At 64.6% G+C, this 900,106-nt stretch carries 875 protein-coding genes, 18 tRNA genes, 2 other RNA genes, 6 pseudogenes and 1 riboswitch (2 of these 902 only partly in view); of the genes and pseudogenes, 506 read left to right on the top strand and 395 right to left on the bottom strand.

The window, feature by feature from the left end; translation table 11 throughout:
- The 4 genes from rimO to serS form a co-directional block, all read right to left on the bottom strand.
- Positions 1-1,082: the 5' portion of a 30S ribosomal protein S12 methylthiotransferase RimO gene (rimO, locus tag GRI47_RS09125; protein WP_160660938.1), read on the bottom strand. It extends 295 nt beyond the left edge of the window; the window shows 1,082 of its 1,377 coding nt (coding positions 1-1,082); the start codon lies at positions 1,080-1,082; its stop codon lies off the left edge, out of view.
- Positions 1,083-1,148: 66 nt separating this feature from the next.
- Positions 1,149-2,246, bottom strand: a complete 1,098-nt coding sequence (locus GRI47_RS09120; protein WP_160660937.1) for a potassium channel family protein — start codon at positions 2,244-2,246, stop codon at positions 1,149-1,151.
- A complete protein-coding gene (gene surE, locus GRI47_RS09115) occupies positions 2,246-3,019 on the bottom strand; it encodes a 5'/3'-nucleotidase SurE (protein ID WP_160660936.1) in 774 nt (257 codons plus the stop codon). The genes GRI47_RS09120 and surE overlap by 1 nt, the downstream gene beginning before the upstream one ends.
- Complete coding sequence (gene serS, locus GRI47_RS09110) at positions 3,016-4,446, bottom strand: serine--tRNA ligase (protein ID WP_160660935.1); 1,431 nt, start codon at positions 4,444-4,446, stop codon at positions 3,016-3,018. The genes surE and serS overlap by 4 nt, the downstream gene beginning before the upstream one ends.
- A gap of 146 nt (positions 4,447-4,592) precedes the next feature.
- Between serS and GRI47_RS09105 the strand changes: the two genes are divergently transcribed.
- Positions 4,593-5,888 (top strand): sulfotransferase family protein, encoded by a 1,296-nt coding sequence (locus GRI47_RS09105; RefSeq protein WP_237452657.1) that lies wholly within the window; start codon positions 4,593-4,595, stop codon positions 5,886-5,888.
- 139 nt (positions 5,889-6,027) lie between these two features.
- Here GRI47_RS09105 and GRI47_RS09100 read toward each other — a convergent pair whose 3' ends face one another.
- Positions 6,028-8,388: a TonB-dependent receptor gene (locus tag GRI47_RS09100; protein WP_160660934.1), complete on the bottom strand. Its 2,361-nt coding sequence runs from the start codon at positions 8,386-8,388 to the stop codon at positions 6,028-6,030.
- A 159-nt stretch (positions 8,389-8,547) separates the two neighbouring features.
- Between GRI47_RS09100 and GRI47_RS09095 the strand changes: the two genes are divergently transcribed.
- Together GRI47_RS09095 and GRI47_RS09090 are read left to right on the top strand one after the other, a co-directional pair.
- On the top strand, positions 8,548-9,234 hold the full coding sequence (locus tag GRI47_RS09095) for a TetR/AcrR family transcriptional regulator (RefSeq protein WP_160661395.1): 687 nt from the start codon (positions 8,548-8,550) through the stop codon (positions 9,232-9,234).
- A gap of 1 nt (position 9,235) precedes the next feature.
- Positions 9,236-9,454, top strand: coding sequence for a hypothetical protein (locus GRI47_RS09090; protein WP_160660933.1), 219 nt, complete (start codon positions 9,236-9,238; stop codon positions 9,452-9,454).
- A gap of 536 nt (positions 9,455-9,990) precedes the next feature.
- Here GRI47_RS09090 and GRI47_RS09085 read toward each other — a convergent pair.
- From GRI47_RS09085 to GRI47_RS09075, 3 genes are all read right to left on the bottom strand, one after another.
- Positions 9,991-10,851, bottom strand: a complete 861-nt coding sequence (locus GRI47_RS09085; RefSeq protein ID WP_337190669.1) for an alpha/beta hydrolase — start codon at positions 10,849-10,851, stop codon at positions 9,991-9,993.
- Positions 10,852-11,119: 268 nt separating this feature from the next.
- The gene (locus GRI47_RS09080; RefSeq protein WP_160660932.1) at positions 11,120-12,307 is read right to left on the bottom strand and encodes an ATP-binding protein; all 1,188 of its coding nucleotides are present in this window, start codon (positions 12,305-12,307) and stop codon (positions 11,120-11,122) included.
- A complete protein-coding gene (locus GRI47_RS09075) occupies positions 12,304-13,557 on the bottom strand; it encodes a sigma-54-dependent transcriptional regulator (protein WP_337190668.1) in 1,254 nt (417 codons plus the stop codon). The genes GRI47_RS09080 and GRI47_RS09075 overlap by 4 nt, the downstream gene beginning before the upstream one ends.
- A 99-nt stretch (positions 13,558-13,656) precedes the next feature.
- Between GRI47_RS09075 and GRI47_RS09070 the strand changes: the two genes are divergently transcribed.
- The 5 genes from GRI47_RS09070 to GRI47_RS09050 are packed head-to-tail and all read left to right on the top strand — an operon-like array spanning position 13,657 to position 20,168.
- Entirely contained in the window at positions 13,657-14,952 is a 1,296-nt protein-coding gene (locus GRI47_RS09070; protein ID WP_237452656.1) for an efflux RND transporter periplasmic adaptor subunit, read from the top strand.
- A 15-nt stretch (positions 14,953-14,967) separates the two neighbouring features.
- The gene (locus GRI47_RS09065; protein WP_160660930.1) at positions 14,968-15,648 is read left to right on the top strand and encodes an ABC transporter ATP-binding protein; all 681 of its coding nucleotides are present in this window, start codon (positions 14,968-14,970) and stop codon (positions 15,646-15,648) included.
- A 12-nt stretch (positions 15,649-15,660) separates the two neighbouring features.
- A complete protein-coding gene (locus GRI47_RS09060; RefSeq protein ID WP_160660929.1) occupies positions 15,661-16,470 on the top strand; it encodes a GIN domain-containing protein in 810 nt (269 codons plus the stop codon).
- A gap of 25 nt (positions 16,471-16,495) precedes the next feature.
- Positions 16,496-18,913 carry an ABC transporter permease gene (locus GRI47_RS09055; protein ID WP_160660928.1) on the top strand — a complete coding sequence of 806 codons (2,418 nt, stop codon included), beginning with the start codon at positions 16,496-16,498 and terminating at the stop codon, positions 18,911-18,913.
- Positions 18,906-20,168 (top strand): TolC family outer membrane protein, encoded by a 1,263-nt coding sequence (locus GRI47_RS09050; protein WP_160660927.1) that lies wholly within the window; start codon positions 18,906-18,908, stop codon positions 20,166-20,168. The genes GRI47_RS09055 and GRI47_RS09050 overlap by 8 nt, the downstream gene beginning before the upstream one ends.
- Before the next feature lie 235 nt (positions 20,169-20,403).
- On the opposite strand, the gene GRI47_RS09045 is transcribed toward GRI47_RS09050, so the two are convergent.
- On the bottom strand, positions 20,404-22,026 hold the full coding sequence (locus tag GRI47_RS09045; RefSeq protein WP_160660926.1) for an alkaline phosphatase D family protein: 1,623 nt from the start codon (positions 22,024-22,026) through the stop codon (positions 20,404-20,406).
- A 155-nt stretch (positions 22,027-22,181) separates the two neighbouring features.
- On the opposite strand from GRI47_RS09045, the gene GRI47_RS09040 reads away from it, so the two are divergent.
- A complete protein-coding gene (locus tag GRI47_RS09040; RefSeq protein ID WP_160660925.1) occupies positions 22,182-24,950 on the top strand; it encodes a TonB-dependent receptor in 2,769 nt (922 codons plus the stop codon).
- An 83-nt stretch (positions 24,951-25,033) separates the two neighbouring features.
- Complete coding sequence (locus tag GRI47_RS09035; protein WP_160660924.1) at positions 25,034-25,771, top strand: hypothetical protein; 738 nt, start codon at positions 25,034-25,036, stop codon at positions 25,769-25,771.
- A 290-nt stretch (positions 25,772-26,061) separates the two neighbouring features.
- Here the strand turns inward: GRI47_RS09035 and GRI47_RS14990 are convergent.
- The 3 genes and pseudogenes from GRI47_RS14990 to GRI47_RS09015 all read right to left on the bottom strand — a co-directional run bounded on the left by GRI47_RS14990 (position 26,062) and on the right by GRI47_RS09015 (position 28,291).
- Positions 26,062-26,775: pseudogene (locus GRI47_RS14990) on the bottom strand (ATP-binding cassette domain-containing protein).
- Between the two features lie 167 nt (positions 26,776-26,942).
- The gene (locus GRI47_RS09020; protein ID WP_160660921.1) at positions 26,943-27,737 is read right to left on the bottom strand and encodes an SDR family NAD(P)-dependent oxidoreductase; all 795 of its coding nucleotides are present in this window, start codon (positions 27,735-27,737) and stop codon (positions 26,943-26,945) included.
- Positions 27,734-28,291, bottom strand: a complete 558-nt coding sequence (locus GRI47_RS09015; RefSeq protein WP_160660920.1) for a carboxymuconolactone decarboxylase family protein — start codon at positions 28,289-28,291, stop codon at positions 27,734-27,736. Before GRI47_RS09015 ends, GRI47_RS09020 begins: the two co-directional genes overlap by 4 nt.
- Before the next feature lie 242 nt (positions 28,292-28,533).
- Here GRI47_RS09015 and GRI47_RS09010 point away from each other — a divergent pair, with 242 nt between their 5' ends.
- The gene (locus GRI47_RS09010) at positions 28,534-30,768 is read left to right on the top strand and encodes a TonB-dependent receptor (RefSeq protein ID WP_237452655.1); all 2,235 of its coding nucleotides are present in this window, start codon (positions 28,534-28,536) and stop codon (positions 30,766-30,768) included.
- Positions 30,768-33,035, top strand: a complete 2,268-nt coding sequence (locus tag GRI47_RS09005) for a beta-glucosidase family protein (RefSeq protein ID WP_160660919.1) — start codon at positions 30,768-30,770, stop codon at positions 33,033-33,035. The genes GRI47_RS09010 and GRI47_RS09005 overlap by 1 nt, the downstream gene beginning before the upstream one ends.
- Before the next feature lie 33 nt (positions 33,036-33,068).
- Here GRI47_RS09005 and GRI47_RS09000 read toward each other — a convergent pair whose 3' ends face one another.
- The 6 genes and pseudogenes from GRI47_RS09000 to GRI47_RS08980 form a co-directional block, all read right to left on the bottom strand.
- On the bottom strand, positions 33,069-34,016 hold the full coding sequence (locus tag GRI47_RS09000) for an alpha/beta hydrolase-fold protein (protein WP_160660918.1): 948 nt from the start codon (positions 34,014-34,016) through the stop codon (positions 33,069-33,071).
- 196 nt (positions 34,017-34,212) lie between these two features.
- On the bottom strand, positions 34,213-34,692 hold the full coding sequence (locus GRI47_RS08995; protein ID WP_160660917.1) for a MarR family winged helix-turn-helix transcriptional regulator: 480 nt from the start codon (positions 34,690-34,692) through the stop codon (positions 34,213-34,215).
- Between the two features lie 715 nt (positions 34,693-35,407).
- Positions 35,408-36,196 carry a cyclase family protein gene (locus GRI47_RS14985; RefSeq protein WP_237452759.1) on the bottom strand — a complete coding sequence of 263 codons (789 nt, stop codon included), beginning with the start codon at positions 36,194-36,196 and terminating at the stop codon, positions 35,408-35,410.
- Between the two features lie 213 nt (positions 36,197-36,409).
- A pseudogene (locus GRI47_RS14980) lies at positions 36,410-37,525 on the bottom strand (fumarylacetoacetate hydrolase family protein); the annotation flags it as partial.
- Entirely contained in the window at positions 37,518-38,798 is a 1,281-nt protein-coding gene (locus GRI47_RS08985) for a spinster family MFS transporter (RefSeq protein ID WP_237452654.1), read from the bottom strand. The pseudogene GRI47_RS14980 and the gene GRI47_RS08985, both read right to left, overlap by 8 nt.
- Positions 38,798-42,007, bottom strand: a complete 3,210-nt coding sequence (locus tag GRI47_RS08980) for a CocE/NonD family hydrolase (protein ID WP_160660915.1) — start codon at positions 42,005-42,007, stop codon at positions 38,798-38,800. The genes GRI47_RS08985 and GRI47_RS08980 overlap by 1 nt, the downstream gene beginning before the upstream one ends.
- Before the next feature lie 228 nt (positions 42,008-42,235).
- Between GRI47_RS08980 and GRI47_RS08975 the strand changes: the two genes are divergently transcribed.
- Positions 42,236-42,796: a TetR/AcrR family transcriptional regulator C-terminal ligand-binding domain-containing protein gene (locus GRI47_RS08975; protein ID WP_202387219.1), complete on the top strand. Its 561-nt coding sequence runs from the start codon at positions 42,236-42,238 to the stop codon at positions 42,794-42,796.
- Positions 42,797-43,114: 318 nt separating this feature from the next.
- On the opposite strand, the gene GRI47_RS08970 is transcribed toward GRI47_RS08975, so the two are convergent.
- Positions 43,115-43,294 carry a hypothetical protein gene (locus GRI47_RS08970; RefSeq protein ID WP_160660914.1) on the bottom strand — a complete coding sequence of 60 codons (180 nt, stop codon included), beginning with the start codon at positions 43,292-43,294 and terminating at the stop codon, positions 43,115-43,117.
- A gap of 47 nt (positions 43,295-43,341) precedes the next feature.
- On the opposite strand from GRI47_RS08970, the pseudogene GRI47_RS15355 reads away from it, so the two are divergent.
- A pseudogene (locus GRI47_RS15355) lies at positions 43,342-43,542 on the top strand (DNA methyltransferase); the annotation flags it as partial.
- Between the two features lie 365 nt (positions 43,543-43,907).
- Here the strand turns inward: GRI47_RS15355 and GRI47_RS08960 are convergent.
- Positions 43,908-44,666 (bottom strand): DEAD/DEAH box helicase family protein, encoded by a 759-nt coding sequence (locus tag GRI47_RS08960; protein WP_160660913.1) that lies wholly within the window; start codon positions 44,664-44,666, stop codon positions 43,908-43,910.
- 208 nt (positions 44,667-44,874) lie between these two features.
- Here GRI47_RS08960 and GRI47_RS15350 point away from each other — a divergent pair.
- Both GRI47_RS15350 and GRI47_RS15260 read left to right on the top strand, forming a co-directional pair.
- Positions 44,875-45,276: pseudogene (locus GRI47_RS15350) on the top strand (MerR family transcriptional regulator); the annotation flags it as partial.
- A 14-nt stretch (positions 45,277-45,290) separates the two neighbouring features.
- On the top strand, positions 45,291-46,262 hold the full coding sequence (locus GRI47_RS15260; RefSeq protein ID WP_202387218.1) for a tyrosine-type recombinase/integrase: 972 nt from the start codon (positions 45,291-45,293) through the stop codon (positions 46,260-46,262).
- A 58-nt stretch (positions 46,263-46,320) separates the two neighbouring features.
- On the opposite strand, the gene GRI47_RS08945 is transcribed toward GRI47_RS15260, so the two are convergent.
- Positions 46,321-46,393 (bottom strand) — tRNA-Thr (locus GRI47_RS08945).
- Positions 46,394-46,424: 31 nt separating this feature from the next.
- Positions 46,425-46,498 (bottom strand) — tRNA-Cys (locus GRI47_RS08940).
- A gap of 183 nt (positions 46,499-46,681) precedes the next feature.
- On the opposite strand from GRI47_RS08940, the gene GRI47_RS08935 reads away from it, so the two are divergent.
- Positions 46,682-47,455, top strand: a complete 774-nt coding sequence (locus GRI47_RS08935) for an acyl-CoA thioesterase (RefSeq protein ID WP_337190667.1) — start codon at positions 46,682-46,684, stop codon at positions 47,453-47,455.
- Between the two features lie 11 nt (positions 47,456-47,466).
- On the opposite strand, the gene rnpB is transcribed toward GRI47_RS08935, so the two are convergent.
- An RNA gene (gene rnpB, locus GRI47_RS08930) (RNase P RNA component class A) lies at positions 47,467-47,886 on the bottom strand.
- A 202-nt stretch (positions 47,887-48,088) separates the two neighbouring features.
- Between rnpB and GRI47_RS08925 the strand changes: the two genes are divergently transcribed.
- The 4 genes from GRI47_RS08925 to GRI47_RS08910 are packed head-to-tail and all read left to right on the top strand — an operon-like array spanning position 48,089 to position 52,859.
- Entirely contained in the window at positions 48,089-49,567 is a 1,479-nt protein-coding gene (locus tag GRI47_RS08925; RefSeq protein ID WP_237452653.1) for an efflux transporter outer membrane subunit, read from the top strand.
- A complete protein-coding gene (locus GRI47_RS08920) occupies positions 49,564-50,886 on the top strand; it encodes an efflux RND transporter periplasmic adaptor subunit (RefSeq protein ID WP_160660908.1) in 1,323 nt (440 codons plus the stop codon). The genes GRI47_RS08925 and GRI47_RS08920 overlap by 4 nt, the downstream gene beginning before the upstream one ends.
- 39 nt (positions 50,887-50,925) lie before the next feature.
- A complete protein-coding gene (locus GRI47_RS08915; protein ID WP_160660907.1) occupies positions 50,926-51,654 on the top strand; it encodes an ATP-binding cassette domain-containing protein in 729 nt (242 codons plus the stop codon).
- Positions 51,655-51,662: 8 nt separating this feature from the next.
- Entirely contained in the window at positions 51,663-52,859 is a 1,197-nt protein-coding gene (locus GRI47_RS08910; protein ID WP_160661389.1) for an ABC transporter permease, read from the top strand.
- Between the two features lie 21 nt (positions 52,860-52,880).
- On the opposite strand, the gene GRI47_RS08905 is transcribed toward GRI47_RS08910, so the two are convergent.
- Positions 52,881-54,689 (bottom strand): glycoside hydrolase family 3 C-terminal domain-containing protein, encoded by a 1,809-nt coding sequence (locus GRI47_RS08905; protein ID WP_160660906.1) that lies wholly within the window; start codon positions 54,687-54,689, stop codon positions 52,881-52,883.
- A gap of 251 nt (positions 54,690-54,940) precedes the next feature.
- On the opposite strand from GRI47_RS08905, the gene GRI47_RS08900 reads away from it, so the two are divergent.
- The 11 genes from GRI47_RS08900 to GRI47_RS08850 all read left to right on the top strand — a co-directional run bounded on the left by GRI47_RS08900 (position 54,941) and on the right by GRI47_RS08850 (position 67,763).
- On the top strand, positions 54,941-55,924 hold the full coding sequence (locus GRI47_RS08900; RefSeq protein ID WP_160660905.1) for an ArsR/SmtB family transcription factor: 984 nt from the start codon (positions 54,941-54,943) through the stop codon (positions 55,922-55,924).
- On the top strand, positions 55,921-56,847 hold the full coding sequence (metF, locus tag GRI47_RS08895; protein ID WP_160660904.1) for a methylenetetrahydrofolate reductase [NAD(P)H]: 927 nt from the start codon (positions 55,921-55,923) through the stop codon (positions 56,845-56,847). The genes GRI47_RS08900 and metF overlap by 4 nt, the downstream gene beginning before the upstream one ends.
- Positions 56,844-57,890, top strand: coding sequence for a homocysteine S-methyltransferase family protein (locus GRI47_RS08890; RefSeq protein WP_160660903.1), 1,047 nt, complete (start codon positions 56,844-56,846; stop codon positions 57,888-57,890). The genes metF and GRI47_RS08890 overlap by 4 nt, the downstream gene beginning before the upstream one ends.
- Positions 57,891-57,900: 10 nt before the next feature.
- Positions 57,901-58,428, top strand: coding sequence for a GNAT family N-acetyltransferase (locus GRI47_RS08885; RefSeq protein WP_160660902.1), 528 nt, complete (start codon positions 57,901-57,903; stop codon positions 58,426-58,428).
- Between the two features lie 7 nt (positions 58,429-58,435).
- Positions 58,436-61,033, top strand: coding sequence for a methionine synthase (metH, locus tag GRI47_RS08880; protein ID WP_160660901.1), 2,598 nt, complete (start codon positions 58,436-58,438; stop codon positions 61,031-61,033).
- The gene (locus tag GRI47_RS08875) at positions 61,009-61,947 is read left to right on the top strand and encodes a sulfite exporter TauE/SafE family protein (RefSeq protein WP_160660900.1); all 939 of its coding nucleotides are present in this window, start codon (positions 61,009-61,011) and stop codon (positions 61,945-61,947) included. Before metH ends, GRI47_RS08875 begins: the two co-directional genes overlap by 25 nt.
- Positions 61,948-62,051: 104 nt before the next feature.
- Positions 62,052-62,159: riboswitch (glycine riboswitch) on the top strand.
- Positions 62,160-62,330: 171 nt separating this feature from the next.
- A complete protein-coding gene (gcvT, locus tag GRI47_RS08870) occupies positions 62,331-63,521 on the top strand; it encodes a glycine cleavage system aminomethyltransferase GcvT (RefSeq protein WP_160660899.1) in 1,191 nt (396 codons plus the stop codon).
- Between the two features lie 3 nt (positions 63,522-63,524).
- Positions 63,525-63,896 (top strand): glycine cleavage system protein GcvH, encoded by a 372-nt coding sequence (gene gcvH, locus GRI47_RS08865; RefSeq protein ID WP_160660898.1) that lies wholly within the window; start codon positions 63,525-63,527, stop codon positions 63,894-63,896.
- 45 nt (positions 63,897-63,941) lie between these two features.
- Complete coding sequence (gene gcvPA, locus GRI47_RS08860) at positions 63,942-65,303, top strand: aminomethyl-transferring glycine dehydrogenase subunit GcvPA (protein ID WP_160660897.1); 1,362 nt, start codon at positions 63,942-63,944, stop codon at positions 65,301-65,303.
- On the top strand, positions 65,300-67,018 hold the full coding sequence (gcvPB, locus tag GRI47_RS08855) for an aminomethyl-transferring glycine dehydrogenase subunit GcvPB (RefSeq protein WP_160660896.1): 1,719 nt from the start codon (positions 65,300-65,302) through the stop codon (positions 67,016-67,018). The genes gcvPA and gcvPB overlap by 4 nt, the downstream gene beginning before the upstream one ends.
- 13 nt (positions 67,019-67,031) lie before the next feature.
- Entirely contained in the window at positions 67,032-67,763 is a 732-nt protein-coding gene (locus GRI47_RS08850; RefSeq protein ID WP_160660895.1) for an Nmad3 family putative nucleotide modification protein, read from the top strand.
- Between the two features lie 104 nt (positions 67,764-67,867).
- Here GRI47_RS08850 and mmsB read toward each other — a convergent pair whose 3' ends face one another.
- The 7 genes from mmsB to GRI47_RS08820 all read right to left on the bottom strand — a co-directional run bounded on the left by mmsB (position 67,868) and on the right by GRI47_RS08820 (position 74,486).
- Positions 67,868-68,740, bottom strand: a complete 873-nt coding sequence (mmsB, locus tag GRI47_RS08845; protein ID WP_160660894.1) for a 3-hydroxyisobutyrate dehydrogenase — start codon at positions 68,738-68,740, stop codon at positions 67,868-67,870.
- Positions 68,741-68,877: 137 nt separating this feature from the next.
- Positions 68,878-69,675, bottom strand: coding sequence for an enoyl-CoA hydratase-related protein (locus GRI47_RS08840; RefSeq protein WP_160660893.1), 798 nt, complete (start codon positions 69,673-69,675; stop codon positions 68,878-68,880).
- A 182-nt stretch (positions 69,676-69,857) separates the two neighbouring features.
- Positions 69,858-70,904, bottom strand: coding sequence for an enoyl-CoA hydratase/isomerase family protein (locus GRI47_RS08835; RefSeq protein WP_160660892.1), 1,047 nt, complete (start codon positions 70,902-70,904; stop codon positions 69,858-69,860).
- Positions 70,905-70,910: 6 nt separating this feature from the next.
- Positions 70,911-72,056 (bottom strand): acyl-CoA dehydrogenase family protein, encoded by a 1,146-nt coding sequence (locus tag GRI47_RS08830; RefSeq protein ID WP_160660891.1) that lies wholly within the window; start codon positions 72,054-72,056, stop codon positions 70,911-70,913.
- 72 nt (positions 72,057-72,128) lie between these two features.
- Positions 72,129-72,434 carry an I78 family peptidase inhibitor gene (locus GRI47_RS08825; RefSeq protein ID WP_160660890.1) on the bottom strand — a complete coding sequence of 102 codons (306 nt, stop codon included), beginning with the start codon at positions 72,432-72,434 and terminating at the stop codon, positions 72,129-72,131.
- Entirely contained in the window at positions 72,431-72,934 is a 504-nt protein-coding gene (locus GRI47_RS14805; RefSeq protein ID WP_202387217.1) for a hypothetical protein, read from the bottom strand. Before GRI47_RS14805 ends, GRI47_RS08825 begins: the two co-directional genes overlap by 4 nt.
- Before the next feature lie 43 nt (positions 72,935-72,977).
- Positions 72,978-74,486, bottom strand: coding sequence for a CoA-acylating methylmalonate-semialdehyde dehydrogenase (locus GRI47_RS08820; RefSeq protein ID WP_160660889.1), 1,509 nt, complete (start codon positions 74,484-74,486; stop codon positions 72,978-72,980).
- 157 nt (positions 74,487-74,643) lie between these two features.
- Between GRI47_RS08820 and GRI47_RS08815 the strand changes: the two genes are divergently transcribed.
- The 5 genes from GRI47_RS08815 (at position 74,644) to GRI47_RS08795 (ending at position 77,060) form a co-directional block, all read left to right on the top strand.
- A tRNA-Gly gene (locus GRI47_RS08815) sits at positions 74,644-74,717 on the top strand.
- A gap of 59 nt (positions 74,718-74,776) precedes the next feature.
- Positions 74,777-75,346, top strand: coding sequence for a hypothetical protein (locus GRI47_RS08810; RefSeq protein WP_160660888.1), 570 nt, complete (start codon positions 74,777-74,779; stop codon positions 75,344-75,346).
- 113 nt (positions 75,347-75,459) lie between these two features.
- The gene (locus GRI47_RS08805; RefSeq protein WP_160660887.1) at positions 75,460-75,921 is read left to right on the top strand and encodes a Dps family protein; all 462 of its coding nucleotides are present in this window, start codon (positions 75,460-75,462) and stop codon (positions 75,919-75,921) included.
- A 48-nt stretch (positions 75,922-75,969) separates the two neighbouring features.
- Positions 75,970-76,587, top strand: coding sequence for a 6-phosphogluconolactonase (locus GRI47_RS08800; RefSeq protein WP_160660886.1), 618 nt, complete (start codon positions 75,970-75,972; stop codon positions 76,585-76,587).
- Positions 76,587-77,060 carry an NUDIX domain-containing protein gene (locus tag GRI47_RS08795; protein ID WP_160660885.1) on the top strand — a complete coding sequence of 158 codons (474 nt, stop codon included), beginning with the start codon at positions 76,587-76,589 and terminating at the stop codon, positions 77,058-77,060. The genes GRI47_RS08800 and GRI47_RS08795 overlap by 1 nt, the downstream gene beginning before the upstream one ends.
- A gap of 4 nt (positions 77,061-77,064) precedes the next feature.
- On the opposite strand, the gene dinB is transcribed toward GRI47_RS08795, so the two are convergent.
- Complete coding sequence (dinB, locus tag GRI47_RS08790; RefSeq protein WP_160660884.1) at positions 77,065-78,201, bottom strand: DNA polymerase IV; 1,137 nt, start codon at positions 78,199-78,201, stop codon at positions 77,065-77,067.
- A 65-nt stretch (positions 78,202-78,266) separates the two neighbouring features.
- Between dinB and GRI47_RS08785 the strand changes: the two genes are divergently transcribed.
- Positions 78,267-79,532, top strand: coding sequence for a multidrug effflux MFS transporter (locus tag GRI47_RS08785; RefSeq protein WP_160661388.1), 1,266 nt, complete (start codon positions 78,267-78,269; stop codon positions 79,530-79,532).
- Positions 79,533-79,553: 21 nt separating this feature from the next.
- Here GRI47_RS08785 and GRI47_RS08780 read toward each other — a convergent pair whose 3' ends face one another.
- From GRI47_RS08780 to crtY, 5 genes are all read right to left on the bottom strand, one after another.
- On the bottom strand, positions 79,554-81,419 hold the full coding sequence (locus GRI47_RS08780) for an acetyl/propionyl/methylcrotonyl-CoA carboxylase subunit alpha (RefSeq protein ID WP_160660883.1): 1,866 nt from the start codon (positions 81,417-81,419) through the stop codon (positions 79,554-79,556).
- A 48-nt stretch (positions 81,420-81,467) separates the two neighbouring features.
- Positions 81,468-82,469 carry a phytoene/squalene synthase family protein gene (locus GRI47_RS08775; protein WP_160660882.1) on the bottom strand — a complete coding sequence of 334 codons (1,002 nt, stop codon included), beginning with the start codon at positions 82,467-82,469 and terminating at the stop codon, positions 81,468-81,470.
- 32 nt (positions 82,470-82,501) lie between these two features.
- On the bottom strand, positions 82,502-83,083 hold the full coding sequence (locus tag GRI47_RS08770) for a TIGR00730 family Rossman fold protein (protein ID WP_160661387.1): 582 nt from the start codon (positions 83,081-83,083) through the stop codon (positions 82,502-82,504).
- A gap of 262 nt (positions 83,084-83,345) precedes the next feature.
- Entirely contained in the window at positions 83,346-84,908 is a 1,563-nt protein-coding gene (locus GRI47_RS08765; RefSeq protein ID WP_160660881.1) for a phytoene desaturase, read from the bottom strand.
- Entirely contained in the window at positions 84,905-86,095 is a 1,191-nt protein-coding gene (gene crtY / locus GRI47_RS08760; RefSeq protein WP_160660880.1) for a lycopene beta-cyclase CrtY, read from the bottom strand. Before crtY ends, GRI47_RS08765 begins: the two co-directional genes overlap by 4 nt.
- A 123-nt stretch (positions 86,096-86,218) precedes the next feature.
- Here crtY and GRI47_RS08755 point away from each other — a divergent pair, with 123 nt between their 5' ends.
- A complete protein-coding gene (locus GRI47_RS08755; protein ID WP_160660879.1) occupies positions 86,219-87,112 on the top strand; it encodes a MipA/OmpV family protein in 894 nt (297 codons plus the stop codon).
- A 55-nt stretch (positions 87,113-87,167) separates the two neighbouring features.
- On the opposite strand, the gene GRI47_RS14970 is transcribed toward GRI47_RS08755, so the two are convergent.
- A complete protein-coding gene (locus tag GRI47_RS14970) occupies positions 87,168-88,415 on the bottom strand; it encodes an alpha/beta hydrolase family protein (protein WP_237452755.1) in 1,248 nt (415 codons plus the stop codon).
- A 362-nt stretch (positions 88,416-88,777) separates the two neighbouring features.
- Positions 88,778-89,263 carry a hypothetical protein gene (locus tag GRI47_RS14965; RefSeq protein WP_237452652.1) on the bottom strand — a complete coding sequence of 162 codons (486 nt, stop codon included), beginning with the start codon at positions 89,261-89,263 and terminating at the stop codon, positions 88,778-88,780.
- Positions 89,264-89,358: 95 nt separating this feature from the next.
- Here GRI47_RS14965 and GRI47_RS08745 point away from each other — a divergent pair, with 95 nt between their 5' ends.
- Positions 89,359-90,633 (top strand): metal-dependent hydrolase family protein, encoded by a 1,275-nt coding sequence (locus tag GRI47_RS08745; RefSeq protein WP_160660878.1) that lies wholly within the window; start codon positions 89,359-89,361, stop codon positions 90,631-90,633.
- 130 nt (positions 90,634-90,763) lie between these two features.
- Positions 90,764-92,635 carry a DUF885 domain-containing protein gene (locus GRI47_RS08740; RefSeq protein WP_160660877.1) on the top strand — a complete coding sequence of 624 codons (1,872 nt, stop codon included), beginning with the start codon at positions 90,764-90,766 and terminating at the stop codon, positions 92,633-92,635.
- A gap of 15 nt (positions 92,636-92,650) precedes the next feature.
- Here GRI47_RS08740 and GRI47_RS08735 read toward each other — a convergent pair whose 3' ends face one another.
- Positions 92,651-93,961, bottom strand: a complete 1,311-nt coding sequence (locus GRI47_RS08735) for a UDP-glucose dehydrogenase family protein (protein WP_160660876.1) — start codon at positions 93,959-93,961, stop codon at positions 92,651-92,653.
- Positions 93,962-93,967: 6 nt separating this feature from the next.
- Positions 93,968-94,759, bottom strand: coding sequence for a metallophosphoesterase family protein (locus GRI47_RS08730; RefSeq protein ID WP_160660875.1), 792 nt, complete (start codon positions 94,757-94,759; stop codon positions 93,968-93,970).
- Positions 94,760-95,026: 267 nt separating this feature from the next.
- Between GRI47_RS08730 and GRI47_RS08725 the strand changes: the two genes are divergently transcribed.
- The 7 genes from GRI47_RS08725 (at position 95,027) to GRI47_RS08695 (ending at position 102,731) form a co-directional block, all read left to right on the top strand.
- Positions 95,027-95,794 carry a TorF family putative porin gene (locus GRI47_RS08725; RefSeq protein ID WP_160660874.1) on the top strand — a complete coding sequence of 256 codons (768 nt, stop codon included), beginning with the start codon at positions 95,027-95,029 and terminating at the stop codon, positions 95,792-95,794.
- 130 nt (positions 95,795-95,924) lie between these two features.
- Positions 95,925-96,362 carry a VOC family protein gene (locus tag GRI47_RS08720; protein ID WP_160660873.1) on the top strand — a complete coding sequence of 146 codons (438 nt, stop codon included), beginning with the start codon at positions 95,925-95,927 and terminating at the stop codon, positions 96,360-96,362.
- Positions 96,363-96,560: 198 nt separating this feature from the next.
- Entirely contained in the window at positions 96,561-97,952 is a 1,392-nt protein-coding gene (locus GRI47_RS08715; protein ID WP_160660872.1) for a glycosyl transferase family protein, read from the top strand.
- Between the two features lies 1 nt (position 97,953).
- Positions 97,954-99,087, top strand: coding sequence for a hypothetical protein (locus GRI47_RS08710; protein WP_160660871.1), 1,134 nt, complete (start codon positions 97,954-97,956; stop codon positions 99,085-99,087).
- 44 nt (positions 99,088-99,131) lie between these two features.
- A complete protein-coding gene (locus GRI47_RS08705; protein ID WP_160660870.1) occupies positions 99,132-100,040 on the top strand; it encodes a sulfite exporter TauE/SafE family protein in 909 nt (302 codons plus the stop codon).
- Positions 100,041-100,075: 35 nt separating this feature from the next.
- Entirely contained in the window at positions 100,076-100,789 is a 714-nt protein-coding gene (locus GRI47_RS08700; protein ID WP_160661386.1) for a TIGR02186 family protein, read from the top strand.
- 97 nt (positions 100,790-100,886) lie between these two features.
- Positions 100,887-102,731, top strand: a complete 1,845-nt coding sequence (locus GRI47_RS08695; RefSeq protein ID WP_237452651.1) for an ATP-binding protein — start codon at positions 100,887-100,889, stop codon at positions 102,729-102,731.
- A 235-nt stretch (positions 102,732-102,966) separates the two neighbouring features.
- Here the strand turns inward: GRI47_RS08695 and GRI47_RS08690 are convergent, their stop codons facing one another.
- Positions 102,967-103,701, bottom strand: a complete 735-nt coding sequence (locus GRI47_RS08690; RefSeq protein ID WP_160660869.1) for a 7-carboxy-7-deazaguanine synthase QueE — start codon at positions 103,699-103,701, stop codon at positions 102,967-102,969.
- Between the two features lie 28 nt (positions 103,702-103,729).
- Positions 103,730-106,543: a valine--tRNA ligase gene (locus tag GRI47_RS08685; protein ID WP_160660868.1), complete on the bottom strand. Its 2,814-nt coding sequence runs from the start codon at positions 106,541-106,543 to the stop codon at positions 103,730-103,732.
- Between the two features lie 159 nt (positions 106,544-106,702).
- Here GRI47_RS08685 and GRI47_RS08680 point away from each other — a divergent pair, with 159 nt between their 5' ends.
- The 4 genes from GRI47_RS08680 to GRI47_RS08665 are packed head-to-tail and all read left to right on the top strand — an operon-like array spanning position 106,703 to position 110,288.
- Positions 106,703-107,815, top strand: a complete 1,113-nt coding sequence (locus tag GRI47_RS08680) for an ABC transporter permease (RefSeq protein ID WP_160660867.1) — start codon at positions 106,703-106,705, stop codon at positions 107,813-107,815.
- Positions 107,815-108,738, top strand: a complete 924-nt coding sequence (locus tag GRI47_RS08675; RefSeq protein ID WP_160660866.1) for an ABC transporter ATP-binding protein — start codon at positions 107,815-107,817, stop codon at positions 108,736-108,738. Before GRI47_RS08680 ends, GRI47_RS08675 begins: the two co-directional genes overlap by 1 nt.
- Before the next feature lie 3 nt (positions 108,739-108,741).
- A complete protein-coding gene (locus GRI47_RS08670; protein WP_160660865.1) occupies positions 108,742-109,689 on the top strand; it encodes an MlaD family protein in 948 nt (315 codons plus the stop codon).
- A 14-nt stretch (positions 109,690-109,703) separates the two neighbouring features.
- The gene (locus GRI47_RS08665) at positions 109,704-110,288 is read left to right on the top strand and encodes an ABC-type transport auxiliary lipoprotein family protein (RefSeq protein ID WP_160660864.1); all 585 of its coding nucleotides are present in this window, start codon (positions 109,704-109,706) and stop codon (positions 110,286-110,288) included.
- A 34-nt stretch (positions 110,289-110,322) separates the two neighbouring features.
- On the opposite strand, the gene GRI47_RS08660 is transcribed toward GRI47_RS08665, so the two are convergent.
- The 8 genes from GRI47_RS08660 to crcB all read right to left on the bottom strand — a co-directional run bounded on the left by GRI47_RS08660 (position 110,323) and on the right by crcB (position 115,367).
- On the bottom strand, positions 110,323-110,877 hold the full coding sequence (locus tag GRI47_RS08660; RefSeq protein WP_160660863.1) for a hypothetical protein: 555 nt from the start codon (positions 110,875-110,877) through the stop codon (positions 110,323-110,325).
- Complete coding sequence (locus GRI47_RS08655; RefSeq protein ID WP_160660862.1) at positions 110,874-111,473, bottom strand: ComF family protein; 600 nt, start codon at positions 111,471-111,473, stop codon at positions 110,874-110,876. Before GRI47_RS08655 ends, GRI47_RS08660 begins: the two co-directional genes overlap by 4 nt.
- Positions 111,474-111,581: 108 nt before the next feature.
- A complete protein-coding gene (locus GRI47_RS08650; protein WP_160660861.1) occupies positions 111,582-112,277 on the bottom strand; it encodes an ATP12 family chaperone protein in 696 nt (231 codons plus the stop codon).
- The gene (locus GRI47_RS08645) at positions 112,274-112,498 is read right to left on the bottom strand and encodes a hypothetical protein (RefSeq protein WP_160660860.1); all 225 of its coding nucleotides are present in this window, start codon (positions 112,496-112,498) and stop codon (positions 112,274-112,276) included. Before GRI47_RS08645 ends, GRI47_RS08650 begins: the two co-directional genes overlap by 4 nt.
- Positions 112,491-113,156, bottom strand: a complete 666-nt coding sequence (locus GRI47_RS08640) for an HAD-IA family hydrolase (protein ID WP_160660859.1) — start codon at positions 113,154-113,156, stop codon at positions 112,491-112,493. The genes GRI47_RS08645 and GRI47_RS08640 overlap by 8 nt, the downstream gene beginning before the upstream one ends.
- A complete protein-coding gene (locus GRI47_RS08635; RefSeq protein WP_160660858.1) occupies positions 113,153-113,752 on the bottom strand; it encodes an FMN-binding negative transcriptional regulator in 600 nt (199 codons plus the stop codon). The genes GRI47_RS08640 and GRI47_RS08635 overlap by 4 nt, the downstream gene beginning before the upstream one ends.
- Complete coding sequence (locus GRI47_RS08630) at positions 113,752-114,951, bottom strand: RluA family pseudouridine synthase (RefSeq protein ID WP_160660857.1); 1,200 nt, start codon at positions 114,949-114,951, stop codon at positions 113,752-113,754. Before GRI47_RS08630 ends, GRI47_RS08635 begins: the two co-directional genes overlap by 1 nt.
- Positions 114,948-115,367 (bottom strand): fluoride efflux transporter CrcB, encoded by a 420-nt coding sequence (crcB, locus tag GRI47_RS08625; protein WP_160660856.1) that lies wholly within the window; start codon positions 115,365-115,367, stop codon positions 114,948-114,950. Before crcB ends, GRI47_RS08630 begins: the two co-directional genes overlap by 4 nt.
- Positions 115,368-115,587: 220 nt before the next feature.
- On the opposite strand from crcB, the gene rpsU reads away from it, so the two are divergent.
- From rpsU to GRI47_RS08580, 9 genes are all read left to right on the top strand, one after another.
- Positions 115,588-115,794, top strand: coding sequence for a 30S ribosomal protein S21 (gene rpsU, locus GRI47_RS08620; RefSeq protein WP_120716269.1), 207 nt, complete (start codon positions 115,588-115,590; stop codon positions 115,792-115,794).
- Positions 115,795-115,912: 118 nt separating this feature from the next.
- Positions 115,913-116,524 carry an FKBP-type peptidyl-prolyl cis-trans isomerase gene (locus GRI47_RS08615; RefSeq protein ID WP_160660855.1) on the top strand — a complete coding sequence of 204 codons (612 nt, stop codon included), beginning with the start codon at positions 115,913-115,915 and terminating at the stop codon, positions 116,522-116,524.
- Positions 116,525-116,579: 55 nt separating this feature from the next.
- On the top strand, positions 116,580-116,882 hold the full coding sequence (gene gatC / locus GRI47_RS08610) for an Asp-tRNA(Asn)/Glu-tRNA(Gln) amidotransferase subunit GatC (protein WP_160660854.1): 303 nt from the start codon (positions 116,580-116,582) through the stop codon (positions 116,880-116,882).
- 1 nt (position 116,883) lies between these two features.
- On the top strand, positions 116,884-118,368 hold the full coding sequence (gene gatA / locus GRI47_RS08605; RefSeq protein WP_160660853.1) for an Asp-tRNA(Asn)/Glu-tRNA(Gln) amidotransferase subunit GatA: 1,485 nt from the start codon (positions 116,884-116,886) through the stop codon (positions 118,366-118,368).
- Positions 118,359-118,505 carry a hypothetical protein gene (locus GRI47_RS08600; RefSeq protein ID WP_160660852.1) on the top strand — a complete coding sequence of 49 codons (147 nt, stop codon included), beginning with the start codon at positions 118,359-118,361 and terminating at the stop codon, positions 118,503-118,505. The genes gatA and GRI47_RS08600 overlap by 10 nt, the downstream gene beginning before the upstream one ends.
- Positions 118,498-119,994, top strand: coding sequence for an Asp-tRNA(Asn)/Glu-tRNA(Gln) amidotransferase subunit GatB (gatB, locus tag GRI47_RS08595; protein ID WP_160660851.1), 1,497 nt, complete (start codon positions 118,498-118,500; stop codon positions 119,992-119,994). The genes GRI47_RS08600 and gatB overlap by 8 nt, the downstream gene beginning before the upstream one ends.
- Positions 119,995-120,011: 17 nt before the next feature.
- Positions 120,012-120,887, top strand: coding sequence for a GIY-YIG nuclease family protein (locus GRI47_RS08590; protein WP_160660850.1), 876 nt, complete (start codon positions 120,012-120,014; stop codon positions 120,885-120,887).
- Positions 120,887-121,342, top strand: coding sequence for a tRNA (cytidine(34)-2'-O)-methyltransferase (locus GRI47_RS08585; protein WP_160660849.1), 456 nt, complete (start codon positions 120,887-120,889; stop codon positions 121,340-121,342). The genes GRI47_RS08590 and GRI47_RS08585 overlap by 1 nt, the downstream gene beginning before the upstream one ends.
- Positions 121,343-121,470: 128 nt before the next feature.
- Positions 121,471-123,639 carry a S46 family peptidase gene (locus GRI47_RS08580; protein ID WP_160660848.1) on the top strand — a complete coding sequence of 723 codons (2,169 nt, stop codon included), beginning with the start codon at positions 121,471-121,473 and terminating at the stop codon, positions 123,637-123,639.
- Between the two features lie 53 nt (positions 123,640-123,692).
- Here GRI47_RS08580 and GRI47_RS08575 read toward each other — a convergent pair whose 3' ends face one another.
- The 4 genes from GRI47_RS08575 to GRI47_RS08560 form a co-directional block, all read right to left on the bottom strand.
- Positions 123,693-125,024: an ABC1 kinase family protein gene (locus GRI47_RS08575; RefSeq protein WP_160660847.1), complete on the bottom strand. Its 1,332-nt coding sequence runs from the start codon at positions 125,022-125,024 to the stop codon at positions 123,693-123,695.
- A 113-nt stretch (positions 125,025-125,137) separates the two neighbouring features.
- Positions 125,138-125,443 carry a hypothetical protein gene (locus GRI47_RS08570; RefSeq protein WP_067682626.1) on the bottom strand — a complete coding sequence of 102 codons (306 nt, stop codon included), beginning with the start codon at positions 125,441-125,443 and terminating at the stop codon, positions 125,138-125,140.
- A 98-nt stretch (positions 125,444-125,541) separates the two neighbouring features.
- Positions 125,542-128,352, bottom strand: a complete 2,811-nt coding sequence (locus tag GRI47_RS08565) for a M16 family metallopeptidase (RefSeq protein ID WP_419956996.1) — start codon at positions 128,350-128,352, stop codon at positions 125,542-125,544.
- Positions 128,353-128,488: 136 nt separating this feature from the next.
- Positions 128,489-130,741 carry a penicillin acylase family protein gene (locus GRI47_RS08560; protein WP_160660845.1) on the bottom strand — a complete coding sequence of 751 codons (2,253 nt, stop codon included), beginning with the start codon at positions 130,739-130,741 and terminating at the stop codon, positions 128,489-128,491.
- A 221-nt stretch (positions 130,742-130,962) separates the two neighbouring features.
- Between GRI47_RS08560 and clpB the strand changes: the two genes are divergently transcribed.
- Together clpB and GRI47_RS08550 are read left to right on the top strand one after the other, a co-directional pair.
- Positions 130,963-133,542: an ATP-dependent chaperone ClpB gene (gene clpB, locus GRI47_RS08555; RefSeq protein ID WP_160660844.1), complete on the top strand. Its 2,580-nt coding sequence runs from the start codon at positions 130,963-130,965 to the stop codon at positions 133,540-133,542.
- 259 nt (positions 133,543-133,801) lie between these two features.
- Positions 133,802-135,487 carry a tetratricopeptide repeat protein gene (locus GRI47_RS08550; RefSeq protein WP_160660843.1) on the top strand — a complete coding sequence of 562 codons (1,686 nt, stop codon included), beginning with the start codon at positions 133,802-133,804 and terminating at the stop codon, positions 135,485-135,487.
- 145 nt (positions 135,488-135,632) lie between these two features.
- Here GRI47_RS08550 and GRI47_RS08545 read toward each other — a convergent pair whose 3' ends face one another.
- On the bottom strand, positions 135,633-138,635 hold the full coding sequence (locus GRI47_RS08545) for a TonB-dependent receptor domain-containing protein (RefSeq protein ID WP_160660842.1): 3,003 nt from the start codon (positions 138,633-138,635) through the stop codon (positions 135,633-135,635).
- A 359-nt stretch (positions 138,636-138,994) separates the two neighbouring features.
- Between GRI47_RS08545 and GRI47_RS08540 the strand changes: the two genes are divergently transcribed.
- Genes GRI47_RS08540 through GRI47_RS08525 form a run of 4 tightly spaced genes read left to right on the top strand, consistent with a single transcriptional unit; the run spans position 138,995 to position 142,452 of the window.
- Entirely contained in the window at positions 138,995-140,167 is a 1,173-nt protein-coding gene (locus tag GRI47_RS08540) for an acetyl-CoA C-acetyltransferase (RefSeq protein ID WP_160660841.1), read from the top strand.
- Positions 140,168-140,211: 44 nt separating this feature from the next.
- Positions 140,212-140,997 (top strand): SDR family NAD(P)-dependent oxidoreductase, encoded by a 786-nt coding sequence (locus GRI47_RS08535; protein WP_160660840.1) that lies wholly within the window; start codon positions 140,212-140,214, stop codon positions 140,995-140,997.
- A 56-nt stretch (positions 140,998-141,053) separates the two neighbouring features.
- Positions 141,054-141,929, top strand: coding sequence for a crotonase/enoyl-CoA hydratase family protein (locus GRI47_RS08530; protein WP_160660839.1), 876 nt, complete (start codon positions 141,054-141,056; stop codon positions 141,927-141,929).
- Positions 141,930-141,981: 52 nt separating this feature from the next.
- Positions 141,982-142,452: a MarR family winged helix-turn-helix transcriptional regulator gene (locus tag GRI47_RS08525; protein ID WP_160660838.1), complete on the top strand. Its 471-nt coding sequence runs from the start codon at positions 141,982-141,984 to the stop codon at positions 142,450-142,452.
- A gap of 27 nt (positions 142,453-142,479) precedes the next feature.
- Here the strand turns inward: GRI47_RS08525 and GRI47_RS08520 are convergent, their stop codons facing one another.
- From GRI47_RS08520 to GRI47_RS08490, 7 genes are all read right to left on the bottom strand, one after another.
- Positions 142,480-143,466 carry a type II secretion system F family protein gene (locus tag GRI47_RS08520; protein ID WP_202387398.1) on the bottom strand — a complete coding sequence of 329 codons (987 nt, stop codon included), beginning with the start codon at positions 143,464-143,466 and terminating at the stop codon, positions 142,480-142,482.
- 21 nt (positions 143,467-143,487) lie between these two features.
- Positions 143,488-144,459 carry a type II secretion system F family protein gene (locus GRI47_RS08515; protein WP_160660836.1) on the bottom strand — a complete coding sequence of 324 codons (972 nt, stop codon included), beginning with the start codon at positions 144,457-144,459 and terminating at the stop codon, positions 143,488-143,490.
- Between the two features lie 49 nt (positions 144,460-144,508).
- The gene (locus GRI47_RS08510; RefSeq protein WP_160660835.1) at positions 144,509-145,795 is read right to left on the bottom strand and encodes a pilus assembly protein CpaE; all 1,287 of its coding nucleotides are present in this window, start codon (positions 145,793-145,795) and stop codon (positions 144,509-144,511) included.
- A 3-nt stretch (positions 145,796-145,798) separates the two neighbouring features.
- Entirely contained in the window at positions 145,799-146,455 is a 657-nt protein-coding gene (locus tag GRI47_RS08505) for a CpaD family pilus assembly protein (RefSeq protein ID WP_160660834.1), read from the bottom strand.
- An 11-nt stretch (positions 146,456-146,466) separates the two neighbouring features.
- Positions 146,467-148,062: a type II and III secretion system protein family protein gene (locus GRI47_RS08500; protein ID WP_160660833.1), complete on the bottom strand. Its 1,596-nt coding sequence runs from the start codon at positions 148,060-148,062 to the stop codon at positions 146,467-146,469.
- A gap of 53 nt (positions 148,063-148,115) precedes the next feature.
- Entirely contained in the window at positions 148,116-149,171 is a 1,056-nt protein-coding gene (gene cpaB, locus GRI47_RS08495) for a Flp pilus assembly protein CpaB (protein ID WP_160660832.1), read from the bottom strand.
- A gap of 89 nt (positions 149,172-149,260) precedes the next feature.
- Entirely contained in the window at positions 149,261-149,965 is a 705-nt protein-coding gene (locus GRI47_RS08490; protein ID WP_160660831.1) for an A24 family peptidase, read from the bottom strand.
- An 82-nt stretch (positions 149,966-150,047) separates the two neighbouring features.
- Between GRI47_RS08490 and GRI47_RS08485 the strand changes: the two genes are divergently transcribed.
- Together GRI47_RS08485 and GRI47_RS08480 are read left to right on the top strand one after the other, a co-directional pair.
- Complete coding sequence (locus tag GRI47_RS08485; RefSeq protein ID WP_160661384.1) at positions 150,048-151,031, top strand: alpha/beta fold hydrolase; 984 nt, start codon at positions 150,048-150,050, stop codon at positions 151,029-151,031.
- Positions 151,028-152,122, top strand: coding sequence for an NAD(P)/FAD-dependent oxidoreductase (locus tag GRI47_RS08480; RefSeq protein WP_160660830.1), 1,095 nt, complete (start codon positions 151,028-151,030; stop codon positions 152,120-152,122). Before GRI47_RS08485 ends, GRI47_RS08480 begins: the two co-directional genes overlap by 4 nt.
- A 4-nt stretch (positions 152,123-152,126) precedes the next feature.
- On the opposite strand, the gene rnhA is transcribed toward GRI47_RS08480, so the two are convergent.
- Genes rnhA through ispH form a run of 3 tightly spaced genes read right to left on the bottom strand, consistent with a single transcriptional unit; the run spans position 152,127 to position 154,585 of the window.
- Positions 152,127-152,567, bottom strand: a complete 441-nt coding sequence (gene rnhA / locus GRI47_RS08475) for a ribonuclease HI (RefSeq protein ID WP_160660829.1) — start codon at positions 152,565-152,567, stop codon at positions 152,127-152,129.
- A gap of 28 nt (positions 152,568-152,595) precedes the next feature.
- Positions 152,596-153,579 carry a homoserine kinase gene (locus GRI47_RS08470; RefSeq protein ID WP_160660828.1) on the bottom strand — a complete coding sequence of 328 codons (984 nt, stop codon included), beginning with the start codon at positions 153,577-153,579 and terminating at the stop codon, positions 152,596-152,598.
- Positions 153,580-153,592: 13 nt separating this feature from the next.
- Complete coding sequence (gene ispH, locus GRI47_RS08465; protein WP_160660827.1) at positions 153,593-154,585, bottom strand: 4-hydroxy-3-methylbut-2-enyl diphosphate reductase; 993 nt, start codon at positions 154,583-154,585, stop codon at positions 153,593-153,595.
- A gap of 110 nt (positions 154,586-154,695) precedes the next feature.
- Between ispH and GRI47_RS08460 the strand changes: the two genes are divergently transcribed.
- The 9 genes from GRI47_RS08460 to tatC all read left to right on the top strand — a co-directional run bounded on the left by GRI47_RS08460 (position 154,696) and on the right by tatC (position 162,017).
- The gene (locus GRI47_RS08460; protein ID WP_160660826.1) at positions 154,696-155,346 is read left to right on the top strand and encodes a hypothetical protein; all 651 of its coding nucleotides are present in this window, start codon (positions 154,696-154,698) and stop codon (positions 155,344-155,346) included.
- Between the two features lie 82 nt (positions 155,347-155,428).
- Positions 155,429-157,177 (top strand): arginine--tRNA ligase, encoded by a 1,749-nt coding sequence (gene argS, locus GRI47_RS08455; RefSeq protein WP_160661383.1) that lies wholly within the window; start codon positions 155,429-155,431, stop codon positions 157,175-157,177.
- A 12-nt stretch (positions 157,178-157,189) separates the two neighbouring features.
- Positions 157,190-157,876 (top strand): SPOR domain-containing protein, encoded by a 687-nt coding sequence (locus GRI47_RS08450; RefSeq protein ID WP_160660825.1) that lies wholly within the window; start codon positions 157,190-157,192, stop codon positions 157,874-157,876.
- Between the two features lie 79 nt (positions 157,877-157,955).
- Positions 157,956-158,975, top strand: coding sequence for a beta-N-acetylhexosaminidase (nagZ, locus tag GRI47_RS08445; protein ID WP_160660824.1), 1,020 nt, complete (start codon positions 157,956-157,958; stop codon positions 158,973-158,975).
- Positions 158,972-159,748 (top strand): segregation/condensation protein A, encoded by a 777-nt coding sequence (locus GRI47_RS08440; RefSeq protein ID WP_160660823.1) that lies wholly within the window; start codon positions 158,972-158,974, stop codon positions 159,746-159,748. Before nagZ ends, GRI47_RS08440 begins: the two co-directional genes overlap by 4 nt.
- Entirely contained in the window at positions 159,745-160,365 is a 621-nt protein-coding gene (gene scpB / locus GRI47_RS08435) for an SMC-Scp complex subunit ScpB (protein WP_160660822.1), read from the top strand. Before GRI47_RS08440 ends, scpB begins: the two co-directional genes overlap by 4 nt.
- Positions 160,366-160,454: 89 nt before the next feature.
- Positions 160,455-160,706 (top strand): twin-arginine translocase TatA/TatE family subunit, encoded by a 252-nt coding sequence (gene tatA, locus GRI47_RS08430; protein ID WP_160660821.1) that lies wholly within the window; start codon positions 160,455-160,457, stop codon positions 160,704-160,706.
- Positions 160,707-160,731: 25 nt separating this feature from the next.
- Positions 160,732-161,199, top strand: a complete 468-nt coding sequence (gene tatB / locus GRI47_RS08425) for a Sec-independent protein translocase protein TatB (protein ID WP_160660820.1) — start codon at positions 160,732-160,734, stop codon at positions 161,197-161,199.
- Positions 161,196-162,017, top strand: coding sequence for a twin-arginine translocase subunit TatC (gene tatC, locus GRI47_RS08420; protein ID WP_160660819.1), 822 nt, complete (start codon positions 161,196-161,198; stop codon positions 162,015-162,017). Before tatB ends, tatC begins: the two co-directional genes overlap by 4 nt.
- Positions 162,018-162,359: 342 nt before the next feature.
- On the opposite strand, the gene GRI47_RS08415 is transcribed toward tatC, so the two are convergent.
- The 3 genes from GRI47_RS08415 to GRI47_RS08405 all read right to left on the bottom strand — a co-directional run bounded on the left by GRI47_RS08415 (position 162,360) and on the right by GRI47_RS08405 (position 164,738).
- Positions 162,360-162,572: a hypothetical protein gene (locus GRI47_RS08415; RefSeq protein WP_160660818.1), complete on the bottom strand. Its 213-nt coding sequence runs from the start codon at positions 162,570-162,572 to the stop codon at positions 162,360-162,362.
- 107 nt (positions 162,573-162,679) lie between these two features.
- Positions 162,680-162,886 carry a hypothetical protein gene (locus GRI47_RS08410; protein ID WP_160660817.1) on the bottom strand — a complete coding sequence of 69 codons (207 nt, stop codon included), beginning with the start codon at positions 162,884-162,886 and terminating at the stop codon, positions 162,680-162,682.
- Positions 162,887-163,052: 166 nt separating this feature from the next.
- Positions 163,053-164,738 carry an amidohydrolase gene (locus GRI47_RS08405; protein ID WP_160660816.1) on the bottom strand — a complete coding sequence of 562 codons (1,686 nt, stop codon included), beginning with the start codon at positions 164,736-164,738 and terminating at the stop codon, positions 163,053-163,055.
- 109 nt (positions 164,739-164,847) lie between these two features.
- On the opposite strand from GRI47_RS08405, the gene GRI47_RS08400 reads away from it, so the two are divergent.
- The 4 genes from GRI47_RS08400 (at position 164,848) to GRI47_RS08385 (ending at position 173,647) form a co-directional block, all read left to right on the top strand.
- Positions 164,848-166,104 carry a threonine ammonia-lyase gene (locus tag GRI47_RS08400; protein ID WP_160660815.1) on the top strand — a complete coding sequence of 419 codons (1,257 nt, stop codon included), beginning with the start codon at positions 164,848-164,850 and terminating at the stop codon, positions 166,102-166,104.
- Positions 166,105-166,315: 211 nt separating this feature from the next.
- Entirely contained in the window at positions 166,316-167,188 is an 873-nt protein-coding gene (locus tag GRI47_RS08395; protein WP_160660814.1) for an arginyltransferase, read from the top strand.
- 97 nt (positions 167,189-167,285) lie between these two features.
- Positions 167,286-169,412: an autotransporter assembly complex protein TamA gene (locus GRI47_RS08390; RefSeq protein ID WP_160660813.1), complete on the top strand. Its 2,127-nt coding sequence runs from the start codon at positions 167,286-167,288 to the stop codon at positions 169,410-169,412.
- On the top strand, positions 169,412-173,647 hold the full coding sequence (locus tag GRI47_RS08385; RefSeq protein ID WP_237452650.1) for a translocation/assembly module TamB domain-containing protein: 4,236 nt from the start codon (positions 169,412-169,414) through the stop codon (positions 173,645-173,647). Before GRI47_RS08390 ends, GRI47_RS08385 begins: the two co-directional genes overlap by 1 nt.
- On the opposite strand, the gene GRI47_RS08380 is transcribed toward GRI47_RS08385, so the two are convergent.
- The 9 genes from GRI47_RS08380 to GRI47_RS08340 form a co-directional block, all read right to left on the bottom strand.
- The gene (locus GRI47_RS08380; protein ID WP_160660812.1) at positions 173,641-174,246 is read right to left on the bottom strand and encodes a fasciclin domain-containing protein; all 606 of its coding nucleotides are present in this window, start codon (positions 174,244-174,246) and stop codon (positions 173,641-173,643) included. The genes GRI47_RS08385 and GRI47_RS08380 overlap by 7 nt on opposite strands.
- A gap of 14 nt (positions 174,247-174,260) precedes the next feature.
- Positions 174,261-175,349, bottom strand: coding sequence for a hypothetical protein (locus GRI47_RS08375; protein ID WP_160660811.1), 1,089 nt, complete (start codon positions 175,347-175,349; stop codon positions 174,261-174,263).
- Positions 175,350-175,439: 90 nt separating this feature from the next.
- Entirely contained in the window at positions 175,440-176,018 is a 579-nt protein-coding gene (locus tag GRI47_RS08370) for a lysozyme (protein ID WP_160660810.1), read from the bottom strand.
- Between the two features lie 175 nt (positions 176,019-176,193).
- Entirely contained in the window at positions 176,194-177,738 is a 1,545-nt protein-coding gene (locus tag GRI47_RS08365; RefSeq protein ID WP_160660809.1) for a tetratricopeptide repeat protein, read from the bottom strand.
- Between the two features lie 318 nt (positions 177,739-178,056).
- On the bottom strand, positions 178,057-179,466 hold the full coding sequence (glnA, locus tag GRI47_RS08360) for a type I glutamate--ammonia ligase (protein WP_160660808.1): 1,410 nt from the start codon (positions 179,464-179,466) through the stop codon (positions 178,057-178,059).
- Positions 179,467-179,539: 73 nt separating this feature from the next.
- Positions 179,540-179,878 (bottom strand): P-II family nitrogen regulator, encoded by a 339-nt coding sequence (locus GRI47_RS08355; RefSeq protein WP_160660807.1) that lies wholly within the window; start codon positions 179,876-179,878, stop codon positions 179,540-179,542.
- Between the two features lie 277 nt (positions 179,879-180,155).
- Positions 180,156-181,085, bottom strand: a complete 930-nt coding sequence (gene argC, locus GRI47_RS08350; RefSeq protein WP_160660806.1) for an N-acetyl-gamma-glutamyl-phosphate reductase — start codon at positions 181,083-181,085, stop codon at positions 180,156-180,158.
- A 3-nt stretch (positions 181,086-181,088) separates the two neighbouring features.
- Positions 181,089-181,436: a hypothetical protein gene (locus GRI47_RS08345; RefSeq protein WP_160660805.1), complete on the bottom strand. Its 348-nt coding sequence runs from the start codon at positions 181,434-181,436 to the stop codon at positions 181,089-181,091.
- 154 nt (positions 181,437-181,590) lie between these two features.
- Entirely contained in the window at positions 181,591-182,988 is a 1,398-nt protein-coding gene (locus GRI47_RS08340; RefSeq protein WP_160661381.1) for a leucyl aminopeptidase family protein, read from the bottom strand.
- Positions 182,989-183,046: 58 nt separating this feature from the next.
- Between GRI47_RS08340 and GRI47_RS08335 the strand changes: the two genes are divergently transcribed.
- Both GRI47_RS08335 and map read left to right on the top strand, forming a co-directional pair.
- Positions 183,047-183,889 (top strand): DUF3298 and DUF4163 domain-containing protein, encoded by an 843-nt coding sequence (locus GRI47_RS08335; protein WP_160660804.1) that lies wholly within the window; start codon positions 183,047-183,049, stop codon positions 183,887-183,889.
- A 17-nt stretch (positions 183,890-183,906) separates the two neighbouring features.
- Positions 183,907-184,731: a type I methionyl aminopeptidase gene (gene map / locus GRI47_RS08330; protein WP_160660803.1), complete on the top strand. Its 825-nt coding sequence runs from the start codon at positions 183,907-183,909 to the stop codon at positions 184,729-184,731.
- Between the two features lie 4 nt (positions 184,732-184,735).
- On the opposite strand, the gene GRI47_RS08325 is transcribed toward map, so the two are convergent.
- Together GRI47_RS08325 and ccmA are read right to left on the bottom strand one after the other, a co-directional pair.
- On the bottom strand, positions 184,736-185,392 hold the full coding sequence (locus tag GRI47_RS08325; RefSeq protein ID WP_160660802.1) for a heme exporter protein CcmB: 657 nt from the start codon (positions 185,390-185,392) through the stop codon (positions 184,736-184,738).
- Positions 185,386-186,006, bottom strand: coding sequence for a heme ABC exporter ATP-binding protein CcmA (ccmA, locus tag GRI47_RS08320; RefSeq protein ID WP_160660801.1), 621 nt, complete (start codon positions 186,004-186,006; stop codon positions 185,386-185,388). Before ccmA ends, GRI47_RS08325 begins: the two co-directional genes overlap by 7 nt.
- Before the next feature lie 52 nt (positions 186,007-186,058).
- Between ccmA and GRI47_RS08315 the strand changes: the two genes are divergently transcribed.
- On the top strand, positions 186,059-186,349 hold the full coding sequence (locus GRI47_RS08315; protein ID WP_160661380.1) for a 4a-hydroxytetrahydrobiopterin dehydratase: 291 nt from the start codon (positions 186,059-186,061) through the stop codon (positions 186,347-186,349).
- A gap of 15 nt (positions 186,350-186,364) precedes the next feature.
- Here the strand turns inward: GRI47_RS08315 and GRI47_RS08310 are convergent, their stop codons facing one another.
- Together GRI47_RS08310 and GRI47_RS08305 are read right to left on the bottom strand one after the other, a co-directional pair.
- Positions 186,365-187,168: an SDR family oxidoreductase gene (locus GRI47_RS08310; RefSeq protein ID WP_160660800.1), complete on the bottom strand. Its 804-nt coding sequence runs from the start codon at positions 187,166-187,168 to the stop codon at positions 186,365-186,367.
- Positions 187,169-187,191: 23 nt separating this feature from the next.
- Positions 187,192-187,809, bottom strand: coding sequence for a DNA-3-methyladenine glycosylase family protein (locus GRI47_RS08305; protein ID WP_160660799.1), 618 nt, complete (start codon positions 187,807-187,809; stop codon positions 187,192-187,194).
- An 85-nt stretch (positions 187,810-187,894) separates the two neighbouring features.
- Between GRI47_RS08305 and GRI47_RS08300 the strand changes: the two genes are divergently transcribed.
- From GRI47_RS08300 to GRI47_RS08165, 28 genes are all read left to right on the top strand, one after another.
- Complete coding sequence (locus tag GRI47_RS08300; RefSeq protein WP_160660798.1) at positions 187,895-188,212, top strand: 2Fe-2S iron-sulfur cluster-binding protein; 318 nt, start codon at positions 187,895-187,897, stop codon at positions 188,210-188,212.
- Positions 188,213-188,283: 71 nt separating this feature from the next.
- Positions 188,284-189,300, top strand: coding sequence for a cysteine synthase A (locus GRI47_RS08295; RefSeq protein ID WP_160660797.1), 1,017 nt, complete (start codon positions 188,284-188,286; stop codon positions 189,298-189,300).
- A 66-nt stretch (positions 189,301-189,366) separates the two neighbouring features.
- On the top strand, positions 189,367-189,771 hold the full coding sequence (locus GRI47_RS08290; RefSeq protein ID WP_160660796.1) for a hypothetical protein: 405 nt from the start codon (positions 189,367-189,369) through the stop codon (positions 189,769-189,771).
- Positions 189,758-190,582 (top strand): Gldg family protein, encoded by an 825-nt coding sequence (locus GRI47_RS08285; RefSeq protein WP_160660795.1) that lies wholly within the window; start codon positions 189,758-189,760, stop codon positions 190,580-190,582. Before GRI47_RS08290 ends, GRI47_RS08285 begins: the two co-directional genes overlap by 14 nt.
- Before the next feature lie 406 nt (positions 190,583-190,988).
- Complete coding sequence (locus GRI47_RS08280) at positions 190,989-191,480, top strand: division/cell wall cluster transcriptional repressor MraZ (RefSeq protein ID WP_160660794.1); 492 nt, start codon at positions 190,989-190,991, stop codon at positions 191,478-191,480.
- A complete protein-coding gene (gene rsmH / locus GRI47_RS08275; protein ID WP_160660793.1) occupies positions 191,477-192,406 on the top strand; it encodes a 16S rRNA (cytosine(1402)-N(4))-methyltransferase RsmH in 930 nt (309 codons plus the stop codon). Before GRI47_RS08280 ends, rsmH begins: the two co-directional genes overlap by 4 nt.
- Positions 192,406-192,936: a hypothetical protein gene (locus tag GRI47_RS08270; RefSeq protein ID WP_160660792.1), complete on the top strand. Its 531-nt coding sequence runs from the start codon at positions 192,406-192,408 to the stop codon at positions 192,934-192,936. The genes rsmH and GRI47_RS08270 overlap by 1 nt, the downstream gene beginning before the upstream one ends.
- Before the next feature lie 53 nt (positions 192,937-192,989).
- Positions 192,990-194,684, top strand: coding sequence for a peptidoglycan D,D-transpeptidase FtsI family protein (locus tag GRI47_RS08265; RefSeq protein ID WP_160661379.1), 1,695 nt, complete (start codon positions 192,990-192,992; stop codon positions 194,682-194,684).
- A complete protein-coding gene (locus GRI47_RS08260; RefSeq protein ID WP_160660791.1) occupies positions 194,681-196,174 on the top strand; it encodes a UDP-N-acetylmuramoyl-L-alanyl-D-glutamate--2,6-diaminopimelate ligase in 1,494 nt (497 codons plus the stop codon). Before GRI47_RS08265 ends, GRI47_RS08260 begins: the two co-directional genes overlap by 4 nt.
- Complete coding sequence (locus tag GRI47_RS08255) at positions 196,171-197,640, top strand: UDP-N-acetylmuramoyl-tripeptide--D-alanyl-D-alanine ligase (protein ID WP_160660790.1); 1,470 nt, start codon at positions 196,171-196,173, stop codon at positions 197,638-197,640. The genes GRI47_RS08260 and GRI47_RS08255 overlap by 4 nt, the downstream gene beginning before the upstream one ends.
- Before the next feature lie 6 nt (positions 197,641-197,646).
- The gene (gene mraY / locus GRI47_RS08250; RefSeq protein WP_160660789.1) at positions 197,647-198,717 is read left to right on the top strand and encodes a phospho-N-acetylmuramoyl-pentapeptide-transferase; all 1,071 of its coding nucleotides are present in this window, start codon (positions 197,647-197,649) and stop codon (positions 198,715-198,717) included.
- Positions 198,714-199,997: a UDP-N-acetylmuramoyl-L-alanine--D-glutamate ligase gene (gene murD / locus GRI47_RS08245; protein ID WP_160660788.1), complete on the top strand. Its 1,284-nt coding sequence runs from the start codon at positions 198,714-198,716 to the stop codon at positions 199,995-199,997. Before mraY ends, murD begins: the two co-directional genes overlap by 4 nt.
- Positions 199,998-199,999: 2 nt before the next feature.
- Positions 200,000-201,262, top strand: coding sequence for an FtsW/RodA/SpoVE family cell cycle protein (locus GRI47_RS08240; protein WP_160660787.1), 1,263 nt, complete (start codon positions 200,000-200,002; stop codon positions 201,260-201,262).
- A gap of 65 nt (positions 201,263-201,327) precedes the next feature.
- Positions 201,328-202,482 carry an undecaprenyldiphospho-muramoylpentapeptide beta-N-acetylglucosaminyltransferase gene (murG, locus tag GRI47_RS08235; RefSeq protein ID WP_160661378.1) on the top strand — a complete coding sequence of 385 codons (1,155 nt, stop codon included), beginning with the start codon at positions 201,328-201,330 and terminating at the stop codon, positions 202,480-202,482.
- Positions 202,479-203,900 carry a UDP-N-acetylmuramate--L-alanine ligase gene (gene murC, locus GRI47_RS08230; RefSeq protein ID WP_160660786.1) on the top strand — a complete coding sequence of 474 codons (1,422 nt, stop codon included), beginning with the start codon at positions 202,479-202,481 and terminating at the stop codon, positions 203,898-203,900. The genes murG and murC overlap by 4 nt, the downstream gene beginning before the upstream one ends.
- Positions 203,901-203,977: 77 nt before the next feature.
- Complete coding sequence (murB, locus tag GRI47_RS08225; protein ID WP_337190685.1) at positions 203,978-204,859, top strand: UDP-N-acetylmuramate dehydrogenase; 882 nt, start codon at positions 203,978-203,980, stop codon at positions 204,857-204,859.
- The gene (locus GRI47_RS08220; protein ID WP_160660784.1) at positions 204,856-205,827 is read left to right on the top strand and encodes a D-alanine--D-alanine ligase; all 972 of its coding nucleotides are present in this window, start codon (positions 204,856-204,858) and stop codon (positions 205,825-205,827) included. Before murB ends, GRI47_RS08220 begins: the two co-directional genes overlap by 4 nt.
- Positions 205,820-206,746 carry a cell division protein FtsQ/DivIB gene (locus GRI47_RS08215; RefSeq protein WP_160660783.1) on the top strand — a complete coding sequence of 309 codons (927 nt, stop codon included), beginning with the start codon at positions 205,820-205,822 and terminating at the stop codon, positions 206,744-206,746. The genes GRI47_RS08220 and GRI47_RS08215 overlap by 8 nt, the downstream gene beginning before the upstream one ends.
- Positions 206,746-208,026, top strand: a complete 1,281-nt coding sequence (gene ftsA / locus GRI47_RS08210) for a cell division protein FtsA (protein ID WP_160660782.1) — start codon at positions 206,746-206,748, stop codon at positions 208,024-208,026. The genes GRI47_RS08215 and ftsA overlap by 1 nt, the downstream gene beginning before the upstream one ends.
- Before the next feature lie 140 nt (positions 208,027-208,166).
- The gene (gene ftsZ, locus GRI47_RS08205; RefSeq protein WP_160660781.1) at positions 208,167-209,960 is read left to right on the top strand and encodes a cell division protein FtsZ; all 1,794 of its coding nucleotides are present in this window, start codon (positions 208,167-208,169) and stop codon (positions 209,958-209,960) included.
- A 152-nt stretch (positions 209,961-210,112) separates the two neighbouring features.
- A complete protein-coding gene (locus GRI47_RS08200) occupies positions 210,113-211,939 on the top strand; it encodes an SPOR domain-containing protein (protein WP_160660780.1) in 1,827 nt (608 codons plus the stop codon).
- A gap of 168 nt (positions 211,940-212,107) precedes the next feature.
- Positions 212,108-212,608, top strand: coding sequence for a type III secretion system chaperone family protein (locus tag GRI47_RS08195; protein WP_160661377.1), 501 nt, complete (start codon positions 212,108-212,110; stop codon positions 212,606-212,608).
- Positions 212,609-212,770: 162 nt separating this feature from the next.
- Positions 212,771-213,514: a Bax inhibitor-1/YccA family protein gene (locus GRI47_RS08190; protein WP_160660779.1), complete on the top strand. Its 744-nt coding sequence runs from the start codon at positions 212,771-212,773 to the stop codon at positions 213,512-213,514.
- 237 nt (positions 213,515-213,751) lie between these two features.
- Entirely contained in the window at positions 213,752-214,654 is a 903-nt protein-coding gene (locus tag GRI47_RS08185; protein WP_202387214.1) for a hypothetical protein, read from the top strand.
- An 84-nt stretch (positions 214,655-214,738) separates the two neighbouring features.
- Positions 214,739-214,814: transfer RNA gene (locus tag GRI47_RS08180), tRNA-Ala, on the top strand.
- A 397-nt stretch (positions 214,815-215,211) separates the two neighbouring features.
- Complete coding sequence (obgE, locus tag GRI47_RS08175) at positions 215,212-216,273, top strand: GTPase ObgE (RefSeq protein WP_160660778.1); 1,062 nt, start codon at positions 215,212-215,214, stop codon at positions 216,271-216,273.
- A gap of 43 nt (positions 216,274-216,316) precedes the next feature.
- On the top strand, positions 216,317-217,435 hold the full coding sequence (gene proB / locus GRI47_RS08170; protein ID WP_160660777.1) for a glutamate 5-kinase: 1,119 nt from the start codon (positions 216,317-216,319) through the stop codon (positions 217,433-217,435).
- The gene (locus GRI47_RS08165; protein WP_160660776.1) at positions 217,432-218,334 is read left to right on the top strand and encodes an NAD-dependent epimerase/dehydratase family protein; all 903 of its coding nucleotides are present in this window, start codon (positions 217,432-217,434) and stop codon (positions 218,332-218,334) included. Before proB (GRI47_RS08170) ends, GRI47_RS08165 begins: the two co-directional genes overlap by 4 nt.
- Positions 218,335-218,355: 21 nt before the next feature.
- Here GRI47_RS08165 and GRI47_RS08160 read toward each other — a convergent pair whose 3' ends face one another.
- The 9 genes from GRI47_RS08160 to GRI47_RS08120 all read right to left on the bottom strand — a co-directional run bounded on the left by GRI47_RS08160 (position 218,356) and on the right by GRI47_RS08120 (position 226,841).
- On the bottom strand, positions 218,356-219,111 hold the full coding sequence (locus GRI47_RS08160; protein ID WP_160660775.1) for a phosphoadenylyl-sulfate reductase: 756 nt from the start codon (positions 219,109-219,111) through the stop codon (positions 218,356-218,358).
- Complete coding sequence (locus tag GRI47_RS08155; RefSeq protein ID WP_160661376.1) at positions 219,108-219,524, bottom strand: DUF934 domain-containing protein; 417 nt, start codon at positions 219,522-219,524, stop codon at positions 219,108-219,110. Before GRI47_RS08155 ends, GRI47_RS08160 begins: the two co-directional genes overlap by 4 nt.
- 55 nt (positions 219,525-219,579) lie before the next feature.
- Positions 219,580-221,214: a nitrite/sulfite reductase gene (locus GRI47_RS08150; RefSeq protein WP_160661375.1), complete on the bottom strand. Its 1,635-nt coding sequence runs from the start codon at positions 221,212-221,214 to the stop codon at positions 219,580-219,582.
- Positions 221,214-221,510, bottom strand: a complete 297-nt coding sequence (locus GRI47_RS08145; RefSeq protein WP_160660774.1) for a DUF2849 domain-containing protein — start codon at positions 221,508-221,510, stop codon at positions 221,214-221,216. Before GRI47_RS08145 ends, GRI47_RS08150 begins: the two co-directional genes overlap by 1 nt.
- Complete coding sequence (gene cobA, locus GRI47_RS08140) at positions 221,507-222,265, bottom strand: uroporphyrinogen-III C-methyltransferase (protein WP_160660773.1); 759 nt, start codon at positions 222,263-222,265, stop codon at positions 221,507-221,509. The genes GRI47_RS08145 and cobA overlap by 4 nt, the downstream gene beginning before the upstream one ends.
- Before the next feature lie 97 nt (positions 222,266-222,362).
- On the bottom strand, positions 222,363-223,448 hold the full coding sequence (locus GRI47_RS08135; protein ID WP_160660772.1) for a mechanosensitive ion channel family protein: 1,086 nt from the start codon (positions 223,446-223,448) through the stop codon (positions 222,363-222,365).
- On the bottom strand, positions 223,445-224,647 hold the full coding sequence (metC, locus tag GRI47_RS08130; RefSeq protein ID WP_160660771.1) for a cystathionine beta-lyase: 1,203 nt from the start codon (positions 224,645-224,647) through the stop codon (positions 223,445-223,447). The genes GRI47_RS08135 and metC overlap by 4 nt, the downstream gene beginning before the upstream one ends.
- Before the next feature lie 31 nt (positions 224,648-224,678).
- Positions 224,679-225,524 carry a sulfurtransferase gene (locus GRI47_RS08125; RefSeq protein ID WP_160660770.1) on the bottom strand — a complete coding sequence of 282 codons (846 nt, stop codon included), beginning with the start codon at positions 225,522-225,524 and terminating at the stop codon, positions 224,679-224,681.
- A gap of 9 nt (positions 225,525-225,533) precedes the next feature.
- A complete protein-coding gene (locus GRI47_RS08120; RefSeq protein WP_160660769.1) occupies positions 225,534-226,841 on the bottom strand; it encodes a hypothetical protein in 1,308 nt (435 codons plus the stop codon).
- Between the two features lie 121 nt (positions 226,842-226,962).
- On the opposite strand from GRI47_RS08120, the gene queF reads away from it, so the two are divergent.
- On the top strand, positions 226,963-227,421 hold the full coding sequence (queF, locus tag GRI47_RS08115; RefSeq protein ID WP_160660768.1) for a preQ(1) synthase: 459 nt from the start codon (positions 226,963-226,965) through the stop codon (positions 227,419-227,421).
- Positions 227,421-228,224 carry a DUF1499 domain-containing protein gene (locus GRI47_RS08110; protein ID WP_160660767.1) on the top strand — a complete coding sequence of 268 codons (804 nt, stop codon included), beginning with the start codon at positions 227,421-227,423 and terminating at the stop codon, positions 228,222-228,224. The genes queF and GRI47_RS08110 overlap by 1 nt, the downstream gene beginning before the upstream one ends.
- Here GRI47_RS08110 and GRI47_RS08105 read toward each other — a convergent pair.
- The 4 genes from GRI47_RS08105 to GRI47_RS08090 form a co-directional block, all read right to left on the bottom strand.
- Positions 228,221-229,318 (bottom strand): NAD(P)/FAD-dependent oxidoreductase, encoded by a 1,098-nt coding sequence (locus tag GRI47_RS08105; RefSeq protein ID WP_160660766.1) that lies wholly within the window; start codon positions 229,316-229,318, stop codon positions 228,221-228,223. The genes GRI47_RS08110 and GRI47_RS08105 overlap by 4 nt on opposite strands.
- Positions 229,319-229,424: 106 nt before the next feature.
- Positions 229,425-229,500: transfer RNA gene (locus GRI47_RS08100), tRNA-Thr, on the bottom strand.
- Between the two features lie 36 nt (positions 229,501-229,536).
- Entirely contained in the window at positions 229,537-230,421 is an 885-nt protein-coding gene (locus GRI47_RS08095) for a hypothetical protein (RefSeq protein WP_160660765.1), read from the bottom strand.
- Positions 230,402-231,721, bottom strand: a complete 1,320-nt coding sequence (locus tag GRI47_RS08090) for a replication-associated recombination protein A (RefSeq protein ID WP_160660764.1) — start codon at positions 231,719-231,721, stop codon at positions 230,402-230,404. Before GRI47_RS08090 ends, GRI47_RS08095 begins: the two co-directional genes overlap by 20 nt.
- Positions 231,722-231,809: 88 nt before the next feature.
- Between GRI47_RS08090 and GRI47_RS08085 the strand changes: the two genes are divergently transcribed.
- The gene (locus GRI47_RS08085; RefSeq protein WP_160660763.1) at positions 231,810-232,247 is read left to right on the top strand and encodes a hypothetical protein; all 438 of its coding nucleotides are present in this window, start codon (positions 231,810-231,812) and stop codon (positions 232,245-232,247) included.
- Between the two features lies 1 nt (position 232,248).
- Here the strand turns inward: GRI47_RS08085 and GRI47_RS08080 are convergent, their stop codons facing one another.
- Positions 232,249-233,397 (bottom strand): glycosyltransferase family 4 protein, encoded by a 1,149-nt coding sequence (locus GRI47_RS08080; protein WP_160660762.1) that lies wholly within the window; start codon positions 233,395-233,397, stop codon positions 232,249-232,251.
- Between the two features lie 210 nt (positions 233,398-233,607).
- Here GRI47_RS08080 and GRI47_RS08075 point away from each other — a divergent pair, with 210 nt between their 5' ends.
- The 3 genes from GRI47_RS08075 to GRI47_RS08065 all read left to right on the top strand — a co-directional run bounded on the left by GRI47_RS08075 (position 233,608) and on the right by GRI47_RS08065 (position 237,630).
- Positions 233,608-234,765: a phosphoserine transaminase gene (locus tag GRI47_RS08075; protein WP_160660761.1), complete on the top strand. Its 1,158-nt coding sequence runs from the start codon at positions 233,608-233,610 to the stop codon at positions 234,763-234,765.
- Between the two features lie 106 nt (positions 234,766-234,871).
- Complete coding sequence (gene serA / locus GRI47_RS08070) at positions 234,872-236,455, top strand: phosphoglycerate dehydrogenase (protein WP_160660760.1); 1,584 nt, start codon at positions 234,872-234,874, stop codon at positions 236,453-236,455.
- Positions 236,456-236,517: 62 nt separating this feature from the next.
- Positions 236,518-237,630, top strand: coding sequence for an ATP phosphoribosyltransferase regulatory subunit (locus GRI47_RS08065; RefSeq protein WP_160660759.1), 1,113 nt, complete (start codon positions 236,518-236,520; stop codon positions 237,628-237,630).
- A gap of 1 nt (position 237,631) precedes the next feature.
- Here the strand turns inward: GRI47_RS08065 and GRI47_RS08060 are convergent, their stop codons facing one another.
- The 3 genes from GRI47_RS08060 to GRI47_RS08050 form a co-directional block, all read right to left on the bottom strand.
- On the bottom strand, positions 237,632-238,222 hold the full coding sequence (locus tag GRI47_RS08060) for a hypothetical protein (RefSeq protein ID WP_160660758.1): 591 nt from the start codon (positions 238,220-238,222) through the stop codon (positions 237,632-237,634).
- Positions 238,223-238,231: 9 nt separating this feature from the next.
- Positions 238,232-238,774: a papain-like cysteine protease family protein gene (locus GRI47_RS08055; RefSeq protein WP_160660757.1), complete on the bottom strand. Its 543-nt coding sequence runs from the start codon at positions 238,772-238,774 to the stop codon at positions 238,232-238,234.
- Between the two features lie 87 nt (positions 238,775-238,861).
- Positions 238,862-239,677, bottom strand: coding sequence for an aldo/keto reductase (locus GRI47_RS08050; protein ID WP_160660756.1), 816 nt, complete (start codon positions 239,675-239,677; stop codon positions 238,862-238,864).
- 155 nt (positions 239,678-239,832) lie between these two features.
- On the opposite strand from GRI47_RS08050, the gene GRI47_RS08045 reads away from it, so the two are divergent.
- The 3 genes from GRI47_RS08045 to GRI47_RS08035 all read left to right on the top strand — a co-directional run bounded on the left by GRI47_RS08045 (position 239,833) and on the right by GRI47_RS08035 (position 242,745).
- Positions 239,833-241,122, top strand: a complete 1,290-nt coding sequence (locus tag GRI47_RS08045; RefSeq protein ID WP_160660755.1) for an adenylosuccinate synthase — start codon at positions 239,833-239,835, stop codon at positions 241,120-241,122.
- 50 nt (positions 241,123-241,172) lie between these two features.
- Complete coding sequence (locus GRI47_RS08040; RefSeq protein WP_160660754.1) at positions 241,173-241,676, top strand: L,D-transpeptidase family protein; 504 nt, start codon at positions 241,173-241,175, stop codon at positions 241,674-241,676.
- Between the two features lie 91 nt (positions 241,677-241,767).
- Entirely contained in the window at positions 241,768-242,745 is a 978-nt protein-coding gene (locus tag GRI47_RS08035) for a helix-turn-helix domain-containing protein (protein ID WP_160660753.1), read from the top strand.
- Between the two features lie 10 nt (positions 242,746-242,755).
- Here the strand turns inward: GRI47_RS08035 and GRI47_RS08030 are convergent, their stop codons facing one another.
- The 4 genes from GRI47_RS08030 to argH form a co-directional block, all read right to left on the bottom strand.
- Positions 242,756-243,556: a precorrin-2 dehydrogenase/sirohydrochlorin ferrochelatase family protein gene (locus tag GRI47_RS08030; RefSeq protein ID WP_337190665.1), complete on the bottom strand. Its 801-nt coding sequence runs from the start codon at positions 243,554-243,556 to the stop codon at positions 242,756-242,758.
- Positions 243,553-244,815, bottom strand: coding sequence for a diaminopimelate decarboxylase (lysA, locus tag GRI47_RS08025; protein WP_160660752.1), 1,263 nt, complete (start codon positions 244,813-244,815; stop codon positions 243,553-243,555). The genes GRI47_RS08030 and lysA overlap by 4 nt, the downstream gene beginning before the upstream one ends.
- 84 nt (positions 244,816-244,899) lie before the next feature.
- Entirely contained in the window at positions 244,900-245,136 is a 237-nt protein-coding gene (locus GRI47_RS08020) for a hypothetical protein (protein ID WP_160660751.1), read from the bottom strand.
- A complete protein-coding gene (gene argH / locus GRI47_RS08015; RefSeq protein ID WP_160660750.1) occupies positions 245,136-246,512 on the bottom strand; it encodes an argininosuccinate lyase in 1,377 nt (458 codons plus the stop codon). Before argH ends, GRI47_RS08020 begins: the two co-directional genes overlap by 1 nt.
- Between argH and GRI47_RS08010 the strand changes: the two genes are divergently transcribed.
- Both GRI47_RS08010 and GRI47_RS08005 read left to right on the top strand, forming a co-directional pair.
- Entirely contained in the window at positions 246,418-247,107 is a 690-nt protein-coding gene (locus GRI47_RS08010) for a TlpA family protein disulfide reductase (protein WP_337190664.1), read from the top strand. The two genes, argH and GRI47_RS08010, sit on opposite strands and share 95 nt — an antisense overlap.
- Positions 247,108-247,304: 197 nt before the next feature.
- Complete coding sequence (locus tag GRI47_RS08005) at positions 247,305-247,820, top strand: GAF domain-containing protein (RefSeq protein WP_160660748.1); 516 nt, start codon at positions 247,305-247,307, stop codon at positions 247,818-247,820.
- Between the two features lie 13 nt (positions 247,821-247,833).
- On the opposite strand, the gene GRI47_RS08000 is transcribed toward GRI47_RS08005, so the two are convergent.
- A tRNA-Val gene (locus tag GRI47_RS08000) sits at positions 247,834-247,909 on the bottom strand.
- A gap of 93 nt (positions 247,910-248,002) precedes the next feature.
- On the opposite strand from GRI47_RS08000, the gene GRI47_RS07995 reads away from it, so the two are divergent.
- Positions 248,003-248,980 carry an asparaginase gene (locus GRI47_RS07995; protein ID WP_160660747.1) on the top strand — a complete coding sequence of 326 codons (978 nt, stop codon included), beginning with the start codon at positions 248,003-248,005 and terminating at the stop codon, positions 248,978-248,980.
- 34 nt (positions 248,981-249,014) lie between these two features.
- Here the strand turns inward: GRI47_RS07995 and GRI47_RS07990 are convergent, their stop codons facing one another.
- From GRI47_RS07990 to fmt, 3 genes are all read right to left on the bottom strand, one after another.
- On the bottom strand, positions 249,015-250,127 hold the full coding sequence (locus GRI47_RS07990; RefSeq protein ID WP_160660746.1) for a zinc-binding dehydrogenase: 1,113 nt from the start codon (positions 250,125-250,127) through the stop codon (positions 249,015-249,017).
- 192 nt (positions 250,128-250,319) lie between these two features.
- Positions 250,320-251,087, bottom strand: a complete 768-nt coding sequence (truA, locus tag GRI47_RS07985) for a tRNA pseudouridine(38-40) synthase TruA (RefSeq protein ID WP_160660745.1) — start codon at positions 251,085-251,087, stop codon at positions 250,320-250,322.
- Positions 251,084-251,995, bottom strand: coding sequence for a methionyl-tRNA formyltransferase (fmt, locus tag GRI47_RS07980; protein ID WP_160660744.1), 912 nt, complete (start codon positions 251,993-251,995; stop codon positions 251,084-251,086). The genes truA and fmt overlap by 4 nt, the downstream gene beginning before the upstream one ends.
- Positions 251,996-252,047: 52 nt before the next feature.
- Here fmt and recR point away from each other — a divergent pair, with 52 nt between their 5' ends.
- Genes recR through GRI47_RS07965 form a run of 3 tightly spaced genes read left to right on the top strand, consistent with a single transcriptional unit; the run spans position 252,048 to position 253,463 of the window.
- Positions 252,048-252,644, top strand: coding sequence for a recombination mediator RecR (gene recR / locus GRI47_RS07975; RefSeq protein WP_160660743.1), 597 nt, complete (start codon positions 252,048-252,050; stop codon positions 252,642-252,644).
- Positions 252,645-252,675: 31 nt separating this feature from the next.
- Positions 252,676-253,242, top strand: a complete 567-nt coding sequence (locus tag GRI47_RS07970; RefSeq protein WP_160660742.1) for a peptide deformylase — start codon at positions 252,676-252,678, stop codon at positions 253,240-253,242.
- 32 nt (positions 253,243-253,274) lie between these two features.
- The gene (locus GRI47_RS07965; protein ID WP_160660741.1) at positions 253,275-253,463 is read left to right on the top strand and encodes a hypothetical protein; all 189 of its coding nucleotides are present in this window, start codon (positions 253,275-253,277) and stop codon (positions 253,461-253,463) included.
- 31 nt (positions 253,464-253,494) lie between these two features.
- Here the strand turns inward: GRI47_RS07965 and GRI47_RS07960 are convergent, their stop codons facing one another.
- The gene (locus tag GRI47_RS07960) at positions 253,495-253,893 is read right to left on the bottom strand and encodes a four-helix bundle copper-binding protein (RefSeq protein WP_160660740.1); all 399 of its coding nucleotides are present in this window, start codon (positions 253,891-253,893) and stop codon (positions 253,495-253,497) included.
- 104 nt (positions 253,894-253,997) lie between these two features.
- On the opposite strand from GRI47_RS07960, the gene GRI47_RS07955 reads away from it, so the two are divergent.
- Together GRI47_RS07955 and GRI47_RS07950 are read left to right on the top strand one after the other, a co-directional pair.
- Complete coding sequence (locus GRI47_RS07955; protein ID WP_160660739.1) at positions 253,998-255,455, top strand: DNA recombination protein RmuC; 1,458 nt, start codon at positions 253,998-254,000, stop codon at positions 255,453-255,455.
- A gap of 283 nt (positions 255,456-255,738) precedes the next feature.
- Positions 255,739-255,963 carry a hypothetical protein gene (locus tag GRI47_RS07950; RefSeq protein WP_160660738.1) on the top strand — a complete coding sequence of 75 codons (225 nt, stop codon included), beginning with the start codon at positions 255,739-255,741 and terminating at the stop codon, positions 255,961-255,963.
- Positions 255,964-256,000: 37 nt separating this feature from the next.
- Here the strand turns inward: GRI47_RS07950 and GRI47_RS07945 are convergent, their stop codons facing one another.
- The 7 genes from GRI47_RS07945 to GRI47_RS07915 all read right to left on the bottom strand — a co-directional run bounded on the left by GRI47_RS07945 (position 256,001) and on the right by GRI47_RS07915 (position 261,422).
- Entirely contained in the window at positions 256,001-256,822 is an 822-nt protein-coding gene (locus tag GRI47_RS07945) for a TrmH family RNA methyltransferase (protein ID WP_160660737.1), read from the bottom strand.
- Positions 256,823-256,847: 25 nt separating this feature from the next.
- Positions 256,848-257,174, bottom strand: coding sequence for an HPr family phosphocarrier protein (locus GRI47_RS07940; protein ID WP_160660736.1), 327 nt, complete (start codon positions 257,172-257,174; stop codon positions 256,848-256,850).
- Positions 257,171-257,608, bottom strand: a complete 438-nt coding sequence (locus GRI47_RS07935) for a PTS sugar transporter subunit IIA (protein WP_160660735.1) — start codon at positions 257,606-257,608, stop codon at positions 257,171-257,173. Before GRI47_RS07935 ends, GRI47_RS07940 begins: the two co-directional genes overlap by 4 nt.
- 108 nt (positions 257,609-257,716) lie before the next feature.
- Entirely contained in the window at positions 257,717-258,622 is a 906-nt protein-coding gene (gene rapZ / locus GRI47_RS07930) for an RNase adapter RapZ (RefSeq protein ID WP_160660734.1), read from the bottom strand.
- Between the two features lie 52 nt (positions 258,623-258,674).
- Positions 258,675-259,100: an HPr kinase/phosphorylase gene (locus GRI47_RS07925; RefSeq protein WP_337190663.1), complete on the bottom strand. Its 426-nt coding sequence runs from the start codon at positions 259,098-259,100 to the stop codon at positions 258,675-258,677.
- The gene (locus tag GRI47_RS07920) at positions 259,097-260,683 is read right to left on the bottom strand and encodes a stimulus-sensing domain-containing protein (protein WP_160660733.1); all 1,587 of its coding nucleotides are present in this window, start codon (positions 260,681-260,683) and stop codon (positions 259,097-259,099) included. The genes GRI47_RS07925 and GRI47_RS07920 overlap by 4 nt, the downstream gene beginning before the upstream one ends.
- Before the next feature lie 7 nt (positions 260,684-260,690).
- Positions 260,691-261,422, bottom strand: coding sequence for a response regulator transcription factor (locus GRI47_RS07915; protein WP_337190684.1), 732 nt, complete (start codon positions 261,420-261,422; stop codon positions 260,691-260,693).
- Between the two features lie 255 nt (positions 261,423-261,677).
- On the opposite strand from GRI47_RS07915, the gene GRI47_RS07910 reads away from it, so the two are divergent.
- The 3 genes from GRI47_RS07910 to GRI47_RS07900 all read left to right on the top strand — a co-directional run bounded on the left by GRI47_RS07910 (position 261,678) and on the right by GRI47_RS07900 (position 264,153).
- Positions 261,678-263,279 (top strand): phosphoenolpyruvate carboxykinase, encoded by a 1,602-nt coding sequence (locus GRI47_RS07910; RefSeq protein ID WP_160660732.1) that lies wholly within the window; start codon positions 261,678-261,680, stop codon positions 263,277-263,279.
- Positions 263,280-263,612: 333 nt separating this feature from the next.
- The gene (locus GRI47_RS07905; RefSeq protein ID WP_160660731.1) at positions 263,613-263,825 is read left to right on the top strand and encodes a cold-shock protein; all 213 of its coding nucleotides are present in this window, start codon (positions 263,613-263,615) and stop codon (positions 263,823-263,825) included.
- A gap of 88 nt (positions 263,826-263,913) precedes the next feature.
- Entirely contained in the window at positions 263,914-264,153 is a 240-nt protein-coding gene (locus GRI47_RS07900; RefSeq protein ID WP_160660730.1) for a hypothetical protein, read from the top strand.
- A 9-nt stretch (positions 264,154-264,162) separates the two neighbouring features.
- On the opposite strand, the gene GRI47_RS07895 is transcribed toward GRI47_RS07900, so the two are convergent.
- Both GRI47_RS07895 and GRI47_RS07890 read right to left on the bottom strand, forming a co-directional pair.
- Entirely contained in the window at positions 264,163-266,016 is a 1,854-nt protein-coding gene (locus tag GRI47_RS07895; protein WP_160660729.1) for a DUF885 domain-containing protein, read from the bottom strand.
- 61 nt (positions 266,017-266,077) lie between these two features.
- Positions 266,078-266,491: a DUF3597 domain-containing protein gene (locus tag GRI47_RS07890; RefSeq protein WP_160660728.1), complete on the bottom strand. Its 414-nt coding sequence runs from the start codon at positions 266,489-266,491 to the stop codon at positions 266,078-266,080.
- 125 nt (positions 266,492-266,616) lie between these two features.
- On the opposite strand from GRI47_RS07890, the gene GRI47_RS07885 reads away from it, so the two are divergent.
- Complete coding sequence (locus GRI47_RS07885; RefSeq protein ID WP_160660727.1) at positions 266,617-266,820, top strand: hypothetical protein; 204 nt, start codon at positions 266,617-266,619, stop codon at positions 266,818-266,820.
- Between the two features lie 16 nt (positions 266,821-266,836).
- On the opposite strand, the gene GRI47_RS07880 is transcribed toward GRI47_RS07885, so the two are convergent.
- Both GRI47_RS07880 and GRI47_RS07875 read right to left on the bottom strand, forming a co-directional pair.
- The gene (locus GRI47_RS07880) at positions 266,837-267,532 is read right to left on the bottom strand and encodes an energy transducer TonB (RefSeq protein ID WP_237452648.1); all 696 of its coding nucleotides are present in this window, start codon (positions 267,530-267,532) and stop codon (positions 266,837-266,839) included.
- A gap of 219 nt (positions 267,533-267,751) precedes the next feature.
- Entirely contained in the window at positions 267,752-268,408 is a 657-nt protein-coding gene (locus tag GRI47_RS07875; protein ID WP_160661371.1) for an alpha/beta hydrolase, read from the bottom strand.
- 202 nt (positions 268,409-268,610) lie between these two features.
- On the opposite strand from GRI47_RS07875, the gene GRI47_RS07870 reads away from it, so the two are divergent.
- From GRI47_RS07870 to GRI47_RS07860, 3 genes are read left to right on the top strand one after another with little or no spacing between them, the layout of a single operon-like run.
- Positions 268,611-269,603, top strand: coding sequence for a cysteine desulfurase family protein (locus GRI47_RS07870; RefSeq protein WP_237452647.1), 993 nt, complete (start codon positions 268,611-268,613; stop codon positions 269,601-269,603).
- The gene (locus GRI47_RS07865) at positions 269,600-270,691 is read left to right on the top strand and encodes a cysteine desulfurase family protein (protein ID WP_160660725.1); all 1,092 of its coding nucleotides are present in this window, start codon (positions 269,600-269,602) and stop codon (positions 270,689-270,691) included. The genes GRI47_RS07870 and GRI47_RS07865 overlap by 4 nt, the downstream gene beginning before the upstream one ends.
- Positions 270,688-271,029 (top strand): 2Fe-2S iron-sulfur cluster-binding protein, encoded by a 342-nt coding sequence (locus tag GRI47_RS07860; RefSeq protein ID WP_160660724.1) that lies wholly within the window; start codon positions 270,688-270,690, stop codon positions 271,027-271,029. The genes GRI47_RS07865 and GRI47_RS07860 overlap by 4 nt, the downstream gene beginning before the upstream one ends.
- Here the strand turns inward: GRI47_RS07860 and GRI47_RS07855 are convergent, their stop codons facing one another.
- Together GRI47_RS07855 and GRI47_RS07850 are read right to left on the bottom strand one after the other, a co-directional pair.
- On the bottom strand, positions 271,030-272,697 hold the full coding sequence (locus GRI47_RS07855; protein ID WP_237452646.1) for a mechanosensitive ion channel family protein: 1,668 nt from the start codon (positions 272,695-272,697) through the stop codon (positions 271,030-271,032).
- Between the two features lie 227 nt (positions 272,698-272,924).
- Entirely contained in the window at positions 272,925-273,482 is a 558-nt protein-coding gene (locus GRI47_RS07850; protein WP_160660722.1) for a type 1 glutamine amidotransferase domain-containing protein, read from the bottom strand.
- A 100-nt stretch (positions 273,483-273,582) separates the two neighbouring features.
- On the opposite strand from GRI47_RS07850, the gene parC reads away from it, so the two are divergent.
- Positions 273,583-275,883 carry a DNA topoisomerase IV subunit A gene (gene parC / locus GRI47_RS07845; RefSeq protein WP_160660721.1) on the top strand — a complete coding sequence of 767 codons (2,301 nt, stop codon included), beginning with the start codon at positions 273,583-273,585 and terminating at the stop codon, positions 275,881-275,883.
- Positions 275,884-275,986: 103 nt separating this feature from the next.
- Here parC and GRI47_RS07840 read toward each other — a convergent pair whose 3' ends face one another.
- The 6 genes from GRI47_RS07840 to GRI47_RS07815 all read right to left on the bottom strand — a co-directional run bounded on the left by GRI47_RS07840 (position 275,987) and on the right by GRI47_RS07815 (position 281,077).
- Positions 275,987-276,523 (bottom strand): hypothetical protein, encoded by a 537-nt coding sequence (locus GRI47_RS07840; protein ID WP_160660720.1) that lies wholly within the window; start codon positions 276,521-276,523, stop codon positions 275,987-275,989.
- A 244-nt stretch (positions 276,524-276,767) separates the two neighbouring features.
- Positions 276,768-277,943, bottom strand: a complete 1,176-nt coding sequence (locus GRI47_RS07835) for a CCA tRNA nucleotidyltransferase (RefSeq protein WP_160660719.1) — start codon at positions 277,941-277,943, stop codon at positions 276,768-276,770.
- Positions 277,940-278,617 carry an NUDIX hydrolase gene (locus GRI47_RS07830; RefSeq protein ID WP_160660718.1) on the bottom strand — a complete coding sequence of 226 codons (678 nt, stop codon included), beginning with the start codon at positions 278,615-278,617 and terminating at the stop codon, positions 277,940-277,942. The genes GRI47_RS07835 and GRI47_RS07830 overlap by 4 nt, the downstream gene beginning before the upstream one ends.
- The gene (locus GRI47_RS07825; RefSeq protein WP_160660717.1) at positions 278,614-279,171 is read right to left on the bottom strand and encodes a DUF1285 domain-containing protein; all 558 of its coding nucleotides are present in this window, start codon (positions 279,169-279,171) and stop codon (positions 278,614-278,616) included. The genes GRI47_RS07830 and GRI47_RS07825 overlap by 4 nt, the downstream gene beginning before the upstream one ends.
- Before the next feature lie 83 nt (positions 279,172-279,254).
- Positions 279,255-279,794, bottom strand: a complete 540-nt coding sequence (locus GRI47_RS07820; protein WP_160660716.1) for a GNAT family N-acetyltransferase — start codon at positions 279,792-279,794, stop codon at positions 279,255-279,257.
- An 89-nt stretch (positions 279,795-279,883) separates the two neighbouring features.
- Positions 279,884-281,077 (bottom strand): PQQ-dependent sugar dehydrogenase, encoded by a 1,194-nt coding sequence (locus GRI47_RS07815; protein ID WP_160660715.1) that lies wholly within the window; start codon positions 281,075-281,077, stop codon positions 279,884-279,886.
- Between GRI47_RS07815 and GRI47_RS07810 the strand changes: the two genes are divergently transcribed.
- The 4 genes from GRI47_RS07810 to GRI47_RS07795 all read left to right on the top strand — a co-directional run bounded on the left by GRI47_RS07810 (position 281,076) and on the right by GRI47_RS07795 (position 284,566).
- Positions 281,076-281,702, top strand: coding sequence for a ribonuclease HII (locus GRI47_RS07810; RefSeq protein ID WP_160661369.1), 627 nt, complete (start codon positions 281,076-281,078; stop codon positions 281,700-281,702). The two genes, GRI47_RS07815 and GRI47_RS07810, sit on opposite strands and share 2 nt — an antisense overlap.
- The gene (locus GRI47_RS07805; RefSeq protein ID WP_160660714.1) at positions 281,699-282,613 is read left to right on the top strand and encodes an oxidoreductase; all 915 of its coding nucleotides are present in this window, start codon (positions 281,699-281,701) and stop codon (positions 282,611-282,613) included. The genes GRI47_RS07810 and GRI47_RS07805 overlap by 4 nt, the downstream gene beginning before the upstream one ends.
- 219 nt (positions 282,614-282,832) lie before the next feature.
- Positions 282,833-283,978, top strand: a complete 1,146-nt coding sequence (locus GRI47_RS07800; RefSeq protein ID WP_160660713.1) for a site-specific DNA-methyltransferase — start codon at positions 282,833-282,835, stop codon at positions 283,976-283,978.
- An 18-nt stretch (positions 283,979-283,996) separates the two neighbouring features.
- The gene (locus GRI47_RS07795) at positions 283,997-284,566 is read left to right on the top strand and encodes a GNAT family N-acetyltransferase (RefSeq protein ID WP_160660712.1); all 570 of its coding nucleotides are present in this window, start codon (positions 283,997-283,999) and stop codon (positions 284,564-284,566) included.
- 30 nt (positions 284,567-284,596) lie between these two features.
- Here the strand turns inward: GRI47_RS07795 and GRI47_RS07790 are convergent, their stop codons facing one another.
- Positions 284,597-285,268, bottom strand: coding sequence for a ferredoxin reductase domain-containing protein (locus GRI47_RS07790; RefSeq protein WP_160660711.1), 672 nt, complete (start codon positions 285,266-285,268; stop codon positions 284,597-284,599).
- Between the two features lie 217 nt (positions 285,269-285,485).
- Here GRI47_RS07790 and folP point away from each other — a divergent pair, with 217 nt between their 5' ends.
- Positions 285,486-286,601, top strand: a complete 1,116-nt coding sequence (gene folP / locus GRI47_RS07785; RefSeq protein WP_160660710.1) for a dihydropteroate synthase — start codon at positions 285,486-285,488, stop codon at positions 286,599-286,601.
- Between the two features lie 42 nt (positions 286,602-286,643).
- Positions 286,644-287,807, top strand: coding sequence for an alkaline phosphatase D family protein (locus GRI47_RS07780; RefSeq protein WP_237452645.1), 1,164 nt, complete (start codon positions 286,644-286,646; stop codon positions 287,805-287,807).
- 9 nt (positions 287,808-287,816) lie between these two features.
- On the opposite strand, the gene GRI47_RS07775 is transcribed toward GRI47_RS07780, so the two are convergent.
- From GRI47_RS07775 to GRI47_RS07765, 3 genes are all read right to left on the bottom strand, one after another.
- Positions 287,817-288,590: an SDR family NAD(P)-dependent oxidoreductase gene (locus GRI47_RS07775; RefSeq protein WP_160660708.1), complete on the bottom strand. Its 774-nt coding sequence runs from the start codon at positions 288,588-288,590 to the stop codon at positions 287,817-287,819.
- Positions 288,591-288,682: 92 nt separating this feature from the next.
- Positions 288,683-289,198 (bottom strand): hemerythrin domain-containing protein, encoded by a 516-nt coding sequence (locus GRI47_RS07770; RefSeq protein WP_160660707.1) that lies wholly within the window; start codon positions 289,196-289,198, stop codon positions 288,683-288,685.
- 87 nt (positions 289,199-289,285) lie between these two features.
- Positions 289,286-290,704 carry a sigma-54-dependent transcriptional regulator gene (locus GRI47_RS07765; protein ID WP_160660706.1) on the bottom strand — a complete coding sequence of 473 codons (1,419 nt, stop codon included), beginning with the start codon at positions 290,702-290,704 and terminating at the stop codon, positions 289,286-289,288.
- A gap of 246 nt (positions 290,705-290,950) precedes the next feature.
- On the opposite strand from GRI47_RS07765, the gene GRI47_RS15175 reads away from it, so the two are divergent.
- From GRI47_RS15175 to GRI47_RS07710, 12 genes are all read left to right on the top strand, one after another.
- Entirely contained in the window at positions 290,951-291,076 is a 126-nt protein-coding gene (locus GRI47_RS15175; protein WP_272916496.1) for a hypothetical protein, read from the top strand.
- 10 nt (positions 291,077-291,086) lie between these two features.
- A complete protein-coding gene (locus GRI47_RS07760) occupies positions 291,087-292,208 on the top strand; it encodes a Re/Si-specific NAD(P)(+) transhydrogenase subunit alpha (RefSeq protein WP_160660705.1) in 1,122 nt (373 codons plus the stop codon).
- A gap of 69 nt (positions 292,209-292,277) precedes the next feature.
- Positions 292,278-292,877, top strand: coding sequence for a fasciclin domain-containing protein (locus tag GRI47_RS07755; protein ID WP_160660704.1), 600 nt, complete (start codon positions 292,278-292,280; stop codon positions 292,875-292,877).
- 142 nt (positions 292,878-293,019) lie between these two features.
- Positions 293,020-293,304: an NAD(P) transhydrogenase subunit alpha part 2 gene (locus GRI47_RS07750; RefSeq protein WP_160660703.1), complete on the top strand. Its 285-nt coding sequence runs from the start codon at positions 293,020-293,022 to the stop codon at positions 293,302-293,304.
- A 119-nt stretch (positions 293,305-293,423) separates the two neighbouring features.
- Positions 293,424-294,965 carry an NAD(P)(+) transhydrogenase (Re/Si-specific) subunit beta gene (locus tag GRI47_RS07745; protein ID WP_337190662.1) on the top strand — a complete coding sequence of 514 codons (1,542 nt, stop codon included), beginning with the start codon at positions 293,424-293,426 and terminating at the stop codon, positions 294,963-294,965.
- A gap of 19 nt (positions 294,966-294,984) precedes the next feature.
- Positions 294,985-295,329, top strand: coding sequence for a hypothetical protein (locus tag GRI47_RS07740; RefSeq protein WP_160660701.1), 345 nt, complete (start codon positions 294,985-294,987; stop codon positions 295,327-295,329).
- Complete coding sequence (locus GRI47_RS07735) at positions 295,326-295,643, top strand: hypothetical protein (RefSeq protein ID WP_160660700.1); 318 nt, start codon at positions 295,326-295,328, stop codon at positions 295,641-295,643. Before GRI47_RS07740 ends, GRI47_RS07735 begins: the two co-directional genes overlap by 4 nt.
- 131 nt (positions 295,644-295,774) lie before the next feature.
- Entirely contained in the window at positions 295,775-296,470 is a 696-nt protein-coding gene (locus tag GRI47_RS07730) for an aspartate/glutamate racemase family protein (RefSeq protein ID WP_160660699.1), read from the top strand.
- Positions 296,471-296,593: 123 nt separating this feature from the next.
- The gene (locus GRI47_RS07725; RefSeq protein ID WP_160660698.1) at positions 296,594-297,706 is read left to right on the top strand and encodes a S8 family serine peptidase; all 1,113 of its coding nucleotides are present in this window, start codon (positions 296,594-296,596) and stop codon (positions 297,704-297,706) included.
- A gap of 143 nt (positions 297,707-297,849) precedes the next feature.
- Positions 297,850-299,022, top strand: coding sequence for a deoxyguanosinetriphosphate triphosphohydrolase (locus tag GRI47_RS07720; RefSeq protein ID WP_160660697.1), 1,173 nt, complete (start codon positions 297,850-297,852; stop codon positions 299,020-299,022).
- A complete protein-coding gene (locus GRI47_RS07715) occupies positions 299,015-299,716 on the top strand; it encodes an NAD(P)H-binding protein (RefSeq protein WP_160660696.1) in 702 nt (233 codons plus the stop codon). Before GRI47_RS07720 ends, GRI47_RS07715 begins: the two co-directional genes overlap by 8 nt.
- A 9-nt stretch (positions 299,717-299,725) precedes the next feature.
- Entirely contained in the window at positions 299,726-300,178 is a 453-nt protein-coding gene (locus GRI47_RS07710) for an ABA4-like family protein (protein WP_160660695.1), read from the top strand.
- Between the two features lie 29 nt (positions 300,179-300,207).
- On the opposite strand, the gene GRI47_RS14800 is transcribed toward GRI47_RS07710, so the two are convergent.
- The gene (locus GRI47_RS14800) at positions 300,208-300,348 is read right to left on the bottom strand and encodes a hypothetical protein (protein ID WP_202387464.1); all 141 of its coding nucleotides are present in this window, start codon (positions 300,346-300,348) and stop codon (positions 300,208-300,210) included.
- Between the two features lie 122 nt (positions 300,349-300,470).
- On the opposite strand from GRI47_RS14800, the gene GRI47_RS07705 reads away from it, so the two are divergent.
- The gene (locus tag GRI47_RS07705) at positions 300,471-300,701 is read left to right on the top strand and encodes a hypothetical protein (RefSeq protein ID WP_160660694.1); all 231 of its coding nucleotides are present in this window, start codon (positions 300,471-300,473) and stop codon (positions 300,699-300,701) included.
- Between the two features lie 7 nt (positions 300,702-300,708).
- Here the strand turns inward: GRI47_RS07705 and GRI47_RS07700 are convergent, their stop codons facing one another.
- Positions 300,709-302,241 carry a TadA family conjugal transfer-associated ATPase gene (locus GRI47_RS07700; RefSeq protein ID WP_160660693.1) on the bottom strand — a complete coding sequence of 511 codons (1,533 nt, stop codon included), beginning with the start codon at positions 302,239-302,241 and terminating at the stop codon, positions 300,709-300,711.
- Positions 302,242-302,426: 185 nt separating this feature from the next.
- Here GRI47_RS07700 and GRI47_RS07695 point away from each other — a divergent pair, with 185 nt between their 5' ends.
- From GRI47_RS07695 to GRI47_RS07685, 3 genes are all read left to right on the top strand, one after another.
- Positions 302,427-303,347: a DMT family transporter gene (locus tag GRI47_RS07695; protein ID WP_160660692.1), complete on the top strand. Its 921-nt coding sequence runs from the start codon at positions 302,427-302,429 to the stop codon at positions 303,345-303,347.
- Between the two features lie 83 nt (positions 303,348-303,430).
- On the top strand, positions 303,431-305,254 hold the full coding sequence (gene glmS, locus GRI47_RS07690) for a glutamine--fructose-6-phosphate transaminase (isomerizing) (protein ID WP_160660691.1): 1,824 nt from the start codon (positions 303,431-303,433) through the stop codon (positions 305,252-305,254).
- Positions 305,255-305,356: 102 nt separating this feature from the next.
- Positions 305,357-307,708, top strand: a complete 2,352-nt coding sequence (locus tag GRI47_RS07685; protein ID WP_337190661.1) for a putative bifunctional diguanylate cyclase/phosphodiesterase — start codon at positions 305,357-305,359, stop codon at positions 307,706-307,708.
- A 29-nt stretch (positions 307,709-307,737) separates the two neighbouring features.
- Here the strand turns inward: GRI47_RS07685 and purQ are convergent, their stop codons facing one another.
- The 11 genes from purQ to infA form a co-directional block, all read right to left on the bottom strand.
- Positions 307,738-308,427, bottom strand: a complete 690-nt coding sequence (gene purQ / locus GRI47_RS07680; RefSeq protein WP_160660690.1) for a phosphoribosylformylglycinamidine synthase subunit PurQ — start codon at positions 308,425-308,427, stop codon at positions 307,738-307,740.
- Positions 308,427-308,660, bottom strand: coding sequence for a phosphoribosylformylglycinamidine synthase subunit PurS (gene purS, locus GRI47_RS07675; protein WP_160660689.1), 234 nt, complete (start codon positions 308,658-308,660; stop codon positions 308,427-308,429). Before purS ends, purQ begins: the two co-directional genes overlap by 1 nt.
- An 85-nt stretch (positions 308,661-308,745) precedes the next feature.
- Positions 308,746-311,607 (bottom strand): M16 family metallopeptidase, encoded by a 2,862-nt coding sequence (locus GRI47_RS07670; RefSeq protein ID WP_160660688.1) that lies wholly within the window; start codon positions 311,605-311,607, stop codon positions 308,746-308,748.
- Positions 311,608-311,657: 50 nt separating this feature from the next.
- Positions 311,658-312,464 carry a phosphoribosylaminoimidazolesuccinocarboxamide synthase gene (purC, locus tag GRI47_RS07665; RefSeq protein ID WP_160660687.1) on the bottom strand — a complete coding sequence of 269 codons (807 nt, stop codon included), beginning with the start codon at positions 312,462-312,464 and terminating at the stop codon, positions 311,658-311,660.
- Positions 312,465-312,578: 114 nt separating this feature from the next.
- On the bottom strand, positions 312,579-313,913 hold the full coding sequence (locus GRI47_RS07660) for a cation:proton antiporter (protein WP_160660686.1): 1,335 nt from the start codon (positions 313,911-313,913) through the stop codon (positions 312,579-312,581).
- A gap of 42 nt (positions 313,914-313,955) precedes the next feature.
- Positions 313,956-314,558 carry an NAD(P)H:quinone oxidoreductase gene (gene wrbA / locus GRI47_RS07655; protein ID WP_160660685.1) on the bottom strand — a complete coding sequence of 201 codons (603 nt, stop codon included), beginning with the start codon at positions 314,556-314,558 and terminating at the stop codon, positions 313,956-313,958.
- 211 nt (positions 314,559-314,769) lie between these two features.
- A tRNA-Phe gene (locus tag GRI47_RS07650) sits at positions 314,770-314,845 on the bottom strand.
- A gap of 90 nt (positions 314,846-314,935) precedes the next feature.
- Positions 314,936-315,124, bottom strand: coding sequence for a DNA gyrase inhibitor YacG (locus GRI47_RS07645; RefSeq protein WP_160660684.1), 189 nt, complete (start codon positions 315,122-315,124; stop codon positions 314,936-314,938).
- On the bottom strand, positions 315,117-316,094 hold the full coding sequence (locus tag GRI47_RS07640) for an Rne/Rng family ribonuclease (RefSeq protein WP_160660683.1): 978 nt from the start codon (positions 316,092-316,094) through the stop codon (positions 315,117-315,119). Before GRI47_RS07640 ends, GRI47_RS07645 begins: the two co-directional genes overlap by 8 nt.
- Positions 316,087-316,662, bottom strand: coding sequence for a Maf family protein (locus tag GRI47_RS07635; RefSeq protein WP_160661367.1), 576 nt, complete (start codon positions 316,660-316,662; stop codon positions 316,087-316,089). The genes GRI47_RS07640 and GRI47_RS07635 overlap by 8 nt, the downstream gene beginning before the upstream one ends.
- A 22-nt stretch (positions 316,663-316,684) precedes the next feature.
- Positions 316,685-316,930 (bottom strand): translation initiation factor IF-1, encoded by a 246-nt coding sequence (infA, locus tag GRI47_RS07630; protein ID WP_007163491.1) that lies wholly within the window; start codon positions 316,928-316,930, stop codon positions 316,685-316,687.
- A 249-nt stretch (positions 316,931-317,179) separates the two neighbouring features.
- Between infA and GRI47_RS07625 the strand changes: the two genes are divergently transcribed.
- Entirely contained in the window at positions 317,180-319,990 is a 2,811-nt protein-coding gene (locus tag GRI47_RS07625; RefSeq protein WP_160660682.1) for a TonB-dependent receptor plug domain-containing protein, read from the top strand.
- 6 nt (positions 319,991-319,996) lie between these two features.
- Here GRI47_RS07625 and GRI47_RS07620 read toward each other — a convergent pair whose 3' ends face one another.
- Entirely contained in the window at positions 319,997-321,211 is a 1,215-nt protein-coding gene (locus GRI47_RS07620) for a BaiN/RdsA family NAD(P)/FAD-dependent oxidoreductase (protein ID WP_160660681.1), read from the bottom strand.
- Positions 321,211-322,506 carry an APC family permease gene (locus tag GRI47_RS07615; RefSeq protein ID WP_160660680.1) on the bottom strand — a complete coding sequence of 432 codons (1,296 nt, stop codon included), beginning with the start codon at positions 322,504-322,506 and terminating at the stop codon, positions 321,211-321,213. Before GRI47_RS07615 ends, GRI47_RS07620 begins: the two co-directional genes overlap by 1 nt.
- A 75-nt stretch (positions 322,507-322,581) precedes the next feature.
- Between GRI47_RS07615 and uvrC the strand changes: the two genes are divergently transcribed.
- Both uvrC and GRI47_RS07605 read left to right on the top strand, forming a co-directional pair.
- Positions 322,582-324,540: an excinuclease ABC subunit UvrC gene (gene uvrC, locus GRI47_RS07610; protein WP_160660679.1), complete on the top strand. Its 1,959-nt coding sequence runs from the start codon at positions 322,582-322,584 to the stop codon at positions 324,538-324,540.
- A gap of 163 nt (positions 324,541-324,703) precedes the next feature.
- Positions 324,704-326,959 carry an EAL domain-containing protein gene (locus GRI47_RS07605; RefSeq protein WP_160660678.1) on the top strand — a complete coding sequence of 752 codons (2,256 nt, stop codon included), beginning with the start codon at positions 324,704-324,706 and terminating at the stop codon, positions 326,957-326,959.
- Between the two features lie 199 nt (positions 326,960-327,158).
- On the opposite strand, the gene GRI47_RS07600 is transcribed toward GRI47_RS07605, so the two are convergent.
- From GRI47_RS07600 to hisG, 8 genes are all read right to left on the bottom strand, one after another.
- A complete protein-coding gene (locus GRI47_RS07600; RefSeq protein WP_160660677.1) occupies positions 327,159-328,088 on the bottom strand; it encodes an acyl-CoA thioesterase domain-containing protein in 930 nt (309 codons plus the stop codon).
- A gap of 32 nt (positions 328,089-328,120) precedes the next feature.
- A complete protein-coding gene (locus GRI47_RS07595) occupies positions 328,121-328,984 on the bottom strand; it encodes a cupin-like domain-containing protein (protein ID WP_160660676.1) in 864 nt (287 codons plus the stop codon).
- The gene (locus GRI47_RS07590; RefSeq protein ID WP_160660675.1) at positions 328,981-330,156 is read right to left on the bottom strand and encodes a GNAT family N-acetyltransferase; all 1,176 of its coding nucleotides are present in this window, start codon (positions 330,154-330,156) and stop codon (positions 328,981-328,983) included. Before GRI47_RS07590 ends, GRI47_RS07595 begins: the two co-directional genes overlap by 4 nt.
- Positions 330,157-330,311: 155 nt before the next feature.
- Positions 330,312-332,465, bottom strand: a complete 2,154-nt coding sequence (locus tag GRI47_RS07585) for a sodium-translocating pyrophosphatase (protein ID WP_160660674.1) — start codon at positions 332,463-332,465, stop codon at positions 330,312-330,314.
- Between the two features lie 104 nt (positions 332,466-332,569).
- The gene (gene thiL / locus GRI47_RS07580; RefSeq protein ID WP_160661366.1) at positions 332,570-333,424 is read right to left on the bottom strand and encodes a thiamine-phosphate kinase; all 855 of its coding nucleotides are present in this window, start codon (positions 333,422-333,424) and stop codon (positions 332,570-332,572) included.
- A complete protein-coding gene (nusB, locus tag GRI47_RS07575; RefSeq protein ID WP_160660673.1) occupies positions 333,421-333,873 on the bottom strand; it encodes a transcription antitermination factor NusB in 453 nt (150 codons plus the stop codon). The genes thiL and nusB overlap by 4 nt, the downstream gene beginning before the upstream one ends.
- Positions 333,870-335,159 (bottom strand): histidinol dehydrogenase, encoded by a 1,290-nt coding sequence (gene hisD / locus GRI47_RS07570; protein ID WP_202387209.1) that lies wholly within the window; start codon positions 335,157-335,159, stop codon positions 333,870-333,872. The genes nusB and hisD overlap by 4 nt, the downstream gene beginning before the upstream one ends.
- On the bottom strand, positions 335,159-335,839 hold the full coding sequence (hisG, locus tag GRI47_RS07565) for an ATP phosphoribosyltransferase (protein WP_160660672.1): 681 nt from the start codon (positions 335,837-335,839) through the stop codon (positions 335,159-335,161). The genes hisD and hisG overlap by 1 nt, the downstream gene beginning before the upstream one ends.
- A 42-nt stretch (positions 335,840-335,881) precedes the next feature.
- Here hisG and GRI47_RS07560 point away from each other — a divergent pair, with 42 nt between their 5' ends.
- On the top strand, positions 335,882-336,973 hold the full coding sequence (locus GRI47_RS07560) for a DUF2332 domain-containing protein (RefSeq protein ID WP_237452644.1): 1,092 nt from the start codon (positions 335,882-335,884) through the stop codon (positions 336,971-336,973).
- A gap of 7 nt (positions 336,974-336,980) precedes the next feature.
- Here the strand turns inward: GRI47_RS07560 and GRI47_RS07555 are convergent, their stop codons facing one another.
- From GRI47_RS07555 to GRI47_RS07540, 4 genes are read right to left on the bottom strand one after another with little or no spacing between them, the layout of a single operon-like run.
- A complete protein-coding gene (locus tag GRI47_RS07555) occupies positions 336,981-337,790 on the bottom strand; it encodes an SDR family NAD(P)-dependent oxidoreductase (RefSeq protein ID WP_160660671.1) in 810 nt (269 codons plus the stop codon).
- A gap of 10 nt (positions 337,791-337,800) precedes the next feature.
- The gene (locus GRI47_RS07550) at positions 337,801-338,691 is read right to left on the bottom strand and encodes a pirin family protein (RefSeq protein ID WP_160660670.1); all 891 of its coding nucleotides are present in this window, start codon (positions 338,689-338,691) and stop codon (positions 337,801-337,803) included.
- Positions 338,688-339,428 (bottom strand): glutathione S-transferase, encoded by a 741-nt coding sequence (locus GRI47_RS07545; RefSeq protein WP_337190660.1) that lies wholly within the window; start codon positions 339,426-339,428, stop codon positions 338,688-338,690. The genes GRI47_RS07550 and GRI47_RS07545 overlap by 4 nt, the downstream gene beginning before the upstream one ends.
- A complete protein-coding gene (locus GRI47_RS07540) occupies positions 339,425-339,697 on the bottom strand; it encodes a BolA family protein (RefSeq protein ID WP_160660669.1) in 273 nt (90 codons plus the stop codon). Before GRI47_RS07540 ends, GRI47_RS07545 begins: the two co-directional genes overlap by 4 nt.
- Before the next feature lie 60 nt (positions 339,698-339,757).
- Between GRI47_RS07540 and GRI47_RS07535 the strand changes: the two genes are divergently transcribed.
- On the top strand, positions 339,758-340,348 hold the full coding sequence (locus GRI47_RS07535) for a DnaJ domain-containing protein (protein WP_160660668.1): 591 nt from the start codon (positions 339,758-339,760) through the stop codon (positions 340,346-340,348).
- Between the two features lie 20 nt (positions 340,349-340,368).
- Here the strand turns inward: GRI47_RS07535 and GRI47_RS07530 are convergent, their stop codons facing one another.
- Genes GRI47_RS07530 through GRI47_RS07520 form a run of 3 tightly spaced genes read right to left on the bottom strand, consistent with a single transcriptional unit; the run spans position 340,369 to position 342,037 of the window.
- Positions 340,369-340,722: a DUF1428 domain-containing protein gene (locus GRI47_RS07530; RefSeq protein ID WP_160660667.1), complete on the bottom strand. Its 354-nt coding sequence runs from the start codon at positions 340,720-340,722 to the stop codon at positions 340,369-340,371.
- A complete protein-coding gene (locus GRI47_RS07525) occupies positions 340,719-341,153 on the bottom strand; it encodes a VOC family protein (protein WP_160660666.1) in 435 nt (144 codons plus the stop codon). The genes GRI47_RS07530 and GRI47_RS07525 overlap by 4 nt, the downstream gene beginning before the upstream one ends.
- A gap of 38 nt (positions 341,154-341,191) precedes the next feature.
- Positions 341,192-342,037, bottom strand: coding sequence for an oxygenase MpaB family protein (locus GRI47_RS07520; RefSeq protein WP_160660665.1), 846 nt, complete (start codon positions 342,035-342,037; stop codon positions 341,192-341,194).
- Between the two features lie 54 nt (positions 342,038-342,091).
- Here GRI47_RS07520 and GRI47_RS07515 point away from each other — a divergent pair, with 54 nt between their 5' ends.
- Entirely contained in the window at positions 342,092-343,084 is a 993-nt protein-coding gene (locus GRI47_RS07515; RefSeq protein ID WP_160660664.1) for an AAA family ATPase, read from the top strand.
- Positions 343,085-343,133: 49 nt separating this feature from the next.
- Positions 343,134-345,392, top strand: coding sequence for a transglycosylase domain-containing protein (locus tag GRI47_RS07510; protein ID WP_160660663.1), 2,259 nt, complete (start codon positions 343,134-343,136; stop codon positions 345,390-345,392).
- Positions 345,393-345,400: 8 nt separating this feature from the next.
- Here GRI47_RS07510 and GRI47_RS07505 read toward each other — a convergent pair whose 3' ends face one another.
- Together GRI47_RS07505 and GRI47_RS07500 are read right to left on the bottom strand one after the other, a co-directional pair.
- Positions 345,401-345,811 (bottom strand): PaaI family thioesterase, encoded by a 411-nt coding sequence (locus GRI47_RS07505; RefSeq protein ID WP_202387207.1) that lies wholly within the window; start codon positions 345,809-345,811, stop codon positions 345,401-345,403.
- Entirely contained in the window at positions 345,804-346,286 is a 483-nt protein-coding gene (locus GRI47_RS07500) for a PaaI family thioesterase (protein WP_160660662.1), read from the bottom strand. The genes GRI47_RS07505 and GRI47_RS07500 overlap by 8 nt, the downstream gene beginning before the upstream one ends.
- A 133-nt stretch (positions 346,287-346,419) precedes the next feature.
- Here GRI47_RS07500 and GRI47_RS14795 point away from each other — a divergent pair, with 133 nt between their 5' ends.
- From GRI47_RS14795 to GRI47_RS07490, 3 genes are read left to right on the top strand one after another with little or no spacing between them, the layout of a single operon-like run.
- Positions 346,420-346,581, top strand: coding sequence for a hypothetical protein (locus GRI47_RS14795; protein WP_202387205.1), 162 nt, complete (start codon positions 346,420-346,422; stop codon positions 346,579-346,581).
- Between the two features lie 16 nt (positions 346,582-346,597).
- Positions 346,598-347,566: a hypothetical protein gene (locus GRI47_RS07495; RefSeq protein WP_160660661.1), complete on the top strand. Its 969-nt coding sequence runs from the start codon at positions 346,598-346,600 to the stop codon at positions 347,564-347,566.
- The gene (locus GRI47_RS07490; protein ID WP_160660660.1) at positions 347,554-348,453 is read left to right on the top strand and encodes a transposase; all 900 of its coding nucleotides are present in this window, start codon (positions 347,554-347,556) and stop codon (positions 348,451-348,453) included. The genes GRI47_RS07495 and GRI47_RS07490 overlap by 13 nt, the downstream gene beginning before the upstream one ends.
- Before the next feature lie 11 nt (positions 348,454-348,464).
- On the opposite strand, the gene ruvX is transcribed toward GRI47_RS07490, so the two are convergent.
- Genes ruvX through pyrE form a run of 8 tightly spaced genes read right to left on the bottom strand, consistent with a single transcriptional unit; the run spans position 348,465 to position 354,189 of the window.
- A complete protein-coding gene (gene ruvX, locus GRI47_RS07485; protein WP_160660659.1) occupies positions 348,465-348,950 on the bottom strand; it encodes a Holliday junction resolvase RuvX in 486 nt (161 codons plus the stop codon).
- Positions 348,929-350,167 (bottom strand): DUF3089 domain-containing protein, encoded by a 1,239-nt coding sequence (locus GRI47_RS07480; RefSeq protein ID WP_160660658.1) that lies wholly within the window; start codon positions 350,165-350,167, stop codon positions 348,929-348,931. Before GRI47_RS07480 ends, ruvX begins: the two co-directional genes overlap by 22 nt.
- On the bottom strand, positions 350,157-351,290 hold the full coding sequence (locus tag GRI47_RS07475; protein WP_160660657.1) for an AI-2E family transporter: 1,134 nt from the start codon (positions 351,288-351,290) through the stop codon (positions 350,157-350,159). The genes GRI47_RS07480 and GRI47_RS07475 overlap by 11 nt, the downstream gene beginning before the upstream one ends.
- A 3-nt stretch (positions 351,291-351,293) precedes the next feature.
- Positions 351,294-352,181: a signal peptidase I gene (lepB, locus tag GRI47_RS07470; RefSeq protein ID WP_160660656.1), complete on the bottom strand. Its 888-nt coding sequence runs from the start codon at positions 352,179-352,181 to the stop codon at positions 351,294-351,296.
- Complete coding sequence (gene acpS, locus GRI47_RS07465) at positions 352,178-352,579, bottom strand: holo-ACP synthase (RefSeq protein ID WP_160660655.1); 402 nt, start codon at positions 352,577-352,579, stop codon at positions 352,178-352,180. The genes lepB and acpS overlap by 4 nt, the downstream gene beginning before the upstream one ends.
- Positions 352,576-352,848, bottom strand: a complete 273-nt coding sequence (locus GRI47_RS07460) for a pyridoxal phosphate biosynthetic protein (protein WP_160660654.1) — start codon at positions 352,846-352,848, stop codon at positions 352,576-352,578. Before GRI47_RS07460 ends, acpS begins: the two co-directional genes overlap by 4 nt.
- Complete coding sequence (locus GRI47_RS07455; protein ID WP_160660653.1) at positions 352,845-353,609, bottom strand: pyridoxine 5'-phosphate synthase; 765 nt, start codon at positions 353,607-353,609, stop codon at positions 352,845-352,847. The genes GRI47_RS07460 and GRI47_RS07455 overlap by 4 nt, the downstream gene beginning before the upstream one ends.
- Before the next feature lies 1 nt (position 353,610).
- Entirely contained in the window at positions 353,611-354,189 is a 579-nt protein-coding gene (gene pyrE / locus GRI47_RS07450; RefSeq protein ID WP_160660652.1) for an orotate phosphoribosyltransferase, read from the bottom strand.
- 243 nt (positions 354,190-354,432) lie between these two features.
- On the opposite strand from pyrE, the gene coxB reads away from it, so the two are divergent.
- From coxB to GRI47_RS07360, 19 genes are all read left to right on the top strand, one after another.
- Entirely contained in the window at positions 354,433-355,554 is a 1,122-nt protein-coding gene (gene coxB / locus GRI47_RS07445) for a cytochrome c oxidase subunit II (protein WP_160660651.1), read from the top strand.
- A 64-nt stretch (positions 355,555-355,618) separates the two neighbouring features.
- Entirely contained in the window at positions 355,619-357,355 is a 1,737-nt protein-coding gene (gene ctaD / locus GRI47_RS07440; protein ID WP_160660650.1) for a cytochrome c oxidase subunit I, read from the top strand.
- Between the two features lie 178 nt (positions 357,356-357,533).
- The gene (locus GRI47_RS07435; RefSeq protein ID WP_160660649.1) at positions 357,534-358,505 is read left to right on the top strand and encodes an alpha/beta fold hydrolase; all 972 of its coding nucleotides are present in this window, start codon (positions 357,534-357,536) and stop codon (positions 358,503-358,505) included.
- Between the two features lie 103 nt (positions 358,506-358,608).
- Positions 358,609-360,690, top strand: coding sequence for an EAL domain-containing protein (locus GRI47_RS07430; protein ID WP_160660648.1), 2,082 nt, complete (start codon positions 358,609-358,611; stop codon positions 360,688-360,690).
- A gap of 149 nt (positions 360,691-360,839) precedes the next feature.
- Positions 360,840-361,760: a heme o synthase gene (locus tag GRI47_RS07425; protein ID WP_160660647.1), complete on the top strand. Its 921-nt coding sequence runs from the start codon at positions 360,840-360,842 to the stop codon at positions 361,758-361,760.
- Positions 361,757-361,882, top strand: coding sequence for a hypothetical protein (locus GRI47_RS15170; protein ID WP_272916495.1), 126 nt, complete (start codon positions 361,757-361,759; stop codon positions 361,880-361,882). The genes GRI47_RS07425 and GRI47_RS15170 overlap by 4 nt, the downstream gene beginning before the upstream one ends.
- Before the next feature lie 2 nt (positions 361,883-361,884).
- On the top strand, positions 361,885-362,466 hold the full coding sequence (locus GRI47_RS07420) for a cytochrome c oxidase assembly protein (protein WP_160660646.1): 582 nt from the start codon (positions 361,885-361,887) through the stop codon (positions 362,464-362,466).
- 94 nt (positions 362,467-362,560) lie between these two features.
- Positions 362,561-363,382, top strand: coding sequence for a cytochrome c oxidase subunit 3 (locus GRI47_RS07415; protein WP_160660645.1), 822 nt, complete (start codon positions 362,561-362,563; stop codon positions 363,380-363,382).
- Between the two features lie 55 nt (positions 363,383-363,437).
- Entirely contained in the window at positions 363,438-363,785 is a 348-nt protein-coding gene (locus GRI47_RS07410; protein WP_237452643.1) for a DUF983 domain-containing protein, read from the top strand.
- Entirely contained in the window at positions 363,782-364,351 is a 570-nt protein-coding gene (locus GRI47_RS07405) for an SURF1 family cytochrome oxidase biogenesis protein (RefSeq protein WP_160660643.1), read from the top strand. Before GRI47_RS07410 ends, GRI47_RS07405 begins: the two co-directional genes overlap by 4 nt.
- 70 nt (positions 364,352-364,421) lie before the next feature.
- The gene (thrC, locus tag GRI47_RS07400; protein WP_160660642.1) at positions 364,422-365,810 is read left to right on the top strand and encodes a threonine synthase; all 1,389 of its coding nucleotides are present in this window, start codon (positions 364,422-364,424) and stop codon (positions 365,808-365,810) included.
- Positions 365,810-366,709: a class I SAM-dependent rRNA methyltransferase gene (locus GRI47_RS07395; RefSeq protein ID WP_160660641.1), complete on the top strand. Its 900-nt coding sequence runs from the start codon at positions 365,810-365,812 to the stop codon at positions 366,707-366,709. Before thrC ends, GRI47_RS07395 begins: the two co-directional genes overlap by 1 nt.
- Before the next feature lie 9 nt (positions 366,710-366,718).
- On the top strand, positions 366,719-367,078 hold the full coding sequence (locus GRI47_RS07390; protein ID WP_160660640.1) for a SecDF P1 head subdomain-containing protein: 360 nt from the start codon (positions 366,719-366,721) through the stop codon (positions 367,076-367,078).
- The gene (locus GRI47_RS07385) at positions 367,075-367,446 is read left to right on the top strand and encodes a dihydroneopterin aldolase (RefSeq protein ID WP_160660639.1); all 372 of its coding nucleotides are present in this window, start codon (positions 367,075-367,077) and stop codon (positions 367,444-367,446) included. The genes GRI47_RS07390 and GRI47_RS07385 overlap by 4 nt, the downstream gene beginning before the upstream one ends.
- A gap of 8 nt (positions 367,447-367,454) precedes the next feature.
- On the top strand, positions 367,455-367,775 hold the full coding sequence (locus tag GRI47_RS07380) for a Rossmann fold domain-containing protein (protein WP_160660638.1): 321 nt from the start codon (positions 367,455-367,457) through the stop codon (positions 367,773-367,775).
- Positions 367,744-368,772, top strand: a complete 1,029-nt coding sequence (gene moaA, locus GRI47_RS07375) for a GTP 3',8-cyclase MoaA (RefSeq protein WP_237452642.1) — start codon at positions 367,744-367,746, stop codon at positions 368,770-368,772. Before GRI47_RS07380 ends, moaA begins: the two co-directional genes overlap by 32 nt.
- A complete protein-coding gene (locus GRI47_RS07370) occupies positions 368,772-369,014 on the top strand; it encodes a MoaD/ThiS family protein (protein WP_160660637.1) in 243 nt (80 codons plus the stop codon). The genes moaA and GRI47_RS07370 overlap by 1 nt, the downstream gene beginning before the upstream one ends.
- Complete coding sequence (locus GRI47_RS07365) at positions 369,007-369,486, top strand: molybdenum cofactor biosynthesis protein MoaE (RefSeq protein ID WP_160660636.1); 480 nt, start codon at positions 369,007-369,009, stop codon at positions 369,484-369,486. The genes GRI47_RS07370 and GRI47_RS07365 overlap by 8 nt, the downstream gene beginning before the upstream one ends.
- An 80-nt stretch (positions 369,487-369,566) precedes the next feature.
- Entirely contained in the window at positions 369,567-370,058 is a 492-nt protein-coding gene (locus tag GRI47_RS07360) for a hypothetical protein (RefSeq protein ID WP_160660635.1), read from the top strand.
- Between the two features lie 3 nt (positions 370,059-370,061).
- Here the strand turns inward: GRI47_RS07360 and GRI47_RS07355 are convergent, their stop codons facing one another.
- Together GRI47_RS07355 and GRI47_RS07350 are read right to left on the bottom strand one after the other, a co-directional pair.
- Positions 370,062-370,748, bottom strand: a complete 687-nt coding sequence (locus tag GRI47_RS07355; protein ID WP_160660634.1) for a Crp/Fnr family transcriptional regulator — start codon at positions 370,746-370,748, stop codon at positions 370,062-370,064.
- 4 nt (positions 370,749-370,752) lie between these two features.
- On the bottom strand, positions 370,753-371,268 hold the full coding sequence (locus GRI47_RS07350) for a hypothetical protein (protein WP_160660633.1): 516 nt from the start codon (positions 371,266-371,268) through the stop codon (positions 370,753-370,755).
- A gap of 86 nt (positions 371,269-371,354) precedes the next feature.
- On the opposite strand from GRI47_RS07350, the gene GRI47_RS07345 reads away from it, so the two are divergent.
- From GRI47_RS07345 to GRI47_RS07330, 4 genes are all read left to right on the top strand, one after another.
- Positions 371,355-371,510 (top strand): hypothetical protein, encoded by a 156-nt coding sequence (locus GRI47_RS07345; RefSeq protein ID WP_160660632.1) that lies wholly within the window; start codon positions 371,355-371,357, stop codon positions 371,508-371,510.
- 12 nt (positions 371,511-371,522) lie between these two features.
- Positions 371,523-372,047 (top strand): 50S ribosomal protein L21, encoded by a 525-nt coding sequence (rplU, locus tag GRI47_RS07340; RefSeq protein WP_160660631.1) that lies wholly within the window; start codon positions 371,523-371,525, stop codon positions 372,045-372,047.
- A gap of 12 nt (positions 372,048-372,059) precedes the next feature.
- Positions 372,060-372,329, top strand: coding sequence for a 50S ribosomal protein L27 (gene rpmA / locus GRI47_RS07335; RefSeq protein WP_067681890.1), 270 nt, complete (start codon positions 372,060-372,062; stop codon positions 372,327-372,329).
- A gap of 220 nt (positions 372,330-372,549) precedes the next feature.
- A complete protein-coding gene (locus GRI47_RS07330) occupies positions 372,550-373,086 on the top strand; it encodes a GNAT family N-acetyltransferase (RefSeq protein ID WP_160660630.1) in 537 nt (178 codons plus the stop codon).
- Positions 373,087-373,167: 81 nt separating this feature from the next.
- Here the strand turns inward: GRI47_RS07330 and GRI47_RS07325 are convergent, their stop codons facing one another.
- Positions 373,168-374,058 (bottom strand): metal-dependent hydrolase, encoded by an 891-nt coding sequence (locus GRI47_RS07325; protein ID WP_160660629.1) that lies wholly within the window; start codon positions 374,056-374,058, stop codon positions 373,168-373,170.
- 215 nt (positions 374,059-374,273) lie between these two features.
- Between GRI47_RS07325 and GRI47_RS07320 the strand changes: the two genes are divergently transcribed.
- Entirely contained in the window at positions 374,274-374,882 is a 609-nt protein-coding gene (locus GRI47_RS07320; RefSeq protein ID WP_160660628.1) for a TetR/AcrR family transcriptional regulator, read from the top strand.
- Positions 374,883-374,901: 19 nt separating this feature from the next.
- Here the strand turns inward: GRI47_RS07320 and ygfZ are convergent, their stop codons facing one another.
- A complete protein-coding gene (gene ygfZ / locus GRI47_RS07315) occupies positions 374,902-375,642 on the bottom strand; it encodes a CAF17-like 4Fe-4S cluster assembly/insertion protein YgfZ (protein WP_160660627.1) in 741 nt (246 codons plus the stop codon).
- A 38-nt stretch (positions 375,643-375,680) separates the two neighbouring features.
- On the opposite strand from ygfZ, the gene pyrC reads away from it, so the two are divergent.
- A complete protein-coding gene (gene pyrC, locus GRI47_RS07310; protein ID WP_160660626.1) occupies positions 375,681-376,724 on the top strand; it encodes a dihydroorotase in 1,044 nt (347 codons plus the stop codon).
- A 62-nt stretch (positions 376,725-376,786) separates the two neighbouring features.
- On the opposite strand, the gene rarD is transcribed toward pyrC, so the two are convergent.
- Positions 376,787-377,710 (bottom strand): EamA family transporter RarD, encoded by a 924-nt coding sequence (rarD, locus tag GRI47_RS07305; RefSeq protein ID WP_160660625.1) that lies wholly within the window; start codon positions 377,708-377,710, stop codon positions 376,787-376,789.
- A 190-nt stretch (positions 377,711-377,900) separates the two neighbouring features.
- Between rarD and GRI47_RS07300 the strand changes: the two genes are divergently transcribed.
- On the top strand, positions 377,901-378,353 hold the full coding sequence (locus GRI47_RS07300) for a glycine zipper 2TM domain-containing protein (RefSeq protein ID WP_160660624.1): 453 nt from the start codon (positions 377,901-377,903) through the stop codon (positions 378,351-378,353).
- Positions 378,354-378,575: 222 nt separating this feature from the next.
- Complete coding sequence (locus GRI47_RS07295; RefSeq protein ID WP_160660623.1) at positions 378,576-379,295, top strand: hypothetical protein; 720 nt, start codon at positions 378,576-378,578, stop codon at positions 379,293-379,295.
- A 34-nt stretch (positions 379,296-379,329) separates the two neighbouring features.
- Here GRI47_RS07295 and astD read toward each other — a convergent pair whose 3' ends face one another.
- Both astD and GRI47_RS07285 read right to left on the bottom strand, forming a co-directional pair.
- A complete protein-coding gene (gene astD, locus GRI47_RS07290) occupies positions 379,330-380,745 on the bottom strand; it encodes a succinylglutamate-semialdehyde dehydrogenase (protein WP_160661360.1) in 1,416 nt (471 codons plus the stop codon).
- Between the two features lie 262 nt (positions 380,746-381,007).
- Positions 381,008-381,157 carry a hypothetical protein gene (locus tag GRI47_RS07285; RefSeq protein WP_160660622.1) on the bottom strand — a complete coding sequence of 50 codons (150 nt, stop codon included), beginning with the start codon at positions 381,155-381,157 and terminating at the stop codon, positions 381,008-381,010.
- On the opposite strand from GRI47_RS07285, the gene GRI47_RS07280 reads away from it, so the two are divergent.
- Both GRI47_RS07280 and GRI47_RS07275 read left to right on the top strand, forming a co-directional pair.
- On the top strand, positions 381,156-383,168 hold the full coding sequence (locus tag GRI47_RS07280; protein ID WP_160660621.1) for a YadA-like family protein: 2,013 nt from the start codon (positions 381,156-381,158) through the stop codon (positions 383,166-383,168). The genes GRI47_RS07285 and GRI47_RS07280 overlap by 2 nt on opposite strands.
- A gap of 44 nt (positions 383,169-383,212) precedes the next feature.
- A complete protein-coding gene (locus GRI47_RS07275; RefSeq protein WP_160660620.1) occupies positions 383,213-383,719 on the top strand; it encodes a hypothetical protein in 507 nt (168 codons plus the stop codon).
- A 10-nt stretch (positions 383,720-383,729) separates the two neighbouring features.
- On the opposite strand, the gene GRI47_RS07270 is transcribed toward GRI47_RS07275, so the two are convergent.
- Positions 383,730-385,121 (bottom strand): protein adenylyltransferase SelO family protein, encoded by a 1,392-nt coding sequence (locus GRI47_RS07270; RefSeq protein ID WP_160660619.1) that lies wholly within the window; start codon positions 385,119-385,121, stop codon positions 383,730-383,732.
- Between the two features lie 98 nt (positions 385,122-385,219).
- On the opposite strand from GRI47_RS07270, the gene GRI47_RS07265 reads away from it, so the two are divergent.
- The 5 genes from GRI47_RS07265 to GRI47_RS07245 all read left to right on the top strand — a co-directional run bounded on the left by GRI47_RS07265 (position 385,220) and on the right by GRI47_RS07245 (position 391,087).
- Positions 385,220-386,095: an alpha/beta fold hydrolase gene (locus tag GRI47_RS07265; protein WP_160660618.1), complete on the top strand. Its 876-nt coding sequence runs from the start codon at positions 385,220-385,222 to the stop codon at positions 386,093-386,095.
- Positions 386,092-387,270, top strand: a complete 1,179-nt coding sequence (locus GRI47_RS07260) for a glycosyltransferase family 4 protein (RefSeq protein ID WP_160660617.1) — start codon at positions 386,092-386,094, stop codon at positions 387,268-387,270. The genes GRI47_RS07265 and GRI47_RS07260 overlap by 4 nt, the downstream gene beginning before the upstream one ends.
- A gap of 206 nt (positions 387,271-387,476) precedes the next feature.
- Entirely contained in the window at positions 387,477-388,280 is an 804-nt protein-coding gene (locus GRI47_RS07255) for a tetratricopeptide repeat protein (RefSeq protein WP_160660616.1), read from the top strand.
- A gap of 35 nt (positions 388,281-388,315) precedes the next feature.
- Positions 388,316-389,662: an outer membrane protein assembly factor BamB family protein gene (locus tag GRI47_RS07250; RefSeq protein WP_160661359.1), complete on the top strand. Its 1,347-nt coding sequence runs from the start codon at positions 388,316-388,318 to the stop codon at positions 389,660-389,662.
- Between the two features lie 60 nt (positions 389,663-389,722).
- Positions 389,723-391,087 (top strand): methyltransferase family protein, encoded by a 1,365-nt coding sequence (locus GRI47_RS07245; protein ID WP_160660615.1) that lies wholly within the window; start codon positions 389,723-389,725, stop codon positions 391,085-391,087.
- A 126-nt stretch (positions 391,088-391,213) separates the two neighbouring features.
- Here the strand turns inward: GRI47_RS07245 and GRI47_RS07240 are convergent, their stop codons facing one another.
- The gene (locus tag GRI47_RS07240; protein WP_160660614.1) at positions 391,214-392,584 is read right to left on the bottom strand and encodes a glutamate--cysteine ligase; all 1,371 of its coding nucleotides are present in this window, start codon (positions 392,582-392,584) and stop codon (positions 391,214-391,216) included.
- Positions 392,585-392,761: 177 nt separating this feature from the next.
- A complete protein-coding gene (locus tag GRI47_RS07235) occupies positions 392,762-393,541 on the bottom strand; it encodes a 16S rRNA (uracil(1498)-N(3))-methyltransferase (RefSeq protein ID WP_160660613.1) in 780 nt (259 codons plus the stop codon).
- Positions 393,542-393,828: 287 nt separating this feature from the next.
- Here GRI47_RS07235 and ubiA point away from each other — a divergent pair, with 287 nt between their 5' ends.
- From ubiA to alaS, 8 genes are all read left to right on the top strand, one after another.
- Positions 393,829-394,746 carry a 4-hydroxybenzoate octaprenyltransferase gene (gene ubiA / locus GRI47_RS07230; protein WP_160660612.1) on the top strand — a complete coding sequence of 306 codons (918 nt, stop codon included), beginning with the start codon at positions 393,829-393,831 and terminating at the stop codon, positions 394,744-394,746.
- A gap of 30 nt (positions 394,747-394,776) precedes the next feature.
- Positions 394,777-395,259 (top strand): SsrA-binding protein SmpB, encoded by a 483-nt coding sequence (smpB, locus tag GRI47_RS07225; protein WP_160660611.1) that lies wholly within the window; start codon positions 394,777-394,779, stop codon positions 395,257-395,259.
- Positions 395,256-395,831 (top strand): DUF2062 domain-containing protein, encoded by a 576-nt coding sequence (locus GRI47_RS07220; RefSeq protein WP_419956986.1) that lies wholly within the window; start codon positions 395,256-395,258, stop codon positions 395,829-395,831. The genes smpB and GRI47_RS07220 overlap by 4 nt, the downstream gene beginning before the upstream one ends.
- Positions 395,831-398,329 carry a response regulator gene (locus tag GRI47_RS07215; RefSeq protein ID WP_160660610.1) on the top strand — a complete coding sequence of 833 codons (2,499 nt, stop codon included), beginning with the start codon at positions 395,831-395,833 and terminating at the stop codon, positions 398,327-398,329. Before GRI47_RS07220 ends, GRI47_RS07215 begins: the two co-directional genes overlap by 1 nt.
- Positions 398,330-398,456: 127 nt before the next feature.
- Positions 398,457-399,518 (top strand): recombinase RecA, encoded by a 1,062-nt coding sequence (gene recA, locus GRI47_RS07210; RefSeq protein ID WP_160660609.1) that lies wholly within the window; start codon positions 398,457-398,459, stop codon positions 399,516-399,518.
- Between the two features lie 433 nt (positions 399,519-399,951).
- Positions 399,952-400,578: a glutathione S-transferase family protein gene (locus GRI47_RS07205; RefSeq protein WP_160660608.1), complete on the top strand. Its 627-nt coding sequence runs from the start codon at positions 399,952-399,954 to the stop codon at positions 400,576-400,578.
- Positions 400,579-400,582: 4 nt separating this feature from the next.
- Positions 400,583-401,410, top strand: coding sequence for a methyltransferase domain-containing protein (locus tag GRI47_RS07200; protein WP_160660607.1), 828 nt, complete (start codon positions 400,583-400,585; stop codon positions 401,408-401,410).
- A 66-nt stretch (positions 401,411-401,476) separates the two neighbouring features.
- Entirely contained in the window at positions 401,477-404,134 is a 2,658-nt protein-coding gene (gene alaS, locus GRI47_RS07195) for an alanine--tRNA ligase (RefSeq protein WP_160660606.1), read from the top strand.
- 76 nt (positions 404,135-404,210) lie between these two features.
- Here the strand turns inward: alaS and GRI47_RS07190 are convergent, their stop codons facing one another.
- From GRI47_RS07190 to GRI47_RS07175, 4 genes are all read right to left on the bottom strand, one after another.
- A complete protein-coding gene (locus tag GRI47_RS07190; RefSeq protein ID WP_160660605.1) occupies positions 404,211-404,393 on the bottom strand; it encodes a hypothetical protein in 183 nt (60 codons plus the stop codon).
- Between the two features lie 44 nt (positions 404,394-404,437).
- Entirely contained in the window at positions 404,438-404,929 is a 492-nt protein-coding gene (locus tag GRI47_RS07185) for a hypothetical protein (RefSeq protein ID WP_160660604.1), read from the bottom strand.
- Between the two features lie 13 nt (positions 404,930-404,942).
- On the bottom strand, positions 404,943-406,703 hold the full coding sequence (locus tag GRI47_RS07180) for a cation:proton antiporter domain-containing protein (protein ID WP_160660603.1): 1,761 nt from the start codon (positions 406,701-406,703) through the stop codon (positions 404,943-404,945).
- Positions 406,704-406,910: 207 nt separating this feature from the next.
- Positions 406,911-408,491 carry a bifunctional GNAT family N-acetyltransferase/carbon-nitrogen hydrolase family protein gene (locus tag GRI47_RS07175; RefSeq protein WP_160660602.1) on the bottom strand — a complete coding sequence of 527 codons (1,581 nt, stop codon included), beginning with the start codon at positions 408,489-408,491 and terminating at the stop codon, positions 406,911-406,913.
- A gap of 112 nt (positions 408,492-408,603) precedes the next feature.
- Between GRI47_RS07175 and GRI47_RS07170 the strand changes: the two genes are divergently transcribed.
- The gene (locus tag GRI47_RS07170; RefSeq protein WP_337190659.1) at positions 408,604-409,824 is read left to right on the top strand and encodes an FAD-dependent oxidoreductase; all 1,221 of its coding nucleotides are present in this window, start codon (positions 408,604-408,606) and stop codon (positions 409,822-409,824) included.
- Between the two features lie 39 nt (positions 409,825-409,863).
- Here GRI47_RS07170 and GRI47_RS07165 read toward each other — a convergent pair whose 3' ends face one another.
- The 3 genes from GRI47_RS07165 to cpdR form a co-directional block, all read right to left on the bottom strand.
- The gene (locus GRI47_RS07165) at positions 409,864-411,096 is read right to left on the bottom strand and encodes an NADP-dependent isocitrate dehydrogenase (RefSeq protein ID WP_160660600.1); all 1,233 of its coding nucleotides are present in this window, start codon (positions 411,094-411,096) and stop codon (positions 409,864-409,866) included.
- Between the two features lie 217 nt (positions 411,097-411,313).
- Positions 411,314-411,388, bottom strand: a tRNA-Val gene (locus GRI47_RS07160).
- 97 nt (positions 411,389-411,485) lie between these two features.
- Positions 411,486-411,875, bottom strand: coding sequence for a cell cycle two-component system response regulator CpdR (gene cpdR, locus GRI47_RS07155; protein ID WP_160660599.1), 390 nt, complete (start codon positions 411,873-411,875; stop codon positions 411,486-411,488).
- Between the two features lie 155 nt (positions 411,876-412,030).
- On the opposite strand from cpdR, the gene GRI47_RS07150 reads away from it, so the two are divergent.
- On the top strand, positions 412,031-412,978 hold the full coding sequence (locus tag GRI47_RS07150) for an N-formylglutamate amidohydrolase (protein WP_160660598.1): 948 nt from the start codon (positions 412,031-412,033) through the stop codon (positions 412,976-412,978).
- Between the two features lie 244 nt (positions 412,979-413,222).
- On the opposite strand, the gene GRI47_RS07145 is transcribed toward GRI47_RS07150, so the two are convergent.
- On the bottom strand, positions 413,223-414,014 hold the full coding sequence (locus GRI47_RS07145; RefSeq protein ID WP_160660597.1) for a SapC family protein: 792 nt from the start codon (positions 414,012-414,014) through the stop codon (positions 413,223-413,225).
- An 84-nt stretch (positions 414,015-414,098) separates the two neighbouring features.
- Positions 414,099-415,559, bottom strand: a complete 1,461-nt coding sequence (locus GRI47_RS07140; RefSeq protein WP_160660596.1) for an FAD-binding oxidoreductase — start codon at positions 415,557-415,559, stop codon at positions 414,099-414,101.
- A gap of 164 nt (positions 415,560-415,723) precedes the next feature.
- Between GRI47_RS07140 and GRI47_RS07135 the strand changes: the two genes are divergently transcribed.
- Both GRI47_RS07135 and GRI47_RS07130 read left to right on the top strand, forming a co-directional pair.
- The gene (locus GRI47_RS07135) at positions 415,724-416,332 is read left to right on the top strand and encodes a hypothetical protein (protein ID WP_160660595.1); all 609 of its coding nucleotides are present in this window, start codon (positions 415,724-415,726) and stop codon (positions 416,330-416,332) included.
- Between the two features lie 154 nt (positions 416,333-416,486).
- Positions 416,487-417,932, top strand: coding sequence for a DEAD/DEAH box helicase (locus tag GRI47_RS07130; protein ID WP_160660594.1), 1,446 nt, complete (start codon positions 416,487-416,489; stop codon positions 417,930-417,932).
- Between the two features lie 27 nt (positions 417,933-417,959).
- Here GRI47_RS07130 and GRI47_RS07125 read toward each other — a convergent pair whose 3' ends face one another.
- Complete coding sequence (locus tag GRI47_RS07125; RefSeq protein WP_160660593.1) at positions 417,960-420,260, bottom strand: ATP-dependent helicase; 2,301 nt, start codon at positions 420,258-420,260, stop codon at positions 417,960-417,962.
- 145 nt (positions 420,261-420,405) lie between these two features.
- Here GRI47_RS07125 and GRI47_RS07120 point away from each other — a divergent pair, with 145 nt between their 5' ends.
- Complete coding sequence (locus GRI47_RS07120) at positions 420,406-420,927, top strand: hypothetical protein (RefSeq protein ID WP_160660592.1); 522 nt, start codon at positions 420,406-420,408, stop codon at positions 420,925-420,927.
- Positions 420,928-421,027: 100 nt separating this feature from the next.
- On the opposite strand, the gene rsmD is transcribed toward GRI47_RS07120, so the two are convergent.
- Genes rsmD through GRI47_RS07105 form a run of 3 tightly spaced genes read right to left on the bottom strand, consistent with a single transcriptional unit; the run spans position 421,028 to position 423,517 of the window.
- On the bottom strand, positions 421,028-421,573 hold the full coding sequence (gene rsmD / locus GRI47_RS07115) for a 16S rRNA (guanine(966)-N(2))-methyltransferase RsmD (protein WP_160660591.1): 546 nt from the start codon (positions 421,571-421,573) through the stop codon (positions 421,028-421,030).
- On the bottom strand, positions 421,573-422,328 hold the full coding sequence (locus GRI47_RS07110) for a pseudouridine synthase (RefSeq protein ID WP_160660590.1): 756 nt from the start codon (positions 422,326-422,328) through the stop codon (positions 421,573-421,575). Before GRI47_RS07110 ends, rsmD begins: the two co-directional genes overlap by 1 nt.
- Before the next feature lie 10 nt (positions 422,329-422,338).
- Entirely contained in the window at positions 422,339-423,517 is a 1,179-nt protein-coding gene (locus GRI47_RS07105) for an aromatic ring-hydroxylating oxygenase subunit alpha (RefSeq protein WP_160660589.1), read from the bottom strand.
- Positions 423,518-423,590: 73 nt separating this feature from the next.
- Between GRI47_RS07105 and GRI47_RS07100 the strand changes: the two genes are divergently transcribed.
- Positions 423,591-425,390, top strand: coding sequence for an AmpG family muropeptide MFS transporter (locus GRI47_RS07100; RefSeq protein ID WP_160660588.1), 1,800 nt, complete (start codon positions 423,591-423,593; stop codon positions 425,388-425,390).
- Between the two features lie 16 nt (positions 425,391-425,406).
- Here the strand turns inward: GRI47_RS07100 and GRI47_RS07095 are convergent, their stop codons facing one another.
- The 9 genes from GRI47_RS07095 to radC all read right to left on the bottom strand — a co-directional run bounded on the left by GRI47_RS07095 (position 425,407) and on the right by radC (position 433,598).
- A complete protein-coding gene (locus tag GRI47_RS07095) occupies positions 425,407-426,720 on the bottom strand; it encodes a bifunctional folylpolyglutamate synthase/dihydrofolate synthase (RefSeq protein ID WP_160660587.1) in 1,314 nt (437 codons plus the stop codon).
- Positions 426,721-426,745: 25 nt separating this feature from the next.
- A complete protein-coding gene (gene accD / locus GRI47_RS07090; protein ID WP_160660586.1) occupies positions 426,746-427,594 on the bottom strand; it encodes an acetyl-CoA carboxylase, carboxyltransferase subunit beta in 849 nt (282 codons plus the stop codon).
- Between the two features lie 51 nt (positions 427,595-427,645).
- A complete protein-coding gene (trpA, locus tag GRI47_RS07085; protein ID WP_160661357.1) occupies positions 427,646-428,425 on the bottom strand; it encodes a tryptophan synthase subunit alpha in 780 nt (259 codons plus the stop codon).
- 5 nt (positions 428,426-428,430) lie between these two features.
- Positions 428,431-429,648, bottom strand: coding sequence for a tryptophan synthase subunit beta (trpB, locus tag GRI47_RS07080; protein WP_160660585.1), 1,218 nt, complete (start codon positions 429,646-429,648; stop codon positions 428,431-428,433).
- Between the two features lie 67 nt (positions 429,649-429,715).
- A complete protein-coding gene (locus tag GRI47_RS07075) occupies positions 429,716-430,354 on the bottom strand; it encodes a phosphoribosylanthranilate isomerase (RefSeq protein WP_160660584.1) in 639 nt (212 codons plus the stop codon).
- Positions 430,355-430,365: 11 nt separating this feature from the next.
- Complete coding sequence (gene pyrF / locus GRI47_RS07070; protein WP_160660583.1) at positions 430,366-431,043, bottom strand: orotidine-5'-phosphate decarboxylase; 678 nt, start codon at positions 431,041-431,043, stop codon at positions 430,366-430,368.
- Positions 431,040-431,471 carry a LapA family protein gene (locus tag GRI47_RS14790; protein ID WP_202387196.1) on the bottom strand — a complete coding sequence of 144 codons (432 nt, stop codon included), beginning with the start codon at positions 431,469-431,471 and terminating at the stop codon, positions 431,040-431,042. Before GRI47_RS14790 ends, pyrF begins: the two co-directional genes overlap by 4 nt.
- Before the next feature lie 38 nt (positions 431,472-431,509).
- Positions 431,510-432,859, bottom strand: a complete 1,350-nt coding sequence (purB, locus tag GRI47_RS07060) for an adenylosuccinate lyase (RefSeq protein WP_160660582.1) — start codon at positions 432,857-432,859, stop codon at positions 431,510-431,512.
- Positions 432,860-432,920: 61 nt separating this feature from the next.
- Complete coding sequence (gene radC, locus GRI47_RS07055) at positions 432,921-433,598, bottom strand: RadC family protein (RefSeq protein WP_160660581.1); 678 nt, start codon at positions 433,596-433,598, stop codon at positions 432,921-432,923.
- Between the two features lie 162 nt (positions 433,599-433,760).
- Between radC and GRI47_RS07050 the strand changes: the two genes are divergently transcribed.
- The 8 genes from GRI47_RS07050 (at position 433,761) to GRI47_RS07015 (ending at position 440,402) form a co-directional block, all read left to right on the top strand.
- Positions 433,761-437,003, top strand: a complete 3,243-nt coding sequence (locus tag GRI47_RS07050; protein WP_160660580.1) for an intermembrane phospholipid transport protein YdbH family protein — start codon at positions 433,761-433,763, stop codon at positions 437,001-437,003.
- A gap of 32 nt (positions 437,004-437,035) precedes the next feature.
- Positions 437,036-437,239 (top strand): YnbE family lipoprotein, encoded by a 204-nt coding sequence (locus GRI47_RS07045; protein ID WP_237452639.1) that lies wholly within the window; start codon positions 437,036-437,038, stop codon positions 437,237-437,239.
- 13 nt (positions 437,240-437,252) lie between these two features.
- Complete coding sequence (locus GRI47_RS07040) at positions 437,253-437,654, top strand: YdbL family probable chaperone protein (protein ID WP_160661355.1); 402 nt, start codon at positions 437,253-437,255, stop codon at positions 437,652-437,654.
- Between the two features lie 160 nt (positions 437,655-437,814).
- Complete coding sequence (locus tag GRI47_RS07035; RefSeq protein ID WP_160660579.1) at positions 437,815-438,135, top strand: AtpZ/AtpI family protein; 321 nt, start codon at positions 437,815-437,817, stop codon at positions 438,133-438,135.
- Positions 438,136-438,189: 54 nt separating this feature from the next.
- Positions 438,190-438,975, top strand: a complete 786-nt coding sequence (locus GRI47_RS07030) for a F0F1 ATP synthase subunit A (RefSeq protein ID WP_160660578.1) — start codon at positions 438,190-438,192, stop codon at positions 438,973-438,975.
- A 33-nt stretch (positions 438,976-439,008) separates the two neighbouring features.
- A complete protein-coding gene (locus GRI47_RS07025; protein WP_067681716.1) occupies positions 439,009-439,233 on the top strand; it encodes a F0F1 ATP synthase subunit C in 225 nt (74 codons plus the stop codon).
- 112 nt (positions 439,234-439,345) lie between these two features.
- Positions 439,346-439,840: a F0F1 ATP synthase subunit B family protein gene (locus GRI47_RS07020; RefSeq protein WP_160660577.1), complete on the top strand. Its 495-nt coding sequence runs from the start codon at positions 439,346-439,348 to the stop codon at positions 439,838-439,840.
- Positions 439,833-440,402, top strand: coding sequence for a F0F1 ATP synthase subunit B family protein (locus GRI47_RS07015; protein ID WP_160660576.1), 570 nt, complete (start codon positions 439,833-439,835; stop codon positions 440,400-440,402). The genes GRI47_RS07020 and GRI47_RS07015 overlap by 8 nt, the downstream gene beginning before the upstream one ends.
- Positions 440,403-440,467: 65 nt before the next feature.
- On the opposite strand, the gene GRI47_RS07010 is transcribed toward GRI47_RS07015, so the two are convergent.
- From GRI47_RS07010 to GRI47_RS06965, 10 genes are all read right to left on the bottom strand, one after another.
- The gene (locus tag GRI47_RS07010; RefSeq protein ID WP_160660575.1) at positions 440,468-440,794 is read right to left on the bottom strand and encodes a DOPA 4,5-dioxygenase family protein; all 327 of its coding nucleotides are present in this window, start codon (positions 440,792-440,794) and stop codon (positions 440,468-440,470) included.
- Entirely contained in the window at positions 440,794-441,549 is a 756-nt protein-coding gene (gloB, locus tag GRI47_RS07005; RefSeq protein ID WP_160660574.1) for a hydroxyacylglutathione hydrolase, read from the bottom strand. The genes GRI47_RS07010 and gloB overlap by 1 nt, the downstream gene beginning before the upstream one ends.
- Positions 441,550-441,745: 196 nt before the next feature.
- Entirely contained in the window at positions 441,746-443,452 is a 1,707-nt protein-coding gene (rpsA, locus tag GRI47_RS07000; protein WP_160660573.1) for a 30S ribosomal protein S1, read from the bottom strand.
- Positions 443,453-443,691: 239 nt separating this feature from the next.
- Positions 443,692-443,892, bottom strand: coding sequence for a hypothetical protein (locus GRI47_RS06995; RefSeq protein ID WP_160660572.1), 201 nt, complete (start codon positions 443,890-443,892; stop codon positions 443,692-443,694).
- 33 nt (positions 443,893-443,925) lie between these two features.
- On the bottom strand, positions 443,926-444,609 hold the full coding sequence (locus tag GRI47_RS06990) for a phytanoyl-CoA dioxygenase family protein (protein WP_160660571.1): 684 nt from the start codon (positions 444,607-444,609) through the stop codon (positions 443,926-443,928).
- A complete protein-coding gene (gene accC, locus GRI47_RS06985) occupies positions 444,585-445,934 on the bottom strand; it encodes an acetyl-CoA carboxylase biotin carboxylase subunit (protein ID WP_160660570.1) in 1,350 nt (449 codons plus the stop codon). Before accC ends, GRI47_RS06990 begins: the two co-directional genes overlap by 25 nt.
- Positions 445,935-445,943: 9 nt before the next feature.
- On the bottom strand, positions 445,944-446,444 hold the full coding sequence (accB, locus tag GRI47_RS06980) for an acetyl-CoA carboxylase biotin carboxyl carrier protein (protein ID WP_160660569.1): 501 nt from the start codon (positions 446,442-446,444) through the stop codon (positions 445,944-445,946).
- Between the two features lie 82 nt (positions 446,445-446,526).
- On the bottom strand, positions 446,527-446,961 hold the full coding sequence (gene aroQ / locus GRI47_RS06975) for a type II 3-dehydroquinate dehydratase (RefSeq protein ID WP_160660568.1): 435 nt from the start codon (positions 446,959-446,961) through the stop codon (positions 446,527-446,529).
- Between the two features lie 58 nt (positions 446,962-447,019).
- Positions 447,020-447,433, bottom strand: coding sequence for a holin family protein (locus tag GRI47_RS06970; protein ID WP_160660567.1), 414 nt, complete (start codon positions 447,431-447,433; stop codon positions 447,020-447,022).
- 127 nt (positions 447,434-447,560) lie between these two features.
- The gene (locus tag GRI47_RS06965) at positions 447,561-449,411 is read right to left on the bottom strand and encodes a sensor domain-containing diguanylate cyclase (RefSeq protein WP_272916515.1); all 1,851 of its coding nucleotides are present in this window, start codon (positions 449,409-449,411) and stop codon (positions 447,561-447,563) included.
- Positions 449,412-449,711: 300 nt separating this feature from the next.
- Here GRI47_RS06965 and GRI47_RS06960 point away from each other — a divergent pair, with 300 nt between their 5' ends.
- From GRI47_RS06960 to GRI47_RS06915, 10 genes are read left to right on the top strand one after another with little or no spacing between them, the layout of a single operon-like run.
- A complete protein-coding gene (locus tag GRI47_RS06960; RefSeq protein WP_160660565.1) occupies positions 449,712-451,157 on the top strand; it encodes a methyl-accepting chemotaxis protein in 1,446 nt (481 codons plus the stop codon).
- 48 nt (positions 451,158-451,205) lie between these two features.
- Complete coding sequence (locus GRI47_RS06955) at positions 451,206-451,469, top strand: STAS domain-containing protein (RefSeq protein WP_160660564.1); 264 nt, start codon at positions 451,206-451,208, stop codon at positions 451,467-451,469.
- A 16-nt stretch (positions 451,470-451,485) separates the two neighbouring features.
- A complete protein-coding gene (locus GRI47_RS06950; protein WP_160660563.1) occupies positions 451,486-453,777 on the top strand; it encodes a chemotaxis protein CheA in 2,292 nt (763 codons plus the stop codon).
- Positions 453,774-454,643, top strand: coding sequence for a CheR family methyltransferase (locus tag GRI47_RS06945; protein WP_237452637.1), 870 nt, complete (start codon positions 453,774-453,776; stop codon positions 454,641-454,643). Before GRI47_RS06950 ends, GRI47_RS06945 begins: the two co-directional genes overlap by 4 nt.
- The gene (locus GRI47_RS06940; RefSeq protein WP_160660562.1) at positions 454,643-455,689 is read left to right on the top strand and encodes a protein-glutamate methylesterase/protein-glutamine glutaminase; all 1,047 of its coding nucleotides are present in this window, start codon (positions 454,643-454,645) and stop codon (positions 455,687-455,689) included. The genes GRI47_RS06945 and GRI47_RS06940 overlap by 1 nt, the downstream gene beginning before the upstream one ends.
- Positions 455,686-456,237, top strand: a complete 552-nt coding sequence (locus GRI47_RS06935; RefSeq protein ID WP_237452636.1) for a chemotaxis protein CheD — start codon at positions 455,686-455,688, stop codon at positions 456,235-456,237. The genes GRI47_RS06940 and GRI47_RS06935 overlap by 4 nt, the downstream gene beginning before the upstream one ends.
- Positions 456,238-456,266: 29 nt before the next feature.
- Positions 456,267-456,629: a response regulator gene (locus GRI47_RS06930; protein WP_160660560.1), complete on the top strand. Its 363-nt coding sequence runs from the start codon at positions 456,267-456,269 to the stop codon at positions 456,627-456,629.
- Positions 456,630-456,652: 23 nt separating this feature from the next.
- Complete coding sequence (locus tag GRI47_RS06925) at positions 456,653-457,096, top strand: chemotaxis protein CheW (protein ID WP_160660559.1); 444 nt, start codon at positions 456,653-456,655, stop codon at positions 457,094-457,096.
- Between the two features lie 47 nt (positions 457,097-457,143).
- Complete coding sequence (locus GRI47_RS06920; RefSeq protein WP_160660558.1) at positions 457,144-458,145, top strand: response regulator; 1,002 nt, start codon at positions 457,144-457,146, stop codon at positions 458,143-458,145.
- Positions 458,142-458,474: a hypothetical protein gene (locus GRI47_RS06915; protein ID WP_160660557.1), complete on the top strand. Its 333-nt coding sequence runs from the start codon at positions 458,142-458,144 to the stop codon at positions 458,472-458,474. The genes GRI47_RS06920 and GRI47_RS06915 overlap by 4 nt, the downstream gene beginning before the upstream one ends.
- 55 nt (positions 458,475-458,529) lie before the next feature.
- Here the strand turns inward: GRI47_RS06915 and GRI47_RS06910 are convergent.
- Positions 458,530-458,606: transfer RNA gene (locus GRI47_RS06910), tRNA-Pro, on the bottom strand.
- Between the two features lie 269 nt (positions 458,607-458,875).
- Between GRI47_RS06910 and yajC the strand changes: the two genes are divergently transcribed.
- The 3 genes from yajC to secF are packed head-to-tail and all read left to right on the top strand — an operon-like array spanning position 458,876 to position 461,808.
- A complete protein-coding gene (yajC, locus tag GRI47_RS06905; protein ID WP_202387194.1) occupies positions 458,876-459,199 on the top strand; it encodes a preprotein translocase subunit YajC in 324 nt (107 codons plus the stop codon).
- 16 nt (positions 459,200-459,215) lie between these two features.
- Positions 459,216-460,814, top strand: a complete 1,599-nt coding sequence (gene secD, locus GRI47_RS06900) for a protein translocase subunit SecD (RefSeq protein ID WP_160660556.1) — start codon at positions 459,216-459,218, stop codon at positions 460,812-460,814.
- A gap of 13 nt (positions 460,815-460,827) precedes the next feature.
- Complete coding sequence (secF, locus tag GRI47_RS06895) at positions 460,828-461,808, top strand: protein translocase subunit SecF (RefSeq protein WP_160660555.1); 981 nt, start codon at positions 460,828-460,830, stop codon at positions 461,806-461,808.
- Positions 461,809-461,827: 19 nt separating this feature from the next.
- On the opposite strand, the gene GRI47_RS06890 is transcribed toward secF, so the two are convergent.
- Both GRI47_RS06890 and GRI47_RS06885 read right to left on the bottom strand, forming a co-directional pair.
- Positions 461,828-463,021, bottom strand: a complete 1,194-nt coding sequence (locus tag GRI47_RS06890) for a glycosyltransferase (RefSeq protein WP_160660554.1) — start codon at positions 463,019-463,021, stop codon at positions 461,828-461,830.
- A gap of 2 nt (positions 463,022-463,023) precedes the next feature.
- Positions 463,024-463,596, bottom strand: coding sequence for a helix-turn-helix domain-containing protein (locus tag GRI47_RS06885; RefSeq protein WP_160660553.1), 573 nt, complete (start codon positions 463,594-463,596; stop codon positions 463,024-463,026).
- 109 nt (positions 463,597-463,705) lie between these two features.
- Between GRI47_RS06885 and GRI47_RS06880 the strand changes: the two genes are divergently transcribed.
- Both GRI47_RS06880 and GRI47_RS06875 read left to right on the top strand, forming a co-directional pair.
- Positions 463,706-464,179 (top strand): DUF6456 domain-containing protein, encoded by a 474-nt coding sequence (locus GRI47_RS06880; protein WP_160660552.1) that lies wholly within the window; start codon positions 463,706-463,708, stop codon positions 464,177-464,179.
- Positions 464,180-464,244: 65 nt separating this feature from the next.
- Positions 464,245-464,826 carry a glutathione binding-like protein gene (locus GRI47_RS06875; protein WP_160660551.1) on the top strand — a complete coding sequence of 194 codons (582 nt, stop codon included), beginning with the start codon at positions 464,245-464,247 and terminating at the stop codon, positions 464,824-464,826.
- Here the strand turns inward: GRI47_RS06875 and GRI47_RS06870 are convergent.
- Complete coding sequence (locus GRI47_RS06870; RefSeq protein WP_419956985.1) at positions 464,823-465,416, bottom strand: uracil-DNA glycosylase family protein; 594 nt, start codon at positions 465,414-465,416, stop codon at positions 464,823-464,825. The genes GRI47_RS06875 and GRI47_RS06870 overlap by 4 nt on opposite strands.
- Complete coding sequence (locus GRI47_RS06865; RefSeq protein WP_160660550.1) at positions 465,413-467,221, bottom strand: ABC-F family ATP-binding cassette domain-containing protein; 1,809 nt, start codon at positions 467,219-467,221, stop codon at positions 465,413-465,415. Before GRI47_RS06865 ends, GRI47_RS06870 begins: the two co-directional genes overlap by 4 nt.
- A gap of 169 nt (positions 467,222-467,390) precedes the next feature.
- Between GRI47_RS06865 and GRI47_RS06860 the strand changes: the two genes are divergently transcribed.
- From GRI47_RS06860 to GRI47_RS06845, 4 genes are all read left to right on the top strand, one after another.
- Entirely contained in the window at positions 467,391-468,116 is a 726-nt protein-coding gene (locus GRI47_RS06860) for an SIMPL domain-containing protein (RefSeq protein WP_160660549.1), read from the top strand.
- Positions 468,117-468,183: 67 nt separating this feature from the next.
- Positions 468,184-468,483 carry a PepSY domain-containing protein gene (locus GRI47_RS06855; RefSeq protein WP_160660548.1) on the top strand — a complete coding sequence of 100 codons (300 nt, stop codon included), beginning with the start codon at positions 468,184-468,186 and terminating at the stop codon, positions 468,481-468,483.
- A gap of 122 nt (positions 468,484-468,605) precedes the next feature.
- Complete coding sequence (locus GRI47_RS06850) at positions 468,606-469,283, top strand: response regulator transcription factor (protein WP_160660547.1); 678 nt, start codon at positions 468,606-468,608, stop codon at positions 469,281-469,283.
- Positions 469,284-469,392: 109 nt separating this feature from the next.
- Positions 469,393-470,742, top strand: a complete 1,350-nt coding sequence (locus GRI47_RS06845; protein WP_237452743.1) for a sensor histidine kinase — start codon at positions 469,393-469,395, stop codon at positions 470,740-470,742.
- Between the two features lie 69 nt (positions 470,743-470,811).
- Here the strand turns inward: GRI47_RS06845 and GRI47_RS06840 are convergent, their stop codons facing one another.
- Positions 470,812-471,120 (bottom strand): hypothetical protein, encoded by a 309-nt coding sequence (locus GRI47_RS06840; protein WP_237452635.1) that lies wholly within the window; start codon positions 471,118-471,120, stop codon positions 470,812-470,814.
- Positions 471,121-471,171: 51 nt separating this feature from the next.
- Positions 471,172-471,504, bottom strand: coding sequence for a chorismate mutase (locus tag GRI47_RS06835; protein WP_160660545.1), 333 nt, complete (start codon positions 471,502-471,504; stop codon positions 471,172-471,174).
- Positions 471,505-471,569: 65 nt separating this feature from the next.
- Between GRI47_RS06835 and GRI47_RS06830 the strand changes: the two genes are divergently transcribed.
- From GRI47_RS06830 to GRI47_RS06790, 9 genes are all read left to right on the top strand, one after another.
- Entirely contained in the window at positions 471,570-472,586 is a 1,017-nt protein-coding gene (locus GRI47_RS06830; protein WP_160660544.1) for a polyprenyl synthetase family protein, read from the top strand.
- A 103-nt stretch (positions 472,587-472,689) separates the two neighbouring features.
- Positions 472,690-472,914: a hypothetical protein gene (locus tag GRI47_RS06825; RefSeq protein ID WP_160660543.1), complete on the top strand. Its 225-nt coding sequence runs from the start codon at positions 472,690-472,692 to the stop codon at positions 472,912-472,914.
- A 102-nt stretch (positions 472,915-473,016) separates the two neighbouring features.
- Positions 473,017-475,476: an ATP-dependent helicase HrpB gene (hrpB, locus tag GRI47_RS06820; protein ID WP_160660542.1), complete on the top strand. Its 2,460-nt coding sequence runs from the start codon at positions 473,017-473,019 to the stop codon at positions 475,474-475,476.
- 116 nt (positions 475,477-475,592) lie between these two features.
- Positions 475,593-475,871: an ETC complex I subunit gene (locus GRI47_RS06815; RefSeq protein ID WP_160660541.1), complete on the top strand. Its 279-nt coding sequence runs from the start codon at positions 475,593-475,595 to the stop codon at positions 475,869-475,871.
- A gap of 184 nt (positions 475,872-476,055) precedes the next feature.
- Positions 476,056-476,150: signal recognition particle sRNA small type (ffs, locus tag GRI47_RS06810), an RNA gene on the top strand.
- A 61-nt stretch (positions 476,151-476,211) separates the two neighbouring features.
- Positions 476,212-478,062 carry a DNA polymerase III subunit gamma/tau gene (locus tag GRI47_RS06805; protein WP_160660540.1) on the top strand — a complete coding sequence of 617 codons (1,851 nt, stop codon included), beginning with the start codon at positions 476,212-476,214 and terminating at the stop codon, positions 478,060-478,062.
- Positions 478,059-478,400, top strand: a complete 342-nt coding sequence (locus GRI47_RS06800; RefSeq protein WP_160660539.1) for a YbaB/EbfC family nucleoid-associated protein — start codon at positions 478,059-478,061, stop codon at positions 478,398-478,400. Before GRI47_RS06805 ends, GRI47_RS06800 begins: the two co-directional genes overlap by 4 nt.
- 52 nt (positions 478,401-478,452) lie before the next feature.
- Positions 478,453-479,154: a 2OG-Fe(II) oxygenase gene (locus GRI47_RS06795; protein WP_160660538.1), complete on the top strand. Its 702-nt coding sequence runs from the start codon at positions 478,453-478,455 to the stop codon at positions 479,152-479,154.
- Between the two features lie 52 nt (positions 479,155-479,206).
- Positions 479,207-480,001 (top strand): class II aldolase/adducin family protein, encoded by a 795-nt coding sequence (locus tag GRI47_RS06790; protein WP_160660537.1) that lies wholly within the window; start codon positions 479,207-479,209, stop codon positions 479,999-480,001.
- 195 nt (positions 480,002-480,196) lie between these two features.
- On the opposite strand, the gene GRI47_RS06785 is transcribed toward GRI47_RS06790, so the two are convergent.
- Positions 480,197-481,033 carry a hypothetical protein gene (locus tag GRI47_RS06785; RefSeq protein WP_160660536.1) on the bottom strand — a complete coding sequence of 279 codons (837 nt, stop codon included), beginning with the start codon at positions 481,031-481,033 and terminating at the stop codon, positions 480,197-480,199.
- Positions 481,034-481,276: 243 nt separating this feature from the next.
- On the opposite strand from GRI47_RS06785, the gene lon reads away from it, so the two are divergent.
- Positions 481,277-483,682: an endopeptidase La gene (gene lon, locus GRI47_RS06780; RefSeq protein WP_160660535.1), complete on the top strand. Its 2,406-nt coding sequence runs from the start codon at positions 481,277-481,279 to the stop codon at positions 483,680-483,682.
- Between the two features lie 236 nt (positions 483,683-483,918).
- Complete coding sequence (locus GRI47_RS06775; protein WP_160660534.1) at positions 483,919-484,191, top strand: HU family DNA-binding protein; 273 nt, start codon at positions 483,919-483,921, stop codon at positions 484,189-484,191.
- A gap of 72 nt (positions 484,192-484,263) precedes the next feature.
- Here the strand turns inward: GRI47_RS06775 and rlmB are convergent, their stop codons facing one another.
- Entirely contained in the window at positions 484,264-485,052 is a 789-nt protein-coding gene (rlmB, locus tag GRI47_RS06770) for a 23S rRNA (guanosine(2251)-2'-O)-methyltransferase RlmB (RefSeq protein ID WP_160660533.1), read from the bottom strand.
- Positions 485,053-485,192: 140 nt separating this feature from the next.
- Between rlmB and GRI47_RS06765 the strand changes: the two genes are divergently transcribed.
- The 5 genes from GRI47_RS06765 to tnpC all read left to right on the top strand — a co-directional run bounded on the left by GRI47_RS06765 (position 485,193) and on the right by tnpC (position 488,464).
- Positions 485,193-485,278, top strand: a tRNA-Tyr gene (locus GRI47_RS06765).
- 207 nt (positions 485,279-485,485) lie between these two features.
- Positions 485,486-486,442: a tyrosine-type recombinase/integrase gene (locus tag GRI47_RS06760; RefSeq protein WP_237452634.1), complete on the top strand. Its 957-nt coding sequence runs from the start codon at positions 485,486-485,488 to the stop codon at positions 486,440-486,442.
- Positions 486,443-486,749: 307 nt separating this feature from the next.
- Positions 486,750-486,992 carry a transposase gene (locus GRI47_RS06755; RefSeq protein WP_160660532.1) on the top strand — a complete coding sequence of 81 codons (243 nt, stop codon included), beginning with the start codon at positions 486,750-486,752 and terminating at the stop codon, positions 486,990-486,992.
- Entirely contained in the window at positions 486,989-487,342 is a 354-nt protein-coding gene (gene tnpB, locus GRI47_RS06750) for an IS66 family insertion sequence element accessory protein TnpB (protein WP_160660531.1), read from the top strand. The genes GRI47_RS06755 and tnpB overlap by 4 nt, the downstream gene beginning before the upstream one ends.
- A 57-nt stretch (positions 487,343-487,399) precedes the next feature.
- Entirely contained in the window at positions 487,400-488,464 is a 1,065-nt protein-coding gene (gene tnpC / locus GRI47_RS06745; RefSeq protein ID WP_202387192.1) for an IS66 family transposase, read from the top strand.
- A gap of 41 nt (positions 488,465-488,505) precedes the next feature.
- Here the strand turns inward: tnpC and GRI47_RS15345 are convergent.
- A pseudogene (locus GRI47_RS15345) lies at positions 488,506-488,784 on the bottom strand (hypothetical protein); the annotation flags it as partial.
- 2 nt (positions 488,785-488,786) lie between these two features.
- Positions 488,787-489,725, bottom strand: coding sequence for a HEPN domain-containing protein (locus GRI47_RS06740; RefSeq protein ID WP_160660530.1), 939 nt, complete (start codon positions 489,723-489,725; stop codon positions 488,787-488,789).
- 535 nt (positions 489,726-490,260) lie between these two features.
- Between GRI47_RS06740 and GRI47_RS06735 the strand changes: the two genes are divergently transcribed.
- From GRI47_RS06735 to rpmE, 16 genes are all read left to right on the top strand, one after another.
- A complete protein-coding gene (locus GRI47_RS06735) occupies positions 490,261-491,400 on the top strand; it encodes a beta-ketoacyl-ACP synthase III (RefSeq protein ID WP_160660529.1) in 1,140 nt (379 codons plus the stop codon).
- 49 nt (positions 491,401-491,449) lie between these two features.
- The gene (locus tag GRI47_RS06730) at positions 491,450-492,202 is read left to right on the top strand and encodes a phosphatidylserine decarboxylase (protein WP_160660528.1); all 753 of its coding nucleotides are present in this window, start codon (positions 491,450-491,452) and stop codon (positions 492,200-492,202) included.
- The gene (locus tag GRI47_RS06725) at positions 492,199-493,017 is read left to right on the top strand and encodes a CDP-alcohol phosphatidyltransferase family protein (protein ID WP_160660527.1); all 819 of its coding nucleotides are present in this window, start codon (positions 492,199-492,201) and stop codon (positions 493,015-493,017) included. The genes GRI47_RS06730 and GRI47_RS06725 overlap by 4 nt, the downstream gene beginning before the upstream one ends.
- Before the next feature lie 602 nt (positions 493,018-493,619).
- Positions 493,620-494,369, top strand: coding sequence for a 30S ribosomal protein S2 (gene rpsB, locus GRI47_RS06720; RefSeq protein ID WP_160660526.1), 750 nt, complete (start codon positions 493,620-493,622; stop codon positions 494,367-494,369).
- Between the two features lie 109 nt (positions 494,370-494,478).
- The gene (gene tsf, locus GRI47_RS06715) at positions 494,479-495,417 is read left to right on the top strand and encodes a translation elongation factor Ts (protein WP_160660525.1); all 939 of its coding nucleotides are present in this window, start codon (positions 494,479-494,481) and stop codon (positions 495,415-495,417) included.
- A 166-nt stretch (positions 495,418-495,583) separates the two neighbouring features.
- Positions 495,584-496,021 (top strand): PAS domain-containing protein, encoded by a 438-nt coding sequence (locus tag GRI47_RS06710; RefSeq protein ID WP_160660524.1) that lies wholly within the window; start codon positions 495,584-495,586, stop codon positions 496,019-496,021.
- A 124-nt stretch (positions 496,022-496,145) separates the two neighbouring features.
- Positions 496,146-496,868, top strand: coding sequence for a UMP kinase (gene pyrH / locus GRI47_RS06705; RefSeq protein WP_160660523.1), 723 nt, complete (start codon positions 496,146-496,148; stop codon positions 496,866-496,868).
- Positions 496,869-496,917: 49 nt separating this feature from the next.
- Positions 496,918-497,475 carry a ribosome recycling factor gene (gene frr, locus GRI47_RS06700; protein WP_160660522.1) on the top strand — a complete coding sequence of 186 codons (558 nt, stop codon included), beginning with the start codon at positions 496,918-496,920 and terminating at the stop codon, positions 497,473-497,475.
- A gap of 24 nt (positions 497,476-497,499) precedes the next feature.
- On the top strand, positions 497,500-498,186 hold the full coding sequence (uppS, locus tag GRI47_RS06695) for a polyprenyl diphosphate synthase (RefSeq protein ID WP_160660521.1): 687 nt from the start codon (positions 497,500-497,502) through the stop codon (positions 498,184-498,186).
- The gene (locus GRI47_RS06690; RefSeq protein WP_237452633.1) at positions 498,173-498,922 is read left to right on the top strand and encodes a phosphatidate cytidylyltransferase; all 750 of its coding nucleotides are present in this window, start codon (positions 498,173-498,175) and stop codon (positions 498,920-498,922) included. The genes uppS and GRI47_RS06690 overlap by 14 nt, the downstream gene beginning before the upstream one ends.
- Entirely contained in the window at positions 498,919-500,076 is a 1,158-nt protein-coding gene (dxr, locus tag GRI47_RS06685; protein WP_160660520.1) for a 1-deoxy-D-xylulose-5-phosphate reductoisomerase, read from the top strand. The genes GRI47_RS06690 and dxr overlap by 4 nt, the downstream gene beginning before the upstream one ends.
- A gap of 1 nt (position 500,077) precedes the next feature.
- Positions 500,078-501,214: an RIP metalloprotease RseP gene (gene rseP, locus GRI47_RS06680; RefSeq protein WP_237452632.1), complete on the top strand. Its 1,137-nt coding sequence runs from the start codon at positions 500,078-500,080 to the stop codon at positions 501,212-501,214.
- A 196-nt stretch (positions 501,215-501,410) separates the two neighbouring features.
- Positions 501,411-504,086, top strand: coding sequence for an outer membrane protein assembly factor BamA (bamA, locus tag GRI47_RS06675; RefSeq protein ID WP_160660519.1), 2,676 nt, complete (start codon positions 501,411-501,413; stop codon positions 504,084-504,086).
- Positions 504,086-504,772: an OmpH family outer membrane protein gene (locus GRI47_RS06670; protein WP_160660518.1), complete on the top strand. Its 687-nt coding sequence runs from the start codon at positions 504,086-504,088 to the stop codon at positions 504,770-504,772. Before bamA ends, GRI47_RS06670 begins: the two co-directional genes overlap by 1 nt.
- 23 nt (positions 504,773-504,795) lie before the next feature.
- Positions 504,796-505,275, top strand: coding sequence for a 3-hydroxyacyl-ACP dehydratase FabZ (fabZ, locus tag GRI47_RS06665; RefSeq protein ID WP_160660517.1), 480 nt, complete (start codon positions 504,796-504,798; stop codon positions 505,273-505,275).
- Between the two features lie 94 nt (positions 505,276-505,369).
- Positions 505,370-505,594: a 50S ribosomal protein L31 gene (gene rpmE / locus GRI47_RS06660; RefSeq protein ID WP_160660516.1), complete on the top strand. Its 225-nt coding sequence runs from the start codon at positions 505,370-505,372 to the stop codon at positions 505,592-505,594.
- 100 nt (positions 505,595-505,694) lie between these two features.
- Here rpmE and GRI47_RS06655 read toward each other — a convergent pair whose 3' ends face one another.
- Positions 505,695-506,330, bottom strand: coding sequence for a prolyl hydroxylase family protein (locus GRI47_RS06655; protein WP_160660515.1), 636 nt, complete (start codon positions 506,328-506,330; stop codon positions 505,695-505,697).
- Positions 506,331-506,570: 240 nt separating this feature from the next.
- Here GRI47_RS06655 and GRI47_RS06650 point away from each other — a divergent pair.
- The 11 genes from GRI47_RS06650 (at position 506,571) to GRI47_RS06605 (ending at position 515,136) form a co-directional block, all read left to right on the top strand.
- Positions 506,571-506,647 (top strand) — tRNA-His (locus GRI47_RS06650).
- 37 nt (positions 506,648-506,684) lie between these two features.
- Complete coding sequence (locus GRI47_RS06645) at positions 506,685-507,749, top strand: Leu/Phe/Val dehydrogenase (RefSeq protein WP_160660514.1); 1,065 nt, start codon at positions 506,685-506,687, stop codon at positions 507,747-507,749.
- A 91-nt stretch (positions 507,750-507,840) separates the two neighbouring features.
- Entirely contained in the window at positions 507,841-508,563 is a 723-nt protein-coding gene (ccmC, locus tag GRI47_RS06640) for a heme ABC transporter permease CcmC (protein ID WP_160660513.1), read from the top strand.
- Entirely contained in the window at positions 508,560-508,703 is a 144-nt protein-coding gene (locus GRI47_RS14785) for a hypothetical protein (protein ID WP_202387461.1), read from the top strand. Before ccmC ends, GRI47_RS14785 begins: the two co-directional genes overlap by 4 nt.
- A complete protein-coding gene (gene ccmE, locus GRI47_RS06635) occupies positions 508,700-509,185 on the top strand; it encodes a cytochrome c maturation protein CcmE (protein WP_160660512.1) in 486 nt (161 codons plus the stop codon). The genes GRI47_RS14785 and ccmE overlap by 4 nt, the downstream gene beginning before the upstream one ends.
- Positions 509,182-511,203 carry a heme lyase CcmF/NrfE family subunit gene (locus tag GRI47_RS06630; RefSeq protein WP_160660511.1) on the top strand — a complete coding sequence of 674 codons (2,022 nt, stop codon included), beginning with the start codon at positions 509,182-509,184 and terminating at the stop codon, positions 511,201-511,203. Before ccmE ends, GRI47_RS06630 begins: the two co-directional genes overlap by 4 nt.
- On the top strand, positions 511,200-511,727 hold the full coding sequence (locus GRI47_RS06625) for a redoxin family protein (RefSeq protein ID WP_160660510.1): 528 nt from the start codon (positions 511,200-511,202) through the stop codon (positions 511,725-511,727). The genes GRI47_RS06630 and GRI47_RS06625 overlap by 4 nt, the downstream gene beginning before the upstream one ends.
- The gene (locus GRI47_RS06620) at positions 511,724-512,134 is read left to right on the top strand and encodes a cytochrome c-type biogenesis protein CcmH (protein WP_160660509.1); all 411 of its coding nucleotides are present in this window, start codon (positions 511,724-511,726) and stop codon (positions 512,132-512,134) included. Before GRI47_RS06625 ends, GRI47_RS06620 begins: the two co-directional genes overlap by 4 nt.
- On the top strand, positions 512,131-512,775 hold the full coding sequence (locus tag GRI47_RS06615) for a tetratricopeptide repeat protein (RefSeq protein ID WP_160660508.1): 645 nt from the start codon (positions 512,131-512,133) through the stop codon (positions 512,773-512,775). The genes GRI47_RS06620 and GRI47_RS06615 overlap by 4 nt, the downstream gene beginning before the upstream one ends.
- A 115-nt stretch (positions 512,776-512,890) precedes the next feature.
- Positions 512,891-514,876: a potassium transporter Kup gene (locus GRI47_RS06610; protein ID WP_160660507.1), complete on the top strand. Its 1,986-nt coding sequence runs from the start codon at positions 512,891-512,893 to the stop codon at positions 514,874-514,876.
- Positions 514,877-514,947: 71 nt separating this feature from the next.
- Positions 514,948-515,136: a hypothetical protein gene (locus GRI47_RS06605; protein ID WP_160660506.1), complete on the top strand. Its 189-nt coding sequence runs from the start codon at positions 514,948-514,950 to the stop codon at positions 515,134-515,136.
- 30 nt (positions 515,137-515,166) lie between these two features.
- Here GRI47_RS06605 and GRI47_RS06600 read toward each other — a convergent pair whose 3' ends face one another.
- From GRI47_RS06600 to GRI47_RS06580, 5 genes are all read right to left on the bottom strand, one after another.
- Positions 515,167-515,820 carry an inner membrane-spanning protein YciB gene (locus tag GRI47_RS06600; protein ID WP_160660505.1) on the bottom strand — a complete coding sequence of 218 codons (654 nt, stop codon included), beginning with the start codon at positions 515,818-515,820 and terminating at the stop codon, positions 515,167-515,169.
- Between the two features lie 147 nt (positions 515,821-515,967).
- Positions 515,968-516,888, bottom strand: a complete 921-nt coding sequence (gene ftsY / locus GRI47_RS06595; RefSeq protein ID WP_160660504.1) for a signal recognition particle-docking protein FtsY — start codon at positions 516,886-516,888, stop codon at positions 515,968-515,970.
- Complete coding sequence (locus GRI47_RS06590) at positions 516,885-518,087, bottom strand: MiaB/RimO family radical SAM methylthiotransferase (RefSeq protein ID WP_160660503.1); 1,203 nt, start codon at positions 518,085-518,087, stop codon at positions 516,885-516,887. The genes ftsY and GRI47_RS06590 overlap by 4 nt, the downstream gene beginning before the upstream one ends.
- The gene (gene dapF / locus GRI47_RS06585) at positions 518,069-518,878 is read right to left on the bottom strand and encodes a diaminopimelate epimerase (protein ID WP_160660502.1); all 810 of its coding nucleotides are present in this window, start codon (positions 518,876-518,878) and stop codon (positions 518,069-518,071) included. Before dapF ends, GRI47_RS06590 begins: the two co-directional genes overlap by 19 nt.
- A gap of 70 nt (positions 518,879-518,948) precedes the next feature.
- Positions 518,949-520,634 (bottom strand): putative bifunctional diguanylate cyclase/phosphodiesterase, encoded by a 1,686-nt coding sequence (locus GRI47_RS06580; protein WP_160660501.1) that lies wholly within the window; start codon positions 520,632-520,634, stop codon positions 518,949-518,951.
- A 181-nt stretch (positions 520,635-520,815) separates the two neighbouring features.
- Here GRI47_RS06580 and GRI47_RS06575 point away from each other — a divergent pair, with 181 nt between their 5' ends.
- On the top strand, positions 520,816-521,226 hold the full coding sequence (locus tag GRI47_RS06575) for an EVE domain-containing protein (protein ID WP_160661348.1): 411 nt from the start codon (positions 520,816-520,818) through the stop codon (positions 521,224-521,226).
- Positions 521,227-521,329: 103 nt separating this feature from the next.
- Positions 521,330-521,512, top strand: a complete 183-nt coding sequence (locus GRI47_RS06570) for a CsbD family protein (RefSeq protein ID WP_160660500.1) — start codon at positions 521,330-521,332, stop codon at positions 521,510-521,512.
- Positions 521,513-521,596: 84 nt separating this feature from the next.
- On the opposite strand, the gene GRI47_RS06565 is transcribed toward GRI47_RS06570, so the two are convergent.
- On the bottom strand, positions 521,597-523,279 hold the full coding sequence (locus tag GRI47_RS06565; RefSeq protein ID WP_160660499.1) for a thiamine pyrophosphate-binding protein: 1,683 nt from the start codon (positions 523,277-523,279) through the stop codon (positions 521,597-521,599).
- Between the two features lie 169 nt (positions 523,280-523,448).
- Here GRI47_RS06565 and GRI47_RS06560 point away from each other — a divergent pair, with 169 nt between their 5' ends.
- Positions 523,449-523,640, top strand: coding sequence for a hypothetical protein (locus tag GRI47_RS06560; RefSeq protein ID WP_160660498.1), 192 nt, complete (start codon positions 523,449-523,451; stop codon positions 523,638-523,640).
- An 18-nt stretch (positions 523,641-523,658) separates the two neighbouring features.
- Here the strand turns inward: GRI47_RS06560 and GRI47_RS06555 are convergent, their stop codons facing one another.
- Positions 523,659-525,008, bottom strand: coding sequence for an MFS transporter (locus GRI47_RS06555; protein WP_160660497.1), 1,350 nt, complete (start codon positions 525,006-525,008; stop codon positions 523,659-523,661).
- A 161-nt stretch (positions 525,009-525,169) separates the two neighbouring features.
- On the opposite strand from GRI47_RS06555, the gene pgsA reads away from it, so the two are divergent.
- Together pgsA and GRI47_RS06545 are read left to right on the top strand one after the other, a co-directional pair.
- Positions 525,170-525,763, top strand: coding sequence for a CDP-diacylglycerol--glycerol-3-phosphate 3-phosphatidyltransferase (pgsA, locus tag GRI47_RS06550; RefSeq protein ID WP_160660496.1), 594 nt, complete (start codon positions 525,170-525,172; stop codon positions 525,761-525,763).
- A 4-nt stretch (positions 525,764-525,767) separates the two neighbouring features.
- Positions 525,768-526,475 (top strand): hypothetical protein, encoded by a 708-nt coding sequence (locus GRI47_RS06545; RefSeq protein WP_160660495.1) that lies wholly within the window; start codon positions 525,768-525,770, stop codon positions 526,473-526,475.
- Here the strand turns inward: GRI47_RS06545 and GRI47_RS06540 are convergent.
- Both GRI47_RS06540 and rnd read right to left on the bottom strand, forming a co-directional pair.
- Entirely contained in the window at positions 526,472-527,380 is a 909-nt protein-coding gene (locus tag GRI47_RS06540; RefSeq protein WP_160660494.1) for a LysR substrate-binding domain-containing protein, read from the bottom strand. The two genes, GRI47_RS06545 and GRI47_RS06540, sit on opposite strands and share 4 nt — an antisense overlap.
- A gap of 10 nt (positions 527,381-527,390) precedes the next feature.
- On the bottom strand, positions 527,391-528,599 hold the full coding sequence (gene rnd / locus GRI47_RS06535; protein ID WP_160660493.1) for a ribonuclease D: 1,209 nt from the start codon (positions 528,597-528,599) through the stop codon (positions 527,391-527,393).
- Positions 528,600-528,777: 178 nt separating this feature from the next.
- Between rnd and aspS the strand changes: the two genes are divergently transcribed.
- Positions 528,778-530,643, top strand: coding sequence for an aspartate--tRNA ligase (aspS, locus tag GRI47_RS06530; protein WP_160661347.1), 1,866 nt, complete (start codon positions 528,778-528,780; stop codon positions 530,641-530,643).
- Between the two features lie 63 nt (positions 530,644-530,706).
- Here the strand turns inward: aspS and GRI47_RS06525 are convergent, their stop codons facing one another.
- Positions 530,707-531,138: a ferritin-like domain-containing protein gene (locus GRI47_RS06525; protein WP_160660492.1), complete on the bottom strand. Its 432-nt coding sequence runs from the start codon at positions 531,136-531,138 to the stop codon at positions 530,707-530,709.
- 167 nt (positions 531,139-531,305) lie between these two features.
- On the opposite strand from GRI47_RS06525, the gene GRI47_RS06520 reads away from it, so the two are divergent.
- The 8 genes from GRI47_RS06520 (at position 531,306) to GRI47_RS06485 (ending at position 538,653) form a co-directional block, all read left to right on the top strand.
- Complete coding sequence (locus GRI47_RS06520) at positions 531,306-531,542, top strand: acyl carrier protein (RefSeq protein ID WP_067683987.1); 237 nt, start codon at positions 531,306-531,308, stop codon at positions 531,540-531,542.
- A gap of 94 nt (positions 531,543-531,636) precedes the next feature.
- Positions 531,637-532,896 (top strand): beta-ketoacyl-ACP synthase II, encoded by a 1,260-nt coding sequence (fabF, locus tag GRI47_RS06515; RefSeq protein WP_160660491.1) that lies wholly within the window; start codon positions 531,637-531,639, stop codon positions 532,894-532,896.
- A 1-nt stretch (position 532,897) separates the two neighbouring features.
- Complete coding sequence (mltG, locus tag GRI47_RS06510) at positions 532,898-533,869, top strand: endolytic transglycosylase MltG (RefSeq protein WP_160660490.1); 972 nt, start codon at positions 532,898-532,900, stop codon at positions 533,867-533,869.
- Positions 533,866-534,375 (top strand): 2'-5' RNA ligase family protein, encoded by a 510-nt coding sequence (locus GRI47_RS06505; protein WP_337190657.1) that lies wholly within the window; start codon positions 533,866-533,868, stop codon positions 534,373-534,375. The genes mltG and GRI47_RS06505 overlap by 4 nt, the downstream gene beginning before the upstream one ends.
- Positions 534,376-534,508: 133 nt before the next feature.
- A tRNA-Met gene (locus tag GRI47_RS06500) sits at positions 534,509-534,585 on the top strand.
- Between the two features lie 119 nt (positions 534,586-534,704).
- The gene (otsB, locus tag GRI47_RS06495; protein WP_160660488.1) at positions 534,705-535,448 is read left to right on the top strand and encodes a trehalose-phosphatase; all 744 of its coding nucleotides are present in this window, start codon (positions 534,705-534,707) and stop codon (positions 535,446-535,448) included.
- Positions 535,445-537,277 (top strand): glycoside hydrolase family 15 protein, encoded by a 1,833-nt coding sequence (locus tag GRI47_RS06490; protein ID WP_160660487.1) that lies wholly within the window; start codon positions 535,445-535,447, stop codon positions 537,275-537,277. Before otsB ends, GRI47_RS06490 begins: the two co-directional genes overlap by 4 nt.
- Positions 537,274-538,653, top strand: coding sequence for a trehalose-6-phosphate synthase (locus tag GRI47_RS06485; protein WP_160661346.1), 1,380 nt, complete (start codon positions 537,274-537,276; stop codon positions 538,651-538,653). Before GRI47_RS06490 ends, GRI47_RS06485 begins: the two co-directional genes overlap by 4 nt.
- Before the next feature lie 3 nt (positions 538,654-538,656).
- Here GRI47_RS06485 and GRI47_RS06480 read toward each other — a convergent pair whose 3' ends face one another.
- Entirely contained in the window at positions 538,657-539,703 is a 1,047-nt protein-coding gene (locus tag GRI47_RS06480; protein ID WP_160660486.1) for a LacI family DNA-binding transcriptional regulator, read from the bottom strand.
- Positions 539,704-539,789: 86 nt separating this feature from the next.
- On the opposite strand from GRI47_RS06480, the gene GRI47_RS06475 reads away from it, so the two are divergent.
- The 4 genes from GRI47_RS06475 (at position 539,790) to GRI47_RS06460 (ending at position 543,837) form a co-directional block, all read left to right on the top strand.
- Positions 539,790-541,007: an MFS transporter gene (locus GRI47_RS06475; protein ID WP_160660485.1), complete on the top strand. Its 1,218-nt coding sequence runs from the start codon at positions 539,790-539,792 to the stop codon at positions 541,005-541,007.
- A gap of 96 nt (positions 541,008-541,103) precedes the next feature.
- The gene (locus GRI47_RS06470) at positions 541,104-542,096 is read left to right on the top strand and encodes a LacI family DNA-binding transcriptional regulator (RefSeq protein WP_337190656.1); all 993 of its coding nucleotides are present in this window, start codon (positions 541,104-541,106) and stop codon (positions 542,094-542,096) included.
- A gap of 74 nt (positions 542,097-542,170) precedes the next feature.
- Positions 542,171-542,947: a carboxylesterase family protein gene (locus tag GRI47_RS06465; protein WP_160660484.1), complete on the top strand. Its 777-nt coding sequence runs from the start codon at positions 542,171-542,173 to the stop codon at positions 542,945-542,947.
- Positions 542,944-543,837: an endonuclease/exonuclease/phosphatase family protein gene (locus GRI47_RS06460; protein WP_160660483.1), complete on the top strand. Its 894-nt coding sequence runs from the start codon at positions 542,944-542,946 to the stop codon at positions 543,835-543,837. Before GRI47_RS06465 ends, GRI47_RS06460 begins: the two co-directional genes overlap by 4 nt.
- A 10-nt stretch (positions 543,838-543,847) precedes the next feature.
- Here GRI47_RS06460 and GRI47_RS06455 read toward each other — a convergent pair whose 3' ends face one another.
- Entirely contained in the window at positions 543,848-545,380 is a 1,533-nt protein-coding gene (locus GRI47_RS06455; RefSeq protein ID WP_337190655.1) for a glucoamylase family protein, read from the bottom strand.
- A 61-nt stretch (positions 545,381-545,441) separates the two neighbouring features.
- Complete coding sequence (locus tag GRI47_RS06450) at positions 545,442-548,465, bottom strand: TonB-dependent receptor (protein ID WP_160660482.1); 3,024 nt, start codon at positions 548,463-548,465, stop codon at positions 545,442-545,444.
- 242 nt (positions 548,466-548,707) lie between these two features.
- Between GRI47_RS06450 and bglX the strand changes: the two genes are divergently transcribed.
- From bglX to purU, 4 genes are all read left to right on the top strand, one after another.
- Positions 548,708-551,056 carry a beta-glucosidase BglX gene (gene bglX, locus GRI47_RS06445; protein WP_160660481.1) on the top strand — a complete coding sequence of 783 codons (2,349 nt, stop codon included), beginning with the start codon at positions 548,708-548,710 and terminating at the stop codon, positions 551,054-551,056.
- 2 nt (positions 551,057-551,058) lie between these two features.
- On the top strand, positions 551,059-552,756 hold the full coding sequence (locus GRI47_RS06440; protein WP_237452631.1) for a sulfatase family protein: 1,698 nt from the start codon (positions 551,059-551,061) through the stop codon (positions 552,754-552,756).
- Between the two features lie 85 nt (positions 552,757-552,841).
- Positions 552,842-553,213, top strand: coding sequence for a hypothetical protein (locus tag GRI47_RS06435; RefSeq protein ID WP_160660480.1), 372 nt, complete (start codon positions 552,842-552,844; stop codon positions 553,211-553,213).
- A 42-nt stretch (positions 553,214-553,255) separates the two neighbouring features.
- Entirely contained in the window at positions 553,256-554,152 is an 897-nt protein-coding gene (purU, locus tag GRI47_RS06430; RefSeq protein WP_160660479.1) for a formyltetrahydrofolate deformylase, read from the top strand.
- A gap of 21 nt (positions 554,153-554,173) precedes the next feature.
- Here the strand turns inward: purU and GRI47_RS06425 are convergent, their stop codons facing one another.
- Together GRI47_RS06425 and GRI47_RS06420 are read right to left on the bottom strand one after the other, a co-directional pair.
- Complete coding sequence (locus GRI47_RS06425) at positions 554,174-556,240, bottom strand: glycoside hydrolase family 97 protein (protein WP_160660478.1); 2,067 nt, start codon at positions 556,238-556,240, stop codon at positions 554,174-554,176.
- A gap of 164 nt (positions 556,241-556,404) precedes the next feature.
- On the bottom strand, positions 556,405-557,022 hold the full coding sequence (locus tag GRI47_RS06420) for a flavin reductase family protein (RefSeq protein WP_160660477.1): 618 nt from the start codon (positions 557,020-557,022) through the stop codon (positions 556,405-556,407).
- 104 nt (positions 557,023-557,126) lie between these two features.
- Here GRI47_RS06420 and GRI47_RS06415 point away from each other — a divergent pair, with 104 nt between their 5' ends.
- Genes GRI47_RS06415 through GRI47_RS06405 form a run of 3 tightly spaced genes read left to right on the top strand, consistent with a single transcriptional unit; the run spans position 557,127 to position 560,808 of the window.
- Positions 557,127-557,639: a 2Fe-2S iron-sulfur cluster-binding protein gene (locus GRI47_RS06415; protein ID WP_160660476.1), complete on the top strand. Its 513-nt coding sequence runs from the start codon at positions 557,127-557,129 to the stop codon at positions 557,637-557,639.
- Positions 557,636-558,622 (top strand): FAD binding domain-containing protein, encoded by a 987-nt coding sequence (locus GRI47_RS06410; protein WP_160660475.1) that lies wholly within the window; start codon positions 557,636-557,638, stop codon positions 558,620-558,622. The genes GRI47_RS06415 and GRI47_RS06410 overlap by 4 nt, the downstream gene beginning before the upstream one ends.
- A complete protein-coding gene (locus tag GRI47_RS06405; protein ID WP_160660474.1) occupies positions 558,619-560,808 on the top strand; it encodes a xanthine dehydrogenase family protein molybdopterin-binding subunit in 2,190 nt (729 codons plus the stop codon). Before GRI47_RS06410 ends, GRI47_RS06405 begins: the two co-directional genes overlap by 4 nt.
- A gap of 150 nt (positions 560,809-560,958) precedes the next feature.
- Here the strand turns inward: GRI47_RS06405 and GRI47_RS15340 are convergent.
- A pseudogene (locus GRI47_RS15340) lies at positions 560,959-561,168 on the bottom strand (CatB-related O-acetyltransferase); the annotation flags it as partial.
- A gap of 688 nt (positions 561,169-561,856) precedes the next feature.
- Here GRI47_RS15340 and GRI47_RS06395 point away from each other — a divergent pair.
- Genes GRI47_RS06395 through GRI47_RS06385 form a run of 3 tightly spaced genes read left to right on the top strand, consistent with a single transcriptional unit; the run spans position 561,857 to position 562,734 of the window.
- Positions 561,857-562,267, top strand: coding sequence for a thermonuclease family protein (locus GRI47_RS06395; RefSeq protein WP_160660472.1), 411 nt, complete (start codon positions 561,857-561,859; stop codon positions 562,265-562,267).
- A 42-nt stretch (positions 562,268-562,309) separates the two neighbouring features.
- Positions 562,310-562,576, top strand: a complete 267-nt coding sequence (locus GRI47_RS06390) for a hypothetical protein (protein ID WP_160660471.1) — start codon at positions 562,310-562,312, stop codon at positions 562,574-562,576.
- Positions 562,573-562,734 carry a hypothetical protein gene (locus GRI47_RS06385; RefSeq protein WP_160660470.1) on the top strand — a complete coding sequence of 54 codons (162 nt, stop codon included), beginning with the start codon at positions 562,573-562,575 and terminating at the stop codon, positions 562,732-562,734. The genes GRI47_RS06390 and GRI47_RS06385 overlap by 4 nt, the downstream gene beginning before the upstream one ends.
- Before the next feature lie 96 nt (positions 562,735-562,830).
- On the opposite strand, the gene GRI47_RS06380 is transcribed toward GRI47_RS06385, so the two are convergent.
- Together GRI47_RS06380 and GRI47_RS06375 are read right to left on the bottom strand one after the other, a co-directional pair.
- Complete coding sequence (locus GRI47_RS06380) at positions 562,831-563,163, bottom strand: hypothetical protein (protein ID WP_160660469.1); 333 nt, start codon at positions 563,161-563,163, stop codon at positions 562,831-562,833.
- A 65-nt stretch (positions 563,164-563,228) separates the two neighbouring features.
- Positions 563,229-563,831 carry a hypothetical protein gene (locus GRI47_RS06375; protein ID WP_160660468.1) on the bottom strand — a complete coding sequence of 201 codons (603 nt, stop codon included), beginning with the start codon at positions 563,829-563,831 and terminating at the stop codon, positions 563,229-563,231.
- Between the two features lie 115 nt (positions 563,832-563,946).
- Here GRI47_RS06375 and GRI47_RS06370 point away from each other — a divergent pair, with 115 nt between their 5' ends.
- Together GRI47_RS06370 and GRI47_RS06365 are read left to right on the top strand one after the other, a co-directional pair.
- Complete coding sequence (locus GRI47_RS06370; protein WP_160660467.1) at positions 563,947-564,195, top strand: type II toxin-antitoxin system RelE family toxin; 249 nt, start codon at positions 563,947-563,949, stop codon at positions 564,193-564,195.
- Positions 564,196-564,243: 48 nt separating this feature from the next.
- Positions 564,244-564,711, top strand: a complete 468-nt coding sequence (locus tag GRI47_RS06365; protein ID WP_160660466.1) for a helix-turn-helix domain-containing protein — start codon at positions 564,244-564,246, stop codon at positions 564,709-564,711.
- 26 nt (positions 564,712-564,737) lie between these two features.
- Here the strand turns inward: GRI47_RS06365 and GRI47_RS06360 are convergent, their stop codons facing one another.
- The 7 genes from GRI47_RS06360 to GRI47_RS06330 all read right to left on the bottom strand — a co-directional run bounded on the left by GRI47_RS06360 (position 564,738) and on the right by GRI47_RS06330 (position 567,994).
- Entirely contained in the window at positions 564,738-564,938 is a 201-nt protein-coding gene (locus GRI47_RS06360; protein ID WP_160660465.1) for a hypothetical protein, read from the bottom strand.
- A complete protein-coding gene (locus tag GRI47_RS06355; protein WP_160660464.1) occupies positions 564,935-565,564 on the bottom strand; it encodes a helix-turn-helix domain-containing protein in 630 nt (209 codons plus the stop codon). The genes GRI47_RS06360 and GRI47_RS06355 overlap by 4 nt, the downstream gene beginning before the upstream one ends.
- Positions 565,561-565,833 (bottom strand): hypothetical protein, encoded by a 273-nt coding sequence (locus tag GRI47_RS06350; RefSeq protein WP_160660463.1) that lies wholly within the window; start codon positions 565,831-565,833, stop codon positions 565,561-565,563. The genes GRI47_RS06355 and GRI47_RS06350 overlap by 4 nt, the downstream gene beginning before the upstream one ends.
- Positions 565,830-566,114: a hypothetical protein gene (locus GRI47_RS06345; RefSeq protein WP_160660462.1), complete on the bottom strand. Its 285-nt coding sequence runs from the start codon at positions 566,112-566,114 to the stop codon at positions 565,830-565,832. Before GRI47_RS06345 ends, GRI47_RS06350 begins: the two co-directional genes overlap by 4 nt.
- Before the next feature lie 314 nt (positions 566,115-566,428).
- A complete protein-coding gene (locus GRI47_RS06340; RefSeq protein ID WP_160660461.1) occupies positions 566,429-566,824 on the bottom strand; it encodes a hypothetical protein in 396 nt (131 codons plus the stop codon).
- A complete protein-coding gene (locus tag GRI47_RS06335) occupies positions 566,824-567,354 on the bottom strand; it encodes a hypothetical protein (protein ID WP_160660460.1) in 531 nt (176 codons plus the stop codon). Before GRI47_RS06335 ends, GRI47_RS06340 begins: the two co-directional genes overlap by 1 nt.
- Positions 567,355-567,499: 145 nt before the next feature.
- Positions 567,500-567,994, bottom strand: a complete 495-nt coding sequence (locus GRI47_RS06330; RefSeq protein WP_160660459.1) for a phage regulatory CII family protein — start codon at positions 567,992-567,994, stop codon at positions 567,500-567,502.
- A 208-nt stretch (positions 567,995-568,202) separates the two neighbouring features.
- Between GRI47_RS06330 and GRI47_RS06325 the strand changes: the two genes are divergently transcribed.
- Complete coding sequence (locus tag GRI47_RS06325) at positions 568,203-568,622, top strand: hypothetical protein (RefSeq protein WP_160660458.1); 420 nt, start codon at positions 568,203-568,205, stop codon at positions 568,620-568,622.
- 86 nt (positions 568,623-568,708) lie between these two features.
- Here the strand turns inward: GRI47_RS06325 and GRI47_RS06320 are convergent, their stop codons facing one another.
- Entirely contained in the window at positions 568,709-569,026 is a 318-nt protein-coding gene (locus GRI47_RS06320; RefSeq protein WP_160660457.1) for a hypothetical protein, read from the bottom strand.
- Positions 569,027-569,112: 86 nt separating this feature from the next.
- On the opposite strand from GRI47_RS06320, the gene GRI47_RS06315 reads away from it, so the two are divergent.
- The gene (locus GRI47_RS06315) at positions 569,113-569,862 is read left to right on the top strand and encodes a LexA family transcriptional regulator (protein ID WP_160660456.1); all 750 of its coding nucleotides are present in this window, start codon (positions 569,113-569,115) and stop codon (positions 569,860-569,862) included.
- On the opposite strand, the gene GRI47_RS06310 is transcribed toward GRI47_RS06315, so the two are convergent.
- Entirely contained in the window at positions 569,863-570,864 is a 1,002-nt protein-coding gene (locus GRI47_RS06310; protein WP_160660455.1) for an HIRAN domain-containing protein, read from the bottom strand.
- Between the two features lie 242 nt (positions 570,865-571,106).
- On the opposite strand from GRI47_RS06310, the gene GRI47_RS06305 reads away from it, so the two are divergent.
- From GRI47_RS06305 to GRI47_RS15250, 7 genes are all read left to right on the top strand, one after another.
- Positions 571,107-571,367 (top strand): hypothetical protein, encoded by a 261-nt coding sequence (locus GRI47_RS06305; protein ID WP_160660454.1) that lies wholly within the window; start codon positions 571,107-571,109, stop codon positions 571,365-571,367.
- A 55-nt stretch (positions 571,368-571,422) separates the two neighbouring features.
- Positions 571,423-571,932: a hypothetical protein gene (locus tag GRI47_RS06300; RefSeq protein ID WP_160660453.1), complete on the top strand. Its 510-nt coding sequence runs from the start codon at positions 571,423-571,425 to the stop codon at positions 571,930-571,932.
- Entirely contained in the window at positions 571,929-572,066 is a 138-nt protein-coding gene (locus GRI47_RS06295) for a hypothetical protein (protein WP_160660452.1), read from the top strand. The genes GRI47_RS06300 and GRI47_RS06295 overlap by 4 nt, the downstream gene beginning before the upstream one ends.
- Positions 572,067-572,104: 38 nt before the next feature.
- Positions 572,105-572,254, top strand: a complete 150-nt coding sequence (locus GRI47_RS06290; RefSeq protein ID WP_160660451.1) for a hypothetical protein — start codon at positions 572,105-572,107, stop codon at positions 572,252-572,254.
- A 15-nt stretch (positions 572,255-572,269) separates the two neighbouring features.
- On the top strand, positions 572,270-573,559 hold the full coding sequence (locus GRI47_RS06285; protein ID WP_160660450.1) for a hypothetical protein: 1,290 nt from the start codon (positions 572,270-572,272) through the stop codon (positions 573,557-573,559).
- A 64-nt stretch (positions 573,560-573,623) separates the two neighbouring features.
- Entirely contained in the window at positions 573,624-573,830 is a 207-nt protein-coding gene (locus tag GRI47_RS06280) for a hypothetical protein (protein WP_160660449.1), read from the top strand.
- Between the two features lies 1 nt (position 573,831).
- Complete coding sequence (locus GRI47_RS15250; protein WP_160660448.1) at positions 573,832-574,908, top strand: tyrosine-type recombinase/integrase; 1,077 nt, start codon at positions 573,832-573,834, stop codon at positions 574,906-574,908.
- Between the two features lie 56 nt (positions 574,909-574,964).
- Here the strand turns inward: GRI47_RS15250 and GRI47_RS06270 are convergent.
- The 4 genes from GRI47_RS06270 to GRI47_RS06255 all read right to left on the bottom strand — a co-directional run bounded on the left by GRI47_RS06270 (position 574,965) and on the right by GRI47_RS06255 (position 578,189).
- Positions 574,965-575,041 (bottom strand) — tRNA-Pro (locus GRI47_RS06270).
- 55 nt (positions 575,042-575,096) lie between these two features.
- Positions 575,097-575,169, bottom strand: a tRNA-Ile gene (locus GRI47_RS06265).
- Between the two features lie 91 nt (positions 575,170-575,260).
- Positions 575,261-576,271 carry a polysaccharide deacetylase family protein gene (locus GRI47_RS06260; protein ID WP_337190654.1) on the bottom strand — a complete coding sequence of 337 codons (1,011 nt, stop codon included), beginning with the start codon at positions 576,269-576,271 and terminating at the stop codon, positions 575,261-575,263.
- 97 nt (positions 576,272-576,368) lie between these two features.
- The gene (locus GRI47_RS06255) at positions 576,369-578,189 is read right to left on the bottom strand and encodes a HAMP domain-containing histidine kinase (protein WP_160660447.1); all 1,821 of its coding nucleotides are present in this window, start codon (positions 578,187-578,189) and stop codon (positions 576,369-576,371) included.
- A gap of 239 nt (positions 578,190-578,428) precedes the next feature.
- On the opposite strand from GRI47_RS06255, the gene GRI47_RS06250 reads away from it, so the two are divergent.
- From GRI47_RS06250 to GRI47_RS06240, 3 genes are all read left to right on the top strand, one after another.
- Entirely contained in the window at positions 578,429-578,893 is a 465-nt protein-coding gene (locus tag GRI47_RS06250) for an Lrp/AsnC family transcriptional regulator (RefSeq protein ID WP_067678394.1), read from the top strand.
- A complete protein-coding gene (locus GRI47_RS06245) occupies positions 578,890-579,324 on the top strand; it encodes a GFA family protein (protein WP_160660446.1) in 435 nt (144 codons plus the stop codon). The genes GRI47_RS06250 and GRI47_RS06245 overlap by 4 nt, the downstream gene beginning before the upstream one ends.
- 168 nt (positions 579,325-579,492) lie before the next feature.
- Positions 579,493-580,734 carry a cyclic di-GMP phosphodiesterase gene (locus tag GRI47_RS06240; RefSeq protein WP_237452736.1) on the top strand — a complete coding sequence of 414 codons (1,242 nt, stop codon included), beginning with the start codon at positions 579,493-579,495 and terminating at the stop codon, positions 580,732-580,734.
- 2 nt (positions 580,735-580,736) lie between these two features.
- Here the strand turns inward: GRI47_RS06240 and GRI47_RS06235 are convergent, their stop codons facing one another.
- From GRI47_RS06235 to aroA, 3 genes are read right to left on the bottom strand one after another with little or no spacing between them, the layout of a single operon-like run.
- A complete protein-coding gene (locus GRI47_RS06235; protein WP_160660444.1) occupies positions 580,737-581,375 on the bottom strand; it encodes a (d)CMP kinase in 639 nt (212 codons plus the stop codon).
- Positions 581,372-581,632, bottom strand: coding sequence for a CBU_0592 family membrane protein (locus GRI47_RS06230; protein ID WP_160660443.1), 261 nt, complete (start codon positions 581,630-581,632; stop codon positions 581,372-581,374). The genes GRI47_RS06235 and GRI47_RS06230 overlap by 4 nt, the downstream gene beginning before the upstream one ends.
- Positions 581,629-582,933: a 3-phosphoshikimate 1-carboxyvinyltransferase gene (gene aroA, locus GRI47_RS06225; protein WP_160660442.1), complete on the bottom strand. Its 1,305-nt coding sequence runs from the start codon at positions 582,931-582,933 to the stop codon at positions 581,629-581,631. Before aroA ends, GRI47_RS06230 begins: the two co-directional genes overlap by 4 nt.
- Before the next feature lie 181 nt (positions 582,934-583,114).
- Between aroA and GRI47_RS06220 the strand changes: the two genes are divergently transcribed.
- The 5 genes from GRI47_RS06220 (at position 583,115) to rimM (ending at position 586,308) form a co-directional block, all read left to right on the top strand.
- Entirely contained in the window at positions 583,115-583,438 is a 324-nt protein-coding gene (locus tag GRI47_RS06220; protein WP_160660441.1) for a TIGR02300 family protein, read from the top strand.
- A gap of 94 nt (positions 583,439-583,532) precedes the next feature.
- Positions 583,533-583,608 (top strand) — tRNA-Ala (locus GRI47_RS06215).
- 142 nt (positions 583,609-583,750) lie between these two features.
- Positions 583,751-585,235 carry a signal recognition particle protein gene (ffh, locus tag GRI47_RS06210; RefSeq protein WP_160660440.1) on the top strand — a complete coding sequence of 495 codons (1,485 nt, stop codon included), beginning with the start codon at positions 583,751-583,753 and terminating at the stop codon, positions 585,233-585,235.
- Between the two features lie 33 nt (positions 585,236-585,268).
- A complete protein-coding gene (rpsP, locus tag GRI47_RS06205) occupies positions 585,269-585,748 on the top strand; it encodes a 30S ribosomal protein S16 (protein WP_160660439.1) in 480 nt (159 codons plus the stop codon).
- Positions 585,749-585,822: 74 nt separating this feature from the next.
- A complete protein-coding gene (gene rimM, locus GRI47_RS06200) occupies positions 585,823-586,308 on the top strand; it encodes a ribosome maturation factor RimM (RefSeq protein ID WP_160660438.1) in 486 nt (161 codons plus the stop codon).
- A gap of 6 nt (positions 586,309-586,314) precedes the next feature.
- Here rimM and GRI47_RS06195 read toward each other — a convergent pair whose 3' ends face one another.
- Positions 586,315-587,223, bottom strand: a complete 909-nt coding sequence (locus GRI47_RS06195) for an NAD(P)/FAD-dependent oxidoreductase (RefSeq protein ID WP_160661341.1) — start codon at positions 587,221-587,223, stop codon at positions 586,315-586,317.
- Positions 587,224-587,350: 127 nt separating this feature from the next.
- Here GRI47_RS06195 and GRI47_RS06190 point away from each other — a divergent pair, with 127 nt between their 5' ends.
- The 11 genes from GRI47_RS06190 (at position 587,351) to GRI47_RS06140 (ending at position 596,841) form a co-directional block, all read left to right on the top strand.
- The gene (locus tag GRI47_RS06190) at positions 587,351-587,656 is read left to right on the top strand and encodes a hypothetical protein (protein WP_160660437.1); all 306 of its coding nucleotides are present in this window, start codon (positions 587,351-587,353) and stop codon (positions 587,654-587,656) included.
- A 57-nt stretch (positions 587,657-587,713) separates the two neighbouring features.
- Positions 587,714-588,439, top strand: a complete 726-nt coding sequence (trmD, locus tag GRI47_RS06185) for a tRNA (guanosine(37)-N1)-methyltransferase TrmD (protein ID WP_160660436.1) — start codon at positions 587,714-587,716, stop codon at positions 588,437-588,439.
- 11 nt (positions 588,440-588,450) lie between these two features.
- Positions 588,451-588,819 carry a 50S ribosomal protein L19 gene (gene rplS, locus GRI47_RS06180; protein ID WP_067679024.1) on the top strand — a complete coding sequence of 123 codons (369 nt, stop codon included), beginning with the start codon at positions 588,451-588,453 and terminating at the stop codon, positions 588,817-588,819.
- A gap of 286 nt (positions 588,820-589,105) precedes the next feature.
- The gene (locus GRI47_RS06175) at positions 589,106-591,400 is read left to right on the top strand and encodes a S9 family peptidase (protein WP_160660435.1); all 2,295 of its coding nucleotides are present in this window, start codon (positions 589,106-589,108) and stop codon (positions 591,398-591,400) included.
- Between the two features lie 118 nt (positions 591,401-591,518).
- On the top strand, positions 591,519-592,544 hold the full coding sequence (locus GRI47_RS06170; RefSeq protein WP_160660434.1) for an aspartate-semialdehyde dehydrogenase: 1,026 nt from the start codon (positions 591,519-591,521) through the stop codon (positions 592,542-592,544).
- Positions 592,544-593,119, top strand: coding sequence for an aspartate-semialdehyde dehydrogenase (locus GRI47_RS06165; RefSeq protein WP_160660433.1), 576 nt, complete (start codon positions 592,544-592,546; stop codon positions 593,117-593,119). Before GRI47_RS06170 ends, GRI47_RS06165 begins: the two co-directional genes overlap by 1 nt.
- Position 593,120: 1 nt before the next feature.
- Positions 593,121-593,882 carry an alpha/beta fold hydrolase gene (locus GRI47_RS06160; RefSeq protein WP_160660432.1) on the top strand — a complete coding sequence of 254 codons (762 nt, stop codon included), beginning with the start codon at positions 593,121-593,123 and terminating at the stop codon, positions 593,880-593,882.
- A gap of 60 nt (positions 593,883-593,942) precedes the next feature.
- A complete protein-coding gene (locus GRI47_RS06155) occupies positions 593,943-594,971 on the top strand; it encodes a YncE family protein (protein ID WP_160660431.1) in 1,029 nt (342 codons plus the stop codon).
- Complete coding sequence (locus tag GRI47_RS06150; RefSeq protein ID WP_160660430.1) at positions 594,964-595,422, top strand: ATP-dependent zinc protease family protein; 459 nt, start codon at positions 594,964-594,966, stop codon at positions 595,420-595,422. Before GRI47_RS06155 ends, GRI47_RS06150 begins: the two co-directional genes overlap by 8 nt.
- 10 nt (positions 595,423-595,432) lie before the next feature.
- Positions 595,433-596,338 (top strand): 30S ribosomal protein S6--L-glutamate ligase, encoded by a 906-nt coding sequence (gene rimK / locus GRI47_RS06145; RefSeq protein WP_160660429.1) that lies wholly within the window; start codon positions 595,433-595,435, stop codon positions 596,336-596,338.
- Between the two features lie 32 nt (positions 596,339-596,370).
- Positions 596,371-596,841 carry a YbjN domain-containing protein gene (locus GRI47_RS06140; RefSeq protein WP_160660428.1) on the top strand — a complete coding sequence of 157 codons (471 nt, stop codon included), beginning with the start codon at positions 596,371-596,373 and terminating at the stop codon, positions 596,839-596,841.
- 16 nt (positions 596,842-596,857) lie between these two features.
- Here the strand turns inward: GRI47_RS06140 and GRI47_RS06135 are convergent, their stop codons facing one another.
- The 4 genes from GRI47_RS06135 to rpsF form a co-directional block, all read right to left on the bottom strand.
- Positions 596,858-598,366 (bottom strand): AMP nucleosidase, encoded by a 1,509-nt coding sequence (locus GRI47_RS06135; protein WP_272916493.1) that lies wholly within the window; start codon positions 598,364-598,366, stop codon positions 596,858-596,860.
- A gap of 66 nt (positions 598,367-598,432) precedes the next feature.
- Positions 598,433-599,074: a 50S ribosomal protein L9 gene (gene rplI / locus GRI47_RS06130; RefSeq protein ID WP_160660426.1), complete on the bottom strand. Its 642-nt coding sequence runs from the start codon at positions 599,072-599,074 to the stop codon at positions 598,433-598,435.
- A gap of 13 nt (positions 599,075-599,087) precedes the next feature.
- Positions 599,088-599,312, bottom strand: a complete 225-nt coding sequence (rpsR, locus tag GRI47_RS06125; RefSeq protein ID WP_160660425.1) for a 30S ribosomal protein S18 — start codon at positions 599,310-599,312, stop codon at positions 599,088-599,090.
- The gene (gene rpsF / locus GRI47_RS06120; protein WP_067678990.1) at positions 599,312-599,683 is read right to left on the bottom strand and encodes a 30S ribosomal protein S6; all 372 of its coding nucleotides are present in this window, start codon (positions 599,681-599,683) and stop codon (positions 599,312-599,314) included. The genes rpsR and rpsF overlap by 1 nt, the downstream gene beginning before the upstream one ends.
- Before the next feature lie 207 nt (positions 599,684-599,890).
- Between rpsF and GRI47_RS06115 the strand changes: the two genes are divergently transcribed.
- Positions 599,891-600,838, top strand: coding sequence for a DUF808 domain-containing protein (locus GRI47_RS06115; RefSeq protein ID WP_160661340.1), 948 nt, complete (start codon positions 599,891-599,893; stop codon positions 600,836-600,838).
- 34 nt (positions 600,839-600,872) lie between these two features.
- Here GRI47_RS06115 and GRI47_RS06110 read toward each other — a convergent pair whose 3' ends face one another.
- Positions 600,873-602,297 (bottom strand): glutamate ligase domain-containing protein, encoded by a 1,425-nt coding sequence (locus GRI47_RS06110; RefSeq protein ID WP_160660424.1) that lies wholly within the window; start codon positions 602,295-602,297, stop codon positions 600,873-600,875.
- A 56-nt stretch (positions 602,298-602,353) separates the two neighbouring features.
- Here GRI47_RS06110 and GRI47_RS06105 point away from each other — a divergent pair, with 56 nt between their 5' ends.
- The 4 genes from GRI47_RS06105 to dnaN all read left to right on the top strand — a co-directional run bounded on the left by GRI47_RS06105 (position 602,354) and on the right by dnaN (position 606,249).
- The gene (locus GRI47_RS06105; protein ID WP_160660423.1) at positions 602,354-603,223 is read left to right on the top strand and encodes an LD-carboxypeptidase; all 870 of its coding nucleotides are present in this window, start codon (positions 602,354-602,356) and stop codon (positions 603,221-603,223) included.
- A 28-nt stretch (positions 603,224-603,251) separates the two neighbouring features.
- Entirely contained in the window at positions 603,252-604,190 is a 939-nt protein-coding gene (gene fabD, locus GRI47_RS06100) for an ACP S-malonyltransferase (protein WP_160660422.1), read from the top strand.
- Positions 604,190-604,942 (top strand): 3-oxoacyl-[acyl-carrier-protein] reductase, encoded by a 753-nt coding sequence (fabG, locus tag GRI47_RS06095; protein ID WP_160661339.1) that lies wholly within the window; start codon positions 604,190-604,192, stop codon positions 604,940-604,942. The genes fabD and fabG overlap by 1 nt, the downstream gene beginning before the upstream one ends.
- A 179-nt stretch (positions 604,943-605,121) precedes the next feature.
- Complete coding sequence (gene dnaN, locus GRI47_RS06090) at positions 605,122-606,249, top strand: DNA polymerase III subunit beta (protein ID WP_160660421.1); 1,128 nt, start codon at positions 605,122-605,124, stop codon at positions 606,247-606,249.
- Here dnaN and GRI47_RS06085 read toward each other — a convergent pair.
- The 5 genes from GRI47_RS06085 to GRI47_RS06065 all read right to left on the bottom strand — a co-directional run bounded on the left by GRI47_RS06085 (position 606,246) and on the right by GRI47_RS06065 (position 611,797).
- A complete protein-coding gene (locus GRI47_RS06085) occupies positions 606,246-607,580 on the bottom strand; it encodes a methyl-accepting chemotaxis protein (protein ID WP_160660420.1) in 1,335 nt (444 codons plus the stop codon). The two genes, dnaN and GRI47_RS06085, sit on opposite strands and share 4 nt — an antisense overlap.
- A 101-nt stretch (positions 607,581-607,681) precedes the next feature.
- Complete coding sequence (locus GRI47_RS06080; protein WP_160660419.1) at positions 607,682-607,912, bottom strand: zinc-binding dehydrogenase; 231 nt, start codon at positions 607,910-607,912, stop codon at positions 607,682-607,684.
- The gene (locus GRI47_RS06075; protein ID WP_160661338.1) at positions 607,833-608,651 is read right to left on the bottom strand and encodes an alpha/beta fold hydrolase; all 819 of its coding nucleotides are present in this window, start codon (positions 608,649-608,651) and stop codon (positions 607,833-607,835) included. Before GRI47_RS06075 ends, GRI47_RS06080 begins: the two co-directional genes overlap by 80 nt.
- Before the next feature lie 61 nt (positions 608,652-608,712).
- Complete coding sequence (locus GRI47_RS06070) at positions 608,713-610,407, bottom strand: PHA/PHB synthase family protein (protein WP_160660418.1); 1,695 nt, start codon at positions 610,405-610,407, stop codon at positions 608,713-608,715.
- 67 nt (positions 610,408-610,474) lie between these two features.
- Entirely contained in the window at positions 610,475-611,797 is a 1,323-nt protein-coding gene (locus GRI47_RS06065; RefSeq protein ID WP_160660417.1) for an FAD-dependent oxidoreductase, read from the bottom strand.
- 170 nt (positions 611,798-611,967) lie between these two features.
- Here GRI47_RS06065 and GRI47_RS06060 point away from each other — a divergent pair, with 170 nt between their 5' ends.
- Together GRI47_RS06060 and lepA are read left to right on the top strand one after the other, a co-directional pair.
- Complete coding sequence (locus GRI47_RS06060) at positions 611,968-614,163, top strand: putative bifunctional diguanylate cyclase/phosphodiesterase (protein WP_160660416.1); 2,196 nt, start codon at positions 611,968-611,970, stop codon at positions 614,161-614,163.
- 87 nt (positions 614,164-614,250) lie between these two features.
- Positions 614,251-616,086 (top strand): translation elongation factor 4, encoded by a 1,836-nt coding sequence (lepA, locus tag GRI47_RS06055; RefSeq protein ID WP_160660415.1) that lies wholly within the window; start codon positions 614,251-614,253, stop codon positions 616,084-616,086.
- A 57-nt stretch (positions 616,087-616,143) separates the two neighbouring features.
- On the opposite strand, the gene GRI47_RS06050 is transcribed toward lepA, so the two are convergent.
- Positions 616,144-617,409 carry a glutamate-5-semialdehyde dehydrogenase gene (locus GRI47_RS06050; protein WP_160660414.1) on the bottom strand — a complete coding sequence of 422 codons (1,266 nt, stop codon included), beginning with the start codon at positions 617,407-617,409 and terminating at the stop codon, positions 616,144-616,146.
- Positions 617,410-617,471: 62 nt separating this feature from the next.
- Positions 617,472-618,392, bottom strand: a complete 921-nt coding sequence (locus GRI47_RS06045) for a pyrroline-5-carboxylate reductase family protein (RefSeq protein WP_272916492.1) — start codon at positions 618,390-618,392, stop codon at positions 617,472-617,474.
- Positions 618,393-618,448: 56 nt separating this feature from the next.
- On the opposite strand from GRI47_RS06045, the gene proB (GRI47_RS06040) reads away from it, so the two are divergent.
- From proB (GRI47_RS06040) to GRI47_RS06020, 5 genes are all read left to right on the top strand, one after another.
- Positions 618,449-619,669: a glutamate 5-kinase gene (proB, locus tag GRI47_RS06040; protein ID WP_337190652.1), complete on the top strand. Its 1,221-nt coding sequence runs from the start codon at positions 618,449-618,451 to the stop codon at positions 619,667-619,669.
- A gap of 98 nt (positions 619,670-619,767) precedes the next feature.
- The gene (locus GRI47_RS06035) at positions 619,768-620,586 is read left to right on the top strand and encodes an outer membrane protein assembly factor BamD (protein ID WP_160660412.1); all 819 of its coding nucleotides are present in this window, start codon (positions 619,768-619,770) and stop codon (positions 620,584-620,586) included.
- A gap of 86 nt (positions 620,587-620,672) precedes the next feature.
- Positions 620,673-622,337: a DNA repair protein RecN gene (gene recN, locus GRI47_RS06030; RefSeq protein ID WP_160660411.1), complete on the top strand. Its 1,665-nt coding sequence runs from the start codon at positions 620,673-620,675 to the stop codon at positions 622,335-622,337.
- A 35-nt stretch (positions 622,338-622,372) separates the two neighbouring features.
- Positions 622,373-624,403 carry an NAD-dependent DNA ligase LigA gene (gene ligA / locus GRI47_RS06025; RefSeq protein ID WP_160661336.1) on the top strand — a complete coding sequence of 677 codons (2,031 nt, stop codon included), beginning with the start codon at positions 622,373-622,375 and terminating at the stop codon, positions 624,401-624,403.
- Positions 624,404-624,443: 40 nt separating this feature from the next.
- On the top strand, positions 624,444-625,556 hold the full coding sequence (locus tag GRI47_RS06020; RefSeq protein ID WP_337190651.1) for a serine hydrolase: 1,113 nt from the start codon (positions 624,444-624,446) through the stop codon (positions 625,554-625,556).
- Here GRI47_RS06020 and GRI47_RS06015 read toward each other — a convergent pair whose 3' ends face one another.
- Genes GRI47_RS06015 through GRI47_RS06005 form a run of 3 tightly spaced genes read right to left on the bottom strand, consistent with a single transcriptional unit; the run spans position 625,557 to position 627,851 of the window.
- Positions 625,557-626,273, bottom strand: a complete 717-nt coding sequence (locus GRI47_RS06015) for a DUF2459 domain-containing protein (RefSeq protein ID WP_337190650.1) — start codon at positions 626,271-626,273, stop codon at positions 625,557-625,559.
- Positions 626,246-627,151, bottom strand: coding sequence for a 50S ribosomal protein L11 methyltransferase (locus GRI47_RS06010; RefSeq protein WP_160660410.1), 906 nt, complete (start codon positions 627,149-627,151; stop codon positions 626,246-626,248). Before GRI47_RS06010 ends, GRI47_RS06015 begins: the two co-directional genes overlap by 28 nt.
- Positions 627,141-627,851: an SDR family NAD(P)-dependent oxidoreductase gene (locus tag GRI47_RS06005; protein ID WP_160660409.1), complete on the bottom strand. Its 711-nt coding sequence runs from the start codon at positions 627,849-627,851 to the stop codon at positions 627,141-627,143. The genes GRI47_RS06010 and GRI47_RS06005 overlap by 11 nt, the downstream gene beginning before the upstream one ends.
- A gap of 113 nt (positions 627,852-627,964) precedes the next feature.
- On the opposite strand from GRI47_RS06005, the gene sdhC reads away from it, so the two are divergent.
- Genes sdhC through sdhA form a run of 3 tightly spaced genes read left to right on the top strand, consistent with a single transcriptional unit; the run spans position 627,965 to position 630,680 of the window.
- Positions 627,965-628,345 (top strand): succinate dehydrogenase, cytochrome b556 subunit, encoded by a 381-nt coding sequence (gene sdhC, locus GRI47_RS06000; RefSeq protein ID WP_160660408.1) that lies wholly within the window; start codon positions 627,965-627,967, stop codon positions 628,343-628,345.
- Positions 628,346-628,353: 8 nt separating this feature from the next.
- Positions 628,354-628,767, top strand: a complete 414-nt coding sequence (gene sdhD / locus GRI47_RS05995) for a succinate dehydrogenase, hydrophobic membrane anchor protein (protein ID WP_160660407.1) — start codon at positions 628,354-628,356, stop codon at positions 628,765-628,767.
- Positions 628,767-630,680, top strand: a complete 1,914-nt coding sequence (gene sdhA / locus GRI47_RS05990) for a succinate dehydrogenase flavoprotein subunit (RefSeq protein WP_160660406.1) — start codon at positions 628,767-628,769, stop codon at positions 630,678-630,680. The genes sdhD and sdhA overlap by 1 nt, the downstream gene beginning before the upstream one ends.
- Before the next feature lie 82 nt (positions 630,681-630,762).
- Here sdhA and GRI47_RS05985 read toward each other — a convergent pair whose 3' ends face one another.
- Entirely contained in the window at positions 630,763-631,326 is a 564-nt protein-coding gene (locus tag GRI47_RS05985) for an ATP-dependent Clp protease proteolytic subunit (protein WP_160660405.1), read from the bottom strand.
- Between the two features lie 130 nt (positions 631,327-631,456).
- Between GRI47_RS05985 and GRI47_RS05980 the strand changes: the two genes are divergently transcribed.
- Positions 631,457-631,846 carry a BlaI/MecI/CopY family transcriptional regulator gene (locus GRI47_RS05980; protein WP_160660404.1) on the top strand — a complete coding sequence of 130 codons (390 nt, stop codon included), beginning with the start codon at positions 631,457-631,459 and terminating at the stop codon, positions 631,844-631,846.
- Positions 631,843-633,474 (top strand): M56 family metallopeptidase, encoded by a 1,632-nt coding sequence (locus GRI47_RS05975; RefSeq protein ID WP_160660403.1) that lies wholly within the window; start codon positions 631,843-631,845, stop codon positions 633,472-633,474. Before GRI47_RS05980 ends, GRI47_RS05975 begins: the two co-directional genes overlap by 4 nt.
- Positions 633,475-633,492: 18 nt before the next feature.
- Here the strand turns inward: GRI47_RS05975 and ypfJ are convergent, their stop codons facing one another.
- On the bottom strand, positions 633,493-634,353 hold the full coding sequence (ypfJ, locus tag GRI47_RS05970; RefSeq protein ID WP_160660402.1) for a KPN_02809 family neutral zinc metallopeptidase: 861 nt from the start codon (positions 634,351-634,353) through the stop codon (positions 633,493-633,495).
- Between the two features lie 92 nt (positions 634,354-634,445).
- Here ypfJ and GRI47_RS05965 point away from each other — a divergent pair, with 92 nt between their 5' ends.
- The 5 genes from GRI47_RS05965 to GRI47_RS05945 all read left to right on the top strand — a co-directional run bounded on the left by GRI47_RS05965 (position 634,446) and on the right by GRI47_RS05945 (position 638,915).
- Positions 634,446-635,213, top strand: coding sequence for a 3-hydroxybutyrate dehydrogenase (locus tag GRI47_RS05965; protein ID WP_160660401.1), 768 nt, complete (start codon positions 634,446-634,448; stop codon positions 635,211-635,213).
- Positions 635,214-635,274: 61 nt separating this feature from the next.
- Positions 635,275-635,514 (top strand): hypothetical protein, encoded by a 240-nt coding sequence (locus GRI47_RS05960; RefSeq protein ID WP_160660400.1) that lies wholly within the window; start codon positions 635,275-635,277, stop codon positions 635,512-635,514.
- Positions 635,515-635,692: 178 nt separating this feature from the next.
- The gene (gene guaB, locus GRI47_RS05955) at positions 635,693-637,156 is read left to right on the top strand and encodes an IMP dehydrogenase (protein WP_160660399.1); all 1,464 of its coding nucleotides are present in this window, start codon (positions 635,693-635,695) and stop codon (positions 637,154-637,156) included.
- Positions 637,157-637,159: 3 nt separating this feature from the next.
- On the top strand, positions 637,160-638,332 hold the full coding sequence (locus GRI47_RS05950; protein ID WP_160660398.1) for an RsmB/NOP family class I SAM-dependent RNA methyltransferase: 1,173 nt from the start codon (positions 637,160-637,162) through the stop codon (positions 638,330-638,332).
- A gap of 76 nt (positions 638,333-638,408) precedes the next feature.
- The gene (locus tag GRI47_RS05945) at positions 638,409-638,915 is read left to right on the top strand and encodes a tetratricopeptide repeat protein (protein ID WP_160660397.1); all 507 of its coding nucleotides are present in this window, start codon (positions 638,409-638,411) and stop codon (positions 638,913-638,915) included.
- Between the two features lie 103 nt (positions 638,916-639,018).
- Here GRI47_RS05945 and GRI47_RS05940 read toward each other — a convergent pair whose 3' ends face one another.
- Both GRI47_RS05940 and GRI47_RS05935 read right to left on the bottom strand, forming a co-directional pair.
- Positions 639,019-639,501, bottom strand: a complete 483-nt coding sequence (locus GRI47_RS05940; protein ID WP_160660396.1) for an RNA pyrophosphohydrolase — start codon at positions 639,499-639,501, stop codon at positions 639,019-639,021.
- The gene (locus tag GRI47_RS05935; RefSeq protein ID WP_160660395.1) at positions 639,498-640,451 is read right to left on the bottom strand and encodes an alpha/beta hydrolase; all 954 of its coding nucleotides are present in this window, start codon (positions 640,449-640,451) and stop codon (positions 639,498-639,500) included. The genes GRI47_RS05940 and GRI47_RS05935 overlap by 4 nt, the downstream gene beginning before the upstream one ends.
- Positions 640,452-640,655: 204 nt before the next feature.
- On the opposite strand from GRI47_RS05935, the gene GRI47_RS05930 reads away from it, so the two are divergent.
- The 3 genes from GRI47_RS05930 to GRI47_RS05920 all read left to right on the top strand — a co-directional run bounded on the left by GRI47_RS05930 (position 640,656) and on the right by GRI47_RS05920 (position 644,434).
- Positions 640,656-642,623, top strand: a complete 1,968-nt coding sequence (locus GRI47_RS05930) for a 2-oxoacid:acceptor oxidoreductase subunit alpha (protein ID WP_160660394.1) — start codon at positions 640,656-640,658, stop codon at positions 642,621-642,623.
- The gene (locus GRI47_RS05925; RefSeq protein WP_160660393.1) at positions 642,620-643,654 is read left to right on the top strand and encodes a 2-oxoacid:ferredoxin oxidoreductase subunit beta; all 1,035 of its coding nucleotides are present in this window, start codon (positions 642,620-642,622) and stop codon (positions 643,652-643,654) included. Before GRI47_RS05930 ends, GRI47_RS05925 begins: the two co-directional genes overlap by 4 nt.
- Before the next feature lie 111 nt (positions 643,655-643,765).
- Positions 643,766-644,434 (top strand): hypothetical protein, encoded by a 669-nt coding sequence (locus GRI47_RS05920; RefSeq protein ID WP_160660392.1) that lies wholly within the window; start codon positions 643,766-643,768, stop codon positions 644,432-644,434.
- A gap of 65 nt (positions 644,435-644,499) precedes the next feature.
- Here GRI47_RS05920 and GRI47_RS05915 read toward each other — a convergent pair whose 3' ends face one another.
- Complete coding sequence (locus tag GRI47_RS05915; RefSeq protein ID WP_160660391.1) at positions 644,500-645,219, bottom strand: phosphatase PAP2 family protein; 720 nt, start codon at positions 645,217-645,219, stop codon at positions 644,500-644,502.
- A 68-nt stretch (positions 645,220-645,287) separates the two neighbouring features.
- On the opposite strand from GRI47_RS05915, the gene GRI47_RS05910 reads away from it, so the two are divergent.
- The 4 genes from GRI47_RS05910 to GRI47_RS05895 are packed head-to-tail and all read left to right on the top strand — an operon-like array spanning position 645,288 to position 650,132.
- Positions 645,288-646,208 carry a metal-dependent hydrolase gene (locus tag GRI47_RS05910; RefSeq protein WP_160661333.1) on the top strand — a complete coding sequence of 307 codons (921 nt, stop codon included), beginning with the start codon at positions 645,288-645,290 and terminating at the stop codon, positions 646,206-646,208.
- 44 nt (positions 646,209-646,252) lie between these two features.
- A complete protein-coding gene (locus GRI47_RS05905) occupies positions 646,253-647,647 on the top strand; it encodes an FAD-binding domain-containing protein (protein ID WP_160661332.1) in 1,395 nt (464 codons plus the stop codon).
- Positions 647,648-647,688: 41 nt separating this feature from the next.
- Positions 647,689-648,945, top strand: a complete 1,257-nt coding sequence (locus GRI47_RS05900; protein WP_160660390.1) for an SAM-dependent methyltransferase — start codon at positions 647,689-647,691, stop codon at positions 648,943-648,945.
- Complete coding sequence (locus GRI47_RS05895) at positions 648,942-650,132, top strand: serine hydrolase domain-containing protein (protein ID WP_237452628.1); 1,191 nt, start codon at positions 648,942-648,944, stop codon at positions 650,130-650,132. The genes GRI47_RS05900 and GRI47_RS05895 overlap by 4 nt, the downstream gene beginning before the upstream one ends.
- Before the next feature lie 21 nt (positions 650,133-650,153).
- Here GRI47_RS05895 and GRI47_RS05890 read toward each other — a convergent pair whose 3' ends face one another.
- The 3 genes from GRI47_RS05890 to purF all read right to left on the bottom strand — a co-directional run bounded on the left by GRI47_RS05890 (position 650,154) and on the right by purF (position 652,756).
- Positions 650,154-650,486, bottom strand: coding sequence for a PilZ domain-containing protein (locus tag GRI47_RS05890; protein ID WP_160660389.1), 333 nt, complete (start codon positions 650,484-650,486; stop codon positions 650,154-650,156).
- A 78-nt stretch (positions 650,487-650,564) separates the two neighbouring features.
- Complete coding sequence (locus GRI47_RS05885; RefSeq protein ID WP_160660388.1) at positions 650,565-651,284, bottom strand: SDR family NAD(P)-dependent oxidoreductase; 720 nt, start codon at positions 651,282-651,284, stop codon at positions 650,565-650,567.
- Positions 651,284-652,756 carry an amidophosphoribosyltransferase gene (purF, locus tag GRI47_RS05880; protein ID WP_160660387.1) on the bottom strand — a complete coding sequence of 491 codons (1,473 nt, stop codon included), beginning with the start codon at positions 652,754-652,756 and terminating at the stop codon, positions 651,284-651,286. The genes GRI47_RS05885 and purF overlap by 1 nt, the downstream gene beginning before the upstream one ends.
- 184 nt (positions 652,757-652,940) lie before the next feature.
- On the opposite strand from purF, the gene GRI47_RS05875 reads away from it, so the two are divergent.
- Genes GRI47_RS05875 through GRI47_RS05855 form a run of 5 tightly spaced genes read left to right on the top strand, consistent with a single transcriptional unit; the run spans position 652,941 to position 656,058 of the window.
- Positions 652,941-654,182: a lipoprotein-releasing ABC transporter permease subunit gene (locus GRI47_RS05875; protein ID WP_160660386.1), complete on the top strand. Its 1,242-nt coding sequence runs from the start codon at positions 652,941-652,943 to the stop codon at positions 654,180-654,182.
- A complete protein-coding gene (locus GRI47_RS05870) occupies positions 654,175-654,849 on the top strand; it encodes an ABC transporter ATP-binding protein (RefSeq protein ID WP_160660385.1) in 675 nt (224 codons plus the stop codon). Before GRI47_RS05875 ends, GRI47_RS05870 begins: the two co-directional genes overlap by 8 nt.
- A gap of 54 nt (positions 654,850-654,903) precedes the next feature.
- Positions 654,904-655,185, top strand: a complete 282-nt coding sequence (locus tag GRI47_RS05865) for a hypothetical protein (protein ID WP_160660384.1) — start codon at positions 654,904-654,906, stop codon at positions 655,183-655,185.
- Positions 655,186-655,192: 7 nt separating this feature from the next.
- Entirely contained in the window at positions 655,193-655,672 is a 480-nt protein-coding gene (locus GRI47_RS05860; protein ID WP_160660383.1) for a glutathione peroxidase, read from the top strand.
- 47 nt (positions 655,673-655,719) lie between these two features.
- The gene (locus GRI47_RS05855) at positions 655,720-656,058 is read left to right on the top strand and encodes a hypothetical protein (protein ID WP_160660382.1); all 339 of its coding nucleotides are present in this window, start codon (positions 655,720-655,722) and stop codon (positions 656,056-656,058) included.
- Here GRI47_RS05855 and GRI47_RS05850 read toward each other — a convergent pair.
- Both GRI47_RS05850 and ychF read right to left on the bottom strand, forming a co-directional pair.
- Entirely contained in the window at positions 656,048-656,869 is an 822-nt protein-coding gene (locus GRI47_RS05850) for a DUF1206 domain-containing protein (protein ID WP_237452627.1), read from the bottom strand. The two genes, GRI47_RS05855 and GRI47_RS05850, sit on opposite strands and share 11 nt — an antisense overlap.
- An 82-nt stretch (positions 656,870-656,951) precedes the next feature.
- On the bottom strand, positions 656,952-658,052 hold the full coding sequence (gene ychF / locus GRI47_RS05845) for a redox-regulated ATPase YchF (protein WP_160660381.1): 1,101 nt from the start codon (positions 658,050-658,052) through the stop codon (positions 656,952-656,954).
- A gap of 149 nt (positions 658,053-658,201) precedes the next feature.
- On the opposite strand from ychF, the gene dnaE reads away from it, so the two are divergent.
- The 3 genes from dnaE to GRI47_RS05830 are packed head-to-tail and all read left to right on the top strand — an operon-like array spanning position 658,202 to position 663,866.
- Positions 658,202-661,768 carry a DNA polymerase III subunit alpha gene (gene dnaE, locus GRI47_RS05840; protein WP_160660380.1) on the top strand — a complete coding sequence of 1,189 codons (3,567 nt, stop codon included), beginning with the start codon at positions 658,202-658,204 and terminating at the stop codon, positions 661,766-661,768.
- A gap of 29 nt (positions 661,769-661,797) precedes the next feature.
- Complete coding sequence (locus GRI47_RS05835; RefSeq protein WP_237452626.1) at positions 661,798-663,423, top strand: long-chain fatty acid--CoA ligase; 1,626 nt, start codon at positions 661,798-661,800, stop codon at positions 663,421-663,423.
- Between the two features lie 11 nt (positions 663,424-663,434).
- Entirely contained in the window at positions 663,435-663,866 is a 432-nt protein-coding gene (locus tag GRI47_RS05830) for a DUF1330 domain-containing protein (RefSeq protein ID WP_160660379.1), read from the top strand.
- Positions 663,867-663,871: 5 nt separating this feature from the next.
- Here GRI47_RS05830 and GRI47_RS05825 read toward each other — a convergent pair whose 3' ends face one another.
- From GRI47_RS05825 to GRI47_RS05810, 4 genes are read right to left on the bottom strand one after another with little or no spacing between them, the layout of a single operon-like run.
- Positions 663,872-664,969 carry a PA0069 family radical SAM protein gene (locus tag GRI47_RS05825; protein ID WP_160660378.1) on the bottom strand — a complete coding sequence of 366 codons (1,098 nt, stop codon included), beginning with the start codon at positions 664,967-664,969 and terminating at the stop codon, positions 663,872-663,874.
- 44 nt (positions 664,970-665,013) lie between these two features.
- Positions 665,014-665,541: a molybdenum cofactor biosynthesis protein B gene (moaB, locus tag GRI47_RS05820; RefSeq protein WP_160660377.1), complete on the bottom strand. Its 528-nt coding sequence runs from the start codon at positions 665,539-665,541 to the stop codon at positions 665,014-665,016.
- A 1-nt stretch (position 665,542) separates the two neighbouring features.
- The gene (locus GRI47_RS05815; protein WP_237452625.1) at positions 665,543-667,258 is read right to left on the bottom strand and encodes a transglycosylase SLT domain-containing protein; all 1,716 of its coding nucleotides are present in this window, start codon (positions 667,256-667,258) and stop codon (positions 665,543-665,545) included.
- Positions 667,255-668,052, bottom strand: coding sequence for a uracil-DNA glycosylase family protein (locus tag GRI47_RS05810; protein WP_160660375.1), 798 nt, complete (start codon positions 668,050-668,052; stop codon positions 667,255-667,257). The genes GRI47_RS05815 and GRI47_RS05810 overlap by 4 nt, the downstream gene beginning before the upstream one ends.
- Before the next feature lie 80 nt (positions 668,053-668,132).
- On the opposite strand from GRI47_RS05810, the gene GRI47_RS05805 reads away from it, so the two are divergent.
- The 7 genes from GRI47_RS05805 (at position 668,133) to GRI47_RS05775 (ending at position 676,086) form a co-directional block, all read left to right on the top strand.
- The gene (locus GRI47_RS05805) at positions 668,133-669,779 is read left to right on the top strand and encodes an electron transfer flavoprotein-ubiquinone oxidoreductase (RefSeq protein WP_160660374.1); all 1,647 of its coding nucleotides are present in this window, start codon (positions 668,133-668,135) and stop codon (positions 669,777-669,779) included.
- Between the two features lie 37 nt (positions 669,780-669,816).
- Positions 669,817-670,629 carry a 4-(cytidine 5'-diphospho)-2-C-methyl-D-erythritol kinase gene (locus tag GRI47_RS05800; RefSeq protein WP_160660373.1) on the top strand — a complete coding sequence of 271 codons (813 nt, stop codon included), beginning with the start codon at positions 669,817-669,819 and terminating at the stop codon, positions 670,627-670,629.
- 12 nt (positions 670,630-670,641) lie between these two features.
- Positions 670,642-671,373, top strand: a complete 732-nt coding sequence (locus GRI47_RS05795) for an N-formylglutamate amidohydrolase (RefSeq protein ID WP_160660372.1) — start codon at positions 670,642-670,644, stop codon at positions 671,371-671,373.
- A 113-nt stretch (positions 671,374-671,486) separates the two neighbouring features.
- Positions 671,487-673,205: a dihydroxy-acid dehydratase gene (gene ilvD / locus GRI47_RS05790; protein ID WP_419956995.1), complete on the top strand. Its 1,719-nt coding sequence runs from the start codon at positions 671,487-671,489 to the stop codon at positions 673,203-673,205.
- A gap of 139 nt (positions 673,206-673,344) precedes the next feature.
- Positions 673,345-673,515 (top strand): hypothetical protein, encoded by a 171-nt coding sequence (locus GRI47_RS14945; protein ID WP_237452624.1) that lies wholly within the window; start codon positions 673,345-673,347, stop codon positions 673,513-673,515.
- Positions 673,505-674,896, top strand: a complete 1,392-nt coding sequence (locus GRI47_RS05780; RefSeq protein WP_160660370.1) for an NAD(P)H-hydrate dehydratase — start codon at positions 673,505-673,507, stop codon at positions 674,894-674,896. The genes GRI47_RS14945 and GRI47_RS05780 overlap by 11 nt, the downstream gene beginning before the upstream one ends.
- Positions 674,893-676,086 (top strand): class I SAM-dependent RNA methyltransferase, encoded by a 1,194-nt coding sequence (locus GRI47_RS05775; protein ID WP_337190649.1) that lies wholly within the window; start codon positions 674,893-674,895, stop codon positions 676,084-676,086. The genes GRI47_RS05780 and GRI47_RS05775 overlap by 4 nt, the downstream gene beginning before the upstream one ends.
- Before the next feature lie 69 nt (positions 676,087-676,155).
- Here GRI47_RS05775 and GRI47_RS05770 read toward each other — a convergent pair whose 3' ends face one another.
- From GRI47_RS05770 to GRI47_RS14940, 4 genes are read right to left on the bottom strand one after another with little or no spacing between them, the layout of a single operon-like run.
- Complete coding sequence (locus GRI47_RS05770) at positions 676,156-676,965, bottom strand: hydrolase 1, exosortase A system-associated (RefSeq protein WP_160660369.1); 810 nt, start codon at positions 676,963-676,965, stop codon at positions 676,156-676,158.
- Complete coding sequence (locus GRI47_RS05765) at positions 676,962-677,639, bottom strand: alpha/beta hydrolase family protein (protein WP_160660368.1); 678 nt, start codon at positions 677,637-677,639, stop codon at positions 676,962-676,964. The genes GRI47_RS05770 and GRI47_RS05765 overlap by 4 nt, the downstream gene beginning before the upstream one ends.
- A gap of 11 nt (positions 677,640-677,650) precedes the next feature.
- The gene (locus GRI47_RS05760; protein WP_160660367.1) at positions 677,651-677,977 is read right to left on the bottom strand and encodes an acyl carrier protein; all 327 of its coding nucleotides are present in this window, start codon (positions 677,975-677,977) and stop codon (positions 677,651-677,653) included.
- A 34-nt stretch (positions 677,978-678,011) separates the two neighbouring features.
- Positions 678,012-679,124 (bottom strand): GNAT family N-acetyltransferase, encoded by a 1,113-nt coding sequence (locus GRI47_RS14940; RefSeq protein WP_237452623.1) that lies wholly within the window; start codon positions 679,122-679,124, stop codon positions 678,012-678,014.
- Positions 679,125-679,153: 29 nt separating this feature from the next.
- On the opposite strand from GRI47_RS14940, the gene GRI47_RS05750 reads away from it, so the two are divergent.
- The 12 genes from GRI47_RS05750 to GRI47_RS05695 all read left to right on the top strand — a co-directional run bounded on the left by GRI47_RS05750 (position 679,154) and on the right by GRI47_RS05695 (position 694,339).
- Positions 679,154-680,680, top strand: coding sequence for an acyl-CoA ligase (AMP-forming), exosortase A system-associated (locus tag GRI47_RS05750; protein ID WP_160660366.1), 1,527 nt, complete (start codon positions 679,154-679,156; stop codon positions 680,678-680,680).
- A complete protein-coding gene (locus GRI47_RS05745; protein ID WP_160660365.1) occupies positions 680,677-681,915 on the top strand; it encodes a pyridoxal-dependent decarboxylase, exosortase A system-associated in 1,239 nt (412 codons plus the stop codon). The genes GRI47_RS05750 and GRI47_RS05745 overlap by 4 nt, the downstream gene beginning before the upstream one ends.
- Positions 681,916-682,088: 173 nt before the next feature.
- A complete protein-coding gene (locus GRI47_RS05740; protein ID WP_160660364.1) occupies positions 682,089-682,736 on the top strand; it encodes an XrtA/PEP-CTERM system exopolysaccharide export protein in 648 nt (215 codons plus the stop codon).
- 13 nt (positions 682,737-682,749) lie between these two features.
- Positions 682,750-684,273: an XrtA system polysaccharide chain length determinant gene (locus GRI47_RS05735; RefSeq protein ID WP_160660363.1), complete on the top strand. Its 1,524-nt coding sequence runs from the start codon at positions 682,750-682,752 to the stop codon at positions 684,271-684,273.
- 10 nt (positions 684,274-684,283) lie between these two features.
- Positions 684,284-685,327: a P-loop NTPase gene (locus GRI47_RS05730; protein WP_337190648.1), complete on the top strand. Its 1,044-nt coding sequence runs from the start codon at positions 684,284-684,286 to the stop codon at positions 685,325-685,327.
- Positions 685,328-685,331: 4 nt separating this feature from the next.
- Positions 685,332-687,011 (top strand): porin family protein, encoded by a 1,680-nt coding sequence (locus GRI47_RS05725; protein WP_160660362.1) that lies wholly within the window; start codon positions 685,332-685,334, stop codon positions 687,009-687,011.
- Positions 687,012-687,024: 13 nt separating this feature from the next.
- Positions 687,025-688,224, top strand: coding sequence for an XrtA/PEP-CTERM system-associated ATPase (locus GRI47_RS05720; RefSeq protein ID WP_160660361.1), 1,200 nt, complete (start codon positions 687,025-687,027; stop codon positions 688,222-688,224).
- 16 nt (positions 688,225-688,240) lie between these two features.
- Complete coding sequence (locus GRI47_RS05715; RefSeq protein ID WP_337190647.1) at positions 688,241-689,128, top strand: XrtA system polysaccharide deacetylase; 888 nt, start codon at positions 688,241-688,243, stop codon at positions 689,126-689,128.
- Entirely contained in the window at positions 689,125-690,201 is a 1,077-nt protein-coding gene (locus tag GRI47_RS05710; protein WP_419956984.1) for a FemAB family XrtA/PEP-CTERM system-associated protein, read from the top strand. The genes GRI47_RS05715 and GRI47_RS05710 overlap by 4 nt, the downstream gene beginning before the upstream one ends.
- A gap of 7 nt (positions 690,202-690,208) precedes the next feature.
- Complete coding sequence (locus GRI47_RS05705) at positions 690,209-691,429, top strand: TIGR03087 family PEP-CTERM/XrtA system glycosyltransferase (protein WP_160660360.1); 1,221 nt, start codon at positions 690,209-690,211, stop codon at positions 691,427-691,429.
- Positions 691,419-692,432, top strand: coding sequence for an exosortase A (xrtA, locus tag GRI47_RS05700; protein ID WP_160660359.1), 1,014 nt, complete (start codon positions 691,419-691,421; stop codon positions 692,430-692,432). The genes GRI47_RS05705 and xrtA overlap by 11 nt, the downstream gene beginning before the upstream one ends.
- 11 nt (positions 692,433-692,443) lie before the next feature.
- A complete protein-coding gene (locus tag GRI47_RS05695; RefSeq protein WP_160660358.1) occupies positions 692,444-694,339 on the top strand; it encodes an XrtA/PEP-CTERM system amidotransferase in 1,896 nt (631 codons plus the stop codon).
- Between the two features lie 21 nt (positions 694,340-694,360).
- Here GRI47_RS05695 and GRI47_RS05690 read toward each other — a convergent pair whose 3' ends face one another.
- From GRI47_RS05690 to GRI47_RS05675, 4 genes are all read right to left on the bottom strand, one after another.
- Positions 694,361-695,059, bottom strand: a complete 699-nt coding sequence (locus GRI47_RS05690) for a pirin family protein (protein WP_160660357.1) — start codon at positions 695,057-695,059, stop codon at positions 694,361-694,363.
- 83 nt (positions 695,060-695,142) lie between these two features.
- The gene (gene zapE, locus GRI47_RS05685; protein WP_160660356.1) at positions 695,143-696,261 is read right to left on the bottom strand and encodes a cell division protein ZapE; all 1,119 of its coding nucleotides are present in this window, start codon (positions 696,259-696,261) and stop codon (positions 695,143-695,145) included.
- Positions 696,258-696,737 carry a hotdog domain-containing protein gene (locus tag GRI47_RS05680; protein ID WP_160660355.1) on the bottom strand — a complete coding sequence of 160 codons (480 nt, stop codon included), beginning with the start codon at positions 696,735-696,737 and terminating at the stop codon, positions 696,258-696,260. Before GRI47_RS05680 ends, zapE begins: the two co-directional genes overlap by 4 nt.
- A gap of 1 nt (position 696,738) precedes the next feature.
- A complete protein-coding gene (locus GRI47_RS05675; RefSeq protein ID WP_160660354.1) occupies positions 696,739-697,521 on the bottom strand; it encodes a succinate dehydrogenase iron-sulfur subunit in 783 nt (260 codons plus the stop codon).
- Between the two features lie 101 nt (positions 697,522-697,622).
- Between GRI47_RS05675 and GRI47_RS05670 the strand changes: the two genes are divergently transcribed.
- The gene (locus tag GRI47_RS05670) at positions 697,623-698,351 is read left to right on the top strand and encodes an SDR family NAD(P)-dependent oxidoreductase (RefSeq protein ID WP_202387188.1); all 729 of its coding nucleotides are present in this window, start codon (positions 697,623-697,625) and stop codon (positions 698,349-698,351) included.
- Positions 698,352-698,411: 60 nt separating this feature from the next.
- Positions 698,412-699,053: an HAD family hydrolase gene (locus GRI47_RS05665; protein ID WP_160660352.1), complete on the top strand. Its 642-nt coding sequence runs from the start codon at positions 698,412-698,414 to the stop codon at positions 699,051-699,053.
- Here GRI47_RS05665 and GRI47_RS05660 read toward each other — a convergent pair.
- Entirely contained in the window at positions 699,031-700,215 is a 1,185-nt protein-coding gene (locus tag GRI47_RS05660) for a hypothetical protein (protein WP_160660351.1), read from the bottom strand. The genes GRI47_RS05665 and GRI47_RS05660 overlap by 23 nt on opposite strands.
- A 71-nt stretch (positions 700,216-700,286) precedes the next feature.
- On the opposite strand from GRI47_RS05660, the gene GRI47_RS05655 reads away from it, so the two are divergent.
- Positions 700,287-701,621: a lipopolysaccharide biosynthesis protein gene (locus GRI47_RS05655; protein WP_160660350.1), complete on the top strand. Its 1,335-nt coding sequence runs from the start codon at positions 700,287-700,289 to the stop codon at positions 701,619-701,621.
- On the top strand, positions 701,618-702,373 hold the full coding sequence (locus GRI47_RS05650; RefSeq protein WP_160660349.1) for a nucleotidyltransferase family protein: 756 nt from the start codon (positions 701,618-701,620) through the stop codon (positions 702,371-702,373). Before GRI47_RS05655 ends, GRI47_RS05650 begins: the two co-directional genes overlap by 4 nt.
- Before the next feature lie 66 nt (positions 702,374-702,439).
- On the opposite strand, the gene GRI47_RS05645 is transcribed toward GRI47_RS05650, so the two are convergent.
- The gene (locus GRI47_RS05645) at positions 702,440-705,247 is read right to left on the bottom strand and encodes an Rne/Rng family ribonuclease (RefSeq protein ID WP_160660348.1); all 2,808 of its coding nucleotides are present in this window, start codon (positions 705,245-705,247) and stop codon (positions 702,440-702,442) included.
- 430 nt (positions 705,248-705,677) lie between these two features.
- On the opposite strand from GRI47_RS05645, the gene GRI47_RS05640 reads away from it, so the two are divergent.
- The 6 genes from GRI47_RS05640 (at position 705,678) to GRI47_RS05615 (ending at position 713,129) form a co-directional block, all read left to right on the top strand.
- A complete protein-coding gene (locus GRI47_RS05640; RefSeq protein ID WP_237452622.1) occupies positions 705,678-706,664 on the top strand; it encodes an N-acetylmuramoyl-L-alanine amidase family protein in 987 nt (328 codons plus the stop codon).
- Positions 706,665-706,744: 80 nt separating this feature from the next.
- Entirely contained in the window at positions 706,745-709,258 is a 2,514-nt protein-coding gene (locus GRI47_RS05635) for a penicillin-binding protein 1A (RefSeq protein ID WP_160660347.1), read from the top strand.
- 109 nt (positions 709,259-709,367) lie between these two features.
- A complete protein-coding gene (gene prfB, locus GRI47_RS05630) occupies positions 709,368-710,495 on the top strand; it encodes a peptide chain release factor 2 (protein WP_160660346.1) in 1,128 nt (375 codons plus the stop codon).
- Positions 710,492-711,241, top strand: a complete 750-nt coding sequence (locus tag GRI47_RS05625; RefSeq protein WP_160660345.1) for a methyltransferase domain-containing protein — start codon at positions 710,492-710,494, stop codon at positions 711,239-711,241. Before prfB ends, GRI47_RS05625 begins: the two co-directional genes overlap by 4 nt.
- Positions 711,242-711,265: 24 nt before the next feature.
- Positions 711,266-712,672, top strand: a complete 1,407-nt coding sequence (locus GRI47_RS05620) for an NAD(P)H-dependent flavin oxidoreductase (protein ID WP_160660344.1) — start codon at positions 711,266-711,268, stop codon at positions 712,670-712,672.
- 1 nt (position 712,673) lies between these two features.
- Positions 712,674-713,129: a GNAT family N-acetyltransferase gene (locus GRI47_RS05615; RefSeq protein ID WP_160660343.1), complete on the top strand. Its 456-nt coding sequence runs from the start codon at positions 712,674-712,676 to the stop codon at positions 713,127-713,129.
- Between the two features lie 4 nt (positions 713,130-713,133).
- Here the strand turns inward: GRI47_RS05615 and GRI47_RS05610 are convergent, their stop codons facing one another.
- Both GRI47_RS05610 and GRI47_RS05605 read right to left on the bottom strand, forming a co-directional pair.
- Positions 713,134-713,562, bottom strand: a complete 429-nt coding sequence (locus GRI47_RS05610) for a nuclear transport factor 2 family protein (protein WP_160660342.1) — start codon at positions 713,560-713,562, stop codon at positions 713,134-713,136.
- 13 nt (positions 713,563-713,575) lie between these two features.
- A complete protein-coding gene (locus GRI47_RS05605; RefSeq protein ID WP_160660341.1) occupies positions 713,576-714,598 on the bottom strand; it encodes a 2-hydroxyacid dehydrogenase in 1,023 nt (340 codons plus the stop codon).
- A 103-nt stretch (positions 714,599-714,701) separates the two neighbouring features.
- Here GRI47_RS05605 and GRI47_RS05600 point away from each other — a divergent pair, with 103 nt between their 5' ends.
- Complete coding sequence (locus GRI47_RS05600) at positions 714,702-715,169, top strand: SH3 domain-containing protein (RefSeq protein WP_160660340.1); 468 nt, start codon at positions 714,702-714,704, stop codon at positions 715,167-715,169.
- 36 nt (positions 715,170-715,205) lie between these two features.
- Here the strand turns inward: GRI47_RS05600 and GRI47_RS05595 are convergent, their stop codons facing one another.
- On the bottom strand, positions 715,206-715,622 hold the full coding sequence (locus GRI47_RS05595; RefSeq protein ID WP_160660339.1) for a hypothetical protein: 417 nt from the start codon (positions 715,620-715,622) through the stop codon (positions 715,206-715,208).
- Positions 715,623-715,648: 26 nt separating this feature from the next.
- A complete protein-coding gene (locus GRI47_RS05590) occupies positions 715,649-716,845 on the bottom strand; it encodes a thiolase family protein (RefSeq protein WP_160660338.1) in 1,197 nt (398 codons plus the stop codon).
- 118 nt (positions 716,846-716,963) lie between these two features.
- On the opposite strand from GRI47_RS05590, the gene GRI47_RS05585 reads away from it, so the two are divergent.
- From GRI47_RS05585 to GRI47_RS05475, 24 genes are all read left to right on the top strand, one after another.
- Positions 716,964-718,394 carry a coniferyl aldehyde dehydrogenase gene (locus GRI47_RS05585; protein ID WP_160660337.1) on the top strand — a complete coding sequence of 477 codons (1,431 nt, stop codon included), beginning with the start codon at positions 716,964-716,966 and terminating at the stop codon, positions 718,392-718,394.
- Between the two features lie 149 nt (positions 718,395-718,543).
- Positions 718,544-718,918, top strand: coding sequence for an NADH-quinone oxidoreductase subunit A (locus GRI47_RS05580; RefSeq protein ID WP_160660336.1), 375 nt, complete (start codon positions 718,544-718,546; stop codon positions 718,916-718,918).
- The gene (locus GRI47_RS05575) at positions 718,918-719,496 is read left to right on the top strand and encodes a NuoB/complex I 20 kDa subunit family protein (RefSeq protein WP_202387187.1); all 579 of its coding nucleotides are present in this window, start codon (positions 718,918-718,920) and stop codon (positions 719,494-719,496) included. The genes GRI47_RS05580 and GRI47_RS05575 overlap by 1 nt, the downstream gene beginning before the upstream one ends.
- A 10-nt stretch (positions 719,497-719,506) precedes the next feature.
- The gene (locus GRI47_RS05570; RefSeq protein ID WP_160660335.1) at positions 719,507-720,364 is read left to right on the top strand and encodes an NADH-quinone oxidoreductase subunit C; all 858 of its coding nucleotides are present in this window, start codon (positions 719,507-719,509) and stop codon (positions 720,362-720,364) included.
- Complete coding sequence (locus tag GRI47_RS05565) at positions 720,357-720,893, top strand: hypothetical protein (RefSeq protein ID WP_160660334.1); 537 nt, start codon at positions 720,357-720,359, stop codon at positions 720,891-720,893. The genes GRI47_RS05570 and GRI47_RS05565 overlap by 8 nt, the downstream gene beginning before the upstream one ends.
- The gene (locus tag GRI47_RS05560) at positions 720,890-722,101 is read left to right on the top strand and encodes an NADH-quinone oxidoreductase subunit D (protein ID WP_160660333.1); all 1,212 of its coding nucleotides are present in this window, start codon (positions 720,890-720,892) and stop codon (positions 722,099-722,101) included. The genes GRI47_RS05565 and GRI47_RS05560 overlap by 4 nt, the downstream gene beginning before the upstream one ends.
- Before the next feature lie 117 nt (positions 722,102-722,218).
- Positions 722,219-722,887 carry an NADH-quinone oxidoreductase subunit NuoE gene (gene nuoE / locus GRI47_RS05555; protein WP_160660332.1) on the top strand — a complete coding sequence of 223 codons (669 nt, stop codon included), beginning with the start codon at positions 722,219-722,221 and terminating at the stop codon, positions 722,885-722,887.
- The gene (locus GRI47_RS05550) at positions 722,887-723,069 is read left to right on the top strand and encodes a hypothetical protein (protein WP_160660331.1); all 183 of its coding nucleotides are present in this window, start codon (positions 722,887-722,889) and stop codon (positions 723,067-723,069) included. The genes nuoE and GRI47_RS05550 overlap by 1 nt, the downstream gene beginning before the upstream one ends.
- Positions 723,066-723,239 (top strand): hypothetical protein, encoded by a 174-nt coding sequence (locus GRI47_RS05545; protein ID WP_160660330.1) that lies wholly within the window; start codon positions 723,066-723,068, stop codon positions 723,237-723,239. The genes GRI47_RS05550 and GRI47_RS05545 overlap by 4 nt, the downstream gene beginning before the upstream one ends.
- Positions 723,239-723,379, top strand: coding sequence for a hypothetical protein (locus GRI47_RS14780; RefSeq protein ID WP_197465625.1), 141 nt, complete (start codon positions 723,239-723,241; stop codon positions 723,377-723,379). Before GRI47_RS05545 ends, GRI47_RS14780 begins: the two co-directional genes overlap by 1 nt.
- Complete coding sequence (gene nuoF, locus GRI47_RS05540) at positions 723,379-724,671, top strand: NADH-quinone oxidoreductase subunit NuoF (protein WP_160660329.1); 1,293 nt, start codon at positions 723,379-723,381, stop codon at positions 724,669-724,671. The genes GRI47_RS14780 and nuoF overlap by 1 nt, the downstream gene beginning before the upstream one ends.
- On the top strand, positions 724,671-726,656 hold the full coding sequence (gene nuoG / locus GRI47_RS05535; RefSeq protein WP_160660328.1) for an NADH-quinone oxidoreductase subunit NuoG: 1,986 nt from the start codon (positions 724,671-724,673) through the stop codon (positions 726,654-726,656). Before nuoF ends, nuoG begins: the two co-directional genes overlap by 1 nt.
- Positions 726,656-726,841, top strand: coding sequence for a hypothetical protein (locus GRI47_RS05530; RefSeq protein ID WP_160660327.1), 186 nt, complete (start codon positions 726,656-726,658; stop codon positions 726,839-726,841). The genes nuoG and GRI47_RS05530 overlap by 1 nt, the downstream gene beginning before the upstream one ends.
- Positions 726,838-727,890: an NADH-quinone oxidoreductase subunit NuoH gene (gene nuoH, locus GRI47_RS05525; protein ID WP_160660326.1), complete on the top strand. Its 1,053-nt coding sequence runs from the start codon at positions 726,838-726,840 to the stop codon at positions 727,888-727,890. Before GRI47_RS05530 ends, nuoH begins: the two co-directional genes overlap by 4 nt.
- Positions 727,887-728,372, top strand: coding sequence for an NADH-quinone oxidoreductase subunit NuoI (nuoI, locus tag GRI47_RS05520; protein WP_160660325.1), 486 nt, complete (start codon positions 727,887-727,889; stop codon positions 728,370-728,372). The genes nuoH and nuoI overlap by 4 nt, the downstream gene beginning before the upstream one ends.
- A gap of 27 nt (positions 728,373-728,399) precedes the next feature.
- Positions 728,400-729,023: an NADH-quinone oxidoreductase subunit J gene (locus GRI47_RS05515; protein WP_160660324.1), complete on the top strand. Its 624-nt coding sequence runs from the start codon at positions 728,400-728,402 to the stop codon at positions 729,021-729,023.
- The gene (gene nuoK / locus GRI47_RS05510) at positions 729,020-729,325 is read left to right on the top strand and encodes an NADH-quinone oxidoreductase subunit NuoK (protein ID WP_067684563.1); all 306 of its coding nucleotides are present in this window, start codon (positions 729,020-729,022) and stop codon (positions 729,323-729,325) included. Before GRI47_RS05515 ends, nuoK begins: the two co-directional genes overlap by 4 nt.
- Before the next feature lie 7 nt (positions 729,326-729,332).
- Positions 729,333-731,396 (top strand): NADH-quinone oxidoreductase subunit L, encoded by a 2,064-nt coding sequence (nuoL, locus tag GRI47_RS05505; protein WP_160660323.1) that lies wholly within the window; start codon positions 729,333-729,335, stop codon positions 731,394-731,396.
- A 15-nt stretch (positions 731,397-731,411) separates the two neighbouring features.
- The gene (locus GRI47_RS05500) at positions 731,412-732,980 is read left to right on the top strand and encodes an NADH-quinone oxidoreductase subunit M (protein WP_160660322.1); all 1,569 of its coding nucleotides are present in this window, start codon (positions 731,412-731,414) and stop codon (positions 732,978-732,980) included.
- A complete protein-coding gene (nuoN, locus tag GRI47_RS05495) occupies positions 732,980-734,458 on the top strand; it encodes an NADH-quinone oxidoreductase subunit NuoN (RefSeq protein ID WP_160660321.1) in 1,479 nt (492 codons plus the stop codon). Before GRI47_RS05500 ends, nuoN begins: the two co-directional genes overlap by 1 nt.
- Positions 734,459-734,471: 13 nt before the next feature.
- Complete coding sequence (locus GRI47_RS05490; protein ID WP_160660320.1) at positions 734,472-735,182, top strand: biotin--[acetyl-CoA-carboxylase] ligase; 711 nt, start codon at positions 734,472-734,474, stop codon at positions 735,180-735,182.
- A 10-nt stretch (positions 735,183-735,192) separates the two neighbouring features.
- On the top strand, positions 735,193-735,978 hold the full coding sequence (locus tag GRI47_RS05485) for a type III pantothenate kinase (RefSeq protein ID WP_160660319.1): 786 nt from the start codon (positions 735,193-735,195) through the stop codon (positions 735,976-735,978).
- A gap of 11 nt (positions 735,979-735,989) precedes the next feature.
- On the top strand, positions 735,990-737,642 hold the full coding sequence (locus GRI47_RS05480; protein WP_337190646.1) for a ribonuclease J: 1,653 nt from the start codon (positions 735,990-735,992) through the stop codon (positions 737,640-737,642).
- Between the two features lie 11 nt (positions 737,643-737,653).
- The gene (locus GRI47_RS05475; RefSeq protein ID WP_160660318.1) at positions 737,654-737,929 is read left to right on the top strand and encodes a DUF1467 family protein; all 276 of its coding nucleotides are present in this window, start codon (positions 737,654-737,656) and stop codon (positions 737,927-737,929) included.
- Positions 737,930-737,939: 10 nt separating this feature from the next.
- Here GRI47_RS05475 and GRI47_RS05470 read toward each other — a convergent pair whose 3' ends face one another.
- Complete coding sequence (locus GRI47_RS05470; protein ID WP_160660317.1) at positions 737,940-740,561, bottom strand: coiled-coil domain-containing protein; 2,622 nt, start codon at positions 740,559-740,561, stop codon at positions 737,940-737,942.
- Between the two features lie 68 nt (positions 740,562-740,629).
- On the opposite strand from GRI47_RS05470, the gene GRI47_RS05465 reads away from it, so the two are divergent.
- The 4 genes from GRI47_RS05465 (at position 740,630) to GRI47_RS05450 (ending at position 744,660) form a co-directional block, all read left to right on the top strand.
- Positions 740,630-740,941 carry an Hpt domain-containing protein gene (locus GRI47_RS05465; RefSeq protein WP_160660316.1) on the top strand — a complete coding sequence of 104 codons (312 nt, stop codon included), beginning with the start codon at positions 740,630-740,632 and terminating at the stop codon, positions 740,939-740,941.
- Positions 740,942-741,028: 87 nt separating this feature from the next.
- Positions 741,029-742,222, top strand: coding sequence for a hypothetical protein (locus GRI47_RS05460; protein WP_160660315.1), 1,194 nt, complete (start codon positions 741,029-741,031; stop codon positions 742,220-742,222).
- Positions 742,223-742,246: 24 nt separating this feature from the next.
- Positions 742,247-743,233, top strand: coding sequence for a hypothetical protein (locus tag GRI47_RS05455; RefSeq protein ID WP_160660314.1), 987 nt, complete (start codon positions 742,247-742,249; stop codon positions 743,231-743,233).
- 2 nt (positions 743,234-743,235) lie between these two features.
- Positions 743,236-744,660 carry a sensor histidine kinase gene (locus tag GRI47_RS05450; RefSeq protein WP_160660313.1) on the top strand — a complete coding sequence of 475 codons (1,425 nt, stop codon included), beginning with the start codon at positions 743,236-743,238 and terminating at the stop codon, positions 744,658-744,660.
- Between the two features lie 85 nt (positions 744,661-744,745).
- Here GRI47_RS05450 and GRI47_RS05445 read toward each other — a convergent pair whose 3' ends face one another.
- Together GRI47_RS05445 and gltX are read right to left on the bottom strand one after the other, a co-directional pair.
- The gene (locus GRI47_RS05445) at positions 744,746-746,032 is read right to left on the bottom strand and encodes a citrate synthase (RefSeq protein WP_160660312.1); all 1,287 of its coding nucleotides are present in this window, start codon (positions 746,030-746,032) and stop codon (positions 744,746-744,748) included.
- A gap of 15 nt (positions 746,033-746,047) precedes the next feature.
- The gene (gene gltX / locus GRI47_RS05440; RefSeq protein ID WP_160660311.1) at positions 746,048-747,478 is read right to left on the bottom strand and encodes a glutamate--tRNA ligase; all 1,431 of its coding nucleotides are present in this window, start codon (positions 747,476-747,478) and stop codon (positions 746,048-746,050) included.
- A 28-nt stretch (positions 747,479-747,506) separates the two neighbouring features.
- Between gltX and GRI47_RS05435 the strand changes: the two genes are divergently transcribed.
- Positions 747,507-749,711 carry a ComEC/Rec2 family competence protein gene (locus GRI47_RS05435; protein WP_160660310.1) on the top strand — a complete coding sequence of 735 codons (2,205 nt, stop codon included), beginning with the start codon at positions 747,507-747,509 and terminating at the stop codon, positions 749,709-749,711.
- Between the two features lie 117 nt (positions 749,712-749,828).
- Here the strand turns inward: GRI47_RS05435 and GRI47_RS05430 are convergent, their stop codons facing one another.
- From GRI47_RS05430 to GRI47_RS05375, 12 genes are all read right to left on the bottom strand, one after another.
- On the bottom strand, positions 749,829-750,206 hold the full coding sequence (locus tag GRI47_RS05430) for a VOC family protein (RefSeq protein ID WP_160660309.1): 378 nt from the start codon (positions 750,204-750,206) through the stop codon (positions 749,829-749,831).
- 46 nt (positions 750,207-750,252) lie between these two features.
- Entirely contained in the window at positions 750,253-750,960 is a 708-nt protein-coding gene (gene lexA / locus GRI47_RS05425; RefSeq protein WP_160660308.1) for a transcriptional repressor LexA, read from the bottom strand.
- A gap of 89 nt (positions 750,961-751,049) precedes the next feature.
- Positions 751,050-752,228, bottom strand: coding sequence for a molybdopterin molybdotransferase MoeA (locus GRI47_RS05420; protein WP_337190645.1), 1,179 nt, complete (start codon positions 752,226-752,228; stop codon positions 751,050-751,052).
- The gene (gene moaC / locus GRI47_RS05415) at positions 752,225-752,698 is read right to left on the bottom strand and encodes a cyclic pyranopterin monophosphate synthase MoaC (RefSeq protein ID WP_160660307.1); all 474 of its coding nucleotides are present in this window, start codon (positions 752,696-752,698) and stop codon (positions 752,225-752,227) included. The genes GRI47_RS05420 and moaC overlap by 4 nt, the downstream gene beginning before the upstream one ends.
- Positions 752,695-753,480, bottom strand: a complete 786-nt coding sequence (trpC, locus tag GRI47_RS05410; RefSeq protein ID WP_202387293.1) for an indole-3-glycerol phosphate synthase TrpC — start codon at positions 753,478-753,480, stop codon at positions 752,695-752,697. Before trpC ends, moaC begins: the two co-directional genes overlap by 4 nt.
- A 2-nt stretch (positions 753,481-753,482) precedes the next feature.
- A complete protein-coding gene (gene trpD, locus GRI47_RS05405) occupies positions 753,483-754,475 on the bottom strand; it encodes an anthranilate phosphoribosyltransferase (protein ID WP_160660305.1) in 993 nt (330 codons plus the stop codon).
- On the bottom strand, positions 754,472-755,071 hold the full coding sequence (locus GRI47_RS05400) for an anthranilate synthase component II (protein ID WP_160660304.1): 600 nt from the start codon (positions 755,069-755,071) through the stop codon (positions 754,472-754,474). Before GRI47_RS05400 ends, trpD begins: the two co-directional genes overlap by 4 nt.
- Before the next feature lie 8 nt (positions 755,072-755,079).
- Positions 755,080-755,613, bottom strand: a complete 534-nt coding sequence (locus tag GRI47_RS15155) for a YcxB family protein (RefSeq protein ID WP_160660303.1) — start codon at positions 755,611-755,613, stop codon at positions 755,080-755,082.
- Position 755,614: 1 nt separating this feature from the next.
- Entirely contained in the window at positions 755,615-756,577 is a 963-nt protein-coding gene (pip, locus tag GRI47_RS05390; protein ID WP_160660302.1) for a prolyl aminopeptidase, read from the bottom strand.
- Complete coding sequence (locus GRI47_RS05385; protein WP_160660301.1) at positions 756,570-757,415, bottom strand: phosphodiester glycosidase family protein; 846 nt, start codon at positions 757,413-757,415, stop codon at positions 756,570-756,572. The genes pip and GRI47_RS05385 overlap by 8 nt, the downstream gene beginning before the upstream one ends.
- The gene (locus GRI47_RS05380; protein ID WP_160660300.1) at positions 757,412-758,926 is read right to left on the bottom strand and encodes an anthranilate synthase component I family protein; all 1,515 of its coding nucleotides are present in this window, start codon (positions 758,924-758,926) and stop codon (positions 757,412-757,414) included. The genes GRI47_RS05385 and GRI47_RS05380 overlap by 4 nt, the downstream gene beginning before the upstream one ends.
- A 22-nt stretch (positions 758,927-758,948) precedes the next feature.
- Positions 758,949-760,886: a SurA N-terminal domain-containing protein gene (locus tag GRI47_RS05375; protein ID WP_160660299.1), complete on the bottom strand. Its 1,938-nt coding sequence runs from the start codon at positions 760,884-760,886 to the stop codon at positions 758,949-758,951.
- Positions 760,887-761,078: 192 nt separating this feature from the next.
- Here GRI47_RS05375 and tpiA point away from each other — a divergent pair, with 192 nt between their 5' ends.
- The 3 genes from tpiA to GRI47_RS05360 all read left to right on the top strand — a co-directional run bounded on the left by tpiA (position 761,079) and on the right by GRI47_RS05360 (position 764,034).
- On the top strand, positions 761,079-761,840 hold the full coding sequence (gene tpiA / locus GRI47_RS05370; protein ID WP_160660298.1) for a triose-phosphate isomerase: 762 nt from the start codon (positions 761,079-761,081) through the stop codon (positions 761,838-761,840).
- A gap of 74 nt (positions 761,841-761,914) precedes the next feature.
- Positions 761,915-762,295, top strand: coding sequence for a preprotein translocase subunit SecG (gene secG / locus GRI47_RS05365; protein WP_160660297.1), 381 nt, complete (start codon positions 761,915-761,917; stop codon positions 762,293-762,295).
- Positions 762,296-762,399: 104 nt separating this feature from the next.
- Positions 762,400-764,034, top strand: a complete 1,635-nt coding sequence (locus GRI47_RS05360) for a CTP synthase (RefSeq protein WP_160660296.1) — start codon at positions 762,400-762,402, stop codon at positions 764,032-764,034.
- Between the two features lie 392 nt (positions 764,035-764,426).
- Here the strand turns inward: GRI47_RS05360 and GRI47_RS05355 are convergent, their stop codons facing one another.
- The gene (locus GRI47_RS05355; RefSeq protein ID WP_160660295.1) at positions 764,427-764,918 is read right to left on the bottom strand and encodes an Hsp20 family protein; all 492 of its coding nucleotides are present in this window, start codon (positions 764,916-764,918) and stop codon (positions 764,427-764,429) included.
- A gap of 184 nt (positions 764,919-765,102) precedes the next feature.
- On the opposite strand from GRI47_RS05355, the gene grxC reads away from it, so the two are divergent.
- The 4 genes from grxC to GRI47_RS05335 all read left to right on the top strand — a co-directional run bounded on the left by grxC (position 765,103) and on the right by GRI47_RS05335 (position 766,817).
- Positions 765,103-765,366: a glutaredoxin 3 gene (grxC, locus tag GRI47_RS05350; protein WP_160660294.1), complete on the top strand. Its 264-nt coding sequence runs from the start codon at positions 765,103-765,105 to the stop codon at positions 765,364-765,366.
- Positions 765,367-765,371: 5 nt separating this feature from the next.
- Complete coding sequence (locus GRI47_RS05345; protein ID WP_160660293.1) at positions 765,372-766,190, top strand: carbon-nitrogen hydrolase family protein; 819 nt, start codon at positions 765,372-765,374, stop codon at positions 766,188-766,190.
- A 7-nt stretch (positions 766,191-766,197) separates the two neighbouring features.
- A complete protein-coding gene (locus GRI47_RS05340) occupies positions 766,198-766,692 on the top strand; it encodes a DUF1178 family protein (RefSeq protein ID WP_160660292.1) in 495 nt (164 codons plus the stop codon).
- Between the two features lie 48 nt (positions 766,693-766,740).
- Positions 766,741-766,817: transfer RNA gene (locus GRI47_RS05335), tRNA-Arg, on the top strand.
- Positions 766,818-766,827: 10 nt separating this feature from the next.
- Here GRI47_RS05335 and GRI47_RS05330 read toward each other — a convergent pair.
- Both GRI47_RS05330 and GRI47_RS05325 read right to left on the bottom strand, forming a co-directional pair.
- A complete protein-coding gene (locus GRI47_RS05330) occupies positions 766,828-767,907 on the bottom strand; it encodes a site-specific integrase (RefSeq protein WP_160660291.1) in 1,080 nt (359 codons plus the stop codon).
- On the bottom strand, positions 767,904-768,092 hold the full coding sequence (locus GRI47_RS05325) for a hypothetical protein (protein WP_160660290.1): 189 nt from the start codon (positions 768,090-768,092) through the stop codon (positions 767,904-767,906). The genes GRI47_RS05330 and GRI47_RS05325 overlap by 4 nt, the downstream gene beginning before the upstream one ends.
- 287 nt (positions 768,093-768,379) lie before the next feature.
- Here GRI47_RS05325 and GRI47_RS05320 point away from each other — a divergent pair, with 287 nt between their 5' ends.
- Entirely contained in the window at positions 768,380-768,568 is a 189-nt protein-coding gene (locus GRI47_RS05320) for a helix-turn-helix domain-containing protein (RefSeq protein ID WP_160660289.1), read from the top strand.
- Between the two features lie 54 nt (positions 768,569-768,622).
- On the opposite strand, the gene GRI47_RS05315 is transcribed toward GRI47_RS05320, so the two are convergent.
- Positions 768,623-769,930, bottom strand: coding sequence for a site-specific DNA-methyltransferase (locus tag GRI47_RS05315; RefSeq protein WP_160660288.1), 1,308 nt, complete (start codon positions 769,928-769,930; stop codon positions 768,623-768,625).
- 68 nt (positions 769,931-769,998) lie between these two features.
- Between GRI47_RS05315 and GRI47_RS05310 the strand changes: the two genes are divergently transcribed.
- Positions 769,999-770,931, top strand: a complete 933-nt coding sequence (locus GRI47_RS05310; protein WP_202387186.1) for a DNA adenine methylase — start codon at positions 769,999-770,001, stop codon at positions 770,929-770,931.
- A gap of 587 nt (positions 770,932-771,518) precedes the next feature.
- Positions 771,519-772,142, top strand: coding sequence for an HNH endonuclease (locus GRI47_RS05305; protein WP_160660287.1), 624 nt, complete (start codon positions 771,519-771,521; stop codon positions 772,140-772,142).
- An 18-nt stretch (positions 772,143-772,160) separates the two neighbouring features.
- Here GRI47_RS05305 and GRI47_RS05300 read toward each other — a convergent pair whose 3' ends face one another.
- The 3 genes from GRI47_RS05300 to poxB form a co-directional block, all read right to left on the bottom strand.
- Positions 772,161-772,862, bottom strand: coding sequence for a recombinase family protein (locus tag GRI47_RS05300; protein WP_237452621.1), 702 nt, complete (start codon positions 772,860-772,862; stop codon positions 772,161-772,163).
- A gap of 236 nt (positions 772,863-773,098) precedes the next feature.
- Positions 773,099-773,599, bottom strand: a complete 501-nt coding sequence (locus GRI47_RS05295; protein WP_160660286.1) for an FUSC family protein — start codon at positions 773,597-773,599, stop codon at positions 773,099-773,101.
- A gap of 2 nt (positions 773,600-773,601) precedes the next feature.
- Entirely contained in the window at positions 773,602-775,326 is a 1,725-nt protein-coding gene (poxB, locus tag GRI47_RS05290) for a ubiquinone-dependent pyruvate dehydrogenase (RefSeq protein ID WP_160660285.1), read from the bottom strand.
- Positions 775,327-775,423: 97 nt separating this feature from the next.
- Here poxB and GRI47_RS05285 point away from each other — a divergent pair, with 97 nt between their 5' ends.
- Positions 775,424-776,368, top strand: a complete 945-nt coding sequence (locus GRI47_RS05285) for a LysR family transcriptional regulator (protein ID WP_202387185.1) — start codon at positions 775,424-775,426, stop codon at positions 776,366-776,368.
- A gap of 144 nt (positions 776,369-776,512) precedes the next feature.
- Here GRI47_RS05285 and GRI47_RS05280 read toward each other — a convergent pair whose 3' ends face one another.
- The 3 genes from GRI47_RS05280 to hppD form a co-directional block, all read right to left on the bottom strand.
- Positions 776,513-777,343, bottom strand: coding sequence for a mechanosensitive ion channel family protein (locus GRI47_RS05280; RefSeq protein WP_237452729.1), 831 nt, complete (start codon positions 777,341-777,343; stop codon positions 776,513-776,515).
- A gap of 183 nt (positions 777,344-777,526) precedes the next feature.
- Positions 777,527-778,105 carry a VOC family protein gene (locus GRI47_RS05275; protein WP_160660283.1) on the bottom strand — a complete coding sequence of 193 codons (579 nt, stop codon included), beginning with the start codon at positions 778,103-778,105 and terminating at the stop codon, positions 777,527-777,529.
- On the bottom strand, positions 778,102-779,223 hold the full coding sequence (hppD, locus tag GRI47_RS05270; RefSeq protein ID WP_160660282.1) for a 4-hydroxyphenylpyruvate dioxygenase: 1,122 nt from the start codon (positions 779,221-779,223) through the stop codon (positions 778,102-778,104). The genes GRI47_RS05275 and hppD overlap by 4 nt, the downstream gene beginning before the upstream one ends.
- A gap of 159 nt (positions 779,224-779,382) precedes the next feature.
- On the opposite strand from hppD, the gene GRI47_RS05265 reads away from it, so the two are divergent.
- The 3 genes from GRI47_RS05265 (at position 779,383) to GRI47_RS05255 (ending at position 782,345) form a co-directional block, all read left to right on the top strand.
- Entirely contained in the window at positions 779,383-779,706 is a 324-nt protein-coding gene (locus tag GRI47_RS05265) for an FtsB family cell division protein (RefSeq protein ID WP_337190644.1), read from the top strand.
- Between the two features lie 131 nt (positions 779,707-779,837).
- On the top strand, positions 779,838-780,941 hold the full coding sequence (pdhA, locus tag GRI47_RS05260; protein WP_419956983.1) for a pyruvate dehydrogenase (acetyl-transferring) E1 component subunit alpha: 1,104 nt from the start codon (positions 779,838-779,840) through the stop codon (positions 780,939-780,941).
- A 3-nt stretch (positions 780,942-780,944) separates the two neighbouring features.
- Positions 780,945-782,345, top strand: coding sequence for a pyruvate dehydrogenase complex E1 component subunit beta (locus GRI47_RS05255; RefSeq protein ID WP_160660280.1), 1,401 nt, complete (start codon positions 780,945-780,947; stop codon positions 782,343-782,345).
- An 18-nt stretch (positions 782,346-782,363) separates the two neighbouring features.
- Here GRI47_RS05255 and GRI47_RS05250 read toward each other — a convergent pair whose 3' ends face one another.
- The 4 genes from GRI47_RS05250 to GRI47_RS05235 all read right to left on the bottom strand — a co-directional run bounded on the left by GRI47_RS05250 (position 782,364) and on the right by GRI47_RS05235 (position 785,969).
- Entirely contained in the window at positions 782,364-782,714 is a 351-nt protein-coding gene (locus GRI47_RS05250; protein WP_160660279.1) for a hypothetical protein, read from the bottom strand.
- A gap of 68 nt (positions 782,715-782,782) precedes the next feature.
- A complete protein-coding gene (locus GRI47_RS05245) occupies positions 782,783-783,478 on the bottom strand; it encodes a TadE/TadG family type IV pilus assembly protein (protein WP_337190643.1) in 696 nt (231 codons plus the stop codon).
- On the bottom strand, positions 783,475-784,062 hold the full coding sequence (locus tag GRI47_RS05240; protein WP_160660278.1) for a TadE/TadG family type IV pilus assembly protein: 588 nt from the start codon (positions 784,060-784,062) through the stop codon (positions 783,475-783,477). Before GRI47_RS05240 ends, GRI47_RS05245 begins: the two co-directional genes overlap by 4 nt.
- Complete coding sequence (locus GRI47_RS05235) at positions 784,059-785,969, bottom strand: TadE/TadG family type IV pilus assembly protein (protein ID WP_160660277.1); 1,911 nt, start codon at positions 785,967-785,969, stop codon at positions 784,059-784,061. Before GRI47_RS05235 ends, GRI47_RS05240 begins: the two co-directional genes overlap by 4 nt.
- A gap of 144 nt (positions 785,970-786,113) precedes the next feature.
- On the opposite strand from GRI47_RS05235, the gene GRI47_RS05230 reads away from it, so the two are divergent.
- Together GRI47_RS05230 and GRI47_RS05225 are read left to right on the top strand one after the other, a co-directional pair.
- Entirely contained in the window at positions 786,114-786,749 is a 636-nt protein-coding gene (locus tag GRI47_RS05230; protein WP_160660276.1) for a hypothetical protein, read from the top strand.
- Positions 786,750-786,780: 31 nt separating this feature from the next.
- Positions 786,781-787,242, top strand: coding sequence for an EF-hand domain-containing protein (locus GRI47_RS05225; protein ID WP_160660275.1), 462 nt, complete (start codon positions 786,781-786,783; stop codon positions 787,240-787,242).
- 7 nt (positions 787,243-787,249) lie between these two features.
- On the opposite strand, the gene trmFO is transcribed toward GRI47_RS05225, so the two are convergent.
- Positions 787,250-788,617 carry a methylenetetrahydrofolate--tRNA-(uracil(54)-C(5))-methyltransferase (FADH(2)-oxidizing) TrmFO gene (trmFO, locus tag GRI47_RS05220; RefSeq protein WP_160661313.1) on the bottom strand — a complete coding sequence of 456 codons (1,368 nt, stop codon included), beginning with the start codon at positions 788,615-788,617 and terminating at the stop codon, positions 787,250-787,252.
- A gap of 90 nt (positions 788,618-788,707) precedes the next feature.
- Between trmFO and GRI47_RS05215 the strand changes: the two genes are divergently transcribed.
- Positions 788,708-789,385, top strand: coding sequence for a lysoplasmalogenase family protein (locus GRI47_RS05215; RefSeq protein WP_160660274.1), 678 nt, complete (start codon positions 788,708-788,710; stop codon positions 789,383-789,385).
- Positions 789,386-789,388: 3 nt separating this feature from the next.
- Here GRI47_RS05215 and gyrA read toward each other — a convergent pair whose 3' ends face one another.
- Positions 789,389-792,235 (bottom strand): DNA gyrase subunit A, encoded by a 2,847-nt coding sequence (gene gyrA, locus GRI47_RS05210; RefSeq protein WP_202387184.1) that lies wholly within the window; start codon positions 792,233-792,235, stop codon positions 789,389-789,391.
- A 298-nt stretch (positions 792,236-792,533) separates the two neighbouring features.
- On the opposite strand from gyrA, the gene GRI47_RS05205 reads away from it, so the two are divergent.
- The gene (locus GRI47_RS05205) at positions 792,534-793,817 is read left to right on the top strand and encodes a hypothetical protein (protein ID WP_160660273.1); all 1,284 of its coding nucleotides are present in this window, start codon (positions 792,534-792,536) and stop codon (positions 793,815-793,817) included.
- Between the two features lie 84 nt (positions 793,818-793,901).
- On the opposite strand, the gene GRI47_RS05200 is transcribed toward GRI47_RS05205, so the two are convergent.
- Together GRI47_RS05200 and GRI47_RS05195 are read right to left on the bottom strand one after the other, a co-directional pair.
- Complete coding sequence (locus tag GRI47_RS05200) at positions 793,902-794,630, bottom strand: NYN domain-containing protein (protein WP_160660272.1); 729 nt, start codon at positions 794,628-794,630, stop codon at positions 793,902-793,904.
- Between the two features lie 44 nt (positions 794,631-794,674).
- Entirely contained in the window at positions 794,675-795,313 is a 639-nt protein-coding gene (locus GRI47_RS05195; protein WP_160660271.1) for a carbonic anhydrase, read from the bottom strand.
- A gap of 74 nt (positions 795,314-795,387) precedes the next feature.
- Between GRI47_RS05195 and lipA the strand changes: the two genes are divergently transcribed.
- A complete protein-coding gene (lipA, locus tag GRI47_RS05190; protein WP_160660270.1) occupies positions 795,388-796,344 on the top strand; it encodes a lipoyl synthase in 957 nt (318 codons plus the stop codon).
- The gene (locus tag GRI47_RS05185; protein WP_160660269.1) at positions 796,344-796,799 is read left to right on the top strand and encodes a type II toxin-antitoxin system RatA family toxin; all 456 of its coding nucleotides are present in this window, start codon (positions 796,344-796,346) and stop codon (positions 796,797-796,799) included. The genes lipA and GRI47_RS05185 overlap by 1 nt, the downstream gene beginning before the upstream one ends.
- Here the strand turns inward: GRI47_RS05185 and GRI47_RS05180 are convergent.
- The gene (locus GRI47_RS05180; protein ID WP_160660268.1) at positions 796,796-797,329 is read right to left on the bottom strand and encodes a CinA family protein; all 534 of its coding nucleotides are present in this window, start codon (positions 797,327-797,329) and stop codon (positions 796,796-796,798) included. The genes GRI47_RS05185 and GRI47_RS05180 overlap by 4 nt on opposite strands.
- Before the next feature lie 88 nt (positions 797,330-797,417).
- Positions 797,418-798,575, bottom strand: a complete 1,158-nt coding sequence (locus GRI47_RS05175) for a bifunctional 2-C-methyl-D-erythritol 4-phosphate cytidylyltransferase/2-C-methyl-D-erythritol 2,4-cyclodiphosphate synthase (protein WP_160660267.1) — start codon at positions 798,573-798,575, stop codon at positions 797,418-797,420.
- A gap of 78 nt (positions 798,576-798,653) precedes the next feature.
- Here GRI47_RS05175 and dusB point away from each other — a divergent pair, with 78 nt between their 5' ends.
- From dusB to hflX, 7 genes are all read left to right on the top strand, one after another.
- Complete coding sequence (gene dusB, locus GRI47_RS05170) at positions 798,654-799,673, top strand: tRNA dihydrouridine synthase DusB (RefSeq protein WP_160660266.1); 1,020 nt, start codon at positions 798,654-798,656, stop codon at positions 799,671-799,673.
- The gene (locus GRI47_RS05165) at positions 799,670-800,746 is read left to right on the top strand and encodes a two-component system sensor histidine kinase NtrB (RefSeq protein WP_160660265.1); all 1,077 of its coding nucleotides are present in this window, start codon (positions 799,670-799,672) and stop codon (positions 800,744-800,746) included. Before dusB ends, GRI47_RS05165 begins: the two co-directional genes overlap by 4 nt.
- Entirely contained in the window at positions 800,743-802,155 is a 1,413-nt protein-coding gene (locus tag GRI47_RS05160; RefSeq protein WP_160660264.1) for a sigma-54-dependent transcriptional regulator, read from the top strand. The genes GRI47_RS05165 and GRI47_RS05160 overlap by 4 nt, the downstream gene beginning before the upstream one ends.
- Before the next feature lie 61 nt (positions 802,156-802,216).
- A complete protein-coding gene (locus GRI47_RS05155) occupies positions 802,217-804,526 on the top strand; it encodes a sensor histidine kinase (protein ID WP_160660263.1) in 2,310 nt (769 codons plus the stop codon).
- A 6-nt stretch (positions 804,527-804,532) separates the two neighbouring features.
- A complete protein-coding gene (gene ntrX, locus GRI47_RS05150; RefSeq protein WP_160660262.1) occupies positions 804,533-805,903 on the top strand; it encodes a nitrogen assimilation response regulator NtrX in 1,371 nt (456 codons plus the stop codon).
- Between the two features lie 156 nt (positions 805,904-806,059).
- Positions 806,060-806,635 carry an RNA chaperone Hfq gene (gene hfq / locus GRI47_RS05145; RefSeq protein WP_160660261.1) on the top strand — a complete coding sequence of 192 codons (576 nt, stop codon included), beginning with the start codon at positions 806,060-806,062 and terminating at the stop codon, positions 806,633-806,635.
- Positions 806,636-806,652: 17 nt separating this feature from the next.
- Complete coding sequence (hflX, locus tag GRI47_RS05140) at positions 806,653-808,002, top strand: GTPase HflX (RefSeq protein WP_160660260.1); 1,350 nt, start codon at positions 806,653-806,655, stop codon at positions 808,000-808,002.
- Here the strand turns inward: hflX and mazG are convergent.
- From mazG to GRI47_RS05090, 10 genes are all read right to left on the bottom strand, one after another.
- Positions 807,986-808,747: a nucleoside triphosphate pyrophosphohydrolase gene (gene mazG / locus GRI47_RS05135; protein ID WP_160660259.1), complete on the bottom strand. Its 762-nt coding sequence runs from the start codon at positions 808,745-808,747 to the stop codon at positions 807,986-807,988. The genes hflX and mazG overlap by 17 nt on opposite strands.
- Positions 808,748-808,805: 58 nt before the next feature.
- A complete protein-coding gene (locus tag GRI47_RS05130) occupies positions 808,806-808,973 on the bottom strand; it encodes a hypothetical protein (protein ID WP_160660258.1) in 168 nt (55 codons plus the stop codon).
- A complete protein-coding gene (locus GRI47_RS05125; protein WP_160660257.1) occupies positions 808,970-809,737 on the bottom strand; it encodes an MBL fold metallo-hydrolase in 768 nt (255 codons plus the stop codon). The genes GRI47_RS05130 and GRI47_RS05125 overlap by 4 nt, the downstream gene beginning before the upstream one ends.
- Positions 809,734-810,513: a TatD family hydrolase gene (locus GRI47_RS05120; protein WP_160660256.1), complete on the bottom strand. Its 780-nt coding sequence runs from the start codon at positions 810,511-810,513 to the stop codon at positions 809,734-809,736. The genes GRI47_RS05125 and GRI47_RS05120 overlap by 4 nt, the downstream gene beginning before the upstream one ends.
- On the bottom strand, positions 810,513-812,072 hold the full coding sequence (metG, locus tag GRI47_RS05115; RefSeq protein WP_160660255.1) for a methionine--tRNA ligase: 1,560 nt from the start codon (positions 812,070-812,072) through the stop codon (positions 810,513-810,515). The genes GRI47_RS05120 and metG overlap by 1 nt, the downstream gene beginning before the upstream one ends.
- The gene (locus tag GRI47_RS05110; RefSeq protein ID WP_160660254.1) at positions 812,065-813,018 is read right to left on the bottom strand and encodes a DNA polymerase III subunit delta'; all 954 of its coding nucleotides are present in this window, start codon (positions 813,016-813,018) and stop codon (positions 812,065-812,067) included. Before GRI47_RS05110 ends, metG begins: the two co-directional genes overlap by 8 nt.
- Positions 813,015-813,662: a dTMP kinase gene (gene tmk / locus GRI47_RS05105; RefSeq protein WP_160660253.1), complete on the bottom strand. Its 648-nt coding sequence runs from the start codon at positions 813,660-813,662 to the stop codon at positions 813,015-813,017. Before tmk ends, GRI47_RS05110 begins: the two co-directional genes overlap by 4 nt.
- Positions 813,659-814,813 (bottom strand): D-alanyl-D-alanine carboxypeptidase family protein, encoded by a 1,155-nt coding sequence (locus GRI47_RS05100; RefSeq protein WP_237452620.1) that lies wholly within the window; start codon positions 814,811-814,813, stop codon positions 813,659-813,661. Before GRI47_RS05100 ends, tmk begins: the two co-directional genes overlap by 4 nt.
- Before the next feature lie 44 nt (positions 814,814-814,857).
- The gene (locus tag GRI47_RS05095; RefSeq protein WP_337190642.1) at positions 814,858-815,775 is read right to left on the bottom strand and encodes a septal ring lytic transglycosylase RlpA family protein; all 918 of its coding nucleotides are present in this window, start codon (positions 815,773-815,775) and stop codon (positions 814,858-814,860) included.
- Between the two features lie 97 nt (positions 815,776-815,872).
- Positions 815,873-816,898: a lytic murein transglycosylase gene (locus GRI47_RS05090; protein WP_160660250.1), complete on the bottom strand. Its 1,026-nt coding sequence runs from the start codon at positions 816,896-816,898 to the stop codon at positions 815,873-815,875.
- Between the two features lie 163 nt (positions 816,899-817,061).
- Here GRI47_RS05090 and GRI47_RS05085 point away from each other — a divergent pair.
- Positions 817,062-817,151, top strand: a tRNA-Ser gene (locus GRI47_RS05085).
- Positions 817,152-817,231: 80 nt separating this feature from the next.
- Here GRI47_RS05085 and GRI47_RS05080 read toward each other — a convergent pair.
- From GRI47_RS05080 to GRI47_RS05055, 6 genes are all read right to left on the bottom strand, one after another.
- Positions 817,232-817,414, bottom strand: coding sequence for a hypothetical protein (locus GRI47_RS05080; protein WP_160660249.1), 183 nt, complete (start codon positions 817,412-817,414; stop codon positions 817,232-817,234).
- A 107-nt stretch (positions 817,415-817,521) separates the two neighbouring features.
- The gene (locus GRI47_RS05075) at positions 817,522-819,384 is read right to left on the bottom strand and encodes a cation:proton antiporter domain-containing protein (protein WP_160660248.1); all 1,863 of its coding nucleotides are present in this window, start codon (positions 819,382-819,384) and stop codon (positions 817,522-817,524) included.
- Positions 819,385-819,412: 28 nt separating this feature from the next.
- Complete coding sequence (lpdA, locus tag GRI47_RS05070) at positions 819,413-820,828, bottom strand: dihydrolipoyl dehydrogenase (protein ID WP_160660247.1); 1,416 nt, start codon at positions 820,826-820,828, stop codon at positions 819,413-819,415.
- 8 nt (positions 820,829-820,836) lie between these two features.
- Entirely contained in the window at positions 820,837-821,235 is a 399-nt protein-coding gene (locus tag GRI47_RS05065) for an acyl-CoA thioesterase (RefSeq protein WP_160660246.1), read from the bottom strand.
- Between the two features lie 3 nt (positions 821,236-821,238).
- Positions 821,239-821,673 (bottom strand): hypothetical protein, encoded by a 435-nt coding sequence (locus tag GRI47_RS05060; protein ID WP_160660245.1) that lies wholly within the window; start codon positions 821,671-821,673, stop codon positions 821,239-821,241.
- 23 nt (positions 821,674-821,696) lie between these two features.
- A complete protein-coding gene (locus GRI47_RS05055) occupies positions 821,697-822,986 on the bottom strand; it encodes a pyruvate dehydrogenase complex dihydrolipoamide acetyltransferase (protein WP_160660244.1) in 1,290 nt (429 codons plus the stop codon).
- A 163-nt stretch (positions 822,987-823,149) separates the two neighbouring features.
- Between GRI47_RS05055 and GRI47_RS05050 the strand changes: the two genes are divergently transcribed.
- A complete protein-coding gene (locus tag GRI47_RS05050) occupies positions 823,150-823,602 on the top strand; it encodes a universal stress protein (RefSeq protein ID WP_160660243.1) in 453 nt (150 codons plus the stop codon).
- Positions 823,603-823,611: 9 nt separating this feature from the next.
- Here the strand turns inward: GRI47_RS05050 and GRI47_RS05045 are convergent, their stop codons facing one another.
- The 9 genes from GRI47_RS05045 to radA form a co-directional block, all read right to left on the bottom strand.
- Positions 823,612-824,127 (bottom strand): peroxiredoxin-like family protein, encoded by a 516-nt coding sequence (locus GRI47_RS05045; protein WP_160660242.1) that lies wholly within the window; start codon positions 824,125-824,127, stop codon positions 823,612-823,614.
- A gap of 51 nt (positions 824,128-824,178) precedes the next feature.
- Positions 824,179-826,521 carry a ribonuclease R gene (gene rnr / locus GRI47_RS05040; protein ID WP_160660241.1) on the bottom strand — a complete coding sequence of 781 codons (2,343 nt, stop codon included), beginning with the start codon at positions 826,519-826,521 and terminating at the stop codon, positions 824,179-824,181.
- A gap of 64 nt (positions 826,522-826,585) precedes the next feature.
- Entirely contained in the window at positions 826,586-828,130 is a 1,545-nt protein-coding gene (proS, locus tag GRI47_RS05035) for a proline--tRNA ligase (RefSeq protein WP_160660240.1), read from the bottom strand.
- An 89-nt stretch (positions 828,131-828,219) separates the two neighbouring features.
- Positions 828,220-828,765, bottom strand: coding sequence for a polyhydroxyalkanoate synthesis repressor PhaR (gene phaR, locus GRI47_RS05030; RefSeq protein WP_160661311.1), 546 nt, complete (start codon positions 828,763-828,765; stop codon positions 828,220-828,222).
- 70 nt (positions 828,766-828,835) lie between these two features.
- The gene (alr, locus tag GRI47_RS05025) at positions 828,836-829,882 is read right to left on the bottom strand and encodes an alanine racemase (protein WP_160660239.1); all 1,047 of its coding nucleotides are present in this window, start codon (positions 829,880-829,882) and stop codon (positions 828,836-828,838) included.
- Positions 829,875-831,587: an MFS transporter gene (locus GRI47_RS05020; protein ID WP_160660238.1), complete on the bottom strand. Its 1,713-nt coding sequence runs from the start codon at positions 831,585-831,587 to the stop codon at positions 829,875-829,877. Before GRI47_RS05020 ends, alr begins: the two co-directional genes overlap by 8 nt.
- Positions 831,588-831,649: 62 nt before the next feature.
- A complete protein-coding gene (locus tag GRI47_RS05015; protein ID WP_337190641.1) occupies positions 831,650-832,090 on the bottom strand; it encodes an iron-sulfur cluster assembly scaffold protein in 441 nt (146 codons plus the stop codon).
- Positions 832,087-832,620, bottom strand: a complete 534-nt coding sequence (locus GRI47_RS05010) for a CvpA family protein (RefSeq protein ID WP_160660237.1) — start codon at positions 832,618-832,620, stop codon at positions 832,087-832,089. Before GRI47_RS05010 ends, GRI47_RS05015 begins: the two co-directional genes overlap by 4 nt.
- 12 nt (positions 832,621-832,632) lie before the next feature.
- Positions 832,633-834,000 carry a DNA repair protein RadA gene (gene radA / locus GRI47_RS05005; protein ID WP_160660236.1) on the bottom strand — a complete coding sequence of 456 codons (1,368 nt, stop codon included), beginning with the start codon at positions 833,998-834,000 and terminating at the stop codon, positions 832,633-832,635.
- Positions 834,001-834,073: 73 nt separating this feature from the next.
- Between radA and GRI47_RS05000 the strand changes: the two genes are divergently transcribed.
- Positions 834,074-836,398: a patatin-like protein gene (locus GRI47_RS05000; protein WP_160660235.1), complete on the top strand. Its 2,325-nt coding sequence runs from the start codon at positions 834,074-834,076 to the stop codon at positions 836,396-836,398.
- 3 nt (positions 836,399-836,401) lie between these two features.
- On the opposite strand, the gene dnaJ is transcribed toward GRI47_RS05000, so the two are convergent.
- Together dnaJ and dnaK are read right to left on the bottom strand one after the other, a co-directional pair.
- A complete protein-coding gene (dnaJ, locus tag GRI47_RS04995) occupies positions 836,402-837,514 on the bottom strand; it encodes a molecular chaperone DnaJ (RefSeq protein WP_160660234.1) in 1,113 nt (370 codons plus the stop codon).
- 75 nt (positions 837,515-837,589) lie between these two features.
- Positions 837,590-839,512, bottom strand: coding sequence for a molecular chaperone DnaK (gene dnaK, locus GRI47_RS04990; protein ID WP_160660233.1), 1,923 nt, complete (start codon positions 839,510-839,512; stop codon positions 837,590-837,592).
- 168 nt (positions 839,513-839,680) lie between these two features.
- Between dnaK and GRI47_RS04985 the strand changes: the two genes are divergently transcribed.
- From GRI47_RS04985 to GRI47_RS04975, 3 genes are read left to right on the top strand one after another with little or no spacing between them, the layout of a single operon-like run.
- Positions 839,681-840,163, top strand: coding sequence for a copper chaperone PCu(A)C (locus GRI47_RS04985; protein WP_160660232.1), 483 nt, complete (start codon positions 839,681-839,683; stop codon positions 840,161-840,163).
- A gap of 17 nt (positions 840,164-840,180) precedes the next feature.
- Positions 840,181-840,705, top strand: a complete 525-nt coding sequence (locus tag GRI47_RS04980; protein WP_160661309.1) for a vgr related protein — start codon at positions 840,181-840,183, stop codon at positions 840,703-840,705.
- A gap of 7 nt (positions 840,706-840,712) precedes the next feature.
- Positions 840,713-841,312: a hypothetical protein gene (locus GRI47_RS04975; protein WP_160660231.1), complete on the top strand. Its 600-nt coding sequence runs from the start codon at positions 840,713-840,715 to the stop codon at positions 841,310-841,312.
- A gap of 72 nt (positions 841,313-841,384) precedes the next feature.
- Here the strand turns inward: GRI47_RS04975 and GRI47_RS04970 are convergent, their stop codons facing one another.
- The 4 genes from GRI47_RS04970 to hrcA form a co-directional block, all read right to left on the bottom strand.
- Positions 841,385-841,678: a glycine zipper domain-containing protein gene (locus GRI47_RS04970; protein ID WP_160660230.1), complete on the bottom strand. Its 294-nt coding sequence runs from the start codon at positions 841,676-841,678 to the stop codon at positions 841,385-841,387.
- Between the two features lie 77 nt (positions 841,679-841,755).
- Positions 841,756-843,510 carry a DUF885 domain-containing protein gene (locus tag GRI47_RS04965; RefSeq protein ID WP_160660229.1) on the bottom strand — a complete coding sequence of 585 codons (1,755 nt, stop codon included), beginning with the start codon at positions 843,508-843,510 and terminating at the stop codon, positions 841,756-841,758.
- 23 nt (positions 843,511-843,533) lie between these two features.
- The gene (gene grpE, locus GRI47_RS04960) at positions 843,534-844,124 is read right to left on the bottom strand and encodes a nucleotide exchange factor GrpE (protein ID WP_419956982.1); all 591 of its coding nucleotides are present in this window, start codon (positions 844,122-844,124) and stop codon (positions 843,534-843,536) included.
- Positions 844,125-844,142: 18 nt separating this feature from the next.
- On the bottom strand, positions 844,143-845,183 hold the full coding sequence (gene hrcA, locus GRI47_RS04955) for a heat-inducible transcriptional repressor HrcA (RefSeq protein ID WP_160660228.1): 1,041 nt from the start codon (positions 845,181-845,183) through the stop codon (positions 844,143-844,145).
- 84 nt (positions 845,184-845,267) lie between these two features.
- On the opposite strand from hrcA, the gene rph reads away from it, so the two are divergent.
- Positions 845,268-845,984 (top strand): ribonuclease PH, encoded by a 717-nt coding sequence (gene rph / locus GRI47_RS04950; RefSeq protein WP_160660227.1) that lies wholly within the window; start codon positions 845,268-845,270, stop codon positions 845,982-845,984.
- A complete protein-coding gene (gene rdgB / locus GRI47_RS04945; protein WP_160660226.1) occupies positions 845,981-846,607 on the top strand; it encodes an RdgB/HAM1 family non-canonical purine NTP pyrophosphatase in 627 nt (208 codons plus the stop codon). The genes rph and rdgB overlap by 4 nt, the downstream gene beginning before the upstream one ends.
- Positions 846,608-846,617: 10 nt before the next feature.
- Here rdgB and GRI47_RS04940 read toward each other — a convergent pair whose 3' ends face one another.
- A complete protein-coding gene (locus tag GRI47_RS04940) occupies positions 846,618-847,226 on the bottom strand; it encodes a CAP domain-containing protein (RefSeq protein WP_160660225.1) in 609 nt (202 codons plus the stop codon).
- A gap of 57 nt (positions 847,227-847,283) precedes the next feature.
- Here GRI47_RS04940 and hemW point away from each other — a divergent pair, with 57 nt between their 5' ends.
- Complete coding sequence (gene hemW / locus GRI47_RS04935; protein ID WP_160660224.1) at positions 847,284-848,435, top strand: radical SAM family heme chaperone HemW; 1,152 nt, start codon at positions 847,284-847,286, stop codon at positions 848,433-848,435.
- Entirely contained in the window at positions 848,432-849,340 is a 909-nt protein-coding gene (locus GRI47_RS04930; protein ID WP_160660223.1) for a tyrosine-type recombinase/integrase, read from the top strand. The genes hemW and GRI47_RS04930 overlap by 4 nt, the downstream gene beginning before the upstream one ends.
- Here the strand turns inward: GRI47_RS04930 and GRI47_RS04925 are convergent.
- The 4 genes from GRI47_RS04925 to rsmI form a co-directional block, all read right to left on the bottom strand.
- On the bottom strand, positions 849,337-849,942 hold the full coding sequence (locus tag GRI47_RS04925; RefSeq protein ID WP_160660222.1) for a DedA family protein: 606 nt from the start codon (positions 849,940-849,942) through the stop codon (positions 849,337-849,339). The two genes, GRI47_RS04930 and GRI47_RS04925, sit on opposite strands and share 4 nt — an antisense overlap.
- A 31-nt stretch (positions 849,943-849,973) precedes the next feature.
- Positions 849,974-850,939 carry a glutathione synthase gene (gene gshB, locus GRI47_RS04920; RefSeq protein ID WP_160661307.1) on the bottom strand — a complete coding sequence of 322 codons (966 nt, stop codon included), beginning with the start codon at positions 850,937-850,939 and terminating at the stop codon, positions 849,974-849,976.
- A gap of 126 nt (positions 850,940-851,065) precedes the next feature.
- On the bottom strand, positions 851,066-851,416 hold the full coding sequence (locus tag GRI47_RS04915; RefSeq protein WP_160660221.1) for a YraN family protein: 351 nt from the start codon (positions 851,414-851,416) through the stop codon (positions 851,066-851,068).
- On the bottom strand, positions 851,413-852,276 hold the full coding sequence (gene rsmI, locus GRI47_RS04910; RefSeq protein ID WP_160660220.1) for a 16S rRNA (cytidine(1402)-2'-O)-methyltransferase: 864 nt from the start codon (positions 852,274-852,276) through the stop codon (positions 851,413-851,415). Before rsmI ends, GRI47_RS04915 begins: the two co-directional genes overlap by 4 nt.
- A gap of 27 nt (positions 852,277-852,303) precedes the next feature.
- On the opposite strand from rsmI, the gene GRI47_RS04905 reads away from it, so the two are divergent.
- From GRI47_RS04905 to GRI47_RS04895, 3 genes are all read left to right on the top strand, one after another.
- Positions 852,304-853,476 (top strand): penicillin-binding protein activator, encoded by a 1,173-nt coding sequence (locus GRI47_RS04905; protein WP_202387183.1) that lies wholly within the window; start codon positions 852,304-852,306, stop codon positions 853,474-853,476.
- A gap of 98 nt (positions 853,477-853,574) precedes the next feature.
- Entirely contained in the window at positions 853,575-855,551 is a 1,977-nt protein-coding gene (gene parE, locus GRI47_RS04900; protein WP_160660219.1) for a DNA topoisomerase IV subunit B, read from the top strand.
- Positions 855,544-855,915, top strand: a complete 372-nt coding sequence (locus GRI47_RS04895) for a hypothetical protein (RefSeq protein WP_160660218.1) — start codon at positions 855,544-855,546, stop codon at positions 855,913-855,915. Before parE ends, GRI47_RS04895 begins: the two co-directional genes overlap by 8 nt.
- Here the strand turns inward: GRI47_RS04895 and GRI47_RS04890 are convergent.
- Complete coding sequence (locus tag GRI47_RS04890) at positions 855,912-857,132, bottom strand: bifunctional alpha/beta hydrolase/OsmC family protein (protein ID WP_160660217.1); 1,221 nt, start codon at positions 857,130-857,132, stop codon at positions 855,912-855,914. The two genes, GRI47_RS04895 and GRI47_RS04890, sit on opposite strands and share 4 nt — an antisense overlap.
- 99 nt (positions 857,133-857,231) lie before the next feature.
- On the opposite strand from GRI47_RS04890, the gene GRI47_RS04885 reads away from it, so the two are divergent.
- Entirely contained in the window at positions 857,232-858,545 is a 1,314-nt protein-coding gene (locus GRI47_RS04885; RefSeq protein WP_160660216.1) for a serine hydrolase, read from the top strand.
- Positions 858,546-858,651: 106 nt separating this feature from the next.
- Positions 858,652-859,500, top strand: coding sequence for an AAA family ATPase (locus GRI47_RS04880; protein WP_160660215.1), 849 nt, complete (start codon positions 858,652-858,654; stop codon positions 859,498-859,500).
- A gap of 23 nt (positions 859,501-859,523) precedes the next feature.
- Here GRI47_RS04880 and GRI47_RS04875 read toward each other — a convergent pair whose 3' ends face one another.
- Positions 859,524-860,984: a methyl-accepting chemotaxis protein gene (locus GRI47_RS04875; protein WP_160660214.1), complete on the bottom strand. Its 1,461-nt coding sequence runs from the start codon at positions 860,982-860,984 to the stop codon at positions 859,524-859,526.
- A gap of 133 nt (positions 860,985-861,117) precedes the next feature.
- Here GRI47_RS04875 and GRI47_RS04870 point away from each other — a divergent pair, with 133 nt between their 5' ends.
- Entirely contained in the window at positions 861,118-862,302 is a 1,185-nt protein-coding gene (locus GRI47_RS04870; RefSeq protein WP_160660213.1) for a vWA domain-containing protein, read from the top strand.
- Between the two features lie 67 nt (positions 862,303-862,369).
- Positions 862,370-862,741: a hypothetical protein gene (locus GRI47_RS04865; RefSeq protein ID WP_160660212.1), complete on the top strand. Its 372-nt coding sequence runs from the start codon at positions 862,370-862,372 to the stop codon at positions 862,739-862,741.
- Between the two features lie 21 nt (positions 862,742-862,762).
- Here GRI47_RS04865 and GRI47_RS04860 read toward each other — a convergent pair whose 3' ends face one another.
- Positions 862,763-863,962: an exo-beta-N-acetylmuramidase NamZ family protein gene (locus GRI47_RS04860; protein ID WP_160660211.1), complete on the bottom strand. Its 1,200-nt coding sequence runs from the start codon at positions 863,960-863,962 to the stop codon at positions 862,763-862,765.
- Positions 863,959-864,483, bottom strand: a complete 525-nt coding sequence (locus GRI47_RS04855; RefSeq protein WP_160660210.1) for a DOMON-like domain-containing protein — start codon at positions 864,481-864,483, stop codon at positions 863,959-863,961. The genes GRI47_RS04860 and GRI47_RS04855 overlap by 4 nt, the downstream gene beginning before the upstream one ends.
- Positions 864,484-864,539: 56 nt before the next feature.
- On the opposite strand from GRI47_RS04855, the gene tyrS reads away from it, so the two are divergent.
- The 5 genes from tyrS to GRI47_RS04830 all read left to right on the top strand — a co-directional run bounded on the left by tyrS (position 864,540) and on the right by GRI47_RS04830 (position 869,053).
- A complete protein-coding gene (tyrS, locus tag GRI47_RS04850; RefSeq protein ID WP_160660209.1) occupies positions 864,540-865,769 on the top strand; it encodes a tyrosine--tRNA ligase in 1,230 nt (409 codons plus the stop codon).
- 125 nt (positions 865,770-865,894) lie between these two features.
- Positions 865,895-866,233, top strand: coding sequence for a PilZ domain-containing protein (locus GRI47_RS04845; protein ID WP_160660208.1), 339 nt, complete (start codon positions 865,895-865,897; stop codon positions 866,231-866,233).
- 179 nt (positions 866,234-866,412) lie between these two features.
- A complete protein-coding gene (locus tag GRI47_RS04840) occupies positions 866,413-867,636 on the top strand; it encodes an MFS transporter (RefSeq protein WP_237452727.1) in 1,224 nt (407 codons plus the stop codon).
- Positions 867,636-868,556: a cysteine synthase A gene (cysK, locus tag GRI47_RS04835; RefSeq protein WP_160660207.1), complete on the top strand. Its 921-nt coding sequence runs from the start codon at positions 867,636-867,638 to the stop codon at positions 868,554-868,556. The genes GRI47_RS04840 and cysK overlap by 1 nt, the downstream gene beginning before the upstream one ends.
- Before the next feature lie 122 nt (positions 868,557-868,678).
- Complete coding sequence (locus tag GRI47_RS04830; RefSeq protein WP_160660206.1) at positions 868,679-869,053, top strand: helix-turn-helix domain-containing protein; 375 nt, start codon at positions 868,679-868,681, stop codon at positions 869,051-869,053.
- A 184-nt stretch (positions 869,054-869,237) separates the two neighbouring features.
- On the opposite strand, the gene GRI47_RS04825 is transcribed toward GRI47_RS04830, so the two are convergent.
- From GRI47_RS04825 to GRI47_RS04810, 4 genes are all read right to left on the bottom strand, one after another.
- Positions 869,238-871,043 carry an acyl-CoA dehydrogenase C-terminal domain-containing protein gene (locus GRI47_RS04825; RefSeq protein WP_160660205.1) on the bottom strand — a complete coding sequence of 602 codons (1,806 nt, stop codon included), beginning with the start codon at positions 871,041-871,043 and terminating at the stop codon, positions 869,238-869,240.
- 46 nt (positions 871,044-871,089) lie between these two features.
- A complete protein-coding gene (locus tag GRI47_RS04820; RefSeq protein WP_160660204.1) occupies positions 871,090-871,539 on the bottom strand; it encodes a MerR family transcriptional regulator in 450 nt (149 codons plus the stop codon).
- 56 nt (positions 871,540-871,595) lie between these two features.
- Positions 871,596-871,973, bottom strand: coding sequence for a phosphoribosyl-AMP cyclohydrolase (gene hisI, locus GRI47_RS04815; protein ID WP_160660203.1), 378 nt, complete (start codon positions 871,971-871,973; stop codon positions 871,596-871,598).
- Between the two features lie 292 nt (positions 871,974-872,265).
- Positions 872,266-873,072 (bottom strand): ComF family protein, encoded by an 807-nt coding sequence (locus GRI47_RS04810; protein WP_160660202.1) that lies wholly within the window; start codon positions 873,070-873,072, stop codon positions 872,266-872,268.
- 55 nt (positions 873,073-873,127) lie between these two features.
- On the opposite strand from GRI47_RS04810, the gene GRI47_RS04805 reads away from it, so the two are divergent.
- On the top strand, positions 873,128-873,880 hold the full coding sequence (locus GRI47_RS04805; protein ID WP_160660201.1) for a methyltransferase domain-containing protein: 753 nt from the start codon (positions 873,128-873,130) through the stop codon (positions 873,878-873,880).
- Here GRI47_RS04805 and ppdK read toward each other — a convergent pair.
- From ppdK to GRI47_RS04790, 3 genes are all read right to left on the bottom strand, one after another.
- On the bottom strand, positions 873,877-876,555 hold the full coding sequence (gene ppdK / locus GRI47_RS04800; RefSeq protein WP_160660200.1) for a pyruvate, phosphate dikinase: 2,679 nt from the start codon (positions 876,553-876,555) through the stop codon (positions 873,877-873,879). The two genes, GRI47_RS04805 and ppdK, sit on opposite strands and share 4 nt — an antisense overlap.
- A gap of 142 nt (positions 876,556-876,697) precedes the next feature.
- Entirely contained in the window at positions 876,698-879,046 is a 2,349-nt protein-coding gene (glyS, locus tag GRI47_RS04795) for a glycine--tRNA ligase subunit beta (protein ID WP_237452619.1), read from the bottom strand.
- A complete protein-coding gene (locus GRI47_RS04790; RefSeq protein WP_160660199.1) occupies positions 879,013-879,915 on the bottom strand; it encodes a glycine--tRNA ligase subunit alpha in 903 nt (300 codons plus the stop codon). The genes glyS and GRI47_RS04790 overlap by 34 nt, the downstream gene beginning before the upstream one ends.
- A gap of 159 nt (positions 879,916-880,074) precedes the next feature.
- On the opposite strand from GRI47_RS04790, the gene GRI47_RS04785 reads away from it, so the two are divergent.
- From GRI47_RS04785 to pth, 6 genes are all read left to right on the top strand, one after another.
- Positions 880,075-880,533: a hypothetical protein gene (locus tag GRI47_RS04785; protein ID WP_160660198.1), complete on the top strand. Its 459-nt coding sequence runs from the start codon at positions 880,075-880,077 to the stop codon at positions 880,531-880,533.
- Positions 880,530-880,724, top strand: coding sequence for a helix-turn-helix transcriptional regulator (locus GRI47_RS04780; protein ID WP_160660197.1), 195 nt, complete (start codon positions 880,530-880,532; stop codon positions 880,722-880,724). Before GRI47_RS04785 ends, GRI47_RS04780 begins: the two co-directional genes overlap by 4 nt.
- A 57-nt stretch (positions 880,725-880,781) precedes the next feature.
- Positions 880,782-881,756: a TraB/GumN family protein gene (locus tag GRI47_RS04775; RefSeq protein ID WP_160660196.1), complete on the top strand. Its 975-nt coding sequence runs from the start codon at positions 880,782-880,784 to the stop codon at positions 881,754-881,756.
- A complete protein-coding gene (locus GRI47_RS04770; RefSeq protein ID WP_160660195.1) occupies positions 881,756-882,664 on the top strand; it encodes a TraB/GumN family protein in 909 nt (302 codons plus the stop codon). Before GRI47_RS04775 ends, GRI47_RS04770 begins: the two co-directional genes overlap by 1 nt.
- Before the next feature lie 148 nt (positions 882,665-882,812).
- Positions 882,813-883,511 (top strand): 50S ribosomal protein L25/general stress protein Ctc, encoded by a 699-nt coding sequence (locus GRI47_RS04765; protein ID WP_160660194.1) that lies wholly within the window; start codon positions 882,813-882,815, stop codon positions 883,509-883,511.
- 103 nt (positions 883,512-883,614) lie between these two features.
- Entirely contained in the window at positions 883,615-884,184 is a 570-nt protein-coding gene (gene pth / locus GRI47_RS04760) for an aminoacyl-tRNA hydrolase (protein WP_160660193.1), read from the top strand.
- Here pth and GRI47_RS04755 read toward each other — a convergent pair.
- A complete protein-coding gene (locus GRI47_RS04755) occupies positions 884,181-884,414 on the bottom strand; it encodes a hypothetical protein (protein WP_160660192.1) in 234 nt (77 codons plus the stop codon). The two genes, pth and GRI47_RS04755, sit on opposite strands and share 4 nt — an antisense overlap.
- Positions 884,415-884,589: 175 nt before the next feature.
- Here GRI47_RS04755 and GRI47_RS04750 point away from each other — a divergent pair, with 175 nt between their 5' ends.
- On the top strand, positions 884,590-885,051 hold the full coding sequence (locus GRI47_RS04750; RefSeq protein ID WP_160660191.1) for a MaoC family dehydratase: 462 nt from the start codon (positions 884,590-884,592) through the stop codon (positions 885,049-885,051).
- Positions 885,052-885,055: 4 nt separating this feature from the next.
- Here GRI47_RS04750 and GRI47_RS04745 read toward each other — a convergent pair whose 3' ends face one another.
- The 3 genes from GRI47_RS04745 to mutL form a co-directional block, all read right to left on the bottom strand.
- The gene (locus GRI47_RS04745; RefSeq protein WP_160660190.1) at positions 885,056-885,550 is read right to left on the bottom strand and encodes a hypothetical protein; all 495 of its coding nucleotides are present in this window, start codon (positions 885,548-885,550) and stop codon (positions 885,056-885,058) included.
- A 198-nt stretch (positions 885,551-885,748) separates the two neighbouring features.
- On the bottom strand, positions 885,749-886,081 hold the full coding sequence (locus GRI47_RS04740; RefSeq protein WP_160660189.1) for a hypothetical protein: 333 nt from the start codon (positions 886,079-886,081) through the stop codon (positions 885,749-885,751).
- A 111-nt stretch (positions 886,082-886,192) separates the two neighbouring features.
- Complete coding sequence (gene mutL / locus GRI47_RS04735) at positions 886,193-888,031, bottom strand: DNA mismatch repair endonuclease MutL (protein ID WP_160660188.1); 1,839 nt, start codon at positions 888,029-888,031, stop codon at positions 886,193-886,195.
- 195 nt (positions 888,032-888,226) lie between these two features.
- On the opposite strand from mutL, the gene GRI47_RS04730 reads away from it, so the two are divergent.
- From GRI47_RS04730 to GRI47_RS04705, 6 genes are all read left to right on the top strand, one after another.
- Positions 888,227-889,270, top strand: coding sequence for a rod shape-determining protein (locus GRI47_RS04730; RefSeq protein ID WP_067682215.1), 1,044 nt, complete (start codon positions 888,227-888,229; stop codon positions 889,268-889,270).
- A 32-nt stretch (positions 889,271-889,302) separates the two neighbouring features.
- Entirely contained in the window at positions 889,303-890,193 is an 891-nt protein-coding gene (locus GRI47_RS04725; RefSeq protein WP_160660187.1) for a rod shape-determining protein MreC, read from the top strand.
- 8 nt (positions 890,194-890,201) lie between these two features.
- A complete protein-coding gene (mreD, locus tag GRI47_RS04720) occupies positions 890,202-890,747 on the top strand; it encodes a rod shape-determining protein MreD (protein ID WP_337190639.1) in 546 nt (181 codons plus the stop codon).
- 10 nt (positions 890,748-890,757) lie between these two features.
- A complete protein-coding gene (mrdA, locus tag GRI47_RS04715; RefSeq protein WP_337190638.1) occupies positions 890,758-892,899 on the top strand; it encodes a penicillin-binding protein 2 in 2,142 nt (713 codons plus the stop codon).
- Positions 892,896-894,011, top strand: a complete 1,116-nt coding sequence (gene rodA, locus GRI47_RS04710; RefSeq protein WP_237452618.1) for a rod shape-determining protein RodA — start codon at positions 892,896-892,898, stop codon at positions 894,009-894,011. The genes mrdA and rodA overlap by 4 nt, the downstream gene beginning before the upstream one ends.
- Positions 894,012-894,139: 128 nt before the next feature.
- Positions 894,140-894,215: transfer RNA gene (locus GRI47_RS04705), tRNA-Lys, on the top strand.
- A 57-nt stretch (positions 894,216-894,272) separates the two neighbouring features.
- Here the strand turns inward: GRI47_RS04705 and GRI47_RS04700 are convergent.
- The 5 genes from GRI47_RS04700 to GRI47_RS04680 form a co-directional block, all read right to left on the bottom strand.
- Positions 894,273-895,337, bottom strand: a complete 1,065-nt coding sequence (locus tag GRI47_RS04700; RefSeq protein WP_160660185.1) for a tyrosine-type recombinase/integrase — start codon at positions 895,335-895,337, stop codon at positions 894,273-894,275.
- On the bottom strand, positions 895,321-895,611 hold the full coding sequence (locus tag GRI47_RS04695; RefSeq protein WP_160660184.1) for a hypothetical protein: 291 nt from the start codon (positions 895,609-895,611) through the stop codon (positions 895,321-895,323). Before GRI47_RS04695 ends, GRI47_RS04700 begins: the two co-directional genes overlap by 17 nt.
- Before the next feature lie 112 nt (positions 895,612-895,723).
- Positions 895,724-897,286, bottom strand: coding sequence for a hypothetical protein (locus GRI47_RS04690; protein WP_160660183.1), 1,563 nt, complete (start codon positions 897,284-897,286; stop codon positions 895,724-895,726).
- Positions 897,287-897,372: 86 nt separating this feature from the next.
- Positions 897,373-897,588, bottom strand: a complete 216-nt coding sequence (locus tag GRI47_RS04685; protein WP_160660182.1) for a hypothetical protein — start codon at positions 897,586-897,588, stop codon at positions 897,373-897,375.
- A complete protein-coding gene (locus GRI47_RS04680) occupies positions 897,585-898,208 on the bottom strand; it encodes a hypothetical protein (protein WP_160660181.1) in 624 nt (207 codons plus the stop codon). The genes GRI47_RS04685 and GRI47_RS04680 overlap by 4 nt, the downstream gene beginning before the upstream one ends.
- Before the next feature lie 339 nt (positions 898,209-898,547).
- Between GRI47_RS04680 and chrA the strand changes: the two genes are divergently transcribed.
- Positions 898,548-899,858, top strand: coding sequence for a chromate efflux transporter (gene chrA, locus GRI47_RS04675; RefSeq protein ID WP_202387283.1), 1,311 nt, complete (start codon positions 898,548-898,550; stop codon positions 899,856-899,858).
- Between the two features lie 7 nt (positions 899,859-899,865).
- Here chrA and GRI47_RS04670 read toward each other — a convergent pair whose 3' ends face one another.
- Positions 899,866-900,106, bottom strand: partial view of a DUF3147 family protein gene (locus GRI47_RS04670; protein WP_160660179.1) — the 3' portion only. It continues 110 nt past the right edge of the window; the window shows 241 of its 351 coding nt (coding positions 111-351); the start codon falls outside the window, past its right edge; its stop codon occupies positions 899,866-899,868.

The raw sequence follows: 900,106 nt of genomic DNA, 5'->3' as shown, positions 1-900,106 counted from the left end.
ACCTGATCGGGCAGGGCGTTTGCCTGCGCGCCCTCTACCGGTTCGAAGCGGAAGCCGCCGACCCGGTCGAGCTGGGCTTCCTCGAGCCAGTCGAGCAGATAGCGGAAATCCTCCTCGGTCTCGCCCGGAAAGCCGACGACGAAACTCGACCGGATCGCGATATCGGGGCAGATCGCGCGCCAGTTCTTGAGGCGTTCCAGCACCTTCGCCTCGTTCGCCGGGCGCTTCATGCGTTTCAGGACGGAGGGCGCGGCGTGCTGGAACGGGATGTCGAGATAGGGGGTCAGCAAACCCTCGGCCATCAAGGGGATGACCTGATCGACATGGGGATAGGGGTAGACGTAATGCAGCCGCACCCAGGGCGGGGCGCCGTCCGCCGTGCGCAGGCCGCCCAGTTCGCGGGCGAGATCGGTCATGTGCGCGCGGACCTGGCGCCCCTTCCAGTCACGCGGTTCATGCCGCGTATCGACGCCATAGGCGCTGGTATCCTGGCTGATCACCAGCAATTCCTTCGTCCCCGCCGCGACCAGCTTTTCCGCCTCGCGCAGCACCGCGTCCACGCGGCGGCTGGCGAGCTTGCCACGCAGGTCGGGGATGATGCAGAAGGCGCAGGAGTGATTGCAACCCTCTGAAATCTTGAGGTAACTGTAATGTCTCGGTGTGAGTTTCACATCCGGCTGCGGGATCAGATCGATATACGGACCCTGCGACGGCGGTGCGTGCAGATGCACTGCCTCGACGACCTGCTCGTATTGATGCGCGCCAGTCACTGCGAGGACCTGCGGATGCGCGGCGCGGATGGCGTCGGCCTCTTCGCCCATGCAGCCGGTCACGATCACCCGGCCGTTTTCCGCGATCGCCTCGCCGATAGCTGCAAGGCTTTCCTCCTTCGCGCTGTCGAGGAAACCGCAGGTGTTGACGAGCACCACGTCGGCGCCCGCGTAATCCGGGCTCATCGCATAGCCGTCGGCGCGCAGGCGGGTGAGGATGCGCTCGCTGTCGACCAGCGCCTTGGGGCAGCCGAGCGAGACCATGCCGACCTTTTTCTGGTCGGGAATCAGTGACGGGGATGTGGTGGTCATAAGGGAATCCGGGGGTGTTCGGCGCGCCTCTACACGCAAAACCCCGGTTGCGCCACCATGCGCCCGTCAGTCGGAGCCATCGCCCTTCTGCTCCCCGGTCACGGTCGGAACGATCTCGACGATGACATCGCCGGTCTGGAGCGCCTGGCATTCGCTTTCCCAGAAGCCGAGCGCTTCGCCATTGCGATAGACGCGCAGGCCGCGTCCCCCGCTCGACAATTCGCCGATCGACTTGCCGCATTCCGCCTCGGTCACCTCGCGCTCGATCAGCTGGACCCGGCCCGACACGCTGGCGAGGTCGGCGAGATATTCGGCGATATGCGCGCCCTTGGCGCTGCCCGCCAATAAGAGACCGGTGAACTTGACCGGATTGATGACGTTGTTCGCCCCCGCCTGCCGCGCGAGCGATTCGTTATCGTCGGCGCGCACCACCACGCTGATGGGCACGTGCGGGGCGAGGGCGCGCACGGTCAGGACGATCAGGATCGAAGTGTCGTCGCGTCCGGCGGAGACCAGCACGTTCTGCGCCTGGTCGATATGGACCGCCTTCAGCGTCTCGTCGCGCGTGGCATCCGCCGCCATGACGTTGCAGCCGAGCCGTTCGGCATCGTGCAGCCGTTCCTCGCTTGGGTCGATGACGACGATGCAGCTGGGATCGGTCCCGCGCTCGATCAGTTCGTCGACCGATTGCGATCCCGAAATGCCGAAGCCCAGCACCACGATGTGTTGCGACAATTGCTCCTGGATGCGGGCCATGCGCCATTTCTCCCAGCTGCGCTTGATGATGAAATTGTAGGCGGTGCCCACGAAGATGAAGAACACGGCGAAGCGGATCGGCGTCACGATCACCGCCTCGACCAGCCGCGCCCGGTCCGAAATCGGCGCGATATCGCCGAAGCCGGTGGTGGTGATCGAGATCATGGTGAAATAGATCACGTCGAGGAAACTGACCTCGCCGTCGAGATTGTCGACCAGCCCTTCGCGGTCCCACCAGTGGATCATCACCACGATGCTGATCAGGAACAGTGCCAGGCCGAGGCGGATGCCGAGATCGCCCCAGACCGGGATCTTTACCGCGCGGCGCAGCGGCTGGTAGCGCGGGCCGCGAAAGGAACGCGACCTGCCCTGCGGCGCGATCGTGTCGACCTGCTTCTCGCGGCTCATTACGCGAACCGGTCCGCCAGCGCGCCGAGCGAGGCGTGATGCGTCAGATCGAGTTGGAGCGGGGTGACCGCGACATAGCCCTCGTCGATCGCTTCGAGATCGGTCCCGTGGTCGAGCGTGTGTTCGATCGCTTCGAGGCCGAACCAGTAATACTGGAAGCCGCGCGGATCGCGCCCTTCGACCACGGTGCCGCGCGAATAGTCGTGGAAGCCCTGCCGTACCGCGCGGATGCCCTTGATCTGATCGGGGGCGAGGGCGGGGAAATTGACATTGACCAGCGTGCGATCGGGCAGAGGCGTATCGAGCAGCGGAGTGAGCACGCGCGTGCCCCATTCTCGCGCGGCGGCGAAATAATCTTCCCGCGATCCGTCCTCGCGGCCGCGCACCGGGCCCATGACCTGGCTCAGCGCGATCGAGCGCACGCCCGCCAGCGCCCCTTCGATGGCGGCGGAGACAGTGCCCGAATAGGTGATGTCGTCGCCCAGATTGGCTCCGCGATTGACGCCGGAAAGGATCAGGTCCGGCGTGCCGTCGATCACCTTGCGCAGCCCCATCGTGACCGAATCGGTGGGCGTTCCGGTGACGGAGAAGCGCCGCTCGCCATGCTGGCGCAGGCGCACGGGGCGGGTCAGGGTGAGCGCATGGCCCATGCCGGACTGTTCCTCGTCCGGGGCGCAGATCCAGATATCGTCGCTGAATTCGCGCGCGATCGCCTCGAGCACTTCGAGGCCGGGAGCGTGAATGCCATCGTCATTGGTGAGGAGGATCTTCATCGCGCGCGCGGCTCCAATCGCGATACCCCGCCCATATAGGACAGCAGGGCTTCGGGGACGACGACGCTGCCATCTTCTTCCTGATAATTCTCCAGCACCGCGACCAAAGTCCGCCCGACCGCGAGGCCCGATCCGTTGAGCGTGTGGACGAATTCGGTCTTCTTCGCTCCTGCGCCCTCGTTTTCCGGGCGATAGCGCGCATTCATCCGTCGCGCCTGGAAATCGCCGGTGTTGGAACACGAACTGATCTCGCGCCAGGCGCCCTGGCCCGGCAGCCAGACTTCGAGGTCGAAAGTCTTCTTCGCGCCGAAACCCATGTCCCCGGTGCAGAGCAGCATCCGGCGATAGGGCAGGTTCAGCGCTTCGAGAATGCCTTCCGCGCAGCGCGTCATCCGCTCGTGCTCAGCCTCGCTGTCTTCGGGGCGGCAGATGCTGACCAGCTCGACCTTTTCGAACTGGTGCTGGCGAATGAACCCGCGCGTATCGCGCCCCGCCGACCCGGCCTCGGATCGGAAGCAGAGCGTGTGGGCCGTCATGCGGATCGGGTCCGAAAGATCGTCGATGATTTCGCCCGCCACCGAATAGGTGAGGGGAACCTCGGAGGTCGGGACGAGCCAGCGTCGATCTGCGTTGTCCATCGCACGAAGGCGCTTATGAATTTCGACGCTCTCTTTCGCAGCAGCGTCTGGCTCGAATACATCACCCATCCTTTTATAACGGGCGGCAGTTTCTTCCTCAATGCGGTCCCAGTCGTGACGTACTTCAGTTGCAAAGCTGTCTTCGGCAAACTTGGGCAGCTTGTCGGTCCCGTACATCGCTTCGTCGTTGACCAGCACCGGCGGGTTGCATTCGGTATAGCCGTTCTCGCGAGTCTGTCGGTCCAACATGAACTGAGCCAGCGCACGGTGGAGCCGCGCCATGTCGCCGCGCAGGAAGGTGAAGCGCGCGCCCGACAGCTTGGTGCCGGTCTCGAAATCCATGCCGAGCGCCGGGCCGAGATCGGCGTGCTCCTTGGGTTCGAAGGTAAATTCGCGCCGGTCGCCCCATTGCGAGACTTCGACATTCCCGGCTTCGTCCTCGCCTTCCGGCACGTCCTCGGCGGGCAGGTTGGGAAGGCGCGCGAGCAGGTCGTTCAATTCGCTCGCGAGCGCGCGGTCCTGCTCTTCCATCTCCGGCATATGCTGCTTGATTTGGGCGACCTCGGCCTTGAGCGCCTCGGCCTTTGCCGTGTCGCCCTGACCCATCGCTTGGCCGATCGCCTTCGAGGCGTCGTTGCGGCGGCTCTGCGCCTGTTGCAGGGCGGTCGTCACCTCGCGGCGGCGGGCGTCGAGGGAGAGGATGGTGTCGGCTTGCGGCTCCGCTCCGCGACGGGCCAGCCCCGCGTCGAAAGCGCCGGGGTTCTTACGGATAAAGGCGATATCGTGCATGGCGTTCGCCTATGCCCGCTCGCTTTTGGCTTGGCCAGTCCCATGGATGGGGGCGCGGGCAGGGCACGATGATCGGCTCCAGGCATTGACCCCCCAATACGACAGGCTGCGACACGCTCGCCGTCGCCAGATTGGATAGGACTGACTTGCAAGCCACATCGAAACCGATCCCGGCCATCCCGCCGCGCCGCACGCGCTTTATCGACGGGCTGAATATCGCGGTGAAGCTGGGGCGCCGGACCGGCTTTCTGGACAAGCCTAGCCTCGAAAAAACCGCGCTGCTCGATCACGCCCGCCATACGACCGGCCTCGAGGATTTCGGCGATCCGTGGTTCGAACGGCCGCTGGAGGTCCTGCTCGAATCGGTCGCGCAGGAAGCGCGGCTCAATCCGGCGGGCGAGCTGGCGGCGGAAAAGCAGTTCCACCACGTCCTGCGCGATCGGCTGCTGACCCAATGGTGGTTCGCGCGTCATCCCGAAATTCTCGCCCGGCCCCTGCGGCGCCCGGTGGTCATCGTCGGCCCGATGCGCTCGGGCACCACGCGCCTCCACCGCCTGCTCGCCGCCGACCAGCGCTTTTCGCATATGCGCAGTTTCGAAACGATCAGCCCGGTCCCACGCCCGGAGTTCGAAGAGGTGCTGGCGGGCGAGAAGGAGGACTTCCGCCCCGTCCTCGCCAGCCGCATCATGAAGGTGGCGCGCCTCGCCAATCCGCGCACCCTGTCGATCCATCCCACCGGGCCCTACGAACCCGAAGAGGAACTCGGCCTGCTGGTCGCCAGCTTCTGGGGCATGAAACACGAGGCGCAGTGGCATGTGCCGAGCTACGGGCGATGGTGCGAGAGCGAGGACGCGACGCCCGCCTATCGCCACATGGCGGACCTTCTCAGGCTGATCGGCTGGTCGCAGCAAGTCTCCAGCATCCGTCCATGGATCCTCAAGACCCCCCAGCACATGCTCGACCTGCCCGCGCTGCTTCAAGTGTTTCCCGATGCGCGCCTGATCTTCACCCATCGCGATCCGCAGGCGATCGTCGGTAGCGCCGCCTCGCTGGCGTGGAACCAGACCATCATCTATTCCGACCATGTCGATCCGAAGACGATCGGCGAGGAATGGCTGCGCAAGACCCGGCTGGAGATCGAGCGGATGCAGGCCGCGCGCGCCCTGATCCCGGCAGAGCGGATGATCGACGTCCAGTACGAGGAGATGGATGCCGACTGGCGCGGCACGATGGAGCGGGTCTATCGCTTCCTCGACCTCGACATGGCGCCTGCCGTCGCGGGGATGGAAGATTTCGTCGAGCGGTCACAGCGCCTGAAGCGGCGCCCGCATCGCTACAGCCTCGAACAGTTCGGCCTCACCGCAGAGCGGGTGCACGAGGAACTGGGCGATTACGTGCGCCGCTTCGCAGTGCCACGCGAGGGCCAGGCGGCGGCGGGCTGATCCTCCCCGGACCGGGGAGGGGGACCATCCGCAGGATGGTGGAGGGGCATCCTCTCAGGCGAAGTGATCGCGGTCGGGGTGCCCCTCCACCCCCGCGCCATGCGCGGCGGTCCCCCTCCCCCGTTGGGGGAGGACCCAGTCAGTATTTGAACGTCGCTGTGGCGAAGACCTGGCGCGGATTGCCGTAGAACGCGGTCAGCGTGCCTTCCGGGCCGAGCGTCGGGATCGGGAACCCGTTCGCCCCGAGCGGGATCGCCCCGGTGCGCGGATCGGCGGCGACGAAGGTGTAGCCGCTGGTCTTGTATTCCTTGTCGAACAGGTTCTTGCCGTACACCCCGATGCTGAACCGGTCGCCCGGCGCGGTATAGACCACGCTCGCATCGACGAGGGCATAGCCGTCCTGATCGATATAGGGATTGGGAATCTCGAACTGGTAGGTCTTGCTGCGATAGCTGACCGTGGTGCCCAGATAGAGGTCGCCCGCACCCACCGGCATCGAATAGCTGGCCGTGGCGCTGCCGGTGAATTTCGGCGTGTTCTGGACCTCGCGGAATTCGGAGACATCGGTCGGCGTGTTGGCGATATTGGTGATGTATTCGTCATATTGCGCGTCGATATAGCCGAGTGATCCCGACAGGTTGAACCCGCCGCCCAGCCGCGCGCTGGCTTCGAGCTCCAGGCCCTTGAAGGTCGCCGCACCGGCGTTCGAGACGACCCCGCAGAAGCTGGGCAGGCCCGCCACGGTGCAGGCCACCGATCCGGGGATCTGCACGTCGGTGTAATCGGCATAGAACGCCGCTGCCGCCACGTTCACCATCCCGCCCATCAAGCTGCCCTTGTAGCCGATCTCGTAGCTGTCGACCTGTTCGGGGGCGAAGCTCAGGAAATCGGTGATTTCCGCATCGGTGGGGCGGCCGGGGATGGCGGCGGGCGCGTTGGCGCCGACCCCACGCGGATCGAACCCGCCGCCCTTGAAGCCCTTCGAATAGCTCGCATAGAGATTGTGGTCCGGCGTCGGCATGAAGCTGACCGAGGCGCGGGGCGTAAACTTCTTGAACTCGCGCGACCCGTCGAAATTGGTGCTGGGCGCGCCGAACGGGATGCCTGCGCCGCCGAAGAAGGGCGATCCGCCGCCAAGATAGTTCTGGCGCAGGATATCCGCCCTGCGCTCGTCCCAGGTGTAACGCCCGCCCAGCGATACGCTCAACCGGTCGCCGATATCATAGGTCAGATCGCCGAAGATCGCGTAGGTCTCCGTATCGACATCGGCGCGGGTGAAAGCGGTCAGGCCGTTGAAGGTCGTGAAGATGCGCACGTCGAACAGCGTGTCGGCCTTGGCGTCGAGATAATAGAAGCCGAGCAGGCCGTTCAACGGCCCGTTATCGTAGAGGACCTGGAATTCCTGGCTGATCTGCTCGTTGAAATAGGCACCCGGCACATCGAGATCGACGGCGGGCAGCGCATCGAAATCGATCGGGCTGAAGCTGTCGTCCTTGCGCCAGGCACTGATCGAACGCAGCGTGACCGTGTCGCTGACCATGATCTCCGCATTCATGGCGAGGCCGTAGCTTTCGACCTCCTGCTGGGGATCGGTCAGGCCGCCGCGCGTGTCATAGACGTCTTCGAGCACGGGCGCGCCCGAGCGCAGGCCGGGAATCAGGCGATGGCCGCCGCGCGGATTGCTGTTATCCTTGGTGTAATCGCCGGTGATGCGCAGGAAGACCGGCTCGCCATAGCCGCCCATCTCCATGCTGAGCCGTCCGGCCCAGATATCCTTGTTGTAGTTTTCGAGGCCGGTCGTCAGATTCTCGCCGAACCCGCCGCGCGACAGGCGCGCGATCGATCCGCCGACGCGGATGATGTCGTTCAGCGGCGCGGAGGCCGTCACCACGCCTTCCGCCTGATCGTAGGTCCCGTAGGTCGCGCGGGCCTTGAGCGCGAAATCCTGCGGCATACGGCGCGTCACATATTTCACCGCCCCGCCGATCGTGTTGCGGCCATAGAGCGTGCCCTGCGGCCCGCGCAGCACCTCGATCCGCTCCACATCGTAGATGTCGAGCACGGCGGCCTGCGGGCGGTTCAGATAGACATCGTCGAGATAGATGCCGACGCCCTGTTCGAAGCCCGAAACCGGGTCCTGCTGGCCGATCCCGCGGATGAAGGCAGAGAGGGTGGAATTGGTCGCGCGGCTGGCTTCTAGCGTGACGTTGGGCACCACCTGACCGACATCGGTGATGTCCAGCGCGCCCGCCTTTTCCAATTGGTCGCCGCTCAGCGAGGTGACGGCGATCGGCACGTCGACGAGACGTTCCTCGCGGCGGCGCGCCGTCACGATGATCGTGTTGTCGACGCCCGGCTCTTCCGGTTGCTCGTTCGCATTGGGGCCGGGTTCGACCGGAACCGCCTGGCTGGTCGTCTGCGCAGCGGCGGGAATGGCGAAACCACCGAGGGCGGTGCCGACAAGAAGTCCGGCAAACAGGCGATTGGTGCGATGTGTCATGATGAATCCCTCCCAAGAACGGGCCTGTCCCGCATCACGCGATCGGCCTCTCGCCCGTCCCAATACTGAAACCTGAACCACCTTTCAAGTTTGTTCTTGCGCATGGCGCTCATGCCGCTAGGTCCGCAGGGGGGCGAATGGGAATGGATCGAGGGGATTATGGGCGAAACTGCGACGCAGGCGGATAAGCAGGCGGATAAGCTGCCGCGCACCGAGCGGGGGCGGCGCACCTTGCGGCGGTTGCTTGACGCCGCCGCGCAGGAATTCGGCGAGAAGGGGTTCCACGAAGCCTCGATCAGCGCGATCACCACGCGGGCCGGCGTGGCGCTGGGCAGCTTCTACACCTACTTCGACAGCAAGGACGCGATCTTCCGCGCGCTCGTCTCGGATATGAGCGATGCGGTGAAGCAGGCGGCGCGCGCCGCGATCGACCCTGCGGCCCCGGCGCTCACGATCGAGCGGCAGGCGCTGGCCGGCTTCCTTCGCTTCGCCGCCGAACACAAGGAAGTCTATCGCATTATCGACGAGGCGGAATTCGTCGATCCGGCCAGCTATCGCAGCCATTACGAGACGATCGGCCAGCGCATCGCGGAGCGCCTCGCCAAAGGCGGGGGCCGCGGCGAACTGCGCGACGGGCTCGGCGAGGTCGAAGCCTGGGCGATCATGGGAATGAACGTGTTCCTCGGCCTTCGCTACGCCATCTGGGGGGGCGAGGGCGATCCCGCCCCGATGGACGTGGCGGCACGCGCGAACGCCCTGCTCGAAAGCGGCCTTGCTCGCGATGCGGGCGAGTCGCCCTTGGAACCCGACAGTCGATCCCCCGTTCGTCCTGCAAAGGAGACTTGATATGATCGGCAAGGTTATCGGTGCATTCGTCGGCGACAAGCTGGCCAAGCAGACCAGAGGCATGGGAGGGGCCACCGGCGCCGCCCTCGGCGTGGCGGCGACATCGCTCATCGCCCGGCTGAGCCTGCCGAGTATGCTGGCAATCCTGGCCGGTGGCTATGCCGCCAAGCGCTATTCGGAACGCAATGGCACAACACCCAACCGCGCCGAGATGCCCTGACATACGGTGGGCCGGTTCCGGCATCGTCCGGGACAAGCCGGGATAGAGGCGTGGTCCTGAAAAGGGCCGCGCCTTTTCCATATTTGGTCCGCAGCTGGGAAGGCCGAACGGATCCTGGCCCGCCTTTTTTGCCGACAGACGACCAGCTGGGATAGGGTCAGCAATGCCGGACGGTTTGTTCTGGCTATTGATGAGGGTGAAGGGGCGGCCCGACTTCAGTAGATCGGGCTGCGTTGCTGGCGAAGTAGTCCTTTTCGACCGGCCACCTATCCGCCAGCCCCGTATCGTGACGGCGACACCCTATCGGTGCTAAGCGATAAATGCGGTGGTGCCGCGTAGACGACAAAGACGGTCACTCGACTTGTTGGATGATTTAATCGCCGTTTGCCTGATCATCACATATTTTGTCTGGCGACTCAGCATTTTTAGCGGGAAACAAGAGGTCTGCTCTCGCCCACTTTTCAGAAACGGGCCGACATTCCGCGAACGACTCCATTGCGGACATTCGACTAAGTTGTTCGAAGTCCGCAAAGCCGTCAATCTGCGCCCGTCTCGCCTAGCTTCTCCTCGCACCGGAGTGTCAGACCATATTCTTCCAGCCAGTCGGCTTTGGTCGGCAGGAGATACTGGAGCGCTTCCGGGAGCAGACCGTGAAGCGTGTTCGCGTGGACCAGATCGTTTCGTCGATCGGAATAGCACATGTCCGTGTGGGTATTGGCGACTAGACGTGCAATCCCCTCTTCCGTTTCGCCGCCTTCGTTCGCGAGCGAAATGAACAATGGGGGCCGGTCGGTTTCAGCCATCTCGGCAAATTGCCGGGATAAATGCTGGCCGTTCCATTGCAGGCTGGGGGACAGGGCAGCGTATCCGTCAAACAGATCGGGCGTGTTGACCCATGTTTCGACTACGAAATGCCCGGCTGCGCTCTCTCCCATCAGGAAGGCGCGGCCATCGTCTCTATACTGCGTGCGGATCATCGGAAGGATTTCCGAAGATAGCCACTCGCGGAAGGCATCGCTTTCCCCTGCCGTGGGATAGCGCTCTTGTTCGTCTGGCGTAGAGGTCGGCGGCAACAGTTCGCGTTGGCGATCAACGGTTTCGACACCAACGAAGATCGCAGGCGCGCTGCGCTGCCACATTTGGTTCCAGCGCTCCAGGCCCAGCGTGAGGAAGAAATCCTGCTTCAGGCCCGCGTCGAGCATGATGACGATGGGATAAACTTGCTCGTCCTGATCATACCCCTGCGGTGTTACCAGGTAGACCTTGCGCTCGGCATCGTGGGTTTCCACGAGGTAGGAGGTTCCGATCGTCAGCGGCTCCGACTCAATGACATCGTGCCCATAGACCGGCGTTGCGCTGTAAATCACGGTCGCGGCAAGGAAACCGAAGACTTTCACAGGGGCGGCGCTCCTATTCCCAAGAGTGGAAGACGAGCGGCTTTCGTAGCCCTTCGCCTGAAAACCGCCAGTCCGCCCACTACCCACCGGCTGACGATCAGCGCATATGTGAAACAACCCGAAAGCGGTCGATCCGGCCAGCCGAGCGACCGCTTCAGTGGCTAGATTTCAGGGCGCTCCGCCAAGGGCATGGCGTCTTCATCAGACGCGAGGCAAAACGGACGTCGCGTTCCTCGTGCGATAGCAAACCTTCGCTCTGCGCTTTGTCTCAAGAAAGCTGCCGACGGTGTGCGAGCAAATCCGCTTGCGCTCCGCGATCCGTTGGCAGGCTGAGGCGGAAGGTGGTCGGCTGTGCTGCGACCAGCTCGACAGTGCCCCCGTGGTTACGGGCGATCCGGCGCGCAAGCGCAAGACCGACGCCTGAGCCTCCGGGCTTGGTCGTGTGGAAGGGCCGAAAGATCAGAGCGGCCCGGTCCGGGGCGATCCCCGAGCCATTGTCGGTAACGGTGATTTCCAAGCGTCTTCCAACGCAGGCGAAAGCCAGTCCGACCGCCGGTTCGTCCGCTTCGCAGGCAGCATGGGCGGCATTGCTGAGGAGCGCCCAGACCGCCTGGTGCATCTGGTCGCGGTCCATCGGCCAGTCCCGCGTTTTGCCGATTGACAGCGTAAGAGCTACATGCGGCCATCGCTCGGTGAAGACACGGTCGCAGTCGCTGGCGAACTGGCCAAGCGAAACGCGCGCGAGCCTCGGTTCGGGCAGTCGCGCCAGGTCGCGATAGGCCGAGGCGAAACGGTGCAGGCCTTCGGTTCGCCGGGCGAGCGGCCCGAGGATCTCTTCGAGCAGCGCTTTGTCGAGCGGGTCGGCCCTCAGCGCATGGGTCGCGCTTTCCGCAAGGGACACGACAGGTGCGAGACCGTTCAGTATCTCGTGACCGAGGATTTCGATCAACTCCTCGCTGGCGCGTGTCTCGGCGGCGTGTTCCTCGCGCTCGACGTCGATGAGCGCGGCGACGGTCGTACCTCCGGGAGCCGCGACGCGGTCGATGCGCCATTGGCGTCCTTCGTGGTGAAGGCGGTCCGCAACCGGGTCCGACAGGGCCTTAACCGGCGGCAGGATACGGTCGTCGGTGCCGAACACCGTGCGTGCGGCCCGGTTGAGAACGCGCGCGGCGTCGCCGTCGATCGCCACGAGGGGGGTGGGCGCAGCATCCAGTAGAAGGCGATGCATCAGCGCGGAATCTTCCGGCGATATGCGGTCGGTATCGCGCGGACGAAGGGGCGGGACGCGCGCTGCGTTCCACCATGCGAGCCCCGTCAACCAGATCGTGGCGAGCGCTGCGCCTGTCAGCAGGCCCCAGAGACCGCGCTGCCAGGCGAAGGCGGCTGCCGCTCCCGAGAGCGCCACACCGATGGCCAGGATGGATGCGCGCCAGCCCCGTTTGGGATAGAGCGTCACAGGCCGTAGCGCTCCATCCTGCGGTATAGGGCACCGCGGCTCAGCCCCAGTGCCTTGGCCGTATGGCTGACATTGTGGTGATGTTCGGCAAGCGCGGCGGCGATCATAGCCTTTTGCGACCGTTCGAGATCGTAATCGCGACCCACGTCCGGTTTCGGAGGGGAAGCGGCAGCCGTGCCGGAAAACAGCATCGCTGCATCCACGATTGCGCCATCGGCCAGCAGAGTCGCGCGTTCCATAGCCAGCGCGAGACCGCGCACCTCGTCGGGCCACTCGGCAGCGCGCAGCGCGGCCTCCGCCGCTTCGTCGAGGCGTGGCAGGGGCCGTCCGAAGCGCTCCGCCGCTTCGCGCAGGAAATGGCGCGCAAGGATCGGAATATCGTCCTGCCGCTCGGACAGGCCGGGCACCGCCAGCTCGATGGTCGCGATCCGTCGATGCAGGCCGGGGGTCAGCGCGGCGATACTCTCGACGATGGCGATCGGGCGGACAGCCTCCGATAGGGCCCTTGCCAGGCGATCCTGCGTCGGCTCGTCGAGGCGATCGGGATGACGCAGGATCGCGGTGCCGCGCGCGCCATCGAGCGCCGCCAGTGCGCCGTCTTCCCGCAGATCGATCCGCAGCGGCGCCGTAGCGGCATGCTGCGACGCCCGATGCAGCGACAGGGCCGTCAGCGTCCGCCCCGCGCCCGAAGGGCCTGTAATCGCGACCCCCGCCGAGGTCGGCCCGACGCGGCGGATCAGCGCCCGCACGCGTTCGATCGGGGCACTATCGCCAAGAAGCGCCGCAGGGGCGGTGTCGGGGGAAGGGGTCGCCACTGGCTCGACTACGGATTCGCGGGCTATCGCCGCCTCGACCTTGGCGATCAGATCGGCGTTCTTCCATGGCTTGACCGCGAAATCCCGTGCGCCCGCCTGCATCGCGGCGACGGCTATCCGCATCCCGCCATGCGCGGTCAGCACGACGACGCAGGCCGCCGGATCGTCTGCCATGATCCGTTCGAGGCAGGCAAGGCCTTCGCGCCCGTCGGTCCTGCCGGGCGTGAAATTGAGGTCGAGCACGATCGCGTCGAAGCGCGTTCGAGCGAGGAGCGAGAACGCCTCTTCCGGTCCGCTCGCCACCGTCAGCCGGTGGCCCGCCATGCGGAAGGCTATCTCCATCGCACTCGCAACTTCGGCGCGATCGTCGATCAGGAGAATCGCATGGCTGCTTTTTCCGTTTGACCCTTCGGCGAACTGTCCATTCGTGGACACCGTGTCCGCTCGCGGACGGCCAGTTCGATCGGCGCCTTCATAATTTCCTTTGTTCATAACGGTTTAGGTCTTTCGGTGCGGATCGGCGATACTGGTCGCATGATGACGCAGACCCACCCGCAAGCAAACACTTCTTCCGAACAATCGCCCGCTGCGGCGATGGATCGCAAGGTCGAGAAGCGTAGAACGCCGATCTGGCGCGATCGCCGCCTGTTGATCGCGCTCGGCGTGATCGTGCTGGCGGTGCTGGCGTGGCGGATGCTGCCAAGCAGCGGCTCGACCGATGTGGACGGGGACGAGATCCAGACCGGAGAAGTCGCGCGCACCACCTTCGACGATTATCTCCCGGTTCGCGCAAGCGTGGTGCCTGCGACCACCACGCTGGTGGGGGTGATGAGCGGCGGGCAGGTGGACGAGTTGCTGGTGCAGGACGGGGCGATGGTGGGGGAGGGTCAGCCTCTCGCAAGGCTCGCCAATCCCGAACTGCGCCTGCAAGTGCTCAGCCAGGAAGCACAGATCGCCAGCCAGCTGGGCGGCGTGGCGGGCGAGAACCTTGGTATCCAGCGTTCGCGGGTCGATCGAGCGGGCCAAGTCGCGTCGGCCGAATACGACCTCATCCGCGCGCGGCGCGATCTCGATATCCGCGAGCAGCTGCACGATCAGGGCTTCGTTTCGGATGCCGGCGTGAAAAGCTACCAGGAAGAGGTCGACTACCAGACGCAGCGACTGACCCAATTGCGCCGGGGGCGCGCGGCGGAGGCCGGGATCACCGCGACCCAGGGCCGGATGCTCGAAGCGACGCGCGCACGGCTCCAGAACAATCTGTCCGCCGTCCGCTCCAGCCTCGATGCGCTGACCGTGCGCGCGCCGATGGCGGGGCGGCTTACCAATTTCACGCTGCAACCGGGGCAGACGCTGGCCCCCGGCGATCCCGCGGGGCAGATCGACAGCGAGGGCGCCTGGAAGCTCGAGGCGGATGTCGATGAATATTATCTCGGCCGGGTCCAGCCCGGGCAGAAGGCGCAAACCGGCGAGGGCGCGTCGCTCACGGTCGCGCGCGTGCTTCCTACCGTCACCGATGGTCGCTTCCGGGTCGAACTGACCTTCGACGGATCGCCCGCGCGGGCGCTCAACCGCGGCCAGACGCTCGATGTGCGGATCACGCTGGGCGCGGCAAGCCCCGCGCTGGTCGCGCCGGTCGGCGGTTGGCTGAGCGAGGGCGGGTCGAGCGTCTTCGTCCTCGATCCCGACGGCAGCCACGCGCGCCGCGTATCCGTGAGGACCGGTCGCCGCAACCCGCGCCAGGTCGAGATCCTGTCGGGCCTCGAGCCGGGCCAGCGCATCGTCACCAGCAATCTGTCGCAGGTTCGCGGCGACACCATCAATATCCGCTGAAAAGGGGAACTATCCATGATCAAGCTCGAGAACATCGAACGCCGCTACATTTCCGATGAGGTCGAAACGACCGCGCTCGCCGAAGTGAACCTCGACGTCGCGCAAGGAGAATTCCTCGCGATCATGGGCCCATCTGGCTGCGGCAAGTCCACACTCCTCAACACGCTGGGCACGATCGACCGGCCGACGGGCGGGCATTACTGGTTCGAGGACACTGACCTTGCCGCCTTGCCGGAAAAGGAACTGGCGAAGTTCCGCGCCGCGCACCTCGGCTTCGTGTTCCAGAGCTTCAACCTCATCGACGAACTCACCATCGAGGAGAACATCGCGCTGGGTCTCACCTATCGCAAGGACGTTTCGGGCAAGAAAAGCGAGCGCGTCGCCACCGCGATGGACACGGTCGGCATCGCCCACCGCGCACGGCATTTCCCGCACCAGCTTTCGGGCGGCCAGCAGCAGCGCGCCGCCATCGCCCGCGCGATCGTGGGCGATCCCAAGCTGATCCTGGCGGACGAGCCGACCGGCAATCTCGACACCGCGAATGGCGAGCAGGTGATGAACATCCTCACCGCTCTCAACGAAGCGGGCGCGACCATTGTGATGGTCACCCACTCGCCCAGCCACGCCGACATGGCGAAGCGCCGCATCGACATGCTCGACGGCCGCATCGTCGCCAGCGCCATGCGCGCGCTCTGAAGGAGATATCCGATGTTGAAATATGTTCTCGCCGCTGCCGGAACGCTCGCCTCGACCGGGTGCGTCATCGACATGGGCGGTACCGCCGAGGCCCGCCCCGCGCCCGTTGATTGGACGGCGGCAGACGATCCCGGCCCCGTCGAGGCGCGCAGCTTTCCGCTCGCCGGGTTCGACGCGATCGAGCTTGCCGGATGCGACCGGGTTGCGGTGACGCTGGGGAACCGTTTCGCCGTGAACGTCACCGGCCCGGCGCGCGACCTGGCCCTTCTGCGCGCGCGGGTGAACGGATCGACGCTCGTCCTCGACCGGATGAAGAAGGGTTGCGACGGCAAGCACACGCAGCTCACTTATGCCGTGACCCTGCCCGCGCTGACGCAGGTGGCGATCAGCGGTGCTGGCGCGGTCGATCTACCCGCGATCACGGGCGATCGGTTCCGGGGCGAAATTTCCGGCGCGGGTTCGCTGGGTCTGGCAGGCCTGACGGTGGACGAGGCCCGCTTCGCGGTTTCGGGCGCGGGAGAGATCATGCTGACCGACGTGACGGCCCGACACCTCAGACTCGACCAGTCCGGCGCGGGAGAAATCGTCGCGCGGGGAACTGCGCAGTCGCTGGCGATCGACAGCAGCGGCGCGGGCGAGATCGATACCACCGGCCTCGCCGCCGCGACCCTGACCGCAGAGGCGAGCGGCACGGGCGTGGTGCGCGCGAGTGCTTCCGGCAGCGCGAAGCTGGACGCCAGCGGCATGGCCCGGATCGCCGTCACCGGCGGTGTGCTCTGCACGATCGAGACGAGCGGCATGGCCCGCGCGACCTGCGACTGATCCGCATCCAGAGGGAAAACATCCGATGAACCGTTTCGCGCTCCTGTCGCTCTACCGCTCGCTCACCCGGCACAAACTCTACGCCGCGCTCAATATCGGCGGGCTCGCCGTGGGGATCGCCGTTTTCCTGGTGCTGGGCCTCTATGTCCGGTTCGAGACGAGTTACGAAAAATGGATTCCGCATCATGACGAAATCTACCGGGTGCAAAGCGTTTGGAACCAGCCGAACAGTCCCTTCAACGGCGCCTTCAATTACACGATGGGCGGGTTGTTGGAGAAGTTGGAGGCCGACAACGCTGATCTGGTCGGCACCCGCCTTCGCGGCGGCGAAGGAGCCGCTTCGCTATTGCGGGAAAATGCGGTGACGCGAGAGGACGTCGTACAGGTCGATCCGGAATTCCTTCGGGTTTTCGATCTCTCGATGGTCGAGGGCCAAAAGAACTCCGCTCTGGCACAGCCCAATGGTGCGATTATCAGCCACTCATTGGCGCGGAGAATCTTCGGCAAGGGAACGGCTATCGGGCAAACAATCACGGTTTCTTACGACGAGCCGGAGACATATCGGATCACTGGGGTTTTCGCAGACCTCCCCAATACGACCGATTTTCGCTTCGACATCGTAACTCCCCTGCCACAACTGCCTCCGAACGAGGCATGGAACGACTGGGGTTCGAGCCAGGTCCAGACTTTCGTTCGTCTTGCAAATCCTGATCGCGTTCAGGATTTCGAACGTTCGATGGACCGACTTCTGTCGCGAAACAGGTCTCAAGGTCTTGGCTCAGACGTTCCCGATACATTGAGCTTGGCGCTGCAACCGGTCGCGGAAAACCATTTGAGCCGCGTTGGTCAGGAGGCGTCGGATCCCCGTATCAGAGTTGTCACGCTGGGTGTGGTCGGCGGGCTGGCACTCCTCATAGCCGTGGTGAATTATGTCAATCTTGCGACTGCTCAGGCCGTTCTGAGAGCCCGAGAGATCGCGGTGAGAAAGGTTGTCGGTGCGACACGCGGCAAAATCATAGCGCAACTTCTCGCAGAAGCCGTCCTGTGCACAGGCTTGGCAAGTCTGTCCGGATTAATTCTCGCCGAACTCACCTTGCCGTTCGTCAATGCGGCGGGTGGCCTGGACCTCGCGATCCCTTACGCGCTCGCCCTACCTTGCCTGTTCGCGTTATCGTTATTTGTCGGGCTCGCAGCCGGATCATACCCCGCGCTGATTGTATCGGAGTATCAGGCCGCATCCGTCCTCGCATCCTCGAGAGCACCGGGCGGGGGCAAATCGGCAGCCAGGATCAGGGAGGTGCTGGTCTCGCTCCAGTTCGGCTTCTCGATCGCCTTTCTGGTCGGCACCTTCGTGCTCTTCGCCCAGATAGCGCACCTTCGGCAGTTGGATCTCGGCTATGAGCGCGACGGGCTGCTCGTAGTCACCTCTCTCGAAGATCCCGACCTTTCTCGAAGCCAGCGATCTTCATTAATCGAACGGTGGAGGGATTTGCCCAATGTCGTGAGCATCAGCACCAGCGATACCGCTCCTGGGGGAACCAGCACCACGAATTTCAGCACTTTTGCGAGTCCCGACATGATGCAGGAAGGACCATCGCTCCGCCGGATCGGGATCGGACCGAATTTCTTTCGCACCTTTGGGATTCAGCCGATCGCAGGTCGATTGCTTGGTGACGAATTTCGTATGGACGACCTGGCCGACATCGAGCGCGGACAAACCCGCAACACGGTGATCGACAGAACAGCAAGCGAACGTCTCGGATTTGCGACACCAGCGGCCGCGATCGGACAAACCATCAGCAACCAGAGCGATCATGTGATCGTGGGGGTTATCGAGGACTTACGATTCTTCACACCGCGCGAACCGCATGATCCATCCTATTTTCAATATTCAAGCAAGATGCCTTCATTCCCGGTCGCGACTATCAGATATCGCGGCGATGCGGGCGAGCTTGCAACGCAGCTCCGTTCGGTGTGGAACCAGATTGCCGGTTCGGTGCCCTTCGAAGCAGAAACCGCCGACAAACGCCTTCAAGAATATTACGAACAGGACGAACGCACGGCGCGCCTGTTCGCCATCGGCGCGGGGCTCGCCGTGCTCATCGGCATGGTCGGGCTGTGGGGTCTTGCCTCCTTCAACACCGCGCGGCGGGTGAAGGAGATCGGCATCCGCAAATCTTTGGGCGCCACGACCACCGATGTTGTGAAGCTGCTGGTCGGCCAGTTCCTGCGACCCGTCCTCATCGCCAATCTGATCGCCTGGCCGCTGGCCTATTTCGCGATGCGGACCTGGTTGGCAGGCTTTCCCGACCGGATCGCCCTGTCGCCGACATTCTTTATCGGTGCCAGCCTGCTCGCCATCGCGATCGCGGTTCTGACCGTGCTCGGCCAGTCGGTGCGGGCAAGCCGCACTCCCCCAGCCTGGGCGCTGCGTCATGACTAGGTTCGCGACCCTGCTCGGCGGAGTGGCGTTACTCGTCACCTCCCCCGCCTGCGCGCAGACGCTGCGCGAGGCGATCGCCACCGCCTATGCCACCAATCCCGATCTGGCCGAGGCCCGTGCTAGACAGGACTCGCTGGAGGAAGCGCCCGAACAGGCCCGCGCCGAAGGCCGTCCGAAGCTCTCTGCCGATATGGGCGCGGGCTACGACAATCTCGGCCTGGGCAGCTCAGGGAGTGCGAACCTACGCGCCACCATGCCAATCTGGACGGGTGGGCGGGTTTCCTCCTCGGTGCGCGCGGCGAAGGCCGATGTCGCTGCAGGCGAGCAGCGCGTTCGGGATCGTGAAGCCACGGTCCTCGAAAGAGTGGTGTTCGCCTATGCCGACCTGCTCTTCGCCCAGGAGGCGGTGGAGGTGGCGCGGATCGGGATCGAGCGGCTCGATCGCCAAGTCGACGAGGCGCAGAGCCGCTTCGACCTCGGGCAGGCGACGCGCACCGACGTCGCGCAATTGCGCGCGCAGCGGGCTGGTGTCGTCGGCAACCTCGCCGATGCCCAGGCCGCGTTGGAGAGTGCGGGGGCGGCCTATCGCGCGGTCGTGGGCGAGGCGCCGGGAAGCCTGACGAGCGAGGTTCCGGCACCTGCTGCTTTGCCCGCCGATCTCGAAAGCGCCCGCACCGCGGCTGCGCTGGCCAATCCGCTGCTGCTCGAACAGCAGCGGATCGCCGATGCGTCGGCCGCGCGGATCGACAGCGCGCGGGCGGAGCGTGCGCCCTTCGTCGATCTTGCGGGAGGGTATGGTCGCGGAACGCAGTTATCAGGCGGCCGCTTCCGCGCCTTCGAAAGCGCGGCCAGCATCGGCATCTCGTTTCGAGTGCCGATCCTCACCGGCGGCCTCGTCCCGTCGCGCGTGCGGGAAGCCGAGGCGACATATCGTGCGGACCAGTTCGCCGTCATCGCCGAGGAGCGGGAGGCGGTCCGTGCGGTCGACACCGCCTGGGCGTCGCTGGACGCGGCACGGACGCGGGAGACGGCCAGCGCCGAGGGGCTTACGGCGGCGCAATTGGCACTCGATGGCGTTCGCGCCGAATATGAATTCGGACTGCGTTCGACGATCGACATCCTCATTGCCGAACAGAGCTTCCGCGGCGCGCAACTCGCACTCGCCCGTGCACGGAGCGACGTGCTTATCGCTGAGGCAGCCGTTCTGAGGGCGAGCGGCCTGCTCGACCAGGGCGCATATCTAGCCACCCGATGACTGACTTGCGCCCGGTGAATAGAGCGAATGGTTTAGCCACAGATGCTTTTAGTTCGAAAGAGATTGTCGCAAAATCGCACGGCCGTTTTCACGGATGTGATTACGATGCCTGCTGGTATCACATATCGGGCATTAAGGGGGCTGTAAGCGGACAGGTAGCTAGCGGTAGTCGATATTAAGCAGCCGCCATCATCTGTGGTGCCTAAATATCAATCCTCCTAGTCGCCCTAAACCGTCATTCACGCGCGATCAGATTTGAACCGCGGTGCACTGAGAGCGCTTTCGTAGCAAGTATCCGGGTCGATCGTTCGCTTCGCGACGACAGGAAATGCCAAGTTGAGGTCGCCGCTCCGCGAGTGAATTCCACGTCCATGTAGCCGCGTCGGCTGGTATCGCACCATGCGAGGCCCGGATTTGCCTGTAAAAATTCCCGCGCGATATGCGTGGGATCGCCGCCAAAACGCTTTTCTAAGCCGAGCGACGATACACCCTGTACGGCGAATTCCACACCGGCCGGAGCCCCGCGGTGGGATAGATCGTAGGCCCATGCGTTGTGACTGTCGCCGCTCAGGACGATAAGGTCTGCTTCGGCTTCGCATGCAGCGAATAGCAACCTGTCGCGCGCCGCAGGATACCCGTCCCAGCGATCAAGGCCGAAAGGCACATCAGCGTCGCTGAGGCGGCCGACGAAGGCCAGTTCGCGTTGCTGCTTCTCGCCGTTCTCAACGCTCGGGGAAAACCAAGTGGAATCGATTTTTGGCAGACGGGTCGGGGCCATTATCACCTGCTGCAACAACACTTGCCATCCGACCCCAGCGACACTCGATTCCGCCATGCCGCGCGCAAGCCAGGCCTCCTGCTCAGCGCCCATCATCGTTCGCGCTGGATCAGCCAGCGGCCCTTGAATGAATTGCGCGATTGCAGTGGCGATATCCTGATGGCCTGCCAGAGCGGCTTCGCTGTCGAGCTGCCGCGAGCGGGCGATAAGCCGGGTTTCGAGCCGAAATAGAGTCGCGAGGTTGCCGATCCGATAGGTGGCGTAGGGTTGCCGCTCCATCGGAAGCCATTCGTAGAAAGCGCGCAATCCAGCACGCTTGCGCACCTCCCAGGGTCCTTCGTCTGTATCGTGATTGCTCGCCCCGTTCTGCCAGCTGTTGTTCGCGATTTCGTGGTCATCCCAGATAACGATCATCGGATGCAATCGGTGTAGTTCCTGAAGCGCTCGATCCGCTCTGTAGCTGGCATAGCGTAACCGATAGTCGAGCAAGCTGACCGCTTCCCCCAGAGGCTCGATTTCGCGTGTCCGGGCAAGCCGGGCTAGAGCATCGGATCGGTTGACCGGCGATTCATATATATAATCGCCCAGATGGACGACGAGATCGAGGTCGTCGCGCGCCGCCGCGTGCTCATAGGCGTTAAACCATCCGGAGGTCGCGTTGGCGCAAGAAACCACTGCGATACGGCAGCGATCAATTTCGCCTGAAGGCAGCGTTCGTGTTCGCCCTATTGGCGAGACTTCGCCGCGCGGGCCGATGAAACGATAGAAATAGGTTTCCCCCGCAGCGAGACCACCGATCCGCGCCTGTGCGCAAAAATCCGTTTCTGGCCCGGCAAGACACGATCCGACACGGATCGGAGATGCGAAAGTGTCGGTGGCGGAAAGTTCCATACTGAGTTCGCTGGTCGGTGATTGACCCACGAACCGAGTCCACAGGCGAACACTCGATGTGTCCGGATCTCCGCTAGCGACAGAATGCGTGAACCCTGTGCCCGGATTTGCCAGTAGCGGGTCCGGTAGAGCGCCGAGCGCAGGAAGAAGCGCGGCAGCCTGGAGCACGGCGCGGCGGGAAATGATCATCTGTCATGCCTCCGTTCTGTCCTCAGGCTAAGCCGGGAAGATGTTGGTTTTGCGACACAACCTCCCAAGGTTGTTACCGAACCGTCTTTGCGACGACGCTGGCAGGTAATTCGTCGGTTCTAAGAATTCGTCCGACCCCAACGGAGGAATGATTCATGAGCCATCGCCCCATCTTGCGCGCGCTTTTGCGCTCCACGATCCTCGCCACGACTGTACTTTCTACCACCGCTTTCGCTGGCGACGTGGAGGGAACTATCAGGAGCATGGCTCTTGAGCGACCGATTGAAGGCGCGCGCATCGTGGTGGAGGGAACCGGCCGCTCGGCGACGACCGACGAGGCGGGGCGCTATATGGTCAGAGGTCTGACGGGCGGCCGATATACGATCCGAGTGCAGCAGCCTGGCTATGATGACACGACAATTCAGGTGTTAGTTCCCGACGAGGGAGCTGTCGAAGCGGATGGCGTCCTCTCCCATGCCGGAGAAATGCCGGAAGCGGAGATCGTCGTCACCGGTGCGCGCGCATCTCGCTTGCTAGCGATCGAGCGCAAGCGGGCCCTCCCGGTGATTTCCGATGTCGTATCTTCTGATGGAATCGGCAGACTACCGGATTACAACACTGCCGAAGCGGTTCAACGTCTGCCCGGAGTATCGGTCGAGATCGATCAGGGCGAGCCGCGCTACGTCGTCATCCGCGGGGTCGACCCCAATCTCAACCAGGTCACGGTCGACGGCAACCTTGTCGGCGTACCTGAAGCGGAAGGGCGCCGCGTTGCCCTGGACACGATTCCGTCGGATCTCGTCGCGGCGATCGAGGTGATCAAGGCGGTGACGCCGGATTACGACGGCAACGCCGTGGGCGGCAGCATCAATATCGTCACGCCGACCGCGTTCGACCGCGCCGCACCGTTCACCTTCCTGAGCGCGCGCGGCGCCTACAATGCGAAGTCTGACAAGCTTGGGTTCGGGGGCAGTGCCACCCATGGTCGCCGTTTCGGCGTCGACGAGAGCTTCGGCGTGGTCATAGCGGGCAGCTATTTCAAGCGCTTCATCGACAGCGATCTGGCCGAGCCGCGCAACTGGACCACAATCGGCGGCGTCGCGACCCCCACCGCCTATCGCCTCTATGACTACCGCATCGTTCGCGAACGTATCGGTACCGTCGCAAATTTCGATTGGCGACCGGACCCGGATATGCGTTTCTACCTGCGCACGATTTACAACGAGTTCACCGATGTGGAGGAACGCGACCAGTTCGACTTCTCCTTCGCAGCACCTGTAAGTTTTCCGGCGCCCGATCAGATCAGGTTCGGTGGCGGCAGGGCCACGCGCGAGTTTCGCCAGAACGACCAGACGCAGCGGCTCTACAACATCTCGCCCGGGGCCGAATTCAGCTTGGGCAATGCCGAGCTGGAGCTGAACTATACCTACGCGCACGCGGAAGAGCATACGCCGATCCGCGATGACATCGAGTTCCGATCGGCGAAGGGCAAGTTCGCGACGCTCGACTTGACATCGGCCCGCCCGCTCTTCGCTGATTTCGATCCCAGTCTGTTCGAGGAGGCAAGTTTCCCATTGCGCCGAATCCGCTTGCGGCGCGAGCAGATCGACGAGGATCTGCATACCGCCCGCGCGGACATGCGGATCGCTTTCGGCGATACGGACGAGACCTTTCTTAAATTCGGCGCCAAGTATATCGATCGCACGAAAACGCGCGACAATACGCAATCCGAATTACTTCCCGCTGCGCCGATCACGCCGGGCGGGTTCGATGCGGTCCTCCCGCCGCCCGAAAATTTCTACGAGGGCGAATATCGCTACGGTCCGCTCTTGGATTACGGCCGGATCATCGATTTCTTCGAAGCCAATCCGGACCGCTTTGTTCTCAATTCGGTAAGCACCACCGTAAACGAGCGGTCGGTGGACTATCGCGTCGAGGAAAAGATTACGGCCGGCTACGCTATGGTCAGCGGCACTACCGGAGACCTGACGATGGTCGCCGGCCTGCGGGTGGAGCACACCGACGGCCGATACGACGCGTTCGCGATCCGCGACACCAACGGGAACGGCACGCTGGAGCCATCGGACCTCGTTCCCCTGTCGTTCGACCGGGAATACACCGATTTCCTGCCGAGCGTCCACGCCACTTATCGGCCGACCCCCGAATTGCTGGTGCGCGCGGCTTATACCAATACGCTGGGCAGGCCGAACTACGATGCCATCGTCCCAACCTTCGAGGAAGATAGCGGAGACGGGACAGCGGGAAATCCCGATTTGAAGCCGTTCCGCTCGACTGGTCTCGACCTGTCGGTTGAATTCTATCCCGCTGCCGGCTCGGTCCTCTCGGTGGCCGGCTTCTACAAGCATATCGAGAACCCGATCTTTACCCGCACGGTGCGCGATGTCAGTTTCGCGGGCATCCCGCTGACTTCGCTGTCGCAACCGCAGAACGCCACCGACGGCGACCTGCTGGGTGTCGAGGCTAATATTGTGCAGCGCTTCACGTTCCTGCCAGCACCCTTCGATGGCCTTGGTGCCTCGGCGAACTTCACCTATGTCGATTCCAGTGTCACCGTGCCGGGCCGCGAGGACGAGGACATTCCGTTCTTCCGCCAGTCCGATCTTATCGCCGGAGGTGCTCTGTTCTTTGAGAATGGCCCGGTCGAGGCGCGGCTCGCCTTCGACTATCGCGACGACTATATCGTAAATATCGGCAGCAGCACGGCATCCGACATCTACAACAAGAGCCGCTTCGCGTTGGACGCGCGCATCAGCTACCGCATCACTCCGGATATTGAGATCTTCGCCTCGGGCTCCAACCTGACGGACGCGACCCTGACATTCTACCAGACCCTACCGGAGCAGACCTTTTCGCGGCAGATCTACGGGATCAACGCCGATTTCGGCATCAGCGCGCGGTTTTGACGGTGCGGGGACTATCCAGTTTTCCTCTCGCAATAGCGATCTGTGCTCTCGCGATTCCGGCTGCAGCATGGGCTCACGAACGCGTGGCACAGGAGACGCGTCGCTATCGTGCGGAGGAAGCCCATCAGGGTGTCGCCGTAGGTCCGGACCTGTTCTACGCCATCGACAATAACCGCATCGCCGCGTATGATCGGAATACCGGAGAGAAACGCGCCGAATGGGCTGGCGACGACCGTGTATTCCAGCATCTCAATTCATGTGAGGTGGATGGGGACGAACTCGTCTGTGCGCATTCGAACTATCCGCGCGTTCCCATGGCCAGTTCGCTTGAATGGTTCGACGCCAAAACGCTGAAACATCTCCGCAGCCGAAGCCTTGGACCCGGCATCGGTTCGATCACTTGGTTCACTCGGCACGAAGGGTCTTGGTGGGCTGGCTTCGCCAACTACGATGGACGGGGTGGAGAGGCGGACCGGGGCCATCGCTTTACCGTGATGGTGCAATACGACGATGATTTCGTGCGCCAACAGAGCTGGCTGTTTCCAGACACCGTGCTCGAGCGATTCGCGCCCTACAGCACCTCTGGCGGCGTCTGGGGCGACGATGGACTCCTTTATGTTACAGGTCATGACCGAGAAGAACTTTACGTCCTGTCTCGACCACCAGCGGGATCGACCCTGAACCACCTCGCCACAGTCGGTATATCCACTGGCGGGCAAGCGATTTCGTGGGACAGATCTCGAGAACGGATGGTGTGGTCAATTGACCGCCGTTCTGACGAGGTGGTTGTTAGCGAAGTTCCTACAGTCGCGGATCGTTAGCGTTTTTCGCTTGAGAGAAATATTTATCGGAACTGTCTTCGAATGAATCACAGTAATGCAAGTGGATTGGATCCGAGATCCGGACCCTGTGAAATGTGGCTTCTCAATCTAGGAAGATGACAACGTACAAAATGTGCGACGGCCACGGCGAATGTCAGTAGCTAGGACCTATTAAAAGACCGGTAAGAACTGGGTCGACAGCTGAGAGTAGATATTTGACGGCAGACATGTCAGGAGGTGCCGTTCCGCTAACGGCCCAGACGAAGACATTTGGTATCGGTGGCTGGCAGTTAGCGAAGGGCCGCGACCAAAGCACGCTCGAACCCGGCCGCATCATTCCGTCCCGCACGCAATCTCGCGCCGTTGAGCTGCAAGCTGACGCGTCCTTTCGTCAACACGATCCCACCGTCGCGGAAGCCGCTCTGAGTGCTCAGGTCATGCAGGGCCGTAATGAGCGTGAGCCCTCCCTTGACCATTTGAGCAAGCGCGGCTCGAACATCGAAGGTCGCTACAGGGTCGAGCCAGTTGAACGGCTCATCTAGGATCACGATGCGAGGGGGCACCGCAAAGGCCAGCGCTAAGGTGGCGCGCTGGCGCATGCCGGATGAGCATTTGCCCACAGGCAGATCGAGCAGCTCTTTGATGCCGAGCGCCTGCTATAGCCCTGCGCTGCGCTCCTGCTGAAAAGCGGCCGGATCGCCCGCAAGACTGAGCAGCTCGCGCACTTTCAATAAGGTGGGGAGATGCTCGATCGGTGGGGCGAACCCGACTGCTCGCGCGCGGGCACTGCGGTCATGCGCTTGCTCCTCGCCGAGGATCGCACAGCTACCCGCCCCAATCGGCAGCCTTCCGGCCATGGCGCGTAGCAGCGTGGTCCTGCCCGAGCCATTGGCACCGATCATCCCGAACCAGCTGGCAGGTGAGATAGCGGCGCTGACATCATGGACACTCGGTCGCCCGCTTCGGTTGACCGTCAATCCGGTGAAGGCAATGGCGGCGATCATGTAAGCAGCCATTCGCCTATCCACCCAATTTTCGACGTTTAGGCCTGAGGTTGCGTTCGATGTAAGGCGAACATCATGTCAATCTGTTCTCGCTTCCGCAGCGAGACGAGATCGCCATTTGCTTGGTACGCTCATCGCGCTGTAGCGGACCGCTGCGTCTCCTGCTGTCAGATAGCGACCTTGACCGAAGAGCCTCCGTCGACCGGCAGGATCACTCCGGTCACGAATTTCGCCTCGTCGCTCATCAGATAGAGGGCGGCGAAGGCGACATCTTCGGCACGGCCCATATGGCCCATCGGAACGGCGCGGTCGCGGCCCTTTCTCAGCGCCTCCTTGTCGATGCCGCTGGCCTTGCTGTGGCCTTCGATCGCCATCGGCGTGTCGATCAGTCCCGGCGTGATGGCGTTGCAGCGCACCTGATGGGCGGCCTCGTGGAAGGCGACGCTTTGCACCAGCCGGTTCATCCCGGCCTTGGAGACCGAGTAGGATATCATGGGGCTGGGCGCGATCGAGGCGAGGGAGGATATGGCGACGATGGCGCCGTGCCCGCTGTCGCGCAGCAAGGGGATACATGCCCCCATCACGCGCCGCGCCGCAGTCAGGTTGACCAGCATGATCCGGTCCCAGGCTTCGTCTTCGACCCTGCCCGCCGGGCCGTCGCCCCCGTCGCCGATGCCGATATTGTAGACGAGGCCGTCGAGACCGCCCCAGCGCGCCTTTGCCGCTTCGGCGATGCGATCGGCAGCCCCTTCCTCGGCGACATCGGCGACCATGACGGCATTGGGGCCGGTGCAAATGTCCGCCGTCGCTTGTGCCGCCGATTCGTCGCGATCGATCAACAGAAGGTCGGCGCCCTCTCGGGAAAAGATGCGGGCCATTGCGCGGCCATTGCCCTCCGTATCGCCGCGGGTCTGGCCCGCGCCGAGGATTGCGATCCGCTTGCCCGCCAGACGGCCGCTCATGCGAACAGCTCCCGCAAGGGATCGTCGGCGATATCGGGATCGGGCTCGACCCCGGCGGTCAGCAGGAACATGCAGACCTGCGAATACTGGCCGACCGTCCAGACGAGATCGATCGCGGTGCGATCCCCGAAGGCTGAGCGGACACGCTCGAACGTGTCCGGCGCGATGCGTCCCCCCTCGATAAGTTCGTCGACCGCCTGCATGACCAATCCCATCGCGTCGTCGAGCGGCGTGCTATCGCCGAGGGCGATGGCGCGCAGCATCTGATCCGTGAAGCCATGCTTGCGGGCGATCACTGCGTGACGGAGAAATTCGTACTCGCAGCGGCGCAGCGCGCCCGTGCGCAGGATCGCGAGCTCGCGAAGCGCCACGCTGAGCGTGTTCTGATCCGACAGGATATAGGATCCCCAACCCAGAAACGCCTCCATGGCGGCAGGGTGGTGCAGCATCGTGCGGAACACCGCGTAGTCGCGCCCGTGCGCCAGCATCGCGTCCATCAGGCGACGCTGCCGCTCGTCCATTTCGGCATCGTCCAGCGGTTTCAGAACGGTCATCGATTGGGGTTCCCTTTCATTGCGCATCGCGGGCGCGGCGTTCCGCGTCCGGTGCCAAGCGGCATTGCACCTCTGATGTATCCGAGGCGATCATCGACACCACGTCCCTTTTCCGAACCATTCGGCCACCTCGCACGTGGCTATCGTGATAGCCGCTAAATCTCAACAATCAAGTATCTTGACGATAGAGATACATGAGGCGTAGGAAGCTGCCGAAGAGATAAAACCGGGAGAGAACGGCCATGAAACTTAAACACTTGAGCCTCGTTGCCTTCGCCAGCGTCATCCATCCTTCGATGGTTCTGGCGCAAACCACCAATGCCGCTCCCGCGGACGATCAGGACATGGCGGAGCCGCTGGATTCCGGTCTGATCATCGTCACGGCCAACCGGACACGCTCGGTCGCTGACGAGACCCCGGTGGCTCTCAGCGCGATTTCTGGGGAGGCCTTGCAGGAGCAGGGCATCACCAATCCCACCCAGCTCGAAAAGGCGGCGCCGAACCTCTCCATCGTGCGCGATAACGGGCTCCAGATCACGATCCGCGGGGTGACGTCCGATGACGACAGCGAAAAGGGCGATCCGTCCGCCGGCTTCCTCGTCAACGATATCTATATCGCACGCCCGCAGGCGCAGGAGGTCAGCTTCTTCGATGTCGAGCGGGTCGAGGTCCTGCGCGGCCCCCAGGGGACGCTTTACGGTCGCAATACGACCGCAGGTCTCATCAACGTCCTCAGCCGTCGGCCCGTCATGGACGAATTCTCCGGCACCGCCAGCCTGACATACGAGAGTTACGATCACATCGTGGCGAGCGGGGCGGTCAACATTCCCGTGGCTGACATCCTTGCCATCCGTGTGGCGGGCAATCTCGACCGAAGGGATTCCTACATCATCAACGGGACCAGTGACGGTTACGAGTACGATCCGTTCAAGAACAATCTGTCGGGCAGGGTCTCGCTCCGTTTCGAACCGGCCCCGGATGTGCGGATCGACGTCATCGGGGACTATTCGGATATCGGAGGGCGCACGATCAACGCCGTCCCGCTCGCCAATTTCTTCTCCGGCATCGTGCCGGGAACCCGCCCGACCTATCTCGACCCGGATGCCAAGGCGGCGCGCACCAACACTTTCCGCCAGGGCCAGGAGCCCATTCGCGATATCACCGACCGCGGCGTCACCGGACAATTCGAATGGAGTCCGGGCGATTTCACGCTGACCTATCTCGGCAGCTACCGGGAATTTCCCAACTCGCTGCAAACGACGCTGGTGGGAGGGCGCGTTCCTGCGACGCTGAGCGGGGAACAGTCCCAGCAAAGCCACGAATTGCGTCTGGCCTATTCCGATGGCGACCGGTTCGCAGCTCAATTCGGCGGCTATTTCTTCAGCGAGGAATCCTTCGTCAGGTTGACCCTGCTCAACCCGCAAGTGCTCGGGCTGCCAGCCTTCGCGACCAATTACGAATTCGTCCAAGGGCCGACCAAGGCGAAGAACAAGTCCGTTTTCGGTCAGGCGAGTTACGAGATCATCGACGATCTCACGGCAACGCTCGGCGCGCGCTATTCCTATGACGACAAATCCCGGATCGGCGAAACCGCCTTCGATACCAATCCCGCCGTCATGATCCCCGGCAATCGCATCGTCCTGCAAGTCAACGATGCGGCCGCCAGCTTCGACAAGGTGACCTGGCGCGTCGGCCTCGACTATGCGAGCCCGATCGGGTTGCTCTACAGTTATGTCGCGACGGGATACAAGGCGGGCGGATTCAACGATGGGTGCGAGATCGGCACGCAGCCGGGGTGCCGCTTCACGGCGGATGCACTGTATTACGAGCCGGAAACCCTGACCGCCTACGAACTCGGCTTCAAGCTCGCCAATGCCGACCGTTCGCTGCGCCTGAACGGCGCGCTCTTCCATTACGATTACAGCAATCTCCAGCTGTCGCAGACGAGCAATATCTGTGGCGCGCCCTGTCAGCTCACGCGCAACGCGGCGCTTGCGAAGATCGACGGGATCGAGCTGGAGGGCGTGTTCGTGCCCATGGCGGGACTGCGGCTCGAAGCCGGGGTCAATCTGCTCGATGCGCGCTATGACGATTTCCAGCCCGCTCCGGGCGTCGACTTCTCCGGGCGGAGTCTGTCGCGCAGCCCCGACCTGTCGGGTTATGTCGGTGCGTCCTATACGATCGCTGTGGGCGCCGATGGGGGACTCGAGGCATCGGTGCGCACGCAATTCAGCAGCGAATACGACCTCACCGATCTTGAACGGCTGATCGAGTTTTATCAGCCCGGTTATACCAAAACCGATATCACACTGACCTATCGCAACGACGCGAACGGCCTCACGGTGTCGGCGTTTGCCCGCAATCTCGAAAACGAGATCACGCTGACCAGCGCGGATTCGGGGATCGCCATCCCGTTCGGCAGCGCCACCTTCGCCGATCCGCGCACTTTCGGCGTCCGTGTGGGAGTGGATTTCTGATGGCCCGCCGGACCCTACATAGAGCTGCCTCGCGCATCACTCTCGCGATCCTCGCCTTGCCGCTCGCTGTCCCTCTGGCCGCTCAAGGCGATCCGAGTTCAGGGGAAGGGGGCGAGCCGGCGCAGGAGTGGACCCGATCGGACGAGTGGCGGGCGGCGGCGGCCAAGGCATCGGAGACGGCCGAACGCATGGAGGGCGCCGAGCGAGTGACCCTTACGAGGGGCTACCGCGCCATTCCGTTTCCCGGCCCTATCCCCGAAGAAGCCATTCCCGGTGCGGGCTATATTCCCGGTATCCCTCGGCTCGGCATCCCGCCGCTGCACGAAACGGACGGGCCGTTGGGTGTGACCTATATCGCGGGTCTCAGAGGTGATTTCGCCACCCCATTTCCCTCCAGTGTTGCGCAAGGCGCCAGTTTCGATCCCGCACTGATCGAACGGATGGGCCGGATTATCGGCAGCGAGGCGAGGGCCAAGGGGTTCGACATCCTCCTTGCCGGCGGGGCCAATCTGACGCGCGACCCGCGCAACGGCCGGACCTTCGAATATTTCTCCGAAGATCCTCTCCTGACCGGCAAGCTCGCCGGGGCATCGGTGCGAGGCATCCAGTCGAACCGGATCATATCCACCGTCAAGCACTTCGCGCTCAACGGTCAGGAAACCGGGCGGCGCTTCATCGACGTGCGGATCGGGCGCGATGCGGCGCGGGAAAGCGACCTGCTCGCCTTCGAAATCGCGCTGGAGGAAGGCGAGCCGGGCGCGATCATGTGCGCCTACAACAAGGTCAATGGCGAGAATGCCTGCGCCAGCGAATGGCTGCTGACCGAAATTCTGCGCGACGCCTGGGGCTATCCCGGTTTCGTGATGTCGGATTGGGGCGCCGTTCCCTCACTAAAGGCGGCGATCGCCGGGCTCGATCAGCAATCCGCCGCATCGCTCGACAAGGAAGTCTATTTCGAGGACCAACTGCTTGCCCGAGCGAATGCAGACCCCCGCTGGGATGCGCAGCTCGATGCGATGAACGAACGCATCCTCACGGCGGTCTATCGTTTGGGACTGGACAAGGACCCTGCCGAACCGGGCGGTGCGATCGACTACGAAGCCAATGCCGAGGCGTCCAAGGATGTCGCGACGGCGGGGATGGTGCTGCTGCGGAACGAGGGCGGAATTCTTCCCCTCGTGGAAGCGCCCAAGCGTATCCTGGTGGTCGGTGGCTACGCCGATGCCGGAGTCCTGTCAGGCGCGGGCTCCAGCCAGGCGCATGGCGAGGGGGGCGCCGCCATCATCCGCCCCTATGGCGATATCGGGCCGTATTCCCGCGTGCTGACGCAGCAATATCATCGATCGTCCCCGCTCAAGGCATTGCGCGAACGCTATCCCGAAGCGCGGATCGATTTTCGTGACGGGCGTTATGTCAGCGATGCCGCCGCGCTCGCAGCGCTGGCCGATGTCGTGATCGTTTTCGCGACCCAGTGGATGAGCGAGGGCTTCGACCTTCCCGACCTGTCCCTTCCCGATGGGCAGGACGCGCTGATCGCCGCCGTCGCCAAAGCCAATCCGCGCACCATCGTCGTCCTCGAAACGGGCGGCCCGGTCGCCATGCCCTGGCTCGCCGATAGCGCCGCCGTCCTCCAGGCATGGTATCCCGGCATACGGGGTGGCGAGGCGATAGCTGAGGTCATTGCGGGTGACGCCTATCCGGGCGGGCGCCTGCCGCTCAGCTTCCCCCGGTCGGCCGGGGACCTGCCCCGTCCCGAGATTCCCGGCGCTCTGGAGTTGGGCCTCGACTTCACCGGCAGCGAACCGAGTCCGGGTTACGAGCTGGTCGCCGATTACGAGGTGGAAGACGCCGAGATCGGCTATCGCTGGCTCGCCCGCACACAGGCGGAGGCGCTGTTTCCGTTCGGATTCGGATTGGGATACACCCGGTTTGCGTTTGACGATTTCACGCTCGACAGGGATCGCGCCTCCGTCCGCGTCAGCAATATCGGGCAGCGTCCCGGTGCCGCAGTGCCGCAGCTCTATCTGCTCTCGCGCAACGGGCAGCCGATGCGGCGCCTGGTGGGTTTCGCCAAGGCGGAACTCCCTGCCGGAGAGGCGCGCCAGCTCGATCTCGCAATCGACCAGCGCCTGCTCGCGGACAATCGCGATGGGGTCTGGACGATGCCGGAGGGCGAATACGAAATCGGGCTCGGCACCGATGCCGAGACGATCGTTGCGCGCAAGACCATCCGCCTGGAAGCGAAGCGCTGGCGCAATGGCGGCTGAAGCGACTTAGGGGTTCAAACCCGTGCGGGGGCGTCACCGCTCCCCGTTGGGTTCGAGCCGGTCGAATTCGTCCATCATGTCAGGAAGGACATCGCGCAAGGCCGCCTTCCAGCAGCCCCAGGTGTGTTCGCCTTCGCAATCGGCGATGCCTTCTCCCCTGCCGTAATCGGTGAGCGTGAACGGCACGCCTGCCTCGTTGAGAGCCATCGCCAGGCGATAGCTCGACGGTTCGATCGCCCCTTCGACATTGGTGGGGAAGGGGGCGTCGGGGTCGTTCGGACTATTGCCCGACCCAGTGTAGAGCGCCACCTTCATTCCTGCGAGGTTGCTCGGCGGAAAGCTGGTGCTCGCGACCGGGTCGGCTTCTGTCCAGACCGCATCGGCCGCGACCGGCAGTGGCGAGCCGACGCCGAACGGGCCATCGGTCGGCTTTCCATCCGCCTTCTCGGTCACGTAGATGACCCGCTGCTGCTGCGGGTTCAGCATATTCAGCGCGCCCGAAAAACTGGCGACGAAGGCGAAATTCTCGGGATAGCGCGCTGCGTAGCGCAAGGCACCGTATCCACCCATAGAAAGGCCCGCGATGGCTCTGCCCCGCTTGTCGGCGATGGTCTTGAAGTTTTGATCGATGAACGGGACAATCTGCTCCATGTGGAAGGTCTGCCAGTTCAGCGGCCCGACATCGCCGGGAAACGCCCAATCGGTATACCAGCCCCCGTTTCCGCCGTCCGGCATCACGACGATCAGATCGCTATCCGCAGTCGTTTCGACCACGCCGCCCTTTTCGCTCCAGTCTGAGGAGGTCGCGGGGTTGGCGGGATTGCTTCCGCCGTGGAGGAGATAGAGGACAGGGTATCGGCGCGGATCGGCTGGATCGTAATTGGCTGGAAGCAGGACCCGGATCTTCAGGTCACCTCGGACGGCATCGGTCTGGATACGAAGCTCCACCATACGATCGTCGATCCGGGTTTGCTCCAGCACACGGATTCCGGTTGGGGATTGCACGGCTTTGGCGTGTGCGATCGCGGGCGACGGCGCGCTCAGACAAAATGAGGCGAGCACCACACTCGCCAGGATCATATTTCGCGCCATCGAACTCTCTCCCGCTTCTCTCGAGAGCTACATTCGATGATTTATCTTCATAGTCAAACTATTTCGGTCGCGTCCAGGCGCGATATTAGCGCATGGTCTTGCGCAGATCTTCGGTTCCGATGGCTGAGGCCTGATAATAGGCTTCGAGGAAACGGACCGCGATCTGGCGGTCTTCCTTCGAAAATCCCTTCACGACCCCGCTCCCGCCCTTGATCGTGTTCAGATAGGGCGCGATGAATTCGTCGGCCTTGTCGGGCGCTATGGTGATCCAGACCTTGCGGCGATCGTCTTCGTCCCGCGTGCGCACGACGAGCTTGTTCTTCAGCAATCGCCCGACCAGCGCCGTCACCGATCCGCTCGTCAGCGCGAGGCTCGTGCCCAGTTCGCCGGCGGTCATCGGGCCGGTCAGAAAGAGCTGTTCCATCGCCCTCACTTCCGTGACGCCGAGCCCGTGATGGCGCGCCGTTATCGTCGCACGTTCCAAAAGGTGCGAGGCAAGTCCCCGTGTGAGGCGAGCGACCTGCAGGTGCTCTTCATCCATGTGCAATCGGGCGGGCTGATCCATCCTTCCGATCTAGAAGAGAGCGCCCGATGCATGCAAGCTGTTCGCACTCGCTTACACCGCCTTTGCAATTTGCGGTCGGACAGAAGGAGGTGGAGCACTTCCCGTATCAGCCGGGCCTAGCTCCTTCAAAAATGGCGGGCGTCCGGCTTGGTATTTCGGCGATACGCAGGGTGACCACGGGCCGAGCCTTTATCGGCGGACCCAGTTCGAGAACACCAGGGCCTTCCTGCCGTCCGCAGACGACGGCACCGCGCTCGAATTCGGTCTTTTCCAATATTGGCTGCAAGCCGGCTGGTGCGTTGACGTAGGTTTATGAAGCAATGGCAGACCTGACCTTGAAATAGATAAGCCGCCGATGACCTGGCCGGGATGGTGGTCTGCGAAGGGAAGCTGGCATTCCGCAAGCTATTCTTCCGTGCTCCCCCCAAGTTCGCTCGGCGGGAGCGCAGCGAAACGGACTTTGGTCAGCGGCAACTATGCTCCCCGATTGCGGTCATGCAATCTGGTTCGAGTCTTGCCTGAAAACCGACCGCCGTTACGAAGGTCTGGTCCCGAGCCGTGCGCCCTTGGCCCTGTCAAATGGCGGTCAATCTCTTCGATCAGGTGGGTCACTTTCGCTGCGAGTGTCTGGCCGATTTGGCTTTGCACACAAGAGTGCTGACCAATAAATCGCCGTTATTGGGGGTTGGGCTCGTGCCGGAAAAAAGGTTCGTCTTCACTCATCGAAAACGGCGACGACGCGACTCCAGCCAGCACTGGCGCCGCGGATCTTCACCGGGAAGCACAATACCTCGAATCCCACCGGAGGCAGTTGCTCGAGCCCGCCCAGCTTTTCGAGCTGGCAGTAACCGATATCGCGCCCAGCCTTGTGGCCCTCCCACACGATCGAGGCGTCCCCGGTTTCGGCATAGCGCTTCGCGGTGTGGACGAAGGGCGCATCCCAGGACCACGCATCGGTGCCGACGACCCGGACACCCTGACGCGTGAGGTGGAGGGTGGCTTCGCGGCCGAAGCCGCAGCCGCGCGACACGAAGCCGGGCTGGCCATAGGCGGCGCCGGCGCTGGTGTTCATCAAGACGATGTCGAGCGGGCGCAGTTCGTGGCCGATCCGTTCGAGCTCGGCGTCGATTTCGTCTGTGGAGACGACATGGCCATCGGGCAGATCGCGAAAGTCGAGCTTGACGCCCCGCTGCCAGCACCATTCGAGCGGGATCTCGTCGATCGTCATCGACGGCCGCTCGCCGCCGGGCAGTTCGCGGTCCTGCACCGAATGATAATGCCAGGGTGCGTCCATATGGGTGCCGTTGTGCGTGGACAGCCGCACGCGTTCGACCGCCCAGCCTTCGCCGTCGGGCAGCTGGTCGGCGGTCAACCCCTCGAAGAACCGCGCCAGCATCGGGGCGGTGTTGTCATGCGTGTGATAGGTCACTTCCGGCTCGTTGCCGGGCGGGTCCGATTCCACGCCGTTCTCGATGGGGATCGAAAGGTCGATCAGCCTGCGCATCGCTCTATGCTCCCTTCCTAGTTTCTCACCGGGCCCGGCCATTTCGGCGCAGGTAACACGCTCGCCGTGGCTTCGCCGAACCCTATCGTCCGATAACCGCTCCGCTCCGCGCGCGCGTGCAGCGTCACGCTGTCGCCATCGGCAAGCCAGTCGTGCTCCTGCGGAAGCGGTTGCGATGCGCTCGATGAGACAGGCGGCGGCTTCGTATTCCGGGCCGGAAGCCGTTCCGCTGCCGATGAGATTGCCGACCGACAGCGAGCAACCGTTGCTGGCATGGTGTGCGACCATCTGGGCAGGCGTCCAGTACATATGGCGGAAATTCGTCCGGCACAGATCGCGCCGGTTCCCCACCGCATCGACGCGCCACGCTTCCATGGCGAGATCGATGCCGCCGCTTGCGCGGTCCCGCTCGTCGTAGAGATGGGCAGGGACGGCGGGATCGCTCGGAGGGCGGGCGAAGGCGGGCGCGCGGAAGGGCGCCAGCGCGTCTGCGGTGACGACCCAGGGCGATAGGGTGGTGGCGATGCTCTTGCCCAGGAACGGCCCGAGCATCGTTTCCCAGAACTGAATGCCGCGTGCCGACCAGTCGTTGAGCAGGCAGAAGCCGACAATGCGCTGCTCCGCCTGCTCGACCGAGATCGGCGTTCCGGGCGGGTTCGGTTCCCCCCCGATCCATATGCCCAGCTCGAGCTCGTAATCGAGCCGCGGTTCCGGGCCGAAGCGCGGTTCGCCGCCATCGTGTTGCGGCTGCCAGGTCCCATTGGGCCGGGTCACCGGATGGCCCGAAATCTGGACCGAACCCGCGCGCCCGTCATAGCCGATCGGGATCGTGCGGAAAGCCGGCGGACAGATCGGCTGGCCATGCGCATCGTTGCCGCGCCGCCGACCGATATGGAAGGTGGACGCACACATGTCGGTGAAAGCGGTCACCGGAACGGGCAAATGCAGCGTCGCTGCGTTCATCGGAACCAGCGCCGATCCCACCGTGGCAGCATCGGCGAAGCGTTCGTCGAGCACCTTTGCCACCGTCCGGCGCAGTGCGGTCATTGCGGGACGACCGAGCCGGAAGAGCTCGGCCAGATCCTCGCATTTGGCCGCCTGGCGGACATCGGCTGCGCATTCGTCGAACAGGCCGAGGCGATCCGCGGTGGCGAGATCCAGTATCCGGTCGCCGATCGCCACGCCGATGCGCCTGCCGCGCCCCTGGGTGCTGAAGACGCCGAAGGGCAGGTTCTGAATCGGGAATTCCGCGCCATCCACGTTAGCCGCGGCGACATGACTCAGCCGCGCAGGATCGTGCGTGACGTCGAGCAGGGGCGAACTATTCATCTTCGCGCCAGGCCCGGCGCAGCCACGCGCCACCGATCCACAGGAGAACACCGCCGGCCGCGTAGAACGACAGGCCGGTCAGCAGCGCGGACTGCAAGCCGGTCGCCGGATCGTCCGGCGCGAACCGGGTGCTGAGCCAGCCAAGCGTGGAGGTGCCCGCGCCGATACCGATCATGTTGATGATGAGCAGCATCGATGCGCTGGCGGTCGCGCGCATCCGCGGCTCGACCAATTGCTGCGTCGCGGTCATCACCGGGGCGAACCACGAGAACGTCATCGCCTGCGGGATGAGGAATGCGAGGAAAGCCACGCGCCAGTCGTCCGACAGCATTCCCACCGCGTAGAGCGGGGTGGCGAGGATGAAACCCGCCGCAGGTACGCGGGCGTAGGCGGCCCGGTCGCGCCGTCCGAACCGGTCGGCCAGGAAACCGCCGCCATAGGTCCCCGCGACGCCGCCGATGAGGACCAGGCCGCCGAAGAACCACGAGGTCTGCAGCAGGTCGAGTTCGAAGCTGCGCTGCATCAGCGCCGGAAGCCAGAAGGCGAGGCCGTAATTGGCCATCGATGCGATCGCGGTGCCCGATGCGATAAGCCAGAAGGAGGGCATCCTCGCCAGGATGCCCCAGGTCGTGAGCAGCATTTTCGGCTCGATCCGGTGCGCCGCGGTGTCCGCTCCACGAGGAGGTTCGGGTACCAGCAGGCGGAACAGCGGAGTGAGGGCGATGCCGATGATCCCAAGGGCGATGAAGACGACCCGCCAACTGAACGTGTGCGCGATGAAGCCACCGAACAGCGCGCCGATCGCCGCCCCTAGGGGGATGGCCAGCGTGAACACGCCGATCGCGCGCGCCCGGCGTTCGGGTGGGAAATGCGCCGCGACCAGCGCGTAGGACGGAGCCGCGCCGCCCGCCTCGCCGACCCCCACGCCGAGCCGGGCCAGCAGCAATTGGGGAAAGTTCGCCGCCAACCCGCACAGGCCGGTAAATATGCTCCACGCCGCCAGGCTGACGGCGACGACCTTGGCCGGTCCCTTCTGGTCGGCGATCACCGCGAAGGGGATCGCCAGCACCGAATAGAGCGCGGCGAAGGCGATCCCGCCCATGAGGCCCAGCTGCGTATCGGTCAGCTGGAGATCCGCCTGGATCTGCTGGGACAGGATGCCCACCACCTGCCGGTCGATGATGTTGAGAGTGTAGGTCACCGTCAGCATCGTCAGGATTACCCAACCGGGCCGGTTGGTTGCGGCGCGGGCGGGCGTCCCCGGCATCTTCATCAGAAGTCCACCCGTGCGCGCAGCCCGTAGGTGCGGGGTGGCAGGATATTCGCGGCGAAATAGTTGAAGCCGTTGGGGGCCGCGAACGGTATCGAGCTGCCGCCGGTATAGACGGCGGTATCGGTGATGTTGTTCATGAACGCCGTCAGGGAGAAATTGCCGCTGGCCGGGCGATATTCGAGCGCTGCGTTGTAGGTCTGGTATGCATCGTCCCGGCCGTTGGGCACGTAATCGATGCTGAGCCAGCGACTGCTGGCGAACACCATGTCACCCGTCAGACGCAGATCGCCCGCTCCGCCGAGTTCGAAGACGTGTTCGGCACTCGCGCTGCCCGACCAGCGCGGGGTGCGCGGAAGCGGCAGCCCGGAACAGTCGATATTGAAGAACCCGCCGCCCGTCGCGGTCGGAGTGCAGCGGCTGCCCCCGGCAGCGGCGTAGGAGCCGATCCCGAACTGGGAGTTGCTGAAATCGTCATAGCGCGAATGATTGTATTCGACTGCCAGCCGCACGGTATCGAGAGGCGTCGGCTTCACCGTCAGGTCCGTCGACAGACCGCGGATCGTCGCATTGCCGACATTGCGGGTCAGCAGGGTGGTCACCCCGCACCCGTCCTGGCCGATATAGCTGGTCTGCTGGTCCTTGTACTTCCACTGATACGCTTCGATGTTGAGCTGAACCTTGTTGTCGGCAAAGCGATTGCGCGAGCCCAAGGTGAGGGCCTCGACGGTTTCGGGGCTGAATTCCTCGGCCCCGCACGAGATCGTCAGGCTGAAACCGCCACCCTTGAAGCCCGTCACATAGGTCGCATAGAGCATCGACTGCGGAGCCGCGTCGAATTCCAGACCGGCCTTGAAATTGGTCCGGCGGAACTTGAGCGGGTCCACGGTGACAATCGGGCGGGTCGAGGTGAACGGCACCAGGGGCAGCGCGCTGTCGCCCTGCTGGTATCGGCCTTCCACCTGCTCGGCAGTATAGCGGATCCCGCCGATCGCGCGCAGGCGCGGCGTCACGCTCACCGTCGCCTGGGCAAACGCAGCCCACGCCGACGGTTGCAGCAGCAATTCGGTGCCGGAGCGCCGCGCGGCGTTGAACGCCGAATATTGCAAGTCGCTATTCTCGTCGAAATAATAGACCCCGGCGACCCATTTCAACGCCGCCGTATCGTTGCCCAGCCGCGCTTCGAGCGTTGTCTCCTCGTCCTTCAGCTTTTCGTAGAAGCGAAACCGGCTGGTATACGACGCGAACTCCTGGTTCTGGTGCCGATATGCCGGGATCACCGTCAGCGTCGCGAAGCCGAGATCGGCGTTCAGTTCCGCGCTGATGCCCTTGGTGTCGCTGCGGATGAAACGATCGTCGGGCGCGGTGTAGGGGGCGGTGTTGGGCCCGAACAGGAACGGGTAGGCGAGCGGTGTCTGGGTGATGTCGCGCCAGGGATCGAAATTCGTCGGCTCGGCTCCGTTCTCCTTGACGACCACGCCCGATCCCTGCCCGCGCACTGCCGAGATGTCGGCCGAGATCAGCAGTGACACGAAATCGCTGGGCTCCCAAAGCAGCTTGGCGCGGGCGGCCTTGGTTTTTTCATCCTGTCCGCCATTGGAGGTGTAGCCGCTGCGATCGACGATCTGGCCGGCGATCCGCAACGCCGCGTTTTCGCCCAGCGGCGCATTAAGAGCGCCGTTGAACGATTGCAGGCCGAGATTGCCGACCGAACCTCCGAAATATCCCGACATTTCGCCGATTTCGGGATTGTTGGTGATGATGTTGATCGCTCCGCCGGAGGCGTTGCGGCCATACAGCGTGCCTTGCGGGCCTTTGAGGATTTCGAGCCGGGCGACGTCGAACATCAGGGGGCCGACCTGAGTGGTGCGCGCGATGTAGACATTGTCGATGTTGAACGCGACGGCGCTCTGGCTGCGGCTGTTTTGCGCCGGATCGAACAGCCGCAGAGTGAGAAAGAGATCGGCATCGGTAGTGGACGATGAAATCCACAATTTCGCCGCCACCGGGCCGGTGACCTCGAACGCGTCGTCCTGGGGCGGATAGACGAAGGTCAGCCCGCTGCTTTCCAGCGCGTCATATGTGGCCTCGCCCGAATCCGAAGGCTCGGTGCGCGACAGGCTTTCCGCCTCCGCATCGAGGTAGAAGGGCGTCCATTCGGTCTGAGGCAACGGCCAGTCCTCGGCCCTGCGTTCGACGAATTTCTCGCCCGGATGGCGCACCTGCAGCAGCACGCGCGGCTGGTCGGACCAAGTGTCGCGCCCCTTGAGATAATGGTCGAAGAAGCGGAGCTGCATTTCGCGACCGTAATCGGTGTAGAAGGTCGTCCAGTGCTCGTAGCCATGCGCTTCGAGAAACTTCTCGGACGAGGCGGCCTGCCCGAACGCTTCGAAATTGCCGCGCCCGTGGAGGCCTTGGCCAGCCCAGTTCGCGGCCGAGAGGAAGGGCACGGTGACCTTGCTCCAGTCGACCGAACGGTCGAGGTGAAACGCGTCCTCGAGCTCGTGCCGTCGGATCTCTTCGGCGAAATCGATGCGGTTCGCGGCGAGTTCCTCGTCGCTCAACGTAATGTCGCCGCTGACGGGGCCGCCGTTCAACTCACTGACGAGACCACGCTCGCCCAGGCCATGCTGGACGCGCCAGATCTGGCGCGGCGCAAGGGTCGCCCAGAATGTCGAAAGCATCCCGCCGTGGCGCGTCTGATCGCGGTAGAAATCGGCCGCGCCCTCCCAGGCGCAGACCGCCGCCAGATGACGCGGCTGGCGCGCCGCGACCAGCCATTGGGTGATCGCATAATAGGAGATGCCGTTGAGGCCGACCTTGCCGTCCGACCAGTCCTGGACGCCCGCCCATTCGATGCACGCGGCATAATCGTCGATCTCGCGCGGCGAGAAGGGATTGAGGTACCCAGGCGACTGGCCCGAGCCGCGCGCATCGACGCGCAGGCACACATAGCCTTCCGGCACCCATTTTTCGGGATCGACCGTCTCCCACACGTGAAAGCGGCCCGAGCTGCCTTCGAGAACTTCGGGCCAGGCGGTCGTCAGGGCGTTGAACTGGGTCGGCCAGCCTTGGCTGAACGACAGGTTCTTGCCGTAAGGCCCATGCGTCATGATGACCGGGTGGCGCCCGGTTCCGTTCGGACGGAACACGTCCGCGCGCAGCACCACTCCGTCGTCCATCGGGATGGGCACATCCCATTCGATGGTCATGTCCGGCAAAATCTCAACGCGATGCTCGCCCATCCCATCCCCATCCCGAACGTTGCTTAACGCAATCAATCTTGCGTTAAGTGCGCCCACCTTTAACGCAAGTCAACTGGCTTTAAGAATTATTTTGTCGCGGCTGGGATGACATCGGCTATGATGGGCAGAGTGACGAAGAAGGGGGAAGCGAAGGCCGCGCCGAAGGCCAGACGTACCGGGGGGCGGAGCGCCCGCGTGCGGGCAGCCGTTCTCGCGGCTACCGTCGAGGAGTTGAAGATCGCGGGCCATCACGGACTGTCGATCGCAGCAGTCGCCGCGCGCGCGGGGGTTGCTGAAACCTCGATCTACCGCCGTTGGAAAACTGTCGAGGGCTTGGTGGCCGAAGCGCGGTTTGCGCTTTTCAGCGAGAACATAGCGGTCCCCGACCGGGGCTCGTTGCGCGCGGACCTGATCGCCTTCCTCTCGGCCACCGGGCGTTTCCTGCAGACACCGCTTGGTTGGGCAGTCATCACCTCGAGCATCGCCACGCCGAGTTCGCCGAGCTACCTGCGCGAGGTTCACGGCTTGTGGAACAAGCGCTTCCTGGAACTGCAACCGATCTTCGCCCGCGCGGTGGAGCGGGGCGACTGGCCGGAAACGCGCGATGCTCAGGTGGCGATCGAAACGTTGATCGGCGGGATCTATTTTCGCGCGCTGGTCATGCGCCAGAAGGTACGACGCTCAGACGTGAGCGCGATCGTCGATCTCGTCCTGAACCACGCCGAAACGACCGATGGCCAAGGCGGGCCCCGATAGCGCGATGCGACGTCCTCGCGCTGCGCAATGGACGGTCAGAGGTTCCGGCAAGTCCCCAAATATTTGCCGCAGCCAGTCTTGCAGAGCTGACCAGCGGTATCTGCTCACCCGGAAACATGCTGACGCCAGTCGGCGATGGGATCGGATCACGCGACGTCCCGCCTGTCATCTCATTTGCCGCTTCCCAGTAGAATCGCGCTGAACTCGGCCCGGCGTTGGGCAACCAGTAGAGCATGACGTCGTCGATCAGATGATCGAGCGGGATCACCCGTTCAGAATCCCCATCGCTGTCGGATACAGCCCGGAACAGGCGGAAATTCAGCTCACCAAACCGATGGACACGTCCGCGAGCGCGAAGGCGACCGACCGCAGACGGTTCATCTGCGCCTTCATGTAGGCCCAGCATCCCCGATCGTGCCGGGAGACATCGTCGAGCATACGCCGCTCCTGCTCCGTCGCGTCCGCTACTTCCTCCAGAGTCGGCGCGAACATGACCACGTCGAGGTGGATGCCGACATCGCCCAGCGTATGGCAACGATCATCCAGCGCCGTTCCCAGTCGCGCTTCCTGCCCAAGCCCTCAGAGCGACAGGTGCGAAGCGAGTCCTCGACCCCTTCTTCGGATCAGGCTCGACTGGCGTCGCGGCCAAGCTCTCAGGTCATGTGGAGAGCTTCGTTGGCATCGACCTCGACCCTGCCTTCTATGAGAGTGCTGAGAAGCGCAACGCGAAAGTGAGTATAAACTAGGTAGGGTTCTTGAATAACGCGGCACCGCGCCCCATTTTTTGCCTGTCCGAAGCGCTCAATCCGTTCAGCTTCGACAGGAAAGAGCTTCAACTCGTCGATTCTTTCGTAATCTAATCCGCACTCCGAGTGCGCTTTACGAGAGTTTAGCGATGAAGCGATTTGAAGCCATTTCCCGTATTGTCGAAACATTCGTCTCGAACGGGCATCCCCATCACGCGCTAATTGCTTTGGCGCTGCTTCTCGTCATCCCAGTGATTGCTCTGTGGGTCGTTTGTGGCTGAGGGGTTAGTGCCCTTGTCTAAATAGGCGATGGGCCTTCACCCTTACGAGCCGTGGAAGGCGCACGATATGAAACACGCCCATAGCTACGTTTCGTACGAATTGCTGTCTTGGCACCGAGACAAGTCGGCAGAGATAGCCCGGTAATCTGCCCGCTGTAGCCACGTATCGACCACATCGGCCACCAGACGGCTTTCGCCCATGACTTCGCCAAGCTGGCCTTCGTGATAATCACCGGCGACCGTCGAGACGCTGGACAGGTCGGGATGGGATGGCGCGAACACGCGGAACGGCGACAGGAACTTCGCGTCGATCAAATCCTGCATCGAAACCGGACGAACAAGGTCCTGCCAATCATCAGCCATGCCTCGCGCCCACGGCGTTGCCGACAAACCGATGAACACCGTGTCAGGCTCCGAACGCATCCACTCACGAATGGCTTTGAACTGGAGGTGGCACTCGTCCACGACCACAATGTCAGCCTTCGGTCGATCGCGACGGGCCAACGATTGCACGCTGGCAATCTGGACCGGCTGACTGGCATCGGTGCGAACGTGGTTCGCCTGGATCACACCGAGACGATGGATTCCTTCCGCCTCGAATGCGTCAACGGTCTGGTCAACGAGGCTAATGGCGGGAACGGTGAAACACACCCGATTGCCCTTGTCTCGCGCTCCGGTGACGATCTGCGATGCGACGAAGGTCTTTCCCGCACCGGTCGGAAGCTGGAGAACGACGCGCTTATTGCCTTTCCCAAGTGATTGGCGAAGCTGGCCTAGTGCTTCGATCTGGTGAGGGCGGGGGGTTTTGCGAACGGTGGCAGGGGCGAACAGGTCGAGCTTCACAACCCACCCCCGATCCGGTTCCGAACCGGGTTAGCCTGCGGGGAATTGTCATTGCCAATCGACTGGCTAAGGCAAGGCTTGAACGTATATATATACCGTGGGTCATGGTGAGGGGAATTAATCGAACTGTGTGAAGCCGCCCTGCAATCCCCTACCGATAGAGAGGGGGATAGGCTGGAATGGCGACCAATCGAAAGCGCGCCAAAAGATGGGACGGAAGTTGACCTGTGGCTATCCTCCGGCGAACGAATTTCAGATGCCTATTGGCGGTGTGCTGCTTCTCGGGCAGGTTGGCTCGCGCCCTCTATGGAATACGGCGATATTGGTCCGGTTGAATGTGGCGGAGTTAAAGCCACCCACTGGATGCCTCTTCCCGAAGCACCCGCCCACCTCTCCCGGTCTATCGTGGGAGAGGGGGAGTGATTACCGTGTCTGGGCGATACCCTTCGGGTCCGGGAGGTGTTCAATGACAGCACAGCCTAAACCATTCTCGCCAGAGACCCTCGCCGAAAGATGGGGTTGCTCGGCTGAGAAAGTGCGCGGTATGTACCGATCGGGCGAGCTGCCCGGTTTCCGTCTCGGCAAGCTCATTCGCATTCCTGCAAACGAGGTCGAGCGGTACGAGTGTCAGATTACACCCTCACTCGACACCGTGGAAAATGGGCCGTCACCTATCGAGACGAAGGCGGAACGCGCCGACGCATCACGACTGGCAAGGCTGACGAACGCGAAGCCGAGCCTATCGGGCGCGAGATATGGCAACGACTCACCGCAGCGCGAAGCGAACGGGTAGAGGACCTATGGCCCGCCTATGTCCGCGACCGCAAAGCCGATGGAGTTCTAACCGACCGCTTCGGGCCAATCTGGGCCGGGCTCGCGCCGCATTTCGGGAAACGCATCGGCAGCGAGATAACGCGGGAGGATTGCCGCGCCTACCACCAAGTGCGCAAGCGCAAGGGCTATGCGGCCAGTTCGATAGCGACCGAGTTGGCATTGTTACGCGCTTGCCTGCGATGGCGCTACGGGGCCGGTGCGCCGAACCTATGGGTTCCTCCAGCTTCACCGCCGCGCGACCATTGGCTGACGAAGGAGCAAGTCAGGGAATTGCTCGCCGCGACCGATACACCGCATGTCCGGCTATTCATCCGCTTGGCAGCTTCGACCGGGGCGAGGGCGAGCGCGATACTGGATCTGGAGTGGCATCGCGTGGATTTCGATTCGGGTACGATCGACTATCGGCCCGCCGGACGCGAGGTAACGAACAAGCGGCGCACCATAGTGCCGATGAACGCGGGCCTGCGCGCCGAATTAGAACGGGCCTACGCAGGCAGACTGACGGATCATGTGATCGAGTTCGGCGGGAAGCCGGTCGGATCAGTGAAGAAAGCCTTCCAGCGATTGACTGCCAAAACAGGCATCAAGGTTTCGCCGCACGTCCTGCGACACACCTGCGCGGTTTGGATGGCGCACGACGGCGTTCCGATGTCGGAAATAGCGCAGTACCTGGGCCACACAAAGACGGCGATCACCGAAGCGTATTATGCCCGATATTCGCCAGATTACATGCGCCGCGCGAGTGCCGCGACGGAGTTCTAAAGTACGCCTGTACCAAAGGGGTCGGGCTGTACCTCACTGAAAATGGCGGAAACGGCGGTGCCGCTTACGTGACTCGAACACGTGACCCCATCATTACGAATGATGTGCTCTACCAACTGAGCTAAAGCGGCATTCCGGTCCGGCGTGTGCCGGGAAAAATCGTGGAGGCCCGAGCCGGAATCGAACCGGCGTGCAAGGATTTGCAGTCCTCTGCGTAACCACTCCGCCATCGGGCCTCGTCCCGTGCCGTTTGCCGCATCTTGCGAAGCGGGCGCGCGACAGGGAAGCGGCCACCTAGCGAAAGGCGCGCGGCAAGGCAATCGCCTGTTTGCCGGTTTTTGTGCCGATCCGCCGATCGCCTGTTCGGCATCGCCCGCGCTGGACCTACACTTATCCGTTGCTATGGCGGGAGCATGGCCATGTCCGATCTGCTCGCACCGATCACCGCGCAAGGCGGTTCCTGCTCGCTTCCCGATGCCGAGGACTGGATGCAGGGGCGTACGCTTTACGGCGGCGCCTCCGCGCTGATCGCCTATACGGCGGCGATCCGCGCCTTTCCCGACCTGCCGCCGCTGCGCGCTGGCCAGATCGCCTTCGTCGCGCCTTCGTCGGGCGAGGTCGATCTGCGGCGCGAGGTCGTGCGGCAGGGGCGCAACGTCACCCAGGTCCGCAGCGAGATCTGGTGCGAGGGGCAGTGCACGCTGACGGCGTTCTGGCTGTTCGGCACCGCGCGCGAGCCCAATGCGGTCCACCCGGCGGAAACACTTGCCGACTGGCCGGGCGGACCGGACGAGAATGAGACGGTCCTCGCCGACAAGGGGCCGGCCTTCATCCGCAACAATTTCGAATTGCGGCGGGCGCAGGACCAGCGTGGGCCGGGCGAGCCGGTGGTGCAGCGCTGGGCGCGAGTTACGAATCGCCAGGGACTCGATCCGGTGTCCGAGCTTATCCTGCTCGGCGACGTGCTGCCGCCGGGCGCGATGCGCGCGATGCAGCGTCCGGGGCCGCTCAGTTCGATCAACTGGTCCTTCAACCTGCTTGACCCTGAACCGAGCACGCAGGACGGCTGGTGGCTCTCCCGCAATGCGAGCCAGCACGCCGATGGCGGGTATTCGAGCGAGAGATTGCGGCTGTGGAACACACAGGGGCGGCAGGTGCTCGACGGGATGCAGTGCGCCGCGATCTTCGGATGACGCGCGGGTAAGGTGCCAGGGGGCCTGTAAGCCGGGTTCTGTGTCCGCAGACGGTATCCGACGGGCGGACCGTATCTGCGGCGGCAGCCATTCGTCTGGGCCGCGGATCGCTCCGCGGCTCAAGCAGCCAACCCGGGCGGTCGCAGCGCGAGCCAGGGGCGAAACACCCCTGCCGGACAAGCCGGCGCGCCGCCCCTATTCGGCCTTGCTCCGGGTGGGGTTTACCATGCGAGCCGCGTTGCCGAAGCCCCGGTGCGCTCTTACCGCACCCTTTCACCCTTGCCTGTGCCGACATGAAGCCGGCCATCGGCGGTATGCTCTCTGTGGCACTTTCCCTAGAGTTGCCTCTGGCGGGCGTTACCCGCCACCCTCGTTTCGTGGAGCCCGGACTTTCCTCGACGTCGTAACGCCGCGGCTGCCCGGCCCCCTGGCAGGCGCGCGATAGGCGATCGCGACCGTTCCGCCAAGATGTCTCCGAGGGCGGCGAAAATGCGCATTTTATCGAACCGAATGGCCTGCTCGCAGAGGAAAGGGAGATTCCTTGCGACAAATGGGATCGGTAACGAACGGGTTAAGGCTTGCGCAAGCCGCGCGGGATTGAGAGAAAGGGCTCGAATTGGGGGGCACGTTCGTTTGACGAAGGGGGCAGGCAGGTTTTGCCGCATCGGTACGCTGGCGTTCACCGCGCTGGCCGGCTGTGCGATTTTAGGCGGCTGCGCGACTTTGGGCGGCGCGCGTAACCTCGAGGTCGAGGAGGCGGGCGTTGCGGTCCCCCCCGATTGGGCCTTTTCCGAAGCGGCGGCGGTCCCTGTGGATCTGTCCGAATACTGGACCGCGCTGGGCGATCCGTTGCTTGACAGTTTCGTGCGTCAGGCGATCGTCGAGAATCGGGACATCGCGTTGGGGATCGCGCGGCTCGACCAGGCGCGCGCCGGATTGAGGCTGGCGCGGGCGGGCTATCTGCCCAGCGTTTCGGGCAGGGCGGGGGTCAGCCGCGATGTCGGCGATTTCGCGCGCGAAGAATTCGATCTCAGCGTGGGCGCGGATGTCGCGTGGGAAGCGGACCTTTTCGGGCGCATCTCGCGCCAGGTCGATGCCAGCCGCGCCGACCTGGCCGGGGCGGGCTATTCGCTGGCGGACGTGCAGCGCTTGATCGTGGGCCAGGTCGCGATCCAGACCGTGCAGGCCCGCGCGTTTGCCGAACAGCTCGCCATCGCGCGCTCCACCTTGGTGTTCCAGGACGACAATCTCCAGCTCGCGCGCTGGCGCAATCAGGCGGGGCTGGTCTCCAGCCTCGACGTCGAGCAGGCGCGGGCCCAGCGGGCGCAGACCGCCGCCACGATCCCGCTTCTCGAAAGCAATCTCGTCGCCAGCGCCAATGCGATCGCCACGCTGATCGGCGAGGCGCCGGGGCGGACTTTTGAGGCGTTGACCGAGAGCGAGCCGCAGCCAGTGCCGATCCCGCCCGCCGCGTCCGGCTTCGCCGCGCCCGCCGAAGTCTTGCGCCAGCGCCCGGACCTGCGCGCCGCGGAAGCGGACCTGATCGCCGCTGCGGCCCGCATCAGCGTGGCGCGTACCGATCTGCTGCCCGCAGCGCGGATCAGCGGGACGATCGCCACGGGCGCGACCTCGCTCGGCGGGTTGTTCGATATCATCACCGGCAATCTGTTCGCAGGGCTTACCCAGCTGATCTTCGACGGCGGGCGGACGGGGGCTCGGATCGACAGTGCGGAGGCGGCGGCGCGCGCTTCGCTCGCCTCTTACGAGCGGACGGTGCTTTCGGCGCTCGAAGAGGTCGAGACCGCCGCCGTCGATCAGCGCACTGCCGACGAGCGGGTGGCGATCACCGAAGAAGCCCTCGATGCGGCGAACAATTCCGCTTTCCTCGCGCGCAATCAGTACGAAGCGGGCCTGACCGATTTTCAGCGCCTGCTGGTGGTCGAAAACCAGCTCCTGTCCGCGCGCAACCAATTGGTGAGTGCGCAGGCGGACCGGGCCACCGCCTTCATCCGCCTGACTCAGGCGCTGGGCGGCGGCTGGCGCGCGAGCGATTACGATTTTCCCCTGCCCGCAACCTATGCGGCACCAGGCCAAGCTAGGACAGCCGAATGAGCGATCCCGAAACCGCGACCCCGCCCGCGAGCGTGTCTCCCGAGCAGGACATCGAGAGCTATCTCGACACGGGCAAGCCGCGCAAATGGTACAAGCGCAAGCGGGTCTGGGCGGGCATCATCCTATTGATCCTGCTCCTGTTCGCCCTCTCGCGCTGCATGGGCGAGGATCCGAAACCCAATTACGTCACCGCCGAGGTCGCGTCGCGCTCGCTCGATCTGACCGTGACGGCGACGGGCAATCTGCGCCCGACCAATCAGGTCGAGGTGGGATCGGAAATTTCCGGGCGGATCGACCGCATTCTGGTCGATGTGAACGATCAGGTGGTGCGGGGCCAGGTGCTGGCCGTCATCAACACCGACGTGATTCAGGACCAGATCGACCAGAACCGCGCCAGCCTCAACGCCGCGCGCGCCCAGATCGCGCAGGCACAGGCGACGTTGTCGGCAGACAGCGCCCAGCTCGAACGCCTGCGCGAGGTCGAGCGCCTGTCGGGCGGGCGCGTTCCTTCCGATGCGGAACTGGAGCAGGCGATCGCCGCCGTCAGGCGCGGCCAGGCGGCGGTGGCATCGGCCCGCGCCAATGCGTCTGCGGTCGAAGCGCAGCTTTCGACCGCGCAGACCCAGTCGCAGCGCGCCGTGATCCGCGCGCCGGTTTCGGGCGTGGTGCTCGCCCGCCAGGTCGAGCCGGGCCAGACGGTCGCCGCCAGCTTCAACACGCCGACCCTGTTCGTGATCGCCGAGAATCTCGCGACCATGCAGTTGCGGGTCAATCTGGACGAGGCCGATGTCGGCCAGGTCGAAGAGGGCCAGCGTGCGGCCTTCACGGTCGATGCCTATCCGGGGCGGCGCTTCCCCGCGCTGGTCGAAAGAGTCGATCTCGCCTCCAACACGGTCGCCCAGACCCAGCAGCAGCAAAGCGCGCAGCAGGGCCAGTCCGTCGTCAGCTACGAAGCGCGCCTGACGGTCGACAATCCGCAGGGGCTGTTGCGGCCCGGCATGACCGCGACCGCCACGATCGCGACGCAGAGCACCGGCAACCGCCTGCTCGTCCCCAACGCCGCGCTGCGCTTCGAGCCCGAGAGCGAGGACGAAGGCGGCGGCATCTTCGGCAATCCGAATATCGGGCTCAATCAGGAAACCGAAGCCGGCATCGGGATCGGTAGCCGCCAGACGGTCTATGTCGTGGAAAGCGACGGCTCCCTGCGGGGAATCGAGGTCGTCACCGGGCAGAGCGACGGGCGCTTCACCGTGGTCGCATCGGAGGAATTGAAGCGCGGCATGAAGGTCGTCACCGGCATAGCGGCGGGGCCGCAGTGAGGGGCGGCCGGCCCGCAGTGAGGTACGGCGGATAATCGCGTGACCGATGCACCGATCATCGAACTGGAAGGGATCACCAAGACCTTCGGCACCGGAGCGGCGGCGTTCCAGGCGCTGAAGGGCGTCGACCTGGCGATCGCGCGCGGGGATTTCGTCGCCGTCATGGGTCCGTCCGGTTCGGGTAAGTCGACGACGATGAACATTCTCGGTTGCCTCGACACGCCGACCAGCGGGACGTTCCGGTTTCGCGGGGTCGAGGTCCAATCCCTGTCGCGCGACCAGCGCAGTATGTTGCGACGCCGCTATCTCGGTTTCGTGTTCCAGGGCTTCAACCTGCTCGCCCGCACCAGCGCGCTCGAAAACGTCGAGCTCCCGCTGCTCTATCGCGGCGAGACCAAGAAGGCGCGGCGCGAGGCGGCGGAACGCTCGCTCGACAAGGTGGGGCTGCTTCCCTGGGCCAGCCATACGCCCGCCGAATTGTCGGGCGGCCAGCAGCAGCGCGTCGCCATCGCCCGCGCGCTCGTGACCGATCCCGACGTGCTGCTGGCGGACGAGCCGACGGGCAATCTCGACACCGAACGCTCGGTCGAGATCATGGAGCTGCTGAGCGGCCTCAGCGATACGGGGATCACCGTGCTGATGGTGACTCACGAAGAGGAGATGGCGGCCTATGCGCGCACCATCGTCCATTTCCGCGACGGGTTGGTCGAACGCAGCGAAACCGGAGTGCGGGCCGGGGCGCGGGCTGGCCGCGAGGGCGTGACATGAGGCTGCGGATGTTCGGCGCGACCTTGCTCTTGGCCTTTCGCGAGATCCGGCGGCATTTGCTGCGCAGCTTCCTGACGACGCTCGGCATCATCATCGGCGTCGCGGCGGTCATCACCATGGTCACGCTGGGGCGGGGCCTGACCGCCGATGTGCAGGAAGATATCGCCGGCCTTGGTTCCAACGTCTTCATCGTTTTCCCCGAAAGCGTCGAGGGACGCGCTCCGCCGCCCTTCGAGGATGCCGACATCCGCGCGGTCGAGCGGCAGATTCCGGGCGTGGTGAGCGCGGCGGGTACGGCGCAGACGGGTGCGACCGCCTTTCACAACGGGCAGGACTGGCGCACCAGCGTCCAGGGCGCCGATCCCGCTTTCTTCGCCGCGCAATCGATCGACGTCGAGGAGGGCCGCGGCTTCAACGCGCAGGAGGTCGAAAGCGGCGAGGCGGTCTGCATTCTCGGCACCAAGGTGGTCGACGAGATCTTCGTCGAGGGCGAGGTGCTGGGTGAACAGATGCGGATCGGCAATGTCAGCTGCCAGGTGATCGGCACGGTCGGCGAGCGGTCATCCGGCGGGGGCGGGGGGCAGGACGCGAACGATGTCGTCTTCATGCCGCTGAAGACCGTCCAGCGCCGCTTTACCGGGGCGGGCAACGTCCAGTTCTTCGTGGTGAAATACGACGATTCCTACACCAATTCCTCGATCCAGCAGCAATTGATCGATCTCTTGCGCGAACGCCGCGTGATCCAGGAAGGCGAGAACAACGATTTCAACATCGTCGATACCGCCGACATCAACGAGACGGTCAACAACGTCACCGGCACGATGACGGCGGTCGTCACGGTGATCGCGGCGATCAGCCTTCTGGTCGGTGGGATCGGGATCATGAACATCATGTTGGTCAGCGTGACGGAGCGCACGCGCGAGATCGGCATCCGCCTCGCCATCGGGGCCCTGGCGAAGGAGGTGAGGATGCAATTCCTGACCGAAGCGGTGGTGCTGTGCTGTTTCGGCGGGCTGCTCGGCATCCTGCTGGCGCTCGGCCTGTCGATGTCGCTCGCGAACGCGATCGACCTGCCGTTCCTGTTCGATCCGGTAGTCAATATCGTCAGCTTCGTCTTCAGCGCGATCATGGGCGTGATCTTCGGATATTACCCGGCGCATCGCGCGAGCAAGCTCGATCCGATCGACGCGCTACGTCACGAATAGAAGCGGGCGCCACGAACAGATTTAGGCGCTGCGACTGGCTCCCGAACCCGGTGTATCGCGCAGCGCGGCAGGCACGGACATCGCCCGGGCGAGGTCCACCGGAATGTCGATCTCGCCGCGCTGGCCGTTGATCGCGTCGCGTCCGACGAAGATCGCGTGACGGCCCGCAGCGACCCGCTGGGGCGCGAGACCGTCCGCCTGCCCCAGCTCCTCGACCCCCAGTTCGAAGCGGATATCCAGAATGCTCCCGGCGGGAACCTCGACATGCTGAAAAGCGCGCAGATCGCGCGCGGGCGCACCCGGAGTGCGGACATAGAGCTGGATGATATCGATGACGGCGTGGGAGTGGGGATTGTGCAGCTTCACCTGTACGGAGACCCGGTCGCTGCCGAATTCGAGCGAGAGATCCGTCTGCCGAAGCGCACCATAGCTCAAACCGTGGCCGAAGGGGCAGGCATGGGGTTCGTCCGCCTGACCGAGCGACAGGGGCAGCCTTCCGCTCGGTGCCGCCTTCCCCGTCACGATCGCGCCCAGCGCCTCGGCAAAGCCGCGGGTCGGTCGCCAGGTCTGGAGATGTCCTGCGAGGCGCTCTGGCAGGCACGCCGGATCGAGCGGGCGCGCCGTGGCGGCAAGCAGTACGCAGCGACTGTTGGCGTGGACAAGCGCGGAGAGCAGGGCGCTTGCCGCCTCACCCAGGCGCGGTAGGCCTGTCCCCTCCACGCAAAGGGCATCGCCGATGCAGACCAGCACCGTCTGGGCGCGCGAGGCGGCGTCGGACGCGATCCCGATCGCCATCCCGTCGGCGGCAAAAAGGGCGGTCGGCGCATCGATTGCGTCCTGCCGCAAGGCGAGGCCCGAAAGCTTGCGTGCCGACACCCCCGCCGTACCGAGCGCGCTGGAGACAGTATCGGCGAGACCGTCGCCGCAATCCACGCACAGCACCGTCTCGGCCTGTTCGGGCAGGGGCAGGGTGCTGCCTTCGTTGCGCAGGAGCACCATGGACTTGCGCGCTAGAACGATGCGCTCGGCATCCCCCGTTTCCGATCCGGCGGGTTTCGCTGCGTCGAGGCGGTTATAGGGATCACGGAACAGGCCGAGCTGCGCCTTGGCAAGCAGGATACGCCGCACCGCATCGTCGAGCTTTTCCGAATTCGTGTCGGTGCCCGAATGCCAGTCGGCAAAATCCCGGCCCGCAAAGAGGTCGCTCGTCGCGAAGGGTGGTCTGTCCGACGTCAATCGCGGACCGGATTGGGAGGGAGGGTCGGTTCGCAGCAGGGCCAGCGCATGGCCTTCGTCCGCCAGATCGGAACCGAAGTCCCGCCCAGACAGGCCGCGCACAACGGCATCGCGTATCGACTGCGCGAGAAAGGGCGATTCGCCCGAATAGCCACGACCCCTGATTGCACCTGCGAGGAGGAAGGGAGGCGTCGCGAGCCAAGTCAGGCCCCTTTCACTGGCCGCCTCCGCCGTTCGGCGTGCGACCGCCTCGACCGCTTCGGGGCTCCAGCTCGCGGCCATGGCAAGCGGCGATGGCCAGGCCGCTTCGTCGATCGGCGCAGCGAACAGCAGCGGGATGCCGATCCTCGTCTGTTCGATGGCGATGCGCTGCAACTGTCGGGCTTCCTCGCGCGAGCGCGGCCCGACGATCGTCCCCACCCGCCCGGCGCGTAGCTTTTCGACCAGCGTGTCCTCGACCCGGTCAGGCCGGTCGGCGAAGGAAGACAGCTCTTCGGTTTGAAGCTGGCCGCGCTTTTCCGCGACGGTCATATGCGCCAAAAGGTCTTCGACGAAGCGCAGCAGATTGGAGCGCAGAGCGACGGATAGCGGCATGGCTCAGCCACCCGCCGATAGAAGGCGGGAGAAAACCGTAAAGGTCGGCCGAGATTGCAAGCCGATATCTCCGCAACATGAGGCCCGCGCGATCTATGGCGGGCCCGGAACAGGTGCGGATGGTTTGACGAACAGCGGTTAACATCCGGTTTTCTCTCCATTCGGGATAGCGAAAGGGAGCCTTGCCTCGACGCATGAGCGTTGCCAGAAAGGCAATTTACACACTTGCAGATATCTTTATATTGCGAGTGATGGATATCGAGGCGATCTTTCGGGCTCTGGCGGACGGGACGCGCCTTCGTATCATGCGCCTGCTCGGCTCGATGGAATTGTCGGTGGGGGAGGTCGCGCAGGTCCTCGGTCAGAGCCAGCCGCGCGTATCGCGCCATGTCGGCATCCTCAGTGCCGCCGGTCTGGTCGAACGGCGCAAGGAAGGGAGCTGGGTCTTCTTGCGGGCGCGCCATGGGGGCGATGCGTCGGACGCCGTCGGCGGAAGGATCGAAGAGCTGCTCGAAGCCTGCGAGGGCGAGGATCGCGATTTCGGCGCGGCCTGCGAGCAGGACCGGCGCCAATTGGCACAGATCCGTACCGCCCGCGAGAAAGAGGCGGCGTCCTACTTCGCCGATCATGCCGAGGATTGGGACGAGGTTCGCCGCCTCCACAGTTCGGACGAACAGGTGGAACACGCCCTGGCCGCGGCGCTGGGCGATTATCCGCTCGGTCGCCTGCTCGATATCGGGACGGGGACGGGCCGGATGGCGGAGCTGTTCGCACGCTCCGCCGAGCGGATCGTCGCGCTCGATAAGAGCCTCGCCATGCTACGCGTCGCGCGTGCCAAATTGCAGCATCTTCCGACCGAGCGGGTCGAGCTGGTGCAGGGCGATTTCGCCCAGCTGCCCTTCAACGATGCGAGTTTCGACACGGTCCTGTTCCATCAGGTGCTGCATTTCGCGCAGGACCCCGCGCTCGCCATCGCCGAGGCCGCGCGGGTCCTGAGGCCCGGCGGCAAGGTCGCGATCGTCGATTTCGCGGCCCATCGGCACGAGGAATTGCGCGAACGCCACGCCCATGCCCGCCTCGGATTCTCGGATGCGCAGATGCAGACGCTGCTGACGGATGCGGGACTGGCGCAGCAGCCCCCCCTATCGCTCGACGGAGGAACCCTGGTGGTCAAGATATGGATAGCCCTCGCGGCGGACGAAAACCTGCCCGCCAGAACGGCGGCGGCGTCATGAGCCCCACGCTCGATCAGATGCGCGAAGCGCAGCGCGCTCTGGAAGCGCCGATGTTTTCCGACCTTGTTGGCGATATCGAGGTCAGCTTCGAATTCTTCCCGCCCAAGAGCGAGAAGATGGCCGAAACGCTGTGGCAGAGTGTCGAGACGCTGAAGCCGCTCGATCCGCGTTTCGTATCGGTGACCTATGGCGCGGGCGGGTCGACGCGCGAGCGCACGCACGAACAGGTCGTCCGCATTCAGAACGAGGCCCAGATTCCCGCCGCTGCCCACCTCACCTGCGTCGCCGCGACGCGCGAGGAGGTCGATGCGGTGGCCCGGCATTACTGGGAGGAGGGCATCCGCCATATCGTCGCCCTGCGCGGCGATGCGCCCGATAGCGAGGCGGGTTATGCGCCCCATCCCGGCGGCTACGAGAACGCGGTCGATCTCATCAAGGGATTGAAGAAGGTCGGCGATTTCGAGATTTCGGCCGCCGCCTATCCCGAGATGCATCCCGATTCGAAAGATCGCCAGGCGGATCTCGACAATCTCAAGGCCAAGTTCGACGCGGGCGCGACGCGCGCGATCACGCAATTCTTCTTCGAGCCGGAATGTTTCTTCGATTTTCGCGACCGCGCGGCGGCGGCGGGGATCGAGGGGGAGATCGTGCCGGGCATCATGCCGGTGATGAGCTTCGCCGCGGTACAGAAGATGTCCGGCCTGTGCGGCACGGCGATCCCGCACTGGATGGAGGGGCTGTTCGAAGGCCTCGATGAAAAACCCGAAGCGCGCCAGCTGGTCAGCGCCACCATCGCCGCCGAACTCTGCCGTCGTCTCTATGCGGGCGGCGTGCGCCAGTTCCATTTCTACACTCTCAACCGCGCCGAGCTGAGCTATGCCATCTGCCATATGCTCGGCCTGCGCCCGAAAGCCGACACATGACCAAACGCGAAGACTTCGAAACGGCCGCCAAGGCGCGCATCCTGATCAAGGACGGCCCCTACGGCACCGAAATCCAGCGCGCGAAGCTCTCGCCCGAGGATTATGCGGGCGATACCGGGCTGAATCATGACCAGAAGGGCAATAACGATCTCGTCAATCTGACCCAGCCGCAGGTCATCCGAAAGATCTGCGACAGCTATATCGATGCGGGCGCGCATATCCTCGCCACCAACACCTTCAACGCCAATCGCATCAGCCAGGCCGATTACGGCGCGGAAGGGCTGGTGCGTGACATCAACGTGTCCGCCGCGCGCATCATCCGCGAGGCGGTCGACGAGCGGAGCGCGAAGGACGGCATCCCCCGCTTCGTCGCGGGCGCGGTGGGGCCGACCAACAAGACGCTTTCGCTCTCCCCCGATGTCGAGGACCCCGGCTTTCGCGAGGTCGATTTCGACACCATCGTCGATGTCTACCGCGAACAATGCGCCGCCCTGATCGAGGGCGGGGCGGATTTCATCCTGATCGAGACGGTGTTCGACACGCTGAATTGCAAGGCCGCGATCATGGCGGTCAAGCAGCTCGAACGCGAACTCGGTACCGATATCCCGCTGATGATCTCGCTGACGCTGACCGACCTGTCGGGCCGCAACCTGTCGGGCCATACTGTGGAGGCGTTCTGGTATACCGTGCGCCACGCCAAGCCGCTGACGATCGGGCTGAATTGCAGCTTCGGCGCGGAACAGCTGCGCCCGCATGTCCAGCTGCTGTCCGATATCGCCGACACCTATCTGATGGCCTATCCCAATGCAGGCCTCCCCAACGATCTCGGCGAATATGACGAACTGCCCGAGACGACCGCATCGCTGACGCGCGTATGGGCCGAGAACAGGCGCATCAACGCGCTGGGCGGCTGCTGCGGATCGACGCCCGATCACATCGCGGCGATGGCGCGCGCGGTCGAAGGCGTGACGCCGCGCACCGTGCCTGAGGTCGAGGCCGATATGCAGCTCGCCGGGCTCGAACCCTTTACGATCGCGGCGTGATCGGAGCGGCATGAGCGCAACCGCCCGACCCGATATCGCCATTCGCGAAGCGAGCGCGGGGGATGCGGCGCGCCTGTCGCTGGTGGCCGATGCGACTTTCCTCGAAACCTTTGCCGGCATGATCGATGGCGAGGCGCTGGTGACGCACTGCGCGCGCCATCACGCGGTCGATCACCTGCGCGAGCGATTGGCAGGCGGTGCGCGAGCTTGGCTGGCGGAACTCGACGGCGCGCCGGTCGGCTATGCGATGCTGACTGCGCCGGAACTCGACGCTTCGGGACCGGGCGATATCGAGCTCAAGAAAATCTACCTTCTCTCCCGCTTTCATGGCGGCGATACGGCAGCGCGCTTGCTGGCGAGCGTCATCGCCGGAGCAGCGGAGCATTCGCGCCTGCTGCTGGGCGTGAAGGACGACAATCACCGCGCGATCGGCTTCTATGCGAAGCACGGCTTCCGCCAGATCGCAACGCGCCGCTTCGATGTCGGCGGCACTCTTTATGACGACGTCGTGCTGGCGCGCGATCTCGAACAGGTCTGAGCATTCCATGAGCGATCTTACCACCGCCCGCTTCGTCAATATCGGCGAGCGCACCAATGTCACCGGATCGGCGCGCTTCAAGAAGCTGATCATGGCGGGCGATTATGAACCAGCCGTGGAGGTCGCGCGCGAGCAGGTCGAGAACGGCGCGCAGATCATCGACATCAATATGGACGAGGGCCTGCTCGACGCGAAGCAGGCGATGACCACTTTTCTCAAGCTGATCGCCGCCGAGCCCGATATCGCACGCGTGCCGGTGATGATCGACAGCTCCAAATTCGACGTGATCGAGGCAGGTCTGAAATGCGTCAGCGGCAAGCCGATCGTCAATTCGATCTCGATGAAGGAGGGCGAGGAGCCCTTCCTCGAACACGCTCGTATCTGTCGCGATTATGGGGCGGCGGTCGTGGTCATGGCGTTCGACGAAACGGGACAGGCCGATACCAAGGCGCGCAAGGTCGAAATCTGTTCGCGCGCCTATGACCTGCTCGTCGGGATAGGCTTCCCGCCCGAGGATATCATCTTCGATCCCAACATCTTCGCGGTCGCCACGGGGATCGAGGAGCATGACCGGTATGGCCTCGATTTCCTCGAAGCAGTGGCCGAAATCAAGCGCCGCTGCCCCAAGGCGAAGACCAGCGGCGGCCTGTCCAATCTGAGCTTCAGCTTTCGCGGCAACGAGACCGTGCGCCGCGCGATGCATTCGGTCTTCCTCTATCACGCGATCCCCGCCGGGCTCGACATGGCGATCGTGAATGCCGGTCAGCTCGACGTTTACGACCAGATCGACCCGGAACTGCGCGAGGCGTGCGAGGACGTGATCCTCATGCGCCGTAAGGACGCGACCGAACGTCTGATCGACCTTGCCGAAAGCTATCGCAGCAAGAGTGCGGCGGACGAGAAGGCGGCGGAGGAATGGCGCGGCTGGGACGTGAAGCGCCGGCTGGAGCACGCGCTGGTCAAGGGCATCGACGCGCATGTCGTCGCCGATACCGAGGAAGCGCGGCAGCAATTCGCGCGGCCCATCGAGGTCATCGAAGGCCCGCTGATGGACGGGATGAACGTCGTCGGCGACCTGTTCGGATCGGGCAAGATGTTCCTGCCGCAGGTCGTCAAATCGGCGCGCGTGATGAAGAAAGCGGTCGCGCACCTCATCCCCTTCATCGAGGCGAGCAAGGAACCGGGCGCCAAGGCCAAGGGCACCATCATCATGGCCACGGTAAAGGGCGACGTCCACGATATCGGCAAGAACATCGTCGGCGTGGTGTTGCAGTGCAACGGGTACGAGGTGGTCGATCTGGGCGTCATGGTGCCCTGGTCGCAGATTCTCGCGGCGGCGAACGAGAACCAGGCCGACATGATCGGGCTGTCGGGCCTCATCACCCCGTCGCTGGACGAAATGGTGACTGTGGCGCAGGAAATGCAGTCCGCGAAGATGACCATGCCGCTGCTGATCGGCGGGGCGACCACGAGCAAGGTGCACACGGCGCTGCGGATCGATCCGGCCTATGAAGGCCCGGTGATCCACGTCCTCGATGCCAGCCGCGCCGTCGGCGTCGCGAGCCGGCTTCTGTCGGACACCCAGCGCGACGATTTCGTCACCGACACGGCGGGCGAATACGTCAAGGTCAGGAAGGCGCGCGAAGGCCAGTCGAAAAGCGTCCTGCTGTCGCTCGAAGAGGCGCGCGCCAATTTCTTCGACATCTATCTGTCGGACAAGGCCGCGCCCCCGCTCCAGCCGGGGCGTCACGTCTTTCCCGATTGGGATCTCGCGGAATTGCGCGACTATATCGACTGGACCCCGTTCTTCCGCGCTTGGGAACTGCACGGGACCTATCCCAAGATCCTGGACGACGAGGTGGTGGGCGAGACGGCGACGCAATTGTTCGCCGATGCCAATGCGATGCTCGACCGGATCATCGCGGAGAAATGGCTGACCGCGCGCGGCGTCTGCGGTTTCTGGCCCTGCGCGCGCGATGGCGACGACATCACGCTCCATCTCGACAGCGGCCATGTCACGCTCCCCTTCCTGCGCCAGCAGGTCAAGAAATCGCGCGAGCGGGCCAATATGTGCCTTGCCGATTTCATCGATCCGGCGGGTGACTGGATGGGCGGCTTCGCGGTCGGCATTCACGGGATCGATCCGCATTCCGAACGCTTCCGCGCCGATAAGGACGATTATTCGGATATCCTCCTGAAGGCGCTGGCCGATCGCTTCGCCGAAGCCTTCGCGGAGCGACTGCATCAATATGTGCGCACCGATCTGTGGGGTTATGCGCCGCACGAACAGCTGACCAATCAGGCGCTTATCAAGGAAGAGTATCGCGGTATCCGCCCGGCGCCCGGCTATCCTGCCTGCCCGGATCACTCGTTGAAGCCGATCCTGTTCGATCTGCTCGACGCGCCGGAGAATGCGGGGCTGACCCTGACCGAAAGCTTCGCCATGTGGCCGACCGCGGCGGTGAGCGGGTTCTATTTCGGACATCCCGAAAGCGAATATTTCGGCGTCGCGCGGATCGGGCGCGACCAGCTCGAGGATTACGCGCGGCGGCGCGGAGTCGATCTCGCCACGGCGGAAAGATGGCTGCGGCCCAATCTCGACTGAGCAGGGTGCCGCCCGGCCGCATCGTCCTGATCGGCGGCGCGGTGCTGCTGTTTGCCTACGCAGCGCTCTGGCTGCTGGTCCCGGTTTCGCCCGCCTTGCTGGGCAGCCTGTGGTTCCTGCCCGCAGTCGGGCTCGTCGGGGCGATCATTGCGAATACGTCGGGGACGGGCGGCGGCGTGGTGTTCGTGCCGGTTTTCAACGCCCTGCGCGAACTCGACGTGATGGCGCTCGCGCCCTTGCAGGTGGTCGGCGTGTCGATGGCGATCCAGAGCTTCGGAATGAGCATGGGGGCGCTGCGCTGGACCGACCGGCTGCTGCACCAGCCGGAGCCGGGCGCTTTCGAAGCAAGCGTGAGGATACGGGATTTCGCGCGCGTCGTCCTGTGTGTCCTGGCGCTGTCGCTCCCCGGAATGCTGCTGACCCAGCGGCTCGCCAGCCTCGACCAGCACGCGGTCCTGCTCGCCTATAAGGGCTTTTCCATCCTGCTCGGCAGCGCTCTCATCCTCGCGACCTGGACGGTGAATGCGCGGCGGCAGGAGCGCGATCGGTTAGCAGGGGGCGATCTGTTCGTGCTGGTCGCTATCGGCCTCGTTGGTGGCCCGATCACGGCGCTGTTCTCGGTCGGCGTGGGTGAGCTGGTGGCGCTCTATCTCTTCATCCGCCATTATCCCGTGCTGCTGTGCACTGGGGCGGCCTGCGTGATCTCGGCCGTCAGCGTGATCGCCGGAGCCGTGTGGCATATCGAAGCGGGCACGATCCAGTGGGAGGTCGTCCTGCTCGCGGCGCCCGCCGCCATGCTGGGCGGCTTCTTGGCGCGGCCTGTCGCCTTGTGGCTGGGCGCGAAGCGGTTGAAGACGCTGGACGGGGCGTGGATCGTGCTGTCGGCGCTCTATCTCCTGTGGCTCAACGCGTAAGCCCTCTGACCTGAGCAAAAGCGCCGATCCGCGCCGTTTGCCGATTGACCGGCGTGCGCGAAACGTCCACCGGATAGCGGTCTGCTGCGGAAGCGATTCTGTGGCGGGCGCGCGCGGGAGAGCTCGCGGGGCAGGCCGGTTCCGGTCGGCCCGGCGGCGCCGAAGGAGCAACCGCCCCGGAAACTCTCAGGCAAAGGGACCGCGCGGGCCCTCGACACTCTGGAAAGCGTTGCTCGCGGTGCGAACCGCTGGCGGCCACCGAAGGGGAATGCCAGCTGTCACGGGCAACCGTCATGGCCGGCTAAGCTCTCAGGTTTCCCGACAGAGGGGGCATGGATTTCGATTGCGCCGTTTGCGGCGCCACCATGCTTGCGGGGCCTGATATGAGCGACGACACCGGCGATACGCCCGAAACCACCGAGATGCTGCCGCTGGATGCCTGGCACCGCCAGAAGGGCGCGCGCATGGTGCCCTTCGCGGGCTATCAGATGCCGATCCAGTACAACAAGGAACAGGGCGGCGGCATCGTCGCCGAGCATGACTGGACGCGCGACCAGGCGGGCCTGTTCGATGTCAGCCATATGGGCCAGCTGATGGTCACGGGCGAGAATGCGGCTGCGGAACTGGAAAAGCTGCTGCCGGGCGCCATCGCCTCGCTGAAGCCGGGCCGGGTGCGCTATTCGCTGCTGCTCAATGACGAGGGCGGCATCCTCGACGATCTGATGGTCACCAACGCCACCCCCTGGATCAAGGGCGACGAAGAAGCTGGCACCGAAGGCCATTGGGGCGAACCGGCCTATTACGTCGTCGTTAACGGCGCGATGAAGTGGGATGATATCGCCCATTTGCGCGAACATTTGTCGGACGATGTCACGCTGACCCATATGGACGATCAGGCGCTGATCGCCCTTCAGGGCCCCAAGGCGGCGACGGCGCTGGGGCGGGTGATGCGCGGCGTGCCCGATGATCTCGTCTTCATGCAATCGACCCTTTACCAGTTCGGCGAATGGCCGCTGCGGATCACGCGCGCGGGCTATACGGGCGAGGACGGGTTCGAAATCTCGGTTCCTGCGGAATTCGTCGAATCGCTCGCCAATCGCCTCTGCGCGGAGATCGAGGTGCGCCCGGCGGGCCTGGGCGCGCGCGATTCGCTGCGCCTCGAAGCGGGCCTGCCGCTCTATGGGCACGACCTCACCGCCGATATCGACCCCGTTACCGCCGACCTCACCTTCGCGCTGACCAAGACGCGGCGCGAGAGCGGCGGCTGGATGGGCCACTCCGCCTGCGCGGTGAAACTGGCCGATGGCTGCGCCGACAAGCGCGTGGGCCTCGTCCTCGAAGGCCGCCTGCCCGCGCGCGAGGGTGCGGTGATCTATCACGGCGAGGATGCGGTCGGCCGCGTCACCAGCGGCGGCTTCTCGCCCACGCTCGGCCACCCGATCGCCATGGGCTATGTCATGAGCGATCATGCAGGTGAGGGAACCGAACTCACCGTCGAGGTTCGTAACAAGCGACTGCCCGCTAAGGTCGCCAAGCTCCCCTTCGTCCCCCATCGCTATCACAGAGGAAACTGACCGATGGCCCGTTATTTCACCGAAGAACACGAATGGATCGATGTCGATGGCGACATCGCAACCGTTGGGATCACCGATTACGCGCAGGAGCAATTGGGCGACATAGTGTTCGTCGAACTGCCCGATACGGGAGCGCAGGTTGCGAAGGGCAAGGACGCCGCCGTGGTCGAAAGCGTCAAGGCGGCAAGCGATGTCTATGCGCCCATCACCGGCGAAGTGACCGAAGCGAACCAGGCGCTCGACGAGGACCCGGCGCTGGTCAATTCCTCGCCCGAAGCCGATGGCTGGTTCTTCAAGCTGACCATCGCCGACAAGGGCGAGCTGGACGGTCTGATGGACGAAGCCGCCTATAAGAGCTTCTGCGACGGGCTGTGAGCCTGCTTCCCCCTCCCGATGCGGGAGGGGGCCTTAGGAGTAACCATGCGCTACCTACCCCTGACCGACGCCGATCGCGGTGCGATGCTCGAAAAAGTCGGCGCCTCGTCGATCGACGATCTGTTCGTGGACGTCCCCGAAGAGGCGCGCCTCACCGGCCCGATCCACGGCCTGCCGATGCATGCCAGCGAAATGGCGGTCGAAAAGCATATGCGGCGGCTCTCGAAGAAGAACCTCGCCGCAGCGGACGCGCCGTTCTTCCTCGGGGCCGGGGCCTATCGCCACCACGTTCCGGCCAGCGTCGATCACATCATCCAGCGCGGGGAATTCCTGACCGCCTACACGCCCTACCAGCCGGAAATCGCGCAGGGCACGTTGCAGATGCTGTTCGAATTCCAGAGCCAGGTCGCGCGCCTCTATGGCTGCGCGGTGGCGAACGCATCGATGTATGACGGGTCGACCGCCTGCTGGGAAGCGGTGGCGATGGCGGCGCGCATCACCAAGCGCGATCGCGTGGTGCTCTCGGGCGCCCTGCACCCCCATTACGCCGAGGTCGTGCGCACCATGGCGAAGTTCACCGAGGACGCGATCGCGGGGGCCGAGCCTGCTCTGCAATCCGCGCCCGACAATCAGGGCCTGATCGCGCGGATCGACGACAAGACGAGCTGCGTCGTCGTGCAATATCCCGACATCCTCGGTCGTCTGCCGAACCTTCAGGAGATCGCGGACGCGGCGCATGAGAAAGGCGCGCTGCTGGTCGTCCTCAATACCGAGCCGGTGGCGCTGGGCGCGGTGAAATCGCCGGGCGAGCAGGGCGCGGACATCGTCGTGGGCGAAGGCCAGGCGATCGGCGTCGGCCTCCAGTTCGGCGGGCCGTATCTGGGCCTCTTCGCCGTGCGCGATCCCAAGCATGTCCGCCAGATGCCGGGTCGCCTGTGCGGAGAAACGGTGGATGCGGAGGGCAAGCGCGGCTTCGTCCTCACGCTCTCGACCCGCGAACAGCATATCCGGCGCGAGAAGGCGACGAGCAATATCTGCACCAATTCGGGCCTCTGCGCGCTCGCCTTCAGCGTGCATATGACGCTGCTGGGAGAGAAGGGCCTGCGCGCGCTTGCGGCGGAAAACCACCGCCTCGCCTGCATCGCCGCCGATCGTCTGGCCAAGGTGCCGGGGGTGAGCGTGCTGAACGACAATTTCTTCAACGAGTTCACGGTGCGGATCGGACAGGATGCGCGCGCCGTCGTGCGCAAGCTGGCCGAAGACGGCGTGCTGGCGGGCGTCTCGCTCGGGCGGCTGTTCCCCGGCAATGACGCGCTGGCGGACGGTCTGCTGGTCGCGGTGACCGAGACCACCACCGAGGAGGATATCGAAACGCTCGCCTCCGCTCTGGAAGGAGCCCTGTCATGAACGCGCCCAACAAGTCCGGCTGGAAGCCAGGCACTCCGGTCGAAGGCCATAACGCCGTCAGCGGCCCCGACACCGTCACCGGTAATCGCGCGCTGATGCTGGAAGAGCCGTTGATCTTCGAAATCGGTGGCCCCGACACGACCGGCGTCGATTTCGCGTCTCCCCTCCCCTTTAGGGGAGGGGCCGGGGGTGGGGCCTGTAACGACAGAGGCGCTTCGTCTGATGACAGCCCCCACCCCAACCCCTCCCCTGAAGAGGAGGGGCTTTCGAGCCGCCTCGGCGATCTCGCCCGCTCCGAACCGATCGGCCTGCCCGGCCTGACCGAGCCGGAAACCGTGCGCCATTACACGCGCCTCAGCCGCCAGAACTACGCCATCGATCTGGGCCTGTTTCCGCTCGGCAGCTGCACGATGAAGCACAATCCGCGCCTCAACGAAAAGGTCGCGCGAATGCCCGGTTTCGCCGATGTCCACCCCTTGCAGCCGGTCGATACCGTGCGCGGCGCGCTCGAAGTGGTCAACGAATTGGCGCACTGGCTGATCACGCTGACCGGAATGCACGGCGTCGCGATGAGCCCCAAAGCGGGCGCGCATGGCGAATTGTGCGGCATCCTCTGCATCCGCGCCGCGCTGGAAGCCAAGGGCGATGCGCGCGAGGTCATCCTCGTGCCCGAAAGCGCGCACGGGACCAATCCCGCCACGGCCGCCTTTGCGGGTTACCGGGTGGAGGATATCCCGGCGACCAGCGAAGGGCGCGTCGATCTCGAAGCCCTGAAGGCGCGGCTCGGACCGGACGTGGCGGGGGTGATGATCACCAATCCCAACACCTGCGGCCTGTTCGAGCGGGACATGAAGGCGATTTCCGACGCGGTCCATGCAGCGGGTGGTTACGTCTATTGCGACGGGGCCAATTTCAACGCCATCGTCGGCCGGGTGCGCCCCGGCGACCTCGGCGTCGATGCGATGCACATCAACCTCCACAAGACCTTTTCGACGCCCCATGGCGGGGGCGGGCCGGGTTCGGGTCCGGTGGTGCTGTCCGAAGCGCTCAGCCCCTTCGCACCGCTCCCCTATACCGCACGCACGGCGGATGGCGTGGTGCATCTGGTCGAGGAAGAGGACGCCGACAGCTTCTCCGAAGAGCATTTCGGCGGCAAGATGCAGAGCTTCGGGCGGATGACCGCCTTTCACGGCCAGATGGGCATGTTCACCCGCGCGCTGACCTACATCCTCAGCCACGGCGCGGACGGGTTGCGGCAGGTCGCCGAAGACGCCGTGCTCAACGCCAATTACGTGCTGCGCAGCCTCGAAGACCTGCTGCACGCGCCCTTCGCGCATAGCGGGCCGTGTATGCACGAGGCGCTGTTCGGCGATAAGGGCTTTGCCGAAGGTCTCTCGACTCTCGATCTCGCCAAGGCGCTGATCGACGAGGGGTATCATCCGATGACGATGTATTTCCCGCTCGTCGTCCACGGCGCGATGCTGGTCGAACCGACCGAGACCGAGAGCAAGGCCGCGCTCGACCAGTTCATCATGGCACTGCGCAGCGTGGCCGAACGCGCGATCGCGGGCGATGAAAGCATGAAGAGCGCCCCGCATTACGCGCCGCGCCGTCGTCTCGACGAAACGCAGGCGGCGAGGAAGCCGTTGCTGGCCTGGCAGGGCGAGCTGGCGCCGGGCGGCCGCGCGGTCCGAAGCGAGGTCGGGGGCCGCTGACGCGCGGCGCGGCATGAGGATCGTCTTCAGCCGCAAGGGGTTCGACAGCGGATCGGGCGGCGGACCCTCGCCGATCGTGGATGGCCCGAACGGCGGATTTCCGCTCAGCCTGCCGATCCCGGCGGGCGTGGCTTCGCGCACCAGCTATCGCGATCTCGGGCTGGGCGACCACGCCTCGCGCGCCAGCCGGGGCAGGGTCGGGCCGGAGGATTTGTGCCATCACGATCCGATGTTCCTCGATGACGGCACCTGCGCCTTCGGACAGGTCGGTGCCGCGCAGACCCATCTGGCCAACCAGGGCGTGGGGCAGGGCGACGTGTTCCTGTTCTTCGGCCTGTTCCGCAGGGACGGCGAGGCGCCGCACCACCGCATCTTCGGCTATCTGAAGATCGAGGAGATGATCTCGCTGGCGGAAAACGTGCCCGGCGATCTCGTCGCGCTCGGCCATCCGCACGCGCTCGCCATGCACGGGAGGAACGACACGATCTATCGCGGGCCGGGGCGCGTGGCGCGGACGGCGTGCGATGTGCTGCGCCTGACGGTCCCGGAAGGCCCGCTGACCCTGTGGAATCGACCGGGCTGGCTCAAGCCCGGAGGGTTGAGCTATCATGATCGCGCGGATCGCTGGCTGCCCGGCAAGCGGCTAAAGAGCGTCGCGCGCGGGCAGGAATTCGTCGCCGATATCGGCAGGCGTCGCGCCCCGCGCGAATGGCTCGAAGCGATCCTCGCCGCGATCCATGCCTGATCGTCATTGCGAGGAGACAAAGTCTCCGCGGCAATCCAGGGTGTTCGTGAATTGCCCTGGATTGCCGCGCGACCTTGCGGTCGCTCGCAATGACGGTGGTGGAATTACTTGTAGGTCTTGATAATCGCCGAGAAATCGAGCCCGCCATTGCCCGCGCCCGCGAAATCCTCGTAAAGCGAGGCGGCGCGCGCACCCAGCGGCACGGGGGCATCGGAATTTTCGGCTGCCTCCATCGCGAGCCGCAGATCCTTGAGCATCAGCGCGGTGGCGAAGCCGCCCTGATAGTCCTTGTCCGCCGGGCTCTCGACGCCCACGCCGGGTAGCGGGGTGTAGGCGTTGAGCGACCAGTTATAGCCCGAGGATTGCGACGAGATTTCGTAGAATTTCTGCGGATCAAGGCCCAATTTCTCGGCCATCTTCATCGCTTCGGACGTGCCGATCATGGTGATGGCGAGGAGCATATTGTTGCAGATCTTCGCCGTCTGCCCAGCTCCCGCATCGCCTGCGTGGATCACGGCCTTGCCCATGGCTTCGAGCACGGGTTTCGCGCGCTCGAACGCTTCCTCGCTTCCGCCGACCATGAAGGTCAGCGTACCGCCATTCGCCGCCGCGATCCCGCCGGAAACCGGCGCATCGACCATGGCATAGCCTGCGTTTTCGGCGGCCGCGATCGTCTCCTTCGCGGTGGCGACGTCAATGGTCGAACAGTCGAGCAGCACCGCGCCAGCCGGTGCGGTGCCGATGACGCTGCCCTCATAGACCGACTTCACGATCCCGCCATTGGGCAGCATGGTGACGACCGCCTCGACCTCCGCACAGGCCTCGCCCGCATCGGTGAAGGGTGTGCAGCCATTCGTCTTCGCGGCGTCGAGCGCGTCAGCGCTGAGGTCGAAGGCGTGCACCGAGTGCCCCGCCTTCACGAGGTTCGCGGCCATTCCGCCGCCCATATTGCCGAGGCCGATAAAGGCGATTTTCATGTTCTCTCTCCACTAAGCCCCTCCCCTTCAGGGGAGGGGTTGGGGTGGGGGATGTCAATCGAGGCTTGCTCCATGCCATTCCCCACCCCTCCGCCGCTTCGCGGCTCCTCCGCTCCCCTTCAGGGGAGGGGTTTGTTTTACCGCCCCTTCCACTTACCTTCGCGCTTCTCCACGAAGGCCGCCATGCCCTCCTTCTTGTCCTCGCTCGCGGCGAGGATCTGGAAGATGCGGCGTTCCACGATCAGGCCCTGATCGAGTGAAGTTTCGAAGGCGGCGTTGACCATTTCCTTGTTGGCGATCGCGGCCATGGGCGGCTTGCTGGCGATGGTCGCCGCGGTCTTGAGCGCGTCGCCCAGCAGCTCGTCATGCGGCACCACGCGCACCACCAGATTGCTGCGCTCCGCCTCTTCGGCGCCCATCATCCGGCCCGTCAGGCACATTTCCATCGCCTTGGACTTGCCGATCGCCTTGGTCAGGCGCTGCGATCCGCCCATGCCGGGCGCGACGCCGAGATTGATTTCGGGCTGGCCGAACTTGGCGTTCTCGCTCGCGATGATGAAATCGGCCATCATGGCCAGCTCGCATCCGCCGCCCAAGGCAAAGCCGTTCACCGCCGCGATCCAGGGCTTGCGCGTCTTCTTCACGATCTCGCTGGTCCAGGGGGCGAAGAAATCCTGGAGGTAGAAGTCGGCCGCTGCCTTCTCGCTCATCTCCTTGATGTCCGCGCCCGCCGCGAAGGCCTTTTCACCCGATCCGGTGAGGACAGCGCACAGCTGCGTCTCGTCGGCCTGATAGGCAGCGAACGCCTCGATCAGATCGTTCAGAACCTGCGAGTTCAGCGCATTCAGCGCCTTGGGGCGGTTGAGCGTAATGAGGGTGACGCCGGCATTGCCCTGCGCGTCGGTTTCGACGGTGATGGTTTCGTAATCGGCCATTTCAAACTCTCCATTCGTCATTGCGGGCGGCGCAGCCGCGCGGCAATCCAGGGCAGGCGCTCGATACGCTCTGGGTTGCTTCGCTCCGCTCGCATTGAGGAGCAGGCGAGCAATCCGCCCGGGTTACGGCGGCGGTGCCCCTCCACCACCTTCGGTGGTCCCCCTCCCCGGTGCGGGGAGGATCATAGAGGCGTCCACTCCTCGCCGTCGGGCAGCGGGGCGAAGATGCTGTCGAGCAGCTCCTCGCTCACTTCCTCGGGCGTGGGCGGGTTCCATTTGGGATCGTTGGTCTTGTCGACGATCACCGCGCGTACGCCTTCAGCGAAATCGGGTCGCACCAGCACGCGGCTGGCGATGCGGTATTCCATCCGCATATTGTCGGCGAAATCGGTGAGATCGGCGCTTTCCTTCAGCTGGCGCAGCGCCACCTTGCAGGTCTGCGGACTCTTGGTGCCGAGCGTGTCGCGCTCCTTGCGCGCCCAGTCGGTGTCCGCCGCTTCGAGACTGGCGAGGACGTCCTCGTAATCGTCGGAGGCGAAATGGCGCGCGATCTTGTCGGCATTCTCCTCGATCCGCGCCTTGGGCGGGCTGCCGACCATTTCGCTGAGCACGCCCGCGATCCGCCCCGGCTTGTCGAGGATACGCGCCTTGGCTTCCGCGATCATCTCGCTGGGCAGGTAATGCGTGGCGAGACCCGCCCACAGGCATTCCGCTCCGTCGAGGCGCGCGCCGGTCAGCGCCAGGAACTGGCCGAGCCGCCCGCCGAGCCGCGAGAGATGCCAGCCGCCGCCGACATCGGGAAACAGGCCGATGCCCGTTTCCGGCATGGCGAAGCGCGTATTCTCGGTCGCGACGCGGTATTTGCAGGGCAGCGCGATGCCGACCCCGCCACCCATGGTGACCCCGTCCATGAAAGCCACGATCGGCTTGCCGTAGGTCATCATCTGGTGGTTGAGCTGGTATTCGTCGTGGAAGAAGTTGCGCCCGCTTGTCCCCCCATCGTTGAGTGCGCTTTCCCGCAGCAAATTGATGTCGCCGCCCGCGCAGAACCCGCGCCCTTCGGCATGGTCGAGGATCACCGCCTCGATCGCATCGTCGTCCGCCCATTTCGCCAGCGCCGCGCTCATCGCGTGGCACATGTCGAGCGTCAGCGCGTGCAGCGCCTTGGGGCGGTTCAGGGAGATATGGCCGACCCGGCCATGGGTGTGGATCAAGATGTCGTCTGTCATATGTCTCTACTGCCGCAGCAGGTCCCGGCCCACGATCATGCGCATGACCTGATTGGTGCCTTCCAGGATCGAATGCACGCGCAGATCGCGCCAGAAGCGTTCGATCGGGTATTCCTTGAGATAGCCGTAGCCGCCGAACAATTGCAGCGCATCGTTCACGATCTTGCTGCCATTGTCGGTGGCGAGCCGCTTGGCCATGGCGGAGAAGCGCGACTTGTCGGGCGCGTTGTCGGTCACCTTGGCGGCGGCGAGATAGAGCAGGGCGCGCGAGGCCTCCAATTCGGTCGCCATGTCGGCGAGCATGAACTGGGTGTTCTGGAATTCGGCGATCTGCTGGCCGAATTGCTGGCGCTCTTTCGTATATTTGACCGCTTCGTCGAGGCAGCGCTGCGCCCCGCCCAGCGAGCAGGCGCCGATATTCAGCCGCCCGCCATCGAGGCCCATCATGGCGAAGCGGAAACCCTCACCCTCGTCGCCGACGCGGTTTTCGACCGGTACGCGCGCATCCTCGAAGATCACCTGCGCGGTGGGCGAGGCGTTCCAGCCGAGCTTCTTTTCCGGCTTGCCGAAGCTGACGCCCGGCGTGTCCTTGTCGATGACGAGGCAGGTGATGCCCTTGGTCTTGTGCTCGCCGGTGCGGACCATGGCGACATAGACGTCGTTATAGCCCGCGCCGGAGATGAACTGCTTGGTGCCGTTGAGGACGTAATGATCGCCGTCCCGCACCGCGCTGGTCTTGAGGCCCGCCGCGTCCGATCCGCTGCCGGGTTCGGTCAGCGCATAGCTCGCGATCCTGTCCATCGTGACGAGGTCGGGGAGATACTTGTCCTTGACGTGCTGGCCGCCGAACTGGTCGATCATCCAGCTCGCCATATTGTGGATCGAGATGAAGGCGCTGGTCGTGGGGCAGCCATAGGCCATCGCCTCCATGATCAGCGCAGCTTCAAGCCGCCCGAGGCCGATGCCGCCCGATTCCTCGCTGACATAGATCGCGCCGAAGCCGAGTTCGGCGGTCTGCTTGATCACGTCGATGGGGAAATGGCTGGTCTGGTCCCACTCCCCGGCATGGGGGGTGATATTGTCGGCGGTGAAGCGCTGCGCCATGTCCTGGATCGCGAGCTGGTCTTCGGTAAGCTGGAATTGTCCTGTCATGCGCGGGGCTCTAGCGCCGTCATGCGGGCGGGGGAAGGGGCGGGCCACTATGGGCCAACTGTCTACTCCCCTCTACCCACAGCGGATTTCGGTGATGCGCAGCTGGGCGTCATACATCACATTCACCCGGTCCTGGCGGAAATCCATGGTGAAGACGGAATCCGGCGGCCCCCAGCGTAGTGCCTGCGCGCCGGTTGCGGCGAGGATCGCGGCGCCGGTCTCCGAACTCGCGGTCTGGCCGATGAAACGCTGGGCGGGCTGGGCGGTGCACGTTCCGCCGGTGGTTCCGGCTTCTCGATCCTCGATGGGGCCGGGAACGCTCGCGCACCCGGCAAGAGCGAGTGACGAGGCGAGGATAGGGACGGCAAATCGGGTCATGATGGGCACCTCTTGCGGGGAATGGGCTGATACCGCGGATTGGTTTCGGTCTCGTAGGGCGTCAGGATCGCGCCGTCGTCGCTAAGCACATAGCGGCTGGTGACGGTCCAGGTCTCGCCTTCGCCAGCCATCGCGAGCGAGACGACGATGCTGTCGGGGCCTTCCGTTTCGACTGACGTGACCTCGCCAAGCGATTCGTAGAATTCGATCTCTTCGGCGCGGATATCCATCCTGAGATCGGATGCCGGGGCGCAGGTCCCTTCCGCATTGTCCCAGACGCCGCGAAAACGCGCCGGTATCGTGTCGGCCACTGCCATCGGAGGACCCGCGCCGTCACCGATTCCGCCATCGGGTTCGACCGGGATAGCCGACGCGGTTGCCACCGGGTCAGCGGGCGCTCGCGCATCGTCAGCACGGTCCGCATCCGCATCCGCATCGGAGCAGGCGGAGAGCATCGCAATCACCGAAAGGGCGGGCGCAAGACGGGCAAGGGTCCTCATGCCACTGCCAACGCACCGCCCTTTCGGTGTTTCCCGCTTCACCTTACCCCATGGTCGGGATGACGAAGGCGTTCGATCCATCGCCGCCGCCATCGGGCCAGCGCTGGGTGACCTTCTTGGTCTTGGTCCAGAACCGCAGGCCTTCCTGCCCGTACTGGTCGATATCGCCGAAGCCCGAACGCTTCCACCCGCCGAAGCTGTGATAGCTGACCGGAACCGGGATCGGCACGTTGATGCCGACCATGCCGACATTGACCCGGTGCGCAAATTCACGCGCGGCATGGCCGTTCCGCGTGAAGATGGCGACGCCATTCCCGTATTGATGCTCGCTGGGCAGGCGCACCGCCTCTTCGAAATCCTTGGCGCGCACGATCTGGAGGACGGGGCCGAAAATCTCTTCCTTGTAGCTTTCCATCTTCGTGGTCACGCGGTCGAGCAAGGTCGGGCCGACGAAGAAGCCGTCCTCATGCCCCTGCAAGGAGAAGCCGCGCCCGTCGATCACGACTTCGGCGCCTTCCTTTTCGGCGGTGTCGATCCACTTTTCGATCCGCGCCTTGTGTTCGGGCGTGACCACTGGGCCATAATGCGCGTCCTTGTCGGTCGAGACGCCGACGCGCAGGGCGTTGATCGCGGGGATCAGTTTCTCGCGCAGGCGATCGGCCGTATCCTCGCCCACCGGAACCACGACCGGCAGCGCCATGCAGCGCTCGCCCGCCGAGCCGAAGGCAGCGCCCGCCAGATCGTTCACCACCTGGTCGAGATCCGCGTCGGGCATCACGATGCCGTGGTTCTTGGCGCCACCGAATGCCTGGACGCGCTTGCCGTTCGCGGTGCCGCGCGAATAGATATATTGCGCGATGTCGGACGATCCGACGAAGCTGATCGCGGCGATATCCTGATGGTCGATGATCGCATCGACCATCTCCTTGTCGCCATGGACGACCTGTAAAAGGCCTTCGGGCGCGCCGGCTTCCACGAACAGTTCGGCGAGGCGCACAGGCACGCTCGGATCGCGCTCGCTGGGTTTCAGGATGAAGGCGTTGCCCGCCGCGATCGCCATGCCGAACATCCACATCGGGATCATGGCCGGGAAGTTGAACGGGGTGATGCCCGCCCCGATGCCGAGCGGCTGGCGCATCGAATAGACGTCGATCCCAGGTCCGGCGCCTTGCGTGTATTCGCCCTTCAGCGCCTGCGGAATGCCGCAGGCATATTCGATCACTTCGAGCCCGCGCTGCACGTCTCCATGCGCGTCGTCGACCACCTTGCCGTGCTCGCTGGCGAGCAGTTCGGCGAGTGCCTGCTTGTTCTCTTCGACCAGCCGCTTGAACTCAAACATGACGCGGGCGCGGCGTTGGGGATTGGTGGCGGCCCATTCGGGCTGGACCTTTTTCGCCGTCTCGACAGCTTTCGCGAGCAGGGCGGCATCGCCCAGCGGCACCTCGGCCTGGACTTCGCCGGTGGACGGGTTCCAGACCTTATGGGTGCGGCCGCTGCCGCTGCCGTCTGCCCCACCGCTGTGGCCGGAAATGACGTGATCGATAAAACGCATGATACTCTCCTCTGGCCGCGCTCTCGCCGCACGGCGGCGCGAAATCAAGCTCTCGCCCTGTCAAAGCCTCCCGGCCATGCGTGTTCCGCGATCCATGCAGGCGCTCGCTCGATCCCGATTGACGCGCGCAATCCCGCACGGCAAAGGGCGGCGGTACGCGGGTATGATGTAATGGTAGCCTGCCAGCTTCCCATGCTGGACGCGCGAGTTCGATTCTCGCTACCCGCTCCATCTCGAAATGATCGGACCCTCTCTCGCAATACCCTGCCGTGTCGGGCATAGGGCTGGGCATGAGCGGAAGTTTCTTCATCGCCCTGGTGCTGGCCTTTCTCACCGCCATCGGCGGGAGGGACCAGCTGCTGATCGCCCGCCTGCGCGCCGCGAACGGATCACGTGGCGGTCTGCCGCTCTTGGTGACCGGCATAGCCTGCGCACTGGCTACCGGGGCGCTGGCCGCGTGGGCGGGCGGCTATGTCGATGCGATGATATCGGACGCGGCGGAGACCATGCTGGTCGCCTTCGCGCTCGGTCTGGCCGGCGTCGAATTGTTGTGGCCGAATCGTGAGAAGCACATGCTCGAGCCGACCCGTTCGCTGGGCGCGATCGGGCTGGTCTTGCTGGCGCGCCAGGTATCGGACGGCCCGCGTTTCGTGATCTTCGCTCTGGCGGCGAACAGCGGAGCGCCACTGCTGACCGGGATCGGCGGAGCCTTGGGCGGAGCCCTTGCAATTGTCCTGGGATGGTCGCTCGCCGATACGCTGGAAAGCCTGCCATTGAGGCCCGTCCGGCTCGGCTTTGGGATCATAGCCCTTATCAGCGCGGTGGTGATCGGCCTGACCGCTAGAGGTATTGTCGTCTGATCGATCATATCGATCACCGCGATGCGCAAACCGGCTGAAACAACCCGTTTGCTTGCTCGTTATCGCAGTGAACATCGAAACATTCCAACACCAAGAACCAAACGAGGATTTCCATGGCCGAACTGGGCAGCAATTCGAAAACCGCGCTTGTCACCGCTCTCAACGGCGCGCTTGCCGACACGCTCGCGCTCTATCTCAAGACCAAGAACTTCCACTGGCACGTCGCCGGTCCGCGCTTTCGCGACCTGCACCTGCTGTTCGACGAACAGGCCGCGCAATTGCTCGGCACGGTGGACGATATCGGCGAGCGCGTGCGCAAGAACCACGAATATACGCTGACCTCGATTGGCTCGGTCGCCAAGCATACGCAGATCGAGGATCAGGACGATGTCACGATCACGGCCGATGCGATGGTCATCGAACTGCGCGATGGCAACAAGCTGCTTCACAAACGTCTGAAGGAAGTGAAGGAAGCGGCGGAAGAAGCGGGTGACAATGCAACCAGTGGCGTCGTCGACGATTGGGCCGACCAGTGCGAAGAACGTATCTGGTTTCTTAACCAGACAGCCAAATAATGGCCGAGACGGGTTGGCGCGGAAGATGAACGGGCCTAACGCTTGGTCATGACAGGGCGCCGAATCCGTAACGGAAATACCGACGAGGCCATCGCCGAGTGGTTGGCCGAAAGATTGGAAAGGGCGTTCGAGCGCGAGGGACCCGTGACGATCACGGTTCCGGGCGGATCGACGCCCTTTCCCATTATCGAGCACTTGATCGATCGTGATCTGCCGTGGAATCGGCTCGTTGTATGGCCGAATGACGATCGCATCGTGCCCGAGGATCATCCGGCCAGCAACACGGGCAAATTGCGCCAACAGTTCGAGAAGGCCGGGGCCGAAGTCGCCACTCTCACCATTATGGAGCAGGTGCCGCATTTCGCCCTGGCCTGGGTCGGAATGGGCGCAGACGGGCACACCGCTTCGCTGTTTCCCAACACCGATCCCCGGATCGACGAGGAACGCTCGATCCTGCGGCTAACGCCCGATCCGCTCCCGCCCGAAGCGCCGTTCGACCGCATCAGCCTGACCCTGCCCGCGCTTCTCGATAGCGACGAGATTGTGGTGGTTGCGCGGGGGGACGACAAACGGACGGTGCTCGATGCCGCGCTTGCGGGCGAAAGCGACCTGCCCATCGCGCGCCTGTTCGGGGCCGCACGACAGCCGGTCACGGTGTTCACCTGATGCCCGATCGGATGCGGTGGGGGCTGATGCGCGTCGCCCACACGCTGCGGCATCGCTGGCGCCAATGGCGCAAGACCCCGCTCGAGGGCGTTTCGATGATCGCGCGCGACCTCGACGGGCGCATTCTCCTCGTACGCCATAGCTACGGACCGCGCGCTTGGTATTTTCCCGGCGGCGGGATCAGGAAAGGGGAAACCCCCGAAGAGGCGGCGGGGCGTGAGTTGAAAGAAGAAACGGGCTGCGAATGCGATGGCGTCTTCCTCGTCGGCCGATTCGAGGAGGAGGTTTCGGGATCACCGCACACGGCTTACGTCGTGACCTGCGTGACGCACGACGTACCGCGCCCCGATCGGCGCGAGGTGGTCGAAGCGCGCTTCTTCCCGACCCATTCCCTGCCCGAGCCGCTGAGCCCCCACACCGCCGCCCGGCTGCGTTTCTTCCAGGACCCGCGCAACATTGTCCGCGGCGCCTGAGCGGCTAGAGCAGCGAAAGCTGGGCGGCGCGTGCCGCCTTCTCGCGCCGCGATCCCTTTTCGACCCCTTCCAGCGACGACAGGGTCAGGCCCATCAGGCGGATCGGGCGTGGGAGCGGCAATTCGCTTTCCAGCAATTCGCGCCCGATCGCGGCGAATTCCGCCTTGTCGGCGACCAGATGCGGCACTGATTTCGCCCGCGTGTTGAGCGTGAAGTCGTTGTATTTGAGCTTCAGCGTCACCGTGCGCCCACGCGCCTGCGCCCGCTCGATCCGCTCCCACACGATGTCGACGATCCGCTCCAGGGTCTCGCGCAATTCATCCGGCGCGTGCTGGTCCTGATGGAAGGTGCGCTCTCCCCCCACCGATTTGCGCGTGCGGCTGGACCGGACCGGCCTCAGGTCGATACCCCGCGCCGCGCGATAGAGATACTCGCCGAAGCTGCCGAAATTCGCCGTCAGCCACGCCAAGTCCTTCGCCGCGAGATCGGCACCCGTCGCGATGCCGAGCCGCTGCATCTTCTCTTCCGCGCGCGGGCCGACCCCATGAAAGCGGCGGATCGGGAGCGACTGGACGAAATCCGCGCCCATGCCCGGTCGGATCACGCAAATGCCGTCCGGCTTGTTCTGGTCGCTGGCGAGCTTGGCGAGGAATTTGTTGTAGCTTACGCCCGCGCTGGCGGTGAGCTGGGTCTTGGCGCGGATTTCCTGCCGGATCATCTGCGCGATGCGCGTCGCCGTGCCAATGCCGAGCCGATCCTCGGTCACGTCGAGATAGGCTTCGTCGAGGCTCAGGGGTTCGACGAGGTCGGTATGGTGGTGGAAAATGGCGCGGATCTGTTGCGAGACCTCGCGATAGACGTCGAACCGGCTCTTGCAGAAGACGAGATCGGGGCACAGCCGCTTGGCGGTGACGCTGGGCATGGCGCTCTTCACGCCGAATTTGCGCGCCTCGTAACTGGCGGCGGCGACCACGCCGCGCCCGCTCGATCCGCCGACGGCGACCGGGCGCCCGCGCAGCTCGGGATTATCGCGCTGTTCGACGCTGGCGAAGAAGGCGTCCATGTCGACATGGATGATCTTGCGCAACCCGCTGCTGGGCCCATCATCGTCATGATCGTTGTCGGAAGCGCAATCGCCCATGCAGGAATAGATAGCGAGCCGAGTTGCAAATCGGAACCTTTGCCGCCACCTGACGCTTTGTGCAGATGCGAACGGAACAGCTAGCGACGGGCGAGCGCCCGAAGGCCGAAGCGGCCAGGCGCCCCCAGATCAGCGAGCGTTCGCTGATCTGGATGATGGCGCTGCTGATGGCGCTGAACGCTTTCGGCATCGATTCCATCCTCCCCGCGCTCGACAATCTGGCGAACGCGCTTGGAGCGGAAGGGAACAGCCGCCAGTTCATCGTCGGGGCCTATCTGATCTGTGCGGGCATCGGCGCGCTGGTGCCCGGCAGCTTCGCCGACCGCTATGGGCGGCGCCCGGTCCTGTTCGTCGGCCTCGGCGTCTATATCGCGCTGTCGATCGCCTGTTCGCTGGCGACCGATTTCATCACGCTTGTCGTACTGCGCGCTATCCAGGGTTTCGGTGCGGCAGCGATCATCGCCCTTCCGCCCGCCATCATCCGCGACCGCGTGGGCGGCGACAAGATGGCGCGGATGATGAGCCTGATCTTCGTCATCTTCCTGATCGTGCCCGCGATCGCGCCGACGATCGGGCAGGGCATTCTGGAGATCGCGGGGAACTGGCGCTGGATTTTCGCTGCCATGGCTGCGGCAGGGGTGGTGATGGCGATCTGGGTCTATACCAGCCTGCCTGAAACGCTCCACGAGGATGACCGGGTGCCGATCCGCCTGCCGGTGATCGTGCGCAATATGCGCCATTCGCTGACGCTGCGCGAGACGATTGGTTACACGCTCGGCAGCGCGCTGGTGTTCGGCGGCCTGTTCGGCTTCATCAATTCCTCGCAGCAATTGATCGGCGAAGCCTTCAATGCGGGCGATCTCTTCCCGCTGATCTTCGCCATGTGCGCGGGCGCGATGTCGATCGCGAACTGGTCGAACAGTCGCATCGTCGAGAGATTCGGCGCGCGGCGGGTAAGCCATGCCGCCCTGTTCATCTTCATCGCGGTCGCGGCGGCGCAATTGTGGTTCGCCAACCAGCCGGACGAGAGCCTGTGGACCTTCGTGCCCCTGATGGCCGCGAACATGGCGCTGCTCGGCTTCATCGGCGCGAATTTCGGGTCGATCGCGATGGAGCCGTTCAAGCATATCGCGGGCGCCGCCAGCTCGGCGCAGAGCTTCCTGCGCCTGACGACCGGGGCGGGGCTGGGGGCGCTGATCGGGTTCATGTATGACGGGACCGCGCGCCCGCTGGCGACGGCGTTGCTGATCACCGCCGTGTTGAGCCTGATCTTCGTCCTGTTCAGTGAAAAGGGCGAATTGTTCGGCGAGCCGCGGCCCGAAGCACAGTAACCGCACCGTTTGCCGGCCAATTCAGGCTTCGGGCTCCACCACCGCCAGCACCGTTTCGACCTGCACCTGCCCGCCTTCGCTGGCGTTCAATTCGGTGACGGTCCCGTCGAACGGCGCCGTCATCGCGTGTTCCATCTTCATCGCCTCGAGCACCATCAGCCGCTGTCCTGCGGTGACTGTGTCGCCTTCCTTGACGTCGACCGCGATGACCTTGCCCGGCATGGGGGCAAGAATCGCGCCATCGGCGGCGGAGGCGGCGCCGGAGCCACGCGTTTCGGTTTCGAACCCGAATGCCTGACCGTTATCGAACACGACGATACGACCGCCCTCGGCAAAGCCCGTCAGCGAAGGTTCGAACGGCGTGTCGTCCAGTTCGACGAGATGCGTCTTGCCACGATGGGACAGCGCGACCGCATGGTGCGGCGCACGGTTCAGGCGGAAGCCCGCCAGCTCCTCGGGCTGGTCGTCATTCGCCACCATCGCGATCCGCGCTGCGCCGCGAAGCACGGCATCGTCGGGTTCGCCTGACGGAATGAGTGCGTCGCCCTTTTCGGCGATGAAGCCCGTATCGAGGCGTTCGGCGATGAAATCATTGTCGGACAGGGCGTTGGCGATGAAGGCGGCATTGGTCCGCACGGGCCAGACCTCGGCTGTCTCGGCCATTTCGACCAGAGTGTCGATCGCATCGTCGCGATCTTCGCCCCAGGCGACCAGCTTGGCGATCATCGGATCATAATGGGGTGAAATTTCGTCGCCTTCCTCGACACCGGTTTCGATGCGGCCTTCTACGCCGAGATCGAGCCAGTCGAGCGGGCCGGTGCTGGGCAGGAACCCGCTTGAGGGGTCTTCGGCATAGAGCCGCGCTTCGATCGCGTGGCCGTTTATCGCCAATTCCTCCTGCGCCATCGGGATCGCCTCGCCGCTCGCCACGCGCAGCTGCCATTCGACCAGATCGACGCCAGTAATCTCCTCGGTGACCGGATGTTCGACCTGCAAGCGGGTGTTCATTTCCATGAAAAAGATGCGGTCCGCCCGCAGGCCTTCGCTGGCGTCGGCGATGAATTCGATCGTGCCCGCGCCTTCGTAATCGACCGCCTTGGCGGCGCGCACGGCGGCGGCGCAAAGCTCTTCGCGCGTTACCTCATCCATGCCGGGGGCGGGGGCTTCCTCGATCACCTTCTGGTGGCGGCGCTGTAGCGAGCAGTCGCGTTCGAACAGGTGAACGACATTGCCGTGACTGTCGCCGAACACCTGCACCTCGATATGGCGGGGGGAGGTGATCCACTTTTCGAGCAGGACCTCATCGTTCGAGAAGCTGGCCTTCGCCTCGCGCTTGCAGCTTTGCAGCATCTCTTCGAACTGCGCCGCATCGTCGACCTTGCGCATCCCCTTGCCGCCGCCGCCGGCGACAGCCTTGATGAGGACGGGATAGCCGATCGCGTCTGCTTCTGCCTTCAGCCTTTCAGGACTCTGATCTTCGCCATCATAGCCGGGCGTGACGGGAACGCCCGCCTCGCGCATCAATTTCTTGGCTGCGTCCTTCAATCCCATCGCATCGATGCTGGACGGTTTCGGGCCGACCCAGATCAGCCCCGCATCGATCACGGCCTGAGCGAAACCCGCATTCTCGCTCAGGAACCCGTAACCGGGATGGATCGCATCGGCCCCGGTATCCTTCGCTGCGGCGATGATCTTTTCGCCGACCAAATAGCTTTCGGCAGCGGGCGAGGGGCCGATATGCACCGCTTCGTCCGCCTGTCGCACATGCAAGGCCTTGGCGTCGGCATCGGAATAGACCGCGACCGTGGCGATCCCCATGTCGCGCGCGGTGCGAATGATACGGCAGGCGATCTCGCCGCGATTGGCGATAAGAAGCTTTTGGATCATGCGGTTCGGCTAGCCCGCATGGGGACAAAAGCCAACTCCTCTGGCGACCTACCAGCCCGCGACGGGGCGATAATCGTGGCGGGTCCAGATGATCGGCTCGTCCGGGCCGTCCGGGCGGTTGACGATCGCCTGGCCCAAAGCGGCAAAGACGTGCCAGGCCTTTTCGTACCCCGGCACCACGACACGGCGGTCCCAGGCCAATTGCCCGCGATCGAGCACCTTGCGCCCGATCGCACCATAGATATTCGCCGCCGCAAGCACCGCCCAGCGCTGGCGGAACCGCAACCGCTTCGCGCCGAGGCGAGCCGCCGCCTCGTGCTTCTCCATCAAAGCGATCAGGCGCGGCATCAGGCTGGCGAGCATGAAACGATTGTCGGGAAGCGCGTGCTCGCCCTGTTCCCAGCCCTTTTCCGCCAGCCATTCGGCGGGGAGATAGCAGCGCCCGGAATCGGCGTCCTCGACGATGTCGCGCGCGATATTCGCCATCTGAAAGGCGAGGCCCAGATCGCACGCCCGGTCGAGCGTGTCGCCGTCATCGTCCGGCACGTCCATCACCTTGGCCATCATCACTCCGACGGCGCCCGCGACGTGATAGCAATAGCGCAGCATATCGCGCTCATTGGTGGGCGCCCAGCCGGTGGCGTCGAGGGCAAAGCCCGAGATCACGTCGTTCGCCATGTCCGGCGTCAGATTGCACTCGTCGGCGACGAGGCCGAAGCCGTCGAAGGCCGGATCGGCGGTGGGCTGTTCGGCAAAGGCGCGGCGGGTGAGGACGCGGATTCCCTGAACGCGGTCTTCCGCGCTCTTGAGATCGCCCTGATCGCCCCCTCTTGGTTGAATGGGCGGGCCGCCCTTGTCCTGATTGTCGGCGATATCGTCACACCGGCGGCACCAGGCGTAGAGCAGCCAGGACCGTTCGCGCGTCCTCTGGTCAAACAGCTTGGACGCGGCGGCGAAGCTTTGCGAGCCTTCCTCGATCGCCTTTTTGGCCTGCGCCACCATGGACGCGCGATCGCGCCCCCCGCCCGCCTGGACGGGGGTATCGCGCATATAGCGCGAGGAGACGAGGGGACGCTCGGTGGTCAGAGGTCGGAGGCCTTCATGTTGAAGATCGGCGTGTGGGGCTCGTAGCTTTCCATTTGGTCGAGCAAATTGCCTAACGTGTGGGCGGCAAGGATGATCCCCTGATGCGCGGGCCGCACGAAGCCCACCTCCGCCATGTGGCGATTGAAGGCGATCAGATGGTCGTAGAACCCGAACGCGTTGAGGAGGCCGACCGGCTTGGTGTGATAGCCAAGCTGTGCCCAGCTGACCGCTTCCCACAATTCGTCCATTGTCCCCACACCGCCGGGAATGGTGATGAACCCATCGCTGAGATCGGTGAATTTCTGCTTGCGCTCGTGCATCCCGCCAACGGTGTGGAGTTCGGTGCAGTCGTGATTGGCGACCTCCGAATTGGCGAGCGCTTCGGGGATCACCCCGATCACCTCACCCCCGTGATCGAGCGCGCCTTTCGCGATAGCGCCCATCAATCCGAGCCTGCCGCCGCCATAGACGACCCCGATCCCGCGCTGCGCCAGCGCCGCACCGACATCGCGTGCGAGTTCGATATAACGCGGATCGGATGGCGTGGCCGATCCGCAGTAGATGGCGAGGCGTTTTATGGGGCGCTTCATTTGGGGCGGTGTTCCGAGTATAAAGGTAAGGGTTCTTAACGCTCACAGAGGCGCAGAGGCGCGGAGAGGTCGTGCTGGCGGCGAAGCCGCTTCTCATTTGCTATCGTTCCACCAATCAAGCGGTGACAGGATACGAATACTGCTGCGACCCAGTGGAACCGCTCTGCGCCTCTGCGCCCCTGTGAGCGTATGAATAGACCGCCGTGCTCGCTTATGCGCGGCACATAAATTTTGCGCTGCATCAGCCCCGTCATCCCACCAGATCCTCCACCATCAGCCCCGCCGTCGCCTTGGCGCTGCCGACCACGCCGGGTATGCCCGCGCCAGGATGGGTGCCCGCGCCGACGAGGTAGAAATTGTCGATTACGTCGTCACGATTATGGCCACGAAACCACGCGCTCTGCGTGAGGACCGGTTCGAGGCTGAAGGCGCTGCCGACATGGGCGTTGAGGTCGGTGGCGAAATCCTTCGGCGTGTAGTGGAACTTGGTCACGATCCGGTCGTGAATGTCGGGGATCAGTCGCCGCCCGAGCTCGTCCAGCACGCGCTTTTCCAACTGCTTGCCCATCTCCTCCCAATCGACCGCCAGCTTGCCCATATGGGCCACGGGCACGAGCGCGTAGAAGGTGCTCATCCCTTCCGGTGCCATGGCGGGATCGGTCACGCTCGGGTGGTGGAGGTAGATCGAGAAATCCGCCGGCAGAACGCCGCCGCCGTAAATATCGTCGAGCAGCCCCTTATAGCGCGGGCCGAACAGGATCATGTGGTGCGGGATACCCGGCCACGCGCCTTCGAGGCCGAAATGGACGACGAACAGGCTGGGCGAAAAGCTCTTGCGCGACAGGCTCTTGGCGTAATCCGCGCCGCGCTTGGACTGGCCCAGAAGATCCTTGTAGCTGTGCATGATATCGGCATTGCTGGCGACCGCGTCGAAGCGCTGCTTGAAGCCGGATCGGGTCTCGACCTCGGTCGCGCGGGTGCCGAGCGTGTGGATGCGTTCCACCGGGTCGTCCAGCCGGACCGTGCCGCCCAGGCGCTCGAAATGGGTGACCATCGCCGCGATCAGCCGGTTGGTGCCGCCCTTGGCCCACCACACGCCGCCATCCTTTTCCAGCTTGTGGATCAGGGCGTAGATCGCGCTGGTCTTCATCGGATTGCCGCCGACCAGCAGGGTGTGGAAGCTGAACGCCTCGCGCAGCTTCTCGTCCTCGATGAAATGCGACACCATCGAATAGACGCTGCGCCAGGCCTGTTTCTTGGCTAGCGCGGGCGCGGCCTTCAGCATCGACTTGAAATCGAGGAAGGGGACGTGGCCCAGCTTGACGTAGCCGTCCTCGTAGACGCCCGCGCTGTATTCGAGGAAGCGCTGGTATCCGGCGACGTCGGCGGGATTGATCTTGGCGATCTCGTCGAACAGATTGTCCTCGTCGTTCGAATAATCGAACAGCGTCCCGTCGGGCCATTGCAGGCGATAGAATGGCATGACGGGGACGAGCTCGATATCCTCGGCCATGTCGTGGCCCGAAAGCGCCCAGAGTTCGCGAAGGCAGTCGGGATCGGTGATGACGGTCGGCCCGCCGTCGAAGGTGAAGGTCCCGGCGTCGGTGGCCCGCTCCCACACGTAAGCCCGGCCACCCGGCTTGTCGCGGCCCTCGATCACGGTGGTGGCGATCCCTGCCGATTGCAGCCGGATCGCCAGCGCCAACCCGCCGAATCCCGCTCCGACGACGCAAGCGGTCTTGCCGGTGGGGGTCACGGGAGAGGAGGGGCCGGTAGAGGAGGAGGGGGCGGTTTCTACGGTCGGGGCGTTCATGAATTGTCACCTTGGACGAGCGGGGCGCCTTTGCCAAGCAGGGCGGCCACTGCGCGGCGGACGGGGACGGGCGGCTTTCCCGAAAGAATGCGGAGCTTGTCGAGCGGGGACGATTGCGCGGCGTAGAACCGTTCGATCAGGGGTTCGGGAAGCGTGTAGAAACGTTCGAAAATGCGATAGCGTTCCTGCGGTTCGGCGGCATCGAACAGCATCTTGCCGAGCAGGCGGTAATAGCCGGTCGCCCGCCAGTGCTCGCGGGCGCGCGCGGCGAGGAAATCGGCGAGCTGCGCGCCGTCCATCCGTCCCACTGCCGCCGCGATGGCGAGCGCGTTGCGGACCGCGATCGGGACGGTGTAGCTGGTGAGCGGGTGGACGAAACCGCCGCGTGCGCCCGCAAGCGCCACGCCGTCCCGTTCAAGCGTCGCACGATAGCCCGCGAAGTCGCCTCCGGTGATGACGGGCAAGAGGCCGGTTTCCTCGTGCACGACCTCGCCCTGCCAGCCGTTCTGGTCGCAATACTCGGCGATCCGCTGTCTCAGCGCGGGCGCGTCGAGCTGGGCGCGGTCCTGATAATAGGTGTCTTCGAGAAACAGCTCTGTATTCGACAGAGGCAGGAGATAGAGGAACCGGTAGCCGCCGATCTGTTCGACCGTCGCATCCATGATGACGGGCCGTTCGATCCCGTGCGGTGCGTCCATCTGGCGATGCTGGCCGAGGAAGACCTGCCATCCCCCGGTAAGATCGGGCGAGGGGGCCGGGTCGCGGCAATCGATCACGCGGCGCGCGGCGATGGTCCGTCCATCTTCCAGCGTGACTCGATCGGCTGTGAGGCTCTGAGCGCGCGAATTGAGATGCAGGGCGCTTTGCGGCAGCAATCTGCGCAGGCCCGCGTCGAAATCCCGGCTGTCGAGCGAGCGGTAGTCGGCGGAGAGATGCCGGGTGAGATCGGGGAAGCGGACCTCGTTCCCGCCCGTCCATGTCTTGGCCCGGAACGCGCCCATCAGCGCGTAGCCTTCCGGCCCCAGATCGCTGTCGAACCAGCTCCAGCGGTGATTGCCGCCGAACACGTCGCCCGCCTCGACCAGCGCGATCTCCATGGCGGGGTTCGCGCGATGCGCGGCGAGGGCGATCAGGCCACCGGCCAATCCGCCGCCGACGATAGCGAGATCGATGGGAGAAGCGCTCATCGCCCGATCCGGTAGGCGCAGCAGGGTCCGGCGGCAATCTTTCGATCACCCGATTCCTCGCGCCGGCAGGAACGCAACGCGCGGTAACCCGTTACGCGCACAAGACAGACCGAGGGATCGATCATGACAATTACGAAGCTTTTCGCCGGGGTGGCCGCTTTCGCCATCGCCGCTTCCTTTGCTGCCCCTGCCGCCGCGCAGGACCAGGGCGAACCCGGCGTTACGTCGGAAGGCCCGGACGAGACGATCTTCGACGGCGATTATCTCAGCGTCGGCGTCGGTCTCGGCTACGCGCCCAGTTTTACCGGTTCGGATGATTACGTGACCTTCGTGTTTCCCGTCGTGCAAGGGTCCTTTCGCGGGATCGACATCAATCCACGCCCAGCCGGGGTCGCGCTCGATTTCCTGTCGACGGAGACCGAAGGCGGACCGAATTTCTCGCTGGGTATCGCCGGACGCATCAACACCGATCGGACCGATGTCGATGATATCGAGGATTCGGTCGTCGCCGCTTACGGGGAACTCGACACGGCGATCGAGGTCGGGCCGACGGTGGGCGTCTCCTTCCCGGCAGTGCTCAATCCCTATGACAGCCTGACCTTCAATGTCGATGCGCTGTGGGACGTGGCGGGCGCGCATGACGGGATGAAGATCGCGCCGAGCGTTGCGTATTTCACCCCGCTCAGCCAAGCGATCGCGGTCTCGCTGTCGGCCAGCGCGACCTATGTCGACGACGATTACGCCGATTATTATTATTCGGTCGCGCCCAACAATCCGAATTTGCCGATCGGATCGCGCCTGCCCGGTTTCCAGGCGGAAGGCGGCTTCGAAAGCGTGGGCACGAACTTGCTCGTCGCCTACGACCTCGGCGGGAACCTCGCCGATGGCGGCGTGTCGCTGATCGGGATCGGCGGCTATTCGCACCTTCTGGGCGATGCGGAGGATACGCCCTTCACCGCCATCCGCGGCGATGCCGACCAGTGGTTCGCCGCGATCGGGATCGGCTATACGTTCTAGGGGTCAGGCGGCCTTCGGAAAGGAAAAGGGCGGCCCGTGAGCCGCCCTTTTTGTGTCAGTCGTCGCTCGATCCGGTGCCGACCGTGCCTTCGGCCAGCATGGGCCGGGGATCGGGCAGCTCGGCACCGCGATCGCCGGTTTTGAGATACGTGTCGAACCACTGCATCATTCTGAGGTTGTAATCGTAACGGGCCGCCGCGCGTGAATTGCCATGGCCTTCGCCCGGATAGAGCACGAGGCGGACGGGCACGTCGGGCTTCCTGACCTTGATCGAACGATAGAGTTCGTAGCTCTGGCTCGGCGCGACGCGGGGGTCTTCCGCCCCGTGCATGATCAGCAGCGGGGTGTTGGCCTTGTCGACATGGTAGATCGGGCTGCGGGCGAGCGAATCCATCCAGTCGTCCCAGATATAGTCGCGCGCGTGGACCAGATATTCCTCGGTCGGGATGTCGGTCGTCCCGAATTTGGAAATGACGTTGGAGATACCGACGAACATCACGCTCGCGGCGTATTCGTCGGAATAATAGGTCGCGCCCCAGCCGCTGGCATAGCCGCCATAGCTGCCGCCGGTGATCCCGGTGCGGTCGCCATCGGCGATTCCTTCCGCGACCAGCGCCCGCTTGGCATCGACGATGTCGTCGAATTCCTTGCCCGCGGCATCCTTCTGATGTTCCTTGGAGAAGGCCGTGCCGTACCCGGTCGAGCCGCGATAATTGGGGAGGAAGACGGCATAGCCCTGGCCCGCCGCGACCTGGCCGGGCTTGCTGTAGGCGGTCTGCCAGCCATTGCTCTCATGCGCTTCCGGCCCGCCATGGACGTTCAGGATCAGCGGCGCGCCCCCGCGCGGTATCCGGCCGACCGGCTCGATCAGCACGCCTTCGATCGCCTGCCCGTCGCGCGCGGTATAGGTCAGGGTGCGCTGGTTGCCGAAATCGATATCCGCCAGCCAGGGGTTGTGCGTGGTCCAGCGGGTAAAGCCGCCATCGGCCCAGGTGAACAATTCGGTCGGGTGGCGCGGGGCATTGGCCTGCACCGCGACGGTATCCCCATTCGCCTCGACGGAGGTCAGGATCAGCTCGCCGCCCGGATATTCGCCCGCGACGCTGCCGTCATTGTTGTAGAGGCGCAGCGACGATTGCGCGCCCTTGTGGATGACTGCGGCAAGGCGTCCGTCGGCCAGCCATTCGGCGTCCACCGCCGCCTCGGGCGCACCGGCGTTGAGGGGGCGGAACTGCCCAGTCGCTACGTCGACCAGATGCAGCGTCGTATCCGCCGGATCGTTCGCATCGACGGCGGCAATCATGGCCAGCTGGCGCCCATCGGGCGAAATCTCGATATCGCCGAGCTTGCCGGGCGTTTCCACCACGCGCGCGACCCGACCTGTAGTCAGGTCGATAATATGCGCGCGTTTGGCGGTGTAGGAATCGTCGACCAGCGGGGTCGGCGCGCTTTCGACAACGGCCATGCGGCCATCCGGCGCGACATGAAAGGCGCTGACATAGCCGGGGATGGTGACGGCGCGCGGTTCCGCGTCGATCTTCTCGCCCACGCGGGCGGAGAACATGCGGTTGAGCCGTGCCTCTTCCTCGTAGACCACGGCATTGAACCCGGCCTTGTCCTGCGCTGTCCGCGCGGTATCCTCGGCAGCGGCGGTGAGCATATGGATCATCGAGCCGTCGGGTGACCAGGCATAGCTCGACACGCCGACACCCTCGACAGCGGCCAGCTTGCGCTGCGCCCCGCCATCTGTGGGAATGCCCAGACCGCGCGCTTCTCGCCATCCTTGGTCCACAGGAAGCTGATCATCCGCCCATCGGGCGAGAACTCCACGCCGCCCACACTGACATCGTCGGGCAGGAAGGCGCGCGCCGCATCCGGGCCGGTGGCGAGCATGAGCTGCTGCCGCGTGGTCCCGTTCTCCTCGCCCTCGGTCACGTCGGGCAGGCTGGCGGTGGTGTAGGCGATCTGGCGCCCATCGGGCGAGACCGCGATCGTGCCGACGCTTTCGAGCTTGGCGACGTCTTCGGGCGTCATCGGGCGGGCATTGGCAGCCCCGGCGATCAGCGACGCGCTGGCGAACAGGCTGGCGGTGAATAGAATGCGATTCATCGAACGGGCGATCCTCTTGTGTCCGGTTTCGGTTGTAATCATTGCCGCCTTTCATAGCGATACCGGCCCTGAGCGCAAACCGGCGCTTGTCCGGCACCGCCTGTCGCGGCACAAGAACGGCATAAGGGAGAGACCATATGACCCATTCCATCATCCGCCTGATACCCGCCGCGCTCGCCATGGTGGCCAGCCCACTTCTGGCCGACACCACCGTGATCCAGGCCGAGCGCGTGATCGTCGCGCCCGATGCGCCGCCGCTGGGCCGCTCGACCATCACCGTGACCGACGGGCGCATCGTCTCGATCGCGGAAGGATGGCAGGACGGGGCCGATGGCGCGACGCTGGTGCAATTGCCGGGCAAGACGGTCCTGCCCGGCCTGATCGACCTGCACGTCCATCTCACGGGCGATCCCGGCGGCGATTTCTGGCGGGACGCGGTGGAACCGGCCGAATGGGGCGTGGTCGTCGGCGCGAAGAATGCGCGCCTCACCGCCCTGGCCGGGTTCACCACCGTGCGCGAGGCGGGGAGCGCCCAGCAGACCGCCTTTTCGCTGCGGCGCGGGACCGAGGAAGGCCTGATCGCAGGGCCCCGCATCATCGCCGCCGGACCGCCGCTCGCGATCATCGGTGGGCATGGCGACGTCACCGGCTTCCTGCCCGAAATCAACGAGATCCTGTCGAGCGGATATAGCTGCACCGGCGCGGTCGAATGCGCGGCCAAGGTCAGGCGCGCAAGCCAGAACGGGGCGGACACGATCAAGATCACCGCGACCGGCGGCGTCCTCAGCCAGCAGGGCCGGGGCCTCGAGGCGCATTTCACCGATAGCGAGATGAAGAGCATCGCCGATACCGCGCATTCGCTCGGTCTCAAGGTGATGGCCCACGCCCATGGCGCGCGCGGGATCGAGGCGGCGAGCCGGGCGGGTATCGATACGATCGAGCACGGCACCTATCTCGACGAGGCGGCGGCGCGCGAGATGGTGAAGAACGGCACCGTGCTGATCCCGACGTTGATGGCGTTCAAGGGCGTGACCGAGCGGCTGGGGCAGGGGATCTACACGCCCGTGGTCGAGGACAAGATCCGCGCGGTCGCCGATGTGGCGCAGACCTTCATGGGCAAGGCGAGGAACTGGGGCGTGCCCATCGCCTTCGGCACCGATGCGGGCGTGTTCGAGCACGGGCGCAATGCCGGCGAATTCGCGCTGATGCGGGCGCAGGGAATGACCAACCGCGAAGCGCTGGCAAGCGCGACGACGATGGCGGCGCGCGTTCTGGAAATGGAAAACGAGATCGGGAGACTGGCGCCGGGCTATTCGGCGGACATTATCGCGGTGGACGGCGATCCGCTGGCTGATGTGACCGTGCTGGAAGATGTCGACTGGGTGATGGTGCGCGGTCGGGTGATCGAGTGATCCCGATTCTCAGATCCAATGCCTCAACCTGACATTGGTCGATCGGCATAACGCGGTCGTCACAGCGCATATTGCGGGGGCGCGGCGGCGGGCCTAGGCCTGTGCGCCTGTCATTCAGGGGAATCGGATCATGAAAATCGTTCGCCTCGCGCTTGTCGGCGCATCGGCTCTTTCGCTTGCCGCCTGCAGCACGACGATGAGCGCCGAAAGCGCCGCTGCGATCGATGCCGCCATGGCCGATACGCCCGTGAACGCCGCGACCGGCGAACAGGGGACACAGGCTGCGGCTCATGATGAACTTTTCGCCCTGTTCGCCGATGCGGACGAGCGCAGCCTCAAGCTCAACCCGCTTTCCGCCCTGTTCCGTGGGGACATGCGCTACGCCGATCGCCTCGGCGATTTCCTGACGCCCGCATTCAACGATGCCAGCCGTGCCGATGCCCAACGCAATCTCGCCGAGCTGGAGCAAATCGACCGCACCGCGCTGAACGAAACCGACCAGATCGCCTACGATGTCTTCGCCTACAACCAGCGCGAAACGCTGGACGGGCTCGAACCGGAAATTCTTGCGCTGACCGATGTGCGTCCGGTCAACCATTTCTACGGCTTCCACACCTTCTATCCCACCTTCTCGAGCGGGGAAGGCGCCGCGCCCTACAAGACGGTGCGCGATTACGAGAACGGCCTTTCGCGCAACCGCGACTATATAGCGCTGATCGACCGCGCGATCGCCAAATTCCGCGAGGGGATGGCAAGCGGGGTGCTGGAAACGAAGCTGACCATCGGCAATGTCATCGAACAACTCGAGACACAGGCGGCGATGGACATCGAGGACACGCCCTATTGGGGCCCGATCGCGAACCTGCCCGAGGATTTTAGCGCCGCCGACAAAGCGCGGCTGACCGCAGCCTATCGCCAGTCGATCACCGATGTCCGGGCCGCCAACGAGCGCCTGCTCGCGTTCCTCAAAGCCGACTATTACCCGCAGGCGCGTACGAGCGTCGGCCTGTCGCAGATGCAGGGCGGCGAGGCTCTCTACAACCAGCTCATCGAGCAGACGACCACCTTGCCGCTAACCGCGGACTATCTTCACAATCTGGGCCTGTCCGAAGTCGCCCGGATCAAGACGGGGATGATGGAGGTCAAGGACGAGGTCGGGTTCGATGGCAGCTTGCCCGAGTTTTTCGATTACATCCGCACCGATCCGCGGTTCAAACCGACCAGCCGCGAGGATCTGACGCAGCGCTATTATGCGATCGGGCGCGAAGTGGATGCGAAGATCCCTGCCTTCTTCTCCAAACTGCCCAAAACGAAACTCGAAATCCGGCCTTACGAGGAGTTTCGCGAGAAGTTCGAGGCTGGTGGATCCTACCAGTCGGGTACGCCCGACGGGTCACGTCCGGGCGTGTTCTATTTCAACGCCTACGACCTGCCCAGCCGCACCACGCCTGGCGAGACGACGCTGTATCTGCACGAAGGCGCGCCGGGGCATCATTTCCAGATCAGCCTGGCGCAGGAGAACGAGGCACTGCCCGCCTTCATGCGGTTCGGCGGCAATACGGCCTATGTCGAAGGCTGGGCCTTGTATTCGGAAACGCTGGGCTATCCGATGGGGCTGTACGACGATCCCTATGCCCGCTTCGGCACGCTGGACGACGAGATGCTGCGCGCGATGCGGCTGGTGGTCGATACCGGGCTCCATTCCAAGGGCTGGACCCGCGACCACGCGATCGAATATATGCTCGCCAATTCGGGCATGGGCCGGACCGACGCGACGGCCGAGGTCGAACGCTACATCGCCATCCCCAGCCAGGCGCTCGCCTACAAGGTCGGCGCGCTGAAAATCCAGGAATTGCGGGCCAAGGCGGAGGCGGCGCTTGGCGACCGGTTCGACATCAAGGCCTTCCACGAACAGGTTCTGGGCACGGGTGCCCTGCCGCTGCCGGTGCTGGAGGCAAAGATCGACCGGTGGATTGCCGACCAAGCCGGGACCGACGGCTGATCCCCTAGACCCCGGTCAGCCGCGCCCGATGCTGGTATAGGCGAAGCCGCGCTCGCGCATGTCGTCGGGGCGGTAGATGTTTCTGAGGTCCACCATGACCGGCGCCTTGGCGAGCGATTTTACGCGGGCAAGATCGAGCGCTCGGAAAGCGTCCCATTCGGTGACGATGGCGATGGCGTCCGCATCCTCGATCGCTTCGTAGGGATCGGAACACATCGTGACGTCGGGCATCAGCGGCTTTGCGAGATCCATCCCTTCGGGATCGTAGGCCGCGACCTCGACACCCGCATCGGTCAGCGTCTGCGCCACCGCGATCGCGGGCGAATCGCGCATATCGTCCGTGTTCGGCTTGAAGGTCAGGCCCAGGAGCGCGACCTTCTTGCCCCGCGCCCCGTCATGCCCGCCGATCGCGTCCAGCACCTTGCGGCCCATGGCGCGCTTGCGGCTTTCATTGACCTTGACCACGGCCTCCACGATCCGTGTCGGGCTGTCGTAATCCTCCGCCGTCTTGAGCAGGGCGAGCGTGTCCTTGGGGAAGCACGATCCGCCATAGCCGGGTCCGGCATGAAGGAATTTGGAGCCGATGCGATTGTCCATCCCGATCCCGCGGGAGACGTCCTGAACGTTGGCGCCGACCTTTTCGCACAGATCCGCCATCTCGTTGATGAAGGTGATCTTGGTCGCGAGGAAGGCGTTGGCGGCGTATTTGATGAGCTCGCTGGTGCGGCGGCCGGTGAACAGGATCGGCGATTCGTTGAGGAAGAGCGGGCGGTAGACCTCGCGCATCACCTCGCGCCCGAACTCGTCCTCGGCCCCGATCACGATCCGGTCGGGACGCTTGAAATCATCGATCGCGGCCCCTTCGCGCAGGAATTCGGGATTGGAGACGACCGCGACACGGTGTGCGGTTCCGCTGTCCCTGAGGATGCGTTCGACCTCGTCCCCCGTGCCGACCGGAACGGTCGACTTGGTCACGATCACCGCCTCGTTCGACAGATTCTGCCCGACCTCTTGGGCGACGGCGTAGACGAAGGAGAGGTCGGCATGGCCATCGCCCCGGCGGCTCGGCGTGCCGACCGCGATGAAGATCGCGGACGCGCCCGCGATCCCCTCGGCCAGATCGGTGGTAAAGGTCAGCCGTCCGGCCTTGACGTTGTTCGCCACCAACTGATCGAGGCCGGGTTCGTAGATCGGCATGATCCCATCATGCAGACGGTCAATCTTCGACTGATCCTTGTCGATACAAACCACTTCGTGGCCGAAGTCCGCAAAGCAGGCTCCCGATACCAGACCGACATACCCCGAACCGACCATTGCGATTTTCATATCGTCCTACCCATGCTGGATGGTGATCCTGCCGTCGCGCTCGATGGCCTGAATATAGCGGCGTTCGGTGCCTTCGAGAACGAGCGCGGTCAAGACCCCGGTGCGAAAGGCGCCTGTGTCGATGCCGATCCGGTGCCCCTGATCCTCGACGTCCTCGAAGATCGTGTGTCCGTGCACGATCACATGGCTGAGCGGCCCGACAGTGTTGAGGAACCGCTCGCGTATCCAGCGCAGATCCTTGGCCGACTGATCCTCGATCGGGCGCGAAGGGTCGATACCGGCGTGAACGAAGACGTAATCGCCGATCACGATCATGTCTTCGAAAGCGGCCAGAAAATCCCGGTGTTCCTGCGGGACGATAACGCGCATCTCGTCCTGCAACTCGTCGAGTTCGAGCACGTCGTATTGCTTGCGCGTCAGGCCGTAGCTCATGATCGTCTCGCGCCCGCCATGCTTGACGAAATGGCGCAACACCTTGCGATCGTCGAAGCTGTCGAGGAACATTTCCTCGTGGTTCCCGGCGAGGAAGCGCATCGGGCGTCGGGACTGCCATTCGCGAGCCAGCGCGATCACGCCCGCGCTGTCGGGGCCGCGATCCACCAGATCGCCTAACAGGATGACCGTGCTTTTCGCGATCGTATCCGCCTCGTCCTGCTCGATCGCATCCTTCAATGCGGCGAACAGGTCGCAGCGTCCGTGAATGTCTCCGACAATGTAATAGCGTTCGCCCTCGGGGACCGAAGGGAGCGGCCGGGCGGCCTTGTCGGAGCGGAAAATCTTGCTGAGGGCTTTAATCATGATTGGCATGTGGCGAGCGTGGAGCCCGGCGCAAGGCGTTTAGGCCAGGCCGCGCGAGGCTGCAACCGCGATTGCTGCACTGCGGCAAGCCGCTCCGTTGCCGATTTGCCACGCCCTGTGTTGCAAGTGCGAGAAGCGGTGGATCGAAACTTGCGCCGGTTGTCATTTTCGTGAAACAAGTTTGCCGATCCGAGCGAGGACCCCGCTCAAAAACAAGGGGCCCGGTGGATTGCAGGTGGGACGAAGCGACAACCACAGGAGTCTGTCATGCTCACGTCCTTTCGCGGCCCGGCCGCAATTTTTGTTTTGGCGAGCCTCGCCTTTGCGGCCCCCGTGGCTGCGCAGACCGTCAATGCCGCCGACGAAGTCGAAGCGGAAACCGAAGGTCCGATCACCTTTTCCGCCAATATCGCGCTGACCAGCGAATACCGCTTCCGTGGCGTCGACCTGTCGGGCGGCGACCCGGCGGTGCAGGGCGGCCTCGACCTTGCCCACGAATCGGGCTTCTACGTCGGCACCTGGGCATCGACCCTTGATGACGACACGGTCGGATACGGCGATGTCGAACTGGACGTCTATGGCGGCTGGAGCGGCGATATCGGCGAAGGCCTCGCGCTCGATGTCGGCGTGATCGGCTATCTCTATCCCGATGCCGGCCCCGGCGATTTCGATTACGTCGAATTCTATTCCTCGCTCGGCTTCACTTTCGGGCCTGCGGAAACCACCGTCGGCGTCGCCTATGCGCCCGAACAGGATTCGCTCGGCGGTACGGACAATCTGTACGTCTATAGCGATATCGGGGTGGGTATTCCGAACACGCCCGTCACCGTGACCGGGCATCTGGGCTATACTGACGGTTTCCTCACCTTCACCAATGACGGCGATGCCTTCGACTGGTCGATCGGGGCCGAGGCCAGTGTCTATGGTCCGTTCACGCTCAGCGCCGCCTATGTCGGCGCGGAAGGCGATATCGCCCCGGGAGCCTATGATTTCGTCGATGACGCTTTCGTGGTGACCTTGAGCGCAAGCTTCTGAGACAGGCGAAGGTTTGAAGAAAGGCGGGCGGTCCGGTCGGGCCGCCCCTTTCGTTATCGCACCATCGGCCCCATCTGGCGTGACGAATAGACGGCACGGATAATCGTGACGAAGAGTTAGGGGACCGACGATGACGAAATATCTCCACACCATGATCCGGGTCAGCGATCCCGATGCGACCTTGGCCTTCTTCGAACTCTTTGGCGTCAAGGAGACGCGGCGGTTCGACAATGAGAAGGGGCGCTTCACGCTGATCTTCCTCGCCGCGGAAGGCCAGGAGGGCGTGGCCGAGGTCGAACTCACTTATAACTGGCCGCCCGAAGACGGCAGCGCGCCCGAAGACTATACCGGAGGGCGCAATTTCGGCCACCTCGCCTATCGGGTCGACGATATCTACGCCACCTGTCAGCGGCTGATGGATGCGGGTCACACGATCAATCGCCCGCCGCGCGATGGGCATATGGCCTTCGTGCGCTCGCCGGACGGAATCTCGGTCGAACTGTTGCAGGACGGCCATCTGCCGCCGCAGGAACCCTGGGCAAGCATGGAAAACACCGGCAGCTGGTAAGCTCACGCAGGCCCTCGCGCGATAGACGGACCGCCACCGCCGGAAAGACGGCGCGGGCGGTTCGTCCCTGATCTTACCCCGATCCCATCCAGATCTTTCCCAAGATCTCTTCCAAGATCTCTCATTGCCCCTGCGCAAAATGCGTATAGACATTTGTGGACAGGAATGGGGGCGTGTGGGGCACATGCTGAAATTGTAATGGCCCTGGGGCAGGGCGGCGCGTTGTTCGTGGCGATGCAGCACGAGATGCTGCTGTTCGCGGGCGTCTTCTTCTTGATCGGGGCGCTGGACGAATTCGCGGTGGATATCGCCTATCTCTGGCTGCGCCTGACGGGGCGGTTGGGGACCGGCCGCATCGATGCTGGCGATCTCGCCGCCAATACGCTTACCGGGGACGCCGCCGTATTCATCCCCTGCTGGCAGGAGGTGCGCGTGATCGGCGCCACGGTCAGGCACGCCCTCGCCGTGTGGCCCGATCCCGAACTGACGATCCTTATCGGATGCTACGCCAACGATCCCGCTACGCTGGCCGTCGCGCGGGCGCTCGAGAAAGAGGACCGCCGCGTGCGGGTGGTCGTCAATCCCGAATTCGGACCGACCTCCAAAGCTGACTGCCTCAACTGCCTCTATCGGGCGCTTGAGGACGAGGAAGCGATGCGCGGCCGCGTCTTCCGCATGGTGTTGCTGCACGATGCCGAGGACATGGTCGATCCGCTCGCGCTCAAACTGTTCGACATCGCGCTCGACCATGCCGCTTTCGTCCAGTTGCCGGTGCTGGCCCTGCCCAAGCCGGGCTCGCGCTTCGTCGCGGGCCATTATGTCGACGAATTCTGCGAGGCGCACGCCAAGACCATGACCGTGCGCGATGCTCTGGGGGCAGGCGTTCCGGGTGCAGGCGTCGGCTGCGCGGTGCGGCGCGATGCGCTGTCGCGGATTGCCGCCGCGCGGAATGGGCGAGGGCCTTTCGCCGTCGATTCGCTGACCGAGGATTACGAGTTCGGCCTCGATATCGCGATGATGGGAATGCCGACGCGGTTCCTGCGGATGCGGACGAAGGAAGGGCGGCTGATTGCGACGCGGGCCTATTTCCCCGGCAGGATCGGCGAATCGGTGCGGCAGAAGACCCGCTGGGTGCACGGGATCGCCTTGCAGGGATGGGACAGGATCGGCTGGGGCAAGGGTGCGGCGCGGCGCTGGTTCGATCTGCGCGACCGGCGCGGCCCGCTCGCGGCGCTCCTGCTTTTCGTCGCTTACGGCCTGCTCGCCGCCATGGCGCTGAGCTGGGCGGCGCGTGGCTTCGGTCTGATCGAGACGGTCAGGTTGGGTCCCCTCCTCCACCTGCTCGTCGCTGCGAATTTCGCCGCGCTCGTGTGGCGGTCCGCGATCCGGGCCGTCTTTACGGGCCGCGAATTCGGCTGGCGCGAGGCGGCGCTCGCCGTGGCTCGCATTCCGGTCTCCAACACCATCGCGATCCTGGCCGGGCGGCGGGCGCTGTTCGCCTATCTGCGCACTTTGCGGGGCGCGCCGATCGTGTGGGAGAAGACGGACCACCGCGACCATCCCGCGATCGATGCACGCGAGGCGGCCTGACATGGTGGTGCGAACCAGGCGCGGCCAGCCACTGGTGGCGATCGTCTCGCTGCTCGTGGGCTACACCGTCCTGCGCACGGCCTTCTGGTCGCCCCTGCTCGAAACCGTGCCTGCTGCTCTGCTAGACCCGTCCGAAGCGATCGATAGGTTCGCCGATACTAGAGCATCGCCGCTCCGCACTGTACCGAACGAGGCACTCGTCGCTCGATCACACGTCGCGGCGTCTCCCGGCCCGATCCTCAGCGCCGAAGATCACGCAGCATTCACGCCTATGGCAGTGCCGGCGAGAACAGGCCCCGAGCCGTCCCGCTCGGCCTACATCCCCGGCCATCATCGGCTTTGGCTGGCGGCAATGTCCGAATTGCCACGTCTCGTCCGCCACGTCTCCAATTTCGCCTATGAGCCGCGCGAGGCGTTCGGCAATGGGACGAGGGGCCCCATCGCGCCCTCTTCCCGAGCCGCAGCCTCAAGTCGTTTTTCGGGCGATGGCCGGCTGTTTCTCCGCCCCGGCGGCGACGCGCCACCATCGGCCGCGCCGGGGTCCGCCAGTTACGGATCGAGCCAGGCGGGGGCAGTCCTGCGCTATGCTCTTGCGCCGGACAGCCGCGCGCGACCGGAACTCTACGGGCGGATCGCCGCCGCCATCGCCGGGCCGAAGCAGCAGGACGTGGCGCTCGGTCTCAGCGTACGCCCGCATTCCGATCTGCCCGTTCGCTTGCATATGGAGGCGCGGGTGACGCGACAGGGGGAAGGGGCGCGGAACGAGACGCTGCTGCGCCCGTCCGTCTTCGCGACCACCGGCCTCTTCGCCGATCATTCCGATAGCGGGATGATTACGCGCGGCTATGCGCAGGCAGGCTTCGTCGGGGGCAAAGCCGCGACGGCGTTCGCGGATGGCCAGATCGGCGCCGAACGCAGAGTGGCCCGGTTCGATCTCGGCGATGTCGCGGTGGGCGCAGGAGCGTGGGGCGGGGTCCAGCGCGGTGCCGGGCGGCTCGATATCGGGCCGAGCGCCAGCCTGGCGCTGCAGCTTGGCGAGGCACCCGCGCGCCTGTCCGCCGATTACCGCTTTCGCGTCGCCGGGGATGCCCTGCCCGGATCGGGCGCCGCCCTGACGCTTTCTGCCGGATTTTGAGCGAGCCTCTTCAAAGCCCGCCAAGCCTGCGATAGAGGCGGAGGATGGACGTCTACCTCCCCATCGCGAACCTGTCGGTCAATGGGCTGTGGATCGTGCTGCTGGGCGGGGTGACGGGCATCCTTTCGGGCCTGTTCGGGGTCGGCGGAGGTTTCCTGACGACACCGCTGCTGATCTTCTACGGCGTCCCGCCGACCGTGGCCGCCGCATCCGCCTCGACACAGGTGACCGGCGCAAGCGTGTCGGGCGTGCTGGCCCACTCCAAGCGCAACGGCGTCGATTACCGCATGGGCGCGGTCATGGTGGCGGGCGGGGCCATCGGGGCGGGCATCGGTTCCCTGCTGTTTCGGTTCCTGCGCTCGATCGGTCAGATCGACGTTGTGATCAACGCGCTCTACGTCGTGCTCCTCGGCTCGATCGGCACGCTGATGGCGCGCGAGGCGTGGCAGGCGATCCGCGGCGATCCCGGAGCCGCCGCACCGCGCCGCCGCCGCCATCACCCGCTGATCGCATCCCTGCCGGGGCGCTGGCGCTTCTATCGCTCGGGCCTCTACATCTCGCCGCTCGCGCCGCTGCTTTTGGGCGTGATCGTGGGGATATTGACCATGCTGATGGGGGTTGGCGGCGGCTTCATCCTCGTGCCCGCCATGCTCTATATCCTGGGGATGAGCGCCAATGTCGTGGTCGGCACCAGCCTCTACAACATCCTGTTCGTAACCGTCGTGACGACCATGATGCATTCTCTGACGACGCGGGCGGTCGATATCGTGCTTGTCGGCCTCCTGCTGATCGGATCGGTGACGGGGGCGCAGATGGGCACGCAGGTCGCGGCGCGGTTCGCGCCCGAAAAGCTCCGCATCGTCCTCGCCGCGATCGTCCTCATCATCGCGCTGCGCATGTTCTTCGGCCTTTTCGTCCGCCCGGACGAGATCTACACCGTGAATATGCTGTGAGGGCGTGGCTGCTGATCCTCTTCGCGGTCCTCGTCATGGGACAGCGCGATCCGGTGCTCGTGCCCGAAGTCTCGCAGCACGAAGTCCAGGTACGCCAGGGCTTCACGGGCACCGAATTGCTGCTGTTCGGCGCGATCATCGATCCGATCGCGCAGCAGGCGGGCGGGCGCTATGACATCGTCGTGGTGCTCAAGGGCCCGTCCGAACCGATCCGCGTGCGTGAGAAGGACCGGATCGCGGGCGTCTGGCTGAATGCCGAGCAGACCGATTTCCGCTCCGCGCCCAGCTTCTTCGCGGTCGCATCCTCGCGCCCCATCGAACAGATCGTCGACGAGAAGACGGCCGCCATCTACGAATTCGGTACATCCTATATCCAGCTGTCGCCCAGCGGCGTGATCGACACCGACGAACAGACCCGTTTCGCCGCCGGCCTCGTCGACCTGAAGACGCGCCAGGGCCTCTATACCGAGCAGGTCGGCGGCGTGCAGATCAGCGAAGACGTGCTGTATCAGGCGCGGATCGAGCTGCCGTCCAATGTTACGACGGGCATCTACACCGCCGAAACCTTCGCGATCTCGCGCGGGCGGGTGCTGGCTTCGGCTACGGCGGAGGTGGCGGTGCGCAAGGTGGGGTTCGAACGGTTCGTGGAGAATTCGGCGAACCGCCACGGCCTGGCCTATGGCCTTTTCGCCGTGGTGCTGTCGATCGGAATGGGGTGGGCAGCCGGCCGTTTCTTCGCCCTTATCTGACCCTTAGGGATGCGGCCCTGTGGATATTGACCCGTTCTTAACCGCTTGCATCGCATAGCAAACGTTCCAATCGAACGCGCGCAAGGGCTGAGCTGTAATGACGGATATGGGCGGGGGCAATTTTCGGGTGTTCGACCCGTCGCGGATGGAGGAGTTCGACGACCGCGGCGATTCCGCGCGCCCGGCCCCGCTCCGCGATCGCCTGCGCCAGGTTGACGCCGAAAAGCAGCCACCGCGCCCGGCGATCGAGACAGCCCAGCGCGCACCCGATCACCGGGCCGAGCCAGCCGCTTGTGAGGAACCCGATGGTTCCGGCCGGACATCCGGGCCGGATTCCGGAGCAAATGCCGCGCTTCCCATCGGCGTGGTGCTCGAAGTCGCCGGGGCGGGATCGCAGATCGCCATCGACACCCAGCGCCTCACCGAATGCGTCGACGATCCCGATCCTTCGATCGCCATGACCGGGCAGGTCGGCAGCCAGATCAAGATCCGCGTCGGCAATAGCTGGCTCCTCGCCAGCGTGCGCGACCAGCGCCAGGATCGCCGCGCCGCCGGTTCCATCGTCGCGAACATCGATTTTCTCGGCGAGGGCAAGGAGGAGAAGCTTACCGGCAAGCTCCATGGTTTCCGGCGCGGCGTCACCCGCTATCCCGTTCCGGGCGCGATGATCTATCCCGCCACCACGCAGGATTTGCGCCAGGTCTATGCCAGCGACGGGCGCAGTTCGATCCAGATCGGCACTGTCTATCCGACCAGGGATATTCGCGCGGGCCTCTATGTCGATGCGCTGCTGGGCAAGCATTTCGCCCTGCTCGGATCGACCGGGACGGGCAAATCGACCAGCGCGGCGCTGATCCTCCATCGGATCTGCCAGGCCGCGCCCGAAGGCCACATCGTCATGATCGATCCGCATGGCGAATATTCGGCGGCCTTTCGCGAAACGGGCCAGATCCTCGACGTCTCCAATTTGCAGATGCCGTACTGGATCATGAATTTCGAGGAGCATTGCGAGGTGTTCCTGACCAGCGAGGGAAGCGCCCGGCAGGTCGATGCCGACATTCTCGCCAAATGCCTGCTTTCCGCCCGTCAGAAGAGTCGGCTTGCCAGCCAGCTCAGCAAGATCACGGTCGATTCTCCGGTTCCCTATCTCCTCTCCGATCTCGGCGCCGCCTTGCAGGACGCGATGGGCAAGCTCGACAAGGCGACCAATTCGGCGCCCTATATGCGGATCAAGAACAAGCTGGACGAGATCAAGGCCGATCCGCGCTACCAGTTCATGTTCTCCGGTATGCTCGTCGCGGACACGATGAAGGATTTCATCTCCAGGCTGTTCCGCCTGCCCGGCGGTGGCAAGCCGATCTCGATCATCGACGTATCGGGTGTCCCGTCGGACGTTACCGCCACGGTCGTCGCCGTGCTCAGCCGCCTGGTGTTCGATTTCGCGATCTGGGGCCGCGAGGAGAAGACGCGCCCGATCCTCCTCGTATGCGAGGAAGCGCATCGCTACGTTCCCAGCGAGAAGAACGCCGATGGCAGTTCGGTCGGCAAGATTCTCAGCCGTATCGCCAAGGAAGGCCGCAAATACGGCGTATCGCTCGGCCTCGTCACCCAGCGGCCGAGCGATCTGGCCGAGGGCGTGCTGTCGCAATGCGGCACGATCATCTCGATGCGCCTCAACAACGAGCGCGACCAGGCCTTCGTGAAGGCCGCCATGCCCGAAGGCGCGCGCGGTTTCCTCGATTCGATCCCGGCGCTGCGCAATCGCGAATGCATCATCTGCGGCGAGGGCGTGGCGATCCCGATCCGCGTCAGCTTCGACACGCTGGAAGAGGCCAAGCGCCCCGCATCGGACGATCCCAGCTTCGTCGAACTATGGAACGAGGCAGGCGGGGAAGAAGACCAGGTCGAACGGATCGTCGCGCGCTGGCGGAATAATAGTTGATGTGTTTTGCGCGTATTTTTGTGTGCACCCGCATCCGCGGGTGCGTATCCTCGCGCCTGACGGCGCTGCGGGCGCGCAGTCGCGCTTGCGGACCCTTCGGGTCCGAGCTCCGCCGCTAGGCCTCAATCATAGAAATAGGAACGGTCCGCGACCAGCGGGCCGCAAGGCCGACCGGCCGCGCGTAGCGCCGTCAGGCGCGAGGATATCGCGCGCCGGAGGCGTGCGGACAATAAACCTACGTCCCCCGCGTATCGCCGAACAGATGAATGTGCAGCCGGTCGCTGAGGCGGAAACCGTGTTCGAGGCATAGCGGCACCAGCCATTCCTCGCGGGCGCGCAGGGTGGCGCTGTCGGTGCCTTCGGGCATCAGGAATACGCGCGACGGCGGGATGGCGTGGCGGCGGACGAGGGCGGCGGCTTCGCTGACATCCGCCTCGCTCGCGACGACGAATTTGAAGACAGCGCGCGGATCGGTGGCATAGGCGTCGAGCCGCTCCGCGATCAGGGCGAGGTCCGCCGGATTGCCGCTATGCGAAAGCTTGGGGCTCACGTTGAACTGATCGATCCGCACGTCCAAGCGCGGCGGCGGTTTGGTTGTGCCGTTGGTCTCGATCTCGACCGCGATATCAGGCAGAAAGTCGAGCATCCGGGCGAGCGCGGGGCCCTGCAACAGCGGCTCGCCCCCGGTGATGACGAGGCGCTTCTGCCCCAGCGCCGCGATCCGCTCGGCCACGTCCTGCTCGTCCAGAATCAGCTGGTTGGACTTGCGCTCGAAGGTCGTAGCGCCGCGATGCGGGCGCTCGTCACCTTCGAAGTGCCAGGTATAGGCCGTGTCGCACCATACGCAGGCGAGATTGCAGCGCGACAGGCGCAGGAAAGCGACCGGCATACCCGCGCTCGGCCCCTCACCTTGGACCGAGGCGAAGATCTCCGCCTCACCGGGCGCCTGGGTGGCGAGGGTCAGCGGCATGGGATTTGGGGCACCGGCATCAGAACGCTCAGCCCAGACGGGCCAGCGCCGCCTCCAGCCGCTCGATTTCGGCGGTATGATGCGCAAGATCGGCACGCGCCTTCTCGACCGCTTCGGGCTTTGCGCGTTCGACGAAATTGGCGTTGCCGAGCCGGCCTTCGAGCGATTTCGCTTCCTTGCGGGAGGCGTCGAGCGCCTTGGCGAGGCGGGCCTTTTCGGCGTCGATGTCGATCACCCCTTCGAGCGGGATGACGAACGCATCCTCGCCCGCGCCGATCTGCATCGCCGCGCCCGGAGGCGCATCGGCGAAATGGATCGGCGTGAGGCGCGCGAGGCGCTCGATCGAAGCGGCGTTTTCTTCGACGACCTTGCGCGCCAGAGCGGACGGGGCGGGGCAATAGGCCTCCAGCTTGGCACCCGGCGCGATGCCGAGTTCGTTCTTGGCCGTGCGCACCGCGCTGGTCAGCGCGATCAGCCAGTCGACCTCGGCCTTGGCTTCCGCGTCCACTTCGACCTGCGGATCGGGCCATTTCGCGGTGATCAGCGGGTAATCGGCGCGGCTTCCCTGCTTCGACCACAATTCCTCGGTGATGAAGGGCATGAAGGGGTGCAGCATGACCAGGATCTGGTCGAGCGCCCACCCGGCGACCTTGCGGGTCTCGCCGTCGATCTGGCCCTTGATGAGTTCGAGATACCAGTCGCAGAAGCGGTCCCAGACGAAGTGGTAGATCGTGTTCGCCGCCGCGTCGAAGCGCAGTTCCGCCAGCGCCTTGTCGAGCGTGTCGCGGGTTTCGATGACCTCGCCCACGATCCATTTGTTGACGGCCAAAGTGGCCTGGGGCGCGGCGATCGTCTCGCTCGCGCCGATGCCGTTCGCCTGACAGAACCGGGTCGCGTTCCACAATTTGGTGGCGAAGTTGCGGTATCCTTCGACCCGCTTGTCATCCATCTTGATGTCGCGGCCCTGGCTCTCCATCGCCGCCATGAAGAAACGCAGCGCATCGGCGCCGTAACGCTCGATCAGGCCGAGCGGATCGACGACATTGCCCTTGGATTTCGACATCTTCGCGCCGTCCGCCGCGCGCACCAGCCCGTGGAGATAGAGGCGCGGCCACGGGTTTTCGCCCGTCAGGTAACGCCCCATCATCATCATCCGCGCATCCCAGAAGAACAGGATGTCGAAGCCCGAAACGAGCAGCGAATTGGGATAGTGCTTGGAGAGGAGCGAAAGCCCCTCCCCTTCAGGGGAGGGGTTGGGGTGGGGGCCGTCAGACGCATCCGCGCCGACATTCCCCACCCCTTCCGCGCCTGCGGCGCTCCCTCCCCTCCCCTGAAGGGGAGGGGTTTGATCCGGCCAGCCGAGTGTGGCGAAGGGCCACAGGGCGGAACTGAACCAGGTGTCGAGGACATCCTCGTCGCGGGTCAGCTTGACGCCGTCGCCCGCCAAACTCTGAGCCTCGTCCTCCGTCTCTGCGACGAAGACGTTGCCGTCCGCATCGTACCACGCCGGAATGCGGTGCCCCCACCACAATTGCCGCGAGACACACCACGGCTGGATGTTCTCCATCCAGTTGAAGAAGGTCTTCTCCCAGCTTTTCGGGACGATTTCGACCGCGCCGGACTTCACCGCCTCGATCGGGTCTTTCACCAGCGTCTTGGCATCGACATACCACTGATCGGTCAGCCAGGGTTCGATCGGCACGCCCCCGCGATCGCCGAAGGGTTGCTGGATGGTGCGCGGTTCGGCATCGTGTTCGGTGCGTTCGCCGTCCTTCTCGGTGACGTGCGGGATCAGCAGGCCGAGTTCCTTCATCCGCGCGACCACCGCGTCACGCGCGGCAAAGCGTTCGAGGCCGACGAGGTCGTCGGGCACCAGCCCGTCCATGGTCTGGCAGACATGCGCGTCCGCATCGAACATGTTGAGCATCTCGCCCGCCGCGATGCCTGCGCGCCTGCCCACTTCGAAATCGTTGAAATCGTGGCCCGGCGTGATCTTGACCGCGCCCGATCCCAGTTCGGGATCGGCGTGCTCGTCCGCCACGATGGGCACGCGGCGGCCGGTTATCGGGAGGACGACATGCTTGCCGACCACGCTCTGATAGCGTTCGTCCGAAGGATGCACCGCCACCGCCATATCGGCGAGCAGGGTTTCGGGCCGCGTCGTCGCGACCTCGATATGGTCGCGCCCGTCGGCCAGCGTGACGCCGTCTTCGAGCGGATAGCGCAGGCGCCAGAAGCTGCCCTTGACCTCGCGCGTCTCGACCTCGAGGTCCGAGATCGCGGTCTTCAACTTGGGGTCCCAGTTCACCAGCCGCTTGTCGCGATAGATCAGCCCGTCTTTGTGCAGTTGGACGAAGGTGCGCATCACGGCGCGGCTGAAATGCTCGTCCATCGTGAACTGTTCGCGGCTCCAGTCCATCGAACAGCCCAGGCGGCGCAGCTGGCGCGTGATGGTGCCGCCGCTCTCCTCCTTCCACTCCCAGACTTTCGCTACGAAATCCTCGCGCGCGTAATTGGTGCGCTTGTCGCCCGCCGCCTCGAGCTGGCGTTCGACCACCATCTGGGTCGCGATCCCGGCATGGTCGGTGCCGACCACCCATAGGGCATCCTTGCCGCGCAGCCGCTCGTAGCGGATGGCGATATCCTGAAGCGTGTTGTCGAGCGCGTGACCGATATGGAGCGAGCCGGTGACGTTGGGCGGCGGATTGACGATCGTATAGGCTTCGGCGTCGGGACGTTCGGGGCGGAACAGCCCGTTCTCCTCCCAATGCGCGTACCAGCGCGCCTCGATTTCTGCGGGGTCGAAAGTCTTCGAAAGTTCGGTGCTGGTCGGGGTGTTCATGGGGGTGGCCTTTGCCAGCGCCTCGCGCGACTGGCAACACAGGGAACGCGATGGCTGCGCGCGATCGGCAACAGCCCGATGTCCGGTGGCGTACCGAGTTGGAGCGGATGCAGCGAAACCCTTGGCAAGCCGCCGTTTTCGCCGCATAGGCGCAAGGATATGGACCGGGTGGCCGAATTCGCGATCGATGACAGGCAGGATGGTGGCCGGGTGCTCGCGCTTTCCGGGCCCTATCTCATCTCGTCCGTCGCCGAAATCGAAGACGGCATCTATGCCGTCGAAGGGCCGGTCGCGCGGATCGATCTGAGCGAGGTTTCCGAGATCGATACGGTCGGCGCCTGGATCGCCTGCGATCTGGCGAAAGAGCACGATGCCGAAATCACCGGCGCAAGCGAGCGCGCCCAGCGTCTGATGGACGCGGTCTGCGGCCTGGAAAGCGATACCGAAACCAGCGCCCCGCGCGAACCGCTGCGCCAGCGCATCTTCGACAGCTGGTCGCAAAAGATCTACGGTGCGCGCCACGGCACGCGCGGCGTCATCGGATTTCTGGGCGCGCTGGTCCTCGCATCGGGCAGCGTGATCCGCCATCCCAGCCGTTTCCGCGGCAAGGCGTTGGTGCGCCAGCTCGAACTGGTCGGCATCAAGGCGCTGCCCATCGTCGGCTTGATGAGCTTCCTGATCGGCATCGTGATCGCCCAGCAGGGCGCGGTCCAGTTGCAGCAATTCGGGGCGGAAACGCTGACTGTGAATCTCGTCGGGCGCATCACCTTGCGCGAACTGGGCGTGCTGATGACCGCGATCATGGTCGCGGGCCGCTCGGGATCGGCCTTCGCGGCGCAATTGGGCACGATGAAGCTGACCGAAGAGGTCGATGCGATGCGCACGATCGGCATTGCCCCGATGGAGGCGCTTGTGATCCCGCGCATCCTCGCCGCGATCCTGATGATGCCGCTGCTGGGCTTCTATGCCTCGATCATGGCGATCATCGGCGGGGCGACGGTGTCGGACCTGATGCTGGGCATTCCGTTCTGGAATTTCCTCCAGCGCATCCAGGAAGTCGTGCCCCCCTACGATCTCTATGTCGGCCTCATCAAGGCGCCGGTGTTCGGCCTGATCGTGGCGCTGGCGGGCTGCTATAACGGGATGCAGGTGGAAGGCGATTCCGAGCAGGTCGGTACGCGCACCACCATGGCGGTGGTCACCGGCATCTTCGCGGTGATCGTCCTCGACGCGTTCTTCGCGGTGTTCTTCACCCGTGTGGGGTGGGCGTGATGGCCGAGAACATTGACACCGCTGAAACCCAGAACGAACGGGTCGGCCGGCACGAGCGGTTCCGTGGCGACTATCCCATCGTGGTCGAAGGTCTGGTCAACCGCTTCGGCGACCAGACCATCCATGACGGGCTCGACCTCAAGGTCAGGCGCGGCGAAATCCTCGGCGTGGTCGGCGGATCGGGCACGGGCAAATCGGTGCTGATGCGCTCGATCATCGGCTTGCAGATGCCCACGGAAGGATCGATCGAGGTTTTCGGGCGGTCGATCACCGATGCCGATCCAGACGAGGCGCTGGGCATTCGCGATCGCTGGGGCGTCCTCTTTCAGGGCGGGGCGCTGTTCTCGACGCTGACGGTGGGCGAGAATGTCGAAGTCCCCCTGAAGCAGTTCTACCCCAATCTCTCGCCCGAACTGATGCACGATATCGCGCGCTACAAGGTGCTGCTGTCGGGCCTGCCCGAAGAGGCGGTGAACAAATACCCGTCGGAATTGTCGGGCGGCATGAAGAAGCGCGCGGGCCTTGCGCGGGCGCTGTCGCTCGATCCCGAGCTCCTGTTCCTCGACGAGCCGACCGCGGGCCTCGACCCGATCGGCGCGGCGGCGTTCGACCAGCTGACGCTGCAGCTGAAGAAGGCGCTCGGCCTCACCGTCTTCCTGATCACCCACGATCTCGACAGCCTGCACGAGATTTGCGACCGGGTCGCCGTGCTGGCCGACAAGAAGGTCATCGCGGTCGACACCGTTCCCAATCTGATGGAACTGGATCACGAATGGATCCAGGAATATTTCAACGGTCCGCGGGGGCGCGCGGCCCTGACCGCCCAGGCGCTCGACGAATTGCGCCAGCACATGGACCAGCCGATCGCGGCGCAGACGATCAAAGCGTTGGACAATCCGCGGCCCAAAAAGGATAAGACCTGAGCAATGGAAACGCGTGCCAATCACGTCTGGGTGGGTGTCGTCACCCTCGTCCTGCTGGCCGCTCTGGCGGCCTTCGTCATCTGGCTCGCGCGTCTGGGCCAGGGTGACCGGGACGAATACGACATATTCTTCAAGACTTCGGTGGCGGGCCTCGCCACCGGATCGCAGGTCAGTTTCACCGGCGTCCCGGTGGGGCAGGTGAGCGATATCGTGTTGTGGGAAAAAGACCCCGAATTCGTGCGCGTGCGTATCGAGGTGAAGCCTGACACGCCGATCCTGGTCGGCACCACCGCGACCATCCAGTCGAGCTTCACGGGCGTCTCCACCATCCTCCTCGATGGCGCGCGCAGCGGCCAGCCGCCGATTACCTGCGAGACGACCGCCTGTACCGAAGGCGTGCCGGTGATCCCGCCCAAGGCAGGCGGCTTCGGCGAAATCCTCGCCAACGCGCCGCTGCTGCTGGAACGCCTGGCGACGCTGACCGAGCGGCTGACCATGCTCCTTTCGGACGACAACCAGGCTTCGATCGCGGGCATCCTGCGCAACACCGACCGGATGAGCGCGGACCTTGCCAGCGCGACGCCGCAGATCGAACGCACCATGACCGAATTGCAGGTCACGCTGCGCGAAGCGGGCGAGGCGCTGAACGAATTCGAGACCGTGACGCGTTCGACCGACCGGATCATCAATCAGGAAGGCGAAGCGATCGCGGCGCAATTGCGTGCCACGCTGACCTCGGCCAGCGGAGCGGCCAAGGCGCTCGAGCAGACGCTCGAAGAAGCGCGCCCGGCCACGCGCCAATTGACCGAAAGCACGCTGCCCGCCGCCGAAGCCACGCTGCGCGACCTCAGGGCGACCAGCAAGGCGCTGCGCGACGTGACCGAAAAGATCGACGAGCAGGGCGCGGGCGCTCTGCTGTCCAGCCAGCCGCTGCCCGATTACAAGCCGTGAGAGGAAGTCCCGCGATGAAATCGTTTCGTGTTCTCGCAGGATTGGCGCCTGCCCTGCTGCTCGGCGGCTGTCTCAGCTTCGGTCCCGACACGCCTGACAGCCTGCTGACGCTGACGCCGACCGCGACCGCACCGGCTGGCAATGCCATCGGCGGCTCGACCGAACAGGCGCTGGTGATGCAGGAGTTCGAAGCGGCCCCGGCGCTCGACAATACGCGCGTGCCCGTCCAGGTCGATGACACCAGCATCGCTTATCTCGAGGATGCGGTGTGGGTGGAAAAGCCCGCGCGGCAATTGCGCCGCCTGATAGCCGAGACCATCCGCACCCGTACCGGACGGCTGGTGATCGATGGCGACGATCCCGGCGTGCTCGCCGAAAACCGCCTGACGGGGACGCTCCGCCAGTTCGGCTATGACGTGCGCAGCCAGAGCGTGGTGGTGGTGTTCGATGCGGTGCGTCCCGGTCAGGGTAACGCCGTGCAGACCCGCCGCTTCGAAGTGCGTGTGCCGGGAGTGACCGCGGACGTCGCGAGCGTGGGTCCGGCGCTGAACCAAGCGGCCAATGACGTGGCCGGACAAGTGGCGGCCTGGGTGGGATAGACCCCGACAAAGCGGGTCCGGCCAGAAGGTCCGGTCAGAGGAACGAGGGCTGCATCTGCCCCAGAGCGTCCACCCGCTTCGAAAGCTTGATCTTCGTCTCCGCCTTCTGGCGCGCATGATCGGACATATGCGTGAGCAGGCCGCGCAAATCCGCGACCGATGCGACATTCACGAAGCTCTGCACCTTGTTGACGAAGACGACGGATTTCTTCTCCTGCGCCAGCAATTCCATGACATTGCTGAGCGTGCCGGTGCTCTTGCTGTCCCAGATCATCAGCCCGTAATCGGCATCCTGCGCCATTTCGATGTCCTTCGCGGTGAAGAAGGCGCGGGTGCCCGGCGCGGCGCTGGGGAACACCCGGTTGACCTTCCATTCACCCAGATTGTTGCGCGGCTCCTCTCCGCTGCAATAGACCGTGACGCTCTCGGCGTTGAGCATCATCAGATATTCCTGGATCGCCGTATCCGCGCCGCCGGCATCGCCGACCACGACGGACAGGCCGCCCGTCACCGCCTTCGCGATCCGTTGCCGCACCTTGTCGTGCAGGCGCTTGATCGCGATCGATCCGGCGATGAAGACTGTGGTCATGCTTTTCCTGTCTTGGTGACGGCGGCGGCATAGACACTCGCCACCTTCGGATGCGTTTGCAAGAGGGTGCAGATGGCGCCCATCGACGCGCCGGTGGCGAACAGATCGTCGACCACGAGGACGGTCGCGTCCTTGGGAACCGGTACCGAGACATCGATCGAGAAGCGCCCTTGCAGGGCGGCGTCCTTTTCCTCCTTGGTGGTGAGGTTCTTGAGCGGCTTGGCATCCGCCGAAGGCGGCTTGGCCTGCACGAGAGTCGTGCTCACCGGAACCCCCGAGAGCTGGCCGAGCGCCTGCGCGATCTCGTCGACCGGCTGGCGGGCGCGCGGGGTCGACGCGGGGACCGGCACGATCAAGTCGATCTTCGGCAGATTGGGGATGATGTTGTCGAAAAGCGCCTGAGCGATGGGTTTGACCTGCGACCAGTCCGAACGGTATTTCAGCTGGAACAGCGCCTCGCCCGCTTCCGACCGCGTGTTATCGAATTGCGCTTTGCCGTCTTCGTCTTCGCCGAGATATTCGCTGTGAACGATATGCCGGTCGAGAAGATAGCCATCGTTCCACGGGCCGAAAATCTTTCTGACATCCACTTCCATCTGCAACCCTTTCCCGGACCATCGTCCGCAACAAAGGGCAGGGGAGTAGGCTTAGGAGGCGCGACCTTGCCAATTACAAGATTGTAATCGGAAGGGTCCGATCACCACTCAATCAAGCGTTTGAGCGAAATCGCGGGCCGCGAGGAAGCTGTCGCGGCGATGGGCGCGGCGCTCTGCCGCTTCCTCGTCCTCGCCCCAGCGTTCGATCTGCCAGTCCTCTTCGAGATTGGCGGCATCCCACAGCGCTTCCGCATCCGCCTCGGGCTCAAGCGCGGCGAGGCCGATGGTGAGCGAGGCGGCGAGGGCGGTCAGGCATTCCAGCGCGGCCATCGTGAACGGATTCATCGCCGCGAGGCGGGCGCGCAGCCGATCCAGCGTTTCGGGCTTCAGCGGGCGGTGGACGATCCCGCACACCCGTTCCAGCCGCACGCCCTCACGCTGTTCAAATGCGACGACCAGCGGTTCCCAGACCGCCTGCTGGCGGTGCCAGAACGCCTCGTCGGGATCGGCGCGATAGCACAGCGTATCGGTCTCGGCGTAAGCGAGCAGCTTCTCCACCGTTGCCGCCGGATCGGGCGCGATCGTGTCGATCGCATGGTCGGCCATGTCGCGCGCGACGAAGCGCGACGGGTCGATCGTTTCGCCCTGATCCGCCCATTCCTGCGCCAGAACCCGCGCCAGTGCCTCGCTCGGGACGATCTGGGGCTTGCCGCCCCCTTGCGTCCGGATCGCGCGCCCGTCCAACAGCACGGCATAGCCGCCGTCGCGCGGGGCGACGGTCACATCCTTGTAGAACCGCTTCATGATTCGGGCGTCCTCCAGCGGCGCGCGAGGCGGTTGGGGAGCGTGAAGAAGCCCACCGCGCCCGCCACGAGCACGATCCCGCCGAGCCATTCGGGCGCGGCGATCCGGCCGGTCATCACCATCCCGCCGATCAGCACCACGCCAGCACAGGCGAGGCGCAGGAGCTGAATCAGGTAATAGCGACCGATCGCGGGATCGTGGCCATCCTTGTCGTCAGCCATCGATCAGCGCCTCCAGCTCGGCCATCGTGTCGGCTACTCCGCAGGCGCCGTATTCCAGCAATTCGGCAGGCGCGTGATAGCCCCAGGATACCCCGATCGCGCGCACGCCCGCGGCGCGCGCCATCTCCATGTCGAAGCTCGTATCGCCGACCATTACGGCCTGGTCCGCCGTGGCGCCCGCTTCGGACAGGGCAGCCTCCAGCATGGTGGGATCGGGTTTGGAAGGATGGCGATCGGCGGTCTGGAGCGTAACGAACAGGTCCGCGATGCCGTGCGTTTTGAGGCAGGAGGAAAGGCCCCGGTCGCTCTTTCCGGTCGCCACGCCGAGCGTGATCCCACGGGCGTGAAGGCGGCGCAGCAAGTCCCCCATCCCGTCGAACAGCGGTTCGTGGAGCCGACCTTCCATGCGTGCCGTGCGAAAGGCGGTCTTGTAGCCCTCGACCACGATGGCACGCTGGTCGTCACTGGCATCGGGCGCCAGATCGCGCAGGGCCTGGGGCAGGCTGAGGCCGACGATCCGCCGGATCGCATTGCGGTGAGGCGCGGTGAGACCGGCGCTCGCGAAAGCCGCCTCCATCGCCTCGCAGATGGAGGCCTGCCCATCCACCAGCGTGCCGTCGCAATCGAAGATGACGCAGCTCGTCACGGCGCGCGTCATGCGGGCACCGCCGCCATCGCTTCGGCCAGAGCGCGATTTCCCGCCGCAATCAGGCCGTCGGCGATCCGCGCCCGGTCCGCCTCGCTGTTCTTCTGCGACAGTTTGTAGGTGGGCCGCCACTCTTTAACGGCCATTTCGAAACCGACTATCCCGCGCAGCAGCCGCGTCCAGTTCGCCGCGCTGGTTTCCTCGGCCAGCCATGGCTCGCCATCGAGCCGCGCTTCGGAGCGGGCGATGAGCGTATGGAGGAAGTCCTCCAGCTCCTCCGCGCCGAGAGGGCGCACCGGCCCTTCGAGTTCCAGCGCCACGTAATCCCAGGTCGGCACGGTGTCGCGATCCGCGTACCAGCGCGGGCTTATATATCCGTCCGGCCCGTTGATTACCGCCAGCGCGCTCGCCCCGTCGAGATGGCCCGCCAGCGCATTGGCGCGCGAGACGTGGAACCGCACCCGGCCTTCGCCGGACATGACGAGCGGGGTGTGGACCACGCGCGGGCCGGTCGGGGTTTGCGCAAAGATCATGCCGAACCCGATCGTATCGACAAGCGCGGCCATCCCGGCGCGATCCTCGCTGCGGAAGAGCGGATTGGGATGCATCAGCGCTTGGGTTTCGGCCTGGAAGCAGGCTTGGAAGCGGGTTTGGCGCCAGATCGTCCGCCCGGCTTCGTCGCGGCCTTTCCGGTTTTGCCCGGTTTGGACGTCACACGCGTCTTGCGTTCGCCCCGCCGGGCTTTGCGGTACTGCTTGGCGTGCTGGCGCGCGGCCTGCTTCTTCTCCTCTCGCGATCGCGGCACGGTATCCTCGCGCAAGGGGGCCGCATCGCTCGCCAAAAGATCGAAGCCCAGCTGCTCCATCGAGCCGGCGAAATGTTCGGGCAAGTCGGCAGTCGCATCCACCGTTCCGCCGCCGGGCTCGTCGATGATGAGGCGGCGCGCGTGCAGGTGCATCTTGCGGCTGATCGACCCGGTGAGGAAGGCGTCCTGCCCGCCATATTTCCCGTCGCCCACGATCGGATGGCCCATCGCCGCGCAATGGACGCGCAGCTGGTGGGTGCGCCCGGTCAGCGGCTCCAGTTCGAGCCAGGCGGCTTTCTTGCCCGCGGTTTCGACCACGCGATAGCGGGTCTTGGCGGGCTGGCCCCCTTCGTGATCGACATGCATCTTCTCGCCGCCCGTGCCCGGTTGCTTCGCGAGGGGGGCGTCGATCGTGCCGTCGCGGATGTCGGGCACGCCGACCACCAGCGCCCAATAGACCTTCTTGGCGCTGCGCCCCGAAAACCGCTTGGAAAAGAACGCCGCGCTGCCCGGCGTGCGCGCGATCAGGAGAATGCCGCTTGTATCCTTGTCGAGCCGGTGGACGAGGCGCGGGCGCGGATCGTCATCGCCCGCATAGGCATCGAGCAAGCCGTCGACATGACGCGTCGTCTTGGTGCCGCCTTGCGTGGCGAGGCCGGGGGGCTTGTTGAGGACGATGGCGGCCTTGGTCTCCAGCACCACCATGTCTTCGGCCAGCGACAGCTCCTCCGCGCCGAGCGGGCGGCGCTGCTTCTGCGGACGGTTCGCCGTCTCGCCGCCCGGAGGCACGCGGATCTGCTGCCCGGTGACGAGCCGGTCGTCGGGCTTGGCGCGCTTGCCGTCCACGCGGATCTGACCGGTGCGCGCCCATTTGCCGACCGTGGCGAAGCCGATCTGCGGCAGGTGCCGCTTGAACCAGCGATCGAGCCTGATCCCGTCGTCATCCGCCGCGACGGCGAATTGGCGCACTTCGTCCGAGCTTTTCCTGTCCGGCGCGCTCATGCGAAATTCCTCATCACGACGAGCCCGAACAGGAGCGCGCTGATCCCGAGCGCGAAGGACAGGATGGCGTAAAGCCCGGCGATGACGAATTGCCCGCGCTCGATCAGCAGCACCATTTCCAGGCTGAAGGCGCTGAATGTGGTGAAGCCGCCCAGGAGGCCGACGCCGAGCAGGAGGCGCAATTGCTCGCTGCCGACATTGCCATGACGCGCCAGCCAGCCCGCGAGCATTCCCATCAACAGGCTACCTAGCGCGTTGACGGCCAGCGTCGCCCAGGGGAACACCGACATGGCAGGCGCGCCGAGCCAGGCGGTCATCGCGCGGCCGGTCTGGTAACGCAGGACCGCGCCCACTGCGCCGCCGATGGCGACATGCAGCGAGGCGACGAGGGGAGAGAAGGAGGAGACAGACGACATCGGCCCTCCCTAGCGGCAAGCGGAGCAGCCGTCATCCCGGCTGATGCGGCTTTTCGGACATGTAGCGGGTTGCCTTTTCGCTCACGAATCCGTAACAGCGCGCCGGTCGAGCCGATCCGGAACGGATTCGGCGCGTTTTTCGTTAGTCTGGCGAAACCGTTTCAAGGAGGCGAACCCCGCATGGCGGGCTCTGGCCCGTAAGTCGAGGTATCGAAGTTTTATGCAGATCATGGTTCGCGATAACAATGTCGATCAGGCCCTGCGCGCGCTCAAGAAGAAGCTGCAGCGCGAAGGCGTGTATCGCGAAATGAAGCTGCGCCGCCATTACGAAAAGCCGAGCGAGAAGCGCGCCCGCGAAAAGGCCGCTGCCGTTCGCCGCGCCCGCAAGATGGAGCGCAAGCGGATGGAACGCGACGGGGTCAAGTAACCCGTTGCGCGCCTAGCGTAGAAAAGCCATGAGGGCGCGGAGCCATCCGCGCCCTTTTGCGTATCGGGCCCCGAACTTTTACGGGGCCCATGCAGACACTTTGCAGGACAGTGTTTTCATGACCGAGATCACCCGCGTTCCCCTCCAGCCCATCGCCAAGGGCTCGCTGACCAAATTGTGGCTCGGCATTCTCGCCGCGATCGTGTTCGGCGCCGGGCTCGCCTGGGCGGCGATGCCGCAGGGTCTCGATCTCGAGGAACTGAGCGCGGGTTCGGGCGCGATGCCGGGGCCGAGCGACGTGGTCTTCGTCCGCTACAAGGGCACGCTGCCGGATGGCACGGTGTTCGACGAATCGCAGGACATTCCCCTGCCGGTGCAGGGCATCTTCCCCGAAGGCACGCCGCTTCCGCTCGACCGGATGCTCCCGGCCTTTTCGGAAGGCGTCCAGCAGATGCAGCCGGGCGGCACCTATCGCCTGACCATTCCGGGCGATCAGGGCTATGGCGCCGAGCCGCCTCCCGGTTCGCCGATTCCGCCCAATTCGCCCCTGATCTTCGAAGTCGAGCTGATCGAATCGATGAGCGCGGCGGATTTCGAACAGCGTCTCCAGGCTCTGCAGCAGACGCTCCAGATGCAGCAGGGCGGCGCTCCGGGCGCCCCCGGTGCCCCCGGTGCCCCCGGTGCCGAGGAGGGGCGCGCTGCGCCTCCCCCGCCGGCCCCCGCGCAATAAGCGGCGCGCGTCGAAAGTCTTGAAGGCATGGTGCCGCGCGGCTAACGCGGCGCACATGTCGGTTACACGAGACGAAGTGGCGAAGATCGCCTCCCTGGCGCGCATCCGTATGGGCGACGATGCGCTCGACAACATGGTGCCCGAACTCAACAACATCCTCGACTGGGTGGAACAATTGGGCGAGGTCGACGTGACCGGGGTCGAGCCGATGACGGCGGTGATCCCCAACACGCTTCGCCTGCGCGACGACGAGGTCGACGCCATCCCCCAGACCGCTGGTGGCCGCCGCGAGGATGTGCTGGCCAACGCGCCCGCCGCCGAACACGGCTTTTTCGGTGTGCCCAAGGTGATCGAATAATATGACCGACCTGACCGAACTGGGCGTAAAGGCCCTGCGTGACGGCATCGCCAGCGGCGATTTCACCGCGCGCGAGGCCGCCGAAGCCTTCAACGTCGCCGTCGAAAAGGCGAGCGCGCTGAACGCCTTCATCGTAACCACGCCCGATCACGCGCTGGCCGCCGCCGACGCCGTCGACGCGAAGCGCGCCAAGGGCGAGGATCTGGGTAAAATGGGCGGCGTGCCGATCGGGATGAAGGACCTGTTCTGCACCGACGGGGTGCAGACCACCGCCGCGAGCCACATCCTCGAAGGCTTCGTCCCGCGCTATGAAAGCACCGTCTCGCAGAAATTGTGGGAAGCGGGCGCGGGGATGCTCGGAAAGCTCAATCTCGACCAGTTCGCGATGGGATCGTCGAACGAGACCAGCTATTTCGGCAATGTCTCTTCGCCCTGGAAGAAGGCGGGCACCAATGCCGCGATGAGCCCGGGCGGTTCCTCCGGCGGGTCCAGCGCCGCGGTCGCCGCGCGGATCGCGCCTGCCGCCACCGGCACGGACACGGGCGGCTCGATCCGCCAGCCCGCTGCTTTCGCGGGGATCACCGGTATCAAGCCGACCTATGGAAGGTGCAGCCGCTGGGGCGTCGTCGCCTTCGCCAGCAGCCTCGATCAGGCGGGTCCGATGGCGCGCAGCGTGGAAGATTGCGCCATCATGCTCGAAGCGATGGCGGGCTTCGATCCCAAAGATGCGACCAGCCTCCAGATGGACGTGCCGAACTGGGAAGCCGCGCTCGACGCCGATCTCAAGGGCAAGCGCATCGGCATCCCGCGCGAATACCGCATGGACGGGACCGACGCGGAAATTCTCTCCAGCTGGGAGCAGGGCAAGGAATGGCTGCGCGATGCGGGCGCCGAGATCGTCGATATTGCGCTGCCCCACACCAAATACGCGCTGCCCGCCTATTACATCATCGCGCCCGCCGAAGCGTCGAGCAATCTCGCCCGCTATGACGGGGTGCGCTACGGCCTGCGCGACCTGCCGGACGGGGCAGGCCTTCAGGACATGTACGCCGCCACGCGCGCCGACGGGTTCGGGGACGAGGTCAAGCGCCGCATCCTGATCGGCACCTATGTCTTGAGCGCGGGCTTCTACGACGCCTATTACACGCAGGCGCAGAAGGTCCGTGCGCTCGTCGCCCGGGATTTCGAGAACGCCTGGTCGCAATGCGACGCCATCCTCGCGCCGACGACTCCGACTGCGAGCTTCCCGCTGGGGTCGCTCAACGACGATCCGCTGACCATGTATCTGAACGACGTCTTTGCCGTGCCCGCCAGCCTCGCGGGGCTCCCGGCGATGAGCGTGCCCGCCGGTCTCAACGCGGACGGCCTGCCGCTCGGCCTCCAGATCGTGGGCAAGCCCTTCGACGAACAGGGCGTGCTGAACGCAGGCCTCGCGATCGAACAGCGGGCCGGGTTCACGGCCAAGCCGGAGGCCTGGTGGTGCTAGGCTGGGGCCCGGTCGAATGGATCGCGTCGATCGCGGTCCTCGTGACTTTGTGCGTGGTCCCGGTCTGGGTGGCGAGCCGGGGCAAGACCGGCGAGGCGCGTTTCGATTCCGACGGTAAGGTGATGGACGATGAGTGAGTACCGCATCCAGGGCGCGACGGGCGAATGGGAGGTCGTGATCGGCCTCGAAGTCCACGCGCAGGTGACGAGCGCGGCCAAGCTGTTTTCGGGCGCCAGCACCGCCTTCGGCGCGGAGCCGAATTCGCAGGTCAGCCTCGTCGATGCCGCCATGCCGGGAATGCTCCCGGTGCCGAACCGCGAATGCATCCGCCAGGCCGTGCGCACTGGCATGGCGATCGACGCGCAGATCAACCGCTACAGCCGGTTCGACCGCAAGAACTACTTCTACGCCGACCTGCCGCAGGGCTACCAGATCAGCCAGCTCTACCACCCCATCGTCGGCGAGGGGCAGCTGACGATCGAGGCGGACGAGAAGGCGGGCATTCCGCAAGACAAGGTCATCGGGATCGAGCGCATCCATGTCGAACAGGATGCGGGCAAGCTGATGCACGATCAGCATCCGACCATGTCCTATGTCGATCTCAATCGCAGCGGTGTCGCCCTGATGGAGATCGTCAGCCGCCCCGATATGCGCTCACCGGCGGAGGCCGGGGCCTATGTGCGCAAGCTGCGTTCGATCCTGCGCTATGTCGGATCGTGCGACGGGAACATGGAAGAAGGCTCGATGCGCGCGGACGTGAACGTTTCCGTGCGCAAGCCGGGCGAGGAATTCGGCACGCGGACCGAGACGAAGAACGTCAACAGCGTGCGCTTCGTCATGCAGGTCATCGAATACGAGGCCAATCGCCAGGTCGATGTGCTGGAGAGCGGCGGCAGCGTCGATCAGGAAACGCGCCTGTTCGATCCGGGCACCGGCACCACGCGGACCATGCGGTCGAAGGAAGACGCGCATGATTACCGCTATTTCCCCGATCCCGACCTGCTGCCGCTGGAGCTGGAGGAAAGCTTCCTCGACGATTGTCGCGCCTCGCTACCCGAACTGCCCGACGCCAAACGGCGGCGCTATGAGAGCGAGCTGGGGCTGACGCCCTATAATGCGCGCGAGCTGACCGCCGAGGTCGAGACCTATGCGCGCTTCGAAACGCTGCTGGGCGCGGTCGCGGCCAAGATCGGCAAGCCGGAACCCCAAGTCGCTACGCAGACCGCGAACTGGGCGCTGTCCGTGGCGCCGGGCGTGATGAAGTCGCTCGGCGAGGAAGCCGATCCCGCCAACGCCACTGCCGAGGCGCAGGCGAGCATCCTCGCCATGCAGGACAAGGGCGAGATTTCGGGCGGGCAGGCGAAGGAGATTTACGAGATCGTCCTCAAGTCCGGCCGCGATCCCGAGGAAATCGCCGATGCAGAGGGCCTGAAGCAGGTCAGCGACACCGGCGCGATCGAGGCCGCGGTGGACGACATCATTGCCGCCAATCAGGACAAGGTAGACCAATATCGCGGCGGCAAGGACAAGCTGTTCGGCTTCTTCGTCGGCCAGACGATGAAGGCGATGCAGGGCAAGGCCAATCCGGCGGTGGTGAATCAGATTCTGAAGGACCGGCTGGGGTGATCGCTTGCTCTCCGGCATTGACCTTCAATGCTTTGCTGGAGGGCGCGAATATCGACCCGGCCAAGGTTGTGGTTTTTCGCCATCGACCGACCGAGCCTGAGCTCAATCGAAATTTCGACTGGATCGTGGCCGAGCGTCCCGATCTGTTCGATTGCTACCAGAATACGCACAACTCCCGAACCGAATCCGCTGTGAAGCGTGCGCGTCATGTTGCCAGTTTCTTGCGACGCGGGCCGGGTGAGGCTGTGTTCGTCGGTCTCTACGACATCGACGGTTGGGAAGACCTCACCAGCAGGCAATGGGCGGCTCGTCCGCTACACCAAGAACTTGAAACATACGGAATGGCCGGTGCTTCGGGGGGAGCCACTCGCGAGACGATCGCCCAGTTCAAATTGCTCGAGACCGAATTTCTCGAGGACTGGAAGCGTAAGCTCATCATTCAATGGCCCGGCTTGGAGCGGTCATGGTATCGCTGGGCCGATCGCAATGTCTTCCCCGTTTTGGCTATCGCCGAAGACGATTTGCTTGCGCGCGATATGCCCGTGTGGTCGGACATTAGCCTCACTCGAGCCCAGATTGCGATACTGCCACGAAAATGGTGCGATGCCTTGCGACAATGGCGGGGCGTTTATCTGATAATCGATCGCTCGGACCGGAGGCTATACGTTGGCTCTGCGGGTGGAAACGAGAACCTTCTTCAGCGGTGGCGCGATTATGCCCGTTCCGGACACGGCGGGAATAAGCACCTCAAAGATCGAGATCCGCAGAATTTTACGTTTTCGATCCTGCAACGCGTATCGCCCGATCTCCCGCAGGACGAGCTGGTGCGTATCGAGACAAGCTGGAAGACCCGGCTGGGCAGCTACTGGCCCGATGGCCTGAACGACAACTGATGACCTCCATCGTCCTCGTCCAGCCCGAGATACCCGGCAACACCGGTGCGGTGGGGCGCACCTGCGTGGCGCTCGATATGGAGTTGATCCTGATCCACCCGCTCGGCTTCGAGATTTCGGACAAGCGCGTGAAGCGCTCCGGCCTCGATTACTGGCAGCATATCCGGCTGGTCGAATTTGGCTCCTGGGAGGCGTTCATGGCCGATCGCGCGCCGCGCGGAGACCAGATGTTCCTATTCGAGGAATTCGCAGCGCGCAGCTTCTACGAGCCCGACTATCCCGCGGACGCCTATCTCGTGTTCGGGCGCGAGACCAAGGGGATTCCCGAGCCGATCCTGGCCGCCCATCGCGAGGCGCTCGTTAAATTACCGATGCGGTCCACCCAAGTGCGCTCGCTCAATCTCGCCAACACCGTCGCAGCGGCGGCCTATCAGGCGGTGCGCGCGCATCTCTGACGCTCGACCCCGGCAGAGCGCTCATGTCGCTCGCCGATAAGCTCGCTTGAAGCGCGCTCGCGATCGGCCTAGCCCACGCGGCAGGGCGCGCCTCAACGCGCGCTGGGGAAAAGGAATCGATCCACATCATGCGTAGATACGTCACCACCGCCGCCTTGCTGGCTGGCGCCGCCACCATCGCCATGCCCGCCGCCGCCAAGGAAGGCATGTACACGCCCGACCAGCTGCCCGAGATCGCCGCCGATCTGCGCGAAACGGGCCTGGAAATCTCGCCCGAGGCGCTGTCCGACCTCACCGGATTCCCGATGGGCGCGATCGTCTCGCTGGGCGGGTGTTCGGCCAGCTTCGTCTCGCCCGAGGGGCTGGTGGTGACGAACCACCACTGCGCGCGCGGATCGGTGCAGTACAATTCCACCGCCGAGAACAATTATCTCGAAAACGGCTTCCTCGCCGAGACCAAGGACGCCGAATTGCAGGCTGCGCCGGGATCGCGCATCTATGTGACGGTCGCGGAAAGCGACGTGACCGAGCGGATGCGCGAAGGGACCGAGCGCCTTTCGCCCAATGCCCGCTACGACACGATCGAACAGCGCATGAAGGACATCACCGCCGAATGCGAGCAGGACGCGGGCTATCGCTGCCTCGTCGCGAGCTTCTATGGCGGGGACCAGTACAAGCTCATCAAGCGGCTCGAAGTGCGCGACGTGCGCCTCGTCTACGCGCCGGCGGATTCGATCGGGAAGTATGGCGGCGATATCGATAACTGGATGTGGCCGCGCCACACCGGCGATTTCAGCTTTTACCGCGCCTATGTCGCGCCCGACGGGTCGGCGGCGGACTATTCGCCGAACAACGTGCCGTTCAAGCCCGAACATCACCTGAAGGTGAGCCGCGCCGGCCTTGAGGACGGGGATTTCGTGATGGCGGCGGGCTATCCCGGATCGACCTCGCGCTACGCCACGCTGACCGAGGTGGAGAACACCTTCGGCTGGCAATATCCGATGATGGTGACGATGCTCAACGAGTGGATCGACACGATCGAGGAAACCGCGCCCGAAGGGTCTGACGCGCGGGTCAAATACGAATCGCGCCTGGCGGGTCTCAACAATTACGAGAAGAACCTGCGCGGCCAGATCGAGGGCGCGCGCCGCGTCGGCCTGATCGACCGGCGGCGTATTCGCGAGCGGTCGCTGGCGGACTGGATCGCGCAGGACCGCAGCCGCGCCCAGTATGGCCGTGCGGTGCGCGATCTTCAGGCGCTGAGCGCGGAAAGCGCGGCGGCGGCGCGGGAGGACTACCTCTATAATTACGCCACCAATTCGCAGATGCTGGGCACCGCGCAGCGCCTCTATCGTCTGGCAAAGGAGCGGCAGAAGCCCGATGCGCAGCGCGATCCCGGTTTCCAGGAACGCGACATGACCTTCTTCCGCCAGGGCCTCCAGGCGCTCGACCGGCGCTACGATCCGGCGGTCGACAAGGCCGAATGGATGCTGTTCCTCGACCAGTATCTCGATCAGCCGGCGAACGGGCGCGTGGCCGTTCTCGACCGCGCGCTGGGGCTGACGGGAAATGTCGATCGCGCCGCGCTGTCGCAGCGGCTCGACACCTATTACGCCCAGACCGATCTCGACAGTGCCGAGCAGCGGCTGGCGCTGATGAATGCGACGCCTGCGCAATTGGAAGCGAGCGGCGATCCGTTCATGAAGCTCGCGGTCGCGCTCTACGATTACGAGCGCGGGCTGGAGACCGAAAGCGAAGCGCGCGCGGGCCGGATGCTGGCTGTGCGTCCGACCTATATGGAAGCGATCACCGACTGGCAGCGCTCGCAGGGCGTGGTCACCTATCCCGACGCCAACAGCACGCTGCGCGTGACCTATGGCAAGGTGCTGGGCGGCGTGCCGCGCGACGGGATGGCCTATCTGCCCTTCACCACGCTCGAAGGCATTCTGGAGAAGGACACGGGCGAAGACCCCTTCAACGCGCCCGCCAAGCAGCTGGAGGAAATCCGCCAGCGCGATTACGGGCCCTACAAGCTCGACAGCATCGGCAGCGTTCCGGTGAACTTCCTGTCCGATCTCGATTCGACCGGCGGGAACAGCGGATCGGCGACGCTCAATTCGCGTGCCGAACTGGTGGGCCTGTTGTTCGACGGTACGTTCGAAAGCGTCAATTCGGACTGGGATTTCGACCCCAAGACCACGCGCACCATCCATGTCGACACGCGCTATATGCTGTGGGTGATGGACAAGGTCGATGGCGCCGACGCGCTGATCGAAGAGATGGATATCGTCGACTGATCTGATCGGTTTTAAGAAAGAAGGGCCGTCGGAGCGATCCGGCGGTCCTTTTTCTATGGCGTGACGTAGGACCGAACCAGAGCGCGTACATCGACGCGGGCCTTCAGGCGCGCGGCCAGTAAGGCGGTGCCGCTGATCTTGCGCTGGACGAACAGGGTATCGACCGGAGGGATGTGCCAGGTCGCCCGGTCGGCGGCCATTTCCATACCCTGTTCGCGTAAGGTGGCCACAAAGGCCCGGTCGCCGAAATCGAACGGGCCGGGGCGGTTCATTTCGGTAACGATGATGTCGATCATGCGATCCACCAGCGCGCTGTGCCGCGCCGCCGCCGCTTCACCCAGGAAGCCCGCTGCAATGGTGGCGCGGCGCACTGCTGCGCGGTCCTCAGCCAGCCCTGCCGCAAGGATGGCGCGATAGCCTTCTGCCGTAGCGGGCTTCAGATCGCGTGCCGCACCGAAATCCAAGAGGATGAGCCGCTCGTTCTCCCGATCATAGCGGTAATTGGCGAAATTCGGATCGGTCTGCATCGCGCCGAATTCGAACAATTCGCGCAGCACCAGCGCCATCAGATCGCGCATCGCCGTGTCGCGAACATCCTGCGGCGTGGTTTCGAGCGCTTCGATCGGATCGCCCGCCACGAATTCCATGGCGAGGATGCGCTGCGTGGTCAGTTCCTCGATCGGGCGCGGGACGCGGTAGCGCGCGTCATCCTCCAGCCAGTCGGCGAAGCGCCGCATCTCGCCCGCCTCGCGTTCGTAATCCGCTTCTTCGTGGAGCTGGTGTTTGGCCTCGTCCAGCAGGGGACCGAGATCGAGTTCGCGCGGCAGCAGGCTGGACACGCGCAGAAGCGTCGCGACATTGTCGACATCGGCATCGATGCTTTCCGCGACACCGGGATACTGGACCTTGATCGCCAGCTCGGTCCCATCGGGCAGGCGGGCGCGGTGGACCTGGCCGATCGAGGCGGCGGCGATGGGGTTGGCGTCGAAGGCCGAGAGTCGCGTCTTCCAGTCCGCGCCCCATTCGCGCGCGAGGACCCCGGCAAGCTGCTTGGGCGGCATCCGATAGGCCTGTTCGCGCAATTGGGCCATGATCGCGGCCAGTTCGGCGGGGAGGAAATCGCCCGCGTCCATGGAGATCATCTGGCCCAGCTTCATCGCCGCGCCGCGCAGATGCGACAGGCGATCGGCGAGGCGGCCGACATTGCCCGGCGTCAGCAGAAGGTCGCGCATCCTGGGCCGTTCGCCCCGTGCCAAGCGCCGCGCGCCTTCTCCGATGACGCCGCCTGCGACTCCGCCTGCCAATCGCCCGAACGTGCCGAGGCGCGCGACGCGGCCGCTCGGGACGGCGCGGTGGCGAGGTGTGTCGGAAGGTTCGTCAGCCATGCTCGTGAGATCAAACGGCGGAAAGGCTGGCGGTTCCGGCCCATGGGCGCGGTCCAAACGAAAGGGGCCGCCGGATCGCTCCGGCGGCCCCTATCTGTTGGTCGGAAAGGCGATCAGCCCTGGCGTTCGCCAGTCAGGGCCATGTCGCCGAATGCGCCCGCATTGACCTTGCCGGTCATCTGGTCGCCATTCACGGTGGCTTCGCAGTCGAGCGTCATCGGCATGGGGACGGTCATGTCCATCTTCCACTTCAGCGTATCGCCCGCGATGGTGCCGTCCTTGACGTCCATCGAGCCCATGCCGCCGGCCATCGAGCCGGTGAAGGTGTTGCCATCGTCACCGGGGACGACGGTGAAAGTGCCCTTCTGGTCGCCCATCGGGCTCTTGACGACGGTATCGTAGGTTCCGGCTACGGACATGTATGCTCTCCTGAAATAAAGGTTTGAAGCAGTTCAAAACGCGGCCCGCTCAATCGCGCTTGCTGACACGAATGTCAATAAGCGCGATCGACTAGACCTTACTGGCCCATCTCGCGCACTTCCACGTCGAGGCCGAGCTGGTCGAGCTGCGGGCGCACCACGCTCGCATCGCCGACCACGACCCAGACGAAGCGATCGGGATCGATCGCCGCGCGAACCGCCGCATCGAGGCTTTCGCCGGTCTGCGCGCGGTAGCGGGCCGCCAGCGTCTCGTAGTAATTGTCGGGGCGGCCGTAGAGCGCGTTCTGCTGCATCGCGCCGAGGACCGCGCCCGAGGTTTCGAACTGGCCCGGCAATTCGCCGATCTGCGCCGTGACGATCCGTTCCAGTTCGGCATCGGTGACGCCGTTGCTGTCGAGGAAGTCGCCGGTCTCGCGGATCAGCTCGGCCAGCGCGTCGCCCGTCCGGTCCGCCTGGACCGGGGCCGAGATCACGTAGCCGACCGCGTTCTCATTGGTCTGCGGCGCGCCGCGCACGCCATAGCTCCAACCCTTGCTCTCGCGCAGGTTCATGTTGAGGCGCGCGAGGAAATTACCGCCCAGCGCGTTATTGGCGTTGAGGAAATCGACATAGGTCGGCTCACGCGGATCGACCGGCGTGCGCTGCCCGCCGAGGATGAAGCTCTGCGGCGAGTTGGGGCGGTTGATCAGCACCACGCGCGGCTCGGTCGGCATGGCGGCCATGCTGCCGAAGCTCTTGGTGCCCTTCGCCACGTTCGGCGCCTGCCAGTCACCGAATACGGCGTTCAGCGCGGTCACGATTTCGTTCAGCGGACGATCGGAAACCACGAAGACCTGGCCGTTATCGGGCCGGATCCAGCGATCCTTGAAGCCGGTGATGTCCGCGCGGGTGATCGACTGGACCGATTCCGTGGTGCCGCTGCCCGGTCCGCCATAGGGATTGTCCGCCCCGTAGACGAGCGGAGCGAGCGCGCGCGCAGCGATGCTCTGGGGCGTGCGGAGTTCCTGCTGGATGCCCGTCAGCTGCTGGTTGCGGACCCGCTCGATCTCCGCATCGGCGAAGGCGGGGTTGCGGATGATGTCGCTCATCAGTTCGAGCGAAGGCACCAGATTGGCGGAGAGCGAGGACAGGGTGAAGCTCGACCGGTCGACACCGCCGCCGGTCGAGATGCTGGCGCCCAGCCGTTCGCGCGCCTCGGCGATCTGCTGCGAGCTCATGGTCGTGGTGCCTTCGTCGAACAGGCCGAGCGCCAGCGATTCGAGCCCACGCTTGTCGCGCGGATCGGCGGCGCTGCCGGCATCGAAGGACATGGTCACGTAAGTCGCCGGCACCGCGTCGCGCTGCGCGTAATTGAGGCGCATTCCGTTGGCGAGCGTGACGTGCTGGACATCGGGGAAGTCCAGTTCCGCCGTGCCCGCGATCGGCGGCTTGGGCCGGATCTTGGTGACGGTGATCTGCTCTTCGGCAATGGCGTCTTCGGCTGAGGTCGGGGCGGCGGCCACCGACGCGGCCTCTTCATAAGTCCCGTCGCGCTCACCCGGTTCGAGGACCAGCGTCATCGACGGGCGCGTCATCCAGCGCTGCATCGCGGCCTGCACCTCGCCCGGCGTCAGCGTGGCGAGGATTTCGAGCTGCTTGGCGAAATAGTCGGGATCGTCGGCCAGGACTTCGCCCGATGCCAGCGTGACCGCCTTGCCGCCGAAACCGCCAACCTGCTCGAGGCCGCGGATCGTGCCGGAGACGGTGCTGGTCGCGGCGCGGCGCACCTCGTCCTCGGTCGGGCCGGTGCGGATGAAATCGGCGACCAGTTCGTTGAGGCGTTTTTCGACGAGCGCCGGATCGACGCCGGGACGCGCGGTGGCGCTGACATTGAGGATGCCGACGCGCTGGAAGCTGAAATTGCCCGCCGAAACGCCGACGGCCAGCTTCTCGTCGCGCACCAGCGCATTGTCGAGGCGGCTGGAGGCGAGGCCGCCGAGGATCTGCGTGCCCACGGTCAGCGCGGTCAATTCGCGGTCGAGCATACCCGGCGCGGTCCAGTATTTGGCGATATTGGTCGCGGCGACCTGATCCTTCATCACCGTGCGTACATCACTGGAAAGCTCGGTGATTTCGGCCATGGCGGGCTCGTTCACCGGGCCGCGCGCGATCGGGCCGAAATACTTCTCGACCATCGGGCGCGCCTGTTCGGGCGAGATATCGCCGGCGAGCACGAGCGTCGCGTTGTTCGGGCCGTAATTGTCGCGGAACCACTTTTGCACGGTGTCCATCGTCGCCGCATCGAGATCGGCCATCGAACCGATCGGCGTGTGGTCGTAGGGGTGGGGCGCCGGGAAGAGGGCCTTGATGATTTCGTAGAAGACGAGGCCGCCGGGCTGGTTGTCGCCCTGGCGCTTCTCGTTCTGGACGACGCCGCGCTGGTTATCGAGCTTTTGCTGGGTCACCGCGCCAAGCAGATAGCCCATCCGGTCGCTTTCCAGCCACAGCGCGCGTTCCAGCGCGGCGGTGGGGACCGTCTGGAAATAATTGGTGCGGTCGAAATTGGTGGTGCCGTTGTAATCGGTGGCGCCCATTTCCTGGAGGTACTGGAAGTAGTCTTCCGGCGCGTTTTCCGATCCGTTGAACATCAGATGTTCGAACAGGTGCGCAAAGCCGCTTTCGCCCTTGGGCTCGTCCTTCGACCCGACATTGTACCAAACCGCGACCGCCACGATGGGCGCCTTGCGGTCGGTATGGACGATGACGTCGAGCCCGTTCTGGAGCGTGAACTTCTCGTAGGGGATTTCCACCTCGTCGATCAGCGAAGCGAGTTCGGCGGGCTTGGCCGTCCCCATGTCGCCCGCATCGGCCATCGGAGCGGCGGACGTGGACGTGCTCGCCATGTCCATGTCGTTCGCGGTTGTGGTGCAGGCGGCGAGCACGAGCGATGCGCCGCTCGCGGCGAGAATGGACTTGATACGCATGATAACCCCCAAGGAAATTTTCGTGAATTGAGACAGCAGCTTGAACGCAAGTGCTATCGCGTCAGCGGGCGTTCGTCACCAGCTTTCGAGACGCGGCATTGGCGAGGACATCCTCGCGCCAGAAATGGACCGGCTTCAAGCGGTGCTGGACGAACAGCGTAGCCTGATCGGTGAAGTGCGCGTTCTGAGGCCTGGTGGTCGCCGCGCCGAAGGGCTGGATCGATTCCGAACGCACCCGCTCGCCATCCCGCCACTCGACGAACTGGATGAAACTGTCCCCGTGGCGCACGGCCAGTCTGCCGTCATCGGCGACATCCCAGGTGGTCGAGGCGCGCAGCGTGTCCGACCCGCCATCGAGCGGCAGATCCACCGCGTAGGGGCCTGGCCCCTGGCGCAGGCGCAGCAATTCGCCCATCGGTGGGTCGAGCCGCCCGAAATGAGTCATCAGGTGATCGGCCGCCTCGGCCAGTTCCTCGCGCGCGTCGGGCCAGGGATTGTTCTGGTATTCCGCGGACATGAAGTCGCGCACGGTCAGAAGAGCGATCGCATCCGCGCTGCCGACATTGTCGGCGGTGAAATCCCAGGTCAGCAGCAGATCGCGGGCCTTGGCGAGATCGGGCGCGTCCGACAGGTCGAGCGCCGCCATCTCGTTAAACATCCGCGCGAGATAGCCGGTTCGCTCGTAGGCGGTATCGTACTTGATCCGCTCCAGCCGCTCGCGGTCGATCAGGCTGGATTCGCTCATCAATTTCCACGCGCGGCGCGAGCGATTGGTCTGCTTCATCTCGACGCCGAGTTCGGGCGCGAAATCCTCCGCCGAAAGGTCGCTGCCCGGACCGGCGGCGGTGTAAGGCGTGTTGTTGGCATTGTAGAGCCATCCGCTCGCCGGGTTGAAATAGCGCGGCAGGCGCTCATAGGCGACCGGCCCGGTCCAGATAAGCGTGGGATCATCGCCGGGCAGGATGCCGCGCCAATCGACGCCCGGCTTCCGGTCGGGCAGGGCGGCGTTGTAGACATAGGCGATATTGCCCTCGCGATCGCCGTAGATGAAATTGGTGCTGGGGATGTCCATGCGGGCCAGCACGGCCTCCCACTCAGCGAAATCCTCCGCCTTGTTGAGGCGGTAATAGGCGTCGAGCTGGCCGAGATTGTCGATCCCGCCATAGCGGAAGGCGAAGACGCCATTGTCGTTCTTCACCACCGGGCCGTGCACGCTGCGATAGACCGTACGGCGGATCGGCAGGACCACCGGCCCCATCTTGACGGGCAGGGTGACCGTCTTCTCTTCGAGGTCGAGCCAGCGGTCGCCGAGGCGGTAGCGCGTCCCGCTCTCATCCATCACGAGCTTGTAGACATCGACCATGTCGGGCCGGTTGACCGTGTTGGTCCAGCCGAGATTCTCGTTGTGGCCGAGAAAGGGGAACGGGCTGCCGGGGAAATTCGCCCCGGCATAATGCCAGCCTTCCTGGCTTTCGACGACGAGTTCGTACCAGGCGACGCCGCCGCGCCAGGGCTGGTGGGCATTCGATACGAGCAGGGTCGGCCCGCCCGATTTCTCCGGCGCGATGGCAAAGGCGTTGGAGCCGGCCAGCGCACCGTCCTGCCCCAATGGCAGAGGTGCGCGCGCGGGTTCCTGCCCGAGCGCCGCGCTGTGATCGGTGGTATCCTCGATCACGCGGGCAGGGGGGATGCCGTCATCGTCGGCGGCGGGATCGGGCGTGATCGCAGGGCCGAATTCGGGCCGCAGCTTCTCGCCCGCCACCAATGGTCCGATGACATTGTTGAGGCCGAAGAAGAAAGGCTGGCGCAGCGCGAAGCCCGCCGCCACGTCCATCCCGTCGATCGGAAACAGATTGGCGAGCTTCAATTCGTCGGGATGTTCTGCGGCGAACTGGTTGAGACCGCTGGCATAGGCTTCGAACAGGGCGCGGGTGTCGGCGGGAAGGGCGGGATAGCGCCGCTCCGCCGTGCCGCGCGCGTCCAACAAGTGATAGACGTAATCGACCTGCGCGCCGTCTTGCCCGGCGATGGCGCCATAGCGCCCGCGGCTCATCGCGATCACGTCCTGTAGCGTGAAGAAATCGTCCTCGGCATGGGCGATCGCGACGCCATAGGCGACATCGGCATCGGTTTCGCCGTAAATATGCGGAACGCCGAATTCGTCACGCACGATCTCGGCGCTGTAGATTCGGCCGGACGATCCCGCATCTTCATCGTGCGCCGCAAAGAAGGGTTCCCACGTCGCCAGGGCGACGAAGCCCGCGAGCACTACAACCAGCAGGGCAAAGCCCAGGCGCGGCAACCATTTTCGCATATGAAATCTCTCCTACGCCCTGCCTAGACGGGCGCGGCGCAGGAACAAGCCCAGTGCGGGAAAAGCGCGGGAAATATTTCCGCGAAACCTATCCAGTCGGTCGTCAGGTCCTATATTCCGCTAACACACCGCTCCGAGAGCTTGAAAAAGAGAGTGCCGCACTTGTGTTGCTTATTGGCCACACCATATCGGTCGAGACAGTCCAGCAAAGGTAATCACGCATGAATCTCGAAAAATTCACCGATCGCGCCAAGGGCTTCCTGCAGGCCGCGCAGACCGTCGCGATCCGCATGAACCACCAGCGTATTTCTCCCGCGCATCTTCTGAAGGCGATGATCGAGGACAGCGAAGGCATGGCCTCGGGCCTGATCGCGCGCGCGGGCGGCCAGCCGCGCATGGTGGAAGATGCGGTCGATGCGGCGCTCGGAAAGCTTCCGGCGGTGACCGGCGGCGGCGCGCAGGCGACGCCGGGGCTGGATAACGACGCGGTGCGCGTGCTCGATCAGGCCGAACAGATCGCGCAGAAATCGGGCGATGCCTATGTGACGGTGGAACGGCTCCTTGTCGCTCTGGCGCTCGCCACCACGACGTCGGCGGGGCAGGCCCTGAAGGCGGGCCAGGTCGATCCAGCCAAGCTCGAAGCGGCGATTTCGGAACTGCGCGGCGGGCGGCGCGCCGACAGCGCCAATGCCGAACAGGCTTATGACGCGATGGAGAAATACGCCCGCGACCTGACCCAGGCGGCGCGTGACGGGAAGCTGGACCCCGTCATCGGCCGCGACGAGGAAATCCGTCGCACCGTGCAGATCCTCGCCCGGCGGACCAAGAACAATCCCGCTCTCATCGGCGAACCCGGCACGGGCAAGACCGCGATCGCGGAAGGGCTGGCCCTGCGCATCGCCAATGGCGACGTGCCGGATTCCCTGAAGAACCGCACGCTGATGTCGCTCGACCTCGGCGCGCTCATCGCGGGCGCGAAATATCGCGGCGAATTCGAGGAGCGGTTGAAGGCCGTGCTGGACGAGGTGAAAGGCGCCGACGGGCAGATCATCCTGTTCATCGACGAGATGCACACGCTGATCGGGGCGGGCGCTTCGGAAGGGTCGATGGATGCAGGCAATCTCTTGAAGCCCGCGCTCAGCCGGGGCGAACTGCACTGCATCGGCGCGACGACGCTCGACGAATACCAGAAATATGTCGAGAAGGACCCGGCTCTCCAGCGGCGTTTCCAGCCCGTCTATATCGAGGAGCCGAGCGTCGAGGACACGATCTCGATCCTGCGCGGCATCAAGGAGAAATACGAGCTGCACCACGGCGTGCGCATCACCGACGGGGCGATCGTGGCGGCGGCGCAGCTCTCCAACCGCTACATCCAGAACCGCTTCCTGCCCGACAAGGCCATCGACCTGATGGACGAGGCGGCGAGCCGTATCCGCATGGAGGTGGAATCGAAGCCCGAGGAGATCGAAGGCCTCGACCGCCGGATCATCCAGCTCAAGATCGAGGAACAGGCGCTCCAGAAGGAAAGCGACACCGCCTCGCGCGACTGGCTCGAGGCGCTGCGCAAGGAATTGTCCGAACTGGAACAGCAGTCCAGCGAACTGACCACGCGGTGGCAGAACGAACGCGACAAGATCCACGCCGAAGCGCGCATCAAGGAAGATCTCGACGCGGCGCGGCTGGAACTCGAACAGGCGCAGCGCGCGGGTGATCTCGCGAGGGCGGGGGAATTGTCCTACGGGCGCATTCCCGAGCTTGAAAAGAAACTCGACGAAGCGTCCGGCCAGACCGAGAATGCACTGCTTCGGGAAGAGGTCACCGAGGACGACATCGCAGGCGTCGTCAGCCGCTGGACGGGTATTCCGATGGACCGGATGCTGGAAGGCGAGCGCGAGAAGCTGCTCCAGATGGAGGAAATTCTCGGCAAGCGGGTGATCGGCCAGTCTCAGGCAATCGACGCGGTCTCGAAGGCGGTGCGCCGCGCGCGGGCTGGGCTACAGGACCCGAACCGCCCGCTCGGCAGCTTCCTGTTCCTCGGCCCGACCGGCGTCGGCAAGACCGAGCTGACCAAGGCGCTCGCGCGCTTCCTGTTCGACGACGATCAGGCGATGGTGCGCATCGACATGAGCGAGTTCATGGAGAAGCACGCGGTCGCCCGCCTGATCGGCGCGCCTCCGGGCTATGTCGGCTATGAGGAAGGCGGCGTCCTGACCGAGGCGGTTCGGCGGCGGCCCTATCAGGTGGTCCTGTTCGACGAGGTCGAGAAGGCGCACACGGATGTCTTCAACGTGCTGCTCCAGGTGCTCGATGATGGGCGCCTGACCGACGGGCAGGGCAGGGTGGTCGATTTCTCGAACACGCTGATCATCCTGACGTCGAACCTCGGCAGCCAGTATCTCGCCCAGATGACCGACGACCAGCAGGTGGAGGACGTCGAACCGCAGGTGATGGATGTGGTTCGCGGGCATTTCCGCCCCGAATTCCTCAATCGCCTAGACGAGATCATCCTGTTCCATCGCCTCGGCCAGGAACACATGGCCCCGATCGTCGAAATCCAGGTCGCGCGGGTGCAGAAGCTGCTGAAGGACCGCAAGATAACGCTCGACCTGACCGAAGCGGCGAAACGCTGGCTCGGCCGGGTGGGCTACGACCCGGTCTATGGCGCCCGGCCCCTCAAGCGCGCGGTGCAGCGCTACGTCCAGGACCCGCTCGCCGACAAGATGCTGCGCGGAGAGGTGCCGGATGGCAGCACCGTCAAGATCGACGAGGGGGATGGGGCGTTGGAGATGGTGGTGGAGTAGAGGCTTGGCCAAACGCTTGGATGCCAAGCCTGCCGGACGAGCTAACTCCAAAAAGCTGACACATCGAATTTATTCGATATCCGGTAGAACCCAGTATCGATAAAAGGGCCGTTCTTCGCATGGCATCCGTCTTTTGACTCAGAATTCGCACCAGCTAGCGGACATTCACGCCCTTTTAGAGCGGGGCGCTGTAGCTCCGGCCCTGCAGCAGATCGAGGCCTTGATCGGTGCTGGCTCGGCATCAGCGCCAGCGTGGCATTTGGCCGGTATCATCCGTCGCCGGGCAGGGAACCCGGCCGCTGCGGTCGAGGCTTTCGAAAAAGCGATTTCGATGGGGATCGATAGTGCCGAAATTCACAACAGCCTAGGCTTGGCACTACAAGACGCCGGATCGAGAGAAAAAGCGAGACACGCCTTCGAGCAAGCTATCGAGAAGGATGTCAGCTATACCGAAGCGAGCGTGAATGCCGGTCGGCTCGCGGCTTCGGAAGGGGAATTCGAAGGTGCGGAGAGGGTGCTTAGGCGCGCTCTCCAAGTAAAATCAAAATCACCCTTGCTTCACAACGCCTTGGCTGCGGTCTTGCATGAGGCTGGAGATAGCAAATCTGCATCGGAACATTTCCAAGTTTCATCGCAAATTGATCCGGGTAATCTCGTCGCCGTAGTGCGATTTGCCGAGACTTTGCGAGAGTTGGGAAGATCGCCAGAAGCTCTCGAATTTTTGGTCGCACATGAAGCGCGCTTTCGCGGGGCGCCTGAATTCGCAGAAATTCTTGCCGGAACCCTGTTGGATAACGGGCGGGTTGCAGAGGCTGAAGAGCGTTATGAGCGGCTTGCGCGCGAAGTGCCGGGATACTTTGCGGCCCATCGCGCTCTTGCCCGACTTGCGGTGGAATATGCGACTGGAAAGGATCCGTATCGCAGCTATCGCGCCCTCGTCGCCCAGTGGCCGGATGAATGGGCGATCTGGGAGAATTGGTTGTCGTTGACAATCAGTTCGCGCGACTTCGAGATGACGATCTCTCTCGCGGAGAAGGCCAGATCCCGCTTCGGTGCGAATTCGAACATCGATTATTTCGAAGCGATCGCTTTGAGCGAAATCTCGGACGCACAAAAAGCGGAGATGCTGTTCCAACGGATCGAGCCCATTATGGATCGATTGCCGCATTTCTGGGATTCTCGCGCCCGGAACGCACTTCGCCGCGCTGAGCCCGAACAAGCGGAGGCTGCAGCGTTGCGCAGCACTACGCTAGACCCGAAAGGTCAGTTCGGTTGGGCCTATCTGGGGCTTGCTTGGAGGCTTCTCGACGATGACCGGGAATTTTGGCTTCATGACTATGAGAGACAAGTCGAACAACGCCCTCTCGACTATCTTTCAGCTCCCGAAAAATTAGAAGAACTGAGGCTTTGCCTCGAGCATCTTCATCGTGCTTCCAATCATCCTCTCGATCAAAGTTTACGGAAGGGCACGCAAACCGAAGGCGCATTGTTCCGGCTTGATAGGGCGGAGATTGCGCAGCTGCGTGACGAAATCAGAGCCCACGTCCGTGATTACGCGGCAAACTTGCCTGACGATAATGACCATCCGTTCTACCGGCGAAAAGCGGAGGATATCCGCTTTGTGGGCTCGTGGTCCGTTCGCTTGAAAGACGAAGGTTTCCACCTTTCGCATGTCCATCCAGCCGGATGGATCAGTTCCGCTCTGCATTTGACCGTTCCTGAGGCACCGCGTGGATCGGGGGCCAACGATAGTGCCGGAAAACTCGTGCTTGGCCAGCCACCCAGCGAACTTGGAATCGGTCTGTCACCGCGAAAGACGATCACGCCACAGGAAGGAAGTCTGGTGCTATTCCCATCCTCGATGTGGCACGGAACCGTTCCGATCGACAGGGCAGCGCGCCGTTTGAGCGTAGCCTTCGATTGTCTGCCCGTAAAACCCGGCTGAATCAGCCGAAACTTGCAGCGTCTTTCTGTACGTTTTCCGACGCGCCTTGTTGCGCCCTCAGCGCGCACCTGAACAGCCGTGTGATCTAGGCAAAAAAAGAGCGGCGGACCGAAGCCCGCCGCTCGAATTGTACACCTGAAGCTTATTAGAAGGTGATGCGTGCCTGGACGGTGAAGGTCCGGCCGAGCGCATAACGATCGTAGAAGCTGATGTTGGAGTTCGCCTGCTCGAAAATCCCGGTCGTCGTCTGCGGCGGGTACTTGTCGAGGAGGTTGTCAACGATACCGGTGAACTCGAAGTTCTCGGCGGCCTGCCAGCGAACCGAGAGGTTCACGAGGTGCAGGTCGTTGATGCGATCGGGGAACTCGTCATACAGCGACGCGAAATCCGGATCATTCAGATCATACGGGTAGAGACCATCGAGGAAGGCACCCGGATAGTTCTGACGCGCACCGCGCTTCCAAACATACCGTACCTGAGCCGTGACGTCGTCACCGCGCCAGCCGACCGTCGCCGTGTTCGCCCAATCGGGGATCACGCCGCCGAAGCCGGGAGAAACGGTGTCAACGAAGTTGGTATCGCCGATCGAGTACTCATCCACGTAGGTGAGAACGTCAGAGACATACAACTGGCCGCCGAAAGCCGGATACGACACGTCGATGCCAACGTCCACGCCCGAAGTGGTGAACGAATTGTCGGCGTTCACAACGGTCGTGTTGACGAAGTCGATCTGGCCCGTGGTCGTGTCGCGAACGACGCGGTTACAGGCGGCCGGATCGGCACCGGTGTAGCACTGTCCGATGAAGAACTGCGCACCCTGTCCGGCGACACGGTCATCAAGCTTGATGTTGTAGTAATCCGCCGTCAGCGTCACGCGAGCGCCGAAAATGGTGCCCGGAGTGAGGACGAGGCCCGCAGTCCACGTCTCAGCCTTTTCCTCGCTGAGGTTCGGGTTACCGAACGCAAAGGCCTGGACCTGGCTGTTGACCTGGTTGAACCCGGCCAAGGCACCAGCCGGCACACCCTGAGCGACGCAGAGCGCATCGTTACGGTTGGTGTTCGACGAATTACAGGGGTCGGTGTAGGACGGGAAGCCCTGGTTACCGTTCTGGAACAGTTCGAACACGTTCGGTGCACGAGCAGCCCGGTTATAGGACCCACGGATCTTGACCCACGGAAGCGGCGTCAGCTCAGCTTCGGCCTTCCAGTTGAACAGGCCACCGACCGACGAATAGTCGGAGTAGCGAGCACCGGCACCGAGCGACAGGATCTCAAGCACCGGAACACGGATTTCGCCGTAGATTTCCTTGACGTTGATCGAACCTGAGATGTCGTTCTGCGCGTTGAAACCGATGATATCGCCGGTACGCTTCGCATCGTCCACCAGCGTCTGGCCGGTATCCTTGCGGTATTCCGCACCGACCGCGACGCCCACCGGGCCACCCGGAAGTTCGAAGAGGTTACCGGTGAGGTTGGTGGCGACACGCAGCTGCTCGAAGCTTTCAGTATCCGTCGTCGAAAGTGCAACGAAGGAAAGCATATCGGGCGTAAGCGTGCCGGGGCCGAAGATGTTCACCGGGACACAGCCAGGACCCGAACCAGCGGGACAGCCCGCGAGGCCCTGAGTCACAGCCGATGCACGGATGTTACCCTGGTTCCGGCTCGTATTGTCGACGCGGCCGAAGCTGCCGACGAAGTTGATCGACCAGTCATCGTTCAGATCATGCTCGATGATCGCACGAAGGTTCTTCGCGTCCGTCGTGAAGTCGCCGATACGCGGACCGGTTTCGGTGAAACGACGGTTGATGATGAACGGCGCATTCGGGTTGGGACGGCTGTTGAGAGCCACACGAAGATCCGCAGGGATCAGCGGGCTGTTCGCCGGAACGACAATGCTCGTCGCCGGGGTCGGAGCCAGAGCGACCTGGGTGTTCGAGTTGGTGAACGAGGCGTAAACACTGGCACGGGTGTCTTCCGAGAACTCGTACGAACCGTTCGCAGTGATCGTCAGACGATCGTTCGGAATGATCAGGTAGTTGTCGGGCGCGAAGTTATACCGCGAAGAGCCGATCGAACGCAGCGGGATGTTGCAGAGGCCAGCGGCGTTGCGCGGCGTCAACTGACCGGCGTCGTTGAACGACAGGTTTCCGGTGTTGTAGGCGCCACCGGCCACACCGTCGCAATTCGTGTCGGTACGACCAGCACCGAAATTGGCGGGAAGCAAGGTGCCAAGGTTCCGGAACGGATTGGTGGCGCTATTGGCGATCCAGCCCCAAGGCGGAGTGGCGGAACCACCACCGGAGACGGGGACCTGGGTGAAGCCAGTGGTGTTCTGAACGTCCGACGGGCTGTCGACGACATACGGAATGCCGTACTGGCCGGTCGCGTCTTCCACGGGCAGGTAAATCGCGCCGGAGACGCGCGAATAGTCGTAACGGCCCTGGCTGACGGCGTCACGCTGCGTGTAGGAAGCATAGACGGTCATGTTGCCGCGATTGTCGGCGAAATTGCCGCCAAGCAGGCCCGAGATGTTGTAGTTGGAACCGGTGCCGTCCTGCGAGATGCCCTGCTGAGCGGTCAGCTCCGCACCTTCGAAGTCATCCTTGAGGATGAAGTTGATGACGCCCGCGATCGCGTCCGAGCCGTAGACCGCGGATGCACCGCCGGTGACAACTTCGACGCGTTCGATCAGGCCGGTCGGGATCTGCGACACGTCCGTCACACCCGTGGTCGTCGAAGCAGGCAGGCGTTCGCCATCGAGCAGGATCAGCGTACGGCCCGCACCCAGACCACGAAGGTCGATGGTCGAGAAGTTTTCGCCGCCGGCATTGTTCGAAACGCGCGTATTGCCAGGAATGACCTGCGGCAATTCGTTCAGCAGGTTTTCAACGGTGGTCGTACCGGTGAGCTGAACCTGCTCCGCGCCGACGATCGTCACGGGGCTGGCAGCTTCGATGTTCGGACGCGCGATACGCGAACCGGTCACGACGATGGTGCCGCTCGGCTCTTCGGTGCCGTCGGCGTTGGCGGTCTGGTCTTCCGGCGGAAGCGGTCCGTCGGCAACCTGAGCGAGGGCCGGTGTACCCACCAGCGCAAAGCTCAAGGCGAGCGGTGCAGCGCTGGCCTTAAGGATGGAAATCTTATTCATTAGGTTTAGTCCCCTTAGACGAGCCCCCATGCGGACTCCATTCAGCGAGAAACAAAGCATCGGAACGCGTCGCGAGCGATGTTTGCTTCTGTGCGGATGGGCCATTTACGGGCGTTTCGGCAATGGAAATCGCCCCATGAACGACCATTCAGAGTGCCCCTGTGACCACATTGCAACATTGTTACGGTGCGTCTTGGTCTCGACATCGTTGCGAGATCTCCCGGTGTGATGCTCCATGGATACTGTGCGGCGAAAGGGACGCGGGGTTTCTTGGCCAATGTTAAGCGCTGTAACTTGACGCTTACGTAAGCCTCCCATACCTCCGGTTTCGAAAAGCAACGCGATCCGGAGAGACCATCATGCCCGAAGCCTATATCGTCGAAGCCGTGCGCACCGCCGGCGGCAAGCGTGGGGGGCGGCTCGCGGGGGTGCACCCGGTCGATCTCGCTGCGGTCACGCTCGATGCGGTGATGGAGCGGACGGGGCTCGAGGCCGAGGCGGTCGACGATGTCGTGATGGGCTGCGTCAGCCAGGGCGGCGAACAGGCCATGCAGGTCGGCCGCAATGCGGTGCTGGCGGCGAAACGCCTTGGCGAAGGCGTGCCTGCCGTCACCATCGACCGCCAGTGCGGGTCTTCGCAGCAGGCGATCCAGTTCGCGGCGCAGGCGGTGATGTCGGGCACGCAGGATGTCGTCATCGCGGCGGGCGTCGAAAGCATGAGCCGGGTGCCCATGGGCTCGACCGCGATGCTGCACATGAAAGAGGGGCTGGGCCACTACAAATCGCCCGGCCTCGAAGAGAAATACCCCGGCATCCAGTGGAGCCAGTTCACCGGCGCTCAGATGATCGCGGACAAGCACCGTTTCTCGAAGGAGCAGCTCGACGCCTTTGCCCTCGAAAGCCACCAGAAGGCGATCCGGGCCACCGAAAGCGGCGCATTCGAGAAGGAGATCGTCGGTGTACCAATCGAGACCTCGGAGGGCGAGGCCTGCCACACGGTCGATGAAGGCATCCGTTTCGATGCGACGCTGGAAGGGATCGCGAGCGTCAAGCTGCTTAGCCCGGACGGCAAGATCACCGCCGCGAGCGCCAGCCAGATCTGCGACGGATCGAGCGCGGTCATGGTGGTGAGCGAGCGGGCGCTGAAGGAATACGGCCTCACTCCGCTCGCGCGTATCCACAATCTGACGGTCACGGCGGGCGATCCGGTCATCATGCTGGAAGAACCCCTGTTCGCGACCGACCGCGCGCTGGAACGGGCCGGGATGCGGATCGAGGATATCGACCTTTACGAGGTCAACGAAGCCTTCGCCCCCGTGCCGCTCGCCTGGCTGAAGCATACCGGCGCGGACCCGGACAGGCTCAACGTCCATGGCGGTGCGATCGCGCTCGGCCATCCGCTCGGCGCGTCGGGCACCAAGCTGATGGCGACGCTGGTTCACGCGCTGCACCGGCACGGCAAGAAATACGGACTCCAGACGATGTGCGAAGGCGGCGGCGTCGCCAATGTGACCATCGTCGAGGCGCTCTGACCCCGTTAAACCCGAATTTTTCGAGAAATAGAGAGGACTACCCCATGGAAATCAGCAGCAACACCCCCGCCGTCGTCACTGGCGGCGCCTCCGGCCTCGGTGAGGCGACCGCGCGCGCGATCGCGGCCAAGGGCGCCAAGGTCGCGATCTTCGACATGAACGAGGAAAAGGGCGAAGCGGTCGCGAAGGATATCGGCGGCGTCTTCTGCAAGGTTAACGTCACCAGCGAAGAGGATGTCGATGCCGGTTTCGCCAAGGCGCGCGAGGCCCATGGGCAGGAACGTATCCTGGTCAATTGCGCCGGGATCGGCAATGCGATCAAGACCGCCAGCCGATCGAAGGAAGACGGCAGCATCAAGCATTTCCCGCTCTCCGCCTTCGAATTCGTGATCCAGGTCAATCTGATCGGCACCTTCCGCTGCATCGCCAAATCGGCCGCAGGGATGCTGACGCTCGACCCGCTCTCGGACGATGGGGATCGCGGCGCGATCGTGAACACGGCTTCGGTCGCGGGCGAAGACGGCCAGATGGGCCAGGCGGCCTATGCCGCGTCGAAGGGCGGGGTGATCGGCATGACTTTGCCCATCGCACGCGATCTGATGAGCGAGGGCATCCGCGTGAACACCATCCTGCCGGGCATCTTCAACACCCCGCTGATGAACGCTGCCCCGCCGCAGGTGAAGGAAGCGCTGGCCGCCAGCGTCCCGTTCCCCAAGCGCCTCGGCAATCCCGAGGAATACGCCCAGCTCGCGCTGACCATGCTCGAATGCGGCTATTTCAACGGTGAGGACGTCCGCCTCGACGGGGCGATCCGCATGGCGCCGCGCTGACCTTATTTTCCCCGCCGGGTCCGCCCGGCGGGGAGACATTCTGAAAGGACCGGACGATGGCCGACTATACCCAGATCAAGCTCGATATCGCCGACGGGATCGCGACGCTGACGCTGCATCGCCCGGACAAGATGAACGCCTTTACCCGCACGATGATGGACGAGATGATCGACGCCATCGACGTGACCGATTCCGATGACAGCGTGCGCGCGGTGATCGTGACCGGGCATGGCGACAGAGCCTTCTGCGCAGGCGCGGACCTGACGCCGGAAGGATCGAGCGGTAATATCTTCGCGCGCCACGACCCGGTCGAGGATCTCTCGGACGAGCGCGTGCGTGATGGGGGCGGGCGGCTGGTGCTGCGCCTGTTCAATTCGCAGAAGCCCCTGATCGGCGCCTGCAACGGCGTGGCGGTGGGCGTCGGCGCGACGATGCAGCTGCCGTTCGATATCCGGCTCGCGAGCGAGACCGCGCGGTTCGGTTTCGTCTTCGCCCGGCGCGGGATCACGCCGGAGGCCTGCTCCAGCTGGTTCCTGCCCCGCCTCGTGGGGATGCAGACCGCGCTCGAATGGTGCATGACCGGGCGGATTTTCTCGGCCGAAGAGGCGCTCGAAAGGGGCCTCGTGCGCTCCCTCCACGCGCAGGAATATCTGATGCCGGCCGCGATCGAGCTGGCGCGCGAGATCGCCGACAACACCTCCGCCGTATCGGTGGCGATGACGCGGGCGATGCTGTGGCGCCTGTCCGCTACCGACCACCCGATGATGGCGCATCGGATCGACAGCCGCTCGATCTACCGCCTCGGCAAGAGCGCGGATTCGAAGGAAGGCGTCGCCAGCTTCCTCGAAAAGCGGCAGCCCGATTATCCCGACACGGTCAGCAGCGACATGCCGGACTTCTACCCGTGGTGGGACGAGCCCGAATACAGATAGTTGCCGATGCAACGGACTTGCGCTCCGATGCCGGGGATGTAGGACGCGTGGCATGTCCAAGCATCCCACATCCCAGCGTCTCGCCGATTTCCTGCCCTACCAGCTCTCGATCGCGTCCAATGCCGTGTCGAGCCGGATCGCCGAACAATATCGCCGCCGCTTCGCGCTCAAGACCACCGAATGGCGGATCATGGCGGTTCTGGGCGATAGCGGGCCGCTGACGCAGCGCGACCTGTCGCAGATCACGCTGATGGACAAGGTGCCGGTCAATCGCGCCTGCAAGACGCTGGAGGATCGCGGCCTCGCCGCACGCCAGCCCAATGCCGCGGACGGCCGCTCGCACCTGCTCGAACTGACGGCGGAGGGGCGGGCGGTCCATGCGCGGATCATGCCGCTGGCGCTCGATATCGAGCGGGAATTGTTCTCCGCGCTCGATCAGGACGAGCGCGAACAACTCAAATCCATGTTGCTGCGCCTGCGCGAAGCGGCGGGCGAATTCGACGCCGAAGCGCTGGAGGGCTGAGGCCGCAGCTGCCGCAGCAACCTTCGCTTATTCGAAGGCTGCGGTGATCGAACAGGCCGCCGGGCCGAGAATGACGATGAACAGCACCGGCAGGATGAACATGATCAGCGGCACGGTCATGATCGCGGGTAGGCGTGCGGCCTTTTCCTCGGCGCGCATCATGCGTTCGTTGCGGAATTCCGCGGACAGCACGCGCAGCGCGCTGGCGAGCGGAGTGCCGTAGCGTTCGGTTTGGACCATGGTGGTCACCACGCCCTTCACCGCTTCCAGGTTCACGCGGAAAGCGAGATTGTCGAACGCCTTCTTGCGTTCGTTGAGGAAGGACAGTTCGATCGCGGTGAGGGCGAATTCGTCGCCCAGTTCGGGATAGGCGCGGCCCAGTTCCTTGGCGACGCGGTTGAAGGCGGCATCGACGGTAAGGCCCGCCTCTGCGCAGATCACGAGCAGGTCGAGCGCGTCAGGCAGGCCCTTGCGGATCGCGTCGGTCCGCTTGGTCGCCTTGTTCTTCAGGACGATTTCCGGGCCTTTATAGGCGAGGAAGATGACGAGCGCGAGCGCGCCGACGCGCTTCATCTGCCAGTCGGGATAGATTTCGACCATGTAGAGCATCACGAAGGCGAAGCCGCCGACGACGATCGGCAGGATGGCGCGCAGGGCGATCAGGATGACCGCGACTTCCTGGTTGCGATAGCCCGCCCAGGCGAGCTTCTGCCGCATCTCGCGGACCTGCGAATCCTGGAGGACCTTCATCCGCCCGAGCTGTTCCTTGACCTTTTCGGTCGTGTCGGACTTGCGCGTCAGGCTCTGGCGCTTCTTGGCGGTCGCGGTAACGACCCCCGCCTTCAGCTCCTCGCGGCGGGCGTTGAGGGCCTTGACCCGCTTCGCCATCGGATCGCTGATGGTGACAGCGGTGTAGATCGCGAACAGGACGGCCACCGCAGCGATAGCCGCCAGGATCGAGCCGACGACCATTATGTCGACACCCAGAAGCGTAGGTCCGGCAGGGGTTTGCATCACGTCGTCCCGTTCCTGCGGTTAGATTTCGAAGCTGACCATCTTGGCCATGATGAAGACACCGATCGCCATCCAGACGAGCCCGCCCATACCGATCACGATCAGGGTCTCGTTGACGAAGAAGGTTCCGATATATTCGGGGTTGATCCACCAGATCAGCACGAAGACGATGAAGGGCAGCGATCCGACGATATAAGCGGATGCCTTGGATTCCGAGCTCATCGCGCGGATCTTGAGCTTCATCTGCGCGCGCTTGCGCAGAACCTCGGCGAGGTTGGCGAGCGTTTCGGCAAGGTTGCCGCCCGTCTCGCGCTGGATCGCAAGCGTGATGCAGAAGAAATTGAATTCGGGAATGCCGAGCCGGTCGGCGGTCTGCTGGAGAGCATCCTCCATCGTCCGCCCGATCTTGATCCGTTCGACGACACCGCGAAATTCCTGACCCACCGGGCCGGGCACTTCCTGCGCGACCACGGACAGCGTCTCCGTGACGGGAAGGCCCGAACGAAGGCCGCGCACCAGCAGATCGATCGCGTCGGCGAATTTGGCGTTGAAGGCCATCGTGCGCTGCTTGATCGCGCGATTGACGATGAAATGCGGTATGCCCGCGCCGAACAGCAGGCCGACGCCGAGCGCCAGCGGCAACGCCCCGGTGCGCAGGAACAGGACCAGCGCGACGACGAGCGTGAGCCCGATCGAGGCATAGGTGTATTGGCGCAGAGTCCAGCCCTTGCCCGTCCGGTCGAGCCGGATGGCGAGGGCATCGACGCGCGATGTCGATCCCGCGACACGGTTCAATGTCGGCCGCCGCGAGGCGATCGCTTTCTTGAGCTGCGATTCGACCTTGGTGTTGGTGTTTTCGGAATGCCGGAAGCGCAGCTGTTCGAGCCGCCGCTGCGAGGCCTTGCTCGGCGAAGGACCGGCAAGCGCATATGCCGCGACCCCGACCGCCGCCAACGCGCCGACGAACAGGGGAACGAGCTGCATCATGTCCATGCGGTGTCTCCGTGTCTTCCGTTACCGCCTCTCGCGAGGCTGAAATCCGTCATTCCGCCGTGGCGGGAACGGGCTTCGTCTTCTTGGCGAGCAGCGATTTCAGATCGAAGCTGCCGAGCAGCGATTTCTTCTCGGCGGATGCCTCCGCTTCGGCCTCGGCCTCTTCGCTCGATCCGATGATCCGCTCGCCCAGCGCCTTGATGACCCCGCTGGTCTTGCTCTGGGCATTGGCCTCGATGAAAGCCTGGCCGAGCTTGGCCGCATTGGCCGCCGTCTTCTGGTCGAAGGGAATGGTGAAATCGATCTTGCGCTCGATGGATGCCTCGAAATCGGCCTTGCTGATCTCGAGCGCGCCGGTCTGCACCTTGTTGGCGACCACGATCGGAATCGCGTGGGGTGCATAGCTCTTGAGCCAGGACAGGATGCGGATGGCATCGCGCGCCGACGCCAGCGTCATCTCCACCGTGACGACCACGACATTCACATCGCCGAGCAATTGCGGATAGGTGATGAGCATGGATCGCGGCAGGTCGATGACCGTCATTTCGAACGCCTGACGGAATTCCTCCTCCAGCTGGAGGAAGGCCGCGCCATCCGTCATCAGCGGCGCGTTGATCGGCGCTTCGGAGGACAGGATCGACAGATTGTCGTGCGCGCGGATCATGGCGCGTTCGATGAACAGGCCGTCGATGCGGCTGGGATTGTCGATCGCATCGGTGAGGCCGCGCCCCGGTTCCAGGTCGAGCGCCAGCGCGCCCGTCCCGAAATGCACGTCGAGATCGAGCAATCCGGTCTGAAGATGCTTCTTCGAGGCGAAATACCAGCTGAGCGAGGTCGCCAGCGTCGATGCGCCGACCCCGCCACGCGTCCCCACCACGGCGGTCGAGATGTGGTTGCGGGCCGCGTCGGGATCGTTGGCCTTGGGCGCGCTGAAGGCGGCCTGCGCCTGGTTCAGCGCATCGCGCACGGTGTTGGCGGAGAGTGGCTTGAGCAGATAGTCGTATATCCCGCTCGCCAGCAGGTCGCGATAGAGCCGCACATCGTTGACCTGCCCCATGGCGATCACGACGGTTCCGGGTTCGCAAACCTCGGCGAGCGAATTGATGTCGTTGAGCGGATCTCCGCTTTCCGACAGATCGACCAGCAGGATATTGGGGCTGGCGCTGACCGAAAGCGACTGGATCGCGTTACGCAGACCGCCCTTGTTGCACTTCTCCGGCGCCCAGCCGAGTTCGATCACCACGGGACGCAGCGTGTCGAGCGAGGTTTCGTCGCAGACATAGGCGGCGAAGGGGGTGCGATCGCTGGGCGAATTGACTTTCCAGGGTGCGTTCATGGCTCAGTTCCCTCCGGAGGTGGGGGCTTCGGTAAGGCCTTCGGTGCCGGTGGGCGGGGCTTCGCGATAGGCGTCGATCGCCTTGGTCGACGTCAGCAGCACGGTTTCCCCCGTGCCGCGCTTGCCCTGCACCAGATCCTCGGGATCGGCGATCATCGCGGCCATGTTGCCATTGGTGGCGCAGCCGTAATTGGGGTTGGTGGCGTTCGCGTCGTTCGCGTCCGCGGTGTGCGACCAGTCCGGGCATCCGGGCACCGAGGCGGTGGAGCGAGTCAGGATCACGCGGGCCTGGCCGGGGGCCAGCGCGCCTGCGGTGACGGGGGGCGCTTCCGAGATCAGGAGACCATAGCGACCGGCCAGCGCGGCGACATCGTCCCGCACGCCGAGCGAGGCGCTGGGATCGTCGATCGCGACGCGATCGCCATAGCCGAGTTCCATCGTCTCGAACCAGCTTGCGAGGCGCCGCTGTTCGGAGATTGGCAGGCCGTCCCCGGTGGTCGCGACATCGAGCATGAAATTGGAGCGTTCGACGACCGGCTGCTTCACGCTGTAGAGTGAGCGATTTTCCATGTTCATCGTGCCCGCACAGGCGCCCAGGGCCAGAGCGAGACTCAGGGCAATCGGCACTGCGATAAGACGGGGCTGGGAATGGGAAGTCATAATCGGTCCCCTCACTTGAAGCTGAAGCCGGGCTTGGCGGAAGCGCTCTTTTCCCGGTTGCGCGGATCGTAGGACTGGGCGAGCACCGGCTCGGCCTCCATGGTGCGCGAAATGGCGGGATTGGCTGGCGCGGCAGGCACTGCGGCGGGTCCGGGGCGGGCACCGCCGGTCACGCCGTCGCTATCGCGATATTGCAGGAGGCGCTGGCCCTCGGTCGGCTTGAGATAGCCATCGGTCGGCAGACGCACGTCGGCCGCGTTCATCGGCTTCACCAGATACGGCGTCACCACGATCACCAGTTCGGTTTCGCCGCGCTGGAAATTGGTGGAGCGGAAGAGATTGCCCAGGATCGGCACGTCGCCGAGGCCGGGCGCCTTCTCGATCGCGTTCTGCGAGGAGTTCGACAGCAGGCCGGCGATCATCATGCTCTGGCCCGAACCCAGCTCGATAGTGGTTTCGGTCCGCCGCGTGATGAGGCCGGGAACGCGGAAACCGTTCAGCGTGACCGAACCCTGACTAGTCAGTTCCGAAACTTCGGGGCGCACGCGCAGCGAGATCCGGCCATTGGCGAGAACGGTGGGCGTATAGGACAGGCTGACGCCGTAATTCTTGTATTCGACCGTCGTCGTTCCGAACCCCTGGCTCAGCGGGATCGGAAATTCGCCGCCCGCCAGGAATTCCGCCGTCTCGCCCGAGAGCGCGGTGAGGTTCGGCTGCGACAGGGTCACGGCGAGATTGTGGGTTTCCGCGAGGTCGATGGCGGCGCTGAGGTCGAGCCCCAGAAGCTGTCCGGCAAAGCCGAGCGTGGTGCCGATGCTGTTGGTGGCAAGCGCGGTGCCGGGCTCTTCCGTGATCGCGCCGGTGACGGGGTTGAGGACCGAGTCGGTTATCGCCCCGGCATTCGCGCCGAGGCTGCGACCGGGCGAGAAGGTGGTGGGTCCACGCCCCTGACCGACGCCGAACTTGAAGCCCTGCGTGCTGTCGATGGAGGCCAGATTGACGCCCAGCGAACGCACGACGTTGCGGCTGACTTCGGCGATGCGGACCTGGAGATTGACCTGCAAGGGCGTCGCCATGCGCAGGCGGCTGATGACGTTGGTGCCTTCGCCCACGAAGGCTTCGACAAGGTTCTGCGCCTCGGCGGCGTCTTCCGGCGCGGCCACGGTGCCGGTGAGAAGCACGGTGTTGTTGCCCATGGTGGCGACCGCGATCTTGGCTTCCGGCATGGCGAGGGAAAGCATCTGGTCGATGCTGCCGATATTCGATCCCACGCGCACATTGGCCGACCAGATGATGTCGCCGCGCGAATTGCTGGCATAGATCGTGGTCTCGCCGCCACCGACGCCGAAGACGTAGAGGGCGCGCTGCGATTTGAGCTGGACGTCCGCGATCTCGCTATTGGCGACGAAGACGTCGGCCATCGCGCCGGGCACGTTAATCAGCTCGCCGCGTCCGATCGACAGAACGATGTCCTGCGAAGGGCGGACCACCGTCTGGGCGTTCGCGGTTGCGGCCGGGATCGCGGTCAGCGGGGCCAGTGCGAGAACGGCCATGACCGCCCTCGACGCCATGATCGGCAGCAGTTTCTTGGAGATACGCGGTTTCATGCTTGCAAGCCCCCTGATGGCTTCGCTTGAGGTCGTGTCTTGGAACGGCGCGCTCATCGCGTGCCTGCGGTGGACGGAATGGCCGCCCCGTTCTTGCCGATGCCGACGGCATCGGTCTGCTTGCCGCGCATCACGCGCACCGACGGTCCTGCCGGCTTGGCGGGCTCGGCGCCCGCCACCGTCTGCACGGGGCCGGTCGCAACCATCTGCTGCGGGGCCGGATCGCGCGCGACCTGGGGCGGGATGCTGGAGCGCTGGAAGCGCGAGACGTCGCCGCCGGTGGAGAAAGAGGAGACCTTGTCTTCGGGCCGGGCCATGGCGCGGCGCAGGAGGCGTTCTTCCTGTTCCGGCGTCGCATCGTCGGGGATTGCGATGTCGCCCGCGGCGAGCGCGCTTTCGAGATCGGAGTGAGTGTCGCTCAGCGAGCGCAGCGACAGGCTGAGCTGGCCGATCGTTTCGGCGACCGCGATCTTTTCCGCCATCTTGGGCGTGACTTCGAGCGTGACCGTGCGCGATTCGCGGACCACGGTCTTGCCGTTCTCGGTCTCTTGCGAGGTCGACTGGTCGGTGGCGAGCACGCGCAGATTGCGCATGATCGTTTCCGACGCCTTGAGCGGCTGGCCTTCGACGCCGGTGACTTCCTGCGTCAGCATGATGTCGACCCGGTCGCCGGGGAAGACGAAGCCCGCGACGCCGGTCTGGGCGGAGACGGGCACGGTGATGGCGCGCATTCCCGGGCTGAGCGCCGCGGCGAGGAAGCCGCGATCGCCGGGGCTGACGAGCGAACCCTGCGTGACAGGTTCGCCCGCGGTGATCGGATGGCGCACCACCGTTCCGAGCAGTTTCGAGATGTCCGATTCGCCTTCGAGGAAATAGGCGTCAGCCACCATTTCGGCGGGCCAGGACTGGAATCCGATCGATTCGGCGGTGATGATCGTGCCGGCGGGCAGGGCGCGCTGGGCGACCAGCACCTTGGGCCCGGTCGGGACCACGGGTGCCGCCTGTGCCTGCGGTGCGGCGGCGCCCGCAAACATGCTGCGCGCCACCATGGCCGTACCGACCGCGATGACCAGTGCGACGAGCAGCAGAACCAGTTTCTTCCTGTCCATGGCTTATCAAGCCCCCTTCGATGGCCCGCGCTTGGATGGCGGGCTGGTATAATCGACCGGCCTAGGGTCGAATGGTTAAGATCGCGTATTCAGCCCGCGAGCGGCGTACCCCCGCTTCCGGCAGCCAGATCGGTGGCTATGATCCACAATCCGGCGCTCGCTATGGCGAGGCCGTAAGGCACCTGAATGCGCCGCGCATGGCGCTTGATGACGCGCAGCGAGACGAGAGTCGCGACCAGCAAAAGCAGCGATGGCGCGACCGCGATGGCGAGCGTGGCTGCGAGGCTTTCGGCGCTCCAGTCGAGCAGGGCAGAGGGCAAGGCCGCTCCACCCAGAAGGACCGCGCCGATCGCAAAGGCGCACAGGAAACAGCCGATCAGGACGAGCATGTCGCGGCTCAGCCCGCTGCCGCTCGACGCGCGCACGCGCCAGGCGGCCATGCCCATTGTCAGCAGCCAGCCGATGATCGCCATCATCACGACCAGGGCAGGCAAGCGGTCGAACGGAATCCACAAGGCAAGCGCGCCCAGCAGCTTCACGTCCCCGCCGCCCATTTGGCCGAGGGCGAAGAAGAGATAGCAGGCGAGGAAAACGCCGATCCCGGCGCCGAGCTGGATCGCGACACCGGGCCATAATCCCAACCCGCTGCTCCACCAGTAAAGCGGGGCAGCAAGCGCGATCGACAGCGTCAGCCAATTGTAGATGCGGCGGCTCTTGAGATCGGTGGCGATCGCGATCAGCAGCGCGATTGCCAAGGCCCCGAGCAGTCCGTAGTGCGCGATCTGATGTAGCATCGTACCCAATTGGGCCCCTTTCGATGGGACCTGCTACAGGGTGCTGCTTACCAAACGGTAACCATGCGACAGGAGACGGGCGATCACCGACAGCGCATCATCCGATCCGATCGACCGGCGCGCGATCCCTCGGGCGGCGAGCGAGACGGTCTGGACCGCACGAGACGGCCATGAAATCCGCCGGATCGACTGGCCCGGTCAGGAGAGTGTTTCGGCCGATGCAGGGCGCGGCTCGATCCTGTTCTTTCCCGGTCGCGGCGATCATTACGAGAAATATCTCGAAACGCTGGAAGAATGGCATCGCCTTGGATGGCGCGTGACCGCAGCGGACTGGCGCGGGCAGGCGGGATCGGGCCGGTTGGGAGAAGATGCGACGACCGGTCATGTCGAGGATTTCCAGGTCTGGCTCGACGATCTGGCGGCTTTCTGGCGGGACTGGCAGGCAAGCACCCCCGGTCCCCGCGTCCTCGCCGCGCATTCGATGGGGGGGCACATCGTCCTGCGCGCCCTCGTCGAACGGCTGGTCGATCCCGATGCCATGGTTCTCTCCGCGCCCATGCTCGGCATGGCCGGTCCGCCGCTGCCGCTGGCCGTCCTGCAACCGATCGCGCGGCTCATGACGCTGATCGGCGATCCCACGCGCCCGGCCTGGAAATGGAGCGAGAAGCCCGGCGAGATGCCGACAAGGCGGCGCGACCTCCTGACGCATGACGACGATCGTTACGAGGACGAATTGTGGTGGCGCGACCATCGCCCCGAACTCGTGATGGGTCCGGGCAGCTGGCGCTGGGTCGAGCGGGCCTATGCCTCCACCAGGGCCCTGTTCGCGCGCGGCCAAATGGAGAATGTGACCATCCCCGTCCTCGTCGTCGCGACATCGGACGACAAGCTCGTCAGCCATGCCGCGATCGAACAGGCAATCGCGCGGTTGCCCAAGGGGGAGTTGTTCGAATTCGGGCACGAAGCGCGGCACGAGATCCTGCGCGAAGCCGATCCGGTGCGCGACCGGGCGATGGACGCGATCGCCGACTTCCTCGACAGAACCGTACCCGCTTCCGCCGAATGATGCTCCACGATTTCGCCATTATCGGCGCCGGGATGGCAGGCGCGAGCCTCGCCGCCGAACTCGCCGACCACGCCAGCGTCCTGCTGCTCGAAGCGGAGGATGCGCCCGGCTATCACGCAACGGGGCGCTCCGCCGCGTTCTGGGAGGAATGTTATGGCGGGCCGGAGATCGTCCCGCTCACGCTCGCTTCGGGCGATTATCTGCGCGACCACGGGTTTCTCGAGCAGCGCGGCGCGCTCTATGTCGGAAGAGAGCGCGACCGTGCGGCGCTGGACGGGTTCATGGATCGGTTCCGCGACACCGGCGCCACGATAGAGCGGCTGGAGCGCGCGGCCCTGGCCGAGCGGATACAGGGCCTGCGCGAGGAGTGGACGGGCGCGGTGTGGGAGCCTGCCTGTGCCGATATCGACGTGGCCGGCCTCCATGCCCATTACCTGCGATTGGCGAAGGCGCGCGGTGTCGATCTGCGCATCAGGGCACGGATCGCGCATATCGAACGCGATGCCGATACCTGGCTTCTCTCGTCCGAAAATGGCGAGCAATTTCGCGCCGCAACGCTCGTCAACGCGGCGGGAGCATGGGCCGATCCGCTGGCCCGGATGGCGGGCGTGAGACCGCTCAATATCCAGCCTTTGCGCCGCACCGTGGTCCAGCTTCGCGTCGATCCGCCCCCGCAGGCCGACCAGCCGCTGGTGCTCGACATAGCGGGGCAGTTCTATTTCAAACCTGAATCGGCCCGCATCTGGCTGAGCCCGCATGACGAGACGCCGAGCGAGCCCTGCGACGCCGCGCCCGAGGAACTGGCAGTGGCCGAAGCGATCGACCGTTTCCAGCGGGTGGTCGGTTGCAAAATCGAAGCGGTCGAGCGTCGCTGGGCAGGGCTCAGGAGCTTCGCACCCGATCGCAGGCCGATCTACGGCTACGATCCGCAGGTCGAAGGCTTCGCCTGGTTCGCAGGGCAGGGCGGTTTCGGCATCCAGACTGCGCCTGCCGCCGCCCGCCTCGCCTCGCAGCTGCTTCTCGGGCTGGAACGCGACGCCATGACAGCCCCGCTCGATCCCGGCCTCTACGCGCCGGATCGTTTCGGTTAGGGCGTCAGCCCGCCGCGATCGCGTCGGCCGCGTCGCTCGCCAGACGGTCCACGCGTTCGTTTTCGGGATGGCCGGAATGGCCCTTCACCCAGTGCCATTCGACCCGGTGCCGTTCGGTCAACGCGATTAGCTCATGCCACAGATCGGCATTGCGAACCGGTTTCTTGCTGGCATTGATCCAGCCGCGCTTCTTCCAGCCGTGGACCCACTTGGTGATCCCGTCGATCAGATACTTGCTGTCGGTGTAGAGATCGACCTCGCATGGTTCGATCAGCGCTTCGAGCCCCCGGATCGCGGCGGTCATTTCCATGCGGTTATTGGTCGTATCGGGATCGCCGCCCGACATTTCCTTTTCGTGTTGGCCGAGCCGCAGCAGCGCGCCCCAGCCGCCGGGGCCGGGATTGCCCTTGCAGGCGCCATCGGTGAACAGATCTACGCGTTTCATCGTCACGGCCCTTAGCGCGCTCTCGCCCTCAGGCGAAAGCCTCTTGGCCAAGGGCGCGATAGGTGTTCCATCGTCGTACGAAATCCATCGGGTCCTTGCGCGTGACGAGCGCGCCCGCAGGCGTCTCGATCCAGTCCTGCGCGCGGCTGGCGACGAAGCGCAGGCAGGCGCCCTCGGCCAGCAGGGGCAGCGCGTCGCGCTCGCGCCGTTCGAGCGGGCGCACCGATTCGTATCCTGTGACAAGCGCCTGGCCGAGTGCGGGATCGAAACGCGATCCATCCTTGGAAAAGCACCAGGCGGCGTGCGTCACGGCGAGATCGTAGGCCATCTGGTCCGCACAGGCGAAATAGAAGTCGATGAGACCGCTGACCCTATCGCCCAGCATCAGGACGTTATCGGGAAAGAGGTCGGAATGGACGATGGATCGCGGCAGGTCGCTTGGCCACGTCTGAGCGATCGCACGGGCGCGAGGCAGCACTTCGGGAAGGTCAGGATCGATCTGTGAGAGCGCATCGCTGCCACAGGATTCGAGGGTGGCGCAGTTTTCACCTGGCCCCAGATCGTTGTCGCGCGTGCCGGGGAAATCCTGCGCCGCAGCGTGCATCCGCGCCAGCGCCACTCCGACCGCGCGCGCCTGGTCGGCGCTCGGCGCGGTGGGCGACACGCCGGGCAGGAACTCGATCAGTGCCACCGCCTTGCCGTCGACCATGCGGAAACTCGCTCCATCGCGGTCGTGGATGGTGCGCGGCACAGAGCAGTCGGCGGCGGAGAGATGATCGAGCAGGTCGAGGAAGAAGGGCAGGTCCGCCGTTTCGATGCGGCGTTCATACATGGTGAGGATGAAGCGCGCGCCCTGCGAGCCGGTGCCGCCATCCTTGCCCGAAGTCTCGATCAGCCAATTGCTGTTCGAAACGCCCTCGGCGATGCCCTTGGCCGACACCAGATCGCCGACATCGTAGGCGGCGATCAGCGCGGCCAGCCGTTCGGTGCCCAGATTGGTATAGACCGCCATCCCTCGACCGATCTCAGTCGAGCAATTGGCGCGGCAGCTTGAACACCATCTTCTCTTCGGCGGCCATGATCGTGGTCTCTTCCACCGTGCGCCATTCGCCGAGCTTGTCGACCACTTCGCGCACCAGCAATTCGGGTGCGGATGCCCCTGCCGTCAGTCCCAGCGTTCCGACGCCTTCGAGCCATTGCGGATCGATATCCGAGGCGCGCTGGATCAGATGGGCATCCGTGCCCAGCCGCTCGGCCACTTCGACGAGGCGCAGCGAGTTCGAGGAATTGGGCGCGCCGATCACCAGCACCAGATCGCTGCCCGGCGCGATCTTCTTGACCGCGGCCTGACGATTGGAGGTGGCGTAGCAGATATCCTCCGCCTTGGGGCCTGATATATCGGGAAAACGCCGTTCCAGCGCCGCGATGACGTCCGCCGTGTCGTCGACCGACAAAGTGGTCTGCGTCAGATAGGCGAGCGGGGTTCCAGCGGTGAAGTCGAGCTTCGCGACATCGTCCACGGTCTCCACCAGCGTCATCTGCCCTTCGTCGACCTGGCCCATCGTGCCGATCACTTCCGGGTGGCCGGCATGGCCGATGAAGATGATGTGCCGGTCCTTTTCGATCTGGCGTTCGGCCTGGCGATGGACCTTGCTGACCAAGGGACAGGTGGCGTCGACATAGAGCATTTCGCGCCGGTCCGCCTCGGCAGGAACGGATTTGGGCACGCCATGGGCGCTGAACACGACCGGGGCGCCATCGGGCACCTCGTCCAGCTCCTCGACGAAGACCGCGCCCTTCTCGCGCAACGCATCGACCACGTAGCGGTTGTGGACGATCTCGTGGCGGACATAGACCGGGGCGCCGTATTTCTCGAGCGCCCGCTCCACGATCTCGATCGCGCGGTCCACTCCGGCGCAGAAACCGCGGGGGGCCGCGATGAGGAGCACTAAAGGCGGTTTCTCGGTCGCGTCGCTGGAAACGTCGGACAGGGGGTTCGGATGCAAGGGCGCGTTCATGCGCCGACCCCTAGCGCTTTGTGCGCGCCCTCGCTAGGGGAAGCGCTTTCCGGCGGGCCGATGCCTGCCACCCACGTCAAAGACCTATCTTGCCAGGGACATTCCAGCTCATGACCTCGCGCTCCAGCCTGCTCTCGATCCTCGCTCTCGGTATCGCGCTTGCGGGCTGCCGCTCGGAAGGCGAGCTGGTGATCGACCAGGGTGTCGGCATCACCGCCGTCCGCACTGCCTGCCCGGCGGTGGGCGTGCCCGATTATACCGGCGACATCACCACCTTCCGCAGCCCCAATTCGCGGCTCGCCAGCGATATCGACGTGACGGCGGCGATCACCAATGTCCGCTCGACCTGCAATGAAAGCGGCGACCGGGTCTATAGCGAGGCGACGTTCGACGTGGTCGCGCGCCGCACCGATGTGAGCGCCGCGCGCCAGGTGACCTTGCCCTATTTCAGCACCGTCCTGCGCGGCGGCAGCGCGGTGGTGACCAAGCGGGTCGGCAGCGTGACGCTGAATTTCCCGGCCGGCGCCGAACGCGCGCAGGCAAGCGCCAAGGCGGGCGGGTTCGTGGATCGGGCGGAAGCGACTCTGCCTGCCGATATCCGCGAGCAGATCACCCGACGCCGCAAGCCGGGCGATCCCGATGCCGCGCTCGACCCGCTGGCCGATCCGGCGGTGCGCGCTGCGGTCCAGCGCGCGACCTTCGAATTGCTGGTCGGCTTTCAGCTGACCGAAGCGCAGCTGGCCTATAACGCCACGCGCTGAGCGGATCGGGGCCACCCGCGCTCCGACCACCAGATAGCGACACCGGTTGCCGTGCGCCGCACGCGCGGCCATGGACGATTCGATGACCGACATGACGACACTCTACGCCCATTTCGCCGCGCGGATCGACGCGGTGCTCGACGCGCTCGAAATGGAAGGCGCGCTGCCCCCCGGAACCGACCGCTCGAACGTCGCGGTGGAGCCGCCGCGCGATCCCGCGCATGGCGATCTCGCCACCAATGCCGCGATGGTCCTCGCCAAGCAGGCGAAGAGCAATCCGCGCGCGCTGGCCGAGACAATCGTGTCGCACCTGGAACGCGATCCCGACGTGGTGTCGCTCGACATTGCGGGGCCGGGCTTCATCAATCTCAGGATCGAACCCGACGCCTGGCGCCGCGAGATCGCCGCCATCGCCGAACTGGGCGATGCCTATGGCCGCTCCGCGATGGGCGGCGGCAAGCGCGTGAACGTCGAATACGTCTCCGCCAATCCGACCGGGCCGATGCATATGGGCCATTGCCGCGGCGCGGTGGTGGGCGATGCTTTGTGCGGCCTTCTGGAATTCGCAGGCCACACCGTCACGCGCGAATATTACGTGAACGATGCGGGCGGCCAGGTCGACGTGCTCGCCCGCTCGGCGCACCACCGCTATCGCGAGGCGTTGGGTCAGGATGCAGGCGAACTCGCCGAAGGGCTCTATCCCGGCGAATATCTGATCCCGGTCGGCGAGCGTCTGGCCGGGGAATTCGGCGATCGCTATGCCGATGCGCCGACAAGCGAGTGGCTGCCGCTGTTCCGCACCCGCGCGGTCGCGGCGATGATGGACATGATCCGCGCCGATCTCGCTCTGCTCGGCATTCATCACGACCTGTTTTCGTCCGAAGCGGAATTGCAGGCGGCGAAGAAGCCCGAAGAGGCCGAGGCATGGCTGCGGGCCCGCGATCTCGTCTTTGACGGCGTCCTCGAAGCGCCCAAGGGCAAGGCCCCGCCCGAGGATTGGGAGCCGGTCGAACTGCCGCTGTTCCGCTCGACCCAGTTCGGCGACGATCAGGACCGCCCGATCAAGAAATCCGACGGGAAGTGGACCTATTTCGGCGCCGACCTCGCCTATCACTTCCAGAAGGCGGAAAGCGCCGACGCCCTGATCGACATCTGGGGCGCGGACCATGCGGGCACGGTCAAGCGGATCAAGGCCGCCGTAGCCGCGCTGACGCAGGGGGCGGGGCGCGACGTGCCGTTCGATGTGAAGCTCGTCCAGATGGTCAAGCTCCTGCGCGATGGCGAGCCGGTCAAGATGTCCAAGCGCTCGGGCAATTTCGTGACTCTGGCCGAAGTGGTCGAGGAGGTCGGCAAGGATGTCGTCCGCTTCACCATGCTGACGCGCAAGCCCGACGCGCAGATGGAGTTCGACTTCGCCAAGGTGGTCGAAGCGTCGAAGGACAATCCGGTCTTCTACGTTCAGTATGCCAATGCCCGCATCCATTCGACTTTGCGCAAAGCGAAGGAGCAGGGCATCGTGCCTTCTGGCGACCATCTCGACCAGCTGGACGAGGCGGAGCTGGCATTGGTGCGCGAGGCGGCGCAATTCCCGCGCGTGGTCGAAGCCGCCGCCACGGCGCGCGAGCCGCACCGGATCGCCTTCTATCTCGGCGATCTGGCCGCCGCGTTCCACAGCTTCTGGAACGCGGGGAACGACGATCCCTCGCTAAGGATGATCCAGTCCGAAAACGAGACGCTGAGCGCGGCGCGGCTTTTCCTGGCAGCGCAGATCGGGCAGGTCATCCGTAACGGGCTGGCGATCCTCGGGGTCGAAGCGGTCGAGGAAATGTGAGGGAAGCGAACCGTGGTTCAGGGCGTGCAGGACAGTCGCGAAAGCCGGACGCTTGATTTCGGCGCGGACGAGGAAAGCCTCCCCTGGCTCGAATCGGGTGAGGACGAGACGCAGACCGGTTACGACACCACGCGCCTGATCGGGATCGGCCTGCTGATGGTGGTTGCGCTGGGCGTGATCGTGGGCGCGATCTGGTGGGTCTCCAATTCAAGTGTGGGCGGCGGCCCCGAACCGGACGGATCGCTCGTCGAAGCGCCGGACGAACCCTATCGCACCCGGCCCGAGGATGCGGGCGGCAAGACCTTTGCCGGCACCGGGGATACGAGCTTCGCCGTGGGCGAGGGCCAGACGCGCGAGGGACGCCTCGGCAGCGGGCCTGCGCCGGTCGTCACGCCGACTCCGACCGAGACGGCCAGCGAACCCGAGCCTGCCGAAACGCCCGCGCCTAACTCCGGCGCCCTGCCGCGCGGCACGGCCGTGCAGGTCGGCGCCTATTCCAACCGCGCCGATGCCGAAGAAGGCTGGCGCACCCTGCAGCGGCAGACCGACGCGCTGTCGGGCGTCGGTTACCGCATTGTCGAGGGGCGGGCGGATATCGGAACGGTGTTTCGCCTCCAAGCCGCAGGCGAGGACAATGCGGGCGCCAGGCGGCTCTGCAACGCCTTGCAGAGCGACGGATTGCCCTGCCAGGTCAAATAGGGCGGATCGTACAGGCCTCGGCTATGGTCTGCCCGCAAGACGCTTGCGGCGGCTGCGCAAAGCTGCGATTCCCTTGCCCATGACACCCGCCATTTTCGGTATCGCCGGTCCGCGCCTGTCCGTTGAAGAGCGCGCCTTTTTCAAGGATGCCGATCCGGCGGGCTATATCCTGTTCGCCCGAAACTGCATCGACCGGGAGCAGATGCGCGCCCTGACCGACGAGTTGAAGGCGATCCACGGGCGCGAGAAGACCTTCATCTCGATCGATCAGGAAGGCGGCCGGGTCGCGCGGATGAAGCCGCCCGAATGGAACCGTTATCCGGCAGGCGAGGCCTTTGCCGAACTCTACGACGTCGCGCCTGCCAGCGCGATCGAGGCGACGAGGCTCAACGCCGAAGCCATCGCGCGCGAACTTTCCGAAGTAGGCGTTACGGTCGATTTCCACGCGCCCTTCGATGTCCGCCGTCCCGAGACGAGCGACGTGATCGGCGATCGCGCGCTGGGGACCGATCCCCTGACGGTCGCGGCACTGGGCCGCGCGACGCTCGACGGGATGGCGCGCGGCGGCGTCGTCGGATGCCTCAAGCATATGCCCGGCCATGGCCGCGCCACGGTGGACAGCCACAAGGAAATGCCCGTCGTCCACGCGGATGCCGAGGAACTCGAACAGGACATCGCCCCGTTTCGCGCGCTGTCCTCACACCCGCTCGGCATGACCGGCCACCTGATGTTTCCGGCCTGGGACGATGCGCATCCGGCAACCCAATCGCCGACGATCATCGAGCAGGTGATCCGTGGCGCGATCGGCTTCGACGGGCTGTTGCTCACCGACGATATCGACATGGAAGCGCTTGAAGGCAGCGTCCCCGAACGCTCCGAGCGGGCACTGGCCGCGGGATGCGACGTCACGCTCAATTGCTGGGCGAAGATACCGGATATGGAAGGCATCGCCTCGCGCAATCCCGATCTGAGCGATGCGGCCCGCGCGCGCCTCGATCGTGTGCTCGAAGCGATCGGTCCCTTGCCCGACGGGTTCGAGACGGCCGAACTCGTCGCGCGGCGCGATGCCTTTTTCGCCGCGGCACGGGACGCTGCGTGAGCGATAGCGCGTTCCTTTTCGCCGAAGGTGCGCAGGACAGGACCGGCGGGGACGAGGCGCTCTATCTCGAACTCGAGGGATGGGAGGGGCCGCTCGACCTCCTGCTCGATCTCGCGCGACGCCAGAAGGTCGATCTCAGGTCGATCTCGATCTTGGCGCTGGTCGATCAATATCTGGCCTATATCGACGAGGCAGAGGCGCTGAAGCTGGAGCTGGCAGCCGATTACCTCGTGATGGCGGCGTGGCTCGCCTATCTCAAATCCGCGCTGTTGCTCCCGAAAGAGGAGCAGGAGGACCCGTCGCCCGAGGAACTGGCGCTCAAGCTGCAATTGCGGTTGCAGCGATTGGGGGCGATGCGCGAGGCGGCCGCACGGTTGATGGGGCGCGACCGCATCGGGCGCGACGTCTATCTGCGGGGGCGTCCCGAGGGATTGGAAATCGCCCGCAAGACCCGCTGGCGGTGCGACCAGTTCGCGCTGATCGAGGCGTATGGGCGGGTCAAGGCGCGCACCGCACCCGCCGTCCACATGGTGCGCGAACGCCCGGTGATGACGCTCGATTCGGCGCTCGATCGCGTCACCGCCATGCTGGGTGTGACATTGGATTGGATGCGGCTGGAGGAGTTCCTCCCGCCCCATGCCGAGCCGCGCCTGCGCAAATCCGCGCTCGCCTCCAGCTTCGTCGCCGCGCTGGAACTGGCGCGCCTGGGCCGCGCCGAACTCGCGCAGGACGAGGTGTTCGGCCCTCTGCGCCTGCGGCGGGTCGCGGGATGAGCGCCGATCTCGAACGCGCGCTGGAAGCGGCCCTGTTCGCCGCCGAAGAGCCGATGAGCGCGGAGGAGCTGGCCGGTTTCCTGCGCGATGCACCGATCGAAGACGTGCGCGAGGGCCTTCGTGCGCTCGCCGGGCATTACGAGGCGCGCGGCGTCCGGCTGGTCGAGCGGGGCGGGCGCTGGCATTTCGAGACCGCGCCCGACCTTGCGCATTTTCTCAGGCGCGAGCGCGAACAGGTCCGCAAGCTCAGCCGCGCGGCGACCGAGGTGCTGGCCATCGTCGCCTATCACGAACCGGTCAGCCGCGCGGAAATCGAATCGATCCGCGGGGTGCAGACATCCTCCGGCACGCTCGACGTGCTGATGGAGGAAGGATGGGTACGGATCGCCGGGCGGCGCGAATCGCCGGGCAGGCCGACCATCTATGCGACGACCCCGGCCTTTCTCGACCATTTCAGCCTCGCCAGCCGCCGCGACCTGCCCGGCATCGCCGAACTGCGCGCCGCCGGGCTGTTAGATCCGGTGGAGGACGCGTATGACGACCTCATGGGGATGGGCGAGTGTGCGGAGGATGGTGCGGAACATGGCGCCGATCAGGGCGATCAGGCCGACACCTGACAGGGATTCGTACGCTCGCCCGCGCGATCCGCTGGCCTAATGGCGCGCGGACCCCTATATTGCTGGGACAGCTAGCAAAAGGTACTCAAATGTCGCTCGGTCCATGGCAGCTCATCATTATCGCCCTCGTCATCCTCGTCCTGTTCGGACGGGGCCGCATCTCCGAGATGATGGGGGATTTCGGCAAGGGTATCAAAAGCTTCAAGGAAGGCATGAACGAGGATGAGGCCGCTGCGAAGCGCCAGGATTCGCCGCGTATCGAAGGCCCTTCCCACGATGCCAAGCCTGCTTCCGAAACGGTGAGGGACGACGCCACGCGCACGCCTTCGGATCGCTCCTGATCCGCAGCGGCGGGCGCGCACGCATATGTTCGATATCGGAGCCGCCGAGCTATTGGTGATCGTCATCACGGCCATCGTGGTGATCGGCCCCAAGGAAATGCCGCGCGCCTTGCGGACTGCCGGGCGCTGGATCGGCAAGATGCGCCGCATGTCCAACCACTTCCGCACCGGCCTCGACGCGATGATTCGCGAGGCGGAAATGGAAGAGGCCGAAAAGGAATGGCGCGAGCGCAATCGCGAGATCATGGCGCGATCGGGTGGCGGAGACTTCGGCAGCGATCCGGTGCCTCCGGCGATGGAACCGCTGGCCGGTCCCGTGCAGCCAGACCCCGCACCGGATGCTGACGGAGCCGATGCGCGCGCCGAAGCTGCGATCGCGCGCGCGAAACCTCGCGAAGGGGCCGATGCGTCGGACAATCCGGAGGTCGCGGGTGAACCGGAACTGCCGCTCGATCCGCCGCCGCCGCCGATCGAAGGGCAGGCCGGGCGATGAAGGATCTCGACGAAACCCAGGCCCCGCTGCTGGAACATCTCATCGAATTGCGCACCAGGCTGGTGCGCTGCGTCCTCGCGCTGGTGATCGCCTTCGGGATCTGCCTCTATTTCGCGGATGCTATCCTCGGCGTCCTGATCCAGCCGCTGAAGGGCGCTTTCCCAGACGGGAAGGGGCAGCTCATCTTCACCAAGCTCTACGAAGTGTTCTTCGTCGAACTCAAGGTGGCACTGTTCTCCGGATTCTGTCTCAGCTTCCCGATCATCGCCAACCAATTGTGGGCGTTCGTCGCCCCCGGCCTGTATGCGCGCGAGAAGAAGGCATTCCTTCCCTTCCTTCTTGCGACGCCGCTGCTGTTCGCCGCCGGTGCCTCGCTCGCCTATTTCGTGGTCATGCCGACCGCGTTCGAGTGGTTCCTTGGGTTCGAAGGCGAAGCCGGAGGGATGGCGATCCAGGCCTTGCCGACGGCGAACGAATATCTCGGCCTGGTGATGCAGTTCATCCTCGCCTTCGGCATCAGCTTCCTGTTGCCGGTCCTGCTGCTGCTGTTGCATCGCGCAGGCATCGTCACACGCGATCAATTGGTTGGCGCGCGGCGCTATATCGTCGTGTTGGTGGTCGCCTTGTCGGCTATCATCACGCCGCCCGATCCCGGGTCGCAGCTGCTTCTGGCGATCCCGCTGCTGCTTCTGTTCGAAGGTTCGCTGATCCTGATGCGCATCGCGGATCGTAAAGCGAAGGACATCAGCGACCAGGAGGATCAGGCGGTGTCTGCCGGTGCGGCTACCGATCAAAAGGGCGATGCCGAAGCGTCCTGAGCGTTGAAGCACAGTTTCCGACCGCATACGGGCCAGAATTGTCATGCCGGATTCGGCGCGATCCTTCCGTCATTCCATGTCGAAACATTTTAGCGCGGCGGTTCGTTACCCGAGGCTCGGACGATCGATCGTCTTGCGCGAAGCATGTCCAGAATCAGGAGACGGCTTCGATTTCTACCGATCCCGTCGAGGATACGGATCGAATTTCATGGTTTGGATATTGCCATCCCGGACCGGGCGGGCCGGTGAACCCATAAAGCATACAGCCCCAATCTCAGCGAAACAGGGCCAAAAAAACGGGGCCGCGAGGCCCCGTTTTCTTAAACAGAATGTGCGATCGACTTAGGCGCTAACAGCGTCGTCGTCGCCATCGTCAGCGGCGATCACGATCGCGCCGATAATCGCAGCAGCGGCGAGAACGCCGATGATCAGACCAGCGCCACCGGCCAGTTCGGATTCACCTTCGACCGGAGCAGCGCTACGCTCGGCAGCGACGACCGGGGCGGAAACCAGAGCGGCGGCAGCGGCGACCGCAGCAACGTTACGAATCTTCATTTCAATCTCCTTCAGAGAACACAGCGTTTCTCATTCGTGTGGGGTGATAGGCGGGGTATTACTCGGATGCAAGATCAAATTGTGATCCGAAATGGTTCAATCGCAAATTACGGGCTGACGGGATCGTCGTCTTCGGAAAGAAAAACGATCGCGGCGACCACGACCGCGATGCCCGCGAGGAAGACGATCGGCGATTGTCCGCCCAGCGCGCTCTCACCCTCGACCGGTGCGGTTGCCCGCGTTTCGGCATGGGCGAGGACGGGCGCAAATACGAGCGCGGCAGCCGCGCCGGTGAAACAGATCTTGCGAAGCATCGACATTCCTCTTGCTGGCCTGCGCCCGAGCCGATCAGGACCGAAACACACGAATCGAGCGACCAGAAGCGCGCGGCTCGATCGCGAGACCGGGCCTAGACTGCCTTTGGTTTAGCCGAGGTTAACGCGGATCGAAACCCCATGCGTCCCTCCCTGCCACACAGATTTATTCGGTATCGGCGGCATAGACACGCCGCCCGCCGACCCATGTTTCCCTGACCTTGGTTCGCCTCACTTGTTCAGGCGTCGCAAGCAGTGGATCCTGATCCACGAGAACGAAATCGGCCCGTTCGCCGACCACCAGCTTTCCGAATCGGCCTTCTCCAAAACCCGCATAGGAGGCGTTCGCGGTGAAGGCAGCCAAGGCCTGTTCCCGGCTGACCGCCTCCTGAGGGCGCCAGCCACCGAACGGCTGGCCGTCGCTATCGGTGCGGGTGAAGGCGGCGGCCAGTCCGGCGAAGGGATCGGGCGATTCGACCGGGGCATCGGACCCGAAGGCCAGCATCGCGCCGGTATTGGCGATCGTCTTCCAGGCATAGGCCCCGTCGAGGCGATTCGGGCCGAGGCGGGCTTCGGCCATGGTCCGGTCGCTGGTCTGGTGGACCGGCTGCATCGAGGCGATGACCTTGGCCGAAGCGAATTTCGGAATGTCGACCGGATCGACGATCTGCGCATGTTCGATACGCCAGCGCCGGTCGCCGGAAAAGCTGTCCGCAATGTCGGCGATGGCGTTCAGCGCTTCGGCATTGGCGGCGGTCCCGATCGCGTGGACGGCCACCTGGAACTGGCCGGTGGCGGCCCGCACCATGATGTTGCGCAATTGCGCCGGGCTCATCAGCGGGAGGCCGGTATTGCCCGGATCGTCGGCATAGGGCTGCTTCAGCCACGCACCGCGCGACCCCAGCGCCCCATCGAGATAGAGCTTGATCCCGTTCATCCGCAATTTGTCGTCATACAGCCATGGCGTGGGACGCGGTCCGCCGATCGCTTCCATCGTATCCGCATCGGTCGCGTAGGACATGATGCGCAGCGTCAGCCGCCCCCCGTCGCCCGCGCGGCGGAAGGTGTGCCAATCGTCCATGCTGGTGCCCATGTCGGCGGCAGCGGTGATCCCCATCGAATGCAGCAATTCCTGCGCCTTGAGCAGGGCCAGGTCCCGCTCGGCCGGGCGCGGGGCGGGCACCACGCGCTGCACCAGCGCCTCGGCGGCATCGACGAAGACGCCCGAGGGTTTACGCGAACCGGGCAAGCGCTCGATCCGGCCACCAGCGGGATCGGCACTCGCCGCGGTGACGCCCGCCGCCTCGAGCGCGAGCGTATTGCCCCAGGCCGCATGGCCGTCGACCCTGCTCAGCCATACGGGCCGATCGGACACCGCGCTGTCGAGCTCCGCAGCGGTGGGGAAACGCCCGAGCCCCCATTTCTCCTGATTCCAGCCGCGCCCCAGAATCCACGGGCGCGCCGGATTCTCGGCGGCGAAGCGGCGAATCTTATCGAGCGCCTCTTCCAGCGAATTGGTGTCCGACAGGTCGAGCGTGAGTTGCGCGATGCCCAATTGCATGACGTGGAGATGCGCGTCGATCAGGCCGGGCAGCATCACCTGGCCCTTGCCGTCGAGCAGATAGTCGACCTCGCGCGGGCGCTTGTCATTGCGATCGTAGACCGCCTTCACCCTGCCGCCATCGTCGATCAGGATCGCGGTGAAGCGGTCGATCTCGCCCGCCTCGTCGATCCTGATGCCGTCGACATTCTCGATCAGCTGGTCGGCGAGGGCGGGCGTGGCGGCAAGGGTGCTCGCGAGCGCGCAGGTGCTGATGAGGAGGATGCGGCGGGCGGTCTTCAAGGCTGTCATGGGCCAGGGATTATCGGGGATGGGCGCTTTGCGGAAGGGTAAAGCGCGATGCGGCTACGGCTTTTTGCGTGATTGCGCCGATCGCCCGCGCGCCGTAGGGGCACCCGCCATGAACCAGCAGCATGACAGCACCGCCCCTGACGAGAAGGCGACCGCGCTTCTCACCATCGACCATGTGCGCGCCGCCGCGGCCCGCATTGCCGGACAGGTCGTTGAAACCCCCATGCTGCATTCGCAGACCCTGTCCAAGATCACCGGCGCGGATGTCTGGCTGAAGTTCGAAAACCTGCAATTCACTGCCGCCTACAAGGAACGCGGCGCGCTGAATGCGTTGCTGCAACTGGCTGAGGAACAGCGCGCGCGCGGCGTGATCGCGGCATCGGCGGGCAATCACAGCCAGGGCCTGTCCTATCACGGCACCCGCCTGAACGTGCCCGTCACGATCGTGATGCCGAAGACCACGCCCACCGTAAAGGTCATGCAGACCGAAAGCGTGGGCGGCATGGTCGAACAGTTCGGAGAGACCTTCGATGAAGCCTATGCCCATGCCCGCAAGCTGGAGCGCGAGCGCGGGCTGACCTTCGTTCATCCCTTCGACCATCCGCATGTGGCGGCGGGGCAGGGGACGGTGGCGCTCGAAATGCTCGAGGCGAAGCCGGATCTCGACTGCCTCGTCGTACCGATCGGTGGCGGCGGCCTGATGAGCGGGATGGCGACGGTCGCCAAGGCGCTCAATCCAGAGATCGAGATGGTTGGCGTCCAGGCGAAGCTGTTCCCGTCGATGTATGCGCATCTGCGCGGGGAAGACATGGCCTGCGGGGGCGACACGCTGGCCGAGGGTATCGCGGTCAAGGCGCCGGGCGCATTCACCTCGCAGGTGATCGCGGAACTGGTGGACGAGGTTCTGCTGGTCGACGAGCCGACGCTGGAGCACGCGGTGTCCCTGCTGTTGCAGATCGAGAAGACCGTGGTCGAAGGCGCGGGCGCGGCGGGGCTGGCGGCGATCCTCGACAATCCCGAGCGCTTCGCGGGGCGCAAGGTCGGGCTGGTGCTGTGCGGGGGTAATATCGACACGCGCCTGCTCGCCAACGTGCTGTTGCGCGACCTCGTGCGCAGCGGGCGCATGGCGCGCCTCAGGATCACCTTGCAGGACCGGCCCGGCGCCCTGTTCCGGGTGATGGGCGTGTTCGACGCGCACAATGTCAACATCCTCGAAATCCATCACCAGCGCATCTTCACCTCGCTTCCTGCGAAGGGGCTGTTCACCGAGATCGAGTGCGAGGCGCGGGATGCGAACCAGATGCGCGGCCTCGTCGCGGCATTGCGGGACAAGGGTTATTCGGTCGAAGAGGTCGCTGTCGACTGATGGCGGGGCCTGAACGCGGGGCCTGAACGCGGCGCCGTTTTTTCGCAGCGTTAACCATTCGTCTCGTTCCGCGAATGCGACCATCGGAACGCGGCTGCGCAGAAAACGTGGTTAAGGACCTTTTAACGCCGGATCGAAACAGGCATAAACCCGTCTCTGACCAGAGCATTATGGTTCGCTCTGACCTTAAAGGCCGAGGAGACAGCCCGCCGTGACGGCACCGATCCGCTTTCCCCGTTTCTTCGTGACCTCTCCGTCGCCCTGTCCCTATCTGCCGGGCAAGAGCGAGCGCAAGGTGTTCACCGAACTGCGCGGCGAGAATGCGGACGAGCTGAACGAGGCGTTGGGCCGGATCGGTTTCCGCCGCAGCCAGACGGTCGCCTATCGCCCCAGCTGCCTCGACTGCCAGGCCTGCGTCTCGGTGCGCGTGGTGGCGCAGGAATTCCGCCCGTCGAGCAGCCAGAAGCGTCTGATAAAGGCCAATCGCGATCTGGTCGCGACCGATTGTCGCCCCTGGGCGACCGAGGAGCAGTTCGAACTGCTTCAGAAATACCTGTCCGTGCGCCATCCGGGCGGCGGGATGACTCACATGGAAGAGACCGATTTCGCCGACATGGTGGAACACACGCCGGTCACCAGCACGGTCATCGAATATCGCGAGCCGACCGAGGACGGGCGCCCCGGACGGCTGGTCGGCGCCTGCCTGACCGATGTGCAGGCGGATGGCCTGTCGATGATCTACAGCTTCTACGATCCCGACCATGCCGAGCGTTCGGGGCTTGGCACCTATATCATATTGGATCATATGCGGTTGGCGGCAGAGCGTGGGCTGCCGTATGTCTATCTCGGCTATTGGGTCGCCGGGTCGGACCGGATGCAATACAAGGTCAGGTTCCGGCCGCTCGAGCGGCTTACCCGGTCGGGATGGGAGCGGATTTCGGATGAGGAGCAGACGAGGCTCATCGCCTCCGCCACTGCGTCGCGCTCGACGGACCGCAGGGCCGACCGGCCTGAGGCGCGTGCCTGCAAGGATGCCGTTCCCGCCGATCGCTCCGAATCCGCGCGCTACGACTTCGTCGGCTGACGTCGATTTCCTCTCCCAGAAGAGCCCATCGCACCGGCTGACGGCGCGGCTCCTGTCCGCGAGCGGTGCCGTCGCGATTGCCATGGCGGCGCTCGCCATGACCGGAATCGCACTCCCCGCGCCTCTCTCGGCGCAGGGTCAGGCGACCGATGCGGAACTGGAAGACCTGATCCCCGACAGCGCGGTCGATAATCCCCAAGGCTGGGCGAGCGACAGTTCCGATCCGGGCGGTGACACGCCGGAGGAGGAGTTCGGGGCTGACGGCGCTGACCTCGATCCCGAAACGCCTCTCGCGGACCTGCCCGACCTCGCGGTCGAATGGCCCGACGATCTCGAGCTTCCGCCGCTCGACATCGATCTCCCCGAAGAGGATATCCAGTTCGCCGATCTCGAGATCGCGGGCCCCGAGGTCGCCTTTACCGAGGCCGATCTGGTGCGATTGAACGATTCGCTGACGCTCGGCTTCCCTCAGCTCGACCCGCCCTTCACCGAACGCGGCGATTTCGTCGAACGGTTCGAAGCGCTCTCGACCATCGAGGAGCTGGATGGCGACGACGAGAACATCGCCCAGCTGGCCGCCCGCGCGCGCGAGGACGAGGAATTGCTGGCCGAATTGCTGCGAGTCTACGGGTTCTATGACGGCCGGATCGCGCGTTCCATCGGGACCAGCGGCGCCGCAGGCGGAGCCGACAATGCCAATCCGCCGCGCCCGACCGTGCGCTTCGATGTCATCCCCGGCCAGCGCTATCGCTTCGGGGCGATCGACCTGGGCGCGCTCGGTACGGCGCGCGATGCGGATGTCCTGCGGCGGGCGTTCGAGATCCAGCCGGGCGATCCGATGCAGAGCGACCGGATCGAGACCGAACGGTTCGACCTCGACACCGCGCTGGGCGAATTCGGCTATGCCTTCGCCACGATCGACGAGCCGCAATTGCTGATCGATCACGATCGCGACGAGGGCGATCTGACCATGCCGGTCACCCCCGGCGGGAAATATGTCTTCGGCGCGGTTACCAGCAGCGACGAGAATTTCCTCCCCGGCGATCACCTCGCCACCATCGCGCGCTTCGATCCGGGCGACATCTACCAGCGCAGCCTCGAACTCGACCTGCGCCGGGCGATCACGGCCACGGGATTGGTCTCCTCGGTCACCATCACTCCGCGCGAAGTCAGCGCCCCTGTGGGCGACGAGCCGGGCGTGGTGGCGATGGATGTCGGGATCGAGCGGGCCGATCTGCGCACCATCGCGGGTGCGATCGGATACGGGTCGGAAGAGGGCTTTCGCCTCGCCGCCAGCTGGGAACATCGCAATCTTTTCCCGCCCGAAGGTGCGCTCAAGGTGCGCGGCATTCTCGGCACGCAGGAGCAATTGTTCGGCGTGGGCTTGCGCAAGAACAATTTCGGCGGGCGCGACCGCATCCTCAGCCTCGATGCCTATGCCAGCACAATCGACAGCCCCGCTTTCGACGCGAACACGGCGGGCCTCGTCGCGACTTACGAGCGGCGTTCGACCTTGCTGTTCCAGAAGCCGGTCAGCTGGTCTGCGGGCGTCGAACTGGTCGCGACCGACGAACGCCCGCCTGCGGTCGGCGGCGTAGCGGCGCCGCGATCGACCTATCTCGTCGCGGCGATCCCCGGCTACATCCTGCTCGATTCGACCGACGATCTGCTGGACCCGACCGAGGGGTTCCGTGTCTCGGCCAATCTCTCGCCCGAGGTTTCGCGCAATCGCGGCACGCAAAGCTTCTATCTGCGCGCGCGCACCGATGCCTCGACCTACAAGCAGGTCACGGACAAAGTCGTCATCGCCGCGCGCGCGGCCTTCGGCGCCATTCCGGGGACGGACCTTGCCAATATCGCGCCTTCGCGCCGTTATTACGCGGGTGGGGGCGGGTCGGTGCGCGGTTACGGCTTCCGCCAGATCGGCCCGCGCGACACTCTGGGCGATCCCAGCGGCGGGCGCAGCGTGGTCGAAGGCGCGGTCGAGGCGCGCATCCGCACCGGCTTCTTCGACGGCGCGGTTTCGGTGGTGCCCTTCCTCGATGCAGGCTCGGTCAGTCAGGACGTGATCCCCGATTTCGATGAGATCAAGCTCGGGGTGGGCGTGGGCCTGCGTTATCATACGGGGTTCGGCCCCCTGCGGCTCGATGTCGGCGTGCCGCTCAATCCCGGACCCGATGATAGCCCGGTCGCGGTCTATGTCTCGCTCGGACAGGCGTTCTGATGGCCGTCTTGATGGACGAGGATCAGGTGCCCGAAGCCGTCGCGGAAACGGATGGCCGCCCGCGCGGCACTAGGCGGCGCCATGCCGGGCGGACGGCGAAATGGCTGGTCGGCATTCTCGCGGCGATAGTCCTTCTGATCGCGGCGGCGGCGGTCGTCCTCAACACGCCGGTCGGCGAGCGTTTCCTCGCTGACCGGATCGCGGCGCGCACTCTGCCCAACGGGCTCAACATCCGCATCGGGCGGATCGAGGGCGATCTCTACGGACGCGCGCGGCTTTACGACGTGGTGCTGTCGGACCCGACGGGGCCGTTCATGACCATTCCCGAGGCGGAGCTGGACTGGAACCCCGGCGCGTGGCTGCGCAACACGCTCGATATCGACGAGTTTGCCGCGCGCCGCGCCACGCTGACGCGGCTGCCCGAATTCCTTCCGAGCGAGGAGGACGGGCCGATCCTGCCCGGCTTCGACATTGCGATCGACCGGCTGGCGATCGAGCGCCTGACGCTGGCCGAAGGGATAGCGGGCGACCGTGCCGAGACGCTCGATCTGATCGCCGAGGTGCAGCTGCGTGATCGCCGCTTGAAGGTCGACACGCGCGGCGCGCTCCAGTCCGGGGACCGCTTCGCCGCGCTGATCGATGCCGCGCCCGATCGCGATCGCTTCGATCTGGGCCTGACCTACGTTGCGCCCGAAGGCGGCGCGATTGCGCGGATCGTCGGAGCGCAGGCGCCCTATACGGCCCGCATCGCAGGCGATGGCAGCTGGAGCCGGTGGGACGGATCGCTGCTGGTGCGCCGGGGCGAGGACCGTTTCGCGGCGTTCAGGATCACCAATCGCTCCGGGCGTTTCGGCCTGTTGGGGCAGGCGGAACCGGGTCCCGCGCTGGACGGGCTTCTGGCCGATATGCTGCGCGGGACCGTCTCGCTGCGCGCGGAAGCGACGATCGAGGATCGCCGGATCGAGGGCGACTATGTCATCTCCGCCCCCGCCTTCGCGGCGCGCGCGGAAGGGCTGGTCGATCTGGCCGAGAACCGCGTCGGCGATGTGGTGGTGTCGGCGCGTCTGCGCGATCCCGGTCTGTTCGGCGGTCTCCGGCTCGAAGATGCGACGCTCGATGCAACCGTGGACGGCCCGTTGCGCGATCTCGCGGTGGATCACACGCTCGAAATCGGAGAAGTGACCAGCGGCGGAACGCGGATCACGGATCTGCGCCAGCAGGGTATGGCACGGTACGATGGCGCGCGCTGGACCTTCCCGCTCGACGCCCGGCTGGGACGCGTTGCGACGGGCAATGATCTGCTCGATCCGCGCCTCGTCAACGGTACGCTGCGCGGCACGGCCCTTCTCAGCGGAGCGCGCCTGACAGCCGAAAATCTCGCGCTGCGCTTCCCGACGACGAGCGCGGATGTTGCCTTGCAGGGCGATCTGGGGCGCGGACTGTTCGGGATCGCGGGCGATGTGCGCGCCCAGCAGGTCGCGTTCGACGATATCGGAAGAGCCAGTGGCGCGGCGCGGATCAGGGCGACCATCGCGCCCGGCACTTGGCAGGTGCGCGCGGACCTCGACGCGCGGGTTGCGCCGGTCACCAACGCGACGCTCGCGAACCTCGTGGGCGAGCCGATCCGGCTGCGGGGCGGGGTCGGCTTCGGCTCGGGTGTCCCGCTGCGCTTCGATGATCTGAACGTCGCCGCCAGCAAGGTGACCGCGCGCCTCGACGGGACCATCGCGGACGGGGTGACCACGCTCGCCGGGACGGGCCGCCATGTCGATTATGGGCCGTTCACGGTCGAAGGCCGGATCGCGCCGGGCGGGCCGGAAGCGGTGCTCGTCTTCGCCGATCCCCTGCCCGCGGCGGGCCTCAGCGATGTGCGCCTCGCCATCGCGCCGAGCGAGAACGGCTTTCGTATCGAGACGCAGGGCGGCTCCACCCTCGGGCCGTTCGACGGAGTGCTGACCTTGGTGGCGCCGGGCGATGGCGCAACGCGGATCGCGATCGAGCGGCTCACGCTTTCGGACACCGCCATACGCGGCGATCTGACGCTGGCAGAAGACGGGATCGCTGGCGACCTCGCGCTTTCGGGAGGGGGTCTCGACGGGACGATCGCGCTCGCGCCGCGTGGAGGCGGGCAGGGCTTCGATCTCGATCTGGAGGCGCGCAACGCGGTCTTCGGCGGCGCGACGCCGATCACGATCGCCCGCGCGACGATCGACGCGCGCGGCCTGCTGGCGGAGGGCAATTCCACATTCTCCGGCACGGCGCGCGGTGCGGGCCTGTCCTACGGCACGCTCTTCATCGGACGCTTCGCAGCGCAGGGCGAAGTGACGAACGGGCGCGGGACGGTGGACGCCTCCATCGCCGGACGGCGTAGCGGCAGCTTCGCGATGGATCTGAAGGCGGGGATCGCGCCCGAACAGGTCACCCTGGCGGCGCGCGGCGAGTTCGCGGGACGGCGGATCACCATGCCTCGCCGCGCGGTGCTGGCCCGGCTCGACGATGGCGGCTGGCGCCTCGACCGGACGCTCGTCAAGTTCGGCGGCGGCGGCGTTCTCGCCTCAGGGCGCTTCGGCGGCGGCGAGACTACCTTCGATCTCGCCCTGTCGAAAATGCCCCTGTCGCTCGGCGATATCGTTGTGCCGGACCTGGGTTTGGGCGGGACGATCTCGGGCCGGGTCGATTTCGCGCTCGGCCCCGACCGCCTACCGCGCGGGCAGGCGCGCGTGAAGGTGGACGATCTGCTCCGCTCCGGCCTCGTCCTGTCGAGCCGCCCTGTCGATCTGGCCCTGGTCGCCAATCTCACCGCCGAACGCCTCGAAGCGCGGGCCGTGGTGGAAAATCAGGATATCCGACGCGGACGGATGCAAGCGATCATCACCGGGCTGCCGCAGACAGGGACGTTGGACCAGCGGTTGCGCAACGGTGCGCTCAGGGCCCAATTGCGGTATCAGGGCGCGGCGGAGAGTCTCTGGCGCCTCGCAGCGATCGACGCCTTCGATTTGACCGGCCCGGTCGCCATTGCCGCCGATGCGAGCGGAACGCTGGCCAATCCGCGCGTGCGCGGGTCTTTGCGGAGCGACGCGCTGCGGCTGCGCAGCTCGCTGTCGGGAACCGATATCCGCGACATGGCGGTGCGCGGCACCTTCGCCGGATCGCGCCTGCGCCTGTCGCGCTTCGCGGGGACGACGCCCAATGGCGGCAGCGTCACGGGCAGCGGGACCGTCGATCTCGAAGGGTTGGGCGAGCGGGTGCAGGGCCGCTTCCTCGAAGCGCGTGGCCCCAAGCTCGATCTGAAAGCGGCCGCCACGAATGCGAAGCTGCTCGCCGCAAACGGGATCGAGGCGACGGTGACCGGCCCCTTGCGGATCGTGTCCGACGGGTTCGGGGGGACGATCGCGGGCAGGGTGCGGATCAATCGCGCCAGCTGGCGTCTTGCCACGGCGGCGGAAGACGTGCGCCTCCCTCGCATCGCGACGCGTGAGATCAACCGCCCCGCCGATATCGGACAGCGCGTGGCGCCGGGACGGCCCTGGCGCTATCTCATCGATGCGCGCGGCACCAACCGGATCGATGTCGAAGGCATGGGGCTCGACAGCGAATGGGGCGCCGATATCCGTATCCGCGGCACGACCGACGATCCGCGCATCGGCGGCGAAGCGCGGGTCGTGCGCGGCGATTACACCTTTGCGGGCACACGCTTCGAACTGTCACGCGGGGCGATCGAATTCGACGTGACCCGTCCGATCGACCCGAGCCTCGACATTCGTGCCGAGAGCGAGCGCGACGGGATCGAGGTCGAAGTGCGCGTGACCGGAAGCTCGGAAGAACCGGAAATCACCTTCAGCTCCAACCCCGCTCTGCCCGAAGAGGAAATCCTCGCCCGCCTCCTGTTCGGCGGTTCGATCACCAATCTCTCGGCGACCGACGCGCTCCAACTGGGGGCAGCGGTCGCGTCCTTAAGAGGCGGGGGCGGGATGGACCCGATCAACCAGCTGAGAAGCGCCATCGGGCTCGACCGGTTGCGCATCGTCAGCGCTGACCCTGCGCTCGATCGCGGCACGGGTATCGCGCTGGGCAAGAATTTCGGCCGCCGCTTCTATGTCGAGATCATCACCGACGGACGTGGCTATTCCGCGACCGAAGTCGAATTCCGCATCACGAGCTGGCTTGCGCTGCTCGCCTCGGTTTCGACCATCGGTCGCGAAAGTGTCGTCGCCGAGATCAGCCGCGATTATTGAGCGGCGATGCTCTCATTACCGGGTTCGGATGAGGAGGAGGCCGCACCCTGAGGGACCAGCGCGGCGTCGATCGGGATGACGACACCGTTATCGGCCTCGATCGGTTCCCCGGCAAAGCGGGCCACACCATTGCCGTCGCGCGAAACGGTTATCGTATTGCCCTCGCGCGAAAAGGTCAGCGATCCGCCGCCCATGGTGGTCATGCTGACCGAACCGCCCTCATCGTCGATCGCCTTGCCGATGGCGTCGGGCGTGATGTGCCCCGGCACGATATGTTCGCGCAGGAGGCCGACGAGAAGCGGGCGCTGCTCGACCTCGAGCAGGCGCTGACCGTTCTCGCCCAGCGCGGCGAAGGCGTCGTCATTGGGGGCGAACAGCGTGTAGCTACCCGACCCGTCGAGCACCTCGGCGAGCTGCGCGTCGGTTATCGCCCGCGACAGGGTCGACAGATTGGTGGCAGTCGCCACCGCCTGCGCGACGGTATCGCGGTCGGTCTGGGCCGTGGCCGGGGTCTCATTGGGATCGGCGTTGCAGGCCGCCAGAGCGAGACTGGCGGGAAGGGCGACGAGCGCGAGAGCGCGCATGGGTGTCTTCAGCATGATGTTACTCCGGCTCAGGTCAGCAGATCGATGGCGGCGGCCACCAGCTGGGTCTGCGGATCGACCCGGTACACATACCCGTCCGAATAGCGGTAATTCGCCTCGGGCGTGTCGTAATAGCGGTCCCGATAGGTGTAGGGCACGTTATAGACATCGTAACCGCGCGGCATCGGCTGGCCGACGGTCCACTGATCGCCGGTCAACAGCGCCGCGATCGACTGGATCGCACTCGTCGTCGGATCGACGCGGTAGATCACATCGTCGGCATAGCGATAATTCTGCGGCCCGCCGAGATTGTAATAGTCGACGTAATAGTCGGGCAGGCTGCCGCTCCCATACGAGCTGGGCCACTGGTTCCCGATCGCAAGCGCACCGCCGAGCAGCGGGATGTAGCCCGCGATATCCGAGCCGTTGCGCCGCAGCAGATAGCCATCATCGTAGAAATAATCGCCGCGGTCGTAACCCGTCAGCCCGAAAAGCGAGGGTTGATAGAACGAACCATAGGGCGCGCGCTGTTTCGCGAGGCCGGGAGGCTGGCAGCCATTGTTTTTCTTCGCGAGACCCGGTGGGCACCCGTCGAGGACCGAGGGCGTGTATCCGAAGGAACCGCCATACCGGCCAGCCGGCTGGACATAGCGATCGACCGTCCGCTCGACCAACTGGCCATTGTTTCTGGCGTTGTCGCGTCCGTTCGCACTGTTGCGGTTCGCATTGCCGTTATTGCCGCGAAGATCGCGCTCGACCTGTCGGACTTCGCGCTCGATCGCATTGCGCTGGCCATTCCCACGGACATCGTTGCGAGCGTTGCCGTTACCCTGATTGCCGTTGCTAGCCTTGGCCCCGTTTCCGTTGCCATTGCCGTTGACATTGCCATTGCTGTTACCGTTGCCACGCTCGGTCTGCGCCGGGGGACCGCCACGCTCGGCCTTGCCGTTTCCGTTACCGGAATTGCCCTTCATCGCCGGGCCTGCCTGCGCCGCGGCGGGCGGACCGCCCTTGCCGTTGCCCTGATTTCCGTTGCCGTTACCCTTGCCATTTCCCTGAGCAATCGCCCCGGTGGCGGCAAGAGCGAGGATCGCTACGCTGCTGGTAAAAATACGCATTTGTTAACTCCTGATTGGAGGATCAACGGCATTCGATCGGGCTGGTTCCACACCTGGAGACTGATGAACGAGGCAGATTGGTGGCGTTCATCAAGCGCCTGAATAGAGACGCGTTTCAGCCTCGCGGCGCCGGACCAGGCCGCGCATGACCCGGCCCCCGGCGTGTTTCCAACGACCGAATTCGCGCGCCGCTGCGCTGTAATCGCCCGCGATGTGGAGGCGGGTGAGACTGGCCCGCGCGATCGCGCCGGTGTTGTAATGGAAGCTGACAAGCGCATCGAACTGGCACTGCGACGTCGGGCTGTCACCGATCGCAGCGGCGACCTCGGCGGCGTAGCGTGCGAGATCGCGGACGAGGCGCTCGTCGCACTCCTCCTTCGTCCATACCGTTTCCGGCCCGATTCCCGGTCCCGTCGCGCCCCAGCCGATCGTCCAGGGCGCGCCGCCAGTGCCGGGGTCGGGATAGGCCGCGACCAGTCCGTCTGACCGCACCCGCGCGCACCCTTCGAAGCGCTTGATGAGAGCGACACCCTCCGGCCCGATCGAGTGCGCGCTCTCTTCCACCCCTTCCAGCGCATCGAGCGCCGCATCGATCATCTCGACTTCCCTCTGCCGGAAAGGCCGACCGATGAGGCGCCGCAACAGGTCGAACAGGGGTTTGCGAATCATCGGAGCCTCCAGCGTCGGATCGAGCGAGGCGAGGCAATTAGGCGCGCGAAGACGCTGTAGGAAAATGGTTTGATTGGCGGACCGCCGGGGAGAGGGATCCCGATTCGGGAGCGACTAACCGCCGGACGAGAAAGGTCACGCCAGAGACACGTAGATGTGTCTCTGGCGTGAATTCCTATTCGCTGTCTTCCGGGTTTTTCGGTGTGAACGTATTTGTTTCAGGATCGTAGCGACCGTCTTTCTTAGCTTCGAGCCGGTCGAGCATGTCGCGAGGCGTTTCGTAATTCTCGATATTCGTATACCGCTCGGCATATCGTTCCATGGCCTTGCCGCGACGCCGTTTTTCGCGAGCATCCCCGTCGAAAGCGCCGAATGCTGCCGGCTCGATGATTGCGATTGCATCGTCGATCAGGCCGCGCTGTTCGAAATCCCGGGCCAGGAGATACCGGATTTCGTCGTTCTGCGGCAAAAGCTGGAACGCTTCGACCATACGATTTTGCGCTTCCACCGATGGGCTCTGACCCTGCGCCAGGAAGCTTTCGAAAAACGCTACTCTCGGAGCGATCGCGATGTTCGATGCGGCTATCGCAGCCTGGAACGGTTTGCGTGCCTCGGACCAGGCGGCGTCGTCCGAACTCTGAGAAAGCTGGCCGGTCAAAGCCTTGCCTCGCTCCGTCAGGCCAACGATGTTGGTCGGATCAATTCGCAAAAGATGCTCGGTCGTCTGGGCCGCTTGTTCCGGCATATTCGCGAGATTTTCCAGTTGTGCCTGAATCTCGAGGCCCATCACATTATCCGGTGCTTCCGCTCGAATTTCCCGCACGGCGCCGACGATTTGAGGAAGCGCGCTCTTCTCGTAGCCGGAATAGAGCCTGATCTGATATCGCATGAGGCGACTTTCCATATCCGTCAGCTCGCGAACCGGTATCGTTCCGAGGTTCATAGGCTTGAGGGAAAGCCGCATCGCATTGATATTTTGGCGATGCTTACGCAGTTCGGCGTCCAAGACGTCAAGATCCCCGAAGGCATTGGTCGCGGCTTCTTCGTACGGCGTTCCAGCCGCTACTGCGGCGAGGTACTGCTGCAACTGCGCGCCGCGTTCCTTGTTTTGCGCACCCAGATGGGTCAACAGCCATCCTTCGGCATAAAGCTGCCCGATATCTTGGCCGACATCGGCATAGGATTTAGCCGTCAGCAGTTTGCGGACGGGAAGCCATGCGTTCTCACGGATGGTATCGACACGGAAATAGGGTGCGTGACCAATCTCGACAACGTTTTCCTCTGGGAAAGCCATCGTGCCATAGTATTCAGCGAAACCTTCTGAATACCAGCTAGGATAGTTGGCGTTGAAATACTGATACATGTAATGATGCAGATATTCATGTTGCCGTACTTCTGGGCCCCAATCGTATGACTTGCGCGCAGCCTTGCGCGCGCTTCTCCGCCCAGTGCGCATGACATTTCGGAACGTGACCAAAAACGGCCCATCTTCCGTACTGTTGTAATATCCGCCTACTCCGCTGCTGGGATAAGGGAATGTGGCATTGACCGCGTCGACGTCGGCCACTTCGAACATCGTGACTTTTATCGGGCTGGCCGGACGGGTGTTGTTGGTGAGGGCGCGCACGAGCGTGTCGAACGTTTCCATCCGGGTGACCGTCTCAACGACTTCGTCCTCAGGCGCTTCGGAGTAGAGAATGAAATGATCGGTTTCTGCCACCCGCCAGTTAGCATGAGCCGGGACCGCGAGCGCGCACGCTGCTGCCATGCTCGTCATTGCGAAAAGTGGACGGAAAATTCGTGACATTGTTTCACCCCAAATAACCACACGGATGGGGAGCGATTCAATGAATGAGCAAAGCCTGAGCCAAAGCCCGGAAAACGACCCCCGAAACCAAGGAATGACGGATTCGATGGGACAATGCAATTAAAGCATGATTTTCTGTCCTGCCGCGCCAGCCGAGACCCAAAAGAAATGGGGCGCCCGGATTGCTCCGGACGCCCCGCTCGGTGAAGGCTGGCCTTTAACCGCTAAAGGTTAAGCGGAATAGTACATATCGAACTCGGCCGCGCAGGGCGTCGTTTCGACGCGCAGGACTTCGTCCCACTTCAGTTCGATATAGGCGTCGATCTGGTCCTTGGTGAAGACGTCGCCCTTCAGCAGGAAGTCGTGGTCGGCCTCCAGGTTCTCCAACGCCTCACGCAGGGAGCCGCACACGGTCGGCACGTCGGCCAGTTCGGCGGGCGGCAGGTCGTAGAGGTTCTTGTCCATCGCCTCGCCCGGATGGATCTTGTTGGTGATCCCGTCGAGGCCCGCCATCAGCAGCGCGGCATAGGCGAGGTAGGGGTTGGCCATCGCATCGGGGAAGCGGAATTCCACGCGCTTCGCCTTTTCGCCTGCACCGTAGGGGATGCGGCACGAGGCCGAACGGTTGCGCGCCGAATAGGCGAGCAGGACCGGCGCTTCGAAGCCCGGCACCAGCCGCTTGTAGCTGTTGGTGGTGGGGTTGGTGAAGGCGTTCAGCGCCTTGGCGTGCTTGATGACGCCGCCGATGAAATAGAGGCAATTGTCCGACAGGCCGGCATAGCCATTGCCCGCGAAGGTCGGCTTGCCGCCATCCCAGATCGAGAAGTGGGTGTGCATACCCGAACCGTTATCGTCCTTGATCGGCTTGGGCATGAAAGTGGCCGTCTTGCCATAGGCATGGGCGACCTGGTGCACGACATACTTGTAGATCTGCATATTGTCGGCGGTTTCGACCAGGGTTGAATAGGTCAGGCCCAATTCGTGCTGCGCGGCGGCGACTTCGTGGTGGTGCTTGTCGCAGGGCAGTCCCATTTCGAGCATGGTCGAGACCATCTCGCCGCGGATGTCGACCGCGCTGTCCACCGGGGCGACGGGGAAATAGCCGCCCTTGGCGCGCGGACGGTGGGCCATGTTGCCCGCCTCGTATTCGCGGCCCGTATTGGTCGGCAATTCGATATCGTCGATCCGGTAGCCCGATCCGGCATAGCCGTCCTCGAAGCGGACATCGTCGAACATGAAGAATTCGGCTTCGGGGCCGACATAGACGGTGTCGCCCACGCCGGTCGACTGGAGGAAGGCCTCGGCGCGCTTCGCGGTGGTGCGCGGGTCGCGGGCATACCATTCGCCGGTCGACGGTTCGACGATGTCGCAGAACACGATCAGCATCGGCTCGGCGCTGAAGGGATCGACATAGACCCGCTCGAGATCGGGCTTGAGGATCATGTCGCTTTCATTGATGACCTTCCAGCCCGCGATGGAGGAACCGTCGAACATCAGGCCGTCTTCGAGCTGGTCCTCGTCGAGCGTCTTGGCCACCATGGTCAGGTGCTGCCACTTGCCCTTGGGATCGGTGAAGCGAAGATCGACCCATTCGATGCCTTCGTCTTCGATGCGCTTGAGGACCTTGCTTGCATTGCTCATGTGATCAGTTTCCTTGCTGGTTTCGAGTTTCGCCAAAGGGCGGGATGTGTTGGCGGGAATATTGGATTGAGGGCTAGATCGCGTCGTCGTCGCGCTCGCCGGTGCGAATGCGCAGCGCGCTTTCGAGTGCAGAGACGAAGATCTTCCCGTCCCCGATCCGCCCGGTCTGGGCGGCGGCGGCTATCGCTTCCACGGTGCGTTCGGCGATGTCGTCGCTTACCACGACTTCGAGTTTCACCTTGGGCAGGAAGTCGACGACATATTCGGCGCCGCGATAGAGTTCGGTGTGGCCCTTCTGGCGGCCGAACCCCTTCGCTTCGGTCACGGTGATGCCGGACACGCCGATTTCGTGCAGCGCCTCCTTCACCTCGTCCAGCTTGAAGGGTTTGATGATCGCTTCGATCTTCTTCATGAAACCGGGAATTCCCCCAACCTGTTCGGCGTTTCGACGCTGCGTGGTTCGCCGATCCGGGCGATCCTTACGGATCGGTTACCAAGAATCGTGCCAGACCGTTTCGAACCGTTCGCGCGCAGCGTAGAGGATCGAAAGCGCGCGGAAAAGGGCGCATTCCGGTATCTTTTGAATAGTCGGGCAGGCCGGGCGTGAAATCGGGTGACTGCTGTGCACGTTCACCCGCCCACCGCGCTGCCCAAACACCGGGCGATCGCTGCCCGAAAAACAGGCAGGATCAGAACGAAAGGCCCGTGGTTTCCGGCAGACCGCACATCAGATTGAGGTTCTGGATCGCCGCGCCGCTCGCGCCCTTGCCGAGATTGTCGAGCCGCGCGACGAGGCGCGCATTCCACCCGCCGTCATTGCCGAAGACGAACAACTCCATCCCGTCCCATGGCGCGGCGTCGCGATCGAGCACGAGTTCGCGCGGGTTCTCGCTTTCGAGGACCGAAACGACAGGCGATCCGGCGTAGAATTCGGTGAGGCCCGATCGCAGGCTGTCGGAATGGGGTTCGCCCGCCATGGCGCCGAGATGCAGCGGCACTTCGACGATCATGCCGCGATAGACGGGCACGACCGATGGAGCGAAGAGGACCGGATGCTCCAGCCCGGCACGCAGCTGCATTTCGGGCAGGTGCTTGTGGCGAAGGTCGTAGCCATAGGCGTGGAAACCCGGCGCACCGCCCTTTTCGAATTCCGCGATCAGCGCCTTGCCGCCGCCCGAATAGCCGCTGACGGCGTTGACGGTGAAGGGCCAGTCCGCCGGTAGCAGGCCTTCGCGCACCAGCGGCGCGACGAGGCCGAGAAATCCGGTCGGGTAGCAGCCCGGATTGCTGACCCGGCGCGCTTCGGCCACGCGTTCGCGTCCGACGAGTTCGGGAAAACCGTAGCACCAGCCTTCGGTGGTGCGATGCGCGCTCGATGCGTCGATGATGCGCGTGCCGCTGGCCGGATCGAGCAGATCGACGGCGTCGCGCGCCGCGTCGTCGGGCAGGCACAGGATGGCGATATCCGCCTCGTTCAGCGCCTCGCGCCGCGCTTCGATGCTCTTGCGGCGCTCGTCGTCGAGGAGGATCAGGTCGAATTCGGCGCGCCCCTCCAGCCGGTCGAGGATTTCGAGGCCGGTGGTCCCGGCAGCGCCGTCGATGAAGATCCGGGTCGCCATTTGCTATTCCGAAGGAGCGAGGACGCTCAACCGGACATAGCCGCTCGGCCCTTCGGGGCCGCAGGCGATCCAGGCCCAGTCGCCCGCGCAATCGAGCAGTTCGACGGTGGTCCCGGCGGTAATCTCGGCCCCCATCTCCGCATCGTCACGCATGGCGAGCCGCAGATGCGCGCCATCGGGGCCGACTTCGCGGCACAGGGGGATGACATATTGCGTGGCAAGATACTGACCGGCCAGCGCGATATGCGCCAGATCGCCGCGCAGGGGCAGGGTCCCGGGTGCGGGCTTGCGCACCGGACCGGTCAGGCCGACCGTTTTGGTGGGAAGCGTGTAGTCTGCGGGCCTGCTCACGGGATGGGCGTTCGTTCTCGTCGAAAGGGTGAATCCCGCGCGCTTAGCCGGGAGCGGCGCGGCTCGCAAGTTCGGGCGCGGGATCGAGCGTGGCTGCAATGCCACGGGTCCCGGATCGGGTCAGATCCGGGACCGGTCCGGTCGAAGTTGGGGCTTATTCCGAATAGCGGTCCTTGAGCATGTGCCATGCCGCGCGCAACCCATAGGCATCGCCGCCCTTGGGACGGCCCGGCTTGGCCTGCGGGCGCCAGGCATAGGTGTCGAAATGCGCCCAATCCACGCCTTCGCAGACGAATTTGTCGAGGAACAGGCCCGCCACGCTCGCCCCGGCAAAACCGTTGGTGGCGGCGTTGTTCGTATCGGCGATGTCGGAGGCCAAGTATTCGCGATAGGCGTCGGGCAGGGGCAGGCGCCACGGTTCGTCGTCATGCGCCTTGCCCGCCGCGATCAGCGCCTCGGCGGTTGCGTCCTTGCGCGCCATCAGCGCGGGAAGCTCGGGGCCGAGCGCCACGCGCGCCGCACCGGTCAGCGTGGCGAAATCGAGGATCAGGTCGGGCTTCTCCTCGCTCGCCCGAGTCAGCGCATCGCCCAGGATGAGGCGGCCTTCGGCATCGGTATTGCCGATCTCGACCGTCAGGCCCTTGCGCGATTTGAGGATATCGCCGGGCCGGAAGCTCTCGCCCGAGATTGCGTTTTCGACTGCGGGAACAAGCAGATGCAAGCGCACCTTGAGGCCCGCCTCCATGATCAGCCCGGCAAGCGCGATTGCATGGGCCGCGCCGCCCATGTCCTTCTTCATCAGCATCATGCCCGACGCGCCCTTGATGTCGAGCCCGCCCGAATCGAAGCAGACGCCCTTGCCGACCACGGCCAGAACCGGATCGCCATCCTTGCCCCAGCTGAGGTGCATGAGGCGCGGGGCATGGCGCCGCGCCGCCGCGCGCCCGACCGCGTGGACCATCGGATAGCCGGTTTCGAGCGCGTCGCCGCGCACCGTCTCGAGCGCGGCGCCGTGTTTCTTCGCCAGCACCTCGACCTGCGCTTCGAGCGCCTCGGGCCCCATGTCCTCGGCAGGCGTGTTGACGAGATCGCGGACGAGGCAGACCGCCTCGGCCTCCCTGCGCGCGGCGTCGATACGGGCGGGTTTGTCGGTCAGCAGAACGCGTTGGCCGACGGGTTTTTCGGGCTTCTTGTAGCGATCGAAGACATATTGCGCGGTCTGCCAGCCATGCAGGGCCGGGCCGGGGTCGCCGCCCGAAGCATCCTTCGAAAGGCGATATGTCCCCGCCGGAAGCACTTCGGCGAGCTTTGCAAGGCACCAGCTCGACAGGTTCTGGGGATCGGCGACACCGCCCACGGCGAACCAGCTGTCCCCATCGGGCACGATCGCGGTCTGATATCCGCTCCCGTCGAATTTCTGCGCTTGAAGGGCGGCGCGCTGGCTGGCCTTCAGTCCCTTGGCAAAACTTTCGAAGCCGGTCTTGTCGGTCAGGTGGATGGTAACCGCATCCTGTCCGCGATCGGGCTGGATCAATGCTTCGCCCGCGTTCATACTGCCGCTCATATTCTCAATCCCTCACGTCAATGCTCGCACAGGAAACCCAACCCCGATGCGCCTGTTCCTGATTCCGGTCCTGCTGTCGAGCGTGGTGGCCGCCAGCGCCTGTAGCGAAGCGCAGGAATACGAAGCCAAGGTCGGCGTGAAAACCGAGTCCGCGCGCGATACCCATGAGACGCCGCGAACCGTCGATGCGGAACCCGGTGCTCTAAAGCTGGAGAACGAGCGGATCGAATTCAGCCATACCTGGCCTGCCGCGGCAAATGCCATTCCCGCACTGGCCGCGCGGTTCGAGCGCGAGGCGCAGTCCGCGCTCGACGAGGCACAGGCGATGGCGGCGGAGGATCAGGCCGCCGCGCGCGGCGACGGATGGGAATTCCGCACCCACAGCGCGGAAAAGGAGTGGAAGACGGTCGCCGATATTACCGACTGGTTGAGCCTTTCGGCGCTGATCTATTCCTATACCGGCGGCGCGCATCCCAATTACGGGTATGACAGTTTGGTGTGGGACAGGAAGGCGGGCACGGCGCGCGCTCCGCTCGACCTGTTTCGCAGCCCTTCCGCGTTCAAGACGGCGCTGTGGGGCGAATTCTGCGACGCTCTCGACGCCGAGCGGGCCGAGCGGCGCGGGGAGCCGGTGGACCCCGCATCGACCGACGGTTTCAGCACCTGTCCCGAACCGCGCGAGGTGACGGTGCTGCTGGGATCGGGCAATCGGGAAACGTTCGATCGCATCGGCATCCTTATCGGTCCCTATGTCGCCGGACCTTATGCCGAGGGGTCTTACGAGTTCACCTTCCCGGTCGATTCGGCGGTGATCGATGCGGTCAAGCCCGATTACGTCGCGGCGTTCAGCAGGGCGCCGCAGAAGCAGCCTCGCAATTCGGCGGATTGATCGCTACATCGCGCGCCATGACCGAATACCAGCAAATCGACGGCAGAGAGACCGTCTATCGCGACGGCACCATCAAGCTGCATGGCGAGGAGGGCTTCGAAGGGATGCGCAAGGCCGGGCGGCTGGCGGCGCAGATCCTCGACGAAGTGGCCCCGATGGTCGAGCCGGGGGTGACGACCGCGGCGATCGACGACAAGATCCGCGAACTGATGCTCGATGGCGGCGCGGTGCCCGCCACGCTCGGCTATCGCGGTTATACCCACAGCAGCTGCATCTCGATCAACCACGTCGTGTGCCACGGCATTCCGGGCGAAAAGCCGCTCAAGGACGGGGACATCCTCAATATCGACGTGACCCCGCTGCTCGACGGGTGGCACGGGGACACCAGCCGGATGTTCTTCGCAGGCGAACCGTCGCTGAAGGCGAAGCGCCTGGTCGAAGTGACCTATGAATGCCTGATGCTGGGTATCGAGGCGGCACAGCCCGGCGCGCGGGTCGGCGATATCGGCGCCGCGATCGAAGCCCATGCGCGCCAGTATCGCTATGGCGTGGTGCGCGAATTCTGCGGCCACGGCCTCGGCCGCCTTTTCCACGATGCGCCGGAAGTCATCCACGCGGCGAAGGCGGGGACGGGGCCTGTCTTGAAGCCGGGCATGTTCTTCACCATCGAACCGATGATCAATGGCGGTCGCCCGCACGCCAAAGTGTTGAACGACGGCTGGACCGCCGTGACCCGCGACAAATCGCTGAGCGCCCAGTTCGAGCATTCGATCGGCATCACCGAGACCGGGAACGAGATCTTCACCGGCAGCCCCAAGGGCCTCGACAAGCCGCCTTATTGAACGGTCACCCTTCGCGGGCTGCTCTGACTGCCGCGCCCGCGACGAAGGGCGTCACCGCGCACAGACCCAGGCTGATCGCGCCGGTCAGGGCGAGGCCCGCGCTGTCGGGGCGTGACAGGGCCCCCGCGCCGAAGATCAGGATCGGGATCGCGAGCGGGATGACCATCAGTCCGGCGAGCGCCGCGCCGCCGCGCAGGGCCGCGGTCAGCGCCGCGATGGCGAGGCCGATCGCGGCGAGGCCGGGGGTTCCGGCTAGCAGGCCGAGCAGAAGGGTTCTCACCGTCGCGCCCGACAGGCCGAGCAGGGCGGCGGCGGGCAGGGTGGCGAGCAGGAGCAGCGGGCCGAAGGCGAGCCAATGGGCGATCAGCCGACTGGCCATGGCCCATTCCTCGCTGATCCCGCGCAGCGCTAATTGATCGAACACCCCCGCTTCCAGATCGCCCGCGACCAGCCGTTCCAGCGGAAGGATCGCCGCCAGCAGCGCCGCGATCCAGACGACGCCCCCCCCGGTGCGCGCCAACAGCTGCGGTTCGGGGCCGACCGCGAAGGGATAGAGCATCGCCACGGCAAGGAAGAACAGCAGCGGCAGCAGCGTGCCGCCGCGCCTCCCACCGGGTAGGAGCGTGGCGAGATCGCGGCGCAGCAGCGTGACGATCACCATGGGTGGTCCCTCAGATCCAGCGTGACGGCACCCGGCATGGCGATCGGCTGATGCGACGCGACCACCACGACGCCTCCTGCGGCTCTGCGCGCGGCGATGAGGGTTTCGATCACTCCGATGCTTTCGGTGTCGAGCCCGTTCAGCGGCTCGTCCAGCAACCAGTGGTCGGCGTTCTGGCCGAGCAGGCGCGCGATGCCTGCGCGTTTGCGCTGCCCGGTCGAAAGATAGCGGACCGGGACATCCATCAGCGGTTCGATCCCCAGAGTGCACGCATGATCCGCCGTCGATGCCGCCGATCCGTCGAGCGCGGCCCAGAAAGCGAGCGCGCGTTCCAGCGTGACGGTCTCGTCCAGCGCGAGTCTCGCGTCGAGCAGGCCGATCGTGCCGCACCATCCGACCGAACCACGCGCCGGTTTCGCGCCGCCCGCCGACAGGAAATCGGACGGTCGCCTCAGCCCGGCGAGGATTTCGATCAGGCTCGATTTTCCGATCCCGTTCGGCCCCACCAGATGCAGCGCCTCGCCGGGTTTCAGAGCGAGGTCGAGTGCGCCGAACAGCGGCCGGTCGCCCCTGCGGCAATAAAGCTCCCGCGCCGTGAGACCCGCCCCTTGCATGGGGGGCAGCGATAGGCAAAAGGCGGGCACCCCACAAGCGCAGGAGCAGATCATGCCGGTCGAGGAATTGAACCAGGAAGAACGCGACAGCTGGATGCGCGCTTTGCCCGAATGGTCGCTGGCGCGCGAAGGCAAGGCGATCGAGCGCAGCTTCGAATTCGCCGATTTCTCCGAAGCCTTCGCCTTCATGGCGCGTGTCGCCCTGATCGCGGAGAAGCGCGACCACCATCCCGAATGGTTCAACGTCTACAACAAGGTGGACGTCACGCTGACCACGCATGACGCGGGCGGATTGTCCCTGAAGGACATGAAGATGGCGAAGGCGATCGGAAGCTTGCTCTAACGCCTAGCTGAAAGCTTAGCCCAAGGCTCTGGCGCTCGCACGGGTCTGCTTGCGCAGTTTGCCCGGTAGCCAGCGGCTGGCGAAGCCGAGCCTTTTGGCGGTCTTGCCGACCAGCGTGTGCAATCGGTCGCCATGCACTGCCGCCCATGCCGCTTCGGCCACATCCTCGACCGGCGTGATTTCCAGTCCGGCATCGGTCACGCGTTGGCGGATGTCCTGATTGGACCCCGCATTGGGGTTCTTGTCGAGCAGGGGGGTATCGATGAAGCTGGGGCAGAGCGAGCGGACCGCGATCCCGTCCGCCGCCCATTCTCCGTCGAGGCTTTCGGTGATGCCGCGCACGCCGAACTTCGTCGCGGAATAGACGCTGGCACCCGGCGTCCCGTAAATGCCCGCAGCGCTGGCGGTGTTGAGCAGGCAGGAACCCGGCGCCGTCTTCTTCAAATGCGGATAGGCCGCCTGCGCCCCGAACAATACGCCCTTTAGGTTGATGTCGAGGCAGCGCTCGATCTCGTCGGTCGCATTCTCCATCAATGCGCCGCCGAGCGGAATGCCCGCATTGTTCACGACTACGTCGATCCGGCCGCCCGCCGCCATGGCGAAGCCGTTCAGCGCATCGTCCCACGCCGCGCGGTCGCGGACATCGAGCTTGTGAGTGTAGGAATAACCGCCGGGGAGGAAATCCTCGGTCACGGCCATGCCATGCGCGTCGATATCGCCGAGGCCGACGAACCAGCCCTCGCGCCCGAAGCGGATCGCGATCGCGCGGCCGATGCCGGAGCCCCCGCCGCTGATAAAGATGGCCTTGCGGTCCGCCATGTCGTGTCTCTCCCGTTTTCGGCCTATAGCGCCGGATTATTGTAGATATGCCAGGTGAAGATGGCCATCGCCCCGCGATGCGGGCGCCAGTGCTCGGCCAGCGCGCGGGTTTCTTTCTCGCTCGGGCGTTCGGCGAGGCCGAGCAGTTTGCCCAAGCCCACCTGCACGGCGAGATCGCCCGCAGGCCAGATATCGGGGCGTCCTTCGGCAAACAGAAGATAGATTTCCGCCGACCAGCGCCCGATCCCCTTGATCCTGGTCAGCTCCGCGATCGCCGCCTCGTCATCGGCGGGCAGGCTTTCGAAATCCAGCTCCCCTTCCGCGACCAGTTCGCAGAGCGATCGGGCATAGCCCTGTTTCTGGCGGGACAGGCCGCAGGCCCGCAACGTGTCGAAATCGCGTTCGAGCAGGCAGGCGGGGGTGAAATCCTCACCCAGTTCGGCTTCCAGCCTGGTCCACACCGATGCCGCCGCGGCGACCGAGACCTGCTGGCCGACGATCGTGCGCAGCAGCGTCTTGTAGCCGGTGTCGCGCAGGCGCGGTTCGGGATAGCCTGCCTTGGCGAGCGCAGCGGCTACGCGCGGCTCCCGCGCCACGACCGCGTCGATCCCGTCCCGTAATTGCTCCGCGGTCAGTCCCATGCCGGCGCGCCACGCTCCTTGCCAAATGTCGGCTCGCGCCCTAGCAGCGCGACGACTGGCAAACCACAGGAACGAGGCCGCGACAATGCCCAAGCTGATCGTAACCACCCGCGAAGGCGAGACATCCGAGATCGACGTCGCGGACGGGCTGACCGTCATGGAAGCGATCCGCGACAACGGCTTCGACGAGCTGCTGGCGCTGTGCGGCGGCTGCTGTTCGTGCGCGACCTGCCACGTCCATATCGATCCGGCCTTCCAGGACAAGCTGCCCGCGATGAGCGAGGACGAGGACGATCTGCTCGAATCCTCCGATCATCGAGACGCCAATTCACGCCTCGGCTGCCAGATCCCCTTCACCGGCGATCTCGACGGTCTCAAGGTGACGATCGCGGCGGAAGACTGATTGCGGATCGCTTTGCGGCCTGCAAGCGCATCTAGTTTGCGACCGCCGGAGCGACTGCCTACGTCTTCGGTATGACTGCCATTCCCCTACGAGCCGATACGCTCGATCTCATCGGCAACACGCCGCTCGTCCGCCTCGCCGGGCCGAGCGAGGCTGCCGGTTGCGACATTTTCGGCAAATGCGAATTCGCCAATCCGGGCGCGAGCGTGAAGGATCGCGCCGCGCTCTATATCGTCCGCGATGCCGAGGCGCGCGGCGAATTAAAGCCGGGTGGAACGGTGGTAGAAGGCACGGCGGGCAATACCGGGATCGGCATCGCGCTTGTCGCCAATGCGCTCGGCTATCGCACGATCATCGTCATGCCGGACAACCAGTCGAAGGAGAAGATGGACACGCTGCGCGCTCTGGGCGCGGAGCTGGTCACCGTACCCCCGACGAAATATTCCGACGCCAACCATTTCGTTCACACCAGCCGCCGTCTCGCCGAAGAGACTGAAGGCGCGATCTGGGCTAACCAGTTCGACAACACCGCCAACCGCAAGGCCCATATCGAGGGTACGGCGAAGGAATTGTGGGAGCAGATGGAGGGCCGGATCGACGGCTTCACCTGCGCTGCCGGCACGGGCGGCACGATCGCGGGCGTCGGCATGGGCCTCAAGCAATTCGACGAGACCGTCACGATCGCGCTGACCGATCCGCATGGCGCCGCGCTCTACGATTACTACGCGCATGGCGAGCTGAAATCGGAAGGGTCCTCGGTTGCGGAAGGGATCGGGCAGGGGCGCATAACCGGCAATCTCGAAGGCGCGCCGATCGACACCCAGTTCCGCATTTCGGACGAGGAAGGCCTCGAATGGGTCCGCCGCCTGCTGCGCGAAGAGGGGCTCTGCCTCGGCCTGTCGAGCGGCATCAACGTGGCGGGCGCGGTGGCGCTGGGCCGCCAGTTGAAAGCGCAGGGTCACGAGGATCCGCGCGTCGCGACGATCCTGTGCGATACGGGTTTCCGCTACCTCTCGACGCTCTACAACGCCGATTGGCTGCGTTCCAAGGACCTGCCGGTGTTCGACTGGCTGGAAGGGGCGGCCTGACCCTTCTGGGCGATCCTTGGCGTCAAGGCGATTGACCCGATGGCGCCTCGCATCCTAATTGGCCCGATGGCTCGCCTGTTCGATCCCCGACGCAAAGCCCGCCCCGCCGATAGCGTGTCCGATCCTTCGGCCGCCGGTTTCTCGGCCGCTTCGGCCAGCGTACCGCTCGGCGGGACGCGCGGGCAGACGGCGCAAAGGCTCCAGGTGGGCCTTGCCGGGCTTGCCGGAACGCTGTTGCTGGTCGGGCTGGTCGATCTGATCGAAAGCCGCGCCGCCGAAACCGAGCGGACCTCGGTTCCCGAAGCGGTGTCCACCAACCAGCCCGCTGCCACGCCAAGCCGATCCGATCCGCTGGTCGATGCGGGCGTCGTTCCCGATCTTCCCGCCAGCCCGACGCCGCAACCGGCCCCCGATGGCGAAGCGCCGATCCTGCCGGAACGGGGCGGAAGCGACGATCTTGGGCCGCAATAGCGTCTCGCGATCGCGCGGGGCGGCCCTGGCGCTCGGTGCGGTGCTGATAGCGTGCACGGCATGTTCCGCCAGCGCCGATGCCGATCCGGCGGTTGAGCAGGTTGGCGAGCAGATGGCGCAGCCTCGCCTGGGCCTCATGTCGACTCTGCCGATCTATTGGAACGAGGCGGTCGAGTTTTCCGATCTGCTGAATCAGGATCAGGGTGCGAACTGGGTGCGCGCCCTCCTGGAGCGCGATTATGCGCTCGAACCGCTCGATGTGCTGACGCCCGAAACGCTCGCGCCGCTGGACCGCCTGATCCTCGCCCAGCCGCGTGCTTTGTCGCCGGAAGAGAATGTCGCGCTCGACGATTGGGTGCGCGAAGGTGGGCGGGTGATCCTTTTCGCCGACCCCATGCTGACGCGCCATTCCGAATACCGGCTGGGCGATCCGCGTCGCCCCCATGATGTCGCGCTGCTGTCTCCGATCCTGGCGCGATGGGGCCTCGAACTGGAAATGGACACGAGCCAGGACGACGAAGAGCGGGTGGTCGATGCGTTCGGGCTGTCGGTTCCAACGCGGATATCCGGGACTTTCGCTGCGCGTGACGCAGGGGGCGAGGCCGAATGCGCCCTGTCCGATACGCGCCTGATGGCTCGCTGCACGATCGGTAAGGGCGGTGCGCTGTTGATCGCCGACGCCGCAATCCTCGACGAAGATGACCATAACGCAGGCCAACACGCCGAAGACAAGGCGAGCGCAGAGCATTCCGAACGCCAAATTCGCGAAGCGGCGCTGACGGGCCTTCTCGAAAGCGGCTTCGAAGGCTGATTCCCGGTTCGGGGAAATTGCGGGAGCGGCCGTTTGGCGGCGTCCTGCCTTCACGAGAACCGCTTCCATCCCGCTGCGAAATGGGGCCGGAAACCGCGCAATTTCGCCCTTTTTTCCCGATCTATACGCAGATTATGCGATCCGCGAGGGGGCGCGTCCGCACAATGATGGCTCGATCAAAAATATAGATAAAACAGGTATTTGAACGTCAATCCCCAAATATCCCGCACTTTTCCCTTCCATCCCCAGCGCTCCCGCTGTATTCCTTTTCACACATCGGACAGACCGACTCCGTTCCGCGTCCATGATGCGGGGCACGCTGCGAGCTTGTGGGTGCTTTCGGCGGCGGGTGAGGTGCGTCTGATGCAGGAGCTGGATTTTTTGCGTGTGACGGGGGCCGGAGCGGGTGCTTTTCGGGGGATACAGCGGACAAGCCTATTCGCCTGCGGGCGATAAGGGCCGCTATGTCCTTCCGCCGCTGTTTCGCAAGGCGGTGAAGGAAAGCAGCGATTCCCGCACCCTATGTCTGACCAAGCACGATCGCTGGAACTGCCTCGTCGGTTTCGGCCTGTCCCGCAAACTCGAATTCGAAGCGCAGCTCGATCGCGAGGAAGAAATGGCGTTCAAGTTCCAGCGCGATTTCGATCGGGAAACCCGGTCCAGCCAGTTGAACGGCTTTGCCGAACTTCCCTTCGACGATAGCGGGCGGTTCGTCATGCCGGATTACCTGCGCGGTCTCGCCGATATCGGGGACGGGCTCTATTTCCAGGGCGGCGGGCGGTTCTTCACCGTCTGGAACCCTGATGAACTGATGCGCATGGGTGACGATTGGGCCGCCGCCAAGGCCGCCTGCCAGGCGCTGGTCGCCGAGGCGGAAGCGAAGGCCAAGCGCAAGTGAGCGAGCCTCATATCCCTGTCCTCCTCGACGAGGTGATCGCCGCGCTCGATCCCAAGCCGGGCGACGTGATCGTCGACGCGACCTTCGGGGCGGGCGGCTATACGCGCGCGATCCTCGACAAGGGGGCGCAGGTCCACGCCTTCGACCGCGACCCCGATGCGATCGCCAATGGCGCCGCGATGGTCGACCAATATGCAGATCGCCTGACGCTGCACCCGTATCGCTTCTCGCAGATGGTCGGCGCGCTGGCCGAAGCAGGCGTGGCGAGGGTCGACGGGGTCGTGATGGATATCGGCGTATCCTCGATGCAGCTCGACCAGGCGGAGCGCGGCTTCGCCTTCTCGCATGACGGCCCGCTCGACATGCGGATGAGCCAGACCGGCGAAAGCGCCGCCGATTTCCTCAATACCGCCGATGCCGATCAGATCGCCGACGTGCTGTATCTCTATGGCGAGGAGCGCCAGTCGCGCCGCGTCGCCCGCGCCATCGTGGCCGCGCGCCCGCTCGAAACGACCGGCGATCTCGCCCGCGTCGTGCGCAAGGCCTTGGGCCACAAGCCGCACGACAAGAAGGACCCGGCGACGCGCAGCTTCCAGGCGGTGCGCATCCATGTGAATGGCGAGCTGGACGAGTTGGAGCAGGGCCTCGTCGCCGCGGAAACGCTGCTGAGCGAAGGCGGGCGGCTGGCCGTGGTCAGCTTCCACAGCCTCGAAGATCGCATTGTCAAACGCTTCCTGCGCGACGCGTCGAGTGCGCCCCCCGCCTCGCGCCATCTGCCGCAGGTCGAGGCGTTCGTTCCCGCCTTCACCCGCGTCAGCAAGGCGATCCGCCCCACCGAAGCCGAGATCGCGCGCAACCCTCGCGCGCGCTCCTCGGTCCTGCGGCACGCCCTCCGCAGCGCCGCGCCCGTGAGGGAGGCCGCCTGATGGCCAGCGCCCCGCCTTCTCTCCCGCATGGCAGCCGCATCCGCCAGATCGGATGGATGCTGGCGCTGAGCCTGTGTCTCGCCGCCTTCCTCGCGCTGACCTTCAAGGTGAATGCGGTGAAGAGCGAGGTGCGTCTGGCCGAACGCCAGATCATCGCGCTCGAACGCCAGACCCTCATGCTGGAAGTCGAATTCCAGACCCGCGCCAGCCAGCGCCAGCTGTCGCAGTGGAACGCGGTCGAATTCGGCTATGTCGCGCCGCGCGCCGATCAATATCTCGAAAGCGAGCGCGAGCTGGCCGTGCTCGGTCTGCCGCGTGGGCTCGACGCGCCCGATCCGATCCGCGTCGCCAAGGCGCGTCCGCAGGCCGAAGAGAGCCTGTTCGCCGACTGGCTCGATGATGAGGAAAAATCCGGTGATGACGAGGAAGGCCGCTTGAATGCCGGCGGCTACGAGGCGGCAGGCAATCTGACGCAGCGCCTCGCCCGCTCGCCCGCTCTGCCGAGCGCCTTGGCGGATAGCGGTCAGTGAACGCCTATTCCCCCATCACCCGGTCGAGCGCCGCTGCCAGTTTCGGCGCCGCCATGCCGCAGGCGCGCGTGCAACTGGCGGGCATCCGCCAGAACTCGCTCGCGCAGGCCAAATTGCGCGTCCTGTGGATCGTACTCGCCTTCGTGTTCGTGGCGATGATGGCGCTGGTGCGGATCGCCTTTCTCGGTGGATCGGATCGTGCGGTGGCTGCGACCTCTTTGGAAGACGCGCTGCTGCCCGATCGCGGCGAAATCGTTGATCGCAACGGCGTCCCGCTGGCGCGCGCCTTCCCGGCCTATGCGCTCTGGTTCAATCCCGAAGCGCTGGGCGAGGATGGATCGCCGCTGGTGCGCAGCCCGCAGACGGTGGCCGCAGAACTCAAGGCGATCTTCCCCGATCTCGACGAGACGCGTGTCGCGGAACAGCTCGCTTCGGGCAAGGCGGGGTATCTGCGCCGCCGGGTGCTGCCCGAAGAAGCCAACCGCGTGCAGGATATCGGCGAACTCGCGCTGGAAATGCCACAGGAGAACGACCGGCATTATCCGCAAGGTTCGATGGCGGCGCATATTCTCGGCTACGTCGCGGCGGACGGGCATGGGCGCGTCGGGATGGAGCAGGTGCTCGACGAGCAGCTGAGCGATCCGGCCAGCCGTGGTATCCCGGTTGCGCTGTCGATCGACATGCGGGTGCAGGGCGCGCTCGAGGACGAATTGCGCCGGGGCATGAAACTGGTCGATGCCAAGGGCGGCGCGGGCATCGTGCTGGACGTCGACACGGGCGAGGTGATGGCGCTGGCTTCGCTGCCCGAATTCGACCCCAACAAGATCGACGAGCGCGGCGCATCGCTGATGTTCAACCGCGTGACCAATCAGGTCTACGAACTCGGCTCGACCTTCAAGCCGCTCTCGGTCGCCGCTGCGATCGATGCGGGCGTGGTGCGCGATCTGGGCGCCCATTGGGACGCCTCGCCGGTCAAGGTCGGGCGCTTCGCGATCAAGGACAGCCATTATCTCGGCGCGAGCCTCAACGTGCCGAGCACACTGATCCATTCGTCCAACACCGTCACCGCGCGCATCGCCGACAAGCTCGGCCCGGAAAAGCTGCGCCAGTACATGATGGACATGGGTATGGCAGAGCGCCCGCATATCGAGCTGCCCGCCAAGGGCTTCCCGATCTGGCCGGGCGACAAATGGCCGCGCCTCAGGAGCATGACGGTCAGCTTCGGCCACGGCATCGCGGTCACGCCGCTGCACCTCGCCAGCGCCTATGCGACGATGGTCAATGGCGGTGTGTGGCGCCCTGCGACGCTGCACAAGCTGAAGCCCGGCGAAGCGCCCGAAGGCCGCCGCGTGTTCAAGGCCTCGACCTCGGCGCGGATGAACCAGATCCTGCGCGCAACCACCATTTACGGGACGGGCAAGAACGCCGACGCGCCGGGCTTCCGCGTGGGCGGCAAGACGGGCTCCGCCGAAAAGCCGGGCGCGGGCGGTTATCGCCGTTCGACGCTGGTTTCGACTTTCGCCGCCGCTTTCCCGATGGATCGCCCGCGCTATGTCGTGATCGCCATGCTGGACGAGCCGCAGGGCACGCTCGCCTCCAGCTTCCAGCGCACCGCCGCCTGGAACGCCGCGCCGATCGTCGGCCGCCTTGTGCCGCGCATCGGCCCGATGCTCGGCGTGCGGCCCGACAACACGCGCGACATCGACATTTCCGACATCAAGCCTTTGATCCCCGAGGCGAACCGGTGAAGCTGGCGAAGCTCTGCGCGGAGGCGGGTCTCGCCTGTCCGGCCAATGGCGAGGCCGAGGTGACCGGCTTCGCCATCGACAACCGCAAGGTCGCGCCCGGCACCGTTTTCGGCGCGTTTCAGGGCGCGCGCGTGAATGGAGAGGATTTCATTGCCGCCGCGATCGAGGCGGGAGCGGTGGCGGTGATCGCCCGGCCCGAAGCGAAGGTCGAGGGCGCGGTCCATATCGCCGATCCCGAACCGCGCCGCACCTTCGCGCAGCTTGCGGCGCGCTTCTTCACCCCCGTCCCGGCGCATATCGTCGCGGTGACGGGGACGAACGGGAAGACCTCGACGGTCGAGATGACCCGCCAGATCTGGCGCATGGCGGGCGAGCGCGCGGCGAGCATCGGGACGCTCGGCGTGACGACCCCCGATGGCAGCGTGTCGACCGGGCTGACCACGCCCGACATCGTGACCTTCCTGTCGAATCTCAGCGGGCTGGCGCGCGAGGGCGTGACGCATGTCGCGTATGAGGCATCGAGCCACGGCCTCTCCCAGTTCCGCAATGAGGGCGTGCCCGTCGAAGCCGTCGCCTTCACCAATTTCAGCCGCGATCACCTCGATTACCATGCCGATATGGAGGAGTATTTCCTCGCCAAGATGCGGCTGTTCGACGAGGTCGCGAGTGATGGCGCGACGGCAGTGATCTGGCGCGGAAGCGACAGCGGCGAATGGACCGCGCGCGCCATCGAACACGCCGAAAAACGCGGGCTGACTCCGTTCACCGTGGGCGAAAAGGGCGAGGGCATCCGCCTCGTCTCGCGCGAGGCGACGGCGTTGGGTCAGGACCTGACTGTTGAACATGACGGACAGACTCGCACTTTCCGCCTTCCGCTGATCGGAGCCTATCAGGTCTCGAACGCCCTCGTCTCCGCCGGGCTGGCGCTGGCGAGCGGGATCGATGCGGGCCGGGTCTGGGACGCGGTCGCACGACTCCAGCCTGTGCGCGGACGCCTCGAACGCGCGGTCATCGCGCCGAGCGGCGCGCCGGTCTATGTCGATTACGCCCACACGCCGGATGCGCTGACCGCTGCCATCGCGGCTTTGCGCCCGCATGTTGCGGCCAAGGATGGGGCGCGTCTCATCACCGTGTTCGGCGCTGGCGGCGACCGCGATCACGGCAAGCGCGCGCCGATGGGCGAAGCGGCCTCGCAAGGGTCGGACCTCGTCATCGTTACCGACGACAATCCCCGCGGCGAAGAGCCGAGCGCGATCCGCGCGGCGGTGATGCAGGGCGTCAGCGGAGAGGCATTGGAAATCGGCGGGCGGCGCGATGCGATCGCGCGCGCCATCGCCGAAGCGGGCGAGGGGGACATCGTCCTCGTCGCCGGCAAGGGGCACGAACAGGGACAGATCATCGGTTCGGGAGAGAATATGAAGGTCCACCCCTTCGACGACGTCGAAGTCGCGCGCGAATGCGCCGCAGCACACGCGGAGACCATGAAATGAGCGCTGCCCTGATCCGCCATCCCGCTCTCAAGCGCTGGCCCATCCTCCCCGCCGACCGGCTGCCCATGGCCCTGTGGGACGCGGCCACGATCGCCGCAATCACGACTGGCAAAGCGAGCGGCGATTTTCAGGTCTCGGGCATCGACACCGACAGCCGTGATATCCGCAATGGCGACCTGTTCGTGGCCTTGCAGGGCGAGGCGATGGACGGCCATCGCTTCCTCGACAAGGCGTTCGCCAATGGCGCCACCGCCGCGCTGGTCGATCGTCCGGTGGATTATCCCCATGTGCTGGTCGAAGATACGACTGCTGCGCTTCACGCGCTCGCCGCCGCCGCGCGCGAGCGGACCTTTGCCAAGGTCGTCGGCGTCACCGGCTCGGTCGGCAAGACGGGCGTCAAGGAAGCGATCTTCGCCGCGCTCGAACGCTCCAGCCGGGGGCAGGCGCATCGCTCGATCCGCAGCTACAACAACCATGTGGGCGTTCCGCTGTCCCTTGCCCGGATGCCCGCGCGCAGCCGCTTCGGCGTGTTCGAGATGGGGATGAACCATGCGGGCGAGATCGCCGAGCTAACCGATCACGTCCGCCCCCATGTCGCGGTCGTCACCACCATCGCCCCCGCGCATATAGAGAACCTCGGCAGCGAAGAGGCGATCGCGGACGCCAAGGCGGAAATCTTCGGCGGCCTGGTCAAAGGCGGCACTGCGGTGATCCCGGCGGACAGCCCGCATTTCGCAAGGCTCAAGGCTCACGCGGACAAGCTCGGCGCGAAGGTCGTCAGCTTCGGGCGCGCGCGTGACGCAACTCTCAGGTTGCTCGATGCGATCCCCAGCGCAAATGGCGGATCGCTGGTCACTTGCGAATATCCCGAAGGCCGCATGTGCTTCACTGTGGCGGAGCCGGGCGAGCACTGGATCACCAATGCGCTGTGCGTCATGGCCGCCGTGCGCGCCGCCGGGGGCGACATGGCCGCCGCCGGTCTGGCGCTTGCCGAAATGGGCGGGTTGAAGGGGCGCGGGGCGCGCCACCAGATCGCTGCGCCGGGCGGCAAGGCGCTGCTGATCGACGAAAGCTACAACGCCAATCCCGCCAGTATGCGCGCCACGCTCGCGCAATTGGGCAATACGCCCGCCGGGCGCCGCATCGCCGTTCTCGGCAGCATGAAGGAATTGGGCGATTTCGGCGCGGCGTTCCACGCCCAGCTTTCAGAGCCGCTGGCGAGCGCGAATGTCGATCACGCGGTCTTGGTGGGCGAGGAAATGCGCGTGCTGGCCCGTGAATTGGGGAAAGCGCCGGGACAGCCGCTTGGCTTTGCCGGGTCTTTCACGCATTGCGAGAATGCCGCGGAAGCCATCGGCGCGCTGTTGGAATACGGCGTTGTCGCGGGTGACGCGGTGCTGGTGAAGGGCTCGAACTCGGTCGGCCTCGGCCAGCTGGTGGATCATTTCACACGCCGGGACGGCTGACCGCGCATGCTCTATCTCCTCGCAGAATGGCTCCAGTTCGAAGGACTGCTCAATCTCGTCCGCTATCAAACGGCGCGGGCGGGCGGCGTCCTGTTGACCGCGCTGCTGATCGGGCTCGTCATCGGGCCGCGCATGATCGCCATGCTGCGGGTTCGCCAGGGCAAGGGCCAGCCGATCCGCGAGGACGGCCCGCAAACCCACCTCGCCAAGCGCGGTACGCCGACGATGGGCGGGCTGATGATCCTCGTCGCCATGTCGATCTCGCTCCTGTTGTGGATGGACCTCAGCAATCCCTTCATCTGGGCCTGCCTCGCCGTGACCGCCGGGTTCGGCCTGATCGGTTTCATGGACGATTACGACAAGGTCACGAAGAAGAGCCATAAGGGCGTGTCGGGCAAGACGCGCCTCGCACTCGAATTCGCGGTGGCGGGCATCGCCAGCTGGATCGTGGTCGGCCAGATCAACACCTTCCTCTACGTCCCGTTCTTCAACAATCTCGGCATCGAACTGGGCTGGTTCTATTACGTCTTCGCCGCCTTCGTGATCGTGGGCGCGGGCAATGCCGTCAATCTGACCGACGGGCTGGACGGTCTCGCCACCATGCCGGTGATCATTGCGGCGGGCACCTTCGCGCTCATCGCCTACCTCGTGGGGCGCGTCGACTATTCGAGCTATCTCGGCATTCCGCATGTTCCCGGCGCGGGCGAGTTGGCGATTTTCTGCGCCGCGATCATGGGCGCGGGCCTTGCCTTCCTGTGGTTCAATGCGCCGCCTGCCGCGGTCTTCATGGGCGATACCGGATCGCTGGCCTTGGGCGGGGCCTTGGGAGCGATCGCGGTGGCGACGCATCACGAGGTCGTGCTGGCGGTCGTCGGCGGTTTGTTCGTGTTCGAGGCTCTGTCGGTCATCATCCAGGTGTTCTGGTTCAAGCGGACGGGCAGGCGCGTCTTCCGCATGGCGCCGATCCACCACCATTTCGAACAATTGGGCTGGAGCGAGAGCAAGGTCGTGATCCGCTTCTGGATCGTCGCGATCGTGCTTGCGATCCTCGGTCTGGCGACGTTGAAGCTGCGGTGATCCTGAATCCGGCCTGGAAGGGCAGGCGCTATGCCGTGCTCGGCCTCGCCCGCTCGGGAAAGGCCACGGTCGAAGCGCTGCTGGCGAGCGGGGCCGAAGTGCTGGCCTGGGACGATCGCGCCGAGGCGCGCGAGCCGTTCGCGGGCCGCGCCGCGCTCGCCGACCCGCTGGAGGCGGACCTGACCGGATATGACGGCGTGGTGGTCAGCCCCGGCGTCCCGCTCAACACCCACCCGATCAAGCCCCATGCCGACAGTTTCGGGGTTCCGGTGATCGGAGACATCGAACTGTTCGCGCAGGCGCGGGGGGCTCTCCCGCCGCACAAGGTCGTCGGCATCACCGGCACCAACGGGAAAAGCACCACGACCGCATTGGTCCACCATATCCTGAAGACCGCGGGCGTCCCCACCACGATGGGCGGCAATATCGGCCTGCCGATCCTGGAGCAGGAGCCTTTGCCCGAAGGCGGGGTCTATGTGCTGGAGCTGTCGAGCTACCAGATCGACCTGACCTATTCGCTCGATTGCGACGTGGCGGTGCTTTTGAACATCACGCCGGATCATCTGGATCGGTATGAGAGTTTCGAGGCTTACGCGGCGAGCAAGGCGCGACTGTTCGAGATGCAATCGCCCCATCGTCTCGCTGTCGTGGATTATCGCGCCGAAGCCGACGAAGATGTGCTCCAAAACGCAGAAGACCCACTCATTCTATTTATTGATGACATCGAGTTAGGCGATGCGACTGATTGGCCTGTACTTCGTGGACCTCATAATCTCCAGAATGCAGCAGCGGCATGGGCGGTATGCAGCGACCTTGGCCTGACGAAAGATCAAATTGACCAAGCTTTAGTTAGCTACCCCGGCCTGCCCCACCGCATGGAGCACGTCGCCGAAATTGACGGCGTCGCCTACGTCAACGACAGCAAGGGCACCAACACCGCCGCCTCCGCACCTGCGCTGGCGGCGTTCGAGAACATCCACTGGATCGTCGGCGGGCTCGCCAAGGAACCGGGATTGGGCGAGTGCGAGGCCGAATTGCCGCACGTGAAGGCCGCTTACACCATCGGCAAGGCCGGGCCTGCCTTCGCCGAGCTGCTTGAGGGCCGCGTGCCGGTGACGCGCAGCGAAACGCTCGAGCGGGCAGTGCGCGATGCTGCGGCTGCGGCGCAGGCAGGCGACACCGTCCTGCTCTCCCCCGCCTGTGCCAGCTTCGACCAGTTCCGCGATTTCGAGCAGCGCGGCGAGGCGTTCCGCACGGCTGTCGGCGAGCTTGGCGCGTGAACATGCAGCGTCCCTATGTGCCCGGCGCCGCCCGACCCGGAATGCGTCGGCCCGGCCAGAAGCTCTCGCGCTGGACAGAGTTGACGATCTGGTGGCGTGAGATCGACCGGGTGCTGCTCGGCCTGATCCTCGCGCTGATGGCGTTCGGCACCGTCGCAGTCGCCGCCGCCTCGCCCGCCAGCGCGGATCGACTCTCGACCGCGACCGAAACGCTCGACCCGCTCTATTTCTTCTACCGCCACCTTGCCTGGCAGGCGATCGGGATCGGCGTGATGATCGCCATCAGCATGGTCAGCCGCGAAAACGCGCGGCGCGGCGGTCTCCTGCTCGCCGCCGCTATGCTCGGCGCCCTCTTCCTCGTTCCGATCGTCGGTGCGGAGGTCAACGGGGCGCGGCGCTGGCTCGATTTCGGAATGCGCTTCCAGCCGTCCGAATTCCTGAAGCCTGCCTTCGCGATCGCGATCGCCTGGATCCTGTCCTGGAAGATGCGCGATCCGAATCTTCCGGTGATCGCCCTGTCGGCAGCGGCGCTCGCCCTCGTCGCCGCGCTTTTGATGATGCAGCCCAATCTCGGCGACACGATCCTGTTTTTCGGCGCGTGGTTCGTGCTCGTCCTGCTGGCAGGCGTGCCGGTGCAGCGGATGGGCGCTCTGGTCGGGATCGGCGGGGCGGCGATGGTCGCGACCTATTTCCTCTACGACAATGCCCGCCACCGCATCGACAGTTTCATGGGCGGCGGCACCGCCTTCGACCAGGTCGATCTCGCCGAGCGCACCCTGCTCGCGGGCGGCTGGACGGGCAGCGGATACGGGCTGGGCCTTCGAAAGATGAACCTGCCCGAAGCGCATACCGACTACATATTCTCGGTCATCGGGGAAGAATTCGGCCTCATCGTTTGCGCTCTCGTCGTGATCGTTTATCTCGCCATCGTGGCGCGCGTTCTGATGAAGCTGATCGACGAGGATGATCTGTTTGCCCTGCTGGCCGGGGCGGGCCTCATCACGCTGTTCGCGGGCCAGGCCTTTATCAACATCCTCGTGAATTTGCAGCTGTTCCCGTCGAAGGGGATGACCCTGCCGCTCATTAGCTATGGCGGCTCGTCCACGATCGCCCTGTGCCTCGAAGTCGGGCTGCTGCTCGCGATCACGCGGCGAAACCCCTTCCTCAAGCGCGAGACGCGCGGGCTGGTCGACGTGATCGGCTGGAACGAGCGCCGCGCGCCGAAGAAACAGAGCGATGCGATCCGGCGGGAAATCTATCCGTGAGCAAGCCTGAAAACACCCATGCCGCGCGCCACTTCGTCCTCGCCGCCGGGGGCACGGGGGGCCATATGCTGCCCGCTTTCGCGCTGGCGACCGAGCTGGAGCGGCGCGGCCATCACGTCGCGCTAATTACGGACGAACGCGGCGCGCAGATTCCCGGTCGCCCGGATTTCCTGACCATGCACGTTCTGCCCGCCGGGCGCTTCGGCAAGAACCCGCTGAAATGGATCGCGGGCGCGAAGGCGGTCTGGGAAGGGCGGAACATGGCGATCCGCCTGTTCGAAAGCTTCCAGCCGAGCGCGGTGGTGGGCTTCGGCGGCTATCCCGCCTTTCCGGCGCTGTGGGCGGCAACCGCAATGGGTATCCCCAGCGTGGTCCATGAACAGAACGCAGTGCTGGGCCGGGTCAATCGCCTGCTGGCGGGCAAGGTCGACGCCATCGCCACCGCCTATCCCCAGATCGAGCGGCTGAAGCCGAAACATTCCGGCAAGGTCCATCTCGTCGGCAATCCGGTGCGCGCGGAGGTTCTGGCCCTGCGCGAAGAGGAGTTTCCCGCACTAGGCGAGGAAGGGTTGTTCCGCGTGCTCGTCACCGGCGGAAGCCAAGGCGCGCGCGTCCTGTCCGAAGTTGTGCCCGATGGGCTCGCCATGTTGCCGCCTGCGCTGCGCCAGAGGTTGCAGGTAACGCAGCAATGCCGCCCCGAAGATCTTGACGCGGTCCGCACGCGCTATTCCAGCCATGAAATCCCCGCCGAACTCGGCACTTATTTCGAGAACATGGCCGGACGGCTTGCCGATGCGCATCTCTTCATCGGGCGCGCGGGCGCGTCCACCATCGCGGAGCTGACCGCAGTCGGTCGCCCTGCGATCCTGATCCCGCTGCCCATCGCGACCGACGATCACCAGACCGCGAACACGCGCGAAATGGTCAAGGCGGGCGGCGCGCGCATGGTCCGGCAGGACCAGTTCACCGCCAAGGAACTCGCCAAGCAGATCAAGGCCATCGCCGACAGCCCCGAAGGCCTGGGCAAGGCAGCCCATGCGGCCTTCAATTGCGGGCGCCCCAATGCGGTTCAGGACCTCGCCGATCTCGTCGAAAGCTTCGGTGGGGCGGAGATGATGGACGTCATCCGCGTCGGCGCGAACAATGCGCGCGGCGCTTCCCAAGGCGTGGCCGTGGGGCAGCGCGCGGCGCGCGAGATACGGGAAAGGCTGAAGCGATGAGAGGTGTGCCCACCGATATCGGCACCATCCATTTCGTCGGCATCGGCGGGATCGGTATGTCCGGCATTGCCGAGGTCATGGCCAATCTCGGCTACAGCGTGCAGGGTTCCGACATCAAGGAAAGCGCGGTGGTCGATCGCCTGCGTTCGCGCGGGGTCAGGATCATGATCGGCCATGCGGCGGAAAACGTCATGGATGCCGCGGTCGTGGTCACCTCGACCGCGGTGAAGCGCACCAATCCCGAAGTCGCCTATGCGCTCGAAAACCGCATCCCCGTGGTGCGCCGGGCGGAGATGCTGGCCGAACTGATGCGCCTCAAATCCACCGTCGCGGTGGCGGGCACGCATGGCAAGACGACGACGACCAGCATGATCGCGGCGCTGCTCGATTGCGGCAATGTCGACCCGACCGTCATCAATGGCGGCATCATCGAACAATACGGCTCGAACGCGCGGCTGGGCGACAGCGACTGGATGGTGGTCGAAGCGGATGAGAGCGACGGCAGCTTCCTGCGTCTCGACGGGACGATTGCGGTCGTCACCAATATCGATCCCGAACATCTCGACCATTATGGCGATTTCGACGGGGTGAAGGACGCCTTCGTGGAATTCATCCACAACGTCCCGTTCTACGGGGCGGCGATCCTGTGCATCGACCACCCTGAAGTGCAGGCCGTGATCGGCAAGGTGCGCGATCGCAACGTCGTGACTTACGGCTTCAATCTCCAGGCCGATATCTGCGGCGTCAATGTCCGGCCCGATGCGGGCGGGAACAGTTTCGACGTGATCGTCAGGCGGCGCGGGCAGGAAGATCGCCGGATCGAAGGCGTGCGCCTGCCCATGCCGGGGCGCCACAACGTCCAGAACGCGCTCGCTGCTATTGCAGTGGCGATCGAGATGAAATGCCCTGACGAGGTGATCTGCAACGGTTTCGCCAGCTTCGGCGGGGTCAGGCGCCGCTTCACCAAAACGGGCGAGGTTCCGGTCGGTGACGGCAAGGCGACGATCATCGACGATTACGGCCATCACCCGGTCGAAATCCGCGCTGTGCTGGGCGCCGCGCGGGAAGCGACGCAGGGCCGCGTCATCGCTGTGGTCCAGCCCCACCGCTACACCCGCCTCCGCGACCTGATGGACGATTTCCAGAGCGCCTTCAACGAAGCGGACGAGGTCTTCGTCACCCCCGTCTACGAAGCGGGCGAGGAACCGATCGAGGGCGTCAGTTCGCTTACCCTCGTCGAAGGCCTCAAATCGCGCGGCCATCGTGCCGCTGCCAGCGTCGCCGATATGGACGAACTGGTCGCCGTCTTGGGCGCCGAATTGAAGCCTGACGATCTCATCGTCTGTCTGGGCGCGGGCGACATCACACGCTGGGCCGCCGAACTGCCCGATGCGCTCGAGAAGGAACGCGCGCGGTGACCCAGCCCGACGATGTCTGGAACTGGGATAGCGGCGAGGCGCCCGATTGCGAGGTCGAAGGCGGGGTCCGCGCGCCGATCTCGACCAGCGGCCTGCGCGGTCGCCTCACCCATGATGCGCCGCTCGCCAAGCTGGTCTGGTTCAAGTCCGGCGGCCATGCGGACTGGCTGTTCGAACCGGCCGATCTCGACGATCTGATCCTGTTTCTCGAGCGGCTCGACGGCGCGCTGCCGATCATGCCCTTGGGGCTGGGCTCAAACCTGATCGTGCGCGATGGCGGCGTGCCGGGCGTGGTCATCAAGCTCGGCAAGCCCTTCGCGGGGATCGAAGTGGACGGGATGACCCTCACCTGCGGGGCCGGGGCACATGGCATTCTGGTCGCCAGCGCGGCGCGCGATGCGGGCGTGGCGGGCATGGAATTCATGCGCGGCATTCCCGGCACGGTCGGTGGCTTCGTGCGGATGAATGGCGGCGCCTATGGGCGCGAGGTCGCGGATGTTCTGATCGACTGCGATGTCGTCATGCAGGATGGGAATCTGATGCGGCTCACCAAGCGCGAGCTTGCTTACAGCTATCGCCATTCGGCGCTGCACGACAATTCCGTGGTGGTCTCTGCGCGCTTCGAAGGCGAACCCGGCGATCCCGAAGCGATCGGCGCGGAGATGGACCGGATCGCCGAAGCGCGCGAGAATTCGCAGCCGCTACGCACCAAGACGGGCGGCTCCACCTTCAAGAACCCGCCGGGCGAAAAGGCCTGGGCGCTGGTCGACAAGGCGGGATGCCGAGGCATGACGATCGGCGGCGCGCAGGTGAGCGAGAAGCACACCAATTTCCTCATCAACACCGGCGATGCCACCAGCGCGGATATCGAGACGCTGGGCGAAGAGGTGAAGCGGCGCGTGTACGAAAATTCGGGCGTGGAGCTGGAATGGGAAATCCGCCGGGTGGGACGGCCATGAGCCTCGATCGCACACTCCACGTCGCCGTGCTGATGGGCGGCTGGGCGAATGAACGGCCGGTCTCGCTGATGTCGGGCGAAGGTGTCGCCAAGGCGCTGGAAGAGCGCGGGCATCGCGTCACGCGGATCGACATGGACCGCACGGTTGCCGCGCGTATCGCGGAGGCTGCGCCCGATGTCGTCTTCAACGCGCTCCATGGCGTTCCGGGCGAGGATGGCACGGTTCAGGGGATGCTGGACCTGATGGGCGTGCCCTATACGCATTCGGGCCTCGCCACCTCGGTCATCGCGATCGACAAGCAGCTGACCAAGCAGGCGCTGGTGCCCCACGGCGTGCCCATGCCCGGCGGGCGGATCGTCAAGAGCGCGGACCTGTTCGAGCGCGATCCGCTGCCGCGCCCCTACGTCCTGAAGCCGGTGAACGAAGGCAGTTCGGTCGGCGTCGCAATCGTGACCGAGGGCGGGAATTACGGCCACCCGATCGCGCCCGATGCCAAGGGGCCGTGGCAGGATTTCGCCGAATTGCTCGCCGAACCTTATATCAAGGGGCGCGAGATGACATCGGCGGTGGTCGATTTCGCCGATGGCCCGCGCGCGCTCGCGGTGACGGAGCTGAAGCCGAAAAGCGGCTTCTACGATTTCGACGCCAAATACACTGATGGGATGACCGACCATATCTGTCCGGCGGAGATCCCCGAGAACATCCGCGACCTCTGCCTGGAGATCGCGCTGAAGGCGCACAAGCTGCTCGGATGCCGGGGCACCAGCCGGACCGATTTCCGCTGGGACGAGGAACAGGGCGAAGAAGGGCTGTTCGTCCTCGAAACCAACACCCAGCCGGGCATGACGCCGCTCAGCCTCGTGCCCGAACAGGCGCGCCATGCGGGCATGGACTATGGCGAGCTGGTCGAGACGATCATCGCCGCAGCGCTGCGTGATTTCGCTCAGAAGGCCGCCGCCGATGGCTAAGGTCAAGCGCACTACCCAGGGCGTCCGCCGCTCCGCCGCCGCGCGCAACCGGACGCAGAAGACGCGCGCGGCCAAGAAACACACGGTCGGCCTGTTCGACCAGATGCTTGCGCTGCTCCCCTTCACGGACGAGCAATTGCACAAGGCTTTCGTCGCCGCGATCCTGGCGCTGGCGCTTGCCGCCGCCTGGTTCGTCGCCAGCCTCGCCGGATTGCCCGCGCTCGCCAATGCGCGGCTGGCCGAGGCCGCGTCCGACGCCGGGTTCGAAGTGCGCCGGGTCAAGGTAACCGGCGTCGAGCGGATGAACGAGCTGACCGTCTACGAACGCGCGCTTGCCATGCGCGATCAGCCGATGCCGCTGGTCGATCTCGACGCGCTGCGCCAGCGCCTGCTCGAACTGAGTTGGGTCAAGGATGCGCGCGTCTCCCGCCAGCTCCCCGACACGCTGATCGTCGATATCGTCGAGCGCGAGGAGCACGCCGTTCTCGCGCGGCCCGACCGTCTGGTGTTGGTCGACGCCGAGGGGCACGAGCTCGAACCGATCAGCAGGACCGATGCCAAGGGCAAGCTCACCATCGCCGGTCCGGGCGCGCAGAAGCAGGTCGGCGAACTCGACCTGTTGCTCGATGCCGCACCGGCCCTGAAACCGCAGGTCGATCAGGCCGAATGGGTCGGCAATCGCCGCTGGAATCTGACCTTCAAAACTGGACAGATGCTCGCCCTTCCCGAAGGCGAGGATCAGGCGGCGAGCGCGCTGGTCTCCTTCGCCAAGCTGGACGGGCATTACCGGCTGTTGGGCGGCAAGGTCGTGGCGGTCGATATGCGGGTGCCCGAACAGGCCTATTTCCGGTGTACCGGGGGGCCGTGCAGCATGAACGGGCTGGAGCAGCAGGCAGCCGCCGCAGGAGCGCAGAACTGATGGCCGGGCCCCGCATCACGCGGGCCTATGGCGCGGTAAACATCGGCTCCTTCCGCATCTCGGCCATGATCATGGGACAGGACGAGAACGGCGCGATGGTGGTGCTGGGGTCCAGCCACCGCAAGTCCGAAGGCGTCAAGCGCGGCTACGTCACCGAAATGCGCGCCGCCAGCCTCGCCATTCGCCAGGCGCTCGAAAAGGCCGAGGCGAGTGCGGGCACCAGCGTGTCGAGCGTGTGGATCGGCTGTGCGGGTGCGGGCCTGTCGAGCCACATCGCCAGCGTCGAGATCGCGATCGGCGGGCGGCGGATCGAAGAAGACGATATCGAGCACCTGCTCTACGCCGCGCGCGATCATATCCAGCCCGACGGGCGGATGGTCCTGCACGCGCAGCCCGCGCATTACACGCTTGATGGGGCGCACGGCGTCGCCAATCCGGCGGGCCTCCATGCCGAGGCGCTGGGCGTCGATATCCATGTGACGGTGGCAGAAGGCGCGCCGGTCAGGAATCTGATCGAGGCGGTCCAGACCGCGCATCTCGATGTCGAGGCGGTGGTCGCCAGCCCACTCGCCAGCGCCTCTGCCTGCGTCACGCCGGAAGAGCGCGAGCTGGGCGTGGCGCTGATCGAGATCGGGGCGCAGGTCACCAATATCTCGGTGCATTCAGCGGGGATGTTGCTGGGGCTCAAATCGATCCCGATCGGCTCCAACGACATCACGGACGCGCTTGCCTCCAGCTTCGGCATCCGCCGCAGCCAGGCGGAGCGGCTGAAATGCGTGTCCGGCTCCGCCATGGCCAGCCCGACCGACCATTCCGAGATGATCCCGGTCAACGCGCCGGGCGAGGAAGGCGAAGGGCCGCTGGCGCGCGGCGCGGATGAGCACAACCGCATTTCCCGCGCCGAACTGGTCGCGGTCGTCACCGATCGGTTGGCGCACCTCACCGGAGAGATGCACCGCGCGCTGAAGGACATGGGTTTCACCGGCAGTCGTGGCGGCCAGGTGGTGCTGGCTGGCGGCGGCGCGGAGCTTCACGGGATCGCGGAATTCGTCCAGGCCGCGCTGGGCCGCCCTGTGCGGATCGGCAAGCCGCCGCGCCTCCAGGGCCTGCCCGAAGCGCACGCGACGCCCGGCTTCGCCTCGCTGGTGGGATTGTGCCTTTATGCCGCGGACGATCCGGTCGATATCCGCTCGGTCGATCCGGGCTATCAGCCGACCCGCCGCTATTCGGGGTTCGGCCTCGTCAACAGGGTGTTCCAGGCGGTTCGGGAGTATTTCTAGGCACTACTGCACGAACCAGCCGTTGGTCGGGCGAAGGCTTTGTGGAAAAGGCGATTAAGCCTTTGCAACGCCGAATCGGAATGTGGCACACTGCTTGCCAGCAAATTTAGGGCGAAGCGTCTTCGCCGGAGGACTATCGAATGAGCATCAATATCGGCCCCGCCACCTCGGACGATCTGCGTCCCCGCATCACCGTGATCGGCGTGGGCGGCGCCGGGGGCAATGCCATCGCCAATATGATGGAAGCCCAGATCGAAGGCGTCGACTTTATCGTGGCGAACACCGATGCGCAGGCGCTGAGCAATGCGGCGGCGGAAAAGCGCATCCAGCTGGGCCCGGACATCACGGGCGGCCTTGGTGCGGGCGCGCGTCCCGAAGTGGGTAAGGCCGCAGCCGAAGAAACGGTCGAGGATATCGAGCATGCGCTCGAAGGCGTGAACATGTGCTTCATCGCCGCGGGTATGGGTGGGGGCACCGGCACGGGCGCCGCGCCCGTCATCGCCGAAGCCGCGCGCAAGAAGGGCGTGCTGACCGTGGGCGTGGTGACCAAGCCGTTCCTGTTCGAAGGCACGCGCCGGATGCGCGCCGCCGAAGCGGGCATCGACGAGCTTCAGAAGCATGTCGACACGCTGATCGTCATCCCCAACCAGAACCTCTTCCTCGTCGCCAAGGCGGAAACGACCTTCAAGGAAGCCTTCGAACTCGCCGACGAGGTGCTGCAGCAGGGCGTGCGCTCCATCACCGACCTGATGGTGATGCCGGGCCTCATCAATCTGGACTTCGCCGACGTGCGCTCGGTCATGAGCGAGATGGGCAAGGCGATGATGGGCACGGGCGAGGGTGAGGGCGACAATCGCGCACTCGAAGCCGCCGAACGTGCCATCGCCAACCCGCTGCTCGACGGGGTCAGCATGGCGGGTGCCAAGGGCGTCATCATCTCGATTATCGGCGGCGAAGACATGAAGCTTCTCGAAGTCGATGAGGCGGCGAACCACATTCGCGAGCTTGTCGACGAGGATGCCAACATCATCTGGGGTTCCGCGTTCAATCCCGACCTCGACGGCAAGATCCGCGTCTCGGTGGTTGCAACCGGGATCGAGCATGACGGACAGGCGATGCCGGCCCAGTCGCGCGGCTTCACAATGTCGGAATCGCGCGCGCCCAAGCGTCCCGCGCTCGAGCTGCCGCGCCAGGGCGAGGAAGACAGCGAGCCGTTCGAACTGAGCGAAGGGCTTTCCGCCGATCTCGACGAGGCGCAAGCCGCGGCTTCGGCCCCCGCTCCGTCTCCCGCGCCGCGTCCGTCTGCCGAGAGCGAGCCGATGGAACTGACCTCGGACGATTTCGCCGAGACGGAACGGGCCGAACCGCGCCAGCCTGTTGCGACCTATTCGGACTTCGACGAGGATGAGGGCGAGGATGTCGACGACATCGTCGATCCGCTGGCTGGCTTGCGCAACGAGCACACTGAACGCTTCGATCGCGTCAGCGAGGATTCGCTTGCAGCACCCGCCGACAGCCGCTCGCTCGAAACCGACATGGAAGACGAAGGCTGGGGTCGCGATACCGGTCGGCGGCCCACGCTCGACCTTTCGCAGGATGATCGCGGTGCCGATCGCGGGCGCAACGCGTCGCAGGACGAGCTTCAGCTCGGAAACGACCAGATGGCGGCCGATTCGCGCAATCCCCTCCAGTCCAAGCCGGCCCGTACTGCGGACGCCAAGACCGGGTCCGAAGAGGGCGGCCGGGGCGGCGCGCGTCCCGCTGGCGGTTCTGGGGGCGGCAGCGGATCGGGCAGCACCCTGTTCGAGCGGATGGCCAATCTTTCGCGCGGCAGCGCGCCGCGTCCGGCCGATGATCGCGACGACGGGGACGATGACGATACCGGCGGCGCGCTCAATATTCCGCGTTTCCTCGGTCGGCAGAACAATCAGTAACAGCCGGCTCATCGCGGCGATGCGCGATCCGGTTCAGGCTATGGCCAGACCCGGTCCGCCATCGTCGTGACTGCAACGATAGGAAGGCGCGGGCGCCGGACGCTCGCCGAGGACGGAGCGCTGGTTTGCGACATCTGAAGCGATTATCCCTTGTGAGTGCGTCGATCGCGGGACTGATCGCCGCATCCACGGCTTTGCCCGCTTCCGTCTCCGCCCAAGCCGTCGTCCAGCCCCTTCCGCCTCGCGCGGCGGGGGATCTCAACGATGCGTTGCGCCGTCTCGCTCGCTCGCCGCGCGATCTGGGCGCTCTGCTCGATGCGGGCGAAGCTTCGCTGGCGGTCGGCGATCTCGATGCTGCGATCGGGTTCTTCGCGCGCGGACAGGATGTGGCGCCCGAGAATGGCCGCGTCATGCTCGGCCTCGCACGCTGCTTCACTCTTCAGCGCCGCCCGATCGAAGCCTTGCGTCTGTTCGCGGAAGCCGAACAGGTTGGCATCGCCGAATCCGAGATGGCCGCCGATCGCGGTCTCGCCTTCGATCTGGTGGGTGACAATTCCAGCGCGCAGGCCCTCTATCGCGCGGCGCTGGCGCAGGGCAACGATCCCGAAACCCGCCGTCGCCTGGCTCTCAGCCTCGCCATGACCGGGCAGAGGAAGGAGTTCGAAGCGACACTGCTTCCTTTGCTCCAAAGCGAGGATCGCTCGGCCTTCCGCGCGCGGGCTTTCGGTCTCGCCATTCTGGGCGACGCGGACGACGCGGTGAGCATCGCCGAAGCTTTGATGCCTACGGATCTGGCGCTGCGCATGGCTCCCTATCTCCGGTACATGCCGCGCCTCACCCGCGCGCAACAGGCAGCGGCGGCCAATCTCGGCGCGTTCCCGCGCGCGAACGAGATCGGGCGCGACGATCCGGCGATCGCAAGCTACGGCCCTTCGGAAAGCCGCATCGCGCGCGGGCCGGACGCGGCTCTAGCTCCCAGCGGTGTCACCATGGGCGCGAGTGCGAATGCGGGGACAGGTGCCGCCACCGCTCCGGTCGCGACGCCCACGCCCGCGCCGACTCCCCAGCGCCAGACACGCCAGCAGCGCCGTCAGGCGGAGCGCACCGCGCGAAACACCGCCGCTTCGGACCCGCTGGCGCGCACGCTGGCTCGGTCCAGTTCGGCTGCGACGACACAATCTGCGGTTGCGGCACCCCCGCCAGTGCCCGCTCCCTTTGCCGAGCCGGCACCAGCACCAGCACCGGCACCAGCACCGGCACCAGCACCGGCACCAGCGCCGACGCAAGTCGCTGTCGCGCAGCCGACCGCGCCCGCGATCCAGCTGGAACTCCCGCCTTCCAGCGATCAGACGCCAAGCGCACCCGCAACAGAGGCACCGGCCCGGGTCGTGCGGATCGACCCGTCTCCTATCACGACATCCGCCGAAATCGTTGCAGCCGCGCCGGTCAGAGAAGAACCTGTCCAGGTCGCTGCCTTGAGCGTACCGACCGTCACGAGCCCCGCTCCCTCGATGGCCGCGCCAGTCGAACCCACGCCCGATCCCGAGCCTTCGCAGAGCGTGGCCGATGCGTTCGCGGCCTTTGCCGCCGCGCAGCCCGTGACCGCGCCCCGGCCCGGCACGGCAGTCGATATCACCACCATCACCCCTCCACGCGAGCGGGCCGCACCGCCGCCCCCTCCGCCCGAGGCGAAGCCGAAGCCCCCGGCCAACCCTTCGCGCCACTATGTCCAGATCGCCACCGGGCGTGATCGCGATGCGCTGAAATTCGACTGGCGACGCATTGCGCGCAAGGCCGATTCGCTCCTCGACGGAAAGGGGCCGTTCGTGACCAAATGGGTCGAGGCCAACCGCCTGCTCGCCGGTCCCTATCCCAGCGCGGCTGCGGCGCGCGAGGTGATGAACAAGCTGAAGGCGCTGGAGATCGACAGCTTCACCTTCACCAGCGATCCCGGCCAGGCGATCGACAAGCTCGACTGACGCGACCGATTGCGACCCATTATCGGGCGGTCGCAGCGCTTGTGCACAGCGTTTGCACAGGCGTTTCAGCGGGATCGCCGGTTCTCCCCAGCAGTGGCGAGCGGTCCGATTGCCAAGCGCCCTGCGGCTTCGGCATTGAGCCGGAATGCAAAGGATGGGATCGGGTCGATGAGGGCGGTTGAGGATTACGCGAACGACGACGACGCGGCGCCGCTGGACATGCTGGCGGCGCTGTTCGAAGCGCGCGGCTGGCCGTGTTCGGTCCGGGGGCACGAGGTCAGCGGCGAGGTGCGCGGAAGCTGGGCGAAATATCAGGTGAAGGGCATCTGGCGTGCCGACGATCGCGTCCTTCAGATCCTTTGCCTGCCCGAAGTGCGGGTGCCCGACGACAAGCTCGGTGCCGCCTACGAATTGCTCGGCACGATCAACGAGCAGCTGTGGCTCGGCCATTTCGACATCTGGTCGAATGGCGGTGTTCTCCTTTATCGCAACGCCACCATGCTGGGGGACGACGGCACGCTGGGTCTCTCGCAGGCGCAGGCGCTTGTCGAGATCGCGGTGGAGGAATGCGATCGCTTCTATCCCGCCTTCCAATTCGTGTTGTGGGGCGGAAAGTCGCCAGCGGACGCGCTGGAAGCCGCTATGGTCGATCCCGCCGGGGAGGCCTGACGAGCCCCGTTTCCCGGCGGCGCCCGGCGCGTGTCACCGTTAACCAAAACGCGGGCGAAATGGGCCGGTTTTACTTGAAATTCGGGCGAGGGAGCCCGATATTGCCGGTATCCGCGAGAGAGCGCATCGGGCGCAGCCATCGCATCAAGGAGAGATATCAAAATGGCCGATTGGAACGACACCGGACGACGGCAGACGGGCTTCAGCTCTGTTCCGCGCGCTGGCGATGCCGTGGCCCGTCGCGAAACGTTTGATGCGGGCCTGCGCTCGCACATGCTTTCCATCTACAATTACATGGCGAGCGGTGTGCTGCTCACGGGCATCGTGGCGATGCTGACCTATCAGTCGGGCCTGGCGGTGAATTTCGCCAGCGGACCGCTGATGTGGATCGTCGCGCTGTCGCCGCTGGCCTTCGTGATGGCGATGAGCTTCGGCCTGAACAAGATGAGCCGCGGGACTTTGCAGATCCTGTTCTGGGCTTTCGCGACCGTCATGGGCCTGTCCCTGTCCACGATCTTCCTGCGCTTCACGGGCGAATCGATCGCGGCGACCTTCTTTGCGACGGCGGGTGCCTTCGCGGGTCTCAGCCTGTTCGGCTACACGACCAAGAAGGACCTGTCCGGCATGGGAACCTTCCTGGTCATGGGCGTGATCGGCTTGCTCATCGCGATGGTCATCAACATGTTCCTCGGGTCGAGCACTCTGGGTCTGGTGATCAGTTTCCTTGGCGTGCTGATCTTCGCGGGTCTTACCGCCTACGACACGCAGCGTCTGAAGCGGGAATACGAGTATCTGCGCGGCACCGAATTCGTCGGCAAGGCCGTGATCATGGGCGCGCTGAGCCTCTATCTCGACTTCATCAATATGTTCATGTTCCTGCTGCAATTCATGGGCAACCGCGAATAGGTTGCCGGGACAGTCCGCTGCCTCGCGGGGAGCGGACTGTCGCACACAGGACTCAGTTCATCGTGCCCGGAGCGCTTCGCGCGTTCCGGGCATTTTCTTTATCCTCAAGCGCTTGTATCGCTATCGGCTTCAGCCCGCGTTCAATCGGAACGCGCAAAAGGCTGAGCTCAAGAGTTTTTCAAACGGGAGGGACGCCTGGCTATGCGCCACGCAACCAAGTCGCAGCTACGCTTTGTCATGATGACGGCCGGTGTCGTCGGGCTCGCCGCCTGCGCCACGCCGGAACCGCCGCCGCCGCCTCCGCCTCCGCCGCCGCCTCCCCCTGTCGAGGTCATTCCCTTGCGGCCGCTGCCGCCCGGTGGCGCGGCCTATGTCATGGAGATCCCCGGGAAAGACGTGCTGGGACAGCGTCAGACGGTGAACCGCAATCTGACCGATGACGAGCGGATCTGGTATTTTCGGTCTGCCTGGAACGTCGCCGCGCTCAACTGCCTGGGGCCGCGCTACGAACCGATCGTTCAGGGCTACAGCGCCTACATCCAGGACAATGCGCGCGATCTGAAGCGGGTCAACGACCGCATCGATGCCGAATATCGCAAGGAATTCCGCGACCGGCGCGAGGCGATCATGGCGCGCGAGACGGAGATGACTTCCGTTTACAACTTCTTCGCCCTGCCTCCCGCGCGGGCCAATTTCTGCCAGACCGCGCTCGACATCTCGAACCGCGCGCTGGCGACGACGGATATGGATCCGCAAGGTTTCGCGGCGGCGAATTTCGCCCTGTTCGAACAGCCTTTCGATACGTTTTTCGCCGCCTATGAGGCCTACGAACGCGAATCAGCCGCCTGGGATGCCCAGTATGGCGAGCGCTACGGCCAGTCGCAGCCCGGCTATGTCGCCGTGCAGCAGGCCCGCGCCGCGCGCGCCCCGGTCATCACGCTCGACGGCGTGGGAGAGACTCTGTCCACCCCCGCCGCCGAACAGACCAGGGTCATCGATCCCGATACCGGTGCGCCGATTCCGGTCGTCCCCGTGGACGAAACGCGCACGTCGCAGCCGGTGGTTCAGCCAATCCCCAACGATGCGGGCGAGGACGACACGCCCCAGGGGACGGCTCAGGCGACAGGGACAGCGAATTAGGCTTTGCACCGCGCGCGGCTTTCGCTAAAGCGCGCGCTCCGCCGGGCGGCGAGTTCACTTTTCGCCCGGCGATCGACCTGGAACGGGGCCGTAGCTCAGTTGGGAGAGCGCGTCGTTCGCAATGACGAGGTCAGCGGTTCGATCCCGCTCGGCTCCACCAGGTAAATTTTCGGCGAAAATTTCCATGGGTTCCTGTTTGCGTTCACGCCTCCGCGTGAACGTCCTCGGTGCTGTTCCCTTCGCTTTGCTGCGGGGCGGGCGCGTGCCCTTGCGGTCCGCTGGTCGCGGACCGATCCTCCGACCAAAAAGGCTTGGTGGCGGAGTACGGACCCGAAGGGTCCGCAAGGGCGACCGCCCGCCCGCAGCGCCGTTAGGCGCGAGGACATCGCATCCCGGATGGGATGCGGAGAATAAAAACCCTCGGACCCGAAGGGTCCGCAAGGGCGACCGCCCGCCCGCAGCGCCGTCAGGCGCGAGGACATCGCGCGCCGGAGGCGTGCGCAAACAAACAACCCCGAGCGGTAGCGCAAGCGTGCAAAAAGCACTAACTGCGCCAAATGCACTTTCTTGATCAGGCAAAGATATACATCCGCTCGGGCGGGGGCGGGCCCGGAGCGGTCTCGTTCCGGCGGGAGAAATACGTCGAATATGGCGGGCCCGATGGCGGCAATGGCGGCAAGGGCGGCGATGTCATCTTCGAAGCGGTGGCGGGGCTCAATACGCTGATCGACTTCCGCTATTCGCAGCACTTCAAGGCGCTGCGCGGATCGCATGGCATGGGCAAGGACCGGACGGGGGCGGGCGCGCCCGATCTCGTGATCGAGGTTCCGGTCGGCACGCAGGTTCTGTCGGAGGACAAGGAAGAGGTCCTCGCCGACTTTACCGAGGTCGGGCAGCGCGTGGTCTTCCTCGAAGGCGGCATGGGCGGGCGTGGAAATGCCAGCTACAAGACCAGCACCAATCGCGCACCGCGCCAGCACCAGCCGGGCATTCCGGGCGAGGAGATGTGGGTGTGGCTGCGGCTGAAGCTGCTCGCCGATGTCGGCCTGTTGGGCCTGCCCAATGCGGGCAAGTCCACCTTCATCAATCAGGTCTCCAACGCGAACGCCAAGGTGGGGCATTACGCTTTCACCACTTTGGTCCCGAAGCTCGGCGTGGTGCGCCACAAGGGGCGCGAATTCGTGTTGGCGGACATCCCCGGCCTGATCGAGGGCGCCGCCGATGGTGCGGGCATCGGCGATCGGTTCCTGGGCCATATCGAGCGTTGCCGCGTGCTGATCCACCTCGTCGATATCGCGGGCGACGATCCGGCGGCGGCGATGCAGACGGTCAACGCCGAACTCGAAGCCTATGACGAGGATCTCGCCGACAAGCCCCAGCTGATCGCGCTCAACAAGGTCGATCTCGCCGATCAGGAGCTGGCCGAAGGCTTCGCCGCCGAATTGCGCGAAGCGGGCGCGGATCGCGTCTTCGTGATTTCGGGAGCGAGCGGGGAGGGGATCGAGGAATTGCTCGACGCCGTGCTCGCCCATCTTCCCGACCGCACCTCGACCGAGACGAAGGGCAGCGAGGTCGAGGATGTCGAGGGCGATGGGGCCGGTGAGTGGTCACCGCTCTGAACCACATTCGGCACGCTGCCGAGAGGACATGAGGGCAGGCTGCATGGCAATCGAACAGCTTTCCCAATTGCGCAACGCCCGGCGCATCGTGATCAAGATCGGATCGGCCCTTCTGGTCGAGCGCGGCCGACCGCGCGCGGACTGGCTGGCGACGCTCGCCGACGAGATCGCGGAACTGCGCAAGACCAGCGAGGTGATCGTCGTATCGTCCGGCGCCATCGCGCTCGGTGCGGCGAAGCTCGGGCTGGCGAGGGGCGGGCGCGGAAGCCTGGCGGATGCGCAGGCTTCGGCCTCGGTCGGGCAGGTCGCGCTGGCGCGGCTCTGGGCCGACGCTTTCGAGCCGCACGACATCACGGCGGCGCAGATGCTCGTAACGCTTGGCGATCTCGAGGATCGGCGCCGCTATCTCAACGCCGCCGCCACTTTGGGCCGCTTGCTCGAAATGGGCGTGGTGCCGGTGGTCAACGAAAACGACAGCGTCGCCACGGAGGAAATCCGCTTCGGCGATAACGACCGTCTCGCCGCGCGCGTGGCGCAGGCGGCGGGCGCGGAGGCGGTGGTGCTGCTGTCCGATGTCGATGGCCTCTACGATCGCGATCCGCGCGAGCCGGGTGCGACGCTGGTCGAAAGGGTCGATGGCGTGACGCCGGACATAATCGCAATGGCGGGCGACGGGTCCTCCTCCGGCCTCGGCAGCGGCGGCATGATCGCGAAATTGCAGGCCGCGCGCATCGCGGAGCGCGCCGGGATCGCGCTCGCGATCGTCAATGGAACGCAGGAGCGCCCTCTGGCTCGCGCGCTCGACCAGGGGATCGGAACGCTGTTCGTGCCCCAAGGCGCCGAAGGGGCGCGCAAGGCATGGCTGTCGGGCCGCCTGTCGCCGGCGGGCGTGCTGACCGTCGACGAAGGCTGCGTCGCCGCTCTCCAGGGCGGGGCGAGCCTGCTGGCGGCAGGGCTTACCGAGGTCGAGGGCGAGTTCCAGCGCGGCGACCTGGTGGCGATCTTCGGCCCGCGTGGCGAGCGATTGGGCCAGGGCCTGGTCGAATATGCGAGCAGCGAATGTCGCCTGATCCTGGGCCTGCGCGAAGAAGGACAGGCCGAAAAGCTCGGCTATGCGCCCCGCGCCGCCGTGGTCCATCGCGACCACATGGTGCGCGAATGAGCGTGGCGATCACCGGCGCGACCGGGTTCGTCGGGCAGGCCGTTCTCGATGCGGCCAATCGGCAGGGTATCGCGATCAGGGCGCTGACTCGAAGGGCGCAGCAGCCGCGCGAGGGCCTGACCTGGATCGAAGGCGCGCTGTCCGACAGCGCATCGCTGGATCGCCTGATCGAGGGGGCGGAGGCCGTGATCCATATCGCGGGCCTCACCAATGCGCCCGATCCCAAGGATTTCCATCAGGCCAACGTCATCGGAACACGCAATCTGCTGCGCGCCTGTCAGGATGCTGGCGTGCGGCGCTTCGTCTTCGTCAGTTCCCTGTCGGCGCGAGAGCCCGAGCTGTCGCGCTATGGCGCGTCGAAGGCCGAGGCGGAGAAATGGGTCGGGGCGAGCGGGCTCGACTGGACGATGGTGCGGCCCCCGGCGGTCTATGGTCCGCGCGACAGGGACATGCTCGAACTGTTCCGCGCCGCGCGGTTCGGCGTGGTGCCGGTGCCGCCAAGAGGCCGCACGTCGATCATTCACGTCGACGATCTGGCCGAAAGCCTGCTCGCGCTCGGGGCGCGGACGGGATCAGGAGAGATCGTCGAACCCGATGACGGCCATCCGAACGGCTACGAACACGCCGAACTCGCGAAGCTGATCGGGCGCGCGGTGGGCAAGCGCGTCGTCGCCCCGCATTTGCCCGCACCCTTGCTCCATCTGGCAGCAAAGGCCGACCGGGCGCTGCGCGGCGACAAAGCCAAGCTGACCCCCGATCGGGCAGGCTACATGGCGCATCCCGACTGGGTCTGCGATCCGGCCAGGGCACTGGCCGACGAGGTCTGGAAGCCGAAAATCAGCGGGCCGGACGGCCTGAAGCAAACCGCCGACTGGTATCGCGCGCAAGGCTGGCTCTGACGCTGCCGCGACAGGCGGCGCTTACAGGAAGGGCTCTTCGCCCGGCCGGTGGATGCCGCATTCCACCTTGTCCCAGCCCGACCAGCGGCCCGCGCGCGGGTCTTCGCCTTCGCCCACGGGACGGGTGCAGGGGGAACAGCCGATCGAGGGGAAGCCGCGCTCGACCAGCGGATGGCGGGGAAGGTCGTGTTCCTCGAAATAGGCCGCGATCCGGCCAGCGTCCCAATCGATCAGCGGATTGATCTTGAGCCGCCCCTGCGCATCGGACGTGTCGATCTCGAAGCGCGGCAGATTGGCGCGGGTCGCGGACTGGAAGGCCTTGCGCCCGGTAAAGCTGGCATCGTAGCCCGCCAGCGCGGTCTCGAGCGGACGGACCTTGCGGATCTCGCAGCATCCATCGGGATCGTAGGACCACCGGAGGCCGGTCTCGTCCCGCGCTTTCAAATCCGCCAGGTCGGGATAGAGATTGACGAGGTTCAACCCGAACCGCTCCGCCAATTCGTCACGATAGGCGAGGGTTTCGGGAAAATGCTTGCCCGTGTCTAGGAACAGGACCGGGACGCTTGGATCGATGCGCGAGACAAGGTGAAGCAGCGCCGCGCTCTCCGCTCCGAAGCTCGAGACCATGGCGACATCGCCCGCCAGCGATCCCTCCAAAACGGCGCGCAGCCATTCCTCCGTTTCCGCGCCGCGAAACATCCGATTGAGGCGGATCGCGTCGTGATCGGTAAAGCGGGGCCTCGTGTCCAGCCGGTCTATGGCGCGCATCTCGCTCATGCGTGCCGCTTCGCCCAGATCGGCGTTCGCGCATCCGCGGCGCTCTGATAGACCTCCGGCCAGCGCGCGAAGGCGGCTTCGACATCCTCGGCGTCGAGCGGCGCATCGGGATCGAAGGCGTCGAACCCGCAGCGGCGCATATAGGCGAGCTGGTCGACGAGAACGTCGCCCACCGCACGCAATTCGCCCGCATAGCCCGCTTCGCGCAGGATCCGGGCCGAACTGTAGCCGCGCCCATCGCCGAAGGACGGGAAATTGACCTCGACCAGATCGAGGCGTTCGAGATGGGGGATCAGCTCGCGGGCATCGTCGCCCGGCTCGACGCGGACGGCAGCGGCGTTGGACTGGTCGAGGAAGGCATCGACCGTCACGGCGGCGTGTGCGACCGGATCGTCCTCGCGATAGCGCAGCATGGTGTCCGATTCCGGGCCCGTGTCAGGGCCACGGCCTTCGGCGGGGGGTGTCTGGTCAACCATAGAGCGCCTCCTTGAACGGGCCCATTCCGATGCGGCGATAGGTGTCGAGGAAACGCTCTTCGCCCTCGCGTTCGCGTTCGTAGACGGAGGTCACGGTCTCGACCGCGTCCACGATCCCGTCCTCGTCGAAACCGGGGCCGGTGATCTTGGCGAGGCTGACATCCTCCGCCTCGCTGCCGCCGAGCGACAGCTGGTAATTCTCGACACCCTTACGGTCGACGCCGAGAATGCCAATATGGCCCGCGTGGTGATGCCCGCAGGCATTGATGCAGCCCGAAATCTTGAGCTTCAGCTGGCCCAGCGTCGCGGTCTTCTTCGTTTCGGCGAAACGCTGCGCGATCTTCTGCGCGACCGGAATCGAACGGGCGTTGGCAAGGCTGCAATAATCGAGGCCGGGGCAGGCGATGATGTCCTCGATCGTATCGAGATTGGGGCTGCCGAGCCCCGCTTCGTCCAGCGCGCTCCAGATCGCGTGGAGATCGGCCTTGCGGACATGGGGAAGCACCACGTTCTGCGTGTGCATCACGCGCAATTCGTCGAAGCTGTAGCGGGTGGCGAGATCGGCCATGATCCGCATCTGGTCCGCCGTCGCATCGCCCGGAATGCCGCCGACCGGCTTCAAGCTGATGACGGCGGAGACGTAGCCATCCTGCTTGTGAGCAACTGTGTTGCGATCGACCCAGAGGGCGAAATCGGGATCGGAGCGGTCGATATCGTCCTGCGCCGCCTCATCGAAAGCGGGATCGGCGAAGAAGGTCCTGATCCGCTCCAGCTCCGCAAAAGGCGGTTCGACGCCCTGATCGAGCAGGTGCTGGAATTCCTCTTCGACCTGGCTTGTGTATTCCTCCGCGCCCAGTTCGTGGACGAGGATCTTGATGCGCGCCTTGTACTTGTTGTCACGCCGACCGTAGCGATTGTAGACGCGCAGGCACGCCTCGGCGTAAGTCACCAGCTGATCCAGCGGCACGAAATCGCGGATCTGCGGCGCGATCATGGGCGTGCGGCCCATGCCGCCTCCGACATAGAATGCCGCGCCCAGCTCTCCATCGGAATTGCGGACGATGTTGATCCCGATATCGTGCAGCCGCATCGCCGCGCGGTCCTGTTCGCTGGCGATCACCGCGATCTTGAACTTGCGGGGCAGATAGCTGAATTCGGGGTGGAAGCTCGACCACTGGCGCAGCAGCTCGGCATAGGGGCGCGGATCGACCACCTCGTCCGCCGCGGCGCCCGCGAAATGATCGGAGCTGATATTGCGGATGCAATTGCCGCTGGTCTGGATGGCGTGCATCTCGACCTTGGCGAGATCGGCCAGGATGTCGGCGGCATCTTCCAGCTTGATCCAGTTGTACTGGATGTTCTGGCGGGTGGTGAAATGGCCGTATCCCCGGTCGTATTTCTCCGCGATGTCGGCGAGCGTGTGCATCTGCGCACCCGACAGCGTGCCATAGGGGATGGCGACGCGCAGCATATAGGCGTGCAGCTGGAGATACAGACCGTTCATCAGCCTCAACGGCTTGAACTGATCCTCGGACAATTTGCCTTCGAGGCGGCGGCGGGCCTGATCGCGGAATTCCGCGACACGGGCATCGACCATCTGCTGGTCGTATTGGTCGTAAGCGTACATCAGATCACCCACTGGCCGATTTTGGGATCGGCGGGTTTGAGCGTGAGGTCGGGGCGCACGGTCGGGCCGAGCGCGCGGACGCGGTCCTTGATATGGGCCGGGCGGGGGCTGCCTTCGTACATCTCGGCATCGATGGCATAGGGAACGTTGACGCGCCGCGCGGCTTCCTCGCGGCTCGCGATCTCGTCTTCCTGTCCGGTGACATCGACCGCATCCTCTACATGGATCGACCAATCGCTGCCGGTCCACCAGGTCACCGCGCCGGTCTTGAGATCATTGCCTGTGAGCAGCTTCATCGTGCGGCCTCCTCAGCAAGCGCGCAGATCGCAACGTCCTCGCGCGCGGTAACCTCGCCGATGACGATCAAAGCGGGGCTGACGACTTGCTCACGCTCGACCAGATCGGGCAGGCCGGCCAGCGGCGCGCGCAGCACGCGCATATCGGGCCGCGCGCCGTTCTCGATCACGGCTACAGGCATATCGGGGGCGAGCCCGTCCGCCATCAGCTTCTCCGCGATCTGCGGCGCGGTCTTGATGCCCATATAGATGACCAGCGTGCGGCCCTTGCCCGCAAGACCGGCCCAATCCTGTTCGGCGAGCCCCTTGCACTGGCCAGCGACGAAGCTGACGATGCTGGAGGCGTCGCGATGGGTCAGGGCAATGCCCGCTGCCGCGGCCGCACCGTTCGCCGCGCTGACGCCGGGCACCACCGCGACCGGGATGCCAGCTGCGCGGGCCGCTTCCATTTCCTCGCCCCCGCGTCCGAAGACGAAGGGATCGCCGCCCTTCAGGCGCACGACATCGCGGCCCGCGCGCGCTTCGCGCACCAGGAGGGCGTTGATATCGTCCTGAGGCAGAGTGTGATGTGCGCGCCGTTTCGCGACTGAGACCAGCCGCGCATCGGGCCGGGCAAGCGCGAGGATCGACGCATCGACCAGACCGTCATGCACGATCAGGTCGGCGGTTTCGATCAGGCGCGCGGCGCGCAGGGTCAGCAGGTCGGCATCGCCGGGCCCCGCGCCTACGAGATATATCGTTCCGGGTTTTCCCATGCAGCGACAATGCGCATCCGTGCGGTTCCGCGCCAATCAGAATGGATGCGCCGCCGCACAGCAAAGCTTTTGAAATCGTCGCTTTGCGAAGGCGAAGCTAGTCTTCGGCTGGCTTGCTATCCTGCGCTGTCCCGCCAGCCGCATGGCGATCCGCGAGTGCTTCCACCAGCCTTTCGAACTGTTCGTTGCCGCGCAGATTGACGTCGCGCTGCGGGAAGGGGATTTCGATATCGTTGTCCTTGAACAGCCACCACAGCCGTTTCAGCACCTCGCTGCGCACGTTCCCGACCCCTTCTTCGGGGTCTTGAATCCAGCAATGGATCACGAAATTGACCGAGCTGTCGCCATATTCGCTCATCCAGACGGTGGGCGGCGGCGCCTTGAGGACGCGCGGCGCATCGGTCGCGGCCTGGAGCATGAGCTTTTCCGCCAGCTTCATATCGGCATCGTAGCTGACCCCGACATAAACCTGCATCCGCACGTTCTTCGAGGAATAGGACCAGTTTTCGACCTGATTGACCATCAGGTTCTCGTTGGGGATCAGATATTCGCGCTGATCGCGGGTGGTAACGGAAACCGCGCGCACGCCGATCTTTCTGATCTGGCCGAAACTTTCCTGCCCCGCCATATCGGTCACCGCGATCACGTCTCCCGGCTTGATCGACTTGTCCATCAGCAGGATGATCCCGGCGATGAGATTGCCGAAGGTCTTCTGAAGGCCGAAACCGATGGCGAGGCCGAACGCACCTGAGAACACGGCGAGCGCGGTGAGATCGATCCCCAACAGGTCGATCCCGATGAAGAAGGCGCCGGCCCAGACCACGATGGACAGGATCTTCTGGCCCAGCAATTGCTGCGTATCGTCCAGCTTGGTCACGCGCCGCAGGATGCGCTGAAGCATCTTGCTCAGCAGCCAGGCGGCGGTGATGACCGCGAAGATGATGAGGAGGACGACCAGCACGTCCCACAGCGACAGGCGGAAATCGCCAACGCTGATCGCGACCGAATCCACCGCATCGAGGAAACTGCCAACCGTGTCGCTCTTGGACGAAACGGCTTCGCGCAGGCCCTCCGCCGCGGCGACACTGGTCTCCACCTCGCGGACCGGCGGGGCGAGGTTCCAGGCCTGTTCGATCGTTCCGGTGGCTGATGCCGTTGGGGTTGGCGGCGTTGGGGCGGTCATGCGTGATCCATGGCGGCAAGGGCCTGGGTTAGGTCGGCAATGAGGTCGTGCGGGTCTTCGAGGCCGATCGATAGGCGAATGGCGCAATCCTCGCCAGCCTGCCATTCGGGGCGCGGCCATGCCATCCGATCGCGGATCGGGGCGATGTCGATCGGAAGCGCAAGGCTCTCGAAGCCGCCCCAGCTATAGCCGATCCCGAACAGGTCCAGCGCGTCGATCAGGCGGCACCGCGCCGCATCGTCGCGATCCTTGAGGACGAAGCTGAACAGCCCGCATCCGCCGGTAAAGTCGCGGCGCCACAGATCGTGGCCAGGCGCGCCGGGCAGGATCGGGCACAGCACATGCGCGACCTCGCTGCGGTTGCTGAGCCATTCCGCGATCGCCAGCGCGCTCGCCGTCGATTTCTCGAGCCTCAATTGCATCGTGCGCAGCCCCCGCAGGGCGAGGGCGGCATCGTCGGGCGAGACCACCTGGCCCAGTTCCTGCGCGGTCTGGCGCAGCTTGCGATACCAGCGCTCGCCCGCGCTCGCGCTGCCCATCATCAGGTCGGAATGCCCGCCAACATGCTTGGTCAGCGCCTGGACGCTGATGTCGCACCCCCGCTCCAGCGCCGGGAAGCCGAGCGCGGTCGCCCAGGTGTTGTCGATGAGGCTGACGGCGCCTTTTTCGCGCGCGATCCGCGTCAGCGCGGGAATGTCGCACACCTCCATGCTGAGGCTGCCGGGGTTTTCGAGCCAGACGGCGCGCGTCCGCTCGCAGAACAGGCCATCATAGGCCGCGAGATCGAGCGGATCGAAAAAGCGTGCCTCCACCCCCAGGCGCTTGAACAACCCCTTCGCCATCGAGCGGCTGGGATCGTAGGCGTTGTCGGTCACCAGCAGGACGTCGCCCGGTCGGCACACCGCCATCAGCGATCCCGCGATCGCCGCGACGCCGCTGGGGTAGAGCACCGTGCCGTGCGCGCCCGGCTCCAGCGCGGTCAGCGCGTCGGACAGGGCCCATTGGGTGGGGGAGCCACGGCGACCGTAGAAGAACCGCCCGTCCTCGTTCGTGCGCGGCCCTTCGCGCAGCGCGGCGCAGTCGGCATAGAGATGCGTGCTGGCGCGATAGACGGGCGGATTGACCACATGCGGGTCGCGGCTGCGGCCCGACACGGCGAGCGTGGTGGCGGCGGTCAGTTCGGATGTGTTCGATCCCATCGCTCTCTTCGACAGAAAGCGACCGCAATAATCAAGAGGCGGGCCCGGTTTCCTTGGGCGTATCCGGGTCCGCGCCCCATTCGGCCCAGCTCCCGTCGTAGAGCGCGAAATCGTCCCGCCCGATCAAGTGAAGCGCGAACAGGACCACCGAAGCGGTCATTCCGCTGCCGCAGCTGGCGACAATCGGACGGTCCGGATCGAGCCCCGCTTTCGCGACCGCCGCGCGCAATTCGGGGATCGGACGATAGGTCCCGTCATCGCGGAACAGGTCGCGGAAGAACAGGTTGCGCGCGCCGGGAATATGGCCGCCGGGCAGGCCATGGACCGTGTCGATCGTCGCACCGGTAAAGCGATCGGCGTCGCGCGCGTCGACGACCTGTTCCTCGCCCGCGTCAATATTCGCGAGGATGTCCGCTTTGCTGCGGACGATCGGGCGCCGCGCGCCGACAGCATACTTGGCGGGCTCCGGCGCGACCGGGTCGCTTTCAACCGGGCGCCCTTCCATGCTCCATTTGCCCCATCCCCCATCGAGGATCGCGATCCGTTCGTGCCCGAACAGGCGGAACATGAACCAGGCACGCGCCGCGCTCTTGATCGCCGAATCATCGTAGAGAACGACGCGGGTTTTCGCTGTCACCCCGAGCGCCCCAAGCCTTTCGGCCAATTGCTCGCCCCTCGGCAGAGCGCCCGGGACCGAACTGTCCCGATCGGTCAGGCTGGCGAGGTCGAGGAAGCGGGCGCCGGGAAGGTGCGCGGTCCGGAAATCCTCCAGCGGAACGCGCTCCACGCCGGGCAGATGGCGGGTCGCGTCGAGCACGACCAGGTCCGGTTCGCCGAGATGGGCGGCAAGCCAGTCGGTCGAGACGAGCGAATCCATCAGCAAGCTCTAGGCGGTCGGCAGCGGGCGGTCGAGCACGCGCTGGGCCAGCGGCTCCCATGACCGCAGCCCTTCGTCGAGGCGGAAGGGTTGCAGGCGGCTCGATCCGCTTTGCGCCAGCTGCCCGACCGCGAAGGTCCGCGCGAAGGGCACCGCATCCTTGGCCGTCGCCCGCAGCCGCATCAGCGGGACGAGCAACGCGGTGTTGCCCTGCCGGATCACGTCCGCCTGGGCGAGCGGGATCTGGACGCTGCCCTCGAAACGGGCGGACTGGCCGGTTGCAAGCCGACCGAAGACATGGCGCGGCGTCAGCGGCGTGTTCTCGTCCAGCACCTGCTCGTCGACCGGCCGCCCCCCGCTCGCCGAACCGAGATCGGCTTCGAGGACGACCTCGTTCAGCGCCGCAGCGCCGCGATTGAGGATCGTGGCGCGATAATACAGGGTGGCCGCCATGACGCTGCGCGACAGGCGCAGAGGTTCGAACCGGACGCTGATCGGCGTGCCGTTGGACGCCTCGGTCATGGCGGGGATGGGCACTGGCGGGGCCTCCGCCGGAGGGATTGCTGCCGCCGGGGCCGGTGCGGGTGTGGGTGCGGGCGCCGGTGCGGCAGGCGCGACCGGCTCGGGCTGCGGGGCCGCCGGCTGGGCAGGCTCACGCCGGACGCGCGGCGGTTCGATCGTCGGAACCGGAGCGTTCGCCTGCCGTCGCCTCCAGATCAAGGCCGCACCGCCCGCGACAAGCGCCGCCAGCGCGGCGGTCCACCACAGATATTCGCTGTCGTTCGCGGGCTCCTCGACCGGAGCGGGCTCGGGCGCATTCGTAACTACCGGACCGGGTTCGAACGGTACTGGGGTGGAGCTATCGGTTTCGCCGATTTCGGGCGAGGTTTCAGGGCTCGGTATCGGCGTCGGAGCAGGGGGAGGAACAGGCGCGGGGCTTTCCACCACGCTCGGCTGCGGCCTCGGAATGCGCGATGGCGTCGGCGTCGGCGCTGGTGTGGGCGCAGGAAGGCGCAGGGTCGGACTTGGCCGCGCCGTCGGCGTTCGCGTCGGCGCAGGCGCGGGGCGCGGGGTCGGCGTTGCGCTCGGCCGCGCGGATGGGGTGGGCGTCGGGATGGGCTGGACGGTCGCACGGGGCGTCACCGGGCCGCTCTCGCTATCGACCGGGCCCTGCACGGTCGGGCTGGGACTGGGGCTGGGCGTCGGGTTCGGCGGAAGCTGGAAATCCTGCACCGATTGCGCCTGCAAGACGCCGGGTTGCGAAGCGGCGGCGAGGACGAACAGCGGCAGGGCGGCGGATGAAAGGAAGCGGGTCATGAAAAATTCGGTTCGGAATGGGGAGGCGAGGAGGTCGCGGTGTGGCGCTGAATAGGGAGTGAAGCGGCCCCTTGCCAAGCTCTCGCTTGCGCCGAAGGGCCGATGCGGGCAGAGGCGCGGCATGGGCGACACACCAGAACCCAAGTTTCTCGGCGCGAACACACCGCTTCCCGCATCCCCTGAAGCGGCGGAGCTTGATTACGTGCCCAATCCGCGCAGCGGCGAACTCTACATGGTGCGCTTCGCCGCGCCGGAATTCACTTCGCTCTGCCCGGTCACCGGCCAGCCCGATTTTGCGCACCTCGTTATCGATTACGCGCCCGGCGAAACGATCGTCGAGAGCAAGAGCCTGAAGCTCTTCCTCGGCAGCTTCCGCAACCATTGCGGGTTTCACGAGGATGTGACCGTCGGCATCGGCAAGCGCCTGTTCGACGAAATGGCTCCGCGCTGGCTGCGGATCGGCGGATATTGGTATCCGCGCGGCGGCATTCCGATCGACGTGTTCTGGCAGAGCGCGGCGCCGCCAGCGGATTTGTGGCTGCCCGATCAGGGCGTGGCCTCCTACAGGGGAAGAGGGTGATGAGCGATCTGAAGGCGAACCTGCCGAAATACGCTTTGTGGGCGGCGCTGGCGCTGCTCGTATGGCTCGCCATCGCCGTGTTCGGACCGAAGATCGGGCTGATCGGCTGGAAGACCGGTTTCGGTTTCATGACCGTCACGGCGGGGCCGTGGCTGATGGGGATCGTCGCTATCTTTGCGCTGATCGCCCTGTTCGTCGTCTGGAAGGGCACCCCGCGCGGGCCGGTCTGGAAAGCCGGGCTGGCGCTGGCCATTCCGGTCGTCCTGTTCATGGGATTGCTCTCGGTTCGCGCCGCCGGAGAGGCCGCGCCGCCGATCCACGACGTTTCCACCGATGTCAGGAATCCGCCCGCCTTCTCGGCGCAGACGATGCAGATGCGCGAGGAATGGGGCGCGAACCCGATCGTCGATTACGGCACACCTCTGGGCCAGCTCGACCTGTGGAAGGACCGTGTCGACGGCGATCTCGCCGTGCAGAACCATGCCGATGTCATCGCCGCGAACTACACCGAGCTGCGCCCGATCCCGGTCGGCAACGCCACGCGCGAACAGGCGATGAACGCCGTGGTCGCGGCGATGGGTGAGATCGGCCTCGACGATATCCGCGCCGACAATGCGACCGGAATTGTCGAGGGCGTGGCCGAGACCTTCGCCTATGGCTTCCGCGACGATGTGGTGGCGCGCGTCACCGACAGCCGCATCGATCTGCGCTCGGCGAGCCGGGTGGGGGTGAGCGATCTCGGCTACAACGCCGAGCGAGTGCGCGAATTGTCGGAAGCGATCCGTAAAAGGCTGGGTAGCTAGGGCTGTGCGAAGCGCGCGATCCAGCGGCGGTCGAGCCAGTCCTTGAGCCGCCGCAACCAGCGCGCCTTCAGGCCGAACGGACCGTAGCTGAGGATGCTCGTCCCCCGGCAGGTGTTGAACAGGTAGAAATCTCTTCCGAACGGTGAGTAGGTCGCCAGATCGCTGCGCCCCTCGGTCAGCCGCCGCAAATTTGTCGCCAGCACCGGCCCTGCATAGACTGCGTGCACGCCTGAATGGCGAACCTTTGTATCGGTGCGCCGCGCCACGTCGCCTGCTGCGAGGATATATGGGAAATCCTCGACCTGCTGGGTCGGGCCGACGCGGATGAAGCCGTCCTCGTCGACTGGAAGCCCGCTTGCGCGCGGCCAGGACGGCGCGCCGCTGCCGACCGCGGCGAGGATCGCGTCGAAGGGTTCGAGCGCCTTGTCTCCCACCATGAGCGCGCCGTCGGCAAAACGCGCTTCGCCGGTGAGAATGGTGATATCCTGTCTTTCCAGCTCGCGCGTCACGATGCGGCGCGCAGCGTTGGGATGACCGGGGATGAGGCCGTGCTCGCCCGCGATCAGCACGACATCCGGTCGGCCATCACTGTTGCGCGCGCCGAAAGCCAGTTCGATACCACCTGCTCCCCCGCCGATGACGGCGACACGGTGCGGCGGGAAGGGGTGCTCGACACTGTCCCAGCTTTCCATGAAGGCGTCGATCGGGCGGATGTCGATCAGTCGCGGATCGGCTCCGACAAGCTTTTCCGCCCGGCCAGCACCGCCGATGGCGATGGAGCAGAGATCGAAAGCGATCCGCTCGCCCGTTTCGAGCAGGATCTCGCGGTTCACGGGATCGAGCCCGACCGCGCAGCAACGCCGCCAGTCGATCCGCGCCGCGCGAACCAGCGGATCGAGCGCGATCCGGGTTTCCTCGCCGCGATATTCGCCTGCCATCCAGCCCGGCACCATGCCCGAATACTGCATCGCGTCGCGCGGCTCGACGAGGATGGTGCGCGCGTGGGGCGGGCCGTGCTTCAGCCAGTCGTCGATCACACCGAGATGAGCGTGACCCGCCCCGAGCAGGACTATAGTTGGGCGGTCGTTACTCATTCGAGAACCGGTCCGCGACCAGCGGACCGCAAGCGCGACCGCGCGCCCGCAGCGATCGAAGGAAGCGAGGAAATCGCGTTCGCGGAGGCGAATGCGCAAAAAAGAATGGTGCCGGTTAGAGGATTCGAACCCCTGGCCTGATGATTACAAATCAACTGCTCTACCAACTGAGCTAAACCGGCCCGATGCGTCGGATGCGCGAGGGAAACGCCCTTCGATCATAGCGCGCCGAAAGTCCAGCCCTCGGTTCGCGCGATGGATGGGGTGAGATCGGCGGGATTCCAGCGGCGCGCATCGTCCGCGACCATGCGCAACCACGCAGCGGTCAATAGCGCGTCCGACGAATGATCGTCGATCGCCCCTTCTCCCACAACCGTCGGCGATCCGAGCGAAACGAGCGCACGGTTCAGATCCGCGAAGCTGCGCATCTTGGCGCGCGCCGCGCTGCGCCCCGCTTCGCGTGCGGCGAGGCTGGTATAGATTTCAACCGCGACCGAGCCGGTATCGGGCAGCGGATCGATCGGCCAGACCGGAAGATGGCCGCGCAGGCGGTTCAGCATCCGCATACCCGTCAGGCTCGACTTACCCACCTGCGCCGCGCCGACGAGGTTGAAGTTCGAATAGGGCTTGCACCCCATCCGGGCCTGCGCCCGTTCGGTGACGCGGAAGCGCCCGCGCCCGTGTTCCGCCCCGTCACAGTGAAACTGCGCGCCGGTATCCGCCCCATCGCGGAAAAAAGCCGCGAACGCCGGGTGCGAGACGAACGACCCGGCTTCGAGATGGGGATCGTCTGCGCATACCGCGTCGATCCGGGCCCATAGGGCGGGCGCGTCGGGCGGGCTGTCCGCAAGACCGGGGAAATAGGCGCCGCAATCCGCGAAGGGGAGTGCGATTCCGAGGTCCATCCCGACCAGCGTATCGGACGGCAGATCGTCGCGCAGCAGGGCGAGCACATCCTCCCGCCCCCAGCCACGCCCGCGCTCTACCAGAAGCGGCGGGCCGCCCGCGCCATCGGCAAGGGCGAGCGCGATGCCCTTCTGCCGCCGCCCCTTCGCGCCCGACCAGTCAATGGCGAGGAAATGGCTAAACCGCTTTGCGATCACGCCGCAATTTGTCCCAATAATCCAGGCGCTTCTTCACCTCGCGCTCGAACCCGCGATCGACCGGTTCGTAATAGGTCTGCGCGTCCATCTCCTCCGGCCAGTAATCGTCGCCCGAGAACCCCTCTTCGGCGTTATGATCGTAGGTGTAACCCACGCCGTATCCGATCTCTTTCATAAGCTTCGTCGGCGCGTTGAGGATGTTTTGCGGCGGCATAAGGCTGCCGGTTTCCTTCGCGTTGCGGAAACTCGCCTTCATTGCCTTGTAGGCCGCGTTCGATTTGGGCGCGGTGGCGAGGTAGATGCAGGATTGGACCAGCGCCAACTCCCCCTCGGGCGAGCCGAGGAATTCGTAGGCGTCCTTCGCCGCCATGCATTGGACCAGCGCCTGAGGGTCGGCCATGCCGATATCCTCGACAGCCATGCGCACGAGGCGGCGGGCGAGAAAGCGTGGCTCCTCGCCTGCGGTCAGCATTCGCGCGAGGTAATAGAGCGATGCCTGCACGTCCGACCCGCGCACCGCTTTGTGGAGCGCGGAGATGAGATTGTAATGCCCCTCGCGATCCTTGTCGTAGACCGCAACGCGGCGTTGCAGGAAGGCGCCGAGTGCCGCCGGATCGAGCGGCGCATCGAGTCGGGCGTTGTAGAGCGTTTCCGCCTGGTTGAGGAGGAATCGTCCATCGCCATCGGCACTCGCCACCAGCGCATCGCGGGCCGGACCGGTCAGGGGGAGGGGGCCTTCCAGCTCCTCCGCGCGAGTCAGCAATTGGCCGAGCGCCTCGCGGTCGAGCCGCTGGAGGATCAGGACCTGCGCGCGGCTCAGAAGCGCGGCGTTGAGCGCGAAGCTGGGGTTCTCGGTCGTCGCGCCGACCAGCGTCACCGTGCCGCGTTCCACGAAGGGGAGGAAGCCGTCCTGCTGGGCCCGGTTGAAGCGGTGGATCTCGTCCACGAACAGCAGGGTCCGCTGCCCAGCATCGGCGGCCTTGTCGGCGGCGGCGAAGGCTTTCTTCAGATCCGCGACCCCGCTGAACACCGCGCTGACGCTTTCGAACCGCATCCCCACGCTGTCGGCGAGGAGGCGCGCGATCGTCGTCTTTCCCGTGCCGGGCGGGCCCCACAGGATCATGCTGGACAGGCGCCCCGCCGCGACCATGCGCCCGATCGCGCCTTCGGGCCCGGTCAGATGATCCTGCCCGATCACCTCGCCCAGATTGGCGGGGCGCAACCGGTCAGCGAGCGGGGCATCCTCGCGAACAGGTTCGGGGCGTGATGGGGGAAGCTCGTCGGCGAAAAGGTCGGCCATGGAGCGGGACTTAGGCATTGGTGCGCCGATTTGCCATCATGCGCGGTTCGGGTAAGCTACGGACGAGGTCCGAACAGGGGAGACTATCATGGATCGAAGGGTGGGAGCGCCGTGGCACCTGTGGGTGGTCGGCGTGGTGACGCTGTTGTGGAATGCGATCGGCGCGGCGGATTTCGTGTTCTCGAACCTGCGCAGCCCGTTCTGGTTCGAGGCGATGCAGTACCCGCCCGCCGGGATCGCCTATCTCGATGCGTTTCCCTTCTGGGCGAGGCTGGCCTGGGGCATGGGCACGATCGGCGCGTTCCTGGGTTCGCTGCTGCTGCTGTTTCGAAGCCGGCTGGCGGTGATCGCCTTCGCGCTGTCGCTGGTCGGCATCCTGCTCACCACGATCTACGAAGCGGGCGCGGTCATGCCGCCGGAATTGGAAGCGCTGCAGCCCGCATGGTTTCCGATCCTGTTGTGGAGCGTGGCGGTCTTCCTCCTGATCTACAGCTGGTCGATGCGGCGCAAGGGTGTGCTGCGGTAGATCAGCGATCCGTGCGGGCGTGCAGCCTTAGATAGGTGTCGACCACGGCCTGGTTGATCGCATCCCAGGAATAGGCGCGGCTGGCCCTCTCGCCCGCTTCACCGTGGGCATGGCGCAGCGCGTCGTCCCGGCAATAGGGGGCGATCGCATCGGCGAAGCCTTCCGGCGATCCTGCAGCGACCAGCGCGCCCGTCTCGCCATCGGTCACGAGGCTCGCGCTTCCGGTCGCTCCGGCGGCCACCACGGGCAGGCCGCTCGCCATGGCTTCGAGCGTGACGTTGCCGAAGGTTTCGGTGACCGAGGGGTTGAAGAAGATATCGGCGCTCGCGAGCGCCCGGCCGAGGTCCGGCCCGGTCTGGAAACCGGCGAAGATCGCATCGGGCAGCGCCTTCTCGAACCAGCCGCGCGCTGGCCCGTCGCCGATGACGAGAACCTTGTGCGCCACGCCCCGTTCGCGCAGCAAGGCCATCGTATCGGCGAACATGCCGAGCCCTTTTTCCATGACGAGCCGCCCGAGAAACGCGATCGCGACGTCGCCATCTTCGAGCCCAAGTTCACGGCGCCATTGCGGGTCGCGCTTCGTGGGATCGAAGATCGAACGATCGACGCCGCGCGACCAGATCGTCACATCGTCATGCATCCGCTGGTCGTGCAGCGTGTCGACCATGCTCTGCGAAGGCGTCACCAGCGCGTCGCATTTGCGGTAAATCCCGCGCAGATAGGCTTCGACGACCGGTTCGAGGAAACTCATCCGGTAATAGCGCGGATAGGTCTCGAAGCGGGTGTGCACCGATGCGAGCACGGGAATATCCCGCTCGCGCGCCCATCTCACCGCCGCGCGGGCGCTGAAGTCGGGCGAGGCGATGTGCACCATATTAGGCGCGAACGCGGCGAGGTCCTCGCGCGTGTCGGCATCGAGCCCGAGGGGGATGCGGTATTCCGACCGGCCCGGAATGGGCACCGAGGGCAGGCTGACGAGATCGCCCTGCGGTTCGAAGGCGGGCTTGTCGATCGTGGGCGAATAGACCCGGAGGGCCGCGCCGCGCCGCATCAGATATTCCGCCAGCCGGTTGAGCGCCTTGTTCGCGCCGTCCACCGTCATGTTGTAATTGCCGCTGAACAGGGCGATGCGAAGGTCGGTCACGTCCATCGCGGCGGGCCATAAGCGAGCGCGCCGCATTTGGCGAGGGGCGAGAGGGCGCGTACCGGGTTCGCTTCATCAGCTTGCAGGCCATCCGATTGCCGGACCGTCCTGTCGATAGCCAGTAATTGCACGTTGACTCGGCGCGCCGCAACTTTATTGCCGCCCCTGGGCCACGCGGTCCCAACGCCGCGCGAGCTCTCTGCAAGGAGAGAATACATGACTGACCAACCCGCTCTGAAGCCGGAGCGTCCTTTCTTTTCGTCCGGTCCCACCGCCAAGCGCAAGGGCTGGGCCGCCTCCAATCTCAAGACCGAATCGCTCGGCCGCTCGCACCGCAGCAGCCTCGGCAAGGCGCGGCTGAAATACGCCATCGACCTGTCGAAGGAGATGCTCGGCGTGCCCGAGGACTACCTCGTCGGGATCATGCCCGCATCGGATACCGGCGCGCTCGAATGCGCGATGTGGACGATGCTGCGCCCCGATCGCCCGGCGACGGTGGCGGCGTGGGAAAGCTTCGGCAATGTCTGGATTCAGGACGCGGTCAAGCAGCTCAAGCTGCCCAAGCTGACTGCGCTCGACGCGGATTACGGCCACATTCCCGACCTCGCCTCGATCCCGCAGGAAAACGACGTCGTCTTCACCTGGAACGGAACGACGTCCGGCGCGCGCATCCCGAACACGGACTGGCTGGCCGAGGGGCGCGAAGGCGTGACGATCAATGACGCGACCAGCGCGGTGTTCGCGCAGGAGATGGACTGGGCCAAGCTCGATGCCACGACCTATAGCTGGCAGAAGGTCATGGGCTCCGAAGCGCAGCACGGAATGCTGATCTTGAGCCCCAAGGCGGTCGAGCGGATCGAGAGCTACGATCCCGAATGGCCTCTGCCCAAGCTGTTCCGCCTCAAGAAGGGCGGCAAGATCAACACCGGCATCTTCGAAGGCGCGACGATCAACACGCCTTCGATGCTGGCGACCGAGGACTATATCGACGCGCTCGAATGGGCGCAGAGCCTCGGCGGGCGCAAAGCGATGTTCGAACGCGCCGACGCCAACGCGAAGATCGTCACCGACTGGATCGAAGCGACGCCATGGCTTCGTAACATGGTCCCCGAACCGGCGCAGCGCACCAATACCGGCGTCTGCTTCGTCTTCCAGGGCGACTGGTATGAAAGCCTCTCGCCCGAAGATCAGGCGGGCGTGCCGAAGAAAATCGCGTCCATGCTCGAAAAGCTCGACGTGGGTTACGATTTCAACGGCTATCGCGACGCCCCGCCGAGCTTGCGCATCTGGTGTGGCGGCACGGTTGAACGGGAGGATCTGAAGCGCCTCCTGCCGTGGATCGAATGGGCTTACGAGAGCCTTCGCAACCAGTAAATTTTCCCGTCATTCCCGCGAAGGCGGGAATCCAAGGGAACAATGCTCGACCGAGCCGCTCTGGATTTCCGCGCGTGCGGGAATGACGAATCTCAGGATACAGACCATGACCAAACCCAAAGTTCTCATCAGCGACAAGATGGACCCCAACGCCGCGCGCATTTTCGAGGAGCGCGGCTGCGAGGTCGATGTGAAGCCCGGCATGACGCCCGAGGAACTCGCCGCCGTGATCGGCGAGTATGACGGGCTCGCGATCCGGTCCGCCACCAAGGTAACGCCCGCGATCCTGGAGGCGGCGACCAATCTCAAGGTCGTCGGCCGGGCCGGGATCGGGGTCGACAATGTCGACATCCCCGCCGCCAGTTCGAAGGGCGTCGTGGTGATGAACACGCCGTTCGGCAATTCGATCACCACGGCCGAACACGCCATCGCGATGATGTTCGCGCTCGCCCGCCAGATTCCGGCGGCGAATGCGCGCACGCAGGCGGGCGAATGGCCCAAGAACGATTTCATGGGCGTCGAGGTGACGGGCAAGACACTGGGCCTGATCGGCGCGGGCAATATCGGCTCGATCGTCGCCGCGCGCGCACTCGGTCTCAGGATGAAGGTCGTCGCCTTCGATCCCTTCCTGACGCCTGAACGCGCGATCGAGATCGGGGTCGAGAAGGTCGATCTCGACACGCTGCTGGCGCGCGCCGATTTCATCACCCTGCACACGCCGCTGACCGACGAGACGCGCAACATCCTCAGCCGCGAGAACCTCGCCAAGACCAAGAAGGGTGTCCGCATCGTCAATTGCGCGCGCGGCGGCCTGATCGACGAAGCGGCGCTGGCCGATGCGCTCGACAGCGGGCAGGTCGCGGGCGCGGCGCTGGACGTGTTCCAGACCGAACCGGCGAAGGAATCGCCCCTGTTCGGCAAGCCGAACTTCGTCTGCACCCCGCATCTGGGCGCATCGACGACCGAAGCGCAGGTCAATGTCGCGCTCCAGGTCGCCGAGCAGATGGCGGACTACCTCGTCAATGGCGGGGTCAGCAATGCGCTCAACATGCCCAGCCTCTCCGCCGAAGAAGCGCCCAAGCTGCGGCCCTATATGGGGCTTGCCGAAAGCCTTGGCAGCCTGGTCGGCCAGCTGGCGCATGGCAATCTCACGCGCATCAGTATCGAGCGCGAAGGCGCGGCTGCCGCCCTGTCGGGCAAGCCCATCGAAGGCGCGGTTCTGGCGGGTCTGATGCGCCAGTATTCGGACACGGTGAACATGGTCAACGCGCCCTACCTCGCCAAGGAGCGCGGGCTCGACATCCGCTCGATCCGGCATGAGACGGAAGGCGCGTACAACACCCTGCTGCGCGTAACCGTGGGGACCGATAGCGGCGATCGTTCGGTGGCGGGCACGCTGTTCGGCAGCGACGCGCCGCGCCTGACCGAGATTTTCGGCGTCCGGATCGAAGCCGAACTGACCGGCCACATGCTCTACATCGTCAACGAGGACGCGCCCGGTTTCATCGGTCGGATCGGTTCGCTGCTGGGCGAGAACGGGATCAATATCGGCACCTTCCATCTCGGCCGCCGCGAAGCGGGTGGGGAAGCCGTGCTGCTGCTCAGCGTCGACCAGCCGATCCCGCAGGACGTGGTGCAGAAGGCCTGCGCGATCGAAGGCGTGCGCCGGGTCACGCCGCTCGCCTTCTGATCTTGCCCTACGGGGAGGATTTCGCCTTCCGCTCGTGTCCTCAGCCGATTAGGGCCGGGGCCATGACCGACCAAGACGATCTCCTCCCCATCGGCCTCGAAGATGCGCTGCCCGCGCGCGCTGCGGCGATTACGCGGGCGATGCGGGCCGTGCTCGATACGATGGATGCGCATGGCTACGACCGTGTGCGCCCGCCCTTGATCGAATTCGAACGCTCGCTGGCGGGGCGGATGCAGGGCGTGGCGACGCGGCGCATGGTGCGCTTCACCGATCCCGAGAGCCTGCGGACGCTGGCCCTTCGCGGCGACATGACAGTGCAGGTCGGGCGGATCGCCGCCACCGGCCTCGCCGAGGCGCCGCGCCCCCTGCGGCTCTGCTATGCGGGCGAAGTCGCGCTGTTGAGGGCCGATCAGCTCGATCCGGCACGCCAGCGCCTCCAGATGGGCGCGGAGCTGATCGGAAGCGATGCGGTTTCGGCGGCGAGCGAGGCGGTCCTGCTCGCCATAGCCAGCCTGGAAGCGGCGGGCCTGTCCGACATCTCGGTCGATTTCACGCTCCCCGATCTGGTGGACGTGCTGGCCGACGAGGCCCTGCCGCTCGCCGCCGACCAGCGCGATGCCGTGCGGCGCGAGCTCGACACGAAGGATGCGGGCGGGCTCGCGGCGGCGGGCGGGCAGGCCTATCTCCCGCTTCTCTATGCGACAGGCCCGTTCGCGGAAGCAGCGGCAAAACTGAAGGCGCTCGACGCGGGCGGCGAACTCGCCAGCCGGATCGAGGGGCTGGAGGCGATCGCGGACAGGATCGGAGGCCGTGCGCGCATCACGCTCGACCCGACCGAGCGGCACGGCTTCGAATATCAGAGCTGGTTCGGCTTCACGATCTACGCGGCGGGCGCGCGCAATGCGATCGGGCGCGGCGGCACCTATACGATTCGCGGCAGCGAGGAAGCGGCGACGGGCTTTTCGCTCTATGCCGAACCCCTGCTCGAAGCGTCAGGCAATGCGCGGGAGGCAGCCCGCGATACGCTGTTCCTGCCGCTCGGCCACGATACCGCAATCGCCGATCGGCTGCGCGCCATCGGCTGGCGCACCATCGCCGCGATCGGCGAAAGCGACGATCCCCGCGCGCTTGGATGCTCCCACCGGCTGGAGGGGAGCGAAGCGCTCCCCGTCTAGGTTATCCGCCCGAGAGCGGGTCGGCCTCGCTCATCTCCAATATCCGCTTCGCAAGCGGTATCAACAGCGTCATCGCCTCCTCAACACGCGTGACGGTGTAGACGGGCAGGCCGGATGCGTCAGGCTCGTAGGGAATAAGATATTCGGCGCGGCGAGGCTCTGCATCCTTGGGGCAAAGCCGCAAGGCGCATAGTTTGATCGCGGGCACCTCGACCGCATCCACGAGGTATCGGCCGTCGAGCTGATTGGCCAGAACCATGGCCTGCATGATCCCGTCCTTCGCCTGGCCCATATGGATGGCGAGCGGGCGACCGTTCCGTTCGGTTTCGAGCTGGGCGAGGATCTGGTTGCGCTGGAGCAGCAGGCAGCGCCAGCCATGCGTGGTCCCGTCGTCGACGAGAACGCCCCCGACAATATCCTGCAAACTCGGATAGAATATCCGAAAAAAATCACCCGCCTCGAAACTGGCGCGGGCCTCCTCGATCGTGCGCGCGGTGTTGCGCGGGAGGCGCAATAGCGCATCGCCCCATCGCTGCTCGATCATCGTCTCGATAATTGCGCCGGGCCCGCCGGTTGGAAATTCGATCGGCACGGGGCGCTCCTACGATCCGCGCGTGGCATAGGAGTGGGTCCAATCGCCACCCGATTTGTAACTGGCCGGAAAAGCGTCGAACCGGACGGTCGATCGGCCATAATGCGGATCATCGACGGCGACCGCCGCGTTTTCATCGTCATAGCCCGTCAGCATCACGAAATGTCCGCCGCCGCCACGCCATCCGATGCGCACGCCGACCGGCCTCTCCGCCTCGATCGCGAGCTTCAGGTTTTCGAAAAGCTCCGGTCTCGCTTCGACCACGCCGAAACAATGCGCTGCCTTCAGCGCGGTATCCAAGCGGTGATAGCGATTGCAGGCATCGGGAGCCCGGCAGCAGGCATTGTCGCCGAGACAGGCGGTCGCGATACCGCATTGGGCGAAGCTGGAACCGGGCGAGAAAAAATTCCCCGCAGACGCCGCCGCTGCCGCCCAGCACCAGTTCGGCTGCTGCTGGCGTTCCATCAGAAAATGCAATTGTTTCGACGCCACCCTGAGCCGCCCCTTCTTTTCGAAGGCGGGCGAATGTCTTGCGAGGGCAGCGCGGTCCATCGCAACAACATCCGAAACGGATGTTCGCAAGGGGCTATGCGGACGAGTGGGGCACACGGAATTGCGCGCCCCACTCGTCCGGCAATTTTAGTTCAATTCGGAAGGATCCGGCCCCATCCGCCCGTCCTTGCTGTCGAGCGCGTCGATTGTCTTCATCTGCTCGTCGCTCAGTTCGAAATCGAGCGCCTTGAAATTCGCCTCGATGTGATCGCGGCTCGATGCCTTGGGGATCGGCACCAGCCCATGCTGGAGATGCCAGCGCAGGATCACCGCGCTGTCGGGCTGTCCCGTTTCCTTCGCGATGGCGGCGATCGTCTCGTTGGACAGGCCCTCCCCCTGGCCGAGGGGCGACCAGCTCTGCGTCACGATGCCGAGTTCATCGTGGACCTTGCGGAGTTCGCGCTGCTGGAAGCTGGGGTGCAGTTCGATCTGGTTGAGCGCTGGCGTCACCCCGGTCTCCTCGATGATCGTGCGCAGGTCTTCCTCGCGGAAATTCGATACGCCGATGGACTTCGCCTTGCCTTCGTCGCGCAGCTCGATCAGCGCCTTCCAGGTTTCGACAAAAAGGCCCTTGTCGGGGCAGGGCCAGTGGATCAGCAGCATGTCGACATGATCGCGTCCCAAGCGGTCGAGGCATTTCTGCGCGGCCTTCTTGGTCCGTTCGTATCCTTGGCTCTCGTTCCAGATCTTGGTCTGAAGGAAAATGTCGGACCAGTCGCCGACACCCCTGCCGACGCCTTTTTCGTTTTCGTAGATCGCGGCGGTATCGATCAGCCAGTACCCGACGTCGATCGCGGTCTTGACGATTTCGGGCGCATCCTCGTCCGCGATCTTGTAGGTTCCGAAGCCCAGTTGCGGGATCTGGCGTCCGTCATTGAGAGTGAGAGTGGGGTAGTCGGTCAAATTCTGTCTCCTTTGCCCCTCAATGGCCGAAAAGCCGCGTTGTTTCCCGCGCGCAGCGCGTTCCCGCCACTTGCCCCGCTCTGCCCCAGCGCCTAACGCCGCCCGCGTTCGGGCCCTGTGTTATGGCCCCCCTTCAAAGGAACGAGCGAGCGCATATGGCCAATGTTACCGTGATCGGGGCCCAGTGGGGCGACGAGGGCAAGGGCAAGATCGTCGACTGGCTGGCGAGCCGGGCCGATGCCGTGGTGCGCTTCCAGGGCGGGCACAATGCCGGCCACACTCTGGTGATCGACGGGACGACGTATAAATTGTCGCTACTGCCGAGCGGGATCGTCTCGGGCACGCTCTCGGTGATCGGCAATGGCGTGGTGCTCGACCCCTGGGCGCTCAAGTCCGAGATCGAGAAGCTCAAAGGCCAGGGCGTGACGATCACCGACGACAATTTCGCCATCGCCGACAATTGCGCGCTCATCTTGCCACTCCACCGCGATCTCGACGGGCTGCGCGAAACCGCTGCGGGCAAGGGCAAGATCGGGACGACCGGGCGCGGGATCGGCCCGGCTTACGAGGACAAGGTCGGCCGCCGCGCGATCCGGGTGTGCGATCTGGCGCATCTCGACGATCTGGAACCGCAGCTCGATCGCCTGTGCGCGCATCACGATGCCCTTCGCGCCGGGTTCGACCAGGAGCCGATCGATCGCGCCGCCCTGCTCGAGGAACTGCGCGCCATCGCGCCCTTCGTGCTGCAATATGCGCAGCCGGTGTGGAAGCGGTTGAAGAAGGTGCGGAAAGCGGGCGCCAAGATCCTGTTCGAAGGCGCACAGGGCGTGTTGCTCGATATCGATCACGGCACCTACCCCTTCGTCACCAGCTCCAACACGGTTAGCGGTACGGCGGCGGCGGGCAGCGGGCTGGGGCCGAGCAGCACCGGCTTCGTCCTCGGCATCGTCAAAGCCTATACGACCCGCGTCGGCAGCGGCCCGTTCCCGACCGAGCTGGAAGACGAGATCGGCCAGCTTCTGGGCGAGCGGGGTCATGAATTCGGCACCGTCACCGGGCGCCAGCGCCGCGTCGGCTGGTTCGACGCGGTGATAGTGCGCCAGAGCTGCTCGATCAGCGGGGTGACCGGGATCGCCCTGACCAAGATCGACGTGCTCGACGGATTGGACGAGGTGAAGATCTGCACCGGCTATCGCCTGCGCGGTCAGGTCTATGATTACCTGCCCAGCCATGCGGCCGACCAGGCGGCGGTGCAGCCGATCTACGAGACGATGGAGGGGTGGAAGGAAAGCACGGCGGGCGCGCGCAGCTATGCCGACCTTCCCGCCAATGCGATCAAGTATATCCAGCGCATCCAGGAACTGATCGAAACCCCCGTGGCGTTGGTATCCACCAGCCCGGAACGCGACGATACGATTCTGATGCGCGATCCGTTCGTGGACTGATCCCATCGGAATTGACGACATCGCAAGGTGTCGGGGCTAGGCTGGCGATCATGCGCTTTCTCGCCTCGGCCTCTCTTTTCCTCGCCTCGCTTATCGCGAATCCGACGAGCGCGCAGCAGGCGCGGGCGGGCGAGAGGGCCGATCTCGTCGTGGTCGACAAATCCGAACGGACCTTGTGGGTCTATCAGGGTGGCAAGGCTATCCGCACCTATCGCGGGCTCCAATTCGGCGATGCGCCACAGGGCCACAAGCGGTTCCAGGGCGACGAGAAGACGCCCGAGGGCCGCTACACGCTCGATTACGCCAATCCGCAATCGAGCTATTATCTCAGCCTCCACGTCTCCTATCCCAACGCGCAGGATCGCGCCTATGCGCGCGCACGCGGGCGGTCTGCGGGCGGCGATATCTTCATCCACGGCCAGCCCAATGCGCTGTCCTTCGACGATCGGGTGGAGGGCGACTGGACCGATGGCTGCATCGCCCTCTCGAATCGCGAAATCGCGGAGCTATGGAGCCTGGTGCCAGACGGAACGCCGATCGATATCCGCCCCTGAGCGGGAGATCGATCCGAAACGGATATCCTCCATTCTTGACATAGTCTCGTTCTGTTCTATTCCCGTTCCGGCTTGAAGCGGAGCGAATCGTATGGCGCAGCTGGCCTATCTCGTGGATGCGGACCCTGACTGGGTGGATGGATCGGGTGCTGCTGCGGCGGCTGTTTCCTCTGCCGGGCGAAGCCTGTCGCTGTTCGGATCGGATGCCGCGCGGCTCACGCGGATCGCGGACGATGCGCGGCTGGCCGGGCTCGGCGTCCAGGCCTTGCGGAAACTGTCGGATGTGACCGAGGGGACGGCGGGGCTGCTCGGTGATATCGTCGCTATCGACGTGCCGTCCGTTTCCGGCGCTGAGATGGCGGCGCTCGTCCGGCTGGACGAGCGGGCCGTGCGATCGGGCGCGCAGCTGATCGTGCTGACGAGCGAGGCCGCGCTCGAGGACGTGTTCGGCTGTCTCGAACGCTCGCATCCCCAGATCGTGATCGGCGGGCGGCAATCGGAAGGGTTGATCGCATTGGGCGCGGCGCTCGCGCGGCTTCAGGGCCGCCGGGTGCGCGAAATGGATGAAGAGGATCGCCTCGCTTTCCTCAAGCTGACCGAACAATTGGGCCGGTTGTCGGATCGCCTCGACCGGTTCGAAAGCGGCACCACGCGGCTCGAATCGCCCGCACCGGGGTTCAAGGGAGAAGGTGGGGACGGACGTCGCCGGGCGCGGCCCGCTCTGCCCGATGCGCGGCTGGTTCACCGCATCATCCATCAGCGGCGCCTGCGCGGCAAATTCCTGCTCCCCGATCTGTTCGCCGATCCGGCCTGGGATATCCTGCTCGATCTGACTGCCGCGCGGGTCGAACATCGCCGCGTATCGGTGACCTCGCTCTGCATCGCGGCGGGCGTCCCGCCGACGACCGCGCTGCGCTGGATCGGGCAGATGCTCGATCTCGGCCTGCTGGTGCGGGAACAGGACGATCAGGACCGCCGCCGGGCCTTTATCGATCTGAGCGAGGACGGGGCAGCCGCCATGGCCCGCTATTTCGCCGCGCTGGCAGGCGACGGCGGGCAATTGAGCTGATTGGCGCGCGTCAGGCGTCGGCGGGCTTCATGCGCAGGACGACCGTTAGGCCGTGGTCGCCAGACACGGGATCGTCTCCGCTCGGGCCGTCTTCCAACGCGACCCGCTCGGCATCGGCGCGGGCGCGCACGAGGATCGCTTCGGATATGTCACGCGGGTGAACGACATAATCGGCAGTGCCCAACAGGCGCGCCTGGCGTAGCGTGAGATCGTCGGGATCGGCGCTCCTCAGCAGGATCTCCACGACCCCTGCGCCGTCGCGCTTGTCCTGTCCTTTCAGCCAGTCTTCGACCCGGTTCGCGGAACCTGCATCGAGCGGATCGAGCACCCCGCCGCTCGCCAGCGCCGCATCGAGCGCGCGCCGCCGCTCACCCCCATCGGGCCAGCGATCGCGCATTCCCTGTCTCGCGTCCCCCAGCCGCGAGGCGAGAGCGCCCAAAGATGCCGGCAAGATCCGTTCGAGCGCCAGCCGCAGCTGTTTCGCCAGCCCTGCCGATGCCCCACCCGTCGCCACCGCCACGGTGATCGGGCCACGTTCCAGCACGCTCGGCAAAGTGAAATCGCAAAGCTCAGGTCGGTCCGCGACATTGACCAGCAACCCCTGACGCTTGAGCCGCAAGGCAGCGGCCTCCGCCTCGCGCCCATCGTCCAGCGCCACGAAGCCCAGCCGCGCCTGATGCGCTTCGGCCTCGCTCACGCAGGTGCCGCCTGCGCGTTCCACCAGCCGCCGCTTGGCCTCCGCCATCGCGCAATCTCCGACGAGGACGATCCGCGCGCCTTCCAGTCGGTGGAGCAGAGGCAGGCCGTTCACGTCAGCCAGTCCGGAACGCGCTCGGATTCCATGATCGCACCAGGCGCGATCCGGTCGGCGACCACCGCATAGCGATCGCCATCGACCAGCACCTCGGGCACGAAACCGCGTGAATTGTAGCTCGACGCCATGGTCGCTCCATAGGCGCCCGCGCTGCGGAAGACGGCGAGATCGCCCGCCGCCAGCGTGTCGCAATCCCGGTCCATCGCGAAGGTGTCGCCCGTTTCGCAGATCGGGCCGACAATATGGGCGGTGGTGCGCGTCCCATCGGGCGCGACCGCGGCGAAATCGTGCCATGCGCCATACATTGCGGGGCGGGCGAGATCGTTCATCGCGGCGTCGACGACGAGGAAGGGCGGACCGTTGCCGCTGCGTTTCGACCGGATGACACGGGCCAGCAACACGCCCGCATTGGCGGCGATCACGCGTCCGGGCTCGAATATCAGGCGGACACCCCAATCCTTCGTCACGCGCGCGACCATCGCACCGTATTCGGCGGGGCTGGGAGGTGTCTCCTCTTCGCGATAGCTGACGCCGAGCCCCCCTCCCAGATCGACATGGGTGACGGCGCAGCCCTGAGCGCGCAGATCGCGGACCAGCGCTCCAACCTTCAGAAACGCGGTTTCGAGCGGTTCGAGGCTTTGCAGCTGGCTGCCGATATGAACCGCGATCCCGCGCATATCGAGGCCTTCCTCCGCCGACATCGCGGCGTAGAGCTGAATGGCGCGATCATAGGGGACACCGAACTTGTTCTCGCGCTTGCCGGTCGAGATCTTTTCGTGCGTCTCGGCATCGACATCGGGATTGACGCGCAGGGCGCAGCGGGCTGTCATCCCCTGCCGGCGGGCGATCGCGGCCAGTTCGTAGCCCTCTTCCTCGCTCTCGATATTGAACTGCCCGATCCCGGCTTCGAGGCCCTGGAGCAGCTCGGCGTGGGTTTTGCCGACGCCGCTGAAGACCACGCCTTCCGGCTTCATACCCGCTGCCAGCGCTCGCGCCAGCTCGCCGCCCGAAACGACATCGGCCCCATAGCCCTCGTTCGCCAACACGCGCAGGACGGCGAGATTGGGGTTTGATTTGACGGCGAAGGCGATGTGCGGATCGTCGAGCCCGCTCAGCGCGTCGCGAAAGACGTGGGCATGGCGCACCAGTGTCGCGCGCGAATAGACATAGACCGGCGTGCCGACCTCTTCGGCGATGTGGGGAAGAGGAACGTCTTCTGCGTGGAGGACGCCGTCGCGAAGCTGAAAATGATCCATGGGCGCGCCATTGGCGAAGCTTTGCCGCGCTGTCGAGCAAGGCTTGCTTTGCGCCTATCGCCTGCGTCTATGATCTGAATGCTTTCATTCGGGCGGCAGGTCGAAGGGATTGTCCTCACGCTCCTCGCTGCGACGGCGCAGTTCGACGCTGCGTTCGGGCGCGGCCTGGGGGTCCAGTTCGAGCAGGTCCTCGGCATCGGGCCGCTCCGCGCTCCCATAGGGAGCGGGCGGCAGGCTTTCGCCCGGCGGCGGTTCCAGCGCGGCCTGCTGGCCGCATCCGGCAAGGAGGGCGCCACTGGTCAGGATAATCAGACGGCGCATCACTTCTCCATTCCCAACGCGGCGCGCGCTTCGGCCACGCGCTTGCGTACCTCGTCCGGCGCGGTTCCGCCATAGCTGGCGCGCGCCGCGACCGATGCGTCGACCGACAGCGCGGCGAACACGCGATCGTCGATCCGCGCGTCGATGGCCTGCAAATCCTGAAGCGGCAAGGCATCCAGCGCCACATTGCGGCTCTCGGCTAATTTTACCGCAGCGCCGGTGATGTGGTGCGCTTCGCGGAACGGGATGTCCGCCTCGCGCACAAGCCAGTCGGCGAGATCGGTCGCGGTGGCGAAGCCCATTTCCGCCGCCTGCCGCATCCGGTCGGTCCTGAACTCGCTGTCGGCGATCATGCCCGCCGTCGCGGCGAGGCACAGGTCGAGCAGGCCCGCCGCCTCGAATACGGGCGGCTTGTCGTCCTGCATGTCCTTGGAATAGGCGAGCGGAAGGCCCTTCATCGTGATCATCAGCGATGTCGCGCAACCGATGATGCGCCCTGCATGGCCGCGCACCAGTTCGGCGGCATCGGGGTTCTTCTTCTGCGGCATGATCGAGCTGCCGGTGGACAGCGTATCGGGCAGGCGGACGAAGCCGAAGGGCTGGCTGGCCCACAGGATCAGTTCCTCGGCGAGGCGCGAGAGGTGGATGGCGCACTGGCTGGCCGCTTGAAGGTAGTCCATCGCGAAATCGCGGTCGGACACGGCATCGAGGCTGTTGCGCGTGGGCTCCGCGAAGCCGAGTGCCCGCGCGGTCGCCTCGCGGTCGATCGGGAAGCCGGTGCCCGCCAGCGCTGCACTGCCAAGCGGGCATTCGTCCATCCGCGCCCGCGCGTCGGAAAACCGGCTGCGGTCGCGCTTCGTCATCTCGTAAGAGGCCATGAGATGGTGGCCGAGAGTCACCGGCTGCGCGGTCTGCAAGTGAGTGAAGCCCGGCATGATGCTGTCAGCATGTTCTCCGGCGCGGGTGACGAGCGCGCGTTGCAGCGCCTCCAGCCCCGCTTCGGCGCGCAGACTGGCCTCGCGCACCCAGAGGCGGAAATCGGTCGCCACCTGATCGTTGCGGCTGCGCGCGGTGTGGAGCCGCCCGGCGACCGGCCCGACCAGTTCGGACAGGCGCGATTCCACCGTCATGTGGATATCCTCGAGATCCCAGTCCTCGGGCACGCCGTCGCGCTCGTATTCCTCGGCGATCCGGGCCAGCCCCTCATCGATCGTCGCCGCATCGTCGGGCGTGACGATGCCCTGCGCCGCCAGCATGGCGACATGGGCGCGGCTGCCCGCGATGTCCTGCCGCCAGAGCGCCTTGTCGAACGGGATCGAAGCGTTGATTTCGCGCATGATCGCGCTAGGCCCGGCGGCGAACCTGCCGCCCCACATCGCATTGGAACCTGCCGTGCCCGTCTTCTCGTCCCGGTCTTCGCTCACGTTCGCATTCGTCCTTCTGGCAGCCTTGGGCGGTTGCGATAGGGACACGGCCGAACCCGCGCAAGAAACTCCCGCCGCGGCTGCCGCCGCCCCCACCGGAGAGATCGACCGCAGCAAGGCTGGTGAGCTGATGCCTGCCGTCAATCTGACGCATCCCGATGGCCGCACGCTCAATTTGGGCGCGCTTCAGGGCCAGCCCGTCCTGCTGAACCTGTGGGCCACCTGGTGCGCGCCCTGCGTCAAGGAGATGCCCCTGCTCGACGATCTGGCGAGCGATTACGACGGCGATCTGCGGGTCATTGTGGCGAGCCAGGACTTGCAGGGCGCGGAGGTGGTCGAACCTTTCTTTGCCGAACGCGATTTCGCCTATCTCGAACCGTGGCTCGACACCGAAACCGCCTTGAGCTTCGCTCTTTCGGGCAATCTGCCCACCACCGTTCTCTATGATGCGGGCGGGCGCGAAATCTGGCGGGTGACCGGCGATCTGGATTGGGCTGATCCCGAAGTGCGCGCCGCGCTCGACGAGGCGATCGCATCGTCCAACTGACTATCCGCGATCCTTGAAACTCGTATTATACGATCAGCGACAACTGATTGGCGGGCATATAAAATCGAAAATCAGTGATCGCGGGTATAAAAATACGCGAAACAGGACGAATTACTACGAATTAACAGTATCGTAGGATCGATGTCCCAGGCAATCCCACCGGTAACTTGTTTGGGGAAGCCCGCATGGGTTCGTACGTGTCGGAAGCGGTCAGGATTGAGGAAACCGCGAGGATCGGGGCGCTCGGATTGCCCATCGACCGGTATCTTGACGGTTTGGCGCAGGATCTTCGTCGCATTTCGGGCTGCCCGTTCGCGGCCATTACGGTGGTCGGAAAAGACGTCCAGTGGTTCTACGGGCGGTCCGGGCTCGCCGCGGCAGTAATGCCACGCGAATTCGCCTTCTGTGATTATACGATCCGCTATCCCATACCCTTGGAGGTCTGCGACACGACGTCAGATCGGCGCTTTCGCGACAATCCGTTCGTCACGGGCACCCAAAGCCTGCGATTTTATGCGGGCCTTCCGATCGTGACGCGAAGCGGCGCCAGGATCGGGGCGGTTTGCGTGCTGGATACCGTGCGACGAAGCCCGCTGCCGGATACGGTATGGCGCTGCCTGCAAAGCAGCGCGCGGACCGCGCTGTCGGCCATGGAGTTTCGGATCGCGGCTCCGGGCGTGCCGTTGCGCCTGAGCGCCCGCAAGAGGATTTGAAGCGACGAGGAGATGGTGGGCGCTGACGGGCTCGAACCGCCGACCCTCTCGGTGTAAACGAGATGCTCTACCAACTGAGCTAAGCGCCCGCGTCCCGATCGGGGAAGCGTGAGGGGGCACATAGCGCGGCGGAGGCGAAAAGCAATTGCCGAGGATGCGCCACGCGCCCTAGAGCGCGCGACATGACGACCAGGCTCACCGTTCTCGCCACCGGAGGCACGATCGCGGGGATCGCGGGCTCCGCGATCGCCAAGGATTATCGCGCGGGTGAGATCGGGATTGACGCCTATCTCGAGGATGTCGGCGATCTCGGCCTGGAGGCCGAGCTGTCGGGGCGGCAGATCGCCAATATCGATTCGGCGGATATCGGGCCGCAGGTCTGGGCGCCGCTCCACGCCGCGATCCTCGAAGCGCTCGCGGACGAATCCTGCCAGGGCGTCATCGTCACCCATGGGACCGACACGCTGGAGGAGACTGCCTTCCTGCTCGACCTGACGCTGCCCGCCACCAAGCCGGTCGTGCTGGTCGGCGCGATGCGGCCCGCCGATGCGGTGGGGTATGACGGGCTCCGCAATTTCGCCAACGCGGTGCGGGTCGCCAGCGATCCGCAGGCCGCCGGGCGCGGCGTGCTCGTCGTGATGGGGGACCGCGTCTTCGCGGCGCGCGACGTGCGCAAGGTAAGGACGCGCGGGGCGGAAGCCTTTCGCGGTTTCCCGCGCGAATCGCTTGGGCTGGTCAGTCCCGCCGCGCTTGAATGGTTCGGCGCCCCCTGGCGCGAGGGAGCGGCGGCGCGCTTCGCTTGGGCGAACGAGCTACCCGAAGTGGCGGTGATCCACGCCCATGCCGGGCTGACCGGCGCGGCGGTCGAGCGCATGGTCGGCACTGGCGCGCGCGGTGTCGTGATGGCGGGCGTGGGGGAGGGGAACTTCCCCGAGGACGTGCGCGCGGCTTTACGCCGGATGCGGCAACGCGGCGTCTTCGTGGTGCGCGCCAGCCGAGCGGAAGAGGGGCTGGTGGACCGCGAGCCCGACGACGACAGCAATGGCTTCGTCGCCGCGCGCGCGCTCAATCCCCAGAAGGCGCGCCTGCTCTTGCAGGTGCTGATCGCGAACGAGGTCACCGACCTCGCCGCGATCCAGCGTGCTTTCGACGGGAATTAGGCGACCGGGTTCAGGCCCCCGATCAGGCCCCCGATCAGGCCTGCGGCGTGACCAGATATTTCTCGCCGGTCTTCATCTGGCGATAATCGAGAATCGCGTCCTTGGTCAGCATCTCTTCGAGCGAGACCTTCTTCTTGTAAGAGCTGGCGAAGGTCGTGGTTAGATTGTCGAGGACGCGCTGGCGCATCCGCACGACCCGCTCCATCCCCGCATTCTGGAGGAACGGGGTCAGCAGCCAGCCCGACAGCGTCCAGCCGAACCCGTAGCTGGGCGTCAGCGTGGTCGGCCCCATGTCGAGGCGGCCATAGATGAACATCCGCTTCTGCTGGTTCGACCCATAGCGCGAATATTCGGTCATCTTCGAAACCGCGACCTGCTCCATCGCCTTGAAGCAGTGATCGACCATCTTGCCGCCGCCGATCGGGTCGAAGCCGTAAAAGGCATCCGTCGCGTCGATCGCGTCGCGCAGCTGCGCGGCAAAATCGTCCTGCGAGGAATCGACCACGTATTCCGCGCCCTGACTTTTGAGCATCTGCGCCTGATCGGGCTTGCGCACGATATTGACGAGCTTGATCCCGTCCTCCTGGCAGATGCGGTTGAGCATCTGGCCGAGATTGGACGCGCCCACAGTGTGGAGGATGGCGTCCTGCCCATCCATCTTGGCATTCTCGACGAAGCCAAGCGCCGTCATCGGATTGACGAAGCTCGACGCGCCATCTTCCGCGCTGTGATCGCCGAGAGGCAGGCACATGGTGGCGTCCGCGATGGCGTATTCGCTGAAGGCGGTTCCGGGTACGCAGGCGACCCGCTGGCCCATCAGCGCCTTCGCCATGTCGCCATCGCCCGTGGCGACCACGGTGCCCGCACCTTCATTGCCGGCGGGAAGCCGCTGGCCATGGCGCGCCTTGGACCCGGAATTGAACGGTTCGGGCATCTTGGCGACGACCTTGCCGGGCGAATAGTCCGCGTTCTCGAAATCCGCCGCGCCGGTCAGGATGGCGAGGTCGGACGGATTGATCGGCGCGGCCTCCATCTTCACGAGGACCTGATTGCTCTTGGGTTCGGGAAAGGTGCTTTCCGCGATTTCGAGCGTGAGCGTGCCGTCCGCTTCGAGCGTGGTGAAGAGTTGCTTGCCGGTCGTGGTCATCCTTGGGTCTCCTTTTGCAACCTTCGTTAGGGAGGGAGCGGCGTGGACACAACCGTTGGTGGCGCGCGGGTCCTGGATTGCGTCGCTACGCTCGCAATGACGAGGTGGAATGGGCAATGCACCCGAAATTCGTCATTGCGAGGAGCCACAGGCGACGCGGCAATCCAGAGCGATCGAGAACCGCACCAGCCGCTAATTTTCGGACGATGGATCCCCGCTTTCGCCATACACCGCCCGCACGAAATACAGCCCGTGCGGCGGAGCGTTCAGCCCCAGCGCCTGACGGTCGCGCGCTGCAAGTGCTTCGGCCACGCGCGGCTCGTCCCAGCGGCCCATGCCGACGAGGGCGAGGCATCCCACCATCGAGCGGACCTGATGATGCAGGAAACTGCGCGCTTCGGCGTGGATGCGGACTTCCTCTCCGTCCCGCTCGACAGCGAGCCGGTCGAGCGTCTTCACCGGGCTGTCGGACTGGCAGTGGACCGATCGGAAGGTGGTGAAATCGTGCAAGCCCACCAGCGCCTGCGCGGCGCGGTGCATGGCCTCGTGGTTTAGCTCTTGCGGGACCTGCCACAACCGGTCTTTTTCGAGCGTTAGCGGCGCCCTGCGATTGGCGATGCGATAGACATAGGCGCGCCCCGTGCAGGAAAAGCGGGCGTGCCAGTCGTCGGGCACGATCTCGCAGTGAGTCACCGCGACAGGATCGGGGCGAAGATGGGCGTTGAGCGCCTCCATCAGGCGGAAGGGCGCGATGTCCCTTGCGATATCGACATGGCTGCGCATGGCGAGCGCGTGGACGCCCGCATCGGTGCGGCCCGCGCTATGCATCCGCACCTCCTCCCCCGTCACGCGCATCACTGCCTCCTCGACAGCCTGCTGCACGCTCGGCCCGTCCTTCTGGCGCTGGAGGCCGAAGAAAGGGGTTCCGTCGAATTCGAGCGTGAGGGCGAAGCGGGTCAAGGAAGCACGGTCCCCGCCGATACGGGTTTGCCGCGCAGGAAGGTCGCCCTGTCCATCCGGGGCTTGCCCGCGCGCTGCAATTCAAGCGGGCGGATCGCGGCTTGCCCGCAGGCGATCGTCATGCGGTCGTCCAGCACCTCGCCCGGAGCGGCACCGGCGCCCTCAACCCGTTCTGCCCGCAAGACTTTGACCCGCTCGCCATCGAGTTCGAACCACGCGCCGGGGAAGGGTGACAGGCCGTGAATGTGGCGCACGACCTCATCGGCCGGGCGCGACCAGTCGATCCGCGCCTCGCTCTTGTCGATCTTGGCGGCATAGGTCGCCTTGTCGTCGTCCTGTTCGAGCGGATGCAGCGCCGCGAGGTCGATCAGCGTGCCGACCATCAATTGCGCGCCGATCTGGGCGAGCTCCTCGGTAAGTTCGCCGGTCGTCTTGTCCTCGACCGGCGTCCTCGCGAAGGCCAGCATAGGTCCGGTGTCCAATCCCGCTTCCATCTGCATGATCGTCACCCCCGTCACCGGATCGCCCGCCATGATCGCCCGGTGGATCGGCGCCGCGCCCCGCCATTTTGGCAGGATGGAGGCATGGACGTTGAGGCAGCCATGCTTGGGCGCGTCGAGCACTGCCTGGGGAAGGATCAGCCCATAGGCCGCGACGATAGCGACATCGGCCTCCAGGTCCGCGAAACGCGCCTGCTCCTCGGCGGATTTCAGCGAGGTCGGGTGGCGCACCTCGATCCCCAGATCCTCCGCGCGGCTTTGAACCGGCGAAGGCGTCAGCTCGCGCCCGCGCCGTCCGCCGGGACGGGGCGGCTGGGTGTAGACGCACACCACCTCATGCGCGGCATCGACCAGCGCCTGCAATGTCGGCACCGCGAAATCGGGCGTTCCCATGAAGATTATGCGCATGACGGGGCAGCGAGCCTTTCTCTGTTCGTGCCGCGCCCCTATCTGTCAGGCCATGGCATCGCAAGAAATCGAAACCCTCGCTTCCGCGCTCGCCCGCCTGCCGGGCCTGGGGCCGCGCAGCGCACGGCGCGCGGTGCTGTGGCTGGTCAAGCGGCGGGAAAGCGCTTTGCCCGCGTTGTTGGAAGCTCTGGCGCAGGTGGGCGAGGCGCTGGTCGAATGCGACATTTGCGGCAATGTCGACACGCGCAATCCGTGCGGCATCTGCTCCGACCCGCGCCGCGACGCGAAATCGCTCTGCGTGGTAGAGGATGTCGCGGATTTGTGGGCGCTCGACCGGGCGAAGCTATTCGCGGGGACCTATCACGTGCTCGGCGGGCGCCTGTCCGCGCTCGACGGAGTGCGGCCCGAGGATTTGAACGTCGCCTCCCTGATGGCGCGGATAGAGGCGGGCGGGGTGGACGAGGTCGTCCTCGCGATGAACGCCACGCTGGAGGGGCAGACCACCGCGCATTACCTCGCCGAACGGCTGGAGGATTTTCCCCTCAGGATCACGCAACTGGCCCACGGTCTCCCGGTGGGGGGCGAACTCGACTATCTCGACGAGGGCACGCTGGCGCAGGCCTTGAGGGCGCGGCGACCGGTCTCTTGAGAATCGCGCGCTTCGCGCCTATCTCGCCGAGATGGCTATCCATGAAATCCTCGAAGTGCCGGACCCCCGGCTCAAGACCGTCTCGACCCCCGTCACCGAATTCGATGACGAGCTGAAGACACTCGTCTCCGACATGTTCGACACGATGTACGATGCGTCGGGCATCGGGCTCGCCGCGATCCAGGTGGGCGTGCCGAAGCGCGTGCTCGTCATCGATCTCCAGCCGGAAGACGAGGATGCCGAGCCCGAAGAGTGCAATCACGGCGGCCATTCCCACGTCCACTATCCGACGAAGAAGGAACCGCGGGTATTCGTCAATCCCGTGATTCTCGACCCGGCGGAAGAGCTGGCCAGCTATCAGGAAGGCTGCCTTTCGGTTCCCGACATCTTCGCCGATGTCGACCGGCCCGCAACCTGCCGGGTGCAGTATCAGGATCTCGAAGGGGAAACCCATGAAGAGGATATGGAAGGCCTGATGGCGACCTGTATCCAGCACGAGATGGACCATCTCGAGGGCATTCTCTTCATCGACCATCTCTCGCGGCTGAAGCGCAGCATGGCATTGAAGAAGCTCAAGAAACTGCGCGAAGCCGCTTGAGCGAACCTGGCGGCAGTCCACCCGCACCCGCAATGGGGTGGCACACGGCCTCGGTCGCGGGGCTGCTCTATGCGCTGCTGATGTGCACCTGGAAACGGCTGGACGAGGGTATGGGGTTCGACGAGCTCGCGATCCGGTTCGCGATCTATTTCGTCGTCTTCACCATCGGATTTCGCCTGCTGATCAATCTCTGGTTGAAACATCGCGGGGCCGGACGCTAGTCCAGCCCCGCAAGGTCATCGGTGGGCCCGATTACCGGTCCATCGTGTCGAGCGCCTTGCGCACGTCTGCCAGGATTTCCTCGCACATTTTCGCGCAGCGCTTGCAATGCGCGTCGTCATGCATCTTGCACAGATCGTGGCAGGCTTTCACCGCCACCAGCACCGCTTCGCCGATTGCCTTGATCGCTGGCACATTGCCACCCGTGCGGCGGCTGCCCATGCGGTAGAACGCGGTGCAGGCGTCGGACGCGTCGAGGCAGCGACGGATGCACTCCGCCCGCTCGCCCGCATTCGGCTCGGCGAGGCAGGCATCAGCGCAACTGTTCATGATCGCCGCGCCATACATGGCGTGCTTCACTGCCTGGCCGAGTTCGTCGGTATAGCCTTCGCCGACTTGCGGGTGGTCCTGGATCATTTCCTTGATCGACATAGTGTTGGTCTCCTTCGCCTGATGAGCGGCCGGGGCTGGGGATTGTTCCATGACGATAGAGCTGCGGTCTTTCCTACAGGCTGCGTTCCAGCTATGTTCCGGCGATGGATAGTATTGTAATCGTCTTCATCCTCGCTGCGCTTCTGATCGGCCTGGGGCTCGGGTATTTCTTCGGTTCGCGCCCGGTGGCGGAGTGGAAAGCCCGCCATGCGGAGCGCGATTCGGAAGCGCGCGAGCTGGATGCGAAATATCTTCGCACCTTCGCCGATCTCGAGGCCGCGCGCGAGCGGGCGGGGCGGGCCGATGCGCTGTCGGAAGAATTGCGCGAGACGCGCGCGGCGCATGAGAGTGCGCTGGAGGAGTTGCGGCGCACCAATGGCGCGCTGTCGTCCGAACTCGCCACCTTGCGCGAAAAGACCGCCAATTTCGACGAGCAGAAGCGCCTGTTGGTCGAGGCACGCGAGGAATTGCTGAAGGAATTTCAGAACACCGGCTCGGCGGTGCTCGGCAAGGCGCAGGAGGCGTTCCTGGAGCGCGCCGCCGAACGCTTCGGCCATTCGGAGCGATCCTCGGAAGAGAAGATCCGCGCGCTGCTCCAGCCGGTGGGTGATCGGTTAAAGAAATACGAGGATCAGGTCGCGGCGCTGGAGGAGAAGCGCACCAATGCCTTTTCCTCGCTGGCGACCCAGATCGAACAGATGCGGCTGGGGCAGGAAGAGGTCCGGCGCGAGGCGCAGCGGCTCGGCAATTCGCTCACCAACGCGCCCAAGGCGCGCGGGCGCTGGGGCGAACGGGCGTTGCAGAACCTGCTCGAACAATGCGGGTTGGCCCAGCATACCGATTTCCAGCTCGAACAGTCGATCGACACCGAAGAGGGCCGGTTGCGACCCGATGCCATCGTCAACGTGCCCGGCCAGAAGAAGCTGGTGATCGATTCGAAGGTCTCGCTCAACGCCTATCAGGCCGCGTTCGAGGCGGAGGACGAGAGCGAGCGCAAGCGGCATTTGAAGCTCCACGCCCAGTCGATGCGCAACCATGTCCAGACGCTCGGCGCGAAAAGCTATCAGAGCCAGTTCGAAGACGCGCCGGACTATGTCGTCATGTTCGTGCCGGGGGAGCACTTCGTGGCCGCCGCGCTCGACGCGGACCCCGAACTCTGGGATTTCGCCTTCGAGAAAAAGGTCCTGCTGGCGACGCCGACCAATCTCGTCGCCATAGCCCGCACCGTCGCGCAGGTCTGGCGGCAGGATGCGCTGGCCAACGAAGCGCGCGAGATCGGGCGGATCGGAACCGAACTCTACGGACGGCTCGAAACCGCCTCGCAGCATCTCAAGCGGATGGGGAGCGGGCTGGAATCGGCCGTAAAGAATTACAACAGCTTCGTCGGGAGCTTCGAACGCAACGTGCTGACCTCGGCCCGGCGGATGCAGGAAAAGGGCATCGAGATCGGCAAGCGGGAGATCGACGAGGTCCCCCTGGTCGAAGGCACACCGCGCTACACTGCGCAGGATCTGGATGCCGTGGACGCGCCGCAACTGGCCGAGAGCAGCGATAGGCCGTAATATTCGGAGTGATCAGATTGCGCCTTCGATAGGCGGATTCGATTTTCCCATGCTCGTTTCTTCGCTAATCGTGGATTAACCCCATGAAATGGCTCGTTGCGGTTCTTAGGATGCCCATGGCGCCAACTTGCATGTGAGGCTTTTTTGCGGTATTGCAGTGATGGTCGCGATCGGACGTGGCGGACGCACGCCTCGGCGAAACTCCCCGCGAATGATAGTATCCATTGGAACTTAGGGTCCTTTCGCTCGTCAATAGGGTGAGAGAGACCAGAGAAAGGCTTTTATGTTGATCAAGAAACTAGCACTCGGCACCGCCGCTGCGACGCTCGTCGCGGCTCCGGTCGTCGCTCAGTCGGCTCCCGAGCGGATCGCTCCGGTTGCCGATGAATCGGAACTCGGCGGCGCGAGCATCGCTCCCGCCTTCATCGTTCTTGCCATTGCAGCGGTCGGCATCGGCATCCTGCTGGTGACCGAAGACGATGATGACGATATTCCCGTCAGCGCCTAAGCGCTGAGGATAATCGATTCTTTGAACGCCCGGCCTATCAAGGTCGGGCGTTTATCGTCGCAAGCACCTCATATCCCAGAACCGCCGCAGCGATAGCGGCGTTCAGGCTATCTGCGCGGCCCATCATGGGCATCGTAACGCGCAGATCGCAGGCCATCTCGTAGTCCTCGGGAAGGCCGCGGCTCTCATTGCCCACCATCACGAAACATGGCGTGCGGTAGGGCGCATTGCGATAGGGCTGTGCTTCCCGCAGGCTCGCCGCGACCAATTGGCCGGGCGCGCCCTTCGCGGGATCGCGCAGCCAGCTTTCGAAGTCCGCCCATGGGGCTTTCGCGATCTTTTGCGTGAAAACGGCGCCCATGCTGGCCCTGACCGCCTCTACGGAGAAGGGATCGGCGCAATCGTCGATCAGGATCAATCCACCCGCGCCGATCGCATCGCCCGTGCGTAGCATGGTCCCCAGATTGCCCGGATCCCGCAACGCCTGCGCCACCAGCCAGATATCGCTCGACCCGCGATCGACAGTCTCCAGCGTCGTGTCGAATTCCGCGAATACCCCGGCGACCGCCTGCGGATTGTCCTTGCCGGTGATCTTGGCAAGGATATCGGGCGTGGTCTCGATGATTTCCCCGCCATTGGCCGCAACGGCCGCTTCCAGCGCCTCGAGCAGGGGATGGCCATCGCGCGCATCGGACAGGACCAGCGTTTCCGGCAGATGGCCGCATTCGCGCGCGTCGGTGAGGAGCCGAAGCCCTTCGGCCAGGAACCGGCCCGAGGCCTTGCGGTGCTTCTTTTCCCTGAGGGCCCGCAGCGCCTTGACTGTGGGGTTGGAAAAGCCGGTGATCTGGCGTCGTGTCATGAACCGCAGCCCGCGCGCGCGATCATCAATTCTCGCCGAACCCGTCATCGATCATGGCCGCCAGCTCGTCAGCGATGCGCGGCGCTTCCGGTCCCGAAACGATCAGTTCGACCGTGTCGCCCTTGGCGGCGCCGAGCATCATCAGGCCCAGGATCGATTCGCCTGCGGCTCTGGTGCCGTCCTTCGCGACATGGACCCGCGTATCGTCGGGAAGCGCGGCGACCACGGCCACGAATTTCGCGCTCGCCCGCGCATGGAGACCGCGCTGGTTGACGATCGTCAGCGTGCGGCGTTCCTCGCTCGCGCCTTCACCAGCGCCTTCACCAGCGCCTTCACTCGCGTGTTCACTCATCGGGCCTGCTTCCGTTCCGCCTCCGGGGGCGCTTCATGCTGGCCGAGAAATTCCGAAGCCACGGTGATGTAATTGCGGCCGGCCTCGCGCGCGGCATGGACCGCGTCGGTCACGCCCAGCGTCTTGCGCGCACCGGCGAGGCGGATCAGCATGGGAAGGTTGATCCCCGCGATTACTTCGACACGACCCGCATCGAGCAGCGAAATCGCGAGATTGGAAGGCGTCCCGCCGAACAGGTCCGTCAGGATGATTACTCCGTCGCCCTCGTCGGTCCGGGTGATCGCCTCGGCAATTTCGCGGCGGCGCAGCTCCATATCGTCGCTCGGCCCGATGCAGACCGTCGCGACCCGGTCCTGCTCGCCCACGACATGCTCCATCGCTTCGATGAAGTGTTCGGCGAGGTTGCCGTGGGTAACGAGGATCATGCCAATCATGCGAACCGTGCTGTCTTCCGTGTCTGGTTCAAGCTTCGCTGCGAAACTGCGCCCATGATGATGACTGGATGCTGAGTCAACCGAAAGGGGCGGTCAGGGATTGGGCCTTCAGGGAACTGGGCCTTCGACCGTGTCGGCGGCGCGCGCGGCAAGGTCGCGGTGGATGAGCGTCGGCTCGTATCCTTCGTCCTTCAGCCTCGCGGCCAGTGTCTCGGCCGAGAAGACCGAGCGATGGCGCCCGCCGGTGCAGCCGAACGCCACTGTCAGATAGGCCCGCCCCTGCGCCGCGTAGAGCGGGATCAGCGAGACGACGAGATCGGCGATCTTTGCGAAGGCGGGCGCGAAGGTGGGATCGGCCTCGATATGGGCGGCGACCGCCCGATCGCGCCCGGTCTGTTCGCGCAAGTCCTCGACCCAGTGCGGATTGTCGAGGAACCGCATATCGAAGACGAGATCGGCGATCGGCGGCATTCCTCGTGCGAAGCCGAAACTCGTCACCGTGATCGTGAGCGACCCCGTCTGCCCCTGGGCGAACCGTTCCCGCATCGCCTGCTGGAGATGGTTGCGCCCATAGCCCGAGGTGTCGATCACCATCTGCGCCCATTTGCGCAAAGGGGCGAGCAGTTCGCGTTCCGCCCTGATCCCCTCGCGCACCGGACGGCCCTGCGCCAGCGGATGGCGGCGCCGTGTCTCGTTATAGCGCCGCTCGATCTCCGGGCTGGTGCAATCGAGGAACAGCGTGCCGACCGACAGGTCGGGGCGGGCGGACAGGTCTTCGAACTGGGCGCGGATCTCCACGGGCACGAAGCCGCGCGTGCGCGCATCGACGCCGATGGCGAGGGGGGCGGCGCTTCCCTCGTTCCGGGAGAGGAGATCGGGCACCATGCGAATCGGGAAATTGTCGATCGCTTCCCAGCCGAGATCCTCCAGCGTTTCCAGCGCAGTGCTTTTCCCCGCGCCCGACATGCCGGTAACGAGGAGAATCTGCTGTGGGCTGGAGGATTCGTCGCTCATGGTCCGGGTATCGAAGCCGCGGGGAAAAAAGGGAAGCGCTTTGATGTGAACGTCACACTCCGTGCAGGCGCAGAGCGTGTTCGGCACGCAAGGCCTGAGCCGGATCGCCAGTGTGAAATGCGATGCGGGGCAGGGCGACGTTCTCAAGGCAGCGCCGCTCCACCCCGGGCAATCGCGGGGCAGCGGGATCGAGTGTGAGGATGAGGGAAAGGCGCGCCGGTTCGACCGGCATTGGCACGATCCCGGCACCGCGTATCTCGATGAGGCCGCGAATGGCTGGGGCCGGATGCGCCCAGATTGCCCCGTCGCGCCGCTCCAGTTCCACGCCATCATCCCCGACGAGCGTCGCCCCGCGATCGATCAGCAAAAGCGCCAGAGTCGACTTCCCGCTGCCGGGCGGCCCTTCGATCATCAGCCCGCGCCCCTCCAGCGATACGCAGGTGACGTTGGGACAGGGCTTGCGGATGATGGCGCTCACCCGTCGCGCAGGGCGGGCAGGTTGAGCACGAGGCAGGCGCCGTCCCGCCCGTCCGGGCGACCTTCCGCCAGCAGCGTGCCGTCATGCGCTTCGGCGATGGCGCGCGCGATGGCGAGGCCGAGCCCGGAATGGTTGCCGAAATCCTCCGCCTGGGGACGGTGCGAATGGAAGCGCTGGAACACCTGTTCGCGACGTTCCACCGGGATGCCGGGCCCTTCGTCGCACACGGTCATGGTGATCCAGTTTTCGGCCCGGACCAGATCGATCGTGATCGCCCCGTCAGACGGCGAAAACGACACCGCATTGTCGAGCAGGTTCGAGATCACGCGCTCGAGCCGCGAGGGTTCGCCGCGGACCAGGAAGCGGCCTGTCTCGCTGTCGAACAGGACCGGACGCCCCTCGTTTTCGGAGCGGTTCTCGCGCGAACCGATGATATTGGTGACGAGGCTGGCAAGATCGACCGTCTCGAATGTCGCGCGGGACAGTTCGGCATCGATCCGGCTCGCCTCGCTGATTTCCGTGACGAGCCGATCGATGCGGCGCACGTCGTGGGTGGCGATATCGAGCAGCTGGGCACGCAGGGCCGGATCCTCGACCCGGTTGAGCGATTCGGTCGCGCTCCTCAAGCTGGCGAGCGGGTTCTTGATCTCATGCGCGACATCGGCGGCGAAGCTTTCGACCGCGTCGATACGCATCCGCAGCGCATGGGTCATGTCGGAAATCGCGCGCGCCAGCATCCCGATTTCGTCGCGCCGGTCGGGAAGGCGGGGCACCTCGACCTGCCGGTCGCGTCCCTGGCGCACGCGGACGGCGGCCTGGACCAGTTCGCGCAAAGGCCGCACGATCGTCTGGGCGAGGAAGAAAGACAGCAGGGTCGATACGATCAGCGCCAGCAGGGTCACCAGCGCCACGGTCGATCGCGCTTCGCGCACGCGCTGGGTGATGTCGATCGGATTGCGGGTGATCAGCAGCGATTCCCCGTCGAGGCCCACCGGTGCGGCGGCGTTGATGACGTGGGTCCCGTCCGCCGCATCGCGCAACACGATCTGGGTAAGGCTCTCGGTCCGCGCGCGGTCGAGTTCCGGCCAGGCGGCGGCGTTGTCCACCTGGGGTTCGCGGTAATCGGGCAGCGGCGGCGCGCCCACCACCCGGTCGAACCAGCGATCGAGCGTGAGGGCGAAATCGCGATTGTCCTCCGCCACTCCGTCGATCGAGAAGGTGGGCGCGGACAGGGCGAAACTGTCGCCTTCCAATTCCCCCTCGGCGTCATAGAGCCGGATGCGCAGGCGCTGTTCCTTGCCGATCTGGATCAGCAGCGCCTCCTGGCGTGCATCGGTCGCGCCCGCCAGCGCCTCGGCAGTGATCTGCGCCTCGACCAGAGCGAGCTTGAAGCGTTCGTCCAGCAGCTGCTTGCGATAGAAATCGAGATAGATGACCCCGCCGCCCAGCAGCACCAGCGGCATCACATTGACGAACAGGATGCGGCTGGTGAGCGAGAGGCGCCGCGACCAGCGCGGTTTGTCCGCCGCCGGGTCGCGCCCCGGCTCGTCTCTCAGGACATTGCTGCGCGCCGGATCGGCCATGGGTCGGTCAGCTTTCGGCGAAGCTGTAGCCTGCGCCGTAGAGGGTATCGATCGCGGAGAATTGCGGATCGATGCTGCGGAACTTGCGGCGCATCCGCTTGATATGGCTGTCCACCGTGCGATCGTCGACGAAGACGTCATCGGGGTAGGCGGCATCCATCAGCTGGTTGCGGCTCTTGATGACGCCGGGGCGCACGGCGAGCGCCTCCAGCAGCAGGAATTCGGTCACCGTCAGGGACACGGCGCGCCCGTCCCACGTCACCTTATGTCGCGCAGGGTCCATCACGAGCCGCCCGCGTTCGAGGACCTCGCTGGGGCGGGGCGCTTCGGCGTTGGCACCCGGCTCCGAAGGCAGATCGATATCGCTGCGGCGCAGGATGGCGCGCACGCGGGCGAGCAGGAGGCGCAGGCTGAAGGGTTTGGAGATGTAATCGTCCGCGCCCATCGCGAAACCGGCTTCCTCGTCCTGCTCGTCATCCTTGCTGGTGAGGAAGATCACGGGGAGGGCGGAATGTTCGCGCAGGCGCCTGAGCAATTCCATCCCGTCCATACCCGGCATCTTGATGTCGAACACGGCCAGATGCGGCGGGTTTTCGAGCAGCGCCTTCAAGGCCGCCTCGCCTTCGGAATAGACGCGCGTCGCGAACCCTTCCGCCTGCAGGGCGATCGACACCGAGGTGAGGATGTTGCGATCGTCATCCACCAGCGCGATCACCGCCTGCGACGGAGACGGATGGATGAGGGCGGGAGCGGTTTCCGAAGGCGCGTCGTTGGTCACCTTACGTGCGTAATCGCTTTACCGGGACAAGACAATGTGTGCCATCGCGGGAGCGGAACCACGCATGGCGCGCCGCCCGTCGCGCCGAAATTGACGTAGCGGGCGAGCGATTGTAAGGGCAGGGCGAACTGGCCGTGCATTCGTATGCGTTGAAGCAGCGATGCGGCGGGCCACCCAGACATCGCAACGCCCTGCAACGCTCTGCCGGAGACATCAGTGACCGCTTCGCTTTCCCACACGCTTGCCGATCAGGGCATCGCCACCGATGCCGCGATCCACGCCAATCTCGATTCGGGCCAGCTGACCGCTGCCGCGCTCGAAAACGGCGAAGGGCGCCGGGCCAAGCACGGACCGCTGGTGGTCGAAACCGGCAAGCACACCGGCCGCAGCGCCAAGGACAAGTTCATCGTCCGCGATGGCGAGACGGAAGACACGGTGTGGTGGGACAATAACGCTTCGATGAAGCCGGAGCATTTCGCCGCGCTTAAGGAGGATTTCTTCGCCGCGCTGAAGGAAAAGAACGCGCTCTACGTCGCCGACCTGTTCGGCGGGTCGCAGCCGGAATACCGCGTCAACGTACGCGTCATCAACGAACTCGCCTGGCACAACCAATTCATCCGCACCCTGCTGGTGCGCCCGACGGCGGACGAGCTTGAGGGCTTCGTGCCTGAATACACCATCATCGACCTGCCGAGCTTCAAGGCCGATCCCGAGCGCCATGGTTGCCGCAGCGAGACGGTGATCGCGGTCAATCTCAGCGAGAAGCTGATCCTGATCGGCGGCACGCGCTATGCCGGCGAGATGAAGAAGAGCGTATTCGGCGTGCTCAATTACCTTCTCCCGCCCAAGGGCGTGATGCCGATGCACTGTTCGGCCAATATCGGCCCGGACGGCAAGAGCGCGGTGTTCTTCGGCCTGTCGGGCACGGGCAAGACCACGCTCAGCGCCGATGCCAGCCGCACGCTGATCGGCGATGACGAGCATGGCTGGTCGGATACGGCGGTCTTCAATTTCGAAGGCGGCTGCTATGCCAAGATGATCCGCTTGAACGCCGAGGCCGAGCCCGAGATCTTCGCGACCACGCAGATGGAGGGCACCGTCCTCGAAAACGTGGTGATGGACGAGAACGGCGAGATCGATCTCGACGACAACACTCTCGCCGAGAACACGCGCGGTGCTTATCCGCTCGAATCGATCCCGAACACGTCGGACGAGAACATGGGTCCGCCGCCGTCGAACGTGATCATGCTGACCGCCGATGCCTTCGGCGTGCTGCCTCCGATCGCGCGCCTCACGCCCGATCAGGCGATGTATCACTTCCTGTCGGGCTACACCGCCAAGGTCGCGGGCACCGAAATCGGCGTGACCGAGCCCGAAGCGACCTTCAGCACCTGCTTCGGCGCGCCCTTCATGCCCCGCCATCCCAGCGTCTACGGCAACCTCCTGAAAGAACGGATCGCCAAGGGCGACGTCACCTGCTGGCTGGTCAACACCGGCTGGACGGGCGGGAAATACGGGGTCGGCAACCGGATGCCGATCAAGGCGACCCGCGCCCTGCTCAACGCCGCGCTCGACGGGTCCTTGAACGAGGCGGAGTTCCGCAAGGACCCCAATTTCGGCTTCGAGGTTCCGGTCGCGGTGGAAGGCGTCGACAGCGGCATTCTCGATCCGCGGTCGACCTGGGCCGATCAGGACGAATATGACCGCACCGCGCAGAAGCTGGTGCAGCTCTTCGTCGATAATTTCATGCCCTTCGCGCCGCATGTCGACCAGGGCGTGCGCGACGCGGCCCCGGTTTCCGCACGAGTCGCGGCCTGAACCGATCCGCCCGGCGAACCGGGTGCACGAATTGGAGAGGAGAGTTCCCGGCCGCGAGCAATCGCGGACCGGGAACCTTTAATTTCGGGCCTGCGGTTCTGCGCGGGCTTTTATTTCGGTGCAAATGCAGGGATCGTTAGGGGTATGGCCGAAACCCTGCTACGGCCATCGGGCTGACGTCGAAATTTGCGACGGACTTCGGCTTTTGATCTTCGCCTTGCCCTTGTGGCCCTGGTGCACGTTAGACGGCGACTTCCTTTCTTCGGACGACCTTACGCACGACCACGCCGCATGTCGCGGCGGGGCAATCCTCGTTCTTGAAAGGAACATCCCATGTCGAAGACCGGCACCGTAAAATTCTTCAACGCCGACAAGGGCTATGGCTTCATCCAGCCCGATGACGGCTCGGACGACAGCTTCGTCCACATCTCCGCCGTGCAGGCGGCGGGTATGCACACGCTCGATAAGGAACAGCGCCTTAATTACGAGGTCGAGACCGGCCGTAATGGCAAGGCGAGCGCGGTGAATCTGTCCGCTGCGGACTGATCCCCAAGACGAATGCCCCGCCGATCCCTTGCGGTCGGCGGGGCGTTTTCCCGCTTCCCGCGCGCGATACTCACGAAGGACCGATCCGATGAGCCAGACATTCGAATTCTACGACAGCCGCGCCCGTGAAGCCGCGATCGAGGCGCAAGAGGCGGTTCTCGACAATGTCCGCGAACGCAGCCTACGCGCGGAGAAGACCTGGCGCGGCCTTGCCGAACAGGCGCGCAAGGTGAAGATCGACCGCGAGCGGGCCCTGGGCGAGCGCGAAGCCAAGCGGCTTGCCGAAGAAGCAGCCACGCAATCCGGCGCGGCGCCGGAAGCGGCCTGACCCTCCGATCTAGCCGCGCGCCCGCGCGATGTAGCGGTCCACATTCTTCGCCATGACGTCGAGCGGCGCATTGCCGCCGAGAACGACTGCGTCGTTGAACGCCTTGAAATCGTAGGCCGAACCCAGCGCAGCTTCGGCGCGCCCGCGCTGCCGCACGATCTCGCTATGGCCGAGCTTGTAGCCCGTGGCCTGAGCGGGCCAGCTGCAATAACGGTCCACCTCGCTCACCACCTCGTCATATTTCGAGCCGTTTTCCTCGACGAAGAAGCGGCGTGCCTGTTCGCGGCTCCAGCGTTTGTGGTGGAGGCCGGTATCCACCACCATGCGGCAGGCCCGAAACGCCAGTGACTGGAGATAGCCGAGCCTGCCGACCTTGAAATCGTCATAGGCGCCAAGCTCGTCCGCCAGCTGCTCCCCATAAAGCGCCCAGCCTTCGGAAAAGGCGTTGAAGGCCAGGATCGAGCGGATCAGCGGCAGGCGATTGGAATATTCGCCCTCCCAGACATGGCCGGGAATGGTCTCGTGATAGGTGAGATCGGCAAGGTCGTATTTGCGGTGGAGATCGGTGGTCCGAAGGTTGATCCACATCCGTCCGGGGATCGTCCCGTCCTTGCTGCCCGCGCCGCCATAGGCGCCCGGCGCGCCGGGTTCTTCGGCCAGCGGCAGACGCCGGACCTCGAGATTGGGATCGACCAAAGTGTTGAAGGCGCGCGGCATCTGCGCGGTGATCCACGCGATCCGGTCCTTGATGAAGGCCATGATCTCGGCCCGGCCGGGATCGCCTTGCGCGAATTTATAGCGCGCGTCCTGGCTGAGCGCCTGCATCCGCTCGCCCACCGTCCCGCTGGTGAAGCCGATTTCCTTCAGGATCGGGTCCATCCGGGCGTGAAGCGCTGCGAGTTCTTCGCGCCCCTGTTCGTGCACCTCGTCGGGCGAGAGCGTGGTCGTGGTGCTGGCGCGGAGGGCCCAGGCATACCATTCCTCGCCGCGCGGCTGGCTCCACATGCCGGGATCGGAATCCGCCTCGGCCATTTCGAGGCGGAGTTCGGCAAGTTGCGCTTCCAGTGCGGCGGCGATCGGGCCGGTTTCCAGCGTGCGGGCACGATTCGCATGGCTTTCGGGCATTCCCGCCTCGACCAGCTTGGCGCGCAACGGATCGGCGAAGATTTCGCCCGCTTTTGCGGATTTGATCGTTTCGGAAAGCTGAGCGGTCGCTTTCTCGATCAGGAAGTCTGGCGGCACCATCCCCATGGCGCGGGCCGCGCGCATCCGTTCGAGTTCGCCCGCGAACACGGCGGGCATCGCTTCCATCCGTTCGATATAGGCATCGGCGTCGCTGCCATCCTTCAGGGGATGCGAGGACTCCATGAAGCGCGGCAGGTCGAGATAGCTGCCGACATTCTGGATCACGACATAGGGTGCGTTGCGCCAGCTTCCGACCGCGACGTCGCCATAGGGCAGGGCGAACCCGTCGAGCGCGGTCGAATAGGCGCTTTCGACGACATCGAGATTGGTGATCGTATCGGCGTCGAGGCCATCGCGCGGGAAGGCGCGCACCCGGTCGAGATCGCGGCGCAGGGTCGCGGCGTAGAGATCCTGTCCGGTCTGGGACTGGTCCTCCAGCCGCGCGCGCAATTCGGCATAGCGGCCGGTATCGACGCCCAGCGAAGTCGCACGCTCCGGCTCGTGTTCGAGGAGATTGTAGCCGACCACTTCCAGCAGACGCTCGGCCCCGATGGCCTGTGCCTGTGCCACGGCTTCGGGCCGGGCGGTGGCGGCGCATCCGCCCAGAGTGAGCGCAGTCGTCGCGCCGAGGCCTGCGAGGGCCTGACGACGGGTGATTTCAAAGCTTTGGGATGTCATGGGCGCGGGTGTGCGCGCCGCGCCCTGACCTGTCAATTAATCGAAAAAAGCGTTCGCGATCTCAGTCGAGATATTCGGGCGGCACCTTCCCGCCATGCGCCGCCAGTTCGCGCATGGTGCGCTTGTGCAGCCAGACATTGTCTTCCGCCGAGCCTTCGTAATCCGCGCGGCCAAGCTCGGTCGCGAGCGCCTTGCGGCTGGCAAAGTCGGAATCGACGTTGATGAGCTTGAGCAGGTCGACGATCGAGGTGCGCCAATTGAGGCGGTCCGCGCCCGGCATGGAATCGAGGTGGTTTTCGACGTCCACCGTGTCGATCGACTGCCGTTCCACGACCGGCGCATCGGCCCAGGCGTTTCCGGTCTGGGGTGCGGGCTTGCCTGCGGGAGCCGTGCCCGGCTGTGCGGCAGGCGGCGCCTTCTTCGCAGGTTCGTCCTTGCCGAAGATCGCATCCTTGATCGAACTGAAGATACCCATATCGCAAGCCTTTCGGTAACGCGCGCATGATCGCCGCGCGTTCGAGGAAAGAACGGGTGTCGGCGAGACGCGTTCCGCAGCTTTGCGCTTCCTTTCGCCGTCCCGTCGCGGCTAGGATGCGGGGCATGACCGATGCCGTCCTCTCAATCGTCGTCCTGGCTGCCATCGCGTTGATCGTGGGCGCGGTGTTTGCCTATCGGAGCGGCTATCGGCGGCAGGCGGGGTTGATGGTAATCCTAGCGCTGGTCATGGGAGTGAACGTGGCGATCTGGACCGTGCCGAACGAAGCGGGCCAAGCCCCGCTCGACCGGATCGAGCGGGGCGGGTAGCGGTGGCGGCCGGGCGTCAGTCTGGCAGGATCCAGCGCACCGCGCTTTCGTAGCTTCCCGCGATCGGCTCTCCCGATCCGGTGCGCGCGGGCTGGAACCGGGCGCGGCGCTCCAGCAACTGGCAGGTTGCCTGATCGAGCGCGGCATGGCCGGTCGACCCGGTGATGGTGCAGTTGGTCACGCGTCCCGTGGTCGCGATTTCGAGCCGGAAGCGCGCCGTGCCGGTCATCTCGCGATTGATCCATGACGTGCGGTAATCGTCTGTGGTGATCCATGCTGTGGGATCGTTGCGCGGCTTCGCGCCGACCGAGGGGCCCATGGGAGGCTGGGTCGGCGTGAGGCGCGGTGTCGGGACGGGATCGAGACCGAGCGTCGGGCCGGGCCGCGGCACCGGGGGCGCGGGCGGCAGGATGATCTCGGTCGAATCGAAGCGCGGCGCGGGCACCGGCAGGTCGAGCGGCGGTTTGGGGATGACCATCGGCGGGGTCACCTGGCTGACTTCGGGCATATCCCTCGTCGGCTCGGGCGTCGGTTCCGGTGGAGGCGGCGGCGCATCCTTGATGTCATAGGTCGGGATGAATTCGTCGGGGGGCGCAAGCGTCCCCGAAACGGTCAGTCCGGTGACGATCGCCACGCCGACCGCAGCATGAATGGCGACGACCCCAGCCATGCTGACGGGCGAAGGGCGGCGGGTCTGGTCGAGATAGGCCATAAGCAAAATCCTCTTCCTTTCGCAGCCCGCTTGTTTTGCGACACGGTGAGGCGGGCTTGCGATGAGAGGATGTTACAACATTACTAACATGGCAAGCGGTTTCGCGTTGCTGTTTGCAACCGACAGGCGGTGTTTGGGTGGCCGATACGAAAAACCCTCCCGCCCAACTGGGGGGCGGGAGGGTTCGTAATCAGACCGATGCTCCCCTTTCGGGCGGCGTCACTTGATCGGACAGCTCGGGTCCAGACGGAAATCGAGATAATTGTCGACCGAGGCCATCAGCTCGGTCTGCTCGTTTTCGAAAAAGTGATTGGCGCGCGGGATTTCTTCGTGATGCACGGTGATGTGCTTCTGCGTACGCAGTTTTTCGACCAGCTTCGTTACCGCCTGCGGCTGCACCACCGTATCCTGCGCCCCGTGGATGAAGATACCACTGGCGGGGCAGGGGGCGAGGAAGGTGAAATCATACATGCTCGCCGGGGCGCCGACGCTGATCCAGCCGCGGATTTCCGGGCGGCGCATCAGCAATTGCATCCCGATCAGCGCGCCGAAGCTGACGCCCGCGACCCAAGTGGTCTGCGCTTCGGGATGGATCTGCTGCACCCAGTCGAGCGCGCTGGCGGCATCGGACAATTCGCCGATCCCGTTGTCGAAACTGCCTTGGCTGCGCCCGACGCCGCGAAAGTTGAACCGCAGCGTGGCGAAGCCGCGATCCACGAAGGTCTTGTAGAGCTTCTGCGTGATCTGTTCGTTCATCGTGCCGCCGCCTTGCGGGTGCGGATGCAGGATCATGGCGACCGGCGCGCGCGGGCGCGGGGCGGGGGAGAAACGGCCTTCGAGGCGGCCTTCGGGGCCGGGAAAGATCACGGTCGGCATCGGGTGGGGTACCTGTGCGAAAAGGGTTGCGGCGAGCCGTAGGGGCAGGCGCCCGGTGGCAAGCTGGAAGTCGCGCGCTATATAGGGTTGCCGCGCAAAATCGCAATTATTTCGAGCAGACGCCATCAGCATCCCCCAATCCGACCGGGTTTACCTCGACCACGCCGCTACCAGCCCGCTGCGCCCGCAGGCGCGCGCCGCGATGGAGGAGGGGTTCAAGCTCTGGGCCAATCCATCCAGTCCCCATGGCGAAGGGCGTAAGGCCCGCGCCGCGCTGGAAGACGCGCGCGCGCGGATCAAGACGTCGCTGGGCTGGACGGGCGAGCTGATCTTCACCAGCGGCGCGAGCGAGGCGGCGGCGCTGGCCCTGTCCCGTGCGAAGGGTGGCAGGAGGTTCGTCAGCGCGGTTGAACACGATTGCGTCTTGCAGGCTGCGCCCGATGCGGACCTGCTGCCGGTGCTTGCCGATGGTCAACTCGATCTCGCGGTACTCGTCGAGACGATCGGGACCGATCATCCGGTCGTCGCGGTGCAGCAGGTCAATTCCGAAACCGGCAACCGGCAGGCGATGGAGCCGGTCCATGAGCGGGTTTCCGATGTCGGCGGATTGCTGATCGCGGATTGTGCGCAAGGAGCCGGAAAGCTCGCCATCCCCGATTGCGACATGGCGATGATCGCAGCGCATAAATTCGGCGGACCGATCGGGATCGGCGCCTTGCTGGTGCGCGACTTCGCCATGCTGGAGCCCTCAGGCGGGCACGAGCGCGGCTATCGGCGCGGAACCGAGAACCTGCCCGGTGCGCTCGGCATGGCGGCGGCGCTGGAGGCCTGCTCCGAGTCCTATCTCGACGAAGATGTGCTCCGCGCTTTCGACGCCTTCGAGAGCGAATGCCGCTTGGCTGGCGGCACGCCGCTGTCCGATCGCCTGTCCGATCCCACGCCCTATATCCGCGCCATCGCCATGCCGAACCTGTCCGCCACCGCACAGGTGATGCGGTTCGACATGGCGGGGATTGCGGTTTCGCAAGGCTCCGCCTGTTCCAGCGGGACGATGAAGACCAGCCGCGTGCTCGACGCGATGGGAGTCGAACCGGAAATCGCCGCGAGCACGATCCGGGTCAGCCTCGGCTGGAACACCACGCGCGCCGAGGTGGAACGCTTTGCCGAGCTGTGGTTAGAGATGGCACGCGCATGATCTATCTCGACTATCAGGCCACCACCCCGCTCGCGCCCGAGGCGCGGGACGAGATGCTGCGCTGGCTCGACGGGCCGGGCGGCTCCGGCTTCGGCAATCCGCACAGCCCCCACCGCATGGGCCGCCAGGCCAAGGCCGCGATCGAGGTCGCGCGCGAGCGGGTCGCGGCGCTGTTCCCCGCCGGTGGCCGCGTGATCTTCACCAGCGGCGCGACCGAGGCGATCAATCTCGCCATCAGGGGCAGCGGCGCGGGCGGCACCGTCTCCGTCTCCGCGATCGAACACGCCGCCGTGCTCGACACGGCGCGCGCGGTCGGGAACTGCCACGAATTGAACGTCGCGAAGAACGGCCAGTGCAACACCAAGCAGGACCTGCCCGCCGATACACGGCTGGTCTGCGTGATGCAGGTCAATAACGAGATCGGCACGATCCAGCCCACGGTCGAATGGCACCGCAAGGCCAAATCCGCGAACGCGCTCTATCTGTGCGATGCGGTGCAGGCCTATGGTCGCATGGAAGTGACCGGCGCGGACATGGTCGCGATCAGCGCGCACAAGTTTCACGGCCCCAAGGGCGTCGGCGCCCTATGGCTGCGCGAGGGGCTCGACATCGCCGAGGTCCAGACCGGGGGCGGTCAGGAATACGGCATCCGCTCGGGCACGCTCAGCCCGGCGCTGATCGCGGGCATGGGCGTCGCCGCGAAGGAAGCGAAGGAGCGGATGGAACAGGACGCGGACCATGTCGACAAGCTCTGGACCCGCGCGCGCGAGCTTTTTGCCGATTGGGAGTTGAACGGCAGCGCGGAGGCGCGCTGGCATGGGAATATGAATATCCGCCCGGCGGGCAAGAATGCGGGCGGGCTCGACGTGAACCGGCTGATGAGCGAGTGTCGCGACGTCATGTTCAGCGCCGGAAGCGCCTGCGCCAGCGGATCGGGCCGTACCAGCCATGTGCTGGAAGCGATCGGCCTGTCGCAGAAAAAGGCCAAGGCCTCGATCCGCTTGGGCTGGGGCCGCTACACCACGCTGGACGAGATCGAGACGGCGGCGGCGAAGATCAACGCAGCGGCGAAGGAGCAGGGCATATGAGCGAGACGGTCAGGCTGATCTTCCGCCGCGCGAACGACACGGAGGTGGAGGTCGAGGGGGCGATCGGCGACACCATGCTGCGCGCAGCCCAGGCCGCCGGACTGCCGCTGGAGGGAACGTGCGAAGGCCAGATGGCGTGCTCGACCTGCCATGTCGTGGTCGATCCCGAATGGTTCGATCGGTTGGAGGCCGCGAGCGAGGAAGAGGAGGACATGCTCGACCTCGCCGCTGGCGTACGCCGCACCAGCCGCCTGTCCTGCCAGATCGTGCTCGATCGGACGATGGAGGGACTGACCGCGAGCATCCCCGAAGAAAGCCACGACGCGCGGCGATTCTGATCAGGCGCCTTCGTCCTTCCGGGCGAGATCCATGCGGACTTCGCGTTCGCGGGGGAGGTATGCAGGCACAGGCTCGTTTGCCGCTGCCGCATCGAGCCCGGCTGCGACCCCCAGCATCCGTTCGCGCAAGCGGCAATGCATCTTCCATCCGCATTTCGGATCGCTCGACCGGGCCATGAACCGCACGACCATCGCCCGCGCCGTTTGCCCGACGACCTCGCAGGAGGCATCTTCGGGATCGACCACATCCTCGTCCTGTTCGACGAATTCGCGGAACGGTCCGCGCAGCTTCTCGACATCGGCGCGATTGTCGAGTTCAAGCTCGACATGCATCATCAGGCTGGCGTCGCGCTTGGTCCAGTTCTCGAAGCTCTTGTTCGTGAAGTCGCTCAGCGGGGCGATCACCCGCCTTTCGTCCCAGGTGCGCAGGCGCAGATGGGTGAAGCCGATCTTCTCGACGAAGCACCATTGGCCTTCATACTGCACCGCATCGCCGATGCGCGCGGTCTGGGCAAAGGCGATCTGTACGCTCGACATGATATCACCCAGCAGCTTGCGCCCGGCGAAAGCGAGGACCAAGCCGAAGACCCCGGCGGACGCCAGGATCGAAAAGCCAAGCGTGCTGGAGATATTGCTCGCGACTAGGAGAAATCCGATCGCCGCGAGCATCGAGAGCGCGGTCACGATCCGCCGTATCGCGCTCAGTTTGGTGTAGTAATCGCGGTCCTCGCCATTGTCGGGATCTTCCAGCGCATCAGTGCGCCGGTCGGTCGCGAGTTCGAACATGGCCTCGATGATAGAGAGCACGATGCCGAGAAAGGCAGCGATGATCAGGATCAGTTGCAGCGGATCGAGCAGGTCCTTGACTGGTCCCGATAGGCGGAAAAACGTTTCGCGCACCAGCGCGAAGCTCGCGGCGAAGGCGAGCAGAACCGCTGGGAGATGCATGGCGCGAAGGACGCCATGCACCACGACGTCGTCCCGAAAACGGCCACGGAAACGACGTATCGCGAGATGGGTCAGGAGCGCGGCAAGGGCGGCTGCCAGCAGAATCAGGGGAAGGGCGATCACTTCCCACCAGGCAAGCGTCCAGAACGCCTGTTCACGAAGAGCAGAGGGCAGCGATTTTTCGAACCGGGTCGGGCCGTACACGGCATAAAGCGCAGGGACGTTCGCGACCGTCTGACGGCTGAACAACCAGACGGGCTCGCCACCGGGTGCCTGCTCACGGGCAAGCCGGATTGGGATAGACCGCCCATCCAACTCGATTTGCGCCAGTGTCACCGAGCGCCGGGCGGTCCCTGCCATCGGATCCTTGCTGCTGGTCTCCGTATCGACCGCATCGGGCCGGTCGGGCAGGATTGCCCAGTCGATCACAACCGAGCGATGGAGAAGGTCGTAAAGCGCGGAGGTGACATCGCGCCGCGACATCGCGCGAGCGGACGTGTCGATATTGGCGAAATCGAGCGCTGCGGAAGCCCGCTCGAACTCCCCCGCCTCGCCCGCCGCCATGAAGCTTTCGACGAGACCCATCGGCGTGTCGAGATCGAGCGGAGCGCCCACACCCCCGCCATTCTCCAGCCGCTCGACCTCGTAGACAAAGGGCGCGGAATCCTGCGCGATATCGCGCTGCGCCTGGGCTGAAGCCGGGACTGCCAGCACAAGCATAGCAAGAGCCCAAACGATAACGGACAGGTATTTACTTAAAACCGACATCTTACTCCCTCTGCGAGGCAATGAATGGCGGCAGCGAAGTTTCCGAGACAAGTCGCATCGACCACGCGGCTCGATTTGGTAGGACCGTAGACACAGGTCGCAGGAGCGCGGATTTGGCGAACAAAAAACCCCGCCGCATCGCTGCGGCGGGGTTCTCGAAAAATATCTGGTCGGAATAATCAGGCGGTTTCGAGCGCCTTTTCGTCCACCGTTTCGCCGACCGCTTCGATCAGCGCCTTGCTGAAGGCGGGGATGTCGTTCGGATTGCGGCTGGTTATGAGATTGCCGTCGATCGCGACTTCCTGATCGACCACGTTCGCACCCGCATTCTTGAGATCGGTGCGGATCGATGTGTAGCAGGTCGCGGTCTTGCCCTGGACGATGTCCGCTTCGATCAGCAGCCACGGGGCGTGGCAGATCGCGGCGATGGGCTTGCCGGACATGGCGAAATCCTTGACGAGAGCGACGGCGCGGTCTTCCACGCGCAGAAGGTCGGGATTGATCTGGCCGCCGGGCAGCAGGAGCGCATCATAGCCTTCGCAGCTGCTGACTTCGTCCAGCGTCTTGTCGACCTTGACGCTGTCGCCCCAGTCGTCGGTATCCCAACCCTTGATCTCGCCGCTTTCGAGGCTGACGACGGTGGTTTCGATGCCCGCCTTTTCGAGATTGGCCTTGGGCTTCATCAGCTCCGACTGTTCGAAACCATTGGTGGCGAGGATGAGGACGCGTTTTGCCATGAGAGTATCTCCATTGAGTTCGTGTTACCGGACTTACGCATGGGGAAAGCATGGCGTTCCGCGCTTCTAGCCGAGCCGGGGCGGTGATAGGGTGAACGGCATGGCTGCCGACAATACCACTGTGATGGACGAACCCGATCCCTTCGACGCGATCGTCGATGCACCTTTCGACAGCGCGCTGAGCGAGCGATATCTGGTCTATGCGCTGAGCACGATCACCGCGCGCTCGCTGCCCGATCTGCGTGACGGGCTGAAGCCGGTCCACCGCCGCCTGCTATGGGCGATGCGGCAGCTGAAACTGAACCCGACCGATGCGTTCAAGAAATCCGCCCGCGTGGTCGGCGACGTGATCGGCAAGTATCACCCCCACGGCGATGCGAGCGTCTACGATGCGATGGTCCGCCTCGCGCAGGATTTCGCGCTGCGCTATCCGCTGGTCGAGGGGCAGGGGAATTTCGGCAATATCGATGGCGATAACGCCGCCGCCTATCGCTATACCGAAGCGCGCCTGACCAAGACCGCACTGCGCTTGATGGAGGGGCTGGACGAGGGCACGGTCGATTTCATCCCGACCTATAACGGGGAAGAGCGCGAGCCGGAGATCTTTCCCGGCCTGTTCCCCAACCTCCTCGCCAACGGGGCCAGCGGGATCGCGGTGGGGATGGCGACCAACATTCCCAGCCACAATGTCACCGAGATCGTCGACGCGACGCTTGAACTCATCGACAATCCGCATATTGAGCACGCGCGGCTGATGGAGCTGTTCCACGGGCCTGATTTCGCCACCGGCGCGCTGGTGGTGGACAGCGCGGAGACCATCTCCGCCGCCTATGAGACCGGGCGTGGCAGTTTCCGTATGCGCGCACGCTTCCACTCGTCCGAAGCGACCGCGCCCGCCGACCGCGAGGCGGGGATAGAGCGGCTGGGCGGCGGCCAATGGCAGCTCGTTGTCGATCAGATTCCGTATCAGGTGCAGAAGGGCAAGCTGATCGAACAGATCGCCGCCGCCATCGCCGATCGCAAGCTGCCGATCCTGGAGGATGTGCGCGACGAGAGCGACGAGAACATCCGCATCGTCTTCGTCCCCCGCAGCCGCAATGTCGATCCCGAGCTGTTGAAGGAGAGCCTCTACAAGCTCACCGATCTCGAAACGCGCTTCGGCCTCAATCTGAACGTGCTCGACGCCACGCGCACGCCGATGGTGATGGGGCTGAAGGAATTGCTGTCGAACTGGGTCGCCAGCCAGATCGACATCCTCCAGCGCAGGAGCCGCCACCGGCTCGACCAGATCGCGAAACGGCTGGAGCTGGTCGAAGGCTATATCGTCGCCTTCCTCAATCTCGACCGCGTGATCGAGATCATCCGTTACGAGGACGATCCCAAGGCGGTGATGATGGAGGAGTTCTCTCTCACCGAACGGCAGGTCGAGGCGATCCTCAACATGCGGCTGCGCAGTCTGCGCAAGCTGGAAGAGATGGAGCTGCGGCAGGAGAAGGACGATCTCCTGAAGGAGCAGGACGAGCTGGAAAAGCTGCTCGGCTCGCCCGCTCGCCAGCGCACGCGGCTGAAGCGCGATCTTGCCAAGCTGCGCGCGGAATACGGGCCGGACACGGCGCTGGGCGCGCGGCGCACGCTGATCGCGGAGGCTGCCCCTGCAGTCGAATTCAGCATGGAGGCCATGATCGAGAAGGAGCCGGTGACGGTAATCCTCTCGCAGAAAGGCTGGGTGCGCGGCGCCAAGGGGCATCTGCCGCTCGATCAGGAGTTCAAATACAAGGAAGGCGATGCGCAGGGTTTCGTCCTGCACGCGCAGACCACGGACAAGCTGCTACTGGTCACCGATACGGGCCGCTTCTTCACGCTCGGGGCGGACAAACTGCCCGGCGCGCGCGGTTTCGGGGAGCCGGTCAGGAACACGCTCGACATCGATGCGGGGGCGCAGATCGTGGCTGCGATCGTCCACCGGCCGAAACAGCGCCTGCTGCTCGCCGCCGACACCGGCAAGGGCTTCGCCGCGAATACGGACGATCTCTTGGCCGAGACACGCAAGGGCCGGCAGGTCGTGAATCTGAAGGGCGAGGCGAAATTACAGGTCGTGCGCCCGATCGCGCCCGAGGACGATCACGTCGCGGTGGTGGGCGACAATCGCAAGCTGGTCGTCTTCAATCTCGAGGAGCTGCCCGAACTGGCGCGTGGGCAGGGCGTCCAGCTGCAACGCTATCGCGATGGCGGGATGGCCGATGCGATCACCTTCAAGCTCGAAGACGGCCTCAGCTGGACCATGGGCGGCAAGGAAGGCCGCACCCGGACCGAGACCGAGATGTGGCAATGGAAGGTCGCGCGCGGCGGCGCGGGCCGGATGCCGCCACAGGGTTTCCCGCGCGACAACCGGTTCGGATAGGGCCTTATTCCTCCCTCTGCGGGGGAGGATTAAAAAGGCCGGAAGCGCCCCCCCAGCGCTCCCGGCCTCCTTTGCGTTCAAACGCGATCCCGAAAGGGTCGGATTATTCGGCGGCGCCCGTGCCGCCATCCGCCCCGGCGGCACCGGCCAGCGCGGCATCGACCTGCGCCATGGTCAGGCGCGCGACGAGCTGGCCTTCGACCGCGGCGAAGTAATTGCGCGGCACGGTGAATTCGCCCGCATCTTCGGCGCGCACCACGAGAACGTTGTCGCCCTCGATCGTCCCGACCGTGCCCAGCGTCTGACTGTCGGCGGTCATGATCGTGGCGCCTTCGACCAGCGCGGCGTCGCGCGCGGCATTGGCGGCGGCCATCTGCTGTTCGATCATGGTGTCGAGCTGGACCTTGGTCACCGTGATGGTGGGGCCGGTTTCACCCACGCCGTACATCTCGACGGCGAGCGGCACCTGATGGGTGCCCGTGTCGAGCACGGTCTGGCCGTTTTCGACCTGAAGGATCGTGCCGACCTGATTGCCTTCGGGTCCGTAGACGGTCGCCCCGGCGACAACCTGATCGTTGGCGAGCGCCGGCGTGGCGATCGTCATGGCTGCGAGGGCGAGAGCGGATGCGAGGGTTTTCATGAAGGAAACTCCGATTGGTGTGTTTTATACGATCCCCCCACACGCGAAACGCGCCCGAAACGGGATCTGGAATTTGAAAGGCGGCACGAGGCGCGCGAACGCTTCGACAGAAAGCCACCGCGAGGCTGCCGCGACGGGCAACCCGACCATGTAAACGGATGCTGCGCTGCAATGCAACCGTGGGGCCGTTATAGGATTTCCCGATTAAGCTCGCCTGAAGCAGTCATCAGGAGCGGAGTGCGGCTTATTGTCTGGCGAGTTCCTCGGCCAGCAGCGCCTCGATCCGCGCCTCGCCGGGAAAGTCCTCGGCGATCCAGCGGGCTTCCACCGCGCGCATGATCCGCGCGACCGCAGGGCCCGCCGCCACGCCGCGCGCGACGATCGTCCCACCCTTCAGGGGAAAATCGGGTGCTTCCCAACCGTCGAGCGGTGCGATCGACGCACCCGCGAGCAGCAGCCGGTCGCGCGCGCAGGCCAATCCTTCGTGATAGGCGAGGGCGCGGGGCAGTTCCGCATCCTGTTTGGTGCGCGCCGCCGCGCAGGCGAGGCGGGCGCGCTGCTGCTTCGACAGGCGGAGGCGTGCGGCCACCGTCTCGGCAAGGCTGGGCACCGGCGGAAGCAGCGCGGCGAGGCGTCGGATCGCGTCCGGCGCGACCGCATATTCGCGCTCCTGCGCCACCAAGCGGTCCAGCGCCGCGATCTCGCCCGCGCGCGCCTCGGGCAGGATCACGCGCAGCACGCCTGCCTGTTCCATCAGGCGCACGGTCGGCACCGGGTCGGGCAGAGCGAGGATGCCAAGCAATTCCATCGCCACCCGTTCGCGGCTGATTCCCTTCAACGTCTCCGCCAGCTCGGTGCAGGCGGCAAGCGCCGTGTCCTCGACCTCGCGACCGAACCGCGCCTGGAAGCGGAAATAGCGCAGGATGCGCAGGTGATCCTCGCGGATACGGGTCCGCGCATCGCCGATGAAGCGGACGCGGCGCGCCGCCAGATCGTCGAGCCCGCCGAAGAAATCGGTGATCTCCAGCGTCTTAGGATGAGCGTAGAGCGCATTGATCGTGAAATCGCGCCGTGCCGCATCCTCGCGCCAATTGTCCGCGAAGGCGACCGTCGCGCGGCGGCCATCGGTGCTGACGTCGCGGCGCAGCGTGGTGATTTCGACCGGCCCCTCGTCAAGGATGGCGGTCACCGTGCCGTGGTCGATGCCCGTCGGGACGGTGCGGATGCCTGCCGCACGGCACAGATCGATCACCTTTTCGGGCCGGTGCAGCGTCGCGCAATCGACATCGGCCACCGGGATATCGAGCAGGGTGTCGCGCACCGCCCCGCCGACCCAGCGCATGAAATCGGGTCCGAGCGTTTCGGCAAGCAGGGCCAGATCAGCGCGCCGGGTCCAGTCGGCTTCGGGCAGAACGGTCATCGCGTCGCCTCCATCCATTGAAGGCGGCGCGAGAGATTGTAGCAGATCGCCGCCGTCACGCCCCAGATGCGATAGCCCTGATAATCGAGTTCGAGATAGGGCCGCATCGCGCCTTTCCAGAACACCTCGTTGCGAGTCCAATTATCCGCATCCATCACCAGCGACAGCGGCGCTTCGAACCAGCTTTCGACCTCGCGCGGATCGGCGCGCAGGGGCAGGTCGGGCGCGATCACGCCGAGCACGGGGGTTATGTCGAAGCCGGTCCCGGTCTTGTAGTGATCGGTGGTGCCGATCAACCGGACGGACTCAGGGTCGAGCGCCAATTCCTCTTGCGCCTCGCGCAAGGCGGCACTGACCGCATCCTCGCCCGGTTCCAGCTTGCCGCCGGGAAAGGCGACCTGGCCGGGGTGATCGCGCATGGTCGTCGGGCGCTGGGTCAGGATGACGCCCGGCCCGTCGTAGCTCGGCCTATCGCTTCGCTGCATGAGGCCGTTTTGTTCTGGCCTATCGCTTCGCTGCATGAGGCCGGTGGGCCGATCCGTCACCGCGATGAGCACGGCGGCATCCGCCGTCCGCGCCGCATCGGCGAAGCGCGCATCGCTCATCAAATCGGGCACATCGCGCGCGTGACCCGCCTCGAACAGGCGAAGGAGGCGGTCGAAGAGATCGCTCATCCCTGCGCGGCGGGAAGCAGCGAATAGGTTTCGCCGCCGCTCGCGACAGTCCAGTCATCGCCCCGCGCCAGCGCGATCTCGGCGAGCTGTTCGTAGGTCGAACGGTTGAGCCGCGCCTCGCAGCCGCGCCGGACATGGACATAGAGCGCGGGCGCATCGGGATCGCCCGCCGCGCGCAGCGGATGATCCGGCCCGGCCACGACCAGATCGTCGGTGTTGAGCCGGAAGGCGATCCCGTCCTCGACCAGGCGGCAATCGGTGGCAATGAAACAGGCGTCCTCGACTTCGATACGCAGCTTCTGGAACGGCGTGACCAGCCAGTATGCCCCGTCTCCGTCCCGTGTCAGCAGCCCCGAAAAGGCGCGCACCATCGCGCCGCGCCTGATCGGGCTGCCATCGTGATACCAGATCCCGTCCGCGGCGATGCGCATCCCGCTCTCGCCTTCTTCCTGCGGCGTCCAGCGTTCGACCGGGGGCAGTTTGCGGGCTTCGACCTGTTCGGCGATCTGCGCGAGGCTGAGACCGGCGAGTTCGGGTGGCGGAGTGTAGACCATGGACGCGGCGTTGGCAGATGCGGGCGGGCGAGACAATCCTGCACGGACGGATCGAAACCGCCAGACTGGATCAACCGATCAGATCAGCCGATCCACGGCCCCAGCATTCCCTCGCGCGGGAGGACCGCCGCATTGGCCGTGCGGGCGAGCAGGCGCTCACGCTCCCACGGTCCGGGGCAGCGCCACCCGCCCGTATGCGCGGCGGAGAAATCCCATTGGCTGTAATAGTCGAAATCGCCGATCAGCATCTGGGGCAGGGCGGATGCGCCCCCAAGCTGGTCCGCCGCGGCGAGGCTGGTCGCCATCAGCGCCTTGCCGAACCCTTCGCCCTGACGCCCCGGCATCACCGCCACCGGGCCAACCATCAGCAACGGATGCGCGCGCCTGTCGGGATCGGTGAGCGCGACGGGCCAGAGCTGGATCGTCGCGACGAGATAGTCCTCGTCGTCCAGCGCGGCGAAGCTCAGGCCCGGAAGCCAGCCCATCCCTTCGCGAATGCGATAGGCGGTGCGCGCCTGGCGTCCCTCGCCGAAGGCCGCATCGAGCAGCTCCTCGACCAGATGCGGGTCGACGGCGCCGAGCGGCACTATCGTGGGTAGGGGCGAGGAGGTCGTACTGGCCATGGGCCGCGGCGCTTAATCGGGCGCAGTGGCCCTGTCGATCAAAAGCGGCTTTCGCTCCCGCAAGCCATGCTCCGCCTATGGAACGGCAATCAACCCGGCGTCAGCTTCAGCAGGCGTCCGCCTTCGCCGTCCTCAAGTGCCCAGATCGCACCATCGGGGCCTTGGACCACCTGACGAATGCGCTCGCCCATCGGAACCCGTCCGACTTCGCGCGCCGTGTCGCCGTCGAAGGCGATGCGGATCAGCGCCTGGGTCTTCAGCCCGGCGATGATGCCCTGGCCACGCCACGGAGCGAACAGGTCGCCATCATAGATGAAGAAATTGCCCGAGGCGATCACCGGCGTCCAGTCGATGACCGGCTTGATGAAGCCATCATCGGCGGTGTGGTCGGGAATGGGGGTGCCGTTATACTCGTCCCCGAACGATCGGGTGGGCCAGCCGTAATTGCCGCCCTTCTGGACGAGGTTCAGCTCGTCACCGCCCGCAGGCCCGTGTTCGATCTCCCACAAGCGGCCCTCCGCATCGAAATCCATCGCCAGGATGTTGCGATGGCCCCAGCTCCAGATCTGGTCGCTGGGCGAGCCTTGGGCGGCGAGAGGATTGCCCGCCGCCGCCGTCCCGTCGAGATTGAGGCGGACGATGGTGCCGAGCGTGTTCGACGTATCCTGCGCGGGCGTTCCCTTCTGGCGCTCGCCGCTGGACACGAACATATAGCGTTCGTCAGGGCTGAAAACGATGCGGTGCGAATAATGGCCGCGCCCGGTCACCTTGGGCGTCTGGCGCCAGATCGTCTCGAGACCTTCGATCTTGCAGCTCGCGTCCTCGGTCCCGCAATTGAGCGTTCCCCGCCCGACCACCGCACCGCGCGTGTCGCTATCGCCGGCTTCGACCCAGCTCAGATAGATCGTGCGACTGCCGACCGTGGCGGCGCGCTGGCTATCGAGAAAGGCGATTTCGCCGAGGCCACCCTGGCCGCCGTAATCAACACGCGGAAGCCCGGTCACCGTGCCGGTGCGCCGCGTTTCGGTATCGATGAATTTCATCGTGCCCGGTTTTTCGGTGATGAACAGCATCGAAGTGCCGGGCGCGAAAGCGGCGGCCCAGGGTTCGTCATAGGTCCCGAAAGCCGTCACCTGCGGCTCGCCCATCGGGGTCGCAGTCGTGTTGCCCATCGTCGGCGCGGGGGTCGATTGGGCGGTGGTTTCCCCGCCTGTCGGGCTTCCACAGCTTGCGAGGAGAGCGGTTGAGGATAGAATGGCGGCAAGGAAGGGTTTTGTCGTCATGCTATCGGGAACGCCGCAAGGCGGAATTGGCTCCCGCCCATTGGTCGCTGGCGTGGACGAGGCGGGGCGCGGTCCCCTCGCTGGTCCGGTGGTGGCCGCCGCAGTCATCCTGTGCAAACCCTGTCCGGCGGGGCTGGCCGACAGCAAGGTGCTCACCGCTTCTGCCCGCGCCAAGCTGGAGGCGACCATCCGCGCGCGCTGCGTTTTCGGGATCGCGGTGGTCGATGTCGAGACGATCGATCGGCTCAATATCTTCGGCGCGACCATGCTGGCGATGACACAGGCCGTGGCGCGAGCGGAAGCCGCGCTCGGGCAGTCTATCGAAGAGGCTCTGATAGACGGGAATCTGACGCCGCAGGGCCGCGCGCCCGGCTGGCGCTGGCCAGCGCGCGCCATCGTGAAGGGCGATGCGAAGGAGCGCTGCATCTCCGCCGCCTCGATCCTCGCCAAGGAATATCGCGACCGGATCATGCGCGAAGCCGCGCTCACCCACCCCCAATACGGGTGGGAGCGCAATATGGGCTACGGAACGCGCGAGCATGTCGAGGCATTGCGAACATACGGGGCCACGCCGCATCACCGGCGAAGCTTTGCTCCGGTAGCGCAATTGGAGATGTTCGCATGAGTTTCGCCTATTCCGATATCCCCGAACAGACCGGCAGGACGGCCATCGTCACCGGAGCGAATACGGGGATCGGCCTCGAGATCGCACGCGGGCTGGCCAGAAAAGGCGCGCGCGTGCTCCTCGCCTGCCGCGATGCCGACAAGGCGAACGAAGCCATCGAGGATATCAGGAGCGGCCCGGAACGCGCCGATCTCGCCTTCCTCCATCTCGACCTCGCCAATATCGCGTCGGTCAGGCAGGCGGCGGAAGAAGCCTCGCACGAGGAGCGGATCGATCTCCTGATCGACAATGCGGGCGTAATGATGCCGCCGCTGTCCACCGCCACCGCCGGGTGCGAATTGCAGTTCGCGGTCAATCACCTCGGCCATTTCGCCTTTACCAGCCTGCTGCTGCACAAGCTGGCGCAGGATGGCGGCGGGCGGGTGGTCGTCCAGTCGAGCCTGGCGCATCGCGGCGCGGGTATCGATTTCGACAATCTCGATGCGGCGAAGGGCTATTCGAAGACGCAGTTCTACGGGCAGAGCAAGCTGGCGAACCTGCTTTTCGCCAAGGAACTCGACCGGCGGCTGCGCGCCTCGGGCTCTTCGGTCAGCGCGATCGCCTGCCACCCCGGCATCGCCCAGACCGAGCTGACCCGCCATCTCGGCATGTTGGGCGGCGTGTTCGGATCGCTGGTCGGAGTGGTGTTGAATTCCGCCGCCGACGGGGCTTTGCCCGCGCTCCAGGCCGCCACCGATCCCGAAGCCGAGGGCGGCGATTATTACGGACCCTACGGGTTTCGCGAGATGAGCGGGAAGCGGTCGGGCCGGGCGGTCGCGAGCACCAAGGCGAGGAACGAGGCCCTGGCGAAGCGCTTGTGGGACCGCTCGGTCGAGCTGACCGGGGTCGATCCCGACCTTCCGGCCGCCTGAAAATCCCGATCTAGATCGGTCCGAGACCGAGTCCTTCGCGCCACACCCGCAGCATGGTGTGGGGCGAAAAGACGTGGGGACTCAATATCTAGTCGCGGACTCCTTTCGTTCCGCGCGAACCTATCTCGGTGCGCCGCCAACCGGTCGTCGCTTGGCGCTTGACCTCTTGTCCGATTGGACTCACCCTGTGGATAACTACCAAGGACAGGGACGATCGGCATGGGGGTCTTGGAGACCACGCGGGCGCGGGCGAGTGTGCGCGAGAAACAGATTTTAAAACCGAAACAGGCGCTTGATCTCCCTATCGGACAAATTCTCGACGGCGATTGCGTGGAGCGGCTGCGCGAACTGCCCGATGCGAGCGTCGATCTCGTTTTCGCCGATCCACCCTACAACCTTCAGCTCGGTGGCGATCTCAACCGGCCTGACGGCAGCCATGTCGACGCGGTTACCGATGAATGGGACCGCTTCGAAAGCTTCCTGACTTACGACGATTTCACAAGGGCCTGGCTGACGGAGTGCAAGCGCATCCTGAAGCCCGACGGGGGCCTGTGGGTCATCGGCAGCTATCACAATATCTATCGCGTCGGCGCGATCCTTCAGGATCTGGGGTTCTGGATTTTGAACGATATCGTCTGGCGCAAATCCAATCCGATGCCGAACTTTCGCGGCACGCGCTTCACCAATGCCCATGAAACCCTGCTGTGGTGTTCGCAGGGCGAAAAGGCGAAATACCACTTCAACTATCGCGCGATGAAGACGCTGAACGACGAGCTTCAGATGCGCAGCGACTGGGTGCTGCCGATCTGCAATGGAGGCGAAAGATTGAAGGAGGGCGGGCACAAGGTCCACCCGACCCAGAAGCCCGAAGCGCTGCTCTATCGCGTGCTGTTATCGACGACCGAGAAGGGCGACGTTGTCCTCGACCCGTTCTTCGGCACCGGCACCACGGGCGCCGTCGCCAAGCGGCTGGGCCGCGAATGGATCGGGTGCGAGCGCGAGGGCGTCTATCGCGATGCCGCGCTGGCCCGGATCGCGAAGGAGCTGCCGCTCGACGAAAGCGCGCTCACCACCATGCAGGCGGGGCGCGCCGCGCCCAAGGTGGCGTTCGGCGCGCTGGTCGAGAACGGACTGGTCCCGCCGGGCACGCAGGTGTTCGACAAGAAGCGCCGCTGGACCGCCACGGTGCGCGCCGACGGCTCGCTGGCTCACGCGAAACAGACGGGCAGCATCCACGGCCTCGGCAAGGATCTGCAAGGCGCGCCCAGCTGCAATGGCTGGACCTTCTGGCATTACGAGACCGGTGGCGAGGTCAAGCCGATCGACGCGGCGCGCCAGCTCTATCTTCTCGCCGCCGAGGATTGAACGCCAAGAGAATCCCGCATGAGGAGCGATCCGACATCCCGCCCCGCAGGCGCCGACGTACCGACCCTGTCGACCGCGCGCTTCACTCTCAGGCGGTTGCGGCGTGACGACGCGGCCGCGCTGCTGCCGACCTTGGGCGACGATGCGCAGTGCCTTTATCTCTCACGCGGCAAATTCGGCTCCGAAGAGGAATTGTGGGGCTGGCTTGCCGACCCGTCATGGCCGGGACTGACCTGGATCGCCGTCGACGGTGCGGGAGAGGTGGTCGGACGAATCGTCGCCGTCCCGCAGGACGAGGGCGGGGTATTCGAGATCGGCTACATCACCTGTGCTGATCGTCAGAGAGAGGGGATCGCCTCCGAATGCACGCGTGCCGTGCTCAGCTATCTCTTCCACGATCGCGGCGCGCGCCTGGCGACTGCGGAGGTGGACGCCGAGAACCTCGCCTCGATCCGCATCCTCGAACGGCTCGGCTTCAGGCGCGAAGCGTTGCGTCCCGCTTTCGAGGTGACGCACAAGGGCGTGTGCGATGTCGCGTTCTACGCTCTCGACAAGGACGCCTATTCGGCCGGACCGCATAGCGAATAAGCCGGGTTCCGGGCCATGCGGGACGGTCGCTCACCAGTCCTCGTGCACCAATCGATCGTCCGCGACGCCGCGTGCCTTCAACAGCGTGCTGACATCTTCCTGCATCGCCGGCGGCCCGCAGAGATAGAAGAGTTGGCTGAAATCGAGATCGGACTGATCGAGATAGTCCGCATCGACCTGGCCGTGATATATGCCTTCGCCATCCTCGTCGCTGAGGACGAGGTCGAGCTTGAGGCCGGGCATCCGCTCCAGCTCCTCGCGCAGGATGATGTCCTTTTCGCAGGAATTGGCGAAGATCAGGCGATAGCCGTCTAGATTGCCATGCTCCTGCTGGCGTGCGCGCAGGATCGAGAGGAACGGGGTGAGCCCCGCGCCGCCCGCGATGATCGTGCCCGGCCCATGGTCCGAAATCGCGCCCCAGGCATCCTCGATCAGGACTGTCTCGCCGCCCGTCATCTGCCCGATCTGTTCGGTGACGCCGTCATGCGAGGGGTAGGATTTGATCGTGAACTGGAGGTGCTCCGCATCGGGGAGGGAGGTGAAGGTGAAGGGCCGTTTCTCGTCCCGCCACCCATCGCGATCGAGGGCGAAATCGGTCGCCTGACCGGGATCGAACGCATAGCCTTGGGGGCGCTCGAAGGTCAGCTCGTGGACGTTGTGCGTGATCGGCCGGATGGATTGGAGCGTGAGAGTATGGGGCATCGGATTCCTTGGTCGCAGCGGGATGGGGGTCGCAGCGGGATGGGCGCGTCTTGCGGGGGAATGGTCGGCGCGCATCCGGGGTTCCCGTTTGGCCCATTCGGGCGAGCCGCTTGGCGCTGTTCTACCGGCGCGGTTTTCGCTAGCGATCGGATATGTCTGCCTTACCGCTCCCGCCGCGAAGCCGATCAGTCGCCATCGAACCTCGCAAGGTGCCCGTATGACCGATCGGGTCTATATTCGCCCCATCGGGCTCGTCCCAGGGCTGCAGTCCGAACACGGCAATGCGATCCGGCTGGCGGGCGGCATGGTCTATGCCAGCCGATTCGCCGTGATCCTGCGACGTGACGGCAAGATAATCGAACGCTGGCTCGCCTCGCCTGATACGATGTCCGAAACGCTTGGGCAGCTGCCCGAGACGGTCGGCGCCGACGCCCTGTCGCAATGGTCGGACCTGACCCTGGCTCACGCCCCGCTGACCATCGGGACGCGCACCGTCCGGCTCGACCAGCCCCAGATCATGGGCATTCTCAACGTCACGCCCGACAGTTTCTCGGACGGCGGCCGTTTTCTGACCGATGCCGAGGCTGGCCGCGAACACGCCGCCGCCATGGTCGAGGCAGGGGCCGCCATCATCGATATCGGCGGGGAAAGCACGCGCCCCGGTGCGAGCACTTTGTGGGAGGGGGACGAGATCGAGCGGGTCCTGCCCGCCGTCCGCGCCTGTGCCGCGATGGGCGCTGCGGTCAGTATCGACACGCGCAAGGCTGCGGTGATGGAAGCGGCGCTCGCTGCGGGGGCAGGCATGGTCAACGACGTGTCCGGCCTCGCGCATGACCGGCGCAGCCGCGAGGTCGTCGCCCATGCGGCCTGTCCGGTCGTCCTGATGCACGCGCCCGGTGCGGGGGGCGACGATCTGCACGGGGCATCAGGCTATGACAATGTGGTGTTCGACGTGTTCGATGCGCTGCGCGAACGGCGCGACGTCGCGCTTGCGGCAGGGATCGCGCGCAGCCGGATCATTCTCGATCCCGGCATCGGGTTCGGCAAGTCGCTGTCCGACAATCTCGCGCTGATCAACGCGCTGCCGCTGTTCCACGCGCTGGGCCAGCCGCTGCTTCTGGGGGCCAGCCGAAAGCGCACGATCGGCGCCCTGTCGAACGAGGCCCCTGTCGAACAGAGGCTCGGCGGCAGCGTGGCGCTGGCGCTCGAAGGGATGCGCGCGGGCGTCCAGCTGCTGCGCGTCCATGACGTGTTCGAGACCGTGCAGGCCCGCAATGTCTGGCGGGGATTGCGCGATGCGGCCCTTACCGATTTCAGCGACTTGCCCGCGTAATATCCCCACCGCATGATTGGGACGAGTATCAGGAGTGACCCGATGATCCGCCGCCTGCTTTCCGCCAGCCTCCTCGCGCTGAGCGCCGCCGCCTGCACGACCGTTTCCGCCGACGCCCTCGACACCGCGCCGACCAGCGCGCCCTTCGCCGCCTATAACGCCGCGATGGCGGGCGATGTGGCCCTGCCGCGCGCTCCGCAGGGCAGACCGCTGGACGAGACGATCACGCTCACCCGCTTCGCTTTCGGCAGCTGCAACCACCAGTCGCGCAGCCAGCATATGTGGGCGCAGATCGCGGCGAAGGACCCGCAGATGTTCATGCTGATCGGGGACAATGTCTATGGCGATCAGCGCTGGAACGGCGGATCGGGCCTGACCGATCTGCGCAGCAGCTACGCCGAACAGGCGAGCCATCCCGAATTCGCGCGCTTCCGTGGCGAGATCCCGATGCTGACGACCTGGGACGATCACGATTACGGCTTCAACGATGGCGGAGCGAGCTTCGCCTTCAAGCTCCTGTCGGAAAAGATTTACGAGACGTTCTGGGATTCGAGCGCGCAGGTGCGGTCGCGCCCCGGCGTGTACGAAAGCCGCACGATCGGAACCGAGCCGGGCAAGCGCGTGCAGGTGATCCTGCTCGACACGCGTTTCTTCCGCTCCGATCTCGATCGCGGCCCTTATAGCGAGGATCGCCCGCCGCTGGGGCCGTATTCGCGCGCCAATACCGGGCCGGATGTGACGATGCTCGGCGCCGAGCAGTGGGCGTGGTTGCGGCAGGAACTGGCAAAGCCCGCCGATCTGCGCCTTGTCGTGTCCTCGATCCAGGTCATCACCGACGCGCATGATTACGAGGCGTGGGAAACCATGCCGCAGGAACGCGCAAGGCTCTACGAAATGCTCGGCCAGCGGGCCGGGGGCGGGGTCCTGCTCCTGTCGGGCGATCGCCATGCGGGCGGCATCTACCGCGAACAGGTGGGCGGTGAGACGATGTGGGAGCTGACCAGTTCCTCGCTCAACCTCGCCTTCAACGATACCGCCAGCAACACCGCGCGCGAGCCCGATCCCAAGCGCGTGACCGATTTCATCTCGGAAGAGAATTTCGGGACGGTCGATATCGACTGGGGCGCCAAGGCGCTGACCCTGCGCCTGCTGGGCAATAAGGGCGAGGTGCGGGCAGAGCGGACGGTGAACTGGACCGCGCGCTAAGCGGGGTCGTTACAGCGAATAGCCGCCATCGGTGACCAGCACCGCGCCGGTAATGTTGCTGGCCGCATCGCTCAAGAGGAAGCCGATCTCGCCCGCGATCTCGTCCGGCGTGGCGAAGCGGCCGCGCGGCGTGGTTGCGGCCATGGCGGCGAGCGTTGCATCGCGGCCATGCGCGGCGACACCGGCGCGAAAATCCTGCGAGCTGTCCCAGATCGCAGTATCGACACCGCCGGGTGCCACCGCGTTGATGCGGATGCCTTGGCTGGTCTGTTCGGCGGCGGCGATGCGCGCCATGTGGGCGACACCCGCCTTGGCCACGCCGTAGCTTCCGATCCCCGGCACCGCTTTGACGCCCGTGATCGATGCGGTGAGGACCACGCTGCCGCGCCGCCCGTCGCTGGCCTCTTTCTCGCGCATTGCGCGCAGAACCGCCCTCAGCGACAGGAACGCTCCGTCGAGATTGACGGCCATGCCGCGCCGCCATTCCTCGAAGGAATGATCGGCGATCTGCCCGCCCACGCCGATACCGGCATTGAGGACCGCATGGTCGAGCCCCTCGAGGGCGGGTGCGAGATCGTCCCAGAATTGCTCGTCCGCGATATCGCCGACCCTGTTTTCGACCGTGCAATGGAGGTCGAGTTTATCGAGGCCTTCCGCGTCACGATCGACCAGCACCAGGCGCGAGCAGCCGTTTTCGGCGAGCCAGCGCGCGCAGGCTGCGCCGATCCCGGAAGCTGCACCGGTAACGAGAGCGGTACGTCCGCCGAAGGTCTGTCCTGTCATCTCCCGACCCTAACCCGGTAGGTCGCGCCAGTCGACAGGCTAGAGACCCAGGATGCGCTCAGATAGCGACGGAGAGGGGCGGCAGGCCGTTCTCAGGCCCCCTGATTGGCCTCGATATAGGCCTCGGGGTCCTTTTCCTTCCGCTCCACATCGGTGACGTGCGAGGCTTCGAAGGCGAGATATTTGAGACCCAGCCTGATCCGCTCTTCCAGCGGAACGCGGCGGCGGAAATCGGTGAGGCCCTGGCGCTCCTCCTCGGAGAGATGCGCGCTGTTCTGGTAATTCGCCTTGTCGACGCATTCCCACCAGGCGTCCGATCCGACCTCTTCGTTGAGGGCGGCATCGGCGGCGTTGGCGATCTTGTTGTGATCGTCGATCGCGTCCTCGGTCGTCTCGTCGGCGCTGTCGGAATCGAGCGCGCCTTTGCCGAGCTTCAGCAGGGTGGGGTAGAAATAGGTTTCTTCCGCCATTGCATGGGCTTCGAGATGGTCGCGCAGGCGCTTGAAAATCTTTCCGGCCGATTCGAGATCGTCGCGCGCTTCGTCGAGCGCGGCAAACCAGCGACGCTGGCGATCATGATCGGCGAGAATGCAGTCAACGATATCCATTCAAGAATGCCCCTATTTCGAATTGTCAGCTTCGATAGGGGAAATGCGGGATTGGCGGGCGAGTTCCGCGCTTCCTTGCACGATATTTCAGGCCGCGTTGTCGATGCCGAGTTCGGAAAGCTTGCGATAAAGTGTCGAACGTCCGATCCCGAGGCGCCGCGCGACTTCGGTCATCCGTCCGCGATAATGGCCGATAGCGAGGCGGATCACGTCGGCCTCGATATCTTCCAGCGGGCGCAGATTGCCGTCATCGGTGTAGAGCATGACGCCGAGCCCGCGCTGGCGACTTTCGGTCCGATCCTCCATGTCGCCGAGCAGTTCGGACAGCTGCGGGAAGCTTTCCGCCGTCAGCGCCTCCTGCTCGGAGAAGACGGCGGCGCGGAACAGGACCGCCTGCAACTGGCGCACATTGCCCGGCCAGTGATAGGCTTCGAGCAGGTGCAGCCCGCTATCGGCGATGGAATGGTGGCGCAGGCCCGGCTGCTGGCCGATGCGCGACAGGAAGAAGCGGGTCAGGGCGGGAATGTCACCTGCGCGTTCGCGCAAGGGCGGAAGGTGGATGTGGGCCGCGTTCAGAAGTCCGTACAGGTCGGCTGAAAACTCGCCTGCCTCCACCAGCGGCGCGAGCGGGCGGTCGCTGGCGGCGAGGATGCGGATATCGATGCGGAAGCCATGCTGCGATCCCGTCGGGCGGACGATCCCGGTTTCGAGCACTTCGGCGAGCCGGACCTGGATCAGCGGATCGAGCCGGTCGATTTCGTCGAGGATCAGCGTGCCGCCGTCGCAGCTTTCGAACAGGCCGACCTGGCGGTTGAAGGCACCGGGAAAGGCGCCCTTCTCATGGCCGAACAGAAGCGATTCGATCGATCCCGCCGATGTGCCGCCGATCGGCACGGCCCGCATTTCCAGCTTTGCGCGCGGGCTGGAGGAATGCACGGCGCGCAGCAGCATCTCCTTGCCGGTCCCCGTCTCCCCTTCGACCAGGACATGGGCGTGCCCGCGTGCGGCGGTCGCCGCCTTGGCGAGCGCGGTGCGGAACGGCGGGGCCGTGCCCACCATGGTGTCGAAGTCGAGCGTGCCGACCAGCTTTTCGGCCAGCGGCTGCAATTCGAAACGGGGCGGCTCGGGCCGGGTCGCGCTGCGCAGGGCGAGCAGCAGGCGCTCTGCCGCGACGGGTTTGATAAGATAATCGGTCGCGCCTGCGCGCATCGCCTCGACGGCAAGCAGGGGCGAGGTGCTGGCTGTTATCATCAGCACTGGCAGCGTGGGCCGCCGTGCCTTGATCTCGCGGATCAGATTGCAGGCATCGTCGCCCGGCACCCATTGGTCGAGCAGCACGGCACCCAGCCGCCTGCCTTCGGGCGTGTCGAGCTTGGCCAGCGCCTCTTCCGCGCTTTCGGCGACCAGCGTGCGCCATCCCTCGCGCGCGGCGAGGGCGCCGACGAGGCGGCTCTGCACCGGCTCGTCGTCGATGAGCATCAGCAGGCGGGTTTCCCCATCGGCCATTATCGCGTTTTCAACTCCCCTGGGCCATGTGAGCGTGTGGCTGGTGTCCGGCGCCGCAAAACCCTTAGCGGGAAATGGTTAAGGAGGCGATTATATCCGCGCGGGCCCCATCGCGCGCCCTTCGACGCGGTGGCGGGACGCTGGCAGGTCTCGCCCAAAGCGCGCGCTCGGTTTGGGGAGACTTGAGCGGAAGGGCGGGGCGCGATAGGGGTTGAGGGGACAGACCAACATCTTCGAAGGAATACCATGGAATCGCGTCAGGACATGAAAGCTGCCAACCGGATGTATGAAAGCTTCATCGCCAGCCTGAAATGGTCGGTCCCGCTGATCGCCGCGATCGCCGCGATCGTCGTGATCCTGATCGCCACCTGATCGCCCGCCGGTGAAGATCGCGATCCTGAAGGAGACGGCGCCGGGCGAAGCCCGCGTCGCGGCGACGCCTGAAACGGTGAAGAAATTCAACGCCCTGGGCGCGACCATCGCGATCGAGGAGGGGGCGGGCGCCGCCGCGTCCTATCCCGACGAGGCCTATCGCGAAGCAGGGGCCGAAGTGCTGCCTGCGGGCCGTGCCGTGTCGGAGGCCGATATCGTGCTGGGCATTCAGGCCCCGCCAGCAATGGCTCTTGCCGGGGCTAAGAAAGGCGCCTGGGTCGCGGCGAGCTTCGATCCCTTCCGTCAGCAGGAGCTGGTCGCGGAGTATGCCAAGGGCGGGTTCGAGGCGCTGGCGATGGAGCTGATGCCGCGCATCACCCGCGCGCAGAGCATGGACGTGTTGTCCAGCCAGTCGAACCTTGCGGGTTACAAAGCGGTGCTGACCGCCGCCAATGTCTATGGCCGCGCTTTCCCGATGATGATGACAGCCGCGGGCACGGTGCAGGCGGCGCGCGTTTTCGTGATGGGCGTGGGTGTGGCGGGCCTTCAGGCGATCGCCACGGCCAAGCGGTTGGGCGCGCAGGTTTCCGCCACCGACGTGCGCAGCGCGACGAAGGAACAGATCCAGTCGCTGGGCGCGAAACCGGTCTTCGTGGAAAATGTCGCCGGGATCGAGGGCGAGGGCGCGGGCGGCTATGCCACGGAGATGAGCGAGGAATATCAGAAGGCCCAGGCCGAGCTGGTATCCGGCCACATCGCCAAGCAGGATATCGTCATCACCACCGCGCTGATCCCGGGCCGGGCTGCCCCGCGCCTGATCTCGGATGCGCAAGTCGCCAGCATGAAGCCGGGCAGCGTGATCTTCGATCTGGCGGTTGCGCAGGGCGGCAATGTCGAAGGGTCGAAACCGGACGAGGTGATCGAGCGCCACGGCGTCAAGATCGTCGGCTACAGCAACACCGCCGGGCACCTCGCGGCGGACGCCAGCGCACTGTTCGCGCGCAACCTCTATAATTTCCTCAACGCCTTCTGGGACAAGGACCAGGGCCGCCCGGTGCTGGACGAAGAGATCGGCGACGCGATCCGGCTGACGCGCGACGGCGCTGTCGTGCACCCTAAGCTGGCTTCCTGAGCGGGTTTCGGAACTCTCGTTCCTACCGTCCGTTGCGAACGGGACGGGGATAGGAACGGAAATTTAACCATGAAAACCACTTTAAAACTCGCGGCCATCTCGGCCGCCGCGCTGGCGCTCACTGCGTGCCAGACCACGGTCGGCGCGGATGCCGACGTCAATGCTGCCGGTATGTCCGCCGGAACGAGCGTGATGGTCGGCGGTGCGGCAATGTATCCCAACCGCACCATCGTCCAGAACGCGTCCGCCGCATCGAACCTCACCACGCTGGTCGCGGCGGTGAAGGCTGCCGGCCTCGTCGACACGCTGAGCGGGCCGGGCCCCTTCACCGTGTTCGCGCCGACCAACGCGGCGTTCGAAAAGGTGCCTGCCGCCACGCGCGCATCGCTGATGCAGCCCGCCAATCGCGCCCAATTGCGTAGCGTGCTGACCTATCACGTCGTGCCCGGCACGCTGACCGCTGCCGACCTGATGCAGCGCATCCGCGCCGGTAACGGCACCGCCACGCTGACCACGGTGCAGGGACAGACCCTTCGCCTAAGCATGATGGGCAACCAGATCATGATCAACGGCCAGGCGGGTTCCAGCGCGCATGTCACGCAGGGCGATGTGCGTCAGTCGAACGGCATCGTGCATGTGATCGACGGGGTGCTGACGCCTTCGATGTAAGGCAAACCCTCCAAAGGTTCGGGGCCGCGAGCGTCAAAAGGCGTTCGCGGCCCTTTTCCGTATCAGGGATAGCCGATTTTCCGCGCTCGACTTGTCTCCGGGTGCTTGCAATAAAGGGCTCCTGCTTCGGGAGGGGGCTCACTTGGACTTCATCACCATCCTGTCGATCTTCGTGCTGGCGTGCTTCGTCGGCTATTACGTGGTCTGGTCGGTCACGCCCGCGCTGCACACGCCGCTGATGGCGGTGACCAATGCGATCTCCAGCGTCATCATCGTCGGCGCACTGATCGCGGCGGCGGCGGCGGACGTGGCGGGAGCGAAATGGCTCGGCCTGCTCGGCATCGTGCTGGCGAGCGTCAACATCTTCGGCGGCTTCGCGGTGACCGAGCGGATGCTGGCCATGTACAAGAAGAAGGAGAAGAAGTGATGCGCGGCACCATCTCTCCTCTCCGTCGCCCCGGACCCCGATCCGGGGCGGTGCTTCCTGTTGGCCTGACGCAAAAGGCAGCTTGGCCCCGGATCAAGTCCGGGGCGACGGGTGTGCTGGTGGCGGCTCTTTTCGCGACTCCCGCCCAGGCTTCCACCGGCGAGGCGGCGAGCCCGTGGGTCGCGCTCGCCTATCTGGTGGCGGGCGTGTTCTTCATCCTCGCGCTGCGCGGCCTGTCCTCGCCCGCGACGAGCCGGACGGGCAACCGCTTCGGCATGATCGGGATGCTGATCGCGGTCGTGACAACGCTGTTGACCCACTGGCCTAGAATCACACCGGCCGCTTGCCGTGACGCATTTGCGCGGGGCGAGTTCGGGTTCTGTAGCGAGACATTGCCATATACGGATTGGGTGAGCGCAGGCGAAATCCTCATCGCAATCGCCATCGGCGCGCTGATCGGCATCACCATCGCCCGCCGCATCGCCATGACGGCGATGCCCGAACTGGTGGCGGGCTTCCACTCGCTCGTCGGTCTCGCCGCGGTGCTGGTGGGCTGGGCGGCCTATCTCAATCCCGGCGCGTTCGATCTGCTCGATCCGGGTGGAGCGATCGATCCGGTCAGCAAGGTCGAAATGGGCCTCGGCATCGCCATCGGGGCGATCACCTTTTCAGGTTCGGTCATCGCCTTCCTGAAACTGTCCGGCCGGATGAGCGGATCGCCGATCCTACTGCCCGCGCGCCACATCATCAATCTCGGCACGCTCGCGGCGATCCTCGTCCTGACGGCCTTCTTCGCGCACACGCCGGGGGCGGAAGCGAACCTGCCCTTCATCGTCGCGCTGACCGTCGCGGCCTTCCTGATCGGCTTCCTGCTGATCATTCCGATCGGCGGGGCGGACATGCCGGTCGTGGTGTCGATGCTGAACAGCTATTCCGGCTGGGCGGCGGCGGCGATGGGCTTCACGCTCGGCAATTCGGCGATGATCATCACCGGCGCGCTGGTCGGATCGTCGGGTGCGATCCTCAGCTACATCATGTGCCGCGCGATGAACCGCAGCTTCCTCAGCGTGATCGCGGGCGGCTTCGGCGCGGATGCGGGCGGCGGCGGAGACGGGGAGGCGCGCGAACAGCGCCCCTACAAGCAGGGCAGCGCCGACGATGCGGCCTTCATGCTCGAACAGGCGGAGAAGGTCATCGTCATCCCCGGCTACGGCATGGCGGTCGCGCAGGCGCAGCACGCGCTTCGCGAGATGACCGACATTCTCGAGGAGAAGGGTGTGCAGGTGAAGTTCGCCATCCACCCCGTCGCGGGGCGTATGCCGGGGCACATGAACGTCCTGCTGGCCGAAGCGAACGTGTCCTATGACAAGGTGTTCGAACTGGAGGACATCAACAGCGAATTCGCGCAGGCCGATGTCGCCTTCATCATCGGTGCGAACGATGTGGTCAATCCGGCGGCCAAGACCGACAAGAGCTCGCCCATCTACGGGATGCCTGTGTTCGACGTAGACAAGGCCAAGCAGGTCTTCTTCATCAAGCGCTCGATGGGCGGGGTCGGCTATGCGGGCGTCGACAATGACGTGTTCTACATGGACCAGACCATGATGTTGCTGGCGGACGCGAAAAAGATGGTCGAGGAGATCGTCAAGGCGCTCGACTGAGCGGGAAGGCGAACGAGCGATGCGCAAGGCCCTGATCCTGATAATCGTCCTGGCGCTCGCCGGAACCGCCGCTTGGCTCTATTTCGGCGGGGTGGAGCGCGTCACCGAAACTCGCGTGCGGACCGCGCTGACCGAGAAGGGCGTGCCGCCGCGCCTCGCCGAATGCATGGCGGGGCGGATGACCGACCAGCTGACGATCGCGCAATTGCGCAGCCTTGAAAGGCTGGCCCCGCTGGAAGGCGAACCCGGCATCCCGCTCGCGCCCGGCGATGTGATGGAGCGGATGCGCCGGGTCGACGATCCGCAGGCCATCGAAGTGACGGTGCGTGCGGCGGCAAGCTGTTCGCTGGGAATTTCGCTGTGAGATATGCGGCGCTTCTCTTCGCACCCCTCCTTCTCGCCGGATGCGTTCAGGCCATCGCCGAAAGCCGCGTGCGCAGCGCGTTGAGCGAGGCAGGCCTGAACGACCGGGTGTCCGATTGCATGGCCGGGCGGATGGTGGATCGTCTCACGATCGAACAGTTGAAGAAGCTCGAACGCTTGAAGACCCGCGCCGCCGAGCGCGATCCTGTTACAATCCGCGATTACCTCTCGCGCGTCGCGCGGGTCGGGGATGCGGAGGTGATCGGTGTCACATCCTCGTCGGCTGCCCTGTGCGCGACGGGCATCGCGGACTAGACACACCCCTCTCGCAACCTTGCCGGTAAGTCTGCCGCATTGCAGCGGAACCCGCCGCGCCGCGAATCGTTGTGCCCGAAACGAACGATCCCGCGGAAGTTTACTGCGGGCGCCACAGGAAGGACGGTGCATTGCGTAAGCTGGGTCTCATTGGGGGGATGAGCTGGGTCTCGACCCGCGCCTATTACGAACGAATCAATCGGCTGGTGCAGAAGGCGAAGACGCCTACCCACAGCGCGCCTCTGCTGATCGAGAGCCTGGAATATTCACCTCTCTACGCCCTGCGCGAAGAGGAAAGCTGGGACCAGGCGGCGCGGATGCTGATCGACAGCGCGCGCAGGCTGGAAGCTGCGGGCGCGGGCGCGATCGTGATCGCCGCCAATTCGATGCATCGCGTCTACGACCGGGTGGCGGAAGCGATCGGGATCGAGATCATCCACATCGCCGACACGGTCGGCCAGGCGCTGGAAGGCCACGATATCGGCGAAGTGCTGCTGCTCGGCACGCGGCCGGTGATGACCGAGAGCTTCTATCGCCAGCGCATCATCTCGCACGGCATCGACCTGCTTCCGCCCGACGAGGACGATGTCGAGATGGTCGATTCGATCATCTACAAGGAACTGATGCTGGGCAAGGTCAGCCGCGATGCCGAACGCGCGCTCAAGACCATCATCACGCGCAAGGAACAGCGTGGGGCGGGCGCGGTGATCCTGGCCTGCACGGAGCTGGGCCTGGTCGTGGATACCGATGCGAACGTCCTGCCGATCTTCGATACGACCGACACGCACTGCCAGGCAGCGGCGGACTGGATCCTGGCGAAGGATTAGAAAGAAAAGCGTCGCAAACTTGTAACACAATTGCGAATTTCGCGAAATTTGCTCGTCGGCTCTTGCACCCCGGCGCGTTGGCGCCATGCTGCCCTTCTCGTAACTCGGGAAGGGACGTTACACATGAAATCAGGTACTTTGGGTCGCCTCGCCATGGTGAGTGGAATGGCACTTGCAGCGGCGGGTATCGCCGCGCCGGCGGCAGCGCAGAAGATCGACAACAGCTATATCTGCGTCTTCAAGGAAGGCACGGTGGCGCGCGGGCAGGAGAGGGCCCAGGCGAACGCCGCTGCCGCGAATGCAGGCGGAAACGTCAATCACGTCTACACTCGCGCCATTCGCGGCTTCGCTGCGAACATGTCGGCGCGTGGCGCGGCGCAGATGCAGGCTTCGAACCCGCGCATCGCCTATTGCGAGCAGGATCAGGTGGTGAAGACCGCGCAGGGCAAGCCCGGCGGCGGAAGCACCGGCAGCGCGTCGGAAACCACGCCGTGGGGCATCGCCCGCGTCGGTGGCGGACAGACGGGAGCCACGGGCCGCGCCTTTGTGATCGATAGCGGGGTCGACCTCGATCACCCCGATCTCAACGTCAACACCGGCATGTCGCGCAGCTTCACGCGCGAGAAGAATGCCGACGATGGCAATGGCCACGGCACCCACGTCGCGGGCACGATCGCGGCTATCGCCAACAACAATATCGGCGTCGTCGGCGTGGCCGCGGGCGCGGAAATCGTCGCGGTCAAGGTGCTGACGCGCAGCGGCTCGGGCTCGAACAGCGGCGTGATCGCGGGCGTGGATTATGTCGCGCAGGTTGGCCGCGCGGGCGATGTTGCGAATATGAGCCTCGGCGGCGGGGTTTCGACCACGCTCGACAACGCCGTCATCAACGCTGCGGCGGGCGGGGTGAAATTCGTCCTCGCGGCGGGTAACGAGAGCGACAATGCGGACAACCACTCGCCCGCACGCGCCAACGGACCGAACGTGTTCACCGTGTCGAGCTTCGCACAGGGCGACAACTGGTCCAGCTTCTCGAACTTCGGCAATCCGCCGGTCGATTATGCGGAGCCGGGCTCGTCGATCTATTCGACCTATAAAGGCGGCGGCTACGCCACCTTGTCGGGCACCTCGATGGCCGCGCCGCACCTTGCGGGCCTGCTGCTGCTCGGCCCGGTGCGCTCGGGCGGGACGGTCAAGGGCGATCCGGACGGCAATCCCGACACGATCGGCATCCGTTGATCCTCTGATCCTGAAGGGGGCCGCGCGTCTTTCGGGACGCGCGGCCCTTTTCGTTTGCGGGGCGCTTCTGGCGGAGTTTCCCACCAGGTTGCCAATCTGTTCACGTTGCCGCTCGTGCGCGCGTGACCTAACCGCTCCGCTCGATGGATCGCGCAGCCTTTGCCTCGGACCCGGCGCATTCGCGCGGGCGGGAATTCCCCGTTGCCAGCGCTGTCACGCGCGGCGAAATCCGGGGTCCGCGCAGCGAATTCCAGCGTGACCGGGACCGGATCGTCCATTCGATCGCCTTCCGCCGCTTGCGTTCGAAAACGCAGGTCTTCGTCGCGCCCGATGGCGACCATTACCGCACCCGCCTCACCCACAGCCTGGAAGTCGCGCAGATCGGGCGCGTGCTGGCGCGCGCCCTGCGGCTCGACGAGGATCTGACCGAGGCGCTCTGTCTTGCGCACGATATCGGCCACCCGCCTTTCGGCCATGCGGGCGAAAAGGCGCTGAGCGCCGCGATGGTCGAGGCGGGCGGATATGATCACAACGCCCATTCGCTGCGCACGCTGGCGCGGCTCGAATGTCCCTATCCCGCGCATGACGGGTTGAATCTCACCTTCGAGACGCTGGAGGGCCTCGCCAAGCATAACGGCCCCGTCGCTTCGCCGAACTGGGCGCTGAGCGAGATCGACGCGGCATTCCCGCTCGACCTTGCGACCTGGCCTTCCGCCGAGGCGCAGATCGCCAATGTCGCGGACGATATCGCCTACGACAATCACGATATCGACGATGGCCTGCGCGCAGGATTCCTCCAGCTCGACGATCTCCTCACGCTCGATTTCGTGGCCGACCAATGGGCGGGCGTCGAGAGGCGGTTTCCCCATGCCGAACACGAGCGCAAATTGCGCGAGCTGGTTCGCGGGCAGATCGGGATGATGGTCAACGATGTGCTCGCCCACAGCGCCGATCGCTTGCGCGATGTCGCCAGCGTAAACGAGGTGCGCGCCGCGAACGGACCGCTCGCCGGATTTTCGCCCGCGATGGCGGCGCAGGAGCGGCGCCTCAAGGCGTTCATGTACGAACGGCTGTATTATCATCCCGAGCAGAAGCAGACCGCCGAACGTGCGCGCGAGGTGATCGCGGCGCTGTTCGTCGCATATAGCGAGGACGAGCGCACCCTGCCCGAGGGCTGGCGCGCCGGCCTGCCCGAAAGCGAACCCGAGCGCAGCCGCCATATCGCGGACTTCATCGCGGGCATGACCGATCGCTTCGCCATCGACCAATATGCGCGTATCCATGGGCGTGTGCCCGAGGGGCTGAGCAATGTCTGATCCGATGCGGGTCACACTGGTCGGGGCGACGGGCCTCGTCGGACGGCATGTGATCGAAGGCTGCGTCGGGCGGCGCGACCTGCGCCTCGCCGCGATCGCGCGGCGTGAGATGCCGCTGCCCCAAGGTGCGACCATGGAAATGTTCGTGGCCGAGCCCGATAACTGGGCGCAAATTTTCGAAGCGCTGCGCCCGCGCGCCCTGATCTGCGCGCTGGGCACGACCTGGAAACAGGCTGGCGAGGACGAGGCGGCGTTTCGCGCGGTCGATTATGATCTGGTGCTGGACACGGCGCGCAATGCCAAGGAGCATGGCTGCGAGCGGATGGTGGTTGTCAGCTCGGTCGGCGCGGATCCTCATGCCAAGCAGTTCTATCTGCGGGTCAAGGGCGAGGTCGAAAAGGAGCTGGGCCGGGTTGGCTTCCACCGCCTCGACATCCTGCGGCCCGGCCTGTTGCGGGGCGAGCGGGGTGGCGATCGGCGCACGGCGGAACGGCTCGCGATCGCGGCGAGCCCGCTTTTCAACCTGTTGCTGCACGGCAAATATGCGCAATACCGCGCTATCGAGGCGGAGACGGTCGCGCGCGCCTGCGTGTCGCTGGCGCTGAAACCGGCGCGCGGGCGTTTCGTCCATTCGAATTCGGGAATCGAACGCGCTGCGCGTAGCCTGCCGCTGCCTGTGGCCGAAACGGAATAGGAGCGGAGGATGGCCTGGGAGACGCTGTTCGGGATCGCGAATGTCTGGGCGATGATCTGGTGGGCGGGTCTGATCCTCGCACCGCGCTGGCCCGCTCTGCTGTCGGGCGTGCTGTTCGCCGGAATCGGGCTGCTATGCCTCGCCTATGCGGTGCTTTTTGGCTTGATCCTGAGCGGTTCGGTCGATCCGGTGGGGGGCGGCGGCGGCGCGAACTTCACCACGATCTCCGGCGTGCAGGCGATCTTCGCCAGCCAGGGCGGTGCCGTGGTGGGCTGGGTCCATTACCTTGCCTTCGATCTCTTCGTGGGGCTGTGGATCGCGCGCGACGCCGATGCGAAGGGCTTTTCGCGCCTGTTGCAGGCCCCGATCCTGCTCGCGACTTTCATGGCGGGGCCCGTGGGCCTGCTCCTATGGCTTGCGATCAGGGAGCGGCGCGCGCGTCAGGCCGGGCGCTGGCAGTAAAGCGCCAAGCGACCGCGCTGCGTGCCGTGTCAGGTCGCGTCGTCGACGTCGTTGGCGACCGATTCAAGGTCCTGACCGATGCCGCGTACCGTATTGCAGGCTGCGGTCGAGAGAGTCATGGCCGCGAGGCCGACGGCGATAATGATCTTGCGCATTTCGAGATAACTCACCTTCGGTGTTTCGGGTTCCGAACCGTGCGGTTCGTGGATTCGCTTACCGGCGAGGCCATGCCCGCCTTTTGCCGCCGATAGCGGCCTTGCCGTTTCGGGTGGCTGAACCATATGGCCGCGTGATGAGCGAACCCGATTTCCTGCTTTTCGCCAATGACGCGGAATTGCTGGCCCTGAGCGGCGGGGCGCTGATCCTGCTGGCGATGGCCGCGATGCGGATGGATCGCCGCCGGTCGCGGCGCCGGGATATCGACCGGGTCGGCTGGGTGCCGTGGACCGGGCTGTTCGTGACGCTGGCCGTGCTCGGCGGCGGGATGCTGGCGCTGGCACTGCCGGTGGTTATCGCCGGATAGGGTGCATTTACAGGCAGGCTTCGAGATAGGCCTGGTCGAACCCGAACTGGCGCGCCTTTTCCAGCGTATAGGGCCTCAAACCGCTGGAGCGGTATTCGCCCATGATCTTGCCGTCATCGCCTTCGTCGAGATATTCGAACTTGAACAATTCCTGGGTGACGATGACGTCGCCTTCCATCCCGATCACCTCGGTGATGTTGGTCGTCCGCCGGGAACCGTCGCGCAGGCGCTTGACCTGAACGATCAGGTCGACGCTTTCCGCGATCTGGCGGCTGATGGCTTCCTTTGGGATCTTGATGTCGCCCATCAGGATCATGTTCTCCATACGGCCAAGGCATTCGCGTGGGCTGTTGGCGTGGAGCGTACACATCGAGCCGTCATGGCCGGTGTTCATCGCGGCGAGGAGGTCGAAACACTCCGCGCCGCGAATTTCGCCGAGGATGATGCGGTCGGGGCGCATACGCAGGGCGTTCTTGACGAGGTCGCCGATGGTGATCGCGCCCTGACCTTCGAGGTTGGGCGGGCGGGTTTCGAGCGGCAGCCAGTGCGGCTGCTGCAAGCGAAGTTCCGCCGCGTCTTCGATCGTCAGCACGCGCTCGCCCGGATCGATCATCTTCGACAGGGCGTTGAGCATGGTCGTCTTGCCCGAACCCGTACCACCCGAAATGACGACGTTCATCCGGCACGCGCCCGCGATCTTGAGTGCGGTGGCCATCTTCTCGCTCATCGAGCCGAAGCCCTGGAGCATGTCGATGGTGATCGGCTTTTCGGAGAATTTACGGATCGAGATCGCGGTGCCGCGCAGCGAGAGCGGCGGGACGATCACGTTGACGCGGGACCCATCCTTGAGGCGGGCGTCGGCGAGCGGGGTGGTCTGGTCGACGCGGCGACCGACCTGGTTCACGATCCGCTGCGCGATCTGAAACAGATGCTGCTCGTCGCGGAACTGGATCGGGGCGAGCACGAGCTTGCCCTTCTTTTCGATATAGGTCTGCTGCGGCCCGTTGACCATGATGTCGGACACGTCCGGGTCGGCCAGCAATTCCTCCAGCGGGCCGAAGCCCAGCAATTCGTCGACCAGCACCTTTTCGAGCGCGAACTGCTCGCGCCGGTTGAGGGTGACCTTCAACTCGGCGAGCACTTCGAGGATGATCGGTCGGAATTCTTCCGACAATTCATCCTTGGTGAGCGTGGCCGCGGCTTCCGGGTCGACGCGTTCGAGCAGGCGGGGGAGCACCTGTTCCTTGATCTTGTGGACGCTCGCCTCGAAGCCGCCGATCTGTGAATTGGTGTCGTGGACCGCGTTCATGCGATCCTCGAGGCGGGCCATCGCTTCGGATTTCTGCGGCGGGCCGCTCCCCATCTGCGGGTCGAGCGCATCGTGGGGGATCGGTGGGAACTGGTCCCCGCCATCGGTTACGGGTTCAGGCCGGGTGGGAGACGGCGGGCCGCCGCCGCGCATCGGCTTGGCGACTCCGAATTGCGGACGCGCGCCGGAGGACATGCCGCCCGGTCCATTCTTTCGTCCGAATGCACTCATTCCCGATAACCCCCAGGCGCGATTGTTTCGCTTGGTAAAAGTAGGGCGCGAGGCCCGACAGTCTCTTCCGAAGAATGGTGAATAGGTTGGAAAGCTTATTTTTTCCCTAAGGCGCCCTGTCGCCAAAGCGCGGCGCGCCCGTTAAGGGGCGGGCTTTCGGATTCCTAAGGGACAGCGCGAGCGCCATGCAGCAGGACGACAGGAGCGGATTGCTGCTCGCCGCGTCGGGGTTCGCCTCGCTCTCGGTCGGCGATGCGATCGTCAAGACGATGGCGGGCGAATGGTCGCCCCTCGCCGTGGCGGCCCTGCGCTTCACCATCGGGGCGCTGGGCCTGGCGACGCTGCTTTACCTCAAGGAAGGGCGTGGCGGGTTTCGCCCGCGCAATCACTGGCTCCAGGTCGGGCGCGGGGCGTGCCTTGCAGGGGCCACCCTGTGCTTCTTTTCGGCGATCTTCGCCATGCCGCTGGCGACCGCGATGGCGCTGGCTTTCGTCTCGCCCGTCTTCGTCGCGATCTTGAGTGGGCCGCTTCTGGGCGAGAAGGTGCGGCCGCTGGTCTGGCTGGTCTCCGCGATCGCGCTATGCGGGGTGGCGCTGATCCTGCGCCCCAATCTCGCTGCTCTGGGTCTTGTCGCGCTGCTCCCGCTCGCCTCAGCCCTGTTCTTCGCGCTGATGGTCATCATGAACCGGGCGAGCGCGGGGCAGGGAAGCTCGCTTTCGATGCAGGCCTTCATCGCCATGTGGGCGACGCCGTTCCTGATCCTCGCCGCGACGTTGGGACATCTCAGCGGCGAGCCGAGCCTCGCTGTCGGGGTGCCGGACTGGAGCGTCGTCGCGCGCTGCGCGCTTGTGGCGCTGACCGCCAGCACCGCGCACTGGCTCGCCTATCTCGGCACGATGCGCGCAGGCGCTGCCACGATCGCGCCCGTCACCTACGTCCAGATGCTGGTGGCGACGACGCTCGGCTATCTCCTGTTCGGTGACGTGCCCGATCTGGCGACTTTCGCGGGCGCCGGGATCATCATCGGAGCGGGTCTGCTGCTATGGTCGCGCACGCCTGCACGTTCGCCTGCCAAGCAGCCGTCCGGCCCTACCGGACCGAGTTGAGCGATCCGTAACGTTGATAGTTCGGGATTTCGCGCTAGAGCGGCGGATATCTCGAACAGTGTGAATCCAGGACCTTTTCTACCATGTGCGGAATCATCGGTATCGTCAGCGGCAGCCCGGTCGCCGATCGGCTCGTCGACGGCCTCAGGCGGATGGAATATCGCGGCTATGACAGCGCGGGCGTGTGCACCATCCATGACGGCGATCTGGTACGCCGCCGTGCGGAGGGCAAGCTCGCCAATCTGGTCGAGGAGCTGAACCGCCGCCCCGCGCCGGGCGCAATCGGGATCGCGCATACCCGCTGGGCGACTCACGGCGCCCCGAACGAGAAGAATGCCCACCCGCACGCGACCGAGCACCTCGCGGTAGTGCACAACGGCATCATCGAGAACTACAAGGAATTGCGCGCCGAATTGCGCGGCGAGGGCCGCACGCTGGAGAGCGACACCGACACCGAAGTGGTCGCCCATCTTCTCTCGCGCGAGGTCGAGAACGGGGCGAGCCCGCAGGATGCGGTCAAGACCGTCCTTCCGCGCCTGCGCGGTGCCTTCGCGCTGGCGATCGCCTTTCGCGCCCATCCCGACATGCTGATCGGCGCGCGTCTCGGCTCGCCTCTGGTGGTCGGCTATGGCGAGGACGAGACCTTTCTCGGCTCCGATGCGCTGGCGCTGGCCCCGCTGACGCAGCAGATTTCCTATCTCGAGGAAGGCGACTGGGTCGTGATCCGCCGCGAAGGCGCGCAGGTCTACGATCACGAGAACAATCCGGTCGAGCGCGCAATAACCACTTCCGGCGCATCCGCAGCGGCGACGGAGAAGGGCAATTACCGCCACTTCATGCAGAAGGAGATCTTCGAGCAGCCGACCGTGGTGGCGCAGACGCTCTCCTCCTACATCCATCGCGCCGACAATTCGGTTGCGCTGCCCCAGTTCGATTTCGACCTGTCGACCATTCGCCGCGTGACGATCGTCGCCTGCGGCACGTCGTTCTACGCCGGGCTGGTCGCCAAATACTGGTTCGAACATTTCGCGCGCGTTCCGGTCGATATCGATGTCGCGTCCGAATTCCGCTATCGCGAGCCGGTGCTGGAAGAGGGCGGGCTGGCCCTGTTCATCAGCCAGAGCGGCGAGACCGCCGATACGCTGGCGGCCCTGCGGCACTGCAAGGCGAACGGGCAGACCATCGCGGTGGTCGTCAACGTGCCGACAAGTTCGATGGCGCGCGAAGCCGACCTGCTGCTCCCGACCCATGCCGGGCCGGAAATCGGCGTCGCCTCTACCAAGGCCTTCACCTGCCAGCTCGCGGTTCTTGCGGCCCTTGCTGCCCACATGGCAGTCAAGAAGGGGCGGATGAACCGCGCCGAAGAGGAAGAGGTGGTCGCGCATCTCCTCGAAGCGCCCGCCTGCCTCAACGCCGCGCTCGACCACGACGAGGATATCGCGGCGATGGCGCATCTTATCGCCCCCGCGCGGGACGTCCTGTATCTGGGGCGCGGCCCGGATTATCCGCTCGCGCTCGAAGGGGCGCTGAAACTGAAGGAAATCAGCTACATCCACGCCGAAGGCTATGCCTCGGGCGAGATGAAGCACGGGCCCATCGCCCTGATCGACGAAAAGGTGCCCGTCATTGTCATCGCGCCGTCCGGCCCGCTGTTCGAAAAGACGATCTCCAATATGGAGGAGGTCCGCGCGCGCGGCGGTCAGGTCGTGCTGATCTCGGACGCAAAGGGGCTGGAGGATGCGGGCGAGGGGTGTCTGGCGACGATCGAGATGCCGCGCGTCCACCCGCTCATCGCACCGTTGGTCTATGCCGTGCCCGTCCAGCTGCTCGCCTATCACGTCGCCTGCGTCAAAGGGACCGATGTGGACCAGCCGCGCAATCTGGCGAAATCCGTGACCGTCGAATAGGCCGTGGCCAGTGCTCTGCCGTTCGATGTCATGCTGTTACGGACCCGGATGCGAAGCGCAGCCTTTACCTCGAAATAACCTTTCGCGGGCTACAGCGCTCCGGTGAGCGATACGACCAATCAAGACACGCTTCCCGACAAGCTCAACCTGTCGGCGGTGATCGGACTCTCGCAGCCCGGCGATGGTGACTGGTCGAATGTGCAGGGCTCGCAATATGCGCTTCTTTCGGAGCGGGTGTTCGCACGGGTGTTGCTTCATGTCTTCGGACTGGTGCTCGTCTTCAGCCAGCTCCATTCGAGTGTCTCGTGGACCGTCCTGGGGGGATGGACGGCACTGCTGATCGCGACGATCGCGCATGGAGCGGTGATCGACCGCAAGCTGGCCGATGCAAGCAGGCGCCTGTTCACCAGAAGGGAATATTGGGGCCACGCCGCCAACCAGCTGGCGAAGGGCGCGGTTTGGGGCTCTTTGGTCGCCTATGCGGCGCTGACGGGCAATCTGACGGGCGCGATGATCGTGTGGGGCGTCACCGCCCTGCTGGTGGTGACATCGTCGGCAAGCCGCTTCAGCGCGCCGCTCGGTGCGATCGCCTTTTGCGGCGCCATCGGTCTCGTATCCTCGATCGCCTTTATTATCTCCGGTGCCGTGGTCCCGGCGGCGCTCGCCTTCGTAACCGCGCTGTGCGGCGCTGGCGCGGCGGTCGAAACCGCCCGAATATCCATGACCGCGCGCGTCGCCCAGACCGGTATGGACGAAAAGAGCCAGGTCGTGTCCTTCCTCCTGCGCGAATACGAGGATACCGATGCCGACTGGCTGTTCGAACTCGATACCGGACGCCGCCTGCGTTCGGTGACTCCGCGCCTCGCCTTCGCCCTCTCGCGCGAACTCGACGAGATCGAGGGGGCCTCCTTCATCCAGCTGATCGCCGGCGATGCCTGGGAAACGGGGAAATTCCCGCCCAGCCTCCACGTCTTCGCCGACAAGCTCAAGCGCCGCGAAAGCTTCTCCGACCTCGTCGTCGAGGTCTCGATCGGCGGCAAGCGCCGCTGGTGGGAATTGTCAGGCACTGCGATCACCGCGCCGGACGGGAGCTATGCAGGTTTCCGCGGCGTGGGCTCGGATGTCACCGAGCAGCAGGAATCCTCCGCGAAAATCGCCTATCTCGCGCGCTACGACACGCTGACCTCGCTCCCCAACCGCCTGATGCTCACCGAGACCTTGGGCGCGGCGCTGCGGTATGCGGAGAAGTGGCGTACCCGTTGCGCCTTTCTGATGATCGATCTCGACCGGTTCAAGGCGGTCAACGATTCGCTCGGCCATCTGGTCGGTGACCGGATGCTGTCCGAAGTCGCCAAGCGCCTGAATTCCCTGATGACCGAGAACGAGATGTGCGGCCGCCTCGGGGGTGACGAATTCGCCGTCGTGATCCGCGACGCGGGCGATCGCAGCTATGTGACGAAAGTCGCGCAGTCGATCATCCAGCACCTGTCCGAACCGTATCAGATCGATCACCACGTCCTCTATGTCGGCGCCAGCATCGGGGCGGCCTTCGGGCCGCGCGACGGGCGCACGGTGGAAGAGCTGATGCGCAATGCCGACCTTTCGCTCTATCGGGTGAAGGATGAAGGCGGCGGCCAGTTCCACGAATACGAACCGTCGCTTCACGCGACCGCGGAAGAGCGTCGCAAGCTGGAATTGTCGCTGCGCTCGGCGTTGGCGAACAACGAATTGTTCCTCAATTTCCAGCCTGTCGTGAACGCCCGCAGCGAGAATCTGGTCAGCTTCGAAGCGCTCGTCCGCTGGAAGAATCCCGATCACGGGATAGTCAGCCCTGCAAAGTTCATCCCGCTCGCCGAAGATACGCGGCTGATCGTCCCGATCGGTCAATGGGTCATGCAGGAGGCCTGCAACGAGGCCGCGACCTGGCCGGAATACGTCAAGATCAACGTCAACGTCTCGCCCGAGCAATTGCTCGAACCCGATTTCGCCACCACGGTCGTCCAGGCCCTCTCGCGCAGCGGATTGACGCCGAGCCGGCTCGAGATCGAGGTGACCGAAAGCATCTTCCTGCGCGATGCCGATGTCGCTCGCCGTGCGCTGGAGCAGGTCATGGCGCTCGGCTGTTCGGTGGCGCTCGACGATTTCGGCACCGGCTATTCCTCGCTCGGCTATCTGCGCAAGCTCAAATTCTCCACGATCAAGGTCGATCGCTCCTTCGTGCAGGGTGCTTCGCAGAACAGTGCCGAGAGCCTGGCGATCATCAACGCGGTCGTGGCGATGGCGGGCAGCCTGGGCATGACCACGACCGCCGAAGGCGTCGAAACCGCCGAAGAGGCCGCGATGATCCGCGACATGGGCTGCGATAAGATCCAGGGCTACCATTTCGGCAGGCCGATGCCGGTCGAAGAGGTTCGCGCCGTGTTCAAACGCTCCGAGACCATCCGCACCGCCTGAACGGCAGCGGGCGGCTCACTCGCCTCGAATCAGGCCTGGGCGAGCGCCGCGATCGCGCTTTCGAACAGGATCAGCCCGTCCGTGCCGCCATGCGCCGGATCGACCGCGCGTTCGGGGTGCGGCATCATGCCGAGCACATTGCCGCGCTCGTTGAGGATCCCCGCGATCGAGCGCTGTGATCCGTTGTAGTTTTCCCGATAGCGGAAGGCGATACGGCCTTCGCCTTCGAGCCGGTCCAGCGTGTCGGCATCGGCGAAATAATTGCCGTCGTGATGGGCGACGGGAATGCGGATCGCCGCGCCCTCATCATAGCCGCGCGTGAACAGGGACTGCGTGTTCTCTACCGTCAGCTCCGCATCGCGGCAGATGAAGGTCTGCCCGGCATTGCGCATCAGCGCGCCCGGCAACAGGCCCGCTTCCGCGATCACCTGGAAACCGTTGCACACGCCCAGAACGGGAACGCCGCGTTCCGCCTCGCGCTTGACCGCGCGCATGATCGGGCTGTTCGCCGCCATGGCGCCGCTGCGCAGATAGTCGCCATAGGAAAAGCCGCCGGGCAGGGCGATGAAATCGAGCCGTTCGGGCAGGTCGCTATCGCCATGCCAGACGCGCAGGGCCGGCGTGCCGCTCGCACGTTCGAGCGCGACCGCCATGTCGCGGTCGCAATTCGAGCCGGGAAAGGTAACGACCGCCGCGCGCCAACCCGATGCCTGCGCCATCAGCCGAGCCTTTCGATGCGGTAATTCTCGATCACCGTGTTGGCGAGCAGCTGTTCGCACATCTTTTCGAGCGCTTCGTCGCTGGTCGAATCGGCGACATCGAGTTCCACCGTACGCCCGATGCGGACATCCTCGACCCCGTCGAATCCCATGCCTTCCAGCGCGTGGTGGACGGCGCGGCCCTGGGGATCGAGGACGCCGGGTTTCAGGCTGACGAGAATGCGGACTTTCATCGGGGGGACCTGCCTTTCGTGGGGTCTGGCCGTATGGTCGGGATCGAGCGCGCCTATGCCGCTCCGAGCGGCGAAGGGCAAGCCGTCAGGAGGGTGGGGCTGCGGGCACGACCTCGATCACGACTGCTTTTTCGGGATCAAGGAAGCGCGCCGCGAGCGCCTTGAGGTCGGCGGCGGTGATCGCCTGCTGCCGCTCCGGTGCCATCAGCATCCGCGCGCGCTCGTCGGCCTCGCTTTGCGCACGGGCGGTAAAGGCCATCCAGCCGCTATTCGTCTTGAAGCGGTTGGCGAGATTTTCGAGCAGGGGCCGCCGCGCGCGCTCGACCATGTCCTCGTCCGGCCCGTCGGCGATAATCCGCTCGATCGTCGCCATCATGGCCTCGCGCGCGGCGGCGAGCTGGCCTGCATCGATCTCGGCCCCGATCGCGAAAGTGCCGTAATCGGTATAGGTATCGGACTGGCTGCTGCTCGAAAGCGCCGAATAGGTCTGGCCCAATTCCTCGCGCAGCGTGTCGGTAAGCGCGATATCGACCACGCGGGCGAGCAAAGTGAGGCCGCTCGACAGGTCCCAGTCGGTTTGATCCGTGGTCGGCCAGTAGAACCGGATCAGCGCCTGGTCGGGCTCCCCGCCATGGGTAAGCGTGAAGGTTTCGCGCCGGTCGGTGAAGCTGCGGATGCGCTCTCCGCCGTCATAGGCGCGGAACTGCGTCTCGCGTGGCGGGAGGGCGCCGAAAGTCTGCGCCACCAGCCGGATCGCCTCGTCCTCGTCAAAATCGCCGACCAGCGCGATCTCGAGCGCGCCGTTTTCGAGGCGGTCGCCGATCACCGCCCGCAATTTGGCGTAATCGAGCGCGCGATAGGCCTCGATCGGCTGGCGGGTGAAGCGCGGGTCGTCGTCCGACAGGATCGGGCCGAGCCCTTCGGACAGCGCGGATTGCGGTGTCTTGCCGAGCCGCGCGAAGAAATCGCCGAGCGAACGCTGCCAGGGCCCAAGACCTTCGGCGCGGTAGCCCGGATCGGAGAGATAGGCGGCCATCAGCTGCAATTGCAGTTCGAGGTCGCGCGGCGTTGTGGTCGCGCTGCTGACGAACACCTCGTCGCCCGCGCCGAAGGATGCGCCCACCGATCTCCCGGCGAGGATCGACTGCAATTCGTCGCGGCTATGGCGCCCGAGGCCGCCCGCCGACAGCAGCGGCGTCAGTTCGACCGCGAGCGGTTCGGCGCGGCTTTCCAGCAATTCGCCGCCATCGAGCGTCAGACGCACCATCACGCGATCGTCCGACAGGTCGGTGGGCTTGAGATTGAGCATCGTCCCATTGGCGAAACGCAGCGTGCGGATGCCGAGATCGGGTATCCGCTCGTCCGCGACGATTTCGCCCGGTTCGCCGAAATCGGTGTAGGCGAATGCGGCGACATCGCCATCTTCGGGCGGAGCAACGGGCCTTTGAAGGGCCGCCGCCACGACCTCGCGGACCGCCGCGATGCCGCCTTCGGGCGCGGTCTTGCCCGAGAAGCGGATCAGCGGAATATCGAGCGCATTCGCATCGGCGCGCATCGCGGCAAGGACGTTTTCCGGCGTGATCTCGGCCTCGTAGCGTTCGTAGAGCGCGAGATCCTCCATGGGGCCAGTGGGAACGCTCTCGCCGCGCGCGATGCGGAACGCCTCTCCGGCGAAGGTCGCATTGCTGCGCGTGCCCGCATTGGCGCGCCCGTTTTCGAAGGCGGTGCGCAGATTGGCGGTCTGTTCGGCGACCTCGCCCGGCGTCGGGCCGTATTCGAGCATCCGCCTGTATTCCTCGATCACCGTCGCGATGGCGCGGGGCCACTGGCCTTCCTCGCTCGCCGCCGCGATCTGCGTGCTGCGCGCCGCTTCGAAGAAGTCCGAGGTGCCGGTGGAGACACCGCGGAACGGAGGGTCCTCGCTGCGCTGCAGGCGCTGGAGACGCCGCCCCAGGATACGTCCGCCAACCACCCGCAGCAGGGTGTCCCTGCGCTCCGCGGCGGTATCGGGCCGGTCCGACCAGGCGCCGTGGCTCGCGATGGTGATCGTCTCGGTCAGCGCCGGGTCGAGATAGACTGCCTCGCGCCCGGCATCCGCGATTTCGACCGGTCCGGCCGCGGGCTGATCGGGGGAGGGACGCGCCTGCCAATCGGCGAAATGCTTCGCGATCGCCGCCTCGACGATCGCCGGATCGAAATCGCCGACGATCACCAGCACCGTATCGGCGGGCACATATTCCCGCTCCCAGAAAGCGCGCAAACCTGCGGCATCCGCAGCCGCGAGAGTCTCTTCCGCACCGATCGGCATCCGCTGGGCAGCGCGCGCCTCGGGGAAGAAGAATTCGAGCGAATCCACCGTGTTGCGCAGCGCGTAGGTGTTGCGCGTGCGCCGTTCCGCCAGCACCACGCCGCGCTCGCGCGCCACTGCTTGCTCGTCGAAGGTCAGTTCGCTCGCCGTCTCGCGCATCAGCATCAGGGCCGTGTCGAGCAAATCCGCATCCGCGCGCGGCAGGTCGAGCTTGTATTGCGTGCGCTCCATCCCGGTCGATGCGTTGGTGTCCGCCCCGAAGGCGAGGCCCAGCCGTTCGAGCAATCGGACCATCTCGCCCTCGGGCACATTCGTCGATCCGTTGAAGGCCATGTGCTCGACGAAATGCGCGAAGCCGCGCTCGTCATCGCGCTCGTCGAGCGATCCGGCGGCAATCTCCATGCGGACCAGCGCGGTGTTCTCGGGCCGGTCGTTGCGCCGGATGATATAGCGCAGCCCGTTATCGAGCCGCCCGAACCGCCAAGCCGCCTCGGGTGCAAATTCGCTGTCCACGAGATCCCATAGGGCGGGGTCCCAACTCGGCGCACTAGCGGCAGCTTCGGTGGGCGGTGCGTCCCGAGCGAGCACGGGCGAAGCGAGGAAGGCGAGGGGAATGAGCGCACGACGCAGAAAGATCATGCCTCGTCCTATCCCCTCACCGCTTTCCGTCACCTGTATCGCCTCCGCGTTCAGCCCTTTTTCGTCGGTTTCCCGCTGCGCAGGCGGCCGCGATGGGCGGACAGGTCGAAGACTTCGCCTGGGCCGCTATCCTCGTCCTTCAAAAGGCCGAGGCGGCGGGCGACTTCGCGATAGGCTTCTTCCTCGCCACCGAGATCGCGGCGGAAGCGGTCCTTGTCGAGCTTTTCGCCGGTGTTGATGTCCCACAACCGGCACCCGTCGGGCGAAATTTCGTCGGCGAGGATGATGCGGCTGTAATCCTGATCCCAGAGGCGCCCGAATTCGAGCTTGAAATCGACGAGGCGGATGTCGATCGCCGCGAACATCCCGCACAGGAAATCGTTGATGCGGATCGCCATGCTGGAGATGTCCTGCATCTCCTCGTTCGACGCCCAGTTGAAGCAGGCGATGTGTTCTTCCGCGATCAGCGGATCGCCCAGCGCATCGTCCTTGTAGTAATATTCGATCAGGGTGTGGGGCAGCGGCTCGCCCTCCTCCAGCCCCAACCGCTTGCAGATCGAGCCGGCGGCGACGTTCCTGACCACGACCTCGATCGGCACGATTTCGACTTGGCGGACCAGCTGTTCACGCATGTTCAACCGGCGGATGAAATGCGTCGGCACGCCGATATGCGACAGGCGGGTGAAGACATATTCGCTCACCCGGTTGTTGATCACGCCCTTGCCGTTGATCGTGCCCTTCTTCTGGGCGTTGAAGGCGGTGGCATCGTCCTTGAAATACTGGATGATGGTGCCCGGTTCGGGGCCTTCATACAGGATCTTGGCCTTGCCTTCGTAGATCTGGCGGCGACGTGCCATAAGCGGATTCCTCGGGACATCGGAAACGACTGGGGAAACGAATGGCCCCGGCGCGGCGGAATCGCGTGCCGGGGCAAGAGCGGTGCCCTTACATCACCCGACCGTGAGAGGCAATCAATCGAGGGGGGAGCGAGTGCCCGCTTCTTCGGCCGACCCCTCGACCGCCCCCTCGACTGCTTCCGCCCGCTGCCTCTTCAGATGCTCAATCAACCGCCCGAGCGTGGCGCGCTGGATGAGGACGCTGAACAGCACCGCCCCGAAGGTCGCCGCGAGCACCAGATCGCGGACCGGGCCGGGGGGCAGCGACAAAGCGAGCGCGATCGAGATGCCGCCGCGCAGCCCGCCCCACCACAGGACGCGCGCCGCCCCCTGCTGCTGGAGGCGGGCGGCGGGGATCAGCTTGGTCGACAGCCCGACCGCCGCCGCACGCGCCGCCAGAGTCAGCGGAATGGCGGCAAGGGCCATGGTCACCTCGGTAACGCCGGGCACGATGGCGATCAGTTCGAGGCCGATGAGAAGGAACAGCACCGAGTTCAGCAATTCGTCGACCAGTTCCCAGAACTTGATGACGTAATCGCGGGTCACGTCGCTCATCGCGAAAGTGACGCCGTGATTGCCGATGAGCAGCCCCGCCACTGCCATCGCCAGCGGGCCGGAAATATGCAGCGCGCTGCACAGGGCATAGCCGCCCATGACCACGGCGAGCGTGATCAGCACCTCGATCGCGTATTCGTCCATCCCCGCCAGCGCGCGATAGCCGATATAGCCCGCGACGAGGCCCACCAGCACACCGCCACCCGCCTCGATCGCGAACAGGCGCGCGCCTTCCGACAGGGAAAACTCCCCGCCCGTAATCGCCGCGCCGAGCAGGATGGTGAAGACGACGATGCCGACGCCGTCATTGAACAGGCTCTCGCCCGCGACCGCGCTTTGCAGCGAGAGCGGGACGTTCTCTTCCCTCAGGACCCCGAGCACGGAGACGGGATCGGTCGGTGCGATGAGGGCGCCGAACACGAAATACCAGATCGGCGCGATCGACAGACCGAGCAGCAGGCCCACGCCCCATGTCGCAAGGCCGACCAGAACGGTCGAGACGATCACGCCCACGGTGGAGAGCAGGAGCACCGGAAGCCAGGCGCTTCGCAGCCGCTCCAGATCGACATGCAGCGCGCCTGCGAACAGGAGGAAGCTCAGCATCCCCTGCAACAGCGTGTCCGTGAAATTGAGCTGCTGGAGCAGGCGCGCGACCGTATCGTCGAGCGTGATGCCGGGAACGACCGCATTCGCGATCATCAACCCGATCGCGCCCAGCGCGCCCATCACCGTCAGGCCGATGACATGCGGCAGTTTCAGGAAATGATGGTTGAACCAGCCGAGAAGGGCCGATGCGACCACGAGGATCGCCGCCATGTCGAAGGCGGAAAGCGATGCTGTGGCGGTTTCATGCATGCTTTCGCGCCTAGCGGGGGATGGCGGCGATGACCAATCGCTTTATCCGCCGAGCTTCGCCGCCGTCTGCGCGACACGCTTGCCGAGATAGCGGGCGCCGCCCAGTTCGACCTCGGACGGCTGGCGCGATCCGTCGCCATCGGCGATGGTGCTGGCACCGTAGGGCGTGCCGCCCTTGACCTCGTCCACGCCGACCAGCCCGTCATAGCCATAGTCGAGGCCAACCACCGTCATCCCCATGTGGAGCAGGTTGTTGAGGATCGACCACAGTGTCGTCTCCTGCCCGCCATGCTGGCTCGCCGTCGAGGTGAAGGCGGCGCCGACCTTGCCGATCAGTGCGCCTTTCTGCCACAGCCCGCCGGTCTGGTCCCAGAACGCGGCCATCTGGCTGGTCATCCGGCCATAGCGGGTGGGCGATCCGACGACGATGCCGTCATAGTCGGCAAGCTCGTCCGGCCCGCCGATGCACGTGTGGCCTTCCATCTTCTGGAACCCGGCGCTCTTCACCACCTCTTCGGGAGCGGTTTCGGGGACATGGCGGATCACCGCTTCCGCGCCGCCCTCGCGAATGCCCTCTGCGACCGCCTCCGCCATCTGGGCGGTGTGGCCGTAGGAGGAATAATAGAGCACCAGAATCTTGGTCATGGGAAGATCGTCCTGTCTGTTGGGAGGGAGAGGTTCTCCCGCTCAACCGATCAGGCGAGGTCTTTGTTTCCGAAGAAAGGGGGGCAGTCCGATAGCCCGCCCGACCCGCGCTCAAGCAGCGCGCAGCGCGGTAGCGCAGAAAAACCCCGCTCAAGCAGCGCGGAGCGCGGTAGCGCAGATAAAATCCTGCGGTGTCGCTAAATGTAAGCAATGGTGCCTCGGGGCGGATTCGAACCACCGACACCACGATTTTCAATCGTGTGCTCTACCAACTGAGCTACCGAGGCTAACACTCTTGCGGCGGCCCTCGATGAGGAACCGGCGAGCGGTTGGAGCGCCGCCCTATGGCGAAGCCATGAAAGCTTGGCAAGGGGTTTTCAGTCCTCTTTCCCTGCTATCACCTCGGCGGCGATTTCCTCGGGCAGGGCGGGGCGGCCGGGGACCGCATAGCCATCCCCGAACCATTGCGAGAGATCGCGGTCGCGGCAGCGGGTCGAACAGAAAGGCGCATTGTCGGGCGTCCTCGGCTTGCGACAGATTGGGCAGGGCTTGGCAGCGTTAGTCATGCGGCACGATCTGGGCGGCGGCGGCTTCCAGCGCAAGTCCGGGATCGAGGGCGATCCGCGTCGGGCGCCCTGTCCGCCGCTCCAGGTCCGCCAACCATTCCGGGCGCAACCTGGCTTTCAGAGCCGGATGGACCGTGAGCAGAGTGACGCCCGGACCTTCGACCCTTTCCGCGCGCCGCAGCGCCAGCCGAGCGGCGGCCCCGGTGCGATCGCGCTGGATCCGCTGGAGCAAGGACAGGCGGGCGAAGCGGGCAACCAATTGGACGAAGCCGAAACCGTTCATCGCGGTGCGCTCATGCGGCAAATCCGTCAGCGTCTCGCCGAGCGCCATGTCCACCGCCTTGCGGTCGCTCTTCGTGGTGAGAGTCGGAAAGTCGATCCCGATCGATCCGCTTATGTCCAGACGTCGCAAGGCACTGGCGATCGCGGGAACAGCCGCTAGCGCCAGCGCGCGCGGATCGTCCGGCCCGTCCACATCGATCAGCGTCATCGCGCTGGTGTCGAAGAAAGCAAGCTCGCCGCCGTCGAAAGCGGTCGAACCCTGCCACGCTTCGAGCCAGAGTTCGTCCCAGTCGCCGCTGGCGAAGCGCCGCACCGATCTCGTCGTGAACCCTTCGTCGCGCAATTGCTCGACCAGTCCGGGGGCGGGGCGGGGCGGTGCGTCGCTAGTCCGGGCATGGGCCAGCTTCGTGCGATCGCGCTCGCGGATCGCCTCGCGGGTGATCTCGACGCGGAGCGGCGCGCCTTCGACCGCGTAGCGCGGGAGGCGATCGACGAGGGCTTCTTCCCCGCTCGCGAACCGCACCGTGCCGCGTGCGCTGCCTTTCTGGCGCGAGGCGAGCACGGCGTCTTCCACCTGCCCGGCGGCGAGCAGTCCGGGCCAGTAAAGGCGCGTGGCCAGTATCTCGCCATCGTCGAGAAGGATCGCGCGTTCCTCGCCGATCCCTTCCTCGACCAGCCACTCAGCCAAGCGGGAAGCCCGCCGATTTCAGAAGAATGCGCGTTTCATACAGCGGCAGGCCCACGACGCCCGAATGGCTGCCCTGCATCCACGAGACGAGCCCTTCCGCCGCGCCCTGAATGGCATAGCCACCGGCTTTGCCGTCCCATTCCCCGCTCACGATATAGGCGTCGATCTCCTCGGCGGAGAGGCGCTTGAACTTGACCGCCGTCTCGCTCAATTTCTCGCGCAGCGTCCCGTCCGGCGCGCGCAGGGCGATGGCGGATAGGACGGTATGGCGGCGGCCCGACAGCAGTTCGAGACAGCGGCGGGCGGTTGCCTCGTCCTCGGCCTTGGGGAGGATGCGGCGCCCTGCGGCGACCACCGTGTCACCTGCAAGGACATGGGCCGCGTCGCTCGCCGCGGCCAGCGCCTTCTCGCGCGCCATGCGGCGGGCATAGTCGCGCGGCAATTCCGCCTTGAATGGCGTCTCGTCGATGTCGGCAGGAGCGACCGCGTCCGGTGTCACGCCCAGCCGCGCGAGCAATTCGCGGCGGCGCGGGCTGGCGGAAGCGAGGATCAGGCGCGGCGCGGTCATCGCGCGGGATGTCACGATAAGATTATTGCGGCCCCGGACCGCCACGGCCCGGCATGAAGCGATAGGTGATGCGCGCCTTGGTCAGGTCGTAAGGCGTCAATTCGCACAGCACCTCGTCACCCACCAGCACGCGGATCCGGTTCTTGCGCATCTTGCCGGCGGTGTGGCCGAGCACTTCGTGACCGTTTTCGAGCTCTACCCGGAACATCGCGTTCGGGAGCAACTCTACAACCCGGCCGCGCATTTCGAGGAGTTCTTCTTTGGCCATGTGTATCCTTGTCTCGGGAAATATCTCGGATCTGTCCGAGGAATCGGGTGCCGGGCGCTTATGCCCGTCAGGGCGCGCGCTGTAGCCGCGCGCAGCGAAAAAGGGAAGAGGGTCGGCGCAGGTCCGACCAACGCCCGATATGGTTCGACGGGCGTAGAGATCAAGGCGTTTTCGTTATGGCCCGTTCACTCGCCATGCTGCACATGCTCACGAGCCGGGGGCGGACAGACGTTTATCAAGGTTCAGACATTGCAATCCAGCACTTACGCCTCGACTCTAGCATTGGCAGCCGCCTTCATGGCGGCGATGGGGCCGCAGCCCCTGCTGGCGCAGGATGCCGCTCCGCCCGAGAACGAAGAAGCGGATCGGGCGGAAGGGCAGATCGATATCGATCCCGAGAACCTGATCGTCGTCACCGCCCCGCGCCTGCGCGGTCAGCTCGATGTCGAACAGCCTCCGATCGCGGAATTCAACGCAGAGGATATCGCGGCCTTCGGCGCGGGCTCCATCGCCGACGTGCTCGAAGCGATCGCACCCGCCACGCAGAGCGGAGCGCGCGGCGGGCGGGGCGGTGGCCGTCCGGTGTTCCTCGTCAACGGCATCCGCGTATCGAGCCCACGCGAATTTTCGAACTATCCCCCCGAAGCGATCGAGAAGGTCGAGGTCTTCCCCGAAGAGGTCGCCCAGCGCTTCGGCTATTCGGCGGACCAGCGCGTCGTCAACATCATCCTCAAGAACAACTTCCAGGCCGTCACCGCCGAGGTCGAATACGAGCAGCCCGACCGGGGCGGGTTCTCGCGCAACGAGCAGGAGGCGACCTATCTGCGGATCGGCGAGAAGGGGCGGCTGAACTTTAATGTGGAGATCGAGGATACCAGCCTGCTGACCGAAGGCGAGCGCGGCCTGACGATCGCGGGGAGCGAGGACGAGGCCTTCTTCCGCAGCCTGATCGCCGACAGCATGAGCGCCGAGGCGACCGCCAATTACGTCCGCGCCTTCATGGACAGCGGCGCATCCCTGAGCCTCAACGGGGCCTATAATCACAGCGAGAGCCTGAGCCTGTCCGGCCTCGTTCCGGGCACGATCGACCCGATCGAGCGGCGCAGCAACACCGATACGGGCTCGTTCGGCACCACGTTGAGCGGCGTGCTCGGCGACTGGCGATCGACCTTCACGGCCGACGCGGTGGTGGCTGACACCCAGACCGAGATCGACCGGCGCGACGGGACCGGGTTCGACGTGGCGAACAGCCGCACCTGGTCCTTCGTCAACAAGGCGACCTTCATCGGCAATCCGCTCGAACTGCCTGCGGGCGAGGTGACGACGACGCTCGACCTCGGCTTCGACTGGAAGCGGATCGAGAGCAGCGACACGCGCGCCGACAGCGACCTCGGACTGACGCGCAGGCGCCTCAATGGCGGCGTCAACCTCTCGGTCCCGATCGCCGAGCGCGGCGGGTTTCTGGGCGCGATCGGCGGCCTCAGCGCGAACCTCACCGCCGGGATCGAGGACCTGTCCGATTTCGGTGCGCTGACCAATTGGAGCGCGGGGCTGACCTGGGCCCCGTTCGACAATCTCACGCTGAGTGCCACGCGCATCAATCGCGAGGTCGCCCCGACCCTGACCGAACTCGGCAGCCCACGCATCGACGAATTCAACGTGCCGGTCTTCGATTATGCGCGTGGAAACACCGAATTCGTGACTTTGATCACCGGCGGCAATCCAAATCTGCGCGCGGAAACGCAGGCGGACTGGAAGTTCAGCGCCAATTACGAGCTGCCCTTCTGGGAGAACACCCGCGTCAGCGTGGATTACGGCATCAACCGATCGGACGACGTGACCGCGACGCCGGGCTTCGGCGCCGCGTTCGAACAGGCCTTTCCCGACCGGGTCCAACGCGATGCCGCCGGAACGCTGCTGGCGATCGACAGAAGGCCGCTGACCCTGTTCGAGACGCGCAGCCGGGTCCTCTCTTTCGGGATCAACACGCGCGGCGAGATCGGCAAGGCGCCCGAACCGCGTGAAGAGCGCGGCGGTCCGCCCGCTGCCGCTGGCGCTGCTTCCGGTCAGGGCGGGGGACAGGCCAGAGGACAGAGTGGCGGCCAAAATGGCGTTCAGGGCGGCGCCGTCATGATGATGGACCCGGCGCGGATGGAAGCGATCCGCGCGGCGTTCTGCAATGCGCCCGAAGGCGAGATGCCGGACCTGTCGCAAATCCCCGAACAGTTCCGCGACCGCCTGATGGATGCGGACGGCAATCCCGATCCCGAAAAGATCGCCCAGGCGCGCGCGCGCTTCTGCGGGGAGCAGGCGAGCCAGGACAGCGAGCGCTTCGCCGCCATGCGCACCGCTATCTGCGCCGATCCGCCTAATCTCGACGGCCTGCCCGAAGCGATGCTCGCACGCCTCGAGAACGAGGCGGGCGAGATCGATCCCGAAAAGCTGGCGGCTGTGCGGGCGCGCATGTGTTCGGCCGATGGGGCACTAGGTGCGGGGCAGAATGCGGGTGAGGCGTCAAGTCAGCCCGCAGCTCGCAGAGGCGGCGGCAGGCGCGGGATGTTCGGCGGCAATCCCGAAGACACCCGCGCGCGCTATTTCCTCAGCCTCAATCATAATATCACGCTCGAAAACGAAGTGCTGCTGTCGCAGAACGGTCCGCTCTTCGACCAGCTCGACGGGGATGTCCTGTCGGGCGGCGCTATCCCGCAGCACACCGCGCGGCTCGAAGGTGGTATCTTCAAGCAAGGCTATGGGATGCGCCTGTCGGGCAATTACATCGGCGAAGCGCGCCTCAACGGGTCGGGCCTGCCGGGATCGAGCGACCTCTTCTACGGCGACCTCGCGACCGTCGACATCCGCCTCTTCGCCGATCTCGGCCAGGTGCTGAAGAAGGACGATGGCTGGTTTGACGGTCTGCGCGTCTCGTTCCGCGTCGACAACGTCTTCGATTCGCGCCGCAGGGTCGAGGACGAGGACGGCGTGGTGCCCGACGCATTCCAGCCGTTCCGCATCGATCCGACCGGCCGTTATATCGGGGTGGACCTGCGCAAGGCGTTCTAAGCAATTCTAGAGCGCGTCGCCCGCTGCGACGCCGCTCGCCCAGGCCCATTGGAAATTGTATCCGCCGAGCCAGCCGGTCACGTCCACCGCCTCGCCGATGGCGTAGAGGCCCGAAACGCGGCGCGCTTCCATCGTCTTCGAGGAAAGCTCGGTCGTGGCGATGCCGCCGACCGTGACTTCCGCCTTGGCGTAGCCTTCGCTGCCATTGGGCGTGAACTGCCAAGCCGCGAGCCTTTTTTCGGCTTCGGCCAGCGCCTTGTCGGGCGCATTGCCCAGTTCGCTCATCAGGCCGATCCGATCGGCGAGGATATCGGCGAGGCGCTGGGGCAGGCGTTCGCGCAGGATGGCCCGCAGGGTCAGGCGTGGGGTGGTGCGCTTGAGCCCGGTCAACCAGCCGGGCGCTTCCTCGGGCAGGAAATTGACCGTCACCGTCTCGCCCGGCCGCCAGTAGGAACTGGCTTGCAGGATCGCGGGGCCGGACAGGCCGCGATGCGTGAACAGCGCCGCTTCGGGAAAGCTGGCTTGCTTTCCCTTGGGCCCGGCCATGGCAACCACCGGAGCGGAGACGCCCGAAATCTCGCGGAACAGCACCTCTTCGCCGCCCAGCGTCAGCGGGACGAGGGCGGGGCGCGGCTCCACGATCTTGAGCCCGAACTGCCGCGCCAGATCATAGGCGAAGCCACTCGCCCCCATCTTGGGGATCGAGGGGCCGCCCGTCGCGATGACCAGGGCCGGGGCGGCATGGTGCCCGGATTGCGTCGTCACCGCGAAGCCCAGCTCCGAGCCATGCTCAACGGAGTCGATCTCCTCGCCGCAGCGGATCGCGACCTCCCCCCCGAAATCCCGCGCCCGCGCGCATTCCTCCAGCAGCATATCGACGATCTGCTGCGCCGACCCGTCGCAGAACAGCTGGCCCAATGTCTTTTCGTGCCACGCGATCCCATGGCGTTCGACCATGCCGAGGAAATCGCGCGCCGTGTATCGCGCCAGCGCGGATTTGGCGAAATGCGGGTTGGACGAAAGATAATTGGCGGGACCGGCGCCGAGATTGGTGAAATTGCAGCGTCCGCCGCCGGAGATGAGGATCTTCTTGCCGACGCGGTCCGCCCGCTCGAGAACGAGCACGCGGCGGCCCCGCTGTCCGGCGCGCGCGGCCGCCATCAATCCGGCAGCGCCCGCGCCGAGGATTATCGCATCGTATCGCTGCGCCTGACCATCCATCACCCGACCGGAAGCGTCGTCTGGGCGTCCTGTCGTCCGGCGACGAAATAGAACACCGTTCCCAGCACCAGCAGGCCAAAGAAGACCAGCACCGCCTGGCTATCGACTTGAAGCGCGACGAACAGGCTGACCAGGATCGCCAGTAAAGCGCAGGCGGCATGGAGCGGATTCACGCGCCCTTCGCGGTGTTCGATCATCGGCAACGCCGCCGCGCAGATCGTGTAGGTCACCAGCCGGATCAGCGTGCCTGCCACTGCGAGAACCGCGAACCCTTCCCACATCCCGAACGCGATCGACGCGCCGCCGGTGAACAGGATGGCGTTGGCGGGCGTCCCGTACCGCTTCGACACGCCCATGAACCAGCGCGGCAGCATCCCCCGCTGGGCCATGCCGTAGAGAATGCGGGGCTGGGTGGTGGCGCTGTTGAAATTGTTCGCTCCGATGCTGAACGCGGCGGCGATGACAATGGCGAGCGATCCGATCTGTCCCATCGTGTCGAGCGCGGCAGCGGCCAGTGCGTTCTCCTCGTTCGCGACGGTCGGCCCGATGGCGAGATAGGCCCAGATCACCGCCATGTAGAGCGCGGTGACACCCGCCACCATGGTGACGATCGCGCGTGGAATGTCGCGGCGCGGCTCGCGCATCTCGCCCGCCGGTTCCACCACCGCCTCGAAGCCCATGAAGGCATAGAATGTCAGCAAGACCACGGTCTCGACCGCGCTGAATTCGGGCAAGGCAAAGCCGATCGCCGGATTGCCCGCGAACAGCGCGGAGACTACGAGCGCAAACAGCGGAACGACCTTGATGACGGTCATCACGCCCAGCGCGCCGACCGCGCGGCTCATGCCGACGAGATTGACCAGCGTGATGATGGCGAGGATCGTCGCGATGGCGCCCATCTCGATCACCGGATCGGCCATCGCAGGCCACAGCGCCGCCATATAGGCGACCATGACGCTGGTATTGGCCGCCGCCGTCACGATCGCGCTGGCATAGCGCGCCCAGCCGGACTGGAAACCGACGAAGCGCCCGAACGCGGCCTCGCCATACAGCACAGGACCGCCGCTGTTTTCGAACTTGCCCGCCAGCCAGGCATAGCACAGCGCGAGCGGCATGAAGGCGATCCCGCCGAGCAACATCAGCCACGGCGCGAAACTGCCGACACCGGCGGCGAGCACCGCTGGCAAGGCGAATATCCCCGCCCCGATCATGCCGTTGATCGGAAACAGAGCCGTGCCCCAGAAGCCGATCGTGCGCGGCGGTGCGGGGTCCTTCGAGGTCGAGAGCAGGTCCATCACCGCCGGATGGCGCGAAACGCGGCCCCGCACAAGCGTTTGAGAAAAGCGAGCGGGCGCACTATCTCCCGCCCCATGTCGCGAACGAAGGCCGGTTCCCCCCACGATCCCCGAGGCAGCGAGCGTTTCAACGAGGAACGCGCGACCTATACCGTCGCCAGCGCGCAGCCCGATCTGGAGACCGGCGTGGGCGTGATCCGCGATACGGTACGCACCCTGAAGCCGCGCCCCGGCGTCTACCGGATGCTCGATACGCGCGGTGACGTCCTCTATGTCGGCAAGGCGCGCAGCCTCAAGGCGCGGGTCGCGAATTACGCGCAGGTGAAGGGTCTTTCCAACCGGCTCAAGCGCATGGTCAGCCAGTGCCGCGCGATGGAGATCGTGGTCACCAATTCGGAGGCCGAGGCGCTGCTGCTCGAAGCGCAGCTTATCAAGCGCTATCGCCCGCCCTTCAACGTGCTGCTGCGCGACGACAAGAGCTTTCCCTTCATCCTGCTGCGCGCCGACCATGCCTTTCCGCGCATCCAGAAGCACCGTGGGGCGCGGCGGGCCAAGGGCGAATATTACGGGCCCTTCGCCAGCGCCGGATCGGTCAACAAGACGTTGAACGCGTTGCAGAAACTGTTCCTGCTGCGCAGTTGCACCGACAGTTTCTTCGCCAATCGCGACCGACCCTGCCTGCTCTACCAGATCAAGCGCTGTTCGGCCCCTTGCGTCGGCAGGATCGACGCGGATGGGTATGCGAGCCTGGTGCGCGAGGCGAAGGATTTTCTCGGCGGGAAGTCCGGCGCGGTGCAGGCGAGCATGGAAAAGCAGATGGCAAAGGCCGCCGAAAATCTCGATTTCGAGACCGCGACCATCCTGCGCGATAGGCTGCGGGCGGCGACTTTCATCCAAGGCTCGCAGGCGATCAACGCCAGCGGCCTCGGCGATGCGGACGTGTTCGCGCTGGCGTCCAAGGGCGGGCAGATGGGTGTCCAGGCCTTCTTCATCCGGGGCGGCCAGAATTGGGGCCACCGCGCGATCTTTCCCAAGAACACCGGCGATGTCGAAGAGGCCGAAGTGATGGCCGATGTGCTCTTGCAATTCTACGAGGAGGTGCCGCCGCCGCGCACCATCCTCGTCGACCGGGAGCTGCCGGAGCAGGAATTGATCGCCGAAGCTCTGGCCGAAAAGGCGGGCCATGTGGTCGCGATCTCGATCCCCCAGCGCGGCGACCGGCGCAAGCTGATGCAGCAGGCGACCCGCAATGCCGTCGAATCGCTCGAACGGCGGCTGGCGGAAAGCGGGACCAAGGCCAAAATCCTCCTCGAATTGGCGGAGTTCCTCGAGCTCGACGAGGTGCCCCAACGGATCGAAGTCTACGACAACAGTCACATCCAGGGATCGAAGGCTGTCGGCGCGATGGTGGTCGCTTCACCCGAGGGCTTCGAGAAGGGGCAGTATCGCAAGTTCAACATCAAGAGCGCGCAGGGGAACGACGATTTCGGGATGATGCGTGAAGTGATGGGGCGCCGCTTCCGCAATCTGTCCGAACATCCCGAGGGCGAGGAGGGGAAGAAGAGCAGTCACGAGACGATCTGGCCCGATCTCGTGCTGATCGATGGCGGCAAGGGCCAGATGTCGAGCGTGCGCGATACGCTGGAGGAGATGGGGATCGAGCGCGTTCCGCTGATCGCCATCGCCAAGGGCCCCCATCACGGGCGCGAGGGGCGCGAGGTTTTCCATTTTCCCGATGGGCGCGAAAAAACCTTGCCGGTGAATTCGCCCTTGCTTTTCTATCTCCAGACCCTGCGTGACGAGGTGCACCGCTACGCCATCGGCGCCCACCGTGCCAAGCGTAGCCGGGCGATCACGGCCAGCCCGCTGGACGAAATTCCTGGCATCGGTCCGGCCAGGAAACGCGCGCTTTTGCTGCATTTCGGCACTGCGGGGAAGGTTCGTGCGGCAGCTCTGGAAGACCTGCAACGCGCCCCCGGAATCAGTGAAGGGGTGGCTCGCCAGATTTACGATTTCTACCACGCCGGGGGATAGCAGACCCCTCGCGGCGACAGGCTGTCGCAAGGATACATCCATTCCGGTTTAAACGGGTTATTTACGACGTTCGGTTATCGGCAGGGGCACAGGACTGTGCCTTTTGAAAACCCGAGCCCACCCTCTCTTCGCCTCCGAAAGGCTCAGGCACGCCGCGATCGCGATGGTTGTGGTGCTGGTTTTGGCGAGCATGCGCTTCCTGTCGCCGGTCGACTTTACGATTTGGGCTTTTCAAACCAGGCTGTTCGAACGGGCGAGCGTCGTTGACGTCGCTTATGTTGATCTCAGTCCGCAGGGAGATACGCAGGCCGAAGCCGCAGCCTCGCTGAACCGACAGGTCCTCGCCAGCATCCGTGCATTCAAGCGAGCGGATGCGGAATTGATCGCCATCAACGTTCCCCTTCGCCGGAGTGATTCACCATCCCTCGATCGGGACCTGCGCGCCGAGTTGATTGGCAATCGCGACCGCGTCTTGCTCACGCAGGGTAACCATCGCCCGGAGGATCAGGACGCTGACGGGAAGCGGAGTGATCCGTATTTCGAAGCGGGAATGCAGGTGGTGGACAACCATCTCCCAAAGGATTTTCTCGATCTTGTCTGGTCGGTTGAGCCCTTCTCGAAGGAAGACGGAGAACGCGTCCCGTCCTTGTGGACGCGACTGACCCGAGTGGGTGGACCGTTGGGTACGGAGATCGGCCCGGATTATTCCATCCTTATCGAAAGCGTTCCGCGCTTCGATGCTGCGCAATTGATGTCACAAGGCGCAGCGGAGGCGAGATTGCCCGGCGGCGGCAAAGTCGTGATCGGATCGCCTTATGAAACGCGCATCTCGAACCAAGGTATCCTACCTTCGGGTCTAATCCATATTCTTGCAGCCACGACCTACGACCAGGGACGCGGCCTGATCGTTTACTGGAATGTGCTGCTTATCGGGATTTTCGCGGCGTTGCTCGCCTGTGTCGTCAGCCGACTTTCCTCGAGTAGCCGCAGACAGGCCTATGGAATCCTTGTCACGGCGATCGTAATTGGTATTTTTCTCGCGGGCGCGTTCGGCGTCCGCGCCGAATTTTCCTATTCAATCGCTCTGCTGGCGATCTATGGCGGTTTCCGGGCTTTGGCTCGCTATAAACGCCGCCATCTCCTCCTCGAACCGCGCAGCAGATTGCCCAATTTCGTCGCCCTGCACCGGGATCTGGGAGGCGACGAAATCGCGCCAAACCTCGCCATCGTCGTGGCGAAGGTGGCACGTCTCGATTCCGTTTTCACCACTCTTAGTCCAAGTGAACAGGAACGGTATCTGCGCCAAATTGCTGACCGGCTCGCGATCGGTCAGAACGGCAGCACGATCTATTACGATGGCGGGAAATATTTCGCGTTCGCCTTGAAGACCGCCCAGTTCGAAGACCTCGAAGCGCATCTGCGCGGTCTGCGCGCGATCGCGACGCAGTCGGTCGAAGTCGGCGCGCGCCTGTTCGACGTCTCGATGACCCTCGGCGTCGATCAGGACGCCTACCGGACCGTTTCCAACCGTTTGAGTTCCGCGATCGCCGCTGCGGATCGGGCGCGCGAGGCGTATCGCCCGGTCTTCATGATTACCGATTTCCAGTCGGATAAAGAGGACTGGGATTATTCCCTCCAGACTCGTCTCGAACATGCGCTCTCGCACGACCGCATCGACATCGCATTGCAACCGCAATTCGATCTCGCGAGTGGCGACATCGTCGGCGCCGAAGCATTGGCGCGCTGGTTCGACGAAGAGCAGGGGCAGATTCCCCCCGAACGCTTCATCGGGCAGTGCGAGCGCGTCGGTCGCCTGGACGAACTCACAGAGCGCGTTCTTTCCAAGACGCTCGATTCGATCGAAGCCATGTCGGCGAATGAATGGGCGCCTGATGTCTCGCTCAACATTTCCGCGATCCAGTTTGCCGACGAGGGCATCGCGGATCTGATCGAGCGGCAGATCGTCGGACGTGCGATCGATCCGAAGGGTGTTACGATCGAACTGACCGAGACGGCGAGGATTGAGAATTTCGTCCTTGCCCGGCGCACCATCGAGCGGATCAAGCAGCTTGGCATGAAGTTTTCGATCGATGATTTCGGCATCCAAACCGCCAATCTCGAGACGATTTACGAATTGCCTTTTGATGAGATTAAGATCGATCGGCTGTTCATAGGGAACCTGCGCCAGTCTACCAAAGCGCGCGCCATTACGAGCAGCCTGATCGGTCTGGCTCGCGACTCGGGGATGGTTTGCGTGGCGGAAGGAATCGAGGACAATGCCACCCTGGAGCTGCTGAAGGAATTGGGCTGCGAGCGCGCACAGGGCTATTTTCTCTCGCGTCCTATACCCCCCAAAGACCTGATTAATTTGCTTAAATCACGAACCGACGGGCTCGATGGGCGCCGCTATCATGGTTAACGATTGACAAACAAACATGGTTAACGCACTCTTCTGTGGTTAACGCAGAAGGGGACTTACCATGTTCGATTTTTGGGGATGGCTGTTCGGCAAGGGTAGATAATCTTGTCATAGCCAATCAAAGGGCCCCCTCTCGGGGGCCCTTTTTTGTTTAAGGCACGCGCCGGAGTTCTAGCCCGCGCGCGTATCAGACACAGGCTCAGTCCGCACGCTTGCGGACCATGCCTTCCTGCGCGACGCCTGCCACCAATTGCCCGTCGCGATTGAAGATCCGGCCGCGATTGAACCCGCGACTTCCGCCGCTCCACGGGCTGTCGGTGGCATAAAGCAGCCATTCGTCCGCGCGGGCGGGGCGGTGGAACCAGATCGCATGGTCGAGACTCGCGCCTACCAATTCTCCGCGCATCCAGCTCAGCCCGTGCGGCAGCACGCAGGTGCCGAGCAGGGTGAAATCGCTGGCATAGGCGATCACCGCCCGATGCAACGCCGCGTTTTCCGCGAGAGACGGCAGGGTCCCGGCGGTGCGAAACCAGCTATGGCTGTGCGGTTCGCGCGGCTCGCTATTCATCCAGTGCAGGCGATCTGTCGTGCGCATCTCGATCGGGCGCGGACGCAGCATCAAGGCACGCTGCACCTCGCTCAAGCGGTCGCCCAATTTCTCCGCCATCTCCGCGCGCATCTCGGTGTCGGGCCGCAGATCTTCGGGCGGCGCGACATCGGGCATCGCGGCATCCTGATGCTCCAGCCCATCCTGCGGGCGCTGGAAGCTGGCGGAGAGATTGAGGATCGGTTTCACAGCGCCGTCATGCTGCTGGCTGGCAATCACACGGCGGTTGGCGAAGCTGCGACCAGTGAAATCAGCCGAGACATCGTAACCGATCGGACTTCCCTCGACCCCGCCGCGCAGGAAATAGGCGTGGAGCGAATGGGCTTCGAAACCGTCCGGCGCACAGGCCTGGGCCGCCTGCAAGGCCTGGGCGACGACCTGCCCTCCGAACACGCGACCGACGCCGCCGGGCTGGGACCGTCCGACGAAGGGGCCGTCATCCTCCGACCGCTGGACCGTCAGCAGGCGGACGAGGCCGTCGGTCAGGGATTGGGGCGAGCGTTCGGGAGAGCTGTCGGTCACCCGACAGGCCTAACCGCGCTGATTCGCTGCGGTCAACCCGCCCCGAACAGCCTGCGATAGGCTCGATAGGACAGCGACTTCGCCCGGTTCGCGTGCGGCCAGCGTCGCGGAGGGCGGGGCGACAGCCCATAACGCCGCGCCACCCCGTTGAAACAGCGCGCATCGGACTCGCCATAGCTCCATTCCGAACGCCAGGTCACCGAGAGCGATATCGAGCTTTCCGCGCCGTTCCGCACAAAATGCGGTGCCATTACGGGCACGTAGAGCGCCTCGCCGGGCGCTAGCGAAAATTCGGTCCCGCCGGTCAGCAGCTCCTCGCTCCACGGCAATTCGCGGGGTCCGCCGAGGTGGTAGCTCTCATGCACGCGATCGGGGGCATAGCGCGCATCGCCGGCCGGAAACTGCGTCATCGCCTTGTTCCCGGTGAGTTGCAGCAGGATGTTGTGCTCGGGATCGAAGTGATACGGCGTCACCGCGTTCGGGCTGGAGATGAAGACGAAGGCCTGCGGCGTCAGCAATTCGCCGGTCGCGGCCTCGATCTGCGGGCGCAGCTCTTCGAGCAGGGCCATCAGCAGCGCGCGATATTCCGGCACCTGCTCGATATTCTTCAGCACCGCCCAGCTGTTGCTGGTGGCGATGTGGCGGATCGTCTCGCCGATCGAGAGGCCCGTACCGCCCGGCTTGCCATCGACCCCCACGGGCAGATCGCCGCGATTATATTCGATCGCCTTTTCCGGCAGCTTCTCCGCCAGGGCGGCCAGCCCTTCGAGCGACAGCCGCGCGTCGGTCGACAGACGATGAGTCAGCTTGTGCGGAATCTCGGGGTAGTTCGCGGCGAAGATGTCGCGCGCGGCCGATGGGAATGTCGGGGCGAGCGCGGGGTCGTGGACTGTCATGAGCGGTTCTCCAGGCGGCGCGCTTCGAACGAGGTCAGGGCCGTGCCCACCCATCGCCCGAGGCGGCCACCGATCGGGATCGAGACTTTGACGATTTCGCGCCGATCGCGCCAGATATGATCGATCATCGGATGATCGGGCGCGGCACAGCTGTCGGTCAGCGCGATATCCTCGCGTTCGAGCATTGCGAGATTTTCGAGCTGGAGGAGGACGCCGGGCGAAAAGCGGGCGAGTTCCTCGTCATAGGCGGTCTTGAAGCTGAAGGCATGGGGAGGTGCGACGAAACTCGCCAGCATGACCACCGGCTTGCCGTCGAGGTGATAGGCGATGCGCTGGAGGCGACCGAACTTGGCGGCGCCGGTCAGGCTGTCGCGGAACAGGGCTTCGGTGCGCGGATCGCAGGCGAGGGCGGAGTTTTCCGCTCCCTTCCATCCGGTGCGTTCCAATGCGAGGAATTCCTCGATCCAAGTCTCGAGACCCTCCGCATCGTCGTGACGGGAGAAGCGAAGATCGCCCTCTTCCCCGAGCCGACGCAGGCGCCGCGACCAATCCTTGCGGCGCTTCTTGCTGGCGGCCGCAGCAAGATGTTCTTCGGGCGACAGGCCGTGATTGAGAACGGCCCGATCTTCGCGATGGACGATGGCGGGGGCGCGGCCCTGATCCTTGCACACCGCTTGGAGCGCCGCGAGGGTGGGGCTGTCGGCTGGAATGCCGTTTAGGTGAAAGAAGGTAGCGAAGCCGCTCTCGCGATCAGCCCAGGCGAGCAGCCCGCGCCAGAATTCCTGTTCGAAGCCGGGGAGTATCAGCGGTTCGCCGCAAAAGCAGTTGGCATGACCCCACCCGGCAAGGTGCGGCAGAGGCCGCCCGTGATAGCGTGTGGATGCGGTGACGGGCAACAGACCCACCAGTCTGCCATCCTTGACCAGAGAGGCGATCCTGACGTCACCTTCCGGGTCGAAGGCGCGCAGGCCGGGAAGGGCGAACCAGGGCTCGTTGAACGGATTGGGAGACACCACCGCGCAAGCAAGATCGCTCCATTGGCGCACGAAGGCGGGCCTGTCGCAATCCGGCCAGTCGGGCGCCGAAAAGCCTTCCTGCAAGCGCAAGGCGAGAGTGCGCGGGGGCGAACCGCGCCTGTCGCTTCGCCATTTCCTGGCAGAAATTGCATTCATCCGAATTGTCGCCGCCCCATGCGTGCCTCCCCGCTCGGAAGACGCGGTGTCTATAGAAGGGCAAGCGCTTAAACTTGATTAAAACGAGGGTGGACACAAAAAACCCGCCCGGATCGCTCCGGGCGGGTCGTTTGTCCCCGACAAGGGATTTCAGATCATCCAGCGGCCAGCGCAGCAAGCAACAGAAGGGCGACGATGTTGGTGATCTTGATCATCGGATTGACGGCGGGGCCTGCCGTATCCTTGTAGGGATCGCCGACCGTATCGCCCGTCACCGCGGCCTTGTGGGCTTCCGAGCCCTTGCCGCCGTGATTGCCGTCCTCGATATATTTCTTGGCGTTGTCCCACGCGCCGCCGCCTGCGGTCATCGACAGCGCGACGAACAACCCGCCGACGATCACGCCGAGCAGCAAGGCGCCGAGCGCCGCGAAGCCGTTCTCCTGCCCCGCGATCAGGGTGATGACGAAATAGACCACGATCGGCGCCAGCACGGGCAGCATCGAGGGGACGATCATCTCCTTGATCGCCGCCTTCGTCACCAGGTCGACCGTGCGGGCATAGTCGGGCTTGCTGGTGCCCGCCATGATGCCCTTGTCGTTGGCGAACTGGTCGCGCACGTCCTTGACCACGTCGCCCGCCGCGCGGCCCACGGCGGTCATGCCCATCGCCCCGAAGAGATAGGGCAGCAGCGCGCCGAGCAGCAGCCCGACGATGACGTATGGGTTCTCGAGGCTGAAATCGACATCCGCGTTCGGGAAGAACTCGGCGAGGTCGGTGGTGTAGGCCGCGAACAGGACCAAGGCGGCAAGGCCCGCCGATCCGATCGCATAGCCCTTGGTCACCGCCTTGGTCGTGTTGCCCACCGCGTCGAGCAGGTCGGTCTTCTCGCGCACGCTGTCGTCGAGGCCCGCCATTTCGGCGATGCCACCGGCATTGTCGGTGACGGGGCCATAGGCGTCCAGCGCCACGACCATGCCCGCCAGCGCCAACATCGCGGTGGCGGCATAGGCGATGCCCATCAGGCCGGCGAGCTGGAAGGTCGCGATGATGCCCGTCACGATCAGGATCGTGGGCAGCGCGGTCGATTCGAGGCTGATCGCGAGGCCCTGGATGACATTGGTGCCGTGGCCGGTTTCCGAAGCCTTGGCGATCGACCTGACCGGACGGTAATTGGTGCCGGTGTAATATTCGGTGATCCAGATGATGAGCCCGGTAATGGCGAGCCCGATGACCGAGCACCAGAACAGCGCCCAGCCGGTCAGCGTCACAACCTGTTCGGACGTGCCTTCCTCAGCCAGCGGCGCACCCGGATCGACGCCGGTGGCCTGCGCCCCGATAACCGCATCCATGCCGCCCAGCGCATAGTTCATCACGAGCCAGATCAGCGGGATCGAGAGCACGGCGGTGACCGTGAAGCCCTTGTACATCGCGCCCATCACGTTCTGCGTCTTGCCTAGCTTCACGAAATAGGTGCCGATGATGCTGGTGAGGATGCAGGCACCCCCGATCAGCAGCGGCAGCGCCATCATCGGCAGCAGGGCATCGCCCAGCCGCTCGCCGAACAGCAGCGCGGTCAGCACCATGGTGGCGCCGACCGTGACGACATAGGTTTCGAACAGGTCGGCGGCCATCCCGGCGCAGTCGCCGACATTGTCACCGACATTGTCCGCGATCACGGCGGGGTTGCGGGGATCGTCCTCCGGGATTCCCGCCTCGACCTTGCCGACGAGGTCCGCGCCCACATCGGCGGCCTTGGTGAAAATCCCGCCGCCGAGGCGTGCGAAGATGGAGATGAGCGAGGCACCGAAGGCGAGGCCGACCAGCCCGTCGATCACGGCGCGGTCGTTGGCGGCATAGCCTGCCGGGCCGATCAGATACCAGAAGAAGACGGCGATCGCGAGAAGGGCGAGGCCCGCCACCAGCAGGCCCGTGATCGCGCCCGCGCGAAAGGCGAGCGTCAGGCCCTGCTGCAACCCGCTCTGCGCGGCGGCGGCGGTGCGGACGTTCGAGCGCACCGAGATGTTCATCCCGATAAAGCCCGCAACGCCCGACAGGATCGCGCCGATCACGAAGCCGATCGCCGGGATCGCGCCCAGAAACACGCCGACGATGACGGCGACGACCACGCCGACGACCGCGATGGTCGTGTACTGGCGCTTCAGATAGGCTTGCGCCCCTTCCTGGATCGCGGCCGCGATCTCCTGCATTCGCGCATTGCCCGCGCCCGATGCCAGCACCTGGCGGCTGGTGACGAAACCGTACAGGACCGCGAGCAGGCCCAGCACGATGGCTATCCAGATGAGTTCCAAATTCCCCTCCCATTTATTTTTATCGTGTCTCCCGGCGTGGGAACGCCGGTGCACATGGGATAGAGGTATAAGCGGGCAGGATTGCGTGGCAAGGCGCAATCGGATCAGTGGCTGTAGCCGAGCCCGTCCGCGTTCGAGAGCGCCCTGCCGTCCAGAAGCAGGGCGGGGCCTGCGTCAGATACCGTGCCGATCCGGGTGGCTTCCACGGGAAGCGGAAGCTCGGACGGCGCGGTGAAGAGCAATTCGTAATCGTCGCCCCAGCGCAGGCATTCCGCGCGACGGGCTGGATCGGCAACGGGAATGACCTCGCTAGCGAGTTCGATCCGCGTCCCGCTCGCCTCGGCCAACCGCCAGCAATCGAGCAGCAGCCCGTCCGATATGTCCATCATCGCCGTGACGATCGGGGCGAGCGCGCACCCTTCCGCGAGGCGGGGGACGGGGCGGCGATAGGCCGGGCCGTGCTCGCCCTCGGGCGCCTCGAAACCGAGCATGGCGCGGCCGAGCGTGCCGGTGACATAGACCGCATCACCCGCCTTCGCCCCGCGCCGGTCCGGCACCGGATTCGATGTGGCGCGCCCGATCGCGGTGCAGCCCCAGACCCTTCTCCCCTCGGCGCGAACCGTATCGCCGCCGAGCAGGGGCAGATCGAATTCAGAGAGGACCGCCCGCAGGCCCTCGACGAAGCGCTCGTCGCCGTTTCCCAGCATATGCCCGATCAGCACGCCCACCGGCTCGGCCCCCTTTGCCGCGAGATCGGAGAGGTTCACCGCCACGAGTTTCCAGGCAATATCCGCTGGATCCTCGTCCTCGCGCACATGAACCCCCTGGACGAGGGTGTCGTGCGTGAGGATCAGCCGTTCACCACCCAGTTCGATGACCGCGGCATCGTCGCGAAGCCTCCGCGCGGCGGGATCACCGGCCAGCGCGGCCAGCGCGGCGATGAAATCCGCTTCTTTCAGCGCCCGGCATCCTTCGCCACAGCATCCAGCACGCCATTCACGAATTTCGCCTCGCGATCGTCGAAGAAGGCCTTGGCCACATCGACATATTCGCTGATCGCGGTGGCCTTGGTTACGTCAGGCCGAGCGATCAGCTCGTAGGTGCCGCAGCGCAGGATCTGGAGCATGGTCTTGTCGAGGCGGGCCAGCGTCCAGCCTTGCGCCAGCCGCGCGGTCAGCTTGTCGTCGATTTCCTCGCGGCGCGCATCGACGCCGCTTACGACGTCGTCGAAGAAGGCAACCTCGGCATCCGCATATTCGTCGCCTTCGATCTCGCGCCCCAGGCGATGCTGGTGAAATTCGTCGAGCAGGCGGGGAAGGGGAGTCGTCTCCATCTGGCGCTGATACAGCGCCTGGACGGCGGCGAGGCGAGCGGCGCTGCGCGCCTGGCTGCGGGAATTTCTGCTCATTTCAGTCTCAATTCGATGGATTTGGCGTGGGCGGGCAGGCCCTCGGCATGGGCGAGCGCGATGGCGGCGGGGCCGATCGCGGCGAGCGCCTGCGGATTGGCGTCAATGAAGCTGGTGCGCTTCATGAAGTTGAGGACGGACAGTCCGCTGGCGAAGCGCGCGCGGCGGCCGGTGGGTAGGACGTGGTTCGGCCCGGCGACGTAATCGCCGACCGCTTCCGGCGTGGTGCGACCCAGAAACACGCTGCCCGCATGGCGCAGCTTCTGGAACAGGGGCTCGGGATCGGCGACGGCCAGCTGGACATGTTCGGCAGCGAGGCGATCGGCGAGCGGGATCGCAACGTCGAGCGTATCGACCACCACGATCAGCCCGTTCGCTTCCCAGCTGGTGCGCGCGGTCTTGGCCGTGGGAAGGTTCATCAATTGCAGGTCGACGGCGTCTTCGACCAGCTTGGCGAAGCCGCGATCGTCGGTGATGAGGATGGACTGGCTGGTGGGATCGTGCTCGGCCTGGCTCAACAGGTCGGCGGCGATCCAGTCGGGATCGTTGTCCCGGTCCGCGATGACCAGGATTTCGCTCGGCCCGGCGACCATGTCGATCCCGACCACGCCGTAAAGCTGGCGCTTGGCCTCCGCGACCCAGGCATTACCCGGTCCGGTCACGACATCGACGCGGCCGATCCGATCGGTCCCGTAGGCGAGGGCGGCCACGGCCTGCGCCCCGCCGACGCGCCAGATCTCGTCCACGCCCGCGATATGCGCGGCGGCGAGCACCAGCGGATTGCTCTCCCCTTTGGGCGTCGGTGTCGTCACCACGAGGCGATCGACGCCCGCGACCTTGGCGGGAATGGCGTTCATCAGCAGCGATGACGGATAGGCCGCGCGGCCTCCGGGAACGTAGAGTCCCGCTGCCTCCACCGCGTTCCAGCGCGCGCCGATCCGCATTCCGACCGTGTCGGTATAATCGCGATCCTCGGGCAGCTGGCCTTCATGATAGGCGCGGATACGGTCGGCGGCCAGCTGGAGCGCATCGCGCAGATCGGGCTCGAGCTCGGCGTGCGCGGCGGCGCATTCTTCCGCCGTGATGCGCCAGTCGCCATCCTCGGTCAGGCGGTGGTCGTCGAACCGCATGGTGTATTCCACCAGCGCCCGGTCGCCACGCTCGCGCACTTCGCTGAGGATGCGGGCGACATCGCGTGCGACATCGGCATCGCTCTCGCGCCGGTCGCGCACCACGCGTTCAAATGCGCGCTCGAAGCCGTCTTCGCCATGAGTGAGGAATTGCATCAGGCGGCCTTTCCTTCGACATCCTTGGCGCCGATGCGAGCGGCCACTTCCGAGCGGAACGCCTCGACCAGCGCGCCGACGCGGCTGTCGGTCTTGAGCGCGGCGCGATTGACGATCAGGCGCGCCGAGATGTCGAGGATGCGGCTGGTTTCGACAAGGCCGTTTTCGCGGAGCGTCGTGCCCGTAGAGACGAGATCCACGATCCGCCCGGCAAGGCCCAGTTCCGGGGCAATCTCCATCGCGCCATTGAGCTTCACGCATTCGGCCTGGATGCCGAGCGCCTCGAAATGGCGGCGGGTCAGATTGGGATATTTGGTCGCGACCCGCAAATGGCTCGCGCCCGCAATGTCGCGCGCGGCGTCCTTCGGTTCGGCGACAGCGAGGTGGCAGTGGCCGAAATCGAGATCGACGGGGGCGTAGAGTTCGGCGTAATCGAATTCCTCGACCACATCCGATCCCACTATGCCCATTTGCGCCGCGCCATGCGCAACGAAGGTCGCCACGTCGAAGGCGCGCACCCGGATCAGGCGCATATCCTCGCGCGTGGTCGCAAAGGTCAGCGATCGGTTCGCCTTGTCGTGGAAGGCGTCTTCCGGCACCACGCCCGCGCGCGCCATCACCGGCAGCGCCTCGTCGAGGATACGGCCTTTGGGCACGGCGAAGGTGAGTGTCTGCGGCATGGTGCGGGCAGATAGGCAGCGACAGGACAAAGGGCAACACGCATGGCGGCAAACGGACAGACGGGCGGCGGGAAGGAGCCCGGCGCGGTGATGGATATCGTATCCGTACCGCAGGCGATCGCGTGGCAGGCCGAACACGCCGAGCGGGCAGGTGCGCCGGGCACGGGCCGGGTGGTGCGCGGTCTGCTGGCGCTGGAGGACAGCCAGGCGGCGACCGCGCGGCGCATTTTTGCATGGCAGGGGCTTAGCCTGCGCGATGCCATGCCGCTCAGGATTGCGGGCGGCATCCACAACCTCCTGTTGACTGGCGCGGAACCTCGGCTGGCGGATATCTACGAAGGCCGGACCGTCGATCAGGGACAGGTCGACAGCTTGATCCGCGAGGTGGTGGAAAAGCACGATCACGCGCTGCTCCCCTGGCTGGACCATCCGCCCCAGACCAATGAGGCGGGACGATCAGCCGCGCTGATAGCGGGGCTGCTGTGGCTGGCCGAGAGGGTGGCACCACGCTTCGAACTGATCGAGATCGGGGCGAGTGCGGGTATCAACACGATGATGGGCCGCTATCGCTACGAACTGGGCGGTATTGGCGTCGGACCGTCGGGCAGCCGCATGGTAATCGCGCCGGAATGGCGCGGGGCCTCTCCGCCCCAAACCGACCCGCAGATCGTGTCGGCGCGGGGTTGCGATCTCAAGCCGGTCGACCTGACCGACGAAGTGCAGGCGCTTCGTCTCAAGAGCTATGTCTGGCCCGAAGCGAGCCAGCGCATGGCGCGGATCGACACGGCGATCGCCATGGCGAGTCGCTTCCCGCCCGATATCGCGCGGCAGGATGCGGCGAGCTTCGTGGCCGAAGCGCTGGCGGCACCGCAGGAAGAAGGCGTCACGCGCACGCTGATGCATTCGATCGTCTGGCAGTATCTACCCGATGCGGCGCAGGATGATGTCACCGCAGCGATGGAAGAGGCCGGTTCGATGGCGAGCGAGGCGACGCCGCTGGCTTGGCTGGCACTCGAGACCAATCGCGAGACCTTCGCCCACGAATTGCGGGTTCGATACTGGCCGGGCGGGGCGGAGCCGGTCCTGCTCGCCACCGCGCATCCGCATGGGGAATGGGTGGAATGGATCGGCTAGCGCGAGATTACTCGCCCTGCATCTTCTCCATATAGCCCGCCGCCACCATCGCCGCGACCTGATCGAGCAAGTCGTCCGGCGTGCGGCGCATTTCGCCCATTGCTTCCTCAACCCCCTGCGCGACGATAATCTCGCGCTGGCCTTGGACGATCGCATCGACGATCCGTTTTGCGGCCTCTGCGGGCGGAATGCCGTTATCGATCGCCCGGTCGCTCCTGCCGCGCTTCTCGCCGTCTCCGGTGAGCGCATTGCGGCTGACATCGGTGGCGACCGATCCGGGGCAGACGACGTGTACGTCCACTCCGCTTTGCGACAATTCGGCCCGCAGGGCATCGGCATAGCCGATCAGGCCGAACTTCGCGGCGCAATAGGCGGTGCGCAGCGGGACGCCGACCTTGCCTGCGATGCTGGAGATGAAGACCAGCCTGCCCGATTGCCGTTCGGTCAGATGGGGTAGCAAGGCCTGCGTCGCCGCGATCTGGGCGGTCAGGTCGATGGCGATGATATCGCGATAGACCTGCATGGCGGTCTGCGTGGCGGGACTGCGCTGCGAGACACCGGCATTGGCGACGAAGACGTCGACGCCGCGCCAGGCCACCGCTTCCTGCGTCGCGCGCTGCATCGCATCCTCGTCGCGCACGTCGAAGGGAAGCACGAGCGTTTCGGTATCGAGCGACCCGGCCACCGCATCGAGCCGGTCCCGATCGCGGCCCGACAGGATTATCGCGGCCCCGCGCCCGGCCCATTCGCGCGCCAGAGCCGCGCCGATCCCGCTGCTCGCGCCGGTGATCCAGACTGTCTTGCCTTCGAAGCTCATGCTTGCGTCCTCATGGATAGGTTACGGTCTTGGGCGCGCCTTCGGGCAGGGGGATGAACTCCTCCGCATCGCCCGGAACCTTCGGAAACCGGCCCTCGCGCCAGTCCTGTTTCGCCTGTTCGATCCGTTCGCGGCTGGAGCTGACGAAATTCCACCACGCATGGCGGCGGGTCGAAAAGGCCTCGCCGCCGAGCAGCATGACCCGCCCGCCAGCGCTGCTTTCGAGCGTCATTTCGCGCCCCGGCTTCAGCACCGCCAATTCGTAGAGCTTGAGTGCGATACCGTCGATCCGCGCCTCGCCGCCCACCAGCATCACCGCGCGCTCGTCCGCCTCGTCCTCGATCGGGATCGCGCCGCCCGGTTGCAGGACGATTTCGGCATAGATCGTGCCGGCATGGGTGGTGGTCGCGGCGCGTTCGCCCCACAATTCGCCCATGATGACGATGGCCTTGCTGCGCCCGTCCTCGATCACCGGAAGATCGCCGATCGCCTCGAAAGCGGGGTCGATTTCCTCGCGCCCGTCGGGCAGGGCCAGCCAGGTCTGCATTCCGTAGAGCCGCGGCCCCGCATCGCGCTCTTCCTGGGGGGAGCGTTCCGAATGGACGATCCCGCGCCCCGCGGTCATCAGATTGATCTGGCCGGGCCGGATCGTGGAAAAGCTGCCCAGGCTGTCGCGGTGATCGATCGCGCCTTCGAACAGCCAGGTCACCGTGGAAAGGTCGATATGCGGGTGCGGCCGCACGTCCATTCCGGTTCCGAGGTCGAGCTGGGCCGGGCCGAACTGGTCGACGAAGATGAACGGGCCGACCATGCTCAACGCCTTGGATGGCAACACCCGGCGCACCTCGAACTGGCCGAGATCGTGCGTGGTGGGGGTTAGCGTTTGCGTGATATTGCTCATGCTGCGTCCAATTCCGGGTAGTGGCGGAAGATTCCGTCTTCGTTGAAGGCGATCCGGCGTTCGCTGTCCAGATAGCGGGCGATACCCTCGATCCCGGCCACAGCATCGCGGCAGGCGACGAGGCGCGGATAACCGGGCTCGATCGCGGCCATGCGCTGGGGAAACGCGTAGCGCAGTCCCTCCACCAGCTGGAACAGCGAAGTGTCGACATGGCTCCAGCTTTCGCCCGCCATGAAGGGGCCGTCCTTCACACCGAGCGCCCGTTCGTAATGGTCGAAATATTTCGGAATCCGTTCCGAGCGAAATTTTTCGGCGGCGGTTTTGGCGGCGTCCTTCTGATCGTCGTAATAGAGGCTGCTGGCAATCGGATGATGGACAGCGTGCACTTCGGCGACGATGTCCGTGATGGTCAATTGCAGCTGGATCAGGTGCAGATCGGTAGCGGTATCGCCGGTTGTGCGGCCATGCTTCTCGGCCAGCCAGGTGACGATGTGCGCGACCTGCGCGATGGCGAAACCGGTCTCGCGCTCGACCAGATAGGGCGGGGCGTAGGGGGCGAAGCCGTTTTTTGCGCGGTGTTCCATATCCTCGACCAGAGCCTGCGCATCCCCCTCACGCGCCCGGTCGCGCCAGCCGATATCGGCGGCGGCGAGGAACAGGCGGACGAACTCGCCGCGCCCTTGGATAGAAGGCCAGTACCAGAGATCGTAGGGCGCCTCGATTTCCGACCCACTCACGGCGTCGGGGCCGAAGCCTGGATGGCGAGGGCGTGGACCCGCTCGCCCGGAATGTCGCCCAGCGCTTTGTTGACCATGCGCTGGCGTTCGACCCGGCTCTTGTCGGCAAAAGCGGGTGCTTCGATGGCGACGGTGAAATGCGATTCCCCGCTCCCGTCATCGCCCATATGGCCGCTGTGCTTCGCGCTGTCGTTGACGACTTCAAGCCGTGTGGGGTTGAAGGCTTCGGTGAGCAGGCGCTCCATTTCCTGCTGGACGGTTTCCGCCATGCGTTCGTTCTCCTGTCTGCGGGCTTTCCATCGCGGCGCCCAATCCCCATCCTAAACCGAATGCGGCAGACAAAGTTTCATGGACGATACGAAGCGGACGGGCGAGTGTGCGAACATCCCGCCTGCACCGAACCGGGGGAATTCCGCGCGCCGGGGCATGGGCACGGGTTCGACGGGCCGGGTGGCTGGCGCTGGATGTGCCTCGATCACGTGCGCGAATTCAATGCGGGATACGACTGGTTCGAAGGGATGAGCGCGGAAGAAATCCTGCACGCGCAGGCGCCGACCAGCGGATGGCGGACCGAAAGCCCCACCTTTCGCCCTACTGCCGGTGTCGACGGAATGCCGCGCTGGAGCGATTACGACGATCCGCTCGATGCGATCGCCGCGCGGGCTGCGGGGATCAAGAGCCGCGCGCGGCGGCAGGCGGAGATGGCAATGGACGGGCGCTTCTCGAAGGGCGAGGCCATGGCGCTCGAAACGATGGGGCTGGGCCTCGACGCGGACCGGCGGCGATTGCGGCGGCGCTATTCCGAACTCGTGCGCCGCTATCACCCCGATCGCAATGGCGGTGACAGGAAATACGAGGCGCTGCTGGGCCAGGTAGTCGAAGCCTATCAGCTGCTCAGAAAGAGCAGTGCCTTCGCCTGAGGATCGGGCGTGTACGGGGATCAGGCTTCGGCGGAAAAGATCGTTTCGAAACCGCCATAGATCATGCGCTTGCCATCGAAGGGCATGGCGAGCGAGTGCCAGCGCTCGTCGCTTTCATAGCTGTCCTCGCACGCCTTGCTGGTTTCCCTGTCGGGCCAGACGATGAAGCTGTAGACCACGGTCTCGCCATCCTTGAGGTCGACCGCGCGGCGCAGATCGGTCTGCTTGCCTTCGGGGACGTGATCGCCCCAATTCTCCATCATCGAAAGTGCGCCATATTCCTTGAACAGCGGCCAGGCATCCTTGGCGGACTGGAGATATTCGGCTTTGCGGCTTTCCTCCACCGGGGTCACGAAACCGCTCACATAGGTCATTGATCGTCTCCTTGTCCGGCATCGGTTACGGGCGGGGTCCAGTCGGGGTCCATCCACATGGTCTCCCAGATATGCCCGTCCGGGTCCTCGATCGCGCCGCCATAGAGGAAGCCCTGATCTTCGATGGCGCGCGGTTCGGTGCCGCCCGCTTGGCGCGCGGCCGCGTGGATCGCATCGACCGCTTCCCTGCCGTCGAAGGACAGGCAATTGAGAACCCCGCTAGTCGTCCGCGCGTCGATGATCGCCTTGTCGGTGAAGGTCGCGTAGAAGTCATGGGCGAGCAGCATCACGCTGATCGTATCGGACCAGACCATTGCGCTGGCCTGCTCGTTCGAGAAGGCGGCGTTCCGTTCGAAGCCCAACGCCTCGTAAAACGCGGTGGAGCGCGCCACATCGTGCACGGGGAGGTTGATGAAGATCGTTTTCGCCATTGCCGCTCTCCTCGACTGGTCTCTCGTCTAGCAGAGGTTCAACTCTGGCGGAATGCCCAACGCAGGGTCTTGCCGACGCCCCAGGTCGCGGCGCGGGCGGGCAGGGCGGCGAGGCCGGGCCGCTCCAGCCCCAGCATCGAGCGGGCGAAGGGCGGCAGTAGCGCCACCGCCTCGCTGCCGAGCATGGCCTGGACGGCGCGCGGCGCGCCTGCGGGCCGCTGGTTGAGCACGAGGTCGGCGATCTCGCGCGCTTCGGCACTCGTCGTCAGATCGCCGCGCAAATCGCGGAAGATCGCTTCGGCCTCGTTGCGGTCCAGCGGGACCGGATCGGCGCCGAGAGCGCGAGCGATCACGGCGAACTGGCGATAATACTCGTCCTGCTCGTGGCCCGGCATACCGGGGCGCACATGCCTCAGATACGCGGCGAGGAAACTGGTCGCCTCCGCCACATGCACCCAGGCGAGGACGCGCGGATCGGTGGCGGCATAGGGCGTTCCGTGCGGCAGCGTCCCACCGACCTTGGCATGGATGCGATTGACGCGCTCGATCGCGCGCATCGCTTGGTCGCGATGGCCGAACGTCGTCGTGGCGATGAAGCGCGCGGTGCGGCGTAGCCGTCCATGCATGTCGGCGCGGAAATTCGAATGGTCGAGCACGCCCTGAAGCGCGTGGGGGTGCAGCATCTGCAAGAGGAGCCCGCGTATCCCGCCAACCATCATCCCGACCACATCGGCATGGACCATGCGGATCGGGCTGTCCTTCTCGAACAGGGCATCGCCCGATGGCGGCACCGGTTCCTCGCCGCTCTGCGCATCATTGAACACCGCGCGCACCCGACCGACAAGGGCGAGGCGGAGGCGTTCGGAAAGGGGATCTGTCGCCATCGCCAGCCAATATAGGGTTGGCGCTCGCGGGATAAATGCCTAGGTCCGCCAGCGATGACCGACACGACCGACAAAAGCTTCGAACCTTCCGCGAAAACCGTGCTGAGCGCCCCCGATACCACGGTGGACGTGCGCGAAACGTTCGGCATCGATATCGACTGGCAGGTGCCCGCTTTCTCGCAGCCGGACGAGCGCACCCCCGATCGCGACGACAGCTATGTCTTCGAAGCCGACACCACGATGGCCATCCTCGCCGGCTTCGCGCATGACCGGCGCGTGATGGTGCAGGGCTATCACGGCACGGGCAAGTCGACGCATATCGAACAGGTCGCCGCGCGCCTCAACTGGCCGTGCATCCGCATCAATCTCGATGCGCATATCAGCCGCATCGACCTGATCGGGCGCGACGCGATCGTGCTGCGCGACGGGTTGCAGGTGACCGAATTCCGCGAGGGCCTGCTGCCCTGGGCGTTGCAGCACCCCGTCGCGCTCGTCTTCGACGAGTACGATGCAGGCCGCCCGGACGTCATGTTCGTGATCCAGCGTGTGCTGGAACAGCAGGGCAAGCTGACTCTGCTCGACCAGAACCGCGTGATCCGCCCCGATCCGAATTTCCGCCTGTTCGCGACCTCGAACACGGTCGGGCTCGGCGATACCAGCGGACTCTATCACGGGACGCAGGCGATCAATCAGGGGCAGATGGACCGCTGGAACATCGTGGTCGGCCTCAACTATCTCCCTGCCGAGACCGAGCAGGAAATCGTCGCGGCGAAGAACCCCGATCTCGACCCCAAGATGCTGGCTGACATGATCAAGGTCGCCGACCTGTCGCGCCAGGGCTTCATCAACGGCGATATCTCCACCGTGATGAGCCCGCGCACGGTCATCACCTGGGCGCAGAATTATGCGATCTTCAAGGATATCGGCTTCGCCTTCCGCCTCAGCTTCCTCAACAAATGCGACGAGGAAGAGCGGATGCTGGTCGCCGAATATTACCAGCGCGTGTTCGGCGAGGACCTGCCTGAAAGCGTGGTCGGGAAAGGTTAAGCTGCAAGCCCCTAGAAATGACTGTGTTGTTGGACTAGCACAGTAAGCGATGGGCCTTTTCGATTCCTTCGGGCGCAAGCGGGGCAGGGATGCGGAGCCCGCGCCGCATCGCGGCTATTACGCGCTGCATGACGGGCTGGGCCCCGATCCCGACGACGACCCCGATGACGAGGATGGTCGTGATTTCGGCGCCTATCGGCCCAATCCCCGCGCGCCTGCCTATGACGAATGGGATGCCCGGCTCAGCCATCTCGATGGGGCGATCGAGAGCGAGGAGCGGCGCAGGCTGCCCTGGTGGCGGCCCGCTTATTGGCGCGATCGCCGCAAACGCTGGTGGGCGGTGCGGATCGTCGCCGCTGCGATCGGCCTGTTCATCGTGCTGGTGGCTTGGTTGGCGATCACCGCGCCGCTGAACAAATCGCTGGAACCCGTCGTCCCGCCGCAGATCACCTTGCTGGCGGCGGACGGCACGCCGATCGCCCGCAATGGCGCGATCGTGGACGATCCGGTGAAGATCGCCACGCTGCCCCCGCACGTCGTGGAGGCGTTTCTGGCGGTCGAGGACCGGCGCTTTTACTCTCACTGGGGGATCGATCCGCGCGGCATCGCCCGCGCCGCCTGGACCGGATATGGCGGCGGATCGACGATCACTCAGCAGCTCGCGAAATTTACCTTCCTGACGTCCGAACAGACGCTGACCCGCAAGGCGCGCGAAATGCTGATCGCGTTCTGGCTGGAAAGCTGGCTGACCAAGGACGAAATCCTCGAACGCTATCTCTCGAACGCCTATTTCGGCGACAACGTCTACGGCCTGCGCGCGGCGAGTATGCATTTCTTCTATCGCAAGCCGGAAAACCTGACCGAGAGCCAGGCGGCGATGCTGGCCGGGCTGGTGCAGGCCCCGTCGCGCTACAATCCGGTGAAGCATTACGACCGGGCCGAGCGGCGAATGCAGACGGTGATCGGCACCATGGTGGCGGCGGGTTACCTGACCGAGGCCGAGGCTGCGCGCATCCGCCCGCCCGCGCTCGACGTCAGGACCAAGAGCGACCTTCCCACCGGCACCTATTTCGCGGACTGGGCTTTACCCCAGGCGCGTGAGCTGGCCGAAAGCGGCTATGCGCGGCAGACGCTGACCACCACGCTCGACAGCCGCTTGCAGGCCATCGCCCGCGACGTGACGGGCCGCGCTTCGCTCGGCGGGGCGCAGGTCGCGCTGGTGGCGATGCGGCCGAATGGCGAAGTGGTCGCGATGATCGGTGGGACCGATTACGCCAAATCCCCCTTCAACCGCGCCACGCAGGCCAAGCGCCAGCCGGGATCGACCTTCAAGCTGTTCGTCTATCTCGCGGCGCTCCAGGCGGGCTGGGATCCCGACGAGAGAATCGCCAATACCGAGATCACCGAAGGCAGCTATCGCCCCAAGAACGCGCTCGGCCGCTATTCCGACAGCCTGTTGCTGCGCGAAGCCTTCGCGCAATCGAGCAATGTCGCTGCGGTGCGCCTCTATGGCGAGGTGGGGAGCGAGGCGGTGATCCGGGCGGCGCGCGAACTGGGGGTAAGCTCGCCGCTGACGGAAGGCGATCCTAGCCTGGCGCTCGGCACCAACACCATGACGCTGCTGGAACTGACCGCCGCCTATGCGGGCATTGCGGGCAACGCCTTTCCTGTCGAACCCCATGCCTTCGTGCGGCCCGAAAGAAGCTGGTGGCAGAATCTGATCGACGGGCCCGACAGCCTGTCCGGTCGCAAGCACGAGGGGATGGAGTCGATGCTGCGCCAGGCGGTCAATTCGGGCACTGGCCGCGCGGCGATGCTGGCCGTGCCGAATTACGGCAAGACCGGCACCACGCAGGACAATCGCGACGCACTGTTCGTGGGCTATGCGGGCGAGGGCGAGGATCGGCTGGTCGTCGGCGTGTGGGTCGGGAATGACGATAATTCCCCCCTCGGCAAGGTCAGCGGCGGGACCGTGCCTGCGCGGATATGGAAGGACTTCATGCGCCGGGCGAGCGGTGCGGCGTCTGCCCCGCGCGCCAATCCGACGCAGCAGGCCGATCCGGGCGGCCCGGTCGAACCGCTCGACGTGCCCGATGCCGCCGACATTCCGATGGAGGACGGCTCGCGCCTGCAAATTCGCGAGGGTGAGGTGATCTATTCGAGCGATCTCAACGGCGAACCGTTCGATATCCGCCTCGGCGAAGACGGTGTCAGAGTCGATTCCGAGAGGATCGAGGAAGCGCGGCGGCGTGCGGACGAGATACGCCGCGAAGCCGACGAAAGAGCGCGCGAGGTCGACGGATTCTAGCCCAGGTTTCAGTCCAGGTCGCGGATCATCACATTCATCACCGCGCTGGCGATCGGCTTCGCGGGATCGTCCTGCCAAGCCTCGACCGAGAGGTTTGCCGTCCGCCGCCCCAGCTTGACGATGCGCGCGCTGGCATAGCTGCGCTTCTCATCGCCCGCGCGCAAAAACTGGACCGTGATGTTGATCGGCACGAAGCTGGCCGCGCGTCCGGTTTTGGCGAGCGCCGCGCGCAGGGCGCCGTATCCCGCCGTCTCCAGCAAGCCGCTGATCGCACCGCCATGCAGCGCCCCCGGACGGCCCAGCACCGCTTCGGAGAAGTCGACATGAAGGACGGGCGCGTCGTCCTCCCACCGGTCGAGCGCAATGCCGAGCGAGCGGGCATAGGGCGTCAGCAGGGCGATATCGGGCGCATCAGCCATTGGCTTGCTCCCCAATCCGGTCAGCAGGGAGATCGACGGTGCGCTTGTCGATCGTCATGAAGACCGCCTGCATATGCGCGACCGGATCGTCCGGGTCGCCATCATGCGCGATTCCCCTTACGAAGGCGGCGGAGCGGGTGGTGCGATAGCACTGGACACGCCCGAACACAGAATTGCGCTCGCGCGCGGGCCGGGTGTAATCGACGCGCAGATCGAGCGTGGCGATGGCGCGGAATTCACCCGTCCGGGTCCAGATCGAGAGGCCACCCGCCATGTCGAGCAGGCTGACGATCGGGCCGGAGGCGAGCACATCGCGCCCTTCTTGGCCCAGAAGATCCTCGCGCCAAGGCAGCTCCATCTCGACCCAGTCCTCGCCATGATCGGAAAAGCGCATACCGAGCCAGCCATTATGCGCGCGCGCGACGAGGAAATCGGCGGCGACCGCGGGATCGAAACGGGGTGTGGCATCGGACATCGCGGCGGCATCTGCCCCGCGAAAGGGCGGATTACAACGGTTTAATTTCCCTCGCGCCGCGGCGGGCGCCAGCGTGCATCGAGCGAGGGTGCGAAGGGTTCGCACGCCACGACAGAGGGGATTTTCTTCCGCCATGACGCTTCCGATTCTCGATCTCGACCTGCTGCCCGATCTCGACACCGTGACCGGCCTTTTCGGCAGCCTTTCCGACCTCGCCAGTGCCAGCACCGACGATCGCGCGGTCGTCATCATGATCTACGTCTACGAGATGATGCCGCCGGATTCGTTCTTCTAAAACGAAGCAGGACAGGATGCGGATCGATCCGGCGATCGCCGAATGGCGGCGCGATGGCGCGGCCCAGCGATCCGCGCAGCGCGACTTGGAATCCGCGCGCCAGACATGGCGGGACGGGGCGGCGCGCTCGCTGCTAGCCGATCTCGACCGCTATGGTGCGGGGGAAGAGCTGGGCTGCTGCCACGAGCTTCAATCGGCTCTGCGATGTCCGACCACGGCTGACGCACTGCTTGCGCCGCTGATTTCTGCGATGATCGCGGGGCAAGGCCGCCATCCGCTCGGCCAGGTGCCGTTTCGCCATCATTATTCGCATGGCAGCGGATTGGTGCAATTGGCGGCCAGCGGACGTGCGACCGTGTTGCTGGTCTTTTACGAAGCGGTGTCTTCGAAAGATCAGGCGGACACTATCGCCTTCGCGGATGGGGAGCGGCACGAGCTGTGTCTGGCGGGCGCTGCGAGCGGGCACCTGTTTGCGCTGGAAAAGCAAGCCGATGGGGCGGCGCGGATCGCGTCGGAACCTCTCGATCTGCGACGTGGCGTGGCGCTGAAACTGGGTGGCGATCGCACCAAGCGTCTCGAGAGGATCGCTGGCCGCCTTGTCATTCTGCGCCTTGCGAGGGAGGCCGTAAATCCGCGCCCCTCGCACGAATATCGGATCGCCGATGGCGCCCTGATCCACCGGGCGAGCGGAGACCGGGAGGAAAGCCGCGAGGAGATCGCCATCGCCCTTTTGGCGCGCATGGGGCGACAGGATGCGGCGCCGGTGCTGGCGCGGATCACGCGATCGGGACGCAGCGACCACCTTCGCTGGCAGGCGCTGCGGGCCGCGCTCGCACTCGATACGGCCTGCGGATTTGCGCAGCTCTCCGCGATCGCGGAGGACAGGGGCGATGCGCTTCGAGAACCCGCGCGGCTGTTGCGGGATCATCTGCTCGCCAGCCATCCGCAGCTTGCCAAACTGGAACCCGGCCTGTGCCCCGCCTGATCGCAAACGCCGAGACCCGATCCGCCTCTCTCGAGGAGACGATCGACGAATTGCACCGGATCGGCTTCGACCCGCAGCACGAGGGCAGTGTCGATCACGCCGCGCGAGCCCTACAAAGGCTCGCCAATGACCGCGAATTCCTCGGCGATCTTCTCCTCGATATGCTGGCGGGCAGGGCGGCTTCACCACAGAGCGGTTATGGCCCGCAGGCGATCGTCCTGTCTCCGCCGCGCGGCGAATGGTTCCTGCGCGCCAATATCTGGCCGAGCGAGCGCGACACCTGTCTGAAAAGCAGCGGCGCGGCGCATTTCGTCTACGGCGCGCCCCACGATCACAATTTCGATTTTCTCACGGTGGGCTATTTCGGCCCCGGCTATGTGAGCGATTATTATGAGTATGATTACGAGCGGGTCACCGGATGGCGCGGCGAAGCGGCAGGGCTTCGCTTTGTCGAGCGCAGCGCGCTGTCAGAGGGAAAGACCCTGCTCTACCGCGCGCATCGCGACGTGCACTCGCAATTGCCGCCCGAGACGATGTCGGTTTCGCTCAACATACTGAGGATCGATCCGGCGCAGGCCTGGTGCGACCAGTACGGGTTCGACCTCGAGCACGGGATCGTCAGCCATGTCCTCAACCCGACCTCGAGCGAGACCTTCCTGCGCTGTGCGGTGGGGCTTGGCGGGGAAGGGCCTCGCGATCTGGCCGATCATTTCGGACGGCATCACCCGAGCGACCGGATGCGGCTGGCAAGTTTCGAGGCGCGGGCGATGCTGGCCGATGCGGGCGAGGCCGACGCGCTGTGGCGAACGGCGGAGAAGTCAGGCAACCGGCTGGTTGCGGGAGAGGCTAAATTTCGCCGCGCGGAGATCGAGACGGCGCTGCCCTAGCGATAGGCGCGTCAGAAAGCGCTGCCCGCCAGGCTGTCGATCGCGCCTTGCAGGATGACCGCCGCCGCGTGGCTGTCGATCCGCGTAGCGCGTTTGGCGCGGCTCATATCCTGACCGATAAGGGCGGCCTCGGCGCTGGCGGTGGACCAGCGTTCGTCCCACAGCAGCACCGGCAATTCGAGAGCCGCTGCCAGATTCTTCGCATAGGCGCGGCTGGCCTGGGCGCGGGGGCCTTCGCTGCCGTCCATATTGCGCGGCAGTCCGATGACGATCCCGGTGACGGAACGCTCGGCAACGATCTCGCGCAGCTTGCCGCAATCCTTGGTGAACTTGCCGCGGGGGAGGGTCTTGCCCGGCGTCGCATAGCGCCAGCCCGCATCGCAGGTCGCGATCCCGACGGTCTTGGTCCCGAGATCGAGGCCCAGCAAACTGCCGCCATCGGGCAGCGCATCGCCGAAATCGCGCGCGAAATCGGTTACGAGCGCTGGCCGGTCCATGCCCGCACCCGTTCCACCACGTCCTGCTGCACATTCGCCCAGAACAGCGGGATGTCGTAGACGTGGTAATTGTCGCCCGGCAGCACGCCTTCGCCCATGCGCGGCGGATCGCCGATCAGGAGCAAGCCGCGCTCGTCGCAGCGCGCCGGGACCGCTTCGGGCACCAGATCGGCGCGGGTCATCGTCTCGTCGGGCACCAGGGTGCCGAGATTGCGCGAGGCGGGGGCCGAGCCGCCGGTGCCGCCCGTCAGTGGATTGACGCACAGGATCGGGCCTTCGCCACGCGGCTGGCCGTCGAAACCGGGCGTGGTCGAATAGCGGCGCATGATGAAATCGGGATCGCCCCCATCGGCGAAGCTCGACCAGGACAGGATGCACTGCGCCTGACCGGATGCGGCGCAGGCGGGAAAGGGCAGTTCGGGCAGGTCGTGTTCGACCGAGATCGGCCAGCCGGGCGCGTAGACGGCGGCGATCCGGTCGGCGGCGGGCGTGCCGCGCAATTCGTCCATCAGCAGGCGCAGGACGTGGAGCGAACCCTGGCTGTGCCCGGCAAGGACGATCGGTTTTTCGGGATCGACGCTGTCGAGGAAATAGCGGAACGCCTCGCGCACATCGGCATAGGCGGCATCGATCGCCAGTACCGCTTCGGGCCGGTCGGTCAGGAAGGCGCCGACCGCCGCCTGACGATAGCGCGGCGCCCAGATCTCGTCGGCGCGGTTGAACGCGCTCGCCATGCCGCGCAGGAACAGGCGCGCGCGGGTATCGGTCAGCCCGTCATCGAGCGAGGCGTTCCAGTCTCCCCCCGCCTGGATATAGCTGGTGGGCGGAACGAAGAAGACCGCGAAATCGGGAATGTCCTCCGCCTCGACCGGGTCGGCTCGGCGGCTGGTTTCGGGTTCCAGCACCGGAGCGGACGGGCCGAGGCCACGTTCGGCGGCGGGCGCCTGCGGGGAAGGGGTTTCGCTTGCCGGAGCTTCGGGCGCCGGGGCGAGGGCAGGCTGATATCGTGCGGGATCGTCCGTGCCGAGCCCAGGGCGCGAATACCACATCGCCGGGTCCTGATAGGCGTTTTCGGCGAGCGGTTCCTGCTCCACGAATTCGCCGCGCGGGACGAAGGCGATCTCCGTCGCCTGCCGCGACCAAATCGACAGCGCGATCGCGCCGAGGATCACCAGCACGATCAGAACGGCGATGACATACAGGAACTTACGCGCCACTCTCGGAAACCTCTGTTGAACCCGCGCGGGCCTCGTTCTCCTCCGCCCTCCGCTCGAGCGCGACCTTGATCATCGCGAGCAGCGGATCGGCGAGGAGGATGCCGATAATGCCGAAAACCACGCCCATGGCCAATTGCGTCGCCAGCACCAGAGCCGGGGCGAGATCGACCGTCTTCTTCGCGATGATCGGAATAACGACATAGCCGTCGAAATTCTGAATGAAGAAATAGACCGCGATGGTGTAGATTCCCATCTCCACCCCGCCGGAGAATCCGACCAGCGCCATCAGCACGCCCGAGACGATCGCGCCGAGATTGGGGATGAAGGCGAGCAGGCCGGTCAGGATCGCGAGGAGGGATGCCATCGGCACAACCCCGATCCCGACCAGTGGCGCGACCCAGGCCAGCATGATGTAGGTGAACACCCCTTCGACGAACATCCCGAGCAGCCGTCCTGCCATCAGGCGGCGCAGCGTTTGGGCCATGCGCGCCATCGTGACCTCGAACGACCCGCGCCGTTCGCGCGGGAGCATCCAGGCGACGCCGCGTTCGTAGAGCTTGGGCTCCGCCGCCACGTAGATGCCGATGATGAGGATCAAAACAACCGTGGTCAGGCCGCCGAGTATGCCGCTCAGCGCGCTGGTCAGCGTGCCGATCCCGCTGGTAATGCTGCCCGCGTAGTTTTGCAGCTGGCTCTGGTCGATCTGGATGCCCTTGCTCTGCGCCCATTCCAGCAGGTCCGCGATCTGGTCGCGGATCAGCTCGGGGAACATGGCGGCCTCTTCGGAGATCGTGGCGCCCGCGAAATAGCCCAGCCAGATGAAGAAAAGCGTCAGCGACACCAGCACCAGCGCCACGCGCCATCCGCGCGCGATCGGCAGGACCCGGCCAAGCAATCGCGCGCCGCCATCGATCATCGCGGCGAAGACGAGCGCTCCGAACACGACGAGCAGCGATCGCGAGATGTAGATTGCGAGGACTACGAGTCCGACCACGCCGACCCAGACGCAGGCGCGCGTGATCTCCTCGCGAACGCGCGGGTCATTTACGCGTGACGGGCTGGTTCTGGCATGATCGGAACCGCTGTCGGTTCGGTCCCGGTCCGAGGCGTCGCTATCGCTCACGGATCAGTCGCGCGGCGCGTTCTGGCCCGCAGGCGTGTCGACCAGGGGAGGGCGCAGAGTGGTGAAGGCGCGTCCATCGCGCAGCGAGGTGAACCAGCTGATCGGGTTCCAGTTGGTCGTCCCGTCGAGCGAGAAGGTGATGAATTCCGCGCGTCCGCCGATATTTTCCAGCGGGATCGGCCCGCCGAGGCCCAGCGCATCGACGCTTGCCCGGCTGTCCGCCGAATGGTCGCGATTGTCGCCCATCACGAAGACATGGCCTTCCGGGATCGTGATCTCGGGATAATTGTCGAGTTCCTGATCGAGATGGTCGATGATGCGATAGGTCGCCCCGTTCGGCAGCGTTTCGCGCAGAATCGGCATCTCGCACACCCGCTCGCCCGAAGGCAGCGTGGTCTTCATCTCGGGATAGTCGTTGCAGGTCGAATTGAGATCGATCGGGATATCGACCGGCGGTTCGACGACCTGCGGAACGGGCTTGCCGTTGAGGATGATCTGGCCGTTCCTGACCTCGAACCGGTCACCCGGACGCGCGACCACGCGCTTGATGTAATCCTCGTCCCGCTGGGGATGTACCGGGATCACGATGTCGCCATAGTCCGGCGTCGATCCGAAGATGCGCCAATGGCCGCGCGGGGCAAGATGGAAGCTGATCGAGGACCAGTTCCAGCCATAGGGATATTTGCTGACGATCAGACGGTCGCCGACGAGCAGATTCGGCATCATCGATTCGGACGGGATGTAGAATGGCTTCGCCACGAGGCTGTGAAAGGTGAACACGGCCAGCAGCATGAAGAAGAGGCCGCGCAGTTCCGCGAGCCAGTTGACGTCGTCTTTGCCGGCCTCGGATGTCTTGGGAGCGCGTTTGGTCACGGCGGGGGAGCTACTCATGCAGGGAAGGCCTCGATGATCACGAAGGCCTGGGCCCATGGATGATCGTCGGTGAGGGTGAGATGAATATGCGCCTCATGGCCGGGAGGGATCATTTCCGCAAGCCGCTTCGCCGCGCCGCCCGTCAAGGCAAGCGTCGGCGCGCCCGACGGGGCGTTGACGACGCCGATATCCTTCATGAAGACGCCGCGCCGGAAGCCGGTACCGACCGCCTTCGAAAACGCTTCCTTGGCGGCGAACCGCTTGGCGTAGGTGCCGGCGATGGTGAAGGGACGCTTCTTCGCCTTGGCGCGTTCGATATCGGTGAAGACGCGATTTTCGAAGCGTTCGCCGAAACGATCGAGAGAGGCCTGGATTCGTTCGATATTGCAGAGGTCCGAGCCGAGGCCGATGATCATGCGGCACCCACCAGAACGGCGATGACGAGCGCCAGCATCATCCAGTGCAGGACGATCTGCGTCTTGACCAGCGGGTGGTCGATTATGCCCTTGGCGAGGCTGAGCGAGCCGCCGTAACCGAAGATCTGGACCAGCGGCCAGCCGATCGCGAAGGCGAGGAAGGTCTGGCGGCTGATGGCGAAGCCCAGCAGCGCGAGGCTCAGCAGGAAGGGAATCGCCGCGGCCAGCGCCAGGCGGTTATCGCGCGAGGATGGGTGCGCCGCCATCATCGCGCGTCATCCATCAGTTCGCGCATGTGGCGGACTGCCTGCTCGAGCCCGACGAACACCGCCTCGCCCACCAGATAATGGCCGATATTCAGCTCCGCCAATTGCGGAATGGCGGCGATCGGCTGGACGTTCTCGTAGGTCAGGCCGTGGCCGGCATGGGGTTCGATCCCGTTCTTGGCGGCGAGCGCGGCCATGTCCGCGATCCGCTTCAACTCGTGCGCGGTGCGCTCCTGATCACCCGATTCGAATGCGTGCGCATATTCGCCGGTGTGGAATTCGACCACCGGCGCGCCCAGACGCAGCGCGGCATCGAGCTGCCGCTCCTGCGCCTCGATGAAGAGCGAGACGCGGATACCGGCTTCGCGCAGCCGATCGACGATGGGGGCGAGGGTGTTGTGCAGGCCCGCCGCGTCCAGCCCGCCCTCGGTCGTGCGTTCCTCGCGCTTTTCGGGGACGATGCAGGCGGCGTGGGGAGAATGGGCAAGCGCGATCGCCAGCATTTCCTCGGTGGCGGCCATTTCTAGATTGAGGGGGAGGTCCGTCGCTTCCTGGATTCGCCTCAAATCCGCATCGCGGATATGACGCCGATCCTCGCGCAGATGCGCGGTGATCCCGTCACCCCCGACGCGCGCCACGATCTCCGCCGCACGCACCGGATCTGGATGGTCCCCCCCGCGCGCATTGCGGATGGTAGCGACGTGATCGATGTTCACGCCTAAACGCAGGGGGTGGCGCAAAGGGGTGCGAGCCGCCGTGGGCATATCAGGCGCGGCTGCCGGGCTTGGTCACGGGAATGGCGGCGAGTTCGGGGGGCACTTCGTCCTCTGCGTAGGTCGGGAAATTGATGTCCAGAAGCGGATAGAATGGCACGCCCAGATCGACGGAGCCGTTGCTGCGGTCGACCAGCGCCGCTTCCGCGATCACCTCGCCGCCCTCGCGCGCCACCGCCGCGATCGCCTCGCGGCTGGACAGGCCGGTCGTCACCACGTCCTCCACCATCAGGACCTTCTGCCCCTCTTCGAGGCGAAAGCCGCGCCGCAGATGGAAAACGCCGTCCGGGCGTTCGAGGAAGATCGCGTCCCGTTGCAGCGCCCGGCCGACCTCGTGCCCGATGATGAGCCCGCCCATCGCCGGGCTGACCACGATATCGATCCGGCTGCGCAGGTCGCGCGGCAGGCGCTGGACGAGTGCGCGAGCCAGCCGTCCGGCACGTTCCGCATCCATCAGGACTCGCGCGCATTGGAGATAATGCGCGGAATGCCGTCCCGAGGAGAGCAGGAAATGCCCCTCGAGCAGGGCTTCGCTGGCGCGAAATTCGGCGATCAGGGTTTCGTCGGTCATCGGTTCGTTCATAGGCGCGCGTTCAAAGCCTGTCGCGCGCGCTTCTGCAAGAGCCCTGTGGGGTCGGTCGTCATGTGGGACGGATTTTTTTCCCCGCGCGCTTGAGGCTGGCGAGAAGCGCGCTTATAGGCCGGTGCGAACCGACCCGTGGATGCAGGGTTTTACTGCGCTGCCCGGGACGTTTTTCGATCACGGGAGCCCGCCTGTCGCGCACGGGGCGCCCGCCCAGCGAAGCGGAACAGCATGTCGATCCTTAATTCTACCGCACCCCGTCACGGCCTCTCCCGCATCGTCGCGGGCCTTGCCGTTCTGCTGGCGCTCGCATTCGCGGCGGCCTTCCTCGCGGCGGGCCCGGCGCAGGCGCAATCCGAAACGACGTTGCAGGCGGACGATCTTGTCGCGCCGGCACCTGCCGTCACGCCGTCCGCCGCGCTGGAGCAGGTTCCCGCGGACGAGGCCGCCGATGTGGCCGATCCCGACGCGGTGGTCGATCCGGCCGGCAGCTATACGCCCATGGCGCCGACCGCGGGCAAGGGCATGCCGGTCAATGGCGGCATCGACGTGCAGGACCAGCATTCGGAAATCGGCAAGTTCGCCCGTAATCTCCATTTCGGCCTGTTCTGGGTCATGGTCGCGATCAGCGTTTTCGTGCTCGCCCTGCTCATCTGGGTGGTCGTGCGGTTCAATCGCCGCGCCAATCCCACTCCTTCGAAGACGACGCACAATACCGGCCTCGAAGTCGCGTGGACCCTGATCCCCGTGCTGATCCTGGTGGGCATCGCCATTCCCTCGATCTCGCTGCTGGCGCGCCAGTACGAAACGCCGCCGGAAGACGCCGTCACCGTCAAGGCGACCGGCTATCAGTGGTATTGGGGTTACACCTATCCCGACAATGGCGGGTTCGAAATCATCTCGAACATGAAGGACGAGGCGCAGGCCGTCGCCGAGGGCGAGCCGCCGCAGCTGGCGGTCGATAACCGCCTCGTGCTGCCGGCTGGCGTGCCGATCCGCTTGCAGACGACCGGCGCGGACGTGATTCACAGCTTCGCGGTGCCCAGCCTATGGTTCAAGATCGACGCGATTCCGGGCCGGTTGAACGAGCGCCTGCTGACCATCGACGAGCCGGGCGTGTATTACGGCCAGTGTTCCGAGCTGTGCGGTGCGCGCCACGCCTATATGCCGATCGCGATCGAGGCCTTGCCGGTCGACGAGTGGCGCGCCTGGGTGCTGGCGCAGGGCGGCACCTTCGGCGACGCGGAGGAAGCGGAGCCCGAGCTGGCGCCGGTCCAGGGTCCCGAGAGCGCGGTGCCCGGTGCGCCGGGCGCGGGTGCCCCACCGACCGAGGACACGTCGCCGACGACGTGATATAGCTCGCCCGATACCGAACGAACGAAACAGACGACTTACCGAGCGCTAGGAACAGCAGACCATGGCTACCACCGCCGACCACTTCCAGGCCCATACCGAGGATCATGCGCACGATCATGACGCGCATCACACCCCCGGTTTCTTCGCGCGCTGGTTCATGTCCACCAACCACAAGGACATCGGTACGCTGTACCTGATCTTCGCGATCGTCGCGGGGATCGTCGGCGGTGCGATCTCGGGCATCATGCGTGCCGAGCTGCACGAGCCGGGTATCCAATATCTGACCTATTGGGCACAGCTGATGGGCGGGACGTCGGATTTCGACACCTCGCTCCATATGTGGAACGTGTTCATCACCGCGCACGGCCTGATCATGGTGTTCTTCATGGTCATGCCCGCGATGATCGGCGGCTTCGGCAACTGGTTCGTGCCGCTGATGATCGGCGCGCCGGACATGGCCTTCCCGCGCATGAACAACGTGTCGTTCTGGCTGACCGTGGCGGGCTTCTTCAGCCTGATCTTCTCGATGTTCGTCCCCGGCGGCACCGGGCCCGGTGCGGGTACGGGCTGGACCGTGTACGCGCCTCTGTCCACGACCGGCAGCCAGGGTCCGGCGGTCGATTTCGCGATCTTCGCGCTGCACCTTGCGGGCGCAGGCTCGATCCTGGGTGCGACCAATTTCATCACCACCATCTTCAACATGCGCGCGCCGGGCATGACCCTGCACAAGATGCCGCTGTTCGTGTGGTCGGTGCTGGTCACCGCCTTCCTGCTCCTGCTGGCGCTGCCGGTTCTGGCCGCAGCGATCACCATGCTGCTGACCGACCGTAATTTCGGGACGACCTTCTTCGATCCGGCGGGCGGCGGCGATCCGGTGCTCTACCAGCACCTGTTCTGGTTCTTCGGTCACCCCGAGGTCTACATCATGATCCTGCCGGGCTTCGGCATGGTCAGCCAGATCGTGGCGACCTTCAGCCGCAAGCCGGTGTTCGGCTATCTCGGCATGGCCTACGCCATGGTCGCGATCGGCGTGGTCGGTTTCATCGTGTGGGCGCACCACATGTATACGGTCGGCCTCGACGTGAACACGAAGATGTATTTCACTGCGGCGACCATGGTGATCGCGGTGCCGACCGGCGTGAAGATCTTCAGCTGGATCGCCACGATGTGGGGCGGATCGATCGAGTTCAAATCGCCCATGGTATGGGCGATGGGCTTCATCTTCCTGTTCACCGTCGGCGGCGTGACCGGCGTCTATCTCGCCAATGGCGGGATCGACGATGTCGTTCATGACACCTATTTCGTCGTGGCGCACTTCCATTACGTGCTGTCGATGGGTGCGGTGTTCTCGCTGTTCGCAGCGTTCTACTACTGGTTCCCGAAGATGAGCGGCCGGATGCACAGCGAACTGCTGGCGCACCTGCATTTCTGGGGCTTCTTCATCGGCGTGAACGTGATCTTCTTCCCGCAGCACTTCCTCGGCCTTCAGGGAATGCCGCGCCGCTACCCGGACTACACCCCGGCCTACGAATACTGGAATGCGATCAGCTCGTGGGGCTATGTCATCATGGCCGCCAGTATGCTGCTGTTCTTCGCCAATCTCGTCTACGCCTTCGTGGCGGGCAAGAAGGCGGGCAACAATCCGTGGGGTCCGGGTGCGACGACGCTGGAATGGACGCTGTCCAGCCCGCCGCCGTTCCACCAGTTCGAGACCCTGCCGGTGATCGAGGACCATCACGACTACCACGATCACCGTCCGGCCGATCAGCGTGCCAAGGAGCATGGAGAGCCTGCCTGATCCTAGGCGGCCTCTGGGTCACCAAATATCACTTAGCGGCCGGTCCCAAGGACCGGCCGTTTTGTTTTCGCTCGCCCGCGCGCGTCGGGCGAACGGCTGGCCTTTCCCGCCTCGACATCGCTCCTGACGCGAGCGTAGGGTGAAATCCGATCAGACGAGAGGATGCGCCATGCCCCAAATGCAAACCATTGATGTCGGTGACGTCAGCCTGCGCTGCGCGATCGACGGCGATCCGGCATCGGATGCGCCGCTTGTCATCCTTGTCCACGGCTTCCCCGAAAGCTGGTATAGCTGGCGCCACCAACTCACACCGCTGGCGCAAGCGGGGTACACCGCCTGCGCGATCGACGTGCGCGGCTATGGCGGTTCGGACAAACCCGAAGCGATCGAGGATTACGCGCTCGAGAAGATCGTCGGTGATCTTGTCGGCCTCAAAACGGCTCTCAGCCCGGATCGCCCGGCGATCCTGATCGGGCATGACTGGGGCGCGCCGATCGTCTGGAACACGGCGCTGACCAATCCCCAGCATTTCCGCGCCGTGGCGGGTCTCTCCGTCCCCTTCTCGGGCGTGCCGCAGCGGCCCTTCACGGAGGTCTTCCACCAGCACTTCACCAGCCAGGGGAAGTTCTTCTACCAGGAGTATTTCCAGGAACCCGGCGTCGCCGAGGCGGAGGCAGAGAAGGACCCGCGCGATTTCGTCCAGCGCATGATGTATTCGATCAGCGGTGACGTGCCGCCCGGCAGCTACTGGGACAAGCCCTATGGCGCGACCTTCCTTGAGGGCCTGCCCGACCCCGCGCCGGTATCCTGGCTGACCGAGGACGATCTCGATTTCTACGAAGCGGAATTTCGCGCCTCGGGTTTTCGCGGCCCCCTCAACCGCTATCGCAATCACGAGCGCGATTTCGAATGGCTGCAAGGGTACAAAGATCGCCGCATCGAACAGCCCAGCCTCTTCATCGGCGGCACGCGCGATCCGGCGACCTTCCTGTTCGGCGCGGTCACGGATCCGGTCGCGCTGATGCGCATGTTCGCGCCGAAGATCGAGGGACACATCCTCGATGGGGTCGGCCACTGGACACAGCAGGAGCGCCCCGAAGAGGTGAACCGGCTTTTATTGGACTGGCTGAAACAGCTCGACGAAGAGTGACGCCCTCTATCTACCCCTCGCAAGATATGTAAAAATACCTATTATACGTTAAATACGAATGAGAGCCTGAGGCGATATGATTCGGCGCCATGGCGGAATCCGTGTGACCTTCCTGAAGCGCATCGACTCGATCATCGGCTTTTTCGATGACGATCCGTTCACGGAGAAATTCAGCCGTGAACGCATCCGATCCGTGCGCCAGACGATTTTCGTCTATTATCTCGCGATCCTCCTGCCGTTCGCTGCCGTGGCCGTGAACTTTCCCTCCGAACTTCCGACACGGATCGTGGGCACGGTTCTGCTCTTGGCAGTCGTATTGCGGTTCAAGCATTGGGCCCTGCCGCCCCCGCCGGAGAAACGCGAGGACGTGAGCCCAGCCGCCGCGCGGCTGACCGCCATGATGGTGCTCATTCTGTCGCTGGCCCAGGCCTATTTCTATCTCGCCCTCTCGCTATCCGTGGTGACATATGACCCGGACGGCTTCGGGTGGTCGCAGATCTTCGGGCTTGGTCTGCTGTCGGGCCTGATTCAGGGGGCGGCGCTGACGGGTGTGCTCTTCGCCTCACAAGTGATTTTCTTCTGTTTCCTGTTTCCGCTCGTGACAGCGGCGCTGTTCCTGTTTCCTGCCGGCAACCTCTTCATGCCCCTGTCGCTGGCGGGGATCGTGGCGATCGGTTTCTACCTCGCAGTGCTCAGCCACAAGGCTCAGCTGAATCTCTTTCGCGCGCAGTTCGACGCCGACGCGGCGCTGGAACGTACCGAGAAGGCGAACGGCGAACTGATCGAGGCTCGGCGCAGCGCCCAGTATCGCTCCGAATTCGATGCCCTGACCGGCGTACGCAATCGCTATGCCTTCATGCGCGACATCGAAGCCCAGCTGGACCGGGGAAGCAGCGGCGTGTTGGTGGTGATCGACCTCGATCGCTTCAAGCCGATCAACGATCATTACGGCCATTATGCCGGCGATATCGTCCTGCGCTTCGTCGCGCGGCGTCTGCAACGGGCGTTGCCGAAAAATGCGATCGTGGGGCGGCTTGGCGGCGACGAGTTCGCGGTGTTCGTCGCGGGCAAGCCGCAGACGAGCGATACCTGCGAATTGGTGGCACGCTGCGACCGCGCACTGGCCCAATTGCGCCGTCCGATGAGATTGTCGAATGCCTACGTAACCATCGGTGGCAGCGCAGGGGGAAGGATCGTCGAAGCCGGCCAAACCACCGTGGCGCAAGCCCTCCAGGACGCCGATTCGGCACTCTACGTCGCGAAGCGGGAGGGGCTGGAAACCCTCAAGCTTTTCGACGATCACATTCGCGACGAGGCGATGCGCCTCGCCGCCATCGAGACCGAGATGTCGAAGCGCGATGCGCTCGATCATTTCTCGCTCGCCTATCAGCCGATCGTCAATCTCAGGACGGGCGAGATTTCCAGCTTCGAGGCGCTGGCGCGGTGGCATCATCCTTTGCTCGGCGAAATCCAGCCCAGCCAGTTCATCGCCATAGCGGAGCGCAACGGACTGATCAGAGAGATCACGATTGCGCTTCTCTGTAAAGCGCTGAATTTCGCGAAGGACTGGGAGCCGCCCTGTCGCCTGTCCTTCAATCTCAGCGCCGCGCATATCTGCGGGGATAATGCCGCAAGCGAGATCATCGCTCTGGTCGAAGCCAGCGGCATTCAGCCCAACCGCCTGCAATTCGAGATCACCGAGACGGCGATGCTGATCAATTTCGACGTCGCGCGCCGCAATATCGAGATTCTGCGCGAGGCCGGGTGTCGGATCGCGCTCGACGATTTCGGCGCCGGTTTCGCCTCGCTCGTCTATCTGCGCGAGATCAAGTTCGACAAGGTCAAGATCGACGGATCGCTGATCCGGGGCGCGCGCGATACGGCCGGTCGCGACATGTTGAACGGCGTCATCAAGATGCTGTCGGCGATGAAGCTGGAAAGCGTCGCCGAATATATCGCGACCGAAGCAGACCACGAAACGGCGCTGTTGCTGGGTGCGGAATTCGGGCAGGGCTACTTTCTCGGAAAGCCGATGCGCGATACCCAGGTATCCACCCTTCTCGAGGAAACGCGCCAGCGGGCCCTCGAAGCGACCGAGCGTCGTTCCGGCCGCGATCGGCGAATCCTGCCTGTCGCTCCGTACGACAATGCGAACAGAGCCTCTGCGGCGCGCTTCGCGGGTTGAGACGGGGCGTCCGCGGGCTCGCCGCGCGGTATAGGGATCGGTGCCGATTGCAGGGCGCCCGGAAAGCACGAAGCCTTGTAGCGCAGCCGCTTTCCCTTTCGTCTTTCGCCCGGTATAGGTCCCGGCCAATCCCCGATGACCGATAACCGATGACCCAATCCGCCGCCCCCATCACCATGCCTGCCGACTGGCGGGACTTCTTCGCGCTGACCAAGCCGCGGGTGATGACGCTGGTCGTCTTTACCGGCCTTTGCGGCCTGCTCGCCGCACCGGGATCGATCAACCCGGTCCTGGGCTTCACCGCGATCCTGTGCATCGCGCTGGGCGCGGGCGGAGCGGCCACGCTCAACCAATGGTGGGAAGCCGACATCGATGCGGGGATGAAGCGCACGTCGAACCGCCCGCTCCCCACCGGACGGATGCGGCGCGAGGATGCGCGCGATTTCGGCATCCTGCTCTCAGCCGGATCTGTCATGGTGATGGGCCTGGCGATCGGCTGGCTCGCCGCCGCGATCCTGGCGCTCTCGATCGTCTATTACGCGGTCGTCTATACGATCTGGCTGAAGCCGCGCACGCCGCAGAATATCGTCATCGGTGGCGGGGCGGGGGCCTTTCCACCGTTGATCGGGTGGATCGCGGTGACGGGCGACATAACGGCGATGCCGATCCTGCTGTTCGCGATCATCTTCGTCTGGACGCCGCCGCATTTCTGGGCGCTCGCCCTGTTCGTCCAGTCGGACTACGCCAAGGTCGGCATTCCGATGATGCCGGTCGTGCGGGGCGAGAAATCGACCCGGCGCCAGATCGTCGCCTATTGCGTGGTGCTGGTCCCGGTCGCGGTGGCACCTTGGGCGATCGGGGGCACGGGTCCGGTCTACGGGATTGCGGCGCTCGCATTGACGCTTGCCTTCCTTGCGCTTTCCCTGCCCGTCGGAATGCGCCAGGCCGTTCCGGGCGACGGGATGCGTCCCGAGAAACGCCTGTTCGCGTTCAGCGTATTCTACCTGTTCGCGCTGTTCGCGGCGCTCGTCGCCGACCGCCTGCTGATCGATGCTGGAGTTATCGCATGACCCCCGAGGAAGAGACCGAATTCAAGCGCCGCCAGAAGATGCGCAATCTGGTGCTGGCGGGTGTTCTGCTGTTCCTGGTCGCGCTGTTCTACGCGATCACCATCGTGAGGATGGGAGACTGATCGTGACGAGCGCGACTCTCGACAATCGCAATTCGCGCACCGCGCTGTATGCCCTGCTGGGTGCCCTGTTCATGCTGGGAATGGGCTATGCGGCCGTCCCGCTCTACGATCTGTTCTGCCGCGTGACCGGCTTTGGCGGAACCACGCAGCGCGCCAGCGAAAGCGATGCGGATATCGCCGCGCAGGCCGCTTTGAGCGCCGGGGCGAAGACCATTTCGGTCCGCTTCGACGCCAGCACCGCGCGTGACGTTCCCTGGCGGTTCGAACCCGTGCAATCGACCGACACCGTCCAGATCGGCCAGCGCGACATGGCGTTCTACACCGCGCGCAATAACAGCGACGTGCCGATCACCGGCACCGCGACCTTCAATGTCGAGCCCGAACAGACGGGCAAATATTTCAACAAGATCCAGTGTTTCTGCTTCACCGAACAGACGCTCCAGCCGGGGCAGGAGGTTCGGATGCCGGTGCTGTATTATATCGACCCGGCGATCCTTCAGGACGAAAACGCGAAGGGTGTCGAACAGATCACGCTGAGCTACACCTTCCACAAGGCGAAGGACACGCCGGAAGCGGGAAGCTGACGCGTTTAGGCGGGAAACCCAGCAACAGCCCCCTAGACCATCGGCCATGCGCGCGATAAGGGCAGGCGACAGACCAACAGGACGATACGAGACCATGGCCGGCACCGTAAACCACGACTATCATATTCTCGAACCCGATATCTGGCCGATCGCCGGCTCGCTTTCGGCGCTCGTCTTCACCACCGGCATGGTCTTCTTCATGCACGACATGGCGGGCGGGCATCTGATCCTGGGCCTCGGCATCGCCGGCCTGATCGCGACCTTCTTCAGCTGGTTCTCCAACATCGTGAAGGAAGCCCAGCGCGGCGATCACACGCCGGTGGTGCAGCTGCATATGCGCTACGGGATGATCCTGTTCATCGCGTCGGAAGTGATGTTCTTCGTCGGCTGGTTCTGGGCGTGGTTCGATTTCTCGCTCTTCCCCAGCGCCCTGTCCGAAGTCGTCGGCGGCGTCTGGCCGCCCGAGGCGATCGAGGCGGTGATCAATCCCTTCAGCCTTCCCTTGCTCAACACGATGATCCTGCTGTGTTCGGGCACCACGGTGACCTGGGCGCACCATTCGCTGATCCATGGGGATCGCGACGGTTTGAAGAAGGGTCTCTGGCTGACGATCATCCTGGGCGCGGTTTTCACCTGCATCCAGGTCTACGAATACATGGCGGCCCCGTTCGCCTTCGGCGGGAACACCTATTCCAGCGCCTTCTACATGGCGACCGGCTTCCACGGCTTCCACGTTCTGGTCGGCACGATCTTCCTGATCGTCTGCCTGCGCCGTGCCTATCTGGGCCATTTCACCCCGCGCCAGCATTTCGGCTTCGAAGCGGCAGCGTGGTACTGGCACTTCGTCGACGTGGTGTGGCTGTTCCTGTTCGTCGTGGTCTATGTCTGGGGCGGCTGGGGCGCCGAGATGCATTGATGAGCGGATCCGGCCGAATATGACGACGCCGGACGATACGAAAGGGCGGCCTTCCATGATGGAGGCCGCCCTTTTCGGTTGCTGTCCGCGCTGCGACGCGCGTACGTTGTTCGTGGGGCCGGTCAAGTTTGCGGAGAGATGTCGCGCCTGCGGGCTCGACCTGACGCGGTTCAATGTCGGCGATGGGCCCGCCGGATTTCTGACGCTGATCATCGGCGCGGTGATAACGGGCCTCGCCATCTGGCTGGACCTGACGGTGACGCCGCCCTTCTGGGTCCACATCCTGATCTGGGTACCGGTAACGGCCCTGTCGGTGCTTGGGGGCCTCCGCGTGGCAAAGGCGCTGCTCTTGATTGCGGAATATCGCAACAAGGCCGGTGAAGCGGGAAGCGACCAGCCATGAAGCGCGTGCCCATCCTCGCCACGATCGTCGTCCTGGCCGCCGCCGGTGTGATGGTGGCGCTGGGCGTCTGGCAGTTAAAGCGACTGGACCAGAAAGAGGCCCTGCTGGCGCGCTATGCTGCCGCGGAAGGCCTTGCCGAGCCGGTCGCTTTCCCGATTACGGGCGAGGGGGAGCAGGACTGGTTTCGCACCAGCACGCTTGATTGCCGACGCGTGCTGTCGATTCAGCCGACCGCCGGGCGCAGTGCGGATGGCCAGAGCGGCTGGGCCCAGCGCGCTTCCTGCATGATCGACGGAGCGGGCGCGCCCGTCGCGATCGATATCGGCTGGTCGCGCGAACCGGCGGCCGCGCAATGGGGCGGTGGCGAGGTTGCGGGCGTGATCGCACCTGGCCCGCGCCTTGTCGCCAGCACGCCACCTGTCGCGGGGCTCCAGCCGCTCGCAAGGCCCGATCCCTCGGCGATTCCGAACAATCACCTTGCCTATGCGGGCCAGTGGTTCTTCTTCGCGCTCACCGCGCTGGTGATCTACTGGCTGGCGCTGAAAAGGCGGCGCGCAAAGCCGTGAGCCGAACTTCGCGGGCGTAAAGCGCGCCTGCCTTGCCCGTCTGCGCTTGCGCGTCTAACCGCCAGCCACCATGCGCTATATCTCGACACGCGGCACCGCCCCCACGCTCGATTTCGCCGAAGTCACGCTGGCGGGTCTCGCCAGCGATGGCGGTCTTTACGTGCCCGAACACTGGCCGCAATTCTCGTCTGCCGAGATCGCGGCGATGCGCGGCCTGCCCTATGCCGAATTGGCCGCGCGGGTTATGCAGCCCTTCGTCGGCGAGAGCCTGACGCCCGATCGCCTGCGCGAATTGTGCGAGCAAGCCTATGGCCGCTTCGCCCATTGCGCCGTGACACCGCTCAAGCAGCTCGACGAGAGCCAATGGCTCCTCGAACTGTTTCACGGCCCGACGCTCGCCTTCAAGGATGTGGCGCTGCAATTGCTCGGCCTGCTGTTCGAGGAGTTTCTCGCGCGCGACGAGAGCCGCCTCACCATCGTAGGCGCGACCAGTGGCGACACGGGCAGCGCCGCGATCGATGCGGTGGCGGGGCGCGACAATGTGGAGATCTTCATGCTCCACCCCTCGGGCCGGGTCAGCGACGTGCAGCGCCGCCAGATGACCACTGTGCTCGCCCCCAACGTCCACAACATCGCGATCGACGGCAGTTTCGACGATGCGCAGGCGATGGTGAAGCGCATCTTCGCCGATGCAGAGGTCACCGGGCGGCATCGCATCGGCGCGGTCAATTCGATCAACTGGGCGCGGCTGATGGCGCAGATCGTCTATTATTTCGCCGCCGCGCTCCAATTGGGGGCGCCCGATCGCAAGGTGGCTTTCAGCGTGCCGACCGGCAATTTCGGCGACGTGTTCGCGGGCCATGTCGCTGCTCGCATGGGCCTGCCGATCGAGCGGCTGGTGGTCGCCACCAATGTCAACGACATCCTCCACCGCGCGCTGTCCGAAGGGGATTATTCGGCAGGAGAGGTCACGCCAACCGCCGCACCGAGCATGGACATCCAGGTCAGTTCGAATTTCGAGCGCCTCCTGTTCGATGTCGGCGGGCGCGACGGAATGGCGATGGGCGAGCAGATGCGCGGCTTCGAAGGATCGCGCGCGATGCTGCTTACCGAGGCGCAGCGCGCTGGTGCAGGCCTGTTCACGAGCGTTCGCGCCGATGCGGACGATATGGCGAGGGCCATGCGCTGGGCGTGCGAGGAGGCGGGCGAAGTGATCGACCCGCACACCGCGATCGGCCTCCACGCCGCGCGTCAGCAAGATCTTGCGCCCGGTGTCCCAGTGGTCACGCTCGCAACCGCGCATCCGGCGAAATTCCGCGACGCGGTCGAACGCGCGACGGGTATGCGCCCATACCTGCCCACCCGCGTCGGCGACCTGTTCGCGCGCGAGGAACGCCTCGTCGAACTGCCGGGCGATTACGATGCGGTGAAGGCGCATATCCTGGAACACGCCGCCTGATGGCCGATCTGATCCGCACTCCCACGCTGATGGTCGGCGAAGGCTGGGATGCCTATCGCCTGCTCGACAGCGGGCATGGTCGCAAGTTCGAGGGTTACGGCCCCTATCGCTTCATCCGTCCCGAAGCGCAGGCCCTGTGGGCGCCGCGCATGGCCGAGTGGGACGCGAATGGTGAATTCGTCCCCGGCAGCGACGAGGATGGCGGCGGACGCTGGCAGCTATCGCCGGACGTGCCCGAAGATGGCTGGGAATTGGGCTGGGGCGAGGATGTGCGCTTCACCGCGCAATGCACCCCGTTCCGCCATCTCGGCTTCTTTCCCGACATGGCACCGGTCTGGAACTGGATGGGCGAGAAGCTGTCCGGTCGCGCGGGCGAACCGCGCCCGACGCTGAACCTCTTCGGCTATACCGGCGTCGGCAGCCTCGCCTTGAGCGGGCATGGGCCGGTCACCCATGTCGATGCTAGCAAGAAATCGGTCGCCCAGGCGCGCGAGAATGCGGCGCTGTCGGATATGGAGGACCGCCCGATCCGCTGGCTGGTCGACGATGCGATGAAATTCGCAAGCCGCGAGGTGCGGCGCGGCAATATCTATGACGGCATCATTCTCGACCCGCCCAAATTCGGGCGTGGACCGAAGAACGAGACCTGGCGGATCGAGGAAGGGCTGGCGCCGCTCGTATCCGATTGCCGCCAGCTGCTCGATGCGAACAGCCGCTTCCTGTTTCTCACCGTCTACGCCGTCCGTATGAGCAGCCTTGCGCTCGGCGGATTGCTGGAAGAGGTGTTCGCCGACCTGCCCGGCACGATCGAGCATGGCGATCTGGCGGTGGCCGAGACCGGAGCCGATCCGCGCCTCCTCCCCACCGCGATCTTCGCGCGCTGGTCGAATCCGGGCTAGTGCGGAACGATGACGGAAACGGTGACACTACGAATTCTCAACGAAGATGAATCGACTTGGCTGGTCAGCCTCGATCTGACAGCTAGCAATGTCATTCAAGTAACGGTCGGATCGGACCCATTCAGTGATCGTCCGGCGTTGAAAATAAAATTGAATGCCGAAGCGGGAGCATGGCTTTCGGAAAACACCCGCAAATATTTGATGCATCAGATGCAGATGGCAATTGACTCACGAGTAATTTTGGATGCGCAGATATTGGAGCCTATGGAGAGCGGAGAATTCATGATTTCCGGTGGCCGGAGCAGGATGTACGAAGAGTTGAAGAGAGCAATCAAAGCAAAATCGGATTTTGAAGAGGAACGCGCATGACCGATTCGCTGATCCTCGAAATCGCCGATTTCGAACACGACGTCCTCACCGGGATCTATTCCGAGGAGACCGGCAAGCCCCAGCCGCTGCGTTTCACGATCCGCGTGCGGATGAAGCCGCTCGATCGTTACGATCCCGACACCGCGCTCGATCATTCCAAGAACTATATGGACCTGAAATTCGCCGCGTCGGACGCCTTGCCCGAGGGCGTGCATTTCAAGCTGATCGAGGCGGTTGCCGATCATGTCTGCGAAACGCTGTTCCTTCAGGACAGCCGGATCGAGGCGGTGACGGTGAAGATCGTCAAGCTCGCCATCGCGGAAGCGGGGGAGAAGATCGGCATTACGCTTCATCGCGAGCGGCGCTGATGCGGCGCGTGACCGTCGCCGACCTGCCCGAGGCGCCCTTGGCCGCCTCGGGTGCGTTCCATCGCGATCACCTTCCCGAAATTGAGCGCATGATGGGGGCGGGCGAGGATGTGATGATCGCGCTGCCGCCCGCCGATCACACCCACCGCGAATGGCGACTGGCGCTGGCCGCCGGACTGGCCCGCGCAGGCGTGCCCGCGCGCGCGAATGTGGTCGCGGGCGAGGGGGCCGTGCTGGATGCCTTCGAGGCCTATCTCGCCGAAGCGCCCGGAATTACGGGCCAATATCTCGAAGGGGATGGCCAGGGCGCGGGCGATCCGGCACAATAGCGCGTTCATGCTTGTCGACAGCTTCCAGCGCCGCATCACCTATCTGCGCCTTTCGGTTACCGACCGATGCGATTTGCGCTGTACCTATTGCATGCCCGAAAAGATGCGCTTCCTGCCCAAGGCGGAAGTGCTGACGCTGGAGGAACTGCACCGGCTGGCGCTGGCCTTCATCGCGCGCGGCGTGCGGCGCATCCGGCTGACAGGGGGCGAGCCGCTGGTGAGGCGCGACATGCTGGATCTGGTCCGCGCGCTTGGCCGACAGATCGGCGAGGGCCTCGACGAGGTGACGCTGACGACCAACGGCACGCAATTGGCCCAGAACGCCGAGGCCCTGCGCGAAGCCGGGGTCAGGCGCGTCAACGTCTCGCTCGACACCCGCGATCCGGTCTTGTTCAAACAGCTGACCCGGCGCGACATGCTGGACCGGGTCCTCGAAGGGATCGCCGCAGCGAAACACGCCGGGCTCGAGGTCAAGCTGAACACGGTGGGCCTCAAGGGGCGCAACGAGGACGAATTGCCCGACCTCATCGAGTGGGCGCACGGGCAGGGCCATGCGATCACGCTGATCGAGGCCATGCCGCTGGGCGAAGTGGACGAGGATCGCTTCGACCAGTTCCTCTCGCTCGAAACCGTGCGCGCGCGGCTGGAAAAGCGCTGGACCCTGACCCCGTCCGGCCATCGCACCGGTGGCCCAGCGCGCTATTTCGATGTTGCGGAGACGGGTGGACGGCTCGGTCTGATCACGCCGCTGACCCAGAATTTCTGCGAAGGGTGCAACCGCGTGCGCGTGACCACCACGGGCCAGCTCTATCCCTGCCTCGGCGGCGGAGAGCGCGTCGATCTGCGCGCCGCCTTGCGTGACGGAGGGGGCGATGCAGCCTTGCAGGAGGCGATGGACCGCGCAATGGCGATCAAGCCCCAGCGCCACGCCTTCGCGATCGACGCGCCCGGCCAGGCCCCGGCCCAGCCGCGCCATATGTCCGTGACGGGCGGCTGATGGCCGTCAGGATCGTCTTTCTCGGCCCCTTGCGCGATGCGGCGGGGAGCGAATCGCTCGAGGTTTCGGCGCCGCTCGATTGGGAGGGGCTGCTTGCCGCAGTCGCACCCGAACTGGCTGGACAGTTACAGTCGTCACGCGTCCACGTCGCCTGTGCAGGCGAGGTGCTGGCGGACAAGACCGCTTTGATGGCGCGCGATGGCGAGGAGGTCGCGCTGCTCCCCCCGGTCAGCGGTGGCTAGGCTGGTTCTCGACACTCCGGCCGATGTCCGCCTGCTGGACAAGGGGCTGTCGGCGGGCGAGGCGCTGGCCGCCTTCAACTCCGCGCACGACCGCGCAGGCGCGATCGCGAGCTTCCTTGGCAAGGTCAGGCCGGGCAAGGATGTGAAGGCGCTGGAACTCACGCATTACGAGCCGCTCACCCTGCCGGGAATGGAATCTCTGGCTGAACAGGCACTGGAACGATTCGCGCTAGACGGCGTGCTCGTCTGGCATCGGGTCGGCACGATGCAACCGGGCGAAGGGATCGTGCTCGTCGCTGCCGCCGCGCCCCATCGCCGCGCCGCCTTCGACGCGGTCGATTTCCTGATGGATCATCTGAAATCGGCGGCGTGGTTCTGGAAGCGCGAGCGGCGCGGGGAAGGCTCCGAGGGGGCGTGGTACTGGATCGAACCACGTGGCGACGACCACGCCGCGCTCGCCCGGTGGAAATAAGTTTTCCGGTTTGATCGAGATCAAGGCGCGCGCTTTCCGGTCGGCGCATTGATGCTCCCACAGCAACGGGAGTTAAGATCATGTCCAAGCACATCGCACGCGACCAAATGGCGCAGCGGGCCCGGATCCATACCGCTCCGGCCATGGCAGAAAGGCAGCCTGCACCGGATGTTTTGCCAGAAAACCTTCCAGCCCTGCGCGTCGATCCGGTGCAGCCGGTCGTGGTCGATCGCAGCTTCGAGATGCCGGTCGCGCTCTACGCGGCGACGGTGGCGCTCTATCTGGGGTTCGTCGCGGTGATGGCCATCGGGCTCGCCAGCCCCGGCCTCGCGATACCCATAGCGATCTTCGCGCTGTTCATCGTCGCGGGTTTCGGCGTACCGGCGCTATGGACCCAGATCGGGCCGAAACACGGTGCGCGTCCGCTCAGGCTGCAGCAGCTGATGCACAAGGGGATCGCGACCTATACGGGTCGGCTGAATGGCCGCGACGCGGCAGTCCAGATGCTGATCCTGCCGGTTCTGATCCTTGGCTGGGGTCTGGCGGTGATGACGATCCGGGCCTTCGTCTGACACTTACTGTGCCGATGCGGAGAGCAGCGCGGGGTCGACCAGTTCGATCCCGCGCTTTCCGCTGCGCTGGATCGCGCCGTCGCGTTCGAGGGCGGTGATCTGGCGGCTCACGGTTTCGATGGTCAGCCCCAGAAAGCTTGCGAGGTCCCCGCGAGACAAGGGCAGGTCGAAGGCGCGTGCGGGATGGCAGGGCGAATCGCTGGCAGCGCGCGAGAATTCGATGAGGATCGCGGCAACCCGTGCGCGCGCCGAAACCTTACTCCCGATTGCCAGCAATGCCCGGCTGGCATGAAGGTCTTCCTGCGTTCGCCTCAGCAAGGCCTGCGCGAGCGCCGGGTAGCGCGCGATCGCCGCTTCCATGTCCGGCCCCGCGAACACGCATAGCCTGCTATCAGACAGCGCGACCACGTCATGGGCGGCGAAGGGCTGAAAGAATTCGCCGACGAAGCCGGAAGGATGGACGAGGGCGAGGATATGCTCGCTTCCATCCCGCTCGAGGCTGGTGACCTTGAGCGCGCCTGAAACCAGCGTGGCGCAGCTTGTCACCGGATCGCCTGCCGCGAACAAGGTCTGCCCGCGCGCGAGATGGCGCGTATGGCCGACCCTGGCCAGCGCGGCCCGCTCCTCCGGGGCGAGCACGGAGCACGCCGCGCGGTCGCGCACCGGACAGGAGGCGCAGGCGAGGCTCATCCAGTCACCGCACCCGCGCCCGCAGATCGGCTAAGGTTCGGTCTTCCTCCTGCACCAGCGACAGCAGGGTCCGGCGCGCATCGGCAATAGCGGGCGTACCGTTCGCCTCCACGCTCGCGGCGATGAAGAGCAGGTCAAGATCGGCCAGCGCGATGGCGGCTTCGCTGCGGATCGAATCGAGATCGGCCAGGGCGACCTGCGCGGACGCCCAGGCATCGCTGCCGACACCCGAGCCGCTCGCGGCGGAAGCGAGGCGCGCGGCGCGCGGCGCGGCTGCGGTGAAGCGGGCATGGGCATTGCGGCCCTGTTCGACCAGGGCGGCAAGGCGCTGGTCGAGCGGGCCGTCGAGCGGCACCTCGACCGGCGGCACGTCGATCGGGTCACCCGGAACCGGCTCGAGCTGCCCCTGCGCTCGTTCGACATCGCGGATCGCAAGCGAAGGATAGGCCCCGTCCGGCGCGGTCTGGCACGCGGCAAGGGCGGGGACGAGGGCAATGGCGGCGAGAAAGGCTGGACGCATGGTGACGATCTGATAGCACGACGCATCAGGATCGCCAGCTGCGGATCGCCAGCCGGGGATCGCCAGCCGGGGATTGCTGGTAGGGGATGATCGAAGCCTCTGGCGCGATTCCGGCGTTGACTTCGCCACCACCATACCTTAACGGCACCGTTCTTTCCGGGGCTGCCTTTGGCGGCCTGACGGGCGCGCCGCGCTTTCACTCGAATTCGTCGAGGGAGAACGCGGCAAAACAAACTGATTGAGAGATAAGCACCATGTTCGCAGTCGTGCGTACGGGCGGCAAGCAGTACCGGGTTGCCGCCGGAGACAAGATCGCGGTCGAGAAACTGGCAGGCGATGCCGGTGATACGATCACGCTGGGCGATGTTCTGCTCGCCGGTGAAGGCGACAAGATGGAAGACGCTGGCAAGGTCACCGTCTCCGCCGAGATCATCGCTCAGGCCAAGAGCGAGAAGGTCACCGTCTTCAAGAAGCGTCGTCGGCACAATTATCGCCGCAAGAACGGCCATCGCCAGCAGATGACGCTGCTGCGCATCGTCGCGGTGGGCGATTCGAAGGCCGAGAAGAAGGCTGCGCCGAAGAAGGAAGCGGCTCCGAAGGCGGACGAGGCGGCTGAGAAGGCCGCTCCCGCGAGCAAGCCCGCCGCCAAGAAGGCCGCGCCGAAGAAGGACGCCGCGCCCGCCAAGTCCGGTACGCATGAGACCGAGACGGCCAAGAAGGCTCCCGCCAAGAAGGCAGCGCCCAAGAAGGCCGCCGCCAAGACTGAAGACAAGAAGTAAGGACCGCTAACCATGGCACATAAAAAAGCAGGTGGTTCATCCCGCAACGGTCGCGATTCGGCCGGTCGTCGTCTCGGTGTGAAGAAGTTCGGCAGCCAGGATGTGGTCGCCGGCAACATTATCGTGCGCCAGCGCGGCACCAAGTTCTACCCGGGCAGCAATGTCGGCATGGGCAAGGACCACACGCTGTTCGCGCTTACCGACGGGATCGTGCGATTCCACGCGGGCAAGCTCGGCCGCAAATACGTATCGGTCGACATGCAGGCGCAAGCCGCGGAATAACCGGACGATTCGATAAGGGGATCGTCCATCGGGACGGTCCCAGCCGGGCTTACCACCGGCATTCTTAGAGGGAGATGGGACCAGCCCGATTTGTCGGGGAGGTTCCGCTCCCTTTTTCATTTCTCCCTCTGCAACCGACACGGCGAAACTTTGTTTCGTCATCACGCAATCGTCACGCGGCCGGCCTAGGAGATCGGCGCGTGGTATGGGGAGACAGACGATGTTCCATGTGACCGAGAGGCTGCTGCTGCGGCCCGCCTGGCCCGAAGATGCCGAAGCGATTTTCGGCGGCATTTCGGATGAAGGCGTGGTCCGCAATCTCGCGAGCGCCCCGTGGCCGTATCGCCGGGAAGATGCCGAGAGCTTCGTCTCGCGCGACCATGTCGCGGCCTATCCCCGCTTTCTCATCACCCAAAAATCGCGTCTGATCGGATGCATCGGGATCGACCCGGTGGGCGAGCAGGGCGATGGCTCGGTCGAGCTCGGCTACTGGATCGCGCGGCCCTATTGGGGGCGTGGCTATGCGACCGAAGCGGCGAGGGGCATGATCGATATTGCCCGCCTGATCGGCCATACGCGCCTTTCGGCAGGGCATTTCGCCGACAACCCCGCCTCGGGCCGCGTCTTGAGGAAGGTGGGATTCCGTCCGACGGGCCAGAGCGCGCGGCGCCACAGTTGTGGCCGGGGCGAAGCGGCGGAATGCGTGCTGTTCAGCCTCGATCTCGCAGACCAGCCGCAAATGCCGATCGCGGCCTGATCGCCGCCCAATCGTCAAGCGAAACCAAGCAAAAGGCTCCGCAATCGCTTGCGGAGCCTTTTTTGTTTAGGTGAGTGTAGCTTACTCAGCCGGCATCAGCGCGTCGGAAAATTCGCCGTCATATTTGCCGATCAACGCGCGATCGTCATGATCCCACGGATGGAAGCCGGGCTTGAAATAGGAAAGCCAGGGCAGGGCCAGACGGCGGATGATACCCGGCGTGACGGCGAGATATTTGAACAGGCCCCAGCGCGCCTTCCAGCCCGTGATGCCATCCTGTTCAAGCAGCATCAGCGTGTCGATCCAGCGATTCTTGAGGAAACGCGCGGTTACGATCAACATCACGAGATTGCGCACTCGCCAGCGGCGCCAGGCGCTCCAGTCCCGTGTCGCATGGTTCCAGGTGTCGAAGGCGACGCCCTTGTGTTCGATCTCCTCGACCGCGTGCCAGCGCCACATGGCGGCGACTTCCAGGTCGGAGATCTCGAAATGCTTCGGATTGGCGAGGAATTCCGCCGCGATCATGGCGGTGAAATGTTCGAGCGCCATGGTCACCGCGAGATTGGCGATCGCGGGGCGGCCCTTCGTCAGCGCAAGCAATTCCTCCACCCGCTTGTCGATCGCTTGGATGTCGTAGCCGTGGTCTTCGGCCAGACGGTTGAAGGCGATGTGTTCGCGAGTGTGATTGATTTCCTGCTTCACGAAGGCGCGGATTTCCGCCGTCAGCTTGGGATCGGCGCCATCGCCTTCGGTGGGTCGATGCGCCTTGACCGCCTCGATGAAGAAAGCCTCGCCGCGCGGAAAGGTGGCGGACAGCGCGTTGTGCCAGGCAGTCCCGAACGGTTCGCCCGCCCACCACCGCTTGGGAGTGGCAGCGCGGTTGAAGCGCTCGTCGCGCACGGTGATGGTGAGGTCGGCGGGCGTCGGCGCGGCGATCGGTTTGGCGGCGTTGAAACCAGTCTGTGCGTTCATGATAAGTCTCGAAAACGTTACTGACAGGAGTGTCAGTAATAGCTACTGACATGAATGTCAATAAGGGCTGGACCCTGCTCGTCCGACTGGGAAAACACTCTACCGGTCGACGCTGAACGCGGCATTTCCGGGCCGCCGACTTGCAGCCTCGCGCGCGGCGATCTAGCGTCGGGTGCGGCTCTTTTCCGGGCCGGTAAGGAGTTCCTGCGGTTCCCATGGCCACGCGCAAACGTCTCAGTCCCGAAGAATCGCGTCTCGCCGCTCTCGAAGCGGCGCGGGGGCTGCTGATCGAAACCGGGCCGCAATCGGTGACACTCAAGGCGGTCGCGGGGCGGATAGACCGGACCCATGCCAATCTCCTGCACCATTTCGGGTCCGCTGCCGGGCTTCAAAAGGCGCTGGCAGGCCATCTCGCCGCGACGGTCTGCGATGCGATCGCCGATGCGGTGCGCGCCAGCCGTGCCGGGCTAGGATCGCCGCGCGAGGTCGTGGATCTGGCCTTCGACGCTTTCGACAAGGAAGGGGCGGGCCAGCTCGCCAGCTGGATGATCCTGACGGGGAACGAGGACGCGCTGGCCCCGATCGTGGAGACGATCCACGAATTGATCGACGAGATCGCGCCGGGCGAATGCAGCGATCAGGCCGGGCTGATGCGGCTCCACGAAGCGACTTTGGCGCTGGTCCTGATGGCGATGGGGGATGCGCTGATCGGCAACGCGCTGACCCGCTCGCTCGGCCTGCCCGACACTGCCGCGCGCGACCGGGCCGAGCGGATGCTGGTCAATTCGATCGCGTCGATCGGCGTCGATATCGCATCAGCCTGACTGCGAGTTCTGACTCGGATCAGTCCGCCGGTTCGAGGCTCATCCATGGCGGCGCAAAGGCGGGATCGATATCGGCAACGCGCAGATGGTCGACCGCGTAGCCCAGCTCGGGATAAGCCATTTTGCGGCGTTTTTCCTCCGACCGGTCGAGCGGGACCACGACCAGGCGGCGATTGACCTTCTGGCGCCAGTTCATCCGCGCGGTGTTTTCCTGGCCGATGTAGCACCCCTTCGAGAAACTGACCCCGTTGAGGTCGACGGCATTGGTTTCGAGCCACAGAATATCACCGAGTTCGGCGCGCCCTTCCGCAACGCCCAGACCAAGGCGGTGCGCGCGCCACAGATCGTCCGCGCCTTGCTCCCCGTCTTCGACCGGCGCCAGCCAGCGCTGGCCGAGTTCGCCGAGGCGCGGATCAACGACGCCGCCATCGCCCTGATGCGCCTGCCAGTGAACGGCGACGGAGGGATCGACGGCGATCGCGATTTTGCGGCGCAGGCGATAGAGCGACAGGCGCTTGACCAGTTCCTCCGCCAGCGCGGCCTCGCAATCGATCAGCAATTCCCCGTCGCCCGAAGGCCAGACGAGAAAATCGAACATCGCCTTGCCCTGCGCGCTCAACAGTCCGGCATAGACCGGGAGCGGCTGGTTGAGATCGTTCGTGACGAGACCCTGGAGAAAGGCGGAGACGCTTTCGTCCGCGCTTTCCGGTGTCAGGCGGACGATCGCGCGGTCGTGGAGGCGGGTGGGGATGTGCGGCATGGGTGACAGATAGGGCGCACCGCGCCATAGGCAAACCCATGGCACCCCGCGACACGATCACTATCCGCCGCCCCGACGACTGGCACCTCCATTTCCGCGACGGAGCAACCATGCAGGCGGTCGTTCCCCACACCGCGCGCCAGTTCGCGCGCGCGATCGTGATGCCGAACCTTTCGCCCCCGGTCACGACGACCGCCATGGCAGCGGCCTATCGCGAGCGGATCGTTGCCGCGGTGCCGGAAGGCGTGGATTTCACGCCGCTGATGACCGCCTATCTCACCGACGATACCGATCCCGACGATCTGGCGCGCGGTTTCGAATCGGGCGTGCTGACGGCGGCCAAGCTCTATCCGGCGGGCGCCACCACCAATTCGGCGAGCGGGGTCACGGATGTCCGCAGGATCGACCGCGTCCTCGAACGCATGGCCGATATCGGAATGCCACTCTGCGTCCACGGCGAGGTGACGAGCGCGGAGATCGACATCTTCGACCGCGAGGCGGTGTTCATCGAACGGGTGCTCCAGCCCCTGGTCGAGCGCTTGCCCGACCTGCGCGTTATCTTCGAACATATCACCACGCGCCAGGCCGTCGATTTCGTGGATCAGAGCAGTGACAATGTCGCCGCCACGATCACGCCCCAGCATCTCCACATCAACCGCAACGCGATCCTGGTCGGCGGGATCAGGCCCCATATGTATTGCCTGCCGGTGGCGAAGCGCGAGGAGCATCGGCTGGCCCTTCGCAAGGCCGCGACCTCCGGCAGCGCGAAATATTTCCTCGGCACCGACAGCGCGCCGCATCATCGCCATGCCAAGGAAAGCGATTGCGGATGTGCGGGCATCTTCAACGCGCCCTTCGCGCTCGAAAGCTATCTTGCGGTGTTCGACGAAGAGAATGCGCTCGACCGGTTCGAAGGGTTTGCTTCTTTGAACGGCCCGCGTTTCTATCGCCTGCCCGTCAACGAGGAAACGATCACGCTGGAGCGGAGCGAAACGCGCGTGCCCGGCGAAGTCGAGGGGGGCGGGGAACCCGTGGTGCCCTTCCATGCGGGCGAAACGCTCGGATGGCGCCTAGTCGGCTAATACTTTTCGGCTGACGACTCCTCGGCTGACGTCTCTTCGCCTGACGATCGGCCCGCCGGGTCCTAGCCTGCCGGGGCGACGACTCGCGCGGCCCGCGCCTTGGCCACGAGATCCCAGGCGAAGATCGCCGCCGCCGCCCAGATAAAGCCAAAGCAAGCGATCTGCGCCGGTTTCAGCGGCTCGTCGAACACGGTCAGGCCGAGCACGAAGACGATGCTGGGCGCCAGGAACTGGATGAAGCCGAGCGTCGAATAGGGCATTCGCCGGGCGGCCACCGCGAACATCAGCAGCGGCACGGCGGTCACCAGCCCGCCCAGCGCGATCGCGAAGCTGAGCGAGGGCGCGATCGCGAAGGATGAGCCGTAGGTCGCGGCGTACCACCAGGTGATGGCGGCGGATGGCAGCATCAGAAGCGCCGATTCGATCGTCAGGCCGGGCAGGGCGCCCACCGGCACCCGCTTCCTGACCAGGCCGTAGGTTCCGAACGAGCAAGCCAGGGTCAGGCTGATCCACAACGTCGTCAGCGCGCCCGCCGCCAGCAGCGAGACACCGACCGCCGCCAGCGCGACCGCGCTCCATTGCAGGCGGCTGAGCCTTTCGCCCAGAACGAGTGTGCCGAGCAGCACGTTGAAGAGCGGGTTGATGTAATACCCAAGGCTGGCCGCGTAGACGTTGCCGCGCTGGATAGCCCAGACATAGACGCCCCAGTTTATCGCGATCAGCACGGCGCTCAGCATCAGCCATCGCAGGACCTGCCAATCGCCCAAAGCCGCGCGCACCTGCGGCCACTGGCGCCGCACCAGCACGATCAGCGCGCAGATCGGCACCGTCCAGATGATGCGCCACGCCACGAACTCGAAGGGCGGCACCGCGCTGACGAGGATCAGGTAGAGCGGGAAGAAACCCCAGATCGTATAGGCCCCGATCGCTGACGGGAGGCCGGATTTCTGGCCATGCTGCACGGGATCGGAAGCGGGTTCGGCCATGTCGGGCGCGCTAGGACCCTCAAGGTTCGGCAGCAAGCGCTCATTTCATCACGCGGGAAAACACGGTTCGCCGCAAATTCGCAATCTGTCGGCGTGGTTGCGATCCGTTCAGTTTCGGGCACCTATAGCTGAACATCAGAGGCGGACGAGCCCCCGCGCCGCTCTCGAAAGATGAGGAAGGAATACCGTCATGACCCTATCGCTCAAGACCGCAGGTCTGGCTCTCGCCGCAACCGGTCTCGCCCTGTCCGGCCCCGCATCCGCTGCCCCGGCCTATCACGCGGCCGCTCCTGCGGCGCAGGCTTCGGTCTTCGGCGAAACCACGTTCAACCATGGGCGTGACAAGTATCGCGACCGCCGCGACTATCGCAATTATGGCCGCAATTACGACCGGCGCTACGACAACAATTATGCGCAGCCGGTCTATCGCGACACGCAGGTCTGGCGCGGTGATGACGGGCGCTATTACTGCAAGAAGGAGAACGGCACGACCGGGCTCCTGATCGGCGCCGGTGTCGGCGGATTGATCGGCCACGAAGTTGCGGGCCGCAATGGCGACCGCACTCTCGGCGCGATCCTTGGCGCTGCGGGCGGCGCTCTGCTGGGCCGTGCGATCGACCGTTCGAGCACCAAGTGCCGCTAACGCGCTAACAATCTTCGGCCGTGCCCACCCGCGGCCGCAGCGCGGTTCCCACCGGACCGTGGAAGGCGTCGCTCTCCCCTTCGCAGGGGTGGGCGGCGTCTTCGATTCGCGCGCTTAATTTCTGACGAGTCTCCTGTCCCGCGATGACGCATGGGCGGGACGCTGGCCTTGATCTTAACCTCTACCTGCTTACGCGTTGGGAAAGTCCTCTGGAGATTTCCCATGCGCTATACCGCCACCGCCCTCTCTCTCGCCCTCCCGCTCGCTTTGCTGGCGGGATGCAGCAACGAACCGGATGGCGAGACGGCAGACGGGGCAAGCGATCCGGCAAGCGAGCAGGCGCTCAACGGCGATCTGATGACCGACCCCGACATGGCGGGCAACAATGAAGGCGATGCGGCGCTTTCGGGGTCCGGCGACGGTTCGGTTCCGGCGATCAACACCTCTCCCGAAGCGATCGCGGCCGCGCGCAGCCGCGCGGCGGAACTGGTGGGGGGCAGCAACGCGCTTCGTCCCGCTCCGGCACCGCGCGATCTCGGCGCTCAGGCGACCACGACTCCGGCCATGCAAAAGGCCGCGCAGGCCGCTGTGAGCCCTGGCGGCGGCAATTGCGCCGAGCGAGTCGAATATTCGACAGCCTGGGCGGCGAAGCTTCCCGGCGCATTCCCGGTCTATCCGCGTGGCAACACCCAAGAGGCCGCCGGCACGGACGAGGGCGCCTGTGCCCTGCGCGTCGTCAGCTTCCGCTCGCCTGTCCCTCTCGAAGACGTGCTGGCCTTCTATCATACCCGCGCTCTCGCCAATGGCTATTCGGCGGAACACGTAAAGGCGGCTGGCGACAATATCCTCAGCGGCACCCAGGGTAATGCCGCCTATGTCGTCTATGGGCGGCGCCTTCCTTCGGGCCTGACCGAGATCGATCTCGTCACCAGCAACCCCTGATCCGGGCCTGAATCAGGCCCGGACGAGGCCCTGATCAGGCTTCTCGCAGTCCCACGCCGAGGCTCGCGCGCGGCTGATCCATCTCGGTGCTGCATACCGGGTAGGCGCAATAATCGGCGGCGTAGAAGGCCGCCGGACGGTGATTGCCCGAAAGCCCCACCCCGCCGAAGGGCGCCGCGGACGATGCGCCATTGGTGGGCCGGTTCCAATTGATGATCCCGGCGCGGGCACTGTCCCAGAAGCGCTCGAAATCCTGCGGACTGCCGCCCAGAAGCGAGGCCGACAATCCATAGCGGGTGTTGTTTGCTTCCCTGATGGCGGCATCGAGGTCGTTGACGCGGATCACTTGCAGGATCGGCCCGAACAGTTCGATATCGGGGCGTTCGTCCATCTCGGTCGTGTCGATGATCGCCGGCGTCAGGAACGGGCGATCCTCCTGCGGGCGCTTCATGTGGAGGATCGCGCGGCCACCCCGGCTGACGAGGGCGAGGAAGCTCTCATGCAGCAGGTCTGCGGTTTGGTTGTCGATGACGCAGCCCATATAGGGCTGGGGATCGGCGAAGGGCTCGTCGACGATCAGGCGCTCGGCCATCTCCTTCACCTTGGGGACGATCCGGTCGTAGACGGAATCGAGTATGATCAACCGCCGCGCCGCCGTGCAGCGTTGGCCCGCCGTGGTGAAGGCCGACTGGATGATGAGCGTCGCCGCATCCTCGATCTTGGGCGTATCGAGCATGACGATCGGATTGTTGCCGCCCATCTCCAGCGCGACGATCTTGCCCGGCTCGGTCGCGAGCTTGCGATTGATCGCGATGCCCGCACGCGCGGACCCTGTGAACAGCACGCCATCGACCAGCCAGTGCCCGACCAGTGCCTTGCCCTCTTCGGGACCGCCGATCAGCAGTTGGATCACGTCTTCGGGGACCTTGGCGGCGTGGAAGCATTTGACGAGGAATTCCGCCGTGGCGGGGGTTTTCTCGCTGGGTTTGAAGATCACCGTGTTCCCGGCGATCAGGGCCGGAACGATATGGCCGTTGGGAAGGTGGGCGGGGAAATTATACGGACCGAGCACGGCCATGACGCCATGCGGCTTGTGGCGGACGGCAGCCGTGCCCGACAGGGCGCTGTTGAGTTTCTTCTGCCCGGTCCGCTCCGCATAGGCGGAAATCGAGATTTCCACCTTGCCGATCACCGCTTCCACTTCGGTGCGCGCCTCCCACAGGGGCTTGCCGGTTTCGCGCGCGATGATTTCGGCGAAGGGTTCAGCCTGGCGACGCACTTCATTGGCGAAGCGGCGCATCAGCTCGATCCGGTTGGCGACGGGAAGGCGCGACCAGGACGCAAGGGCGGTGCGGGACCGCTCGATCGCCGCGTCGGGATCGCCGATGGGACCACGCCATAATTCCAACCCGGTCGCCGGTTCATAGGAAACGAGTTCGGTACTGCTCACGATATCGGGAACCTCATTGTTCAGGACCAGTTCGGAAGAGTGCAACGCGGTTGGGTCGCAATCGTATCCGACGAGAGTGGCTTATCCGGGCTTTGCATCTTCGCGGCTGGCCCGCGCAATCATGTGGTCGGTTACGCGTGCGAGGTCAAATCGCATCGCGTTGCCGAAAAGGGGAGGGGTATCCGAATGCCGGTGTCGAGATGGTACGAAAGCGTACCGATCATATCGGCCCCCGTCCTTTTCCAGCACCTTTCAAATCATTTCAATCGACCTCGTCCGGCGGTGCGGCTCGCGCATTCTCGTCGGCGATCTTGAGGCAACCAAGGGGAATACTCATGCGGTTCCAGTTCAACAAGGCGACAACCCTATCCTTCGGCGCATCGCTCGTGGCGATCGCGGCCGTCGGGATCATGCCCTCTGCTGCTTCAGCCCAGAGCAATCCCGATGCGGAATGCGTGCTGACCGAAGATCAGGCGACCGCCACACTCGCTGGCGCGCAAGCCACCGGTGAGGATGCGCTGGCCTGTGGCGGCGATGCGATTGCCAACGGCACGGGTGCGACGGCGACCGGATCGGGAGCGACGGCGACCGGGAATGGCGCGAGCGCGTATGGCAACCGGGCGAACGCTAACGGAACCTCCACGACCGCGGTCGGTGCGCTGAGCGTCGCCAACGGAACCGCAGCGACCGCCTTCGGCTGGCAGTCCAACGCTACCGGCGAGCGCGCGCACGCAATCGGTCACATCGCCAGCGCGCAGGGCGAACGCTCGCTCGCAGTCGGCGAAGCGGCACAGGCTCAGACCGCCTTTTCGACAGCCATCGGCAACCAGGCTGTTGCCAACGGAGTCGATGCGCTGGCCGTGGGCGACAATGCGAGCTCGACCGGGACTTCGACGACCGCCGTGGGTGGGGAAAGCGTGGCCAACGGTACGGCGGCCACTGCCTTCGGCTGGCGTGCGAATGCGACTGGCGAGCGTGCTCATGCGATCGGCCATCTCGCCAGCGCACAGGGCGAACGCTCGCTTGCAGTCGGCGAAGCGGCCCGAGCGCAGAGTGCGTTCTCGACCGCGATCGGCAATCAGGCGAGCGCTACGGGCGTAGATGCGCTGGCGCTTGGTGACAATGCCAGCGCCAATGGCAATTCGACCTCGGCAATCGGTGGTGAAAGCGTCGCGACCGGGCCGGGCGCATCGGCCTTCGGCTGGCAGGCTATGGCGACGGCGGAGCGCGCGCAGGCGTTCGGGCATCTTGCGACCGCACAGGGCGTCCGTTCGCTCGCGGTAGGTGAGAACGCCGATGCGCAAACCGCCAATTCGACGGCAATCGGCAACGAAGCGATCGCCAACGGTATCGATGCGCTGGCGATCGGCGATACCGCTCTTGCGCAGGGCAATTCCACCACGGCACTCGGCGGCGAATCCGTCGCGACCACGCCGGGCGCGACAGCCCTTGGGTGGCAGGCCCGTGCGACGGGCGCGATGGGAACTGCGGTTGGCCATCAGACCACCGCTTCGGGCGATCAGAGCTTCGCAGGCGCCGAAGACGCCGTCGCATCGGGCTCGAACTCCGTCGCGATCGGCAACACCGCTCAGGCAACCGGGGGCGACTCGATCGCCATCGGCGGCAATCGCGATGGTGCCAACGGTCGTGCGACTGTGGCCACCGGTCCCTCGACGACGGTTGTCGGCGGTCAGGCGCTCGCCAATGGCGCGGGCGCGACGGCCTATGGCTGGCGCTCGGAAGCGACCGCCGAACGCGCGACTGCTCTGGGCCATCTTGCGGTAGCGAGCGGCGTTCGCTCGGTATCGGTCGGCGAGGCGGCCACGGCCACGGGTAGCGGTGCGATTGCCATGGGCAACCAGTCGGTCGCATCCGGTGCCAATTCCGTCGCCATCGGCAATGGTGCGCGTGCGGTCAATGACGGCCAGGTCGTGATCGCGGGGCTGGACACGAGCACTGCGAGCCAGACCGGCACGGTGTTCGCCGTGACCACCGACAGCAACGGTACGCTGGGCCGCTCGGCTCTGGCCACCACCGCTTCGGTCGCCGCCGCGAATACCGCGATTGCTGCCAATACGGCGGCGATCGGGACCGCGAACGCCAATATCGCCTCGCTCCAGGCACTGACCTCGAACCAGACGGCGCAGATCAACACGCTGTTCGGCCAAACCGCCGAATTGCGCGATGCGGTCGATCGGGCCAGCGAAGGTGTCGCCATGGCGCTGGCCATGGAATCGCCCGCGCTTCCGGCCGGGACCAATTTCGGTCTCTCGGGCGGCGTCGGCTACTATGACGATCAGACCGCCGGGACGCTGGCCCTCTCGGCGCGCGTCGGGACCAATGCTTCGGTCGGTGCCGGTATCGGTGTCGGTTTCGACAGCGGCGAGGTCGGCGCGCGCGGCGGCTTCCAGATCGCCTGGTAAGCGGCTAGACCCGATCCATGATCAGGATCGCAAATCTAAAAAAGATGCCGGGGCGCTCTGCCCCGGCATTTTTCGTCGCGCTGGCAGCAGTTTGCGCTGTGCCCGTTTCCGCGCAGCAAGCCGCTCCGCAGCCGAGCGTTCAGCCGCCACCATCAATCCGTCCGACACCGGGGCAGCTCGAATTGTCGAAGCTGATCTGGTCCACCGTCGCGGCGGTCGATCATGCCAATCGGTCGGGCAATTATTCGGTCCTACGCGATATTTCGGCGCAGGGCTTCCAGATCAACAACACCCCTGCGCAACTGGGCCAGATCTTCACCGGCTTGCGCAATCTTCAGGTCGATCTGTCCAATGCGCTGCTGGTGCCGCCGACCTATACGGTCGCGCCGCGATTGGTTCAGGAAGACGTCTTCCGCGTCCAGGGCGTGTTTCAGATGCGCCCGATCTCGATCGGGTTCGACCTGTATTATCAGTGGGAACAAGGCCGCTGGAAACTGGTCGGCATCGACCTGCAGCCGCTTCAGATGACCACCGAGGCACCGTCGCGCTAGACCTGCTCGGTCAATGCCCGGCGGGACGCGGCGGCGACCCATGCGCCTCGCCCATGCGGCGGATCGCGGCGACCTTCTCGACAAGCGGTTGCCAGTCATCGTCCCGCTCGATCGCGGACCAGATGCGCTCGACCTCCTCGATCACCATCGTCTCCGGGGTTTCCGACCAATAGGGATGCGCGAGGTCCGAAGCCTCGTAATCGGACAGCGCATCGGCGAGGCTTCCCTCCGCGTCTCGTCCGCCGCGGTGCCCATGGAAGAACGCATCGGGCGTATCCCCACTCGCGCGCATCGCCTGTTCGCTGGCGGCCACCAGCGCGCCATCGCGCTCGCTTCCCCGGCTCTTCACACCCATTCGCCAGCACCAGCGCCGCCCGACCGCTTCCATGTAGAGCGATCCGAACCGCTCCAGCGCGGCGATCAGCGGCGGGGCTTCGCAAACGAGGCGCAGGGCCACGGCCAGCTGCCCGCAATTCCAGTGCAACGCCTCCGGCTGGCGACCGAAGGCGTAAAGCCCGGCATGATCGAAATAGGCGGCGGTGAAGCCCGGCTCCCACCGGGGGAGGAACCGCCACGGCCCGTAATCGAAGCTCTCGCCTGAAATGTTCATATTGTCGGTGTTGAGCACGCCGTGGACGAATCCGGCCACCATATAGCTCGCCGCCAGATCGGCCATGCGTTCGACCACCAGATGCATCAGCCGCACGGCCGGCTGATCTCCGCCGGGAGCGTCCTCAGGCGGCGGTGGGCCGGGAAACTGGGTGAGGCAATACTCGATCAGAGCGGTCATATGCTCCGCCTCCTCCAGCGCGAGCAGGCGCTGAAAGGTGCCGATGCGGATATGGCCGTGGCTCAACCGCGTCAGCACGGCGGAGCGCGTTGGCGAAGGTTCGTCCCCGCGCTCCAGTTCCTCGCCGGTCTCGATCACCGAGAAGGTTCGCGAGGTGTTCACACCCAACGCCTCGAGCATCTCGGTCGCCAGCATCTCGCGCACCGCGCCTTTCAATGTCAGCCGCCCGTCGCCCCGCCTGCTCCACGGCGTGGTGCCGGACCCCTTGGTGCCGAGATCCATCAATCGACCGGCGCGATCCCGCATCTGGGCGAACAAAAATCCGCGCCCGTCGCCGATCTCGGGATTGTAGACCCGGAACTGATGCCCGTGATAGCGCAGCGCCAGCGGTTCGGGCAGATTGCCGGGCAGGGGATCGAACCGCGCGAAATGGCGGACCCAATCCGTATCGCTCAGACCGTCCAGCCCGACGTCCCGCGCCGCCCGGTCGTTGCGCCAGCGCAGGGTGGTTTCGGGAAACGCCGCCGCCCGCACCGGATCGCCGATCCAGCCCGCCAGTTCGGCGATCGGGGTGTCGGGACGATAGGAGGCGGCTTGCGCAGGGTCGTTCATCCAGCGATAGTGGGCGCCAGACCGATACAGGGCAAGGCCACTCGCCGAACCGTTCCGTATCACCGACACAGTCATCGAAGAACGAAACCGCGCCGATCATGGACAAAGCCTATACCGACCGGACCTGGCAGACAGGCGACGGGCTCACCCTGCATTACCGGGATTATTCCTCCAGCGAGGGCGCCGATCCCTCTCGCCCGCCGATCATCTGCCTGCACGGCCTTACCCGCAACGCCCGCGACTTCGCCGATCTGGCGGAGCATCTGGCGGGCGAATGGCGGGTGCTGGTGCCGGAAATGCGCGGGCGCGGGGACAGCGATTACGCGCCCGACCCGGCGAGCTATGCCGTGCCCACCTATGTCGGCGATCTGGTCGCGCTGCTCGAGGATCAGGGGATCGAACGGTTCGTATCGATCGGAACCTCGATGGGCGGGATCATCACGATGATATTGGCGGCCACCCGACCGCAGACGATCGCGGGCGCGGTGCTGAACGATATCGGCCCCGAATTGCGGACCGAAGGGCTCGATGCGATCAAGTCCTATGTCGGACAGGGGCGCAGCTTTCCCACCTGGATGCACGCCGCGCGTGCCCTTGAGGAAACGCATGGAGAGGCCTTCCCCCGCTTCGATACCGAGGACTGGATCAGGATGGCCAAGCGCACGCTGGTGCTGTGCAATAACGGGCGGATTTCCTACGATTACGACATGAAGATCGCGGAGCCGATCCTGGCCGCCGACGAGAACGCCGTGCCGCCCGATATGTGGCCCGCCTATGAAGCGCTTGAAGGTCGGCCGCTGCTGCTGGTGCGGGGCGAAATCTCCTCGCTGTTCGGGGCCGATACGCTGGCGGAAATGCAGCGCCGCATCCCCGAAGCGAAGGCGGTGACGATCCCCGCGACCGGCCATGCCCCCACGCTCGACGAGCCCGAGGCGCGGGCCGCGATCGACGCCTTCCTGTCCGAAATCGTATGAGCGGGAGCAAAGGACCGCCGCGCGGCGCAGCGAAGACCCGCGCCCGCGTGCCGCACATCCTCCACATCCATTCGACGTTTTCGCCCGGCGGCAAGGAATTGCGCTGCGTCCAGCTGATCAACGCGTTCGGAACGAAGGCGCAGCATACGATCGTATCCGCCGAACCTGACCAGCTGGGCGCGGCGAAGCGTATCCGGCCTGGCATCGCGGTCACGCTCCAGCCGGAATTCCCGTCGCTCAAGGGCTTGCCGACGCCGGGTCGCCTCCAGAAACTCGCCAAGGCTATGCGCGACTACGATCTCGTCCTCACCTATAATTGGGGTGCGATGGATGCGGTGATGGCGCACACGCTGTTTTCCGATGCTTTCCGTCTGCCCAAGCTGATCCATCACGAGGACGGGTTCGATGAGAGCGAACTCGTGAAGCGCAAGCAGCGGCGGACGTGGTTTCGGCGGATCGCCTTGGGCAAATCCTCTGGCCTCGTCGTTCCGTCCGAGGTGCTGGAGGAAATCGCGCTGGTCGAATGGCAGCAGCCGCTCGGCCGGGTGAAGCGCATCCCCAACGGCATCGATACCGGCGCCTATGCCGCCAGGCCGAAGGATGGCGCGATTCCCCGCCTGTTGAAGCGGCCGGGGGAAAAATGGGTCGGAACGCTCGCGGGCCTGCGCCCGGTCAAGAACATCCCGCGCCTGGTGCGCGCCTTTGCCGCCATGCCGGACGACTGGCATCTGATCGTGTGCGGCGAAGGACCCGATCGCGCGAGGATAGAGGCGGAGATCGACCGGCTGGAACTAAACGATCGGGTGCATCTTCCCGGCATCGTCGACGATCCCGCCAAGGCTGTCGGCCTGTTCGACATCTTCGCCCTGTCGAGCGACAGCGAGCAATTCCCGCTCTCCGTAGTCGAGGCGATGGCGGCGGGGCGCCCTGTGGTGGCGCCCGAAATCGGGGATATCGCCCGCATCGTCGCCGAGGAAAACCTCCCCTACCTCGCCGCGGCAGCGGAGGAGGAAGCGATCGGCGAGGCGCTCGTCGCGCTGGCGAATGATGCGAAACTGCGCGACCGGATCGGCAAGGCGAACCGCGCCAAGGCCCGCGCGCAATTCGATGCGGACCGGATGATCGCCACTTATCGTCGGCTCTATTCCAGCGCCATGCACGGTTTCGATCTCTAGGCGCACCGGTTTCATCCGCCATTCACCCGTCCGGCCGCAGGCAGCGGGCGATGACTGCACAGGTTTCCACCCCATTGCCCTTACGCGGCGCGCCGCCTAATGAACCCCGCTGAACCGGGCGACGGACCTTTGGACGGGCCCTTTCGACCGGACGCCGAACGCCAATCTTATCTGCCAATTTTATCTAAACGGGAAACCAGCCGCTCGTGGCTCTCACACCGAAAAAACCAGCCCTGACCCGCCAGGAGGAACTGGCCCGCCGACAGGCCGCCGAGGATGACGCGCTGATCCGCGAAGTGGACGATGCCGTCCGCCAGGGCGATCTGCAAAGCTTCGGCAAGAAATACGGCCTTCCGCTGGCGGGCGCGATCGTCCTGCTGCTGGTCGCCTTTGCGGGGTATCTCTACTGGCAGAACCGGCAGGAAGCCGCGCGCGAGACGGATGGCGAGGTCCTGATCGGGGCGCTCGACAATATCGAGGCCGGCAATCTTCAGACCGCCTACGACAATCTCGAAGGTCTCGCCGCCGCCGAACGCGGCGCGGCGAGCGCGAATGCTAAGATGATGCGCGGCGCGATCCTGGCGCGCCGGGGTGACACCGAACAGGCGATCGCCGCCTTCGATGCGCTTGCCAAGGACACTAGCGCGCCGCAGCCGCTGCGCGATCTGGCGCTGATCCGCAAGGTTTCGGCCGGGTTCGACACGATGGACAAGGGCGCCGTGGTCAGTGAGCTGAACGCGCTGGCGCAGCCCGATCATCCCTTCTTCGGCAGCGCGGCGGAGCTGGTCGCCATGGCGCAGCTCGAACGCGGCAACCGGGCGGAGGCGGGCAAACTGTTCTCGCAGATCGCGCAGAGCGAGACCGCGCCGGAAAGCCTGCGTTCGCGCTCGCGCCAGATGGCGGGCATCCTCGGCGTGGACGCCATCGCGGATGTCGACGCGCTTCTCGAACAACAGGGCATCGACCGCGACGCGGCACCGGAAGCGCAGAGCGCTCCGGCAGCCGAATGACGCGCAATCACGGGCAGAACGACGCGATGACGAGCATGACCAAGACCAATCTTCTGGCCCGCACCGGGCTTCTCGGCGCTCTTACCTTGGGCCTTTCGGCCTGTGCGGGCGGCCTGTTCGGTGGCGGGGGCGACGACGATACGACGCCGACCGTCGGTAATCGCATCCCCATCCTCTCGCGGATCGAAACCGGCGCGCAGGTCGATCCCTCGCTCGCCAGCGTGCAGGTGGTGTTGCCGCCCGCGCAGACCAATGCGAGCTTCGCGCAAGCCGGTGGTACGGCGAGCAAGTCCTACGGCCATCTGGCGTTGGCCGACCAGCCGACCCGCGCCTGGACCGCGCAGATCGCCGGATCGAGCAATCGCGCCCGCCTCGGCGCCGCGCCCGTGGTCGGCGGCGGCAGGATCTACGCCGTCGATGTCGACGGAACCGTCCACGCCTTCGATGCGGGTACCGGCGCCAAGATCTGGACGCGCAACGCCGCGCTCGAAAGCAATCTGCGCAGCTCCGCCTTCGGAGGCGGGGTCAGCTTCGACAATGGCAGGCTCTACGGCACCAATGGCGCGGGCGAGGTCATCGCGATGGACGCCGCGACGGGCAATGAGCTGTGGAAGGTCACGCCGTCCGGTCCCCTGCGTGGGTCGCCCACGGTCGCCTTCGGTTCGGTCTATGTGATGACGCAGGACAACCAGATCTTTGCGCTCAACGCCAATGACGGCTCGCTGCAATGGCAGGAATCGGCTTCCTCGACCCAAGCCGGGGTGTTCGGTGTCGCCGCGCCCGCCGTCGGGCAGGGGACCGTCATCGCGGGCTACAGCTCCGGCGAGCTGGTCGCCTATCGCTACGAAAACGGGCGCAGCCTGTGGGCGGACGCGCTGGCGCGGACCAGCATCTCGACCCAGGTTGGCACGCTGACCGATATCGACGCCGATCCGATCATCGACAATGGCCGCGTCTATGCGCTGGGCCAGGGTGGCCGCATGGCCGCTTACGAGCTCGTCACCGGCCAGCGTATCTGGGAATTGAACCTCGCGGGGATTTCCACGCCTGCGATTGCGGGCGAGTGGATCTTCACTCTGACCGACGATGCGCGCCTGCTCGCCATCGCCCGCTCCACCGGCAAGGTTCGCTGGCTGACCCAGCTGGCGCAATATCGCGATCCCGAGGACCGCAAGGGCCCGATCTTCTGGACCGGGCCGGTGCTGGCGGGCAATTCGCTGTGGCTCGTCAATTCGCGCGGCGAATTGTGGCGGGTAAGCACGGGCGAAGGCGCGGCGACGCTGTATCAGGAGCTGGGCCAGCCGGTGAGCCTGCCCCCGGTTGTCGCCAACAACACGCTGTACATCCTCGACGATAGCGGGCGCATCCACGCCTATCGCTAAAGCCGGTGCGCGACACGGGTTTACGCCCGTGTTAACCCTTGTGGTGTAGGAGCTACGCCCATGGACACCGCCGAGGCGCCGTCGCACGCGGCCAGACCCCCCAGACCGGAAAGCGACGTTTCCTCCTTCGTCGGCCTGGTCGGGCTGGCGGGCCTGTTCGCCTGGGTGGCGGTGTCGCGCAATTTCGCCGCGATCGCCGATTACTTCGACCTCGCCATGCCGCGCGAGCCGATGAGCGGGCCGCATTCGGCGCTGGTCGCCCTGTTCGCCGCCGCCGTTCCGATGGCCCTGTGGTCGGTTCTGGTCGACAAGGTGCATCTCAGGCCCTCGACCGGGATCGACTGGTCGCTTCGCCGGACCCGCCCGCCCGATCGCGGAACCAGCATGGTCAAGCTTTTGGGCCTGTGGGCGACCTGGGCGGTGATCGCCGCGCTCTATTGCCTGTGCCGCTGGTATTGGGACGGGAATTACGTCTTCGCGATCAAGGTGCTGACCTGGGCCGCACTGCCGCTCGTCGTCCTGTCCGTTCCCTACGTGCTGTGGCTCGATCGGGTGATGGTCAATCCGCGCGATCATGCCTGGCATTTCGGCGCGCTGATCCTCGGCAGGCCCGGCTGGGACCCGGAGCAGATCAAGAAGCACTGGCGCACCTGGATCATCAAGGGGTTCTATACCGCCTTCATGATCTCGATCGTCCCCTTCGCCTTCGCCACCGTGGTGTCGGCGGACCTGGCGCAGACCTTCTCGCAACCGGCCAGCGCGACGCTGTTCCTGATCGAGGTCATGTTCATGATGGACGTGATCATCGGCACGGTCGGCTATATCATGACCGTCCGCCCGCTCGACGCGCATATCCGCAGCGGCAATCCGTTTCTCGGCGGCTGGATCGCGGCGCTGATCTGCTACCCCCCGATGGTATGGGGGATCATGGGCAATGCCCAGTTCGTCAATTACCAGCAGAACACGCCCGAGTGGCTCTACTGGATGCAGGGCAACGATCCGCTGATCGCCGTCTGGGGCACGCTGCTGGTGGGGCTGACCTTCTTCTACGCCTGGGCGACCTTCGTGTTCGGCCTGCGTTTTTCCAACCTCACCTATCGCGGGGTCATCACTAACGGCCCCTATCGCTGGACGCGGCACCCGGCCTATGTGTCGAAGAACCTGTTCTGGTGGTTTGCGACCCTGCCGTTCCTCGTCACCACCGGCAGCCCGGTCGAGATGATCCGCAATTCCTTCTTCCTGCTGGTCGTTAACGGCATCTATTACTGGCGCGCGCGGACGGAGGAGGCGCATCTGCTGCGCGAGGACGCGAAATACCGCGCCTATTACGATTACATGGCCGAAAACGGGCTGATCACCGCACCGCTGACGCGGCTGTTCGCATGGGTCAGGCACTTACGGCCGGTGACGGCGGCGCCCGTCTGACTTTATCCCGTCATTGCGAAGGGCGAAGCCCCGCGGCAATCCAGAGCGCGGCGTGTGCGGATCTGGATTGCTTCACCCGGCTGTCGCCGGGCTCGCAATGACGAATTCGTGGGGCTCCTCGCCCTTTCAGAAGCTGTATTTATAGACCCGGTCGATATCGCCGCCCCATTCGCCGTGATAGCGGTCGAGCAGGACCTGCGCGGGCACCTTGCCGGTCTTCACGATCTCGTCGAGCGTTTCTAGGAAGCCGGTCTCGTTGTCGCCGCTGGAATTGAGGCGCGCGCGCGCCGACAGGCCCGAGCGAGCGATCTTCATGACTTCCCGGCCGAGATCGAGCAGCTTGCCGCCGCCGGGGATCGGCGCGTCGAGCGCCAGTTTCGGCACCGCGTTGCGCAGATCCTCGCGCTCTTCCATCGTCCAGTCCTTGACGAGGTCCCACGCCGCATCGAGCGCAGTCTGGTCGTAGAGCAGGCCGACCCAGAAGGCGGGCAGGGCGCAGATCCGGCTCCATGGCCCGCCATCCGCGCCGCGCATTTCGAGGAAGCTCTTGAGGCGCACTTCGGGAAAGGCGGTCGAGAGGTGGTCCCACCAGTCGCTCTGCGTCGGTTTTTCGCCGGGGAGGACCGACAGGTTTCCGTCGAGGAAGTCGCGGAAGCTGAGGCCCGCCGCGTCGATATATTTCCCCTCGCGGAAGACGAAATACATCGGCACGTCGAGCATGTAATCGACCCAGCGTTCGTAACCGAAGCCGTCCTCGAATACGAAGGGCAGCATTCCCGTGCGGTGCGGATCGGTGTCCGACCAGATATGGCTGCGATAGGACAGGTAACCGTTGGGTTTCCCTTCGGTGAAGGGCGAATTGGCGAACAGCGCGGTCGCGAGCGGCTGGAGCGCGAGGCCGGTGCGGAATTTCTGCGCCATGTCCGCCTCGCTCGAATAGTCGAGATTGACCTGGATGGTGCAGGTGCGCAGCATCATGTCGAGTCCCAGATTGCCGACGCGCGGCATGTGGTTCTTCATGATCTCGTAGCGGCCCTTGGGCATCATCGGCAGGTCCGAACGCGCCTTGTCCGGCCACATGCCCAGGCCGAGGAACCCGACGCCGAGCTTTTCGCCGACTGCCTTGACCTGCGTAAGGTGGCGCCCGGTTTCCGCGCAGGTCTCGTGCAGGTTCTCGAGCGGCGCACCCGACAGTTCGAGCTGGCCCGCCGGTTCAAGGCTGACCGTGCCGTCAGACCCGCGCATCGCGATAACCTTGCCGCCCTCTTCGACCGGCTCCCACCCGAATTCGGTCAGCGCCATCAGGATATCGCGGATGCCGCCTGGCTCGTCATAGGAGGGGGCGCGGCGGTCTTCGCGCTTGTAGACGAGCTTTTCGTGCTCGGTCCCGATCCGCCAGTCGGCCTTGGACTTTTCACCGGCCTGCATCGGCGCGACCAGCTGGTCGCGGGTCTCGATAATGGGATCGTCCCGTTCGGATGTGTCGCGCGTGCTCATGGCGGGTGGCGTTACGCAACCTATCGGGGCGAGGGAAGGGGGGATGTGGTGCGGGTCGCCGGCGATGCACCGTTCCCACTCCGCTGCGACTAGCGAGCAAGCTCGCAAGTCTCGCTACCCCTCCCGCTTGCGGGAGGGGCGGTGCAGCTTGGCGACCCCGGACTTGATCCGGGGAGCCTAGCGAACCGGGGTGGGTATTTCCGCCCGCTCATCAGCCCAATCCCCCGCCACCGCCATCCACAGTGCCGTGGCCGCGATCGCCGCCGTCTCGGCGCGCAGGATGCGCGGCCCCAGTCCGATCGGGACCGCCTGCGGCAGGGCGCGGATAGCCGCACGTTCCGCCTCGTCGAAGCCGCCTTCGGGGCCGATCAACAGGGCAGAGGGCCCTTTCAGACGGGTGAAGGCCCCCGATGCGGGTTCGCCGCCGGTCTCGTCCGCGAAAAGGAGCGCGCGATCCTGCGGCCAGTCGCGCAGCAGCGTGTCGAGCTTGTCGGGCGCATCCACGATAGGCAGAGCGGTACGCGCGCATTGTTCCGCGGCCTCGACGGTGACGGTTCGCGCTCTCTCGGCGTTCAGCTTGTCCACCACGCAGCGCCTTGTGACGACCGGGCGGATGCGCGCGACGCCCAATTCGGTCGCCTTTTCGAGGATCAGGTCGAAGCGATCCTTCTTCACGAGCGCCGGGCAGAGCCAGAAATCGGGCACCGCTTCCTTTTCGCGCAGGCGTTCGACGGCCGCTGCCTCGATCCGGCGCTTACCGACCGATTCGATCTGGGCCGCCCATTCGCCGGTGATGTCATCGCACAGGATGATCGTATCGCCTTCACCGACGCGCATTACGCGCGACAGATAATGCGCCTGATTGCCCTCGATCGCGATCGTGCGGTCAGCCGCCAGTTCCTCGGCGACGAACAAGCGCGGCGCGCTGCGCGGGGGCCATGCGGGGGTTGCGGGCATGGTTCGGCTCCTAGCTGGATCGCTGCGCTGGCGGAAGTCGTGGTATTTTTGGTTTCTCGCGGAGGGCGCAGAGGGAAGAGGGACGCAGAGAAGAAAAGTATCGCGGCGCCGCCGCCTTGCCTGCTCGCTCTTCGATCCGAGACATGATGACATGGCCTGCGGCGCGCGCTTTTATCGGTGTCTCCCTTTTCTCCGCGCCCTCTGCACGAAACCAAAGCCTCTGCGAGAACCAAAAATCTCCGCCCCGCCTTTCATCGCCGCGATCGCAGGACTAGGACGCAGCACGAATGACCGACCAGATTGTCCCCGACAGCGAACATCGCGGCCTCGTCGCGCGCTTGCCGCAGGGTCCGCGCGACCTTGCGATGCTGGCGCGGTTCGACCGGCCGATCGGGTGGTGGCTGCTGTTCTGGCCCTGTGTCTGGGGTGTCTGGCTGGCGGGAGCGGGCTGGCAGGTCGCGCTGCTCGGCTGGCTGCTGCTCGGCGCGATCGCGATGCGGGGGGCGGGCTGCGTCTATAACGATATCGTGGACGCCGATCTCGACCGCAAGGTGGCGCGCACCGCCAGCCGTCCGGTGGCGAGCGGACGGGTTTCGAAGAAGCAGGCGTGGGTCTGGCTGCTGGCGCTCTGCCTCGTCGGCCTCGTCGTGCTGCTCCAGCTGCGTCCGATCGCCCAGATCGTCGCGCTGGCGAGCCTCGCGCTGGTCGCCGCCTATCCCTTCATGAAGCGCATCACCTGGTGGCCGCAGGCCTGGCTGGGGCTGGTCTTCACCTGGGGGCTACTGGTCGGCTGGACCGAATTGCGCGCCGACAATTGGGACGCGCTCGCCGCGATGTATCTGGGCGCGGCGTTGTGGGTGATCGGCTACGACACGATCTACGCGCTGCAGGACCGCGAGGACGATGCGCTGGTCGGCATCCGGTCGAGCGCGCTCAGAATGGGCGGCTTCGTGAAGGGCGGGGTGGCGCTGTGCTACGGCGGCGCGGTGGCGCTCTGGGCGCTTGCCTTCTGGCTCTATCGTGCGGACTGGATCGCGCTTCTGGCGTTGATACCGGCGGCGGGACACCTGTTCTGGCAGGTCGCCACGCTGGACGAGAGCGATCCCGACAACCCGCTCGACCGCTTTCGCGCCAACCGCTGGGCGGGCGCCCTGGTCGCGGCAGCCTGTTTCATCGTCGGAAACGCTGGCTCCCCCTTGGCGTAAGCCCTTCGAAAGCCTATCTGCCGCCCCCATATGGCCCGCCCCAAACCCGCCACCTTCGACAAGCATCGCGTCGCCGCCGACAATCGGCGCGCGAAGTTCGATTATCATATCGAGGACACCTACGAGGCAGGCCTTGCCTTGCAGGGGACCGAGGTGAAGGCCCTGCGCGCGGGCGAGGCGAGCATCAAGGAAAGCTATGCCGAGGTGCGCGACGGGCAGGTGTGGCTGATCAACGCCAACATCCCCGAATATTCGCACGGCAACCGCCTGAATCACGAGCCGCGTCGCCCGCGCAAGCTGCTGCTGCATTCGCGCGAGATCGAGCGGATGTTCGGCGCGGTGGAGCGCAAGGGAATGACGCTGGTGCCCTTGTCGGTTTATTTCAACCGGACGGGCCGCGCCAAGGTCGAGCTGGCGCTCGCCAAGGGCAAGCAGGCGCATGACAAGCGCGAGGCGGTCAAGGATCGCGACTGGAAGCGCGACAAGGCTCGCCTGATGCGAGAACGGGGTTGACCGACTTTCGATCGAAGACGTTTCTGGCGGACCTGATCCGCAAATACATGCCCTCGCGCGAGGAGATGGCGGAAAACCGCTGGCTCGCCCCGATCGCGCATCGTTTTCTGAGCCCCGAATTGTGGCGGTTCACGCGCCGGTCGGTGCCGCGCGGCGTGGCGCTGGGCCTGTTCGCGGCCTTCATCGTGCCGCTGGGGCAGATCTTCCTCGCCGCCTTCCTGGCCCTGCCGGCGCGCGCCAACGTGCCTTTGGCCGCGCTCGTCACCTTCGTGACCAATCCGTTCACCTTCCCCTTCTGGGCCGTGATGGCGAACCGCACGGGCGCCTTCGTCCTCAACCTCGACAACGCGGTCGGCGGCGATGCGGCGCGCGAGATCGCGCATGATGGCGGCGCGCTGGCGGGGTGGTTCGAACTGGCGGGCGTGACCGCGTTTGGCTTCGTCGTGCTGGCGATCATCAGCGCGGCGGTGGGCTATCTCCTCGCCAGCCTGATCTGGCGCTGGATGGTGGCACGCAAACGCCGGAAGAAGCTGCGCGAGCGGGACGGGAATCCCGCCTCGAACGCGGCGTGATGAATGGGATCACCGACAGGGCGGATCGCCTGCCGCCTCTGCCCTTGATCGGCGGACTGCTGGGTGCGGCGATCCTTTCGGCGACGCTGATCTGGCTCGTGGGCGGATCGACGCTGGTCGCCGCCGCCTATGTCGGTGGCTTGCTGACCCTTACGCTTGCCCTGCTGCTCGCCAGCCGGCTGCGCGCGGCACCGGCGGATGAAGGGCTGGGCCAGCCGGATTGGTCGGTCACCCATGCGGCGATCGAGAACCGCCGCCGCGCCATCGCGATCACCGACCGCGCCAATCGCGTGACCTGTGCGAACACCTGCTACGAGGAATGGTTCGGGGGCGGGGCCGCGCCGATGGAACTCGGCTTCGATACGGCAGATCGCGAAAAGCTGGCCGCTGCGGCAAAAGCCGCCTGGCGGGACGGCGAGGGCACGGCGGAAAGCCTCGCCTTCAACGCGACCGGCAAACCTTATTCGCTGCAAGTCCATCGCAGCGGGCGGGGCGAGGACTATCTCGTCTGGCGTTTCAGCGAGATCGTGGTCGCCAACAGCTATGACGGAGTTGCCGAGCGGATTTCCGGCCCGTTCGGCTACATGATGTCGCGCGCAGGGATCGAAGTCGCGCTCGTCGCCAGCGATGGCGTGGTGATGGCCCACACGCCGGGCCTCGCCATGCGCGCCACGGGCAATCCCGAGGCGGACCTCAAGGGAAGCGAATTCGTCCAATTGCTGCGCACCGACGATCGCGACCGGATCTTCTTCGCCCGCGAAGGGCAGCAGGGGACGCCGCAGACCCTCGTGCAGATATCGCTGGAAGCCGATCGCAAGGCGCGCGGGGCTGGCTCCGATCCGGCCTCGGCTGTGCCCGCGCCCTCGACGATGGTGCTGATCGACGGTCAGGTCGGGATCGGCAATCGCGCCGATGCGAGCCGGACGGCGGCGGTCCCACAGCTCGAGGCGCTGCTCGCCGCGCTGCCGCTCGGCCTCGCCCTGACCGATCGCGACGGCAGGTTCCTGTTCGCCAACAAGGCCTTCCTGCGCGCGATCGAGCGCGAGCAGGAGGGCTTGCCGCAATACCCTTCCGATCTCGTCGTGCGCGAGGACAAGGGGCCTCTGTCCGATACGGTGCGCCGCTTCGCGCGGGGCTCGGCGGCGAGCGGGGACATGGCCGTCAGGCTGGCGGGCGACAAGGAGGAGCCGATCTCGCTCGGCCTTGCGGGTGTGCGCGGGCTGGGCGATGCGGCGGTGCTCTTATCGCTGAGCGATTCGACCGAGGAGAAGCGCCTGCGCCGTCAGGTCGCCCAGGCCACCAAGATGCAGGCGGTCGGCCAGCTCGCGGGCGGCGTGGCGCATGATTTCAACAACGTGCTGACCGCGATCATCGGCTATTGCGACCTCATGCTGCTGCGCCACACGCCGGGTGACAGCGATTATGACGACATCCAGCAGATCAAGGCCAATTCCAATCGCGCGGCCAGCCTTACGCGGCAATTGCTTGCGTTCAGTCGCCAGCAGACGCTGCGTCCGGTGGTGCTGCAATTGCCCGACGTCGTCAGCGAGGTCAGCCAGCTGTTGAAGCGGCTGATGGGCGACCGGATCGAATACTCGATCCGCCACGACCGCGAACTCGGCCCGGTGCGTGCCGACCCGCAGCAGCTGGAACAGGTCATCATCAATCTCGCCGTCAACGCGCGTGACGCGATGCACGCCTACGGACAGAATGCGCCTGCCGACTGGAAGGGGCGCCTGACGCTCGCGACCCGGCGCGTTTCCGCGCGCGACGTGCGCAAGATGGGCGTCGATATCATGCCCGCCGACGATTACACCGTGCTGATCGTGCAGGACACGGGCGGGGGCATTCCGCGCGACGTGATCAACAAGATCTTCGAACCCTTCTTCACCACCAAGGAACAGGGGAAGGGCACCGGGCTGGGCCTGTCGACGGTCTACGGGATCGTGAAGCAATCGAACGGCTTCATCTTCGCCGACAACGTCCAGGGGCCGGACGGGAATCCGGCGGGCGCGCGTTTCACCATGTATCTTCCCGTCCATCGCGGCGAGATGCCGCGCGCCACCAAACCGCGCCGCGCCGAAAGCGAAAAGGCCAGCGAATGGTCGGCGGGCGGGAAACTGCTCCTGGTCGAGGACGAGGATACGGTGCGCGCGGTGGCGGAACGGGCGCTGACCCGCGCGGGCTATGCCGTGACCACCGCCAGCGATGGCGAGATCGGGCTCGGCATCGTCGCGAATTCGGGCGAGACGTTCGATCTCGTGGTCTCGGACGTGGTCATGCCGGTGATGGACGGACCCGCCATGGCGCGCGCGATCCGCAGGGTGATGCCCGATGTCCCGATCCTCTTCATGTCGGGCTATGCCGAGGAGCATCTGCGCAACGAGATCGACATCGAGAACATGCACTTCATCCCCAAGCCCTTCAGCGTCCAGCAGATCAACGCCAAGGTCGCCGAGGTGCTGAGCCTTCAGAAATCGGCGCGCGAGACGGCCTGAGCGGAGCACCCGGATGCGGGCCGGAAAATAATTCCGTTCCCCCCTTGTTCTCTTGGAACAGAAGCAGTACATACCGCTTCGGTTGATGAGTCGATCGCGGCTCTAGGCAGAGAAGAAGGGACATGTCATGGCGGCCAGTCTGAAGCTCGTGGATAGCAAGGAAAATTCCGTGGACCGTCAAAAGGCACTCGACGCCGCGCTCGCGCAGATCGATCGCGCATTCGGCAAGGGTTCGGCGATGAAGCTGGGCCAGAAGGAAGCGATGAACGTGGAATCGATTTCCACCGGATCGCTCGGCCTCGATATCGCGCTCGGTGTGGGCGGCCTGCCCAAGGGCCGCGTGGTCGAGGTCTACGGGCCGGAAAGCTCGGGCAAGACCACGCTGGCGCTGCATGTCATCGCCGAAGCGCAGAAGGCCGGCGGCACCGCCGCCTTCGTCGATGCGGAACACGCGCTCGATCCGGTCTATGCCAAGAAGCTGGGCGTGAATATCGACGAGCTGATCGTCTCGCAGCCCGATACCGGCGAACAGGCGCTGGAAATCACCGATACGCTGGTTCGCTCCAACGCGATCGACGTGCTGGTGGTCGATTCGGTCGCCGCGCTGGTTCCGCGTGCCGAGATCGAGGGCGAGATGGGCGATAGCCATGTCGGCCTCCAGGCGCGCCTGATGTCCCAGTCGCTGCGCAAGCTGACGGGTTCGATCAACCGCTCCAAGTGCATGGTGATCTTCATCAACCAGCTGCGCATGAAGATCGGCGTGATGTACGGCAATCCCGAGACGACGACCGGTGGTAACGCGCTCAAATTCTACGCCTCTGTCCGTCTCGACATCCGTCGCACCGGCCAGATCAAGGATCGCGACGATATCATCGGCAATGCGACGCGCGTGAAGGTGGTCAAGAACAAGGTCGCCCCACCGTTCAAGCAGGTCGAATTCGACATCATGTATGGCGAAGGGATCTCCAAGATCGGCGAAATTCTCGATCTCGGCGTCAAGGCGGGGATCGTGGAGAAGTCCGGCTCATGGTTCAGCTATGACAGCATCCGCATTGGCCAGGGACGCGAGAACGCGAAGAATTACCTCAAGGAAAATCCCGAAGTTTGCGACCGGTTGGAAGCCGCCATTCGCGGCAAAACTGACGAAGTCGCCGAGGAGATGATGACCGGTCCTGACGCGGAGGACTGAGCGTTTCTTCTCAAGCGGGTGCCACGGCCTTCCCAGCGACAGGCCGAGTCCCGAAATAGGCATCCGAACACGCGGAAAGCCGGTTCCGGCGAGGATTGTCCAAGGGACACTTCGCGGCACCGGCTTTTCGCGTTTTTACGCGGTGTGTGGCGTGTCTTCTGCATCTTCCGTTTCAGCTGGCGAGGGCGGGATAATTTCACACGAAGACCCGAAGACACCAAGCCACTTTTCGTCCCGCCGGGCCGCTAAGGCACAGCTCCCGCTTCCGGTGAAGCTGCGAGCGCACGTCACTGACCTGCACTCTTCGTGTCTTCGTGTCTTCGCGTGATGAAAGCCGACCAGTCCACGCTCTCTCCCCGCGTGAAGACCATTGTCGCCGCCCACGGCACGCGCCTACACACGCTTTACCCCTATCAGTTCGCGGAGCGTGCCCATGACCATCACCGTCCACCATCTCAACAACAGCCGCTCGCAACGCATTCTCTGGCTGCTCGAGGAGCTCGGGGTCGATTACGACATCGTGGCCTATCAGCGCGACGCCACCACCAATCTCGCCCCGGCGGCGCTGAAGGACGCGCACCCGCTCGGCAAGTCACCGCTCATCGAGGACAATGGCCGCCGCGTCGCGGAAAGCGGGGCGATCATCCAGTATCTGTGCGAACGGCATGGCGGCGAAGCCTGGCTTCCCGATCCCCAGAGCGATGCGCATATCGATCATCTCGAATGGATGCAGTTCGGCGAGAGCAGTTTCTTCGTGCCGGTCATGCTGAAGCTCTACGCCGGGCGCCTCGGCGAGGCCGCGGCCCCGCTGATGCCGCGTATCGACGAACAACTCGGTGCGCATGTCGATTTTGCCGAAGCGGGGCTTTCGGACGATCTCCATTTCGTCGGCAGCGACTGGTCGGCGGCCGACGTCATGATGAGCTTCCCCGCCGAGATCGCGGTCATGCGGGGTTATGCCGAGCGGGCGCCCAAGCTCGCTCGCTTCGTCGAAGCCGTCCACGCCCGCCCGGCCTGGCAGCGCGCGCGCGAACGTGGCGGCCCCTATTTCGGCTGGTGACCCGGTGACGGGAGCGAGCGAATGGACCGGGCGGGTCGGCGGAACCTGGGCGCGCGAATGGGAGCGAACCGATCGCAGCTTCGGAAGTCTGACGGCGCGCCTGCTCGATCCGGCGGCGATCGGGGATAGTAACAGCGCGCTCGATATCGGATGCGGCGCGGGCGAAGTCGCGATCACGCTGGCCGCGCGCAATCCCGCGGCCGAAATCACGGGCCTGGATATCTCGCAGGATTTGCTAGGTGTCGCACGCGAGCGCGGATCGACCTTTGATAATCTCACCTTTCGCGAAGGCGATGCAGCGCGCTGGACGCCCGCCAACACCGCTAGAGCACCCAATCTCCTGATCTCGCGCCACGGCGTGATGTTCTTCGACGAGCCCGCTCCCGCCTTCGCCCATCTCAGGACCATTGCCGCAAAGCGCGCCCGTCTGCGCTTTTCCTGTTTCCGAGAGCGCGCCGAAAACCACTGGGTCTCGCAGCTTCAAAGCGTCACGCCTGCAAGCTCTCCACCTTCCGATCCCTACGCCCCCGGACCCTTCGCATTCGGCGAGGAGGGGCGGGTCCGGGACATTCTGACCGCAGCCGGTTGGCGTGATGTCACGCTCGAACCCTATGACTATGCCATGATCGCCGGAGAGGGCGAGGGCGCGCTCGACGAGGCGGTCGCCTATTTCCAGCGCATCGGCCCGGCGGCAGGCGCGATCGCCGATCTTGCGGGCGTGGCGCGCGACCGGGCGATCGAGGCCTTGCGCGCCATGCTCGCCGAGCATCTTTCGCAGGGCCGCGTCTCGCTCCCTGGGTCTGCCTGGATCGTCACCGCCCGCGCCGATTGACGCGCTCGGCTCGCCTCATGCCATTCCCGGCTTGTCGCTAAGCCCGCGATTGCCTAACTGCCGGGCATGACTTCGACCAACGACATCCGCCGCTCCTTCCTCGATTATTTCGCCGGTCAGGGGCACAAGGAGGTCGCCTCCGCACCGCTGGTCCCCTTCAGCGATCCCACGCTGATGTTCGTCAACGCAGGGATGGTGCCGTTCAAGAATTCGTTCACCGGCCTCGAAACCCCGCCCGCGCCGCGCGCCACCAGCGCCCAGAAATGCGTGCGTGCCGGGGGTAAGCACAACGATCTCGACAATGTCGGCTACACCGCGCGGCACCACACCTTCTTCGAGATGCTGGGCAATTTCAGCTTCGGCGACTATTTCAAGGAGCAGGCGATCCACCACGCCTGGACGCTGCTGACCAAGGAGTGGGGGCTCGATCCCGAACGCCTGCTGGTCACCGTATACCACACGGACGACGAGGCGTTCGAGTTGTGGAAGAAGCTCACCGGCTTCGCGGACGAGAAGATCATCCGCATCCCCACGAAGGACAATTTCTGGGCCATGGGATCGGACGGGCCGTGCGGGCCGTGTTCCGAAATCTTCTACGATCACGGCGATCACATCTGGGGTGGCCCTCCCGGATCGCCGGAAGAGGACGGGGATCGCTTCGTCGAGATCTGGAACCTTGTCTTCATGCAGTTCACGCAGGAAGCGGACGAGATCGTCGGCGACCTGCCCAAGCCCAGCATCGATACCGGCATGGGGATCGAGCGCGTCGCGGCGGTGATGCAGGGCGTCCACGACAATTACGATACCGACACCTTCAAGGCTCTGATCGCGGCGAGCGAAGGGTTGACGGGCGTCAAGGCCGAGGGTGACCGCACCGCCAGCCATCGCGTGATCGCCGATCACCTGCGGTCCACCAGCTTCCTTCTGGCCGACGGCGTGCTGCCGTCGAACGAAGGGCGCGGCTATGTGCTGCGCCGGATCATGCGCCGCGCGATGCGGCACGCGCATCTGCTCGGCGCGGACAAGCCGCTGATGCATCGTCTGGTGCCCGAACTGGTGAGCGAGATGGGCGCGGCCTATCCCGAACTGGTGCGCGGGCAGGCGCTGATCCAGGAAGTGCTGGAGCGCGAGGAGACGCAGTTCCGTCGCACGCTCGACAAGGGATTGCGCCTGCTCGACGAAGAAACGGGCGATCTGGGCGAGGGCGGCACGCTGCCCGGCGAAACCGCGTTCAAGCTCTACGACACCTATGGCTTCCCTTACGATCTGACCGAGGATGCGCTGCGCAGCCGCGGTATCGGCGTGGATCGCGAAGGGTTCGATGCCGCGATGGCGCAGCAGAAAGCCGCCGCCCGCGCTGCCTGGAAGGGTTCGGGCGAGGCGGCGAGCGATGAGGTGTGGTTCGACATCGCCGAGCGCGAAGGTTCGACCGAATTTACCGGCTACAGCTCGACCACGGGCGAAGCGGCGGTGGTGGCCATCGTCAAGGACGGCGCCGAGGTCGACAGAGCGGCTGCGGGCGATCAGGTGATCGTGCTGACCAACCAGACCCCGTTCTATGGTGAGAGCGGCGGCCAGACCGGCGATGCGGGGCGCATCTGGACGCCCGATGGCCTCGAATTCGCGGTCGAAACGACCAATAAGCCCTTGGGCAGACTTCACGCGCATGTCGGCAAGGTGATCAAGGGCGAGGTCAAGGTGGGCGATGCGGTCCATCTCCAGATCGATGCCGACCGGCGCGATCGCATCCGTGCGAACCACTCGGCGACCCATCTGGTTCACGCAGCCCTGCGCAATGCGCTCGGCGAGCATGTCACGCAGAAGGGCTCGCTGGTGGCGGACGATCGCTTCCGCTTCGATTTTTCGCATCCCAAGCCGCTGAGCGCTGAGGAAATCGCCGATATCGAGGCCGAGGTGAACGCGGAAATCCGCGCCAACGAACAGGTCTCGACCCGGTTGATGACGCCGGACGATGCCGTGGCGGCGGGCGCGCTGGCGCTGTTCGGGGAGAAATATGGCGACGAGGTCCGCGTTCTCTCGATGGGTCGCAAGCCCGATGGGAGCCGTAACTTTTCGGTCGAATTGTGCGGCGGCACCCATGTCGAGGCGACGGGTGATATCGGCCTGTTCCACATCGTTTCGGAAAGCGCGGTCAGTTCGGGGGTGCGCCGGATCGAGGCGCTGACGGGCGATGCGGCGCGCCGCTGGCTGCTCGCGCGCGACGAGGCGGTGAAGGCGATCGCCAGCGCGCTGAAGACCGCGCCCGACGATGCCGCGGCGCGCGTCACGGCGCTGGTCGAGGAGCGCAAGCGGCTCGAAAAGGAGCTGGCCGAAGCGAAACGCGCTCTGGCGCTCGGCGGCGGCGGCGCTGGTCCGGCGCAAGCCGCAGACGAGGATATTGGTGGCGTCACCTTCTCCGGCCAGACGATCGAAGGTCTCGATCCCAAGGAATTGCGTCCGCTTCTCGACGAGGCGAAGTCCCGCATCGGATCCGGGATCGCGGCGATCTGCGCGGTCAATGATGGCAAGGCGGCGTTCGCCGTGGCGGTGACGGACGATCTGATCGGTCGCTTCAGCGCGGTCGATCTGGTGCGCAAGGGCGTCGAGGCACTCGGCGGCAAGGGCGGGGGCGGCCGCCCTGATATGGCGCAGGGCGGCGGACCGGATGGTTCGCAGGCCGATGCGGCAATCGCGGCGGTGCGCGAGGCCCTAAGCGCCGGATAGGAAGCGAGCCCGCAATAGAAAACCGCCCGCAACCGGGTCGGCGCGGGCGGTTTGCTTTTCTTTTACCGGCTGTCCGTCAGGCGCTCGGCGTCTTTTTCGTCACGCCGCTGCTGCCCTGTTCGAGATCGTTGCCGCCCGTATCGCCGGGCTGGCCGCGCCCCTGATCGACTTTCGCCGTGCTCTTCAACGGGTCCTGCACGTTCTGCGGCTTGAACTTCTCGTCATTGGGCGTCGGCTTGGTGGGATCGGGATTGCTCATCGCATTTTCTCCTTTCCCTTCCAATGCATGAGCGCGCGGATCGTTCAATCTCTCTCCGGGCCGAGCTGGCGATAGAGCGCGCGCAGATCCCGTTCGCAGGACGCGAGACCCTCGGCTGCGATCAGGCTTTCCCGACTGCTCGCCATCGTTTCGAGGCGCTCGACGATATCCGCCACTTCGCCGCCGCGTGCCTCCGCGCGGCGGGCGAGGAAGAGCAGGTCGCTGACCGGACGCATGGCGAGAAAGTTTTCGACCATGGCCGGCAGAAGCGCGGGATCGCTGCGCCAGTCGCGTCCTGCAAATAGCGTTTCCACGACATGCTGGCCAGCGCCGAAGCATTCGTAGCGGATGCAGCCCGCGAACCCTTCTTCCTCGCGACGCTCGTAGATCGTACAGAGCCCGTCCCGCCCGAGCTTGGGGCAGGGTTCACCCGCAGCCTTGCGTGCCGAGAAGCCCGGCATATCGTCCGATGGATAGGCGATGCAGCATAGCGCCGCGCAGCGCGAGCAATCGGCGCGTGTCTCGATTTCACCCATGAGATGCCGTCCCTCAATCGCTCGCGGTGCTGCTGCGCAGTTTGGGGCGATAGCTGAGCGCGCCTTCCTGTTCGATCTTCACGCGGTATTCGTCGCGCTGTTCGTGGATGGAGGCGATCACCGGACCCATCGGCACGCCGATATCGACGAGGACCGCCTCGCTCAATTGCAGCGAGCTTTCGAGCGTTTCGGGCACCGCATGGCTGGCCCCGGCGCGGTAGAGTTCGGCCGCGTGGCCGGTATCGCGGGCGCGCGCGACGATCAGCAATTGCGGATAGGCCTTGCGCAATTTGGCGACGAGGCGCGCGGCCAGCACCGGCTCGTCCATGGTCAGCACCACGGCGAGCGCGCTTTCGATGCCCAGCTTGTCGAGCGCATCGCTGCGCGAGGCATCGCCGAAAGCCGCGCGGAAGCCGCGGCGCTTGGCGCTGGCGATCAGGTCGGCGTTCGAATCGATCGCGACATAGGGTTTGTCGTGCGTTTCCAGCATCCGCGCGATCAGGCGACCGACGCGGCCCGCTCCGATGATGATGACGCGCGGGTTGCCTTCATCCTCCGGCGGCAATTCCGGCATGGGTTCGACCCGCCGGGCGATCGCGCGCCCGACCAGAGCGAGGACCGGCGTGATGGTCAGGCCGATGGCCGTGACGATCTGCCAGAACTGGGCCGTCCCGGGCTGGATCAGCAGCGCGGAACTGGCCGCCGCGAGCACGATCAGCGTGGTTTCGGACGGGCTCGCCATCAGGATGCCCGTCTCCGCCGCCGTCGATCGCCGCGCACCCATCAGACGCAAAAGGATACCGGTGATGAGCGCCTTGAAGACCAGCACGCCGACCACGGCGGTCGCGATTGAGGCTAGGTTTTCCCAGATCGTGGCGAGATCGATGCTCATCCCGACCGTGATGAGGAAAATCCCGAGCGCAAGGCCCTTGAAGGGTTCGATGATCGCTTCGACCTCGCCATGATATTCGGTCTCCGCGATCAGGAGGCCGGCGATCAGCGCCCCGACGATGGGGGACAGGCCCGCAAGCGCGGTGGCGAGGCTGGCACCGATCACGACGAGCAGGCTGGCGGCGAGGAACAGCTCCGGGCTCTTGGTGCGCGCGGCCTGCGCGAACAGGCGGGGCAGGGCGATCCGCCCGGCGATCAGCAGCACCGCGATCACGACCCCGCCGACGACGAGCGTGTCGACCAGCCCCTCCCACCCTTCGGCCTGCGCGGTGGGGGCCATGGCGCCGAGGATGAAGATGATCGGCACGATCATGATATCCTCGAACAGCAGCATCGACAGCGCCGAGCGGCCCACGGGCGAGTGCGTGCCCGATATCGGCAGGACGATCGCGGTGGAGGAGAAGGCGAGCGCGAAGCCCAGCGCCAGCGCCCCGGTCCAGTACTGGCCGATCATCGCGAGGACGATCGCCAGCATCACGCCGGTGACAAGCAGTTCGAGCGCGCCCAGTCCGAACACCAGCCTGCGCATCTGCCACAATCGCTTGAAACTCAGTTCCAGCCCGATGGTGAACAGCAGCAGGATGATCCCGAATTCCGCGAAGGGTTCCAGCGCCTCGGGATCGGTGATCGTTATGTGACTGAGCCAGGGTCGTTCGTAGACCAATTGTCCGAGCCCGAAGGGGCCGACCGCGATGCCGATCAGGATGAACCCGATGACGGGCGTGATGCGGAAGCGGGTGAAGACCGGGATGACGAGCCCCGCCGCGCCGAGGATCACCAGCGCATCGGATATCATCGGGGTCGCTTCGATCTCGCCGGCCATGGGAGCGTCCTATAATGCGGGGCGGGGTTGCGCCAGTCTTGGGGGCGTGAGATTTTCTATCGGCGCGGTCGTTATGCGACCGCCTTGGATTGCCGCGCGACCTGCGGTCGCTCGCAATGACGAAGATTGGCGGCCAATGCAGCCATCTTCGTCATCGCGAGGAGCGAAGCGACGCGGCGATCCAGCGCGCAACGATGCTTCGAAAGCCTAGCCCCCGCCGACGGTCTGCGTGCCGAGCGGTTCGGCGCGCGGGCGGGTCTTGCCCGGATGCGCGCCATCCTCGTCCCATTCGATCCGGTAGAGATCGAAGCGCCGGTCGGCGAGGTTGCGCACCGTGCCTTCCGCGCGCGCCCAGCTGAGATCGGCGAGGTTGATGTCGCTTATCGTCAGCGTCTCGACATTCTCGCTCGCCTCGGCCGCGATCCCGTCGCGCGCGAAGGGGAAGTCGCAGGGCGTCAGGATGCAGCTCTGCGCGTACTGGATGTCCATATTGGCGACATTGGGAAGGTTGCCGACATTGCCGGACAACACCACGAAGCACTGGTTCTCGATCGCGCGCGCCTGCCCGCAATAACGCACCCGCAGATAGCCCTGGCGGCTGTCGGTGCAGAAGGGGACGAAGATGATCCGCGCGCCTTCGTCCGCCAGCTTGCGGCTCAGTTCGGGGAATTCGCTGTCATAGCAGATCTGCACCCCGATCGGGCCGCAATCGGTCTGGATCACGTCGATCGTGTCGCCGCCGCGAATGTTCCACCAATAGCGCTCGTTCGGCGTGGGGTGGATCTTCTCCTGTTCGTGCACCGATCCGTCGCGCAGGCAGACATAGGCGACGTTGTGGATGTCGCCATCATCCATCCGCGTCGGGTGCGAACCGCCGATGATGTTGATGTTGTAGCGCATCGCCATTTCGGAAAGATCGGAACGGATGCGCGGTGTGTATTCGGACAGGCGCTCGATCGCGGCGACGGGAGAGAGTTCCTCCGGCTCGAAGCTCAGCAATTGCAGCGTGAACAGCTCGGGGAAGACGATGAAATCCGCTTCGTAATCGGATGCGACGCCGACGAAATACTGAATGGCGCGCAGGAACTCGTCGTAATCGGCGACAGCGCGGGCCTGCAACTGGCAGGTCGCCACGCGCACCGATTCGACGCCGCGCGGCAGGCGCTTCTTCACCGGCTGGTCGCGCTCCACATACGGATTGCGCCAGACCATCATCACCGCATTCCCGCGCGAGGCCTTGTCCTCGGGCAGGTATTTGCGCATCACGCCCTGCGGTTCGAACCCGTTGGCGAGCTGGAAGCGCAGCACCGGATCGTGCAGCTTTCCGGCGACGAGGCGGTCGAGATAATCCTCCGGGCTTTCGACCTTGTCGGTCTTGCGGCGGCGCGCCCGGTCGTAACCCGGCATCCGGCCCCCGAAGACGATTCCGGTAAGATCGTTCTCCTCCGCCAGCGCGCGCCGTTCTTCGTAGAGGCGGCGCCCGATGCGAACGCCACGCACCTTGGGATCGACGCACATCTCGTAGCCATAGAGCCAGTCCCCGGTCGGATCGTGGCGGCTGCCGTAACCGTTGCCGGTGATCTCGTCCCAGTCGTGCGGCGCGAAGGCCACCGGCTCGGGCAATTGCATGGAGGCGCAATAGCCCACCACCTCATCATCGAGCAGCGCGACGAAACACCCATCGGGGAAGTTGTTGATCTGGCCGCGAATTTCGCTCTGCTTGTAGGGCGGTAATTCGGTGTAGACGCGGCGGATAAGCGCGGCGATCCCGCGGATATCCTTGATCATGGCCCGTCGGACTTCCAGGCGGGCCTTGGTTTTGTTGGTGGTTGAGATCGGACCGTCTCCTGTATGCAGTGTTCCACGGGCGCTAATGCCTGAACAAGGGAGCGCGTCCAAGGTGCCAAATCATTCCGAATTGCCGGTAATCGTCGTCGGAGGAGGCCCGGCGGGCATATTTGCCGGAATGTTGCTCGCCCGCGCGGGCGTCAAGGTGACCGTTCTGGAGAAGCACGCGGACTTCTTCCGCGATTTTCGCGGTGACACGGTCCATCCCTCGACACTCGATCTGTTCCATCAGCTCGGCTGGCTCGATGAGCTGCTGGAAATCGAACACAGCAAGGTCGAGAGGATCGGGCTCAGGATCGCAGGCGAGCAACGTGCAATTGCGGACTTCCGGCACCTGCCCGTGCCAGCTCCCTACATCGCGATGATGCCGCAATGGGACCTGCTCGATTTTCTGACGGGCAAGGCGCGACGATACCCCGGATTCGAATTGCGTACGGGGACAGAGGCTGTCGCCGCGCATAAAGATGGCAAGGGGCGGATATCGGCGGTCGAAACGAAGGCCGGGGAAGTGCTGCCCGCGCGGCTCGTGATCGCAGCCGATGGCCGGCGCTCGATCATGCGCGAAGAGGCGGCGCTGCCGCTCGAGCGAATCGGTGCACCGATGGATGTCCTGTGGTTCAGGCTGGATCGCCCCGAAGCTCTCGGTCCGGAAAGCTTCGGCTCGCTGGCCGCGGGCAAGTTTCTCGTCCTGATCAACCGGCGCACTTACCTTCAATGCGCGTTCCTGATCCCCAAAGGCACGGCGGATGAGATCCGCGCGCAGGGCATAGAGGCGTTTCGCAATCGCCTGCACGGTCTGGTGCCCGAGCTCGATGGGGCGATCGCGGCGTTCTCCGATATGGACGAGGTGAAGCTTCTGAGCGTGGCGCTCGACCGTCTGACACGGTGGAACCGTGACGGGTTGCTGGCGATCGGTGACGCCGCCCATGCGATGAGCCCGATCGGCGGGGTAGGGATCAATGTCGCTGTGCAGGATGCAGTGGTCGCCGCAAATGTGCTGGCGGCACCGCTTGCGCGGGGAGACAATCCCGATCCGCTTTTGCCGCGCGTGCAGCAGCTGCGCGCCCGGTCGGTCCATTACACGCAGAAGATGCAGAAGCTCGTGCAGGATCGCATCATCTGGCCGATCCTCCAGCGCGATCAGCCGATCGACCGTGCGCCACTTCCCGTGCGGCTGATCGATCGTGTCGGTCCGTTGCAGCGGGTGCCTGCCAAGCTCATCGGGCTGGGTATCGACCGACCGCATATAGAAAGCCCCGACGCCTACGAGTGAGGCGCCGGGGCTCGATTCTCACGGAACCTGTATTCCGGGTCAGGCGGGGGCGAGGCCCTGCTCTTTCATCTCTTTTTCGAGATTGCTGCGGACCGCCTCGAAGAACTGCTCGGTGGTCAGCCAGCTCTGGCCCGGTCCGATCAGCAGCGCGAGATCCTTGGTCATCTGGCCGCTCTCGACGGTTTCCACGCAGACCCGCTCCAGCGTCTCGGCGAACTTCACCACATCGGGGGTGTCGTCGAACTTGCCGCGATAGATCAGGCCGCGCGTCCAGGCGAAGATCGATGCGATCGGGTTGGTCGAGGTCGCCTTGCCCTGCTGGTGCTGGCGATAGTGACGGGTCACGGTGCCGTGCGCGGCTTCCGCTTCCACGGTCTTGCCATCGGGCGAGAGCAGCACGCTGGTCATCAGGCCGAGCGAGCCGAAGCCCTGCGCCACGACATCCGACTGCACGTCGCCGTCATAGTTCTTGCAGGCCCAGACGAACTTTCCGCTCCACTTCAGTGCGGCGGCGACCATGTCGTCGATCAGGCGGTGTTCGTAGGTGATGTTGGCCGCCTTGAACTTGTCGGCGAACTCCGCGTCGAACACTTCCTGGAACAGATCCTTGAAGCGGCCATCGTACTTTTTGAGGATGGTGTTCTTGGTCGAGAGATAGACCGGCCAGCCGCGATCGAGCCCGTAATTGAAGCTGGCGCGCGCGAAATCGCGGATCGATTCGTCGAGATTGTACATCGCCATGGCGACGCCCGACTGCTGGAATTCGAACACGTCGAGATCGATGTTCTCGCCATTCTCGCCTTCGAAGACGAGGCGCAGCTTGCCGGCGCCGGGGATCAGCGTGTCCTTGGCGCGATACTGGTCGCCGAAAGCGTGGCGGCCGACCACGATCGGATCGGTCCAGCCGGGGACGAGGCGCGGCACGTTGTCGATCACGATCGGCTCGCGGAAGACGACGCCGCCGAGGATGTTGCGGATCGTGCCATTGGGGCTGACCCACATCTTCTTGAGGCCGAATTCCTCGACGCGGGCTTCGTCCGGGGTGATGGTGGCGCATTTCACGCCGACGCCGTGTTCCTTGATCGCATTGGCGGCATCCACGGTCACCTGATCGTCGGTCGCATCGCGGTGTTCGATCGAAAGGTCGTAATATTTCAGGTCGATATCGAGATAGGGGAGGATCAGCCGCTCGCGGATCCATTCCCAGATGATCTTCGTCATTTCATCGCCGTCGAGTTCGACGACCGGGTTCTTGACCTGAATTTTCTGCATGATGGCCCTGTCTGTTGAATGTCGGGAAAAGGTTTGCGCGGGCTTTAGCAGAGCCGGACGAACGCGCAACCGGGCCGAAACGGGGCGCCTGCTTGCCCTGCCGTGTGAACCCATCGCCACGGCGGAATGTCCCGCAGATCCGCGCCGGATACGAAAAAGCCCGCCAAAGGGCGGGCTCCTGCGTCATGCGCCTGGATCATACGCCCAGGCCTTACGATGGTGGGCGTACCAAGGATTGAACTTGGGACCCCTACGATGTCAACATAGTGCTCTACCACTGAGCTATACGCCCGCACCATCGAATATGCGTCAGCCCGAGGGCTGCGCAGGCGGGCCATCTAGCGAGCGGCCCCGCGCCATGCAAGCCACAATTTGCCTCACCCGACGCGCTAGAGGGAAGCGGTAATCCGGTCGTCCAGAGTGCGTGCCACTTCGAGGACCAGATCCTTGAGGTGAAACGGCTTGGAGAGGACGCGCGCCTGCGGCTGGTCGCGATTGGCCTTGAGCGTCACGGCGGCGAATCCGGTGATGAACATCACTTTCGTCTCCGCGCTGATCTCGTTGCAGCGCTGCGCCAGTTCGATACCGTCCATTTCCGGCATCACGATATCGGACAGAAGCAGGTCGTACCGCCGCTGCTCCAGCAGGGGCAGGGCAGCCGTACCGCGATCGACCGAATCGACCTCATAGCCGGCCTTCTCCAGCGCGCGTTCGAGATAGGTGCGCATGGCATCGTCGTCTTCCGCAAGCAGGATGCGGGGCTGATAGGTATCGGTCATGGGCAGCGTGTTAGCACCGAGCCCTTAAGAAATCTTGCCTCTTGGTCAGGCCCCGGACAGCGATTGTCGCTTTTTTCGCGCGGCCCCTTGCGTGGGGCGCTTTCAGCGGTGCGAACCTTTTGACTCGATGGGGTGAAAGGCGCACATCCGGCATTATGCCAGTGCCTCCTCTCCCGCTTCGGATACCCAATCCGCAGGGCGGGGGGCGGATACCGGGCGGCGAAGGGTCGGCCTTCACCCTGTCTTGTCCCGAACCTCTGGCCGTCCCCATCGTGATCGGTGCGCCGCATGGCGGGAGGCACTACCCAGACGATGTCACGGGTGCGATGCGCGATCCCGGCCCGGCGACACTCAAGCTCGAAGATCGCCTGATCGATCTGCTCGCTGCCGAGGTCGCGCGGATGAGTGGGGCGTCCCTCATCGTGGCCCATGCTCCGCGCGCGATGATCGACCTCAATCGTTCGGCCGACGATATCGACTGGGCGATGATCGCGGGGCCAGCCCGCAGCGACCTTGCGAAGGGAGGCGTCAATCGCCGTGCGCGCACCGGATTGGGGCTGGTGCCGCGCAGGCTCCCCGGCATGGGCGAAATCTGGAAGGGCAGGCTGGCGCGCGAGGATCTCGATGCGCGGATCGAGACGGTCCACAAACCCTATCACGCCGCGCTCGGGGTCTTGCTCGAACGGGTGCGCGACGAATGGGGGGCGGTGCTGTTGATCGACCTTCATTCCATGCCGCCGCTCAAGCCCGCCGAGCCCGGCCAGCAGGCGGCCGAATTTGTCATCGGGGACCGGTTCGGAGCATCCTGCGGTGACGGGCTGGCGGCAGGCGCGCTGAATGTCCTCGCCGCGGCGGAGCGAAGAGTCGCGCACAATCGCCCCTATTCGGGAGGCTACGTGCTCGACCGGCACGGGGCGCCGCGCCGCAATATCCATGCCTTGCAGATCGAAGTGTGCCGCAGCGCCTATCTCGACGCGGAGATGCGCGATGCCGGGCCGCGCTTCGCGGGCGTGGCGCGGCTGCTCGCCCAAATGGTGCGATCGCTCGCCGCGCAGGTCGCGGGGCTGACGTCCGGCGACACGATCCGGCAGGCGGCGGAATAAGGACCGAGGATACAAAGAAAAAACCACCCCGTGCATAATGCACGGAGTGGCCAAGGTTCAGGGAGGAGATGCGCTTTCGCGCATCGGCCGGAAGCGCCATGAGGGAAGCGGCTTCCGGTGACCTCGAAATGGTGCGATCGGCGCCCCGTTTCAAGCCCGGCGCTGGCGGTAAACGCAAATGCGCCTCCACCTGTCGCAGCGCCGGTCACAGCGGCCTGAACGGACGGGCGCGCCGCCCGCCGGATCAGTTGACCGTCGGCTGGCCCGCGAAGGCGTCCGGCGCGGTGCCCTGCTGGACCTGACGCGAGAAGATCGCGCGCATCATGTCGAGCGAGAAGATATGCGCGTGGACCAGCATCATCAGGCCGTTATCGTTCCACTTCTTGGCGGTTTCGGCATCGATCTCGCGCAGCTTTTCCTGATTGACCATCTGGAAGCCGCGATAGGTGTAGGGCGTGTCGGGCGCTTCCTGACGCGAGATCGACATTTCGCCATCCATCAGCAGGTCGGCATTCTTCAGTTCGTCCATGAACGCCTTGGTACGCTGACCGGCGGCTTCGAACTGTTCGCAGAAATCGAGGATCTGCTGCGTGGCCTGCGTGACCTTGCCTTCATCGTCGAACAGGCGCTCGCCTTCCTCGAATTCGCCGATCACCTTGTCCTGCGTCGGGTCGAAGCAGAGCGACAATTCGTCGGCATCGGGGCGCAGCTTGGCGAGCATGAAGGGATAGCGGCGGATATAGGCGGGGATATAGACCGGCTCGGTCACCTTGCCTTGATCGTCGACATAGGTGTTCACGCCTTCGTTGAGGCCCATCAGAGCCAGCGGCAGCGGCTGGTCGCCCGAGCTGAACACGATGGGGAAATTGCGCTGCGCCTGGACGAATTCGTCGACCGTCAGGGGCACGGCGTGCTGGGTCTTGAGGAACCCGGCATCGTCGATCTGCTTGGTGCGGAACTTGCCATGATCGCGGCTGTTGAGCGGCATCAGGTCGTTGTAGAACAGGGGCAGGGTGGGCTGCGGCGCGCTGGCCATGAATGATCTCCGGATCGGTCAGAAAAAGGCTCTGCGCGCGATGGCCTGGATCAACCGGCCCCCACACGCGTGAAGCCGTGCGCTTTACGGAGAGTCCGGCGCGGAGGCAAGCGGGAGCAATTTGCCCGGATTGAGGATGCCGCGCGGGTCGAGCGCCTGCTTGACCGCGCGCATCGTCGCCAGCGCGACCGGATCGCCCAGCCGCTGCAATTCGTCCACCTTGATCTGCCCGATCCCATGCTCGGCGCTGATCGACCCGCCATAGCGCGTGACGAGATCGTAGACGAAGCGGCTGACCTCCTTGGCCTGCGCCGCTTCCCATTCCTCCTTGTTGCTCCCGCGCGGGGCGAGCACGTGGAAGTGGACATTGCCGTCGCCCAGATGGCCGAAAGCGATCGCCTCGTGATCGGGGAATTGCCGTTCGACGGCGGGCACCGCTTCGGCGACGAAATCCGCCATGCGCGCCACGGGCACCGAGATGTCGTGCTGTGCCGCGGGACCGATTGCCCGTTCGGCCGGTGCGATCGATTCGCGCAACAGCCAGAACTGTTCGGCCTGGTGTTCGTTCGCCGCGATCGTCGCATCGTCGAGTAGCTCGTTCTCGAGCGCGGTTTCGAGCATTTGCTCGACGATCGGATCGAGCGTGTCGTCCGCGCCGCGATCGGCCACCAGTTCGATCAGCGCGTGCCATTCGTGTTTGCCGCCCAGCGGATTGCGGGCGTCGGGAAGGTAATCGAGCACGGCGTCGAACGAATGGCGCGGGATGACCTCGAAACCCTCGAGCAGATCGCCCGCCATGCGCTCGCAATGCAGCAGCAGCCTGCGCGCCTGCCCGATCGAGCCGAGCCCGGCCCAGATCACCCGACGTCCGCCGATTTCGGGCAGCAGGCGCAAGGTCGCCGCGGTCACGATCCCGAGCGTTCCCTCCGAACCGATCAGCAGCTGCTTGAGATCGAATCCGCGATTGTCCTTCTTCAGGGGCGTGAGCGTGTCGATCACGCTCCCATCGGCGAGCACCGCTTCGATCCCCAGCACCTGCGCCCGCATCGATCCGTGGCGCAGCACCTGGGTGCCCCCGGCATTGGTGGAGACCAGCCCACCGATGGTCGCCGAACCCTTGCCGCCGAGTGTCAGCGGAAAGCGCAGCCGCTCCTTTTCGGCAGCGTCGTGGAGCGTCTGGAGCACCACGCCTGCCTCGCAGACGATCTCGCGCGCATCCGCGTCCAATGCGCGGATCGTGTCCATCCGCCGCAGGCTGAGCAGGAGGGCCGTCCCGCTCGTATCGGGGGTCGCGCCGCCGGACATCCCGCTATTGCCGCCTTGGGGCACTATGGGCACGCATTGATCGTGGCACAGGCGCACCAGCGCCGCGACTTCCTGGGTGTTCGCGGGCGAAGCGAGGCCGAGCGCCTTGCCGGTATAACGACCGCGCCAATCGGTCAGCCAGGGATCGAGCAGATCGGGATCGTCGGTGAACCCTCGCGATCCGAGAAGCTCGCGGACCTGATCGAGAAAGGGGCGCGTGTCGGTGGCGGAGTGAGTCATCGTGATGGATATGCCACACCTTATCGCTTCGGCGCTACCGCGATCGGGCGAAGACGTGCAATTAAGCGCGCGTTCAAGCATTCGGGGGCAGGGCGGCGCGCAACGAGACCGCCGCGCAGTATCGCGTCCATCTGGCGTTCGGAAGGAAATCTCAGCTTCTGCCCATGGCCAGCCTTGCCATCATCCTGTCCCCCCTGCTCCTTTTCGCAGCCTCCGCCGCGGACGGGCCCGTGGCGGACGGCGCGGCGGTCGAAATCGCGGCCCATCAGGATCAGGCGAATAGCTCTCGCCTGACGGAAGAGGCGGCGCGGCGGCAGAGTGAAGCAACGCCCGGTGCGGCGCCGTGGTGGGTGCGCTTCGCTCCCGATTTCCGCGCGCCCTCCGCCAATCAGGTGCGGATCGAGCGGCGCGTGATCGTGCGGATTTCGCCGCGCGCCGCCCCGGCGCAGAGCTTCGCGCCCGCCACCGTACAGACCCGTGCCCCCGTCCGTTTCGTCTCGCGGCCGATGGAGGATTGCGTACCTGTCTCCGCGATCGCGGGTGTCAGGGCCGACACCGGCAATCGCCTGCTGCTCTATCTGCGGGACCGGAGATTGGTCAGCGCGCAGCTCGAGCGAAGCTGCTCCGCGCGCGACTATTATTCGGGCTTCTATTTCGAGCCCAATGCCGATGGACGGCTGTGCATCGATCGCGATCGCCTGCTGTCGCGCACGGGCGCCCGGTGTTCGCTTTCGGGCATGGCGCAGCTGGTTCCCGTCAGCGGCGGGGGATAGCGCGCCGCCGGACCTCCCATCGGGGGAAACGGGCGATTTCTTGACTTCGCGCGGGTTTTAAGCCAAGGGCCGCGCCGCGCGTGGTCCTTTTGTCCCGCGTGCGTCGTCTCAACCTATTCTGACGATATTCCTCCAGACTCCGAAGCGGACCTGCATGACCTTTGCCGATCTCGGCCTTTCCGAAAAACTCCTCGATGCGGTCGAAGCCGCCGGTTACACCGAGCCGACCGCGATCCAGGCCGAGGCGATTCCGCCGGTCCTGATGATGAAGGACATCATCGGCATCGCGCAGACCGGCACCGGCAAGACCGCCAGTTTCGTGCTCCCGATGATCGACATCATGGCCGCCGGACGCCGCCGCGCGCTGATGCCGCGCAGCCTGATCCTGGCACCGACGCGCGAACTCGCCGCGCAGGTCGCCGAGAATTTCGAGAAATACGGCAAGAACCACGATCTCAAGCTCGCGCTGCTGATCGGGGGCGTCCAGATGGGCGATCAGGTCAAGGCGCTGAACGAAGGCGTCGATGTGCTGATCGCCACGCCGGGCCGGCTGATGGACCTGTTCGAGCGCGGCAAGATCCTGTTGAACGGGTGCGAACTGCTCGTCATCGACGAGGCGGACCGGATGCTCGACATGGGGTTCATCCCTGATATCGAATTCATCTGTTCCAAGCTTCCCGAAGCGCGCCAGACGCTGCTCTTCAGCGCCACCATGCCGCCGCCGATCGAGAAGCTAGCGAAGAAATTCCTCACCAATCCCAAGCGGATCGAAGTCAGCCGGGCGGCCAGCACGAACAAGGACATCACCGCCTTCAAGGTGCTGACCAAGTCGCGCGGCAAGCAGGATACGCTGCGCTGGCTGCTCTCGCACGATCTGGTCGAGACCGCGATCATCTTCGCCAACCGCAAGACGACGGTGCGCGAACTCAATAAGACCCTGCAACGCGACGGCTTCAGGAGCGGGGAAATCCATGGCGACATGGACCAGTCCAGCCGCTTGCAGGAGCTGGCCCGGTTCAAGGCGGGCGAGGTCAACATCCTCGTCGCCAGCGACGTTGCGGCGCGCGGGCTCGACATCAAGGGTGTGAGCCACGTCTTCAATTACGACACGCCCTGGCACCCGGACGATTACGTCCATCGCATCGGCCGCACGGGCCGCGCGGGCGCCAAGGGTCGCGCCTTCACCTTCGTCACGCCCGAAGATGCCGAAGCGATCGAGAATGTCGAGAAGCTGACCGGTAGCGAAGTTCCGGTGTTCGGCCAGAAGGACGTGCGCGTGGAGCTGCGCGATGCGTCGCAGGACAAGGCCGAAAAGGCGGACGAGGCAGGCGAGGAAAAGCCCGCGCGCAAGAGCCGCCGCAAGAGCGAAGAGCGTGACGACACGGCGCCGGACTCGTCGGCGAAGGACAAGCCTCGCCGTGGCCGGTCTCGGTCGGAGCGGTATCAGGAGCGCGATCACGCCCAGACGGATGAGGGCCGCGAAGCGCGCAACGACCGTCCGCGCAATGCGCGCCGTGACGATCGTCAGGACGATCCCGTCCCGGCAGGCGAATGGAACGGCCCGCGCCCGACCTTTCTGGACGTATCCGCTCTGGCCTGAGCGCGCTGCTGGCGGTGAGCTGCGGGTCTAGTCCGCCAGCTTCACGAAGCTGTCGATCACGCGCTTGGTGCCGGCCTTCTCGAAGGCGATTTCGAGCTTGTTGCCTTCCTGATCGGTGACCTCGCCGTAACCGAATTTCTCATGGAAGACGCGCGCACCGATCGCGACGTCGGTCCGGGCCTTGGCCGCGAAACTGGCGGCTGAGCGCTTGTTTTCCGCAACGCGAACCGGCTTCGTCTCGTAACCCGTCGCCAGCGCGCGCTGCCAGCCGGGGCCGCGCGCGGTGCTGCGATCAGGTCGATCGCGTGCGACATGGGCGAAGGGGTCCTCGCTCTCGCTCCAATTCGCGCGCCACAGTGACGCGCCGCCGCTCATCGTGGTTTCCTGCTCGATATGTTCGTCGGGTAATTCCTCGATGAACCGGCTCGGGATGGAGCTGGTCCACTGGCCGAAGATGCGGCGATTGGCGGCGTGCAGGATCGTGCATTTCCGCCGCGCGCGCGTGATCGCGACATAGGCGAGGCGGCGTTCCTCCTCCAGCGAGGCAAGCCCGCCTTCGTCGAGGGCGCGCTGCGAAGGGAACACGCCTTCTTCCCAACCGGGCAGGAAGACATTGTTGAATTCCAGCCCCTTGGCGGCGTGCATGGTCATGATCGTGACCTTTTCGTCATCGCCCTGCGCGTCATTGTCCATGACGAGGCCGACATGTTCGAGGAAATCGCCGAGCGTGTCGTATTCCTCCATCGCGCGGGCGAGTTCGGAGAGGTTTTCCGCGCGCCCCGCGCTTTCGGCGCTGCGATCCTTCGCGAGCATGTCGTCATAGCCGCTTTCGGACAGGACGAGGCGCAGAAGGTTGGCGGGCGTCTCCCGCTCCGCCGACTCGCGCCAGTAGACGAACTGCTTCAACAGGCCAGTGAGCGTGTTCCGCGCGCGGGCGGGCAGTTCGTCGCTGTCGACGAGGTCGAGGCTGGCGGCGGCCAGCGGCAGGCCGGTACGGCGCGCATGGCGACGCATGGTTTCCAGCGTCTTGGCGCCGAGCCCGCGCTTGGGTTGGTTGTAGATGCGTTCGAAGGCGAGATCGTCCGCAGGCTGCGAAATCACGCGCAGATAGGCGAGCGCGTCGCGGATTTCGGCGCGCTCGTAAAAGCGGAAGCCGCCCACGATGCGGTAATTGAGGCCGATCTGGATGAAGCGGTCCTCGAATTCGCGAGTCTGATATTGCGCGCGGACGAGGATCGCGATCTCGTCCAGCGGGGCGCCTTCGCGTTCCAGCCGCTCGATCTCCTCGCCCACCCGGCGCGCTTCCTCGGGCGCGTCCCACACGCCGATCACGCGCACCTTGTCGCCCGCCGGAAGCTCGGTCCACAGCGTCTTGCCGAGCCGCTGGCTGTTGGCATCGATCAGGCCAGACGCGGTCGCTAGGATCTGCGGCGTGGAGCGATAATTTTGTTCCAGCTTGACCACCTTGGCGCCGGGAAAATCCTTTTCGAACTTGAGGATATTGGCGACTTCCGCCCCGCGCCAGGAATAGATCGACTGGTCGTCATCCCCGACGACGCAGATATTCTTGCGCTCCTGCGCCAGCAGCCGCAGCCAGAGATACTGGACCTGATTGGTGTCCTGATATTCGTCCACCAGGATATATTTGAAGCGCCGCTGATACTGTTCCAGCACGTCGCGATGCTGGCGGAAGATGTTGAGCATGTGCAGCAGCAGATCGCCGAAATCGCAGGCGTTGAGGCTCTTCAACCGCTCCTGATACAGGCGGTAGAACTGCTCGCCGCGCCCATTGGCGTAGCTTTCGTTCTCCACCGCATCGAGACCGCCGGGATTGAGGCCGCGATTCTTCCAGCGGTCGAGCAGACCGGACAGTTGCCGCGCGGGCCAGCGCTTCTCGTCGAGGTCGTTTTCGCGGATCAGCTGCTTGAGCAGCCTCAGCTGATCGTCGGTATCGATGATCGTGTAATTGGATTGCAGCCCGACCAGCTCGGCATGGCGGCGCAGCATCTTGGCGCCGATCGAATGGAAGGTGCCGAGCCACGGCATCCCCTCCACCGCCTGACCCATGTGGCGCGCCACCCGCTCGCGCATCTCGCGCGCGGCCTTGTTGGTGAAGGTGACGCACAGGATCTCGCTCGGCCAGGCGAGGCGCATGGCGATCAGATGCGCCAGTCGCGCCGTCAGCGCCGCGGTCTTGCCCGTCCCGGCACCCGCCAGCATCAGCACCGGGCCTTCGGTCGTTATCACCGCCTCGCGCTGGGGTGGGTTCAGACGCTGCGCATATGCGGGCAAGTCGTCGCGAGACGGGGGGGCGGGAAGATCGGTCATGGGGTCGAGCGAACAGGTAGGGAACGGCGGGCCACCGTGCAAGCGCTGCGACGAACCGAGTGCCGCGAGCGAGCAGCTTCGGAACCGCGACGGCCTCTAGTCCGTTAAGAGGCCCATAGACACGATCCATGAAAGGATACGAAGTATGAAAACCATCCTTGCAGCTGGCGCCGCTCTCGGCCTCACCATCGCCGCCGCTCCCGTCATCGCGCAGACCGCGACCACCACGGCAACCGCGTCCATGCAGATGACCGCCGCACAGAAGGCAATGTATGACGGCTGGCCTGCCGAGCGCCGCACGGCCTACGATGCGTGGCCTGCCAACGCCAAGACCTATTACTGGACCCTGACCGACCAGCAGAAGCAGGGCTGGTGGATGCTGAATGACGAGCAGCGCGTCCGCATCGTCGGCATGACTCCGGCGCAGCGCACCCAGGCCTGGACCGCGATTTCCGCGCAGATGGCCGGTAATATGAGCAACGCTTCGGCGACGGGCACGACCAATATGTCGAGCACGGCGACCGCGCGCACCACCACTGCGGGCAACATTCGCTTCGTCAGCAATGCCCGCGTCCAGCCGGTGAGCACGACCTCGCCGCCGCGTGGCGAACTGCCGGTCTGCACGCCGAACCAGCAGGATGACTGCATCAATCGCGGCGCGCGATAAACCAGCTGCCACCCGCGAACCGCGCCTGGCGCGATCGCGGAGCTTGGAAGGGGGCGGAGCTGCCATGGCGGCTCCGCCCTTTTTCGTGCCCGAGAAGGTTTTAGCTTGCGAGGCGCAACAAGGTCAGCTTCGCCTTGCCGACTTTGCGTTCGGCATCGATCGCGAGCAGCTTGACCGCGACATCCTCGTCCTTCGCCGTTTCCAGTGCGATCCAGGTCGCTTCCCCGATCCAGCCCAGTCTCAGCATTCGGTCGAGCGCGACCTGGCCCGCTCCGGTCCCGTAGGGCGGGTCGAGCAGGATCAGATCGTGCGGTTGCTTGGCAGGGCCGAGGCTCATCACCGATCCTGCCTGCACCGTCGCCCGATCGCGTGCCTTCAGGCTGCCGATATTGGCGCGAATGGTATCGAGAGCCGCGCCCTCATTCTCCACGAACAGGCAATGGCCCGCCCCACGTGAGAGGGCTTCGAGGCCGAGAGCGCCAGAACCGGCAAACAGATCGGCGACCGCCAGATCCTCGAACGATCCCAACCGGCTGGCGAGCATACTGAACAGCGTTTCGCGCGTTCGATCGGCGGTAGGGCGTGTCGCATCGCCCTTGGGCGCGGTCAATTTCCGCCCGCGCCATTCGCCCGCAATGATGCGCATCAGCGGCCCCGCTTCAGCGATTTGCGGAAGCGTTCGACATCCGACTGGCGGATTTCGACCGCCTGCCCGCGCGGCAGGTCGGCGAGTTCGAACGGGCCATAGGCAGTGCGCAAAAGGCGGTTCACCTTCAGCCCGAGATGTTCGAGCACGCGGCGGACTTCGCGGTTCTTGCCTTCGGTCAGCGTCATCTCGATCCAGCGATTGCGCCCGCTGCCGCGTTCGAGATCGGCTTCGATACTGCCGTAGCGCACGCCATCGATCGTCACGCCTTCCATCAGGTCGTCAAGCTGCGCCTGCGAGACATCTCCGAAAGCGCGCGCGCGATAGGTGCGCGGGACGCCGGATGCCGGAAGCTCCATCGCCCGCTTCAATTCGCCGTCATTGGTGAGGAGCAGCAGGCCCTCGGTGGTGAAATCCAGCCTCCCAACCGGCATCAGGCGCGGCGTGTTCTTCGGCAGCGCATTGCGCAGCGCGGTATAGATTGTTGGCCTTCCTGCCGGATCACGCTCGGCGGTGATGAGGCCGGAGGGCTTGTGGAAGGCGAACAGGCGCGGCGCTTCGGGCGCGGCGACGGCATTGCCATCGACGGTCACGCCCTTGAGGCTTTCCAGCTTGATCGCAGGCGTATCCAGCACCTTGCCGTCCACCGCGACGCGCCCGTCCGCGATCATCCGTTCGACCTCGCGCCGACTGGCGACACCCGCGCGGGCGAGCAATTTGGCGATCCGGTCTCCGGTTTCTGGCAGGGCAGGCATGGCGCCGCCTTTAGGGCTGGCGATCCGCGCTGTCGAGAAGTGCCGCGATGGTCTCGTGATAGCGCCGGATGCCGCCTTCGAGCGTGCCGAGCATGATGTCGTCCACCGCGCCGCTTTCCAGCCCCTGCTGGCCGAGTTCCGCCGCGCGGAAATCCTCGCTCGCGAAGACGCCGCCGTCGAGCAGGTTCCAGCTCCGCTCCCAATGGGCGCGGGCCTTGTCGCCTGCCTCGCCGGGTGCGGGTTCCTCGGGGATGACCATGAAATCCTCGACCAGCGTCAAATCGTGCGCTTGGGGCATCATCACCATCACATTGATGTAATCGGGGCTGGGAATGATCAGCGCACCGGGCACGAGCTGATAGGCGAAGGTGACGACCCGGCGCAGCGCCGCCATGTCGGTGAGGTCGATCGCATCCATCTCCTCCAGCCGCCCGACCGCCGAGCGGGCGTGGGGGCCGAGCATATCGCCCGAGGTCACGCCATCCTTGAAGAACGGGCCGATCGTCTTCGCGTGGAGGCGGGTGACGTGATAGCTTTCGAGGAAGGCGTCCATGACGAGCTTCCAGTTGGCCTCGACCCGATGGGTCTTGCGCCGGAACAGGAAATGGCTGGCGGCGCCGAACGCCTCCATGTCCGCGCCGATCGCCTCGGCATGGGTGAAGTCCGCATCCCCGCGCGGCGCGAACCAGATCAGGCCACCGCTTTCGTGGCTGGGCAGTTCGATGAGGCCGTGCGCGGCCTTGTCGAGGCCGGGGAAGCTGTCAGGGCGGGGCAGGGCGAGCAGGCGCCCATCAACCGAATAGGTCCAGGCGTGATAGGGGCAGACCAGCTTCTTCGCGCACTGGACCGCTTCGCCCTCGACCAGCCGCGTGCCGCGATGGCGGCAGACATTGAGGAAGACGTGGGCCATCCCTTGCGCGTCGCGCGTGATCAGGAGCGGGCGTCCGGTCGCATCGTGGGGCACCGCCATGCCGGGATCGGGCAGGAGGGCGCTGGGGCACAGGATCTGCGGCATCCGATCGTAAAGCGCGGCGCGTTCGCGGGCGAAATGGGCTGGATCGGTATAGACCGATGCCGGAACCGACTGGACGCCGCTGGCGCCCGGCGCGCCGCCATCGGCGATCGTCCGGGCGAGCGCGAGCTGGCCAGCGGTGGGGCGTCCATCGGCGATAGTGTCGGTAAGCGCCATCGTTCAGGTTCCTTTCGCTCCGGACGCTGCTAGTGTCGCAAAAATTTTACGAAGTTGGAAGGACGTACGGGGAATGGCGCAAGCGGTTGCAGGACAGACGAAGCGTAGCGCCTGGAAGGTGCTCGGACTCGCGCTGAGCAATCGCAAGACCGGGTTCATGCTGCTGTTCGGCTTCGCGCAGGGCCTGCCGCCGGCGCTGTTCCTCGGCACGCTGTACGCCTGGCTGTCAGAGGCCGATGTCGATCTCGAGACGATGGGCGTCTTCAGCCTGGTCGGCCTCGCCTATGCCTTCCAGTTCCTGTGGTCGCCGCTGCTCGACCGGGTCGACATTCCCGGCGTGCGCAGGCTCGGCAAGCGCAAACAGTGGATCGCGCCGATGCAATTGATCGTCGGCATCGCGCTGGTCGTCATGAGCACGCTCAACCCCGCGACCTCGCTCGGCTGGTTCAGCCTGCTCGCCGCGATCGGCGCCTTCGCCAGCGCGACGCAGGACATCGGCATCAATGCCTGGCGTATCGACGTGGCGGACGAGGTCGCGACGCTCGATATCCTCTCCACGATCACGCAGATGGGCTTCCGCCTCGCCAGCCTCGTCGGCGGCGCGATTGGGCTCATCCTTGCCGAAAAGAACGGCTGGCCTTGGGTCTATGTCATGTTCGGCTTCGTCATGCTGGCTATCGGCATCGCAGGCCTGTTTGCGCCCGATGCCCGCGTGTCGGACGATACCGCCGCGACCGCCGCCGCCAGCGATGCTGAAGTCGCCGAACTCTACGAGGTGGGCGAAGTCACGCCGAAAATCCGCAACCGCGCTTTGCTGGCGGTCGGCATCTTGTGGGGCTGGGCGATCATTACCGTGGTTGTCTTCATGGTCCGCAGCATGACCTCGACGCCCGAATTGCGGCCCGACGTCACGCTGTTCACGACCACCTACGGTCCCTTGATCGTGCTGGCGACCATCGTGCTGCCCGCCTTCATCGCCGCCTGGGTCGTCAAGCAGAAGCGCGACGGAAAGAACGTGATCGCCGCGCATGAAGCGGGTGCCGCGATCGAGCCTCCGACCGTCACTTTCACCGACCATCTCTATCGCGCGCTGGTCCTGCCTCTGGTCGAATTCGTCAGCCGCATGGGCTGGTCGCTGGTGCTGGTGCTGGCGCTGGTGCTGACCTACCGGATCACCGATTCGGTCTGGGGGGTATTCGCCTATCCGTTCTACCTCGGTGAGCTGGGCTATACCGGCGAGGATGTGGCCTTCGCGTCCAAGATCCTCGGCATCTTCGCCATTCTGATCGGGCTGGCGCTGGGCGGGTGGCTGATTACCTTGCTCGGCCGCATGTTCATGCTGACGCTGGGCGCGATCGTCGCGGCGGCGACGAACCTACTCTACGCCGATCTGGCCGAGGGCGGGGCGCTGATGCAGGCGGCGAGCGACGCGATCGGCTTCACCTGGCTGGTCAATTCGGTGGCGAACGGCCTGTCCTTCCTGTTCTTCACCTCCGCCCCTCCCTCCGAAGGGCTGGCGCGGCTTTCCTTCACGATCTTCTGGGAGAATTTCGCCATCGGGATCGCGGGCGCGGCTTACATTGCCTGGCTGTCGAGCATTGTGGCCAAGAAATACGCCGCCGTGCAGTTCGCGCTGCTCGCCTCGCTGACGCTGCTGATCGGCACGCTGGGGCGCGGCGCGCTGGGTGAGATGATCGAGGTGCGCGGCTATACCTACGTCTTCATCCTCACCGCGCTGATCGGCGTGATCGCGGTGGTGCTGTGCATCGCGGAATGGGTGCGCGTGGTCCGCCTGGGCAAGGATGCGGGCGTGGTGGCGCCGGATACGAGCGAACTGGCAGCGGAGCCGGCGGAGACGCCCCAAACTGCCTGAACGACGGCCTGATTAGCTAGTCGGGCAATTTCCCAGCGAGCTGGAGGACCGTCCCGGCCAGATAGAGCGAGCCTGCGATCAGCACGGGCAGGCCGTCCTCTGGCAGGGCAGCGAGCGCGGCAGGCACATCGGGCGCGGATTGCGCGTCCGGGCCGAACGCTTCGGGCGGGTGGTAATCGTGGCCCGGCACCGGGACCACGGTGAGGCTGGCGAGAGTTTCGCCAAGCGGTCCGGTCAGGGCCTTCGGGTCCTTGGCTTCGAGCATTCCGACGATCAGATGCAGTCGCTGGCCTGCGAAATGCGCCCCGAGCATCGCGCCCGCGCTGGGATTGTGGCCGCCGTCGAGCCAGACTTCGCGATTGCCGGTCAGCGGCCCCGGTGCGAGGCGCTGGAGGCGCGCGGGCCAGCGCGCGGCGCGGATACCCGCGGCCATCGCCTCGCGCGAGACCGAGATCACGTCCTGATGCCGCAGCATGGCAAGGGCGAGACCGGCGTTCTCGATCTGGTGCGGGCCGGGCAAAGAGGGGGCCGGCAGGGCCAGTTCGCCTTGGCGGTCTTGGTAATGCAAGCCAGCCAGCTCGGCGCTCGCATCCCAGTCGCGGCCCTTCACCGCCAGCGGCGCGCGCGCCGCCAAGGCCGCCCGCTCGACTTCCAGAAACGCGCCTTCGGGATAGGACAGGGCGATCACCGGGCGGCCCGGTTTGACGATCCCCGCCTTCTCGAACGCTATGCGGGCGATCGGCTCGCTCGGCACGCCCTCTTCGGGTGCGAGCAGGAAGCGTTCGTGATCGATCCCCAGCGCCGCTATGCCGCAGATGGCGGGGCTTTCGATTACATTGGTCGCATCGAACCTGCCGCCCAGACCTACCTCGATCACACACGCATCGGCGGGCACGCGGGCGAACTCGACGAAGGCGGCGGCGATGGTGACTTCGAAGAAGCTGGGCGCCAGATCCTCTCCGCCCGCTTGATCTCCGCCTTCGCTGGCATCCAGCACCTCGGCCAGCAATTCCGCCAGCCGCGCGTCCTCGATCAGCCTGCCCGCCACGCGGATGCGCTCGTTATAGCGGACGAGGTGCGGGCTCGTGGTGGCGTGGACCCGCTTGCCGTCCGCTTCGAGCATCGCGCGTAGAAAGGCGCAGGTGCTCCCCTTTCCATTCGTGCCCGCCACATGGAAGACCGGCGGCAGGCGCCGCTGCGGATTGCCCAGCCGGTCGAGCAGCGCGCGGATCGTGCCGAGGCCCAGCCGCCCTTGCGGAACGCTCAATGCGGCCAGCCGGTCGAGCTGGCGCTGGACGGCGGGATTGGACGAGGTGGCGAAATCCATCATTGCCTCCCCGAAAAGGGCGAAACCGTCAGGCCGCCTTCTTCGGCGAGAGATAGTCGAGCACCGTCGCCAGCGTGTCCTTCAACTCGCTGCGATGGACCACCATGTCGACCATGCCATGCTTGTGGAGATATTCGGCGCGCTGGAATCCGTCAGGCAGTTGCTCGCGGATCGTGTCCTGAATCACGCGCTGGCCCGCAAACCCGATGAGGGCGCCGGGTTCGGCGATGTGGATATCGCCCAGCATGGCGTAACTGGCGGTAACGCCGCCCGTGGTCGGATCGCTCAACACCACGATATAGGGCAGGCCCGCTTCCTTCAGGCGGCGCGTCATCACCGTCGCCTTGGGCATCTGCATGAGGCTGAGAATCCCCTCCTGCATCCGAGCGCCGCCCGCCGCCGTCACGACGACATAGGCGCAGTTGCGCTCGATCGCCCGCTCGGCGCCTTTGCAGAAGGCGGTGCCCACCGCCATGCCCATCGACCCACCCATGAAGCCGAAATCCTGCACGCCGACCACGGCGGGGGTCCCGTCGATCGTGCCCGAGCCGACCGAGAACGCATCCTTGTGCGGATTCTTTGCGCGGGCTTGCTTCAGCCGGTCGGTGTATTTCTTCGTATCGCGGAATTTCAGCGGGTCTTCGCGCACGTCGGGTTGCGAGAGGACGCCATAGCCGAGATCGAGGATCTGCTTCAGTCGCTCGTCCGCGCCGATGCGCCCGTGATGGTCGCAGCGCGGGCAGACATAGAGATTGTCCTCGTATTCCTGCGCGAAGACCATTTGCTGACATCCGGGACATTTGACCCAGAGATCCTTGTCGGTCTCCTTCTTGGGAAGGAAGGTCAGCGAGTTTCGGACGCGATTGAACCAGTTCATGGGCCGGGCCTATAAGCCTATTTCAGGCGCATGACAGCCCCCAAGCGGAGGCTAGCGCGCCGAATGCACCGCCTCGGCGAGCGACGCCGTAAGCGCGCGCAGATGCTCGGGTGCATCCATGCCGTATTCCGCCACCAGATCGACCAGCGCCGATCCGACCACCACGCCATCGGCGACGCGTGCGATCTCAGCGGCTTGTTCGGGAGTCCTCACACCAAATCCCACCGCGACGGGAATGTCGGTCGCCTGCTTGATGCGTGAGACGTTCGCCTCGATCGATTCGATCGCCGCCTGCTGCATGCCCGTAATGCCCGCCACCGCGACGTAATAGAGGAAGCCCTCGCTCCCCGCGACGACCTGCGTCAGGCGCCTGTCGTCGGTGGTCGGCGTGGCGAGGCGGATCGGCGCGATACCCTTTGTGCGCAGGGCCGGGCCGAGCGCGTCGTCCTCTTCGGGCGGAATATCGACGCAGATGACTCCATCGACGCCCGCCTCTTGCGCGGCGTCGGCGAACCATTCCGGCCCGCGACGGACCATCGGATTGGCATAGCCCATCAGGACCAGCGGCACATCGGGATGGCGCGCGCGAAACGCGGTTGCGATCGCGAGCACGTCCGCCGTCGTCGTGCCCGCGCCGAGCGAGCGGATATTCGCCTTCTGGATCGCGGGGCCATCGGCCATCGGATCGGTGAAGGGCATGCCGAGTTCGATCACATCCGCGCCGCCCTCGACCAGCGCGTCGAGATTGGCCGCGGTGTCCCCGTCGCCCGCGGTCAGGAAGCAGACGAGGGCGGGGTGGGGTTTGGTGAAGGCTGAGGAGAGGCGGGTCATCGAGCTCACATCTCCACTCCCAACCGTTCGGCCACGGTGAAGATATCCTTGTCGCCACGCCCGCACAGATTGGCGAGGATCACCGCGTCCTTCGGCATCTCTTTCGCCCGCTTCGCCACCGCGGCGATGGCGTGGCTCGGTTCCAGCGCGGGGATGATGCCTTCGGTGCGGCAGAGCAGCTGGAACGCTTCCAGCGCCTCCTCGTCCGTGACGGCGGTATATTCCACGCGGCCCGAATCCTTCAGCCAGGCGTGTTCGGGGCCGATGCCGGGATAGTCCAGCCCCGCGCTGATCGAGTGGCCTTCGGTGATCTGGCCGTCCTCGTCCTGCAGCAGATAGGTCTTGTTGCCGTGCAGCACGCCGGGAAAGCCGCCGAGCAAGGACGCCGCGTGTTCGTTGCCGTCCAGCCCATGCCCCGCAGCCTCGACGCCGAGCATCTTGACGTCCGCATCGTCGAGGAAAGAGTGGAACAGGCCCAATGCGTTCGATCCGCCGCCGATGGCTGCCACGAGCAGATCGGGCAGGCGGCCGATGCGGTCCTGCATCTGCTGGCGCGCTTCCTTGCCGATCACGCTCTGGAAATCGCGGACAAGCTCGGGATAGGGATGGGGACCTGCGGCGGTGCCGATGATGTAGAACGTGTCGTCCACATTCGCGACCCAGTCGCGCAGCGCCTCGTTCATCGCATCCTTCAGCGTGCCGCGCCCGCTCGTCACCGGGCGGACTTCGGCGCCCAGCAATTTCATGCGGAACACGTTGGGCGACTGGCGGCGCACGTCCTCCGCGCCCATGAAAACGGTACAGGGCAGGCCGAAGCGCGCGCAGACCGTGGCGGTGGCGACCCCGTGCTGGCCCGCGCCGGTTTCCGCGATGATCCGCGTCTTGCCCATGCGCAGCGCGAGCAGGATCTGCCCGATGCAATTGTTGATCTTGTGCGCGCCGGTGTGGTTCAACTCGTCGCGCTTGAACCAGACCTGCGCGCCGCCGAGCGCTTCGGTCAGCCGCTCCGCGAAATAGAGCGGGCTGGGGCGGCCGACATAATGTTCGAGCAGGTCCTGAAACTGCGCGTCGAAGGCGGGATCGGCCTGGGCCGCACGATATTCGCGCTCGAGGTCGAGAACGAGCGGCATCAGAGTCTCGGCGACATAGCGCCCGCCGTAATCGCCGAAATGGCCGCGTTCGTCAGGTTGGGTGCGGAAGGAATTGGGGGGAGTGTCGTTCATCGCCTTCTCCATGCCGCTCGCGCCGGGCGGAGTCGAGACAGGTTTGCTTGTCAGCAGCGAGGCCGAATCAGGCGGCGTCCGCCGCGCGCACCGCCTCGCAGAAGGCCTTGATCCGCTCGATATCCTTGACGCCCGGCTCCGTTTCCAGCCCGCTGGAAGCATCGACCAGAGGCGCGCCGGTGCGCGCGATCGCTTCGCCGACATTGTCGGGGGTCAGCCCGCCCGCCAGCGCCCAGGGCATGAAGGGCTCCCACCCGTCGAGCAGGGACCATTGGAAGCTGACGCCATTGCCGCCAGGCAGGGCCTTTGCAGGCGCATCGAAGAGGAGCCGATCCGCCGCGCCTTCGAATTTCTTCGCATTATCGAGCGTCTCCGCCGAGCGCAGCCCGATCGAGCGCCAGGATTCGACCTTGACCGTATCGCGCACCAGTCTGATCCATTCGGGCGTTTCCGATCCATGGAACTGGATCACGTCGGGCCGGATCGCTTCATAGGCGCGGGCGAGCGGTTCGGGCTGCATCGCGACCTGAACCAGCACCAGCTTGACCGATTCGGGCACGCGGCGGCGCAGTTTGGCCGCCTGTTCCAGGGATACGTGGCGCGGGCTCTTCTCGTAATGGACGAAGCCCACATGGGTCGCACCCGCATCCACGGCGGCGTCCAATGTCTCGGGCGTCGAGAGCCCGCAAATCTTGATATCGGTCATGCTAATCTCTTCTAGAGCGTCGCCTCGATCGCGCGGGCGGCGGCGAGCGGGTCTTCGGCGCGGCTGATCGGGCGGCCGATGACGAGTACGCTCGCTCCGTCGTCGCGGGCGGAACGCGGAGTGACTGTGCGCTTTTGGTCTCCAGCGGCGGCCCCTGCCGGGCGCAGGCCGGGGACGACGAAGAAGCCGTCCTTCCATTGCTTGTGGACCGCGCCGACCTCCTGGCCCGAGCACACGATCCCGTCCAGTCCGGCATCGTGCGCCAGATCGGCGAGGCGCAGCACGTGATCGTGCGGCGATCCTTCGATCCCGGTGCGCGCGAGATCGCGCTCGTCGAGGCTGGTCAGCATCGTCACCGCGACCACGCGGGTGTTTTCCCCCGCCGCTGCCTTGGCATCCTCCATCATCGCGCGTCCGCCGCTGGCATGGACGGTGACGATGGCGGGTTCGAGCGTGTTGATCGCCTGCATCGCGCTGGCGACGGTGTTGGGGATATCGTGCAGCTTGAGGTCGAGGAAGATCGGCAGTTTCGCCGCATGGGCGATGTCGAGGACGCCGTGATGGCCGTGGGCGCAGAAGAATTCTAGGCCCAGTTTCAGCCCGCCGACATGCGCGCGCACCTTCATCGCCAGATCGCGCGCCGCGTCCAGCTGCGGCAGGTCGAGCGCGAGATAGACGGGATTGCTCATGGCCTGGTCGTGCTGTCCGTTTCGGGCCTTGCGGGCGTGGTGTCGGGATCGGACACGGTGTCCGCCTCGACCGGAGCGATCGGTTCGCTCGTCGATGTCGTGACGCTCGTCGTCTCGACCCCGTCATCGGGGCGGACCGGGGCGATCGGTTCGGCCATGACCGGAGTGGCTGCGGCGGCCTTGGCATTGGCGCGGGCCGCCGATTCGAGGCCCGCGATCCGCCGCTTGAGCCGCCATTTCGTCCCGCGATGGATCAGCCACATCGGCACGAGGCCGAGCAGGAAGGCGACGATGACCAGCGCCGGGATCTTCGTTTCCAGCACCATATTGGTCCAGATCTGCACTTCGACCGAATTCCAGTTGAAGGCGGTGAAGATCAGCAGCGCGGCGAGGATCACCACCCAGACGATCGTGCGGACGATTTGCATGGTCTGTCTATCCTTCCGACGGATTTATTCTCGCGAACCTACGCAGCGCCGGAGGCTTCGTCCAGTTCCCCGCCATCGGTATCGAACACTCGCGCGAAGATCGTGTCGACGTGTTTGAAGTGATAATCGAGGTCGAACTTCTCCTCGAGCTGCTCGGGAGAAAGCGCGGCGGTGACCTCCTCGTCCTGCTTCAACAGATCGAGCAATTGCATCCGTCCGTCCGATTCCCACACCTTCATGGCGTTGCGCTGCACCAGCCGGTACGCATCTTCGCGGGTGACGCCCGCCTGCGTGAGCGCCAGCAGCACGCGCTGCGAGTGAACGAGGCCGCCCATCCGGTCCATATTGGCCTGCATCCGCTCGGGATAGACCAGCAGCTTCTCGACCACGCCGGTCAGCCGCGCGAGGGCGAAATCGAGCGTGATGGTCGCGTCCGGGCCGATGAAACGCTCGACGCTGGAATGCGAGATGTCGCGCTCGTGCCACAGGGCCACGTTTTCGAGCGCGGGAAGGGCATAGGCGCGGATCATGCGCGCCTGGCCGGTAAGGTTCTCGGTCAGGATCGGATTGCGCTTGTGCGGCATCGCGCTCGACCCTTTCTGGCCGGGCGAGAAATACTCCTCCGCCTCCAGCACTTCGGTGCGCTGCAAATGGCGGATCTCGACCGCCAGCCGCTCGATCGAGCCAGCGATCACTGCCAGCGTGGCGAAATACATGGCGTGGCGGTCGCGCGGGATGACCTGGGTGCTGACCGGCTCAGGAACGAGGCCGAGCTGTTCGGCGACATAGGCCTCCACCCGCGGATCGACATTCGCAAACGTGCCGACCGCGCCCGAAATGGCGCAGGTCGCGATCTCGGCGCGCGCATCCCACAGCCGCGCGCGGCACCGCTCGAACTCGGCATAGGCCTGTGCGAGTTTCAGGCCGAAGGTGACGGGTTCGGCGTGGATGCCGTGGCTGCGGCCGATCGTGGGCGTGTATTTGTGTTCCTCGGCCCGCATCTTCAGCGCGTCGAGCAGGCCGTCCATGTCTTCGAGCAAAATGTCGGTCGCGCGCGCCAGCTGGACGTTCAGCGTCGTGTCGAGCACATCGGAACTGGTCATGCCCTGATGCATGAAGCGCGCTTCCTCGCCCACCTGTTCGGCCACCCAGGTGAGGAAGGCGATCACGTCGTGCTTGGTCACAGCCTCGATCGCGTCGATCGCCGCGACATCGATCGCGGGTTCGGTCTTCCACCAGTCCCACAGCGCGTCCGCCGCGCTCTGCGGCACGACGCCGAGATCGGCGAGCTTGCTGGTCGCATGGGCCTCGATCTCGAACCAGATGCGGTATTTCGCCTCCGGCTCCCACAGGGCGGTCATGGCGGGGCGGGCATAGCGGGGGACCATCGGGGACTCCGGGTAAGATGAAGCGGGGGATTGCGCGGCTGCGGCTAGGGCGCGCGCCGCGTCAGATCAAGCCCTTCGCCCGCAGCGAGACGTGGCGACCGCCGCCGCCGACGATGACATGATCGTGCACCGTCACCCCGACATGGCGTCCGGCCTCGGCGATCTGGTTGGTGATGGCGATATCGGCGCGGCTGGGCTGCGGGTCGCCGCTGGGATGGTTGTGGACGAGGATCAGCGCGGTCGCCCCGATGTCGAAGGCCTTGCGCATCACTTCGCGCGGGTGGATCGCCGCCTCGTCGATCGAACCTTCGCTGGCGAGATGATCGAGGATCAGGCGGTTCTGGGTGTTGAGATAGAGCACGCGCACCCGCTCATGCGCCAATTGCCCCATGTCGATCGAGAGATAATCCAGCAGCGCCTGCCAGCTGCCGAGGACCGGTCGGTTCTCCACCGCGCCGCGCGCCATTCTGCGCGCCGCTAAAGCCACGCTGCGCAGCGCCGCCGCATTCGCCTCGCCTACGCCCTTGACCTGCATCAGAGCAGCAGGATCGGCGTTGAGGACGCCGGTGAGCGAGCCGAAACGCGCGATCAGCTGCTTGGCGAGCGGCTTCGTATCGCCCTGCCGCATCCCGGCGAAGAGGAGGAATTCGAGCAGCTCGTAATCGGCCAGCGCTTCCGCGCCGCCTTTCAGCAGCCGCTCGCGCAGCCGGGCGCGATGGCCGATGCCCGGATTTTGCATGGGACTCTTTTCGGGAGTGTTCGGCGCAGGCGGCGAAGCGGGCGCATCTTCTGCCAAGCGAACCTCCTGCCTCCACTCGAGATCGTCCCGAGATCATCCCAAGATCATCTACGGTTAAGCCGCATTGCCTTTAGGGAGGCGTTCGCGCAAGGGACGCAAGCTATGACCGGGGTCGACGAGCACGCCGAGGCCGAGCTGGCCGAGACCGCACCGCTCGCCGAAGCGGAGCAGGGCCTCGCGCCGCTTCCACGTCCAAGATGGCGCAAGAAGCGCTGGATGGTCCCCTTCGCGGTTCTCGTCCTGCTCACGATCACCATCATCGCCCTTTGGTTTTCGCGCGAGCGGATCGCGGGCAATGTCATCGAAGACCAGCTCGCGGCCTACGATCTGCCCGCGACCTACACGATCGAGAGCATCGGGCCGGAAGCGGCGGTGCTGACCGACCTCGTCGTCGGCGATCCGCGTGCACCCGACTTCACGGCGGACCGCGTGCTGGTGAAGCTGCGCCAGCGACTGGGCGCGCCCGAGATCGGCCGGATCACTCTGACCCGCCCGCGCCTCTACGGGGTGCTGCGTGGCGGGCGCGTGAGTTTCGGCAGTCTCGACCGGGTAATCTATCGCGAAAGCACCGCGCCGCCGGGCCTGCCCGAACTCGACATCGCGATTCGCGACGGGCGCGGGCTGATCGAAACGCGCTACGGCGCGATCGGCCTCAAGATCGAGGGCGAGGGGCGGATCGATGATGGGTTTTCCGGCATTCTCGCGGCCAGCGCTCCCGAGATTGAGACCGACACCTGCCGGATCGCAGGCGCGAGCCTTTACGGTGCGCTTGCCACCTCGGATGGGGTTCCGTCCTTCGATGGGCCGATGCGGTTCCGCTCGATGGAATGCGACGGCGTTTCGCTTGCCGCGGGATCGGCGCAGCTTGAATTGGAGAGCGATGCCGCGCTCGCCAACTTCTCGGGTTCGGCGGGCTTGCGGCTCGGCCGGGCCGAGGCGGGCGCTTACGCGGCGAACGGGATCGGCGGACGGGTGCGCGCGAGCCTGCGCGGCGACGTGCTCGCGCTCGAACACACGCTGGCGCTGCGAGGGGCCGTCTCGCCCTATGCGACCGCTGCGCTGGTGACGCTCGACGGGGCGCTGCGCAGCGATCCCGGCCTGTCGCGGCTCGACTGGCGCGGCGATGTCGAGGGCAATGGGTTGCGCCTGGGTGCGCAATCCGATGCGGCGGTGGCCCAGCTGGGACGGAGCGGCGCGGGCACTCTCGTCGCCCCGATCGCGCAGCGCATCGCCGATATCCTGCGCCGCGAATCGCGCGGCAGCTCCTTTGCCGCCGACCTGTCCGCGCGTCGGGGGCCAACCGGCGCGACGCTGGTCATGCCGCGCGGCAATCTGCGCGGGGGATCGGGCACGCGGCTCTTATCGCTGTCGCGCGTCGAGGCGCAGTTTCGCGACGGCGCGCCGCCGCTTCTCGCAGGCAATGTCGCGCTCGGTGGCGCGGGGCTCCCCTCTGTCAGCGGCCGGATGGAGCGGCGGGGCACTGGCGCAACCCAATTCCGGCTCGCCATGCGCCGCTACGAAGCGGGCGGTTCGGCGCTCGAAATCCCGCGCCTGACGCTGTCGCAAGCGGATAGTGGCGCGCTGCGCTTCATCGGCGAGGCGATCGCGAGCGGGCCACTTCCCGGCGGATCGACCCGCAATCTGCGCCTGCCGATCGAGGGCCGCTGGATGCCGGGCGGGGCACTGGCGCTGTGGCCGGATTGTACCGAGATCGGTTTCGAGAATCTGACGCTCGCCAATCTCACGCTCGAACGCCGCCGCCTGACCCTGTGCCCTCCGCCGGGCAGCGCGATCGTGCGCAATGGGCTGGGCGGGCTCAATATCGCGGCGGGCGCGCCCTCGCTCGACCTCGCGGGCAGGCTCGGCAGCACGCCGATCCGGCTGGTCAGCGGCCCTGTCGGCTTCGCCTATCCCGGCGTGATGACAGCGCGCGAGCTGGACGTATCGCTCGGCCCCGTGGGCACGGCGACGCGCTTCCAGATCAATGGCCTCGACGCGAGCTTCGGCGAGGATATCGCGGGCACATTCTCCGACGCGGACGTCACGCTCGATGCCGTGCCGCTCGATATCGGCGGAGCTTCGGGAAGCTGGCGCTATGCGGGCGGGCGGCTGGAGCTGAACGATGGCAGCTTCACGCTGACCGACCGCGCCGATCCCGACCGGTTCGAGCCGCTGGTGGCGCGCGATGCCACGCTGGCGCTTGAGGACAATCTCATCACCGCCTTCGCCGATCTGCGCAATCCGGCGAGCGACCGGATCGTGACCGCCGCCGATATCCGCCATGATCTGTCCAGCGGGCGCGGCCATGCCGACCTCGTGATCGCGGACCTGCAATTCGATCCGCTGCTCCAGCCCGACGATCTGTCGCGTCTCGCCCTCGGCGTGGTCGCGAATGTGAGCGGGATCGTCAGCGGGACGGGCCGGTTGGACTGGGGCGCGAACGGCGTGACCAGTTCGGGCCAATTGACCACCGACGATCTCGACCTCGCCGCCGCTTTCGGGCCGGTGCGCGGCGCGAGCGGGACGATCCGTTTCACCGATCTCCTCAACCTCACCACCGCGCCCGGCCAGACCTTGCGCGTCGCCTCGATCAATCCGGGGATCGAGGTGCTGGACGGCGAGGTCGAATTCGCGCTGCGCGACTGGCAGTTCCTGTCGGTTGAGGGCGGGCGCTGGCCGTTCATGGGGGGCGAGCTGATCCTGCGCGAGGTCGACCTCAATTTCGGCGTCGAGGAAGAACGTCGCTACGTCTTCGAAATCGTCGGGCTGGATGCGGGCGCCTTCGTCGATCAGATGGATATCGGCAATCTGAGCGCAACCGGAACTTTCGACGGGACGGTGCCAATCGTGTTCGACGCGGCCGGCAATGGCCGGATCGAGGGCGGGTTGCTGCTGTCGCGCGCGCCGGGTGGCAATATCTCCTATGTGGGCGAACTGACTTACGAAGACCTGTCGCCGATCGCCAATTTCGCCTTCGATGCGCTGCGTAGCCTCGATTATCGCCAGATGCGCCTCGCGATGGACGGGCCGCTGACGGGCGAGATCGTAACGCGCGTGCGCTTCGATGGGGTAAGCCAGGGCGAGGGCGCCTCGTCCAATTTCATCACCCGCAGGCTGGCCGCTCTGCCGCTGCAATTCCGCGTCAATATCCGCGCCCCGTTCTATCAGCTGATCACGTCGCTCAAATCGCTCTATGATCCCGCCGCCGTGCGCGATCCGCGTTCGCTGGGGCTGTTATCCGCCGATGGGGGCCGCCTGCTGCGCCGCGAGATCACCGGCGAAGAGGCGCAGGAGCGGATCGAGGAAGAGGATATCGTGCCGAACGGCGCGGACGAGGGATCATGACACATTCAGCATCAGGAAAGCGAGGGAACGCTATGGCCCTATTCAAACCGTCGACCAAGGGAGCTGCGGCAATCGCGATGCTTGGAACGCTGGCGATCCTGCCCGGCTGCATCACCGTGAACGCGCCCGAAGAGCCGATCGTGATCGAATTGAACGTCAATATCCGGCAGGAGGTGATCTACCGCCTCGCTGAGGATGCGGGCAACACGATCGACCAGAACGCCGATATCTTCTAGGATGAGTGTCATGATGACCCGAACCACCCAATTCGCCCGCAACGCCGCCTTTGCTCTCGTGGCCGGGGCCACCGCGCTCGGTGGGGTCGCCGCGCCCGCTTTCGCGCAGCGCGATCCTGCTTATGCGTCGGCCCGTGCATCGGGCGATATCGGCGAGAAGATGGACGGTTATCTCGGCATCGTCGTCGTCGAAACGCCCGCGCTGCGCCGCATCGTCAACGACATCAATATCAAGCGCCGCGCGGTCTATTCCGAAAAGGCGCAGGCCGCCCGTGCCACGCTGGAGGAATACGCCTTCGCCGCCGGGTGCCAGGCCATTTTGAAGACCGAGCCGGGCGAGAAATACCAGGCGCCCGACGGCAGCTGGGCGACCCGCGGTGCGGGCGTGCCCCAGCGCGATGCGCGCTGCCCGTAAGCGTTTCGTTTGTCGCGGCGGGGACGGGCCGTTTTTTCCCGGCCTCGCCGCCAATCACTCCCCCACCCGTGTTGACTCGCAGATACCCCCCGCCTAAGGGGGCGGCGCCCTCGGCGGGCACCTTATTGCCTGTGCCGCGCGATCCACTATGGAGGCTGGCATGAGCGACGAGACACCCGCACGGGAACCCATCGGCGAAGATGCGCGGATCGACGCGCTCGAGGAGCGGCTGAAGGCCGCACGCGAGCGCGAAGACAAGCGCAACAAGCCGCAGGTCAAGGGGGCCGATGCGAGCTATCGCAGCGGCAACCGCGTCCTGGCCGATCTTCTCGGCGGCGTTCTCGGAGGCCTGGTGCTCGGCTGGCTTGTTGACTGGCTGGCGGGCACTTCGCCATGGGGTCTGTTGGTCGGATTGTTCCTCGGGATAATCGTGGCCTTCAGGAACATCTTCCGTTCGGCGAAGACGCCGCCGGGGGACTGATCTCGCTTCGCGGGGGCAGCCGTCGAGACCGCAGGACTAGGGATACCCAGAGACGTGGCACATTCGGCCAAGGTCGACCCGATGCACCAGTTCACGATCGAGCCGCTTGCCGGCACCGAGAACTGGGAGCTGGCAGGCTTCAATATCGCCTTCACCAACAGCGCGTTGTGGATGCTGATCACCGTGGTGGTGCTCGCCATCTTCGTGGCGGGCGGAATGCGGCGCCAGGTGGTGCCCGGCCGCTGGCAGATGATGGTGGAAAGCTTCACCGGCTTCATCGACGATATGCTGGAAGCCAATATCGGCAAGGCGGGGCGCAAATACGTGCCCTACGTCTTCAGCCTGTTCATGTTCATCCTGTTCGCCAACCTGCTCGGCCTGTTGCCGCTGGGCGTGATCGGCCTGCACCCCTTCACCTTCACCAGCCACTTCACCGTGACCGGCATTCTCGCCGTGATCTCGTTCTCGATCGTGCTGCTGGTGGGCTTCTTCAAGCATGGCTTCCATTTTTTCAGCCTGTTCGTGCCGCACGGCACGCCCTGGCCGATGGTGCCGATCATCGCCCCGATCGAGCTGATCAGCTTCATGGTCCGCCCGTTCAGCCTCGCGCTGCGACTGTTCGTGGCGATGATGGCCGGGCACGTCCTGTTGGAAGTGCTGTCCAGCTTCGTGATCTCGGGCGGCAATGCGGGCCCGCTCTACGGGATCGCCATCGGCATCCCCAGCATGGTTCTGATGATCGCGATCTGCGCGCTAGAGCTGCTGGTCGCCGGGATCCAGGCCTATGTCTTCGCCCTTCTGACGTCGCTTTACATCAACGACGCCGAAAACCTTCACTAACCACCTGTTTCAATACCTTAAGGAGTTCATATCATGGAAGCTGAAGCCGCCAAGCTCATGGGTGCGGGTCTTGCCGCGATCGGTTGTGGCCTTGCCGCTATCGGCGTGGGTAACGTGTTCGCCAAGTTCCTCGAAGGCGCGCTGCGCAATCCCGGCGCCGCCGACAGCCAGCAGGGCCGTCTCTTCATCGGTTTCGCCGGTGCCGAGCTTCTGGGCCTTCTGTCCTTCGTCATCGCCGCCCTGCTGATCTTCCAGTAAGGCGGACGCGTCGCGCCCTCGGGGAGGGCGGGTATCGACCCGCTCCCCCAAGGGCTCGCCGCCCGAATTTTTCGCAGTTGCCCCAACGGCCTTCTATCAGCGAGTTGCGTGAATGCCTCAGATAGCCCAGCTTGCCGAAACCTGGTCGAGCCAGATCTTCTGGCTGCTGGTGTTCTTCGGCATCACCTTCTTCTTCATCGGGCGGCTCATGGTGCCGCGCGTGATGGAAACCGTCGCCCTGCGCGACAAGCAGATCGGTGACGATCTCGCTGCGGCCCAGTCCGCACGCGATGCCGCCGACGAGCGCGAGGAAGCCTGGCGTACCCGCGAAAACGAGAACCGCGCCGCGGCCCAGGCGCTGATCGCCAAGGCCAAGAGCGACGCGGCTCTTTCGAACGAGAAAAAGCTCGCCGAGGCGCAGGGCCGGCTCGATGCCCGTCTGGCCGAGGCCGAGCAGCGCATCGCCGCATCGCGCGAAGAAGCGATGGGCGAGATCGAAACCGTTGCCGCCGAAGCGGCGCAGGACATCGTCCAGCGCCTCGCTGGGATCAAGGTGACCAAGCCCGCCGCGAACAAGGCGGTCAAGGAGGCCATGATCCATGGCTAATCCCCCGCAAGTCTTCGCCACCGAATCCGCCGAAGCCTTCGTCGAAGAAGGCCATGGCGGCGCCCCGACGCATGTCGAACCCGAACTGCTGGGCCTCGCGCCCTTCCAGTGGGTCTCGATCGCGATGCTCATCCTGTTCCTGATCGCCTTCTTCGGCGCCAAGGTGCACAAGACCATCGCGGGCGGGCTAGACGGGCGGATCGCCGCCATCAAGGAACAGCTCGACGAGGCGAAGGCCCTGCGCCACGAAGCCGAAACGCTGCGTGACGAATACGCCAAGCGGATCGCTTCGGCGGAAAAGGACGCCGAAACCATGCTGGAAACGGCCCGGCACGAGGCGGAGACGATCCTCGCCAAGGCCGAAGCCGACGGGCAGGCGATGGTCGAGCGCCGCCAACGCATGGCCGAAGACAAGATCGCCGCTGCCGAGCGCGAGGCGATCGCCGACGTGCGCAACCGGGCCGCCATCGCTGCCACGGCCGCCAGCCGCAAGCTGATCGCGGAAAAGCACGATGCGGAAGCCGACAAGGCGCTGGCGGATCAGTTGATCGCCGGTATCTGATCCAGAGCGAAAACGTCGAAAAGCGCGCCGTGGTCCTGTCGACTGCGGCGCGCTTTTTCTTTGCGTCAATCGAAGATCGACAGGTCCAGAGCTTCGGACGGACCGAACCAGACCACATGTCTGGTATGATCGGCGATATCGTCTCCGCTCAACCCGTGTGCGAAGATCGTCAGGTCTCCGCGTGCTTCCGTCGCCCAGACGGCGAAATCCGCGAACTGGGCCGGACGCAGAGACAGTTGGCACGATCCGCGTGGATGCGGCCCGACCGGAGCAAGATGGAAATGACCCACCGGACAGCCGAAGCGGTCCTTCGCGCTGGCCGCGAACGCCTCGGCCTCGGCCAGTTCGGAAGGATCGAAATAGATGTGAGCGTGGAAGCCGCGCAGGCGCATCAGAACGCGTCCTTCGCCTTGCGCAGCGCCGCGAAGGTCTCGGCGGCGCTGTCACCGCCCCAGCAGGCCTGTAGCGCGGGCTCATCGGCGCGCAGGAATGGATTGGTCTCCAATTCGCGCGCCAGGCCCATCGGTACGGTCGGCTCGCCCCGCTCGCGCTTCTCGGCGATCTCCGCCGCATAGGCTTGCAAGGCCTGATTGTCGGGATCGGCATGGAGCGCGAATTTGGCGTTCGACGCCGTGTATTCATGCGCGCAATAAAGGGTCGTTTCGGGCGGCAGCGCCTTGATCCGCTGGAGGCTGGCCCAGAACTGCTCGGCCTCGCCTTCGAACATGCGCCCGCAGCCGAGCGCGAAGACGCTGTCGCCGACAAAGGCGATATCGTCCTGCGGCAGGTGATAGGCGATGTGGCCGTTGGTGTGGCCGGACACGTCGATCACGCGCGCTTGGTGCGATCCGATGGAAACGGTGTCGCCGTGCTTCACCTGCGTGTCGATCGCGCTGAGCTTCGCGACCTCGGCGGGGGCGACGATCCTGGCACCGGTCGCCTTCACGACCGCCTCGTTCCCGCCGGCATGGTCGGGATGCCAGTGCGTGTTCCAGACCTGGGTTATCGTCCAGCCCTTGGCCTCCGCCTCGGCGAGGTATTTCTCCCCGTCCGGCGTATCGATCGCGACCGTCTCGCCGCTGTCGGGATCGTGGAGGAGAAATCCGTAATTATCGGACAGGCAGAGGAACTGATGGATCTGAAGCATAGGAGCAACCTAGGAAGCTATGCCGGACAAGAAAAGGCCCGCCGTCCCGGAAGGGAGGGCGGGCCATTCTTGTCTCCGTCGTCCCAGCGACAGCTGGGACTGCTTACTAGCTAGCGCGAAAGCTGATGGAGACCCCCGCTTTCGCGGGGGTGACGGTTCGCTAGGCGCCCGCTTACGCAGGCGCCAAGCTGCACCGTCAGTCTTCCTTCTTCTTCAGCGCTTCGCCGAGGATGTCGCCCAGCGACGCGCCGCTGTCGGCCGAGCCGAACTGCGCAACCGCTTCCTTCTCTTCGGCGATCTGGTGCGCCTTGATCGAGAAGGTCGGCTTCTTCGAACGATCGAAGCCGGTGACCATCGCGTCGACCTTGGCACCCGTCTGGAAGCGGTCCGAACGCTGCTCGTCGCGGTCGCGGCCGAGGTCCGAACGCTTGATGAAGCCGGTCGCGCCGTCGTCGCCGACCTGCACTTCGAGGCCGCCATCGCGAACTTCGAGCACGGTGACGGTGACCACCTGGCCCTTGCGCAGCGCACCCGAATCGGTGCCGTCTGCCGAAGGCGCACCCTTTTCGAGCTGCTTCATGCCGAGGCTGATCCGCTCCTTGTCGATATCGACATCGAGCACGACCGCTTCGACCTGCTCACCCTTGCGGTGCAGCGCCAGCGCGTCTTCGCCCGAAATGCCCCAAGCGATGTCGGACATGTGGACCATGCCGTCGACGTCGCCCGGAAGGCCGACGAACAGGCCGAATTCGGTGGCGTTCTTGACTTCGCCTTCGACCTTCGAGCCGACGGGATGCGCTTCGGCGAATTCTTCCCACGGATTGCGCTGGGCCTGCTTGAGGCCGAGCGAGATGCGGCGCTTCTCGCTGTCCACTTCCAGCACCATCACTTCGACTTCTTGGCTGGTCGAGACGATCTTGCCCGGATGGACGTTCTTCTTGGTCCAGCTCATTTCCGAAACGTGCACCAGGCCTTCGATGCCCGGTTCGATTTCCACGAACGCGCCGTATTCGGTGATGTTGGTGACGGTGCCCGTCAGCTTCATGCCGACCGGATACTTGGCCGAGACACCATCCCACGGATCCGATTCCAGCTGCTTCATGCCGAGGCTGATGCGCTGCGTATCTTCGTTGATGCGGATGATCTGGACGGTCACGGTCTGGCCGATCTCGATCATTTCGCTGGGGTGGTTGACGCGCTTGTAGCTCATGTCGGTGACATGCAGCAGGCCGTCGATACCGCCGAGATCCACGAAGGCGCCGTAATCGGTGATGTTCTTGACGACACCGTCGATCACTTGGCCTTCGGTCAGGTCGTTGATCAGCTCGCTGCGCTGTTCGGCGCGGGTTTCTTCCAGCACGGCGCGGCGCGAGACCACGATGTTGCCACGGCGGCGATCCATTTTGAGGATCTGGAAGGGCTGGGCCATGTCCATCAGCGGGGTGACGTCGCGCACCGGGCGGATGTCGACCTGCGAACCGGGCAGGAAGGCCACGGCGCCGTCGAGATCGACGGTGAAGCCGCCCTTGACGCGGCCGAAGATGCGGCCTTCGACGCGCTTGCCTTCGCCGAATTCGCTTTCCAGCTTGTCCCACGCGGCTTCGCGGCGGGCCCGGTCGCGCGACAGCATGGCTTCGCCGTCGGCGTTTTCGACCCGGTCGACGAAGACTTCGACTTCGCTGCCGACGGTCAGGCCGTGCGCGTCTTCACCGCGCATGAATTCCTTGAGATCGACGCGGCCTTCGCTCTTGAGGCCCACATCGATGAGCGCCATGCCGTTTTCGATGGCAGTGACGGTGCCCTTGACGACGCGGCCTTCGAAGCCGCCTTCATCGGCAGCGCCGAGCTGCTCGTCGAGCATGGCGGCGAAATCGTCACGGGTGGGATTGGCTGTGCTTGCCATAGGGTAGGATATTCCTGTCGTTCGTTTTGCTACCGGCCACCGGTTTATCCGGGGTCTTTACCCGTCTCCCGCACCATTGCGGGGCGAACGGGGCAAGAGGGCCGTGTTCTCCGCAAGGCCGGATGCCGAGCGAAGGTCCTGCGAGAATCCGAAAGGAGTACGAGAACGGGCGCGCGCCTAGGCGAAAACGGCGAAGAAAGCAAGCTTTCGTGGGAGAGCGAGCGGCCAGCGAATGGAGGTCAATACTTGGACGGGACCGGCTCAATCCCGGCAGCCTTCGCACGCGCTTCGGCATTGGCGAGCAAGCGGCGCTTGTTCGGCGTGCGGCGTGCGCCGTCATTGCGGCAGGATTCGAGGTCCGGTAGCTCGCCCGCGAGTTCGAGGCGTGCCTGTTGGTCCCGGATATTCTGCATATAGCACTCGAAGGTGATCGTTTTCATGCGAACGAAGATAATCCGATCTGCACCGCTTTCCTAGTCGTAGAACCAACTCAGCCCATCGGGCAGGCTGTCGCCAGAATAGTCCACTTGCAACACCCGTCGTCGCCGTCCGACCGCCGCTCTCTCGGACGCGTGCAGGATCGGCGTGCGGTACACCCAGACATCGCCCGCTTGGGCCAGACATTCGTGCATTTCCGATCGCTCGACCTGGAGCGCGATATCGCTTTCAGGGATCAGACCATTGGCATAGCTTCCGAGCGCGATGCGAAGGGGGGCGTTTTCGATGTCGACGGAATCGACATGGATGCGGACGGTCAGCATCCGGGCGAGGAGATCGAATGGCGGCTCGACATGGTCGATGCCTTGCTTGACCGTCCAGGGGCCGAATCCTGGCAAATCCACGCGTTGCTTGACACAGATCGTGCGATCCTGATGCCAGCCCAGCGACCAGTTCGCACCCTCGGTCTTGTCGAAGGCAATCGCGCGAACGGGGCGGCTCTTCGGTCCGAGATGGCTCGCCGCGATCTTGCCCACGGGACCATGGCGACCAAGCACGCTATCCAGTCCCGCGAGGGACTTGACCCGCCGCCCGGGCGATGGACCTTGTCCGAAGGCAATACCTAGCGCGTCGAGAAAGCCAGCTGCCGCACCGCGATGGAGCGCGGCTCCGTCGCGGTCGAGGTCGAGCTGGCTCAGCCCTCGCGTTCCTTCAGCCATTCCTCGAGCCATTTGATCGAATAGTCGCCGCTCTGCACGTCGGGCTGCTGGATCAGTTCCTGGTGCAGCGGGATCGATGTCTTGACCCCTTCGATCACCATTTCCTCCAGCGCGCGGCGCAGGCGCATCATGCATTTCTCGCGGCTGCGGCCATAGACGATCAGCTTGGCGATCATGCTGTCGTAATAGGGCGGCACGCGGTAGCCCGCATAGAGCCCGCTATCGACGCGCACATGCATCCCGCCAGCGGCGTGATAATAGTCGATCTTGCCGGGGCTGGGCGCGAAGGTGAACGGGTCTTCGGCGTTGATGCGGCATTCGATCGCGTGACCGGTGAAGCGGATTTCGTCCTGCGTGCAGGAAAGCGGCTTGCCGTCCGCGATACGGATCTGTTCGCGCACCAGATCGATGCCGGTGATCATCTCGGTGACCGGGTGTTCGACCTGAAGCCGGGTGTTCATTTCGATGAAATAGAACTCGCCGTTCTCCCACAGGAACTCGATCGTGCCCGCGCCGCGATAGGCCATGTCGCGCATGGCCTTGGCGCAGATTTCGCCCATGCGATCGCGCTCCTCGGGCGAAAGGACGGGCGAGGGCGCTTCTTCGAGAACCTTCTGGTGGCGGCGTTGCAAGGAACAGTCGCGCTCTCCCAGATGGATCGCCGCGCCATTGCCGTCGCCGAAGACCTGGAATTCGATGTGGCGCGGATTGCCGAGATATTTCTCGATATAGACGGTGGCATCGCCGAACGCGGCCTTCGCCTCGCTGCCCGCCTGCTTCATCAGGGTTTCGAGCTGGTCTTCCTCGGCGCAGACCTTCATCCCGCGCCCACCGCCGCCGCTCGCCGCCTTGATGATGACGGGGTAGCCAATTTCGGCGGCGATCTTTTTCGCCTCGTCATAATCGGACACCGCGCCGTCCGAACCGGGGACCAGCGGCAGGCCAAGGGCGCCCGCGGTGCGCTTCGCCTCGACCTTGTCGCCCATGGTGCGGATATGTTCGGGCTTGGGGCCGATCCACTTGATCTCGTGCGCTTCGACGATCTCGGCGAATTTGGCGTTTTCGGAGAGGAAGCCGTAGCCGGGATGGATCGCGTCCGCCTGGCTGATCTCGGCCGCCGAGATGATGTTGGCGATATTGAGATAGCTGTCGGTCGCGCTCGGCGGGCCGATGCAGACGGCGTGATCGGCCAGGCGCACATGCATGGCATCGGCATCGGCGGTGGAATGGACCGCCACCGTCTCGATACCCATTTCATGCGCGGCGCGATGGATGCGCAGCGCGATTTCGCCGCGATTGGCGATCAGGATGCGATTGATAGTCACGCCCGCGCCTTACCCGATGATGACGAGCGGCTGGTCGAACTCGACCGGCTGGGCGTTCTCGATCAGGATCGCCTTGACCGTGCCGGACTTGTCGGCGGCGATCGGGTTCATCACCTTCATCGCCTCGACGATCACGAGCGTGTCGCCTTCCTTCACGCTGTCGCCGACCTTGACGAAGTCGGGCGCGCCGGGCTCGGGCGCGAGATAAGCGGTGCCGACCATCGGCGATTTGAGCGCGCCCGCCATGTCGGGGGCGGACGTCTCGCTCGCCGGTGCTGGAGCGGGGGCGGCGGGCTGCGCGGCAGGCGCAGCGGGAGCGGCCACCGGCGCGGCCATCGCGGGGGCGGCGGACGCGAAACCGCCGCGCGCGACGCGCACCTTGCGATCACCATCCTCCACCTCGATTTCGGTAAGCCCGGTATCGGCGAGCAATTCCGCAAGCTCGCGGACGATGTCGATATCGACGTTCATGCCGGATTTGGAACCGGCGGTGCCTTTGCGTTCGGCCATGGGAACCCTTAATCTATGGATCGGGCGCCTATGCTACCCGGATCGCCGCAAGGCAAGGGGGAGGGGCAGACCGCTGTGGGTCCTACAGTGCGGCGGCCCGCTCCAGCGCGACCAGATAGCCCTTCGCGCCCAATCCCTTGACCACGGCCACCGCGCCGGGTTCGACGAAGGAGTGGTGGCGGAAGGGCTCGCGGGTCTCTGGGTCGGAAAGGTGGACTTCGATCACCGGCACACGGATCGCCTTGATTGCGTCGAACAGGGCGATGGAGGTATGGGTATAGGCCGCCGCGTTCAGCAGGATCGCCTTCGCATCCGTCGCGTGGGCCTCGTGCAGCCAGTCGACGAGCGTTCCTTCGTGGTTGGTCTGACGAAAATCCACTTCGAGGCCCAATTCGCTCGCCCGCGCCGCAACCATCGCGCTAATATCATCGAGCGTGTCCGATCCGTAGATCTCCGGCTCGCGCGTGCCGAGAAGATTGAGGTTCGGGCCGTTGAGGGCGAATATGGTGGAGGTCATCGCCTGAAGCTACCGTCCCGCCGCCGTTTGGGGAAGCGGGGTTTGGGGAAGCGCGGTCTCACCGATCGACGCCCTTGACCTTGCCCCACTGGCGCGCCGCCGTGTAGCCGAGATAGCCGGTGCCGAAGAGGGCGTAGAGCGGCTCGGGCAGGCCGCCGAGATAGGCGTTCATGCCCGAAGCGATATTCTGGGCCGCGCCGGGCGAGATCGCGGCGATCAGCCCCATCGGCAGCGCCCACAGAATCAGGGCGTAGATCACGTAGAGGAAGGCGGGACGCGCGCGGCTGGTCCACGGATCGCCGGATTGCGCTTCGGCGAGGATAGCGGAGAGGCGTGTTTCGATCACGCGCAGCTCCTGCGTCCCTTCCAGCGCGAGCAATTCGAGCTTGGCCTTCGCGCGGGCCTCCTTGTCGGGGATCAGCTTGTCCAGCAGCGAGGCGAGGGGGCCGACGAGCGATTCGACGAGTGGCATACGCTTACTCCGGTTCGAGAAAGCGATTAAGGTAACCATATAGGTTCATGTAGGAAAGCGAATTCTGGGTGGGATCTGCGTAACTAGATATCGGACTACATCGCGAAATCGGTCTTTGGATCGCCTGTCAGCGGGGCGTGACCCCGACGGGTGAACCCTCCGACAGGGGAGACGTCTGATCCGCGACTGTCAGGCGATTACGCCCCGCGCCCTTGGAGAAATAGAGCGCCGTATCGGCCGCATGGAGCAGGCTCGTCTCGTCATGGCCGAACTGATACCGCGCGACTCCCAGACTGATTGTAACTCCCTCGACATTCGCGATTTTTCCCCAGTCGAGATCCTCGCATTTGCGGCGCAGCCGCTCGCCGATCCGCATCGCGGCCCGGGGCGATGCGGAGGGGAGGATGGCGAGAAACTCCTCGCCGCCGAGCCGACCGAACAGATCGCCTCTCCGCAGCGCCGTCGATCCCAAATTCGCGATATGTTTCAGCACTTCGTCACCAACCCCGTGACCATAGCGGTCGTTGATCGACTTGAAGTGATCGACATCGATCATGACGATCGACAAATCCGTTCCCTCGCGTTGAGTCCGGGCAATCTCCCGGTCGAGGGTTTCGAGCAGCTTGCGCCGATTGGCGATCCCCGTGAGCTGGTCGGTTTCCGACAGGCGAAGCGACTTGTCCGCCAGCGCCTCGGCGCGCTCTTTCTCGGCTTCGATCTGTTGCAGGGCCGCGACATGTGCGGTGACATCCTTCAGGACGCCGAAGATCGCGACGACATTGCCGTCCTCGATCTCCACGTCACCGAGCGATTCGATGTGCCGGATTTCGCCCGATTGCGTCCTGATCCTCGCTTCGAGAATAAATGGCTGCCGGTCGATCACGGCCCTTTCCAGGACCGCGCGCACGGCCTCCGAATCCTCCTCGATGATCGAGCCATGTTCGAGATTGCGCGCCGGATCGACCCTGGGGTCGAGGCCGTAGATCGCGAACATCCCGTCGGACCATTCGCTGGTATTGGTCTTCAGGCAATATCGCCAGTGGCCCACATGGGCGAAGGCCTGCGCGGCGTCATGTTGCGCCTTCCGCCGCGCGATTTCCGCCATCTGGGAGCGGGATCGGGCCAGCAGCGCCGCCAGGGGCAGAGCCGAGACGAAGATCATGGCGAGATAGAATTGCGTGAAATAGATCTGCTCGAGCCGTCCCGGAATGAAGGCGATCGGGCTCGACCCGTAAATGACCGACATTGTCGCCGCGACGGTGATCGCGCAGGTCATTATCAGGGCGCCGGTTACACCGAGAACGAAGGTCAGCAGGACGGTCGCGACGACGGGGAGGAACAGGAGCGGGTAGTGTGTCTGCGCGAAGGTTGCGGTGATGGAGAGGAGTGCGAAAACGCCTGCGGCCCAGGCTTTTGTTACGTCGATCTTCGCCCGGTCTTTGCGCGAGAACGATCGGACGCCGCTCACGATGACAGGCGCAACAATCAGCATTCCGAGCAGGACGGTCGCAAACCAGGAATAGAGGAAGGACGGATCGCCAAGCGAGCCCGCCGCGATCGATGCCGTGATCGCGCTCGCGGCGGATGCGCAGATCGCGGCGAAGGCAAATCGCAACACCCACTGCGGATTGTCGAATTGTCCGCATTTACCGTTAGCCCCACAGGCGATTCTGGCCGCGAGGAATCCTTCGAGGACGTTGGCGAGCGTCAGTCCCAGAGCCAGGCCGAGCGACGCGCCGAACGCCAGATTGACGAGCACGCTGACCGGCACGATCATGCCCAGCAACATCGCTCGCGATGCCGTTCCTATCAGCAGAAGCCCGGCCACCAGGACGCCGCTGGACGGCCAGATGATCGCGATGCCCATCTCCGTCTGGGTCGTCGCCAAAGACAGAGCGGCCATGCCGCCATACAGGCCGGCAAACAGAACCGGGCCAAGCCAGTTCGAAGCAAATCTGGTTCCGGTCGCTCGCGACATGGAGCGAGGATTACGCATTTTTTGGTTAATGCTTGGTAATCGTGGGAAGAGATGGTTCAACTATTCCGCCCGACGCTGCGCAATTCCCTTCGAATGATTGCGCCAGCAGATGCGCCAACGCGCCTTCGCGCAAATCCTGACTGCGTTTGACTGTGCGTGAGCGAGGGGGTGAGGCGACTTGAATTCCGGCGGTTTTTGTCAGCATCCGGGTCGTTAACTTTAATTTAGCGCATAATGCGTAATCGTCCGGCATTCACCCCTCACCTTTCGGCCCTGCCGATCGATTTAGGATGCTCGAATATGGTTACCTGGTTTCGCGAGCAAGCGCCTATCCGGCGGAAATTCGACGTCATGATTGCGGTCTTCGCCTTGCTTTCGGCGATCCCGTTCCTGTTGACGATCCTGTCAAACGAAACGGTATCCGCTGCCGTCCTGACTGCGGAGACCATTGCGGTCGTGATGACCATTGCCCTCGGCTTCGCCTTCAAGAAGATCGTTTGCGATCCCTACGTCGACACCGTCGTGAGGATGGAAGGCCTTGCCGCCGGCGATCTTTCCAGCCCGATCGAGCGTACGCAATATACCGACTGTGTCGGCCGCATGACTAAGGCGATGGACACCTTCCGCCAGCATGGCGAACAGGTGCGCGATGCAGCCGAAGCACAGCAGCAGATCGTCGGTGCGCTAGGCGATGGGCTTTCGCGCCTGGCGAAGAGCGATCTTACGTGCCGCATCGAAGAGCCCTTCCCGCGCGATTACGAGCAATTGCGTTCGGACTTCAACGGCGCGATCGATTCGCTCAGCGAGGTCATGGCGAGCGTGATGGAAGCCGCCAACGGGATCGGCAACGGCGCCAGCGACATCCGTCAGGCATCGGATGACCTGTCGCAGCGGACCGAACAGCAGGCGGCCAGCCTCGAACAAACCGCCGCCGCCATGGATGAGATCACCGGCACCGTCCGGGAAACCGCAGAAGGCGCGAGCCGCGCCGACAGCATCGTCAGCGAAACGCGCGGCGATGCCGAACGCTCGGGCGAAGTCGTGCGCCGTGCGGTGGAATCGATGAACGGTATCGAGCGCGCCTCGAACGAAATCAGCGAAATCATCAGCGTGATCGACGGGATCGCGTTCCAGACCAATCTCCTTGCTCTCAACGCAGGCGTTGAAGCGGCTCGCGCCGGCGATGCCGGCAAGGGGTTCGCCGTCGTCGCGTCGGAAGTCCGGGCCCTGGCCCAGCGTTCGGCGGAAGCGGCCAAGGACGTGAAGGAAAAGATCACCGCTTCGACCGATCAGGTCGAACATGGGGTCGCTCTGGTCAGCGAAACGGGCCAGGCGCTCGAACGGATCATCGGCCGCATCGCCGAGATTTCCGATCTGGTCGGGACCATCGCGGCCTCCGCCAAGCAGCAGTCGACCGGGCTCCAGCAAGTCAACACCGCTGTCAGCGAGATGGATGGGGTGACTCAGCAGAACGCGGCGATGGTGGAAGAAGCGACCGCGGCGGCACGCAGCCTGGCCGAGGAAGCCGAAACGCTCAACCAGAAGATCGCGCAGTTCCGTGTGCGCGACGGCAAGGGCAGCAGTGTGCCGGCCAACCCGGTGCACCGCCTCCAGGCGCGCGCGGCAAGCGCCACGCGAGCCGAACCCGCGCCCCGGCAGGAAGCGTCGGTTGCGCCCAAGCGCGTGGCTGCTGGCGGTGGCGGTGGCGGCGCGATGCTCGCCGAGGACGATTGGTCGGAATTCTGATCCTTTCGGTTACCCGCTCACGCTGCACTCAAGCCCAGGAAAGAAGCGATGTCGCTTGAATTGCCATCGAACATCACCGTCGGAGAAGCCGAACGACTGGCGCAAGCCGTCATCGAACGGATCAACGCGAAGGAACCGGTCGCCATTGATGGCGGGCAGGTGGAGCGCATCGGCCTGGCCGGTCTCCAGGTCCTGCTCGCAGCCCGAGCGTCCGCAATTGCTGCGGGGCTGTCGTTCAGCGTCGACCCGTGCAGCAATCGGCTGGCGGACATGGCCGACCTTGCCGGTCTCGACGATCTCGTCGTCCATTGATCGAGGGATTTGAAAAATGGACATGAATGAAATCGAGGCGATCTTCTTCCAGGAATGCGAGGAAGGGCTGGCCGGGTTGGAATCCTGTTTCGCCGAATTGAACGGCGACGAGCAGGATCCCGAGACGATCAACACGATCTTCCGTCACGTACACTCGATCAAGGGAGGCGCGGGCGCCTTCGGATTGGAGCGCCTTCAGAAATACGCGCACGAATTCGAATCGCTGCTCGATCTGGTGCGCTCGGGCAAGATCGCTCTCGATGACGATCTGCTGTCGCTGCTCGTCCGGGCCTTCGATATTCTGTCGGACCACGTAGCGAGTGCCAGAAGCCATAGCGACGCGCCTGACGATGCGGCCATGATCGGCCAATTGATCGCGCGGTGCGAGGGAACGCCGGAGCCCGCAGTGCCCGAACCGGCTCAGGCCGAGACACCGTCCGAACCGACTGCCCCGGAAACCGGCGCATCGGCTGGCGGCGACGATTTCGACGACCTGATGGCTATGCTAGACCTGCCCGATTTCGGCGCGTCGCAGAGCGAAACGGACGATCTTTCCGTCGCAGCCAGCACCGAAACCACCGTCGAGAGCGAGCCTGAAGTGAGCGCCCCCGATAGTGGGGTAGCGGAGGCTGGCGGCTGGCTGCTCGAATATGCGCCCGGCGCGCGGGCCTTCGCCAATGGCGGCGAACCCCTGCTCGTATTGCGCGAATTGCATGGTCTGGGCGCCGTGAACCGATGCTGTCACACCGATAGCCTCCCTCAGCTCGAAGCGCTTGATGCCTCGCTCGGTTATCTGCGCTGGACGATGGTGCTTCCCTCGGCCCTCGCGGAAGACGAGATTCGTTCGGTGTTCGAATTTTTCGAGCCCGATTGCTACACGCTCACACCGCTTGCGCAGCCTTCCGCGCCGGAGCAGCCAGTCCTCGAAAGCCCGACTGTCCAGGCCGAACCGCTGCCCGATGCGCCGGTCGAGCCCGTGGTGGTTCCAGAACCCGTTCCCGCCCCTGTCCCTTCGCCTGAAACGGAACAGGCACCCGCGGCCGCAAAAGCATCCGAACCTGTCGCTGCGCCCGCTCCTCCGGCTCCGCCCCGCGCCGTGGAAAAACCGGCTGCGGCTCCGGTTTCGCAGACCATCCGCGTCGATCTCGATCGGCTCGACCGTCTGGTGAACCTCGTCGGCGAGCTGGTCATCACACAGGCCATGCTGTCCCAGCGACTGCTGGATCGTAACGCCGCCCATGCCGACGAACTGGCCGATCTCGAACTGCTGACGCGCGACTTGCAGGAATCGACGATGGCGATCCGCGCGCAGCCGATGAAGACGGTCTACAGCCGCATTCCGCGCCTCATCCGCGATCTCGAGGCGGAAACGAAGAAGAAGGTCCGCATCGAATTCGAAGGCGAGATGACGGAAGTCGACAAGACCGTCATCGAGCGCATCGGCGAACCGCTGACGCATCTTATCCGCAATGCTGTCGATCACGGGCTGGAAAGCACCGAGGGCCGGATCGAAGCGGGCAAGAGCGCAGAAGGGCTGATCCGCCTCTCCGCAACGCACCAGTCCGGTCGTATCGTCATCGCGGTGAGCGACGACGGTCGCGGGATCAATCGCGCCAAGGTTCGCGAACGCGCCATCGAACGCGGGATCGTACATAGCGATGCCGTGCTGAGCGACGAGGAAATCGATCAGCTCATCTTCGCCCCCGGATTCTCCACCGCCGAAGTCGTCTCGAGCATTTCGGGTCGCGGCGTGGGCATGGACGTCGTGCGCAAGAACATTCAGGCGCTCGGCGGCCGGATCGCGATCTCTTCCGAACCGGGTAAGGGCTCGACGTTCTCGCTCAGCCTCCCGCTCACGCTGGCCGTCTTGGACGGTATGGTCGTGACGGTCGGCGACCAGACGATGGTGATACCGCTCTCGCATGTCGTCGAGAACGTACGTCCTACTGCGGATACGATCGAAGCCTATGGTCGCTCCGACCATCTGCTCAACGTGCGCGGAAGCTATGTGCCGATCGTGTCGGTCGCCCACGCGCTGAAGGTCGATGACAAACCGCGCAATCCGTCCGATTGCGTCCTCGTCGTGGTCGACAGCGACAAGGGCCAGGTCGCCCTGATGGTCGATGCGATCAACGATCAGCGCCAGGTCGTGGTCAAGAGTCTGGAAGCCAATTTCCAGCCGATCGACGGCGTGGCGGGGGCCACGATCCTCGGCAACGGGAAGGTCGCCCTCATCGTCGATGCGCATGAACTGGTCGCATCGCATCGCGACATGCGCGGCACGCCCAGCCTTGCGAGCGCGGCATGAGCGCGATGGCCCAGCCAGCCGAGCCAACCCAGCGTGGACGGGAATTCGCCTTCGACGCGGCGGATCACCGCGCGGTAGCGGACCTCGCCTATCGCGAGGTCGGCATCCTGCTGCCCGACTCGAAAATGCAGCTCGTCTATGGTCGCCTCGCCCCGCGTGTGCGCGCGTGCGGGCTCGGCAGCGTGGCAGAATACCTGCAAAGGATCGAGAACGATCCCGTCGAGCGCAATCGGATGATCGATGCGCTGACGACCAATCACACCTTCTTCTTTCGCGAGGGGCATCACTTCGAGGATTTCAACACGCTCGCCTGGCCCGATCTGAAAGCGCGGCTGGAAGGGCGAGGGCGCGTTCGCCTGTGGTCGGCGGCCTGTTCGAGCGGGGAGGAGCCCTATAGCTGGCTGATGGCCATGTTCGGCAGCGACCGGACGAAGACGGGCAAGCTCCTGGCCCAGGATTTCCGTATGCTCGCCACCGATATCTCCGCCAGCGCGCTGGCCGGGGCGAGGGAGGGCATCTATTGTGCGCAGACGGTGGAGCCGGTGCCCGCGCCGCTGGCGAAGACGTGGCTGAAGAAGAAGCCGGGCGACCAGTTCCAGGTCGATTCCATGCTGCGCGATGCGATCACGTTCAATTCGCTCAATCTCCTCGGTGACTGGCCGATCCGAACGATGTTCGATGCGATCTTCTGCCGCAACGTGATGATCTATTTTGACGGTCCCACCAAGGCGAAATTGCAGGCGCGTCTGGCCGATCGTCTCGCTTTGGGTGGTCTGCTGTGCATCGGCCATTCGGAGCGGCTCGATCCCAGCGTCGCTCCGCGGTTCGAAATCGTCGGACGCACATCTTACCGGAAGGTCGCCTAATGACTGTTCGCGCTCTCGTGGTCGACGATTCCCGGACGATGCAGCAGCTCGTCAGCCGCGAGCTGGAGGGTTCGGACGCGATTTCGGTCGTCGGTATCGCCTCCAGCGCGCAGGAAGCGCGCCAGATGATCAAGGCGCTCGACCCGGATGTCGTGACTCTCGATATCGAAATGGACGGGATGTCCGGGCTCGAATTCCTCGAACGGATCATGACCCTGCGCCCGACGCCGGTGGTCATGGTATCTTCCCTGACCAGCGAGGGCGCCGAGGCCAGCCTCACCGCGCTCGAAATCGGTGCCATCGGTTGCTTCGACAAGCGCGATCTCTCCCTGCGGGGCGAAGCAGGCAAGTCCTCGCTCGTCGATCTGGTCTTCACCGCCGCGAAGGCTCGCACCTCGCCCGGATTCGGGAACCGAGCAGCGAGAGTACAGAGCCCGGCGCAGGCCAAGGCCGCGACGACCTATCGCGCCCGCGATCGCAGCGTGATCGGAATCGGCGCTTCTACCGGCGGCGTCGAAACGCTGATCGAATTGCTCCGCAATTTCCCCGTCGATTGCCCGCCCACCGTCATCGTCCAGCATATGCCGGAAAGCTTCACCAAGAGCTTCGCGGACCGGCTTGATCGCCTTTGCCCGCCGAGCGTGGAAGAAGCGCGTCCGGGCGCGGTGCTGGCGCCCGGCAAGGTGTATCTTGCACCCGGCGGCCTCCAGCATCTCGAAATCGCGGGCGATCCGTCGAGGTTGCATTGCCGGTTGATCGAAGGAGACAAGATGAACGGCCATCGCCCCTCGGTCGATCGCCTGTTCCATTCGCTGGCACGCTTCGCCGGCGCCAATGCGCTCGGCATGATCCTGACGGGCATGGGCAATGATGGCGCGAAGGGCCTGCTTGCCATGCGCAACGCCGGTGCGATGACGCTGGGTCAGGATCAGGCCAGCAGCATCGTCTACGGAATGCCCGCCGAAGCCTTCGCATGCGGCGCGGTGACCGAACAATTGCCCCTGCGCCGAATCGGTGCGCGCGCTCTCGAATGGTGCCGGGCATGAGCACGCTTTCTCGCCGGGACGATTTCCGCAAGATCACCGTCGCGCAGGGAGAGGCGCGGGTCAGTGGCGATGCCGACGTGGTGCTGACCACCATTCTCGGCAGCTGCGTGGCCTGCTGCTTCTACGATCCCGTCGAACGCGTCGGGGGCCTGAACCACTATCTCCTCGCCGCCGGATCGGATCACAACCCCGGCAATCTCCAGCGCTACGGCATCCACGCGATGGAAGTGCTCATCAACGAGATGCTCAAGCGCGGCGCGATGCGCCATCGCCTCAAGGCGCGCATCTTCGGCGGGGCCAGGATGCACAGCGCGTTCAAGGATATCGGCAAGTCCAATATCGATTTCGCGCGTACCTTCCTGCGCGACGAGAAGATCCCGCTGGTGGGCGAGGATGTCGGCGGCTTCAGCGCGCGGCGCGTGGAGTTTCGCGCAGGCCTCGGCATGGCCCGCTGCCGCACCGTCACCGGCGCTGGGCCACCAACGGTTGTTAATACCCCCGTGGCAAAACCCACCCCCGCCAGCGAAGGCGACGTCGAATTCTTCTGACCCGAATTTCAAACACGAGGATCCACTCCGTGACCAAGACGATACTCACTGTCGATGATTCTCCCAGCATGCGGATGCTGCTGCGCGCTGCTCTCACCGATCTCGGCTACGACATCGTCGAGGCGGAAGACGGTGTCCATGCGCTGGAGAAGCTGGAAGGAAACCAGCCCGACCTGCTGATCACCGATATCAACATGCCGCGCCTCGATGGCTTCGGGCTGATCGAAACCGTGCGCGGCAAGGGCTGCACCGAGATGCCGATCCTGGTTCTGACCACCGAAAGCTCGGATGAAAAGAAGCAGCGCGCGCGCGCTGCCGGGGCCACCGGCTGGATCGTCAAGCCCTTCCATCCCGAAAAGCTCGCCGTGGCGATCCGCCGCGTTCTCCACTGATCCAGAAAGGCGAAGATACCGACATGAACCGACAGCTCATCACCTTCCAGATCAACGGCCAGACTCTTGGCATGGACATCATGGCGATCCGCGAAATCCGCGCCTGGTCGCTCACCACCCCTCTGCCGAATGTCGAACAGCACGTTCGCGGCGTCGTCAATCTGCGCGGCGTGGTCCTTCCGGTCGTCGACCTCAAGGCCAAGCTGGGCTGGGGTCTGACCGATACGGACGAACGCCACGTCATCATCGTCACCTCGATCAACGACCAGTTGCAGGGCATCATCGCCGATGCGGTGAACGACATCGTCACCGTCTCGCAGGACGATCTGCAACCGCCGCCGAACACCCACGATCCGCAGGCGCCCAACTTCCTCGAGGCGCTCGCGACGGTGGAGGACCGGGTGATCTCGATCCTCGCGCTCGACCGCCTCGCCTTTTCGAACCCTTCGCCCGCGGAAGCGGCCTGAAGCCCCGCGTAGCCGTCCCCGTCCCATACTGACTGAAAGACCGAACGATGTCCGAGACCAGAGTCCTCGTTGTCGACGATTCGCGCATGATGCGAACCCTGATCACCTCTGCTCTCGAGGAAATCCGCAACATCACCGTGGTGGGCGAGGCCGATGGTGCCGACGAAGCGCGCGAGAAGATCGCGCAGCTCCATCCCGACGTGCTGACCCTGGACGTTGAGATGCCGGGCATGTCGGGCATCGCCTTTCTCGAAGAGATCATGACGACAAGGCCCCTCCCGGTCATCATGTTCTCGACCCGCACGACCGAAGGGACGGGCGACACCGCGGAAGCGAAGCGTCTGGGCGCGATCGGATGCTTCCCCAAACCGGTTGGCCCGCCGGACATGATGAAGAAGGTGATCGAAGACGTCGCCAAGTGCATCAAGACCGAGCGCGAAGCCGAACTGACCAAGGCCGCCGCCGCGAAGGACGATGGGCCGGTGCCGCCGATCGACTGGAACGGCCGCCCGCTCCTGATCGGTTGCGATTCTTCGGGCCTTGACGCGCTCAAGGGCTTTCTCACGCGCCTGCCGGACAATTGCCCGCCCACTCTGGTTGCTTTGCAGAACATGGACATGGGAGCGATCTACGCGCTTCTCGGCGAGCTGTCGGGCAAGGTTAAGCCCGCGCTGGAGATCGCGAGCGACGGCACCACGCTGGCGCAGGGCAAGATCTATTTCTCGCCCGGAGCGGACAAGCACGTCGTCCTCGACACCTGGCCGGGCGGGCATTGCCGCCTGATGGAACGCGATCCGGTCGGCGGCGTCCGTCCGTCCGCCTCGCTCCTGTTCGCCTCCGCCGCCAAGGCCGCGGGCGAGGAAGCGGTCGGCGTGGTGTTCGGGACCGGGGGCGAGGACGGCGAACGCGCGGCAAGCGTGCTTGGCGAGGCGCGCTCCCATGCCTTCAATGCGACCGATGACGGGTATCGGTTGAAACGCGGCGAGGCGGTACAGGCGGTCTCCGCGAGCCAACTCGCGATCGAAGTGATGCGGGCGTGCGGGAAATGATGCACGATCCGATCCCGGTGCCGGACGAGGCGAACGCGATCGCCCCGGTCGCAGCCGATACCGCCGCGACCCCGCTTCATGCGGCTTTGGCCGAGGAATTGCGTATCGCCTCGCGCCTGCTCAACGATCTGGCCTATGAACTCGCCTGCGACGATGCGGTCATCCGCAAACACGTCGAAAGCCTCCAGAACATCGACCGCGTCACGCAGATGCAATTGTCGGTCGCGAGCGTCTTGGACAGCGGCCACACCGATGCAGCGCAGGTCTTCATCGGCCTGGAGGATATGGCGGACCGCCTGCGCGAAGCCTGCCGCGCCGAAACGAGGTAGATCCTCGCCGCGTCCCGAAAAGGGCGGGGTTCTTGCCAGGAAGGGGAATTTCCACTGGTCGGGACGACAGGATTCGAACCTGCGACCCCCACACCCCCAGTGTGATGCGCTACCAGGCTGCGCTACGTCCCGAGACCAGTGGAGGGCGGCCCTATAGGAGGGGGCCTTCGCGATGGCAAGCGCCGATCCGCTCCGCTTTGATCACGGTGCGCGTCAGGCGGGATCAGGCTGGCAGGCATCGGAGCGGCCCCCCATCCTTCCAAGGCCGTCTTTCCAAGGCCGCGCGATACTGCTAGGCGCCGCTGCATTCCCGCGGGGCGGGCGCGGCGAGCCGACTTGATTTCGGCACGTGCCAACCCAGATGCGGGCCTACGGATCGTTTCACAACAGGCAGTTCATCGATGCTTTACATGTTAGGCGCAGCCACCGGCGCCGCGCCGCCGCCCGCCTGGATCAGCTGGTTGCCGATCGTCGGCATGATCCTGATCTTCTGGTTCCTGATCATCCGCCCGCAGATGAAGCAGCAGAAGGCGCATCAGCAGAAGGTCGCTGGCCTGAAGCGCGGGGACGAGGTTGTCACCGCAGGGGGACTGGTCGGCAAGGTCACCAAGGTCGACGAACACTATGCCGAGCTGGAGATCAGCAAGGGCGTGAAGGTCCGCGCGGTGAAGAGCACGATCGGCGATGTGATTTCGCCCACCGCCGCTGCGCCCGCGAACGACTGAGCCGGCGCACACGACGATGCTCGATTTTCCGACCTGGAAGAAGACCTGGCTGTGGCTGATCACGGCCGTCGCCATCCTCGCCGCTTTGCCGTCGCTGGTCTCGATGACCAGTGCGAAATGGCCCGAGGCCCTGCCGGACCCGACTGTCAATCTCGGGCTCGACCTTGCAGGCGGCAGCCACATCCTGCTCGAAGCCGAGCCGTCCCAGGTCGCCGCGCAGCGGCTCGAGAACCTGGAAGAGGCGGTCCGCACCGCCTTGCGCCAGGCCGAACCGCGCATCCGCATCGGCGACGTCTCGACTGCCGATGGCCGTCTGACCTTCATGGTCGAGGACATGGGCGAGGTCGATCGTGCGCGTGAACTCATCCTTCCGTTGGTCAATGGCAACGGCATGGTCCGCGAATGGGACCTGTCGATGGTGGACGAGACGCGCTTCGTCCTGACGCCGACCGAACAGGGCCTCGAACAGGCCGTCACCGATGCGATGGACAGCGCCACGGAAGTGGTGCGCAAGCGCATCGATTCGCTCGGCACGCGCGAGCCGACCATCATCCGCCAGGGCGATACCCGCATCGTCGTGCAGGTGCCCGGCCTGCAGGACCCCGACGCGCTGAAGGAACTGCTCGGCCAGACCGCGCGGCTCGAATTCAAGCTGGTCGACCAGACCGCCTTGCCGAGCGACGTGGCCGCCGGTGTCGCGCCTCCGGGCAGCGAGATCGTACCCTATGCCGAGACCACCGCGCAGGCAGGCACCTCGCTCGCGGTGCGGCGTTTGGGCGGCATTCGCGGCGACAATCTCGTCGGCGCGCAGCAGACCTTCGATCCGCAGACCAACGAGCCGGTCGTCTCGATCACATTCGACCAGCAGGGCGGGGCGCGCTTCGCCAATCTGACGCGCGAGAACGTCAACAAGCCCTTCGCCATCATCCTCGACGGCAAGGTCCTGTCCGCGCCCAATATCAACGAACCGATTCTGGGCGGCAGCGCCTCGATCTCCGGCGGGTTCACGACCGAAACCGCCAACAATCTCGCGATCTCGCTGCGGTCGGGCGCGCTGCCGGTCGATCTGGCGGTGATCGAGGAGCGCACGGTCGGTCCCGATCTCGGCGCCGATTCGATCCGGTCGGGCCTGCTCGCGATGACGATCGGTTCGGTCGCGGTGATCGTGCTGATGATCGCGACCTATGGCCGGTTCGGTCTCTACGCGACGGCAGCTCTGGTCATCAACGTGCTGATGATCCTGGGTATCATGGCCGTGCTCAACACCACGCTGACATTGCCCGGTATCGCCGGTTTCGTGCTGACGATCGGTGCGGCGGTCGATGCCAACGTGCTGATCAACGAACGCATCCGCGAGGAGCGAAAGCGCGGGCGGCGCGTGGTCGCCGCGGTCGAGACCGGCTACAAGGAAGCGAGCCGCGCGATCTACGACGCGAACGTCACCAATTTCATCGCCGGGGTGCTGCTGTTCCTGTTCGGCTCGGGCCCGATCCGCGGTTTCGCGGTGGTGCTCGTGATCGGCCTGTTCACCAGCGTCTTCACCGCCGTGACCCTGACCCGCATGTGGGTCGCCGGATGGCTGCGCAAGGCGCGGCCGAACGAATTGAACCTGTGAGGAGGCGAGACCCATGAAGCTCCTGAAACTCGTCCCCGACGATACGAATATCCACTTCCTGAAATGGCGCGTTCCGTTCTTCGCGGTCAGCATCGTGCTGATTGCGGCGAGCTGGATCATGGTCGCCGTGAACGGCCTCAATTACGGCGTCGATTTCGCCGGCGGCCAGGAAATCCGCGCGACCTTCGTGGGTGAGGCGCAGGCACCGGTGGGCGAAATCCGCACCACGGTCGGTGGGCTGGAAGGGGTGGAAAACCCCGTGATTCAGCGCTTCGGCGCGCCCAATCAGGTGTCGATCCGCGTCGCGCTTCCCGCCGAAGCGGACGGCGATCCCGAATACGCCAACCGGATGGCCGACCGGATTACCGGCGCGCTGGAGGAAGACCACCCCGATGTTCGTATCGATGGCGTGGATTCGGTCAGCGGCAAGGTTTCGGGCGAATTTCGCGACGATGCCATCTGGGCACTGGTCGCCGCGATGCTCGCGGTCGCCGCCTATATCTGGATCCGCTTCGAGTGGCAGTTCGGCGTCGGCGGCCTGTTCGCGCTGTTCCACGACGTGTCGCTGACCCTGGGGATGTTCGCGCTGTTCCAGCTCGAATTCAGCCTTCAGATCATCGCCGCCATCCTGGCGATCATCGGGTATTCGCTGAACGATACGATCGTGGTTTACGACCGCATCCGCGAAAATCTGAAGAAATACCGCCGGATGCCGCTTCCCGAACTGCTCGACCTGTCGGTCAACGAGACGCTGGCCCGTACCGTGATGACCTCGCTGACGCTGCTGGTCGCGCTGGTGCCGCTGCTGCTGTTCGGGCCGGAAAGCCTGTTCGGCCTCGTCGCGGCAATCACGCTCGGTATCTTCGTCGGCACCTACAGCTCGATCTACATGGCGGCACCTCTGCTCGTGTGGATGGGCGTCACGTCGAACAGTTTCGTGCCCGACGAGAGCGACGAGGACCGTCAGTCCCGCCTCGCACGCGAGGGCCGCTGATCCGCGATTCGTTCTCGCGTTACGGGCGGACGATGCGGTCGTAATACGCGCCGAGCGTCCGCCCGTTGACGCGCCAGTCGAAGCGTTCGGCCTTCGCCGCGACAGTCTGCGGGGAGGTCGCGCGCGCCAGCACCAGGCGTATTCCGTCAGCGATGGCCCCGGCGTCCCGCGCGACGATGATCCCGGCGTCGGGACCGTCCACCACTTCGCGTGCGCCGCCCGCATCGGTGATGACGAGCGGCGTGCCGCAGGCCAGCGCTTCCACCCAGGCATTGGCCAACCCTTCGCTGCTCGATGGCAGCACCATCGCATCGGCAGCGGACAGGACCAGCGGCAGGAGATCGTGATCGAGCGAGCCGAGGAAATGGACGCGATCCGCCAGTCCCCGTTCCTGCGCGAACGCGCGAAGATCGGCCTCGTCCTCACCCTTGCCGACAAGCAGCAGGCGCGCGTCGGGCAGATCGGACAATGCTTCTATGACCAGTCGCTGTCCCTTGCGCGGGATCAGCGCCCCGACCGTGGCGAGCAGGGGCTTCCTGTCGTCGATCGGAACACTGAGTTCCGTGGCCAATCGTGACCGCAGCCGGGTGTGATTGAGGGGGCGGAACCGGTCCCGGTCGAGCCCGGTGTAGTGGATCGCGATTTTTTCGCGGGGCAGGCCGAGCGCCACCATATCCGCCGCCAGCGCCTCGCAGACCGACAACAGGCCCGCAGCCTGTTTTCCGGCGTCGATCATCGCGTCGCGGGCGTAGGATTTGCCGCCCCAGTAATGGATATCCGCCCCGCGCGCCTTGATCGATAGCGGCAGGTCGAGCGCCCTGGCGATGCGGGCGGCGGCGGGGCCGTCGGGATAGAAGAATTGCGCGTCCACGAGGTCGAACGGCGTTTTGCGATGCAGTTCGCGCACCAGAGGGAGAACCGCACGCGCGATCGCGCCGGGATTGAAACGCCCGCCGATCGCGGGGATCAGCGGGAAGCGCGGCCGGTGGACGAAGACACCGTTTTCCGATCCGTCATGCGCCGCTTCGGCGAGGGCGCGATACCGTGCAGGAAGCAGGCGCTTGGACAGCGGGGGCAGGCCGATCGGATTGACCACCGTCATCTCCCAATCGGTCTCGCGCTGCAACGCTTCCAGCGAACGGGCCACGAAGGTGCCGAAACGCGGGTTGGAGTCGTTCGGATAGAGCGTGGAAAGCGACAGGACGCGCGGCACGCTCAGAGCTTCCTGACCAGCATTTCCGCGACCGCGATCCAGGGCGGGTCCTTCACCACTTCCTGCTTCTGACCGTGTCCGGGCGGCAGCACACCCACCATGTCACCCTGCCGATCGATCAGGCGCCCGAACGCGAATCGCCCTGCGCGGCGCGGCACGAGGACGTCGCGATTGATCGCACGCCCTGCCTGGTCGGGCGCGAGCTGGCGCAGCCAAAGCTGGTCACCCGGGCGGTATTCGCCATGCGGATAGTCGATACTCATCACCACCAAAGCGCCGTCGCCCGAAAGGTCGGTCGCCAGAATGGCATCGCGCGGCGAGGAAAGGGCTTCCGCCCCCTGGGCCGCGAGCGTAGCGATCAATTGGGGATGGCCTGCGCTTTCGGAGCGGACCAGCAATTCCGGCTCCACCCCGAGCGCCTGTCCGATGCGTTCCATCCATTTGATCGACAGATTGCGCATTCCGGTTTCAAGGCGGCCGACGGTCTGCGGCGTCGTCGGGGGATCGCAGGCCTCGGCGAGGTCCGCCAGAGTCATGCCCTTCTGCTTGCGAATGTCGCGAATGCGATTGATCACGGGTGCCGTTCCCAAAAAATAACCAGATCGGTTTTCGCTTTCCTACAGACATCACCATTTTGCAAGGGTGCTCTCGGACGCGAACGCAAGACGAATCGGAGAGACGGGCATGAAGCGGGAACTGGTCGAACGCGAATTGACGGAAGAGGGGCCTCGTCGCGGGTCCGGCGTCGCAAAGCGCAAGCGGTCGGTCACGGTCAATCTCGCCGAATCGCCCCTGGGCTGGCTGCATTCGCGCGGCCATCTCAACGATCGCCAGTTCGATGCGGGCGAACGGTTGCGCCTAGATTACGAGCGCGCCCAGCTCGCACCCTCGGTCACCATGCGCTGGGACCCGGTGCGTGTGGATGGCGGGTCGGGCGGCGCGGACCTGACGCCAGGCGAGCGCCAGATCGCTGCCAAGGAGCGCTTCGATGGCGCCATGCGCGAGGCGGGAAGGGGGCTTTCCGACGTTTTGTGGCGCGTCGTCTGCGCCTGCGAAAGCCTGCCGAGCGCGGAAAAGGCGCTCAGCTGGCCGGCCCGCTCGGGCAAGCTGGTGCTCGGCATCGCGCTCGACCGGGTGGCGGGATTCTACCGGCTGTAGACGGTCGGACCCATCAGCTCCCGGCCCCGTTGCATAGAGGCATACCCCATCGAAAGGACACTCTAATGAAACTCTATTTTTCGCCCGGCGCCTGTAGCCTCGCCAGCCATATCGCCTTGATAGAGGAGGGGATCGAGCACGAGGCCGTGAGGGTCGATCTGTCGAAGCATGAGACCGAGAATGGGGATGATTTCTACGCCATCAGTCCGCGCGGCTACGTCCCCGCCATCGAAACCGACGATGTCGGCCTGCTGACCGAGAACCCCGCCGTCCTCACCTATATCGCCGATCGCGGCGATGCGGCCCCGTCCGGTGTCGATCGCTACAAGATGCTCGAATGGATCGGCTTCATCGGTACCGAGATCCATGGCGGCTATCACCCCTTGTTCGGTGGCGACACCGATGATCGCCAGGCAAAGGCGAAGGACAGACTGGCCGAGACGTATCGTCTGACCGAGACGCTCATGGACGGCGGCGACTTTCTCGTCGGTGACCGGCTGACCGTCGCTGACAATTATCTTTTCGTCACGCTGCTTTGGGCCGACAAGTTCGGCATCGAATTGCCCGACGCACTCACGACCTTCCGTGCGCGGAACAAGGGGCGTCCAGCGGTGAAGCAGGCGATGGAAGCGGAAGGGCTTATCTAGGCTAGGATCGCCGCAATGCGCGTCCGCAGGACCGGCAGGACTTCGGTCTCGAACCAGGGGTTCTGCCGCATCCATAAGGTGGAACGCCATGCCGGGTGCGGCAGGGGCAGGACCTCGGGCAGGAAATCGCGGAAGCGGCGCACGCGCTCGGTCATCGACAGAGTGCGCGTTGCGGGCAGATAATACGATTGCGCATAGCTGCCGACGAGCAGCGTCAAACGGTCCTCGGGCAATATCGCGAGCACCTCGTCATGCCACAAAGGCGCGCATTCGCGCCGGGGCGGCTTGTCCCCGCCGCTCGCCTTTCCGGGATAGCAAAAGCCCATCGGAACGAGTGCCACGCGCGCCGAATCGTACATGGTCTCGCGATCCAGCCCGGTCCATTCGCGCAACCGGTCGCCGCTCTTGTCGTCCCAAGGAGTGCCGCTCAGATGCACTTTCGATCCCGGCGCCTGTCCGATGATGAGCAGTTTCGCGCTCGGCGAAAAGCTGGTCACAGGCCTGACCCCGTGGGGCAAATGGGCGGCGCAGACCCGGCATACGGCGATGCGCCGCGCGAGATCCTCGGCCTTCTCCTGTGCCGGGTTCACCCTTCGATCAGTTCGGCCAGTTCCAGCCAGCGTTCTTCCGCCGCATCCTTTTCCGCCCGCGCATTTTCCAGCCCCTTGGAAATCGTGGCGAATTTCTGCGGGTCGGTGGTGTAGAGCTGGGGATCGGCCAGGATCGTCTCGCCCTTTGCGATGGCCGCTTCCAGCTCCTCGATCCGGGCGGGAAGCAGCTCGTAATCGCGCTGATCCTTGTAGCTGAGCTTGGTCGATCTGGGCGGCGGCGGGGCGGGCGCGGGCGATGCGCCGCTCGCCTTGGAGGCAGGATTGCGCGACGGGGCCGCGCTTTCGGTGCGCTTGCGCTCCCAATCCTCGTATCCCCCCGCCACGATATCGACCTTGCCGCTTCCGTCGAGGCCGAGCGTCAGCGTCACGGTCCGGTCGAGAAAATCGCGATCATGGCTGACGAGCAGGACGGTGCCTTCGTAATCGGCGATCACTTCCTGCAACAGGTCAAGCGTTTCCAGGTCGAGATCGTTGGTCGGCTCGTCCAGCACGAGCAGGTTCGACGCCTTGGCGAATTCGCGCGCGAGCAGCAGGCGGCTGCGCTCGCCACCCGACAGGATGCCGACCTTGGTGTCCACGATCTTGGGATCGAACAGGAAATCCTTGAGATGCGCCTGGACGTGCTTGCGGTGGCCCTGAACGTCGATCCAGTCGCCGCCTTCGGCCAGCACCTGGCGCACCGTCTTGTCGGGAGAGAGCAAAGCGCGCTGCTGGTCGATCATCACGCCGGTCAGCTTGTTCGAGATGTCGACGGAGCCGGTATCGGGCGCGAGTTCGCCCGTCAGCATCTTCAGAAGCGTGGTCTTGCCTGCGCCGTTGGAACCGACGATGCCGATCCGGTCGCCCCGCTGGATGCGCAGGCTGAACGGCTTGATGACCGTGCGATCGCCATAGGTCTTGGCAATCGCATCCGCGACGATGACGGACTTGCTTTTGAAATCCTCTTCCGTCGCGAGCTTCAGCTTGGCAGTGCCGCCGCCTGAAATCATGGACGCGCGCTGGGCGCGCATCTGGTGGAGTTTCTCGAGCCGCCCCTGATTGCGCTTGCGCCGCGCGGTGACGCCGCGTTCGAGCCAGTGGGCTTCCAGCTTGAGCTTCGCGTCGAGCTTTTCCGCCGCGCGTGCCTCTTCGGCATAGACCTGTTCTTCCCACGCCTCGTACCCGCCGAAGCCGACCTCCTTGCGCCGCATCGTTCCCCGGTCGAGCCACAGGGTCGCGCGGGTGAGGCGTTTCAGGAAGGTGCGGTCGTGGCTGATGACGACGAAGGCGCCCTTGTAGCGGTCGAGCCAGCCTTCCAGCCAGTCGATCGCGGCGAGATCGAGATGGTTGGTCGGCTCGTCCATCAGGAGCAGGTCGGGGTCCTGCGCCAGCGCGCGGGCGATGGCGGCACGGCGCTTCTCGCCCCCGCTGGCGCCCTTGGTGGGCGTCGCCATGGCGATGCCGAGTTGGCCTGCGATCGCCTCGACCTCGTGCTCCTCAGGCGGGTTCTCGCCCGCGAGCGCCCAGTCCATCAGGGTTGCGTGGCCCGAGAGATCGGGTTCCTGTTCCAGCACCACGATGCGCGTGCCGGGCTTGACCTTGCGCAGGCCGCGATCGGCTTCGATCCGGTCCTCGATCAGCCGGAACAGCGTCGTCTTGCCCGCCCCGTTGCGCCCGATCAGGGCCAGGCGGTCGCGCGCGCCGATATGCAGGTCGATCGGGTCCTGATCCGGCCCGCCAAACAGCCAGCGGCCGCCCTGTTGCAGGCCGAGACCTTCCCAGCTGAGGATCGGTGGTTGTGCCATGGAGCGCGGCAGGTAGGCGCGGGCGCGGTGATCGGCAAGGCCGGTGTGGGCCTCACGAGGCTTACAATTCGGAGCCTATAGCGCCTCGATCGCGGAACCCATCGGTTCAGCGGGGCGTAAGCGCGTTATAGGCATTCGCCACACCAACACACCGATTGGAGTATCGCCCATGCAACGTTTCGCCCTCTCGCTCGCCGCCGCCGCGCTGACGCCCGCTTTGATCGCAGTCCCGGCGAATGCCGCCGAAGTCTCGATCGCCGCGAACGGACCGGTGGTGGAATTGCAGGTATCGCAGCAGGTCCTGGGCGATCCCGACAAGGCGACCATCAGCGCGGGCGTCACCACGCGGGCGCAGACCGCCGTCGCGGCGATGCAGCAGAACGCGGTCGAAATGGACCGGGTGCTCAAGCGCATGGATTCGCTCGGTATTCCCGAAGATCGCGTGCAGACGGCGGGGATCACGCTGAATCCGCAATATAATCACCGCCAGAACCTTCCGCCCGAATTCATCGGCTACGAAGCGACCAACCGGGTGACCGTCGATCTGCGCAATCTCGACCGGATCGGACCGGTGCTCGATGCGCTGGTGGCCGCCGGTGCCAACAATCTCAGCGGGCCTAATTGGGAAATCGTGAATGACGAGCCGCAAAAGGCGCAGGCCCGCAAGGCCGCCTTCGCTAAGGCTCAGGCGCAGGCCGAGGAATACGCCCGCATGGCCGGCTATAGCGGCGTCCGCCTGCTTGCCGTCGAGGAGCAGATGGGATTCCAGCAGCCGATGTATGATCGTGCGCCCCAGGCGATCGTCGTGACCGGAAGCCGGATATCGACCCCGACCCGGCCCGGCCAGGTCGGCACGCAGGTGACGATGACGGTCAAATATGAACTGACGCGTTGATCCTTAACGCAGCAGAGCGGCACATTCACACCTTGTTCAATGCCCTCGCGCTAGGCAGGAAGGCGTCATGAAAAGCCTGATCGCCTCCTGTCTCGCCCTAGGGTTGTCGATACCGGCCGCGGCTCCCCTGGCCGCGCAGGCGCGCAGCGAACAGGGTGAGGCGCGCAAGGAGATGCGGGCGGGCAATCTGGTTTCGCTGCGCGACATCGAAGCGCGGATCGTGCCCACCATGCGCGGCGCCGAATATCTCGGCCCTGCTTACGATTCCACCGCCATGGCCTATCGCCTGAAATTCATCCGCGACGGGCGCGTCCTGTTCGTCGATGTCGATGCGCGGACCGGGCGCGTGCTCGGGCGCAGCGACTGAAAATCCTTTTCCGCTGCAACCGTGCGAAACTGTCGGCTGCTTGACGTGTTCATGTACATGAACGACATCACGGCGACAGGCGGCCCACACGCCGCAACCGCGCAACCGGGGACCAAGATATAATGAGGATTCTGATCGTCGAGGACGAGCCCACGCTCGGCCAGCAGCTCAAGTCGACATTGGAGCAGAACGGCTATGCGGTGGACCTGTCCACCGATGGCGAGGACGGACATTTCCTCGGCAGTACCGAGGATTACGACGCGGTGATCCTCGATCTCGGCCTGCCCGAAATCGACGGCCTGACCGTGCTCGGCATGTGGCGCAGGGAAGGGCGGGGCTTCCCGGTTCTGGTCCTGACCGCTCGCGACAGCTGGAGCGACAAGGTCGCAGGACTGGATGCGGGCGCGGACGATTATCTCGCCAAGCCGTTCCAGACCGAGGAGCTGATCGCGCGCCTGCGGGCGCTGATCCGGCGCGCGTCGGGCAATACCAGCGCCGAACTGACGGCGGGCGACGTGCGCCTCGACACGCGCTCGGGCCGCGTCACGCTGAACGGCGAGCCGGTCAAGCTGACTGCGCAGGAATACAAGCTGCTGAGCTACCTGATGCACCACAAGGGCAAGGTGGTCAGCCGCACCGAACTGATCGAACATATCTACGATCAGGATTTCGACCGCGATTCGAACACGATCGAGGTCTTCGTTACCCGCATCCGCAAGAAGCTTGGCGCGGATGTCATCACCACGATCCGCGGCCTTGGCTACTCGCTCGACGATCCCGCCGACCAGCCACGCGCCTGACGCCGGGCCTGTGCCTGGACCGCCTGTCGACGCGGGCGGTGCCGGTGCGGTAACGCCGGAGCAGGCGCGCGCCAAGGGCACGAAGGTCGAAGGCAGCCTCGCGCGCCGCATGATGGCGATCGCGGCGGGGTGGATCGCCGTCCTGCTGCTGGCAGGTGGCTTTGCGCTGGACCGGACGCTCACCAATCTGGTCGAGCGCAATTTCGACGACCAGCTCGAATATCTGCTGAACGCCATGATCGTGACGGCCGAAATCGACCTCGATGGCGAGGTCTATTTCAACCGCGTTCTGGGGGAGCCGCGCTTTCTCGAACCCAATAGCGGGCTGTATTATCAGATCAGCGCGCCGGGGAAGGAAGGCTATCCTTCGCGATCGCTGTGGGACAACACGCTGGAAATCCGGCGCGATGCCGACAATTTCGATCCGCGTTTCTACGACAGCCAGCAATTCGCGGACGAGCCTCTGCGTATCGCCCAGCGTACTGTCATCCTTCCCGACAGCGACGCGCGCTGGACCTTCGCGGTCGCCTCCGCGAGGCAGCAATTGGACGACCAGATCGCCCGCATCCGTGCGATCCTCGTCTGGAGCTTTGCCCTGCTCGGACTGGGACTGTTCGCGCTCGCAGTTCTTCAGAACTGGATCGGCCTCAGCCCGCTGCGCCGGGTGCGGGCGGCGATCCAGGATATGCGCAGCGCGGGCGCCAACCGGATCGACGAGCCGCTCCCGCTGGAAGTCCAGCCTCTGGTCGAGGAGGTCAACGCCCTGCTTGCGCATTCCGAGCGTCAGGCCGAAGAAGCGCGCACCCATGCCGGCAATCTCGCCCATGCGCTGAAGACGCCGCTCACCGTGCTGACCAATGCCGCGACCGCCCACGATCCCAAGCTGTCCGACCTCGTCTGTCGCGAGACCAAGACGATGCAGCGCCATGTCGAACACCACCTCGCCCGCGCGCGTGCGGTGGGGCGGCGCGCAAGCGGACATTCGCGTGCCGAGATTTGGCCGAGCGTGGAAAGCGTGCTGCGCGCGGTGACGCGCATCTACGAGCGCACGCGCTTCGATCTTGACGGCAACAAGGACGCGATCGCTGCGATGGAGCGGCAGGATCTCGACGAAATTCTTGGCAATCTCATCGAGAATGCAGCGAAATATGGCGGGGGAAGCGTGTTCGTGACGGTCGATGCCGAACCGCTGTCCCCGCATTGCGTCATCTGGATCGAGGATGACGGGATGGGCATTCCCGAAGAAGAATGGCCGCGCATATTCGATCGGGGGGCGCGGCTCGATACGGGCAAGCCGGGCACGGGCCTTGGGCTTGCGATCGTGCGCGACGTGGCGGAAATCTATGGCGGCACGGTCTCGCTGGCGGAGAGCGAGGATCTAGGCGGCTTGCTGGTCAAGCTGGCATTGCCACGCGCCGGGGGCTCTTCCGGCTTTATTGAAAGCGTTCCCTCAACCTGAATAAGCAATAAAAAACGGGATCAGAAATCCGACCCCGTTTTTCTTTTTCATATCGCTCGTTGAAAACGATTACGGGCTGACAGGGCCTTCATCGTCGCTGGCAACCAGGCCAACGGCCAGTGCCACGATGAAAAAGCCCAGGAGCAGGCCGATCCCACCGCCAAGTTCCGACTCGCCTTCGATCGGCGCGACCGAGCGGTCCGCTGCCGCGGCCTGACCAGCAATCGAACCCAAGGCAACGCTGGCAGCAGAAGCGGCCAGTGCAAGCTTGCTAAACTTCATATCAAATCCCCTATGAGAAAATCGAGTTGGGTCGATACGGAATTGCTCGTATCCTTTCAACCCTTTGCCGAGCAATGTCGAGAAAGTGGAACCCAATCACCAAAATTGCAGCATTTTGGCCACAATCCGACCGTATTGGTCGGCCAATCAGGTGCTCGCGCGCGCCTTCTCGTGGTGCCGGATCACCTCATCGATGATGAAGCGCAGGAATTTTTCACTGAATTCCGGGTCGAGTTCGGCATCCTGCGCAAGCGCGCGCAGGCGTGCGATCTGGGCGTGCTCGCGGCCCGGATCGGCGGGCGGCAGGGCGGCCTTCGCCTTGTAGGCGCCCACCGCCTGGGTGATGCGGAAGCGTTCGGCGAGCATGTGGATCAGCGCGGCGTCGATATTGTCGATGCTCTTGCGATAGCCGGCCAGCACCGCATCTTCGGCAGGAGACTGCGCCGATATCGGGCGAGCAGAGGGCGTTTCGCGAGGCATCGCGCCAAGCTAGCAATAAATGTGCACTTGCCAAGCCCGGTCAGCCTCCCCATTGCCGGTCCCAGATGAGCGCCGATATCATTCCCCTCCACGATCGTCGATCGGACCCTTCACTCGATCCCATGCTGGCTTTGACCGCGCAGGGCATGAACGCGGTCAATTCGGTCATACTCGGCCGGATGCAGAGCGAGATCCCCTTGATCCCGGCTCTCGCGGGGCATCTGATCTCCGGCGGGGGCAAGCGCCTTCGCCCGATGCTCACGCTCGCCGGTGCGGAGCTCGTGGGCTATCAGGGCAGCCGCCATCACAAGCTGGCCGCGGCGGTCGAATTCATCCACACCGCGACCCTGCTGCATGACGATGTCGTCGATGGAAGCGAGATGCGTCGCGGCAAGGCAGCGGCGAACATCATCTTCGGCAATCCCGCGACCGTTTTGGTGGGCGATTTCCTGTTCAGCCGCAGCTTCGAGCTGATGACCGAAGACGGATCGCTCAAGGTGCTCAAAATCCTCTCCGGCGCCAGCGCAATCATCGCGGAAGGCGAGGTCGACCAGCTCACCGCCCAGCGCCGCATCGAAACCAGCGAGCAGCGCTATCTCGGCATCATCCGCGCCAAGACGGCCGCGCTCTTCGCCGCCGCCGCCCGGATCGCGGCGGTCGTCGCCGAGTGTGACGAGGAGAAGGAGCAGGCGCTCGACGAGTATGGCCGCAATCTCGGCGTCGCCTTCCAGCTGGTCGACGATGCGATCGATTACGATTCGGATGCCGCCGCGATGGGCAAGGATCGCGGTGACGATTTCCGCGAGGGCAAGATGACGCTTCCCGTGATCCTCGCCTATGCGCGCGGCAGCGAGGAAGAGCGCGCCTTCTGGCGGGATGCGATCATCGGGCACCGCACCAGCGACGCCGATCTCGACCACGCCTGCGCGCTGATCGCCCGGCACGACGCCTTGTCCGACACGCGCGACCGGGCACGCCATTTCGCCCAGCGCGCGGTGGATGCGCTGGCAATCTTCCCAGATGGCAAGGCGCGGCAGGCCATGGTGGAAGCGGCGCGTTTCGCGGTGGCGCGGGGCTATTAACAAAAACCGGGATTACAAAGTCTTAATTCCCATCGGCGCTGACTTAACCATCCGAATATGTACGATCTCCTTTGCGTCGATCTGACGCGAAGGAGAAAGTGTCATGCAAACATTCGGTATGTCCGTTCTGGCAGGTCTTTTGCTCACCTGTTCTACGACCGTTTCGGCTCAGGAAACTGTCGGCGATTGTGAGCAAAACGTCCGAGATCTGATCTGCTACAACGATCCCGATGTGGAGCGTTGTGTCCAAACTCAATTGCAGGCTTATTGCCCTGGCGACACCTATCAGGGACCACAGAACCGTACATTCGGCCTCCGACTCGACTGATAACACGCAAAAAAGTTCGGAGGCGCCGGGTCGATTTACCGACTTGGCGCCTTCGCCGAATTAGCGCTCCAAAATTTGTGCGACCATGACTACGCAGTCGGCATGGTTTCCACCCTTCCCATCCACGCGGTACTGCCCGATCTTCTGGCCGCACTGCGCGCGCAGACCGGCGCCGTGCTCGTCGCGCCGCCGGGGGCGGGTAAGACGACGGCTGTGGCGCCCGCCTTGATCGCGGAGGACTGGTGCGAGGGGCAAGTCATCCTCACCAGCCCGCGCCGGGTCGCGGCGCGCGCGGCGGCGGAGCGGATGGCGGCGCAGTTCGGCGAGAAGCCGGGCGAGACGGTCGGCTATCTGACCCGGCTCGACAGCAAGACATCCTCCCGGACCCGCATCCTCGTCGTCACCGAGGCGATCTTCGTCAATCGCATCCTCGACGATCCCGAATTGTCCGGCGTGTCCGCGGTCCTGTTCGACGAGGCGCATGAGCGCCATCTCGACAGCGATCTCGGCCTCGCCCTCGCGCTGGAGAGCCAGTCGGTACTGCGCGAGGATCTGCGCGTCCTCGTCATGTCGGCGACAATCGACGGAAGCCGGTTCGCCCGCCTTCTCGCGGCGGATGCCCCGGTGATCGAAAGCGAAGGGCGCGCCTTTCCGCTCGAAATCGCATGGCTGGGCAGTTCGCCCCAGCAGCGGATCGAGGATGCGATGGCCGATGCGATTGCGCTCGCATGGCGCGAGCGGGCGGGCGATATCCTCGCTTTCCTCCCCGGTGTTGGCGAGATCGAGCGCGTGCGCGAGCGAGTCGAGACCAGACTGCCCAATGCGCTTGTCCTACCCCTACACGGTCAGGTCGAGTCGTCCGGCCAGCGCGCCGCCATCCGGCGCGATCCCGAAGGCAGGCGGCGCATCGTTCTGGCGACCGCTATCGCTGAGACCTCGCTGACGTTGGATGGTGTTACGATCGTGATCGATAGCGGGCTGTCGCGCCGCGCCGAATTCGATCGCGCGGCGGGCTCGACGCATTTGGTCACCGCCCGCGCCAGCCAGGCCGCTGCCGCCCAGCGTGCGGGAAGGGCGGCGCGGCAGGGGCCGGGAACCGCGTATCGCTTGTGGGAGGAGGGCGGTCACAAGGGGCGCCCCCCCTATGACGCGCCCGAGATCGTCACCGCCGATCTCGCGCCGCTCGTTCTGAAGATCGCCCAATGGGGCAGCGATCCGTGCGATCTGCGCTGGCTCGATCCGCCGCCCGAGGCCTCGCTCGCCTCGGCGCGGAAGCGGTTGGAGAAGCTTGGCGCGCTCGACGCCGATGGGCGGATCACCGGGTTCGGATCGCGGCTGGCCGCCATGCCGCTCGATCCCGAGGGCGCAGCGGCGGTGCTGTATGGAGGGAGGGCCGGGCGGGCGCGGGAGGCTGCCGAACTGCTGTTGCTGACGCAGGAGCGCGGCCTGGGCGGGCGGGGCGAGGATCTGGCCGCGCGCCTCGCTCGCTGGCGAAGCGACGGGAGCCCTCGGTCGCAAGCGAGCCGGACATTGGCGAAGGGTTGGGCCGATCGCGCGAGGAAATTGATCGGGGAGGAAGGCGAGCCGGACAGATCAATCGCGGACGCCGACAATCCCGCGATCTTCCTCGCTGCGGCGCGCCCGGATTTTATCGCCAAGCGTCGCGATGCTTCGGGCGAACATTGGATCGCGGCAGGCGGTCGGGGCTTCGTGCTCGACCCGGCGTCCCCTCTGGCGCGCGCGGAATGGCTGATCGTCGCCGATGCGCAGGGACAGGCCCGTGGCGCGCGGATCACCTCGGCGGCGCAACTGGAACTGGCCGATATCGAAGCGCATTTCCCGGATTTGATCGAGCGCGCCTCAGTGCTCAACTGGAACGAGGACGAGCAGCGGGTCGAAGCGCGACTGGAACGACGGCTGGGCGCGATCAGATTGTCGAGCGGCCCCGATCCCAGTCCTGATCCTGCGGCGATTGTGGACATGCTTGTGGATAAGGCGCGGGAGAGGCTGGGGACGATCCTGCCCGAGGCGCTGCTGGCGCGGGCGCGCCATGCCGGGATCGGCGCGCTTTCGAAAGAGGCACTGGCGGACAGCGCCGATCTCTGGCTCGCGCCCCTGCTTTCGGGCCGCCGCGATCTCGGCGTGGCGACAGGCCGACTGGTCGAAGCGGTCCTGAATCTCCTCGATTGGGACTCGCGCCAGCGCCTCGACCGGATCGCCCCGCGCGAATTCGTGTCGCCCGCAGGGACGCATCACGCGATCGATTATACCGGGGACGAGGCACCGAGCGTGGAGGTGCGCGTGCAGGCGCTGTTCGGTCTCGAGCGCCACCCGATGGTCGGACCGGAGAACGGCGGCACACCGCTGCTGCTCAAGCTGACGAGCCCCGCCGGACGCCCGATCCAGTCGACGCGCGACCTCGCCGGGTTCTGGCGCGGCAGCTGGGCGGAGGTGAAAAAGGAGATGAAGGGCCGCTATCCCAAACACCGCTGGCCGGACGAGCCGTGGAAGGAAGCGCCGAGCCTGAAGACGAAGAACGCCTTTTCGCGTGGGAGTGCTTGATTTTCGGCACGTCGGGCCGCAAAGACGGCCCGCAAGCGCGACCGCGCGCCCGAGCTTATGCGAGGAAGCCAAGCGAGCCGGACGGCTCGCGCCCGGCGTCTGAGGGACTCAACAAGATGACCGCCCGTATCTACCAGCGACCCAAGAGTGCGATGCAGTCCGGCAAGGCGCGCGTCGATGAATGGGTGCTCGAATTCGAACAATCCGAAGCGCGCCGCGCCGATCCCTTGATGGGGTGGACGGGCAGCGGCGATACGCAGGCCCAGATCCAGCTCAAATTTCCCTCCAAGGACGAGGCGAAGGCCTATGCCGAGAAATACGGCATCCCCGCACGCGTCCATGTGACACCGCCCAAGACACTGAAATTGCAGGCCTACGCGGATAATTTCCGCTAGTCTTCGCGGGCGATTCCCACCCCGGTTCGCTAGGCTCACGTGTGGTTCGCCAAGCTCCACCGCCCCTCCCGCTTGCGGGAGGGGTTGCGAGACTTACTAGCTTGCTCGCCAGTCGCAGCGGGGTGGGCTTGCTTCGTCCCCTCGCAACACTTGCAAACCCGCTCCACCACCGCCATATGGCCGACCGGGAGTCGGGTGGACGTTCGCGTCTGCTCACCGGGTCAGGTCCGGAAGGAAGCAGCCCAGGTAGATGGCAGCGGGTCGCTCGGCTCCTTTTTCCTGCACGTCAAAACCGCACACGCAGCATGACAAGCGCGGCCAGTGCACCTACCTAAGGGGCATGGGTGATTCACCGGACACTTCAGACGGCCTCCCGTGGGAGACCGGAGCGGGCGACGCTTCGGAGGAGAACACGCCCAGCGTCGCCGAGCTTGAGGAGGCGGGCCAGGGATCGATGTTCGGTGCTGCGCCGGAACGGGCGGATGTTCCGTCGCCCGATGCTCCGCCGCCCGAGCCGCGCGCCGAACCCGCCGATACTCCGCAAGCGCAGCCCGTCGCGACAGACCCGGCGCAACCTTATCGCGTGCTGGCGCGCAAATACCGGCCCCAGACCTTTTCCGAACTGATCGGGCAGGAACCGATGGTCCGCACGCTCGCCAATGCGATCGCGCGCGACAGGCTGGCCCATGCCTTCCTGATGACCGGCGTGCGCGGGGTGGGCAAGACCTCGACCGCGCGCCTGATCGCCAAGGCGCTGAACTGCGTCGGGCCGGATGGCAATGGCGGGCCTACGATCGATCCGTGCGGCGTGTGCGAGCCCTGCACCGCCATCGCGGAAGGCCGCCATATCGACGTGATCGAGATGGACGCCGCCTCCCACACCGGCGTCGACGACGTGCGCGAGATTATCGAGGCGGTGCGCTATTCCGCAGTGTCCGCGCGCTACAAGATCTATATCATCGATGAAGTCCACATGCTGTCTCGCAACGCCTTCAACGCGCTGCTGAAGACGTTGGAAGAGCCGCCCGCGCATGTGAAGTTCCTGTTCGCCACGACGGAAGTCGACAAGCTGCCGGTGACGGTGCTCAGCCGCACCCAGCGCTTCGACCTCAGGCGCATTCCCGCCGACCTGCTGAAAGAGCATTTCGCCGAAATCTGCCGGAAGGAGGATGTCGAAGCGGAGGACGAGGCGCTCGCCATCGTCGCCAATGCGGCCGAAGGCTCGGTGCGTGACGGGCTCTCGATCCTCGATCAGGCGATCGCCCATGCCGATATGGGCGCCGATGAGGGATCGGACAGCAGGGTCACTGCCGAGCGGGTCCAGTCCATGCTCGGCCTCGCCGACAAGGGCGCGCAGCGGCGGCTGCTCGGCCATCTGCTCGAAGGGCAGGCGAAGCCGTTGCTGGCGGGCCTGGACGAGCAATACGCGCTCGGCGTCGAGCCGCTGTCGATGATGCGGGCGCTGATGGATATCGTCCATCGCATCACCGTGGCGCAGGTTTCCGGCGCCGAACCCGATGCGCCCAGCGCGGAGGAACGCGCGCAGCTCGCCGCCTGGGCGGACGCGATTCCCGCGGGCCGCCTCCATCGCTTGTGGCAATTGCTGCTCAAGGGGCATGAGGAGGTGCGGCAGGCGCCCGATCCGCTCGTTTCCCTGCGCATGGCGCTGCTGCGCACGCTCCACGCCAACGACCTGCCCGATCCCGGACGGCTGGCGCAGATCATCGCCGATTCGGCGGCGAAAGCGCCTGCGGTGTCCAACGCGCCTGAGAGCGCTGCCGATGCAGCGGCGCCCGCGGCCAAGGCGCTCGACTGGCTCGATCTGATCGCGAAAGTGGAGGATGCGGGGCAGCATCTCGCCGCCAGTACGATGAAATTGCAGATTCGCCCGATCGCGGTCGAAAGCGGGATGCTGAAATACAGCCGCGATGGGCGCTACCGGGACGATATCGGTCCGCAATTGCGCGAAGCCCTGCATCTTGCGACCGGCGAACGCTGGCAGATCGAGGAAGCGCCGGACGGCGGATCGCCATCGGTGATCGAACGCGAACAGGATGCCGCCGCCGATGCCCAGCGCGAGGCGCGCGAACATCCGCTGGTGAAGGCTGCATTCGCCGCCTTCCCCGATGCTGAAATCCTGGAAGAAAGACAGGCGCCGTCCCCCCGGCGCGATTGGAGACGCGAAGCATGAAGTCGATGGAAGAAATGATGGCCGCCGCCCAGAAGGCCGCCGAGACGATCCAGAACCAGATGGGTGAGGCGCAGGCCAAGCTCGATACGATCGAGGTCGAAGGCAATGCCGGTGGCGGCATGGTCAAGGTCCGCGCCACGGCGCGCGGCCGCATCCTCGGCGTCGCGATCGACGACAGCCTGATGAACCTCGACGAGAAGCAGATGCTCGAAGACCTCGTCACCGCCGCCTTCAACGATGCGCGCGACAAGGCGGATCGCCGCGCGAGCGAGGAAATGGCGCAATTGCAGTCCGGTATGGGGCTCCCGCCGGGATTCAACCTGCCCGGAATGGGCTGACCCGGCGCCGACGGTAACGGGAACGGAAACGATCCGCGATCGGGAGGGCGCCATGTCGATTTTCAACCACAATCCTAACGGCCCCGGCGCGGGGGCGCAGCTTCCGATCGGTGGTGCGACCATGCCCGGTCTGGGCGCGAGGCCGCCCATGCCGGTCGCCCAGACATTCCGTCACGCGCGCACGCTCGACGGGAACGATGTCGGCCTCGCCTACGATTTCCTGAGCGAGGGGGAGCGCAAGCAATTGCTGCATTTCGCCCGCTCGCCCGATGCGCCGTGGGAAACCTATCTGCCGAAGAGCGACGTGTGGCATGGGCGGATGATTAATCCGCGCTCCATGCCGCCCAAGATCTTGAAGCTGATGGAAAAGATCAGGCGCCGCACCGCCAGACATATCGCGGCGGATTACGGCATCACCGATCCGATCTATGCCGACACGCTACAACTGGTGCGCTGGCGGGTGGGCGACGATCAGGCCGCCCATGCCGATTGCGAGGAGCCGGATGGCAGCCCCAACCAGTTCCCGTGGCGCGCCTTCGCCTCGATCATCTACCTCAACGACGAATATGAGGGCGGGGCGATCCATTTCCCGAAACTGGGCCTGCGCCCGGAGCTGAAGCCGGGCCTGCTCGCCTATTTCCCCTCGACCGCGAATTACCTCCACGGGGTGGAGAAAATCACGGCGGGAGAGCGGTTTACCTTCAGTTGCTTCTACACGTTTGACAAGCGCCGGCACGACGGCCTCTCGGTCTGATGGAACCGCCGCTGCGTTCGTGATACAAGTGCCGCCAGAGGAGAGAGATCAGATGGCTACGGTGATGAACGACAATGCGGTCGGCAATGAAAGCGACGTGCGCGCGCAGGTTTCGGATGAGGAATGGGCGGTCCGCGTCGATCTCGCCGCGGCTTATCGGCTGGTGGCGCTGTATGGGTGGGACGATCTGATCTTCACGCATCTGTCCGCGCGCATTCCGGGGCCGGAACACCACTTCCTCATCAACCCCTACGACATGATGTTCGAGGAGATCACCGCCTCGTCGCTGGTCAAGATCGACGTAGAAGGGCAGCCAGTGCTCAAGACCAGCCATCCGGTCAATCCGGCGGGCTTCACGATCCATTCAGCGCTACACATGAATTGCGAGGATGCGGCGGCGGTGATGCATCTGCACACGCCGAACGGCCAGGCGGTCAGCGCGATGGAATTCGGCCTGCTGGAACACACCCAGACGGGCATGATCGCGCGCCACGACATCGCCTATCACGACTATGAAGGCATCGCGACCGACCTCGAAGAGCGCGAGCGGCTGGTCGAGGACATGGGCGACAAGCACGCGATGATCCTGCGCAATCACGGCACGCTGGCGATCGGCAAGACGGTCGGCCAGGCCTTCCTGCGCCTCTATTTCATCGAGCGCGCCTGCGAAGCTCAGGTCAAGATGCTGAGCGCGGGTAGGGAGAACCTCAACACCCCGCCGCAGGGCACGCCCGAAAAGGTGAAGGGTCAGACCCCCGCAGCGGGCATGGGCATGGTCGCGGACGGGCTCGCCTGGCCGGCGTTGCTGCGGAAGCTGGACCGGATCGATCCGGGGTTTCGGAGATGACGAAATTGGCTCGCGGGGTGTTTCGTCGAGCGCGGATAAGCTCGTCTAAGGCGTTTGCGACTCGCCCAGCAATATCTCGCCAAAAAAAGTTTCGGTCGGCCGATCGTCAACCCAGCCACAGACGACAAGAATGTACGTCCTAAAGCGACCAACCCTCCAAGCTCAGCTTGGTCAATGACGGCGTGAGCGACGAAGTTACAACTTCGTTCGCTCGATAGTTTCTACCGAAGTGGTCCTTTCGGTCTCCCCGTCGGACTCGATCTTTGTCGTCTGAATTGTGGTGACTTTTTTCAGAACACGCCCGCTCTCAGAAGCGGTTAGGACAACTTCGATAGCTCCAGTGATAAGCTCGTCGCTGCGCCGGGCATAGGCTTGTTCGAAAGTGATCGGTTCTTTCATGATTTCACTTACGATCACATCTGACCGAGCCTCGACGCGACGAAAGTAATCTGGGTCGATGCTCATGCTGGCGTGGAATTTCCAGCCTTCGTTTCCGATTAATTGAAGCTCATCCGGCTGCATTGCAGCCGGATGAGAAAAGCTCTCGCCTACCTCTAAGCGTTCGGGCTGTATCTTGATGGCAAGGATTGTCTCTAGGACTTCATCAGGATCACATTTCACCTGAAACGCATTCCACGTAAAATACCACGATCCGCAAGCATCAGAACGCATCTTGGCCGCTTCCAGCCATAAATCCCTGCGGGCTTCTAGTTCGCCTCGATTGACGATCTCCATCTGTCCATCTGCCGCTTCGAATATTCTGACTGGAAATTGCCAATCAATCAGTCGCGATTCCTCGTTCGGTTCGCGAGGCACGTCATAAATTTTCTCAACTCCGCCCGGTCTTAGTGCGACAATCTTCTCAATAAACTCGTGCCCTCCGCCGTGGCTGGAGGAGCCAGTGTCTCCGTCACTTCGCGATTCATGGAACACGGTGATGCGAAAGATGTCACCAACTTGTTCGTCTGCCTCCTGCGCGGAGGTCGGCACCGAGCAGACAATCCCTAGAACAGCGAACCAATGAAACTTCATATGCGACTCACTAGTCTCAAGAATATGGGACTCGAAGCCATACGAATTGCTCCAAATCCACTCACGCTTCGGAAAATTTTTCAGTCATTGCAATCATTCCCTCCTATCTTTCCCGCCGCAACTCCATTCAGCCAAAGGCCGAACACCGAGACTGTCCTTGCACAGCTTTCTGCCACCCGCTTCCCCACAGCTTCCCGCATCGCCCCCGTTGCAGCCCTCCCTCGCGCTTCCCATATTCGCGGCATGAACCAGACATTCCCGCTTCTCCCCCTTCGTGACATCGTCGTCTTTCCCGGCATGGTCGTTCCGCTCTTCGTCGGGCGCGACAAGTCCGTGGCCGCTCTCGAGGTGGCGATGGAGGGTTCGAAGGACATCTTCCTCCTCGCCCAGCTCGATCCGGGTTGCGACGATCCCGCGCGCGAGGATCTCTACGATATCGGCGTGGTCGCGCGGGTGCTGCAGCTGCTGAAGCTGCCGGACGGCACGGTGCGCGTGCTGGTCGAAGGGGCCGACCGCGCGAAGCTCGAAAGTTTCGACGTGCGCGACGATCACGTCGTTGCCTCGGTCGAAATGCTCGAGGAGCGCACTGCATCGGGCAGCCAGGTCACCGCCACCATGCGCCAGGTGATCGAGCAGTTCGGCGAATATGCGAAGCTCAACAAGAAGCTCGGCGAGGGCGCGGGCGACGAGCTGGGCGAGATCGACGATGCGGGCGAGCTGGCCGATGCCATCGCGGGCGCGGTTGCCGCCAAGGTGTCCGACAAGCAGAGCCTGTTGAGCGAGGACGATCCCCTCAAGCGGCTCGAAATGGTGATGTCCTTCATGGAGGGCGAGCTGTCGGTCCTCCAGGTCGAGAAGAAGATCCGTGGCCGCGTGAAGCGGCAGATGGAGAAGACCCAGCGCGAATATTATCTGAACGAACAGCTCAAGGCGATCCAGAACGAACTTGGCGATGGGGACGAGGACGGCATCAACGAGATCGCCGAACTGACCGAGACGATCGCGAAGACCAAGCTCAGCAAGGAAGCGCGCGCCAAGGCGGAAAGCGAACTCAAGAAGCTCAAGGGTATGCAGCCCATGAGCGCGGAGGCGACCGTCATCCGCAATTATCTCGACGTGCTGCTGGGTCTGCCCTGGGGCAAGAAATCGAAGCTCAAGAAGGATATCGGCGAAGCGCAGACCGTGCTCGACGCGGATCACTACGCGCTTGAAAAGGTCAAGGACCGGATCGTCGAATATCTCGCCGTGCAGGCGCGCACCAACAAGCTCAAGGGTCCGATCCTGTGCCTCGTCGGCCCGCCCGGCGTCGGCAAGACCAGCCTCGGCAAGTCGATCGCGCGGGCAACGGGGCGTGAGTTCATCCGCCAGTCGCTTGGCGGGGTGCGCGACGAGGCCGAGATTCGCGGCCACCGCCGCACCTATATCGGGTCGCTACCGGGCAAGATCGTCACCAATCTGAAGAAGGCTGGCAAGAGCAACCCGCTCTTCCTGCTCGACGAGATCGACAAGCTGGGCCAGGATTTCCGTGGCGATCCGGCGAGCGCGCTGCTCGAAGTGCTCGATCCCGAACAGAATTCGAAGTTCCAGGACCACTATCTCGAACTCGACATCGACCTGTCGGACGTGATGTTCGTCTGCACCGCGAACTCGCTGAACCTGCCGCAGCCGCTGCTCGACCGGATGGAGATCATCCGGCTGGAGGGCTATACCGAGGACGAGAAGGTCGAGATCGCGCAGCGCCACCTGCTGGACAAGCAGGTCAAGCAGCATGGCCTGAAGGATGGCGAGTTCGAACTGACCGAACCGGCCCTGCGCGACCTGATCCGTTTCTACACCCGCGAGGCGGGCGTGCGCACGCTCGAACGCGAAATCGCCAAGCTGGCACGGAAGAGCCTGCGCCGCATCCTCGAAGGCAAGACGACGAGCGTGACCATCACGCCCGATAACCTCGCCGAATTCGCGGGTGTCCGCCGCCACAAGCATGGCATGGGCGAGGAAGAGGCGCAGATCGGCGCGGTGACCGGACTCGCCTGGACCGAGGTCGGTGGGGAACTGCTCTCGATCGAAAGCGTGACGACGCCCAGTGGCTCAGGGGGCAAGGGCGAAATCAAGACGACCGGCAAATTGGGCGAGGTGATGACCGAAAGCGTCGCCGCCGCGTTCAGCTTCGTAAAGGCCCGCGCGCCCGCCTACGGGATCAAGCCGAGCCTGTTCCAGCGCAAGAATATCCACATCCACCTGCCCGAAGGCGCCGTGCCCAAGGACGGGCCGAGCGCGGGGATCGGCATGGTCACCTCGATCGTGTCGACTCTGACCGGTGTGGCCGTTCGCCCCGATGTCGCGATGACGGGCGAGGTGACCTTGCGTGGCCGTGTGCTGGCGATCGGGGGACTCAAGGAAAAGCTGCTCGCCGCCCTTCGAGGCGGGATCAAGACCGTGCTGATCCCGGAAGAAAACGTGAAGGATCTCGCGGAAATTCCCGACGATGTGAAGGAAGGGCTTGAGATCGTGGCGGTCAGCCATGTCGATCAGGTGCTCGAACGCGCGCTTGTCAGCAAACTCGATGCGATCGAATGGACGGAGGCCGACGATCTCGCCAGCCAGCCGATCGGGATGGGCGAGGTCAATCCGCTGCGAACCGCACACTGACATTCGATCTATTCGCAAAATTCGCAATATCGAACCCGGCGCATCCCCATGCGCCGGGTTAACCACTTTAGCGCTCTATTCGACCGATTTCCTCACGTTTGGAGCCGATTAGGCTTTGACACAAACGATCGGATGCGCTCACTCTCCGCGCCTTCGAGCCGGCGATTCCCCGGTTCCCATACCAACGATCATGTCGTCGCAGGACGATTTTTCAAACCTTTGGGGGAAACATCACAATGAACAAGAACGATCTTATCAGCGCCGTTGCCGAATCCAGCGGCCTGTCGAAGAACGACGCGTCGAGCGCGGTCGAAGGCGTTTTCGACGCCATCACCAAGTCGCTCTCGAACGGCGACGAAGTGCGCCTCGTCGGCTTCGGCACGTTCTCCGTCGCCAAGCGCAAGGCGTCGACCGGTCGCAATCCGCGCACCGGCGAGCCGATGACGATCAAGGCGTCGAACCAGCCCAAGTTCAAGGCTGGCAAGGGCCTCAAGGATTCGGTCAACTAAGACTGCTTTTCCTGAAAAACGAAGCGCCGCGTCGGTCCCAAGGATCGGCGCGGCGTTTTCGTTTGCGCGCTTCTATCTTGCAGCGATGGCGTAAAGAGCGATCGCGGCGGCGTTGGACACGTTGAGGCTTTCGATCTGCTCACCGATCGGCAGCCGGGCGAGGGCGTCGCAATGCTGGCCGATATTGTGGCGCATCCCCGGTCCTTCAGCGCCCAAAACCAGCGCCACCGGCCCGGCCGGAAGCGCCTCGGCCAGGGTAGCCTCGGCTTCCCCTGCCAGGCCCAGCCGCCAATATCCCGCTTCGGCGATATCGTCGAGTGCGCGGGCGAGATTGACCACCCGCACCCAGGGCAGCACTTCGAGCGCGCCCGACGCGGATTTGGCGATCACGCCGCCTTCGGGCGGGGCATGGCGGTCCTGCGTCACGATGGCCGCCGCGCCGAACGCCGCCGCCGACCGCATGATCGCACCGACATTGTGCGGATCGGTCACCTGGTCGAGCAGGACGATGGGGCGCGCCGCATCGCCATCGAGCACATCGTCGAGGAACACGTCTTCCAGCGGCGCGCAGTCGAGCACCAGGCCCTGATGCGGCGCATCGCGCGACACCAGCCGGTCGAGATCGGAGGGGGCGGCGTATTCCACGGCGAAATCCTGCGGCATTTCGCCATCGAGCTCGGCGATCGCCTCGCGCGTGGCCCATAATTTGTGGTGGCGGCGCGCGGGGTTCAGCAGCGCGGCTTCGACCGCGTGATGGCCCCACAGGCGCACCTGCCCCGTGCTCGCCCGGCCACTGCCGCGCCCGCCCTTCATGCGTCCGGCGCGGCCGCGAAGGGCTCGCTTGCGTTCGGGTTTGGCCATTGCGGGTAATCCTTCCATATCTTGGCAGGCCCTGTGCCAGCGGCCCCATTGACAGGCAAGCGCCGCTTCGCCAAAGGGGCGCCTCCCGGCGGCTCAGCCCGCCGCGCCCGTCGCGTGAATCGCGATATCGGCAAGCCGATGGACAGGTGGCCGAGTGGTTAAAGGCAGCAGACTGTAAATCTGCCCGCGCAAGCGTACGCTGGTTCGAATCCAGCCCTGTCCACCACCGCCCTTTCTCCCAGCCTCTACCTGCATCCCCAGAAATCCATAGAAACCCTTGGATTTCTGCGGTATATTGCCTCTATTCCGTCCCCACACGGCCATCGCGATCCACCCGCAACCGAGGCCTAATGTGGGGAAGGTGTGGGGAAGGATAGGTGCTTCCCCACACTTGTACTTTCCGGAACGGACTGCGGAAATGTGGGGAAGAAAAATGGGCAAGCTCACGGCGGTGGCGGTGAAGGCCGCTTTAGCGCATCCCGGCACGTACCAGGATGGGGACGGTCTTTTTCTGAAAGTTGGGAAAACCGGCTCCGCTTCATGGCTGCTCCGACTCCAGCAGGACGGGAAGCGTCGGGACATCGGAGTGGGGAGCGCAAAGCTGGTCACACTGGCCGAAGCACGCGAGAAAGCGAACGAACTGCGCAAGGCCGTGAAGGTCGAAAAGCGCGATGTCCTCACGGAGCGCAAGGACGAGGCTGCCGCCAAGGTGACCTTCCGAGAAGCCGCCACACAGTACCATTCCGAAAACGAGGCGGGCTGGAAGAGCGTGGTATACGCGCGCCAGTGGCTCGCCAGTCTGGAGAACTACGGTTTTCCCAAGCTTGCCGATATGCCCACCGGCAGTATCACTGCAGCTGACATCATCGATGTGCTCATGCCGATCTGGCAGGAAATCCCGGAAACCGCCCGCCAGGTACGCAACCGGATTTGCGCGGTACTGGACTATTCGCACGCCAAGGGCTGGCGGTCGACCGAAGCGCCATCTGGCAACGGCAGCCTGAAAGCGGGCAGGGGCCTGCCACGGCAGATCAAGAAGACTCAGAACCGCAAGGCGATGCCCTATGTCGCCATTCCAGCGTTTCTGACCGCACTAAGGCGCAAGCCATCCTTCGGACGATTCGCGCTCGAACTCCTCATCCTGACCGGCACGCGCTCGCAGGAGGTCCGACTCGCGACATGGGAGGAATTCGATCTGGAGGAACGGCTCTGGACGATTCCGGCCGAGCACATGAAGCGCAGCAAGGCACACGTCGTCCCGCTTTCCGAGGCCGCAATGGGCGTGCTAGCTCAAAGACGCCGCGCCCTCTGGAGCGCAGAATGCGCGGGACAGAGCGCGTCCTCCAGAAGTCCCGCTCATTTTCCAGCTGCTCCTGATCGTCACCCGTAGGGGCCGGGACTACAGGCCCGGTCCGCGCAGCGGATAGAGCAGGTCGCCCGAAGGGCAGCCCTGAAATGCGATACAAGATAAGGAGCCCATAATCTGGAGCTTTATCTGAGTAGGTTATGCGGCAGCGCTGGCAATCTCGCGTCATAGCCTCGCGCGCTGGCGCGATCTGCTGGCCGAACGGGAGGTTCCGGTCGACTGGCGGGCGCGGCTGCATCCGAGCGCGAGGCCGCCAATAAGCAGCGCTGCTAGTCCTAGGACTAAGGACGGGCTTAGTCCTAATAATCTGCCGCAAGTTGCCGATGCGGGGTTGACCGACGGCGCTTTGCGTGGGCCCGAACAGGCGGACCGGGTGCAGCGCCGCAGCTTCAGCGAGGACGAGAAGCGCGCGATCGCGATGCAGACGCTCGAGCCTCATGTGACGGTCTCGCAGGTTGCGCGGCGGCACGGGATCGCGGCTTCGCTGCTGTTCCGCTGGCGCGCGCAGCTCGGGCTTGGAGCGAGCGAGAAGGTGCGTCTGGTGACGGTGCGGGTTGAGGAGGATGGACGATGATGCTGCTTCCGGCAGGTACGAAGGTGCATCTGGCGCTGGGTCATACCGACATGCGCAAGGGGATCGATGGGCTGGCGACCATGGTGCAGGAAGTGCTCAGGGAAGACAGCTTCTCGGGTCACCTGTTCGCGTTCAGGGGGCGCAATGCGCGCATCATCAAGATCCTGTTCTGGGACGGGAGCGGGCTGTGCCTGTTCACCAAAAGGATGGAGCACGGCGGCTTTGTGTGGCCGAGCGTGCACCAGGTGGGTGAGAGCGTGACGCTCTCGCATGCGCAGCTGGCGATGCTGATCGAGGGGATCGACTGGCGGCGTCCGGAGCAGCAGTGGAAGCCGCGAAAAGCGGGCTGAAAAGCTGCCGGAAACCCGCGCAAAACCGGCAGAAAAGCTTGAGAAAATGCGGTCTTCGTGGTAGCAGAATCCATGCGGCTCGAACTCGACAATCTGCCGTCCGATGTCGGTCTTCTGCACCAGCTGGTGCGCGACATGGCAACGTTGGTCGAGACCCGCGATGACGAGATCGAGCGCCTTCAGGCGATCATCAAAAAGCTCCAGCGCATGCAGTTCGGGCGCCGCTCCGAGCGGCTCGATCCCGATCAGCTGGCGCTGGGTCTGGAAGACCTCGATGCCGATATCGCGCGCATCGAGGAGCACCGTCCGGTCATCGCTGGCGATGCCGATGCGGTCGGACGGCGTGCGCACCGCGTGCCGCTGCCCGATCATCTGGAGCGCGAAGAGGTAGTGATCGACGCGCAGCACGAGGCCTGTCCGTGCTGCGGCGGTGCGCTTCATAGTATGGGCGAGAGCGTCTCCGAGATGCTCGACTGGGTGCCAGCAAAGCTGCGCGTCATCCGTACAACGCGGCCCAAATATGCCTGCCGCGCATGCGGCAGCCTCGTTCAGGCTCCCGCTCCCGAGCGCGTGATCGCAGGCGGGCTGGCAACACCTGCACTGCTGACGCAGGTGCTGGTAAGCAAATATTGCGACCACACCCCGCTCTACCGTCAGTCGCGCATCTTCGCCCGGCACGGCGTTGATCTGGCGCGCTCGACGCTGTCCGGATGGGTCGGCGGTGCATGTTGGTGGCTCGAAGCCTTGCACGATCGGCTGTGTGCTGACGTGTTCGCCAGCGATCATCTGTTCGCCGACGATACGCCGGTCCCGGTGCTCGATCCGGGGCGCGGACGAACCAGGACCGGGCGCTTGTGGGTCTATGCCCGCGAACAGCGCGGGTGGGGCGGGCCTGCACCGCCTGCGGCGGTCTATCTGTTCGCGCCTGATCGCAAGGCCGAGCGTCCGCTCGCCCATCTTGAGCGCTTCAAGGGCGTGCTGCACGTCGATGGTTATGCCGGGTTGCGAACACCGCCATTGAAGGTCGGCTTGAAGCTCTTCGGGCGCATTGAAAGCCGCGCTGTGACGAACTCAAGCCAGATCAGATCGCACCCAGTGGACGCTCGATTGGCGCGCTTCTGATTGCAGCGCTGGTGCTTCAGAAGACCATTGCCGAGTGTTCTGCCGCCGCCCGTGCTCCGCGTCGTGACATGATCGAATGTTGGATAGGCGGGATCATATCGCTTGAGCCGAGTGCTGCTTGGAACATGCGCCCCGCACCCGGCGCACAGCGATCCCTGAGCCCAGCGAAGAGCTCGGAGTTGTCCGGCACGTTGTTTGGTAGCGGCCACGGTGCAGTATTTAGCCTGCCGCGATGGAGACAGGATTGCGCGGAGACTGCGAGCTGGTCGGAAAGCAAGCAGACGACATCGCGTCTCCCGATCGCGCCGACGAGCGCCCATGTCTAAGCTTTGTCAGGGCGCGCCTTAGCATCGGCTTTGAGTTTATCGAGGCGCTCCGAGCAGACCTCGTGGACCACGCGGCCTAGTTCCTCGACCTGCTCGCCGAGCCATTCGAGTTCCTCTTTGGTGATACGGTAGTGCTTGGAGTAGCGCGCCTTGACGTAGGCTTCTTTCAGCTTTTCGAAGCGGGCGCGGTCCTGCCTCGTGTTGCGTGGCCAAACGTAAGTAAGCCGCGCATCGATGCGCTCAGCCTGGGTGCGTAGGAAGCCGAGATTGTGCACGTGCGGGGTGTAGAAAGTGCAGACTAGCAGCACACAGTGGTAAAGCGCTTCAGTCGCTTGGTGGAGGTTGAAAGCGGCCTTCTTGTTCCAGCCCTTTTCAATCGTGAAGCGAGCAGTCTCCAACGATTGTTGGCCGCTCGGTAGCCACTCCTCAAAGTACTCTTGCGCCATGGCTAACGCCTGTGTCGGTGTCTTGGGCTTCGGCGTGTGCAGTTCGGTATCGTCGGACTCGTAGAGCGCGATCCCGTCCTGCTTGACGTCCATGAAGAAGTAGCGCCCGTGCGCCAGACCGTCGTTCACCTCCTGCAATGTGTGGACGATGAAATTGACCGGCGTCTTCAGCGCTTTCGTCACCCCGTATTCGCGCATCAGCCGGTCATCGAGCTTCGACCAGTACTTCACCCGGTCCACCAGCCGCTTGTCATTGACGATGATCAGCAGGTCGTAGTCCGACTGGTAGCCCTTGGCCGTATGCGGTTCGTCGACCCAGGTCCCGCGCGCATAGCTGCCGTAGAGGATCACCTTGAGGATGCGTCCGGCCTTTTTCCACTCATGCTTGGCGAGCGCGAAGGCATCGTCGAACTCCTCAAAAATCAGCTGCACCACGCGTTCAATTTCGCGCTGCTTTTGCGGGGGCAGATGATCGAGGTCGGTCTTCATCCTCCGACACCTAGCAAGGTGCTGGAATGGTTGCACCTGTCGATCCGATTTCGTCCGCAATGTCTTCTCATGGGACTGGTTGAGTCAGTGAGAGTTTCGTACGTCAATACCAAGAACTGGGGAGGGGGCTGAATTGAGTTGTCGGGCTGAACTTGCAGCCAGGTGCTCGACGGCTGGGAGCAGTGTCTGTAAGTGGAGTTCGGTAGGTCTTGATCGACCCCGAAAATCGCATGCGAGTGCATCGCGAAAGCCCGAAATATTCAGTTTAATTGCCGAGAAGCTGAATCGAACAAGGCTTATATGAACGAAAATGTGGGGGAGAGTGTGGGGGAGCGATTGCGACGCCCGCGATTACTAAATTGATTTCAAAACGTTATTTGCGAAGTTCGATTCAAGCCCTGCCACCAGCTTTCTCCCGATCGACCGCTTCGCCATTCGAGATCGGTTCGGCCGACCGCCTTGCTGCGCAGGGCCGGATGACGTTCCTTTCGACGTCGGTCTTGCTCGCGGGCGAGCCTGGGCTTAACCGGTCGCGATGACTCACTCTGACGCAACCCATCACCCGGTCATCTCCGCCACCGGCCTGTTCACGCCCGAACACAGCATTTCGAACGCCGAGCTGGTCGAAAGCTTCAACGCGTATGTCGAGCGGCACAACACCGCGCACGCCGAAGCGATCGCTGCGGGTGAGATGGATGCGCTCCAGCCCAGTTCGGTCGAATTCATCGAGAAGGCCAGCGGCATTAAGGCTCGCCATGTCATGGCGAAGGAGCCGGTGCTCGATCCCGCGACGATGGCGCCGCGCTGGGATGCGCGCGGGAATGACGAGCTTTCGATGATGGCCGAGATCGGCGTGGCGGCGTGCCGCCAGGCGCTCGAACGGGCAGGGCGCGATGCGGCGGATGTCGATGCAGTGTTGTGCGCGGCGTCCAACATGGAGCGCCCCTATCCGGCGATGGCGATCGAGATCCAGCAGGCGCTGGGGATCGACGGGTTCGCCTTCGACATGAACGTGGCGTGCTCGTCGGCGACCTTCGGGATCCAGACGGCGGCGGATTATATCCGCGCGGGCAATGCGAAGAGCGTGCTGGTCGTCAGCCCCGAAATCACCAGCGGGCATCTGAACTGGCGCGACCGGGACAGCCATTTCATCTTCGGCGATGTCGCGACCGCCGTGCTCGTCGAGGATGCCAGCATTGCGCCCACCAGCCATTGGGACATTCTGGGCACGCGGTTGAAGACGGTGTTCTCCAACAATATCCGCAACAATTTCGGCTTCCTCAATCGCGCGACGCCCGACGATACGAACGAGGCGGACAAATTGTTCGTTCAGGAAGGGCGCAAGGTCTTCAAGGAGGTCGTGCCCTTGGTCGCCGAAATGATCGTTGCCGAAGCGGAGCGGCTGGAGATCGATCCGCGCGGGCTGCGGCGCCTCTGGCTGCATCAGGCCAATGCCGGGATGAACCGCCTGATCGCCCAGCGCGTGCTCGGCCACGAGGCGAGCGAGGATGAAAGCCCGACCGTGCTGGACACTTACGGGAATACGTCGAGCGCCGGATCGATCATCGCGTTTCACCTGAACAATGAGGACCTCCAAAGCGGTGACAGTGGCCTGATTTGCAGCTTCGGCGCGGGCTATTCCGCGGGGACCGTATTCGTCCGCAAGGTGGGATGAGGGCGCTCCGGCGCTTGCCGGGTGCGCCGCGCGGCTCTAGACGCGGTCTATGCCAGGTGAACTGCTAGACAATCACGGGCGGGGCGATGCCAGCTGGTCCTTGCCCTCGATCCATCCCGAAGGGCGCAAATTCGGCCTGATCGCCCTCGGCATCAGCCTGATCTTTTTGTTGCTGCTGGACTGGGACCTGATCGGCTGGCCGTTGCTGGCCCTTTCCGCCGGGGTCTTCGCCTTCTTCCGCGATCCCGAGCGGGTCGTGCCCCAGAGCGAGGGGGCGATCGTATCGCCCGCCGACGGGCTCGTCACTCTGATCGCCGAGGTCGAGCCGCCGGAGGAGTTGCAGATCGACGATGGCAGCGGGATTGCGGGCCTGCCGGCAGGACCGGTGACCCGCGTTTCGATCTTCATGAGCGTGTTCGACGTGCACATCAATCGCGCGCCGATCGGCGGCGTGGTGCGGCGCCTGGTCTATCTGCCGGGCCGGTTCCTCAATGCCGATCTCGACAAGGCCAGCGAAGAGAACGAGCGCCAGCACATCATGATCGAGCGTGCCGATGGGGTGCGGATCGGCTTTACCCAGATCGCAGGCCTCGTCGCGCGGCGCATCGTGCCCTTCGTGAAGGTCGGCGATACGCTGGGCGTAGGGCAGCGGGTCGGCCTGATCCGCTTCGGTAGCCGAGTGGATGTGTATCTGCCCGCAGGGACCGATTCGAAGGTTCTGCTGGGCCAACGCGTTATCGCGGGCGAAACGGTGCTGGCCGAGATCGGCACCCGCAAGCTGATCGAAGGAATTGCCCAATGACCACGTCCTCTCCCGAAGATCGCCCGCGTCTCGGCCCGAAGGCGACGGAAGACGAGCCGTTCGATGCCACCCCGGTTCCGGCGCGCAAGGGCCTGTCGCTGCGTGCGCTGCTACCGAATGCGATCACCGCTGCGGCGCTCTGTTCCGGGCTGACAGGCGTGCGCTTTGCAATCGGAGGGGATTGGGGCTTCGCGGTGATGGCGATCATTTTCGCCGGCGTGCTCGACGGGATCGACGGACGCATAGCGCGGCTGTTGAACGCGCAATCGCGGTTCGGTGCCGAATTGGACAGCCTCGCCGATTCGCTGTCCTTCGGAACGGCGCCCGCGATCATCGTCTATCTCTGGTCATTGCAGGATCTGCCGCGCTTCGGCTGGTTCGCGGCGCTGGCCTTCGCAGTCTGCTGTGCCCTGCGCCTCGCGCGGTTCAACGCGCAGATCGACACGGACGTCCAGCCGCACAAATCGCTTGGGTTCCTGACCGGGATACCCGCGCCTGTCGGAGCGGGGCTCGTCTTTCTGCCGTTCTATCTATGGATCGCCACGGGTGAGGCGCTGTTCCGCTCGCCCTATCTGGTCGGTCCTTGGGTCGCTCTGATCGCGGCCCTGATGATCTCGAACCTCGCCACGCTCAGCTGGACGTCGCTACGGCCGCGTCGAAGCGTGCGCCTCGAATTGCTGGCGTTTGCGGGTCTGTTCTTCGCGGCTCTGTTACTGGAGCCGTGGTGGACGCTGGTAGGGATCTGCGCGATCTATCTCGCGCTGCTGCCTTATGGGTGGCTGCGTTACGCCAGGATCAGGCGACAGCGCGCGTAGCCGAAGCGCTCGGCGATTTGCGAACTGGGCCCGCTGCCGAACGGCTTGCGACAAAACACGGCCGCAGCCTGGCGCGGGTTACGCCCACGGCCTGCTCTTCCACGATCCGCGATCCCTTCAATTCGCCACGCAGCTGGCCGAAAGCGGACCACCAACGCAGTCCGCTGTCGGCGAGCACGGCAGCGCTGGCCAGGGCCAGGAGAGAGAGGGCGGCGATGAGAGCGATTGCGAACATCATACTATCTTTCCGAAAGACCCGACTATTGACCGGGGTTGTCGACAGACCGCTTGACAGCCTGTGGACTATATGTGGAAAACACCGAATGTCCGCTGGAGTTCCAGCGTTGAGCCCTTGTTCTCTATTTGTTCCAGGCAGTCAAGTCGTTTTTGCGACGGGCGGAGCGTTTTTGCGGACAATTCGAGGCTGGATTTTCGCATGAACCCACGCTAAGTGGCGCGCGTTCGCCCCCGAACAGGCTGCATTCCGGCCTCGACGGAGCGGACAAAATCCACATGGAAGGCGCACATACCGGTGCCCGCCGCGGGAATGACCGCATCGGGTTTCCAGCTTTCCAGAGGCACAACCGGAAAGGAATTCTATTATGACGGCTCCTACCGTCACGATGCAGCAATTGATCGAGGCCGGCGCGCATTTCGGCCACCAGACCCACCGTTGGAACCCGCGCATGAAGCCGTATATCTTCGGCGCGCGCAACGGCATCCACATCATCGACCTGTCGCAGACCGTTCCGCTGTTCGCGCGCGCGCTCGACTTCGTGCAGCAGACCGCGCGTTCGGGTGGCAAGGTGCTGTTCGTCGGCACCAAGCGCCAGGCGCAGGACGCGATTCGCGAAGCCGCGCTCTCTTCGGGCCAGCACTTCGTCAACCATCGCTGGCTGGGCGGGATGCTCACCAACTGGAAGACGATTTCGGGTTCGATCAAGGAATTGAAGGCGCTCGAGGAACAGCTCGCCGGTGACACCAGCGGCCTGACCAAGAAGGAAGTGCTCAACCTGACGCGCAAGCGCGACAAGCTTGAACTGTCGCTCGGCGGCATTCGCGACATGGGCGGCATTCCCGATGTGATGTTCGTGATCGACGCCAACAAGGAAGACCTCGCCATCAAGGAAGCCAACGTGCTCGGCATTCCGGTGGTCGCGGTGCTCGACACCAACACCGATCCTTCGGGCATCGCCTTCCCGATCCCCGGCAATGACGACGCCAGCCGCGCCGTGCGCCTCTATTGCGACGCGATCGCCGATGCGGCGCGCTCGGGCAAGGGCGCGGGCGTGCAGGATTCGGGTCGCGATGTCGGCGCGATGGACACCCCGCCGGCCGAGGCCGCGGCCTGATCCAGCCCGGTCACGCAGGCGTCATGCCCGCGTAACCGAACATCTCCAAGCGCCGGACCGCCCCTCGCGGCAGTCCGGCGCCGCACCTTTATTCAAAAGGAATACGAACATGGCGAATTTCACCACCGCCGATATCAAGGCGCTGCGCGAACGCACCGGCGCGGGCATGATGGATGCCAAGAAGGCGCTCGTCGAAACCGATGGCGATCTGGAAGCCGCGGTCGACGCGCTGCGCGCCAAGGGTCTTGCCACCGCTCAGAAGAAATCCAGCCGCACCGCGGCGGAAGGCCTGATCGGCGTCGCCGTTTCAGATTCTGGCTCAGGCGCCAAGGGCGTTGCCGTCGAGGTCAATTCCGAAACCGACTTCGTCGCCAAGAACGACCGGTTCCAGGACTTCGTCCGCGCGGTCACCGATGTCGCGATCACTGCTGACAGCGACGATGTCGAAGCCTTGAAGGCGAAGGACTATCCCACCGGCGGCACCGTTTCCGACAAGCTGACCGACAATGTCGCCACCATCGGCGAAAACCAGCAGATCCGTCGCATGAAGACCGTCTCGGTCAATAACGGCGTCGTCGTGCCCTATATGCACAATGCGGTCGCGCCGAATCTCGGCAAGATCGGCGTTCTCGTCGCGCTCGAGAGCGAGGCGGACAAGGAAACGCTCGAAGCGCTCGGCAAGCAGATCGCCATGCACATCGCCGCCGCCTTCCCGCAGGCGCTGAACGCCGACGGGCTCGATGCCGACCTAATCGAGCGCGAGCGCGCCATCGCTAAGGAAAAGGCGGCGGAAAGCGGCAAGCCCGAAAACGTTCAGGACAAGATGGTCGAAGGTGCCGTGGCCAAGTTCGCCAAGGAAAACGCGCTCCTCAGCCAAGTGTTCGTGATGGACAACAAGACCCCGATCTCCGAAGTCGTCGCCAAGGCAGGCAAGGATGCGGGCAAGCCGATCGAACTGGTCGACTATGTCCGCTTCCAGTTGGGCGAAGGCATCGAGAAGGAAGAGACCGATTTCGCGGCGGAAGTCGCGGCGGCGGTCAAGGGCTGATCCTTCCGAACTAAGAACGCGGACGGCCGCCGGACCCCAGGACGAGGGTTCGGCGGCCGTTCTCGTTTGGGGACCGACGTTTGAAGGTGTGATTTAAAGAATTTTTACCCGTTCGTGATCAAGATGCCGTTTTCGAAATCCAGGGAAATCGAGCGGGAGGGTAAGAATGTCAGTCCATCATCAATCATATCACGCCCATCGCTCGACCGATGCGCGGTCGCTTGAAGTCGTGTCGCAGGTAGGCCTGGACAGCAGCGATCTGGCGCTTTGCCTCCTCGAACAGAGCCCCGATTGCGTGAAGATCCTCAGCGTCGACGGCACGCTCGATTTCATGAACTGCAACGGTCTCGATGCGATGGAGATCGACGAGCCTGAAAAGGTGCTGGGCCAATTGTGGTGGCATCTCTGGCCCGATCATTCCCAAGCCATGGTGGAAGCCAATTTCCGCTCTTCCCTGGGTGGCCGCACCGTGCAGTTCGAGGCCTTCTGCCCGACAGCCAGGGGCAATCCGCGCAATTGGTCGGTGAATTTGAAGCCGATGATCGCGCGTGACGGGCCGGTGGTTTCGGTGCTGGCGACCTCGCGCGAAATCGGTTCGGCCTGACAGTCTGGCCTCCGCCGGGACGGCGCAGGGCGCGCCACTTATCCATCGCCCATTCCCCTTTGCGCATGAACGGCTTCGCGGTTAAGGAACCTCGTCCCTACAGCTTGACGAGATTGCCGCACCCATGCCCATGCCTCCGATGAAACGCGTCCTCCTGAAATTGTCGGGCGAGGTGCTGATGGGGGACGGGCCGTTCGGGATCGACCCTGACTTCGTCATGGAGCTCGCCGAAGAGGTGAAGCGTGCCAAGGAAACCGGGCTCGAAATCTGCCTCGTCATCGGCGGCGGCAATATCTTTCGCGGCATGGCGGGCGCGGCGCGAGGGATGGACCGCGCGCAGGCTGACTATATGGGGATGCTCGCCACGGTGATGAACGCGCTCGCGATGCAGAACGCGCTCGAACAGATCGGCGTGCCGACGCGGGTGCAGTCCGCGATCCAGATGGATCAGGTGTGCGAACCGGTAATCCGTCGCCGCGCGGAGAGGCATCTCGAAAAAGGGCGGATTGTGATCTTCGCCGCCGGTGTCGGCGCGCCCTATTTCACCACCGATAGCGGCGCGGCCCTGCGCGCGGCGGAAATGCGCTGCGATGCCCTCTTGAAGGGGACCAGCGTCGATGGCGTCTACAGCGCCGATCCCAAGCAGGACCCAAATGCGCAGCGTTTCGACACAGTGACTTACGATCGGGTCCTGGCAGACAATCTCAAGGTGATGGACGCCAGCGCGGTTGCGCTTTGCCGCGACAACGACATTCCGATCGTGGTCTTCTCGATCCGCGAGAAGGGCAATCTGGCGCGGGTGCTTTCGGGCGAAGGCGTGCAGACCATCGTCGAAAACCGCAAATAGACCTGACGCAATCAGACCTGACCAGGACACAGAACAGAGGAAGCCGATCATGGCCAAATACGACAAATCCGACATCGACCGCCGTATGCAGGGCGCGGTCGAGAGCCTGAAGGGCGATCTTTCCGGCCTGCGCACGGGCCGCGCGAATACCAGCCTGCTCGATCCGGTGGTAGTCGAGGTCTATGGCGCGATGATGCCGCTGTCGCAGGTCGCGACGGTCAACGCGCCCGAGCCGCGGATGTTGTCGGTCCAGGTGTGGGACAAGGCGAATGTGACGGCGGTGGAGAAGGGGATCGCGAAATCCAATCTCGGCCTCAACCCGATTGTCGACGGCCAGACCCTGCGCCTGCCCATGCCCGATCTGACCGAGGAACGCCGCAAGGATCTCGCCAAGCTGGCGGGCGAATATGGCGAAAAGGCCAAGATCGCCATCCGCAACGTGCGCCGTGACGGGATGGAGGCGCTCAAGGACGACGAGAAGAAGAAGGAAATCTCCGAAGACGAGCGCAAGCGGAGCGAGGACGACGTCCAGAAGATGACCGACAAGCATGTCGGCGAGGTGGACGATGCGGTCGCGAAGAAGGAACAGGAAATCCTGACGCAGTGACAACTGCGGCTGGCGCGACCCCTCATGTCTGACTCCACCGGATCACGCGCGCGCCATGTCGCCATTATCATGGACGGCAATGGCCGCTGGGCGAAGCGGCGCGGCCTGCCGCGCGCCCTCGGCCACCGGCGCGGCGTGGAAGCGGTGCGCAAGCTGGTCCGCGCGGTCGAACCGCTGGGGATCGACTGCCTGACGCTCTATGCGTTCAGCAGCGAGAACTGGAAGCGGCCCGAGGACGAGATCGATCACCTCATGGGTCTGCTCCGGCGCTTCATCGAAACCGACCTGCCCGAATTCATCGCCAATGATGTCCGTTTGAAGATTATCGGCGATTATCATGCGCTTGCGCCCGATATCGTCGAATCGATCGAGGATGCCATCGAGCGAACGGCCGCAGGAAAGCGTATCCTCGCTGTCGCGCTGAATTACGGATCGCAGCAGGAAATCGTCCGAGCCGCCGCCCTGGCCGCACAGGAGGGCGAGGTGACCGAAGCCAGCCTTGCGCGCCATCTCTACACGCACGATCTCCCGCCGCTCGATCTTCTCATCCGCACCAGCGGCGAGGTCCGCCTGTCCAATTTTCTCTTGTGGCAGGCCGCCTACGCGGAGATGGTGTTCACCGAAGTGCTCTGGCCCGATTACACGCCCGAGCATCTGAGGACCGCGCTCGACGATTTCGCGGCCAGGGAGAGACGTTTTGGCGGCAGGTGAGCTGGCGGAGAACCGCAAGCGCGACAGGGTGAAGGCCCTTGCGATGCGGGCGATGGCCGTCCCGTTGTCGGTGCGGACCAGCGATCTGCCCAAACGCGCCGCCTCCGCCGTGGTGATGCTCGCGCTGGCGGGCACGGCGCTCTGGCTGGGCGGGCTGTGGTTTGACGGGTTCGTGATCCTCGTCGCCGCGATCTGCCTGTTCGAGGCGGTGCGCCTGATCCGCCGCGCCGGTCGCGCCGCGTCGACGGCTCTGGTCCTGTTCGGTTGCGCAGTCGCGATCCTCTATGTCGGGGCGGCTTCCGCCATGCTGATCGAATTGCCGATTCCGGTCGTGCTCGGCGTGGTCGCGATCGTCATCGCCACCGATACCGGCGCCTATTTCAGCGGACGATCGATCGGCGGGCCCAAGATCGCGCCGCGCATCAGCCCGTCCAAGACCTGGGCGGGGCTCGGCGGCGGGATGGTGGCGGCAGGGCTGGTCTCGCTCGGTTTCTTCTATTCCAATGTCGGTGAGCGCGCCTTTTCGCTCATGGGCGCGGGCGCCTTCGCTATCGGAGCAGGCCTGGCTGTCGTCGCTCAGGCTGGCGATTTTCTCGAAAGCTGGTTCAAGCGCAAGGCGGGGATGAAGGACAGCTCCAACCTGATTCCCGGCCATGGCGGCGTGTTCGATCGGGTCGACGGGATGCTGCCCGTGGCGATCGTCGCCGGGCTGCTGTGGTTCTTCGCCCACCCATGAACGAGCGGCGTTCGATCACGATCCTTGGCGCGACCGGCTCGGTCGGCGGCTCGACGCTCGACCTGATCCGCCGCGATCGCGGGGCGTGGGATGTCGTCGCGCTGACGGCGCATTCGAACGTCGACGATCTCGCCCGGCTGGCCCGCGAATTCGGTGCGCAGCTTGCCGTGATCGGGGAGGAGCATCGGCTCGGCGACCTGCGCGAGGCACTGGCGGGATCGGACGTCGAAGCGGCTGCGGGGGCGCAGGCCTTGTGCGAAGCGGCGGCGCGCCCGGCGGATATCGCGGTGGCGGCCATCGTGGGCTGCGCGGGCCTCGCCCCGGTTATGGCCGCGATCGAGCGCGGCGGCACGGTCGCGCTCGCCAACAAGGAGGCGCTGGTCAGCGCGGGCGAGGTGATGACGCGCGCGGTCGAGCGGCACGGCGCGCGGCTCCTGCCGGTCGATTCCGAACATAACGCGATCTTCCAATGCCTTGCGGGCAACAGTTTGGACGATGTGCGCTGGATCACTCTGACCGCGAGCGGGGGGCCGCTGCGCTTGGTCGGGGATCTCGATTCGGTCACGCCCGCACAGGCGGTCGCGCATCCCAACTGGGACATGGGCGCCAAGATCAGCGTCGATTCGGCGACCATGTTCAACAAGGGCCTCGAACTGATCGAAGCGCATCACCTGTTCCCGGTCGGACTCGATAGATTCCGGATCGTGGTTCACCCGCAAAGCGTGATCCATTCGATGGTCGAATATCGTGACGGATCGACTCTGGCGCAGCTCGGCCCTTCCGACATGCGCGTGCCGATCGCCTCCTGCCTCGCCTGGCCGGAGCGGATGGATACGCCCTGCGAACCGCTGGACCTCGCTGCGATCGGCGAATTGTCCTTTTTCGCCCCCGACGAAGAGCGGTTTCCCGCCACCCGCCTGGCGCGCGAGGCGGCGGAGGCGGGCGGGGCGGCCCCTGCCGTGCTCAACGCCGCCAACGAGGTCGCGGTCGCCGCTTTCCTCGCCGGTCAGATCAAGTTCAGCCGGATTTCGTCACTGGTGGCCCAGGTGCTGGATGGCGGAAACCTGCCGCCCGCGCCGCAATCGCTCGAAGACGTGCTGATGCTGGACCGGGCCGCGCGGACGCGGGCGAGCAATCTCTTGGAGACTGGCTGACTTGGACACTTTCCTGCCCCTGTGGGTCTATTACGTGCTCGGCTTCCCGCTCCTGCTGGGGCCGCTCGTGACCCTGCACGAACTCGGGCATTATCTGGTCGGGCGCTGGTTCGGCGTTCAGGCAGAAGCGTTTTCGGTCGGATTCGGTAAGGAAATCGCGGGCTTCACCGATAAACGTGGGACGCGGTGGAAACTGTCGGCCCTGCCGCTGGGCGGTTATGTCCAGTTCAAGGGCGATATGAACCCCGCCAGCATACCCGATGGCGAGGCTGTTGCTGCCCTGAGCGAAGAAGAGAAGCGCGGCAGTTTCCACCACGCAGCCTTGTGGAAACGCGCGCTTATCGTCTTTGCAGGTCCGGCGACCAATATCCTGATAACGCTAGCGATCTTCGCGGCCTTCTTCGCCAGCTTCGGCCAGCCGGTCGCCGCCGATCCCGAGCAGACCAATGTCGTCCAGAGCTTCGCGCCGGAATCGGTCGCCGAAGAGGCGGGGATGCGCGAAGGCGACCGGGTCGTCGCGATCGATGGCGAGCCGGTGCGGCAATTCTCCGACATTACCGACCGGGTGATGATGTTCCCCGGCAAACCCGTCACCATCGATGTCGAGCGTCAGGGCGAGCGGATCGCGATCCCGCTCACGATCGGATCGACCGTGGAAGAGGACAGTTTCGGCAATTCCTCGCGCATCGGGCGGCTGGGCATCTATTCCGCGCCGATCGCATGGGAGCCGGTCAGCCTGCTCGCGGCTGGGCCGCTTGCGGTCGAGCACAGCCTCAATCTCGTCGACATGATGGTGACGGGAATCGCCCAGATCTTCACCGGCGATCGTTCGGTCCGGGAACTGGGCGGGCCGGTCAAGATCGCCAAATATTCGGGCGAGCAATTGAGCCTCGGGCTGACCTCCTTCGTCAACTTCGCGGCGCTGATTTCGCTTAACTTGGCATTCATCAACCTGCTGCCAATTCCCGCCCTCGACGGCGGGCACCTGGCATTCTACGCGGCCGAAGCGGTCCGTCGAAAGCCGGTCGGCCCGCGCGGTCAGGAACTGGCGTTTCGCACCGGCATGGCCCTCGTGCTCATGCTGATGATATTCGTCACGATAAACGATTTGGTCAGCCTGCCGATATTCGGTGGTTGACCGGGGACGGGACACGGTAGCGACCTTCTTGAACGGCCACGGCGCTTGAAAGGTTCCGGTGCATCGGGCAAGGGGCGGCGCACATTGCCGACCTGGTGATTGCGCGGCGGGATCGCCCGCTCGCAAGGTAGGCGAAGTGGTACCGGGTCCACTGAACGAATGGGACGGGTTTTCCTTGTCGAAGATAGGATATTTGATGGCCGCCAAGGGATCGAAACTGACCGGGCGGATGCCCTTCTTACTGCTGGCCGGTTCCATGCTGGCAGGCGTTCCCGGCATCGCCGCGGCGCAGGATGCCGCAGCCGAGCCGGTCGCGCAGCCTGTAGCCCCGCAGGGCCAGGAGATCGTGCGCACGATCTCGGTTTCGGGTGCGCAGCGGCTCGAACCGCAGACGATCCTGTCCTACATCCAGCTGCGTCCGGGCCAGGAATGGAACCAGGTTGTCGGCGACCAGGTCCTGAAGGAACTCTACGCGACCGAGCTCTTCGCCAATGCGAGCGTGAGCTACGATAATGGCGCGGTCCTGATCGAGATCGTCGAGAACCCGGTCGTCAACCGCATCATCCTGGAAGGAAACGAGCGGATCAAGGACGACAAGATCGTCCCCGAAATCCGCCTCGCCCCGCGCCAGATCTTCACGCGCAGCAAGGTCCGCGCCGATGTCGCGCGCATCATCGAGCTTTACAAGCGTCAGGGCCGCTTCGCCGCCACGGTCGAGCCGAACATGGTGCAATTGGCGCAGAACCGCGTCGATGTCGTGTTCGAGATCACGGAAGGCCCGAAATCCAAGGTCCGCCAGATCAACATCATCGGCAACGAGGTGTTCTCGGACGGTGACCTGAAGGGCGAGATGGTGACCAAGGAGGCGCGCCTCCTCTCCATCCTCAGCTCCAACACCAGCTACGATCCCGATCGCCTCGCCTTCGATCAGGCGAAGCTGCGCGAATTCTACCTGACCGAAGGCTATGCCGATTTCCGCGTCGTGTCCGCGGTTGCCGAGCTGACGCCCGACCGGCGCGACTTCATCATCACCTATGTGGTGGAAGAGGGCGAGCGCTACAAATTCGGCGATGTCGCGGTGGACAGCCAGTTGCGCGATTTCGACAGCGAGGCGATGAGCCGCAATCTGCCGATGAAGACCGGCGAATTCTATAACGCCAAGCTGATCGAGGACACGGTCGAACAATTGACCGAACTGGCCGGGTCGTTCGGGTATGCTTTCGCGGACGTCTCCCCACGCATCTCGCGCAATCCCGAAACGCGCACGATGGATGTGAACTTCGTCATCCAGGAAGCGCCGCGCGTCTATGTCGAACGGATCGACGTCAACGGCAACACGCTGACGCAGGACAAGGTCGTGCGCCGCGAATTCCGCCTGGTCGAAGGCGATGCCTTCAGCACGCTCCAGGTCGCCCGCTCCGCCGCGCGCATCAATTCGCTGGGCTTTTTCCAGGAAGGGCTGGAGATTAACCAGGTCGAAGGCAGTGCGCCCGACCGGATCATCCTCGAAGCCAATGTCGAGGAACAGGCGACCGGCGAACTGCAATTGTCGGCGGGTTTCTCCTCGATCGAGAACTTTATCCTCGCCGGCTCCATCCGCCAGCGCAATTTCCGCGGGCGCGGGCAGACGGTGGGCCTGAGCGTCAATTACTCGCGCTACGCCCGCTCGGCCGAGGCCAGCTTCTCCGAACCCTATCTGTTCGACCGCAATATCTCGGCGGGCGTCGATATCTATCGTCGCGATTATAGCAGTTTCAATTTCAATCGCAGCGACCGGAACACGACGTACAAGCAGGCGACCACCGGTTTCTCTCTGCGCGCGGGCGTTCCGCTTACCGAATACAGCTCGCTGATCGGCAGCTACACGCTCAATTACGACGACGTCACGCTCGACGAGAATCAGTTCTTCTCCGATCTCAACGGCGACGGCGTGGCGGAATGCGATCCCTTCCGTGCCGGGCGCTATCTGTGCGAGGCGATCGGTCAGCGCACCAGCTCGATCCTCGGCCTCAGCTTCAATCTCGATGCCACCGACAGCCGCCTGCGCCCGACGCGCGGTCGCAACCTGTCGCTGACCACGCAATATGCGGGTCTCGGCGGATCGGTCGAATATCTCAGCATTCGTGGGCGCGCGGGCCAGTATTTCCCGCTCGGCAGCGGGTTCGTCTTCTCGCTGACCGCGGAAGGCGGCGCGATTCGCGGGTTCCGCGATGAGGACGGGGACGGCACCAACGATGTTCGCCTGACCGACCGCTACTTCCTCGGATCGCCGCAGATCCGCGGCTTCGACATTCGCGGCGTCGGTCCGCGCGTGCTGCGCCGTCCGATCATCGCGGGCGAGGATGGCAACCCGGTCACCGTGACCGAACGCAACCGCATCCAGGACGACGCGATCGGCGGCACCGCCTATTATCTCGGACGAGCGGAGCTCGATATCCCGCTCGGTAGCGGCGCACGGTCGCTGGGCCTGCGTCCGTCGGTGTTCGTCGACATCGGCGCTGTCTTCAATGTCGAGGACCCGGTCCTGATCCAGAACCCGTTCGGTAACGAGCGCTTCTTCCCGCTGCTCGACGACAGCGGCAATCCGGTGTTCCTCAATCCGGGTGCGACCGATTCGGTGGAAGACGACACGATCGTGGCGATTCCCGTCGGCGATCCCATTCCCGATGGCTTCATCGCGCAGGGTCAGACCTCGGCCGCGTTCGAGGAAGTCTTCCTCGGCGACACGCCGAGCCCGCGCATCTCCGTCGGTGTCGGGGTCAATTGGAACTCGCCCTTCGGCCCGTTCCGCATCGATCTCGCCTATGCCCTGAAAAAGGTCGAAGGCGACGACACCAAGCTCTTTTCCTTCAACGTAGGGACGCAATTCTGATGAACACGATTTCCAAGATCCTCGCAGGCGCCAGCCTCGCCGCCGCCGCCATGACCGCGCTGCCCGCCAGCGCGCAGGTGACCGGTGCCATCGGCGTCGTCGGCGCGCCGGGCGTGGTCGCATCGACCAACGCCTTCCGCACCGCCTATCAGCAGATCGGCACCACCTATCAGGCGCAGACGACGCAGATCCAGCAGAAGAACCAGCAGGCCCAGACCCTGTTGCAGCAGCTCGACACGAACAATGACGGCAATCTCGACGAGGCCGAGCAGCGCGCCGCGCAGACCGCTCCCCAGGCCCAGCAGATCCAGACGCTGGAAACCGAAGTCGCGCAGCTGACCAATCAGATCGAAGCGGCGCGCGTCTATGCGATCGAACAGATCCTGCGCCAGTACGGTGCCGCCATCCAGGACGTGCAGCAGCAGAACAACCTTCAGGTCATTCTCGACCGCGATGCGGTGGTGACGGCGCAGCCCGCCGCCTTCATCGACGAGAAGGTCGTCGCCGCGCTCAACACCCGCGCGCCGAACGTGCAGATCACCCCGCCGCAGGGCTGGCAGCCGAGCCAGCAGGCGGTGAACATGTACCAGCAGATCACGCAGATCCTGATGGTCGCGAATGCTCGCCGCCAGGCCGAACAACAAGGTCAGGCGCAGCCGACCCAGCAGCAGCCGACCGGCCGCTAAGCGAAGAAGGGCAGGGGATAGCGATGAGCGATAGTGCAGGCGACACCGGCGGGGCGACCAGTCTCGACATCGTGCAGGTGCTGAAGGCGCTGCCGCATCGCTATCCCATGCTGCTCGTCGACCGGGTCCAGAGCCTGGTTCGCGACGAGCGAATCCATGCGATCAAGGCGGTCAGCTTCAACGAAGATTTCTTCCAGGGCCATTTCCCCGGCGCGCCGATCATGCCCGGTGTTTTGCAGATCGAGGCGCTGGCGCAGGCCGCAGGCGTACTCGCGGTGGAAAGCCTCGACCTCGCCGGTTCGGGCAAGCTCGTCTATTTCATGGCGATCGAGAACGCCAAGTTCCGCAGCCCGGTGACGCCGGGCGTGCTGCTCGACCTCAAGGCCGAATTCGTCCAGAAGCGCGCGCGCGTCTGCAAGTTCGCGGGCGAGGCGAGCGTCGACGGCAAGGTGACCTGCGAGGTCAATTTCACGGCCATGATCGCTGACGGGCCGTCCGACTAACTCTTGCAAAATCGGCGCGTCGCTGTATGGGGCGCGTCTCTCTTATAAACAGCTGGACCGGTCGGAACCGTTCCGAAGCTCGAAGGATATTGCCATGAAGGCCGATGCGCATCCCCAGTACCACATGATCACCGTCAAGATGACCGACGGGACCGAATTCCAGACCCGCTCCACCTGGGGCAAGGAAGGCGATACGCTGACGCTCGATATCGATCCGACCAGCCACCCGGCCTGGACCGGCGGCAAGCAGCAGCTTCAGGAAGGTGGACGCGTTGCCGCCTTCAACAAGCGCTTCGGCGGGCTCACTCTCAAGAAGTAAGCGCGGCCTTACCTTTGAAGATCAGAAGAGGGCGGTCCTGCGGGGCCGCCCTTTTTGCATCAAGTCGTCTGGTCGTATCGCATGACGGGTTCGTATCGCCTCACCAACCCCACGGCTTCTCGCGATACCATTTGGTGATGACGTATTTGACGCCCCGGCGCACCTTCATCCCGTGGTGGATCGTGTTGGGATTGGGGCGCAGATCGGGGCGGCGGTTGTTCCAGCAAACGAGTTTCCCCGTCTCCGGCTGGAAGCTCTTTCCAATCGCCTTGAAGCGCGTCGCGCCTCCCGATTCGACCTCGTTCAGATAGACCATGAAGGTCCAGGTCCTTTGCCCTGCGACCGAGCAGTATTTCTGGTAATCCTGGCCTTCGGGATTGAACCAGTCGCAATGCGGCTTGAATTCCTGACCCACTTCGTAACGCTGGCCCTGGAGCGGTTCGCCATAGGCCGGGTCGATACCGCTCAATGCCGCGAGTTGGGCTTCCATCGCGAGCGTGGCCGGATCGTCGGGCGGCAGGTCGCAGGTTTCGCTGGTGCGGAAGTAATCGTCGCCGTTGGGATCGGCCAATGTGGAAGGGCGCCGGTCCGAATCGATGCGGGCGATCAGCTGCTCGCAAAGATCGTCCGACGCGAAATCGCGCAGCTGGAACAGTTCCAGCTTGTCGGTCGGGACGCGCTGCACCCCTTCATGAGCGAGGATGGTCTGAACGCTAGAATCACCGGGGCCCGTCATGCCGCGCGAGCATATGCGATCGAGGCGACGGGGCAAGCCGCTTGCTCCAGCGTCCCAGACCCCGTGAGAAGCGGTTGCAAGATAGTTGCGCCGAGGGCTTCGCCGACACGCTTTTTGCTTTGCTTTCACCGCGCCCTGTGCAACAGGCGCGTGGCGATCGTGCGGTCCCTTGACGGGCGCGCGCGGCGCAGTATCAGCCCCGGTTCACGGTCCGGTTCCGTCCGGTCCCAAGGGTATGTGGCGATCGTAGCTCAGTTGGTTAGAGCGCCGGTTTGTGGTACCGGAGGTCGCGGGTTCAAACCCCGTCGATCGCCCCATTTCCTTCTCTTCTGCGTTTAACGGGGCTTCGCGAACATGACCGCATTCTGGACCGAGCCGGATTATGACGACCACGAGCTGGTCGAACTGGTGCGCGACCCCAAATCGGGCCTGACGGCGATCATCGCGGTCCATTCCAGCCATCTCGGTCCGGGTGCGGGCGGCACGCGGTTCTGGCATTATGCCGAGCCCGAACGCGCCATGCGCGATGCGCTGCGCCTGAGCCGGGGAATGAGCTACAAGAATGCCATGGCGGGCCTGCCCATGGGTGGCGGCAAGGCGGTGATCCTGGCCGACGAAAAGGGCACCAAAACTCCTGAAATGCTCACCGCTTTCGCTGATGCAGTCGAAGCGCTGGGTGGCCGCTATGTCACGGCGGAGGATGTCGGCATCAGCGAGGCCGACATGGCCCGCGTGGCCGAGCGCACCCAATATGTTTCCGGCCTTCCGGTCGAAGGCGAGGATGCGGCTGGCGGCGATCCCGGCCCCTTCACCGCGATGGGCATCTATCACGGGATCAAGGCCGCCGTGCGCCACAAGCTCGGCAAGGATTCGCTCGAAGGCGTCCATGTCGCGATCCAGGGCACGGGCAGTGTCGGCGGCGGCGTCGCGCGCCTGCTCGCAAAGGACGGGGCGAAGCTGACGCTAGCCGATATCGACGCCGCCCGCGCCGAGGCACTCGCGCGCGAACTGGGCGGCGATGCTGTCGCGTCGGACGCGATCATGGGTGTTTCCTGTGACGTATTCAGCCCCAATGCCTTGGGCGCGATTCTCGATGACGAGGGCATTGCGCGCCTCGATTGCAAGATCGTCGCGGGCGGCGCGAACAACCAGCTCGCCCGCGCGGCACATGGGCCGGTGCTGGCGCAGCGCGGCATTCTCTATGCACCCGATTACGTCATCAATGCGGGCGGGATCATTTCGGTCACGCTCGAATATCTCGCGCGCACCGACGGCCAGCCCTGCGACGTCAACGATGTGCGAGAACGCATCGCGTTGATCCCGGATCGGCTGGAGACGATCTGGCAGGAAAGCGACCGCACCGGCCAGTCGCCCGACCAGGTCGCCGACCGCATGGCGCAGGACCTCATCGGGCGCTGATTTCCGCCGATTTCGCCGAGATTCGATCGGCGGTTTCGGCGAGGTTGTTCTTGCCCCAAAGCCCGCATCCTGCCAAAGCGGACGCCTGCCCATGCATGGTTTCGCCAATCCCAAGCGCTTTCTTTCGCTGGCGCGCTGGCTCACGCCGCTCACGCTGGCGGCGGGCCTTATTCTGTCTTGTGGCGCTCTCGCCTGGGGCGTGTTCGTCGCCCCTCCCGACCGGTTGATGGGCGAGACCGTGCGCATCCTCTTCCTGCACGTCCCCACCGCCTGGCTGGGCATGGGCGGGTGGACCATGATCGCGATCGCCAGCCTGGTCTATCTCGTCTGGCGCCACCCGCTCGCGGCGCTCGGCGCACGGGCTGCGGCGGTGCCGGGTCTGGTCTTCACGCTGATCTGCCTCGTCACCGGATCGATCTGGGGCAGGCCGACCTGGGGGACCTGGTGGGTTTGGGATGGCCGGTTGACCAGTATGCTGGTGCTCGCCTTTCTCTACGTCGCCTATATCGCCCTGGCGCAGGCTGCCGAGCGTGAGGGCGTGAGCGCGCGGATCCCCGCCATTTTCGGCCTTCTCGGCGCGATCAACATCCCGATCATCAATCGCAGCGTGGTGTGGTGGAATTCGCTGCACCAGCCACCCAGCATCACGATGGGCCGCAGTTCGATCGATGCGGCCTTCCTGACACCCCTTCTGGTGAGCGTCGCCGGGTTCTCGCTGCTGTTCGGCGCGGTCGTCCTGATGCGGATGCGCGCCCTTCTCGCCGATACGCAGGCCGAAGCGCGCCTCAGGCGTCGTGCGATGGAGGCGGCGTGATGCGCGAGGCGCTCGACCAGTGGGATTTCGTCATCGCGGCCTACGCGGTCGGGCTTGGCGGGACGATCGCGATGATCGTGTGGAGCTGGCTGGCCATGCGGCGGGCGGAAAAACGGCGCGACGAGGTGCGGCGGCGATGAACACAGCCCAATCCTCGCGCCTCAAACCCAAGCACCAGCGGCTGGTGCTGGCGCTGATCGCGCTCGCGGTGCTGATCGCGGCGGGGCTGCTGGCCGCCTATGCGCTGCGCAGCCAGGCGAGCTATTTCTACCTTCCCGAACAGATGCGCGACGATCCGCCGGAAATCGGTCAGGCGGTGCGGCTCGGCGGCATGGTGCAAGAAGGATCGCTGCGCACGATGGCCGACGGGGTGACCGTGGCCTTCACCGTCACCGGGCGCGAGGCATCGGCGATCCCGGTGCGGTTCACCGGCATCCTTCCCGACCTCTTCGTGGAGGGATCGGGCGTGGTCGCGGAAGGGCGGCTGGGGCCGGACGGAATTTTCGTCGCCGACAATCTGCTCGCCAAGCATGACGAGAACTACGTCCCGCGCGAACTTGAGGGCATGAGCGAACATCAGGCCGCCGAAATGGCGGAAGAGACCACGGTGGGCCTCCAGTGATCGCCGAACTGGGCCTCGCCGCTTTATGGCTCGCCGCGGCGCTGGCGGTGCTGCAACTGGTGGCTGGCGCGCTTGCGGTGCGGCAGGATGTGGCGAACGGAGAGGCCGGTGCAGAAGCCAGCATCGCCGACCTGACGCGCCCCGCCACCATCGTCCAGGGTGTCTTCGCAGCCCTGTCCTTCGTCGCGTTGCTCTATGTCTTCGCCATCACCGATCTGTCGGTGAAGCTGGTGGCGGAGAATTCGCATTCGCTGAAGCCGATGATCTACAAGCTGTCGGGCGCGTGGGGCAATCACGAAGGCTCGATGCTGCTGTGGGTGACCGTGCTGGCAGCATCGGGGGCGCTGATCGCCATGGTCGAGCGGCGGCTGCCCGAACGGATGATGCAGGCCGTCCTCGCCGCGCAGGGTTTCGTGGCGCTGGGTTTCTATGCCTTCCTGCTGCTCAGCTCCAATCCGTTCGAGCGGTTGCCGATCCCGGCGGAGGAGGGCGCAGGGCTCAATCCCCTGTTGCAGGATATCGGGCTCGCTTTCCATCCGCCCACGCTTTATCTCGGCTATGTCGGCCTTTCGGTGGCCTTCAGTTTCGCGGTCGGCGCGCTCATTACGCGTCAGGTCACGCCCGATTTCGCCCGCGCCATGCGGCCCTGGGTGCTGGGCGCGTGGGTCTTTTTGACACTGGGAATCACGGCGGGCAGCTATTGGGCCTATTACGAGCTGGGCTGGGGCGGCTGGTGGTTCTGGGACCCAGTCGAGAATGCATCGCTGATGCCCTGGCTCGCCGCGACAGCGCTGCTGCATTCGACCAGCGTTCTCGCCACGCGCGATGCTTTGCGGGCCTGGACGATCATGCTCGGGGTGGTCGCCTTCTCGATGAGTATGCTCGGCACCTTTCTCGTCCGATCGGGCATCCTGACCAGCGTCCACGCCTTTGCCGTCGATCCCCAGCGCGGAACCTTCATCCTCTTCCTGCTGGCGATCTATATCGGCGGGGCGCTCCTCCTGTTCGCACTGAGGGCAGGCGCGGTCAGCGAAGGCGCGCGGTTCTCGGTCGCGAGCCGCGAAGGGGCGCTGGTCGTCAACAATGTCCTCCTGTCGGCGATCCTGGCCGTGGTGCTGCTCGGCACGCTCTATCCCCTGCTGACCGAGGCGTTCGATGTGCGCGTCTCGGTCGGCCCGCCCTATTTCAATCCCGTCGGCGCGATCTTCGCGCTGCCGATGGTCGCGGTGATGGCGGTGGGGCCGCTTCTGCGCTGGCGCAGGGACGGGTTCGGACGGATCCGGCGCGAACTGGCGCTGATGGGCGCGGTTCTGGTGGCGGCTCTCGTTCTGGTGTCGCTGATCGGGGAGGTGGCCTTCCTGCCCCTGCTCGGGCTGGCGCTTGCCGCGATGCTGGCTTTGGCGAGCGTCATGCCGCTGCGCGGTCGCAATCTGCGCCGTGTCCCGATCGCGACCTGGGGCATGGTGTTCGGCCATTTCGGCCTCGCCATCGCGCTGTTCGGCATGGCGAGCGAAAGCGCCTTCACCAAGGAACGCCTCGCCGCGCTTGCGCCGGGTGAGCAGACCACGGTCGGCCCCTGGACGGTCACGCTCAACCAGATCGCCCCCGCTGCGGGTGCGAACTGGACCGCGATGGAAGCGCGCCTGTCCGCGCGGCTCGAAACCGGCGATCCGATCATCCTGACTCCGCAACACCGCACTTTCTGGGCGCCGCCGCAGCAGACCGCGGAAAGCGTTCTCGCGACGCGCTGGAACGGCCAGCTCTATGCCGTGATCGGCAATCAGGCCGGGGCGACGGGGGCGGGGCCGGAACGCTGGCAGGTGCGCCTGTGGTGGAAGCCGTTCGTGACCTGGATCTGGTATGGAGGCGTTCTGGTCGCGCTCGGCGGGGCTCTCGCGCTCATCGGACACGTACAGGCCGATTGGCGGCGCCGGATCGTGCGCCGCAAGGCGGCTGCGCGCCGCCGGGAGATGGGACGAGAAATGAGACGTGAAATGGGGCGGGAGCAACTGACATGAGCTGGCGCCTGTGGCTTCCTCTGCTGGCGTTTGCAGGCTTTCTGGGCCTCGCGGCCTACCAGCTGACCCAGCCGCGCGACGAGATCGTCGAAAGCCGGATGATCGGCAAGGCGCTGCCCTATTTCGATCTCGAGCCTGCCACGGCGGGCCTGCCCGGCGCGGCGAGCGACGATTTCAAGGACGGCCAGCCCCGCCTTCTCAATATCTGGGCGAGCTGGTGCCTGCCTTGCATCGCCGAGGCACCGCAGCTTGAGCGGTTGCGCGACGAGGGGGCGACCATCGTCGGCGTAGCGATCCGCGACCGGCCCGAGGATGTCGCGCGTTTCCTCGAACGTCACGGCAATCCCTATGCCGCGATCGGATCGGACGACCTTTCGGAAGTGCAATTGGGCATCGGATCGTCGGGCGTTCCCGAAACCTTCGTCATCACTGGCACGGGCAAGATCGCCTATCAACATATCGGCGACATCCGCGAACGCGACGTGCCCCTGCTGCTCGAAAAACTGCGCGAGGCAGGCGAGTGAGGTCGCTCTGTCTTTCGCTTGTCCTCGCGCTGTTGGCGATCTCGCCGCTTTCGGCGCAACAAACCGTGCCGCCCGCGCCGTTCGCCTATCGCCAATTGGACGATCCGGGCGAGGAGGCGCAGGCGCAGGAGCTGATGGAGACTCTGCGCTGTCTCACCTGCCAGTCGCAATCGATCGCCGATAGCGACGCGCCGATGGCGGGCGACATGCGCCATCAGGTGCGCATCCGCATCGCGGCGGGCGAGACGCCGGAGGAAATCCGCGGCTGGCTGATGCAGCGCTATGGCGATTACGTCAGCTACAGGCCGGAAGTCAGCGCGACGACCTGGCCGCTCTTCGCCGTGCCGGTCCTGATCCTGATCGCCGCGCTCGCCATCTTCCGCCGCCGTTTCGCGAGGCGCGCATGAGCTGGCTCGCCATCCTCGCCCTCGCGGCCTTTGGCTTTGTCTTCGCGGTCTTCGCCCTCAAGCTTCCGCGCGCGTCGTGGACGCTGTTCGCCGCAGCTCTCCTGTTCGGGCTGGCCGGTTATGCGACGCAAGGGGCCCCCGAACAGCCCGCTGCGCCGAAGGAAGGGCAGATCCTCGATCCCCAATCGGGTGAAGCGATGGTGGAGGCGCGCAAGGAATTCTACGACGAGGGCGTGCTCCCATCCCGCTATGTCGTGACTGCGGACGGGTTCACCCGGCGCGGCCAGTATCGCGACGCGATCGATTTCCTGCGCAACGCCATCGCCGAAAATCCCAACGATTCGCAGGCCTGGGTGGCGATGGGTAACGCGCTCGTCGAACATGCGAACGGCACGCTGAGCGAAGCGGCCGAATTCGCCTATGCCCGCGCAAAGGCGACCGATCCCGGCAACGCCGCCGCCGATTATTTCCACGGCATCGTCCTGATCCGCAATTCGCGGTTCGACGAGGGGCGCGCATTATGGGCCGCCGCCCTCGAAGCCGCGCCTCAGGATGCGCGCTATCGCAGCACGCTCGCCGCGCGCCTCGCCGTGCTCGACCAGGCCATCGGCCGGATCGAACAGGAACGGTCGGCCGAATGAGCGGGGGCGCTGGCGTGTTGCCGGTGCGAAGCCACAGTGCTAAGCGCGCCACCTTTGCAGCCTCGCAAGCCCGGAAAACCCGGCTTGCGGGCGTGAACGAAAGTTCGACTCCGTCATGAGCGACACCGTCAACAGCGACAATTCCGCAACGATTTCCGACCTGCCCGGCGACCCCGGCGCCATCGAAGGCGCGGCCACGCCCGGAGCGGGCCCGGCGACCGGCGGCGCCCATGCCGGTTCCAAGGCGGCGCTCGCCGTTGGTGCGATCGGCGTTGTCTTCGGCGATATCGGCACCAGCCCGCTTTACGCCTTCCGGGAAACCTTTCTGGGCGAACACAGCCTCGCGATCGACCAATTGCACGTATACGGGGTGGTCAGCCTCATCTTCTGGTCGATGACGCTGATCGTCTCGATCCAGTACGTCTCCATTCTGATGCGCGCGGACAATAACGGGCAGGGCGGCACGCTCGCTTTGGTCGCCCTGTTGACCCGGCATATGGATCGCTCGCGCTATGGCTGGCTGGTCATCGTGCTGGGCGTGTTCGCCACGGCCCTGTTCTACGGCGACAGCATGATCACGCCCGCGATCTCGGTCCTGTCCGCCGTCGAGGGGCTTACCGTGGTCAACCCCGGTTTCGAAAGCCTGGTCATTCCGATCGCGCTGGTCCTCCTGATCGGCCTGTTCCTGATCCAGAAGCGCGGCACCCATTCGGTGGGGAAATTGTTCGCACCGGTCATGATCGTGTATTTCACCACGATCGCGGTGCTCGGCATCGTGCATATCGTTCAGAACCCCTATATCCTCCAGGCGCTTAACCCCTGGTACGCGGTCCAATTCTTCCTGACCGACGGCACGATCGCCTTCCTCGCGCTGGGATCCGTGGTCCTGGCGGTTACCGGCTCCGAAGCGCTCTATTCGGACATGGGGCATTTCGGGCGAGGGCCGATGCGGCTGTCCTGGTTCGGCTTTGTCATGCCCTGCCTGCTGCTGAACTATTTCGGCCAGGGCGCGATGATTTCCGCCATGGACCCGTCGCAGACCGCCGAGGCGATGAAGAGCCCGTTCTTCGTCATGGCGCCCGAGGCTTTGCGCCTGCCTCTCGTCTTTCTTGCAACCGCCGCCACCTTCATCGCCAGCCAGGCGGTGATCTCGGGCGCGTTCTCGGTGACGCATCAGGCGATCCAGCTAGGCTTCGTGCCGCGCCTGTCGACCGAGCACACCAGTGCAAGCGAGCGCGGGCAGATCTACATCCCCTTCGTCAACAACGTGCTGATGGTGGCGGTGATCCTGCTGGTGCTCATGTTCCAGAACTCGAGCAATCTCGCCTCGGCCTACGGAATCGCCGTGACGGGGGCGATGTTCATCGATACGCTGCTGATGGGCGTGCTGCTGTTCGCGGTCTTCAAATGGCGCTGGTGGTTCGCCGTGCCGGTGCTGCTGACCTTCATCTTCGTCGACGGGGCCTATTTCGCCGCGAACCTGCCCAAGGTGCCCGATGGCGGCTGGTTCCCGCTGGTCATCGGACTGGTGGCCTTCACTCTGCTGACGACCTGGGCGAAAGGCCGTCACCTGATGCGCGATCGGATGAGCGAGATCGCTCTACCGGTCGAAATCTTCGCCAAGAGCGCCAAGAACAGTGCGACCCGCGTGCCGGGAACGGCCATCTTCATGGCAAGCCAGACCGCCGGCGTGCCGAGCGCGTTGCTCCATAATATCAAGCACAATAAGGTGCTGCACGATCGGGTGATCATCCTGACCGTCCTGATCGCGGAAGTGCCCTATATCCATCCCGAGGAACGGTGCGAGATCGACGATCTGGGGGACGGCTTCTACCGCGCGATCCTGCATTACGGCTTCATGGAAGAGACCAACGTGCCGGAAGGCCTGAAGCAGATGAAGCGTTGCGGGGGCGAGTTCGACATGATGGATACGAGCTTCTTCCTCAGCCGCCAGACCCTGCTGCCGAGCGCCAAGCCCGGTATGCCGATCTGGCGCGAAAAGATCTTCGCCTGGATGCTCCGCAACGCGGCGACCGCGATGGATTTCTTCCGCCTGCCGACCAATCGCGTGGTGGAGCTGGGGAGCCAGGTGGAGATTTAGTCGGCTGTAAGAACTGCCGTTCCGCTAACGAGCCCATTGCGAATATACGATACGACAGGCAAGTTGCTGCGATGGGCAAGCGATCTGGCGTTCCGCACCGCGATGACGAACTGCATAAGCTGAGCAACGATGAGCTGCAGTCGGAGCTCGAACGGTCGCGGAGACGATTGGGTATCGCTCGGTCAACCAAATTGGCCAAGCAATGGCAAAAGCGCATTCACTGGCTTGAAAGCGCCCTCGTCAGCCGAGACACCCAATGACCGTTTTTTACCCAATATCTGACAGTTCAATCAAGCCGTCGGCGGCTCGTCCTTCACCACATCCGGCTTGTCCTCCAGCGCAAGGCCGTGCCGCAGAAGCATGGGAATCTGCGACAGCGTGAAGACGAAGCTCAGCGGCAGGAACATCCACAGTTTCGCCCACAACCAGCTTTCGAAGGTCATCGTGCGGACCAGCACCTCGTTCAGCGCGGCCATGGCGAAGAAATAGACACCCCAATTGCGCGACAGCTTGAGCCAGCCTTCCTTGTCGACGCCTTCGAACGCGGCTTCGAGCAGGATCTGGAGCATCGCCTTGCCGCGCAGCCACCCGCCGACCAGCACGATGCCGAACAGGAGATAGATCGCGGTCGGCTTGAACTGGATGAAGCGTTCGTCGCGCAACCAGATCGTCAGCGCGCCGAAGCCGACGATCAGCGCCGTAGACAGCATCAGCATCGGCGAAACCTTGCCGAATTTCCATTTCGAGAAGGCGAGCGCCACCACGGCGGCGACCATGAAGGCGATGGTCCCATAGATGACCGCAGCGATCTCGCCGAAGGTCGAGGTTTCGGGCGGCTGGTAGAATTTGTAGACGCCGAGGAAGACGAGCAGCGGCCCGTAATCGACAAGCGTGTTGAGCCAGCCGGATTTGGGTTTGCTTTCGGTGTTCACAGGATCGCTCATGTATCTCTCACTTCGTCATTGCGAGCGTAGCGAAGCAATCCAGCGCGGTACGGACCTTCGTCTGGATTGCTTCGTCGCCTGACGGTTCCTCGCAATGACGAGGTATGGGTGGTGTTTTGGAACTGGCCTGGCGCTCGTCCCGTGTCATCAAGCGACTCCCGCAATCACACGCGCGACCAGATCGGGATCGAAGGGGCGCAGATCGTCTATCTTCTCCCCCACGCCGATGGCGTGAATCGGGAGGCCATACTGCTCCGCCGCCGCGACGAGGACGCCGCCACGCGCCGTCCCGTCGAGCTTGGTCATCACGAGGCCGGTGACGCCCGCGACTTCCTTGAATACGTCGATCTGGTTGAGCGCGTTCTGGCCGTTGGTGGCATCGAGCACCAGCACGACATCGTGCGGCGCTTCGGGGTTCAGGCGGCCGAGCACCTTTCTGATCTTGGCCAGCTCGTCCATCAGCTCACGCTTGTTCTGCAAGCGGCCTGCCGTGTCGACGATCAGCGCGTCGGTTCCTTTGTCCGTCGCCGACTTGACCGCATCGAACACGATGCTGGCCGGATCGCCCCCTTCGGGGCCGCGCACCAGCGGCACACCGATGCGGTCCGCCCAGGTGGCGAGCTGGCCGATGGCAGCGGCGCGGAAGGTGTCGCCCGCGGCCAGCATGACCTCGTAATCGTCTTCCTGGAAGAGGTGGGCGAGCTTGGCGATGGTGGTCGTCTTGCCGCTGCCGTTTACGCCGATCACCAGCACGACCTGGGGGCGGGGAAAGGCGGTGACTTCCAGCGGCTTTGCCACCGGGCGCAGGATGGCGGCGATCTCCTCGGCCACGGCTTCCTGCAATTCGCGCTGGCTGATCTCCAATCCGAACCGCTTGTCGCGCAGGCGCTCGCGAATGCGGCGGGCGGCGCTGGGGCCGAGATCGGACAGGATCAACGCATCCTCGACATCGTCCAGAGTCGCCTCGTCCAGCCGCGCGGTACCGACCACGTCGAGATTGGCGGTCAGGCGCTCCGACGTCTTGCGAAAGCCGCCGAACAGGCGCTCGCTCCAGCTGGGTGAACTCATACCAGAAGTCTGCCTTCGATTGCGCGCGGGGTGAGTGTCGCGATGGTCCCGGCAGCCATGCCTTCGGGAAGCGCGACCCTGGCGAAGTTCTCCGCATAGCCGCTCCCGTCGCGTTCCGCGAGGACACTGAGCGGTTTGTCGACGAGCGACGCCAGCCATCCGGTCTGCGTCGTGGCGGCGAGCGCGCGCAAGTCTGCGGCCCGCGCCTTTACCGTGGCGCGATCGACCTGCGGCATTCGCGCGGCCGGGGTGGTGTCGCGCGGGGAATAGGGAAAGATGTGGGCGTGGACGATCTTCAGCTCGCTGAGGATCGAGAGATTCGCCTGGTGATGTTCCTCGCTCTCGGTCGGGAAGCCCGCGATCAGATCGGCTCCCACCGCGAGATCGGGCCGCCGCTCGCGCAGACGCGCCACCAGATCGACGGCCTGCGCGCGGCTGTGCCGCCGCTTCATGCGCTTGAGGATCAGGTCATGGCCGTGCTGGAGCGAGAGATGGAGATGCGGCATCAGCCTCCTCTCGCTCGCGAACAACTCGAACAGGAGCGGATCGATCTCGATCCCGTCGAGCGAGGACATGCGCAGGCGGGGGAGATTGGGAAAGGTTTGCAGGATCGCCTGCACCAATTGGCCCAGCGGAGGGCGATCGGGCAGATCGTGACCCCAGCTGGTCACGTCGACGCCCGTCAGCACGATTTCCGGCGCGCCCTGTTCGAGATGGGTTTCGACCTCGCGCAGCACGTTCGCGATCGGCAGCGAGCGGCTCGGGCCGCGACCCTGCGGGATAATGCAGAAGGTGCAGGCATGGTCGCAGCCATTCTGGATGGCGACGAAGGCGCGGGTCCTGCGCTTGGGCGCGGGCGGAGCGGTTTCGGGCAGGTTCCACGCGCGCGGATCGAGCTTGGCGGCATTGGCGACCAGCCCGTCAACCTCCGGCATCGCCGCAATCGCCTCGCGCTCGGTCTCGGCGGCGCAGCCGGTGACGAGCAGGCGGGCGTCAGGATGGGCGCGGCGCGCGCGGCGGATGGCCTGGCGGGTCTGGCGCACCGCCTCGCGCGTGACGGCGCAGCTGTTGACGACGACCAGATCGCGCTCACCCGCCATCATCGCGCGCATCCGCTCGCTCTCGGCGATATTGAGGCGGCAACCGAGCGAGATGATTTCCACCGGATCGGCGCTGGCCGTCACGCGTAATCGTCCCATTCGAACGAGCCGCGATAGCTTTCGGTGGCAGGTCCGGTCATGCGGATGCGGCCATCCTCCTGCCACAGGATCGTCAGCGCGCCGCCGGGCAATTCGACGGCAACTTCGCGCTCCACCAGTCCCCTTCGCATGGCGACGACCGCGGTCGCGCAGGCGCCCGTACCGCAGGCGCGCGTCAGGCCCGCTCCGCGTTCCCAGACGCGCAGGCGTATCCGGGTGCGATCCACGATCGTCGCGACATTGACGTTGACGCGTTCGGGAAAGAGCGGATCGGTCTCGATCTCGGGGCCCAAGCTGTCGAGCGCAATGGCGTCGCTGTCCGCGACAAAGAATACGACATGCGGATTGCCGACATTGGCGGCGCCCGGTTCCTCGAGATAGCCCCAGCCCACCGGCATTCGCAGCGTGTCCATCGGGTAGTCGAGCGGGATCGCATCCCATTCGAAGCGTGGCACTCCCATATCGACGCTCGCCCCGCCATCCGACGGCTCAAGCGCGATCGTGCCGCCCGCGGTCTCGACCCTGGCAGGCGCGCCGTGCAACAGGGCGACCGCGCGCGAGGCGTTGCCGCAGGCGCCGACTTCTCCGCCATCGCTGTTGAAGATCCGCATTCGGAAATCGGCGCTCTCGCTCTTTTCGAGCAGGATCACCTGATCGCACCCGATACCCTCCCGCCGATCCGCCAGCGCAGCGGCGACCCGAGGTTCCAGTTCGGGAAGCGGATCGCCCCGTGCGTCGAGAACGACGAAATCGTTGCCGAGGCCGTGCATTTTGGTGAAGGGAACGCGCATGATTGCCGCCGCGTCTAAATTGCCCGGCGGCGCGGGTCCAGCCTCTCGCGACCGGACGATTACGGCAGAGTCAGGATCCGCCTGTCGCAGCGCGCGGGGCGCTGGTGAGTTCGCGATCCAGATTCGCCAGCAGATCGTGCTCGCGCAACCGGTCGATCACGCCCGCCGCGTTTTCGGGGTAGCCATAGTGATAGCCCTGGCCCTTGAGCCCGCGCATCGATTGCAGCGTCTCCAGGATCGCTTCGTCCTCGATCCCCTCGGCGGTGATCGGCATTTTCAGCCCGGCACCCATCGCCACGATCGCATCGACGAGCTTGCTGCTCGCTTCGCCATTGTTGATTTCACGGATGAAACTGCGGTCGATCTTGATCCGGTCGAAGGGCAGGGTCCGCAATTGCGACAGGCTGGCATAGCCGGTGCCGAAATCGTCCAGGCTGACGCTGACGCCCTGATTGCGCAGCGAAGTGATCATCGAGCGGACCGAGGCGATGTTGTCGTGAAGGCAGCTTTCTGTGATCTCGATTTCCAACCGCGATGCGGGAAAGCTGTGCTGGATAAGGAGCTTCAGCAGTTTCTGGGAGAACCAGGGGTCGCGCAATTGGACAGGCGATATATTGACCGACAGGGTGAGGTCGGGGCTCCATTCACGCGCGTCCCTGAACGCCTGGACGATCAGGCATTCGGACAATTCGTCGATCACGCCGATCTCTTCCGCGATGGGAATGAAGATATCGGGCCCGACCAGGCCCAGCGCGGGCGATTGCCACCGCGCCAGCATCTCGAAACCGGTCAATCGGCCGCTTTCGACATCGACCTGCTGTTCGTAGAAGGGGACGAATTCGCCTGCCGCAATCCCTGCACGGATCCCGTTTTCGAGCTGGCTGCGGAACTTCAGTTCCTGTTCCATCACGGGTTCGAACCAGACGCTGCGCTGCTTGCCGTGTTTCTTGGCGTGATACATGGCGATGTCCGCCTTGTGCATCATCTCGTTCGGCCATTCCTCAGGGGAGAGGGCGGGCGGCACATCGCGGCAGCCCACCATCCCGACCGACATGCTGGTGTCGATGGTGAAATCCTGGATCGCGATCGGTTGCGCGATCGCTTCGATCAGCACGCTGGCGAGCGTTTCGATCTCTTGCTGGGCGGACCGGTCATGCATGATGGCGATGGCGAACTCGTCGCCCCCAATTCTTGCGATCACGGCGTCGGTGGGCAGGATCGCCCGCATCCGCGTGGCCACTTCGCGCAGGACGGCATCGCCTGCGGTGTGGCCGTGGACATCGTTGATGTGCTTGAAATTGTCGAGATCGATGAGGAGCACCGCGACGCGCCGATCGTCCGATTCGGCCCGCCGATGAAGCTCGTTCATCGCCGGGGCCACGCTGCGGCGATTGTGGCAGCCGGTAAGCGAATCGAGCCGGGCTTCGTTGCGCGCTTCGTTTTCCGAGCGGATGCGGTCTTTCAGCTCGATCGCGAGCGATTTGTATCGCCGCCATCCGATCAGGATAATGGCGATATTGAGCAGCATGGCGCTGGCGAGCACCTGGTCGGGCGCATCGGTCAGCCCGCGCCACGCGCCGAGCAATTGCGGCAGCACGGTACCGCCGACCGCGACGAACAGGGTGATAGCGGCAAGCGCCACACCGCGCGCCACGAATTCGCGCCTCGCATGGGGATGGGTCCGGGCGTCGCCGGAGTCCTGCGATTGCACCGCGCCGTCGAGCGGTTCGCCTTGGGTTTCCGATATTGTGGGCATGGGCGCCCCTCGCGGTTGGAATTGCTCCCAAGCTATTGCGCGATAGGTTGAAGAAGCGGTTAAAATCGAGCGGAAGGGCCGATGCCGCGATGTGCGGCTCAAGGCGGCGCGGGGTAGCGGGCCGCCCGGCAAGCCTCTATCGGCGATGGCCGACTGCAATCTCGAAAGGACCCGACTGACGATGGCACGGTACTGGCTGATGAAATCAGAACCCTTCAAATACAGCTGGGACGATCTCGTCGCCGAAGGGGAGGGCACCTGGGACGGCGTGCGCAACCACCGCGCCAAGAACAATCTCGCGGCGATGGAGGTGGGCGACGAAGCCTTCTTCTATCACTCGCGCGAAGGGCTGGAGATCGTCGGCATCTGCGAGGTCAGCGTGGCCGGGATCACCGATCCGACCGACCCGGAAGGCAAATGGGCGGCGGTTAAGGTGAAGCCGAAATCCAAGTTGCCGCAGCCGGTGTCCCTGAAGGCGATCAAGGCGAATCCCGATCTGGCGGATTGCGAACTGGTCAGGCTTTCGCGCCTTTCCGTGGCCGAGATCACGGAACGCGAATGGGAGATAATTCTTGGTATGGCTGCGGCCTGAAAAAGGCGTTTAGCCGGTCTATTTCGGAGGAACTGTCTCGTCGCGCGGATGTTGATTGTACAACAGCGCGAAACGGTTTTGCGCGGAGCCAAGGAGACCTCTCGTGGGTGAACTGACCGACAAGATCAAAGGCAATACGAACGAAGCGATCGGCAAGGGGAAGCAAGGCGTGGCGGATGCCACCAATAACGCTTCGCTGGACGCCGAAGGCAAGAAGCAAGAAGCCAAGGGCAAGGCCCAGCAATTCGAAGGCGAAGTCAAGGGCAAGCTCGGCGACGATATCTAGATCGACGTCAGCCTTCTAACGAGGGCCGTTCTCCTGGCGAGAGCGGCCCTCCGCGTATCAGACCCCTATAGTATCGAACCACGCTCAATCGCGTGATGCGCGCAGGCCGCTGACGCTGAGGCCGGCTGCCGAAAGCTGTTCGGTGTCGATCAGGCAGTGGATCAGGCGCAGACCGGTGCGGCCCTTGGCCTCAGTCAGCGCATCCTTCAGCGCTTCCGTGGTGTCTGCCCGCGCCGTCCATGCGCCGAACGCCTCGGCCAGCTTGGCGAAATCGGGATTCTTCAGCTCGGTGGCGGAGACGCGGTTCGGGAACTCGCGCTCCTGATGCATTCGGATCGTTCCGTAAGCGCCATTATCCACCACGATCACAAGCATATCGAGATCGTATTGTGCCGCAGTGGCCAATTCCTGTCCGTTCATCAGGAAATCGCCATCGCCCGCCACCGCCACCACGGTGCGCTCGGGAAAGCGGCGCGCAGCGGCGATGGCGGCGGGCACGCCATAGCCCATCGCTCCGGCAGTCGGCGCGAGCTGGGTCGGAAACCCCTCGTAACGCCAATAGCGGTGCCACCAGCCTGAAAAATTGCCCGCGCCGTTGCAGATGATCGTATCGGCCGGATAGGTGTCGCGCATGAACTGGACGCAGGCCGCCAGGTCGAGCGCATGATTGCCGTCCGTCCGCTCAGGATGCGCGGTCGCCCACTCCTCCCATTGCGCGTGCGCCTCGGCCCCGGCATCGAAATCGAGCGCGTCGTCCTCGGTCCAGAGCGCCGCGGCTTCCGCGAATTCCGCAGGGTCGGCACAGATCGCAAGATCGGCGGGATAGACCCGGTTCAGTTCCTCAGGATCGGGATGGACGTGGATCAGCTTGCGATCCTTGTCGATCAGGGACGGCACCGAATATCCGTCGGTCGTCGCTTCGCCGAGCCGCGCGCCCACGGTCAGGATCAGATCGGCTTCCTTCACCCGCGCGACCAGTTTGGGATTGGGGCCGTATCCCAGATTGCCGGCATAGACCCGGCTCGACGGGCTGATCGCGTCCTGGCGGCGGAAGGCGGTCGCAGTCGGAATGCCCAGGCGTTCGGCAAAGAGCTGGAAGAATTCGCGCGCCTTCGCGTTCCAGCCCGCTCCGCCGATAATCGCGATGGGGGCGGCGGCATCCTCGATCAGCGCGAACAGCGCCTGCATCGCATCCGGGCAGGGGGCCTGGGCGGGACGTTCGATCGCGGGCCGGGGAAGCGCGGATGCCGCATCGTGCAGCATGTCTTCCGGCAGCGCCAGGACGACCGGACCGGGCCGACCCGCCATCGCCACGGAATAGGCGCGCGCGACGTATTCGGGGATGCGCTCCGCATCATCGATCCGCGCCGCCCACTTGCACGCCGGGCCGAAAAAGGCTGCGAAGTCGAGTTCCTGAAACCCCTCGCGATCGCGCATCCCGCGCGCGACATCGCCCACGAAGAGGATCATCGGCTGCGAATCCTGCATCGCGACATGGACGCCGATGCTGGCATTGGTGGCGCCCGGACCGCGCGTCACGAAGCAGACGCCCGGCCTGCCCGTCATCGCTCCGTCCGCGCAGGCCATGAACGCCGCGCCCCCTTCCTGGCGGCAGGTCACGACATCGATCGCGCTCTCGCCATGCAGCGCGTCCAGCACGGGGAGGAAGCTTTCGCCCGGAACGGTGAAGATCCGGTCGCAGCGCTGTTCGATCAGGCAATCGACCAGCAGGCGAGCGGCGGCGGGTGTCGAGGGGGTATCGGTCATGGTGACGGCGTTACCGCGCGCCTTCCATGCAGGCAATCGCCGGTTTCGAAGCGTGTTCTGGACCGGAATCGTTACCGAAAAGGGTAGAGGGATAGGGTTAACGTACCGAAACGGGGCACTCTCGCCGAAAGCGGGAGCGGAATGGTTAGCAATCGGTTAATCCCGCACCATGAGACGATCGCTGGTCCTGACCGATGAAGCCGCCCGGCACCCGTTCCGGGCCTCTCTTCCCCCGCATGTCTGCGCCGAGGACGCGATGGCGCATGACGAATCGATCTGGCGCGTCACGGCGAGCGACGTGCGCGGTGTCGCGACAGCCTATTTCGCCTGTCTTGCGGCGACCCTGGCGTTTATTCTCTGATTAGACTGCCGAACGCGGTCAGGTAGATGCTTCCGCAGCGCGTTCGGCCATGACGAGCCTGCGCGCGAGCCAGCAGCTCACGAGACACATGCCCGCGCTCATCAGCACTTGATCGGTTATTTCGAGCCCCACTGCCGTCAGGGCCATGGCGAGGAGGGCACCGCCCACCATCGCACCCGAATTGACGATATTGTTGGCCGCGATCGTGCGCGACGCCTGCTCGGGCGCGACGCGCGTCGTCAGGAAGGCGTAGAGGGGCACGACGAACATGCCGCCTGCGATCGCGATGCCTAAGAGCGCTCCAAGCAGCGGATAGGCCATCGGCACGGCGAGGAATTGCGGCACGTCGAGCAGCGGCCCCTCGGTCGGCACCGGCCAGATCCGCGCGACGAACCAGAAGGCAACGACGAATCCCGCCATCACGATCACCGAAAACGGCGCGAACCGGGCCGAGACCTTCCCTTTCAGCAAGTGGTTCACCGCAACCGATCCGATCGCCACGCCGACCGAGAAGATCACCAGGAACAGGCTGGCGACTTCCTTGCTGGCCGAGATGACGTTCTTGGCGAGCGGGGGAAACTGGATGAACAGCACCGCCCCGATGGTCCAGAAGAAGCTGATGGCGAGGATCGCGTAATAGATCTGGCGATCGTGCATCGTCCGGCGGATCAGCGCCACCGACGATCGCAGGATGTGGCGATCGATCCGCTCGATCGCACCGAGCGGTGGCGCGCTGGGGACCTGCCGGGCGGTGACATAGCCGACCAGCGAGGTGACGATGATCAGACCCGCGGCCCACTCGATCGGTATCCAGCCGGCCAGGATCGTCCCGGTCAGGATCGCGACGTAAGTCCCCGCCTCCACCAGCCCGGTGCCCGCCAGCACCTCGTCCTTGCGCAGGTGCTGGGGCAGGATCGCATATTTGATCGGGCCGAGGAACGTCGACTGAACCCCCGTCAGGAACAGGGCCAACAGCATCAGCGCGATCGGCAGCGTCGTGTCGATCGTCGCGAAGCCGAGCGGGATCGACAGCGGGAGGTCGAAGCCGCGCCAGGCGAGGAACAGCCCGCTCGCCCCGATCAGCATCAGGCCGATCTCGCACAATTTGACCCGCCGGATGATCGCCGCCTTGTCGCGCATGTCGGCCAGCTGGCCCGCCAGCGCCGACAGGATGAAGAATGGCAGGATGAACAGGCCCGAAGCGACCGCGCTGAACATCCCCTCCGCTTCTTCGGAATTATAGACCTGATACACGACGAACAGGACCATCGCGGTCTTGTAGAGATTGTCGTTGAAGGCGTTCAGCAGCTGGGTGCAGAACAGGGGCAGGAAACGCCGCGTTCGCATCAGATGCGTGGTGATCGTCAAACTCTGTCCCCTGCCGTCCCGATGCGGCCTCTCCCGCTCCCTAGAACAGCGGGGGCGTGGCTTCCAAGTCAAATGGTAGCCTGGCTTGAGATGGCGCCGTTGCGCAATCGTGACATCAGACGGCTTTTGCTCCGCCGCCGCACGCGCTAGGGGAGGCGGAGATGCTGAGCCTGCCCAATATCCTGACCCTGTCGCGGATCTTCGCGATCCCGCTGCTCGCCTATTTCCTGTGGTGGCCGGGCTGGGCGACAGGCTTCCTCGTCGCCTTCGTCCTCTACTGCCTGATGGGCATCACCGATTATTTCGACGGTTATCTGGCGCGGGCCAGCGGAGCGGTGTCGAAGCTGGGCATCTTCCTCGACCCAATCGCGGACAAGATCATGGTCGCTGCCGTCATCCTCGTGCTGGCAGCCCAGGGCGTGCTGCGCGGGCCCTATGTGGGCGATATGCACGTGATCGCAGGGCTGATCATTCTGGTGCGCGAGATCGCCGTGTCGGGCCTGCGCGAGTTTCTCGGCGGCTTGCAGGTCTCCATGCCGGTCAGCCGCCTGGCGAAGTGGAAGACAACCTTCCAGCTCGTCGCGCTCGGCTCGCTGATCCTGGGGCAAGGCCTGCCGGACTGGCTGGTGACGATCGGCGATTTGGAAGCCAACGTCCCGCACACGGTTGGGCTGACGACCCTGTGGGCCGCGGCGGTGCTGACGCTGATTACGGGGTGGGATTATTTGCGGGTCGGCCTGAAGCACATGGATTAGGGGTGTGACGAAGGAGCAAACGATAGACTGGCTTGGCCGAATCGCAATTTTCACCTTCATCTATTATGTCGCCACTTTTGCGTTCGAAATCGGCTTTTTTTGGGATCTCGGTCTCGAGTTCATTCCCGTATTTTCGGTTTTTGAGCACGCTATGAACGCTGTCGTTTATGCGACAAGTACAGTAGGTGTTTTAATATTCGTATACTTGGCATTTCAAATGCCAGCGATATTCTTTGTTGCGAGCAATGATCAAAAGAAAATTGAAAATTCTGATACCGTTTCACTTACGCGGAAGCAGCGTATCATCTCCATCGCATTAATGGCACCAGCTGGAATGATTTGCGTCGCGGCTTTAATTGGCTCTAGCTTAGACGCGATCAAACTTGGATTTTCGCCAAAAAGTGTTTGGCCAATTTTAGCTTCATTTACGTTTTTTGCGTATCTCGTTGATCATCAGCTTGGGAGAAAACGAATTTGGGCCCTGCCCGCTCTCCTTCTATTCATCCTGAGTCCCGTCGCCTTAGGTGAAAAAATTTTTCATGATCGTATCGAGTCCTCCAGTTCCATTTATGAATTGCGAGAGGCTGAGGCAGTGCGCGTCGTTGACGTGCATTTTATCGGCAATGCCAAAGTACTTTTCACAAATCAAAATGGGACAACAGAAATTCGAAACTTCTCTGACGATCTCGCTATTCGTAAATTCACTCCCTAACCCGCTCGCAATTCCTCGGCCAGCAGTTCGAAATCGCTGCGGCGGGGGGAATTCTTGCGCCAGATGAGGGCGATCTCGCGCGCGGCGTTTTCGGTTTCGAGCGGGCGGGCGACTACGTCGGTTCCCTGGAGGATGCCCGCTTCGACCGCCATTTCGGGAATCATGGTGAGGCCAAGCCCGTTATCGACCAGTTGCACCAGCGTGTGCAGGCTCGTGCCGATCATGGTGGCCGAACCGCGCAATTCCGGGCGGTTGCAGGCGGCGAGCGCGTGGTCCTTGAGGCAGTGGCCATCCTCCAGCAGCAACAATCGCCCGCCCGCGCTCATCGCGTCGATCTCGTCGGCGGAGATGGTGGCGGGGGGATCGCGCGGATCGTCCTTCGGGAAGGCGACGAACAGCTGGTCGTCTGCGATGTGCGCCTGCTCGACCTCGCCGGTGGCGAAGGGGAGGGCGAGCAACACGCAATCGACGCGCCCGTGCTGGAGGGATTCGACCGCGTCCTGGCTGGTTTCCTCGCGCAGGAACAGTTCGAGATCGGGGCGCTCCTTCCGCAGGCGCGGCAAGAAACGGGGCAGCATGAACGGCGCGATCGTGGGGATGACGCTCATCCGTAACTGCCCGGCGAGAGGCTTGCCGGCGGCCTGCACCAGATCGGAGAGTTCTTCCGCCTCGCGCAGGATGCGGTGCGCCTTCTCCACCACCTGATTGCCCAGCGCGGTGAAGCGGACCACCCGGCGGCTGCGTTCGACCAGCGTCACGCCGAGTAGCGATTCCAGCTCGCGTATCCCCGCGCTCAAGGTCGACTGCGAGACGAAGCTCGCCTCCGCCGCGCGGCCGAAATGGCCGTGTTCGTGCAGCGCCACGAGATATTGCAGCTGCTTGATGGTGGGGAGGTAGGTGCTCACCGCTTCGCGCTCACTCCGCCGCTTCCTCGATGGCGAGCGTGGGCTCGTCGGCGGCGGTGTCGACGCGGGTCATCAGCAATCGGCCGTCCTTCACCGCGAAGGCCATGCGCCCTTCGACCAGTTCGAGCGCATCCTTCCCGAACACCTCGTAACGCCAGCCGTCGAGGATCGGCAGATCGCGCGCCCCGGCGGCGAGCGCTTCCATCTCGTCCGTGCGCGTCAACAGCCGCGCCGCCACGTCGATCTCGCGCGCGCGAATCTTGAGCAGCAGCTTCAACAGGTCCGCGACGAGCGCGCCCTCCTTGCCGAGCGGCGCGCCGCGCTTGGCCTTTTCGGGCATTTCGTCCTTGGGCAGAGGCTCGGCGCCTTCCAGCACCTTCATCAGCCTTTTGCCGATATCATTGTCCTTCCAGGCGTTCGAGAGGCCGCGCACCTTGGTGAGATCGCCCTGGCTTTTGGGCGGATGGCTGGCGATGTCGGCCAGCGTCTCGTCACGCATGATGCGGCCGCGCGGGATGTTCTTGTGCTGCGCCTCGCTCTCGCGCCAGGCGGCGAGGGCTTTCAGCCGGCCGAGGACCTGCGCGTTGCGCCCCGGCGAGCGGATACGATGCCAGGCGGTGTCGGCGTCATTGGCGTAATTCGCCGGATCGGCCAGCTTCTCCATCTCCGCATCCAGCCACGCGCCGCGCCCGGTCTTGATCAGCTTCTTCAGGATGCGCGGGAAGATCTTGGCGAGATGCGTCACGTCGCCGATCGCATATTCGATCTGGCGGTCGGTCAGCGGACGGCGGCTCCAATCGGTGAAGCGCGCGCCTTTATCGACCGTGAAGCCGAGCCAGCTTTCGACGAGATTGGCATAGCCGATCTGTTCGGACTGGCTGATCGCCATCATCGCGATCTGGGTGTCGAAGATCGGGTGGGGCGTCTTGCCGGTGAAGTTGTAGACGATTTCGACGTCCTGCCCCCCTGCGTGGAAGATCTTGAGCACGTCTTCGTTGTCGCAGAGCAGGTCCCAGAGCGGTTGCAAGTCGATCCCGTTGGCCAGCGGATCGACCGCGGCGGCTTCCTCCTCGTTCCCGATCTGCACCAGGCAGAGTTCGGGCCAGTAGGTGTTCTCGCGCATGAATTCGGTGTCGACGCAGACGAAATCGCCCTGCGCCAGCCTTTCGCACAATTCGGCGAGCGGTTCGGTGGTGGTAATGAGGTCGTGGATTTTCATCGTTTCTTTTCTGTCTGTCGGACGGAGTGCCGTCCGGCGGCGCACCTGCCTTGACAAAAAGGCGGGCTTGCCCTGTTAGCGCGCGCGTTTCCTGCTAGAGGGAGCGCAGCGCGGCCCGGCCGCGATCGGGGGCGATGCGGCCCCTAGCGCCATAGCACCGATTTTGGAAAGTTTTTCGATGCACGCCTATCGCACCCACACCTGCGCCCAACTGACCAAGAACGACGTCGACCAGAGCGTCCGCCTGTCCGGCTGGGTCCATAACAAGCGCGATCATGGCGGTGTCCTGTTCGTCGACCTGCGCGACCATTACGGGATCACCCAGATCGTCGCCGACAGCGACAGCGAGGCGCTGCCGGTGCTCGAAAAGCTGAAGCTCGAATCCGTCGTTACGATCGACGGGACGGTGAAGGCGCGCGATGCGGCGGCGGTGAACGCCAATCTGCCGACCGGCGAGATCGAGGTCTTCGCCCGCGCGATCGAAGTGCAGAGCCGGGCGAGCGATCTGCCGCTGATCGTCAATTCGGCGGAAGACTATCCCGAGGATATCCGTCTCAAATACCGTTTCGTCGATCTGCGACGCGAGCGGGTGCACGCCAATATCATGCTGCGCAACAAGGTGATCCAGAGCCTGCGCCGCCGCATGACCGATCAGGGGTTCAGCGAATTCCAGACGCCGATCCTGGGCGCATCCAGCCCCGAAGGCGCGCGCGACTATCTGGTGCCCAGCCGCCTTCACGCCGGACGCTTCTACGCGCTTCCCCAGGCGCCGCAGATGTTCAAGCAGTTGCTGATGGTCGCGGGCTTCGACCGCTATTTCCAGATCGCACCCTGTTTCCGCGACGAGGATCTGCGCGCCGATCGCTCACCTGAATTCTACCAGCTCGACTTCGAAATGAGCTTCGTGACGCAGGAAGACGTGTTCAACACGATCGAGCCGGTGCTGGCGGGCGTGTTCGAGGAGTTTTCCGGCGGCAAGAGCGTGACGCCCGCGGGCGAATTCCCGCGCATCCCCTACGCCGAAGCCATGCTGAAATATGGCAGCGACAAACCCGATCTGCGCAATCCGCTGATCATCTCGGACGTCACCGAGCACTTCACCAGCTCCGGCTTCGGCCTGTTCGAAAAGATCGTGGGCGGCGGGGGCCGGGTGCGTGTGATCCCCGCGCCGAACACGCATGAGAAGAGCCGCAAGTTTTTCGACGACATGAACGACTGGGCGCGCAAGGAAGGGTTTGCGGGCCTCGGCTACGTCACGCGCAAGCAGGGCGAGTTCGGCGGCCCGATCGCCAAGAACCACGGCACCGAAGGCATGGAGAAGCTCTATGCCGAGCTGGGCCTTGGCGAGAATGACGGGCTGTTCTTCGCCGCGGGCAAGGAAAAGGACGCCGCCAAGCTCGCCGGTGCCGCGCGAACTCGCGTTGCGGAGGAATTGGACCTGATCGAACAGGGCTGCTTCAAGTTCTGCTGGATCGTCGATTTCCCGATGTTCGAGTGGGACGAGGACCTCAAGAAGGTCGATTTCAGCCACAACCCGTTCTCGATGCCGCAGGGCGAGATGGAGGCGCTGGAAACGCAGGACCCGCTCGACATCAAGGCCTGGCAGTACGACATCGTCTGCAACGGCTACGAGCTGAGTTCCGGCGCGATCCGGAACCACAAGCCGGAAATCATGTACAAGGCCTTCGCGCTGGCCGGTTATTCGCAGGAGGAGGTCGATGCGAACTTCTCCGGCATGATCGAAGCGTTCAAGCTGGGCGCGCCACCGCATGGCGGTTCCGCTCCGGGGATCGACCGGATCGTGATGCTGCTGGCGGACGAGCCGAACATCCGCGAGGTCATCGCCTTCCCGATGAACCAGCGCGCGCAGGACCTGATGATGGGTGCGCCGAGCGTGGTGAGCGCCAAGCAGCTGCGCGAACTCAACATCCAATTATCGCCCAAGGCGCGCGAGGCGACCGAAACCGCGCGCAGTGGCGAGAGCACGGATATGAACACGAACGCCACCGTTCGCGACGAAGACCCTCAGGCCCAGGACGGCTGAACCGATACGAAAAGGGCGCGGAGTTCGATCCGCGCCCTTTTATCTTGAATTTCAGTGCGGCTGTCAGTCGTACTGCTTCTCGATCATGTCGCCGAAGCGTTCGCCTTCGCTGATCTCCGCGAGGCACTGCTGAACGAGAGCGCGCTCGTCGGCTTCGAGATCGTCGCCTTCCAGCGCCTTTTCGAACTTGCCCTTGATGTAATCTTCACCTTCCTCGACGCGCTCGGCAGCGGCTTCGTCGCCATTCTCGAACAGGTCGGTGATATCGGTCCACATCCGGTGCAGGTCGCCGGTGACTGTGCCCTTGGTCACCAATTCGTCGCCCTGGCGTTCGAGCTGGGCATTCAGAGTGCCGAGCGTCTGCTGCCGCTTGTCGAGCCGCTGCTGCAAGGCCTGCTTCAACTGGGCGCTCTTGGCCTTTTCATGCGCCTTGCGATAGCCTTCGACCGAATCGAATGTGGTGTCGGTCAGGCTCTTGAATACGGTGGAAGTCATTGATTTGCGTCCCTTCATGGGGTTGGTAGTATCTCTGCCAACGCGCGGGATGTCGCAAAGGTTCGGCGGTTGATCGGACAATGGGTCGAGATGCCCTTGCGCTGCGCCGCCCCGTTCATTAGGGCGAAAGCCAATTTGCAAACCCCCATTTTTCGAGAGGGAATAAAATGAGCGATACCGCCGAGCGCGTGCAGAAGATCGTCGTCGAACATCTGGGCGTGGAAGCCGACAAGGTGACGCAGGATGCCAGCTTCATCGACGATCTGGGCGCCGACAGCCTCGACATCGTTGAACTCGTCATGGCGTTCGAAGAAGAATTCGGTGTCGAAATCCCCGACGATGCGGCTGAGAAGATCACCACCGTCGGCGATGCGACCAAGTATATCGAAGAGCACAAGGGCTGATCGCCCGTTTGGCTAACCCGCCCCTGAAAGGCGGGATCGGACAGGCCCGAGCCCCTAGCCGGGCCGGGCCTGTTGCATTTTTCGGAGAGTTCCTATGCGCCGCGTCGTCGTAACCGGACTGGGCCTCGTCACCCCGCTGGGCGGCGATGTCGAGACTACCTGGGCCAATCTGCTCGCCGGGGAAAGCGGGGCGGGGCCGATCACCCGCTTCGACACGACGGGCCAGAAATGCCTGATCGCCTGCGAGGTGAAGCCCAAGGACCACCCTTGGGGCTTCGATCCCGACAAGCGCGTGGATCACAAGGTCCAGCGCCAGGTCGATCCTTTCATCGTATACGGGATCGATGCGGCGGGTCAGGCGATCGAGGATGCGGGCCTCGAAAACATGGATCAGGCCACGAAGGAGCGCGCGGGCGTTTCGATCGGGTCGGGCATTGGCGGCCTGCCGGGTATCGAGAGCGAGAGCCTGGTGCTGGCGGAACGGGGTCCGGGCCGGGTCAGCCCGCATTTCGTCCACGGACGGCTGATCAATCTGATCGGCGGGCAGGTCTCGATCAAATACGGCCTGATGGGTCCGAACCACGCCGTCGTCACGGCCTGTTCGACGGGCGCGCATTCCATCGGGGATGCGGCGCGGATGATCGCGCTGGACGATGCCGACATCATGCTGGCGGGCGGGGCGGAATCGACCATCAACCCGCTCGGCGTGGCAGGCTTCGCGCAGGCGCGCGCGCTCAATATGAGCATGAACGACCGGCCCAAGGAAGCCAGCCGCCCCTACGACAAGAACCGCGATGGGTTCGTGATGGGCGAAGGCGCGGGCGTCGTCGTTCTCGAAGAATACGAGCACGCCAAGGCGCGCGGCGCGAAGATCTATGCCGAAGTGGTCGGTTACGGCCTGTCGGGCGATGCCTATCACGTCACGGCCCCGCACCCCGAAGGCAAGGGCGCGGAGCTGGCCATGAAGATGGCGCTGAGGAAATCCGGGCTGGAGGCGTGCGACATCGATTACGTCAACGCGCACGGCACCTCGACCATGGCCGACACGATCGAGCTGGCCGCCGTCAAGCGCGTGCTGGGCGACGATCTGTGCGGCGCGTCGATGAGCAGCACCAAATCCGCCATCGGCCACCTGCTTGGCGGGGCGGGCGCGGTCGAGGCGATCTTCTGTATGCTCGCCATCCGCGACCAGATCGTGCCTCCCACGCTCAATCTCGACGATCCCGACGAGGGGACCGAGGGCGTCGATCTCGTGCCGCACACGGCGAAGAAGCGCGAAGTGAGGGCGGCGCTCAACAACAGCTTCGGCTTCGGCGGCACCAACGCCTCGCTGGTGGTCAAGCAGGTCGATTGAGATGAAGCGGATCGGCCTGCTGGCGGCGGGGGTCGCCGCACTGGTCGCGCTTGTCGGTGTCATCTGGCTGGCGGCGGGCTGGTGGGCGACGTCGGATATCGAGGAGGATCGCGAATTCACCGTCGCTTCGGGATCGAGTTTGACGGCAGTCGCCGACAAGCTCGAATCGGAAGGCGCCATCGCGTCGGCGAACAGCTTCCTGCTGCGCGCCAAGCTGCTGGGCAGCGGCGATCCGGTCCAGGCAGGGGAATTCCTGCTGCCCGCCGGGATCAGCCCTGCGGGAATGCTGGACACGTTGCAGCATGGCCAACCGATCCGTCGCTTCGTCACGATTCCCGAAGGCACCCCTTCGATCCTGGTGCACGAGCGCCTGATGGCCGAGCCGCTTCTGACCGGCGAGATCCCGGTTCCGGTTGAAGGATCGGTGCTTCCCGACACCTATGATTTCGAACGCGGAGAACCGCGCGCCCGTGTCCTTGCGCGAATGCAGGCGGCGATGCAGAACTATCTCGCCGAAGCCTGGCCCAAGCGCGCTTCGGATATCGCGGTCGACAATATCCAGGATGCGGTGACGCTCGCCTCCATCGTAGAGAAGGAAACCGGAGTCGCGCGCGAACGCCGCATGGTCGCGGGTCTCTATTCCAATCGCCTGAAGGACGGGATGCTCTTGCAGGCCGATCCGACGATCATCTATCCGATCACGCGGGGCAAGCCGCTCGGCCGCCGTATTCGCCAGTCCGAAATCGCGGCGGTCAACGATTACAACACCTATTCGATGACCGGCCTGCCCAAGGCGCCGATCACCAATCCGGGTCGCGAGGCGATCGCGGCGGTGCTGAACCCGGCCGAGACCGATGCGCGCTACATGGTGGCGGATGGGACCGGGGGCCACGCTTTCGCCCAGACGCTCGACGAGCATAACCGCAATGTCGAAAAATGGTTCGCCCTGCGCCGGGAACGGGGCGAGATGTGAGCGATGCGCCGCTGATTCTGACGGCGCAGCTACCGCCGGACCTCCACAGCTGGGCAACCCGATTACGGGACGAGCATTTCCCGCCCGAGCGCAATTACCTGGAAGCGCATGTCACGCTGTTTCACGCGCTTCCCGGCCAGTGCGAAGACGAGGCGCGGCGCTTCCTCGCGCGGTTGGCAGGCGAAATCGCGCCCGTGCCCGCGCGGCTCGAAGGAGTGATGTCGCTCGGCGGCGGGACGGCGCTGAAGTTGTCGAGCCCCGATATGCTCGAATTGCGCGATCATATCGCGGACCATTTCCACGGGATGCTGAGCGCGCAGGACCAGCATCGTCCGAGGCTGCACGTGACGATCCAGAACAAGGTCACTTCGAAGGAGGCGAAAGCTCTCCAGGCGCAGATGGTCGGCACTGTCACCGCCCGCGATTTCATGTTTCCCGGCCTCTCTCTGTACCGCTATATCGGCGGGCCGTGGGAATACGTTCGCGGCTTCGCGTTTCGCGGGTGAGCGAGCCTGCGGGGCGGGCGTTTTCCCGGTTGACCCCAGCGGACCATCGCCGTAAACGCGCCGCCTGCCCGGGGCTGGATAGGCTTGCAGGGCGCCTTTCCCGCACCCGCATCCCGATGCGGTGCGCCGATGGGGCGGAGTAGCTCAGGTGGTTAGAGCAGCGGAATCATAATCCGCGTGTCGGGGGTTCAAGTCCCTCCTCCGCTACCATTATCCCATATCCATACAGGTGTAGCGGAACTGCCCGAAGGCTGTTCCAAGACCAGGACTTGCCGGCGCCATCCGACATCGCTTGATCGCGCAGGCCACGCATCGCTAAGACGCGCGGCATGAACCAGTCCTCTGCGCTGCCTCCACCGCCCCCTCTCGACCGGCTCGCGGAGCGCGGGCCGCTGGCGCTGTTCCTCGATTTCGACGGGACACTGGTCGAACTTGCCGATACGCCCGACGCCATCCACGTTCCGCCGACACTGTGCGCGCGGTTGAAGGCGCTGGCGGATCGATTGGATGGGCGCCTCGCGCTCGTCAGCGGGCGCGCGCTCGACGATATCGAGAGCCATCTGCCCGATATCGCAGTGGCACGCGCCGGATCGCACGGCGCGGCGCGCAAACACGCCGACGGTCGCTGGCTTGGCGAGGAGCCCGAGGGGCTTCCCGAAGCCGCGGTCCAGGCCATGCGCCGCCTCGCCGAGCGTGAGGGGCTGTTATACGAAGCGAAGAGCCATGGCGGCGCGCTGCATTATCGCGCCGCGCCGGAAAGTGGGGCGATGGTGCTGTCCTTCGCGCGCGATCTGGCGAAAGAACACGATCTCGATGTCAGGAGCGGCAAGGCGGTCGTCGAACTGGTCCGGCCCGGTGCGGACAAGGGCGGTGCGGTGCGGGCCTTTCTCGAAACGCCTGCCTTCGCAGGCGCACAACCATGGTTCGTGGGTGATGACGTCACCGATGATGACGGGTTCTCCGCCTGCGCCGAAATGGGCGGCGGCGGGGTCCTGGTGGGCGATCGACAGGGAAGTAGCGCCCATTTCGCACTTGCGAACGTGGCGCGAACCATCGAATGGTTGGGGCTATGAGTGTTTCGCACGATATTTTGCGCCCCAGCGAGAGCTTCGAACAGGCCGATCTCGAATTGTGGCCGATCGGCAATTGTCAGGTCAGCGGGCTGGTCGACCGCACCGGCGCACTTGTCTGGGGCTGCGTCCCGCGCGTCGATGGCGATCCGGTGTTCTGCGCGTTGCTCAACGGCGACCGACGCGATGCGGGGATCTGGCGTTTCGAACTCGAAGGGCAGATTTCGCTCGAACAGCATTACGAGCGCAACACCGCCATTCTGGTGACCCGGATCGAGGCGGAGGATGGCAGCGCGGTCGAAATCCGCGATTTCTGTCCGCGCTTCGAAAGTTCGGGCCGGATGTACCGTCCGGTGGCCTGGGTCCGCAATGTCCGCCCGGTGTCCGGCAATCCGCGGCTGCGCGTGGTGCTGAAGCCGATGCGCGATTACGGTGCCGAGATCGCGCCGACCACGCACGGGACCAATCACGTCCGCTATCTGATCGGTCCGCAGGCCCTGAGGCTCAGCACCGATGCGCCGATCGGATATGTGCTCGAGGATCGATCCTTCAGAGTCGAGAGCGAGCTGCATTTCTTCCTCGGCCCGGACGAACCGTTCAGCGGCAATCTGCGTTCGGAATTGCAGCGTATGGAAGCGCTGACGCGCGATTACTGGAAGATCTGGACGCGCGGCCTCCATATCCCGCTGGAATGGCAGGACGAGGTGATCCGCTGCGCGATCGGGCTGAAATTGTGCCAGCACGAGGAAACCGGTGCCATCGTCGCCGCGCTGACGACTTCGCTTCCCGAAGCGCCGGGCAGCGAGCGCAATTGGGATTACCGCTTCTGCTGGATTCGCGATTCCTATTACACGGTGCAGGCTTTGAACCGGCTTGGCGCGCTCGACGTGATGGAGAAATACCTCGCCTATCTGCGCAATATCGTCGATTCGGCCAAAGGGGGACAGATCCAGCCGCTCTATTCTGTGATGGGCGAACACGAGCTGGAAGAGACCTTCGCCACGAACCTCGCCGGATATCGCGGCATGGGGCCCGTCAGGCGCGGCAATGCCGCCTACACCCAGGTCCAGCACGATTGCTACGGCCAGATCGTGATGCCGACCGCGCAGGGCTTCTTCGACCGGCGCCTTTTGCGCATGGCGGACGATCGCGATTTCGCGAAGCTGGAACAGGTCGGCGAAATGGCCTGGGCGATGCACGACCAGCCCGATGCGGGCCTGTGGGAATTCCGCACCCGGCAGGAAGTCCATACCTATTCCGCTGTGATGTGCTGGGCGGCCTGCGATCGGCTCGCCAATGTCGCCGATCATCTCGGCAAGGCGGATCGCCGCGAATTTTGGCGGGAGCGCGCCGAAGCGATCCGGCAACGCATCGAGACCGAGGCGTGGAAGGACAGCGAGGATGGGGGCCATTACGGCGCCAGCTTCCAGAGCGACTATCTCGATGCCAGCCTGCTGCAGATGATCGAACTGCGCTTCATTTCGCCCGACAATCCGCGCTTCACCTCCACCTTCGCCGCGATCGAGCGGGAATTGCGGCGCGGCAATCACATGCTCCGCTATGCTGCGGAGGACGATTTCGGCGCGCCGGAAACCGCGTTCAACGTGTGCACTTTCTGGCTGATCGAGGCGCTGCATATCGCGGGGCGGGACACCGAAGCGCGCACCCTGTTCGAGACGATGCTTGGCCATACCACCCGCTCGGGGATGTTGAGCGAGGATTTGGATTACGAAAACAACGAGTTGTGGGGGAACTTCCCGCAGACCTACTCGCTGGTAGGAGTGATCAATTGCGCCGGTCTGTTGTCCAAACCGTGGAGTGAAGTCCGATAGCGAAACTCGTCGTCATCTCGAACCGGGTCGCAGTACCCAAGGCGCGCGGCGCTGCCGGAGCGCAGGGCGGGCTTGCCGGGGCCCTCAATTCCGCGCTCCGCAAGCATAGCGGCGTCTGGTTCGGCTGGTCGGGGCAGGAAAGCGAAGAGGGCGCGGGTGGCGGGATCGATACCCAGACCCATGATGGCGTGACCACCGCGACAGTCGACCTTTCAAAGCGCGATATCGACGAATATTACAACGGCTACGCCAACGCGACCCTGTGGCCGCTGTTCCACTACCGCCTCGACCTCACCGAATACGAGCGCGAAACCGGCAAGGGGTATGAGCGGGTCAACGAAGCCTTCGCCGAAGCGGTTACGCCGCTGATCGAGGAAGACGATCTCGTCTGGGTGCACGATTACCATCTGATCCCGCTCGGCGAACGATTGCGTTCGCGCGGGATCACCAACCGCATCGGGTTCTTCCTCCATATTCCCTGGCCGCCGACCCGCCTGTTCGTTTCTCTGCCGTATCACGAGCGGTTGGTGCGCACGATGCTGCAATACGATCTGATCGGCTTCCAGACGCAGGAATGGCTCGACAGCTTCCTGCATTACTGCACCAAGGAGCTGGGCGCGGAGGTGGACGAGGCGACCGGCTCGGTCACGCTCGACGGGCGGACGGTCACGGCCAGGGCCTATCCCATCGGGATCGATTGGGATCACTTCCAGGCGCAGGGCGATACCGGCGAATCGCGACAGGCCGAACAGCGCCTGCTGTCGTCCACCCGGCGACGCACGGCGATGATCGGGGTCGACCGGCTCGATTATTCGAAGGGGCTGCCCGAACGGATCGACGGGATCGGCCGCTTCTTCGATCAGCACCCGGAGAGGGTGCGCGACCTCGTCTATATCCAGGTCGCTCCGCCCAGTCGCGAAGATGTCGAAAGCTATCAGCAGATCCGCACCCTGCTCGAACAGAAAACGGGCCAGATCAACGGCGCGCGTTCCGAGGTCGATGTGGTGCCGATCCGCTACGTCAACCGCGGCTACACCCATGCGCAGCTCTACGGCTTTTTCCGGGCTGCCAAGATCGGCCTGGTGACGCCTCTGCGCGACGGGATGAACCTGGTCGCGAAGGAATATGTCGCGGCGCAGGACCCGGACGATCCCGGCGTGCTGATCCTGTCGCGCTTTGCAGGGGCGGCGCAGCAATTGGAGGACGCGGTGCTGGTCAACCCCCACAGTCCCGACGATGTCGCCCATGCCATCGGCAGGGCGCTCGACATGACGCTCGACGAGCGGCGCGCCCGTTACGACAAGATGGTGCGAACGGTGCATGACGAGAATGTCCAGAACTGGACCGAGGATTTCGTCACCGATCTGACGGGCTGATTTTCAGCGTGGTGCGCGCACGCTCCGGCGTTCGACCAGTCTGACGGGTACGCGCCGCTCGCTTGATCCGGCATCCAGCGCGACGGAAACGAGCATCTCGCCCGCGAGCGCGAATTCAGGTTCCACGGTGGTGAGCGGAGGATGCGAATGCGCCCCGCTGCCCAGACCGTCGAATCCGACCACGCCGATGTCCCCCGGCACGTCGATACCGCGTTGCGCAAGATGGTCGAGCGCACCGAGCGCCATGGCATCGCAGGCGAAGAAAAGACCTTCGGGCCGATCGCCTTTCAGGATCGCCTCCATCGCGGCGCGGCCTTGCCCATCGCGCGTTTCGCCCGTGCCAGTCACCGGGGGGAGGGGGGCGAGGCCCTGGGCCGTCATCGCCCGGCAATAGCCTTCGTACCGTTCGCCGAACTGGAGCTGATGCCCGCCGGTCTCGCCGACAAAAGCGATCCGGCGATGGCCTGCCGCCACCAGCCGCTCGACTGCCAGCTGGGCGCCTTGCAGATTGTCTGAGCGGACCCATTCGTTCTCTTCGCCGCCCACGCCCCAGAACGCCATGTTCGGCTGGTCTTCGGACAGATTGCGGAAATGCTCCCAGGCGGGAAGATTGGCAGTCGTACCGATCACGATCACCGCGTCGGCCCGCCGTTCCTCGACGAAGCGGCCGAACAGCTGCTCGGGCTCGCTCTGAAAGGTGACCAACGCCTCGAACCCGCGCGCGGCCGCCGCTGCGCAGGTGCTGCCGAGGAGCGTGAAATGGAAAGGGTTGATCGCCCGCACGTCACCGCCCTCGCGCGTGATGACTACGATTGCGATCGTGCGCGTGTCCCCGCTGCGCAGGCGCGCGGCGCGGGAATCGACGAAATAGCCGAGTTCGCGCGCAGCCTCCTCCACGCGCCTGCGGGTCGCGGCGGTGATCGTCTCCAGCCCGGCGAGTGCGCGGCTGACCGTGGACTGGCTGACGCCTGCACGTTCGGCGACGTCGAAGGACGTGACTCTGCGTCGCTCGCCCGCTTCGGCTTGGACTGTTCTCTCCCTCGTACTCATCTCGCTGGGCTAGCGCCAAGCGCGCTGGCGAACAAGCTGTACGCTTGGTGCTTGGAACCGCCGTCCAGGCGGAGTAGGGCCCATCCATGAGGGAGAGATCGGGAGGATCGCGGCTGCAATCGCCGCGCTATCTGGTGCTGTATGCACTGGCCGCAGCGGGCGGGTCGGCCGCCTACGCACCACTGCTGACCCTGTTCCTGCCAGTCTATGCCACGGATGTCTGGGGCGGGGAGGGGATCGTGGTGCTCTCCTACGCGGCCTTCGTCGGCGCGATCGCGGCGAGCCTGGGGAACATCGCGTTCGGCTGGGCGAGCGATGTCACCGGAACGCGCCGCCCATGGATCGTCGCCGGACTGATCCTGTCGAGCGTGCTGCTGACGCTCCTGTTTCGGATCGAGAGCGTTCCCCTGTTCCTCGCGGCGATCGCGGCCTGGCAGGTCGCGCTCAACATGATGCTGGGGCCGCTTTTTGCCTGGGCGGGGGATTGCGTACCCGACGAACAGAAGGGCACGTTGGGCGGACTTCTGGCCGTGGCACCTGCGACCGGGGCGCTGACGGGCGTGTTGTTGACCGTACCGGACCTCGCCTCTCCGCAGATGCGGCTCATCCTCAATGCTGGGTTGGTCGCCGTGATGGTTTTACCCGTGGTCGTGTTCGGGCGCCCCCGCGCGATGCCGCAGCTGATGGCATCTTCGGCAGAAGACGAGACGCGCCAGCCGATCGTGGCGGGCGATCCGGCCTACCCCGCCGATCGCGCGCCGGTGGCGCGGATGTGGATGGTGCGGCTGCTGATCCAGATTGCGGAAGCCGCCCTGTTCGCTTTCCTGCTGCTATGGTTTCGCACGCTCGATGCCAGCGTTACCGACAACCGGGTCGCCCAGCTTTTCACCGTGGTGCTGTTCACCTGCGTCCCCCTCGCGCTGATCGTGGGGCGATGGTCCGATTCCACCCGGCGACCGCGTCTGCCGCTGACGATCACGGCTGCCGGAGCTGCGATCGGCCTTGCGATGCTGACCTTCGCGCAGGACATTACCGCAGGGATTGCGGGCTACGTCGTCTTCGCGATCATGGCGGGCGTCTTCCTTTCGCTTCACGCCAGCCAGACTTTGCGCGTTCTGCCGCGCCCGGCCACTCGCGGACGCGATCTGGGCATCTTCAATCTGACCAACACCGTGCCGTCGCTGATCATGCCGTGGTTGGTGCTGGCGCTGATCCCGATGTTCGGCTTCCAGGCCCTGTTTGCGCTGCTGGCGTGTTTCGCAGCGCTCGCCTGCATCCTGCTGGCGACGATGCGTAAATTCTAGGGCGCAAATTCTAGGGCGGTGACCGTACTGTCGCTTGGCGCAAGAGCCAAACGGCGATAGACCGTCCGTGTGGGAAGCGCGATAACGATCAGGGAAGTGGCCAAGGCCGCAGGGGTCTCGGTGGCGACAGCGTCGCGCGCGCTCAACGGCCTCAGCAGCGTGACGGCGAAAACCCGCGCCAAGATCGAAGCGACCGCCAGGGAACTCAATTACGTCCCCCATAGCGGCGCGCGCAGCCTGACGCGGCGGCAAACCGACACTATCGGCGTGATCCTTCCCGACCTGTTCGGCGAATTCTTTTCCGAGATCGTGCGCGGGATCGATCTGGCGGTGCAGGGCGCGGGCAAGAACCTGCTGCTCGGCAATATGCATGGCAGTGCGGAGCAGACCGGGCAGGCGATCCGGGCAATGCGCGGTCGGGTGGACGGATTGCTGGTCATGCCGCCCCATTCCAGCGCGGAGACGCTGGACCAGGCGCTGACGCACGGGATACCCGCCGTCCTTTTGAACGCGCGCAGTTCGGACGGGGCGACGCCCTTCGTCGCGGTCGACGATTACGCGGGCGCGCGATTGGTGACCGAGCATCTGATCGAACGCGGCGCGCGCCACATCGTCCACATCGCGGGGCCTGCCAGCAATCGCGACGCGAGGGAGCGCGAGCGCGGCTTTCGCGAGGCGCTGAAGGAAGGGCTTGGCATCACCGATCCGCTGGTCCTGCCGGGCGATTTCCGCGAAGATGCCGGGCGCGATGCCGCGCGCTATCTGCTGGAGAACGGAACGCGCTTCGATGCGGTATTCGGCGGCAACGACATCATGGCGGTCGATTGCATGGCCGAACTGCGCGAGGCGTCGCTGACGATCGGCAGCGAGGTGCTGGTCGCCGGGTTCGACGACATTCCGCTGGCCCGATACGTGACCCCGCAGCTGACCACGGTGCATTCCGACATCACGCGCCTCGGCGCGGCGGCGGCGGAACTGCTGTTCCGAATGCTGGCCGGGGAAACGCCGGACGCGCAGGATTGGCTCGTCATCGCGCCGACCCTGGCGGTGCGCGGGTCGACGGCAGGCGGGTTCAAACCCGGCACGTGAACGTCCGAGAGGTCTAGCCGCGCTCTATGTAACCGGTTACCAAGGCGCAATTGCCGGATCGGGAGAGCCGCCTCATGTCCTTCGCCTTCAATGATTTCGTTCCCACTCGCCTAGCACGTTCGCTGGCCGCTCTGTTCGTTCTGTCGGGATGCACGGGCCTTGGCCCGCTCGAAGCCGCGCCGCCGCCCCAGGCCGGGCAGCACGCGCAACCGGCTCTGACTGCCGGGGGCTACGAATATCAGCTCTTCGTCCCGCCCGGTGTGCCTGAAGCGAGCCAGACGGACGGGGCGACTTATCCGCTGATGCTGTTCCTCCACGGTTCGGGCGAGCGGGGCAGCGATGTCGCGCGGGTCAAGGTGCACGGCCCGCCCAAGCTGGCGGATCGCGACCCGAATTTTCCCTTCATCCTGATTTCGCCTCTGCTGCCCGCGGAAGAGGATTGGGACATCGCGAAGCTGGACGCGATCCTGGACCATGCCATGGCGACTCTGCCGGTCGACCCGGAGCGCGTCTATTTGACGGGCCTTAGCCGTGGGGGCCATGCGACCTGGCGCTGGGCAGCTGTCGAGCCCGCGCGCTTCGCTGCCATCGCCGCAGTGGCGGGGCGGGGCGATCCCGCAACCGCCTGCGCGCTGAAAGACCTGCCCGCCTGGGCCTTTCACGGCGATCGTGACGATGTCGTGGTGCCCGAAGGCAGCTTCGCGATGGCGCGCGCGATAAGGGCATGCGGCGGGCGCGAGAGCCGCCTCACCATCTATCCCGACCTTGGCCACAATGCATGGGACCCGGCCTATGCCGATCCGGCGCTGTATCTCTGGCTGTTGAGCCACCGCAAGGAGCCGGGATCGTGAGAATTCCGAAATTTCCGCTGATCCTGGCCGGATTGGCCCTTGCCGCGGGTCTGTCGGCCTGCGCCCACACGGCCCCTTTCGCCGGTCGCGCGGGCGAAACGCTCCGGGCGATGACCTTCAACATCCGCCTCGACACGGCGTCGGACGGAGCGAATGCGTGGCCTTATCGCAAGGACATCGTGAGCCAGACGATCGCCTATCACGAGCCGGACGTGATCGGTTTTCAGGAAGTCCTGCTGAACCAGAAACAGGATCTGGAGGCGGCTCTGCCGAGCTACCGCTTCGCCGGTGTGGCGCGGGACGATGGCAGGACGAAGGGTGAATTCTCCCCGCTCGCATGGAAGACCGCGCGGTTCGAGGCCGTGGAGAGCGGCACGTTCTGGCTCTCGCCGACGCCCGATACGCCGAGCAAGGGCTGGGACGCGTCCCTGCCGCGCATCGCCAGCTGGGCGCTGTTGCAGGATCGAAGGACAGGGCAGCGCATTCGCGTCCTCAACACCCATTTCGATCATGTCGGCGAAGAGGCGCGACGCGAAAGCGCGGCGCAGATCGCGGCCTGGGCGAAGCGCTATCGCGACGCGGGCGAGGCGGTTCTGGTGATGGGCGATTTCAACGCCGCTCCATCGAGCGCGCCGATCCAAATCCTCGCCGATCCGGGACGCAGCGGCCTTGCCAACACGCGCACGATCTCGCGTTCACCGCCCTACGGCCCGACCGGCACTTTCACCGCCTTCGACATAACGCGCAATGCGGACGAGCCGATCGATCACATCTTCGTGTCGGAAGGCCTCGGCGTGATCCGCCACGCGACGTTCACCCAGCATTGGGGCGGCCGCCTGCCTTCGGATCACTACCCCGTTCTGGCGGATATCGAACTCGAATCGCGCTGAGCGCCGAAGCCTATTCGGCGGGCGTTTCCAGCCATCCGCCGGTGAAGCCGAGCCGTTCCAGGCCACGCCGGATATGCGGGTTCTTGCGCATGGTGCGCCAGACGAGGCCGCTGCGGTGGTTTTCCATCATCGCCAGGATCGGGCCCTGATCGATGCCGAGATGGTCGCGCGCGACCCAGCCGGTTTCGGCGTCCACGGTTCCGCTCCGGCTGCCGACGTCGGTGAAGGTGTAGCTGGGGTTGAAGGCGTCCTTGAAACCGTAACGTGTGTAGAGCCTGTCGCCATAGCGCTCGCGCATCGCCATCAGCGCGGGTATCGCGACTTCCGGGGCGAAGGCGACCGAGCCGCCCGGCGCGGTCGGGACGATCGTGCCGTCATCGACGACCCGTACCGCGCTGACGCCGCGCGCGCTGTAATCCTGGAACCGGCGCGGCTTACCGTTGACCACGCGGCCATTGGCGGCGCCGGTCGGTCCGTCAGACGCGGTCCAGCCCCACAGATCGCCGGAATAGCCCACCCAGTCGTTCGGATTGTCCATCCCGTAAGCGCGCTGGCTGAGCGTCGCGCGGCGGCTGTTTTCGAAATAGTCGATGCCCTTCGTCGCGATGTAGTCATCTTGGATATCGCGGAAATCCACCCAGACATGGCTGTATTGGTGCCCGAACAGGGGCTCGAACTGGAGGTGTTCGTAGCCGTAATAGCTGCCCCAGTCCTTTTCGAGGTCCGCGGCCCACCCGGTATCCCAGGCTTCCTTGGTGATCGCATGGGTCGGCGATCCGGCGGCGAGGATGTAGACCAGCATCGCTTCATTGTAGCCGACCCAGTCATGCGTGCCGAAATCGCCGTCATCTCCGCGCTCGGGATACCAGCCCATGGCGATGGCCTTGCCGCTCCCGCCATTGGCCGAAGGGATCGTGCTGTTCTCGCGCTGGGCGAAGGTCCAGTCGACGCGGGCATAGATCTTTTCGGCAAGATCGCGGATTTCGGCCTCGGTCGGATTGTCGCGATCGAAATAGCTCTGCGCGAACAGAACGCCGCCGAGCAACAAGGATGTATCCACCGTGGAAAGCTCGGTCTTGCCGAAGCGCGTCCCGTCCTCGTTCTTCAGGAAATGGTAGAAGAAGCCCTTGTGGCCCGACACTCCGTCGACCGCCGATCCCTGGGGCGCGTTCCAGTAGAATTCGAGGCAATCGCGCGTGCGCGCGGCGGCATCCTCGCGGCTGACATAGCCGCGCTCGGCCCCGATCCCATACGCCGTCAGCGCGAAGCCGGTCGAGGCGATCGAGGAGAAGGGGTTGGATGGCCAGCGGTCAGGAGCAAGGCAGCGCTCCGTATCGGTGGTCTCCCAGAAATAGGTGAAGGTGCGACGCGTGAGATCTTCCGAGAAGGCGGCTTGCGCCGAGGCGGAAGGGGCGTCCGGCCTGACCTGCGACGGCGCCTCCGGGCCAGTAGCCGGAATGCTCGCGCATCCGGCCAGGGCCAGCGCGGCCAGAGCAGTGGACGGAAGGGCGAGCGAAGCGCGTGCGAAGAAAATGGCGATCACCTGCTGACATTTAAAAACCGCCGCCGCTTCCCGGAGGAAACGGCGGCGGAAGGAGGAGAGATCAGAATTCGAACCCGGCGGAAACCTTGAGCGTCCGCGGCGGCCCGTCCGTGCTGAAGGACCGCAAATTGCGCTCACCCGTCGTGCCGAGGAAGCTGTTGTAATTGCGATCGTTCAGCGCGTTGATGATGTCCGCGCGGACATAGATGCGGCTGCGGTCGGTCAGGAAACCGAGATCGATATTCTGCGTGATCGCGAGGTCGAGCTGGCGGAAGCCCCAGCGATCACCGTTGCCCGCAGTCTTGATCGTCTCGATGACCAGGGGCGGATCGCCGCCGATCGTGCGCACGAAGTTGTTGAGATAGCGCGGAGAGGCGATCTGGAACTTGCCGGAAATGACCGTGTTCGTCGGCAGATCGACCGATCCGGCCATCACGAGGCGATGCTTGCGCAGCCCGCTGGAGGTCTTGACCGTGTAATCTTCCAGAGTCGGGAAATCGAACGAGAAATACTCGCCAAAAGCCCGGTTCTCCGTCGCATCTGTATAGGTGTAGGTCGCCGTCAGGTTCCAGGGCGAGGCCTGGGTATAGCGTTTGGCGATCTTGATATGCGCCGCATCCTCATCGGTCTTCAACCCGTTCGTCCCGATGATGATCGATCCGAAACCTGGAGGCGTGAAGCCGAAGGGCGATCCCGGCACGGCGGGCGGGGGCGTGAAGAAGGTGCCGTCGGGGCGGCGGTTGCCGAGCAGATAGGCGAAGCCGTCACGGCTCTTGATGTGCCGGAATCCGACCTCGACATTGAGCAGGCTGGTCAGATCGCTGCGCAGACCGATACTGAACTGGTCGGAATAGGGCACTTTGAGATCGTTGTTGATCAACCGGATGCCGCGCCCGCCACCGGCCCCAGCGCCGGCGAGCAGCTGCTGGCGGCCCGCTTCGGTGAGGTAGATCGGATCGAACGGAACGCAGGTCGCGCTGGGGTTGCAGGTGTTGTTCGGATCACCGGTCAGGAAGTTGAAGGTTCGCGTGCTGTAGGCATTGATGCTCAGTTCCTGCGCCAGATAATCGAACTGGTTGCGGTCATAGGAGCGGCCATAGCCGCCGAACAGCACCAGCCGCCCGCGATCGAGGAACTGGTAACTGAAGCCGATACGCGGCTGGAACGCGCCCTTGAACGCTTCGCGCTGCGTCCCGTCCGAGATATAGTCGTTGATGTCGTATTCGACGCCCGGCTTGTAGATATTCGGATAGTTCGCCTGCGAGACTGCGGTGACGACATCCTGCGGCGTCACGAAATCGAGATAGGAGGGCGTTTCCTCGTAATCCCAGCGGATGCCGAGATTGAGGGTCAGGCGATCGTTCACGTCCCAATCGTCCTGGATATAGACCCCGAACTGCCAGTTCTTGGAGATGACGGACGCCGTACCGTCTCCGGTCGCAGCGCCGAATTGCACCTGATAGGGGATGGTGGTGTTGAAGGTGCCAGGTGTGCGATTGACGTTGTAGGAATATTGCGGATTGAAGAAGTTCTGTTCGATCCGGGTCAGCTTCACCCATTTCGACTTCACGCCCGCCTTGATCGTGTGGCCTTCGAGGGCCGTCCAGGTGAAATCGTTCTGGACGCTGTAGCCTTCCTGGCCCTTGTCCTGGAAGTTGGCGCTGCCCCCGACACGCAATAGCTGCGCGCGCGTCAGGTTGTTGCCGGTAACCGGGCTCCTGCCGCTGAAAGTGTAGATCGCACCGGGGATGAAATTCTGCGGACGCGGTGACCAGAAGGCGTTTTCATAGGTGAACTTGAAATCGTTGATGAAATTATCCGCGCTGTGTTCCCAGCGGAGCAGGCCGCGCTTTTCATCGACATCCTGCGAAGCAGCCGCTTCCGCAGCGGTGCTTCCGCTGCTCAGGAAGACGCCGGTTTCCTTGCGATACTTGCCCGAAACCTCGATCAGGTCACGGCTGGTCGGCTGGAGGCTGATCTTGCCGAAGAACAGGTCCTCGTTGAATTCGCGCTGCGTCGGGCCGAACACATCTTGCAGATCGGACGGAAAGAAGCTGACCGGGAAATCCGCACCCGGCTCGATCGTGACCGGCAGGCGACGGCGCTTGCCTTCATAGGTGACGAAGAAATGCGCCACGTCCTTAACGATCGGCCCGCCGAGTGCGCCGCCGAACTGAAGATCCTTGGTCTCCGCCTTTTCGCGTCCGCCGAATTTCTCCAGCGGGGTTTCCTGCCTCATGCCGGTGTCGGTATAATCGACGAAGGCGGTGCCGCTGAATTCGTTAGTGCCGGATTTGGTACCTGCCGTGATGGCGACCGAGCTGACCTGGTCGAACTCCGCCTTGTAGTTGGAGCTGATGACGCGGTATTCGCCCACCGCCAGCTGCGGGAAGGGATTGCCTTCCGAACTGTCCTGGCCGGTCACGCCGTTCTTGAGCACGTAATCCTTCTGGCCGACGCCATCGATATAGACGTTGACCGTGCGGCTGTTCTGCGCGCCGCCCTGGATGCGCGACTGGCCGTCCGGGTTCTCGAACACCACGCCCGGCGCGAGGTCGGCGAAGGCGAGGAAGTTGCGATTGTTCTGGGGCAGCGTTTCGATCTCGCGCTGCGAGATGTTCGCGCCGACTTCGCCGCCTTCCAGCGTGACGATCCGTCCGCCGGTGACGATGATGAGATTGTCCGCAGAGCCCGGCGCGGCGGAGGCGTCCGCCACGGTCGGTTCCTGCGCGATGTCGTCAAAGTCGAGCACCGCGTCCTGCGCGATCTGGAGCGTGAATTCGTCGGTACGGCGCACCGTGCCGTCTGTGCCCGTGATCTCGAGATAATAGGTCGCGGGGCGCAGCTGCGGGAAGTTGTAGCGCCCGTCCTGCGACACATCGACCGTGCGCCGGAAGCCGGTCGCCACATCGACCGCGGTGATCTGCGTCGCCCCGGTCACCGAACCGCGCAGCGATGCGTTCGATTCCTGGGCGTGAGCTGGAACGGCTAGCGCGATGGCGAGGGCGCCGGTAGCGCTTCCGAGCGCGAGCGCACCGGCCAGCCTGCCTGCGACGGACGTACGTTTGGCGTGCGAAAAGATCATGGCCCTTCTTCTCCCCGTATCCGCCCCCTTATCCCGGAGGCTAGCGACTCGCGTCGGCCATGCAAGACGACGCGAATCATGGTTTCTCTCTCACCGATCTGTAACCGGTTTCAACGGGCTTGTAACCGGTTTCAATCCGGTTGTATAGAAGCCGTGCATCGGACGAATCCGAAAAATATCACAACAGGATGGCGATAGAGCCCGCTCGGGCGCCGACCATCTGGGCAATGGGAGACATGACGATGGGCTTTGCGGCTCGCACTACCACGATCGTAGCGGCTTTATTGGCGACGACGGCTTGCGCGACGGCGCAATCGGCCCCCGTCGAACGCGCCGCGCCTGCCGCCGCCCAAGCCGCCGCTTCGACCGGCACCGTCCCGATCCAGCCCGCGCAGCCCGCCTGGGCCGCACGCGATGCGGAGATGGACCGTTTTCTCGACGAGCTGATCGGCAAGATGACGCTGGAGGAAAAGGTCGGTCAGCTCACGCTGCTCACAAGCGATTGGGAATCGACCGGCCCGACGATGCGCGACAGCTATCAGGAGGATATCCGCGCCGGTAAGGTCGGCAATATCTTCAACGCCTATACCGCCGGATATACGCGCGATCTGCAGAAGCTCGCGGTCGAGAACACGCGGCTGAAGATTCCGCTGATGTTCGGATACGACGTGATCCACGGTCACCGCACGATCTTCCCGATCTCGCTGGGCGAGGCTGCGAGCTGGGATATGGAAGCGGTCGAGAAATCCGCCCGCGTCTCCGCGCAGGAAGCGAGCGCGGAGGGCATCCACTGGACCTTTTCCCCCATGGTCGACATCGCGCGGGATGCGCGCTGGGGCCGCATTTCGGAGGGGGCAGGCGAGGACGTCTATCTCGGCAGCCGGGTCGCGAAGGCGCGGGTCGAGGGCTATCAGGGCGACGATCTGGCTGCGACCGATACCGTGCTGGCGACGGTCAAGCATTTCGTCGGCTATGGCGCGGCGCAGGCCGGGCGCGACTATCACACCGTCGATATCTCGGAACGCACGCTGCGCGACGTCTATCTCCCCCCGTTCAAGGCGGCGATCGATGCGGGCGTGGGCAGCATCATGACCGCCTTCAACGAATATGACGGCGTGCCCGCGAGCGGCAGCAAATACCTTCTGACCGATGTGCTGCGCGACCAGTGGGGCTTCGACGGCTTCGTCGTCACCGACTACACCTCGATCAACGAGATGGTGGCGCATGGTTATGCGAAGGATCTCGAACAGGCGGGCGAACAGGCGCTCGATGCCGGGGTCGATATGGATTTGCAGGGCGCGGTGTTCCTCGAACATCTCGGCGATTCGATCGCGAAGGGCCGCGTCACGATGGATCAGGTCGACACCGCGACCCGCCGCGTGCTGGAGATGAAATACCGCCTCGGTCTGTTCGAGGACCCCTATCGCTATGCCGACGAAGCCCGGCAGGAGGCAACGCTCTACAAGCCGGAATTCCTTGAAGCTGCGCGCGATGTCGCTCGTAAATCCATGGTATTGCTCAAGAATGAAGGCGATACCCTACCCATCGTCGCCGGAGCGCAGAGCATCGCTCTGATCGGCCCGCTTGCCGACAGCAAGCCCGACATGATCGGCAGCTGGGCCGCGGCGGGCGACCGCCAGACCCGGCCGGTCACCGTGCTCGAAGGTCTCAAGGCGCGGGCCGGGCGCGGCGTGCGCGTCGAATACGCCAAGGGCGCGAGCTACGAGTTCGCGGATGCGAGCAAAACGGACGGGTTCGCCGAAGCGCTCGAAGTGGCGAACCGGTCCGACGTGATCGTCGCGGTCATGGGCGAGAAATGGGACATGACGGGCGAAGCGGCGAGCCGCACCTCGCTCGACCTGCCGGGCAACCAGCAGGCGCTGCTCGAACGCCTCGTCGCGACAGGCAAGCCGGTGGTGCTAGTGATGATGAGCGGGCGGCCGAACTCGATTATCTGGGCGGAAGAAAACGTTTCGGCGATCCTCCACGCCTGGTATCCGGGCACGCAGGGCGGCCATGCGGTGGCCGATGTCCTGTTCGGGGACTACAACCCCTCGGGCAAGCTGCCGGTGACCTTCCCGGTGAATGTCGGCCAGGCGCCGATCTATTACGACATGAAGAACACCGGCCGCCCGATCGAACTGGGCGCACCGGGCGCGAAATACGTCTCGCGCTATCTCAACACGCCGAATGCGCCGCTCTACCGGTTCGGTTACGGACTCAGCTACACCGACTTTGCCTATTCCCCCGTCAGCTTGAGCGCGCCGAGCATGGGGGCAGGCGGTTCGATCACCGCCAGCGCCACCATCACCAACACCGGCAAGCGCGCCGGGGCGGAGGTTGCGCAGCTTTATGTGCGTGACCTCGTCGGGTCGGTGACGCGCCCGGTGCAGGAGCTGAAGGGCTTCGAGAAGGTCATGCTCCAGCCCGGAGAGAGCCGGACGGTCACGTTCACTCTGCGGCCCGAGGATCTCGCCTTCACCCGTCAGGATATGTCGCATGGGTGGGAGCCGGGCGAGTTCCGTCTCTGGATCGCGCCGAGCTCCGGCGCGGACGCGAGCACGCCGGTCACCTTCACGATCACGGAGTGAGCATGATGACGGGGCGCACCGCTTTCGCCGCCATGGCCCTGGCCTGCGTCCTGCCGGGCTGCGCCACCGTTCCCGCCGCCACCGAGAGTGCGGGAACGGTGGCTCAGACAGACACGGCGCCCGTCGAACAGCGCCGTCCGAACATCATCTTCATCATGTCGGACGATCATGCGCAGAGCGCGATTTCCGCCTACGGGACCGAGATCGGCCGCCTCGCGCCGACGCCCAATATCGACCGGATCGCGAAGAACGGGGCGTTGTTCGAAAACAGCTACGTCACCAATTCGCTGTGCGGCCCGGCGCGGGCCACCATGCTGACCGGCCAGTTCAGCCATATGCATGGCTTCACGCAGAACGGGCAGAAATTCGACAATTCGCAATGGAACTGGGTGCGCGAACTAGGGGCGTCGGGCTACGACACCGCCCTGTTCGGGAAATGGCACCTCAATTACTCGCCCGAAGGCGCGGGGATCGACGATTGGGCCGTGCTCGACGATCAGGGCAAATACTACAATCCCGACATCATCACGCCCGACGGACGCAGCGTGGTCGAAGGCTATGCCACCGACCTCGTCACCGATCGCAGCCTCGCCTGGCTCGACGGGCGGGCGGGCAGCGACAAGCCTTTCGCCCTGCTGATCCACCACAAGGCGCCGCACCGCAATTTCATGCCCGCCCTTCGCCATGTGCAGAAATATATCGGCACGGAATTTCCCGTGCCGACCAATTATTTCGACCATTACGACGGACGCCCCGCCGCCGCGGCGCAGGAAATGAACATCTATCGCGACATGTATGAGGGGCACGATCTGAAGATGACGGTCGAGGAGGGGAGCCGCGAATTGCGCTTCAATCCCTGGACCGACGATTTCGCGCGCATGACCCCCGAACAGCGCGAGGCCTATTTCGGCGCGCTCCAGCCCGGCAACGATGCCATGAACGCCGCTGATATGAGCGACAGGGAGATGGCGATCTGGAAATACCAGCGCTACATGCACGAATATCTCGGCACGGTCGCCGCAGTGGACGACAGCGTGGGCCGCGTGCTCGACTGGCTGGAAAATTCGGGCGAGGCGGACAACACGATCGTCATCTACACGTCCGACCAGGGTTTCTATCTCGGCGAGCATGGCTGGTTCGACAAGCGGTTCATGTATGAGGAAAGCCTGCGGACGCCGCTGGTGATGCAGTATCCCGGCCACATCGCGCCGGGCACGCGGATCGGCGCGCCCGTGCAGAACGTGGATTATGCGCCCACTTTCCTCGATTATGCGGGCCTTCCCGAACGAGGAACCATTCAGGGCCGCTCCTTACGCGAAGTGGTCGACGGAACGCCGCCGTCGGACTGGCGCGACGCCATCTATTACCACTATTACGAATATCCCGGTTTCCATTCGGTGCGCGCGCATTACGGCGTCAAGCAGGGCCGCTACAAGCTGATGCGGTTCTATGGCGATATCGACCAGTGGGAGTTCTACGACCTTCAGACCGACCCCAACGAGATGCGCAACCGCATCGACGATCCCCGGATGAAGGACGAAATTGCGCGGATGAAGGACAAGCTCGAAGAGCTGCGCCGCCAATATCGCGACAGCGACGGTCCGGCCGTGGACGCGCCGATCGGTGACGAGGTCGCGATGGCGAAGGGCCGCCACGATGCCGAAAACGCGGCGGGGGCAGGGCATCACGCGCATCATTGAGGGGCAGGCGTGTTTGCTCACATCGCGCTCATGATTTCCGCTTCCTCGTCAGGCAGGTTTTTCCCGTAAAAAGGGAGATGTGCCGATGATTCTGTTCGCCAAGTCACAGACCGCCTCGCGGGCCTATCGGGTCGGGCTGGGGCTGGCTGCGCTAACCGCCTTCGTGACCGTTTGGACGACGATCGTGCGCGACGACGGGCAGGGGGCCGCGTCCTTCATGGTGATCCTCGCGGCCGCAGTCGGCGCCTTTGCCGTGCGGATGGAGGCGGCGGGCATGGCGCGGGCGATGGCGGGCGTGGCGGCCATGCAGGTGTCGCTCGGTCTGCTGTTCGCGACCGCACCCTCGACTATCGCACAACCTGGCGGACAGGCGCGGGCGCTGGTCTGGGGCACGGTTCTCGCGGGATCGTGGCTGGCCTCAGCGGCCTGCTTTCGCCGGGCCTCCCGAAAGCGTTAGTGCCGTCTGGCGCTCCGCCGATCCTTTGATACAAGTGCCGCCATGACACCCAGCGCCGATCCCGCTTCTCACGAACAAGCCAAACCCGCCTTCATTCTCACCCTGTCCTGCGAGGATCGGGTGGGCATCGTCGCCGCGGTCAGCAGCCATCTGGCCGCGATCGGAGGCTTCATCCTCGACAGCCAGCAATATGCCGATCTCGAAGCGGGACGCTTCTTCCTCAGGATCGAATTTCGCGCAGAGGGAGTGTCGTTCCCCCAATCGGTGGATGATCTGCGGTCCGGCTTCGCTCCGATCGCGCAGGATTACGCGATGGACTGGGAGCTGCTGCCCGCCGATCATCGGCCGCGCCTGCTGATCGCGGTGTCTCGGGGGAGCCATTGTCTCAACGACCTCCTGCATCGCTGGCAGACGGGCAATCTGCCGGTCGAAATCGTGGGTGTGGTGTCGAACCACGAAGGGCTGCGCGATCTTACCGAATGGCATGGCGTCCCCTATCACTACTTGCCCGTCGATCCCGACCGGCGCGGCGAGCAGGAAGCGCGGATGCTGCGCGTCTTCGAGGAGAGCCGCGCCGATACGCTGGTGCTCGCCCGCTATATGCAGGTGCTGTCGTCCGATCTGGCGGGGACGCTGGCGGGGCGGTGCATCAATATCCACCACAGCTTCCTCCCCAGCTTCAAGGGCGCGCGGCCCTATGGGAAGGCGCATGAGCGCGGAGTCAAGCTGATCGGTGCGACGGCGCATTTCGTCACCGGCGATCTCGACGAAGGGCCGATCATCGAACAGGATATCGAGCGAGTCGATCACCGCGCGACCGAACAGGATCTCGTCCGCATCGGCCGCGATATCGAGGCGCGCGTGCTGGCCCGCGCGGTGCGCTGGACGGCGGAAAGGCGGGTCTTCCTCAACGGCATCCGCACCGTGGTGTTTCGATAGGCGCCTCCGCCCGAAGTGAGGTCAGTCTAGGGGCCTGAGGCTCATCGCGAAGCCGCCGCCCGCCTGCATCAGCACGCGCATCGCCTCGCCGCCCGTAATGACCCTCGTCTCGCGCACCATGGCGAAGCGATCCCCGTCGATCCCGCCGCCTTCGCCATCGCGCCAGATTTCGGCTGTGTAGCGCCTGCCCGGATCGAGGAAGGTGAGGTCGAGTTCGACCTCGCGCGCGGTTTCGTCGGTGACGCCGCCGATCCACCAATCCTCCCCGCCGCGGCGCTGGCGGGCGACGACGCCGAATTGTCCGACCTCGCCGGAAAGGACTTTCGTCCGCTCCCAGTCGACCGGGACCTGTTCGATGAAGGCCAGCGCATCGGGGGCCTTGGCGTAGTTCTCGGGCAAATCCGCCGCCATCTGGAGCGGGGAATAGATCACCACGTAATCGGCCAATTGCCGCGCCAGCGTGTTGGGCAAGAGGCCTTCGCGCCCTTGCAGACTGACGATGCCCGGCGTCAGGTCGAACGGGCCTGCCAGCATCCGCGTGAACAGCAGGGTCGGCTCGTGGCTGGGCGGATTGGGCGGCTCGCCCCAGGCCATATATTCGGTCCCCCGCGCACCTTCGCGTGTCATCAGATTGGGATAGGTGCGGCGCATACCGGTATCCTTGATCGGCTCATGCGCGTTGATGGCGATCTCATGTTCGGCGGCACGTTCGGCGACGAGGACGTGATGGCGGGCCATGTACTGCCCGTCGTGATACTCCCACTGTTCGGTGCCGTCCGGGTCCTCGCGCAGCACGCCGCCCGCATCGGCGACATAGCCGGTCTTGACCGAATGGACGCCGTGCCGCTGGTAATAATCGAGCGCTTCCTCGAGCTGGCGTTCGTAAAGCCCGGCATTGCCCGCCGTTTCGTGGTGGCCCATGATCTCGACACCCTTCGACGCGGCATAGGCGGCGATGCGATCCATGTCGAAATCGGGGTAGGCGGTGGCGAACTGGAAATTGCGTCCGCTCTCGCTCCACCACCCCTCGTTCCAGCCTTCGATCAGGACGGATTTGAAGCCATGCTTCGCGGCGAAATCGATATAGTCGATCGCGTGCTGGGTGGTGGCGCCATGCTTGGGGCCAGCGTTCCAGCTCCATTTGTCGAGATGCATCGCCCACCAGATACCGACATATTTGTGCGGTTTCGACCAGCTGACATCGCCGAGACGGTTGGGTTCGTTGAGATTGAGCAGGATGTCCGCCGCCGCATAGAGGCGCGGCGCATCCTCGGCGATCAGGATCGTGCGCCAGGGTGTGACGAAGGGCGCGGTGCGGCGCACCTTCCATGGCTGGGATGACGGCGCGAGCATGGTGCGGAACCGCTGACCTTCGACCCGCTGGAGCCAGAAGCCGCTGTAATCTTCCAATGCCGCTTCGTGGATCGCGAGGTGGAGGCCATCCGCGCGGCGCAGGGTCAGCGGCGAATGCGCTGTGCCGACCTGATTGGCGGGGGTGTGGTTGTACACATATTCGTAGCGGTTCCACTCGCCGCCCGGAATCCACCAGGCTTCGGCGTCACCCGAAATGTTGAACTCGGTCAGCTCCTCGTCGATCTTGACATCGGCAAGCTGCTCCTGGTCGGGGAAGGCGAAGCGAAATCCTACGCCGCCGTCGAAGACCCGCGCGATCAGGTCGATGCGGCGTTCGGTCTTGCCGAGTTCGGTGATGGGTATGCGGATTTCGCGATAGTCGTCGCGCACCACGCGGTTCTCGCCCCAGGGTTGTTCCCACTCGCCTTCATGGTCGCGCCGCACCGCTTCGCCCAGCGCCACGCGATTGCCCCATTTGCCCGCACCGCGCAGCACGAAGCCCAAGCGGGAGGGGGCGATCACTGGTTTGCCGTCGCGGGTCACCGAGTAATGCGGCGCTTCCGCCACCGTCTCGAGCGCGAAGCACAGCCGCCCGTCCGGGGAACATTCCCGATAACGCTCCGCATCCTGCGCAGCACCGGGCACGGGCAGGGCGAAGACGACCAGCGCCATCGCAATCGGTTTCCAAACGCTCGCCATCATCATCCTCTCGTCTTTGCCACGATCCTGTCGCATCGCGCCCGTTCCTGCAACCGGTTACATCGCCTTGCATACGGTCTATCTCGCCATCGCCCGGCTCGGCAGGCCGCGCGACAGCGAAGCGGCGCTTGCATCCTCGCACGTCGCATTTCGCGCAGCGGTCGGGTCGCCGGGGATATTGAGCGATTGCGCTCGGCGGATCAGTCGGGGCGCTTCATCTTAAACAGCGCATCCTGCGTGATGGCGAAATAATCCGCCGGTCCGCCGCCGCGCGTAATCGGGACGGGGCGGGCAGTCTGGTAGACACCATCTTCGAGCATGGCGGGATCGATATGGATGCCGACCGCTTCACCGATCACCAGCCATTGATCGAGTTCTTCACCATGCCGATCCTCAAGCCGGATCAGCTGGGTCATTCTGCATTCGAAATGCACCGGGCTGCCCGCCACGCGCGGCGGGGCGACGATCGTGGAAGGGAGCGTGTCCAATCCCGCCAGAGCAAACTCGTCCACCCCCGGCCCGACGCTCGCGGAAGTGGCGTTCATCGCTTCGGCCTGCGCGCGCGTGGCGAGGTTCCACACGAATTCGCCGCTCGCCTCGATATTCGCGACCGTGTCCTTCCACCCTGACGAGGCAAACACGATGAGGGGCGGGTCGTAATTGATGAGGTTGAAGAAGCTGTAGGGCGCCAGATTGCGCGTGCCGTCCCTGCCGATCGTCGAGATCCAGCCGATCGGGCGCGGCGCGACGATGGCGTTCAAGGGGCTGTGCGGAAGGCGGTGCCCATCCTCGGGCCGGTAGAAATGATAATCGGTCATCGCGTTCCTTTGCCGCCGATCCGCGTCGCCGCAAACCGAAACTCCATAAATTTCTTCGGACCTTAAAAGGGTCAGGCCGGTTGAGGGGGGACGAGGAGACCGTCTTGCCCGATACCATCACCATCAACGGAACCGACCACCCCCTGCCGAGCGATCCGCGCACCAGCCTGCTGGATTTCCTGCGCCACGATCTGGGTCTCACCGGCACCAAGAAGGGCTGCGATCACGGCCAGTGCGGGGCCTGCACCGTCATCGTCAATGGGATGCGGATCAACAGCTGCCTGACGCTCGCCGCCCTGCATGACGGGGACGATGTCACGACGATCGAGGGGTTGGGCACGCCCGAGAACCCGTCGCCGCTCCAGGTCGCTTTCGTTGAGCATGACGGGTATCAATGCGGCTATTGCACACCGGGCCAGGTGTGTTCGGCCACCGCCATGCTGGACGAGATCAAGGCCGGTTTCGCCAGCGACGCAAGCGCAGATCTGACCGGCGAGATGACGGCGACGGCCGAGGAAATCCGCGAACGGATGAGCGGCAATCTGTGCCGCTGCGGAGCCTATGCCAATATCGTCGCCGCGATCCGCGATGTCGCCGGACAGGGAGACGCCGCATGAGACCATTCGATCTCCAGCGGCCCGACAGCCTCGATCACGCGTATTCCCTCTCGGATGGCGAAACCGCCACGCTGATCGCGGGTGGGACCAATCTGCTCGACCTGATGAAATTGCAGGTCGAGACGCCCGAGCGGCTGGTCGCGATCGACCGGCTGGGCATGAATGCGATCGAGGAGACAGCGGATGGCGGGGTGCGCATCGGCGCGCTCGTCACCAACACCGCGACCGCGAACCATGACCGCATCCGCAGCGACTATCCGGTGCTGGCGCGCGCCATTCTCGCCGGGGCGACACAGCAATTGCGCAATCGCGCCACGACCGGCGGCAATCTGTGCCAGCGCACGCGCTGTTACTACTTCACCAATATCGACCAGCCCTGCAACAAGCGCGACCCCGGTTCGGGCTGTGGCGCGATAGACGGGATCGCGCGCCTCCACGGCGTTCTCGGCACCAGTCCCCACTGTATCGCGACCTATCCCGGCGACATGGCCGTGGCGATGAGCGCGCTCGATGCCATGGTCGAGATCGAAGGGGCGGGTGATGCCCGCCGCCAGGTTCCGGTTCGCGACTTCCATCGCCTGCCGGGCGACACGCCCTGGCGCGACAATGTGCTGGAGCCGGGCGAGGTCATCACCTCGGTAATCCTGCCAGCCCCGGTCGAAGGGAAGCAGATCTACCGCAAGGTGCGCGAGCGCTCGTCCTATGCCTTCGCCCTGGTCTCGGTAGCCGCCGTGATCGCGATGGAAGGCGAGACCATCGCGCGCGCAGACCTCGCTTTCGGTGGACTGGCGCACAAGCCCTGGCACGATCCCCGCCTTGCCGACCTGCTGGGCGGAAAGGTGCCGGACGCCGCTCTGTTCGACCGCGCCGCCGACCTGCTGCTGGAAGACGCGCAGGGCTATGGCGAGAACGATTTCAAGATCCCGCTCGCCCGGCGCACGCTCGCCGCCGTGTTGGCCGAAGCGACGGAGACCGCGATATGACCGCCCATCTCAAGCAAGACGAACCCGACACCGAAAACTTTCTCGACACGATGAAGCAGGGCGTGCTGGGCAAGCCCGTTTCGCGGGTCGAGGGGCTGGCGAAGGTGACCGGAACGGCGCCCTACGCTGTCGAATACCCGGTCGAGAATGCTGCCGAGGGCGTGATCGTGACAACGACGATCGTGCGCGGCGAGGTCGTGTCGATCGACAAGGCCTCGGTGCTCGAAATGCCCGGTGTCCTTGCCGTTATCGATGACGAGCGCCTGACGACGCGGGCGGCGCAGGGAACCGCCGGCGAAGCGCCACAACAAGGGCCGACGAAGGTCTTCTTCTGGGGCCAGCCGATTGCGGTCGTCGTCGCCGAGACGTTCGAGCAGGCGCGCGACGCGGCGAAGCATCTGAAGGTGGAATATCGGGCGGAAGACGGCGCTCCGCTCCACCCTTCTGATGTCGAGCCTGAGGAGCAGGAGGACGAAACCGTCGATCAAGGCGATCTGGCACAGGCGATGAGCCGCGCCGATCATTCGGTCGACCTCGCGATCACCACCGAGGGCCATGCGTCCGCCGCCATGGAACCCCACGCCGCGATCGCGCAGTGGGAGGGCGACAAGCTGACGGTCCACGCCTCGCTACAGATGTTGAACTACAACATCGCCGAACTCGCCGACACTCTGGGTGTCGAAGAGGACCGGGTGCGGATCGTCTCGCGCTATGTCGGGGGCGGGTTCGGATCGAAGCTCGGCATCAGCGAGGAAGTCGTCGCGGCCGCGATCGCCGCCGAGAAAGTCGGAAGGCCGGTCCGCGTGGTGATGAGCCGCCAGCAGGTCTTCCAGTGCGTCATGCGCCGCAGCGAGACCACACAACGGCTTCGCCTGGCCGGAGACGGCGAGGGCAGGCTCGACGGGTTCGGGCATGAGGCGCTGGTTTCGAACCTTCCCGCAGAGGAATTCGCCGAGCCCGTGCTGCAATCCTCGCACTTCCTGTACGGCGGCGACAATCGCGCCCTGAAGCTCGAAGTCGCGCGCATCCACCGCATGACCGCCGGGTCGGTCCGCGCGCCGGGGGAAGCGGTGGGTATGCCCGCGCTGGAAATCGCGATGGACGTTCTCGCGGAAAAGAGCGGCGTCGATCCGGTCGAGCTGCGCCTTCTCAACATCCCCCATCGCGATCCCGAAGAGGATTTGCCGTTTTCATCCCACAAGCTTGCCGAATGCCTGAAGCAAGGGGCGGAACGGTTCGGCTGGGATTCGGGGCCTCGATCGCCGCGCCACACGCGGGACGGCGAATGGTGGATCGGCACCGGCATGGCGAGCGCGGCGCGCGTGCACAATGTCGGCGAGGCGAGGGCGAGGGTGACTCTGAAACCCGATGGCACTGCCGAGATACGTACGGATATGACCGATATCGGGACCGGCACCTATACGATCCTCGCTCAGATGGTCGCGGAAATGCTTGGGATCGCGGTGGACGATGTGCTCGTCCAATTGGGCGATACCGATTTCCCGCGCGGCCCCGGTTCCGGCGGCAGCTGGGGCGCGGCCTCGATCGGATCGGCAGCCTATCTCGCTTGCCGCGCTTTGCGTAAGATGCTGGCGGAGAGGGCAGGCACCGGAGAAAGCGATCTGATCCTGCGCGATGGCGCGGTCGAGGGCGGGCGGTCTCTGGTCGAATTGCTCGATGGCGAGGAACTGTCCGAAGAGGGCCATTACGAGCCGGGCGATATCGCCGACAGCCATACTGCGTCAGGTTTCGGAGCCTTCTTCGCCCAGGTTCGGGTTAACCGCTTCACCGGGGAAACGCGGGTCGACAGGATGCTCGGAGCCTTCGGGTTCGGCCGCGTGCTGAACGAGAAGACCGCTCGCTCGCAATGTCTGGGCGGGATCACTTGGAGCATCGGCGCCGCTCTGACCGAAGCGCTGCATTTCGATCCCAAAGACGGCCATCTCGTCAATTGCGATCTTGCCGAATATCACGTCCCGGTGAACCGCGACGTGGGGGAGGTCGAGGTCGTGATGGTGGAGGAACGCGATCCGGTCGCAAGCCCCATTCAGGCGAAGGGTATCGGCGAGCTGGGCATGTGCGGCGGTGCGGGTGCGATCGCCAATGCGATCTACAACGCCTGCGGCGCGCGCGTCCTCAGTTTTCCGATGACGCCGGACCGCGTTCTGGAGGTCATGCCGGAGTGAGGCGAACCTCCGGCAGCGCGACGCTCAAGAACCTCGCCACGGGCTGAAATGCTCGGGCAAGGGCTCGATCGAGCCGTCGGCCAATGCGGACAGCATCTGGTCGGGCGTCGCGCCCTTGCCGCACAGGTCCACGGCGCGGTCGCCATATTGCCACCATTTCGCTTCGAGCAGGTCGGCGATCTGTTGCTCTTCAAAGCGCGGGCGGATCAGGCGCGCCGGCACACCGCCGACAATGGCATAGGGTGGAACGTCTTTCGTGACCACCGCACCGCCACCGATCACCGCCCCGTCTCCAACGGAAACGCCCGCCACGATGACCACGTTGTCGCCGATCCAGACATCGTTGCCGATCACCGTCAACGGATCGGATTGGAAGCTGTCGGAGCGCGCTATAGGGTGGGTGGTGAAGCAGTCCACATCGTGGAGCGCCGCACCAACCGAACAGCGCCGCCCTATCGAGCAGAACCGTCCGACCCGCACGCGCCTGAGCAGGCTTGAATTGGCGTAGCTGCGAAATCCGATCCAGGATGGACCGAACAATTCACAGCGTTGCAGTTCGACGAATTCCTCCACCTGAATATCATCGCGGATTTCAGAATGCGGCCGTCGAAGGATTTTGCGGAGGAGTCGTTTCATCATGATCCCGCTCGTTCATCGTCACAGACAGCAACGCTATCTATCGCCCGCATCCCGGCGACTCACGCGCCTTCGACAGCCGCCCTCACGGCTTTCACGGATATCGCGGGAATGTGCCATTCCAAATAATGGTCGGGGAGACAGGATTCGAACCTGCGACCCTCTGCTCCCAAAGCACGTAAGATACCCTTCGCATCAAATGGTTGCCGGTAAAACGGGGCGAAATTGCCGCACATCAAATCAATGGGTTACAGATTGGGTGTAAACTTTAAATCGTCGGTCATATGGCACGATGCAATGCGGATTGGCGATCTGCACTAGCGTGAAAGCGACGTCGCGCTTGCGCTTAAGCCGCCGAATTGGATGCGAGACCATGCGACCAGAGTAAACGCCCCTGTACAGGATTCGTGAGATGTTGATCCTCGCACTTGCCTGCGCCGCCTGTTCGCCGCTGCCCGCACCAGTGCCGATCGAGGCCACCTGCACCGTGACCGATGGTGACACGATTCGCTGCGGCGAGGAGCGCATCCGCCTGCTCGGTATCGACACGCCGGAGAAGCCGGGCAGATGTCGGGCGGGGCGGGAGTGTGTGCCGGGTGACCCGTTCGCATCCACCCAGTCGCTGGTCGAGGCGATGGAAAACGGTCCATTGTCGATCATTCGCATTGGCGAGGATCATTACGGCCGCACGCTTGCTCTGGTGCGCGCCGGCGAAACCGACCTGTCGTGTTACCAGCTGGCCGAAGGCGGCGCGGCCTATGTCGCGCGGTGGGATAACAAGAAGGCCGTCGCACGGACCTGCCCGGATCTCGTCTCCCGCTGATCGGCGCTTCCCTCCGGGGCTGCCGCATGGCAGCAAGCGCGGATGACCACCACGACCCGCTTCCCCGGCATCGATCGCGTCAAGTCCGCATTCGAGCGGGTGCAGCGCTTTCGGCAGTTCGATGCGAGCCAGCGCGTCGACTATCTCGAGCTGCGCCAGGCGGTCGAGAATTGCCACGCCCTGCGAGCGCCGAATCATTCCGAGAGGCTGGCCATCGCGTTCGAGCGCTTGCAGCTGTTTCCTGACAATCAGCCCGACGAGGCCGCTCGTTGGGAAGAATTCCGCGCTGCGATCGGAGAAGTGCTGTGAGCGAAAGCCGAACCCTGCGCCTCGCCAAGGCGGCGAAGAAGGTGTCCGATCTGGCTTATGCTTCGGAATTTTATCGTGACCCCGATCCGTCGCGACTTCCCCGCGCACTCGTGCAACTGGACAAGGCTATGGCGGAATGGCGGGGCGAGGGCGGGTGACCGACGATCAGCGAGAGCGTGTGAGGCGCTGGCTGTTCCGCATCGAGTTGGCAGCGGTCTTCGCGCTTGTGATCGCTGCCTATATCAGCGGGGTCTTCAACTGGTTCGGCTAGCCCGCAATGCCTCGTCCCGCTCTTCAGCGTAGATCACCACCGACCGACATGCGCGATATCCATCCCGATAGACCAGCGCGCCGCGCAGCAGCATGTTTTCACGCGCTACCGCGTTCCCAATCGGAACGACCTTGCGGCCATCGGGGAGGGTGAACGCCTCGCTTGGCGGTAGCTCGCCCGGTGCCGCGATCGAGCGCGGACACGTCGCGGTGACTGCGCGGTCGAGCCCGAGGTCCGGGCTAGTCGTCGAACAGGCCGCCGTTCCAAAGATCATCGGCAGCGCCGCGGCCAGCAGCATCGGCTTCGTCCACTTCATCGTTCAATTCCTCTTGCTCGGCGCTCTCGCGTGTGTCTCGCTCGACCTTCGACAGCCCTGCGGTCTCATTCGCTCCCGCGTTGGCGCGCAAAGCCGCCATGCTGCAACAGCGCGCGCAGGCGTTCGCCTGCGCCGCGATCGGTCTTGAGCGTGACGCCTTCGCCGAGGCCGCGCAACATCCGCACGCCGATATCCCAGTCCAGCACGCACACGCCCGCACCCCCGCCGCGTAGCCAGGCCAGCGGCGTCGCCACGATCCGCAGGGCCCGCGCCGCTCCCGTCTCGCAGGCCAGCCAGGCATCGTAGCCAAGGCACCAGCCATCCCCGCGCCGCAGCGCCCACTGGTTCGCCTCATGCGTCGCCAGCGCGCAGATATCGACCAGCACGCCCTGCTCGCGCACCCCGATCAGCAGCCGGGCGTCCGGCCCGCCGATCTCGAACAGCTCGGGCCCGCGCCGCGGCCGATGGATCGATACCCGCGCCGCCGCCACATCGCCTGCCGCCACGAGCTGGCCCAGAAACCGGTTCGGTGCGCCGAGCGCCAGCACCCGTGACATCGCAGGATGAGGCATACCTGCAATCGCCGCGTTGAGCTCGTCGCGCAGTGGGCAAACCCAGGCATCGCGATTCCCCGCCAGCGCAGCTTCGAGATACGGCAGATCAGTCAACGCGCCACTCCCGACGCGATCGCAGCGGACCCGACCCCGAATTGCCGCAACAACAAAAACGCTTCTTGTTGTTTTTTGTTGTTGCCTCGTTGTTGTTATGTGTTATGTACGGGGAATGGAAATCGTTCTCGCCAAGCCCGCCGCCAAAGCCCTCCGCCGGATGCCTGCCAATGAAGCTTCGCGCGTCCGGGCAAAGATTGCGCAGCTGGCATCGTCGCGCGGCGAACTCGCCAACAACATCACCGCTCTGAAAGGAATGGATGCGTTTCGTCTGCGGGTCGGTGACTGGCGCGTGATTTTCACGGAGGATGGCAGGGTTCTCGCCATCCTCGCCATCGCGGCGCGCGGGTCGGTCTACGATTGACCGGCCCGCCGTGGCACCGAAATGATTGATTGATTGAAAGATTAAAAAATGACCACCGAGACCCAGTTCTTTTTCGCCCCGGACGGCACCGAAATGGCCGTCCTTCCCCGCGAACGGCTCGATCGCATGATCGCGGCGTCCGAAGATACCGCGGATCGTATCGCGGCAGAAACGGGCCTTGCTTCGCTCGCGGAGGAGGGGGGCATCCCCTTCGATGTCGAAAGCCGGATTGCGGAGGGTGTGAATCCCGTGCGCGCATGGCGCGATCATCGTCGATTCTCGCAGGCACAGCTCGCTGAGAAAGCGTCTTTGACTCAGGCTGCCATTGCCCGCCTGGAAGGCGCTTCGCCCGGCTCGGGACGACCGGAGACGCTCGATGCCATCGCTGCCGCGCTCGATGCGCCGCGTTGGACGCTGGAAGCTCCGGTCCCGGAGGAGAAAGGTCCGAAGCGGACGCGCGCCCTCTTCGATCGCGCCAACCCTGCTGAAAGGCGGTTGCTGCGCAGCCGCAAGTGATGCGGGGCTGGCGTAAGGCGCGGCGCTCATCGCACATCGCCCTTCGGCGCGATCCCGAACAGTCGCCCCAATTCCGGGTCCGCCCCCTCGGGCAGCACCAGCGGACGATGCAGCAACGCCTCGCTCTGGTGATGCGCCAGCGTCCCCGCGCGCGCCATCTCTCGCCGGATCGACCGCCCCTGCGCCACGACTTCGCGCGCCCTTTTCTGCGACCAGCGCGGCTTCACAGCGCCATCTCCGACAGCGCCAGCCCACGTCGCGGCAGGCGATATTTCGCCTGCTCCTGCTCCAGCAGCGCAATCTCGCGAGCGCGACGGTTGGCGAGCACTTCGGACCTTCGCCGCATGACCTCGGCCTCGTCCAGGCGCGGGCATCCCGCCTCGCCCTTGAGCTGCAATCCGAGGGTGTGCACGCGCGGATGGGGAAAGGCGTTCTCTTCGCGCGCGATCTGCCGGGCTTCGCGCATGGCCTGCTTCGCGGCCAGTTCGGCCTCATCCGGTTCGCGCGGCGACGGCTCGGGCGTCAGCCGGTCGACGAGGACCTGCGACACCGGATCGATGCCCGCCCGCACGGCCAATTGATCGGTCAGCGCGCGATAATCCGCGTCGATGGCGCGCCGTCGTTCGGCCAGAGTGACTCCGTGGACGATGGTCGTGCGATCCCGCCCGCCGAACAATCGCCCGAGCGCAGCGAAGCTTGCTGCCGGAAACGCTGTCCGCAGCACCCAATATCCGGTCTGCCGGACGAACGCTTCCGGCTGCTTGCGGCTGCGCGAGGCCATCAGCCACGGCTCCACGCCGAACGCCTTCGCCACGGCATCGCGATGGGCGCGCATATCGGGATCGCCATTCATGCCGACGCACCGTCTTGAGTGCCGCCCGTATCCACCGGCAGATGAAAGCCACCGCGGATCTCGTCCGCCGCCACGCGTAGCTGGCGCGCGGCGAACTTCGCCTCGCTCAGTTCAGCCTCGTTCGGCAGCTTGCGCGAATGCGGCTGCACCCGATCGGGCGCGACCATCGCCTCGATCCGGTCGGCCTTGCCGTCCAAATAATCAGCCGCGAGGGCATCGGGGGCCAGGACATCGAGAGCCAGCGGGTCGGATGTTCGCTCGGTGGTCACGCCGCATCCTCCACGGCCTTGCAATAGTCACACACGCGCGGGCCGGGCTCGCCGCAATAGGAGCAGCGCGTCTCTTCGCGAATTGCGGGTGCAGACTTGCGCTTGGGGCGCGCCCGCATCGCCGCGACCGTGCGGGAATAATCGACCGGAGCCTTGGCCTCGATCGCCAGCAGGCGGTCTGGCCGGGCCTTGCGCGGCTTCGCGACCGGCTTCGGGACCGGCTTCGGAATGGGTGGGCGCGTTTGTTCGGCATTCGCAGGGGCTATGTCCAAACCCGCCACGGCCCCGCCTGCTCCTTCCGGTGCCGAACCGTCGCAGCGGACCGGGTGAGTCTCCGGCCGCGCCTCTACCCCCCGTTTTTGGCTGGCTGTATGATTCCCCGCGGCTTGTGTCTCTGAATTGGATTTCGCGCGACGCTTCGCCGCGCCGGATTTCACCTTGGGCCGCGCAGGCTTGCAGCGCACCCGCACGATTGCGACCGCATCGCGCAAATTCGCCCAGGTGTACGGATGCAACCGCCCATGCGCATCAAGCGCATGCCGGCCCGCAGCCAGCGGCTTGGCCGGACGCAGCCAGAGAGAGGCGACAGGATCGCTCACGCCGCATCCACCTCGGCAAGAGTCCGGTGATCGCGGAACGGATACGGCCCGCGCGCCACGCCCGGCGCGTCACCCGCCGCCATGCGCTCCGCTCGATCGAAGGTTCGCAACGCGCCCTGCAATTCGCGTAGCAACCCTTCCGCCTCGCCCCGCGAAAGCAGCTTGATCTTCGGCAGCGCACCGATTTGGTCCGATGGTGCGCCGCGGAGCCTTTTCGCTCCTACCGCTTCGATGCTTGAGGAGCGATACTCGGTCAGCATCACCAGCTGCCCCTCGACCCCGTGGCGCGCATCGCCGTTGGGCATCGCGGTCGCGGAATACCAGCGGGGCTGCCCCAGCCAGGGATAATCCTCGGCAGGCACAAATGCTCGATCGAAGGGAGCAGACGCCATCAGATCGCCTCCGGTTTTTCGTGCTTCCACGGATGCGTGTGGAGTTTCGCCCCGCTATCCATCAGCCGGATCGTGCGGCCGTCGAACGGCCCGCCGTGATTGGTCACGCGCACGCGCTGCCCGCGTTCGAGCAGCGTCAGGCGATAGCGCACCGCCTCCCGGTCCCAGCCCAGCGCGCGACCCAGTTCCCCATTGCTGGGGCAGGGCAGGCCATGCTCGGCGCAGCGCTCCAGCTCGGCGAGCAGCGCGGCTTCGGGCGTGTCGATGAAGCGTTCGACCGGCGAACAGGCCGCCGCATTCTCCACCGGGCGAGCGCATCGCTGCACCTGGTATTTGCGCCCCTCAGCGGACCGTCGCTGCACCGGCGTCACTTCGCCCGCTGCGATCCACCCATCGACCAGCGCCACGGCGGCGTGATCGTGGTCGAGCGTGTCGGCCAGCGCATAGGTGGTAGTCTCGCCCGGCGCCGCCTCGGCATACCAGGCCGCAAGCCGCGTCGCGTCAGCGTAAAGAGCTGGAGAACCGGTCATGCCCGGAACCACGCGCGATCGGAGGCACTGGGGACGGGCCGCGTCCAGCGGCCCGCAAGGCCGACCTGCCGCCCGAGCGAATGCGAGGAAGCCAAGGCGGGCGGATGCCCACCGCCCGGCGTCTGAGGGTTGGACGAAAAACCGCTCATGCGGCGTCTTCCTCACCGCTGCGTCCGGAAACCGGAACCGGCACGCCCGTCACCATCAGGCGCAGCCGCGCGAGCTGCGCCTGAGCCTGATCGATCTCTTCCACGATATGCGCGTTCTCGGCGGCGGTCCGCACCCCGTCGCGCAGCGCGTCGGTGATGGCGTTCGCGACATCACCGAACTCGCCCGCCGCCTTCACCACGGCCAGCACCAGCGCATCGCCGCAGCCGTCGCATTCGGGCAGACGGATGGCGACATGGCCGAGCTCGGCGGCCAGCGCCTGCAGGATCGGCGCGCGGCCCGTCTCGGCCAGCGCCACCTCGTCCAACGCGAAGGCGTCGGGCAGGGTGGGCATTCCGGCATGGTTGCGATTGTGCCAGTCGCCGACCCAGCTGCGCCCCTTGTCGAGCGTGGCCGCCGCACCGTCGATGCCGCCATTGGCCGCGATCGCCGGGCGCACGCCTTTTACTTTGATGCGAGAAAGAGCGCTCATGCCGCAGCCCTCCCGTCAGACGCCCGAGCGGACGCATCGTCAGACAATCCGGCGGACTCAGCCGCCTCCTCTGCGATAATCCCGACCACATGAGCGAAATCGACCAACACCTGCGAGCCCATCATGCTGCACCTCCACCGGCAAGACTTGTGACCTCGCCCGCTTCGGCTATCGTGCGGGTGTCGAAGCCAGCACGAAGGAAAACGCGGTGCAGGACGCACTCCAATGGGTTGTCGCAATCACTGGAATCCTCGCACTTGCGACCGGCGGGATCGGTTGGTTCATTCGTCGCAAAGACCGAAAGCGAGCAATCATGCCGACCGCGATCCTTCGCGACGGGCGTATCGAAATTCTCAACCGATGCGATGAGCCTCTTTTCGTGGAGCGGGTGGAGTGTGAGCGACCAGTTTGTATCGGAAGGCTGGGGCGGGACGCGTACGGGCAAGAGGTTCGCCCGATCTACGAAGATGCCCCTGTGTCGCCGGGCTGGGAAGTGCCGCCGATCGAGCGAGCCTTCTTTCCCTTTTGGATTGATGGGCCGTCGAACACCCCAGCAAAAATCATTTGCAGCTCGAGTCTTCGAAGTCTCCGCTCGGTTTCCATCACCGCGAAAAGCATTCTTCCTTGAACCGCGCCAAATACCGCGCTGGAAGCACAGATGATTGCGAGCGGAATCCACTCCATAAAATTGCCCTTTCTGTTGGAAGTGAAGCATCACGCCGCCGCCTCCCGAGCGGACAATCCGCTCTCGTTTCCGGCGGACACCGCCGCCTCGTCGGCGCTAATCCCAACTACATGAGCGAAATCGACCGCCACCTGCGGCACGCGGCCTTCGGGCCAGTTGCCCCCATCCGACAGGAACCGCGCGAACTTCTCGAGCGTGGCGAGGGTCGGATTGGGCAGGGCAATGGTCTTGCCACTGCCCGTCGCCCGCGACGAAAGCGTGCTGCGCGGCTTTCCGGTAGCGAGAGCCCAGGCGTCGGCTGCGGCCAGCAACCTTGCCAGAGGCGAGATGGGTTCGGATGACATCATTCGCGCCCTATGCGGGACATATCCCGCACCTGTCAACGGGAATTGTCCCGCTGGCGCACATTCTCTGTTTGCGGGATACGTCCCGCATGGCTGAAGGCGCTGCCAAATCCTCCAACGACACCGGGCTATTCGACCGGATCGAGCCGTTAATGGCCGATCTCGGTATTTCGGCGCGCGAACTGTCGCTTCGCATCACCGGTAAGCCCGATCTCGTGCGGGACATCCGCCGCAAGGGGCACAAGCCAAATGCCGACAACCTGCACGCGATGGCGAACGAGCTTGGTACGACGGTCGAATACCTGATGGGTGGCACCGACGATGCGGAGCAGGTGTTCAGCGAGGTCGGCGTCTCCGACACGCATGTCGACTGGCGCGGGTCCGAACGCGTGGAGCCCGGCATTCCGCTCGTCGGCACCGGCGATTGCGCGGATCTCGAAGTCTGCGACACGAGCGGGCAGATGGTTCGCGTCGAGCGGTCCAGCTTCGATTCCGATTATCACGTCCGCATGATTGCGCGCCCGCCAGCACTGCGCGGGGCGCGCGACCTCTACGCGATCTATTTCCACGGCGAGAGCATGGAACCGCGCTTCGCTCCCGGCGAAGTCGGCATCGTCGATCCGGGCCGCCCGGTGCGCTCGGGCGATTACGTGGTGGTGCAGATCAATACGGGCGACAGCGACGAGGTAGCGACTGTTCTAGTCAAACGCCTGATCGCCATGAACGCGCGGGAAATCACGCTGGAACAGTTCAATCCGGCGCTGACCTTCACGCTGGAGCGGACGCGCATCGCGCGCATCCACCGCATCCTGCCGCAGACCGAGCTGCTATTCGGCTGATTATTCCGCAGCTGGCCCTGCCACGCTGATCAGACCGGCAACGCAGGCCATTGTCGCCTGTCCCGCGCTTTCGGTTTTCTCCCCGATCCCCGAAATGACGGACGGGCGTGCATCGCCATCCAGGAAGGCCATCGCCTGTTCCGCCGCATCACCCTTCAGCATCATCGCGATCTGGCATTGTTCCAGCGCATCGTCGGCGCGGTCTTCCGCCTCGCCCTCCAGGGCGGGCGGCGGATCGAGGTCCTGTAGGCGTGACCACGCGCCCTCGCACACGCGATTGGCGGTCTGGGCCTGTTGGTATCCGTCGAGCATGGTAGCCGATCCACTGCCAACGCCTTGAAGCGTTTCGCCCAAGCCGCCGATCGCATTGTCGCAGGGCTCCATCGCGACCATGACCGTGTCGCGCCACGCCCCCGCCGCCGCGCTTCCCGTGCCGTCATCGTCAGCGGCGCTAGATGTCGTCGCTTCCGTGCCGCCATCTTCGCTCTCGGGTGTGTCAGGAAGGAGGGCACCCAGTGCCGCAAGGCCGACGAAGATGCCGATGGCCCACAGGCAACCTTTCTTGAGCTTTCCATTGGCAGGGGTTCCGCCTTCCGCGCGATCGCCCGCGGCCCGCTCTGCCGCCCGCCGCGCTGCTTCCGCTGCGCCGAAAACCTTTCCTGTCGCTGGGGGCGGGGCGGTCTCCGCCGCTTCGTCTTCGCCGGTCGCCAGTTCGACATCCAACACCACGCCCCGGCTCGGTCGCCCGGTATCACCACCCTCGATCCGCTCCACGCGGGCCCGAACCATCCTGCCCTGATCGAGCAGCGCTTCGGTCAACCAGTGATCGCGCGGAATATACCCGATCGTGCGATCCTCTCCGTCCTTCACCGCGATCGCGCGCGGATCGTAGGGGTTCTGGTCCTCGTGGATCAGCGAGACATGCTCGCCCTCGCGCAGCTCGGCGATCGCGGGCTGGTAACTCGATTCCCCTACGATCCCGACCGAATATCTCTTCCCCACGTCATACTCCTCCCGTGCGGATCTTCTGCCCGCCCGTCCCGCACGAAACAAGCCTGCGGGACGTATCCCGCATTTTTCGTTGACGCGGGATATGTCCCGTATTAGGTGCGGGATATCGCAACGGCCTCGAGCAGCGCAGCGATAGGCCGAAAAGACAACAATGGACTCAAGCAGCGCAGCGATAGGCCGAAAAGACAACAACGGACTCAAGCAGCGCAGCGATAGGCCCACAAGGAACCACCATGCTCTCACACCCCGCAGACTTCCCGCATGTCGGCAGCCGCGCCTTCGTGGTCGGCACGGCCGAGCCCGTTACCATCCTGCGCGCCAACGCCGATGGCAGCCGCATGGTCCGCCGCGACGGCACTCGGCTCCACCCGGCCAGCAGGGACGCCAGCGGCAACCGCACGCTCCCCCTGTCCGATCTCGCCCCCACCGAAGCCGAGGCCTTCGACACCAAGCCGAAACCGCGCCGCTGTGCGAAGGGGAGGGCGGGACGATGATGACGGACAGTCAGCGCCTCGCCATGCTCGAACGCCATGATGAGAGAGCGGGGCGATGACCTTCCTCGCCGCCGCTGCCCTGTCCGAATTCCGCCACCGCAAGGCCTCGATTGACGCGGCCGTCGCGGCGGGCAGGTTCCCGCGCGCGAAAGGCGAGTGGGCGCTGGGATGCTGGCTCGCCATCGCGCTTGCCGCGCGCGTGCCGGTTCATGAGCTTGGCGCGATCTACAAATTCTGGGCCGACGATGAGGCGGATCAAGGCGGCCTGACCGGCGCGGCCCTTCTCGCCGAGCTGCACCGCCGCTGCCCGATGCCCTCGCAATGGCGTCCCGAACTCGCCCGCGCCCGCGACCAGATCGCCCCGCGCGCCCGCGCCAACCCGACCGACCAGGCCCTCGGCCTGCGCCACCTGCATCTCGAAGCCCTCGCCATCCACCTCGGCGCCGATCCCGAAGATCCTCCCCGACACTGGGAGGGGGACCATGCGCAGCATGGGGGAGGGGCAGGCGAGCAACCCGCAGCATCCGAACCCGAAAGGCCAGAATACGAAAGGAAGGCCGCATGATCGCCGCACTCACCAACGCCGCGCCGATCGCGCTGGCGCTGCTCGCCGCGCCCGTCCTCGCCGACAGCGCCATCCGCTGGCGCTCCGCCTGGCAAAACCTGCGCGGGGCCACGCAACCCGGCGCCCGCCCATGATCGTCCTCCCACCTGACCAGCAACCGGAGGCCCTGCAGATGCAGTACGAATCCCCCTGTCCGCTCCACGACGCCCGCCGCCGCCGCGAACTCCGCCGCCGCCTCGCCGTGGCCGCGCTGTTCGTAGCCAGCATCGCGATCTGCACCGCCATCGTCGTCTTCCGCGATCAACTCCCCGCAGGCTGGTGAAAGGACCCCATAACCATGACAGACAACACCAAAGACGAAGCGACGCAGGACGTATTGCCGATTCATCCGCTCGCTCATTTGGTCCACAAGCGACACACCAGCCAACCCGAAACCAGCGGCTACATGGAAAGCCCTGAAACGCAGCAGCAGCGCACGGATAGGGAATGGGAGGAAGCGGCCAAGAAATGCGCAGAAGCGATGACCAGCCAACCCGCACAGAGCGATCTGGTGGAGGCATTGGAAGCGCGCGCGTTTGCTTACGCGACCGGTTCGTATGAGTTCGACAGCCCTTTGAAGCTGGAGAAAATAGCGTGCGAAATTGGCAAGGCGGCAGGGCTTCTCGAAGCGGTTAAGGTAATCCGGGACGCCGCCCTATCCATCCACCACGGGGAGGGGGAACCGGTTGCTTGGCGGTATCACTACCCCGGCGCAGAAACCGATGCGCGCTTTCAAACTTACGAAGGCATGTCCTGTGAGGAAGAGCGCGAGGGAATGATCGAAACGCCCCTATACGCGCATCCAACCCCCACCGCCCCTCAACCCACACAGAGTGATTTGGTGGAGCGCATCGAAAATTGGCGAGAAGCGCCGTCCCTTATGGGAGCAGTGGACTTAATTGCTGACCTTGAAGGCGCCCTATCCACCCCCACCGTTCCCCAATCCAATCGTGCGGCTGTGCTGCGGGAGGCGGTCCATGTAGTTTTCGATGGCCCGCCCGGACCTACAGCGGGACGATTTGTCGAATGCGAAACACCAGACGGCAAGAGCATCAATGCGGGCGAATGGCGCGAGCGCGAGGACGGCTTTTGGGAACTTGTGATTGCGCGCCCCACCGCTACCCAGCCCGACCGAGAGAGGCTGGCGGATGACTTGTGGAACTCTGTGGTCACCACAAATGGAGTGATTAATCCGAAACTGCGGAAAGATGCGGTAGCCGCCTTGCGCACACCCGCCACTCCCCACCCCACCACCGATACGCAGAGCGATGCGGTGCGGGAGGCGTTGGAACGACCTGCCCCGACACCATGCGAAGAAGGCGGCGCGCATTGCTGCTGCTGCGCCGACACCTGTCGCGACTGCGATCAGCCGGTGATGCTAGAGCCAGATTGGCAGAATGCGGAAACCTGCTTGACCAACATTGCGATTGCGCTCGCCAACAACACGACATTTAGCGAGGACGGACCCGTTGATACGGTCGTCTCCAGCGGCGATCTGCAATGCCTGTTCTCCCTCGCCAACGTCGCGGCCTACGTTCGGCACACCGCAATCCGCAACGAAGCGGCAGACACAGGAGGGGAGGCGTGAGCAACGGCGCGCACCCCTCCTTCTCACAATTCGAACACCTCACGTCTGCGGCCTGATTCCCGCCATGTCCGAGCACGTCAAACTCCGCTACCCGACCAAGGCCCAGGTCGAACATGCGATCCGCATGGCGAAGCTTGCCGGGATCGACAGGATCGGCAGTATCGAGCTCGGGCCCGACGGGACGATTCGGCTCGCCGCGCCCGGCGAAGCGCCGGCACCCGCCTCGATCGAGGACGAGATCGCGCGCTGGCGCGAAGGGAAGGGCAGGTGACGTGGCGACAGGCCTTCACATCGTCGGCAAGAAACGGCGCGGCAAGCCGACGCTTTGGTATGTCTATGCGTGGCGGGGCGGGCCGCGCATCCACACCAGCGAGGGCCGCAAGCCGGTCGTCACGCCGCAGCTGACCGACGCGGCGGCGGAAAAGCGGCGCGAACGACGCCTCCCCGCCGACGATGTCTCGCTCCGATCGCAGATCGTCCTGTTCAAGGGCTCGCCCGAATTTCTCCGCCTCGCTGACAGCACCCAGGCGAACTATCGCACCTGGCTCGACCGGATCGAGGACGAGTTCGGCACCACCACGCTGCGCATGTGGCAGAGCCGCGCGCTGCGCAGCGATGTCTACGACTGGCGCGATCGCTGGGCCGAGCGGCCGCGCAGCGCGGACGAGGCGGTGAAGGTGATCAACCGGCTGATGAACTGGATCGTCGATCGCGGCCGCCTGTCGCTCAACGTCCTGTCGGGGATCGACCAGCTTTACGAAGCGGACCGGTCCGACCTGATCTGGGAGCCGGAGCATTTCGCACGCTTCGCGCCCGAAGCATCGGTCGAAGTGCTGGAGGGCGTCGAGCTTGCGGCCTGTACCGGCCTGCGCCGCGGGGATCTCGTCCGCCTGCCATGGAGCGTGATCGGCCCGCACGCGATCGTGTGGAAGACGGGCAAGAGCAAGGGGAAGACGATGATCACCATCCCCATGCTGCCCGAAACCCGCGCGCTGCTGGATCGGATCAAGGCGCGGCACGAAGGCGCGATGGAGGCGCAACGCCCCCACCGCCGTAAGCCCCTGCCGGACACAGTGCTTTCGAACAGTCGTTGGCAGGCCTGGCAGCCCGGTGGCTTCGGCAGCCGTTTCAACGACGCGAAGCGGGCCAGCGGGCTCGACCGCAACCTCCATGACCTGCGCGGCACCTTCGCCACCCGCTGCATGGTCGCGGGCCTGACCGACGCGGAGATCGCCGGGATCCTCGGATGGGACACCAAAGACGTCGCCGGCATCCGCGCGAAATACGTCTCCGACGCCCGAGTCGTGGTCGCCATCGGCCAGCGAATAGCCGCCGCCAAATCCGCCTAGTTTGTAAACCGCCTGTAAACCGCCCCAAGGGGCCCGACGCTAAGTTATTGAAATAATGGTCGGGGAGACAGGATTCGAACCTGCGACCCTCTGCTCCCAAAGCAGATGCGCTACCAGGCTGCGCTACTCCCCGACCGGGGCCGCCGATTGTGCCGGGCGGGGCGGCGTTTCCTGCGACGTGCATTCGGTGGGCCCGGCAGGATTCGAACCCGCGACCTAGCCGTTATGAGCGGCCAGCTCTAACCGCTGAGCTACAGGCCCGTCCCGATGCGTCGGCGACAGCCGCCTAGCCCGCCGACCCTTCCAGCACAAGCATCCGATTGCGCCGGCCGATTACGCGCATGGAAAGCGGTCAGACGATTACGCTCGCCTTGATTTCCTCGACCGTTGTCGGAGCGATGCCGCGCTGTTCGAGATAGGCGTAGACACCGCGCAGCCAGTCGTAGAATTCGTCGAGATCGTCCTCGCTGCGGACATATGGCGTGAGGCCGGGCATCAGCGAGGGGCTGTGGAAACTGAGAACCAGCACCGGCAGCCCATCGTCGATCGCCATGTCGATGCCGCGGATCGCCGCTTCCTTGGGTACGCCTTCCGGCGTCAGGGCGATCCGTTCCAAGAGGCGCGTTCGCGCGAGAATGCCGTTCGCCCGGGGCAGCTTCGCCATGCGGGGGAAAAGCCAGCGGCCCTGATGGCGAAGGAGACCCCAGAACACCGTGGTAAGAGGGAGTTCGAGCAGCCGGTGTCGGTCATCGACCCAATAAGGCTCGAGCGGATGCTGCGAATAGTCGGGTCCGCCGCCGGGGCGATAATCGTAAAGCGAGCGCACCGAACTGTCGATCGCCACACGCGCATCCGTCAGCATCCGCGCCGATTGCGTACCCAGCCCATAGCGCCCCGCGCGATAGATCTGGGGCGTACAGTTGAAGCGTTCGATGATGCGTTCCTGCAGGCGCAGGAATTTCTCACGTTCGAGCGCGTGCGGGAGATTACCGGCATAGCTGTTATACGGGTTAACATCCTCCTCGAAAGGCGGGTTGACCCAGGGGTGAAGCTGGATGCCGATTTCCGCCGTGCCGCGCCTGACGTAATCGCCGAGCATTTCCTGCGCGCGGCCCGACGAGGCGATCGGCCAGTCGATCAGATAGGTTGGGACCACGCCGATATTTTCGGCAAATTGCTGGAACTCGGCTATGGATTTGAGATGCTTGAGGCCATGGTCGCTGGCGCTGAAATCGCCCTCCCAGTCGAATTCCTCTTCGGTATCGACGGTCAGCAGCGAACGCTGCCCGAAGCCGGGCGCGAAGCGCGCCTTCTGGCGCGGCGCGGGGACCGAGCGCAGAGACGCCGATGGATTTCCGCTCACGCCCCGATCGCCCCCCGCCGACATGGCCCCGCGTTCATTCGATGCGCCGATGGCTGGCGTTTCGATGCCCATGCTATTCAGATGTCGACTTGCCATATCAGTTCGCAGCCCCTTTGCGAAGGTCGCCGCCGATCGCACCACCCCTGTCCGGTGAGGACCGCGCGCTGTCGACAGACGTCAGGATCGGAAGCGAGAGCAGGAGATCGTCCTCTTCCCGATAGAGATCGCCGCCGATCGCGCGCGCTTCCGCCCGTGCCAGTCTGAGCGCGAAGCCAGCGCCGAAAATGCCTGGGCTCAAAGCGCCGCCGACCGGGCGGGTTTCGGTGGAAAAGATGTCCTTCGCCGCGGCCAGCGTTTGGGGAAGGGCGCTTCGCAGACACAGGGCACCATCCTGCGCGGTAAGGCCGATCCTGACGGTCTCGCCAGCGCCGGTCGCCGAGGCGATCGTCGCGAGAATACGCCAGGAGAGCAGTTCCGCTTCCTGCACGGCGATTTCGACCACGGCACGCTCCAGCGCCCAAGCCGTCGCCAACCGCGCCACGCGCGGCGACAGCACGGTCTGCAATTGGTCGCTCTGGCGGCGCAGGATCGCGGCGATGTCGGCCTCCCCGGCCTCCATTTCGGAGACGCCGCCTTCCAGCTTGGCGAGCCGGTCAAGTTCGTCGAACCCCGCCAGCATCCGGGCGCTGTCGCCCGCGATCGCGGCGGCCAGAGCGCGATACTCGTGGGGCGTGGCGCCGAACAGCTGTTGCTGGATGACTTCGGCGAACCCCTGGATGGCGTTAACCGGCGTGCGCAATTCGTGGAGAAGTTGCCGGATGCGATCAGCCTGCGCCGCGGCCCGGTCCTGCGCCGTGTTTTCGGCGGGTCGGCGAAACCGCCCCAGATAGCCTTCGAAGCGCCCGCCGCTCTGCGTGAAGCGCGGGGCGGCATCGACCAGCCATTCGCCCGCAATGCGCTGTGCCCCGGTCATCGTGACCGCAGCGTCGCGGATCGGGCGACGATCGAAGAAAGCGGCGGCGAAACCGTCCTTTGCGTCAGCGGTGTTCGACGCGTGCCGTGCGACAAGATCGGTGCCCACCACCATCGGCGCGACCGGCGCATCCGCCCAGTCGATCCGGCCGTCGACATCGGTCGAAAAGGCGAAGTTCACGAGGGGCGGGCGGCGCGTCTCGGGAAAGCCGCTGCCGAGGCGCGGACCGCTTTTCTCGCCCAATGGGAGGCGAGGGTCGGTATTGCCTGTTTCGGTTTCTTTCTTCCGGTCTGGCACCCTGTCGTGCTCGCCCGGATCGCGTGCTTTCTGGAAGGCTTCGATCCTGCGGACCAGATCGCCGATACCCGGAGCGCCCGTGTCGACCTGCGGAGTGCTCTCTACCCGTACGGCTGCGGTTTCCAGCAGCCTGTCCTGCCTGGGCTCGGCAATAGGGGGGGGCGTGGCGCCGGGCTCGGCGGTAGCCTTTTCAGGTTCGGGAAGGCCACGGTCGCTCACGCCGAGGCGATCGAGGACTGCCACTGCATTTCGGGGCAGATCGTTGCGGTGGCGCAGGAACCCGCGCGCGCGGATCGGCAATCCGGGGATGAGCTCCACCCACTCGGCTTCCGTCAGGGCGGACCGTGCCAGCGCGCTTGCCGCGATTTCGGGTTCGGCCTGGGCGAACCATTCCACGAGACGCGGATTGCGGATGCGCTTGCCGCCTTCCGTTATGATCCGCGCCCGCTCGGCCGCAGGCACCAGGTCGGACAGGGCGGCCAGACGGAGATGGGCGGCGGCCGTAATGCTAGGATCGCCGCCATGTTCTTCGGATGCGCTCTGCGCGCTGCCGAGCAGATCGAGCAATTGCCGATATTGCGTGCGCGCCGCCCGACCGCCCGTGGCGCGATGGCGCAGCACTGTGGCAAGGCGATCGTCGAAAAGCATCGTTACTCCGGCTGATGGGCGCCACGCCGTAGCGTGAGGGGCAGTTCCAACCCTGCCACCGCTATCCCTCATACACAGTCAACGAACAACCTTACCGGAATGTTGCGGCGGCGTTGCAATACGAGACGATTGCGGGCACAAACAATAATATTAGTCTTGCGCGCATTTCTACGCAGGTTACATTTCATGTTTCGGCATCAAATCTGAACTGGTGCCACAGTGTTTGGGGCGGGGGACGCATGGCCAATCTCGACGCGATCGATCGCAAATTGCTTACCGAACTGCAGCGCGAAGGGCGCGTGACGAATGTCGAACTCGCCCATCGTGTCGGGCTGACCGCTCCGCCCTGCCTGCGGCGCGTTCGCGCGCTTGAGGAAGAAGGCGTGATCCGCGGCTATCACGCCGAACTCGATCCCGCCTCGCTCGGTTTCTCGATCACGGTGTTCGCCATGGTCAGCCTGAAGAGCCAGGCCGAAAGCGCGCTGCGCGAATTCGAGGCGGCGATGAACGATCTGCCCGAGGTGCGCGAGGTGCACATGCTCAATGGCGAGATCGATTTCATCCTTAAGATCGTCAGCCGTGATCTTCAGAGTTTCCAGGAATTCCTGACCAGCAAGCTGACGCCTGCGCCCAATGTCGCGAGCGTGAAGACGTCGCTGACCATCCGCAACAGCAAGAACGAACCGGGCGTGCCGCTGGAATGACGGGGCAGGCCGCGATCGAAGGGCAGTGCCTGTGCGGAGCCGTTTCGATCGAGCTCAAAAGACCGGCGGATCGTTTGGAGATCTGCCAGTGTGCCATGTGTCGGCGCTGGGGTGGCGCATTCTATGCGGCGATGACCGGCGACGAAGCGACCGTATCGGGTGAGGATATGGTCACGGTCTTCCGCTCGAGCGAGTGGGCCGAGAGAGCGTTCTGTTCGCGATGCGGAAGCACGCTCTGGTTTCGCTTCCTGCCAACCGGGAATCGCAGCTTTTCCGCCGGACTGTTCGACGCTGCGAAGGATGTTGCCGTAGATCGGGAAATCTTTGCGGATCACGCGGCGAATTGGGCGCGTCTCGAGGGCCCGCACCAGCGACTCAGCGAGGCCGAGATTCTCGCTGAAGCCAGGGCAGCCGGCTTCTCGATCGGATGATCTGAGAATTAATACGCAAAATTTACGCGATTTACCAATTTTTATCGAATGAAACCCTAGCGTTTGCCAGTGCTTAACGCGGTCGATCACCGCGCCTTTTCCGGCCTGGCGAAAGAGGAGGGTCAGACATTGCTGCATACCATTCCGCCGTCAGATGTCAGGGCGGGAATGTATATCGCCAAATTTGGTGGCAGCTGGCTGGATCACCCGTTCTGGTTCTCGCGCTTCGTCGTCAAGCCTGCGGACGTCGCACGGATCAACCAGGCGGAAATCCCCTCCGTTGTGATCGACGATGAAAAGGGTATCGGGCCGGACAAGCCGCGAGTGCCCGAACCGAAAGCCGCGGAACCTGCGCGTGTCGCGGTCGTCCCCAAAGCGGCGCGACCCAGTTCGATAGCCCAGCCGCCACGGCGTGGACCGGTGTTCGAACCCTGGCGGCGCAAGAGCGATCGTGAACGCGCTCAGGAACTCGTCGCCGAATCGCTGGTGACGATGCGGCGCGCCTGCAGTGATGTCCGCCTGGGGCGCGCGGTTCGGATGCCTGAGATCACCAGTCTGGTGGACGAGGTCATCGAGATGGTCGAGCGCACCCCCCGCACGCTGCTCGACATTCTTCGGCTCAAGAAGAAGGACGAATACACCTATCTCCATTCGGTTGCCGTTTGCACCTTGATGGTCAATGTGGCGCGCCATCTTGGGCGCAGCGAGGAAGATGTCCGCGATTTCGGGATGGCCGGTCTGTTGCACGACATCGGCAAGATGGGCGTGGAGGACACGATCCTGAACAAGCCGGGCTCGCTCACCGAAGAGGAGATGAAGCGGGTCCGCCATCATCCCGAATTTGGCCACGCCATGCTCTTGGAAACCGCGAATGTCCCCGAAATGGCACTCGACGTCTGCCTGCATCATCATGAGCGAGTCGATGGGAAGGGGTATCCGCACAAGCTCGCCGGACACGAATTGACCGAAGCCGCGCGGGTGGGCGCCATCTGCGACGTTTATGACGCGCTTACTTCCGACCGTGTCTATAAAAGCGCATGGACTCCTGCCGAAACGGTCACGGCGATGTGGCGCTGGAACGGCCAGTTCGACCGCGAGCTGCTGTTCGCCTTCATGCAGGCAATGGGCGTGTTTCCACCCGGATTGGTGGTCGAGCTGCGCAGCGGGCGGCTCGGCGTCGTCCTGGATAATGCGAAGCGCAATTCACGCCCGCTGCTGCTGGCCTTTTTCTCCGCCAAAGACGTGTGCAGAATCGAGCCGGAAGAGATCGTCATCGACGACGATTTCGCCAGCGACGCGATCGTGCGGGTCGTCGAACCCGAAAAGTTTGGCCTGACAATACAGGATTGCCGCCCCGACGCGATCCGTGAAGCGTGGAGCGACCCTGTCCTGCAGGCGGGCCACGGTTAAGCTTATCCGGTTCGTCCGCCAGCGGCGGCCATGCGCTCGACCGCCTCGATCGCCGCCTCTATGGCCTCGTCCCGGCCAAGGCTGCTCGTGTCGAGCACCATTGCGTCCTCGGCGGGAATGAGCGGGGCAATCGTGCGCTCGCGGTCGCGTTCGTCCCGGCGCCTCAGATCATCCGCGATTTCCAGCAGCGTCACGCGTACGCCGCGTTCGCGCATTTCGAGGAAGCGACGCTGGGCGCGCGCTTCGACGCTGGCGGTGACGAACAGCTTCGCCTCCGCTTCGGGCGCGATCACCGTTCCGATGTCCCGCCCATCGAGAATGGCGCCGCCCGCCTGCGTCGCGAAGGCGCGCTGGCGTTCGAAGAGCGCATCGCGAACCGGCGGGTGGACCGACACGCGGCTGGCGAGTCCGCCGGTCTCCTCGTTGCGCAGGCTGGGATCGTCGAGCAGCGTATCTGGGAAGGTGCATCCCTCCAGCGCATCCTGCGCATCGTCCGGGTCCCCGCCGTTGAGCGCCACCTGCCGTCCGACCGCGCGGTAGAGCAGGCCGGTGTCGAGATGGGGCAGGCCGAAATGGGCGGACAGCGCTTTGGCGATGGTGCCCTTGCCCGAAGCGGTGGGTCCGTCGACGGCGATGATCATGTCTTTCTCCTGTGGTCGCGCATGGCCTTGAAAAGACCCCAGATCGCGATGGCGGCCCAGAACCCCTCCAGCATCAGGCTCGGCCAGTTGGTGTGGACCAGCAGCGATACTGTCAGCAGCGCCGCGCCGATCAGATTGGTGCCGTGGAGGATGAAGGGATTGGGTTCCTGCTTCCACGTCAGATAGGCATAGGCCGCGATGATGCAGACCATTCCCACGAAACCGACGAGCGTAGCGATGTCGATCGCCTCGTTCATCGCGCGGCCTCGTCGATGAGGTCCATGAAATTGGGGAAGCTCGTCGCGATCGGGTCCACGCTGTCGACGGCCACGCCATCGCGGCTGACAAGCCCGGCGATCGCCATGCTCATGGCGATGCGGTGATCGAGATGAGTCGCGATCGGGCCGCCGCCCGCGAGCGGAGCGCCCGCGCTGCCTTGAATGACGAGACCGTCCTCGCGTTCTTCCACGCTCGCGCCGATCGCGCTGAGCGCGGTGGCCATGGCGGCAAGGCGGTCGCTCTCCTTGACGCGCAATTCCTCCAGCCTGCTGGTGACGGTCGTCCCGTCCGCCAGGGCCGCGGCCACGAACAGGACCGGAAATTCGTCGATCATGCTGGGGGCGAGGGCAGGGTCGACCTCGACACCGCTCAGCCGCGCATGGCGCACGCGCAGATCGGCGACCGGCTCGCCGCCCACCTCGCGCGAATCCAGCTCCTCGATATTCGCGCCCATCTGTTCGAGCACCTTGTAGATCCCGTCGCGCGTCGGATTGAGGCCGACATTCTCGATCACGAGATCGCTTCCGGGCACCACGCTGGCCGCGACCGCGAAGAAGGCGGCGGAGGAGGGGTCGCCGGGGACCACGACGTCGCAGGGTTCGAGATCGGCCGGGCCGGTGATCGAAATGAGGCGCTCTCCATCCTGCTCGCTCACCGCGACGTCGACGCCGAACCCTCGCAGCATCCGTTCGGTATGGTCGCGGGTCGGCACGGGCTCGATCACGCGCGTCGTTCCGGGCGTGTTGAGCGCAGCGAGCAGCACCGCGCTCTTGACCTGCGCGCTCGCCACCGGGAGGCGGTATTCGATCGGCACGGCGGGATGCGCGCCCTCGATGATGATCGGAAGGCGGTTGCCTGCGGACTGGAAGCTCGCGCCCATCTGAGACAGCGGCTCCGTCACGCGGCCCATCGGGCGCTTCGACAGGCTGGCATCGCCGACCATGCTCGCGGTGAAGCCGTGGCTCGCCAAGAGCCCCATCAGGAGCCTTGCGGAGGTGCCGCTGTTTCCCATGTCGAGCGGGCCGTCCGGTTCCAGCAAGCCGCCGACCCCGACTCCGTCGACCACCCACGCGTCTCCTTCTTGCGCGATCGAGGCGCCCATCATGCGCAGGGCGGCGGCGGTCGCGAGGACATCCTCACCTTCGAGCAGCCCTTCGATCCGGCTGCGGCCCATGGCGAGCGCCGTGAACATCAGGGCGCGGTGGCTGATAGACTTGTCGCCCGGCACGCGGATGCGTCCGGTAAGCGGGCCGGTGGGCAGGAAGCGATGGGCGGTCACGGTAGGGTCCGGTAAGGCTGGCAGGGGTGAGGACCCGCGCTTTGACAGTGGGGGGCCGTTCTGGCAAGGCGCGCGCGCTGTTGATTCCTGCCTTGCCGAATGCAGCGCAGGTTCCCATCATGACGTAACGATTTCATCGCCCTGCGGCATCGTGCCGGGGGCGCCAAGCCAAGGATTACACATGGTCAAACCGGAATGGGGCACCAAGCGGACCTGCCCGAAATGCGGCACCCGCTTCTACGATCTGAACAAGGAAGATCCCGTCACCTGCATCGAATGCGGTGAGGAATGGACGCCGGAGCCCGTCCTGAAGTCCAAGCAGCCGATCCCCTTCGAGGAAGAGAAGAAGGACAAGGACGGCGAGGCGGACAGCGATCTGGCCGATGACGATCTCGACGATATCGACGATGACGAGGATTCGCCCGACAACGAGGTCGATCTCGGCGGCGACGACGATCTCGGCGTGTCGAAGGGCAAGGGTGACGACGACGAGGAAGAAAGCTGAGTCGGGCCGAGTTTTTTGACTTGCAACGGACGCGCCCTGATTATAGAGGGCGCGTCCTGCCCACCGGCTCCGTCCGGCGGGCGACGAATGGCGCGGGGCCTTAGCTCAGCTGGGAGAGCGCTACAATGGCATTGTAGAGGTCAGCGGTTCGATCCCGCTAGGCTCCACCATTCGACTGAATTTCCGGGCTGTTACGGCCCATACGACAAAGCCGGATTCGCCTGAATTCGCAACGCTGGCCGACGAGTTCTCGTCCGCCGGCGTTTTTCGCGTTTGATCCGGCGCCATCGGCGCGCAAGGAGTTGAAAGACCATGTTCGACACTCTGTCCGACCGTCTCGGCTCCGTCTTCGATCGGCTGAAAGGTCGCGGCGCTTTGTCCGAGCAGGACGTGCGCGATGCGATGCGCGAGGTGCGGATCGCCCTGCTCGAAGCCGACGTGGCGCTGCCCGTCGTGCGCCGCTTCATCGATGCGGTCACCGAACGCGCGATCGGGCAGGACGTGCTGCGCTCGGTCACCCCCGGCCAGCAGGTCATCAAGATCGTCGATGACGAGCTGACCGCCATGCTCGGCGGCGGTGACGATGCCGATGGCGATGCGGGCAAGCTGAAGCTCGAGGCCAAGCCGCCGGTCGTCATCATGATGGTCGGCCTGCAAGGCTCGGGTAAGACCACCACCACCGCCAAGCTTGGACGCCTGATCCGTGAAAAGCACGGCAAGAAGGCGCTGATGGCCTCGCTCGACGTCAATCGTCCGGCCGCGCAGGAACAGCTTCAGGTGCTCGGCACGCAGGTCGATGTCGCGACCCTGCCGATCGTCCAGGGCCAGCAGCCGGTCGATATCGCGCGCCGCGCGCTCGAAAGCGCGAAATTGCAGAACGCCGACGTCCTCCTGCTCGACACGGCGGGCCGCCTCCATGTCGACGAGGCGCTGATGGCGGAGATGAAGGCGGTCGCCTCTGTCACGACGCCCACCGAAGTGCTGCTCGTCGTCGACAGCCTCACCGGGCAGGACGCTGTCAATGTCGCCAAGAGCTTCACCGACGAGGTGCCGCTGACCGGCGTGGTGCTCACCCGGATGGACGGCGATGCGCGCGGCGGCGCGGCGCTGTCGATGCGCTTCGTCACCGGCAAGCCGATCAAGTTCGCAGGCACCGGCGAGAAACTCGATGCGATCGAGGCCTTCGACCCGAAGCGCGTGGCGGGCCGCATCCTCGGCATGGGCGATGTCGTCAGCCTGGTCGAAAAGGCGGCGGCCACCGTCAAGCAGGAAGACGCCGAAGCGCTCGCCAAGAAGATGGCGAAGGGCCAGTTCGACCTCGACGATCTGCGGATGCAGTTAAGGCAGATGCAGAACATGGGCGGGCTTGGAATGCTGGCGGGCATGATGCCGGGCATGAAGAAGGCGAAGGCGGCGATGGCGGCGTCCAATATGGACGACCGGGTGCTGCTGCACATGGACGCCATCATCGGCTCCATGACCGCGAAGGAAAGGAAGCGCCCCGAACTGATGAACGCCAAGCGCAAGAAGCGCGTGGCGGCAGGTTCGGGCACGCAGGTGCAGGACGTCAACAAGGTGCTCAAGATGCACCAGGAGATGGGCCGTGCCATGAAGCAGATCAGAAAGATGGGCGGATTGAAGGGCCTCGGCGCGCTGTTCGGCGGCGGCGGAGGCCTCGGTGGAATGGGCGGCGGGGGAATGCCCGGCCTGCCCGGTGGCGGCGGCGGCGGGAAGGGTCCCGGCGTCGATCCCGACACGCTTCCGCCCGATCTTGCACGATTATTGAAAAAGAAGTGATTTCAGATTTTTACATTCGAAAGGTGACATAAAATGGCAGTTGCAATCCGTCTCTCGCGCGGTGGCGCCAAGAAGCGTCCGTATTACCGTATAGTCGTGTCCGACAGCCGCGCCCCGCGCGACGGCAAGTATCTCGAGCAGATCGGCACCTACAACCCGATGCTCCCCAAGGACGACGAAGCCCGCGTGAAGATCGACGAAGATCGCGCGCGCCACTGGATCGGCGTCGGCGCCGTTCCTTCGGACCGCGTCGCCCGCTTCCTCGACAAGGCGGGCATCGTCGAGCGTGCCGCGCGCAACAACCCCAAGAAGGGCGAGCCGGGCGAAGCCGCCAAGGAACGCGCCGAGGAAAAGGCCGCCAAGGCTGCTGAAGCCGAGGAAGCCAAGAAGGCCGCCGAAGCCGAAGCCAATGCTCCGGCCGAGGAAGAAACCGCGGAAGCGAGTGCCGACGAAGGCGCCGCTGCTGAAAGCGCCGAGACTGCTGGCGAAGCCGAAGACAAGGCCGAGGGCTGATTTCGGATATTATCCCGACTTCGCTCGACGCCATTGGTCGTTGAGCGAGGTCGGGACCGATCCAGGCGGCAGGCATGTCTCGCGATCCCATCACCCTCGCTGCCATTACCGGCGCCCATGGCGTCGCGGGCGAGGTGCGGCTGAAGCTGCTGGGGGACGGGCTGGAAAGCCTCAAAGCGCACAAATCCTTCAATGACGGCGCGCTCAAGCTCACGAAGCTGCGCTCCGACAACAAGGGCGGCGCGATCGCTCGGTTTGCTGGCGTTGGCGACCGGACCGCTGCCGAAAAGCTGCGCGGCACTACGTTGTCGGTTGCACGCGAAGACCTCCCGCCGCTCGGCGAAGGCGAATTCTACCACTCCGATCTCGTCGGCCTGCCCGCGATCGCCGATAATGGCGAGGCCGTCGGCACTGTCCGTGCGGTCGAGAATTTCGGCGCGACCGACATCGTCGAGATCGAGAAGCCGGACGGCAAGACTTTCATGGTCCCCCTCACAACCGCCGCCGTTCCTGAATGGAATGGCGAGCGCCTGATCGTGAGCGCGGATTTCCTCGACTGAACCCTGTCAGCGCCGCAGCGGACGTTCTTCGGCCAGATGATTGCGGATCGTCGTCGCCGCGACGCCTGCCTGACCCATGGCGTGGCTGATCTGGTCGAGGCCCACCACCACATCTCCCGCCGCGAACAGGCCGGGGACACTCGTTTCGAGATGATCGCCGACAAGGATGCAGCCCTCCTCGCTGACATCGGCGCCGCACGCCACGGCAAGGTCAGAACGGATTTGCGAACCCAGCGCGGGATAGATGCTGTCGAACGCCAGGCGTCCCTCGGCGATATCGACCGCCAGCTGGCCCTGTTCGATCGCGAAGCCGCCGCATGGCCCCGCGACACGCGCGATCCCCGCATCGTCGAGCGCGCGGGAGCATTGATCGTCCAGATCGTGGTCGCCGTGCGGGCTGATCAGAGTGACATCAGCGGTGTAACCCCGCAGGAATTGTGCTTCTGCGGTGCCGTGGTCGCCTGTGCCGATGACGGCCACCCGCTTGTCGGTCACCTCGTATCCGTCGCAGATCGGGCAATAGCGCAGGAGGCCGCGAGACAGCGCTTCGGCGTGAAGAGTTTCGTCAATCCCATCGGGCCGATTGTTCACCACGCCGGTCGCAAGCAGGACCGTGCGGGCGCGATAGGTCTCGTCGCCGCATTCGACCTCGAAAACCTCGCTTTGCTTGGAGAGCCCGGTCACGCGCCTCGGTTCACGCAACGCGCCGTATTTCGCCGCCTGATCGCGCATCCGCTCCAACAATTCCTCGCCATTGATCCCGTCTGGGAAGCCAGCATGGTTATGACTGGTCGGAATCCAGCTGGCGCGGCTCGTGCCGCAATCGAACAGGCGGATCGCAAGATGGAAGCGCGCCAGATAGATCGCGGCGGTCAGCCCGGCGGGGCCGGCGCCCACGATGATGCAATCGTCCATGTCCATGAGTGCTGTACGCATAGGGCGGCCTTGAGTGCCGTTCGCCGAGCGGAATCGGTCCTTCACCGTGTGCATCCTTGGTCGGGCCTGCGCGCCATGCCAGACCGCGCGAGACAGGGAGGATCAGATGGACATTTTCGACAGCGCCATATTTATCGCGGGGGCTTATGGCGCGATATCCGTCGGCCTGAGCGCCGCGCTGGCCAAGGTATCGCCCTCGATCGGTCCGAAGCTGCGCCATGCCTTCGCTGGGACGGTTCCGTTGGCGGCGCTATTGGCTACGCGGCTGACCGAGGCGGACAGTGTCACGCTCTATGGGCCTGACCTGCTGGCCGCAGCCGGGCTGATGACGCTTGGCGTCGGGGCGTCGGTCGCGACGGGGAGGGTGCTCGGCAGCAGGCGGATAGCACATCAAGGCGAGATTACGCGCTGACGCTGGCCTTGCGCGGCAGGATGGAATTGGGCGCCAAGTCCCGGTAGGACGCGCCGCATGACCTTCGCCGCCACCATCCTGACGCTCTATCCCGAAATGTTCCCCGGCCCGCTCGGCGTGTCGCTGGCGGGGCGTGCCTTGGAGCGGGGCGATTGGTCGTGCGAGGCGGTGCAGATCCGCGACTTCGCGACTGACCGGCACCGCACGGTCGATGACACGCCCGCAGGGGGCGGGGCGGGCATGGTGCTGAAGCCCGACGTGCTCGGACGCGCACTCGAAAGTGTGAGCGACGAGCGGCCCATACTCGCCATGACGCCGCGCGGAAAACCGATCGCGCAGGAGCGCATCCGCGCGATCGCGGCGGGGCCCGGCGTCACCATCCTGTGCGGCCGGTTCGAAGGCTTCGACGAGCGCCTGTTCGACGCCTATCCGCAGGTCGAAGAGGTGAGCCTCGCCGACATCGTCCTGTCGGGCGGAGAGACCGCCGCGATCGCCATACTCGACGCTTGCATTCGCCTGCTTCCGGGCGTAATGGGCGCGGCCTGTAGCGGGGTCGAGGAGTCGTTCGAGGACGGCCTCATCGAATACCCGCAATACACCCGACCTCAAGACTGGGAAGGGCGCACGATCCCCGAAGTGCTGCGATCGGGGGATCATGCGAAAATCGCCGCGTGGAGGAAAGCCCGCGCGGAGGAAGACACACGGTTACGCAGGCCGGACCTTTGGGAGCGCTACAGTGGCGCTCGGGACCAGCCTGCCTCTGGCGCGCGGCGAAACGATTAAGGGACCAGGCAATGAACCTGATTCAGACGCTCGAAGCCGAAGCGATTGAAAATCTCGGCAAGGATATTCCGGAATTCCGCGCGGGCGACACCGTGCGCGTCGGCGTGAAGGTCGTCGAAGGCCAGCGCGAGCGCGTGCAGAACTTCGAAGGCGTGGTGATCGCCCGTTCGAACCGCGGCATGGGGTCCAACTTCACCGTGCGCAAGATGAGCTTCGGCGAGGGCGTGGAACGCGTCTTCCCGCTCTATTCGCCGATCGTCGACAGCATCACCGTGGTCCGTCGCGGCGTGGTGCGTCGCGCCAAGCTGTATTACCTGCGCGGCCGCACCGGCAAGAGCGCGCGTATCGCCGAGCGCAAGACGGTTTCGCCCAAGGCGTAAGCCTTTCGCGATCGAAATTTAAGGCTCGGCGGGCGACCGCCGGGCCCTTTTTCGTTGTGAGCTTCGAGGGTTCACGCGAAGACGCGAAGTCGCGAAGATGCCTTATTAGCGGCGAAGCCGCCCTCAAATTACTGGCGGGTTGCAGGAAAGGAATGCCTCCGGCGGTCGGTCGCACGATCTTCGTGCCTTCGCGGCTTCGCGTGAAACCAACCCGACAACGCTTGCGGCAAATCCCAACCCGGCTAGGCTGCGCTCCGATACGCAATCACGGGACGCCTTTCTTGCCATGCGCTATGTCATCACCGCCGCCATCCTCCTCGCCACTGCTCCCATCGCCGCGCCCGTTCTCGCGCAGGACAGCGCGATGAGCCAGGGCGCCGACCTCACCTTCGAGCGTGTCTTCGCCTCGCCCAGCCTCGACGGGCCGAGCCCGCGCCAGGCGAAGCTGTCGCCGGATGGGCGCTATCTCACCCTGCTGCGCAATCGCGAGAATGATCGCGAACGCTACGATCTGTGGGCCTACGATCGGGAGAGCGGCGAATGGGCGATGCTGGTCGACAGCGAGAAACTGGGCTCGGGCCGCGAATTGTCCGAGGACGAGAAGATGCAGCGCGAACGCGCGCGTGTCGGCAGTCTCAAGGGGATCATCACCTATCAGTGGGCGAGTGACGGGGAGGGCGTGCTCGTCCCGCTCGATGGCGATCTCTATCTCGCGCGTCTGGATGGCGAGGTCGTGCGCCTGACCGATACCGAGGAAAGCGAGCTCAACCCCGCGCTGAGCGAGACGGGGGCCTATGTCTCCTTCGTGCGCGATCGGAGGCTCTGGGTCGGCGAAGTGGGCGAGGAGTCCGCGCCGATTACGCCAGAAGAATCGAACGAGAACGTCCGCTGGGGTGAGGCGGAATTCGTCGCGCAGGAAGAAATGGCTCGTCTCACCGGCTATTGGTGGAGCCCCGACGACAGGCGTATCGCGGTCGAACGCTTCGACGAGAGCATGGTCGGCGTCGTCACCCGCGCGGCGATCGGCGCGACGGGCACACGCGTCTTCGACCAGCGCTATCCCGTCGCGGGCAGCGAGAACGCCGATGTCGAACTGTTCGTGATGGACCCCGATGGCGGCAATCGGGTGAAGGTCGATCTCGGCGATTTCCAGCATCCCGATGTTTATACCGGAGGCGATCCGACCGATTTCTACCTCGCCCGTGTGGATTGGGCACCGGATGGCAGCGCGCTTTACGTCCAGCGGCAGAATCGCGCGCAGACGCATATGGACGTGCTGCGCGTCGATGCCGCGACAGGCGATGTCGCGCCCGTCTTCGCCGAGAAGGCGGCAGCCGACGATTACTGGATCAACCTGTCCGACAATTACCGCATCCTCGACAATGGTGACCTCATCTGGTGGTCGGAACGCGACGGTTTCGGCCACCTCTATCGCTATTCCGGCGCGGATGGGTGGCGCACATCGCGCCAGCTGACGCGCGGCGATTTCGTCGTGACACGGCTCGTCGGCGTCGACCAGTCGGCGCAGCGCCTGTTCTATCTCGCGACGAGCGCGGATGATCCGCTCGAACAGCATGTCTATTCGCTCGATTACGGCAGCGACACGATCGGGACGCCCCGGCGCCTGACCGAGAAGGGTTTTACCCATTCGGCGACCATGGACGGGAAGGGGCAGACGCTGCTCGTCACCCGCTCGAACGACGATACGCCGAGCCAGATCTATCTCGCCAATCAGGAAGGCGAGCGGCTGGCATGGGTGGAGGAGAATGCGCTCGACGCCGACCATCCCTATGCCCCCTATCTCGCCAGCCATCGCCCGACCCAATACGGGCAGATCGAGGCGGAGGACGGCACGCCGCTCTATTGGGAAATGGTCACGCCGGAGATGGAGCCGGGCAAGCGCTATCCGGTCTATTTCTACCATTATAGCGGGCCGGGGCCGCAGATCGTCAATCGCGGCTGGGACGGGGCTTTGAGGCAGGCGATCGTCGACAAGGGATATATCTGGTTCGCGCTCGACAATCGCGGCTCGAACAATCGCGGTGTCGCGTTCGAACAGCCGATCTATCGCGCGATGGGCGGGGTCGAGGTGCGCGACCAGAAGGCGGGGGCGGAATATCTCAAGACGCTCGATTTCGTCGATCCCGACAAGATCGCGATCGATGGCTGGTCCTATGGCGGATACATGACCCTGAAGCAGCTCGAGGCCGATCCGGGCCTCTATGCTGCCGGGATCAGCGGTGCGCCGGTGACAAATTGGGCGCTTTACGACACGCATTACACCGAACGCTACATGGGCACACCGCAGGGCGATGCGGCAGCTTACAAGGCCGCCTCGGCGCTCCCGGATGCGACCAAGATCAGCGATCCGCTGCTGATTATCCACGGGATGGCGGATGACAATGTGGTGTTCGAAAACGCGACCGCGATCATCGCCGAAATGCAGGAAGCCAATGTGCCGTTCGAAATGATGCTCTATCCCGGCTACACCCACCGTGTGTCGGGCGAGAATATCTCGCCGCACCGTTACAACACCGTGTTCCGCTTCCTCGAAAGCCACGGGGTGACGCCGCCCGAGTGAACGGACGCAGACCGGGGGCCGCTCTGATAGCCCGCATTGGCGGCGCCCCAGCCATTGTGCCCTTGCGGGTCCAATATCAGCCGCTATCTCGGCCCCGTACAGGAATTGGAGATTTGCTTTGGGTTATCGGGTAGCCGTGGTCGGCGCGACGGGGAATGTCGGGCGTGAGATGATGATGGTGCTGGCGGAGCGGGGCTTCCCTTGCGACGAGGTGGCCGCGGTCGCCTCCAGCCGCAGCCAGGGCTCTGAGGTCGAGTTCGGCGACACCGGCAAGATGCTCAAATGCCAGAACATCGAATATTTCGACTGGAACGGCTGGGATATCGCGCTGTTCGCCGCGGGCAGCGGCCCGGCCAAGGAATATGCGCCCAAGGCGGCGGCGGCGGGCTGCGTCGTGATCGACAACAGCTCGCTCTATCGCATGGACCCCGATGTGCCGCTGATCGTGCCTGAGGTGAACCCGGACGCGATCCACGATTACAAGAAGCGCAACATCATCGCCAACCCCAACTGCTCGACCGCGCAGCTCGTCGTCGCGCTGAAGCCGTTGCACGATGCCGCCACTATCAAGCGCGTCGTGGTCTCGACCTATCAGTCGGTCTCCGGCGCGGGTAAGGCCGGGATGGACGAATTGTTCGAGCAGAGCCGCGCGATCTTCGTGGGCGACACGGTCGAGCCGGTGAAGTTCACCAAGCAGATCGCTTTCAACGTGATCCCGCATATCGACGTCTTCCTCGACGATGGTTCGACCAAGGAAGAGTGGAAGATGGTTGTCGAGACGAAGAAGATCCTCGATCCCAAGATCAAGCTCACCGCCACCTGCGTGCGCGTTCCCGTCTTCGTCGGCCATTCCGAGGCGGTCAGCATCGAATTCGAAAACGAGATCAGTGCCGAACAGGCGCAGGACATCCTGCGCGAGGCGCCGGGCTGTATGCTCGTCGACAAGCGCGAGGACGAGGGATACATCACGCCGGTAGAGGCCGCAGGCGACAGCGCGACCTATATCAGCCGCGTGCGCGAGGACCCGACGGTGGAGAACGGCCTCAATCTCTGGTGCGTCTCCGACAATCTGCGCAAGGGCGCGGCGCTGAACGCGGTGCAGATCGCGGAACTCCTGGGGCGTGAATGCCTTAAGAAAGGGTGATGTCCGCCCGCTTCTGCCCTCTGCTCGTCAGCCTCGTCGCTATCGCGGCGTGCCAGCAGGTGAGCGAGGAGGAGAGCGCGCAGGGTCTCGCGAATATGGAGGCGGGCGTCCAACAACCGGGTGCCGAGGTCCGGCTTCGCGCCGACGGGGTGGAGATTACCGGCGCACAGGGAACCTATCTGGCCTTCGACAGCCCGCGAGACGCGGTGGAGAGCGAATTGGCGGGGGTACTCGGCCCCATCGTCGATCGTAGTCGCAACGATGAATGCGGCGCGGGCGCGGTCAGCTCGACGAGTTTCCCCGGAGGCCTGACCGTGAATTTCCAGGCAGGCAGGCTGGAAGGCTGGTTCCTCACTACGAACGAGGGTGAGCCCAAAGCGATCGCCACCGCCGAAGACATATCCATCGGTTCGGACGAAGCGGCGCTCGATGCAGCCTACGCGGTCGAGGCGATGGATAGCACGCTCGGTGACGAATTTACGACTGAAGAAGGCATTTCCGGGTTCCTGACAGGGCCGGAAGGCTCGCGAACGGTGGAGGCGCTTTATTCCGGTGCGACCTGTTTCTTCCGCTGACATGACATTGACGACAGACCATTTCGAGAGCTTCGACGGCACCCGTCTGGCCCTGCATCGCATGGGCGAGGGCAGGCCGATAGTGCTCCTGCACGGGCTCTTCTCAAGCGCGCAGATGAACTGGATCCGCTTCGGTCATGCCGAACGCATCGCTGGTCAGGGTTACGAGGTCCTGATGCTCGATTTCCGGGTTCACGGCGACAGCGCCGCTCCGCGCGAGGCCGAGGCCTATCCCGACAATGTCCTGGTGCGCGACGCGGCGGCACTCGTCGATCAGCTTGGGCTGACCGATTACGACCTCGGCGGCTTCTCTCTCGGCGCGCGCACCTCGCTCCACGCCGTCGCACACGGCGTGCTCGAACCGGCGCGGCTGATCGTCGGCGGGATGGGCACGGCGGGCCTCGGCGAATGGGCGAAACGCGCGGCGTTCTTCCGCCGCGTGATCGACGAATTCGACGCGATCCCGAAAGGCGATCCCGCCTATTTCTCGATGCAGTTCCTGAAATCGCAGGGCACGGACCGGGTTGCCGCGCGGCATCTTCTTGGTTCGATGCCCGATCTTGATCTCGCTCTGCTCGAGCGCGTCACCATGCCGACCCTCGTGGTCTGTGGTGACGAGGACCGGGACAATGGATCGGCCGAGGAGCTTGCGAATTTGCTCCCCAATGCGGACTTCATGGAGGTTCCAGGCACGCATATGGGCAGCGTTACCAAGCCCGATCTCGGACGGGCGATGGCGGACTGGCTGGGCTCGCCCGCTTGATTTGCGCGGAATGCGCGGTCAGGTATGGATTGAAGAACGAGGGAGGGGCGCATTTTTCCGATGATTTCGCGTATCTCGATAATCGCGGCGGCTGGATTGGCCGGGCTGGCCGGGTGCGCGCCGGTTGGCCCTTTTGGAGAGCGGGCTTTCCTCGAAAGCGACGCCACGGGCGCGCTGTTCGTCGCGGGCAAGTTCGGCAACACGCTGGCGCGGATCGATCTTGCCACGGGCCGTGAAACCGCACGGGTCGCGAGTTGCGCCAATCCGCACGAACTCGCCACCTCGCCCGACGGGGCACATGTCGCGCTCGCCTGTTATGGCGGCACCACGCTCGACATCTTCCGCACCGGCGATCTCGCGAAGGTCAAGACCATCGAGCTTGGCGAAAATGCTCGCCCGCACGGTATCGTCTGGCTTGCGAACCGCGATCTCTACGCGACGGCGGAAGGGCGCAAATCGGTCTTCTGGGTCAGGGACCCGCTCGGCACGGCGGAAACCTTCGAATATGGCAGCGGTCAGGAGGGGACGCATATGCTGGTCGTATCGCCCGACGCCCGCCATGCCTGGACCACCGATCTCGGATCGAAGACGGTCACGCGGATCGACCTCCTCACGCGCCGCGCCCCGCAATCGGTCGAGGTCGGGATCGAGCCCGAGGGGATCGCGCTGTCGGGGGATGGCGCAACGCTCTATGTCTCGGCCCGCGGATCGGACGAGGTCTATGCGATCGCGCCGCAATCCATGGAGGTCCGCCGGACCATTCCTGTCGGCGATTTCCCGCTGCGGATCGCAATTCGACCCCAAGGCGATTTCGCAATCACCTCCGACCTGGCCGATGGCGCCCTTTCCGTGATCGATCTGCGATCCGGTACGGTCGCACGCCAGATCGGGGTTTCGAGCCGTGACGAGGCGCAGGAGCGTTTCCAGGTTACGATTTTATGGTCACCCGATGGCGAGCGGATCTACGTCGCCGAAACCGGCACGGACACGATCGCCGAGGTCGATTTTTCGACCGGCAAGGTGCTGCGCCGCTTCTCCGGCGGCGATGGCGGCGACGGCCTGGCGATCCTGGGAGGCGCGGATGGCTAGAGCGGCCCTTCCAGTGGTGGGTTGGCGCGAGCTGGTGCATCTGCCCGATCTCGGCCTTCATAACCTCCCCGCCAAGATCGATACCGGCGCGCGCACGTCTTCGCTTCACGCGACCGTGCTCGACGAATATGAGCGTGACGGCGAGCAATTCGTCCGCTTCGCCGTCGATTTCCCGCAGCAGCACGTCCGCCAGGTGTGCGAGGCGGTGCATGTGGACTGGCGCGGGATCACCAGCTCCAACGGCAAGACCCAGCGGCGCCGCATCATCAAGACGCCGCTCAGAATCGGCGACGTCGAATTCCGCGCCGAAATCAGCCTCGCCAACCGGGCCGATATGCGATTTCCGATGCTGATCGGACGATCTTCGCTTAGACGCCGCTTTGTCGTCGATTCGGGTCATTCCTGGATGCAGACACCGGGCCGCAAGCCGGTCGAGGGTCACAAACCGTAAGGATCGCTCCATGAAAATTGCGATGCTGGCGCGCAACGCCAATCTCTATTCGCACAAACGCTTGCAGCAGGCGGCGGAGGAGCGCGGGCATTCGCTCGACATCCTCAACACCACGCGCTGCACCGTCCACATCGCGAGCCACCGACCCGAGGTTTATTATAACGGCGAGCCATGCGTCGGCTATGACGCGGTGATCCCGCGCATCGGCGCCTCGATCACCAATTACGGCCTTGCCATCCTGCGCCAGTTCGAGATGCGTGGCTGCTGGCCGCTCAACGAAAGCGTCGCCATCGGGCGCAGCCGGGACAAATTGCGTTCGATGCAGATCCTGGCCAAGCACGGGCTCGGCCTGCCGCTGACCGCCTATGCCAACGATCCCAAGCAGGCGGAGGAGATCATCAAGGCGGTCAAGGGCCCGCCAGTGGTCATCAAGCTGCTCGAAGGGACACAAGGGATCGGGGTCGTGCTCGCCGAGACGATGTCGAGCGCGAAATCTGTTATCGAGGCGTTTCGCGGCGCGAACGTCAACATCCTGGTACAGGAATTCATCAAGGAAGCGGGCGGCACGGATATCCGCGCGCTGGTAGTCGGCGGCAAGGTGGTCGCCACTATGAAGCGCACCGGCGCGGCGGACGATTTCCGCTCGAACCTCCATCGCGGGGGCAGCGCCGAGCTGATCAAGATCACCCCCGCCGAACGCTCGACCGCCGTAAGCGCCGCCAAGCGCATGGGCCTCAATGTCTGCGGCGTGGACATGCTGCGCAGCAATCACGGCCCGGTGATCATGGAGGTCAACTCCTCGCCCGGCCTGGAGGGGATCGAAAACGCGACCGGCAAGGACATTGCGGGCATGATTATCGACTTCATGGCCTCGAAGGCCAAAGAGGGAAAGACGAAGACCAAGGGGGCGGGTTGATTGATCGACCAGGGGTTTCAGGGGGAAAATTGATGTTCAAATATATGATTGCAGCTGCGTGCACCCTTTCCGCTGCACCCGTTCTTGCGCAGGACATGGTCAGCGCGAACGATCCGGCGACGATGGTGAAGATACTCGAATTTGCCGGTTATGAGGCTGAGTTGAGTACGGACAGCCAAGGCGATCCGCTGATCTCGACCGAATTAGCGGGCTATAACACCGATCTGGTCTTTTACGGCTGCAACGAGGAAACGCACGATGAGTGCGACGCGATCCAGTTTTACGCCGGCTTCAAGACCGATGGTAAGATCGATGCGGTGAAGGTCGATGCCTTCAACGCGCAGTATCGCTACGCCCAGGCGTCTCTGGACGAGGACAAGGATATGGTCATTCGTTGGGACGTACTGACCGGCAAGGGTATCCCCACCCCGGTATTTCTCATGTCGGTGCGCGCCTTTGCCGTCGCGATCGGGAATGCCGCCGATACCGCTTTTCCGGACTAGTCCAGACTGCAGGTTATCACCTGAACGGCGGCTCGTTGAACGCGCGCAGCTTGCGGCTGTGCAGTCTCGGGCCTTCCTCGCGTAGCATCCGGCAGGCGCTGATGCCGATCTGGAGATGGGCGGCGATCGCCTGTTCGTAGAAGCGGTTGGCCTGGCCTGGCAGCTTGATCTCGCCGTGCAAAGGCTTGTCCGAAACGCAGAGCAGCGTTCCGTAGGGCACGCGGAAGCGGTATCCCTGTCCGGCGATTGTCGCGCTTTCCATATCGACGCCGACTGCGCGCGATAGCGACATGCGCCGCGCCGAACTGGTGAAGCGCAGCTCCCAATTGCGATCGTCCGTCGTCACGACAGTGCCGGTGCGCATCCGGCGCTTCAAATCGCTGCCGTGTTCGCCCGACACCTGTTCCGCCGCGCCTGCCAACGCCTGCTGGACTTCGGCGATGGCGGGGAGGGGGATTTCGGGCGGCAGGACCGGATCGAGCACGTGGTCGTCGCGCAGATAAGCGTGGGCGAGCACGTAATCGCCGATTTTCTGGCTGGGGCGCAGGCCCCCGCAATGGCCGATCATCAGCCAGGCTTCAGGACGCAGCACCGCGAGATGATCGCAGATCGTCTTGGCGTTGCTCGGGCCGACGCCGATATTGACCAGCGTGATCCCGCTGCGGTTCTCGCCCACCAGGTGATAGGCGGGCATCTGGTGGCGGCGCCATGCGGTATCGGAAAGCTGCTCGCGCGCATTTTCGGTCTTTTCGGTCAGCATCATGCCGCCCGCACCCGCGAGCGCCGAGCAACCATTGCTGCCGAGCTGCGCGCCCGCCCAGTCGACGAATTCGTCAACATAGCGGTGATAGTTCGTGAACAGGATGAAACGCTGGAAATGCTCGGGATCGGTGCCGGTATAGTGCGCGAGCCGGGCGAGGCTGAAATCGGTGCGCAATCCGTCGAACAGCGACAGCGGGATCGGATCGTCGGGATTGTCCAGTTCGATCCCGTCGGCCAGTTCGTCGCCGATGTCGGCGAGGTCGGTCGAGGGGAAATGGCGCGCGATCTCGTTGGGATCGACCCCCGCCAGTTCCGCACCCGCCGCGCCGTCGAGCACGTAGGGGAACGGCATTTCCTGGCGCGAGGAGCCGACTTCGACCTCGATCTCGTAATTGCTCGAGATCAGCGCAAGCTGTTCGGCGAGATAGTCGCGAAACAAAGCGGGGCGGGTGACGGTGGTGGTGTAGAGACCCGGCGCGTTCAGGCGGCCGAAGGCGCGGCGGCGCCCCTCCGGCTGTTCGCCCCCGCGATAGCGCAGGCGCAGTTCGGGATAGGTATAGGACCCGTCGGTGCGGCGTTCGGGCGGAGGCAGCGTCCGGTCGCGACCGAAGGCGATGACATCGGCGCGCAGCCGCGTGACGGCAGCATCGTAAACGCTTTCGAGCTTGTCGAGGATGGTGTCGATCGAATCCATTGGGGCGTTCTGTGGCCTCTCTCTATCGTTTTCGTGACAGGCTCTGCCACGGACCTGTGTTGCTTGCAAAAAGGGCGCGGTCAGCAAAAGCCGCCGCGCCCCTTTCAAAGCTCCGCCGAAGCGGCAGGTACGGGATTACTCGCCGTCCTGCTCGATCGGGTTGCCGTCCATATCGACCGGGGTCGGCTCGTCGAGCATGTCGGCGGGGATTTCGCCCGGTTCGAGGTTGGGGTCGATGCGGTTGGCATCGGCCATTTCCTCGATCTCGCGCTGCTCGTCTTCGAACATCTGCGCGAGGACGTCCACGCCCTGGCTCTGCAATTCGGCTTCGTCGTCCGAACGGGCGACATTGGCCTTCACGGTGACATGCACTTCCGGGTGGAGAGCGACGGTCACGTCATGCATCCCGATCGACTTGATCGGGCTGCCCATGATGATCTGCTTCTTGTCGATCTCGTGGCCCTTTTCGGCCAGGCCCGCAACGATGTCGCGAACATTGACCGAACCGTAGAGCTGGCCGGCGTTGGACGAGGCGCGGATCAGGACGATCTCGGTCCCGTCGACGTCCTTGCCCTGCTTCTCGGCTTCGCCGCGGCGTTCCGCGTTTTCCTTTTCGAGGCGATCGCGATTGGCTTCGAACACTTTCTTGTTCGATTCGTTGGCGCGCAGCGCCTTCTTCTGCGGCAGCAGGAAGTTGCGGGCGTACCCGTCCTTCACGGTGACGACGTCACCGATATTGCCGAGATTGCCGATGCGTTCGAGGAGGATGATATCCATGGTGTCAGTCTCCTCAGCGCACGATGTACGGCAAAAGGCCGATATGGCGGGCGCGCTTGATCGCCTTGGCGAGTTCGCGCTGCTTCTTCGCGCTCACGGCGGTGATGCGGCTCGGTACGATCTTGCCACGCTCGGACATGAAACCCTGGAGAAGGCGCACGTCCTTATAGTCGATCGCGGGAGCGTTCTTGCCCGAGAACGGGCAGGTCTTGCGGCGGCGGAAAAACGGGCGGGCCATCAATTGTCTCCCCGGTCGGAGCGCTCGCGGCGCTTCTTGCTGTCGCGCTCGTTCTTGCGCATCATCGCGGACGGGCCTTCTTCATGCTCGTCGACGCGGATCGTCATGTAGCGAATGACGTCTTCGTTGATGCGCGTCTGGCGCTCAAGCTCGGCGACCACGGAACCCGGGCCTTCGATGTTGAGCAGCACGAAATGCGCTTTGCGGTTGCGGTCGATCTTGTAGGCGAGGTTCTTGAGGCCCCAGGTCTCCGTCTTGGTGACCTTGCCTTCGTTGTTCTCGACGATTTCGGTGGCGGTGGCGGCCAATTGATCGACCTGAGACTGGCTCAGATCCTGGCGCGCCAAGAATACATGCTCGTACAGAGCCATGCCTTGGTCCTTTCAGTTCATGCCGATCGCTGGCTGGTCCGTCCGGATGACGGGGCCCCTCCGGCCTTCTTCGTTTCCCATGGGCTCTCGCCATGCGGGAAGCGGGGCACATAGCGCGATCCGCGCGATTTGCAACACAAGATCGGACTTGTCGCGAGCGGGCGGTGCGGGCAGGGCACAAGCCTGTTTGTCTCGGAGATCAAGAATATGCCCGGCGGCCTGGTTGCCCTTCTCGACGATGTCTCGGTGATCGCGCGCACTGCTGCGGCGTCGGTGGACGATATCGGTGTCGCCGCCAGCCGCGCCGGATCGAAGGCGGCGGGCGTGGTGATCGACGATGCGGCGGTGACGCCGGGCTATGTCACCGGGCTGAAGCCCGCGCGCGAATTGCCGATCATCTGGAACATCACCAAGGGCAGTCTGAAGAACAAGCTGCTGATTCTGCTCCCCGGCGCCCTGCTCCTGAGCTGGCTGCTGCCCGCCGCGATCGTATTCGTTCTGATGGCGGGGGGCTGTTACCTCGCCTTCGAAGGCGCCGAGAAGGTGATGGAGAAGCTCGGCGGCGAAAAGCACGGCAAGACGCTGGAAGACGAGATCGAGGATCCGGTCGCGTTCGAAAAGGCGCGCACCAATGGGGCGATCCGCACCGATCTGATCCTGTCCGCCGAGATCATGGCCATCACCCTGAACGAGGTCGCGGCGGAAACCCTGCTGACGCGCGCGGTCGTGCTGGCCGTGGTCGGGATCGCGATCACCTTCGTCGTTTACGGGGCGGTGGCGCTGATCGTGAAGATGGACGATGTCGGCCTGTATCTCGCGGAAAAGAGCAGCGCGGCGGCACAGGCCACCGGACGCTTCCTGTTGAAGGCGATGCCGTGGCTCCTGAAGATCCTGTCTTTCGTCGGCACGATCGCCATGCTCTGGGTCGGCGGCGGGATCATCCTTCACGGGTTGCACGAACTGGGCTTCTACGGTCCTTCGGACACGGCCCATTCCATCGAACACGCGGTGGAGGTCGCGACCGGGGGCATGGGCGGCGTGCTGGGATGGGCGACCTATGCGGCGATTTCGGCTCTGGTCGGGCTGGCGGTCGGCTTCGTGATCGCGCAGATCGTCCATCGCCTCCCGACCAAGAGCGGGCGCGCGGCGCACTGAGCGCGATTTTAAAGGAACAGGACGGGCGCAGCCGTCAGAACCGCTGGAACAGGTCCCTCGCGAATTGCGACAGCGTATCGTCGCGTGCGCCCATGATGACGATCCGGTCGCCGGGCCGCGCGACGCTGGTCAGACGGTCGCCCACCGCCTTGCGATTGGGGATGTATTCGGCGTGGCCGCCCGCCTCCTCGATCAGGCGGACGATCCGCTCGCTCCCCTCGCTCCGGTCGGTGGTCCCGCCGAAATAGACCGGATCGCACAGGATCACGCGGTCCCCTTCGGCCAGTTCGTCCGCGAAGACCTGCGCCAGCTCGGCGCCCATCTGGCGCAGCGGCCCGTATCCGTGCGGCTGGAAGAAGGCGAGGATACGCCCCTCATGCGCGCGCAGGGTGCGCAAGGTGGCGGCACATTTTTCGGGATTGTGGCCGAAATCGTCGATCACCGTGATGCCGCTGGCCGAGACGCCGATCAGCTCGAACCGGCGGGAAAGCCCGTCGAACCCCGCCAGCGCTTCGACGGCGGTTGCAACCGGAATACCCGCCGCCGCCGCTGCGGCGATCGCGGCGAGGGCGTTGGAGAGATTGTGGCGACCGGGCAGGTTCAGGCGCAGCGCGTGTTCGCTGGCATCGTGGCGATCGATCACCAGCGCCGCCTGCCGCATGGGTCCCTCGGCCACGCTGCCGGGAACGATGCCGATCTGGGCCTTCGTCTGGTGCACGCCGAAGGTGATGGCCTCGCCGGCGTTTGGAAGCAGGGCGAGCGCCTCGGGATCGTCGGCGTTCACCACCGCGATCCGGCTGCGCGAGAGGTAATCGCCGAAGAGCTGGCGCAATTCCTCCATGCTCTTGTGGTCGAGGCTCACATTCAGCAGCACGCCGACCGCCGGACGATACAGCGCGATCGATCCATCGCTTTCGTCGACTTCGCTGACATAGAGCGTCTGCCCGCCCGCGACCGCGCTGGCGAAAGGGCGTTCGGCACTGGCGAAATTGGTCATCACCGCGCCGTTCATGATCGTCGGCTCGCGGCCCGCATGGTGCAGGATCCAGCCGAGCATTCCCGTGACGGTCGACTTGCCGCTGGTGCCCGCCACGGCCAACCCCGCTCCGCTGGTGTTGAACAGGATCGAATTGAGTTCCGCGCGGGTCAGGCGAAGACAGCCCAGATCTTCGGCGCGCGCGATGTCGGGAACACTGGCCTCGACCGCAGCGGAGGCGACGACGATCTGGTCCTTCGCAACGATGCCGCTGCCGTCCTGCGGGTGGATCGTGACGCCCTGCCGTTCGAGCGCGGAGAATTTTTCCGGCGTGCGCCCCTGGTCGCAGCTGCGGTCCGACCCGGCCACGCGCGCGCCGCGTCCGAGCAATATCTGGGCCAGCGGCAACATGCCCGACCCGCCGATACCGACGAAGAAGAAGGGGCGGGCGAGGAGATCTTCTGGGGAGGGAAATTCGCTCATGGACGGTCGAGCTATGGCGTTGCGGCGCGCATTACAAGCACGCTAGGGAGTATGGCATGCAGCAGGACCCGACACGGATAGCGATCTGCGCCCCGGCAGCCCCGCTGTCGCGTGACCTCGCGGCGCGGGTCGAGACACTGGCGAGGGACGAATTTCCGCAGCTCGATCTTTATTTCCACGACCAGTGTTTCGCGGAAGACGGGCATTTCGCCGGGTCGGACAGCGTGCGGCTCGACGCCTTTCTCGAATGCGCCAACGATCCCGACAGGGACGCGGTGTGGTTTGCCAAGGGGGGCTATGGCTCCAACCGGATCGCCCGCGCGTCGATCGATGGGCTCGGCGAAGCGGCGGCGAGGAAGAGCTATCTCGGCTATTCCGATTGCGGCACCATATTGGCGGCGCTCTACCGCGCCGGGATCGGCAAGCCGGTCCACGCGCCGATGCCGATCGATATCAAGCGCGATGGGGGTGAGGACGCGGTGCGCCGATCGCTCGCCTGGTTGGCTGGAGACCGCTCGGGGATCGAGCCCAATGTCGGCAGCGACGACGCGCCCGTGGTCGCCTTCAATCTCATGACGCTCGCCATGCTCGTGGGCACGGAGTTCATGCCAGACCTGTCCGGCCACGTCGTGATGATCGAGGAGGTGGCCGAGCATCTCTATGCGATCGACCGGCTGATGTTCCACGTCACCCAGCACCTGGCGCGCGAGCAGGCCATCAGGGGTATCAGGCTCGGCGCGGTAACGCACGTCCCGGAAAACGACCGTCCGTTCGGGGCAGACGCGGAGACCATCGTGCGCGATTGGTGCGCCCGTTCGGGCATCGCCTATCTCGGCCGCGCCGAAATCGGTCACACCAGCAGCAACCGCATCGTCCCCTTCGGACCTGTGGAGGCGGGGGTTGTGGAACCGATGCCGCCCGCATAAGCGCCCTCGGTTAAAGAGGAGACACGCGATGAAAGCCTTTATCTTCCCCGGTCAGGGGAGCCAGAAGATCGGCATGGGTGCCGATCTCGCCGATGCCAGCGCCATTGCGCGCGAAGTGTTCGAGGAAGTCGACGAGGCGCTGTCGCAGAAAATCAGCGCTCTGATGCGCGAAGGGCCGGAAAGCGAACTGACGCTGACCGCGAATGCGCAGCCCGCGATCATGGCCAACGCCATCGCCACCCAGCGCGTGCTGGCGAAGGAATTCGGGATCGAGCTGGCGAACCACGCCGCCTGCGTCGCGGGCCATTCGCTCGGTGAATACACCGCCCTGTGCGCGGCGGGCGCTTTCTCGCTGACGGACACGGCGAAGCTTTTGCGCCTGCGCGGCATCGCCATGCAGGATGCGGTGCCGATCGGCGAAGGCGCGATGGCCGCGCTGCTCGGGGCCGATATCGACAAGGCGACCGCGCTGGCCGAAGCGGCTGCACAGGGACAGATCTGCGAAGTCGCCAACGACAACGATCCCGGCCAGGTCGTCCTCTCCGGCCATGCCGAGGCGATCGAGCGCGCGATCGAGATGGCGAAGGATCACGGCATCAAGCGCGGCGTACGCCTGCCGGTTTCGGCGCCGTTCCACTGCTCGCTGATGCAGCCCGCCGCAAACCGCATGAAGATCGCGCTCGAGCGCACGCCTCCCGGCGATCTCGCCGTGCCGATCTACGCCAATGTCACTGCCGCCAAGGTCACCGACCCGGCCGAGGAGCAGGCCCTGCTGGTCGACCAGATCACCGGCCGCGTCCGCTGGCGCGAAAGCGTCCTGGCCATGCGCGCGGACGGGGTGGAACAGTTCGTGGAGATCGGCGGCAAGGTGCTGTCCCCGATGGTGACCCGAACCGACAAGGATGCCGCGACGGTCAGCCTGGTCACGATGGAAGATATCGAAGCCTTCGCGAAGGAGAATGCATGATGTTCAGTCTCGAAGGTAAGACCGCCCTCGTCACCGGTGCCAGCGGAGGCATCGGGTCCTCGATCGCCTATGCGCTCGCGAAGCAGGGCGCACGGCTGGCTCTGTCGGGGTCGAATGGCGATAAACTGCGCGCCTTTCGCGAACAGCTGATCGAGGAAGTCGGCGGCGATCATGTCGAGATCACCTGCGATCTTTCCAATTCGACCCAGGTCGAGGAGCTGATCCCCGCCACGATCGAGACGCTCGGCAAGATGGACATCCTCGTCAACAATGCCGGGATCACGCGCGACAATCTCGCCATGCGGATGAAGGACGAGGAATGGGATCAGGTGATCCGCATCAATCTCGAAGCCAGTTTCCGCCTGATGCGCGCCGCCGCCCGCCCGATGATGAAGGCGCGCGGGGGGCGGATCGTCTCGATCACCAGCGTGGTCGGCCACACCGGCAATCCCGGCCAGATGAACTACGTCGCGGCCAAGGCCGGTTTGACGGGCATGACCAAGAGCCTGGCGCAGGAGCTTGCAAGCCGGAACATCACCGTAAATTGCGTCGCCCCCGGCTTCATCCGCACCGCGATGACCGACGCTCTGGACGACAAGCAGAAGGATGCGATCAACTCCCGCATCCCGATGGCGCGCATGGGCGAGGGCGAGGAAGTGGCCGCAGCGGTCGCCTATCTCGCCAGCGACGAGGCCGCTTACGTGACCGGCCAGACGCTGCACGTAAATGGCGGCATGGCGATGATGGGGTAACGGCGATCCGCGCGGGGCGGGCCGGAGTGTCGTTTATCCCCAAGGGAATCCGGCCCCGCGCGGCTCCGCGCTTGCTCCGCAAGGAGGCCCCGCTAAGGTCTCCATCCGTATTCCGGCGCTGACAGGGCGATTCCGGCCTGCCGCGCGACCTTTGACCAGAGCGGGATGAAAGTAGGACCATGAAGGCCACCATCGAACGCGCGACGCTGCTGCGCTGTCTTTCCCACGTCCAATCCGTGGTGGAACGGCGCAACACGATCCCGATCCTGTCCAACGTCCTGATCGAAGCGGGCGAGGGCGGCACGGTCAAGGTCACCGCGACCGATCTCGATCTCCAGGTGGTCGAGAACATGAGCGCGGCCAGCGTGGAAAGCGCGGGTGCGGTCACCGTCTCGGCGCATCTCCTGTTCGATATCGCCCGCAAACTGCCCGATGGCAGCCAGGTGAGCCTGGAAACCGCCGAAAACCGGATGGATGTGAAAGCCGGTCGCAGCCGATTCAAGCTGCCCACTCTGCCGCGCGACGATTTCCCGGTCATCGTCGAAGGCGATCTGCCGACGAGCTTCGAACTGCCGTCGAAGACGCTGGCCGAACTGATCGACCGCACGCGCTTCGCGATCTCCACCGAAGAGACGCGCTATTACCTCAACGGCATCTTCCTGCATGTCTCGGATGAAGACCGCCCGGTTCTGAAGGCCGCGGCTACCGATGGGCATCGCCTGGCCCGCTTCACCCTGCCGCGCCCCGATGGCGCGGAAGGGATGCCCGACGTGATCGTGCCGCGCAAGGCCGTGGGCGAATTGCGCAAGCTCTTGGAAGAAAAGGGCGAAGGCGCGGTTCAGATCGACCTGTCGGCGAGCAAGATCCGCTTCACGCTTGGCGGGGAAGGCGGCGTAGTCCTAACCAGCAAGCTGATCGACGGGACCTTCCCCGATTACAGCCGCGTGATCCCCACGGCGAACGACAAGCTGTTGAAGCTCGATCCGCGCAGCTTCTTCGAAGGGGTCGACCGTGTCGCCACCATCGCGACCGAGAAGACCCGCGCTGTGAAGATGGGCCTCGACAAGGATCGCGTGACGCTGACCGTCACGAGCCCGGATAATGGCACGGCGGCGGAGGAACTGCCCGCCGAATACAGCGCCGACGGGTTCGAGATCGGCTTCAATGCCAGCTATCTCAAGGACATACTCGGCCAGATCGACAGCGACATCGTCGAGCTGCACCTCGCCGATGCGGGCGCGCCGACGCTGATCCGCAAGGACGACAAGAGCCCGGCGCTCTACGTCCTGATGCCGATGCGGGTCTAGGCGCGCAGCTTCGCGGTGAATGCGTCTGCGGTCGTCCGCAGGCTTAGCAGGCTGGTGTCGAGCGCTGTAACTTCAGCGCTGACCGCACCGATCGCGCCGGAGAGGTCCTCGATTCCCGCTTCCATCTGACCGATCGCCCGGCTCGACGCTTTCGCACCCATCGCCGTGTCCTCGACGCAGCGCGTGATCTCCTTCACGCTTCGTGCCTGGGCGTTGAGCGTCTGGCGCATCCGATCGGTAGTGGTTTTCAAGCCGTCGAATTGCTGGCGCATGGTGGCATGGGCGGTTCGTGAAGCATCCGAGGTCTGCCGGATATTGGTCACCTGCGATCCGATCTGCGTGGTCGCTTGTTCGGTTCGTTCGGCCAGATCCTTCATCTCGTTGGCGACGACGCGGAATCCGAGGCCCGCTTCTCCCGCCGATGCCGCTTCGACGAGGGCGTTGAGCGACAGGATCTTGGCCTGATCCGCGATCGACCGGATCAGCTTCAGGAGCGCTTCGATCGTATGGGTATCGTCGGCCAGGGTGAGGGCGCTCTGCTCCGCCCGGCGCGCGGTTTCCGAAAATTCGGCCAGACGGTCGAGAGTGAATCCCAGATCGCCATCGATCGTCTCGATCGCATCACGGAGGTCGCCCGTCTTTTCGGCCACTTCGGCCATCGCGTCGGTCGAGTGCGCCGATGCCGAACTGACGTCGCCGGAGAGATCGAGCAGCGCACGAGCCGCATCCACCGAAGCCGAGGCCTTGACGCGTGCCTCCGCGCTCAAGCGATTCGAGGACTGGATGATGTCGGCGATGGATTCGTCGAAAGCCTTTGCATTGGCAGCAAGCGTGCGCCGGTAGCGGCGCTTTTCCAGGCGGCTCACAGTCGAAACAAGGATTTCGACTTCCAGCGCGCTGACCCGCATGAATTGTCCGACGAGATATCGGCGATCTTCAGGGTCTTCGAGACTGTGGCTGATGATTGCCGCCGCGGCGCGATGCGACCAGCTCAGGGCCGAAAGAAGAGCAAGAGTGGACGCTCCCGTCTTGAATTGCAGCTCTCCGGCCTGTTCGATGCGCGCGATCCACGCCGCGTCGATCGGCGGGCTGAACTTGCCGCGGCTATATTGCGCTATCCGTACGATCAGAGCTGACTTGGCTTCGTCATCCAGCCGGAAATTGGCGGCTTCGAGAAAATGTTCGACATAAATGCTCGCAAGATCTTCGGCGGAGTCGCGAAGGATTTCGCTGATGCGGGCAAAGGCGCTTTGATGTTCGTCGAGGATGGCGAAACGCGCCAGCCGCTCGCTTGCCGACGCGCCGTCGGATATCTCGGTTTCTACGAACATCCCTTATCTCCCGGATGGATGTTCGCCGAAAACTCTTTCAAATCGCCTAATCGCGGTAAAACTGTTGTTCGAAAAGGCAGGCCGATCGGAAGTGTCCAAAATCAGATCTCTATTGCGATCTTCCCGACATGGTCGCCGCTTTCCTGATGGCGGAAAGCGTTTGCGAGATCTTCGAGCGCGAAAGTATCGCTGATTTCAGGGACGATCCCATTGGCTTCGATCGCTTCGACGAGATCGCGCTTATGCTGACGCTCAGGCGGCGCGTTTGCGTTCTGCGGCGGTATCCGGGCTGTCGAGAAAGTCCCGCAGCAGCGCCACGCTCTCTTCGGCATGGGTCAGCAGGAACAGATGGCCGCCATCCTCGAATGTCTCCAGCCGCGAATTGCGGATCGCCGCGGCGAGGATCTTGCCGTTGATCGGGGGCACGATGCTGTCTTCCTCGCCCATCATGATCAGCACTTCCTTGTCGAGGAAGGGCAGTGCGGGCAAGCTGGTCCAGCCAAGCATGGCGATCAGCTGATACAGGTAACCGCGCGGGCTGGGTGGCTTGAGGCGCCCGATATGCTGCGCCTTGCTGCCGGGCCGCTTGGTCATCCCGCCATAGAGCGTCATGAAATGTTCGTTCATGAACTCGGGATCGACGTAGCGGCGCGGGTCGATCATCTTGGTCAGCGCGGCGGGCTTGCCCGGCACCATCAGCATACCCGCCGTGGTCGCGGCGAGGACGACGCGGCGCGTCCGCTTGGGGTGCTGGAGAGCGAAATGCTGCGCCATGGCGCCGCCCCAGCTCACGCCCATGACATCGACGACATCGAGCCCCAGCCGGTCGAGCACCTGCGTTGCTGTCCAGCACATGGTGAAGGGGTTGTAGGGCAGACTCGGTTCGGGGCTTTCGCCGACGCCGGGCATGTCGAACATAACGAAACCGCGCTCGGTCAACCGCTCCGCCAGCGGGGCGACCGCCTCGATATTGGCGCCGATCCCGTTGAAGAACAGGATCGGCGGATGTTCCGACGCTTCATCGAGCCGCCAGTGGGCGACGCGCAGGCTGCGGCCCCCCGCCTCGATCATCTCGTAGATGGCGGTGGATTTATCCTGGGCAGGTGCGGTCAAACGACAATCCTTCTCGATTTCAACATGGTTCCATAACGTAGAGACCGGGGGCGGGGTCCAGCGGTTTGTATTTGGTATTCCCCAATTTGCCGGGCGCCTTCACCTTTTCGCCCGACCGGGTCTGGAGCCAGTCCATCCAGAACGGCCACCAGCTGCCCGCGACTTCCTCCGTTCCCTTGAGCCATTCGTCCGCCGTATCGGGCAGAGGCCCGTCGCCTTTCTGAACGTAATAGCGCGCCTTGGGGTTGCCGGGCGGGTTGAGGATCGCCTGCATATGGCCGGAATGCGAGAGGACGTAGGTCAGGTCCTTCGATCCGAACAATCGGGTCGAGCGATAGGTCGCCTTCCACGGGGTGATATGGTCGGTCACGCCGCCCAGGATGAAGAGGTCGCTCTTTACCTTGGACAGGTCGATCTTGTGATCCACCATCTCGACCTCGCCCTTCCTGGTGAAAGCGAGCGTTTCGAAGATGGTCAGGAAATCGCCCATCAGGCTGGCGGAGAGATTGGTGGCGTCCGCGTTCCAGAACAGGACATCGAAAGCGGGCGGGTCCTGGCCGAGCAGGTAATTGTTGATGACGTAGTTCCAGATCAGGTCGTTTGGCCGCAACCAGACGAAGCCGCGCGCCAGATCGTCGCCCTTGATGACGCCCGCCTTGTCCGCGCGGCGGCGCGCCAGTGCGAGGCCGTTATCGCTGATAAGCGAGCCCGCCTCGATATCGTTCTGCTTGGGATGCAGCACGCACACCATCAGCGTCAGCGTGCCGAGCAGGCTCTTGCCGCCCTTGGCATCCGCCGCCAGCTTGCTCGCCAGCATCGCTGCCGTCTGCCCGCCCGAACATCCGGCGGAGACGTTGACCTTGTCGCTCTTCGTGATCGCGGCGACCGCCTCCATCGCCTCGCGGCAGGAATTGACGTAATCGGCCATGTCCCAATGGCCCTGATCCTTGCTGGGGTTCTTCCAGCTGATCACGAAGGTCTGAATACCGTTATCGACCTGATATTTGACTACCGATTTTTCGGGGCTGAGGTCGTTGATATACATCTTGTTGATCTGGGGCGGGATGGTCAGCTGGGGGACCGCGTGGACCTCGTCCGTGGTCGGGGCATAATGGATCAGCTCCATCATCTCGGTGCGCAGGACGACCGCACCTTTCGACGTCGCGACATTTTCGCCCAGTTTGAAGGGCTTCTTATCGACCTGGCTGACCATGCCCTTGTTGTTGACGAGGTCGTCATAGGCGTTCTTCAAGCCCTTGATCAGGCTGAGGCCGCCGCTGGTGATCGCCATCTTCTGCGCGCTGGGATTGCCGATCAGCGTGTTGGTGGGTGAGAGGCTGTCGATGATGATCGTCGAAACGAAGCGTGCGCGGTCCTTTTCCAGCTCGTCCAGTTCGAGATCGTCGAGCCAGCCGGCCATCCCCTTCTGCACGGCGAGGTAATATTGCATCCCGGCGCGCATGAAGGGGTTGTACTGCCACGCCGGGTCCATGAACCGTTTGTCCTTGGGATCGGGGGCGAGATCGGACTTGCCGGTCATGATCTTGATCATGTCGCCGCCCATGGCCTGCGAATGTTTCATCAGACGTTGGGGATCGGAAGCCGTTTCGCGCAGCAGGACGGCCACCGCGCCGAAGATGTCCTCCCGCGTGAGGCCCACCAGAGGGCCCAGGGCGCTGGTGTACTGAGCGGCTTCGTCTTCCAGTCTCGCCATGATTTTCGCATCCTCCATTTTTTGATCTATCGCATCGAAACGCCGAAGCGGATCGAGCCGTTCCGCGCTACTTTCCCTCTACGCTCCGTGGCCCGCTCGCAGCGATCATGCTGGCGACATCGGTGAACTTCTCGCGCGGAGACCCGTCGCGCGCGGCGGCGATTTCCGCCTCCTCGATCCGCTGCCAGTCGCGGAAGGTCACGATGTCGATCCCGCGCTCCTCGGCGAGGGCATCGAACCCCTCGCGGCCCTTTTTACGCGAGCCGTGGCCGATATCTTCGGCGATCCTGTCCACGATTGCATAGCCATCGGGGCGGTTGGTGCCGATCGTCCCGGAGGGACCGCGCCGCGCCCAGCCGACGCAATAGAGACCCGGCAGGATGCGCCCTTCGTCATTGGCGAAGCGGCCCGCGCGCTCGTCGAAGGGAACCCCCTCGATCGGCGAGGTGCGATACCCGATGCAGCTGACGACGAGATCGGCGGGGATTTCACGAAATTCACCCGTGCCGACCGCGCGGCCTTTTTCGACCACGGTGCGTTCGACCTTGACCGCACGGACCTGCCCGGCCTCGCCAAGCAGGGCGGCAGGGCTGGTGAAGAAAGCGAAGTCGATCGTGATCGCTTTGTCGGATGCTTCCTCTTGTGCGGCGAAATCGCGCAGCAGCGTCACCGATTTGCGCAGCCCCGGTTCGAGGACGGCATCGTCCCCTTCCGGCGGCAGATCGGCTGCATCGACCGAGGGGCGCGCGCGTTCGAGATGCAGCAATTCCCCCAATTCCTTGGGCGTCATCATGATCTGGTGCGGCCCGCGCCTGCCGAGCAGGGTGATCCGGTCGAGTTTGCTGGCGCGCAGGGCGTCGAGCGCATGGGCGACGATATCGGACCCTGCAAATTCCGCTTCGGTCTTGGCGAGGATGCGCGCCACATCGAGAGCGACATTGCCCATGCCGATGACCACCGCATAGCGGCCCGAAAGATCGGGGTCGAGCGACGCGAATTTCGGATGCCCGTTATACCAGCCGACGAATTCGGCGCTGCCGAAGACATTGCCGAGCTCCGCGCCATCGACCGCAAGGGGCCGGTCATTGGGTGCGCCGGTAGCGAGCACGACCGCATCGTACAATTCGCGCAGTTCGGCGATCGTCACGTCGCTGCCGACATTCACGTTGCCGACGAAGCGCACATTGTCGCTCGTCGCCACCTTCTCGTAGCGGCGCGAGACGCCTTTTATCGATTGGTGATCGGGCGCCACGCCCGTGCGGATCAGCCCGAACGGGACGGGCAAGGCGTCGAACACGTCGACCCGCACATCGTCCTGCCACAGCTTTTGCGCTGCTTCCGCCGTGTAATATCCGGCAGGCCCCGATCCGACGATGGCGATGTGGCGCATGTCTGTCTCTCCGCGAGCCAGCATGGCGCGGTCCCGCACCGCTGGCAAGCCGCGGATTCGCCCGGCCTTCGGCGCGACTTAACCATTAAGTGAAGTTTCGTGTCTATCAGCCCTTCCCAGGTCGAGCCCGGCTTTCGTCCGAGGCCATTTGATGTTGAAGGAGTTTCCGAATGCCGCTGGGCAAACTGTTCGTGCGATCGTCCCGACCGCAGAACGATGACGTCCGGGCCGAGGGCGATTTGGCGGAAAATGGGCCCGCCCCGGTCGATCGCATTGCGCTGCTCGACACGTTCGAAGCCGCAGGCCTCGGCTGGTTCTGGGCCACCGACAGCGAAAATCGACTGACCTATCTGACCGAGACGGCCTTCGACCGCTACGGCTGGTCGAAGGATAAACTGCTCGGTCGTTCCTTGACCGATCTGTTCTCTATCGCCGCGGACGAGGAGAACGTGCGGCCCGATCGCCCGCTCGCCTTCATGGTCGGCGCCCGCAACACGCTCACCGCGCTACCCGTCAATGTCGTAGGTGGGGGGAGTTTGTTGCTCGAATTGTCGGGCAAGGCGGCCTTCGATGCGGAGGGCAATTTCCTCGGCTATCGCGGCAGCGCCCGTGACGTCACGGAAAGTCGCGACCGCCTGCGCGACAGCGACCGGATGGCGCAATTCGACGATCTGACCGGGCTCGCCAATCGGCGGCGGATGGATATGACGCTGGCCAACACGCTCGCCAGCTATCGCAATTCGAAGCGGTCCTGCGCGCTGATGATGCTCGATCTCGATCGCTTCAAGCCGGTCAACGACACTTACGGGCATCCGGTTGGAGACGAGTTGCTGAAGCAGGTCGCTGCGCGCATCCAGAAGATTGTCGGCAGCAAGGGTGAGGTTGGCCGGTTCGGCGGAGACGAATTTCAGGTCATCCTGTCGGACATGGACGATCGCGGACAGCTGGGCGATCTGGCGCAGCGCCTGATCCAGATGATCTCCCAACCCTATCCGATAAACGGATCGCGGCTGGTGATCGGCGTGTCGATCGGCATGGCCGTGGCGCCCTATGACGGACTGGAATCGCACGAACTGGTCGAGGCCGCCGACCTCGCCCTCTATGCGGCGAAAGGCGGGGGGCGGGCTCAATACCGTTTCTATTCTGGGGAAATGAAGGAAGGCGCGAAACGGCGCCGCCAGATCGAGGAGGAATTGCGCAGCGTCCTCGATACCGATCAGCTGGCCATGCATTATCAGCCGATCGTGGACGCGCAGACCCAGATGGTCGCCAATTTCGAATCGCTGATCCGCTGGCATCATCCCGAACGCGGCAAGATTTCTCCGGCCGAATTCATCCCGGTCGCCGAAGATATCGACATGATCAAACCGCTCGGCGAATGGGCGCTCGCACGCGCCTGCCGTGATGCGACGCAATGGCCCGACGATATCGGCGTGGCGGTCAATATCTCGGCGCTCCAATTCGAATGCGACGACTTTCCCAGCGTGGTGCGGACGGTTCTCTCGGAGACCGGGCTATCGCCGTCCCGCCTCGTTCTCGAGATCACGGAATCGGTCTTTCTCGGCGGGTCCAACCGCACCCAGCGCAAGTTCGAGGAGTTGAAGAAGATCGGGGTGAAGCTGGCGCTCGACGATTTCGGCACCGGCTATTCCTCGCTCAGCTATCTGCGCACCGCGCCCTTCGACAAGATCAAGATCGACCAGAGCTTCGTGCGTGGCTGTACCGAACCGGGCAACAACAATCCCGCCATCATGAGCGCGATCGTCAATCTCGCGGACGCGCTGAAGATGGCGACGGTGGCCGAAGGGGTCGAGACGAAGGACGAACTCAAACTGGTCGTCGATCGCGGCGCAACCCATATCCAGGGCTATATCTATTCGCCCGCCATCACGCAGGACAACATCCTCGAGCGCGCGGAGAAAGGCCCGCTCATCTTCGAGGCTCGCGGGCCCGCCCGCTATCGCGCGGATCGGCGCACGATGTTCCGCCGGATCGGGGTGATCCACGAAGACCAGCGCTATCGCGCCTTCGTGCGCAACCTGTCGAAGACGGGGGCCATGATCGAAGGTCTGGCGGACGTTCCCGTCGGCACGCAGCTCGTCGTCGACATGGGCGGGGGCCAGCTGACCGTGGCGACCGTGCGGCGGTCGCGCGGGTCGATCCAGGGGATCGAGTTCGAAAGCCCGCTGATCAGCGACGGGGCGGACGGGCTATGCACGCGCCATCGGGTCTCGCCTTACGAACTCGAGGCGACCGGACGCAATCTGAGCGCCCTGCCGGACGATGCACTGTCCATCCTGTTCCCTCAGAGCGAGAACCCTGACGCGACGCGACGTTTCAAGGAAGTGGAAACGCGCGCGCCTTAGGGATCGGCGGATGATCGCGTGCTTACGGCGGGACAGCCGCGTTTGCCTGCTGACACGGCGGGGCCGCGCGGCTAAGGGCGGCGCACGATGACCGACCTTTCCAAGATCCGCAATTTCTCAATCATTGCCCATATCGACCACGGCAAGTCCACGCTCGCCGATCGCCTGATCCAGCACTGCGGCGGGCTGACCGATCGCGAGATGTCCGAGCAGGTGCTCGACAACATGGATATCGAGAAGGAACGCGGGATCACCATCAAGGCGCAGACCGTGCGCCTGTCCTACACCGCGAAGGATGGTGAGACCTACGAGCTCAACCTCATGGATACGCCGGGCCATGTCGACTTCGCCTACGAGGTGAGCCGCAGCCTCGCCGCGTGCGAGGGCGCGTTGCTGGTGGTCGATGCGGCCCAGGGGGTCGAAGCGCAGACGCTGGCCAACGTCTACCAGTCGATCGAGCACGACCACGAGATCGTCCCCGTCATCAACAAGATCGACCTGCCCGCCGCCGAGCCCGAAAAGGTCGCCGAGGAGATCGAGGAGATCGTCGGTATCCAGGCCACCGGGCCTTGGCAGGAGGGTGGTGCCGTCCTCTCCAGCGCCAAATCGGGCATCGGGATCGAGGACGTGCTTGAGGCGCTGGTCAAGCGCATCCCCCCGCCCACCGGAGACCGCACCGCGCCCTTGAAGGCCAGCCTCGTCGACAGCTGGTACGATCCCTATCTCGGCGTCGTCATCCTCGTGCGCGTGATCGATGGCTTCCTTCGCAAGGGTCTCAATGTCCGCTTCATGCAGGGCGGAACGCAGCACCTTGTTGACCGGGTCGGCTGTTTCCGCCCCAAGCGCACCGATCTCGACGAGATCGGGCCGGGCGAGATCGGCTTCATCACCGCCCAGATCAAGGAGGTCGAACAGGCCCGCGTCGGCGACACCATCACCACGGTGAAGGGCGGGGCGGAAACCGCGCTGCCCGGCTATCGCGAGCCGCAGCCGGTCGTCTTCTGCGGGCTCTTCCCCGTCGACGCCGCCGATTTCGAGAAACTGCGGGATAGCATCGGCAAATTGCGCCTCAACGATGCGAGCTTTACCTACGAGATGGAAAGCTCCGCCGCTTTGGGCTTCGGCTTCCGCGCGGGCTTTCTAGGCCTGCTGCATCTCGAGATCATTCAGGAGCGCCTCAGCCGCGAATACGATCTCGACCTCATCACCACCGCGCCCTCGGTCGTCTATCGCATCCATCTCGGCCACACGAAGAACGAGGATGCTAAGGTGATCGAGCTGCACAATCCGGCCGATTATCCCGATCCCAGCCGGATCGACATGATCGAGGAGCCGTGGATCAAGGCGGTGATCTACACGCCCGACGAATATCTCGGCCCGATCCTCAAGCTGTGCCAGGACCGGCGCGGCATTCAGACCAATCTGACCTATGTCGGCGGGCGCGCGCAGGTGACGTACGAATTGCCGCTCAACGAAGTGGTGTTCGATTTCTACGACCGGCTGAAATCGATCAGCCGCGGCTATGCCAGCTTCGATTACGAACAGATCGGCCTGCGCGAAGGCGATCTCGTGAAGATGAACATCCTCGTCAATAACGAGCCGGTCGATGCGCTGTCCTTGATCGTCCACCGCGCCGTCGCCGAGGAACGCGGGCGCGGCATGTGCGAGCGCCTGAAGGACCTGATCCCGCGCCACCTCTTCAAGATTCCGATCCAGGCCGCGATCGGCGGCAAGGTGATTGCCCGCGAGACGATCGCTGCCCTGCGCAAGGACGTGACCGCCAAGTGCTATGGCGGCGACATCAGCCGCAAGAAGAAGCTGCTAGAGAAGCAGAAGAAGGGCAAGGCGCGGATGCGGGAATACGGCAATGTGAGCATCCCTCAGGAAGCCTTCATCGCCGCCCTCCGCATGGGCGAGGAATAGAAAAAGGCGCGAACCGAACCCGTCCGCGCCCCTTCTGAGTGATCTTTCGTCCTGTCCTTACGGCCTGGTCTGGCCGTCGCCGTGGACGAGATATTTGAAGCTGCACAGCTGTTCGAGGCCGACCGGCCCGCGCGCGTGCATCTTGCCCGTCGCGATCCCAATCTCCGCGCCCATGCCGAACTCGCCGCCATCGGCGAATTGGGTGCTGGCGTTGTGCATGACGATCGCGCTGTCGATAGCGGTCATGAAGCGGCGCGCGGCTTCGTCGTCCTCAGTCATGATCGCGTCGGTATGGTGGCTCGAATGCTCGTCCACCCAGGTGATCGCTTCGTCGAGCCCGTCGACCACCTTCACGCTCGCAATCGTGTCGAGATATTCGGTGTTCCAGTCGGTCTCATCGGCAGGCTTGATCGAATTGTCGATCGCCACGGCATCGGCATCCCCGCGCAATTCGCAGTCCGTGCCCATGATGGCGGTGAGGCGGGGTACGAAATCCTTCGCCACCGCGCGGTCGACCACGATGCTCTCCGTCGCCCCGCAGACGCCGGTGCGGCGCAGCTTGGCGTTGCGGATGACCTCGGCCGCCTTATCGAGGTCGGCAGCTTCATGGACGTAGCTGTGGCAATTGCCGTCAAGGTGGAGGAGGGTGGGCACGCTCGCCTGGTCGCGCACCAGTTCGACGAGACCACGCCCGCCGCGCGGGATCACGAGATCGACGAGTTCGTCCGCCTTCAGCAGCGCGGCGACCGCAGCGCGGTCGGTCGTGCCCACGGTCTGCACGGCATCTTCGGGAAGGCCCGCTTCAGCCAGACCCTTGCGCATACATTCAACGATAACCTTGGTCGAATGGCGGCTCTCGCTCCCACCGCGAAGGATCACCGCATTGCCGCTCTTGAGGCAAAGCGCGCTGGCATCCGCGCCGACATTGGGGCGCGATTCATAGATCATGCCGATCACGCCGATGGGGACGGCAACCCGTTCGATCTTGAGGCCGTTGGGGCGATCGACCGTGCCAAGCTGGCGACCCACGGGATCGGGCAGTTCTGCGATTTGTTCGAGCGCGTTGGCCATGCCTTCGATGCGGTCTTCGTTGAGGCGTAGGCGATCGACGAAGCTTTCGGGCTTCTTGCCCGCGACGCTTTCGACATCCTTGTCGTTCGCGGCGATCAGCTCACCCATATTCGCCCGCAGCGCCTTGGCCGCTTCGCGGAGGGCCGTGTTCTTCGCCTCGGTCGACGCGGCGAGCAGGCCCTTGGCTGCGGCGCGCGCCTTGCGGCCGAGTTCGTGGACGTGGATTTGCGGATCGAAAGTCTGGTCGTTCATAAGTGCCTCTTGAATATCTGTCCTATCGACGCCCCGCGGGCGCGCATGTTCCGAAATACGGATCAGCGCAGCTCCACGGCGCGGTCATAGGCGGATTGCAGGGTCGCGCTCAGCGTGTCGGAAAGTCCGCCATCGCCGTTGAGCGCATCGAGCCCGGCGGCGGTGGTGCCGCCCTTGCTCGTCACCGAATTGCGCAGGTCTTCGAGCGCAGTGTCGGGATTGGCGAGCGCCATCGCTATGGTTCCCTCCATCGTGCCGAGCACCAGCGCGCGTGCCTGATCGGGAGCGAAACCGAGTTCTTCAGCGGCGGCGACATAAGCGCGCGCGATCTCGAAAACGTAGCCCGGTCCCGAACCCGCAACTGCGGTGGCGCGGTCCAGCATATCCTCGCTCTCGACCGCGATCGCGGTGCCGGTGCGCTGCATCATCTCCATCGCATGGGATGCCTGCGCTTCGGATACGTCAGGGCCCGCCAGCACACCGCTGGTGCCCTTGCCCACGGCAGCGGGAAGGTTCGGCATGACTCTGACCACCGGCGCACCGCCCATCGCCTTCTTCAGGCGCGCCGCGCTGGCTCCGGCGGCGATCGAAAGCACGTAGCCATCATCGCCCAGATTGGCGGCGTAGTCGGGAAGCACGTCGTCGATCATCTGCGGCTTGATCGCGACGATAATCGTATCGAACCGATCGTCGGCGATGGCCGCGCGATCCTTGACGAGCCGTACATTATCGGGCGCCTGCTCAAGCATCGGATCGACAATCGTGAAGTTTTCGCCGCCGCTCATCCAGTGATCGAGCAGCGCGCCGCCCATTTTTCCGCAGCCTATAAGTAGTATGTTCCTAGAGATGGTAAAATCTCCCCGTAATTCTAAGCGTTTTAAATATCTATTGAGATGAGAAATCCCGTTTGAAAGCTGGCAGCAATCGGTTAGGCTGGCGAAAAAATAATCCGGCGCCCCCGGTTGTGCACTGCACCATCCCAACCTAGGTATCTTTCACGATATTTCAAATGATATAGCAACGAGACGAGAGATTGCCCGTGACAGACTCCCTGGCACCCCAGTTCGACACTATCGCCGAAACCGATGCGAGCAGCGCGTCCGATGGCGCGGACCGCAGCACCGTCGTCGTCAAGATCGGCTCTACCCTGATCGCCAATTCCGACCTCCTGACCCCGCGCTTCGGATTTCTCCAGCGCCTGATGGAGGACATCTACCGCCTGCGCCAGCGGGGGCACAAGGTCATCCTGTGCAGTTCGGGCGCGGTCGCCCTCGGCCTCAAGATGGTCGGCGAGACCCCGGAGAATGCCGGAGTGAGCGACAAGCAGGCTGCGGCTGCCTGCGGAATGCCGATGCTGCTGAACATCTACAAGCAGCTCGGCCACGAATACGGAATGGATATCGCGCAGGTCCTGCTGACGCTGGGCGATTTCGAGGATCATCGCCGGTTCCTGAACACGCGCAACACCGTCTTCCGCCTCCTCGAAGCGGACGTGATTCCGATCATCAACGAAAACGATTCGATCACGACCGAGGAAATCCGCGTCGGCGACAACGATCGCCTGGCCGCCAAGGTCGCGCAGATGGTGGATGCGAAGGATTTCATCATCCTCACCGAGGTCGACGGCCTCTATGATCGCCATCCCGACGAAGAGGGTGCGCGCCTGATCGAGGAGGTCGAGGACGTCTCCGAATATATGGAGGCGACCACCGGCAAGAGCACCCTCGGCACGGGTGGCATGACGACCAAGCTGATGGCCGCCAACATGGCGCAGGAAGCAGGGTGCAGCACCTATATCGCGCATGGCGAAGCGGAGCGCCCGCTGTCGAGCGTGATCGATGGCGAGCGCACCTGCACCCATTTCCCACCGCATGAGGCGCGCACTTCAGGCTGGGAACGCTGGATTGCCAACCGTCTCCAGATGGCGGGCAGCCTGGGCATTTCCGACGAGCTGGCCGACGCTCTGCAATCGGGCGATCGCCCGATCCGGCGGGAAGACATCCGCTCGATCGATGGCGATTTCCAGCGCGGCGACGTTCTGCACATCTACGACGAAAGCGGCACCGAACGGGCGCGCGGGCTGTGCGACTTCACCTCGGAAGAATTGCGCGTCCTGGCGGTCAATCCGCATCTCGATGCCGAACAATTGCTCGGCTATCGGACCAAGGGCGAGGTGATCCGCGCCAAGAATTTGGTGCTGCTCGAAGGGCGTCACCTGTTGTGGGACGCACCGACTCCTTCCGAGGCATCGGCGGCCTGAGGGCTTTACCTATCGGGCGCGCGGCGGAGACGTTTTCCCGCTGCGCGACCCGATCCTTCACTTGGCGTTCACGGCTGCGCTGGCTATAGGCCTGCCCCATGACCAGTTTCCCCAAACAGCCTGTCCGCCGGAATAGCCGTTCGCTCCTTCTCGGCGCGGCGATCGCATCCTCGCTCGTCCTCTCCGGCTGCGCGGGAAGTGGTGGGGAACCGGCGGATACCGCCTATGTCGCGCGCGACGTCGAAACGCTGTATACGGAAGCGCGCGATCGCCTCAGCCGTGGCAATGCGCCCGTGGCCGCCGCCCTGTTCGACGAGGTTGAGCGCCAGCATCCCTATTCCCCCTGGGCCCGCCGCGCCCAGTTGATGAGCGCGTTCAGCTACTATGTCGCCGCCGATTACAACAAGGCGATCCAGAGCGCGCAGCGTTTCCTGTCGATCCATCCGGGCAACAAGGATGCGCCCTACGCCTATTATCTGATCGCGCTCAGCTATTACGAGCAGATCAGCGACGTGCAGCGCGACCAGAAGATCACCGAACAGGCCCGCACGGCGCTTCGCGAGGTGAACCGCCGCTTTCCCGCTACCGAGTACGCGACCGATGCGCGCCTGAAGCTCGACCTTGTCGAAGACCATCTGGCCGGCAAGGAGATGGAAATCGGGCGCTATTATCAGGACAGCGGCAAATGGATCGCGGCGCAGATCCGGTTCCAGAACGTGGTCGACAATTTCCAGACCACCAGTCACACGCCCGAAGCGCTGTATCGCCTGGTCGAAAGCAGCCTCGCGCTCGGCCTTCCGTCCGAAGCGAAGAAATACGCTGCCGTCCTCGGGGCGAATTATCCGGGCAATGAATGGTACGAGCGGGCCTACAAGCTGGTGCAGGACAAGGCGCCCAGTCTCGTCGCGGCGAGCTGAGCGAAGCGCTGCCTCGAAAATACCGCAGCGAATATTGCATCCGCTACGCTGACATGGGTGAAAGCCTGCGCTAGACGGGCTGGGCGATGCTGACCCGTCTATCCATCCGTAATATCGTGCTGATCGAAGCGCTCGATCTCGATTTCGGGCGCGGCCTCGGTGTGCTTACCGGGGAGACCGGGGCGGGCAAGTCGATCCTTTTGGACGCGCTCGGCCTGGTCCTCGGCAATCGCGCCGAGACGGCCCTGGTGCGCGGCGGTGCCGACAAGGCCAGCGTCAGCGCGAGTTTCGAATTCGCCAAATTGCCGCCGCCTCTGATCGAGTCTCTCGACGATGCCGGAGTCGAGTTGGAACAAGGTGAGGCGCTGGTGATACGGCGCCAGATCAAGGCCGATGGCGGCAGCAAGGCGTGGGTGAACGACCAGCCTGTCGGTGTCGCGCTGCTGCGCGAACTGGCGGGATCGCTGGTGGAATTGCACGGCCAGCACGACGATCGCGGTCTCGTCAATCCGCGCGGCCATCGGGCGCTGCTCGATCGCTTCGCGGGTGCGGATACGGCTGGGGTGGCGAGCGCCTGGAATTTCTGGCGCACCGCACAGGCCCGGCTGGACGAAGCGCGCGGCGCGCTGGAGCAATCGCGCGCCGATCAGGATTTGCTCCTCGCTCACCTGTCCGAACTCGCCGCCATCGAACCGCAGGCGGGCGAGGAAACGCGCCTCTCCGAGACGCGCGCTGCCATGCAGAAGGGCGAGAAGCTGTCGGGCGATCTCGAGGAATTGCGGCATATCTGGGAAGGCTCTGAATCGCCGCTCGCATCCCTTCGCGTGGCGGCGCGGAGGCTCGACCGGATCGCGCCCGAACATCCCCTTTTGGCCGAAGCGCTCGCTTCGCTCGATCGGGCGGTGATCGAGGCGGGCGAGGCGGAAGAGAAACTGCGCGCCGCTGCCGAAGCGCTGGAGCACGATCCCGCGGCGCTCGACGCGGCGGAGCGACGTCTGTTCGAACTGCGCGCGATTGCGAGGAAGCATCGCTGCGAGGTGGACGAACTGCCCGCCGTGATGCGCGACATGCGCGCCCGGCTCGACGCGATCGAGGGCGGGGAGGCCGAACTCGACGCGTTGGAGGATGCGGCGGGCAAGGCCGAAGCGCGCTATCGCGATGCTGCGACCGCGCTGCACCGGCACCGCAAACAGGCGGCCGAGCGGTTGGATGCGGCGGTCGCGGGGGAGCTCGCCCCGCTGAAGCTCGATGCGGCGCGCTTCCAGACTTCGGTCGAGCAACTGCCCGAGGATCGCTGGACCGCCGCCGGGATGGACGCGGTCGAATTCCTCATCGCCACCAATCCCGGCGCGCCCTTCGCCCCGCTCAACAAGATCGCCAGCGGAGGCGAATTGTCGCGCTTCATCCTCGCGCTGAAGGTCGCGCTGGCGGAGAAGGGCGGGGCGGCGACGGTGATCTTCGACGAGATCGATCGCGGTGTCGGCGGTGCGGTGGCGAGCGCGATCGGCGAACGCCTGGCGCGCCTCGCCGATAACGGACAACTGCTCGCCGTCACCCACAGCCCCCAGGTCGCCGCGCGCGGGCGCACGCATTACATGATCGCTAAATCGTCGCAGGGCACGGTGACGAAGACCGGCGTGGTGCTGCTCGACGAAGCTGGTCGCCAGGAAGAGATCGCCCGGATGTTGTCAGGCGCCGAGGTGACTCCCGAAGCGCGCGCGCAGGCGGATCGGTTGCTGGAGGGGGTGTGAGCGAAAACCTGTCCCGAGCCGACGCCGCCAACGAAATGATGCGGCTCGCCAAGCAGATCGCGCATCACGACCGGCTCTATCACGCCGAGGATGCGCCCGAGATTACCGACCAGGAATACGATGCTCTGGTCCGCCGCAATGGGGAGCTGGAGAAGGCATTTCCTGAACTGGTGCGGGCCGATTCGCCGAGCCGCAAGGTCGGGCACAGCGCCGCTGCGTCGCCTCTGAGCAAGGTCACACATAGTGTCCGTATGATGAGTCTCGACAACGCTTTTTCAGGCGAAGAGGTGGCGGAGTGGCTGGCGCGGGTGCGGCGGTTTCTGTCGCTGGATGAGGACGAGCCGGTCGCGGTCACGGCGGAGGACAAAATCGATGGTCTGTCCTGCTCGCTGCGCTACGAGAAGGGCGTGCTCGTTCAGGCCGCCACGCGCGGTGACGGGCAGGTGGGCGAGGACGTTACGCCGAACGTCCGCCATATCGTCGACATCCCCGAAAGGCTGACCGGCGACGTGCCCGAAATCTTCGAGGTGCGCGGCGAAGTCTACATGGCAAAACAGGACTTTACCGCGCTCAATGCTGCGCAGCATAAGGCGGGGGGCAAGCTCTTCGCCAATCCGCGCAACGCCGCTGCGGGATCGCTAAGGCAGAAGGATGCGAGTGTCACCGCGTCGCGCCCGCTCAAATTCTGGGCGCATGGTTGGGGTGCTGCCAGCGCGGTTCCGGGCGAGACGCAGGAAGAGGTGGTGCGCGCGATCGAGAGCTGGGGGTTCCCCGTCTCACCGCATTTCGTCCGCCTCGACGGCACGGGCGGGCTCGATGCGATCCTCGCGCATTACGAGACGATCGCCGCCGCGCGGCCCGATATGCCCTACGAGATCGATGGCGTGGTCTACAAGGTGGACCGGCTCGACTGGCAGGCGCGGCTGGGTTCGGTCGGCAAGGCGCCGCGCTGGGCGCTGGCGCATAAATTCCCGGCCGAGCGGGCCGAGACAACGCTGGAGAGCATCGACATCCAGGTTGGCCGCACCGGCAAGCTGACCCCTGTGGGGCGGCTCGCGCCGGTCCTCGTGGGCGGCGTGACCGTCACCAATGTCACGCTCCACAATCGCGACGAGATCGCGCGCCTCGGCGTCAGGCCGGGCGACCGGGTGGTTGTGCAGCGCGCGGGCGATGTGATCCCGCAATTGGTCGAGAACCTGACCCCCGATGCGGAGCGCGCACCCTATGTCTTCCCCGATAACTGCCCCGAATGCGGCAGCGAGGCGGTAGCGGAAGAGGGCGAGGTCGATGTGCGTTGCACGGGCGGCCTTATCTGCCCGGCGCAGCGCACCGAGCGGCTGAAGCATTTCGTCAGCCGCGGCGCGCTCGATATCGACGGGCTGGGCGAAAAGACCATCGACCAGTTCTTTGCGCTCGGCTGGCTGGAAAGCCCCGCCGATATCTTTCGCCTGAAGGATCGGCGCGCGGATATCCTTGCGCTCGACGGGTGGAAGGAGAAGTCGGTCGACAACCTCCTCGCCAGTATCGAGGCGCGGCGTGAGCCCGATGCGGCGCGGCTGCTTTTCGGGCTTGGCATCCGCCATGTCGGCAGCGTGACTGCGCGCGATCTTCTGAAGCATTTCCACACGCTGCCCGCCTTGCGGGACGTGGCGGAGCGCGCCCGGCAGGGAGAGGAAGACGCCGTCGCCGAACTCACTGCTATCGACGGGATCGGCAGCGCCGTGGTCGAGGCGCTGGGCGATTTCTTCCACGAAGAGCACAATCGCGCGGTGTGGGACGATATCCTGCGCCAAGTTTCGCCGCCCCGCTTCGAGGTGGAGACCAGGAACAGTGCAGTCGCGGGCAAGACGGTGGTCTTCACCGGCAAGCTCGAGACGATGAGCCGCGACGAGGCCAAGGCGCAGGCCGAGCGGCTGGGCGCGAAGGCCAGCGGATCGGTGAGCGCCAAGACCGATCTTCTCGTCGCCGGGCCGGGCGCGGGATCGAAGATGAAGAAGGCCGCCGAACTCGGGATCGAAGTGATCGACGAGGCGGGCTGGGCCGCGATCGTCGCAGCGGCAGGGTAAGCTTTTCGGAAACAAGCGCCGCGCGCTCCGTTGGACGGGGGTGGCCGCACCCTATCGCTTTCTTTTCATCCTGCTTCCCGTTCTCGCACTGGCAGTGATCGTCGTATCGCTTCCGCGCAGGGCGCCCGCGCCCGAACCGCAGGCCATGCCGACGCCGGATCTCGTGCATATCCCGACCGAGGCCGAACGCAGGTTCGAGCAGGAGCTGGAGGAGATCGCGGCCTCGCTCGAAGGGACGGTCGGCATTGCCGTTACCGATGTGGAGACCGGGCGCAGCTATGCGATCCGGGGCGACGACTGGTTTCCGCAGCAGAGCGTCAGTAAATTATGGGTCGCGCTGACGGCGCTGGACGAGGTGGACCAGGGGCGGCTGGAGCTGGATGAAGGCGTCGTGATCGGCCCGAAGGATCTGACGCTCTTTCATCAGCCGATCCGGGATCTGGTGCGGGCGCGCGGCAGTTTTCGAACCGATTATGCCGATCTGATTCAGCGCGCCATCACGCACAGCGACAACACCGCCAATGATCGCATCCTGCGCCGGGTTGGCGGAGCGGAAGCGGTTGAGGATTTCTTCGCTGCGAAGAAGATCACCGGCGTGCGCTTCGGCGCGGACGAGCGCAGCAAACAGAGCGCGATCGCGGGGTTGCGTTGGGATCAGGCCTATTCCGTCGGAAATACGTTTTTCGACGCGCGCGACCTTGTGCCCGATGCTGCGAGGCGAGCGGCGTTCGAGGGGTATCTCGCCGATCCGGTCGACGGCGCGATGCCGCTGGGCATCACGCGGGCGCTTGCGCGACTGGCGCGCGGCGAACTGCTTTCTCCCGCCTCGACCGCGCTGATTCTCGCCACCTTGAACGCAACGCGCAGCGGGCCGCAGCGATTGAAGGGCGGAGTGCCGCCCGGCTGGTCGATCGGTCACAAGACCGGGACGGGGCAGTTCTTCGACGGGGAACAGTCGGGCTATAACGACATCGGCATCCTGACATCGCCCGATGGCCATCGGTATGCGCTGGCGGTTATGATTGGACGCACGCGAGAGCCGACGCTGGAGCGGATGCGGATGATGCAGGCGGTGACCGTGGCGACCGCGCGCTTCGATCTCGAAAACGGATCGCGCGAGCCGCCCGAAGTGGTGCCGCAACCGGCAGCCTGATCAATTCTGCGTAGCGGGTTCGGGGATCCACTTCATCACGCCGCCCGCCAGCGGGGTCCAGCGGCCCATTTTCATCCCGGCAAAGGCCAGCGTGTCGCCGACCCATTGGTTGCAGGTGTTGCCGAGCGTGTAGCGCCCGGTCGCGTCGTAATGGACGGCGTTCGGTTCATAGCTTGTATAGACAGTGCGAACCGTTCCGCGCGGTTCGGGTGGCAACGCCTGTTCGATCCGCGCGACGAGGCGGGCATATTCCTCTTCGCGCAGGCGGATCGGGCGGTGATGGGGCGAGGGCGCGGGGCGGACGTAATGGGCGACGCGCAGCAATCCGCTGCCGCCCTGGAAGACGATTCGCAGCGCGGTGGACGGCGAAAGATCGCTCCAGGTCGGCGTGTTCAAGAAAACGTCCTTTTCGCCCCACCCGACCGCGATATGCGTTGGGAGCTGTCCGTCCTCACGCGGGAGCCCGGCCGAAGGAAAGGTTTCGCGCCAGTCCTTTATCCGCGTCGTCACGGGCATGACGATGCCGGTATGGATGCCGTTCGTCTCGACCATGATGGTGATACCTGTCGCCGGTTCGCCCCATTCGGAGTTGCGCGGGAGAGAGGAGCCGACCCAGGCGGTGATCAGGAACAGCGCCAGCACCAGCAGGGGCGCTGCCAGCAACCCGCCCAGCCAGATTCGCCAGCGCTTCAGCGGATGCGGGACGTGCGCAGCCACAGGATCGACCAGTCGCCCTTGACGAGCCGCCTTGCAAGCCGCGCGCCCTGGCGGCGATAGGCGGCGCGAACGCGGGCTTCCTGCGTCTCCAGCAATCCGGCGAGAACGATGCTGCCGCCGGGGGTGACGGCTGCGCACAGATCCTCCGCCATCTCGGCGAGCGGCCCGGCGAGGATGTTGGCGATCAGGAGATCGAAGGGCGCGCGGGCCTGCAACAGGGGATCGTTCATCCCGTCCGCGACCGTGAACAGGAGTTCGCCGCGCGCCCCCCCAAGGTTTATGCGATTGCTGGCCGCATTGTCCGCCAGCACCCCAGCGCAGACCGGATCGATATCCGAGGCAGTGGCCAGCGCGTTCGGCCACAGCCGCATCGCGGCAAAGGCGAGCAGGCCCGTCCCGGTCCCGATATCGGCGTGGTGGCGTATCGAAGCTCCCTCGCGCTTCATCAGGTCTAGCATGGCAAGGCAGCCCGCGGTGGTGGCGTGCTGGCCGGTCCCGAAAGCCTGGCTGGCGGGAATGACCAGATCGACCGCATTCGGGTCCGCCGGGTGGTCGGGCGTGTGGACATGGAACCGGCCCGCGCGGATTGGAGTGACGCGCTGCTGGCTTTCGGTGACCCAGTCGGTGTCGGGAACCTGCTCGGCGACAAGATCGGGCGCGTCGTTGGCGAACAGCGCCGCGACGGCCTCGCGATCGGCGGGAGTCGGCTCGTGCGGGAGCCACGCTTCGAACAGCCAGTCGTCGGGATGCTGCTCGTCGATCTCGCAGGCGGTGAGGACGATATCGGCGTCCCAGTCGGGCACGAGTTCCTGGGCCGCCAGCGCCGCTTCGGCGACCGGCTTGGCGACTTCGGCACGCAGTTTCCAGCTAGCGGACATAGCTTGCCCCGTTCGCGTCCAGCGTGGCGCCGGTCATGCTGGGCGGCGCGTCGAGCGCGCAGAATTCGATCAGTTTGGCGATCTCTTCCGGTTCGGCCACCCGGCCCAGGGGAATGTCGGCCAGAAGACCCGGCCCGCCCCGACTGTCGAGATAATCGCCCGCCATCGCCGTGTCGGTGAAGCCGGGGGTGATCGCGAAGCTCAGGATATTCTCGCTCGCATAGGCGCGGGCGATCGATTTGTGCATCGCCAGCATCCCGCCCTTGCTGGCGGCATAATGCCAATGAGCGGGCGAATCCCCGCGATGGCCGGCGCGGCTGGCGACGTGGACGATCCGCCCCGGAACCCCGCGCTGTTGCCAGTGCCGCACCGCGAACCGGCTTAACTGGGCGGCGGCGGTGAGATTGATCCTGAGCGTATCCTCCCACGCATCGAGCCATTGCATGTCCGACGCATCGAGCGGGCTCGCCGCGAAGCGTCCGGCATTGTTCACCAGCACGTCGATCGTCCCGCCCGCCCGCGCCAGCGCGGCGTCCCACAATTCGCGCGCGGCGAAGGGTTCGGAGAAATCGGCGGGCACTGTATCGGTCCGGTCGCTTGTCGTGGCCTGGCCGATCACTTTTGCGCCGCGCGCTTCGAGCGCCGATTTCGCCGCCGCGCCGATCCCGCGCGACGAGCCGGTGAGGAGAATGCAGGTCATGCAACGCCCTATTCGCAAATTTGCGCGACTTGTCGAGGGGAGCCGCCTTGCCTCGCGCGCATGGTTCGCTAAGGGAGGGACCGAGTATCGATACGCAACGGAAATTTCCCGCCATGGCCGAACGCCCTCTTTCCCCGCATCTCTCCATCTGGAAATGGGGGCCGCACATGCTGACCTCGATCCTGCACCGCGTCAGCGGTGACGGGTTGGCGACGGTCGGGCTGGCGGTGTTCCTTTGGTGGCTCGGCGCGCTGGCCTCCGGCCCCGAAGCGTATGATACCTTCGTCTCGGTCATGGGATCGCCGATCGGGCTGATCGTGCTGGTCGGCCTGAGCTGGGCGTTCTTCAATCACCTGTCGAGCGGTATCCGCCACTTCGTGCTGGATATCGGCGCCGGGTACGAGCTGGAGGTCAACAAGACCTTCTCCATCGTATCGGTCGCATCCGGCATCGTTCTCACCGTGGTCTTCTGGGCCATGGTTCTTCTCGTCTAGGACTGAACATGAGCAGATCCACTCTCGACCGCTACGGCTCCAAGGGCACGGCCATCGGCCAGGTGCGCGGGCTCGGTTCCGCGCATGGCGGCGCGCATCACTGGTTGCAGCAGCGCTTCACCGCCATCGGCAATCTGGTGACCGTGCTGTTCCTGGCGATCAGCCTGGCGCTGCTGCCGGGCTATGATTACGCGACCATGCGCGACTGGGCGTCGGGCGTCATTCCCGCCACGGCGCTGGCGCTGATGATCGTCAGCGTGTTCTGGCATGCCCGCCTGGGGATGCAGGTCCTCGTCGAGGATTACGTGCACACGCCGGGCAACAAGTTCGCGGCGATCGCGCTGCTCAATCTCGCGACGATCGGCGGGGCCGCGTTCGGCCTGTTCGCGATCGCCCGCCTCGTCTTTTCAGGAGCCGCCTGATGGCCTCGACACCGCCCCCCACCGATATCGATCCCAACGATCGTGACATCGCACCGCCCGAAGCGCCGCCCGAACAGACCAAGGATCGCGGCACCGGCCCGAACCAGGAACGGATCAAGGGCTATGAAATCATCGACCACACCTATGACGTGGTCGTGGTCGGCGCGGGCGGATCGGGCCTACGCGCCACGATGGGCGCTGCCGAAGCGGGGTTGAAGACGGCCAATATCTCCAAGGTCTTCCCCACGCGCTCGCACACCGTCGCGGCGCAGGGCGGGATCGCCGCCAGCCTCGGCAACAACACGCCCGATCACTGGTCGTGGCATATGTACGATACCGTCAAGGGGTCCGACTGGCTCGGCGATCAGGACGCGATCGAATACATGGTGCGCGAAGCGCCCGCCGCGGTTTACGAACTCGAACATGCGGGCGTGCCGTTTTCGCGCAACGAGAACGGGACGATCTATCAGCGCCCCTTCGGCGGGCACATGCAGAACATGGGTGAAGGCCCGCCGGTGCAGCGCACCTGCGCCGCTGCCGACCGCACCGGCCACGCCATGCTGCATGCGCTCTATCAGCAGAGCCTGAAATACGACGCCGATTTCTTCATCGAGTATTTCGCGCTCGACCTGATCATGAATGGCGACAAGTGCGTCGGCGTGATCGCGATGTGCCTTGATGATGGCACCATCCATCGCTTCCGCGCCCATGCCGTGGTGCTCGCAACGGGCGGCTATGGTCGGTGCTATTACACCGCGACCAGCGCGCACACCTGCACCGGCGATGGTGGGGGCATGGTCCTGCGCGCGGGGCTGCCGCTTCAGGACATGGAATTCGTCCAATTCCACCCGACCGGTATCTACGGCGCCGGCGTGCTCATCACCGAAGGCGCGCGGGGCGAGGGCGGATATCTCACGAACAGCGAGGGCGAGCGCTTCATGGAGCGTTACGCGCCCAGCGCGAAGGACCTCGCCAGCCGAGACGTCGTCAGCCGTTCGATGGCGCTCGAAATGCGCGAGGGGCGCGGCGTCGGGCCGGATGGGGACCACATCTTCCTCCATCTCGACCACATCGATCCCGCCATTCTGGCCGAGCGTCTGCCGGGCATCACCGAAAGCGGCAAGATCTTCGCGGGCGTCGACCTGACGAAGCAGCCGCTGCCCGTCACGCCGACGGTCCATTACAATATGGGCGGCATCCCATGTAACTATCACGGCGAAGTCATCGCGGGCGATAAGGGCGATCCGGAAAAGATCGTTCCCGGCCTGTTCGCGGTGGGCGAGGCGGCCTGCGTCTCGGTCCATGGCGCGAATCGCCTGGGTTCGAATTCGCTGATCGACCTCGTGGTGTTCGGCCGCGCGACCGGCCATCGCCTGCGGGACCTTATCACCCCGCATTCGAGCCATGACGAATTGCCGAAGGACAGCGCGGATCTCGCGCTTACCCGCCTCGACCATTTCCGCCATGCCAATGGCGGTTCGCCGACTGCCGAAATCCGTGCGGAAATGCAGAAGGGGATGCAGCGCCACGCCGCCGTGTTCCGTGACAGCAAGCTCCTGTCGGAAGGCGTCGACGTGCTGAAATCGGTCAACAAGCGGCTGGAAGACGTGCATGTCTCCGACCGTTCGATGATCTGGAACAGCGATCTCATCGAAACGCTCGAACTCGACAATCTGATGGCGCAGGCGAACGTCACCATGGCGTCTGCCGAGAACCGCAAGGAAAGCCGCGGTGCCCACGCGCACGAGGATTTCCCCGATCGCGACGATGCCAACTGGATGAAGCACACCATCGCATGGTTCGACGGCTGGGGCGGCAAGGGCGGCGATGTCCGCATCGATTACCGTCCGGTCCACGAATATACGCTGACCGACGATGTGAAATATATCGAGCCCAAGAAGCGGGTCTATTGATAAACGGAATACGGCGAGGCGCTCGAATGGAGCGCTTCGCCACATTCGCGGATGTCAGACTGCGCTGATCGGCCGCGCGAGCTCAGATGACTTCGGCGATTAGGCCGCGGTCCCTCGCCTCGTCGCAGGGGATGTACCAATTGTTGGGGGCGCGATCGCGCAATTCCTCGAACGCGACGTCCGACCCGTCGACGAAATTCGAAAACCCTTGTTCCTCGATCACGATCGATTGTTCGATCTCGTTGAGTGCTGCCTTCAACTGCGCGATGCAGCTTTTGAGCGGGCCCGAAAGGTTGATCGTGCGGGTGATCTGGCGCTCGTGCACCATCAGGGTCGCCCCCTTGGTCAGGAAGCGGGCGTGGACTGGAAAGCTCGCCATGAAGGTCGCTCCGGCCGAGTACACGGCCGCCTTTCCGAGGAAAATGACCTCGCGCCCCGTTTCGCGCAGCAGGCGGACATCGTCGCCCATGGCGCGCGCGACTTCCGGATTGCCCCCGAGGGTCGTCAGCGCGATCACCAGCGGTCCGTCCTCTGGCGCAGCAGATAGCTGATTGCGAAATTCATTATACATCGCTTCGTCTACGCTCCCCACGAGCCGCAATTGCGGCGCGGCCAGAACGGCATTGCGGTCGATCGTATCGGTCAAATCCAAGCCCCTTTCGTGTTCCCTGACAGAGCGCGCGGCGAAGCGGGGCGTTCCCCGATAGCAAGAGTGTTTACAGGCGTAGTCGAATCGCGTAGGTGACGGTTACAGTTGTAGACGAGTGAGGGAATCGATGGCGCAGGATCAGGCTCAATCCTCCGAACGCATCAGCGAAGCGGAACATGCCGTGATGGAAGCCTTGTGGGATGCGAGCCCGCGCAGCGCTGCAGACGTATGCGATGCCGTCTGCGAAGCGCGCGGCTGGTCGATGCCGACGGTCAAGACGCTTCTCTCCCGCCTGGTGGCGAAGGGCGCGGTCGCGACCGAGCCGGAGGGGCGCAGATTCCTCTACAGCCCCGTGCTTGCGCGCGCGGATTATGTCGGCGGCGAATCGCGGCGGCTGGTCGATCGCCTGTTCGGTGGGCGTGCCGCGCCCCTGTTCGCGCATCTCGCCGAGAACGAGGCGCTGACCGAACAGGATCTCAGCGAGATCGAGACTCTGCTGCGGGAGCTGCGCAAATGAGCGATTTCCTGATCGAGACCCTGGTCTGGACCGGTGCGCTGATCGCGCTGGTCCTCGTCCTGCGCCGCCCGGTCGCGCGGCAGTTCGGCGCCGGAGCCGCCTATGCGCTGTGGTTTTTGCCCACGGCGCGGCTGGTCATGCCGCCGCTACTGCTGCCCGCTTGGCTGGCGCCGGATGTCGAACCAGTGGCCTATTCCGCTGAACCCTCAGCGGTCGCCGCGCCAGCCGAGGCTTTGCCCCTCACCGGGACCGAGTTTGGGGACATCGTGCCGGCCGAAGCTGCGTACAGCGTCGATTTCGCCGCTGTCCTGTTGGCGCTTTGGTTGCTCGGCGCCGCGATTTTCCTCGTGCGGAGGTTCGCGCTCTATCACCGGATGCGGGCAGAACTGCTCGATGGGGCGCGCCCTGTCGGGGAGGTCGGCAACGTGCGGCTGGTCGAGACCGATGCGGTAGAGGGCCCGCTCGCCTTCGGGGTGATCGACCGGGTGGTCGCGCTGCCCACGGGGCTGATGAACAGCCGCGATCGCAAAATGCGCGACCTCGTGATCGCGCATGAACTCGCGCATCATCGCGGACGCGATCTGCTGGTCAATATGTTGGTCCAGCCGCTCTTCGCTCTGCACTGGTTCAACCCGCTGGGCTGGATGGGGTGGACGGCGATGCGGCGCGATCAGGAGGCGGCCTGCGATGCCCGCGTGGTGGCGCGCAGCGATGCCGAGGAGCGCGCCGTCTACGCCTCCGTCATCGCTGCCTTCGCCACCGGCGCCGGAACGAATGCGCGCCCAGCGCTCGCCGCCCCGATGGCCTGCCCGGTGCTGGGCGACAAGTCGATCATCCACCGTTTGAGGAGCCTGACCATGACCGAGATATCCCCGCGCCGCCGCTTCACCAGCCGCGCGCTTTTGGTGGGTGGGGCGCTCGCCCTGCCGCTGACCGCGTCGATCACCTATGCCGAGACGATCGGGCAGGAGATCGAAGCGCCGATGCCGCCCAATCCTCCAACTCCGCCGGCTGCCTCCGATGCGCCGCTCCCGCCGACTCCGCCTAAGCCGGGCGAGTTCGACGACGAGACCCGTGAGGAAATCGCGGCGATGGAACAGGAACTCGACGAAATGCAGGATGAGGTCGCGGAAGTGGAACGCGAAATCGTCAAGGACGGCCAGCGCCAGGTCATCCGTATCCGCCGCAGCGGTAGCCCGGACGATGGCGCGAAAAAGGTCGAACGCACTGTCACGATCCGCAAGCTCGATATCGATCCCGCAGATCGCGCGGCGATGGACAAGAAAATTGCGGAATTCCGCGCCAGACATGGCGAGGTTGAATTCGACGCCGAAGCCATGCGCGCCAGCGTCGAGGCCATCATGGAAGCCACGCCCAGAGTCGTGACGGGATGCCTCGACGGGCAGAAGGACACGGTGGCGACCCGGATCGATGCGGATGGCCGCAAGACCATGGTGGTGTGCCAGGCCAACGCCTTCTCGATGGCGCGCAGCAGCATCATGATGGCGCGCAGGGCCATCGAGCGTGATCAGACCCTGCCGGAAGAAGCGCGCGCCGACGCCCTGCGCTCGATGGACGAGGCGCTGGCCGAGGTCGAAGCGTCGCGGCTCGAAGCTGGCGGGGCCTGAGCAGCCGCTACCTACGTCCTACCCAATATTGGTGATCGCGTCGCAGGCCCTATCGTCGCCCCGCAGGCCCAGCCTCAGCGCATCGCTGCGCTGCTGGCTGGTGCCGTGGGTGAAGTTCTCGCTCGAAACGCGGCCCCCGGTCAGCCGGTCGTCCCCGATGGCGGCGGCGGCCTGCATCCCTTCCTCGATATCGCCGGGCTCGATCAGATTGCGGTTCTTGCCTGCCCAGACGCCCGCATAGCAATCGGCCTGCAATTCCATCAGGACCTGCAATTGGTTGGCGCGGCGCGGATTTTGCTGCTGCGCGCTGCGGATCGAATTCGCGATGCCGGTAAGGGTCTGGATGTGATGCCCATATTCATGCGCAATCACGTAATATCTTGCGAAATCGCCGCCCGCGCCGAGCTGGCGCTCGAGTGTGTCGTAGAAACTCGTATCGATATAGATGGTCTGATTCGCCGGGCAGTAGAAGGGGCCGGCAGCAGACGTTGCGCCGCCGCAGCCTTCGGTTCTGACGCTGTCGGAGAAAAGGCGCAGGGCCGGTTGCTGGAAATCACTGCCGAAGCCCTGCTCCTGAAAGGTCCGCGACCAGGTCGTGTTGAGCGAATCGAGCGCATTGCAGGCCTCGGTCGCATACTGGCTGGCAGTGCAGACCTCCTGCTCGTTCGTGTTGACCGTTTGCGAGCCGCTGCCCGATTGCTGCTGCACGCTCTCCACCGTGGCAGCGGTCTGCATCGGGTCGAGACCGAAGACGAAATAGCCGATTGCGGCGAGGATTATGGTTCCGCAGCCCAATCCTCCGGCCTTGCCGCCGGGTAGGCCGCCGCCTCCGCTGGAGCTGACATTGATGTTGCCGGTGTTGAACGGATTAAGCCGCATCGCTTGTTCCCCCTATCTCATCCCTGCGATTGACCGCGCCGCCAGCCTCGGCGATGTCGCGTGATAATTGCTTCAAACGCTCGGAGGCGAAAATGTTTCACCCAGATTTTCTCAAAGGCAAGCGCGCTTTGGTCACAGGTTCGACCAGCGGCATTGGCCTCGCGATCGCTCGGGCCCTGCACGAGCAGGGGGCGGCGATCGTCCTGAACGGTTTCGGCGACGCGGACGAGATCGCGAAACTGTGCGAGGAACTCGGTGCGACTCATTCCGGTGCGGACCTGACGGATGTGTCGCAGATCGAAGCGATGATGGACGAGGCGGGCGGGATCGATATCCTCGTCAACAATGCCGGGATGCAGTTCGTAAGCCCGGTCGAGGATTTTCCGGTCGCGAAATGGGAGCAGATCATCGCTCTCAATCTCAGCGCCGCCTTCCACACCGCGCGGCTCGCCGTGCCGCATATGAAGCAGAAGGGGTGGGGACGAATCATCAACACCGCGAGCGCCCATTCGCTGACCGCCAGCCCCTTCAAGAGCGCCTATGTCGCGGCGAAGCACGGGATCGCGGGCCTCACCAAGACCCTCGCGCTGGAGCTTGCGCAGGATGGCGTGACGGCGAACTGCATCAGCCCCGGTTACGTCTGGACTCCTCTGGTCGAAAACCAGATCCCCGACACGATGAAGGCGCGCAACATGACGCGCGAGCAGGTGATGAATGACGTCCTGCTCGCCAAGCAGCCGACCAAGCAATTCGTCCAGCCCGAAGAGATCGGCGCGCTGGCCGTGTTCCTGTGTTCGGACGCGGGCCGCAACGTCAACGGCGCGAACTGGAGCGTGGATGGTGGCTGGACGGCGGAATGAGGACATCATCTTCGCTCCTGACCACTCGCCATGATATTATGGGAAATTGGGAAGATCCGGCATGATCAAAGCGAGCATTACCGTGCTGCGCGGCAGCAAGAGCGTTGCGGAAGAATGGGGTGAATTCGAATTTCTGTCCCTGCCGTCGTCCGCCGACCGGATCATGGTGAAACGGGACGGGACCGAAAACTATGCCACGGTCATTTCGGTCCATCATTATCCGCGCCCCGTTGGCGGCGCCGACGAACCGACTGCGGACGTATTGGCCAAATGGACCGGCTCGGGTGCGAAGCTGCGATAGACGCGCGCCATCCGGTGGAGGATCGATGCACCGTAAGCGGCGCACCCCGGAGCCTTGCGGGGTTTGCAGTCCGATAGCGGTCGATATTCCGTAGCGGCGGGTGCAGGCCCCTAGCGTGCGCACCCAACCGTCGTTACATGGACCGCCACATTTCTCCCCCCGGCAGGCGATTCTCATAGTGGCACATCTCGACATCCCCCTCGGCCTTACATTCGACGACGTGCTGCTGCGTCCGGCGGAAAGCGACATCCTGCCCTCCATGGCGCGGACCGCGACGATGCTCACGCGTGAGATCGGGCTCAATATCCCGGTCATCTCCAGCGCGATGGATACGGTGACCGAAGCCGATATGGCGATCGCGATGGCGCAATTGGGCGGGATCGGCGTCCTCCACCGCAATCTCGAGGTGGACGAGCAGGTCGCCGCCGTGCGCGCCGTGAAGCGGTATGAGAGCGGGATGGTCGTCAATCCGATCACGATCCATCCCGATGCCACCCTGGGCGAGGCGCAGGCGATCATGGCCGCGAACCGGATCAGCGGCATCCCCGTGACCGACCGGGGCGGCAAGCTGGTCGGCATCCTCACCAATCGCGACGTGCGCTTCGCGGAAAATCCCGGACAGCCGGTGCGCGAGCTGATGACGGTGGACAATCTCGCCACCGTGCCGCTTGGCACCAGCCAGGAAGAGGCGCGTCGTCTTCTGCATCAGCGCCGCATCGAAAAACTGCTGGTCGTCGACGATGAAGGCAAATGCGTCGGCCTGATCACGGTCAAGGATATCGAGAAGGCGGTCGCCTATCCCGAAGCCACAAAGGATGCGAACGGGCGCCTGCGCGTCGCGGCGGCGACGACGGTCGGCGACAAGGGGTTCGAGCGGACCGAGGCGTTGATCGACGCCGAACTGGACGTGGTCGTCATCGACACAGCGCATGGCCATAACAAGGACGTGGCCCGCGCGGTGGAGCGGGTGAAGAAACTGTCGAACAGCGTGCAGGTCATCGCAGGCAATGTCGCCACGGCGGAGGCGACGCGGGCGCTGATCGATGCGGGCGCGGATGCGGTCAAGGTCGGCATCGGGCCGGGCTCGATCTGCACGACCCGCGTGGTGGCCGGCGTCGGCGTGCCGCAGCTGACCGCGATCATGGATTGCGCCGAAGCGGCGGACAAGAACGGCGTGCCGGTGATCGGCGATGGCGGCCTTCGGACCAGTGGCGATGCGGCCAAGGCGCTGGCAGCGGGCGCGAGCTGCATCATGGTCGGATCGATGCTGGCGGGGACCGAGGAAGCGCCGGGCGAAACCTTCATCTATCAGGGCCGCAGCTATAAGAGCTATCGCGGCATGGGCAGCGTCGGCGCGATGGCGCGGGGCAGTGCGGACCGCTATTTCCAGCAGGACGTCTCGCAGCAGAAGCTCGTACCCGAAGGGATCGAGGGGCAGGTCCCGTTCAAGGGTCCGGCGGCGGCGGTGGTCCATCAGCTGGTCGGCGGGATCAAGGCGGCGATGGGCTATACCGGCAGCGCCACGATCGAGGATTTGCGCAAGCGCGCCCAATTCGTCCGCATCACCAATGCGGGCCTGACTGAAAGCCACGTCCACGACGTTGCGATCACGCGCGAGGCGCCGAATTATCCGACGCGCTGAGGCATGACTCCCGCTGCCCGCGTCCAGACCGCGATAGACCTGCTCGAGACGATCATCGCCAGCGCGCGAGCCAAGGGCGCGCCTGCCGATCGCATTCTCGGCGACTGGTTCAAGCAGAACCGCTTTGCCGGATCGAAGGACCGCCGCGCGATCCGCGAGCTGGTCTATGCCGCCATCCGTGCCTGCGGGCCGGTGCCGAACAGGGGGCGCGCGGCCATGCTGCGGCTGGGGCAGGGCGATCCGTCCATTCTCCCGCTTTTCGACGGGTCGAATTACGGTCCGGCTCCGATCGGGGCAAAGGAAATGCCTGCCGAGGGCGGAGTCGCGCCGGAATGGCTGGTCGAGCGGCTCGCGGCCTCGGGCGTCGAGGGCGAGGAAGCCGCGGCGCTGCTCGATCGCGCACCGCTGGATATCCGCGTCAACACGCTGAAGGCCGATCGCGCCACCCTGAAACTGCCGGTCGAGACCGAACCGACCGCGGCACCCAACGGACTGCGCCTGCCGACCGGCACGCAGGTCGAACAATGGGCCGAGTATCGCGATGGCAAGGTCGAGGTGCAGGACACCGGGTCGCAGCTCGCCTGTATGGCGGTCCGTGCGCAGCCGGGAGAGACCATCGTCGACCTATGCGCCGGGGGCGGGGGCAAGACGCTGGCGCTCGCCGCGGCGATGGACGATCTTGGAAAATTGGTCGCCAGCGATACGGATCGCGGGCGCCTATCGCGCCTCAAACCGCGCGCCGAACGCGCCGGGGCCGCCATGATCGAGACGATCCTCCTCGATCCAAAGCGCGAGCTCGAGGCGCTGTCCGATCTCGCCGGACAGGCCGATGCGGTCCTGGTCGACGCGCCCTGTTCGGGCACCGGCACCTGGCGCCGCAATCCCGAAGCGCGCTGGCGGCTCGACGAGGCGGAGCTGGCGCGGTTGCGCGCGGCGCAGGACCATGTGCTTGATATCGCGGCTGCATTGCTGCGGCCGGGCGGGCGGATCGTCTTCGTCACCTGCTCGCTGCTGGACGAGGAGGGCGCGGAGCGGTTCGATGCTTTCCTGGAGCGCCATAAGGCGATGTCGGCACAGCCGCTCGCCCTGCCGCTCGGCACTCCGCGCGGGCAAGGTTGGCGGCTTTCGCCGTATCGGGACGGGACTGACGGATTTTTCATCGCCTGTGCAGGTTGAGCGTGGTAGGTCGGCACCCGTGATGCCAACCCAGGTTCATTCCCCTACGGCCCGTCACGACGTTCTGGAGACGATCATGCGTTTTGCCCCCGCTGCCGCCGCCCTTTCGCTGGCCCTCGCTCTGACCGCGAGCGTGAGTTGGGGCGCGCAGCGCGAACCGGCGCCGCGCGCCGCCGTGCTGATCGCGCAGGGCGATGCTTCGATGAAGGCGGGCGATACCCAGGCCGCGATCGACGCTTACGAAGCGGCGCTGACCGTCGATCCCGCCTATACGCCGCTGCTGATCCACCTCGCCGAAGCGGCGCGGCAGGAGCAATTGCAGGGCAAGGCGATCCGCTATTATCGCGAGGCGCTGGTGCGCGATCCGCGCAATGTCGCCGCGATTGCGGGTGAGGGCGAGGCGCTGGTCGAGAAGGGCGCGCTCGAGAAGGCACGGCTCAATCTCGCCAAGCTGGAATCGCTGTGCGGGGGCGGATGCGCCGAAACCGGCGCGCTGGCCGCCGCGATCGAAGCCGGCCCGAAGCAACGCGTGCTGACCGCCGAGGCCGTGATGCCCGACGCTCAGGTCACGCAGGACAATTGAACCTGGACGTTTGCTGCCGTTACTGCGCGGCAGGTTCCAAGATCGCAGAGTGCAAGATCGCAGGGTGGACGGGTGACGCGGCAGCATCTTCCCGCCCGTCGGTTCACACCAGTTCGCGAAACGCTTCGACCACGGTGCGATAGACGCGCTTCTTGAACGGGATGATCATGTCGGGAAGCTCGTCCACCTCGACCCATTTCCAGTCGCAGAATTCGGCCGGATCGTGAGCGTTGAGGTTCACGTCCTCGTCGCTGCCGGTGAAGCGGGCGAGATACCAGACCTGTTCCTGCCCGCGATATTTCCCGCCCCATAATTTGCCGATGAGCGCTTCGGGCAGGTCGTAGCGGATCGGTTCCTCGGTCGCCCTGAGAATGGTGACATTGTCGCTCGTCACGCCGGTTTCCTCGTACAGCTCGCGCAAGGCCGCATCGCGCAGGTCCTCACCCTCGTCGACGCCGCCCTGGGGCATCTGCCACCAATCGCCTTCCTTTGTGTCGATCCGCCGCCCGACGAAAGCCTGGCCTTTCGCATTGACCAGCATCACGCCGACGCAGGGGCGATAGCCCGGTTCGCTCGTCCCGTTCATGCCGCGATCCGATCCAGCTTGATGCGGATCGCGCCGAGAAAGGCGTCGACATCCTTCTGTCCGCTGGGGATCGCCTTCCGCAATGTGGTGAAGCCATGGATGATGCCGGGAAATTCGAAATAGGCGACCTCGGTCCCCTGCTGGATCAGATGCGCGGCATATTCGCGCCCTGAATCGCGCAAAGGGTCCAGCCCCGCGGTGCAGATGACACTGGGCGGGGTGTTCGCACAATCGCCGACCATCGGTGTGGTGCGCGGATCGCTCGGATCGCCGCCATATTGCTTGGTGAACCAGGCCATGGTCGGGCCTGTCAGGAGGTAGCCTTCGGAAAATTGCCTGAGGCTTTCATGCTCAGAAATATCGCTCGCCACCGGATAGATCGGGGCCTGGACGAGCACGGGGACGTCCGCGGGATCGCTCACCAATGCGTTGGTCGTCACGATGGTCAGATTGCCGCCCGCGCTGTCGCCCGTCAGGACGAGTCCGGTGAATGTGCGATCCAGCTCCGCCGGAGAGGATGCGACCCAGCGCGCCGCCGCCTCGCAATCGTCGGGCGCGGCGGGGAAGGGGTGTTCGGGCGCGAGGCGGTAATCGACCGAGACCACCGGCAGGTCGAGCTGGTGGGCGATTTCGGTGCAGAGCGATTCGTATACCTCGAGATCGCCGATCACGAACCCGCCGCCATGGAAGAAGACGATGCATGGCCCCGCCTCGCGGGTCTCTTTCGTATCATAGAAGCGCAGCGGTATCTCGCCCGCAGGTCCGGGGCAGGCTAGGTCGCGCTTCACCGCCATATCGCGCGCGGGCGCTTCGGCGAGGCTGCCCATGGCGCGCATCTGCTGCCGACCGATCTCTGCGCCGACCTCTTCCACGCCCTGGCCGCCGATCTGTTCGAGCATGTCGAGAAACCCGCGCACATCCTCGCGCACGAAATGTTCGGTACCGGCCATCGCTTTGGTCTCCGTTAACTTTCTTGCGAAGGGACTTAGCGCAGGAGGCCCGCTTTTCCAGCCGCCATTTGTTGGCTAGCAGAGAATATTGATTGCGGGAGGGTGGGGCGGCACCTAGGTCGCCACCTTCACGAGAGGGCGCCCTGCCGGGCGTCGAGAGACCCGGTGCCGCAAGATGGCGCCCATGAAGCAAGGATGCACCGGATGGCCAACGCCGCCGCAGCCACGCCGCAGGACGGCGCCATTCAGACAGCAACGGATGCGGGCCTGGATTCCGTCGTCGTTCGCTTCGCGGGCGATTCCGGGGACGGGATGCAGCTGACCGGCGGGCAGTTCACGCTGTCCACCGCGCTGGCGGGCAACGACCTCGCCACCTTCCCCGACTTTCCGGCGGAAATCCGCGCGCCGCAGGGCACGCTGTTCGGCGTGTCGGCCTTCCAGATCAATTTCGGCAGCCGCGCGATCCACACGGCGGGCGATGCGCCGGACGTGCTCGTCGCAATGAACCCGGCTGCGCTGAAGACCAATCTCGCCGCCCTGAAGCCCGGCGGTCTGGTGATCGCGGACACGGGTGCCTTTACCAAACGCAATCTCGACAAGGCGAAATACGACAGCAATCCGCTGGAAGATGGCAGCCTTGCCAAGTTCGACCTGCTCGCCTTCGACATCAGCGAAAAGACGATCGAGGCGGTCAAACCCTTCGGCCTCGGCAACAAGGATGCGCTGCGGTCCAAGAACATGTGGACGCTCGGCCTCGCGCTGTGGATGTTCGATCGTCCGCGCGAACCGATCCATGACTGGCTGAAGGCCAAATTCGCCAAGGCACCCGACATTGCGGACGCGAATATCGCCGCGCTCGATGCGGGCCATGCCTATGGCGAGACGGCGGAACTGTCCGGGCCGCAGGGCAACGTGTTCCGCCAATTGCACGTCGATCCGGTCGAGAGCGAACCCGGCCTCTATCGCACCGTTACCGGCGCCGAAGCTGTGTCACTCGGCCTCGTCGCGGGTGCGCAATTGGCCGAACTGCCGATGTTTTTCGGTGGCTATCCGATCACGCCTGCCAGCGCGATCCTGCACCATCTGGCGCGGCTGAAGGAATTCGGCGTCACCACTTTCCAGGCGGAAGACGAGATCGCCGCGATCTGCGCCGCGATCGGGGCGAGCTATGCCGGGCAGTTGGGCGTCACCAGCTCGAGCGGTCCGGGCATTGCCTTGAAGACCGAGGCGATCGGGCTCGGCATCATGACCGAACTGCCGCTGGTGATCGTCAATTCGCAGCGCGGCGGGCCGAGCACGGGTCTTCCGACCAAGACCGAACAGAGCGATCTCTATCAGGCGGTCTATGGCCGCAATGGCGATGCGCCCATGCCGGTGATCGCCGCGCGCAGCCCGTCCGACGCGTTCGAAGTCGCGATCGAGGCGTGCCGCATCGCGGTCGAATACATGACGCCGGTGATGCTGCTGACCGATGGCTATATCGCCAATGCCGCGGAGCCGTGGAAGGTGCCGGACCCGGCGGACTTCGCGCCGTTCCCGGCTGAGTTCCTCGATACGCCGAATGATGGCGAGAATTTCCTACCCTACAAGCGCGACGCGAAGGGCGCACGGCCCTGGGTCAAGCCCGGCACGCCCGGCCTGCTCCACCGCATCGGTGGGATCGAGAAGCACGAGACCACCGGCAATATCGACTATTCGCCCGACAATCACCAGCGGATGACCGATCTGCGCAAGAGCAAGGTCGAGAATATCGCCGTGCCAGACCAGCAGGTCGCGCTGGGCGATGAAACCGGCACGCTTGCCGTGGTGGGCTGGGGCAGCACTTACGGCCCGATCCATCAGGCGGTGCGCCGCAGCATCGAAAAGGGCCTGTCGGTCAGCCACATCCATGTGCGCCACATCTGGCCGCTGCCCGCCAATCTCGGCGAGCTGCTCAAGGGTTTCGACCATGTGCTGGTCCCGGAAATGAACACCGGCCAGTTCAAGACCGTGCTGCGCGACCAGTTTCTGGTCGATGCCCAGCCCCTCACCAAGACCAGCGGCCAGCCCTTCCAGATCGCCGAACTCGAAGCCGCGATCGCGAAATATTTCGACGGGATCGACGGCAATGAGGGCGGTCAGGTGAACGTCAACGATCAACAGCTTCCGAGCCCCGAAGGAGGCGCGAAATGAACGCTCCCGTAAAGTTCGAAACCACGCTCAAGGACTGGGAAACCGACCAGGAGGTCCGTTGGTGCCCCGGTTGCGGGGACTATGCGATCCTGAAGGCCGTTCAGCGCACGCTGCCGCAATTGGGTGCGGACCCGGCGAAGACCGTCTTCATCTCGGGTATCGGATGTTCGAGCCGTTTCCCCTATTACATGGAAAGCTACGGCTTCCACACCATCCATGGCCGCGCGCCCGCGGTGGCGACGGGCGTGAAGCTCGCCAATCCCGAGCTGGATATCTGGCTCGTCACCGGCGACGGCGATGGGTTGAGCATCGGGGGCAATCACCTGATGCATGTCCTGCGCCGCAACGTGAACATGCAGATCATGCTGTTCAACAACGAGATTTACGGCCTCACCAAGGGTCAGGCCTCGCCCACCAGTCGCGAAGGCACCCGCTCGCCCTCAAGCCCGCTTGGCAGCGTGGATCACCCGGCCAAGCCCGCCGCCTTCGCGCTGGGCGCGGGCGCGCGTTTCGTCGGGCGCGGGTTCGATGTGTCGAAGCACCTGCCCGACGTCCTGAAGGCCGCACACGCCCATCAGGGCGCTGCCTTCATCGAAATCTTCCAGAACTGCATCGTCTACAACAAGGACGTGTTCGACGATTTCGCCGCGCCGAAGGGTGCGGAGGATCGCCAGCTCTGGCTGGAGGACGGCAAGCCGATGCTGTTCGCCGGCGAGACTAAGGGCATCGCGCTCGATCGCGACGCGCTGGAGCTGAAGGTCGTCGATGTCGCGGACGGCGATTGGGAAGCGGCGGGCGTGCTGGTTCACGACGTCACCAAGCGCCAGATCGCCCATATGCTGGTCGACATGCCGTTCGGCCCGTTCCCGATGGCGCTCGGCGTCCTCTACGACGATCCGCGCCCGACTTTCGAAAGCGCGGTGATCGCCGAGCGCGAACAGGCCAGCGCGGGCAAGGAAGCCAACCTCGCCAAGCTGCTCGCCAAGGGGCAGACCTGGACCGTTTCGGGCACGGCGCAGGACCCGGTCTGAGGGACCGCGCGCCGAAAATCCTGTCTCGAAAATGAACGATCGTGTCTCTCGTTCGTAAGGGGGGCAAGGGCGCCGCGATATGCGGTGCGCTCGTCAACAGGAGAACCCCCCTTGAAAAAGCTCGCATTTCTCGCCGTCTCGACAGCCGCGCTGGCGCTTGCCGCCTGTTCGGACGATCCGAACGAGACCCCGATCACCCAGGAAGCCGCGCCCGATATGGATGCCGAGGTCCTGGCGGACGATGCCATGCCTGTGGGCGGCGATCTGAACGAGACGCAGCAGGCATCCTATGATGCCATGGATCGTCAGGCCGTGAGCGATGAATACGACACCAATCGCGACAACATGATGGCCGAGAGTTCGTCCGCTTCGGGCAATTCCGATGCCATGGCATCGAACACGGACAGCATGTCCGGTTCCTCCGGCGGGACGTCCGCGTCCACCTCCGACAATTCGGGTTCAAACGATGCGATGGCGGACAATTCCGGCGGTTCGGACGTCGCAGCCTTGCCTGCTCGCTCGCAGATGGATTTCGCCTATCTCGACCGCAATTCCGATGGCCAGCTTTCGGTCGCGGAATATGCGATCTGGGCGGTTCGTGCCAATCCGAACACCCCGGTCGCGAACGACCAGACCAAGCCCTATATCTCGACCGACCAGATCAACGAAGCGGGCCAGACCTTCTTCTATTTCGACGAGGACGGGAACAGCTATCTCAGCAACGCCGAATTCACGACTGCTCGCAACAGCGCCCGCACGCCGGGTGGTTCGACCATGTAAGCGCTAAGTCAGACGAATTTCCAAAGAGGGCATCGGAGCGATCCGGTGCCCTTTTTCTTTGGCAGTCAGACGGTCTCGGAGTCCTCGTCCGGTCCTTCGATCCGATTGCGCTGCTGGAGATTGGTCGCGATCAGGCCCGTGAGCAGAGCCCAGGCGGCGCCCACGGTCCAGCCGCCCAACACGTCGCTGGGATAATGCACGCCGAGATAGACGCGGGAGACGCCGATCACGAACACCAGCAACGCGGCGGCTCCGATCACGAAGCTGCGCGTGCGGCGTTCCTCGTAACCGCGCGCGACCAGCACGGCGAGCGTCAGATAGACGATCGCGCTGTTCATCGAATGGCCGCTCGGGAAGCTGAGCGAATGCACCTCGACCAGATGCGGCACGATTTCGGGCCGCTCGCGCGCAAACAGGGCTTTGAGGATCCGGCCCATGATCGCTCCGCCGCCGATCGCCATCGCGGTGTAAAGCGCATGATGCCAACGCCCGCGCAGCAGCAGGAAGGCGATCGCAAGCAGGGTCACCAGTGTCAGGACGGTCACTCCGCCCAGCGCGGTCAGATCACGCATCGAATTGAGCAGCCATGCCGGGCCGATCGGCGTCGAAAGGTCGCCCGGCACCCGCAGGGCCTTGAGGATGGCGATATCGAAGGCCTCGGTCTCACCCTCGCTCATCTCGCCCGCGAGCTTGATGAAGAGAGCGGCCAGGGCGCCGCCGATGCCGAGACCGATCAGCAATCGCTGTTCGCGGTGGAGGTATGTCTTGAGAGTGGAAAGTCGCATTCGCGCAGCTATAGCGACCCTGCGCGGCGATGCACCTAGTGTCGGTCGAGCCATGAGGGAGAAGGACGCTGGACAATCTCACCCATTCGCTTGTCGGCGCGCTGATCGGGCAGGCGGGGCTGAAGAGGAAGACCGGGCTCGCCATGCCCGCGCTGATCATCGGCGCGAACCTGCCCGATGTGGATGCGGCGTGTTTCCTGTGGCTGGACGGGGTCGAGCATCTGGGATTTCGGCGCGGGATCACGCATGGCCCGCCCGCCTGGGTGCTGCTGCCGCTGGTCCTGGCCGCGATCCTGTGGGGATTCGATCGCTGGCAGAGCAAACGCGGCAAGCGGCCGGAAGGGCGGCTGCCGGTCAGCTTCAAATGGCTTTATCTGCTGAGCCTGCTCGGCTGCTTGACCCACCCCGCGCTCGATTGGCTGAATGTCTATGGCATCCGCCTGCTCGAACCGTTTTCGAGCCGCTGGTTCTATGGCGACACTTTGTTCATCATCGACCCGTTCCTGTGGCTGCTGCTCGGGTTTGCGACCTGGTTTTCGCTGCGGCGGGAAAAGCGCGGGGGAAATTGGCGCAGGCCGGCACGGATCGCGTTGGCGGTCGGGCTCGGATATATCGGGCTCAACAGTGCGATCACTTACTCCGCGGAGCATGGCGCATCCGAGGGGCCGACCGGGAATGCCACCGTGATCGCCAGCCCGCCGCCGCTGCGATCCTGGGATCGGGAGATGATTACCGGAGGGAACGGGCTGTATGCCGTCGATGGTGAGGCCTTGCCCGGCATCCCTCTCGATCGCTGCGACCTCGCAGCGGCAAGGGCGCGCGATCCGCAGGTCGAAGCTTTCCTGTTCTGGTCGCGCACGCCCTTCGTGGTGCCGGAGGAGGACGGGTCCTACACGCTGTACGATGCGCGTTTCTACGATCCGCGTAGTCGCGGGCGGTTCTCGGTCGCGCTCGCGGATGGCGTTTGCGAGGAACCTCCGCCCGGCTAGCGCGGTTCTGCCCTTGAGCCATAAATGAAGGGGAGGGGGCCGCCATTTCCACGCTACAGATAGTCTGGTTGCGGCGCGATCTGCGCATGAAGGATCAGCCCGCGCTCCATGCGGCGGCGCAGGCGGGTCCGGTCATTCCCGTCTTCGTTTATGACGAAGAGAGAGGCGGCGACCATGCCTATGGGGCTGCGTCCAAATGGTGGCTGCACCATTCGCTCGAAAGCTTCGGAAGATCGCTCGGCAAACGCCGCGCGAAACTCGTGCTGCGCAAGGGTGACGCCCCGCAAGTGCTCGCCGCCATCGCCGCGCAGACAGGGGCCGCCGCGATCCATGCGATGCGCCATTACGAACCGTGGTGGAAGGAGGCCGAGGACGAGCTGCGCGATGCGCTTGGCGACGAGTGCGAACTCTGTCTCTATGACGGCAATTACCTGCTTCCGCCCGGCAGCGTCACGACCAATTCGGGCGATCCCTACAAGATCTACACGCCGTTCTCGAAGGCTATGCTCGACAGGATGCCGCCGCGCGATCCCCTGCCGGAACCCGAGACGATCCATTCGCCGGACGACTGGCCTGACAGCGACGATCTTGAGGATTGGGATCTGCTGCCCACCAAACCCGACTGGGCCGGCGGGATTCGCGATTTCTGGGAAGTGGGCGAAGATGCCGCCCACGACCGGCTCGACTGGTGGGCAGGCGAGGTCGAGAAATACGACGATGGGCGCAATCTCCCCTCGGTCGATCATACCAGCCGGCTTTCGTCGCACCTGCACTGGGGCGAAATCAGCCCCGCGACTGTGTGGCACCGGCTGAAGGACAAACGTTCCGACGGGTGGAAGACCTTCGCCAAGGAAGTGATCTGGCGCGATTACACCCAGAACGTGATCGACCAGTTTCCCGATTACCCGCGCGAGAGCTATCGCGATTACGACGAGCGGACCTTGTGGCGTAATCCGAAGGCCGGGCATCTGATCGCTGAGGATCTCGAATGCTGGCAAAGGGGGATGACCGGTTATCCGGTGGTCGATGCCGGGATGCGCCAGTTGTGGAAGACGGGCTGGATGCACAACCGCGTCCGCATGATCTGCGCCAGCTTCCTCGTCAAACATCTGCTGATCGACTGGCGCTATGGCGAAAGATGGTATTGGGATTGCCTTGTCGATGCCGATTACGGGAATAACGGCGTCAACTGGCAGTGGATTTCGGGCACGGGCGTGGACAGCAACATGTTCAGCCGCATCATGGCTCCGCTTACGCAAAGCGAGAAGTTCGACGCGGGTGACTATATCCGCGAATACGTGCCCGAACTCGCCGATATGGACGATTATTGCATCCACGATCCGCCCGACGACAGGCGTGGCGATTACCCGGTCAAGATGATTGCGCACAAGGAAGCGCGCGAGCGGGCGCTGGAGGCCTATCGGGCGAGCAAGGACTAGGTCCCTTGTCGCAGGCCCCATCGCGCGTCATAGGCGCAGCGATGGATATGCCGACCAGCCAGGCTGGACAACAGCGGGGCGAGCGCCTGACGAGCGGAGCGCAGCGGTTCGCGCGCAAGCCCGGTCTTGTGGCGCGATTGGTGGCGCCGGGATTCGCAAAGGTGCTCGACCGGATCGATGCGGCGCTGGTTTCCGGCGCGCTCCATGCGACACTCCCCGATGAATCTCGGCGTATACTGGGCGGCCGGGCGCCGGGCTTCGAATGCGATGTAGACCTCAGAAGCTGGAACGCCCTTGTCAGGCTCGCCAGCAATGGGTCTGTCGGCTGGTATCAGGCCTGGGAAGCGGGCGAATGGGCGAGCCCCGATCCGGTGCCGCTGTTCGCCCTGTTCATGCAGCACGCCACCCGGCTGGGCGACACCGCGCGCGCGAAGGGTCCGTTCCGCCACGCGCTGAAACTCGCCCATTTCTGGAACCGCAACACGCATCAAGGCGCCCAGCGCAACATCGCGGCCCATTACGATCTGGGCAATGATTTCTACGCCGCGTGGCTCGATCCGACGATGAGCTACTCCTCCGCGCTGATCGTGGCGGGAGATTCGCTGGAAGCGGCGCAGAAGCGCAAATGGGCTGCCTTGTCGGGCCGGATCGGGGATGCGCAAACCGTGCTCGAGATCGGATGCGGCTGGGGTGCCCTTGCTGGCGATCTGGCGAAGCGGGGCAGCGATGTCACCGCGATCAGCCTTTCGGACGAGCAACTCGCCTGGGCGCGCGAACGCCATGCGGGGCCGGATTTCCGCAAGCAGGATTATCGCGATGTCACCGGGCAATTCGACGCCATCGTCAGCGTCGAGATGGTCGAGGCGCTGGGTCGCGAATACTGGCCCACTTTCTTGGACTGCATCGTGCATAATCTGAAACCGGGCGGGCGCGCGGTGATCCAGTATATTTCCATGCGCGACGATCTGTTCGATGCGTATGCGCAGAGCGCGGATTTCATCCAGGCCTATATCTTTCCCGGCGGCCTTTTGATCCGCACCAGCGAATTTCGCGCGCTGGCCCAAGCGCGCGGGCTCGTCTGGCGCGATCAGGTGGATTTCGGAATCGATTACGCCGAAACGCTGCGCGAATGGCGCGAGGATTTCGATCGTGCCGAGCGCGAGGGGCGTCTGCCGACAGGGTTCGATCGCGCGTTCTGCGATCTGTGGCGCTATTACCTGATGTATTGCGAAGGGGGATTTCGCGGCGGCGGGATCGATGTCCACCAGGTTACGCTGGTGAAAGGGGAGAGAGAATGATGCGCGCATTTCTTAAAGGGGTCGCGGCGCTGGCGCTGTCAGGGGCGTCGGCTGGATGCACGACCATGGGGGCCCACACGGCGGAGCCCGCCGCGATCGTCACCCAATCGGTGCCCGAGACGATGGCCAGCCTCGATCCGGCCGATTCGATCCTGTTCTGGAGTGCGGAGCGCCGCTCCGCCGCCTTCCGCGAGATGGAAGGCCTCTTCCCCGGCCTTGAAGCGGCGCAGACCGGTCCGGTCCGCGAATTGCCGCGAGGCACCCCGCTGGACGCCGAGACCATGGCTGAGGCGCGGGCCTTCATGGCGCAGACAGATGCGGCGGGGCTGATGGTGCTGCGCGACGGCAAGGTCGCGTTCCAGGAATATGCGCTCGGCTTCCGGCCTGACGAGCGTTGGACCAGCTTCTCGGTCGCCAAGAGCTTCACCTCCACCCTCCTTGGCGCGGCCATCGCGGATGGCGCGATCGAGAGTGTCGACCAGCTGGTGACCGACATCATCCCGGCGCTGGCGGGCACGGCGTATGACGGCGTCACCGTGGGCCAGATCGCGACGATGACCTCGGGCGTGCGATGGAACGAGGATTATACCGACCCAAACAGCGACGTCGCCAAGATGCTGGCAGTCACCCCGGTGCCGGGCGAATCGCAGGCGATCACCTATGCTCGCACGCTGACGCGCGAAGCCCCGGCGGGCGAGAAATGGGTCTACAAGACTCTGGAGACCAATCTGCTCGGCCTGATCGTGGAAGAGGCGACGGGTCGCAGCCTGGCCGATTATGCGGGCGAGAAGATCGCGCGTCCGGCAGGGTTCGCGGGCAAACTGTTCTGGATGCAGGACCTGACGGGCGGCAATATCGCCGGCTGCTGCATCTCCCTGCGCCTGTCCGACTACGCGCGCTTCGGCCAGTTCGTCCTTGAAGGGGGTGACGGTGTCGTGCCGCAGGACTGGTTCGCGCGCGCCACCGCACCCTCCGTCCCGTTCGAAAACGCGCCCGGCTTCGGCTATGGATACCAGTGGTGGACCTATCCCGGGGCCTTCGGTGCGCAGGGGATCTTCGGTCAAGCCATCACGGTGGTGCCGGAAAAGAACCTCGTGGTCGCCGTGGTCAGCAATTGGCCAACCGCGACCAGCAGCGCCAATCGCAATGCCTTCAGAGCGCTCGTAGATCGAATCGCGGCGGAATGACGCCGCGCCGGAAGGGGCCGATCACTCCTCGCGTGCGTAGCGGGCGAGGATCGCTTCGTGGACGATCGGGCTGAGCAGTTCATCGAAGGCGCATCCGACCGTGCAGGCATTCCACCACACGACCTGCGCCTGTCGCGATTCGAGACCCGGCAGAGTCAGCCAGCAGATCTGGCCTTCATACATCCGGCTGATCGTCGCGGCGGAGAAGCCGCCGATCGACAGGTCCTGCACCACGGTTTCGAAAGCACTGGCGCCCGAGACGCGCATCCGCACGGGAATGGTGAGCCGCGTGCGCGGGGCGCAGCGATCTTCCTGGGCGGCGATGGCGTAGCGATCGGAAGAGACCAGAGACACGGGACGGAACTTTCTGCTTGGCTTGACGCGGGGGGATAAATTCGCGCAGCCATGCTAATTCCGGTGCAATGAACTGGGTTAATCCGGTTCGGACACCCGCTCTCGATGGGCGCTGTCGAAGCCGTTAACCATCAGCTCCACGATCCGGTCGGCCACGACATCCGGTTCCTTGACCGTCTTGGGGTCCTCGCCCGGATAGGCCTTGGCCCGCATCGACGTGCGCGTGGCGCCGGGGTCGAGGATCGCGACGCAGACCTTGCTGACCTTTTCGACCTCCTGCGCGTAGCTTTCGAGCAGGTTGTCGAAAGCCGCCTTGGTACTGGCATAGGCGGACCAATAGGCGCGCGGGGTCTCGCCGACGCTGCTGGTCAGGCCAATAACCTTGGCCGCATCGGCGCGCTTCAGCAGCGGGTCGAACGCCGCGAGCAGGGCCTGGGTGGCGAGAATATTGGTCGTGATCGCCTGGCCGAACTGCTTGGCGTCGATCTGGGTGACCGGGGTCAGCGTGGGCAGATAGGCGGCGGCGATCACCAGCCCGTCAAGAGTGTCCCAACGGCCCGCGATCGCACTGGCGAGGCGGGCTATCCCGTCCGTCTCGGTCAGGTCGACGGGCGCGATGGTGGACGCGCCGCCCGCTTCGTGGATCGCATCCTCGACCGCTTCCAGCGCGCGCACGTCGCGACCGGTCAGGATCACATGCGCGCCCTGTGCAGCGAGCGCCTTCGCCGTCGCGGCGCCTATCCCCTTGCTCGATCCGGTGACGAGGACGGTGCGACCCTCAAGAGCTTTATCGGCCATCAGGCGACCTTTCCGACAGGAAGCGAGAGCTGGCGCTGATCGTCCTCGCGCTTGCGCAGATCGGTCAGCGAGGTGGGATAGTCGCCCGTGAAACACGCATCGCAGAATTGCGGACAGGCGGATTTGCGCGGTCCTTCGCCGACGGCGCGATAGAGCCCGTCGATCGATACGAAGGCGAGGCTGTCCGCTTTGATGAACTGGCGCATCGGTTCGAGCTGCATTCGCGCGGCGAGCAACTTGGAGCGTTCGGGTGTGTCGACGCCGTAGAAACAGCTATGCGCGGTGGGCGGGCTGGCGACGCGGAAGTGAACTTCGGTCGCGCCCGCATCGCGCATCATCTCGACGATGGAGAGGCTGGTCGTGCCGCGGACAATCGAATCGTCGATGAGGACGATGCGCTTGCCGCGCACCAATTCGCGGTTGGCGTTGTGCTTGCGCTTGACGCCGGCATGGCGCGCGCCGTCGCTGGGCTGGATGAAGGTGCGCCCGACATAGTGCGAGCGGATGATGCCGAGTTCGAACGGGATGCCCGAGGCCTGGGCATAACCGATCGCGGCAGGCACGCCGCTGTCGGGCACCGGCACGACCAGATCGGCCTCGACCGGCTTTTCCATGGCGAGTTCCGCGCCGATAGCCTTGCGCGCCTCATACACGCTGCGACCGGCGAAGAAGCTGTCGGGGCGGCTGAAATAGACGTGCTCGAAAATGCACGGGCGCGGGCGGTGATTGCCGAAGGGATGGAGCGAATCGACATTGCCGTCGAAATCCACCTTGATCAGTTCGCCCGGCTCGACCTCGCGGACCATTTCCGCGCCGACCACGTCGAAGGCGACGCTTTCGCTCGCGAAGAGAATCGCATCGCCGATCTTGCCCATGACGAGGGGACGGATGCCGAGCGGATCGCGACAGGCGATCATCCCCTCGGGCGTCATCACGATCAGCGCATAGGCCCCTTCGAGGAGGCGCAGCGCGTCGATCAGCTTGTCCACCATGGTGGGGTAGCGGCTGGTTGCGACGAGGTGGATGATGACCTCGGTATCGGAGGTCGACTGGAAGATCGCGCCACGCTGCACCAGATCGGCGCGCAGCGTCATCGCGTTCGAGATATTGCCGTTATGGGCGACAGCGAATCCACCCGCGGCGAGATCGGCGTAGAGCGGCTGGATATTGCGCAGGCCCGATCCGCCCGTGGTGGAATAGCGGACGTGCCCTGCCGCCATGAAGCCGGGCAGTTCGCCGATCGCTTCGGAGCTCGAGAAATTCTCGGCCACGTGGCCGAGGCCCCGGCGCGAATAGAATTCCTGCCCGTCGAAGCTGCAAATCCCCGCCGCTTCCTGCCCGCGATGCTGGAGCGCGTGGAGGCCCAGCGCGGTCGCGGCGGCGGCGTCGGTTGCGTTGATGGCGCCGAACACACCGCATTCTTCGCGCAGGTGATCGCCGTCCGCGTCATGGAAGGGATGGGTGATGTTCATGGATGCCTCGCAGGCCCTTCATCAGGCCGATAAGGGGGTGCCTCTCGCCGCTGCCAATGGCGATGTTGCGGGGCGATTACAAGGGCGAGCGCACGCCGATGCCTTCCCGCCGACGCTATTCATTGCCTCGCCAGCTTTCGCCGCCTAGAGGCCATTGACCTGACCAGCCAAGACCAGAGCCGCCTTGCTACTTTCCCCCTTCGAATGGACCATCGCCAAGCGTTACCTGCTTCCGGGCAAGGGCGAGGCATTTATCGCGCTGGTCGCGAGTATCTCGATCGGAGTCGTGATGCTGTCGGTCGCTATGCTGGTGATCGTGATGAGCGTGATGAACGGCTTTCGCGCCGAACTGCTCGACAAGATCGTAGGCCTCAACGGCCATGCCATCGTACAGGCCTATGGCGGGCGGCTGGACGATTGGGAGAACGTGCTGGAGGAAGTGCGCGCGACGCCGGGCGTCGTCGATGCCTCTCCGCTGATCGAACAGCCGCTGCTCACCAGCTTCAACGGCCGGGTGGAGGCCGTGTTGGTGCGCGGCAACACCGATCAGGATATTGCGGAACTCGGCAGCAAGGTCGTGGCGGGCGACATTGCGCGCCTTCAGGCCGGGACCAATACGGTCGCGATCGGATCGCGTCTGGCGCAGAATATCGGCGCCACGGTGGGCGATACGATCACGATCATCAATCCCCAGGGCCGCTCGACTCCGTTCGGAACGGTGCCGCGACAGGTCGGCTATACGATCGGCGCGATCTTCGAGGTCGGGATTTACGATTACGACGGTTCCTTCGTCGTCATGCCGATGGCCGATGCGCAGACCCTGCTGCTGATCGGCGACACGGTCGGCATGATCGAGGTGACGGTAACCGATCCCGACGAGGTCGAGACGATCCTCGCCCCGGTCCAGGAAAGCCTGGCGGGCAGGGCGATCGTTTCGGACTGGAAGACCATCAACGCCTCGCTGTTCGAAGCCTTGCAGGTGGAGCGCGTGGCGATGGCCTTCGCGCTGAGCTTCATGGTGCTGGTGGCGGCGTTCAACATCCTGTCGAGCCTCGTCATGCTGGTGCGCGCCAAGACGCGCGATATCGCCATCATGCGCACCATGGGGGCGACGCGGAAGAGCCTGCTCAAGATTTTCGTCACCACCGGGTTCACGGTCGGCGCGATCGGCACCATTGCGGGCCTGATCCTCGGTGCGGTGGTGCTGTTCTTCCGCCAGCCGATCGTCGAATTCATCGGCGCGGTGACAGGGCAGGATCTGTGGGACCCGCAAGTGCGCTTCCTATCGACGCTGCCTGCGCGGGCCAATCCGGTGGAGATCGCGTTGATCGTCCTTCTGGCGCTCGCGCTCAGCTTCCTCGCGACGCTCTATCCGGCCTTGAAGGCTTCGAGCACCGATCCGGTCCAGGTGTTGCGCTATGAATGATCCCGTCCTCCATCTGCGCGGCCTGACCCGCAGCTTCGAACAGGGCGGGGTGCGGATCGACGTGCTGCGCGGCGTCGATCTCGCCGTGATGCCGGGTGAGATCGTGGCCCTGCTCGGCCCGTCCGGCTCGGGCAAGTCCACGCTGCTTCAGGCTGTCGGCCTGCTCGAAGGCGGCTTCGGGGGCGAGATCGCGATCGCGGGGAACGCCGCGCAGAAGAGTGACGCCCATGCCCGCACGCTGCTGCGCCGCGATCACCTGGGTTTCGTTTATCAGTTCCACCACCTGTTGCCCGATTTCAACGCGCGCGAGAATGTGGTGCTGCCGCAATTGGTGGCCGACGTACCGCGCGATGCGGCAGAGGCGCGCGCCGAAGAGCTGCTGACCGCGCTGGGCCTTGGCCATCGTCTCGAGCATCGTCCCAGCCAGCTTTCGGGCGGCGAGCAGCAGCGCGTCGCGGTTGCACGCGGGCTCGCCAACCGGCCCAAGCTGGTGCTGGCGGACGAGCCGACCGGCAATCTCGACGAGGCGACCAGCGACAAGGTTCTCGAACAATTCCTCGAACTGGTGCGCGGCGAAGGCAGCGCGGCGCTCGTCGCCACGCATAACGAGCGGCTTGCGGCCCGGATGGATCGCGTGGTGCGCCTACATGATGGAAAACTGGATTAGCGGACCCGGATTACCGTCCGCTCGTTGATGAATAAACGAGGGAGTTTCTCAGACATGACCGATCACCCCAGCACCTTCAACGCCGAGGAGACGTACCGCCCCGGCATCCAGTGGGACGACCGTGCCTCGCTGCATCGGGTGGACGATGGTGGTGGCCTGCTGGACCACGGCAAGGGGCTGCGCGACGGGACCTTCGCCGATCTGGTGCGTCACATGATGCTGCTGCCCAAGGAAGAGCGTAGCAAATATTATATCGAGAAAGCGGGTGACCGGAAGTTCCATGCGTCCGAGATCGCCGCGCTCTCCGAACTCGATGATTATCCCCACAAGAGCTGAACGCTCCATGACGACGATCGCCGATTTCACCGTCACCACCAATCGCGGCGAACCGCTGGATCTTGCTGAAAAGCTCGGGACGGTCCTGCTCGTCGTCAACACGGCGAGCAAATGCGGTTTCACGCCGCAATATGAAGGGCTGGAGGCGCTCCAGCAGCGCTTCGCCGATCGCGGTTTCGAGGTGCTCGGCTTCCCGTGCAACCAGTTCGGTGCGCAGGAACCGGGCGACGCGGAAGAGATCGCGCAGTTCTGCAAGGTCAATTTCGGCGTCACCTTCCCACTGATGGCGAAGGTCGACGTCAATGGCCCGGATGCCAGCCCGGTGTTCGACTGGATGAAGGGCGAGGCGAAAGGCCTGCTCGGATCGAAGACGATCAAGTGGAATTTCACCAAATTCCTGATCGATCGCGAGGGCAATGTGGTGAGACGCTACGCTCCGACCGACCGGCCCGAAAGCATCGCGACGGATATCGAAAAGCTGCTGTAAACCGGCTCGCGATTGTGTGGCGCAGGAAGGCGGCGTAAGCGCCGCCCATGCTCTCCGACATCAATCAGTGGTTTCTCGCCCTCGGCGCCGAATACGGGGTGAACCCGTATATCTTCGGCGCAATCTATGTGGGCGCGATCCCATTCTTCCTCGCTTCGATCGCATGGCTGGTGAAGCGGGCGCGGGCCGGGCGCTCGACCGTGGTGCCGACGCTGGTCGCCGGGTTCTTCTTCGTCTCGGCCTATCTCTACCTGGCGATCGCCGGGCGCAATATCCCCGTCTGGGTGTGGATATTCCTCGCCGTTCTGGTGATCTACGGCGCGTATTCCACAGTGCGGGATACGCGCCGCAAGATCGCGGCGAAGGATACTCCGCCTACACTCTGAACTTCGGAATGCCCTTGCTCGAATCGAGTTCGGGAATGATGCGATACCGCGCAAGGACCAGGCTGAAGAGCCCGAACAGCAGCAGTCCGATCGCCACCAGCGTGAAGACGAAACCCTGTCCGGCCAGGGACGCAACCGCATCGCCCAGCGTCTTGATCTGGTCCGTCCCGGCATTCATGAATCCGGCCTTGAACAGCGACCATCCAATCACGGCATAGACCACGCCGCGCGCAAGATAGCCCGCGCCGCCGATCCAGCGCGTCCCATCGGGTGCATTGCCAGCGATGCGGTGCATGAATTCGCCCGTGATCCCCTTCTTCGCCTGGAAGATGGCCGTCACGAAAAACGCGAGGCCGAGCAGCCCCAGCACGATGCCGCCGAAATCCATCGACAGGATGCCGGACGCAGCCTCCTGCGCGCCGCCGCCGCTGCTGGCTCCACTGCTTCCGCCGGTGCTCTCGTCACTGGCGAATTTGAAGGCGGAAAAGGCGAGCGCGAGGTGGCCAATCCCGCTACCCGCATGGCCGAGGCGCTTGCCCCAGCCTTTCGCGTCCGATCCGTTGTTCTCGATATCGAAGAAGGTCGATGCGAAGCGGAACAGGGCATAGGCGGTCAGGCCGATGACCATCAGCCACAAAATCGCATTGCCCGCCGGGTAATCCTCGATCGCCAGAAAAATCCCGTTGGTGCCGTCCGCGATGCGGCTGGCGCTGGTCAGCGCGATGAGGCCGAGCACGGAATACAGGATCGCCCGGCTGAAATAGCCCACACGAACCAACCAGCTGAATTTTTCGGATTTATCGACCATCATTATCTCCCCGTTCGAAGTCCATGGCGCGCCAACGGTTGAGCGCCCGAATGGTGCCGGGGAGCCGGAATCGAGTGTGCCGGCCCTAGACGTTGAACTTGAACAGCATCACGTCCCCGTCCTGCACCAGATATTCCTTGCCCTCCTGGCGCAGCTTGCCCGCCTCGCGCGCCGGGCTTTCCCCGCCCAGCGTGACGTAATCGTCATAGGCGATCGTTTCGGCGCGGATGAAGCCGCGTTCGAAATCGGTATGGATCTCGCCCGCCGCCTGCGGAGCCTTGGCGCCCGCCGGGAAGGTCCAGGCACGCGCCTCCTTGGGGCCTGCGGTGAAGAAGGTCTTGAGACCCAGCAGCTTGTAGCCCGCGCGGATGATGCGCGAGAGGCCGCTTTCCTCGAGGCCCAGCTCGGACAGGTATTCGCGCCGCTCTTCGGCTTCCATCGCGACCAGCTCGGCTTCGATCGCGGCGGAGACGACCACCGCCTGCGCGCCCTCGCGCTCCGCCTTGGCGAAGACTTCGGCGGACATGGCATTGCCCGTCGCCGCATCTTCCTCCGCCACATTGCAGACGTAGAGGACCGGCTTCGCGGTCAACAATTGCGCCTGGGCGAAGACGCGCGCCTCCTCCTCGTCGTTTGGTTCGACCAGACGGGCGGGCTTGCCTTCCCGCAGCAGGGCGAGCGCCTGGCCCAGCACGCTGGCGATCAGCTTCGCTTCCTTGTCGCCCGCCGTCGCGCGCTTTTCCGCGTTGGGAACGCGCTTTTCCAGGCTTTCCATGTCGGATAGCAGCAGCTCGGTCTCGACCACCTCGGCATCGGCGAGGGGATCGACCTTGTTGGCGACGTGCTGGATGTCGTCATCCTCGAAGCAGCGCAGGACGTGGACGATCGCGTCGACTTCGCGGATATTGCCGAGGAACTGGTTGCCCAGGCCTTCGCCCTTGCTCGCGCCCTTCACCAGCCCCGCGATGTCGACGAAGGCGAGCTGGGTCGGCACGATCTTGGCCGATTTCGCGACCGCCGCGATCTTGTCCAGCCGCTCGTCCGGCACGGCGACCTGGCCGACATTCGGCTCGATCGTGCAGAACGGGTAGTTCGCGGCCTGCGCGGCCTGCGTTTCGGTAAGGGCGTTGAAAAGGGTGGACTTGCCGACATTCGGCAGGCCGACGATCCCGCAGCGGAAACCCATCGTAAACTCCGGTTTTAGATATGGCTCGCGCCCTTAGCGGCGGTGCGCGCGATTGGCCATAGCCGGATGGGATCGGAACGGAGGACGGGCCGGGGAGGAAGCCGGGTGACGGCCTTGGCGAATCCCTTCGCGATCCGCATATTGGGACGATGTTCAAACCCTTCGTGCCCCTGCGTGTCCTGTCCGCCTATTCGATGCTGGAGGGTGCGATCGAACCCAAGGCGATGGCGAAACTGGCGAAGGAGCGCGGCTTCCCTGCGATCGCCCTGGCGGATCGCAACGGGCTGTATGGCGCGGTCATGTTCGCCAAGGCGTGTTTCGACGACGGAATCCAGCCGATCGTCGGCGCCCTTCTCGGCGTGGCGCGGGATGTGGAGGGCAAGCAGGTCGATTACCTGCCCCTCTATGCGCAGGACGAGACCGGATACGACAATCTGTGCCATCTGGTCTCGAAGGCGCATCTCGACCGGCCGCTGGAGTTCGAACCGCATATCGGGCTGGGCGACCTCGAAGGCCATAGCGAGGGGTTGATCGCCCTTACCGGAGCGAGCGAGGGCGCGGTGACGCGATTACTCGCCGATGGGCAGGTGAGCCACGCCGAGACCTATCTCGACCGATTGCAGGCCTTGTTTCCCGAGCGGCTTTATGTCGAGCTGGCACGCCGCGGCAATGCGGTGGAGGAGGGCGCGGAGGCCGCGCTGATCGATCTGGCCTTCGCGCGCGATCTCCCGCTGGTCGCCACCAATCCCGCCAATTTCGCCGAACCGCATATGTACAAGGCGCATGACGCCATGCTGTGCATCGCCGGATCGACGCATATCGATGCGGAGGATCGTGCGCGCTCCAATCCCGAAGGCTTCGTCAAGACGGCGAGCATGATGATGGAAGCCTTCGCCGACCTTCCCGAAGCGACCGCCAATACGATCGTGATCGCGCAACGCTGCGCCTATGCGCCGCCGAACCGCGCGCCGATCCTTCCGAGCCTCGCAGGCGATCTCGAAGGCGAATCGCGGATGCTGGCGGAGGATGCGCGGCGTGGGCTCGCGGCGCGGCTGGCGCTGTATTATCCCGATGCCTCCCCTGAGGGCCTCGCCGAAGCCCTTGCCGCGACCGGCGAGGCGCGCCAGGCCGCCATCGAAGCGCTCGGCTCGCGTGGGGTCGGCGAGGAATTCGCCGAATACGCCGAGCGGCTCGAATTCGAGGTCGGCATCATCAACCAGATGGGTTTTCCCGGCTATTTTCTGATCGTTGCCGATTTCATCAAATGGGCCAAGGATCACGATATCCCGGTGGGGCCGGGGCGCGGCTCGGGCGCGGGATCGCTGGTCGCGTGGGCACTGACGATCACCGATCTCGATCCGATCAAGCTCGGCCTTCTGTTCGAACGCTTCCTCAATCCCGAACGCGTGTCGATGCCCGACTTCGATATCGATTTCTGCGAAACCCGCCGGGGCGAGGTTATCCGCTACGTGCAGGCGAAATACGGCCACGATCATGTCGCGCAGATCATCACTTTCGGAAAATTGAAGGCACGTGCGGTGCTGCGCGACACCGGGCGTATCTTGCAGATGCCCTATGGGCAGGTGGATCGCCTGACCAAGATGGTGCCCAACCACCCGACCGATCCGTGGACCCTGCCGCGCACACTGAATGGCGCGGCGGATTTCAAACGCGAATACGACAATGACAATGATGTGAAGCGGCTGGTCGATCTGGCGATGCAGCTGGAAGGCTTTCCCCGCAATTCCTCGACCCATGCGGCGGGGGTGGTGATCGGCGACAGGCCGCTTGCCAAGCTTGTACCGCTCTACCGCGATCCGCGTTCGGACATGCCGGTCACGCAATACGACATGAAGCATGTCGAGAGTTCGGGTCTGGTCAAGTTCGACTTCCTGGGCCTCAAAACTCTATCCGTTCTCAAGAAAGCGACCGATCTCCTTAAGAAGCGCGATATTTCGATCGACCTCTCGCAGCTCGCGCTGGATGATCCGGCGGTTTATGAATTGCTGAAGAGCGGCCACACGGTGGGCGTGTTCCAGCTGGAATCGGAAGGGATGCGGCGCACGCTGACCGCGGTCAAACCGACCAATTTCGGTGACATCATCGCGCTCGTTTCGCTCTACCGTCCCGGTCCGATGGACAACATCCCGCTGTTCGGCCAGCGCAAGGCGGGCGAGGTCGAGATCGCCTATCCGCATCCCAAGCTCGAGGGCATTCTGGCGGAGACCTATGGCATCTTCGTCTATCAGGAACAGGTCATGCAGGCCGCGCAGATCCTGGCGGGCTATTCGCTTGGCGATGCCGATCTGCTGCGCCGCGCGATGGGCAAGAAGGTTCAGGCCGAGATGGATGCGCAGCGCCAGCGCTTTATCGATGGGTGCGCAACCACCAGTGGAATCGATGCGAAGAAGGCCAATGAACTCTTTGACTTGATTGATAAGTTTGCAGGGTACGGCTTCAACAAATCGCACGCCGCCGCCTACGCTCTGCTCGCCTATCAGACAGCCTGGCTGAAAGCACATTACCCGGAGGAATTCTTCGCAGCCTCCATGTGCTTCGACATGCATCAATCGGAAAAACTGGCCGTTTTCGTCGACGATGCGCGCCGCTCTCCTCTGCGTGAGGGCGGGGTCAAGCTCGCACCGCCCTGTATCAACAACAGCGAGGCGGAATTCACCGTCGAACAGACAGATGACGGCTATGCTGTCCGCTATGCGCTGGCGGGCATCCGCAACGTCGGCGAACGCGCGATGGAAGCGATCGTGGCAGAGCGCGAAGTCTCGGGGAAATTCGATAGTCTCAAGGACTTGTTCGAGAGAGTTCCGAAAGGTTCGATGAATTCGCGGCAGCTGGAAGGGCTTGCGGCGGCGGGTGCGCTGGACGTTTTGGAACCCAATCGCGCCAAGGTCTTCGCCAATTGCGATCTTCTCCTTGCCGTCGCCGATGCGGCGGCGCGCGAGCGTTCGAGCGGGCAGGGCGGACTGTTCGGGGGCGAGGAACAGGACAATTCCGATCTGCGCCTGAAGGATACCGATCCATGGCCGCGCGCCGAGATGATGGAGAAGGAACGCGAGAATTTCGGATTCTATTTCTCCGACCATCCGGTCCAGGCCTGGCGCCAGGTCGCATCGGCCAATGGGGCGCGAAGTTACGCCTCGCTGATGAGCGGCGGTGCCCCGGCGGGCGGACGTGCCCCCGCTGTCATGGCGGCCATGGTTGAGAAGGCGCACAAGAACACCACGCGGCGCGGCAAGCCCTTCGTCCGGGTCGAGTTCTCGGATGCCTCCGGCCAGTTCAGCGCCGCCTGTTTCGAAGAATCCATGGTCGATAACTTTCTGAAATGGGCTGACAACCAAACCTGCATCTTGCTTCAGGTCGAGCTTGACAGTCCGAGCCCGGACGAACCCCCGCGGATTACCATACGCGGCGGCCAGCCCCTCGAAGCGGCGTCGCAGAATGCGCGCATGACCTTGACGCTCGACGTCCTGGACGAAGACGCGCTTGCGCTGCTTCGGGCCGAACTCGGCCAGGAAAAGGGCACGGGCGAGGTCGTCGCGACGCTGCGGACGGGCACCGCGATCGAGCCGACGCTGTGCCTGGGCCGCGCCTTCGCGCTCGACGGCGAAATGGCCGAACGCTTGGCAAGCGCGCCCGGCCTTGCCAAGGTGGAATTAACGACAAGACGCGGCGGAGGACATTTGCGCCTCGTTGCGTGATAAATCACGAGGAGAGGCGAAATATGTCGATGGGTTCGGAATCCACCGGTTCGGGTGGCGCCATGCAGGATTGGTCGATGCGAGTGACGCATGTGATCGACCACGCGGCGCGTGAGGCTGGCTCGCGCGAGATCGTCACTCGCTGGGGCGACGGGACGCAGACCCGCACCGACTGGGCCGGCATTCGCCGGGATGCGCTGAAGATGGCGCAGGCGCTCGAGGTGCTTGGTCTGAAACCCGGCGACAAGGTGGCGAGCCTCGCCATGAACCATGCGCGCCATCTCGTCAGCTGGTATGGCGTGGCCGGGATGGGCGGCGTGCTCCACACCGTCAATCCGCGCCTGTTCGAAGACCAGCTCGAATACGTCATCAATCACGCCGATGATCGCGTGCTGCTATACGATGCCGCCTTCCAGCCGATCGTCGACCTGATGCGCGATCGCTGGCCGAATGTTGAGCATTACATCTGCTTCGATCCTCCCGCCGGGTCCGATATGCGCGGTTTCGAGGATTGGATCGGCGAGCAGGACGGCGATTACGAATGGGTCACAGGCAGCGAGCGCGATCCCTGCATGATCTGTTACACCAGTGGGACGACCGGCAATCCCAAGGGCGTCCAGTACGAGCATCGTTCCACCCTGATGCACGCCATGGCCGGGTTGCAGCCCGCCGCCTTCAATTTCAGCGCGTCGAGCGTGATGCTGCCCGTGGTGCCGATGTTCCACGCCGCCAGTTGGGGCCTGCCCTATGCAGGGGCGATGGCGGGTATCAAATTCGTGTTCAGCGCGGTCAACGATCCCGCAGTCCTGCACGAGCTGATGCTGAGTGAGGGCGTCACCGACAGTGCGGGTGTGCCGACGGTCTGGCTCGCGCATTTCCAGTATTGCGACAAGGAAGGCATCGATCTCCCGCCATTGAAGGCCGCGACGATAGGCGGGTCCGCCGCTCCGAAATTCATGATCGAGCGGCTGATGAAGAACGGAACGCGGGTCCAGCACGCCTGGGGCATGACGGAGACAAGCCCCATCGGCACGGTCGGCGGACCGACTGCGGATTGGGAGCATCTCTCCTTCGACGAGAAGGTAGCGAAGACCATGAAGCAGGGCCGGCCGATCTTCGGCGTGGAACTGCGCACGGTCGACCTCGACGATTTCACCAAGGTCCTCCCGCGCGATGGCGAAACCTCCGGTGCCCTGCAAATTCGCGGGCCATGGGTGGTGCAGCGCTATTTCAAGGCGGATGAGGACGCAGTGACCGAGGATGGCTGGTTCGACACCGGCGATGTCGGCATCCTCCATCCCGACGGCACGCTGCAACTGACCGACCGGACCAAGGATGTCATCAAATCAGGCGGCGAATGGATCAGTTCGGTCGAGCTGGAGAATGCTGCGGTCGGCCATCCGGCGGTCGCGGAAGCGGCCTGCATCGGAATGCCGCACCCCAAATGGGATGAGCGCCCGGTGCTGTTCGTGGTCCGCAAGGAAGGGGCCGCGTGTTCCGATACCGAGGTCGTCGAATTTCTCAGCGACAAGGTCGCGAAATGGTGGCTGCCCGACGCGGTCGAATTCGTCGACGACATCCCCCACACCGCTACGGGCAAGATCAGCAAGAAGGATCTACGCGATCGCTTCGCGGATTACCGGTTGGAAGGGTGAGGGGAACAGGCATGACCGACATCTATATCGATCCGAGCCGCGCCAATTTCGAGGCGTTCAAGGACCTGCCGCGCGACGAGCCGATCCACATGCTCAACCTTCTACAATATCGCGACAAAGCCGATTATCCCTCGGGTCACGACCATGCGGAGAAGGGGTGGAGCGGGCGCCGGGCTTATGAGGAATACGGCAAGACCAGCGGCCCGATCTTCCGCCGCGTGGGCGGGAGCATCCTATGGCGCGGCATTTACCAGACGGTGGTGACCGGGCCGGATGCGATGCAATGGCACGATGGCTTCATCGCATCCTATCCGAGCGCGGCGGCGTTTTTCGAGATGGTCAAGGATGCGGATTATCAGGCAGCCGTCGTCAACCGGACCGCCGCCTTGTCGGACAGTCGCCTGGTACGGTTCAGTCCGAGCGAAGGCGGCGAGGGCTTCTGACAGCTTCATAGCAGGCGCAACTGGCCGCCGACCTCCGGTCGGCGGAACCGCGTGCAGTCGAGTTCGAATTTCGCCTTGCCGATCCCCGCTCGCTTGCAGGCGACGCGGAAGCGGGATCGGAACAGGTCGGCCCAGACGCCGGTCGGATTGAGGCGCGTGAAGAAATCGGGATCATTGTCGCGACCGTCGCGGATTGAGCGGACGATGCTCATCACCTTGTCGCCGCGTTCGGGAAAATGGACCGCCAGCCATTCGCGGAACAGCGGCGCAACCTCATGGGGCAGGCGCAAGGGTATCCAGCCTATGCTTGCAACTTCTAAGGCAGCGGCGCGCTCGACGATGTCTTCCATGAATTCGTCGGTGATGGCCGGGATGACGGGGGCGATGGAACAGTGCGTCGGCACCCCCGCTTCGGCTAGCTTTCCCAACGCCGCCAGACGCTTGGCTGGCGATGCTGCGCGCGGTTCGAGCTTTGCGGAGAGTCTCGGATCGAGGCTTGTCACCGAAATCGCGACCGCGACCAGTTGATGGCGCGCCATTTCGGCAATCAGGTCGATATCGGCAAGAACCCGGTCGGACTTGGTCGTGATCGTGACCGGATGCCGCGCATCGAGGCACACTTCGAGCACGGCGCGCGTGATCCGGTAGCGGCTCTCGATCGGTTGATAGGGATCGGTATTAGTCCCCATCGCGATGGGTTTTGGCTGATACCGCGGCTTCGCAAGTGTCTCTCGCAACAGACCGGCCGCGTTCGGTTTTGCGAAAAGCTGCGTTTCGAAATCAAGCCCAGGCGACAGATCGTGATAGGCGTGAGTGGGCCGCGCGAAACAATAGACGCAGCCATGTTCACACCCGCGATAGGCATTTATCGAGCGGTCGAAAAAGATGTCCGGCGACTGGTTGAAGCTGAGGATCGTCTTGGGTCGTTCCTCCGTCACATGCGTGCGCAGCTTGACCGGAGGCGCGCCTTCCTCCGCGGCCAGCGCCTCCATATGGTCGCGCCAATCGCCGTCAACCTCGCGCGTGGCGAGGCCGAAGCGCGTCGGCACGGCAGCGGATTGCGCGCCGCGACCGGAGATGGCGGGATCGAGTCGGCGTTCCATAGCTGGAACATAAACGGAACATATGCGCTTGGACAGCGCGGATGTCAGCTTTCCCGCAAGCGCGGCATCAGCTCGACGAAATTGCAGGGACGATGGCGACTGTCGAGCTGGGATACGAGGATCCGGTCCCAGCCATCCTTCACCGCTCCGTTCGAGCCGGGAAGGGCGAAGATATAGGTACCTTTTGCGAGAACGGCGCAAGCGCGGCTCTGGATCGTGCTGGTGCTGATCGTCTCGAAACTGATCCAGCGGAACAACTCACCGAAACCGGGGATGTCCTTGTCCTTCACCCGGTCGAGCGCTTCGGGCGTCACGTCGCGGCCCGTCAGTCCGGTGCCGCCGGTGGATATCACGCAATCGACCGTATCGTCATCGATCCAGCCTTGGAGCAGTTCGACAAGCGCATCCGCATCGTCGCGAATAATCTCGCGCTTTGCCAATTCGTGACCCGCCTCTTCTATCCGATTGGCGAGGATATCGCCCGACGTATCGTCGGCCCGAGTGCGCGTGTCGGACACCGTCACCAGCGCGATGCGGATCGGCTTGAAGATGCGGCTTTCGTCGATCGGCATCTCAGCGCTCGCTTGGAAATTGCGGCCACTGGTTCTGCGCGAGCGCCACGCGGCTCGGGGCCGGGGCGTTGGCCTGCCGCAGATACATCCAGTAATTGCGCATCACGATATTCACGTAGCTGCGCGTCTCCCAATAGGGCACCGATTCCATCCAGGTAAGCGGATCGCCCTGATCGCGGACCTCGCTGTTCCAGCGCGCGACCGGGGTCGGCCCGGCATTGTAGGCGGCCATGACCTTGGGCAGGTAGCCGCTCGAATAGCTCGACTGGGCCAGGGCCTCGAGGGCCCGCTGCCCGAAGGCCAGGTTTGTTGAAGCTTCCTTGAGGTTCGCATCGGCCGACAGGTTTATGGAAGCCGCATATTCGCGCGCGGCGATCGGGCGGATTTGCATGAGGCCGATGGCGTTGGCCCCGCTCACCACCGCCTCGCGGAAGTTCGATTCCTGCAGGGCGTGGGCGAAGGCCAGCGCCGGATCGACCGTCCAGCCGCCGCGCGGGGTCTGGTCGGTCACCGGCCAGCGCAGGCTGGGCGGGGGCGCGGTCCCGGCAGGCGCGTTATAGGCCATGAAATTCTGCGCGCCGGGCAGGCCCAGAGCGCGCGCGAGCCGGGTGAGAGCCTGAAATTCATCGGGATCGCCGACCCGCGCCTGATAGACGAGCGCCTGGGACGCCGCATCCCGCCGGTTCAATTCGGTCAGCATGACCGCCTGACGCGCGGCGGGCTCGTCGGACAGCATCTGCCAATCCCGCGCGGTCAGATCGGGCAGGGTATGATCGCCGGGCAGGACCTGCCCCAATTGCTCGCGCGCCAGCATTCCGTACAGCGTTTCGGTAAAGCGCGCCGCGCCGCGCAATTGTTCGTCGGCCTGTTCCGGCTCGCGGCATCGCACGAGCGCACGGTGCGCCCAGTAATGGGCGGCGGCGGTCAGTTCGGGATCGGTCGATTGGGTCGAGGCATTGCGGAACCCTTCCGCCGAAGTCCGGCAATCGCCAAGCCTCCATGCGGCCAGGCCAGCGACCCATTCCCCTTCCGCGACCCACGGCCCGCTTCCTTGCGAAACGGTGAGCGCCAAAGCCAGGGATTCGGGATCGCGGTTCTCGATGTAATAGCTCCACGCCACTCTCTGGCGCCACTCCGCCCGCGCCTGGGGGGACAGCGAGGCATCGATCCCGTCGAGCAGCAGCCGCGCCCCATCGGGGTCGTCATTGCTGATGTGCTGGAGGATGGCGCTCGAGATATCGGCGGGCATCGTCCCGTCCTCGATTCCGCGCGGACGGTTGCGCCGCGTGATGCCGGGCTGGCTGCGCAGGCTGCGCGCTGCTGGCAGGCTGGGCGTCTCGACCGCTCCACGCGCCACGGCAAGCCGCGCGATCCCCTCAGCCTGAGGCAGGTCGCGATACCGGCCTAGCCAGTCCTGAAGCCGCTCCAGCGGGATGCGCGGGCTTTCGGGGTGAAGATAATATTCGGCAAGCGCCGCACCGTGCAAGGGCCCCTCGCTGCGTTCGCCGAGCAGGATTTCGACACGATCCCAATTGCGCGCGTCGACCGCTTCGAACAGCGAGGCGTAATAGAACCTGTCCTGCTGCGTCAGCAGAGCCGGCAGGGCGCCGCTCTTGCCTTGCGTGAAATAGGCGATGCTTTCGGGGTTTGCCGAAGCGGGCGCGGCCACGGCCAGAGAGCCAAGGGCAAGCGTACAGAAAAGGAGGGGGCGGGTCATGCGGTCCAGTCGAGCCATTGGTTCCAGAAATGTTTGCGATGCCCCGGCATACGCATCAGCCGATCGAGCCGCGGCGCGATCATCAGCGGAACGGAGCCGCCGGGCAGGTCGAGCGCGGGCGGAGCGGCTTCCTCGGGCGCAAAGACGCGCGTGAAGACGGGCAGCAGGCCGCGTCCGAAAACAAGCACGCGCTGCGGCTTTGCAAGGGCGATGTGGTGACGGGTCAGCTCCGCCAGTCCACGCTGAGCGAGCTCCGCCCAGTCCGGCAGGGGAAGCGTGCGCGGCAGCACGCTGGCATGATAGATCTCGGCGTCGGACAAACCGGCGGCGCGCGCGAAAGACGCGACCAGCGAGCCGAGTTGGCCATCGAGAAGCCGCTCGCCATCCCCGTCTTCGGGTTGCGGGACCAGTATCATGAGGCGCGCGCCGACTTCACCGCGCGGTGGGACGCGCATCGACAGCGCACCTTCCGCCAGGTTCGGTTCGGTGAGCCAGAAGTGCCGGAAAGCGTCGAGTTCGTCTGGCCAGCTTGCGCGGGCGCCGCCGATCGCGGGCCGCTCCGCCCCGTCGAGCGCGCGTTGCAGGGGCGTGGTCGGGCGCGGCGCCTCCACCTTGGGCGGGAGAGGCGTCTTTTCAGCGGGCTCTTCGGGGAGTTCGAGCCAACCTTCGGCGTCATCCGCGAAGCTGCAATCGACGCCCGCCTCGCGCCACCATGCAAGCACGCCTGAAAGCTCGCGCTGCGAGAGCGCGCCTCCATTCGCTGCCGTATTCGAGGGGGCGTCGAGCATCGTCATCCGTCTGGCGCAGGTCTTGACCTGATACGCCCCAGCAATCAAGGCAAGGGCAAACGATATTGCGACGAAAAGAGAGAGATATGAGCGAACGCGAATCGATGCCCTGCGATGTCGTCATCATCGGCGGCGGTGTGGCCGGGATGGCGGCGGCGATCCGGCTGAAGCAGCTCAACGAGGAGCTGGAGGTCGTCGTGCTCGAGAAGGGCAGTGAAATCGGCGCGCATATCCTGTCGGGCGCGGTGGTCGATCCGCGCGCGCTCGACGAATTGCTGCCCGAATGGCGCGAGATGGACTGCCCGCTCGCTGAAACGCCCGTCACCGACAACCAGCATTGGGTGATGAGCGCGTTCAAGAAATGGGAAATGCCGCACCTGCTGATGCCGCCCTTTCTTTCGAACGACGGCAATTACACCTGCTCGCTGGGTAATCTGACCCGCTGGATGGCGGAACAGGCCGAAGGGCTGGGCGTGATGGTGTTCCCCGGCTTCCCGGCGAGCGAGGTCATGTTCGACGAGACTGGCGCGGTCTCGGGCGTGATCACGCAGGACATGGGCGTGGCGGCGGACGGATCGCACAAGCCTGACTACCAGCCCGGCATGGAAATCCACGCGAAATACACGCTCTTCGCCGAAGGCGCGCGCGGCAATCTCACCAAAAAGATGAAGGCGAAGTTCGATCTGGAGGCCGATTGCCAGCCGCAGATCTACGGCCTTGGAATCAAAGAATTGTGGGACATTTCTCCTGAAAAGCATGAACCGGGCCGGGTCATCCACACGCAGGGCTGGCCGCTATCCGAAAGCGAGAGTTGGGGCGGGGGCTTCCTCTATCATCAGGCCAACGGCCAGGTCGCGCTCGGCTTCGTCACCGCGCTCGATTACAAGAACCCCTATGTCCGCCCCTATATGGAGTTCCAGCGCTGGAAGCATCATCCGGCGATCGCGGAAATCCTCGAGGGGGGCAAGCGCGTGGCCTATGGCGCGCGGGCGATCAACGAGGGCGGGTGGCAGTCCGTGCCCAAGCTTGCCTTTCCGGGCGGCGCGCTGATCGGATGTGCCGCGGGCTTCGTCAACGTGCCCCGGATCAAGGGCAGCCACACTGCGATGAAGAGCGGGATGCTGGCGGCGGAAAGCATCGCGAATGCCATTGCGGCAGGTCAGGAGAAGACCGAACTCACTGATTACGATAGTAATTTGCGCGAAAGCTGGATCGCAGTCGAGCTTAAGAAAGTGAAGAACGCCCAGCCCGCCGTTTCCAAATACGGCGCGGATATCGGGACGGTGCTGGCAGGCATCGATATGTGGATGCGCACGCTCAAGATCGGGCTGCCGATCACGATGAAGCACGAGCCGGATTACGAGCATCTCCAGCGTGCCGACCTGTTCAAGCCGATCGATTATCCCAAGCCCGACGGCGTGCTCAGTTTCGACCGGCTGACCAATGTCGCCTTCAGCTTCACCAACCACGCCGAGGACCAGCGCAATCACTTGCAGGTCCAGGATATGGAATTGCAGCGCGAAAGCGAGTTGGGCGTCTATGGCGGGCCTTCCACCCGCTATTGCCCGGCCGGCGTCTATGAATGGGTGACGGAGGACGAGGGAGAGCCCAAATTCGTCATCAATTCGCAGAACTGCGTCCACTGCAAGACCTGCGACATCAAGGATCCGAACCAGAACATCGAATGGACCACGCCCGAAGGCGGCGGCGGGCCCAATTATCCGAATATGTAGGCCCGCGCTCCGGCTTCGGTTCGGGACGGATCCCTATATGAGCGAAACCGCCTTCGCCAAGATCAACCTCGCGCTGCACGTCCGCACGCGGCGCGAGGATGGCTATCACGAGCTGGAAACGCTGTTCGCTTTCGTCGAAGCGGGCGATGTCCTGACGGCACGGGCTTCGCCGAGGGACGAAGTGCGCGTCACCGGCGAGTTTGCCGGAGGTCTCGACAATCCCTTCGACAATCTCGTCTCGAAGGCGCTTTCAGCTCTGCCGCGTACTGATGGGCTGGCGATAACGCTTGAAAAGAACCTGCCCGTGGCTGCCGGGCTGGGCGGCGGATCGGCCGATGCAGGGGCGGTCTTCCGCATCGTGCGGAACCGCTATGGCCTGCCGCAGGACTGGACGGCGCGCGCCGCCAGGCTGGGGGCTGACGTTCCTGCCTGCGTCGAAAGCCGGACCTGTATCGGGCGCGGCACCGGCACCGAACTCGAGCCGCTGGTCGATGACAGTCTGGCGGAGGTCTTCTGCCTCCTCGTCAATCCGCGCGTCCCCCTGTCGACCGGACCGGTCTTCGCGAATTGGGACGGCACGGATCGCGGGCCGCTTCCGACAGGCACGGCGCGGGAGATCGCGCTCGCCGGTCGCAACGATCTCGAAGCGCCCGCAATCAGTCTGTGCCCCGCGATCGCAGGCGTCCTGGCTGCTCTGGCGGAGACCGACCCGCTCCTTCATCGCATGTCCGGGTCGGGCGCGACCTGCTTTGCGCTTTATGAAAGCGCGGAGGCATGCGAAGACGCCTCAGCGCAAGTCGCTGCCATTCATCCGGGGTGGTGGCGAATGCAAGGTGCCCTTCGATATTGAGATTTTGACGAGATGCTGATCGACGAAAAGCCCTATCGCCAGGTGGGCGAGGCCGGCCCTGCCGAACTGATGTGCGTTGCCGATCACGCATCGAATTTCGTGCCGGACGATATCGAACTCGGCATCGATCCCAAGCTGCTCGACGAGCATATCGCGGTCGATATCGGCGTCAACGGCGTGGCGGACCGGCTTGCGCGGCGGCACGGCATCCCCGCCCATATCGCAACCGTCAGTCGCCTCGTCTGCGATCTCCACCGCAAGGAGGATGAGCCGGCAGCGGTGCCGACGGAAAGCGACGGGCATCTGATCCCCGGCAATATCGGGGCGAATATCGGACGCCGGATGGCGCTCTACCATCGCCCGTATCACACCGCGCTCGGCGACATGATCGACAGAGTGCAGCCGAAACTGCTGCTGGCGGTGCACAGCTTCACGCCAGAACTCGCCACCAGTTCGCAGGAGCGGCCCTGGGAGATCGGATTGCTGTATAATCAGGACGATCGCGCGGCGCGCCACGCTATCCGGCTTTTCGGCGAACAGGGGCTGACGGTGGGTGACAATGAACCCTATTCGGGCAAGCAGCTGAATGCGACGATGGATCGCCACGCAGAGGCGCGCGGCATCCCCTATCTGACGCTGGAAATCCGTCAGGACCAGATTGCCACCGAGGCGGGGCAGGCGCGCTGGGCCACTTTGGTCGCGGATGTGGCGGGCCGGGTGCTGCTCGCGCTTGAGAGCGCCTAAGGAAAGCTAGGGGGCGAGGCTCTTGCCTTGCCGCGCTCTCCCGGCGAAAGCTCTCGAAGCGCGCCGATAGATCCCGGCGAATTCCCGATGACGGTCCGATGACGGAGAGTGACATGCCGCAATTCGACAAATCCCGGCTTCCCAGCCGCCACGTTTCGGTCGGCCCCGAGCGCGCACCGCATCGCTCCTATTATTACGCCATGGGCCTGAGCGAGGAAGAGATCGCCCGGCCTTTCGTCGGCGTGGTCAGCGCGGGCAATGACAGCGCGCCGTGCAACACGACGCTCGATGCGCAGGCCGATGTCTGCCGGCGCGGTGTCGAAGAAGGGGGCGGGATGCCACGCCGCTTCAACACCATCACCGTCACCGATGGTATCGCCATGGGCCATCAGGGAATGAAGAGCTCGCTGGTCAGCCGCGAGGTCATTGCGGACAGCGTCGAATTGTCGGTGCGCGGGCATTGCTACGATGCGCTGGTCGGATTTGCCGGCTGCGACAAATCGCTGCCGGGGATGATGATGGCGATGCTGCGGCTGAACGTGCCCAGCATTTTCGTCTATGGCGGCTCGATCCTTCCCGGCACTTATCGAGGGCAGGATGTCACCGTGGTCGACGTTTTCGAAGCAGTGGGCCAGCACGCTGCCGGGAATTGCCCGCTCAAGGATCTGACCGCGCTCGAAAAGGTGGCCTGCCCCGGTCATGGTGCCTGTGGCGGACAATTTACCGCCAACACCATGGCCTGTGTCGGGGAGGCCATCGGATTATCCCTCCCGAACAGCAACATGACTCCCGCTCCTTACAATTCGCGCGAAGAGATTGCCGTGGCGGCTGGGCGTCAGGTCATGGCTCTGATCGAGCGGAACCTGCGCCCGCGCGATATCTGCACGCGCGCAGCGTTCGAGAATGCCGCGCGCGTCGTCGCCGCCACTGGCGGGTCGACGAATGCGGCCCTCCACTTGCCCGCAATGGCGCATGAAGCGGGGATCGCTTTCGATCTTCACGATGTCGCAGAGATATTCAAATCAACGCCTTATATCGCAGACTTGAAGCCCGGTGGGAAGTATGTCGCCAAGGATATGCACGAGGCGGGCGGTGTCTACATGGCGATGAAGACGCTGCTGGATGGCGGCTTCATCGATCCCGAACCTCTTACCGTCACTGGCAAGACGTTGGGCGAAAATATCGAGGAAGTGACCTGGAACCCCGACCAGAAAGTGTTTTACGAGGTTTCCAATCCCATCACGCCTACGGGCGGCGTGGTCGGCCTCAAGGGATCGCTGGCGCCCGATGGCGCGATCGTGAAGGTCGCGGGTATGGCGCGGCTGCAATTCACCGGCCCGGCGCGCGTTTTCGAATGCGAGGAGGAGGCCTTTGCCGCCGTCGAGGCCCGCGATATCGCCGAAGGCAGCGTGATCGTGATCCGCTACGAAGGGCCGAAGGGCGGCCCCGGTATGCGGGAAATGCTCGCCACCACCGCTGCACTATATGGGCAGGGTATGGGCGAGAAGGTCGCGCTGATCACCGATGGGCGCTTCAGCGGGGCGACCCGCGGCTTCTGTATCGGCCATGTCGGCCCCGAGGCTGCGGAAGGCGGCCCGATCGCGCTTGTCGAGAACGGCGACACCATCGCGATCGACGCCGAAGCGGGGACGATTGACCTGGTCGTGGACAAGGCGGTGCTGGACGAACGCCGCTCGGCGTGGCAGCCGCGCGAGCATGACTATCAGTCCGGAGCCTTGTGGCGGTTCGCCCAGAATGTCGGTCCCGCCCATCAGGGCGCCGTTACCCATCCCGGAGCGGCGCGCGAAACGCACGTTTTCGCCGATATCTAGCGCGATTCTGCTGGCCGCCTGTTCGAGCGGGCCGGTCCAGGAACAGGCTGACGCGGGCGCGGTCCCCATCGAATGCGCGGTCGGACCGGGGAGCGAACTTGCACCGGATTGCCTCGTCGAAGCCAACGGGGAGGCTCTGGTGATCCGCCATCCCGACGGCAGTTTCCGCCGCCTGATCCGCGATGGCGACAGCCTGTCGTCGGCGGACGGAGCGGGCGAGCCGGTGATGGCGCGCGAAGGAGAAACGGTCGAGTTCACCGTGGATGGTGATCGTTATCGCTGGCGGGCGGGGCAGTTGGATGGCCGATAACGCCGTCTTGACCGTTGCCCAGATGCGCGCGGCGGAAGCGGCTGCGCTGCGCAATGGCGTCGAGGAATGGGAACTTATGCGCACCGCGGGTCGTGCGGCAGCCGCCTGGGTGGCGCGCATGGCAGCGGGACGATCGGTCGCGATCTTGTGCGGACCGGGCAATAATGGCGGCGACGGCTACGTTATCGCCGAGACGCTGCGTGCCTCCGGCCACGACGTGAAGGTCATCGCTCCGGTCGAACCCAAGGGGGCGGTGGCGGAGAAGGCGCGCGCCTGTTTCGCTGGTACACCCACTCGCGCGGGCCGGATCGACACGGCAGTCGTGGTGGATTGCCTGTTCGGATACGGACTGGACCGCAGGGTAGAAAGCCCGTTCGCCGATCTGCTCGAGGAACTCGGCCGCAGCGATGCTTTTCGGATCGCAGTCGATGTACCAAGCGCGATCGCGAGCGATAGCGGGGAGGTGCTGGGTCCTTTCGCCGATTACAATCTCACGCTGGCGCTGGGCGCCTGGAAGCGCGCGCATTTCATGATGCCCGCCATGGCGCGAATGGGTGAGAAACGTCTGGTGCCGATCGGCTTGGACATCGAGCCATCGAATTGCGTTCTGTCGAAACGACCGCATTTCGCACCACCGGAGCCCGACAGTCACAAATATCGCCGCGGTCTGCTGGCGATCGTGGCCGGGAAGATGCCGGGCGCGCCGCTCCTGTCAGCCAAGGCCGCCATGCGTTCCGGGGCCGGTTACGTGAAATTGCTGAGCGACCATTCGCATCCCGATGCGCCTGCGGAACTCGTCGTCGCAGATGATCCGCTCGATCGCGCGCTCGCTGACGAGCGGATCGATGCGATACTGATCGGACCGGGGCTGGGGCGGGACGAGGCAGCTTCGCAGCGTCTTTCCGAGGTGCTTGCAGCGGGGCGTCCGACCGTATTGGATGCCGATGCGCTTCACTTGCTGACGCCCGACCTTCTCGACACCCGTGGTAAAACTCCGCTGATCATGTCCCCGCATGAAGGCGAATTGTCCAGGCTTTGCAAGAGTTTCGGCATCGGGAGCGGAAATAAGCTCAATACAGCTTCATGTTTGGCGAAATCGAGCGGCGCATTCATCCTGGCCAAGGGACCGGACACCGTACTGGCTTCGCCCGAGGGCCAAACCATGGTCTTCCCGAGCGGGTCGAGCTGGCTCTCGACCGCAGGCACGGGCGACGTCCTTGCGGGCCTTGTGGCGAGCAGACTGGCGCATCATGGCGACGCCATGCAGGCAGCAGAGGAGGGGGTCTGGCTGCATCACGAGGCCGCGCGCCTCGCCGGGCCGGGCTTCACGGCAGGCGAACTTGCCGATGCGGTGCGAACTGCCATGGCGCAGCTTTCGTGACGGGATCGCCGATCATCCGCATCGCCGCCAAGGGCGACGGGGTCGCGGCCGATGGGCGACACGTGGCGGGCGGCGTGCCGGGCGATATGCTGTTGCCGGATGGATCGCTGGAGGCGGGGCCGAATCGCGTGGCGCCGCCCTGCCGTCATTTCGCACGCTGTGGCGGGTGTCAGCTGCAACAGGCTGATGAGGAAGCGCTTTCCCGCTTCGTTACCGATCGGGTGACGTCCGCTGCCGCCTCGCAAAAGATTGCTGTCGGCGAGTTGCTCGAGACACACCTGTCGCCCCCTCACAGCCGCAGGCGGGCGACGCTGCATGGGCTGAAGACCGCTGGAAAATTCGTACTCGGATTTCGCGAGGCGGGGTCTCACAGGATCGTCGATATCACGGAATGTCCGGTTCTGCGGGAGGAATTGTTCCATATTGTTGGTCTGTTGCGCGCGATACTTACAAAAATTTCGAACAAGGCGCCGGTCGATGTCGCATTGACGCTGACCGATCAGGGCGTCGATTGCACGCTGACTGGGATACATCTCGACGGGCTGGGGCCGACCGAGGCCTTGCTCGATTTCGCGCGCGAACACGCATTGGCGCGGCTTTCGCTCGATCAGGGGTATGGGGGTGAGACCCTGTGGGAGCCTGAGCCCGTCACGGTCACGGTCGGCGGGGTGGCCGTGGCCTTTCCCGAACAGGGTTTCCTCCAGCCGACCCAGGACGGCGAAGGGATCCTGGCGCGGGATGCGCGCGAATTTCTCGAAGGAGCGCAGACGATTGCGGATCTGTTCGCAGGTCTGGGCACATTCGCTTTTCACGTCGCGAACCCGGCCAAGGTCCTCGCAGTCGAAGCGGCGCGCGATGCGCATCTGGCGTGCAAGGCCGCCGCGAACGCATTGCGGCTGCCGGTCCACGCCATGCATCGCGACCTGTTCCGCAATCCGCTCCAGCCCGAGGAGATTTCACGCTTCGATGCTGTGCTGCTCGATCCGCCGCGAGCTGGCGCGCGCGAACAGGTGGCGACGATCGCTGCGAGCGAGATCACGCGTGTCGTCTATATCAGCTGCAATCCGGCAAGCTGGGCGCGCGATGCGAAGACGCTGGTGGAGGCCGGTTTCCGGCTCGAAAAGCTGCGACCGGTCGGCCAGTTCCGCTGGTCCACCCATGTCGAGCTGACCAGCCTCTTCGTGAGGTGAACAATATCTCGATAGAGATTTAGGTTTGATCGAAAAATCTCAGGATTTCAAAGATGAAAGCCAGGCCGATTAGTCGTGCAGGGCCTCAAGCAGGCGGGCTTCGAGCCATTGCCGGGCGTGTGGCTCGACATAGGCGTGGCCCGCATTCGGGCAGCGCGCGATCCTCGTATCGCTGGCATCCCAGTTCTCGATGAAGACCTGCGCGGTGCGATCGGCTTCGGCGAGGAGAATGCGGACCGGGCCCGAAAATCCGCCCAATCCATCGCGCAGATCACCAGCAAGCGTGCTCGGCGCGGGTTTCGGTCCCACCGCCCGCGCGATCCCGCGCAACAGCTTGCGGTAATCGACGCCGCCAGACAGCAACCGCGCAATCTCGCGCGGGTTCTTGAGTTTCGCGATGTAGCGCGCGCGGATCGCACTGGCGGGTGGCGTCGTATCGGCGCCAGCGTCGTCGCCTCCGTTGCTCGCATCCCCCGCTTCCTCGATCGTCCACGGGTTTGACAGGACCAGCGCACTGCAGCCTGCACCGCCCGCCAGCATCAGGGCGCTGGCCGCATCGCAATTGCCGAAGCCGACGATGCGCGAAACATGTGGCGCCGCTCCGCGAAAGGCGGCCAGAGCGGCGCGGATATCGGCCTCTTCCTCGCGAAACCCTCGGTTGACGCCCTCGCTGTCGCCCACTCCGCGCCGATCGAAGCGAAAGACCGGAAACCCCTGCTCGGCCAGCGACGCTGCCAGAGCGGCCTGCCCGGAAAAGGCACCGCTGCGGATTTCGTTGCCGCCCGAAACGAGCAGAAGGCCAGTCGTATTGCTGGCTTCGTCGATCGTGCCGGTAAGGCGGTCGCCTTCACACAGGAACGTCAGGTGCCGACGGGTCACGAGGCGAGCTCCATGGCGATGATCGCGGCGAGGGCATCGGCCTGATCGGCATCCTCGCTCGGCTCCGCGCGCAGCCAGAGCGGCGACCCGCCGAGCGTGGCTTGGTCGATGACGCGAAGGCGCGGATCTGCGGGCGCTTCGGCCTGTTCGAGTTCCGCAATCATCCTGGCGGATAAGTGCCACCCGGCCAGTTCCAAACCCTGCTCGCGACCGGTCTCAAGCAAGGTCTCGACCTTCTCCTCGCGCCCCGCTTCGCGCGAGGCGATGGTGCGCGCCCGGAGCAGTGCACGCAGGATCTGGCGGCCTTTCGCGGGAGCATAGAGGAAACCGGGTAGGTGATCGGGCGCGATCAGCGCACCGCCGCGAATGGCCAGAACATGCGTGGCTTCGAAATGGTGCGCCGCTTCGCCGATGGCGGCGCGCCAGTCGGTGAGCGATTGAGTCTCAAGCGGGGCAGGGCTTTCATTGCAGCCTGGAAGATCGGGCAGGACGCTGTCGATTCCAGCCCCATCGAGACGGCGCATCACCTCGACGATCTGTCGACGCAGCTTGTTGTGCTCGTCGAACAACGGCGGAAGGACCAGCAGACGCGATCGCCGTCCCTTCTCGAAGGACAGCACAAGTTCCTGGCTTCGCCCGTGATCGCCCAGGGGCGCGTTCCAGCTTGCGTACACGCCGTGTCCGCTCAGCCCTGGACTGCCTTGGCCTCGGCAAAGGCGAGGAGGCCGCCATAGGTTTCGAGCATTTCGCCGTCGATGTCGTCGTCCTCGATCACGATATCGAGGCGATCCTCCATCTCGGTGAGGAGGCCAGCCACGGCCATGGAATCGAGTTCCGGCAAATGGCCGAACAGGCCTGTTTCCGCATCGAAACGCTCCACCCGCTCCTGATCGAGGCCGAGCACATCGCACAGGATGGCGCGCAACGTCTTGTCGACTTCGCCGCGGCTCGGCCCGGTGGCATCGGTTTCGATGGCGTCGGTCGGGACGGCTTCGGTCCGGCTTGCGGTCATGATGTGAGTATCCCCTGCATTTGCGGATGGGCGCTTACCCGCGCCTCGGACGCGAGGCAAGCGGGCGCACTTTTCCGCCGGTCAGCACGTCGACCCCCTTCGCGACAACTTTGGCAGCCAGCAAGGCGGCCCCGCGCGGCTGTCGCCAGTCGATGCAGGTGAGGGCGTAGCGCGGTCGTTCCTTGTCCATCCAGTCGCGCTTGTAGCCATCGCTGCCGGTTCCGAAATCGATCAGCTCGACCCGATCGCGATCGATGACATATTCGAAGAGGGCCGCGCTGAGTGTGGTTCCGGCTGACAGGTGCCGGTGCTCGGCATCATAGGCCAGCTTGTGGATGTAGGCTGTGCCGCCTTCCACGGTCCAGAACTGCGCGGCGACCGGCTCGCCATCATGGCGCGCGACACCCATCCGCAGGCGGCCCGCCTCTCCCTCGGCGCGTGCAAAGGCTTCGAGCAAGGCGTAATCCGGTTCATCGCCCTTCCAGCTGCGGCCGTAGATCGCGCGATAGGCATCCCAGTCGTCGGATCGAAATTCGGTGGCGATCGAGACGCTGACCTTCTTCGCCTTGCGCTTGAGGGTCGTGCGCATCTGGCCCGGCCGACCGGCCCAATATTCGGCGAAGCTGCGGCCTCTTACCTCGAGGACGTGATTGGTATCGCAGACCGAGCGATGCGCGATCCATCCGGCCTTGCGAAAGGCGCGGGTGAGGCGCACGGCGCTATCGTCTTCGCTCCCATCCTCGCCGGGCAGGCATTCGAACGCGACGCGGTAGGCTTGGGATTTCAGATCGCGCGCGATCGCGGTGAGAAGAGCGTCGCCCAAGGCGCCTTCGGGTGCAAGCGGTCTCCAGGTGAAGGCGAAGGGGTGGTGCAGGCTTTCGCGGGCGTTTGCCCGCCGCGCCAGGGGCAGAGCCGCCACGCCGTACTCCGCTTCGGCCAGCGCGAACAGCGGCTCCCCACTGGTTTCCTTAAGGCCGTGTTGATCGAGAAGGCGATACCAAGACAGGCGATCGAACGGCCCGGTCGCGAACCGGTCGAGCGCCTGGCCATGGGATGCTTGCAGTTTGCTAACACTCTCGTGATAGCTGACACGAGCATGGGGCGCCGCCGAGGCGGTTTCCTCCCATGACGCCACCGAAGAATGCATTGCCGTCAAACCGTCCTCCAGGAGCACTCATGCCGATCGCGCCAGACCCGGTCCCATTTCCGCTCGACCATCTGGTCGTCCGCGGCAAGGATGAAGCAACGGCGCTCATACTGCGTGACCGGCGGTTTAGCTATCGAGAGTTAAGAGCGCGTGTAGCTTTGCTGGCCGCCTGGCTCGCGGCCGAGCTTCCCGAGGGTGCTCGCGTGGCGAGCTGGGCGGCGAAGGGCGAGACGACCTGCCTGCTCCCTCTTGCCGCAGCACGCGCAGGACTGGTTCACGTCCCGATCAATCCGCTGCTGAAGCGCGCCCAGGTCTCCCACATCCTCGCCGATAGCGGCGCCGAGATGCTGATCGGAACCCGTGCGCGGCTCGGTACGCTGGAGCCGGGCGACGCGCCTGCCGCCTGTCGGCTTTTGGACGAGGAGGAATGCTGGCACGAGGCCGAAGCGTGCGGTGGCGATCTCGGCCCGTCTTCGCGTGATCCCGACGAATTGGCGGCGATCCTCTATACCAGCGGCTCGACCGGCAAGCCCAAGGGCGTGATGCTGAGCCATGCGAATATGTGGCTGGGCGCGGTCAGCGTGGCGCATTATCTCGGGATGGAAGCCGATGACGTCACGCTCGCGGTCTTGCCATTGAGTTTCGATTACGGCCAGAACCAATTGTTTTGTACATGGATCGTCGGTGGCGCAGTGGTGCCGCTTGACTACCTTTTCCCCCGAGATGTCGCCAAGGCCTGCGCGAAGCATGGGGTCACGACGCTGGCCGCCGTGCCGCCTTTATGGGTACAATTGACTGAGGTCGAATGGCCGGACGGTTCGGCAAAGACCTTGCGGCGCTTGACCAATAGCGGCGGGGCCCTGACACGCGAACTGGTCGCCGATCTGCGCGCTCGCTTCCCTCAAGCGAGACTGTTCCCGATGTACGGGCTGACGGAGGCGTTTCGATCAACCTATCTCGATCCCGATCTGGTCGACAGCCATCCGACCTCCATGGGCACGGCAATCCCCTTCGCCGAAATCCTGGTCGTGACGGACGAGGGCGGTCTGGCCGCGCCGGGCGAGGAGGGCGAACTGGTTCATTGCGGCCCGCTGGTGGCGCAAGGATACTGGCAGGACGAACAGCGCACTGCCGAACGCTTCAAGCCTGCGCCCAGGGATAGCGAATATGGCGGCATGGCAGTCTATTCCGGCGATCGGGTCCGCCGTGACGCGGGAGGGTTGCTGTATTTCGTCGGGCGGCGCGACGCGATGATCAAGAGCGCGGGCAATCGCATCAGTCCGCAGGAGCTGGAAGACGCCGCGCGTGCGACCGATCTCGTCAGCGAAGCGGTTGCGCTGGGCGTGCCGGACGAGCGGCTGGGTCAGGCGGTCCATCTGGTGGTGCGCGGCGATCCAGCGCGCGATGCGGACCTCAAGGCCGCGCTGGCCAAGGAGCTTCCGAATTTCATGCAGCCGCAAGCCATCCACTGGCGCGAGACGTTGCCGGTGAACCCGAATGGAAAGCTCGATAGAACTTTAATTTCGCAACAGATAATGGCGGAGATCCGCGCATGAGCGACACCGGAAAACCGGTCGGACCGATCCCGACGGGATATGAAACGCGCGATGGCGAACTCGCCGTCGACGGCCAGACGACCTCGCAACTGGTCGAGCGCGCGGGCCGCACCCCGCTCTTCGTCTATTCCAGCGCGATGATGTCGCGCCGCGTCGCCGATCTGCGCGCGGCCATGCCCGAGCGACTGAAGATCAATTACGCGATCAAGGCCAACAGCTTCGCGCCGGTGCTCAAGCACATGGCGGGTCTGGTCGACGGGCTGGACATCGCATCGGGCGGCGAGCTCGACATGGTGCGTGCCGCGGGAATCGATTGCGCGCGAGTCAGCTTCGCAGGACCGGGCAAGCGCGACAGCGAATTGGGAAACGCCATCCGGCATGGGGCCACTCTCAACCTCGAAAGCGAAGGCGAGGCCGAACGCGCGCTTGCCATCGCAGAGCAGCTCGGAACGACGCCCCGGCTCGCGATCAGGGTCAATCCCGATTTCGAATTAAAGGGGTCGGGAATGAAGATGGGGGGCGGTGCCAAGCCGTTCGGGGTGGATGCGGAGCGCGTGCCCGCTCTTGCGCGTCGGATCGTCGATGCGGGGGCCGAATGGCGGGGTCTGCATATATTCACCGGCAGCCAGGCGCTCGATGCCGACGCCGTAATCGATGCGCAGGCCAACGTCCTCGATCTGGCACAGCGTATCGTTGAAAAGGCTGGGGTTTCCCTGCCGAAGCTGAATATGGGTGGAGGTTTAGGTATCCCCTATTTCCCTGGCGATACCCCGATCGATGCGCAGCGGATCGGCGCGGCGCTGGACGAGCGATTCGCCGCCCGATCGGATACGATGGCGGACACCGATTTTTTCATCGAGCTGGGCCGCTATCTGGTGGGCGAGGCGGGCGTCTATCTGACCCGGATCGTCGATCGGAAGATCAGCCACGGCGAAACCTATCTGATCACCGACGGGGGCCTGCACCACCAGCTCGCCGCATCGGGGAACTTCGGCACGGTCGTCAGGCGCAATTACCCGGTCGCCATCGCCACGCGGTTCGACGAGGAGAAGGCCGAAATCGCCAATGTCGTCGGTTGTCTGTGCACGCCGCTCGACCGGCTGGCCGACAAGGCGCATCTTCCCCCTGCGGAGGTCGGGGACATCGTCGCGGTGTTCTGCGCGGGAGCCTACGGCGCAAGCGCGTCGCCGAGCGCGTTTCTGGGACAGGGTCCGGCAGCCGAAATCATGGTATGAGTGCCCGTCCCGATGTGGGACGGCAGCTGTGCAGAGGCTGCAATTGTGCGCGCTCCGGGCTGTGGATAACCGTATGTTCACCTTTCTGCTGCATTAAGGACGGTGAAATCCGGGGGAAAATGCCGTGCGTTTGCGCTGGCCGATCTCCCATACTGACGTCAGGAATTTCCTTTATGCGTTTCAATCGCTTGTCCGCCGTGATCGCGACATGCTGTGCGGCGATGCTGAGCTTGTCCGGCTGCGCTTCGTCCAGCGCCAGCGGCGAGCTTCCGCCCGCTACCTTCGTCGCTCTGCAGGAAGGGCCGGGCGAGGATTACGTGATCGGCCCGCTCGACAATCTGACGATCCATGTCTGGCGCAATCCCGAACTGGGCGCGGAAAAGATTCAGGTCCGCCCCGACGGGCGCATCACCATTCCGCTGGTCAAGGATATGCCCGCCGTGGGCAAGACGCCGTCCATGCTGGAAGAGGATATCCGCCTCCAGCTGAGCCAGTATATCGAGGATCCGCTGGTCAGCGTGATCGTCAACGAATTTGCGGGCACGTTCAGCCAGCAGGTCCGCATCGTCGGCGCGACGGAAAAGCCCGCTTCGCTGCCCTATCGCGCGAATATGACCGTGCTCGACGCGATGATCGCGGTCGGCGGCCTCAACGAATATGCCGCAGGTAACCGCGCCAAGCTGATCCGCTTCGACAAGCAGTCCGGCCGCCAGCGCGAATACGAACTGCGCCTGACCGACCTACTACGGCGCGGCGACAGCGACGCGAACGTCATGCTCAATCCGGGCGATGTGATCATCATCCCTGAATCGGTCTTCTGAGGACTCTCCCGCGATGAACGAAGTCTTCGAGGAATTGCGCGCAGCGCTTCACCAGGTGTGGAACCGCCGCTGGCTGGCGCTCGCGGTGGCCTGGGGCGTCTGCGTCCTCGGCTGGTTCGTGGTCGCCATGATCCCCAACAGCTATATGAGCCAGGCGCGCCTCTACGTGCAGCTGGACGATGTCTTGTCCGAACAGCTCGATATTTCGGGCGACGGCAAGCAGGAGATGACCCGGGTGCGCCAGACACTGGCGAGCAGGGTCAACCTCGAAAAGGTGATCCGCGGCACGCGCCTTGGCGAAGACATCGCGACCGATAGCGAGATGCAGGGCGCGATCGACGGTCTGACCAAGGCGGTCACCGTCAAGAGCGAGCAGGAAAACCTGTTCGAGATCGCCGCCACCATCGGCAAGGGCGATCTGAGCGATGCCGAGAACGCCAAGCTTTCGCAGGAAGTCGTCCAGAGCCTGATCGACATCTTCCGCGAGGACAATATCGCGGGCAATCGCGGCGAAGTCGCCGATACGATCGTCTTCCTCGATCAGCAGCTCGAAGACCGCAAGGCCGAGCTGGAGGCCGCCGAGCAGCGCCGCCTCGCCTTCGAATCGCAATATCCCGAACTGATCGGGGGCACCGGGTCGGTCGGCAACCGCTTGCAGACCTTGCAGACCGAGATGCGAGGCGTCGATGCCGACATCGCCGCTGCGCAGTCCGCGCTGGCCGGGATCAGCGGGCAGCTTTCGGGCACGCCGCGCACCATCACCATGCCTGGCATGGGCGGTGGCGGGGCGAGCGGGGCGCTGGCGCAAGCCGAAGCGCAGCTCGCCGGAATGCGCTCGCGCGGGTTGACCGACAGCCATCCCGACATCCAGGCGACCGAACGCCAGATCCAGCTGCTGCGGCGCCAGGCGGCGCGCGAGGGCGACGGATCGATGGGCGCGCCCAATCCGGCCTATTCCTCTCTCGTCGCCATTCGCGTCGAGCGTCAGGCCAATCTCCAGGCGCTTCAGGCCCGCAAGGCCGCGCTCCAGTCGGATATTTCCTCGCTGATCGCTGCGCAGGCGCAAGAGCCTGAGGTCGCCGCGGAAGCCAATCGCATCAGCCGCGATTACGAAGTGCTGAAGTCGAAATATGACGAGCTTCTGAAGGATCGCGAGGAGATGCGCCTGCGCGGCCAGGTCCAGACCGAGCGGAGTTCGCTGCAATTCCAGGTGGTCGATCCGCCTGCCGTTCCGCGCAATCCCGCGGCGCCCAATCGGCCGATCCTGCTGCTGGGTGTCCTTTTCGCAGGTCTTGCCGCAGGGGCCGGAACCGCCTTCGTGATCGGGCAATTGCAGGCGAGCTTCACCACGGCGGACAAGCTCGAGCGTGTTCTCGATCTCCCTGTCGTCGGCACCATTTCACGCTCGATGACCGATATCCGCCGCGCGCAGGAGCGCAAGCAGTTCAAGCAATTCGCTGGTGGTCTCGCCGGTCTGTTCGGGGTCTGCGTGATCCTGCTGGCCGTCGAATTCATCCAGGTCGGATCGGTGGCGTGAGGAGCGCGTGGTGAACAAGCCTACCAAGATTACGCCGCCGGACGGGCACGAGGACCAGCAGGATCGCAAGCCCGCAAAGGGCGAGCGTGCCTCGCTGCTGGAAAGGGCGGGCGGGGCCTTCGGGTTCGACCGGCTGATGCCGGCCCGCGTGCCCGCCAAGCTGCCCGAGGGGAAATCGGTCAGGATGCCGAAGCCCCCACGGAGCGTGACCCCTTCGGCGCCTGCTGCCGAGGTGGCGGCGCCAGCTCCTGCCAATCCGGCCGTTCAGGCGGCGCCGGTAATCGTTCCGGCCAAGCCGATCGACGATGACGTCCCCGCCGCTCGCCTGCCGCGCGATGCCAAGACGATCGACCGCGAAAACCTGCGCAAGCAGGGCTTCGTCAATCCCGACGCCGGCGCCAGCGCCCTGCGCGAGGAATTCCGCATCGTGAAGCGGCAGGTTCTCGCCACCGCCCATGCCGATGGCTCCCCCCTGTCGCGCCGGGTCCTGATCTGTTCGCCTCATACGGGTGAGGGCAAGACCTTCTGCGCCGTCAATCTCGCCCTTTCGATGGCGAGCGAGCGCGATATCGAGGTCGTGCTGATCGATGCCGATTTCGCCAAGCCCTCGATCGCATCGACCTTCGGTATCGAAACCGGTCAGGGGTTCATGAACGCCCTGAAGGACGAGACGATCCGTCCCGAGGAGCTTGTCGTGGCGACGGATGTCGCGGGCCTGTTCCTGATGCCTGCGGGCGAGCGGACCGGATCGGATGCGGAATATCTCGCCAGCGACCGAACGGCCAAGGTGCTCGACCGGCTGACGCGCGGCGCGAAGAACCGGATACTGATCTTCGACAGCCCGCCGGCCTTGGCCGCATCGCCAGCCGCGGAATTGGCAAAGCATGTCGGCCAGGCCTTATTGGTCGCGCGCGCCGATACGACTGCCCGTGCCGCGCTGGAAGACGCCGTCGATCTGCTTTCCGCCTGTCCCGACATTCGCCTGATCCTGAACGATGCGACATTCAGCCCGAGCGGACGCAAGTTCGGCTCCTATTACGGGTATGGGGAGTAAACCCATGACTTTACGCACGATATCGGCGCTGCTTGCCGGTGCGGCTCTGATGAGCGGACTGCCCGCTTTCGCCCAATCCTATCAGGGGCGGGACAGCGGTGATTCGGCCTCAAGCGGCGCGCAGGAAGAGGGCGGGGAAGCTGGAACGCGCAGCGGCGGGCGCCGCCTGGCGGTCCAGCCCTATATCGAAGCCTCGCAGATTCTGACCGCCCAGCTTTCGCCCGGTGACGATGTCGTCACTTATACGCAGCTCGCCGCAGGGGTCGATGCCTCGATCAATGGTCGTCGCAGCGCGGGCACGGTGTCCCTGCGCTACGAGCGCAATTTCGGCTGGGGCAATGCGTCGGACAGCGATACCATAACCGGCATCGCACGCAGCTCGTTCGAAGTCGTCCCGCGCACGGTGACATTGGAGGCAGGCGCGCTTGCCGCGCGGACTTCGGTCGATGGTAGCGGCGCCAATGTCTTTACCGGCCAGAACAACGCTGATTTCACCACCCAGACCTATTCGGCCTATGCCGGACCGCGCGTGCAGACCCGCGTCGACGATGTCGAGGTCACCGGCCAGTATCTGATCGGATATACGTGGGTGGAATCGCCCGATGTCGTCACCGCGAACGGCAATGCGGTGGATGTTTTCGACGAAAGCGTATCGCAACAGGCACAGGCCCGCGCGGGCTTCGCGCCCGGCACCTATCTGCCAATCGGCGTTGGCGTCGGCGCGGGCTATTTCCGCGAGGATATCGATACGCTCGACCAGCGGGTGATCGACGCCAATGTGCGGGCCGATGTGACCGTGCCGATCACGCCGACCTTCGCAGTCGTGGGTGGGGTCGGATACGAGGATGTCGAGGTCTCCAGCCGCGATGCCGTGCGCGATGCGAACGGGGTTCCGATCCTGGGTCCGGGCGGGCGGGTCGTCACCGACGAAGCCAGCCCGCGCGTCATCGCCTTCGAATCGACCGGCCTGATCTGGGACGTCGGCGTGATGTGGCGACCGAGCCGCCGGACCTCGCTCCAGGCCGGATACGGGCGTCGTTACGACAGCGATACGTTCTATGGCAGCTTCAGCTTCGCCCCCAATCCCAACACCAATCTTTCGATCGGCGCGTTCGACGGCATTCGCGGATTCGGCGGACGCCTGACCAATTCGCTGGCCTCGCTCCCCACCGATTTCGACGTGGTGCGCGATCCGATCACCGGCGCGGTCGTCGGCTGCGTCAACGCGGTTACGGGAGGCAGCTGCCTCGACGGGCTGCTCGGCTCGATCCGCTCTTCCGTGTTCCGTTCGCGCGGCGTTGCGGGCAATTTCTCCCGCCGCGTCGGCCGCTATACGGCGGCGATCAGCGCAGGCTATGAACAGCGCGAATTCATCGGTGCACCGGGAACCGTGCTCGCCGCCGCCAATGGCGTGACGGACGAGAACTATTATGTCGCCGGCACGGTCGGTGGCGAGATCGGACGCCGCGGCACCTTCACCGTCGCGACCTACGCCAACTGGTTCGAAGGCGGCTTCGGCGCGAACGATCTGTTCGGCCTCGGCTCGTCGGCGTCCTATTCGCACGCCTTCACCCAGAGCCTGTCGGGCCGGGCGGCGGTGGCCGTCAATTATCTCGACAGCGACTTCACGACCGAAGATCTCAAAACCGCGTCCGCCCTGGTCGGCTTGCGCTACGGTTTCTGATAGGACCTCTCTTATGTACGAACAGTTCTACGGCTTTTCAGAGCGGCCCTTCCAGCTCACGCCCGACCCGGCCTATTTCTTCGAGAGCGTCACGCACAAGAAGGCGCTGTCCTATCTGGGTTACGGCCTGAACCAGGGCGAAGGCTTCGTGGTCATCACCGGCGAGGTCGGCTCGGGCAAATCGACGCTGGTCGCGCATCTCAAGGAGAAGCTCGACGACCGGATGAGCGTGGGCGAGGTCGTCACCAGCGCGCTTGATGGCGAGGAGATGATCCATGTCGCCGCGCGCAGTTTCGGCCTCGATGTCGAAGGGCGTGACAAGGCGGCAGCACTCGCCGCGATCGAGCATTTCCTCCACGAGGAAGCGCGCAACGGCAAACGCTGCCTGCTGATCGTCGACGAATCGCAGAACCTCTCGATCGGCGCGCTCGAGGAATTGCGGATGCTGTCGAACTTCCAGCTCGGCGCGCATCCGCTCTTGCAGACGCTTCTGCTCGGCCAGCCTGAATTCAAGCGGTTGCTGGCCAGCTCCGACGAGCTCGAACAATTGCGCCAGCGCGTGATCGCGGCGCATCACCTCGAAGCGATGCAACCGGGCGAGATCGAGCCCTATGTCCATCATCGCCTGAAGCATGTCGGCTGGGATGGGGAGCCGGATTTCGAGCGTGGCCTGTTCACGCGGATACACAAGGCGACGGGCGGTATTCCGCGCAAGATCAACCAGGTCATGACCCGGCTGCTGCTGCTCGGCGCGGTCGAGGAGCAGTCGACCATCGACCTCGCCATGCTGGACGCCGTGATCGAGGAGATGACCGGCGATTCTTCGGCCGACGAGGCGGTCGTGGACGATCGCGTGCGGCCCGATCCGAACAAGAAGGCAGCGCAGGCCGTCGCCGATGCGAAGCGCGAGGAGCAGGACCGCGCCCGCGCTTCGCAGCCAGAAAGCGGTGGCGGGCAAGGCCTCGCCGAAGCGCAGATCGCCGCGATCGAGGCGGCTTTCGGCGGCCACGAGAACCAGATCGCGAAATTGCGCCGCGAGGTTTCGGAATTGCAGCAGGCGGGCGCATCGTCGAGCGAGACTGTTTCGGATGCGATCGAGAACCGTCTGGCGGAAATGGAAGCGCGCCTGTCCGAACAGGAAGCGTCGATCCGCCATGTTCTTTCGCTGCTGATCGAGCATTTCGAGGCCGACGGCCGTCGCGCTGCCGCCTGAGGCGAGGACGTTAGGCGTGGAACAGCGCACGATATCATCCTCCCGGATCCTCAACGGCCTGTCGGTCGATGTTGAGGACTGGTTTCAGGTCGGCGCGTTCGAGAACACGATCGATCGCGCGGATTGGGATGGTATGGCGCTGCGCGTTGCGGACAATGTCGGCTTCGTGCTCGACCTGTTCGATGCCTGCGAGGTCAAGGCGACCTTCTTCACTTTGGGCTGGGTGGCGGAGCGCGAACCGGGCGCTATCCGGGCTATCGTCGAGCGTGGGCACGAACTGGCCAGCCACGGCTACGATCACGCGCGGGTCTTCACCATGACACGCGAGCAATTCGCCGCCGATCTCGCGAAGACCCGTGCCATCCTCGAAGACGCGGGCGGCGCGCCGATCAGCGGCTATCGTGCCCCGAGTTTCTCCATCGATGCGCGCACACCGTGGGCGCACGAGGTTTTGGCTGAGCAGGGCTATCGCTACAGCTCCAGCGTCGCGCCGATCGTGCACGATCATTACGGCTGGCGCGAGGCGCCGCGCTTTGCCTTCCGCCCGGTGGACGGGAGCGAGCTTGTCGAAATTCCGGTGACCACCGCCCAGATCGGGGAGCGGCGTCTGGCGGCGGGCGGAGGCGGCTTCTTCCGCGTGCTCCCCTATGCGTTCTCGAACTGGGCGATCCAACGCGTGAACCAGCGCGACGAGCGCCCGGCCATCTTCTATTTCCACCCTTGGGAAATCGATCCCGAACAACCACGGGTCGAAGGCGCGCCGCTGCGATCGCGCGTGCGCCATTACACCAACCTGTCGAAAATGGCGGGCAAGCTCCGGAAACTCGCTGGCGATTTCAGCTGGGGCCGGATGGACGAAATCGCTCGGATAGAAGCGCAGCGCTGCGTTCCCTTCGGATCGTGAACGCGCCGACGCGCCTCGTCATGCCGAACATCTCGCTCGTTCGACTGGACGATCCGGGCGAGGCCGCACGGATCGAACGCTTCGTTGGCGAGAATGGCGGATCGGTGTTTCATCGACCGTTGTGGCTACGCGCGATCGAGCGGGGAACCGGCCAACAAGCCACGGGACTCGCGCTGGAGCGAGCAGGGCGCCTCGCTGCATGGCTGCCGCTGACGCTGGTGCATTCTCCCCTTTTCGGGCGCGCGCTGGTGTCGAGCGGGTTCGGAGTGGGCGGCGGGGTGCTGGCCGGACGGCGTCAGGACGGCGAAACACTGTGTCGGGCAGCCGAGGAACTGGCGCTTCGCACCAATGTCAGCTCGATCGAACTGCGCGGCGGGGATGCTCCCGAGGATTGGGAACAAACGTCCACGAGCCATTGCAATTTCATCGGTGAACTGGCGACAAGCGACGAGGCGCAATTGCTCGCCATCCCGCGCAAGGCGCGCGCCGAGGTGCGCAAGGGGTTGAATGGCGATTTCTCGATCGCTGTCGGAGCGGATGAAGACGAACGCGCGGCGCATTACGCCGTCTATGCCGAAAGCGTCCACAATCTTGGCACTCCGGTGTTTCCGCGCAGCCTGTTCGATGCCGTGCTGGATTCGTTCGCAGCGGATGCCGACATCCTGACTGTGCGCCATCAGGGAAAGCCGGTGGCGAGCGTTCTGTCGCTCTATCATGACGATGGAAAGGGGCTTGCCGTCATGCCCTTTTGGGGTGGAGGCACCTTTGCGGCACGCGGTCTGCGCGCCAATGAGCGGATGTATTACGAACTGATGCTGCACGCTCGCAAACGCGGCTGCACGCGTTTCGATTTCGGACGGTCCAAGACCGGAAGCGGCCCGTATCACTTCAAGAAAAACTGGGGGTTCGAACCGGAACCTCTCACCTATTCGAGCTGGAGCGCGCCCGGAGTGGCGGCGCGCAATATCGATCCCACGGATGCGAGCTATGCGCGCAAGATCGAATTGTGGAAGCGCCTGCCCCTGTCCCTAGCCAACGCGATCGGTCCTCATATCGCGCGCGGACTCGGTTGAGCGACGCGTGGGGGACATCCTCTTCCTCGCCCACCGCGTGCCCTTTCCGCCCGATCGCGGCGACAAGATCCGCTCGCATCACCTGCTCAAGGGGTTGGCTAAGCTCGGGCGCGTGCATGTCGGTACATTCGTCGAGACCGATCAGGATCGCGAGCAAGAGGCAAGCCTCGCCGCCATCGCGGCCAGTTATTGCCTGCCGACACGGTCGAAATCCCTGCCGCGCGCCGGAATGGAGGCGCTGCTCGGGAACCGTGCGGTCAGCCAGGCGGCGTTTTTCGACGCGGAGCTTGCGAAGTGGGTAGGCGACACGCTGGCCAGGCACCCGATAGATAAGATCTTCGTGTTTTCGGGCCAGATGGGGCAATATATCCCGTCCGATTTCGCGGGTCAGGTGGTGGTCGATCTCTGCGATGTCGATAGCGAGAAATTCGCGACCTATGCGCAGGAGAGCGGCTTTCCACGCTCGGTCCTTTACCGGCGGGAGGCGGCTTTGCTGACAGCCGAAGAGGTTCGGCTCGCTCGGTCAACAGACACGACGCTCCTGATCACCGAGAAAGAGGCAGACATCCTGCGAGCGCGCCCGGGCGCCGAGCGGGCCGACATTCGGGCTCTGGGCAACGGCGTCGATACGGAATTTTTCGATCCCGCCGCCACCGATCCGCATCCGGCCCTGGCCGGGCAAGGGCACCACATCGTCTTCACCGGACAGATGGATTATCCGCCCAACATCGCGGCGGTCGAACGGTTCGCACGGCGGATCCTACCCGCCATTCGTGAGCGGCTTGCGGCGCAGTTCCACATCGTCGGCCGCGCGCCGACACCGGAGGTGGCGAAGCTCGCATGCATCGCAGGGGTCAAGGTCTGGGGCGAGGTCCCCGACGTTCGACCCTTCCTGCGCAGTGCGGATGCAGTCGTGGCACCGCTGATGCTTGCGCGCGGCGTGCAGAACAAGGTGCTGGAGGCGATGGCCATGGCCCGCCCAGTGCTTGCGAGCGAAGAAGCGGCGACTGGTATCGACGCCACAGATGGCCAGCAGTGGCGGATCTGCCGCGATGACGGGGCTTTCGAGCGCGCAATCCTCGACCTGGCTGCGGACGAAGGTCAGGCCAAAAACATGGGGCGGGCAGCGCGGCGCTTCGTGGTCGAAAACATGAGCTGGGAAGCCGTCGAAGCCGGTCTCGCCGATATTCTCGGCCAAGCCGAGGCGCGCCATCACGATGCAGCGTGATCTCCCTCTCTCATCGGCACGAAGTGAGACCCTGCCGTCATGGAAGCAGGCGCTGACGGGGCTCGCTCTGCTTTGCGGGGCGGTGCTGGCCCTGACGCTGCGCGAATGGGGGGAGATGGCCTGGCAATGGTGGAACAGCGATAGCTATGCGCACATCCTGCTGATCCCGCCGATCATCCTATGGCTGATCTGGGCAAAGCAGGACGCGCTGGCCGAGATAGAGCCGCGCTCCTGGTGGCCGGGGCTGGTGCCGTTCGGTCTGGCCCTTGCGCTCTGGGTGATCGGACGGGCGAGCGGCATTAACCTGATCGCCCATGCGGGCGCTGTCGCCGCTCTGGCGTCGAGCGTGCCGGTCGTGCTGGGCCCGCGCGCGGCGGCGCTGCTGGCGCTCCCGCTCGGCTTCATGGTGTTTCTCGTGCCCTTCGGGGAAGAGATCGTCTGGCCGATGCAGATCCTCACCGCCCGCCTCGTGATCCAGTTGGCGCATCTTAGCGGGATCGACGCGGCGCTCGACGCGATCCATATCACGACGCCGTTCGGCCTGTTCATCGTCGCCGAAGCGTGTTCGGGCGTCAAATTCCTGATTGCGATGATCGCGCTCGGCGTTCTCGCGGCCTTCACGGCATTCTCGAGCTGGAAACGCAGAATCCTCTTCCTGCTTGCCTGTGTGATCGTGCCCATCCTCGCCAATGCGGTCCGGGCGTGGGGCACGATCTATATCGCCCAGTTCATCGGCGCCGAGCGGGCGGGCGGGGTCGATCACCTCATCTATGGATGGGTGTTCTTCGCCGTGGTCGTGGCCATCGTGCTCGGCCTGGCGTGGCGCTGGTTCGAACGAACGCCGGACGAGGCGGGATGGTCGCTCGCGGAGCTGGAACGCAGTCCGCTGCTCGCCCGTCTCGAGGCATTCTCGGCGCCTCTGCCCATCGTTCTGGGCGCGGCGATTGGTTTGGGCATGATTGCCGGAGCCTTCGCGATTGGCCTTTCCCCCGCATACGGTTAGGAGCGAGCGCCATGTGCGGGATCGCCGGTATCTTTCATTGCGGCACGCCCAAGCCGGTCGAGCCCCACCGGGTCGAGCGGATGTGCGACGCGATCGCCCATCGCGGCCCGGATGGGTCAGGCGTGTGGACCGCGCCGGGCGTCGGTCTCGGCCATCGCCGCCTTTCGATCATCGATCTTGCCGGATCGCCCCAGCCGATGCATTCCGTGGACGGCCGGGCAGTGCTGGTCTTCAACGGCGAAATATACAATTTCAGAGCCTTGCGGCGCGAACTTGAAGCAAAGGGCGCGCGGTTTCGTACCGATGGCGACAGCGAAACCATCCTGGCGGCATGGCAAGCCTGGGGCCCCGACTGCCTGAGCCGCCTCGAAGGCATGTTCGCCTTCGCGCTGTATGACCTTTCGACGCGGCAGCTTTTCCTGGCGCGCGACCGGCTCGGGGTGAAGCCGCTCTTCACCGCGACGCTCAGCGATGGCAGCCTGATTTTCGCGTCCGAACTCAAGGGATTGCTGGCGCATCCTTTGATGCGGTCGCAGGTCGATTCGCTGGCGATCGAAGATTACATGACCTGGGGCTACGTTCCCGATCACCGGTCGATCCTGAAGGGCGTCGAGAAGCTGCCCGCCGCGCATTTCCGGCTGCTGGAGCATGATCGCCCGCCATCACCCCCGCGCCGCTGGTGGGACGTCTCGTTCGAACAGCGGGCGCGCGGGTCGGTCGCGGACCAGTCCGCGCAGCTTCTCCACCATTTCCGTGAAGGGGTGTCGAGCCGCATGGTCGCAGACGTCCCGCTCGGCGCCTTTCTGTCGGGCGGAGTCGACAGTTCCAGCGTGGTCGCGCTGATGGCGGAAGCAAGCCGCGAACCGGTGACGAGCTGTTCGATCGGCTTCGATGTCGCGGAGGTGGACGAGACCAGCCACGCGCGGCTGGTGGCCCATCGGTTCGGGACCGATCACCGCGAACGAATCGTTTCGCCCGGCGATGTGGCCGATCTCGACCGGATCGCCGCGATCTTCGACGAACCCTTCGCCGATGCTTCCGCTCTGCCGACTTTGCGGGTCTGCGAACTGGCGCGCGAGAGCGTAACGGTCGCGCTGTCGGGTGACGGCGCGGACGAGGCGCTGGCTGGGTATCGTCGGCAGGTTTTCCATCATCGCGAGGAGCAGGCGAGGGCGGTGCTGCCGCAGACCTTGCGCGGGCCGATCTTCGGCGCGCTGGGCAAGGTCTGGCCGAAAGCGGACTGGGCGCCGCGTCCCCTGCGCGCGAAGACGACCTTCCTCTCGCTCGCCGAAGATGGCGCGGCGGGATATGCGCGGGCGCTGGCGATCCTCGACCAGGACGCGCGTAGGCGGCTCTATGGCGAGATGCTGCTGCGCGAACGCGGCGAATATCGTGCGGAAGACGCGCTGATCGAGGTCATGGACTGCGCCCCGGCGCGCAGCGGACTGGACGCGGCGCAATATGCCGACCTCACCTTCTGGCTGCCGGGCGACATCCTGACCAAGGTCGACCGCACCAGCATGGCGGTAGGCCTGGAAGCGCGCGAGCCGCTGCTCGACCACCGCCTGATCGAATATTGCGCCACTCTGCCGGAGAGCCGCCGGATTCGCGGCCGGCAGGGCAAATGGCTGATGAAGCACGCGATGGAACGGTATCTTCCCGACGAGATTCTCTATCGCCCGAAACAGGGCTTCGTGACGCCGCTGGCCGAATGGTTTCGCGGTCCGCTGGCCGGAATGGCGCGGGGCGTGGCGCGGAGCGAGGCTTTGGTGGGAAGCGGATGGTTCGATCGCGGCGCGCTGTCGCGTCTCGCGGAGCGGCACATCAGCGGCGCTGCGGATAATGGCCGCGTGCTCTATCAATTGGTCATGCTGGAAAAATCGCTCGCCCGGCTCGGGATCGGGTGATCCGACCGGGCGAGCGTTCGATTAGCGAGCGTCCACCATCACCACTTCCGCATCGTCCAGCGCCTCGACCACGATCTCGGTCTCTCCGGTGATCGCGACGCCATCGCGCGGCTGCGCCTCCTTGCCGTTGACGCGGATGCGGCCGGTCGGTGCGACCAGATATTGATGGCGCGATCCGTAGCTGGTCCAGGTCGCGCTCTGCCCCGCCTTGAGCGTGGCGGCGACAACCTTGGCGTCCGTGCGGATCGGTAGCGCATCGTCCTCCTCCGGCGTGCCGCTGGCGAGGATGGCGAAGCCGCCTTCGCGCCCGGCTTTCGGAAATTCGCGCTGCCCCCAGCCGGGCGCCTCGCCGCGCTGGTCAGGGAGGATCCAGATCTGGAACAGAGTCGTCGCCTCGTCCTCGACATTGTATTCGGCGTGGGTGATCCCGGTCCCGGCACTCATCACCTGAACGTCGCCCGCAGCCGTGCGGCCCTTGTTGCCGAGCGAATCCTGATGGGTGATCGCCCCGCTGCGCACGAAAGTGACGATCTCCATGTCGCTGTGCGGGTGGGGCGGAAATCCGCTTTGCGCCGCGATCGTATCGTCGTTCCAGACGCGGATATTGCCCCAACCCATACGGTCGGGATCGTGATAGCTGGCGAAAGAAAAATGGTGCCGCGCGTCCAGCCAGCCATGGTTCGCATGGCCGAGCGTGTCGAAGGGTCGGATATCGATCATGGTGTCAGTCCACATCGGCGGGGGTGTTGACCGCCGGGAATGAAAGCTAGCTGGGGTGGCGTCGCCCGCTGTGCAAGCGTCTCTCAGGCTACGCCATGGCCGCGCGCCATGTAGTCCGCGCTCTGCATTTCCATTAATCGGCTCACCGTGCGTTCGAATTCGAAGGCGCCATCCCCCGCCACGTAGAGGTCTTCGGGTTCGGCGGCGGCGGTCGCGAAGAGCTTGACCCCGTTTTCGTAAAGCGCGTCGATCAGCTTGGTGAAGCGCATAGCCTCGTTGCGATTGTCGGGTGACAGGCGCGGGATGCCGACGACGATTACGGAGTGAAAGGCGTGGGCGATGGCGAGATAATCCGCCGCGCCGCGATTTTCGCCGCAAAGCCGCTTGAAGCTGAACACGCCGACGCCCTTGAGGCTCTTGGGCACGTGCAAAAAGCGCCCGCCTCCCAGGTCAAGTTCGCCGGAGGGCACATTGGCGGCGTCTTCCGGCGCATAATCGGTCAGGCGGAAGAACGCCTCGCGAACCTGCGCGGTGGCCTCATCGCCCAGGGGGGTGTGCCAGGTGTCGAGATCGCCCAGCCGGTCGAGCCGGTAATCGGTGGGCCCGTTCAGTGGTACGATATCCAGTTCCGCCTCGACCAGATCGATGAAGGGCAGGAAGAGCGAGCGGTTCAGTCCGTCCTTGTAGAGATCGGACGGAGGCCGGTTGCTCGTGGTGACCACGCTGACTTTCTCGTCGCAGATAAGGGCCGTGAACAGGCGCGCCATGATGGCTGCATCGGCGGTGTTGGTGACTACCATCTCGTCGAAGGCGAGGCAGCGGACGTCCTTCGCGATTGCGGCGGCAACGTGCTTCACCGGCTCGCCCTGACCCGTATCGCGGGCCGCCTTCATCCGGCGATCGACCTCGAGCATGAATTCGTGGAAATGCGTGCGGCGCTTTTCCGCGATACCGAGAGTCTGGACGAACAGGTCCATCAGCATGGATTTGCCGCGCCCGACGCCGCCCCACATATAGACGCCCTGGGGCGGGGCCTCGTCCTTCGAACCGAACAGGCGCGACAGGAGTCCGCCGCCGGGCCGCTCTTTCTCCAATTCCTTCTGAAGCCGATCGAGCCGTTCGGCGGCGCGGCGCTGGTCGGGGTCGGGCTGCAATTCGCCCGCCGCCACCAAGTCCTCGTACCGTGCGAGCAACCCGCTCACAAAGGCGCTGCAACGCTATCGGAACGGGGCCGCATCTTTCGGACGATGCCCGAAAAGGATGCGACCCGGTGATCGCCCTGTTCGACCAGACCGCGCACGAAGACGAGCTTCCCGGTTTCTTTCACGATTTCCGTGACAGCATCGAGCGGCGTCGCGATCTTCCCGCCGCCGACGAACTGGGTCGAAAGCTCGAGCGTCACCGAAGGACCCGCATTGCCGCTGCCCAGCGTGTGCATGGTGGTGAAAAGCGCGATGTCGATCAGCGAGAGCGTGACGGCCCCGTGGATGATGCCCTGAAGGTTCTCGTGCCGCCGTTCGGGGAACATGCGCAGCCGCGCCTTCCCGTCATCGTCGACGCGCGTGATGAGCCTGCCCATCACCGCGCCGTTGAACAGCGTCTCGTCCTTCAGGTTCCAGTGGTTCCAGCCGGGATTTTCCGGGTCCGGCCCGTGGTCGAAAACGTCTTTCGCGAGCACCTTAGATCGCGCGCTCGGCGATCATCTTCTTGGTTTCGGCGATCGCCTTGGCGGGGCTCAGGCCCTTGGGGCAGACATTCGCGCAGTTCATGATGGTGTGGCAGCGATAGAGGCGGAACGGGTCCTCCAGCTGGTCGAGCCGTTCGCCGGTCATCTCGTCGCGACTGTCGGCGAGCCAGCGATAGGCCTGGAGCAAGATCGCCGGGCCGAGGAACTTGTCGCTGTTCCACCAATAGCTCGGGCACGCGGTCGAGCAGCAGGCGCACAGGATGCACTCGTAAAGACCGTCGAGCTTCTCGCGCTGATCGGGCGATTGCAGACGTTCCTTGCCGCTGGGCGTGGTCGATACGGTCTGCAGCCAGGGGCGGATGCTGGCATACTGTGCATAGAAGTGGGTGAAATCGGGTACGAGGTCCTTGATGACCTCCATGTGGGGCAGGGGGGTAATCCGCACCTCGCCCTTCAGATCCTCGATCGCGGTGGTGCAGGCGAGGCCGTTCTTCCCGTTCATGTTCATCGAGCACGACCCGCAAATCCCCTCGCGGCACGAGCGGCGGAAGGTGAGAGTCGGATCGACGTCGTTCTTGATCTTGAACAGCGCGTCGAGGACCATCGGGCCGCAATCGTCGAGATCGATCTCGAACGTATCATACCGCGGGTTTTCGCCGCTGTCGGGATCGTAGCGGTAGATCTTGAAGGATTTGACACGCCCGGCGCCCTCCGCCTTGTGCGCGCGGCCCTTGCCGCTGATCTTGGAATTCTTCGGAAGGGTGAAGGTCGCCATGGCGCAATTCGGTCCTGTTGCTACTTGCAACCCACTTAGCCGTTCGCGCGCATGGTGCAAGGGCCGGGAACCCGCAATGTCCGCTGCAAGTCTTGCAGGATATGGAAGAGTCTTCATCAGGTTTGCGCACCGCAGCCGTTTTCGGGGCGAGCGGCGGCATCGGCAGGGCGTTGAGCGCGGCTCTGGTCGACCGGGGACTGACGGTGTGGGCAGGGAGCCGATCGGGCGAAGAGCCGGTCGACGGGACGAGGCCGTTCCGGTTCGACCTGAGCGATGAGGAAAGCATCATGGACGCGGCTGATGCGATGCGGGACGATCCGCCCGACCTCGTCATCGTCGCGACCGGGGTTCTGACGCTTCCCGATGGCACTGGTCCGGAACGCAGCGTCAAGGCGATCGACGGAGTGGCGATGGCGCGAATTTTTGCGGCGAACACGATCGGTCCCGCCCTGATCGCCAAGCATATGCTCCCCCTGATGCCGCGCGACCGGCGCTGCGTGTTCGCGGCGCTGTCCGCGCGGGTCGGCTCGATCAGGGACAATCGTCTGGGCGGATGGCACAGCTATCGCGCGAGCAAGGCGGCGCTGAATATGCTTGTCAGGAATTTCGCCATCGAATTCGCCCGCACGCACAAGCACGGGATCGTCGCGGCGCTTCATCCGGGCACGGTCGATACCGCGCTGTCGGAGCCTTTTCAGGGCAACGTGCCCGATCGACAATTGACGACGCCATCGCAGGCGGCGGAAAACCTTCTGGCTGTGATCGATGGGCTGAGCCCCGTAGATAGCGGCGGTCATTTCGACTGGAAGGGCGAGGCGATACCGGCCTGATCGGGCTAGTATGTCGTGGAAGGGTGACAGGCGGGGACGCCGATGCCATCGGATGCCGCGATGCGTATCGCAATCTACGACTTCGACCGCACGCTGACGCGCAGGGCCACTTTTACGCCTTTCCTGATCTTCGCAGCCAGGCGAGTGGCGTCATGGCGGCTGACGCTCTTGCCGCTGTGGCTTTTCGCCATGCTCGCTTATCGGCTCGGTGCGATGTCGCGGGCGCGGCTGAAACTGTTCGGAATGCAATTATTGGTCGGGCGGCGGGCGCATAGCGAGCTGGAAGCGCTCGGATCGCAATTCGCCGCGCGCGTCTTGGCCGATGATGGGCTCATGCCGGGTACGTTGCATCTGCTCGAAGAAGACCGGAAGGCGGGCGCACGCCTCATCCTCGCGACCGCCGCCTTCGACGTTTACGCTAAAGCCTTCGCGACCGCTCTTCGTTTCGACGAGGTGGTCGCGACCCGATGGGAGGGATTCGAACGCGTGCCCGACAATTGCTACGCCGACACGAAGCTCGCCAGCGTGCTGGACCGCCAGCCCGCGATCGGCGAAGCGCGGACGCGGTTCGTCAGCGACAGTTTCGCCGACGCTCCCCTGCTGGATAGGGTGAGCGAACCGATCTTCGCGACCACCTCGAATCGCAAGGCGAAGAAGGCCGCTGCGCGCGGGTGGCGCGTCATCGATCCGCGCGAGATTTGATGGCTTCCAGGATAGCGTCGGCGGCCCGCTCGCTTGCAGGGCGATCGCCAATATCGATGGTATAGGCGAACAGTTCTTCCTGGCGCGCGCGATAGCTTTTGCCGATCGCCTCCATGTCGGGAAGCAGGGCGGCGAGCGCATCCACGCTGCGCACCACGGGGCCGCATTCCCAGAACAGGTGCCATTCGTCATCCTCCGCCTTCACATCGCGGCGCGCGTCAATGAAGAAGGCGGGGCGCGGGCGCACCAGGAATTCGTAGATCTGGCTCGACGCATCGCCGATATAGCCATCGGCGGCGAGCGTGTAGGTCATGTCGAACAAGCGCGGACTGTCGATGTCGATCAGGATATTGGCCGCCTCGCGCGCTTCGTCGGGGATGTCAGGCCGCCGCCGCGCGATCCCGTATTCGGGCGAAACGTGAAGATCCTTGCGGAACAGCATGACATGGGGCGCGAAGATCAGGTTGAAACCCTGTCCGGCCTCGCTTGCGAACCAGCGCAATATGTCCGGGCCATGATCGTACCAGCTCGACAGATTGGGATCGAAATGGGGATTGTAGACGAGGGTGGGGCGGCCGTTGTCGAACAGGCGTTGCCGGGCGGCGAGGTCGATATTCTCGAACTTGGGATAGCCGATGACGACCAGTCGCTCCGCGTCGACCCCATGCGCGACCAATTGGTCGACGACTTTTTGGCCCGCCACGAAGCTGCGATCGAAGCGGGTGTAATCGGGGTGGTAACTCACGCTGCGATCGCCAGCGCCGTGCGGCACCTTGGCGAAGAGCGGCATGGAGTCCTTGGGAATACGCTTTTTCAGGCGCAAACAGGTCCGCTCGGTCGAGACGATCATATCGGCGCTCGCGAAGAGCGGCACATGCGCGTTGAGGCGCATCAAACGGCTGGCCGGCAGCACCTTGTCGAACAGGCCCGCGACGGTCCGCGCGATCGGCCCGAGCGTCAGTTCGTACCAGCGGATTGAGGCGCCGCCCGTATCGCCGACAAGTCCCTCGATGCGGGCCCTTATCGCAGAGCTGGCATAGGCGATGACGGTTTCGACCTCGGGATGGAGGCGCGCCATCGCGGCGGCGATACCCGCCAGATGCGCGACCTGATGGGCCGCATCGTGATTGAAGAGAAACACCACCCGCATGACCGGCTGCATTAGGCATCCCGCGCGCCGCCGCAAAGCATGGATTTGCCAGCCGCGCGCGCATCGTTCAAAGGGCGCTCGAGATGGATGGTCAAAGCACGCCTGTGCCCGCACGCAACGGGCTGCTGAACATCGTTCGCAATCTGGCCTGGATTCTCGGCGGCAAGACCTTCGGGGCGATTTGCAGCCTGATCTATCTCGCCGTGCTGGCAAGATCGCTGGGCTTGCGTGATTTTGGGCATTTCTCCCTCCTTTTCGGCACCGCGCAGGCGCTTGTCGCGATCGCGGGCTTCCAGACCTGGCAGACGCTGGTGCGCTTCGGTGCGCGGCACCGGCTGGACGGTGACGAAGCGGCCTTCGGGCGGCTGATCTGGTTCTGCACCTTTGCCGATCTTGGCGGGGCGATCACCGGCTGCGCGATCGCGGCGTTGGTCTATTACGGCTTCGGCTCGTTGCTCGAATTGAACCCGCGCTACATCGATCTCGGCTTTCTCTTCGCCTGCGCGCTGATCTGGGCACGGCTGACCACGCCGAGCGGGATCGTACGCGTTCTTGATCGATTCGATATCGGCACCTATGTCGAAGCGATCGTGCCGACCGGGCGCCTGATCGCGAGCGGCATCATCCTCGCCACCGGACCCAGCGTGGCGAAATTCGTTTTCGCCTGGGCCCTGTTCGATCTGATCGCGGCCGCGGTCTACTGGATCATGGCGCGGCGCCTCGCACGCGATGCGTTTCGCCTGCGCCATGCAGGGGGGTGGCGACGGATGCTGCGCGAGAATCCCGGCATCAAGGGCTTCTTCGCCGTGACCTATGGCGCGACCACGCTGGACGCCATCGTCAAGCAGGGGCCCCTGCTGGCAGTCGGGTATTTCTTCTCGACCAGCTCGGCAGGGCTCTATCGGCTGGCAGACCAGCTGGCACAGGGGGTGAAGCAGTTCGCCGTCCTGGTGGCGAGGGCGGTGCTGCCAGAGTTCGCCGTGTCCAGCATTGCCGACGAGGCGACGCGCTTTGCGAAGCTGGTCCGCAGCGTGACGCGGATCGCGGCGCTGGCCGGTATCGTTGTCCTTCTGACCGCCGTCCTGTTCGGCGAGCAGGCCTTGGTCCTGATCGGCGGTTCCGATTATGCACGGGCAGCTACCGTCCTGATCCCGCTGGCTTTCGCCGCAGCCTTCGAACTGGCCAGCGTGTCCTACGAACCGATGCTCTATGCGACCGGCCATGCCGCACGCGCCCTCAAGGTGCGGGCGATCGCGGTGGTGACGTTGATCGTGTCGATCGTCGCCCTCCAATCCGGCGGCGGCCCGGTCGAGATCGGCTGGGCGGTGGCTCTGTCGATGGGCGTCTTCTATCTCTGCATGAGCTTCGCCGCCTGGATGACCCTGCGGCACTTGCGGAAAGCGGAAACCGAGGCATGACGGGAAGTGCGCTTGTTCTGGCAGGGACGAGGCCGGGCGGCGATCCGCTCGCGCGGGAACTCGGCGTGGCCCATAAGGGATTGATCGATATCGCGGGCAAGCCGATTTTGGAGCGGGTGGTGCTGGCCTTGCGCGCGGCGGGTATGAGCCGCGTTCTGGTATCGGCCGACGATCCGGCGGTGGTCGCTCTCGCAAAAAAGCTCGGCGCGGAAATCTGCCCTCCGGCCTCCGGGCCGAGCGAGAGCGTGGCGGCCGCGTTCGAGAGGACCGGCGCGCCGCTTGTTGTGACCACGGCGGATCACGCCTTGCTCGATCCCGCATGGGTTACCGAACTGATCGCCAGGACCCCGGCGGGGGCGGACCTGTCGATCATGATGGCTCGGCGGCAGGATATCGAGCGCGCCCTGCCGGGTACGCAGCGGACCTATCTGCGGTTTGCCGATGGGGAATGGTCGGGTTGCAACCTGTTCTATCTTGCCAGCCCTAGGGCAAGTGCGGCCCTCGCGACATGGCGCGCGGTCGAGGCCGATCGCAAGCGCCCGTGGAAGCTCGTCGCGCGTCTCGGCCTCCCCAATCTTGTCGCCTACGCTCTGGGCCGATTGACCCTGGAAGACGGTTTGGCCCGATTGGGGCGCCGGATCGGCGTGAATGCGGCACTCGTGCGGGCGAGCGACGGGCGGGCCGCGATCGATGTCGACAAGCCGCGCGATCTCGCAGACGTCCTTAGCCTGATCGCGCGGGAAATTCTCTAGAACCAAACGAAATCGGGGGCCGATCCGAAGACCGACCCCCGCATTTTCTTTACCGCCCTGAAGCGATCAGTCGCCGAAGGTGCGCTGCCACCACCCGCGCTTGGGCTTCGCGGTTTCGATGGTTCCGGCGCTCTCGTCAGCGGGCGGGGCTGCCTCAGCTTCGGAAGCGGCGGGCTCCGATCCAGCCTCGTCGGCGGCTTTCGCCTTGGGCTTGCGCACGCGCTTCGCGGCGGGCTTGGGCGCTTCCGCGCCTGTCGCCTCACTCGCCGCTTCGGCTTCGACGGTTTCCGCCGCCGCCTTTTTGCTGCGCGAGGCACGCTTCGGCTTGGGTGCTTCTTCACTCGCCTCGACCGGAGTTTCGCTGGCAGGAGCGTCCTCGGTCACCGCCTTCTTGCGCGGAGCCCGCTTGCGCTTGGGCTTCTCGGCCGGTGCGGCTTCATCCGAACCGGTCTCGACGGCTTCGGTCACAGCGGCCTTCTTGCGTGGTGCCCGCTTGCGCTTCGGTTTTTCCTCCGCAGCGGGTTCGTCAGCCATCGCTTCGGCGGTTTCGGGCGCTTCGTCCGGTCCGGCGACGACCGCCATATCGTTCACGACATGCTGCGAAACCTCTTCGAGATTTTCCGCATCACCCTCGTTCACCTCGTCCTGGCGCGAACGGTTGCGACCACCGCGGCGCCCACGTCCGCCACGGCGGCGCTTGCGCCGGGGGCGATCGTCGTCCGAACCCTGCTCGTCACCGCGATTGCCGTTCTCGCCTTCATCAGCGTCGGCCTCGTCCTGACCATCATCGCCCGAGCGTGCATTCCCGCGCTCGTCATCGTCCGAACGATCGCGCTTGCGATTGCGATTGCGACCGCCGCGGCGGCGCTTGCGCTTGCCTTCGCCCTCATCCTCGTCCCGATCCGAACGGCGCGCCTGGCGCGGCTCTTCCTCCTCGTCGAGATCGTCTTCCTCGATGTCGGGATCGTCGTCCTCGTCGAAAGCGATCGGCTCGAATTTCGGCGCGTCCTTGGGCTTGGGCCCATGGCTGGAGACGTTCATCTTGGCGCCTTCGTCCTCACCTTCGGGCACGACTTCGACGGTTACGCCGTAACGCTGTTCGATCTCCATCAGATCGGACCGCTTCTCGTTCAGCAGGTAGATCGCGGCTTCCGTGCTGGCGGCGAGGCGGATGACTGTGCCCTTGCCCTTGGCCGCCTCGTCCTCGATCAGGCGCAGGGCGGAAAGGCCCGCGCTGCTCGCGGTGCGGACCAGGCCAGTGCCGTCGCAATGGGGGCATTCGCGCGTGGTCGCTTCGAGAACGCCGGTGCGCAGGCGCTGGCGGCTCATTTCCATCAGGCCGAAGCTCGAGATGCGACCCACCTGGATGCGCGCCCGGTCGGTCTTGAGCGCGTCCTTCATCGCGCGCTCGACCTTACGGGTGTTCGAATGCTGCTCCATATCGATGAAGTCGATCACGACCAGGCCCGCCATGTCGCGCAGGCGCAGCTGGCGGGCGATTTCGCGCGCGGCTTCGAGATTGGTGTGCAGCGCGGTCTGCTCGATCCCGTGCTCCTTGGTCGAACGGCCCGAGTTGATGTCGATCGAGACCAGCGCCTCGGTCGGGTTGATGATCAGATAGCCGCCCGATTTCAGCTGCACCATCGGATCGTACATGGCCTTCAACTGATCTTCCGCGCCATAGCGCTGGAACAGCGGGACCGGATCGGAATAGGCCTTAACCCGGCGCGCATGGCTGGGCATGAGCAGCTTCATGAAGGCCTTGGCGGACTTGTAGCCCTGCTCGCCCTCGACCACGACCTCCTCGATCTCGCGATTATAGATGTCGCGGATGGCGCGCTTGATCAGATCGCTGTCCGAATGGATCAGCGCCGGGGCGCTCGACGACAAAGTGTTCTCACGGATTTCGTCCCACAGGCGCGCGAGATAATCGAAATCGCGCTTGATCTCGGTCTTGGTGCGCGAAAGACCCGCGGTCCGCACGATCAGGCCCATCGAACGCGGCAGGCTGAGATCGCCGACGATCTGCTTCAGACGCTTGCGATCGCTCGCCGAGTTGATCTTGCGCGAAATGCCGCCGCCATGGCTGCTGTTCGGCATCAGCACGGTGTAGCGCCCGGCGAGGCTGAGATAGGTGGTCAGCGCCGCGCCCTTATTGCCGCGCTCTTCCTTCACGACCTGAACGAGCAGCACCTGGCGGCGCTGGATGACGTCCTGGATCTTGTATTTGCGGCGCAGCGCCATGCGGCGGGCGCGTGCTTCGTCGACTTCCTTGGCGCGGGTGCGCGGCTTGCCACCCTTGCCATTGCGACCACGCTGGCGGCGGCGACCGCGCGAACGAGTGTTGTCGTCGTCATCGCTCTCGTCACTGTCTTCGCCATCGTCGTCATCGTCGGAATCGCCGGCGACGTGGCCTTCCTCGATCGTCGCGACGTCGTCCTTGTCCGACGTATCGACCTCTTCAAGCCCGTCCTCGGCGAATTCTTCGGCCAGCGCTTCGGAGCTTTCCTCCTCGGCGTCGTATTCCTCGCCCGGCATCTGGCCGCGCGCTTCCTCGTCTTCGCGCAGGCGCTGCTCTTCCTCGGCCACTTCGGCTTCGGCAGCGAGCAGGGCGTCGCGATCTTCCTTCGGAATCTGGTAATAATCGGGGTGGATTTCACCGAAGGCCAGGAAGCCGTGGCGATTGCCGCCGAAATCGACGAAGGCCGCCTGGAGCGAGGGTTCGACCCGCGTGACCTTGGCTAGATAGATATTGCCTTTGATCTGCTTGTGATCGGCAGATTCGAAGTCGAATTCCTCAATCCGATTGCCTTTGAGGACCGCCACCCGGGTTTCTTCCTGGTGGCGCGCATCGATTAGCATGCGCGTTGCCATTGATATGTCTCCAAGCGCAGGGGGGCGGGTGCGACCCGGCCTCGCCCGTGCGCGAATTGTTATGGGAACCGCCTCTGCCGAACTTCGAACGGGTGAGGGCGGTCGATAGGAACCGGTCGAGGCGCACAGCGCGTCCGAGCCGGAAATGCGTGTCTGCGAAACCGATCCCGCGCATGGTGCGCGTTACCTGGCCCGCACCAGCCACACCGCCGGCAGATGCCTGCGTGTGGAAGAGCGGGAAGGGCTTGATCATGTGTCGCATCAACCTGTTTCGAGGGATCGCGATAAATACAGGCGATCCCGCGCCGGGTCCGATTGGTTTCGGACTCTTGCGAAATCCGCGCTAGCATCAGGGCAGGGGCACGGCAACCTTATTGCGCGAACGGGTTATTGCGCGATGACCCCGTAACCCCGTAATGCGGCCCCTGCGATGCAGCGCCGTCCTCATCCTTACGTGATCCTGGCACTCCCCGTCGCGCTGTTCGCAATGGCGATGGGCGTGGCGGCTACAAGCGGCCGCGATCTGCCGATCCCGCATTTCGGCCGGGATTATGCGCCTCGCATCGTGCTCGAAAACAACGCGGCGGTGGACCTTCCGCAAATCGAAGGTGACGAGGGCGATGACCGTCCACTGGTCGTGATCGATCCTGGCCATGGCGGGCACGATCCTGGTGCGTCCGGTGTCGGCGTGGTCGAGAAGGATCTCGTCCTCGATCTCGCGAAAGCGTTGCGCGATGCCCTGCTGGAACAGGGAGACGTCCGCGTCGCTCTGACGCGGAGCGACGATCGCTATCTCCTCCATGCCGAACGCTTCGAAATCGCGCGGCGGCTCGGTGCGGATCTGTTCGTGTCGATCCACGCCGATTCCGCAGGCGAGGCGAGCGAGGTTGAGGGTGCCAGCATCTATACTCTTTCCTCGCAGGCGAGCAGCGAGGCGGCGGCGCGCTTTGCCGAGCGGGAGAACCGCTCCGACCGGATCAACGGACAGGACGTCGCCGGGCAGAGCGATGTGGTGAACACCATCCTCGTCGAATTGTCGCAGCGGCGCACGCAGGCGGAATCGCGCCAGTTCGCCGATCTGATCCAGCGCGAAGCCGAGGGCGCGATCCGGTTCCATCCGCAGCCGCGTCGCTCCGCCGCTCTCAAGGTCCTGCGTGCGCCGGACGTGCCGAGCGTCCTGTTCGAAAGCGGGTTCATCACCAATCAGGAAGAGGCCGCGCGCCTCGCCTCGCCTGCGGGTCGCAAGCGTTTCGCCGATACCCTCGCGCGCGCCATCCGCATCTATTTCGTGCGCCAACGGGACGATCTTCTGGGCGAGGAAACCGACGAGGCGAACGAGTCGACCGCGGATGACGCGCCGACCGAGACGACATCCGATGCGGGACCAGAAGCGGCGGACGAAGCACCGGCGGCCTGACGGTCGATTGCCGTTCGCTTCGTTATGGCGCGCGACAGGCTTGGCGTGCTAGGGGGCCGACACCGGACGATGGGACCCAGATGGCCGAGCAATCCACTTTAGACTATTATCGCTACCGTATCCGCCGAGACATCGGTGGAACTCTCGCATGGTTCGCGGCCAATTGGCGCGAGCGGCGCTGGTTCAGATATGGCAGCATCCTTGTCGGTCTCGCGATCGCGGGCCTGCTCGCCGCCTGGGCGCTGCTGGCGCGCGACCTGCCGGATGTCGAAACGCTGCTCGAATACGAAACGCCGCTGCCGACCGTGGTGCGCGGCGGCGATGGCGAGATCGTCCACTCCTATGCCCGCGAACGGCGCGTGCAGCTGCAATATGTCGATTTCCCGACCCAGCTGATCGAGGCCTATCTGGCGGCGGAGGACAAGACGTTCTTCAGCCATGGCGGCGTCGATCTGAGCGGCACGGCCAATGCCGTGTTCGATTACGCCAGCAAGATGGGATCGGGCGAACGCGCCGTGGGCGGCTCCACCATCACCCAGCAGGTCGCCAAGAACATCCTGCTCGGCGATGAATATTCGGTCACGCGCAAGCTGAAGGAGATGATCCTCGCCCGCCGGATCGAGGATACGCTGAGCAAGCGGGAAATTCTCGAACTGTATCTCAACGAAATCCCGCTCGGCCGTCGCAGTTTCGGCGTCCAGGCCGCCTCGCGCGCCTATTTCGACAAGGATGTCGGCGATCTCGATCTGCACGAAATGGCGTTTCTCGCGATCCTGCCCAAGGCGCCTGAACGGTATGGGCGCGAACGGTTTCGCGACATGGCGATCGAACGGCGCAATTTCGTGCTCGACCAGATGGTGGCCAATGATTTCGTCACCGCCGCTGCCGCAAACGCGGCCAAGGCGCAGGATCTCGGTCTGGTCCAGCAGCGCGAGGAACGCTCGGCGGATGCGGGCTATTTCCTCGAAGAGGTGCGCCGCCAGCTGATCGACAAGTTCGGCGAGAATGCGGAAGACGGACCCAACAGCGTTTATGCGGGCGGTCTCTGGGTTCGGACATCGCTCGATCTGGAATTGCAGGACGCGGCGCGCGATGCGCTGCGGGCGCAATTGCTGAGCTATCAGGGCAATCGCGGGTTCTCCGGCCCGATCGCCACCCTGAACCCCGACAATGGCGACCTGATCGGCCAGCTTCGTTCCTCCAATCTTTCGATCAATTACGAAGATTGGCGCGTGGGCGTGGTGACCGAAGGGGGCTCGTCGCCCAAGATCGGCCTGACCGGTGGCGAGACCTATTCGCTGCTCGGCGCACCCGGTTCGCTCAATATCGGCGATGTGGTCGCGGCGCAGCAAGCGGCGGGCGGCTATCGCCTGCGCACGGTTCCCGAAGTCTCGGGCGCCTTCCTCGCGCAGAACCCGCAGACCGGGCGCATCCTCGCTATGCAGGGCGGGTTCGACAGCCGCCTGGGCAGCTTTAACCGCGCCACGCAGGCGCTGCGCCAGCCCGGATCGACGATCAAACCGTTTGTCTATGCCACCGGTCTCGACCACGGCCTCACTCCGGCGAGCGAAATTCCCGACCAGACCTATTGCTTCTATCAGGGCGCGAATCTCGGCGAGAAATGCTTCCGCAATTTCGGCGGCGGCGGGGGCGGGGTGCACACGATGCGCTGGGGCCTCGAACAGAGCCGCAACCTTATGACCGTCCACATCGCGATGGATGCGGGTATGCCGAACGTCATCAAGACCTTCGAGAATATGAATATCGGGAGCTACGATCCCTATCCCGCCTTCGCGCTGGGTGCCGGTGACACCACGGTCGAAAAGATGGTCAACGCCTATTCGGCGCTGGTCAATTGGGGGCGCCTCAACCAGCCGAGCGTGATCGACTATGTGCAGGATCGCCGGGGCAAGGTGATCTGGCGGTCCGACACGCGCGACTGTACGGGCTGCAATATGGCCGAATGGGACGGACAGCCCATGCCGCGCTTCGGTGCCAAGGGCCGTCAGGCGATGGACGCGCGCACCGCGTTCCAGACGGTCCATATGCTCGAAGGCGTGGTGACGCGCGGCACGGCGGTGCGCCTGCGCAGTCTCGATATGCCGCTGTTCGGCAAGACCGGGACCACCACCGGGCCGACCAATGCTTGGTTCGTGGGCGGCAGTCCGCAGATCGTGGCGGGCATGTATGTCGGCTTCGACCAGCCCCGCAATCTGGGCGGGTGGGTGCAGGGCGGGAATACCGCCGCGCCGATCTTCAAGCGCTTCGTCGAGGCATCGAAGGACCGCTGGGAAGGCGACGAATTCATCGCCCCCGCCGGTGTGCGCATGGTGCGCATCGATCGCCGCACCGGCAAGCGGGTGTTCGACGGCATCCCGTCCGACGATCCCAAGGCCGCGGTTATCTGGGAGGCGTTCAAGCCCGATACCGAACCGCCCCGTTCCACCCGCCAGGACCAGATCGCGGCCAAGCGCAACGAGATCCTTGAAATGATCAGGCGCGGGCGCGCGGCGGAGCAGCGCACCGTTTCGGCGGCGACGCCCCGGATCGAGACGCAGACCGACTTCGTCGAGGAGCAGGGCGGGATTTACTGACCCCGCGCCCGCTTCACGCAGTCCTGCCCATGGGCCGCTGAACTTTACAAACCGCACCTGCCCGCTAAGCGCGGGTGGGTAAGACACTATCTCTCGAAGGATTAATACCATGCGTGCCGAAGGGCAGGCCTATATCGACCGTATCGAAGCCGCCTTGTCGCTGGTCCGCCAATCGCTGGACTGGGAGCGCGCCCTGCGCCGTCTGGACGAGCTCAATGCGCGCGTCCAGGACCCGAGCCTGTGGGACAATCCCAAGGAAGCGCAGGCGATCAATCGCGAGCAGAAGCAGCTCGAAACCGCGATCGCGACCGTCAACGAAATCTCCTCCGAAATGTCCGATGCGATCGAATTCGTCGAGATGGGCGAGGCGGAAGGCGACGACGAGGTCGTGAAGGACGGTCTCGTCAGCCTGGAAAAGCTCGCCACGCGCGCCGATGCCGACAAAGTCCAGGCGCTGTTGTCGGGTGAGGCGGATGGGAACGACACCTATCTCGAAATCCACGCGGGCGCGGGCGGCACCGAAAGCCAGGACTGGGCCGAAATGCTCTTCCGCATGTATGCGCGCTGGGCGGAAAAGCGCGGCTTCAAGGTCGAGACGGTGGAGTATCAGGCGGGCGATCAGGCCGGAATCAAATCGGCAACGCTGCTGATCAAGGGCGACAATGCCTATGGATACGCCAAGACGGAGAGCGGCGTGCATCGCCTCGTCCGCATCAGCCCCTATGACAGCTCCGCGCGGCGCCACACCAGTTTTAGCTCGGTCTGGGTCTATCCCGTCATCGACGACGATTTCGAGATCGAGATCAATGAAAGCGACCTGAAGATCGACACCTATCGCGCCTCGGGCGCGGGTGGGCAGCACGTCAACACCACCGATTCCGCCGTGCGAATCACGCACCAACCGACCGGGATCGTCGTCGCCAGCCAGAACGACCGCAGCCAGCACAAGAACCGTGCGACCGCGATGAATATGCTCAAGGCCCGTCTCTACGAGCGCGAGATGGCCGAACGCGAGGCCGCGGCGGGCACCGAATACGAGAGCAAGACCGACATCGGATGGGGCCACCAGATCAGGAGCTATGTGCTTCAGCCCTATCAGATGGTGAAGGATCTGCGCACCGGCGTGACCAGCCCGACGCCCGACGATGTGCTCGACGGTGCGCTCGACCCGTTCATCTCCGCCGCGCTGGCGCAGCGCGTAACGGGCGAGACGGTCGAGATCGAGGACGTGGAGTGATCCTGCGCCGGGCCGCCTCGGTGGGCTTGCTGCTGGCGCTTGCCGCCTGCGGTCAGGCGCCCGGCGACCGGCCCGAAACCTCGGTGGAATTTCCCCGTCCCGATCGGCCGGTGTCCGGCCTCGGATCGAACCAGTTCAGCACCGAAACCGCGCGTGACAATCGCGGCGAGGCCGAAACGGTCATGGACCTCGCCGGGATCGAGCCGGGGATGACGGTGGCCGATATCGGCGCCGGGAACGGCTATTACACGGTGCGTCTGGCAGAGCGGGTCGGCGAGGATGGCCGGGTGCTGGCGCAGGATATCGACCGCAGCGCGCTTGAGCGACTCGGCCGTCGGGTGGAGCGGCAGCGGATCGACAACGTCTCCATCCAGCCCGGCTCGCTCGACGATCCGCACCTTCCCGAGGACAGTTTTGACCGCATCTTCATGGTCCATATGTATCACGAAATCGGTGAACCTTACGCGCTGCTCTGGCGGATGTGGCCCTCGCTGACGCCGGGCGGTCAGGTCGTCGTGGTCGATGTCGATCGTCCGACCGACCAGCACGGCATCGCGCCGATGCTGCTGGCCTGCGAATTCGAGCGGGTGGGGTACAAGCTCGTCGCTTTCAAGGATGCGCCCGAACTGGCGGGGTACTATGCACAGTTCGAACGGGGCGCTAACAGACCCGAACCGGAGAGTATCGAACCGTGTCGTGGAGACACGGTGGCCAAGTCGGCGGCATCCACGCGATCCGCTACCTGAAAAGACGCGAACGAAAGACGGATCATGGCATTCAAGGGTCTCGAACCCATTCAGTATGGCGGGCGCGAAGTGTGGCCGCTGGTCGAAGGTGGCAAAGGCGTTTCGGCGACCAACCACTTGAGCTCCGGCGCCTGGGCGGCGGCGGGCGGCATCGGCACGGTCAGCGCGGTGAACGCCGACAGCTATGATGCCGAGGGCAAGATCATCCCACAGGTCTACGACCAGCTGACGCGCAAGGAACGGCACGAACAGCTGATGCGCTATGCGATCGACGGCGCCACCGAACAGGTGAAGCGCGCGCATGACATCGCGGGCGGCAAGGGCGCGATCAACATCAACGTGCTGTGGGAAATGGGTGGCGCGCAGCAGATCCTGGAAGCCGTGCTGGAGAACACCAAGGGCCTCGTCGCCGGCGTCACCTGCGGGGCGGGAATGCCCTACAAGCTGGCCGAGATCGCGGCGCGCTACAATGTGAGCTACCTGCCGATCGTCAGCTCCGCGCGCGCCTTCCGTGCCTTGTGGAAGCGCAGCTACAGCAAGGTGCCCGATCTGATGGCCGCCGTGGTCTATGAAGACCCGTGGCTGGCGGGCGGACATAACGGCCTGTCGAACGCCGAGGACCCTCGCAAGCCGGAAGACCCCTACCCCCGCGTCAAGGCGCTGCGCGAGACGATGCGCAATGAAGGTGTGTCCGAAGATACCGCGATCGTCATGGCGGGCGGCGTCTGGTTCCTGCGCGAATGGAACGACTGGATCGACAATCCCGAGCTTGGCCGGATCATGTTCCAGTTCGGAACGCGGCCCCTGCTGACCGAGGAAAGCCCGATCCCGCAGGAATGGAAGGATCGCCTGCGCACGCTCGACGAAGGCGATGTGCTGCTGCACAAATTCTCGCCCACGGGCTTCTATTCGAGCGCGGTGAAGAACGATTTCCTCTGGGACCTCATCCACCGCTCGGAACGCCAGATCCCCTACAGCAAGGTCGAGGCGGGCGAGCATACGAAACAGCTCGATATCGGCGTGCGCGGCAAGAACTTCTGGGTCGCGCCGAAGGATTACGACCGCGCGCGGGCCTGGTTCGCCGAAGGGCAGACCGAGGCGCTCAAGACGCCGGACGACACGATCGTCTACGTCACCCCCGAAAGCCGCGACACGATCCGCAAGGACCAGAAGGACTGCATGGGCTGCCTCAGCCACTGCCAGTTTTCGAGCTGGAAGGATCACGACGATTACACGACCGGACGCCTCGCCGATCCGCGCAGCTTCTGCATTCAGAAGACCTTGCAGGACATCGCTCATGGCGAGCCGGTGGACGACAATCTCATGTTCGCGGGCCATGCGGCCTACCGCTTCAAGCAGGACCCGTTCTACTCGAACAACTTCACCCCCACGGTGAAGCAGCTGGTCGACCGGATACTGGCGGGGGATTGAGATGGAGATCGGCCTCGCCAATTTGGACGATGCCGATCTTCGCGACCTGCTGACCTTGCACCAGCGGAGGATGGTCGAGTCCTCGCCGCCGGGAACCTCCTTCGCGCTCGATCTGTCGGGACTCGCCCATCCCGATGTCAGCGTATTCGCGGCACGCCATGATGGCAGTCTGATGGGTGTCGCGGCGCTCAAGCAGATCGAACCGCGTTCGGGCGAGATAAAGTCGATGCGAGTGGTCGACCGTGAATTGGGCGCGGGCGTGGGGTTTGCGCTGCTTTCGCATTTAATCGGTGTAGCGCGCGATCGTGGCTACCGGACGCTGATGCTGGAAACCGGGACGGGCGAGGCCTTTGCCGCCGCGAATGCGCTCTATTTGCGCAATGGCTTCGTCAGGCGCGGTCCCTTCGCCGACTATGCGGCGAGCGACTTCAACATATTCTACGAGCGCGCGTTGTAACGGCTCATCGCCACAGCTGCATCGCCCTGACCGCATCGCTCATCTTCGGGTCCTCGTCGGGGCGCGAAAGAGTGCGTTCGATGATGCGCCACTGGCGGCGGACCTTGGTCTTCTGCCACAGGTCCATCATCCAGGTTTCGCCCGCCCATTCGTGGTCGCCCATGCGCGCTTCCAGGCTCATCTGCGTCGCGAACACCGCGACCGAGCCGTGGCGGCGGACATAGACCTCGCCGAAGCGGTATCCGTTGCATTTGAAGCGCGTCGTCGCCGCCTCCAGCCAACTCGCGCGGTCCAGGAGCGCGGCGCGCGTCGATCCCAGCAGGAAGATGAAATCGCGCGCCGCGAGTTTCTTCATCGCATTGCGGTCGCGCTGCATCCAGCTGCGCATCCATTGATGTTCGAGCGCTTCGATGCGGGCGGCGAAATCATCCATGTCTCGGTTTTCCTCAAGCCAGTCCGGTGAGGACCTGATCGGGTGGGCGATGGCCATCGGCCCACATGCGGATATTGGCGATGACGCGGTGGCCCGATTCCTCGCGCCCCTCACGGGTGGCGCTGCCGATATGGGGGAGGGTCATCACATTCGGATGGCGGATCAGCCGCGCGTCCACATTCGGTTCGTCCGGGTAGACATCGAGTCCGGCGCCCGCGAGATGCCCGCTTTCGAGCGCTGCGATCAGTGCTTCCTGATCGACGAGATCGCCGCGCGCCGTGTTGATGAGGCTCGCGCCCTCTCTCATCAATCCGATGCGCCGCGCGTCGATCATGCCGCGCGTGCTGTCGCTTGCGGGACAGTGCAGCGTGAGGATATCGGCCTCGCTCACCAGCCCGTCGAGCGTGCCGACATAGCGCGCGCCGAACATCCGCTCGACCGCTTCGGGCAGGCGTTTGCGGTTGTGATAGGCTATCTCGAGGCCGAAGGCGCGGGCGCGATGCGCCACCGCCTGGCCGATCCGACCCATGCCGACGATGCCAAGCACCTTGCCCGCCAGCTTGCGGCCCAACAGCGCGGTCGGCGTCCAGCCGGTCCACTGGCCGGAGCGGATCAACTCGACCCCCTCGCGCACCCGGCGCGGCACACCGATGATGCCCGCCATGGTCAGATCGGCAGTATCCTCGGTGAAGACGCCGGGCGTGTTCGTCACCATGATACGCCGCGCGGCTGCCGCCTTGAGGTCGATATGATCGGTCCCCGCACCGAAATTGGCGATCAGGCCGAGGCGATCGCCCGCCTGTGCCAGCATATCCGCATCGATCCGGTCGGTCACCGTGGGGACGAGCACGTCGCAATCGCGCATCGCCGCGATCAGTTCCTCGCGCGACATCGCCTTGTCGGCGGAATTGCATTGCGCATCGAACAGCTCACCCAGCCGCGATTCGACGGTCGGCATCAGGTGGCGCGTCACCACGACGCGGGGGGCATGGTCGAGACGCCGGGGGACGGTAGGGGCGGGGGCGGAATCGGGCATGATTGCGGGCTAGGCGCTGCGCTCGGTTCCGGTCAAGCGGCGAACCATGCCTTTATGCAGACGCTTGAACGGGTTGGGGGCGTCGGGTAGGAAGCCGACCTCGATGCGCGCCGCTACCCTGCCTGTTTTCGCCGCCCTGATGGCTCTTGCCGTTCCCGCGACCGCGCAGGATCGCGAGGTGCCCTATTGGGCGAGCATCCGTGCGAGCGAGCTGAATATGCGGGTGGGGCCGAGCGCGGATTACAAGATCGCCTGGGTCTACCACCGCGCCGGCCTGCCGGTCCGGGTCTTGCGCGTGATGGAAGGTTGGCGGTTGATCGAGGACCCGGATGGGGAGAAAGGCTGGGTGGTCGCGCGGCTGCTGAGCCCGGATCGCACCGCGATCGTCACCGAAGGCTCGCCCGCCGCAATGCGCGCGGCCCCTGACTCTTCATCCGAGGTCAAATGGCGATTGGAGGCAGGCGTTACCGGCGCGCTTGGCGAATGCAATTCGGGCTGGTGCGAATTGCAGCTCGACGATCGGAGCGGATGGGTCGAAGAAAGCCGGTTGTGGGGCGACGACGGGGACTGATCCCCGCCGCCGCGCCTCGATCAATTAAATGTAGTCTCAGGCCGCAGGCTGCGCTTCGACCTTGCGGACCGTCGCGTTGACATCACCCGCATCGTCACGGATTTCGAACGCACCATCCGGGCCGGGCTCTCCCCCAGCGTAACATTGTTCGGTCGCCGCATCGCCTTCGGGCTTGTAGCAGAGCTGATCGCCCTGCTGGCGCCAGGTGCCGCGCTCGCTGATCTCGCCGTCGATCCGGTCCTCATAGGTGCCATCTGCGGAGAGGGTCTGCATGGTCACCGTGCCGTCGGGCAGGGTGACCTCGTAGGTGCCCGCCATCGCAGCGGGCGTTACCGTGTCGGGTGCGGGCGTCGCGACCGTGACATCGGCAGGAGCAGCCGCGGCGTCCTCCGCCTCGTTCGATCCACAGGCTGCCAGTGCGAGGCAACCGGCAAGCGTCAGATACTGCTTCATCAGGAGATGCTCCGTTCTACTGGCGGTCAGACCATTTCGACCGCGACGGCGGTGGCTTCACCGCCACCGATGCAGAGCGAGGCGACGCCGCGCTTCTTGCCCTGCTGCTTGAGCGCGTTGAGCAGCGTCACGATGATGCGCGTGCCGCTGGCGCCGATCGGATGGCCGAGCGCCGTGCCGCCGCCATTGACGTTGATCTTGTCGTGCGGAATGCCGATGTCGCGCATGGCGAACATCGCGACGCAGGCGAATGCCTCGTTGACTTCCCACAGATCGACCTCGTCCGCGCTCCACCCGGCGCTCTTCAGCACCTTCTCGATCGCGCCGACCGGGGCGACGGTGAATTCGCTCGGTTCCTGGGCGTGGGCGGCCATGGCGACGATCTTCGCGACCGGCTCCTGACCGTTCTCCTTCGCCACGCTCTCGCGCGAAAGCACCACGGCGGCGGCACCGTCCGAAATCGAACTGCTGGTGGCCGCCGTAATCGTGCCGTCCTTGGCGAAGGCCGGGCGAAGCTGGGGGATCTTGTCGGGCTTGCCCTTGCCCGGCGCTTCGTCCGTATCGACGGTCTGCTCGCCCGCGCGGGTGGTGAAGGTCACCGGGACCACCTCGCCGGAGAACGCGCCGCTTTCGATGGCGGCGTTGGCGCGGCGCAGGCTCTCGATCGAATAATCGTCCATCTGCTCGCGGGTGAGCTGGTATTCGTTGGCCGTCTCCTGCGCGAAGGTGCCCATGGCGCGGCCTTCCTCGTAGGCATCTTCCAGCCCGTCGAGGAACATGTGATCATAGGTGGTGTCATGGCCCAGCCGCGCGCCGCTGCGGTGCTTCTTCAGAAGATAGGGCGCGTTGGTCATGCTCTCCATCCCGCCCGCGACGACATAGTTGACCGAACCGCTCGCCAGCGCTTCGGCGCCCATGATGACGGTCTGCATCCCGGAGCCGCAGACCTTGTTGACGGTGGTTGCCTGGACGGATTTGGGCAGGCCCGCCTTGATCGAGGCCTGGCGCGCGGGCGCCTGGCCGAGGCCTGCGGGAAGGACGCAGCCCATATAGGTGCGGTCGAAACTCTCCGGCGCCACGCCCGAGCGCTCCACCGCCGCCTTCACAGCCGTCGCGCCCAGGTCGGTCGCCGAGACATCGGACAAGGCGCCCTGCATTCCGCCCATCGGCGTGCGGGCATAGGAGAGGATGACGACGGGATCGTTGGCAGCGAACTGGGTCATGCGGGAGTGGCCTTTCGGTTTTTGAATTTCGATCGGAAATGCAATATCGGTTGCAAGAGAAGACTTGCCATACCGCCAGATTAGGAGCGGAAAGCGGCGAAATCAAACGGAGAGAGCGATGGCGGGCGACCGGACGAAAGAGATGCAGGATGTCCTGAAGCGGCAGCGCGCCGCGCACGAGGCGGATCGCCCCGAGCCGATGGATATGCGAAAGGATCGGGTGAAGCGCGCCATCGCGATCCTGAAGGAGAACGCCGACGCGCTGTGTTCCGCGATGAACGCGGATTTCGGCAATCGCTCGCCCAGCCAGTCCATGCTGACCGACATCGCCGGGACGATCAATTTCGGCAAATACTGCCTCAAACATGCCGAGAAATGGGCGCGGCCCGACAAGCGGCATCTGCAATTCCCGCTCGGGCTTTTGGGCGCGAAGGCGGAAGTCCGCTACGAACCCAAGGGCGTGATCGGCATTCTCAGCCCGTGGAACTTCCCCCTCAATCTGAGCTTCGGGCCGCTGATGCAGGTCTTCGCGGCGGGCAATCGCGCGATGATCAAGCCGAGCGAATTTACCGAGCGCACCAGCGGATTGTCCGCCGAACTGGTCGATCGCTATTTCGCACCGGAGGAATGCGCGGTGTTCGCTGGCGGGCCGCAAGTGGCGGCCGCTTTCAGCGAACTTCCCTTCGATCACCTCGTCTTCACCGGATCGACCGCGACGGGCCGCAAGGTGATGGAAGCGGCGGCCAGGAACCTCGTCCCCGTCACGCTGGAACTGGGCGGGAAATCGCCGGTAATCATGGGCGAAAGCGCGGACTTCGCCAAGGCGGGAGAGCGGGTGGCGCTCGGCAAGATGCTCAATGCGGGGCAGATCTGCCTCGCCCCCGACTATCTCTACGTTCCCGAAGCGAAGGCCGATGAGGCCGTCCATGGGATCTGGCAGGCCACCGCGGCGATGTATCCGACCCTGCTCGATAATGACGATTATGCGAGCGTTGTCACCGATCGCCACTTCGACCGCTTGCAGGATATGGTGAAGGATGCGCGCGACAAGGGGGCCGAGGTGATCGAGATCAATCCCGGTGACGAGGATTTCTCCAGCACCAATGCTCGCAAGATGCCGCTCACGATCCTGCGCAACGTGACCGACGACATGCAGGCGATGCAGGAGGAAATCTTTGGCCCCGTCCTGCCGGTCAAGACCTACGGCCAGATCGACGAGGCGATCGACTATGTGAACCGGCGCGACCGCCCGCTCGGCCTGTATTATTTCGGCAGCGACGACGGCGAGGAGCGGCGCGTGCTCGAACGCACGATTTCCGGCGGGGTCACCGTGAACGACGTGGTCTTCCATGTTTCCATGGAGGACCTGCCCTTCGGCGGCGTCGGGCCGAGCGGAATGGGCAGCTATCACGGGATCGAAGGCTTTCGTGAATTCAGCCATGCCCGCAGCGTCTATTCGCAGGCCAAGATCGACGTGGCGAAGCTTGCCGGATTGAAGCCGCCATACGGGGAAGCGACCCGCAAGGCATTGCGCGGCTTGATGAAATAGGACGGCGGACGCACAAGCGCCACGCGCATTTCCCGCACGTTTTCATGCGGGAAATGCGCCGATCCTGCCCTTGCGTGTGAGGCGCGAGAGGCCTAGAGGCGAGCCGAATGAGCGCGCTTTAGAGGCGCCGAAACCGTTAGGAATCGCACGTGGTCGATCTCGAGCAGTATCTGCCGATCCTCATCTTTCTCTTCATCGCCGTCCTGCTGTCGGCGGCGTTCGTGTTTCTGCCGATGGGCGTGTCGCGCCTGACGGGCGCGCATAATCCCAACGCGGAGAAGCTGAGCGAGTATGAATGCGGCTTTCCCGCCTTCGAGGAACCGCGCAGCCAGTTCGACGTGAAATTCTACCTCGTCGCGATCAGCTTCCTGCTGTTCGATCTCGAGGCGGCCTTCCTGTTTCCGTGGGCGGTGAGTCTCGAATTCACGCAGTGGACGGGATGGATTGGCATGATGGTGTTCCTCGGAATCCTCGCGATCGGCCTCGCCTATGAATGGAAGATGGGGGCATTGGACTGGCAGTAATGAGCGATCAACGTACGATATCCCCGCAGGGCCGCGACCCGTATCTCCAGCCCACTGCGCAGCCGGGCGAAATCCGCCAGCCGGACCAGGACTATTTCAACGCGCTTCAGAACGAGGTGAACGACAAGGGCTTCCTCGTCGCCAGCACCGAGGACCTGTTTCAGTGGGCGCGCACGGGATCGCTGTGGTGGATGACCTTCGGCCTCGCCTGCTGCGCGGTCGAGATGATCCACGTCAATATGCCGCGCTACGACATGGAGCGGTTCGGCGTCGCCCCGCGCGCATCCCCGCGCCAGTCGGACGTGATGATCGTGGCCGGAACGCTGTGCAACAAGATGGCCCCGGCCCTGCGCAAGGTCTACGACCAGATGTCGGAGCCGAAATACGTCATCAGCATGGGCAGCTGCGCCAATGGCGGCGGCTATTACCATTACAGCTACAGCGTCGTGCGCGGTTGCGACCGGATCGTGCCGGTCGATATCTATGTGCCCGGCTGCCCTCCGACGGCCGAGGCGCTGCTTTACGGTGTGATGCAATTGCAGCGTAAGATCCGCCGCAGCGGCACGATCGAGCGATAGGGGCGCAGGCATGGCGACACTCCACTCCGCACCCCGCTTCATCCAGATCGACGGGTTGAAGGAAACGCTTTCGACCGCGCTCGGCGGGCACCTGATCGACGCACACGACGAGCATGGCGAACTGCTGTTCACCGTCCGGCGCGACGCGATCGAAGATGCGCTGCGCATCCTGCGTGACGAGCATGGCTATCAGCAGCTGATGGAAATCGCCGGGGTCGACTATCCCAGCCGCGAAGAGCGGTTCGAGGTGGTCTACATGCTGCTTTCGCTGACGCGGAACAGCCGCATCATGGTCAAGTGCACCGCCAGCGAAGATACGCCGGTCCCGACCGTGACGACGCTGTGGCCCAATGCGGGCTGGCTCGAACGCGAGGTGTTCGACCTTTATGGCGTGCTGTTCGACGGGAATACGGATTTGCGCCGGATCCTCACCGATTACGGGTTCGAAGGGCATCCCTTCCGCAAGGATTTCCCGCTCACCGGCTATACCGAGCTGCGCTATTCCGAGGACGAGAAGCGCGTCGTCTACGAGCCGGTCGAACTCGCACAGGATCTGCGCCAGTTTGATTTCATGAGCCCGTGGGAAGGTGCGGATTACGTCCTGCCTGGTGACGAGAAGGCGGACACGCCGCCGGTCGCCGATCCCAAGGTGACCGAAAAGCCGTCCGACACCGGCGCTGGCGCCAAGGCGGACAAGGAAGCGGCCGACAAGGTCAGCAAAGGTGCACCCACCAAGGAAGAAAGCGGCAAAGACGCGCCATCTCCGCCCGAGCCGACCGAGGATCGCAAAGATCGTCCGGCGCGTGAAGGCAAGACGACCGACACCGCCGAGGCGACCGAACCGAAGGGGGATGGCAAGGATGCGTAAGCTGATGCTTCTTGCGGTTCCGCTCGCGCTCGCGGCGTGCAGCCAGGAGCCTGCACCCAGCTCTTCGGATGCGGACGATTTCGCCGCGCGCGTCGGTGCGCCGGGGACCAGCACGACCGGCGGAACAGCCGTGGTCGTGCCGAATGCGGTTGAGACCACCGCAGCGCGCATCGCTCCTCCGCCCAATACGGACGTCACCCAGCTTGAAAGGCTCGGCAATATCGGCGGCGTCGATCTCGGTCCGCGCGCGGGCGGTTGCACGTTCAGCGCCGATGGGCAGGAAATGCTCGTCGCCGCCGGGCCGAACGATCGCTCGCTACCCGGCAAGGCGACCGTGCGGGCCGGCGGCAAGCTGATCCTTCTGGATGCGCCTCCGGGGGGCTACGATCAGGTCAAGGCGGGCACGACCTTCAATGGCGAGGGCTTTTCGGTCCTCGTCCAGCCGACCGGCCGCGACACCGGCCAGATGACGATAACCGACGTCCAGGGACGCCAGAAAGCCTTTAACGGCAGGTGGGTCTGCTCATGAGCATGCAACTCGAACGCTCGCCGACGACCGGCGACGAGGTCATTTCCAACTACACGATTAATTTCGGCCCCCAGCACCCGGCGGCGCACGGCGTGCTGCGCATGGTGATGGAGCTGGACGGCGAGATCATCGAACGCGTCGATCCGCATGTCGGCCTGCTTCATCGCGGCACCGAAAAGCTGATCGAGCACAAGACCTATCTTCAGGCGCTGCCCTATTTCGACCGCCTCGATTACTGTTCGCCGCTGTGTCAGGAGCACAGCTACGTCCTCGCGATCGAGAAGCTGCTGAATGTCGAGGTGCCGGAGCGGGCCAAGTATCTGCGCGTGCTGTTCGCCGAGCTGACGCGCATTTCGAACCACATGCTCAATATCGGCGCGCATGTCATGGATGTCGGCGCGATGACGCCGAACCTGTGGGTGTTCGAACTGCGCGAAGACTGCATGAACTTCTTCGAGCGGGCGAGCGGCGCGCGGATGCACAGCGCCTATTTCCGCCCCGGCGGTGTCCATCAGGACGTGCCGGAAAAGCTGCTGGTCGATATCGGCGAATGGCTCGACACGCGCCTGCCCGAACTGTTCGGCGACGCGATGAGCCTGGTGCTCGACAACCGCATCTTCAAGCAGCGCAATGTCGATATCGCCCATGTCAGCCGCGACGACGCGATCGCCTGGGGCTTTTCCGGCCCGATGATCCGCGCCGCAGGCATCCCGTGGGATCTGCGCAAGTCGCAGCCTTACGACGTCTATGACCGGATGGAGTTCGACATTCCCGTCGGCACCAATTCGGACTGCTACGACCGCTTCGTGGTGCGCGTGAAGGAAGTCTACGAAAGCGCCAAGATCATCAAGCAGTGCCTGGCGCAGATGCCGTCCGGCCCGATCGCCAGCGACGACCGCAAGGTCGCTCCGCCCAAGCGCGGCGAGATGAAGCAGTCGATGGAAGCGCTGATCCACCATTTCAAGCTCTACACCGAAGGCTTCCACGTGCCTGCGGGCGAAGTCTACGTGGCGACCGAAAGCCCGAAGGGCGAATTCGGCGTCTATCTGGTCAGCGACGGGTCGAACAAACCCTATCGCTGCAAGATCCGCCCGACGGCGTTCAGCCACCTCCAGGCGATGGATTTCATGTGCAAGGGCCACATGCTACCCGACGCGACCGCCATTCTGGGCGCGATCGACGTGGTGTTCGGGGAGTGTGATCGGTGAATTTTAGCCCCTATTCCGTCATCCCGGACTTGATCCGGGATCCCGCTCTACTTCTGCTGTCCTCCAAGGCAGCTGGACCCCGGATCAAGTCCGGGGCGACGATCTGGAGGGATCGCCGTGGCTGACCGTTCGCCCGCACCCGACACCCCCGAACTGCGCGAGCGCTGGGGTGGCTTCGAGTTCACCGACGCCTACCGCGCCAAGGCCGACAAGGCGATCGCGCGCTATCCCGAGGGTCGGCAGAAGTCGGCGGTGATGCCGCTGCTCGACCTTGCCCAGCGCCAGGTCGGCGAGGAAACCGATACCCAAGGGTGGCTGCCGCTGCCGGTGATCGAATATGTCGCCGATTATCTCGATATGCCGGTGATCCGCGTGCTCGAGGTCGCGACCTTCTATTTCATGTACAACATGCAGCCGGTGGGCAAATTCCACGTCCAGGTCTGCGGCACCACGCCCTGTATGCTGCGCGGCTCGGACGCCCTATTCGAAACCTGCAAGTCGCGGGGGATGAAGAAGGGTCACGTGTCCGACGACGGTCTGTGGACCCTCACCGAGGTCGAATGCATGGGCAATTGCGCCACCGCGCCGATGGTCCAGATCAATGACGACAATTACGAGGATCTGACGCCCGAACGCCTCGACGCCGTGCTCGACGCACTGGCGGCGGGCGAAACGCCGAAGCCCGGCACGCAGGAGCCCGGGCGCCATACGAGCGAGCCTGCGGGCGGTCCAACCACGCTCGCCGAGATGGTGGACGCCAATCACGATTACCGGGGGGAATGGTGATGTCCTCCAAGCAGATGTATCGGCTTGCAGGTATCCTGTTCCTCGTCGCGGCCTTAGCATTCTTCGTGACGGGACAGACCGCGCTGGGCGCCGCGTTCATCGCCATCGGTGGTTCTTTTGTGGCGATTTCGTCCACCGCGAACGAGAACGGTGAAATCTGCGAGGGCGAGGACCGGCCGTGAAACGCGCGCTCGTCTCACTCGGGATCACCCTGTTCGTCGCGGGGGTGTTGATCGACATCTTCACCGATCGCGATGTTATCGGGACGACGATTCTCGTCGCGGGCGCGATCCTCGCGCTCGTCGCCGGACGGCGTTCGCCCAGATCCGACCAGAGCCTGCGCCGCAAGTAATGGATATCGTCACCATCATCGTCGCGCTCGTGCTCGCCTTCATCGCCTGGAAAGTGCTGATGGGCGTGATCAAGTTCGGCGCCATCGCGCTGATTGCCGTCGCGGCGATCTGGTTCATTTCGCAAGGGAACGCTTTCTGATGCTCGCCGACAAGGACCGCATCTTCACAAATCTCTACGGCTTCCAGGACTGGGGGCTGAAGGCGGCGCAAAAGCGCGGCGATTGGGATGATACCAAGGCGCTGATCGCGCGCGGGCAGGATTCGATCATCGAAGAGGTCAAGGCGAGCGGCCTGCGCGGGCGGGGCGGGGCGGGCTTTCCCACCGGTCTCAAATGGTCCTTCATGCCCAAGGAATCGAAAGACGGACGGCCGAGTTTCCTGGTCATCAACGCCGACGAATCCGAGCCCGGTTCGTGCAAGGACCGCGAGATCATCCGCCACGATCCGCACAAGCTGATCGAAGGCGCGCTGGTGGCGGGTTTCGCCATGCGCGCGCGAGCGGCCTACATCTATATCCGCGGCGAATATATCCGCGAGGCCGAGACGCTTCAGGCCGCGATCGACGAGGCGTATGATGCCAAGCTGATCGGCAAGGATGCCAGCGGCTCGGGTTACGATTTCGACGTATTCCTCCATCGCGGCGCAGGGGCCTATATCTGCGGCGAAGAAACCGCGATGATCGAAAGCCTGGAAGGCAAGAAAGGTCAGCCGCGCCTGAAGCCGCCTTTCCCGGCGGGCGCGGGCCTCTATGGCTGCCCGACCACGGTCAACAACGTCGAGAGTATCGCGGTCGTCCCCACGATCCTGCGGCGCGGCGGATCGTGGTTCGCAAGCTTCGGGCGCGAGAACAACAAGGGCACGAAGCTCTTCCAGATCAGCGGCCATGTGAACAAGCCCTGCGTGGTGGAAGAGGCGCTGTCGATCCCGTTCAGCGAGCTGATCGAGAAGCATTGCGGCGGCATTCGCGGTGGCAAGGACAACCTCCTTGCCGTGATCCCCGGCGGCTCGTCGGTTCCGCTGGTCCCGGCCGAGCAGATCTGGGACGCGCCGATGGATTTCGACGGGCTCAAGGAATTGGGTTCTGGCCTTGGCACGGCGGGCGTGATCGTGATGGACAAGTCCACCGACATCGTGCGCGCGATCAGCCGCCTCTCCTATTTCTACAAGCACGAAAGCTGCGGCCAGTGCACGCCCTGCCGCGAAGGTACGGGTTGGATGTGGCGCATGATGGAACGACTGCGCACCGGCGATGCGGCGATCGAAGAGATCGACATGCTCCAGCAGGTGACGAAACAGGTCGAAGGCCACACCATCTGCGCGCTGGGCGATGCAGCTGCGTGGCCGATCCAGGGCCTGATCCGCCATTTCCGGCCCGAGCTGGAGCGCCGGATCGAAGAACACAATGCACAGTTTGCCGAGGCTGCCGAATAATGCCTAAAGTCACCGTAGACGGTCAGGAAATCGAGGTTCCGGACGGCGCCACCGTCCTTCAGGCCTGCGAGCTTGCGGGGAAGGAAATTCCGCGCTTCTGCTATCACGAGCGCCTGAGCATTGCGGGCAATTGCCGCATGTGTCTGGTCGAAGTGAAGCCTGGGCCGCCCAAGCCGCAGGCGAGTTGTGCGCTTCCGGCAACCGAAGGGCAGGAGATCCGCACCGATACGCAGATGGTGAAGACCGCGCGCGAAGGGGTGATGGAGTTCCTGCTCATCAACCATCCGCTCGACTGCCCGATCTGCGACCAGGGCGGCGAATGCGACCTTCAGGATCAGTCGATGACCTATGGTCGCGGCGGCTCGCGCTATCACGAGAACAAGCGCGCGGTGACCGAGAAATACATGGGCCCGCTGATCAAGACGATCATGACCCGTTGCATCCACTGCACTCGCTGCGTGCGTTTCAGCGAGGAGATCGCAGGCGTTGACGAGATCGGCGCGGTGGGTCGCGGCGAGGATATGCAGATCACGACCTATCTCGAACAGGCCGCCGAGCATGAGCTCAGCGCCAATGTGATCGACCTGTGCCCGGTGGGCGCGCTGACCAGTCGCCCCTATGCTTTCGAGGCGCGCCCGTGGGAGCTGAAGAAGACGCTCTCGATCGACGTCAGCGACGCGGTCGGCGCCAATATCCGGCTAGACAGCCGCGGCCGCGAGGTCATGCGCGCACTTCCGCGCATCAATGACGACGTCAACGAGGAATGGCTTTCGGACAAGGGCCGCTATCAGGTCGACGGCCTGATGCGCCGCCGCCTCGACAGGGTCTTCGTTCGCCGCGATGGCAAGCTTGCAGCGGCGAGGTGGGACGAGGCCTTCGCGATGATCGCCGACGCCAAGCCTGGTAACAGCATCGCCGCGATTGCGGGCGACCTCGTCGATTGCGAAACGATGTTCGCGGCCAAGGCGCTTCTCAAGGCCAGCGGGTCGACCCTCATGGAAGGCCGCCAGACCGGGATGGACTACGATGTCTCCAATCTTGCGGCGGTGAATTTCAATTCGACGCTGGCAGGCATCGAGAACGCCGATGCGATCCTGATTGTCGGCAGCCATGTCCGCTGGGAAGCGCCGCTCGTCAATGTCCGCCTGCGCAAGGCGGCGAAGCGCGGTGCGAAGATCTTCCTCGTGGGTCCGCGCTGGGACACGACCTTCGGCGGCGAGTTTCTGGGCGGCGATCTCGGCGTTCTCAACGATCTGCCCGGCCATGTCGCCGAAGCGTTCGACAAGGCGGAGCGTCCGGCGGTGATCGTCGGCGGTGCCGGTCTCAAGGGCGCGCATCAAAAGGCGCTGGCGCTGGCCGCTGGATGGGGTGCGGAATTCAACGTTCTGCACATGGCGGCGAGCCGGATGGGCGGGCTGATGCTCGGCTATGCCCAAAAGGGCGGCATCTCCGATATCGCTAATGCAAAGCCCAAGGTCTTGCTTTCGCTCGGCGCGGACGAGATGGACTATTCCGCCTTCGCCGACAGTCTCAAGGTCTATATCGGGCACCATGGCGATAGGGGCGCGCATCATGCCGATATCGTCCTCCCCGGCGCCAGCTATGCCGAAAAGGACGGGACCTACGTCAACACCGAAGGTCGCGTGCAGTTCGCCGAAAAGGCGGTCTTCGCGCCCGGTGACGCGCGTGAGGATTGGACGATCCTGCGCGCGCTGGCCGATGCTCTCGGCGTTGCGGTCGGGTTCGACAGCTTCGCGCAGTTGCAGGGTGCGATGATCGCCGATGTTCCGGCGCTTGGCGAGGAAGGTCTCGCCGATTATGGCGCCTTGCCCGAGGCCGATATGGCGGCGAAGGCGGAAGGGGCCATCGCGTCCTATCCGATCAGGGATTTCTATCTCACCAACCCGATCGCACGGGCGAGTGCGGTGATGCAGCAATGTTCGGCCGAACTCCTCGGCCCCGAGCTCGCGGAGGCGGCGGAATAATGGCGGTCCCGATCATCCCCCTGGCGCTGATGGGCGCGGGCGCATACGCGGTCTATCGCGCTTTCGGCGAGAACCGTCCGCACAAGTCCAACGCCGCGAATGGCTGGCGCAACGAAGCCTTTGCGAGCAAGGACGCTGAAAAGAACCGGGGCCGCAAGAAGCCGACCGGGAAGGACAAGACGTGACCGAATTCTTCCAATCGCTCGGACTGACCTATGAATGGGCGTGGGGTCTGGCGACGCTGTCGGGCGTGCTGCTGATTGCGCTGCCGCTGATGCTGGCGGTCGCCATGATCATCTATGTCGATCGCAAGGTCTGGGCCGCGATCAACCTGCGGCGCGGGCCCAATGTGGTCGGCCCCTTCGGCCTGTTGCAGAGCTTCGCCGACGGGTTGAAGGTGTTCCTCCAGGAAACCATCATTCCCAGTGCGGCGAACAAGGGCATCTTCATCCTCGCCCCGATCGTCACTTTCACCGTGGCGCTGGCCGCATGGGCGGTGATTCCGTTCGATGCGGGGGTGGTGCTGGCGGACATCAATGTCGGCCTGCTCTACATCCTCGCGATCAGTTCGCTGTCGGTTTACGGCGTGGTGATGAGCGGTTGGGCGTCGAACTCGAAATACCCGTTCTTCTCCGCCATGCGCGCCGCAGCGCAGATGATCAGCTACGAAGTCTCGATCGGCTTCATCCTCGTCTGCGTGGTGCTCTACGCGGGCAGCTTCAATCTGACAGAGATCGTCAATTCGCAGCGCGGCCACGGTTTCGGGATCGTCAACGGCTATTATTTCAACCTGTTGCTGTTCCCGATCTGGGTGGTGTTCTTCATCTCCTGCCTCGCCGAAACGCAGCGCGTGCCCTTCGACTTGACCGAGGCGGAGAGCGAGCTGGTGGCAGGCTACCAGACCGAATATTCCAGCATGAGCTTCGCGCTGTTCTGGCTCGGCGAATATGCCAACATCCTGCTGATGTGCAGCCTCAACACGCTGCTGTTCTTCGGCGGGTGGCTGCCGCCGGTCGACTGGGCGCCGCTCTACCTCGTGCCGGGGATCATCTGGTTCCTGCTCAAGACGTTCTTCTTCTTCTTCATGTTCAGCTGGGTCATGGCGACCGTTCCGCGTTATCGGTACGACCAGCTGATGCGTCTGGGCTGGAAGGTCTTCCTGCCGATGAGCCTGCTGTTCGTGGTCGCGATTTCGGGCTGGCTGATGATAACCCGTTATGGAGGTGCGGCATGAGCGTCGCCCATTTCGTCAAATCGTTCACTCTGTGGGAATTCGTGAAGGCGCACGCCCTCACGCTGAAGTATTTCTTCAAGCCCAAGGTGACGATCAACTACCCGTTCGAGAAGAACCCGCTGTCGCCCCGTTTCCGCGGCGAACATGCGCTGCGCCGTTATCCCAACGGGGAAGAACGTTGCATCGCCTGTAAATTGTGCGAGGCGGTGTGCCCGGCGCAGGCGATCACGATCGAGAGCGAGCCGCGCGACGATGGATCGCGCCGCACCACGCGCTACGATATCGACATGACCAAATGCATCTATTGCGGTTTCTGCCAGGAAGCCTGCCCGGTCGATGCGGTGGTCGAAGGACCGAATTTCGAATATTCGACCGAAACGCGCGAGGAACTGCTGTACGACAAGGCGAAATTGCTGGCGAACGGGGACAAGTGGGAGCGGGCGATCGCCGCGAACCTTGAAGCCGACGCGCCCTACCGCTAACCGGCGCGCGAACCAGACTGGGGCCCCATGATTCAGACAATCGCCTTCTACCTGTTCGCCGCGCTGGTGATCGCGTCTGCGGTCATGGTCATCATGTCGCGCAATCCGGTCCATTCGGTGCTGTGGCTGATCCTCGCCTTCTTCAACGCCGCGGGCCTCATGGTGCTTGTGGGCGCGGAATTCATCGCGATGCTGCTGGTCATCGTCTATGTCGGCGCGGTCGCGGTGCTGTTCCTGTTCGTCGTCATGATGCTGGACATCGATTTCGCCGAGCTGCGCGCCGGATTCATCAAGAACTTCCCGCTCGGAATCGCGATCGCGCTGGTCCTGCTGGCGGAGCTGGTGCTGGGCATCGGGGCGTATCGCGCAGGCGCGATCGCGCTGGGAACGCCCGACGGAATGGCCGCACCGATCGTCGGCGTGAGCAACACCGAGGCGCTCGGCGCCCTGCTCTATTCCGATTACATCTTCCTGTTCGAAGCCACCGGCCTCGTGCTCCTCGTCGCCATGATCGGCGCGATCGTGCTGACGCATCGCAAGAGCGCAGGCGACCATCGCGGGCAGCAGGATATCGCCAAGCAGAACCGCCGCAATCCGAACGAGGCGACCGTTATGAAGCGTCCTACCGTGGGTGAGGGGGTCGAGCTGTGATCGGCATCGAACACTATATCGTCGTGAGCGCGATCCTGTTCGTGCTCGGCGTGCTGGGCATCTTCCTCAACCGCAAGAACATCATCGTCATCCTGATGGCGATCGAGCTGATCCTGCTGGCGGTAAACATCAACATGGTCGCCTTCAGCGCGTTCCTGAACGATCTCACGGGTCAGATCTTCGCGATGTTCATCCTCGCCGTCGCGGCTTCCGAAGCGGCGATCGGGCTGGCGATCCTGGTGATCTATTTCCGTGGTCGCGGCACGATCGCGGTCGACGACGTCAATCGGATGAAGGGATAACCGCCCGGTGCAGACCTCCATCATCCTGATCGTCTTCCTGCCGCTGTTCGCCGCGATCATCGGCGGCATCATCAACAAGTCGATGCCGAGCGTCGTCACCAAGGCGGTGACGACCGGCGCGCTGTTCGTCGCCTGCGCGCTCAGCTGGCCGATCTTCCTGAGCTTCGTCTCGGGCGATGCGACGGCCACCGTCGTGCCGGTTCTTCAATGGATGCAATCGGGCGATCTGACCTTCGACTGGGCGCTGCGCGTCGATACGCTGACGGCCGTGATGCTGGTGGTGGTGACCACGGTGTCCGCGCTCGTTCACCTCTATAGCTGGGGCTATATGGAGGAAGACCCGGATCAGCCGCGCTTCTTCGCCTATCTCTCGCTTTTCACCTTCGCCATGCTGATGCTGGTGACGGCCGACAATCTCGTCCAGATGTTCTTCGGATGGGAAGGGGTGGGGCTCGCCAGCTATCTCCTGATCGGTTTCTGGTTCAAGAAACCGAGCGCCAATGCCGCCGCGATGAAGGCCTTCGTCGTCAACCGCGTGGGCGATCTCGGCTTTATGCTCGGCATTTTCGGGACGTTCCTCGTGTTCGGGACGGTCTCGATCCCTGAAATTCTCGCGGCCGCGCCGGGCATGTCGGGCGCGAGCATCGGTTCCCTCGGCTATCGTGCCAACACGATGGATGTGCTCTGCGTGCTGCTGTTCATCGGTGCGATGGGCAAGTCGGCACAGCTCGGCCTTCACACCTGGTTGCCCGACGCGATGGAGGGGCCGACGCCTGTGTCCGCGCTGATCCACGCGGCCACCATGGTGACGGCGGGCGTGTTCATGGTCTGCCGTCTCTCGCCCATGTTCGAAGCCGCGCCGTTCGCGCTCGGCCTCGTCACCTTTATCGGCGCGGCGACCTGTATTTTCGCGGCGACCGTCGGCACGACGCAGTGGGATATCAAGCGGGTCATCGCCTATTCGACCTGTTCGCAGCTCGGCTACATGTTCTTCGCCGCTGGCGTCGGCGCGTATGGGGCGGCGATGTTCCACCTCTTCACCCACGCCTTCTTCAAGGCGCTGCTGTTCCTGGGCGCGGGTTCGGTCATCCATGCGATGCACCACGAACAGGACATGCGCTATTACGGGGCGCTGCGTAAGGAGATCCCGTTCACCTTCTACGCCATGCTGGCGGGGACGCTGGCGATCACCGGGGTGGGTGTCTATCATCTCGGCATTGGCTTCGCGGGTTTCTGGTCGAAGGATGCCATTCTCGAGGTCGCCTATGCGCGCGGGACCGAGCTGGGCCAGTTCGCCTTCTGGATGGGTACGCTCGCGGCCCTTCTGACCAGCTTCTATAGCTGGCGCCTGATGTTCCTGACCTTCTGGGGCAAGCCTCGCTGGGCGGATAGCGAGCATATCCAGCACGCGGTCCATCACGGTCACGACGAACCGGAAGAGCACAATCCGCCGGTCCAGGAAGATGCGGGCGATGATGTGAAGCATCACGTTCCCTCGCCGAATTACCTGGCGGGCACGGCGGGCTATCACCCGCATGAAAGCCCTATCTCCATGCTGATCCCCCTCGGCATATTGTCGCTCGGCGCGGTGCTGGCGGGCCAGTTGTTCGCGCCCACCTTCCTCGACAGCGCGAGTTTCTGGAATGGCGCGATCTTCTACAACGAGCCGCTGATCCATGCGATGCACGCGACGCCCTATCCGGTGAAGTATGCCGCCGCGATCGTGATGCTGCTCGGCCTGCTGGCAGCGTGGATGGCCTATATCCGCGACACCTCGCTGCCTGCGAAGGGTGCCGAACAGCTCGGCCCGGTCTACCGCTTCTTCTACAACAAGTGGTATTTCGACGAGCTTTACGATCGTGTCTTCGTGAAGCCTTCGCTGTGGCTCGGGCGGCAGTTCTGGAAGCTCGGCGATGTCGGTACGATCGATCGCTTCGGCCCCAACGGTGCGGCCTGGGTGGTCGAGCGCGGCAGCGTGCTCGCGAAGCGGGTGCAGAGCGGGTACGTCTACAGCTACGCGCTGGTGATGCTGCTCGGCCTGGTTGCGGCTGTTACATATGTTCTGGTTTAAGGCGGTTCTGGTCTGATGGAATTCCCCATCCTTTCGACGATGCTGGCCGTGCCCCTGGTGGCGGGGATCGCCTGCCTGTTCCTGCCAGCGGCAAGCGCACGGCTGACGGCGCTGGTCGCAACGCTGGTCAATCTGGCGCTCGGCATCGCGCTGTGGCTGAACTACGATATCGGCGGGACCCAGTGGCAGTTCACCGAACGCGCGGACCTTTTCGCAGTGTTCGATTACGCGCTGGGGATCGACGGGATCGCGCTGATGCTGATCATGCTCAGCGTGTTCCTGATGCCGATCTGTATCCTTGCCAGCTGGGACGGAATCCAGAAGCGCGTCGGCGAATACATGGCCGCTTTCCTGATCATGGAAACGCTGATGATCGGCGTGTTCGCGGCGCAGGACATGTTCCTGTTCTATATCTTCTTCGAAGCCGGCCTCATCCCGATGTATCTCATCATCGGCGTGTGGGGCGGGGATAACCGCATCTACGCCAGCTATAAATTCTTCCTCTACACGCTGCTCGGATCGGTCGTGATGCTGATCGCGATGATGTGGATGGTGAACCAGGCGGGCACCAGCGACATCCCCACCCTGATGCAATACGATTTCGCGCCCGGTGCGCAGACCTGGCTGTGGCTCGCCTTCTTCGCCAGTTTCGCGGTCAAGATGCCGATGTGGCCGGTCCATACCTGGCTTCCCGATGCGCACGTCCAGGCGCCGACGGCGGGCTCGGTCATCCTCGCAGGCGTTCTCCTGAAGCTGGGCGGGTACGGGTTCATCCGATTCAGCCTGCCGATGTTCCCCGAAGCGAGCGCGCAGTTCCTGTGGCTGGTGTTCGCCCTGTCGATGGTGGCGGTGATCTACACCTCGCTGGTTGCGCTGGTGCAGCACGACATGAAGAAGCTGATCGCTTACTCGTCGGTCGCGCACATGGCGATCGTGACGGCGGGCCTGTTCGCCTTCAACGTGCAGGGCATCGAAGGCGCGATGATGATCATGCTTGGCCACGGGCTGGTCTCGGGCGCGCTGTTCCTGTGCGTGGGCGTGATCTACGACCGGCTGCACACGCGCGAGATCGGACGTTATGGCGGGCTCGCGATCAACATGCCGCGCTACGCCTTCTTCTTCCTCCTGTTCACCATGGCGAGCATCGGCCTTCCGGGCACGAGCAATTTCGTCGGCGAATTCCTGGCGCTGGCCGGGGTCTATGAAGTCTCGACCTGGGCCACGCTCATCCTCACCACCGGTATCATTCTGGGCGCTGCCTACATGCTCTATCTCTACCGCCGCGTCGTTTTCGGCATTCAGAAGAACGCCGATGCGGCTGCGATGCCCGACCTGTCCTTGCGCGAATGGGCCATGCTCGGTCCGATCGCGGCGGCGGTTCTGTGGATGGGTGTCTATCCCGAAAGCTTTCTTGCGCCCATGCGCGCCGATATCGCCGCGCTTGAGGTGCGCCTCGCCCGCGCCGCGCCGGCTGGTGACAGCGGGCTGGCTATCGGTCAGCCGCGCGCCCATGCCGCGAATTACGTTGCGGGCGCTCATGGCGCCGAGACTACGGGATCGGCCGCGGCGGAGGGCGCGCACTGATGACTTACGCTGCTTCCTTCTACCTCGCCGCGCCTGAAATCATCCTCTCGGTCGCAGCGCTTATCCTGTTGCTGGTATCGGCGTGGATGCCCAAGGTCAGCCGCGCGGTCACCATCGCTGCGGTAGCGGCCCTGTTCGGCGCCATGGCCTGGACTGGCCATCTCCTGTTCGATCCCGCCTATGCGACGGGCGGGGAGGCGTTCGGCGGACTTTACAGCGCGGACGGCTTCGCCGGATTCGCGAAGATCGTGATCTACCTCGCGACGATCGCCTGTCTCGTCGTCACGCCCCGCTTCTTCGATGCGCGCGGCGCCTATCGCCCGGAATATCCGGTCCTGATGCTGTTCGCTGCTGTCGGCATGGGCATCATGGTCTCGGCGGTCGATCTCGTGACGCTCTATGTGGGTCTCGAACTGTCGAGCCTCGCGAGTTACGTGCTCGCCGCGTTCCTGCGCAATGACGGGCGTTCCAACGAAGCGGGTCTCAAATACTTCATCCTCGGCGCGCTGGCCTCGGGCATCATCCTTTACGGGATGAGCCTCGTCTACGGCTTCTCGGGCACCACATCCTATTCCGGCATCCGCGTCGCGTTCGCTGACGGGTTCTCGACCGGGGCGCTGTTCGGTGTGGTGTTCGTTCTCGCCGGGCTTGCCTTCAAGATCGCGGCGGTGCCGTTCCATATGTGGACGCCCGACGTCTATGAAGGCGCGCCGACGCCCGTCACCGCCTTCTTCGCCAGCGCGCCAAAGGTCGCGGCGGTCGTCATGCTGTCGCGCATCGCGCTCGATGCGTTCGGCGCGCAGACCGATGCCTGGCGCCAGATCGTGATCTTCGCGGCGCTGGCCTCGATCGTGGTCGGGGCGCTCGGCGCGATCGGCCAGCAGAATCTGAAGCGCCTGCTTGCCTACAGTTCGATCAACAATGTCGGCTTCATCCTGATCGGCCTCGCCGCCGCGACGCCCGAGGGCGCGAGTGCGGTGCTGGTCTATCTTGCCATCTACGCCGCGATGACCATCGGTTCCTTCGTGGCGCTGCTGATGTTGCGCGACAGTTCGGGCGAGCAGATCGAGACCTTTGCCGGTATTTCGGGCCTGTCGACGACCAAGCCCGCGCTGGCATGGTGCCTGCTGATCCTGATGTTCAGCCTCGCGGGCATTCCGCCGCTGTTCGGATTCTTCGGCAAGTTCGTGGTCTTCCAGGCCGCGGTCGAAGCCGACCTGATCGCGCTCGCCGCCATCGGGATCGCTGCCAGCGTCATCGGGGCGTTCTACTATCTGAAATTCGTCAAGGTGATGTTCTTCGACGAACCGCTCAGCACCGCGCCCGAGGGAGACGCCGTGATCGCGGACAGCCCGACCGGCCACTGGGTCGTTCTGGGGCTCAGCGCGCTGCTCATGTCGCCGCTCGGCTATCTCGCCATTCCGTGGCTGGTCAGACTGGCCGACCGTGCGGCCAGCGCGCTTTTCACCGTCATCTGATCCGCGCGCGCCTTTGATCCGCACTATCGCCGAGACCGGCTCTACCAATGCCGATCTGCTGGACCGCCTTCGGGCAGGCGAGCAGGCCGCGGAAGGTGAGTGGCTCGTCGCCGATCGCCAGACCGCTGGTAGAGGTCGCCAGGGGCGGGGCTGGTTCGACGGGCATGGGAATTTCATGGGCTCGACCGTCGTCCGGACTTCAGCGGGGGACCCACCGGCGCCTACCCTGTCGCTGGTCACGGGAATCGCGTTGCATGAATCCGTCAGGCCTTTCTGCCCAGATGACCGTGTGCCGATGCTCAAATGGCCGAACGATCTGCTGCTGAGCGGAGCGAAGCTGTCGGGCATCCTTCTGGAATCGGCCGGCCCTGCCGTGGTGGTCGGGGTCGGCGTCAATCTGAAGCAGGCACCCAACCTGCCGGACCGTGCGACGATCGCCCTCTCGGCGTTCGGCCCCGCGCCCGACCGCGATTTCTTTGCCGCCGAACTCGCCCGCAATTTCGCGGATATCCTGCAAAGATGGCGGACCTACGGGTTGGAGCCGATCCTGCGGCAATGGAGCGCGCTGGCAACGCCCGAAGGGACGCCCCTCAGCGTGCACGAACCCGATGGGGCGCTGATTTCGGGGCAGTTTGCCGGGATCGCCGAAGACGGTTCGCTGCGACTGCGCTTGGCGGATGGGACATCCCGTGCCATTTACGCCGGCGACGTGATGCTCGCCTGAGGAGAGACCGATGCTGCTCGCCGTGGATGTCGGCAACACCAATATCGTCTTCGCCCTGTTTGAAGGGACCGATATCAAGACCCGCTGGCGCATCGCCACCGATGCGCGACGAACGGGTGACGAATACGCCGTCTGGCTGCTCCAGCTGCTCGCCATCGAAGGGTACGGCAAACAGGACGTGTCGGCGATCATCATCGGATCGGTGGTACCCCGCGCGATCCACAATCTGACGGTCCTGGCGCAGAAATATTTCGGTGTGGAGCCGATGATCGCGGGGCTGGGCCAAGCCGAATACGGGTTTCATGCCGATATCGAGCAGCCGAGCTCACTCGGCGCCGATCGCGCGCTCAACACGATCGCCGCTCATGCCAAATATGGCGGCGATCTGGTCGTGATCGATTTCGGCACCGCGACCACGTTCGATGCGGTCGATTTCAACGGCGCCTATAAAGGCGGCATCATCGCGCCGGGCATCAATCTTTCGCTCGATGCCTTGGTCGGGAACACGGCGAAGCTGCCGCGCATTGCCATTGAGAAGCCGCGCACCGACAGCGTGATCGGTCGCAACACCGAAGATCAGATGCTGATCGGGGTGTTCTGGGGCTATGTCGCGATGATGGAAGGGCTGGTTTCCCGTATCAAGGCCGAAATCGGCCGCCCGGCAAAGACGGTGGCGACCGGTGGATTGGCCCTTTTGTTCGACGAACACACCGACCTGTTCGACGCGGTGGACAGCGACCTGACGCTGGAAGGCCTGGCGATATTGGCCGAACGCGCGCGCGATCGCGCGACCTGAAAAGAGGTATTGTGAAAAAAAATTACGCGCCCGAAGACGAACTGCTTTTCCTGTCCCTGGGCGGCTCTGGCGAGATCGGCATGAACGTCAATCTCTATGGCTGCCAGGGGCGCTGGATCATGGTCGATCTCGGCATGACCTTTTCCGGCGACCAATATCCCGGCATCGACCTGGTGTTCGCCGATCTCGAATTCATCGAGGATCGTCTCGACAGTCTCGAGGCGCTGGTGATTACCCACGGGCATGAGGATCATATCGGCGCGATCCCCTATTTCGCGGCCGATCTGGGCGTCCCGATCTATGCGACGCCCTTCACCGCCGAACTCGTGCGCCGCAAATTGCAGGAAGCCGGTATCGCCGACCAGATCGAGCTGCATGTGATCGACGACGATCACGGCGAATTCTCGATCGGGCCGTTCGACCTGACCTATCTTCCGCTCGCCCACTCGATCGCGGAGGGCAATGCGCTGCTGATCGAGACGCCGCATGGCCGCGTGTTCCATACCGGCGACTGGAAGCTGGACGAGGACCCGATCATCGGCGAACCGACCACCGAAGAGGAGCTGCGCGCCATCGGAGACGAAGGCGTGCTCGCACTGGTGTGCGACAGCACGAATGTCTTCAATCCCAATCCCAGCGGATCGGAAGGCGCGGTCCATCGCGGGCTGATGGAGGAGATCAAGCGGCATGAGGGGAAGCGCGTGCTGGTCACGACCTTCGCCAGCAATGTCGCGCGCCTGCACACGCTTGGCGAGGTCGCGCGCGAGAGCGGGCGGCAGATCTGCGTCGCCGGGCGATCGCTCGACCGGATCATCGCGGTGGCGCAGGACAATGGCTATCTGCTCGATTTTCCCGAGCCGGTCGATTTCGACACCGCCATGGGCCTGCCGCGCGGTGAGGTTCTTATCGTCGCGACCGGCGGGCAGGGCGAGCCGCGCGCTGCCCTGTCGCGCATATCGGAGGAGAACCACCCGCTGGAGCTGACGCGCGGTGACGTGGTGCTGTTTTCCAGCCGCCAGATACCGGGCAACGAGATCGCCATCGGCGCGGTGCAGAACCGCCTCGCCGAGCGCGGCATCGTCATGATTACCGACCGTCAGAGCGAGATCCACGTCTCAGGCCATCCCGGTCGTCCGGAACTGGAAGCGCTGTATTCCTGGCTCCGGCCCGAAATCCTCGTACCGGTCCACGGCGAGATGCGCCATCTGTTAGAGCAAGGGCGCCTCGGCGAGGAGTGCGGCATCCCGCACTCCGTCATTCAGAAAAGCGGCGAAATCGTGCGTCTGGCGCCGGGGGCTCCCGGAAAGATCGCCGACGTCCATGCAGGGCGCCTGGTGCTGGACGGAGACATCATTTCGCCCGCCAATGGTGAGGCGGTCGTCATGCGCCGCCGCCTGTCGCGCGACGGCGTGATGTTCGTGGTGCTGGATGACGAGCTTCGCGCCCGGATCGAGACTCTTGGGCTGCCGCTGGATGAGGATCAGGACGAGTTTTTGGCGGAAGCGTCTGCCGATATCGACAAGGCGATCGGGCGCCTCAAGGGCAAGGATCGCGGCGATCCCGGCGCGATCCACGAGGCCGCCCGCCTCGCGGCGCGCCGCGCGGCACAGCGCTGGTCCGGCAAGCGCCCGCAGGTCAGCATCGTGATGCCGAACGGGCGATAGGGAGGGTTCCCATGCATTGGACCTCGATCCTGGCGATCTATGTCCTATTCTGGGTGATGAGCGCATTCGTGCTCCTGCCGTTCGGCGTGCGCACGCATGACGAGATGGGGATCGAGAAGGTTCCGGGACAGGCGGACAGCGCGCCTGCCAATTTCCGTCCCCGGCGGCTACTGGTCAGGGCCACTCTGCTCGCTGCGGTGCTGACCGCGCTCTACGTGCTCAACTACATTTATGGTTGGGTGGGATACGAACAGCTCGATCTGTTCAATCGCGCGCCGTCCTACTGAGGGCCTTCGCTTACTCGCGCAGTCTCTCGATCGCCTGGGCCATTGTCACGTAGAGCTTGCCGATATCGGAACTCAGCACGGTGACGCCCAAAGCGTGGCCATCGCGGGTCGACAGCAGCATTCGCAGCATCGCTTCGAAATCGTGGATGTAGCGGCTGACATGTTCGCGGAAATCCGGCTCGCGGTCGTAGAGTTCGGCGATTTCACGCGCTTGCGTATTCTCGAGCAGGCGCACGGCGCGGCGGGTGAAAATCCCCCTGTCGCCGCGTAGATACGAGGTCCACGCGGTGTCGGTGACCTCGGTCGACAAAGCCTTGCCGATATCGATCGCGTTCGAGTTCAGGCTTTCGGTGATGAGAGCGACGCGGCGCGAGAAGTCGTTGTCGACCTGCTCTTCCGCGCGTTCGCGTGCGCGGGCGATGCGCGATTCGAGATTGCCGGCCAATTCGTTCACCTTGACGAGCTGATCGCGCAATTGCGTCGCCACCGCGTGGCTCGCCTCGCTCGCGCGGGTGCCTGCCTCGTCGAGCGATCCGATCGCTGCCTCGATGCGCTCTTCCAACGCCTCGTCGATGGCCTTGGTACTCGCGTCACCGATGCGGCTCGCAAGCGCGTGAATCCGGTCAGCCTGCGTGTCCTCGATACCCGCAAGCGCGTTCGCAGCGTCCTCCTGCAATTTCGCGATGGCGGCACTCAACTCCTCGCGCGCCTGCGTCGCGATGCGGGCATTGTCGCCCTCGATCCGTTCGAGCTTTTCGGTGAGGGCGTCGAGAGCGGCGGCCTGATCTTCGATCGTGCCCGAAAGGCCCTCGCTGAAGGCATCCAGCGCCGCGGTCGCCTCGCGGCTGCGATGTTCGGCATTCGCAACCGTTTCGCCCAATTCGCTGCCGCTTCGATCCGCGTCGGCGAGGGAGGTGCGCAGGCTCTCGGCGCGGCTTTCAAGATCGGCCAGCGTGCCCGCAAACGCTTCGATCGAACGGGGGAGGTCCTCCTCGCTGTGCGCCGCGCTGGCCTTGATAAGCTCCAGCAAGCGGACGGACCGGTCGGTCAGATCGCCGACCCTGTCCCCGGTCCCGTCGAGGGACGCCCGGCTTTCCGCGAGATTTTCGGTCAGCCGCGCCACGGCCGCCGCCAGCGTGTGTTCGGCTTCGCCACCCTGCCGTGCAGCCTCGGCGATATGGCGAGTGAGCGCGTCGATTTGCTCTCCGGCCGCTTCGTTTCGTTCGCTGAGCGTCTCGAGATGATCGAGGTGCCCCGCTCGCTGCTCCGCGAGATGGGTATCGAAGGAAGCGATCCGATCGGCGAGCGTTTGCAAGGCTTCGTCTTCGAAGGCGCTGACCTGCGTGCGGCGTTGCGCGATCTGATCGTGATAGGCGCGGTTGCGCTCGTCCATCAACGTGTCGACGGCTTCCGCTTCCGCCACCAGTTCGCGCAATTTCGCCTGGGAGTTTTCGAGGGACAGCGCATCGATCCGCGTGACTTCCTCGATGATGGAGACGAGCCTGTCGCGCAGCGCTTCGATCTGGCCCGACCATGCGGCGAGCGCTGCCTGTTCGCCCTCGCGCAGGGTGCTTGCCGTCGTCGCCGCTTCCTCATTCAGCCTGGCGATCCGCTCCGAGAGAACCGCAAAGGATGCCTCCGCGTCGGAGTCTCGTGCTTCGGCGAGCTGGGTGCATTCCTCCTTCAGAGCCTCGGCGCGGCTGTGAATGGCGGCCAGCGCCGCGACCTCCTGTGAATCGATCGTTTCGCGCAGGCGATCGCTGTTTTCGCGGATGGTGGCGAAGCGGGCCGTCGCGGCGCCTTCGATCTGGTCCAGGCGCTCTGCCATCTCGTCCAGCAGCGATCCGAGCCGGTCGCCCACCGATTCGACCTGCCGCTCGCTTGCCGTGCCGAAAGTGTTCAACCGTTCGAAACCGGCAACCAATTCGGCGAGTTGTTCGCTGGCGGTCTGTCCCGCGCCTGCGATGCGGTTGGTCACGTCGCGCGCGGAATTGGCGATCACGGGGAGATCGCCGCGCAGCTTCTCCATGTTTTCCAGCGCGGTCGAGCTGACATTCGCGATTGCGTCGACCTGATCGCCGTTTTCACGAACGAGCGCCTGCAGGCGATCGGCATGGGTCGACAAACGCTCGGTCGCGGTACGGCCGAGATAATCGAGGTCGCGGTTCTGATCCGCGAGGAATTCGCGCGCGAGGCTGAGTTCGCGGTTCACCGCGAGCAGCCGTTCCTCCAGCCTCTCCGATTCGAGCGAGAGCAACCGGGCCGCATCGCCGAACCGGCCCGCTTCGCGCGACGAAAGGCGCATCGTCAGCAGCCAGACCGTCAGGATCAGAAGGACAGGAACCGACCATGCGGTGACCCATCCGATCCACCGCTCCGCCGTTCCGCCAGCCAGCATTTGCGCGCGGTAGCTCCAGGCGAAGAATCCCGTCCAGCCAATGATGGCGAGCGTGAAGAGGGCAGGGAAAATCCAGGCTTTCGAGCGGTTCGGGGCAGGTTCCTCGACCCATTCGAACTCTTCGCCGACCTCCTCGTTATCGACCGGAAGGGCGTTATCCGCATCCTCCTGCCCAACCGACTGGTCTTCCTGCGATTCGTCGTGCCCTACAGCGCGGATGTGGTCCCTGCTCATCCGCAGAAGGTATCACGATTCCCCGATCCTTAAACCCCGCATTAACCGCGTGGACCTAAGCCGATCGCATGGCGTTCCATCCCGGCCCCTTCGATCACGCGCTTGCCGCCGCCGCTGGCGACGATCGCGCCCTGGAAGCGCAATTGCGAACCGGCTTCGTCGAAAGCGTCGAGCGCCAGCTCGATCTCATGCAGCGCGCCCGGTGCGATGCGAATTGGCGCCTAGCGGCACAGCATCTTCATGCGGTCGCCGCCGGTTTCCATGCCGAAGAGATCATGCATCTCGCAGACGAGGCGGCGCAGGGCGCGCCGGGCGATCCCGCCGCGACCCGCAAGATCGCCGATATCCTGGACACCATCCGTGATCCGCGAAACGATTAGGTTCGACCTGACGCGATCAGATTTTGGCAATTCGCGCGCACCCCGCTAGGCGTCGAGGATATCGAACGCCGATTGAGGACCAATTTCTTGCGTATCGCCTTGCTGACAGCGCTGGCCGAAGAGTCGGGACGGGCCTCGCGCAAGGCGGCGTTCCGCCCCTTCGTCGGGCGAAGCGTGCTGTCGCATCAGATCGATTGTGCTCGCGCGCTGGATTGCGACATGGTGGTGTGCATGATCCGCGGGCTCGGCCCCGAAGCGATCGTCTGCCAGCATCGCGCGGAAAGCCTGGGAATGCGGTTTCGTGCGATCGAGGATTTGCGCCGTCTCTCGGGCGCGATCAGCGCCGATGATCGGGTGATCGTCATCGCCGATGGCCTCGCGCTCGATATCGAGACTGCGCAGGCCGCGATCGGCGGGAAACCGGGGGTCGCGACGTTTCCGGCGGATGTGGCGGTCCCGCTCGGATTCGAACGGATCGATGCCGAGAGGGCCTGGGCCGGCCTCCTGGCGATCCGCGGTGATGCGGTCGAGCGATTGTCGGACCTTCCGCCCGATGCCGACGCGGCTTCGGCTTTGCTCAGGATAGCGCTTCAGTCAGGCGTGCGCACCGCGCCCCTCGACCTGTCCACGATCGAGGACATGGCCGCTATCGGACCCGAAGATGAAGCCAGTCTTTCCGCGCGGGAGGGCCGCTGGATCGCCCGGCGAGCCCAGCCGGTTTCGTTCGCAGCGCCCGGACGCGCGATGGCCGAGCGGATCGGAATAAGGCTGGCTCGCGATGTCGTCGGCTCGCGGTTCGAGCGTGTTCCCTTGATGGTGGCGGTGGCGGCCGGAGTGCTCGCAGCTATTCTAGCGGTGTTCGGCAAGCCCCTGACAGGACTTCTGATTTCGGGGTTGATGGCAGCCGCACTGCCTATCGCGGATATCGTCCTTCGATTGGCGCGGCCGCCGGGAAGAGAGCCACGGATGTGGCACGCCACCGCGCTGCTGGCGGGGGCGGGCGATGTTCTCCTGATCGGTTTGATCGCCATGGCGGGGCGCGTGACAGGCTCCTGGATCGACCTGTTCCTGCCGCTGATGCTCATGGGGCTGCTGCGGATCGGAGCGCGCATCGCACCTATCGCCGTCCGACCGCTGATGTCAGACCGGATCGCCTTGCTAGCGGTACTGGTCCCGGCGGGATATCTCGGGCTCCTCCAGCCGGTTGTCGCATCGCTGGCGCTGCTGGCCCTGATTGCGATCTACCACGCGACCCACGCCGATCGGCTAACGGCGCCTTAACCACGCGATGCTACGCGAGAGCGCATGATCGAGCCGACGACCGGGCCTTCCTCCACAGCGACTCCCCGCGCCGATCCGCAATGGCCGGAGGGCGAGGCCCTGCGCCTGGCGCTCGCACAAGGCGATCAGGCGCTCAGCCGGATCGGACCCATTCTCGGCCATCTCCTGTCGACGCGCGACCAATCGCTTTTCAGCGATGAATTGGTGGCGCGCATCAGAGCCATGTTGACGCATCTGGCCTGGCAGATCCTGCGCATCCAGGCCGAGGCGACGGGGGTGAAGGGCCGCGAGGAATTCGCCGCTGCGCATGGCGAGGCCTTGTCGGAGCAGCTCTTCGATACGCCTGCATTGGTGGCGCATTGCCACGCCCTGGCTCTCGAATGGCAGCTGACCGCCCGGCTCGAAACCAATCACGGGCTCGATCCGGTAATTTCGCCGCTGCTCCAAAGTCTGATCGGTAACGAGGATGCCGCCCTCGCCAGTGCGGCGATGGCGTCGCTCGCGGCCCAGGCGCGCTTTGCGCAGAGCCAAAGGCGGATGCAGCTGCCGCTCGGCGAATTGCCGGGCGATCTGTTCCACGCACTGCTACTGGCGTGGCGCGGCTATAATGGCGAGGATGCGTCGGATGCGCTGGTGCGCGCCGAAGTTCGCCTTCGTGCCGATTACGACGAGGCAGCGGGGCGGCTATCTTTGCTTGAGCGCGTCGTGACCCTGCTGGGCAAGGACGGGGCGCATGCCCTGATCTTCGATCAAGCGGGGGTCGCGCTGTTCCTGTCGGCGCTTGCGCTCAGGACCGGACAACCGCGCGATATCGTCGCCGTCTCCCTTCATGACAGCCAAATGGCGCGGTTCGCCGTCGGGTTGAGGGCGGCAGGGCTCAAGCCGCAGGATATCGAGGCGCAGATCCTGCGCCTTCACCCCGACCGCGATCCTCCCGAAGGCCTTGCCGATATCGGCACGCGCGAGGCGCTCAATCTGCTCGCCCGCAGCGCGGGCTGGGCGGGAGACTGACGATGGCGACGATCGGGACCAAATTCATCGCGCGCGCAAGTGTCGATGCGGACGGGATGCTGACGGAAGCGGAAGAGCCGCTGGCGAGCTTGCAGGTCGAATGCGGCGGGCAGATCGGCGGGCCGGTGGCCGTGCCGGAATTGCGCGCGCTGGTCGAAAAGGCGCAGCGCTTCGGCCTTCGCCTCGCCCGCCAGTTCCGCGCGGTCGATGGGCAGGATCGCATCACCGCCTGGATCGAGATCGAGCCGCTGCACGGGCCCGATGGCTCGCCGAAGGGGTGCGAGCTGGGTCTGGTCTCCTGGCATTCGGAGGAATTGCCGCCCGAGGACGAGCTTGAGGCTGCAAGGCGCCGCGCCGAATTGAGCCGCAACCTCGCCGATCTCACCGCTCGGCTCGATCCTTCGCAGCGCGTTCTTTCGGTCGCGGTGGAGGCGCCCGATCTCACCCGCCTCCAGATCGCGATGGAGGGCGGCGTGGGGCGGCCATGGACCGATTTCGTGACCTTTCCCGGCAATCTTCACGAACAGCCCCTGCACTGGCGGCTCCTCGACGGGGCCGAATGCCTGATCGAGGGGTCGAAGCGGCGCTGGACCGCCCATCTCGAACCTCTGGGCCAGCCCGAGCCGGGGAGTGCGGGCTTTGTCCTGCATCTCCTCGCGGATCGCCCGCTGGGTGCTGGGGCTCTCGACGAAGCGAGCGATCCGGGATCGGAACCGCCATCTCTCGGCCGCGACCTTTCCCCCGTCCTGCGCCAGCCGATCAACCGCATCATCGCCAATGCGGAGACCATCCGTACGAAACTCGCCGGGCCGCTGGCCGAGGAATACAGCGATTACGCCGCGGATATCGCGGCGGCCGGTCAGCACCTTCTGGCGCTGATCGACGATCTCTCCGATCTCGAAATCGTGGAATCGGAAGATTTCGTCACCGCGCCGGACCGGATCGATCTCGGCAATGTCGCGCGCCAGGCCTGCGGCATCCTCGGCGTGCGGGCGCGCGAGAAGGGTATCGAATTGAGCGCGCCGCCCAATGGCGAGAGCCAGCTGGCCATCGCGGAATTCCGCCGCGTGTTGCAGGTGCTGATAAACCTCATCAACAACGCCATCCGCTATTCGCCGGAGGGCAGCCAGATATGGGTTCGGCTCGACCGGATCGGCCAGCGGGCGATGGTCACCGTGGCCGATCAGGGGCACGGGATCGACGAGGACCAGCAGAAGCGCATTTTCGAAAAGTTCGAACGGCTCGGGAGAAGCGGCGATGGCGGCTCGGGGCTGGGGCTCTATATCTCGCGCCGGATCGCGCGAGCGATGGATGGCGATCTGACGGTCGAGAGCGCCAGGGGGCAGGGCGCTCGCTTCACCCTCTCGGTTCCGGCGGCGGAGGATCTGCGCAGCGAACCGCGCGACGGGCCTAAGCTCGACAAATAGGGCGGGCGCACCCTTCCGACAGGGCAACGCGCAATAAAAAAAGGGGGCGCCGAAGCACCCCCTTCTTCTCGTCCCGTAAACCGGATCAGCGCTTGTCGATCGGCACGTAATCGCGCTGCGTCGGGCCGGTGTAGAGCTGACGCGGACGACCGATGACCTGGCCGGGATCGGAGATCATCTCGTTCCACTGCGCCACCCAGCCGACCGTGCGCGCGAGGGCGAACAGGGCGGTGAACATCGTGGTCGGGAAACCGATCGCGGAAAGGATCGCACCCGAATAGAAATCGACGTTCGGGAAGAGCTTCTTCTCGATGAAATAATCGTCGTTGAGCGCCATTTCCTCGAGCTGGAGCGCGACCTCGAACACCGGGTTGCTGACGTTCAGCGCATCGAACACCTCGCGCACGGTCTTCTGCATCACGGTCGCGCGCGGGTCGTAATTCTTGTAGACCCGGTGGCCGAAGCCCATCAGGCGGAACGGATCGTTCTTGTCCTTTGCCCGCTCGATATAATGCGGGATCTTGTCGGGCGTGCCGATCTCCTGAAGCATGTTGAGCGCGGCTTCGTTGGCGCCGCCATGCGCCGGGCCCCAGAGGCACGCAATGCCCGCCGCGATACAGGCGAACGGGTTCGCGCCCGACGAACCGGCAAGGCGCACGGTCGAGGTCGAAGCGTTCTGCTCGTGGTCGGCGTGGAGGATGAATATCCGGTCCATCGCCCGCTCGATCGCGGGATGGATTTCGTATTCCTCGGCCGGAACGCCGAAGGTCATGCGCAGGAAATTGCCGGTGTAGCTGAGCGAGTTCTGCGGCTGAAGGAAGGGCTGACCGATCGAGTATTTATACGCCATCGCCGCGATGGTCGGCATCTTGGCGATCAGCCGGTGGCTGGAAATCGTGCGGTGTTCGGGGTCCGAAATGTCGGTGCTGTCGTGGTAGAACGCCGACAGCGCGCCGACCACGCCGCACATGATCGCCATCGGGTGCGCATCGCGGCGGAAGCCCTGGTAGAACTGGCGCAGCTGATCGTGCACCATGGTGTGGCGCGTGATCGTGTAGGTGAAGTCGTCCAGCTCTTCCTGCGTCGGCAGTTCGCCGTTCAGCAGCAGGTGCGAGACTTCCATGAAATTGGAGTGCTCGGCCAGCTGGCCGATCGGATAACCACGGTGGAGCAGGACGCCTTCTTCGCCATCGATGAAGGTGAGCGCGCTCTCACAGCTCGCGGTCGACTTGTAGCCGGGATCGTAGGTGAACTTGCCGGTCGATCCGTAAAGCTTGCGGATGTCGACGACATCGGGGCCGCACGTGCCTTCCAGGACGGGGAAATCCACCGAGCTGTCGCCGAAGTCCAGTTTCGCCTGCTTGTCGGCCATAGTCTGCTCCTTAAGCTATTGGTTTTCCGAGCCTGCCGGGGTGGCTTGCGCGTCGATCCGAGCGAGCGCCTCTTCCCGTCCCAACAGGACCAGAACATCGAAAATTCCAGGAGACGTGGTCGTCCCCGTCAGTGCCGCGCGCATCGGCTGCGCGAGCTTGCCGAGACCCAGTTCGAGCCGTTCGGCGAGCGCCTTCGTAGTGGCTTCCAGGGCCTCGATTGTCCAGTCGTTTTCCGCCGCCAGCGCCGCCGAAACCTCGGCGAGATAGCGACGCGCCTGATCGTCGAGCAGGCCCGCCGCCTTTTCCGTCATCGCGAGGGGGCGGGTGGCGAACAGGAAGCCGGCGCCTTCGGCCAGGTCGTCCAGCGAACGCGCGCGCGGTTTGAGGACCGGCATGGCTTCGGTCAGCAGCTGTTCGTCGGCATCCGGGCCGATCCGCTCGGCGACCAAAGCGGCGAGGCGCGCATCGTCGGCCTCGCGAATATAGTGCCCGTTGAGGTTCTGCAGTTTCTTCATGTCGAAGCGCGACGCGCTCTTACCGACGCCCTTGAGGTCGAACAGCTCGATCGCTTCCGCGCGCGAGATTTCCTCGCGGTCCCCATGCCCCCAGCCGAGGCGGAGGAGATAGTTGAACAGCGCTTCGGGCAGAACGCCCTCTTCGATGCGATACGCGTCGACACCGACCGCGCCATGGCGCTTGGACAGCTTCGCCCCGTCGGTCCCGTGGATCAGCGGGATGTGGGCATAGATCGGTTCGGGCCAATCCATAGCCTTGATGATCGGCAATTGGCGGAAGGCGTTGTTGAGGTGATCGTCGCCGCGGATGATGTGGGTGACGCCCATGTCGTGATCGTCGACCACGACGGCCAGCATATAGGTCGGAGTCCCGTCCGCGCGCAGGAGGATGTAATCGTCAATCTCCTCGTTGCGCACGGTGACGCGGCCCTGGACTGCATCGTCGATCACGGTTTCGCCCTCCTGCGGGGTCTTCAGCCGGATCGTGAAGGGTGCACCTTGGGGCGCTTCGGACGGGTCGCGGTCGCGCCAGCGCCCGTCATAGCGCATGGGCAGCTTGTTCGCCCGCTGCTCGGCGCGCATCGCCTCGAGTTCTTCGGGCGTGGCGTAACATTTATAAGCGTGGCCCGCGTCGAGCAATTGCTGGGCGACCTCTGCGTGGCGCTCCGTCCGGTCGGACTGGAACACCGGCGCATCGTCATAATCGAGGCCGAGCCAGTCGAGGCCTTCGATGATCTTGTCGATCGCATCCTGCGTAGACCGCTTGCGATCGGTGTCCTCGATCCGCAGCAGCGCCTTGCCGCCGTGATGGCGCGCGAACAGCCAGTTGAACAGCGCGGTGCGCGCGCCGCCGATATGCAGGAATCCGGTGGGCGAAGGGGCGAAGCGCGTGACGACCTTCGTCTGAGCCGCATCGCTATCGCTTGCCATTATACCTGCTTTCCGTTCTGATATCGTGATGGCGACGCGATCGGCGCCCCCGCTGGCTGGTTTGCCGCTGCATGGGGGCGATTTCCCCCATGATGGTGCAGCGCAGCGCCAATGGCGCAAGCGCCGTCGCTTGTCCAGTGTCGCGGCGGACCTCCTCAGGTGGGCGGACGCCTTTCTGGGCCGCGCGGGCTTCGATCGTGGGCCGTGGCTGGCGGTCGGTTTCGCGAGCGGGATCGGAGCGTGGTTCCTGCTCGATACCGTGTGGGCATGGGCGGCTTTCCTGCTACTTTGCGGGCTTGCCGCCCTCTTCGCCCTAGCGTGCTGGCGCGGGCGAGAGGACCGCTCGCACCTGCTGATCGCGGTGGTGGCACTCGCATGTGTGCTGGCATTGGGCATGGCGGCGATCTGGGCGCGTTCCACGACAGTCGGCGCCGAACCGATCGCCTATCCGCGCGTGCTGGCGCTCGACGGGCGGATATTGGCGCGCGAGGACCAACTGGCCGAAGCCCGCACCCGCCTCACGCTCGCCGTGCGGGACGCTGAAACCGGGTGGGCGATGAAGGTGCGCGTCAACGTGCAGCAGGATCGCGTGTCGCCATCGATGGAGGAGGGCGCACGAGTGCGTTTGAAAGCACGCCTGATGCCGCCCTCTCCGCCGATTCTGCCAGGCGCTTATGATTTCGCCCGCACGGCCTGGTTTGAGGGGCTGGCGGCCACCGGGTCGCTGATCGGCGCTGTGGATCTGATCGAACCTGCGAAAAAACCCGCTCCTTTGGCTGAAGCGCAACGCACGCTTTCGGCGCATGTCCGCGCCAATATGGAGGGGGCGGCGGCCAGCATCGCCGCTGCCCTGGCGAGCGGCGATCGCGGTGCGATCAGCGAAGCGGATGAAGCCGCGATGCGCGATTCCGGGCTGACGCACCTGCTTTCGATCAGCGGGCTTCATGTCAGCGCGGTCATCGCGGCGGCGTATCTTCTGGCGATCAGGCTGCTCGCTCTTTGGCCTTGGCTTGCGTTGAGAGTGCGGCTGCCCCTCGCGGCGGCTCTGCTGGGGGCTCTGGCTGGTATCGGCTACACGCTCCTGACCGGTGCGGAGGTTCCGACCGTGCGCAGCTGTGTGGGCGCCGTGCTCGTTCTGATCGCACTGGCCTTAGGGCGTGAACCCCTGTCGCTACGCATGGTGGCGGTGGCCGCGATCGTCGTGCTCGCGCTCTGGCCTGAATCGCTTGTGGGACCCAGCTTTCAGATGAGCTTCGCTGCGGTGATCGCCATCGTCGCTTTGCACAATGCTAGCTGGGCCAAGCGGTTTCTAGCGCCGCGCGAGCAGAGCTGGCTGGCGCGGACCGGGCGCCGGATCGCCATGTTGTTCGCGACCGGGCTGCTGATCGAATTCGCGCTGATGCCGATCGTGCTGTTCCATTTCCATCGTGCGGGCGTCTACGGCGCTTTCGCGAATGTGCTGGCGATCCCGCTGGTAACCTTCGTGACGATGCCGCTGCTGGCGCTGGCCCTGTTGCTCGATCTGGTCGGGGCGGGCGCACCTGCCTGGTGGGCGGCGCAAGTGTCGCTCGATCTCCTGCTGGGTCTCGCACGGTTTACCGCGGCCCAGCCCGGCGCGGTGAAGTTGATGCCGCAAATGGGGTTGGGCACGGTGCTGGTGATCGTGGGCGGGCTGCTATGGCTGGCGCTGTGGCAGGGAAGGGCGCGGCTGTGGGGACTGATACCGGTCGCGATCGGTGTGGTGGTCTTCCTGTCGACGCCAATACCGGACATCCTGATCACCCGCGATGGGCGCCATGTCGGCGTGACCGGCGAGAGCGATCGGCTGCTGGTGCTGCGCGACAGCCGCTCGGGTTTCGCGCGCGACAATCTGCTGGAGCTGGCGGGCGCGGAGGGCGAGGTACTGCTCTTCGAGGAATGGCCCGGTGCGCGGTGCAGCCGGGATTTCTGCGTCCTGTCGCTGGAGCGGGGCGGGCGCGAATGGCATGTGCTGATGGCGCGCAGCCGCGACATGGTCGAGGAACGCGCCCTCGCCGCCGCCTGCGAGCGTGCGGATATCGTGATCGCGGACCGCTTCCTGCCGCGAAGCTGCCAGCCCGCCTGGTTGAAGGCGGATGGACGCTTTCTCAGGCGCGAGGGCGGAACCGCGATCTACCTCGAACGCGAGACCATCCGCACGGTCGCGCAATCGCAGGGCGAGCATGGTTGGTGGCAGGGGGATCGCGGGCGATAATTTTACGGCGATCGAGCTTAGAGATCTTACGCCCCAACCCTCGAGAATGGCGGCAAAGAGCACTATCCCGCAGTCATCCTGCCACTCAGCTTCAGCCTCACTGTGGAATCAGTTTACTCAGACGGACCCGCACGGTGTCCGAGCTTCCGTCAATTCGATTCGATTGCCGAACGGATCGTCAACGTAACATCGCTTGAAACCCGCAAGCGGTTCGTCCTCCGCGACCGAAAAGCCCGCTTCGGCAAGGCGCTTCGCCAGATCGAAGAGATCGGCAACGCGAAACGCAGGATGCGCCTTGCGAGCAGGACGAAAGTCAATTTCCACGCCAAGGTGCACCTTGATCGCCCCGCTCTCGAACGAGCACCCGCCTCGTTGGGCGAGATGGGGCGGCTTCGGCACTTCCGGGATACCCAGAAGCCCCGCGTAAAAATCGCGCGCCTCGTCCTCGCCGCCAGAAGGCATGGCAAGCTGAACGTGGTCGAGCCCCACGATCATCGAACAGAAGCCGCCTTTCTGATCGCGAACGCCTCCCTTACCCCTATCAGTGATAGCGGCGCAAAAGCCCCGCCAGCTTACCCTGCACCTGCACCTGCGTCGGGTTGTAGATTTGCGCTTCATAGGACGCATTCGCCGGATCGAGCCGGACGCGACCGTTTTCGCGGCGCAGGAATTTAAGCGTCGCTTCCTCGTTATCGACCAGCGCCACCACGATCTCGCCATCGCGCGCCGTGTCGGTGCGGCGGATCAGGGCATAATCACCATCGAAAATTCCGGCCTCGATCATGGAATCGCCCGATACTTCGAGCGCATAGTGATCGCCCGGACCGAGCAGGGCTGCGGGCACGGGCAGGCTGCTCTGGCCTTCGATCGCTTCGATCGGCGCCCCGGCGGCGATGCGCCCGTGGAGCGGAATTTCCAGAACATCGTTGGCCGGTTCGGGCGCTCGTGCAGCGACAGCGGCGCCGACCAAATCGTTCGCCGCACTCGGTACGCCAGCCGATGCGGCGTTGCGCGCTCGGGGGCTCGAAACGGCTTCTTCCGGGGTCTTGAGGACTTCAAGCGCACGGGCCCGATTGGGCAGGCGGCGAATGAAGCCGCGTTCTTCCAAGGCGGAAATCAGGCGATGCACGCCCGACTTGCTCTTGAGGTCGAGCGCCTCCTTCATCTCTTCGAAGGAGGGCGAAATCCCGGTTTCTTCCAGCCGGGTCTGGATGAAGCGGATCAGTTCGTGCTGCTTGGCGGTCAGCATGGTGCAAGGCTCCTCAAGTTCGGATCCGACCCCATTCCAATGCAGGTCGTGAACGAATGAGGAACAATTAGGCAACCATTTCCTTCAAGTCAAGCGATTGCGCCATTTTCGAGCAGGTAGCATGAGACGAGCGCGCCTTCCGCTTGCACAGGTGCGCCGATCGGCCGGTCGATCAGGACATCGGCCCGGGCTAGCGCGGCGAGCGCGCTGCTGTCCCGCTCGTCGATTAGCGTGGCGCCTTCCGGCGATAAACGGGCGCGCAGGAACTCACGCCGCGTCCCGGCAGCGGGCAGTACACCTGCAAGCGGGAGGTTGATCGGCTGCGGGAGGGCGCGCTCTGATCCCGCCATTCGGCGCAAGGCGGGCAGGGCGAACAGGAATGCCGTGACGAAGGTGGATACCGGATTTCCGGGCAGGCCCAGCATCAGCTGAGAACCGCGCCGCGCGACGATCAGCGGCTTGCCTGGCCGGATTGCAACCCGCCAGAAATCCAATGTGAAGCCCGCGCGCTCCAGAGCGGGCTTGATCAGATCGTGCTCGCCTACCGAGGCACCGCCCGAGGTCAGCACCAGATCGGCGTCTTTCGCGTCGTCGAGGGCATTCACCACGGCCTCCAAGCGGTCGGGCACCAGCACGCGACTGCTCACCTCCGCGCCCACAGATCCGACCATGCACGCTGTCATCGCGCCGTTCGAAGCGGGCAGGCCGTCGGGCGGACAATCCACCGGATCGGCGCGTAATTCGTCGCCGCATTCGAGGATCGCCACGCGCGGTCGGCGGGTCACACCGATGGTTCCGACGCCCGCAGTTCGAGCGAGGGCGATATGCGGCGCGGCCATACGAGTTCCCGCCGCGAGCAGCGTGTCCCCCGTTTTGAAGTCGAATCCCCGGCGGCGAATGTGGCGGCCGGGCGTGGGCAGCGGATCGGCTCGAAGGACAGCCTGCGCGAGGCTCGCATCTTCCTTCACCACGATCCGGTCCGCTCCTTGGGGAAGCGCGGCCCCGGTCGATATGGCGACCGCCTGTCCTGGGCTTAGCGCGCGATCGAAGGCGTGCCCGGCCCGCGCTTCTCCGATTACGGCCCACGGCCCTTCGCCCGATGCCGCGAACCCGTCCATGGCCGAGAGATCGGCGTAGGGCTGGGTCCGCCGCGCGACCAGTGCCTCGCGCAGATAACGCCCTCCGCTTTCGTCGACAGGGATTTGTTCCGCCTCCAGCGGCGCGATCGATGACAGCAGCCGCTCCCACGCTTCGTCGAGCGTGATCACGGATCGACGCGCCAGTGGCCGGACTTGCCGCCCGTCTTCTCGATCAGACGCACGCCATCGATCACCATCGCGCGGTCCACTGCCTTGCCCATGTCGTAAAGCGTGAGCAGCGCGACGCTGGCGGCGGCCATCGCTTCCATCTCGACTCCCGTGCGCCCGGTGCAGGAGGTGGTGGCAGTGACGCGGATGGCATCGCTCTCGCGGGCGAATTCGACAGTTACGGCATCAAGCGCGAGCGGATGGCAGAGGGGGATCAGCTCGCCCGTCCGCTTCGCCGCCATGATCCCCGCAATGCGCGCTGTGGCGAGCGCATCGCCCTTGGGTCCGGTCCCGTCCCACAAGGCCGAGAGCGCCGCGTCCGACATGCGGATGCGCCCTTCGGCGATGGCCTTGCGCTGCGTTTCCGGCTTGGCGCCGACATCGATCATGCGCGCCGCGCCGTGTTCGTCGAGATGGGTAAGTCCACTCATCCTTCTAGCAATGTGCGGGTCGCGGCGGTGACATCGGCTTGCCGCATCAGGCTTTCCCCGACGAGGAAGCTGCGCACGCCCGACCGGGCCAGACGCTGGCAATCGTCATGCGAGGCGATTCCGCTTTCGCCCACCAGTAGCGTATTTTGAGGTGCGAGAGCAGCCAGACGCTCGGTGGTGGCGAGATCGGTGGTGAAGGTCTTCAGATCGCGATTGTTGACGCCGATGAGGCGCGAGTTCAGCTTCGCGGCGCGGTCCATTTCCGCCTCGTCATGCACCTCGACCAAGACATCCATCCGACGTTCGATCGCGGCGGCTTCTATTTCGGCCATTTCGGTATCGTCCAGCGCCGCGACGATGATCAGGATCGCATCCGCCCCGATCGCGCGTGCTTCGGCGACCTGCCAGGGATCGACCATGAAATCCTTGCGCAGGACCGGCAGTGCGCAGGCCGCGCGCGCCTGCATCAGATAGTCCTCGTGACCCTGGAAATACGGCGCATCGGTGAGGACGGAGAGGCAGGTCGCACCGCCAGCTTCGTAGGCGCGCGCGTGATCGGCGGGATCGAATTCGGCCCGGATCAGGCCCTTTGACGGCGAGGCTTTCTTGATCTCGGCGATCAGGCCGAAGCCGTCCCGGCTCGCCTTTCGCAAGGCCGCTTCGAAGCCGCGCGGCGCAGACTGCATCAAAGCGGCGGCGTCGAGATCGCCGATGGTGGAGCGCGAGCGGCGATCGGCCACTTCCTCGCGTTTGGTGGCGCAGATTTCGTCGAGCTTGTTCATCGTCATTTCGCCATGTCTATCCACCGCGCCAGCAGATCGCGCGCCTTGCCGCTGTCGAGCGCTTCCGCCGCCATTGCCGCGCCTTCGCGCCAGTCCCCGATCCGGCCTGCGACGATCAGCGTCGCGGCGGCATTCAATAGCACCGCATCGCGATAGGGGCCGGGGGTTCCGCCCAGCAGGGCTTCGAGTGCCTTTGCGTTATGAACGGCATCGCCGCCACGGATCGCTTCGATCGGCGCGTGATCCAGGCCCGCATCGCCCGCATCGATCCGCCGCATCGTGAATTCCGAACCCGCCACATCGGCCAGCTCGTTTCCGCCCGCGAGGCTCAATTCGTCGAGACCCTCGTCGCCCGAGACGATGAATGTGTGTTGCGTGCCGAGGCTCGCCTTGGCTTCGGCATAGATCGGGACATAGGCGGGCCGGGCGATGCCGATGAGCTGGCGTTCGACCCCGGCGGGATTGGAGAGCGGACCCATCAGGTTGAAGATCGTGCGGCGGCCCAATCGCTGGCGGATGGGCTGGATGCGGCCCATCGCGGGATGATGGTTCTTCGCGAAGAGGAAGCAGATGCCGAGTTCTGCGAGCGTCTTTTCCGCTGTGCGCCCAGCCGCTTCCATGTCGAGGCCGAGCGCCTCCAGCGTGTCGGCCGCGCCCGATTTGCTGCTCGCCGCGCGATTGCCGTGCTTGGCCACCGGCACGCCGCAGGCCGCTACCACGAGGCTGACGGCAGTCGAGACATTAAGCGTATGGTGTCCGTCGCCTCCCGTGCCGCAGCAATCCACCGCGCCCTCGGGTGCGGCGACCGGGATCAGGCGCGCGCGCAGGGCGCGGGCGGCCCCGGCGATCTCTTCCGCCGTCTCGCTGCGCTCGGTCATGGCGAGCAGGAAGCGGGCGATCTCGTCCTCGCTCGCTTCGCCATCGAGAATCCAGCCGAAGACTTCGTCGGCCTCGGCCTCGGTCATGTGGGGGACGGCAAGGGGCAGATGCTTCATGCCGGGATATTCGCTTCCATGCCGCAGATTTCGAGGAAATTGGCGAGCAGGGCGTGCCCATGCTCGGTCGCGATGCTTTCGGGGTGGAACTGCACGCCGTGGATCGGCAGCTCGTGATGGCGAAAGCCCATGACGCTCGTACCATCCAGACCCGGCGTCTCGCTCGTTGCGTTGACGTGGAGGACGTTCGGAATGTTCTCCACCACCAGCGAGTGATAGCGCGTGGCGATGAAGGGCGAGGGCAGGTTCGCGAACACGCCGCTCCCGTCATGGTCGACCGGAGAGGTCTTGCCGTGCATCAGGCCGCCGCGCACCACGCGCCCGCCGAAATGCTGCCCGATGGCCTGATGGCCGAGACAGACGCCGAGGAGCGGTAATTGGGCATCGGCACAGGCGGCGACGAGGTCGAGGCTGACCCCCGCTTCGTTCGGCGTGCAGGGGCCGGGCGAGATCAGGATACCCTTCGCTCCGCTCGCCACCGCCTCGCTGGCGGTGAGCGCGTCATTGCGCTCCACCCGCACCTCGGCGCCCAGTTCCATCAGATAATGAACCAGGTTGAAGGTGAAGCTGTCGTAATTGTCGATGACGAGGATCATGATGATTTTCAGAGCTTTTTGACATCTACCGATTGCATCAGCCTGACGATGTTCTCAACATCGGACTGTGACACACTGGCTTTCGGCACGTAATAATAAAATGTTGGCGAGCGATAAATTAGAATAAAATTCTCGTCCTCGGTCCAGCCATAGGCATCCTGCCATTTCAGCTCGCCGCCAAACATCGGGTCGGTTATCGTCAGCTTATCTTCGTCATATTCGAAGCGACATACCGCGCCCTCTAGTTTGTGGTCCGCAAGCCATGATTGAATTTGACGTTTTCCCGTGAAGCGGTTCGCTAGCCAAATTGCGCCACATAGCGCCGTCCCGACGAAAAGGGATAGAGCCACTGATGGTACCCAATCTTCTCCTGTCGACGCTTCCGACCTCCCCCAAAAAATGAAAAAGAAGGTGACCGAAAAGATCGCTCCAGTAATTAGATAGTTGCGCCTAGTCCACTGACGAGAGCAATGGAAACGTAGCGCTTCGGCGGCGTTTTCTTCGCAATAAACCGTTTCGAACCGGCCGCCGACCGAGCTCACCTTACTTCGCCGCCAATTTGTCGGTCGCGCGGACGAGACCGTCGATAATGCCCTTCTCGCCCGCGCTGTGGCCCGCATCGTTCACGATCCAGAGCTCGGCTTCCGGCCAGGCCTTCTTCAATTCCCAGGCCGATGTCGGCGGAGTGCAGATATCGTGGCGGCCCTGGACGATGATGCCGGGGATATGGCGCATTTTGTCGAGATTTTTGAGCAGCTGCGCTTCCTCGAGGAAGAAATCCTCGAGGAAGAACCGCGCGCAGATGCGCGCGAAGGGGATGGCCTTGGCGGGATCGCCGAAGCTTTCCATCAGCGCTTCGTCGGGCAGCAGGGTCGCGACGCTGCCTTCCCAGAGCGACCATTCGCGCGCGGCGGCGAGGCGGGTGTCCTCGTCATCGCTGGTCAGCCGATCGTAATAGGCCTGCACCAGATTGTCGCGTTCGCCTTCGGGGATGAGCCCGGCGAAATCGTCCCATTGTTCGGCCATGATCTCGCTCGCGCCGTAGCGATAGAGCCAGTCCTTTTCCTTCTGCCGGGCAAGGAACACGCCGCGCAGCACCAGTTCGCTGACCCGCTCGGGATATGTCTGGGCATAGGCTAGCGCGAGGGTGGAACCCCAGCTGCCGCCGAAGGCCTGCCAGTTGTCGTGCCCGCACATCTCCCGCAGGCGCTCGATATCCTCGACGATGCGCCATGTATCGTTCTTATCGATCTCCGCGAAGGGCGTCGATTTGCCGCAACCGCGTTGGTCGAACAGCAGGACGTCGTATTTCTCAGGGTTCCACTGGCGCCGGTGATTGGCGCTCATCCCGCCTCCCGGCCCACCATGAAGGAAGACCGCCGGTTTCGCACCGGGCGTGCCGACGCGCTCGTAATAGAGCGAGTGCCCTTCGCCCACATCGAGCATCCCGGTCTCGTAGGGTTCGATCTCGGGATAGAGCGGGCGGCGTTGCTGCGGATCACTCATCAGGTACTTCCTTTTTCTCGACCACCAGGATCGGCCCGATCGCCGCGCCGCCATCGGTGCGGCCCGTGGCGGGATTCCACAAGGCCGACACGCTGCCATCGAGATAGAGCGCGTTGGGAGTCTTCAATTCGTCCCGAAAAAACCGAGCGAATTTTCCGAACGAGAGCGGCGCGTTCGAGATCACGAAATGCGCGCGCCCCTTCTCGTCGACGCCCACCCCGTTGCGGATCAGGCGCGAGGGGCCATCCTCGGTAATCTCGGGGTGCACCTTGCCATCGATCAAAAGCATCGGCCCCGATTGCGTACCGAATTCGGGCCGATCGGACACATTGGCGAGGAAATCATCGGTTGTGCGGATTTCCCATTTGTCGCCCGTGCCGAAGAAGACACCGTTCGGCTTCATGTGGAAATTGCCCTCACCATCCGCGGTGTTGAGCGTCTTCAGGCGTTCGGAATCTTCCACGAAATAGCCGATCGGATCGCCATCGTCGTCATACATGCCCGCATTCATCGCGAAGGCGACCGTGTCGCCGTCCATCGCTTCCGCGAGCTTGGCGAGGCTGCGGTAATTCTCGCCCGAAGCATTTGCCAGCGCGGTTTCGATACGATGGCGCGAGGGAATGGCGAGGCAGTGGGTGAGCGAGGTGTTCTCGAAGATGACCGAGCGGCAGGCGGATTCGACCTGGCTGGCGATGGTGGCATCGTCGCTCGGCATGGGGGCGGGGGCACCGACGCTGCCGTCGATCTTGGCGCGGGCGACCGGCTTGCCCTCGGGCTGGGCATCGCACCCCGTCAGGGCAAGGGCGCCCATCAGCAGAGAGGTTGCGAGAAGCTTCATCGGCGCTTCTCCGCCTGGCGGAAGGCTTCGGCGGCGGCCGCGCGCAGGGCGCCCGCCTTGGCCTCGCATTCGCGGCGTTCGTAATCGGGATCGCTGTCCGCGACGATACCCGCGCCCGCCTGGACGTGCATCATCTGGTCCTTCACCACCGCGGTGCGCAGGACGATGCAGCTGTCGAGCGATCCGTCGGGCGCGAAATAGCCGACGCCGCCCGCATAGGGTCCGCGCGCATCGCGCTCCAGTTCCGCGACGATCTGGCAGGCGCGCAGCTTGGGCGCGCCGCTGACCGTCCCGGCGGGGAAGCCCGCGAACAGGGCGTCGATCGCGTCGAATTTCGGATCGAGCCGCCCGACGACATTGCTTACGATATGCATGACATGGCTGTAACGTTCGATTGTAAAACTGTCAGTGACTTCGACGCTGCCGCTCGTCGCGACCCGACCCACATCGTTGCGCCCGAGGTCGAGCAACATCAAGTGCTCGGCCCGTTCCTTCGCGTCGGACAGCAGCGATTCCTCGGCAGCCCGATCGGCCTGCTCGCTCGAGCCGCGCGGGCGCGTGCCGGCGATGGGGCGAACGGTGACTTCGCTGGCGCCGCCCTCGCCGGGGCGGACCCTGACGAGGATTTCAGGGCTCGATCCCACGACCGCGAAATCGGGCAGGTCGAGGAAATAGAGGAAGGGGGACGGGTTCACCCGGCGCAGCGCGCGGTAGAGTTCGATCGGGGGCAGGGGGAAGGGGCAGGTATAGCGCTGGGACAGGACGACCTGGAAGATGTCGCCCGCGACGATGTAGTCCTTCGCGCGCTCGACCATGCTTGTGTAGTCCGCTGCGGACACGACCGGGTCGAGCTGTGCGGTGGGCATGGGCAGGGACGAGGTGGGGCTGTGGGATGGAGCGCCGCCCCCAAGCCGTTGCAGAGCCGTGTCGATGCGGCTGCGAGCCTGTTCGATCAATGCTGAGGGATCATCGCCGCTGTCGGGCCATATCGGGGCGATGCAATGCAATTCGTCGCCGAGGCTATCGAAGACCAGCAGCAGGGTGGGGCGCGCGAACACCATGTCGGGCAGGCCCAGTCCGGGCCCGGCGGCGCGCGGCACGTCCTCGACCATGCCGATCGTCTCATAAGCGAAATAGCCGACCAGACAGGCCAAGGCTGGGGGCAGTCCCTTCGGCACGTCGATGCGGCATTCGTCGGCGAGAGCACGCAAGGCCGCGACGGGATTGTCCGTGCTCTCTTCAAAGGCCGCGCGATCTCTTCGCCATTGGCGATTGATCGAGGCCCGCCCCTGCTCGGCGCGAAAGACCAGGTCGGGGTCGAGGCCCAGCAGGCTGTAGCGCCCGCGCACCGCGCCGCCTTCGACCGATTCGAGCAGGAAATCGCCGCGTTGCGATTCCATCAGTTTCAGCGCCGCGCCGACCGGGGTTTCGGTATCGGCGACGATCGTCTGCCAGATCAGCGCCGGATGGCCCTCGGCCAGCGCGGCTTGCGCTTTATCTTCACCGCGCATTCGGATCAGCTTTCGCTCGCGATCACTGCCGCTCGCCGACCAGCTGGCGGCGCACCGCATCGATCGCGTCTTCATTGCGTTCGATGCCCACCTCGCCCCGCATCGCGGCGACGAGCTGCTCGGTATATTCCTGACCGAGAGTCGAGGCGAGCTGTTCGCGCGCCTGCCCGATCAGCGGATCGTCCGCCTCCATCGTGCCGACCGAAATCTCTTCGAGGTCGACCACGAACCAGCCGAGATCGCGCGCTGCAGCGAGCTTCTTCGCCGTGCCCTGCGCCATGCTGAACATCAAAGCGAGGGGCGGGGGAATGCGGCGGTCCTGCTGGCGCGCCAGATCCTCGCGCGTCAGATTGATGTTCTCGGGCGCGGGCAGATCGACATCCTCCGCCTGCAAGGCTGCCGCCATGGTCGCGCCTCCGCGCAGTCGCTGGATCAGGCGATCGGCAGCGGCGCGTGCGGCCTTCGAACCCTGCTCGAGCCGCCATGCGGCGGTGACCTGATCGCGGATCTCGGCAAGCGGCGGCGTTGCGGCGCCGTTGATGCGCGTGACTTCGAAGACGAGATAGGTCTCACCGCGCTCGATTTCCGCGACCTGGGGTTCGCTCTCTTCCATCTGGAACGCGGTCGCGAGCGCCGGGGCGAGCACGTCGGGCGCGGTCTCGTCGACGCCATAGACCTGGCCATTGGCCGTGAGCGGCTGCGTCGTTTCGACCGCGATGCCGCGTTCCCGCGCGACTTCGGCGAGCGTCGCTCCCTCCTCGAGGCGCTCTTCGATTTCGGCGGCGACATTGGCGAGCGCGCGGGTCCGCTTTTCCTCGCGCACCGTATCGGCGATCTCGCCACGGACCTGTGCGAGACTGCGGGCTGGCGTCGAATTGACGGCATCGATCCGCGCCACGTGCCAGCCCAGCGCGCTGCGCGCCGGGACCGCGACCGTACCTCGTGCCGCGCCGAAGATCGCCTCGGCGACCGCAGGCGACGCATCGGATGCCAGTTCCGCGCGCGTGACCGCCTCCTGCTGCACGGTGCGGAAACCTGCTTCCCGTGCGACCGCTTCGAGCGAAGCCCCACCTTCGACGCGCGCTCTCAAGGCGTTGGCAGCCTGCTGCGTCGGCACGATCAGCTGGGTGTAGCTGCGCGTCTCGCTCGCCGCATATTGCGCGCGGTCCTGCTGGTAGCGTGCGGCGATTTCATTCTCGGTCGGCTCGATCTCGTCGGCGATCGCATCATTGTCGAAGGTCGCATAGCGCACGACCCGGCGCTCGGGGCGAATGAAATTGCCCCGGTTTGCTTCGTAGAAAGCCTGCAATTGCTGGGCGCTCGGCGCGGCTTCGGGGGCAAAGGCAGAAGAGGGAAGGAAGCCGATCGCCCCTTCGCGCCGTTCGCGGAACAGGCCGGCATAGCGCTTCGCCAGAGCCTGCGGCATCACAGCGCCGAAAGCGGCGGGACCCGCGATCTGCTGGGCGAGCAGGCCCGAGCGGATATCGTCGCGCACCTGCGCATCGGTCAGCCCCTGGGCGGCGAGAGCTTGGCGATAGGCGTTCTCGTCGAAATTCCCGTCCGCCCCGCGAAAGGCGGCGATCGTCTGAATTTCGCTGTTTATCAGATTGTCGCCCGCCCTGAGGCCGTTGTCGCGCGCGAAGGCCGAGATGACATAGCGGTCGATCAATTGGTTCAGCACCTCCTCGAAACCGCCCCCGGCGATGAAGGCGGGCATAGACAGGGTAGGATCTTCCTGGCGAACTCGATCGAGCGCGCTCGTCGTCGCACGGCTCAATTCCGCACTGTCGATCCGCTCGTCACCGACGACCGCGACCCGGTTGCCCCCGGCGACTCCGCCGAACATCCCGGTGCTAGAGACGTCGGCACTGGCGAAGGCGAAGGCGATCAGGCCGAGAAAGGCGAAGGTAAGGCCAAGGCCGATCTTGGACTTGAAGAAGCTGCGGAAGAAAGTGAGCATGGCTGCGAACGGCATCCTGTCGGAAGTGATGGCCGGCCACCGGGGGCCGAACGGTTCGGCGCGCTTTATCCGGGCTGCGACCTTGCCGCAACAGGTGTCGAAGGTTTTGACCCAGGCCTTCGGGTCGGCTAGCGGACCTCGCCCGGCATGACCATATGGCGGGACACAATCTGAAATCTGCAGGAAATGACTATGGCCGAACGGCCCTACATCGTTGGAAACTGGAAGATGAACGGCACGCGCGCCATGCTGTCGGAAGCGCGCGCCATCGACCGTGCGGCGCAGCGCTACATGAAGGTCGAGGTCGCTCTGGCCCCTCCCTTTACGCTGCTGCACGCCGTCCATCGCGAAGCCGAGCAGATCGGGGTCGGCGCGCAGGACTGCCATGCGGAGCCGGACGGCGCGCATACCGGCGATGTCAGCGCCACGATGGTCGCCGATTCGGGTGCGAAATTCGTCGTTCTGGGCCATAGCGAACGCCGCGGCGATCACGGTGAGAGCGACGCGCTGATCGCTTCGAAGGTTTCCGCCGCGCTCGAAGCGGGGCTGCGGATCATCCTGTGCTGTGGCGAGAGTGAAGCGACGCGCGATGCTGGCAAGGCCGAAGATTTCGTCCTCGACCAGCTGCGCGCGGGCCTGCCGAAGCTGGAGGATGCGTCGGAACGCATCACCGTCGCCTACGAACCTATCTGGGCGATCGGAACCGGGCGCACGGCGGAGGCCGCCGATATCGCTGCCATGCACCACGCCATTCACGGCCTGTTGGTCGAAACCTATGGCGAGGAGCAGGCTGCGGGTGTCCGCATTCTCTACGGCGGCTCGGTCAAGCCCGACAATGCGCGCGAGATCCTCTCGCTCTCTCATGTCGGTGGTGCGCTGGTCGGCGGGGCGAGCCTGTCTGCCGAAAGCTTCCTCGGCATCGTCGTCGCCGCGTCTGAAGCGGACGAAGGGTGAGGGAAGGGCGCGCCCTTGTGCGCGCCGCCGACCGGACCTAGTTACACGTCACTTGAATCCAGAACGGATATCCGATGTTCTTTTTCCTCACCGTCGTTCAGGCCATCGTCGCCGCCGCCCTCGTGGGTGTCATTCTCATGCAGCGTTCCGAAGGGGGCGGGCTGGGTATCGGCGGCAGTCCTTCGGGAATGCTGAGCGCGCGCGGCGCGGCGGATTTCCTGACCCGCTCGACCAAGTGGCTGGCGGTCGTCTTCGTGGTCCTCTCGATTGCTCTGGCAGCGATCGCGGTCGAAACGACGCAGGGCTCCTCGCTCGAGACGACTCTGGATCGCAATGTCACGCCGATCGAACAGCAGGACCCGTTGGGCGGAACGCCGGTGACCGGTCCGGGCGAAGCCGCTCCGGCTCCGGCGGCCCCCGCTGCTCCCGCCAATGACGATCCGCTCGCGCAATAAACGCTTTCGTTCGACATAATTGTGGACGGGCGAGCGTCTGATCGCTCGCTTCGTCCGGTTTACGCTTGCCCCGAATCACGACCGGGGCTTAAGGCCCGGCTCCCATGGCGCGGTACATTTTCATCACCGGCGGCGTGGTCTCCTCGCTCGGCAAAGGTCTCATGGCGGCATCGCTCGCAGCGCTCTTGCAGGCGCGCGGCTACAAGGTCCGCATTCGCAAGTTCGACCCTTATCTGAACGTCGATCCGGGCACGATGAGCCCGTATCAGCACGGCGAGGTGTTCGTGACCGATGACGGGGCGGAGACCGATCTCGATCTCGGCCATTACGAGCGGTTCACGGGCGTTTCCGCGCATCAGGCGGACAATGTCACCAGCGGGCGCATCTATCAGCAGATCATCGCCAAGGAACGGCGCGGCGACTATCTCGGCGCGACCGTGCAGGTCGTTCCGCATGTGACGGACGCGATCAAGCAGTTCGCCCTGGCCGATCAGGACGATCACGATTTCATCCTGTGCGAAATCGGCGGGACGGTCGGCGATATCGAGGGCCTGCCCTTCATGGAGGCCATTCGCCAGCTGAGGAACGAGCTTCCGGTCGACCAGACGTTGAGCGTCCATGTGACGCTGGTTCCCTATATCGCGGCGGCGGGCGAGCTGAAGACCAAGCCGACCCAGCACAGCGTGCGCGAACTTGCCAGCCTCGGCATCAAGCCCGACCTGCTGCTGTGCCGCGCGGAGCATCCGATCCCCGAGAGCGAGCGGCGCAAGATCGCCCAGTTCTGCAACGTCCGCCCGGAATCGGTCATACCGGCGCTCGATGCGCCCTCGATCTATTCGGTCCCTCTCCAATATCACGGCGAAGGTCTCGACAGCGAGGTGCTGCGCGCCTTCGGCATCACCGACGCGCCGGAGCCCGATCTTTCCCGCTGGTACGATGTGGTCGATCGCCACTCGAACCCCGAAGGCGAAGTCGTGGTCGGCGTGATCGGCAAATATGTCGGCCTCCAGGACGCCTACAAATCGCTCAACGAGGCGCTGATCCATGGCGGGATGGCGCATCGCGTCCGCGTGAGGATCAAGTGGCTCGACGCCGAGGTGTTCGAGCAGGATGACGATGCGATCTCCGCGCAGCTCGAACCGATGCATGCGATCCTCGTGCCCGGCGGGTTCGGCGAGCGTGGATCGGAAGGGAAGATCGCGGCAGTCCGCTTCGCGCGCGAGCACAAGGTTCCGTTCCTCGGCATCTGTCTCGGAATGCAGATGGCCTGCATCGAAGGCGCGCGCTCGGCCGGTGTCGCGGCGGCGTCCTCCACCGAGTTCGGCGAAACCGAGGAGCCGGTCGTCGGCATCATCACCGAATGGATGAGCGAAGACGGCCTCCAGGAACGCGAGGCCGGCGGCGATCTAGGGGGCACGATGCGCCTCGGCGCGTACGACGCCAAGCTGGCACCCGACAGCCGCGTCAGCCAGGTCTATGGCGGCGTGACCGAGATCTCGGAACGCCATCGCCATCGTTACGAGGTCAACAGCCACTATATCGATACGCTGGAAGGGCAGGGCCTGGTATTCTCCGGCATGTCGCCCGATGGCCTCCTCCCCGAAATCGTCGAGAGGCCGGACCACCCGTGGTTCATCGGGGTCCAGTTCCACCCGGAACTGAAATCGCGCCCCTTCGATCCGCACCCGCTCTTCGCCGGATTCATCGGCGCCGCGTTGGAGCAGGCGCGCTTGATGTAAAATTTTTCGTCTTTCGCGTTAATAATCTAAACGATTGAATCGAAAGGGCGATGGCGGATCGGATCGGCGGATTGGCCGGTTCGCATTCGAAACCTTTCCCGAAAGTCTTTATTTATTCACGAGTTTGGGGCAGAACCGTGCTCGCGACTGGGGGCTGGCGCGATTTTCTTTCAATTTGGCCCGCATTGGCGCAACAAGGTTATAGGCTTGCCTCGAAACCTGCCGTCTTCTGCGACCCGGACGGCGAATTCCGAGGCTTGGCGGCGCCTCGCGTCGCGGGGGCAGTGCCTTCGGGCATTGCCCCCTATCGTCTTGATCCTATCGATCGGCACCAAGCAGAAAGGGCGGAGCCGCGCGGCCCCGCCCTTCGCTATTTTGGATAGGATCGAAGATCAGGCGACGTCGCGGTCGCTGGTCTCGCGCGCATCGTCGGATTTGTCGCCTTCGACCACTTCGAGCTTGCGAGTGCCGCCGATCATGACCTTCTTGGGCTTCATCGCGTCAGGCACTTCGCGCACCAGCTCGATCGTCAGCAGGCCGTCCGCCAGATCGGCATTCGCAACGCGGACGAAATCCGCGAGTTCGAACCGGCGTTCGAAGCCGCGATTGGCGATGCCGACATGCAGCATTTCGCCCTCCACCGACTCGTCGCGCTTCTTGCCCTGAATGGTCAGGAGGTTCTGCTGCGCGGTGATATCGAGATCGCGCTCGCGGAAGCCCGCCACGGCAAGCGTGATGCGGTAGCTGTCCTCATCGCGCCGCTCGATATTGAAAGGGGGGTAATTGTCGCCCGCATTGTTGCGCACCTGGCTTTCGAGCAGGTCGAACAGGCGGTCGAAGCCGACAGTGGTGCGGCGATAGGGGGAAAAATCGGTACGGTTCATCGAAACAAATCCTCTTATGAGCGATTTTCATAGTAAGGGTCAGCCCAGATCGGCACTGTCCCCGAACGATGTGCCCGATGCGCCTTGCGGCCGCTTCGGACCGTTCCAAGATAAGTGCGGCGCCGGGGGCGTTCAAGAACCTCCGATGCGAAGCCGCTTCGCCCCAACATAAGGATCACCCAGCATGAGCACGCCCGAAGTCACCATCTACACCAAGTTTGGCTGCGGATATTGCAGCCGGGCCAAGCGCCTGCTCGACGAAAAGGGCGTGGACTATACGGAACATGACATCACCATGGGCGGTCCTAAGCGGGAAGAGATGCTGGAAAAGGCGCCTGGCGCACGGACGGTCCCGCAGATCTTTATCGGGAGTACGCATGTGGGAGGCTCCGACGATCTGGCGACCCTGGAACGGCAGGGCGAGCTGGACGCGCTGCTCGCCGGGTAAGCGCCTTGGTACGGATCGCGCTTTTCCAGGAGAATACCGGGATCGATCCCGGTAGAAACGCCGAAGAACTCGCTCAAGCTGCCGACCAAGCGGCCGAGGGCGGGGCGGCGATGCTCTTCACGCCCGAGATGAGCAATCTGCTCGATCGGGATCGGGAGCGCGCCGGCCAAAATCTCTCGAGCGAGCGGGACGATCGGGTGCTAGCCGCCATGCGCGAAGCCGCCGCGAGAACCGGGCTTTGGATAGCGCTCGGTTCTTTCGCCTTCGCCAATGCCGATGGCTCGCGCGCCAATCGGGCGGTTGTCATCGATCCGGCAGGAGCCATCAGGACCTCATACGACAAGATCCACATGTTCGACGTTGATCTTGCCGACGGGGAGAGCTGGCGCGAATCCAATGTCTACCGCGCGGGAGACAGATTGGGGCTGGTCGAGGATACGCCGATCGGGCGCCTCGGCCTGTCGATCTGCTACGATATCCGCTTTCCGGCGCTGTTCGATGCGCTCGGCAGGGCGAAGTGCGATGCGATCGCGATTCCGGCCGCCTTCACCGTTCCGACAGGGACTGCGCATTGGCACATCCTTCAGCGCGCGCGGGCCATCGAAGCGAGCGCGTTCGTCATCGCAGCGGCCCAGGTCGGCCAGCACGAAGACGGGCGGCGCACCTATGGCCACAGCCTGGTGATCGACCCCTGGGGCGAGGTTCTGCTCGATATGGGCGGAGAAAGCGCGGGGGTGGGGTTTGCGGATATAGACCTTGCGCGCATCGAGGAGGTCAGAGCCCAGGTGCCGAGCCTTGCCAATCGCCGCGTGATTGTGGAGTAGCGCGCGGATGATCGTGTTCGACCTCCAATGCGGGAACGGCCATCGGTTCGAAGGGTGGTTCGGATCCTCGACCGACTTTGCCGATCAGCAGGCGCGCGGCCTGCTCGCCTGCCCCACTTGCGATGACATCGAAATTGCGAAGGCGCCCATGGCTCCGGCAATAGGCGTCAAGGGCAATGAGGTTTCTCGAGGTGCTGAAGATCGCCGGGAAATGGAAGCTACCGGCCAGCCTGCTCGTCCCGAAGTGTCGAACCTGCCGATACCTGCCGAACTGAAAGAGGCCTTCAGGAAAATCGTGAAGGCCCAGGCGAAAGCCTTGAAGACAAGTTCGTGGGTCGGCGACAAATTCGCCGATGAAGCGCGATCGATGCATTATGGCGAGAAGGACGAGAAGCCCATCCACGGCAGAGCCAGCGCAAAGGAAGCGCGTGATCTGCTGGAGGAGGGGGTCACCGTGGCACCGCTGCTCATCCCGATCGCGCCTCCCGACGAACTCAACTGATCGCGCCTCCGATTGCGCACGGCGTCAAGCCTGCTAAACGAGGCGCGGGCGCCCGTAGCTCAGCAGGATAGAGCACCAGATTCCTAATCTGGGGGCCACAGGTTCGAATCCTGTCGGGTGCGCCAGCTTTCCCATTTAAGCCTCTTTTCCCAAAGGGTTGTCGGAATCTTTGGCTAACTTGGTTTCGAGGTTAGCCATTAGGATTGCTCCAGCAGCATCGGAAAGCGTCAACTGATCGGCGGCGGCAGTGTACCGAGACACCTCTGAATCGGTCGTGTGTCCGGTCCAGGACTTGATCTGCTGATTGGTGCAGCCAGCCTCGGCCAACCGTCTGGCGGCGGCCTTTCTAAGCCCGTGAGCGGTGCAATGGGGTAGGCCAGCATTCGTGCACCATTTGCTGAATCGCTGCGGGAAGCTCTTTGCCGAATAGGGCTTGCTATGCGCGCTCAGAATGAACACCAAGCCACGAGTAGGCGTTGCCAAGATGGATCGGGCCAAGGGCGCAAGGATCGGTAGCGAGACCTTCGCACCAGTCTTCGACTGCACGATGTTGATTCGCTTGTCTTGGATATGCTGAGGTCCGAGAACACGGATGTCGCCTCCACGCTGACCAGTCCACAATAGAAGGTCGAAGGCAAGGCGCGGTATAGTGCCAGTCGGGTGGAATGCCTCGAAACGCGCAATCTCTTCATCCGTCCATGTATGATAGCCGGTTGATTTGGCTTTGTAGGAGCGAATTGCGCGCACAGGGTTCTTGTCCGCAAACCCCAGACGGATTGCGAAATCCATCAGGAAGGACAAGCGCTTCCTAAGAGTGTTCGCCGAATGAACGTGCGGAAGGCGTTCAGCCAACATGTCGGCAACGTGGTGTGATTCCAAGTCCCTGACTGAAGCACCCCCGTACTGCCGCCGCCACCTTTCAAATTCGCGACGGTAAACGGCTTGCGTTGTGCTCCTAAGTGCCACGAACTCGGCTGAACGGTAGTAGCGTGCGAGAAGATCATCCACGCTGCCCGGTGTCACTTTGTGCGCTTGGAGCGCAAGGCGATTGTCATCCCCATCAAGACAGGCCTGATATTCCTCCCTGAACTCTTCAGAGCCAGGATCATTTTTGAAAGTGTAGTTCTCAAAGCCCTTGCGGCGGAATCGGTAGTAGCTCTTGCCGTGCCGACTACGGTATTCGCTAACCCACTTGGGCAACCAACGCTTTTTCATTTCAGCTTGCTCATTATCTCATCGAAGGTGTTTTTCTTGGAGCCGGAGGCGGTCGGATCAAACGTGACGGTTATGTCGCCGGTATGAGGGTGTACCGTGAGGCTGTGAGGCGTCAGACCTGCGCTGTTTGTAGCCTTTAGGATTTTGACCAAGTCAGCCTGCTTGTAGGCGGAGGGCGCGGTCATTTATCCTCTGCCTTGCCAATCACGGAAACGTCGCTGGGACGAGCCCTCAACTCATCAGCAAGCCTATTTCCGAGGCTCAGCAAATCGACGACCGTCACTACTGCAGACCCCTCGCGGCTCTCCAACTCTCCGAGCGTATCTCGGGAATCCCCCACGGCAACGGAGTCGGTGAAAACGGCAAACCGCCCTGCATGCTTTTTGGAGACGCTCTTCTTCCAAGAGCGATAGGCAGTTTCATCCGTCCAAGAGCCAGGCCTATCCAGTGCGAAAGCGACGATTGCAGGCGCATGCTTCTCGACGAAGGACTGCACACTCTTTGGCCCCAAGAGGCGCTTGCTGATCTGGCCGAGATTGATCGCTCCCACATGGGACGTATCGAACGTGGCGAGCGCAATGTCACGATCCTCAATCTGAGAAAAATTGCGAAATCTTTCGACAAGACGATGGCACAGCTTTTGGAAGACGCGCAAATTTAGCCAAGAGGCCATCCCACTGGTCTGGCTGACTTGTCGCTCGCAACCTAGCAATAGCTAGGCGACCCTCCTTTTTGCAGACAGAGGCAGTGCAAGCCTCTCTAGGCTCTCCAAATCTTCAGTCGAATGCCCGCTTCCAAATTTCGGCGGAACATACGCAACTTCGAACGAGCCACCACCCTTCCAATTGAGCGCGTTAGTGATTCCACCGGTGTCATGACCGTCAATTACCGCCTGCAGCCTTGGAAAGGTAAATTTCTCAACAGTGTGCAGGTTTCTTTCTGCCAATAGCCACCGACGTCCCATCTTCTGCGCGACAGCCCCTGTGGTTCCACTCCCAGCGAAAATATCGACGACAAGATCGCCCTCGTTTGAAGCGACGTGGACGATCCGTTCAATCAATTCCTCAGGCTTCGGCGTGTCGAAGACTGATGAAGTCGGAAATAGTGAAAGGAGATGGCGTTTCGCATCGTCGTTGGTTCCGGTCTCTGAACTCCCCCAAATTGTGAATGGCACGAGGCCACGGAGTTGGTCATTGAAAAGTTTTAGACGCGGTGATCCATCACCACCTTTCGGGAACCAGATACGGTTTTCCAATAGAAGCTTCTTGAACGTTGGTTCGGTGGCATACCACGAGCGACCTCGAGGCGGCGTAAGGACCCTGCCGGATGGTGTCTTGATACGGTATTGTTGAGCCGGGCGGATTCCTGGAGCGGTAAATGGCGCGTCGGCCCATGGGCCCCGGGGGTCATCATCTCTATTGGTTAGACCCGATGCATCTTTCGGCAGTAGATTCCGAGAGGCCTTCCAAGCCTTCGCTCCGGCAGGAGCATAAACTAGAATGGTATCGTGATTGCTTGAGAATGCCGCTCGCGATTCGCGTGTCGTTCGCTTTTGCCAGATAACTGACGAAACGAAGGCCTCCTCACCAAAAACCTCGTCAAAAACGAGCCGTGCACGATGCACCTCACAATCATCCAAATGAACCCAGATGCTTGCGTCCGCAGCTAGATGCGGTTTGAGCGCTGAAAGTCGATCGCGGAGCATGCCCAGCCACATCGACCGATCCAAGTCGTCCTTGTAGCAGGCAACGTCCGCATTCGTATTGTACGGGGGGTCGACATATACCAGCCGCACCCCATTCTCGAAAAAGTCTGTCTGGTCGGCGAGCGCCTCCACGACATCAAACCCGTCGCCCACAATTATGGCGTTCGATTTACGATCTGGAAGCTTGTTAGAGAGTTCAGATATCCGAACGGCTGAACTCGTTTTGCCATCGTTCGGCTCAACCCAAACGTACTCCTGTTCCCCGTTCGCTCTAACCGCTAGGTCCTTGTTCTTCCAACTGAGAAAAATTTCTGACATCTTACCTCTGTGCCTGACGGCATTCGCTTGTTACTCAAGCGGACCGTCCCACCATATCACCGAGCAAAATGGCTCTAGCCGACAGCAACCGCATGAACCGACCCCAAACACGAGCCGAGCAATCTGAATTGCTTCTGCACTCTGGTGCCAAGCCAACGCGAAAGCCGTTCATTCGCTGGGTTGGCGGCAAGAGTAGGCTACTGCCTCGCATCCTTCCACATGTCCCGATAGATATCCAAGATTATTTCGAGCCCTTTCTCGGGGGTGGGGCCGTCTTCCTTGCTTCAATGCCGAGAATCAAAGGAACAGCGTACCTAGCTGACCTAAACGAACATCTGACTTCGGCTTGGATCGCATTGCGCGATCAACCCTCCGGCTTCTTTGCTCGGCTCGATTGGTATGCAGAAAACGACAGCAAAGAGTTCTACTACGAGACGAGGAGCAAGCTACCGACTGATCCAATCGAGAAGGCTGCTCGATTTCTCTACCTCAATGCTACGTCTTGGAATCATCTATGGCGGGAAAACTCAAAAACCGGTGCGATGAATGTTCCTTGGGGAGACCGCACCTTTAAGGGGTTCGGCGATGACGAACTTGGAGAGATTGCGAAGATACTAGAAGGTGTTGCGATTGAGAACCGAGATTTTCGCGAGGTCATATCTCAGGCGGGAGCGGGAGATTTTGTTTACCTTGATCCGCCGTATCTCCCTATTTTCTCAAAGCCAGGAGTGGAGAAAGAGCCAACAGCAAAGTTCAACAAATACACCGCGAAGACCTTTGAGCTAGCCGATCTAATCGAACTAGCGGCGCTCTGCGATGAGATGAGTGAGCGAGGTGTGCGCTGGATCATGTCCAACCGGGATACTGAAGTCGTTAGAGAGCTATTCTCAAGGCATGAGATTGTGGGGTTCACTACCCATAGAGCGTTGGCGGCCCAGAGCCGCAGAGAAGTGGAGGCGCACAAGTCCCCAGAGGCGTTGGTGATCGGAGCAACGTTGTGAGCGTTCTGCCGGTTGAGTGGATACTGATCGTTCGGTTCAACTTGTCGGCGCATCGAGCGACATACGGACGATTGCCCGGCACCCATTACACCAAGGACTATCTACAACTTTCTCGCAGACCTGACTTCATTGACGACTTACAAGCGGCTTTCCCGTCGATTGCAGTCGGGAGCGGCAAGGCATCCATAACTTATCGGTGGCCGGGCGGGTCTGCTTCCGGTGAGGTCCTAAAGAGATCATCAGATCGCCCCCACCTTTCATGGGTTACAACAGACAAAGCTCCTCCACCTTGGAGAATGTTGCCCACTCCTTCCCAGACGACGATCGAGACCATTAGGGGAAATCCAGATCACAAGGATGCGGCACAGGCGGATGCCGAATACGATGCATTGATTTCTTCTGACTTCGGGCAACCGTATCTAGTCGCGGTCAAAAGGGTAGGGGAAGAGGACGTTCTCCATCTTCGCGTCCTAGTCGACACCCCCGGGCCGAGCGCTGATTGGGCTGATGTCAAATTAGCTCCCCCAATAGTGCAAGAACTAGTTGCTAAGACGTCTCCGAGGTCTGCCGTCGCCTCGGAGCTTCTGGTGGACGAACAAACGCTGGTTTTTGACGACTCTCGAAAGATCAATCCGTGGCTACCCACCGCGCCTACTGCTGGCGATCCGACAGAGAAAAACGATGAACCGGCTACCAACGGAGATTTGAGCGACACTGTTGAACCCACTTCAGACGCCGCAGCTGAGGAAGCGGAGTATTCCGACGAAGAAGTCTCGGCCCTTGAACGCCAAACTGAAGAGGGTGATTACGAAGTCCCAGACGCGACAGCCAACGTCAAGACTAGGGGCAGCGCTCAAAGGGTCTTCGCAAAAAAGGTCAAAGAGAACTACGGTTGGCGGTGCGCGCTTACTGGCATCGCAACACGATCTTATCTAATCGCATCTCATATCGTTCCTTGGGGGCACGACCAATCAATCCGATTGGACCCGGCCAATGGCATTTGTTTGTCGGTTTTTGTGGATCGAGCCTTCGAGCAAGGCCATCTCCTTATCGAAGATGATCTGACCGTCCGTGTGAACTGGGATCATGTGGACCAAGATAAGGTCTTGGCAGATAAGTTGCGTCCCTTTGATGGCAGTTCACTAGCACAACCAAAGGCCAGCCCGCCAAACCCCGACTACCTCCAACGGCGACGAGAAATGTCGCCCTAGGGTTTCATCGAGTTGTGTTCACCGACTGAGGCTTCGATCAATATCAAGCCTAGCCAATAGCCGGGCAACGGAAGTGGGATACCAATGCCCTCCAGTTCTCGAAATTACACCTGCCCTGTTGAGAGCATTTGCAGTTGATTGCAGGGACCCGTCTGGCTCGATGCCGTGTGCGACCATCTGTAAATAGACTTGCCTTGCAAACCGTTCGGCTCCCTCCTTGTTCTTCCGTGCCAAAACCTTGCCGTGGCGACCAAGCTGCACGCCGCGCAACTTTGCGGCCTGGAGAGCAGCCTTAGTGCGCTCGCTGATCCTACGCCCTTCCTCCTCGGCCATCGCAGCAAAGATACGGAGCATGAAACGGTCTGCCTGTGGCATGTCGGCGGCGACGAAATCGACCCCACTCTCCATAAGGCCACTGATGAAATGAACGTTGCGAGCCAACCTATCCAGTTTTGCAATTACAAGCTGCGCCTTCGATTTTCTGCAATGAGCGAGTGCAGCTTGTAGCTGCGGTCGGGATGCCTTCGTGCCGCTTTCGACCTCGATAAACTCAATAAACTCGACGTCGCCAATCAGTGCCACAATTGCGCTACGCTGGGCTTCCAAACCAAGCCCTGATTGCCCCTGCCTTTGGGTGCTGACACGCAAATACGCCGCAGGCTTCGGATTGTCGGCTTTGTTACAGGTAAAGGTTGGTTTGCCCGTTCCGCCCGCCATCATCCAATCTCCCAGATCGGGTAATTGGCTGATGCGGCTCTGAAGACCGATAGGCCTTCGAGGAAAGATTGCTTCGATAGTCGAAAGCCGACAGAACCGGCTTGCGCTCTTACCTTCTCGGCTGGTTCAGGCGATTTCCCTTAGGATCGAACTTTCCCCCCTAAGCGAGGGGTGCTGACGATCTGCGGCACCACCCCTCCCATGCTGAGGAATGGCCTGTGTGCCTATTTGTCGCATCGTTAGGTCTTCGATCCAGCGTATGTCCGTTCGATGACAAGTTCGGCCAGGAGATGCAGCACGGCACCCACCAGCCCGCCCAGCAGCACCTCCGTGCCGCGGAACAGGCCCGCTTCCCAGAGCGGCGTACCCGGCGTGCCGGTCAGGAAGACGAGCGGGCAGGTCCACATGCAGACCCTGAGCGAGGGGAATCGCCGCGCGGCCACGGCGGCCAGCGCGACGGCAATCGTCATTTCGACGATGATGCTCGTGCCCAGCCATTCGCCCAGCATGCCGATCGCCACCGCGATTCCCACGCCGACCAGCGTGCCGAAGAAGCGCCCGATGGTCGCCTGCCGCGTGTCGCCCAGTTTCTCCTGGCCGACGATGATCCCCGAGATCGCGGCCCAGACCGGATGTGGCAGCGCGACGGCCCCCGCAAGCACGAAGGACAGGGTCGCCGCGCCCGAACAGCGCAGCACGAAGGCCAGATCGCGCGCCCGATCTTCGGTCACGACAGCCACCGTCAGAGCCTGAGATTGGTGCGCGCCAGTTCGACCACTTCGTCGCCGCGCCCGTTGATGATCGCCTTCAGCATATAGAGGCTGAAGCCCTTGGCCTGTTCGAGCTGCACCTTGGGCGGCATCACGAGTTCCTGCTTCGCGGTCACGACGTCGACCAGCACCGGCCCGGGATGGGCGAAGGCCTCTGTCAGCGCCGCGTCGAGTTCCGCCGAATCCTCGACGCGGATGCCCTTGATGCCCATCGCATCGGCGGCGGCGGCGAAGTCCGGATTGTGCAGATCGGTGCCGGTGTCGAGATAGCCGCCCGCCTTCATCTCCATCGCCACGAAACCGAGCGTGCCGTTGTTGAAGACCACGACCTTCACCGGAAGGTTCAGTTGCGACAGGCTGAGAAAATCGCCCATCATCATGGTGAACCCGCCGTCACCCGACAGCGAGACGACCTGCCGCTCCGGCGCCGCCGCCTGCGCGCCGATCGCCTGCAGCATCGCATTGGCCATCGATCCGTGGTTGAACGAGCCGATCAGGCGGCGCTGACCGTTCATCTCGAGATACCGCGCGGCCCAGACCGTTGGCGTGCCGACATCGGCGGTGAAGATGGCGTCTTCGGTCGCCAGCTCGCTGACCCGGCGCGCCAGATATTGCGGATGGATGGGACGGCCCGCCGGGGCGGGCACGGCCAGCGCGTCCAGCCCTTCGCGCGCCTTGCGGTAGTGGCGCAGCGCCGCGTCCAGAAAGCTCCGCTCGCTGCGCTCGTTCAGATGCGGAAGGAGCGCGGCGATCGTCTCGCCGACATCGCCCACCAGCCCCTGCGTCAGCGCCGCGCGGCGGCCGAGCGCGCCGGGATCGAGGTCGATCTGAACGATCCGCGCGCTCTTCGGATAAAAGGCGCGATAGGGAAAGTCGGTGCCGAGCATGACGATCGTGTCGGCATTCTCCATGGCGTGATAGCCCGAGGAAAAGCCGATCAGCCCGGTCATGCCGACATCGAAGGGATTGTCCCATTCGACATGTTCCTTGCCGCGCAGGGCATGGACGACCGGCGCCTTCAGCCGGTCGGCGAGCGCGACGACGGCATCATGATGACCCGCGCAGCCGCTGCCGGCCAGAATCGTGATGGCACCCCCTTCGTTCAGAAGTCCGGCGAGCCGGGCAATCTCCGTGTCGGACGGCAGGATGCGGGGCGGGGCGGGCAGGGCCGGAACGGCTGCCGCCTTGCCCGGCGCGGCGGCGAGCGCGACATCGCCGGGGATCACCAAAACGGCGACGCCGTTCTTGCCGATCGCCGTATTCAGTGCCCGGTTGAGCACGCCGGGCAATTGCGCCGGGTTCGAGACCAGTTCGACGAAATCGGAGCATTCGCGGAACAGTTCCTGCGGGTGCGTTTCCTGGAAATAGCCAAGGCCGATTTCGGAGGAGGGGATATGCGCCGCGATCGCCAGCACCGGCACATGGTTGCGCTGGCAGTCGAACAGGCCGTTGATGAGATGGAGATTGCCCGGCCCGCAGCTGCCCGCGCACACGGCGAGCTGCCCCGTGACGGCGGCTTCGGCCCCCGCGGCGAACGCGGCGGTTTCCTCATGGCGGACATGCTTCCATTCGATCCGCCCGAGCCGCCTCAGGCTGTCGTTGAGGCCGTTCAGGCTGTCGCCCGTAACCCCCCATATCCGTTCAACGCCGGCATCGGCGAGGGTTTGGGCCAGCAGGTCGGCGACGGTCATCGGCATGACAGAATTCCTCAATTTGGTCGAAGGATCGTTCTGGCTTGAAAGATAGAAAGTCTGCGGCATAGGTTCCAATATATGGATGCAGGAGAATCCATATATGAAACTCGATGACATAGATCTGCGCCGGCTGCGCTACTTCCTTGTCGTGGCGCAGGAGCTGCATTTCACGCGCGCGGCGGAAAAGATCGGGATTCGCCAGCCCCCGCTCAGCATGCAGATCCGCAAGCTCGAAGAGACGATCGGCGCGCGGCTGTTCATACGGCATTCGCGCAGCGTGGAACTGACCCCCGCCGGACGGGAGTTTCAGGCGGCGGCGATCGATATCGTCGCGCGGCTGGAGGATGCGGTGGCCGAGGCGCGCCGTTATCAGGCGGGCAATAGCGGTCGGCTGCGGCTGGGTTTTGCGGGGGCGACCTATTTCCACCCCGCCATCCCGATCATCATGCGGGCCTATCGCACCGCGCATCCCGACGTCGTGCTCTCGCCCGAACAAAGCAATACGCCCGCGCTGCTGGCGGGATTGCGCGAAGGGCGGCTGGATGTCGCCTTCATCCGTCCTCCGGCGGAGGAGGGCGATCTGCTGACGCTCCGCCTGTGTCTCGACGAGGACATGGTGATCGCGCTGCCGGCGGATCATGCGCTGGGGGATCAGGACCCGCTGCCGCTTTCGGCCATTGCGGGCGAGGAGCTGATCCTGTTTCCGCGCGACATCGGGCCGGGCCTGTACGACAGCGTTCTGGCGGCCTGCCACAAAGCGGGGTTCAGCCCCCGGCTCGGCCAGGAAGCATCGCAGATCGCCTCGATCATTCCCTTGGTCGCGGCCGGTTTCGGTGTGGCGGTGGTGCCCCGCTCGGTCGGCTCGATCCGGGGCGAGGGCACCATCTATCGCACCATCGCCGACGTCTCGCCGCGCGCACCGATCGCTCTGGCATTCCGGACCGACGATCGCTCCCCCCTCGTCGCCGACTTCCTGGCAATGGCTGCGCGAACCGCCAGGCGTCACGCCAAAATGCGTCCGGGCACGCTCAAGAGAGGCCTGTAGCAGGGAGATAGATCTCCTGTTCAGCCGCCGCGGCGCGTCATTTCGAGAGGCAAGAACTTTTCGGATGTCCTAGCGATATAGGTGCCCACTCTTTCGCGTCGGGCGCACCATCATTTCACGTTCGCCGACCCTCCGCCCGGCAGACTATGCGGCCTCGCCTACATCCTTCCCCAAGGGAATTTTCTCCTTGAAGGTATGGGTGACATAGGGGAACGGAATTTCGATACCCGCATCGTCCAGGCCAGCCTTGATCGCGCGGACCACTTTGTCCTTGCTTTCCCACCCGGAACGGGGAGTCGAGCCGGCCCACCAGCGGACGAGGAAATCGACCGAACTCGCGTTGAATTCCTGCGCGAAGATATCAAGCGTCTTTTCGCTGTCGACTTCCTCCACGCCCTCCACCGCCCGGCGGATGACATCGGCGGCGTGATCGAGATTGGTGTCGTAGCTTACCCCGACCACGACCTCGTGGCGGCGCTTCACCTCGTCGGTCAGGATCTCGACCGGGTTCTTGAACAGCATCGAGTTCGGCACGAGTGTGACTTCGCCCGAGAGTTTGCGAACGTGGGTTTCGCGCAAAGTAATATGCTCGACCTTGCCAACGATCCCCTCGCACTCGATGATGTCGCCGATGCGCATCTTTTCACGCAGCATGATCAGAACGCCGGCCATGAAATTCTCGAAGATGTCCTGAAAGGCGAACCCGATCGCAACCGCGCCGATGCCGAGCCCAGCAAACAGGCTGGCGGGCGTCAGGCCGGGCATAACCACGATCGCCGCGATCATAATTCCGATGATCCAGATGACCAATCGGACGAGCGTGTCGATGAGGTTCTTGAGGCTGGGGCGGACGTCGGTCTTGCCGATCAGCAGGTCGGCGATGCGAGCGGCGAACCGCGCCACGATCCATGTGACGAGGAGAACGACGAGCGCGATGGCAAGGCCGGGCAGGGCGCGGACGAACCCTTCGCCCATCCCGACCAATTGGTCCTGCAAGGTGGCAACGGTATCGACACTCGTCGCGGATGTGGAATGTGCTGTGGCGTCAGCTGCCTGAGCCGCCGTCTGGCTGACCTGCATGAATTTTCCCTCGTTTAGGGCGCATAACGGGCAGAAACCCGTCGCGGTTCCGAAACGAGGGAAAGGTGGTCCTTGAGGTCAGGCCGATTTGGCGGCGTTTTCCTTGCGCGCGATCTCGTGGAGCCAGTCCGCGTGTTTCGGCGCAGTCTTCGTTTCGCTCCATTCCTCAAGCATAACCGGCGCGACACGCTTGAGCTCGGCATATTGCTCGTCCGTGCCGATATCGGTCGCCAATTCGACGCGGTGACCGTTGGGGTCGAAGAAATAGATCGATTTGAAAATGCCGTGATGCGTCGGGCCGAGTACGTCGATGCCAAGGCTTTCGACATGGTCCTTCGCCGCCAGCAATTCCTCCTCGCTTGCGACCTCGAAGGCGAGATGCTGGACCCATTGCGGCGTGTTCTCGTCGCGGCCCATATCCTTCTGGTTGGGCAGTTCGAAGAAAGCGAGGATGTTGCCGTTACCCGCGTCGAGGAAAACGTGCATATAGGGATCGTAATCCCCGGTCGAGGGAACGTGATCCTCGGCAAAGGCGGTGGTGTAATCCATGCCCAGGACCTTGCCGTACCATTCGACGGTCTCCTTCGCATCCTTGCAGCGATAGGCCGCATGGTGGACGCCGCCGAGCTTGATGGGGTGGGGGGCCTGGTTGGTCATTCCGCCGGCTCCGCTTCGACGGTTTTCGCCTGTTCGACAGACAGGGTGCCGCGCTTGATCTGATCGCGCTCCATGCTTTCGAACAGGGCTTTGAAATTGCCTTCGCCGAAGCCTTCATCGCCCTTGCGCTGGATGAACTCGAAGAAGACCGGGCCGACCTGCGCTTCGGCGAAGATCTGGAGAAGCAGGCGGGGCTGGCCGCCCTCGGTGGTCCCGTCCAGCAGGATGCCGCGTGCCTTCAATTCATCGACCGGCTCGCCGTGATCGGGCAGGCGTTCGGGCAGCATCTCGTAATAGGTTTCGGGCGGCGCGGTCATGAAGGGCACGCCGAATTCCTTCAACCGGTCCCACGCCTTGACGAGATCGTCGCAGATGAGCGCGATGTGTTGGATGCCTTCACCGTTGAATTCCTTGAGGAACTCCTCGATCTGGCCCTTGCCGCCTTCGCCTTCTTCATTGAGCGGGATGCGGATCTTGCCATCGGGTGCGGTCAGCGCCTTGGAGGTCAGGCCAGTATACTCGCCCTTGATGTCGAAGAAGCGGATCTCGCGGAAATTGAACAGGGTCTCGTAATAATCGGCCCAGTATTTCATCCGTCCGTTGTAGACGTTGTGGGTCAGGTGATCGATGACATTGAACCCGGCGCCCTCGGGATGGCGTTCCACACCGTCGCGATATTCGAAATCGATGTCGTAGATCGAAAGACCCTGACCATCCTCGTTTTCGTAACGGTCGATCAGATAGACGATAGCGCCGCCGATCCCACGGATTGCAGGAATGCGCAGTTCCATCGGCCCCGTTTCGACCGACACCGGCTCTGCGCCCCGCGCGAGCAATTCATCATAGGCCTTGGCCGCGTTCTTGACGCGGAAGCCCATTCCGCAGGCAGAGGGGCCGTGTTCGCGCGCGAAGAACCACGCCGCGCTCTTCGGTTCGTAATTGACGATCAGGTTGATGCGGCCCTGGCGCCACAATTGCACATCCTTCGAACGGTGGTCTGCCACATGGCTGAACCCCATCGCTTCGAAGACCGGTTCGACCATCCCTTTTTCAGGAGCGCAGAATTCGACGAATTCGAAACCGTCGAGGCCGATGGGATTTTCGAAGAGATCGGGCATGGGAGATCCTCTGTCTGGTTATAGTTTCAATGGAAACTAGTTACCGAAGCGAGCCAAACGTGTCAAGGATGCAACGGCTCGGCGCTCGTGCAAGTTCCGCAAGGCTTTCGAGGCACAAGAGGGCTTGCGCGCGGCGGGCAAAAGTGATTCTGTCGCAATGTGAAACGCAAACGTGCAGTTTTGGGCAAGACTCGCCAGGGCAGGGTGCAAACCTTCGCCCTGCTTGCTCTGTTGCTCATGGGCGGGTTCGCGATCGCCGGTCCGTCCGGCCTGCTCGCCTGGAGCGAGAACCTGCGGCTGCGCGACCAGCGACAGGCGCAGCTGGCCGAATTGACGGCGGAACGCGATATGCTGCGCAACAAGGTCGAACTGCTCGACCCCGAAAGCGCCGATCCCGACATGGTGGGCGAGCTGCTGCGCAGCCAGCTGAACGTCGTTCACCCGGACGAGGTCATGATACGGCTCGAAGATCCGACCGACTGATTAACCCGATCCCGCCGTGAAGTGCGGCGGTTCCGTAACGTTTTTGTATGCAAACATGGTCCTCGCCGTTGCGCGGGTGGCGAGCCTGTGCCTATAGGCGGGTGAGCGCCGATCCGGCGCAACGAACGATCATGAGAGGGAAGAGCACCTTGGCCAAAGCTCCTGCAAAAGCGAAGAATCCCGCGCCCGCCACGCAACCCAAATCCGATTCCGAGGATTTCGCCCTCCGCAGCCTGCAGCAGGAGCTTGAGCAACAGAAGCGCTTCGATGCCTCCGACGAACAGATGCTGCATTTCTACGAGCAGATGCTGCTGATCCGCCGGTTCGAGGAACGCGCCGGGCAGCTATATGGCCTCGGCCTGATCGGCGGGTTCTGCCATCTCTATATCGGCCAGGAAGCGGTCGCGATCGGGCTTCAGAGCGCGCTCGACAATGATCGCGACAGCGTCATCACCGGCTATCGCGATCACGGCCATATGCTCGCCTACGGGATCGATCCCAAGGTCATCATGGCGGAACTGACCGGACGCCAGGCGGGGATTTCCAAGGGCAAGGGCGGCTCGATGCACATGTTCAGCACCGAGCATAAATTCTATGGGGGCCACGGCATCGTGGGTGCGCAGGTCGCGCTGGGCGGCGGTTTGGCCCTCGCGCATCAATACAACGAGGATGGTGGCCTCTGTCTCGCCTATTTCGGCGACGGGGCGGCGAACCAGGGGCAGGTCTATGAGACCATGAACATGGCGAGCCTGTGGAACCTGCCGATCGTCTTCGTGGTCGAGAACAACCAGTACGCCATGGGCACCGCCGTCAAGCGCAGCTCCGCCGAAACCGAATTCTATCGTCGCGGCACTGCCTTCCGCATTCCGGGGATGCACGTGAACGGGATGGACGTTCTCGAAGTGCGCCAGGCGGCGGAAATCGCGTTCAAGCATGTGCGCGAAGGCAACGGCCCCGTGCTCATGGAGTGCAACACCTATCGCTATCGCGGGCATTCGATGTCCGACCCGGCGAAATACCGGACGCGTGAGGAAGTGCAGGATTATCGCGACCACAAGGACCCGATCGAAGCGATCAAGAAGCTTTTGATCGAGAAGGGAAAGAGCGAGGACGATCTGAAGGCCATCGACAAGGATATCCGCAACGTGGTGAGCGAAGCCGCCGATTTCGCCGAGAATTCGCCCGAGCCCGATCCGGCCGAACTCTATACCGATGTCCTGGTGGAGGAGTATTGAGCCATGGCGATCGAACTGAAGATGCCCGCACTGTCCCCCACCATGGAGGAAGGCACGCTCGCCAAATGGCTAAAGCAGGAAGGTGACACGATCGAGATCGGCGACATCATCGCCGAGATCGAGACGGACAAGGCTACCATGGAATTCGAAGCGGTCGACGAAGGCACGCTGGGCAAGATCATGGTCGCCGAGGGCACCGAGGGTGTGAAGGTCGGCGAAGTCATCGCCATGCTTGCAGGCGAGGGCGAAGATGCCTCTTCTGTCGAAGCACCGTCTTCGAGCGAGGTCGAGGACGTGCCGGGCGAGGGCAAGGATGTCGGTCGCGGTGATAGCGAAACCGATGGCGAGGATAAGGCCGCCAAGCCTGCGAAACAGTCACGCACACCCGCCAGCGATCCCGAGATACCTGCCGGCACCAACATGCTGACGATCAGCGTGCGCGAGGCCTTGCGTGACGGCATGGCCGAAGAAATGCGCCGTGACGAACGGGTGTTCGTGATGGGTGAGGAAGTCGCCGAATATCAGGGCGCCTACAAGGTCACTCAGGGCCTGCTCGACGAGTTCGGTCCCAAGCGTGTGATCGACACGCCGATCACCGAATACGGCTTTGCCGGTATCGGCACCGGCGCGGCGATGGGCGGCCTTCGTCCGATCGTCGAATTCATGACCTTCAATTTCGCCATGCAGGCGATCGATCACATCATCAATTCGGCGGCCAAGACCAATTACATGTCCGGCGGCCAGATGCGGTGCCCGATCGTGTTCCGTGGCCCCAATGGTGCGGCGAGCCGGGTGGGCGCGCAGCACAGCCAGAATTACGGCCCGTGGTATGCCAGTGTGCCCGGCCTGATTGTGATCGCGCCTTATGACAGCTCGGACGCCAAGGGTTTGATGAAGGCCGCCATCCGCAGCGAGGATCCGGTTGTCTTCCTCGAGAACGAGCTGGTCTACGGCCGCAGTTTCGAATTGCCGCAGTTGGACGACCACGTCCTGCCGATCGGCAAGGCGCGTATTGTCCGCGAAGGATCGGATGTGACGATCGTGAGCTATTCGATCGGCGTCGGTTTCTCGCTGGAAGCGGCGGAAAAGCTCGCCGAAGAAGGGATCGAGGCGGAAGTCATCGACCTGCGCACGCTGCGCCCGCTCGACAAGCAGGCGATCCTCGACAGCCTGGCGAAGACCAATCGCCTCGTCATCGCCGAAGAAGGCTGGCCGACCTGCTCGATCGCCTCGGAAGTGACGGCGATCTGCATGGAGGAAGGTTTCGACCATCTCGATGCGCCGGTCCTGAGGGTCTGCAACGAGGATGTCCCGTTGCCCTATGCCGCCAATCTCGAAAAGCTCGCGCTCATCGATGCGCCGCGGATCGTCGAGGCGGTCAAGAAGGTCTGTTACCGGGACTAAGTGGACGCGAGTGGAAACTCAGCGGCGATCGCATCCCGCTGCGTTTCCGCAACCGCTGGTTTTGGCGGTGTAGGCTTCTCCGGCAGCGAACACATCGCGCGAAATCGCAGCGGAAGCGACGGGCTGGGTGTTCGGCAACAAGAAACCTGTTCCCGTATCGGCCATCTGCTGGCGCAATGTGGTGATCTCTTTCTGCTCCGATCCCTGTCCGACCGAGACAGGTTCGCTGCGAGCGAATGTCGTCACCCCATCGTTCGAAGGCGAGGCTGACGAGCCCGCGATTGCCGCAGAAGTGTCCGCTTCGGCGCTCGTCGCCGGTGCGTTGCTATCGGGCTCGAAATCCGACGGGAAAAACAGGATGATGCCCAACACGATCGCGCCGACCGCCCAAAGCAGGTGATTCTTCCTGATGCCAATGGGTGGGTCCGAATGTCGCATCAGATCGTCCGGTATTTGTCGCACGTCATGCGCTTGCTCGATTCGACATTGTTGGCGAGGCCTGCGGACAGGTTGCGATTATCGCGGATCACCATTGCGGCCTCTTGAGACAGCACACGCTCGGACATGAAGGTCGTGCCGAATAAAGGCGTGTAGCGATAGAACACTTCCACAAACATCACCGCGCTACCCGGCTCCGCCGTCGCGATGGCTGTTCCGCGCCCCATGCCCAGGAACGAATTATCAGAAGCGCCCTTGCCTTCGCTCCCATACATGGAGCCGCGATTATAGACGCCCGCGCATCTCTGCCAGTGTATGGTTTGCCCGCCGGTCGCATTGCGTTCGAGGCTCGAGATGACGATCCGCCCCTTCTGCATCATGCCGAGCGTCTTGGTCTGGAGCGAGGCGCCTCTCAGCACCGTGTTGATGTCGCTATCAGTAATGGTTGGAGACAGCGTGTTGGTGTCGGTCTGGCCGAGACGGGAGGCGTTGTCGGCCAGCATCAGCGCGACCTGGCTGGTGCGCATGTTGGCCGTCGCGAGAAATGCGATCTCGGCTCCGAACATGGCGAGCAGCATGAAAATCGGTAGCGAAAAGGCGAACTCGATCAGCGCGAGCCCGGACTGAGCCCCCGGCAGAGCACGCCAGCGGCGGCGTACTCTCGAGCGCATCCCCTTCAGTGTCCGCGACTTCACGGGCATACTCCCGTGACGGGCTGGCGGGCTTGCTGCTGCTTGTAGGGCTGCGTCTTGAGGTAGGTCTTGCTCGAAAGGTTGACGATGGAAGACCCGCCGATGAAGCGATAGAAGGGAAACAGGGCCTCGTACGAAACGTTGGCGGTCAATTCGACGATGTCGCGCGCGCCGCCAATGCCGGTCGCCCCGGCATCCGCGTCCCAGCGGCCGTTGCGATTGAGATCCTCGAAAGCCTCGTTGTTGTTGCAACGCCCGTCGCTGTTGCCGTCCGCCCAAACCTCGGGCTGGTCGACGGAATCATAATCTTTGTAATTTTGAGCCGTCAGCGAAATCGTGGCCTGCGGCATGATGGGTTGGATCTGAGATTTGTAGCGCTTCTCGATTTCCCCGAACTGCCCGTTTGCCGTTTCCAACGACACCTGCCGCGATGCTTCCTCCAGCGCGCCCTGCATTACGGCATTGATGTAGATCTGGTGCCCGAAATGAAACGCCCCCATGATGAGCATCACAAAAACGGGCAGCGCAAAGGCGAGCTCGACGACCGTCGCGCCCCGTTGATCGCTCCCCATCGGTCGGCGGATCATTGCACGATCCTGAGGTCGGACATGCTCTTGGCGATGCGCTCGAAATTGTCATTGAGCTGCGCTGCGTTGGTCGAAACGAAAGCGCTGTTCGGGCTGGCGCACTGGACCAGATTGCTGTCGAGACTGGTGGCGAAGGCGACCACCCAAAGACGGATATTCTTCGCCTTCACCGCCTCGCAAAGGGCGAGGAAGCGAGCCCTGTGGTTCGGGTTCTGCTTCGCCTGGATCCCTGCCGCGTCCCAATACGCTCCGGTCCAGTTGACGATCCTGTGATCATTCCATTCGTTTCCGTAGGAATTCGAATCGTAAACAGTGGTGGATAATTCACCATCGGTCATGAAGATCATGTTGCGCGAAACGAACCCATTATTCGGAGCGGTTTCGTTTACGTTCGAAGAGAAGATTCCATCGGGGGAAGAGAGACGCGCCCCCCAGAGGATTCCTATATCGTGATACGTTCCACCCAGCGCTGCCAAGCTGTTCACGTAGGCATCGAAAGCACTCTTGTTCAATTGCGCCAGATTGGTCGCAGCGGGCGGGCAAGCACCATAGACATAACCATAGGTATATGGGGGATTGGTGCTCGAATCCGTAATGCTTACTTTATTGGGGTTCCCTTCCCGGTGATAGATAATCTCCGGCCATAAAGGTTTCCAGCGATCCGAATTGGTGCTCGGCACGAGATCGATATTGAGGTCTTTTGCGGCAGTCGGCTCGATACGGCCTGACAGTGTGTTGAAGGTGAATGTATCGGAGTTGACAGTATCCGGTTCTCGAAGACAACCCGCCCAGCGGTCGCTGTAGGAACCGTGTTCCGAAGGCCGCGTGACAACGGACCCATTGGTCAATGTGTTGTAATATGCGTTGATCGGGGTCGCGACCTGTTCATAATCGTAGCGAAGGAACCGCGCGTTCGGCGCGTTGCGATCGTAGGTGATCGCCTTGCGGATCGATCTGCGCTGGCACGTCCGCCAGTAGGATGACCCCCGCAGGTAGGTGTTGGGATAGGCTGTCGAGCCGTTCCAGCTGTAATATTGAAACGTGTAGGTGCCGCTGGAATCGCCGGATTTCGTCGCGTTCTGACCTTGCGTGTAACCATCATTGCTTGGTGCCCACCAGCCGGTGATGGGCTGGTTCTTCGAATACAGCTCATAGCACTCGTAGGCATCGACATCGGTGAGCGTCTCGATCCGCGTTTCCGTCGATTCGTAGACTGGCCGCCTTGTCGAAAAATTGACGGTGTCTGCGATGTTTCCGCCGACGATGAAGGAAGGGTCACGCGTCTTGACCAGACGTGCGGCGTTCACGCTTTGCGAATAGGGAACGAAGGAATAGCGGATGCGCGCGCCTGAGTTCGCGCTGGCCGAAGCCATCGTGTCGTAGAAGTTCTTGGTCGCCTTCTTGAGCGCTTCTATTCGGGTCGTCGTACCTCCGGCACCGTCGGAGATCGACCATCCCATGGAACCGGTGACGTCGAGGACCATGGTCACATCGGTATTGGTAATTTTGAAAGTCGCGGCACAGTCGGCAGTCAAATTTTGCCGCTTGTAGCCGAAAATCTTCATGATCGCGGTCGGGACGCTGGCTTTGGCGATTCCATTGACGGTAATTCCGTCATCGGGCGAGGAGGGCGTGAAGCTCAGATCATAGCTACCCGCGTAGGATTTCGGGTAGTTCGCGTTGAACATCTTCGTCGCCTGGGCCGCCGCAGATGCGTCGTAGCGATTGGCCCCGACTGCCTTGCGCCCGGCGAGGACGCCCGCATCGCAAGCCTGTTGCAGCCGGGTCATCACCATGTAATTGCGGCTCATGTCGACCGCGCCGCCGATGACAGCCAGAATGGGAAGAACGCTCGCAGCCGCGATCGCCAGCACATTGCCGCCGGTGTTACGGCGCAGCGCCGTCAACGAGAACCTGTAGCTCGGTCGTGCTGACATCATGTGGTCTCGGCGCGATAGTCCATGGCGGGCCCTATGCGATGGTTGCGGTTAAGCCTACGTACCGCTCCATGCCTAACAACGTGTAAACCGGGGCGGATTGCAGGACGAAACGTGGACCGCGCACACATCCATCGCATTGCGAACAGCTACACTTCCGGTGCGGCGAGATCGGCCGTCGACACCTTGCTTGCGCTGGATGCGCAGTTCGCCAAATTCGTCTTCACGGTCAGCGAACCGATCCTGGCACAGATGCGGCTCGCCTGGTGGCGGGACCGGTTTGCCGAACCGCGCGAGAACTGGCCCGTCGGCAATCCGATCCTGTCGGAATTGGCCTCGTGGGACGCCGACGTGTCCGGGTTGGGACGTCTGGTGGATGGCTGGGAAGCGCTGCTCGCGAATACGCCGCCGCGGAATGCGGATTTCGAAGCCTATCGAGAGGGACGTGCGGTCGGATGGCTCGTCCTTGCGGACCATCTCGGGTCGAAGGCTGACAAGCGGGCGATCGCGCTCGCGAGCGGGCGGTGGAGCATGGCGGACGCTGCGGCGAGTATGAGCGAGAGCGAAGCGAGAGAACTGGCACGCCGCGAGGGGCTCGCGCTACCGAACGCACCGCGCCTGCCGCGGGCCTTGCGGGCGCTGATTGTATTGGAGACGATCGGGCGCCGCGCGCTGGAGAGCGGGGCGGCACCCCTTTCACGCGCAGGCGACCTCCTATCGGTCTTGCGACGAGGACTGACCGGGCGCTAGACGGGCTGTCTGATCGGGGGAGACCCTCTTTATGCGAAACGGGTTGTTGGGGGCATTCTGCGCCTTGATACTGGCCGGGATCGGCTTCTTCTGGTGGCAGGGCCGGGCCGAGGTCGAGCGCGGTGCACCTCCGCCGCTGGTCGAACCGACCGAGAGCGCCGACGATTCCCAGTTACCAAGCGCCGATGCGACCAATCTGCGCGGGCCGGAACCGCCGGAGGCGACCGAACTCACCCGCGAACAGCGCCGCTTCTTCCGCTACGACCGCAATCGCGACTGGAAGATCTCGCGTACCGAGATGCTATCCAGCCGAACCGACGCCTTTCGCAAGCTCGACAAGGACGGGAACAATTTGCTGACCTTCGAGGAATGGGCGGTCGCCACGGTCGACAAGTTCGAAGGCGCCGATGCGGACGGAAATCTCTCCCTGACGCCGGCGGAATTCGCCACCACTGCGCCCAAGCCGAAACCCAAGCCGGCCTGCCGCTGCTGAATCGGGCTCAGGCGGGCACGCGCTCCAGAATGGGCAGCCATTGGCCGAGATCCGCCTTCGCCCGCGCGGTATAGGCTTCCTTGCGCTGTTTCTTGCCGACATCGTGGAGCGGCGGAAAGAGGCCGAAATTCACGTTCATGGGCTGGAAGGTTTCCGCTTCGGCATCGCCGGTGATGTGCGAGAGAAGCGCCCCTAGTGCCGTGGTTCGTGGGGGAGGGGCCCAGTCACGGCCCGCCAGTTCGCTCGCCGCCATCAGCCCCGCCATCAGACCCACCGCCGCGCTCTCGACATAGCCTTCGCAGCCCGTCACCTGCCCGGCAAACCGGATGTGGTGTGCACGATTGAGCCTGAGCTGGCGGTCGAGGACCAGAGGAGAATTGAGGAAGGTGTTCCGGTGCAGACCGCCAAGCCGGGCGAATTCCGCGTTTTCGAGACCGGGGATCGTCCGAAACAGCTCGACCTGCGCCCCGTGCTTGAGCTTGGTCTGGAAGCCGACCATGTTCCACAGCGTGCCCAGTTTGTTATCCTGGCGCAGCTGGACGACCGCATAGGGCCAACGGCCTTGCGGAAATTCCGGCGTCGTGTCGCGCGGATTGTCGAGGCCGACCGGCTTCATCGGGCCGAAGCGCAAGGTCTCGACGCCGCGCGCCGCCATCACCTCGATCGGCATACAGCCATCGAAATAAGGCGTGTCCTTCTCCCATTCGCGAAATTCGGTCTTCTCGCCGTCCATCAGGCCTTGATGGAAGGCGTAATACTGTTCCTTCGTCATGGGGCAGTTGATGTAATCGCCTTCCTCGTTCGAGGCTTCGGTGCGCTTGTTCCAGCGCGACTGGATCCAGCAGATGTCCATGTCGATACTGTCGCGATGGACGATCGGCGCGATCGCGTCGAAAAAGGCCAGCCGGTCCTGCCCCGTGGCTTCGACGATGCTTTGCGCCAGCGATTGCGCGGTCAGCGGGCCGGTGGCGACGATCGTCGGGCCGCTATCGGGCAGGGCGTCGACACGCTCGCGCACGACGGTTACATTGGGATGTTCCAACAAAGCGCGCTCGACTTCCGCCGAGAAGACATCGCGATCCACCGCCATGGCCGATCCGGCGGGAACGCGGGCTTTTTCGCCGGCCATCATGACAAGGCTGTCCAACCGCCGCATTTCGTCATGCAGCAGGCCGACCGCGTTCTTGTCGCTATCGTCCGAGCGGAAGCTGTTGGAGCAGACCAGCTCAGCCAATCCGTCGGTCTGGTGGGCGGGGGTCATGTCGCCCGAGCCGCGCATTTCGGACAGGCGGACGCGGAAACCCCGCTGTGCCAATTGCCAGGTCGCTTCGCTTCCGGCGAGCCCGCCGCCGATGATGTGGATATCGTGAGCCATCATGGCGCCCGCTACGCCAAACGGGGCGCGCTTTCAACGTGAGGGGAGTGATGGCTTGCCGGTAGGGCCAAACCACGCCATTCGCGGGCAATGCCCACACCCGCTCGCACAGCCCTGATCGATCATCGGCCCTGGTTGCTGGCCAGCATCGTCGCGTCGCTTGGCTATTTCCTGCTCTCGGATCAGCTTCCGGGCCTTTTCGTAATGGCCCTGAAAGGCGCTGGCGTCGGCCTGCTGGCGATCTACGCCGCGCGGCGAAGCAGCGGGATCGACGGAGCCCTGATTGCGAGCGTCCTCGCTGTGGCCGCATTGGCCGACATCGTGCTCGAGATATCCTTTCTTATCGGGGCGGGGCTGTTCGCGCTGTCGCACCTCGTTGCGATCGCGCTCTACTGGCGCAATCGCAGAAAGACCTTGCGGGCCAGCCAGAAACAGACGGCGATCGCGATCCTGCTGCTGGTCCCGGCGATCGCGGCGCTGTCGGCCTGGCCGCAGGCGAACTGGCAGCTTGCGACTCTCTATGCCGCTACCATTGCCGCAATGAGCGCGTCGGCCTGGATCAGCCGTTTCCCGCGCTACCGCGTCGGGATGGGGACACTGTTGTTCGTCGCGTCGGACCTGATGATTATCGCGCGCGAGGCGGGACGGTTCGATCCCACGGCGGCGGACTGGATGGTCTGGCCGCTCTATTATATCGGCCAGCTGATGATCGCGACCGGCGTGGTGCAGGCCCTCCGCAACGAAGTGGCGAAGGGCCTGCACCGATAGCGCTCAGTCGCTGTCCGGTTCGTCCTCGATATTGTCGTCCGAATGAGCGGTCGTGTGCGGCGTGGTCGGGTGGATCGAACCGCCATGGCTGGCGATCTCGTCCGCGACCGCTTCCTCCGCCTCGTTCTCCGGCTCTTCGGTTTCGTCGATCGGCGCGGCGCCTACGATCTGCTCGCCCTTCGCCACGTTGAAGATGCGAACGCCTGATGATCCGCGGCCCGAGATCGAATAGCCCGCATGGGTGTCGAACCCGCCCTCGATCAGGTGGCGGAAGGTGATCGGCAGGCGGATCAGCTTGGCCTGATCGGTCACCAGCATCAGCTGCGACCCGTGCTTGACCGGGAAGCTGGCGACCACCGGCCCGTTGCGGTCCGGGTTCGAGGACGGCTCGCCGATATTCGTGAGGCCCTGGCCACCGCGCCCGATGGTGCGATATTCGTAGCTCGACGTAATCTTGCCGTATCCGTTCGCGGTCAGCGTGAGGATGAACTCTTCGCTTCCCGCCAATTCCGCGATCTTCTCGTCCGGCAGGTCGATTGCAGTGTCGTTGTTCTTCCAGCTCGCGCCGCGCAGATATGCGTCGCGCACTTCGGTTTCCGGCTCGCCAGCGTCGAGCACGGCCATTGAGACGACCTTGGCGCCGCCCTTGAGCAGCATACCGCGCACACCGATGCCCGTGCGGCTCTTGGTTTCGCGCGCATCGGTCGCCTGGAAGCGGATCGCCTTGCCCGAATCCGAAGCGAGGAAGATTTCCTGACTTTCATTCAACAGGCGCACGCCGACCAGCCGGTCACCGCTATCCTCGACGAAGCCCATCGCATATTTGCCGTTGGAGGGAACGTTGGTGAAGGCATCCATAGAATTGCGCCGCACCATGCCCTGTTCGGTGGCAAAGACGATGTTGAGCTTGTCCCACTCAGCCTCATCCTCGGGCAGCGGGAGCACATTGGTCACGCGCTCGTCATCGCCCAGCGGGAGGAGGTTGACCATCGGCCGCCCCTTGGTCTGCGGCCCGCCTTCGGGCAGCTTCCAGACCTTAAGACGATAGACCCGGCCGGTATTGGTGAAGAACAGCACCGGATTGTGAGTCGAGGTGACGAAGAGTTCGACCACCGCGTCCTCGTCCTTGGTCGCCATGCCGCTGCGGCCCTTGCCGCCGCGCGCCTGCGCGCGGAACGTCGTCAGCGGGGTGCGCTTGATGTAACCACCATGGGTCACGGTGACGACCATCTCCTCGCGCTCGATCAGGTCCTCGTCCTCGAGGCCGTCCCAAGCCGGTGCGATCTCGCTGAGGCGCGGCGTGGCGTAGAGATCGCGGATTTCCTGCAATTCTTCGCGCATCACGGCGTAGAGTTTGACCCGGTCGGCAAGGATCGCGAGATATTCCTCGATCGCGACCGCGAGTTCCTTCAACTCGTCGGCGATCTCGTCGCGGCCAAGCGCCGTCAGTCGGTGCAGTCTGAGGTCGAGGATCGCCTTCACCTGCCGTTCGGACAGGCGATAGGTTCCGCCTTCCTGTTCGGCATTGGGTTCGATCGCTTCGACCAGCGCGATATATTGCGCGATCTCGCCGATCGGCCATTCCTTGGCGAGCAGTTTCGCGCGCGCCTCGCCCGGATTGGACGAGCCGCGGATCATCGCCACGACCTCGTCCATGTTCGACACCGCGACTACGAGGCCGAGCAGGATATGGGCCCGCTCGCGCGCCTTGTTCAGTTCGAACTTGGTGCGGCGGGTAATGACCTGTTCGCGGAAGCTGATGAACGCCTGGATGAAGTCGCGAAGCGTCAGGACTTCCGGGCGGCCACCGCGGATCGCCAGCATATTGGCGGGGAAGCTGGCCTGCGCGGGGGAATAGCGCCAGATCTGGTTGAGTACGACTTCGGGCGAGGCGTCGCGCTTCAGGTCCACGACCACGCGCACACCCTCGCGCGAGCTTTCGTCGCGGATGTCGGAAATCCCCTCGATCCGCTTTTCCTTCGCGGCTTCGGCGATCTTTTCGACGAGACCGTTCTTGCCGACCTGATAGGGGATCGAGGTGAGGACGATCGACCGCCGCTCTCCGCGCTTTTCCTCGATTTCGTGCCGGGCGCGCATCAGGATGGAACCGCGGCCGGTGGTGTAGGCGGAGCGGGCACCGGATTTGCCCAGGATCAGCGGCGCGGTCGGGAAATCGGGGCCGGGGATGATCTCGAACAATTCCTCCGACGTGATCGCCGGGTTGTCCATATAGGCGAAGCAGCCGTCGATCACCTCGCCCAGATTGTGCGGGGGAACGTTGGTGGCCATGCCCACCGCGATGCCGCCCGCCCCATTGACCAGCAGGTTCGGGAAGCGCGCGGGCAGGACAGTGGGTTCCTGCCGCGACTGGTCGTAATTGTCGGTGAAATCGACGGTATCCTTGTCGAGATCGTCGAGCAGGGCGTTGGCGACGCGCGCCAGGCGCGCTTCGGTGTAGCGCATCGAGGCGGGCGGATCGGGGTCCATCGATCCGAAATTGCCCTGGCCGTCGACCAGCGGGACGCGCATCGACCAGTCCTGCGTCATGCGGGCAAGCGCATCGTAGATCGCGCTGTCGCCGTGCGGGTGGTAGTTGCCCATCACGTCGCCGACGATCTTGGCGCTCTTGCGATAGGGCCTTCCGGCGACGAAGCCGCCTTCCTGGCTGGCGAAGAGGATGCGGCGGTGGACCGGCTTCAACCCGTCGCGCACATCGGGAAGCGCGCGGCTCACGATCACGCTCATCGCGTAATCGAGATAGCTGGTCTTCATCTCATCGACGATGTCGATGCGGGCGTATTCGTCCCCGCCATAGGGCGCGGGAGTGATCATGTCGGTATCGTCGCTCAAGACTGCGTCTTCTCGATAGTCAGCGGAAATGCGGAATGGTGGGAGGCTAGGGCAAAAAGCCGCCCTGCGCCACCGGAACCGGGGAACCGGCCCGCCCTGTCGCGCGCTTTATCCACACATCCGGCCCGGACCAACGGGCGGGCCGAAATGAACTGCGGCATTTGTGGACATTCAAACGCTATTCAGCCCACTTTGCCTAGACCGATTTGCAATGAAGGAGCCTTGTCGCCAAAGGTCCGCCCGATCGTCGGGCGATCCGGTAACAAGGATCACCTGTACCACTCTTGGGAGCACTCTTATGCGATTTACCGTTTTCTCCAAGCGCTCGTCCACTCTCGCTCTGGCGCTCGCGCTGGGCATGGGCGGCGTTCTGTCCGTGACCGCGCTCGAAGCGCCTGCTGCCGCACAGAAGAAAAAGAAGGATGGCGATGAAGCCGCCAAGCCGCAATATTCCAAGGCTTTTATCGCGGCCTATAATCCGGTTCAGACCCAGTTCGACCAAGGCACCGATATCGCGGCAGTCAAGGCGGCGCTGCCCGGAATGATCGCGGCTGTCGAAAATAACGATGATCGCTTCGTCGCGGGTAATTTCACCTATGCGGTCGGCACCAAGGCAAGCGATCGGTCGCTCCAGCGCCAAGGCATCGCGATGATGCTCGAAAGCGGGAAGGTTCCTGCCGCCAATCAGCCGCAGTATAATTTCCTCGCCGGTCAGTATGCTTATCAGGATCGCGATTTCAGCGCGGCACGTAGCTATATGGAGCAGGCGGTTGCGTTGGGTTACACGGAAAACGATCCGGAGGCCCTGATCGCTGAGACCTATTTCGCCGAAGACCGCTTCGCCGATGGCATCACCTATCTTAGCCAGGCGATCGAAGCGAAGCGTCAGGCCGGTCAGCCGGTCGACGAGGCGTGGATCAAGCGTGGTCTGGCCATGGCCTATAACAACCAGCTCGATCAACAGGCGCGCGATTATGCCGCGATGTATGTGCGCGATTATCCCAGCGACACCAGCTGGGGCGATGCCATCGGCATCCTTTACAACACCGCGGACGTTTCGGGTCAGGATTCGCTCGACCTGCTGCGTCTTGCACGGCGCGTGAACGGCATCCGCCAGGCCAACCAGTATCTCGAATATGTCGAGCAGGCCGATCCTCGCAAACTGCCAGGCGAAGTGGTCGCGGTCATCGACGAGGGCTATTCCAGCGGGATGCTGGACCGCAGCAACAGCTTCGTGAGCGAGGCGCGGGCCGAAGCGGCGCGCCGCGTGAAGATCGACGAAACCGAACTGCCGGAACTTGCGCGCGATGCGCGGGCCTCGAATGCCAACCTCGCCACCGTCATGGCGGCGGGTGACGCCTATCTCAGCTACGGTCGCGGTGCCGAGGCCGAGGAGTTCTATGCGAAGGCTTCGGCCATGTCGGGTGCCAACACCCCGCTCGTGCTGACGCGCATGGGTATCGCGCAGCTCGACCAGGGCAAATATTCGGAAGCCGAGGCGACCTTCAACAAGGTCCAGGGTGCACGTCAGGCGATCGCCAATCTGTGGGCGATCTACGCCACGCAGCAGGCGGGCTCCTGATCGCACCAAGCCTTCGGTAAAAATGGAAAAGGGCGCGGCGGCTTCGGCCTCCGCGCCCTTTTTGCGTTTGAGAGGGTTCGGCGGTCAGCGCAGGCGTTTGACGTAAATGCCGTTATTGTCGCGCCGGTCGACTTGAAACTGGTCGATCGCCTCGAACAGGTCGGACAGGCGCTTATATCCGTAATTGCGCACATCAAAGCTGGACCGATTGCCCGCGATCTTCCCGACTTCGCCCATCGGGGCAAAGCCCTTGTCGTCGCGTTTGGCGGCTTTCCATGCGGTGCCGAGCAATTCCACCAGTTCGTCGTCGATCTGGCCTTTGCCCGGCGCGGCGCGCGCCTTGGAAGTCTCGGGCTCGTCCGATGCGCCCTTGATTAGCGCGTCGATGTCGATGAAGCGGGTACAGGCGCTCTTGAAGGCGGCCGGCGTCTTGCTGGTGCTGCCGAAGCCGTAAACGACCAACCCGTCCTGCCGAAGCCGCGTGACCAGCGGGGTGAAGTCGCTGTCCGAGCTCATGATCCCGAACCCATCGACCTTGCCCTGATACAGAAGGTCGATCGCGTCGATCGTCATCGCCATGTCGGTGGCGTTCTTGCCCGCCGTCAGGTCGAATTGCTGCTGCGGCCTGATGCCGTAGCGGTGGGTGATCTTGTCCCAGTTGGCGAGATTGTTCTTCGCGAAATTCCCGTAAGCGCGCTTGATGTTGACCTGGCCCAGTTCGGCCATGACGGTCAGCACCGGGTCGATCCCCTTGGGCGTGGTATTGTCCGCGTCAATGAGGAGGGCGATGTTCTTGAGGGTCTGCTCGGTCATGGCCTGCCCATGGCCCGCCAGCCGGTCTCGCGCAAGCGCGGGACCTATTCTGCCGGTGTGAAGGTTCCGCTATCCTCGTCGAGCTGGCGCAGAATCCCGTCCGCAATGGCGAAATGCGCGCCGTGGAGGGTCAATTCGCCCGACCGCTCCTTTTCGCTGACAAAGGGGAAGGTCCGCAGATTGGCCAGGCTCTCGCGAACCGCTGCGAGCTCCATTTCGAGCTCGGCAGTCGCGCCGTCGCTGCCGTGCTGGTCGACAACCCGATCGCGGGCCTCATCCAGCATCGACACCCAGCGGGCAACGAAGCCCCCTTCGCCCGGATCGTTGCCGTGGAGATCGCGGGTCAGGGCCGCCTTGCACCCCCCGCACGCGCCATGCCCCATGACGACGATCTCGCGAACCTTAAGGAACTGGACGGCGAATTCCACCGCCGCGGACACGCCGTGATTGCCGGGTGTGGTCTCGTAGGGAGGGACCATCGCCGCGACGTTGCGCACCACGAAGATCTCGCCCGGCGCGACATCGAGGATCTGGGCCGGATCGACCCGGCTATCGGAACATGAAATCACCATCACCTGCGGCGATTGCCCGTCGCTCAACTGCGCCCAGCGTTCGCGCTGTTCGCGCCAGTCGCCGCTACGGAACCGGCGATAGCCGTCGATCAGGTCTGTATACGATTTCATGGCGTTCTCCATCCCGGCTGCCCATGCCCACGCCCATTGCCTCTGGCAAGTCCCACGCCTAGATGGGCGACGACATGAACGATCTTTCTTCCGCTCCGCAGCCCGAAACCCCCAAGGACGAACCGCGCCCCGCGCGCCAGCGCAAGCCGGACTGGATCCGGGTCAAGGCGCCTGTCAGCAAGGGCTATCACGAGACGCGCAAGCTGATGCGCGACTTGAAGCTGAACACCGTGTGCGAGGAAGCGGCCTGTCCGAATATCGGCGAATGCTGGGACAAGAAGCACGCGACCGTCATGATCCTGGGCGATGTCTGCACGCGCGCCTGTGCGTTCTGCAACGTCAAGACGGGGATGCCGCGCATCGTCGATCCGATGGAGCCGGAAAACGTCGCCATCGCGGCGGGACAGATGGGCCTCAACCACATCGTCATCACCAGCGTCGATCGCGACGATTTGCCCGATGGTGGGGCGGGGCAGTTCGTGAAGGTCATCAACGCGCTGCGGCGCGAGACGCCCGAAACCACGATCGAAATCCTCACCCCCGATTTCCGCAACAAGATGCGCCCTGCGGTCGAGGCGATCTGCGAGGCGGGGCCGGACGTATATAACCACAATCTCGAAACCGTGCCGCGCCTCTATCCCACCATCCGGCCCGGTGCGCGCTATTACGCCTCACTGCGCCTGCTCGAAGAGGTGAAGGCTCACGATCCGATGATCTTCACTAAATCCGGCATCATGCTGGGGCTGGGCGAGCAGCGGCTGGAGGTCCATCAGGTGATGGACGACATGCGCAGCGCGGATGTCGATTTCATCACCATGGGACAGTATCTTCAGCCGACGCCCAAGCACGCCAAGGTCGAGGATTTCGTGACGCCCAAGGCGTTTGCCGCCTATGGTTCGATCGCGCGCGCCAAGGGGTTCCTGCAAGTCGCGGCGAGCCCGCTGACCCGCTCCAGCTATCACGCCGGCGACGATTTCGCCCAAATGCGCGCCGCGCGGGAGGCGAAGCTGGCGAAGAAAGCCGCGCGCTGATGCCGGGCAGCCGCGAGACGCGCAGGCTCCCCTATAGCTGCGAGCAGATGTTCGACCTAGTGGCCGATGTCAGGCGCTATGGCGAATTTCTGCCGTGGGTGGTCGCCACGCGTGTACGATCAGACGGCGAACACGAGATGACCGCCGATATGCTGGTGGGCTTCAAGGCCATCCGCGAGAAATTCACCTCGCGCGTCACCAAGGACCGGCCCAACCGGATCGACGTCTATTATATGGATGGTCCCTTGCGCGATCTCGACAATAGCTGGGTTTTCCGTCCGACCGAGGATGGTGGGTGCGAGATCGATTTCTGCGTCCAGTTCACCTTCCGCAACGCCGTCTTCGAAGCGCTGGCAGGCCAGTATTTCGATCGGGCATTCCGCAAGATGGTGGAGGCGTTCGAGAGGCGGGCGGACGAACTCTACGGCCGTGAGCAGGCACCCGGCAGCGCTTAATCGGCGCTGGCGCCCGCATCCTCGCGCTGTTTCGGCAGGAGCAGTTCGAGCGCCCACAAGGCCGCTTCCTTGCGGATCGCGGCGCGATCGGGTCCGTCGAACAGTTTGAGCTCACCGTCGGGCGTGTTTTCCGAATTGCGCGTGACGCGCGCGAAGACGACGGTTCCGACCGGCTTCAGGGTCGTGCCGCCGCTCGGACCGGCCACACCGCTAATCGCGACCGCCACGTCGGCGCCGCTCCGTTCGAGCGCGCCTTTCGCCATCGCCCAGACGCAGGCGATGGAGACCGCCCCGAAAGTCTCGATGATCTCGCTCGGCACGCCCAGCATTTCGCGCTTGGCGGCGTTGGAATAGGTCACGAAGCTGCGGTCGAAGACGCTGGAAGATCCCGGCACCTCGGTCAGCGCGGCGGCGACCAGGCCTCCCGTACAGCTTTCCGCCAGTGCCACCGTGCGGCCTGCCTGCGCGTTTTCTTCGACGACTTTGCGCGCGAGAGCCTCAATATCTTCGGGAAGCAGGCCGTAGGTCATCGGCCCGCTCCTGAATTACCGGAAGCTCCGACAGGCGCAGCGATTCCAGCGAGGCGGAGCAGGTTCATGATCATCAGCGCGGTGCCCCTCAATTGCGGATCAGCGTGGCGACGGCTTGCGCCGCGATCCCTTCGCCGCGGCCGGTGAAGCCGAGCCGTTCGGTGGTGGTTGCCTTCACCGATACGCGATCGATGTCAACGCCGAGCAGGTCCGCGATTCGTTGGCGCATGACGGGGCGGTGGGGGCCGATCTTCGGCTCCTCGCAGATGATCGTCAGGTCTATATTGCCGACCGCATAGCCCTGCGCGGCTACCAGCTTTGCCGCATGTTCGAGGAACTGGCTCGACCGCGCGCCCTTCCATTGCGGGTCACTGGGCGGGAAATGGCTGCCGATATCACCATCGCCGATCGCGCCCAGCAAGGCGTCCGTCAGGGCGTGGAGGGCAACATCCGCATCGCTGTGACCGGACAGGCCCTTATCGTGCTCGATCTGGATGCCGCCCAGCCAAAGCTCTTCGCCCGCTACGAGGCGATGGACATCGTATCCCAGGCCGGTGCGCACCGGCGGTGTCATCGGCATGAAATCCTCCGCAAAAGTCAGTTTGGCGAGCCGTTCGTGCCCTGCAACCATAGCGACGCTTTGCCCGGCGGCGCGCAGCACCTGCGCATCATCGCCCGCGATCGGTTCGCCCTTCCATTCGCGATGTGCGGTGAGGATCGAAGCAAAGCGGAACGCTTGAGGGGTCTGCACACGCTTGAGGGTCTCGCGATCGCCGGTCCCGTCCATCATTCCGTTCCGATCGACGGCAAGGCTGTCGATGACGGGGAGGACGGGTATGGCGCCCTCGTGGTTGCCAAGGGCAGCTAGCAACCGTGCCGTCACCTCTTCGGGCAGATCGGGGCGCGCCGCATCGTGGATCAGGACGCTATCGGGAGCTTCATCAGCGAGCGACTCCAGTGCGCGCAATACGGATAGCTGGCGGGTCTCCCCGCCCAAAACGGTTTCGACCCGATCGAGGCCGGAAAGGGCCGCCTCGGCAAGATTCTCGCCCCCCTCCGGGATCGCGATCACGATCCGCTGCGCCCCCTGCTCCAGCAGGGCCTCGACCGAATGGCGCAGGACTGGCTTGCCGCGCCAGAGCGCGAATTGCTTGGGCACCGGCTGCCCTGCACGCAGGCCTTGGCCCGCCGCGACGATGATCGCAGCGAAAGCGGGTGCGGAAGAAGGGGAGGGACGTTCGGCCATTGGCCTCGCGGGCTAGCGCCTTGCCGATTTCGCCGCAATGCACTAAGCGCCTGCCCAATATTTAGGCACGCATTCGACATGACCCAGCTCACTCCCCCGCCGGTTCCGCCCCGGCCCATCGCGATCGGCAATGTGACGATCGATATGCCGGTAATCCTGGCGCCGATGACCGGCGTCACCGACCTACCTTTTCGCAAACTCGTCCGCCGCTACGGTTCAGGCCTCAACGTCACCGAGATGATCGCGAGCCAAGCCGCAATCCGCGAAACGCGCCAGAGCGTGCAGAAGGCAGCGTGGGACCCGATCGAGGAGCCGGTGTCGATGCAGCTCGTCGGGTGCGATCCGGTCTCGATGGGAGAGGCGGCCAAGCTCAATGCCGATCGCGGCGCCGATATTATCGACATCAATTTCGGCTGCCCGGTCAAGAAAGTGGTCAACGGCCTCGCCGGATCGGCGCTGATGCGCGAAGTGCCGCTGGCGACGAAATTGATGGAGGCCACGGTCAAGGCGGTTGACGTGCCAGTGACGGTCAAGATGCGTATGGGGTGGGACCATGCCAGCCTCAACGCGCCCGAACTGGCGAAAATCGCCGAGGATTTGGGCGTGAAGATGATCACCGTCCACGGGCGCACCCGCAACCAGATGTACAAGGGCAGCGCGGACTGGGCTTTCGTGCGCAAGGTGAAGGAAGCGGTCTCGATCCCGGTGATCGTCAATGGCGACATCTGCACGCTTGAGGATACCGCCGCGGCGCTCGAACAGTCGGGGGCGGATGGCGTGATGATCGGGCGAGGGGCCTATGGCAAGCCGTGGCTGCTGGCGCAGGTCATGCATTGGTGGAAGACCGGAGAGCGGCTCGTCAGCCCGAGCTTTCACGAGCAATATGAGGTGCTTGTCGGCCATTATCGCGAAATGCTAGACCATTATGGCGAGGAGGTCGGCGTAAAGATCGCGCGCAAGCATCTGGGGTGGTACACCAAGGGGATGCACGGTTCGGCCGAATTCAGACACCGGGCGAACTTCATCGACGATCCGGCTGTAGTGCTTGCCGAAATCGAGAAATTCTACGAACCGTTCCTGCATCGGCGCGCCGCATGACGACCGCGCTGGCGGCGCCCGATCCGGCGGTGCTGATCGCGGGGCTGGTCTTCGCGGTTCTCGTCATCGATCCCGATCACCGTCTCGCCCGGGCCAATCCTGTGGCCGAGGAACTGTTCGGGCAGAGCGAGGCGCGGATGCAGGGCAAGCCCATTGCCCAGATCGCGATGTTCGAGGAACCCCGTATTGCCGCGCTGCTTACCGACGCCGAAGCGCAATTCGTGGCGCGTGACCTTATCTTGGGAGTCGAGGCGGGGCATCGGCGCGTCAATCTCACCTGCTCGCCCGTTCCCTCGCATCTTGGCTGGCGTGTTTTGACGTTTTCCGAGATCGGGCAGGGCGAGCGCGATGCCGACGGTGACGAGCGCGTCGAGCTGCGCGCTCCCGCCGTTCTCGCGCATGAAATCAAGAACCCCCTCTCCGCGATCCGTGGCGCCAGTCAATTGCTCGAACGCCGCGCGAACGATCGCGACCGTCCGCTCGCGAGGCTGATCGCGGGCGAGGTGGACCGGATCGCGGAACTCGTCGACCGGATGCAGCAGCTCGGCAGTCGCCCTGCAACGCCCTCGAAAGAGCCCTGCAACCTCCATCAGGCGATCCGCAATGCCATTTCGACCGTTTCGACGGGGCGGGATGGCGCAGTTTCCATCGAGGAGGCGTTCGATCCCTCGCTCCCTCCGGTCGCGGCGGATGCGGCGACTTTGGAACAGGTGCTGATCAATCTGGTGGCGAATGCCTGCGATGCGGCGTGCGATGCCGAAAGCCCGCGCGTGACCGTACGGACGCGGTTTGCCAGCGGGCTGGTGTTCAACGCGATCCGGTTCGGCAAGAGCACGCGCCTGCCGATCGAGATCATCGTCAGCGACAATGGCGCTGGCGTCGATCCTGCCCTGCGCGATCATATTTTCGAACCCTTCGTGACAGGTAAGACAGGGGGGCAGGGGCTCGGCCTCGCCTTGGTGCGCAAGCTGGTCCGCGATCTTGGCGGGCGGGTTTCGCATGAACGCGACGAGCGCGCGGGCCTCACCCGATTTCGCATCAACCTGCCGGTCGCCGAAGGAGCGGGCGCATGAGCCATTCGGTCCTGCTGGTCGAGGACGATCGCGCGATCGCCACTGTCGTGTCCGAGGCGCTGGGTGAAGAGGGGTATCGGGTCACCGCCTGCACCTCGATCGCGCGGCGCGACGCCTTACTGGCCGAGGCGGAATTCGACGTCATGCTCACCGATATCGTGCTCGAGGACGGTGATGGGCTCGACGACATCGCGGCGCTGCGCAGCAAGGCCCCGGCCATGCCGGTTATCGTCCTGAGCGCCCAGAACACGCTCGACACCGCAGTGCGCGCCAGCGACAGCGAGGCGTTCGAATATTTCCCCAAGCCCTTCGATCTCGATGCGCTGCTGCGCGCCGTGGCGCAGGCCGTCGCGCGAAACGAAGGGGGCGCCGCTGCCACCGGGCCGAGCGATGAAGGGCTACCCTTTATCGGTCGCAGCCAGGCGATGCAGAGCGTCTATCGCATGATCACCAAGGTCCTGCGCAACGACCTCACCGTGCTGGTGACCGGTGAATCGGGCACGGGCAAGGAGTTGGTGGCCGAAGCCATCCATCAATTGGGCTCGCGGCGGACTGGCCCGTTCGTGGCGATCAACATGGCGGCGATCCCGCACGACCTCATCGAAAGCGAATTGTTCGGCCACGAACGGGGCGCTTTCACCGGCGCGGTCGCGCAGGCGATCGGAAAGTTCGAACAGGCGAATGGCGGCACGCTGTTCCTCGACGAGATCGGCGACATGCCTGCGGAGGCGCAGACCCGGCTGCTGCGCGCCCTGCAATCGGGAAGTATCCGGCGGGTCGGTGGGCGGAACGAGATCGCGGTCGATGTGCGGATCGTCGCTGCCACCAACCGCGCGCTCGCGCCGATGATCGCGGCGGGCACCTTCCGCGAGGATCTGTTCTATCGCCTCAATGTCGTGCCGATCGAACTGCCGCCCTTGCGCGACCGGCGCGAGGATATCGGCGCTCTGGCCCGCCATTTCCTCGGTCAGGCCGAAAGCGAGGGCCTGTCGCGCCACACGATCACCGACGCGGCCGTCGATGCGCTTGCCGCTCTTTCCTGGCGCGGCAATGTGCGGGAATTGCGCAATGTCGTGTTTCGCCTCGCGCTCAACGCGCGCCAGGACGCGATCGACCGGACGCTGGTCGAGGAGGTCGTGGCGGGGGAAAACCATTCGACCGAGGCCGAGACGAGCGATAGCTTCGCTTCGGCACTCGACGCTTTCCTTGCTGAGGCCAGCCCGCGTCCGGGCACGCTCTATCACGCGGCTCTCGCCCGATTCGAGAAACCGCTGATCGAACACGCGCTGCGGTCGATGGACGGCAATCAGCTTCGCGCCGCGGAACTGCTCGGCATCAATCGCAACACGCTGCGCAAGAAGCTGGACGAGCTCGAAATCAAGCCCGAGCGGTTCGCCCGGCGACGATAGCGGGCGGTTCGGCGAATTTGGGCTTGCATATAAACCACACCATCGTTGTAACTACGCAACGATGGCGAGCCAGGCCTATTCTTCTTCTTCACGCCCTCCGCCACGCTGGCTGCGCCGGTTCGTGGTCGCGGCCCGGCGTTCGAACGTCTTTCTGCTGCTCGAAATATTCTTCGCCGGCGCCCTTCTCGCAGTGGTCGCCAGCACCTGGCTGACATTCGCGGATGCGCCGCCTGGCGGCCAGTCATTGCCGCCGAGCCAGGTAGCCGGCCTGCTGATCGGGGGGCTGGTTCCGGCCATGGCCCTCCTCGTCCTGCTCGGGCGCAGGCTCGCGATCAAGCGGGCCGCGGGCAGCACCGCGCGCCTCCACGTCCGGCTCGTCTTCCTTTTCTCGCTGATTGCTGCGGTTCCGACCTTGCTGGTTGCGGGTTTCGCGGCCTTCCTCTTCCAGTCGGGCGTCGATTTCTGGTTCTCCGACAATTCGCGCGGCCTGATGGAAAACACGCGGCAGCTCGCCGAGAGTTTCTACGAGGAAAATCAGGTCGATGTCGGAAACGAGACCGTGGCGATGGCGGGCGATATGCGGTTCTACCTCGAACGCGGATCGCTCGTGGACGAGGCGTTTCCCAACTTCTATCGCTATCAGGCGGAACCGCGCGACATCAGCGAAAGCGCGATCCTTCAGGCCATGCCGGACGGGACGGTGCGCACCGCGTTTCTCTACGGGGTCAATGAAGGCACCGAACCGGCTTCCTTTGCCGAACGCTTCCTAGCCCCGGTCCGCAGCGGAGAGCCGGTCGCGATTGCGGGGAGCGAGGGCCGCATCGAAGCCCTGGCGCCGATCGACCGGGAAAGCGGAATCTATCTTTACAATTCCCGCACGGCGCAGGCGGATTCGTTCCGCAGCTGGCAGGCCGCGACCAATATTTCGACCGCTTATGATGCGCTGACCCTACGCGCGCGCGCGCTGCAATTGCGCTTCAATCTGGCGCTGTTCTTCGTCAGCCTCGGTCTGGTCGGTCTCGCGGTGTGGTTCGCCCTGCGCTTCGCCGATCGACAGGTCGAGCCGCTTACCAGCCTGGTCGCCGCGGCGCGCGAGGTGGGCGGAGGCAATTTCGCCATGCGGGTCGACGGGCGTACCGGCGCCGACGAGATTGGCCTGCTTAATCGCGCCTTCAACCGCATGACCGCGCAGTTGGAGAAGCAGACCGATGCGCTCGTCTCTGCCAATCGCCAGCTCGACGAGCGGCGCGATTTCATCGAGGCGGTGATCGAATCGGTCAGCGCCGGCGTCATGTCCATCGACGCGAAGGGCCGCATCCTCCTCATGAACGGTCCGGCGGAACGGTTGCTTCTCGGTCACCGAGCCGATGACCCGACCGGGCGAGATGGGGAAGGAGAAGGGGAGCGGACTGTTCACAGCCTCGTTCCGCAGATCGCGGCCATGGTCGCGGGCGGTCTGGAGCAGGGTATCGTCGGCTACACCAAGGGGAGCGACCTTTTGACGCTGGCCGTGAAGATCGCGCGCGAACGCGATGGGCACGTCATTACGTTCGAGGATATCACGCGCCAGCTGCTCGACCAGCGGCAGGCCGCCTGGTCCGACGTGGCGCGCCGGATCGCGCATGAGATCAAGAACCCGCTGACCCCGATCCAGCTCGCCACCGAAAGGCTGAAACGCCGCTATCGCCGCCAGATCCATGAAGACGGCGAATTGTTCGACGAGTTGACCGACACCATCAAGCGCCAGGTCGGCGATCTGCGGACGATGGTTGACGAATTTTCCAGCTTCGCGCGCCTCCCCAAGCCTGTCTTCCGCCCCGAGGACGCGCTCGACCTGACGCGCCAGTCGCTGTTCCTCCAGGAAGTCGGCCATTCGGAAATCGATTATCACCTGACCGGCGACATCGAAGGTCCGATCCGTATCCAGTGCGACCGCCACCAGTTCGGCCAGGCGCTGACCAACGTGCTCAAGAACGCTGCCGAAGCGGTCGAGGCCGAAGCGACGCGAAAGGTCGGACCGGATTATCGGGGCCGGATCGAGGTCGCGATCGAGACAGCTGAAGACAGTATCGCCATCGCGATCGCGGATAACGGTGTGGGCCTGCCCAAGGATCGCGAGCGGATCGTCGAGCCTTACGTGACGACCCGCGAGCGCGGCACCGGGCTCGGCCTCGCGATCGTGAACAAGATCGTCGAAGAACATGGCGGCGACATGCAGTTCGCCGTCCGTCCTGAAGGTGGCACGCGGGTAACCCTTCGTTTCGCGCGCGATCCGGGACACCCCGGCGATCAGGCGGGCGAGCCTGCGCGTGCCCCCAACGCGCCCGACGACGCGCAAGACGACGCGCAAGATAATAAAGATACGAGGTAGATTACCATGGCACTGGACATCCTGATCGTCGACGACGAGCGCGATATTCGCGAGCTGGTCTCCGGCGTCCTCAGCGACGAAGGCTATGATTGCCGCACCGCGGGCGACAGCACTTCCGCGCTGGAGGCGATCGACGCCAAGCGGCCAAGCCTCGTCCTGCTCGACGTATGGCTTCACGGCAGCCCGATGGACGGGCTCGAAGTGCTCGACGCGATCAAGGTGCGCGAACCGGACCTGCCGGTGATCATCTTCTCGGGCCATGGAAATATCGACACGGCGGTGTCGGCCGTCAGCCGCGGGGCCATGGATTTCCTTGAGAAACCGTTCGAGGCCGAACGCCTGCTCCTTCTCGTCGAACGCGCGACCGAAACCGAACGACTGCGGCGCGAGAACACGCGGTTGAAGAGCCATCTGGTGGGTGGCGAGGAGTTCAACGGGAACAGCAACGCGATCACGCAGGTGCGCGCCACCTTGAAGCGCGTGGCCAATACCGGCAGCCGCGTGCTGATCTACGGACCGGCGGGGGCGGGCAAGGAAGTCGCGGCGCGGCTCCTCCATTCCTGGAGCCCGCGCGAGAATCACGCCTTCGTCATCGTCAATTCCGCGCGCATCACGCCCGAACGCTTCGAGCACGAATTGTTTGGCGAGGAACAGGACGGAAAGCTCGTGCGGCCGGGCCTGTTCGAACTCGCCGACGGGGGAACGCTCTATCTCGACGAGGTGGCGGACATGCCGCTTTCGACTCAGGCGCGGATTTTGCGTGTCCTGACCGAACAGAGCTTCGTGCGGGTAGGCGGCTCGCGCCAGATCGGCGTTGATGTCCGCGTCGTTTCCTCGACCGCCCGCGATCTCCAGAAGGAAATGGAGGAAAAGCGGTTCCGCGAGGATCTGTTCTATCGCCTCAACGTCGTGCCGGTCACCGTCCCCTCTCTTGCCGAGCGGCGCGACGATATCCCCGCGCTGGCGGCGCATTTCTTCGCGCGCTACGCCGCCGAACAGGGACTGCCGCCGCCCACCATCAGCGACGAGGCCATGGCCGCGCTCCAGGCCTATGACTGGCCGGGCAATGTGCGCCAGCTGCGCAACGTGGTGGAACGGACGGTCATCCTGACCCCGCGCGAGGAGTTCGACACGGTCGAGCCGGGAATGCTCGCGGGCGAGGTTACCGGAGGCAAGCTGGGCGGGGGAGGGGCGCTCACCGCGATGATGGGCGCGCCTTTGCGCGAAGCGCGTGAAAGCTTCGAACGCGAATATCTCTCCGTCCAGATCCGGCGTTTCTCGGGTAATATCTCGAAAACGGCGACTTTCATCGGGATGGAGCGGTCCGCCCTGCATCGCAAACTGAAACTGCTAGGAATGACCGATCGCCGCGATTAAGCGGAACGCGATGCGATTAAGACCATTTGCGTAAGGTGTGGGGCATCGCCACATTCCAAGGCGCAAGTTACCGAATCTGTCTGCGTTATCATGCGATGGAAGGTTCAGATTGCGGCCCGAGGCTGAAGGGTCGCCAAATATAAAGGAGGCAGATCAATGTCCGAACGCACTCTCAGCGCCCGCCCGCGCCCTCCCAAGCCGGAGCCGGAAAAACCCGAAGTGAAAAGCAAAGCGGTGAAGGGCGGCGCGAAAAACGGGCGACCGCAGAACCTTCAGGATGCTTTCCTCAATCTGCTGCGACGCGATAAGACGCCGGTGACCATGTTCCTGGTCAAGGGTGTGAAGCTCCAGGGCATAATCACCTGGTTTGATAATTTCTCGATCCTGCTGCGGCGCGATGGGCAATCGCAACTCGTCTATAAGCACGCCATTTCCACCATCATGCCCGGATCGCCCGTCGATGCTGCGCAATTTGCCAGTCAGGGCTCGGGCGCGAAGCAGCGTCTGTTGCAGGACGTCTTCCTCAGCCGGGTGAGCGACGCCGAAGTCCAGGTCACCATGTTCCTGGTCAATGGCGTGATGCTTCAGGGCGCGATCGCCGCTTACGACCTGTTCTGCATGTTGCTGGAACGCGAGGGCTACGTCCAGCTCGCCTACAAGCACGCTGTATCGACGATCCAGCCAGCCACCGCGGTCGATCTGACCGAGGATGACGAGGACGACGACCTCTGAGTTTCGATGACGATCTGATGGGCGAGGTATCGCGCGGTGCGCGCGCCCTCGTCATCGTGCCTGACATCCGCGGCCAGTCGCGCGAACTAGATGCCGAGGCGCGGTTGGAGGAGGCGAAGGGGCTGGCGCTCGCGATCGGTATCGTCGTCGCGGAAGGGATCGTCCTGCCCGTGCGCGATGTGAAGCCGAACACGCTGTTCGGGTCTGGGCAGGTCGAGAATATCGCCACCACCTGCGAGATGGAGGACATCGAGCTGCTGGTGGTCGACGGTTCGCTCAGCCCGATCCAGCAGCGCAATCTCGAGGACAAGCTCAAGCGGAAGGTGATCGATCGCACCGGGCTGATTCTTGAGATCTTCGGTGAGCGAGCCGCCACGGCGGAAGGGCGCTTGCAGGTCGAGCTGGCGCATCTCGATTACCAGCAGAGTCGCTTGGTGCGCAGCTGGACTCACCTGGAGCGTCAGCGCGGTGGCTTCGGTTTCCTTGGCGGGCCCGGCGAAACCCAGATCGAGGCCGACCGGCGCATGATCCGCACGCGCATGGGGCGCCTGCGCAAGGAGCTTGAGCAGGTGCGCAAGACCCGCACTCTGCACCGCGAAAGGCGGGGCCGGGCTCCGTGGCCCGTGGTGGCGCTGGTGGGATACACGAACGCAGGAAAGTCCACTCTCTTCAACCGCATGACCGGCGCGCAGGTCATGGCTGAGGACCTCCTGTTCGCGACGCTCGATCCGACCATGCGCGCGGTCTCGCTGCCGGGGATCGAAAAGGCTATCCTGTCCGATACGGTGGGCTTCATTTCCGATCTGCCGACTCAATTGGTGGCCGCGTTTCGCGCCACTTTGGAGGAGGTCACCGCCGCCGACGTCATCGTCCATGTCCGCGACATGGCCAATCCCGATGCCGCGGCGCAGAAGCGCGAAGTGCTCGCCATTCTGGCCGATCTTGGCGTCATGGACGAGGATGGGATCAGCACGATCCCGATTGTCGAGGCGTGGAACAAGTGGGACGCGCTTTCGGACGAGAGGCGTGCCGAGATCGAACCGCTCGCCGCCGACGACGAGGACGTGATGGCGATTTCCGCCATGACGGGGGAGGGCGTCGACGCGCTGACCGAGCGGTTGGGGCGTCTGCTGACGAGCGGGGCGCGGCGCTATGCGATCACTTTGTCCGCTGCGGACGGATCGCGGATCGCCTGGCTGTACGCACACGGCGAGGTGTATGACGACAGTCCGGCGGAAAACGACGAGGCTCTTTTACAGAGCGGGCCGTGGCGCACGATCGAGGTACGCCTGACCGACAAGGAACTCGGCCGGTTCGAGGCGCTGGGTGGCGAAGCGGATGCGGAACCGCTTATTCGTCGCGCTTGACGGTCTGCCAGAGCTTTTCCTGCTCGGCGAGCGAGAGCGCGGCGAAATCTCCTGAGGCCTTTTCCTCCATTGCCCGATAGCGTCGCTCGAATTTGGCATTGGCCGCGCGCAACGCGTTTTCGGCGTCGATGCCGTGGGCGCGGACGAAATTCACCGTGGCGAACAGCAGATCACCAGCTTCTTCCTCTAGGGTTTCCGGGGAAGCGGTTTTAAGCTCTTTGATTTCCTCGATGATTTTCGCTTCCGGTCCATCAGTGTCCGGCCAGTCGAACCCATCACGCGCTGCGCGTTTCTGGAGTTTGTGCGCGCGCATCAAGGCCGGCAGCGCCAGCGCGACCCCGTCCATCGCACTAGTGCTTCCTCGCGATTGTCGTTCGGCGGCCTTGAGGGTTTCCCAGCGCGTTTCGCCCATTGTCCCGCCTTCGTCACCGAAGATATGCGGGTGTCGGGCCTCCATCTTGTCGGAGATAGACCGCGCGACATCCTCAAAAGCGAACAGTCCGGCTTCCTCCGCCATCCGGGCATGGAAGACGACCTGGAGCAGGAGATCGCCGAGTTCGTCTCGCAAATCCGCCATATCGCCGCGTGCAATCGCGTCGGCGACCTCATAGGCTTCTTCCAGCGTATACGGCGCGATCGAAGCGAAGTCCTGTGCGAGGTCCCATTCGCAACCGCGCTCGGGGTCGCGCAAGCGCGCCATGATCGCGAGAAGGCGGGTCAGTTGAGGGTTTTGTGCATCGGTCATGAAGGACCCACCGGATTGATAATATATATTATGTTAAATATAGGGGCGTCTGAAGCCATCAGGATATGGCATCCACGAACAGGACGGCGATGCCGAAAATCGCCACCCATGCCCCTGCCATGATGAGCGTTCGGCGCAGGTCGAGCCGATGGGTTCTCAGCGCTCCCAGCGCGAGGATCAGAAAGCCGATCAGCGAGATGACCGAAACGATCTGATATTCGTTCACAGTTTCACCTCGAGACCGTCGAACCCGACCGTGACGTTCTTCGGAACTTCCTTGGACAAGGTTTTGTAATCCATACTCTTGTCGAGATGCGTCAGGACGAGTTTTCTGGCTCGGCAGCGTTTCAGGAGATCGATCGCCATGCCGATCGTCGCATGGGACGGATGCGGATCACGGCGCAGGCAATCGCTGATGATGAGATCCGCACCGTCGAAACAGGCGACCATGGCATCGGTGATTTCGCTGTAATCGGTCGCATAGACCAGGCTCGCGCCGTCCGCTTCGAACCGATAGCCGGTGCTGGTGGTCGGCCCATGCGGCATTTCGACCGCGGCAAGGCCGAACCCTGCGACCATGCGGACATCTTCCACCGGCTTGATGTCGATCAGCGTTGGATACCCATGTTGCCCCTCGAAGATATAATCGAAGCGCCGCTTGAGGTTTGCCATGACCGGTGCGCGCGCCAGACCCGGCAGCGCGTTGCTGCGCGAATAGCGCATGACGCGCAGATCATCGATGCCGTGGCAGTGGTCGGCATGATCGTGGGTCCACAACACGGCATCCACGCGGTCGATCCGGTTGGCCAGCAATTGGTTTCTGAGATCGGGCGAGGTATCGACGAGAACCCTTTGGCCTGCATCGTTTTCCACCACGATCGACACGCGGCTGCGGCGGTTTCTCGGTTCCGCTGGATCGCAGGCACCCCAATCCTCGTCGATCCTAGGGACGCCGGTCGAGGTCCCCGAGCCGAGCATCAGGAATTTCACGGACGAACCGCCTTGGAGAACAGCGCGTAGAAGTTCTCGGTCGTGCGCGCGGCCAGCTCCTCCAGCGTATCGCCGCGAAGCTCGGCTAGGAACCCGGCCGTGTCTCGAACGAAGCCGGGTTCGCACGTTTTCCCGCGATGCGGGACCGGCGCGAGGAAGGGACTGTCGGTTTCCACCAGCAGCCGGTCTTGCGGAACGGTCTTGGCAACCGCCTGCAAGTCCTTGGCATTCTTGAAGGTTACGATTCCCGACAGCGAGATCGACAGGCCCAGATCGAGGACTTTCTCGCCGAACTCCGCCGAGGCCGTGAAGCAATGGATGAGCGCGGGAAACGCCCCCTTCCCCATCTCGTCCGTCAGGATGGCGAGCGTATCCTCCTCGGCATCGCGCGTATGGATGATGAGCGGGAGGTTCGTGCGCCGCGCGACCGCGATATGGAGGCGGAACAGGCGCTGCTGCACGGCGCGGTCGGAATGCTCGTAATAATAGTCGAGCCCCGTTTCGCCGATACCGATGACGCGCGGGTCCTGGGTCGCTTGATAGAGCGCCTCTTCAGTCAAATCCTGATGGTCGTCCGCGTTATGCGGGTGGATGCCGACGCTCGCATAGACATCGGGCGCGCGATGTGCGGTCTCGACGACCTGATCCCACTCGCTCCTCTTGGTCGAGATATTCAGGAACGCACCCACACCGGCCGCTCGCGCGCGATCGAGAACGGCGTCCTGATCTTCGACCAGGCCCTTATATTCAAGGTGGCAATGGCTATCGACCAGCATCAGGTTGCCTCGGCATCGGGCAGGTCAAGGCGCGGGAATTGAGGCTCGGGCTTGCCGATCCGATGCCCTGACGAAACGAGCGCGCCGTACCAGCTCTGGTTGGCAAGGTCGGCATAAGTGCGCTGGTCTTCGGCGATGCCAAGCATATCCAGCACGGCCTTGGCCTTGCTGGGCACGACGGGCTGGATCGCGAGCGCGAGATCGCGGATCGCGACGTAGAGCGTCAACAAGACCGCCTCCATCCGCTTCGGATCGGTCTTGCGCAACGCCCAGGGGGCCTGCTCGTCGACATACTGGTTGCACGCCCACACCGCCTGCATCCACGCTTCGATGCCGGTGCTGAAGGAAAGCGCCTCGAACTCGCGCGGCAGAGCTTCACGGCAGGCCGATTGTACCATGGAAAGCAGGGCCTTATCTTCACCCGATGCCTCGAAATCAAGGATGGCGCCGTCCATGTTCTTGGCGATCATCGACAAGGTCCGCTGCACCAGATTGCCGAAACTGTTGGCGAGTTCGGCATTGCAGCGCGCCACGATCGCCTGCGGGGAATAGCTGCCGTCCTGCCCGAAGGCGACTTCGCGCATCAGGAAGTAGCGCAGATTATCGACGCCGAACGTCTCGGCCAGCGCGAGCGGATCGGTCACGTTGCCGAGCGACTTCGATTCCTTCTGCCCGCGATTGAGGATGAAACCGTGGCCGAACACCTTTTGCGGCACCGGGAGATCGGCGCTCATCAGGAAGGCCGGCCAATAGACGGTGTGAAAACGGACGATATCCTTGCCGATCAGATGCAGGCTGGCAGGCCAGAATTTGCGCCATTCCTCGGTATCTTCCGGGTAGCCGAGGCCGGTGATGTAATTCGTGAGCGCATCGACCCAGACATACATCACATGGTCGTCGCTCCCCGGTACCTTCACGCCCCAGTCGAAGCTGGTGCGGCTGACCGACAGATCCCGCAGGCCCTGCGAGACGAAAGCGATCATCTCGTTGCGGCGGCTCTCCGGTTCGAGGAAGCCGGGGTGGTTGAGCAATTCGAGCAGGCGATCCTGATAGTTGGAAAGGCGGAAGAACCAGCTTTCCTCGACCGTCCATTCCACCGGGGTGCCCTGGGGCGACAGCTTGGCGCCCTCGGCGTCCTCGCTCAGCTCGCTCTCGTCGTAATAGGCTTCGTCGCGGACTGAATACCAGCCTTCGTAGCGATCGAGATAAAGGTCGCCCTTCGCCTCCATCGCGCGCCAGATCGCCTGGCTGGCGGCATGATGATCCGGCTCCACCGTGCGGATGAACCGATCGTAGGAAATATCGAGAGTGTCGTCCATCACTCTGAAATATCCCGACATTTCGTCGGCAAGTTCGCGCGGGGTGCGGCCCTGTTCCTCGGCCTTGCGCGCCATTTTGAGGCCGTGTTCGTCAGTCCCGGTCTGGAAGCGGACGTCGCGCCCGCGCAGACGCTGGAAACGTGCGATGACATCGGCGGCGATCGCCTCGTAGGCGTGGCCGATATGGGGGCGACCATTGGGGTAATTGATCGCCGTCGTGATATAGAAGGGTTCAGACATTGGCGCGTTCGCTAGCCGGGGCGGCTCCGGCGAGCAAGGTGCCGATTTCCATCGCCAGCAGGCCGGGGTCGTAATTGTAGGTCGCCAGCTCGCCGGTCAGGCGCACCAACTCGGCATGGGCTTCGACACGCGGCGTCAGTGTGTCCGCCGGGAGCGTGTCGAGGTCTTCGTCGAGGATGGAGCGCGCGAGATCGAGTGCGGCTTCGAGCTTCGCGCGATCGGGGCGCGCACCGAGCGAGGCGGCGAGTTCGCCGCGCAATACGAACCCGGCATCCCCCTCGCCCAGGATCCTCCGCATCAGCTCCGCGACCGGACCGAGGCCGCTGGCAATGAAACCGAGCGCGCGACCGGGCGATCCAGCGGCTGCGGCGATCGCGGCGGAGCGGGTGGCGGCATCGCAATCGGATGCCTGTTCGACGAGGATCGCTTCCATCGCATCGTCCGGCAGGGCAGCGAAGCGGAGCGTGCGGCACCGCGAGCGGATCGTGGGCAGCAACCGCGAAGGCCGATGGCTGACGAGCAGGAAATAGGTGCCGCGCGGCGGCTCCTCCAGGCTCTTCAGCAGGGCGTTCGACGCGTTGCGCTCCATATCGTCGGCCGGGTCGATGATGATCGCGCGCCTTTCGCCCAGTGTGGGGCGGGTCGTCAGCCGTTGCTGCATGGCGCGGATCTGCGCGATCGCGATATTGCGCTTGGTTTCGTAAGGCTTGCCCTCCTCGCGCTTCTTCTCTTCCTTGTCGTCCTTGGGGAGATTGGTGAGTACATGGATATCGGGGTGCTGCTCCAGTCCCGGCGCGGCCCCGACCAGCTCACGCGCCGCGGCGAGGGCGAACTGCATCTTGCCCAGCCCCGCCTTGCCCGCCAGCAGCCAGGCATGGTGCATCCGCTCGCCCTCCAGCGCATCGCGCCAGGCCGCGCGGGCGTTATCATGCCCGATCAATGTCATGTACCACCGTCGAGCAAAGGCGATACCGCCTGCCAGACACGCTCGGCGACCTGATCCGGCTCGCCCATTCCATCCACCACCGCGAAGCGATCGGGTTCCGCCTCGGCGAAGCGCACGAAGGCAGCATTGACGCGCGCGTGATAGGAGGCGTCCCGCCCGCCGATCGCATCACTCGTATCGCCATCGCGCGCGGACAGCCGGGACGCGATCGTCTCGGCATCGGCGGTGATAACCACGGTCAAATCCGGCAGCAGTCCCTCGCTGCCCCGATCGTGCAGGGCGCGCACCAGATCGTCCCCCAGATCGCCGGCGAGCCCCTGATAGGCGCGACTCGAATCCAGGAACCGGTCGCAGACGACCCATTTCCCGTGCGACAAGGCAGGCCGGATCAGCTGCGCGACATGATCGGCGCGCGCGGCGGCGAACAGCAGCGCTTCGGCGCGCATGGGCCAGCCTTCGCCCGGAGGATCGAGCAGGAGCGTTCGGATCGCCTCGGCACCAGGCGTACCTCCCGGCTCGCGCGTAAGCACCGTGTCGAGATTGCGGGCACGAAGCCGTTCGGCCAGCAGGCGCGCCTGCGTGGACTTGCCGGTCCCCTCCCCACCCTCGAACGCGATGAAGCGCGCATTCTCGTCCGCGCTCATCCCGCCCAGCCCCACAATCCGTTAAAGACACGCTGGATCACAGTCGCTTCGGTCACCGGACGCTCGGCATAGAGCGGCAGCGTATTCACCTGCTCGCCATCGACCGTCACGATAAGGCGAGCCACCTCCTCGTCATCGGCGATCGGCGCGCGTAGAGGGCCCTCATAACGCACGGCGAGATCGACCTTGGGCATCCTGCCATGCGGAACCGATAGCCGCACGGGCCGGTGCGAAACCAGCCCGATCTCGGATACCCCGCCATCCTGTACCTTTGCGGTCGCGATGCGCTCGTTCGTTTCGAAGAGGCGGCGGCTGTCGAAATTGCTAAAGCCCCATTCGATCAGCGCGCGGGCCGCGTCATTGCGCTCCCGCCCGCGCGGGGAAGCGGCCACAACCATGACGAGCCGCCGTCCATTGCGCTCCGCACTGCCGAGAAAGCCGTAGCCCGCCTGATTGGTGAAGCCGGTCTTGATGCCATCCGCACCCGGCACGACGCCGCGGATGGGATCGTGATTGTTCTGGCGAATGCCGTTATATTCCAGCCCCTTCTTGCCCACGAAGTGGTGATATTTCGACGGGTGGCGCCGGATCATCGCGCTACCGAGCGTGACGAGATCGCGGGCGGTGACGAAGGTCTGCCCGTCATCCATCCACCCGTTCGGTGTGTTGAAATGGCTGTCCGCCATGCCGAGCCGCGCGGCCGTGTCGTTCATCGCCGCCGCCCAGCGCGCGACCGATCCGGCGGCGCCTTCCGCCAGCACGACCGATGCATCATTGGCGGAAACGGTGGTAATTCCGTGCAGCAATTCATCGACCGTGATGCGCGCATCGTGCGGCAGATACATGGTCGATCCCTTGCGGTTCCAGGCGCGGAACGTGTCGGGCCGGACAGTCATCACCTGTTGCGGGAAGAGCTTGCCGCGCTCCATCCATTCGAACGCCACCATGGTGGTCATGACCTTGGTGATGGAGGCGGGCATGAAACGCCGGTCTTCCTCGCGGGCGAACAGGGTCTGCCCACTCGACAGATCGACGAGCATGGCGATTGGTGCTTCGTAGGGTGTCGGAATGCGCGCATCCACAGCGGGGGCTGCGTGACCTGCCGAGGTGGCCGCCAATGCGCCGCCCAGGCCGAGACTCAGGAATTTCAAACGAAGCCGCACTTTCGCTCCCGCACCGGAAAGCGTCCGGCGCTCTATCTGGTAGTGACGATCTGCGCGTCCCTATAGCCCGCTCCGCGCACCTTGGCGAGCGCGCTGGCCGCCTCTCCACGGTTGGCGAATGGCCCCACGCGAACCCGGAAGAGCGATCCCGCCGGTTCGAGATAGCCGCCGATGGCGTCGGCCACCTTCTGGGCCGAAGCGCGCGAGGAATAGGCGCCTGCCTGCACCGCGAAATCCCCGCGCGCTGCCGGTGTCGCTGCGGGAGCGGGCGGAGTCACGTCCTCGGTCGCCGCCGGGGATGCCGGACTGGGGGCAGGAACGGGCGAAGGTGTCGGGCGCGCTTCGGTCGGCGCAGGCTCGATCTGCGTCGTCGGGTCGATAGTCTCGATAGGCGCACGCGGGGTGTCGCCCGCTGCGCCTGTTCGTGCGCCGCTCGTCTGCTTGGCGAGCGAGACGCTGCCGACTTCGGGCAATTGGCGCTTGAGCACGTCGAGCAGGCCCTGCGGCGTCTCCATGCGCGGATCGACGCTGCGGTCGGCGCGCAATTCGGCGCGCTGATCCTCGGGCGGGTTGACGCGGCGCACCCGCACGGGAGCGCCCTCGCCCACGCCCAGCTGTGCCGCTGCCGCGCGCGAGAGGCCGAGCAGGCGGGTATTGGTCATCGGGCCGCGCCTTTCGACGCGGGCGAGGATCGTGCGCCCGCTTTCGAGCGAGGTGATCTCGACATAGCTCGGCATGGGAAGCGTGCGATGGGCGACCGTAATCCCGTCCGCCGTGTCGTCGTCGAAAGTCGCGTATCCGACCTCGTCGTAATTATAGGTATCCGCAGGCGTATAGGTGATCCCGTCGATGGTGAACGGTTCACCCAGAACCATGGGGTAATCGGCAGCCGGACCGGTCGGAATCGAACGCGCCGCGCTCGGCGCTGAAGCCTGTGCAGCCGAATCCACGCCCCCGAACCCGCCAAGCCCGCACGAGACTAGCGACAGCGTCGATGCGCCACAAAGCAGGAGCGTTCCTGTGCGCGACAGCGGAAGGCCTATGCGGCTAACGGGAAATCTCATCGGCCAGCAGCCCCACACTCATCGCGTAATAGTTCGAACAGTTATATTCGAGGATAACCCGATAATTTGTGGTTAAGAGCCATGCCGGTGTGCCCGGCCCGTCCGGGCGGAAGAGGGACACCATCGTTCCGGCGGGCAAGGGCCGCTGGGGCTGGATGCCCAGAGCGCGCCATTCTTCCACGGTCTTGAACTGGCTGTGCCGTTCGTGGACGCGCGGACAGACCGGGGCGACCAGTTCGGTGGCCACGCTGTCGGTATTGAAGCTCGACGGCACGTAGGCAGGCACGCCCCAGGGCTCGCCAGTCCGCCATCCGGCATCGCGGAAATAATTGGCGATCGAGGCTAGCGTATCGCTGCGATTGGTGAAGATGTTCGCGCGCCCGTCGCCATCGCCATCGGTGGCGAGGCGCAGATAGACGCTGGGGAGGAATTGCGGATTGCCGAACGCCCCCGCCCAGCTGCCCTTCAATTCGGAGCGCGAATAGCCCTTGTCAGCGACCTTGAGCAGATCGATGAACTCCGCCTCAAACAGATCGCGGCGGCGGCCTTCCCAGGCGAGCGTCGCCAGCGCCTGCGACAGGTCGAACCCGCCGCGCACCGCGCCATAGGCCGTCTCATGCCCCCAGATGGCGACGAGGATATCGCCGGGCACGCCATATTCCTGCTCGATCCCGCGCAACACGCCGCTCGCCGAACGGTATTCGCGCCGCCCGCCATTGATCCGCGCGGCATCGACATGGCGATCGATATAGGCGGACAGGGGCGGGTATCCGCTGCCGGAAGATGAGCCGGGCTGGTCGCGGTCGAGTTCGATCACCCGCGAACTCGGTTCGAGCCCGGCGGTCATCCGCGCGATGGTGCTCTCGCTCACCCCCTGGGCGCGGGCCTTCGCGATGACCAATTGCAGGTAGGCGTCGAACGACAGATTGCCCTGGGCCGCAGCGGGCGAGGCGATCGCCAGGGACGAAAGGGAAAGCGCGGCGCTGGCGAGGAGGTGCTTGATTTTCATAAGGCGCTTGTCTCACAGGCGGGATGAACAAGAAATGTCGTCTGTCGCTTACCCGAAACGGCCTGTCTTCGTTCCCGAAATTTATCCGCTTGCGATGTCTGATTCCAAGCGCGATTTCGAGACGTGACATCGGCGCAGGTTCACAGTAGCGCGGACGAACCGCGGACAGGTGGCAGAGCGGTTGAATGCACCGGTCTTGAAAACCGGCGAGGGTGCAAGCCCTCCGTGGGTTCGAATCCCACCCTGTCCGCCATCCATTCCGAGCCACGCAATTTTTGAAACAAAAGCCGGACCGAATCGAAATCCGGCCCGGCCCTGTCGTAAACGGTCCGCTTATTCGCCCTTGTCAGGCGATGGGGTCAGCGACTGATCCTGCCGCTGCTTTTTCGGATAATCCTCGGGACTGGCGCTCGACTGATTTTTCAGCGCGATATGGTCTTCAACCAGACCGCCATCCCGATCCCCTTCCGGTTCGTCACGCAAGCCCTGCGGTTCGTCATCGATTTCGTATTCCATCGCAAACTCCTCTCCGACGACCAACGTTTGAACAAAGACATGGCTCCGCCATGGCCGACCGTTGCGCCGAATCGCTGGATAATCGCGCCTGAGCGAGTGAGGGGGGCTCAGGAGGGGCGTTTGCGCAGTATATCGTCCATCTGTTCGCGCAGGATCGGGTCCCATTCCGAGCGCAATTCCCGCACCCGCGCAATCAGCGCCTCGTTCTCGTGATAGGGAATGTCGAGGCGGTAGAGATTGGCGATGTCGCGCATGGTGCTGCGATCCATGGTCTCGAACGCGTCAGCGGCCGCTTCGGCCTGGGCCTCGTCCATCCCCAGCGCCTCGAACGCGGAGCGGCCCATGCGCAGCGAACTGTCATAAGTCTCGCGCACGATGTCGCGGCATCCGTAAGCCCATAATTCGTAGACGTGGTTGCGATCGATCGCGCGGGCGAGGACGTGGAGGTCGGGGAAATTCTTGACCGCGTATTTCACCAATCTGTCGATCTGCTCCCGCTCGTCGAGCGCGACGACCAGCAGCCGCGCCTTCTCGATTCCCGCCGATGCGAGCAGGTCGGGCCGGGTGGCATCGCCGAAATAGGTGCGGAAACCGAATTTCCGCACGATCTCGAGCTGGTGCGAATCGTAATCGATCACGGTGGTGGAATAGCCAGCGGCTTGCAGCATCCGGTCGACGATCCCGCCCATGCGCCCGCGCCCGGCGATGATGACCGGATTTTCCTCCTCGATCGCGTCCGCCTCGCGCTCGTCGCCCGCGCAATAGGCATGGGCGATGACCTTGTCGTAGAAGATGAAAAGCAGCGGCGTGAGCAGCATGGTCAGCGCCACAACCAGCAGCATCAGATCGGCTAGCGCAGTGTCGAAGACCGCACTTGCGATCCCGAAAGAAATCAGGACGAAGGCGAACTCGCCCGCCTGGGGCAGGCTGAGCGCGAATAGCCAGAGCGCCTGCTTGCGAAGCCCGTAGAGCCAGCCCACGGCCAGCAGAACCGCCATCTTGGCCGCAATCGTCACCACCGCCCAGAACAGGACGGTCGGCCAGATATCGCTGGCGAGGCCGAAATCGATGCCTGCCCCGACGGTGATGAAGAACAGGCCGAGCAACAGGCCTTTGAAAGGATTGATGTCGCTTTCCAGCTCATGCCGGTATTCGCTGGTAGCGAGGACGACGCCCGCGACGAAGGCGCCCAGCGCCGGGCTGAGACCCACCAGCGACATAAGGAGAGCGATGCCGATCACCACCACCAGTGCGGCGGCGGTGAAAAGCTCGCGCAGATTGGCGGCGGCGATATAGCGGAAGAGCGGACGGATCGCATAGATCCCGAGCGCGACGACAGCGCCCACCGCCGCGAGGCGCACAAGGGCTGCCAGCCAGACCGGCATGGCCGCGGTCAGGTCGATCCCGCTATGATGTGCCGCATCACCCGCATGTGCGCCCGCCACCGCCAGCAGCTCCGGCATGGCGAGAAAGGGCAGCAGAGCGAGGATCGGGATCACCGCGACATCCTGCACGAGCAGGACGCTGAAACTCGCCTCGCCCCCTTCGGAGCGCATCAGGTTTTTTTCAGTCAGGGTCTGGACGATAATGGCGGTGGAGGACAGCGCCAGGACCATCCCGATCGCCAGCGCCGTTTGCCAGGGCCGGTCATCGATCAGCGCGATGCTGGCGATGGCGAGCGTGGTCAGCAGCACCTGTCCGCCGCCCAGCCCCAAAAGCTTGCCGCGCATTGCCCACAACCGCTTCGGCTCGAGTTCCAGCCCGACGATGAACAGCATCATCACCACGCCGAATTCGGCGAAGACCTGCAAGGCCTCGACATCCACCCGCAGCGCCGCGAGCAGCGGACTGATCGCCATGCCTGCGAGGAGATATCCCAGTACCGAACCGAGCCCGAACCGGCTCGCCAGCGGGACGGCGACCACGCTGGCGACGAGGATCAGGAAAGCGAGAATGAGGAAACCGGTCATCTCGCCCCGACCCTTTCAGCAGACGTCATCAGATATGCAGCGCCCGTCCATAGCTCGCAAGCACGCTTTCATGCATCGATTCGCTGATCGTGGGATGCGGGAAGACGGTGTTCATCAGCTCCGCTTCGGTCGTTTCCAGCGTCTTGCCGACGACGAAACCCTGGATCATCTCGGTCACTTCGGCACCCACCATATGCGCGCCCAGCAATTCGCCGGTCTTGGCGTCGAAAACGGTCTTCACGAAGCCTTCCGCCTCGCCCAGCGCGATGGCCTTGCCATTGCCGATGAAGGGGAAGGTGCCTGCCTTGACCTCGTGACCCGCTTCCTTCGCCTTCGCTTCGGTCAGACCGACGCTGGCGATCTGCGGGTGGCAGTAGGTACAGCCGGGGATGTTGCCGCGGTCGAGCGGATGCGGATGAACGTCCTTGTTGCCCAGTTCCTTGGCGATCGCTTCGGCGCAGGTGACGCCCTCATGGCTCGCCTTGTGAGCCAGCCACGGGCCGGGCGTGCAATCGCCGATGGCCCACAGGCCCTTCGATTTCGTGCGGCCATAAGGATCGATCTGGATGAAGCCGCGATCCATCTCGGCGAGTTTTTCGAGACCGATATTCTCGGTGTTGGGCACGATGCCGATGGCGGTGATGCAGTGCGAAAACTCGGTTTCGGCGACTTTGCCGTCCTTGCCTTTGATCTTCGCTTTCACGCCCTTGTCGGACACCTTGATGTCCTCGACCCCGGCGCCGGTCATGATCGTCATGCCCTGCTTCGTGAGCGATTTCTCGAGGAAGGCGCTGACGTCCTTGTCCTCCACCGGCACGATCCGGTCGAGCATTTCGACAACGGTCACATCGACGCCCATATCGTTGTAGAAGCTGGCGAATTCGATCCCGATCGCGCCCGATCCGATAACCAGGAGCTTGGTCGGCATTTCGCTCGGCGTCATGGCGTGGCGATAGGTCCACACACGCTTGCCGTCGGCCTTGGCGAAAGGCAGGTCGCGCGCGCGGGCCCCGGTGGCGACGATCACGTGCTTGGCGGTGAGCTTCTCCTCGCCCTTTTCGCCCTTGACGGTGAGCGAGGTCGGGCCGGTCAGCGTGCCCTCGCCCATATGCACAGCGATCTTGTTCTTCTTCATCAAGTGCGTGACGCCCTGATTGAGCTGCTTCGCGACGCCGCGGCTGCGCTTCACCACCGCGTCGAGATCGGCCTCGATTGCGCCCGCGATCTTGAGCCCGTAATCCTTGGCGTGCTGCGCGTAATGCAGGATTTCCGCGCTCCGCAGCAGCGCCTTGGTCGGGATGCAGCCCCAATTGAGGCAGATCCCGCCAAGCAATTCGCGTTCGACGATGGCGGTTTTCAGTCCCAACTGCGCGCAGCGAATGGCCGCAACATAGCCGCCGGGACCGGAGCCGAGAACGATGACGTCATAGGAAGTGTCAGCCATAAACCTCTCTAATCGTTAGCCGAAAGTGCAGCTTGCGCTGCCATGCGAACGGGCCGTGGTTTGTCCTCGTCGTCGAGGAGGACGAATTTGAAAATGCCTTGCGCGACCTTGGTCTCGGCCTCGCCATTGCGGGTGCGCGCGATCGCTTCGACAGCAATGGTCAGCGAGGTGTTTCCGGTTTCGGCGAGGTCGCCATAGACGGACAATTCGTCGCCCACCGCCATCGCGCCGGGGAAGCCGAAATCGCTGGCCGAGACGACCACCGCCTTGCCCTCGCCCACGCGGCTCGCCAGCGACCCCGCGCCCAGGGCCATCTGGCTCATCAGCCAGCCGCCGAACACGCCGCCATAGGGGTTGGTGTCGCTCGGCATGGCGGTGACGCGGATTAGGGGAGTGCGTTCAGACATCGTCTATCCGGCCATCAGCTTGAGAAAATCTTCATCGACCCAGCCGGAGCGGCATGGCCCGTCATAAGCTCGGCGCGTCGGCACAGGCGACCCGGTGCCGCAATCGATCGGATCGTTCGCATCGGGCGCATACACCACGCCAACCCAGTCGCCGACCTTCTGGCACATGGAGACACCACGCCCCGCCCTGATCCGGTCGACTATCTCCGCGCTTCCCGCAGGCGCGGCAAGCACTGGAAGACCCTCCCCACCAGATGCCAGATTGGTCACCCGACCGAAACTTGCACAGGCATCGAAGCGCGGTCCGTCGAACCCGATCTGCACCGCGCGTTCGCTCGGACCGTTGCGCACCAGCGAGGCATCTTCGCTGGCGCCATAGGAACCGGTCGGGCCATCGCCTTCACTGCAAGCGGCGAGAAGCAGGGGAAACGCCAGCATGAGAAGACGTCCACGCGGCAAGATCAGACCACCAGCCCCATCGGATTCTCGCACAGGTTCTTGAAGGCTTCCATCAACTGCGCCCCATCGGCACCATCGATGGCGCGGTGGTCGAAGCTGCCGGTGGCACTCATCACGGTGGCGACGCCCAGCGCGCCGTCGATCACGTAAGGCCGCTGCTCGCCCGCGCCGACGGCGAGGATCATCGCCTGGGGCGGGTTGATCACCGCGTCGAACTGCTTGGTGCCGAACATGCCGAGGTTCGACAGACTAGCGGTGCCGCCCTGATATTCGTGCGGCTGCAATTTCCCGTCGCGCGCCTTGCCGGCCAGTTCCTTCATCTCGGTGCCGATCTGCGCGAGGCCCTTGCGGCCCGCATCGACCACGATCGGCGTGATGAGCCCACTGGGCGCAGCGACCGCGACCGAGATATCCTGACGCGTATACTGGTGCAGTTCGTCGCCCTGGAAGCTGACATTACAGGCGGGCACGCGCTGGAGGGCACGGGCGAGCGCCTTGATCAGAAGGTCGTTGACCGACAGCTTGACCCCATCCGCCTCCAGCGAGGCGTTCAGCTGGCTGCGCAGCTTGAGCAGCGCGTCGAGGCGCACGTCCACGGTGAGGTAGATATGCGGGATGGTCTGCTTGGCCTCGGTCAGGCGGCGCGCGATGACCTTGCGGACATTGTTGAGCTTCTGCGCTTCGTACGGTGCGCCGAAATCGCTTTCCGCCGGGGTCTTCGCAGGTGTCTTGGGATCGGTCATCGCTTTGTCGGCGGTAGCGGATGCCTTACCCGGTTGGGCCTTCTCCACATCGGCCTTCACGATGCGTCCGTTGGGGCCGCTGCCCTTGACCTGCGACAGGTCCAGGCCCTTCTGTTCCGCGATACGCTTGGCGAGCGGCGAAGCCACGATCCGATCGCCGGTCGGTTGAGGCGCGGGAGAGGGAGCGGGCGACTGCGCTTCGGCCTTCGGTTCTTCGGTCCGCTTCGCTTCCTGTTCGACCTTTTCCTCGCGCGCGTCCCCGGCATCGCCGGCAGGCGCAGCCTTGGCCGCTTCGTCCACATCCTCGCCCTCTTCGGCGAGCATGGCGATCACGGTGCCGACCTTCACGCCCTCGCTACCTTCCTCGACCGCGATCGAGGCGAGCGTGCCTTCGTCCACGGCTTCGAATTCCATCGTCGCCTTATCGGTCTCGATCTCGGCCATGATGTCCCCTGCCTGGACCTTGTCGCCCGGCTTGATGAGCCAGCGCGCAAGCGTGCCCTCCTCCATGGTGGGCGACAGGGCGGGCATCTTGATCGGAGTAGGCATGTTTTACGTTACGTCCTCGCAAGGGAAGCTGACGGTTCGGTTCGCAGCACCTCTGCCCAAACCGGGCGTCCGCCGCAAGGTCCTTGCGGTGATTATGAATTTGCCGGATACGCGCAGCGTGCCCAGGCATGAGCAAAGGGACGGGGCCAAGGGAGAGGGACCGATGCGCATTTACCTGGTTGTGATGGACGAAACGGAGGAGGCGAAGATCGCGCTCCGCTTCGCCAGCCTGCGTGCCGCACGGACCGGCGGTGCGCTGCATATCCTGGCGCTGGTGCCTCGCCAGAATTTCAACGCGTTCGGCGCTGTGCAGGCGACGATCGAGCAGGAAGCGAAGGATCGGGCCGAAGTGATGGCCAGTTCCGCCGCCGGAAATATCTTCGCGGAAAGCGGCAAGATGCCGCAGATCGCCGTGCGCAGCGGCAATCCGCAGGAAGTCGTGCGCAATTATCTGAACGAGCGTGAGGATATCGCCGCGCTGGTTCTCGGCGCCAATCGCGAAGGGGGGCCGGGACCGCTTATCACCCATTTCGCCCACGATGCGGGCAGTCTCCCCTGCCCGCTCTACATCGTGCCCGGAGGCCTCGATAACGAGGCGCTCGACCGCCTCGCTTGAGCGTGTCGATCAGGTGAGCGTGCCGCGCGTCGGATAATCCTTTTTGATCGTGAACATCATCCCTTCGAGCAGATCGTCCAGATCGGGGCGGGTGAACGGGGCGTTCTGCACGACCGCGAAATGCAGGGTTCCGTCCGGCTTGACGACAAACAGGCCCGGTTCGGAGAAGACGTCCGGCTCCTCGCTGCCCTCGCGCTTTTCCGAGATATAAAGACCGTATTCGCGCGCCTTGTCCTCGCTCAGCGAATGGGCGAGCGGGAGATCGTGCGTGTCCCATTCCTCATGGCTCACCGCCGCCCGTTCGGGGCTGTCCATCGAGATCGCGAAGACGTTGATGCCCTTATCGGTGAATTTGTCGAGCTTGCCGCCGAGTTCGGTGAGATATTTCCTGCAGATCGGGCAATGTTTCCCGCGATAGAACACCAGCATCGTGAAATTCTCGGGCTTCTGCTTCTCCAGTTCGAAGCGCGCCTCGATCGTAAGCGGCAGGTCGAGGGCGGGAACGGGCTGGCCGGGCTTGAGCATCGGTGAAATCTCCTTTGCCCGTTAAATGGCCCGCGCCCCGTTCCCGTTCCGTCATTTCTTCTTGCCGCGCCCCTGATGGCGGATGTTCTTGGGGCGGCCGCGCTCGCCCTGAGCGTGTTTCTGACGAGGTGCGCCGCTGCCTTTGCCCGGACCCTTGCTCGGACCCTTGCTCAAGCCTTTGCGATGCCCTTTTTTGGGCGGGGGACGGTCTCCGCGCTTCTCGATGCTCTGGCCGTCGCTGTCGGGGACTTCGAACTTGAGCGCGCCGGTCAGCGCATTCGCTTCGGCAAGCTTCAGCTTGAGGCGATCGCCAACGGCGTATTCGGTGCCGCTGCTTTCGCCGATCAGTTTCTGCGCCGCCTCATCATAACGGAAATATTCGCGGCCCAGCGTGCTGACCGGCACGAGACCGTCACCGCCGAGCTTGTCGATCGTGGCGAAGAAGCCGAAGCCTTGGACGCCGGTGATGCGCGTGTCGAAGGTCTCGCCCACGCGGCCCGAAAGCCAGGCGGCGACATAACGGTCGATCGTGTCGCGCTCCGCCTCCATCGCGCGGCGTTCGGTCTGGCTGATCGCGTCGGTGACGTTGCTGAGCGCGGATTTGTCGCGGTCCGACAAACCCGTGGCGTCAGGTAGGTCGAGCTTCGTCTTCGGCTGTTCGAGCTTGTAGGCATCCACCAGCGAACGATGGACCAGCAGGTCCGCATAGCGTCTTATGGGCGAGGTGAAATGGGCGTAGCTGCCCAGCGCCAGGCCGAAATGCCCGGCATTGGCTGGTCCGTAAAACGCCTGCGTCTGGCTGCGCAGCACCGCTTCCATGATCAGCGCCTTTTCCGCCGGATCGGACACGTCCTTGAGCATCCGGTTGAATAGGCCCGGCGTAATCACCTGACCCAATGCGAAGCTGCGGCCCTGGCTTTCGAGATAATCCTTGAAGGCGCTGAGCTTCTCGCGGCTCGGCTGTTCGTGGACGCGGTAGACCACCGGGGCCTTCTTCGCTTCCAGCGCCTTGGCGGCGGCGACGTTGGCCGCGATCATGAAATCCTCGACCACGCGATGCGCGTCGAGCCGTTCGCGCACGGCGATCTCTTCGATCACCCCTTCATCGTTCAGGCGCACCTGGCGTTCGGGCAGGTCGAGGTCGAGCGGATCGCGGGCCTGCCGCGCCTTGTAGAGCAGTTTCCAGGCGCCCCAGAGGTTTTGCAGCACCTTGTCCGCCGATCCGTCGTCGATCGCCTTCTGCGCGTCTTCATAGGCGATATTCGCCGCCAGTCGCACGATCGCGCGGGTGAAGCGCCAATCGGTGATCTTCCCCTCGGAGGAAATAGTCATGTGGCAGGCCATCGCCGCGCGGTCCTGCTCCTCGACGAGCGAGCAGACATCGGCGCTCAGGACTTCGGGGAGCATGGGGACAACGCGGTCGGGGAAATAGACCGAATTGCCGCGCTTCCTCGCCTCGCGGTCGAGCGCGCCGCCGGGGCGGACGTAATAGGACACGTCGGCGATCGCGACGATGGCCCTGAAGCCGCCCTTTCCGTCCGGTTCCGCCCAGATCGCATCGTCATGGTCGCGCGCATCGGCGGGGTCGATCGCGACGATGGGCACCTCGCGCAGATCCTCGCGCTTGTCTTCCGACAGGGGCAGGTCGACGGCGCGCTCCGCCTCGGCCATCGCTTCCTCGGGGAAGATATGCGGGATGCCATGCTTGGCAATGGCGATCAGGCTGAAGCTCTTGGGCGCCAGTGGATCGCCGATCACCTCGACCACCTTCACGCCCGCGCGCGGCGATTTGCCGGTGCGTTCGGCGAGGACGAGCTCGCCCTCCTCCGCGCCGCCCAGATCGGAAATGGGCGAGGAATTGCGGACGCGCTTGTCCACCGGCGCCAGCCAGGGCTTGCCGCCCCCATCGATCTCGACGACGCCCATCAGGCCCTCGCTGCGAGCGGGGAGCTTCTTGATCGGGGTGGCGCGCCAGCCGCGCTCGGTCTCCTCGTTACGGGCGAGAATGCGGTCGCCGCGTTTCAGCGCCGCCATCTTCTTCGATTCTTTGACGAGCAGCCGAGGCGGCTTCTCGTCGCTGTCCGGATTCCAGTTCTCAGGCTCGGCAAAGACCTCTCCGTCGTCGATGTCCACCACCTTGAGAACGGTCACCTTCGGAACACCGCCCATGCGATGATAGGCGGTCCGCTTGCCGTCGATCAGGCCCTCTTCGGCCATGTCCTTCAAACGCTTCTTGAGCGCGATCTTTTCCTGCCCCTTGAGACCGAACGCCTTGGCGATCTCGCGCTTTCCGGCGGGAGTTTCGGAGGTCTGGATGAATTCGAGAATCTGGTCTTTGCTCGGCATACCCACCGCCTTCTTGGGGGCTTGCCGGTTCTTGTTCTGTTTTGTCATGGGGCCGATATGGGGCAGGTGGGCGCATTTTCCCACCCCTGCCCCGTATGGCGGGCCACTGCGCTCAGTACGCTCGCGCCAGCAATATCCGTTCGACCGCGGGCTCTCCGGTGAAGATGCAGGCGCCGTCTACCGGCGCGCCGTCGGTCGGCACGTTGCGGATCGTCAGCTTCAAGGCCTTCAATCGTTCGACCACCTGATCGAGCGCGGCCCCGGTCGGTTTCGACCACTGGACCTCGACCCAACCGGGATATTTCGCGCCCGAATTGAAATGCTTTTCGACCGCGTCGTAACTTGCGACACCGCGCGTGATGTTCGCTTCGCGCTGGTCGCGCGCTTCGGTCAGCAACGCGGCCTGCATATCGGCGAGGATTTCCGGGATGGTCTGCCCGGCGCTTTCACGGGTGGGAGTTTCGAAAGCAGGCTTGCCCGAATTTTCGTCCCACAAACGATCGCGGCGCAGCATCGAGACCACGCCGTTCTGCATGTCGCGCCCGCCGACCTCGACGATGACCGGCGCGCCCTTGCGCACCCAGTCCCAGCGCTTTGCGGCCGCCTTGCCGGGCTTCGTATCGAGCAGGACGCGCAGTTTCTCGCCCAACACTTGCTGCCCGGCGAGTGTGGCGCGCAGGCCTTCGCAATAGTCGATCAGCGCCGCGTCCTCGTCATTGTCGCGCAGCATGGGCAGGATGACGACCTGCCACGGGGCGAGGCGCGGAGGGACGCGCAATCCATCATCGTCGCCATGGGCCATGATCATGCCGCCGATCATCCGCGTCGAGACGCCCCAGCTGGTGGTGTGCGCCAGCGTCTCGGTCCCCTCGCGGTTCTGGAAGCTGATGCCGGACGCGCGGCTGAAATTGGTGCCGAGATAATGGCTGGTCCCGGCCTGCAGGGCCTTGCCGTCCTGCATCATCGCCTCGATCGACCACGTCTCGACCGCGCCGGGAAAACGCTCGTTCTCCGGCTTTTCGCCCGCGATCACGGGGAGCGCCAGATCCTCTTCGGCACACTGGCGATAGACTTCGAGCATCCGCAGCGTGTGCTCCTTCGCCTCCGCTTCGGTTTCGTGCGCGGTATGGCCTTCCTGCCAGAGGAATTCGGCGGTGCGCAGGAACATCCTTGTGCGCATTTCCCAGCGCACGACATTGGCCCATTGGTTGAGCTTCAGGGGTAGGTCGCGCCAGCTCTGCACCCAGCGCGCCATCGCATCGCCGATAATCGTCTCGCTGGTCGGACGCACCACGAGGGGCTCTTCCAGCTTCGCCTCGGGATCGGGGATCAGCCCGCCATCAGGTCCGGCGATCAGGCGGTGATGCGTGACGACCGCCATTTCCTTGGCGAAACCGTCGACATGCTCGGCCTCACGCTCGAAATTGGCGAGGGGGATGAAAAGAGGGAAATAGGCGTTTTCGTGCCCGGTTTCCTTGATCCGGTCGTCGAGCAGGCGCTGCAACCGCTCCCAGATGCCATAGCCCCACGGTTTAATCACCATACAGCCGCGCACACCCGATTCCTCGGCCATATCGGCAGCGGAAATCACTTCCTGATACCAGGCGGCGAAATCGTCGGCGCGTTTGGTGGTCAGCGCGTGGCGGATCTGGGCCAAGGGTAAGCGTCCTTCAGTGGAAAGTTCGAAAGCGCGCCCTTAGCCGGGCGGAGAGGCAGGTGTCGAGCCGGAGCGCTGAGCGCCGGACTTTAGTCGCCCATCTCGTCCAGCTTCTTCTGCATAGCCGCCATCTGCGCGCGCAGTTCGGCGAGTTCGTCGCTTTGCGTGGGTGACGGCTGAACCGATCCGCCGGGGATCCAGGCCTGCGCCGCGCCCTGCATCATCTTGAAATTGGTTTCCGCCAACCGGGCAAAGGGGTTGGCCGCGATCCCTTGCTGGAATGCCTCGTGGAGCTGTTCGCGATTCTTGCGGAAGCTGGCCATGCTCGCTTCGAGATAGCTCGGCATCATCGACTGCATCGAATTGCCGTACATGGAGATCAGATCGCGCAGGAAGCTCACCGGCAGCATCTGTTCGCCGCCCGAAGCTTCCTGGTCGACGATGATCTGGGTGAGGATCGCATGAGTGATATCCTCGCCCGTCTTGGCGTCCACGACCTCGAAATCGGTGTTGTCGCGCACCATCGTCGCGAGGTCGTCGAGCGTGATGTAGCTCGAAGTGTCGGTGTTGTAGAGGCGGCGATTGGCGTATTTCTTGACGACGATCGGATCGCCTTCCTTGCGGTTCTTGGCCATTTCGGTGCGATCCTTCTCGATTGCTTCGCGCAAGCTTAGCAGGTGCACAAGCTGCGACGCAATATGACACCTACGTTAAAGCGCGCTCGAACCGGTTGCCGAGCAGGGTCAGCAGTTCGTATTGCGAAAGCCCCGTGCGACTTGCGGCTTCAGGCAGGTCATAGGGCAGCGCCACCCAGTCCCCCTCGCCCAGTTCGGGAGCCTTCCCCAGGTCGAGCGCGATCATGTCCATCGAGATGCGGCCGAGGATCGGCAGGTCCGTGCCGTCATGTGTGAAGACCGCATCGCCCCAGGATCGCAGGATTCCATCGGCATAGCCGAGCGAGACGATGCCGATCCGCATGGCGTCGGGCGCGGTGAACAGAGCGTTGTATCCGACCGTGTCACCGCGTTCGAGTTTGCGGACCGCGATCAGCCGCGCTTCCGGCCTGGCGACCTGCCGGATCGTATCGCGCAATTCGGGGCGCGGGATGCCGCCATAAAGGGCGAGGCCGGGGCGGGTCAGATCGTAATGGTAGTTCGCGCCCAGCGCGATGCCCGCACTGTTGGCGAGGCTGGCGATCCGGTGGGGTATGCGCTCGCGAACGCTCTCGAATGCGTGAAGCTGGCTCGTGTTCATGGCGCTGTCCTCGTCCGCACAGGCGAGGTGCGAGAGCAGCGCGTGAATGTCGAGGGCGCGGATCGCGTCGCTCCGTGCCTCGTCGGGGCGAATGCCGAGGCGGTTGATCCCGGTATCCACCATCAGATGACACGGTCCCCCGCCCGCCGCCTGCCAGATCTCGGCCTGGCGGAGACTGTCGATCACGGGCAGCACGCCCATCGCGCGGGCGAAATCCGCTTCCTCGCGCGTCACGACGCCGTGCAGCACCGCGACCTGATCGGGCGGAACATGGCGAAGGACGGGCGGAACCTCGCTCCAATGCGCGACGAAGAAATCGCGTGCGCCCGCATCGCGCAGGATCGGGACGCAGGTGTCCACCCCCAGGCCGTAGCAATTCGCCTTCACCGCCGCGCCCGCCCTCGCCGTGCCGCTCATCGCATCGAGACTGCGCCAGTTCTGCGCGAGCGCGTCGGTGTCGATCGTCAGGCGTAAGGTAGGCGGCGGCAGGTCAGGCATGAGCGTCTTCGAAATCCTTCGGCGGGCCGTTCGGCAGGCCCCACCAGGCGACCAGCAATCCGAAGGCGACCACGCCCCAGGTGTACCACAGGCCCGAATAGGCGTTCCCGGTCATCGCGACGATATAGCTTGCGATCAGAGGCAGGAACCCGCCGAGATAGCCAGCGCCGATATGGTAGGGGATCGACATCGAGCTGTAGCGGATGCGCGCCGGGAACATTTCGGTGAGGAGCGCCGCGACCGACCCGTAGGTCAACGCAGACAGCATCCCGAGCACGAGCAGCAGGCCGACAATGCTGAGGATGTTGGCCAGCGGCGGCGTTTGGCGCTCGAAGGAATAGCCGAGCGTCTCGAGCCGCTGCTGCACGGCTTCCCGGCGGGGGCCATCCTCACTGGGGAATTGGCTGGCCGCGAACAGAGTGGGAGGGCTTTCCACGCTTTGGGTGCGGACCGGAAAGTCGCTGGCCGCGATTCCCTCGGCAATGGCACCCTGTTCCTGCGCCGATAGGGGGGCGAGGATATCGTAGGGAACGCCCAGGGACGTGAGATCCTGCAAAAGGCGTCCGCAGGCGCTGGCCTGACGCTCGGCGAAGGGATCATAGCTGCACGCCTCACCCGCGACCGTGACCGGCGCCTCGCGCGCGCTGCGTTGCAGGTCAGGGTTCGCCAGCGCGCCGATGCCCCAGAACACCGGGAACAGCAGGAACAGCGAAGCCAGCGCGCCGAACACGATCGGTTTCTTGCGCCCTACCCGGTCGGACCATTTGCCGACCACGATGTAGAAGCCCATCGAGATCGCTCCCGCGGCCAGCAGCATCCATTCGACCGCGCTTTCCTCCACCCGCATCGGCCCGCGCAGGAAGCTGAGGCCGGAGAAGAAGGCGGTGTACCAGATCGTGGTCAGCACGCCGGTGATCCCGAACAGGGCGACGAAGATGCGCTTGGGATTGCCCGGATAGGTCAGGCTTTCCTTGAACGGGTTCGAACTGGTCTCCCCCGCCGCCTTCATCGCCTGGAACACCGGGCTTTCCGATAGCTTCAGGCGCATCCAGAGCGAGATGCCGAGAAGGACGATCGAGAGCAGGAACGGCAGGCGCCAGCCCCAGGCCGCGAATTCGTCGGCCGGGATGAGCGCGCGGCAGGCGATCACCACGATGATCGACAGGACGAACCCGCCGACGACGCTGGCCTGAATAAAGCTGGTGTAGAAGCCGCGCTTTTCGGGCGGCGCGTGTTCCGCGACATAGATCGCCGCGCCGCCATATTCTCCCCCAAGGGCCAGGCCCTGAAGGATGCGTAGACCGATCACGATGATCGGCGCGGCGATGCCGATACTGGCCGCGCTCGGGATCAGACCGACCCCCGCAGTCGCCACGCCCATCAGCGTCACTGTGACGAGGAAGGTGTATTTGCGGCCCAGGCGGTCGCCGAGATAGCCGAACAAGATCGCCCCAAGGGGTCGGAATCCGAAGCCGACTGCGAAACCCGCCCACACCAGCAGCAATTGCAGCGTCTCGTTATCGCTGGGGAAAAAGGCCGCACCGATCAGCGCGGCGAGCGTGCCGTAGATGAAGAAATCATACCATTCAAAGATGGTGCCCGCACTGCTCGCGGCGATGACGAGGCGGATTTCCTTTTCGGTGGGTTGGCGCTGGCCGGGTGGCGACGCTGCGCCGGTATCCGTGGCTTCGATTTGCGTGACCATCCTGTCCCTCCCCTTCCCGCTTGATCCGGTGGCCCCGCTTCCTTCGGCGAGGCGGGCGAGGCTTACCGCGCGTCGACCGGGTTGGAAAGCGCCGCTTCCGCAGCCTTCCACGGTAGGAGGACCGCCTCGTGGCGGCCCGGATGGGCGAGCGCGGGATCGAGCATCTCGAGGCGAGGCCAGTCGGGCCTGTCCCCTTCCCCGGCGAGCCAAGCGGAGATTTCGCTTCGAGCTTCTGCGATCCCGGCCCCGTCCCGCCCGATGGCGGCGCTGGCAAAGATCGCCGCCGCCGCCTGTCCGACCGCGCAAGCCGTCACCCGCAATCCCAACGTCGCGATGCGCCGGTCCTCGTCAATCGAAACACTCAGCAGGATCGTGCTGCCGCAAGTGCGCGAGCGAAGCTGGCTGGTCGTGCCGCTCTCAGCGTCGAAGGGGTAATCGGCCAATTCGACCGCCAGCGACAGCATGGCTGGCGAATAGAGGGGCGTAGCGGCGGACTGGCTCACGATGCGGGAGTCTCGTCTGCCTCTTGCCCTTCGATAAGGCGCTGGCGCCGCTCGGCCACCATGACCGCCAGACTGCGCGAGCTTGCATCGACGAAATCGTAGCTGCGTGCATTGGCGATCCAGTCCGGGCGTCCGGCATAGCCCCAGACCGTGTCATAGCCCAAAACCAGCAGCGTGAAGCCGATGACTGCGATGACCGCGCCTTTCAGCGCTCCAAACCCGAACCCGAGCACGCGGTCGATAGGGCCGAGAACGGAATGGCGCGAGGCCTTGCCGACATTGTTCGCGATCACCTTCATCGCGGCATAGGGGATCAGCAGCAGCAGCGCGAAGGCCAGAACGGCGGTCGCGATATCGCCGCCGATATAATCGCGCAGCGCCGCCGTCAGCGGAACGTGCAGATATTTGATCGCGAAGATCGCCAGAATCCACGCGGCCAGCGACAGGATTTCCTGCACGAAACCGCGCTGGAAGCCGCCGATCGCGGCGATCCCGACAATGCCGAGAAGCAGGAAATCGAAACCCGTCATACGCTGCTGAGGTTATGCCCCGCCCATGATCCGGTCAACGAGATTGGCCAATTGCGTGAGCCCGCCATACTGCAATTTCGACGAAGCGCCATCGAGCTCGGACGGGCCGTATCCCCGCTCGAACCCCAATTTCGCCGCCTCGCGCAACCGGAGCGACCCATGCGCGACCGGGCGGATCTCTCCCGCCAGCGATACCTCGCCGAGCCACACGCTGCGCTGCGGAAGCGGTTTGTCGGCCAAAGCGCTGACGAGCGCGGCGGCCACGGCGAGGTCGGCTGCGGGATCGGACAGGCGGTATCCGCCCGCGACATTGAGATAAACTTCGGCGGAACTGAAATTCAGCCCGCAGCGCGCCTCCAGCACCGCCAGCAGCATCGCCATGCGGCCATTGTCCCACCCCACGACCGCGCGGCGCGGCGTCGCTCCCGATTGCAAACGGACGATCAGGGCCTGAATCTCGACCAGCACGGGCCGCGTCCCCTCGATCGCCGGAAACACCGCGCTGCCCGCCAATTGCTCCTGCCGCCCGGACAGGAACAGCATGGACGGGTTCTCGACTTCTTCCAAACCCTCCTGCGCCATCGAGAACACGCCGATCTCGTCCACCGCGCCGAAGCGGTTCTTGAGCGCGCGCAGGATGCGGTATTGATGGCTGCGCTCGCCTTCGAAGCTCATCACCACGTCGACCATATGTTCCAGCACGCGCGGCCCGGCGATGCTGCCATCCTTGGTGACATGGCCGACCAGCACCAGCGCGACGCCGTTTTCCTTGGCATAGCGGATCAGCTCGAAGGCACAGCCGCGCACCTGGCTGACCGTGCCCGGTGCGCCTTCGATGGTGTCGGAATGCATGGTCTGGATCGAATCGATCACGAGCAGGCCCGGCGGCTCCATCCCGCCAAGCGTGGTCAGGATATCGCGCACGCTGGTCGTCGATGCGAGGCTGACGGGTGCATCGGCGAGCCCCAGCCGAGCCGCCCGCATCCGCACCTGCGCGGTTGCTTCCTCGCCGCTGACATAGACGCAGCGCCGTCCCGCTCGCGCAATCGCGGCGGCGGCCTGCAACAGCAGCGTCGATTTCCCAATCCCCGGATCGCCCCCCATCAGGATCGCCGATCCCGGCACCAGCCCGCCACCCAACGCGCGGTCGAATTCCGCAAGGCCGGTCGACTGGCGCACCGGCACTTCGCCGGGTTTGTCGAGCGAAACGAATTCGACCGCCCTGCCCCCGCTCGACAGATCGTGCTTCTGCGAGAAGACCGTGGCGGGCGCTTCCTCGCTCAGCGTGTTCCATTCCGCGCAATCGGGGCACTGGCCCTGCCAGCGATGATGGACGCTGCCGCAGGCCTGACAGATGAAGCGCTTCTTGGGTTTCGCCATGGTGCCCGCGATAGTCGGAACATAGGTGGAACGCAATTGCCAAACCGGCTTTGTCCCGCCACACTCACCCGCGATGCGGCAAAAGGAACTGAGGATCGCACTGGTCTGCTATGGCGGGGTAAGCCTGGCGGTCTATATGCACGGCGTCACGAAGGAGCTGTGGCACCTCGCCCGCGCGAGCCGGGATGCGGAGAGTGTGCGGCCCGGCGCGGGAGGGAGCGCGCGGGTCTATCGCCGCCTGATCGAACATATTCGTGACGATGCCGAATTGAAGCTGCGCGTCCTGCCCGACATTCTGAGCGGGGCGAGCGCGGGCGGGATCAACGCGATCTTCCTCGCCCAGGCGGTGCATTCGGGACAGTCGCTCGATCCGCTGACCGATCTCTGGCTGGAAAATGCCGATATCGACAAGCTGACCGACGAGGATGCGCGGCCCCTGTGGCGGTTCGCCAAGTTCTGGGCGCAGCCGATCGCCAGCTGGGTGCTCGACCGGCCGGGAAATGCAGTCAGCGAGAGCGTCGCGCCCGAAACGCGCGAGGAGGTACGGACCAAGGTATCCCGCCTCATCCGCGGCCGCTGGTTCGAGCCGCCGTTCAGTGGCGCGGGCTTCTCCGACCTGCTCGAAAACGCCTTCGCGGCGATGGAGGCAGCGCCGCTCGAACCGCCTTTGCTGCCCGCCGGCCACCCGCTGGACCTGTTCGTGACGGCGACCGATTTCCACGGCCACCTGTCGCTTTTGAGGCTACATTCTCCCGCCGTGGTACAGGAAAGCGAACACCGCATGCCGATCGCCTTCCGTGCCCGCACGCCTGCGCAGGAAGGCAAGGGGCTGGCCAATACGATCGAGCTGGTGCTGGCCGCGCGCGCCACGGCGAGTTTTCCCGGCGCCTTCCCGCCGTTGCGCCTGGAAGAGATCGACGGGCTGGTCGCGCGCAGCGGGCGCAGCTGGCCCGAGCGCGACACGTTTCTCGAACGGATCATGCCCGTCCATGTGCGCCAGAATACGGTTCAGGGCGTCTCGCTCATCGATGGATCGGTGCTGGTCAACAAACCGTTCGAAGGAGCGATCGCCGCGCTTCAGGGGCGCCCCGCCCAGCGCGAGGTCGACCGGCGCTTCGTCTATGTCGATCCCCGGCCCGATCGCACGGGTTCCGCAGCCAACCCCGAACGACAGCGCGACAGCACGGTCGGCTTTTTCGCCGCCATTTTCGGATCGCTCTCGACCATCCCGCGCGAACAGCCGATCCGGGATAATCTGGAATCGCTTGAGACCCAGAGCCGCGAGGCCATGCGGCTGCGCCTCATCATCACGCGCCTGCGCCCCGAGGTGGAAGGCGCGGTCGAGACCCTGTTCGGGCGCACTCTTTTCTTTGATCGTCCGACGCCCAAGCGGCTCCAGACCTGGCGTCAACGCGCGCAACAGGCGGCTGCGGTGTCGGCGGGCTACACCTTCCAGGCCTATGCGCAGGCCAAGACATCGGCGATTGTGGCGCGCCTCGCGAAGCTGGTTCTGACCGCCGCAAGCCATCTCGACCTTGCAGGGCCCGAACCGATCGAGATCGCCCTGCGCGAGGAATTGTCGCGTCGGGGGCTGGATTCGCTCTCCGCACCGGGCGGCGGAGCCCATGCGGACGCCATCGCCTTTTTCCGGGCGCATGATATCGGCTTCCGCATCCGGCGCCTGCGCCTGCTCGCCCGCAGGCTGGCGCGCGACTGGGAGGCTGACCCGGAGATCGCCGACGATGCGCTGGAACAGGCGCGCGAGGCGATCTATGCCATCATGGCGCTCTATTTCGAGCGCGAAGACGGGGATGGCCTAGGCGACGATTTCGCAGCAGCCAGCGAAGCGGTCTTGTCCGATCCGGGATCGGTGCTCGATCTGCTCGAGGAAAAGCGGCTTCTCCCGGAAGTCGATGACCGGGCCGAGGCGATGCTCGCCGAAGCCTTGCAGGCGATGCCGGGCAATCTGAAGCGCCGGATGCTGCTGACCTATCTCGGCTTTCCCTATTACGACATCGCCACCCTGCCCCTGATGCACAACCAGGATCTCACCGAATTCGATCCGGTAAAGGTCGATCGCATCTCGCCCGAAGATGCCACCGCGATCCGCGAAGGGGGGACTCATGCTACCCTGCGCGGCACGGAATTCTACAATTTCGGCGCTTTCTTCAGCCGCGCCTATCGCGAGAACGATTACCTCTGGGGCCGGCTCCATGGGGCGGAGCGGATGATCGACATCGTCTGTTCGACACTCGACGAGGAACTGCCCCGCGCCACGCGCGACGGATTCAAGCGGGACGCCTTCCTCGCCATTCTCGACGAGGAGCGGGAGGCGGGCCGCTGTTCGACCATCCTGCTCGAGCAGTTGCGCAGCGAAGTGGCGGCGCGATTGGCGTGACGATCAGCCGCCCAGAACTTCCCTGATCTTGTCGAAGAAGCCACGGCTTTCCGGGCATTCCTCGCCTGTCTCGGTCTCGCGGAACTGTTCGAGCAGGGACCGCTGCTCCTTGCTGAGCCTGGTCGGCGTTTCGACCAGAACCTCGACCACCAAGTCGCCGCGTCCGCGCCCTTGCAATACGGGCATTCCCGATCCGCGCTGGCGCAACTGGCGGCCCGACTGGATCCCCGCCGGGATCGACAGAGTCACCGGGTTTCCAGCCAGATCGGGTATTTCGATTTCCCCGCCCAGCGCCGCTTTGGTGAAACTGATCGGCACGCGCGTGAGCAGGGTCGTGCCGTCACGCTCGAAGATGGGGTGCTGCTGGATGTGCAGGAAGATATAGAGATCACCCGCCGGGGCGCCGCGCGCGCCTGCTTCGCCCTTGCCGGAAAGCCGGATGCGCGTGCCGGTGTCGACACCGGGCGGGATCTCGACATCGAGCTTCTGCGGCAGGTCCACCCGGCCCTCGCCGCCGCAGCTGCGGCATGGATCGGTGATGACCTCGCCGCGCCCGTGGCAGTTGGGACAGGGCCGTTCGACCACGAAGAAGCCCTGCTTCGCGCGCACCTTGCCGATGCCGGAACACAGATTGCAGGTCCGCGCCCTCGTGCCGGGCCGCGCGCCGGTGCCATGGCAATCGTCACACGCCTGCGAGACCTCGATCTCGATCTGGGTATCCTTGCCGTGGAAAGCTTCTTCCAAGCTGATCTGCATGTCGTAGCGAAGATCGGCGCCGCGGCGCGCCTGGGTGCGTCCGCCCCCGCCGAAGGCCTGGCCGAAGATCGTCTCGAAGATATCGCCGATATCCCCGAAATCGCCGCCCGCATGACCCCCGCCGCCTTGCTGGAACGCGGCATGGCCATAGCGATCGTAGGCCGCACGTTTCTGCGGGTCCTTGAGGCAGTCATAGGCGACGCTGATCGCCTTGAATTTCGCCTCGCTCTCGCCGCATCCCGGATTGCGGTCCGGGTGGTGCTTCATCGCGAGCTTGCGATAGGCGGATTTGATGGTCCCCCCGTCCGCATCGCGCGAAACGCCGAGGATTTCGTAGAAGTCGATTTCGGTGGCTGACATGTTTTCCCCGCCCGAAAAATCAACCGCCACCGGTGCGGGTGTGCACCGGTGGCGGCTCGTAGTTCATGAGACCGATCAGGCCTTGCTGTCTTCGTCCACTTCGGAGAATTCGGCGTCGACCACGTCGTCGTCCTTCTCCGCAGTGTCGGCGGCACCGGCATCCGCATCGCCAGCCTTGGCCTGCTCGGCTTCGTAGATCGACTGGCCCATCTTCATGGCGGCTTCGGTCAGATCCTTGGCCTTGGCCTCGATCTCGGCCACGTCGTCACCTTCGAGCGCGGTCTTGAGCGCTGCGATCTTGGTTTCGACGTCGCTCTTCAGCGATGCGTCGATCTTGTCGCCATGCTCTTCGAGCTGCTTTTCGGTCGCGTGGACGAGGCTGTCGGCCTGGTTGCGGGCTTCGGCGCTTTCGCGGCGCTTCTTGTCCTCTTCGGCGAACTTTTCCGCGTCCTGCACCATCTGGTCGATGTCGCTGTCGGACAGGCCGCCCGAAGCCTGGATGCGGATCTGCTGTTCCTTGCCGGTGCCCTTGTCCTTGGCCGAAACGTTAACGATGCCGTTGGCGTCGATGTCGAACGTCACCTCGATCTGCGGCACGCCGCGCGGCGCGGCGGGAATGCCGACGAGGTCGAACTGGCCGAGCATCTTGTTGTCGCTCGCCATTTCACGCTCGCCTTGGAAGACCCGGATGGTCACCGCGTTCTGATTGTCTTCGGCGGTGGAATAGGTCTGAGTCTTCTTGGTCGGGATCGTGGTGTTGCGGTCGATCATCTTGGTCATGATCCCGCCCAGCGTCTCGATGCCGAGCGAAAGCGGCGTCACGTCGAGCAGCAGCACGTCCTTGACGTCGCCCTGGAGAACACCCGCCTGAATGGCGGCGCCCATGGCCACGACTTCATCGGGGTTCACGCCGGTATGCGGCTTGGAATCGAAGAACTTCTCCACGACTTCGCGCACCTTGGGCATACGGGTCATCCCGCCGACCATGATGACTTCGTCGATCTCGTCCTTCGAGACCCCCGCATCGGCCAGAGCCTTCTTGCAGGGTTCGAGCGTGCGCTGGATCAGGTCGCCGACCATCTTTTCGAGGTCGGAGCGGCTGATCGTTTCGACGAGGTGCAGCGGCGTGGACGAGCCACCTTCCATGCGCGCGGTGATGAAGGGCAGGTTGACCTCGGTGGTCTGGGCCGAGCTCAGCTCGATCTTGGCCTTTTCCGCGGCTTCCTTGAGGCGCTGCAGCGCGAGCTTGTCGCTCCGCAGATCCATGTTTTCCTTCTTCTTGAACTGGTCGGCGAGATATTCGACGATCGCGGTGTCGAAATCCTCACCACCCAGGAAGGTGTCGCCGTTCGTGGACTTCACTTCGAACACGCCGTCGCCGATCTCGAGGATCGAGACGTCGAACGTGCCGCCGCCAAGGTCGTAGACGGCGATGGTCTTGCCGTCTTCCTTGTCCATCCCATAGGCGAGCGCGGCCGCAGTCGGCTCGTTGATGATGCGCAGGACTTCAAGCCCGGCGATCTGGCCGGCATCCTTGGTCGCCTGACGCTGGGCGTCGTTGAAATAGGCGGGGACGGTGATGACGGCCTGCGTCACGGTTTCGCCGAGATAGCTTTCGGCGGTTTCCTTCATCTTCTGGAGGATGAAGGCGGAAACCTGGCTGGGGGAATAATCCTCGCCACCCGCTTCGACCCACGCATCGCCGTTCTTGCCCTTGACGATGTCATAGGGGACGAGATCCATGTCCTTCTTGGTCAGCGGATCGTCGAACCGGCGACCGATCAGGCGCTTGATCGCGAAAAGGGTGTTGTCGGGATTGGTGACGGCCTGGCGCTTGGCAGGCTGACCGATCAGGCGCTCGCCATCCTTGGTGAAGGCGACGATCGAGGGCGTGGTACGCGCGCCTTCGGAATTTTCGACGACCTTGGGCTTTCCGCCATCCATGACGGCGACACAGGAATTGGTCGTGCCGAGGTCGATACCGATTACTTTGCTCATGCTTTCCCCATTCAAGAAAACGGTTGTTGGACACCGCTCCGTCGGCTTCCCATCAGGCGAAACCCCTTGGCGGCTCGGGTGATGGAAGGGGATATAGGTGCGCGAAATCTTGGCACAAGGGACGCTCCCCGCTAGGACGATCGCGATGGAGACGAGAGGGATATCGCCATGAAGAAGAGTGTTTTCGCCGCCCTGCTGCTGGCCACCGCGCCGCTGGCGCTGGCCGCCTGTTCGCAAGCCGAGGCTCCCGCGGAGCAGAGCGATCCGAACGCAATCGCCGGCCTCACCGTCACCGATGCGCGCCTCATGCTGCCGCCCGTCGCGGGCAATCCGGCGGCGGTCTATTTCACCGTCAAGAACGATGGCGACAAGAACATCGCCCTGCGCAGCGCCAGCGTGGAAGGCGCGGGCAGCGCGCAGCTGCACGACATGATGGAATACGATTTCGAGATGACGATGGGGGAAATGCCGCCCCTGATGCTGCAACCGGGCGACAGCGTGGTGTTCGAGCCGGGCGGCAAGCATGTCATGGTCTACGATCTCGGCCCGAACCTTGCCGAAGGCGGCACCGCGCAGGTCACGCTGACCGCAGCGGGCGGGCGCAACCACACCTTCCCGGCGCCGATCCAGGCTGCGGGCGAAGAGCGCTAGGGCGCGCGGAGGCGGCGCTGGCGCATCCGGTCGATCTCGAAGCCGAAGCGCCGCCCCCCTGCCCTGTCGGCGGCGAGCGCGCGCTGACCTCCGGCGAGAGGCGCATCGCGGCTTCGGTCTTCGGCACGGCGATCGACTATGACCGCGTCACGCTGAAACGCCGTAAATGGGCATTCTTCCAGCCTCGCAAGACCACGATGGCCCCACGCGGGCATATACATTTTCATCCCGGCGGCCAATCCTATTGCGACGATTTCGCGCGCGAGAGCGTGATCCGTCAGGGCCTGCTGATCCACGAACTGACCCATGTCTGGCAGACCCAAACGCTGGGCCAATGGTATCTCGTGACCCACCGGATGCCGTGGGCGCGCTACGATTACAGCCTCAAGCCGGGCTGGCCGCTCGATCGCTACGGGATCGAACAGCAGGCCGAGATCGTGAAGCACGCCTTCTGGCTCAGGAACGGCGTCAAACTGGCGGGCGCGGCAGATGTGTCGGCCTACGATCTGCTGGTTCGCTTTCCCGGTGCGAGTCCGGCATGATCCGCGGATGACCGATTTCGAATTCATCTTCGCGCTCTATGCCCTCTTGCTGGGCCTTTCGCTGGTTTCCCTGATCGGCGGCCTCGGCAATGTGCTGGAACGCGAGTTCGCCGACGATGTGAAGACGGGGGCGGAATTTCATGGAGGGGAGAACGCCTTTCGGATCGGCTGGCTTACGCCCTTGATGGCTGTGTTCGTAGTGCTCGACCTGATGTCCTTCTGGGCCTTCGCCTGGTCGGTGCGAACGTTGCTGTCGGTGACGACGCCGACATTGCTGGGCGTGGTGATGTTCGCCAGCGCCTATTACCTTGCCGCGCGCCTCGTCTTCCCAGGCGATCCGCGTCGCTTTGCGGATCTCGATATCCATTATTTCCGCGTCCATCGCACGATCTTTGCGATCCTGATCGCGCTGGTGGCGGTGCAATGGGCCTATCTGATGTCGATCGAGGCGCTGCGTGGGGTTCTGATGAGCCCCCTCTCCATCGGTGCGACGCTCGTCTTCATTGCGCTGATGATCGCCGCTGCGCTGGTTCGCAGCCCAAAGGTGCAGATCGTTCTACTGGTCCTGCTGATCGCGCGGTATCTCGTTTTGTATCTGCTAGCTTGACTGGCGAGTAAGAAAACGGCCCGCCTCCGCATTGGTGGAGACGAGCCGTCCTTTTAACGGTCTGAAAAACGATCAGCGGCGCGGATCGACCGGATAGCCTTGCGTGCCGAAGCAATCCTCGTCGAGATAACCGTCGCGGTCATACCCGTCACATCCATCGTTCTTGTCGACGAAATAGCCTGCCAGCGCACCAGCGGCGGCACCGGCCAGCGCGTATCGCGAAATGTCGCCTCCGGTCACGGCAGCGATGCCGGCCCCGATGGCTGCACCGCCAAGACCGCCTTCCGCCGCATAGTTCTCAGCACAGGCGCCGAGGCTCATGGTCGAAAGCGCGAGCGCGGGGGCGAGGATCATCTTGGCGTTCATCGGGTCTCTCCTGAATTTTGAAAGCTTCGGAGGGACTTACGGTTTGGCTGGCCGCCCGTTCCCGCTGACGCGGCGGTTCAGTCGTAGGTCACCTGCGGCAAACCCTGACCGCCATCAGCGATGAAGGCGTCGATCCTCGCCTCGAGTACCGGGAGCGGAACTGATCCCAGCGCCAGCACGATATCGTGGAACTTGCGGATATCGAACGCCTCGCCCAGCTCCGCTTCGGCCTTGGCGCGTACCCGGCGGATCGTCAGTTCGCCCAATTTGTAGGACAGCGCCTGTCCCGGCCAGCTGATATAGCGATCGACCTCGGTCCCCACCTCGTGCTGCGACAGTGCGGTGCGACTGGCGAGGTAGTCCACGGCCTGGTCCCGGCTCCATCCGTAATGATGGATGCCGGTGTCGATCACGAGCCGCGCGGCGCGCCACATTTCGTAGCTCAGCCGCCCGAAGCGTTCATAGGGCGTGCGGTAAATGCCCATCTCCTCGCCGAGATATTCGACATAGAGCCCCCACCCCTCTCCGAAGCCGGAGAAATAGGTCTGCCGACGGAAGGCCGGCGCCGCCTCGCGCTCCAATGCCACTGCCGCCTGGAAGCTGTGGCCCGGAATGCATTCGTGCAGCGTCAGCGCAGGGATATTGTAGAGCGGGCGCGAGGGGAGATCGTAGGTGTTCATCTGACACGCATCGAGCCCGCCCCGCCCCGCCGTGTAGAATGGCGCGATCGCGGGATCGACCGGGCGGATGGTGAAGCGGTGGCGCGGCAGGAAGCCGAAATAATCCGCGATCACGCCGTCGACACGCTTGGCGGCGTAGGCCGATACGCCCATCAATTCGTCGGGCGTGCGCGCCACGAATTGCGGATCGGTGCGCAGGAAGGTGACGAATTCGGGCAGGCTGCCCTCGAACCCAGCCTCCGCCTTCACTGCCTCCATCTCGGCGGTGATCCGCGCCACTTCGTCGAGGCCGATGCGGTGGATCTCCTCCGCCGTCAGGTCGAGCGTCGTGTATTCCTCGATCTGCTGCTGATAATAGGCAGGGCCATCCGGCATGGCTTCGGCTGCCAGCGAGGTGCGGGTCTGCGGAAGATAGTCTTCGCGGAAGAAGCGCAGGAAATCGGCAAAGGCGGGCGTGACCTTGTCGTCGATAACCGCGCGGCCTTCGTTTCGCAGCCGTTCGCGCTCGGCGGCAGGGAAGCGATCGGGGATCTGCGCGAAGGCGGCCCAGAACGGGCTGGTCTCGGGATCGTCGACGACGTAGGCTTCGAGCGACGCATCGCGCCCTGTCAGCGTCACGCGGGGGACGGAAAAGCCGCGTGCCAGCCCGGCCCGCGCATTCGCCTCCTGTTCGGAGAAATAGCGCGGAAGGTCGTTCAACCACGCGATATAGCGGTCATATTCCTCGACGCTGCCTAGCGCGCTCCGCTCGGCGAGGTAGCCCCAGAAATTGCTGTCGCTGTCAAAGGGCATTTCCCATTCGCGAAACCGTGCATCGCCGATCTCCGTTTCGAGCAGATGGCGCAGCACTGCGGCATCGATCGCCGCTTCGGCAGAGAAGTCTTCGGGATCCAGAGCATCGAGTTGCGCCAGAAACCGTTCCGCCTGCGCGGCGCGCGCGGCGTTGGCCTCGGGCGTGACCGACGCGAGGCGCGATCCGCGCGATGTCGTGCCGTCGGCTTCGACGATCCGGCCGGATTGCTCGATTTGATAAGTGCGATAGGCTTCGGCGAGCGCGTCGAGCTGCGCATCGGCATCGCCCTCCTGCGCCGCAAGCGGCATCGCAAGACAGGCAGCGACGAGGACCGCCGCTTTGACCATGGCAGTCCTCATCGTCTTATCCCCTCGTTCAGCGATCAGTCGGGCTTCTTCGCCACGCCGACCATGGCGGGGCGCAGCAGGCGATCCTTGATCATGTAACCGGCCTGCATTTCCTGAACGATCGTACCCGGTTCGTGATCATCGCTCGGAATTTCGATCATGGCCTGATGCTGGTTGGGATCAAGCGGCATCCCGGTAGAGGCGATGCGGGTGATGCCGTGCTGGCCGAAGACCTTGTCGAGTTCGCGCTGGGTTGCCTCGATCCCGGCGATGAAGCCCTTCAACTTCTCGTCCTCGCGCAGCGCCTCGGGCACGGACTGGACCGCGCGGGCGAGATTGTCCGACACGCTCAGAATGTCGCGCGCAAATCCGGTCGCGGCATAATTGCGCGCGTCCTGCACGTCCTTTTCCATGCGGCGGCGCACGTTCTGCGTTTCGGCCTTGGCGTAAAGCACGTCCTGCTTCGCGCTTTCGAGATCGCCGCGCAGGGCCGCCAGCGCGTCTTCGAGCGAGTCCTCGACCGCTTCGTCTTCGTCTTCGCTATCGTCCCGGAACTGCTCCGGTACGCCTTCCAGTTCCTTCTCGACCGCTTCGTCGCGCGGTGTCTGTTCGTTATCTTCGATCACGCGGAAATACCCATATTGTCAGATGCGTTTGCCCAGCTGGCGGGCGGTGAAATCCACCATGGGGACCACGCGCGCGTAATTCAACCGAGTTGGTCCGATCACCCCCAGCACGCCCACGATCCGCCCCTCGCGGTCGCGATAGGGCGCGGCGATGACCGAGGAGCCGGAGAGCGAGAACAGCCGGTTCTCGCTTCCGATGAAGATGCGCGTCGCCTGCGCATCGCGCGCCTGTTCGAGCAGGGCGGCGACCGATTGCTTGCTTTCGAGATCGTCGATGAGCGAGCGGACGCGATCAATATCGCCGAGCGCGGTTTCGTCGAGCAGGTTCGCCTGTCCGCGCACGATCAGAACCGGGCGCTTGGCCCCGTCCTCCGACCAGATCGCCAGTCCGCGCCGCACGAGATCGCGGCTCGCATCGTCCAGCGCGCTGCGGCCGCCCGCGATTTCCTTGTCGATCAGCGCCGCAGCTTCGGCGAGAGTGCGCCCGGCAGCGCGGCGGGTGAGATAATTGCTCGCCTGTTCGAGCGAGGTGCCGAAGGATGCGGCGGGAAGCGGCAGGATGCGATTTTCGACATGGCCGTCCTCACCGACCAAGACGGCAAGAACGCGGTTCGCATCGATGGAGGCTAGCGAAATCTGCGCCAGTCGATGCTCGCGCCGCGGCACCATCACCATGCCCGCGGCACCGGTCAGATCGGACAACAGCGCGCTCGTTTCCTCCAGTGCCTGCTCGATCGGGCCCGGTTCCTCGATCCGTTGGCGAATGGCGGCGCGCTCGTGATCGGTCGGTTCCGCAACCTGCATCATCGCATCGACGAACAGCCGCAAACCGCTATCGGTCGGCATCCGCCCGGCACTCGTATGCGGCGCGGCGAGGAGGCCCCGCTGTTCGAGTTCGGCCAGCACCGACCGGATCGAGGCGGGCGAGAGATTGAGGCCGGAGCCGCCTGCCAAGGTCTTCGACCCCACCGGCTGTCCGCTTTCGAGATAGCCTTCCACCACGAGCCGGAAGATATCCCGCGCGCGGTCGGTCAATTCGGTGATGGGCGGCGTCGGCATGGCATCAATCTAACCCATCCCCTTGCGGCCTCAAGCCCCAAGCGCGTATCGGACCGATCACGTTTTCCCAATTCGGAGATTCCCATGCGACCTTCAGGACGCGCGCCCGACGAGATGCGCGCCATTTCCATCGAGACCGGTTTCACCAAGCACGCCGAAGGATCGTGCCTGATCAGTTTCGGCGAGACCAAGGTGCTGTGCAATGCCAGCATCGAAGATCGCACCCCGCCCTGGCTGCGCGGCAAGGGCGAAGGCTGGGTCACGGCGGAATATTCAATGCTGCCCCGTTCGACGCACACGCGCAGCATGCGTGAGGCGGTGAAGGGCAAGCTCGGCGGACGCACGCAGGAAATTCAACGCCTGATCGGGCGCAGCCTGCGCAGTGTGGTCGATCTCAAGAAGCTCGGCGAGCGACAGATCACGGTCGATTGCGACGTGCTTCAGGCCGATGGCGGGACCCGCACCGCCTCGATCTCCGGCGCCTGGGTTGCTTTGCGGCTCGCGGTGGATGGTTTGATGAAGCAGGGGCTCATCAAGGAAGACCCGATCACCGCCCGGATCGCCGCAATCTCCTGCGGTATCTACAAGGATACGCCGGTGCTCGACCTCGACTACCCCGAGGATTCGAATGCGGAGGCGGATGCGAATTTTGTCCTCATCGAAGGCGGCAAGATCGCCGAGGCGCAGGCTACGGCGGAAGGCGCCCCGTTCGACGAGGAAGGCCTCCTCCGCCTTCTCCGCCTCGCCCGGATCGGGTGCGACCGTATCTTCACTGCGCAGGCAGACGCGGTGCGCGCGTGAGGAGGCTCGGCTCCGGCTCGCTGGTGATCGCCACGCACAATGCGGGCAAACTCCGCGAGATCGGCGCCCTGCTGGACCCCTACGGCGTGAAATGCCTCTCCGCCGGATCGCTCGGCCTGCCCGAGCCTGCCGAAACGGGCACCACCTTCGTCGAGAACGCGCTGATCAAGGCACGTGCCTCGGCAGAAGCGTCGGGCATGGCGGCGCTGGCCGACGATAGCGGGCTTTCGGTCAAGGCGCTCGACGGGCGGCCGGGGGTCTACACCGCTGACTGGGCAGAGCGGCAATGGTTCGAGGGCGAGCCGGGGCGCGACTGGTTCATGGCGATGGGCAAGGTCGAGGGATTGCTGCGCGAGCGTGGAGACGATGTCGACCGCAGCGCCGCTTTCCATTGCGTCCTCGCCATTGCCTGGCCGGATGGAGACTTTGCCGTTTACGAAGGGATCGCGCCCGGATCGCTGACCTGGCCGCCGCGTGGCGAACTGGGCTTCGGCTACGACCCGGTCTTCGTGCCCGAAGGCCACGACCAGACCTTCGCCGAGATCGCCCCGGAGGAAAAGCACCGCATCAGCCACCGGGCCGATGCCTTTGCGAAGCTGGTGGCGGAGCAGTTCGGCAGCTAGCTGTGCGAACCTAATGCGCGCGGCGGCCCATCACATTGCCGGCGGGGAAATAGCGGCACACCAGGACGTCGTTCCCACGCGCACTCGCCACCGCGCAGCCGACCTCGCGCGTATCGCGCCAGACGATCTGGGTGTAATGGCCGACATCCGCCCAGTTTCCGGTGTTCGACACATCGGGAAAGGTGGCGTGGCGGTAATGGCGACGCTCGTCGAGGAACATGCCGACCATGCCGTCGACATCCCAACCGCCAGACGTGCCCATCCACAGATTCTCGCCCGTCCCGTTGCGGGTGCGATCGTCGGCATGTTGCAGCACGCCGCTGCGGCTCAGATAAGTCGCCCATTCTGCGGCCTCGCGTTCGAGGTGGGCATTCCAGACGAGATCGGGCACGCGCAGGCGGCGGCGTTCGGCATTGTGCAGCGCCAGAATGCGCGAAGCGTGATCGGATGTCTGGCGGACCGAATAATTTGCCTGGCGGATCCGCTGACCTCTCGCACTGTACTCGCTTGGCGCGTTACGCGCGGAGGGTGCACGCTCGCTTGCGGAAAGCGGCGCTGCCGTGGCAATAGTCAGTGCGAGAGCGCTGGCGATGGCCGCGCGAAACCCTACCCGTCCCATGGCGCCGATTTCGCCTGATCGGGATTAAGATTTGCTGAAAGGTTTGGACAGAATTCGATGGCGCGCGCGCTTTACATCCACTGGCCGTTCTGTCTGGCGAAATGCCCTTATTGCGATTTCAACAGCCATGTCCGCAGCGGCGTCGACACGGCTGCCTGGGAAGCCGCCCTGCTGGCGGATATGCGCTTCGAGGCGGAGCTAGCTGCGGGCGAACCGCTCGAGAGTATCTTCTTCGGCGGTGGCACGCCCAGCCTGATGCCACCCGAACTGGTCGCGCGCCTCTTGTCCGAAGCCGAACGATTATGGGGCTTCGCGCCCGGTATCGAAATCACGCTTGAGGCCAATCCCTCCTCGGTCGAAACGAGCAAGCTCGGTGCGCTGGCGGCGGCGGGTGTCAATCGCGTCTCGCTCGGCGTGCAGGCGCTGGACGACAATGTCCTGCGCTTCCTCGGTCGCCTCCACGATGCGAGCGAGGCTCTGGTCGCACTCGACACCGCACAGCGCCATTTCGGCCGGGTGAGTTTCGACCTTATCTACGCCCGCCCCGGACAGAGCGAGGCGCAGTGGCGCCGGGAGTTGACGCGCGCGCTCGAATTCGGGACCGGCCATCTCTCGCTCTATCAGCTCACGATCGAACCGCAGACGCGCTTCGCCACCGATGTGCGGCGCGCGATCTTCACCCCGCTCGACGATGAACGGGCCGCCGATCTCTATATACAGACGCAGGAAATGACCCGGGCGGCGGGCCTTCCCGCCTACGAGATCAGCAATCATGCTCGCCCGGGCGAGGAGAGCCGCCATAACCTCACCTATTGGCGCTATCGCGATTATGTCGGGATCGGGCCGGGCGCGCATGGGCGGCGGAGCGCCATGGCGACCATGCGCCACAAGAAGCCCGAGAACTATCTCGCCGCCGTCGCAAAGCAAGGCAACGGCGTTCAGGACGAGCGTGCGCTGGGCCAATCCGAACAGGCGAGCGAGGCGCTGTTGATGGGTCTGCGCCTTGCCGAAGGCGTCGATCTCGCATCGCTCGGTGGCCGGTTCGGGTTTGCGCCGGAGCGCCTGATCGAAGCGGACAAGCTGGCACTCCACCAAAGGCTCGGCCTCGCGCGGCGGGAAGGCGACCGGATCGTCGTCACACCCGCCGGGATGCCCCTGCTCGACGCGCTGCTCGCGGACCTCGTGCCTGCCGATCTGGTCGCCGCGTGAGCAAGGCCGATCTTCTCGAGGCGTGGCATGGGCATCTGACAAACGGGCGGCGGCGATCGCCCCACACAGTGCGTGCCTATACCGTTGCGGCGCGGCGGCTGATCGAGGCAACCGACGCGCAGGATTTCGCAACGCTCGCACAGGTCGATACGGCGCGATTGCGCAGCCATTTGGCGGAGCGGCGACAGGACGGCCTGTCGAACGCCTCGGTTGCGCGAGAATTATCGGCCCTGAAGAGCTTTCTCGGTTTCGCTCGCGAACAGGCGGGGCTGGATGAGCGCGCCGCCCCGCGCCTGCGCGGGCCGCGGATCAAGAAGGGCCTGCCACGTCCGGTCACGCCCGATGATGCCGTCGGCCTCGCTGAGACGGTGTCGGAACAGGCGCAAGTGGAATGGATCGGAGCGCGCGACCGGGCGGTGCTGTTGCTGCTCTATGGCGCCGGGCTGCGCATCGCCGAGGCGCTGTCGCTTCGCTTCGAGGATGCCCCGCTCGGCGACCGGCTGACCGTGACCGGCAAGGGCAGCAAGCAGCGCGTGGTGCCGATCCTTCCGCTCGTGCGCGATGCGGTCGCGGAGTATCTCAGGCTTCAGCCATTCGCGGTTGGACCCGAGGATGCTCTTTTTCGCGGGGCCAAGGGCGGTCCGCTATCTCAGGGGATGGTGCAGAAGGCTGTTGCACAGGCCCGGATCGCGCTTGGCCTTCCGGCAACCGCCACGCCCCATGCGCTTCGCCATAGCTTCGCGACCCACCTGTTGGGCGCGGGCGCCGATCTGCGGAGTCTTCAGGAATTGCTCGGCCATGCGAGCCTCGGCTCGACGCAGATCTACACCAAGGTGGATGCGGCGACGATGCTGGACGCCTATCGCACCGCCCATCCGCGCGCTCACTCCCGCGCCGACGACTAGCGCCTGGCGCGCGGCTTCCAGGTCATGAACCGCCAGAGATAGCCGACCACCGACAGCACGATCGTCGCGATGACGATCCCGCTCACCACCCAGCCGCTATCCCCGAAAGTGCGCGCCAGCCATTGCGTCCCGCCGATCAGGATCGCGTTCCACAGGGCCGCGCCCGCTGCGGTGAAGATGCAGAATTTCCAGGGGTTCATATGCGCCAGCCCCGCCGGAAGGCTGATCATGGTGCGCATCACCGGCGTCGTGCGCAGGATGAAGACGACCCAATGGCCGTGCCTGCGGAAGAAGTGAGACGCCGCCTCGACATCCTCCCATTCGAGTGTCAGCCAGCGCCCCCAACGATCGATGAACGGGCCGAGCCGTTCGTAGCCCCATTTGTCGCCCAGCCAGAACCAGACGTAATTTCCCGCCAGCGTTCCCGCCGTTCCGACCGCGAGAATCTCCCAGAAGGTGAACGTCCCGCGCTCGATCGCCAACGCGGCGGAGCCCATGATCGCCTCGGATGGCACGGGCGGAAAGATGTTCTCCAGCGCCATGAGCAGCGCGATCCCGAACAGTCCGAGCCGCTCGACGATGGCGACGATAATATGGTCCATGGCTCGTCTAACGGACGGGCCCGCGAATGGTTCAGGCGTTCAGGCGCCGCTCGATCGCGTCCCAGATGCGGCCTGGCGTATCGGTGCCGTTGAATTGGTCGATCGCGACGATGCCGGTCGGGCTGGTGACGTTGATCTCCGTCAGCCATTTGCCACCGATCACATCGATGCCGACGAAGACGAGGCCGCGCTTCTTCAGTTCGGGGCCCATTGCAGCGCAGATTTCCTCCTCGCGCGCGGTCAGGGTAGCGGATTCGGCATAGCCGCCCTGGGCGAGGTTGGAGCGGAATTCCCCCTCCCCCGGCTTGCGGTTGATAGCGCCGGCGAATTCTCCATCGATCAGCACGATCCGTTTGTCGCCCTCGCTCACTTCGGGGAGGAAGGGCTGGACCATATGCGCTTCGGGCCAGGTGCGATTGAAGACTTCGAACAGGGCGGACAGATTACCGCCATCGGCGTCGATCTTGAAGATCGCCTTGCCGCCGTTCCCGTGCAGCGGCTTCACGACGACCGCGCCGTGCTCGGCCTGAAAGGCGCGTACTGTATCGAGGCTGCGCGCGATCAGTGTCGGCGGCATGAAGCGCGCGTAATCGAGCACGAACATCTTTTCCGGCGCATTCACGACCTCGCGCGGATCGTTGACCACCAGAGTTTCGCCACGCAGCCGGTCGAGGATGAAGGCGGCGCTGATATAGCCGAGATCGAAGGGCGGGTCCTGCCGCATCAGAACCACGTCGATATCGCGAGCGAGATCGATCCTGCGCGGGTCCTCGGCGCGGAAATGGTCCCCTTCGACCCGCTTGACCGTGACAGGCCGCGCGATCGCCGTGATCCTCCCGCGAGGACTGCCATCGCTTTCCCAGACGAGCGAGCCGACGTCGTAATGAAACAGCGTGTGCCCACGCGCCTGTGCGGCTTCCATCAGGGCGAAGGAACTGTCGCCCGCGATCTTGATCGATCCCAGCGGGTCCATCTGGACGGCTACTCTCAAGGGCATACCAACCTCGTTTCCGTTCGTCATTACGAGCGAAGCGAAGCAATCCAGGGGCGGATGCGCGCTTGGCTCCTGAATTGCCGCGTCGCCCCGCTCCTTGCCATGACGTTCGGAGCGAAGAGCAAACCCTTACGGCTGCCAGGCGTTGGCGATGTGGCGCGGCAGGGCGCCGGGTGCAAGCAGGATCACGTCGATGCGGATATCCTCGCCCTGGGTCGCATAGTCATGCGCTACGCATTCGACCGCTGCCGCCACTCTTGCGAGGCGGCGTTCGTCGATGGCGAGATCGAGATCGGCCTTGTTGCGCCGCCATTTCACTTCGACGAAGGCGATCAGTCCGGCGCGCTTCGCCACGAGGTCGATCTCGCCGCGCGGAGTTCTCACCCGGCTCGCGAGGATGCTCCAGCCCCTGGCACGCAGCCAGAACGCGGCGCGCGTTTCGCCTTCGCGGCCGTTCTTCTCCGCCAGCTGGCGCTTCATTCGCGGCGCATCTCCAACGCGCGGGCATAGAGCGCCTTGCGGTCCTCTCCGGTCGCCTTGGCCACCTGCGCCGCGGCCTGCGAGGGTTTGAGGGTATCCAGCGCCTCCCACAGCAGCGCCTCGATATCCGCGACTGAGGAATGGGTTTCGACCGGAGGACCGATTAGCAGCACGATCTCCCCCTTGGGCGGATGCTTCTCGAACCACGCAATCAGGCCGGGGGCGAGGCCGCGGCGCAATTCCTCGTGCAGCTTGGTCAATTCACGCGCAACCGCGATCTCGCGCTCGGGAAGCGCGTCTCCGATGGCGGCCAGAGCCTTCAGAAGGCGCGGCGCGGTCTCGTAGAAGACGAGCGTGGCGTCGATCCCGGACAGATCCGTCAGCGCGTCCCGCCGCGCCTTTTCCTTGCTCGGCAGGAACCCCGCGAACAGGAAGCGATCGTTCGGCAGGCCCGACAGGGTGAGCCCGGCAATCGCCGCGCAGGGACCGGGGATCACCGTAACCGGTATCCCCTCCGCACGGCAGTCATTGACGAGGCGATAGCCGGGGTCCGACACCAGCGGCGTTCCCGCATCGCTGACCAGCGCGACTGCGCGATCCCGCATCGAATTGACCAGCCTCTCGCGATCGCGATGCTCGCTGTGATCGTCATAGCGCCAGAGCGGTTTCGACAGGCCGAGATGTTTCATCAGCTTGCCCGTCACCCGCGTATCTTCACACGCGACGCCATCGCAACGCCGCAGCACGTCCACCGCACGCAGGGTGATATCCCCAAGATTGCCAATCGGGGTCGCCACGATGTAGAGACCGGGAGAAAGAGGTTGGAGATCGGGCGCTTCGTCGGTCACGTCGACAGCCATGAACCAGGGACCGGGGACCGGGCAAGCATGAAGACATTCGCAATCACCCGCCGATTGGCCATGGCGGCCGGAAGCGCGGCCTTGCTGGGCGCCTGTTCGATCATCCCGAGGGGCGCCGATGTACCGAGCCGCCCCATCGAGAACGCCCCCCTGCCCGAACCGACCGAGACCGGACTTCCCCAGGATCGGGACCGGCATCGCATCGCCCTGCTGGTGCCGATGTCGGGCGAAAACGGCGCGGTCGGCCAGTCGATCGCCAATGCCACGACGATGGCTATCCTCGATACCAATGCGAACAATCTGCGGATCACTGCCTACGACACCGCGATCAATCCGCGCGATGCGGCGCGCCGGGCGGTGGCCGATGGCAACAAGCTGATCCTCGGCCCGCTGATGGGCGAGAATGTCGGCGCTGTCCTGTCCGAGGCCCGCCGAGCCGATGTGCCGCTGATCTCGTTCTCCAACGATGCCGCCATCGCGTCTCCCGACGTGTTCGTGATGGGGCAGATTCCCGAACAGTCGATCCGCCGCTCGGTCGAATATGCGCGCGAAGCCAAGGGTGTGCGCGATTTCGCGGTCGTCGCGCCGGATGGCGAATACGGGCGCCGCGCCGAAGCCGCCTTGCAGACCGCCGTCGCCGATTTCGGTGGGCGCGTGGTCGGAAGCGAAAGCTATGCGCGCGGCAATACCTCGGTCGTATCGGCCATGGACAGGCTGGTGGCGCGCGGCGGCTTCGGCGGGCTCCTGATCGCCGACAGCGCGCGCCTCGCCACCCAGGCGGCGGGCCGGGTGAAGCCCGGAGGCGCTGGCAACACGCTCATCATCGGCACCGAATTGTGGAGCGGGGATGCCTCCGTCACGCGGGCGTCTGCCCTGCGCGGCGCGATTTTCTCGGCTGTCTCGGACGATCGCTATCGCCGCTTCGTGGACAGTTACGAAGCGCGCTTCGGCGCTCAACCCTATCGTATTTCGACGCTCGGCTACGATGCCGTGCTGCTGACCCTGCGCGTGGCGCGCGACTGGCGCGTGGGGCGCGATTTCCCGGTTTCGCAATTGCGCGACAGCGGCGGCTTCGTGGGTCTCGACGGCCCCTTCCGCTTTGGACGCAGCGGCGTGATCGAACGCGCCTTCGAAGTGCGTGAGATCCGCAATGGCCAGGTCGTGGTGGTCGATCCCGCGCCGAACCGTTTCGACGACTGAGCCTCAAACAAGCACCAGCTCTCGCCCCTTGTCACTCGATTGGGGGCAGAGCGTGGCGCGCGCTTGTGACCTTGCTGGCTGATGGGCATATATCGCCCATGTCCGACGATCTCTTCGAAAACACCCCCGCCTCCAGCGGCGATTACGATGCTTCCTCGATCGAGGTACTCGAAGGCCTCGAACCCGTCCGCCGCCGTCCGGGTATGTATATCGGCGGGACGGACGATCGCGCCCTGCACCACCTCGTCGCCGAGGTGCTGGACAATGCGATGGACGAAGCGGTGGCGGGCCATGCCACGCGGATCGAATTGCGGCTCGATACCGGCAACCGCGTCACCGTAGTGGATAACGGGCGCGGCATTCCTGTCGCGGAGCATCCCAAGTTTCCGGGTAAATCCACGCTCGAAGTGATTTTGTCGACGCTCCATTCGGGCGGCAAATTCTCCGGCAAGGCCTATGCCACCAGCGGCGGCCTCCACGGCGTCGGCGTCAGCGTGGTGAATGCCCTGTCCTCGCACACAAGGGTCGAGGTCGCGCGCGACCGGCAGCTTTACGCGCAGGAATTTTCGAAAGGCCAGACGCTCGGCGGGATCGAGGAATTGGGCCCGACACCCAACCGGCGCGGCACCACGGTCACCTTCACGCCCGACACCGAAATCTTCGGCGACCGCAATTTCAGCGCCAAGCGGCTGTTCAAGCTCGCCCGGTCGAAAGCGTATTTGTTCGCGGGCGTCGAAATCCGCTGGAAATGCGACGAGACGCTAGCGAGCGAGGAGGTGCCCGCAGAGGCAGTGTTCAAATTCCCCGGCGGCCTTGCCGATCACCTCGCCGAACAGATCGGCGCGCGCGAATGCGTAACCGCCCAGCCCTTCACCGGCCGTCAGGATTTCGCCGACGAGGCCGGACGGGTGGAATGGGCGATCGCTTGGCCGCTCTATTCGGACGGATCGACCAGCTGGTATTGCAACACCGTCCCCACCCCCGATGGCGGTACCCACGAACAGGGCCTGCGCGCCGCACTGGTCAAGGGATTGCGCGCCTTCGGCGATCTGGTCGGTCAGAAGAAATCCAAGGACCTTTCGGCGGACGACGTGATGGTGGGCGCGGAGGTGATGCTCAGCGTCTTCATCCGCGATCCGCAGTTCCAGTCCCAGACCAAGGATCGCCTGACGAGCCCCGAAGCCGCGCGCCTCGTCGAGAATGCGGTGCGCGACCATTTCGATCATTTCCTCTCCGACAATATGGATCGCGGCAAGGCGCTGCTCGGCCAGGTAATGGAGCGGATGGACGAACGCCTGAGGCGCAAGGCCGAGCGCGAGATCAAGCGCAAGACCGCGACCAACGCCAAGAAACTGCGCCTCCCAGGCAAATTGACCGACTGTTCGGGCGAGGGAGAGGGCGAGACCGAGCTCTTCATCGTCGAAGGCGACAGCGCGGGCGGCAGCGCCAAGCAGGCGCGCAACCGCAAGACGCAGGCGATCCTGCCGATCCGCGGCAAGATCCTGAACGTCGCCAGCGCCACCGCCGACAAGATCCGCGCCAATAGCGAGATCGCGGACCTGACGCTCGCCATGGGCTGCGGCACGCGCAAAGATTGCGACCCTGAACAGCTGCGTTACGACCGGATCATCATCATGACCGATGCGGACGTGGACGGCGCGCATATCGCAACGCTCCTGATGACCTTCTTCTTCCAGGAAATGCCCGAACTGGTCCGGCAGGGGCATCTCTATCTCGCCCAGCCCCCGCTCTATCGCCTGACTGCCGGCAAGGAGAGCCGCTACGCCCGCGACGAGGCGCATCGCGCGGAACTGGAAGCCACGGTGTTCAAGGGCAAGAAGGTCGAAGTCGGACGGTTCAAGGGCCTGGGCGAGATGAACCCTAATCAGCTGCGCGAAACCACCATGGACCCCGACACCCGCAGCCTGATCCGCATAACCCTGCCCCAGGAATTCGAACAGCGCGCGGTCGTCAAGGAACTGGTCGACCAGCTGATGGGCCGCAACCCCGAACATCGCTTCAACTTCATCCAGAACAATGCGGGCGACATGGACCGCGAGATGATCGATGCGTGACGACGATTTCGCGGATGGTGAAAGAGAAGACGACATCATGGCGGGAGAGCGGCGGATTTCGCGGACCGACACCGCCCTGCCCGACTGGTACGTATCCGATGCCGTCTATCGCCCGATCCCGATCGCGTGGTTCGCGGGCGCGCTGGTCCTTCAGGTGCTTTTGCAACCGGCGATCGTGTATCTCGGCTGGGCCGGCGGATCGTCGACCGGATTCATGCTCGCTTGCGCGATCGCGACGACCGGGCTGATCTGGTACACGACACAGCGGCGCGGAATGGCGGATGCCTCGCTTGCGTGGCGCGCGTCGACGATCGTCATGCTGCTGTTCTTCCTTGCGATCAGCGTGATAGCCTTGCTGGCCTAATCCTGCTTCGCGGTGCGCGTGTGCACATGCAATTCGCCCTCCAGCGTGCGGTGGACCGGGCACATGTCGGCGATCTCCATCAGCCGTGCGCGCTGGGCGTCGTCCAGTCGATCTCCGGCGAGAGTAATCTTGCGATCGATCGACTGGACCTTGGCGTCGCTTTCCTCGCAGTGATCGCAATCCTTCGCATGGTCGCGGTCATGCGTCAGATGGATCGAGACACCTTCGAGCGGCCACTTCTTGCGATCCGCATACATCGTCATCGTCATTGCGGTGCAGGTGCCGAGCGCGCCCAGTAACAGATCGTAGGGCGTCGGGCCGCTATCGTCGCCGCCAATGCTGCGCGGCTCATCCGCGACGAACCGATGCGTCGCGGTGTGGACCTCGGTCCCGAACTTGCCATGGCCGGTCCTGACCACGACGCCTTCGTCCGGCATCGGCCAATCCTCGTCCAAGGGCATGTAGCGGTGCGCCCAGCTGGCGATGATGCTCGCCGCGAAGCGGGCATCGGTCTCGTCCAGCAGCAGGTGGTCGGCGGCCTCCAGGCTGACGAAGCTCTTGGGATGCTTGGCCGCGCCGAACAGAGCGCTGGCGTTTTCGATCCCGACCAGTTCGTCGGTTGGGGAATGCAGGAACAGCAGCGGACGACGCAGGGCCGCGACTTCGGACAGGAGGTCGACGCCTTCCACCCGCTCGATGAATTCACGGCCCAGCTGGAACGTGCGCCCTCCGATCGTCACCGCGCCCTCACCGTCCTTGCGGATCGCCGCAAGATCGCCGTCGATGCGCTGGAGGACATGGGGGACATCGGCAGGCGCGGCGATGGTCGCGATCGCCGCCACCCGGCCCAGCCCGATCTCGTCCGCCGCCGCCAGTACCGCCGCGCCGCCAAGGCTGTGGCCGACGAGCAGGATCGGCTGTGCGAACCGGTCGTGGAGATAGGCACCGACCGCAACCAGATCGGCAACATCGGTGGCGAAGCCCGCGCGGCCGAACTCTCCCTCGCTATCCCCCAGCCCGGTGAAATCGAAGCGCAAGCAGGCGATCCCCTCCGCTGCGAGCGCGCGGGCGACATGGACTGCCGCGCGGCTCTGGCGGGTGCAGGTGAAGCAATGAGCGAACAGCGCCGCCCCGCGCACCAGCCCGGTCGGCAGTTCGAGCGATCCGGCGAGTTCGTTTCCGGCGGGCGAGGTGATGGTGAGGCGTTCGGTCGGCATGGCCACTCCATTGCAGATGCGATCGCCCCCTGCCTAGACGGTTGCGCAACAGGTTCGAAACCGCGATTGTGCCCGGCAGGAGAAAAAGGGGGGAATTTGATGCGTTTACCCACGATCGCCGCCGGGCTGGCACTGGCGCTGCTCATGCCCGTCCAGGCATCTGCGCATTCCGAAATGGAGGCGAGTGCGAGCGAGCAGGGCCCGCTCGACCGGCGCGCGAACGATGTCGTAGGCTGGCTACGCGGCGAGATCGCGCCTCAGGATCTCTTCACTGCGCAATTCCTCGCCCAGATCCCCGCCGAAACGCTGGCGCAGATGAACAGCCAGCTCGCCAGCCAGTTCGGCGCGGTGCTCGGGGTCGGATCGGTAGAACGTCAGGGGCCGCTTCGCGCGCGCATCGCGATCCGGTTCGAGCGGGCGATCGGATCGGGCACGATGGTCCTGGCCGATGCGGGCGAGGCGCGGATAGCGGGCCTGCAATTGTCCGATTTCACGCCTGTTATCAGTGAAGGCGCGGAAAGCGACTCCGATCAGAGCGATGCCGAAGCGATCGCTGCGGATCTGGCGGCCCTGCCCGGCGCCACGGCGGCCTGGTTCGGCCCGCTCGATGGCGAAGCAGTTTTCGTTTATGGTGATGTCGATCGCCAGTTCGCACTAGGCTCGGCCTTCAAGCTCTATGTTCTCGGCGCGGTGAGCGAAGCGGTGGCGGACGGGCGGCTGCGTTGGGATCAGGTGGTGCCCCTCGGCGAGGCGAGCTTCCCCAGTGGAATCACCCAGAGCTGGCCCGAAGGCGCGCCCATGACGGTCCAATCGCTGGCGACGCTCATGATCTCGATCAGCGACAACACCGCCACCGATACGCTGCTTCGCCTCGTCGGGCGCGACCGGGTCGAGGATTTCCTGCGCCGCACCGGCCATTCGGCGCCAGAGCGCAGCCTCCCCTTCCTGACCACCCGCGAATTGTTCCTCCTGAAGACGCTCGACACAGGACCCGCCTATGCCGCTGCCGATATCCCCACGCGGCGCGCGATGCTCGTCGGATTGGATGGCGACGGGGTGACAACCGACGAGGTCGTCGCGGCGCTGGGCGAACCGAATCTGGTCGAGGAGCTCGAATGGTTCGCCAGCATGGAAGACGAGCGCAAACTGCTGCGCGCGCTGGTGGCGCTGGACGATCCCGTGCTGTTCGACATCCTCGCCGTCAGCCCGCAATTGTCCGAAACGCAGCGTGCGGGCTGGGCCTATGCCGGGTTCAAGGGAGGCTCGGAAACCGGCGTGCTCAACCTGACCTGGCTGCTCAGGGACGAGGCGGGCCAGTGGCATATGCTTGCGACGAGTTGGCTGAACCCGGAGGCCCCGGTCGAAAATGCAGCCCTCGGCCTTCTTGCCGTGCGGATACTGGCGCTGCGGTAGCGAATGCGCCCGGACGCTCGCCGCGTCCGATTGGCCGCCCCTCTTGCTCCGAACCGCCACCACCCCTAACCGGGCATCCAGACGCATTCCGACGTAAGGACCATACATGACGCAGCGCTTCGAAGGCACCAGCTCCTATATCGCCACCGAGGATCTGAAAGTGGCGGTGAACGCTGCGGTGACCTTGCGCCGCCCGCTCCTTGTCAAGGGGGAGCCGGGTACGGGCAAGACCGTGCTGGCGCACGAAATCGCGAAAGCGGTGGATGCCCCGCTGATCGAATGGAACGTCAAATCGACCACCAAGGCGCAGCAGGGTCTTTACGAATACGACGCGGTGGCGCGCCTGCGTGACGGGCAATTGGGTGACGAGCGCGTCCATGACATCGCGAACTACATCAAGAAGGGCAAATTGTGGGAGGCCTTCACCAGCGAGCGGCTGCCCGTTCTCCTGATCGACGAAATCGACAAGGCCGATATCGAGTTTCCGAACGACCTGTTGCAGGAACTCGATCGCATGAGCTTCGATGTCTACGAGACCCACGAAACGATCGCGGCGAAGGAGCGGCCGATCGTGGTGATTACCTCGAACAACGAGAAGGAATTGCCCGACGCGTTCCTGCGTCGCTGCTTCTTCCACTACATCAAGTTCCCCGATCGCGAGACGATGCGCGAGATCATCGACGTCCATTTCCCGAACATTCAGAAGACGCTCGTCAGCCGCGCGATGGACATGTTCTACGAGCTGCGCGAAGTACCGGGCCTGAAAAAGAAGCCCAGCACCAGCGAATTGCTCGACTGGCTGAAATTGCTGCTGAACGAGGATATGCCGCTTGAAGTGCTGCAGGACAGCAATCCCAATTCGGCGATCCCGCCGCTGCATGGCGCGCTGCTCAAGAACGAGCAGGACGTGATGATGTTCGAACGCCTCGCCTTCATGGCGCGCCGCCAGAGCTAGACGTCCGCTCCGGCGTCAGGCACTCATCGAGTTGACGAGATGAAATAAGGAAGAGCGGGTCCGCTCCCCGCGCTGGCGCGACTCTCGTCCTCGATCATGTAAGCGAGTTCGAAATTGCCCCAGCGTCGGCCTTCGATCTCGATGGGCACATAGACGTTGCGGGTCACGCGAAATGTCTTGCCGTCGCCTTCCTGGCGATAAACCGCCATCATGAAATCGTCGGGGCAGACTTTCGCCTTCTGGTCGATCGGATCGAAGATCTTGCGCCCGTTCCGGCAAAAAGTGGTATCGTGCGTGAGATTGCCGGTCGGCGCCTGCGAATGCTTGGTCAGGTGGGTCGGCAGATAGCCGTTCATATCGGTACAGGCCGCTGCCAGGACGCCGGGCAGACCGGCGCTCTCGTCCAGCACGGGACGCCAGTTTTCATGCGCCCAATCCATCAAAGCGGTGCGGAAGCGGGGAGGATTGCTGCCTTCGATCGGACGATAATCCGTATCGAAGAGATCGCGCATAGTCACCGCGCCCGACGCGAGGGCGTCCTGCGCGATGCGCGTCACCTGCGCCGCGCGCTCCTTGGCTTTTTCAACCATGAGCGCGTCCTGGGGTGACAGGTCCGCCTTCACGATCCGGTCGAACATCTCGCTGGCAACCAGTTCGAGATCCTCGATCTGCGCGTGGGCGCTTTGTAGTTTGCTTTCGTTGTCGCTTGCCGCACGGTCGAACTGATCGAAGACGGTCTGAACCCGCGCAACGCCCGCGGTCATCATCCCATTCGCCTTTGCGATCTGGTCGTTCTGCGAATCGACATCGCGCACCAGCGAAACGACATTGCCAAGCATTTTCTCAAAATTGCTGACCGATGTCTTGGCCTCGCTGCTCGCCTTCGCTCCGATCTCGATCCGCTCGATCACTGTGGCGGCCTCGCTACCGAGCGTTCCGATCACGCTGGAAATCTCGTCCGTAGCCTTGCGAGTCTCCGCCGCGAGCGATTTTACTTCGTTGGCGACGACCGCGAAGGTGCGCCCCGCGTCTCCGGCCCGCATCGCCTCGATGGTCGCATTGAGCGCGAGGATATTGGTGGTTTCGGCGATCTGTTCGATGTCCTGCGAACACCGCTGAACCTGCTCCATCGCCGCCGCAAACCCGGTCACATGCGTGGCGAGCGTTTCGACGAGGTCGAGAAGGCCGGAAATCTGTGCGAGCGAGCCTTCGATCTGACTGGCGCCCTGCCCCAGGCGATCGATCGCACGCGCGGACAGGATGCGCGCCTCGTCGCTGGCTTCGGAGACCCGCCGCTGATCGCGCTCGAGCTCGCGGACCGTATCCTGCAATTCCGCGTGTTCGTCGCGAAGGCGCGCCGAGCTGTCGATCACCGCCTGGACGATGCCTGCGACCTCGGAACAGCCAACGGTCACCTTGCCGCAGGACTCAGGAATGAGGTCGAGCGCCTTTGCCGCACGCACGTCCAGTGGCTTCATATCCATTCTTGGCGGTCCCCCATTGATGGTCGCGGGCCCGTCTTGCGTCCGATTTGGTTAGAACGGGGTAAACGCTTTCGATTTTCGACGATCGTTCTTGCGCTGGCGTCGCTATCGCATCTCCGATAGAGCACCGATCATGTTCTTCAATTTCGTCGACGAGCTGCGCGAGGCGGGCATTTCCGCCAGTTTCAAGGAACACCTGACCTTGCTCGAGGCACTCGACAGGCAGGTGATCGAAGAAACGCCGGAAGCCTTCTATTATCTCAGCCGCGCCACCTTCGTTAAGGACGAAGGGCTGCTCGATCGCTTCGATCAGGTGTTCCAGAAAGTCTTCAAGGGTATCCTGACCGATTACGGCCAGAACCCGGTCGAGGTGCCGGAAGACTGGCTGAAGGCCGTGGCCGAGAAATTCCTCTCCAAAGAGGAGATGGAGAAGATCAAGTCGCTGGGCGACTGGGACGAAATCATGGACACGCTCAAGAAGCGGCTTGAGGAGCAGAAAGAGCGCCATCAGGGCGGCAACAAATGGGTCGGCACGGGCGGAACCTCGCCCTTCGGCAATTCCGGCTACAACCCCGAAGGCGTGCGGATCGGCGGCGAAAGTCGGCACAAGCGCGCGATCAAGGTGTGGGACAAGCGCGAGTTCAAGAATCTCGACAACACCAAGGAGCTGGGCACCCGCAATATCAAGATGGCGCTGCGGCGCCTGCGCCGTTTCGCGCGCGAAGGGGCGGCCGACCAACTCGATATCGATGCCACGATCGAAGGCACGGCGAAGCAGGGCTGGCTCGACATCCATATGCGGCCCGAACGGCGCAATGCCGTCAAGCTGCTGCTGTTCCTCGATGTCGGCGGGTCGATGGACCCCTTCATCAAGATCACCGAGGAATTGTTCAGCGCCGCGACGAGTGAATTCAAGAACCTCGAATTCTTCTATTTCCACAATTGCCTGTACGAAGGCGTGTGGAAGGATAACAAGCGCCGCTGGCAGGAACGGACCAAAACCTGGGACGTGCTTCACAAATACGGCCATGACTACAAGGTCGTGTTCGTAGGCGATGCGGCCATGTCTCCTTACGAGATCACGCATCCGGGCGGCAGCGTGGAGCATATGAACGAGGAAGCGGGCGTAACCTGGATGAAGCGGGTCACCGATACCTATCCGGCGACCGTCTGGCTCAATCCCGTGCCTGAAAAGCAGTGGTCCTATTCGCAGTCGACCCGTGTGATGAAGCAGCTGGTCAATGCTCGGATGTATCCGCTCACGCTGGACGGGCTGGACGATGCCATGCGCGAATTGAGCCGCAAGCAGGGGCATTGAGCCAGTCCGGCGTTCAGCTCGCGCTCACGCACCGGAGCGCAGCGCAGCCTTACTGGGGAGATTTATCATGCGTATCATCGCTCTGGCCGCAACCTTCGGCTCGCTCGTAACCGGCGCCGCTCTGGTCGCTCAATCGAACGAGACGGCTCCCGATCGCTTCGACATGCCCTCCTATCAGGACCCGGCACGTAGCTGGCGCGATATCGAAGACCCCATCAAGCGTGCGCGCTGCGAGGAGCAGATCCGCAAGGCGCGCAGCGATGCGGGCCAGCCCGAGATCGAGCGCGAACCGGCCGATGCCGAGAATCCGCTGATGCTGGCCGCCGTGCACCAGACAATCGAGGATTGCCCGGTTCTGGTGATGAAGCACGACACCAGCGATATCCGCCCGGTGCCTGATTTGCGCGAAGGACCGGTCAGGATCGAACCGGCGAACTGATCCGCGCTTCTGACCGCTCGGCTAGCGATAGAGCAGTATGTCCTCGATCTCCTCGCGCCACCGGGCCTCGTCCGCACGCGCCATTCCGTCGAGATCGCCTGGTGCAGCCTCGGCATCTTCGACCCATTCTCTCAAGGTCGGACCGCCATTGATGACATCGATGGCGAGCCGTTCCAGCTCGTATTCGTAGGGAAAGTCGCGCCAGATCGCGTAATCGGGATAAAGGCGTCGGATCGCCTTGAAGGCCAGCGCCTGCAAGCGCCAGGGGCGGAACGCGGCGTGATCGTAGAACGGCCCTTCGGCGTGGATCATCAACCCGTTGCACAGCTCGCCCGCGTGCTTGTGGAAAGTCGGTTCGAACCAGCATTCGCGGATCGCGCAGCCGTTCAGCCAGTCGGGAGCCATCCGCTCCATCTCGGCCATAACCGCCTTGGCGTCCACATCCGGCGCGCCGAACAGCACTTCGAGCGGGCGGGTGGTGCCCCTTCCCTCGCTCAGATTCGTGCCCTCGAGCATGACCGTTCCGGCATAGGCGCGGGCCATGTTCACATTGGCAGCGTTGGGTGAGGGATTGATCCAGATGCGATCCTGCGGCCAGCCGAATCCGGCTCCTTCGGGCTGCCAGCCATCCATTTCGATCACGCGATAATCCACGTCGAGCCCGAAATGCTTGACGAACCAATGACCCATCTCGCCCAGCGTCAGTCCATGACGCATCGGCATCGGCGCGGCGCCGACGAAGCTTTCCTGACCGGGCACGAGCAGCGTTCCTTCGACCGGTCGCCCCGCCGGATTGGGGCGATCGAGCACCCAGACAGTCTTGCCATGCCTCGCCGCCTCTTCGAGCATATAGAGCAGCGTCGTGACGAAGGTGTAGATACGGCAGCCGAGATCCTGGAGGTCGAACAGGAACACGTCCGCGCTCGACATCATCTGGCCCGTCGGGCGTCGCACCTCGCCATAGAGGCTGAAGACGGGGATGCCGTATTGCGGATCGGTCTCGTCCGCGGTTTCGACCATATTGTCCTGTTTGTCGCCCTTAAGCCCATGCTGCGGGCCGAAGGCGCTGGTGACGTTGATGCCCGCCGCGATCAGCGCATCGAGGCTGTGCGTCAAACGCTCGGTCACGGAAGCGGGATGCGCAACGAGCGCCACTCGCTTGCGTTCGAGCGGACGGCGAAGGTCTGGGTCGGCGAGGAGCTGGTCGATACCGAATTTCATGGTGAAACGGGTGGCGCAAGCGTCGCGGCGAAGCAAGTGCGATGGTGGAAGTCGGGATCGCCGGGTGGATGGGCCAGCGCCCAGAAGCTCTTCGCGCCCCCCTCTTCCTCGATGACCGCGCTGATCGCGAGCGCGCCCGAAAGGATGGCAGCGCGCGGAATCGCCACATCGAGGATAGCTAGGCTGGAGCGCCCGCCGCGCCATGAGATCGTTGGCTGGGGCGACACCGGCCTGTCGCGCATCCCCTCGCGATATCCGTCGAAATCGTAAGCCGCCCAGGCTTCCGATGGCGCGAAATTGAATTCGGCGTAGGACGGCCCATCGCCGCAGAACAGTTCGAAACAGGTCGTCCGCCACAGTCCGTCCGCGCGCCTGCGTCCGGCGAAGACTGGCACCACGATCGCGCCCGCCCCTTCTACCCGCCAGCGCGCCTGAAGCCAGCGCGGGTCTTTCTGCGAGACCGAAGCGAAGATCCGCGTGACATGACGCGGCGGAAACGCGGGATGCGGGATCAATTCCATAACCGACGATTCCAGCGTTTGCACCATCCCTCCCCCATGCTAGCGCGGCGCCCGTCATGAGCAGCTACACATCCGATCTCCTGCGCGTGCTCGACGAGCGCGGCTATATCCATCAAGTAACCGACGCGGAAGGGCTCGATGCCGCCGCCGCGGGAAAGATCGTGCCCGGCTATGTCGGTTTCGATGCGACCGCGCCCTCGCTTCATGTCGGCAATCTGGTTTCGATCATGCTGCTGCGCCGCCTGCAACAGGCCGGGCACAAGCCGGTAGTGGTGATGGGGGGCGGGACCACGCGGATCGGCGATCCGACCGGCAAGGACGAGGTGCGCAAGATGCTCACCGACGCCGCGATCGAGGACAATATCGCTTCGATCCGCACCGCCTTCGAAAAGCTGCTGACCTTCGGCGACGGGCCGACCGATGCGGTGATGGTCAACAATCACGATTGGCTCGGGCAGATCGGCTATATCGAGATGCTGCAGAAGGTCGGCACGCATTTCACCGTCAACCGGATGCTGTCCTTCGATTCGGTGCGGCTGCGGCTCGAACGCGAACAGCCGATGACCTTCCTCGAATTCAACTACATGATCCTGCAAGGATACGATTTCCGCCATCTCAACCGCGAGATGGGGGTGCGGCTGCAAATGGGCGGCAGCGATCAATGGGGCAATATCGTCAACGGGGTCGAGCTGTCGCGGCGGATGGATGGCGAGGAGGTGTTCGGCCTCACCACCCCGCTCATCACCCGCGCGGATGGGACCAAGATGGGCAAATCGGTGTCCGGCGCAGTCTGGCTGAACGAGGCGCAGCTGCCGAATTACGATTTCTGGCAATTCTGGCGCAACACCGACGATCGGGATGTGGGCCGTTTCCTGCGCCTTTTCACCGACATGCCGCTGGACGAGATCGCGCGGCTCGAAGCGCTCGAAGGCGCTGAAATCAACACTGCGAAGGTCGCGCTGGCCAATGCGGTCACCGCGCTGGTGCGGGGAGAGGATGCGGCGCGCACGGCCGAGGCGACGGCGTCCGAAACCTTTGCGGGCGGTGGTTCGGGCGAGGATCTGCCCGCGCTCGATATCGGTCCCGATGGCGTGCGCATCGGCGCGGCCCTCACCGAACTGGGCTTCACCGCCTCCAATGGCGAGGCGAAGCGCAAGCTGGCCGAAGGCGCGGTCAAGATAGACGGCGAGACCATCACCGACCCGGGCCATCTCGTGACTTTGGCCCCTGGCGAGCAGGCGCGACTCAGCCTCGGCAAGAAGAAACATGCGATCATCCGCGCCTGAGCGGCGACGGGACGAACGAACAAGGGCCTATCTTTCCTTTCTGTTTTACGATTCGTCAGCCTTTCTCCGGTAAATATCGGCCTTCCCCCGGATCGTCCGGGTCATTCATCGGAGGGTCCCAATCCATGTCTGCCGGAGCCCAGCTCAGCGTGACCGACCAGCGACGCATGGCGCGCCATCCGGTCGACCATCCTGTGATTGCGGAACATTATCGCGATGGCGACGTGCGGATGCATATCGCGAATATCTCCGCCAACGGCTTCATGATCGACGATGCCCGCCAGACGGAGCGCGGCGATCGCGTGATCGTACGCCTCCCGGTGATCGGCCGGATCGAGGCCTATTGCATCTGGAGCCGCGACAATCGCGCGGGCTATCAGTTCGAGCGAATCCTCAGGATCGACGATTTCCTGGCCATGATCGATACGCTTCAGCCCAATCCGCGCCTGCGCAAGCTGCGCTGACGCTTCTGCTTCGTGACAAGTCCGGTGCGTGAGCCGGACAGGCGAACTTGCTTTGCAAGGCACGACGGCTTTGCCAATGCGCGCATGTGAGCTCTACCGAACACACTACTGCGATCGATCCGGACGCTTCGCCGCTCCGCATCCATAATTTCCGCTCCTATCTCGTCGCGCGGTTCGCGATGGTGGTTGGGCAATATGCGATGATCCTGATCATCGGCTGGCAGACCTACACAATCGCGCGAGAGAGCGGGATGGATGCCTTTGCCGCCTCGGGCCAGCTCGCGCTGATCGGCCTTCTCCAATTCCTGCCGCTATTCGTGCTATCGCCGTTTTCCGGGCTGGCTGCCGATCGGTTCAATCGCAAGACGGTGGCCCGACTTACGATCCTGCTCCAATTGGTGGGATCGGTGATCCTCGCCTGGCTGACTTTTACCGGAGAGCTGCAGCTTTCCTCGCTCTTCGCCGTCGCGGTCTTGCTTGGCGTCGTGCGTGCCTTCAACGGCCCGGCCCTGTCCGCGCTCGCGCCCAATCTCGTGCCCAAGCCAATCCTGCCCAATGCGATCGCGCTTTCTTCGATCGCTTGGCAGACCGGCATGATCGTCGGCCCGGCAGTGGGCGGATACGCCTATGACCAGGCCCCGGCCCTGCCCTATGGGATAGCGAGCGTACTGTTCCTCGTCGCGATCGTCGCCATCAGCACGATCGGAAAGGTGCCGCGATCGCCGATCACGGGGGCGCAGCGGCCGATCGGACAGGTGATCGACGGATGGCGCTACGTCATCCGTAACAAGATGGTGCTGGGCGCGATTACACTCGATCTGATGGCGGTGTTCTTGGCTGGAGCGACCGCGCTGTTTCCGCCCTTCGCCTATGACATTCTCCAGGTAGGGGAGACCGGCCTTGCCCAATTGGCGGCGGCGCCCGCAGTGGGTGCGGCGATCACGGCGATGTGGTTCAGTTTCCGCCCGCTCAAGACAAACGTCGGGCCGAAGATGCTGTGGGCGGTCGCGGTCTTCGGTATCGCCACGATCGTCTTCGGCGTGTCGCGCTCCATGCCGCTATCGCTCGCCATGCTGGTGATCGTGGGCGCGGCGGACATGTTCAGCGTCTATATCCGCCAATCGCTGATCCAGCTGCACACGCCCGACGACAAGCGCGGGCGCGTCTCTTCCGCCAGCCTGCTGACGATCAGCGCCTCCAACGAAGGGGGCGACGCGTTTTCGGGCTTCCTTGCCAGCGTGTTCGGTCCCGCCCTCGCCGTGGTCGCCGGCGGGATCGGCGCGATCGTGACGGTCGCGCTATGGGCGCGTATTTTTCCGGTCCTGCGGATGACGAGGACCTTCGACCCTCCCCAGGAGTTGGTGGAGGAAACCCCCGAAGAAAAGCTCCAGGAGCGTATCTGATGAAAGCCCAATCCGTCCTCGAAACCATCGGCAACACGCCGCATATCCGCCTTTCGCGCCTGTTCCCCGACCACGAGGTCTGGGTGAAGAGCGAGCGGGCCAATCCCGGCGGATCGATCAAGGACCGCATCGGCCTCGCCATGGTCGAAGACGCGGAAAAGGCAGGCAAGCTCAAGCCCGGCGGCACCATCATCGAGCCGACCAGCGGCAATACCGGCATCGGCCTCGCCATGGCGGCGGCGGTCAAGGGCTATAGGCTCGTGCTGGTCATGCCCGAAAGCATGAGCGTCGAGCGCCGACGCCTGATGCTCGCCTATGGCGCCAGTTTCGACCTGACGCCCAAGGAAGGCGGGATGAAGGGCGCGATCGCGCGTGCACAGGAACTCGTCAGGGAAACCGATGGCGCCTGGATGCCGAGCCAGTTCGACAATGAATCGAACTGGAAGGTCCACGTCCGCACAACGGCGGAAGAAATTTACGAGGATTTCAAGGACAACCCCATCGACGTGATGATTACCGGCGTCGGCACGGGCGGCCATCTGACCGGCTGCGCCGAACTGCTGAAAGAGCGTTGGAGCGGCTTCAAGGCCTATGCCGTCGAGCCTGCGGCTTCGCCTGTCATCAGCGGCGGCCAGCCCGGCCCGCACCCGATCCAGGGCATCGGCGCAGGCTTCGTCCCGGACAACCTCCACACCCAGTCGATCGACGGGGCGATCCAGGTCGATCCCGAGGATGCGAAGGACATGGCGCGGCAATGCGCGGCGAAGGAAGGCCTGCTGGTGGGCATTTCCAGCGGCGCGACTCTCGCCGCGATCAAGCAGAAGCTCGGCGAACTCGATGCGGGCACGCGCGTCATGGGGTTCAATTACGACACCGGGGAACGCTATCTTTCGGTGCCGGATTTCCTTCCGACCGAATAAGGTCTGGTGGCGGAGGGTCCGATCGCCCTCCGCCCCTCTCACCGGCGAAGCGAGGCGCGGCGGCGGGATTCGACTAAAAAAGCGCTGTCCCGAGTGCGGGTTTCTATGGCCTAATCCACGCCATGGACGAACCAGACATTCCCTCCGATTCGCCTCCCAAGGCCAGGCAGCCCCGGCGCAATGCCGATTATCGCTGGACCGTTCCGAAGGTCTCCGCCTTCCTGCGCGCCCTGTCCGAATGTGGGAGCGTGGCGGAAGCTGCGCGGAGCGTGGGCATGAGCAGGCAGGCCGCGTACAGATTGCGCGCACGGCTCGATGGCGAGAAATTCCAGGCCGCCTTCGAAGACGCGCGGCGCCGCGGCCTCGCCGTGAAGGCCAAGGCGCGTGCGGATCGCAAGAGAGTCGATACGCGACCGATTTCGCCGTGGGAGGGCCCCGGACTGGACTCGCTCGATCACCTGCGCACGAAGAACAAGGCGACACAGAGCGAGGAGTAAAGTTACAGACATTCACGCAAGGTCACACTTCGATTTTTACAAAGCGACACACCTTCCGTCCAAGGTTACATATCTAGATTGACAAGGTGACGGTCTGTCCGCGCAGCTTATCCCACGACACGCGCGAAAAAGCCGCCCCGAGAAAACCCGAGGCGGCTGAGAATGTCCGATCCGTTTCGCGGATTTACGCGGCGGTGGCGAAGGCCTCCTCGCCCAGCGCCATCAAACTGTCCGACCCCGCTTCGAGCTTGCGCCGCAGGGCGCCCGCATCGGGGAGATAGCGGTCCATGTAATAGCGTGCCGTCGCCAGCTTGGCTTCGTAGAACGCCTTGTCGTCTCCGCCATCCTCGAGCTTCTGCGCCGCGACCTTCGCCATGCGCAGCCACATCCAGCCGATCGAAACGATGCCCATAATGTGCATGTAGTGATGCGCACCGGCACCCAGATGGTTGGGGTTTTGCATCGCGTTCTGCATGAACCACATGGTGGCCGCCTGCTGCTGGCCCAATGCCTTCTCAAGCTGCTCGGCAAGCGGAGCCAAGGTCTCGTCCGACTTGGCTTCGGCGATATCTTCACCCATCGCCTTGAAAAAGGCCTGGATTGCCGCGCCGCCCTTCTGGGCCAGCTTGCGACCGCACAGGTCCATCGCCTGCACGCCATTGGTGCCTTCGTAGATCTGGGCGATGCGCGCGTCGCGCACGAACTGGCTCATCCCCCATTCCTCGATATAGCCGTGACCGCCATAGACCTGCTGCATATTGGTCGCGATCTCGTAACCCTTGTCGGTGCCGTAGCCCTTGATGACAGGGGTCAGCAGACCGATCAGCTGGTCGGCCTGTTCACGCTCTTCCTCGGTCTGGGCGCTATGGGTCAGGTCGACCTGCAACGCGCCCCACAGGCACAGCATACGGAAGCCTTCGGTGAAGGCCTTGGCATCCATCAGCATCCGGCGCACGTCGGCGTGGACGAAGATCGGATCGGCCTGCGCTTCGGGCTCGGCCGGGCCGGTCAGCGCCCTGCCCTGACGGCGGTCGAGCGCATAGGTCACCGCGTTCTGATAGGCGACCTCGGCCTGGCTCAGCCCCTGGATGCCGACGCCGAGGCGCGCGGCGTTCATCATGATGAACATGGCAGCGAGGCCCTTGTTCTCCTCGCCGACCAGCCAGCCCTTGGCGCCGTCGTAATTGAGGACGCAGGTCGCATTGCCGTGGATGCCCATCTTGTGCTCGATCGATCCGCAAACGACGCCGTTGCGTTCGCCCAGCGATCCATCCTCGTTCACGAGGAATTTCGGCACCACGAACAGGGAAATACCCTTGGTGCTGTCCGGCGCACCGGGCGTCTTGGCGAGAACGAGATGGATGATGTTGTCCGCCATGTCGTGTTCGCCGGCGGAGATGAAGATCTTGGTCCCGGTGATCGCATAACTACCATCGGCCTGCGGTTCGGCCTTGGTGCGGATCATGCCCAGATCGGTGCCGCAATGCGGCTCCGTCAGGTTCATCGTTCCGGTCCATTCGTTGGAGATCATCTTGGGGAGATATTTCTCCTTCTGCTCCTGCGAACCCTTGGCGAGAAGAGCGGAGACCGCACCGTTGGTCAGGCCCGGATACATGCCGAAGGCCTGATTGGCGCTGGACACGAACTCCTCGAACGCGAAGCCGAGGACGTGCGGCATCCCCTGTCCGCCGAATTCCTCAGGCTGCGACAGCGTGCTCCACCCGGCCTCGCGGAACTGGTCGAAAGCCTGCTTGAAGCCCTTGGGGGTCGTCACCGACCCGTCTTCGTGGCGCGTGCAGCCTTCCTGGTCACCCGACAGGTTGAGCGGGGCGAGGACCTCGGCGCAGAACTTGCCGCCTTCGGACAGGACAGCGTCGGTCACGTCCGGGCTTGCCATTTCGAAGCCCGGCAGATTGCCGTAGCTGGCGAGGTCCAGCACTTCGTTGACGATGAAACGCGCATCGCGGGTCGGGGCGGTGTAGGTGGGCATTGCGGGGTCCTTGAGCAGAGCGGTGATTTGAAGGGTCAGGAAGCGATCAGTTGTCGATCTCTTCGATGTGGTTGATGAAGTCGCTCAGTTCGGTGATCGAGCTGTCGATATCGGCGCGCTGGCTTTTCAGCTTCGCCACATGCGCGCGGCATTTCTCGATCGTGACGCGGCGCTGTTCCACGCGGCCATCGCCTAGATCGTAGAGATCGATCATCTCGCGGATCTCGGTAAGCGAGAAGCCGACATTCTTGGCCCGCATGATCCAGGCGAGCCGTGCGCGATCGCGCTTGGAATAGATACGGGTGAGCCCGACACGCGACGGGGCGATCAGGCCCTCGTCCTCGTAGAAGCGCAAGGCGCGTGCGGTGCAGTCGAACTCGGTCGTCAAGTCCGAGATCGAGTAGCGTTCGCGCGCCAGAGCGTCGGGTCTGTCAAGCAGCGCACCGGAATTGCCGGCGCGGCGCTGGAATTCGTCAGTGTTCGGGTTTGCCGCCATGCCGATTGGTCTAGCAGCACCTTACGTAAGCGTCAAGCTTTGACGCATGGGACAGGTCAAACGCGATGAAGCGATCCGTCCTCCAGCCGGCGATAGAAACAGGACGCCGCGCCGGTATGGCAGGTCGGCCCCTGCGGGTGGCAGCGCAGGACGAGCGCGTCCTGATCGCAATCGACTCCGATCTCCGCGACCTTCAGGACGTGCCCGGAACTCTCTCCCTTCTTCCACAGCCGCCCGCGCGAGCGGGAATGGAAATGCGCCTCCCCACTCGCGATGGTCGCATCGAGCGCCTCGCGATCCATGAAGGCGACCATCAGTACCTCCGCCGTCTCGGCATGGGTGACGACAGCGCTCAACAGGCCGTTGCTGTCGAATTTGGGTAGAAATTCAGAACCTTGCTCTCGGCACTTCGGTTCGATGGGATCGGTCGTCATCTGGTGTTCCTGGGCAACCCGTGTTGCGCGACGGCAACAAATCTTCCGCAAAATACGGCTCTATCATGTATTGCTGTTTGATGAACCCGCCAACGGTGAGATGTATGTCTTCGCAGCTCGCAAGGGCCGCTATCCCGAACGAAGGTGCCGCAGAACGCGCCATGGTTCAGGGGGGTCCCGATATCGCAGCCAGCCGGATGGCATGGCGCGATCGGAAACGATGAGGGATTGAATCCAAGGCGCATGCTGGGGGGCTGCGCCGGTCTCGCGAGAGAGGGTTCGCATTGATTCGTCACGTGGCGCCCGGATCCTTCGTGGATCCGGGCGTTTCGCGTTCCGGTGGAGCGCGCAGGTCGATCGCTTCGTCGAGCACGCGGGCGAAGCAGCAAATGGTCACCGACGTCGCGCCCGCCTTTTTCAGCGCTGCCACGCACACGCTCGATGTCGCTCCGCTGGTGAGCACGTCGTCGACCAGGATGACGTGGCGCCCGCGCAAGGCAGCTGCGTAACGCGGATTGACCGTCACGGCTCCGGTCAGAACCCGACGCCGCGCCTTCGCCCCCATCCCGCCCAGAGACGGGGTGCGCCGGGTGCGGATCAGCCCGTCGACCATCAGCCGTCCATGGCCGAGCCGCGCGATCTCACGCGCCAGCAATCCGGCCTGATTGAAGCCGCGCTGCCACAGGCGCCAGCGATGGAGCGGAACGGGAATTATCAGGCGTTCGGTTGACGATGGCCGCAATCTCGCCGCCATCAACCGCGCCAGCATGGGCGCGAGCGCGATCCGCCCCCCGTGCTTGAGCGCCAGCACGAGCTTGCGCGACACGTCGTTGTAGAGCGTCGCTGCCGCGATGCCGTCATGCTTCGGCGGTTTCGCAAGGCACGGCGCGCAGATCGCCCCGTCATCCGGTCCGCTTTCTCCGAAGGGTCGCTGGCACGTCCCGCAAGACGGCGCCGAGGGGATCACGAGTTGGTCCCAACACTCGGCGCACAACCCGACCTGGCGCGCGAGGCCAGCGCCGCAGGCGGGGCAGCGTGGCGGATAGACAAGGTCCACCAGCGGCGAGAGCGTGTCGGCAAGAAGCGCGCGGGGAGACATGGGAAGAGTGCTGGACCGCTTGCGCGACGCTGGCAAGCACGGCAGGGCCTCAGGTATGGCCGTTCGCCCCCCTCCCCGCATTTTTGCCCCCACTCGCCGCCGCTCCGCTCGGTTGCGTGCGCTGACCCGGCAGGCCGCGCCGGACGCAGCCCGCTTTGTCGAGGAAGCCGTGGTCGAGGATATGATCGAGCGGCTGCAGTTTACGCGTCTTGCGCCGCCGCGTTCGCTGGTGATCGGCGAATTGGGCCGCGCGCTATCGGACTATCTCTCCATCACCGGAGATGTCGTGCGCGTCGATCCATTCTCTTTCGACGAGGAACGGCCCCTCGATAGCGGCCCGTTCGACTTCATCGCCAATCTTGGCACTCTGGCCACCGTCAACGATCTTCCGGGTGCCCTTCTCCATCTGCGCGCAGGCTTGGCGCCCGACGGTCTGCTGATGGTGAGCCTGGTCGGCGCAGGCAGTCTGGCCCATCTGCGCGGTGCAATGATCGCGGCCGAACCGAATCGCGCCGCGCCGCGGATGCATCCCGCGATCGATACGCGATCGGCCACCGCCCTGCTCGAGCGCGCCGGTTTTCGCCGGTTCGTCGTGGATAGCTGGCCAATTTCGGTCGGCTATCGCGGGCTCGACAGGCTGGTCGAGGATCTGCGGGATCAGGCCCTCGGCAATCAGCTCGCGCAGCCCGGACCGGCGCTCTCGCGAGCCGCTCTGGAAAGGGCGCGCGCAGCCTTCCTCAAGACGGCGGACGAAGAGGGCAGGGTTGTCGAGCGGTTCGAAATCCTGACCCTCACAGGCTGGGCCTAGCCCTTCGGAGCCATCCTGAGCGCCGCTTGGGCCGCTGCGAGGCGCGCGATCGGCACACGATAGGGCGAGGCGCTGACGTAGTCGAGGCCGACGCTTTCGCAGAAGGTGATACTGGCCGGATCGCCACCATGTTCCCCGCAAATGCCGAGCTTGATGCCGTCACGCTGCCCCCTCCCGCGTTCGGCGGCCATTTCGACCAATTGGCCCACGCCGTCGATGTCGAGGCTGACGAAGGGGTCGCGGGCGAAGATACCCTTGTCGACATAGGGCGCGAGGAAGCGCGCGGAATCGTCGCGGCTGACGCCCAGCGTCGTTTGCGTCAGGTCGTTGGTGCCGAAGCTGAAGAATTCCGCCTCCTGCGCGATCTCGCCCGCCATCAGCGCGGCGCGGGGCAGTTCGATCATGGTGCCGACCAGATATTCGATCCGGCGGCCCGCCTGAGCGAACACTTCTTCCGCCACCCGATCGACCAGCGCCCGCAGTATTTCTAGCTCGCGCCGGGTCGCAACCAGCGGGATCATGATCTCGGGGACGGGAGCCTCGTCTGCCTCGCCTGCCACCTCGCACGCCGCTTCGAAGATCGCGCGAGCCTGCATCTCGTAGATTTCGGGATAGGTGATCCCGAGACGGCACCCGCGATGCCCGAGCATCGGGTTGAATTCATGCAGCTCGCTCGCCCGGCGGCGCAGATGGTCGACCCCCACCCCGCTCGCTTCGGCCAGTTCGGCGAATTCGGCATCGCCATGCGGCAGGAATTCGTGCAGCGGCGGGTCGAGCAGGCGGATCGTGCAGGGCAGGCCCGCCATGGTGCGGAAGATCGCGACGAAATCCGCGCGCTGTTCGGGCAGCAATTTGGCGAGCGCGGCGCGGCGGCCTTTCTCGTCCTCGGCCAGGATCATCTGGCGCACCGCGCTGATCCGGTCGGCATCGAAGAACATGTGTTCCGTCCGGCACAGACCGATGCCCTCGGCCCCGAACTGGCGCGCCAACGCGCAATCGCGCTCGGTCTCGGCATTGGTGCGGACCCGCATCCGGCGGTGTTCGTCCGCCCATTCCATCAAAGTACCGAAATCGCCCGCCAGTTCGGGCTCGATCGTCGCGACCTCGCCCGCCATGACTTCGCCCTTCGCGCCGTCGATGGTGATGACGTCGCCTTCCTTCAGCTCGCGATTCCCGATGGTCAGCGTGCGGCCTTCGCGCGCGATCGCGACTTGCGAGGCGCCGGAGACGCATGGGCGGCCCATCCCGCGCGCCACCACCGCGGCGTGGCTCGTCATGCCGCCGCGCGCCGTGAGGATCCCCTTGGCGGCGTGCATCCCGTGGATATCCTCGGGGCTGGTCTCGATGCGGACCAGGATCACCTTGTCGCCGCGATTGGCCCACAATTCGGCGGTATCCGCATCCAACGCGATCCTGCCGCTCGCCGCGCCGGGGGAGGCAGGCAGGCCGGTGGTGAGGATATCGCGCGGCGCATCGGGATCGAGCGTGGGGTGAAGCAATTGGTCGAGCGCCATCGGATCGACGCGCAGGATCGCCGCCTTGCGGTCGATCAAGCCCTCCCCAACCATGTCGACCGCCATTTTCAGCGCAGCCTTGGCGGTGCGCTTGCCGTTGCGGGTCTGAAGCAGCCACAGGACGCCCTGCTGCACGGTGAATTCGATGTCCTGCATGTCGGTGTAATGCCGCTCCAGCAGGTCGAACACGCGCGCGAGTTCGGCAAAGGCATCGGGCATGGCCTCTTCCATGCTCGGGCGATCGGCCCCTGCGGCCTCGCGCCGGGCCTTGGTCAGATATTGCGGCGTGCGGATGCCCGCGACGACATCCTCGCCCTGCGCATTGACCAGCCATTCGCCGTAATAGGCTTTCTCGCCGGTCGAAGGATCGCGCGTGAAGGCGACGCCGGTGGCGCTGGTGTCGCCCATATTGCCGAACACCATGGCCTGGACGTTGACGGCGGTGCCCATGTCGTGCGGAATGTCGTTGAGGCGGCGATAGATCTTGGCGCGCTCGGTATCCCAGCTGTCGAACACGGCGGCGATCGCGCCCCATAATTGTTCGACGGGGTCCTGCGGGAAAGGCCGCCCCAACTCCTCGGCCACGATGCGCTTGTATTCGCCGACCAGCGCGCGCCAGTCATCGGCGGAAAGGTCGGTATCGGCATAGAAGCCGTTGTCTTCCTTGGCGATCTCCAGCGCTTCCTCGAACAGCCCGTGATCGACGCCGAGCACGACATCGCCATACATCTGGACGAAGCGGCGATAGCTGTCCCAGGCGAAGCGCGGATCGCCCGATGTCGCGGCAAGGCCCTCGACGGTCTCGTCGTTGAGGCCGAGATTGAGGACGGTGTCCATCATGCCGGGCATCGACACAGCCGCGCCGGAGCGGACCGAGACCAGCAGCGGGTCCGAAGCATCGCCGAACCTCTTGCCCACCGTGCGTTCGACATGCGCCAGCGCCTCGGCCACCGCATGGCGGAGATCGCTCGAAAAATCAGCGCCTTCGCGCAGATATTTGAGGCACTCCTCGGTCGCGATCGTGAAGCCCGGAGGCACGGGCAGGCCGATGCTGGCCATCTCGGCCAGATTGGCGCCCTTGCCGCCCGTGATGGTCTTGTCCTTCTGGCGCGCATTCGTATGCGGCGCATCGCCACCGAAGATGAAAACCGTCTGCGCCATACGATACTCCCAAAAATCTACGGGCGGGCCGAGCGAAAAGGCCGCTCGGAAAATCCCGCCCCTAACTCGATCCATGCCCAGGCAAAGGGCTAATCGACCTCACCCATCCGCGCCTTCGAACGCGGAGCGGCGACTCATCGGATCACCCCTCGATGCGAGAGAAATCAGCTACTTTGTGCACTGCAGCACGGAAGCGTGCAAGCAGGTCCAAGCGATGTGCCCGCTTGTTTTCTTCTTCCGCGTTTACCGTGACTTCCTCGAAGAAGCGATCGATCGGCGCGCGCAGGCTGGCGAGCGCGGCCATGGCGGCGGCAAAATCCTCCTCCGCCAGTGCCTTCGCGGCGCGCGGTTCGGCCTGAGACAGCGCGTCGGCCAGCGCCTTTTCCGCAGGTTCGAGCGCGTAATTCGCTTCGCCCGCGTGGCGCGCGGCCATCTTGGCGTCGATCACCGCCTTCATGTCGGGATCGTCGACGAGCGCCAGCGGGTCTTCCTCGCCAGTACGCGCGATCTCGCCTTCCGTGCCGTACCAGTCTTCCTTCTTCAGGATATTGGCGGCGCGCTTGTATCCGGCGAGGAGATCCGCCCCTTCGGCGGTTTCGATATAGACCTGCAACGCCTTCACCCGCGCCAACAGACGGACGAGATCGTCCTCACCACCCAAAGCAAACACGGCGTCGATCAGGTCATGACGGACACCCGCCTCGCGCTGCTTGACCTTGAGACGGTCAGCAAAAAATCGCGGCAGACGTCGTATACCAGCGAAGACATTGGCGTTGGTTGCACCAAAAGGACCCCGATAATCTAAAGGTGATGCCTCGTGCTTATCTTCCGCATCGATATCCCAGTTGAAAGCCGATAGTGCCGCCTCAAAATAGGGTCGACCAACATCCTTCGGTTCACAATAGAAGAACGCGAGATGTGGTTCAGCAGCCTGCCGAAAGAGCGTCGTCATTGAAACACGAAGCCTGTCGGCCGTATAGGCTAGCACGCCGAAAGCCGCCCTTCGTAATGCAAAGGGGTCCTTAGACCCGGTTGGAAACTCTCCAGCTAGATAAAAGCCGATAATCGTATCCAGCTTGTCCGCCAAACTCACCGCCACCGTCACAGGAGCTGTCGGCACCTTGTCGCCCTGCCCGACCGGCTGATAATGGTCGCGGATCGCATCCGCGACGGCATCGGGCAGGCCTTCGGCGCGGGCATAGTAGCCGCCCATAAGGCCCTGCAATTCAGGAAACTCGCCGACCATTTCGGTGACCAGATCGGCCTTGGCGAGGCGGGCGGCCTGTTCGGCCATATCGGGATCGGCATCCTTCACGATGCCCTCTTCGACCAACCAGCGGGCCAGCTTCGCCACCCGGTCCACCTTGTCGGCGACCGTGCCGAGCTTTTCGTGGAAAGTGATCCGCTCCAGCCCCTTGGCGTGCTGCGCGAGAGTCTTCTTGCGATCCACGTCCCAGAAGAAGCGCGCGTCGGAAAGCCGCGCCGCCAGGACCTTGCGGTTGCCGTCCACGATCGCGGCGCCACCATCCTCAGCCTCGATATTCGCGGTGCAGATGAAGGCGTTGGCCAATTTCCCGGCCCGATCCTCGCAGACGAAATATTTCTGGTTCACCCGCGCGGTCAGCTGGATGACTTCGGGCGGAACCTCGAGATACGCCTCATCGAAGCGCCCAAGCAGCGGGATCGGCCATTCGGTGAGGCCGGCATTCTCGATCACCAGCCCCTCATCCACGACCAGTGTCAGTCCCGCTGCGCCGGCGACCTTCGCCGCGCCGCTGCGGATCAGGTCCTGCCGTTCCTCATGATCGACGATGACATGGGCCGTGCGCAGCTTGATCGCGTAATCGTCGGCGCTACCGATCGTGATGTCGCCGCTGTGGTGGAACCGGTGGCCGAGCGTGACCGCGCCGCTGGTGACGCCGTGGACCTCGCATTCGACCAACTCGTCCCCGAACAGCGCGACGATGCCCGACAGCGGGCGCACCCAGCGCAAGGATTCCGTGCTGAGCGAAGCCGCGCCCCAGCGCATCGATTTGGGCCAGCTGAAATCGCGCACGATCGCGCCAATCGCCTCGCCCAGAAGATCGCGCATTGCGCGCCCCGGCGTTTCGATGACGGCGAAATAGGTCGGACGGCCCTTGACCTCGCGCACCTCCAATTGGTCGCGCGTTACGCCCGCCTTGCGGCAAAATCCCTCCACAGCCGCATCGGGCGCGCCTTCGGGCGGACCCTTCGCCTCCTCGCTCACCGCCTCGGTCGCGGCGGGAAGGTCGCGCGCGATCAGCGCAAGCCTGCGGGGGGTGGACCAGACCGTGATCTCGCCCGGCGCGACACCAGCGGCGGTCATCTCGCGCCGGAACAGCTTTTCCAATTCGGCGCGGGCGCCTGCCTGCATCCGGGCGGGGATTTCCTCGCTGCGCAGTTCGAGGAGGAAATCCTTGCGATTATCGGCGCCGCTCATTTCGACCACTCCGGGTATTGTTCCGCCCATCGTGGCGCTTCCTTGGCCATGTGGGCCTCGCACGATCCTCGCGCCAGATCGCGCACCCGGCCCATATAGCTGGCACGTTCCTGCACGCTGATCACGCCGCGCGCCTGCAAGAGATTGAAGATGTGGCTCGCCTCGATGGCCTGTTCATACGCCGCGATCGGAACATTCGCATCGAGCGCGTTGCGGCATTCCGCCTCGGCCTTGTTGAACAGGTCGAACAGCGCGTCGGTATCGGCGACCTCGAAATTCCATTTCGACATCTGCTTCTCGTTTTCGAGAAACACCTGCCCGTATGTCACCCCGCGCCCGTTGAAATCGAGGTCGTAAACATTGTCGACGCCCTGGATATACATCGCCAACCGCTCGAGCCCGTAGGTCAGTTCCCCCGCGACCGGCTTGCAGTCGAAGCCGCCCATTTGCTGGAAATAGGTGAACTGCGTCACCTCCATCCCGTCGCACCAGACCTCCCAGCCGAGGCCCCAGGCGCCCAGCGTGGGCGATTCCCAATCGTCCTCGACGAAACGAATGTCGTGCTTGAGCGGATCGATACCGATCACGCGCAGGCTTTCGAGATAGAGGTCCTGAATGTCAGGCGGGCTCGGCTTCAGGATCACCTGATACTGATAGTAATGCTGCAACCTATTGGGGTTCTCGCCATAGCGCCCGTCGGTGGGGCGGCGGCAGGGCTGGACGAAGGCGGCGTTCCACGGCTCCGGCCCCAGCGCGCGCAGGGTCGTGGCAGTGTGGAACGTGCCCGCCCCCATGCGCATGTCGTAGGGCTGCAAGATCAGGCATCCCCCCTTGCTGCTCCAGAAATCGTGCAGCGCGAGGATCATGTCCTGAAAGGAGTTTTGCGGGTTCCGGTCCATGGCGAGCGGCCATGCCGCAGGTGCGAAACCGGGTCAATGTCGCGGAAGCTGCGAGCCGTGTAATGCGGCCCGCTTCCCATGAGATGTCAGGTTCTGTTGACATAGTCGGGCAAGTTCGACATTTAGTCATGTATACCTGACACTCATCGCGGATGATCCATGCCTTACGACCCTTTCGCTCCCACTGAAGCTGACCGTTCACGCTCTTACTGGCTGATCTGGTTCGGGGCGGCGGGCGCCCTGCTGCTTGCAATCGATCTCTTCGCCGGTCTCGATCCGCTCATTACCGCTCTGGCAAGGGGCGCGGCTTCGGCAGGTCTCCTCATATCGGCCATGCCCGCACGGACCGATAGCTATTTTCAGAGCCTGTGCTCGGTCGGCCACCGCTGGGCCGTCGCGGCAGTGGGCGCCTACATGATCGTGTTGTTCTTTCTGGACATTACCGATGTCGCTTACGGCGCGGGCTATCGGCTGGCGAGCGGTGTCGCCCTCTCGGAATCCACCGCCGACCAGTCGATCCTGACGGATGGCTGGATCACCCTGCTCGGCGTATCGATCGTCTTTTACGCTGGCTATGCTTATGCATGGGCGCGCGATCGCTTCGGCCGCGCCGAATGAAGAATCGTCTTCGCGTCCTTCGCGCCGAGCGGGAGTGGAGCCAGGCCGAACTGGCGATGCATCTCGAGGTCTCGCGCCAGGCGATCAATGCCATCGAGACCGGCAAGCACGACCCCTCGCTCGCCCTCGCCTTCCGGATCGCGCGACTTTTCGGCATGGCCATTCACGAAATATTCGACGACGGGCTGTAATGGTAGCCGCCTGGAAATCCCGATCCTTCCATGGGATCGCATGAGAGTGCCCACCCGATGCAACTAGCCTTTTCGGTTCTCGCCGGTCTTGCAGCCGCCCTGCTGGCACCTGCCGCATGGGCACAGGACCTCGACGCCGATGTCCTATCGCGGCACAAGCAGCCTGCCCCGGCCGTCACGCAGGATTACGAGCCGAGCCCGGCCATCTGGAAGCTCGCGGACGAGGACACCACGATCTATCTGTTCGGGACCTTCCATGTCCTTCCAGATGGGTTTCGCTGGCGAAGCGCCGAACTCGATCGCGTCGTCGGGGAAGCCGACGAGCTGGTGCTGGAAACCAGCGATGCGGATGGCGAGGCGGAGTCGCAGGATCTGATGGTGCGTATGCTTTCCGGCATCGAGAAGCGCGTGCCGACATCGCAGCGCCTGAGCCCGGAAGCGGGCGAGAAATGGCTTGCGCTGGCGAAACTGACCGGAACGCCCCCCGCCGTTTTCGACCGGATGCCGCCGATCCTGGCGATCATGGCGGTCGGTCTGGGGCAGCTCGACGCCATGGGCTCGGTGCGCGAAAACGGTGTCGAAACGGCGCTGCAGAATGAATTCGCCGCAGCTGGCAAGCCGATCGGTTCGATCGAGAATTCCGCCGATGTCTTCGCCAACGTCCTCGCCATCGACGAGGATCTGCTGCTCGCGGAACTGGAGGAAGATCTGATTGCCTGGGACGGAGAGGACCCGGAGGGTTTCTTCCTGGGTGAGGGCACCGAAGCGGACGGGCTCGACCTCGCGCTCGAACATCGTTGGGCGCAGGGAGAGCCGATCGACGATCTCGATTTCGGCGATGGCGAGTTCGGCGTCCTGTTCGAGAAGGTGCTGCTGGAAGATCGCAACCGGGCATGGGCCGAATGGCTCGACGGGCGGCTCGACCGGCCGGGGACGGTTCTGGTGGCGGTCGGCGCCGGGCATTTCTCCGGCCCGAAATCGGTTCAGGTCATGCTGGCCGAGCGCGGTCTGGCTGCCGAGCGGCTGGATTGATGCCGCTTCGCAAATCCAGTTTGAAAGCGACGCTGAACCGCATTCTCGCGCTGCCCGGCCTGCTGGCGCTCGCCGCCTGCGGATCGGAGCCCGGCCCTGCCAGCGAGGTCACGGCCAAGCCCATTCTGCTGGAGGTCGCGAGCGATAATGGCGCGGTCGAGGGGTGGCTGTTCGGAACGATCCACGCCCTCCCGGACGGGGTATCGTGGCGCACGCCCGCGCTGAAGAAGGCTATCAAGGATGCCGACCTGCTGGTCGTCGAGGTCGCCAATCTCGACGAAGGCAGCGAGCTGACGGACATCTTCGTCCGGCTGGCCTTCGACGAACCGACCGGGCCGCTGGCCGACCGGATCGATCCCGCTCTGCGACCGCAATACGAGGTGCTGCTGACCAAGGCCAAGGTGCGCAGCGATCATTTCGACGCGATGGAAAGCTGGGCGGCGGCGCTGACGCTGGCGCAGGTCGTCCAGGTGGCCAAGACCGAAAACGGGGTCGACCGCGCCCTGATCCGCGACTTCAAGGGGCGGGATATCATAGAGATAGAAGGTGGGGAAAAGCAGCTCCGCATCTTCGATGCGCTGCCGGAGCAGGACCAGCGCGACCTGCTCGATGCGGTCATCGCCGAGACCCGCGATTATGACGACGACATGGGCCGCCTCGCCCGCATCTGGAGCGAGGGAAACGCCAAGGAGCTCGCCAAATTGACCCGCGAAGGCATTCTGGCCGACCCCGAATTATACGAAGCGCTGCTCGCCGGGCGCAATCGCGCCTGGACCGCGCAACTCGAAAATCTCTTCTCGACCGACAGCCGCCCCCTGGTCGCGGTCGGTGCGGGCCATATGTTCGGGCCGGACGGGCTCCCCGCCATGCTGGAGGCGAGCGGTTATACGGTGCGCCGGGTACAGTAGCGCCTACCCTATCTCCCATACCCGCTCGAAGCTTGCTTTTACGCGCCGCCGCGTTATAGGCGCGCCCTTCGGACCCGCCATGGTCATCCCTGGAGGCGTGGCGTCCGATGAACCAAGCAACTCAACGCATACTCGAAAGGCAAGACCCATGAGCGACGCTCTGACCCTGCCGGCCGAAGCGCGCGAACGGGCTGGCAAGGGAGCCTCCCGTCAATTGCGCCGCGAAGGCCGTGTCCCCGCCGTGATCTACGGCGGCAAGGAAGAACCCACGATGATCCACGTCGAGGAGAAGGAACTGGTCCGCCAGCTTGGCACCGGTCACTTCATGAACTCGATCGTCACCATCGAAATCGACGGCAAGAGCGTGCGTACGCTGCCCAAGGATGTGGCGCTGCACCCGGTCAGCGACCGTCCCGAGCATGTCGACTTCCTGCGTCTTGCCAAGGGTGCCAAGGTCGACGTGAACGTCCCCGTCATCTTCACCAACGAAGACGCCAGCCCCGGCCTCAAGAAGGGCGGCGTTCTGAACGTGGTCCGTCACGAGCTGGAACTGGTCTGCGAAGCGGACAAGATCCCGAGCGAGATCGAGATCGACGTCACCGGCAAGGAAGTCGGCGACTCGATCCACATCAGCGAAGTGAAGCTGCCTTCGGGTAGCGAAAGCGCGATCACCGACCGCGACTTCACCATCGCCACTCTGGTTGCCCCGTCGGCGCTCAAGAAGAGCGAAGGCGAAGAAGGCGACGATCAGACCGGCGCCGATATGGAGCCGGGCGAAACCGCCGCGACCGAACAGGGACCGGACGACGACGCCGCTCTGGAACAGCAGGAAAAGAGCGCCGACTAAGCGGTTCTCCCCTGCTGAAATACGAAGCACCGGCCTGGCGACAGGCCGGTGTTTTCGTTTGGGCTGCCTTCCCGAATGGCTCTGTGGTTGTTAGGGCGCGCCCATGCAAATCTGGACTGGCCTCGGCAATCCCGGCCCGCAATATGCGATGCACCGGCACAATATCGGCTTCATGGTCTGCGACGTGATCGCGGAAATGCACGCCTTCGGCCCAGCGCAGAAAAAGTTCTCCGGCTGGGTTCAGGAGGGCAGGATCGGCACGGAAAAAGTGCTGCTCCTAAAACCCGCCACCTTCATGAACGAAAGCGGCCGCGCGGTGGGAGAGGCCCTGCGCTTCTACAAGCTCGGCACCGAGGCGCTGACCGTCTTCCACGACGAGCTCGACCTTGCTCCGTTCAAGGTCAAGGTCCGCACCGGCGGCGGGCTGGCCGGTCACAACGGTCTGCGCAGCATCGACAAGCATCTCGGCCCCGATTTCCGGCGCGTGCGGATCGGGATCGGGCATCCGGGTCACAAGGATCGGGTGACGGGCCACGTCCTCGGCAATTACGCCAAGGCGGAGCAGGACGATCTCGTCCAGATGCTCGCCGCGATCGGCTGCGAGGCGGATCGGCTGGCGGCGGGCGACGACGTGCGCTTCATGAGCGATGTCGCGATGCGGATGCAGGGCTAGGCGGCGCCGCTCCGCCGCGTCCACCCGAACGTGCGCATACAATCGGTGAAGAAAGCGGGCCGTGCTTTTTCCTCCGTAAGCCGTCCAGCCTGCGCCTCGCAGGTCTGCTCCGCCTGATGGAATGGCTTGCGTCCGCCGCCCGTCCATTCGTCTTCGTTCGTGGTTTCGCACGACGAAAGCGCCAGCACCACGCCGAACAGGGTCGTCAGAGAAAGCGCGGACCGAAACATAGCTATCCTGCTTTTGCCCGATCGCGCTGACATGCAAGCGATAAATCAACAGCTGCACGCGCGATGGCGATCGAATTATGCGCCTTAATCAGCAGAGCCTTGGTCGTCTCACGGCGTGACAGGCAGGCCAGTTTGCGTCTTGCCCCGGTCCGCATTCCGGGGCATTTCCTGGGCCATGCTGTATTACGAAGATATCGAAGTGGGCACCCGGCAGAGCTTCGGCCGCTACGAGGTGACTGCCGACGCGGTGCGCGATTTCGCCGAGAAGTTCGACCCCCAGCCCTTCCATCTGAGCGACGAGGCGGCGGCGAAGACGCATTTTGGGCGCATCTCCGCCAGTGGGTGGCACACCTGCGCCATGACCATGCGGATGCTGGTCGAAAACATGTCGGTGGTGGAACAGGCGGGCCTCGGCTCGCCCGGCATCGATCAGCTGCGCTGGGTGAAGCCGGTTTATCCGGGCGATGTGCTCCGCTGCGAGACCGAGGTGATCGAGAAGCGCCGCAGCAAGTCCCGGCCCGATATGGGCTTGTTCAAGAGCCGGGTGAGCACTTTCAACCAGGACGATGTGCTGGTGCTGGAAATGGTCAGCAACGGGCTCATCCGCGTGCGTGATCCCAGCGCGCCGGTGGATTGACCGATCAGCTGCCGCAGCGCGCCACGCCGTCCTGCTGGTAGACGATCCGGTCCCTCCCGTCGCGCAGCGTCAGGGTGGCATCGTAAAGCGTGGTCTCGCCCCCGATCGCCTCGCCATCCCCGCGCATGGTCATTTCCAGGCCGAACCGGGTTCCGTCATAATTGGAGCGGGTGCCGAACGGCATTTCGGCGCTTCCCATATCGGGCGCGAGCCGCTGGATTTCGTTGTCCTGCTTCACGTAAGCCGCCTCGACCATCGTCACCGCCATCGCCGCATCGGCATTGCGCGCCAGGGCAAAGCTGCACCCGATCCCGATCAGCTCGTTCGCCTCGATATCGGAATAGGCGATCGGCTCCAGCGTGACGGGAATAGGCGGCGGCACGTTCGCCGCGCGGATCTCCGCCGAAGCCGCCGCATCGCTGGCCGCCTTCTCTTCCGGGCTCGGCTCCGACCCGCAGGCCGCGACGGTCAAGGCCAGCAGAAGGATCGGTGCGCGCATTTGTTTCTCCCGGGCGGTTAAGCTGGACCTGCGATCGAGGTTAGCAGCGATTGGTGGCCCGAATGCAGAGACCATTTTGGATCAATCGGAGCAAGGGCCAAATCTCGCGAGGAGGGAACGGCAAGCCGGGTTGAGTGTCAGCTTACCGGTTAGCCGACCCGACCGCCGTACGTACGATTTTGGGGTGGGAAGCGGACACTAGGCCGCACCAGCCAAAAGCTCTTCCATCACCTTATCCAACGCTGGCGCCTTCGGCTCGCTTGGCCAATGATTGATGCGCAGCTCTTTATTACGTGAGAGGTATGTCTCGAAGTGGTCGGAATAGATTTCGACTTGGAGGCTATCCCATTCGCCGCTCACCAGCCAATCAAAGCAAATCGCGCTCGTATAAGGATTAAGCGAGATGTCTTCGCTTTCGATTTCTCCGAGGGCAGAGCCTTGAAGAGCCGCAAGTAACGCGATAGCGTTACTAAGCTGTGCAGCATCATCAGCTAGTTCTTCCACCCGACGTTCGAGCATTCCCTTGGGCATTCTTGCAAGGGTAGCGCCTTTTAGAGCATCCGCAATAGGGTCGTTTGCCGACCGTCCGCTTTCGGCTAGAAACTTTGGCAAGCCGACATTCCCCGAAGCATTTGCAGCACCTCACTTCCTCCCGAAAAGCCTCTCCACATCCTCCATGCTGAGCTTCACCCACGTCGGTCGCCCATGGTTGCACTGGCCTGAGCGCGGCGTGCGTTCCATTTCGCGTAGGAGAGCGTTCATTTCGTCGACGCGTAGGACGCGGCCTGCTCGGACCGAACCGTGGCAGGCCATGGTGGCGAGGACGAGGTCGATCTTCTCTCCGAGCAGCAGCGCCTCGCCGTGCTTGACCAGATCGTCGTCGATATCGCGCAGCAGCTTTTCGGGATCGCCCTGTTTGAGCGAATGCGGCACGGCGCGAACCAGCATGGCGGAGGGGCCGAAGCGCTCGATGACTAACCCGTAGCGCGCGAGGCCATCGGCGGCATCTTCGAGCCGGTCGCAGGCGGTCTCGTCCAGTTCGACGACATCCGGCATCAGCAACGCCTGGCTGCGCGAAACCGCGTCCTCCGTGCCTGCAGCCCTCAGGCGTTCGAGGACGAGGCGTTCATGCGCTGCGTGCTGATCGACGAGGACCAAGCCATCCTTCGCCTCGGCGACGATATATGTGTTGGCGACCTGTCCGCGCGCGATGCCGAGCGGATAGTCCTCCTCCTCCGCGACCGGCGCGGCTTCCTCGGCGCGGCCTCGCGGTTCGCCCAGCACGTCCGCGGTGGCTCCGCGCCACGCAGCGCCCGCCTCCGCCACAGAACGCGACGGGGCCGACCAGTCGCGGCCGCTGAAGATGGACGCGAGCGCGGGTGAAGGCTCGTCGCGCGCATCCCCCTGCCCCGGCTCGCTCGTCCAGCGCGCCATCGCGCCGCGATCGGGCGTCTGCGCGCTGCGTCGGTCCCCGCTCGCCAGGGCCTGGCGCAAGCCCGAGACGATGAAGCCGCGCACCGCATTCGCATCGCGGAAGCGCACCTCGGTCTTGGCCGGGTGGACGTTCACGTCGACCTCTTCCGGGGGAAGATCGAGAAACAGTGCCAGCACCGCATGACGATCGCGCGCCAGCATATCGGCGTAGGCGCCCCGCACCGCCCCGGTCAGCAGGCGATCCTTCACCGGACGCCCGTTGACGAACAGATACTGATGGTCGGCGATCCCGCGATTATAGGTCGGCAGGCCCGCTATCCCGGACAGGCGGATCGGCCCGGCCTCGCCCGGCCGCTCGAGATCGATCGCAACGCCGTTGGTCTTGAGTTCGCGCGCGACGACCTGCGCCACGCGCTCCGCGATCGCCTCATCGGGCTGAAGTGCCAAGATGCGGCGCTCTCCATGCTCCAGCGTGAAGCCGATATCGGGGCGTGCCATGGCGAGCCTTCGCACGACATCGAGGCAGGCGGCGTATTCGCTGCGCGGCGTGCGCAGGAACTTGCGGCGCGCGGGCACGTTGGCGAAGACCTGTTCGACTCGAACGCGCGTTCCGGGCGGGAGAGCGGCAGGCTCGTCCGCCACCATCGCGCCGTGATCGACTACTTTGCGCCACGCCTGTTCGGCATTGCGCGGACGGCTTTCCAGCGTGAAGCGCGACACGCTGGCGATCGAGGGCAGCGCCTCGCCGCGAAAGCCCAGCGTGGCGACCTGCTCGATCGCCCCATCCCCGACGAGGCTTTCGGGCAATTTCGAGGTCGCATGGCGTTCGAGCGCGAGTGCCATCTCGTCCGGCCTCATCCCGCATCCGTCATCGCTCACTTCGAGCGAGCCCAGCCCGCCTTCGACCAATCTGACCGCTATCCGCGTCGCACCTGCGTCGATCGCGTTCTCAACCAGTTCCTTGAGCGCTGCGGCGGGGCGCTCGACCACCTCGCCGGCGGCGATGCGATTGACGAGCGTTTCGGGAAGGCGGCGAATGGTGGGCATGGCGGGGCCGGAAAGCTAGCGACGAAACGCCATGATTTCGAGACCAGACGCTGAACTTTCCCCCGAAGCCGCGAGGGAATGTTTGGCATTTTCGCCACACCTTCGCTAAGGCGACCGCTCCGCTGTCAAAATCGGGTCGGATCGCTCTCAAAATCGAGGCGCAAGGCCCTTATCCATTTACGGAATCGGGTAAGAATGAGCTTCTGGAACAATCTCTTCAAGTTCGGCTCGCAGAACATGGCGATCGATCTCGGCACCGCCAATACGCTGGTCTACGTCCAGGATCAGGGCATCGTCCTCAACGAACCTTCGGTCGTCGCGATCGAGACGCTGAATGGCGTGAAGCGCGTGAAGGCCGTGGGTGACGATGCGAAGATGATGATGGGCAAGACGCCTGACAGCATCGAGGCGATCCGCCCCTTGCGCGATGGCGTCATCGCCGACATCGAAATCGCCGAAGAGATGATCAAGCACTTCATCCGCAAGGTGCATGGTCGCAAGAGCCTGATGCGCTATCCCGAAATCACCATCTGCGTCCCTTCGGGATCGACCAGCGTGGAACGCCGCGCGATCCGCGATGCCGCGTCGAATGCGGGCGCCAGCCAGGTCTTCCTGATCCTCGAACCGATGGCCGCCGCGATCGGCGCGGACATGCCGGTGACCGAACCGGTCGGATCGATGGTGGTCGATATCGGCGGCGGCACGACCGAGGTCGCGGTGCTTTCGCTGCGCGGTCTTGCCTACACCACCTCGGTGCGCACCGGGGGCGACAAGATGGATGAAGCGATCGTCAGCTATGTCCGCCGCCACCACAATTTGCTGATCGGCGATGCCACGGCGGAGCGGATCAAGAAGGATTACGGGATCGCCGTCGCGCCGGAAGACGGCATCGGCGAAGCGATAACCATCAAGGGTCGCGATCTCGTCAACGGCGTGCCCAAGGAAATCACGATCAATCAGGGCCATATCGCCGAAGCGCTGTCCGAACCGATCGGGGCGATCGTGGAAGGCGTTCGCATCGCGCTCGAGAACACCGCGCCCGAACTCGCGGCCGACATCGTCGATCAGGGCATCGTCCTGACGGGCGGAGGTGCGCTGATCCAGGGGCTCGACGAATATCTGCGCGAGGAAACCGGCCTGCCGGTGACCATCGCGGAAGATCCGCTGTCCTGCGTCGCTCTGGGCACGGGCCGCGCGATGGAAGACGAGATCTATCGCGGCGTGTTGATGACGGCGTAAGCCGCACGATCTAACTGGGGAGCACGGCCGCCATGGCGCCGACCGGGCAACGGCGTTCGAGCTATTCGCGAAGGGCGCAATACAGCCTCTTTACGGGCTATATCGCCGCGGGCGCGGGTGCGCTGGTCGGCGCCATACTGCTCGGCCTGTCGCTGTGGCAGCCGCAATTCCTGTCGGGCTTGCGCGGGGAGGCGAACGACGCCGTCGCGCCCGCCACCCGCACGGTCGCCACCGGGCGGACCGAGAGCAAGAGCCTCTACGAAAGCGTGCGCGGCTATCTGCGCGCCGGATCGCAGAACGCGGCCCTGAAGCGCGAGATGGAGATCGCGCGCATTCGCCTGAAGGAAGCTGCCGCGGTCGAGCAGGAGAATCGGCGGCTGAAGTCGCTCCTGTCGCTGGAGGATACCGATACCGCCCCGGTCGCGACGGCACGGCTGATCGGTGCCACCTCGGCGAGCACGCGGCGCTTCGCCTATCTGGGCGCTGGCGCGGCGGATGGAGTCAGGGTCGGAATGCCGGTGCGCTCGCCCCGCGGCGTGGTCGGGCGCATCCTCGAAGTCGGCGACCGGAGCTCGCGTGTCCTCCTCTTGACCGACAGCGAAAGCGTGCTCCCCGTGCGGCGCGCTCAGGACGAGGTCGTCGCCTTCGCGGAAGGGCGCGGCGACGGCCTGATCCGCATCCGCCTGATCAATCTTGGCATCAATCCGATCAAGAAGGGCGACCTGTTCGTCACGAGCGGCGCGGGCGGTTATTACCAACCCGGCATCGCGGTCGCCATCGCCACCGAAATCACCGATGATGGGGCCCTCGCCCGGATCGTGACCGATCCCGCCGCCGCCGATTTCGTCTCGGTGCTGCCGATATTCGAACCCGCCGCCCTGCGCGGATCGAGAACGCCGATCGAACGCGAACTGGGCGAATAATGGAGCGGATGAACCCCCGCTCCCGCAGCGATGCCTATGGCAGCCGCATCAACCGCTCCCATTCGACCGTGCTGGCGACGGTCATCCCCTATATCTCGATCCTGATCGCATCGGTCCTCCCGCTGATCGTGATCGCCAGCGCACTGCCGATCGTACCGCCGCTGGGATTTCTCATGCTGATCGGATGGCGACTCGTGCGTCCGGGCCTCTTGCCCGTCTGGGCCGGGTTCCCGCTCGGCCTGTTCGACGATCTGTTCAGCGGCCAACCGCTAGGCAGCGCCGCCCTGCTATGGTCACTCGCCATGATCGCGATCGAGCTGGTAGAGACGCGCTTTCCCTGGCGCAGCTTCGCGCAGGACTGGTTCACCGCCGGTTTAATCCTGCCCGTGTATCTGCTGGCGGCAATGCTCTTTTCCGGTGGCGAACCCTCTCTTCCCATGCTGATCGCGCTCGTGCCCCAGATCGTCCTCTCGATCCTTCTCTTCCCGCTCGTCGCGCTGTTCGTGGCCTTTCTCGATCGCAAGCGCCTGACGCGCTGGCGCAAGCTGGGCTGAGGGTGGCGACGTGAAGCTCGGATCGCGCAAGAACACTATCGTCACTGCGTCGACGCTCGACAATGCGTTCAAGCGACGCAGTTTTCTCGTGGCTGCCGGCATGGGCGGGATCGCGACCCTTCTGGCCGCGCGCATGGGCTATATCGCCATCGCGGAGAACGAGCGGTACGAGCTCGAGAGCGAAAGCAACCGCGTCAACCTGTCGCTGATCCCGCCGCGCCGGGGCTGGATCCTCGACCGCAACGGCGCCCCCCTCGCCTCAAACCGCGCGGATTTCCGTGTCGACGTCATTCCTGACCAGCTGGCCGATGTCTCCGGCACGTTGGGCGCGCTGGGCCGAATCCTGCGCCTCGACGAGGCGGCGATGGCGGATGTCACCAAGCGGGTGGAGGAAGCCGCCGGGTTCCAGCCCGTCGAGGTCGCGAGCGGCCTCGATTACGAGGATTTCGCCGCCGTCAGCGTCCGCCTGCCCGATCTTCCCGGCGTCGTCCCTCAGCGCGGCTTTTCGCGCCATTATCCGACCGGGCCTGCGGTGGGCCACCTCATCGGCTATGTCGGGCCCGCCAATGCCGAGGAATATGAGGAAGAGGGCAATCCCCTCCTCATCACCCCTGGCTTCAAGATCGGCAAGGACGCGCTGGAGCGCCAGTTCGAGAAGGATCTGCGCGGCGTTCCCGGCGCTCGCCGGGTCGAAGTGACCGCCTCGGGCCGGATCGTGCAGGAACTCGAAACGCGCGAGGACATTCAGGGCGATCCTGTCCGCCTCACCATCGATGGGCCGTTGCAGGATTATGCCGCGCGCCGGATCGGGCTGGAAAGCGGCTCCTGTGTGGTGATGGATTGCGAGAATGGCGACATCCTGTGCATGTCCTCCATGCCGAGCTTCGATCCCAACAGCTTCTCGCAAGGCATCGGCCGCGTCGAATACGCCATGCTGCGCGAGGACGATCGCGTTCCGTTGCGCAACAAGGTGCTGAAGGGGCTGTATCCTCCCGGCTCGACCGTGAAGCCGATGCACTGCATGGCCTTCCTCGAGGCGGGGATCGATCCCAACCGGACGATCACCTGCGGCGGCGGGGTCAGGATCGGCAACCGCTTCTTCAATTGCTGGGGCAATCACGGCCAGGTCGACATGGCCAAGGGGATCTATCAGTCCTGCGACAGCTATTTCTATCGCATGGCGCTCGAGGTCGGTTTCGACAAGGTGGCCGATTTCGCCAAGTCGATCGGCATGGGCAAGCAGTTCGATCTGCCGGTCATCAGCCAGTTCTACGGCACGGTGCCTTCGCCTGCTTGGCTGGAGGAAAAATACGATCGCCAATGGCAGGCCTACGACACGGCCAATGCCTCGATCGGCCAGGGCTATTACCTCGCGAACCCCTTGCAACTCGCGGTGATGACCGCGCGGCTCGCCACCGGGCGGCACCTCTATCCGCGCCTCACCCGCTCGAACAAGAGCACCGGTGCGGACCAGATCGACTTTCCCGAAGATCACGTCGCCTATGTGCGCCAGGCGATGAGCGACGTCGTCAACGGCCCCGGCACCGCCGGACGCGGACGGCTGCCGTTCGACGATATCCTGATGGCGGGCAAGACCGGCACGGCGCAGGTCGTCTCGCTCAGCAAGTCCGACGGTAAATCCGGCCCATGGAAATATCGCGACCACGGCCTGTTCGTGTTCTTCGCTCCCTTCGACAAACCGAAATATGCGGGCGCCGTGGTGATCGAGCATGGTGGCGGGTCCGGCTCGGCCTACCCCATCGCGCGCGATGTGATGACCTTCATGTTCGATCCCCAGAAGGGAATGGACGCTCTGCGCGCTCTCGAAGAACAATGGGGCGGCACGGCGCAGGAACGGCTGACGCGCAAATATATCGCCTACGCCACGGCGGCGGGCGAAGCCGTTCCGCCCGCCCCGAGCCGGGACGAGGAAATCTTCGACCTCGTCGAAGCCGAAGCCCGCGTGGCCGCGCGCCAGAGCGAAGCGATCGCCGACACCGTCATCACGCCGCGTGAAGAGGCCAATCCCAGCAGCGACGCGCCTCCGCCCGATTCCGTGGTCGCGCCGGAGACGGCTGCGGCTCCGCAGGCGGCAGCGCCCGAGGCGCCCTCACCCGCGCCCGCTACTGCCGGAACGCCCCGCCCGCAATGAGCGTCATTCCCGCACCCGTCGCACGCCAGCCCTGGGCGATGCTGTTCCCGCTGTTCATCCTGATCGGGTTTGGCGGACTGGTGCTCTATTCCGCCGCCGGAGGGTCGCTCGAACCCTATGCCGGATCGCATCTGATCCGGTTCGGCGTATTCCTCGTGATGGCGATCATCCTCGCGCTGTTTCCACCCGATCTGGCGAAGCTTGCGGCCTACCCCATCTATATCGTGCTTCTGATCCTCCTCGTGATCGTCGAGGCGATCGGCTTCGTCGGCGGAGGGAGCCAGCGCTGGCTCAATCTCGGCTTCATGCAATTGCAGCCGTCTGAGCTGATGAAACCCGCGCTCGTGCTGGTTCTGGCGCGGTTCTACAGCGATCTGCCGGTGGGGATGATCGGAAGCTGGCGCGCGCTCGTTCCGGCGGGCATTCTGATCGGCCTGCCCATCATGCTGGTGCTTGCGCAGCCCGATCTGGGGACCTCGCTCGCCATAGCTTTCGGCGGCGGCGTGGTGATGTTCCTCGCCGGACTGCCGATGCGCTGGTTCCTGATGGGCGGCGCGGCGGCAGCGGTGATCGCGCCCCTCGCCTTCTTCTTCGGGCTCCAGCCCTATCAGCAGCGGCGGGTCTTCACCTTTCTCGACCCCGAAAACGATCCGCTGGGCGATGGCTATCACATCACCCAGTCCAAGATCGCCATCGGATCGGGCGGCTTCAGCGGCAAGGGCTTCAACGAAGGCACGCAGAGCCATCTCCATTATTTGCCCGAACCGCACACCGATTTCATCTTCGCCACTATGGCGGAAGAATGGGGTTTCGTCGGCGGCGTCGTGGTGATCGGCTGCTTTGCGCTGATCCTCTATTGGGCCCTGTCCGTGGCACGCAATTCGAACGACCGGTTCGGCAAGCTGCTGGCGGCGGGCATGGCGGCGACGATCTTCTTCTACGTCGCGATCAATCTGATGATGGTCATGGGCCTGGCACCAGTGGTCGGCATCCCCCTGCCCTTCATGAGCCATGGGGGCTCCTCGATGATGACCAACATGATCTGCATCGGCACTTTGATGATGGTTTATCGCTGGAACCGCCTGCAGGGCCGCAAGGGAACGCTTGGCTGAAGGCGGGGCTGAACGGTCGGGTCGGCAACACTTTTTCAGAAGATGCGCGCGCACCCCCTTTTCATCGGACGAAACCCGGCTATATGAGCGCCTTCCCGATTCGGGGCGCGGCCATATGGTCTGCGAGTGGACGCATAGCTCAGTTGGTAGAGCAGCTGACTCTTAATCAGCGGGTCCTAGGTTCGAGCCCTAGTGCGTCCACCATTGTTTTTCCTAGGAAATATCCGAATTCCGGCCGGAGCAAATTCGCCGGTTGGGAGCTCAGTTGGGAGATTCCACCCTCTTCTCCAGCTTCCTGATGGCACTTTCAGCGAGCTGCGAATCGCGGCTCAGATAGTGTGCATCCAAGATGGCGTTCACGTCCTTGAGCGAATGGCCAGTGACTGTGGCGATCTCTGGAGACGTGCATCCTGCCAATGCGAGCCTGGTGACCGCAGTGCCTCTAAGGTCATGGAAGGTTACATCAGCGACGCCAGCTTTAGCGCATGCTTTGCTCCACGACGTTCTGAAACCGTCCTCAGTCCAAGCCTTCCCCTTTTGCGTTGTTAGAATTGTCGACGAGCTCAAATCCAAAGCGTCACTGTGGCTGCTTACCTTCGATTTGAGAGCATCCAGTGCACGTCGAAGTGGGGTGCCCACCGGGATGACTATGCGCCTGTTTGTTTTCTTCTGCTTGAGGCGAATGCGCCTTCCGTCATAACCTGCCCATGTGAGGGCGAGTAAATCCCCTTGGCGCTGCCCGGTCCAAAGAGCCAGCATAAGGGCCAGATGAAGGTGCTCAGGAGCTCGCTCGTAAAAAGCGGTTTCGTCATGGGGTGTCCAGACGCTATCCACGCGCTCTGAGTGATATAAACGGCCCGGATTCTTGCATGGGTTTGCCGGGGCATCCCCGCGATCGACGGCCCAAGAGAGAACACGCGCCAGGACGCTGAAACGATAGTCTGCCTGACGAGGATTTGTTAGACCGATCTTGTCGCGCCACTCAAGAAACTCGCCTCGGGCCTTTTTATCGCTCAGCGCAACAAGCGGAAAGTCACCAAAATCATCTTCAATGGCGCGTATGTGACGACTATAATCCCTCCGTGTTTTATCAGCTAGTCCGAGAAAATCCGGAGACGCGAGATATTTTCTTAATACGCTCTGAAGCAGTCCATCCGGTTTGACGCGGCGATTTTCCAAAGCCGAATTATAACTGTCGATGAATTCGGGCGATCCCGGATTCCCTTTTAGTCTAGGACCCCCCTTCCATGCGTAGTAGTATACGACCTGCGATCCATCGGCTAATCGCTTTTTGACGCGGTTTATCCCTTTAAGACGGACGCGCATTTTTCTTCTCCTTCCATTGATCAAATGGAGAGATTTCCGCCACAGTATTTTGATTGGTTATGAGGCTGACTGAGCCATCTGAGCTAAGCTCGACTCGTTGTATCTCAAGCCCGCAAGCTTGAACTGCGCGAATAGCGCGTGCCAGGTTGGCTTGACGAATTGTCGAGCTCGTTTTTGTCATTTCAGCTTCGGCTGAATTCAGGAGACCAAGAAAAAGCAGGATCAGCGTCGATCGCTTCGCCGCATGAAGGTCGAACTGCTCTTTGCTTGTCAAAAGGACGCTGTCTCATTCCGAGGGCGCTAGACGGTGTCCAAGGAATGCAGGCGTCACCTACCCCCTTACGGCATTCGCTCTTCCAGGAGTTTCTTTCGAGGTAGGGAGCTAACTAAAGAGCCAGCCGGTGTTCCGGGATGACGTCCAACAGATAAAACGTGCGCCTAACATCTCCGAACTCGCTCTCGTAGTCGGTCATGGCGCGTTGGCCTCTCTCGGTTACGAAAGCTTTCGCAATCTGGATTGGATTCCGGCCTGCAGCTGGCTCACGGTCCGGGTAATCATACCCCTCGTCCTTGAAATCTTTGTCTTGCAAAATGTCGCGCCGCAGCATGAACAGCATATCCTTCGCCGCAGTAAACCAGTCCGCGCCCAATTTTTCTGCGTCGAAAGGAGGCATTGCGGTATGGTCTCTAAATCTTCGGGGATGCTCTCCATCGCGCTCGTCAATAAGATTCAAAATTTCCCGTTCGCTTTGCAGATATCGAAGAATTGAAACGGAAACCGCTTGGGTGATCGAGAGGCCGGAGAACCATAAGGCATTGAAACTGCTTGGGAGGCCATTCTCGCTAACCGAGCTGTCGAGCATTTGACGCCAAGCTACGTTTCCCGGGATTGGGGTTATGCGGATGTATTCAATCAGCTGGTCGAGTTGACCGATGGAATTTGTCAGATTGATCCCGTGGAATTTCGCTACAGCTTCAATCTGCCGATACAGCGGAAGCATGGTTTCTGGCACATTGTCGATCGTTGCCAGAGGCTTACCGCCGGTATGCTCCAGCGAAGTTGTGTAGTCGGCGACGATCTTTTTGAGGATGATAAATAGCCGACGGGCCTGGTTAGCGATGTTCTCCGGCTTCAATTGGGTCATGCTCGTGCTGGCTAGCGCTTCTAGAGGATTTTCCTCTGCTTTGCCGGACCGCGCTGTAATCAACTGAACATCGCGCGCGCACCAAAGAAGACCGTGCTCAGCGATCAGGAGGCGCGTATCCGCCGCTGCCACTTTCGACCCCACTTCGGCTCTTTGTAGTATTTGCATCGCACTCCGATGCCGACCGGAAATGATCGCTCTATAAAGGTCGAAATCCGTTTCTTCCAATCGCGCCAAATTAGATGCATGCTTGTGAATATGGGAAGAACCTACGTTCGGATCCGCTCCGAAGCGTTTTCGAACTTCGTGTCTTTTGACAATTGTCGACGGCCAGCCAGAAACAACGAAATTGATGTAGTCATCTGATCCTTGGGTGGAGATCATCCAACGGCAGTGAGCCAAAATCTCTGTTTCTCCCGTCGGAAGAAGTTCATCCGGAAGAAGGCATTCCTTATCCCCAAGGAGGCCGATAGGGATCTTGCGTAGCGATGATATCGATTGATTAAAGAGCGAAAAACAGTGAGTCGACGTATTCTGCGATCCGCGGGTGAATTTATCGACGAGTTCAGCGATCGTTTGTGAAACGTCCTTCGGTAACTGCAGACCTGAGCTAAGAAGACTATGATCCATCATCAAAAACACAACGTTCTTTCGCGATTTTTTTGAGCTCGCTTTTTTTGTGGCCTTCTCTTTCTCCGATCGCGGTTTGACAGGATTCCTTTTGTCCGCTGCCGCCGCCCGGTTGTGGTAGTGCCCTTCCCGCGCCAGATCGGCCTTAGTCCTGCGAATTTCTTTCTTGGCCATCGGGTTTTTGTCCTCTGATGTTCCAGCTTGACTTCGGATCTTGCCATCGCAGGGTGAACATAGATTTTAATAATCGCGTCCGCGGCCTACAAAGATTGTAATTTTTTCTGGATTTGGTCTGAGATTTGTTCCGCGAGTTCGCCGAGTTCCATGGCAAGCTCGTTCATGGTGTTTAACTCGTGCTCGCCGGTTCTCCCATCAGCCAATGCATTTTCCACCGCTTTGACTGCTCGTTCGAACTCGCTTTCTTTAAGATGGAGCATCGCCATCGCTTCTTCGACGTCGACAGGTATGGCGATCATGATAGCTCCAGCGGTAATGGAGCCGGACGCTTAAAATATCGCGGATTGCCGTCTCTCTCATACAGCCAGTCAAAAGCGCATCCCTTCTTCGCGATATTCGGGTTTGCAATGCCCTCCAGCTTGCAGATCTGAGCGATCAGATAAAGCTGTTTGGACGAAACCGGATCGCACCTCCAACGCTGTTTTGCGCCCGCCTTTCCAGATGCGATGAAGGATGTGACCTCGGCCTCATACAGGGTGCGCATGCGTGTCCATGATAGATACCGGCCCCACTCCGCGCATCTTTCAGCGCGTCTATCGTCATCGAAAATATGCTCGATAAGTCGCGCCAAGTCCTGCGTTGCGCTACTCTGTCGGGCTTCGATGGACCATTTCAGCAGGTGATCGGGATGGGCCATAAGACCATAAAGCGCGTAGTAATCGATGTTCTCGAAACCGATCGTCAGAAGTAGACCGCCCAACTCGTAGCGCTTTTCGTCACGCGCGCGGCGCTTTCCGGCCGCCGCTGCCTGCCGCTTCAGTTCAGCCACGTTCTCACTGGCGGGGGTCAGCGCAGATCTTCCTAGCGCCTCAATTTTGGCCAGTTTATCAAGAAGATCAGGAAATAGGGCATAATCCATCCTACCCGCATTGCACACGCAGAGCCGCAATGGCTGTCACCTACCCCCTTGGGTTCTCACCTTTCGAGGTTTGCCGGGATAAGAATTCTATTTTTCATGTCGGTGGCGGACATTGAGCCGCTTGCGGACAGTCCGCTTTAGGGGGGCGACCTCGGCTATTCCGCCGCTTATGCGGGGATGGCGTAAGGAACATCTCGGCCACAGCATTGCTTCCCGAAAGTCCGCCTCTCATGTAAGAAAGAATGTGCGGGACCAAGCAACCTCCCGCTCAGACCTTGCCGGTTCAAGTGTTGCCTCATGGCTCCGCGGCTGTTGCGGACCAATAGTTGTGAGGTAAACATGTCGCGACCACAGCCGTCTCCTTCCTTCTTGCAGCTGGCACGCGCGTTCTGGCGTATCGGATTGCTCAGCTTCGGCGGACCAGCCGGGCAGATCGCACTGATGCACCGCGAACTGGTCGAGGATCGTGGTTGGGTCAGCGAGGATGATTACCTGCACGCCCTAAATTTCTGCCACTTCCTTCCGGGGCCGGAGGCGCAGCAACTCGCCACGTGGATAGGCTGGCGCCTCCACGGATGGCGGGGCGGCCTCGCGGCGGGGCTGCTGTTTGTCATACCCGGTGCCGTCATCATCCTTGCCCTCAGCATGCTTTATGCGGTCGCTGCCAACCTCGACTGGTTCGAGGCGCTTTTCCTCGGCGTAAAGGCCGCGGTGCTGGCAATCGTGCTGCAAGCCCTGGTCCGGATTGCGGGTCGCGCGCTGAACACGCGGTTCAAGCAGGTGTTGGCAATAGCAGCCTTCGCCGCGTTGTTTCTGTTCGACCTGCCGTTTCCCGTTGTCATACTGGGTGCAGGAATCCTTGGCTTGGCGATCGCCCGGGTCAGGCCGCACTGGCTGGCGGTATCAGCCACGCCTTCCAGGATTGCTACCGGACCGCGCCCGTGGCGGGCAACGCTGCAATCCATCGTCATCTGGGCACTCATCTGGGCAGCGCCGATGGGCCTTGTGCTCGCTACCTTGGGCCCGGAGCACGTATTGTGGGACATCGGGACCTTCTTCTCGCAGCTGGCCGTTGTGACCTTCGGCGGCGCCTATGCGGTTCTGGCCTATATGGCGCAGGAGGCTGTGCAGGGATTCGGTTGGCTAAAACCGGGCGAGATGGCGGATGGACTGGGCCTTGCCGAGACGACGCCGGGGCCGCTGATCATGGTGACGCAGTTCGTCGGCTATCTCGCCGCCTATCGAGCGCCGGAGCCGTTCACGCCTCTTGTCGCTGGACTGTTGGGAGCGGGACTCACGACCTGGGTAACTTTTGCACCGTGCTTCCTGTGGATCTTCGCCTTCGCTCCGTGGATCGACCGGCTGGGTAACGCCGTGCGTATCAAGGGCGGCCTGGCGGTTATTACCGCGGCGGTCGTGGGCGTTATCGCAAACCTTGCTGTCTGGTTCGCCATCCACGTGATATTTGCCGCGGTGGGAGAAGCGAGGTTTGGACCCGTGCGGCTCTACGTGCCGGATTGGGCAACGCTAGACTGGCGGGCAGCGCTGCTGACCGCGCTTGCCTGCGCTCTGGTCTTTGTCGCGAAGTGGTCGGTCGTGCGCGTGCTGGCGATCAACGCGGTGGGCGGATTGATCCTGTCCGCCTTATGAGCCGGTTTCAGAGCCGCACGCCGAAATGTCCGAGTGCCCAGACCATTGCGAGGTAGAGCAGCACCGTCATGGTGCATCCGATGGCGAGAGCGGGCCAGAAAGCGACGCCGCGGTTCAGCATGACCGGAATGGCGAGGAACATCGGCAAGCTGGGCAGGACGAACCAGAAGGTGGCGTAGGCGTGCTCGGCCATGCGCGCGGTATCTTCGGTATCGCGCCACAACCATATCATTCCCAGCACGGAGATC

Source organism: Qipengyuania pelagi (genome assembly GCF_009827295.1).
In the GTDB taxonomy this organism is placed as follows: Bacteria; Pseudomonadota; Alphaproteobacteria; order Sphingomonadales; family Sphingomonadaceae; genus Qipengyuania; species Qipengyuania pelagi.
This window is presented reverse-complemented; position numbering and strand designations above follow the sequence as displayed.

Coding starts and splice junctions, on each gene's coding strand:
- secF (WP_160660555.1), top strand. CDS start 460,828: ATGAAGCTCCTGAAACTCGTCCCCGACGATACGAATATCCACTTCCTG.
- GRI47_RS05200 (WP_160660272.1), bottom strand. CDS start 794,630: ATGACCGAGCAGACCCTCAAGAACATCGCCCTCCTCATTGACGCGGAC.
- GRI47_RS08785 (WP_160661388.1), top strand. CDS start 78,267: ATGCGAACGGAACAGCTAGCGACGGGCGAGCGCCCGAAGGCCGAAGCG.
- mmsB (WP_160660894.1), bottom strand. CDS start 68,740: ATGAAAATCGCCTTTATCGGCCTCGGCAATATGGGCGGCGGAATGGCC.
- GRI47_RS07940 (WP_160660736.1), bottom strand. CDS start 257,174: ATGAGTGAACACGCGAGTGAAGGCGCTGGTGAAGGCGCTGGTGAAGGC.
- GRI47_RS06450 (WP_160660482.1), bottom strand. CDS start 548,465: ATGATCTTTTCGCACGCCAAACGTACGTCCGTCGCAGGCAGGCTGGCC.
- rimK (WP_160660429.1), top strand. CDS start 595,433: ATGAAAATTGCGATGCTGGCGCGCAACGCCAATCTCTATTCGCACAAA.
- GRI47_RS07740 (WP_160660701.1), top strand. CDS start 294,985: ATGCGCAAGGCCCTGATCCTGATAATCGTCCTGGCGCTCGCCGGAACC.
- fabZ (WP_160660517.1), top strand. CDS start 504,796: ATGAGCGATAGTGCAGGCGACACCGGCGGGGCGACCAGTCTCGACATC.
- GRI47_RS06990 (WP_160660571.1), bottom strand. CDS start 444,609: ATGGCTGAAGGAACGCGAGGGCTGAGCCAGCTCGACCTCGACCGCGAC.
- ccmA (WP_160660801.1), bottom strand. CDS start 186,006: ATGCAAGGGGCGGGTCTCACGGCGCGGGAGCTTTATTGCCGCAGGGGC.
- recR (WP_160660743.1), top strand. CDS start 252,048: ATGGCATCGCAAGAAATCGAAACCCTCGCTTCCGCGCTCGCCCGCCTG.
- GRI47_RS08575 (WP_160660847.1), bottom strand. CDS start 125,024: ATGGCTGACGAACCTTCCGACACACCTCGCCACCGCGCCGTCCCGAGC.
- GRI47_RS06815 (WP_160660541.1), top strand. CDS start 475,593: ATGACCGCCCGTATCTACCAGCGACCCAAGAGTGCGATGCAGTCCGGC.
- ccmC (WP_160660513.1), top strand. CDS start 507,841: ATGCATGGTTTCGCCAATCCCAAGCGCTTTCTTTCGCTGGCGCGCTGG.
- nagZ (WP_160660824.1), top strand. CDS start 157,956: ATGACACCCGCCATTTTCGGTATCGCCGGTCCGCGCCTGTCCGTTGAA.
- GRI47_RS06480 (WP_160660486.1), bottom strand. CDS start 539,703: ATGAGTACGAGGGAGAGAACAGTCCAAGCCGAAGCGGGCGAGCGACGC.
- GRI47_RS08255 (WP_160660790.1), top strand. CDS start 196,171: ATGAGCGCTGCCCTGATCCGCCATCCCGCTCTCAAGCGCTGGCCCATC.
- GRI47_RS05850 (WP_237452627.1), bottom strand. CDS start 656,869: ATGATGGTCGATAAATCCGAAAAATTCAGCTGGTTGGTTCGTGTGGGC.
- GRI47_RS05675 (WP_160660354.1), bottom strand. CDS start 697,521: ATGGCGACCTTCACCCTTCCGAAGAATTCCAAGATCAGCGGCAAGGGC.
- GRI47_RS07510 (WP_160660663.1), top strand. CDS start 343,134: ATGGGCCTTTTCGATTCCTTCGGGCGCAAGCGGGGCAGGGATGCGGAG.
- chrA (WP_202387283.1), top strand. CDS start 898,548: ATGTCGCGACCACAGCCGTCTCCTTCCTTCTTGCAGCTGGCACGCGCG.
- GRI47_RS07970 (WP_160660742.1), top strand. CDS start 252,676: ATGGCTATCCATGAAATCCTCGAAGTGCCGGACCCCCGGCTCAAGACC.
- GRI47_RS09060 (WP_160660929.1), top strand. CDS start 15,661: ATGTTGAAATATGTTCTCGCCGCTGCCGGAACGCTCGCCTCGACCGGG.
- GRI47_RS05055 (WP_160660244.1), bottom strand. CDS start 822,986: ATGCCTACTCCGATCAAGATGCCCGCCCTGTCGCCCACCATGGAGGAG.
- GRI47_RS08480 (WP_160660830.1), top strand. CDS start 151,028: ATGATGCTCCACGATTTCGCCATTATCGGCGCCGGGATGGCAGGCGCG.
- GRI47_RS08740 (WP_160660877.1), top strand. CDS start 90,764: ATGAAAATCGTTCGCCTCGCGCTTGTCGGCGCATCGGCTCTTTCGCTT.
- GRI47_RS08670 (WP_160660865.1), top strand. CDS start 108,742: ATGGAAACGCGTGCCAATCACGTCTGGGTGGGTGTCGTCACCCTCGTC.
- murG (WP_160661378.1), top strand. CDS start 201,328: ATGCTGCCCGCTTTCGCGCTGGCGACCGAGCTGGAGCGGCGCGGCCAT.
- GRI47_RS05565 (WP_160660334.1), top strand. CDS start 720,357: ATGCGTAAGCTGATGCTTCTTGCGGTTCCGCTCGCGCTCGCGGCGTGC.
- pgsA (WP_160660496.1), top strand. CDS start 525,170: ATGCTGAGCCTGCCCAATATCCTGACCCTGTCGCGGATCTTCGCGATC.
- alr (WP_160660239.1), bottom strand. CDS start 829,882: ATGCCTGACCTGCCGCCGCCTACCTTACGCCTGACGATCGACACCGAC.
- GRI47_RS07240 (WP_160660614.1), bottom strand. CDS start 392,584: ATGAGCACGCGCGACACATCCGAACGGGACGATCCCATTATCGAGACC.
- GRI47_RS05960 (WP_160660400.1), top strand. CDS start 635,275: ATGATCAAAGCGAGCATTACCGTGCTGCGCGGCAGCAAGAGCGTTGCG.
- GRI47_RS08835 (WP_160660892.1), bottom strand. CDS start 70,904: ATGACAGACGACATCTTGATCCACACCCATGGCCGGGTCGGCCATATC.
- GRI47_RS08270 (WP_160660792.1), top strand. CDS start 192,406: ATGGCCAGCGCCCCGCCTTCTCTCCCGCATGGCAGCCGCATCCGCCAG.
- GRI47_RS08695 (WP_237452651.1), top strand. CDS start 100,887: ATGACGGATATGGGCGGGGGCAATTTTCGGGTGTTCGACCCGTCGCGG.
- nuoG (WP_160660328.1), top strand. CDS start 724,671: ATGCCTAAAGTCACCGTAGACGGTCAGGAAATCGAGGTTCCGGACGGC.
- GRI47_RS05500 (WP_160660322.1), top strand. CDS start 731,412: ATGGAATTCCCCATCCTTTCGACGATGCTGGCCGTGCCCCTGGTGGCG.
- GRI47_RS08885 (WP_160660902.1), top strand. CDS start 57,901: ATGAGCGCAACCGCCCGACCCGATATCGCCATTCGCGAAGCGAGCGCG.
- GRI47_RS07875 (WP_160661371.1), bottom strand. CDS start 268,408: ATGCCGACCGTGATCTTTCCCGGCCCCGAAGGCCGCCTCGAAGGCCGT.
- GRI47_RS08310 (WP_160660800.1), bottom strand. CDS start 187,168: ATGGCGGACCGCAAGGCCATCTTTATCAGCGGCGGGGGCTCCGGCATC.
- GRI47_RS05815 (WP_237452625.1), bottom strand. CDS start 667,258: ATGACCCGCCCCCTCCTTTTCTGTACGCTTGCCCTTGGCTCTCTGGCC.
- GRI47_RS06925 (WP_160660559.1), top strand. CDS start 456,653: ATGAACCGACAGCTCATCACCTTCCAGATCAACGGCCAGACTCTTGGC.
- GRI47_RS06435 (WP_160660480.1), top strand. CDS start 552,842: ATGATTCTGTTCGCCAAGTCACAGACCGCCTCGCGGGCCTATCGGGTC.
- GRI47_RS06340 (WP_160660461.1), bottom strand. CDS start 566,824: ATGGCGTCTGCTCCCTTCGATCGAGCATTTGTGCCTGCCGAGGATTAT.
- GRI47_RS04855 (WP_160660210.1), bottom strand. CDS start 864,483: ATGGAATTGATCCCGCATCCCGCGTTTCCGCCGCGTCATGTCACGCGG.
- GRI47_RS08490 (WP_160660831.1), bottom strand. CDS start 149,965: ATGCTACATCAGATCGCGCACTACGGACTGCTCGGGGCCTTGGCAATC.
- GRI47_RS05375 (WP_160660299.1), bottom strand. CDS start 760,886: ATGCTCACTTTCTTCCGCAGCTTCTTCAAGTCCAAGATCGGCCTTGGC.
- GRI47_RS08755 (WP_160660879.1), top strand. CDS start 86,219: ATGACAATTACGAAGCTTTTCGCCGGGGTGGCCGCTTTCGCCATCGCC.
- rnhA (WP_160660829.1), bottom strand. CDS start 152,567: ATGAAACGCGTAGATCTGTTCACCGATGGCGCCTGCAAGGGCAATCCC.
- GRI47_RS08650 (WP_160660861.1), bottom strand. CDS start 112,277: ATGAAGCGGTTCTACAAGGATGTGACCGTCGCCCCGCGCGACGGCGGC.
- GRI47_RS08680 (WP_160660867.1), top strand. CDS start 106,703: ATGGACCGGGTGGCCGAATTCGCGATCGATGACAGGCAGGATGGTGGC.
- lysA (WP_160660752.1), bottom strand. CDS start 244,815: ATGGATCATTTTCAGCTTCGCGACGGCGTCCTCCACGCAGAAGACGTT.
- GRI47_RS06940 (WP_160660562.1), top strand. CDS start 454,643: ATGACTGTTCGCGCTCTCGTGGTCGACGATTCCCGGACGATGCAGCAG.
- GRI47_RS06035 (WP_160660412.1), top strand. CDS start 619,768: ATGACCAGTTTCCCCAAACAGCCTGTCCGCCGGAATAGCCGTTCGCTC.
- GRI47_RS08355 (WP_160660807.1), bottom strand. CDS start 179,878: ATGAAGAAGATCGAAGCGATCATCAAACCCTTCAAGCTGGACGAGGTG.
- GRI47_RS07120 (WP_160660592.1), top strand. CDS start 420,406: ATGAAAACCATCCTTGCAGCTGGCGCCGCTCTCGGCCTCACCATCGCC.
- GRI47_RS06560 (WP_160660498.1), top strand. CDS start 523,449: ATGAGACGATCGCTGGTCCTGACCGATGAAGCCGCCCGGCACCCGTTC.
- GRI47_RS07705 (WP_160660694.1), top strand. CDS start 300,471: ATGAGCGAACCCGATTTCCTGCTTTTCGCCAATGACGCGGAATTGCTG.
- GRI47_RS06575 (WP_160661348.1), top strand. CDS start 520,816: ATGGCACGGTACTGGCTGATGAAATCAGAACCCTTCAAATACAGCTGG.
- rpsF (WP_067678990.1), bottom strand. CDS start 599,683: ATGGCTCTGTACGAGCATGTATTCTTGGCGCGCCAGGATCTGAGCCAG.
- moaB (WP_160660377.1), bottom strand. CDS start 665,541: ATGCCGATCGACGAAAGCCGCATCTTCAAGCCGATCCGCATCGCGCTG.
- GRI47_RS07780 (WP_237452645.1), top strand. CDS start 286,644: ATGATCCGCCGCCTGCTTTCCGCCAGCCTCCTCGCGCTGAGCGCCGCC.
- GRI47_RS07460 (WP_160660654.1), bottom strand. CDS start 352,848: ATGATGGCGGCGCACCCATCCTCGCGCGATAACCGCCTGGCGCTGGCC.
- GRI47_RS08780 (WP_160660883.1), bottom strand. CDS start 81,419: ATGATCCAAAAGCTTCTTATCGCCAATCGCGGCGAGATCGCCTGCCGT.
- rpsA (WP_160660573.1), bottom strand. CDS start 443,452: ATGGCAAGCACAGCCAATCCCACCCGTGACGATTTCGCCGCCATGCTC.
- GRI47_RS08520 (WP_202387398.1), bottom strand. CDS start 143,466: ATGCAAACCCCTGCCGGACCTACGCTTCTGGGTGTCGACATAATGGTC.
- GRI47_RS07895 (WP_160660729.1), bottom strand. CDS start 266,016: ATGACATCCCAAAGCTTTGAAATCACCCGTCGTCAGGCCCTCGCAGGC.
- GRI47_RS08585 (WP_160660849.1), top strand. CDS start 120,887: ATGACCTCCATCGTCCTCGTCCAGCCCGAGATACCCGGCAACACCGGT.
- GRI47_RS06140 (WP_160660428.1), top strand. CDS start 596,371: ATGTTCAAATATATGATTGCAGCTGCGTGCACCCTTTCCGCTGCACCC.
- GRI47_RS04830 (WP_160660206.1), top strand. CDS start 868,679: ATGGACGAACCAGACATTCCCTCCGATTCGCCTCCCAAGGCCAGGCAG.
- GRI47_RS07840 (WP_160660720.1), bottom strand. CDS start 276,523: ATGAAAACCCTCGCATCCGCTCTCGCCCTCGCAGCCATGACGATCGCC.
- ftsA (WP_160660782.1), top strand. CDS start 206,746: ATGGCCGGGCCCCGCATCACGCGGGCCTATGGCGCGGTAAACATCGGC.
- GRI47_RS08825 (WP_160660890.1), bottom strand. CDS start 72,434: ATGACCCGATTTGCCGTCCCTATCCTCGCCTCGTCACTCGCTCTTGCC.
- GRI47_RS05240 (WP_160660278.1), bottom strand. CDS start 784,062: ATGATCCGCCGACCGATGGGGAGCGATCAACGGGGCGCGACGGTCGTC.
- GRI47_RS07720 (WP_160660697.1), top strand. CDS start 297,850: ATGGATCGCGCAGCCTTTGCCTCGGACCCGGCGCATTCGCGCGGGCGG.
- tpiA (WP_160660298.1), top strand. CDS start 761,079: ATGGCCGAACGGCCCTACATCGTTGGAAACTGGAAGATGAACGGCACG.
- GRI47_RS08745 (WP_160660878.1), top strand. CDS start 89,359: ATGACCCATTCCATCATCCGCCTGATACCCGCCGCGCTCGCCATGGTG.
- GRI47_RS05530 (WP_160660327.1), top strand. CDS start 726,656: ATGGCGGTCCCGATCATCCCCCTGGCGCTGATGGGCGCGGGCGCATAC.
- GRI47_RS06405 (WP_160660474.1), top strand. CDS start 558,619: ATGACCGCCCATCTCAAGCAAGACGAACCCGACACCGAAAACTTTCTC.
- GRI47_RS07265 (WP_160660618.1), top strand. CDS start 385,220: ATGGACAAAGCCTATACCGACCGGACCTGGCAGACAGGCGACGGGCTC.
- GRI47_RS05735 (WP_160660363.1), top strand. CDS start 682,750: ATGAACGAAGTCTTCGAGGAATTGCGCGCAGCGCTTCACCAGGTGTGG.
- GRI47_RS07500 (WP_160660662.1), bottom strand. CDS start 346,286: ATGTCCGATGCCACACCCCGTTTCGATCCCGCGGTCGCCGCCGATTTC.
- GRI47_RS04875 (WP_160660214.1), bottom strand. CDS start 860,984: ATGGATATGAAGCCACTGGACGTGCGTGCGGCAAAGGCGCTCGACCTC.
- GRI47_RS07100 (WP_160660588.1), top strand. CDS start 423,591: ATGGCGCAAGCGGTTGCAGGACAGACGAAGCGTAGCGCCTGGAAGGTG.
- rimM (WP_160660438.1), top strand. CDS start 585,823: ATGTCTCGCGATCCCATCACCCTCGCTGCCATTACCGGCGCCCATGGC.
- GRI47_RS05615 (WP_160660343.1), top strand. CDS start 712,674: ATGGAGATCGGCCTCGCCAATTTGGACGATGCCGATCTTCGCGACCTG.
- ruvX (WP_160660659.1), bottom strand. CDS start 348,950: ATGGACCGGCCAGCGCTCGTAACCGATTTCGCGCGCGATTTCGGCGAT.
- GRI47_RS06220 (WP_160660441.1), top strand. CDS start 583,115: ATGGTCAAACCGGAATGGGGCACCAAGCGGACCTGCCCGAAATGCGGC.
- GRI47_RS08685 (WP_160660868.1), bottom strand. CDS start 106,543: ATGAACACCCCGACCAGCACCGAACTTTCGAAGACTTTCGACCCCGCA.
- GRI47_RS08635 (WP_160660858.1), bottom strand. CDS start 113,752: ATGCATCCCAATCCGCTCTTCCGCAGCGAGGATCGCGCCGGGATGGCC.
- GRI47_RS06070 (WP_160660418.1), bottom strand. CDS start 610,407: ATGGCGAGACTGGAAGACGAAGCCGCTCAGTACACCAGCGCCCTGGGC.
- rplS (WP_067679024.1), top strand. CDS start 588,451: ATGAACCTGATTCAGACGCTCGAAGCCGAAGCGATTGAAAATCTCGGC.
- GRI47_RS07020 (WP_160660577.1), top strand. CDS start 439,346: ATGCCTCAGATAGCCCAGCTTGCCGAAACCTGGTCGAGCCAGATCTTC.
- GRI47_RS07075 (WP_160660584.1), bottom strand. CDS start 430,354: ATGACCGATATCAAGATTTGCGGGCTCTCGACGCCCGAGACATTGGAC.
- GRI47_RS06365 (WP_160660466.1), top strand. CDS start 564,244: ATGACCACCGAGACCCAGTTCTTTTTCGCCCCGGACGGCACCGAAATG.
- uppS (WP_160660521.1), top strand. CDS start 497,500: ATGTCTGACTCCACCGGATCACGCGCGCGCCATGTCGCCATTATCATG.
- GRI47_RS07095 (WP_160660587.1), bottom strand. CDS start 426,720: ATGATGGATTTCGCCACCTCGTCCAATCCCGCCGTCCAGCGCCAGCTC.
- GRI47_RS08165 (WP_160660776.1), top strand. CDS start 217,432: ATGAGCGTGGCGATCACCGGCGCGACCGGGTTCGTCGGGCAGGCCGTT.
- GRI47_RS07435 (WP_160660649.1), top strand. CDS start 357,534: ATGCAAACCATTGATGTCGGTGACGTCAGCCTGCGCTGCGCGATCGAC.
- GRI47_RS09010 (WP_237452655.1), top strand. CDS start 28,534: ATGAAACTTAAACACTTGAGCCTCGTTGCCTTCGCCAGCGTCATCCAT.
- thrC (WP_160660642.1), top strand. CDS start 364,422: ATGCGCTATATCTCGACACGCGGCACCGCCCCCACGCTCGATTTCGCC.
- GRI47_RS05400 (WP_160660304.1), bottom strand. CDS start 755,071: ATGATCCTCGTCATCGACAATTACGACAGCTTCACCTTCAACCTGGTT.
- GRI47_RS06875 (WP_160660551.1), top strand. CDS start 464,245: ATGAAACTCTATTTTTCGCCCGGCGCCTGTAGCCTCGCCAGCCATATC.
- GRI47_RS06050 (WP_160660414.1), bottom strand. CDS start 617,409: ATGAACGACCAGACTTTCGATCCGCAAATCCACGTCCACGAACTCGGC.
- GRI47_RS08415 (WP_160660818.1), bottom strand. CDS start 162,572: ATGAAGATTCGTAACGTTGCTGCGGTCGCCGCTGCCGCCGCTCTGGTT.
- GRI47_RS05385 (WP_160660301.1), bottom strand. CDS start 757,415: ATGAAGCTTCTCGCAACCTCTCTGCTGATGGGCGCCCTTGCCCTGACG.
- GRI47_RS07755 (WP_160660704.1), top strand. CDS start 292,278: ATGAAAACCACTTTAAAACTCGCGGCCATCTCGGCCGCCGCGCTGGCG.
- gltX (WP_160660311.1), bottom strand. CDS start 747,478: ATGGCAAGCGATAGCGATGCGGCTCAGACGAAGGTCGTCACGCGCTTC.
- GRI47_RS07355 (WP_160660634.1), bottom strand. CDS start 370,748: ATGAGCCTCGCCTGCGCCTCCTGTCCGGTGCGCGACCGCGCGGCGTGC.
- hflX (WP_160660260.1), top strand. CDS start 806,653: ATGGGCGAGGTATCGCGCGGTGCGCGCGCCCTCGTCATCGTGCCTGAC.
- ntrX (WP_160660262.1), top strand. CDS start 804,533: ATGGCACTGGACATCCTGATCGTCGACGACGAGCGCGATATTCGCGAG.
- alaS (WP_160660606.1), top strand. CDS start 401,477: ATGACTTCGACCAACGACATCCGCCGCTCCTTCCTCGATTATTTCGCC.
- trpC (WP_202387293.1), bottom strand. CDS start 753,480: ATGAACAAGCTCGACGAAATCTGCGCCACCAAACGCGAGGAAGTGGCC.
- fabF (WP_160660491.1), top strand. CDS start 531,637: ATGCGCCGCGTCGTCGTAACCGGACTGGGCCTCGTCACCCCGCTGGGC.
- poxB (WP_160660285.1), bottom strand. CDS start 775,326: ATGCCGATGACCGTCGCCGACCTGCTGGCCCAAACCCTCGCCGATGCC.
- GRI47_RS06255 (WP_160660447.1), bottom strand. CDS start 578,189: ATGCTTTTCGACGATCGCCTTGCCACAGTGCTGCGCCATCGCGCCACG.
- GRI47_RS08800 (WP_160660886.1), top strand. CDS start 75,970: ATGACAGGGCGCCGAATCCGTAACGGAAATACCGACGAGGCCATCGCC.
- GRI47_RS15170 (WP_272916495.1), top strand. CDS start 361,757: ATGACCCCCGAGGAAGAGACCGAATTCAAGCGCCGCCAGAAGATGCGC.
- GRI47_RS07835 (WP_160660719.1), bottom strand. CDS start 277,943: ATGACCGTTCTGCCCGAAGCCGACTGGACCCGGCGCGCTGATCTGGCC.
- ygfZ (WP_160660627.1), bottom strand. CDS start 375,642: ATGCCGCACATCCCCACCCGCCTCCACGACCGCGCGATCGTCCGCCTG.
- phaR (WP_160661311.1), bottom strand. CDS start 828,765: ATGGCCAAGAACCGCAAGGAAGGCGATCCGATCGTCGTCAAGAAATAC.
- GRI47_RS07990 (WP_160660746.1), bottom strand. CDS start 250,127: ATGACCACGACCGGCAAGCAACTCTTCACCACGCTCGAAGCGGACGGC.
- GRI47_RS05455 (WP_160660314.1), top strand. CDS start 742,247: ATGATCGAGCCGACGACCGGGCCTTCCTCCACAGCGACTCCCCGCGCC.
- gatB (WP_160660851.1), top strand. CDS start 118,498: ATGAGTGAGTACCGCATCCAGGGCGCGACGGGCGAATGGGAGGTCGTG.
- GRI47_RS06475 (WP_160660485.1), top strand. CDS start 539,790: ATGAGGGAGAGATCGGGAGGATCGCGGCTGCAATCGCCGCGCTATCTG.
- hemW (WP_160660224.1), top strand. CDS start 847,284: ATGGCGCGCGCGCTTTACATCCACTGGCCGTTCTGTCTGGCGAAATGC.
- GRI47_RS08265 (WP_160661379.1), top strand. CDS start 192,990: ATGCCGCAGGCGCGCGTGCAACTGGCGGGCATCCGCCAGAACTCGCTC.
- GRI47_RS06800 (WP_160660539.1), top strand. CDS start 478,059: ATGAAGTCGATGGAAGAAATGATGGCCGCCGCCCAGAAGGCCGCCGAG.
- GRI47_RS04895 (WP_160660218.1), top strand. CDS start 855,544: ATGCGTGACGACGATTTCGCGGATGGTGAAAGAGAAGACGACATCATG.
- GRI47_RS06105 (WP_160660423.1), top strand. CDS start 602,354: ATGCAGCAGGACCCGACACGGATAGCGATCTGCGCCCCGGCAGCCCCG.
- GRI47_RS08295 (WP_160660797.1), top strand. CDS start 188,284: ATGACTGCCATTCCCCTACGAGCCGATACGCTCGATCTCATCGGCAAC.
- GRI47_RS07245 (WP_160660615.1), top strand. CDS start 389,723: ATGGACACCGCCGAGGCGCCGTCGCACGCGGCCAGACCCCCCAGACCG.
- GRI47_RS08850 (WP_160660895.1), top strand. CDS start 67,032: ATGAGGATCGTCTTCAGCCGCAAGGGGTTCGACAGCGGATCGGGCGGC.
- GRI47_RS08765 (WP_160660881.1), bottom strand. CDS start 84,908: ATGAACGCCCCGACCGTAGAAACCGCCCCCTCCTCCTCTACCGGCCCC.
- GRI47_RS04780 (WP_160660197.1), top strand. CDS start 880,530: ATGAAGAATCGTCTTCGCGTCCTTCGCGCCGAGCGGGAGTGGAGCCAG.
- GRI47_RS08705 (WP_160660870.1), top strand. CDS start 99,132: ATGGACGTCTACCTCCCCATCGCGAACCTGTCGGTCAATGGGCTGTGG.
- GRI47_RS08080 (WP_160660762.1), bottom strand. CDS start 233,397: ATGGACGTGACCGACCTTCGCATCGCCCTGTTCAGCGGCAATTACAAC.
- GRI47_RS05760 (WP_160660367.1), bottom strand. CDS start 677,977: ATGACCGCAAGCCGGACCGAAGCCGTCCCGACCGACGCCATCGAAACC.
- GRI47_RS06565 (WP_160660499.1), bottom strand. CDS start 523,279: ATGACCGATACCCCCTCGACACCCGCCGCCGCTCGCCTGCTGGTCGAT.
- GRI47_RS07960 (WP_160660740.1), bottom strand. CDS start 253,893: ATGTCGATCAAGGAAATGATCCAGGACCACCCGCAAGTCGGCGAAGGC.
- obgE (WP_160660778.1), top strand. CDS start 215,212: ATGCACTTTCTTGATCAGGCAAAGATATACATCCGCTCGGGCGGGGGC.
- GRI47_RS07260 (WP_160660617.1), top strand. CDS start 386,092: ATGAGCGGGAGCAAAGGACCGCCGCGCGGCGCAGCGAAGACCCGCGCC.
- GRI47_RS05160 (WP_160660264.1), top strand. CDS start 800,743: ATGAGCCATTCGGTCCTGCTGGTCGAGGACGATCGCGCGATCGCCACT.
- GRI47_RS08905 (WP_160660906.1), bottom strand. CDS start 54,689: ATGCCGCTATCCGTCGCTCTGCGCTCCAATCTGCTGCGCTTCGTCGAA.
- GRI47_RS06335 (WP_160660460.1), bottom strand. CDS start 567,354: ATGACCGGTTCTCCAGCTCTTTACGCTGACGCGACGCGGCTTGCGGCC.
- GRI47_RS05300 (WP_237452621.1), bottom strand. CDS start 772,862: ATGATGGCGGGCGGAACGGGCAAACCAACCTTTACCTGTAACAAAGCC.
- GRI47_RS15175 (WP_272916496.1), top strand. CDS start 290,951: ATGGAATCGCGTCAGGACATGAAAGCTGCCAACCGGATGTATGAAAGC.
- GRI47_RS04915 (WP_160660221.1), bottom strand. CDS start 851,416: ATGAAGCGCCAGCTGGCGGAGAAGAACGGCCGCGAAGGCGAAACGCGC.
- GRI47_RS04865 (WP_160660212.1), top strand. CDS start 862,370: ATGCGTATCATCGCTCTGGCCGCAACCTTCGGCTCGCTCGTAACCGGC.
- GRI47_RS05575 (WP_202387187.1), top strand. CDS start 718,918: ATGAGCGATCAACGTACGATATCCCCGCAGGGCCGCGACCCGTATCTC.
- rpsR (WP_160660425.1), bottom strand. CDS start 599,312: ATGGCCCGCCCGTTTTTCCGCCGCCGCAAGACCTGCCCGTTCTCGGGC.
- GRI47_RS05075 (WP_160660248.1), bottom strand. CDS start 819,384: ATGACCGGTTTCCTCATTCTCGCTTTCCTGATCCTCGTCGCCAGCGTG.
- GRI47_RS08215 (WP_160660783.1), top strand. CDS start 205,820: ATGGCTAAGGTCAAGCGCACTACCCAGGGCGTCCGCCGCTCCGCCGCC.
- GRI47_RS07955 (WP_160660739.1), top strand. CDS start 253,998: ATGGATAGTATTGTAATCGTCTTCATCCTCGCTGCGCTTCTGATCGGC.
- dusB (WP_160660266.1), top strand. CDS start 798,654: ATGACCCAGCTCACTCCCCCGCCGGTTCCGCCCCGGCCCATCGCGATC.
- GRI47_RS07050 (WP_160660580.1), top strand. CDS start 433,761: ATGACCGGGGTCGACGAGCACGCCGAGGCCGAGCTGGCCGAGACCGCA.
- GRI47_RS09065 (WP_160660930.1), top strand. CDS start 14,968: ATGATCAAGCTCGAGAACATCGAACGCCGCTACATTTCCGATGAGGTC.
- GRI47_RS08890 (WP_160660903.1), top strand. CDS start 56,844: ATGACCAAACGCGAAGACTTCGAAACGGCCGCCAAGGCGCGCATCCTG.
- GRI47_RS05945 (WP_160660397.1), top strand. CDS start 638,409: ATGCGTTTTGCCCCCGCTGCCGCCGCCCTTTCGCTGGCCCTCGCTCTG.
- GRI47_RS05595 (WP_160660339.1), bottom strand. CDS start 715,622: ATGAAGCAGTATCTGACGCTTGCCGGTTGCCTCGCACTGGCAGCCTGT.
- GRI47_RS07645 (WP_160660684.1), bottom strand. CDS start 315,124: ATGACTAACGCTGCCAAGCCCTGCCCAATCTGTCGCAAGCCGAGGACG.
- lexA (WP_160660308.1), bottom strand. CDS start 750,960: ATGCTGACCGCCAAGCAGCACGAACTGATCCGCTTCATCCAGACCCGG.
- dnaE (WP_160660380.1), top strand. CDS start 658,202: ATGTTCAAACCCTTCGTGCCCCTGCGTGTCCTGTCCGCCTATTCGATG.
- GRI47_RS07520 (WP_160660665.1), bottom strand. CDS start 342,037: ATGGCGACAGATCCCCTTTCCGAACGCCTCCGCCTCGCCCTTGTCGGT.
- GRI47_RS08900 (WP_160660905.1), top strand. CDS start 54,941: ATGGATATCGAGGCGATCTTTCGGGCTCTGGCGGACGGGACGCGCCTT.
- GRI47_RS06845 (WP_237452743.1), top strand. CDS start 469,393: ATGATGGCGATCGCGGCGGGGTGGATCGCCGTCCTGCTGCTGGCAGGT.
- GRI47_RS06300 (WP_160660453.1), top strand. CDS start 571,423: ATGACCTTCCTCGCCGCCGCTGCCCTGTCCGAATTCCGCCACCGCAAG.
- GRI47_RS05380 (WP_160660300.1), bottom strand. CDS start 758,926: ATGCGCGGTGAAGATAAAGCGCAAGCCGCGCTGGCCGAGGGCCATCCG.
- GRI47_RS08380 (WP_160660812.1), bottom strand. CDS start 174,246: ATGCTGAAGACACCCATGCGCGCTCTCGCGCTCGTCGCCCTTCCCGCC.
- GRI47_RS05225 (WP_160660275.1), top strand. CDS start 786,781: ATGCGAAACGGGTTGTTGGGGGCATTCTGCGCCTTGATACTGGCCGGG.
- mreD (WP_337190639.1), top strand. CDS start 890,202: ATGAACCCCCGCTCCCGCAGCGATGCCTATGGCAGCCGCATCAACCGC.
- GRI47_RS06110 (WP_160660424.1), bottom strand. CDS start 602,297: ATGAGCGAATTTCCCTCCCCAGAAGATCTCCTCGCCCGCCCCTTCTTC.
- GRI47_RS14970 (WP_237452755.1), bottom strand. CDS start 88,415: ATGATTGCCGCCGTCGATGCGAACGATCCGGCGGATACGACGCTGCAT.
- purC (WP_160660687.1), bottom strand. CDS start 312,464: ATGGCACGTCGCCGCCAGATCTACGAAGGCAAGGCCAAGATCCTGTAT.
- frr (WP_160660522.1), top strand. CDS start 496,918: ATGGCCAAATACGACAAATCCGACATCGACCGCCGTATGCAGGGCGCG.
- GRI47_RS07530 (WP_160660667.1), bottom strand. CDS start 340,722: ATGACCTATGTGAGCGGTTTCGTGACCCCGGTGGAGGAAAGCCGCAAA.
- xrtA (WP_160660359.1), top strand. CDS start 691,419: ATGCAGCGTGATCTCCCTCTCTCATCGGCACGAAGTGAGACCCTGCCG.
- GRI47_RS05330 (WP_160660291.1), bottom strand. CDS start 767,907: ATGAAAAAGCGTTGGTTGCCCAAGTGGGTTAGCGAATACCGTAGTCGG.
- GRI47_RS06150 (WP_160660430.1), top strand. CDS start 594,964: ATGGCTAGAGCGGCCCTTCCAGTGGTGGGTTGGCGCGAGCTGGTGCAT.
- GRI47_RS07110 (WP_160660590.1), bottom strand. CDS start 422,328: ATGCCTGCCCTGCCAGAAACCGGAGACCGGATCGCCAAATTGCTCGCC.
- GRI47_RS06605 (WP_160660506.1), top strand. CDS start 514,948: ATGGGCAAGCGATCTGGCGTTCCGCACCGCGATGACGAACTGCATAAG.
- GRI47_RS14795 (WP_202387205.1), top strand. CDS start 346,420: ATGACGCTTCCGATTCTCGATCTCGACCTGCTGCCCGATCTCGACACC.
- GRI47_RS04810 (WP_160660202.1), bottom strand. CDS start 873,072: ATGTCTCCCCGCGCGCTTCTTGCCGACACGCTCTCGCCGCTGGTGGAC.
- lepB (WP_160660656.1), bottom strand. CDS start 352,181: ATGAGTAGCTCCCCCGCCGTGACCAAACGCGCTCCCAAGACATCCGAG.
- GRI47_RS07635 (WP_160661367.1), bottom strand. CDS start 316,662: ATGACCGCGCCGCGCCTGATCCTCGCTTCCGCCAGCCCGCGCCGCCGC.
- GRI47_RS07345 (WP_160660632.1), top strand. CDS start 371,355: ATGATCGAAGCCTCTGGCGCGATTCCGGCGTTGACTTCGCCACCACCA.
- GRI47_RS08470 (WP_160660828.1), bottom strand. CDS start 153,579: ATGGCGGTCTATACCAATCTGGGCACCGAACGGCTGGCCGCGCTGATC.
- GRI47_RS09015 (WP_160660920.1), bottom strand. CDS start 28,291: ATGACCGTTCTGAAACCGCTGGACGATGCCGAAATGGACGAGCGGCAG.
- GRI47_RS04925 (WP_160660222.1), bottom strand. CDS start 849,942: ATGGACCATATTATCGTCGCCATCGTCGAGCGGCTCGGACTGTTCGGG.
- GRI47_RS08460 (WP_160660826.1), top strand. CDS start 154,696: ATGACCTCGCGCTCCAGCCTGCTCTCGATCCTCGCTCTCGGTATCGCG.
- GRI47_RS04965 (WP_160660229.1), bottom strand. CDS start 843,510: ATGAGGACTGCCATGGTCAAAGCGGCGGTCCTCGTCGCTGCCTGTCTT.
- GRI47_RS08105 (WP_160660766.1), bottom strand. CDS start 229,318: ATGAGTAACGACCGCCCAACTATAGTCCTGCTCGGGGCGGGTCACGCT.
- GRI47_RS07415 (WP_160660645.1), top strand. CDS start 362,561: ATGGCCGGCACCGTAAACCACGACTATCATATTCTCGAACCCGATATC.
- GRI47_RS05195 (WP_160660271.1), bottom strand. CDS start 795,313: ATGAAATCGTATACAGACCTGATCGACGGCTATCGCCGGTTCCGTAGC.
- GRI47_RS08810 (WP_160660888.1), top strand. CDS start 74,777: ATGAGCGGAAGTTTCTTCATCGCCCTGGTGCTGGCCTTTCTCACCGCC.
- GRI47_RS06065 (WP_160660417.1), bottom strand. CDS start 611,797: ATGCGCCACATCGCCATCGTCGGATCGGGGCCTGCCGGATATTACACG.
- GRI47_RS06395 (WP_160660472.1), top strand. CDS start 561,857: ATGTTGATCCTCGCACTTGCCTGCGCCGCCTGTTCGCCGCTGCCCGCA.
- GRI47_RS05780 (WP_160660370.1), top strand. CDS start 673,505: ATGGCCGATAACGCCGTCTTGACCGTTGCCCAGATGCGCGCGGCGGAA.
- GRI47_RS05110 (WP_160660254.1), bottom strand. CDS start 813,018: ATGACATTGATCGGGCATGATAACGCCCGCGCGGCCTGGCGCGATGCG.
- GRI47_RS07515 (WP_160660664.1), top strand. CDS start 342,092: ATGACCGACACGACCGACAAAAGCTTCGAACCTTCCGCGAAAACCGTG.
- tatA (WP_160660821.1), top strand. CDS start 160,455: ATGTCGCTCGGTCCATGGCAGCTCATCATTATCGCCCTCGTCATCCTC.
- dnaN (WP_160660421.1), top strand. CDS start 605,122: ATGAAGGCCACCATCGAACGCGCGACGCTGCTGCGCTGTCTTTCCCAC.
- GRI47_RS07765 (WP_160660706.1), bottom strand. CDS start 290,704: ATGGCCGATGGGGAAACCCGCCTGCTGATGCTCATCGACGACGAGCCG.
- GRI47_RS07390 (WP_160660640.1), top strand. CDS start 366,719: ATGACGGAAACGGTGACACTACGAATTCTCAACGAAGATGAATCGACT.
- GRI47_RS04685 (WP_160660182.1), bottom strand. CDS start 897,588: ATGATCGCCATACCTGTCGACGTCGAAGAAGCGATGGCGATGCTCCAT.
- GRI47_RS06950 (WP_160660563.1), top strand. CDS start 451,486: ATGGACATGAATGAAATCGAGGCGATCTTCTTCCAGGAATGCGAGGAA.
- GRI47_RS05805 (WP_160660374.1), top strand. CDS start 668,133: ATGAGCGAACGCGAATCGATGCCCTGCGATGTCGTCATCATCGGCGGC.
- GRI47_RS08385 (WP_237452650.1), top strand. CDS start 169,412: ATGGCCGTCTTGATGGACGAGGATCAGGTGCCCGAAGCCGTCGCGGAA.
- GRI47_RS07965 (WP_160660741.1), top strand. CDS start 253,275: ATGGGGTGGCACACGGCCTCGGTCGCGGGGCTGCTCTATGCGCTGCTG.
- GRI47_RS06655 (WP_160660515.1), bottom strand. CDS start 506,330: ATGACGGGCCCCGGTGATTCTAGCGTTCAGACCATCCTCGCTCATGAA.
- accB (WP_160660569.1), bottom strand. CDS start 446,444: ATGGCCGAACGCAAAGGCACCGCCGGTTCCAAATCCGGCATGAACGTC.
- GRI47_RS05360 (WP_160660296.1), top strand. CDS start 762,400: ATGGCGCGGTACATTTTCATCACCGGCGGCGTGGTCTCCTCGCTCGGC.
- GRI47_RS04730 (WP_067682215.1), top strand. CDS start 888,227: ATGAGCTTCTGGAACAATCTCTTCAAGTTCGGCTCGCAGAACATGGCG.
- GRI47_RS06645 (WP_160660514.1), top strand. CDS start 506,685: ATGACCGCATTCTGGACCGAGCCGGATTATGACGACCACGAGCTGGTC.
- GRI47_RS07795 (WP_160660712.1), top strand. CDS start 283,997: ATGAGGAGCGATCCGACATCCCGCCCCGCAGGCGCCGACGTACCGACC.
- GRI47_RS05605 (WP_160660341.1), bottom strand. CDS start 714,598: ATGCCCGATTCCGCCCCCGCCCCTACCGTCCCCCGGCGTCTCGACCAT.
- GRI47_RS08410 (WP_160660817.1), bottom strand. CDS start 162,886: ATGCTTCGCAAGATCTGTTTCACCGGCGCGGCTGCCGCGCTCGTATTT.
- GRI47_RS08055 (WP_160660757.1), bottom strand. CDS start 238,774: ATGGACCGCGCTGCCCTCGCAAGACATTCGCCCGCCTTCGAAAAGAAG.
- ftsY (WP_160660504.1), bottom strand. CDS start 516,888: ATGAGTTCACCCAGCTGGAGCGAGCGCCTGTTCGGCGGCTTTCGCAAG.
- pth (WP_160660193.1), top strand. CDS start 883,615: ATGCAAATCTGGACTGGCCTCGGCAATCCCGGCCCGCAATATGCGATG.
- GRI47_RS04860 (WP_160660211.1), bottom strand. CDS start 863,962: ATGAAATTCGGTATCGACCAGCTCCTCGCCGACCCAGACCTTCGCCGT.
- GRI47_RS08830 (WP_160660891.1), bottom strand. CDS start 72,056: ATGACAGGACAATTCCAGCTTACCGAAGACCAGCTCGCGATCCAGGAC.
- GRI47_RS07590 (WP_160660675.1), bottom strand. CDS start 330,156: ATGAATGCAATTTCTGCCAGGAAATGGCGAAGCGACAGGCGCGGTTCG.
- GRI47_RS08540 (WP_160660841.1), top strand. CDS start 138,995: ATGCCCGAAGCCTATATCGTCGAAGCCGTGCGCACCGCCGGCGGCAAG.
- GRI47_RS05650 (WP_160660349.1), top strand. CDS start 701,618: ATGACGGGAAGTGCGCTTGTTCTGGCAGGGACGAGGCCGGGCGGCGAT.
- crtY (WP_160660880.1), bottom strand. CDS start 86,095: ATGAGCGCTTCTCCCATCGATCTCGCTATCGTCGGCGGCGGATTGGCC.
- GRI47_RS14805 (WP_202387217.1), bottom strand. CDS start 72,934: ATGAGGACCCTTGCCCGTCTTGCGCCCGCCCTTTCGGTGATTGCGATG.
- GRI47_RS05725 (WP_160660362.1), top strand. CDS start 685,332: ATGACTTTACGCACGATATCGGCGCTGCTTGCCGGTGCGGCTCTGATG.
- GRI47_RS07045 (WP_237452639.1), top strand. CDS start 437,036: ATGGCCCTATTCAAACCGTCGACCAAGGGAGCTGCGGCAATCGCGATG.
- GRI47_RS06735 (WP_160660529.1), top strand. CDS start 490,261: ATGACTCACTCTGACGCAACCCATCACCCGGTCATCTCCGCCACCGGC.
- rlmB (WP_160660533.1), bottom strand. CDS start 485,052: ATGGCCAAACCCGAACGCAAGCGAGCCCTTCGCGGCCGCGCCGGACGC.
- GRI47_RS07950 (WP_160660738.1), top strand. CDS start 255,739: ATGTTGATCAAGAAACTAGCACTCGGCACCGCCGCTGCGACGCTCGTC.
- GRI47_RS07150 (WP_160660598.1), top strand. CDS start 412,031: ATGCCAGTGCCTCCTCTCCCGCTTCGGATACCCAATCCGCAGGGCGGG.
- GRI47_RS05550 (WP_160660331.1), top strand. CDS start 722,887: ATGTCCTCCAAGCAGATGTATCGGCTTGCAGGTATCCTGTTCCTCGTC.
- GRI47_RS05835 (WP_237452626.1), top strand. CDS start 661,798: ATGGGTTCGGAATCCACCGGTTCGGGTGGCGCCATGCAGGATTGGTCG.
- pyrF (WP_160660583.1), bottom strand. CDS start 431,043: ATGAGCAATCCCGTCTATCTCGCGCTCGACCTGCCGCAGCTGGACGCG.
- GRI47_RS06935 (WP_237452636.1), top strand. CDS start 455,686: ATGAGCACGCTTTCTCGCCGGGACGATTTCCGCAAGATCACCGTCGCG.
- hrcA (WP_160660228.1), bottom strand. CDS start 845,183: ATGCCGACGCCGCCCATCACCGAATTGACCGACCGCGCGCGGGATATC.
- GRI47_RS07385 (WP_160660639.1), top strand. CDS start 367,075: ATGACCGATTCGCTGATCCTCGAAATCGCCGATTTCGAACACGACGTC.
- GRI47_RS09100 (WP_160660934.1), bottom strand. CDS start 8,388: ATGACACATCGCACCAATCGCCTGTTTGCCGGACTTCTTGTCGGCACC.
- GRI47_RS05175 (WP_160660267.1), bottom strand. CDS start 798,575: ATGGCCGAACGTCCCTCCCCTTCTTCCGCACCCGCTTTCGCTGCGATC.
- metG (WP_160660255.1), bottom strand. CDS start 812,072: ATGTCTGAACCCTTCTATATCACGACGGCGATCAATTACCCCAATGGT.
- recA (WP_160660609.1), top strand. CDS start 398,457: ATGGCGGCCAGTCTGAAGCTCGTGGATAGCAAGGAAAATTCCGTGGAC.
- GRI47_RS07425 (WP_160660647.1), top strand. CDS start 360,840: ATGACCCAATCCGCCGCCCCCATCACCATGCCTGCCGACTGGCGGGAC.
- GRI47_RS05640 (WP_237452622.1), top strand. CDS start 705,678: ATGCAGCGCCGTCCTCATCCTTACGTGATCCTGGCACTCCCCGTCGCG.
- GRI47_RS06380 (WP_160660469.1), bottom strand. CDS start 563,163: ATGAAGTGGACGAAGCCGATGCTGCTGGCCGCGGCGCTGCCGATGATC.
- GRI47_RS05465 (WP_160660316.1), top strand. CDS start 740,630: ATGGCGTTCCATCCCGGCCCCTTCGATCACGCGCTTGCCGCCGCCGCT.
- lpdA (WP_160660247.1), bottom strand. CDS start 820,828: ATGGCTGACACTTCCTATGACGTCATCGTTCTCGGCTCCGGTCCCGGC.
- ccmE (WP_160660512.1), top strand. CDS start 508,700: ATGAACACAGCCCAATCCTCGCGCCTCAAACCCAAGCACCAGCGGCTG.
- GRI47_RS07405 (WP_160660643.1), top strand. CDS start 363,782: ATGAAGCGCGTGCCCATCCTCGCCACGATCGTCGTCCTGGCCGCCGCC.
- glmS (WP_160660691.1), top strand. CDS start 303,431: ATGTGCGGAATCATCGGTATCGTCAGCGGCAGCCCGGTCGCCGATCGG.
- GRI47_RS05060 (WP_160660245.1), bottom strand. CDS start 821,673: ATGCTGGCGTTTCCCCTGCTTCTCGCCGCTTGCAGTGAAGGCGATGGC.
- GRI47_RS07995 (WP_160660747.1), top strand. CDS start 248,003: ATGACGACCAGGCTCACCGTTCTCGCCACCGGAGGCACGATCGCGGGG.
- serA (WP_160660760.1), top strand. CDS start 234,872: ATGACCAAACCCAAAGTTCTCATCAGCGACAAGATGGACCCCAACGCC.
- dxr (WP_160660520.1), top strand. CDS start 498,919: ATGAACGAGCGGCGTTCGATCACGATCCTTGGCGCGACCGGCTCGGTC.
- rplU (WP_160660631.1), top strand. CDS start 371,523: ATGTTCGCAGTCGTGCGTACGGGCGGCAAGCAGTACCGGGTTGCCGCC.
- ypfJ (WP_160660402.1), bottom strand. CDS start 634,353: ATGCGGCTTAATCCGTTCAACACCGGCAACATCAATGTCAGCTCCAGC.
- GRI47_RS07035 (WP_160660579.1), top strand. CDS start 437,815: ATGAGCGACGAGACACCCGCACGGGAACCCATCGGCGAAGATGCGCGG.
- hisD (WP_202387209.1), bottom strand. CDS start 335,159: ATGCAATTCCTCACTCATGGCGAAGACGGCTTCGAGCGCGCATTTGAA.
- GRI47_RS06670 (WP_160660518.1), top strand. CDS start 504,086: ATGAACACGATTTCCAAGATCCTCGCAGGCGCCAGCCTCGCCGCCGCC.
- coxB (WP_160660651.1), top strand. CDS start 354,433: ATGTCGATCCTTAATTCTACCGCACCCCGTCACGGCCTCTCCCGCATC.
- GRI47_RS08655 (WP_160660862.1), bottom strand. CDS start 111,473: ATGGAAGTGGATGTCAGAAAGATTTTCGGCCCGTGGAACGATGGCTAT.
- GRI47_RS08155 (WP_160661376.1), bottom strand. CDS start 219,524: ATGCTGCGCTATCGCGAGGACGATCCGGTCGCACACGCCGCCGTGACG.
- GRI47_RS07215 (WP_160660610.1), top strand. CDS start 395,831: ATGAATGGGATCACCGACAGGGCGGATCGCCTGCCGCCTCTGCCCTTG.
- GRI47_RS05915 (WP_160660391.1), bottom strand. CDS start 645,219: ATGCGACTTTCCACTCTCAAGACATACCTCCACCGCGAACAGCGATTG.
- GRI47_RS08020 (WP_160660751.1), bottom strand. CDS start 245,136: ATGCGCCGTCTGATTATCCTGACCAGTGGCGCCCTCCTTGCCGGATGC.
- GRI47_RS05825 (WP_160660378.1), bottom strand. CDS start 664,969: ATGGAACGCCGACTCGATCCCGCCATCTCCGGTCGCGGCGCGCAATCC.
- GRI47_RS07865 (WP_160660725.1), top strand. CDS start 269,600: ATGATCTATCTCGACTATCAGGCCACCACCCCGCTCGCGCCCGAGGCG.
- GRI47_RS04845 (WP_160660208.1), top strand. CDS start 865,895: ATGTCTGCCGGAGCCCAGCTCAGCGTGACCGACCAGCGACGCATGGCG.
- GRI47_RS06235 (WP_160660444.1), bottom strand. CDS start 581,375: ATGATCATCGCCGTCGACGGACCCACCGCTTCGGGCAAGGGCACCATC.
- GRI47_RS07880 (WP_237452648.1), bottom strand. CDS start 267,532: ATGGCCTATCTCGACCAGACCCGCCGCCCTTCGCCCGTCAGCATGGCT.
- GRI47_RS06155 (WP_160660431.1), top strand. CDS start 593,943: ATGATTTCGCGTATCTCGATAATCGCGGCGGCTGGATTGGCCGGGCTG.
- gcvPB (WP_160660896.1), top strand. CDS start 65,300: ATGAACGCGCCCAACAAGTCCGGCTGGAAGCCAGGCACTCCGGTCGAA.
- gshB (WP_160661307.1), bottom strand. CDS start 850,939: ATGCCCTTGAGAGTAGCCGTCCAGATGGACCCGCTGGGATCGATCAAG.
- GRI47_RS07140 (WP_160660596.1), bottom strand. CDS start 415,559: ATGACTCACTCCGCCACCGACACGCGCCCCTTTCTCGATCAGGTCCGC.
- bamA (WP_160660519.1), top strand. CDS start 501,411: ATGGCCGCCAAGGGATCGAAACTGACCGGGCGGATGCCCTTCTTACTG.
- GRI47_RS04775 (WP_160660196.1), top strand. CDS start 880,782: ATGCAACTAGCCTTTTCGGTTCTCGCCGGTCTTGCAGCCGCCCTGCTG.
- GRI47_RS08570 (WP_067682626.1), bottom strand. CDS start 125,443: ATGTCCGTAGCCGGAACCTACGATACCGTCGTCAAGAGCCCGATGGGC.
- GRI47_RS04805 (WP_160660201.1), top strand. CDS start 873,128: ATGGCCGTTCGCCCCCCTCCCCGCATTTTTGCCCCCACTCGCCGCCGC.
- GRI47_RS06835 (WP_160660545.1), bottom strand. CDS start 471,504: ATGCCTCGCGAAACGCCCTCTGCTCGCCCGATATCGGCGCAGTCTCCT.
- GRI47_RS05050 (WP_160660243.1), top strand. CDS start 823,150: ATGCGCATTTACCTGGTTGTGATGGACGAAACGGAGGAGGCGAAGATC.
- GRI47_RS07820 (WP_160660716.1), bottom strand. CDS start 279,794: ATGGCCAGTACGACCTCCTCGCCCCTACCCACGATAGTGCCGCTCGGC.
- GRI47_RS04765 (WP_160660194.1), top strand. CDS start 882,813: ATGAGCGACGCTCTGACCCTGCCGGCCGAAGCGCGCGAACGGGCTGGC.
- GRI47_RS08995 (WP_160660917.1), bottom strand. CDS start 34,692: ATGGATCAGCCCGCCCGATTGCACATGGATGAAGAGCACCTGCAGGTC.
- GRI47_RS07670 (WP_160660688.1), bottom strand. CDS start 311,607: ATGATCTTTCTGCGTCGTGCGCTCATTCCCCTCGCCTTCCTCGCTTCG.
- metC (WP_160660771.1), bottom strand. CDS start 224,647: ATGGGATCGAACACATCCGAACTGACCGCCGCCACCACGCTCGCCGTG.
- sdhC (WP_160660408.1), top strand. CDS start 627,965: ATGGCCGAACGCCCTCTTTCCCCGCATCTCTCCATCTGGAAATGGGGG.
- GRI47_RS08795 (WP_160660885.1), top strand. CDS start 76,587: ATGCCCGATCGGATGCGGTGGGGGCTGATGCGCGTCGCCCACACGCTG.
- GRI47_RS07700 (WP_160660693.1), bottom strand. CDS start 302,241: ATGAGTGCATTCGGACGAAAGAATGGACCGGGCGGCATGTCCTCCGGC.
- GRI47_RS06190 (WP_160660437.1), top strand. CDS start 587,351: ATGGACATTTTCGACAGCGCCATATTTATCGCGGGGGCTTATGGCGCG.
- ispH (WP_160660827.1), bottom strand. CDS start 154,585: ATGAACGCGCCCTTGCATCCGAACCCCCTGTCCGACGTTTCCAGCGAC.
- GRI47_RS05255 (WP_160660280.1), top strand. CDS start 780,945: ATGGCGATCGAACTGAAGATGCCCGCACTGTCCCCCACCATGGAGGAA.
- GRI47_RS08135 (WP_160660772.1), bottom strand. CDS start 223,448: ATGACCGCCCCAACGCCGCCAACCCCAACGGCATCAGCCACCGGAACG.
- purF (WP_160660387.1), bottom strand. CDS start 652,756: ATGAACATCACCCATCCCTTCCATGACGCGGACGGCGATCACCTGCGC.
- GRI47_RS08530 (WP_160660839.1), top strand. CDS start 141,054: ATGGCCGACTATACCCAGATCAAGCTCGATATCGCCGACGGGATCGCG.
- GRI47_RS07190 (WP_160660605.1), bottom strand. CDS start 404,393: ATGAGCAATCCCGATCCCACCAAGCCGACGCCCAATGACGAGAAGTTC.
- GRI47_RS08510 (WP_160660835.1), bottom strand. CDS start 145,795: ATGAACGCACCCTGGAAAGTCAATTCGCCCAGCGATCGCACCCCCTTC.
- GRI47_RS08035 (WP_160660753.1), top strand. CDS start 241,768: ATGGCGCAGCTGGCCTATCTCGTGGATGCGGACCCTGACTGGGTGGAT.
- GRI47_RS04870 (WP_160660213.1), top strand. CDS start 861,118: ATGTTCTTCAATTTCGTCGACGAGCTGCGCGAGGCGGGCATTTCCGCC.
- parE (WP_160660219.1), top strand. CDS start 853,575: ATGTCCGACGATCTCTTCGAAAACACCCCCGCCTCCAGCGGCGATTAC.
- pdhA (WP_419956983.1), top strand. CDS start 779,838: ATGAGAGGGAAGAGCACCTTGGCCAAAGCTCCTGCAAAAGCGAAGAAT.
- GRI47_RS06370 (WP_160660467.1), top strand. CDS start 563,947: ATGGAAATCGTTCTCGCCAAGCCCGCCGCCAAAGCCCTCCGCCGGATG.
- GRI47_RS05155 (WP_160660263.1), top strand. CDS start 802,217: ATGGCGAGCCAGGCCTATTCTTCTTCTTCACGCCCTCCGCCACGCTGG.
- GRI47_RS09095 (WP_160661395.1), top strand. CDS start 8,548: ATGGGCGAAACTGCGACGCAGGCGGATAAGCAGGCGGATAAGCTGCCG.
- surE (WP_160660936.1), bottom strand. CDS start 3,019: ATGAAGATCCTCCTCACCAATGACGATGGCATTCACGCTCCCGGCCTC.
- rarD (WP_160660625.1), bottom strand. CDS start 377,710: ATGGCCGAACCCGCTTCCGATCCCGTGCAGCATGGCCAGAAATCCGGC.
- GRI47_RS07885 (WP_160660727.1), top strand. CDS start 266,617: ATGACCGATGCCGTCCTCTCAATCGTCGTCCTGGCTGCCATCGCGTTG.
- aroQ (WP_160660568.1), bottom strand. CDS start 446,961: ATGACCTCCACCATATTCGCCCTCAACGGCCCGAACCTCAATCTTCTC.
- GRI47_RS08710 (WP_160660871.1), top strand. CDS start 97,954: ATGGTGGTGCGAACCAGGCGCGGCCAGCCACTGGTGGCGATCGTCTCG.
- GRI47_RS04745 (WP_160660190.1), bottom strand. CDS start 885,550: ATGCGCGCACCGATCCTTCTGCTGGCCTTGACCGTCGCGGCCTGCGGG.
- GRI47_RS04785 (WP_160660198.1), top strand. CDS start 880,075: ATGCCTTACGACCCTTTCGCTCCCACTGAAGCTGACCGTTCACGCTCT.
- argH (WP_160660750.1), bottom strand. CDS start 246,512: ATGTGGGGCGGCAGGTTCGCCGCCGGGCCTAGCGCGATCATGCGCGAA.
- GRI47_RS04740 (WP_160660189.1), bottom strand. CDS start 886,081: ATGCCCAAGGGAATGCTCGAACGTCGGGTGGAAGAACTAGCTGATGAT.
- GRI47_RS07015 (WP_160660576.1), top strand. CDS start 439,833: ATGGCTAATCCCCCGCAAGTCTTCGCCACCGAATCCGCCGAAGCCTTC.
- GRI47_RS04970 (WP_160660230.1), bottom strand. CDS start 841,678: ATGAACGCCAAGATGATCCTCGCCCCCGCGCTCGCGCTTTCGACCATG.
- GRI47_RS05515 (WP_160660324.1), top strand. CDS start 728,400: ATGATTCAGACAATCGCCTTCTACCTGTTCGCCGCGCTGGTGATCGCG.
- GRI47_RS08980 (WP_160660915.1), bottom strand. CDS start 42,007: ATGACCATCGAATGGGATGTGCCCATCCCGATGGACGACGGAGTGGTG.
- GRI47_RS06245 (WP_160660446.1), top strand. CDS start 578,890: ATGACGGGGCAGGCCGCGATCGAAGGGCAGTGCCTGTGCGGAGCCGTT.
- ilvD (WP_419956995.1), top strand. CDS start 671,487: ATGCCGCAATTCGACAAATCCCGGCTTCCCAGCCGCCACGTTTCGGTC.
- GRI47_RS07130 (WP_160660594.1), top strand. CDS start 416,487: ATGACCTTTGCCGATCTCGGCCTTTCCGAAAAACTCCTCGATGCGGTC.
- GRI47_RS07595 (WP_160660676.1), bottom strand. CDS start 328,984: ATGACAGTCCACGACCCCGCGCTCGCCCCGACATTCCCATCGGCCGCG.
- GRI47_RS08645 (WP_160660860.1), bottom strand. CDS start 112,498: ATGGCTGACGACAAGGATGGCCACGATCCCGCGATCGGTCGCTATTAC.
- GRI47_RS06775 (WP_160660534.1), top strand. CDS start 483,919: ATGAACAAGAACGATCTTATCAGCGCCGTTGCCGAATCCAGCGGCCTG.
- gcvT (WP_160660899.1), top strand. CDS start 62,331: ATGAGCGACGACACCGGCGATACGCCCGAAACCACCGAGATGCTGCCG.
- recN (WP_160660411.1), top strand. CDS start 620,673: ATGCTGACCCGTCTATCCATCCGTAATATCGTGCTGATCGAAGCGCTC.
- GRI47_RS05965 (WP_160660401.1), top strand. CDS start 634,446: ATGTTTCACCCAGATTTTCTCAAAGGCAAGCGCGCTTTGGTCACAGGT.
- GRI47_RS04885 (WP_160660216.1), top strand. CDS start 857,232: ATGCGTTTACCCACGATCGCCGCCGGGCTGGCACTGGCGCTGCTCATG.
- purS (WP_160660689.1), bottom strand. CDS start 308,660: ATGAAAGTCCGCATTCTCGTCAGCCTGAAACCCGGCGTCCTCGATCCC.
- GRI47_RS07025 (WP_067681716.1), top strand. CDS start 439,009: ATGGAAGCTGAAGCCGCCAAGCTCATGGGTGCGGGTCTTGCCGCGATC.
- GRI47_RS06390 (WP_160660471.1), top strand. CDS start 562,310: ATGACCACCACGACCCGCTTCCCCGGCATCGATCGCGTCAAGTCCGCA.
- GRI47_RS05930 (WP_160660394.1), top strand. CDS start 640,656: ATGGCCAACGCCGCCGCAGCCACGCCGCAGGACGGCGCCATTCAGACA.
- GRI47_RS08920 (WP_160660908.1), top strand. CDS start 49,564: ATGAGCGATCCCGAAACCGCGACCCCGCCCGCGAGCGTGTCTCCCGAG.
- GRI47_RS09055 (WP_160660928.1), top strand. CDS start 16,496: ATGAACCGTTTCGCGCTCCTGTCGCTCTACCGCTCGCTCACCCGGCAC.
- GRI47_RS06075 (WP_160661338.1), bottom strand. CDS start 608,651: ATGATCGAGGCGGGGGGCCGCAGCCTGCGCGTCGCCCACTGGCGGCTC.
- GRI47_RS06785 (WP_160660536.1), bottom strand. CDS start 481,033: ATGAAGTTTCATTGGTTCGCTGTTCTAGGGATTGTCTGCTCGGTGCCG.
- GRI47_RS08400 (WP_160660815.1), top strand. CDS start 164,848: ATGAACCAGCAGCATGACAGCACCGCCCCTGACGAGAAGGCGACCGCG.
- fabG (WP_160661339.1), top strand. CDS start 604,190: ATGTTCAGTCTCGAAGGTAAGACCGCCCTCGTCACCGGTGCCAGCGGA.
- GRI47_RS05185 (WP_160660269.1), top strand. CDS start 796,344: ATGCCGGGCAGCCGCGAGACGCGCAGGCTCCCCTATAGCTGCGAGCAG.
- GRI47_RS08305 (WP_160660799.1), bottom strand. CDS start 187,809: ATGGGACTGACCGCGGAGCAATTACGGGACGGGATCGACGCGGTCGTG.
- GRI47_RS05810 (WP_160660375.1), bottom strand. CDS start 668,052: ATGACGATGCTCGACGCCCCCTCGAATACGGCAGCGAATGGAGGCGCG.
- GRI47_RS07935 (WP_160660735.1), bottom strand. CDS start 257,608: ATGATTGGCATGATCCTCGTTACCCACGGCAACCTCGCCGAACACTTC.
- GRI47_RS14940 (WP_237452623.1), bottom strand. CDS start 679,124: ATGCATTCTTCGGTGGCGTCATGGGAGGAAACCGCCTCGGCGGCGCCC.
- GRI47_RS05590 (WP_160660338.1), bottom strand. CDS start 716,845: ATGACCCAGTTCGCTGCCAACGATCCCGTCGTCATCCTCTCCTATGCC.
- GRI47_RS04940 (WP_160660225.1), bottom strand. CDS start 847,226: ATGGGACGGGTAGGGTTTCGCGCGGCCATCGCCAGCGCTCTCGCACTG.
- radA (WP_160660236.1), bottom strand. CDS start 834,000: ATGGCGAAACCCAAGAAGCGCTTCATCTGTCAGGCCTGCGGCAGCGTC.
- GRI47_RS08700 (WP_160661386.1), top strand. CDS start 100,076: ATGGGACAGCGCGATCCGGTGCTCGTGCCCGAAGTCTCGCAGCACGAA.
- trpD (WP_160660305.1), bottom strand. CDS start 754,475: ATGAAGCATCTGCCCCTTGCCGTCCCCCACATGACCGAGGCCGAGGCC.
- parC (WP_160660721.1), top strand. CDS start 273,583: ATGGCTGCCGACAATACCACTGTGATGGACGAACCCGATCCCTTCGAC.
- GRI47_RS05900 (WP_160660390.1), top strand. CDS start 647,689: ATGGATATGCCGACCAGCCAGGCTGGACAACAGCGGGGCGAGCGCCTG.
- GRI47_RS07350 (WP_160660633.1), bottom strand. CDS start 371,268: ATGCGTCCAGCCTTTCTCGCCGCCATTGCCCTCGTCCCCGCCCTTGCC.
- GRI47_RS06465 (WP_160660484.1), top strand. CDS start 542,171: ATGTCCTTCGCCTTCAATGATTTCGTTCCCACTCGCCTAGCACGTTCG.
- GRI47_RS07605 (WP_160660678.1), top strand. CDS start 324,704: ATGGTTGTGGTGCTGGTTTTGGCGAGCATGCGCTTCCTGTCGCCGGTC.
- glnA (WP_160660808.1), bottom strand. CDS start 179,466: ATGAGCAATGCAAGCAAGGTCCTCAAGCGCATCGAAGACGAAGGCATC.
- GRI47_RS05000 (WP_160660235.1), top strand. CDS start 834,074: ATGCGGCAAAAGGAACTGAGGATCGCACTGGTCTGCTATGGCGGGGTA.
- serS (WP_160660935.1), bottom strand. CDS start 4,446: ATGCACGATATCGCCTTTATCCGTAAGAACCCCGGCGCTTTCGACGCG.
- GRI47_RS05750 (WP_160660366.1), top strand. CDS start 679,154: ATGCCGATCGCGCCAGACCCGGTCCCATTTCCGCTCGACCATCTGGTC.
- GRI47_RS08090 (WP_160660764.1), bottom strand. CDS start 231,721: ATGGCCGACCTTTTCGCCGACGAGCTTCCCCCATCACGCCCCGAACCT.
- GRI47_RS04680 (WP_160660181.1), bottom strand. CDS start 898,208: ATGGATTATGCCCTATTTCCTGATCTTCTTGATAAACTGGCCAAAATT.
- GRI47_RS07540 (WP_160660669.1), bottom strand. CDS start 339,697: ATGGCGGAAACCGTCCAGCAGGAAATGGAGCGCCTGCTCACCGAAGCC.
- ppdK (WP_160660200.1), bottom strand. CDS start 876,555: ATGGCGCAGACGGTTTTCATCTTCGGTGGCGATGCGCCGCATACGAAT.
- GRI47_RS05080 (WP_160660249.1), bottom strand. CDS start 817,414: ATGGAATACGAAATCGATGACGAACCGCAGGGCTTGCGTGACGAACCG.
- GRI47_RS05275 (WP_160660283.1), bottom strand. CDS start 778,105: ATGACCAACCAGGCCCCCCACCCCATCAAGCTCGGCGGCGTCCACCAT.
- accD (WP_160660586.1), bottom strand. CDS start 427,594: ATGAACTGGTTCAATCGCGTCCGAAACTCGCTGACCTTCCTTCCCAAG.
- GRI47_RS07660 (WP_160660686.1), bottom strand. CDS start 313,913: ATGCATGAAACCGCCACAGCATCGCTTTCCGCCTTCGACATGGCGGCG.
- GRI47_RS09020 (WP_160660921.1), bottom strand. CDS start 27,737: ATGAGCGGCCGTCTGGCGGGCAAGCGGATCGCAATCCTCGGCGCGGGC.
- GRI47_RS06005 (WP_160660409.1), bottom strand. CDS start 627,851: ATGACCTGCATTCTCCTCACCGGCTCGTCGCGCGGGATCGGCGCGGCG.
- grxC (WP_160660294.1), top strand. CDS start 765,103: ATGAGCACGCCCGAAGTCACCATCTACACCAAGTTTGGCTGCGGATAT.
- GRI47_RS05950 (WP_160660398.1), top strand. CDS start 637,160: ATGACTCCCGCTGCCCGCGTCCAGACCGCGATAGACCTGCTCGAGACG.
- GRI47_RS06440 (WP_237452631.1), top strand. CDS start 551,059: ATGATGACGGGGCGCACCGCTTTCGCCGCCATGGCCCTGGCCTGCGTC.
- GRI47_RS07495 (WP_160660661.1), top strand. CDS start 346,598: ATGCGGATCGATCCGGCGATCGCCGAATGGCGGCGCGATGGCGCGGCC.
- secD (WP_160660556.1), top strand. CDS start 459,216: ATGCTCGATTTTCCGACCTGGAAGAAGACCTGGCTGTGGCTGATCACG.
- GRI47_RS08525 (WP_160660838.1), top strand. CDS start 141,982: ATGTCCAAGCATCCCACATCCCAGCGTCTCGCCGATTTCCTGCCCTAC.
- GRI47_RS05215 (WP_160660274.1), top strand. CDS start 788,708: ATGCCCACACCCGCTCGCACAGCCCTGATCGATCATCGGCCCTGGTTG.
- GRI47_RS09005 (WP_160660919.1), top strand. CDS start 30,768: ATGGCCCGCCGGACCCTACATAGAGCTGCCTCGCGCATCACTCTCGCG.
- GRI47_RS06295 (WP_160660452.1), top strand. CDS start 571,929: ATGATCGCCGCACTCACCAACGCCGCGCCGATCGCGCTGGCGCTGCTC.
- GRI47_RS07175 (WP_160660602.1), bottom strand. CDS start 408,491: ATGATCAAGGATATCCGCGGGATCGCCGCGCTTATCCGCCGCGTCTAC.
- GRI47_RS05340 (WP_160660292.1), top strand. CDS start 766,198: ATGATCGTGTTCGACCTCCAATGCGGGAACGGCCATCGGTTCGAAGGG.
- yajC (WP_202387194.1), top strand. CDS start 458,876: ATGCTTTACATGTTAGGCGCAGCCACCGGCGCCGCGCCGCCGCCCGCC.
- GRI47_RS09040 (WP_160660925.1), top strand. CDS start 22,182: ATGAGCCATCGCCCCATCTTGCGCGCGCTTTTGCGCTCCACGATCCTC.
- GRI47_RS08010 (WP_337190664.1), top strand. CDS start 246,418: ATGTCCTGCCGCCAGAGCGCCTTGTCGAACGGGATCGAAGCGTTGATT.
- GRI47_RS04825 (WP_160660205.1), bottom strand. CDS start 871,043: ATGCCCACCTACACCGCCCCGACCCGCGATGCGCGTTTCATCGTCAAC.
- GRI47_RS06320 (WP_160660457.1), bottom strand. CDS start 569,026: ATGATGTCATCCGAACCCATCTCGCCTCTGGCAAGGTTGCTGGCCGCA.
- rpmE (WP_160660516.1), top strand. CDS start 505,370: ATGAAGGCCGATGCGCATCCCCAGTACCACATGATCACCGTCAAGATG.
- GRI47_RS07560 (WP_237452644.1), top strand. CDS start 335,882: ATGGCGGCAAACGGACAGACGGGCGGCGGGAAGGAGCCCGGCGCGGTG.
- GRI47_RS08085 (WP_160660763.1), top strand. CDS start 231,810: ATGGATCGAAGGGTGGGAGCGCCGTGGCACCTGTGGGTGGTCGGCGTG.
- GRI47_RS08660 (WP_160660863.1), bottom strand. CDS start 110,877: ATGACCACAGTCTTCATCGCCGGATCGATCGCGATCAAGCGCCTGCAC.
- GRI47_RS05795 (WP_160660372.1), top strand. CDS start 670,642: ATGCTGATCGACGAAAAGCCCTATCGCCAGGTGGGCGAGGCCGGCCCT.
- GRI47_RS05745 (WP_160660365.1), top strand. CDS start 680,677: ATGAGCGACACCGGAAAACCGGTCGGACCGATCCCGACGGGATATGAA.
- ubiA (WP_160660612.1), top strand. CDS start 393,829: ATGACCGACCAGATTGTCCCCGACAGCGAACATCGCGGCCTCGTCGCG.
- GRI47_RS08075 (WP_160660761.1), top strand. CDS start 233,608: ATGACTGACCAACCCGCTCTGAAGCCGGAGCGTCCTTTCTTTTCGTCC.
- rsmI (WP_160660220.1), bottom strand. CDS start 852,276: ATGGCTGTCGACGTGACCGACGAAGCGCCCGATCTCCAACCTCTTTCT.
- GRI47_RS08715 (WP_160660872.1), top strand. CDS start 96,561: ATGGCCCTGGGGCAGGGCGGCGCGTTGTTCGTGGCGATGCAGCACGAG.
- map (WP_160660803.1), top strand. CDS start 183,907: ATGACCGAATACCAGCAAATCGACGGCAGAGAGACCGTCTATCGCGAC.
- GRI47_RS05165 (WP_160660265.1), top strand. CDS start 799,670: ATGACGACCGCGCTGGCGGCGCCCGATCCGGCGGTGCTGATCGCGGGG.
- GRI47_RS06830 (WP_160660544.1), top strand. CDS start 471,570: ATGAGCGCCGATATCATTCCCCTCCACGATCGTCGATCGGACCCTTCA.
- sdhA (WP_160660406.1), top strand. CDS start 628,767: ATGGCCTCGACACCGCCCCCCACCGATATCGATCCCAACGATCGTGAC.
- GRI47_RS04985 (WP_160660232.1), top strand. CDS start 839,681: ATGAAGAAGAGTGTTTTCGCCGCCCTGCTGCTGGCCACCGCGCCGCTG.
- trmD (WP_160660436.1), top strand. CDS start 587,714: ATGACCTTCGCCGCCACCATCCTGACGCTCTATCCCGAAATGTTCCCC.
- GRI47_RS07250 (WP_160661359.1), top strand. CDS start 388,316: ATGACCAAGACCAATCTTCTGGCCCGCACCGGGCTTCTCGGCGCTCTT.
- wrbA (WP_160660685.1), bottom strand. CDS start 314,558: ATGACCAAGATTCTGGTGCTCTATTATTCCTCCTACGGCCACACCGCC.
- GRI47_RS08370 (WP_160660810.1), bottom strand. CDS start 176,018: ATGATTCGCAAACCCCTGTTCGACCTGTTGCGGCGCCTCATCGGTCGG.
- GRI47_RS08190 (WP_160660779.1), top strand. CDS start 212,771: ATGGCCGATTGGAACGACACCGGACGACGGCAGACGGGCTTCAGCTCT.
- GRI47_RS05180 (WP_160660268.1), bottom strand. CDS start 797,329: ATGACCTACGGCCTGCTTCCCGAAGATATTGAGGCTCTCGCGCGCAAA.
- GRI47_RS08665 (WP_160660864.1), top strand. CDS start 109,704: ATGAAATCGTTTCGTGTTCTCGCAGGATTGGCGCCTGCCCTGCTGCTC.
- crcB (WP_160660856.1), bottom strand. CDS start 115,367: ATGTCGTCTGTCTCCTCCTTCTCTCCCCTCGTCGCCTCGCTGCATGTC.
- moaA (WP_237452642.1), top strand. CDS start 367,744: ATGGCCAGGGCGCGGGCGATCCGGCACAATAGCGCGTTCATGCTTGTC.
- GRI47_RS08560 (WP_160660845.1), bottom strand. CDS start 130,741: ATGCGAAAATGGTTGCCGCGCCTGGGCTTTGCCCTGCTGGTTGTAGTG.
- tsf (WP_160660525.1), top strand. CDS start 494,479: ATGGCGAATTTCACCACCGCCGATATCAAGGCGCTGCGCGAACGCACC.
- GRI47_RS07620 (WP_160660681.1), bottom strand. CDS start 321,211: ATGGATGGTCAGGCGCAGCGATACGATGCGATAATCCTCGGCGCGGGC.
- GRI47_RS04820 (WP_160660204.1), bottom strand. CDS start 871,539: ATGGCGGCAAACCCGAACACTGACGAATTCCAGCGCCGCGCCGGCAAT.
- GRI47_RS08580 (WP_160660848.1), top strand. CDS start 121,471: ATGCGTAGATACGTCACCACCGCCGCCTTGCTGGCTGGCGCCGCCACC.
- GRI47_RS07360 (WP_160660635.1), top strand. CDS start 369,567: ATGTCCAAGCACATCGCACGCGACCAAATGGCGCAGCGGGCCCGGATC.
- GRI47_RS07855 (WP_237452646.1), bottom strand. CDS start 272,697: ATGCTTGTGCTGGCAGTCCCGGCTTCAGCCCAGGCGCAGCGCGATATC.
- cpaB (WP_160660832.1), bottom strand. CDS start 149,171: ATGGACAGGAAGAAACTGGTTCTGCTGCTCGTCGCACTGGTCATCGCG.
- pyrH (WP_160660523.1), top strand. CDS start 496,146: ATGCCCATGCCTCCGATGAAACGCGTCCTCCTGAAATTGTCGGGCGAG.
- GRI47_RS07275 (WP_160660620.1), top strand. CDS start 383,213: ATGCCGGGGCGCTCTGCCCCGGCATTTTTCGTCGCGCTGGCAGCAGTT.
- GRI47_RS07770 (WP_160660707.1), bottom strand. CDS start 289,198: ATGGATATCGTTGACTGCATTCTCGCCGATCATGATCGCCAGCGTCGC.
- GRI47_RS09070 (WP_237452656.1), top strand. CDS start 13,657: ATGATGACGCAGACCCACCCGCAAGCAAACACTTCTTCCGAACAATCG.
- GRI47_RS08290 (WP_160660796.1), top strand. CDS start 189,367: ATGGCTCGCCTGTTCGATCCCCGACGCAAAGCCCGCCCCGCCGATAGC.
- GRI47_RS07830 (WP_160660718.1), bottom strand. CDS start 278,617: ATGAGCGATCTCTTCGACCGCCTCCTTCGCCTGTTCGAGGCGGGTCAC.
- GRI47_RS05830 (WP_160660379.1), top strand. CDS start 663,435: ATGACCGACATCTATATCGATCCGAGCCGCGCCAATTTCGAGGCGTTC.
- GRI47_RS07810 (WP_160661369.1), top strand. CDS start 281,076: ATGCTATCGGGAACGCCGCAAGGCGGAATTGGCTCCCGCCCATTGGTC.
- GRI47_RS05665 (WP_160660352.1), top strand. CDS start 698,412: ATGCGTATCGCAATCTACGACTTCGACCGCACGCTGACGCGCAGGGCC.
- nuoI (WP_160660325.1), top strand. CDS start 727,887: ATGAGCGTCGCCCATTTCGTCAAATCGTTCACTCTGTGGGAATTCGTG.
- GRI47_RS07325 (WP_160660629.1), bottom strand. CDS start 374,058: ATGAACGCACAGACTGGTTTCAACGCCGCCAAACCGATCGCCGCGCCG.
- GRI47_RS08515 (WP_160660836.1), bottom strand. CDS start 144,459: ATGGACATGATGCAGCTCGTTCCCCTGTTCGTCGGCGCGTTGGCGGCG.
- GRI47_RS07455 (WP_160660653.1), bottom strand. CDS start 353,609: ATGCCCACGGCGGCTCGCACCCCTTTGCGCCACCCCCTGCGTTTAGGC.
- trpA (WP_160661357.1), bottom strand. CDS start 428,425: ATGACCCGCCTCTCCTCAGCCTTCACCAAACCCCACCCCGCCCTCGTC.
- GRI47_RS05935 (WP_160660395.1), bottom strand. CDS start 640,451: ATGGCCGGTACCGAACATTTCGTGCGCGAGGATGTGCGCGGGTTTCTC.
- rplI (WP_160660426.1), bottom strand. CDS start 599,074: ATGGATATCATCCTCCTCGAACGCATCGGCAATCTCGGCAATATCGGT.
- argS (WP_160661383.1), top strand. CDS start 155,429: ATGACCGACATGACGACACTCTACGCCCATTTCGCCGCGCGGATCGAC.
- nuoN (WP_160660321.1), top strand. CDS start 732,980: ATGACTTACGCTGCTTCCTTCTACCTCGCCGCGCCTGAAATCATCCTC.
- purQ (WP_160660690.1), bottom strand. CDS start 308,427: ATGGCGCAGGCATCGGGTTGGCGCGCGGCGGTCGTTACCTTTCCCGGC.
- GRI47_RS07905 (WP_160660731.1), top strand. CDS start 263,613: ATGTCGAAGACCGGCACCGTAAAATTCTTCAACGCCGACAAGGGCTAT.
- GRI47_RS05435 (WP_160660310.1), top strand. CDS start 747,507: ATGGCGACGCGATCGGCGCCCCCGCTGGCTGGTTTGCCGCTGCATGGG.
- GRI47_RS07805 (WP_160660714.1), top strand. CDS start 281,699: ATGAGTTTCGCCTATTCCGATATCCCCGAACAGACCGGCAGGACGGCC.
- cpdR (WP_160660599.1), bottom strand. CDS start 411,875: ATGACCGATACCTATCAGCCCCGCATCCTGCTTGCGGAAGACGACGAT.
- GRI47_RS07715 (WP_160660696.1), top strand. CDS start 299,015: ATGTCTGATCCGATGCGGGTCACACTGGTCGGGGCGACGGGCCTCGTC.
- GRI47_RS05585 (WP_160660337.1), top strand. CDS start 716,964: ATGGCGGGCGACCGGACGAAAGAGATGCAGGATGTCCTGAAGCGGCAG.
- gatC (WP_160660854.1), top strand. CDS start 116,580: ATGTCGGTTACACGAGACGAAGTGGCGAAGATCGCCTCCCTGGCGCGC.
- GRI47_RS05865 (WP_160660384.1), top strand. CDS start 654,904: ATGACCGATCACCCCAGCACCTTCAACGCCGAGGAGACGTACCGCCCC.
- clpB (WP_160660844.1), top strand. CDS start 130,963: ATGAATCTCGAAAAATTCACCGATCGCGCCAAGGGCTTCCTGCAGGCC.
- GRI47_RS07125 (WP_160660593.1), bottom strand. CDS start 420,260: ATGACCGATCTTCCCGCCCCCCCGTCTCGCGACGACTTGCCCGCATAT.
- GRI47_RS04880 (WP_160660215.1), top strand. CDS start 858,652: ATGACGCAGCGCTTCGAAGGCACCAGCTCCTATATCGCCACCGAGGAT.
- GRI47_RS08805 (WP_160660887.1), top strand. CDS start 75,460: ATGGCCGAACTGGGCAGCAATTCGAAAACCGCGCTTGTCACCGCTCTC.
- GRI47_RS07860 (WP_160660724.1), top strand. CDS start 270,688: ATGAGCGAGACGGTCAGGCTGATCTTCCGCCGCGCGAACGACACGGAG.
- GRI47_RS05720 (WP_160660361.1), top strand. CDS start 687,025: ATGTACGAACAGTTCTACGGCTTTTCAGAGCGGCCCTTCCAGCTCACG.
- GRI47_RS06490 (WP_160660487.1), top strand. CDS start 535,445: ATGAGTGTTTCGCACGATATTTTGCGCCCCAGCGAGAGCTTCGAACAG.
- GRI47_RS07815 (WP_160660715.1), bottom strand. CDS start 281,077: ATGACGACAAAACCCTTCCTTGCCGCCATTCTATCCTCAACCGCTCTC.
- GRI47_RS05450 (WP_160660313.1), top strand. CDS start 743,236: ATGGCGACGATCGGGACCAAATTCATCGCGCGCGCAAGTGTCGATGCG.
- GRI47_RS04725 (WP_160660187.1), top strand. CDS start 889,303: ATGGCGCCGACCGGGCAACGGCGTTCGAGCTATTCGCGAAGGGCGCAA.
- GRI47_RS04770 (WP_160660195.1), top strand. CDS start 881,756: ATGCCGCTTCGCAAATCCAGTTTGAAAGCGACGCTGAACCGCATTCTC.
- rph (WP_160660227.1), top strand. CDS start 845,268: ATGCGACCTTCAGGACGCGCGCCCGACGAGATGCGCGCCATTTCCATC.
- hisG (WP_160660672.1), bottom strand. CDS start 335,839: ATGCCGCAGACACTCACCTTCGCCGTGCCCAAAGGCCGTATCCTCGAC.
- lon (WP_160660535.1), top strand. CDS start 481,277: ATGAACCAGACATTCCCGCTTCTCCCCCTTCGTGACATCGTCGTCTTT.
- uvrC (WP_160660679.1), top strand. CDS start 322,582: ATGTCGCGAACGAAGGCCGGTTCCCCCCACGATCCCCGAGGCAGCGAG.
- nuoF (WP_160660329.1), top strand. CDS start 723,379: ATGCTCGCCGACAAGGACCGCATCTTCACAAATCTCTACGGCTTCCAG.
- GRI47_RS07800 (WP_160660713.1), top strand. CDS start 282,833: ATGGGGGTCTTGGAGACCACGCGGGCGCGGGCGAGTGTGCGCGAGAAA.
- GRI47_RS08720 (WP_160660873.1), top strand. CDS start 95,925: ATGACGAAATATCTCCACACCATGATCCGGGTCAGCGATCCCGATGCG.
- GRI47_RS06165 (WP_160660433.1), top strand. CDS start 592,544: ATGTCCGCCCGCTTCTGCCCTCTGCTCGTCAGCCTCGTCGCTATCGCG.
- fmt (WP_160660744.1), bottom strand. CDS start 251,995: ATGCGCATAATCTTCATGGGAACGCCCGATTTCGCGGTGCCGACATTG.
- queF (WP_160660768.1), top strand. CDS start 226,963: ATGGGCGACACACCAGAACCCAAGTTTCTCGGCGCGAACACACCGCTT.
- GRI47_RS07105 (WP_160660589.1), bottom strand. CDS start 423,517: ATGGCGCTTACCGACACTATCGCCGATGGACGCCCCACCGCTGGCCAG.
- GRI47_RS14780 (WP_197465625.1), top strand. CDS start 723,239: ATGGATATCGTCACCATCATCGTCGCGCTCGTGCTCGCCTTCATCGCC.
- GRI47_RS08185 (WP_202387214.1), top strand. CDS start 213,752: ATGATGACGGCCGGTGTCGTCGGGCTCGCCGCCTGCGCCACGCCGGAA.
- GRI47_RS07410 (WP_237452643.1), top strand. CDS start 363,438: ATGATGGAGGCCGCCCTTTTCGGTTGCTGTCCGCGCTGCGACGCGCGT.
- GRI47_RS06010 (WP_160660410.1), bottom strand. CDS start 627,151: ATGTCCGCTAGCTGGAAACTGCGTGCCGAAGTCGCCAAGCCGGTCGCC.
- aspS (WP_160661347.1), top strand. CDS start 528,778: ATGCACGCCTATCGCACCCACACCTGCGCCCAACTGACCAAGAACGAC.
- GRI47_RS08340 (WP_160661381.1), bottom strand. CDS start 182,988: ATGAACGCGGGCGAAGCATTGATCCAGCCCGATCGCGGACAGGATGCG.
- GRI47_RS08565 (WP_419956996.1), bottom strand. CDS start 128,352: ATGGACATGGCGAGCACGTCCACGTCCGCCGCTCCGATGGCCGATGCG.
- GRI47_RS07180 (WP_160660603.1), bottom strand. CDS start 406,703: ATGGCCGGCGAGATCGAAGCGACCCCGATGATATCCGATGCGCTGGTG.
- GRI47_RS05310 (WP_202387186.1), top strand. CDS start 769,999: ATGGCTCTAGCCGACAGCAACCGCATGAACCGACCCCAAACACGAGCC.
- tyrS (WP_160660209.1), top strand. CDS start 864,540: ATGAGCAGCTACACATCCGATCTCCTGCGCGTGCTCGACGAGCGCGGC.
- rpsU (WP_120716269.1), top strand. CDS start 115,588: ATGCAGATCATGGTTCGCGATAACAATGTCGATCAGGCCCTGCGCGCG.
- GRI47_RS05320 (WP_160660289.1), top strand. CDS start 768,380: ATGCTTCTCGACGAAGGACTGCACACTCTTTGGCCCCAAGAGGCGCTT.
- dapF (WP_160660502.1), bottom strand. CDS start 518,878: ATGCGCGTTCCCTTCACCAAAATGCACGGCCTCGGCAACGATTTCGTC.
- smpB (WP_160660611.1), top strand. CDS start 394,777: ATGGCCCGCCCCAAACCCGCCACCTTCGACAAGCATCGCGTCGCCGCC.
- GRI47_RS05690 (WP_160660357.1), bottom strand. CDS start 695,059: ATGATCGATATCCGACCCTTCGACACGCTCGGCCATGCGAACCATGGC.
- GRI47_RS05020 (WP_160660238.1), bottom strand. CDS start 831,587: ATGGTCACGCAAATCGAAGCCACGGATACCGGCGCAGCGTCGCCACCC.
- GRI47_RS05315 (WP_160660288.1), bottom strand. CDS start 769,930: ATGTCAGAAATTTTTCTCAGTTGGAAGAACAAGGACCTAGCGGTTAGA.
- GRI47_RS06425 (WP_160660478.1), bottom strand. CDS start 556,240: ATGCGACAGGATCGTGGCAAAGACGAGAGGATGATGATGGCGAGCGTT.
- dinB (WP_160660884.1), bottom strand. CDS start 78,201: ATGGGCGATTGCGCTTCCGACAACGATCATGACGATGATGGGCCCAGC.
- GRI47_RS06240 (WP_237452736.1), top strand. CDS start 579,493: ATGTATATCGCCAAATTTGGTGGCAGCTGGCTGGATCACCCGTTCTGG.
- GRI47_RS07850 (WP_160660722.1), bottom strand. CDS start 273,482: ATGGCAAAACGCGTCCTCATCCTCGCCACCAATGGTTTCGAACAGTCG.
- GRI47_RS06725 (WP_160660527.1), top strand. CDS start 492,199: ATGACCACGTCCTCTCCCGAAGATCGCCCGCGTCTCGGCCCGAAGGCG.
- GRI47_RS06230 (WP_160660443.1), bottom strand. CDS start 581,632: ATGAACGAGGCGATCGACATCGCTACGCTCGTCGGTTTCGTGGGAATG.
- GRI47_RS08775 (WP_160660882.1), bottom strand. CDS start 82,469: ATGCGCGATACCCCCGTCCAGGCGGGCGGGGGGCGCGATCGCGCGTCC.
- GRI47_RS08840 (WP_160660893.1), bottom strand. CDS start 69,675: ATGGCCGATTACGAAACCATCACCGTCGAAACCGACGCGCAGGGCAAT.
- GRI47_RS08630 (WP_160660857.1), bottom strand. CDS start 114,951: ATGAGCGCGCCGGACAGGAAAAGCTCGGACGAAGTGCGCCAATTCGCC.
- GRI47_RS05600 (WP_160660340.1), top strand. CDS start 714,702: ATGCGCGCCGCTACCCTGCCTGTTTTCGCCGCCCTGATGGCTCTTGCC.
- GRI47_RS07725 (WP_160660698.1), top strand. CDS start 296,594: ATGAAATCAGGTACTTTGGGTCGCCTCGCCATGGTGAGTGGAATGGCA.
- GRI47_RS07790 (WP_160660711.1), bottom strand. CDS start 285,268: ATGCCCCATACTCTCACGCTCCAATCCATCCGGCCGATCACGCACAAC.
- GRI47_RS08725 (WP_160660874.1), top strand. CDS start 95,027: ATGCTCACGTCCTTTCGCGGCCCGGCCGCAATTTTTGTTTTGGCGAGC.
- GRI47_RS07870 (WP_237452647.1), top strand. CDS start 268,611: ATGGAGGAGGGGTTCAAGCTCTGGGCCAATCCATCCAGTCCCCATGGC.
- GRI47_RS14965 (WP_237452652.1), bottom strand. CDS start 89,263: ATGATTACAACCGAAACCGGACACAAGAGGATCGCCCGTTCGATGAAT.
- ligA (WP_160661336.1), top strand. CDS start 622,373: ATGATGCGGCTCGCCAAGCAGATCGCGCATCACGACCGGCTCTATCAC.
- GRI47_RS05445 (WP_160660312.1), bottom strand. CDS start 746,032: ATGGCCGACAAGCAGGCGAAACTGGACTTCGGCGACAGCTCGGTGGAT.
- GRI47_RS07285 (WP_160660622.1), bottom strand. CDS start 381,157: ATGATCCCGACGGCCGCGATCGCCACGAGCGATGCGCCGAAGGATAGG.
- GRI47_RS06330 (WP_160660459.1), bottom strand. CDS start 567,994: ATGAGCGCTCTTTCTCGCATCAAAGTAAAAGGCGTGCGCCCGGCGATC.
- scpB (WP_160660822.1), top strand. CDS start 159,745: ATGAGCGCCGATCTCGAACGCGCGCTGGAAGCGGCCCTGTTCGCCGCC.
- metF (WP_160660904.1), top strand. CDS start 55,921: ATGAGCCCCACGCTCGATCAGATGCGCGAAGCGCAGCGCGCTCTGGAA.
- GRI47_RS08545 (WP_160660842.1), bottom strand. CDS start 138,635: ATGAATAAGATTTCCATCCTTAAGGCCAGCGCTGCACCGCTCGCCTTG.
- GRI47_RS08535 (WP_160660840.1), top strand. CDS start 140,212: ATGGAAATCAGCAGCAACACCCCCGCCGTCGTCACTGGCGGCGCCTCC.
- GRI47_RS05885 (WP_160660388.1), bottom strand. CDS start 651,284: ATGGCCGATAAAGCTCTTGAGGGTCGCACCGTCCTCGTCACCGGATCG.
- hrpB (WP_160660542.1), top strand. CDS start 473,017: ATGGTTTCCACCCTTCCCATCCACGCGGTACTGCCCGATCTTCTGGCC.
- dnaJ (WP_160660234.1), bottom strand. CDS start 837,514: ATGTCAGCCACCGAAATCGACTTCTACGAAATCCTCGGCGTTTCGCGC.
- GRI47_RS04750 (WP_160660191.1), top strand. CDS start 884,590: ATGCTGTATTACGAAGATATCGAAGTGGGCACCCGGCAGAGCTTCGGC.
- GRI47_RS07235 (WP_160660613.1), bottom strand. CDS start 393,541: ATGCCCGCAACCCCCGCATGGCCCCCGCGCAGCGCGCCGCGCTTGTTC.
- rpsP (WP_160660439.1), top strand. CDS start 585,269: ATGGCAGTTGCAATCCGTCTCTCGCGCGGTGGCGCCAAGAAGCGTCCG.
- GRI47_RS07320 (WP_160660628.1), top strand. CDS start 374,274: ATGGCCACGCGCAAACGTCTCAGTCCCGAAGAATCGCGTCTCGCCGCT.
- GRI47_RS06080 (WP_160660419.1), bottom strand. CDS start 607,912: ATGCCGAAGAGAGCGTGGCGCTGCTGCGGGACTTTCTCGACAGCCCGG.
- GRI47_RS06865 (WP_160660550.1), bottom strand. CDS start 467,221: ATGGCACAACCACCGATCCTCAGCTGGGAAGGTCTCGGCCTGCAACAG.
- GRI47_RS06285 (WP_160660450.1), top strand. CDS start 572,270: ATGACAGACAACACCAAAGACGAAGCGACGCAGGACGTATTGCCGATT.
- mraY (WP_160660789.1), top strand. CDS start 197,647: ATGCTCTATCTCCTCGCAGAATGGCTCCAGTTCGAAGGACTGCTCAAT.
- GRI47_RS06580 (WP_160660501.1), bottom strand. CDS start 520,634: ATGCCCACAATATCGGAAACCCAAGGCGAACCGCTCGACGGCGCGGTG.
- GRI47_RS05855 (WP_160660382.1), top strand. CDS start 655,720: ATGCTCTCCGACATCAATCAGTGGTTTCTCGCCCTCGGCGCCGAATAC.
- GRI47_RS06920 (WP_160660558.1), top strand. CDS start 457,144: ATGTCCGAGACCAGAGTCCTCGTTGTCGACGATTCGCGCATGATGCGA.
- GRI47_RS08405 (WP_160660816.1), bottom strand. CDS start 164,738: ATGACAGCCTTGAAGACCGCCCGCCGCATCCTCCTCATCAGCACCTGC.
- GRI47_RS06855 (WP_160660548.1), top strand. CDS start 468,184: ATGAAAAGCCTGATCGCCTCCTGTCTCGCCCTAGGGTTGTCGATACCG.
- GRI47_RS08325 (WP_160660802.1), bottom strand. CDS start 185,392: ATGGTGATCGTCACGCTGCTGCGCCGCGATCTCGCCACGCTCCTACCC.
- GRI47_RS05560 (WP_160660333.1), top strand. CDS start 720,890: ATGAGCATGCAACTCGAACGCTCGCCGACGACCGGCGACGAGGTCATT.
- nusB (WP_160660673.1), bottom strand. CDS start 333,873: ATGAGCAGAAATTCCCGCAGCCAGGCGCGCAGCGCCGCTCGCCTCGCC.
- GRI47_RS08160 (WP_160660775.1), bottom strand. CDS start 219,111: ATGAGCGAGATGCGCGCCATAGACCGGCTGGACACGAGGCCCCGCTTT.
- rapZ (WP_160660734.1), bottom strand. CDS start 258,622: ATGAGCGACGAATCCTCCAGCCCACAGCAGATTCTCCTCGTTACCGGC.
- GRI47_RS07145 (WP_160660597.1), bottom strand. CDS start 414,014: ATGGCCAGCGCGCCGCAGCCCACCCTGCCCCTGTTCTACAACGACCTG.
- GRI47_RS06175 (WP_160660435.1), top strand. CDS start 589,106: ATGCGCTATGTCATCACCGCCGCCATCCTCCTCGCCACTGCTCCCATC.
- GRI47_RS07615 (WP_160660680.1), bottom strand. CDS start 322,506: ATGGACCTGCTCTCGACCTCGAAGGACCCCGCACCGCCGCGCACGATC.
- GRI47_RS07185 (WP_160660604.1), bottom strand. CDS start 404,929: ATGGGTGAAATCGAGACACGCGCCGATTGCTCGCGCTGCGCGGCGCTA.
- GRI47_RS07900 (WP_160660730.1), top strand. CDS start 263,914: ATGAGCCAGACATTCGAATTCTACGACAGCCGCGCCCGTGAAGCCGCG.
- GRI47_RS06795 (WP_160660538.1), top strand. CDS start 478,453: ATGTCGATTTTCAACCACAATCCTAACGGCCCCGGCGCGGGGGCGCAG.
- GRI47_RS04790 (WP_160660199.1), bottom strand. CDS start 879,915: ATGGACCGGAACCCGCAAAACTCCTTTCAGGACATGATCCTCGCGCTG.
- GRI47_RS06995 (WP_160660572.1), bottom strand. CDS start 443,892: ATGAAAACGATCACCTTCGAGTGCTATATGCAGAATATCCGGGACCAA.
- GRI47_RS05660 (WP_160660351.1), bottom strand. CDS start 700,215: ATGCAGCCGGTCATGCGGGTGGTGTTTCTCTTCAATCACGATGCGGCC.
- GRI47_RS07395 (WP_160660641.1), top strand. CDS start 365,810: ATGGCCGATCTGATCCGCACTCCCACGCTGATGGTCGGCGAAGGCTGG.
- GRI47_RS08935 (WP_337190667.1), top strand. CDS start 46,682: ATGTCCGATCTGCTCGCACCGATCACCGCGCAAGGCGGTTCCTGCTCG.
- murC (WP_160660786.1), top strand. CDS start 202,479: ATGAGAGGTGTGCCCACCGATATCGGCACCATCCATTTCGTCGGCATC.
- GRI47_RS08505 (WP_160660834.1), bottom strand. CDS start 146,455: ATGACTTCCCATTCCCAGCCCCGTCTTATCGCAGTGCCGATTGCCCTG.
- GRI47_RS07135 (WP_160660595.1), top strand. CDS start 415,724: ATGGCCAGCCTTGCCATCATCCTGTCCCCCCTGCTCCTTTTCGCAGCC.
- GRI47_RS07165 (WP_160660600.1), bottom strand. CDS start 411,096: ATGCAGAAAATTCAGGTCAAGAACCCGGTCGTCGAACTCGACGGCGAT.
- GRI47_RS06520 (WP_067683987.1), top strand. CDS start 531,306: ATGAGCGATACCGCCGAGCGCGTGCAGAAGATCGTCGTCGAACATCTG.
- GRI47_RS05205 (WP_160660273.1), top strand. CDS start 792,534: ATGCGATTTACCGTTTTCTCCAAGCGCTCGTCCACTCTCGCTCTGGCG.
- GRI47_RS05065 (WP_160660246.1), bottom strand. CDS start 821,235: ATGTCTGAACGCACTCCCCTAATCCGCGTCACCGCCATGCCGAGCGAC.
- GRI47_RS08500 (WP_160660833.1), bottom strand. CDS start 148,062: ATGAAACCGCGTATCTCCAAGAAACTGCTGCCGATCATGGCGTCGAGG.
- GRI47_RS06945 (WP_237452637.1), top strand. CDS start 453,774: ATGAGCGCGATGGCCCAGCCAGCCGAGCCAACCCAGCGTGGACGGGAA.
- GRI47_RS08675 (WP_160660866.1), top strand. CDS start 107,815: ATGGCCGAGAACATTGACACCGCTGAAACCCAGAACGAACGGGTCGGC.
- GRI47_RS07535 (WP_160660668.1), top strand. CDS start 339,758: ATGCGGCAGACAAAGTTTCATGGACGATACGAAGCGGACGGGCGAGTG.
- gloB (WP_160660574.1), bottom strand. CDS start 441,549: ATGCTTCAGATCCATCAGTTCCTCTGCCTGTCCGATAATTACGGATTT.
- GRI47_RS06525 (WP_160660492.1), bottom strand. CDS start 531,138: ATGACTTCCACCGTATTCAAGAGCCTGACCGACACCACATTCGATTCG.
- GRI47_RS04975 (WP_160660231.1), top strand. CDS start 840,713: ATGACCGATTTCGAATTCATCTTCGCGCTCTATGCCCTCTTGCTGGGC.
- GRI47_RS06615 (WP_160660508.1), top strand. CDS start 512,131: ATGAGCTGGCTCGCCATCCTCGCCCTCGCGGCCTTTGGCTTTGTCTTC.
- purU (WP_160660479.1), top strand. CDS start 553,256: ATGACACCCAGCGCCGATCCCGCTTCTCACGAACAAGCCAAACCCGCC.
- tnpB (WP_160660531.1), top strand. CDS start 486,989: ATGATGCTGCTTCCGGCAGGTACGAAGGTGCATCTGGCGCTGGGTCAT.
- GRI47_RS06860 (WP_160660549.1), top strand. CDS start 467,391: ATGCAACGTTTCGCCCTCTCGCTCGCCGCCGCCGCGCTGACGCCCGCT.
- GRI47_RS06160 (WP_160660432.1), top strand. CDS start 593,121: ATGACATTGACGACAGACCATTTCGAGAGCTTCGACGGCACCCGTCTG.
- GRI47_RS07550 (WP_160660670.1), bottom strand. CDS start 338,691: ATGAGCAATATCACGCAAACGCTAACCCCCACCACGCACGATCTCGGC.
- GRI47_RS08220 (WP_160660784.1), top strand. CDS start 204,856: ATGAGCCTCGATCGCACACTCCACGTCGCCGTGCTGATGGGCGGCTGG.
- GRI47_RS07280 (WP_160660621.1), top strand. CDS start 381,156: ATGCCCTCTGCTGCTTCAGCCCAGAGCAATCCCGATGCGGAATGCGTG.
- GRI47_RS06970 (WP_160660567.1), bottom strand. CDS start 447,433: ATGCCACTCGTCGAATCGCTCGTCGGCCCCCTCGCCTCGCTGCTGGAC.
- GRI47_RS08730 (WP_160660875.1), bottom strand. CDS start 94,759: ATGATTAAAGCCCTCAGCAAGATTTTCCGCTCCGACAAGGCCGCCCGG.
- GRI47_RS05895 (WP_237452628.1), top strand. CDS start 648,942: ATGATGCGCGCATTTCTTAAAGGGGTCGCGGCGCTGGCGCTGTCAGGG.
- GRI47_RS05485 (WP_160660319.1), top strand. CDS start 735,193: ATGCTGCTCGCCGTGGATGTCGGCAACACCAATATCGTCTTCGCCCTG.
- infA (WP_007163491.1), bottom strand. CDS start 316,930: ATGGCCAAAGAAGAACTCCTCGAAATGCGCGGCCGGGTTGTAGAGTTG.
- GRI47_RS08690 (WP_160660869.1), bottom strand. CDS start 103,701: ATGCCGCTGACCCTCGCCACCCAGGCGCCCGGTGAGGCGGAGATCTTC.
- GRI47_RS06825 (WP_160660543.1), top strand. CDS start 472,690: ATGCAAACATTCGGTATGTCCGTTCTGGCAGGTCTTTTGCTCACCTGT.
- GRI47_RS08390 (WP_160660813.1), top strand. CDS start 167,286: ATGACCGGAATCGCACTCCCCGCGCCTCTCTCGGCGCAGGGTCAGGCG.
- GRI47_RS07330 (WP_160660630.1), top strand. CDS start 372,550: ATGTTCCATGTGACCGAGAGGCTGCTGCTGCGGCCCGCCTGGCCCGAA.
- GRI47_RS05860 (WP_160660383.1), top strand. CDS start 655,193: ATGACGACGATCGCCGATTTCACCGTCACCACCAATCGCGGCGAACCG.
- GRI47_RS14790 (WP_202387196.1), bottom strand. CDS start 431,471: ATGCAAATCGTCCGCACGATCGTCTGGGTGGTGATCCTCGCCGCGCTG.
- GRI47_RS05940 (WP_160660396.1), bottom strand. CDS start 639,501: ATGAACGGGACGAGCGAACCGGGCTATCGCCCCTGCGTCGGCGTGATG.
- GRI47_RS09045 (WP_160660926.1), bottom strand. CDS start 22,026: ATGATCATTTCCCGCCGCGCCGTGCTCCAGGCTGCCGCGCTTCTTCCT.
- GRI47_RS05800 (WP_160660373.1), top strand. CDS start 669,817: ATGAGCGAAACCGCCTTCGCCAAGATCAACCTCGCGCTGCACGTCCGC.
- lepA (WP_160660415.1), top strand. CDS start 614,251: ATGACCGACCTTTCCAAGATCCGCAATTTCTCAATCATTGCCCATATC.
- GRI47_RS08375 (WP_160660811.1), bottom strand. CDS start 175,349: ATGCGTATTTTTACCAGCAGCGTAGCGATCCTCGCTCTTGCCGCCACC.
- GRI47_RS05655 (WP_160660350.1), top strand. CDS start 700,287: ATGGATGGTCAAAGCACGCCTGTGCCCGCACGCAACGGGCTGCTGAAC.
- GRI47_RS08145 (WP_160660774.1), bottom strand. CDS start 221,510: ATGAAGCTGCTCACAGGCAATGATCTCAAGACCGGCGCGGTGACCTGG.
- GRI47_RS06960 (WP_160660565.1), top strand. CDS start 449,712: ATGGTTACCTGGTTTCGCGAGCAAGCGCCTATCCGGCGGAAATTCGAC.
- GRI47_RS06880 (WP_160660552.1), top strand. CDS start 463,706: ATGAAGCGGGAACTGGTCGAACGCGAATTGACGGAAGAGGGGCCTCGT.
- pyrC (WP_160660626.1), top strand. CDS start 375,681: ATGGCACCCCGCGACACGATCACTATCCGCCGCCCCGACGACTGGCAC.
- rsmD (WP_160660591.1), bottom strand. CDS start 421,573: ATGCGCATCATTGCGGGCGAATGGCGCGGGCGGAAATTGACCGCGCCC.
- GRI47_RS06805 (WP_160660540.1), top strand. CDS start 476,212: ATGGGTGATTCACCGGACACTTCAGACGGCCTCCCGTGGGAGACCGGA.
- prfB (WP_160660346.1), top strand. CDS start 709,368: ATGCGTGCCGAAGGGCAGGCCTATATCGACCGTATCGAAGCCGCCTTG.
- GRI47_RS05090 (WP_160660250.1), bottom strand. CDS start 816,898: ATGAAAATCAAGCACCTCCTCGCCAGCGCCGCGCTTTCCCTTTCGTCC.
- GRI47_RS05610 (WP_160660342.1), bottom strand. CDS start 713,562: ATGGATGATTTCGCCGCCCGCATCGAAGCGCTCGAACATCAATGGATG.
- GRI47_RS07695 (WP_160660692.1), top strand. CDS start 302,427: ATGCAGCAGGACGACAGGAGCGGATTGCTGCTCGCCGCGTCGGGGTTC.
- tmk (WP_160660253.1), bottom strand. CDS start 813,662: ATGAGCGCGGACGAGAATGCGCGCTTCATCGCGTTCGAGGGTGGGGAG.
- GRI47_RS07040 (WP_160661355.1), top strand. CDS start 437,253: ATGACCCGAACCACCCAATTCGCCCGCAACGCCGCCTTTGCTCTCGTG.
- GRI47_RS08875 (WP_160660900.1), top strand. CDS start 61,009: ATGGCTGCGGCCCAATCTCGACTGAGCAGGGTGCCGCCCGGCCGCATC.
- GRI47_RS05975 (WP_160660403.1), top strand. CDS start 631,843: ATGAGCGATTTCCTGATCGAGACCCTGGTCTGGACCGGTGCGCTGATC.
- GRI47_RS07295 (WP_160660623.1), top strand. CDS start 378,576: ATGCGCTATACCGCCACCGCCCTCTCTCTCGCCCTCCCGCTCGCTTTG.
- rnr (WP_160660241.1), bottom strand. CDS start 826,521: ATGACAAAACAGAACAAGAACCGGCAAGCCCCCAAGAAGGCGGTGGGT.
- purB (WP_160660582.1), bottom strand. CDS start 432,859: ATGGTCCCCCGCTATGCCCGCCCCGCCATGACCGCCCTGTGGGAGCCG.
- GRI47_RS04690 (WP_160660183.1), bottom strand. CDS start 897,286: ATGGCCAAGAAAGAAATTCGCAGGACTAAGGCCGATCTGGCGCGGGAA.
- GRI47_RS05670 (WP_202387188.1), top strand. CDS start 697,623: ATGGAAGAGTCTTCATCAGGTTTGCGCACCGCAGCCGTTTTCGGGGCG.
- GRI47_RS06740 (WP_160660530.1), bottom strand. CDS start 489,725: ATGAAGACCGACCTCGATCATCTGCCCCCGCAAAAGCAGCGCGAAATT.
- GRI47_RS05475 (WP_160660318.1), top strand. CDS start 737,654: ATGCATTGGACCTCGATCCTGGCGATCTATGTCCTATTCTGGGTGATG.
- GRI47_RS05120 (WP_160660256.1), bottom strand. CDS start 810,513: ATGCTGGTCGATAGCCATTGCCACCTTGAATATAAGGGCCTGGTCGAA.
- GRI47_RS09090 (WP_160660933.1), top strand. CDS start 9,236: ATGATCGGCAAGGTTATCGGTGCATTCGTCGGCGACAAGCTGGCCAAG.
- fabD (WP_160660422.1), top strand. CDS start 603,252: ATGAAAGCCTTTATCTTCCCCGGTCAGGGGAGCCAGAAGATCGGCATG.
- GRI47_RS08910 (WP_160661389.1), top strand. CDS start 51,663: ATGTTCGGCGCGACCTTGCTCTTGGCCTTTCGCGAGATCCGGCGGCAT.
- GRI47_RS06250 (WP_067678394.1), top strand. CDS start 578,429: ATGGCCAATCTCGACGCGATCGATCGCAAATTGCTTACCGAACTGCAG.
- GRI47_RS06610 (WP_160660507.1), top strand. CDS start 512,891: ATGAGCGACACCGTCAACAGCGACAATTCCGCAACGATTTCCGACCTG.
- GRI47_RS07945 (WP_160660737.1), bottom strand. CDS start 256,822: ATGACACGACGCCAGATCACCGGCTTTTCCAACCCCACAGTCAAGGCG.
- GRI47_RS05010 (WP_160660237.1), bottom strand. CDS start 832,620: ATGACGGGTTTCGATTTCCTGCTTCTCGGCATTGTCGGGATCGCCGCG.
- GRI47_RS06760 (WP_237452634.1), top strand. CDS start 485,486: ATGGGCAAGCTCACGGCGGTGGCGGTGAAGGCCGCTTTAGCGCATCCC.
- ftsZ (WP_160660781.1), top strand. CDS start 208,167: ATGAGCATCAATATCGGCCCCGCCACCTCGGACGATCTGCGTCCCCGC.
- rpsB (WP_160660526.1), top strand. CDS start 493,620: ATGACGGCTCCTACCGTCACGATGCAGCAATTGATCGAGGCCGGCGCG.
- GRI47_RS08820 (WP_160660889.1), bottom strand. CDS start 74,486: ATGCGTTTTATCGATCACGTCATTTCCGGCCACAGCGGTGGGGCAGAC.
- GRI47_RS08240 (WP_160660787.1), top strand. CDS start 200,000: ATGCAGCGTCCCTATGTGCCCGGCGCCGCCCGACCCGGAATGCGTCGG.
- secG (WP_160660297.1), top strand. CDS start 761,915: ATGTTCTTTTTCCTCACCGTCGTTCAGGCCATCGTCGCCGCCGCCCTC.
- GRI47_RS07920 (WP_160660733.1), bottom strand. CDS start 260,683: ATGGCCGATCCGGCGCGCAGCAATGTCCTGAGAGACGAGCCGGGGCGC.
- GRI47_RS06600 (WP_160660505.1), bottom strand. CDS start 515,820: ATGAGCGATCCTGTGAACACCGAAAGCAAACCCAAATCCGGCTGGCTC.
- GRI47_RS05925 (WP_160660393.1), top strand. CDS start 642,620: ATGAACGCTCCCGTAAAGTTCGAAACCACGCTCAAGGACTGGGAAACC.
- GRI47_RS08110 (WP_160660767.1), top strand. CDS start 227,421: ATGAGCGATCTGAAGGCGAACCTGCCGAAATACGCTTTGTGGGCGGCG.
- GRI47_RS07270 (WP_160660619.1), bottom strand. CDS start 385,121: ATGAACGACCCTGCGCAAGCCGCCTCCTATCGTCCCGACACCCCGATC.
- GRI47_RS05325 (WP_160660290.1), bottom strand. CDS start 768,092: ATGACCGCGCCCTCCGCCTACAAGCAGGCTGACTTGGTCAAAATCCTA.
- GRI47_RS05870 (WP_160660385.1), top strand. CDS start 654,175: ATGAATGATCCCGTCCTCCATCTGCGCGGCCTGACCCGCAGCTTCGAA.
- mazG (WP_160660259.1), bottom strand. CDS start 808,747: ATGACCGATGCACAAAACCCTCAACTGACCCGCCTTCTCGCGATCATG.
- GRI47_RS05355 (WP_160660295.1), bottom strand. CDS start 764,918: ATGAACCGTACCGATTTTTCCCCCTATCGCCGCACCACTGTCGGCTTC.
- GRI47_RS07205 (WP_160660608.1), top strand. CDS start 399,952: ATGACCATCACCGTCCACCATCTCAACAACAGCCGCTCGCAACGCATT.
- gcvPA (WP_160660897.1), top strand. CDS start 63,942: ATGCGCTACCTACCCCTGACCGACGCCGATCGCGGTGCGATGCTCGAA.
- proB (WP_160660777.1), top strand. CDS start 216,317: ATGGCAATCGAACAGCTTTCCCAATTGCGCAACGCCCGGCGCATCGTG.
- pip (WP_160660302.1), bottom strand. CDS start 756,577: ATGAGTGATCCGCAGCAACGCCGCCCGCTCTATCCCGAGATCGAACCC.
- ctaD (WP_160660650.1), top strand. CDS start 355,619: ATGGCTACCACCGCCGACCACTTCCAGGCCCATACCGAGGATCATGCG.
- hisI (WP_160660203.1), bottom strand. CDS start 871,973: ATGACGACCGATCCCATCGAACCGAAGTGCCGAGAGCAAGGTTCTGAA.
- GRI47_RS05430 (WP_160660309.1), bottom strand. CDS start 750,206: ATGATCGTGGGGCTCGACCACGTTCAGCTTGCCATGCCTTCTGGCGGC.
- GRI47_RS07890 (WP_160660728.1), bottom strand. CDS start 266,491: ATGGGTATCTTCAGTTCGATCAAGGATGCGATCTTCGGCAAGGACGAA.
- GRI47_RS06850 (WP_160660547.1), top strand. CDS start 468,606: ATGAGGATTCTGATCGTCGAGGACGAGCCCACGCTCGGCCAGCAGCTC.
- moaC (WP_160660307.1), bottom strand. CDS start 752,698: ATGAGTGGACTTACCCATCTCGACGAACACGGCGCGGCGCGCATGATC.
- GRI47_RS06115 (WP_160661340.1), top strand. CDS start 599,891: ATGCCCGGCGGCCTGGTTGCCCTTCTCGACGATGTCTCGGTGATCGCG.
- GRI47_RS06710 (WP_160660524.1), top strand. CDS start 495,584: ATGTCAGTCCATCATCAATCATATCACGCCCATCGCTCGACCGATGCG.
- GRI47_RS06085 (WP_160660420.1), bottom strand. CDS start 607,580: ATGTTCGTAGAAACCGAGATATCCGACGGCGCGTCGGCAAGCGAGCGG.
- trmFO (WP_160661313.1), bottom strand. CDS start 788,617: ATGGCTCACGATATCCACATCATCGGCGGCGGGCTCGCCGGAAGCGAA.
- GRI47_RS06305 (WP_160660454.1), top strand. CDS start 571,107: ATGCTCTCACACCCCGCAGACTTCCCGCATGTCGGCAGCCGCGCCTTC.
- GRI47_RS14985 (WP_237452759.1), bottom strand. CDS start 36,196: ATGCGCAGGCTGATCGACCTTTCGATCCCCATCGAGAACGGCGTGGAA.
- hfq (WP_160660261.1), top strand. CDS start 806,060: ATGTCCGAACGCACTCTCAGCGCCCGCCCGCGCCCTCCCAAGCCGGAG.
- GRI47_RS07370 (WP_160660637.1), top strand. CDS start 368,772: ATGGCCGTCAGGATCGTCTTTCTCGGCCCCTTGCGCGATGCGGCGGGG.
- GRI47_RS04905 (WP_202387183.1), top strand. CDS start 852,304: ATGAAGACATTCGCAATCACCCGCCGATTGGCCATGGCGGCCGGAAGC.
- acpS (WP_160660655.1), bottom strand. CDS start 352,579: ATGATCATCGGCCTCGGCTCGGACCTCTGCAATATCGAACGAATCCAG.
- folP (WP_160660710.1), top strand. CDS start 285,486: ATGACCGATCGGGTCTATATTCGCCCCATCGGGCTCGTCCCAGGGCTG.
- GRI47_RS07775 (WP_160660708.1), bottom strand. CDS start 288,590: ATGACAGGACAGACCTTCGGCGGACGTACCGCTCTCGTTACCGGTGCA.
- pyrE (WP_160660652.1), bottom strand. CDS start 354,189: ATGACCGACGAAACCCTGATCGCCGAATTTCGCGCCAGCGAAGCCCTG.
- GRI47_RS06355 (WP_160660464.1), bottom strand. CDS start 565,564: ATGAATGGCGATCCCGATATGCGCGCCCATCGCGATGCCGTGGCGAAG.
- cysK (WP_160660207.1), top strand. CDS start 867,636: ATGAAAGCCCAATCCGTCCTCGAAACCATCGGCAACACGCCGCATATC.
- GRI47_RS06315 (WP_160660456.1), top strand. CDS start 569,113: ATGGCTGAAGGCGCTGCCAAATCCTCCAACGACACCGGGCTATTCGAC.
- GRI47_RS05980 (WP_160660404.1), top strand. CDS start 631,457: ATGGCGCAGGATCAGGCTCAATCCTCCGAACGCATCAGCGAAGCGGAA.
- GRI47_RS07010 (WP_160660575.1), bottom strand. CDS start 440,794: ATGCGCCTGCGCGGCTTCCACGCTCACATCTATTTCGATCCTTCCGAA.
- GRI47_RS05570 (WP_160660335.1), top strand. CDS start 719,507: ATGGCGACACTCCACTCCGCACCCCGCTTCATCCAGATCGACGGGTTG.
- metH (WP_160660901.1), top strand. CDS start 58,436: ATGAGCGATCTTACCACCGCCCGCTTCGTCAATATCGGCGAGCGCACC.
- GRI47_RS07525 (WP_160660666.1), bottom strand. CDS start 341,153: ATGGCGAAAACGATCTTCATCAACCTCCCCGTGCACGATGTGGCGCGC.
- GRI47_RS06410 (WP_160660475.1), top strand. CDS start 557,636: ATGAGACCATTCGATCTCCAGCGGCCCGACAGCCTCGATCACGCGTAT.
- ffh (WP_160660440.1), top strand. CDS start 583,751: ATGTTCGACACTCTGTCCGACCGTCTCGGCTCCGTCTTCGATCGGCTG.
- GRI47_RS05695 (WP_160660358.1), top strand. CDS start 692,444: ATGTGCGGGATCGCCGGTATCTTTCATTGCGGCACGCCCAAGCCGGTC.
- GRI47_RS05045 (WP_160660242.1), bottom strand. CDS start 824,127: ATGCTCAAGCCCGGCCAGCCCGTTCCCGCCCTCGACCTGCCGCTTACG.
- GRI47_RS08300 (WP_160660798.1), top strand. CDS start 187,895: ATGCCCAAGCTGATCGTAACCACCCGCGAAGGCGAGACATCCGAGATC.
- mutL (WP_160660188.1), bottom strand. CDS start 888,031: ATGCCCACCATTCGCCGCCTTCCCGAAACGCTCGTCAATCGCATCGCC.
- hppD (WP_160660282.1), bottom strand. CDS start 779,223: ATGCCCGATCTCTTCGAAAATCCCATCGGCCTCGACGGTTTCGAATTC.
- GRI47_RS06915 (WP_160660557.1), top strand. CDS start 458,142: ATGATGCACGATCCGATCCCGGTGCCGGACGAGGCGAACGCGATCGCC.
- GRI47_RS06195 (WP_160661341.1), bottom strand. CDS start 587,223: ATGGACGATTGCATCATCGTGGGCGCCGGCCCCGCCGGGCTGACCGCC.
- GRI47_RS04890 (WP_160660217.1), bottom strand. CDS start 857,132: ATGCCGACCGAACGCCTCACCATCACCTCGCCCGCCGGAAACGAACTC.
- tatB (WP_160660820.1), top strand. CDS start 160,732: ATGTTCGATATCGGAGCCGCCGAGCTATTGGTGATCGTCATCACGGCC.
- ychF (WP_160660381.1), bottom strand. CDS start 658,052: ATGGGTTTCCGCTGCGGGATCGTCGGCCTGCCGAATGTCGGCAAGTCC.
- gcvH (WP_160660898.1), top strand. CDS start 63,525: ATGGCCCGTTATTTCACCGAAGAACACGAATGGATCGATGTCGATGGC.
- GRI47_RS08315 (WP_160661380.1), top strand. CDS start 186,059: ATGCCGGTCGAGGAATTGAACCAGGAAGAACGCGACAGCTGGATGCGC.
- glyS (WP_237452619.1), bottom strand. CDS start 879,046: ATGGGCGGAACAATACCCGGAGTGGTCGAAATGAGCGGCGCCGATAAT.
- GRI47_RS07505 (WP_202387207.1), bottom strand. CDS start 345,811: ATGGCTGATGCGCCCGATATCGCCCTGCTGACGCCCTATGCCCGCTCG.
- GRI47_RS06060 (WP_160660416.1), top strand. CDS start 611,968: ATGCCGCTGGGCAAACTGTTCGTGCGATCGTCCCGACCGCAGAACGAT.
- GRI47_RS07710 (WP_160660695.1), top strand. CDS start 299,726: ATGGCCTGGGAGACGCTGTTCGGGATCGCGAATGTCTGGGCGATGATC.
- GRI47_RS08615 (WP_160660855.1), top strand. CDS start 115,913: ATGACCGAGATCACCCGCGTTCCCCTCCAGCCCATCGCCAAGGGCTCG.
- GRI47_RS08735 (WP_160660876.1), bottom strand. CDS start 93,961: ATGAAAATCGCAATGGTCGGTTCGGGGTATGTCGGTCTGGTATCGGGA.
- gatA (WP_160660853.1), top strand. CDS start 116,884: ATGACCGACCTGACCGAACTGGGCGTAAAGGCCCTGCGTGACGGCATC.
- mltG (WP_160660490.1), top strand. CDS start 532,898: ATGAAGCGGATCGGCCTGCTGGCGGCGGGGGTCGCCGCACTGGTCGCG.
- sdhD (WP_160660407.1), top strand. CDS start 628,354: ATGAGCAGATCCACTCTCGACCGCTACGGCTCCAAGGGCACGGCCATC.
- GRI47_RS05740 (WP_160660364.1), top strand. CDS start 682,089: ATGCGTTTCAATCGCTTGTCCGCCGTGATCGCGACATGCTGTGCGGCG.
- dnaK (WP_160660233.1), bottom strand. CDS start 839,512: ATGAGCAAAGTAATCGGTATCGACCTCGGCACGACCAATTCCTGTGTC.
- rpmA (WP_067681890.1), top strand. CDS start 372,060: ATGGCACATAAAAAAGCAGGTGGTTCATCCCGCAACGGTCGCGATTCG.
- GRI47_RS05645 (WP_160660348.1), bottom strand. CDS start 705,247: ATGGCAACGCGCATGCTAATCGATGCGCGCCACCAGGAAGAAACCCGG.
- argC (WP_160660806.1), bottom strand. CDS start 181,085: ATGGCGACCCGGATCTTCATCGACGGCGCTGCCGGGACCACCGGCCTC.
- GRI47_RS05280 (WP_237452729.1), bottom strand. CDS start 777,343: ATGGGCGAAGGGTTCGTCCGCGCCCTGCCCGGCCTTGCCATCGCGCTC.
- lipA (WP_160660270.1), top strand. CDS start 795,388: ATGAACGATCTTTCTTCCGCTCCGCAGCCCGAAACCCCCAAGGACGAA.
- GRI47_RS04840 (WP_237452727.1), top strand. CDS start 866,413: ATGGTGGTTGGGCAATATGCGATGATCCTGATCATCGGCTGGCAGACC.
- GRI47_RS06790 (WP_160660537.1), top strand. CDS start 479,207: ATGGCTACGGTGATGAACGACAATGCGGTCGGCAATGAAAGCGACGTG.
- GRI47_RS08335 (WP_160660804.1), top strand. CDS start 183,047: ATGCGCCTGTTCCTGATTCCGGTCCTGCTGTCGAGCGTGGTGGCCGCC.
- GRI47_RS06965 (WP_272916515.1), bottom strand. CDS start 449,411: ATGTCGCGAGCGACCGGAACCAGATTTGCTTCGAACTGGCTTGGCCCG.
- GRI47_RS06625 (WP_160660510.1), top strand. CDS start 511,200: ATGAGCTGGCGCCTGTGGCTTCCTCTGCTGGCGTTTGCAGGCTTTCTG.
- GRI47_RS07300 (WP_160660624.1), top strand. CDS start 377,901: ATGACCCTATCGCTCAAGACCGCAGGTCTGGCTCTCGCCGCAACCGGT.
- GRI47_RS05470 (WP_160660317.1), bottom strand. CDS start 740,561: ATGAGCAGGGACCACATCCGCGCTGTAGGGCACGACGAATCGCAGGAA.
- GRI47_RS06420 (WP_160660477.1), bottom strand. CDS start 557,022: ATGACCGATTATCATTTCTACCGGCCCGAGGATGGGCACCGCCTTCCG.
- radC (WP_160660581.1), bottom strand. CDS start 433,598: ATGCAAAATCCGGGCATCGGCCATCGCGCCCGGCTGCGCGAGCGGCTG.
- GRI47_RS08120 (WP_160660769.1), bottom strand. CDS start 226,841: ATGACCCGCTTCCTTTCATCCGCCGCCCTGCCGCTGTTCGTCCTCGCC.
- bglX (WP_160660481.1), top strand. CDS start 548,708: ATGGGCTTTGCGGCTCGCACTACCACGATCGTAGCGGCTTTATTGGCG.
- GRI47_RS06280 (WP_160660449.1), top strand. CDS start 573,624: ATGTCCGAGCACGTCAAACTCCGCTACCCGACCAAGGCCCAGGTCGAA.
- GRI47_RS08125 (WP_160660770.1), bottom strand. CDS start 225,524: ATGGATTCGCTCGTCTCGACCGACTGGCTTGCCGCCCATCTCGGCGAA.
- GRI47_RS04755 (WP_160660192.1), bottom strand. CDS start 884,414: ATGTTTCGGTCCGCGCTTTCTCTGACGACCCTGTTCGGCGTGGTGCTG.
- trpB (WP_160660585.1), bottom strand. CDS start 429,648: ATGAACGACACTCCCCCCAATTCCTTCCGCACCCAACCTGACGAACGC.
- GRI47_RS09120 (WP_160660937.1), bottom strand. CDS start 2,246: ATGAGCCGCGAGAAGCAGGTCGACACGATCGCGCCGCAGGGCAGGTCG.
- cobA (WP_160660773.1), bottom strand. CDS start 222,265: ATGGGAAAACCCGGAACGATATATCTCGTAGGCGCGGGGCCCGGCGAT.
- GRI47_RS04700 (WP_160660185.1), bottom strand. CDS start 895,337: ATGCGCGTCCGTCTTAAAGGGATAAACCGCGTCAAAAAGCGATTAGCC.
- GRI47_RS09050 (WP_160660927.1), top strand. CDS start 18,906: ATGACTAGGTTCGCGACCCTGCTCGGCGGAGTGGCGTTACTCGTCACC.
- GRI47_RS05635 (WP_160660347.1), top strand. CDS start 706,745: ATGGCCGAGCAATCCACTTTAGACTATTATCGCTACCGTATCCGCCGA.
- GRI47_RS08195 (WP_160661377.1), top strand. CDS start 212,108: ATGAGGGCGGTTGAGGATTACGCGAACGACGACGACGCGGCGCCGCTG.
- GRI47_RS08640 (WP_160660859.1), bottom strand. CDS start 113,156: ATGACGCGCGCCGTGACGAGCTGCGTCATCTTCGATTGCGACGGCACG.
- rnd (WP_160660493.1), bottom strand. CDS start 528,599: ATGAAAATCCACGACCTCATTACCACCACCGAACCGCTCGCCGAATTG.
- GRI47_RS06730 (WP_160660528.1), top strand. CDS start 491,450: ATGCCAGGTGAACTGCTAGACAATCACGGGCGGGGCGATGCCAGCTGG.
- GRI47_RS08150 (WP_160661375.1), bottom strand. CDS start 221,214: ATGTACGCTTACGACCAATACGACCAGCAGATGGTCGATGCCCGTGTC.
- GRI47_RS05285 (WP_202387185.1), top strand. CDS start 775,424: ATGAAACTCGATGACATAGATCTGCGCCGGCTGCGCTACTTCCTTGTC.
- GRI47_RS08045 (WP_160660755.1), top strand. CDS start 239,833: ATGGCCAATGTTACCGTGATCGGGGCCCAGTGGGGCGACGAGGGCAAG.
- tatC (WP_160660819.1), top strand. CDS start 161,196: ATGAAGGATCTCGACGAAACCCAGGCCCCGCTGCTGGAACATCTCATC.
- GRI47_RS07825 (WP_160660717.1), bottom strand. CDS start 279,171: ATGGTCTACACTCCGCCACCCGAACTCGCCGGTCTCAGCCTCGCGCAG.
- GRI47_RS06955 (WP_160660564.1), top strand. CDS start 451,206: ATGTCGCTTGAATTGCCATCGAACATCACCGTCGGAGAAGCCGAACGA.
- GRI47_RS06290 (WP_160660451.1), top strand. CDS start 572,105: ATGCAGTACGAATCCCCCTGTCCGCTCCACGACGCCCGCCGCCGCCGC.
- GRI47_RS07555 (WP_160660671.1), bottom strand. CDS start 337,790: ATGAGCTTCGAAGGCAAGACAGTCTGGATCACCGGCGCGAGCAGCGGG.
- GRI47_RS08040 (WP_160660754.1), top strand. CDS start 241,173: ATGCGCTTTCTCGCCTCGGCCTCTCTTTTCCTCGCCTCGCTTATCGCG.
- rodA (WP_237452618.1), top strand. CDS start 892,896: ATGAGCGTCATTCCCGCACCCGTCGCACGCCAGCCCTGGGCGATGCTG.
- GRI47_RS08985 (WP_237452654.1), bottom strand. CDS start 38,798: ATGAAGATGCCGGGGACGCCCGCCCGCGCCGCAACCAACCGGCCCGGT.
- GRI47_RS05620 (WP_160660344.1), top strand. CDS start 711,266: ATGGCATTCAAGGGTCTCGAACCCATTCAGTATGGCGGGCGCGAAGTG.
- GRI47_RS08065 (WP_160660759.1), top strand. CDS start 236,518: ATGACCGACCAAGACGATCTCCTCCCCATCGGCCTCGAAGATGCGCTG.
- GRI47_RS06590 (WP_160660503.1), bottom strand. CDS start 518,087: ATGGGACGATTACGCGTGACGGCCAGCGCCGATCCGGTGGAAATCATC.
- otsB (WP_160660488.1), top strand. CDS start 534,705: ATGAACCAGTCCTCTGCGCTGCCTCCACCGCCCCCTCTCGACCGGCTC.